Genomic DNA, 922746 nt, shown 5'->3' with positions numbered 1-922746 from the left:
TTTCTCAATGGCACGCTCATAGTCGGAAGTGCCGATGCCTGTAGTTTCTTTATTGCCTATGGGATAGAGGGGGAGCATCTCCATATAGTTATCTTTGTTCCCTTGCTGCTGTGCCTGCAATCCGGCTTTATAAGCTTCGTTTCCGTTGAAGTATACGTTATAACGGGTGGTCAGGGCATGGTAGAAGCGTGTACCGGCTGTGTTCTTTCGGGTGGAACATCCGGTAACAAGCATCAAAGTAACTAAGATGCCAACGAGGAGGATTGCTTTGCGTTTCAACTATACCAGTAGGTTTTACGGGGTTTGCATTTTCTGCCGTAAAGATAAATAAAAACTCTTTCCCAGCTTACATACTACATATATAATGATGGAAAAGAAGATGATAGCCGCCCCGGAAGGAACGTTCAGATAATAAGATATCATTAATCCGCCCAGGCAACTGAGATAACCGATGCCAATAGACAACCAGATAATACGGTGGAAACGATGCGTAAACAGATTCGCCGTCATTTGCGGGATGGTGAGCAGGGAAATAACCAGCACGATGCCTACCATGCGCAGGCATGCAACAATGGTCAATGCAATGAACATCATCAGTACATATTCGAATATCTGTACGGGAATACCTTGTGAACGGGCAAACTCCCGGTCGAAAGCAACATAGATGATCGGGCGCAAATATAGGACAAAGAAGATGGCTAATATTACTGCAAGTCCTGCCAGCAATGCGATATCTCCTAATGTAATCGTCAGTATATTGCCAAATAAATAAGCCGAAAGATCGGGTGCAAACCCGGGTGAAAGGAAGGTAAACATGATACCCAGTGCCATACCCAGCGTCCAGAATACAGCGATAGCCGAATCTTCGCGCATGTCATTGCGTTTGCTAAGCCATTCCACTCCAAAAGCCGACAGCACAGCAAACACACCGGCAGCCAGTATGGGAGAGACGCCTGTATATAATCCCAGACCGATGCCTCCGAAAGAAGCATGCGTCAGTCCGCCACTGATGAATACCAGCCGTCTCGTCACGATATACGTACCGATAAGCCCGCAGACAATGCTTGCCAGCAAACTGCCGATGAGGGCATGTTGAAAGAAGGTGTATTGCAGTAGCTCCACTTTAAGATCTCCTTTCTCCTATAATCAGAAATATTTCATCCTTGATATTATCCGGTAGTGCTATTCCCCGTAATTGCAGGCTGCGCACCCACCCGGCAACGTCAGTATCCTGCATTGTATAGAATACGTCCCTGAACTCATCTTCCTGTTCGAGAGTGTAGTCTTCGGGAGCAATGCCAATGTACTTGTCTAATTCTTCATCATCATAGTACTCTATCTTTTTGCTGACGGCAGCCAACAGACTGTCCCGTTCGCATACTTCATGCTGTCCACAACATTCCGCATCAACCTCTTTCACTTCGGGCATGGCATCCAGTTCTCCGCGTTCTATCTTTTTTTGCAGACGCTGGTTACGGATGTATCCTGCCATAAGGGCGATACAGACCAGTACAATAAGGCTTATAATTAGTATTAACATAGCTTATTCCTCAATTTCAATATTAAACCCTGCTTGTTTCAAATCTTTCCAATATCCCGGATAAGACTTGGAAACCACTTGTGGCTCAGCAATCTGTACCGATGGTACCAATAGGGCGGCAGGGGCAAAAGCCATCGCCATCCGGTGGTCTTCGTAAGTTGCAATCACGGGACTGGCTTCCGGTTCGCAACGCTCGCCGTTCCATATTAATATACTGTCCTGTTCCGACCTCACCACATATCCCAACTTATGTAATTCTGTGATAAGTGCCTGGATACGGTCAGTCTCCTTTATCTTCAAACTCTGTAATCCGCTGAAGCGGAAAGGTATGTTCATTAAACAACAAGTCACAACGAAAGTTTGTGCCAGATCGGGTATGTCCACTAAATCTTCCTCTAAACGGGCAACGGGAGTTCCTGTCTTGGTTAATACCACTCCCCGGTCAGTATATGTAGTCCGTACACCAAGTTTGGCGAATATCTCTGTTCCCCGGCTGTCACCCTGATAACTGCGTGGGAAAAGTCCCAGCAGTTCTACTTCTGTTTTTGCAGGTTCTTCTTTGCTGTCCTGGCTCAAGGCAACCATTTGATACCAGTAGGAAGCACCGCTCCAGTCACTTTCTACCGTGAAAGGTATGTCTTCGTACTGGCCCGGATGGACGCTAATGCTGCTTTCGGAACTCCATGCAGCGTCTGCACCGAATTCTTTCATCAATTGCAGAGTCAGATTGATATAAGGACGTGAAATGATTTCTCCTGTCAAGTTCAGCCTTAATCCGTTTTTCAGGATAGGGCCGATCATCAGTAAGGCGGATATGTATTGTGAACTTACATTTCCGGCAAGGTTGATTTCTTCGCCTGTCAATATTGTACCTGTGATACGCAGGGGAGGGAAACCTTCGTTTCCGGCATATTCTATTTGTGCTCCCAACTCGCGCAAGGCGTCCACCAGGATACGTATGGGGCGTTGTTGCATCCGTTCGGTACCTGTGATGATGCGTGTGCCGGGTGTTACACTCAGATAAGCCGTGAGAAAACGCATGGCGGTTCCGGCAGCAAGTATATCGATATGTTCGGGATTTCCGTCCAAGGCTTTTATCATGACGCAGGTATCGTCGCAATCACTCAGATTGGTAGGCGTGATATGCCCTTGTGCTAAAGCGTGTAATATCAAAGCCCGGTTGCTGATACTTTTGGAAGCCGGGAGCTGGACAGTGGTATGCAAGGTGGCAGGTGCCGAAAGTTTATAGCGCATAGTTGTATTCCTTCTTAAACGTAATAGCTGGTTTACAGGTTACAAAAGTACGATAAATATCTGAATAAAGAATATGACTTCAGGGTAACCGCACTAAATTTTCAGAATAACTGCACTGAAATTCCCTTCTTTCTGAACGGTTATGAACAAAATGTGATAAGGTGGTAGAGTGATAAAGTGATAGCAGGATAACAACCTGTGATATATAGTGCAGCTACTTGTAGCTCGTAACTTCATTCCTTTCTTCTCGCTTTGCCAATTCATCCCTCTTCAACAGACAGTACATCTTTCCTGAAATCAACTGGCGATATACCTGCTTTCCGTTTAAAGAACTTCCCAAAAGAAGACTGGTCGGAGAAGTTGAGGGTGGTAGCGATTTCCTGTACGGAAAGTTTGGAGTGAGTCAACAAGTTACGGGCTTCGCTGAATAACATTTCAAAAATAAAGTCACTTACACTTTGCCCTGTTACGAGTTTCACAATCTGTGTCAGGTGATGGGCGGATAAGTTCAGCTGGGCGGCGTAAAAATCCACTTTATGCTCTTTGCGATAATGAGTTGCCAGTAACTCAATGAATGATTTGATGATACTTTCATAACGGGTCAGGCAACCATTTGTATGTGGTAGATTAGTTCGTTCAAGGATATCGCTTAAATCGAGATAAAAGGCGAACAGGCGGTTCAGAATAACTTCTTTGTGATAGAAATGCTCTGTCCGGTCTATGTTCTTATTGATGCTGATCAGTCTTTCGGCTAATAAGCCGGCATGTGAGTGCTCTAGGGGAACTACCGGTTCGTTGTATAATCGTACGCCATATTTAGTCCGTCGGTAAATCATATCGGTGGAATCCATCTCATCTGTAAAAGCTTTGCTGACAAAGAGGCACTGGCACTGGAAATCATCACTGCATTCTCCAAAATGGAACAAATGGGCAGAAGACAGAAGTAGGAGGGTATCCGCTTGAATATCATACGTTTTGTAATTGATTACCGTATGTCCTTTTCCGGATAAAACCAATAAGATAATAAAGGCATCCAAGTGAATGTCTGATGAAAATTGTTCTTCTGCTTCCCGTTGGCCAATGGTGATACAACTGATTTTCTTTCGTGTATCATTCCTGCTACCACTGATGATAGGGAGTTCACAGATGTTTTTTATACGTATGGAAGAGGTCATTGGAGGTGATTTTATTGCAGCACAAAGGTAGCGGAAACCTTTGAAATCTCCAAATTAAACCAACTTTGCCAAATTTCGGATTTCTCTTAGCAAAGAATTAATCCGACCTTTGCAGCCGTTTTTGAGGTAACAATTTAATAGGCATTATGAAAAGATTAAAAGAATTATTTGTCTTTGTTTGGGCGCTGAACATCTCTGTTGTATCTGCACAAACCTTTCAGAAGATGACAATTGAAGAGATGTTTGAGATGGCGGATGCCAATAGCCGCAGTATCCGTACATTCCGTTTAGCAGAAGAGGAAGCCGGGCAGGCGGTGAAGGTGGCTAAAAATGCGCAACTTCCTTCGATTGATGTATCCGTTTCGGCAAGCTATCTGGGCGATGCCTGGTTGGCAGACCGTGATTTTACAAACAGTGAGAATGCTGCTATGCCGCACTTCGGCAATAACTTTGCAATAGAGGCTTCGCAGGTCATCTATGCAGGTGGAGCCATCACAAGCCGGATTGCCATTGCTAAATTGCAGCAGCAACTGGCAGAATTGGATAAAGAGAAGAACAGGCAGGATATCCGCTTCCTACTGGTAGGAAATTATCTGGAGATGTACAAACTACAGAACCAGGCAGAAGTATATCGGAAGAATATAGAGCAAACCCGGAAACTGGTGGAAGATATCAATGCCAAGCAGTCGCAGGGATTGGCTTTGAAAAATGATATCACTCGTTATGAATTACAATTGAAATCCCTGGAACTGGCATTGACGCAGATTGAGAATAGTATCCTCATTTTAAATAATCAGTTGACCACCGTACTCGGCTTACCCGAAGAAACGGTGATTGGTGTGGATACTACTTTGCTGGGGCGACTTCCCAAACCTTCGGAAGAGGCACATTGGCAGGAGACGGCAGTATTGAGCTCTCCTGTGCTGCAACAGATGAAACTGAATATCAAGCAGTCAGAATATAATGAACGGATTGCGAAGGCGGAACGCTTACCATCCGTAGCTCTCTTTGCCGGTGATAAACTGGACGGACCCATTACGATTGAAGTGCCGCCTATTAACAAGAATCTGAATTACTGGTATGTCGGCATAGGGTTGAAGTTCGATATAGCTTCCACCTTTAAGTCCGGGAAGAAAATCCGTCTGGCACGCCTGTCCACCCGGCGTGCACAGGAGAATGATTTGTTGTTACAGGAGAATGTACGGACAGAAGTGAAGGCGGCATACATCCGTTTTTATGAGGCTTTTACCATTTGTGATACGCAAAAGAAGAGTCTGGAACTGGCGGCACAAAATTACAGTGTGGTGAATAATCGCTACTTGAATGATCTGGCATTGATTACTGATATGCTGGATGCCAGTAATTCTAAGTTGAATGCGGAGTTGCAATTGGTGAATGCACAGATTAATATACTTTTCAACCTCTATAAGCTGAAGAAGACAGCGGGATGTTTGTAAATTGTCGGCAATTATATATGAATGAAAACTAATGAATTAAATAAGATATGGAACGCAAAAAGAAAAAACTGATTTATAACGTAGTGGTTAGTCTCTTACTTATTGCCGGGCTGGTGTGGGTATGCTCTCATTTCGTCCACCTCGGCAGTGTAGCTTATACTGACAATGCACAGGTAAAACAGCTGATTGTCCCCGTCAACAGCCGCGTGCAAGGCTTTATCAAGAAGATCTATTTCGATGAATACCAGGAAGTGCGTAAAGGTGACACCTTAGCATTGATTGAAGATTCCGAGTTCCGTTTCCGTCTGGCACAGGCTGAGGCTGATTTTCAGAATGCTATTTCGGGAAAGAATGCAGTGGCCACCACGGTACATACCACTCAGAATAATATTGCCGTATCCGATGCAGGTTTACAGGAAGCTAAAGTTCGCCTGGACAATGCCGAGCGTGAATACCACCGATATAAAAACCTTCTGGCACAGGATGCTGTCACCAAACAACAGTACGATGCTGTGCAGACAGATTACGAAGCATCCAAGGCACGTTATGAACTTCTGCTTCGTCAGCGCCAATCTACAACTTTAGTAAAGCAGGAACAGACCCATCGTCTGGAACAAACAGATGCAGGTATCAAACTGGCACAGGCTGCTTTGGAATTGGCGCGTCTGAATCTTTCTTATACCGTTATCCTTGCTCCCTGCGACGGAACTACCGGACGGAAAGATATTCAGGAAGGGCAGTTGCTACAACCCGGGCAGACTGTGGTTGACATTGTTGACGAAAATGAAAGATGGGTAGTAGCCAATTACAAAGAAACTCAGACTACCTATATCCGGGAAGGTCAGCCGGTAGAAATAGAAGTGGATGCCGTGCCCGGAATTATTTTTAAGGGTATTGTGAAATCTATTTCCCGTGCTACGGGTGCCAGTTTTTCTCTTCTACCGCAGGACAATTCCGCAGGGAACTTCGTAAAGGTGGAACAACGTGTTCCTATCCGCATTGAGTTCTCTACCGGGAACCGTCCGGAAGATATGGAGCGCCTGCGTGCCGGTATGAATGTGGAGTGTGTAGTAAACTATTGATATTATGCACGAAACAGGACCTTTTTCCATTCCGGCTATCCGTGATTTTGTACCTCCTAAACTGCGCCCCTGGATTATCATTGCCTTTGTCATAGTCTTCCAGTTCTCCGGTGGTCTCTATTTGGCGGCAGTCAATGAGATGGTTGGCTCTACGGCATTAATGCAGGAGGACATTATGATGGCAGGTTATGCTTCTATGGTGGGCATGGGGTTGACATTTGCCATCATGTTCCGCCTGAAGTTCCGTTTTACTTCGAAGGCTTCGTTGATGACGTGCAGCATTGCCCTGATTATTTCTAATCTGATATGTATGCATACACATAGTATTCCCGTGCTGGTAATCACCTGTTTCTTTGCAGGTATCTTCCGCATGTGGGCCACGTTCGAATGTAATTCTACCATTCAATTATGGCTTACTCCCAAACGGGATTTATCGGTATTCTTCTGTTTTATCTACTTGCTGGTGCAGAGTTGTATTCAGCTATCGGGATTGGTAACAATCTATACGGCCTTCTGGGCGAAGTGGGAGTATATGCACTGGTTGATTATTGGTTTATTGCTATTGGTGATGCTGGTTACATTGTGGTTATTCCGTAGTTATCGCTCCTTGCCGAAATTACCGTTGTTTGGTATCGATTGGTTGGGGGCTTTGATGTGGGGGCTTGTGCTGTTGTGTATCCTTTTTGTCTGTGTGTATGGGGAACATTATGACTGGTATCAATCTTTCCAGATACGGGTGGCAACTATCATCGGTACGCTGATTCTTGTATTGAACCTGTGGCGTGCATCTTTCATCCGCCATCCGTTTATTGCTTTGAAGACGTGGACGTATCGCTCTGTTTGGCTTCCCTTTATACTATATATAGTAATAGATATTTTGTTGGCACCATCACATCTGTTCGAACATGTTTATATGGAAGGTATATTGGGGTATGATGCCTTGAATGTAATTTCACTCAACTGGGTGGTACTGCTGGGGATTGTTGTGGGAGCAGGCTTTACCTTCTTCACTTTCTCCCGTCGCAAATGGCGTTATAAGACAATGACGGTGATTGCATTTTCTTCCATTACCGGATATCTGATGTATTTCTATTTCGGCATTGAGTATGCTTTGCCGAAGGAAACATTGTTTATACCGCTGTTTCTACGTAGCTTCGGGTATGTGATGATAGCTATTTGCTTCCTTACAGTGCTGTCTCGTGTTCCCTTCCAGCATTTCTTCCAGGCGGTGTCTGTGCAGTCGTTTGTCAGTGCCGGATTTGGTGGAGCTCTGGGCACGGCCATTTTAGGACATGCTCTGAATGGGGCTATGAAGAAGAATGCAATGCTGCTGGGCGCTGGATTAGATCATGTAAACCCTTTTGCCAGCCGGATATCTGCAGGAGAACTATATGGTGTTGTACAACAACAGGCCCTGATGATTTCGATGAAAGAGCTGTACGGCTGGCTTATTCTGTTAGCTTTGTTTTGTCTGTTGGTGTTCTTGGTTTACGAGAGTGACATTCGGCCGTATAAAGTACTGCATCCTACTTACCGCTCTATTCGCCGTTTTGTGAAGCATGAGTTGCGTATGGACAAGAAATTGGAAGCCACAGGCTAAGTTGAGATTTTTTTGTTCTTATATTGGATAGCTTTGAATAAAATAGGTAGGTCTCTTTGCTCAAATGTGCCGCATTGGCTTTAGGTTGTAGTTTCTGGATTTATGAACTCCTGTTGCTGACAGTTCTCTTTATGATGGGAATGACGTTCACTACATCTACTGCGTTGGCTATGGAGTGTGAGCGCGACAATGCCGGGACAGCCTCGGCATTGTTTGGGGCTGTCTGCTTTTCGTTTGGTGGCATTGTCTCTCCTTTAGTAGGTATTGGAAACATTCTGGTTTCCACGGGGGTAATATTTGTCATCTGCTCTCTTTGTTCCCTTTCCAGTATTTTACTGGCTTTGGGCAGAAGGCGGGCAAGACTTTATTTTGCATTCAGTACATCCCAGAAACGCTGAGGCAGGTGGATATTGGGCACGTTTGCAGCTTCTTTAAATAGAGGAGCAATTTCTTTTGGGGCAAAACCGGCAATGCCGCATCCTATTTCTGTAACAAGGAAAGTGTATTGTGAGTGTTCTTTAGCAAAGCGGATAAATTCATTTACATAAGGTTTGATGGCTCCCGGCCCTCCGTGCATAGTCGGAATACCATAGGTTTGTCCTTGCAATCCGGTTCCTTGTCCCCAGATGGCTCCCCATTTTTTCCATGCCAGATAAGCGGCTCCGCCACCATGTGCGCCTTCCAGGTTACTACCGAAAACGAATATCTCGTCCGGGCGTAGTTCTGTGATACGATTAGAGGTAATTCTTGTTTTCATACTCATGTGATTAGGTTATAATTAATTATTTTCTCTTTTTCTTCATTTTTAAACTCTTGCTTTTCAGCAAAAGTAACCTTTAGGTAACTATCTTACTTATTTGTAACTTCTTGTTTATAAGTAAAATAGTGAATAGCTTTGCACTGTCGGAAAGTCACTGACTACATTTGCGAAGTTAGTGAAAAAACTGATGAATGCAACTATCTTATAAACAATTTAAAAACAAAAAGACAATGAAAGAACTTGCAGTAAAGAATTACAGGACCGCAGAAGGTCAGAAAATTAGCCAGGATGGTAATGAATTTACAGTGAAACCGATTGTTGCGCAGGCGGATGTGAACCAGTGCCGTGTGAACTTTGTAGAAGTGGAGCCGGGTAGTTTTGCCTATGGATACCATTATCATGAAACGGATGAAGAGGTATTCTATATTATCAGCGGTACAGGTATCGTTCGTACCATCAATGGGGATGTTACAGTGAAAGCCGGTGATGCAATTACTTTTCCTGCGGGTCCGGAAGGTGCGCATGTTATTCGCAACGGATCGGATACGGAAAAGCTGGTTTATATTGATTTCGACACGAATAATCTCCCGGAGATTGTACACTTTCCTGATACGAACCAGGTGATGGCTTATGGAAAATTCTCTAATGGAATTTATGATAAGAAGTAGATTAGGACGTAATTCCTGATTTCTCATTTTGGAGAGTCCTTTTATGCCTAAAGCAAAACTTCAATTTGTGGTTACAAGTGAAGTTCAGCTTTAGGCATTGTGCTTTTTATAAAGGGAAATTATATTCTTCCGTTTTTTTTCTTTTATTTTGTGGAAAATATGTGAGACAATAGAATGTATATTTTATCCTTTTAAAAGATCAGATATATGAAGACTTATTATTTATTACTCATTTTTGTGATGTTAACACTTCAGTCCTGTGGTGTAAAGCAACCGGTCCAAATGTCAGGTAATCCTCTTTTTGAAGGATGGTATGCCGATCCCGAAGGTATTATCCTGAACGATGAATATTGGATATTTCCCACTTATTCTGATAAATATGAGAAACAAATATTCATGGATGCTTTTTCTTCAACAGACTTGGTAAATTGGACTAAGCATGAACGTATCATTGACAATAAGGCTGTGAAATGGGTATGGCGTGCTATGTGGGCTCCCGCTATTGTTAAGAAGGATAATAAGTATTTCCTGTTCTTTGGAGGTAATGATATTCAGAATGATAATGAGTACGGTGGTATCGGTGTCGGTGTGGCAGACAGACCGGAGGGACCATATCAGGATTATTTAGGTCGGCCACTCATAGATAAGATATATAATCGTGCTCAACCGATTGACCAGTTTGTATTTCAGGATAAAGATGGTTCATATTATATGTATTATGGAGGTTGGGGAAGATGTAACGTTGTTAAGCTGAAGGATGACTTTACGGGACTTTTACCTTTTGAAGACGGAACTTACTACAGGGAGGTTACACCGGAAAATTATACGGAAGGTCCTTTCATGTTCATTCGCGATGGAAAGTACTATTTTATGTGGTCGGAAGGAGGTTGGGGTGGTCCTGACTACTCAGTGGCTTATGCCATTGCAGATAATCCCTTTGGTCCGTTTAAGCGTATTGGCAAAATACTACAGCAAGATCCGGAGATTGCTACCGGAGCTGGACATCACTCTGTGATTCATGAACCAAAATCTGATAAGTATTATATCATTTACCATCGTCGTCCGTTAACTGAGACAGACGGGAACCATCGTGCAACCTGCATCGATGAAATGACTTTTGATAAGCATGGATATATCAATCCGGTTAAGATAACTTTTGAAGGGGTGAAAAGTAATCCTTTGAAATAATGTGATAACTTTCTAATGCATAAGATATATGGAAATAGATCTAACTACTCCGGCTCTACTGTTTTCAGCGATTTCATTGATTATGCTGGCATATACCAATCGGTTCATGTCGTATGCCCAATTGGTACGTGCATTGAAGGAACAGTATCGTGCGAACCATTCATCAGTGACTGCAGCGCAGATTGCCAATCTTCGAAAACGCTTGTATCTGACGCGTGCCATGCAGGTGACAGGAACAGGCAGTCTGTTGCTGTGTGTTGTAAGTATGTTCTTTATTTATATACAGCTCTATCTTGTATCCATCTATATTTTTGGATTGGCAATGGTGTTATTGATTATTTCTCTGGCTATTTCTGTATACGAGATTTATATTTCGGTGAAGGCATTGGAAATACATCTGGATGATATGGATGAATAGGAAAGCCACTTCTTATTTGTCCTTTGTCCAGCGGTTAAAATGAATATTTTCCGGTTTCCATTTATCTTTCGGAAGTGGATTCTCAGCCGGATAACCGATTGGAATTACGTTCAGGGGAATAATGTCTTTGGGCAGTTGGAGTATTTTCTGTACTTCTTTTATCCGTTCTTCCATAGGATAAACTCCTGACCATACGGCCCCTAATCCTAAACCTTGTGCAGCCAGCAGTAGGTTTTCTGTTGCAGCCGAAGCATCTTGTACCCAGTACTCCATACCTGCACCACTGATAGCTTTATTTAAATCTCCACATACTACGATGGCCAGTGGAGCATCCTTTGCCATTTTGGTATAAGGAAGGGTAGAACTCAATTCGTTTAGAATCTCTTTATCCCTAATGACAATGAAAGCCCAAGGTTGTTTATTGGTTGCTGTGGGAGCAGCCATAGCAGCTCTTAACAGCTGCTCTATTTTTTCATCCTCTACTTCTTGTGGCTGATAAGAGCGGATACTGGTTCTTGCATGTATGGCTTCAAGAACGGAAAGTTTATCATCTTGTTTCATTATAGGTTCCTCCATCTTATTAGGTTGATTTGGTCTCGGTTGAATAGATAATGCAGTTACTACTATAACCAAGGCAAGACTGAAAGTGTTCAGTACATATTGTGTCATTTGCCCTTTAGGTTTTCTGGAGAAATATACAATAATCAAGGTGCACAGTGCAATGCCTGCCAGTAAACCCAGGAAAAGTATCCAGTCAAAACTGAAAGCAGTTGCAGGCTTGTCGGCCGGATGTTTCTTTGCATATTCCATTGCCCTGTGGATGGACTGGATAATAGCTACCGAAGACTCTGTAGCTCCGGATATTCCGTCTACTTCTTTATTGATTGCTTCTTCCGGTGATAGATTATTCCATTGTTGCAGCAGGTCACTGCTTCGTACCTTGGCAAAGTAGCTGGGTGTTTCAGAGTTTTCCAATGCCACCACTTTTGTAATGCGGTTATCCTGCATATAGATTTCAAGAGGGACATTTCCTCCATATCCGTTGATATCTTTCGTTATTTGCCGGGTTGATATTATCTGTACTCCTTCATCCGTATGCCGTAATATATCGGAAGTTCCTATAGGGTTTTCTGTTGCATTTTCCTTATCGGAGAGAATGCTTCCGAACTTGTTTCCCTTACAAATAGTTACTGCCAGAATCAGGAAAAAGCAAGTTGTCAGGCTTATGATGTTTTGGACTCTCAATGTTTTCATATTTAGTTGGTATTTATATCGTATGCAAATTTAGGGGAATTTAATTTATAACCTATGCTGAATGAAGTATATCTTCATTTGACTTAAACCATAGTTGCAATAATCTGGATAAACAGTATAAGGAATACCATTGCAATAGGATAAACCGTAGCATAAGCTACACTCGGAATGTTACTGTCAGTCATAGAATCCGCTGCTGCAAGTCCCGGAGTACTGGTCATACCACCGGTGATGGTTCCCAGTAAGTCGAGTATACTGATTTTGAAGACAAACAGCCCGACGAACACAGCTACTAACATAGGTACTAGCGTAATAGCAGCACCTACTCCGAATAGCAGCCAGCCACTTTCCTGGAAAGTTGCCACCAGATTGGTACCAGCCGAGGTACCGACTTCGGCTAGGAAAAGCAACAATCCCAACTGACGCAATAATTGGTTAGCAGGTCCGGACATAGACCACAGAATAGGTCCTGTCTTACCAATTGCACTTAAGAACAGAGCCACAATCAAAATACCGCCCGTCAATCCCGGAGAGAAAGATAAACCACCGGGGAAAGTAATATTCAGTTTGCCGAACAGTACTCCCAAAACAATACCCATTGCAATAGGGAAAAAGTCTGTATCAGATAGCTTTTTAGCATTGTTTCCCAGTAAGCGGGCCAATCCTTTAAGTCCTTCTTTTTCTCCTACCACCATCAGTTTATCGCCGAATTTCAGAGTTAAATCCGGTGACGGAGACAGATCAATACCGCTTCGGCGGATACGTGTTACCGTACATCCGAAGTTTTTCATCAGGTTCAAATCCCCTAATTGTTTATTGATCATATCCTTTTTGGTCAGTAATAAGGATTCGATTTCCTGTGTGTCTACCAAAGGTAATTCACCTTCTTCGCGTTCTCCGACTAAGACCGAAAGTTGGTTCAGAGCTTCTTCACTGCCTACTGCCTGTATGTAATCGTCTTCATGTAACACCGTATGAGCTGTAGGGATGGAAATAACTTCATCATGTTTATGGCGTGAAATAACAGCCCCTGTCATAGCTCGTGCATTGATTTGCATCAAGCTGCGGTTGAATACGGCAGGATTTGTGACGCGATAAATGCAGGTAGTCAATTCCGGGAACTGTCCGCGACGTTCTTTTTCCAGTCGGCGGGCTTCCTTATCCAGATCAATGCGCATAATGCGGGGAAGCAGCTTTACAAACAGTATTACACCGATAACTCCAAACGGATAAGCGATGCCGTAGGAGATGGATGCCAACGGAGAATTTGTACTGTCGATGGCTACGGCAAGTCCTGGTGTACTGGTCAGTGCTCCGGCTATTAAGCCTACTACACTGGGGGTATCGATGTCGAAAAGATATTTGAGCCCGATAGCCGTCAGAGAAGCCGAGCAAATAATCAGCATGGTGATTATGATCAGGGTCTTACCTTTACTTCGGAACGAGTCGAAGAAACCGGGACCGGCCTGAATGCCGATAGTAAAGATGAAAAGTACCAATCCGAAGTTTCCTAATTCTTTAGGAATGACTACACCGAAGTGTCCAAAGAGAAGAGCAATGAAAATGACTGCGGAAACGTCCAGAGATAATCCTTTAATTTTGATTCTCCCCAACATGAAGCCCAATGCAACAATGAGGAAGAGGGCGAAATAGGAGGAATTGAGTAAGTCAGCAAACATGAATTTAGAATTTGTTGATTTTGCTGCAAAGGTACGGAAAAAGGAGCCAAATTCATAGTCTGGCTCCTTAATAATCCCTATCTATTGTAGTTCTTTCAATAATTCTTCTACTGCTACTTTCAATTGTGTATCTTCGCCTCTCACGATTGTTTCGGGCGAATTGGCTACTTTTACATCCGGTTCCAACTGCGTATTTTCCAGATAACTGCCATCGGGCAAACGGTAACCAATCACAGGAATACCGAATACCAGTGTCGGATCTTGCAGGCGCTCCCATGATACACTGGTCATAGTGCCCGGCACAGGCATACCTACCAGTTTACCCAGTTTCTGATGACTGTATACCCACGGTGTACCGTGTGCATTGGAATAATTGGCTTCGCACGTCAGCATGATGGAAGGCTTGTTCCAGCGGCGGCTCGGCATATCGCAGGCTTCACGGCCGCGAACCACCTGTGTGAAGTATTTCTTGCCACTGAACAGTATTTCTATATCTTCATGTAGACGACCGCCTCCGTTGAAACGGGTGTCGATGACAATACCTTCACAATTGTTGTATTTTCCTAAAATGTCCGAGTAGATGGAACGGAAGCTGTCATCACCCATTGATTTGATGTGCACGTATCCCAGTTTACCGTTCGACCATTTCTCAACGTCTGCTGCACGTTGCTTAACCCAACGTTCGTAAAGTAATGCACTGAGTTCGCTGTCTCTGATAGGGATTACTACCTCTTCCCAGCGTTCTTTCGTCTTGGGATCATACAATGAAACAAGTGTTTTCTTTTTTACCTTGTCATTGAGAAGCACATAATAATCGGCTTCGGGAGTGATCTCTTTACCGTCGATCTTTTCAATAACGACACCGGCTTTCACCTTTGTAGTGGCTTTGTCGAACGGACCCTTTTCTATCACTTCAGCAATGAGCATTCCTTTATCCTGATAATTCCAGTCGAAAAGTAGTCCCAGGCTGGCTGTCGGTTCGCTTTGTCCGTCCGGATAGAAACGGCCTCCGGTATGGGAGACATTCAACTCGCCCAGCCATTCACTCAATAGTTCGGCGAAGTCATAGTTATTATCGATGTGTGGCAGGAACTTCCGATAAGCAGCTGTCATGGCGTCCCAGTTGACCCCATGCATGTTGGTGTTATAGAAACGCTTCTGTTGTTGTTTGTATACATGGTCGAACATGTATTCGCGTTCGGCGCTCAGATCCAGTTTCACTTGGGCAAGATATTTAATGGGCTTCAAGTCATCGGAAGCCAAGTTCATCTTTTGCATATTCTTACCGTTCAGGATGAAGAGAGTCTTCCCTTCTTTATCCATTTCCAGGGAGGTCCAGCCGGCATCTACTTTATGGAGCAACTTGGTCTCTTTCTTGTTCAGGTCCATTTTCCATAAGTTACGGCCGCTTTCGGTACTGGCCAGATAATAGAGGGCTTTTCCGTCTTTGGAGATGAGGGTACTTCCCATATTAGACGAGTTTGGTGTCAAGCGTACGATGCGGTCTTCTATGTTTTTCAATTCCACTACGACATCCTTTACCTTACTACTGTCTTTTGCGGCAACCTTTTTCCGGTCAGAGTTTGCTTCTTTGTATAGTTCGTAGTCTTCTTTGCTCAGGCTGAATTTGTCGTATGCATCCTGATTCAGGAATACCAACATAGCATCGTCCAGCGAACCCCATGAAGCATGTGCACGCATACCGTAGCGTTCGGTAGTGAAAAGAATGGCATTGCCATCGAGCGCAAAACTGGGTGAACCGCTGCTGTATCCACTATTGGTCAGGTTGATAATCTCGCCATTGCCTTGTGCGCTGACCAGACCTATATCCGAATATGGGTCGTGCTTGTTTCCGATAAATTCCAATGTGAACCACTTGCTGTCCGGAGACCAAGCATAGTCGAACCCTCCGCTTGTGCTGTACCAGGTAGAACCATCGGTGATCCGGCGTACTTTCTTGGTTTCCAGATTGAGTACCATCAGACGATTGCGGTCTTCAATGAAGGCTAACTCCTTACCATCGGGTGAGAATTGCGGATGCGAACGTTCTACGGTGGTAGAAGGCAATAATACTTCTTCTTTTATTAAAGTTGCATTCGGAAAATTCGGATCTTCCTCCCGAACTATCTTGGCTAGATAAATCTGCCAGTTACCACTGCGTTCACTGGCATAGGCCAGCGTCCGGTTGTCCGGGGCAAACGAGAGACCATCTTCCTCTGCTGCCGTATGTGTAATCTGTTTGGTGGTGGTATAGTCTGTCGATGTTACGAATACTTCACCGCGTACAGTGAAAGCAATTTGCTTGCCGTCCGGTGAAACTGTAGCAGAGGTTGCTCTATCCGGATGTTTCAGATAAGCTATTTGTGGCTGGTCGTCGCGAATGATTTCTACATTTATCTTCCGGGGATTCGAGCTTTCCTGCTGGGTATAGATCTCACCATCGTATCCATAGCACAAGGTGCCGTTGTTGCTCATTGAAAGGAAACGCACGGGATGGGTTTTAAAGCTGGTAATTGTTTTTATCGATTGGGGTTGCGAAACCGGGAAAGAATATACGTTGAATGAGCCGCCATTACGTTCGCTCAGGAAGTAGACGGTTTGTCCATCCGGTGATACAATCGGATTGCGGTCTTCGCCTGCGTGCTGGGTAAAGTTGGTATGTGAACCTGTTTTGGCATCGTACATCCATACGTCACGGGTGATGGAAGAAGTATGGTGCTTTCTCCATTCGTTTTCACCTCCCTTGCGGTCCTGATAGAAAAAGCGGTTGCCGGACTTATCGAAACATACCGCTTCGGCAGGGGTGGCCAGTACTTGTTCGGTGCGTCCGCCGACTGAAGGAACTTTGTAGAGTTCAGTCATAGCGGCTGAAGGAAAGAGGGCACTGCTTGCCGGATCCTGAATAGATGCTGAGAATAAAATATATTTGCCGTCCGGGGTAAAAGCGGAGGGTAGTTCAGTGGCTGAATGAGTAGTCAGTCGCTGGGCTGTTCCGCCATTTGCCGACATGATGAAGATATCGAAATTCCCGTTTCTATCACTGGCAAAGGCTATCTGTTTGCCATCCGGCGACCATATCGGAGTACATTCGTAAGAGTCTTGCGTAGTGAGTTGTGTAGCAGTTCCGCCTTTGGCAGGCACTTTGTAGAGGTCTCCCTTATAACAAAATACGATTTCTGTCCCATCAGGTGAGATTTGTACGTCACGCATCCAGAGGGGAGTGGTTGCATAGCTGGTTATTGCCGCGAAACTAAGGGCAATGTAAGCAATAAGTTTCTTCATAAGTATATTAAATGTGTTTTTATGCAAAGATAGGTATTAGTCTGTAAAAAAGAAAAAGCTTGGGATATCAATGATAATTTATTCCCCATTTTATTGCCGGCTATTACTGAACTGTTTTTCTCCTATTGGGAAAAAACATTTCTCCTACCGAGGAAATAAAAACATCTGTTTATACGGAGGGCATTTTCTGGAAAATAATTCAACCGCCCCGCTAAGTATAACCCCATAAAAGAAAAAGCATCGATAATCTTTCGATTATCAATGCTTTATCGGTAGTCGGGATGACAAGATTCGAACTTGCGACCACACGCCCCCCAGACGCGTACTCTACCGGGCTGAGCTACATCCCGAATTGCGGTTGCAAAAGTAGTGCTTTATTTTGAAATAGCAAATAAATCAGATACTTTTTGTTGTGCTGAAATTGCTTGTGTTGTTGTATTGTGTTCATTATTAGTGTGTTGCTGTGTCTATTTCTACTCTTGTTTTGGATTGTTTCTAAAGAGGACTTTATCCGTTTAGACTTTTGTTTTGTCTCAGTCATTTGTATTTAACCTATCTCCTTTTGTATGGAATAGGATTATTTTGCTCCAAAACTTTAATAAAACTTTAATCGAAGATAAATACAAAACGGAGGTCTATTATACTACTACATTTCCGATTATTAATATGAGTTGGGAGGATATTGCAAGAAACCTTCCGTGTATTCATTGTTAATAAATTCTAAATAGTTAATTTTAACCGTCAAAAATTTAATCGCGGATTGAGTTTTTACGTTGCACTCGTAGATAACTATATTGTTCACTTAAAAAATAAAAGAAGATTATGGCAAAATTTCGTATTGTGATTCACACGAGCAACAAAAGAAAAGACGGAAGTTACCCCGTTTGCTTACGCATCACCAAAAATGGCAAACTAAAATACATCTATTTAAATTTGTCCGCCTTTGAAAATGAGTGGGATAAGAACGCAGACCGATTTAAAAGGGACAAACGCATGAACCCCAACTATGAGTCGTATAACAACTGGTTGATTAGTTGTGAGGAACGTAAAAATGAAGTGGTGAATAAGTTTATGAAAGCACAGGTGGATTGGACACTAAACCAATTTGAAGAAGAATTTTTGGGAATTTCGAGACAAGGAAAAATCTATGATTATTGGATGAGGCAGGTGGAGGATTTAAAGGCTACAGGTCACATCGGCAATGGAAAGGTTTATGAACGTGACTTGCACCTGTTCTGCAAATATGACTCTAAGGCAAAAGAACGTTTGTTTTCAGAAATAGACGTGAAATACATTAATCGCTTAAATATGGCTATGGAAAAGAATGGTTGCTGTGGAAATACCCGTATGCACACTTTAAAGACATTGCGTGCTGTAATTAATAAAGCCATTAAAGAAAAAGCAGCCTCAAACAACACCTATCCGTTTGGTAAGGGTGGTTTTGAAATAAACAAATTGGCAGAAGAAACGGCAAAACGCTATTTACTGCCAACGGACTTGGAGTTGATAAAGAACTCGCCTCAACAAAATTTGGTATTGGAGCGTGCCCGTCGGATATACCTCTTTTCTTACTATTGCTTTGGTATGAGTTTCGTTGACATGGCAAATCTAACAATAAACAATATTGAAATGCTGGTAACGGGAGCGCATATCGTGTATAAGAGACAAAAGACGAAAAATGCCAAAAATGTAAAGCCGATAAAAATATTCGTCACTCCTGCTATAAAGGAGCAATTGGAGTGGTTTAAGGCAAATACCCCTGAAACGGGCGAGTATTTACTTCCTATCATAACCAAAGAGTATGATGGTGAGCAATTGTACGAGCATGTACGCTGCCGATACAAACGTATCAATGCCAATTTGAAAAAGCTGGGTAAGGCTTTAGGTATTTCATTGACATTGACTACTTATACGGCACGGCACACAATGGCTATGACCTTACAGGGCAATGATATTCCCCGTGAGATAATAAGCCAAGCCCTGGGGCATAGTAATCTTACGACAACGGCTACATATCTTGCAGGTTTCTCTACAAGTGTTTTAGATAAAGTCGCAAAAATGTTATAATTATGTTCATCACTTACAATATGCCTTTGGGTGACTTGATTAACAAGTTGCTCAGAGGGGAAGCAGCAGTCTGTGAGAGTTGGTTATACACCTATATAAAAAGATTGACTGATGGAGATAAAGGAAAGCTCCGGCAGGCATTAAAGGAGGTTGATTCAGTTGTTACTGTGTGGAAAAGCAGATATTTTATTCCTACTTATGAAGTAAAGGTAAAGTCTGTAACTCAAGGAGGGATGAGTATGAGTAGGCAAGATTTGGATGATACCTACAATGAGGAAGTCTATTTGCAAAAAGAGGGAAAGACAGGTTTGGTGGCGGACTTCCTATATGAAGCAATAGCAAAGTACGGTTTCATTAATGAACATCATCGTGATTCTGTGGAAAGCGCATGGTTGTATAATGACATGGAGTTTTTAAGAAACGAGTGGGAATATTATGTTTTGGCTCAAATAAGGTCGCTACGGGAAATAATTTGTACTATGCTGGGAGTAGTATCGTCAGAGGGGAAAAACGAAAAACAGAAGACCAATAGACCGCTAAAACGGATAGAAGATTATCCGGAGATGTTTGGTATTGATGTTTGTAGTGAGTTGATTGGGCAGTCTAAACATACAATTTATAAACTGACAAGCCATAAAGAAATACCTTGTTATCGTGCGGAAAGTGGGCGAATACTAAGATTTAAGCGTGATGAAATAATAACGTGGATGATGGCTAAAAGGCAAGAAACTAAGCAGGAATTCATTGAAAGCATGGAGTTAGGATTTGTTGCGCGTCTTCGTAAATAGTTAATAAGCTCAATTTTGTATAACATTCTATATACATCTAAATTTTATAGTCATGTATGATAAAGTCAAGTTAATATTATATGTCCTACCAACAGGGTACGACTGGCAGTCGGTATTAAAACGCATAGTTGCGCAGTCCTACTTTGCTGATGGTACAGGAGGTAGTGGGTTATGGCTTGGACGTAAAGTCATAGCCACTGAAACGTATGTGTCATTCGAGGGCAGTCTTCCTAAATGTCTATGTGGGCATAACCTAAAGACCCTATCATTAAAGGAGGTGAAAATAGTTATTATGCAGTTAAGCAAAGACTTGGGGGTACCTATGTATGAGGCAGTAGTGGAGTCAGCAGAGTTTGCACATAACTTTAGTATGAAAGAGCCTCCTATTATGTATATGCAGAAGTTGGATGCCATGAAAGCATTTAGACCTAATGGATGGAGTGGTACTAAATATATGGATAACAAAGAGGTGCGCTGTAAGTTTTATGATAAGATGCAGGAAGCAAAGAAGAAACGGGAGCTACCTAAATATGGAAGAGAGAACTTGCCGAAGAACCTATTGAGGTACGAGGTAACATTTAGTACCAAAGGACTGAATAGGTTGTTTGGCAGGGATATAGTAGCAGAGGAGCTTTGGAACAAACAGGTATTTTGGACGCTGGTTGCAGAGTGGTTTGGATATTATGAGGATATGGTGAAACTGCCTAATGACTGTTGGGATGTGGATTACCGTATTTTTGAGAGCGCCAAGGACTTTGCCAAGTGGTGTATTTGTATAGCAAATGCCGACCAAAACCTGTCTTATTATGTGAAGCATATCCTGTTTAAACTTCGGGCAAATCCGCAACCCCAAGACCGTGTCCTGCATGGGCAAATACAAAAGAAAATCCAAGAAGCGTTGGAGTGGGGCAAAAAACATTTGGCTCTCCCTAATCTGACATTGGAACTGACAGACAAAATAGAACAGTATCTTGCTTGGCTATTGGAGCAGTCAGCAGATAGTATGAGTGTCGCAGAGGAACGACGAATATTCAATACCGCCTGTTAGTTCTCTCCCTAATCAAATAAGGCTTGGTAATCATCAGAGGGTGCAAACTCCACTTCCTACGTTTATTCTTCAGATGATTACCAAGCCTTATCTTTTAAATGAGGGGGCTGTTGGTCGTGCATAGCCAAAAACTTATCAGATACAATAAAAGTATTCGGTGGAGTATAATAATGGCTTAAACGCTCTAATACGAGGTAGTGTAATTCTACAAGTGATATGTATAGTTGATAGAAAATATTATTTATTATTGACAGAGGATTTGAGATTCAAAACCTTTACTACGTCGTATAATGCTCTCATGTGATAACAATAAGTTATGTATAGAGTCCGTATAATGTGGAAAGGAAAAATATTATGTATGGTTAAATTGTTTTAGTAGGTATGATATATAGATATGTAAGGCTTTTAAAGAAGTGAGCCTGTAGATGTTTTTCTTCTTTTTAACGAATGACTCTTGTTGGCAAATGTTTGTAAATCAATGTTTTACATTTTTTTATATCACCAATTGTTCTTCGATACAGGCTCTCTATAGGTGTGAATGGAGTGCAGGATATGGAGTTTTTTCAAAATAATTCTGCTATAATCAATCTTAATCTAATTGAATTATTTAATTTTGTGCCATGAATTCAATTAATAGTCCTTTTAGATATGCAGGTGGGAAATTTTATGCTCGTAAACTTATTTTAGAGCATATTATTGACCATGATTACTACATAGAACCTTTCTGTGGAGGAGCTAGCATTTTTTTTGCAAAAGATAAAGTGGTGAATAATTGGTTAAATGATATTGATGATGAACTTATCAATACTTTATGTGTAATAAGAGATCAGCCCAATGAACTTATAGATTTATTAAAGAGACGCAATAGTCGTATTAGTAGAATTCCAGCAAAACTAGTTTCTAATGTTAAAGTAGGAGACCCTATGCCTGCATTAAAAGAATTGCATACATTCTTTAAAAATGAGTATGTTCCTCAAAGTGATTTAGAAAAAGCTTTAAGGTGGTATTATCTTAATCGAACATCTTATAGTGGTATAATGAATCGTCAGAATATGTATTGGGGGTATGGAGATAAATATTCTATGCAGCCTAAGAATTGGGGAAATAATATTTTGCGAACAAGTCAAAAACTACAAGGGGTTAGGCTTACATGTTGGGATTTTGAGACTGTGATTAACCAGGCTCCCAATGGTTCATTGCTATTCGTTGACCCTCCATATTTTAATGCTGATCAAGATAAATTTTACCAGTACTTTTTCTCAAGGGATGATCATTACAGGCTCTTAGAATGTTTGAAGAATAATAGAAATAGGTTGAATATTTTTATTACTTATGATAATGTGCAAGATGTTAGAAATTTATATTCTTGGGCTAGAGAAATGTATGATAAAGAATGGAATTATTGTATTCAACGTACCGATGATCAAAAAGAAAAAACGGATAAAAAAGGCAAAAGGTATAAAGGAAAAGAATTATTCATTCTCAACTATTTAGAGTAGTTGAGAATGAAATCTTTAATGCTGTTGTTTTTATTTCTTTTTTTTGCTTTCATTTCTTTTGGTAGTAACTATTCGCAATAATCTATCGTTGAGATTGTTAATAGAGGTCCAGTGAATGTCGTTTTTTAAGGCAACATACGGTGTTCTTGGGATTGAGTTGTCATTTTCTGCAATGTCAGACGGTATTACAAATCTCCAATCTTTATTGCAGGCTTTAATTAAATCTTTATTATTATTCACATTATAATATTCATATAACACTGTAATTAATTCTTTGTTGTTAATTAATTCGAGACTTTCAATAGTGTTTCCTTCGTACAAAGCATTAGAAGTATTACATACCAATAAATCAAAGTCGCCAATTAAATATCTATCGTTGGTTGTTTGACTTAATTTCATATTACTCCTAGAACGATGGCATTTTACCTTAAAATGAGGAACTTTCAAGACCTTAGTCCGTTTACCTATGCTAAATGAACCTCTAACTGCATTTTTACATTCAACTTTTAGTCTAATTCCTGTTTTTCTGTGAGTAATACTTACATCCTCATCAATTGTGTTGTTTTGGGCATTTAAGTTTAATTTTTGAACATCCCATGTGAATTTATCCAAATGTTCTTGTAAATAAATGTAGGCATTATATTCCGTCGCTTTTCCTCTTATCATTGGAACTACTTTTTGGTCTTCCAATATTTCAAAAAGATAGTGAACAGGAATATTGTATTCGTCACAGTAGGCTAATATTTTTTGTTCTAAATCCATATGAATATATTTTTTACAAAAGAAGAAAAAAACTTTGGGTTAGCCTAGCTTTTTAGGAAAAAATATCAAAGAGAATATTAGAAGAAGGGTTTCATTATAAAGTATATTTGCCTTTTTGTTACTTTTTATATAGTAACTTAGTTGGGCGGAGAAGTGACTTAAGGTTTTGATGTGGCTCCTTGTGTGATGAGGCTTAATGTACAATCGATAGAACTAATACATGACAGAGTCAAAGAAGATTTAGAACTCGTAAAATCCACTATATAGTGATGATCCTATGTGATGACAGAGTACAACGTCATAGAAGACTTGCAATATAGGGGAGAGGAAATATCATGTATCACATCAAAACAGATGAAGTATAATCGAATGGTAAGATATAGTTGGAGTGGTGGATATGGCGATGAGGCTATTTTGAGGCATCCATAAAAGATACGACATTTTGAAATGTAACAACCTCATCGGAGTTCCCTCCCTAAAATCTTGTGAACTATCAATAAATGAGTAAATTTGTTCCACGACATCCCGAAAAACGTTTGTAGAACGCTGGATTTTAGTTATATTTGTCCCGTTAACAGGTGATAAGACTTGTTGACGACATATTAAATAAAGGAAGCGTTTAGCTTTATCCCGTTTTAGAAATTCTGGTAAAATTTCATGTGGTACGGGGATAGACGATACAAACGCTCATGCTAATCTTGTATATATCAGTGATATATATGGCTTGGCGTGGGGTGTCGTTTTATCTTGTACCACGGGTTTACCAGAGCCTCTAAAACAGATAATTCTAACAGCCTCACGCTTTCCTTTTTATACAAACCTTTCCTGTCGAGGCTGTGGGAAGTAAATCACAGTATTATGAAACGAACTTTGCTGTTTCTGATGAGCGTAATAATGGTTCTTTCTACTTATGCTCAAAAATCCACTTCTATTAAGACTTTTGAATATCCTGATTATCTGTGCCCTAATCCCTATACGGGTAAACCGATATACGGTGGTAACACACTTGAAATTAGTTATTCAGAAAAGAAAAACTCCTATGGAATAGAGTTTAGATATGGCTATGTGAAATATTCGTTAAGCCTTAGTTATAAAGGCATGGATAATGGAAGATATGTTTATACAGGCTTTGAAATTGGAAACATGACGGAAGCTATTGTAATGACTTCTACAAAACTAAGTCGTTTCCTTGGTAACTATGGGCAGATGCAAAGTGAAACGTTTGAAAAGGATAAGCTGATTGAACTACATATAAGTGGCTCGGGGAGTTTGTCTGTCTATCCAATAAAAGATACCCCTGAAAGACGTAAAAGAATAGAAGAAAAAGTTGCTAAACAGGAAGCAGAAAATGCAGCCCGAAATAAACTCGAAGAACTTTATCCGTATGGCGTTCAATTCCTACAAGACAGTCTAAAACAACAAGTTGTTAAGGAGTTCTTCGACAATGCTGGTGAGGTTAAATCATTTAATTTACAGCCTCATTCTTTCCATACCTATACTGCTGTTATTGACACGAATAAACAGGTTACGGTCATTCAAAAAGATGAAGTTGTTTTGAATGCAGAGTTGCAAAATGAGCAATTACACGGTAGAATAGAATACGAACCGTCAAGCACAGGGGGAAAGACTGCGAAAGTCATTAACGGTAAAGTGTTCTTTAGTATGACATTTCACCCCAAGTTAAAAATAAAAGAGCATGAATGTTCTGTGCTTTATGATAAAAAAGAAAGTTCTTATTTGTATTTTAAATATCCATATAGAAGTTCGTTGTGGAATGATTCCAATCAAATAGAAGCACCTAAAGAAATAAGAAAGATAGTTGAGGATAACATTGTGAAAAAAGGAAAGTATTCTTTGTATTGGAAAACTGTAGATGAAAAACTTGTTTCTTTAAGCTATGTAAAACATGGCTTAGTAGATACAGTTCCTATTGAGGTATATTCAATATACAAGTAGATAACAACAATGAGGCTTCTAACGGAGCATATAAGATAGGGGTAGGGCAATAGTTGTCCTACCCTGTTTGTTATATTGGTTTTGTTTCTAATAGAGGGGTAAAAGATTCTTTAAATGCAAACTTCCTGTAACAATTCATTTGATTTTAAGGTTGTCTTCAGTATTGTGTATTGATGTTTATTAACTTCCAATAGATGTTTTTTAACTGGAAATTAACAGAAATGGTTTTCAATTTCTTCGTTATACGACCGAATAGAATATTGAAAACATGAGAAAAATAAAATTATTTAGCAACAATCATTTAATACGTGACGGACCAATTCCTTTGCCTTAAGTTTATGTTTCGTTCTAAACGAGATATGCAGTGATAAATTAAAAAGTATAAATCTAAAAATATAAAATTATGATAATAGAAACGTCAAAAGCCTATGGCATTACAGTTGGTCGTTGTAAGAGTAGGTTGTTTAATCTCATCAAGAATACGGATACAGATTCGGAGGCAGCTTTCACATTAGGAATGATGTATTTGAAAGGTCTAAACGTAGAACAAAATACGCATAAGGCAATGTTCTATTTAAACCAAGCAAGGAGTTTAGGGCATGATAAAGCAGACATTACATTTGCGTATCTTTATAAGTATGGGGCTCCCGATTTAGAGAAAGACCCTTTGGAGGCTGCCGAGTTTTTTAGGTGTGCAGCATTGTTTTCTAAAGATGAATTTAAGGAACTTGCATTCGTTGATGAGGATGCATTGTGGGAAGCCTTTAATCTATTTCTTTATGGTGGAGAATCAAGAGAACCATTGTGTGTGCGGTCTGCCTTGAGTGTATTATCTGATTTGAGGGAAAAAAGGAGTCCGTATGCATTGTATTTAACAGGGGAAATTTACCATAAAGGTTTGTATGGTGAGGATATTGACTTAGAGGTAGCATATAGTTTCTATCAAGAAGCTGCTGACCTTGGATGTGAGGAGGCTGAGGAAGTTCTTAATTTGAAGCCTTCTGATTCTATCCGGCATTGCAAATAAATACAAAAGGAATATTGAGTGACTTTTTGGATGTATTTGCACCAATTTGTCCGAAAACTTTAATCGAATTTTATTCGCAGGTAAAAAATAAGGAGTTAAGTATTAGCTTAACTCCTTGACTTATATTATATTGCAATGTTTTTAATCTTTGCTCATTTCATTACCCCCAGACGCGTACTCTACCGGGCTGAGCTACATCCCGAATTGCGGATGCAAAAGTAGTGCTTTATTTTTAATCTGCAAATAAATCGTTGATAAAATATATATAAATATATCTGTTTGTACTGTATCTTATTTGTTATCAGTGTTATATAATCGTGTTGTGAAGTGCTGCTTAGATTAAACTCTAAATAGGATAAAACAGCTTCGTTAGCTGTTTTCTTATAACACTGGCATATAAATCTTGATTTATAATTCAACTACTGATTCGCATTTATATCTAAATTTGCATCACCGAAGAGTAGTTATATGGATGTAGAATTTGAAAAGGAGTATTTGGCAGAACTTTATGAAAAAGGAAAAACCGATGAAAGGTGATAAAAAAGGACTTTCTTTTTTACGTATCAACGGCCAATATAAGCTTGAATTTCGGGAAATAGCTAATGCGGGTAATCAAGCAGTCATAGAGATATGCTCTTTGGTGGATATTACAAATCATTATAAATAGGAGGAACTATGGGTATAGCAGCAAATAATTTACATAACAACAGAATTTGCCTTGCTTTTAGAGGCAGCTTTGAGTATCAATGCTGATTTGCTTGTAAGAATGCAGACGGATTACAATATACAGGTAGCACGAAAGAATGACTCTTTGGGTGAAAAGCTAAACAATATAAAGAAATTAGCTGCTGTGTTTTGAAAATAGTTCTTGGTATGATATTATAAAAACAAGAATAAGGTTTTTAACAGGGCACTTAAAACATGGCTAGGGCAATAGTTGTCCTACCTTATTTGTTATAATGGGTTTGTCCCTAATAGACGTGTTTAAGAATGTCTGCAAAATTTTTCAATGCAATACGGAATCTTAATCACTGATATTCCTTCGGTGTATTATGCTTGAGGGGATGCTGAAAGACATTCTTTGAAAAGATATTGCTCCTCAAGACAACACCTTTTATCCTTCAAGACGACTCCCTTATCCTTCAAGACAACACCTTTTATCCTTCAAGACAACACCTTTTATCCTTCAAGACATTTTTTTTATATGCTGAGGTAAAAGTCGTTACATGCACTCTCTATAGAAATCGAACATTTCGAATATCGTATCTTTATCAGCCGTCTGGTTCAGACAAATGTCTCCGACTTCTTTCAATAGCGTAAAGTTAATGACACCGGAGGTATTCTTCTTATCGTGCTTCATCAGTTCATAAAGTTGGTCGTACTGCTTACAGTTAAAGGCAAAACCACCGTAGTTCTCTTTTACGAACTGAATGGTTTGGCGCATTTTGTCTTTTGGAAAGCCTACTTTTATATAAGAAAGGTACAGTTCGCAAACAATTCCCCAGGCAACGGCATAGCCATGCAGCACAGGGCGTCCTTCGGCAAGGGCAAGGCTTTCGAAAGCATGCCCTACGGTATGTCCCAGGTTCAGGGCCTTGCGGATGCCGTGTTCCAGCGGATCTTGTTCCACGATGTTTTCTTTTACTTGTACGGAGCGACCTACCATTGACTTCAGGGCTGCGTAATCTATCTTGTCCGTATCAAAAGCCAATAATTCCGCCAGATGTTCCGGAGTGCTGATCAGTCCGTGCTTCAACATTTCGGCATAACCGGAGAAGAAGTTATGGGCATCGAGGCTGCGCAGAAATTCTGTTTCAAGGAGTACGCTGGCGGCAGGAGCGAAGACGCCGATTTCATTCTTCAGCCCGTTGAAGTTGATACCTGTCTTGCCTCCTACGGAAGCATCTACCATAGCCAGCAGGGTAGTAGGGATATTGATATAAGCAATGCCCCGCTTAAATGTAGAGGCGGCGAAACCACCCAGGTCGGTCACCATGCCACCTCCCAGATTGATAAGCAATGAATGGCGCGTTGCTCCTTTTTCACTCAGGGCTTGCCAGACGGAAGCCAGGGTTTCGAGGTTCTTGTGTATATCTTCGGCACCGATAATGATTTCCGTTGCTTCTTTCAATGTCGGAATGTTGCTGAGTTGTGGCAAGCAAAGGCGATGTGTATGCTCGTCAGTCAGGATAAAGAGCTTGTCATGGGGGCAGTTCCCAATGGCAGTTGTTAAGCTGCTTTCCAGTTCTTCGAAGAGGATTACTTCTTGTTTACTCATGATGTATTTGTCTTTTTTTGCTCTGCAAAGATAATGCAAATCAAGTGCAAAACTTCCATACCGACATGAAAAAGTTATGCTGAGATGCAGCTTATCTTCTTTAAAGATAGGATTTCTCTGCGAAAGAAGTATCTTTGCAAATCATAAAACTTACATCACTTGGATAAATATTTCAGACTTCATAACTTATAATTTATAAAAAAATGAAAGCATTATTACCGGTATATTGCCGTCCGTTAGGATATTTTGTGATAGCATTGGCATTGTTTCTCCCTTTCCTGATGTTGATGATAGGGAAAATGACGGATGGTAACCTTTTGTTTTATAAAGAGTGCTCCAAGCTACTGATGATGCTGGGCGCGATGATGATTCTGTTTGCTTTTACAAAGAATGAAAGCAAGGAAACCGAACAGATACGCAATAAGGCTACCCGTAATGCCATATTCCTGACGGTGTTATTTATCTTTGGCGGTATGCTCTACCGGGTATGGAAAGGTGACATCATGAGTGTGGATACTTCCTCCTTTTTGATCTTCCTTATACTGAATATTCTTTGCTTGGAATTTGGTATAAAAAAAGCGACGGTTGATCGGTTATTTAAGCGAGATCGTCGATAATTAGGATATTTTATTTAATCCTCATTAAACTTTTCCATTGAAAGCTTGTCAAATGAAACAGTGTAAAAACAGACATTTTGTTTCATAAAAAACAGGCGCATGAAAAAAGTAATCATCGGAACAGTGTTATTGCTGACAACCACACTTTCCGTTTTCTCACAGACTAAGAACATTACCGTAGCGGGGCGTGTCATCGAGGATGACACGAAAGAGCCCGCAGTACAAGCCACAGTACAGTTACTTTCGTTACCTGACAGTGCATTTGCGGCGGGTATCGCCACTACAGCACAGGGATATTTTACCCTGCCCAAAGTAAAGGCTGGGAAGTATGTATTGAAAGTTTCCTATATCGGCTTCCAACCGACAATGCTTCCTTTGCAACTGTCGGCTCAAAACCCCAATAAGAATGTAGGTACGCTGGCTCTGAAGACAGATGCCGTGATGCTGGCAGAAGCGGTGGTTACCGCAGAAGCTCCACAAGTCACTGTCAGTGAAGATACATTAATGTATAATTCGTCAGCTTATCGTACCCCCGAAGGAGCCATGCTGGAAGAATTGGTGAAGAAACTTCCCGGTGCCGAGATTGATGACGATGGTAACGTGAAAATTAATGGTAAGGACCTGAAGAAGATCATGGTAGACGGAAAGGAATTCTTCGGTGGAGACGTGAAGACGGGTTTGAAGAATTTACCGGTGGACATGATTGACCGGTTGAAGACTTATGATAAGAAATCGGACCTGGCACGTATCACAGGTATTGATGACGGTGAAGAAGAAACCGTGCTCGACCTGACTGTTAAGAAAGGTATGAATCAGGGTTGGTTCGGTAATGCCGATGCTGCCGTAGGTACTGAAGATCGTTATGCAGGACGTTTGATGTTGAACCGCTTTGTGGATAATACACAAGTTTCTCTTATTGCCTCTGCCAACAATGTGAATAATCAGGGCTTTTCCGGTGGTGGCGGTGGCCCGCGTTGGCGTCGTAACAATGGTTTGAATGCTCCTAAGGAACTGGGACTTAACTTTGCTACCGAAACTGCTAAATTGGAGTTAGGCGGTAGTGCCCGTTACAACTACAATGATGCTGACATTGCCAATGTCAACTCATCCGAGCGTTTCTTACAGAATGGTAATTCATATTCCAATTCAAACTCTCTCAACAGGAACAAGAATTCGACATTTAATGCTGATTTCCGTTTGGAGTGGAAGCCGGATTCAATGACGAATATCATCTTCCGTCCGAACTTCTCTTATGGAAAGACGGATAATTCTTCCAGTTCCTTGTCGGGAACCTTCAATGCGGATCCTTACAGTCTGGTTACTAACCCGAATGACTATCTTGATTTTGATGTGATAAATAATGAAGACCCGTTGAAGGATATTCGTGTGAATGCTACAAACACGGGTTCACTTTCCGATAGCAAGACCGTTTCAACGGATGCTACTTTGCAGATCAATCGCAAACTGAATGATAAGGGACGTAATGTTACATTCCGCGGACGCTTTGGTTATGGAGATAATGACAATAACCAGTATACGGAGTCGATGACACGTTATTATCAGATTCCTACAAACCCGGACTCTACGTTGATCCGTAACCAGTATATCACTACGCCGACGAATAATTATAGTTATAGTGCACAGGTTACGTATAGTGAACCGATTGCACGGGCTACTTTCTTGCAGTTCAGTTATCAGTTCCAGTATAAGTACAGTGAGAGTGACAAGACGACTTTCGACTTATACAAGATCAATCCAGAGTGGGGAATTGGCGACCCGTTGCCAGTGGGCTATCAGAATCATGCGGTAGATAGTTTAGGTAAGTATGCCGAGTACAGATACTACAACCATGATGCTTCTGTATCCTTGCGTTTCATCCGTGAGAAGTACCAGTTGAGTACCGGTATTTCTTTCCAACCGCAGAACTCAAAACTGTCTTATAAGAAAGGAGACTATATGATTGATACGACGCGTTCGGTATTCAACTTTGCTCCGAATATTGATTTCCGTTACCGTTTCTCGAAAGTAAGCCAGTTGCGCTTCAACTATCGTGGACGTACCGGCCAGCCCAGCATGGAGAACTTGTTGCCGATTGTAGACAACTCTAATCCGCTGAATATCCGTGTCGGTAATCCGGGTTTGAAACCTTCGTTCACGCACTCTATGCGTTTGTTCTACAATACGTATAATGCAGAACTCCAGCGGGGTATCATGACTCATGCCAGCTTCTCGGCTACGCAGAACAGCATCAGTAACAGTACCGAATACGATGATCAAACCGGTGCGCGTACTACTACACCGAAGAATATCAATGGTAACTGGAGTGCTTTCGGTATGTTTGGTTTCAATACCGCATTGAAGAATAAGAAGTACACTATCAACTCATTCACCAATGTCAATTACCAGAATAATGTGGCATTTTTATATAATCAGGATACCAAAGTGGATGATAAGAATAAGACAACAGGGTTGACGTTGAGTGAGCGTTTGAATGGTGCTTACCGTAACGACTGGTTCGAATTCGGCCTGAATGGTTCTATCTCTTATACTGCTGAGCGTAGTAAACTGCGTCCAGAGAATAATCAGGAACCTTACACGTTCTCTTATGGTGCCAATACTCAGTTGATGGCTCCCTGGAACATGACTTTCACTACTAATATTGCTAATCAGAGCCGTCGTGGTTATACAGATGCCAGTATGAACCGTAATGAATTGATCTGGAATGCACAGCTTTCGCAAACCTTCCTGAAAGGCGCGGCTACTATCAGCCTTGAACTCTATGACATTTTGAAACAGCAAAGTAACATTAGCCGTTCATTAACAGCAGATGGCCGTTCGGTTTCCGAATATAATGGTATCAATAGTTATTGCATGGTACACTTCATCTATCGTCTGAATATCTTCGGTAGCAAGGCTGCCCGTGAAAAGATGCAGGGTAGAGGTGGATTCGGTGGTCATGGAGGTCCCGGCGGACCTGGTGGTCGTCCCGGTGGTTTTGGTGGCGGACGTCGTTTCTAAAGTTTCCTAACCAGTTTTTGTGATAAGTTTCCCCTTCCATTCGCTTTCGCTGAAAGAGATGGAAGGGGATTCTGTTTTTTAGCGTTTCCCTACACTGAAACAAAAGCCTACATGAAATTCGATTCCTATGTTGCGAGGGGAGACAAGTGTCTGGTTTTCCTGGATGGAATATTTGAAAATGTCTTTAGGAAATTCTTTATCAATGGGAAGAAAACCGTATTCGGCACCGATACCGGCAAAAAGTTGTTTGTATTTGAAATCTACTCCGAGACTTAAACCGATGTCCAGGCGTTTCAGTCCATCGTTTTTATCGAATGTCTTATGCGTTGTTTTACCTTCCATCAATCTGTTATCTCCACCAGATGTGAGGTCGTCGGAGTCGATTTTTTCCTGGCTGGCAAGTATCCAGTTCACTTTGCTTTTTCCGCCAATTCCATAAGCGATGTATGGACCTCCGCTGAATTGAAATCCGCAGTTGTTATTCAAAGGCAGATATGCGGCAACTTTGATGGGAACTTGTAAATAGATTCCGTTTATTTTAGAATCAATCCCCAATACCATGTAGGTTTGTTTGCCTTCCTCATTAGTGCCAAGGGCTGTTATTCCTTCGTCAACAGAGTAGCTTCTGTTCAGGAACTGTAGCCCTGTTTGCATGGACCAAGTCTTGTCAATAGGTAGCTCAACACCTACTCCGAAACGATATCCAAAGTTAGCATTGTAATTTTCATTCTTGGTGATGCCGGTCAACCCAGTGCCGCCTTGTACGTTGATTTTTACTTGCGAATGACAGATAGTAGTTGACAAACCCAATAAGAGGGCGATTAAAAGCTGTTTTTTCATATTTCATAGTATTAGTGTGTAATTATGCAAATATATGTAAATACTTTAAATTCAATCTCTTTTTTCTTATAAAAAAACAGGAATTCTTTTATTTTCTCTATATTTGCTTTTGTGATTGACTGGAACTATATACTCAACCAAGTAGCTACCGTCGCCTTTGATATTATTTACTTTGGCGCTATCATCGGAACAATTGTTGTCATTATCCTCGACAATCGTAATCCGGTGAAGACGCTTGCATGGATACTGGTATTGATGTTCCTGCCTGTTGTGGGGTTAGTCTTCTATTTCTTTTTCGGACGAAGCCGCAGGCGGGAGCGCATCATAGGGCAGAAGATTTATAACCGTCTGCTGAATAAACCGATGGTGGAGTATCTGGCGCAGGATGCCACTACTTTGCCAATGGCTTACAGTCGGCTTATTTCCCTGTTCCGCAACACGACCCAGGCATTCCCTTTCGACGGTAACCGTATCGAAATCTATACCAATGGCGGCTCTATGCTGCAATCCTTGTTGAGGGAACTGCAGAATGCCCGGCAACATATCCATATTGAATTTTATATCTTTGAAGATGATGCTATCGGACGTATGGTACGCGATGTATTGGTGGAGAAAGCGCGGGCAGGCGTTGAAGTGCGTCTTATCTATGACGATGTAGGATGCTGGCATGTGCCCAACCGGTTCTATGATGAGATGCTTTCGGCAGGCATTGAAGTGCGTAGTTTCCTGAAAGTACGTTTTCCGCTGTTCACTAGTAAGGTGAACTACCGTAATCACCGTAAGATTGTGGTGATTGACGGGCGTGTGGGATTTGTAGGTGGAATGAATCTGGCAGAACGTTATATGCGTGGTTTCTCATGGGGTATCTGGCGTGATACCCATCTTTTACTGGAAGGTAAAGCCGTGCATGGTCTGCAGACTGCTTTCCTGCTCGACTGGTATTTTGTTGACCGTACTTTGATCAGTGCTTCCCGTTACTTTCCGAAGATGGAAGCGACCGGCACTTCTTTGGTGCAGATTGTGACGAGTGACCCCATTGGTCCCTGGAAAGAGATTATGCAAGGATTGAGTATGGCAATTTCCGGTGCAAAGAAATACTTCTATATACAGACTCCTTATTTTCTGCCTACGGAACAGATTTTGGCCGCTATGCAAACTGCGGCATTGGCAGGAGTGGATGTACGTCTGATGTTGCCAATGCGTGCGGATAATCGTCTGACGCATTTGGGTTCCTGTTCGTATCTGGCGGATATATTGCAAGCGGGTGTAAAAATCTATTTCTATAAAAAAGGCTTCTTGCATTCCAAGCTGATGGTATCAGATGATGAGCTTTCCACTGTTGGTTCTACCAATGTGGACTTTCGTAGCTTTGAGCATAATTTTGAAGTGAATGCTTTCATTTATGATACGGAAACGGCATTGCAAATGCGGGAGATCTTTCTTCAGGATCAGCGCGACTGTGTACAAGTCTTCCTTAAAAACTGGGTGAAGCGTCCTTGGTGGCGGAAAGCTGCCGAGAGTGTGGTGCGCTTGATGGCACCGCTTTTATAATGAAGAATGAAGAACGAAAAATGAAGAATTACCATGCGGCATCATTGCGCAGCTAATTCTTCATTTTTCGTTCTTCATTTAAATATCGAGAAGTTTACACTTCCATATACCCGCCGTTCCACAAAGTTCGGATGATTCTCGAAGTTGTCTTTCTTGCCGTGTTCCAATACAAACAGACCTCCTTCTTTCAGCAGGTTATTTTCAAAGATAAGATTGGGAAGGGTTTCCAGTCCTTGCAATTCATACGGAGGATCGGCAAAAATGAAATCGAACTGTTCGCGTCCCCCTTTGATGAACTTGAATACATCGCCACGGATGGGGATACAAGTATCATCCTTCACTTCCTGCATGATTTTGCAAATGAAAGCGTGGTGATCCCGGTCTTTTTCAACGCTGATTACACGATTGCAACCGCGTGATACCAGTTCTATACTGATGCTGCCTGTGCCTGCAAAGAGGTCGAGGGCAGATACACCATCTTCAAAATCCAGATAGTTGGCAAGTACATTAAACAGATTCTCTTTGGCAAAGTCTGTTGTGGGACGCGCCTTGAAGGTACGAGGTACGTCAAATCTTCTTCTTTTATATATTCCGCTGATTACTCGCATAGGGTTATGGCTTGTAGGTCGAGGTTAGTGGCAGGGTTCATGACGAATACCTGCCGGATGAATTTTCGTAGTTCACTGAGCAAAGTTTCTTTGTCGGACAACTCACCGGTGAGATGTAGTTCGTCGCGTTCTTGTTCGAAACCAAGCTGTTTCCATATATATAATAGGTAATAGATACGGTCTGCTGTCTGTTTGCACTCAAAAGAGTTGGCAAGGAGCAGGTGATTGCGGTCGTAGCAATATAGTTCGGCAGCATCTTTCCGCAGGTGCACATACATTTTCCGACTGTTTCCCAAGCGGCTTTTACTGGAGAAGTGTTCAATGAATGAACTTGCTTGTGAATAAAACCTCACATCAGGATATTGTTCGCAAAGAAATGAACGGGCACTTTTGTCCATACTGAACAGTACTACAGTATTATTTTTCCGCAGAATGTTGTATTGTATAACCTCATTCTCCCGTTTAGGATGGTTATGGTAAAAGAGCATTTCTGTTTGCTCGTCTTCGAAAAACTCCAACGGTACAAGGGTAAAGCGTTTACCTGCCATGAGTATATTTACCCGGCGGTAAGGATGTTTTAACCATTCTACTTCGCGGAAAGTCCGTTTCAGGTTGGCTGTGAGGGAGAGTGATTCTTCTACTTTACGGTCAAAGAAAAAGAGTTCACCCTCATTGAGAGGGTTGAATACAGAAAAAGAAAATCCATCCGCACTGAGGCGGATGGATAACGTATATTGTTCCGATTTACTAAAGTCAATCGTTTCTATCATACAGAGTTGAGGATAGGAATTATTCCCAGTTACCTGCGTTATTGTTAGCAGTTTCCAAGCTACCGATCATCAGACCACAATATTTACCCAACTTGGTTTGTACGTCTTTCATGTTAGCAATTTCTTGCTTGTCCAGACCGTTCAGGTAAGTTTCGTACGGAGTCTTAACTTCGAGCAGGCAGAAAGGAGCACCGGATTTAGCAGTATCATTTCTGATAGCCATCTCGAACTGTGCACCGTTACCGTAAGGTACATATCTCATGGAGTCGGGATTGAAACCTTTGGGGAATACAGTATCCAATACGGCAACCCACAGAGTATCACGTTTGAAGTTTTCCAGACCGGCTTTCTTTACTTCATCGTATTTACCTGTTTTCTTTGCTTTGTTGATGATAGCAATAGCTTTCTTTTCTGTCATGCCATCTTCCAACTGCTTGTCATTCAATTCACCTTCTTTGTAGATGAAAGGCAACTTCTGGTTTTTAACAAAGTTGATCAAAGTGTCGAAACTTGCTGTGTACTGTTGGTGATTCAAGTTACGGTACTCCTGCTGTGCTTTACGGATGTCCATTAAACGGGCAATAACTGCCTTCTCTCTGTGCTTTCTTGCCTTTTCGAAATTAATAGGACCCATAATGCTGGTATAGCAGATGTAGATCAGTACCACTGCACACAAGCCTAAAATGACATTAAATACTGTTTTCATGATAAATATGTTTTTTAGTTGTTATATTCGTACCGCAAAAATAAAATAAATAATTCTAATGGCGATAGTTCCTGTAACTTTTTTCTATTACAAAAATGATAAATAACTATTTAGAAACGCAAATTAAGGAAAATTTTCCTTATGAACCAACTTTTGAGCAAGAAATAGTACTAAAATCATTGGCTACCTTCTTGCTATCTCCTCGTAACGATGCGGTTTTTGTGCTGCGCGGATACGCTGGTACGGGAAAAACTTCACTGGTTGGAGCATTGGTACGGACATTGGATAAGTTGCAACAGAAGTCAATTCTGCTGGCTCCTACAGGGCGGGCGGCGAAAGTCTTTTCTGCTTATGCGGGGCATCCGGCGTTTACTATTCACAAAAAGATTTACCGTCAGCAATCTTTCTCCAACGAGGTGAGTAACTTCTCGGTGAATGATAATTTGACTACACATACCTTATATATAGTGGATGAGGCTTCGATGATTTCGAACGAGGGCTTATCCGGTGCTGTGTTCGGTACAGGGCGTTTGCTGGACGATCTGATACAGTTTGTTTACTCCGGTACAGGATGCCGTCTGGTGTTGATGGGCGATACAGCGCAGCTTCCTCCGGTGGGTGAGGAGCAGAGCCCTGCCTTATTTGCTGAAGCTTTGAAAGGATATGGACTGGAAGTGATAGAGGTCGATTTGACGCAAGTAGTGCGTCAGGTGCAGGACTCCGGTATTTTGTGGAATGCTACCCGGTTGCGCCAACTTATAGCCGAAGATGCCTGTGAAAGTTTGCCAAAGATAAAGGTGTCGGGGTTTGCTGATATAAAAATAGTTCCGGGCGACGAACTGATAGATACGCTGAGTACTTGCTACGACCGTGACGGGATGGATGAGACCATTGTCGTATGCCGTTCCAATAAGCGGGCGAATATCTACAATAATGGTATACGTGCGCAAATCCTTTGGCGGGAGGATGAATTGAATACAGGTGACTTGCTGATGGTGGCAAAGAATAATTACTACTGGACGGAGAAAAGTAAAGAAATGGATTTCATAGCCAATGGTGAAATAGCTGTTCTTCGCCGGATGCGCCGGACGCGTGAGTTGTATGGTTTCCGTTTTGCGGAAGTCCTACTCGCTTTTCCTGATTACGGGGACTTTGAACTGGAAGTTAATCTGCTGCTGGATACCTTGCATACTGATGCGCCAGCCTTGCCAAAGGCAGACAATGATCGGCTTTTCTATGCCGTACTCGAAGATTACGCTGATATTTCCATGAAGCGCGATAGGATGAAAAAGATGAAGGCGGACCCGCATTATAATGCCTTGCAAGTGAAGTATGCCTATGCCGTTACTTGCCACAAAGCGCAGGGGGGGCAATGGAAGAATGTATTTCTCGATCAGGGATATATGACGGATGAGTATCTGACACCGGATTATTTCCGCTGGTTATATACAGCTTTTACCCGTGCTACAGGTACTTTGTATCTGGTGAATTATCCGAAAGAGCAAATACTATAAATCGTTGGAACTAAAAAAATATCTGTTCTCATGCAGTAATTAACTATTTGCTGCATTTTCATTATACGAATCCGATATAAAAGCTAAAACAATGAGACACATCTATTCTATTTTAATGTTGATTTCACTCTTGTTTGTGGGCACCGCATGCGAGGATGATTATCGTGATATGGTGTTTTTTACGGGAGAGGCGCCTATTTATCAAGTTGGCACTTGCGGGAACATATTTAGTTCCGCGAATCTCTATCTGAATAAACCGGAAGGTATTATTGTCGGTGTGGATGGTGGAGACGGTAACTATTCCATAGTGAACGGTGACGATGCCATAGTAACTGCTGCTTTTGTAAAAAGTGAAAGTGGGTACCAACGTATACAGATTATTCCTAAAGCCGAAGGTGAGACGGGAATTACGGTAAGAGATGGTAGTGGTTCTTCAGCTTTACTGAGAGTGAAGGTAGATGAATGCCTGAAATTGGTTTGGTCTAAAGTGAAGGATGGTATCGTGGTTCCCGGAGCTACAGAAGAACAACAGAAGAATATAGCGGATGCATTCACTGACTTTTTTACCGTAAAGGTGGGAGGACGTTATGAGATGATACCGGACAATGAATCTGAAATGTTGGAAAAAGGAACCTTGCGTGTTCATCCGGATAATTCTACTATTGCTCCTTTCATAGGACGATATGAAAGAGTTCCGGTTGTTGAAGATGAAAAGGAACGCTTAGGTCTGCTATTTGAGTATAATGGCGAAAAGCATCTTTATACTTTCAATGGTCCTGATCTGACCAGAACGTCTGTAATGGAATATATGGACTTTTGGGAAAATGTTACCGAGATCTGTCCGGTAGAAGTCCCGGCTGGATGTAAAGTTTATCATGTGGAACGCTTGAAACCATATGATGAGAGTGGGGAATAATTGAAAAAGATATACTAATCTAACCTTTTTTGTCAAGAGAGAATTTATGTTTGTTTAACGGGACGGGAGGGCTTCGGCTTTCCCGTTTCTATTTTCTGCAAACAGATGATGTGTTTACCTTAAACGGATGATGTGTTTTACCCAAACAGATGGTTTGTTTGGGGTGATTACATCGTTTGTTTTACTCCATTACATGGTATGTTATCCTGTAAAACATACTATCTTAACTCATTTCACTTCTATAGATACAAAAAGAGAGGAGAAACCTTCGCTTCTCCTCTCTACTATATATCTTCCCGAAACTAAATCAGGATTACATTGACAAAGATACGATATTAGGATGTCAAAGTCAAGTCTTTTGCCGGTTATTTACTTGCACAGGCGAATAATAATCCGCCTGCTTTCACAAGTCAATTATTAAATTCCGGCCAGTTCCAGTACCTTTTCTATTGCTGCATTCAGTCCGTCAATGTTCTTTCCACCTGCTGTTGCAAAGTGAGGTTGGCCGCCGCCACCGCCTTGAATCAGTTTGGCAGCTTCTTTCACCAGGTTTCCGGCTTTCAATCCGCCGGCTACGAGGTTATCGCTCAACATTACCGTCAGCATCGGTTTTCCTTCATTGATCGTTCCGGCAACGAAACACAGGTTTTCTGTAATCTCGCCACGCAGTTGGAATGCAATATTCTTAATGCTTTCTGCAGGTATCGGAGCACAAATCTTAATTACCTTTATGCCGTGGATTTCCTGCATGTTTTTCAGCAATCTTTCCTTTATCTGTGCCTCTTTCTCCCTCATGAAGTCTTCCATCTGCTTCTTCAATCCGGCATTCTCTTCAATATACTTGCGGATGGTTCCGGCCAAGTCGGGGGCATTGTTGAAGAGCGCTTTCAGATCTTTCAGAGTATCTTCTATGGTGTCCATCAATTCCTCTACGCGTGCACCGGTGTAAGCTTCGATACGGCGTACGCCGGCAGCAACGGAACTTTCAGATACAATCTTTATCATACCTATGTTTCCGGTAGCAGCAACGTGTGTACCTCCACAGAACTCAACGGATGAACCGAACTGAATAACACGCACATGGTCGCCGTACTTTTCACCGAACAAGGCGATAGCACCCAGTTCTTTGGCATCTTCAATAGGAATATTGCGGTATTCCTTCAAAGGTATGTTGGCACGGATTTTTGCATTCACCAAATGTTCTACCTGGCGTATTTCTTCGTCCGTCACTTTCTGGAAGTGAGAGAAGTCGAAACGTAGTGAGTCGGGGGTTACTAAAGAACCCTTTTGCTCTACATGCTCGCCCAGTACTTCGCGGAGTGCAGAGTCCAGCAAGTGGGTAGCCGAGTGATTGGCTGCACAGGCAGCACGTTTTTCGGTATCTACGCAAGCCATCATCGGAGCTTCCGGATGTGCGGGCAATTTCTTGGTGATATGTATCGGAAGGTTATTTTCCTTCTTTGTATCAATTACTTCAATCGTTTCGAATTCGCTGACTAATACACCAGTATCACCTACCTGGCCACCGCTTTCGGCATAGAACGGGGTATAGTCCAGTACAATCTGATACAGTGTCTGGTTTTTCTGTTTTACTTGACGGTAACGAAGGATACTTGTTTCATATTCCGTATAGTCGTAACCTACAAATTCAGTAGTTCTTTCTTTCAGTGTAATCCAGTCACCAGTTTCTATGGCAGCGGCATTGCGGGCACGTTGCTTCTGCTGTTGCATCTCGGCATCGAATTCCTTGATGTCGGCAGTCATACCGTTTTCACGGAGAATCAGTTCCGTCAGGTCGAGCGGGAAACCGAAAGTATCATATAAGGTAAAGGCATCCTTACCGCTGATTTCTGTCTTTCCGGCAGCTTTGGCGTCAGCCATCGTCTTGTCCAGCAAGCGGATACCGGTTTCCAATGTGCGGAGGAAGGAGTCTTCTTCTTCTTTAATAACTTTGCTGATCAGTTCTCTCTGTGCTTCCAGTTCTGGATAAGCCTCACCCATGTTTTCAATCAGAACCGGGAGCAGTTTATACATGAATGCCTGTCTCTGTCCCAGGAATGTATAACCGTAACGAACTGCGCGGCGCAGGATACGGCGGATTACATAACCTGCCTTTGCATTCGAGGGCAACTGTCCGTCTGTAATAGAGAAAGCGATTGTACGGATATGGTCGGCAATCACACGCATGGCGATGTCTTGTTGGTTGTCTTTGCCATAGGCAGTGCCTGCCATATCAGCGATGGCTTTCAATATCGGCTGGAATACGTCCGTATCATAGTTTGAAGTCTTGCCTTGTAACGTGCGTACCAAGCGTTCAAAGCCCATACCCGTGTCGATAACTTTGGCGGGAAGTCCTTCCAGACTTCCATCGGCTTTACGGTTGAATTGCATGAACACGAGGTTCCAGATTTCAATAACCTGCGGATGATCCTTGTTCACCAATTGGCTACCCGGAACTTTGGCTTTCTCTTCTTCCGGACGTGAGTCTATATGTATCTCGGAACACGGACCACACGGACCTGTATCGCCCATCTCCCAGAAGTTATCATGCTTGTTACCGTTGAGGATATGATCTTTCGGAAGGTGTTGTTCCCAAAAGGCAGCAGCTTCATTGTCACGTTCCAATCCTTCTTCAGGGCTGCCCTCGAATACGGTGGCGTAAAGGTTCTTCGGATCTATCTTCAGAACCTCTACCAGATATTCCCATGCCCAGTCGATAGCCTCTTTCTTAAAGTAGTCGCCGAACGACCAGTTACCCAGCATCTCGAACATGGTGTGGTGGTACGTGTCGTGTCCCACTTCCTCCAGGTCATTATGTTTTCCGCTAACGCGCAGACATTTCTGCGAGTCCGCGACTCTTTTATATTTCGCAGGGTGGTTGCCCAAAATAATATCTTTAAACTGGTTCATCCCCGCATTGGTAAACATCAGTGTCGGGTCATCTTTAATTACCATCGGAGCCGAGGGCACTATCTGGTGGCCTTTGCTCTCGAAGAAACTCTTGAATGAGTTACGGATTTCATTTGCAGTCAACATATTCTTTTATTTATCTTAATCTGTTACTATCTTCTGTTCGCTATTATCTACTAACTACTTGCTACTTAGTATTAATATTCTTGAAAAAACTGTGCAAAGATAGCTTGTTTTTATTACTTTTGCCGTATTAATGAGCGAAATATTTCCAAAAGATGCGCAAAGTTTACTACATTTATAATCCACAGACGCAGACTTATGACCGTATTTACCCTACTGTCCGGCAACGGATGGTGAGTCTCCTGCGCCGTTTGTTTATCGGCATGGGCTTTGGGGCAGGTAGTTTTATAATTCTGCTGATTATTTTCGGTTCACCTTCGGAGAAAGAGTTGAGGAAGGAAAATAGCCAACTTTTAGCGCAGTATAATGTGCTTTCCCGTCGTCTGGATGAGGCAATGGGAGTGTTACAGGATGTGCAGCAGCGTGATGATAACCTGTATCGGGTTATATTTGCAGCTGACCCCATACCTTCGGCTATCCGCCAGGCTGGGTATGGCGGAACTAACCGTTATGAACACTTGATGGATATGGCAAACTCCGATCTGGTAGTGAATACAACTCAGAAGATGGATATGCTCAGCAAGCAACTTTATATCCAGTCGCGTTCCTTCGATGATGTGGTGGATATGTGTAAGAGCCATGACGAAATGTTGCGTTGTATCCCCGCCATCCAGCCTGTTTCCAATAAAGATCTTCGCAAAACAGCTTCCGGCTACGGAACGCGTATCGATCCTATCTACGGGACTACAAAATTCCATGCAGGTATGGATTTCTCGGCACCTTTGGGTACGGATGTTTATGCCACAGGAGATGGTACGGTGATACAGATGGGATGGCAAACCGGGTATGGTAACCGGATTGTGGTAGACCATGGATTTGGTTATCAGACCGTATACGCGCATTTGCGTGATTTCCGCACTAAAGTCGGAAAGAAGGTGGTACGCGGTGAAGTCATTGGCGGGGTAGGCAGTACAGGAAAGAGTACAGGTCCTCACTTGCATTATGAAGTTCATGTAAAAGGGCAGGTAGTCAATCCTGTCAACTATTACTTTATGGACTTGAGTGCTGAGGATTACGACCGGATGATACAGATTGCTGCCAACCACGGTAAAGTTCTCGATTAATAGCTATGGATAAAGACCTGAAATTATATTATTCCATCAGTGAGGTAGCCCAGATGTTCGATGTGAACGAGTCCTTGCTTCGTTTCTGGGAGAAAGAGTTTCCACAACTTTCTCCCAAAAAGGGAAGCCGTGGGGTGCGGCAATATCGCAAAGAGGATATTGAAACTGTGAAGCTGATCTATCATTTGGTGAAGGAACGGGGAATGACATTACCCGGTGCCCGCCAGCGAATGAAAGACAATAAAGAAAGCACTCTCCGTAACTTTGAAATTGTAGATCGCCTGAAAGCGATTCGTGAGGAGTTGATCAGTATGAAGAAAGCCCTTGACGGATTTACTTATGAACAGGTGGATGAACTGAAAAAAGATATTCAGCAGGGATAAGAAACTATTATAAATGAAAAGCGGATTGAAAACTACATGGCGTAGAATTCAATCCGCTTTTTAGTATAGAAACTGCTTTACCTAGAATTCGAAACCAAATTTGATTCCGATACCATTTATAGACTCACTATCATAGTAATAATAGCTGCCATAATAGTATTCGTAATCATATTCTTGATATGCGTATTCCAGTTTAAGATTCAGTGCCATCTTTTTAGCAAGAGCGAAGCGTACACCTACACCCAATGTAACAAAAGCCCCCTCTACATCACCAGCAGCGTAGCCACTTTTAATATCGGCAAACGGAGTAATCTTATTTTTGGTGAAATTGGCTCTGAAGCTGGCAAATATGGGAACAGAATACAAATCGGCATCTGTGTAACAATTCAATCCCATACCACCTCCAACAAACAGGTAATTATTAAACTGATAACCGTGTGTGGTTGATAAAGTAAATCTGTTAGCATCACAATCGCTCAGGTCGAAGATATAACCGGTTTCAACAAAACCCTTATAACCTCTCAAGGTACTGCTCTTTTTTCCGAAATCCTGGTGTCTATTCTTAGATGCACCTACCTCTTTTGTGATTTTCTCAACTTCATTCATTGGATAGGCAAAGATACTTCCGTCAGCAGTTTGTATTTTCAGCGAACTGTTGGGTATTTGCTCAATGATAATACCGCGGATAATACTTCCGTTTTTCAGATAAACAACTTCAGTGTAATTTTGTGCTGCACAGTGAAGGCTGATGCCTACCAATAAGGTAAATAATAATAGTAATTTTTTCATCGTCTTTTGTTTTTAGTATATTGTTGTTTTATAGATTGTTTATAACTTTATAAATAGAACCAGCCCAATAATTGCGTAATCCAAAACCTCTTGCTTTACCACCTGTAGCCCAATCTTGTATTATTTCTTTCGTATCCGTATTGAAGAATACTACCTGATAAGAGCCGTATGCCTCTGCTTTGTTCAATAATTTAGCAATGATAACCAGTCCAATACCCGGTTTGTTTTGTGTGGGAAGTGCTTTCACAATTTGTTTAATCTGCTCTTCGCTCAACGTATAGTTTGTATCAGTCGTCATCAATTTTTGTGGATTGATTGCTCCATTTACCTGATTGACAGCATCGAGTGAGATTTCATTAACTCTTACTTTTAACTTCTTGCTAACATCATATTTCTTGGTTTCAGTGATAAATAATTGGTTAATTCTATCAAATGCCACCTTAAATTCTGCCGGGGTTTCTGCTGCGCCAAATACTTTAGCTGCCGAATAGTCCACTCCATAGAAATTGAGACTTTCGGCTTCTTTAAGGAAGTTCTTGTTTTGTCCGAAACAAATCATGCTTGTTGCAAGGAACAGAAGGGTGAATAACTTTTTCATACAATTAATAATTTAGAATCAGTACTCAGTTTATTATTTTTGTCAAAATTAGAAATTAGTTACCGTAAATCAAAGAATTTAATGCTTTTTCTACTCATCGGAGGCATTTGTATCTGGGAGATATATTCTGCCGGTTCAAATCGGATAGTAGGGGCTACCCGTATTTTAGAGCGGAATAAATCTTTAATTTCTTTGGCAAAGCTTTCGCTGTTCTCGTCACTGCCAATCCGAATCAGTATCTCGTCTGTACCTAATTTGTTGGTGTACACCTCAACAACATAGTTTTTTACTCGGGGAATATCATCTAATATGTCGAATAATGCAGGTGGATACAGAGTTGTTCCTTTGTATTTTATCATTTGTCCTTTTCGTCCCAGCACAGAACTTAACCGGATGGTGTTTCTGCCACATACACAAGGTTCCGTATATTGGTAACAGATATCTCCGGTTTTGAAACGAAGCAGAGGCATACCTTCCACCCCTAATGTGGTAATGGTTACTTCTCCCGGTTCTCCTTCTTTCACCGGAAGGTTCTTGTCATCCAGAAACTCTACAATGATAAGCTCGGGTTGCAGGTGTCCGCCATGGAATTCAGAACATTCGGTGAAGGATGATTGCATTTCTGTAGAGGCATAAGTGGAATAGAGTTGGAGTGACGGCCACTTTTCGCTGATACGCTGTCCAAGGGTGTTCAATGTAAAGTCGGGGTTACGCAGTGCTTCACCGATACATACACACTTCTTCATAGAACAGGTGTTATGATCAATCTGATTTTTTTCGGCAAACTCTATCAATTTAATAAGGAATGAAGGAACGACCATGCCGCAGGTAGGATGAATACGATGAATGGTATCCCATTGCAGTTCCGGTATACCGTTGCCTACACGGGCTACTCCCATTCCGAGCTCTCTGGCTCCCAAGTAGTACGCCAGCCCTGCCATGAAGCGGCGGTCTATGGTGGTCATCAGTTGAAGTATATCGTGTCGGCTGCATCCGGCGGTGTTGAAGGACAGATACTCGTTGTATGCCAGACGGTCCAGGTCTTTGGAGGTCAGTACAAAAGTAACCGGATCTCCTAAAGTGCCGGAAGTGGTGACATAGTCGATAATACCATCCGGGTCTACACAGATGAATTCACTATTATGTAGTTGCAGGTCTGTTTTGGTGGTAACGGGAATTTGTTGGAGATCTTCTATCTTCTTGATTCGGGTGATGTCTATGGAATGTTCTTTGAACATTTGCTGATAGAAGCGGGAATGTGCCTGCAAGTAAGCCAAGGTTTCAGTGAGTCTGGCTTCCTGATACAATTTAATCTCTTCGGGAGAGCGAAACTGTATGTCTGAATTCTTTTCCATATTATTGGTTTTTATTGATTTTTTGTTGGATTCGTACTTTTTCAGCTTGTTTGGGTATGGGCATTGTTAGTGCTTTCTGCCAATAGGTTATGGCTGTATCAATTTGTTGTATTGCAGCATAATAATCTCCCAATACTTCGTAAACGTAATAGAGCGAAGGATTGGATGCCTCATAAAGATTCAGAACCTTTGTTTCTATTGTTTCTTTCCGCTGGGTCTTTTCCCGGATGAGCTTCGTTAGCTGTTTATAAGCCATAAACTGTTTATAGTTTGCTTGCTTGATAAAGTTGTCCTCCGGAATAGTCAGACTCAAAGTGGCGATTTCGTGATGGAAATCTACAGCATCGCTGAATATTTTGTTTAGATCGTATGCCATATACTTGCCGCATTGCCAGGGAGAAGTGGATACATACATGATCTGTTTCTCCGGTAGGAAAATAACAGAGTGATGGGCTATGAGTTGATTGATAGCCATTTCATTACCCATGCCCAAATCAATATTGTCCAATCCTTTTTGGTTGCGGAGTATGGAAGCAGCTTTCATTGGATCGATAGGCTTATTCTCTTTCAACAGTTCTTGCAGGCGGGCAAAACGATAGGGACTATCGGAAGTCGCAATGTTTTCCTGGTTGCATTCATCGTTGCGGAAAGTATCTGATTGATAATGGTTGGTACAAATAATCTGATTACCGCTACTTGTAAAAAGTGCCGTCTTCTCCGGTGACTTTTCAATGATAGCGGCTCTGCCATCCTGTGCAGAACCGATCAGTATGGATTCGGAAACAAATGTTTTTCGCTTCAAAGCGATGGCATAAGCTTCATCAATTGTTGAGGCATATTGCAGTATTTCTCTGGTCAGGATAGAGATGGGAGTGGCGGAAGCAGTCGGCATATCCGATTTTGCAGCATTGATAGTCACCGTGAGTCCGGTTTCATTCATACCCGAAAGTACACCGATCATACCCGGCCAACCCACGGATGCAAATTTATAGCCTTGCTCGGGCTGATAAAAAGATACCAGTTTGTTGTGTGCAAACTTATCCCCCATGTAAAAATCAAAATTGCGTCCGATGATGAGGGAGGAGTCGGCACTGTTTTCTCCCCAGGTGGCAAAGGAACTGCAACCTACCAACATGTAATCTTGCATGGCATGTCCCAGATCGTGAGCCGAATGATAATTGAGCTGGCGCTCGTAGGGAGTACCGATAAAGTCGTACTCATGGGTACAGGAGAGCGAAATGCCATAAATTTCATCTCTGAATTCTTCCGGGACATTCTCTCCTAAATTACGGTTAAAAAGTACGATGAAGAAGCGGAGAAACTTAAGATAATTGTCAGAAGGTACGATTTCGCGTATCTGGTCAACAAAGACTTTCTCCTGATAATATAGTAAATCAGAAGAAAGTTTGCCTATGACCTCACCGCGCTGGAATGCGTCACCACTCACCTTCAATTCCCACAGGCCACTGTTGCTTTGCCGCAGATAATTGCCCGCATATTCCCGAAGACTATCTGTCTGTACCAATTCTCCGTTGGCTTTTGGGGTGTAGTCGGGAGTCAGCATATCCGCAGAGAAATAGAGAATGCTAACAAAGAGGATGATGGCAAAGAGAAGTATTCCTATGCCACATGCCGTATATTTAATTGTTTTCTTTAATATCTTATGCATGGCCTATTCGTTTAGCTAAATATTCATGTCCGAGTAATTCGCCACAAGTGATGATGGAGGTTAATGTAACTCCTAAAGCACCGTGGACATTTAGATTCTGTCCCGTGAGAAATAAGTTTCCCAGTTTGGTTCGGGTGGAAACAAAACCTATTTGCGGACATTTGTAATCTTTGATAATTCCATAGGCAGAACCGTCGCAAGTACCTGTAAAGTCTCTGTAGCTAAGTGGAGTAGTGGTATACATAGTCTCGATGTGATCGGTAAAATCGATCCCGTGACTCTTGATGAACTCCAACAATTGCCTGGCTTTTTCCATTTTGAAGGTTTTATAGTCTTCACCTCGTTGTTCGGGAAGTGTATTTTGCCAGGCGGACAGTTCGTCTATATACATGGGAGTCAGAATGGAAATGACGTCCGCATAATCACTGTTGCGGGAAGATGCTTGTGTGGAGATCATGCAATTGGTGGTATATCCCATATTGACTTTCTTATCATACCATACATCATTGTCTCCATGCAGATAGAGATTCTGATTCAGATATGGATAACTTTTCTCTTTCATGATCAGATAGAGAGTGAAAATGCCGTATGTGTTTTCTAAAGAATTAATACGGGAGATATAGGCATTTTTGATACAGCGGGTTTTGTCCAGCAAGGTTAATGTTTGTTTGGGGTGTACGTTAGAGATGATGTATTTGCTTTCTATCCGTTCTGCACGGTTTATCTCTACCCCTGCTGCCTGGTTGTTCTCTACAATGATACGGGTGACTTCACTGTTGTTCAAAACTGTTCCGCCATGAGTGCGTATTACATTTATCATTTCAGAGGCCACTTGCATACTTCCGTCAATGAACCGATAGGCTCCTTGTATGTAGGAGTTGTTAATCATGGCGTGTTCATAGAAGTTGGAATGTTCTCTTAAACCACCATACAGAAGTGCCGAGCCGGCCAATACCGATTGCAAATCAGGATTAGTGGTAATCTTATCTATCATTCCTGCTGCTGAGGTATTGAAGAACTTCATTCCTTCAGTAGAAATAATACCTTTCTTCAGATTGTCCACACTGATCAGATTGCCTACTTCTTTCAGTAACGTTGTATATTGCCGGAGATTTTCTTTTTCGTGAGGAAATGATTGGCAAAGGGTATCGATAAAACGTTCGTATCCCATTGCGTAATCATATACACGATTCTTATAGAAAATCTTATCAAAAGCATTTTCATCCAGTTTCCGGACTTTGAGGTGATCCATGATTCCTACATACCGGAAAAACTGATTCATGACTTGTCCTTCGTCCAGACTACCTATATAATGAATTCCTGTATCCAACAAATGTCCTTTCCGGCGATAGGTCTGAAAGCATCCTCCAAACAGTTCGTTCTTTTCGAGCACACATACGTTATACCCTTCTTTACTAAGTATGGCTCCACATTCAAGGCCACCTAACCCGCTTCCAATGATGATGATGTCATACTTACTCATGGCAATTGTTTTTTAAGTATATAGATGGTATTTGATGTATATTTATCGTTGCGGATAGTCTTTACTTCCATTCCACACTCCTGGGCTATGCTCTGAATTTGAGCTTCGGAAGTGAAGCAGAGCTCATCCGTAGTGCGGTTGAACTTGACAACTTGGGTAGAGAGAACTTCCGTGAGGCGGGTTAGCCGATGTTTATGGGTCTCAGCGGAATTTCCATCACGTACGATAATCATTCCTTCAGGACGAAGAAGATTGGCACATTTCACTAACAAGTCATGTTGATGTTCATAATTCATGTAATGCAATACGTCATTCAGGATGAAGACGTCACTTTCCGGGAACTCATAAACCGATGCGTCAGCATGTTCAAAGCGAAGGTTTTCTCCACGAAGCCAACCGTGTTGAGCTATAGCTATTTTATCTTCGTCATAATCGATTCCTAATATTTGCCTTTCTTTGGATATCATAGACAGCATATAACACAGAGGACCCAGACCACAACCGATATCCGTAATCTGTCCTTTCATCGGAATCAGTTGATTGAATAATTGGTAATTGTGTTCCATCTTTACTTTGATACGGATGTACCACTCGATGACAGGACTTTTATAGATATAGTTCAGTACCAACGCCTCATAAAATGCCGGATTCGCCGGTGTATTCTTTTCCAGGCAAATACGTGCATATTCTTCTTTCATATAGGAAGAGATGCGCTTGGTACGTTCCTGATAGGTAGTTCCGAATGAATCATCGTTATAAAGTATGCGAGGCAATATTTTAGAGTAAATAATGCCTTTGCGGACATAGAAAGGTTGTGCCTTGGCTATAATCTCTCCATTGCCGTATAGCAGAATAGGAATAATATCCAATTGCAGAGTTTCTGATAAATAGAAAGCACCTTTATGAAAACGTTTCATCTTGCCGTCATAGGTTCGGGTACCTTCGGGGAAAATGGCAATGGAGTATCCTTCTCTTACTTTTTCCCGCATCCGTTCCACACAAAGTTCATATCCTTCGTCTACATGGAAGAAGCCTGCATATTGAATGATTTTTCCAAATACCGGAGAGTTCCATACCCAGTGATTGGTTATCATGATAATCTTCGGGGAAAAAGATAATAACTCCAGGATATCAATGAAAGACTGGTGATTGGCTATTATGATAGCCGGCTTTTTGAATGTCTCATTGGTTACGTTGATGTGTTCTTTACGTACAAATGTTGCCACTACCAATATACCTTTGCAAGTAATGTTGATAATCCGGCAAACAAGCTGCTGCTTATAACTGCGGCGTACCGGAATGAGGTATAATAAGAAAATGAAAATTCTCAGAATGATGCATCCTGTAACGAAGAGCATGAAAAGGATGATTGTGCGGAGTAAGCCTATCAAGGTATACGGGGGCAATCCCTTAGCAGCCGGTTTAGCAATAAAGAACTGGAAAATAATAGGTTGTATGGTATAGGCTACTAATACCACCGCAGCCATTCCAAGGATGGAAATCAGTGAAATGGATTGCAGGGCGGGATGTTTGGCAAATACTAAAGTTCCCATTCCCACAACGGCTGTGAATGCAGAGAAGAAAATAGCTGTCTTATGGGAATTCAGGATCGCTTTTCCTGTCCGGTATTTGTTTTGGAGTCCAGCCATGATGAAGATACTGAAGTCGTCTCCGATACCGAAAATGAAAGTAGAGAGGATAATATTGATAATGTTGAATTCGATACCCAGAATCCCCATCAGGCCCAAAATAATGGTCCAGCTGATAAGCATAGGCAGGAAACTGATCAGGGTTAATTCTATACGCCCGTACGAAATCAATAGAGCCAGGAATATAAGGAACGAAGAAATATAAAGTATCAGGTAAAAGTCGTTATGGATGGTAGAGACCCATTGATTAGTGAAATAACTCCGGTCGAAGACTACAACATCCGTATTATCCTTGAATTGTTGATAGACTTCTTCCTTATTATCATCAGTGATGCGTACCTGGGTAATGAGCATCGTGATGGAGTCAGCACTTGTTTGCCATTCGTTTAGTAGGGTAGTGGCGATACTATTTGTATCGTCCTGATAATTATAGGGCTGGAATGGATGTTCTAACCATTGGTAAAATGCATTGAAACTACCTTCCCGGAAGTGATAGGTACGGGCAGCGTCTTCTATGTATTTGCGAATAGTTGATATCTTTCCCGACTCTCCCCAATACTGGTTCCATTGTTCCAGACGCTTTTGCTGTTCTTCCGGTGAAATTAAGAATTGCTCGGCAGATGCATATGCTTTAATAAGCCCTTGCTCTTTAAAAGTGGATAAGTGCTGATTGGTATTTGCATAGCTTTCGAGTGCTTCCGTCATGTTCTTACCTACACTGACAAAAAGTACGGTTTTCTCTTGGGCATTGAAAAGCTGTTCCAGTCTAGCCTCTGCTTGTTTTAAGTGCTGAGGTTCATAGTTGAGGCTCATCATGTCTTCGTTAAACTTGACTTTCTGTGAAGTAAATAAGCCGATGAGGGTAATAATAACGATACCACCTACTAACCATTTGTTCTTTTCATAAGGATAGGCATTGATTTTTTCAATAAAGCGTAAGACCCTGCCTTGCTTCACATCTGCTTGTCCTTTTAGGAAGTGTGGAAGGTAAATAAGACAGAAAAGAGTAGTACCAATAAGTGCCAGAGAAGCAAACAAACCGAAATCGCGTAGCAATTCGGAAGTGGTAAAAGTAAGTCCGAAGAATGCACCTATTGTAGTAAAGCTGCCTACTGTAAGCGGATAAGTTATTTCTTTAATCAATTGCTGGACAGTAGAAACATGATTTTGATGGGCCAGCATGTGTATGGAGTAACTCAGCGCAATACCCAGAATAGCAGATCCGGCACCTACGGCAATTGCAGAAATATATCCCTGAATAAAGTAGATCAGGCATAAAGCGAACAATCCCCCGAATAAAACGGGAGTGACAATGAGAGGGATTGATTTCTTGTGCTTAAACACCAGCGAGATGAAAACAATGATAATCAGCAGTGCGATCGAAGAAGTAATAATGGTATCTTTTTTAATCTGTCGCGCATTATAGACACTGACAGAGGGACCTCCAAAGTAAGATACGTGAATGGAAGGATACTCGTTCTGAACCTGTTGCAACTCATTTTCAAGTATTCGGATCAGATTTTCATTCTCACCGGTACTTCCTGTTCCGAATACCGGAGTCATAAACATCAGCAATGTATTTCCGTCCTTCGAAAAGATGTGTCCGTTGTTGATTTCATAATTGGTTTCCAACTGAAAATCCTGCAAATGCTTTAAGACGTTGTTCCCAAGTCCTAACGGATCTCTTTGTATATAACCTCTCAATGCTATACCTGCGGGAGAAATAAGGTTGGTATAGTTCTTTCGCATCATGGCTTCTATTCCTTCCTGCGTTAAGAGTGAGTCGAAGTGCTGATAGTCTTTTTCCGTCAGGAACAGCGGAAGGTTTTCATAAACAAAATCTGTTGCTTTTTCAATGGTTGTTTCATCTACTTCCGAAAAGATATCTTTAATCCAGGTTTGGTTAGACTCTTCTAATAAGTTTTGTTTCAGTTGGTCTCCGGCCTCTATCATTAAATCCGGAGTTACTGTAGAGTCGGCAGGAGAGATTAAGATGATAATCTTATCCTTTATTTTTAGGTTATCAAATACTTTGGTGATGTTCTGGCTGTTTTTCGTATCAGGAAAGAAACGGGTCACATTCTCTTCAAACCTGACTTGCCAGGCGAAGTACCCCATAAAAAGGACACAAACACAGAGTGACAAATAGAAGAGAACTTTGTGTCTTTGAAAATAATTATATAGTCTGATAAAGAACTGAGTCATGTTGTTTTCGGCCTTCTGTATATAGTGAGCAGGCTGATCGTTATAATACCTGCCAATATACTACAAGCGGTTGCAAAGATAACACTTCCAATTAAATATTGCTCTAAAACCGATTTCACATTTTCCAATGAAATATTGGTAAGATGAAGTTCAACCGGTCTGTTCAGTACTTTACACCCTGTCAGGTAACTGCCATATAATAGGAAAGGAATCATGGGAGGAATACTGATATTAGCTGCTACAATGGCTATTACTTTGTTGAGTTTAAGCACATGAGCCAAAAATAAAGTGGCAAGCATCTGGTATCCCCAAATCGGGACTATTCCCATAAATACACCTAACATAATGGCATAGGTAATTTTCAGATTCGATTCTTCGGACTGTGTAATGTGAGTCCGGAAGAATTTCCGGCAATTACTCCAGGTTAGTTTCCGGAAGAAGTTACGCGGATAAATCCAGAGGAAAGTAATGAACACTAAGAAGGTATTCAATATACTGATGCGGGTGAAATCCCGGAAAGGACGGAAGTGTGAGACACGTTCTTCCTGGGGCGGATAATAGACATGTATGGGTATATTGCGGACTGTAGTTCCTCCCCATACTGCAAATACTAGTGCTTCAAGTTCAAATTCATATTTAGCGGTATAGTAGAATCTCTGCACATTGATTTTATGTAATGGATAGAGCCGGTAACCCGATTGGGTATCCTGAAGCTTTACTCCGGTTTCAAGTTTAAACCAGAAGTTGGAGAACTTATTGGCGAAAGTATTCTTGCCAGGCATATTGTCCGAAGTCAGATTGCGGGCACCTACCAACAACGTATCCGGTTCTTTTTCTATTTCTTCCATGAAAATAGGAATATCCGAAGCAAAATGCTGTCCATCGGAATCTATAGTGATGGCATATCGGTAGCCGGCTGCTTTGGCCTGTTTTAATCCGTTCTTTAAGGCAGTTCCTTTTCCTTTATTGGTAGGATGGGTGATGATATGCAGGTTCGGATAGTTTTCCAGAAGAGTAGGGGTGCTATCGGTAGAGCCGTCATTGACAACGATGATATTTTCTACATAAAAGAGTACATCTTCAATTACGGTAGTCAGCGTCTTTTCATTATTGTAGGTAGGTATAATAACTACAATACCAAGTTGCCTAGCTTTCTCATGCCATAGTTCCTCGCTACGTTCTTCCATGTTTATTTGCCGATTAGTTGTGCTTTTAATTTGATACAGATATCTTTTGAAGATGCTCCTTCAGCCAGAATATGGAATGTATCCGTTTCGTTATTCTTGATAGTTAATGAGAGCTTTAATTCCGGTGTTTCATTCGGATTTATAACAGAAAGAAACTTGCATGATGCTATCTGCTTGTATTGCAGGGGAGCTTGCTGTATTTTTTCTATGCACTCTTTTATTATTTGCAGCATACAAACGCCCGGAACTACGGGTTGTTGTGGAAAGTGTCCGTTATAAATAGCATGTTGTGGGTTGAGCATGACTTGCACTACCCAGTCTGTTTCATTGATATGCTCAGAGTGCGTGACTTTATAGAAATTGGGAAGAAGTTCAGCCATATTAGTTTGGGTTTTCTTTTAATTTGTCCAACTGTATACTTAGTCGCAACCAGGGATGTTTGATTTTTATCTGTTCGGGATGTCCAGAGTTGAACTCCGATAGATAGAATACTGTTCTTCCGAATCCCCTGCCTGTGACTCTTTTTTCAAAGGTACCGCTTTTCTTTTTGATGCGGATATTCTTTCCACTTAAAAATAGATTCTTGAAGTCTGTTTCCAGTAATAGCAGCATTTTCTTTTTCTTCATGGGCTCTATGCAACTGTTGACTTGAAATTCATTTTCCCGAAGTGAAAAATCAAAAAGACTGAGTCCAAAGTAAGTAGATGCCAATATTCTTATTTCATTATCCGGCAATTTCCGTACAATTAATAAACCGCTGAAGTGATGCTTCATGAAGTCTAACTGCATATTGTATTTTTGCGAATATTCTTCAGCGCAAATGATAGGTGTCACATGAGATGTGGCATCTCCTGCTATTGTTTTTGAGGAACCGCAGGAAGTGAATAGATACAGAATAAAGATCAGATTAGCGAATAGAAAACTTTGTTTCATCTTTCAAAGCATTAAATCTCTTGTTGTAGAACTCATATTCCGTATAATTGGTGGCTGTTTCGGAAAGACGCAATTTGTAAACCGACATATCTTTCTTATCCAGGTATATTTCAATTTCCGAAATGTAGGCTTGTATGGCTTTATTGACCGGCTTAATCTTCACTATATAATAGGAATCATTTTCAAAATATTCCAGTTTGTAGTCGGAAGACATTTTTGAGAGATCGCCTATCATGCAAGCTGTGAGCATATCTTGCATTTGATTCATCATCTTATTGGCGGTTAGGCTCATAACGCTCTTTTTACCGTCCGATACAATTTTAAGCCGGGAGTCGTTTATAACTATTAGGTAGTTGATGGGTTGGGCGTACTCCATACGTATTTTGCCGCTCTTTTGATAATAGAACTTTCCTTTGGAGGTTACTTTCTCATCCAGAATATCCAAATACTTCACTTGTGTAAAGTCACTTTCAATGGACTGCATGGTTTGTGCTTCCTTTGCCAGACGGTTTTCAAAATCCTGGGTATGGATTAGCTTCTTCATTGTCTGGGCATGGGTATAGGAAATGCCCAATATCATTGATAATGTTATTAGTATGGTTCTCATAATGCTTTTACAACATGCTGTCCAGACGGACAACTGTATATCCCTGTTCTTTAATTAAGTTAAGTATCTCTTTTAATAACAGGTCACTGTCCGGCATCCGATCGTGTAGAAGGATGATAGAACCGGGGCGTAACCTTTTCTGAATACGCTTCAAAACCTTCTCTTTGGAAGGTTGCAGTGTATCGAGTGTTCTGATATTCCAGCCAACAGGAGTGTATCCCAATATGCGGACAGCTTTTGCTATAGTAGGATTTGTGACTCCAAACGGTGAGCGGAATAACTTGATTTTCTGCGAAGTTACTCGTTCTAATGCAAACTGGCAAGCTTGCAAGTCTTTTTTCATCCGCGACAGACTGTACAAGGGAAAATGATTGGTATGGGTAAAGGAATGATTACCAATCAGATGTCCTTCGTTGATGATTTGTCGGATCAACTCTTCATTCTCTTGTACTTTGTGACCGATGCAGAAGAAACAAGCCGGTATTTGTTGTTCTTTGAGTACTTGTAATACTTTGGGGGTTTGTACCGGGTCCGGTCCATCATCAAAGGTGATAGCTACAATTTTATCTTCAGTCTGTTTCTTGCAAAATACCTTGAGATAGATGTTAGAACGGATGTTGCAAGATGCGTAGACGAGAAAGATAATCAGTAATGTGATCAGGATTTCTACTATCATTGTCTTTTCCGGATTAAAATAAGTGAATGGTTAATGGAGTGATAATGATTATATATCAGAACTGTCCGTCCCGGATTTAGATTCTCTTCAAAAGTTTTAGCCACTTTCCATAAAGCAAAGGAAGATGCCGTAGGATATTCACCACATTCATTCTTAAAGATGCTGCATGTTGCTGTGGGGAACAAGTCGTTTTCTAAATCAGTATACAGGGTATCTTCTTTTGAGTTTCCATTCTTACCGGTAACAAACCAATCGATTTGTCCGGCAGTTAATCGGTTGCTTTGCAAAAAGCAATGAACCTTTTCGGCTACTTCCTGCGTACTGTTCGCATGAATAAAAGTCGATATACCGGCAAGTTCTGCTAATGTGGATTCGGTGGCTTCTCGTCCCAGCAGGAAGAACTGGGCACCTTCGCCTGCTTGTATGCCTCTTAGTAGTCCCAGACGTTGTTGTATGGCGTGGCTGTTAGGGGTGATTTCATCAATAGCTCCTACAAGGACATTTTCATCACCTTCCCAGATTCTCATCATACCGTCCAATAGTGCACTTTCGAAACTCAATCCCCGGTGTACATACGTCATGTTGTAAGCATGTATCTGGCGGAGTAATGCTATTTGAGCTCCGATGGTATTGAAGGTTGACTGGATAAAGGGGGTTGGGTTCAGTAGTTGTTCTTTATTCTCAATGATTGTATTCAGAAACTTCTCTGTATCTGCCAGGCATCCGAGTCCGGTTGCAGTGATGATCGCATGTACTTTTTCGGAAGGTAGGGTACTGATACATTCCAATCCGCAGGCAACTCCCATTTTGATGATCCGGCTCATACGCCTCCGTAGTGCGGCATTTGTGATAATACTCTTGTAATCCGGTTCGTTGGCGGATAAATAAAGGGATTCTCCGGAAGCAGTATCCGCGTGAATAGTAGCAATATGATTGATATAGACAGGTAGCATCATCTCTCTTTTAATGTGGAAAACAGGATCGAAGAATCATTTCCACCGAATCCAAATGAATTCGATAGTACATTACGAATGGGTAGTCCCTCGCGGAATGAGGTTTCGGGCATCAACATGTTTTCTTCTATAGGTTCTTTGAAGTTCAGATTGGGATAGATGAAACCATGATATACGGAGAGAACAGAATAAACCGCTTCAATTCCTTCCGAAGCCCCTAATGTATGACCGATAAACGCTTTGACAGAACTGAACGGAGGAATTTTATCATCAAAAATCCGTCGGATAGCAAGTCCTTCTGAAAGATCATTACTTGGAGTTCCTGTGCCATGTACATTGATATAATCAATCTCTTCGGGAAAAATTTCACTTTTAGCTATGGCTTCTGTCATGGACCAGAATGGTCCGTTTCCTTCGGGTGAACTGCCGGTCTGATGAAAAGCTTCATTCACATTCGAATATCCGCTTAATAAGCAATAAGGCTCTTTCCGGAGTAATTTCTCTGATTGAAGGACAATATATCCGGCTCCTTCTCCTAAGTTGAGGCCTGCACGGGATGCGTCAAAAGGACGGCAGTGTTCCTTATCCAAAATCATAAGTGAATTGAAACCGTTGAGGGTAAACTTGCACAAGGCGTCCGTACCTCCTACAATGGCAGCGTCCAGTTGGCCATTCCTGATCATGCGGGCTCCTAACATGATAGCATTAGCTGCTGATGAACAGGCTGTACTGATAGTGGTTACAAAGTCATTTACTTTCAGATAATCCGCTATCATTTCAGTACTTGCACCGCAGTCATGAGAGATGACTTCCCGTAATCTTCCTTTTCTATTGTCCTTTTTAAAGGCATTGTAGAAATGTTCACTCAAATCCATACCACCTACAGAGGTGGAAGAAATGAGACCTACACGCAAAGTATTCAAATCTAACCGGGCGTCATCGACTGCTTCCCGGGCAGCTAACATGCCTAATAAGGCTGTTCGTGAAAACGTTTTTTGTATATCTAAAGAGAGTAACTGTTTTAGTTCTTCATTGCTGTATTTTACCTCTGATACGGGTACATCCAGTTCCGTAGGGAAAAGAGTGACTTTCCCCATACCATGCTGATGTTTCCTGAGTGAAGCTATATTTTCTGCAACACCCAGACCGATACCTGAAACAACACCTAAACCGGTTACATATATCTTCATTATTTCTGATTTTCAGAGATATAGTTAGCTAATGTACGTATTGAGTAGAAAATCTGTTTCCCTTCTGCAGGATTCTTTATTTTGATTCCATAGTTACGCTCTAAAATAAGAATAATTTCAAGTGCGTCAATAGAATCAAGTCCTAAACCACCGTCACCAAACAGAGGCTCATTGGGATTGATCTCTTCGGGTGTGACTTCTTCAAGATTCAGTTCTTCTATTAATTCTCTTTTTAGTTTTTCTATTAATTCTTCCATATCAATGTTGTACTTCTATTAGTTTGAAATCAGCTTTATACTCTTCCATTAAAAGGTTGCACCATCCGGTGATGCAAGCTTTTAAATTACCTTTCTTCATTACAATTTGTGCATATTCTTTCAATTTGTCCGCATCGAATTCTTTTTCTATAAAGAAAGTATTTTCTCCTTGTATTTTATGACGGATACATATCTCACCAGCTACAACGTTAGGCAGAGTGTATACAAATACCGTCGGACTGGCTGCATGGTCACCTTCCTGATTGATAATCATCTGATGACGAATATCCGTATTCAGTGAGGCGGCAGCATTAACCAGCAATATCCCTATTTCTTCCGGTTGAAAGTTTTTCTCCTTCAACAGATATTCAACAGCAGTATATCCCAGTTTGCAAAGGTCGTCCATTTTGTAGAATTTCATGTTACTTCCACCTGTATTTTTATATGCTTCGCGGATAAATTGTGCAAAGTTTGAGGCAGATGATGAAAAAACGGTTTCTCCATTCATACTTAAACAGCTATTCTCAATGGAAACAGTTGCGGTCGTATGAACTGTCACCGGTGATTGCACGCTTGAGGGCTGTTTCTGATATGCAGGAAGTGTCAATACGATAGCAGCATTACAACCTCCGAAACCGGATGCTGTTTTGATACAATGCTTCATGGGTATTTCCTGATGGTCAGCTTGCACCAGAATAGGCATGCTGACACCGGGCTTTTCATAGCCTAATGTACCGAATAGTACGTTTTCCTTTAGTTCGTGAATACAGATAATAGATTCAATCACTCCCGATGCCCCTAAAGTATGACCGAAATAAGATTTCAAACTATGAACCGGAACGGTTTCCAATCCGGCTAAATGAATAGCTTTCGATTCCATTTCATCGTTATAGACAGTAGCCGTTCCATGTGTGTTCATGAAACTAACGTCTTCGGCAAGGACTGCAGCTTCTTCCATAGCCTGCCGTATGGCGAGGTAAAGTCCGTCTCCTGTGCGTGACGGGCCTGAAATATGATTGGCATCGTTACTAATGGCTCCTCCGGACAGGATGATATCCGTATCGTTTCCTTCCGAACTCAGCAGGATAGCACCACAAGCCTCTCCTAAATTGAGTCCGTCTCTCCGGGCATCATAAGGGCAGCATCTTTCGGAACTGATGGATCTGAAAGATAGAAATCCGCTGGTAATGAAGTGGGAGAGGATATCACCTCCCGCTACTATGACTTTTTTGTATCTGCCGGATTCGATCCATCGCTTTGCCACAATCAGAGCGGATACTCCTGATATGCAGGCATTAGAAATGACTTCTACCCGGTTGTCGGCCTGAAAATATTCGCTTATTCTTCTTCCCATTTCCCATAGATGAACTCTGATATCAGGGGTGTCGGGATGATTGGCCAACAGGTCGATATTACCTTTAGTGGTGGATAGGATGAGGCCACAATCTTCATCCGCCAGATTCATTTCGGAATGGGACAGAATATCTTGAATGGCTAGTATGAATAGTTGTTCCAGGCGTGTGTACGTACCCAAATTCTTTGCTCTTTCCCATTGTTCCGGTTTAATAGTGGCAGCTAATATAGAAGTATCAGATATGATTCCTGCTTCATGCCTGGTGATCCCGCTCTGATATTCCCGGATTGCTTTTATATTCTCCCGGGTATTTGCTCCTAAAGAACTGATCAGAGTATCTGCTGTGATATATACAGTTATAGGATGTTCCATTTCTTTTTCCACTCCTGATAAAAGGCCGGAGTTGCTAACTCCAGCTCCCTGTTAGTATTTAGAAAAACCTGAGTTGTACTTCCGGTGGCAACGATATTATTGTCTGTAGCCCGATATAGTACATATTCGAATTTAATCTTGGCAGCTTCACAAGAAATGTATCGGGTTTCAATGATAACTTCTTCACCGAAGGATAAGGATTGCTTAAATTGGCAATTTAATTCAACGATGGGTACCATATATCCTTCACTGTAGATATCCATATATCCTAAGCCATAATGCTTTCCGAAAGACTCCCTTCCATCCTCAAAATAGCGTACATATTCACCATGCCATACGATTTGCATGGAGTCTATTTCACTGAAACGTACCTTTATTGTGGTGCGGTCAATGAGTGCAGGCGTATGTAGATTCGTTTTTTGCCTCATTTCTTATCTAAAAATATTTTCATCCGGCATTCTGCAATCACTCCTTCCGTAGTACTTACACAGGCAGATACTAAAGTAATATCGAATACCTCCTGAATAAGCGTAATTTCAGTGAATAATTCCTGCCCTGTCTCCGGCAAACGATGAAGGGTTAATTTATCTACCGAACCGATAAAGCCTAAGGGCACCGGTTCATTTTTCTGTAAATAGATATATCCGATCCGTGCCGCCGCCGATTGGGCTATGTGTTCAACAAGACCTGCTTCCTGCAATTTGCCTTCCTGGCAAAAGATATTATCGTCAGTGACTGTGAGACCTGAATAGGAACAATTATCTTCAATGCCACAGAATGAATCTACCATAACGATTGGCGGTCGTTGTGGTATCAGGTTCAGGATTCCTTCACCGGATATGATAGGAGCTCTTTTCATTTCAGCTTACATTTTACAATACTGTGTCCCAATCCCAGGTTATCATATATTTCCTCTATTTCCAACCCTGATTCTTGAATGCATCGTGCCATATCGTCGGAGTGATACATTTTGCTGTTACCATTTGCCATAGCAGTAAAGTATATACTGATCTGTGTCAGGCAGTAGGCAGCAGTTTCGAATTTTTGTCGGTCCCAGAATGTTTCCATAATGTAGAGTCGCCCTTCTGTAGACATGGACTGAGCAGCTCGTGAGAGTATACTGATAACTTCTTTCTCAGAAAAGCAATCTAGAAACTGACTCATCCAGATCGCATCAAAACCTTTCGGGAAAGGTACATTTTCATCGAGAAGATTTACACCATGTCCATGAATACGCTCGTGACCGGAAATATTTTCTGTCTTTTGTTTCATCATTTCCAGTTGTTGGGGTAAATCCATAATGGTAACTTCTACTTTCTCGTTGTATTGCACACATTTAGTAGCCCATCTACCTGTATTGCCTCCTACATCGAGCAGAGTCCGGGGAGAGTGGCTGAATACGATTTCGAGTGCCTGGTCGAAAGAATTGTCTGAATAAAAATGGTCGAAGCCGAACCAGCTTTTCTGCACTTGCTCGGGTAAACTGGATAATCCTTCGTAAATCGTGGGCCAGTTTCCCAATTCTTTCAAACCTTCGGGGCGACCATTTAGCAATGCTTCCTCCAGATGGAACAGACCTTTGTAGTTGACGTCCTGATTAAAATCCATGTTCACTTGTGCCATCTCATCATTCAACAGGAACCATCCGGCCTTTGCCAGTATATATTGATCGTCTTTTACCAATACAGTACCTATGGTGAGTGAGGCTTCCAGTAAAACTTGTGTGGCATACTTTGACAATCCGGTGTTCTGGCTGATCTGTTCCAGTGACAGACCTTCCCGGTTGTCGGAAAGCAAACGGAAAATACCGAATTTCAGCATCAGGCGTGAAACTTGGAATACAATGGGACCAAAAGCGATTTCTTGTGCCAACCTCTGTGCTTGCACAGCAGTGAATCGTTCTTTGGTATATCTCTTTTGTAGAGAAGGAAATAGTTTCATTTTGTTGATTTTAGTTTATTCAAGCGACTTCCAGAAAGGATAATAGTTGAACCATTGTTCGGGATACTGGCTGATTACTTTTTCCAGAGCGTTCACATATTGTTCTAATAGTAATTGCTCTGCCTTTTTCTCTTTTGAGCCGGATACCTTTTCTGCCAGTATAAAATGAAAATGATAGGTTTGCTTAGCCTCTCTCATTGCAAAATAGAAAACTACAGGAACTTTCATCCGTGATGCCAATAGGAAAGGGCCGATTGGAAAACAAGCTTCGTGTCCCATAAATTTACAGGTCAGCAGTTTGTCTGCATTCAGATAACGGTCTCCCTGAAAACAGACGTATTCTTTATGATCCAGTGCTTCTGTAATTTTGAATATATGTGCCAGATTATCTTTGTTGACTGGTATAATCTTGTAAGGTTGCTGCTGTCCGTTCTTCTTCAGTATTTCTTTAATCTTTTGATGTTCGGCATCGTACATCACCACATTCATCTTCTTACTGTAGTCATTGAAAAAAGGTGTTCCGATTTCCCAGTTGCCAACGTGTGCACCGATCATGATTACTCCCTGATCTCCATCCAATACATTTAGAAACTCCTGATAGTGGTTGAACTTGAAATGATACTTGTCGATCATTCCATTTCCAATGGCTACCTTGTCTATGAGTATCTGTCCCAAACGATAATAGTTATTCAGCAATAGCCCCATCGATTGTATGCGGTTCCGTCTTAAGATACGGCGGGCATATTGCCAGATACTCTTTGTTGCTTTAGGAGCGAAAGGGATAAAATAAAGAACGATCAGAGACAGAAAACCATAAGCAGTCTTTACTCCACAATATCTGATCATATAAATGAAAAACAGGTATCCGGATACGCCGCCACGGGTTTTACCTTTCCACATCTTGTCTATTCGTTTTTGTTTTCGGCCATACGTGTAATGACGAGATTATAGAAGTCCTGGAACGTTTTGATTCCGACAAAATCTTGTCCGGTTACGTTAAAACCGAAGTTCTTTTCAATCAACACTACCATATCTACCAAGTCCAGACTGTCTAACTCAAGGGTTTGCATGAGCGGAGCATCAGGCTGGATAAGATCGATATCTACTTCAAATTCCTCGGATAAGGTTTCTCTTATCTTTTCAATGATTTCTTCGTGGGTCATACTTATATTACTTTACTTTTTTAATAATTAATGTAGAATTGGTTCCTCCGAATCCGAATGAGTTCGACAGGAATGTATCAAATTCCATATTTACTCGTTGGGCGGGGATATTAAGTTGGGCAGAGGCTTCATCCGGTTCTTCGAAATTCAGGTTGGGAGCAATGAAGTTATTCTGCATCATTAAAGTAGAATAGATAACTTCGCTGGCACCCGCCATCCACATTTCGTGACCGGTCATAGACTTGGTGGAAGCCACATACGGGTGGTGTCCTTCAAATACTTCTGCTATGGCTTTTGCTTCATTCAAATCACCTATCGGAGTAGAAGTGGCGTGCGCATTGATGTATTTAATTTCATCCAATGCGATTCCGGCATTCCGGATGGCCATTTCCAATGAACGCTTTGGGCCGTCTATATTAGGAACAGATATATGATCTCCATTGGATGAAAAACCGTAGCCGATAATTTCTGCCAATATGGGTGCTCCTCGCTTAACAGCTGATTCATAACTTTCCAGTACTAGACTGGCGCCACCTCCGCTGGGCACAAGTCCGTCTCTGCTTTTATCAAAGGGTCTGGATGCTTGCTGAGGCTTATCTTCCCGGGTAGAGAATGCACTTAATCCGTCGAAACTACCTACTGAGAATGGATTTACTTCTTGCGCACCGCCACAAAGAATACACTCTTGCAATCCTGACTTGATTAGCAGATAACCCATGCCAATGGCGTGTGAACCGCTTGCACAAGCACCGGAGATTGTGAAGTTTACTCCTCTGAGCTTGAAGATGACCGACAGGTTCATAGATACAGTCGAATTCATCGACTGGAAAATAGAACCGGAACCTACCAGAACGGTATTCTTCTTTTCCCGGATAATATCTACAGCGTTAATAATCGGTGCAGTACTACTGTCATTTCCATACAGTATTCCTACTTCATTTGTTTCCAAGAATGCTTCATCAATACTTGCATTTTTGAAAGCTTCTACACTTGCCAGATAGGCATATTCTCCCTGTTCAGGCAGGCAGAGACGTTTCCGTCTGTCCAACATTTTTTTTAGATCAGGGCGTTCCAGCAGACCAGTCAGTGCAGAAATATACCCCATTTCTTTCCGGTGGGGATCGATGCCGATTCCCGATTTACCGTTATATAATGAGTCTGTTACTTCGCTCAGATTCTTGCCGATGCACGAGTAAATTCCCATTCCTGTAATGACAACTCTTCTCATGTATGCAGTCCTCCATTGATTGAAATAATCTCACCTGTGATATAAGAGGCGTTGGGGGAAACTAAGAAACTTACAAGATCAGCCACTTCTTCCGGTTCACCGAAGCGCCCGGTAGGGATGTGCTTTTTCCATTCGTTCTCATTGATGTCTTCGGTCATTTCCGTACGGATGAATCCGGGGGCCACAGCATTGACAGTTACATGCTTCTTTGCCACTTCCTGGGCTAATGCCTTGGTAGCGGCAATGACACCCCCTTTAGCTGCAGAATAATTTGTTTGTCCGGGCATACCTTTGATGCCTGATAGCGAAACTATATTGACAATGCGGCCGAAACGTTTGACTAACATGTTTTTAAGCAATGCCTGGGTGACATAAAAGAACCCATTCAAGCTGGTATTCAGTACTCCGTTCCATTCAGGTTCGGTCATCCAGAGCATTAAATTGTCTTTGCGAATTCCTGCATTGTTAATCAGTACTTCAATATATTCGTCCGGATGTTGGGCACTCCAGGTGTTTAACGCTTCGGATACTGCTGCCGGGCTGCTTACATCGAACTTTAGTAGTTCTCCATCTCCTCCTTGCTCTCGAACGAGTTGCAGGGTATTGGCTGCTTCCTTATCATTGCTTTGATAATTAATCAGCACGGTATATCCTTTTTCTGCCAGTTTGATGCTGACAGCACGTCCTATGCCCCGGCTTCCGCCTGTTATTAATGCGTATTTCATTTATAAATTGAATTTCTTATTTTTCAAGTATTCATTCATAGCCTCTATTTCCTTATATTTAGGAGTATCTTGGGAAAATACAGGAAAGAATGCCCGGATTTCATTGTACACATTGCGTGATTCCGTACTCAATTGATCTTGTATCTTTAAATAATCCACCGCCTGTACAATCCCCATAAACAGAATACTCATGACTTGATAAGAATTCTCAATAACTGTTTTGGCTATTAATGCAGAGTTCGTTCCCATACTCACAATGTCTTGATTGTCATTGTTGTTAGGGATACTATGCACATACATTGGGTTGGATAGTGTCTGACACTCTGCAGTAGTGGAAGTTGCTGTGAATTGCGAAGCTTGCAATCCATAGTTCAGTCCCAGTATTCCCAGATTGACAAATGGGGGAAGTATTCCGTTGATACGATCATGGAACAGATAGTTCAACTGGCGTTCACTTAGCATTGTCAGTTTGGTAATGGCAATTTTTAATTTATCCATTTCGAAAGAGATGTAATCACCATGAAAGTTTCCACCATGATATACATTTTGGGTTTCCGGATCAACAATCGGGTTGTCACAGGCTGAGTTGATTTCGTTGATTAATACCTCTTCCGTATTTATCAATGTGTCATAAATTGGTCCCAGTATCTGCGGAGTACATCTTAGCGAATAATAAGGCTGTACTTTATGTTCGAAGATCTTTTCCTCGTGTTTCTGTCCATACAGTTCGTTTTCTCTCTTGCGTGTGCATTGGCTGCCCGACATCCAGGCTCTCATAGCCTCAGCTATTTTCCGCTGTCCTTTATGAAGCTTAGCATCGTTTAGCGGCTGAGAAACAAAATCATCATAGGATGCAGCAATCTCATTCATCATTACTGAGGCGCATACGGACCAGTTTAGTAATTGACGCGCATAAATCAGATTAACAATGCCGATACCCGTCATGACGGAAGTACCGTTTGTTACTGAAAGTCCCTCACGAATGTGGATAGAGAAAGGTTTGAGATGATTCTTCTCAAGCACCTGGGCGGTAGGTTGTAGTTGTCCTTGATAGAACACTTCTCCTTCGCCGATCAAAGTCAATGCTATATGGGCCAATTGGACTAAATCGCCACTGGCACCTACACTGCCATGCTCCGGTATATATGGAAAAATATCCAGATTAATGAATTTAACAAGTAGTTCTACCAATTCTGTATGTATACCTGATTTTCCTTGTAAAAAGGTGAATAGCCGGGCAATCATTGCTGCTTTTACATAAAGAGGAGGTAATGGTTTACCTGCTCCGGTAGAGTGGCTTCTGATGATATTATATTGTAGTTCTGTTAATGATTTATCCTCAATTCTATATTGAGCCATAGGCCCGAATCCTGTATTTATTCCGTAAATAATTTTATCACTTGAAAAATCCTTCAAAAAACGGAAACCCTTATCTACCTCTTGAATGCATTCATCAGAAATAATCACCTTCTCACCATTAAACAGTAGTTCCTGGAGCGTTCCCAAATTTATATATTTGCCGACTATCATAGTATACTTCATTGATATATACTGCAAAAGTAGCTATTTTATATTAATAATGAACGCCTATATAAGATAAAACTTTTTTCAGCAAGATGGTTTTGTTAAACTGAATCTATTGTAAATAATGTTATTCAGTAACTGCTTCCAATAATTTTATCTCATTATTGGTATCATTCGTGTTACAGGTTCCATTGAATTTAGCTTGTGATTCTATCTCCAATTTACTGGTATAAATATTACCTTGCATCACGCAATTAGCTTTCAGGGTGAGTTCTTCCTTTATATAAGCATCACCGATGATAGTTCCATGTAGACAGGCATGTGTACAAGAAAGATTTCCGTGTATTCTTCCTTCGGGACCAATAACAATTTTACCCGTACATTGAATATTTCCTTCTACGATTCCGTCGATGCGCATATCTCCATCGATGGAACAATCACCTTTTATTAAACTTTGACAGGAAAGTGTAGTTAATTTATTACTTACCTTGTCGTCAATTCCTTTTTTCGAATTAAACATATGAAATGTACTTTTATAGTTTTATGCTTCTACTCTGGTTACTTGTTTGATGTTCTGTATTTGTTTCAAGTTAGTACTGATAGTCTTCACATCATCCACGTCATGTACATATAGCTGGATGTTTCCTTCAAAGATACCGTCCGTTGTTTCGATGGATAGTTTACGGATGTTTACGTTCAACTGGCGGGAGATGACTTGTGTTACTTCGTTCAGTAATCCCATGGCATCTATGCCTTTGATATAGATATTCACCAGGAAAGATAGCTCTTTGTGTGTATCCCATTGCGTGGCAAGGATACGGTTGCCGTAGCTGCTCTTCAGTCTTGCAGCGACAGGGCACTGGCGTTTATGGATAATAATCCGGTCGTTTTCGTCGATATATCCCAATACATCATCACCCGGAATAGGGTGACAACATTCTGCCATGATGTAATTTTTTTGGATATTCTCTTCCGTCAGTTTCAGAATTTGCTTAGTATTGATCTTCTCCTTTTCCTGCGGTATCTTTTCTTCAACAGGTTCTTTGCTGTCCTTATTGCTACCGAATGAAAATGTGAGGAACTTCTTCCAGTTGGTTCCTTGTTTTTCTTTTAAAGCATTTTTATCCAGATCACCTAAGACGATTTTTCCATTGCCGATAGCTATGAGCAGCTCATCCCTGTTCTTCATGTTATGAGCTTTCACAAGTTTGTCAACCAGCATGTCATCCAATCGGAGTTCTTCTTTTTTGAAGAATTCGTTTAGAAGGGTTTCACCTTCTTTCTGGTTTGTTCTTTGTTCTTTGCGCAGGATGGCAGCTATCTTTGCGCGGGCACGGGCTGTAGTGGCAAATACTTCCCATTCCGGCTGTACCCGTTGTGATTTGGATGTCAGAACTTCCACCTGGTCACCACTTTGCAATTTATGGCTGAGTGGTACAAGTTTATGGTTTACTTTTGCGCCGATACAATGGCTACCTATATCTGTATGCAGGGAAAATGCAAAATCCAGTGCGGTAGAGTTCTGTGGCATGGTCTTGATTTCACCTTTAGGGGTGAATACAAAAATTTCCGATGCAAACAGGTTCAATTTGATAGTGTCGAGGAAATCAATGGCATCCGGCTGCGGATCATCAAGAATTTCCTTGATGGTACGTAGCCATTTATCCAGCTCGCCCTCATCCTCGCTACCACCACCTTCTTTGTATTTCCAATGTGCGGCAAAACCCTGTTCGGCTACGTCATTCATGCGCTCGCTACGGATTTGTACTTCGATCCACTGTCCATTGTTGCCCATGAGGGTAACGTGTAGAGCTTGATAGCCGTTTGCTTTGGGGTGGCTCACCCAGTCGCGCAAGCGATCGGGGTGGGGCTTGTATATTTTAGAAATAGAGACGTAGATATCGAAACAGTCATTTAACTCTTCGTCCGCGTTACGTGGTTCAAAAATAATACGTACGGCAAGCAAGTCATAGATTTCTTCGAATGGTACATGCTTGGTCTGCATTTTGTTCCATATGGAATAAATGGATTTGACGCGTGCCAGGATGCGATACTTCAGTCCCATTTTGTCCATCTGTGCGCGTATCGGAGCAGTGAACTCTTTGAATACTTTATCGCGTTCGGTAGCCGTAGCTGCCAGCTTGTTTTCTATTTCTTGATATTCCTCAGGGTGTTCGTACCTGAAACTCAGGTTTTCCAGTTCGGTCTTTATCTTATAAAGTCCTAAGCGGTTGGCGAGGGGAGCATATATATATAAAGTTTCACCTGCAATTTTGAATTGCTTGTTGGGAAGCATGGAACCCAGCGTACGCATATTATGCAGACGGTCCGCTATCTTGATAAGGATCACACGTATATCATCGGACATCGTCAATAGCAACTTTTTGAAGTTCTCTGCCTGTGCCGAAGCCCGGTCACCGAAGATACCACCGGATATTTTGGTCAGTCCATCTACAATCTGGGCGATTTTCGGACCGAATATATTCTCTATATCCTCTACAGTATAGTCTGTATCTTCTACCACATCGTGTAGTAATGCTGCACAAATGGATGTAGACCCCAGACCTATTTCGGTGCAAACAATCTGTGCCACAGCCAGGGGATGCATAATGTAGGGCTCGCCTGAGCGGCGTTTGATACCTTTATGTGCCTGGTTGGCAAAGTTGAATGCCTTTGTTATAATTTCAATACGCTTACGGTGCTTGGTTGCCAAATAGTCGTTTAACAGTTGCTGGAAAGCCTGTTCAATCATTTCCTCTTCGACTTTTTCTTTATCTTTCTGGCTCACATTCTCTTCCATATCCCTGTCTCCTTTCTTCTATTGCTGCAAAAATAAGCAAATTTCAACACCGTGCAAGCGTTTGTGCTCTTATTTATATATCTTCAATTGCTTTCCGGCGGAAATCTTGGTGTTATGCAGCCCATTCCAACTTTGAAGTTGTTTTACGGTGACTCCATAGCGGCGTGCAATAGTACCCAATGTTTCGCCATTTCGTATTTTATGATAAGTCAGATTTCCACTGCCGGTTGTAGCGCGTCTTGCTGTAGAACGGGGTTCGGAGATGGCTACGGTTCTGCGGTTTTTGAATAATTCATTCGCACGGTGGGCGTAGATAGTATCCTGGCTGTCGATAAATGTACTGATGTAATTCATAGGCAGACGAAGAGTTTGCGTCTTGCTGTCACCGGGAATTATATTCTTCTTATACTGAGGATTAAGGCTTTTGATTTCTTCCATGCTAACGCCACAAATATCGGCAAGCTGTTCGAAATGTAAGTTTTTTGTTACTTGTATAGTATCTGTAGCATCGGGGATATTAGTTTCCATGGGACAGATGTTGTGCTTGCAATAGTAAGTCATCACATAATTGGCGGCAATGAACGCAGGCACATACCCGCGGGTCTCTTTGGGCAGGAAATTATAGATTTCCCAATAATCAGTTTTACCTCCGGCACGGCGGATTGCTTTGTTTATAGTGCCTGGTCCGCAATTGTAAGCAGCGATCACCAGATTCCAGTCTTGATAAATGGCGTACAGGTCTTTCAAGTAGCGGGCGGCTGCCCACGTGGCCTTGATAGGATCACAACGTTCGTCGATAAGACTGTTGCTTTCCAATCCGTACATCTTTCCGGTAGCCAGCATGAACTGCCACAAACCGGAAGCGCCTACACGGGATCTGGCAGAAGGGTTCAGCGCAGATTCAATGATAGGCAAGTATCTGAGTTCGAGCGGTAATCCATAGGCATCGAGTGCTTCTTCGAAGATGGGCATATAAAAGTTGCAGGCGCTCAACATGAATGATACGTTATTACGTAAACGTCCTGTGTACATGTCGATGAATTTACGTACAATCTCATTATAAGGCATTTCCATTACAGCAGGAATGCGGCTGAGGCGGTCGATATAAACAGAGTCACTAAAGAGTGGGTTCTCTGTGGAGGTACTGCAATCTTTACCTAAATCAATGTAATTTTTGGCTTTCCAGTCATTGAGCAGACTGTCCAGCGGATAAGTCATACTTTGGGGGAGTTCAATGCTTTCCTGACGTTCTGTTCCGTTGTCACGGATCACTACTTCTACACTTTCCTGAGCTTGCGCCTGGAAGGCGAAAAGTGATAGACAAAACAGAAACGGAGTAGCGATAAACTTCTTCATATTTACAGATTTATTCTTCATGTGTGATTATTCTTTGGTATAGCTTAATTCATTAAAAACGGAAACTACATTGCACTCCGACAGATTTGTTGGAGCTGCCTATACTGTATTGGCTGTTGATTACGGCAGGTTCTACCCGCATACTTAGGTCGGGGGTTATATCGAAATTAGACAGTTCCGCATCTACATAGGCATCAATAACTGATATCAGGTAAACGCCGATGAAAGCAAAAATACTCAGGTCACGATAGCGCCTGTACGTATCCTTTCGTTTTCGGAGGGTTTCTGTTATCTGTGTTTTGGGGGTTCTGTCCAAATATCCGGGTGGCAAAAGATCATGAATACTGTTGGCTTCCCAGTTGCCAAGAGCGGCATCTTTATAGGCTTGCATGTAGTCTTTATACATCTTGTTGTTCCAGGTTAGCGCATAAGCACATCCAGCAAATCCACCATATATAATAGGTAACTTCCAGTATTTACGGTTATAGATTTGTCCGCCACCGGGGATAACCAGGGCGAGCCATGTTGCCTTGGTCGGGTTGGGGATAAATACTTTCTTGTTAAGTGCCCCGTTTATACTGTCTGTTGGTGTAGGAGACACTTGTGGGGTAGTACTGGAAGTCATTTCCAGCAGACGCTTTTTGTTTTCGGCAGCAATGCTGTCGGCTATGGCAAGGCTGTCAGCAGCCGAAACCCGTTGCAGGGCAGATTCTGTTTGTACATTCAGGCTGTCCGGAGCTACTTGCGGCAGTCTTTTCAGTGAGTCTGCATGCTCCAATTGTTGCCGTTTGGCAGCGGCACGCGGACGGTTCTGCCCATACATAGCAATCCCTGCCGTCTGCACGAAGCAAAGCAGCAGGGCGATACACCATTGATATGTTCTTGTTCCTTTCGTCATTTATTTTTTAAGAGTATCGAGTATGCCGATAATACGTTCCAATTCTTCTTCGTTATTGAACGGGATACTGATTTTACCTTTTCCTTTTTCCGAACAGGTCAGCTGCACTTTGGTGCTGAAGAAGCCCGAAAGCTGTTGTTTCAGCATGTTGAATTCTTCCGGCAGTTTGGCACGTTTGGGAGCGATTTTGCGTCCACCGCTTTTCACGGCTTCGCCTTCACTCAGGGATTTTACTATTTCTTCCACCTTACGTACGGAATATCCGTGCTCGATGATTTCTTCGAATATCTTCACTTGCAACTTCGGATCACCCAATGTTACAAGCGCACGGGCATGTCCCATGTCTATCTGCTTGTTCTGCAACGCCATCTGAATGGGGGCGGGCAATTTCAATAAACGCAGGTAGTTGGCAATTGTTGTACGTTTTTTACCGACACGTTCGCTAAGGCGTTCTTGTGTGAGTCCGTATTGTTCCAACAGATGTTGGTAGGCAAGGGCTATTTCCACAGAGTTCAAGTCTTCACGTTGTATATTCTCGATAAGCGCCATTTCCATGACGTTCTCGTCATCGGCAGTACGGATATAGGCGGGAATACTTTTCAGTCCGGCGAGTTGTGAAGCACGGAAACGGCGTTCGCCTGCGATGATCTGATATTCATCGTCTGACAGCTTGCGTAGGGTGATGGGCTGAATGATACCTATCTCAGAGATTGAATCGGCAAGTTCCTGAAGGGCAGTCTCGTCAAATTCATGACGCGGCTGGTTCGGGTTGACGACAATCTTCGACAACTCTATTTCGTTGATGGAAGAAGAGCCTTCGGTCTGCACTTCGTCCATTGAGAGCAGGGCGTCCAGCCCGCGTCCTAATGCATTTCTTTTTTGTGCCATGGTTCTTCGTTTTTGGTTAATTGTTATGGCTTATCAGTTCTTTGGCAAGTGCCATGTGATTCTTGGCTCCGGTGGAGTCTGCGTCATACAGGATGGTGGGCAGACCGTAGCTTGGGGCTTCGCTCAATTTGACGTTGCGCTGTATGACGGTGTCGAACACCAATTCCTGGAAGTGGCGTTTCACTTCGTCATAAATCTGGTTGGCCTGACGCAGGCGCGAGTCGTACATCGTCAGCAGGAAACCTTCGATTTCGAGTGCCGGGTTCAGTTTCGACTTGATAATCTTGATGGTGTTCAACAGTTTGCTGATACCTTCCAGTGCAAAGTATTCCGCCTGTACGGGGATAATCACGGAGTCGGCTGCGGTGAGCGCGTTGATGGTAATCAGTCCCAGTGAAGGTGAACAGTCTATCAAGATATAATCAAACTCTTCCTTCAGTGGGGCAAGCACTTCTTTCAAAATCTTTTCCCTGTTTTTCAGGTTGAGCATCTCTATTTCGGCGCCTACCAAGTTTATGTGGGAGGATATCACTTTCAGTGTATCAATCTCCGTGTCGTGGATAGCTTCGCGGACATCGGCCCGGTCGATAATGCATTCGTAAATAGTGCATTCCGCCTGCTTGATGTCGACACCCAAACCGGAAGAGGCGTTTGCCTGCGGGTCTGCATCCACAACGAGCACTTTCTTTTCCAGGGTAGCGAGTGAAGCTGCGAGATTAATCGTAGTCGTAGTCTTTCCTACACCACCTTTTTGATTTGCCAAAGCAATTATTTTTCCCATAATCTTAGTGTTTATTGGCAGCGAAATAAGTGATAATTCCGTATTGCGCCTACTAAAAAAGAGAAAGATTGCAAAATCTGTTGATAAGTCGCCTATTTTGTTAATAACTCCAAGCCGTTTGATTTTCATTCCGGCTTCTTGCGGCACTTTTTCGTTCTCTTAATTTAGCTTGCAAATATACGTAATAATCTTGAATTGAAATATCTTTTTTGTCTCGCTTGCAGAAGATTAAGATTTGTTTTAAATGACTTCTTGCATTTTTAGGCGTGGTTTGTACGATAATCAGGTTGTTTTATGCTTTCATTTCTTTCATCAGCTTTCAGGCTGTTGTGTGTAAGGTGTTTACGCTGAAATGTCCGGTCGTGGGCTACTTTCAGTTCTTTCAGTCTGTTACCGTTCCGGTGTCCTTTGCTTCGTCTTCCGGCGTATTTGGGGTATGTACCCGTTCGCGTTCCAGCGTTTCGGGGCGCAGCATTTCGTGGGGGAAGTACTTGCTCAGCGGGTAACGGAAGAAATCCATGTTTTGGCGTAGCCTTCCCACCAACGAGCGGTCCGGTTTGAAGTAGATGCGTGAAACCTGCACCTTGCCCGGCATCACGTCGTCGGGATGTTCGAAGCCTTCGCTGGTTATGGCGAGGTTGAAGGAGCCGAGGCCTCTGATGGTGACGGACTCGCCTTCTCTGAGCGCTTCCTCTATGTATTTGGGCAGGTCCACCAGTACGCTTTGTACGTCGCCCTCACTCATGCCTTTACGGTGGGCCATGCGTTGTGCCAGCTTTTCGGTTGTCACTCCGCCGCGCGGTTGCAGAGTGCGCTGCACAGCGTAATACAGTTGTTTCATTCCTTCCTTGGAGCGGAAGAGTTTCTTTCTTACTAAATAAATCATTCCCATATCCTTGTTCCTGTTGATTGATGTTGTTGATGATAGCTATGCTTCTTAATGTCAGCTGCATAGGGACTTAACGCTTGAAACTCGTTTCCCTATGAACCATAACTCCCTTTGCTTTGCTGCTCAAGATGGCATCTTGTGTTGTTCAAGATAGTATCTCATACTGCACAAGATGCCATCTTGAGCGGCAAAGGTAATCATGCTTCAGTAGATATGCAAGCTTTTTGCAGGGGAAAGGTAAGGAGTTTGTGCGTGATGGGGAACGTGCCTCTTTATGCGGTGGGAAGTTTCTTCCGTTAGGGGGGAGGTACTGAAAGCAGGAGATGCATCGGATTTTTAGAAGGAATAAAACTTTTTGATGATAAATGTCGGGTGAAATTTTGTAATGTTATATGTATTATCTAACTTTGAAGCGATAAAAATACTTGTTTGATCAGTAAAACGGATTGCCTATGGAAGAAGACAAAACTATGATGTAAAAAGGAAATATCCTTTTTGGGAAGTAGCCCGACAGAATGCCGGACTACGTAATTTTTAATGATTTCTATTTATTAATAACAAACAAAGGAAAAGCGTTTCCGTTCTTTCTATACATATTAGAGCTTTAGCTCTTATTGCTTGGTCCTGAAAATCGCCAATTGGAAAGCCCAAGAGATATAAGATGTTGAAGTTCGCGCTCTATGGGCGTGAACTGTTTACACTTATTCTTTGGGCGCGATGTTTGGCGATACCTCAGGACCGGATAGGTTGAATGGTTCCGCCTTTTTTTGTATCATAATCCAATATAATATGATGCATTCTGATGTAAAAATATCGGGCACCAATTCCGGTATCTATAATATTCTGATAGCTGTTTCTGTTTTTTTAGTCTTTCTTTATGTCCCATTGGTTCAAACCGTAATAGATGGGAAAGTTGTTGAATCTTTCACTGTTGCGGAAAATATAGATAAAGGTTCCGGTGGCTTTTATTTATTCCTTATTTTTCTGATGGCTGCTGCCATATTGGTTATCGGAATCTTGAAGATAACGTTGTCTAAAATCTTTCAACATTTTGTTGTAAGTGTCGTGGACTTTTATTGTAGTCTTGGTCTCTGTGTTGGTTTTATTCTTATGACTGTTGTTCTTAGCTCCCAAGACACTGGGACGTCTTATTGGGGGCATGAAATAAAGCAGATGATAGGAATAGGACCGTATCTATTGATATTTTGTTCATTGACCTACTTTGTTGCAGCTTTAGGTCATCTTTGTTCATTCTATAAATGGTACCCGTTGCAAACTCTTTGTTGGGGGCTGCATCCGGTACTTAATATTCTTGTCACTTCGCTTCTGTCGCTTGTCGCTGCCAAGCTTATTCCTGATTCTGCCGGTGATACGGTGTTAAAGACTGTCGGTGTCATTATAAGTTGGGGAGTGCTATTTGCTGAAATTTGGCTGTTGGTTACTTATCGTAAAGAATGGAACCGCAAACTACGTGCAAGAGTGGATCATAATCCAGAAAATGCGGAAACGGATTCATCTGTATCGTTGGTGTCTATAGAGAAACAGCAATACTCTCCGCAGGATGTTTCTCCTTCTGCTGCAAATGCTTTTAATGATAAACCTCAGCCTGTAGCCCCACCGGTTCAGAAAACGGTGGAAGTCCCTGCTTCGCCTGGCTCACGCAAGAAATACTATATAATAGGGGGCGTGTCAGTGTTGGTGCTTCTGTCTGTTTTGTTCTTTTGTTTGAAGGGTGGAGAGACTGTGGAAGCGGTAAATGTGCCCGCCATTAAAGAAGCCCTTTATGAGGGAAAGGTTGGAAAATCAGAAGTGCAAATGTGTTTAAAGCAGGAAGGTGATTCTTTGTATGGCACCTATTTCTATAAACGGAACAAACAGGAAATTCAGTTGAGTGGGAAGATAGAGGATGGATTGCATTACGTTGTCAATGAGTTTGTCAACGGAAAGAATACCGGAACTTTTCAAATGGAGTTATGGGAGTATGATGGAAATTATTCTTTGACAGGTACATGGAGCAATGGAAAGAAGTCTTTTAAGGTCAATTTGGAAGACAAAATACACAGGATAATTCCTTCGACGGATCCGGAGCATCCGTTTGTAGGTGAATGGAACTCGAAAGATGGCGCAAAATTTGCAAACGCTGAATTAGGATTGTATAATAAGGATATAAAGGGATATGGATATGGTTTCTTCATGATTGAGATAGAGGAGGATTTCCGACAATATCGAGTGGATTCCATTTTGCAATTAAACGGAAATACGGCTGTATTGGCAATGGGGGAGGAGAAATTCACATTGACCTATAATCCTTCCGACCGAAGCTTGCAGGTAGAAACTGAAAAGTCAGGTTCTTTTCATCTGTTTTTAGACCAGCGAGACCTTGCTCAACGTCTGGCAGATTGGGAGGCGCTTATTGCTGCAATTCCGCCCGAAGCTCCGTCTGTACCCGAAAGTAAAAGCCAGAATACAGAGGAGGCTGAGTATGATTCTCAAACAGAGATTTCCGAAGTGCCGTATATAGCTCCTGTTGAAGAAACAAATGAGCGCGAGGAAGCGGAGAGAGCCAGGCTGCAAGCTGAATTGGCGGCTGAACTGCAAAAGGAAGCGGAGGCTGAAGATCCCAATAAGATATATGACAATGCAGAGGTGATGCCTGAGTATCCCGGCGGACAGGTGGCACTGATGCGCTATATCGCACAGAATGTGAAATATCCTAAGAGTGCGCAGGAAAACGGTACGCAGGGAAAAGTTGTTGTGCAGTTTGTGGTGGACACGGACGGAAGTATCATCAATGCATATGTGCTGACAAGCGTTGATCCTGATTTGGATACAGAAGCCCTTCGGGTTATTAAGTCAATGCCTCGATGGACACCGGGAAAGCAGAAGGGTAAAAACGTCAGAGTGAAATATGCGGTTTCTGTTAAATTTAGATTGCCATAAGAAGATGAAAAGATATTTGATAACAATATGTTTGGCAGTAGGCATGGTTTTGCCTGCCGCCGCCCAGTTTACTCCTATCAGGATAGGGGAGAATGCCAAAAAAGTAATATTAAACAAGTATGACACCAACTATGCCTTTCATGATGGTTTGCTTGCCGTGAAGAACGACGAGACCGGTTTGTGGGGATTTATAGACGAGCAGGGGAATAAAGTGATTGATTACCAATGGGATTATAAAAGTTTCGGTTATCCTCAATTTGGAGGTGGAGCTTGCCTGGTATGCAAGTCCGGTCGTGACATGTGGGGCCGCACTGAGACTTGGTACGTCATTAATAAGCAAGGGCGGGCTATAAAACTCAATGCGAGGATTATAGATTCTGCTCCTTTCAACAAAGATGGTTATGCCTTGATTGTAAAGACGGTGAATGACAGATACTCCAAGTGTACTTACATTGACAGGCAAGGCCGTGAGGTATTCCCGGCGCTTGTCCAGACGATGTTGACCGTGGGCGCGCAAAGCCCGGAAGAGGTGCGTCCTTTCTCTAATGGCTTGGCGGCCTTCTATGATATGGAGAAAAGGCGTTATGGATTTTTCGATAAGGCTGGCAAAATCATTTGTCCGGCCATCTACCTGAAAGTACAGGACTTCAGCGAAGGCCTGGCTGCTGTGAAAGTGACCGAGAATGGCGGGTGGTGGGGATTTATTGACGTATCGGGCAAGATGGTGATTCCTGCTAAATTCAGTAAAGAGCCCTATCCGTTCCGTGAAGGAAAAGCCTCTGTTGCAAAGAGAGAGGGCGGAGTGGTGATGATTGACAAGACCGGAACGGTGATAAGCCCGGAATTTGAGGATATTCGCAACTTCTATTTGGGATATGCCTATGCACAGTTCAAAGACAGACGATATATGGATATTGTCGACGAGAACTTTAATGTAGTCAGGGCACAGTTGGAAAATAAAATGTTGGATCCGACCAGGCGGAATGGTGAACCTATTGAGTTCATCAATGGCTATTCCACTTGGGCAGGTAGCCCGGGAGCCTCTTTGCCTTTCCTGCTGAGTCCTATAGGGAAAATGCTTCGCTTTAGCTCTGATTGGGGAGAAAGCATAGATGTGAAGCATCGCACGGAGAAAGTCATCCATGTGAAACTGAAGAAATACGATGGGTTCATTGATTATGACGGGAACATTGTGTTTTATTTTGCAGAAGACGAGTTTTAGGCATCCATAGTGTGCAGCTGTTTGTGTTGCGTATAGAAAACAAGCAAAGAAGTAATGCTGGCTATACCTACATATTGGTAAAACTACAAACGGTAACACATATTAAGTGTCGTAGTTTGCGTGTTCGGTTTGCGATGCATATCTTCGCGGCATATTCAGAAAATATCTGTAAGAGAAGTGAATAGTAGTAGGAAGAAGAGAGCCGTTGTGGCATGGGTGCTGATTTTGTCGCTCATGCCATTCTTCGTGGTGAAAGCTTTTCATCACCATGAGGAAGGTCATTCCACTTCCTGCTCCCATGCCGATCATCCGCGCCATTCGCCGGACGATTGTGCCATTTGTCACTTCTCTCTTTCTCTTTTCACGGAAGCACAGTCGGTTGACTTCCATTGTATCTTAATGCCCATCCTTTTTGAGCAAGTAGTTTATCAGGATAAGATTGTCTATGCACTGTCTTATTCACATTATTTGCGCGGTCCTCCCACTGCTTGATTACATAGTTCTTTATTTATGCGGAGGCAGGTTTTGAGAGCTTGTCCCCCTCATTGTTTTATTCTAAAAAGATTGTAATCAATGCGTATAGGAATTATTCCGGGCGTGTTAGGGGTGTTATGTACAACTCTTTCCGCCCATGCGCAAGAATCCGATTCAGTCCGTAATGTAGCTTTGCCTGAAGTAGTGGTGGCGGAAACCTACCAACAACTTCAGAATAAGAAGATTGCACTTACCCTTGAAGTGGCTGACCGGGATTTCTTGCGGAAACATTTTACAGGTAACTTTATGCAGGCGATGGAGAATATTCCGGGCGTGCAAGCTATGGATATCGGCTCGGGTTTTTCTAAACCGATGATCCGGGGAATGGGCTTTAACCGGGTTGCCGTATTGGAGAATGGTATCAAACAAGAAGGTCAGCAGTGGGGAGCAGATCATGGTCTGGAACTCGATGCTTTCAATGTAGATGCCGTGAGTGTGATGAAAGGACCTGCTTCGTTGCTTTATGGCAGCGATGCCATGGGCGGAGTGATTGACATTTCTCCCGTACAGGTTCCGGCAGAGAATATGTTGTTTGGTGATGTAACGCTTCTAGGAAAGTCTGTCAACGAGACTTTCGGCGCTTCGCTGATGTTGGGCATCAAAAAGAATGCCTGGTATACGAAGTTGCGTTATTCCGAACAGCGATTCGGGGATTATCGTATCCCGGTGGATACGATAATCTACCTGACTCAGAAGATGCCGGTCTATGGTCGTCGACTGAAGAATACGGCAGGTTGGGAGCGTAATATCAATTTCTTTACCCAATACCAAAAGAAAGGGTATAAGTCGGTTTATGCCGTGTCCAATGTATTTCAGAAGACAGGTTTCTTTCCCGGTGCACATGGAATTCCCGATGTGTCGCGTCTGGAAGATGACGGTGATAGCCGGAACATAGAGCTTCCCTATAGTAAAGTGAACCATCTGAAAGTGACTACTCATCAGCAATATGTTTGGGAGAAGTTTATCCTGTCGGGTGATATGGGTTATCAGAATAATCATCGTGAAGAATGGAGTGCATTCCATACCCATTACGGCAGTCAGCCTTTGCCACAAACAAATCCGGATAAGGAACTGGGTTTTAATCTGAATACTTTCAGCTTTTCTGCGATAGGGCGGCTTATCGGTTCTTCTTTCTGGGAACATCGGATGGGATGGGATTCTCAGTTTCAGAGAAACACAATTTCAGGCTATTCTTTTCTGCTGCCGGAATATGAGCGTTTCACTACCGGGGTATCCTGGCTTACAACGTATCGTCCGGACAATGTACTTGCTGTTAGTGGAGGTATACGGTATGATTATGGGCGTATATATGTTTTTGCCCACGATGATCCATATCTGGCAACTTATCTGCAAGAGCAGGGCTATAGTGATGAACAGGTGGAATCCTACCGTTGGAACAGCCGTCGTGTAAACAGAAGCTTCGGAGACTATTCTCTGTCGCTGGGAGTGGTATGGACACCTTCTGTACTGCATCAGCTGAAGGTAAACGTTGGGCGGAGTTTCCGTCTGCCGGGTGCGAATGAACTGGCTTCGAATGGGGTACATCATGGTACATTCCGCCACGAACAAGGGGATGCCACACTTTCTTCCGAGCAAGGCTGGCAAATGGATGCTTCTTATCAGTTGAAGTACGGACGATTGTCTCTGTATGTTTCTCCGTTCGTCAACTGGTTCAGCAATTATATCTTTCTGCGCCCTACGGGGGAATGGTCCGTATTACCCCATACAGGACAAATTTATCGATATACACAGACGGAGGCATTGTTTGCAGGAACGGAGGCAGGTGCAGAGGTTCGTATTTCTTCTGCTTTCAGTTATCGCATATCCGGTGAGTATGTCTATACCTATAATTGTGATGAACATATTCCTTTGAGCTTTTCTCCGCCTGCCACTTTGCATAATACGCTGACTTGGCAGAAGAAACGTTATATGCTGTATGCCGAATGGCAAAACATAGCCCGTCAAAATAGGGTGGACCGTAACGAAGATCGTACTCCGGGTACGAACCTTTTCCATATAGGTGGCTCTCTTGATTTACCTGTTGCCGGAAATAAGGTGGAGATTACTCTGACCGTTCGGAACATATTCAATACGCGTTATTACAATCATCTCAGTTTTTACCGCAAAGTGGAGATCCCTGAACCGGGACGAAACTTTCAATTATTAATTAAAGTACCTTTTAAAAAACGATTCAAATGAAAACAAGATTTTATTTCCCGATGATTTTTTCCCTTTTAGTGATGGTTATGTCGTTGTTTACGGCTTGTAGTGATAGTGATAATCCGCTTAGTGATACCACAAAGCCGGTAATTGATCTTAATTCACCCACCGAAGGTCAGGTGCTGGCAATAGGTAGTGAGCACGGTGTGCATTTTGAGATGGAGCTATCGGATGATGTTATGCTAAAATCGTATAAGATAGAGATTCATAATAATTTCGATCATCATTCGCACGATACCCGGGCTACGGGGACTACTGTGGATTTCACTTTTAACAGGTCGTATGATGTGTCGGAACAAAGAACGGCGCATATTCATCACCATGATATCGTGATACCCGCTAATGCTACTCCGGGAGATTATCACCTGATGGTTTATTGTACGGATGCTGCCGGGAATGAAGCTCATGTTGCACGCAACATAGTGTTAAGTACAACGGGAGGGGATGACAGACATCATTAAGAAGAGAATGATTAGGGGCTAATTACTTCATAACTCACAGGACCTTTTTGCTAAGCCTTCAGTGCTGCATAGTAACATGATGAATGAAGGAAGCATCCAAGAGGAATTAATAGATTAAGTGTATGGATTTAATATATTAAGTCTTCGAAGCTTGATATCCGGTTCTCTTTTGCTATTTTTGCACTGAAAATTAGGATAAATATGGAAAATCAGAGACCTTTGATATTAATATCCAATGACGATGGAGTCATTGCGAAAGGTATTAGTGAGTTGATAAAGTTTCTCCGTCCGTTGGGAGAAATCGTAGTAATGGCGCCGGATGCACCGCGTTCGGGCAATGCGAGCGCGCTGACAGTGACCGAACCTATTCATTATCAGTTGGTACGTAAAGATGTAGGACTTACGATTTACAAATGTTCCGGTTCTCCGGTAGACTGTGTGAAGCTTGCCTTCCATACAGTGCTCGACCGCAAACCGGATTTGGTAGTCGGCGGTATCAATCATGGAGATAATTCTGCTGTGAATGTACACTATTCCGGTACGATGGGAGTGGTAATTGAAGGTTGCCTCAAAGGAGTTCCCTCTATTGGTTACTCTCTTTGCTGTCATGATCCGAACCCTGATTTTGAACCTTCGGGACCTTATATCCGCGAGATTGCCCGTCAGGTTCTGGAAAAAGGACTGCCACCGTTGACTTGTCTCAATGTGAACTTCCCGAATGTAAAAGAGCTGAAAGGTGTTAAAGTGTGTGAGCAATCCAAAGGACAATGGACGAATGAATGGGAAAACTTTGCACATCGTGGCGATACTCATTATTATTGGCTGACCGGTGAATTCCAGAATACGGACCCTGATAATGAGAAGAACGACCATTGGGCACTCGATAACGGCTATGTAGCCATCACTCCAACTACGGTGGATGTTACGGCTTACAATCTTATTGATGAGTTACAATCTTGGTTTTAATTCAATTGACAATTGACAATTGATATGAAGTATTATTTGATTGTCGGTGAAGCTTCTGGTGACCTGCACGCGTCTCATCTGATGGCTGCTTTGAAGGTAGAAGACCCGCAGGCGGAATTCCGCTTCTTCGGGGGAGACTTGATGGCGGCGGTTGGCGGAACGATGGTGAAGCATTATAAGGAGTTGGCGTATATGGGATTTATCCCGGTGTTGCTGCACTTGCGTACCATCTTTGCCAATATGAGGCGCTGCAAGGAAGATATCGTTGCCTGGCAGCCCGATGTGGTGATATTGGTGGATTACCCCGGTTTCAACCTGAGTATAGCCAAGTTTTTGCGTGCGAAGACACATATCCCTGTCTATTACTATATCTCTCCGAAGATATGGGCCTGGAAAGAATACCGCATCAAGAATATCAAGCGGGATGTGGATGAATTGTTTTCTATTCTGCCGTTCGAGGTGGAATTCTTTGAAGACAAACATCACTACCCGATACATTATGTAGGTAATCCTACGGTAGATGAAGTGACCCTCTTCCGTGCAGAGCACCCTGAAACCTTTGATGACTTTGTTCGTGAAAACAACTTGAATTCTAAGCCGATCATTGCTTTGCTGGCAGGTAGCCGGAAGCAGGAAATAAAGGATAATCTGCCCGATATGCTTCGGGCAGCTTCTGCTTTTCCGGAATACCAGTTGGTTTTGGCTGGTGCACCCGGTATTTCTCCCGATTATTATCACGAATATATAGGTGATGCGAAGGTGAATATCCTTTTCAGTCAGACCTACCGCCTGCTACAACAAGCTGAGGCGGCGTTAGTGACTTCGGGGACTGCTACATTGGAGGCTGCTTTATTCCGGGTGCCGCAAGCTGTTTGTTATCATACGCCGATAGGGAAAGTCGTCTCTTTCCTGCGCCGCCATATACTGACGGTGAAGTACATTTCGCTGGTAAATCTGATTGCGAACCGTGAAGTAGTGAAGGAACTGGTAGCTGATACAATGACAGTTGAACAAGCACGTGCCGAACTGGAACGTATTCTATATGATAAAGATTATCGGCAGCGAATGCTTGATGGATATGAATACATGGCGGCACGCTTGGGTGATGCAGGTGCTCCGAAGCGGGCGGCACAAGAGATGGTACGCTTGCTACGAAAGTGATTCTTCTTACATAATGAAACCTCTTTGGCTTCAAAAGACCATAAAATTGTTAAAAGTGATAAAGCCGGTGCAGTAATAGCCCGGCTTTCGTATTTTATAGTCAGAACATGCGATATTTATGAACTAAACAATTATTACGGTAACAAACAAGAGGACTTTAATTATGAAGAAATTACATTGGTTATTTATGATGATGTGCCTGGCGGTGCTACCTGCCTTGCAATCGTGCGATGATCTCGACGGCGGATACTCAATCGGGGACTTTTCTTATCCGAACTGGGCTACTATACGTGTAAAGGGGAATGCTTTCTATATGGAGAGTGATACTTGGGGAACACTTTGGCCTATCAATACGGATATGGGCTGGTATCAGCCGGTAGACGGACAACGTGTGGTTACGGTGTTCAATCCTATTTATGATAATTATGAAGGATATGACCATGCTGTGAAGATCTTGCGTCTTGAGCATGCCCTGACGAAAGTAGTGGAACCGTTGACTGCTGAGAATGAGGAAGAATATGGTAATGATCCGGTACTGATTTATAAGGGAGACCTGACGGTCAGTGGTGGTTATATGAACATTGTCTTTATGCAGAACTTGCCGAAGGATCCTGATACGAAACATCGTATCAGTCTGGTGCAACCTGCTGAAGCTACAGCAGATGCTGTGAGTGAAGATGACGGATATCTCCATCTTGAACTTCGTTATAATAACTACGGTGATGTAAGTGGACGCCGTGCCGCCGGATTAGTTTCTTTCAATCTAAAAGAAGTATTGACTCCTGAGATGAAGGGTATCAAGCTGAAACTTAATTCGGAAGTGAATAAAGAAGTAGAAATAGTATTTGAAAAACAATCAAGTAATGCTGAAGAAGCTTCGAACTTAGATTTCTCAAAGATGCAATTGAAGTAGAGTAAAGTGTTTTGTGTGAAGCCGGGTGAATGTGAATTCCTCCGGCTTTTTTATTTTATAACAAGGTCAATACATAGAGGTAGACCACTGCCGCGGGGATTGCCAGCAAAGCGCTGTCGAAGCGGTCGAGCATTCCTCCGTGTCCGGGCAGGATATGTCCCGAGTCTTTAATACCTAACTGGCGTTTCATCAGTGATTCTGTTAGATCTCCCCATGTGCCGAATATAACAACGATCAATGCCAGTCCTGCCCATTGCCAAATAGGCATGAATGGGAAGTAATGTGCAAATACAAATGAAGAGGCTATAGAGAATACACCGCCACTGATGCTTCCTTCCCAGGATTTCTTAGGGGAAATGCGTTCGAACAGACGATGCTTGCCAATCAGGGAACCTACACAGTAAGCACCTGTATCGCTCAACCATATAAATACGAAGATGGAAAGCGGCAGGATAGGGTTATAGGTCACACTGCTTTCTGTAGGGCTATACTGGAAAGCTAATACATTGAGCAATGCAAACGGGAGTGCCACGTATAGCTGGCTCAGCGTAGAAAAAGCCCAATTGCCGATAGGATTCTTCTTTTTCAGATAAAGTTCTGTAATCATCAGATAGAGCAGTAAAGCCAGATAAGGCAGAAATACCTGCGCTCCGATGGTTGACTGGCAGAAACCCATTACGGCCAGGAAGAGATAAGCGCCTCCAAGGGCGGTGATCGTCTTATTGATTTGTACTTCACCGCTTTGGTTTATCAAGTGCCCAAATTCGTGTACGCTCAGTGCACCGATAATGGTGAACAGGATACCGAATGAAAGGGGGCTGTATAGGATACAGCCCACCAATACTACTACGAATAACACACCTGTGATGGCGCGTTGTAAGAAATTGCTTTTCACGGTAATTCCGTTTTTTAGTTCTTTATTCTTTTGCGGGTCCGGGTCGCTCTACAGAAACTTTGGTTCCTTCTGCGGAAACCTTGGTATTACCGGTTTCATTTCCGCTTTCAACATTGTTTTCCTCTTCCGCTTTTACTTCTTTTTCGCTCTTCGCGGCTTCTTTTGCAGCTGCTTCTTCCGCTTTCTTCAGGTCTTCTGAAATCTTATTGGCACTGATCTCCTCCGAACGGGAAGCCCAGGGACGTTTTCCAAAGATTTCTTCCACATCTTCTGCAAAGATCACTTCTCTGTCTATCAGTAACTGTGACAGTCTCTGGTGTCCGTCCTTATGATCGGAGAGTATCTTCTTCGCACGCTCGTATTGTTCGTTCACCATGTTCTTAACTTCCTCGTCAATCAGTTCGGCAGTCTTTTCACTGTACGGGCGATTGAAAGAATATTCTTCGTTATTGTAATAACAGAGGTTAGGCAGTTTCTCGCTCATACCGAGGTAGGCAATCATGCCGAAAGCCTGCTTCGTCACACGTTCCAAGTCGTTCATGGCACCGGTTGAGATACGTCCCAGGAATAAATCCTCGGCAGCACGACCACCCAGTGTGGCACACATTTCGTCAAGCATTTGCTCTTTGGTAGTGATCTGGCGCTCTTCGGGCAGATACCAGGCGGCACCCAGTGCACGGCCACGCGGAACGATGGTCACCTTGATCAGTGGGTTGGCATATTCCAATAACCAGGAGATGGAAGCATGTCCCGCCTCATGGATAGCAATGGAACGGCGTTCTGCCTCAGTAGTAATTTTCGTTTTCTTTTCCAAACCACCTACGATACGGTCTACGGCATCGAGGAAATCTTGCTTACCTACGAATTTCTTGCCATGACGGGCAGCGATAAGTGCTGCTTCGTTGCAGACATTGGCGATATCAGCACCGGAGAAGCCCGGAGTCTGGCGTGCCAACAAGTCTACGTCTACCGTATTATCTATTTTGATAGGACGCAAGTGTACACCGAATACTTCTTTACGTTCGTTGAGGTCGGGGAGGTCTACATGTATCTGACGGTCAAAACGTCCAGCACGCAGCAAAGCCTTGTCCAGTACGTCTACACGGTTGGTAGCAGCCAGGATGATTACACCACTGTTGGAACCGAAACCGTCCATTTCAGTTAATAACTGGTTCAAAGTGTTTTCGCGTTCGTCGTTACCACCCATTGCGGCAGCTTTGGCACGGGCACGTCCTACGGCATCAATTTCATCGATAAACACGATACAGGGCGCTTTTTCCTTTGCCTGGCGGAACAAGTCGCGCACACGGGACGCACCTACACCGACAAACATTTCTACGAAGTCGGAACCGGCCAGTGAGAAGAACGGTACATTGGCTTCACCTGCCACAGCTTTGGCAAGCAGGGTTTTACCTGTTCCCGGAGGGCCTACAAGCAGAGCGCCTTTGGGAATCTTACCACCCAGGTCTGTGTATTTCTGCGGTTCTTTCAGGAATTCTACAATTTCTTCCACCTCCTGTTTGGCTTCGGCAAGTCCTGCTACATCCTTGAAAGTGATTTTTATAGGAGTTCCTTTTTCAAACAGTTGGGCGCGTGACTTACCGACATTGAATATGCCGCCACCGCCGCCACTGCCACCACCACTCAGGCGGCGTGACATGAAAATCCAGAAACCAATAAGGAAAGCGATAGGCAGAATCTGCCACAGCACTACACCGAAGTAGTTCCGCTTCTTTTCGTAATTGATGGAACCGTCGAAATGCTGTTCGTCTCTTTCCTTTTGCAGAAAGTCTCCCAGACTCTCGCGAGAGGGGGCTTCGGTAGTAATCATAGGATTCCTACCTACCCGGCTGGAGTCTGCCTGGAATACATTCTTCACATATTGAGGCTTAATATACGCTTCTACCGAGTTATCATCGTAACCGATGATTTTGCTCATGTAACCATTGCGTACATATTGCTGGAATTCGTCATAAGATATGTTTTTCGTACCTGTACTATTCTCGTTGGTCAGGTACAAGCCCAGAAGCATCATGGCTATGATCATATACAGCCAGTTCAGGTTGAACTTGGGCATATTGACCTTATTGGGCTTTTTGTTAGCGTTATTATTATTGTCCATAGGGCTTATTAATCAATATCAGGTATTCGGGTTAATTTGGCGTCGGCCCAGAGATGTTCCAGGTTGTAGAAGTCTCTCGTTTCAGGCAGGAAAACGTGAACCAGTATGTCAGAGTAGTCCATTGCTACCCATTCGGCATTGCGCAACCCGTCTATCGCAAATGGCTTACTGTTGGCACCTTTGCGTGTAAATTCTCTTACGGATTCTACAATGGCGGTCACCTGGCTTGGGGAGTTTCCCTGGCAAATGACGAGATAATTGCAGATAGTATCGCCAATTTTAGAAAGATCTGCTATAACTATATTTTTTCCTTTTTTATCTTGTATACCTTCGGTTATTTGTTGAATGAGTTTCTTTGTTTCGTTCATTACTTATTATTAAAATTAAACAGTTGGCAAATATACGCTGAATTCTTGTATGAAACACCTAAAAGAGGAAAAGTCTTTTAATTTTTGATTTTTTTTAGGTATATATTTCTTTGGCATACGGCATCTTAGCAGAATTTAGAGAAAAAAAATACGCGAAATTGTTTTGGATTATCAAATTCTTTGTATCTTTGCAACCGCAAAACGGGAACGACCTGTTATTGGGCTATGGTGTAATGGTAACACTACAGATTCTGGTCCTGTCATTCCTGGTTCGAATCCAGGTAGCCCAACGAAGGAAAAGCTGTGAACATAATAAGTTCACAGCTTTTTTTATTTCTCTCCTCCTAAATACTAAAATAGCCCCAACTTATAAGAAGCTGAGGCTATCAATTTATCATCTAAAAAGTTTTTTTATTCCCATTCTATGGTAGCATTGGGTTTCGGAGACATATCATAGCAAACACGATTCACATGTTTCACTTCTTTCAGGATACGATCTGTAATTTTCATCAGGATAGGCCATTCTACTGGTTCAATAGTAGCGGTCATTGCATCAATCGTATTGACAGCGCGGATGATAACCGGCCATTCAAAAGAACGGGCATTATCACGTACGCCAACTGACTTGAAGTCAGGTACCACGGTAAAATATTGCCATACTTTCTTATCTAATCCGGCAATTCTGAACTCTTCACGCAGGATAGCGTCGGACTCGCGTACAGCTTCCAGACGATCGCGTGTGATAGCGCCCAGACAACGGACACCCAGACCGGGACCGGGGAACGGTTGGCGATAAACCATTTCATAAGGCAGGCCCAGTTCTACACCACAAGCACGTACTTCATCTTTGAAAAGCTGGCGAAGCGGTTCTACGAGTTCGAACTGAAGATCCTCCGGCAGGCCGCCTACATTGTGGTGAGATTTCACCATCTTGGCTGTTTTTGTTCCGCTTTCCACGATGTCGGGGTAGATAGTTCCCTGACCTAAGAAATCGATTCCGTCCAGTTTGCGCGCTTCCTCTTCGAATACGCGGATAAACTCTCCGCCGATAATCTTACGTTTCTGTTCGGGATCTTCCACACCTTCCAGTTTGGTAAGGAAACGCTCGGTAGCGTCTACATAAATGAGGTTTGCTTTCAGTTGATTGCCGAACATTTCTACTACATCTTCGGACTCGCCTTTACGCATCAGACCATGATTTACATGTACGCATACCAGGTTGTCGCCAATTGCTTTCAGTAACAGGGCTGCTACTACAGAACTGTCGACACCGCCGGAAAGAGCCAGCAATACTTTTCTGTTGCCGACCTGACGGCGTACCAATTCAACCTGGTCGTTCACAAAGTTAGTCATGTTCCAATTAGCTTCGGCCTTGCACGTTTCGAAAACGAAAGGCTTAACCGCTGCTTTGATGGCTTCGATATCATCCGTGAACTGTGGCAGTTTCACTGCACAAGTTGCTTTGTCGTGACCGGCAGCTATCACAGGGATTCCTGCCTCGTAGATGGACGGATTTACATCGATGGCAACACCGTCTACTACGTTGCACGGTCCACCATTAATAATAACACCCTTTACGTTGGGCAATTTTTTCAGTTCTTCAACGGTTATATCATGAGGATAGATCTCACTATATACACCTAACGCACGGATGGCACGAGCCAATACCGTATTTTCGTGACTACCCAAGTCAAGGATAACAATCATGTCCTGCTTCATCTGATTCTGGTTATTTTTAAGTTATTGTATCGTTAATTATTCACTTTTGTTTTCAAACGGTTTGCAAAGATAAAGATTTTCAGAGAGACTATAATGTATTGATTCTCTAAACTTTCAGAACAGAGCCGCATTTTTTGTAGGCAATGATAATAATTTATATCTTTATCCCTCAGATTTATTATTGATTCACGTCTGATACACTATGAAATTTATGAAGAGATTTATAATGATTGATTTTGCTTTATATTTAGTAATTTTGCGGCAATTCTATTCAAATAATAAGAACTATGGCAAAAGAGTTAGAACTCAAGTACGGCTGTAACCCTAATCAGAAGCCGGCTCGTATTTTTATGCAGGAGGGGGAACTGCCTATTGAAGTCCTGAATGGACGTCCGGGATATATTAATTTTATGGATGCCTTAAATGGATGGCAGTTAGTGAAAGAACTGAAAGAAGCTACCGGCATGCCGGCGGCGACTTCATTCAAACATGTGAGTCCTGCAGGTGCAGCTATTGGTCTGGAATTGGATGAGATCATGAAAAAAATCTATTTTGCGGATGATCTGCCTCTCTCTCCGTTGGCTAATGCGTATGTACGTGCCCGTGGTGCTGACCGTATGTCGTCTTATGGCGATTTCATCGCTTTAAGTGATGTTTGTGACGCAGCAACCGCTCGTTTTATTAACCGGGAAGTTTCAGACGGTGTTATTGCTCCGGGATATACGGATGAGGCGCTCGAAATCCTGAAAAATAAGCGTAAAGGTACTTATAATGTAATTAAAATCGATCCGGATTATAGACCGGCTCCGATTGAGCGCAAAGATGTGTTTGGAATAACTTTTGAACAGGGCCGTAATGAAATAAAGCTGAATGGCGATGAGCTGTTTGCTAATATTCCTACTCAAAACAAGAGTTTTCCGGATGCTGCAAAGCGTGATTTGATGATAGCTCTTATTACTTTAAAGTATACACAGTCCAACTCCGTATGTTATGTGAAGGATGGACAGGCAATCGGTATCGGGGCAGGGCAGCAAAGCCGTATCCACTGTACTCGTCTGGCCGGAAATAAGGCAGATATTTGGTATCTTCGTCAGCACCCGAAAGTTCTGAACTTACCTTGGGTAGAAAAAATCCGTCGTGCCGACCGTGATAATACAATTGATATTTATATTAGTGACGATCATGAAGATGTGTTGGCTGATGGCATTTGGCAACAGTTCTTTACAGAGAAGCCGGAAGTACTGACCCGCGAAGAAAAACGTGAATGGCTGGATACATTGAGAGGAGTATCTCTTGGTTCAGATGCCTTTTTCCCATTTGGCGATAATATTGAGCGTGCTCATAAGACTGGTGTGGAATATATAGCCCAGGCAGGTGGTTCGGTGCGTGATGACCATGTAATTGAAACCTGTGATAAATATGGCATTGCCATGGCATTCACCGGCATCCGTTTATTCCATCATTAATAGAACCTGAATACAGATAAACAAGAGAGGCTGTGTTAATTGCTAACACAGCCTCTCTTAGTATGCGGGCCTCATTTATTCGGCGCTACGGATAGAGTCGTCGATAACTTTAATTTTCTGTTTTACTAACTCGATATCTGCTTTCAGTTTTTCTACTTTGCGATTTAGCTCCGTCAGCAGGCTGTTGCCCTTCTTGGAAGAAGCCGTCAGGAAACCGAGATTGTTCTCGTAGGTCTGCAATTCGTTTCTCATGGCATCTGCTGCACGTACCAGTTTCTCACGTTCACGATAGAGCGACTGCGGACTACCTTCCTGGATGTTACTGATATTAGACTTGAAGTTACTCAGTTTCTTATTGGCAGCGCTGATATTGAAATGGTCGAACAACTTATCCACTTGTCCGTGGTATTGCTTGTACAAACGGTCTTTTTCCTTGAAAGGTACATGACCGATGCTGTTCCATTCCTTCATTAATTCACGTACCAACTGTGTGGCTTCATTCGTATCCATATTCTCATCAATAGCACCCAGCTTTTCGATGATCTCTTTCTTCTTGTTCAGGTTATCTACTTCAACGGAACGTTGAGAAGAAGTTGCCTTGTTTTTTTGCTCAAAGAAGTAGTCGCAAGCCGAAATAAAGCGCTTCCATATTGCATCGGAATATTTCTTGGCTACCGGACCGATCGTTTTCCATTCTTTCTGCAGTTTGGTTAGCTCGTCAGCAGTTGCTTTCCAGTCGGTACTGTCTTTCAGAGCTTCGGCTTTTTCGCAAAGGATGCGTTTCTTGTCCAGATTGATGTTCATGCCTTCTTTCAGAGATTTGAAGAAATCTCCTTTTTTGCGGAAGAACTCGTCGCATGCTTTACGGAAACGTTCGAATATCTTTATATTCATTTTTTGCGGTGCAAAACCGATGGTTTTCCATTTGTTCTGCAAAGCAATGATCTCCTGTGTCTTATTATCCCAGGCAGCAAAGTTGGTCAGTTCATTATAGTCTATCGCTTCAATGATTTCACAAATTACCGTTTTCTGATCGAGGTTATGTTGCTCTATCTCTTTCAACGCTTCGAAGTGTTGCTGGTGGCGACGATTTACGGCTGTGGAAGCTGCTTTGAAGCGGTTCCATACCTCGTCGCGCAGCTCTTTGGCAACGGGACCCGTATCACGGAATTCCTGATGCAGTTTCTGTAACTGATGGAATGCTGATACTACATCCGGCTCTTCTGCCAGTTTCTCGGCAGCTTCGCATAGATGTGTTTTTATTTCCAGGTTCTTCTTGAAATCATACTCGCGGAATTCATTGTTCAGCTTCAGCAGGTCATAGAACTTCTCTACATAGAGCTGGTAGCTCTTCCAGAGTTCGTTGACTTTGGCTTGCGGAATCAGTTTTACTTCATTCCACTGTTGTTGCAACTTCTTGAATTCCGTATAGGATTTGTTGGCATCATCGGGTGATTCTACCAGTTCTTTCAGTTCCTCTATTATGGAAAGTTTGATTTGCAGGTTCAGCTCTTTCTGTTTTTCCTGTTCGGCTGACAATGCACTTCTCTTCTCTTTAATGACGGACATGATGTTCTTGAACTCCTCTTCAACAGTATCTGCTGTCGGAATGAAATTCTCTGCTGTTCCCCCGTTTTCGATGAATAGTTTCTTTGCCGCTTCCAGTTCGGCATTATGCAACTTATAGAAAGCCTGTTTCAGACCATCTATTTCCTGTTTGCCGGCATTTTCCACATCTGCGGAAACCTCTTTGAGCTTAGCCAGGATTTCCTCCTTGTTTAGCTTCTGTATAGCTTCTACCGGCTTTTCTTCCTGCGTTGCTTCTTCAGCCGGAGTTTCGGTCAGAGCCGGTTCTGAAACCTCGGTTGCTTTCTTTTCTTCTTCTAATTCTGCCGCCTTTTCGGGGAGATTAGTGTCATGAGTGTCCATCATTGTACATACGTTTTAAGAAACGGTTTTACCCGTTCGGGTTACATTAGGTCACAAATTAATGAAATAAAACAATTACTTCATACTTTTTTCCTGAGTTTTTTTTCTTTTTTCTTGTTTTAGGAGAGAAGTACGGTAATTCCCATATATAACATCATGCCTATGATGTCATTGGTAATCGCAATAAACGGACCGGTAGCGATGGCTGGGTCTACCTTCAACTTTTCCAGAGTCATAGGAACCAGCGTGCCGAAGATAGATGCAAACATAACTACGGCAAACAGACTGATGGAAACGGAATAGGTGACGGTAGCGGTTGCACCGAACCGGGCGAAATTATATATATACACTAATAGAGAAATAATAGTGGCATTGATTAGTGCTACTACAGACTCTTTTGTTACTTGTTTGAAAATATCTTTGGCATCCAGTGAGTTGTTGGCAAGGCCTTGTACGATGATAGCCGAAGACTGGGTTCCCACGTTCCCACCCGTACCACCGATCAGTGGGATGTAGAGTGCCATTTCGGGATGGGCAGCAAAGGTTGAATCGAAGTTACCTAAAATCATGGAGTTACCAATACCACCGAGCATACCAATAATAAGCCATGGCAGGCGGGCACTCGTCTGACGCATTACGTTATCGTCCGTTTCTACATCCTGAGACAAACCGGATGCTAACTGGTAATCACGTTCCGATTGTTCACGCACTTCGTCCATGACGTCGTCTACGGTGATTTGTCCTACTAGCCGTCCGATACTATCTATAACGGGAACAGCTACTAAGTCGTACTTTTCGATAATCTGTACCACATCATCCACGGATGTGTCGACATGCACAGAAATCGGGTCTTTCCGCATCACGTGCTTCACCTTTGATACGGAAGGGGAGGTAATCATCTTTTTCAGCGGGAACACTCCTTGCAGGCGGTTTTCATCGTCAATGACGTAGACGTAGTAAATTTCATCCAACTGTTCAGCTTGCTGGCGCATCTCTTTCAGACATTCCGGCATACTCCAGTTCTCATTCACGACTACCATTTCCGTACCCATCAAACCACCGGCGGTGTCTTCATCGTACTTCAACAAGTCTACGATGTCTCCTGCCTGTTCAATGTCTTCAATGTGTGAGAGAATTTCTTCCTGTTTCTCTTCATCCAGCTCACGCATCAGGTCTACAGCGTCGTCCGTGTCCATGTAGTCCACGAAGCGCTTGGCAATGGTTTCAGAAGGAAGTATTTCAAGGAATTCCTTACGGACATCCTCATCCATTTCCATCAATACGTCTGCTGCGGTTTCATTATCCAGCAAACGGTATACGAACCGTGCTTCCTCCGGGCTCAGATCATTGCACAGTTCAGCAATGTCCGCAGGATGTAAGTCTATCAGGAGCGCTTTGACGTTTTCAGCGTCTTTTTGCTCTATGAGGTTTTTGACGTTGTCAATGTATTCTTCGTCCATTTCCATAATCTTCCTCCTCTTGCTTTAATGATAATTTATCAGCGTAGTGCTGGAACTCCGCCTGCTAAATATCATTCATTGGTTTCATTACTTTTTTCTCTAATCTCTTTCAAAGCCTGTTCAACCCGGTTGGTCAGATCTGTGAATTGTTGTACCGATAGTTGCTCCGGTCGTTTATTGAATAAAACATCTTCCGTCAGTGGGCAGTCTTTGCCAAGTATGGGTTTTATCGAATTTCTCAGGGTTTTGCGGCGTTGATTGAAAGTGGTCTTCACCACTTGCTTGAATAGTTTTTCATCGCAACCAAGGTCTTGAGTCTCGTTTCGTGTCATGCGGATGACAGCGCTTTTCACCTTAGGCGGTGGGTTGAATACATGCTCATGTACGGTGAAAAGATATTCCACACGATACCATGCCTGTATTAATATGCTCAGAATGCCGTATGTTTTGCTTCCGGGGCCGGCAGCAATACGTTCGGCTACTTCTTTCTGTATCATACCGGTGCAACAAGGTATCAGTTCCTTATTGTCCAGCATCTTGAAGAAAATCTGGCTCGAAATATTATAAGGATAGTTTCCTGTCAGTACAAAAGGCTGCCCGTTGAATAAGCGTTGCAGATTCATCTTCAGGAAGTCATCTTCGATGATATTATCTTCCAGGGACGGGTATTCTTCACGTAGATAGGCAACAGATTCATAATCCAGTTCTACTACTTTCACCGGACGTTCTTTTTTTACCAGGAACTGGGTTAATACCCCCATGCCCGGACCCACTTCCAATACAGGAAGCCCGGGACATACGTCTACGGTATCGGCTATGTCCTGCGCCACTTTCAAATCCTTCAGGAAATGTTGGCCGAGAAACTTTTTAGGCTTTACTAGTCTCATTTATCCACTAAATCATTACTGTTGCACTCTCTTTGCTCCGCGAATATAGTCCATACTTCAGTATTAAAAATAAGCAAGCTTCTTTTGTTCTGCTTCCTATTTGCACTATCTTTGCAGCTCGCAAAGGTAATCCTTTTCGACGAAGAATAACGAATTCTGCATGAATAAACTATTAAAAAAGACATTGAAGATCCTTTTGCCGGTCGCTTTGGGCGGTTTTATCCTGTATTGGGTGTATCGAGATTTTGATTTTGCACGCGCTAAAGAAGTACTTCTGCATGGAACGAACTGGGGATGGATGTTGTTTTCTTTATTTTTTGGTGTGATGAGTCATGTGTTTCGTGGCTGGCGGTGGAAGCAAACACTTGCCCCGCTTGGTGCTTATCCCAAGTCGGGTGATTGTGTAGATGCTATCTTTGTTTCTTATGCAGCCAATCTTATTCTTCCTCGGGTAGGAGAGGTTTCCCGTTGCGGAGTACTTGCCAAATATGATGATGTTTCTTTTGCCAAATCGCTTGGAACAGTGGTAACGGAGCGTTTGATAGATACGTTGACCATCATTGTGATTACCGGGATTACTTTTCTGATACAGATGCCTGTCTTCCTTCGTTTTTTTGAAGAGACGGGTACCAAAGTTCCTTCGCTGGTGCATCTGGTGACGTCTCCTTGGTTTTATGTTGTTCTTTTTAGTATCATTGGTGTATTGGTATTACTTTATTTTCTTCTGCGCATGCTTTCTTTCTTTGAGAAAGTAAAAGGCGTGGTGTTGAATGTATGGGAAGGGGTGATGTCGTTGAAGAGTGTAAAGAATATACCACTTTTTATTCTCTATACCTTATTTATATGGATATGCTATTTTTATCACTTCTATATCACTTTCTATTGCTTCTCTTTTACTGAGCATCTGAGCTTTCTGGCAGGCTTGGTGATGTTTGTGGGCGGCACTTTCGCAGTGATTGTTCCTACTCCCAATGGTGCAGGTTCCTGGCACTTTGCTGTTATTACTATGATGATGTTATATGGTGTCAATGCTACCGATGCAGGAGTTTTTGCGTTGATAGTGCATGGTATACAGACATTGCTGGTTATTGTACTGGGTATTTATGGATGGTTGCATCTGTCATTGGTCAATCGTTCAAAATAGATTCGTTAATGTAGGGGGCGCATCCGAACCCTACCAACTCCCTACCAAGTCCGTGTCAAGTCCGTACCAAATTCGGTTGTATATGTATGGAGATGGTACAGGTTTGGTAGGCACGGGGCGTTTCTTTGTGCTTATTGTAATGTTAGTTTTTCACAGGAAAAAGTTTAGGTTCTTGCATAGTTTGGGAATAAAAATGTATATTTGCGAAAACTAACTTTTAAAATGTTATGAGTACAATCTTGCAATTAGCTCCACAGAATGTGTGGAAGCATTTTTATTCGCTGACTCAAATTCCCCGTCCGTCCGGACACATGGAGAAGATAACCGAGTTCCTTGTTAATTTTGGAAAAGGCTTAGGCTTGGAATCATTTGTCGATGAAATAGGCAATGTTATCATTCGTAAAGCTGCTACTCCGGGGATGGAAAACCGCAAAGGCGTCATTCTTCAGGCGCACATGGATATGGTGCCCCAGAAGAACAATGATACTGTTCACGATTTTACAAAAGATCCTATTGAAACCTATATCGATGGCGATTGGGTGAAAGCTAAAGGTACTACATTGGGTGCAGACAATGGTCTGGGCGTTGCAGCTATTATGGCTGTGCTCGAAGATAGCAGTCTGAAACATGGCCCGTTGGAAGCCCTGATTACGAAAGATGAGGAAACAGGCATGTACGGTGCTTTCGGCTTGAAGCCAGGTACACTGAAAGGTGAAATCCTGTTGAATCTTGATTCTGAAGATGAAGGCGAATTATATATTGGCTGTGCCGGTGGTATCGATCTGACTGCTACATTGGAATATAAAGAAGAAGCACCTGCTGCCGATCTTGTAGCCCGTAAGGTTACTTTGAAAGGTCTGCGTGGTGGTCACTCCGGTCTGGAGATCAATCAGGGTCGTGGAAATGCTAATAAGCTCTTAGCTCGCATAGTGCATGATGTCTTGATTGAGTTTGATTCTCAGTTGGCAAGTTTTGAGGGTGGAAATATGCGTAATGCTATTCCTCGTGAAGCATGTGCTGTATTGGTGTTTAATCCTGAAGATACGGAAGGACTGGAAGATTATATTAAGGAATATGAAGCACAGATCAATGCGGAATACGCTCCGATTGAAAGCGGTATCACTCTGACTGTTGAATCTGTTGAGCTTCCTGCAACTATTGTTCCTACGGAAATTCAAGACAATATGATTAATGTATTGATGGCTTGTCAGGATGGCGTGATGCGTATGATTCCTACTGTGCCTGATACAGTGGAAACTTCTTCTAATCTGGCTATTGTTATTATTGGTGGTGGTAAAGCGGAAGTTCGTATCCTGGCACGTAGCTCTTGCGATACAATGAAAGAATTTCTGGCTGACAGCCTGACTGCTTGTTTTGCTATGGCTGGTATGAAGGTGGAATTAAGTGGAGGTTATTCGGGTTGGCAGCCTAATGTGGATTCTCCTATTCTGCACGCCATGAAGTTGTCTTATAAGCAACAATTCGGTGTAGAACCGGCAGTGAAAGTAATTCATGCAGGTTTGGAATGTGGTATTATTGGTGCTAACTGTCCGGGATTGGATATGATTTCCTTCGGACCAACGTTGCGCTCTCCGCACTCACCGGATGAACGTGCTTTGATTCCGACAGTTTCCAAGTTCTATGATTTCTTGGTAGCTACATTGGAACAGACACCGGAAAAGTAATTAGTATTCTATTATAAAGAAGGCGGTAAAAAAGCTTAAGCATTTTTACCGCCTTCTTCTTGTCCTCCATTTGTTTGTTATAGCGCTTTTTTTGAGTAGTTAGAGTGAATGGCTATAAAAAGAGTGAGGCTGTCTCCCACTGGGTACAGCCTCACACAACAACATTTTACTTTTCACGATGGTGAAAAAAAGGACTATTCTTCACAGAGTAGTTGTTTCATTTAAAAAAAGTATGCCCCGAAGGACATACTCTTTTTATTTAGTATCTAATCTTTATTTAGTTACCAGGAGTTCCTGAGTTAGGAGCTACAGTCACTTCATAAACATTGATCAGAGTCTTCCACTTGTAGCCATATTCAACCGGGATAAACAGCTTGTATGCCTTGTTAACCGGAGTACCGCTATAGTTGTAATAAGTCAGAACGTCTTTCAATTTACCATCAACAAGTTTCTGTTCGTACTTAATCTCAACGTTTGCAGGCAAGCTACCTTGAGTGTAACCTTCAACAGGTTCCAAGTTACCACCTTCAGGTTTCAAGTTAGTCTTGATCTTAGTTACATCCAAAGTGCTAGAACCAGCTACCAACGGCCAACCTGCTTCTCTTACTTGGTAGAACTCATACAGTTTTTCTGCTAAGTCACCCTTGCCAGTCTTAGCAACAACCTGGTTGTTGTCATTCCAAGAATAGTAAGTGAATGCGTCAGTTACATCAATTGTACTACCTTCGTTTTGAGCATCGATGAAGTTCTTAATTTCACCCTTCTTAACCTGTAACGGTTCGATGATGTTAGCTTCATATTGCTTAACTGTAGTTACATTCTTACCATTACCACAGATATCAGCTACCAAATTGATAGGAACAAGCTTACCAACCAATGCTTTAGCAGCTTCTGTCGGCTGATTAGTAAAGTCAGTAACAGGATGAGCAGGAACAGCTTCTTCCAACTTAATGTTGTAAGTTTGTTCAGCTGCGTTCAACAGGTTAGCTGCATGGTTCACAATAGTTGCAGCCAATTGACCGTTGATCCACAATTCAGTATCATTGTTCTTCAACGTAGCTGTGTATTCTTTACCGTCTTTCCAAGTATACTTGTAGTTAGCAATTCTTGCCTTGTCAAATACAAATCTTACACCCAGATCATTGTAATAGATACCATTAGAGTTAGCTCCCATAGTAGCGCCAGCTTGTGCAGGACCGAAAGAAGGATAGTAGAATTTCTTACCAGCTACATTCTTGTCAGTGTAATATACTACACCTGCAGCACCGTCAGTCGGTTTCTTATATCTGTCATCCAAGAAGCCATTCAACAGGTCAGTATAGATGTTACATGTTGGGTTGGTACCTGTAACTACGTTCCATGCCGGGTTAGATTCCTTAGTACCGTAAACGATCGGGTTGATGTTGAATACTTCATATACCTTGTCACCCTTCCAGTAAGTACCCATATGGCCCCAAACGTTCAGAGCAGGCATGTAGATAGTTCTTGTCATTACAACTGTAATGTCAGCATTGATACCCTTAGGATCTTTGTAAGTCACAGTCTTAGTGAATGTCTTTTCTTGCTGAGTAGGCCAGAATACGCCCAGATCAGTTTCAGACAATGTCCACAAGATATTGTGAGATTCAACACCTTCTTCAGGATTAGCGATATCTATAGCTGTACCAGCACCTGTACCATCTACGAACTGAGTATAGATAGAATGGAATTCATTCTTAGTCATACCACCAGTCTTAGCCTTGTCGTAGATCATTGTGTTCATCATTTCTGTATTAACACGGTTTTCAACAGTGCAATTGAACAGAGTAGGCTGGAATGGAACAGACAGAGTCTTACCTTCCATAGTCCATTTAATCTTGATATAACGTTGAGCGATCAAAGCGTTACCGTTTTGAGTATCGATCAAAGATACGCAAACGATAGGCTCACGACCTACAGCTGTAGCTGATTCAGGAATGTTATATACTTTAGATGTCATGATACCACTTTCAGGAGAATCGATTTGAGCAAACTTCTGCTGGTCAGTCTTGTTTGTATTATCGTTCTGCGGAATGTAAGCAGCATTAGCCAAACGGAAACGGAATGCCAAACCATAGTCAGCATAGTTATCCAAACCTTCATGTTTGCTATGATCGTTATTGATATCACTTACACAAACTTTCACCAATGTCTTCAGATCAAGAGCTTTGTCGTAGGGCTGGTAAACATCGATCAAAGAGTTTGCATCAGACTTATACAGGCAGATAGAGTCATGATAGTGAACATAGAATTTGCCGTTAGCATCAGTCTGAGTTTCATCAGCAAAGTTACCAGTAGTTGTCTTGCTATAATCAGTTCTCATGTTAGCAAGATAAGGTAACTTGATGAGTTCCTCGATACGGGCATATTCAGAGTTTACATAAACACCATCAATCTTACCAGCTGCAAGATCCTTAGCTTCGTCTTCTGTGTAGTTAGCTTCTGCAATAGGAGCTTTCAAAGAAGCCATATAGAATGATTCTTTAGTACCAGTCGTAGAAGTATTAAGCTGTGTATTCAAGAAGCTCTTTTCTTTCTTGAATGTTACTTCCAATACGCCCTTATCATTGATGTTATATCCAGTAACTTCGATAGGCTTATTGTTAGTAATTTCAACACCTGCTCTGGTTATGATGTTCTCAGACTTCAAACCATCGAATGAAGGCAATTTGATATCTTGAGTACGGATACCTATACTCGGACTTACATGGAAATAAGCTTTATTCTTTTCCGTAGAAATGTAATTAGCTTTAGTCGCAGCATTAACGTGGTCCAGAACCGGAGTTGTTGCATGTACTTCTGATTTGTGATCAGCTACTACCTGATACTTCTGCGGAGTATATTGCAAAGTAGTGAAAGTGATAGCAGCGATACCATTAATATGAGTAGTCGGTATTACAGCCAGACTAGTCAAACGGTGACCGATCAATTTAACTACTTCATCAGTCAAAGTTTGAACCTTTGTAGATAAAACTTGCAACTTCTCATCAGTAACAAAGTCTGCTTCGAGCTCTTTTTTCAAAGCAGCAACTTTTGCTGTTACATCATCCAAAGAAGCCAATTTGTCGATTTGCTTTTGCAAATCAGACTGTGCTTTTTCCAAAGCTGCTTTCAGAGCTTCGATTTCTGCAGATGAGCCCCCTTGTCCAGCTTTGTCCAATGCTTCTTGAGCTTTGGTCAGTGCTTCTTCTGCTTTAGTCTTAGCAGCAGTCGCATCAGTCTTAGCTCCATTGATGGCAGCCTCTAAAGCACTTACCTTAGAGTTCAATTCATCAAGTGAAGCTTTCTTGTCCAGTTGTCCCTGCAGGTCCTTGATGTCATCATCGTAGTCCTTACAAGACGTGAACGTTCCTGTAGAACCTACCATTAAAGCTCCGAACAGGATTGCACTTAGAAATTTTTTGTTCATAATAAAAAAACTTTAAATTTATAAATTTAAAAAAATAAAGAATAATAAAAAATCATTTGTAAATCCTCACCTTTTTAGAGCCGTTACTTTATAGGTAATAAAATCTCGTTAAATCCGTTAACATTCAAGGAATAATGGCCATAGAAAGGCTATTTGGTGGGAGATGAGAAAATGTATCAGTATGAATATGTGAGAGAAAAAAGCAGTTCCTAAAAGGAGACATTGAAAAAGGAGAAAAGAATATTTTAAAGAAGATAAGAAGACTGAAATAGGGTGTAATATATTGATTATTATATTATTATAAAAAATACAACCTTTTCTGTAAAGTCAAGTCTTTCCCTTCCTCAAAGCACTCCTTGAAGAATCTAAATATTATGTGACAATACTAAGCTATATTATAAAGAGGAATTACACCTTTTATACTAAATATCCGCCACTTTTTACAAAAGAAATTACTATCCGATTAGCTTCATCTATCTTCTTATTACTAAAAGGCTTCAGATAAGTTTCTGTAACTGCAATGGACGAATGTCCCATTGCTTCCGAGATGATTCCGGGATGAATTTCACAGTGATAAGCCATTGTAGCCCAGGTATGTCGGGCGGCATAAGTACTGAGAGCAGACTTCATTCCAATAGATTGTTTTAGAGTAGACAAGCGCCGGTTAAAGCCTCTCAAAGCAGACTGGTATTCCCGGTATGCAGCCTCTGAACCTTCCTCACTCTGTAGAATAGGAAACAGATAAGGTGAATCCATATTCCTATCAGCTACCAGACGCACCAACTGCATTACCTCAGGGGTAAGCATCACCGTCAAAGCCCGTCCGGTTTTACGACGACGGTAAGACAATACATTGCCCTGCAGATCTCTCTTGTGCAGGTAGGCCAGGTCGACAAACGGAATGCCACGCAGCATAAACATAAGAACGAAGAATACCTTTGTCTGCTGATTTTGAGATAAATAATTTGTTTCTTGTATGCTCATTTCCGTTTGACGAACCAGGTAGCTTATATCCGATGTTTCCAATGATTTCTTTCTATCCGCACGCGTACCCGTATAAACGTGTTCAAACAGTCTTGGTATATACCGGGCGCATTTCATATCAACAGCTCTGTGGTAGACAGAGCGTATTGTTTTTATGTAGGTAGAAACCGTATTCCAACTACAGTTCCGCTGCCTCAGATGGTTCTCAAACCGCTTCAGTATTGCGGAATTTAATTTACGTAAGGGCAGTTCTTGATTGTTTACAAATGCAGAAAAGGCATTTGACGTAGCCTGATAGATATGCGCTGTTCCCCATCGGCTGTTTTCGCGAAGTTCCTCAATTATTATTGAGAACATCTTCTGTAAAGTAACTTCATTTCTATTCATTCCTAAATAATTTATATAATTTCACCGTGCAATATATATAAAATGAACATGAATATGAAATTACACTCTTTATAGAAAAACGCAAAAAACGGCTTGTTTTTGGGAAAAAGAAAAAAGGAGGAAACTTTTTATTGTCCTATCCCATCTTATCCTGCAATTCTCTAATTACATCGTTTACGATATACAGGTCGCCCATTAGATATAGTCCCGTTTCCGGATCGTGCAGTCGTCCGCAAGTCTCGGACTCATAGAAGATGCCGAGGGCGCGTTCGGAAGAGATATTGAGGCGTTCACCCAATAATACGATGATACGTCCTATTTTGTTCCAGAGGAGAAGGTCGCTTATCATAACCTACCTCCTTTCTGTACGATACTTAAGGACAGACATTCTTTGAAGTGCAGGCATTCGTCGATGAGGTGCTGGTTGAGCAGGCACATCTGGTTATTGGGCTGATGTTGTGCTAGCTGTTCAAGAGCTATTTCAGCAGGCATAGTTCCCGCTATATAACTTTCCACTGTATCTACTACACGATCGTTTGCTACGCCTCCTTCTACAAAGTCGTATTCCTGCCAAGGTCTCAGCCCTTTGCGACTGTGTACGATGAAGTCGAGCCAGTCACGATTATAGGTTTCGAAATGCAGGCAGCGATAGGCCTGGTGGATACGTTCTATATCTATCTCATAGATGTTGAGACAGGGAGTACCTCGTAACAAACGTAAGTTGACAATTTGTGCCCAACGTTCGGCCTGACATCGGAGGGTGGTAACATAGAAACCCTGCCCAAAGTCAAGATCAGGACGTCCGTAGGATGCCAGTGGCTTTCTCACAGTGTCGGCTGCACCATGATAGACGAGGATGCTCATAGTCTACCTCCTTTCTTTGTTTTTCCGGCTGCTTCCCAGTTATGCAAGGTTTCAAGGGTGGTATCGGTTATATATTCACGGCTTTGAGTGTGTAGTAGATCATAATAGGGGAGAATGTACTCCTCTATCATGCCAACACGTGTCATACGGCGGTACATCTCAGTGGCAGATATACCTTTGCGACGGGCAGCTGCTTCGATACACGAAGCAGCGAATATCATTCGCAGTTGTTCGTCAGTCATTCGTTGCATACTTGTCATACTTCTTATCTCCTTTCTTAAATTGCAAATATAATGTTTACTAATTAGACTTATCCAATTCTGCTGAACAAAAAGTAATTTTCTTCGGCAATTTTCTCCGATAAACAAATAAAACTAAAAAATGCATTTGCTTCAAATAACTCATATAAAAAGAGTGAGGCTGTCTCCCACTGGATACAGCCTCACACAACAACATTTTACTTTTCACGATAGTGAAAAAGAAGGACTATTCTTCACAAAGTAGTTGTATTCAAATTAATGCTACTACTTAGTAACTGTTACAAGAATATCAGTACTACTTAAACTCTTACCCCACTCGTCAACTACGATAAGCTGTACTTTGCATGTCGGCGGAGTTACAATAGCAGTGCTTGAAGACTTCTTAGAAATCGTAATTATATCAGTTGTACTACTAAACTCAGTCTTATCAAGACTTAGATATTCCTGAGCATTTGCATCAGCCAGCTTAACTATATGTTTATTCACACGTGTGTCAGTTAATACGTTATAAGTCTTTCCAAATACATCTTTTGAAGAAATTTCAGACAATTTTAATGTAGCATTCGTACCACCGTTAACTTCTTTGGTCTTACCTGTATATTTAAGTTCACCTTCAAAGATTTCAGACTTGATAGTCAAGTTAAATGCAAACTTAATTGGTTCAACCTTAGAATTACCAAACGGAATATAAGATGCAGTGATCTCACGAGCATAGTATGCTCCACCAAATGTATGATTGGTTGTATTAACTCCTGCTTTATCAACAGTAATAGCAGAAACAGAAGCGTTACTCAGCCATGGATTAGCAGTATATTGAACACCACCTTCTGTATAAGCTGCCGGAACTTTCTCTGCGAACCGTACATTTACTTTATCTGCATTTCCAATATTGAACAGTTCAAACAGATCATAAGTAATGTTAGTGCCATTGGCTGTACCGTAAGCAGTTGCTTCAGTCTTAGCAGTATTGAAGTAAGCATCCAAAGGCTTGAAGTCGAATGTTGTAGCAGCATTTACCACGATCTTAACTGTTACATCTTTTTCAGGCCTAGTAGAACCGTTTCCATTGAAATGTATAGTTCCGATATAAGTAGTAGGGGCAACTAGCGTCTCATCAAATATGAAACTTGCTTTCCACTTAGTGTAACCAAACTCATCTATTTCACTGCTAAAGTTAGGTCCTGTAATACCTTCAATAACACCATACTTATCCGCATCACTATCAGTAGCATATTTAATACTAAATGAACGTGAAGCGCCTACTGTCAAATAATCAGCTAATGCAGTTGCATCCACAGAAACTGTCTTCTTGTTTGCAGCAGCTGTCATAGTCCAAATAACATCAGCCAAATCAGCTTCCGTACCAGCTGGTACAAATCCTACCCTAATGGTTTTATCAGACTTGTGTTCGCCTGTACTTGTTAAATAATGAACAGTAACATACAAATATCCAGCCTTCTTGCCACTGATAGTATTTCCATTCAGTTCAGCACCTGTAGCTTCTTTGTTGGCAGTTTGATCTTTTTCTATTGTGAAATAGTAATCGATTATATTATTCCCCCAAATATACTGATCTAAAGCTTCTGCTTTACCTATTTCAACTTGAGCAGTATTTGTATACAAGTTTGTAGTTCCTCTCGAGGTAGAAACTTTTACGTCATATTTAGAAAGTATTTCATTACCATAAGCGTCCTTAGTTGCAATTGCATAAGCAATACCTGAATTCGAGTTAGAGATATCATCATAGCTTACCCCTTCCTTGAATCCAACAGTCATATTATACAATCCCTTATTAGGAGTCGCATCAGCGCGCGTGATAGGATCTACACTCTGATTTGCTTCTACTGAAGAGATCACATAATTTGAATTTCCTTTAGAATCCGTCAAATAGAAATTGTATAAACTGGCATCAGCCATTGTAGGATTCACTTGAGCTATTACGATAGATTTAGCAGATGAAAGAAGGGCATCTTTTGCATAAGATTTTCCATTGAATTCAATGGCTTTGCCTTGCTCATTCTTACCATAAGAAAGTGTTATCGTTTTTGAAGAGTTATCATCCCAGCTAAACCAACTCTGAGCACCTACAGCTTCAACACTAGTAATTGCAGCTGTTCTTGGTAATACCAAAGTATCATAAGCAATGGTATCACCAGTCTTCTTCGGCATATAGATTTTCACCGTAACACCATCTTCCACGTAATAGATACCACTGATAGAGATTCCTAAATCTTTTTTAGTAGTGGTGTCATCACCGTATTGTACATACAGATGTCCATCGGAACCAACAGAGAAAGTTGGAGTGATTCCATCTTCACCTTTTTCACCTTGACCACCTTGTTCACCTTTCAATTCAGAAAGAGCGATTAAGTTGGTATAGGTTGTACCATTGTCATAGCTTACCTTAATATAACCATCTGCTACAGTTATTTTAGGACTGATGCCATTTTGTCCATCCGCACCGTTTGAGCCATTAGCGCCATCTTTACCATTAGTAATGGAGTATTCTTTACCATTACCTAACTTCACAATGATTCCGTCAGCAGTAGAAGTAACGCCTGCAACCCACTCACCACTATTAATTTGGCTTTGCAGCTCTGTAATAGCAGATTTATTGGCATCAATTTGTCCCTGCAAGTTACTAATGTCATCGTCGTAGTCCTTACAAGACGTAAACGTTCCTGTAGAGCCTATCATTAAAGCCCCGAACAGGATTGCACTTAGAAATTTTTTGTTCATAATAAAAAACTTTAAATTTATAAATTTAAAAAAATAAAGAATAATAAAAATTCATTTGTAAAACCTCACCTTCTTAAAACCGTTACTTTATAGGTAATAAAATCTCGTTAAATCCGTTAACATTCAAGGAATTATGGCCATAGGAAGGCTGTTTGGTGGGAGATGAGAAAATGTAGCAGTATGAATATATGAGAGAAAAAAGCAGTTCCTAAAAGGAGACATTGAAAAATGAAGGAAAGGAGAATTTGAAGAAGAAAAGAGGAGTCAATAAAAGTATAACATATTGATTATTATTACATTATAAAAATTAGGGTATTTTGTATAAAGTCAAGTCTTTCCCTTCCTCAAAGCACTCCTTGAAGAAACTAAATATTATGTGACAATACTAAGCTATATTATAAAGAGGAATTACACCTTTTATACTAAATATCCGCCACTTTTTACAAAAGAAATTACTATCCGATTAGCTTCATCTATCTTCTTATTACTAAAAGGCTTCAGATAAGTTTCTGTAACTGCAATGGACGAATGTCCCATTGCTTCCGAGATGATTCCGGGATGAATTTCACAGTGATAAGCCATTGTAGCCCAGGTATGTCGGGCGGCATAAGTACTGAGAGCAGACTTCATTCCAATAGATTGTTTTAGAGTAGACAAGCGCCGGTTAAAGCCTCTCAAAGCAGACTGGTATTCCCGGTATGCAGCCTCTGAACCTTCCTCACTCTGTAGAATAGGAAACAGATAAGGTGAATCCATATTCCTATCAGCTACCAGACGCACCAACTGCATTACCTCAGGGGTAAGCATCACCGTCAAAGCCCGTCCGGTTTTACGACGACGGTAAGACAATACATTGCCCTGCAGATCTCTCTTGTGCAGGTAGGCCAGGTCGACAAACGGAATGCCACGCAGCATAAACATAAGAACGAAGAATACCTTTGTCTGCTGATTTTGAGATAAATAATTTGTTTCTTGTATGCTCATTTCCGTTTGACGAACCAGGTAGCTTATATCCGATGTTTCCAATGATTTCTTTCTATCCGCACGCGTACCCGTATAAACGTGTTCAAACAGTCTTGGTATATACCGGGCGCATTTCATATCAACAGCTCTGTGGTAGACAGAGCGTATTGTTTTTATGTAGGTAGAAACCGTATTCCAACTACAGTTCCGCTGCCTCAGATGGTTCTCAAACCGCTTCAGTATTGCGGAATTTAATTTACGTAAGGGCAGTTCTTGATTGTTTACAAATGCAGAAAAGGCATTTGACGTAGCCTGATAGATATGCGCTGTTCCCCATCGGCTGTTTTCGCGAAGTTCCTCAATTATTATTGAGAACATCTTCTGTAAAGTAACTTCATTTCTATTCATTCCTAAATAATTTATATAATTTCATCGTGCAATATATATAAAATGAGCATGAATATGAAATTCTGCTCTTTATAGAGAAGGGAAAATGGCATTTAGAGTTAGGTGGATTTCAGCCCATTTAAGCAATCTTGCATTTTAAGCCTACAAGGTTTCATCCCCAAGAAGAAAAGCGAAAATACGAATGCGAGAAAAGCAAGGGAAATGTCTAAACAAAAAAGGAACGCTCCCATTGTTAGTGGAAGCGTTACCTTTTTAAAATTAAAATATTATAGCTGAACCTCAATGTTAAGTTTACCACCAAGTCCACGCTCTACAATATCAAACAATGTTTTGAGAGTAATATTCTCTCCATCATTTTCGACTTTTGATATGAATGTTCGTTTCTTGTCAATACGACTTGCAAGTTCCGCCTGTGTCAAATCCAACTTCTCTCTGGCACTTCGTATTTTGAAACCGATGCGCAAAGCCACAAGTTCTCGTTCGAGCCGATCCCGTTCCGGCATCCCGACTTCACCGTAATATTCATCTTTAATCTGATCTAATGTCTTTGTATTCATTTGAATGTCTCCTTTCCTTTTTCTTCGTAATAATCAGTCATCAGGCGTTCAGCTCTTTTTATTTCTTCGGAGGGTGTCTTTTGGGTCTTTTTTTGAAAGCCACTTAATAGAACTACCAACTTGTTACCATCGAAGAAACAAAAGATACGAAATATATTATTGCCAAGCTGTACACGAACCTCAAATAACCCATTAGTCCCCTCAATGTATTTTAGGTATGTCAAGGGTATTCGGTCTATCTGCTCGATAATATCTAATACTTTGATGATTTTATCACGAACCTTTTGCGGTTGTTGCTTGAAAAACTCATCAAAATAGCCTTTATATGTTACTACTTCTCTAACTTTCATAGAGCAAAGGTAATTTATAAGTTACATGTATGCAAGGAAAACAAGATACTTTTTTCAATATTGCATTGTGTTTAACATTCACGCAAAATAGGTAAATTGACAGTAAGGCAAGATTCCTTCCTCCAGTCACAGCAATACATCTGTGTCTTTTCTGCTTCATCTGGTTTTATTACATGGCTTTTAAGTTCTCTCACGTCATGTTGTATCTTTATAGAAAAGTCCTAAAAATGGTTTGCTTGGGGAAAAGAAAAAAGAGGCGATATTCATAAAATACCACCTCTTCCTATATTAAGTTATTCTGAACATATTATGGACAATCTCCGTCGAAGGGCTATCAGAACATTTTTTCGTGCAAAGTCATTTATATTTCTAAAAGTAGTTTTTTGCTTCAACTTATTAAACCCTAAAATAGGGATCAGTTTTGCGATACATTCATCTGCAAATGAATTGGAAACAACATTCACTCCTTCAAAGTCTAAAATCACACACTCAGAGGATTCGATAGTTGCTATCAAGTCCTGACGAACCTTTTCACCCAAAACCCGGGCTCCAAGGTTTTCACCGAATGATCTAAATTTGAATACTGTCGTTTTCATATTGCAAAGATAGTATTTATTTGATATGTAATCTACTACTTTATCTGGGTCTATACAGATGTCAGAGCGTAATTTAAGAATGATGACAGTACCCTGCTAATAAGGGCTATCTTCCACTTTCTTGCCTTCTTGTCCCCAATATAAATTCTTTCCGTCCGAGTATATGACAAGTTCGCTTTCACAATCCTTTCTCTTTATCTCCTCCGCAAAATCGACATTCAATTATAAAGTATATTTTCCGAAGGTTTGATTTCAAAACGATCTAAATAGCAGGAATTATGATAGTAAAGATATACTATACGCTTGAAATAAAAAACGAGTGTTCCTATATTCTATTCTATTATAAACGAATATATATCCACTTCCGATTATCTATATAAAAAAGAGTGAGACTGTCTCCCACTGGGTACAGCCTCACACAACAACATTTTACTTTTCACGATGGTGAAAAAAGGACTATTCTTCACAGAGTAGTTATGTTGTTTATAAGAAGAGGGTGTGTTTTGAACACCCTCTTCCACTCTTAAAGAATCAGTATGTTATTAATACTTTGTTCCATCCGTTACAATACCCGGAGTCGGCAATGTTGCCGGACGTTCCTTGTCTGCCGGATAAACCTGTACTGTAACATTGTGTTCAGTATAATCCGTAGGAGCCCAACCATAGTAAGCTTTAATGGTAACAACGATTGGTTGTGCACTGATAACTGCATCACCGGAGTTAACCCAAGTAAGGATACCAGGACCTTCACTCTCTACCTTACCATTCTGCAAAGACAGACCATCAACACGTACATTGGTCAATACACCGTCGTCAGCCAATACTTTATTCTTGGCGATGTCAACAACGTAAGTGATCTTCAATCCGTGCAAAGTACGCAGACCTACACCAACTTTATCCTTGTTTGAACCTTGTTCCCACCAGCCTTGTTGCTGAGTCGGTTCCCAAATGATACCGTTAGTTGTAGACTTGTGAGTATCATATATTCTAAACAGTCTGTACAACGGAACTTGATAACCGTATTCAGTCGTTGACGGAGCTTTGTCAATCAGATACCACTTGTCGTTAGTGTAATCAGCAAATGCAACCGGATTAACGAACTTAACATCAAAGATTGCGCTATTCGTAGCATTGTTTACACAGCCTGCTTTGTGTGCTTTCGCTGTACCACAAACAGGAGTAGTTGCATCATGGTTCGGGCAGTCAAGAATACCATTGAAGATAGAGTAAGCTCTAACCTTAATGTTCTTGTTTACCATCTTAGCATACTTGAAGTTACCATATTTACCGGCTGTAGCATCCCATGTATCATCCAATTTTATCTGATGCTTAACAGCACCTGTACCATCAGTTACTTCTGCGATTGTTACGCGCCAAGCACCATCAGCATAGAAGTTTGCCTTATTGTATTGACCTTCTGTACTATTATCTGTGATAATTTCGAAATGCAACGTAGAAGTAGCTTTCGGACAAGAAGAACCAGTGTACTTAGTGAAGCCATTTTCAAGGTAACCTTCCATTACAAGCGGGTTGTCATAGTCACTATTGTTCGTTGCATGACCGTAAACCAGCATGTTTTCAGTGCCGTTCCACATATTAGGATTGTAAGTCAATGAAGTTTCAGGATAATCAATCCTAAATTCATCTGTAATGACAACCTGTTTGTAAGCAGCTTCAGTAGACTTAGTTTCGTATGTGATTTCTACGGTATATAAACCCGGTAATGCATAAGGTTTAATATACAGTGGCAATCTGTTGTTTTGGTATGTACCATCTTCATACCATTCTACGTTTTGAATATTCATATAAACAGCATTAGCATGATCTGCATCAAGAATTTTGCCATCTTTCTTAATAACGAGTGTTCCTCGTTGATAATTCCACCAGTCAGTAGCTAAACGAATATAAGTATTAACAAACTGTTCCTTACTCATGTTCAAAGCATTGAATACCTTATCCATATCAATATATCCACCCAAAGTATTTTCCCCATCAAATGGCTGACACGGTAGTATCTGATCTTTTAAATGATCCAGTGCTATTGGTAACTTATCTTGCTGGATATTACGAACAACTTTCAATTTCAGCAACTTAGTCATAACCAATAATTTGTTATCACCTTCACCTGCATATAATGAAACCTTGATCATCGGTTCACGACCAATAGAAGCTGTATTTTCCTTATGGAATGAAATTTTGCTTCCGTCCAATACGAGATACTTCATCACTTCTTCTTTGTCGTATATTTCCGCACCTTCACTCTGGTCTACCTGAGCTTTTGTATAAGGTTCGATAGCATATTCCAAAGAAAGCTTGTCAAATCCAAGTTCTGTCAAAGTAGCTTGCCACTCAGAATTCTTGCCATCAAGTTCATTGATGCCTTTACCTTTATCATATCCAGTATTAGTATGAATACGGATAGCATATTCTTCAAGATATTCGCTCAAATCTGTAATACCATCGAAAGGAACGTTGATATTCACAGCAAGATCCGCCTTATAAGTATTCTTCTTATCTGCACTCCAAGCAAGCTGATACATACGGTGTAAGTCGCGGTTTAATGTCACGGCTTTGTCCAAATTGATATCTTTATTTAGACCAATCATAACATCTTCCTGTTCAACTACCATACGCTTCATTGTGATGTACTCAGAAGTAACAACACCGTCAGCAGCTGCACTTTCCTTGCTATTCTTTACCTGAAGAGCCAATTCATCAACTTGGTTTCCGAACTTATCTTTTTGCTCAATACCCTTACCACCATTCTTCACCAATGGATCATCAAAGAGGTTGCCATAGTGCATCATCTGCAAACCTTTGATAGGAACAGACAAGGTACCATCATTCAGCCCCCATGTGCCAATAGTTAACTCTTGAGCAATAGCTCTGGTTGTATAGGCCTTTCCATGATCGAATCCTAGAACAGTAAATGCATCTTTTGATATAGTGGCAGGATTAACCTTATAGTTCATGTTCAACCAACCTTCATACATCGTAATGTATTTAGCATCTTCCTTTGTATCTTTCTTGCTTGAATTATGCTCATAAATAGGACTGTTTTCCCAAGAAGCGTAGTCATAACCAATAACAGGGAAGAATGCAACTTTACCCAAATCTTCATTGATATTAGTTGTCATGTAGCTCAAGGAGCTCAAGAAACTATTGCTTCTTGCCAGTACAACTTTACCGCCATCTACACCACTCACATTGAACAATGTAATAGTATTGTCATCAGCAACAGCAGTTATAGTACCTGCAGGTAACCAAGTATTGCTTGTAGCCTCTCTTGTTTCGGTACCATCGGCTGCTACTGTAACCTTTACCCAAACCCCTTTTTCATCGCCTGATGTTCCTGGAACATAGTAAATGGTAGAAGCGCTAGTTCCGGCAGAACCTGATGCTCCTCTAGATGGTTTGCCAGTGTCAACATTGTCGATGAACCAGTTGCCATTTTCACCAATAGTGACAACAGAGCCAGGTTTTCCATCCTCTCCCTTATTACCATTAGTACCATTAGTCAATTCAAATTTGTTGCCATTACTCAGAGTAACAGTAACCCCTTTGTCTGTTTTATCAACGCCTGTAATAACAGAACCGCTATTGATCAAAGCATTGATTTGGTCAATTGCAGTCTTGTTGGCATCAATCTGCCCCTGCAAGTCCTTGATGTCGTCATCGTAGTCCTTACAAGACGTGAACGTTCCTGTAGAACCTATCATCAAAGCTCCAAACAGGATTGCACTTAGAAATTTTTTGTTCATAATAAAAAAACTTTAAATTTATAAATTTAAAAAAATAAAGAATAATAAAAATTCATTTGTAAAACCTCACTTATTTAAAACCGTTACTTTATAGGTAACAGAGTCTAAATCAAATAATTGATTTAACCTTTTCTAAGAAATGTAACTTCTCATAATTTTTAGCCATTAGCTATTGATATATTCTGTAAATTTTGAATACTGCGATAATGTTGACATTGGCAAAAAAAGAGAAAACAAAGAGGTTTTCAAGCTAAAATACTTGGATAGAATATGCAATTAATTAATATTGAGCAATATGACGCAAAAAGACATTGGAAGAGTAGGGACACAAAAATATGCCCGAAGAATATTATTCCCCGGGGTGAACGTAAAACCGATTATTATTCTGATAAATCTCTAAACAATACTTGCGTATTCTTTCACATAAGAGATAACTTGCGAATTAGCATTATCTATTTTCTCATTTTGGAACGGTTTTAAGTAAGTTTCCGTCACTTTGATAGACGAGTGCCCCATCGCTTCTGATATAATACCTGGATGTATTTCGCAATAATATGCCATTGTTGCCCATGTATGCCTAATAGTATAGGAACTTAGATGAGCAGCAGTTTTCATATATTTTTTTAATCGGGATAATCGATAATTAAACATCCTTAAGGATGATTGATACTCATGATAAGCAGCTTCTGTACCTTCTGGGCTTGATAAAAAGGGAAAAAGATAAGGAGATTCCGGCTTTGTTTTAGCTACTATACGTATAAGTTTTATAGCATCAGGTGTCAACATTACAGTCAATAAACGTCCAGTCTTTCGCCTACGGTATTTTAGAGTATTACCTTGAATATCTGCTTTACGCAAATATGCCAAATCTACAAACGGAATACCGCGTAGTAAGAACATGAGTGCGAATATGTTCTTCGTAGTTTGCAACTCTATAGGTAAAGAGCCACACGAGGATGCTTTTTCTGTCTCACAAAGCAGATTCCCTATATCAGAAACCTCTAAAGCCCTTCTTTGATCCGCACACACACTTGTATGCACATGCTTGAAAAGTCGCGGAACATATAAAGCATATCCATTGTCTACTGCTCGGTTATAAATAGCTCTTAATACTTTCATATAAGTAGAAACCGTATTCCAACTACATTTGCGTTGACGAAGATATATCTCAAAGCTTTTTAATAAGTTAGGATCCAATTTGTAAAATGGTATATCCTTATTATTATTAAATGTAGAAAAAGAATTGCGGGCACTTCGATAAACGTGAGCGGTGCCCCATTGACCATTAGCACGAAGCTCCTGAATGGTGGTGGATAGCATTTCCAATAATAACTTTTGTTTCATAATCGAATGTTTTTTGAATACTATTACTCTTTTTTTTAATGAATATCACAAAAAAAACAGCTTTATTTGCACAATTATATAAAATCAATTATATTTGCACGGTATTTTATGCCGTTACCTATAAAGTAACGGACGAGGAAAAGCCTCTTCGTAAAAGAAATATAATTTGTGTTTATGTATAAGGACATAGAATTGTCTTATTGAAACTGAGTGTTTAATAATATATTATTAATGTAAATTAAAAGCGATTATGAGAAAAAGATTTGTTAAAGTGGTGCTTTTTGGAGCATTGACATTCGCTGCCACGACGTCTTTCATCAGTTGTAAGGATTACGATGATGACATCAAACGTATTGACAACGAAATCGGTCAAATCAACCAAAGCCTTACTGACTTGAAAACTGCTATTGGAAACAATGGGGTAAAAAGTGTATCTTACGATGCAGCAACTGGAACATTGACTATCGTTGATAGTAACGATAAGAGTGTTTCTTGCAAAATAGCCCAAAACCTTCCAAACTACACTATCGAGATAAAGGATGGCAAAGTTATTTTGAAGAAAGATGGTACTGAGGTTTCATCTGCTACTCTTCCTACTGCTGAAGTTGGAGAAAGCTTTGATCCTACGAAGCTGACGATTAACGCTGCAGGAGAAATTTTGTATAATGGCGTTAAAACAAACGTTACTATTCCGAAAGCAACAAGCAGTATTGCTGCAATTAAGAAAGATGGTGTAATCATTGGTTATACTGTAACAGATAATGGTGAAAGCTCTAATTTCTATATTCAGGATGCACTGCCTTTGACAAGCTTGGTTTTTGTTCCCGAAGCATATCTGAGCGGTGTAGAAGCTATGAGAGCTACTAACCTGACTTATGACAAATGGACTGTTAAGAGCCAGACTGTAACAGAAAAGGGTGAAATCTGGAATGCTCCTCTTTCTCCTGCTTCTAATAGTCATATCACTCCGGATATGGTTGCTTACTATCACGTAAACCCGGTTGGTGTTACTATGAAACAAATCTCTAAATTAGTATTGTCTGCAGATGATAAAGAATTCGTTGGCACACGTGCTACTGGATTTAACATTGCTAATATCGATTTGGAAAAATGTTCTATTACTAATGGTATTTTGAAAGTTGTATTCAATGGTAATAGTGAAGCTATCCAGAAGATTGATGCTTCTAAGATTACTGTGATGAATCTGCAAGCTACTGTAGAAGTAAACGGTGGCACTAAAGTCGTTAATTCTGACTATGCTGCTATTTACAAATCAGTTTTGAAAGAATTTGTTCTAGCTAATGCTAAAGATGCTGGTGTACACAAAGCTCACTTGTATGGTGCTGATAATGCACGTAGCTTAGTTGGTAAGGCTGAAGACGCAATCAATGCAGAACCACTTTGTGAAGTTGCTTACAATAACAAGGAGGGTATTGATTTGTCTAAGTATGTGGAAACTCATTATACAGAATGGACTGACACTGATCCGATGAAGCAGATTGGCACAGGTGATAAGACTATTGCTAATGACAAGTTGGCTGACTATGGTTTGAAGTTGGTTTATAGTTTGTCAGACTATTATGTTGGTGATAACAAGACTCTTCAGAGTAGCTTCTTTGCAAACTTGAAGGGTAGTGTTTTGACAGCTAAGGTTGGTGATATCACTGAAGATCCTATTGCTGCTGTTGGTCGTATGCCTTTGGTACGTGTAGAGCTTCAGAATGCTGCTAACGGTGAAGTTGTTAATGTTGGCTGGATTAAAGTCAAGATTACAAGAGGTGATGTTGCTGGTACTGACTATCCGAAGGCATGTGGTGATCTTAAGTTGAAATGTACTCCTGAGACTTACAACTTGTTATTCGATGAAATGAATGTTAATATCTATCAGAAGTTAGGTTTGACTAAAGAAGATTTCCACGCAATCTATGAATTGAAGTCAAGTTCTACTAATGCTTCTGGTCAGAAGATTGCTACTTTGAAAACTGGTGAATATGGTGAAGTTGTTGAATTGAACGATGCTGATCCTAATGTTGAAACTGTTTGCTTGGCTTGGACAGTAACTTCTGCTGATCAGGTGAATGCTGTTAATAATAATAATGGTAAACTGATTGCAACTGCTACTTATGTTCCTAAGAATGATAAGTCACGTGCTGATGTAACTATTACATTTACTGCTACTGTTAAGACTCCGTCTGCAAGCTTCGATACTGGTAGCAAGAACTCTGAATACTGGTACAATAACATGAATAATATCAGAATGAATACAGTAGTTCCTGGTGTTACTCCGAACGATTGCTCATTCTCTGTAAATGTTGATAATGTATTCGAAGGAAACAAACCTTCATTCAAATTGAATAATGAGGTAAGTGATGACTTCAAGTTGGATAAGATTTCTTATCAATACATCTTCTCTGATAAAAACAATAATGTTAAGGTTCAGGGTAATGATGGTGCAACTTATACATTGACTGTAGCTGCTAACGGTAAAGAACTGTATGCTAATGGAACTTCTTTAGTTGCTAAGATCGTTGGTAACAATGTTGAATATCAACAAACAGCTGCTGCTAAGGCTATCCTGAATATCTCTGCTCATGATGTTGCTCCGTTCACTGCTATACTTGATATGGTATTGACTAATGAGTGTAGCATGCGTTTACCGATGACTGATGGTCAATTCAATGCTGAATTCTTGCGTCCGGTTAATGTATTTGCTAACACTGGTAAATACTTTGTAGATGCTACAGATGAAGGTTATACAGTGAAGATGCTTGATCTTGTTTACTTGACTGACTGGAGAGATTACAAGTTTGCTAAGGGAACAAGTGCAAGTGGTGTTGAATATGATGGTACTGGTTACTATACTTATTATGGAGTTGAGTCTATTGTAGCTGATATCGCTAACATTACAACTAACATGAATGGTAATAACATCGAAACGAAGAAGCTGTCTGAAGTTACTAACAAGATTGTTATTTCTCAGGCTAATTCTACTGTTGTTGGTGACTATGGTACAATTACTTACAAGAATAACGGAAATAACGTACAAGCATTTAAGGTTAAGATTCCTGTAATCGTAACTTATAAGTGGGGTACTGTGAAGACTGCAGTTTACATGGATGTTAAATCAACTGAAGGTAACTAAGTCTATGCTTTCCTAAGTAATTAATATAAGGTATGTCCTTCGGGGCATACCTTTTTAATAAAACAACTACTCTGTGAAGAATAGTCCTTTTTTTCACCATCGTGAAAAGTAAAATGTTGTTGTGTGAGGCTGTACCCAGTGGGAGACAGCCTCACTCTTTTTCTGTCATATTGTCCCATGCCTTGTTACTCTTTCCTTTTTCTGCCATTTTTTCCACTTCCCTCCTTGTTTGATCTTCTTATTTTTGATTTAGATCAAGAAATATGTTATAAAACATACTTTTCTGCCGAATATTGCTGTTTGTTCTAAACAAAGGTATTATTTTTGTGTTATAAAACATGTATTTAATAGGATAACAAGATTTTTTAAGGAGGATAACAAAATGAAAACGTTAAAGAAAATTTTTAAGCACATCAGCGAGGCTGATAAGCATGTTTGGGGTTATTCAACAATTTACTAAACCCCTCTTTTAGATTGTGTGTATTTGATTTTTAGGTATTAGTTTAATTTTTAAGGTTATGAAAAAAAAGATTTTTAAAACATGGAGAAACATTCTCGCCGAAGTAGGTCGGAATGAGATGTTGATGATGGGGTATACCCTGAAGAAATAAGAAAGCATTTTAACTAAACTTGATGAAGCGAGGAGTACGTCCGGAAAACGTATTCCTCGCTTCTTTTATATTCCCCTGAAAGCTTTTTTATATAAAAATCAGCTTTTGTTTAAACTTTATTCCCTTACTTTGTTGTTAGTACAAAGACTAATAGAATAATATCTATGAAAAGGATTCAAAGAATTTGTAGTTTAATACTGCTGGCAACCTTTTTTGGGGGGATACCTATGCTGCATGCGCAGTCGTTTGACAAGTTGTGGAAACAAGTGGAGCAGGCACAAAAGAAGAGCTTGCCGCAAACTGTGATAAAACTGACGGATGAGATATTCCGGAAAGGGGAACAGGAAAAGAATACCCCGCAGATGTTAAAAGCCTATATGTGTCGGAATACATTTCAGAATGTACTGACACCTGATAGCTTCTATGTCAACCTGAAAGGATTGGAACAATGGGCGGAGCGTGAACAAAATCCGGTCAGTCGTGCCGTGCTGAATTCGTTGGTGGCAAGTATCTATGCCAATTATGCAGATAATAACCGATGGGAGTTGCGGCAACGCACTTCGCTCGATCTGGAAGATGAAGCCTTGCCGGCAGATATTCGTGAATGGAGCGGCAACCTCTTCATGAAGCAGGTGATGAAGTATACAGGAGAAGCATTGAAGGATTCTGCTGAATTGCTGAAAACATCTTCGCGTACTTATATTCCTTTTGTAATTTTAGGGGATGCAAGTGAGTACTATCATCATGAAATGTATCATTTGTTGGCATCACGTGCCATTGATGCTTTACAGAAAGTTTCATGGTTCGAGATGGACTCATTGGTAAAGAAAGACATCATGGGCATTTATGGCCAGATGATAAACACCTATCGGAAGATGCCCGGCATGGAAGATGCTACCGTACTGACTATGCTGGATTATATGGAATGGCGTAATAGAGAAGGGAATGTTTTGCTTCGTCTGCGAGCTGTAAAAGAAGGCGGAAGTGAAGCTCCGAACCAATACTTACATGCTTTGGATCGCATTATTAAAGATTATGCCAAGCGTGATGTGTGTGCAGAGGCTTATTTAGCCAAAGCACGTTATTATCGCAATATACGTGAATATGAAAAGGCTTTGCAAACTTGTGATGAAGCCATCAACCTTTATCCCGACTATAAACGGATATCTGCATTGCGTGAGCTGAAAGAAAGCCTTTTGCAGCCGCAACTGAACTTTAGTGCAGACAAGGTTACCTATCCCGGTGATTCTCTGAAATTGAGGGTTACTCATTGTAACTTGGATGGATTTACGGTGAATGTCTTCCGTACTACTCTGTCGAAGGCTACAACGGATATGCCGGTGATTAATCCTGCTTTCTATAAGAAGTATGCCCGTAAAGTAAAAACGGAACACTTTTCTTTGTTGCGTCCGGCTAATTACCTTCCGGCAGATAGTACATATCGTATGTTGTTGCCGGACGAACCGGGTATTTATGTAGTACAGGTAGTGCCTGATGATAAGAAAGGACGAACTGCCGAGAACTACCTTTATCTCACTCGTTTCAAAGTATTGACTATACCTCTCTCAACTAAAGATTATGAGGTTGTGACCTTGGATGCTGAAACCGGAAAACCTGTAGCGGATGTTCAGATTACTTTCTATTCAAGTTATGGAACCAGGGAAAACAAGGTATTGGAGCAGAAAACTACGGATGCATCGGGTAAGGTGATACTACCGTGGAATAAGCAGTTCCGTTCGTTGGTTGCCACGAAAGGCACTGATACGGCAATGCCATTGCAGCGTATCTATAATAACTCTAATGGGACCTGGAATCATGTTGACAGAGAATCCGAAGCGGTGAAGCTATTGACAGACCGCTCTTTGTATCGTCCGGGACAAACTATTTATATAAAAGGTATCGCTTATACCCAAAGTGGCGATACGGCTATGGTTCTTGCCAATAAGGCTTATACTGTGGAGCTTACCGATGTGAATGATACTAATATTGGAAAGAAAGAAGTCCGCACCAATGAGTTTGGTTCGTTTACCACTGAGTTTGTGCTTCCTACTGCCTGCCTGAACGGCTCTTATTCTATTAGAACAGGAAAAGCAAACGGTTGGACATCTGTACAAGTGGAAGAATATAAGCGTCCTACATTCGACATCGTTTTCGATTCTCAGAAAGAGTCTTACCAGATAGGAGATAGTGTGCAGGTGAAAGGTACGGTAAGCTCCTTTAGTGGTGTGCCCTTGCAGGGGCTGGAATTGAATTATACTGTTACCCGTAGCCAGTTCTCGTGGTGGAGAGTTTCTGGAAATACTACATCTCTGGTTTCAGGTAGCGTAATGATAGGTGCTGATGGAATATTTTCCATTCCTGTCCGGTTGCAAGGTGGGAAAGGTGTTACTACCGGTTACTATACTTATCAGATAGAAGCCTCTGTAACCAATCAGGCCGGTGAAACACAGACTTCCGTAACTACCTTGTCTGCTGGAGACCGTTCATTGATTTTATCTGTTGATATACAAGACCGTATCTGTAAGGATGACAGTATCCGACTGACTTTTGTAGCCCGGAATCTGAATATGGAGCCGGTATCGGTGAAAGGTGATTGCCGTTTGGTACAAACTGTGAATGGAAAGCCTGAAGTTCGTTTCAACGGGCAGTTTACTTCCAATGTGGAAGTAGTATTGCCGGAATGGAAGAATCTGCCTTCCGGTGCTTATGAACTGCAACTGACAGCAAAGGATGATCAAGGTAGGGATGTTGACTACAAACAAAATATCGTGCTCTTTTCCTATGATGATAATCGTCCTCCTGTGGCATCACCTGTCTGGTTCTATTCGCGTAATACGCAGTTTGATGCCGGACGTCCTGCACAGTTCAGTCTGGGAACTTCCTTTAAAGATACTTATGTGATGTTGGATATATTCAGTGGTAAGCAGCGCCTGAGCAGTACAACGCTGCAATTATCCGATTCCATTGTCCGTTTTGATGTACCTTATAAAGAAGAATATGGAGACGGAATAGAATATCTGTTTGCTTTTGTCAAGGACGGAGAACTTTATTTTGAGAAAGTGGACTTGCAGAAGCGTAGACCGGATAAAGAACTGACTATGAAATGGGAGGTGTTCCGTGACAAGTTACGTCCCGGGCAAGAGGAAGAGTGGCGCCTGACTATCAAGACACCACAGGGTGTACCTGCCGATGCTGAGATGCTCGCCACTATGTACGATGCCTCTTTAGATAAGATATTCCCAAATCGTCAGAGTTTTTATGTGAACTATTCTCGGTTTGTGCCTCAGATTTATTGGTCGTATGGGTATACAGGTTCTGTTTATTACTCTTGTTATTTCCCAATGCGAGACTGGAAAGTACCTCCATTTGTTTATGATACTTTCTATTCGGAAGAAGGTGTACAGGAAGCATTGGTAGTGGGTTATGGTGTTATGAAAAACTCTACCATGACCGGAAGTGTGCAGGTACGGGGATTGGCGAGTCCACGGATGAAAGAGATGGTTGCTGAAGATTCTTCTGTCGATGATGCGGATGTGGTATTTGAAGAAGAAATGGTGTCAACTGAAGAAACCGGTGCTGCCGTAGAGCTTGGTGATGCTCCCGAATTGCGTAAGAACTTTGCAGAAACAGCTTTTTTCTATCCGCAACTTCGCACAAATGAGCAAGGGGAAATTTCCTTCTCCTTCACCATGCCGCAAAGCCTGACACGTTGGAACTTCCGCGGGTATTCTCATACGAAAGGAATGCTGATCGGGCAATTGGATGCTTCAACCGTCACGGTGAAAGAATTTATGCTGTCACCCAACATGCCACGTTTCGTGCGGGTGGGGGATAAAACGAGTATTGCCGCAACCGTAACTAACCTGACAGGAAAAGCCTTGAAAGGAACCACAAAATTCATCCTCTTCGACCCGATGACGGAGAAGGTGATTTCCACACAGAGTCAACCTTTCACTGTGGAAGCGGGAAAGACTGTTCCCGTAACCTTCCGCTTTACCGTGACGGATAAGTACGACTTCTTAGGTGTACGCATGATTGCCGATGGTGGTACATTCAGCGATGGCGAGCAACACCTGTTGCCTGTATTGAGTGATAAGGAATATATCACTGAAACTCTTGCTATGCCGATACGAGGTGAAGAAACCCGCACTTTCTCTCTGGACAGCCTGTTCAATAATAACAGCCGTACGACTACCGACCGTCGTCTGACAGTGGAGTTTACCGGAAATCCGGCCTGGTATGCCGTACAAGCATTGCCGGTATTGAGCCAACCTCGTACAGATAATGCTACTGCCTGGGCTGCCGCATATTATGCCAATTCCCTTGCTTCTTACATTGCCAATAGCCAGCCACGCATTAAAGCTGTATTCGATAGTTGGCGTATGCAAGGTGGTAAGAAAGAAACTTTCCTCAGCCAGCTGCAGAAGAATCAGGATGTGAAGAATATCCTTCTTGAAGAAAGTCCTTGGTTACTGGAGGCCACTACAGAAGCTGAGCAGCAAGCTCGTATTGCTACACTGTTCGATCTCAATAACCTGGCAAATAATAATATAACCACTCTTACCCGATTGAAAGAACTGCAAGATGCCGATGGCGCATGGAGCTGGTATAAAGGGATGCCGGGGAGTCGTAACATGACGGGATATATCACCGAACTTCTCGTTCGTCTGCCTTTACTTACCGGACAAAAGAATTCCGGTGATGCCCTTTCTATGCAGCAGGCAGCTTTTAAATATCTGCATCAACAAGCATTGGAGGAATACAAGAGTATTCGTAAAGCGGAGAGAGACGGAGCTAAAATAACTACCCTCTCACATTCGGCAATGACCTATCTCTATCTGATAGCTATTTCCGGTGAGAAAGTGCCTGCTGCCAATGAGGCTGCTTATAGTTACTTCCTTTCCAAAGTTGGCACGAACCTGAACACGGCTGAAATGGGAATGAAAGCGCAGTCGGCTATTATTCTACTAAAAGCCGGCCGTATGGCTGAAGCTAATGAGTTTATTGCTTCCATTAAGGAACATCTGGTGCAAACCAATGAACAAGGAGCTTATTTTGCTTTCAATGAAAAGCCCTTCCGTTGGAGAATGCAGCCTATTCCTGTTCATGTGGAAGTAATGGAAGCTTTACGTCTGGCAGGTGGCAATGACGCCTTGGTAGAAGAAATGAAGCTTTGGTTACTGAAACAAAAGCAGACTACAAGTTGGAACTCACCGGTTGCAACGGCGGATGCCGTTTATGCATTGCTTTGCCAAGGGACTGATTTGTTGGCTACCCGTGGTGATGTACGCATTGTTCTTGGTAATAAAGTATTGGAAACATATAGTCCTGCTAAGACTACCGTTCCCGGACTGGGATATATTAAAGAAAGCTTTGCACAAGGCAGTCCTGAATTGCGTGCCAAATCTATCACTGTAGAAAAACGGGATGCAGGTATTGCCTGGGGTGCAGTGTATGCTCAATACCTCTCACCGATTTCCGATGTGAAACAGCAGGGTGGTGAATTGGCAGTGGAAAAGAAACTTTATGTAGAACGCACTTTGGCTACCGGAAAGAAGGAACTGCAACCAGCCACTGCTGCTACACAGTTGGCTGTGGGTGATAAAGTGGTTTCCCGTCTGACGATACGCCTTGACCGTGCAATGGATTTCGTTCAGTTGAAAGACCAGCGTGGTGCTTGCTTCGAACCGGTGAATTCACTTTCCGGTTATCGCTGGAACAGTGGAATTGGATATTATGTAGAAATAGAGGATGCTTCTACTAATTTCTTCTTCGACAGTCTGAGCAAAGGTGTGTATGTGCTGGAATACAGCTATCGTGTGGATCGTAGCGGGCAATATGAGGCTGGATTAGCTACTATACAGTGTGCCTATGCACCCGAGTATGCTGCCCATTCGGCATCCATGAAAGTAGAGGTAGAGTAGTAATTTTAAAACACCCTTTTAGGAACTCTCATTTAAAACACCTACTTTTGTGCATCCTAAAATGAAAACGAATGAAACGAACCTTGATATGTATGTATGCGTTTGCTGCCGTAGCACTTACTGCTGCGGCGCAACCGCGTTTTTCATCTAATAAAGAAACCCACAACTTCGGACAGATTGAGTGGAAACATCCTGCCAGTGCACAATACGTTATTACCAATACCGGTGACCAACCTTTAGTGCTTACTGAGGTGGACCCTTCCTGTGCCTGTTCCGTAGTTCAGTGGACACAAACGCCTATTGCTCCCGGTGATAAAGGCATCATTACCGTGGAGTTTGATGCAAAAGCATTAGGGCACTTTGATAAATCAATAGCTATCTACTCTAATGCACAACCCGATTTGGCTTATTTGCACTTCACAGGCGAAGTAGTGCGCGAGATTAAAGACTTTACGAAAACTTATCCTTATCTGATTGGTCAGATACGGATAGATAAGAATGAAATTGATTTCCCTGATACCCATCGTGGCGCAAAGCCCGTTATACGGATTGGAGTAGTGAATCTGTCGGATCGTTCGTATGAACCGGTATTGATGCACCTGCCTTCCTACCTGGACATGAAAGTGGAGCCCAGTGTACTTCAGAAAGGTGAGAGAGGGCTGATTACATTAACCCTCAATACAGAGAAACTGACTGATTTGGGACTGACGCAAGCATCTGTTTACCTGTCCCGTTTCACTGGAGACAAAGTGAGTGATGAAAACGAAATACCGCTTTCAGCTATTCTCTTACCCGACTTTTCCGGTATGACAGATACGGATAGGGCAAATGCCCCGGTAATTCGTCTTTCGGAAACCGATATAGACCTGAGTGCTTTATTGGCAAAGAAGAATAAAGTGAAACATGATATACAGCTTACCAATACCGGACGCTCTCCGTTGCAGATTAGTAAACTGCAGGTATTCAATCCTGCCTTGGGAGTAAGTCTTAAAAAAAGTGTGTTGCAGCCGGGGGAAACCACCCGTTTGCGCGTGACGGTAGATAAGAAGAATATCGCAAAGAAGAAACGTCATTTGCGTATTTTGATGATAACCAATGACCCGATGCAACCTAAGGTTGAGATCAATATTAAGGCAAAGTAATAGGATTTATGATTTTAAACTATAAATCCTATCACAAATCTTCTCATAAATCATAAATTATAAATCTTATCATGGAACATCCTGAAAACAATGAAGCCTATAAAGGTCTGGTTGTCAATGCAGGCATTGAACAACCTTCATCTGTTAATCCCTATCGTCGTCCTAAACCCAGAAAGCGTCAGCTCTCCGTGGCGGAGTTTGTAGAAGGCATTGTAAAAGGGGATGTAACCATTCTAAGCCAGGCAGTGACTTTGGTGGAAAGCGTGAAAGTTGAACACCAGGCAGTGGCACAAGAAGTCATTGAGAAATGCCTGCCTTATTCCGGAAATTCTATCCGTGTAGGTATCAGTGGTGTACCGGGAGCGGGTAAAAGTACTTCCATTGATGTTTTCGGTCTGCATGTATTGGAGAAATATGCAGGTAAACTGGCAGTGCTGGCCATCGATCCCAGTAGTGAGCGTAGTAAAGGCAGTATTTTGGGTGATAAGACACGTATGGAGCAACTTTCAGTTCATCCTGCATCCTTTATTCGTCCCAGTCCATCGGCAGGGTCTCTGGGGGGAGTAGCCCGTAAGACGCGTGAGACGATTATTCTTTGTGAGGCTGCCGGTTTCGATAAGATATTTGTAGAGACAGTAGGTGTAGGACAGAGTGAAACAGCTGTACATTCTATGGTCGATTTCTTCCTGCTTATTCAGTTAGCCGGTACGGGCGATGAATTGCAAGGCATCAAACGGGGTATTATGGAAATGGCCGACGGTATTGTTATCAACAAAGCCGATGGTGATAATCTGGAGCGTGCTAAGCTGGCTGCAACTCAGTTCCGTAATGCTCTGCATTTGTTCCCTGCTCCTGAATCAGGATGGACGCCACAGGTAATGACCTATTCCGGCTTCTATAACTTGGGAGTGAAAGAAATCTGGGATATGATTTACGATTACGTTGCTTTTGTGAAGGACAACGGCTACTTTGATTACCGCCGTAATGAACAAAGTAAATACTGGATGTACGAAAGTATTAACGAGCGCCTGCGTGATAGTTTCTATCATAATCCGGTTATAGAAGCTATGCTGGGTGATAAGGAACAGCAAGTATTGCAAGGTAAGCTCACTTCATTTGTTGCTGCAAAAACTTTACTTGATACATACTTTAGTGAGATGAGAAAGGGGTAGAATAGCTCGTAACTTGTAGCTGTCTCACACTTCTTTCCCCTCCTTCTCAAAGTCTGCCTTCGACTTACTCTTCGTCACAATATATACGCCGAGGAACACTAAGGCAACGGCTATTCCCTTTTCCCAGCCGAATACTCCCAAGCCCATGATAATGGCAGCGATAGAAGCTACGATGGGTTGCATGTAGTTGTACATACTCACCACTGTGGGGCGCAACAGTCTTTGCGCAGTCATGATGAAGATATAAGCAAGAAAACTACCGCCTATTACCACATAACCTATTTGTACGTATGCAGCAGTGGATACCTCTGTCCACTGGATACCTGCCACATCCTGATAAGAGAATGGGATATAACACATGGATGCATATATAAACATCCACTTATTCAGCGTGATGGGAGAATATTTCTGCGATAACCCCTTGAATACAGTCAGATAAATAGAGAAACTGATTTGTGCTACCAGACAAAGTAAATCTCCGATGATGCTGCCGTTGCCACTGCCTGCAGTCTGACTACTTAAAATAAGTGTCAGTGCTCCCATAGCTCCCACGAAGATACCCAGTACTTTCAGATTCGTGATAGGCTCTTTCAGATAGATAGCGGCAATAATCATGGTCACGATGGGAAGTGTGGTTGTCACAATAGAGGCATCGATGGGTGAAGTCATTGAAAGACCGAAAATATATACCCCTTGATTGAATACCAGTGCAAAGAGCGAAGCAAAGAATATCTTCAGCATATCGCGGTGGTCCACATGCTCATACTTACAAAATGCGGACAACAGCCAGAAACAAGCTGCCGCACCCACCATTCGGAATGTGGTCACCGATAAAGCTGAGAACTCCATAAGTGCGGATTTGCCGATAGGAGCCATAAGACCCCATAAAATGTTGGCAGTCAGGGCGAATATATGCCCTTGTACATTCTTGTTCATACTCTTTTTGTTTTTGAGGCTGCAAAAGAACAACTATTTTGGGAAACTAAAAAATAATCCTGTATATTTGCTTTGATTAAAAGCAAAAACTATGGAAGAACAAGCCAATTATATCCAACGTATCGAGATACACAGGTTGTGGGATCGCTTTAACATAGCCTGGGATTTGCGTCCCGATGTGAATATCCTTTCCGGTATCAATGGAGTAGGGAAGACTACGATCCTTAACCGTTCTGTTCACTATCTGGAAGAGCTTTCGGGTGAGATAAAGAATGGTGAGATAGAAGGAGTACGTATTACGTTCGATCGTCCGGATGCCACGTATATCCCATACGACGTAATCCGCAGCTATGACCGTCCTTTGATAATGGGCGACTTTACCGCCCGCATGGCTGATCCGAACGTCAAATCCGAACTAGACTGGCAACTCTATCTTTTGCAACGCCGTTATCTTGACTATCAGGTTAACATTGGTAACAAGATGATCGAACTTCTTTCAGGCGATGAGGAACAGCGTTCGCAAGCTGCTTCCCTCTCTTTGCCCAAGCGAAAGTTTCAGGACCTGATGGACCAGTTGTTCAGTTATACCCGCAAAAGCATAGATCGCCGCAGCAATGAAATCATCTTCTATCAGGACGGTGAACGTCTGCTGCCCTATAAACTTTCTTCCGGTGAAAAGCAGATGCTGATTATCCTGCTTACCGTGCTGGTGCGTGACAACGCCCATTGTGTCCTCTTTATGGACGAGCCCGAGGCCTCCCTTCACATCGAGTGGCAGCAGAAACTTATCAGCATGATACGTGAACTGAATCCCAATGTGCAACTGATACTTACCACCCATTCTCCCGCCGTCATCATGGAAGGCTGGCTGGATGCAGTGACGGAAGTTGATGAAATATCTACGGTGATAAGATGATAAGATGATAGGGTGATAGGATGATAAGATGATAAAGTGGTAATGTAACCTCACCCTATCACCCCACCACCTTATCACCCCACCACCTTATCACCCCACCATCCTATCACCCTATCATCCTATCATCATTATCACTTATTATTATGGCTACTTCTTTAAAACATAATCTCACCTCCGCCTATTTCAATGCCGCTAACAAACTCTATCCCAAGAAGGCGCGTCGTCGTATTGTGGCATACGTGGAAAGTTACGATGATGTAGCTTTCTGGCGCACATTGTTGGCAGAGTTCGAGACAGATGATTACTATTTCCAGGTGATGCTGCCTTCAGCCACTTCTCTTGCCAAAGGTAAGAAGATGGTGCTGATGAATACGCTGAACACTACTGAATTGGGCAAGAGTCTGATAGCCTGTGTGGACAGTGACTACGACTTTCTGCTGCAAGGCAAAACTAACGTTTCACATAAGATAAACAGTAGCCCCTACATATTCCAGACGTACGCCTATGCCATCGAGAATTTCCATTGCTATGCTGAAAGCTTGCATGAAGTTTGTGTACAGGCTACGTTGAACGACCGTATGCTGATAGACTTTCCTGCTTTCCTGAAACGCTATTCGCAGATTATTTATCCGCTCTTTCTGTGGAACGTCTGGTTCTATTGTCAACGGGATACATATACTTTCCCGATGTACGATTTCAATGCCTGCACCCGCTTGCAGGAAGTTAATGTGCATCATCCCGAACGGACGTTAGATCCTGTGCAGCGTGCCGTTGATAAGAAACTTTCTGAGATGCGCAGGCGATTTTCGCGAAATATAAAGGCAGTGGAGGCTTTAGGCGTGGAGTTGGAGAGACTGGGATTGAATCCTGATACAACTTACCTATATATACAGGGACATCACCTCATGGACGGTGTTGTGATGAAACTTCTTATCCCCGTATGTACCGTATTGCGTCGTGAGCGTGAACAGGAAATCAAGCGTCTGGCTGCTCACAACGAGCAATTCCATAACGAACTGACCAGTTATGAGAATAGCCAGACCAATGTCAGCCTGATGTTGAAAAAGAACAGCGGATATAAGAACCTTTACTTGTATCAGTGGTTAAAAGAAGATATAGGAGACTTCCTGAACAGGGAGCGATAATTACTAACCATTAACCCCAAAATTAATTCTTAGTATCATGAGCATTGTACAACAAATTAACGAAGGACTTCAGACTTTAGGTTTCAGCCAGTCATTGGCCGACCAGTTAGATCAATTTATTGCATTTCTGGGAGTTCTCCTGGTGGCTTATCTGGCAGATTCCATTTGCCGGAAAGTCTTGCTGAAAGTCGTTTCGCGTTTGGTAAAACAAACAAAAGCTACCTGGGATGACATTGTTTTCGACCGGAAGGTGATGGTGCACCTTAGCCGCATGGTGGCACCTATTCTTATTTATATCCTGCTGCCCCTGGCTTTTTCCGATGCGGGATCGGCAACGTTGGCGCTTATTATGCGTTTCTGCCTCATCTTTATTATTATAATGTTTCTTAGCTTTATCAGCGCTTTGCTTACTGCGGTTTATACCGTATATAGCGAGAAGGAACAGTTTCGCGACCGCCCTCTGAAGGGACTTTTGCAGACTGTGCAGGTAATTCTTTATTTTGTCGGGGGCATCATCGTCGTCAGCATACTGATCGACCGCTCACCCGGTGTATTGCTCACCGGTCTGGGAGCTTCGGCTGCCGTGTTGATGTTAGTGTTCAAAGACAGTATCATGGGCTTTGTTTCCGGTGTGCAACTTTCTGCCAACAATATGCTGAAAGTGGGAGACTGGATTACCATGCCTAAGTATGGAGCGGATGGTGACGTAATAGAAGTATCATTGAACACGGTGAAGGTGCGCAATTTCGACAAGACCATCACTACCATTCCTCCTTACCTGCTTGTAAGCGACTCTTTCCAGAACTGGCGTGGTATGCAGGAGAGTGGCGGACGCCGCATCAAGCGTTCTATCAATATCGATATGAACAGTGTACGGTTCTGTACTCCCGAAATGTTGGCAAAGTATCGCAAGATACAGCTCTTGGCAAACTACGTTGAACAGACGGAACAAGTGATAAAGGAGTATAATGAAGAACATCATATCGATAACTCCATCCTTGTGAACGGGCGTCGCCAGACGAATCTCGGTGTCTTCCGTGCTTACCTGAATTGCTACTTGAAGAGCCATCCGGGTGTAAATCATGATATGACCTGTATGGTGCGTCAGCTTCAACCTACCGACCACGGTATACCGTTGGAACTGTATTTCTTTTCTGCAACCACATCCTGGATACCATACGAGGACTTGCAGTCCGACGTTTTCGACCATCTGCTGGCTATTATTTCAGAGTTTGATCTGCACGTATTCCAGTCACCGTCCGGTGAAGATTTCCGTGAAAGGCTTGGTTGAGATGAAAGGCTCTTGAACTCTCAGGTTATTCTCAATGCGATGGGAAGACCCCTTCAATGCGACGGGAAGACCCCTTCAATGCGATGAGGAAGCCCCTCAATACAATGGGAAGAAACCCTCAATACGATGAGGCGGGCGTTAAATTAACGCCGGACAAGTTCAAAAAGAACTGTCCGGCGTTGCTTTTGTAGAAGCTTAGCTTCGGCGTGTGTATTTCAATGAGTGATTAATATACTGTGTTTTGTGGGTCGAAGTTCGTCCAGCCTTCCAGCCAATTATCATTCGTGTCGCGGAAAGCACCGATATAGTTTCTGTCAGTTCCCATGATAGCCGTGGCGGGGCAGTAATTCTGACCGGTATTCATCGGGTCAGCCAATCCCAGTTCAGCCTCAGTCATTACTTTGTTCGAAGCCTCACTCTTGAAGAAAGTGTGTGAATAAGAAACCTGGCTTTCATCATACGTTCCGGTTTCTCTGTTGTAGAGATAATCTTCGTATTTCTTATTATTGTCCGAGCCAACTACACCCATACCGGCAAAGATGATATTCTTCAGATGGAAATCACCGTTTTTAGAATATTGAACCGTGTTTCCTTTTTCGCCATCCACAATCAGACCGATAGGATAACCTACTGCCAATGTATTTTCGCAGCTCAGCTTACTGCTGCGACGTATCTGTATGGCGGACTGGAACAGACCCAGCTTGGATTTATTATCCGGGTACATGTCACCGGCAGTGATGTATTCGGAAGTGTTCTGGAAATCAGTGTTCTTGGCAGCCATCGGGCCAATGAACGTTACATTCTTAAATGTTGCAGTTGTGAATGGAGCGATGTCTGCACCTGTTCCGTTGTTATCGCTTTCGAAACCATTGGATTGCGAGGTGTCGGCAATGCGCGGGTCACGGATAGACAGGCAGTATTGTACAGTTCCGCTGAAGCCGTTGTCCGTATCGAATTCATCGTCCCAGCCTTTATAAGCTACCAGATATTTGCAGTTCACTGCACCGCCGAACCATTCGAAAGAGTCGTCGTTAGAGTACGATACCTGTAAGTGGTCGATGGTGGTACCACTACCCACGGAGCCGAATGTAATGCCGTTGATCTCTTTGTCTGTTTCAAAGGGATAACCTGCAAACTCCACGCGGATATACTGGAAGATACCGGAATTGTCGGCATCATTGCTGCCTCCGTGTATGGTGCGCGGTCCGCCTTCTATTTGCTGTGTACCCTGGTTGTTTTTGGCTTTACCGCAAATGATTAAACCACCCCAGTCACCCGGTCTGCGCTGTCCGGGAGCTTCCTCGGAAGTCATGACAATAGGGGCTTCCTTGGTTCCTTTCATTTCTACATATCCACCCGGTTCTATAATAAGACTCGCCATTGTCTGTTTGTCACCCTTGATAATAGTGCCTGCGGGAATCCTCAGTTTAGCGCCATCGGCTACGTATACCCAGCCTTTCAGCAGATAGGTTCCTTTTTCCAGAGTTACATCGCCGGTGAATACGAAGTGTTGATCGCCATTGCCCAGTTCTGTTCCATTATTGAACAGTACACCTTTGCTGTAGGCTGTTGTGCCATCATAAGTCACTTCGGGGTCTGTACTTCCATTTCCTCCGTTCCCACCATTCTCTCCATTGGTGTCGTCAGAACAGGAAGACATCACATTTCCAATTGCAATGGCTGTACACATCATAATGATCCAGCCAAACTTCTTAATTTTCATTTTCATACTTTTCTTAATTTGGGAATTAAACTTCTTTATGTTCAGGTTTTGTTAGTACTTTATAAACTGAAAGGGTGGGATATCAGAAGCTATAGGCTATGGCCAGGTTGTAGCTTCTTCCCGGTTTGTAACTGCGGGTCACCTCTTCAATGGTGCGGGCTTGTCCGTTTACGGTGACGTCTTCAAACTGTTTGAAGTAGTAGCGTTCGGCCAGCAAGTCACGTATGGTAGCTTTAATTTCCAGTTTGCCAAACTTTTTGCTTGCCGAAAGGTCGATGCTGTTGCGCGGCATTTCGTAAGAGTTTGGTATGTTGCGTGCATCACCTTCGGAAGAACTGCCGTAGCGGTTGCCTACACCGATGATACGTTTTCCGATACGGTTGTAGAGTACGGCGGCGTTCCATCCCTTATCCGGATTGTTATAGAAGAGACCCGTGTTGATGAGGTAAGGCGATTGCCCCTGCATGGGACGGTCTATATTATTGCCACCTTCTTTAAACTGTACTTTGCTCTTGATCCATGCGCCATTGAATGAGAAACTGAAATTACGCATACCGATGAAGTCGAGATTCTTGCGGATATCTACTTCTATACCGTAGTTGTTGGCACCTTTGGCGTTGACGTAAGAGTAGACCGGATCAGTTCCTCCCGACATGGTGTAGGTCCATTCAATAGGATTTTTGAAGTGTTTGTAGAACAGGGCAATGGAAACTTGCTCACCATTGCTGGGATACCATTCGTAGCGTAAGTCTACGTTCTGTATGTAAGCTGCCTGCAGGGATGAATTACCCATGACACTGCTTCCCAGGTCGAAATCATAATAGACGGAAGTGGACAGTTCACGAAATTCAGGACGGTTTACCGATTTACCGTAAGCCAGGCGGAACTGATGCTTTTCACTCAGTTTGTAAGTGGCATTGACGGAAGGGAACAGGTCTTTATAGTCATAGAAAGTACTTTGCAGGCTTTCTTCATACGAGCGGGTATTCATGATCAGTTCCTGACGGGCATATTCATAGCGTGCTCCGGCGTAGAAGTTGAAGGAACCTATCGGAACGTTGATGCCGACATAACCGGACAATTGCGTGTTTTTGCCCTCATAGTTATTCATGTAGTTCACTTCTTCCTGCATGTAGAGTTTGTCAATTCCATAGTTGGAGTCTATCAATATATTGTTTGCCACATCATTGTCAAACTGGAATCCCTTAGGCAGGCTGTTATTCGGTTGCCAGCCGTACTGGAACTGGCGGGTGTTGTAGGTACGTGTACGGTACTCGCCATAAGCACCGGCTTTCAAAGTAGGGGCGATGTCACCGAACTGGAAATCCTGGCGATAATTTATATTTGCTGAGCCGATGTGTTCGTCCAGTTTGGTGAATTCACGGCTGATACGGTAAATACCCATGGTTTCATTGGTGCGGTCGGTACGTTCAATGAGGCGACGGTCCGGCAGGTTACGGTTGGCGTAAGCATAACCCACACTCCAGTCGAAACGACTGTCGTCAAAGTTGTGCCTGCCTGTGAACTGGGTGTTGTAAGTGGTACGGCTGGAGTAGTAATACTCCATGTTGTTGATGTTGTCCGGTTGTGCGTTGAAACCTGTACGTTCCGAGTAGCGGTCTTTGGATATCTGGTTGAAGATATTCTTGAATTCATAGCGATGGTTGCTGTTGCGCGGCTGGAAGGTGAGGTTCAGCAGGGCACCGAGGCGGACATCATTGCTGTACTGGTTGTCCGTTGCTTTCCGCAGATAGACGTATTTGTCATTGTTGGTATCATAAGGACCATAGAGAGAGTTTTCCATATCGAGATAGGTCTTATAGGAGTTGCTGTAATTCACAGCAGCCAGCATACCGATGGTACGTCCACTTTCGGTTTCCCACTTGCGGTTGTATGCCATATTCAATTTTAAGTCCCCTACGGGTTTGATGGTTTTCAGTGTCCAGTCGTTGTTGAAACCATTGTTCAATACATCTATGCGAGCTGTATTTCCGGTTTCATATCCGGGATACATGTTCAGTGTGCCTTTCATACCGGCATCCAGACTACGGAAACCGTTTCCGAAGCCGAGCCGGTCCATGCCGCTACCCTTGGCTTTACGAAAGTCTTTGAAGTGCGTCTGGTCATTGACAGCTCCTCCTACTGATATGTTGAAGCTGTTTTCGCCGGGCATATCTTTGGTATTTATCAGGATGAATCCACCCGTGAAGTCTGCGGGATATTCCGGAGCGGGGCTTTTTACGATTACCATATTATCCAGTTGTGAACTGGGGATGATGTCGAATGAAAAGGCGCGTGAATCGGCTTCCGAACTGGGCACGGCACTCCCGTTCATCCATACATTATTGTACCGCTGCGACAGGCCGCGCACCATTACAAACTTTTCGTCGATGATGCTGATGCCGGGTACGCGACGGATGACTTCCGAGGCATTGCTGTCCTGGGTTTTAGCTATTTGTTGGGCGGAAACCCCGCTCTGTACTACGAGGCTGCGGCGTTGTTCCTGTATGAGTGCCACCTCGTTATTCCGTTTGGCTTGTGCAGTGACGGAGACTTCGCCTAACGTTTGTGCATCACTCTCCATTTCAAAGTTCAGCACAGTTTCGGCCTTAACTTTTACACTGTTGAGCAGGATGTCTTTGTATCCTATATATCTCACGGCTATGGTGTATGTACCGTCTTTTACATTCAGCGTATAGTTACCGTCGATGTCGGCTACTGCCCCCTGCGCTGTCCCGGTTATCTGTATGGTAGCTCCGGTCAACGGCTCTTTCGTCTGCTTGTCGAGGACGGTCCCTTTGATGTTTCCAGCCAGGGCGGTCATGGTGGAAAGTACCAGTAATAAAATGAAGAAAAATACTTTTCCTAAATCCAGTTTCATGCTCATCTTTTATTGTTTCTTGTTTCCGGTGCAAAGATGCGGCAACGGAATTACAACCGTAATACACATGTCATACAATTGATTCTCAATTAAGTTACAATTTGGTGACACCACGGATAAAGCGGACCTATTCAGTTCATAGCCTATAACGTTCTAAACTTTCTTTTTTTGTTAGTAGGAATAGGACAGAAATTAATAAGTAAGCATTATCTTTGCGCTATTCAGAATATTAAAAGCACAAATCGTATGAGTGGCAATCGATCACATGAGGCAAAACGTTTTCAGCTCCTTTCGTCTGTTGGACAAATAGGCTGGTGGGAAGCAGATTTCACTACTGGGGAATATCTTTGTTCCGAGTATGTTTGTAATTTGTTAGGCTTGAAGGGAGACACGCTGACTTTCCGCCAGTTTGGTCAATTGATTCGTGAAGATTACCGTTGCCGCATTACACGTGAATTCCTTTCGATAGAAGAAATCGAGGTATATGAGCAAACTTTTCCTATCTACTCTTCACAAGGCATTGTGTGGGTTCGTTCCCGTCTGGGTGAAAAGTGGCTGACAGAAGATGGACATCCAAAGGCATTTGGTATCCTTCAATTGGTTGATATCCCTGCGGACGAACAATCCGGTGGTATTCTGAAACAGTTTAATGAATTGTTGTTTCGACAGCATTCTGTGTCCCAGTCCTTACGTAATTTTCTGAAGGACAAGAATCTGAGTGAGGTTATTTCGGGAGTATTGAAAGATGTCCTTGAACTCTTTCATGGAGGACGTGTCTATATAGTAGAATATGATGCCGGTTATCGTACCCAGAGTTGTACTTACGAGGTAGTGGCTGACGGGGTCAGCCCTGAAATAGATATGTTGCAACAGATTCCGACCAATGGTATGGAGTGGTGGCTTAAACAAATGTTGGCGGGCAAGCCTATCCTGTTGAATACTTTATCGGATTTGCCCCGGGTGGCCCGTCAGGAATCTGAGATACTTGCTGTGCAGAATATAAAGTCACTCATGGTGGTTCCTCTTCGGAATACCGAACGGGTGTGGGGATATATCGGCATTGATTTGGTAGACAGATACTATAAATGGACGAATGAAGATTATCAATGGTTTTCCTCTTTGGCTGACATCATTAATATTTGTATCAGTCTGCGCCTTGCCAGAGATGAGGCCGACCGTGAACGTAATTTCCTGAGCAATCTTTATAAGCATATGCCTATGGGATATGTACGCCTTTCCATTCTTTGCGACGAAGAAGGAGAACCTTATGACTATCTTATCACAGATGCTAATCAGTTTAGTGCGGATTTGTGCGGTTCACCTTTAGAGAGATACAAAGGGCGTTTTGCTTCGGAAATCTATTCCTCAGACAAACTGTCAACCAAACTTCTGATTCTTGCAGATATACACAAGCATGGCTTGTACAGGGAATTGGACGAATATTTTGAAGAGTCAAAGAGGACTTGTCATTGCATTATTTATTCTCCCGAACCGGATGAGTTGGTTTGTCTCTATATGGATGTCACTGAGATGCGCCGTACGTATATGGCTTTGGATCACAGTGAGAAACTATTGCGAAATCTCTTTTCTAACATCCCTGTCGGTGTGGAGATTTATAATAAGGATGGGATACTGATAGATCTTAATAATAAAGATATGGAGATATTCGGGGTCAAAGATAAATCAAGTACGCTTGGAGTGAATTTCTATGAGAATCCGAATGTGCCGTCTGATATCCGCGAAAGAGTGAAGATAGAAGATGAATTTGACTTTTCGCAGGACTATGAATTTTCTAATGTGAGCGATTATTATGAATCGGAAAAGAAAGGTGGAATAGAACTTTATACCAAAGTAAGTAAGATATACGATAACCAAGGCGATAACAATGGCTTTGTGCTTATCAATATAGATAATACGGAACGTATCAGTTCCATCAACCGGATACGTGATTTTGAGAACTTCTTCCTGCTGATTTCAGAATATGCCAAGGTAGGTTATGCCAAACTGAATCTGCTTACCCGTAATGGATATGCCATCAAGCAATGGTATAAGAATATGGGTGAAGATGAAGATACGCCATTGGCTGAAGTGGTAGGAATTTATAATAAAATGCACCCGCAAGACAGGGTACGTGTATTGGCTTTCTTCGAGAAGGCTAAACGAGGGGAAGCTACGAGTTTCAAAAGTGAGATGCGTGTGCTCAAACCCGGAACATTGAATCAATGGAACTGGGTACGCATGAATGTGGTACTCAACCGCTATGACCCAGCAAATGGACTGATTGAATTAATCGGTGTCAACTATGATATCACCGAGTTGAAGGAAACGGAACAAAAGCTGATTGAAGCCAAAGAGAAAGCTGAAGAGGCAGACCGCCTGAAGAGTGCTTTCCTGGCAAATATGAGTCATGAGATACGTACACCGTTGAATGCCATTGTCGGTTTCTCAAGCTTATTAGTGGAGACGGAAGATCCGGAAGAAAAGCTGGAATACGCCAAAATGGTGGAAGAGAATAATGAATTGTTGCTCCAACTGATTTCAGATATTCTGGATCTGTCGAAGATAGAGGCGGGAACTTTTGATTTTAAGTTCAGAGATTTCGACATTAATACTTTGTGCGGAGATCTTGTACGCTCCATGCAGTTGAGAGTGAAACCGGGAGTGGAACTTATTTTTGAGTCAACCTTGCCGCAATGCGTCATCGTCAGCGATCCTAACCGCTTGCACCAGGTGGTTTCCAACTTTATAAATAATGCCATTAAATTCACTACCACGGGCAGCATTCGGATCGGATACGATAAGCCGGACGACAAGCATTTGCGGGTATATGTGACAGACACTGGCATTGGTATTGCTCCCGAAGCTTGTCGTAAGATATTCGACCGCTTCATTAAGCTGAACTCTTTTGTACAGGGCACAGGACTGGGGCTTTCTATCAGTAAAAGCATCATCGAACAGTTAGGAGGTACCATTGGAGTAAACAGTGAGTTAGGCAAAGGTTCGACATTCTGGTTTATCCTGCCGCTGGAATAATATCAGTTACGAGCTACAAAAGTTACGAGCTACAAGCTACGAGTGGCTGCGCTATCACACCGCAAGCCACTCGTAGCTTGTAGCTCGTAACTAATTCAGTCCGAACGAGAACTTGTCGATGGATTGATAAACCACGCTTGCAAGGCTCAATACAATAATACCGAGCGTACAGATGATAAGGCTTGCACGCGTATAATTATCGCTACGGAAAGTGGCGATAGGCTCATCACTCTTGTTGATATACATAGATTTTACAATCTTCAGATAGTAATAGAGTGAGATAATTGTGTTTACCAGTGCAATAAATACCAGCAAATGGAAACCACCCTGGAAAGCTGCTGCAAAGATAAAGAACTTCGAGAAGAAGCCTGCAAACGGAGGAATACCTGCCAGTGAGAACAGAGCGAGCGTCATAAGGAACGTCAGCTTGGGATTGGTACTGTACAGTCCGTTATACTCTTCGAGTGTGAATCGGTGGGCACGCAAAGCGATAATCGTGATTACTGCAAATACAGAGAGGTTGGCAAACATATAAATAAGTACGTAATATACCAATGATGCCATACCTTGTTGTGTACCGGCAATGACACCCAACATAATGTAACCTGCTTGCGAGATACTGGAGAATGCCATCAGGCGTTTCAGGTTTTCCTGGCGCAGTGCAAAGAGGTTGGCAAGGGTGATAGAGGCTATGATAACCCAGTAAAGTACTTCCTGCCACTGATCTATCATCGGAGCAAACGTCTTGATCAGAATTGTCAGCAGCACGAAAGCTGCTGATCCTTTGGAGATTACACTCAGGTAAGCAGTTACCACACTCGGAGCACCTTCATATACGTCGGCTGTCCAGAGGTGGAAGGGAACGAGCGAGAGCTTGAATCCCATACCGGAGAAGAAGAATACGAATGCCATTATCTGCAAGGCGTTACCGTTTAGATGAGCCGGAACATCATCAAAGTAAAGGGTACCCACCGTACCGTAAATAAGCGAAATACCATATAGCAACAGTCCGCTTGAGAAGAGTGCGGTAAGAATGTATTTGGCACCGGCTTCAGCAGAGTGGTGGCGATACTTATCAAAAGCAACCAGCGCAGCCATTGGGATACTTGCTGTTTCCAATCCGATGAAGAACATCAGGAAGTGTCCTGCAGAAATCATGAAATACATACCCAACAGTGTGCAGAGTGTCAACATATAGAATTCACCTTGTTTGATTACTGTATCCGGAAGTTTCAGCCATTCGTGTGCCATCAGGAAGACGATAAGCGTACCAACACTGAGTATAGACTTCACAATACTTTGTATTGGCGCATTATGGTACATACCACCGAAAGCATCGGCAGCCGGACCGGGTATGATCGTAATCAGCGTGTGTATCGTGAGCAACACGACGGGCAACATGGTGTTGAGTCGTGGGTTACCATCCTTTTTATGTGCATCAGGGCTCATAAAAAGGTCGGCTACGAAGAGGATAACGATGACCGCTATCAGCGAAAGCTCTTCTTTGAGAATGAGGAATTGGGAATAATCCATATCTATTAAATTAATAATTAAGAATTAAGAATGAAGAATTTGGCTGTGCTATGATGCCGTGCGGTAATTCTTCATTCTTCATTATTAGTTCTTCATTAAAATGCGCTGACTACCGGTAGCACACTGTCTCCAATCATATTGCTGATCCATAACGGAGCAAGACCGAGACCTGCAACGCAAACGATGAGTATGATAACGGCGGTGCGTTCATCCCAGGTAGCGTCGGTTAATGTCAGGTGATGCTTGTTAGTACAAGTGCCATAGAGAATCTTGCCAACGAGCCTAAGGATATAGACTGCAGTGATTACGATACTGGTGCAGGCAATAATCGTCCACGTACGGTGGAAGACATCCACATGCTGGAATGCACCGTTGAAGATGGTCATTTCGGCAACGAAACCGCTGAGTCCCGGAAGTCCGAGGTTAGCAAGTCCGGCAATTACATAGCAGACAGCCAGGAAAGGCATAATCTTCATCAAACCGGAGAGCTCGCGTACGTCACGGGTATGAGTGCGGCCGTATATCATACCGATAAGGGCAAAGAACAGGGCAGTCATCAATCCGTGGCTGAGCATTTGCAGGACAGCACCGGTACAAGCAGTCTGGTTCATCATCAGGATGGCGAAGAGTACGAGACCGCAGTGAGATACGGAAGAATATGCGTTGATATACTTCAAGTCGGTCTGTACACAAGCAGAGAAAGCACCGTAAACTACAGATATACCAGTCAGGATCAGGAAGATCCAGCCAAGTTCCTGGGCAGCTTCAGGCATCAGATACATGGCGATACGGAAGCAACCATAACCTCCAAGTTTCATCAACACACCTGCATGGAGCATACTTACAGCCGTAGGCGCAGAGGCGTGACCGTCGGGGCTCCATGTATGGAACGGGAATAATGCACCGAGTACACCGAAACCGAGGAAGGTGAGCGGGAACCAGATGCGTTGTTGTTCAATTGGAATATTGCGCAGTTGTGCAATCTCCAGCAAGTTCATACTGGTGGCACCGGAACCGAAGTAGATCCCCAGGATACCAATCAGCAAGAATGCAGAACCACCCATTAACATCAATGTCAGTTTCATGGCAGAGTATTCCTTTCGTCCACTGCCCCATACACCGATGAGCAGGTACATAGGAATGAGCGCTACCTCATAGAACATGAACATGGTGAACAAGTCTGTAGAAATGAAGAAGCCGAACACACCCAGGGAAAGCAGGGTGAACCAGAGGAAATACTCTTTTGTCAGCGGTTGCAGACGCCAGGAGGCGAAAGTACCAGTGAAGACAATGATGGCAGAAAGCAGCAACATGGCTACTGAAATGCCGTCTACTCCCACGGAGTAATGTATATTGAGTGCCGGATACCAAGGTACATCTGCACGGAACAGCATTTCGGCTGTGTCTCCGGCGGCACGGGCTTGCAAGTAAGCAATGGTCAGGCCTACGGCAGCCAGCACCAATGCTGATGCACCTACGACCATCACCGTGCGTATCTGCTTGATGTTACGGCTTAGCCAGAGACCAAGCAACATCAACAGAGGGATGAGAACAAAAATACTTAATATGTTCATCTTTATATTACGTTTTACTATTTACGAATTACGATTAACATTTCTCTACTATAGCAGCAATAGCAATATCAGCGCCAGCGTGCCCAACAGGAATACGTAAGTGTATTGCTGAATCTGTCCGCTTTGCAAACCGCGTATCTCATCACTGGTGGCATTGGCACTCCAGGCAAGGAAGTTGAAGAAGCCATCTATTACATGGCGATCGAACCAAGCAATGGGACGGGAGATGCAACCGAAAATAATCTTGTGAGTGATAAACTGATATGCTTCATCGATATAGAATCGGTGATAAGCAGCTGTCCATAATCCGCGGAAGCGGCGGGCAAGAGCGTTGGCAACGGGTTGTTTGGCCCGTGCATACATGGCTGTAGCAATCGCAATGGAGATAACGGCTATGGCGATGCTGGTACCTGCTACTGTCCAATCGAGATGTATTTCGTAAGCTGTACCGTTGGAGCTGATGAACTTACCGAAGGGGATGAAACCTGCCACAATGGTTACAACAGCAAGGAACATCAACGGAATAGTCATAGCCAGCGGGCTTTCGTGAGGGTGAGGCACCCCAGCCAAGTTTCCATGCGGCGTGTGGCTTTCATCGCTCGGCGACTCTTGCCGGGGCGCTACGCCCCCCCAGAAGATACCATAGTAGAGGCGGAACATATAGAATGCCGTCATAGCAGCAATTGCTGTCATAATCCAACCCATAGCAGGACTGAACTGGAAGCATGCAGTCAGTATTTCGTCTTTAGAGAAGAATCCGGAGAACGGAGGGATACCTGCGATGGCAAGACATGCAATCAGGAATGTGATATGTGTTACAGGCATATATTTGCGTAACCCACCCATAGCAGACATTTCATTGCTGTGTACTGCATGGATGATGCTACCTGCACCGAGGAAGAGCAATGCCTTGAACATGGCGTGTGTAAACAGATGGAACATTCCTGCCATGTAACCCAGGCCACCGTGATGTGGATCGGCAGAAGTACAAACTCCCAGTGCCACCATCATAAAACCAATTTGTGAAATAGTAGAGAATGCTAATACACGCTTGATATCACTCTGCACACAAGCTACCGAAGCGGCGTAGAATGCAGTGAATGCTCCGACGTAAGCTACCAGGTGCAGCACATCCGGTGCATAACCGATGAACAACGGGAACATTCGTGCCACAAGATAAACTCCGGCTACTACCATCGTTGCTGCATGGATCAATGCACTGACAGGTGTCGGGCCTTCCATAGCATCCGGCAGCCAGATATGCAATGGGAACATTGCACTCTTACCGGCGCCACCGATAAACATAAGTCCCAGTGCCAGAGGTATCATTGTTGCACCGCCTTTCAGTAATGCCATTTCACTGGGCTGGAAAGTATAGGTTCCGGCATAATAACCGTAAACGAGGATACCGATCAGGAAACCCAGGTCGGCAAAACGGGTGACAATAAACGCCTTTTTGCTTGCAGCAACAGCAGATGGCTTCGTATAATAGAAACCGATAAGCAGATAAGACGAAACACCCACCAACTCCCAGAACAGATACATCTGGAAGATATTGGTAGCCACTACCAAGCCCAGCATGGACATGGTGAAGAGGCTGAGGAATGCATAATAACGTTGGAATCCACGTTCACCTTTCATGTAGCCGAAGGAGTAGACATGTACCATCAGCGACACGGTAGAGATAACGATGAGCATCATTACTGAAATAGGATCGAGCAGGATACCCAAGTCGATACTCAGCGTTGGGGTGAAAGGCAGCCACGTCACATTATAAGGCATAAGTGTGGCGAAGGTACCATCCGCCAGACGTGGAGCGGAGAAATATTGCCAGGCAGTGGCATAACTCAGTAGGGCTACCACAGCCAATACCGTGGTACCGATGATGCCTGCCGTCCGGTGCGTCATCCATTTGCCGCCAATCCCCAACGTGAGGAAGGAGAGCAAGGGGAGGAGCAGGATTAGAATTGTATATTCCATATTTATCTAATTATTAGGTTTTAGATATTAAATATTAATTCTATGCAGCATCACAGCGCAGCTAATTAATACCTAATATTTAATATTTAATTGTTACCACTTCATTTCGTCCAGCTTGCCGACCTGGATGCTTCGTATATTACGATAGATATTGATCATAATCGCGATAGCTACTGCCGTTTCGGCTGCCGAGATGGCAATGGAGAACAGGGCAAAGAAATACCCTTCCAGTCCGTCGGGGAATAGGAAACGGTTGAATACTGCGAAGTTGATATCCGTAGCGTTCAGTATCAACTCGATGCTGATAAGTATGGCCAGTGTGTTGCGGCGGGTGAAGAACCCGTAGATACCGGCGAAAAACATGATAGCTGAAACTATCAGATAATATTCCATGTGTATCATAATCAATTGTTTTTATCGTTTACGTGCAATTACTAGGCCACCTACGATACATGCCAGCAACAAGATGCTGACTGCCTCGAAAGGAAGCAGATAACCATATTTGTCACTGCTCAACATAGAATGGCCGATAGTCTTGATGTTGATTTCCAACGGTGCAAGATCCGTGGTTACTATAAACTTATGTTTCAGTGTGATGAACAATACGATGATGGCGCCACCTACGGTTGCGCCCAGACCGGCCATCAGTTTGCTACGTTTTAATTTGTCGATAGTACGGTCTCCTTCACCACTGGTTAGCAGGATGGAGAAGACATAGAGCACTACAATACCACCGGCATAAACCATGATTTGTACTGATCCCAGGAAGGTGTAACCTAGCAGGAAGTAGATACCTGCCGTGCCGAAAAGCGTAAACAGCAGATACGTTGCCGAGCGTACCATGCGGCGTGTGGTCACTGTAAGAATAGAACAAACGGTGATGAACACTGCCAGAAAGTAGAATACTACGGTTTCAAGGGTTATTTCCATATTCTTGAATTCAAATTACTTAGTTTCAAATTACTTTGTTGCTTCACTTTGGGGAGCAGCGGGTTTCTTTTTCTCTTCTACGTGACTGCCCGGATGGTTAAGCGTCTTCACCAGCTTTGTACGGTCGAATACTGCATGTTCAAAGTCGGTAGCAAACGTAATTGCACCGTGCGGACAAGCTGTAACGCAAAGTTGGCAAAACATGCATGAACCGAGATCGTATTCATACTTCGCCAAAATCTTCTTTTTCTTGCCGTCCTCAGTCTCTATCATTTCACTGGTTACTTTGATAGTGTCGTTAGGGCATGCTATCTGACATAGTCCACATGCTATACAGTGATGTTCGTTCCGCTCATTGTGGGGCATGGTCAGCGTTCCGCGGAAACGGTCGAACATTTCCAGGGTCGCACGGTTTTCCGGATATTGTTCCGTTACTTTCCGGCGGCAAAAAACAGTCATGGTAGTTTTCATACCTGTCAGCAAAGAACCGATGCCATGCATCAATCCGCCTAAATAACTGTATGTTTCGTTCTTATCTTTCATTATCTCTTTATATTTAATTTACCCAAAGGGAAACTTTGCTCCGACGCTACGCCGGCTAGAAGTGCAGTTTAAATACAACAATCAGTACCATGATGATCAGGTTCAGCATTGAAATCGGTACCAGGTACTTCCATTCCAGTGCCAATATCTGGTCGATACGCAAGCGGGGAAATGTCCACTTAATCCACATCAGCAGGAATACTACAAAGAAAGCTTTACCAAAGAACCAGATGAAGCCCGGAATATAATCCATTATAGCATTGAAGCCGTCCAGTCCTACGATATGGAATGGCATCCAGCCGCCCAGGAAGATGGTGGCAGCTACGCTGGCTACAATAAACAGGTTCAGATATTCGGCCAGGTAGAAGAAACCGAAGTGCATACCGCTATATTCGGTGTGGTATCCTGCTGTCAATTCACTTTCTGCTTCCGGTAAGTCGAACGGACCGCGGTTACATTCTGCGTTTCCAGCTATCAGATAGATAACGAATGCAATTACTGCAGGGATGTGTCCCTTGAAGATGAACCATCCATCTGCTTGGCCTTCTACAATTTCAGAGAACTGCATGGTTCCCATCAGTACTACCATGGTCAGTATGCTTAGTCCCACAGACAACTCATACGAGATAATCTGTGCTCCGCTTCGCATCGCGCCGATGAGCGAGAACTTATTGTTCGAACCCCATCCTGCCAATAGAATACCTAATACGCCTATACTGGAAGCAGCCAGCAGGAAGAATACACCTACATTGAAGTTCAGTACTTCCATACCTTTATTAATAGGCAGGCATGCAAAGGTCAGGAACGAAGCAATGATCACCATGAACGGTGCCAGATTATAGAGAAAGCGGTCGGCATCCTTGGGGGTGAATATCTCTTTGGTCAGCATCTTCAATACGTCACAAATGACTTGAATGCTACCCCATTTACCCACACGGTTCGGACCGAGGCGGCATTGGAAGAAAGCGCATATCTTGCGCTCCATATAAATAAGAATGATGGCGAGCACGGCATACATCAGGATGATGCACACGCCTATCACTACACATTCGAGGAATATTGCCAGACCTTCCGGCATGACGGAAGTCAGCGTCTGGTGTATCCAGTTGGTTACTATACTAAAGTCAAACATATTATGAATGTTATAAGGTTGTAAGGTGATAAGGTGACAGGGGAATGCAACTTTGCGTAATCACTCTATTACTTTATCACTCTATCGCTTTAATTACCTGTCAATATCCGGCACTACGTAATCCAGTGTTCCCCCGATAGCTATCAGGTCGGCAATCTTCGATCCGCGGCAGATGGTGTCTACGGTACTTACCAATGGTAATCCTGTTGAACGGAAATGCAAGCGGTACGGAGTTTTGTCACCATGGCTCTCCAGAAAGACACCAAACTCACCACGGCTTCCCTCTACAGCAGCATAATACTGCCCTTCCGGTACGCGGATAATAGGTTTCATCTTTTCCTGATACGGACCTTCGGGAATGTTGTCGATGAGTTGCTCAAGGATATTCATACTTTCCATGATTTCATCCATACGAACCATGTAGCGTGCCCAGGAGTCTCCTTCGGTATAGACGATTTCTTTGAAATCTACTTTATCGTATACTCCATAAGGTTGGCGCTTGCGCACATCACAAGCCCAGCCGCTGGCACGTCCTGTGCCGCCTGTGGCTCCGAAGGCGATAGCATCTTCACGGCTCAGCACTCCTACGCCTTTCAGACGTTGTTGTGCGATAATGTTGCCGGTGAATACCTGGTGATATTCGTGGATGATTCCACGCAGATAGGGGATAAACTCTTTCACCCGCTTCTGGAAGTTAGGATGCAGGTCAGCCTGTACGCCACCGATGGTGTTGTAGTTCATGATGAGGCGTCCACCACAAGTTTCCTCAAAGATGTCGAGTATTTTTTCACGATCACGGAAGCCGTAGAAGAAAGCGGTAAGGGCACCGAGGTCCATTGCCAGACAAGAATAGAACAACAAGTGAGAGTCGATACGTTGTAATTCATCCATAATGGTGCGGATGTACTTCACACGGTCACTCACTTCTATACCCATTGCCTGTTCAATACACATACACAGGGCATGGCGATTCTGGTGTGCGCCCAGATAATCCAAGCGGTCGGTCAATGCCAAGGTTTGAGGATAAGTAAGGCTTTCGCACATCTTTTCAATACCCCGGTGGATGTAACCACAGTTAGCATCTATCTTATCGATCGTTTCACCTTCCAGTGATACACGGAAACGCATTACGCCATGTGTAGCTGGGTGTTGGGGGCCGATGTTCACAACGTATTCCTCGTCACCAAAGAGCACCAGCTCTTTATTTCTCACGGTACCATCCGGGTTCAGTTTCAACTCGATAGTGGTATCGATAGTTTCTTCATTGTCCATGCGCAATGGGTTGTCCTTTTCCGGATCGTTATCTTTACGCATCGGGTAACCTACCCAGTCATTACGCAGGTAGAGACGACGCATATCAGGGTGTCCTATGAAGACAATGCCATAGAAGTCATATACTTCACGTTCATTGAAGTCCGCTGCTTTCCAAATGTCGCTGACACTGGGTAATTCAGGATTCTTGCGGTCCAAGGTAGCAGTACGTACTGCTGCTTGCTTACCGGTAGCGGTGGATTCCAGCAGGTAGACAACACCCAGTCCGCGTGGAGCATCCGGTGCATCTCCATCGGCGGGTTCTCCCCAGTCCATACCGCTAAGGCACTTTAGGAAGTCCATCTGCTCTTCGCGGTACAGACGGAGCATTTCAGCATGTAAGTCCGTAGGTTTTATAAATCGTATATTATCCATATTCTGATTATTTTTCTGTCTCCTCTTTCGGTTTGGGTTCTTTTCTGTTTACTCCACCGAAGAATTTTTCAATTTTCACTTTGCGTTGCAATTGCATCATACCATAGTAGAATGCTTCCGGGCGGGGAGGGCATCCGGGAATGTACACATCCACCGGTAGAATTTTATCTACCCCATTGACTACGTGGTATGACTTCTTAAACGGTCCCCCACTAACAGCACATCCACCTACAGCAACCACATATTTAGGATCCGGCATCTGGTCGTACAAGCGTTTTAGTACAGGCGCCATCTTATTGGTAATGGTTCCGCATACCATGATCATATCTGCCTGTCGCGGACTGGCACGGGCTACTTCAAATCCGAAACGCGCCATGTCATAGCGCGCGGCACCCAGTGCCATGAACTCGATACCGCAACAACTTGTTGCAAACGTAAGCGGCCACAGCGAATTACTACGTCCCCAGTTGATGAAATCGTCCAATACTCCGAGGGCGACGTTTGCACCTCCGGCATTAAGTTCGCGAACGAGTTTCTCCAATGTTTCATTATCCGTAAATTCTTCATACGGGATAGATTTTATTTTGGGCTTTTTCTTTATTTCCATTCCAATGCTCCTTTCCGCCATGCGTAGGCAAGTCCCAATACAAGGATAAGTAAGAAAAATAAGATACTGAGTAATCCTGCTATTCCCAGGTCACGGGCAATAACTGCCCATGGGAACAGGAATACTGTTTCCACATCAAACATCAGGAACAGGATGGCAAACAGATAGTAACCTACCCGGAATTGCATCCATGATTTACCACGGGTAGGGATACCACACTCGTACGCTTCCATCTTCTGTGGATTGTACGAACGGGGTGATATCGCTTTTGACAATGCGATAACAATACCCACGAAAGCAATTGCCGTCAGCAAGACGACTACTAACAAAGTAAAGTTCATAAATCTAATTAACTTTTAGATGTATATAATAGGATAGTTGGTCGAAATAGGCAATACCTCTGAATTGCCTTCGACGGACTTTGGTAAGCGATAGGGCCTACCTGACTTTTTATCAAATGATAATCTTTCTCAGCCCGAATACATAGTAAGAAAGCGGGTCGGGTACAGGATAGAAAGAAGTATGTAGAGGCGAATCACCGATTGAAGAATCGGATAGCCAGCACATTCGAAAATAATTCAGCAATAGCAAGACACTCTTGTTACCGGGTACTTGCGTACTGTCCACATTGTCCATATATAAAGGTATAGACGAGAAGTGGTCATATAATATGCTACGGATATCTTGTTTGTGGGCAGTAGTAGGAGCCTGGGATAGGATGCAGCGTTCTTCATCATTGCGTATGAAAGTGCATGATATACCTGCCGCCTGTGCGACGCTGTCGTATAATAATACGCCGAGCAAGACTATCATGAAGTATTTTATGCACTGTCTCATACAACTACTTTTTTCATTCGGCTGCAAATGTATAACAAATATTGGCTATTTTGTTATATAGAGTTGGCAAAGTACTTTGTTTTTAGCACTTTTTTGCCTTATATCAACTTCTTCTCCAGAATTCCGGGGTAAAAAGCAGTAATACGGTGAATAATTCCAGACGCCCCAGAAGCATGAGGAAAGCTAATAACCATTTTGCTATATCGGGCAATGCATTCCATGAGAAGGCAGGACCTGTCTCACCCAATCCGGGACCCATATTACCGATACTGGATACTACGCAACCCACAGATTCTACAAAACCGATACCCAGTCCCATCATGATCAGTACACTGATGATAATAATAACTGCATATATAAAGCAGAATGCCAGTACGGTAGATTGTACGGAAGGTGAAATAACCTGTTTGTTAATCCTGACCGGTAACACTGCATTCGGATGGAGAATATGTTTGAATTCATTACGCGCTACTTTGCCGAGAATAACCATGCGGATACATTTGAGACCACCTGTCGTGCTTCCTGCACAGGCTCCCATCAGCATAACAATGGTTAGTAATCCCCATGTTACAGCGGGCCATAACATGTAGTCATCTGTAGCAAAACCGGTAGAGGTGTGCAGCGAGATAACCTGGAACAGTGATTTACGGAAGGCATCTTCCATTCCCATGGGCTTGGAATAGAAGAGTATGACAGCGATTAAGCCGGTGAACAGTATTACCGACCAGAAATACCATTTCAACTCAGCATCATGAATAACTTTCTTGAATTTCCGGTTGACGAAAAATAACAATAACGTAAAGTTGATGCCGGATATAAACATGAAGATGGATATTACATATTCAATGTAGGGAGACTGATAATAAGCCACACTGGCTTGTTTTGTGGAGAAACCACCTGTGCCGGTAGTGGCAAATGCGTGGCAAACACTGTCGAACCAATCCATTCCGCCCAGCATCAGTAAGGCGACAAGAATACACGTAATGCCTGCATAGATACTCCAAATCCATTTGGCGGTAATGCCTATACGCGGATGTACTTTATCGTGTGTCGGTCCGCTGGCTTCGGCTGCAAAGACCTGCAAACCACTGACACCGAATATCGGAAGGATGGCAATGGTAAACATGATAATTCCCAAACCGCCTATCCACTGGGTCATACTGCGCCAGAAGAGAAGTCCATGGGGCAGTGATTCTATGTCATCCAATATGGTGGCGCCCGTACTGCTGAAGCCGGACATTGTTTCAAAGAAAGCGTTGGTGATGCTCGGTATATATCCGCTGATATAAAATGGCAGCATGCCGAAAAGTGAGAATGCTATCCACGCAAAGCTGACGAGTACATATCCGTCCCTGCGTGTTAGTTGGCGATCTCCTCCCTTGCCCATGGCTGCCAGAAGCAATCCCGCGCCTGCTGTGATACCTGCCGATACCCAGAAATCTACCAATGCTTCGTCCTGATAATAGAACGAAACGCCGGAACAGGCTAACAGCATCACTGTTTCAAGCAACAGGAGAATACCGATAATCCGTATTACTATCTTAAAGTTAATCACGTAATTAAATTATGAATTATAGATTATGAATTATGAACGGACTTTGTAGCAAAGCGTGTGGCGCAGCTAATTCATCATTCATAATTAATTAAAGAATTTCTCAATCTTTTTAATCATCATATTCAGGCAGAACACTACTACGTGGTCGCCCGGTATTATCTGGGTATTACCGGTTACTACCACACCTTCACCTTGGCGGATTAATCCACCGATGGTAGCTCCCTTTGGTAAACCGAGGTCTTTAACTTGATGTTTGGTGATTTTAGAATCGGCCTTCACGGTAAATTCTGCAACGTCGGCATTGGCAAAAGTAAGACATTTTACATTGCTGACATCAGCATCCAGCATCATTTGATAAATGTGACTGGCAGTAATCATCTTCTTATTGATCACTGTACCGATATCGAGGCTTTCCGCCATGCCTATATAATCTATATTTTCTACTTCTGCCACTGTTTTGCTGACGCCCATACGTTTGGCTGCAAGGCAGGAGAGAATATTCGTTTCCGAATTGTCCGTCAGTGCTACGAAAGCTTCCGTATTCTTCAGACCTTCTTCAATCAGTAGGTCCATATCACGACCATCACCATTGATAATCATAACTTTATCATCGAGAATCTCCGTCAGACGGTTGCAACGGTTCAGGTCGTTGTCTATGATCTTTACCTGCATATAGTCGGGTACATATTGTGCGGTTCGTACGGCAATGCGGCTTCCACCCATGATCATTACGTTACGTACATCGGCATAATCTTCCTTACCGGCTATCTTGCGTATATAGGGTACATATTTACGGGTGGTGGTGAAATAAACAATATCATGTAGTTTAATTACATCGTCACCACGCGGAATAAGTGTCTCGTTGCCACGTTTGATGGCTACTACGTGATAGGGTTTATCCGTCCCGGCGAGTTGGTGGAGAGGAATATCCAGTATTTCCGCTTTCTCACGCATTTTGGTACCGATCAGTATCAAAGACCCGCCACAAAACTCCCACCATTGGCGTACCCAACTCATACGTATGGAAGATACGATTTCTTTTGCTGCAAGCATTTCCGGGTAAATCAATGAATCTACACCCAGTTTCTTGAAGAATTCTTTATTTTTGGGCAGAAGGTATTCGTAATTGTCAATGCGGGCAACGGTCTTTTTCGCACCAAGGTTGGTAGCCAACATACATGCGGTCATGTTACGGCTCTCGTCGGGAGTGACGGCTATAAAGAGATCTGCCTCTTTAGCCCCCACTTCTTTCAACCCTTGAATGGAAGTAGGTGAAGCCGTGACCGTCATTAAGTCAAAGTTAGAACTGAGAGTGCTCAACCTTTCCTCATTGTCGTCCATCAATATGATGTCCTGCTTTTCGCGGGACAGCAATTTTGCCAAGTGTGTGCCTACTGCGCCGGCACCGGCAATAATAATTTTCATCGCTCCTTTATTATGCTTTCTAATATCCCTTTTTCATCCATACCACACAAGTGATACAACTCCTGTACTGTTCCATGTTCTATAAACGTATCAGGCACACCTATGCGTTGTACGTGTGGGGTATATCCATTGTCGGCCATAAATTCCAGGACGGCACTACCCATGCCGCCTTTCCGTATGCCATCTTCAATGGTGATGATGCGGGAAAATGAGTGTCCTATTTCATGCAGCATTTCCTCGTCCAGCGGCTTAAGGAAACGCAGGTCATAATGTGCTATTGATATATCTTTTTCTTTTTCTGCCCGTTCGATGGCTTTTGCGGCAATATTACCTATCGGACCAAGTGTGAGTATAGCGAGGTCTTTGCCATCTTTTAGTTTGCGTCCTTTGCCGACGGGTATTTCTTCCAATGGGCATTTCCAATCTATCAGCGCACCACGTCCGCGAGGATAGCGGATGACGAACGGTCCTTTATCCGGCAACTGTGCCGTGTACATGAGGCGGCGCAGTTCATGCTCGTTCATGGGTGATGATATAGTTAGATTGGGAATGGGACGGAAATAAGCTAAGTCGAACACACCGTGGTGCGTTGGTCCGTCTTCGCCTACCAGTCCGGCACGATCCAGACAAAGTACGACGGGCAATTTGAGTATGGCTATGTCGTGGATGACGTTATCATAGGCACGTTGCATGAATGAGGAATAGATATTACAGAACGGTTGCATTCCCTCTTTTGCCATACCTCCTGAGAAGGTTGCGGCATGTCCTTCAGCAATTCCTACATCAAAGGCACGGTCGGGCATTGCCTTCATCAGCATGTTCATAGAGCATCCTGTAGGCATGGCGGGAGTGACACCGACAATGCGTGGGTTCTGTTCGGCAAGTTCCACAAGGGTTTCACCGAACACATCCTGATAGAGTGGGGGCAGGTTGTGAGTGTCTGCCGTAAAGCGTTCGCCGGTTTCAGGATCAAACTTACCCGGTGCGTGCCAGATACCCGGTGCCTTTTCTGCCGGTTCAAATCCTTTTCCTTTGACCGTATGTAAATGTAGGATTTTCGGTCCTTTCATGTCTTTGATATCCCGCAGGATGCGGGCGATATTCTTTACATCATGCCCGTTGATGGGACCGAAATAACGGATATTCATTCCCTCGAAGATGTTCTGTTGTTGGGCAGCCATCGATTTCAGACTATTGCCGAAACGAATGAGTGCTTTACGGCGGTCTTCATTAAGAATGCCCACTTTGAATAACATCTTGGATATTTTGAAACGCAGTTGGTTATAACGGTTCGAAGTTGTCAGGTTGAATAAGTATTGCTTCATACCACCTACGCTGCGGTCGATGGCCATGTCATTATCATTGAGGATAATGAGAAGATTGTTGGAGCTTGCAGAGGCGTTATTCAATCCTTCAAAAGCCAGTCCTCCACTCATGCTGCCGTCGCCTATTACAGCAACCACATGGCGATCTTTTTCTCCTTTTTCTTCTGCTGCTACGGCCATGCCGAGTGCTGCAGAGATGGAATTAGACGCATGTCCGCAGGTGAAAGTATCATAATCGCTTTCATCGGGAGAAGGGAAAGGACGAATGCCTTTGAATTTCCTGTTTGTGGAGAATGTTTCCCGGCGTCCGGTTAGTATCTTATGACCATACGCCTGATGGCCTACGTCCCACACAATACGGTCGTAGGGGGTATTGAACACATAATGCAGGGCGACGGTCAATTCTACCGTCCCCAGACTGGCTGCAAAGTGTCCCGGGTTACACGAAACTTCTTTTATAATGTCCTGCCGCAATTCTTTGCAGACTTCCGGGAGTTGCTCAACACTCAGCTTGCGCAGGTCTTCCGGGTCAGAAATAGAATTTAGCAAGTTATATGATGCTGTCTCTGTCTTCATCTCTGTTCTGAGGATTACAAATTGCAAAATTAGTAAAAGAAAACGGAAGGGCATTTCCTTTTCGGGGAAAAAATGCGAATCCTTGCTTCTTTAACCTTCGTACATCTGTATTTTACCTTATCACACTTTGTTCATAATCCGAAAGGTATGAATTAACTGCAATAGCTAACTTCTTTCTTAGGCATTCTTATGTTTTTTCCCTTCCAACGGTTAGCTTTTTCCATCCGAATGCTTATTCTTTCCACCATGGAGGTTTTTTCTTTCCACCATGGTGGAAAGAAAGTTTCCCCGTGATGGAAAGCAACTTTCTCCATGGTGGAAAGAATAAGTGCCTACTACGATTTTCCTTAACCGTCGCAGAGAAAAGAGATAAAAGTGGTGATGCGGCGGCTTAACTCCCATAATTCTTTGATTGGCGGATGAGTTATCCTTGCTTTTGTTTGTCCTCTTAAAACAATTTGATTACTTTTGTTGCTGCAATGCATTGCTTGGTTTTCGTATAGAAAACAATCAGCCTTAGCTTTAGCATTTTACGAAATGCAGAAGTGTGCATCTACGAACAAGAAATGCATTGGAACTTAATTAGCACAAATCAAATGGAGAAAGAAAAAAATTCCTTATTTAGCGTAGCGGACATAGTGAAGCGCGCCAAGCGTGTACTGAACTTTAAGACTGATGCTGATCTGGCCGCTTACCTGGGCGTTTCGCGTTCCACACTTAGTAACTGGATTGCGCGTAACAGTACTGACTTTCCGTTGCTGCTGAGCAAGATGAAAGACGTAGACTACAACTGGTTATTGTTGGGAAAAGGAAGTCCTGTATATCAGGCAAAATTATGCAATAGCGAGTACGCGAGGGGAGAAGTAGAGATCGTCCACAATCCCAAAACTCCTGATCTGGTGGGTGATCGTAGTGTAGCGCTTTATGATATCACTGCTGCTGCCAATCTAAAAACGCTGCTTGCCAACAAACATCAATATGTAGTAGGTAAGATACAGATTCCCAGCATTCCCTTGTGTGATGGCGCCCTCTATATCAGTGGAGATAGTATGTATCCCATTCTGAAATCAGGAGATATCGTAGGCTTTAAAGAAATCAGTAGCTTTAGCAATGTCATTTATGGTGAGATGTACTTGGTTTCATTCAATATTGATGGAGATGAATATTTGGCAGTGAAGTATGTGAACCGTTCGGAAATAGACGGTTGCATTAAGCTGGTGAGCTATAATCCGCATCATGAACCGATGGATGTGCCGTTTGCAGCTATCCAGGCAATGGCAATTGTGAAGTTTTCGATCCGGAAGAATATGATGATGTAGAATACTAATTTTCATAATCTATGGATTTCTTTACTCCCGTTGGGTTGCCTTCCGGTTTGCCACCTCTTGTACAGGCAGATAACCTCCTGTTGATGGGGTCTTGTTTTGCTACCAACATGGGGAGCTTACTCGTGGATGCTAAATTCCATCCGGATATAAATCCATTTGGGGTTCTTTATAATCCCTTGTCCATTTCGGCTGCCTTGCGTGAGGTGGTGGCAGGTAAGGTATATAAGGAAGAAGATTTGTTTTTCTTCCGCGAATGCTGGCACAGCCCCATGCATCATGGAGATTTTTCTTCACCCTTAATGGAGGAAACTTTACAGCGCATCAATGCCCGCTTGTTGGCGGCACACGAATGCATTCATCAACTGGATTGTCTGATGTTGACTTTTGGTACATCCTGGGTGTACGAACAGAAGATTACGGGGCATGTGGTTGCAAACTGCCACAAGCAACCGGAATCTGTCTTTATTCGTCGCCGACTCAGTGTGCAGGAGATTGTATCCGACTATACTTCCCTTTTCTCCGGTCTGATTGCCCGGAACCCGAAGCTGAAAGTGATTCTTACCGTTAGTCCTATACGACACATACGCGATGGAATGCATGCCAATCAATTGAGTAAAGCCACGCTTTTGCTTGCCATCGACCAGTTGCAGGCTTCTTTTCCCGAACATGTCTCTTATTTTCCGGCTTACGAACTCTTGCTTGACGAGCTTCGCGACTATCGTTTTTATGCTGACGATATGGTGCATCCGTCCTCCCAGGCGGTACGCTATGTATGGGAGAAGTTTGTGCAGACTTGCTTCTCGGAAGATGCGTTAGAGATTATGCAGGAAAGTGAAAATATCAATAAAGCGCTATCTCATAAGCCCTTTCATCCGGAGTCAGAGGAGTATAAGCGTTTTTTAGGACAAATTGTGTTAAAAATAGATCGACTTAACCAAAAATACCCGTACTTAGATTTCCAAAACGAGAAAGAAATATGTCATATACGATTGAAACAATAGCCGAACGCATTGGTGCACGACGTGTGGGGGACACGCCGGCAACTATAGACTGGTTACTTACCGATAGCCGTTCCTTGAGTTTCCCCGAAGAAACTTTGTTCTTTGCCTTAACTACCAAACGCAATGATGGTGCCCGCTATATCCCTGATTTATATTCACGTGGCGTCCGTAACTTTGTAGTTAGCAAAGAAACTTATAAGGCAATTGAAAATGGACAATTGATTATAGATGATTCTATACAACGTGATGATGCGCAGTCAAGTCTCATACCCCAACTCAACTTTTTAGTAGTTGCTAATCCGTTGAAAGCTTTGCAGAAATTGGCGGAGCAACATCGTGAGCAATTCCAGATTCCTGTGATTGGCATTACAGGCAGTAATGGAAAGACTATTGTGAAAGAGTGGCTTCATCAGTTGCTTAGTCCCGAACGGGTAATTGTCCGTTCGCCTCGCAGTTATAATTCTCAGATCGGGGTGCCTCTGTCTGTCTGGCAGATGAACGAACAGTCTGAGCTTGCTATTTTCGAGGCTGGTATTTCTGAGATGGGAGAAATGCGTGCCTTACAGAATATTATCAAGCCAACCATTGGCATACTGACTAATATTGGTGGTGCTCATCAGGAAAACTTCTTTTCTCTGCAAGAGAAATGCATGGAGAAGCTGACTCTGTTTAAGAACTGCGATGTGGTGATTTATAACGGCGATGATGAGTTTATCAGCAATTGCGTGGCCAAGTCCATGCTCAGTGCCCGTGAAATAGCATGGAGCCGGAAAGATATGGAGCGTCCTCTGTTTATAAGTAAGGTGGAGAAGAAGGAGGATTGTACCGTCATCTCTTACCGTTATCTGGAAATGGATAATACTTTTATGCTGCCTTTTATTGACGATGCTTCTATTGAGAATTCGCTGAACTGCCTGGCTGCCTGTCTTTACCTAATGCTTCCTGCTGAAAAAATTACGGAGCGCATGACGACACTGGAACCGGTGGCTATGCGTTTGGAAGTGAAGGAGGGCAAAAACGGTTGCTTATTGATTAATGATAGTTATAACAGTGATCTCGCTTCATTGGACATTGCGCTTGATTTCCTCTACCGTCGCTCGCAAAGCAATGGGTTGAAGCGTACACTCATTCTTTCTGATATACTGGAAACGGGCCAGAATGCACCGACGCTTTACCGGAAGGTATCGCAGTTGATCAACAGTCGTGGTATTGAGCGCATCATCGGTGTTGGAAATGAGATTGCTTCGTGTGCTGCACGGTTTGATATTGAAAAGGCTTTCTATCCTAATACGGAAGCATTGTTGCGTGCTATTTCCCGTGGTGAGCTACGGTTGGAAAATGAAATTATATTGATAAAAGGTGCCCGTCAGTTTGGCTTTGATGCTTTGACGGAAGAACTGGAGAAGAAGGTACACGAAACGATTCTTGAAGTGAATCTCGGAGCCATGATAGCCAACCTGAATTATTATCGTAGTAAACTGAAGCCGGAAACCAAGATGGTCTGCATGGTGAAAGCGTCTGCGTATGGTGCAGGCTCGTATGAGATTGCCAAGACACTACAGGAACATCATGTCGACTATCTGGCTGTGGCTGTGGCCGACGAAGGTTCCGAACTGCGCAAAGCAGGCATTACGGCGAGCATTATCATTATGAATCCGGAGATGACGGCATTCAAGACTATGTTCGATTATAAGCTGGAGCCGGAAGTGTACAGCTTCCATTTGCTGGATGCACTGATTAAGGAGGCGGAAAAAGAAGGTATCACCAACTTCCCTATTCATATAAAACTGGATACGGGTATGCACCGTCTGGGCTTTGCCCCCGAGGATATGCCACGACTTATAGAACGGTTGAAGAGCCAGAATGCTGTCATTGCACGGTCTGTATTCTCTCACCTTGTAGGCAGTGATGCATCTCAGTTTGATGCGTTTACGCGTGGACAGATAGAAATGTTTGAAGCAGCCTCTATGCAGTTGCAAGCAGCATTTCCGCATAAGATACTCCGTCACATCTGCAACTCGGCAGGTATTGAGCGTTTCCCCGGAGCACAGTTCGATATGGTACGTTTGGGCATCGGTTTGTATGGTATCAGTCCGATCGATAATACTATTATAAATAATGTAAGTACACTGAAAACTACCATCCTGCAAATACGGGAGGTACCCGAAGAAGATACGGTTGGATATAGTCGCAAAGGGCATCTGAAACGTGATTCACGTATTGCTGCACTGCCTATCGGATATGCCGACGGACTAAACCGTCACTTAGGCAATGGTCATGCATATTGTTTGGTGAATGGGCAACGTGCACCTTATGTCGGTAATATCTGCATGGATGTCTGCATGATAGACGTTACGGATATTGAATGTAAAGAGGGGGATATCGTAGAGATATTTGGCGATCATCTGCCCATTACGGTGCTTTCCGATGTACTTGAAACCATTCCTTACGAAGTATTGACAAGCGTTTCTACACGGGTGAAGAGGGTTTACTATCAGGACTGAGATTCGGTTTTACCCTTATTCTTTTCGTTTTAATCCGTGTAAAAGTGTGTAATCTGTAGTGAAACTATTATATTTGCAACAAATTTAAAAAACTATGAATATGACAAACTTACTTTTATTAGGCTTTCTGCCCAGCGGTTCCGAATGGGTCATTATCGCTTTGCTTATCCTGTTGTTGTTTGGTGGTAAGAAGATACCTGAATTGATGAAGGGATTAGGTAAAGGCGTGAAGAGCTTCAAGGACGGTGTGAATGAGGCGAAAGAAGAAATAAATAAGGCAAAGGAGGATATAGAAGAGCCGGCTTCTAAAAAATAATAAGCTACGGGTTACAAGCTACGAGCTACAAGTACCTGCGCTATCATGCCGAAGGTACTTGTAGTTCGTGGCTTGTAACTATTTCACTAGTATGGCAGATAAAGAACTAACCTTTTGGGATCATTTGGACGAACTGCGTCGGGTACTGTTTCGCGTTCTCGGCGTGTGGTTTGTATTTGCAGTCGGTTATTTTATTGCAATGCCGTGGTTATTTGATAATGTGGTGTTGGCACCCTGCCACAATGATTTCATCTTTTACGACGTGCTGCGATACGTAGGAAAAACATTCAATCTTAACGATGAATTCTTTACGCAGCAGTTTCACGTCAAACTGATCAATATAAATCTGGCGGCTCCGTTCTTTGTTCATATGTCCACCGCATTCTGGATGTCGGTGGTGACGGCTACGCCTTATATCTTTTTCGAAATCTGGAGGTTTATCAGTCCTGCTCTTTACCCTAACGAGCGTCGTGGGGTGAAGAAAGCTTTATGCATTGGTACGGTGATGTTTTTCCTCGGTGTACTGTTGGGGTATTTTATGGTCTATCCATTGACGTTGCGCTTTCTCTCAACCTACGAACTGAGTGCAGCCATCGAGAATCAGATTTCTTTAAATTCTTACATAGATAACTTCATGATGCTGGTGCTCTGTATGGGACTGGCTTTTGAATTGCCGTTGGTGACCTGGTTACTTTCACTTTTAGGATTGGTGCACAAATCTTTCCTGCGCAAATACCGTCGTCATGCACTGGTGATTATTGTGATAGTCGCAGCTATTATTACGCCAACCGGCGACCCTTTCACTCTGACAGTGGTTTCCATTCCGCTTTATCTGCTCTATGAGTTGAGTATCCTGATGATTAAGGATAAGAAAACTGACACGGACGAGGCGGATGAAGATAAGGAGGAATAATGCAGGAAGAGGTACGGGAATACTATCACTTCTTACTTACTGTCTGCCGGGATGAAAATATTCCATTAACAACGGCTTACCGTCAACTTCGTGAATTTCTGGAACGTCTTTGTCGTACACAGATGCCGGACGGTAGTCTGCAAATGACTGACTTGTCTGCACGCATCAGCTTTGTAGCCTCGAAAGCCGGACTGTCTGTTGTGGAACAAAATCGCTTACATACTTTTCGCCTGACCTCCAATGCTGTTCTGAACCGTTTGGCTGAACCCTCACGGGAGAATCTGTTGAGAGACATCAAGACATTGACTTTCTTTGTGAAGAAGCTTACGGGAGAGGAGATACCGGCGGAACTTTACCGCTTGCTTCCCCGTGCGGATGCTACTTATATCGTTTCTCCACTTGCTAAAGAACGGGTACGCCGGATGCGTGTTTGTTTTCAATATGCCGATGATACGTATTTATATGTATTGCCTGTAGATACCGTTGCTGATGAACCGTTACGGGTGCGATATAATGTACCGCAGGTGAATGAGGAATTTGCAGAAACCTGTCAATTGTTATGGCGCCATGCGCAGGTCAATCTATTGAATGTAGCTGTAGATGAGGCAGGTGTATTGACACCCTCTTTTATTATTTTAGAACCGGATTATCTGTTGGATATCAGTGCTCTGGCAGAGTGTTTTAAAGATTACGGGCATCATCCGGCCAATTATCTGCTGGCACGTTTGCAATCTCCCGATAATACACGTCCTCTTTTGCTCGGTAATATTGCCAATCTTTTCCTGGACGAATGGATCTATGCGAAAGAGGAGCCGGACTATTTATCCTGCATGAAAAAGGCTTTCCGCACTTATTCCATAGAGTTGGCTGCATGTGCCGATTTACTGGACAAGGAGAAAGAAAAGGAATTCTTTGCCGATTGTAAACGACACTTCGAACATATCCGTCAAACGGTGACTGAAACTTTCCGGACTCCCGGTTATGAACTGGATAAAACAGATGCAGTATTGGAACCTACCTATATATGTGAAGCACTGGGGTTGCAAGGACGTCTGGACTATATGCAGCGCGATATGTCTTCCTTTATAGAAATGAAGTCGGGCAAAGCCGATGAGTATTCTATCCGGGACAAGGTGGAACCGAAAGAGAATAATAAGGTACAGATGTTATTGTATCAGGCAGTGCTGGAATATTCTATGGGAATGGACCACCGCAGAGTAAAGGCATATTTGCTGTATACACGTTACCCGTTGCTATATCCTGCCCGTCCATCGTGGGCGATGGTACGGCGTGTGATGGATGTTCGCAACCGGATTGTGGCGAATGAATATGGCATGCAATTACGTAACAGTCCTCATTATACAGCGGAATGCCTGAAAGCTATCAATCCAGAGACACTGAATGAGCGTCATCTGAATAACACGTTATGGAAACGCTATCTTTATCCGTCCATCGATGCAGTGGCACAACGTATCCGGATGCTTACTGCATTGGAACAATGTTACTTCTATACACTCTACAATTTTATAACCAAGGAATTGTACACTTCAAAATCAGGTGATATTGATTATGAAGGGCGTGCAGGAGCTGCTGCTTTGTGGCTTTCCACACTTGAAGAAAAGCGTGAGGCGGGGGAGATACTATATGATCTGACGATCACAGAGAATCATGCGGCAGATATACATAAGGCATATCTTGTATTGGCACGTCCGGTCAATGATTTATCTCTGCAAGTTTTACCGAATTTCCGTGAGGGTGACGCCATTGTCCTCTATCAACGCAATCAAGATACGGACAATGTAACCAATAAGATGGTATTCAAAGGGAATATAGAGCGAATCACCGACCGGGATATCCGTATCCGTCTTCGTGCTTCGCAACAAAATACTTCTGTGCTTCCTCTGGATAGTTGCTATGCCATAGAGCACGATTATATGGATACTTCTTTCCGCAGCATGTATCTGGGACTTTCCGCTTTCCTTTCCGCCAACAAGGATCGCCGGGATTTATTGCTGTCTCAGCGTGAACCGGATTTTGATACTTCTTTTGATGCCCGTATTGCAGCTGCTTCCGATGATTTTTCCCGCATTACCCTGAAGGCACAGGCAGCCAGGGATTATTTTCTTTTGATAGGTCCTCCGGGTACTGGAAAGACTTCCCGTGCTTTGCGTGGTATGGTAGAAGCTTTCTATCGTGAAGGGAAACAGATATTGTTACTTTCATATACAAATCGTGCAGTGGATGAGATCTGCAAAACCCTTTCTGTAATAACGCCTGAGATTGATTTTATTCGTATCGGAAGTGAGCTCTCTTGCGATCCTTCTTTCCGTTCCCGATTAATAGAGAATGTGCTGGAAGCCTGTTCTACACGTCGTGAAGTACACGCATGCATAGAAGGTTGTCGTGTTTTCGTTGGTACTGTTGCTACCTTCTCATCTAAAACGGATATGTTTCGTCTGAAGACTTTTGATGTGGCTATTGTGGATGAGGCTACCCAGATATTGGAGCCACAACTGTTAGGACTTCTTTGTGCACGAAATGTAGCTGGTAACAATACCATCGGTAAGTTTATTCTTATCGGCGATCATAAACAACTGCCTGCCGTTGTTCTTCAATCCGAATCGCAATCTGAAGTGTGTGAAGAATGCCTACAGAGTATCGGTTTGTACAACCTGAAAGATTCTCTGTTCGAACGTCTCTATCGTACAGTCTCCGCCAATCACTCGTCACCAACCACTCAGCGTTTCTACGATATGCTTTGCCGACAGGGACGTATGAATGTGGAAGTAGCCCGGTTCCCTAATCATGCTTTTTATGGCGGATTACTGGAAGCGGTCGGTTTGCCGCATCAGCAAGGTGAACTTGTACTTGCTCCGGGACTGGAGAGTGATGAATTTGCTGATGTATTGGTGAGTCGGGTAGCTTTTCTTCCCTCGGTGCCGGAGACTCCTTTACAATCAGCGAAGATAAACCATTCCGAAGCACAGCTTACAGCGCGGTTGGCTGCTGCCGTTTACCGACAGTATGAGGCAAGCGGTTCCGGCTTTCATTCTGCTTTGACTTTAGGCGTTATCACTCCTTATCGTAGCCAGATAGCCCTTATAAAGAGAGAAATAGCTGCTTTGGGTATTCCTGTTTTGAATGATATCCTAGTGGACACCGTAGAACGTTTCCAGGGAAGTGAGAGGGATGTGATTATTTATTCTTTCTGTGTGAACCGTACTTATCAACTGAAATTTCTTGCCAACCTTACGGAAGAAAGAGGAGTATGGATTGACCGGAAACTAAACGTTGCGCTCACCCGTGCCCGCAAGCAGCTATTTATGACAGGGGTGCCTTACTTGTTACGACAAAATCCTATCTACGCCGATCTGCTCGATACGGTTTTATAAAGCTTTACCAATTCCATTTAGTAAATCTTAAATGTTCCTCAAATCTTTATATCTTTTATTAATATCTCCGAATGGAATAAACGGCTATCTTTGCCGAACGTTTTTTTCATAGAGATTTAGATTTAAGGTTAGAAGAATTGTGGAAGTCGTGAGACTTCCCTTTTTTTCATCTTAAAATTTTGCGCTCCTGTATTTCTCATGAACCGTTTGGAGGTGTAATTTGCTAAAGTGGGCACTGAGGTTTGTGTGGTTTTAGCAGGAGAGTGCAGAAGAGAGTCGCTTCGTGAGAAGGGGCTTTTTTTGTGCCCATACTTTTTATATTATACTAAAAAAGGTGCCCATCGCTGAGCACCTTTTTCATTGTTTATTCTATTATAAACTTATAATATTATTATTCCAGTACGATAGGTTTGTATTTAGGTACCAAAGCCTTCATTACAATCCAACCGATTAGGTAAGCCACCGCACATACACAGAAAATAATGAAGTATCCTGCAGGTTTACCGGAGAAGCCCATAAATTCCATGGCAGGACGTACAAACTGTGCACCTTGTTCCAGCAAATCATGAGTCATTTCTACTTCTTTTCCATCTACTATTGTACTTCCTGATGAATATACGAAGAGATTACCTGCTACTTTCTGCAGAATCATTGAACCGAAACCACCGGCCATACCACCAATACCCGTGATACTTGCAATAGCTGCTCTTGGGAACATATCACTTACAGTAGAGAAGATATTAGCAGACCAGGATTGGTGAGCTGCACCACCGATACCGATCATGATAACCGGCAACCATGGAGAGATAGTGCCCAGAGGTTGTGCCAACAGTACTACCAGCGGGAAGAATGCGAAAATCAACATAGCACGCATACGTGCTGCATATGGGTTCAAACCGGTTCTGTTGATGATGATAGTAGGTAATTTACCACCATAGATTGAAAGCATCGTAATGGCATATAGGGTAAAGATCAGTGCAATACCCAATCCCTCGGAAGTTTTGATGCCAAATTGAGTATTCAGATAGGAAGGAGTCCAGAACAGGAAGAACCACCATACACCGTCAGTCATAAATTTACCGAAAGCGAATGCCCAGGTTTGTTTATAGCTGAAGCATTGCCAGAATTTCATCTTCTTTTCGTCTTTTTCTTCTACTACCGGAGCAGCACCTTCTTCATGCTTGTCCTGTTCGATATATTCCAGTTCGGCTTTGTTTACGTGTTTGCTTTCTGAAGGTTTAGAGTACATGAATACCCAGAAGCCCATCCAGATAAAGCCGAGACCACCAATTACAATGAAAGCCATTTCCCAACCCCATGCTTTAGCCAGCAAAGGAATAGTCAACGGAGCAACCAAAGCACCGATAGAAGCACCGGCATTAAAGATTGAAGTAGCATACGCACGGTCTTTCTTAGGGAAATACTCGGCAGTTACTTTGATAGCCGCAGGGAAGTTACCGGCCTCACCGAGTGCCAATACGCAACGGGCTGCAAGGAAGCAGTACATACTAATTGTAGCAATGGTTACCACAACATCACCGGTAGCACCCATTAATTCGGCTGCACTGTGCAGACCTACGAAGTGCTCGGTTACGATACCACAGAAAGCGTGGAGACAGGCACCTGCCGACCATACACCGATAGCCCAAAGAAATCCTTTCTTAGTTCCCATCCAGTCGATGAAGCGACCTGCAAACAACATGCAGACTGCATAAACAATAGAGAAAACAGAAGTGATTGTTCCATAGTGTGATTCGTCCCAATGGAATTCGGGTTTGATAAATTCATCCCACGTCAATGACAGCACTTGGCGGTCAAGGTAGTTTACTGTTGTCGCAAAAAATAACATGGCACAGATGGTCCACCTGTAGTTGGTCATCTTTCCCACTGCATTTTGATTTAAACTCATGATACGTTGATTTAAAATTATTAATTCTTATTTCTGGGGCCAAAAATACACATTATTTGATGTATATCAATACTTTTTTCGTCTAATTTCCTGCAATTTTTGTTCGAAATGCAAATAAATGGCAAAAAACTCGTTATCGCGCACGAAATTGCTCGTTCTCGTACACGAAAAAATAAGATTGTAGAGGACGAAAATAAATAATGCACCATTTCGGTCGAAAAGTACACAACGTTTTAGGTGAGAACCGCTATCTTTGTCACATTACTTAATATAATCTATATACCTAAAAACAAGAATAGAATGATGAATAATCTACTTTGTAAAACTTTTGTAATGGGAGCGCTAATTTGCTCTACCCAGTTGTCCGCCCAGAAAGTTAGTGATAAGCAACCCTGGTCGGTGCGTATGGTAGAGTCAGAGATGATTCGTTGCCCAGAATCCTGGCAGTTGGATTTCCAACCCAAATTGAAATGGGACTATTGTCATGGACTGGAATTGCAGGCTATGTTGGATGTGTATGATACTTATGGAGATAAAAAGATATTCGACTATGCGTTGGCTTACGCAGACACAATGATACACAATGATGGAAGCATCGAGACTTATAAATTGCATGAATATAACATTGACCGTCTGAACTCTGGTAAATTCCTGTTTCGTATTTATGAACAGACGAAAGATGAGAAATATAAGAAAGCTATAGACCTGTTGCGTAGCCAGCTCAATACCCATCCGCGCAATGAGGATGGAGGTTTCTGGCATAAGAAAGTTTATCCCAATCAGATGTGGCTGGATGGCATTTATATGGGAGCACCTTTCTATGCCGAATATGCTTTTCGTAACAACCGTGTACAGGATTATCAGGATATTGTCAATCAGTTTATTACAGTAGCCCGCCATACTTATGACCCCAAGAACGGTCTTTACCGTCATGCCTGTGACGTCAGTCGCAAGGAACGTTGGGCAGATCCTGTCACCGGACAGTCTCAGCATAGCTGGGGACGTGCTATGGGCTGGTATGCAATGGCATTTGTAGATGCGTTGGATTTTATTCCGAAACATGAAGCTGGTCGTGATTCCATGCTGGTTATCTTGAACAATATTGCTGCACAGGTGAAGCGTATACAGGATCCAAAGACAGGACTGTGGTATCAGGTACTGGATAAAAGCGGTGAGAAGGGAAACTATTTGGAGTCTTCTTGTTCTACTATGTTTGTTTATGCTTTGTTTAAGGCGGTTCGTAAAGGATATATTGATAAGTCATATCTAAAAGTAGCTCTCAAAGGCTACCAGGGCATTCTCGATAACTTCATTGAAGTAGATAAAGATGGTGTGGTAACTATTACGAAAGCTTGTGCAGTTGCCGGATTAGGCGGTAAGAATTACCGTATGGGCGATTACACCTATTATATAAATGAGACAATCCGTAGCAATGATCCCAAAGCAGTAGGTCCATTTATCATGGCAAGTTTGGAATGGGAACGTTTGCAGCAAGTAAAAGAAATCGTTAATCAAAAATAGGACAATGAAACGACTGGCTTATTATTTATGCGGTATAGTTCTTCTCTTGGTGGGGATCATCCCATTGTCGGCACAGACGCAATGGAAGGATACGATTGTTGTATCCCGCGATGGTTCGGGAGACTATCGTACTTTGACAGAAGCTATGGAAGGTATCCGGGCTTTTATGGATTATAAAGTGACGGTACTGGTAAAGAATGGTACTTATAAAGAAAAAGTGGTTATCCCTTCCTGGTTGCAGAATGTAGAATTCATTGGTGAAAGCGTGGAAAACACGATTATCACGTATGATGATCACGCTAATATTAATAAAATGGGTACTTTTCGCACCTACACAGTGAAAGTGGAGGGGAATAGCATAACTTTCAAGAACCTGACTATAGAAAATAATGCTGCCAGACTGGGACAAGCTGTGGCACTCCATACGGAAGGTGATAAACTGGTATTCATAAACTGCCGTATTTTGGGTAATCAGGATACTATTTATACAGGTGCTGCTGGTACACGACTCTATTTTGCAGATTGCTATATTGATGGCACTACTGATTTTATATTTGGTCCTTCTACCGCATTGTTTGAGAATTGCGAGATACGGAGTAAAACCAATTCATACGTAACGGCAGCTTCTACACCCAAAGATATTGCGGTGGGATATGTTTTCAAGAACTGCCGGCTGACTGCCGATCCCGGTGTGGATAAGGTATATCTGGGACGTCCCTGGCGTCCGTATGCCGCTACCGTATTTATCAATTGCGAAATGGGCAAACATATCCGTCCCGAAGGTTGGCATAACTGGGGAAATGTAGAAAATGAGAAGACCGCCCGTTATGCTGAATATGGAAGTACGGGAGAAGGTGCTCCGGCAGCCGATCGTGTGAAGTGGGCGAAACAATTGACGAAAAAGGAAGCTGCACAATATGATGATTTGAGTTACATCTATAAAATGTGTAGTGATTGGAAACCTGCAAAATAACAACTTAACTTCCTGCCTGCAAGAACTTAATTCCTTGTCGACAGGAAGTTAACTTTTTGTTCGCAAGAAGTTAATTTCTTGCAGACAGGATTTAGCACTTTAGAAAATCTGCTCTCATGGGGCTGAAACAGTCTATCAGGATACCAGCTTCAAGGCATACACAGCCATGTACTGCATTCGGTTCGATGTAAACACCGTCTCCGGTTTCTACAATTTGTTTTTCACCATTTACGGTAAATTCAAATTTACCGCTTGCCACATAAGTGGTTTGTGTATGATAGTGAGTATGTGGTGTACCGACAGCTCCTTGCTCGAATTTCACTTTTACAAGCATCACTTGTCCATCGTAACCCATGATTTGGCGTACCACTCCTTCACCTGCAGGTTCCCATACTATTTCTTTTTCAAGAATGAAGGTGTTACTTCTTGTCTTTTCCATTTTGCCAGTCAGATTAATTATTTTACCGGCAAATATACGATTAATATTAATTTTTCTACCGATTGCGACTTTTTTTACCCTTAAAATCTTCTGTTTTTAGGTAATATTGCAGCCGGAAACTAAGAATACTATTTATATATAATGAACAATGAAACATAAGTTGACATTATTACTGGGGTTGTTTTTTTTGCTTTCTGCTTTCAAGGCTGACAAACCAGTGATTACGATTTTTATGATCGGAGACTCCACTATGGCTAATAAGTCATTGACGGGTGAAAACCCGGAACGGGGGTGGGGGCAAATGTTGCCCGGTTATCTCTCCGAGGAAATACGTGTGGATAATCATGCCGTGAACGGACGGAGTTCCAAGAGCTTTATTGATGAAGGGCGTTGGGAGAAGGTAATCTCACAAGTGAAGAAAGGTGATTATGTATTTATCCAATTCGGACACAATGATGAGAAATCCGACCCAAAGCGGCATACAGTCCCGGGAAGTACTTTTGATGAAAATCTGAAACGTTTTGTAAATGAAACACGTGCTAAGGGAGGCATCCCTGTTTTGTTTAACTCCATTGTGCGCCGGAACTTCGGCACAGCAGACGGGAATGCAGTTGCTCAGGCTATCTGTCAGGATGATATTCAGAAAGGCGTGAATCCGGATGCAAAGCGGGAAGCTTCGGAACAGCCGGCTGTTGCTGAAGGTGACAAGCTGATTGATACGCATGGAGCCTATCTGGACTCTCCTCGAAATGTAGCGAAAGAACTGGGTGTTGCATTTGTGGATATGAATAAGATTACGCACGACCTGGTAGAAGGTATGGGACCAGTAGACTCTAAAAAGCTGTTCATGTGGGTACCTGCCAATCAGGTTGCCGCTATACCTAAAGGACGCGAAGATAATACCCACTTGAATGTACACGGTGGCCGCATTGTAGCCGGTCTGGCTATGGATGCCATTGCTAAAGAAGTACCGGAATTGGCTAAGTATGTCCGTCATTATGATTTCGTAGTGGCACAGGATGGTAGCGGAGACTTTTTCACTGTACAGGAAGCCATTGATGCTGTTCCTGATTTCCGCAAGAATATCCGTACTACGATATTGGTGCGTAAAGGTGTGTATAAAGAGAAAATTGTAGTACCCGAAAGCAAAATTAACATTTCCTTGATAGGTCAGGAGGGTGCTATACTTTCGTATGATGATTATGCGCAGAAGAAGAATTGCTTTGGTGGAGAAAAAGGAACTTCCGGTTCTTCTTCCTGCTATATTTATGCTCCGGACTTTTATGCCGAGAATATTACGTTTGAGAATTCCTCGGGGCCGGTAGGACAGGCTGTAGCCTGTTTTGTAAGTGCTGATCGTGCTTTTTTCAAAAACTGTCGTTTCCTTGGTTTCCAAGATACGCTCTATACCTATGGAAAAGGTTGTCGCCAGTACTATGAAGATTGCTATATAGAAGGTACGGTCGATTTTATCTTTGGCTGGTCTACGGCTGTATTCAATCGTTGTCACATTCATAGTAAAGGTGGGGGCTATGTGACAGCACCTTCTACGGATCAAGGGCAGAAATATGGTTATGTATTTTATGATTGCCGACTGACGGCTGCTGAGGGTGTACAGGATGTTTATTTGTCGCGTCCCTGGCGTTCGTATGCGCAGGCTGTATTTATTCGTTGCAATTTAGGCAAGCATATTGCTCCTGCCGGTTGGAATAACTGGGGTAAAAAGGAAGCGGAAAAGACCGCATTCTATGCAGAATATGAAAGTACGGGTGAAGGTGCCAATCCAAAAGCACGTGTACCTTTCTCACATCAACTGAAGAATCTTAAAGGTTATGAAATAGATTCCATACTTACTGGAGAGGATGGTTGGAATCCGGTAAAAAATGGGAATGAATTATTAAGCATAAAGCGCTGACCGGCATTTGTCAAAACCGTATCATCTCCGTGTTCATAACTACGGCCTTGACACGGCCTTGACACGGAGTTGATACGGACTTGGTAGGAAGATGTTCTTTGCGTGTGGTAAAATAATGTGATAATACTGAAAATATAATGATGAAAAAGAGTTTGTTTATATGGCTGTTCGCCCTGATCTTTCCGCTGTCATTTGTATATGCGGAAAACTACCCGTACCGGAGTGATGTACTTTGGGTGACCGTGCCCAATCATGCTGGCTGGATTTATAAGACCGGAGAGAAAGCTACGGTTGAGGTGCAATTCTATAAATACGGCATTCCGCAGGATGGCGTAACCGTTTCTTATGAAATAGGTGGTGACATGATGCCGGCGGATACTTCCGGTTCCGTTACTTTGAAGCAAGGAAAGGCGGTAATACCTGTGGGGACAATGAGAGAACCCGGTTTCCGTGATTGCCGTCTGACAGCGACTGTGGATGGAACAAGCTATAAACATCATGTGAAGGTAGGCTTTTCACCGGAAAAGATTCAACCTTACACACAGATGCCGAAAGATTTTAAAGAATTCTGGGAAAATAATAAAGCGGAAGCTGCCAAATATCCGTTGACTTATACTAAAAAGCTTGCAGAGGAGTATTGTACGGATAAGGTTGATTGTTATCTCATTAAATTAATGCTGAATAACCGTGGACAGTGCATTTATGGTTATCTTTTCTATCCTAAGAATGCAGTGAAAGGTTCTTGTCCGGTTGTACTTTGCCCTCCGGGAGCTGGAATTAAAACTATTAAGGAGCCTCTGCGCCATAAATATTATGCCGAAGAAGGATGTATCCGTTTCGAAATCGAGATACATGGCCTGAATCCGGAGATGAGTGCGGAAGAATTTAAGGAAATCAGCAATGCGTTTAATGGCAGAGAGAACGGTTATTTAAATAACGGGTTGGAGAACCGCGATAATTATTATATGAAACGTGTCTATCTGGGTTGTGTACGCAGCATCGATCTCCTGACTTCTCTGCCCGAATGGGATGGTAAAAATGTAATTGTCCAGGGCGGCAGCCAGGGAGGAGCTTTGGCACTGATTACTACCGGACTGGATAGCCGTGTAACAGCTTGCGTAGCCAATCATCCGGCATTGAGTGATATGGCAGGCTACAAGGCAGGACGTGCAGGCGGCTATCCTCATTTTTTCAGAGTAGAGGGTATGGATACTCCGGATAAGCTGAAAACGATGGCATATTATGATGTTGTGAACTTCGCCCGTATGATTAAAGTTCCTACTTATATCACTTGGGGATATAATGATGATACCTGTCCGCCTACTACCAGTTATGCTGTTTATAATGTGTTGGATTGCCCCAAGGAAGCACTGATAACTCCGATTAATGAGCACTGGACTTCTGATGCGACGGAATACGGACAGTTGAAGTGGATATTGAGACATTTGTTATAAATAATAGTTATGGTAAAAGGATTGCTATTTGGTATGATAGGGCTGGTTGTTTCGACGACCGCCCTTTCTCAACATTTACCTGCCTATGAATTAGAACGGGAAATGCCGGTCTTTTTAGATCAATTGAAAAAGGAGTTGACATATCCTATGGCTTGGGGGAATAGTCCGGTGAAGAATTTTAAGAAATGGCGTAAGCAGGCACGTGCTACAGTGCTGGATGCTATGCTTGCCCCGCCACCTTATACTACCAAGTATGAAACTGAAATATTGGCAGAAGAACAGCGTGAAGGATATCGGGCGAAGAAATTGTGTTTCAATCTGACTGGGTATTCTCGTGTGAATGCTTATGTATTGATACCTGATGGTGAAGGTCCTTTTCCGGCTGTGGTACTTCTGCACGACCATGGTGGGCATTACACAATTGGTAAAGAGAAAATGATTCGACCTTTTGGAGTAGATAAAGCTGTGCTGGATGATGCAGACGCTTGGGCAGCAAACTGTTATGGTGGGCAATATGCCGGTGATTATTTGGCTGCCCATGGTTATGTGGTTATTTCTGTTGATGCTCTTTATTGGGGTGAACGCGGGCGTAAAGAAGGGGCTGATGGTAGTAAGTATGCCGATAATGCGGGGAATTTTATGATGTTAGGACGTAGTTTGAGTGCGTTTATGAATTATGAAGATATGTATACTACAGACTATCTCGCTACCCTGCCTGAGGTAGACCCCAAGCGTATTGCCTGTATGGGATTCTCTATGGGAGGATATCGTGCCTGGATGCTTTCGGCTCTATCAGATAAAATACAGGTTGGAGCTGCAATCTGTTGGATGACCACCACTGATTGCCAGTTTTCATGGGAATATGGTCGCGAGCGAGGAGGCTTTGCTAATATGTTGCCTGGTATTCGTCGTTATTTGGATTATCCGCATATTGCTTCTATTGCTTGCCCTAAGCCTATGCTTTTTTTGAATGGAGAACATGATAAACTGTTCCCTCCGATAGGAGTCAGAGCTGCCTTTGCGGAGATGCATGAAGTGTGGGAGAGTCGTTCGGCAGGAGATAAATTAGTAACAGAATTATGGGATATGCCGCATGACTGCGGTAAGAAGGTACAGGCAAAGATTTTGGACTTCTTAAATAAGTGGTTATAATTTCTATCACTTAATATTATAGGATTATCAGTCTTGAAACATTAGCTGAAATGATGAGAGTTTATTTCAGCCATTTATCGAAAAATTCCAATGTCTCTTTCTGCATTTCCTTGTTGAAGAAGTGCTTTTCTTCCCATATTTTAGTAACCAGGCGGTCGGATGCTTTCTGACTTTGCCAAACTGTCTGCATGATGTTATATGCATCTTTCACGCCTTCTACCGGGAATAGCTTGTCCTGGCTTCCGTTGAAAAATAAAGTTGGTTTCGGGCACGCAATGCTTGCCGTATGCGGGTAGTCCAGATAGCGGCGTAGGTTGGGGATCAACATGGAATAGGCTGATCCCCCTTTGTTCTGATTGTTGGTTAGTGTCATCAGATACTCAGTAGTGTTCATCCAGCAGATGGATGCGGAGGCTTTTATGCAGTCGGTGATTGCAGCGAGCATCCATGAACGATAGGCTCCCATCGAAAAACCTACGCAACCTACTTTATTCTTATTCACACATGGGAGTGAAGCCAGAAATTCTGCACTTCGTACATCATCTATATGGATGAATGCTCCCCATGAACTCCCCATTTGCAGAAAATTGGAAGCTAATGCCTGTTGTCCGTCATAGCTCACTCCTTCTTTCCGTCCGCGATCTCCCCAGAATAAGGCATCAATGGAAAGTACTACATAACCGTGTTCGGCAAAATAGTCCCCTGTATATTGTCCGTCGTAGCAACGGGATGCCCAGTCGTCTGCATCTGCCATGATTTCAGTACTTACTCCGAATGGACGAACCATTTTTTCTTTACCGATGGAAAAGTGTGCACCATGATCGTGCAACATAACGACTGCCGGGAAAGGACCTTCACCGTCAGGTATTAGCAGATAGGCGGGGATGCGGCACCATTTCGATACATTAAATAGTATTTTTTGAGCTTTATATCCATTGCGTTGTTCGGTAGCGATTACTTCCATGGCATAATCAGCGGGAGCAGGGGGGAAATTCTGCATACAGTCCAATAAGGTTTCCCGTGCCAGGGTACGCCATGTCTCAAATTTACGGACGGGGGAATTGCCCCATGCCATTGGAAAGGTAAGTTGCTGTTTCAGTTGCTCATAGAAGACAGGCATGTTTTTTACAACACCATAGGCGGTGGTGTCAGTTTGTGCAATTATGCCAAGATGTCCGAAGAGAACTATTAGGAAAATGGTTGTAATGCGTTTCATGGTCAGTGGTTGTTAAAAACTAAACAAAGATACATGATTTTTCTATGAAATACGTATCTTTACCGCATAGAATAAGCCTGTTATGATGAAAAAAATCTTATATCTGATAGTTGGGTTGGTGTGTGTATTATCAGTAAAAGCACAACCGGATTGTTTCTTTACCCATTATTCGTCTGAAGACGGACTTTCTCAAAATACAGTAATGAGCATCCTGCAAGATCGCAAAGGGAATATGTGGTTTGCTACTTGGGATGGTATTAATAAGTTTAACGGTTATTCGTTTAAAACATATAAGGCACGTCTTGATAACCGTATTGTGTTGAGCCATAATCGTGTAGATTATATGGTGGAGGATAAGTATGGCTTTCTTTGGTTACAGACTTATGATAATCATGCCTATCGTTTTGATCCACGTACGGAAGCATTTGAGCGTGTTCCGGCTGAAGGTGAAGGGGGCAGTGCAGTCAATGTCACGAAGATAGAAGCCCTTTCGGGTGGCGCGGTTTGGTTGCTGACTGAAACAGAAGGCGCCATTCGCATAGATACGAATCCGGAAGATTATAGTTTAACTTCACAATGGTATTCTGCTCAATCAGGTCAATTCTCTGCCACTCGTGTTTTTGGGGTATATGAAGACCTTTTGGGTAATGAATGGATATTGTCTGATAACGGATTAGGAATGTTGACAGCGGGACAGACTACTCCGACATCTTATTTTGTAGATGCTGCTGAACGGGAAAAGAAAGGAGGACAAGCTTTTTACTCTTGTCTGGAATATAATTCGGAAATCTATTTTGGTTCGGATAACGGACGGGTGTGGTGCTATCAAAAGGAAAATGGACAATTTCAGTTGCAGAATTTGCCTGCATCTTCCCGTATTGTTTCTATCAATAGCGTGGAGGGTAATGAACTGATATTTACTACTGCGAAAGATGGTTTTTTCTCATATCAACCTAAGACGAAAGCGATAGAACATTTTCCGGCTTCCCGCTTTCCAAATGCATCTATTCACTCGGTTTATGTAGATAAGGCGTCCGAGGTCTGGTTTGAACAGCATATTCCGGGTACAGTGGTGCACTTCAATCCGCGTACACGTATCCTGAAACAAGAGAAAGTACCGGTGGAGCCTACCAGTACCGACCGATCACGTCCGGCTTTTCATATTCATGAGGATATTAATGGTGTACTGTGGGTACATCCTTATGGGGGTGGATTTTCATATTTTGATCGGAAAAGCAATAGTTTACATCCATTCTATAATAGTCTGTCAGGAAGTGACTGGCGTTTCTCTAATAAAATTCATGCAGCTTTTTCTGACCGGCAGGGTGATTTGTGGATGTGTACGCATTCTAAAGGACTGGAAAAAGTGACCTTCCGGCCATCCCAGTTTCGTGTAATGACTCCCATGCCACATGATTATGAGTCTTTGAGTAATGAAGTTCGTGCCCTTTGTGAAGATATGGACCAGAATTTATGGGTGGGTCTGAAAGATGGAAAATTACGAGTATATGATAAGAATCGTGTAGATAAAGGTTATTTGACTGAAAATGGTACAGTGTCGCACGGTGGTACACCATTGCGTGGTAATGTATATTTCATTTTGCAGGATAGCAAACAAAATCTTTGGATTGCAACGAAAGGGGATGGTCTGGTGAAAGCCGAGAAGCAAAAAGATGGATCTCACTATAAATTGACTCGTTATCAGCATCAGGAAGAGGATATTTATAGTTTGAGTGACGACAATGTTTACTGTGTGTATGAAGATAGCCACGGACGTATCTGGATAGCTACTTTTGCCGGTGGAATAAACTATATGACACGTGATCAGGGTGGAAAGGTAATTTTTGTGAACCACCGTAATAATCTGAAAGGATATCCCATTGACTATTGCTACAAAGCCCGTTTTATTACAGGAGACCATAAAGGACATATATGGATAGGGACTACCATTGGTGCACTGATGATAGATGCCGACTTCAAGAATCCCGAAGATGTGAAGTTTCATCATTTTCTGCGTGTTCCGGATAATGAACATAGTTTGAGCAATAATGATGTACATTGGATTGCATCGACTCGTGATCAGGAACTTTTCATTGCAACTTTTGGTGGCGGACTGAATAAACTGGTGTCATTGGACGGCAATGGTAATGCTACTTTCAAATCGTATACAGTACAAGATGGACTCCCTTCGGATGTGCTGCTTTCCATACAGGAAGATAAGAACGGTAATTTGTGGTTGAGTTCTGAGAATGGCATAAGCAAATTTATTCCCTCTGAAGAGACGTTTGAAAACTATGCAGATCAAGAGATTTTCTTCCGTGTACGTTTCAGTGAGGCAGCTTCGGAATATACGGCCTCGGGGAATATACTTTTCGGGGCTAATACAGGTATCTTTTACTTTAATCCGGATTCTATTTGTAAAAGTAACTATGTACCGCCGATTGTATTATCCAAATTATTGATAGCCAATGAGGACGTGCAGCCGGGACAAGGTTCGGTTCTGAAACTAGGTTTGGATGATACGAGTGAACTGGTATTATCCCATCGGGAGAATATTTTCACAATTCAGTTCGCTGCACTTGATTATTCTGCACCTTCTGAAATTCAGTATGCTTATATTCTGGAAGGTTTTGAAAAAGCCTGGAATTTTGTTGGTAAGCAGCGTGCTGCCACTTATACCAACTTACCGAAAGGACACTATATTTTTAAAGTTCGTTCGACTAATGGGGATGGGGTGTGGACAGAAAATACGCGCATACTGAATATTGAGATTCTTCCTTCTTTCTGGGAAACTCCATTTGCCTACTTCCTGTATGTGCTGTTCGTTATACTGATTATTGTGACGGCTGTTTATATTCTGTTCACTATTTATCGTCTGAAACATGAAGTATCTGTAGAGCAACAAATGACAGATATGAAGCTGCGCTTTTTTACTGATATCTCCCACGAACTGCGTACTCCGTTGACTTTGATCTCGGGGCCTGTGGAATACGTTCTGGCAAATACGAAACTTCCGGCTGATGCACGTGAGCAATTACAGGTGGTGGAACGGAATACAAATCGGATGTTGAGGCTTATCAATCAGATCTTGGACTTCCGGAAGATACAGAACCGGAAGATGAAGATGCAGGTGCAACGCATAAATGTAGTTGCTTTTACCCGTAAAATCATGGAAAACTTTGAGTCGGTTGCCGAAGAACATCAGATAGACTTCCTGTTTGAAACAGAGAAGGAGGAATTATATTTGTGGGTGGATGTTGATAAGTTTGAGAAAATAGTATTCAATCTGCTTTCTAATGCCTTTAAGTACACTCCAAACGGGAAGATGATTACTGTTTTAGTGCGTGAAGATGAAGAAACGGTTTCCGTAGGTGTGGAAGATCAGGGAATAGGCATTGCGGATAATAAGAAAAAATCCTTGTTTGTCCGTTTTGAGAATTTGGTAGACCGTAACTTGTTTAATCAATCCAGCACAGGCATTGGTTTGTCATTAGTAAAAGAGTTGGTGGAGATGCACAAGGCAGTTATTACTGTTGACAGTAAACTGGGTGAGGGTAGTTGCTTTAAAGTCGATTTTCTGAAAGGAAAAGAGCATTATGATGAAACAGTGGAATTCTTACAGGATGATACTACTGTGGGTATGGGAGTTGCAGAACAAGTGACGGACGTACTTAGCTCCAATGAGTCGAAGGAGGAAACTCTTCCGGATGAGGCCGGAGAAGATACAGATGCTAAAGGGACGATGCTGCTTGTGGAAGATAATTCAGAACTCCGTCTGTTCTTGCGCAGTATCTTTGCTTCCGAATATAGGATTGTGGAAGCGGTAGATGGTATGCAGGGGTGGAGTAAAGCCTTGAAATTCTTACCGGATATTATCATCAGTGATGTGATGATGCCCGAAAAGGATGGTATAGCTATGACTCGTGAATTGCGTGCAGACATGACGACCAGCCATATTCCTATTGTATTGTTGACAGCTAAGACTTCTATTGAGAGCAAACTGGAAGGCTTGGAGTATGGAGCTGATGACTATATTACCAAACCGTTCAGTGCCACTTATCTGAAAGCGCGTGTAAAGAATCTGCTGACTCAACGTCAGAAGCTGCAGGGCATCTATCGCAATAACTTAATGACTGGAACTCTTGCTACTACTTCCGAAGAAGAAACAGTGGAAGAAAAAGGCCCTGAAATGTCTCCTAACGACCGTAAGTTTATGGATAAACTGGTAGATCTGATGGAAAAGAATATGGATAATGGTGAATTGGTGGTAGATGATCTGGTACAAGAGTTGGCTGTCAGCCGTTCTGTATTCTTCAAAAAGCTGAAGACACTGACCGGATTGGCTCCTATTGAGTTTATCAAAGAAATGCGTATTAAACGCGCTGTCCAGCTTATTGAGACGGGAGAGTATTCCATGACTCAGATTGCTTATATGGTGGGCATTAATGATCCGCGTTATTTCAGTAAGTGCTTTAAACAGAAGATGGGAATGACACCTACTGAGTATAGAGATAAGGGGAAAAAATAAACAACAGAGAGGGCGTAAAGCCCCCTCTTCCTTGCAAAGAATGTCTACTTTAAAATCTCCCGATCTTACTCATAGACTCGTTTCTTTGTATGGATAATCTATGAGAATCTCATTTACTTATTTAATATCCCGGATTTTGATCGTCGGAAGTCAAATCGTCATTTGCATCAATAGCTGCTTGTGGGATAGGCCATAATGTTTTTTGACCGATGATTGATGCTGCGTTGCCCTTCAAATGGGGATTATGTAGGTTATTATATTCAATAAGTTTGCCGGTGCGGCGGAGATCCATACGGCGATAACCGTTTCCGTACATTTCACAAGCTGATTCTTTCAGAATAACATCAATATCAATACTTGTTGCGTCAGCAAGACCTGCACGTTTGCGTACAGTATTCAAGCGTTTGAGGGCTGTTCCATCATTGCCTGCCTTGAAATAAGCTTCAGCGGCAACAAAGAAGATTTCCGGCAATGTAATGACATGTAGGTCACGGAAACTTCTTCCGGCACTGTATTGTGCAGTCTTACTGTCGTCGAACTTGCGGCAAGGATGCACTGCCCAACTCTTCTTTTGTGATTCTTCAAAGTCATACTTTGTAATGATACCGTTGGGATATTCTTTGAGATCTTCCATATAGGTTGACATGGGTTCCATTTGGGCTGTCATTTCATTTTGCGGAATAATGAATGTTTCGGCACGGTTTGCCGGATCTTTGGCACGCCATGCGGCAACTGATGCTGCGTCACATTCCCAATATGCAGGATAATATACACCAACCATTTTTCCTTGTGCGGTATTTCCGTTACTATAAAAAGAGAAGTAGTCTCCCAATGGTGATCCGTTTTCTTTAAATCCTTGAGCTGGATCCCATGCCTTTTTCACTAATAATGTTTTCAGGAAAGTTGCATCATAGCGTTTATCACCTTTTTCAAAACATCTCAGTGTATGCATGAGGGGAATGCATAGTGAGGAACCATTCTTCATTCCTTCTTCGGCACCACCGTAGTAATTGGAGTAGAATGATTGCCAGCGGTTACCTGCATTTTGATCGTGGGTACTGTTATAATCGTATTCTATGTCGAAGATAAATTCGGCATCATCGTCACCTGAACTGTCGGCTGCCCATAAATCGGCAAATTCAGTAGTTAATGAGCGCCCATTGATAACCTCGTCGGCATATTTGGCAGCTTCGGTGAAGTAAGATTGGTTATTTAAATCCCATGCAGCAGAAAGATAAGTCTTTGCCAGCAATGCTTTAGCAGCTTCAATACTGGCTTCACCCCCGCCTTTTGTAGCACTGGAACTTGTCAGTCTGTTGTTGGAAATGATACTTTTCAACTCATCTATAATATAAGTATATACTTGTTCAGCTGTTGCACGCGGATAACCTTTGATAGCTGTGCTGGCATACTCTGTGACTAACGGTACACCACCATAATTATTAACCAACAGATAATAGAACAAGGCCTGTACAAAGCGACCTTCGTCAATGGCTTTTTGCTTTACAGCATCGCTGACGTTCGCTGCCGGTGCATAGTATTGGATGGAAAGGCAAGAACGGATACCATCATAACAATCGGTATAAAAAGTCTTAACCTTACCATGTTCTGGTGTAAAGTTTGACCAACGGTGAAGTGCGGCATCAATATCATTACGTCCATCTTGATAGAGGTCGGTACCGGCATTGAAATATACCGGTGCATCTGCACTGTTATATATATCAATCAGTTGGGCGTATGCATCATAAACGAGAGATTGGAACCCTGACGCTGTACTGAAATAGTCGGTATCCGTCACAGAACTCTTATTATCCGGTGTGAGAAAGTCATCGCAACCAGTCAATGTCATGGAACCAATCATGAACATTGCATATAGTAATTTTTTATAAATCTTCATAGCTCTTATAAATTTATATTGTTAGAATTTAATGTTCGCACCAATCTGGTAAGTAACAGACGCAGGTCCGCCGTTTGTCAGGTTTGCGCTGGCCCATTCAGGATCGAAACCTTCATAGTCGGTGAAACAGAAAGGATTGATTACATTTACATAGAGGCGCAGATGTTTTACGGCAATTTTGCTTAGCCATGCTTTCGGGAAAGTGTAACCTAATGTGATATTTTTCACTTTCACAAAGGATGTTTTGTGATAACGCACTGCTGCACTACTGCTGCTGAAGTAACCGCCTCCTGTTTTTTCTGTATTGTTTGGATAAGGATATTTGCCTATGTGTGCTTCTGACAGATAGGTTACATCTCCTGTGTTTTTGTCCAGAACAGGGGTTCCTGCAGGGATGTAATAATCAAAATTCACTTTTTGACGTCCGCGATCACCATAGTTCATATATTGTTCGTGGAAATAACTGCGTGACCATTGTCCTTGTTTCGTGTAGAGCATAAAGGAGAAGTCGAATCCCTTGTAAGTCATAGTAGAGCTTAAACTACCTGTCCACTTAGGATCTGTACAGCCGAAGATTTGTTTATCTTCATCATTAATCTTGCCGTCATTATTCCAATCGTTTACAGCCATCTGACCTTCATACCATTTTAATCCTTGTCCGCCAGGACCAAAGGTATCGTATACTTCTTGAAGGGTATAATGACGGTCTCCATCTTTTGTGCGCATGGTGATACCATCGGTAGTGATGATTCCAGCACTTGTGTAATCGCGCAAAACGTTCAGACGTTCGCCGATGAACCAATTGTTGCTGACATCGTCTCCATTAGGAAGCTCGGTAATTTTACTCCAGTTACGAGCGAATGCAAGATTTACGTCCCATGTGAAATTTTTGTTACGGATAACTCCAAGATTCAATCCTAATTCGATACCGGTATTACGTACAGCACCAATGTTGGTTGTAATAGAACCTTCACCTGTTTCCAAAGGAACAGTGGCCTTCATGATTTGTCCGTCGGATAAACGGCGATAAGTATCTGCAGTTAAGTTAATGCGATTTTGAAGAACAGAGAAGTCAACACCGAAATTGAATTCTTTAATCTTTTCCCAAATTAGGTTTCTGTCAATTAACCCGTTGGCATAATAGCCTTGATATTCCTGTCCGCCAATAACGGAATAATTAGGACCTGAAGCAGAAGATGCAGTAGCATAGTCACCCACATTGTTGTTACCCGTGATACCGTAAGATACACGCAGTTTCAAGTTGTCCAGCCATTCTACGTCTTTCAGGAAATCTTCTTCCGAAGCGCGCCATGCTACAGCAGCAGAGGGGAACCATCCCCAACGATTGTCTTTGGCAAAGCGTGAAGAACCATCGGTACGCATGGTAACGGTAGCCATGTAGCGTTCTTTGTAGGCATAGTTTAAACGGGCAGCTACAGACACCAAAGAGGATTCTGTATAAGTGGATTTAATAGTTTTCGTACCCGAACCTTTCTCCATGGAATGGTATGAGAGTTTATCATCTGAAATATCAGTTACAGTCTGAGTATAGGTTTCCCTATTGCTGGCATACATGGAGAATAATCCCATTGCATTTAATCTATGTTGTCCCCATGTTTTGCTGAAGTCAATTTGGTTGTCCCATGTCCAGTCTAAGCGTTCTGTATTGATTACGGAAGCCTGATTGTGTTTCTGGTTCTGATAATAAGCTGTTCCCAAAGGATACTTTTCGGAAACGCCGGTACCCATAAAGATACCTTGACGGCCATGATAATAATTAGGGGATAGGGTGGTTGTGAATTTCAAACCATCCATAATGTTAAAACGCATATAAACGTTACCGAAGACGTGGAATTTACGAGTTTCATTCTCGTAAGCGTCAAGTTCGAAGTCTACCAACGGAGAAGGTGTAGAAGTTAAGGACATATTGCCTACTTTTGCCGGGATAGCCAGCAAATTACCGTCTTCATCCCACGGTGAAACCACCGGAGCAAACCAGAATGCATTGTTGTAAGGAGAATAAGCATTCGAAGTATCGGTAATCCAGTCGTTCTGCACATCGTGCACTAAGTTGACAGCTATACCTGCTTCTACAACCTTTGACAGTTTGCTGTCGAATGATCCTTTGATATTGATACGATTATAATCATTCTTTTTAAATACATTTTCTTCACCTTGATAACCGATACCTAAACGATAATTTGTTTTTTCAGTTGCACCGCTTGCACTGATAAAGTGGTTTTGTTGAGATGCCGTTCGCAGTACCATGTCCGCCCAATCATAGCCTTCATTGTTTAGCCAGCTATTATATAAAGGAGAACCTTTCCATTCAGTACCATTTTGAAATACGGATTGCAGGTCGCTATCAGTAATCTTGTATGCACCACGTCCTGTTTCGTCGGAACTTCCCGTTGTGTAGCGTGCAAAACGATAGTTCATCCATTCAGTTGCATCCATGAAATCCGGCATGCGTGCTACTTTACGGATGCCGTAGTAGCCGTCATAAGTAATTTCCACTGGTTGGGCCTTATTTTGTCCTGCTCCGGTTCCTTTTGTAGAAATAATAACTACTCCTTCTGAGGCGCGTGAACCATAAATTGCTGTAGAGGAAGCATCTTTCAGAACGTCAATACGTTCAATGTCTTCGGGATTCAGGAAGTCAATAGAAGATACGACCATGCCATCTACTACATAAAGCGGACCGCTTGTATTATTGATGGAGGCTTGACCACGGATTTGAATATTGAAACTACCGTTGGCACGGCTGTTTGACTGAGTAATGTTGACACCTGGTACTGAGCCTTGCAATGCATCTTCTATACGGAGAGCACCGCGTGCAGCCAATTTATCAGCAGATACTGAGGATAAAGAACCTGTCACGTCATTTTTCTTCATAGAACCGTAACCTACAACAACCACCTCGTCGAGTGCCTGTGCATCATCTTTTAAAGTTACTTTAATGTTGTTCTGGTTACCTACCGTAATGACTTGTGTAATATAACCGATAAAAGAAATTTGGAGTTTTGCATTGGGCTGCACCATCAGGCGGAAATTACCGTCAATGTCAGTTATTACTCCGTTGGTAGTACCAACTTCCAATACATTTGCGCCTATCACGGGGTCGCCTGTACTATCTATAATAGTACCTGTAACTTGGCGACCTTGTGCAAGAGCGACTAAACACAACATACTCAATGATAGAGTAGCTAATGCCCTTTTGGCAAGTCTTTTTAAATCCATAATGATGTTTTTTATAGTTATTAAAAAATGAGGTCAACAATGTGCCTTATCTTTCCGTTATCGAACACAAAAGTATAGGTTAACAAAATTAAGCATGGGTAAAAATTTGTTGTTTTATGGGAAATATTGTGTTTTTTGTAGATTTGAAGGCTATAAATAGGGGAAAAGATGATAAAAGAGGCTATCTCAAATTTTATTTTGGGATAGCCTCTTTATTTAAATTTAATTCTGATATTCTGTTTGCGAAGGTATTATTATTTCATGTACCATTTTGGGTCACCACAGTTTGTTTTACCTGCAAAACTTCCATCGATAATGGTAAAGTCATATTGACTGGGATCTTTGAAAAGGTCAGTCTCACCACCGTCATAAGTAATCAAGTCGTTTATTTTGTTACCTGTGATTTTCATGTCATTCGTAATATAACTATTGGTAACTTCTACAGGTTTATCATTAGCACGAATTCCCTTGCCTTCAGCCAGTGTACTACCAAAGATACAATTGGTGATTGTTACTCCCTGTGACGGACCGTTACCATTTTTGTCACAATCCAATAGATAGTCACCGCTACCTAAAAGTTTACTGAATGTACAATCAGACAATATTAAGGACGTAAAGTCTGTGTTTCTACTGTACACTAAACATTTTCCGCTATAGACAATGGTTGTTTTACTGAATTCGATATTTTCAATCTTTCCTTTGCCTTTACTTGCGTCTACATGTATAAGACTGTAAGTTCTTGCATCTGCTCCATATACTATACAGTTTTCAAATTTTACGAGATTGATAATTTTCTCATCAGACCCCTGCAATCTTACTGGAGTGTTTTTGAAGCCATGGATGAAACTATTGCTGAATTCAATAGCCCCAACAGTAGCAGCTTTTGACTGGTTGAAGAGATAATCATTGGTTGTATTATTACCGTCTGCTTTTCTACCGGAACCTGTAATTTCTACATTCTCAAATTTGATGAAGCTGTGAGTTCCTGCAATATCAATACCCTTGACACCAATGATGGCTTGTGTTTCTCCTGGTAAACCGAAGAATGTTACAGACATGCCGTCAGGGATGTTTATATTGTTTTCGTTGTAATAAGAACTTCCGGCAGGCAATGCAATGTTTACAGTCTGGTAGCCTGCTTCAGCCATTGTAGTGAACAGGTCATTGTTCAGGGAATCACCTGCTTGCAAGAAAGCTGTATGGTCAGCATCAGGTACTTTGGCTGTTGTTGTAAAATCTATGACACCGCGTTTTGATTCCTTATTATAAAGAATTGCAGTATAAGATGTAAGAGGGGTCAGACCATCTATAACAATGGTGCCATCTTCCAGATTAGCAGAAGTCAAAATAATACTCTTTACTACAGTTCCGTTAGTGTCTATAATTTCGATGCGGTCAGCAGTGGAATTTGCAGGCCAGTATAGCGTTATCTTGTCATGGCTAACTGAGAATTTCTCAAAGATTTGCTCGGTACGAGTCTTGAATGAGAAATCGCTCATATATCCCCATTTAGATTCCGGAGTATTGGAAGAAAATGCCTTCATACGAATAAAATACTTGCTGTCACTGTATAAACCTTCCAAAGTGTAGGGAGATTTAGTGATAGATTTGTCTTCGCCGTATATAATTGATCCTTTGCCAGTTCCCATAGCTACATCATCGTATAAACTATCCAAACTGATTTCAATAATATAATATTCAGTTCCTGGAGTGGTAGACCATGTGAGTTCAGCATCTGTAGCATTAGCTGATACACTCATTTTGGGTACACTGAACAGTCTGTTATAAGATGAATCAGTAGTCCAGTCGTTTGCATCGTCACAAGATATAGTGGCGAATGCTGTCAGGAGCATGAATGCTCCTGATAAGGCTATATATTTTAGTTTATTTGCTTTCATAACCGTTGTTTTTATGATGTTAGAATCCATAAGAGTTCTGTAACGTTCCATTAGAGTCGGATATTGTAGTGGCTCCGATCGGGAATACGTGTCTGTTGATAACCGGAGTGTTCAAACCTGCACTGATGTATGGCAGATTATCCACAACATTGCTACCGGTTTCTTCGTTCTCAGAGCCCCAGAAGTTTACGCTTTTATAGTCAGTAGTGACTTGTGGCTCTTCGTACCAGCAGATACTTTCGGGATCAATTTCTCCCGGTTTGTCAGCTTTCATTTTATAGTATAACTTTTTAGGGGCTACCTTGATGAGTTCTTTATAAGCAGCTTTAGCCTCTTCTATTTTTTGTGAGAGTAATCCCCAACGTATCAAGTCCCATTTACGGATAGCTTCACCTGCAAATTCCCAGGCACGTTCGTCAACGAGTGCATTGAAAAATTCATCACCACTACTTAAACTATTGACATAGCTGATTGCTTCAGCTTTGTGTGTTTCGGCAAATGCGCGGCTGCGTACTTCTTCAAAAGCTTTTCTTGCGCTTAAGCCACATGTAGGTCCAACAGCATCAGCACCTTGAAGCTCATTCAGTGCTTCTGCATATAGTAATAATACGTCAGAATATCTCATGATAACATTGTTGATACCTGTAGCTACTTTGTCAGCGGATGCTCTTGCTGCATTCAGCCATTTGTCTGTCATCTTGCGGGGATCCCATTTTGCTAAGTATATACCAAATGGAGAATTTCCCTGCATTGTTTCAATAGTATTGCCATTATCTCCTTCTCTGATATCGAAATTGGCAAAAGTTAAATCACGGCGTTGGTCATTTTTATTAAAGCTCCAGAAGAAGGGAGCTGTAACTTTTACTTTACCACTTGAGTTACCTTTTGCTCCGTAGTAAGTTGTTTTTCCGTTGATGCGGACACCGATGGTATATCCCATTTCTCCGGAGAAACTTACGCCATGTGCTACTTCATATAAATTCTCCTGATAAGTCTGATCTAAAGTTAGCTGGTTCAGTAGATACCATTCGTTTTCATAAGAAGGGTTAAGCTTGTGATAACCGCTGGCAATAATGGCATCTAAGTGTTTCACAGCAAGAGTATAGAGCTCTCTACGTTTTTCTGTGCCCGGACGTTGTGTTGGATAAGTTGCATCGCAATCAGGCATATTTTCATAACCGGATTTAGAACTTTCGCGGATAGAATATCCGGCGTATGTCATGGCGATGCGGGCTAACAAGCCATGGGCAAATCCTTTAGTCATTTTCTCTGTAGTATAGCCGGAAGTTCCTGCCCAAGGCAGATATCCGATTGCTTCTTCCAGATCCGTAATTAGGCGTTCCATGATAACATCACGGTCTGTTTTGCCTAAATAGATGTTAGAGCCGTCGGTATTGGTGGTTTCAAACTTCATAGGTACATCTCCGTAAGTACGGATTAAATCCAGATAAAGCATGGCACGCAATGTCAGTGCTTCTCCTTTGAACATCAACATCTTGCTTCTGGAAGCATTGCCTTCGGCAATCAGTGCACTACCTTCTATACCTTCAACTACAATGTTGGCATTTTCAATGGCTTCGTACATACCTTTCCAGTTATTATTGAGTTTTGACCAACTCAACTGCGGATTGTAGTTGCATGTACCTCGTTCATTATTAGAATTAGAGTTGGTTGCACCCAATCCGTCTACCAATTCAATATCTGAGTTCATTCCGAAATGGATAGGTACTGACTGTACATAGGTTTCATCTTTGGTGAGACCGGCATATACCTTATTTAAGGCTTGTTGGGTGTAGGTGGTTGAATTGAATACAGCATCTCCGGTCATTTCAGAAGGAGAGGTTTGATCTAGGAAGTCGGAACAAGAAGTGAGAATTATCGCACCTATTCCTACTATTGCAAATGATTTAAATATTTTTTTCATAATTCTTCTCTGTCTTTAAAATTAGAATGTAACATTGATACCTCCTACGAATGAACGGCTCTTAGGATATGCAGCATAATCGATACCCGGGGTCATAGGGGTGCTTGTACAACAATCTACTTCAGGATCGGTGCCTGAGTACTTGGTAAAGCAATGTAGATTGTATCCTGTAACATAAATACGGATATTTTGTATATTCAGTTTGCTTACAAACAGTTTAGGTAATGTATAACCGATTGTAATGTTATTGACGCGCAGGAAAGAACCATCTTCTACAGCCCAGTCAACGAGTGGCATAACCGTAGCGGCAGCAGGATTCCAAATGCTTGATCCTGTATTTACTTCGTTCAGACGGTTGATAGTCCATGCTTCACCATTTGCTTTGATAGAAGCGCTGCTCAGCAAGTTGGTACCTGTTGAAGGATCAATCCAGGAATAGCGATTGGCTGAAGTAAAATGATCATTGATATTCCAGTTCTTGGATGAACCACTATAAAAACTTGATCCCAGTTTGGTTGCATTCACAATCTTGTTTCCGAGTGAGTAGTTAAAGAAAGCTGTAAAGTCAAAACCTTTCCAACGGGCATTCAGACCAAAACCTCCGGATACGGTAGGTACGGTATTTCCTAAACGTTCTTTCTTATATTCACCATCCTCATTCGCTTTCAGCTTAATGGAACCGGGATATACTTTGCCACCAATAAGAGAGCTACAGTCGTTAACTCCTGCTTTCAGGGCGTAGGTTCCTTTTTCTGCGTCGAAGGTAAAATCATCAGCGGTATAGAAACCATCTGTCTTGTAACCGTATACTTCGCCTAAACGTCCGCCTTCTTCCACTAAGAAGTCCTCGATACCTGCTGCGGCTGTTCCTGCCCAGCTACTGCTTTGCCAGAATGAACTGCCATTTAATTTGTCAATCTTGCCGCGGTTGTATGAGATGTTGAAATTGAAATTCAAGCCGAAATCTTTGGCATCCACTAATACAGCATCCAATTGGAGTTCTACACCTTTGTTAGATGTCTGACCCATGTTCTTGTATTGGTAAGAATAACCGGAACTGGAAGCAATAGTCGTTTTCATCAACAAGTCTTTCGTTGTATTCCAATATACATCAATAGCACCGGACAGGCGATTATTGAAGAAGCCAAAGTCAATACCAGCATTGCGTGAGACGGTTGTTTCCCACTTTAATCCGGGATTGGAGAGTACATTACCGTGTTTCAATACGACTGCTGTTGTTTCATCAAAATAGATACCTTTTTCGGAAGTTCCGGCAACCGAATAAGTGGTGTACATAGAACCACTTGGGATACGATTGTTACCTGCTGTACCATAACTTACGCGAACCTTCAGATTGGATAACCATTCTTTGGCATTATTCATGAAAGCCTCATCGTAGATGCGCCATGCGATAGCTCCTGAGGGGAAATAGCCCCATTGGCTGCCTTTGGCAAATTTACTGGAACCATCGGCACGCATTGTGAATGTGAACAAATATTTATCCATCAGTGTGTAGTTGGCACGTCCGAAGAATGAAAGCAAGTTATCTTTAATGCCAATATAAGTGCTGGTAGGGAGCGCTGTTCCGTTACCGAGAGCAGCAAGAATTTCTTTAGTTGTTGCATCTTTACTGAAATCTACGGAGGTTACATATTTTTTTGTATCCTGAGAAGTAGAGACTTCATGTCCGATCATGACATTGAGCCGGTCACGTCCATTAAATAACTTCTTGTTTTCGTATGTCAATGTATTGGCATTTCTCCAGTTTTTATTGTCTGAATTTGTCAGATATGCTTGTGGAAGACCACCATGACCGAATTTGGAGTTTGCTGTCGCTTTATATCCCCATACTTGGTCTGTATCATCAAATTTCCAGCCATATCCGAATTCACTTCTGAACTTTAATCCTTTCAACGGTTCCCAGTTTATACCTACGTTGTAGTCCTGACGGAATCTTCTTTGCTGTTTATAGGTTGCATCTACGCGCTCCAATGGGGTGTAACGCGCATTCGTACTGTTTTCATCATCCTCGGAATCTTCATTTAATGCCTTTACCGGTGCATGAGTGATGGCACGGGCTACTAATGAGTATGCTTTACTGCTTTCATTATCGGCACCCCCGCTCAGACCGTCTATTTTCTGTTGTATCAGACGGGCATTGAAATCAAGGCTTAACCATTTGTTGATTTCCGTATTGATTTTAGCATTGATGTTGTTTTTGGAGTATCCGGAGCCTCTCATGATACTCTTTTCATCATTACGTGCGTAGCTGATGTTGAATTTGGTAGATTTAGTACCGCCGCTTACGCTGATGTTGTATTGCTGTTGATTACCTGTACGACCAAATAATTGATCTTGCCAATTTGAACCTTCTTTGGATTTGTAGATTTCCAGATCTTTATATGCACCGTAAGATGTACCTGACTGATCCAATTCGTATTGATAAAGGCTGAATTCATACGGGTCCAATACACCTACTTGTTTGATTACGTTGCGGAAGCCATAAGATGCACCGAAGTTAACTTGTGTTTTTCCTTCTGCACCGGATTTAGTAGTTATAATAATAACACCGTTGGCACCACGTGCACCGTAGATTGCTGTGGAAGAAGCATCTTTTAGTACGTCTACAGATTGGATATCTGTGGGAGCAATATCACTGATACTGGACACCGGAAAACCATCTACGATATAAAGAGGCGAGTTATCTTGTGAAAGAGAACCACCACCGCGTACACGGATTTTGATATCTGCATCAGGTGAACCTTCAGTTGTTGTAATCTGAACACCGGCCATCTTACCTTGTAATGCTTCTGATGCGCTTGATACAGGTATAGATTCCAATTGTTTGGCACTGACAGAGGCGACCGATCCGGTCAAGTCTTTCTTTTGTACTGTACCATAGCCGATAACCACAACCTCTTCCAAAGCTTGTGCATCATCTTCCATAACAATGTCAACTTTAGTTTTACCTTTTAAGGCTATTTCCTGAGATTTCATTCCCACATAAGAAAATACTAATGTGGCATTGGCGGGAACATTAAGGGAAAAATTACCATCAATATCGGTAATAGTACCATTACCGGCATTTCCTTTCTCTACTACGGAAGCACCGATAACGGTTTCTCCCGTCTTGTCTGTCACAGTACCTGTTACGGCTACATTTTGCGCTGATACGCTAAGCGATATCACGGCTACTAAAAAGAATAGTAACGCGGCGCGCATGTTTTTCATCTTGTTAGACATTCTTTGCATGTTATTAATTTAGTATGATTTTTTTCGTTAGTGTGTTCGTGCACACTGTTAATTCTTTGCTGCAAATGTATAGGGATGTAAAAAGATAAATGTGTAATATCTGTTTTTAGGGTAGTATTTTTTGTTATTTGCTGTCTAATATGCTTTTGTGAATAACCTATATGATGTTATATAACAGAAAAGAGGGGAATTTATTGTTCCCCTCTTGACACTTTAACATATGAACGGCTCACTTAAGTCGTTGTCTCTATGTTTTTAATAACTATTTATTTTGTTGCTCTTTTGATGTTAGGATGTACTCTTTGCCTGCACTTGTTTCAATATCATAGACGTAAGTCTGTGCATATTCCGGTATGCAAATTGGAGCATTAGCGGCAATTAATGGCTTGCGGATGCCCTGTGGTTGCAAAAGCGGGTTGTCGGACACTTTTTGCGTAGTTGGGCTCAATTTTTTCCCATTCAAATACAAGGGAGTCTGAGTGCGGATACGGAGTGTACCACCAATATTGGAGGCTATAACGGCGGTTTGTAACTTACCGTTTTCCCACTTCATTTCATTCACAGTAAATCCACCACGGCAACGGATACCTTTCAGAGTTCCTTCTTTCCATACGTCGGGCAAAGCAGGAAGAAGATGGATGGCACCGTCATGGCTCTGAACTAACATTTCGGCAATACCGGCAGCACAGCCAAAGTTACCATCAATTTGGAAAGGCGGGTGGGCATCGAACAGGTTTGGATAGGTGCCTCCATTTTGCCCCTTTTCGTCAGTGGTGGGGTGAAGTTGGTCTGTAATCAGTTTATAAGCATGGTTACCATCCAGCAGACGAGCCCATAAGCAAACTTTCCATCCCATCGACCAGCCCGTAGAATGGTCACCACGTCCAATCAAAGACTTCTTGGCAGCTTCAAACAGGACAGGGGAATGGTAGGCGCTGATCTGGCGTCCTGGATACAGTCCCCAGAGGTGAGAAATATGACGGTGACGATCTTTGGGGTTATCCCAGTCGTGCATCCACTCCTGTAACTGCCCCCAACGGCCTACTTGCATCGGTGCTAAATTGTTGACAACAGTTTGCAGGCTGTCGGTGAAAGCGGTTGTTTCGTTCATTAGTTTGGCTGCGGAAATGGTGTTGTAGAAAAGATCGTAAACCATTTGGTTGTCCATAGTGGTGCCGGCAACAACGACAAATGTGCGTTGTCCATTTACTGCAGGACTATTTTCAGGAGAATAGGAGGGAGCAACTACTAACCAATTGTTCTCCGGTTCACGTACCAAAAAGTCGAGATAGAACTCACAGGCACCACGCATCAAAGGATATGCTTCGGAGAGGTAGTTCTTATCACCGGAGAATAGATACCGATCCCAAAGATGCTGGCAGAACCAGGCATTGCAGGTAGGCCATACGCCATAACTGGATCCATCGACAGCACCTGTACTACGCCAAATGTCTGTGTTGTGATGTAATGTCCAGCCGCGACAGCCGTACATGGCTGCGCTTTCACGTCCTTGTATGGCTACTTCTTTCACTAATTGCAGGAAAGGTTCGTGCATTTCGGGCAGAGAAGTGCTTTCGGCTGGCCAATAGTTCATTTCAACGTTGATGTCAGTGGTATACTTGCCATCCCAAGGAGCACGCAGTTGGTAGTTCCAGATACCTTGCAGATTGGCAGCCTGTCCACCCGGTTGAGAACTGCATATTAAGAGGTAACGTCCGAATTGGAAGTACAAGACAGCCATCTGTGGGTCGAAACTACTACTGAACTCTTTTACACGTACATCCGTCGGCTTATTGATCTGAGCATTACTTCCCAAATTCAGAGATACACGGTTGAAGTATTTCTGATATGCATTGATATGTGAAGCCTTACTCTTTGGGTAGTTCTTATTAACCAGTTTCAGGTACTGTTGTGCGCTATTGAGGGCATCACCCGAAACGTCTTTATAATTCACGAAGTTGGTTCCGATGGAAACATACAGTATAACACTGTTTGCGTCCTTTACCTGTAGAGTGCTGTCTGATAGTATTTCCAACTTTCCACCATTATTTTCTATACGGGTAAGTGCGGTAAATTCTACTTTTCCTTCAATACCTTCATGGTCGTTGGCTTTTCCATTCAATTGCAATTCCTTGCGGGGGGAGATGCAACGTATCACGCTACTTTTATAAGGAGTACTATATTTGGCTGTGAATGAGATGCTTTTCTTTTGTGAAGCCGTCAGCCGGATCACTAATACCTGATCGGGGAAGGAGGTGTAGGCTTCTCGAGTATAAGTCACACCATTGGCTGTGAAGCGAGTGGTAGCAATTGCCTTTTCTATATCCAGATCGCGGTAATAGTCATTGTATTCATTGATACCGTCGAAGTCCAGATGCAGTGATCCTACGGTCTGATAAGGCATTCCATTGGCTGATTGCGAGCAAATGGTAGGGCCGCAAAGCTCCTGTGCTTCTTTGTTCTTACCTTCGAAGATGAGCTGGCGGATACGAGGCAGGGCATCTTTGGCTTTGGGGTTGGTATTGTTGTGGGGAGAACCGCCCCATACGGTTTCTTCGTTCAACTGGAACTGTTCGTGTACCGGGTCGCCGAAAACCATGGTGCCTATACGTCCGTTACCTAATGGCAGAGCTTCCACCCATTGCGTGGCGGGTTTGTCGTACCATAATTTGAGGGTTTGATCTTCCTGTTGTGCTTGTAGATTAGTTCCAGCACAAACAACTGTGAAGCATGCTAATAACCATTTCTTTATCATTGTTTTTCATTTTTGGTATTTCGATTGCAATGTTAGGCAGTTTAAGGCATTCTGAGGGGTAATAATTGGCTAAAAAGGAGTAAAAATGACGCAATACCGAAAAGAAAGGAATCAAATGATAATTTATCGTCTGCAGGCTGAAAGCCTGACATTATATAGCGTAGGGCATCGCCCTACGTATTGATTACGCTCTCTATCTTAAGCCCTGAAAGGGCGCAATAAAGGTGTTATACTCGGTTTCGCCCTTTCAGGGCTCCTGTAGAGATATGCTATTACGTAGGGCGATGCCCTACGCTATATAATATCAGGCTTTCAGCCTGCACATGATAAATCCCTATTTCATTCATAACCCGTCCGAAAGGAATATAGCTCCCCTCTTATCTAAAAACTATTTCCAAAACCTCTTCAGCCTTATCTATAATATAATTCGGGTGGAAAGTTTCCAGTTCGGCACGCGGGCGGAATCCCCAGGTTACACCGCAGGAAGTCACTTCCGCATGAATGGCAGTCTGCATATCCACACCGGAATCTCCTACGTAGAGAACAGCTTCTTTGGAAATCTGTGCTATCTTTAGGATATCATATACCACGGTAGGGTCAGGTTTCACATTGACACCTTCACGTTGGCCGAATACAGCGGTAAAGCGGATATTGGGGAAATAGTGGGCAATAAGTTTTTCGGTAGCCGCTTGGTACTTGTTTGAAGCAACGGCCACTTGCAAACCTTTGGCTTGCAGTTCGTCCAAAAGTTCCGTAATGCCGGGGTAAGGACAACTCTTGTCGGCATTATGCTGGTCGTAATAAGGGACAAATTCTTTCCGTACACGCAAAACATTCTCTTCCGTTTTCTCACCTTCGGGCAAAGCGCGTTCAAACAGCTTATTGATGCCGTTTCCAACCATAAAGTTGTACTCTTCTTCTTTGTGGGTGGGATATCCTAATGCTGCTAATGCATGGTTTGTACTTTGTGCCAAATCGGCGATGGTGTTTAGTAGGGTTCCGTCTAAATCGAATATTACTAATTTCTTCATACTTCTTTTTCTTTAATGAACACAAAGATACGACATTTCGTTCAAACTTTTTTTACCCCACATCGTAATTCCATTTACGTGTCGTGGTAAAAGTCGTTACATGCCGTGGTAAAGGTCGTTACAGTAGGCGGTAAAGGTCGTTACATCCAGCGGTAAATGCTTTTACATTGTATAAAAAATAATCGGTAAATGTAACGTGGTGATAATTAGAAGTATAATGCGTGTTTTATAGATTGCGGTGAATGTAAAACAGAGTGGGAATGAAAATTCCTCCTTATAGAAAACAGAGTTTCAATAAGGAGGAATAGATTGATTAGCTAAAGAGCCGATTATTATTTCTTTGTGATACGGAACCAGTCTACATCCGACCAGCCGCCATCATTGGTCGTAATTGCCGGACGTGTACAGAATGTACCTACCTTAACACCGATCCATTTGCCTTCTCTTGCCTGGAACGGTTTGCCAAGTGACTGATATTTCTTACCGTCGAGGCTGTAACTGAAGTCGCACATTACCAACAGGTCGTGTCCACCTTCGCTCTTGGAAATCTTTTTGCCGTCGCTGGTGAATTTTACTTTCAGGTAAATTGTGTTATCAGTCAGGTCTACCGTACCGTTTACTTCTTCCGGTGTGCCCTTGTCAGCCTTCAGGCAGGATACTTGTGAGAGTACCAGACCTTTATCCGTATTCTCAAGGATCAATCCGGCGTAATCCATACCCATTACTACCAGTCCGGTACGTTCACCTTTATATTTCTCTACCGGTTTGAAGGTCAGCTTCATAGTAGCGGTGAAATTAGGTGCAGGAGCTTTTTGTAATAGCAGATTGGCTACATCAAACAGGTTCTTGTATTCCTTTACAACGGGGTAAGAATAAAGACGGACCATGCTTTGATCACCGGCATAATATGCCCATTTCTCATTGACATTGGCATGCCATTGCCACTGTGGTGATAAAGTGTATCCATCAAATTCGTCACTTTCCTGCGGAGTACAGATAGGATATGTCTTACCTACATTCGGCTTCTTGTAAGTCATTACAGGTTCACCACAACCGTCACCGTCTTTATCAATGCCGATTACAGGCCAGTCATTTACCCATTTCATCGGTTGCAGATGTACCAAGCGGCCATAAGCACCTACATCCTGGAAGTGCAGGAACCAGTCTTCTCCGGTCGGAGTATCTACCCATGCACCCTGGTGAGGACCGTTGACAGGGCTATCACCTTGTGCCAGCACTGTTTTCCATTCGTACGGGCCGTATACGTTTTTGGAACGCAGTACTACCTGCCAACCTGTGGGTACGCCGCCTGCCGGATGGAAGATATAATAATATCCGTTACGTTTGTAGAACTTTGGACCTTCGCAAGTCTGGTGTGCTTCATGACCGTCGAATACAATGCGCGACGGGGTAATGGCTTTAGTTGCTTCGGCATTCAGTTCGCAGATGGTGATCACGCTTTTCAATTCGGCGCGGCTACCTGCATAAGCGTGTACCATGTATACTTTACCGTCCTCGTCCCAGAGTGGGCAAGTGTCGATGATACCTTTTCCCGGCTTTACCAGCACAGGCTCGGTCCACGGACCTTTCGGGTCTTTGGCTTTCACCATGAAAGCACCCTGATCGGGGTCTCCCCAGAAGATGTAAAACTCCCCGTTGTGATGACGGATAGCGGGCGCCCATACGCGGTTACCGTGTTCGGGACGCTCGGGAGTTTCAATAGGTGGCAGTGCATAGGGTACGGCAGCACCAATGATACTCCAGTTCACCAAATCTTTGGAGTGAAGTATCTGAAGTCCGGGTAGACAGTTGAAACTGGAAGATGTCATGTAGAAATCATCTCCTACACGGCAGGCATCCGGGTCAGAATAGTCTGCATAGAGTACCGGGTTCTTGTACTTACCGTTTCCTTGGTCGGCTACCCATACTTCGGAAACATAGTTCTTTTGCTGTGCCGCCAATGGCAAGGCGAGCAACAGACAGAGACTCATTAGGGTCTTTCTTGCTTTCATGATACGTTTTTAGTTATTAGTTGTTTATCACCTTCACCACTGCCGGATGTTCCAGTTCTTCTTTCCATTCGCGGATATAGGCGAACCATGCTTCGGGAGTTTTATAACCGAAGGTTTCTTTCATGGAAGTGAATGTGATATTGTGGGTGAAGTATTTGTTGCCTTTGGCACCGATGGTGTACAGATAATTAACTTTATCTTTCACTTCATCTTTTACATATTTCTGAGGGATGTATGTGGCCAGGCCTACGGTTTCTTTGGCATACTTTACGGTGTCATTCACTGGCCAGTCAGTTCCCCAGCAACCTATCAGACCTTTGTGGTCGGAGTAAGATACGGAGCCTTTGATATCTATCACACCTGTACAGAAGACTTCGTCCTTCAATGGTTCTTCGAAGAATGTTTCTACAAATACATCGCGGTGTCCGCCGTAAAGGGTATAACGGTTCGTCATATTCAGTTCCGACCCCTGATACTGCCAGTCGGCTACTTCGATTTCGGAGATCGTGCGCACCGGACCATAGGCGATGATACGCTCAGTGAGTGTGGCAACGGGGGTGATATGGGTAGCTTTTTTGCCGTCCCAACCTTTTAGTGCACCTACACCACAACTGCCTCCTACCATGAGAACATCATCACCAAAGCCGCGTGCCAGTTGTTCGTCGGTTGGGTAGAATTGTGATTCTTTGATTTCAAAACCTTTGTTGAATTTACCATAGATGTCAACAGTCTGTTTGTGGTCGAAATACAGACGGTATGCCACCAGTTCGGATTCGAAAGCCGGACCGTGGTGGTGCATCTGGTTGTAAATGTTGCTGGTGCCCGGAATGGTTACCGACTGCACAGGTACATGTTTCCCTTTTTTGTCGCTGACCAGCATTTCTGCATATACGCGGGCCGGATAAGTCTTGTCGCTTTTGGCGGAAGACAAGGTAATGGTCAGCGTCTTTTTACCTTTGGCAGGCAGGTCGACGAGGAATGCCAGTTCATCCGGACGGCGGTCGCCGTTCAGGTCATCCAGTTGCGAGGGGATTTCTTCATTACCGTTCATGACAACAGCCGAGCGTACACGAAATTGAGGATTGATTTCACTCAGTTTGATTACTACCGGTTCGTCTGCTTTTGCCTTGTTCCAGGTGTTGCTTACTTCCACTGTAGAACTCTTTTTTGTCTCTTGTGCCTCTGCAGCTACCAAGAGAACACACAATAATAGCAATGCTGTAAAGATTTTCTTCTTCATGGTTTTTAAGTATATAACTAATTTGCTACAAAATTAGTGCAAACCTCGCGTAATTCCTTTTTTATTTTGATATAAATACTGCTGGCTTTGGGGGAATGATTGGTTTTGTATAATTCCTCTATATACCAAGGGCAAGGAAATGGTGATTGTATTACTATTTATCCGTTGGCGAAATTAGTTTATATCTGAAAAGCATGTCTATTTATAAATTTATATTCAGAGCTTTAGCCGCAGAGTGATTGTATGTCTTTCCGTTTACTTTCAGGCCTTTGGCTTTCTGTACCTGCAAGGGTGTACCTTTAGTTTCTATCTTTACATTTTCAATAGATACGTTTTCTGCCTGACTGATGACGATACCTTGTTTGGCATCTGTAACTACAATGTCTTTCACATATACATTGCGGATAGGCATTTCAGGCAGACCATTGAAGAACATGGCACGTCCGGTACCTTTACAGGTAACATTCGTAATGTGAATATCACGGAAAGCGGGAGTCTCTTCTGTTACAGCTGGAATAGATGATTTCATTCTTCCTTCCAGTTCTTCTTCTGATTCTTCGCCCGCACCTTTACCACCATAGAAAAGATCGAACAGCAATGCTTCGTGAGGAATGTCAATCATATTGATATTGTGGATGTAAATGCCTTCCACTACACCGCCGCGTCCACGAGTACTCTTGAAGCGCAAACCTACGTCTGTGCCGAGAAATGTACAGTCAGTTACATAGACATTCTTTACACCACCGGACATTTCACTTCCTACGACGAAACCGCCATGACCATGTAATACGGTATTGTTTTTAACAATCACGTTCTGGCAAGGCTCGCCACGTTTACGACCGTCTTCGTCTTTTCCTGACTTGATACAAATAGCATCGTCACCGGCATCAAAGATATTGTTGATAATCAATGCATTCTTGCATGATTCCAAGTCCAATGCATCTCCGTTCTGGGAATACCAGGGATTGAAGACCTTCACATTATGGATTGTGATATGTTCGCAGGATAGTGGATGCAGACACCAGCTGGGGGAGTTTTTGAAAGTAACACCTTCCAATAATACCCTTTTGCTCTTAACTATATTCAATAATACCGGACGCAACCATGGACGAATCTCATTCCATTCTTCATCCGTTTCAATGCCTTCGGGATTATTGAAGTCCTTGGTAGCCATAGCGCCTTTCAGTGCACCTGCAGTAGGGTACCAGATACTACCTGCTTCATCGACTACTCCACCCGAATTAACCAAGCTATTCCATTGACTGGAAGTTAGTTTACCCTTCTTTACCGGGCGCCAGCTATCACCAGAACCATCGAATACACCATTTCCTGTAATGGCTATGTTTTCTGCATTCCAGGCGGAAATAGGAGATTGACAACGACGTGTATTTAATCCTTCGAAAGAAGTTTCAATAATAGGATAGGCTTCAAAATCATCAGTAAATAGTATCAGAGCATTCATTTCCGTATACAGATTGACATTGCTCAACAGTTCGATAGGACCGGTCAGCCATAAACCTCCGGGGATGACTACCTTACCACCGCCTTTTGCATTTACCGCTTTGATAGCATCGTTGATGGCCTTGGTATTCAATACGATACCATCTCCTTTCGCTCCAAAGTCTATAATGTTGACTGTATAATCCGGAAAAGCGGGTTGTTCCACTTTCGGCATATCGAAAGGTAAATTCTCATAGATACTTTCATCTATATAATTTCCGTTTTGGGCGTTTACCGTATTCTGTACAGGTAATAACGGAAAGGATAGCGCTGTTAGCACCAATAGTTTTTTGACAAATGTGTTCATCTGTGATACTATATTTTAGTTATAAGTTATTCTTTATAAGTTATTCATTGCGGATTAACAGGTTTCTTCAACTTCCAACTTTTCATTTTTATTATCCTCCCGCAAACGGCTCTCCCGAGTGGTTTGCGAAAGAAATAATAAGTTAACCTAATTCTAACCTTAAATAAATATTATGAAAAAACCTCTTAATTACCGTTTGCAAATGTATCGGGCTTTAGCTGAAACCATGTGCACAATTTGTTGGTTTAGGTGGATTTTTTGTGGTTTTGGCTTTTTCTTTGTACACTTTCGGGGTTTTTATGCAGAAAGTTCATATCTTTAAATAAGATAGGCGGCATTTCAGCATAGCAAAAATAAGCAAGCTTATTTTGCTATGCGTTCAATTTGCACTATCTTTGCGGCCTCAAAAACAGTAAACGAGGTGATAAGATACAAGTCGACGGGGAAAGGTACATAGAAGTAATACCTTGTTGACTTGCTTGCTGAAACCTCGCAAACTTTAATATTATAGGTATGAGTTACAATTTGTTGAAAGGAAAAAGAGGCATTATTTTCGGTGCTCTGAATGAGCAGTCCATTGCCTGGAAAGTAGCTGAAAAAGCTGTAGAAGAGGGTGCAATAATCACCTTGTCAAACACTCCGGTAGCAGTTCGCATGGGCGAAGTTTCTGCACTGGCAGATAAATTGCAATGTGAAGTTATCCCTGCTGACGCAACCAGCGTAGAAGATTTGGAAAATGTATTCAAACGCTCCATGGAAGTATTGGGCGGTCCAATTGATTTTGTACTTCACTCTATCGGTATGTCTCCGAACGTTCGTAAGAAACGCACATATGATGACCTGGATTATGATATGCTGGGTAAGACTCTTGATATTTCTGCCGTATCTTTCCATAAGATGATACAGGCGGCTAAAAAACTGAATGCAATTGCCGATTATGGTTCAATCCTTGCATTGAGTTATGTGGCTGCACAACGTACTTTCTACGGATACAACGATATGGCTGATGCAAAAGCATTGTTAGAGTCTATTGCGCGTAGTTTTGGTTATATCTATGGTCGTGAACATAATGTACGTGTCAATACCATTTCACAGTCTCCTACGATGACAACTGCCGGTTCCGGTGTGAAAGGTATGGATAAGTTGTTTGACTTTGCCAACCGTATGTCCCCACTGGGTAATGCATCGGCAGACGAATGTGCAGACTATTGTATCGTGATGTTCTCCGACTTGACTCGTAAGGTAACCATGCAGAACCTATTCCACGATGGTGGCTTTTCCAGCGTGGGCATGAGTTTGCGTGCTATGGCTACTTATGAAAAAGGGCTGGATGAATATATGGATGAGAATGGGAATATTATATACGGTTAATATATAATGATTAACGGTTAGTGATGAGTGATTAGTGACTATACAGCATGATGTTGTAGGGAAGTTAATCACTCATCATTCGTTTTTATCATTTATCACTAATAATTAATCATTTATCAACGTGGAAACTGCTCTTTATCTTTTACCTGTTACTTTAGGTGATACGCCGATTGAAACGGTATTGCCTTCTTATAATAAGGAAATTATTTTAGGTATTCGTCATTTCATAGTGGAGGATGTGCGCTCTGCGCGTCGTTTTCTGAAGAAAGTGGATCGGGAAATAGATATTGATGCGTTAACTTTTTATCCGTTGAATAAATATACTTCGCCTGAAGATATTTCCGGTTACTTGAAACCATTGGTAGCAGGGCAGTCCATGGGAGTGATTTCTGAGGCTGGTTGTCCGGCTGTGGCTGATCCGGGAGCGGATGTAGTAGCGATTGCACAGCGAAAGAATTTAAAGGTGGTTCCTTTGGTGGGCCCTTCTTCCATAATCATGTCTGTGATGGGGTCAGGCTTTAATGGACAAAGTTTTGCTTTCCATGGTTACCTTCCTATTGAACCGGGCGAACGTGCTAAAAAACTAAAGACTCTGGAACAACGGGTCTATGCTGAACAGCAAACCCAACTTTTTATTGAAACTCCTTATCGCAATAATAAAATGGTGGAAGATATCCTGAGTAACTGTCGACCGCAAACCAAACTCTGTATTGCTGCAAATATTACGTGTGAGGGAGAGTATATCAAAACCAAGACTGTAAAAGAGTGGCAAGGTAAAGTACCTGATCTTTCTAAAATTCCTTGTATTTTTCTCTTGTATAAATAACATCTTTCAGGTGTTCGTATTCGTTCTCAAAGCAACAACTGAAAAAGTTCTTGTCTAAATTGTGTTCTATTTGCTGGAAGGTCCATAGCTTTCCATCTCTGGTTTGTTTGTCCCGCAAAAGATTCTCGTCTTCTATTTCAATAAGGAAAAGATAGATCAGACGATTGGTTACTTTATTCTCAAAATGATACATGATATTAAACTGCAAATCCTGTATAGGGGCTTGCGGAAACGATTGTTTAACGAGCCGCACAATGGCTTGCTCCAAAGTTTCTCCATATAAAAGATAACATTCCAACGGTATATCTACTTTCCCGGCATCCAGCATACAACGCTGAGATCTTGGACGGAGATACAACATACCATTGTGGGAAACGGCGATACGGATCACCGGGTTGATATATTCATTCTTTTGGTTAATGGCATCCACTGCCAGACTTCTGCCGATTACATCTCCTTTGGTATTCACAATAGGAACAAAGGCTGTATGCTCCATCATAATGTTGAAATACAGAATACCGAACTGGTTGAACAATATGCTTAGCAGGAATACAGCAGGTGGGCAATAGCGGAACAAGACATCACGGGATGTTTCGCTCAAGGGACCTGGTAGTAAAATTGCGATGAAAATGGCAAAGAAATGGAGGAAAGCAATGATTATTGTTACCCTTGTAGAAACGATAGCAGATTCTGCCCCTTGTGCAAAAAGTTGTTTGCAGCATTTCTTTGATTGGGAAATCTGGTGGGCGAGAAATCTTTTTCTATTCAGGAAGATGACAACTATCGGTATCAGAGCACTGATTTCCAATGTCAGTGGTAGCATTTCATGCGAACTGCAATCGCCAAATAATAGGGTCGTAAAAGTTAATAGCAGGAGCATTCCTGTAGTACAGTAAAGCAGAAAGTTTGGAATCTTGGCCCCTTTTCCCCACATTGTATATAGGCTATAGAGGACTCCAACACCTGCACCGATGTAGATGGAAATGTCCTGGGTCGTAAATTCGCATAATACAATGGATACGATAACAGGAATAAATCCCAAAGACATATTAAATTTAGATGATAGAACTCCTTTTTTAGACATTGCTAACTTTATTTTGCCGTTACTTCATACATAACAAATAAGTAGAGCAATTGGTTTTTATTCTGTTCCTTTTTTATAGAACCGAATTTGTCTCTCGGCATGATAAGAAGAACGCACCAGCGGTGCACTCTCCACCTGGTCGAAACCTTTAGCGAGTCCTTGCTCTTTATACGAAACGAATTGTGTAGGAGTAACGTATTCTGCCACAGGATAATGCTTATGCGAGGGTTGCAGGTATTGGCCGATAGTCAGTATCTGGCAGCCTGCCTGGCGCAAGTCATCCATCAACTCTTCCACTTCTTCCGGTGTCTCTCCCAGTCCTACCATAATACCCGATTTGGTAGTTGTTCCGCTTGCAGCTACCTGGCGTATAACTTCCAGACTTGTTTCATAATGGGCAGCACTGCGAACCAGGGGACTGATACGTTTTACAGTCTCCATGTTGTGGGAGATGATTTCCGGACGGGCTTCAATAACTTGAGCTACCAATTCTTTTCTTCCTTGGAAATCGGGGATCAGTACTTCTACTGTCGTCTCTGGGTTGAGGCGTTTGATTTCCTGAATGGTACGTGCCCAATGTGCGGCTCCGAGATCAGGTAAATCGTCCCGGTCTACGGAAGTGATTACTGCATGAGATAATTTCATCAATGCTATGGATTCAGCCACATGAGTAGGCTCATTCGGATCCAATGGCAAAGGTCTGCCTGTTTGTGTGTTACAAAATTTACAGCAACGGGTACAGATATCACCTCCTATCATGAAGGTGGCGGTTCCTTTTCCCCAGCATTCGCCCATATTGGGGCAACGTCCGCTGCTGCAAATGGTGTGCAGGCAGTGGGAGTCAACGATACGTTTGGTTTCCGTATAACGTTCGTTGGCTCCAATGCTTATCTTGAGCCATTCGGGCTTACGTACTCTATCTTTCATTTCAGCTCTCTTTCAAAGAAATTCGTCAGCTTCGTATACAGATGATAGCGGGTGTTTCCACCATAGATACCATGGTTACGGTTGGTATACACCTGCATGTCGAACTGTTTGTTCAGTTGTACCAGATGTTCTGCGTATTCTGCACAGTTCTGGAAATGAACATTGTCATCAGCCATACCATGTACCAGCAAGAGGTTTCCGTTCAACTGATTGGCACGAGTGAAAGCGGAGGAACTTTTATAACCTTCGGCATTCTCTTTGGGAGTACGCATGAAACGTTCTCCGTATATCGTATCGTAATAATTCCAATCGGTAACAGCTGCTACGGCAACTCCGGCTTTGAATACGGGAGTACCTTCACTCATACTCATGATGGTCATGTATCCACCATAGCTCCATCCCCAGATGCCGATGCGGCTCTTGTCTACATAGGATTGGCTACCCATATACTGGGCTGTTGCCACCTGGTCTTTTGCTTCCTTCACGCCCAGGTTCAGGTAAGTGCATTTTTCGAAGTCTGCACCACGTCCGCCTGTACCGCGTCCGTCTACACAGACCACGATAAAGCCGCGGCTTGCCATATAGGTTTCCCAACTGATACTCCATGTGTCGAGCACTTGTTGTGAACCGGGACCACTGTATTGATACAGCAATACGGGATATTTCTTGGATGCGGAGAAATCCGTAGGTTTCATCATCCAGCCATTCAAAGTTACTCCGTCCTGAGTCTGGAAGGTAAAAAATTCCTTTTGAGGTACGTTGTATTGTGTCAGGGTCTTTTTCAGATTATCATTGGTAACAAGTGTACTCAGCACCTTACCGGCATTGTCGTTTAGGGTAATGACAGTAGGAGTACTCAGATTAGAGTAACGATTCATATAGTACTTCATGTTCGTACTGAACTGGGCAGTATTGATACCGGGTTGTGTAGACAATTTGGTCTTTTTCCCTTTACGGTCTATCTTGTATACAGCTTTCCGCAGGGGACTTTCTTCATTACTGGTGAAGTAGAAGCTGTTATCGTCGGCATCCCAGCCTAAGAAATCTTTCACTTCATAGTTTCCGGCAGTAACTTGCTTAAGCAGGTTGCCCCCCATGCTATACCAATATAGATGATTGTAACCACTCTTTTCGCTCACAAAACTGAAATTCTCCGGATAGAAGATAATATTATCAAATACGGCTTCCTTTATATAAGCATCGCTTTCATCGCGCAGCACTTGTTTGCAAACAGTGGAACGTGGGTCACCAAAGTACATGTCAAGGCGATTCTGGTGGCGGTTCAGCGTTATAATAGCCAATTTGTTAGGATCATGTGTAAAGCGGATGCGCGGAATATATCCATCGGCATCCATCGGTACCTGCATTTTACGTGTCACTTTCGATTTAATATCAAACGTATGTACAGACACTTTAGAGTTAGCTTCTCCGGTCTTTGGATATTTATAGGTGTAATCTCCCGGATACTTTTCGAAAGCTGTGATGTGAGGATTGCTTCCTGCAAAGACGGGAAAACTGTAAGAGGGCACCTCTGTCTCATCAAAACGAATATAAGCAATCATCTTGTTGTCGGCACTGAATTCCAGTGCACGGTTGAAGGAGAACTCTTCTTCATATACCCAATCGGGAATACCATTCAGTATGGCATTACGTTTTCCATCCTCTGTCACCTGACTTTCGCTGTTACCATACAGGAATTTGACCAGATAAATGTTGTTATCCCGCACGAAGGCAACCATAGTTCCATCCGGTGAGAATACCGGCACCTGCTGTGGACCACCGTCTGAGAGCTTTTCTACAATGTTATTGATTTCTCCATTGATATTTCGTTTCAGACTGTATATATAATGTACAGCCGTATAAGAATGGCGGTAGATTGGTGTCGTTTCTGTTGCGATAAGTAATTTGGTGCCATCCGGTGAGAAACTATAACTATCGAATGTCTTGAACGTACATTCACGGGCAGTGGCAGCATCAAATAGCACTTCCACCGGTTTGCCTGTTTTGAAAGAGTATTTGATGATCTGTGTTCCTTCCGGATTCATCTGTGAATAATGTTCTCCATCTCCGGGAATGGGAATGACTCCGTAAATGTTTTCTGCGCGGAATTTCCCCGATACAATGTCTTTTAAATCAAGTGCCTGGCCGTCTTGTGCGAAACTTGCCAACGTGCAGAGGCAAAGAAGAATTGCAATACTTATCTGTTTCATAATTCTGATTGGTTTCTTTAGGGGAGCAAATATAGGGATAAAAACCGAAAATATATAGATAAATAATGTTTCCTGATGTGTAAGGCAGAAAAAAGCCCGTCCAGCTTTGTGGGGGCAAAGCTGAAACGGGCTACCGTCACTCATAGATAATGATTGAATTTTCTATTGGTTAGAGGATTTTTACTTTCTTCTGATATTCGGCAATAGCAGCATCCAATCGTTCGTGGGCTGTCGTGTCTCCCGGAACGTTGTGAGACGGATGGATATACAGATGCACACCGCGATCTGCCAGAATCTCGGCAACTGTGGTGATAGTCATCCATACCATGGTAACGAAACTCAGGGTTGACAACGGACCTACTTTATCGAAATGATTCTTCAGAGGCACGGAAGCGTCTACTAAGGGCACACAGGAATCTACTACAATATCAGCAAGTTGGAACAGGTTCTTACCGCTGGAATGGCGGCTTGCTTTGTCACCTGTTTCTCCTGCCGAGCCGTAAACAATTACTTTCATGCCACGTTTCTTGGCTTCCAATGCGATGTCGATATTTACTGCGTTGATACCTGTGTGAGAAAATATCCAAATGCAATCTTTAGCGTCGAAATCATAGTTCTTCATAATTTCCTGTCCGTATCCTTCAGCTCTTTCCAAGAACAGGAATTGGTGGATACCCATCTGGCCGATGATTTGTGTAAAGAATGTCAGCGGGAGTTCGCACAGCGGGTGGAAACCGACGAAACTACCGATACGCGGATACATTTCCTCAACAGGGATAGTGGCATGGCCACATCCGAACGTGTGTACCCAACGACCGGCTTCGATAGAATCTGCCATAACGGTGGCTGCCTTTTTGATATTCTCCAATTGCGTGGCTTCCAGTTTTTCCATGATGCCATGCGCGTTTTTTAACCATTCAAGTGCTAACATAATTTTCTGTTTTTTTAGGGGGTAAATAATTTCTTTTATTTGAGTGAACGTTTAAACAATAGAAGCATAATCAGCAGTGAAACTATCATCATATACGGGTATACAACGATGCTGTATCCCTGTGAGATAATTCCGGTGAGGCTGTTCAGCAGTGTCTGTCCGATAAGGGCGATAACAAGGGCTACACTGAATGCCGTTCCTGATAAGGAGGCATAACGACTGCCGATAATGCTGAGTATGACCGGGAAAGTGGATGCCAATCCTGCCCCGATAAGTACCATACCTATGGCAGCGCGTGCAAAACCGGGTGCGAATGTCAAGAGTGTAAAGCCTACCACAGCAGTAATCAAGCTGGTTCGCAAAACCGTCTCTTGCTTAATCTTCTTGAAAAGGACTACCAGTAACAGGCGGGCAACGGTCAATCCGGCTACCATACAAGTCAGTGCTATAAGTGCCCGGTTTTCGGGGATGCTGGTGGTTTGTCCCAAATAAAGGGTAGTCCAGTTGTTACAAACTCCTTCGATGCCACTTTGGAAAAAGAGGATGAAGCTAAGCAATAATAAACTGCTTTCCTTTAATAGTCCCAATCCTTCCTTAATGGGAAATCCTTGCGGTTGTTTCGGGGCAGGGAAACGTATGCCAAGACAGAATAAAATGCCAATCAGCATGACCATACCTGTACCTTGCAGGATGATTTCAAAAGAATAGTATTCAGACAGGAAGCTTAACAGTACAGGAATCCCCAATGCGCCGATGCCATAGAATGCCCCGAGCAGACTGAGCCGTGAGCCTTTTTCTGCTTCGTTGGAGATGTCTGCTACCAAAGCATTGGTTTCACCATTCAGGATACCACCTCCCAATCCGATTCCTATAATAGAGACCTGTAATAGCGGAATACTTGTGAAGAAAGCGATTCCTTCCAGTCCGAGGAGTACAACCAGACAACTGAGTAGCAGTAGCGCTTTATGGCCGAAGCGGTCTACAATAGGACCGAAAAGCAGGGAACCTCCCAGTAAGCCGAGAGGCAGGAACGTCACCAGTGCAGTTGCCTGGAGGTTATCCAGAGCCAGTTTAGTGGTGAGGGATGGTAGTACCGCCCCCAGGGTGATCATCGAAATGCCAAAGAAACACATGCCGATGCACGCAGCCGTGAATACCAGATTCTTGTTGTAACTACTCATATCAATAAAGATGATAAGGTGATAAAATGATAAGGTGATAAGGCGATGAGATTACTCATACAGGTGCTTTTTGATAGCGAGAAAAGCAGCTCCTATCAGTCCGGCATTACCGGACAATTGAGAGGCAACAAATTCCACCTGTTTGATGCTGAGCGGTTGTGCCCATTTGCAGGCTTCTTTGTAGATATCGTCTATGAAGATGGAGGCAGGACCGAATACACCGCCTCCCCAGATTATTTTCTGCGGGTTTAGTAAGCTGACCAGGTTAGCCGAAGCCATTCCCCACATTTCTATGGCCTTGTGCAAGACAGAAACAGCAATCGGGTCGCTCTCATTGTATGCATTGAATACATCGTAAGCCGAAATCCGACAGATCGGTTTCTGACGCAAGCGCCCTTTGTAGGCTTTGTTTGCACGGACTGCATCCCGCACTCTGGCTCCGATTCCATTTCCTGAGGCGTAATATTCAAAACAGCCGCAGGCATCATATGCTTCTTTATAAGGTGGTTGCAGTGCCATCCAGCCGGTGGCGCCGATGATATCGTTTGCCCCGTGCAACACGTGCCCGTCAATGATGATTCCTGCACCTATACCTGTGCCTACAGCAATGAACACTGCGCTGTGACACTCTTTGGCTGCTCCCTGCCACATTTCTCCATACATATAGCAAGTGCGGTCACTGTCGATGTAAATTTCAATATCCGGTGCAGTCACGGTACGCAGCACTTCCTGTAGCGGATAGTTTTCCCAACCGGGAATATTTGGAGCCCATACACGTCCTGTTTGTGAATAAACAATGCCGGGTACACATACGCCGACACCATCAATTTGAGTACGGCTTCTGCGGGCAATGGTCAGGAGTTTGGCAAGAATTTCTGCAGCAAGCTTGCCTACTTCATGTCCTGTTCTTCCTTTCAGCAGGCGCTTCCGGTTGAACAACATACTTCCGTCGGGGAGGAAAATAGCACTGGCTATTTTGGTGCCGCCTATATCGAGAGCGATAGTAGCCATGGTAATTATAGTATTAATAGGTTGATTGATCGAGGTTTTAGGCAAAGCTATGAATTTATTTCGTTTTCCATGCTTGTAAATGGAGGAAAATGTGTGTAAAATACGTCACCGATCATTAAATTATATTTAATGAAGATGCTCTCCTACGTATGTTCTATAAGGTAGAATACTGATAATCTGTATGGATAACATTTTTTAGTACAGGTGAAAAAGAATCGTTTTGTGTTCGTTAACAAATAGGTGGTGCGCGTTCTATGAGATTATGATAGGGTGGTGTCTGAGCTATAAAATCTATTTCTTACTTGTTTCCTATATACTTTCTCCCTACTTACTCCTTACCTAACCTACTCCCTACCTACTCCTTATTTGCTCCTTCTTTATAGGAAGGAGAAGGTAGGGGATAAGTCAGACTTAAACGCAGTTTAAATCTGAGGAAGGTATATCGCTGTGAACACTTCTGAATTATTCCTCTATTTGTAAACACAAAATAGCCTACTATTCGAAGAAAAGCCTTATTTTTGTCATTAAATAACAGGGGTATGGACACCGCACCTATATTATATAATGAATTTCCACTCTTTCTGAAGCGTTATTTTCCGTATAAGGTACAGAAGATATCGCTCAATGCCGGTTTTACCTGTCCCAATAGAGACGGTTCAAAGGGATATGGTGGTTGTACTTACTGCAACAACCAAACTTTCAATCCTGAGTATTGCCGTACGGAAAAGTCCGTTACTCAGCAACTGGAAGAAGGAAAAATATTCTTTGCCCATAAGTATCCTGAGATGAAGTACCTTGCTTACTTCCAGGCGTATACTAATACTTACGGTGAGTTGGAAGCCTTGAAGCGGAAATACGAAGAAGCGCTCACTGTTCCCGATGTAGTCGGTCTGGTCATCGGTACCCGGCCGGATTGTATGTCGGATGCCCTGCTTCATTATCTGGAAGAGGTTAAGAAACATACTTTCCTGCTGGTGGAGTATGGTATTGAGAGTACGAATGATGCTACACTTCGTCGTATCAATCGAGGACATACTTATCAGGATACGGTTGATGCAGTGGAACGCACTGCCGGCTGTGGTATTCTTACAGGTGGGCACGTCATACTGGGACTTCCCGGAGAAAGGCATGAAGATTTGGTGGCACAAGCTTCCACTCTGTCACGTATCCCCCTTACCACCTTGAAAATGCATCAGTTACAACTGATACGCGGCACCCGGATGGCACATGAATATGAACAACATCCCGAGGATTTCCATCTGTTTGACGTAGAAGAATATATTGACTTGGTAGTGGACTACATAGAGCATTTACGCCCGGATTTGGTATTAGAACGCTTTGTCTCACAGTCTCCTAAAGAATTGTTAATAGCACCCGACTGGGGACTGAAAAATTATGAATTTAACCACCGTATACAAAAAAAAATGCGCCAGCTTGGAGCTTATCAGGGAAAGAAATATGAAATGTGAGAAAAAAGCCTTATTTTTGCGGCTGTTTGAATATAGAATCAATCTAAATAAAGAAGTTTTATGAACCAGAAGACTATGATAAAAGGAAAAATACACTATGTAGGAGTAAATGACCGTAACAAACACCTCTTTGAAGGTTTGTGGCCATTACCTTATGGAGTGTCTTATAACTCTTACCTGATAGACGACGAAACAGTGGCTCTGATTGATACGGTGGATGCTTGTTATTTTGAGGTATATCTCCGTAAAATAAAAAGCATCATAGGCGAACGCCCTATCCAATACCTTATCATCAACCATATGGAGCCCGATCATTCCGGTTCTATCCGCCTCATTAAGCAGCATTATCCCGATATTGTTATTGTAGGTAACAAGCAAACTTTCGGTATGATCGAAGGTTATTATGGAGTGACAGGTGAACAATACATTGTGAAAGATGAAGACTTCCTGGCATTAGGACATCATAAACTACGTTTTTATCTGACTCCCATGGTGCACTGGCCCGAAACCATGATGACTTTCGACGAAACGGAAGGTGTACTATTCTCCGGCGACGGTTTCGGCTGTTTCGGTACATTGGATGGCGGCTTCCTCGATACTCGCATCAATACCGATCGTTATTGGGACGAAATGGTGCGTTACTACTCTAATATTGTAGGCAAATACGGTTCTCCGGTACAGAAGGCTTTGCAAAAGCTGGGCGGTTTGCACATTACGACTATTTGTTCTACTCATGGTCCTGTTTGGACAGATAATATTAGTAAAGTAATAGGCATTTATGATAAACTGAGCCGTTATGCTGCCGATGAAGGTGTGGTAATTGCCTATGGCTCCATGTATGGCCATACAGAACAGATGGCGGAAGCTATTGCTGCTGAACTTTCAGCACAAGGCATCAAGAACATTGTGATGCATAATGTAAGCAAGAGTAATCCTTCTTATATTATTGCAGACATTTTTAAATATCGTGGCTTAATTATTGGTAGCCCTACTTACAGTAACCAGATTTATCCGGATATAGAATCTTTACTCTCTAAGATATTGATTCGTGAGATAAAAGGTCGTTATCTGGGCTATTTCGGTTCGTTCACTTGGGCAGGTGCTGCGGTGAAACGTATGGCTGAATTTGCTGAAAAGAGCAAATTTGAAATTATAGCCGATCCTGTAGAGATGAAACAGGCAATGAAGGACATTACTTACGAACAATGCGAACACCTGGCACGTTTTATGGCAGACCGCCTGAAGAAGGACAGGGAATAATTGACTGAAAATACCCCTAATTTATTAACCTGATAAAAAACAATTGCAATGAGATTAATCATTCAACCGGATTATCAATCCGTATCTAAGTGGGCTGCCCACTATGTAGCCGCTAAAATTAAGGCCGCTAATCCGACGCCTGAAAAACCGTTTGTCCTGGGTTGCCCTACCGGTTCATCACCGCTTGGCATGTACAAGGAGTTAATCGACCTGAACAAGAAAGGAATTGTTTCCTTCCGGAATGTAGTTACTTTTAATATGGATGAGTATGTCGGCTTGCCGAAAGAACATCCCGAAAGCTACTATTCTTTCATGTGGAATAATTTCTTCAACCATATCGATATCAATCCGGAGAATACTAATATCTTGGACGGTAATGCTGCCGATCTGGATGCTGAGTGTGCCCGTTACGAAGAGAAAATTAAATCCTATGGTGGCATCGACCTCTTCATGGGTGGTATTGGTCCCGACGGACATATTGCTTTCAACGAACCGGGTTCTTCTCTGTCTTCTCGCACACGCCAGAAGACGCTGACGACAGATACTATCATCGCCAATTCCCGTTTCTTCGATAACGATGTAAATAAAGTGCCTAAAACAGCCTTGACAGTAGGTGTAGGTACAGTACTTTCAGCTAAGGAAGTGATGATTATTGTAAACGGACATAATAAAGCTCTTGCACTCTATCATGCTGTAGAAGGTGCCATCACACAGATGTGGACCATCAGTGCATTGCAAATGCATGAGAAAGGTATCATTGTTGCTGATGATGCAGCTACTTTTGAATTGAAAGTAGGCACCTATCGCTACTTTAAGGATATTGAAGCAGACCACTTGGATCCGGCTTCTTTGCTGAAGTAATTTTTCATATAAAAGTAAATTGTGCAATTCGTTTTCCGCTGATAAGTGTGAAGCGGGTTGCGCATTTCTTTTCTGAATTGTCCACCTTTCATTAGAAAAATCTCTTTTTTAATGAGGTAATGTGCTGAAAATTAATTGTCTTTTGGATGTTAATTTTGTCCACTCTCTTTTGCTTGTTATTATCTTTATCATTCCTATCTTTATAGCTTCGAAATGAATGAATCGTTTGAATATGAATGATGCGGATTGCTCCTTTGATGACTTGCTGTGCCAATCTCTCTCATTATTCCACCAGTTCCGGTTGTATGACGACCGTATGGAAGAGGATAATGCTTTTAAATTCTTGAGAGAAGCGGAAAAAGTAGTCGCTGATAATAAAGATGGAGTCTGTGTGGCTAAATTGGGATGTGTAATAGAATGCCTTGCACACAGGTTTTATATAAATGATAATACAGACGGCATATTGGAAGAAGTGGATACTTTCCTGATTAAATTCTGGAAAGGGATAAAACAGCCTTTTTCCGAGGCATTCATTGCTTCTTTATGGGTTGGAGAATATTTTCTGTTACGTTTGAAAAATCCGGAATCCCGTTTCCGTAGCCGTAGTAAAAAGATGGTATCTAAAATTCTGTCGTTTATGGCAGATATGCTTCGCAAACCGGAAAAGCAAAAGGCACTCACCCTCTCTTCTGTCGTTGTTCTTGAAGAAACAGTGGACTGGATTAAAGAAATATGTGATATGCATATTTGTGAAAAGCAGCTTGTCGTTCTGCTGGAGAGGCTTTATCATCTTCAGGAAATAGGGATGTTACAGCAAGAGGAAGATGAAACAAAAAACACTTTGAGGCGGCAAATGTGGGATTTTTATTATTGAATGTTATCTTTGTAACTTCTAACATTCTTATTAACTTTATCTATACTATGAAGAAGCCGATATTTTTGCTTTTTATACTTTTCTGTTTATTGTGTGTCATCCCGGTGGTCCGGGCTGCAGATACAATTTTTATCCGTGAGACACAAGTTCCGGTTTTGATAGAAAGAGTGGATAATGTATTGTTCTATTTGCGTTTGGATGCAAAGGAAAGTACGATGTTGAACAGAGTCATTCTGAATTTTGGAGAAGATACTAATCTTTCTGATATCCAGTCGGTAAAGCTTTACTATAGTGGTACTGAAGCCCTGCAGGACAGAGAAAAAGGACGCTTTGCTCCCGTAGAATACATATCAAGTCATGCTGTCGGAAAGACTTTGGCGGCAAACCCTTCCTATTCCATTAAAAAGGCGGAAGTGATTGCCCCAAAAAAACACTTTATTCTCGATGCTAACCAGAAGTTGTTTCCGGGGATTAACTTCTTTTGGGTCAGTTTACAGATGAAACCGGAAACTTCGTTGAATACTAAGGTCAGGGCAGCCATTGCTTCGGTTACTCTGGATGGTAAGGAAGCTCCTCTGAATGTTATTTCTCCGCAAAGTATTGAGCATCGGATGGGTGTAGGGGTACGTCATGCAGGCGATGATCTTTCGGCAGCGTATCGTATTCCGGGATTGGTGACTACTAATAACGGAACTTTATTAGGCGTTTATGATGTACGCTATAACAGCAGTGTCGATCTTCAGGAACATGTAGACGTCGGTTTAAGTCGTAGTACGGATGGGGGAAAGACGTGGGAAAAGATGCGTCTGCCTTTGGCTTTTGGTGAAACGGGTGGACTGCCTTCGGCACAGAATGGAGTGGGTGATCCGTCTATATTGGTAGATACGAAGACTAATAATGTATGGATAGTTGCTGCTTGGACACATGGTATGGGGAATCAACGTGCTTGGTGGAGTTCACATCCGGGGTTGGACCTGAATCATACGGCACAACTCGTCCTGGCAAAGAGTGCGGATGATGGTAAAAGCTGGTCAACTCCTATAAACATTACTGAACAAGTGAAAGATCCTGCCTGGTATTTCTTGTTGCAAGGACCCGGACGTGGGATCACAATGGAAGATGGCACATTGGTGTTTCCCATTCAGTTTATAGATGCTACCCGTGTGCCGAATGCGGGTATCATGTATAGCAAGGATCAAGGTGAAACTTGGAAAATACATAATCATGCACGTACCAATACCACAGAAGCGCAGGTTGCTGAGATGGAACCGGGAGTCTTGATGTTGAATATGCGCGATAATCGGGGTGGAAGTCGTGCTGTAGCAATTACGAAAGATCTGGGCGAAACATGGATTGAACATGAATCTTCGCGCAAAGCTTTACAAGAACCTGTTTGTATGGCAAGTCTGATTCATGTAAAAGCCGGTGACAATGTTTTAAACCGGGATTTACTCATATTCTCTAATCCCAATACAACGAAGGGACGCCATCACACTACTATTAAGATTAGTTTGGATGGAGGCGTAACCTGGCTGCCGGAACATCAGTTATTGTTGGATGAGGACAACAATTGGGGATATACTTGTCTTACCATGGTCGATAAAGAGACGATTGGTATCCTCTATGAAAGTAGCGTGGCTCATATTACGTTTCAAGCCATAAAATTGAAAGATATTGTTAGAGACTGATTCGCATAAATAGCTAAAATCACTATCTTTGGCACTGTTATAAAACAAGAAGACTTGAAACATGCGAAAGCACCTATATCTGATACCTGTATTATCATGTCTATTAGGACTTCTCTGGGCTTGTACTCCTTCTGCCGATAAAGCAGATGTTCTTCTGGTGCATGCCGGAGAGTGTATGGAGGCATATCCGGACAGTGCACTATATCTTTTGCAACAAATACCTCATCCGGATAAACTGCATGGTCGTCAACAAGCAGATTATGCCTTCTTGCTGACACAAGCGCGAGACAAGAACTATCTGGATAGTTTGCAATCTGATTCTCTGATAAAAATTGCAATAGATTATTATGAAGACCATAATGACAAGGTAAAGGCCGGAAAGGCTTCTTTTTATTATGGAACTATGCTTTCGTATCAGGATAAAAGTACGGAAGCAATGAATGCTTATCTGAACGCACAGATTTTACTGGAGGGAACTCAGGAGTATAAATTGCAAGGGCTGCTGGAGGAAAATATCGGAATGTTGAATTACAACCAAAGAATGTATGATGCTTCTATCCTGAACTTCAGGAAAACAGTTGATTACTATAAATTGGCAGGGGATACTTTAGGCGTCGTATATGGATACCGGAATCTGGCCCGTGGATATATGATGAAGGCCAGTAATGACACTGCCAGACGCTATGTGGATGAAGGATTGAAACTTTTGCCGGATACTACTCACCGGGTACGTTCCTCTCTTTTTCAGATACTTGGAATCATGGCTGAAAAAGAGAAAGATTATGAAGCAGCTATTGGTTTCTTCTGGAAAGCTCTTTCGAGTGATTCTAATACTTTTAGTCAATATCATTATTATATATCCTTAGGTAAGGCTTATCTGTCTATGGGAAATTTAGATGAGGCCGAACGATGCTTCAAGAAAGTGGTGAAGAGTAGTAAGAGGTATACACAAGCTGGAGCATATAATTATTTGTCTGGGTTAGAAAAAGCAAGGAAAAACTACAAGGATGCTCTTTTTTATAAAGAACAATCCGATTCTTTGTTGGAGATTGTACATAATGAAGACTTGCGGAAACAGATATTAATCCTGCAAAAAAAATATGATAATGAGAAGTTAAGAATGGAGAATGAACAGATTAAGTTGGAAAAAGAGAGTCAGTTCTACTTAATTTTGTTAATTACTATTCTAATGGTGATTGTTATCGTAATAATCAGGACTAAATATAGAAGACGCTTTCAGCGGAACATCGATATAATCAGGAAAAATCAAGAGGAAATAGAAGAATATGCATTCCGCATAGGTGAGTATAAACAGAAGAGTGAAGAAGAGCAGTTAGCAAAAAAGAAGAAGATTGCCGATCTGAACGGAAAAATAATATTATTAACTGCAGAAAATAAAGAGCTACGCGAAAATACATGCATAAAAGCTTCTTGCGTATTAGAACAGCTGAATAAAGGAGAACTGATCGTTCAGAGAATGACTTTGGAAGAGAAGCGGAACCTCTTTGATTTTATGGACTTGATCTTCGCAAATTTTATATCCCGTTTAAATTCAAACTATACTCTGACAAAAACAGATCTTATCTTGGCGACCTTACTGAAGGTAGGATTTACGACTAATCAGTTGATGTTTGTTTTCGATTGTGAGCGGAATTCTGTTTACCGGATGAAGCTAAGACTAAAGGAACATTTGTGTATAGACAAAGAAAAGTCATTGGAAGAGTTTATTTTATTCTTTTAATGGGGGCGTTTTTTGTCCATACTTTCTTGAGTGTTTTTATTCTATTGCTTTGATTAATAGTGAATTATCTTCCCGTTTTTTGTCCATATTCAATTTTAGGTTATGTGGCTTTAGAGCTTTATCTTTGAGCCAAAATTAAACAATAAAAGCAATGAAACTAAAGTCTGTTTTATGTCTGGTAGGATTTTTCTTCCTGTTTACAGTTAATGCCCATTCATCCATGATTGGTGATTTGGAAATAGTAGGTGAGATTACTTTATCTGGTAATGATATTCCTTTTGAAACAAATTCTGATGATGGAAATAGGCACCGTTCAATAACCCCTGATATTCCTATTATTGCAACGTTGTGCGGGAATAATTTGGTAGAAATCAATTTCTTTGCTGCTGTAGGCGAAGTTGAAATAACCATTACTCAAGATGGTGTTCCGGTGTATACTTCTTCTGAGAATATCACTACTTCTATTTTGAAGAATATTCAATTGTCATCTGATGTGACTGGAGCATTCTTGATAGAAATAAAAGGAGATAACGGGGCTTATGCTTATGGATGGTTCAATCTATAAGTCCCGGCATCACAGACACTGTTACTATATTTTCATTATAACTACTGGTTAGGGTGTTGGATACTCAACTATCTAAATACTCTACAGGCGGAAGTTCCTCTGTTGATAGAGGGATTTTCCGCCTTTGTTTTTTTATCTATTTCGACTTATCCAGATACTCTCTTTTAAACATATCTACGAACAAGAAGAATAATGAGAGTAATAGCGGTCCGAATATGACTCCCATAAATCCGAATAGAGACAATCCGATAACTACCCCGAAGATAGTGATTAGCGGGTGTATATCAGCCATTCTTTTTTGCAGGATAAAGCGTATCAGGTTATCGAGCTGAGAAATAATCAGAGTTCCGAATATAGCCAGGCCGATGCCATTGAAGAGATCGCCGGATAATGCCATATAGACAGCAATCGGGAACCAGACCAAGGCTGTACCTACCATAGGGATGACTGTTGCAAGGCAGGTGAGAAATCCCGTTAACAGAATATCCGGAACATCAAAGAACCAGTAACCTATCATGGCCACTCCACCTTGTATGATTGCCAGTAAGGGAATGCCAACCGCATTGGAGTGTACAATCATTTTTATTTCTCTTACTACATGATCTGTATTCGACTTATTAAAGGGAAGTATGTCACTGATGTATTGCTCCATCTTTTGTCCGCCTATCAGCATGAAGTATAGAACAAATACCAATACAAAGAGATTGACGGCGAAGCTACTGATACTACCCATTACGAATTGTCCTATGGCAGGCAGTGCAGAGATAATAAAAGAAGTGGTATCTTTACCCAGAACATCATAGCCAGTCCTGTCTTTTATGATATTTGCCATATCTTCAATGGGGGCAATAATGCTTTCAGGATCCAAATTGATATCTTGTAGCTTGCTGACTAATAGCCATACAGCCAATGCCAAAGGTACTAAGAAGAAGAGAATGGCTTCAGTGGTAATGAGGGTAGCAGCAATGCTTCGTTTCATGTTCCGCTTGTCGGTCAGATGTATCATCTGCTTTCTGACTAGTATGTAGATAGTCAGTGCACCTAATAGACCACCCAGAAAGGGAGTAATCTGTAAAAACAGGATTATCCCCAGTCCGATGATAATAGTAATTAGTGAATATTTCCAGTATTGTTCTTTTGTACTCATATCCTTTTTGACTGTTTTCTTAAGAAACAAACAAAATGGGTATTTGGTTGGTTACCCTTCATTCAACCAGCCTTTTCCTTGTCGCACAATTTCTGTCTCTCCATTGGTACAGTCCACAATGGTAGAAGATTCTGTGCCACCGATTCCACCGTCGATAACCAGATCGACAAGGTCACCGAACTTTTCATCGATTAATTCCGGGTCGGTACAGTACTCCATGTCTTCATGTTCTTCGTGAGGCAGGGTAGTAGTCATAATAGGGGCATCCAGAACACGGGCTATCTCCTGGATAATGGCATTATCAGGCATACGGATACCAACCTCCTTCCGGTTACGGAATATTTTAGGCAAACGGGTAGTGCCGTTCAGGATGAAAGTGAAAGCACCGGGCAGGTTCCTTTTCATCAACTTGAATGTATTGTTATCTACTTTGGCATATTCACTGATGCTACTCAGGTCATAGCAAATAATAGAAAGGTTGTTTTTGCGCGGATCAATTTCTTTGATACGACAAATACGTTCGATAGCACGCTCTTTCAGCCCATGGCAACCAATGGCATACATGGTGTCGGTGGGATAGATGATAAGTCCACCGTCATTCAGAATATCCACTATCTGTTGCAGGTCTTGTGGATTGTTGTTTTTTTCGTACAGTTTTAGAAGCATAGGACTGGTTGTTAGTCTATATATAATAACACAAAAGTAGAGAATAAGTTTCTTATTATCAAATAAGTGTGGCTTATTTCTTGGATGATTTTTTTCGAAGTTCTTCTGCCAGCCTCCACTGTAATGCAGCTTCTACTTCTTTTCCTGCCTGCATCAGGGCATCGCCAAAGAGTTCGTGTGCTCCGGCATGGTCGGGTTTCAGGGTGGTAGCCTTGTCCAGATCGGCAATAGCGCCTTCTGTTTCCTGTTGTTTCAGTCGCAGTTTTCCCCGGTTATAGACAGCTTTAAATTCTGCCGGACGTAGTTTTACTGCCCGTGTGAGGCACTCTTCCGCTTCAAGATATCTTCCGTCATTGAAGAGGGTGATTCCTTTGCGTATCCACGCATCCGCATATTCGGGATAGAGTTCCAGCGCCTTGTCATAGTTGGCAATGGCGGCACGGGAGTCATGGGCAAGAGTGATAGATTCATTGCCCATAAGGTAATACTCTCGTGCATAGGCTTGCAGTCGTTTTTGCTGTTCGGCCATCTGGGCTTTTAGTTGATCGTTGTTGTCACGTAGCTTGTTGATAACACCTAACTTGCGACGGATGAGGCGTTGTATAACAGGCTTTTCTATGTCGTATCGGGAGTGTATAGCCTTGAAGAAATGATTGAGAAAGACTTCGAAATCTCCTTGGTCAAAAGCTTTGGTCGCAGCAACATATTCCACGTCGGCCTGTGCTTGTTTCAGGGCGCGGTCTATGGCTTGCCGGTTGTTAAAGCGTTCGGCAAAGTTTACTATTTCCGGGCGGACAAAGATATCAGCGCGGTTGACAGGTTTCTTTAGCTGGATGCCTTCCAATGAAGTGCAACGACTGAGGGCAACATAGGCTTGCCCACCGGCGAACACGCCACCGGTGAAGTCGATAACCACACGGCTGAAAGTCAGTCCCTGACTTTTATGAACAGTGATTGCCCATGCCAGCCGTACGGGGAACTGAGAGAAAGTACCCAGGACTTCTTCTTCAATCTCTTTTTTCTTTTCGTTGTATTTATAGCGGATATTTTTCCAGTGTTCCGGCTTGACGTCACATTCTTTTCCATCATCGGTGATGACGTAGAGAGTTTCTTCTATTTCATCGAAGCCGCTGACTATGCCAATAGTACCATTTACCCAGCGGCGGTCGAAGTCATTTTTGATAAAGATAACCTGAGCTCCCGGTTTCAGCACCAGCTCGCGCGATGTGGGCAGGCTACTTTCCGGGAAATCTCCCGTGACTTCACCCCGGAAGGTAACAGAGTCACCGGGTAGTTCTGCCAGTTTCCGGTCGTTGATGTAGTCTACATTATCGCGGCGTGTAGCGAGGGTGATGTACATATCTTCCTCATTCTCCTCAATATCAGTGCTATAGCGTGTATTGAGTAATTGCAAGTCGGCTGCACCGGCAGTGTTACTGCGGATATGGTCCAGAACACTGACAAATACTTTATCCGTTTGACGATACACCTTTTGGAGTTCGATGGAAACAAGGTCTATCTGGCTGAAAACTCTTGCTGAGAAAAAGTAGGGAGTAGGATAGAAGCGGTTTAGTATTTCCCGCTCATCCCCTTTAACGACAGGCTCGAGTTGGAAAACATCACCTACTAACAGAAGCTGTTTTCCACCGAAGGGCTCACGCAGGTTACGTGAATAGACTCGCAGGATGCGGTCTACGGCATCGATAATATCCGCCCGTACCATGGAAATCTCGTCGATAATGATAAGTTCCAGTTCTTCCAGTAACTTTCGCTGCGGCTTGGTATACCTGAAGAATTCGTGGATGCGCCCGCGTTGCAGGCTCAGGTTCGGATCATCGGGTAGCAGAGGATGAAACGGTAATTTGAAGAAACTGTGCAAGGTGCTGCCACCGGCATTGATGGCGGCAATACCGGTAGGAGCCAATACTACATGTTTCTTTTTTATATTCTCGCAGATGTATCGCAGAAAGGTAGACTTACCCGTACCTGCCTTCCCGGTTAGAAATACGGACTGGCGAGTATATTGTATAAGGCTCAGGGCATCCTGAAACTCTTTATTGTTGGTATCTATTGACTGCGTCAAAATTAAAAATTAATAATTAAAAATTAAAGGAGGCTATATGACGGAGAAATGTTTGAGCGCATTGGCTATTCCGTCTTCGTCCACTGAAGTGGTGATGTAGTTGGCATGTTCTTTCACTTCATCCACTGCATTACCCATAGCCACACCAATGGCTGCATGGCGTAACATGCTTACATCGTTGCCGCCATCTCCGAATGCCATCGTCTCTTCCAGACGAATGCCGAAATGACGAATAATTTCGTCGATTCCTTTTTGCTTGGTATTTCCTTTTGCGGTAATGTCGGCAAAAGCGGGGAACCAGCGTCCAGCTTCACAACCGGGAAGTTGTGGGAGAATGACTTTCTCTTGTTCCAGTGTGATGAATGGAGTCATCTGGAAGATTTCCCGATGAATAGCCTCTTCAGGAGTCTTAACAGGGAGTATATCTACTTTCAGGTAATCATTGAATATCTTTTTCACCATCTCATCCGGCTGGCAAACACAGATATCATGCTCGCCTACAAAGATACAGGGGAAATTCTGTTCAGAAGAGATGCGCGCCATTGTCTGTACGTCAGTGGCAGGAATTGCACTCTTGTAAATCACTTCTTCGCCTACGAAACAATATCCGCCGTTCATGGTTATATAACCATCTATAAGTCCACGGTCTTGCAAGGCAGAAAGGTTGTTGATAATAACAGCAGGACGTCCCGTAGCGATAAATATCCGAATACCTTTGGCTTTGGCAGCGGCGATGGCTTCGATGGTGGTTTCGGGGATAGCATGTGTATCAAAACTCACTAAAGTGCCGTCGATGTCAAAAAACAGGGCTTTAATCATATATTTTTTTATTTTACTTGGATGCAAAAGTACTCAAAAGTGAGGATATTTTGTACTTTTGTCTCCTAAAGAAATCGTAAATAGTGACTATACATTAATAAAATAGCAAAAGCTGTTTTGAACGTAGTTAAATCGTAGATGAAAAAGCATTCTTTCAAAGATTGGTTGATCGCTGTACGCCCTTGGTCATTCCCGGCGTCGGCAATGCCGGTGATTGTGACGCTGGCATATTTGTATTGGGCATACGGGGTAATAGAGTGGGCGAACGGACTGCTGGCGTTGGTCGGTATTGTTATTTTCCATGCTTCGGGAAATGCATGGAGTGATTATTTCGATTTTGAACGAGGAGTAGACCGCGTAGATACTTTCGGTGTGAAGACTCTGACGAGTGGGCAATTCATGCCATTGGAAATACGCAACCTGGCTATAGGATTAATGGTACCGGCAGTGGTTATCGGCCTTTGGCTGGTTACACGTACCGGACTTCCCTTGTTATGGATAGGAGTTTGCGGTGCCATGTGTTCGTTGCTCTATCCGTGTCTGAAGTACCGGGCTTTCGGTGATTTTGTTATTTTCGTGGCTTATGCCATTCTGCCTACTTTGGGAATAACTTATATAACAATGGGGAGATTCCTGCCTGATGTATGGTTGATCATTGTTCCGGTAGGATTGATAACAGTAGCCATCCTGCATGCTAATAATACGCGTGATATCGGTACGGATGTACGGGCAAAGATCAGTACGCTTGCTATGAAGTTGGGAGTGAAGACTGATATTTACCTCTATATGTTTGAAGTACTGTTCCCTTTCTTGTGGATTGCGATTTGTGTACTACTGGGCAACTTCCCATGGTGGTCTCTGTTGACTATAATAGGAATTCTGCCGGCTATAGCCAATGCACGTACCATGCTGCGGTTACCGAAAGAAGGGATTAGTGCAATCTCTAATCTGGATGAAAAGACGGCGAAACTGCAACTTTTGTTCAGCTTACTGTTTACGGTTACATTTTTAATATAGTATGAAACGAATTATCATCCCTTTGCTGATAGCTGCTTTCTTGTGGTTTTTCATGTTCTCTCCCTGGACAAGCGGCATATTCAACTTCTGGACAGCAATGAGCTTTTCGGCAGTTATACTGATGAATATGTCTTTTGCACTTCGTCCGCAGTGGTGGGTAGAAGATGTGAAGTTCGATTGGAAGAATATTGCCGGAGGTGTGGCTTTGTCCGTTGTATTATGGGGAATATTCTGGGTAGGGGATAAAGCTTCTGCCTGGCTTTTTGACTTTGCCCGCCCGCAGGTAGAACTTATTTATGGTATGAAGACCGGGGAAAATCCCTGGCTACTCTCTATACTGTTACTCATATTGATAGGCCCTGCAGAAGAAATCTTTTGGCGTGGCTATGTACAGAATGCACTATCAAAACGTTGGAACCCGAATACAGGTTTCATTGTGACAACGCTGGTTTATGCCTTGGTGCACATTTGGTCGTTTAACTTTATGTTGGTGATGGCAGCATTGGTAGTTGGAGCTATTTGGGGACTGGCTTACAGGCTGTATCCGCAGAAGTTAGGGGCACTGATCGTGTCGCATGCGGTGTGGGATGTGGCGGTGTTTGTACTCTTTCCGATATGAGAATGGGTACTATGATTTGTGTGACTTACGTAAATAGAAATAGAACGATGAAATACAATTTTGATGAAATCATTGAACGCCGTGGTACCAACTCCGTGAAGTGGGATGGCGTAAAAAATATCTGGGGACGTGATGATTTACTCCCTATGTGGGTAGCTGATATGGATTTCCGCACTCCGCCTTTTGTAATGGACGCTTTGAAAAAGCGCTTGGAACATGAGGTGTTGGGATATACTTTTGCCTGTGAAGAATGGTATACTTCCATTTGTGCATGGTTGCGCCATCGTCACGGATGGGATATATCCCGTGAGATGTTGACATTTGTCCCGGGGATTGTCCGTGGACAGGCTTTTGCCTTGCAGTGTTTCACTAATCCGGGTGATAAAGTGATGGTGATGACTCCTGTCTATCATCCTTTCTTTCTGGTGACCGAACGCATGGGGCGTGAAGTGGTATATTCGCCTCTGGAACTATGTGACGGACAGTATCAGATTGACTTTGAACGTTTCCGCAAAGATATACAAGATTGTAAAGTGCTCATTCTGTGTAATCCTCATAATCCCGGTGGGCGTGTCTGGACAGCGGATGAACTGAGAGAAATAGCTGTCATTTGTTATGACAGCGGTACTTTTGTGATCTCTGATGAGATACATGCTGACTTGACTCTACCACCTTATAAGCATCATCCGTTTGCCACGGTTTCTGAAAAAGCAGCTGCAAATTCTCTTGTTTTTATGGCTCCCAGTAAAGCATTCAATATGCCGGGGTTGGGCAGTTCGTATGCAATCACTGTTGATAAAGGTATTCGTGAGCGCTTCCAGACTTTTATGGAAGCTGGTGAGTTTTCCGAAGGACATTTGCTTGCTTATATCGGTGCGGCAGCAGCTTATATGCATGGTGCGGAATGGCTGGAACAGATGCTCGACTATATAAAAGGAAATATAGACTTTACTGAGAACTACCTGAAAGAATATATTCCGGGCATCAGTATGATACGTCCGCAGGCTTCTTACCTTGTTTTTCTGGATTGTCGTGCTTTAGGGCTGGCACAAGAGGCATTGACTCGTCTTTTTGCAGAGAAAGCACACTTGGCTCTGAATGATGGAACCATGTTCGGTGTGCCGGGAGAAGGTTTTATGCGATTGAATATCGGTTGTCCCCGTTCGATGCTGGAGCAGGCTTTGAAGCAATTACGTGATGCGGTTGTACAGTGATTTAGAAAGGAGACTATACCTTTGTTGCCTGTGAAGGGCTATACTATATGAAGAAACTCTTATATCTTTTCATCATAAGTAGTATTCTGCTGTGTGCTTGCAGGCATACGGACAATACTACTTTGCTTCGCCAGGCGGATGCAGTGATTTATGGAAATTCGGATAGTGCTATGAAGCTTCTGTCATCAATCAAGAATCCGGAGCGGTTGCCGTTTGAGGAAAAGATGCTGTATGGTTGGCTGCGTACATTTGTGCATAACGTACGGGGAAATTCCATGACGGAGGACTCTCTGATTCTTCCGGCATTCGATTACTTTGTTGCCGGTCCGGACACGGTGAAAATGCTTAATTCATTTGTGTTGAAATCCAAGTATTTATATTGGCAGAAAAGACATGAAGAAGCTATGTCTGTACTTGATAGTGGTATCGCAGCAGCTACAGCCTGTAGAGATACTTATCTGATGGTCAGCATGCTTGCTGAGAAAGCTAACAGGTATGTATATGTTGATAAGGACTATAAAAAGGCAATAGAAGCACATCTCCGGGCGATTGCTATTCGTGAAGATGAAGGATTGTGCTATTCTTTGGGTATTGCCATGGGACTGCAGGGGAATGATTCTGCTTCTTACTATATGGACCGGAGCATTGCCTTGGTGGAGCAGAAGAAGGATACGGCTCGCTTGGTACATTATCTGCGAAACTATGCACAAATGTTGTCTTATATCGGCAATGATTACGAAAAGGCAGCAGTTGTTTCGAAACGCTTGCGAAGCCTGACGCTGGACGGAGGGCAGATTGCAATGACTGATCTGGTGCTGACAGAATGTTTTCTAAAGATGGGAAAACTGGATTCTGCCCAATATTATCTCGATCAGGGCAGATCGCTGCTTGCTTGTCAGGAGAAGTTTCTGACTACAGAAAATATGATGAGTTATTATCAGGGATTGATAGATTATACTCGTCATCGTACGTTTGACTTCCTGAAAGTGATGCGATATAATGACTCTGTTCACAATGCCCTTTATGCCTTGCAAAGTACTATCCGGCGAAAGGACGAAAGCAAAGAGTCACTTTCGAATGCTAACTTGATGCTGACGGTGGAACGGCAAGAGGCACAGCTGACATTATTAGGCTGTTTGCTGTTGTTGGTTGTAGTAGGTGGCGGGGCCTTTTTTTATATCCGGAGGCGTCGTCATCGCTTGATTAAGGCGGAAGAACGTATTGAAACACTAAATCGCTTGCTGGCAGATGCTACAAAAGGAGATGATGAACAGAGAGTTGCCGGAAGTACTGATAAAGAAGTGGAAGATGGACAGTTTTTCCGAAAGATACTTTTGCAACAGTTGGGCATTATACGCTTGGTTGCTACACAACCTACATCTCAAAATCAGGAGTTGCTTCGTCGTATATCCGGTATCACGAACCGCGAGTTGCCGGTAGAAAGCCTTTTAGTGTGGGAGGATCTGTATCCCGTAATCGACCGTATATATAATGGGTTCTATACCCAAATGAACCGGCGTTTCGGTTCTGTGCTTATTGATAAGGAACAGCAGCTTTGTTGTCTGCTTTGCGCAGAATTCTCGACGAAAGAGATTAGTGTTGTGACACAACAAAGCATTCCAACCATTTATCAGCGGAAGACAAATATCCGAAAGAAACTTGGAATGGGAGAGAAGGAGGACATTGTCGGGTTCATTTTAGAGAAATAAGGCTTGTTTTCTCGTCAACTAATTCATATCCGGAAAGAAATGAACTAAATGCAATAGCTAATTCCTTTCTTAGGCATTCCTATGCTTTTTCCCTTCCAACGGTTAGGCTTTTCCATCCGAACGCTTATTCTTTCTACCGTGGAGTTTCTTTCTTTCCACCATGGTGGAAAGAAAGTTTCCCCGTAATGGAAAGCAACTTTCTCCATGGTGGAAAGAATAAGTACCTACTACAATTTTCCTTAACCGTCGCAGCGAAAAGGGATAAAAGTGGCGATGCGGCGGCTTAACCTCTGAAACTTAATATTATTTATGCGGATCAGGAGTTGGATTGTGTTCATAACCCAGCAAAAATGAACCCTTTCTTCAATGCATATAGATAGTATATAGACCTTAAAAAGGTAAATATAGAGAAAGAAGAGTGTAATTTATTGATAATGAGGTGTGATGGTGCTGCTGATATAGAACTTTTATATCCTGATATAGACCGTTTGAGATACGTTTCACCCTTAAATTTGCATCAGGTAAAAACGAAAAGTGAAACATTAAAATCAATCAAACGATGAAAGCAAATTCAATGAAGTCTATTGGGAGAAGACTTACGTTCTTATTCCTTATGTTATGTGTAGCGGTTTCTATTTCTGCTCAAAGCTATCAACTCTCCGGTTGCGTACAAGATGAAAACAATCAGCCGATGGAAGTAGCAAACATCCTTTTAAAGCAAGCTAAAGACAGTACATACATTACAGGTATGCTGACGGACGCACAAGGTTGTTTTACTTTTACTCAACCTAAAGGGAAATATCTGTTGCATATCACTCTAATCGGTTGTGAAGACATCTACCTGCCTGTCTCTTTACAGGAAAATAAGAATGTAGGTATGCTCACCCTGAAATCCTCTTCTACCTTTTTAAATGAAGTGACTGTCACAGCCGCCCGTCCGGTAATTAAACGTCTGGTGGACAGAGTGGTTTTTGATACTCACAACTCCATTGCCTCTGCCGGTGGAAATGCACTCGACCTTTTGCGCGAAGTACCTGGTTTGCGTGTAGGACAGAATAGCATTGATATTATAGGTAAAGGAGGCGTGAAAGTGTATATCAACGACCGTGAAACGAAACTTTCCGGCGACGAACTGATCGACTATCTCCGGTCTTATGACGCTTCGCAGATACAGAAAGTAGAAGTGATCACCACTCCACCGTCCAAGTATGATGCAGCAGGTAATGCAGGTATCATCAACATACGCCTGAAATCGCGTCCTAAAGATTACTTGGGAGGTACGGTATCCACTTCGTATAATGTCGGTGAGAAGGATAATTACGGTTATGGCGGAGTAAACCTGAATATCAGTAAAGGCCGTGTATCCTCATTCGTCAATGCAGGTACCACACAAGGTAACTATGAAACGCGTGAAGCAAACCGCCGCTATTTCGCCAAGAATACCTGGGACGGACGTACGGATTACAAGAAGTATATGCAGAGTTATTATGGTCAGGCAGGTGTGGACGTTGCTTTGGAGCATAACTGGACTGTAGGTCTGCAAGCTGTTTATAATTATGGTAATCCTAAAGATGCCAAAGCCGTTTCCGTTACGGAAGTTTATGATGTAGCTACTACCCGTTTGGATTCTCTTCTGTTCTCAGATAGCAAAGAAGGAGGCAAGTCCGATCGTCTTAACTTGAATTTCCATACAGATAAGACTTGGGGTGATAAAGGCAAAAAGATGACTTGGGATGTGGACTACCTGCGTGATAACCGGGATAGTCATATGGGCTTCCTGTCCGAAACTCAGACTCCTGACGGTGTAGCAATACCTGGAACCAATTTTGATTATAGCTATCTGCAAGACCGTAAGGTAGACGTATTCTCTTCTGCACTCGACTTTACACTTCCGTTTGAAAAGTATAAGGTAACTGCAGGAGCCAAGGTCTCTTTCACAGATACCCGCAATCGCATCAATTATGATACTTCGGACCCGACACTGGTGCAGGATGATTACTTCCACTATAAGGAACAGATTTATGCCCTTTATGCCGATTACAATCGTGCGTTCTCCAAACAGTTTTCTATGCAGTTGGGCGTACGTATGGAGCACACCCGTACTACCGGTATTTCCGAGTCGGCGAATAAGACAGACAAGCATGATTATACCCGTCTGTTTCCTACGCTCTACTTCTTGTACTCACCTAATGAACTGAATGCATTGAATCTTAGCTTATCCAACCGTATTTCACGCCCCTCGCAGAATATGGTGAATCCGTTCCCTTTCTATCAGAATAAGTACACTTATGCTTGTGGAAAGGAAGATTTGAAACCGAGTTATACGTATAATGCCGAATTGGGATATACATTTAAGAACAATCTTAATTTTTCCGCTTTCTATTCTTATTCGGACGATGTATTCTTCCAGGTGGTAGGTTTGGATCCGGAAACAAATGTCAGCTCTTTCCTGTGGGATAACTTTATGGAAACGCACTCTTTTGGATTGAATAATTCATATACATTCCGTACAGGATGGATGCAGGCTTATGTACAGCATGGGGTAAACTATAGCCGTACGACTTCCAGCGCCGCTTCCACATCTGCCGAAGAGAAAGGATGGGCCTATAATGCCAGTTTGCGCAATACGTTCTTCTTCAATTCGAAGAAGACATTCATTGGAACGCTTTCCGGTTGGTTCACTTCGCGTCAATATAGTGGGGTTTATCTGATAAAGCCTAATTACGGTATCAGTGCAGGTTTGCTTTATCGTATGCTGGATAATAAACTCAGTCTTAGCCTGAATGTGAATAATATCCTGATCAGTCATTCCAAACTTGAGACGGTATCCAACGGTGTCCGGATGACGACAGATAATCAGTTTGCCTTTACCGGTTTCCGCATCGGCGTTTCCTACACATTTGGTGGAGATATCCGCAGTAAAGGGCAACGTAATAGTAACTCAGATATCCAGAATAGATTATAAATATTGCTTTCATCGTTTTTACCTATTTGAAAGCACTCCTGTAACGGGAGACGGGCGGCTTGTCGATATGAAACGGAGGTTTCAATCGGGAAGCCGTCTTTTGGTGTGAATGTGGTTTGATAGGTGGTTTTCGCCGTTTTATAGCATCAGTCCCCCTTTTCTATCAGTTTTTCCCCCTCTTTTTACTATGGATTCCTCACTTTTGCATCACATGAACCAATCTTAGAAGAGAGTATATATGAAAAACGAAATGAAAAACAGAATGAACGGGGCGTACATTATACGTTTCTTATGTCTGGCCTTATTCCTGCTTCCAATCATACCGGCAGGAGCGAGTGTCCTGCCTGATGACGAACAAACGGAAACAACAAAGGAACTGATAGCCTTTCCCGGCGCTGAAGGCTTCGGGCGGAATACAACAGGTGGCCGTGGAGGCAAAGTCTATCATGTAACGACTTTGGAAGATGGTCTGCAGGAAGGGACGTTACGCTACGCCCTATCACAGGAGGGAGCACGTACGGTTGTCTTTGATGTAGCTGGAACGATCTTCCTGGATAAACGCCTTGATATCACTAATGGGGATTTAACCATTGCCGGGCAGAGTGCGCCGGGACAAGGTGTCTGTATAGCCCGTTATCCGGTAACTATCAATGCTGATAATGTAATAGTCCGCTATCTGCGTTTTCGTGTAGGCAACGAAGGAGGTGGAGAGCCTGACGGACTTGGAAGTACAGATTGCAGGAATCTGATCATTGACCATTGCTCTATTAGTTGGTCGGTAGATGAATGTTGTTCTATATATGGTGGTGAGAATCTGACTGTTCAATGGTGCCTGGTTTCCGAAAGTCTTCGCACAGCAGGTCATGCTAAAGGCAAACATGGATATGGAGCGATCTGGGGAGGAGCAAAAGCTTCTTTTCATCATAATCTGCTGGCACATCACGAAAGTCGTGTACCCCGTCTGGGGCCTCGTCCATTTACTCAGGAACGCGAACACATGGATATGAGGAATAACGTATTCTACAACTGGGCCGGAAACGGTTGCTATGGCGGAGAAGGCATGTGTGTCAATATTGTGAACAATTATTATAAACCAGGACCGGCTACACCGAAAAACAGCCCTGTCCGCTACCGTATTGCCGCCATAGGAGTACGCATAAAGAAGTATTGCATGAATGCAGACGGCACTCCCAATGCCTGGAAACCAATGGAACACGTATGGGGGAAATTTTATGTAGACGGCAATATCATCGAAGGAAATGAGGAAGTAACCCAAGATAACTGGACCAAAGGTATTTACGGGCAAATCAATAATGCTTCTTGTGACAATACATTCACAAAGAAAGTGAAAAAGGAAATGCGTCTGTCCGAACCTCTGGATGCAGGCATTATCACTACTCATAGTGCAAAACAAGCTTATGAACTCGTATTGGATCAAGCGGGATGTTCCAGGCAACGGGATGCCATTGATATACGTGTTATAGAAGAAACCAGAAACGGTACGGCTACCTATATCGGTAGTGTGACAAAAGGAGCGGAAAGTGTTCCCGGCCTGATAGACTTGCCGGCAGATGTGAAACCGGAAGGAGCCACCAACCCTTGGCCTACATTGAGCGATGGAGGCATTACAGCCGATGAACTGCGGGATACTGATGGAGACGGCATACCCGATGTTTGGGAAGCGGCCCATGGACTGAATCCGAAAGATGTTTCCGATGGCATTGCCACTACATTGAGTAAAGAAGGTTATACCAATCTGGAAGTTTATCTGAACGGCCTGGTAAAGTAAAATTCAAACCAATTATTAAATATATTAAGTATGAAGAAGATAATTCTTACGGCATTATTTATGGGCATTTTATTAGGAGGTCATGCCCGGAATACTGCATCACCATTTCAGGCTGTAGTGGCCCAGGATGGTAGTGGTGACTACACAAGCATTCAGGCTGCTATTGATGCAGTACCCGACAACCGGCAAGAGCCGTGGTTGATTTTCGTAAAGAACGGTTCGTACCGGGAACATGTGGTAATACCCGAAACCAAAACGTATGTCCACCTGATCGGTCAGGACAAGGATAAAACCATCATTCATCATCTCCTGAATGTAGGTGGAAAGCCTGAAGAAGGTACAGAATCGGCAAGGACGGCTTTTTGGAAACATTCGGTTCATAATCCTTCTTCCGAAGTCTATAAGTTTGAGGGAAGCGTTGTTAAGGTGAAAGCCGATCATTTCTATACTGAGAATATCTCTTATGTGAATGATTGGGGGGTAGAGAGCCAGAATGGTCCACAGGCATTGGCTATGAGCAGCCAGGCAGATTGTGCAGCGTTCAATAACTGCATTTTCCGTTCTTTTCAAGACACCTGGATGACTTCTACTAATGATTCTCACCGCCACTATGTGAAAGACTGTTGGATTGAAGGTGCAGTCGATTATTTTTATGGTGGGGGAGATGCTTTACTTGAAAACTGTACATTATATAATGTACGTAGCGGTTCTGTAATTGTCGCTCCCTGTCATAAGGATGCAAAGTTCGGATATATTTTCCGTGATTGCATTGTGGATGGCAATGCCTCTGCTGCCGACGGTAAACAGAAGTTGGGGCGTCCCTGGCACAACTCGCCGCGTGCTGTCTATATACATACCACTATGCGCATTCCTCTTGCTCCCGAGGGTTGGACCAATATGGGAGCTATTCCCGGATTATTTGCAGAGTATGATAGTCGTGATACCGAAGGTAATGTACTCGACTTGAGCCTACGTAAAACAGAATATGACGGACGCGGACCGAATAACCCGCCAAAAGGCTCTTGTCGTGCTATCGTTACCAAAGAGGAGGCGGATAGCTATGTATACGAACGTATCATTCCGGGTAATGACGGATGGGATCCTCGTACAATGATGGAAAAACTACCGGCTCCGCAGAATCTGAAAAAACAAGGAACGAAGATTACTTGGAAAGCTGTATCCGATGCTGCCGGTTATATCATTTTCGATAATGATCAGGTGGTGGGTTTTGCTCAAAAGCCGGTTTTCGAAACAGGATTCGTGATGAAAGGAAATTTAAAAGTACGTGCGGTCAATCTTTATGGTTCATTAGGACTTGAGAGTGCTCTTTAAGTTAATGAATCGTAATGGCACTATAACACATTGACATTTTTTGCATGTGAGATCCCGGGCTTGTGAAAGTCTGGGATTTTTTGTGTAACCCCCTTGTATTTATTGTTCTAACAGATATTTTCCTCTTTTTCCGATAGTTTTTACTCCTCTCTCCATCCGCAAATTGTCACATTTGCAACAGGAAAAAATATGTGAAACTAAATCCTTTATTAATGTGAAACAAAAATCTGTAGAAATGAAAAACAAGTGTTTTGTATGGCTAATGGCTATACTGTTGATGGTTCCTATCGGACTGTCTGCACAAGAGATTACTGTTAAAGGTAATGTGACAGACTCCACGGGAGAAGGTGTTATCGGTGCATCCGTTGTAGAAAAGGGTAATGCAGGTAACGGAACGATTACCGATATAAACGGTGATTTTACTCTGAAGGTCAGTGGCAAAGGTAAGAAACTGGTCATCTCATATATAGGTATGCAGGCCCAGGAGATAGATGCCGTTGCCGGGAAGACGCTAAGTATTAAGCTTCAGGACGACTCTAAAATGTTGGATGAAGTAGTCGTTGTAGGTTACGGTACGATGAAGAAGAAAGACCTGACCGGTTCTGTTTCTTCTATGAACGACAAGGTACTGAAAGATATCCCTGTAACTTCTGCCTTGCAGGCTATGAGCGGACATCTGGCAGGTGTGAACGTAACGGTAACGGACGGTTCTCCCGATGCCGAAATCAAAGTACGTGTACGCGGTGGTGGTTCTATTACCCAGGATAATTCTCCGCTTTATATCGTAGATGGCTTTATCGTGAAGAATATTAATGATATTCCTCCCGGTGACATCCAGGATATCAGTGTATTGAAAGATGCTTCTTCTACGGCAATCTATGGTGCCAAGGGTGCTAATGGTGTAGTTCTGGTGACTACAAAGAGTGGTAAAGCCGGTAAGACAGTGGTAGATGTGAATTCTTATGTTGGTATAAAGAAAACCTACAATCTGACGGATGTCCTTTCTCCTTATGAATATGTATATTATCAGAAGGAAATCGATTCGAGCCCGAATGTATCCAGTGCAGGCTTCTACAGCATGTATGGTATGTGGGATGATATAGACCTTTACAAATACCGTGAAGGTATCGACTGGCAGGATCAGCTGTACGGCAATACCGGTGTACAGAAGAATTTCAATGTATCGCTTTCGGGTGGTACGGAAACTATGCGCTACAATATCAGTTATACACGTGATGATGAAGATTACATCATGTTGAACTCTAACTATGTACGTGATAACTTCAACATTAAGCTGAATAAATCTTTTGGTAAAGTCATTGATCTGGACGTTACAGCCCGTACTACGAATACGGTGATTGATGGTCCCGACGTATCCGGTGGACGTAAGCTCCGTGATGGTGTCAAGTATGCTCCGGTAAAGAGTATAACGACTTTGTCTATGGAGAACCTGGTGGGTACCAGCGAAGAGCTCGACTGGGCAGAATCTGCTAGTATGTTGAATGATCCGATTTACAACATTACCAATGAGTTTAAGAAACAGTACTCATTTGTTAATTCTTATAATGTCGGTTTGACATTCCATATCATCAAAGGTTTGGATTATCGTGTTCAGGGTAGCTACTCTTACGAGAAAGCACATACGGATAATATCTGGTTGAAGAAGACCGGTGAATCTAATGCTAATGGTGGACAGCCCGTTGCCAAACGTGAATATACCGATGGTTATCGTTTTACGATACAGAATCATCTGACGTATGATTTTACGGTTGCAAAAGATCACCGTTTCAATATTATGTTTGGACAGGAGATTTTCTCCGGCAAATCGGACAAGATGACCCTTCAATCCAAATTCTTCCCGAAGGACTTTACAGCAGAACAAGTATTGGCTATGTGGAATTATGGTGAACCGTTGCCTACTTATAATGATATAGGTGAGCCGTCGCGTACCTCTTCTTTCTTCGGTCGTTTGAACTATACGTTGAAAGACCGTTATTATCTGACTTTCACAGCTCGTGAAGATGGTACAAACGTATTTGCTCCGGGCAAACAATGGGGTTTCTTCCCTGCTGGTGCTTTGGCATGGCGTCTGTCTGAGGAACCTTTTATGGAAGCTACTAAAAGTTGGCTTTCTAATGCTAAGCTTCGTTTAAGTTACGGACAGGTAGGTAATGCACGTGTAGGTTCTTACTGGCGTCAGCAATACAGTTTCGAAAGCTCTGCAAACAGACTCTACTATATCGGTGAGAAAGTGCAAAGTGGTTTGAAACCAACCAATACACTCCGTAACGAGAACCTGACTTGGGAAACCAAGACTTCTGCCAACATCGGTTTGGATCTGGGATTCTTTAATGATAAAGTGAATGTGGTAATCGATGCTTATAAGGATGTAACTAAGGATTTGATTCTGGCTGTGGATATCCCGACTCATTCCGGTTACGGCACTCAATACCGCAACCTGGGACAGACTACTAACAAAGGTGTGGAGTTGACAGCTAACTGGTATGCCGTTGAAACTAAGGACTTCAACTTGTCATTGGGTTTCAATATCTCTTTCAACCGCAATACTGTTGACAAACTGGATGGTTCCGACTCTATGATTGCTACTTCCGGTTGGGGAGTAAGTATCGGTTCGGATGATTATCGTGCCATTGTAGGTAAATCCATTGGTCAGATCTATGGTTACAAACAAGATGGTTTCTATTCTTTCGATGACTTTACTTTTAACGAAGAAACGAAACGTTGGATCATCAAACCGGGTGTAGCCGATTGTAGTGATATTATTGCAACCAGCGGTAACTGGTTTGGTCCTGGACACATGAAACTAAAGAAATTGACGGATGATGGTTCTGATAAAGTCACTACGAATGACCGTACCGTCATTGGTAATGCCATGCCGAAACATACTGGTGGTTTCAATATCAATGCGGACTATAAAGGCATCGACTTTGGTGTACAGTTCAACTGGAGTTATGGTAATGACATTCTGAATGCCAATAAAATAGATAATACTACGTATGCAGGTTCCAAGAAGTATCAGAATCTGAGTAGCGATATGGCCTTGGATAAGCGTTTTACCACTATCGATCCTGAAACCGGTTACAATATCATGTATGGTGAATATGCGAATCCGGCACGTTTGCAGGAAATCAATCAGAATGCTACGATCTGGCATCCATTGATGAACTCTACGGTCATGACGGACTATGCTATCGAAGATGGTTCATTCCTTCGCTTGAGTAATCTTACAATCGGTTATACTTTACCGAAGGCTTGGACTAAGAAGTTCCTGGTTGAGAAGTTGCGTGTATACTTCACTGGTTACAACCTGCATTGTTGGACAAAGTATTCCGGACAAGATCCTGAGGTAGATACCCGTCGTAGCACTCCATTGACCCCGGGTGTTGACTACTCTGCTTACCCGAAAGCTCATTCATTCTTATTTGGTATTAACCTGACACTCTAAAAAACTAATGATCATGAAGAAATTATATATATTAACTTTGGCAGCTGCCATGCTGATCACTACTTCATGTGATGATTTCCTGGCAACTGACACCCCCTCCAAACAAAGTAACACAAATGTGTTCAATACCGAGGCTATGGCCGAGGCTGCCCTGATGGGAGTTTATGCTACCATGTCCGATACGTATGTTTACGGACAGAAAATATCTGTGAACTGGCAGAATATCAGTGATACGGAAAATTGTAACCTTTATCTGACTAACTATAAAGAAGTAAATAGCGACTATGGTCAGAACCACTATTATGGTAATTCTGGCAACTCTACCACTCGTTGGAACAATATCTTCCGTTTTGCAGAACTTGCTTCTGCTGCCGTAGAAGGAATGCGTGGAGGTGAATTGCTGAAGACAAATCCGACTGTCGGTAAGCCGTTATTAGGTGAAGCTTTGACTCTGAGAGCATTGGCTTATTTTGAATTGGTGCGTATCTATGGAGATATTCCTTATAAGAAAACAACTTCCAATTCTGACCTTTCCAATGTATATATCGGTAAGATTGACCGTGATACTGTATATGCCGACCTTGTGAAGAACTTGCAGGAAGCCATCGAATACCTGCCTTGGTTAGGTAGTGGTAAAGCTTCTACTGCTGAACGTATCAGCAAAGGTTTTGCTAAAGGCCTGTTGGCACGTGTGGCCTTATTCGCAGGTGGATGGTCGTTGCGTGATGGTAATCAATTCCCTGATATGCAGCTGGAGAAGCATCCTACCATCCCTGAAATGAATGGATATTATGTAGGTCGTGTGAAGAACTATAAAGAGTACTATGAAATAGCAGCTAAACAATGTGCTGAAATTCTGGGTGATCCTGAGAATCCGCATCAATTGGATCCTGACTTTGAGAATATCTGGAAAACGGTAAATCATCTGGATCAGAATCCTTATAATGAAAATCTTTATGAAGTTGGTTTAGGTGTAGGTAATACCGGTGACGTGGGCACTCTGATGGGTTGGGAAGTTCAACAAGGCTCTATGTACGGACAGCAAGGTATGGGTAGTAGCTATGTTACTTCTACAATTTATTACTTCTATTCTTTTGGTAAGACGGATAAGCGCCGTGACGTTACATTGACTTTCGGTCGCTGGCGTAAAGAGAATTATGAGGATTTGAGTCTGAATGCTACGAATGTACACTATGCTAAATGGCGTATGTACTGGACCAGTGAAACCTATCGTGCCCTTCACTTGGCTGCTGCCGGCCGTGTGGCTACCGGTATCAACTGGATTGTAATGCGTTATTCTGATATTTATCTGATGTTTGCTGAGGCTATGAATGAGCTTTACGGACCGGATCATCAGAATACAACGGCAGGTATGACAGCCCGTCAAGCTCTGGAAAAAGTACGTGAACGTGCATTTGGATCCGGTTCTTCTGAAATTACGAAGTATGATTCTGACTTCTTCAATGCTATAGTGAATGAACGTGCCTGGGAATTTGGTGGTGAAGGTGTTCGTAAAATGGACCTGATTCGTTGGGGGCTGTTGGATAGTAAGATTGAAGCTATGAAAGAAAGCCTTTGCCTGATGCTTGATAACCAACATCCGGTGACCATCTTTGATAAGACTTATCAGCCTTCGGATTTCCCGACTGTATTGTACTATAAGATGCGGACAGATGATAAACTGTATGTAGATTATTCATCACCCAATTATTATCAGGAACTGGGTACGGCTCCTGCAGGCTATGAAAAGATTGACTGGTTTCCGAAAACTTATGCAAAACCTGAAACCGGGTCAGGCACTACTTATCGTGACGAACTTGCCAAGATTCTGGTAATGGCTACCGGTATCAATGCATCTTACGACTATAGTGCATTACTGGGAAAACTGAAGAATGGTGGTGAGATTGGTGATATGTTGAAACAATATCCTATTGGCAACGGAACTTGTAACTATCGTCATCCTTATGCTATCTATGATACGGATATTTATCAGTCCAAGGGTTTTTTGGTAAATTCCTATGGTTATTAATAAACGGACAACAGAATTAAAAAATGAAGATTATGAAACTTAAAAGCATATTCGCATCCCTTGTCATGACAGCCGCACTCTTTTCTTCGTGCGACCGTGACGTAAACGATTGGGAAGTGGCCACCGGTGAGAACCGTTTGTTTAAGCCTTTGATTTTCGAGGCAAGTACGTTGAAGCCTACTTCCATTCAGATTAAACACACTAAAGTAGTTGACGCTGCTAACTATGTATTTGAATTCAGTAAAGATGCCGACTTTGCAACGATTGACAAATCTGTTGTTATTCTGGCTGATACTCTGACTCCGTTTGCAGATTCAAATACAGCGATGAAAGTAGAATACCGTACTTGGTTTGAAGGGCTTGATGGTACTACCAATTATTGGGTACGTATGCATGCTGAGAATGCAGATGCATCATTAAAGTCAAAGTTGAGCTCATTTACCTTTATCACTCCGGCGGAACAAATATTCAGGAGTTACAGACCTACAGTTAATAGCCTGACTTTCCTTTGGGAAGAGACAGATCGGGTTACGAATCTTGTATTGATGAATGAAGATAGTACAGTAGTTGAAAACCGTGTGCTGACTACTGCTGAGATACAGAATGCTGCTGCAACATTTGAAGGCCTGGATATGGGAGTACCTTATATTGCTCAGATTTTCTACAATGAAGTATTGCGTGGAACACTGAATACGAAAACTTCAGGTTCGTCCGGCAGTCTTATTTTTAATATTAATATTCCTGGCATTACTGCTGAGGATATATCAACGGCTTTGGCAGGACATGCTGCTGAAGGGACTAAAAAAGTTACTGTGAATTTTGCCTCTGGTATGGAATTTAATATGGAGGGAACCATTACAATTCCAACAGGTATACAGGATATTAGTTTTGTTGGTTCGGAAAATGCAAATGGTAAGTTGTCTCAATTGAATAAAGTTTATTTTGCTATCGAAAGCGAAGTGAATGATGTTAATTTTGAATACCTCAGCATGAACTCCGATGGTGGATTTATGTTCCAAGTAGGTGCGCAGAAGTTCCACGATATTACTTTTGAAGGCTGTGAAGTGAAACAAGTTAATTCTGCTGTCCGTCTCCATAGTGGTGCAGAAGGTAATAGTGTCAACTTCAATAACTGTTGGGTATCGAACACTGGTGGTTGGAGTTTCCTCAATGTAGGTTCAGGCTGTACAATTCCTGCTATCAATGTTACGAATAGTACATTGACTGAATTCAACACCCGTATTGCCGATATACGTGTGAAGACTGATATCAAATTCAAGAATGTGACTTTGGTAAATATTGCAGAGAAGATGACTCACCTTTGGTTACTTGACAACAACTCCAAACCGACTGTGACTATTGAAAACTGTATTTTTGCCGGTCCTAATGGTGGTCAGAAGCTGCACTCTACGAATGGTAACTATAGCAATGTTACTATTTCCTATGGTGGTTCTTACAAGACAAATGATTTAATAGAAGATTCTCGTCCGCTGGATGATATTACGGTTGTAAACCTGGATATCTATGGCTTGTTTGTAGATCCTGCCAATGGCGATTTCCACATCAAACAAGGTGCTGGATTTGCAGGAACCGGAGTAGCGGGAGACCCGAGATGGTTTTAATAAGTAGGTATTAGATTCAGGATAAGATTCTCTCAAAAAGGAAAGTCCGGACTTTTTTAAGCCCGGACTTTCTGTTTAAATGCTTATCATTAATCATTTTTTCCCTTCTTTGTATTCCGAAGGTGTCATCCCCACCTGCTTCTTGAAGCATTTGCTGAAATACTTGGGATCGTTGAATCCCGTCATATATGCTACTTGTGAGAAGTTGTATTCTCCGCTATCTATCAACTGTACGGCACGTTTGATTCGGATTTCCCGTATGAAATCCACTGGTGACAGGCCGATGATAGATTTCAACTTTTGATAAAAGACGGTACGTCCCATATTCAGTTTCTGTGCAAACTCCTCGATGGTCAGGTCGGAATTATCCATTTCTTTTTCCATAACTTCCATTACTTGCTGCATGAATTGTTCATCGAATGGAGTGATTTGCGGCTGTGATGGGGATATGTCAATAGATGGTGCAACGGGACTTTCCTGTTTTTCAGACCATTGTTTCCAGAGAATATCCTGTAACTGCTTGCGCTGGTGTAGCAACGATTTGATACGTGCTTTCAGATAAGTAGCACTGAAAGGCTTGGTGATATAATCGTCGATCCCCTGTTCCAATCCGGAAATGCGGTCATCCAATGATGATTTGGCGGATAAGAGGATGATGGGGATATGACAGATTTCTCTGTTTTCTTTAATGTTCTTCACCATATCCAGACCGTCCATTACAGGCATCATAATGTCGCTGATGATAAGATCAGGAACATGCTCTTGTGCACGTTCTAAACCTTCTTGACCGTTAATTGCCTCAATGACTTTGTAATTTTCCGAAAGAATAGTATGCAAGAAGCTCCGAAGCTCCATATTGTCTTCCACAATCAGAATGGAAATCGGATCAACTTTGTCGGTATCCATAGGCATATCCTGAGATACCTCGTCTATTTCATTGTCGGTTTCTGTAGAAGCTCCGTCATTCAGAATGAATTCAGTGTTTTCATGAGTTTCATATATTTCCTGTCCCATTGGCAGGGTGACAATAAATTCACTACCCACTTCGGGCTGGCTCTTTACTTCAATACTACCACAATGCAACTCTATTAATTCTTTTACGAGTGACAAGCCGATGCCGGAGGAAGGTTGTAATATATTGTATTTCACTAAAGTTTCAAAGCGTTGGAAAAGCGTTTGTTGCTTCTTAGGGTCAATACCGATTCCCTCGTCAGCTACGGATACAATCAGCTTGTCTCCTTCCACATTGGCATGAACAGTAATAGACTTGTTGGCAGGCGTATATTTGAAAGCGTTGGACAACAGGTTGAAAATTATCTTCTCGAATTTATCCTGATCAATCCAGGCAGATATTATCTCTTGGTTTGTCTGTAATTGATAGTTTATATTCTTTTCTTCAGCAATAAGACGGAAATTATCCATTACCTTTTCCAGCAAGATAACCACATTGGTCTTTTCCAACAGTACTTTCATCTTCTTATTCTCTATTTTACGGAAATCCAGAATCTGGTTTACCAAGTGGAGCATACGTTCCGTATTTTTGTGTACCAATGTCAGGTGTTTACGTGCATTGGCCGATAGAGTCGTTTCATGTTCTAATACTTCGGTTACCGGACTGGCTATCAGTGTTAGCGGGGTGCGTAACTCGTGAGATATGTCAGTGAAGAAACGTAGTTTGATGTTTGCCAGTTGTTGTTCCAGATTGATCCGGTGGCGCAGACGGTATATATAGAGAATGATATAAACGATCGTTGCAGTCGATGCTATGAATAAAATGGCATAAAGTATCCATGCCCAATAGGTCTCCCAGAATGTAGGGAGCACTATAATAGGAAGAACACGTGTACCGCTTTCCATCCATACTCCATCGCTGTTGGTGGATCGTATCTGCAGTTCATAATCTCCGGGAGGAAGGTTGATATAACTGGCAGACCGACTATTGTCTACTTCATTCCAGTTTTCTTCCAGACCTTTCAGACGATAAGCGTAACTGATGGATTGCGGATCAATGTAATCCAGCGCAGCAAACTGGAAGGTTACATTTCGTTCGGAAGGTTTCAGCTTTAATTCTTTCAGATCATCAATATCCAGATCCTGGGAAGCTCCTTGTATCTTGAGTCCAGTGAATACGATAGGAGGAACATAACTACTTTTTTGAAGTTGCTCAGGGAATATCCTCAGAATGCCGATATCTGTTCCCAGTAATAACTGGTGATGTTGGCTTTGCACCGGAGCGGCTTCGGTGAAGTATAGATCCTGTTGCAGATATTTCTTGTCGTAATGTTCAAAGGTCTCTTTGTCCGGATGAAAACATGCCAGTGCATTTTCTGCTATTATCCAGAGATTCCCTTTATTATCTTCTATCATAGATTCCACAAGGTCTGAGGGAAGGCCGTTTTGGGTAGTGTATGTTTTAAATTCTATTTCGTTGCTTAGCAGGTTCTCGGATAATATTTTATTGAGACCTCCGGTAAATGATAGGACATAGGTATCTTTCCGGCTGTCGGTATAAATGTAGATGACATCGTTGCTGCAAAGGCTGGATACTTTATCAGGGATACGTATATTCCGGTAGAATTCAATTTGTTCCGGTTGTGTGAATTCACTGGAGAAGGTGAGTAAACCCTCCGTTGTTCCTACCAATAGTACCTGGTTTGCTTCAGCGATGTACCGTACTTTGGCAAAGCGATCTTTCGAATATCCCGTTAATTTATTGCCGCTATGCAGAAAGCGTATGTCTCCTTCCTGCGTTTCTTCAATCAGATTCAATCCGCCCCCGTAACATCCTACCCATATACGGTTTTTGCTATCCTGAAAGATGGTATAAATACTGTTGTAGCTTAAACTGTACGGATCATCCTTTTGACGGGTGAACTGGCGTATTTTGAAACGGTCTTCTCCTGTTCTTTCCAGACGGAAAAGTCCGTCCTGTTTGCTACCCATCCAGATGATACCTTCTTTATCTTCCATGAAACAATAAATATTCTTGGTAAACGACACAGGATTAGGACTGATAGTTCCTTCCGGAGTCAGATAGCCCTTCAGGCTACCGTCCGTCCGATATATCCTGACAGAGCCTTTTTTGGTAGATGTCCAGAGATTCTTTTCCTTATCTATAAGAAAAGCACGGGTCTCAAAGCCGGTGTCAATGGATTGTAGGTGGCAGGCATGCGGGAAGAAAGATATCTTGGTAACATCCCAGGTATTGCAGAACCATAGGTTGCCCTGGCGGTCCAGGAAGTAGTTTAGAATGTTGGGACTATACTTCGAATTTGGATTGTCGTAATCTGTATAATAGGGTTTCAACTGGCGGTTTCTCCGGTCGTAGTAACAGAAACCACCCTGATGGGGGACCATCCACAAGGTTCCCTGTGAATCTTCGAAAATGAAATCACGGTTTACACGTTCGGCATTCGGCAGATCCTCCTTGGGAGTGATGTAGTGTTGCTTATCTTCTGTAACCAAGTTATACCTTACTACTCCCGGGGTATCGCCAAACATCCATAATTCTCCGTGATGATCTTTGAATACGGATAATACTTTGGGAGAAGGTTTGGTTGAAGTACGAGGATCGATAAGTCTGTATCTGCCTTCTCCGGCAAAAAAGATATATAAACCTTCATCTGTACAAAGCCCAATACTATCTTTGCCGAGATTCTGCATGGAATTAATGGTATTAGAAGAGGGGAAAGGTGCTTCATTGAACTGTAATTGCTGTGTCTGGGGATTATATATCACCAATTGATTATCATTGGATACCAGATATATCTTACCATTATTTTCTTTAATGCTCTTGAACGGTATATCCGATTCAATATTCTTTTTACCGATGATGGATATTCCTTTATCAGTCAGTATCCACTCATCTCCTTCACTGTCTTGATGTACAGTGATAATGTGACTCCCTTTCAGATTCTTCTGTTCCGGACTGTAAAGAGTGATACCTTCTCCTTCTTTACAACTCAGTTCGTCGATTCGGAATGCTTCCTGTTCGCACAGAATCCAGTTGATACCCTTTGGCAGAGCATAAATGGTACGTACGGCATACGTTTGTTTGTTCTGATTTTCGTAAGGACGCAGAACATCTATAAACTTCTCGCTACGTGTATCGAACAGATAAACGCGGAGATCATAAGTCTGACACCAGATGTCACAAGTCTGAGTCTGAGTGATGGAAGATAGGCGGTTGCTCGTCAGGTTGGAGCCGTCTCCTGGAAATGCTTTGTAATTTTTGAAGGTATACCCGTCGAATTTATTCAGACCATTCCAGGTTGAGAACCAGATAAGCCCTTTTGAATCTTGTACGATGTTCGTTACCGTTCGCTGTGCTAATCCATTGTAAGCAGAGAAATGTTGTATCTGGCACACAGGTTGGGCAGCAGCTTTACAGGTAATGAAGAGTATAAATAGCAGTAAATAAATAGTTTGTGATAGAATGTACTTTCTCATTGTATGACTGATTGAGTTTTCTTATGCAAATATACAACAAAAACTACTCTCTTCCTTAATATTCTTTAATTCCCCGGAAAATCTTCTCAGATTGCTTGTTTATATGCTTAATAATTCGATATATTTGTGATATCAAAATGATATCAATTAAATCTGTAAAGTATGGAAGCAAAAGAATTGAATTTTAATGGATTTAAGATGAACGGTTTCTTAGGATTATTCATTCATCTTATCGTGTTGCCGGCACTTATTTTCTTCGGCTTTATCACATGTGTTCCGACAGCGATTGTAGCTGGTATCCTTTGCATTGTCTGGTGCATCATGTTTGCCGGTTATATGCAATTGGAACCGAATGAAGCCCGGGCCATGGTGTTCTTTGGTAAATACAAAGGGACATTTAAAGAAACAGGCTTTTTCTGGGTTAATCCATTCCTGGATAAGAAGAAGCTCTCTCTTCGTGCACGAAATCTGGATGTGGAACCTATCAAGGTGAACGACAAAATTGGTAATCCTATTCTGATTGGCTTGGTGCTGGTATGGAAACTCAAAGATACCTATAAGGCTATGTTTGAAATTGATTCACAGACCATGGCATCCTCTGCACATACAGTAACAGGCAATGCGAATCAAATTAGTATAGGTAATGCAGTTGCCAGCCGTATGAATGCCTTTGAAAACTTTGTAAAGATACAAAGTGATGCTGCTTTACGTCAGGTGGCCGGGCAATATGCTTACGATGATAACGAAGCGGATACTGAAGAGTTGACACTTCGTTCCGGCGGTGAAGAAATAAATGAGCAATTGGAACAGAAACTGAATGAACGCCTTGCTATGGCAGGTATGGAAGTAGTGGAAGCACGTATCAACTATCTGGCTTATGCACCTGAAATAGCTGCAGTAATGCTTCGCCGTCAGCAGGCTTCAGCTATTATCACTGCCCGCGAGAAAATAGTGGAAGGTGCTGTTTCCATGGTAAAAATGGCTTTGCATAAACTTTCCGAAGAAGAGATTGTTGAATTGGACGAGGAAAAAAAGGCGGCTATGGTCAGTAACCTATTGGTAGTGCTTTGTGCGGATGAGGCTGCACAACCAATTGTAAACGCAGGTACATTAAATCATTAATTCGAATAGTATGAATTTCTCTTTTTTATATAAGTGGGCATTAGTGCTCGGCTTATTGCTGGGACATGTAGTAGCGGTTTTTGCTCAGGATGCAAATATAGATCGTGCAGAGCATGTATATGAATTGTTTGTAGAAAATCAGGCTGATAGCATCCATGCTCTCCTGAACAAGAATTTGCAGGAAAAATTATCTCCGGAAGTTTTTAGGGATATGTTCAAGCAGTCGGAAAAGCAGTTCGGGAAACTTCAGTCCAAAGGCGAATGGCGGAAAGAAAGCGCTGAGGGGATTACGCTCTATCATCGTGATTTGAAGTTTGAGCGTTACGACCTTCGTTTCCTGTTGTCTTTCGATGCTGATGGTGAGATGAATACGATTCGTCTAATGCCTGTGCCTGCTGCTTCTACAGCAAAGCCGGTGGTTTATAATAAAGAGAAGATGCTGGAACGGGATATAACGGTTGGAGCGGATGGCTTTAAACTACCCGGGACAATAACATTGCCTGTAGGGAAGAAAAAGGTTCCTGTGGTAATTCTCGTACATGGTTCCGGTCCGCAAGATCGTGATGAGACTGTTGGACCGAATAAACCTTTTCGTGATTTAGCCTGGGGATTGGCGGAACGTGGCATTGCAACGATCCGTTATGATAAACGTACGAAAGTCTATGGTGCCGCTTGTGTACCGGAAGGTCGTGAAATTGATTATGACACAGAAAGTGTGGATGATGCTATAGCTATTGTTGCTTGGGCGAAGACGTTGCCGGAGGTTGATGCTGACAGTGTTTATGTGTTAGGCCATAGTTTGGGTGCCACACTTGCCCCTCGTATTGCAGAACGGGCCGACGGATTGACTGGAATTATTCTTGTTGCTGCTTTGGCCCGTCCGTTTGAAGATGCAATTGTTGAGCAGATGACCTATATTTCTTCTTTGACAGATTCTTCTGCCCGTGCCAAAGAACAGATTGCTGAAATAAAAAAGCAGGCAGATAATATAAAGAAGTTGGGTACACCGGATTTTGATGACAAACTTCCTTTGCTATTGAATGTTCCTCGTCCCTATTGGGAATTTGCTAATGCTTATAAACCTGTAGAAGTGGCATCTAAATTGACTTTGCCTATGCTGATCTTACAAGGTGAGCGTGATTATCAGGTTACTATGCAGGATTTTGGCTTATGGCGTTTTGGACTTCTGCGTAATAAGAATGCTTTCTTTAAATCTTACCCTAAACTTAATCATATGTTGCAGGAAGGTAGTGGTAAGGCTACTCCATTTGAATATAACCAGGCATCACCTGTAGTGGGATATGTTATGGACGATATTGTATCATTCATCCATAACGGAAGTCTGTTATGATACAAAGTCAATAGTAAATTGTTTAATTGTAAAATAGAATCGTGGCTAAAAAAGAAACTTCAACCAAAAGCTTTGTCTTGCGTGTAGATGCAGCGACTATGGATGCTATTGAAAAATGGGCAGCCGATGAGTTTCGCAGCACTAACGGACAGCTTCAGTGGATTATTGCTGAGGCTTTGCGGAAGAGTGGGCGGATGAAGAAAACTAAAAATATTCCTCCGCCTGAAGAACCGGAATCGTAATTTATAATTCATATTTCTATGTTAAATCTTGGTCCTTATTCAACAAAAGAGTTTCCTAATATCCGTGTGTATCCTACCGTAATAGACCGTATACTGGAAGGTGTTGCAGTTTTATTAGCTGTTGCTGCCTGGGGGTGTGCTATATGGGTGTATACACATGCAGAAGATAAGATTGTAGCAAACTTTTCTCTGTTTGCTGCCGGATTAGGTACTTTCTGTCTTCTTTTGGTAGGTTTCTCTGCGTATCTCCCTATCCGCTGGATACGTTTTCCGGTACGTATTACGGAACGTAATGTGGCAGTGCAGTATCTTATGGCAGTTCGCATTGCCCGGATATTAAATGTTTGTTTAACTTTGCTGTTTCTTACTCTTGTCTTTAGTAAAGTTGAGGTGGAATATGGTATTCCACAAGGCCTGTGTAATATAATAACAGGAGCTGTCGGTGGTTTGCTGATATTGGTGCTTATGGTGTATTATATTTTGGCGTTTAAGTATAAATAGGGATGTTTGCAGGTCTATATACCTAATTATGACTACTGCCTTCTTTCATTATACCTTGTTTTAGGGATTGCGGCATCTTCGTAAATGCCCTACTTTTGCATCATCAGATTTAATGAATTAGTTAGTCATAATTACGTAACCACTTTTATTAAGGAAAAAAGGTTCCCGTCTTCCCCGATGTGATATCGTGAAAGAGCGGGGATTTTTTCATTTAATGCCCTGTTGGCAAGAAGTTAAGAGTTTGTCAGCAGGAAGTTAACTCCTTGTTGACAAACTCTTAGCTTCTTGTAATCCTGAAAAAGTAGTCATAATATTCTTGTTTTCTGTCTATTCTCAGTATGTTTTCATCTTTGTGCTATTGATCAACACAAACAGATAAAAATGAAGTTGGATTTAATAAGGAGGAAGATTGTGTAATGCAAGACTATTGTAGTTAAATATGCAAGAGAAAGTTATTAAATAATGGTATCTGGTATTGAGGAAAGTAGAAAGAATCATTAATTTGTAGTAGTGTTGGGAACTTTAGGAACCAATACAATAAAGATTTGAGGGTATGTCAGGAGTATTTCCTGATGTACCCTTTTTTATAAGTTATCCTTAATATCTTGCAATTCTACCAATTTATTCACAATGGCGTAAATAGTCAAACCTGCCGGAGAATGTATTTGCAGTTTACGGGCGATATTTCGGCGGTGAGTGATAACCGTATGGATGGAAAGATAAAGTTGGTCGGCAATGGCTTTGTTGGTCATGCCTTTCACGACACAGGTAATGATTTCTTTTTCTCGTTGGCTGAGTGTTTCTTGTTCACTCTCTTTTTCTTCTTCGTCGTCAGTGCACAGCAGTTGGTTTATTTTAGTGGCAATGGTTTCCGGATCATCGCATATCGAGAGATGGTCATCGTATTCTTTTAATGAATTACTGTCGATCACGGAACATACAAGGGCCAGATATTTAGTTTCCACCTTCCCATTTTCTACCTTGAATGCAGGAAGGTCAAACCAACCACCAAAAGCAGGGTTGACAATCAGTATATCGGGTGTATGCAAATGTATGTAACTTTGCAAAGATTCTGGGGAAGAAACCTCTATAGGCATTACATTCAGATTAGGCAGGCGCTTCAATACTGTCGTAAGTCCGCTTCGGATGATGACAGAAGTTTCAGCGACTGCTATCTTTACAGAAACATTATTGTTCATTTTTCAATCTCCTTTCCAGTTGGGCTACAGCAGGAACAAACATATAGTCTTCTACCTGGCAGTGTGAAGCAAGGTCATGTTCGCTGTTGAAGATGTCAAAAAGAACAGCATTAAGCTTGTTGTTGTTCTCTTTTTCCGGATAATATTTAATGATGATATTTTTCAGTTCGGTCAGCTTGGATTCAATCTGATTGTGCTTGCTGGCAAAAGTTGCTATATCATAGTTTTCAGCAAGTTTACCTTCAAGCAGCTTTTCGACATAGGTGAACACGGCCTCGTTTTCATATTCCATGTGGCGGCGTACCTCTTTGGCATATTCATCGAAAAATTTCAGAATGAGATAAGCAATATTGTCCGTACCCGAACAATCGATAGCTTCGATCAATTTACGACGGATAACAGGTAATTTAAAATCGAGGAAATAAGTATGTGCCCGTTTTAGGTAATCCATAAGTGCTGAGATAGAAAATACATTTTCATCTCCACTATAGGTATATTGCTCTTCGCTGATGAAATTGGCTACTGCGAGAAAGGTGCGGTAGTCTACGCCTTGTGCCTCACAAACGTCCTTTACACTCTTATCTCCAAATCCCAAGGAGAGTCCAAAGCGGCTCATAACCATTAATAAGGAGTAGTTATCACAGATAAGGTCGCTCATTTTGTCTGTGGCGCGATACTTATGCGGTTCATTCATTGCAGATTATCCTTTCTTTCTTTGTTAATTCGTGCGCAAAGTAACGACTTTTTGATGAAGATTACAATCGCTATTTGTAGGTATTTTAGTGTTTAGTCTTATTTAACGAGAAAAATTAGTTTGCAAACTAAATATTTTAGTTCTTTGCAAAAAACAAATGAAGCGTTATGAAAGGATTGACTGCGAAAGAAGAAGAAATCATGGGATTTTTCTGGGAGAAAGGTCCGTTGTTTGTGAAGGAAATGCTGGCTTTTTATGAAGAGCCCAAGCCGCACTTCAATACTTTGTCCACAATTGTAAGAGGTCTGGAAGATAAAGGTTTTCTGGCGCATAAGACTTACGGTAACACGTACCAGTATTATGCTGTGCTAAACAAGGAGGATTTCAGCAAAGGAACACTGAAGAAAGTAATCAGTAAATATTTCAATAATTCGTATCTTAGCGCAGTATCTTCATTGGTAAAAGAAGAAGATATATCACTGGAAGATTTGAAGCAGCTGATTGCAGAAGTGGAGAGAGGGAAGATATAGTAACTTTAAATATCGAAGATTATGAAAAACATTGCTATAACTTGTTTAGTGTTGGTAGCTGTTTGTGCAGGCTTGCAGGCGAAGAAGGTGGTGAGAGCGCCTTATTTCATGGCAACGAGTACCAGCCAAATAGAATTCCAGAAAGTGACATTAGGGAAAGATACGACATGGATAGAGGCTAAAATATATTCCAGACCGGGTGAAGGAGTAAGAATAGACTCGACTGCCGTTGTACAAGTGGGGGATAAAATGTATGCTTATTGGGGTGGCGATGGATTTTCGAAAGAGTTTTGGACGAATCTTCCGGCTTCGGGTGAGTTGGCTGTGACTTTGAAGTTTGAACCGATTCCTATGGATGCGGAAAGTTTCGACTTTTATGAAATGCCTGCAAAGAAGAGTGAAGGATGGAATATTTATGGGGTGCGTCTGGATGGCAAGAAGCCGGAAATCGGAATACCTGAGAAATTGTTAAATCAGCAATTGGATTATTCTCAGCCTTTGCCTGATCCTGATTTGAAAAATGGAAAGACGGTGATCCGCGGACATATATTGGGTTACAATCCGGTATATGGAACTACTCTGAATTTCAATTGCAGTGACTGGTTCTTTTTTGATGTATTTGGTCAATCCCTTCCGATAGCTGAGGATGGAAGCTTTTATTATGAAACAAACTTGATGATACCGGGTGATGCTACATTGCGAGTGGGACGGAAGAGCTTTGAGATATTTTTGGTACCGGGTGGTGAGCTTGAAATAACATTTAATTTACCGGAAATTTACTGGTCGGAAAGCCGTTTGTTCGGGAAGAAAGATAGAAGACCACTGGTTTGGTTCGAAGGTACGTATGCCGGTCTGAATACTGAATTGACAAAGTATGCAGGACTGACGAGTATTTACAGTGCGGATAATTTTTATGAGAATATTTGCGGTGTCACTCCTGCCCAATATAAAAAGTATGTGACGAAGATTTACGAAAAAAATCGTGATGAAATACTAAAGAATAAGTTACTGAGTGATGCTGCACGTACATACATGATAAACAATCTGGAAATGTCGTATTTCTTTGCTATCAAGGGGTATAAGGGTACAATCAGTTATGCTCCGATGATCAGTGGAAAAAAAGGAGTGAAGCGGGCGGATATGACGGTAGGTGAGAACTATTATGATGATATCCTGAGATTGGATTTTATTCATTCTCCTTATATACGATATGGTGGTTATCCTGATTTTGTCCGTGCTGCAACCGAAGATTTCAAAGGTAAGTTTGAACCGCAACCTATCTGGGAGGATATCTTACGGGCGAAACCTCTAGGATCTATTCTTGCCCGCTTGAAACCATTGTCGGAGAAACAGATGTTGACATTGGATAGTATATCTGAACCGGAAATCAAGAAAGCTTTGACTATCAGAAATCAGAAAGTGATGGATTTACTTGCAGAGAGCGCAAAGAAAACTGGTTACACGATCTGCCAGCTTGATACGGCAGTTACAGCGGACAGTTTGTTAGCAGTTATCACTCGTCCTTATCGTGGTAAAGTGGTTCTGATAGATATGTGGAATACTTGGTGTGGTCCTTGTATGCGAGCTATGAATAGTTTGAAACCAGTTAAAGAAGAACTGAGAGATGTAATATATGTCTATGTAGCGGATGAAAGTTCACCCGAAGGGAAGTGGAAAATCACAATACCTGATATTCATGGAATTCATTACCGGATTACGAATGAACAGAGTGCTGCATTAGGCAAGTTATATGAGTATCCAGGAATACCTACATACTTTGTGATAGATAGGGAAGGGAAGCTTTCATATAAAGTTACAGGTTTCCCCGGTGCGGAAAAGATGAGAGAAGAATTGATTAAATTATAAATTGTACATCCATATGGGAATTTTCTTTGTCTATATACTGAAGTCGTCAGTTTGTCTGGTGGTATTTTATTTATTCTACCGATTATTGCTGAGTCGCGAAACGTTTCATCGTTTCAACCGGGTGGCGCTACTGAGCATTCTGTTGTTATCGTGCCTTTTACCATTGGTAGAGGTAACCGTAGAGGAGCAGACAGAAGTTCATCAAACCATGATGACTTTAGAACAGTGGCTGATGCTGGCAGATATGATGAACACGGCTGATACTACGGATTTGCAGGCAGAGGAAGTGACGGTGACTTGGATACAGGTTGCATTGTTGGTGTATCTGGCAGGAATTTTACTCTTTGCCCTACGCAACGGATATTCATTGTTGAAATTAGGCGGGTTACTAAAATCTGGTAGGAAAGAGAACTTAAGTAAATATATCGATGGGGGAGAGAAAGTGACCCTGATAGTACACGACCGTGATATAGCTCCGTTCAGTTGGATGAAATGTATCGTTATTTCGGAAAAAGATCTGGATGAGAATGGTCGGGAGATACTTATTCATGAATTGGCTCATATTCAAAATCGGCATTCATGGGACTTACTGGTGGCGGATATCTGTATCTTCTTCCAGTGGTTCAATCCGGCTTCATGGTTGCTGAAACAGGAGTTGCAGAATATCCATGAGTACGAGGCTGATGAAACGGTTATTGAAAAAGGCGTTGACGCGAAGCAATATCAACTATTATTAATCAAAAAAGCTGTCGGCACAAGGCTCTACTCTATGGCCAACAGCTTTAATCACAGTAAACTTAAAAAACGTATCACTATGATGTTAAAAGAAAAATCGAATCCGTGGGCAAAATTGAAGTATTTATATATACTTCCGGTAGCAGCTATTGCAGTAACAGCTTTTGCCCGTCCTGAAATCTCAGAAACTGCAGAAGAGATTTCTGCCGTCAAAGTTAATGATTTGACAGCAATTGTGGAAGCAAAAGCCATAAAAAGTACGGAAGAGTCAGTGCAGATAAGTACTGTGTCGCAAGATACGGTAAAGGTGAATTATGTACCAACAGAAGTGAGTCGGAAGTTGCAAGGTACAGCGGTCTTTGAAGTGGTGGAAGAAATGCCGGAATTTCCAGGTGGTGTGGATGCCATGATGGAATATCTCCAGAAGGAGCTGCGTTATCCGGAGTCTGCAAAAGAAAAAGGGATTCAGGGGCGTGTGACGGTACAATTCATTATTGATAAAGAAGGAAATGTGACGAATTCTAAAGTAACCCGTTCGGTAGATAAGGATATGGATGCTGAAGCTATCCGGTTGGTAAAGGCAATGCCGAAATGGAAACCAGGTATGCAGAAAGGGAAGGCGGTAGCAGTGAAGTATACGGTTCCGGTGGTATTTAGGCTGGAAGGTGGAAAGACGGTAAATTCACAGGTGACTGTGAACTCGAAGGTGTCAGAATTCTCGGTTCAAGGTATGAATAATCCTTTGTACATTGTTGACGGTAAAGAAGTCACTTCGTCAATCCTTTCTGCTTTAGATGTGAATAAGATAGAGAGTATGACTGTTCTGAAAAACGAATCGGCTACTGAAGTGTATGGTGAGAAAGGAAAGAATGGTGTAATCCTAATTACTCTGAAAGGAAGCGCTGAGAAGTCTATTACCTTATCAAATAAAAGTTCAGTAGTTAACGTACCTGGATTGAAAGGTGTTTATTTGAATAACCGAAGGGCAGAGTGGGAGGATGTAGATATATTTGTTGATGGTGAGAAGATAGAAATGGCTGGGAGAGCATTGGATGAAGTTGTACCTCCTAATCGGATTGAAAGTATCAGTGTTGAGAAAGAAAGAAATGAAGCTGGAAGAGGTAAAATTTATATTACTACAAAGGCAAAAGAAGGTGTTGAGAAAACGTCTGTTCGGGGTGATATGAAAGTAGAAGGTTTTGTACAGGATAAGGATGGAGAGCCTATTGTGGGGGCTACTGTTCTTATTGAAGGAACCAATATGGGAACAGTCACCGATGTAGATGGACGTTTTGTAATGTCTGCTTCAAAAGAGGATAAGTTGGTGGTTTCTTATATTGGTATGAAGGGTACCAAGGTAAAAGTTGCATCGAAAGTGACGATTACTTTAAAAGATGAATAATCAAGAATATTTTATATGGAAAGGAATTCTCTCTTTTTGTTTCTCTTTATGATGTTTGTTTGGGCGGGGCTTTGCTCTGCCCAGACTACTGGTGACAAGTTTGTTCTCATTGACGGATGCTTTTTCAATGGCATGCCACCGGGAGTTCGGAATGATGAAGGAGCTCAAATGATTATGTTGACAGATGAAAAAGGACATACAGCATTGGAGATACGTCTGAATAAGGGGAAAAAATTACCGGATTATGCGATGAAATACCGGGTTCCGGTAGAAAAAGTACCCGGAGGGGAGGAGCTATTGATGATCTCACGTTCCGGGACACAAAAACCGATGGCGGTTGCCGGAAGTAATACGATTACTCTTGATAAATGGGTAGGTAGGCCATTTCCGGATTTTGAAGTAAAGGATACGGCAGGACGGGTATGGACAAAAGCGGATATTCTCGGAAAGCCTTTTGTGCTGAACTATTGGCATACAGGTTGCCGGCCTTGTATCAAAGAGATGCCGGATTTGAATGAATGGATGAAGATCTGCCCGAATGTGACTTATTTTTCTACGACTTGGAATACGCCGGAACAAATAAAGAAGATTGTGGAGAACCGTCCTTTCCTTTTTACGCATATTGCCGATGAATTATTTTTCTTCAATCTGTTTAAAGTACAGGTTACACCGACTACAGTGTTGGTAGATAAGAAAGGTATTATCCGCTATTGGGAAGAAGGTACAAGCGAGAGTAAACGAGCATATCTGCTTGATAGGTTAAAGGAATTATCTGCTGAATAAATACTTTGTTTCTTATTTTTTTTGTTTAAATCATTACTTTTAAGTATTTTTGTTTGAGACGGTTTAGATTCTATCACTTAAAAGATAATGCTATGAGACAAAGAAAACAAATTCACCAGGGATATAGCTTCTTTTGGGGAGTATTTCTATTATTAGTAATGTCTGCCGCTATATCTATTCATGCTGAAGCCCCTTTCATGAAGGAGCTTGTAATTTTCAAAGATACTTTGAAGAATGACACACTTGTGACACAGTCTCCGAAGAAAGATGGTACATTGGTTATCAGAGACCGTATTCCTATTCCATCCAATGAGCCTTTATACATTGTAAATGGGTTAGAGCTTCCTTATGAAATCTTTGCGGCATTGAATCCTATGCACATTGAAAGCATTGATATTTTGAAAGATGCTTCGGCTACTGCTATTTATGGTACACGTGGAATAAATGGAGTCATAGTTCTGAAACTGAAAACTCCACAGCAAATGAAGGAAGAAAAAACGATTAAGCAGATTGATGAGTTGCTGAAACCGAGAGGTGTTGACAGGCGAAATGCACGTTATTATATTAATGGAAAAGAAGTTCCGGCCAGCACTGCGTATCAAACGAACATCGAACAAATGGAAGTGAAAACCGGTGCAGACGGAACTTTGGAAATCTATATTAAACCAATGATTTTCATAAGGGGAGAATATGAATAAGAAATTATCCGCCTTTTTATTTACCCATCTCCTTTTCTAATAATTCTTTGAGGGGCTGATAGATGCCGCTATATCCCCTCAGAAGAGTTTTTCCTTCGGGTGAGATAACCATCAGGATAGGAACTCCGTTGAAGTAATAATCATCGGCAATAAAGCTATTTTCCTTTTGATTTGTATATACAGTGGCCCAGGGTGGATAAAACAGTGAAGCAACTTCTGAGTCTTGAGAAAGAGTTTCTGGTTGCTTATCGCCAGTGAATCCTAAGATTTCAAAACCTTTATCGTGGTATTCCTCGTAGAGTTTCAATAAGCGCGGATGTACCCAGGTAGTTCCAGGACATCCATATCCCCAATGATAAATAAGTAAATATTTACCACGGTAGTCCGACAAAGAAATACGGGCACTATCAGAAGTGATTACGGTAAACTCGCTTGGGGTGTTTCCCGGTTCTATATTTTTCATGACCTTGAGCAACTGTTCCAGTTTTCTCCCGATAGTCGATGATTTAATTTCGGGAGTAAAACGAGTGAATCTTTCTGCAGCTTCCGAATAAGAGACTCTGTTTACGGCTTGCAGATATTCCCAAGCGGCATATTCACTGTCATCTGCCGTATTGCGGAATTCTTTCAGAGCTTCACTTAGTTCGCTGGAACGGCATTGACTGTATGCTTGGTTATAATACATCATAGAGTCGGGATTGGCCTGTGGGGTGCCTCGCAGGTTTGCAAAATAGTATAGTTTGCGATATATTTTGTTTTGTTCCACTGTTATACTATCTTCCAGGGTTAGGATGCGTTGTAAACGCGGATCATCATACATTCCGCCCTCTTTGTGCATGGCAGGAAAGAACTCTACATTCCCCTTTACTTTCAGATGATCGCCCGGACGGGCATAGAATACAAAGCCACGATTGCAATATCTTAAAGGTTCCGTTTGAGAAGGATGGTAGGTTATGATGTAAAGCTTTGTCTCATCCGTCTGTTTGCAGAAAGAAAATTTTCCTTCTTTTGTTGCTATGAAAGTATCACGGTCGCCTTCTTTCCAGTCCGGTAGTAGATGGTGGGTAAGAATAAGTGTGTCTCCGATTTGTATTCCCTGCGTTGTAGCATCTATTCGGAAATTAGGTGCCGTAGTGCAAGAACTGACTGTGAGAATGAATATAAATATTGCCAGTGGAATAAGTGGTTTCATAGTACTGTACTTTTTAGTTGCGTTCAAAAGTAATTAATCCTATTGAGATATTCAACCGGAACTAAATAATTCTGATCTTTTTGAATACTTCTTTAGTAGAAAATCTTATTTTTGTATCAGCTTCCCAAATACCTGATGACTTATGTTGAAACAAATATCCTTATTAATCCTGTGTGCGGTAGCAATCGTTTTGTTCGCTACTCCTGTGCATGCTTGTACTTCTGCTGTTGTATCGGGTAAAGTGACACTCGATGGGCGCCCTCTGCTTTGGAAAAACCGTGATACGGACTTTATGCGAAATCATGTTGACTATGTGAAAGGCGAGAGGTATGACTTTATTGCTGTAGTGAATAGTGCCAATGCATATCTGAAAGAGGCATGGATGGGAACTAACTCTGCAGGATTCGCTTTGATGAATACACAATCGTATAACTTGGTGGATGTAAAAGGTGATGAAGAACGGGGAGCCGCCAATGGGCGTGTTATTTATCGTGCACTTGAAGTTTGTGCTACGGTAGAGGACTTCTGTCATTTTCTGGATACCATTTCCAAGCCCAGTGATATCGAAGCTAATTTTGGTGTAATCGATGCACAAGGTGGTGCAGCTATGTTTGAAGTAGATTATTATAAATATGTGATGTATGATGCCAATAACCCGAAGGATGCTCCTTATGGTTATATTGCCCGTACTAACTTCTCTTTTGCAGGTAAGGTGAACGAGGGGGCCGGCTATGTGCGCTATATGGAAGCAGACCAGGTGCTGATGAAAGCTTCGGCTACAGGTAACATTACCCCACAGTTTATTTTCAATGATTTATCCCGTTCGTTCCGTAACCGTATGCTGGATATTGATTTGCGTAGCGGGGGGTATAATCGTCCTCAGGCATCGGGCTGGTTTATAGATCAGGACTTCATTCCGCGTAGCAGTACATCGTGTTCGGTGGTGGTACAGGGGGTAAAACCGGGTGTGAAGGCCGAACTGACTACCATGTGGACCCTGTTAGGGTATCCTCCTACCGGTATAGCTGTCCCGCTGTGGGTGAAAGATGCCGGTAAACTTCTTCCCGGAATGGTACGTTTTAACAGAGAACATGAGGCAGCTCTGCTCAGTGATTGGTCACTTCGCTTGGCAGACAGAGTTTTCAGCTATAAGCAGGGAATGGGCACCGGACGTTATCTGAATTGGGAGAGGTTGTATAGTCCTGGGAAAGGTGACGGTTATATGACAGTGATTACTGAAGTGGAAGATGAAGTATTCCGTACGACGAAGCCATTGCTGGAAGAGTGGTACAAAAAAGGAAGCCTCGATACCCAAGCAATACCGAAGCTGTATGACGAACTGGAGTCATCCATTAGAATGATTTATCAGAGTTTACTGGAATCAGAATAGAACTTACATTACCGAACGGAGGTACGCTAGTATCTCCGTTTCTTGTTCCGGATGGAACCAACGGATTTCTTCATCTTTCCTGAACCATGTCATTTGCTTGCGCGAATAGATGCGGGAGTTCTGTTGGATTTTCTCTATGGCAAAAGGCAAGGTCCATTCTCCGTCCAGATATTTGAACATTTCTTTATAACCTACCGTATTCAATGAATTAAGTGCCCGGTAAGGATATACCTTTCTGGCTTCTTCTTCCAGGCCATCCTCTATCATAATCTCTACCCGTCGGTTTATGCGTTCGTAAAGTTCTTCCCGATCGCGCGTCAATCCTATTTTGATGATGCGGAAGGGGCGCTCTTTTTTCTGTTGGGTGCGGAATGAAGTGTAAGTTTTTCCAGTCATATAGCATATCTCCAGTGCATGGATTACACGTTTAGGATTCTTCAGATCCACTATTCTGTAGTATTCCGGGTCGAGTAACTTTAGCTCTGCGCACAATCTTTCCAGACCTTCCGTTTCATACTTATGCAGCATCACTTGGCGTGTTTCAGCATCTACGGTCGGAATATCATCAATGCCTTTGCAAACGGCATCCACATACATCATAGAACCGCCAGTAAGCAATACTATATCCTGTTCGGTAAATAAGATTTCCAGAAGCTTCAGTACCTCCGTTTCATATTGGGCGGCACTGTAATAATCGGTGAGTTGCAAGGTTCCTACGAGGTAATGTTTCACGCGTTGCAGTTGCTCGGGGGTAGGGGCTGCCGTTCCTATTTTCAAGTCGGCATAGAGTTGCCGGGAGTCTGCGGAAACGATGCAAGTTTGGTAATGCTCAGCCAGCCGCAGGCTGAGTTCGGTCTTTCCGACTCCGGTCGGTCCAATAAGCACTATCAGGGTTTTCATAAGGAAATGGTATTTAGAGAATAATTTCCCATCCGCAGATAACGCGGATAACGCAGATCTCTTCTAGGCTTAAGTCTTTCAAATCTGTGTTATCCGCGTTATCTGCGGATGAAAATTCTAAAATAATATTAGAACTTTTCTTCCTCGAACGGTGTGCCACCTTCACCTCTGCCTATGTCAAAACCTTCCTGGTCGAAATCTTCCAAATCAAAGTCCTGGTCTCCATAGAAGTTTTCATCCAGATCGAGTGATCCGCTGTTGGCTGCCATTTCTTCGAAGTCAATAGTCTGTTTCGGGGCATCGCCTTCCTTTTTGGTACACTTGGCACCTTTCATTTCCTTTCCGGTAATGATCTCGGAAAGTTCAATGAAGAAACAGCGTTCTGTCATGTAGTCGAACACATAGAGTAACTTCTGCTTTTCATCTTCTATCAGTTCGCTGATAGTGGTGTCTTTCATTACCCAACTGTCCATTTCCGGATTGTCATCCATCTCTTCCAGTGTGATTTCCTTTTCTTTTTCCCAATCATCATCACAGATGAAGAAAGAAGTCATCTGGTCGTTAGTATAGCCTACTGACTTCACTATAGCCTCATGGAAGTCGTAGAATGTAGCTTCCGGGTCAATTTGTATTTCTCTTACGAAGTCGTCCACTTCATCGGAGATAAGTGTAAATCTGTATATCATATTCTAATTACTTTATCGTTTTATCACCTAATAATACCACGTTCGGAGTCACGGATGAAGCTGACAATATATTCTATTTCCGGGCTCGTCGGAATTTCTTCTTCTATTTTCTTTAATGCATCTGAAGTGTTCAAGCCACTTTGGTAAATGATACGGTATGCATTGTGTATGTTCTCAATGGTTTTATTGGAGAACCCGCGACGACGCAACCCGATAATGTTGATACCACTGTAAGCAATCGGTTCCCGACCTGCAATGATGTATGGCGGAATATCCTTACTGAAACGGCACCCGCCTTGTATCATGCCATATCCACCTACACGGCAGAATTGATGCATCAATACATTAGCGCTGATAATGGAGAAATCGTCTATAACTATCTCACCTGCCATTTTGGTAGAGTTACCTATGATACAGTAATTACCGACAAGAGCGTCATGAGCTACATGCACACCTTCCATCAACAGGTTGTTGTTACCGATAATGGTTCTGCCTTTGGCAGCCGTACCGCGATTGATGGTGACATTTTCACGAATGGTATTGTTGTCACCGATTTCAGCGGTACTCTCTTCTCCCTGAAATTTCAGATCCTGAGGGATAGCACCGATAACAGCTCCCGGAAAAATAGTATTTCCATTGCCGATACGTGAACCGTACAGAATGTTGGCATTTGCCATAATCTTGTTGTTATCGCCGATTACCACATTCTTGTCGATGAATACAAAAGGAGCAATCTCTACGTTTTCCCCGATTTTTGCCTCGGGATGAATATACGCTAAGGGACTTATCATGCTTTGAATTATTTGTTCTTAACTATTTGTGCCATAAACTCTGCCTCGCAAACCACTTTCTCGCCTACGAACGCATAACCTTTCATCGTGGAAATGCCACGGCGGATAGGTGCAAGTAGTTCCACACGGAAGATAAGGGTATCACCCGGCACTACCTTCTGACGGAACTTCACACCATCTATCTTCATGAAATAGGTAGAATAGCGTTCGGGTTCGTCTACGGAGTTCAATACAAGCAGGCCGCCTACCTGTGCCATAGCTTCAACCTGTAATACACCCGGCATTACCGGTTCCTGTGGGAAGTGTCCTTGGAAGAAAGGCTCGTTGGCGGTGATATTCTTCACGCCTACAATATAATTGGCACCTATTTCAATCACCTTGTCCACTAATTGGAATGGGTAACGGTGCGGCAACAGTTCGCGGATACGGTTTACATCCATGATGGGTTCGCGGTTACAGTCGTAAGTCGGAGCCTGTATATCGTGCAGGCGGATTTCCTTACGCATCTGGCGGGCGAACTTGTTATTAATGGTATGTCCCGGACGGGTAGCGATGATACGTCCCTTGATGGGTTTGCCTATCAAAGCCAAGTCACCGATTACGTCGAGCAGTTTGTGACGGGCACATTCATTGGCCCATACCAGTGGTTTGTGGTTGATGTAACCCAATTGTTTGGCATCCATGTGGGGAACCCCCATTACGTCGGCCAGTTTATCGAAGTCTTCCTGAGACATTTCACGTTCGTAGATTACGATAGCATTGTCCAGATCCCCCCCTTTGATAAGGCCGGCTTGCAATAATGGCTCTATTTCGCGTACAAATACGAATGTGCGGCTGGCAGCTACTTCGTCTTTGAACTTTGACATATCCTCCAGAGTTGCAAACTGGTTGGGAATGATGGTCGAGTCGTAAGATACCAGCACATTCAGACTGAAGTTCTCGTCGGGCAACACGATGATGGAAGAACCAGTCTTTTCATCGCGGAACTCGATCTTTGACTTGATAATATAGAAATCTTTAACGGCGTTTTGTTCTTCTGTACCGACGCGCTCTATCTCTTTTGCATAGTATTGGGCGCTACCGTCCAGAATGGGAAACTCGGGACCGTTGACTTGTATCAGGCAGTTATCGATGCCTAAGGCATAGAGGGCTGCCATGCCGTGCTCTACAGTACTAACCTTCACGCCATTCTTGGAAAGAACAGTGCCGCGAGTGGTTTCAGTCACGTTGTCCGCAACCGCATCAATGATAGGTTGTCCCTCCACGTCGGTGCGCTGGATTTTATATCCGTGGTTGTCCGGAGCCGGATTGAAAGTAACGGTCAGGTCAAGTCCCGTGTGAAGACCTTTACCACTGAGGGAAAAACTGTCTTTCAGAGTCTTTTGTTTCAACATTTGTTACTTATTTATTTGTTGTTTTAATTCATTCAGTTCTTTACGGAGCTGGCGGAGTTCTGTTAGCATATCCGGCAGGTTCCGTTGGGCAACAGAGGCTCTAAAGTATTGTTTCGGGTCCATGGGAGGAGTACCGATTAACTGGCTGCCATCCTTAATATTACTGGGAACACCGGACTGTGCTCCGAGGTTCACTTTATTTCCGATATGGATATGTCCTGCAATGCCTACCTGACCGCCGAACATACACCATTCGCCTATTTTGGTAGATCCTGCAATGCCCACTTGCGCTGCCATAACGGTGTTTGCACCGATTTCGTCATTGTGGGCTACCTGTATCAGGTTGTCCAGTTTCACACCTTTGTGTACGATGGTTGCACCCATTGTAGCACGGTCCACGCAAGTGTTTGCGCCTATCTCTACATTGTCTTCCAGTATTACGATACCGATTTGAGGTATTTTTTCGTAACCTTCGGGAGTTGGAGCGAAACCAAAACCATCCGCACCGATCACACTGCCGGAATGTAGGATGCAATGATTGCCTATCCGACAGTCATGATAAATGGTTGTATTGGCATATAAGATACAATCGCTGCCCACTTTGGCACCACTGCCTACAGTGGCATGCGGATGTATCATTGTATTGTCTCCTACTTCTGCATACTCACCAATGCAAGCAAAGGGCGCAATGTAAACATCCTTTCCGATTTTAGCAGTTTCTGCAACGAAAGCTAACGGGTCAATACCAGCACGTTTAGGCTTACTTTGTTCGTAAAGGTTGAGCAATTTAGCCAAACTTTCGTAGGCATTATCCACCTTAATTAAAGTAGCTTTTATTTCTTGTTCAGGAACGAAGTCTTTGTTTACCAGTACGATACTGGCTTTGGTTTCGTAGATATAAGATGTATATTTGGGGTTGGACAGAAACGATATAGCACCGGGGATGCCTTCTTCTATCTTGGCAAAAGTATGTACAGTTGCATTCTCGTCTCCAACGATTTCTCCTTGGATAAATGTTGCAATTTGTTTAGCAGAGAACTCCATTGTCTTATTCTTGTTAGATGGTTTCAAATCACAAATAACGGACTTTTTTTTTATATTTCCTTGTCCTTGGGTGAATATTTTATACTTACCTATGCAAACGTTGGTAGCAGAGATAGTATTTTTTTACCTTTTTAGACAGTAGGGAAATATTGAGCATGTCCGATGCTTCAGCAATATTCTTGATACTTCCGTCTTTATAAAGGATATCAATGCTATCGTCTGCCGGGTCGTACATATTCTTCTCGATGCTGGGGGTAGAGACGAAATAGCTCGCTTCAGAGAGGGGTATGTCCAGTTGCTGACTGATTTGCAAAGTTAACTCTTTTTTCCTTTCTTCACATATTGGTTCGGTAGAAATTTCCACTTTAAAGATATTACGGTTGATCATACCGAAGCTCAGTGTGGATAAAACCTTGTCACTGTGGGTGCTCCAGACCTTTAATGCGGTCCATATATCATTGTCGTCCAGTTGGATAAAATTCTCTAGGCACTCCGGATTGTTATAGAAAGTTTCCTTGTTGATGTCATTGTAAAGGAAAAAACGCAATGCTGGTGAAGCAAATAATTCCACACCTTTACTTGCTAATTCTTTAGCACGGAGCAAGGCGCTGATGAGCATTTTCTCGTATGCAACGGACGTTTTGTGCAGATATACCTGCCAGTACATTAGACGGCGGGCAGTGAGGAAGTTTTCAATGGAATAGATACCTTTGGATTCTACCACGAGATGGTCTTCTTTCACATCGAGCATCTTGATGATGCGTGCCGAGCCGATGTTGCCTTCCGTTACGCCGGTGTAGAAACTGTCGCGGCGCAGGTAGTCCATGCGGTCCATGTCAAGTTGTCCGCTGACCAGTTGGTGCAGGAACTTCTTGGGGTATTCGTCCTTGAATATCTGGATGGCAAGTGTGAGTTGCCCGTTCATTTCTTTGTTGATACGTTCCATCAGCATGAGGGAGATATCCTCGTGAGATACACCCTGTACGATGGTGTCTTCCAGTACATGAGAGAAAGGACCGTGTCCGATGTCATGCATCAGAATGGCTGCCTGTACTGCTTCGGCTTCACTGTCGAAAATGAAGTTTCCCTTGCTGGCGAGCTGCTGGACAGCTTCGCTCGTCAAATGGAAAGCCCCCAACGAATGTTGAAAGCGCGTGTGCTGTGCACCGGGATAAACCACAGACGACAAACCCAGTTGCTTGATGCGGTTTAAACGTTGCAAAAGAGGATGCCGCACGATGTCGTACAGCAACCCCTTCGGGATATTGATGAACCCGAACACCGGGTCGTTAATGATCTTTCGTTCGAACACGTTGTTAGTGATTAAGGGTAAGTGATAAGTGATTAGGCGTTAATCACTCCCTTCAACTGTTCCGCCATCTGCTGTTGCACTTCCTTTGCGGCGTTGCGTGCAGCTTCTGCAAATTTTTCAGTCTTATCCACATAGATGATACCACGGCTGGAGTTTACAATCAGTCCGCAAGTGGAGTTCATGCCATACTTACAAACTTCTTCCAGTGAGCCACCCTGCGCACCTACGCCCGGCACAAGCAGGAAGTGGTTGGGAACAATCTTGCGGATATCTTCGAAAGCACGGCCTTGTGTGGCACCTACCACATACATCATCTGTCCGTCGTTGCCCCATTCCTGAGACTTGCGCAGTACTTTTTCGAAAAGGCGTTCGCCGTTGGGATCTTCCGTCAACTGGAAGTCGTGGGAGCCTTTGTTGCTTGTCAGTGCCAGGAGGATTACCCACTTGCCTTCGTAAGTCAGGAACGGAGTAACACTGTCCTCACCCATGTAAGGGGCTACGGTTACAGAGTCGATGTCCAGTTCGTCGAAGAATGTGCGGGCATACATGGCAGAGGTATTTCCAATATCACCACGCTTTGCATCGGCAATGATGAATTGGTCGGGATAGTTTTCCTTGATATATTTCACAGTCTTTTCAAAAGCGATCCAGCCTTTCACGCCCATGCTCTCATAGAAAGCGAGGTTCGGTTTGTAGGCAATGCAAAGGTCAGCCGTTGCGTCGATGATGGCTTTATTGAAGGCGAAGATCGGATCTTCTTCTTTCAACAAGTGTTCCGGGATTTTCTTGATGTCTGTATCCAGACCTACGCAGAGGAATGATTTCTTACGCTTGATATTTTCAAAAAGTTGTTGTTTGTTCATATTGGATATATTTAGTCTGTTTATGATACGCTTTATTATTTCCTGAATAAATAGCCGTTTATATTCAGGAAAAGAGCCTCGTTTCCTTCCTCTTGATAATCTAAGGAGAAGCCTGTCAGTATGAAGAGGCACTTATCGGAGTTACATTTGAATTGAGCGGGAGGCATTTCACCATATTTATAACGTTGAAGTGCTTTAATGTTTTTAAGGTCAATGTATGCCGTATCGTTCATTTTATCTGTCCGGGTACCGAGAGAGGCGGGCAATACTCCTGTTTCTATATACTTATGTGGAATCTTGAGTTGCCTGCTTGATTCCGGTATGATAACGAAACAGCTGTATCCCTTAGGAATCTCGATGCTTGTCAGTGAGGATGCCTGAGCACTGTATGATATAGCCCGGTTATTGTCAGCGGCTTTATCGTTGTCGGCCGTTTCATCACTGTTCTGACCGAAACGGTTTTTGGCATAATAGAATGATGCGTCTTTGTCCACAAGGTCGGCTATGCTTTTCCGTCCGAACCAGTAGTGCAGATAACGGAGCCGGTCGTTTACTTGCAATGCAGTCTTTGCCGGAAGTGAATCCAGCCAGTTGTCGTACTGGTTGCGTGAAAGGGGCAAGTCTGTTTTACCGCTTCGTGCCAGTTCCTTCTCTATGCTACGGCGCATAACGTTCCGGGTGATACTTGCATAGTTCACCGGCAATACGGAAGTCAGCAGGAAGATGATGGAAAATGAAATGGGAATCCAACTGATGCGGCGTGCCCGGGTGAGGACCAGTCCGAAGCAAACGATATAACACCAGATATTGAGTGTGATCAGATAAAGCCGGTTGATTGTGACACCATAATCGTTGAAGCGGCGGATGATGCCGACTGTCATTAATATCAGTAACGGCAATACCAGGGCAGGCAGCCAGCGTGCAATCCATTCGTTTATGCGCTTTGATTCACTGACCCGTGACGGATACAGTCCGAATTCAATGGCGATGCATCCCGCCATGAGCGCCACAACGAGCCAGGATACCCAGCCTGTAGGCAGTTCCCAACTGATAAGGATGCGGGTGGCATAGATATAGAGCACAAGCAGATATCCTGCCATGAGCGGGAGAAAAAGGAAATGTATCGTTCCGTTCAGGAACTCCGATGGTTGCGGTTCTTGGTTGTGCTTTAGCTTATTTTTGGGCAACATACCGAGGAAGAGCAGCATCGGAAGCAATACACTGCATACAACAAGGATATACAGGTAACATTTCCAGCTTACATCTACATCGAAAAGTTGGTGGAGTGAAAAGACGAGCAGGCTTATTCCGCCACTCATAATCAGTCCCACCACGTTTGCCGTAACAAAAGCCCCTACGGTGTAGGAAGCAAAGTTCCAGCTTGGAATGTCATTCTTTTCTTGGGTGAATGAGAGGAAAAAGACTGAAAGCCACAAAGCGAGGATAGCCGCTCCGTGAGCTATGCTTATTTCTGTGAGCGACCGCTCCGGAGAGAGGCTGTAGAGATACACTGCGTCGGCAATAAGCAATACATGCATCACAATGTGCACGCTGATTTCTTTAATCCGGTTCTTTATCTCTTCGCTCCACAGATGGAGAGTGAGTGAGAGCAGAGTACCGACAGAGAAGTAATAACCCAAAACCAGCGTCAGCTTCTTTTCATCATCCATTTCGGTAGATACCAGATAAGCCAGATAGGCGGTAAGTGCAAGGACAAAACATACTGTGGTTGGAAAACGTTTCAGGCAATTCTGAAATGCTTCCGTCAGAGTATGAAATGCTTTATTTAAAAACTGTCCTTTCATCTTGTTCTGCCGTTGATGTTTCCGGGTCTATGGCTTTCTTTTAGGGTTACAGTTCACTCTCTTTCAGTCGTTCTGCATTTTCCGCTACAATCAGGTGGTCTATGCAGTCCTGGATATCGCCATCCATGAAGGCGGCAAGGTTATAAATGGTATAGTTGATACGATGATCAGTGATACGTCCTTGCGGATAGTTGTAGGTACGGATTTTAGCGGAGCGGTCTCCGGTGGATACCATTGTCTTACGCTTGGAGGCAATATCGTCCAGATATTTCTGGTGTTCTTTGTCGTAAATAAATGTACGCAAGCGTGAGAGGGCGCGTTCCTTATTCTTCGGTTGATCGCGCGTTTCGGTACATTCTATCAGGATTTCCTCAGAAACACCCGTATTGGGGTTCTTCCAGACATAGCGCAGACGCACACCGGATTCCACCTTATTTACGTTCTGTCCGCCGGCACCGCCGCTTCGGAAGGTATCCCACTTGATTTCGCCTTCGTTAATTACTACATCGAACTCTTCTGCTTCGGGCAGCACAGCTACGGATGCGGCGGAAGTGTGCACACGCCCCTGAGTTTCAGTGGCCGGAACGCGCTGCACGCGGTGTACACCCGATTCATACTTCAACGTTCCGTACACATTATCGCCCGTAACGCTGCAAATGATTTCCTTGAATCCACCTGCTGCACCTTCGTTGACGCTGGATATTTCCATCTTCCAACCTTTTGTTTCGCAGAATTTGGTGTACATGCGGAAGAGGTCTCCGGCAAAGATGGCAGCTTCGTCACCACCTGTACCGCCACGGATTTCGAGGATGGCGTTCTTGCTGTCCTGTGGGTCGGCAGGCACGAGGAGGAGTTTGATATGTTCTTCCAGTTCCGGCTGGCGTGCCTGACAGGCATCCAATTCTTCGCGTGCCATTTCCCGCATCTCCGGATCGGCTTCGTTAGTGATGATCTCTTTGGCTTCCTCGATGCCGTTCAGCACTTGGATATATTCTTTGCGGGCCTCCATCAGATCGCCCAGTTCTTTGTACTCTTTGGTGAGTTTAACGTAACGCTTCTGGTCGGCAATCACTGCCGGGTCTGTAATCAGCGTCGATACTTCTTCGAAGCGAGCAACGAGGCCTTCGAGTTTTTCTAATATGGTGTTGTTGTCTGCCATTGAATTAGTATTTGAATTTTCCGAACTCACTATTGATAATCAGTTCTTTCTGGTTGCTTTCTTCAATACGTCCAACAATCTGTGCATCGATGCCGAAGCTCTTGCTGATGGCAATTACTTCCTCGGCATGTTCGGGCGATAAATATACTTCAAGGCGGTGTCCCATATTGAATACCTTGTACATTTCTGCCCAGTCCGTATTGCTCTGCTCTTTAATCGTTTTGAACAAAGGAGGAACAGGGAACAAATTATCCTTAATCACGCGGCAATTGTCACCTATAAAGTGCAACACTTTCGTCTGTGCACCACCCGAGCAGTGTACCATACCGTGAATTTCAGGGCGAAGTGCATCCAGCAACTTCTTCACTACCGGCGCATACGTGCGGGTAGGGGAGAGTACCAATTTGCCTGCATCCAGCGGGCTGTCTTCTACGGCATCCGTCAGTTTCAGACCACCGGAGTAAACCAGTTCTTCGGGCACTGCCTTGTCATAACTTTCGGGATATTTTTCTGCCAGATATTTGGAGAATACATCATGACGGGCGCTGGTTAGTCCGTTGCTGCCCATACCACCGTTATATTCCTTTTCGTAAGTAGCCTGTCCGTAAGAAGCCAAGCCTACAATTACATCACCCGGACGGATATTGGCATTATCAATCACATCGCTGCGCTTCATGCGGCAAGTTACGGTACTGTCTACGATGATGGTACGTACCAAATCGCCTACATCGGCAGTTTCACCGCCTGTAGCATATACGCCTACACCCATTTCGCGGAGCTCGGCGAGCAATTCGTCCGTACCGTTGATGATGGCGGAGATTACTTCTCCCGGAATAAGGAGTTTGTTGCGTCCGATGGTAGAAGAAACCAGGATATTATCTACTGCACCTACGCAGAGCAGGTCGTCGATATTCATAATCAGTGCATCTTGTGCAATGCCTTTCCAAACAGAAAGATCACCTGTTTCTTTCCAGTACATATAAGCCAATGAGGACTTCGTGCCTGCACCGTCAGCGTGCATAATGTTGCAATACTCCGGGTCACCGCCCAAAATGTCAGGGATAATTTTGCAGAAAGCCTGCGGGAAAATACCTTTGTCGATGTTCTTGATGGCATTGTGCACATCTTCTTTAGAAGCGCTGACACCGCGCATCATGTATCTTTGGTTACTCATGAGATTAATAAGTTTGTTCAATATTGATGGCGCAAAGATAGTGATTATTCTTCAGATACCTGCTTATTCTTTAACTGTTATTGTTCCGTCAATTAAAAGAAATGCGCTATCTTTGTAGAATAAAAACTAATAATAAACTTTATGGAAGAGAAGAAGGAAAAACAAATAGAAGAAAAAGCTACGACTGAGGTGGTGGCTAAGAAGAGGAGCAGTAGGAGAAGAACTGTGAGCAAGACGCTTGAAGCTGCAAGAAGACTTAAGGGTAGTCTTATCGTGAACGATCCTAAATTTTTGCTTTAAGCATGAGATACCTTATAGATACAAACATCTTTGTTTATTTGGCCACTGACGTAGATTCTTTAAATCGCGATGTTTTGTCATTGTTTGAAGAGCCTGATGCATTGTTGTATATGAGTGCCGAGTCTGTCCGCGAATTAATAGTTGCCTATCGCAACAAAGGCTTGTGCTCCAAGCGGTGGAAATCAATAGAAGAGATGGTAGTCGCCATTGAAAACGACTTCTACGTCAAGATACTCCCTTTAAAGAAGGAGCACATGAAAACTTACGCAAAAATGGAAATAAATGAAGCCTAGGGACACAAAGACCCTTCCGACCATGTAATCATTGCCCATGCCATCACCGAGCATTTACCGCTCATCTCCAGCGATATCCGCTTTGAATTCTACAGAAATCAAGGGCTCGATCTGATATTCAACAGAAAGTAATCCTCGTAAATCATAGATTGCATTCTACTGTTTTACTTTCAATCTCTCCCAAATCGTTTTCTTTTGAGACATTTTTATTAAAGCAACCCCCATCAGGCAACAAGCGCAGCGTAGTTCTTGCTTGGAAAGCGCATTCAGATTATTCGTAAGACTGGATAAGGGGTAGTTCTCTTTGAAAAAGGAAAAAGTATCGGCTGAGTTTTCTAAGTCGGTTTTCATCTGGCAGGAGCAGGTAAGAAGTTCATCCATCGTGTTATAAGTTTTAAAGGGTTAGTCGTGTGTTCCTACTTCTCTAATGTAAAAAAGAGACGTGGGAACTATTGGCATTATTATTCAACTCCAAGGCTCTGGTAAACCCGTCAAGAAAACAATAAGCAATAGCCCCACGCCAGAGTGTATATAACAAAATTATACGCAACCCGGACGTGGAGACTTCCACTTATTATTCGCTCTTGCAAAAATTTACCAGACTTTAGAAGTTACGAATAATAAAATGATATCTCCAAATCGCAAAATATATTTCTTTTCCAACGAAAGAAATACGCAGCAAAGATACAAGTTTTTTATGAAAAGTATGCATAGAGTGGGATGGAAATGAACTATAAATCTTTATAGTTAACCTTACTGAACAGTGATCTCTAAGTGAAGTAATTGTTGCTATTATATTGCCAATGTTTTGCCATCGTACTGGCAAGCTTTTGCCAATGCGGTGGCAAGCTTTTGCCAATGTGGTGGCACAACTTTGCCAATGTGGTGGCAAGATGGCAGATGTACTTCGAGCGTGAAACAGCTTTAACTTACTTTTTTCTTCCCTCTTGCAACTAATTCCCTAACCGGGCGTCTTATGTATAAAAGACTATCTTAAGATGGAACAGAATACGAAAGAAAAACAGTTCACTTCTCTCATCGAGGAATACAAGCGAGTGATCTATAAAATCTGCTACATGTATGCAACGGATGGAGATAATTTTAAAGATCTCTACCAAGATGTAGTAATAAACCTTTGGAAAGGCTTCGAGGGTTATGAAGGAAAGGGTAAACTTTCTTCGTGGATTTACCGCGTGGGATTGAATACCTGTATATCCTTCTACCGCCAGCAGCAACGCCGGGGCGAACATACTTCCTTGGATTCCCTCTACGGGCTGGAAGCAGAGGACAGTGAAACGACCCGACGCTTGAAAGAGATGTATCGCCTCATTGCGGGACTGGACAAGTTTGAACGTGCCGTCATCTTGCTGTGGCTGGATGAAAATTCTTACGAAGAGATTGCGGAAATTGTTGGTGTGCCGCGCAATACCGTAGCTTCAAGATTAAAACGAATTAAGGATAAACTTACAAAACAAGCGAATAGCTAAAATAAAACAGATTATGGAACTGGAAGAATTGAAACAAAATTGGAATATAATGGAAGAAAGACTCGGACGCCTGGAAATGGAGCAGCGCCAGCAACTAAATAATAAGGTGGTCAGTAAAGTAAAGCAGGTACAGGATCGTGTGTTGCGTCGATTTACGGTTTTGATTCTCTGTTTGCCTCTCATGGCTTGGCTTTTGGTGCGCAATCAGGTGTATGATTTCAGCGTACTGACGTGGGTATTGTTGTTTCTGTTTGTAGTTGTGATACTCGCCCGGCAACTTACGTGGATGTTGCTACTAAGGAAGATTGATTGCCTGAAGATGACTGTACGTGAAGTGTGTCTGGCAGAAAGTCGTTTCCGGATGTCTTTCAAAGTGGGGATAGCTGTGAGTGTGTTGTGTGCCGTACCTTTACTGGTAAGTATGATATGGGATATGTCCCAAATGGGTGATCGTTATATATTGATAGGTGCCTGGACCGGGCTTGTCGTAGGGGGGCTGATAGGAATCCGTTTGTTTCTCAAAGCCTGGAGCGGGATAAAAGAACTGAAAGAGGCAATAACGGATTTGCAATAGTAATCTTAAAAAATGAAAGTACCCCTTCCACCCATCGGAAACTCCGATCTATTCGAGTTTCCAGGGTGGAAGGGGTATTTGTTTTTTATAGAACCGTTTGTTACGGTGGGAATATACTTATTTAGAACTGTACCTGCGGTGCTGTTTCAGCTCCTTCGGAAGCTTCAAAGTAAGCACGCTTTTCGAAACCGAACAGACTTGCAAGAATGTTCTTCGGGAAGCGGCGGATGGCAGTATTGAAGTTCTTTGCTGCATTGTTGAAGTTGGTACGTGCCACGTTGATACGGTTTTCAGTACCTTCCAATTGAGCTTGCAGTTCCAGGAAATTCTGGTTTGCTTTCAGGTCGGGGTAATTCTCAGTAATGGCAAGCAACTTACCCAATGCAGAAGTTACCGCACCTTGAGCTTTCTGGTATTCAGCCAACTTTTCCGGAGTCAGATCATTAACATCTACTTTAATTTGAGTAGCCTGGCTGCGAGCCTCTACTACACCCTCCAGAGTTTCTTTTTCATGAGAAGCGTATCCTTTTACCGTACTAACCAGATTCGGAATCAAGTCGGCACGGCGTTGATATTGTGTTTCAACGTTTGACCATTGTCCGCTTACGTTTTCATCCATAGTTACTAGTCCGTTATAACCAGTAACACCCCAAATGACGAGGAGAGCTAAAACAACAAGAATGATAATAGTTGATTTCTTCATACTTTTCTTTTATTAAATGATTATTATTAATTAGCTGCAAGTTACGAGCTACAAGCTACGAGTTGCTGCGCTGTGATACCGAAAGGCACTTGTAGCTTGTAACCCGTATCTTGTCACTCTGAGAGTTTCAACTCTCAGAATCGGGAACCGGCACCTCCGCCACCTCCCATACCTCCACCGAAGCTGCCTCCGCTGAAGCCACCGCCTCCGCCGCCGAAGCCTCCGCCACCACCGAAGATAACCGGACCTCCTCCGCCACCTCCGCGATAGTTTTCATCATACGACTGTTTGCGGCGTACTATCTTGTGTCCGCAGTTGCGGCAAGTGTAGGTAACATCTTCCGTTTTTACTCCGTTGATTCGGGAAATCACTTTACTGCTGGTGCGTTGCAATTTGTGCTGTCCGCAGTTGGGGCATTTGCTTGCGGCACGTGCCGCCATCCAACCGATTCCTCCGGCAACAACAAAGAATCCGATAACTGCTGCCAGAATGCCGAAGAAGGAAATGTCTTCTTCATCATCTGTATCATTCACCATGCTACCGTCCAGTCTGCCGCATACGGCACGCATACCGGCAACCATACCTGCATCCCAGTTACCATCTTTCAGATAAGGAATCATGTCGCGCGTCTGGATACGTTTACAGATGGCATCGGGCAGATCTCCTTCCAGTCCATAACCTGTATAGAACTGGATGCAGCGCTGGTCGGTCACCAGAAGAATGACCAGACCATTATTCTTTCCTTTCTTTCCTACACCCCATTCATTGAGCAGGCGGTGCGCAAAGTCAAAGCAATCATCATTGCCGATAGACGGAACCACGGCAACTACTGTCTCAATGCCGGTCTGTTGTTCCAATGCATACAACATACGGTCGATGCTGTCGCAGGCAGCCTGAGAGAGGATGCCGTCCGGATTGCAGACATAGCGCATTTTGTTCTGAAGATGTACTTTGGGGATATTGTCTGTAGTATAGACCTTCTGTGCCTGCATGGATAGCAGCAGGCATAGGAATAAACTTATGGAGATTAATCTTTTCATACTAATGTATTTGTGTGGCGAATATAGGAAAAATCACATCAATAGATGTATTTTCCTACAAAATTCTTCACACGTTCGGTGTATTCCTCCGGGTGATCCTTGTAGGACATGGCGTGTGTGGCACCGGGGGCAAGCCACAATTCTTTAGGTTCCGATTTTGCCTCGTAGAGGGGATATACCATCCAGGTGGGTACGTATGTATCTGCATCGCCATGAATGAAGAACATCGGCAGTTTGCATTTCCTGACCTGATTCAGCGAAGAAGCTTCCTTGAAGTTCCAGCCGTATTTCGCGTTGCACAGCCAGCTGGTGGTGTACATCAACGGGAAAGGAGGCAACCCGAACTGTCCCTTCAACTCGTAGGAGAATTCATCCCAGACGCTGGTATAACCGCAATCTTCCACAAAACATTTCACAAAAGGTTGTTGAGGCTCACCGGATACCATCATAGTGGTGGCGGCACCCATAGAGATGCCATGTACTACCATCTGGGTATTTCCGCCGTAAATATCGTTGGCAATGTCCATCCAGCGCAATACGTCCAGCCGGTCTTTCCAACCCATTTGAATGGCAGGGCCTCCGCTTAATCCCTGATTCTGCAGGTCGGGCAACAGAATGTTATACTTTAAATCTTTGTTGTAAAGGTAACCTATCATCAGCATGCGGATGCAATCGTCCGTATAACCATGCACGATGACGGCTGTTTTGTGGGTAGGTTCGGGGGCGGCTGCGTAAATGGCATGCAGTTGCACCCCGTCAGGGTTGATAATAAAGGTATCCCGTAAAGCACCGACAGTTTGCAAACTATCTATCCAAGGCTTGATTTGCGGATACTCGCTGAGCATATACTCGTAGGAGCCGGGAATATCTTTCCCTTTGTTGTGCTCTGGTCTCAGCGAGTAGCCGAGCATGTAGAAACTCGCACCCGTGAGGGCAATAACGATAACTGCTAACAGTCCGAGTAGACTGTACTTGATACCTTTCTTCATCTTTCCTTCCTTTCACTCTATTTGTCCCATATTTCCCATGCGGCAAATGCTTGCAATAACAGCATTTCCAGTCCGTTTTTAGTAACGGCGCCGTGAGCCTCTCCCTTTTTCATGAAAAGGGTTTCATTGGGATTATATAACAAATCGTAGAGTAAATGGTTGGGAGTTAATTGATCATAAGGAATATCCGGACAGAAATCCACCTTAGGGTACATGCCTACGGGTGTACAGTTTACGATAATAGTATATTCCTGCATAATCTCCGGTGTCAGTTCGTCATAAGTGAGGTGAGACGATTCCTTTTTCGTACGCGATACGAATACGCTTTCGATGCCCAGATTGGCCAGTCCGCGATAGACGGCTTTGGATGCACCGCCTGTACCCAGAATCAGCGCCTTCTTGTGATGGGGTTGCAGTAAAGGTTCAATGGACTGTGTAAATCCTATGATATCCGAGTTATAGCCGACAAGTTTTACTTTTCCCTTCGGCTGGCGGATGATTTTGATGACGTTCACTGCGCCGATCTTTGCGGTATCTTTGTCCAGTTCGTCAAGAAAGGGGATGACCTGTTCTTTGTACGGAATGGTCACATTAAGTCCGCAGAGGTTGGGATTTTCCTCTATGACTTCCATAAAGTCATTGATGTTGGGTATCTCAAAGTTTACATATTCGGCGTCGATATTCTCCGATTTGAACTTTTCATTGAAATATCCGATGGAAAACGAATGTCTCAGCGGATAGCCTATTAAACCGTATTTCTGCATAATTCTCTTAGTGTGCTATGTCAATAATATAGTAATGGTAAAATGGTGGGATGGTAGGATGATAACATTGAATCTTAACATGTTATCATCTTACCATCCTATCATTCTATTTAGTCGCAGTATAAAGAGTGCATATACCGAATGTCAGTCTGCGGAAATTAACCTGACTGAAACCTGCTTTGCGAATAACTTTTTGCATCACTTCGCCTTGCGGGAAAGCACGGATGCTTTGGGGCAGGTAGGTGTAAGCACTATTGTCTTTTGACAGGCATTTGCCGAGCAGGGGGATGACTACTTTGGAGTAGATGGTGAAAAGTTGTTTCATTGGAAAACGGTCCGGTGTGGAGAGTTCCAGAATGACGAGATGTCCTCCGGTTTTCAGCACGCGGCACATTTCCGCCAACCCTTTGTCCAACCCTTCGAAGTTGCGGATACCGAATGCTACGGTTACAGCATCGAACGTGTCATCGGCAAATGAGAGAGAGGTGCAGTCCTCCCGGGCAAAGGATATTTTGTCCGAGAGGTGCGCCTGTTTTACTTTATTACGTCCCACGTCCATCATTCCCTCTGAGATGTCGGTGCCTATCAGTTCGTCAGGCTGCAACTCGCGGCAGGCAAGAATGGCAAAGTCACCTGTACCGGTGGCTACGTCCATGATGCACTTTGGTTGGAAAGGCTTTAACCAATTGATCGCTTTCCGGCGCCAACTGCGGTCGATGCCTAATGAAAGGGTATGGTTCAGCTTATCATAAGCAGGAGCAATGTTGTCGAACATTTCTTCTACCTGTTCACTCTTTTTTCCGTCCTCACCGTAGGGTTTGATATGTTCCTGGGGATAATCCATACTAACCGTTTATCACTTGTTTAAGTATTCCGTTACGTTCTTCTCAATGCGTGAAGCAATGTTGCTGGTATCTTCCTTCACGAATTGCTCTCCGGTGATGTGCTCGTACAGTTCAATGTAACGCTCACTGATGGATGCTACGATTTCGTCTGTCATTTCTGGAACTTGTTGTCCTGCCTTGCCTTGGAAACTATTGTCCATCAACCATTCGCGAACGAATTCTTTAGAAAGTTGTTTCTGTGCTTCGCCTTTTTCAAAGCGTTCCTGATAACCTTCAGAGTAGAAGTAGCGGCTGGAGTCCGGTGTATGGATTTCGTCCATCAGGTAAATAGTACCGTTGTGCTTACCGAATTCATACTTCGTATCTACCAGAATCAGACCACGTTCTGCTGCGATCTCGGTTCCTCTTTTGAAGAGTGCCATGGTGTATTTTTCCAATACGGCATATTCTTCGGGAGTAGCCAGACCTTTAGCAAGGATTTCTTCTTTTGAAATGTCTGCGTCATGTTCACCGATTTCAGCTTTCGTAGTCGGGGTGATGATGGGTTCGGGGAACTTCTGGTTTTCCTTCATTCCTTCGGGCAACTTCACACCACAGATTTCGCGTACACCACTCTTGTAAGCACGCCATGCGCTACCGCAAAGATAACCGCGTACAATCATTTCGATGGGGAAACCTTCGCACATCACACCTACCGTTACCATCGGGTCGGGTGTAGCTGTCTTCCAGTTGGGACAGATATCAGTAGTCGCATCCAGGAACTTGGCTGCAATCTGATTCAGCATTTGTCCTTTGAAAGGAATACCTTTCGGCAAAACAACGTCGAATGCGGAGATACGGTCGGTTGCTACCATAACCAGCTTTTCACCATTGATGTTATAAACATCGCGTACTTTTCCGTGGTACACACTTTTTTGTCCCGGAAAATTGAAATCAGTTTTTGTTAATGCTTTCATATTACAGTTCTTTAGCTACGAGCTACAAGCTACAAGAGGCTGCACTCGTATTGTTTATTTTTAATGAGTTTATTAGACCACAAGTCATTCTTATTATTTCATTTAGGGCATTCGAACTATCAGCATATTCTTCAGAAGTTATATAATGTAATTTTTAAATCTTTATGCGTCCTAATTTCTCCCATTTATATTATTTTCTTTTCACTGCTTATTGCTGTCCCCTTGCTTGTAGCTCGTAGCTTGTCTCTTGTAGCTGCTTCGAACTTCTCGTAGGCATCTACAATGCGGGTTACCAATTGGTGACGCACAATATCTTTCTTGTTCAGTTCCACGAAGCTGATGCCTTTCACACCTTTCAGGATGCGGAGTGCCTGTACCAGTCCCGAAGTCTGGGAAGAGGGCAGGTCGATCTGTGTCATATCTCCCGTTACGATCATCTTGGTGTTCATACCCATGCGGGTGAGGAACATCTTGATCTGCTGGGTAGTGGTATTCTGCGCTTCATCCAGAATGACAACTGCATCATTCAACGTTCGTCCGCGCATAAAGGCGAGAGGAGCAATCTGAATGATGTTCAGTTCCATGTATTCTTTCAGCTTGGCAGCCGGAATCATATCCTGCAAGGCATCATACAACGGTTGCAGATACGGGTCTATCTTATCCTTCATGTCACCGGGCAGGAATCCAAGCTTCTCACCGGCTTCCACGGCGGGGCGACTGAGGATGATTTTCTTGATCTCTTTATTTTTGAGGGCACGTACGGCAAGGGCAATGGCAGTATACGTCTTTCCCGAACCGGCAGGACCTATGGCAAATACCATGTCGTTCTTGGCAAAACCTTCTACCAGTTTAAGCTGATTTTCACTGCGGGGGATGATCGGTTTGCCTGTCACGCTGAATACGATGACGTTACCCGACTTTTCTGCTTGCGGTGCATTTCCTTTGATGATGTCGATGATCACCTCTTCTTTCAATGAGTTGTATTCGGCGCAGTATTTTTCCAGTTTGGTAATGTTTTCTTCGAATGCGCACATCTCTTCTTCATCTCCCAACACTTTGATGACATTGCCGCGTGCAACAATGCGCAGTTTGGGGTACAAAGCTTTTATCAACTGCATATTGGCGTTATTCACACCGTAAAAGATAACCGGGTCGATATCCTCAAGAACAATCAGTTTTTCTATCATTGAATTGTTTATAAGTTCATGTCGTTTTATAGGTAAAACAGTTGCAAATTTAGTGAAACGTTTGGATACTTAGCTGGTTCCGGCTGTTTTTTTTGTTGCAGGCTTCACGATGACGCCTTTTCCATTCTTGGTGCAGTGAATACACTCTTTACGGAGTGTTCTTTTTTTGAAATCGAAAATGAGATTGGGGTTGAAATGCTGTCCGTTGATGCGGGTTTCAAAATGAAGATGTTCGGTGCTGGCACGTCCGGTACGTCCGGTCAGTGCAATGGGTTGTCCGGCCTTAACGGCGTCACCGCTCTGAACAAGATTCTTAAAATTATGGCTGTATATCGTTTCCAATCCCGAAGAATGGCGCACAACGATTACGTTGCCGTAAGCACTGTAAGGCTTCGACATACGTACAATGCCATCGAAAGCACTGCGTATCGTGTCTTTGGCGCAAGTTTTGATATCAATACCCGAGTGACGGCCACCACCACGTCCGTAAGGAGAAATCACTTTTCCTCCGGGAAGCGGAAAGCAATAAGCGGTGTCAGGTATTTGCTCCAGATGCAATTCTAACAATTTTTCGTTATCGAAAAGCCCCGGTGTAGTAACCCGGATATGATTGATTTCCATTTGTGAGAAGCTAGGTTTCTTTTCAGGCGGAGTATAAGCCAGTGCGAATGACAGCAGCAGAAAGAATATGTTCATGATTAAAGGTCCTTCTCGTCATTCAAAATAGATAATTTCTCCTCCATTTGAGGAAGTGTATTTTTTCAGTAATTCCTGTATCATCTCGGCAGCTTCCCGCAGACCTTCCTGTCCGCTGTAACCATTGACGATGGCAAGGATATGCTGGGTGCCTAAATCCATTTTAGTACGTTCGTTGTCGCTGGTAGGAGTACCGATACCGCCTACGGCATCGCGATAGACCGGAAGTCCTTCGATGTTCAGCACACCCCGTCCGATACCTTCGAATGGTTCTTCGGCGCGTCCAACTCCCAGTTTGAGGTCAGTGCCCTGTATCTTGTCCGCATCGAAACCACCGATGGAATAACCGGTGCGTAGGGATACCAGATTAATCAGGTCAACCAATGTATCTATTTGGTAAAGGGCAATTCCACGCATCAGACGGCGTCGTAAGGCTTCGGCAGAAGGACGGTAACGGCTGGGGTCTTTGCCGCAACGTTTATAAGCCTCCCGGGTAGCTGCAATGGCGGGTTGCAGTTTGACGTCCTCCGGCTGGGTAGTGGAAGTCAGTTCCCGGGTGAAAGTATTGATCTCTTCCCAAAGCCCTTCGCAAAAGGCTGTATTGGTAACTTCTGCATAGACGGCTGCACCTTTGAAGATGGGGCAGGCATTCTTTATTTCTTCTGATACGGTGATCTGGTACATAAACTAAAACTACTATTTAAACTTTTCATGTAAAACAAAAATAAGATAATCACTCCGCAACTGATGGCAGCATCCGCTAAATTGAATACCGGACTGAAGAATACGAAATTGTCCCCTCCTATAAATGGCATCCAGCTTGGCCAGTTAAACTCAAAAAGAGGAAAGTAGAACATATCGACCACTTTTCCATGCAGCCAACTGGTATATCCTTCCCCTATAGGTACGAAAGTAGAAATCTTTGTGGGTGTACTCTTACTGAAAATAACGCCATAGAATATGCTGTCGATGATATTCCCGATAGCTCCTGCCAGTATCAACGAAACACATGCAATATAACCACGCTTATATTTAGCTTTAATAAGTATGACGATATACCATCCAATTGCGATAGCAAATATTGTGCGGGCAATAGTCTGAATGGCTTTAGGCACTATCTGCATACCGAAAGCCATACCGGGATTTTCTATAAAGCGGAGGTAAAACCAATCTGTGATATGAATGCTTTCATTATAAAACATATTCGTTTTAACTTCGATCTTTATGACTTGGTCAAGAATCAAAATTCCCAATACAATGAGAATCGATAGCTGCCCTTTGGACAAAATATTCTTCATATTAATATGGTTTTGTGTCTACTATCATAATTCCCGATAGTATACGTCCTGATTTAATCCCCAGCCGTCTTGCCGAGAAAAATTCTTCATGCCTCATATAGGTGCAAATACCTGATGTTTCTATTTGTTCGCCGGGTACACCGAAGTCGAGCAACTGCATCCGGTTTGCAGCCCACAGGTCGATATGATACTTATGTGTTTCCGGTTTCCATTCTGATATATAATCCATTGCAAAACCGTTCATGCGGAAAGCTTCGTACACTTCTTCGCCTACTTCAAAAGAAGGTAAGGATATGCCGGGACCGATACAAGCGATAACATCTTTTCCATCGGTTCCATAGAGCGCCCGCATCCTGTCGAGAGTGTGTCCGGCTATGTAATTCACCGTTCCCCGCCAACCCGCATGGGCGGCGGCTACTACTTGGTTCTTGCGGTCATACAACAGGATAGGAATACAGTCAGCCGTAGAAATACAAATGCAGCAACCCGGTTCCTTGGTGATTAGTGCATCCACTCCTTGCAGCGTGGCCGTGCGCTCGTCAGATGTGGCATTGAGATACTTTTCATCAATCACCTCCACCTTTGTACCATGTGTTTGGAACGGAATGACTAATTCTTTAGGCTGTTGAGGCATGGAGTTACAGAGTAATTCCTGATTGCGACGGACAGATTCCGCATCATCTCCCGTGTAAGGCGTACAGTTGAAAGAGGCATAATCTCCTTTGCTGAAACCTCCCCGGCGGGTAGTTGCGAAACAAAAAATGTTGGAGTACGGTGTCATAACCCCGTATCCCAACATTCGTTTATCTTCTGTCAAAGCAATCATTGCTTGTCATCCTCCCAGTCTTCTTCCTCATACTCAAAGTCTTCCAGGTCTTCCACGTCCTCATCGTCTTCCACATATTCATAGCTGAGGTCTTCATCCTCACCCATGTCTTTCAACTCTTGCTGGAGTTTGTTTACATCCTTCGGACGGTGAACAATAGCTTCTATTTTGTTGCTATCCTTATTCAACTCTTCCCAAAGAATGTCTTTCAACACGGAAAGCCCCATGCCGGTAATGGAAGAAATGAATACATGCGGAACGTTTGCAGGGAGTGTAGGCTCTATTTCGTCCATCAATTCCTGATCGAGCATATCGCTCTTGGTGATGGCAAGTACCCGTTGCTTGTCCAGCATTTCAGGATTGAAAGTGCTCAGTTCATTCAACAGGATTTCATATTCCTTCCGGATATCGTCGCTATCGGCAGGCACCATGAAGAGCAACAGAGAGTTACGCTCGATGTGCCGCAGAAAGCGCAATCCCAACCCTTTTCCGGCACTGGCTCCTTCAATGATACCGGGAATGTCCGCCATGACAAACGACTTGCTGTCACGGTAAGAAACAATACCCAGATTGGGTTCCAATGTGGTGAATGGATAGTTGGCTATCTTGGGCTTGGCGGCAGATACGGAAGCAAGCAAAGTCGATTTTCCGGCATTCGGGAAGCCTACCAGACCTACGTCTGCCAAGAGTTTCAGCTCCATGATTACTGTCATTTCCTGCATCGGTTCACCTGGTTGTGCAAAGCGGGGTGCCTGACGGGTGGCTGTCTTGAAGTGCCAGTTACCCAGTCCGCCACGTCCGCCTTTCAGCAGGACTACTTCCTGTCCATGCTCGGTGACGTCACAGATATATTCACCTGTTTCGGCATTGTATACCACTGTACCACAGGGAACTTCAATAATCTTATCTTCTCCGTCCTTACCGAAACTGCGGTTCTTGGAACCGGATTCTCCATGTCCGGCCAGTGCATGGCGGTCGTAGCGCAAATGCAACAGCGTCCAATAGTTACGGTTACCGCGCAGGATGATGTGACCTCCTCGTCCTCCGTCACCTCCGTCGGGGCCGCCATTGGGTATGTATTTCTCACGCCTCATGTGCGTAGAGCCTCGTCCGCCCTTCCCGGAGCGGCAATATATCTTTACGTAGTCAACAAAGTTCGATTCAGCCATTTTTTTCCTTACGATTGATTTTAAAATACTTATTTTCTTTTTCGATGCAAAAGTAACGATTCTCCAAGACTACCTCAAACTTTTTTATTCCTTTTTATTTATTAATCCGTAGCGGAGGGCATTTCTAACTTATTTTTAGCACTACTCGTCTATAAACTGTAAGTGCCGGAGTTGCTTCATCCGTCAATTCTAGAATGATATGTATGTTTTTGCCCGCAGCATCAGCAGGAATATGCACTTTGCATTTTTCCGCATTATCCCCTTCTATTTTTACTTCACCTTTGTAACTGCTAGGTTCGGTATAAATACTCCACTTGTATATCAGCTTGTTACCATCAGGATCAGTTGAACCGCTGGCATCTAAAAACATGGAATTTCCGGCTTTTACCTTCTTAAAGATACATTTCAGCGAACGGTCTCCATCAAGCACTGCATGCGGATGGTGATTCACCGCTTTATAATCATCGGTTGTAGTCCACAACATACGTGCTGCAAAATTATTCCAAATGTGCTGCTGCCATTTGTTGATGGCGGCACAGCCCTCTTTGCAGCTTCCATGCATGTAATAAGGGTCATATTGTGTTTCATCTTTTCCGCTGCGCACTATAAAATCCATGCCTCGTATGCCGCTCGTCTTTTGATTGGAGAAACGGCCGCCCCATCCTCCATATTCAAGTGAGTCGGGCACGTTCAGACCATTAGCGTATACGTAAAAGAAAGAAGGAGAGTCACCTTCTGCTGCCCAAATCCTGTTAGGGTAGTGCTTGCCTAATGGTTGATGACTTTGAATATTCTGTTTAATCCATTGATCGGAGGGACCCCAACCATATACTTCTTTATTCCTGATATATACTATTTCCGGGAAGTTCTTGGCTATCCAGGCTCCGGCGTCATCTTGTCCCAAGACATCATATATACGGATTTTTGCAGTAAATTTCTTAAGATCTTTCTCACTGCGTGTATGCTTCACTTTCCATAAAGCTTGTGCTATCGTATTCATTCCACCCCAAGCTGCAAGCCATACGGGGCGTTGATCCTTTTTCTTATCAATTACCGAGATTATCAGTTCTGATCCCGGAGAATCTTTACCTTGACCTACTCCGGTCATATTAGAGGAAGGTTGCCCTCGTTTAATAATTGCCCGCAGTTGATTTAAATTGGGATATCCTTCCGCATGTTTATTCAAGCGAGGAAGAACTTCTCCAAACTGTTCTACTACTTTTGAAATTTTAGCTGTTTTATCCGGGTCGTCCATCCATACTTGCGAACTGATTAATCCCTCAATGTCGATTGCATTTGAGCATAATAACAAGTGTATCATTGACTGGATATCATCCGGATCAGTTCCCCCTAAATCGGTGGTTACAATCAGCCGATGTTTGTCCCCATTAGCAACTTGCGCCTCTGAATAAAGGCTCCATACTGTAAGAAAGAAAAAGAAGAAAAGTACTTTTTTCATGGCATTTAAAGATTATTTTTGCAAATTTACCACCAAAATGTGAATAACACTCTTTATATTTATATACGAATATAATGAATTCCGAGAAATGTTACAGTTTTGATAAGTTCCGTGAGGAGTTTAAACCTTATGGACTTACATGTGAGGCATGGGTACCCCGTGTTATGCCCAGATATGATAGGCATAATGAAATAGAGATAAATTACCTGCCTCAAGGGAATATCACTTACTTGCGACACAATGAGAAAATAACGATACCCAATAAGCGGTTTACGATATTTTGGGGGCTTATTCCTCACCAAATTATTCATTATGAAAATGTAGAAAAGTATTATGTATGTACCATTCCTTTTGCACATTTTTTGTCTTGGAAGCTTCCGGCACAGTTTGTAGACAGCTTGCTCAGAGGAGATATTCTATATGAGCAAACAGATGAATATTCTCAATATGATGAGTTCTTACTAAATAATTGGTTGAAGGATAGCGGTGTTAATACGCAATCGGGTCTTGTTTTGTTAGAAATGCAGACCAGAATCACTCGTATGGCTCATCATTTACAGTCTTCTGATGATAGTATGGCATTGGCTTCATACCAAACGACACTTATCGAAAAAATAACCATATATCTCACTAAGAATTATTGTAATGATATTAAAGCCAATGATCTCGGTGATGCAGTAGGTCTGCATCCTGATTATGCCAATCATATATTTAAGAAGGCGTTTGGTACTACAATAAGAGACTATATTGCTGAGTTAAGAATAGCCCATGCGCAACGTAAACTACTGACTACCGACATGAGCATTACCGACATTGCATACGAATGCGGGTTCAATTCTATTGCACGGTTTAATGCTACATTCTTTAAGAAAATTCAATGTACTCCACGTGAATATAAAAAGAAGGTCATGAGATAGTTTCCTGTTATTTTAGGGCAGACGGGATAATAACAAAGAGTTTAGTTAAAATAAAAATTAGAACACAAATTACACGAATTATACAAATAATACTTTTTATGTTTCTGATAATCAGAATTTATCTAACTTGAAATTTGCGTAATTTATGTAATTTGCATTCTTTTGTAATTAGATTTGTGTACTTTATTTTGCAACATCGATTGCAGCGCAAACATCAGCAAAGATTTCTTCCAATGCACCTTGTCCTTTGATGTGCTGGTATTGTCCTTCCTGCTTGTACCAGTCAATCAGCGGAGAAGTCTGTGAATGATAAACAAGAAGACGTTTCTTGATAGTCTCTTCATTGTCATCGGCACGACCGGAATCTTTACCACGTTTGATGAGGCGGGTCATCAGTTCGTCTTCAGGTACATCCAGGTCAAGCATAACGCTTACTCCTTGATTTCTTTCAGCAAGCATTTTCTTCAGAGCCTCTGCTTGTGCAATCGTACGGGGGAAACCGTCGAAGATTACACCTTTGCTGTCTTCGAAGCTGTCGAATACACTTGCAAGGATATCAATCATCAGTTCATCAGGGATCAACTGACCTTGATCGATATAACTTTTAGCTGTTTTGCCCAGTTCTGTGCCGTTTTTGATTTCTGCACGCAACACGTCACCGGTTGAGATGTGATTAATACCGTACTTTTCTACGATTTTCTCACTTTGTGTTCCCTTTCCTGAACCGGGAGCACCGAAAATTACAATGTTCAACATTTGTGATTTACAATTTAACTGTTACTTATATATACCTAATTCAAATTCCTTTTTTAATCCACTACTGTGTAAATATCCGCATAATTGCGTCCGAAACCGTCATAATCCAATCCGTAACCTACAATGAAGTCATTGGGGATTTCCATAGCTACGTATTCGATATTCAAATCCACTTTCAGCTTATCGGGTTTCACCAGTAACGAAGCGATATGAATCTCTTTAGGGTTACGTGTACCCAGCGTTTCCAGCAGGCGTTGCATAGTCAGACCAGTATCTACGATATCTTCCACAATCACTACCGTGCGATCTGTCAGGTCTTCGGTAATACCGATAACTTCCTTAATAACTCCGGTAGAGGACACCCCCTGATAAGAAGCCAGTTTCACGAAAGAAATCTCGCAGGGAATTGTAATGTTTTTCATCAGGTCGGAAGTAAACATAAACGAACCGTTCAGGACGCTGAGAAACAGAGGATTCTTACCAGCCAGATCGCGGTTGATTTCATTTGCAACGCGGGTTACTTCTTTCAGAATGTCCTGTTCCTTGATAGAAACAGTGAACTTTTTGTCTTTTATTTGTATGGTGTCCATAAGGGATAGATTTTTAAAATTGGCACAAAAATACGATTTTTATTCCACTCCATGCATCATCTTCTGTAATTTCTTTGAAAGCAGGAAGAGGATAAGAGAGGCTACACCGGACATGATAACGAATACCATAAAGAAGTCGAACATGGTTTCAATGCGGAATCCGAGCAGGGTTTTCACCTTACCGTCTTCGGGATAAAGACCTCCTAAAGTACCTGCGAATTTATTGGCTGTAGAGGTGGAAAGATACCAGATTCCCATCATGAGAGAGGCAAAACGGACAGGGGTGAGTTTGTTTACCATGGATAAGCCGATAGGAGAGAGGGCTATTTCTCCCATAGTATGGATGAAATAAAGTCCGGTTAGCCAGATAAGGCTGACTTTTACACCTGGCTGTACATCTTTCACACCGAAACAAATGACTAAATATCCCAGTGAGAGCAGCAGCAAACCGATAGCTTGTTTGGTGGGGGAAGCCGGCTCCATGCCTCGTTTGTTCAGCGCACCCCATACACTGGGCATAATGGCTGCCAGTATAACTACGAAGAAGGGATTGAAAGATTGTATCCAAGAGGCAGGCATTTCCCAACCGAAGATTGTACGGTCGGTTTGCTCGGCAGCAAAAAGGGTGAGTGAAGCACCTGCTTGTTCGTAGGCTGCCCAGAAGAATATAACGAAGAAAGCGATAATGTAAATAACGAAGATACGGTCACGCTCTATCTTTGTCAGAGAACCATCCACCAGAATGCTGACGGGGAAGATGATACAGGCTGTGAATATCCCTATACTGACCCAATCGTTGCCGAAACACCAGTAGAAGAATAGGGCAAGGGCAATGGTCAGTGCTCCGAGAAGCAAATTGTTGCGCATCTTCTTATCTTTATCTATGGCTGTTTGCTGAACTGTTTTATGTTCTTTCGGTTGCTCCCGTTTGGCGTCTGGAATAATACCGAGTGGCTTTCCGTCAGGACCGATCAGATACTTGCTCTTTTGCGTTTCAAACAGAATTACTGTGAATACTGTAACGATTGCTGCAATCAGGAATCCCCATTTGAAATCATTAGGATCACCTGTCTCACCGAAGTAACCGCAAACCAGCGGGGCAAAGAAAGAACCCACATTTACACCCATATAAAATATAGTATAAGCAGAATCCAGGCGTCTGTCTCCCGGTTCATAAAGTTGTCCGACCAATGACGAAACTGTAGGCTTAAAGCATCCGTTGCCTAAAATCAAAAAAGTGAGTCCCCCATACATCAACCAATGGGAAAGCTCTTTAGTATCCAGCATCGACGCACTGAAGAACATCAGGAACTGGCCTACTGCCATCATCATAGCACCCCAGAAAACGGAACGCCGGATGCCCCAGTATTTATCAGCAATATATCCGCCGATGAGCGGAGTAAGATAAACCAGTCCGGTATAACTGCCATAAATAGAGGCGGCATGTTCCTTATCGAACAAGAGTGCCTGGGTTAGAAACAGAATGAAAATAGCACGCATACCGTAGTAGCTGAAACGTTCTGCCGTGCTGGTAGCAAAGACGAGGTAAAGACCTTTGGGGTGTTTGGATGTACTCATTATAGTATAGATATTTTCTTTATGGGAGGCAAAGTTATAGAATCTGATGAAAAAAACGTTTCTGTATTCAAATAAATTGTCTCTCCTTTGTGCTGTAAGTGGAAAAAATATATTTTTGCATACGAAGAGGATGAGAAAAAGATTTAGCAGGAAAGAGGTGCAGTCGCCTCGTAAGCTCAAGAACTTTCTTAGAATGTAAATACTCTGGTATAAATACCACGATTTACATTAGTAAATACTCATCCTCTTCCTTTTTTATCAGCTATGTAAAATGAATGGAATTCTAATAGCGGTACTGATTGTCACTGGCTTGTTGATTTACAAAATTATCTCTTCAAGTCGTAAACAGGAAGGATACAAAAGGTGGAAAGCCGGAAACCGCGGTAATACGGAAGATATTACCGATACAGAAGCTACCCGTAAAGGATGGTTCAGCCGGTACTTTGGTGCTTCTGCTCCGATAACCATTCCGTGGTTCGACGAGGAGGCGGTGGCGAAGTGTGCCAATCTGTTGGGAGTGAAAGAAGAGGTTCTGAAGGAGATATTGAAAGATATTTCCGGGCATTACCGAGAATTCTGGATTGGTAAACGAAAAGGAGGCTATCGTATGATTTCAGCACCGGACAAAGAGTTGAAAGCCATTCAGGACACTATCAATCATCGTGTTCTGTCCTTTGTGAATATTCATCCCGCAGCTACCGGTTTTCGGTGCAAGATGTCCATTTCCGATAATGTCCGGCCACACCTGGGCAAGCCCTATGTACTGAAAACTGATATTCATGATTTCTTTGGCTCTGTACGCAGTCCGCGGATACGGAAAATGTTTGAGGACATGGGATATCCGCCCAAGATTGCAAGAGTGCTTGCGGCTTTATGTTGTGTACACAGATGTTTGCCTCAGGGAGCATCTACCAGTCCGGCACTGAGTAATATCATCTCTTATGAGATGGATAAAAAACTGGCGGCACTGGCTACTGAATATAATCTGGTTTATACCCGCTACGCGGATGATCTCACCTTTTCAGGAGATGTTTTTCCGGCGCAACAGATATTGCCTCTGATTAAGCAGATCATTCGGGAGGAAAAGTTTGAAATCAATCATAAGAAAACCCGTTTCCTGAGTGGGCATAAGAGAAAGATTATCACAGGCGTTTCCATCAGTTCCGGTGTGAAGCTGACCATTCCTAAAGCAAAGAAAAGGGAGATACGCAAGAATGTCCATTTCATTCTTACGAAAGGGCTTGCGGAGCATCAACGCCGAATAGGTTCTCATGATCCTGCTTACCTGAAGCGTCTGATCGGGACTCTTTGCTATTGGCGGTCAATAGAACCGGATAATGTGTATGTGTCCGATTCTATCGCAGCCTTGAAGCGCTTAGAGAGAAGTTATTGATTGTTGCGTTTCTGAGTTGTCGGTTCTATATCGTAGTATCCCTCTTCTGTTTTTATAATCTTGGATTTTCCCTCTTTTACCCATTTGTTCCAATCGTCGAATAGTCCGGTGATATACTGGAACAGGTCTTCCGCAATATTGATTTCCGCACCCGATTTCAGGTTCAATACTAATTGGTCGTTTTCAACGGAAAGGAATTTCTTGGCTCTGTCTACTGCAATTAAATAAACCGTTTGATTGTATGCACGGTCTTCGTTCAATCCCGTGTGGTAGTTGTAGGGACCGATTGCATCGTCAGACATTGGGCGCTTGGTTTCCAAAAAAGTGGTGTCGGTGATGGAAGCCCGTAACTTGCGGGCCTCTTCCCATGCTTTCTTATGCTCCGCGGCAATCTCTTCGTTTTTGATGTCCTCTTGAATTTGCCTGTACATGGCTTTGAACTCAGGCCCTTCACCTGAAATCGCAAAATTACCGCTTTCGATGCGAGCGTTCACCAAAGGATTACATACTACCTTGTTGTTGCATACAAAACCGATATGCTTGCCTATCGACTGTTCGGTAGCGTCTGCCCATATCTTAATGGACTGGTCGTTCACTCTACCCACAATCTGATAGGCCATTTTATCTGTTCGCTCACTCATAAAAGAGTCAAGCCTTATAGAAACAAAATCTTTGGTTGTAACGATGGGCTCTACCGAAAGGCTGTCTTGTGCGCCGCTTGTGATGTAGTACCAGCCGTTGGGGCGGTATGGTTCAAAACTCCTTCCCAATGAAGTTAACGTTAAAGACGTAATTACTAATAAAACAGTGAACGTTTTCATGGTCTGACTTTTTATATGTAGTTATTCAATCTTTATTTTAGTCCGACAACTACCTCATGGATTGATGAATGAGTCGGAATATCCGGTATCAAACATAAGATGCTCATTGTCATCTTCTAAATAATAGCTTAGAGCTGGTCCACCTAAATAATAATCATCTATATAGTTGTTGTACCTCTTTTGCAAAGATAACAACTAATCAACGTAATAACTATATAGACAGGGCAAAATAAACTTGTTTATCAGGCATTTTTTTATTGTGATACAGAAATGCTGTTACTTTTTTCTGTTTCCCTTAATAATCCGCATTAACTTATTCTTTATGAGTTGTTTTCTCAACGGAGACAAGCGATCGATGTACAATTTTCCTTGTGTGTGCTCAAATTCATGCTGAATGATTCGTGCGGTATAGCCGTAGTAAGTCCTGTTTTGCTCTTTGAACTCATTATCCTGATACCTGATTGTCACCGACCAGGGGCGTGTAACTTCTTCGTAAAGGTCGGGAATACTCAGGCAACCTTCCCCTGCAGTCCATACTTTCTCGCTATAAGCTATTATTTTTGCATTGATGAATGTTTCCTCTATTCCGCAATCCTCTTCCACAAAGAAGTGTTCTCTTTCCTTAGCGGACATATATGTATAGGTATCTTTGCTGTTTACTATGAACAGCTTGATGGGAAGATTGATTTGTGGTGCGGCTAATCCGCATCCGTCCGCATCTCTCAGCGTCTGCCACATGGTTTCTATAACTTCCTGGATATTGGGATAATTCTGTTCTATGTCTTCACATTCTTTTCTTAATACGGAGTTGCCGTAGACGGTTATCGGTTTAATCATATTCTTTTTTGTGGCAAAGGTAGGTTATAACTACCATTGTTCATCATAAATTTAGACGTATTTTCTATGTGTATACATAAGTTCTTTGCTGCGAAATTATATATATGCAAAAGGTGTTTTGAAAGCTTTAAGATGTACTCTTGACCAGATATTCTACATTTTCTGACCAGTTTTTAGTCGTTTTTGCCAATAAAAGTACAGAAATAGATATATATTGCTTTTATTTTCAACATCTCTCAATTAATTAACCATTAAATTTGCAATATAACCATTAAATTTTATACGCTTATGAAGACAAGATTGCTTATCTTATTATTATTCCTATATGTAGGAGGAAATCTAGTAGCTCAAAATGCTACAATTACGGGTGTTGTCACAGATAGTGAGACTAAGGACTTCTTAATTGGCGCAACTGTCATGCTAAAAGGTTCGAATAAGGGAACAATAACAGATGCCAATGGGCAGTATACCTTATTTATACCTAAAGGCAAGCAGACAATCCAATTCTCTTTCATTGGATATCAGACGCAAGATTTTGATGTAGATCTTAAATCTAATGAAGTGAAGACACTGAACCTCGTTATGCGTCCGGATAATCATATGTTGAAAGAAGTCGTGATCAGCGCTCAAGCCAAAGGGCAGACAGCAGCGATTAAAAGTCAGTTAAATGCAACTGGTATTATGAATGCTGTATCTGAAGAAAAGTTGCATGAACTTCCGGATGTAAATGTTGCTGATGCTATTGGCCGTCTTCCTGGTTTAATGATCCAGCGTGATGGAGGAGAGGGCCAAAAAATCATCATACGTGGTTTGGATCCTAAGTATAACTCGGTAGCTATTAACGGTATGAATGCGCCATCAACAAGTAGCACCGATCGGAGTACTGACTTGAATATGATTTCACCGGACATGATTGCTGGGGCTGAAGTATTGAAAGCCAGTACGGCCGACAAGGATGCCGATGGATTGGGAGGAACAGTAAACCTAATAATGAAAGATGCCCCGAGAGACTTCAAACTTAATGTAACCGGAGAAACAGGTTACCATTCACAAATTAATGGAATGGGGCGGTATAAAGGTGGTATCATGGCGAGCAATCGATTTTTTAGTGAAAGATTAGGTGTCATATTTACCGCAAGCGCTGACCAGACAGACCGGAGCAATGATACATTTAATGCAGCTTATAAAGTAAATGGTAATACGCCTACTCCTGGGTTTGATTACACGAAACCATGGATTACAGGGGTTAGTCTGGAATCAAATTTAGAAAAGCGTCAACGTTTTAACGTAAACCTGAATATGGATTTCGACTTGGGAAAAGGGTCTAAACTCAAAATGTCTAATCTCTTTAGTAGAATGAACAGAGATCGTGATATTCGTCAAAAACGTTATGATTTAGAAGGAACCCGATTGAGATTTCAACAAACTGACCGTAATTCACATAATACCAATATTACCAATATGTTGCAAGGCGAGTTCAATGTTTTGGGAGCAACCTTGAATCTCGGAGTGGGACGTAGTAGTTCGCGCACAAGAACCCCATACGATCACCAAATGCAATTCCGGCTGAATGCCCCCTTTACAGCTGATATCGATGCATTATCTTATCAACCTCCCTATTTGATAGCTAATTCTAAATTCGTCAAAGAAGATGATCTTACACAGTACTATCTGTATGAAGCTATTTTTAATACAGAGTTTGCCAAAGAAACAGAATACAGTGCATGGCTAGATTTAAAGAAACCTTTTAGTTTCGGCGAAAAGGTCAATGGATACATTAAAATCGGTGGAAAGTTCCGTCAAAAAGAGAGAAGCCTTGAAACTGCTCGTAGGTATAGACGTATGGATTTGTCTGAAGGAGCTGATCCGGTATTCGAGAATATGCCTGATTTAACTCCATCATCTTTCAAAAATTCCTATATAGGTATCACTGATTTCTTAGATTCTGATTATAAGCCTCACGATTTTTTAAACAATAAGTATAAGGACTTATGCATTAATTTTGCACTAGATCATAATGCCATGAGAAACTTTTATAATATAAACCAAGATATATATGGCAAGATCCTTACTACAAAAATTCTGAAAGACTATGATGGGAATGAGAATCTTTGGGCAGGATATATTATGGGTGAAATAAATTTTGGCAAGTACGTTACATTTATACCAGGCGTACGCTATGATTTTTCTCACCTGAAGTACAATGCATACAGTGGCTCTAATGTTCCTGACAATGAAGAAAAAGAACATGAGTTTGAATATGAAAAGAGTAGTGATTCCGACAAATATGGATATTGGCTACCACAAATCCATTTGCGTGTAAAGCCAACAAACTGGATGGACATCAGGCTGGCATACACTGAAACACTGTCAAGACCTGATTATAATCTGCTTGCTCCACGAACAATCATAAAACCGAATGTGAATGAAGTAACATGGAGTCGTACTAATTTGAAGCCTGCTTTATCTCGAAATTATGATGTTATATTGACGTTCTATCAACCGGATTATGGACTGTTTACTATTAGTGGATTTTATAAGGATATTAAAAACTTTACTTATACTCGCTCTGCCTATATGTTGAATGGTACAGTGACGGATCCTGCTAATTTTGACTTACCTATGAGTTTGTCAGGTGGTAGCATTACCTATCCTTTAAATAGTCCATATAATGCAACGTTGAAGGGGTTGGAATTTGATTTGCAACTGCAGTTCCGCAAAATGAGGAACTTCATGAAAGGTGTGGTATTCAGTGCTAATCTTACTCTTATGGACTCTAAAATGAACTACTTTGAAACATTGAAGTCAAGAATTAAAAATCCGGATTTTACTCCCGGAGGTACTGAGAAGCCATTCCTTCCGACCAACTCTGACATTATATATACAGACCGGTTGTTAAAGCAACCTTCCCTACTATTCAACGTTTCTTTGGGATATGATTACAAAAAATTCTCAGGCAGAATATCTTGCAACTATCAAGACGGAGTATTGATTGCAGAACAGCACCGCCAAGATGCAGCTGATGTGGAATCTACGCGTCCATTCGTGAAATGGGATATGCAGTTGAAATATAGTTTGACCAGACAATTCTCTCTGTATGCTACTTTGTCCAACTTTACACAATCTTCCGATCGTAAACGTCGTGATATAACGAACTATCCGTCCAGAGTTGAATACTATGGTTCGGCTGCATACATCGGCTTTAAATATGATATCTTTAAATAAACATTATTCCACTAAAACACTAAAGTTATGAAACTATATAAAATATATTCTAGAGCTATAGGATTACTTTTCGCATTGTCACTCTTGTGTGTGGGCTGCGAGAATGAAGATATACTCGATATTAATGATCTGGAAATCTCTCCAAGTAATCCTGAGAGTGTAGTTATTGTAGAACCGGACGATGGTATTACGTCGGTCAACGCTTTAACCAAAGCTATTAATGAAAATGGAGATGCAACATATATATTGCGTCGTGATGGAGTTTACTATATGGAAGGCAAGAATGTCTTCAAACATAATGTTGTAATTAAGGCCGAAAATGGTTCTGGCAAAATGCCTATCATACAACCTATTTGTGACGCGCAAGGAGCCTTAAATGCTGATATGATCCGTTTGGAAGGTAGCGCCACTTTTGAGAATATCTATATCATAGGTAAAGATGCGGCAACTGGTAATCTCATGCAGCGTTTATTTCGTATTGACGAATCAAATGTGAGGCTGAAATTTGACAATTGTTTTATTGACCATTGCAGGAACTTCTGTATTCGTACTGACAATGTCAATAATAAAATTTATCTGAATAACTCTACCATTCGTAATTTAGCTCTCACAAGTGATCCAGCCAATGGCAGATTGATAGATTCACGTGGAAACGAGCAAGATAGTATTGTCATCAATAATTGCTATGTTTATAATAACACTGCCCATATTGTACGATTTGATAATGTAGTCACAAACTATTTTGGAATTAAGCACAGTACATTCTATAATGTTGGGCACCATATACAAATAAACTATGCTATCAAAGTTGAAATTGAGAACAATATTTTTGCTAATGTAGGGTGGAAATCAAGTGCCGCGAGTGATGTGTTTTGGCAAATTTCAATACCAAAGAAAGATGAACGTGCTCAGGATATTAGTATGAGTGTTTGCAATAACAACTTATTTTTCTCTGAGGAATTTGAAAGACTGTTTGCCAAATACCCGCAGAATTTGAAGCGTACTACACTCTCTGACGATGGCTATCAACTGATAGAGGAAGGCAAACTGACTTTTAAAGATAATTTCTCGGAAGTACTGACTTTTGATTATCCGCCTGTTTTGCCAATGGAATATATTGACAAGTTTTTTGAGAATATGGGAAGTAATATGTCCAAATGGGCAGATCTTCCATTTTATGTTGACGAAGACGGAGTAGAAGGTATTGAAGTAGGAAAGACATTCACATTTCATTATTCAACCTCTTCCAAATCAGCAACAGCTTCCACAACCCAAGGACCTATTGGAGCATCGTTTTAAAACTAAAAGAAAATGAAGAATATACTATTTATATTTTTAGCAGTGTTATACTCTGCTTGCATATCGGCTCAAGAAGGAGATAGTAAGAAGGTTAAAGACAGGGTCCATCCCTATCTGATAATGACAACAGAAGATGAATCTGTCATCCGTTCTGCTATACAAACAGATGGAGTGTGGAAGGAATATCATGCCATCATGATAGAAGAGGCCGATAATATTCTTGGCAAGCCTAATTGCCAAAGAGTTATTCTTGGCAGAAGATTGCTTGAAGTGTCGCGTGAATGTTTGCGCAGGACGTTACTTTTAGGATATGCCTACAGAATGACTGGTGAAGTGAAATATGCCAAACGGGCAGAAAGTGAATTAGATAATGCCGCAGACTTTGTTGATTGGAATCCATCTCACTTTCTGGATGTAGCTGAAATGACTACAGCTATGGCTATCGGATATGACTGGCTTTACAATTTTATCAGTGATCAGACTAAGCTTAAAATAGAGAAAGCTATAGAAACCAAAGGTTTGAATCCATCATTAGACAGCCAATATAATAGCTGGCTCTATCGAAATAATAATTGGAATCAGGTATGTAATGGGGGAATAACACTTGGTGCCTTGGCTATTTATGATAAAATTCCAACCCTTGCTGATGAGTTGATTAACCGAGCTGTTCAGTCTGTTAAACTACCTATGTCCGTGTATGCACCTGATGGTGCGTATGCCGAAGGCTATTCCTATTGGGGATATGGGACGACTTACAATCTCCTCTTAATTGATGCTTTGGAAAATGTTATGGGAACTGATTATAATCTTTCTCAGGAACCAGGTTTCTTGAATACTGGAAAGTTTATCCAGAACATGTTACTTTCTGATGGCAAATCCTTCAACTATGGAGATTGTTCATCATCTGGTCGCGTAAGTCCTGCTATGTTTTGGTTTGCTAATAGGACTGCCGATAAAGATATTCTTTGGAGTGAGAAATACCAGTTTAGCCTGTCTTCTAAAAAGAGTATTAGGTCCTATCGATATGCTGTACTGGCTCTGATATGGGGCGCTTCTACTTCTATGGATAATCTGCCTAAACCTACTCAAAGAATGTGGGTATCGAGTAAAACAACCACTCCTGTTGCCCTTATGCGGACTACTTGGGATTATCAACAGGGATTATCCATTGCGCTCAAAGGAGGGACAGCACAATCAGGACACACACATTTGGATGCCGGTTCTTTTATCTTTATCAGTAAGGATACTCGCTGGAGTACGGATTTAGGTCCTCAGGATTACAACTCATTAGAATCCAAAGGCATTGATTTGTGGAATAAGAGTCAGGAATCTGATCGTTGGAAAGTGTTTAGATACAATAACCTGGCTCATAATACACTTTCTTTTGACAATAAATATCAAAATGTGAATGGTTATGCAACGATTACAGACTTTTCGGATAATGAAAACTACATGTATGCTATTGCAGACCTTACCAAGATATACGAAGGTCAAGCAAAGGAAGTAAAAAGAGGAGTAGCTATCGTTGATTCTCACTACGCCGCTGTTAGGGATGAAGTAAAGACATTGGGACAGCCCACTGTTATTCGCTGGAATATGGTGACGGAAGCTCAACCTGCTATTATAGGAGAACATACAATACAGCTATCCCAGAATGGAGAAAAACTGTTATTGGAGGTGGAATCTCCGGCAAAGGTCAGAATGAAAACTTGGAGTGCGACATCACCCAACAGTTGGGATGCCAAAAATCCGGGTGTGACATTCGTTGGGTTTGAAGCTGAACTGCGGCCCAATACAACAGAAGTATTGCAAGTTAAACTCATACCGGAAGGTAATTTCGATTCCAACAAAGAAATAATGCCGTTAACTGATTGGAAAAATAACTAATAATAAAAATTTTATATGAAGAAAAAGACATTGATTTTGGCAGTCCTAGTAATAGGACTACTCTTACCATCATGCAGTAATAATAGTAATGATATGATGAGTTCTGTGATAGAAAAAGGATTAAAACGTAGCATTGAACAGTCTGAATTTATGGCTGCCAGTCTGATGGATCAGCCTGACAGGCTTCCAAAAACTACAGAGAAAGATGGAACTCTTGTTACGTCAGATACGCATTGGTGGTGTAGTGGTTTTTTTTCAGGAACTTTATGGATGCTTTATGAAGCTACTGGGAATGAAACGCTGAAAAAATATGCAGAAAACTATACGATGCGTATTGAAAAGGAGCAATATGCTTTAGATACGCATGATTTAGGCTTTATGATGAACTGTAGTTTTGGAAATGGTTACAGAATAACAGGAAATGAAAATTATAAAAAAATCCTGTTACAAAGTGCCCGGTCATTAGCAACACGCTATAACGAAAATATAGGAGTTATTCGTTCGTGGGATAATAAGCCTAAATGGATGTATCCTGTAATTATTGACAATTTAATGAATTTGGAACTATTAGAAAATGCATATAAATTATCACAGGACTCATTGTTTGATAAAATTGCAAACAGCCATGCTACGATAACTATAACAAATCATTTTCGCCCGGATTATAGTTCATGCCATGTTGTAGATTATGATACCATAACTAATAAAGCGCTCAAAATGGATACCCATCAAGGATATTCAAGTACTTCGGCATGGGCACGTGGACAAGCGTGGGGATTGTATGGCTATACAATGATGTATAGAGAAACCCAGAACGAAAAATATCTTCAGCAAGCCATTAACATTGCGAAGTTTATCTTGCACCACCCAAACCTTCCGGAAGACAAGATACCTTATTGGGATTTTGATGCACCTAATATTCCGGACGAACCGCGGGATGCTTCTGCTGGAGCTATCATAGCATCCGCTCTGTTAGAATTGGGTCAATACGTCAATGATGATAAGCTTTCTAAAGAATATCAGTCTGTAGCCGCTCAACAACTGAGAACACTCTCGTCAGACGAGTACTTGGCGGCTCCCCAGACAAATGGTGGGTTTATTCTTAAGCATTCAGTGGGAAATAAACCCCGAAACAGTGAAGTTGATGCTCCACTTACGTATGCCGATTATTATTATGTAGAAGCGTTACTCAGATATAAGAAACTGTTGCAATAGGTATTTCGGCCAATTATATAAGAATGCGGGTTAGGACGGTTAAGACAATCTAACCTGCATTTTATTTATAAACAACACTTAACAACTACCATGAAAAAGAAATTGGTTTATTTGTTTTTACTATTATGGGGCTGCTGCAATCAAGTACAGATTGCACGCGCCCAATTTGCTATGACAAACGTATATGGACGGAAATATGTACTATTAAATGGGAAATGGGATGTAATCATAGATCCTTATCTGCATGGGCATAAAGACTCTATCTATAAGGATAAACCTTTAAAAAGTAAGTCCGATTTCAAAGAATATGCTTTTGAAGGAGGAGTACGGCTTAATGTACCGGGTGACTGGAATTCTCAATATCCGGAATTAAAATATTATGAAGGTACAGTATGGTACGCAAGGCATTTCAGTATAAAAAGGAGTTCTGACGAAAATGTATTTCTATATTTCGGGGCAGTAAATTACCAATGCACTGTATATCTGAATGGAACCAAAGTGGGGGAGCATGAAGGAGGATTTACTCCATTTCAGATAAATATAACAGACTATATTGTTTCTGGAGACAATTTTCTTGTATTGGAGGTTAATAACTATAGAAATAAAGATGCGATACCTGCTTTACTCTATGACTGGTGGAACTATGGTGGCATAACTCGGAATGTTATGATTGTGAAAACTCCCCAACTATATATTGATCATTATTTTATACAGTTAGACAAATATAAGCCGGATCTGGTTCATGTCAAAGTACAACTTTCTGAAAAGCGTGTAAATGAAAATATCCGAATTACTATTCCCGCTTTAAATGTACTTCGACAGTTGAGCACAGATAGTACAGGCATGGCGCAGACTTCCATAAAAGTTAAGCGGTTACAACGGTGGTCACCGCAAACGCCTCAGCTATATCTGGTTCAACTGGCTACTCGCAGCGATACTATTAAAGAAGAACTCGGATTTAGAAATCTTTATGTCAAAGGGAAACAAATTTATCTGAATGGTAGTCCTGTTTTTATGAAGGGTATCAGTTTTCATGAAGAAATAGCTCAGAGACAAGGTAGAGCTTTCTCTCAACAAGACGCAGTAGCTCTGTTATCCGAAGCAAAGGCATTGGGAGCTAATTTGATACGACTGGCACATTATCCTCAAAATGAGTACATCGTAAGATTGGCTGAAAAAATGGGTTTCATGCTGTGGGAAGAAATACCACTTTGGCAAAATATAGATTTCACTAGTAAAGCAACTCTGTAGAAAGCATTGACTATGCATTCTGAAATGATAATGAGAGATAGAAACAGATGTGCTTTGACATTTTGGGGAATTGCTAATGAAACCAGTCCCTCCAAGTCGCGTAACAGTTTTCTAAAAGAAATTATAAATAATTGTCAAAAGATGGATACCACCCGTTTGCTTACTGCTGCTTTTGATAAGGTGAAGTGGAATGGTGATACCCAAACATTTGAGTTGGAGGATACACTTACAGAATATCTGGACGTTGTATCTATCAATAAATATATGGGGTGGTATCATCCGTGGTCAATTAAGCCGTCTGAGATTAGCTGGAATATCTGTCCAGATAAACCGCTTTTTATTTCCGAATTTGGTGGAGAAGCATTATACGGCCAGTCTGGAGATGCTACAGTTGCGAGTTCTTGGAGTGAAGAATATCAGGAACGGCTATATAAGGACAATTTAGAAATGTTTATCTCTATTCCTAATTTGACAGGTATAGCCCCTTGGATTTTGTTTGATTTTCGTTCTCCTTATCGTTTTCACCCGCTCAATCAAAATGGTTGGAATCGAAAAGGGTTAATTTCAGATCAAGGATATCGCAAAAAAGCATGGTATGTAATAAATGAATTCTATAAAAACATTAACTTTTAAATATCTGACAATGAATATTCATATACTTTCTTTACTAAGTGTTGCAACTATTGCACAAGTATCAATTGCGACGGCACAGACTGCGCCTAGGGTCAATATTTTGTTTTGTGTAGCTGATGATGCAGGTCATATGAGTGCTTATGGGGTTCCATGGATAAATACACCTGCATTTGATACTGTAGCTCGCAATGGACTTTTATTTAATAATATGTATACATGTAATGCCAAATCCGCACCCTCACGTGCTGCTATGATTACAGGTAGAAATTCATGGCAGTTGGAAGAAGCCTGTAATCATTGGCCGAACTTTCCTGAGAAATTTAAATCCTATCCGGAAGCTTTAGCTGATAATGGATATTATGTAGGCTGTACGGGAAAGGGTTGGGGACCTGGATATGCTGTCAATTCAAGAGGTGAGAACCGAAATCTCACCGGGCAGGTATGGAACAAACGTAAACTTACGCCTCCAACTACGGGGATTTCTGATTGTGATTATGCAGCCAATTTTAACGATTTTCTAAAGAGTTGGGACAAGTCTAAGCCATTTTGTTTTTGGTATGGAGCACTTGAACCGCACCGTGGCTATGAATATGAATCTTCTAAGCGCTTTGGGAAGAATATCAATGATATTGATTCTGTACCGTCCTATTGGCCAGACAATGAGGTTGTGAGAAGAGATATGCTGGATTATGCAGTGGAAGTAGAGCATTTTGATAAACATTTAGGTCTGATACTTCAGTCTTTAGAGGAAATAGGCGAACTTGACAATACTGTTATAATTGTTACTTCTGATCATAATATGCCTTTTCCACGTTGTAAAGGACAGGAGTATTATAACTCCAATCATATCCCAATGGCAGTCATGTGGAAGAACGGGATAAGACATCCGGGAAGACAGATCAATGAATACATCAGTGTCATAGATTTGGCACCTACTATTTTGAAGGTAGCAGGTATAAGTGAAATGCAATCAGGGATGCAAGCTATCACTGGAAGAGACTTTGTTGACTTGCTGAAAGATGAAAACACAGGGATAGACCGTAATTACGTAATGATTGGTAAAGAACGGCATGATGTAGGTCGCCCCAATGATCAGGGATATCCTATCCGTGGGTTGATCAGAGAAGACTTCCTTTACCTTAAAAACTTTAAACCTGAACGCTGGCCTGCAGGTGATCCTGAAACAGGTTATATGAATGTGGACGGTAGCCCTACTAAAACTGAGATCCTGAAAGCCCGTCATAATCCCAAAACAAAATATTTATGGCAACTGTCTTTTGGGAAACGGGAAACGGAGGAATTATATAATATAAAAAAGGATCCTAATTGCATGGTCAATTTGATTCAAAAGAAGGAATATGCTTGCATAAAAGATAGAATGGAAGAAGAAATGACCAGACGATTATTGGATCAAAAAGATCCGCGAATGTATAATAAGGGGGATATCTTTGATAAATATCCGGACACCAGCGAAGCCCATGACTTTTGGCACAGGATAAGGAACGGAGAGCGAGTTCCGGCAGATTGGATTAATCTTTCTGATTTTGAAAAAGACTTTCCACAATAAGAGTTTTTCCAATAAAAAAAGAAAATAAAAGAGTATCTATATGATATTTCATCCGCAGATGACACAGATTTATAATAGTAAATAATTGCTATATCTGAAGAATATCTGCGGATGTCAAACTCTGTTTCTATACCTTTTTCTGAATAGAATATTGTTTCGGGGTCATACCAAACTCTTTCTTAAAGCTTTGTCCGAAATAGCGTTGATCTGAATATCCCACCATATAACATATTTCTGAGACAGGATGGGAAGTTTGTTTTAACAGCTCTGCGGCCCGTCGCATGCGCCTTTTTCTGATTAAATCACTTGGTGACAAATTCGTGATTTCCATAGCTCTTCGATATAAAGTAGAACGGCTTATGTTTAATAAACTAGCCAATTTATCAATATTAAACTCAACATCTGCTATGTTATCTTCTATAACGTTGATGATATTAGCAACGAATTTGTCGTCATCTGATGTGATAAGTACTTCTTTAGGATCTATAATCAACTCTTTCCGAATGTTCTCTTTGATTGCCGTACGTACATCAAGCAGCTGTCTTATTCTTGCATCCAGGCTAGCTACATTGAATGGTTTTGCAATAAACACATCAGCCCCTGCTTCATATGCTTTCTGCTCCGTTATTTCAGAAGAAAGTGAGGAAATGAAAATGACGGGTATTGCTGATAATATCTGGTATTCCTTCATTTTGCGACATAACTCAAATTTATAGTCGTCTTCTTTCACCACATCAAAAATAACTAGAGAAGGTATTTTGTCGAGTATGTGCTTTATGTCGGTAGCAGCTGTGTTTAGTGATATGTTAAACTTATTTTGAAAAACAGACTTTATGAAGAGGTCTATGTCCTTGTCTCCCTCATACAGATAAATCACTGGCAAAGTTTTATCCGAATCAATATTCAATTCATCCACAGTTCTATCTTTTTGAACAGTTACAGGTAATAACAGCGATACAGATTGTGCTTTATCCAATGTTTTCATTTCTCTTGCACTATAATGAGAGTCGCCTAATAGCAAGTCGAAAATATATTCCCTCATCCGGTTTCCTTCGATATTACGTATGGATAGTTCGCTATGATGCACTTTTAGATAATCGTATGCAATTAAAAAGCGAGTGTTTAACTCTTGTACATTAGACTCACCTTCTCCACTTCGGGATGCAATAATACTTACGTTCAGCCTGTAATCATGGGAGTCAAGCATATATTTCACCTCAACCCTACCATTATCTATTATATAGGAAATAGCATCTTCCATAATATTATATAGAGCTACTTCTATCTTAGTTATGTCTATGATAGTTGTAACAGAAGTCACGTTTCCTTCTATTGAATAAGTTACATGTTTGGTGGCAAACTCATCTAGAAATAAATTACAAATTCCTTGGATAACAGGAATAATATCTACTTTTGATAACTGTACATCATATTCTCCCAAGGATACTTTTTTGAACTCCATCAATTTCGATACTTGTTCCGACAATTTGAATACATTGCCTGACATCGTATGTAGCATACGCTTAACATCTGTATTTGTCAACTGGTCATAATTTTTTAGTAAATATTGCAGAGGCGCATAAATCAGAGTTAAGGGTACCTTAAAACCATATGACAAACGAGTGTAATAGTCTAATTTCCACTTAGATAAAGCATCCTTGTGCCGCAATTTAGAACCTAAATTAAAGTTTCGGACAACTAATAGTAAAATGCCTGCAACTATGCTTACATATAAGGAGTAGGCCCACCAAGTTCTCCATGGTGCCTTTTCTACCACAATCTCAATAGTCCGTATATTGTCCATCCAGATACCCGAAGCATTAGTTGATTTTACTTTAAAAGTGTATGTGCCGGGAGTTAAATTGGAATAAGAAGCGTTATTTCTTGATGCGTCTGTAATAATCCAGTCTTTATCAAAGTCCTCTAACATATAGGCATACTCTATTTTTAGCGGATCTTTATAATAGAGAGAGCTGAAAGACAAGGAAAATTGAGTATCTTTATACGATAGCACTAACTTGCCCGAATTATTGATCTCGTGCAAACGATTTTTCTTCTCATCGGAAAAATTCTCTTTATTCAGAAGTTTTATGCCGGATATATAGACATTATGCGGATAAGTGTCTGGTGTCAATTGAGTAGGATTAAAAAAGTTGAGTCCATTTACTCCTCCTATGAATATTTCTCCATTGCGGTTGACGCATGTTCCCAAAATATACCATGTCTTTACAATATCTTGATTTACATTCAACTCATAATAGACAATCAAATCTTCTAGATTGATCTTATAAATACCGTGTAAACTAACCGCCCATATATTCTCCATATTATCCTGTATAATAGCCCCAATATAGGAACTCTTTCTTGAATATGGGAATTCTAATCTGGTAAACTTATCTTGCTCAATGTTGTATCTATATAATCCGTTTGCTGTTCCGGCCCATATTCTTTTTTGATGGTCTATATATATTGCCGTTATCCACGATCCACCAAACATATTTCTAGGGTATAATTTTGTACTTATAACTTTCAAATCATCGTCCAGTTGTAGGCGATATAACCCATCATTGTCTGATGAAAGCCAAATGTTTCCATTGCTGTCCCTACAAATGGCTCTGTGTTTGCCTTTCACCTTTTCTGGATAGTCTAATCTGGTGAATTTGTCGGTTGAAGCATTGATACTACCAACCCCACCTTCGGAGAATGCAAGCCAGATATTATTGTAATAGTCCTTAAATATGGAACGTACATATCGCATTCCATATTGCTCTAATGCAACATTCAGTGGTTGATCGTCATAAAAAAGGCATCTTCCCGAATCGAAAAATTTGATTGCGTTTTTTGTGCTGATCAAGAAGGTTTGATCTTTGAATTTGGTGATGCACTGTATTTTGTTGCCAGCCATTATGTCATTTGTATTTCTCCGATCAACATATTGCGTAATAGTATAGTCATTTTTATTGTTCCACTTTATCTTATTAATTCCATTGGATGTGGCCAACCATAAATAATCATTGTCACAGTATATAGAAGAAATAATATTGCTGGATGGAACATTCTTTCCATTTTTACTATGCTTGATGGCATGAAAGTTGGAGGACTCATCATTGTATAAGTATACTCCCTCTAATGTACATATCCAAATTCTGGATTTCTTGTCTTTATAAATTTTATTAATAGTGTTTTTCAGTTCGCTATCTCCTGATTTATCTATTAATAATTTATTTTTCAAGACTGCCTTTCCGCTATGGTCATATTCGTATATGGAAATACCATATCCCCTGGTTCCCACCCACACTTGATTTGCGTATTCGAAGAAAGAGATAACTTCATGATTATAGGCAATATGCTTAAATCCCGATATTCCCACAGAATCCAAAGTATCTATGTTACTATATAATATTTCTTCGCCACGGCATATCCATAGTTTATTGCGGCTATCAATAAATAATTGAACAATTTTGTCTCCACTATATAAAGTGTTGCTCTTCGTTTTACCGTCATTTTCAATATGAATGATCACCAAACCGGATTCTGTACCCAATAAGGCTTCTTGATTGCCATAAATCACCATAGAGGTAATATGATTATTCAGTGATTCCTTATATATGGTTATTTTGTGGATGAAATTCCAGTTATAGTCAAAGAGGAAAACCTCTCTGTCTGTAGCTACAACTTGATAATCGCTGTTACACTGATAAGCTATAATATTTTTGGATTTCAATAATGGAGAACAAAGGTCACATTGGTTATTTATATAGTTGTAGGCATAAAGTCCTTCATTGGTTCCTATATACAATGTTGTTTTTCTGTGGCTTAAGAAATTAACATAACGGTCGCTTATCATTGAATGAATTAATGGCTGAAGAGAATAACCATCAAAAAGAAAAACGCCGTTATCCAAACCTAACCACATAAAGCCTAACGTATCTTGTTCAATAGAAGTAATTGTATTATAGAAAAAGTTTCCTTTAAAATCAAAAGACTTTATGTTTTGTGCCATTCCATAAAATGGGTAGGACAGCAAAATACGCAATAGTACTAAGATAACTTTACTAATATGTTTCATAGTATACTCAGCTAAAACTTTACATATAAGATAGTCGCCTTTATCACACCTATATCTCTTCAGGTTTCTACTAATATGCTATTTCCTATTAAGAAAACAAATCTACTAATTTATATTGTTTAATGTGCTATTTAGAATCTTAAAATGTAAAAAATGCATTTGGAGCTTGAAATAATTTAGGTTGTGATGTCTATTGAGTTATCCATGTATGGCGGGTGGTTTCCTAAAATTAATTAAGATTATCTGTCTCTATCAGTCTTGATGGTAAATTTTAGCCAGCTTGTTTCGGGACATGCAATATTTGCATGGAAAATACTATTGATTTTTTTAATTCTTTCTTGTTTATCTCTATTAAATAGTCTACCTTTGTTATAGTAATCCTGTTGCCAACACCCGGGTGTTAGTAGTGCTTACATGGGGATGTTGGTAGTGCCAACATGGGGGTGTCGGATCTTCCAACACCCGGGTGTTGGTAACACTGTTCTTTAATGAAGCGAGGACTATCTTATAAAGAGGTGATAACTATTAGTAAAACAAAGATATGGCAATACCTTATATTGTCCGTCGCAAGGCGGATGTATCGAGTGGAGAAAGAAAAGAATTGTGGTATGCCGTCGGCAAGAAATTGCAGAAGAAAGGCGGTAAAACGGAGCGGGACGTGGCACATCAGGTGGCGCAACGGACTGGTTTTCATCGGGGAGTGGTAGAAGCTGTTCTGGCCGCAACGGGTGAAATCATCGAAGAGGCGTTGAGTGACGGGCATTCTGTAACGTTGCGCGGCATCGGCTCATTTCAGACGGCGGTCACGAGCAAAGGGTTTGAACATCCGGAAGATGTGTTGCCGCATTCCGTGAGGCTGTCGCGTGTGTATTTCAAGGCAGACCACATGTTGACGTTGGCGGTGAAGCGTGCGGGATGCCATCGGATTCCGTTTAAGTATTATTTCCCGAAGGAACTGCTGACGAAGAAAATGGAACAGGCTGACAAGGAGGCGGAAAAAGAAGAAAATGGATTTAATGAATAATATTAGTTTGAAGATTTAGATATGAAAATATTTCCTACCCAAAGCATCAAAGAGTTGGATGCTTACACCATAGAGAATGAACCGATTGCTTCCATCGACCTGATGGAACGTGCCTCGCAGGCATTGGCAAAAGCTATTGCCGGACGTTGGGATGCAAAAACACCTTTTACGGTATTTGCCGGGCCGGGCAATAACGGGGGAGATGCATTGGCCGTTTCCCGTTTGCTGGCAAAGAAAGGCTATAAAGTCTCGGTTTATTTGTTTAATACCAAGGGAGAGCTTTCTCCCGATTGCGAGACGAATAAAGAACGACTTGCGGATGTGGAGAATGTAGATTTCCACGAAGTGACCTCACAATTTGTGCCGCCTGTGTTGACGGACGACCATGTGGTGGTTGACGGACTGTTCGGTAGCGGACTGAACAAGCCATTGAGCGGTGGTTTTGCTGCCGTGGTGAAGTATATCAATGCTTCGTCAGCGCGGGTGGTGGCCATTGATGTTCCCTCGGGCTTGATGGGAGAAGAGAATACATTCAATGTCCGTGCGAATATTGTCCGTGCGGATGTGACGCTAAGTCTGCAATTGCCGAAGTTGGCTTTTCTTTTTGCGGAAAATCAGGAGTTCGTGGGCGAATGGGAATTGCTGGACATCGGCCTGAGTGAAGATGCAATAGAGGAAACGGATACGGATTATTTCCTGCTGGAAGGGGAAGATATGGAGTATTTGTTGAAGACGCGCAATAAGTTTGCCCATAAGGGAGACTTCGGACGGGCTTTGCTTATTGCGGGTTCGCAAGGAATGGCGGGAGCTTCCATACTTGCCGCAAGAGCCTGCCTGCGTTCCGGAGTAGGATTGCTGACGATGCATGTGCCTTATTGCAACAATATGATTGTGCAGACTTCTGTTCCGGAAGCAATGACGGAACTGGACCCTAGTGATACCTGTTTTGCCTGTCCTACGGATACGGATGATTATCAGGCAGTGGGCATCGGTCCGGGTCTGGGAAAGGCGGAAGAAACCGAGGCGGCGGTACTGGAACAGATAGATGCTTGTCAGACACCTATGGTGGTGGATGCTGATGCACTGAATGTGTTGGCGGGACATCGCAATTATATCGGTCGTTTGCCGAAAGGCAGCATACTTACACCTCATCCCAAAGAGCTGGAACGTTTGGTAGGAAAATGTCAGGATTCTTATGAACGGCTGACGAAGGCACGTGAACTGGCACGGACGGCAGGGGTATATATTGTGTTGAAAGGTGCGTATTCTGCTATTATCACTCCGAAAGGGAAGTGCTATTTTAATACGACAGGCAATCCCGGTATGGCAACAGGAGGCAGTGGTGATGTGCTGACAGGCGTTGTGCTTGCGTTGTTAGCTCAGGGATATGCGCCGCAGGATGCTGCTTGTCTGGCTACGTATGTTCATGGCCTTGCCGGAGACATCGCTTGCAAGAAGCAGGGAATGATGGGAATGACGGCAGGGGACATTGTAAATTACTTGCCACTGGCGTGGAGGATGATGGAGGAATGAGGGGAGGTATTATGTCAACAGAGATAAGATATTTTGAAAACAGAGAAGATTGGCGAAAGTGGTTGACTGACAACTTTGAGACTGCCAGTGATATTTGGTTTGTATTTCCCGGTAAATCTTCGGGCGAAAAAGGTATTACTTACAACGATGCTGTTGAAGAAGCCCTTTGCTTCGAGTGGATTGACAGTACAATAAAGGCGCTTGACAAAGAACATAAAATTCAGCATTTCACGCCCAGAAACCCTAAAAGTACATACTCGCAAGCCAATAAAGAAAGGCTTAAGTGGCTGCTGGATAATAAAATGATACACCCTAAATTTGAAGATAAAATACGAAATGTTTTGTCTGTTCCTTTTGTTTTCCCCGATGATATAATTGACAGATTGAAAGAGGATAAGATCACATGGAAAAATTATCAACTTTTCTCTGATGCATATAAGCGTATCCGAATTGCATACATTGAAGCTGCAAGGAAACGGCCGGAAGAATTTGAAAAGCGATTAAACAACTTTATCAATAAAACGAAAGATAATAGAATAATAACGGGGTTTGGTGGAATTGGGAAATATTATTAATCTTTTATCCCTTTCCTCTCGTAGTAATGTGAAAACATCCTTGTTTCAATTCGTATTTGATATAACATTTCTCGGCTTTCCGCAGGTCTCGCAACACTTCTGAGAGAACGAGTTTCAGGGTATCTGCACTGACATCCTGCAAGGGGCGTCCGTCTTCATCTTCTATTTTCTGGAAACGTTTCCAGCTTACATCGAATGTTGTACCATAGAAGTGTGCAGAATTTGCGGAGGCATTTCCGTTGCGGCGGCGCAGGCGTTTCACATCATCCTGGGTGCGAAGTACGGAAGTCACGATGACTTTATTCGGATTCAGTCCTTTTGCCGTAAGCGAATCTAGGAAATTGCTGCCGATGGTATCGAGCAATTGTGCTGCACTCGGAATCAGATAAGGGATGGAGTGTGTGAGGGAATCCACCTTATATAAATCATTTGTTTCTATATGATGCAATTTCTCTTTCATGTTTTCTGCATCCTTGCGCGAAGCGATGGGGGCGATACCTATGGCTTGTGCAATATTTAAATGTGCTTCATTCAAGTCTCCGAAAGTCCGTCTGTAGCTGATTACCCCTTTGATGTTTCTCGGTTCATTCAACTTGAGGGACATATCTTTCTTTTTGCATCCGGCAAGGGAAGTGCTGGTGATGATTATTGCTAAAAATAAGAGTGGAAGTTTACTGTATACTTGTTGCATATTGTTTGGAATTGTTTTTATGTGGGCACAAAAGTATAAAAAAGAAAAGAGAGTTCTTCTCTATTTGCTTGTCATTTTTCCGCTTTATAATATCTTTGCTTGAAAGCGAAGATAGGCTGCACCTCAGCATTAAAAATAAGCAAGCTTATTTTGTACAGCTTTGGGTTTGCACTATCTTTGCAGCCGAAAAAATGAAAGCAAAAGAGTATGCAACGGTATTTTATCTATTTAGCTTACGACGGAACCGCTTACCACGGCTGGCAAATACAACCCAACGGAGACAGTGTACAAGAGTGTCTGATGCGCGCACTTGCCACATTGATGCGCCGTGAAGTAGAGGTTATCGGTGCCGGACGTACCGATGCCGGTGTGCATGCTTCCCTGATGGTAGCCCACTTTGATAGTGATGAACCATTGGATACTGTCTTTTTTACCGACAAGTTGAATCGCCTTCTGCCACCGGACATCTCTATCTACCGTATCCGTGCAGTGAAGCCCGATGCGCATGCCCGTTTTGATGCAACAGCCCGCATGTATAAATACTACGTGACTACGGTAAAGTCTCCCTTTAATCGTCAATATCGTTGCCGTCTTTTCCAAGCGCCGGACTTTGAGCGAATGAACGAAGCTGCCCGTATTTTGTTTGATTATACGGACTTCACCAGTTTCAGCAAGCTGCATACGGACGTAAAAACGAACAATTGCCGCATTATGCATGCCGCTTGGACGCAGGTAGATGATGTAACCTGGGTATTTACCATTCAGGCGGACCGTTTCCTGCGCAATATGGTTCGTGCAGTTGTCGGTACTCTGCTTGAAGTAGGCCGTGGCAAGCTCACCGTTGAAGGCTTCCGGCGTGTCATCGAACAGAAAGACCGTTGCAAGGCTGGTACTTCCGTTCCGGGTAATGCCTTGTTTTTGGTAGATGTCACATATCCCGAGGAATTATTCATCGCAGATAATAACTGAATAACTAACAATTAATTAACTAAGAACCATGTGGTTATTACTCGCCTTTCTCTCAGCTGCCTTGCTGGGGTTTTATGATGCATTTAAGAAGAAATCATTGCGTGACAATGCTGTGCTTCCCGTTCTGTTTCTGAACACAGTGTTTTCCAGTATGGTATTTCTTCCTTTCATATTGATTTCCGCTTTTACTCCGGTCCTTAACGGAACAATGTTTGATGTGCCTGTAGTAGGTTGGGAAGTACATAAGTTTATAATTATCAAGTCCTTTATCGTTCTTTCATCTTGGATATTCGGCTATTTCGGTATGAAACATTTGCCGTTGACTATTGTAGGACCGATTAATGCCACCCGCCCTGTAATGGTACTCGTGGGGGCCATGCTGATATTCGGTGAACGTCTGAACCTGTATCAATGGATCGGAGTCATGCTTGCCATACTTTCTTTCTTTATGCTGAGCCGTTCCGGCAAGAAAGAGGGCATCGACTTCAAGCATAACAAATGGATTTATTTCATTGTGCTTGCCGCCATCACCGGTGCTATCAGCGGACTGTATGACAAGTATCTGATGAAGCAATTCAATCCTATGGTTGTACAATCGTGGTACAATGTTTATCAGGTATTTATCATGTGCCCCATCATCCTTTTGCTATGGTATCCCAAACGAAAAGAAAGTACTCCTTTCCGTTGGGACTGGACTATCATCCTGATATCCGTCTTCCTTAGTGCGGCTGACTTTGCCTACTTTTATGCCCTGAGCTATGAAGACTCCATGATTTCCATCGTTTCTATGGTACGCCGCGGCAGTGTGGTTGTCTCCTTCCTTTTCGGAGCTCTCTTCTTCCGTGAAAAGAATTTAAAGAGTAAGGCTGTCGATCTCATATTAGTATTGATTGGAATGTTCTTCCTGTATTTAGGAAGTAAATAAGTTGAATACAGATGATTAGTTTCTATATCCCTGTATTCGTGTATCTTACTGGTTGTTTAAATTTTCTTTTAATCAATGGAAACGGGATCGTTCTTTGCCATTTTTTTTGCTCGGAAATAACTGCGATAATTACTGAATCCAGCATGAATGACAATTTCCGTCGAGGATATTTTTTGCTTTCTTTGTATAGCCTCTGACTGTAGTCTTTCTACTTCCTTTAGTCGGTAATTGTTGATAAAACGATTGAAATTCATACCATATTCCCGGTTGATGAAAGCAGATATATAAGTCCTGTTTGAAAAAAGATCCTTGGCCATATCGGTTATTTTGAATTCCGGATTTAGATAAGGTTTTTCATTCTCTAAATACTTTTCAACCCGCTGGCGTTCCAGTTGCGCATAGTTTCCGGACGTGGTCATTTCCTTTTCTTTGGCGGTAATAGGTTCGATGATCACATAATTCTCCGAAAGAATGTTCAGGCACAACACAATCTGAGTAAAGACTGCTGGTAATGTTGTGAATGTCCAGATAACCCCCAATTTATTGAATAGTTCGATGCCCAATATTAATCCGGCTATCGGTAAGGTTTGCAACAGGACCCTGAAGATGATGATAAAGGACAACCAATCCAGCGACATTCGGTAGATATCAGCGGAATAATTGGTAACTTGACGTTTGTACGATTTTATGCGGAGCAGGCTCAACCCGGAATATAAAATACTCAGCAAAATACAGATGATATACGTGCTGTCAATAATTGCGCTTGTCAGGCTTACCCCGTTGTCATAAATGGCATTCCATCGTTGCTGGAACGGTACTGTAAAGGCAATCACGTGGATAGTTACGGTCAAACATGCTGGAAGGATGAAATGGTATGTGGGGAAATGCTTTCGATCGCCTACTCCTGTAATAATATAGGTGATCATGTACAGGAATATGGGAATAAAACTAAACGAGGAAAAGCAAACAGGCAAGTATGCTATGAAAGCGTCACGGGCGATGGAATACATTACCAGTCCGCTCCAGTACAGTATTATTAGACAGTATACAGTGATTATGCTGTAATGTATTTTTCGGTTGACCGTATTGGAAGAGCGGGTTATGTCGAGCGAAATCATAATCAAGCTGACCGCAGCACTTACTGCAGGTATTGAAAAAACTATAGCACGTCCGATATCTTGATTCATCCTTTTGGTTTATTTATGGTTCTTTGTGAGTCTGTTCTTTATATATATTTTCCAGTTGAATCGCACGCTGGAAATGTCTGGAATCTTTAAATCCCGCCATGGCCATTACCTGATACGGATTTTTACCTTTGTTTGAAGGATGCACTATCAGTGCCTGATACTCTTTGATCCGGCACAGGTTTAGATAACGCCTGAAATTCATACCATACGTTTGATTGATAAAGTTGGACATGACGGTACGGTTTACACCCATTATCTCGGCCATGTCAGTCAGTTTGAAATCGGGATTGAGGTATGGCTTTTGTTGAGACAAATAGTTTTCGAACACCTTCTTGTTCAATAGTCCGTGCGTATTATTCGGCGCAGGTTGCTGTTGGGTGGTCGGGCTGCTGTTCTCGGTTTTCTTTTCGTTGGCTGGAAACAAATCAGATATTTTGTAAGAGAGATATTGCCTGCGGATGATTTGGTATGTAAGCAATATCTCTTGAGCCATAATGCATAATGCGTTCAGCCGGATAAGCCATTGGCTTGGACCAACCAACGAAGACAAAAAAGCGATTAGCAATATAGCGATGGAAAGTATGAAAAACACGATGAGCCAACGCGATGATTTTATACTGAGATATTTTCGATCTGTATCGGTTTTTTGAAGTACTGTTCGCTTGTAATGCCGCAATAACAATAGTCCGGTTGGAACAATATAGACTACCGCTGTGATAAACCGCACTAAAAAGTCGGATATGAAAAGCGCCGTATATTCTTCGAACAACGATAAGCCGGTAAAAAGCTCTCCCTTGGGAGGCGATATCCAGGTTGCCACTATCAGGATAATTACCAATGTAGGGACTGGCCAAAGGTAATTCAGTATGGGAAAGTTTCTTTTATCCTCAAAATAAGTCAGATTATAAACAATGTTGTAGAACAATATGGGAGTATAGATATACGACAAGGCAAAAGGTATATCGACCGGAAGGAATATCGGCTCATCAGAGACAGTATGCCATAAAGCAGATGACCACCATATGGCTATCAGGATACAATAAATGCTCACGATCCACCTTAATTTCCTTTCGGCTAGATTGCGATAATTCCATGTCAATAATAAGGTAAAGACCGAGCATATGGCCGAACAAAATATTGGTAAAATATAGGTCATCAAGTTGCTGTATGTGACAAATGCTCCCATATTAATCGAATTCAAATTATTCTTTTCGAGTGTGTATTTCCACTGGCTTTTTCCGGTACACTAAAATTGTTTGGGTAGACAGTGATATACACATCGACATTGTAATATACAAAGATAGCCTAATTTACTGCATTTATAGGTATTGCAACTGTTAATAATGGCTCCGTACACTTAAAAAATGACTCTGGATTTGATGATTTGACATGTCCGATACAAAATTGCAGTTTGCGTATAATGTCCATTACGATTTTGCCAATATGATTTATACGTTTTGGCATGATGCGATAACAAATACATTGTTCCTTTGTGCGGAAAGAAAGCGAGGTACCGTGGCTGGTCTCTTGAAATTACCTATATAAGGAAAGACTGTAAAATTTGGAATGTAATAATTAACTATAGCCATAAAATATGAACAATAGAATTATGAAACGGATATTTGTTTTGCTGGTAGTTACCATTACCGGCATGACGCAGAGTGTCAAGTCTCAGAACGTGGCTGTCAAAAGTAATGTTCTGGCGGATGCTTTCTTGAATCCGAATTTGGGAATAGAAATAGGACTCGCCTCTAAATGGACTTTAGATGTTACGGGACAGTTCAATGCATGGATGCTTTCGCACAATCGCCACTGGAAACATTGGGCTATTCAACCTGAAGTCAGATACTGGTTCTGCGATCGCTTCTCGGGGCACTTTGTAGGTACTCACATTCATGGAGGACAGTATAACATCGGAGGTTTTGACGGAAAAATCAATTTCCTTGGTACGGATGCTCGTAAACTAAAGGATACCCGTTACCAGGGATGGTTTGTTGGCGCGGGTATCGCTTATGGCTATGCGTGGATATTGGGGAGGCATTGGAATCTTGAGGCGGAAATTGGTTTTGGTTATTCCTATACACGCTATGACCGCTTCCAGTGTTTAGGATGCGGTAAGAGGATAGAAACGGACAAACCACACCATTATGTGGGACCGACGAAAGCGGCAATCAACCTTGTTTATGTATTTTAATCGTGTACAAGATGAAAAAGATATTATATATCCTAGTAGCCCTTTGGGGCATGGTTGTGGTAGCGGAAGCACAGATCGCAATCGATATGCGGAAACAGGACATCGTGGATGGTGTTTCCGTGGAAAATCTTAAAATGGAACGTAATGGAGGGTACATTGCCATAGACATGCTTTGGGATTTGTCAGGGCTTGATGTGGATGAAAATCGTGCTGTACTTCTTACGCCATGGTTAGTTAATGATAACGACTCGCTTGCCCTGCAATCGGTAGGGGTTTACGGCAGACAGCGTTATTACTTCTATGTACGTAATGGAGAGAGCATGTTATCAGGTAAAGATGAAAAGAGTTATAAAGTCTCGAAGAAGCCTGATACCATTGAATACCACAATTTAGTACCGTATGCAGAATGGATGAACGGCTCCGTGTTGTTGCTACATCGTAGCGACTATGGATGTTGCAATACTTTATTGGCAGAACAGGTCGGTATGCTTGGACGATACACAGAGGCGTTTTTCCCTGAACTGGTATATGTACGTCCGCAAGGGCAGATTGAAAAAAGGGATTCGCTCGAAGGCTCAGCATTCATCGACTTTCCGGTGGATCAAACGATGATTTATCCGGACTATCGACGCAACACCGCCGAACTTGGGAAAATACAGTCATCAATTGACTCCGTGCGAAACGATACGGACATAACTATCACTTCAGTATGGCTGAAAGGTTATGCTTCGCCTGAAGGTTCTTATGCGCATAACAAAGAGTTGGCTATCGGGCGTACTGCCGCATTGAAGAGATACATACAGCAACTTTACCGGTTTGAAGGCGATGTAATAACGACCGATTACGAACCGGAGGATTGGGCAGGATTGCGTTACTACGTGGAACGGTCGAACCTTGCACATCGTGCGGAAATAGTCACTTTGATAGACGGTAATTTGGAGCCGGATGCCAAAGAGTGGAAAATAAAACGTGATTATCCGATGGAATACAGTTTCCTGTTACAGAACTGTTATCCTGCGTTACGCCACACTGACTATCGCATAGCCTATACTATCCGCAGTTACAGCGATGTGGAGGAGATAAAACGAATCATGTGTGGGCGACCGCAAAAACTGGATCTGAATGAGTTCTATCTCGCTGCACAAGAGTATGAACCCGGTACGGATGAGTTCACTGAGGTATTCGAGACAGCGGTACGCATGTTTCCGGATGACACTATTGCTAACCTGAATGCTGCCAACGCTGCCATGCGCCGCGGTGACCTCACAAGCGCGAAGCGTTATCTTGCCAAGGCAGATGATTCGCCCGAGGCTGTTTATGCACGGGGAGCACTGGCCATCCGGCAAAAGGATTACGACAGTGCCCGACGTTACTTGAACGAGGCGAAATCGCTCGGATTAGAACAGGCTGGCATTACGCTTGAGCAACTTGAAAAAGGAAGACGTTAACGAGAAAATATATTATTAACAAAATTAGATTACAAAAAATGATGAAGATGAATAAATTATTTTTGGGTTTGTTCGTGTGTACCGCATTGTGTGCATGTTCGAATGATGAATTAGGAGTTATTCCGGATGATACACCGAATGTTTTCGCAGGAAGTGAGGCGTATATTAATGTCCGCCTTGCTGATGCAGGTTCTCTTACAAGAGCGCAAGAAGGTGACTTTGAGTACGGAACAAACGAGCAGTCCGTAAAAAATGCCTACTTCTATTTTTATGATGCAGATGGTGTATTTGTGACACAAGGTGATGTTTGGACGAATGGTAACGCCTCGGTAACCACCCCTGCCGGAAACATTGAATTTACAAGTAATAACGTTGTGGTACTGAAGGGAATGGACAAGAAGAACTATCCTAAGTATATGGTAGCGGTGCTCAACAAACCGAATGATTTCGTGTATGGGGAAACGCTTGACGAAATGCAGACAGTGCTTGCGGATAATAATGCGGAAGGTATTTATTATCCGGAAACAATCAATAACAGTACTATCAATTACTTTACCATGAGCACTACAAGCTACACCGACACCAATCGGGCAAAGTATTTCGTAACAGAAGTTAAAGAGGAAAATTTTTCTCTTGAGCCGATGACGGATGTGAGTGCGATTACTAATACGGTGACCGTATATGTAGAGCGTCTGGCGGCCAAGGTAACTTTGAATGTGTCCGGTGAACTCGAAAAGGATGAAAATGGGCGTTATCCGATAAAAGTCACTGTGGCAGGTGAAGACAACTCAGCCGGAAGCGATAATATCGCTTCGGAAGACCTTTATGTGGAATTGCTCGGATGGAAATTGAATGCTACAGCGAAGAAATCGCACATGGTCAAGAACATAGATATTGCTTGGGCAGATAATGACTTGGGCTTTATGTGGAATAGAACAATCGATTACCGTAGCCACTGGGGTAAGTCATTCAACTACGGTTTTTCTGGCTATCCTGAAAATGCGGCAGCGGTTTCTGACAATTCCGAATATCTGAACTATGTCGACTTGGAGGATGGCTTAACTGAATTGGGAACTTCTGCCTATTGTGCAGAGAACACCAATACAAGTGCCATTGTTACTACTAATTTTTCTTCTGCCGTTACGAGTATCCTGTTAAAAGCCAAGGTTTGCGATGTAAACGGAAATGCACTTGACCTCGTACGTTACAATGGTGTGCTTTTCAAACAAGACTCCTTCCTCGAATACGTGCTCAGCATACTGCAGACAAAAAATCAACTGAACGTGTGGTATGAAGATGGTCAAGATGATAAAGGCAACACAAAATATACTCAGATTGGTAAAGAGTATGTGAAGTTGGAGAATGTGGGCGATGGGAAAGTGAAAGTGGTATTTACGAATGAGAATGGAGCCTCATTATATACAGGAGACGGCTCCGCTTACTCAGAACAAATCATTACCACTCTTAATGATAATTTGGCCACTGCTTCCGCAGATGCTACCGCTTATAACGGTGGATTGATGTACTACAACATTCCCATTGAGCACCTCAACAATGGCGCTATTACGGAAAATGGAATTATTCCGGAAGCCAAATATGGCGTGGTGCGTAATCACCACTACGTAGTTACCGTTGACAAATTAGAGAAGATAGGTAAGGGAATTTTTGATGGAGACGAAAAAATTGTTCCCGGTGACGATCCGGATGGTGACATTTATTACGTTGGGGCAAAAATTAATATCCTATCTTGGAAGATTGTTAGCCAAGATGTTGAACTTTAATTCTTTATGAAAAAAACGTTGTCTTTCTAAACAACCATTCCATGAGGGACTTCCACATGGAATGGTTTTAGAAAAGCACTTCCGTTCCGGTGCAAAGAGAGGACGGAACCGGAAAAGGTATATTTGCCATTTCCCATCGAAAATGAAAATTCTCTGCGGTATTTTCCGCAGCATATATAAAATATAACAATTTAAGTCAAATGGATATACGCTCTTACATAAGAAAAACAATCGGAAAGTTACTGGCAGTTATCGCTTGGACTCCGATTCTATATGCCTGCGACGGCTTAATCTATGACGGTGAGGGTGACTGCTCAGTGAATTACCGTGTGAAGTTCTGTTATGATTACAACATGAAGTTTGCCGATGCTTTTGCTCACGAGGTGAATGTCGTGACACTTTACCTGCTTGATGTCGATGGTAGGGTGGTTTGGCAACGTACTGAACAAGGAGAAGCCCTTGCAGCCGATGGCTATGCCATGACTGTAGATGTAGAACCGGGCGAATACGACTTACTTGTTTGGTGTGGTACTACTAACAAAGGTTCTTTCTCGATACCCGAAACAACTGCTGGTAAGGAACTGACCTGTACGCTTGGGAGACAACGTGATATCGGGAACCAAGCATTCGTTACCGAAGATCTTGACCGCTTATTCTATGGGTGGCTTCCGAAACAGACGTTCGGTAAAACCGAAGGTACGTACACTTATACTGTACCGTTGGTAAAGAACACCAACAATGTGCGAGTGGTGTTACAGCACCTTTCGGGAGAGGCTGTGGACAAAGACAAGTTTGTCTTCACCATCACCGACACTAACGGAAGTATGGACTGGGACAACACGTTGTTGCCCGATGAACTGGTGACTTTCTACGCATGGCACACCGACGCCGGGGAAGTTGGTATGGACACCCGCTCCGAAGCTGTCCGATCCACATCTCGCGCCGCCTTCAGTGCGGCTATAGCCGAACTGACTGTGCCGCGTCTTGTGAAAGGGCAGGAGACACGGCTCACCGTGTCCAATAAAGAAACGGGAAAAACGGTTTTCTCCATCCCTCTTATCGACTATGCTTTACTAGTGAAGGGCTTCTATCACCGAAATATGGACGATCAGGAGTATCTCGACAGGCAGGACATGCATGACATGGTGTTCTTCCTCGATGAAGATGATCACTGGCTCGATACCTATATTTATATCAATTCTTGGAAAGTTGTACTGCAAAACAGTGAACTGTGATAGGAGGAATGCGAATGAAGAATGTAGTACGATATATTGTCACGGGGATTCTGGCACTTTTTGTGTTGTGGGGTACCTCGTGTAGCCATGACACGGAGAACTTCAGCCTATCCGATAGGGGAACAGCTCTTAGTATCGGTTTCAGATTACCTATAAGGAGTTTGGAGACCGATGAAGGTTATGAGGTTGGAGAAACCTATGAGAACTACATAGATGTAGAGAACAATAACTACAGGATTTATTTCTTTACCTCCGATAATAAGTTCATCGCCCGTTTTGAACCGGATGGCTTCGTGGTGACTGAAGGAAGCGATTACAGGGATTATAGTGTGCTTGGCAAAGCGCCTACATCTTTGGTTAATCATAAAAATTTCAAGATGGTTGTGCTTGCCAATTGGCCGCAGTATGGTGACGATACAATGCAGGCTGGAGAAACGTTACTTGCGGATGTCTGCGACGCCGAATGGGGGCAGTTTGGCAGTTTTTCTTCTTTCGAGTTGGGACCGGAACGACTAGTTCCTTTTTATGGTGTTCACGAATACAATAATATAGAATTTAAGGTTGGAGAGGTTACATTGCTGCCTGAGCCTGTCACTTTGCTCCGTGCAGTGGCAAAGGTAGAGGTGATACTTAAGACGGACGAACATTTTGATTTATCGTTTAGTGAGGTGAAGATTCATCGCTATAATAAAAAGGGATATTGTGCTCCGAAAGATGTTTTTTCGCAGGACGATTACGATCATAGTGGTGAGTGGAACAGCGATTACGTTAGTGGTTTACACCTTGTGGAAGATGGTAACGATGTGGAAGAAAAAATACAAGATTTCCGCTTTGCAAGCCAATGGATGGATACTGGCGGAAATAAATATGAGAAATGGATTGCCTACCTGTCCGAATACCGGAACATCGATGCGGGCGACAAATACTCGTGTATTGAAGTAAGGTTCGATGCTCAGACTGATGAGGACGAACCGCATAGGGTTTATTTCGCAAATTATGACGAGAGCGGAAAGACGGATAGCAACGACAATGCCAAGCGTTTCAACATTGCCCGCAACAATCTTTACCGTTTCACTATTACTGTCCGAGATAGCAGACTCATGGTGAACGTGCAAGAATGGAAATATGCTTATGATAACGAATATACTTTTGACTGATATGAAACACTACTTCTTATTATTCATACTTCTGTTGGTAATTATCACAATAGAGGGTTGTACGGAAGAACTGCATCCGGAGACAAATGGAACAAACAGTCCAGTCCTTAATGAGGGAGAACTGACGAAAGCCGTATTGGATTTGTCGGTCAATACATTTGCCGTTGAAGCACAAGCAGAGACAAGGGCATCTATACCGAGCAATATACCTGAGAATGAGACTTCGGAAGAAAAAGAGGTACACAATATTTGGGTGTTTCAGTATGATGCAGTTACGAAAGAACTGCTGATAAAGCCGCGTTACTATACTATCACTGACCAGATAATGTTGCAAGATTTGCCTGTATATCTGAAAGCCGGAATTCCGTCCTTCGTATATGTTGTAACCAATACGGGGTATGACAACTGGGTTAACGATGACACGGATACTTCATGGCAGAAGTTTAAGAATTTGGAGCAACTGAAGAAGCAAACCTTACCTACCGCTTTCCCATTACGTTCAATAGATAAGGTGTCGATACCAATGGTCGGAGCAAGTGAGGAGGTGGAAGTAACAACAGGCATTACGGTTACAGTACCGGTTACGCGTATGTATGCCAAACTTAAAGTAAAGGTAGAGATGCTGAAGGCAGAGATGAAGCTGAACAATGTCAACGTAAGGCAAATTCCGAATATTTGCCGGATAGAAACCTTTGCCGGCGATGGAAATGGAGAGCCGATGAATGCGGTTCCATTTCCTGATGGAACGACATTCAGTTCCATAGCCTTTGCTGCTTCGGACTTGGAAAAGAGTGAAGATAAAGAATGGGCTGTTTTTTATGTTCCAGAGAATCTGCAAGGGGAAATAGAAAATCAGGGTGGAAACAAGTCTGATGCAGCTCCCACTAATGCACTTGTGGTAGATGTAACCGCCGAAATAGGTGGTGAAAAATATCTCTATGCCGCTTATCCCGGAGGAAACTCACTCAATAATTTTAATATACAACGTAATCAGGTTTATCGCATGACGTTGACTATTACAGGAGAGAAAGGCCAAAATAATCCATCGTCCAACTGCTTTGTAGTAAAACCAAACGGTTTTCTGTCTTTCGAGCCCTACTACCGTGTAGAGACAGGAGGCGGGTATAATTTTGCAGACTATTTAAGTCCTCATGACGAGAATCTGAAAATAGCCAGTGTCGGCATTATCTGGCAGACCAAAGACTGCATTGGTGATAATACAAATGGAACATTGGTGCAACTCGGTGAGAATACAGGCGACATTCATCAGAAAATCTATGTTAGAACGCAAAAGAAAGGTAATGCCTTGATCGGTGCTTACAATAGCAAGGGAGACGTTCTGTGGTCTTGGCACATCTGGGTTACAGACCACGAGCCGGATAATCTCGGCAGGGCTGTTACTTATTACACATACGACTGGGATAATAATGGTATCTATCCTGAGAAGCCGCGTATTCAGGGTTATGCCGTCATGTCATGTAACCTCGGTGCATTGGCCGAGAATCAGAAAGGTATAGGAACTGGTCTCCATCGGTATCCGGATGAAATGACGCAGGCTTTCGGCATGTTGTATCAATGGGGACGAAAAGATCCGTTCCCTCCTTTACGCAATGTTGTAAGCGAACATCATGATTATAATGACGAACATACAGATCTGCATTATGACAACTCCAACCAGATTGAAGTACATAAGACATCTGGCACAGATGAAAACAAGCTGTTCCATTCGGTAATTGGGAGTACCCTGACCGGAGCTGTCAGACACGCCATCGCCAATCCCACGGTTTTTATCACTGGAACGAACGATGTTAACCGAAATGAAAGTTACGTACAACAAAAGAGCAATTATTTCAATAATGGAGACTGGTGTCCAATAGGAGAAAGCGATAACAAACTTTGGGGTGGACTGGAGCCGGCTTCCGAGGGAATGAAGGCTTATACGATTAACCAAACTAATAATGTACATATATACGATAACTACGGAACGGAAAAATCTATTTTCGACCCTTGTCCTACAGGCTGGAGGGTTGCCTCGGGTGAATTGTGGTTCGAGTTTACAAATACGGGGCTCAATCCCGGATCTATGAGTGGTATCAATTATGATGATAAATTTTCGGATGGATATGGAATGAATATGTATATGCAGAAGTGGAAAGACGGTCCGACTTCTTATTTCCCGACACAGGGAACACGTGTAGGTGATGGAGGAGGTTTTCGTACAAACAGTTGTGGGAACTATCATAATGCAACCACGGACACGGATAACCGAGTGAACATTTTGCATATCCATAAGGATGCCGGTCTGTTCCATATATTCGAATACCAATTCTATTTTTATTATGTAAAGTCGGTGGCAGGACCGATCCGATGCGTGCGAGACTCGAAATAAAACTGTGTGCTTTTTCTATTCTGTTCTCAGTCTCATTTTTATTTTCTATCTTTGTCCTAAATAAATATGTGATTTGAAGGTGGTACGGAAGATGAGCCGGAAGCTAAGAATTGATGAGCGTATTTAGGAGTATAATTATGGCAGAAGATTTATGCATCAGCAACGGCAGCAAGGCTGAAAAGTATCAGACCTTGCTGCCCCAGATAAAGAGCCTGATTGAAGGTGAAAATGACCTTATAGCCAATCTGGCTAATGTTTCGGCTGCACTGAAAGAAACTTTCGGCTTCTTTTGGGTGGGATTCTATCTGGTGAAAGGAGAAGAACTGGTATTGGGGCCTTTTCAAGGACCGATAGCTTGCACACGTATCCGAAAAGGACGGGGTGTTTGCGGCACGGCATGGGCTAAGGCGGAGATGTTGGTAGTGCCCGATGTCGATGCATTTCCCGGTCATATAGCTTGCAGCTCGTTGTCGCGCTCGGAGATTGTTGTTCCGTTGATTCGTGAGAATGGCGAGGTGTGGGGCGTGCTCGATATAGATAGTGAAAGCCTGAATACCTTTGATGAAACAGATGCACGTTTTCTTGGAGAGATATGTTCCTGGCTCTGAAGAGTGCGTTGAGGTAATAAAATGCAAAATAAGAATAACAGAAAAATAATATGATGAAGAAATTGACAATGTTCTTGTGTTTGGCTTGTGTCTGGATGTGTTCTCTGCAGGCCCAGGAAGCTAAAACCTTTTTCAAAAATATGCCCGATAGCCTTAGCCCGTTGCTTACTGCCGTGAACCGTGCTGACTTTATCGACTTCCTTGAAAGTAAGATGAAAGCGGAAGTAACGAACCGTTTTGGTGGTAAATCGGAAATGACGGAGCTTGCTTCCGACTACATCCGTATCCAGATGACACCGCAAAGTTCCTGGCAGATGAAACTGCTGGCTACGAGCGACAGTACGAAAGTAATCTGTATTGTATCTACGGCTTGTGCCCCAGCCTGTGATAGTGATGTCCATTTCTATACCACCGATTGGGAAGAATTGCCTTCTTCTTCTTTCCTTACTCCTCCTGTAATGAAGGATTTCCTGTCATTACCCGATACGGTGATGGATTATGAAGTGAGAGATGCCGGCGAAAAGGCAGATATGTTGCTGGTGAAAGCTGATCTTTCCGCAAAGGACAATACACTGACCTTTACTTTTACAACTACCGACTATATGGATAAAGAAGCGGCAGAGAAACTGAAGCCGTATCTCCGCCGCCCTGTAGTGTATGTTTGGAAAGAAGGTAGTTACGAGCTACAAGCTACAAGTAACGAGTAGCTGCGCACTGCTACTATTCCGAAAGGGACTTGTTGCTCGTAGCTCGTAGCTCGTAACTCGTAGCTACTTCACCTTTATTCTGTCGAACCCTTCTCCGTATACTCCGATTACCGCACTTTGTGATACAAATGCGTTTGGATCTATATCCTTTATCAAGCGGAATATAATCGTTGATTCGCGCTTTTTGGCAAGTACGAACAACATCTTCTGTTCCTTACCGCTATAAAATCCGGAAGCATTGATGACGGTGGCGCCCCGGTGTGGATATACATTGATGTGCCGGGCTATTTCATCGTATTTCTCACTGATGATAAAGAACTGTACGGATTGCCGGGCACTGTTCACTACTTGATCCAGAACAAAACTGCAAATGTACAAGGTTACATAACCGTAAACTACCTTTTCCCAATCCTTCAATACAAAGTAACTGGAAGAAATGATAATCAGGTCACAAATCAGCATTACACGCCCCAGCGTGATGTCACGGTATTTGTTGATGATAGCGGCAATGATATCTGTTCCACCTGTACTACCGTTGGAAGAAAAAGCGATGCCTATGCCGCCTCCGCAGAGGGATGCACCGATGACACACGCCATGAAAGGCTGGTCGTGCAGCAACACCACTCCTTCTGCCAGTTTCTGTATCACGGACAGGAAAAATGTTAGTGTGAACACGGCAAATACGGTTTTGATACTGAACTTCCATCCCAAAATACGGATAGAGAGCAACAGTAGGACTAAGTTGATGCTGAAATACGTATATTGCACAGGGAAGCCTGTGGCAAAATAAACAATAGAAGCAATACCCGGTACTCCTCCGGTGGTGATGTCATTGGGCAACAGAAATACTGTCCAGCCTATACCATAAAGAATTAATCCAAGGGCGATCATTACATAATCTCTCGTTTCCCGGAGAAGGCTTTGCTTTGACGGGACATTTACAATCTTCTTCATCTGACTTTATACGCAAGTATGGGTTATAACTAATTTAACAAGCTTTCTCATGATAAATGTGTTTTGGCCGTAAATCGGCGCAAAGATAAATCTAATTTTTTGAATACTTGTTCAAAAGGTTATTGTTCGTGAGGGGTGGACTTAAAATTTATTTGCTGATTAAATTTGTGTAGGCTATTCGCATTTACGTTTCCGGAACGTATTGGGAAGTGCGGGATTGGTCTTTGTCAGGCGTATATTCCCTAATCTGGAACTGGGTGCGGGTTTGGCATTGAACAATGCTTTCGGTTATCCTATGGCGCTTCCTGCATTATATCGTTCAGCATCAGTTTCATTACGGAAATGGGTGGGCAGATGGCTTTGACAGAGTTGAATGTTGCTGATAAGATTTTTACGCACCAGTACATTGTGGTAGGGTTCCGTCCTGAATTCAAGGTTTCCAAGCACATTTCTTTGCCTGTTATGGTGGGGATAAATGCGGTACGCAATGCTTATTATGATGGCAGAAGCTTGTCAGCGTTCTTTAAGGCGATGGGGAGGGAATATGATCCTTGTTTCCAGATAGCGCCGTATTTCTCGGTAAGTATTGTATTGTAGTAAGTTGTATTTCCGAAAACATTGTTATCTTTGTCGTGTAATAAGAGAATAGGAGATTAAGTTATGAAACGACCTGATATTGTTCGCCGGATTGCAGAAGTAGTGCATCGCATTGCTCCTGATGCAAAGACCATTCTCTATGGGTCCGAAGCTCGGGGAGATGCACAGGTAGATTCGGATATAGACTTACTTATATTGCTGGATGGTGATCATTTGGCACCTGAACGTGAATTGGAGATTACCCGTCATTTGTATGAAGTGGAAGTGGAGACCGGGGTGATTATCAGTCCGATGGTAGTATTGCGTCGTGTATGGGAAAGAATCACGACCCCATTCAGCATCAATGTAATGAAGGAAGGGATCGTGTTATGAAAGAAAAACTTGATTCCGAAAGTCGTGCCGCCATTGTGAATTATCGTTTGGAACGTGCTTACGAAACCCTGAAAGAAGCTGATTATAACACTGCAGGCGGTTATTATAATGCAGCCGTTAACCGTCTTTATTATGCCTGCTATTATGCTGCTTCTGCATTGCTGTTAGGCAGTAAGATAGAAGCCAATACACATAATGGCGTGAAGACACAACTTTCTATGCATTTTGTTCGCACCGGGCATTTGAGCTTAGATCATGGCGCAACCTTTAGTCTTCTATTTGAAAAACGTCAGGCAAGTGATTATAGTGACTTTGCATATTGTGATCTTGCTTTGGTAAATACACTTCGTCCACGGGCTGAGGCCTTTATTAATGCAATGGAACAATTGATAAACAAAGAGTGATGTATCTAAACTATCAGTAGCTAATACCTACTATCAGGCAGAATACACCACTTCATGTGCCTCCCCCAACTGCGGAATTTCCAGCTTCCCGAGCATTGCATCCAGTACCGCCTCCGGAACCATAAATTCCCGTTCACGATTTTGCTTCCTCCATACCTCATACGGCTTTTCGATATAGACAATCTTCACTCTGGCTCCATAAGTAATGAATAAATCAATCAGTTGCGAGCGCATTTGTTTTGAAGTATTGGTCGCATTCCATACAAAGCCCTGCTGTTTACGCAGATAATTGCGAGCCTCTTCTTTCGCTTCCTGTACTACCCTGCCATTGGCAACCTTATCCGTAGGGCTAACTTTATGCTTTCGCCGGATGTCATCGAGGCTTATCACAGGAATATTCTGTGGCAATGTACGGATATAATGATCTTTCCCCATTCCCGGCAAACCGGATAATAAGATAACTTCACACCGGAAATTATCATGCGGAATGTAATCTATATACCCATCCTCCGCTTGAAAGTACTGAAAGCGGGCATGACCCGTTGCAAAGCTTCGTGCCTTTCCCCAGCAATCCTGTTCACGGCAAAGCATCTCGAATAACTCGGAAGCTTCCATCAATGCAGGCTTATCTTTGCAGATACGTCCCTGAATATCCGCCACAGCAAGCATTTTCAGTAAACGTGTATCCACTCTGAGAGATGCTTCGCACAGCTTCTTCACAGGATTCTCCCGCTCCATAATCCAAACCGGCAAACCATGATAACGCACCAGCGCAGCAATGTTCTCCCGGATATGAAACGGAGTAGGAATATCCCTGTAAAGAATTGTGCGTGCTGTATATTCCCCACGCCTGGCATGTCCCTTGGAAGTGATAATACCGTTTCCTTCATCTACAGAAGTAGAACGTTTCTCCACATCATGAAGTAAAGCTGCCGTCCACAATATTTCCTGTTCCTGTGCGGGCAAAGCCCGATATTCCGGCTGTTGCTGCAATGCCTCCAGTACCATGCGGGTATGCACGGCCACACTACCTTCTTCGTGATGCAAATGGTGCTGCATCACGAAGTTCATATCTTGTACCCACCGGAACTGTTGTTCCAGTGAGTCCCAATTTTTATTATCTGTCAGTTTCCAATTCATTTTATTCCTCCTTTCTTATTTCCCAGATGAGGCGGGCACGCTTCCAATTGCGTGTCCAGTGCTCATCGGTCTTCACATGCCCCTTGCGTACGTACTTGAATACGTTGCGGGCAAATTCACTTACAGGATATTCACCTATATTACGGGTGACTACCCCTTCGCGAGTACAATCTGCGCCTGTTTGTGGATCGCGTGTTCCGAACACACCCGGTTCTTGTGCCAGACTAACGACTTGTTGCTGCAATGCTTCCCGCGTCAATCCTTCTACTGTTTCCACTCGTAATTCGGGCACCGTAGGCAAGTCGAACAGAGCGGCATAGAATTTCACTTCCTCCCACGACAGCCACTGATCCAGACAACGCACGGCAAACACATAAAAGTGTGTTTCCAGTTTGCGATACTCTATCGAATGTATGGCATACAGGTTTTCACCAAATATCTCGATGTCCCCCAAGTCGTTTTTCATGAGTTCCCAACGCTCGCGCAGTTCCCTGGTCCACGGTGAGGTGGTAGGTGCTGCATGCGAGCGGGCAAATACACCGTGGCGGTTCAGACAATTATTTTCTCCGTCCAGCTTTTCGGTGTGTATCAGGGTTTCTATCTGTTGAATGTCTTCCCAATACGTATGGTTGATGCGGTCGTCACTGGTCGTTCCGGGAGAAAACGGATAATGATACGTGCGACCATATTTTTCTGATAACATAAGTTGATCCTTTCTTTTTAAATCATTCATCTACTTTAAATCAGTGGTTCCTGAATACTAGCCTCTTACTCTTTATTCATCCTTACGATGCGTGGCATGAATTTGCCCTGCACTTCTACCAATGTCTCCTGGGGTTGCATCATCCGGTCGATGTTCTTGTAGGCTAACGGTATCTCTTCGATGCTGCCCCCAATCAGTGTGACCCCGGCCTGCGAGAGAAATTTCTTCATGGCCGACTGGGTGAAACTCTCCTTTGCCTTCTGGCGTGACATGGCCCGTCCAGCACCGTGCGAAGCGGAACATAACGACTCTTCCACACCCCGGCCTGCTACCAGGTAACCGGGAGTTGCCATACTTCCGGGGATAAGTCCCGGTTGTCCTGCCTGTGCAGGAGTGGCTCCTTTGCGATGCACGATGGCGGTGCGTCCGGGTGCAATCTCCTCTTTCCAGGCGAAGTTGTGGTGATTGTTCACGTTCGCCATTGGCTTCAGGCCCAGAGCTTTAGATAGGTTTAGGTGGATTTGTTCGTGGCAGGCACGGGCGTAGTCGCCCGCTAGGTTCATGCTCATCCAGTATTCCTGTCCTTCTTCCGAGTCCAGGCCGAGCCAGGCAAAATGTTGCGCTTCACGCGGCAGTTTGCAGACTTCACGGGCTATCCGGCTATAATGCATGGCGATAGCCGCTCCCAGTCCGCGCGAACCAGAATGTGACAGCAATGCCATATAATTGCCTTCGGGCAGTCCCAACACATTTTCTCCTTGCAGAAAAAGCTCTCCGAACTCCACGAAATGATTCCCACCACCGGAGCTGCCCAACTGGCGGATGGCCTTTCCGTGCAAGTCCCTCAGAAGAGGTGTTAAACGGAATTCTTCCCGTTCTGTCACTTCATGCTCCTGTGCAAAGGTCAGACCACCCTCCATGCCGAAGTGGGTGTAGTCTTTCAGTGCCTCTTTTATCTGATGCGAGTATCTTTTCAGATAATCCGCTTTGGCATCGAACACCGTCAGACTCATCCGACAACCGATGTCCACCCCTACGGCATAGGGGATGACGGCATTGTCCGTGGCGAGTACACCACCGATGGGCAGACCGTATCCGGCGTGTGCATCGGGCATCAGTGCCCCGGCTATGCTGACGGGGAGCCTCATGGCCAAGTTCATCTGCTGTTTGGCGAGGGTTTCTATGAACTTGCCGCCATAGGTTTTATAGGGCAACGGCTCGTCGAGCAAGTCGTATGCTGTGAACTTCTTTTCGATGAGCGTGGGGGACAGGTGTTCGGCCAGTTTGCCCCATGTCTCATTCTCTTTATAAGTATCGGGGTTTTCCAGCACGTCGCTCAGTGTCTTGATAATCTGTTCTTTGCTTTGGTGCTTGCAATGTTTGCCAACGATGGCTACTACCAGACTGCGTGCTACATTGTCTCTATATCCCAGCTTACTTAAATCTTTTAATCGTATTCCCATATTTTCTTTTTCATGTGTATGCATACGGCATGGGCTGCCCGCCTCAAAGCGGGGCAGTGCAATATGCGTTTTGTACCCAATGCATGAGGGATGATGATAGATACAACGCTATCTGTCCACTGCATTGAAGTGAATAATAATAAAATTATAAATGTGATTGTAGGACTAATCAAGAAAATTGCAAAGCCCCATCATCCCGATGAGTCAACTTAGTCCTGGCTGAGATATTATAGTTCTAACATAAATTAGTCCCTTTCTTTCAGTTTTAAAGGGGTGAATACTGTGTTTAACGGCGGCAAAAGTAATGCATCTTTTTAAAGTATGCAAGGAAAAGGAACGTTTTTTTGCAGATGTAAACAGTTAGAGTATCTTCTTACAGCATCAATCCTTGGAGTCTGTATGGCATAGTCCGGACTGAACAGCTCAAAGATATTCTAAAGGATGGGTAAGCTTTGAAAGATAAAATTAGCGATGATCGTCTTTTAAGCCATACTCATCCCACCATTCCCTGTATTCGTGAGATAGGGGAGTAGTGGGTATTTCTTTATACTGTTGTATTTGTTTTTGAAGTGAATTTATCACTATGTATTTTTCTTCCAACGTAACACGAAGGATCGCAAGTACCAGAATCAATGTCATGTATATGCAGAAAGCGGCAATGTGTATAAAGAGGAAGAAATTTCGTTTTCTTCTGTTGCAGGGGGGTGATGAGTATTTCATAGTATTTGAAATTGAATTATAATATGTAGTTTATGTAATAGTTCTTCATTGTGCATGAGTAATGCTGATGCTCTAAATGAATAAATCTGCAATAGAATGCCAGATAGATAGGACTGGACTGATGCTTGCCGAGTATTAAATTACCGACAAACTGTATTTTGTCTCTTACTTCTTTGAGGCATGTTGAACTGAGGGTTTCAAGCACTTCACGATCCTGCGTTTTTATAATATACATGGCAGATGTTTTTCCTTGTTGTATAAGCAAGATTATTTTGTACCATCGGGAGTTTTGTCTCGTGAGTACTTTGTAGTATTTGATAATGGGTGTTTGCATATGTAACGCGCCTAAAACAGTCTATCCTACTGCTGAGGTCTGCAACAACCCGAGGTGAAGAATAAACTGAATAGACGCGTATATCGTAAGTTTCAAGAACATACGAATGCCTATTCAGTTTAGTTCACCTCTATAGAGTTGCAGTTCCAGCAGCGACTAAACTAAATTCTAAAAAATGTACTCCGTCGTGAAGTACATTGCAAATATAAGCGAAAAAGATTAATAATGCGAGTTTATAGTTGAATTAATATAGGCAGAGTACCAATTACTCCAAATGGTAACTTTATTAACATGCTGGGGTAACTTTATTAACCCCACATGGTAACTCTATTTACATACCGAGGTAAAGGTCGTTACATGCCGAGGTAAAGGTCGTTACATACCGATGTAAAGGTCGTTACAATATGATGTAAAGGCCGTTACATCCTGCGGTAAATGCTTTTACATTAAGAGAAAAATGATTGGTAAATGCAATGCTATGGTTATTAGAGTGTTATCTGTTTTTCTTCCTGTCTTGAAACGCTGGGAAAAGTCTTCCATGCGCCTCGCGTGAAGTCGGGTATTTCTACCGGGCGACTGCCATTCAGTACCGATTGCTCACTAAGCTCAGTGATGCACGACCATTCGGCGGCATCGTAAACGTCCATATCCAGAGGAAGTCCGTGGTGCAGGCAGTAGATGAGGCGGTAATCCATGATATAGTTCATCTCGTTTGGGGCACCTTTGAGGGCGCCTTCTTTGCCGATGGTAGCCGTAAAAGGATGTTGATAGCGTTGCAAGAGTTCTTCGGTGGTTACGCTGGCTACCTCTCCGGCGGCTGTACCGAGCCCCCCTTCGCTATGCGCATCTTCCAGACTGATTGTGGCTACCGGGTATTTCTGTGCAAATCCTTGCGTGCCGCAGATGGTATGCGAACGGCTGTAAGGACGCGGATGAACGGTGCAGTATTGTAACTGGATGGTTTTTCCCTTGACGGTATGGATGAGGGTGGTGTTCATATCTCCCAACAGGTAAGCCTGTTGTGCTTCGGGGGATTCTTTGCCGAAAGTGCGACGGGCATATTCCGTCATTCCTGCCTGGTGGGTGGACATGGATACAAGGTAATTCAAACGGTCGCCCCGGTGGATATTCAGGATCTGGCATACGGGACCTAAACCGTGAGTGGGATAGGGGTTTCCGGTGTGTTCCATGCAGTAAGCTTTGTTCCAGTGGTTATGGAAACCGCCTTGGTTTTCATCGCTGAAGTACATGGAGCGCAGGTCGTGTATATAAGCACCTTCCACGTGCATGATTTCACCGAACAGACCTTGTCTTGCCATATTCAGCGTGGTCAGGGCAAAGGCATCATAGCAACAATTTTCCAGCATGATGCAGTGGCGGCGGGTGCGTTCAGCGGTGTCTACCAGTTGCCAGCACTCGGCTACGGTCATGGCGGCGGGCACTTCGATGGCGACATGCTTGCCTTGCTTCATGGCGTAGGTGGCCATAGGGGTATGCGTCAGCCAGTCCGTACATATAATGATGAGGTCGATATCAGGGTTGCAACACATCTGTTGCCAGCCGTTTTCTTCGGTATAACCGGTTGCGGCGGGATGTCCGTCTTTTGTCAGTAGAGCTTGTCCTTTTGCCAGGTTTCCGGGGCGTATCTCACACAAAGCTTTGATCTCTACGTGCTCTATGAGCATATAACGCTCCAGTGTGAGTAATCCGCGATTGCCTAAGCCTATGAGCCCGATGCGTACAACGGGAATAGGAGGATGAGCCAAGCCCAGGACATGGGTAGAAGGTTTGTTTTTCATTGAAATAGTGTATAGGTTAAATTGAAATTGCTACAAAGATATTTATTCTCAATAAAAAAAGCTGCCTCTTAGAAGCAGCTTTTTGGGATAAAATTGAAAATGCTTTTGAATAGCAAGGATAATTATACTCCGCTGAATGCACTAAATCCGCCATCTATCGGCAGCAATGCACCCGTCACGAAACTTGCCGCATCGCTGCACAGGAATTGTACGGCGCCGTTCAGTTCGTTGATATCTCCAAAGCGTTTCATCGGAGTTTTGGCTAAAACTTTCTTGCTGCGGTCTGTCAGCGAACCGTCAGGATTGATAAGCACGGCACGGTTCTGGTCACCGATGAAGAAACCCGGAGCGATAGCATTCACACGGATGCCGTCTCCGTACTTCAGTGCGAGTTCGCTTGCCAGCCACTGAGTGAAGTTGGCAACGGCTGTCTTGGCTGCCGAGTAACCCGGAACGCGGGTGATAGCGCTGTAAGCAGCCATGGAAGATACATTTACGATACACCCCTTACCTTGCTTGGCCATCACTTTGCTGAATACCATAGAAGGATAAACGGTTCCGTTCATGTTCAGATTAGTCACTTTTTCCCAGCAGGTAACGTCCATGTCGAAGAAGTTCTGGTCGGGAGCCAGCGTAGCACCCGGCATATTGCCACCGGCAATGTTGAGCAGGATGTCGATACGTCCCCATTTGGCAACGATGTCATCAGCCAATTTTTCAAGGCTGGCGATGTCCAATACATTACCTACGATGCCGATCACATCTTCACCGTAAGCTTTCAGTTCTTCTACACGTTTGTCCAGTTGTTCCTGACGGATGTCAACGGCTACTACTTTGGCGCCTTGCTCCATGAAACATTTGGCAATGCTGCCACCCAATACACCACCTGCACCGGTGATAACGGCTACTTTACCTGCAATACTGAATTGTTCGTTCATAATCTCCTTATTTAATTATTAGTTTTTAATTGTTTATTTCGTCTTGCACCACTGCCATCATTCCTTCTACCTGTGCCAATGCCAGCATACGGCCGTGGAATGAATATCCGGGGTTATATCCCTTGTCTTCGTCACCCAGCATCATCCGTCCGTGGTCTACGCGCATAGGCAGTTCCGGGTTTTCTTTCTCAAAGATACGGATGAGGTCAATCAGATGTCCGCGTCCGGTCAGGTGCGAGCTTTCTATAAAGTTGCCTCCGGGCATGGCAGCCGTGCTGCGCAGGTGGACAAAGTGAGTACGTTTGGCGAATTTCTTTGCCAGTTCACGGGTATCGTTATGCTCGCCTGCACTGAGGGAACCGGCACAGAAGGTCAGTCCGTTGTGCGGGTTATCCACTGCATTCAGGAACCAGGCGATGTCTGCTTCGTTGGTGACAATACGCGGTAAACCTAACACTTGGAACGGAGGATCATCGGGATGCACGCACATATTCACACCATATTCTTCGCAGACAGGCATGATGGCGGCGAGAAAATAACGCATGTTCTCGCGCAGCATATCACGGTCGATGCCTTTATAGAGGGCCAACAGCTTCTTGAAGATGTTCACCGGATTCTTATCTCCTTCTTTGATATTTCCGTTGACGAAACCTTGCGTCTTTACGATGATCGTGTCGATGAGATCATCCTTTTCTGCTTCGGTAATGGTCTTGTCCAGTTCTGCAACCTTTGCCAGTTCTTCGGCGGAATAGTCCTTTTCGGCTCCTTCGCGTCCGAGGATTCGAAGGTCGAAGTAAGCGAAGCGAACACGGTCGAAATAGAGTGACGAAGTACCGTCTGCCCAAGGATGTTGCAAATCCGTGCGTATCCAGTCAATAACGGGCATAAAGTTATAGCATACGGTTTTCACACCGCACTTGCCCAGGTTTGCTAGGCTGACTTTATAGTTTTCTATTAACTGCTCACGTTCCGGTCCGGCATACTTGATCGCCTCACAAACAGGCAGGCTTTCTACTACAGACCAGCGCAGGCCGTAAGACTCGATATAGGTCTTCAGATCGTTGATTGCCTCTTCGGTCCATATTTCACCATTGGGCACATCGTGCAAGGCAGTCACAATTCCTTCCACGCCTATCTGTCGCAACATGTCGAGCGTGATCTTGTCTTTCTTACCAAACCATCTCCAGGTTTTTTCCATAACATTTATATATTAATAGTTTAACTGATTATTGACTGCAAATATACGTGCAAAAATAATGCTGCGATAAATGGATATTTGCAGAATATATGCGGATTTTTGCATGTATGCGGTAGCATTTCTATTGTCTTTTCCTATCTTTGTGTGTGAATTAAGCTTTGCAGAATATATGCGCCGACCGATTATAAATGAAAAGTTGCCTATATCGGAGTCGAATCCGATCAAGGCGCGGCATTACGATTATGATCGTTTCACTTATCCGTGGCATTTCCACAGTCAGTATGAAATCATTTATGTAAAGGAGAGTCATGGTCTGTGTTTTGTAGGCGACTGCATTGAGAAGTTCTCTGCGGGTGATGTGATTCTGTTCGGCACTAATTTGCCCCATTACATGCGGAGCAATGATATTTATGGTTCGGAGAATGCCACTTCACGCGTGCAAGGGACTATCATTCAGTTTGAGCAGAACTTTATGCAGTATTCCTTTGATTATTATCCTCAGTTTCTGCAAATAAAAATGCTGTTGGAGGAATCGAAGAGAGGCATCATCTTTCCGAAACAGGATGCAACCCGGGTAGGGGAGTTACTCTCCGGCTTTCTTTTATTAAGTGGTTTTCATCAGATAAGCGGGTTGCTGGATTTGTTGCAGGAGTTGGCGGTCAGTCCGCAAAGAAAGACGCTGGCAAGTCTGCATTATTACGAAAAGTTTCCTACGCTGGGGAACAAGCGGATTGATAAAATCATTTCCTTTATAAACAATAACTACACCCGTAACCTTAAATTGAATGAAATTGCCGGAATGGCGAGCATGAACTCCAGCGCCTTCTGTCGTTATTTCAAGGAGAATACAGGGAAGACGCTTTTGCAGTATGTGATGGAAATGCGTGTGGGATATGCTTGTAAGTTGTTAGCATTGGGAGAGATGGATATTTCGCAGATAGCTGTGGAATGTGGCTTCGATTCGATCACTCATTTCAATCGCACGTTTAAGCAGTTGGTTAATCTGACGCCGACGCAGTATAGGAGTAATATTATGAAATAAGAGGGAATGTTTTTGAAATAATTCTGTTCACAATGAAACATTCTTTATTGTGATTTGCTTCAAATTAAAAATAATATTTACTGATTCTGGCAGATAATCGTTGCCTTTTGTTAATAGCAAATTTATGTATTATTAACGGGAATACTGCCAAGATGAGTGTCATGACTCGAATGTCTTGTGATTGTGAATTTCTGATATCTTTTGCCTGTGGTTAGCGAGGCAAATGCCACACTTTATTCTCCTCTATGCCACATCTTAGTTCGTTGAATGCCACATGCTTAAACTGTTGAAGTGTGGCATTGGAGACAACGGAGTGTGGCATTACAGTTGTACAAGTGTGGGCTCACGCTTATATAAGTGTAAGCCCACGCTTATATAACTGTGAGCTATCGGAGCCTGCTGTGTTGAGGGAATAAAAAAACGGGGAAGCAGTTGCTTCTCCGTTCCTATATGCCGTGAAATGTAGTTTAATGCAAAGTTGAATAAAGATTATCTATAAAAGGATGATACAAAGATACGATATTGGGAAGGCGATGTCAAGTGTTTCGCTAATTATTTCCGATTTACATATTTGTTTTTTAGCTTTTTGCATTCTTCTCCTACCATTGCATATAACATCTACTCTTTGTTAGGACAGTTGGACTTAGATATGCTTCTATTGAAATCCCAAAACTTGGAACTTATAGATACACCTCTATTTTTCTGGTAAAAGGAACATCTATTTTTAGAATGTTGTATCTTTGCAAAAAAGGGTGTATGAAAGATGTACTTAAAATATCAATCTTACTAATTCTTGCACTTCGCAACGGGGGGGTATTTGCGCAGACGAATAAATCGTTTACATCAGATAAAGACACACTGGATATAGCTTTTGAAGAAGATACATTAGTAACAAGTACAATCCAAGATACTCTTGTTACTACACATACGGCCAAAGACTCAATAACTACAAAACAAGATGGAATTAATGTTGTAACTGACTCTACATTGTATTATCGGTTAATCTTACAATATCGAGACAGCGTGCGTCACGATTTCAAAAGAACATTCAATAAAGATGCCTTTAAATTTGAGCATGATTATTATCGAGAAAAATTCAAACAACCTTGGATTGGCGATATTTTAGGCGATATTTTAAAAAATATATTATCAAAATAATTATGAAGTTGTATTTTATATCCTTATGTTTTGCGTTTGTAGCCTGTATTACGGCTAAAGCACAGTCAAAACTTATCTTTAAAGATAAGTTTATGTATGCCGACGCACAAGTGTTTAATGAATCAAAAAAACACTCAATACCTTCTATGATTGATACAGGCTGCTCATTATGTATAATTGATTCTACTTTTGCTGTTGATTCATGTGAAATAAAAATAGATAAGCTGCAAACTATTTCTGTTAATCAAACTAAAGATAAGATTTCAAGTACCTTTATAGACTCAATATTCTTTTGTGGAAAAACATATCACAAGGTGTATTGCTTAGTCGCAAACCTTACAGGGATTTATCAAAAATATGCGCCCAAATTCATCATCGGGGCTGCTATCCTTAAATCAGGCGCTTGGAGATTTGATATGGAAAGAAATATTATCGAATCATATGATTTCAACAATAAAGCAAAAGGGATTATTTATAAATGGAAAAATCATTTAGACTATCCGGACGTGGCAATAGATTATATCATTTTAGATAGTAAAGTCAATGGAAAAAAAACACGATTTTCCTTTGATACAGGAAGCAAATACAATAAACTCCAACATGGTTTATATGTAGGAGAACCTGAACAAATTCAAAAGGAAACAGCTGACATAGGAAATAAATTATCTATTAAAACTGCTGAATTATGTAGAAATGTTACATTCAAGATAGGAAAGGACGAGTATACATTAGATTTTATAATAGGTGATCGCAATATTGGGCTCTTAAACATCGAATTCTTACAAGGTCATTCCTTTATACTTAATTATAAGAGGCAGATACTTGAATTGTTGTAAAAGAGGCTTGAATTATAATTTCAACCTTATTTGTGTATCAATAAAGTATAAATCCATAAAGTAATTGTTGGGGACTGTATCGAACACTTCATAATCTTCATTGCTTCTTCTGATAGCCCTATTTTTATTAACTTGCCTGTTTTCTGACGGATGTAATGTTCTTTCCTTCTATAATATTGGCTTTTGTTAGATTAGCTATATCTGTGAAGTTGATTCCACCACATAAATAACTGAACATGAATATGTCTTTATTCAGTTGAATATATTGTCGTTTACCAAGTTGAAGTTCAGTTTGCTTATCGAGGATTATCTTCTAAATATACTCTTTATTGGGGCAATTAGGCTTTGGCTTATTCCTCGTAAAGTCCCAATAGTGAGGCTTAATAGATATGCCTAAACTCTGATATTTACGCTTTCCACTTTTAGAAACTTGAAGCATTAATGGACTTTCACCATTAGATAATGTCTTTGACTTGTAGCAAACTATTGATACTGAGGCATTCATGCGATGTTTTTGGTTTACATCTTGGTTTACATGCACCCTCTGAAACCGCCTAAATTTGTAGTTTTGTGGACTATAAAAAAAGAGAAATCCTGATAGCTAATTATTTGACTATCAGGATTCTCTCTAAGAGCGGAAGACGGGGCTCAAACCCGCGACCCTCAGCTTGGAAGGCTAATGCTCTATCAACTGAGCTACTTCCGCAATTTTTGTGGGCAAAGATGGATTCGAACCACCGAAGTCGAAAGACAGCAGATTTACAGTCTGCCCCATTTGGCCACTCTGGTATTTGCCCTTTTGCACTTTGAAATCTATCTCAATTCTCTCATTGAGTAGCTTTGTTTCTCAATTGCGGTGCAAAGATACGACTATTTTTGTAAACTCCAAGCAAAATCGATCATTTTTATTGCAGTAATTGCACATTCGTCACCTTTGTTACCCAGTTTGCCACCGGCGCGGTCCTCGGCTTGCTCCATTGTATTGGTAGTAATTAATCCGTAAATAACTGGTACGTTGCCAGTTGCGTTCAGTTGAGCAATTCCGTTGGTGCTTCCCATACAAACATAGTCAAAATGTGGAGTATCTCCTCTAACTACGCAACCAATTGCAATAACTGCATCCACATTACTATATTCAATGAATTGGTTGGCTCCAAAAATTAATTCAAAGCTACCCGGAACAGTTTTCACCAAAATATTTTCGTCTCTGGCACCATGTTTTTTTAAAGTATTCATTGCGCCCTCTAAAAGTTTTCCGGTGATATTGAAATTCCACTCAGAAACAACAATGCCGAACTTCATTTCTTTAGCATCAGGAACAGAGTTGAAGTCGTAGTCTGAAAGGTTATGATAAGCTGTTGCCATAGTTATTCTAAAATTAATAATTAAAAATAAAAGGGGGATAAAAAAAGAAACGGATTACACGGATTTCACGGTTGTTTCTTTTTTATCCGTGTAAAATCTGTGTAACCCGTGTCTGATATACTATATAATAAGGTATATTACTTCTTCAGCAGTTTGGCTTGTTCGATGTACTTATCGATATCCATTGACTGGTAAGAACGGAAATATTTGTCCTTAATCTTGGTATATGCTTTGATAGCGTCGTCATACTTGCCTTGCTTAACGAGGATTTCTCCGGCTTGTTGCAGGTAGATAGGGCTGAGTGAATTGTTATCAGCTTCGTCAGCAGCGCTCAGCAACATAGAAGCAGCTTTGTCCAGCTGGCCTAATTGTGCGTAGCAGTTACCCATTGCACCTTTCATTGCAGGAGCTATCATCTGGTCTTTTCCGCTGAAGCTATCCAGTGCTTTTACAGCAGCTTCGTATTGTCCCAGGTGAGCGTAGCAGATACCCATATATGCTTTTGCCAGGTTGGCAGCTTTGGTTCCGCTGTATTCATCAGCAATTTTAGCGAAACCTGCGAATCCGATACTGTCGCCATTCAATGCCTGTTCGTAAAGGTCGGCCTCAAAGTATTCCTGTCCTTTGAACAATGCAGCCTGTGCCTTTTCTTCGCGCGGTTCAGCATAAAGGTTCTTGTACATTACTATACCGGCTACGATGATGATTACTGCTACTACAGCGCCGATAATTGCTTTTTTGTTTTTAATGAGAAATGCCTCCGATTGTGACAATGCTTCTTCCACATTCAGGGCTTCGTTAGCTTTCTTTTGTTCTGCCATTTTATATATTCTTTTTGTTATTATTCTTATTTAGCCATTTCGACCCGCAAAAGTAACTTTTTTATAGGTATCAACGAAATTTAGCGGCATCTTTTTTTCTTTTACACTTGAAAACCCGAAATTCTTCCTACTTTTTAATAAGCTAAGCTCCATCTCTTGCATTAAAAATAAGCAAGCTTATTTTGTACTGCATTCGGTTTGCATTATCTTTGTAACTGAATTTACTGCTGTAATATGATACTGAAACGTATATCCATACTTAATTATAAGAATCTGGAACAAGTTGAGCTCTCATTCTCACCCAAGTTGAACTGTTTTTTCGGACAGAACGGTATGGGGAAAACGAATTTGCTTGATGCCATTTATTTCCTTTCGTTTTGTAAGAGTTCGGGCAATCCCATTGACTCGCAAAACATCCGCCATGATCAGGAATTCTTTGTCATTCAAGGTTTCTATGAAGCTCTTGACGGTACACCGGAAGAGATTTATTGCGGTATGAAGCGCAGGCAAAAGAAACAATTCAAGCGGAATAAAAAGGAATATACCCGCTTGTCCGATCACATTGGATTCTTGCCTTTGGTCATGGTTTCTCCTGCCGACTCGGAATTGATTGCCGGAGGCAGTGACGAGCGTCGCCGCTTTATGGATGTCGTAATCTCGCAGTATGACAAAGAGTATTTGGAAGCTCTGATACGCTATAATAAAGCGTTGGCTCAACGAAATACGTTGTTGAAAAGTGAAGTGCCGGTAGAAGAAGAGTTGTTTCTCATTTGGGAAGAGATGATGGCACAGGCCGGTGAGATTGTTTTCCGCAAGCGGGAGGCTTTTATCAGTGAATTCATTCCTATTTTCCAGTCATTCTATTCTTTTATTTCACAAGATAAGGAGCAGGTAGGGCTGACTTATGATTCGCATGCCCGTGATGCATCCCTGTTAGATGTAATAAAAGCAAGTCGTGTGCGTGATCAGATTATGGGATACTCTCTGCATGGAATTCACAAAGATGAATTGAATATGCTTTTAGGTGATTTCCCTATCAAGCGGGAAGGTTCGCAGGGGCAGAACAAAACCTATCTTGTTGCCCTGAAATTGGCACAGTTTGATTTCCTGAAAAGGACCGGCACTGCAGTACCTTTGCTTCTGCTGGATGATATCTTCGATAAACTGGATGCTTCCCGCGTAGAGCAGATCATCAAGTTGGTAGCCGGTGATAACTTCGGGCAGATATTCATAACAGATACAAACCGGGAACATCTGGATCGCATTCTTCATAAGGTAGGCAGCGATTACAAAATGTTCCAGGTAGATCAAGGAGTCATAACAGAACGGGAGGAGGATGAAGCATGAAGCGTAACGATGCCGAACAAATAGGTAAACTGATACGTACTTTCCTTCGGCAGGAGAGTCTGGAGTCGCCACTCAATGAGCAGCGGCTCATCAACTCATGGGCAGAAATCCTTGGCCCCACTATTGCCTCTTATACCCGCGAACTCTATATCCGCAATCAGATTTTATATGTCCATCTGACTTCTGCCGCCCTGCGTCAGGAACTAATGATGGGACGTGACTTGCTGGTACGCAACCTGAACCGCCACGTAGGTGCGCAGGTAATCACGAATATCATATTTAGATAGTGATTAGTGGTTAGTAATTAGTGATAAACTATCCACTCTCTGTATCTTTAATGCTTTCAATTCTTCTATGGCACGATTGTAATATACAGGCGTTTCCAAGTCTTTATTGTTATGCGCATCTAACCCGATGATAGCAGTACAACCTTCATTGGCGGCAATGTGCCAGAAGTCCGGGCAGGGATAAGTCTGCAAGTCGTGCGCTTCATTATATGCCACATAACCGATATTATATTCCAGCGGAATATGGAAGCGTGCGGCTGTGCGGCAGATATGGCGGCTGATTAACTTACAATGACGGTCGAACTGAGGATATGAGCGCATGAATAAATCCGGGTGGGCCAGACAGCAGAATAAACCACTTTCCATTCCCTCGATGGCACTCTCTTCATAAAGTTCCAGCATATCGAGGTTCTCGGTATGATGCCCGAAGTAAGGGAACTTCTCATCGGTATGGTAATGGTGATTGCCGAACAGGATATAATCCAGTTGATACTCTTTGATTTTCTCTTTCAGCCAATGGATATAGGCGGGAAAATACTCGCATTCCAATCCGATTTTGATACTGATCTGATCCCGGTATTTCTCGCGGAGCGAGTGTAGGCTTTCTACGTATCCGGGTAATTCTTCGGGGAGCATACGCATGTCAGCCACATAATCGGTGTGATACTTCCACGGAGTGTGGTCTGAAAATCCCAGTTCCTGATAGCCGCCTTTGATGGCACTGAGCACGTAGTCTTCGTCGCTACCCGTAGCGTGCATGCAACGGGCAGTATGAGTGTGATAATTTGTTTTCATTGAATTGTTATAATCGTATCCATGCGGATGTCGAATGGCTCCGCAGGCACTTCTTCCACTAATTGAAAAGGAAAACAGATGCCGGCTTTGAAAGCCGTGAGGCGGGGGAGCAGTCGGTCATAATAACCTTTGCCTCTGCCCAGACGGTTACCTGCATTATCGAAAGCTACGCCGGGAACGGCAACAAAGTCGATAGCTGCATAGTCGGTGAAGAGTTCTCCGGTAGGTTCTTCAATACCATAACTTCCTGTTGCCAGGTCTTCGGGACCGGTATAGACACGCAATTCCAGATCGTCACCTACGACAACCGGAAGCAATATCCGCTTTTCACGGCTCCACTTCCGGACAAATTCATGCGTATCGACCTCGTCCTTCAGTGAATAATAGAGCAGGACGATATGTGCCGCCCTGAAAGCCGGGTGGGCTTCCAGGGCGGCAAGAATTTCAGCAGACTGGGATTGATGCGTAGTGGTAAGCCCGTGCCGGGTCTTTAACAATGCCATACGCTTCCGCAGTTCTTTTTTTCTTTCCTTCATCTTTCGTTTCTTCTTTCACAACATCTTCCGGAGCTTTGGGAAATGCTTCGCCGTTCTCCAAAATTTCCAATGCCTTTTGTACGGTAGGATCGCCCTGATTGATATACCTTATATAAGGCTCCCTGCCTAATATATTATAGATAATGTTTCCATAAAGGTTTCTTTCCATCAGCTTGTAGGACTTGTGGATAAGGATATTGCGTCTCTTCACTCCCTTGCTGTCTGCAAAACGGATAAACTGTTCTACGATACCTTGCTGACGAAGATATTTCAGCATGTCTTCTTCATTTTCGAACTCATTCAGTTTAGCCCGGTTGCGGTCGGAATACTGGAAGCTGAACTGTAAAGTCAGTCCTTTATTGAGCACTTCAATCAGATAAGAAGAGGTTCCTGTGGTATCCTGCGGTACGAATACGTCCGGCATAATACCACCACCACCGTAAACGGGACGTCCTAGACGGGTGGAGTAGCGTAAATTCTCGTCCAGCTTGATGCTATCCTTAGAGAAGAATTCACCATGCTCGTAGCGGGTCAGCCAATCCATTTCGTACTTGGCGTCCTTACCATTTTTATACGGACGTTGTATGCAACGACCGGATGGAGTATAGTAGCGGGCAATTGTCAGGCGGATAGCAGAGCCATCGCTGAAGTCAATCGGTTGTTGTACCAATCCTTTTCCGAAGGAACGGCGTCCTACGATTGTACCACGGTCATTATCCTGAATAGCTCCTGCAAAGATCTCACTGGCGGATGCCGAACTTTCATTGGTCAGCACAACCAAAGGCATTTTCTGGCAACTGCCTGTTCCGTTGGCATAATCTTCCATACGGGGATATTTACGTCCTTGGGCATAGACAATAAGTTGTCCTTCCGGTAGGAATTCATTTACCATACGCACGGCAGCCTCCATATAACCACCGGTGTTGTCGCGCAAGTCAATAATAATTCCCTTACAATTCTGATGACTGAGTTGAGCAATAGCATTCAGCAGTTCTACATGAGTAGTACGTCCGAACTTACTGATTTGAATATATCCATAATCATTGCTGAGCATATAAGCTGCATCAATTGTATTCTGTGGAATATCACCGCGGGTGATGACGAAGTCCAGCAAATCTTTTTCTGTAGCACGTTTGACGCTTAGTTTCACTTTGGTTCCTTTCGGGCCTTTCAAAGTGCGCATGGCTTTCTCATTGGTCAGTTTTATTCCGGCGAACAAGCTGTCGTCTACCATAACGATGCGGTCGCCTGCCATCAGTCCTACTTTCTCGGACGGACCGCCTTGAATGACACTGTTCACATGAATAGTATCATCCTGAATGGTGAATTGAATACCGATACCGCTGAAACTGCCTTCCAACTCTGAATTAACTTCCTCCAGATTCTGGGCAGGAATGTAAGTAGAGTGGGGGTCTAACTCAGCCAATATCTGTGGCATTGCTTTTTCCACAAGGTCCGTCATGTTGACGGTGTCTACATACTGGTCTTCAACAACCCGTAACAAAGCATTCAGCTTGTTGGATGAGCCATTAATAATGCCCAGCGTATTTCCGGCGAAATGCCTGGCATAAAATGTTCCGATCAGAATTCCCATTACCACGCTGATTGCAATGACGAGCGGAGTAAAGCGGGAAGAGTTTTTTGTACTCATATCTTTTAGTTGTTAGCTACGAGCTACAAGCTACGGGTAGTGGCTGTATGCTTCGCAGATTTTAGTTTATTGTTTGTTTAAGGTTCTTGTTCACTGCTTGTAGCTTGTATCTTGTAGCCTGTAGCTACATATACTACCTCGATACCTGCACGCTTCAAAAGTTCGATACCGTCTTCCAAACGGTATTTCTCGGAGTAAACCACTCGTTTGATACCTGCCTGGATAATCAGTTTTGAACATTCGATGCATGGCGAAGCGGTGACATACATAGTAGCACCGTCGCTGCTATTGTTAGAACGTGCTATCTTCGTGATTGCATTCGCCTCGGCATGCAACACGTAAGGTTTGGTAACGTTATTATCGTCTTCACATACATTTTCAAAACCGGCAGGCGTTCCGTTATACCCGTCAGAAATGATCATTTTATCTTTGACGATGAGTGCACCTACCTGGCGGCGTTTACAATATGAATTTTCCGCCCAGATACTTGCCATACGTATATAACGCTTGTCCAGCGCTTCTTGTTTTTCTTTAGCAGAACCTTCCATAGTTTTAATTACCTGAGTTACGTTGTGGCGCGAAAGAGATGAACTTTACAGTCTGTCCCTCTTTGTAATAAATATATAGATTCTTATTATCTCCTCCATATTTGAATGCACTCTTTAGTCCGTCCATAAAGGCTTTACCTAAATACTTATCTGTGTCAGTGCCACCTCCGCTTTTTATGGTAATCTTCAATTCACGGTTGTCTCCATTCGCATTCCAGTCTCCATTGACGGAAGCGCTGGTGGCTTTTCCGGTGAAAGTTCCGCCCGCTGTACCGTTTACCTCAGCACCTTCAAACACTAAAGTGTAATTATCTCCTGCAATGGTCTTAAAACTCTTTTCTCTTGCATCCTGGTCTCCTTGCCAGAAGTCGTACATCTTGTTTTGTCCTTCCACTGCAATGTAAGTCATGTACCAGGTCTTTCCGGTGAAGATGTCAATGACATCGTCTTCCTGCTCACAAGCGCTCAATACGGGTACGAAGAGAGCAACTAACAGTAGCTGTATATAGGTCTTCATCTTTTTCATTTCTTTATTCCATTTCTTATTAATAATGCATCAATAGTTGGTTCTTGTCCGCGAAAGCGTTTGTATAGTGTCATCGGATGTTCTGTTCCTCCTTTGGAAAGAATGTTTTCCCGGAAGGAAGCGGCTACTTCCGGATTGAAGATTCCTTTTTGTTTAAACAGTGAGAAAGCATCTGCATCCAGAACTTCCGCCCATTTATAGCTGTAATACCCGGCAGAATAACCTCCGGCAAAGATATGCGAGAACTGTGTACTCATACAGGCGTCTTCTACTACAGGAAGAATCTGTGCTTTCTTCCATGCCTCTTTTTCGTAAACCTTCACGTCACCATCAAATGGGGCAGTACGGGTGTACCATGCCATATCCAGTAATCCAAAGCTAACCTGACGCAGGCAGGCATAAGCGGCATCGAAATTAGAAGAATCTACAATGCGCTGTACCAGTTCGTCCGGGATGAGTTCTCCAGTCTGATAATGTCTGGCAAATGTGTGAAGGAACTCTTTTTCAATAGCGAAGTTCTCCATGAATTGAGAGGGAAGTTCCACAAAGTCCCAATATACATTTGTACCGCTCAGGTTTTCATAAGTGGAATTCGCGAACATGCCATGCAGGCTATGCCCGAACTCATGCAGGAATGTCTCCAGTTCACCAAATGTCAGTAAGGCGGGTTTGTCTTTTGTCGGCTTGGTGAAGTTCATCACAATAGATATGTGCGGACGACTGTTTTCACCGGTTGCCTCGTCAATCCATTGTTCTTTATAAGAAGTCATCCATGCGCCTGCACGTTTACCGTCTCTGGGATGGAAGTCCGTATAGAGTACGGATAGGAATTTACCGTCTTTGTCAAATACCTCGTATGCATCCACATCCTTATGATATACCGGAATATCACTGTTTTTCTTGAACGTAATGCCATACAAGCGGGTAGCCAGACCGAATACCCCTTCTTTTACCTTGCTCAGTTCAAAATAGGGACGGAGCATTTCATCATCTATCTGGAATTTCTGGTCTTTCAGTTTATGGGAATAATAAGACCAGTCCCAAGGCATCACCGTGAAGTCACTGCCTTCCAGTTGGCGTGCCAAAGCCTCTACCTCTGCATATTCTTGCTTGGCGGTGGGAGTATAGGCATCCAGTAGCTGATCCAGCAGTTTATATACATTGCCGCTGTTTTCTGCCATTCGCTCTTGCAGGTTATATTCAGCAAAACTGTTGTATCCCAAAAGTTGCGCAATAGCCAGGCGGGTATTAACGAGCTTCTTTACAATCTCCAGATTGTTGGTTTCATTGTCATGGGTACATTTGGTATTATATGCCATATAAAGCTTACAGCGCAAATCGCGGTTGCTGGCATACGTCATAAACGGGCTATAACTGGGTGCTTGTAAAGTGAATACCCATCCTTCCACACCTTTTTCTTTGGCAGTTTCTGCGGCTGCATCAATGGCGCTTTGCGGCAAGCCGGCAAGTTGTGCAGGGTCTGTCAGTACCAGTTTATAGTCGTTGGTTTCTTTCAGGTTGTTTTCTCCGAATTGCAGGGTTAGCAAGCTGAGTTCTTTGCTCAGAGCACGATATTGCTCTTTGGCTTCTCCTTCGAGGTTGGCTCCACTGCGAACAAAACTATTATATACCTTCTCCAGTAGCTTGTTTTGCTCGGGAGTAAGATTAGCCTGGTCTTTCTGGTCATACACTGCCTTAATGCGTGCAAATAACTTCTCATTCAGAGTGATGTTATTGCCATGTTCGCTCAGCAATGGCATGATAGATTTTGCCAGTTCCTGCATGTCATCGTTGGTTTCTGCACTCAGTAGATTGCCGAATACAGTGCTGACCTGGTTCAACAGTTCGCCGGACTTCTCGTAAGCAGCTACTGTGTTGGCGAATGTAGCCGCTTCCGGATTATTGGTGATCGCATCAATCTCCGCATTGTGACGATTGATACCTTCACGAATGGCGGGTTCATAATGTTCGGTCTTTATCTTTTCAAACGGGATGGTACCGTGAGGCGTAGAATACTTTTCAAAAAAAGGGTTTTGAGCCTGTATTATATTCATAAAGCAGAGTAATGTTAGCGTTAGTTTTAATTTTATCATACTTACTTAGGTTCGGTAAAAATAATCTAACTGCAAAAGTGCAAAAAAAATAGCTGATTTAATGAATAACCCGTTGTATTTTAACAAAAAACAGGCAACCTCGTAGAGATTGCCTGTTTTAAATATTATTTTGTACTCTGCTTATTAGTTGTTAACTGAAGCCATGTGAGCGATCAGGTCAAGAACCTTGTTAGAGTAACCGATTTCGTTGTCATACCAAGATACAACTTTTACGAAAGTATCAGTCAAAGCGATACCAGCTTTTGCATCGAAGATAGAAGTACGAGCGTCACCCAAGAAGTCAGAAGAAACTACTGCATCTTCAGTGTAACCCAGGATACCCTTCAATTCGCCTTCTGAAGCTTCTTTCATAGCAGCACAGATTTCAGCGTAAGTAGCCGGTTTAGCCAAGTTAACTGTCAAGTCAACTACAGATACGTCCAAAGTCGGAACACGCATAGACATACCAGTCAATTTGCCGTTCAAAGCAGGGATTACTTTACCTACAGCCTTAGCAGCACCAGTAGAAGACGGGATGATGTTGCCAGAAGCAGCACGACCACCTCTCCAGTCTTTCATAGAAGGACCGTCAACTGTCTTCTGAGTAGCAGTTGTAGAGTGAACTGTAGTCATCAAACCATCCAAGATACCGAACTTGTCGTTCAATACTTTAGCGATAGGAGCCAAACAGTTAGTAGTACAAGAAGCGTTAGATACGAATTGAGTACCTTTCACGTATGTTTTTTCGTTTACACCGCAAACGAACATCGGGGTGTCATCTTTAGAAGGAGCAGACATTACTACATATTTTGCACCAGCTTCGATGTGAGCTTGAGCTTTGTCTTTGCTCAGGAACAAACCAGTAGATTCAACTACGTATTCTGCACCTACAGCATCCCATTTCAAGTCAGCCGGGTTTCTTTCTGCAGTGATGCGGATAGCCTGGCCATTAACGATCAATTTGCTGTTTTCAACATCTGCTTCGATTGTTCCGTCGAACTGACCGTGCATAGTGTCATACTTCAGCATGTAAGCCAAGTAGTCAACCGGGCAAAGGTCGTTAATACCAACGATTTGGATATCGTTTCTTTTCATTGCAGCGCGGAATACGAAACGTCCGATACGTCCGAATCCATTAATACCTACTTTAATCATTTTGTTTAAACTTTTAAGGGTTTTATAATATTTGTTCAAATATCTCTCTTCTCTTGCGCATTTATTTCTGAAATGCGGTGCAAAAGTAAGAAAATGTTTTTATATTCGCACTTAATTTTATAATTAAATAATGGAAGTGATGGGAAAAAGTTCATTTTTACAAGATTTTAAATCATTTGCCATGAAAGGCAATGTGATAGACATGGCTGTCGGTGTAATCATTGGTGGCGCGTTTGGTAAAATTGTATCCTCTGTTGTGGCAGATATTATTATGCCGCCTCTCGGCCTGTTGGTGGGAGGTGTGAACTTTACGGATCTGAAGTGGGTGATGAAACCTGCCGAAGTTGTGGACGGTAAAGAGATTGCCGCCGTAACCTTGAATTATGGAAATTTCCTGCAAGTGACGTTTGACTTTCTTATTATCGCTTTTTCTATTTTCCTGTTCATCAAATTGCTGACCAGGCTGACGGCTAAGAAGGAAGAAGAAGCTCCTGCAGCGCCTCCTGCTCCTCCTGTACCCAGCAAAGAAGAGGTCTTGCTGACGGAAATCAGGGATATCTTGAAAGAAAAAAAATAGAAAGAATAATCTGTCACATACCAGCTCCGTGTCTGGTCCATACCAACTCCCTACCAAGTCCAAGTGTATAGGTACGGAGTTGGTACGGACTTGATGTGGAGTTGCTTGGCTATCAAATTCATTAATTATGTTATGAAATATAGATTTTCTGGCTATTATTCCCGTTATTTTCTTACTTTTTTCTACTTTTGCAAATCATTTTAATTAAATCCATACAGATTATATGCAAGAAAAGATTGTCATTCTTGATTTTGGTTCACAGACTACACAGCTTATAGCCCGTCGTGTCCGTGAATTGAATACATATTGCGAAATTTTACCTTACAATAAGTTCCCAAAGGGGGATGAAAGTGTAAAGGGGGTTATTCTTTCGGGCAGCCCGTTCTCTGTATACGATGAAAGTGCGTTTAAAACAGATTTGAGTGAAATTCGTGGGAAATATCCTGTTCTGGGGATCTGTTACGGTGCGCAATTTATCGCTTATACCAATGGAGGCAAGGTGGAACCTGCCGGAAGTCGTGAATACGGACGTGCACATTTGAGCTCTTTTGACAAGGACAATGTGCTGTTCAAGGACGTGAAGGAAAATACACAGGTGTGGATGAGTCACGGAGACACAATTACGGTTATCCCTTCCAATTTCAAAAAAATAGCTTCGACGGATAAGGTGGCGATTGCTGCTTATCAGATAGAGAACGAAAAGGTGTGGGGCGTACAGTTCCATCCGGAAGTATTTCATAGCGAAGATGGCACGCAGATGCTGAAGAATTTCGTGGTGGATGTTTGCGGTTGCAAACAGGACTGGAGTGCTGCTTCCTTTATTGAAACGACGGTTGCCGAATTGAAGGAGCAGTTGGGGGACGATAAAGTGGTTCTTGGTTTGAGCGGTGGTGTGGATTCTTCCGTAGCTGCTGTATTGCTGAATCGTGCTATCGGCAAGAATCTGACTTGTATCTTTGTAGATCACGGCATGCTGCGTAAGAACGAGTTCAAGAATGTACTGCACGATTATGAATGTCTCGGTCTGAATGTTATCGGTGTGGATGCCAGTGCTAAGTTCTTTGCAGAACTGGCAGGTGTAACGGAGCCTGAGGAAAAGCGTAAGATCATAGGCAAGGGATTTATTGAAGTGTTCGATGAAGAGGCCCATAAGATTAAAGATGTGAAATGGCTGGCACAGGGTACGATCTATCCTGACTGCATCGAATCTCTTTCTATTACCGGTACGGTTATTAAGAGTCATCATAATGTAGGTGGTTTGCCTGAAAAGATGCACCTGAAACTTTGTGAGCCGCTTCGCTTGTTGTTTAAAGATGAGGTTCGCCGTGTAGGTCGCGGATTGGGTATGCCTGAACATCTGATTACTCGTCATCCTTTCCCCGGACCGGGTTTAGCTGTGCGCATCTTAGGTGATATTACTCCGGAAAAAGTAGCTATTTTGCAAAATGCGGATGATATCTTTATTCAGGGCTTGCGTGACTGGAAAGTGAAAGATGCTGATGGTAGCGAAACTTCTCTTTATCATCTGGTTTGGCAGGCAGGCGTTATCCTACTCTCCGTGCAATCAGTAGGTGTGATGGGAGATGAACGTACGTATGAACGTGCTATTGCGCTGCGCGCTGTGACTTCTACGGATGCTATGACGGCAGATTGGGCACATTTGCCTTACGAATTCCTGGGTAAGGTTTCCAATGATATTATTAATAAGGTGAAAGGGGTGAACCGGGTAACCTATGATATTTCGTCAAAACCGCCTGCAACGATAGAATGGGAGTGATCGATATATAAAAATCCCCGGGATATTTAATGTTCCGGGGATTTTTGTGTTATGTTATCATTCAGGAATATCTTCTTCTTTGTCATCAACCTCTTTTTCTTCCGGGGCATTCTTACCACGTAAATATACGGATGGAGATACACCGAACTGTTTCTTGAAGCATTTGCTGAAATAGAATGGGTCTTCGATACCTATCTTATAAGATACCTCTGCCACTGTATAACGATTTTCAAGTAAAAGTTCAGCAGCTTTTTTCATGCGGATGATGCGCATGTACTCATTGGGGGAATAACCGGTTATTCCACGCACTTTGCGATAGAAGGTGGAACGTCCCAGCCCCATCACTGAAGCAAGGTCATCTACGGCGAATTCACTGTTACTAATCTGTTCTTCCAGAATAGCCTGAAGCTTATCGGCAAATTGTTTATCTTTCTCTGACGTACAGATAGCAGGCGTAATCATTCCCGGATCATCCGAGAATTTCTTCCGCAACTTTTCACGTTGCTTTATCAACTGGAATGCTCTTGCCAGTAATAGCTTGGGACTAAACGGCTTGGTGATGTATGCATCCGCTCCACTTTCCACGCCTTTCAGGTGATTTTCTGCCGAACTCATGGCTGTCAATAAAATGATGGGGATGTGGCTAGTATCGAAATCATTTTTAAGCTTCTGGGTAACTTCGAAACCTGTGAGGCCTGGCATCAGTACATCGCAGATGATGAGATCGGCATCGTATGTACGTGCACGTTCCAGACCAGAAAGACCGTCTGCTTCAGTAACAACTTCAAAATAAAGTTTGAATTCTTCTTTCAAGAATTCGCGTACGTCGTTGTCATCCTCTATGATGAGCAATTTGTACTGGTTCGAAGGTTCTTTTTCCTTTGTTACATTTACTTCCAGGGTGCTTTCTTCTTCGTTGTTTTCCGGTTTATATGCTTTCTCTTCGAGGAAGGCGTCGTGAGGAATGAGAAAGTCTTTTTCTTCGTATGCACTGGTGTCGATGGGGAGGGAGACTGTGAAGATGGAGCCTCCTCCTTGGTTCTCATCATAATTGATAGTCCCTTTATGGACATTTACCAGTTCGTGTGTCAGATGTAGTCCTATCCCTGTACTATTGCTTGAAAAGTTACTTTGCATGAAGCGTTTGAACAATTCTCCCCGTTTTTCTTTGGCAATACCGATTCCTGTGTCAGCTACAGAGATTTCCAAGCATTTCCTGTCCTCATCGACGATAGCTGAAAGGATGACTTTGCCGTTGCTCGGGGTGTACTTGAAAGCATTGGACAGGAGATTGTAGACAACTTTGTCCAGATTCCCTTTGTCGATGAACATCTTGTAGGAAGCCGCTGAAGGCTGAAAGCGGAAATCCATATTCTTGGATGTCGCAGTATCCTTGAAGCTCAGGAATATTTCATGAAGAAAGCCCATGACATCTGTTTCTTCCAAGGAGAGAGCAAGCTTGTTGTTCTGCATCTTCCGGAACTCCAACAGTTGGTTGATGAGACGGAGCATACGTTGGGTGCTCTTGTTCATCACTTTCAATGAATTGACCATTTCCTTGGGGATTTTGTCTATGCTCTGTATCTTTTCCAATGCTCCTTGAATTAGGGTTAAGGGAGTACGGAATTCGTGTGAGATGTTTGTAAAGAATACGAGCTTGTATTCCGTCAATTGTTTCTCTACTTGTATTTTGTTGCGCAAGAGGTTGAAATTACGTATCAGCCTGTAGGTGACGTACAATATGACTGTCAGCAAGAGGGCATAGATAAGGAATGCCCAAGTGGTTTTCCAAAAGGGAGGAGTGATGGTAATCTTCAGAATAGCTTCCTGATCGCCCAAAATACCGGTGGCATTACAGATTTTTACGTGCAGACTGTACTTGCCCGGTGGTAGATTTTTATAGGATGCAAAGCTGAGTGGAGAGGGTTTGCTCCATTCTTTATCATAGTTCTCCAACCGATAGGTGTAGGTGTAGCTGTTGGTTTTTGAGTAATCGAATGTGGTGAAGTCTATTACAAATGATCTCTGAAAGTGCTTCAGTTCTATTTCGTCTGTGTACATCATAGCGCTGGAGAGGGGGGAGTCGGGGGCACCCGGGCGCATGGATATTCCGTTCACCTGAAGGTTGGTGAAGGTGATTGAGGAATTGAGTACAGAATTGTTTCCCATTTGTTCGGGGTTGATGACCAACAAACCGTAGTTGGTACCGAACAGTAGACTGCCGTTTTTACTGACGCACGAGCTATTGTCGCTGTAGACGTTACCCAATGTGTAGGCCGAGAAGAAGTAATTATCAAAAGCTTGCGTTTCGGGATTGAAGCGGGAGATACCGTATTCGGTGGCAATCCATAGGTTGCCTTGCTTATCTTCAGCGATGGCTTGAACCATATCGTTGACGAGGCCGTTACTGGTGCCGTAATGTTTGAAGGTAAGGTTGTGATAATCGGTGCCGGGGATGCACATACTAAGGCCGCCACCGGAGGAACCAATCCATATCCGGTTCTGTGTGTCTTGGTAGATGCACTTAATTTCGTTACTGCGCAGTTTTCCGTTGTTGTAATTATAGGTCAGGTAGTTTTGCGGGTCAGCTTGCAGGGAATCGGGGGAGAAGACGTAGACTCCGTCACTATTTCCTACCCATATCCAACCGTTCGAATCTTCGATGATGGCGCGCGTGCGGCGTTGTCCGAAAGTTTTGGTGAAAAAGTGGCGGAAGGTGTATCTGTTGTTCTCTTTGATGGCAAGGTCCAATCCGCCGCCGAAGGTGCCTATCCACATGCGACCTTTGCGGTCACAGTAGAGGGTAAAGATATGGTTGTTACTAATGGAATGGGCATCGTTGGAGTGGTTGACATACCATTTTCCGCCAATGCAGAGACCTTCGCCACGGCTACCCATCCACAGGGTGCCGTCAAGGTCTTCGGCCATGGCATAGATGTTGGAGTTGTAATGAACTTCTTTTTTCTGTGTATTGATCAGCGGGTCGTAGGTATAGACACCACCACCACGGGTACCGATACAGATGTCATCGTTCTTGAGGCGGGTAATCATGCGGACGGTATTGGAGCGGTCAGACAGAGAGATGGCTTCAGGGTAAATGCGTTTGATGCCTTCGTTCAGGATAGTAAGACGGGCAATACCGGCGTATTCAGAACTGACCCAGATAGCACCGGAACTGTCTTCCATGATGTATTGCAGATAGTTGGAGCTGATGTGGCTGAAGCCGTCAATCTGGAAGTCGAAGTGCTGGAGCTCTTCTGTGATAGTGTTGTAGGCGAAGAGCCCGTTGCCGTAGGTGGAGATCCAGATAATGCCCCGGGAGTCGTGTACAATGTGGTAGCGTTCCATGTCCACATAGTTCAATTTATCGGGAGGGGAGAGACGGAAGGTTTTAACAGCATGGGTGGTGGCGTTGACATACCATACCTGGCCGGTGTTGTTGTAGATCCAGAAGTCCCCCCGATTATCCGTCAGCACATTGCCGTTACGGATGTCGAGATTCGGATGTCGGCTGATGCGTTGAGTTTTCATGTCGAATAGATAGCCGCCGGTGTTGGTGAAGATGACCCACTCGTTTTGCAGGCGGAGTGTGCCATACAGAGTGATGCCGCCTTCGCCACGTGGCAGGCTGGCGGAGGTTGCGGTGGGTGCACTACCGCTTTTACGGTTGATGATGCCATCGGTAGAGAGAAAAAAGATATCTTTTTCGAAGCTCTGTGCGGCGAAGGCATTGTTGTTGTCGACAATGACAGTCTGTGCACTGCTGACGAGGGCTACGCCGTGGTCAGTACCTATCCAGATGTTGCCGTGTGGGTCGGGATAGACATAGGCCACGCTGTCCGAAGGTAGGTTTCCGTTGGATTTCTTGTAAGCAACGGATGAAAAATCACCATTGTGGTAGGTGATGAGTCGGCAGCCGTTGCGACTGTTCCACAACCATATATCTCCATTGGGAGCTTCGGCTTTACGATCGTAGTGCTGGCGGTATTCGCCGCGGCCGGTGAAGTCGACGAAACGTTCTGTCTTCAGGTCGTAACAGTTGAAGAATTCACCGGAGGTTTCAAGCCACAGGAAGCCGTTACGGTCTTCGCTGATGGAACGGACGTGGTTAGAGGAGAGGGAGAGGCGTCCGGATTGAGTATCGCCTTCGGGCAGGAGGGTGACGAAGGTATTGCCGTCGTAGCGGCTGAGTCCGTTCAGGGTTCCCATCCATATAAACCCTTTGCTGTCCTGGAATACATAGCAGACGGAATTATTGGCAAGCCCGTCGGTAGTGGTCATATGGGTAGAACGTACTTCTACAGAGGCTGAGGTGTTAAGAATGGAGAGCAATAAGTACAGGCACGCAAGCATTAAGTGCTTTTTCATATTTCATAGATTTTGGTACGTAACAAAAATAAGGAAAAAAGCGCATTAAAGACCAACTTTAATGCACTTTTAAGGTTTATTCCATGTGGAATACTTCGGGCAAGGGTATGGTTACCGGGGAATTATCCGGATTTACTTCCATGATGTCCGCCATGTAATCCCACCATTTTTGTACAATGGGATTAGCTCCCATATCCTGCGAGGATTCTTCGCCCCGAGTCTTCTGGCAGGCAAAGAGGATGTTGGTGTCGCGGTCCCAATAGATGGAGTAGTCGTATACTCCGCCATCGGATAACATCTTTTTCAGTTCGGGCCAGATGGCTGCATGTCTTTTCTCGTATTCCTTTTCGAAGCCGGGCTTCAGGAACATTTTAAATGCTTCTCTTTTCATGATATATTATTCTTTAGAGGATTAATCGGGTTTACTTACGCTGAAAATGGGTGCCTGGGTCTTCTGTTCAGTACGGTAATACTGAATGGCACTGTCGTTCATTTTAGGATGCTGTTTATTTAGCAGGTTGATCATTTCAGCTCCTGCCCAGATTACAGGACCATAGCCGTGTGCGGCATACACATTGACCGGGCGGTAATAGTAAAATGCAGGATCGAATGCCATTCCGGTGCCCACACAGGTGCCTTCTACCTGTCCTTCTGCATTGATCTGTGTAGAAACGGCATGCCAACCGAGTTGAGCTACGGGACCGTAAGCCATTGCATCGAGCCAACCTTGGTTAATGGCGTGGGAGATGCAATAAACATAGATAGCAGTTGCTGAAGTTTCCAAATAGGAATCGTTACGATCTAACAGTTGATGCCAGAATCCTTCGCCACTTTGAAGAGCAGCCAGTCCGCGGACGTGTTCACGAAAGAGGTTCATGAGCTTTTCACGCTGGGGATGGTTGGTCGGCATTACGTCCAGCACTTCAGTCATGGTGAGCAGTGCCCAACCGTTGGCACGTCCCCAGAAGAAGGCAGGATGATCTCCCATACCTTCTACCCAACCGTGACGGAAGAGTTTTTTTTCGGGTACCCACATACGCTCGGCAAATTGGAAGATTTGACGAACGGCTTCGGCCAGATATTTGGACTGTTCTTTATCTGCCATACGAGAGTACCAGGCTACGGGAGGAACGCCCATGAACATATCATCTAGCCAAAGCGTGTTGAGTTGTGGACGGATGCGGGCAAAGGTTCCGTCGGCAAGGCGGTATTCTTTGTTTAGAATGAAATCGAGATAATTATCTATTAAAGGATAGAGGTTGAGAGATTTATCTTGCAATTGTGCCTTAATCATAGCAGCACATACGGCACCGGCATCATCAAGTGCATGAGGCGTCAAGATTTGTTTCATTTGTGGGTCGGTAGTACCATTCTTTTCGAGCAGATTACGAAAATGCGGAGCCACTTCGGCGAGAAACTTGAAGCGATCAGTAACATATTTCATGTAAGCTGCGTCTCCGGTGGCTTCGGCGGCTGCCATCATAGCTGAATAAGTAACTCCCCACTCATAACTGGCCAAGCGGAAGGCGCCGCGTTCCAATTGGGCATCGGCAGGCAGGTTACTATAATCAGTGATAACTTTTCCGGTTTTCTCACTGACCACACGGGTATGAGTAGTCTTTTCCAGATAACGGAGAATGCGGTCGATGTCAGTTTTTACTTCAGTAGTAGAAAGAGCTTTATAAGGCACTTTATACTCCGGTTGCAACAGGTGCAGCGGGGTGTTGGAGTCATTGATAGTTTCTTTCTTTTTCTGGGCATAAGTGCCGATACTGAGTAACAGCAAGGTGCCTGTCAGGTAGAATGTCTTTATATTCATACTTTCTTTTAAATACTACATTATATAATTACTTTTTAAATTCATATCCTCTGAAAATTCCTTTCAGATCAGGTCCGAAATAGAAACCGGGTTGTGTCGGTTGGTTGTATGCTACGTTTTGTGTAGCAATACTGATCCTGTAAACCGGATCTTCCAGGAAAGTATGGAAACGGTAATCAGTTGCTATGGGTGATACATAGAGACGTAGTGCCGTATTGTCTTCTGTGCGTAGCAGTACTTCTTCGCGCCAGTCACCCAGAATATCGCCTTGCAGGCAGGGAGTTGCTTTGGTGCCGTTGTTTGATACAACACCTTCGAATGTGACGAGCGGTTTGCAGACGCCGGCTTCCCAATCGTACTTGGATACCACATTCTTGTTCAGCAACTCACGGAGTAAATCGCCGTCCCACCACACAGCCATATTGACAGAGAATGTTTTGATATCGGGATTGACTACTTCTCCCTTGATATTGCGTAGTCCTTTCGATTCCCACGACCACATTTCCACACCGGGGGTCGTTGGGTCAATGTCGGCAGCCATACAACGGCCTACGTCTATTCCGCTTTTCACCTGAAACAATACTTTTCCTGTTGCTGCATCGCGGAAGCTGGAACCGTCGCGCTTATTTTCGTGGCAATCCCACACCTGAAGTCCGGGCATGTCGGGTGAGAACTTCGTCAGATGCATGGCATCTCCGTGTCCCATTCCGGTAGAGTAAAGCCCTTTCCCATTATTATCGATGGCGCAGGAGCCATATATAATTTCGTCACATCCATCCCCATCTACATCTGCTACACGGAGGTTATGGTTGCCTTGTCCTGCATAAGCTTTGTATTCCGGGGTATTACTGTCGAATATCCAACGTTGTTTCAGTTCTTTTCCATTCCAGTCGAAAGCTGCAAGTACAGTGCGGGTGTAATATCCGCGGCACATCACTACACTGGGATGGATGCCATCCAGATAGGCAACAGCTGCCAGGAAACGGTCGCTTCGGTTGGCGCGGTTATCTCCCCAATCTGCTAGATTTCCGCGTGCAGGAACATAATCGATAGTCTGCATAGCGGCACCTGTGCGTCCATTGAAGACGGTGAGGTATTCATTACCCTTCAGGATGCGACCTTGATTGGCAGGGGTACCCGGTTCGCGATAGTCGGCTGCGGCATCCCCGATCACTTTGCCTTGTCCGTCGATAGTCCCGTCAGAAGTCTTCATGATGATCTCCGCACAGCCGTCGCTATCGAAATCATATACCATGAATTGAGTGTAGTGCGCACCTGCACGGACATTGTGTCCCATATCAATACGCCAGAGCCGTTCACCTGTCAATCGGTAGCAATCGAAAAGGACATTTCCAGTATAGCCATCATGGGCATTATCATGTGCGTTCGATGGATCCCATTTCAGAATAATCTCATATTCTCCATCCCCATCGACATCACCAATAGAAGCGTCATTGGGTATATAGGTGAATGCTTGTCCCGAAGGGGTGACCCCATCCGCCGGACGGTCCAGCGGAATATGGATGTATCCTATAGGCGCCTTCGTCGGCAGTGTATAGTTGCCCTCGATATGCCCTGTTTCCACGCCGTTTACAACGGGTTTTACGGTGTACGTAGCTGCTTTCTTTCCTTTATAGGCATCCCGGTAGAAGGTTCCCGTAGTAGCAGGTACTTCGGCTATCTTCTTTCCGTCCCGATAGAGGTTGAATGCTGTGTTCTCGGGGTCGGATGAGAGGTATCTCCAGGAAACAGCTACTTCTGCCGGGTTCTCACGGATGGCTACTACACCACGACCTAACTTTTCCTTTTGTAGCTTTGAATAATCATAAGCTGGAGCGTTCGCCGCGTTGCGGAAGCGGCCGTACGTCACGTTCTCTTCCGTTACATTCTCTACGTTATGTACGTTCTTGATGAATTTCGTAACTTCATCAGCATGCACGTTCTTTATAACGACGTTCTTTGCAGGCAGTTTGGCATCACCTTTCAAATCGTAGATGGCCTCGGTGCGTTCGCAGGTCACGTTAGTCATGTATAGACCATCGATACGGGTGATACGCTCCTCGTAAGTAGGCACCAGATCGCGCCATTGGTAGAGTACATCCGTATCAATTTCGAGTACACGCTGCATCTTGCCTGCTTTCACATTCTCCATGTGGATGTTTTCGATGAAACCTCCCCGGCGGTGATTCGTTTTGGCAAAGAAGAGGCGGAACACGGAGTCTGGTGCTGCGCAATCGTGCATATATACGTTGCGTATGCCGCCCGACATTTCGCTGCCGATGCCCAGTAATGTATGTCCTTTTATAATGTCACAGTTACGGATTACAATATTCTCACATGGGGTATCCAGCCGCCAGGCATCCTGGTTGCGTCCGGCTTTAATAACAACTGCGTCATCTCCCTGATCAAACTTACAATCTTCTATCAGGAAGTTCCGGCTCATTTCCAGATCGACACCATCGTTATTGTGTCCGTGGGCATATACGTCCAGATTGCGAACAATACCGCCATCGCACATATACAAGTGTATGGTCCAAAAGGGGCTTTCACGAATCTTGAACTGATCGAGCAAGACATTCTTACATCTGTTGAAGTGTATCAGGTGCGGGCGAAGATTATTTTCTCCTTTCGCCATCTGTCTTTTCTCTACCGGAACATCCGTTGAGGCCATTGTGTAGAGTTCTGCAAGCGCATCCATGTGTGGTTTGGGGCGTTTAAACCATTTACGCCATGTGTCCATGATGGGTTGCAGTGTTCCGGTTCCGGTGATGGCTACATTTTCACAGTCGAAAGCATACACCAAAGGAGAGTAATTGTAACATTCCATACCTTCCCATGACGTCATCACGGCAGGCAGATAGTCTTCCGGATTGTCTGTGAAGCGCAGTATGGCACCGTCGGATAAATACAGGTTCACATTGCTCATCAGGTGTACGGGACCTGTAAGCCACTCGCCAGCGGGAATCACTACACGGCCGCCACCGGCTTTGTTGCATGCCTTGATGGCCTTAGCGATGGCTTTTGTATTTATAGTCTTCCCTCCTTTTACTGCTCCATAATTTGCGATGGAAAAATCACGATTGGGGAAAATAAATTCCTTTATCGGCTCCATGGCGAAAGGTGCATTGACAGTGACAGTCTTATATTTGGGAGCAGGTATAGCGCCTGATAATCCCAGCGCAATCGCTGCAATGGCAGCTATGCCGACCAAGGATTTAAAACAAGGTTTTTTCATGATATATTTTGTTTTTGATTAATTGCAAAAATACGGCTTAATACGAAATACTTCCATAGAATAATATGCAATATACATGGAAAATCGTGCAAATTACTCGTCCATGGGAATCACTTCCTGCATGTAAATGGCATCCAGACTCCACAGGGCGGCATCGTTTGTGCTGATACTGGTACATTCATCCAGCGGGGCAGGCACCTCGGGCGGAAGTAGAGTTGTGATGCGGAAAGGCGGTGCCGGCGTGTGCTCCAGTCTTGTGAACAAATCCGCCCAAGCCTCCTTTGCCATTTCCGGGTTGCGTGTATGATAAGCAGCGTAGCCCATCAAACGTGAAATGCGAAAACGGCTACGGTTTAGCTCCCATGCCTTCTGTTTATAACGTATCGTATAATCTAACCAGGCATCTTTCCATTCGGGTAGTTCAATCATCCGGAGCATTTCGTTCATCACCTCGAAGCCGCCCATGATACTCATTAAATGATTGGTACTTTCCAGTTTGGGATCGCACTCACTGCTGATGACACCGGTTGCAGGGTCAAAGCCAAGCGCTTTAGGGCCTGTGAAAATCCGGTTGGGCAGGGCGACGATACTCTTCATGCCGGTAATGATTTTATCGCGGTAAGCCACATTGCGAGTGCGTTCCCATTCCGTCATCCAGTTTCCGGCGTATGCCAGCCAGTCGGGACCAATGCGCAGGCGGGCAGGGGCGGTGCAAGGATATTTGCTACGTGGTTGTGCCAGACGCATTGGGTCGAGAGTATAGAGCTTCTGTTCGGCGTCTTTCACCTCGGTCATGAGATCTCCACAGCGTTCGTCCGTAGTGAGATAATAGTAGAAGCGATTCCAGGCAGCCTGACTGATGCGTGCTTCCTTGGCGCCACATCCCCAATGGCTGACGTTGTGACGACTACCCAATCCGGCATTCTCCCCTATGTGGTAGACATCTACCTCGGCTGTATGGCGGGTCATAGCCTCTGCCATACGCCAAATGTCTGCACGTCCTGTGCGCAGAAAATTATACCAAAGCCACATATTGGAGGCCAGTTCTGTATTGTCCCAAGCAAAGCCTCCGATATCGTATCGCCAGGTGTGGCGAACAGGGTCATACGCATGCATGACGTCGCCGTAGTTCCAGAAACCATACCATTTGTTCTGTTCGATGGCCTTTTTGTAGAAGTCGATATAGGCATCCAGACGATCTTCCACCCGGCTGCGGAATGGAGTACTGCGATCCGGAAGGCTCCAGACGCCAAAGGCTTGCTGCGCGTGCAGGTATTCGGGGGTAGGCATCAGTACACCCGGTTCCGAAAGTTGCTTGGCACGGTCGGCAAAAGCCTTTTTCCCGGCATATCCTCCCTGCGGGATCAGGGTGAGCGTAGTAGTGCGGGCAATTCCATAGGGTGTGCTCAAGCCTTCCTGAACATCCTCGTAACTGGCATTTAAATCGTGCGTTACATTATCGTAGTGGCGCAGATCCATGGGTTCGGCATCGGGACTCCATAGCCAGGCGGTAAGGGTAGCTGCGGGAGTCTTCGTCTCGGAGATTTCTATGGCCGAGGGATAAGACTGCCAGAAGTCGTGCAGGCAAAGCCCCAGTCCACCACTGACGTCGCCGGCAAAAGCATATCCTTCACTGCGCGTGCCGGAGAAAGTGCCTATCCAGGGATTCGTGTCATTGGCCCGTTTACGGATGGAGAAAGCATCCGCAGTGAGCTGAGACAAGCGATAGGTGTTCCATGATGCCCAGTTGTCCAGCAGTGAGCGATTTTTTTCATCAAAAGTTTCATAAGGCGGGATGCGTTTCCCTTCCATCTGTTGTTGCTGCAGGGAGACTTTCTTATCCTTGCTGGCATTTTTATCTGTCACATCCCGGCCGGAGTTCCTGTTCGCCGCATTGCCTAATGTCAGCACACGACGCCCTACTAATGGCTGCACAGGTTCGCTCCACACTCCACCGTCAGCACAGGAGAAGGCTATGTGGCGGTTGTAAAGTGCTTCACGCATAGGCACGTCGAAGCGGATGCCCAAAGCACGAATGAAATCCTGGTTCTGGTCTCCATCGAACAGGAAGCTGTGCACCATCTTCATCTGTTCACTTCCACCATAGAAATAGAGACGTACCACAAAGGGCAGCCATTCGCGTCCGTCTTTATTCTTATGTACGCCCTCCAGTTTTATCAGCGTGCGTATAGCACCGCAACGCTCTACCGTCGCTGATTTCACTTCGCTCACATAGTTACTGAAAGATACCTGCGAAGTGCTTTCAAGAACGGGCGTGCTTTGTGTGCTACATATCAGGCGTGCTTTTTCGCCCACCTTCACCCCCTTATATAGCAGACTGTCTATCAGGAATTCACCTTGACGGGGAATGTAAACCGAAATCACTCCTGTTTCTATCAGAATGTTCCGTGGCGTCTCGGTGACGGAAACGGATGCTTGATCGTCGGGATTTGTAGTTCTTGCCTTTTTTACCGACTTCTTTTTTGCCAGTTCAAGTGTCGCCCCCTCTGTTCCGGCGGGGATAACGCCTGCTACTCCGCTCCATTTCACCGAACCGTCCGGCCAGTAGGCCAGCACCCAAGTGTCGATTGGTATGTTTTCACCATTTACGGTGGTTAACTGTAAAGTGCTTTCAGGAGAGATTTTGCCTTTCTCAAAAGGTACACCGAAGCTGACCGCTTTGTCCATTTCGGGAGTGCTGCCGATCCATTGCAAAGGCACAGCGGGGTTTTCTTGCAGTGAGCACTTGTAGCGGAAGTTGGTAATGCGGGTGCGCGATAGGGTGGTGCGGAAGCCAAACCAACCTTCAGTCAGTGGTTTGACATCCCTGAAATCCACCAGACGCTTTCCGTCTATATAATAACTAACCCTATTATTCTCGTTCGTAATTTTAATATGATACCAGTGGTTCGCTTTCAGCAAATGCTCTGCATCGGTATATTCTTTTAAGACCGCAGGGCGGGCCTGAGGGTCGGTGATGCCTGCTTCATTGCCATCATAGCGACGGAAGCGTGTAGTGGAGTTGTGGTTTCCGCCATATCCCATATAATAAAGCTGCAGGGAGTAGCAGTTCAGGAATATTCCGTTGCGCCACTTCTCGCGTTTCCATAAGTTGTCCGGATGTTTCGGGTCAGAAGCCATCCAGAAGCAATTTAAATCACTCAGGCGGTCTTTTCCCGTTTCACTGACTACGCAGGCATCGTATTCAATGGTGACTTTGCCGCTCATCTTTTCCTTTCTCCAGAGAGTCAGCCCTTTTGGGGAGACAATCTCAACTGTATCTCCCCGGAACGTTACTTTGTAATCGGGCGATTCCGACTCCACTTTCCAGAATTTGTGAAACTGGCGGGCATTTAAGCCGGAAATCTGGTTATTTTTCTTCTCATAGGATTGAGAAAAAGCATATATACTCCCGCAAAGCAGGAGTATATACATAACCATTTGTTGTTTTATATAACAATTCAACCTTATTGCCATAAGTTTTCTTTAAACTCTATTTCCACAATGCGTAATTCGTGCCTGGTCTTGTCTCCATCCTTAGCTTTATATAAATCCAATTCATTGGCGACGGGAGCAGCTACCTCAACTATTTGTCCGAAGGCGTCCCCTTCTTTGCTGGCCCCTTTCAAGCGAATGGTAATCTCGTTGGTCAATACAGGTTTTACTTTCAAATGAACATATCCCAGACTTTTTTCTGTTTCTCCACTCCAGATCAGTTCGTCACCTGCATAGATTTCCAGCGGATAACTGCGCAAACGCCATCCGGTCAGTTTCAGGCAAACTTCATCCACCCGTGCGGCACGTTCCAATTGGTAAGTGATCCAGGCTGTATTTGCCCTTCCGTCATTTTTCCACTCGCTCAATTCGTTATCATCGAAACTATTGATAGTGCTTTCATTATTTGCACCGGCGACAGCAGATAAGATGCCAACATCTACTTTCGTATCTTTATAAGAAGGTGTTAATGGAGTTTCTCCACGGGTTAATCTGCCTTCCAGTTCATTGCCGGGGATATAGCTGCTTAATCCATCTTTTACTTCTATGGGCGATGATGAGAAGCTGATTTCAGCAGATTTTAAACCCTCGGCTTTTGCAGTCACGCGAACTGTACCGGCAGTTGTCAGAGAGCGGATGAGTGCGCGGTTGATACCACATTCTACCGGCAAATCTTTTGAAAGAATAAAATTGTCTTTTCCCTGTGCGATACCACCACGCCATTCGGCAGGTCCTTCCACATCGAAATGTATCAGGTCATTGGCCAACGGACAACGTCTGCCATCTTTATCCATTACTTCTACCTGAAGCAATACCATATCTGCACCGTCTGCTTTCCATCCATTAGGACTCTGAATCAGGCTCAACTTTATTTGCTCCGGTTCACCGGCTGTCTGTAAGTGGGTGCGACAGCATTCTGTTCCGTTTTCATCATAGCCCACTGCTTCCAATTTACCGGCTGCAAATGCTACGTTTTCAAAAGTATATAAGAAATGGTGGTCTCTATTACCATATCCTAAGGATGTTCCATTCAGGAATAATTCCACTTTCTCTGCACTGGAAACTACATAGACCGGTTTCACTATACCTTCTTTATAATTCCAATGGCCAATGATATGGATACGTGGATTTTCTATATCTACCCAACCGTCCCACATCACCTGATGCGCAAAGAAAGGATCTTTGGGAATGCGCATGGCATCAGTTACCCCGCTACGACGATAATTTTCTACCCCGCGGAAATGAGTATTGGTATCAGAGAAGATGATCTTTACTCCACCTGAACTAACACGATCCCCGGTTCCCGGGCGTTCACGCCAATAGTCGAACCAGCGAATTATATTTTCTATCGTAAATGAATCCTGATTATGATTGTAAGCGCGTGCGTCTACTTTCTTCTGGATTTTATTGGTTGCAGCGGATCTGAAAGAATTGTTCCCTTCTCCATTCTTATGATAGGGGTAAGAGTATTCGTCCCAATACTTGCGTAATCCTTCATCGCGACAATATTCCATGGCCCACATCGGGTGATGTTTACTCTTATTGATATAAAGCATTTCTCCACCATATTCGGCTTCGCGGATATCAAGCATTTCACGTGAACCGATGGCACGGCCGCCATGAGGGTCATATTTATCGCGTATCGCTTTCATCTCTATCATGTGTTCCCGACTGATAGACTCATTTCCACATTCGTAAAACAGGATACTCGGATTATTACGGTTGTAAATGATAGCATCACGCATCAGTTCAGTCCGTTGTCCCCATTGGCGTCCTTCACGGTCTTTTTCTGCATCACCGGCTTGCATTGCCTGGATCAGCCCCACGCGGTCACACGATTCAATATCCTGTTTCCATGGAGTGATATGCATCCAGCGAACCAAGTTGGCATTATCTTCCACCATCAATCCATTGCTATAGTCACTCAGCCATGCCGGAACGCTCATTCCTACTCCCGGCCATTCATTGCTGGTACGTTGGGCAAATCCCTTCATCTGGATTACGCGATCATTCAGCCATATCATACCTTTCCCAAAGCGAGTTTTGCGGAAACCTGTCCGGGTAGCTACTTCATCTATCTTTTTACCGTCTGCCCATAAACTTGTTTTTACGGTATACAGGTAGCCATATCCCCAACTCCAGAAATGTAAACCGTCCACTTCTGCAGCTGCTTTTAAGGTTACTGTTTCTCCGGGTTTCACTAAAGTCTGAGTACCGTCGAATACTTTGATTGTTTTACTGTCACGGTCTATCAACTCAACTTTATAGGCCACTTGCTTGGCACGTTTGTACTCGTTCTTTATCTCGGATTCCGCATGGATTACCGCTTTGCGGGATTTTACACGAATATCTTCCGCGTAGATATAGACACCCGTGGTTTGCAGATTACTGTATAGAGGTAGAGTCTGATATAATTTATCTGTAACATGTAGCCATACATTCTTAGGAATACCACCATAATTGGCATTGAAGTTACGGTCGCTCCACTGATATTTGGTGTTGGTAGCGCGTTCCTTGTAATTCCAGTCATTATCAATGCGGAGGGCTATTACATTTTCCTCTCCATATTTTATATAAGGAGTCAGGTCGAAACCAACAGCCATCGCACCATTCTCGTGCAGGCCCAGATATTGACCGTTAATGTAGAAATCAGCTCCCTGGCGGACACCTTCGAATTCTATAAATACCTTTTTATCTTTACTGCCAGCGGGTAAACGGAAGTGTTTACGATACCACATCACTGTATCCGTTAACTGGTCGATGCTTAAGCGAAAAGCTTCATCTTCATTAAAAGCGCGGGGTAAAGTGACTTTTTTCCAATCCGTATCCTGAAAACGTACTTGTTGGGCTTCAGGGGTATCACCAACGGAAAGTAACCAGTCGGAATTGAAATTATATTTATTGCGAGCATCTGATGCTCCTACATACTGGCTTATGGATATAAAAGCCAAAAGGAATAAAAGGATTCTACGTTTCATGGTTTATTAATTTATTTTGGGGAGCAAAACTAGCGTAAAGTTCCCCTCATTCTATAGACAAAAATTCATTTGCATAGATTATCATTCAAAATCATCTTATTTACTCTCCTAAATAGTAGGAAGGTACAGGTGCCTGTGGATAACCCATAGAACGATGTGCCACATAATTCCGGTATATCGCATCCTGCATTAAAGTTACACGACGGTCTTTGGCAGGGATATTCGTTGTGTAAATACGAATTTCGCCCGGTAAGGCTGTGATGATCTCTTCACGCCAATCACCATATAAATCGGCAATCATCAGGATATCCCCTCCAATACCTTCTGTCAGAGATTCCCCTTTCCATTTTATGATGCTTAAAGATTTTCCGTTAGAAGAAGAGTTTGCTCCCCATCGGTTATCGTCTCCTTTAAATGTTTCACGCAATAAATCTCCGTCCCACCATGCCCAGTTTCGGCAGGAAGGTACATCTTCGTTTTTGCCTAAATATTGACCATCTGCAGAAAGCAGGTATTTGTCCGTACTTCCTCCTTTACGGTCTTCGCTTGCGAAACATTCCAGTCCTTTATGGGTAGGATCGAAGTCGGCAACCATGCCGTCACCCACATGGAACGTTTTGTGACCGATGTTCCAAACGGGTTGTCCGGTTTTTGCGTCTACCACACAAACACCGCGGCCGTTGTCATGCCAAGGTTCCAAACATAGAAATACTTCCATTCCCGGACGATTCGGGTCAATATCTGTCAGATAAATCTTGTCCGGGTGTCCTAATCCGGTAGACCACAATAGTGTACCATTGTTATCAAGCATGCATGAGCCTAAGAGTATTTCATCTTTTCCATCCTGATCCACATCTCCGCATATCATGTTGTGTGATCCCATACTTCTTACTACAGGGTTCTCTTCATCGCTATCCCATCTCCAGGCGCGTTCCAGTTTATTGCTGTTTAATTGCCAGGCATCTACCACCATCAATTTATAGGTTCCGCGACAAGCTAATATATAAGGTGTCTTCCCATCCAGATATGCCATACCTATTTGATTACGATTCTGGCGGACAAGATTTCCATATCTGTCATTGCGCTCCGGCCAATCCACGCGGGCTATTTCTTCTCCAGTCATACCATTCAATACGCTCAAGTATTCTTCACCTGAATCTACACGTCCTTTTTCATTGCGTTTTGAATTTTCAGGAGCAGTCTTTAATGCTATTTCAGCTTTGCCGTCTCCATTGAAGTCGTAAGCGATAAAAGGAGAATACCATACGCCCGGTTCTATACCTTGTCCCAGGTCTTTAGACCACAAAAAAGTACCGTCATTCAGATAAGCCTCAATTTGATAAGTTTCTCCACCCAAAGTGCCCGGCATTCCCGGGTCTACATTTTTATCCGGCGTGCGGATGATGTAATCATAAATCCCGTCTCCATTTAAATCGGCAACAGCTATCTTGCCGGCTTTTATATTTCTATTAAGTTTGATTGATTGATAATTCTTCAATGATGGGAGTTCCACTTCTATTTTAGTAGATGTGTCGATCACTTTTTTCTTTTTATCCAATGCGCAGATCCAATAAGATGCTTTTCCATTTGCAGGAGATTGATCTATGAAATCACAAGTCGATTTTACCGGAGATTTGGTTAAACGTTCCGTCTTGCCATTTGCAGTACGATATAAATGGAAGGACACATCTGCATCATCTTGTTCCAACAATCTCCAGCTAAGATATATGCCTTTTCCATCCATGGCAGGGGTTGCCGCCAGTCCTCTGTTCAAGTGCTCTTTTATTCGTTCGGTTGCAAAACCATTTACTTCAGGCTTCGGCTCATGTCGTGGTTCCAGAATCTCATAGTAGTAAGTACGTTCACGTAAATCTTGGGCTCGTAAACTACCGGCTGTACCGATTAACAAAGTACAGAGGAGTAAATATCTGTTTTTCATTGCTTTCTTTTTTAGTTATTGAATGAAGTTATATCAACCATCATCAGATTCAAACGCTTGCCGTTTGTGAAGTGCCCGGATTGAAAAAGTACTTTTGTGCCGTCGGGACTGAAACTTGGGTGTGCATGATCCGGTTTCATTTTGGTATCCGAAACTAACCAATGGCGTTGACCGGTCTGTACGTTGATGAGCCAGACATTTCCTCCGAAGGTGTCACCAGCTGCCCAACGATTGTCGCGACTTGCATTGCAATGCCAGAATCCCCGTCCGGTAAGTTGTCCTTCTATGGCTTTGCGGTCTTTATCCAATTCTACCTGACCCACTAATTCCACGTCATCGGTGCGAAGATTGATACGGGCAATACCACTTACTTGTTTACGAAGACGAGGCTGAAAACCTAGGATGTTGAAATAAACATAGTCTTTGGTTACAAAAGTTTCGTGAGTGACCCAGTCTAATGGAGTTTCTTTATAAAGAGGCTTGAAGACCGAACCGTCTGCTGTGCAGAACCACATGCGCTGATATGCATCGCCACCGGTTTCATTACAGAAAACGATTTCTCCCGGTGTGAAACGGCTGGCCTGTATGTGTCCTGTTTTAAATTCGGTATCGATAACTTTGGTTACTTCGCCGGTAGCAAGGTTCATTTTTCGAATGCCACAAAGAGATGGTTTTATTTTTACCGGCTGATTACTTTCCGGTAAGAATGCATTTTTCGCCATGCGTTCTTTTTCTTCTTCTGTACCTTCACGTTCTACGGTGATATAAGCATAGTCATCGTTGCAATCTATGGCATATCCTCCGGGACGTCCCATGCTTGTGGGAAAAGTACCTAAAAGAGTTTCATAGGCGGTAGGTTTTCCTACCTTTCCTTTTTTTACATCTGCAAAGAACTTATCCAGATCCATTACATACATATTCCAGTCTTCTTTTTCTTTTCGGCTGATGAACATACGATTGCTCTTATTGGCCAGGAATGCACTACCCAGATCAGGACCTTCTGTAGCCTGAATGATTTGGCCTGTTGCCATTTCTATAAAATAAATCTGTGTGGGAGTCCAACTGCGTTTCTCTCCATTTGGGAGGGTACGCTCTATCTTTTTATCGTTTGCGCGACTGGATGACCGGAATAATAGATATTTTCCGTCATGTGTCCACATCGGGTCTGTCTGATAGAGGAAACGGTCATTCTTTAAAGTGTCGGTAAGTATGGTAATGGTGTTTCCGGTTTCACGGTCTGTATAAGTTTGCATTTCGGATGCAGTGCAATTACCAAACTGGGCAAACAGTGCTTTACTGAAGCCGGCTAATACAATAATGGTTAAACAGAACTTTCTCATAGTATGTCATTTTTTTATTTGATGTTACAAAATTAGACGTCGTCCACCTTGATAAAAATAGAATTTCATCCATTTATATGGTGAATTGTACGTTTTATATTTATTTTAGGTATATCCGTATATAAGAAAGGGGGGAAACCGTACATAAGTCTCCCCCCCCTACAGATCTTATTAATCAATATCCGTAATTCTGGTAAGCTTTTTTAGCTGAGTCGTCCAGAGGATTACCATTCTCATCCGTCAATAAGTCTAGCATAGACTGGGCAAATGGTTTTAGGGTATAATGGGGTTCGAACATTCCCATGCCATCACCTGTCTGTCCGATACCGTTAATTAAGTTGTCTGAAGAATCCCATAATCCTTGTTTTGAAGATGCTAATTGATCATGGTATATGATGCGGTCTGCCTGCCAGCCCGAGTGATGTAAGTTCTCGTAATATACCATTTCCTGATTCAGTTCGCGTGCTAATTCATTCAGGATGAAGTTTACAAAACGGTCTTCCGTTGATGTGGCAGTTTCCGGATACATTTCTGCATTTGAATGAACAGAAGCACCATCCCAATAAGATTCGTCTACCAACATTGAAGCTGTCATGTCGATTGCCACTTCATATGGCCATTGCTGTTCTGTCTGAGAGAGCTTTTCATGGCCCGGTTGTATAAGAGCAATCACTTCTGCACGCTTTTCACCTGATTTATAAGCAGCACGTGCGCGTACTTTATTAATGTCAGCAATAGCTGCACTGTAATTACCTTTGCGTCCATAAGCTTCGGCACGAAGCAGATAGGTTTCTGCTAAACGGAACAAAGGTACGTCACGGCCGGATTCGTAGTGCGTATAATTATTGCGGTTTGGTTCATCATATTTTAATGTTGCCGGACATGCGGTAGAACCCATTTTGTCCAGACCGGAATAACTTTTATCATTATAAGCATAACTACTTCCTTCGGCTTTAGTAGGAACACGGTAATAATATTTATCTCCATCTTTTATCCAGCGTGCCATCAGGACAAAGGGTTGTGCCAAAGCTTCATTGATGTCAATGGCAGTCTCTTTGGTGTTTTCCACATAAGCGAAAGCTAGATCACCTTTCCCCATTTTATGTTCACCGGGCACAGCTCTTCTATTACCCCAGGATTCTCTTGTATAATTGGGAAGGATATGTTCATTGAAATAATCTGCCATTGCTTCAGTCCATATATAAGTCTTGTTATTATCACTGTTATAAGCGTGATAGTCAAGATTGGCAGCAGGGGATGAGTTTGAATCTCCTCCCTTCAATGCTGTTATATATTCTACGTGGAATGATTTTTGATAGCGGGAGTCAGCTTGTTTGTTAACGTATAGGTCAAAACCGAAGTCATTGGTATAACCTACACGTGCTGAAGATTTTGTGGGATATTCCCAACAGAAATCAGGTATTCCCCAAGAAGCATTGGCATAGTCACCTCCGAAGAAATAAGGCAGGCGGTTACCATAACGGCCATTGTCGGCTCCACCCATCGGACCATATACGCAAGATAGAATCAATTCCCGGCTATTTTCATTTGAATAATCTCCCAATGGATGGTTGAACAATTTTCCAAAGTCAGGTTCCAAATCATAATAACCATGATCTATAACCTTTGATGTATAATATATACAGGAATCTAGGTCGGCAGCACTTTCTCCTTTATATAGCATACCCAAATAAGATTTCTGTTTATTGGTATCTACATGACCGTCGGCTTTTACACCATATTCCGAACTACCATATTTAGCACCTTGTGCACGTTGCAAATAGAGTTTTGCCAAAAAATGTGCGGCTGCCCCTTTCGTTGCTCGACCGAAGTCTGTAGTCAGATTCTGTTCATTGACATCCGGCAGATGATCATAAGCATAACGCAAATCTGTAATTAGCATCCGGTATATATTGGGAACGCTTTCACGGGCATAGTTGTAATTGGAGGGAAGCTCTTCTGTATATCCTTGCGGAACGAATATTTCACCGTACATGGTGCTCATAATGTAAAGTGAGTAGGCACGGTTGAATAAAGCTTCTGACAGAGCCTTGGCTGCATAATTTGCATCGCTGGCAAACTTGCCGAGCGCTTTGCCTTCACGGATAGATATTATAGCCCGGTTACAGTTGTTGATGATGGGGTAGAAGCCTAATAGTGATTTGGCATTCTCACCGCACAAGCCATTGGTAAAACCTGCCAACTTTCCAGTTGCATTCCATTCACTCGCGGAATACATACCCCGTGATGCTGTTTTCTGAGAGAAGTTATCTACTCCTGCCATCAAGCTTGCAGGACCTTGTTCGTATTGTTTTGTTACCCGCAAGGCGTCGTATGTACCTACGATCAGTTGTTCCAGACCTTGTTCGGTCTCAAAATAATCTTGCGTAATGGTAGATACCATTTTTTCTTCCAGAAAGCTGTCTGTACAAGATATGCTTCCCAATGCAATTATCGATAGTAATATATATTTCTTCATATTGTATTTATCTTAATATTCTGTTATTTAAAAGCCAAGTCTCAGACCTATCACATAACTGCGGTTCAACACTGTATTATTGGTCTGGCCTCCAATATAATTAGTCGGATTAGTACTTTCGCTCCATCCTGTAGTATCATCCGGGTTGATTCCTGCCTTTACTAATTCACCCCCGAAAATGAAGGGGTTCAGTACTTGGGCATAAATAGAGCAACTGGACGCACCTATCTTATTTAGAATTTTTTCGGGCAGTGTATATGATAATGCAATGTTACGGATGGCAACCATATTGCCTTTAGTGTAACTCATATAAGCACTATAGTCTGTAAAAGTCTCTCCTCCTGCGCGCGGTTGCGGGAATCGGGCTCCCGTATTTTCAGGACTCCAGGTATCCTTCTCAACGCGACGTCCGTAAGTTTGCATTAATCCGTAATACGTATTGCCGAAGCGGCCATAGACAAATGCATTCAGCTGCCAGTTCTTGTAAATGAATGTAGTAGTAAAACCACCTTCCCATTTCGGGGTAAATGAACCTAAGAAATGATTGTCATCATTATCAAATTTTCCGAAACCGTTATTCATATAAGTGATTTCTTGCTTCTGTCCATTGACATCAATAGTTTTTGTTACTGCTCCTTCTGTACCTTTTGGTACTTCGATGAATGGTTGATCTACCAATTTAGCCATACCTGGGAACATCGTAATACCATTTGCTTTATAAACTGCCAGCAGTTTTTGGTCATCAGTAGTATTCTGCCACAGGCGATCGTATTTGTATGTCCAAACCTCATTGATTGGTTTTCCTATAAACCAGCTATTGGCGGTATCGTCATTTTTACCATCAGCCAATTCTACTATCTTTTCTTTGTTAGTAGAGAAGGTGAAATCGGTTTTCCAGGTAAAGTCTTTGGTTTGGACATTTACAGTAGACAATGTTAATTCAAAACCCTTATTTTGAGTCTTGCCTACATTCGATAAAATTTGGGTATATCCGGTCATGATAGGAATAGAACGGTTTAATAGTAAATCAGAAGTTTTGGCAATGTAGTATTCGGCACTACCGGTGATTCTATTATTCAGGAAGCCGAAGTCGATACCCACATTCGTGGAAGCAGTTTTCTCCCAACCAAGCATTTTGTTGGGCAATACGGAAGCCTTGGCACCGGTGGTGTTTGTGGTTACTGCACCTTGCCCGAAAGGCTTGTTTGCCCATTGTGAAACCATTGCTCCACCTGTTTGATATGGACTGACAGAAGCATTACCGGTCACACCATAACCTACACGTACTTTCAATGTATTGATCCATCCTATAGCTTGCAGGAAATTTTCCTCATTCACCTTCCATGCCAGGGCGGCTGAAGGGAAGAAATCCCATTTATTATCTACGGCTAACATTGAAGCACCATCCCAACGACCTGTCAAGGTAATCAGATAACGGTCCATCAAAGAATAATTAATGCGGCCCATATAAGAAGCGCGTTGTTGTTCGCTGAATGAGGAACCTATACCGGCCTTTGATGTGTTAGAGTCACCTACACTATACCACAATGCGGTGGGGAATTTACATTCATAAGCGCGTACCTCGATACCTTCTGTACGATAATATTCGGCAGATTGCATTAATGTCAGTCCCAAAGAGTGGATTCTATTGAATGTTTTGTTTACAAAAATCATATTTTCCAATGTCCATGCCAATTTCTGGCTTTGGTTGTTGTAAGCTACATTCGGTTCTGTTGAGGCATACCCTAGCGGATTGGTGAAATCGTTACCATAATAACTACCTTCGCGTGCATTACGGTATTGTGCACCGAAGTTTGTACGCCATCTTATACCTTCCAGCGGAGTCCAGATTTTCCCGAAGTCCAGTTCAGCAAAAGAGCTTAACATAGCTCCGTAATAGCGTGTTTCATTCTGCGCCTGGTCAATGTTCAGTAGTGCATTGTGTTGCGAAGGACCATCAGACGGGCTCAGTAAGGAACCGTTTTCATCGTATGCCGGTGCATATGGCATCAGGTTGGTGGCTAAACCATAAGAGTCTTTGGCAGTAGTGTTTGAGAAGTTACTTACAATACCATAATTTTTAATGGAATGGCTGAGATTAACGCCCATGCCAACTTTCAGGAAATCGGTAGCCTGTATTTCCCCATTCAAATTCACTGTATAGCGTTTGTAGTCCTGATCCTTCATCGGTGATTGCTGGTCCAGATATGCCAAAGACATATAAAGTTTTGATTTTTCGGTACCGGCAGACAGGGATAACTGGTGATTGTGAGTAATTGCCGTGCGGGTTACATAGTCTGTCCAGGGAGTTGTGGGTATTTTCGAGGAATCGTATACCGGAACTCTGGCAGCATATCCCAGAACCTTTTGTTCATATTCGGTGGCGTCACGTAATACAGGAGTACCATCGCTATTAAATTGGAAGGCCGAATTGAATACTGGACGCAGATAGGGGTATTTGGTTACACCGCCAAAATACGCATCACCATCAATATCGGGGTCGGGAGCATTGCCATACTTACCTGTATATGCATTTGCATTAATATTAGACTGGCGATTCCAGTCAATCAGTTCTCCTGAGTTCATCCAGTCAGTCATAGAATCAATCGTTGAAAAGGACATTGAACCATCGTAGTTAATGGTCACCTTGCCGGTTTTACCCTTTTTGGTACTGATCAGGACGACGCCGTTGGCTCCACGTGAACCATAAATAGCTGTGGCAGACGCATCCTTCAAAATTTCCATAGATTCTATATCGTTGGGATTGACATCAGCCATAGAACCTGCAGTCATCGGGATTCCATCGATTACATATAGCGGGTCGTTGCTTGCATTAATGGAACGATTACCACGGATACGTACATCACCCAGTTCCCCCGGGCGGTTGTTGGATGTAATTTGCACGCCGGCAGCTTTACCTTGCATCGCTTGTAAAGCATTCTGTACCGGGCGCTCTTTGATTGTTTTTTCCGTTACTTGAGTTAGTGCTCCGGTTACGTCGCTTTTCTTCTGTACACCATAACCTACTACCACTACTTCATCCAGAATTTCAGCATCTTCTTCTAATGTAATATGAAAAACGGATTTCCCCCCCGCAGGAATATCCTGAGTTTTGTATCCGACAAAACTCACCTGTATAATCCCATTGTCAGGTACATTGGAGATGGTAAATTTACCATCGATATCGGTAATTGTACCATTTGTAGTACCTTTTACTACTACACTGGCTCCAATTACAGTTTCACCCGTTTTGTCGGTGACAGTACCCGAAACGGTTTTGCTTTGTGCGGCGGCTCCTATAGCCAATACCGAGAACAAAGCCACGAGAAACAGCCGCTGGAGTTTACCCAGACGACTCAACAGACTTAAATTCTTGCTGTTTTTCATACTTTAATTATTAAGTTAAACAAAAGTTAACTTGATAATATCCAAATAGAATAGCTGAGGCTCTGATATAGAGGTACATCAAGAGTTTCAATACAATAATTCAGAGCAAAGTTTTACGCTTATCATTTGAGTTTCTCCCTGAGTTGGTTATTAAAATGTTGTGCTCCCAAGTTTTTCATTCAAACAATGTTTTCATCAATCTTTCCTACATCCTACACCGATGAAGATTTTTCTTTGATTTTCAGGTGTATATGTGGAGAATGAAGAGGCACTTTATCCATAACATACTCATCCTCAGTTCTTATGGATGGTTTTTGTAAGCCTCGCCAGATCGCACATAAATATCCTTTTTTGCAGTAGATTTGAGTCTGTTTAATTCGTTGGCGGAATTTGGAAGCTGTCAATATCCTGTCAGAGGTATATCAAAAAGGGGGCAAACCCTTATTTGCTCCGTACCATCTCCACATAGAGGTACTTCTAACCGAATCTGTTACGGAGTTGATACGGACCGGATACTGCCCAACTCCAGCCTTGATCTCTTTCGGACACAAAGGGAAAGTCATTCCGCCAACTGATCGCATACTTTACAGAACACCACACAATAACTCTTTTAACGCCACACGGTAACTCCATTTACATGCCGTGGTAAAACTCGTTACATACCGTGGTAAAGGCCGTTACAATAAGCGGTAAAGACCGTTACATCCTGTGGTAAATGCTTTTACATTATGAGAAAAACAATTGGTAAATGTAATGCGTTGAATATTAAAGCATTATTAAAGAACTTGCATTTATTGAATTAATCGGTCGAGAATTGCTCTGAACACTTTATCAGCATGCTCCTGCATGATTCTGATATAATTGAATATGGGACGGTTGTTTTTCATGCTATGCCCTATGCAATATTCTATTTTTTCTATTTCAATTCCTAATTCATATCCATGTTGGGCAAATGTTTTTCTGGCGGAGTAATAGGATACTTTTCTAGTAACTCCGGCTAACTTTGCCACCTTATATATATGTCTGAACACTAAACTATATACTTTCTCATAAGACGAGTATTTGCCAAAGACTAATTTTCCGCTTTCTGATATGTACTTATTGATGATATCTTGTGCTTCCGGTTGAATGGTAAAGGCTATTTCGTTCTCACTCTTCTTGCTGTTCCGGGTTTTATGACGCACATACCGCATGCAGTTCCGGTCTTTAAAATCGTATTCCATCAAGTCTCTCAAGTTAATGCCACCTAAATAATAAGTAAGCATGAATAGATCCCGTACCATTTTCAGGGTCGGTTTGCACAATTTTACATCCCTGATTCTTTTCATTTCATCTATGGTTAAGTCTAATTCCCTGACGTTACTGACTGGCATTTTGAATAGCACAAAAGGATGGACCGGATAATTTACGTAGTTCATTTTCCTGGCATAGTTCAGTATGACTCTTATTAAGGTAAGGTAAATTCTGACAGAGGTTGCGGACAACCCTTCTTCTTTCATTGTATTGGCAAAACCTTGTATATGCAGTGGCGTAAGTTGTATCAGAGGGAAATCTCCTTTCATATACTTCTGAAATTTTTCACAGGCTATCCTGTACAACTTATAGGACTTCTTTTGCTCTTCATTTCTCATAGAAGAGAGGTATTCGTCAGCTATCACACAAAAAGTAACTCCTTTTTTTTGTTGTTCACGGGTAATGGTATGTATCAACTCCGTACACGACAGTGTTTGTAAATAATGGATGGATGATAAGATTTCTTCGTATTCATAGATTATCTTGCGCAGGCAAGTGTTAATATTTGCTGCATTTTCGTGCCTGACGACTTTACCATTTTTCATTTGGTTTGCAGAATCCAATATGAATTGAGTAGAAATATATCTGGTTTGCGAACGGTGCGCTACTGCAATTCTTATTCGATGTCTTCCATTGGATAACTTTTTTGTAGGTACAATGACTATTGAAAGATTGGCCATATTCGTTTTTGGATTTATATGTTTCTCGCTACAATATTAGAGTAACAATTCCGATAATAAAATGCCCGGAATAATCAAAATGCTACGAAGACTAATCATTTTGATTTTATTCACAGTCGTTGATACTATTTTTCAGTTGAAAAGACTGAATTTTCCATGCTTTGACACAATCCTACATTCCCTTTTTTGTACTTTGCATATATATTTGCAACACTTTTTCACAGGTGGGAGACCTTAATTCTCCTGAGAGAATAGAAAACTAACTTTTGTTTAACTTAATAATTAAAGTATGAAAAACAGCAAGAATTTAAGTCTGTTGAGTCGTCTGGGTAAACTCCAGCGGCTGTTTCTCGTGGCTTTGTTCTCGGTATTGGCTATAGGAGCCGCCGCACAAAGCAAAACCGTTTCGGGTACTGTAATTGATCAAACCGGTGAACCGGTTATTGGTGCCAATGTTCTGGTTAAAGGCACTACTAATGGTGTGATTACTGACTTGGATGGTCGATTTACTCTTTCCAATGTACCTAATAATGGTACGATTTCTATTTCTTTTATAGGTTATAAAGACCAGGAAATTTCTGTTGCAGGAAAAACAAATTTCCAGGTGACATTGCAGGAAGATAATGCAATGTTGGATGAAGTAGTGGTAGTAGGTTACGGCGTTCAGAAGAAGAGTGACGTGACGGGTGCTTTGACACGCGTAGGGAGTAAGGAACTGAATGCAAAGCCCGTAAGCAATGCTTTTGAGGCATTACAAGGCAAGGCGGCAGGTGTGGATATTACTTCCAGTCAGCGTCCGGGTTCTGTAGGTTCTATTCGTATCCGTGGTAATCGTTCATTGAATGCCAGTAATACTCCGCTTTATGTCGTGGACGGTGTTCCTTTGAGTGCAGGGGGGATCGAGACACTAAATCCGCGTGACATTGAGTCGATTGACATTTTGAAGGATGCTTCTTCTACGGCTATTTATGGTTCGCGTGGTGCCAATGGTGTTGTGCTTGTCACTACTAAACGCGGTAAAGTGGGACAATTTGCCTTAAATTACTCTGGAACGGTCACTATGGAAACTATAGAAGATAAGTCGCCTGTGATGAGTGCCAGTGATTACATTACTTGGAAGCGCTGGGCGTACTACAACAATAACCCGGAGGTTTACGCTCCTGGTAATGCGCCTACTTATGAGAACGACCAAAAAATCTTTGCGGGTGACACCTATGCTTTGAAAAATGTAAACAAAGGCTGGGAAGGTAACTCTTGGGATGGTTCCAAAGTAAGCAATACCGACTGGACAGGCATCGTAACGCGTACAGGTATCACCCATGAACATACATTGAGCGCCACTGGTGGTAGTGAGAATCTGCAAGGATCTTTCTCTTTCGGCTATTTAAATAACAAAGGTACGCAGAAAGGACAGGAATATGAGCGTTTTAATCTGGCTGCAACTGTAGATATTACACCGAAACCTTGGATTAAAATAGGAGCATCGATTAATATGTCGTTTGCAGACCAACAGTATGGTGTGGATCGTATGGCCGGTACGAATAATGGCCCCGGTGATATTTACGGACTGGCCAAATCCATTCCTCGTTATGCTGTACCATACGATGATGAAGGAAATGTGATTGCTACGCCGCATACCGAATCACGTACTTATACGGTAGTGGATGAATGGAAGAAGGTGAACGATGATCGTGAAAATTATCGTGCATTGGCTAGTTTCTACGCACAATTGGATTTCGGCAAGATGTGGAAACCGTTGGAAGGTTTGAGCTATAAGTTTGCTTTTGGTCCTGATTTTCGTTACAATCGCAATGGTATCTTCCGCGACAGTTCATCGGCATCCCTTGCCGGTTCAACGAATTATGCCAGTTGGGGGTCTAACCGTTATTTTTCCTGGACGCTGGACAATATGATTCTCTATAACCGCCAGTTTGGCAAGCACAACATCGGCGTGACATTGTTGCAGACAGCTTCAAAGAATAACCATGAAAGCGGTTCAATGAGTGCATCTGATATCCTTGTTCCCGAAATGCTATGGAATAACATGGGGATTGTTGATGTTACACAATCCCGTTACAAAGCAGGCATGGGTACCGGTTTGACCGAAAGCCAGATGGCATCCTACATGGCTCGTATAAACTATTCGTTCAATGATCGCTATCTTTTGACTGTATCAGGACGTTACGACGGTTCGTCAGTACTGGCGGCAGGCAATAAATGGGATTTTTTCCCGTCAGCCGCCCTTGGTTGGCGCATTAACCAGGAAGAGTTTATGCAAGACATTACTTGGATTGACAATTTGAAACTGCGTATTGGTGTAGGTACAACGGGTAACTCTTCCGTCAGCCCTTATGGTACATTGGGTGGAATCTTTACAGGTTGGATGCCATTTTCGACGGGTAACCAAATGATTTTTGTGACTAATGAGCCTTACTATGTAGATATGAGTAAGAAAGCCAATTCGATGGCTAATAGAGACCTGTCGTGGGAGAAAACTACACAGTGGAACTATGGTATTGATTTCGGATTCTTAAGTAACCGTATTAATGGTACGATAGACGTTTATCACTCCAAGACGAAAGATTTGTTGATGTCCGTAAATATTCCGACCCTGACAGGGTATCCTTCTACAATGCAGAATATCGGGCAGACAAAGAACTTCGGTGTGGACATTTCGTTGAGTGTAACTCCCATCCGTACTGAGGATTTTGAATGGGTATCATCTCTCAATGCAGCTTATCAGAAAGAAGAGATTGTTGAACTGGCTAATGGCAAGAATGATATGATTGACAACACATGGTTCATTGGTCAATCTATAGGAGTCTTTTATGATTATGCTGCCGATGGTATCTGGAAAGAATCAGATGCTGCGGAAATGGCTAAGTGGAATGAGAAGGGAAGCAAATTCAAGGTCGGCATGGTGAAGCCGGTAGATCAGAATGGAGACTACCAGCTTGATGCCAACGATGATAAGATAATTTTGGGTAATAAGACCCCACGCTGGACGTTGGGCTGGAGCAACTATTTTACTTGGAAAGGTGTTGAATTGGGAATTGAGTTGTACGGTCGTTTCGGTTACATGATTTCGACAGGAGGCGAGGCACAGGCCGGCCAGTTCCAGCAGCGTGAAATAGACTATTGGACACCGGATAATCCGAATGCCGAATGGCAGATGCCTATCTACGGTTCGGGTGACTCTTATGCCGGTCTGTTGGGCTATAAGGATGCTTCCTTCCTGAAACTGCGTAATATTTCTTTGGGGTACAACATCCCGCAAAACATTTGTAAAAAGATAGGTATCAATTCATTGAAAGTATATGTACAAGGACGTAATCTGGGTGACATCTATTCATCTATTGATTACATTGACCTCGATCTCGGTACGTCTTATTACAATCGTGGTGTTACGTTTGGCTTGAATGTAGGTTTCTAATCATTAATCATTAAACAAAAAAACGAATATGAAAAATACTAATAAAATATTATCGGGTATTCTTGCCGCTTCAATAATGTTTGGTACGACCTCATGCGGCGATGACTTCCTGAAAGAAAATGCAAACCATACTACTACGGATGCTTTGCTTGAAACTGGTGCGGGCGCATTGGCCATGGCTGCCGGTCTTTATGGTAACCTGCGTTGGCACTTTGGATACGAATGGGCTTATGCCATTACACTTTATGGTTGTGATGAATTTTCAATGGGATCAGACGAAACTTCGCTTGGATGGATGGACTATAATACGGCTGAAATGAATCCGGCAGGATCGTCGCGTCGAAACCATCCTTCGCCTGCAGATTTGTGGAACGAATTGTATTTTGGTATTGCAACGTGTAATCTACTGTTGCAAAAAGCTCCTCTCATAGCCAGTGAACAGGATCGCAATTCAGCCTTGGGGGAAGCTTATTTCTTGCGTGGATACAACTATTATCGTCTGTTCTGCCAATACGAGCGTTGCCCATTACAACTGGAACCTATTGATGTAAGTGCAGGCGTTCCACGTAACTTCAAGCTGTCTAGTGGTGAAGATGTACTGAATCAAGTCATTGACGACTTGCAGAAAGCGTATGATTTGCTTCGTACAGACGATTGGCGTGGTGCTGGTACGTGGACTAAATATACGGCTGCCCATTTCTTGGCTAAAGCTCTACTCTATCGCCAAAGCGAGCGTTGCACTTGGAAGAGTAATTATCCTGCAAAGACCGATCTTGACCGTGCCATCCGGCTCTGTGATGAAGTCATTGATGCGCGTGGCTTGGAAAAAGATTATAATAATTTGTATTCCAACTGGACAGGGGTGGACTGTAATATTGAAAAGTCGAAAGAAATCTTGATGTCGGCTTTGCATAACGATGCTTCGACTACTGTTGGCCGTTACGGAAATCGTACCTATAATTATTTCTCTTCGCAGTACAACACTTATTCAGGTGGCTATGTTCCCCGTGGTCAGTATATCGGCGACATGGAGTTCCAGCGTTGCCGTCCTACAGAATATACTTATGCTGTGTTTGATAATGTGAATGATTCTCGTATGTGGAAAACCTTTAAAACGGTTTATGGTATTTGCAATAACGTAGCAACGCCCGATTATGTTAAAGCTGAAAATGCGCCCACATTTGGCGATCAAGGAGTTCTCTTCTTGTTGAATAAGAAGGATGACACACGCTTTCGTAAGGATGAGTTTGGTCGTGCGGCTATTAAGCATACATTTGTCAATCCTGAAACGGGTAAATGGGTACCCAATGTAGCCCCGGTTTATGCTGAAGGTCAATATGTGATGAATACTTACGGTACATCGGCAGCCAATCGTTCTAATATGTTCTGTGGTATTAACAAAACAGCCGATGGTAGCCGTACCGGTGAAAAGGGGGATGCACACCGCGATGTAACGATGGCTCGTGTTGGTGAGACCTACCTTGTGAAAGCTGAATGTCAAGTACGTAATGGTGATGATGCAGGCGCATTGGCTACTATTAACTTGCTGCGCAAACGTGCTGAATGGAAAGCCGGTGAAGACCGTGAATATTATGTAGATGGTACTATTGCTTTCAAGAGTAACTCAACAGCTTCAGGCAATTGTGCAAAAGGTAACAAAGATGCCAATGGCGCTAAGTTGACGAATCAGCAGGCATTTGAATATTCGTTTATCCAGAAGAATTCTTATGTACTTTCTACGGGTGTGGAACGTCCGGTAGAAAGTGAATCGTGGAATGCATCTAGCCTTCAAATCTCCAGTTGGAACAACCTGCCTGCAGAAGACCAAGCTGTACTGAACGGAATGGGACTGAGTGTTAATACACTAGAAGGTAAGGTTAATTTTATTCTGAACGAACGTACTCGTGAATTATTGGGTGAGTGGAATCGCTGGGATGAACTGAGCCGCACGAAGACTCTTTATAAGCGTGCCAAACTTTTCAATCCTGAAACACTCTATATTCAAGAACATCATAACCTGCGTCCTATTCCTCAGTCGTTCCTTGATGGCTTGACTAATGACAATGGTGAACCACTGACAGATCAAGAAAAGAAGGATATGCAGAATCCGGGGTATTAATTTAGGGTATAGGATAATATAGTTTTGTTGATTTGTAAAGGGTTGTCCTCTGTAGGCAGATGAGGCAACCCTTTTCTTGTTTACTTGACATGATCTTGATTTTACACTTACTGGATGGCTCCACTGAGTATCTTCAAATAACAAAACATGATGCGAAAACGAGTTATATGTATCAAACCAATTTTGAACTGCTACTTACGATAAAGATGAAAAAAGGAAACAGCTAGGTGTTCCGGTCAAAGAGCCCACAGTGGCTTCAATACTGTAATATAAAGTTCTCCGCTACTTTCAGGAAGCGGACATGACCTTTTGCATTCAGATGTGCCGTGTCCTTCTCTCCCTGAAAATATATTCTTCTGAAAGTGTCATTGTCGGCATAGATACCTCCCTTCCTGGCGCAATCAAAGATGGGAATGCTGTAATTACCGCAGACTTCAACCATGGCGTCTACCACTTTCTCGGAGTCACTTTCCTTAAAGTTTTTACAGTTCCATCGGGTAAAGAAAAAGATTTTGGCTGTGGAATATTTCTCTACGAGGCCTTTACAGAGTATTTCCAGCTTAGCTTTGAAATTATCTATTCCTCCGATGGAATCAAGCTTGAAAGCATCGTTGTGTCCTCCGATTACGATAACATAGTCGAGGCTGTCTGTCATCTCTTTATATCTTATGTACATGGCCTCGCCCCAGCGCGGGCTGGAATAAGCAATACTATTCCCATTCCTACCATAATTGAAGTATTCCATGCCATGTTTTTGAGCAAACGCATAGTGCCAGGTATTTTCAACAGGTTCTTTGTGGTTCTTCACATAACTGTCACCAATGACTCCGATACGTTTTCCTTTCAGATCATCCGTTTGCGAGTGAGTGTTTGCTGTCTGTGCGAATCCCGTGAGAGCGGACAGGCAGAAGATGATAAATAATAGTTTCTTTCTCATGATACTTATTGTGTATAAATAGATGCCGGTTTTGAACTATTGCTTTGTTACGAATACCAGTACTCCTGCCGTCGGAATATCTGTTGTTCCTATCAAAGTTTTGGTTCCTTCAGGAAGATTGAAGTGATAGGGCTTGTCGCCATAATTGAGAACTATTCCCAAACCGTTGCGATATTCCATCGTTACTCCATACGGCAGATCCATTACAGATATATTCAGTTTTGTATAGAGCTTTTTAAGCACATCTCTTTCTAAAGTTCCGTCTGTGCTGTCAATTCCTACATAAGTGATAGTACCTTTACCAAGTTTGCGGGTGGTAATGGCCGGTTTTCCTTCATAAAATTCTTCGATATACTTTCCCCAGGTCTGGCAATCCTTACTTGGTTTCAGTATCTCTCCCCAGGTATTCCAGGGGTATTCTTTGCCATCCATAACAAACTTTCCCGGTTCTTCGGGGAGCAGAAGGTCGTAAAACTCTATTTCATTTCCCGTCAAATCATAGATCAGTGAACCGAAAGGTGCTTCGGGCAGACGGCCGTAACGGTCTTTCTGTGCTGTACGGCAGGTTAATACCAGATTACCGCCATTCTTTACGTATTCAGTCCAACGGTCTACCAATGCTTTGTCTGCCATCTGATAGGCAGGAGCAATGACTACCGGATACTGTGACAGATCTTTGCTTTCATTAATAATATCGACCGGAGCGCCGAAGCTTTTTAGCGTACGGTAATACTTGTCGATGTGTGCCATCGTGTTCCAGGTACGGTTCTGCTTCTGGCGTTCGATGCTCCATGCATTTTCGTGATTGAAAAGTATGGCGGTGCGACGGGCTTGGTAATCAGCGGGTTTCACATCACGTGCTTTTGCCTGTGTACGCAGTTGTTTCACTTCTTTGATGAATTGTTCGAATTCATGTCCTCCGGGGGTGATGGTAGTGCCGTCTGTGTTGGCAATTCCGTAATGATACTGTTCTGTTCCGTAAAGCGGCTGGCGGTAACGGTACGTACAAATGAAATCGCTTCCTCCTGCAAATACACTCCAGAGCCACAGGCGGACAGCTCCGGGAAGCGGTTGTGGATTAATACCTCCCCAATTGACTTGTCCCGGTTGCAGTTCCATTACTCCGTAAGTTCCTTGTACGGGGCGGAAGAAATCGTTGGCAAAGGCGATGCGTAACGGATTTCCCACCCGATATCCGCGACGTCCGATGCCTTCGTTATCGCCATAAACCATGTAGCGGGTATAGCTTACGAAATCCAGGTCGGGACTTCCACCAATATGGCCTTCATCATAGTTGGGGATATAATTGGTGGTAATCCATTGGTTGCGGGCATGCTTCTTAATCAGCAGGCATTGCTCATTCAGGAAGTCATTGGTTTGTCCGGCGGCAAAACGTCGGTAATCCAGTATTTGATGATGGTTCATAAACATCTGGGCAGTCTTGGGGAGGGTGATTTCGTCAAAGGTAGAATAAACTTCACTCCAGAAAGCAGTGCCCCAGGCATCATTCAGTTCTTTGATAGTATTGTGATACTTGTTTTTCAGGAAGTTGCGGAATGCTATTTCTGCCGCCTCACTATAATCGAACTGTACGGCAGGCTCGTTATCAAGCTGCCAGCCTACGATGCGTGGATCATTGCCGTAATGTTGTGCCAACTTTTCTATCATCTTGTAGGCGAGCTCCCGATATCGTGGAGAGGCGAATGATGCATGTTGGCGGGCACCGTGGTCGAGGACTGTACCATCTTCATACTTAATCAGGATTTCAGGATATTTGCGACTTAACCAGACGGGTGGGGTAGCGGTAGAAGTACACATCACTACTTTTAGTTTGTACTTGTCTGCCAAAGCGATTGCCTTGTCCAACCAGGCGAAGTCATATTTACCCTCTTCCGGTTCCAGTTGTGCCCAGGCAAATTCGGCAAAGTGGGTGAACTCAAAACCTAAGTCATGCATCTGCTTGAAGTCACGTTCCCATTGGCTTTCGTCCCAATGCTCGGGATAGTAGTAAACACCGGTCAGGGTGAGGTCTTTGTCATTGAACCATGTTGATTGTGCAAAGAGCATTTCGCTCATCAGGCATGCACAAAGTAGGGTGAAGATTTGCTTTTTCATGGATGTTTTTCTTGTTGGATTTATATGTACGCAAAGATAAGTGGCTCAGAAAAAAGAGCCTATGGAAAATAGTGCAATTTCCTGCAAAATAGGACTCTTTTAGATGAATTTCCATGTAAATGTACATGTTTCCATTTATTGAAACTGTGAAATGGCCTATTTTCGCAGCATGAATTAATTAACGGAATACTGGGTACTATGAGGAGAAGCATTACGATATTATTATTGTTAGTCCTTGTGCTGATGGAAGTGAAAGCACAGGTGCTTCCTTTCTGTTTGTCTAAAGGGTCGGGTACTTTCCGGTTTGGAATAGTAGCAGGTGATGAAAGCCGTTGGTTGGATGAATGTAATTTGAAGAAAACGGGAGACCGGATATATACCATAAAGGATGCATTGTTAGATAAGGGTGAAGTTAGGTTGGTAATATGTCCTTTGGCAGATACGAAGGGTTTTGTAATGGAGGTTTCCGGCTCCCGTTTACCCGAAAATATATCTTTGTGTTGGGCTTTCGGAGCCTGCAATGAAGATGAAACTCTTTCGAAAGAAGGAAATATAATCTCTCCCGGGGCTTGCCGGGACAATGTATTCAGTGATGAAGAGAATGTTGTCACTGTATATTATGGCGAAAGCATGGGTTTGCGGGTTACTTCGGGAATCATGCCTGTTGGTTCTGAACTTCGCTTGTCGGATGCCCATCGGCAGAAAACTCCACTTGAATTGTATCATTCGGGAAAGAAAACAGATGCTCCTGTACTTTCCGGTTTCTACTCCTGGACTGCGCAAGAGAATTGTTACTTCTGTTTCTATAAACAGAATGCCAAGGCGGATTATAATTACTTTATGTTACCGGAACTATTTCAAAAAGAAAATAAGAGATGAAACGTTTGGTTGTGCTCATATCGGTTTGTTGCTGCGTGCTGCTGATGCAGGCGTCCATCCATAATGTGAAAGATTATGGAGCCAGGGCCGACGGGGTGACTATTGATTCGCCTGCCATTAATCGTGCCATCTCTGCGGCTGCCGGTGAAGGTGGTGGTACCGTATATATCCCTGCCGGAGAATATGTCTGCTATTCCATACGGCTTGCCAGCCATGTTCATCTTTATCTGGAACAAGGTGCGCGCATCATAGCGGCATCGCCTACTCCGGAGGGTGGATATGATGAGGCTGAGCCGAACGAACATAACCGTTATCAGGACTTTGGTCATAGTCATTGGAAAAACTCCCTGATCTGGGGAATCGGCATTGAAGATGTGACTATTAGCGGTCCCGGACTAATCTATGGTCGTGGACTGACTCGTGAAGAAAGTCGTTTGTCGGGAGTGGGAAATAAGGCTATCAGCTTGAAGCTTTGCAAAAATATCACACTGAAAGATTTCTCTATGTTGCGTTGCGGACATTTTGCCTTGTTGGCTACCGGAGTGGATAATCTGAGTATTATCAACCTGAAAGTGGATACCAACCGTGACGGATTCGATATAGATTGCTGTAAAAATGTCCGTATAATGGGATGTAGTGTCAACAGTCCGTGGGATGATGCTATTGTATTGAAGGCATCCTACGCCCTCGGAAGTTTTAGGGACACGGAGAATGTGACGATTTCCGATTGCTATGTTACCGGTTACGACCGTGGAACGATGCTGGATGCCACATGGCAGCGCGATGAACCGCAGGCGCCCGATCACGGCTATGTAACGGGACGTATAAAGTTGGGCACTGAATCCAGTGGCGGCTTCAAGAACATTGCTATTACGAACTGTATCTTTGAGCGTTGCCGCGGTCTTGCCCTTGAAACGGTGGATGGCGGTCAGTTGGAAGATATTGTTATCAGCAATATCACAATGCGGGATATTGTGAATGCCCCTTTCTTCCTGCGCCTTGGCAAACGTATGCGTAGCCCCGAAGGTACTCCAGTAGGTTCAATGAAGCGTATTCTTATCAGTAATGTCAATGTATTCAATGCCGATTCACGTTACTCTTCCATTATCAGTGGGGTGCCGGGAGCATGGATCGAGGATGTAACTTTCAGCAATATCCATATTTATCATCAGGGAGGCTATACGGCGGAAGATGGCAAGCGTATTCCGCCTGAGAATGAAAAGACTTATCCGGAACCATGGATGTTCGGCATTATTCCGGCAAAAGGTTTTTATATCCGTCATGCACAGGGAGTGACGCTGGATAATGTACATTTCCATTATAAACAGCCGGATGGACGTCCTTTGTTTGTGACGGATGATGCCGAGGGAGTGGTGTACCGGAATATAACCGTGGATGGTGAAGGGTATAATAATTAGTGTGAAACAATAGGTAGATTAAGATATAGAACAGTATTAATGAGTAATAACCACATCATGAAAAAGAAATTGATAGGAGTTTTCCTCTTTGTGAGTCTTATTTGCGGGAGTGTCAGTGCACAAGGATTACCCGACAGAAAAGAGACACTTAAAACTTTGGTAAAAGTGAATGATTACTTCATGAAGAAGTATGCAGATTATCGTACGCCGTCTTATAATGGTATTATTCGTCCCAGCAATATCTGGACGCGGGGAGTATATTATGAGGGATTGATGGCGCTGCATTCCATTTTTCCACGGGAAGATTATTATAATTATGCTTATCAGTGGGCTGATTATCATAAATGGGGAATGCGCAACGGGAATATTACCCGTAATGCCGATGACCAGTGTTGCGGACAGGTTTATATCGATTTGTATAATATGTCTTCCGACCCGGAGAAGATCCGAAAAATCAAAGCCTGTATTGACATGATAGTCAATACTCCGCAGGTGAATGACTGGACTTGGGTGGACGCCATACAAATGGGAATGCCTATTTACGCTAAATTGGGTAAACTGACGGGAGAACAGAAGTATAATGATAAGATGTGGGATATGTACAGTTATTCCCGCAATGTGCATGGTAAGAACGGACTCTTCAATCCCAAAGATGGATTGTGGTGGAGGGATGCGGATTTTGTTCCCCCTTATAAAGAACCGAATGGAGAGGATTGCTATTGGAGCCGTGGTAATGGTTGGGCATACGCTGCATTAGTGCGTGTTTTGGAGGAGATTCCGGCAGATGAACTGCATCGTGCGGATTATATTAACGACTTCCTTGCAATGAGCAAGGCTCTGAAGAAATGCCAGCGTAAGGATGGTTTTTGGAATGTAAGTCTTCATGATGAAACGAATTTCGGTGGAAAAGAGACAAGCGGTACAGCGCTCTTCGTCTATGGTATGGCTTGGGGTGTGCGCAAAGGTTTATTAGATAAAAAAGAGTACCTTCCGGTATTGCTGAAAGCCTGGAACGCAATGGTACAGGATGCTGTTCATCCAAACGGTTGTTTGGGCTATGTACAGGGAACAGGAAAGGAACCTAAAGACGGTCAGCCGGTGACTTATGATAAAATACCTGATTTTGAGGATTATGGTATCGGCTGCTTCCTGTTGGCAGGCGCTGAAGTGTATAAATTAAATTAATTAGTAACAGATTTCATAGATTATAGTATAATTGATTAAAAAGTCAATTAGGGGGAAGGAGGGACTGTGAAGTCGTTCCTTTTCTTTTTCTTTGCATAAAATTAAGTAACTAACATAAAATGAAAGAGATATGAGACGGATTTTTACATTGTTAATTTTAGGATTCTTGTTTGCTTCCGGTGCGGGAGCACAAAGTTATAAGTTCGACTTTACTTACCGGTAAAAAAGTGAAGGACGGATATATCAAGATTACATCTGCCGACCGGTATGATCAGGCAAAAGGCTATGGATATGACCTATGCCCTTCTCCTGACGGAAGGAGTAAGGCTCCTTTCTTCTTTTCTGTAGCCATACCGGATGGGAATTATCATGTTACGGCTATTGTAGGCAGCAAACGCAATGCAGGAGAAACGACACTTCGTGGAGAATCACGCCGTCTCTTTTATGAGAACGTGAAAACGAAAAAAGGGGAATTATTGCCCTGTTCCTTCACTATAAATAAGCGTGATATACATATCTCCGACAAAGAAGACGTACGCATCAAGCCGCGTGAACGTAGCAAACTGAACTGGGACGATAAGCTGACTTTAGAATTTAACGGAGATGCTCCCCAGTTAACAGAGCTGATTATTGAGCGCGTGGAAAATGTTCCTACAATCTTCTTATGTGGTAACTCTACTGTAGTCGATCAGGACAATGAACCCTGGGCCAGCTGGGGGCAAATGGTGCCTCGTTTTTTTACAGATAGCATTTGCTTTGCAAATTATGCTGAGTCTGGCGAATCCGCCAATACTTTCATTGGTGCCGGTCGCTTAAAGAAAGCTCTGACGCAAATGAAACCGGGCGATTATATCTTTATGGAGTTCGGTCATAACGACCAGAAGCAGAAAGGTCCTGGTAAAGGTGCTTTTTACTCTTTTATGACAAGCCTGAAAACGTTTGTAGATGAAGCTCGTGCCCGTGGTGCTCAGCCTGTATTGGTAACTCCTACCCAAAGACGTAGTTTTGATGAAAACGGAAAGATTAAGGATACCCATCTCGATTTTCCCGATGCAGTACGCTGGTTGGCAGAAAAGGAAAATATACCTTTAATAGACCTGCATGCTATGACACGTGTCTTGTATGAGGCTATGGGAGTAGAGGAGTCTAAACATGCTTTTGTGCACTATCCGGCAAATACTTATCCCGGACAGGATAGACCATTGGCGGATAATACCCATTTTAATCCGTATGGAGCCTACCAGATTGCTAAATGTGTAATTGAAGGTATGAAGAAAGCCGGATTGCCTGTTGTGAAGTTCCTGAGAGCAGATTACCAGGGATATAACCCGTCACAGCCGGATAATCGCGATTCTTTTAAATGGAATGACATTCCGTTTACGGAAGTGGAAAAGCCGGACGGTAACTAAAGAAAGCTTTAGAATAAGAATTACGCGAATGATACAGAACTGATTTCTTTAAAGAATCAAAGAAAATATCTGTATGATTCGCGTAATTTATGTGCTGATACTTATAAAAAAAGGCTTTTAAGGGATCATTTTTTCTAAGTCCGGAATCACTATTTCGCCTCGGTGTAGCTCCAGTAAGCCACTCTCCTGCATGCCATTCAATGCTTTCGATACACTCAGGCGTGTGTCATTAATAGCATTGGCAAGTTCCTCCATCTTTATTTTCAGTATTTTTTCTCCCGAGGGACGTTCAATGTGTGAGAGTATAAAATCGGTGATACGTGCTTCAAGTCTTTCCGGAACTTCCGTCCACAAACGATTGTAGCAGGTTTGTGCCCGGTTACTGATAATATTCATATAGTTGAGTCGGAAGATTTCGTATCTGAACAAATCGTTCATCACAAATGCTTTACTGATAGTTACGGTATGTACTTCTGTATGGGCAACATGAGTAGATACATAAGATGTGTTCATACCGAACAAGGATTGAGGCTCAATCAGATAAGGAGCCTGAAAGAACTCTGTAAAGGTGTAAGAATTATCTGTAGATGAGGTAGATGAAGCGATTTCCCCGTTTAAGATAAATACCAACTGTACACATGCTGTACCTTTTTTAACTAAGATTTCGCCCGCCTTATGCTTGGTGAAATGTAATTTTACTTTTCCCAATATACTGGTGAAGTCCTCATGGGCGAGTCCTTGAAATAGTGGCAATTGGAGCAGGGTGTCATACATCGTTTCCATATCTTTATCAACTTCTTGTTTGAAAACAAATGTAGGCATAATAGCTATTTACCGTAAACACTTTGCCTCTCTTTTTGTTTTTTTTATTATTTCTTAAACGTGCTATTCATTCAGGCAATTAAATCTTGTGGAATGCATAAAAATCGATTATCTTTGCAAAAAAAAGGAGGGACACATGTTTGCAACATTTAACTTACAACAAATGATCAGTGCATTTATCGTACTATTCGCAGTTATTGATATCATTGGTTCTATTCCTATCATTATCAATTTGAAGGAAAAAGGTAAAGAGGTGAACGCATTGAAGGCCACGTTGATATCTTTTGCGTTATTGATAGGCTTCTTCTATGCAGGAGATATGATGTTAAAGTTATTTCATGTGGATATTGAATCGTTTGCCGTTGCGGGTGCATTCGTTATTTTCTTGATGTCTCTGGAGATGATTCTGGATATAGAGATATTCAAGAATCAGGGGCCGATTAAGGAAGCTACTTTAGTGCCGTTGGTTTTCCCGTTGCTGGCAGGTGCAGGTGCTTTCACTACATTACTTTCTCTTCGTGCGGAATACGCCAGTGTTAATATTATCATTGCTTTGGTGTTGAATATGATATGGGTGTATTTTGTTGTTAGCATGACCGGACGTGTAGAACGTTTCCTGGGTAAAGGCGGTATTTATATTATCCGTAAGTTTTTTGGTATCATTCTATTGGCTATCTCGGTAAGATTGTTTATGGCGAATATTACTTTGCTAGTAGAGGCATTGCATAAAACTTGATAAAGATAGTTTTCTTGACTTGATGCAGATCAAATTCGTTGCTTTATTGAATACATATTTGGAAAATATACATAAAAGTTCTACCTTTGCATTCAAATTCTGAACGATAATGAAAAATTTATGTACATATAATCCTTTAAAGCGATTGCTGCAGAACGAACATATTTGTTGCTGTAGCGTCGTGCATGTACATTGGTTCAGTGGATTTATCTAAATACTCTTATCACTTTTTTTCTTTAGCCGGATGACTTTGGTTGCCGGCATTCTATTCGTCTGTTACTAATTCTTTAGTAATTGTGTTTTTTGTTGCATTAATCTAAACTGGAATTGTTATGTTTAAAATACTTGGCCTGATGATCTTGGGCATTATCATAGGTTATGGTTTGCGTCGTATTTCGTTTTTACGCAAAGTGGAAGTTTCTATATCTTATACGGTATTTTTGTTGCTGTTTGTTCTGGGAGTTACTATTGGTTCCAACCGACTGATTGTAGATAATCTTTTTTCTTTCGGATGGCAAGCAGCGTTATTGACTTTGTCGGCTACCGTAGGGAGTATTTTAGCTTCGTGGATTGTATTAAGATTGTTTTTCACTTCTAAAAAGAAAAAGGTATGAAAGATAGCTTGATTGTATTGGGAATTTTTGTGGGCGGATGCCTTTTAGGAGTTTTGGGGTATTTCCCATTAGATTTGAAGACAGGTAATCTGTCTATATATATACTGTATGCGCTGATGTTTCAGATTGGTATCAGTATCGGCTCTAATAAAGAATTGAAGAGCATGATTTCTCAGCTTCGCCTGAAGTTCTTACTGATTCCGCTGGCTACTATCAGTGGAACCCTGCTGTTTTCAGCAATAGCCAGCCTGTTACTCAGTCGTTGGAGTATATTCGACTGTATGGCGGTGGGAAGTGGTTTTGCTTACTATTCTTTATCGTCTGTGCTGATTACACAGTTTAAAGAAGCATCGATAGGAATTCAGTTAGCTACGGAACTGGGTACAATAGCTCTGTTGGCAAATATATTCAGAGAAATGATGGCCTTGTTGGGAGCACCGTTGTTGGTACGATACTTCGGTCGGTTAGCTCCTATATCGGCTGCCGGGGTTAATTCAATGGATGTGATATTGCCTGTAATTACCCGTTATTCAGGGAAAGAGATGGTGCCTATTGCCATTTTTCATGGTTTACTTATTGATATGAGCGTACCGTTCTTTGTTTCCTTATTTTGTAGATTATGATGCCAGTTCCTCTTCTACCTTATGGCAGCCTGCCTCTTCTATTGGGTGGCAGTCTGTCTTTTCTTCATTAACCTGCTCCTTTTCTCCTGATTCTTTCCCAGACTCTTCTTCGGACTCTTCGTCAAGTGTTTCTTCTTCATCGTCTTCGTTTGCAAACGGGTCCGGTCGTTGAGGTCCATATCCCATAAATGCAATGGCACATATTGTGCCGGCTATGGCTCCACTAAGGTGTCCTTCCCAGGAAGTGGTTTCTTTTGCAAAGAATGGGAACATATTCCAGATAAGTCCACCATAAAGAAAAGTAACTAATAAGGAGATAGCAATCAGTGGAACGTGCTTTCGAAGAATGCCGCTGAAAAACAGGAAGAATGCAAGGCCGTAGATAATTCCACTGGCTCCGATGTGCCATCCCGGCTTGCCTATAAGAAAAGTGAGTGCACCGCATCCTATCCAGATGGCAAAGAATATATAAGAGGCAATGTGTCGGTAAAAGTAGAACAAGCACCACATCAGGAAGAGTAGCGGTAGTGTATTTGCCAGTAAATGCTTCCAACTGCCATGTACAAGCGGGTGTGCGAAGATACCAAATACTCCTCTTTGCTCCATAGGATATACACCTAACCTCCTGAAATCCCAGTCCATACCGACTTCAAGGAACTTTAGCAAGTAAAGAATAAAAATAAGGAATAACGGTATAACCGCTGCCAGAGCTATTCGGCGGATATCATGCTTCATGTTTCGTACAGGTTTCTGTTATTTTGGTACAATGCTACGAATATTTAAGTAGAAAACGAAAATAAATGAACTTTTTATTTTGCGTATTGTCTTTAATTTGTATTTTTGGGCATCACTATCATACCCGTAAACATAGTAGGCGAGGTATGGAGCATGATGCCTGAACAATTAACCTTTAAATAATGCACAACTATGAGTTATTTACGATTTGACAAGACTCTGATGATCAATCTGGAAGAATCTTTACCAAGGGAGATACTCCGGACAAATAAATCAGGAGCCTATCATTGTACAACGATTGTAGATTGTAACACACGCAAATATCACGGACTATTGGTGATTCCCGTCCCCAATCTCGACGATGAAAATCATGTGCTGCTGTCTTCTTTGGATGAAACGGTAATTCAGCACGGTGCGGAGTTTAACTTGGGGCTGCATAAATATCAAGGAAACCACTTTAGTCCGAATGGACATAAGTATATCCGCGAATTTGATTGCGAACATATCCCGGCGACAACTTACCGTGTAGGCGGAGTTATTCTCCGCAAAGAAAAGATCTTTGTACACCACGAAAACAGAATTTTGATTCGTTATACCTTGGTAGATGCCCATTCGGCAACCACACTTCGTTTCCGCCCTTTTCTGGCGTTTCGTAGTGTGCGTGAATATACGCACGAAAATCCACAGGCAAACCGCGACTACCAGTTGATAGAAAATGGTATAAAAACTTGTATGTATCCCGGCTATCCCGAGCTCTTCATGCAACTGAATAAGAAAAATGAGTTTCACTATCAGCCGGACTGGTATCGTGGCATCGAGTATCCTAAAGAACAAGAACGTGGTTATGACTTCAACGAAGACCTGTATGTTCCCGGATATTTTGAAGTGGATATAAAGAAAGGCGAGAGTATTGTTTTCTCTGCCGGTATATCTGAAATTTCCCCGCGTAAATTGAAACAGACATTTGAAGCGGAAGTAGAAGATCGTACGCCGCGCGACAGTTTCTATCACTGTCTGCAGAATTCGGCACATCAGTTCCATAACAAGCAGGGGAATGACCACTATGTACTGGCCGGCTATCCCTGGTTCAAGTGCCGTGCCCGCGACCTGTTCATATCTTTGCCCGGGCTGACTCTGGCAGTAGATGAACAGAATGAGTTCGAAGATGTTATGCTAACTGCTGAAAAGGCTATACGTGAGTTTATCAACGGTGAGCCCGCCAGCTATAAGATCTACGAAATGGAAGATCCCGATGTGTTGTTATGGGCTATATGGGCATTGCAACAATATGCCAAAGAAACTTCTCGTGAACAATGTCGCCAGAAATATGGCCGTTTGCTGGAGGATATCATGGATTACATCCGTAGCCGTAAGCATGATAATCTTTTCCTGCATGAAAATGGTCTGCTATATGCCAATGGAACAGAGAAAGCTATTACCTGGATGAATTCTACGGTAAATGGTCGTCCGGTAACACCACGTACGGGATACATTGTGGAAGTGAACTCTTTGTGGTATAATGCACTTCGCTTCATAGCCGATCTGGTTCGTGAAGCTGGCAATGTCCATCTGGCAGATGAATTGGATGCTCAGGCTGAAATAACCGGGAAGTCCTTTATTGAAATATTCCGTAATGAAAGCGGTTATCTGTTCGATTATGTAGATGGATTTATGATGGACTGGAGCGTCCGTCCCAATATGATATTTACCGTTGCTTTTGATTATTCTCCGCTGGACCGGGCACAGAAAAAACAAGTGCTTGATATTGTGACGAAAGAGTTGCTTACTCCGAAAGGTCTGCGTACTCTCAGTCCGAAGAGTGGGGGATACAATCCTAATTATGTCGGTCCTCAGATTCAGAGAGATTATGCTTATCACCAGGGTACAGCTTGGCCTTGGCTTATGGGTTTCTATATGGAGGCATACCTGCGTATTTACAAGATGAGCGGTGTATCATTCGTAGAGCGTTATCTGATTGGTTTTGAAGATGAGATGACGAGTCATTGTATTGGTTCGCTCCCCGAACTCTTTGATGGTAATCCACCGTTCAGAGGTCGTGGTGCAGTATCTTTTGCCATGAATGTGGCTGAAATACTGCGCATCTTGAAATTGTTGTCTAAGTATAATTTATAAGAGGAGGAACGAAAATGAAAGTTTTAATGTTTGGATGGGAGTTCCCCCCGCATATCTTAGGTGGCTTGGGAACTGCCAGCTACGGTCTGACGAAGGGAATGTCCCAGCAGGAAGATATGGAAATTACTTTCTGTATTCCAAGGCCGTGGGGCGATGAAGACCAGAGCTTCTTGCGTATCATAGGCATGAATAGCACTCCGGTAGTGTGGCGTGATGTAAACTGGGATTATGTTCAGGGACGTGTAGGTTCTTATATGAATCCCCAGCTCTATTATGATTTACGTGATCATATTTATGCCGATTTTAATTATTTGCATACCAATGATCTCGGTTGTATCGAATTTTCCGGCCGTTATCCGGCCAACTTACACGAAGAGATCAATAACTATTCTATTGTGGCCGGTGTGGTGGCACGTCAACAGGAGTTTGAGATCATCCACTCACACGACTGGTTGACGTATCCTGCAGGTATTCATGCCAAACAAGTATCAGGCAAACCGTTAGTAATCCATGTGCATGCCACTGACTTCGACCGTAGCCGTGGTAATGTGAATCCCACTGTATATGCCATTGAAAAGAATGGAATGGATCATGCCGATCACATTATGTGTGTGAGCGAGCTGACTCGCCAAACGGTTATTCATAAGTATTTCCAGGATCCACGCAAGGTATCTACCGTACATAATGCAGTTTCTCCGCTTCCGCAGGAAATACAGGATATTGTACCGCAGAAGAAGCCGAATGAAAAGGTGGTAACTTTCTTAGGTCGTATCACTATGCAAAAAGGACCTGAGTATTTTGTAGAAGCTGCTGCAATGGTATTGCACCGTACTCGTAATATCCGTTTCGTAATGGCGGGTAATGGCGATATGATGAACCAGATGATTCGTTTGGTAGCTGAACGCGGTATTGCCGACCGCTTCCATTTCCCCGGTTTCATGAAAGGAAGTCAAGTGTATGAAATGCTGAAGGCAAGTGATGTGTATATCATGCCCTCTGTTTCGGAACCATTTGGTATTTCTCCTTTGGAAGCTATGCAGTGTAGTGTACCTACCATTATCTCTAAACAATCCGGTTGTGCCGAGATTTTGGAGAAATGTATTAAGACCGATTATTGGGATATCCACGCTATGGCAGATGCGATTTATGCTATCTGTACTTATCCTGCCCTTTATGAATACTTACGTGATGAAGGTAAGAAGGAAGTGGATGCCATTAAGTGGGAAGATGTGGGATTGAAAGTGCGTCGCATCTACGAAGAGGTCATTAAACAATATAATAGATAACAATAAAACAATATAGATATGAGAACCATCTGTCTTTATTTTGAGATTCATCAAATCATTCACCTGAAACGCTATCGTTTCTTTGATATAGGTACGAATCATTATTACTATGATGATTATGCCAACGAATATAGTATCAACGAAGTTGCCGAACGTTCCTATATTCCTGCATTGAGTGCGCTCATTGACATGGTAAAGAATTCCGGAGGTGCATTTAAGGTAGCTTTATCCATTTCCGGTGTGGCTTTGGAACAGTTGGAAATTCATGCGCCGGCTGTCATTGATCTGCTACATCAGTTGAATGACACAGGATGTTGTGAATTCCTTGCCGAGCCTTATTCCCATGGGCTTTCTTCTTTGGCAAACGAGGATTGTTTTAAAGAAGAAGTAAAGCGTCAGTGCGCTAAGATGAAGCAAATGTTCGGTAAGTCACCGAAGGTATTCCGTAATTCCAGCTTGATTTATTCTGATGAAATAGGAGGACTGGTAGCAAGTATGGGCTTTAAAGGCATGTTGACTGAAGGTGCCAAACATGTTTTGGGCTGGAAGAGCCCGCACTATGTATATCATTGCAGTCATAATCCCAACCTGAAATTGTTGCTGCGTGATTTTAAACTTTCAGATGATATAAGTTTGCGTTTTTCTAATTCGGAATGGAGTGAGTATCCGTTGTTTGCAGATAAATATATTGGCTGGATTGATGCTTTGCCACAGGAAGAACAGGTTATCAATATCTTTATGGAACTGAGTGCTTTGGGAATGTCCCAGCCACTTTCATCCAATATTTTGGAATTCCTGAAGGCGTTGCCTGCTTGTGCAAAAGATAAAGGTATTACATTCTCTACGCCAACAGAGATTATCAGTAAATTGAAATCGGTATCCCAACTGGATGTGCCATATCCTATGTCTTGGGTCGATGAGGAAAGAGATACCAGTTGCTGGTTGGGTAACAGCATGCAACGCGAGGCTTTCAATAAACTATATAGCATTGCTGAACGTATCCATTTGTCTGATGACCGTCGTATCAAGCAGGATTGGGATTATTTGCAGGCAAGTAATAACTTTCGCTTTATGACTACGAAAAATAGTGGTGTAGGCTTGAATAGGGGTATTTATGAATCTCCGTATGATGCTTTCACCAACTATATGAATGTTTTGGGTGATTTCATCAAACGGGTAGAGTCGCTTTATCCAATGGATATAGACAATGAGGAACTGAATGCCTTGTTGACGACTATTAAGAACCAAGGTGATGAAATTGATGAATTGCATAAGGAATTAGAACAATTACAGACTAAACTGGAAAAAGGAAAAGCCGTTCCGGCAAAGGCTGTCAAAGCAACAACTGCTAAAACTAAAGCCCCGGCAGCAAAGAAACCGGCTGCAAAGAAAGCGATCAAGAAAGAAGTTACTAAGTAGTCACTTCTTTTAGAAGTATATCAATAAAAAAGCCTTCCGTTCAAATGAGCGAAAGGCTTTTTTATTGATATACTTTTGGGAAAAAGCTTACTTATTAAATGTGGTATAAGTTACTTCTAACTTTAGTGGATTATTTAGTTCACCGTTCGAAGCTTTAGCCGGGCCACCTTTCAGTTTAGCATATCCTGGTCTCAAGTCATTCTGGATGCCAGTCATTGTTTTAGTGTTGTTACTTGTATCGTAACTGATTGTAACAGGGATCAGGTATACTGTTTTCCAGTCTTCTTCCCATTGTTTATCTTTCTCATCAGTCCAAGCACTGCCAGCTTCTTCTTTTGCTTTTTTCTTTGCAGCATCCTTTCCTTTGATGCAGGTTGTAACCAAACGGGCAATATTATTAAATGTATATTGGTTAGTTGTTACATTATTATGTGCCACTGTAAAGGAAGTGACATTGTCCGGTAACTTGTTTTCTTCAAAGAAACTCTTGAAATCTACTTTACGTAACAATAAAACCTCACTTGGAGCACTCATACTGAATTCATAATCACTTTTTTCATTGTAATTAGTGAAAGTCAGTTTTACGGCATTAAGCGTATCATTAGATAACTTTTCATAGATTTCGTCATATGGCAAAATTGCTTCTGTGAAAATTCCGGCAGGAGATTTGATGTATGTCCAATCTTCTATCTTGGCAAGCTCTGCAATTTTATCAGAATTGAGGAATTGATTAGCTTGAATAACTTCTTTTGTAGAAGCAAATTCAGTTTGCCATCTATAAGCTGTAGAATCCTGACCTTCGAAACCTTCCTGTTTACGTTTATAAGGTACTTTGGTAGTATCATTCAATACATAGTACTGATATTTCATTTGTAAGTCTACACGGTCTACGTAAAGTACGGTTCCGTCTCCATAATCGCTTTTTATATATACACCTTTGAATACATTTTCAATGAAAGCATCGGAGTTCTTGAAATATTCGGGATGACTCTGGCAAAGATCAATCCAATCATTTCCAAATTTGTCCTTGTCGAGTGTGAAAATAACACTTGGATAGTATGTTTTGTTACCATTACTATCGGTTTCGTTCCTTTCTTCATCCGTTACGCTTGTATCATAAGCTGTATAGGCTCTGCGACCCAATAATGACTTTGTAGGATTCAGCCAGTCATAATAATCTGTCGGCTTGATATTGGTATAACGGTTACGCTCTAATTTTTTGTCCAATTCATATGCACTCATACGGCAGGCATTCAGAGAGTCACCGAACCATGTAGAGTAGAAAACAACTAAACGTACGCCTGCTACTGTATCATCAGTCAAAATACCGGTTTTCTTATCAAAATCATACTTCTCAGGAAAACTGAAGTCATCTATACAGTTCAATTCCGTCAGGAAGCTGGCTTCGTAATACCCGAATTGAGGATCTGTAAAACGGCCTACATATCCGGTACTGGTTTTTGCAAATACAGAATCAGCAACCACAGAACGTGTAGTCACATCGAATGTTGTCGTATGTGCGCTAATACCGTCAGATCCGGGTAACATTCCTATTCCTAACGTTCCGGTATTATCATCGCAACCAAAGAAAGTAAGGGTTGCTGCTAAAAGCAATGCTCCTAAGTACTTAACTTTCATAGTTTTCTTTGTTATCTTGTTTATTTTTGTTCTGTTTCCCACACTTTATCGTAGAACTCATTACAAGCCTCGGCAAATGTTTCGGGAGTTTGATATTCTAAAATCGGTTTTCCTGCCTGGCGGGCATATTCCATAACCTCTTCGTTAACATTTTCACTTTGCTGAATTACTCCATCCGAATAATCGATAGCCAGTTTACACAGCGTAGCATAGTCTACAGGAGCTTTCAGATGAGCCATATCTTTTTTTGTAACGCCTTTCAATACCAATCTGTTTACAAAATCAGCATTGAATGATTCTTTGAAGTCATCTTCAAAAACAGAAAATACTACTTTAGCGTCACGGAATGAAGGCTCGTCCTTATATGCTTTCTTGATATACAAAGGAGCTAAGGCAGTCATCCAGCCATGACAATGGATGATATCCGGGCACCAGCGTAACTTCTTTACCGTCTCCAGTACACCGCGTGCATAGAATATAGCACGGCTGTCATTATCTCCATATTCCACGCCATTCTCATCAGCAGCCTGCAAGCGATTCTGGAAATAATCATCGTTGTCGATGAAATATACCTGCATGCGGGCAGATTGAATGGAAGCAACTTTAATAATAAGGGGGTGGTCGGTATCGTCAATAATCAGATTCATACCGGAGAGGCGTATCACTTCGTGCAATTGGTTTCTGCGCTCATTGATATTCCCCCATTTAGGCATGAATGTTCTAATTTCTCTGCCTTTTTCCTGGATTGCTTGAGGTAGGTTTCTGCCTACAAGGGACATTTCGGATTCTGGTACGTAAGGAGTAATCTCTTGGGTAATAAATAAAACCTTATTCGCCTTTGTCATAATAACAATGTTCTCAATTATTCTGCAAAGATATAAAAAAAATCGGGCACTTGAGCAAATAAGGCGACTCTATAATTCCTTATGAATTGTTAACTGCTTGTTAATCAGTGATGCTTTGTCTCAAAGAGGAGTGCTGCTTAAGTAGAACTTTTGCATTAATTTGCGATATTTCTTCTTTATATGCTAAATAATAGTTTATTTTGCACCGCTTTTGCGAACAACTAAGTTATTATATAACCTATAAAAATGGAAATAGTACATACTATCAAGGACTTGCAGGCCGGACTTTCGGATTTACGGGCCCAAGGTAAAAAGGTAGGATTGGTGCCTACAATGGGTGCCCTGCATGCCGGTCATGCGTCATTGGTGAAACGTTGTGTTGCTGAAAATGATGCTGCGGTAGTGAGTGTTTTTGTAAACCCGACACAGTTTAACGACAAGAACGATTTAGAGAAATATCCCCGTACGCTGGATGCCGATTGTGCTTTGTTGGAAGCTTGCGGTGCTGCGTTTGTATTCGCTCCTTCGGTCGCGGAGATGTATCCCGAACCGGATACGCGCCAGTTTAGCTATGCGCCGTTGGATACGGTGATGGAAGGTGCGTTTCGTCCGGGACATTTCAATGGTGTTTGCCAGATTGTGAGCAAGCTGTTTGATGCAGTGAAGCCGGACCGCGCTTACTTCGGAGAGAAAGATTTCCAGCAGTTGGCTATCATTCGTGAGATGGTGCGTCGGATGAATTATTCGTTGGAAATAGTGGGTTGCCCTATTATACGTGAAGAGGATGGGCTGGCTCTGAGTAGTCGTAACGCACGTTTATCTGCTGAAGAACGCAAAAATGCTTTAAAAATATCGCAAACATTATTTGAAAGTCGTACCTTTGCGACTTCTCATACAGTTGCTGAGACTCAGAAGTTTGTAGAAGATACCATTGCGGCCGCTCCCGGTTTGCGTCTGGAATACTTTGAACTGGTGGATGGCAACACGTTGCAGAAAATAGCCAATTGGGAAGATACGGCGTATGCTGTAGGTTGCATTACAGTATTCTGTGGTGAGGTTCGCTTGATTGACAACATTAAGTATAAAAAGTAATAAACCTAAAAAGAGAGATCAGACCTTATGATGATTGAAGTGCTGAAGTCGAAAATCCATTGCGCTCGTGTCACAGAAGCTAACCTCAATTATATGGGAAGCATTACGATTGACGAGGACTTGCTGGATGCGGCCAATATGATTGCCGGTGAAAAAGTGTACATAGCCGACAACAATAATGGCGAACGTTTTGAAACCTATATTATTAAAGGTGAACGTGGTTCGGGCAAAATATGTCTGAATGGTGCGGCAGCCCGTAAGGTGCAGCCGGACGATATCATCATTATTATGTCGTATGCCTTGATGGACTTTGAAGAAGCCAAGTCGTTCAAGCCGTCGGTGATTTTTCCTGATCCGGCAACGAACAAAGTGGTGAAATAAATTTTTATAAAAAACAAAAACGGAAGCCCCGCTTGCACATTCAAGTTGCAAGCGGGGCTTCCGTTTTATTCTGGAGTGTATGAGAAACCGTTACTCAAGGGGCTTCCGATTTGAAATGATATTGCTTGTTTTGCTTGAAGACAAGCAATGCTTTGGGTGATAACATTGCTTGTCTTCGAGCATAACATAGCTTGTTTTATTGATGCAGGTGGTAGAGGGAGTCGTTCAGTGTATATACTTTCAGGGTTTGTCCCAGCATTAGTTTCCCTGTTTTGCTTAAGTCTTTACCCGGATTATCTTTACTTCCGTATCCTTTCAGTATAGGGCGTATCGTTGAGTAGACAAAGGGAGACAAGAGACCGTTTTTAGTATGAAACAGCCCGTCATGATAAAAGACGGCATGGATGATTTCATTGTACCCGTTGACGATAACGATTACGCTGTTGTCCGGAAAGCTCACGTCTTTCACTTTCTTATAATGGCAGGGATAATCGGCTGTATGTTTAAGAAAGTGTTCGAAGAAAGCGGCCAACTCTTCTTTTTTGCTGAAATTCGTGTTGCGGGTAATGACAGGATCCGGGCAAATGCCATGGGTGCGGAAGAATGCATCCAGGGCATAGAAAAAGCATGCTTGCGGACAGTTCATTAAAGTATCTTGAGGGCTCTTCATCCGTTTCATGGAGTCGGTAAGTGCAGAAATTTTCTTTTCGGACAGCCCCTCGACATCGGCGGCAAAGCGAGTATAGGGAGGAAGTTGGCTTTCCACTTCCAGAACACGGATTTTCTTTTTTTGTTTATTATCGTTTCTGTAGTAGAATCGTGTGTCGGGAAGCCGGGCATAACTTAAAGTGTCATTACCCCATATTGCCAGAAAAACAGGGTAGTTGCCTTTTGGCGTCCGCCAATCAGCGGGTTGGATGGTATCAAGATGATTGATGAGTGAATCGGTGTAATTGCCGTTGCCGAAAGGTATCATTCCCGGGCTTGATACCAAGTCAGAATCCAGTATCCAGTGTGAATCTTGTATCCCTTTTTGTAACTCACTGATGTAGGATACTCTGATCTCGGGGTATGCTTTTTGTGCCAGGCAATTCCCGCAAAGAAAAATAAAGAACAGACAGTTCATTAGCTGAACTGCCTGTTTTTTAAGAATTTTATTCATAAAATTATCTTCTGTTCTATCTTTTCAACTGTTCGTTCATAGCAGCGGCAGCTTTTCGTCCGTCGCCCATGGCAAGGATAACGGTGGCACCGCCACGAACGATATCTCCTCCGGCGTAAATCATCGGGATGGACGATTGCATACTGTCATTCACGGCAATTGTTCCCTTACGTCCCAGTTCCAAGCCTTTGATAGATGAAGGTACAATCGGGTTGGGAGATACACCTACGCTGACGATGGCCAAGTCTATGTCAATCGTTTCCGTTGCTCCCGGGATGGGGACAGGACTACGGCGTCCGGATGCATCGGGTTCGCCAAGCTCCATTTTTTGCAGAATAACTTGTTTCACCTTTCCTTGTTCGTCGGCAATGTATTCTATCGGATTATGCAGCGTGAGGAACTCCACACCTTCTTCTTTGGCATGTTTTACCTCTTCGATACGCGCAGGCATTTCCTCTTCGGAGCGACGATAAATAATCATAGCACGTTCGGCCCCCAAACGACGTGCAGTACGTACTGAGTCCATAGCTGTGTTTCCGCCACCGATAACGGCTACGTTTTTACCGAAAGGAACCGGAGTATCAGAGTCTTCGCTTGCTGCATCCATCAGGTTGACACGCGTCAGGTATTCATTGGATGACAGAATATTGATGGAATTTTCTCCCGGAATATTCATAAAGTTAGGCAATCCGGCACCGGATGCCACGAATACACCTTTGAAACCTTCTTCTTCCAACTGTTCCACACTGATAGTCTTACCTATGATACAGTCTTTAATAAAGTTAACCCCCATCTTGGCAAGATTGTCAATCTCCACATCCACCACTTTGTTCGGCAGGCGGAATTCGGGGATACCATACTTCAGTACACCGCCTATCTCGTGAAGAGCTTCAAAGACAGTAACATCGTAACCATATTTAGCCATATCTCCGGCAAAAGAAAGTCCGGCAGGTCCGGAGCCAATGACGGCAATCTTAATACCATTCTTTTCTTTGATTTCCGGTACGGAGATTTGCCCGCTTTCACGTTCATAGTCAGCGGCAAATCGTTCCAGATAGCCGATAGCTACCGGCTTTTCTTTCATTTTCAGGTGGATACATTTTGACTCGCACTGTTTTTCCTGCGGGCAAACACGACCGCAAACAGCAGGCAGAGCACTGGTTTCTTTCAGTGTCTTGGCAGCTTCGAGTATTTCTCCGCGTTCAATGTTTTTGATGAAACGAGGAATATCAATACCTACGGGACAACCTTCCATGCAACCAGGATTTGCGCAATCGAGGCAACGCTTGGCTTCCGTCAGGGCTTGTTCCTCTGTCAGCCCCTGGTTTACTTCCTCTTTGCGACTATGCGAACGGTATTCTGGATCGAGTTCGTTCATTTCAACACGCGGAATAGCGGTGCGTTCTTTGGGTTTCATTGCCTTGCGAAGCTCCAGACGCCATGCGGCATTACGACTTTTCTCGTCTACTTCCTGTGCAGGTTCCGGCATAACTTTACAGGATTCACCTTCTTCAAGTTTGTGCATCTCCTCACGTTCGATGCTCTTGAAGGCACCCATACGCTTCAACATCTCGTCGAAGTCTACCTGATGACCATCAAATTCCGGTCCGTCTACACAAACGAATTTGGTCTTTCCGCCGATGGTGATGCGGCAAGCACCGCACATACCTGTACCATCCACCATGATTGTATTCAGCGAGACATCGGTCGGTATTTCATATTTTTTAGTCAGCAAGCAAACAAATTTCATCATGATGGCGGGGCCGATGGCAAAACATTTGTCCACTTTCTCCCGTTTAATGACTTCTTCAACGCCTTCGGTTACCAATCCTTTGCGTCCATAAGAGCCGTCGTCGGTCATAATGATGACCTCGTCTGCACTTTCACGCATTTCTTTTTCAAGGATAATCAGCTCTTTACTACGTCCGGCAAGTACGGCAATAACGCGGTTACCGGCAGCTTTCAAAGCCTGTACAATAGGGAGCATGGGAGCTACGCCTACACCACCACCTGCACAAACCACTGTTCCGAAGTTTTCAATATGAGTAGCTTGTCCCAACGGACCTACCACATCAGTGATATAATCGCCCTCATTCAGTTCGCAAAGGCGGGTAGAGGAGAGGCCTACTTCCTGTACTACCAAAGTGATAGTACCGCGTACGGCGTCAGCCGCCGCAATTGTCAATGGCATACGTTCACCTTTTTCGCCTACACGTACAATGACGAAGTGTCCTGCCTTACGTGAACGGGCTATTAAAGGTGCCTCAATCTCTAATTTAAAAACCTTTTCAGAAAAATGTTCTTTGCTAATGATTTTGTTCATTATCTATAAATTTTGTTGGTATAATTACGTAATTACTTTCAGATTGTTACGGATTACAAAGATACGGGTTATTTGGTAAAAACAAAGAAAGTTTCTTCTAAAAAGCTGTGTAACTGATGTGGGCGAACGATAATTCGCCCCTACCAGGCCATATCGACGTAATGGTATAAACGTCTGAGGTTACCTGTGTAAGAGCGAATTATGATTTACCCGCCAGAATAACGCAGTTATTTTTAGTCAATCATTTCAAAACCCGTATACGGCACCAGTGCCTTTGGAATACGGATGCCTTCCGGTGTCTGATTATTTTCCAGTAAAGCGGCAACGATGCGTGGTAATGCCAATGCAGATCCGTTCAATGTATGGCAAAGCTCTGTTTTCTTTTCTCCACTGCGGTAACGGCATTTCAAGCGATTAGCCTGATAAGTATCGAAGTTAGAAACGGAACTTACTTCCAGCCAACGTTTCTGTGCCTCTGAATAAACTTCGAAGTCGAAGCAGAGAGCAGCGGTAAAGCTCATATCACCGCCACACAGGCGAAGGATACGATAGGGTAATTCCAGTTTCTGCAGCAATCCTTCTACATGATCCAGCATCTCTTTGTGAGACTGTTTGGAATGTTCCGGCTTGTCAATGCGTACCAATTCTACTTTGGAAAATTCGTGCAGACGATTCAAACCGCGCACATCTTTACCGTAAGATCCGGCTTCGCGACGGAAACACTGCGTGTAAGCGCAGTTTTTGATAGGAAGTTGTTTCTCTTCCAGAATCACGTCGCGATAGATATTTGTTACAGGTACTTCAGCTGTTGGAATGAGATATAAATCGTCTACTTCGCAATGGTACATCTGTCCTTCCTTATCGGGCAACTGGCCTGTTCCGTAACCGGAAGCTGCATTTACCACTGTCGGAGGCATGATTTCCAGATAGCCAGCCTTGCGGGCTTCGTCCAGGAAGAAGTTGATCAGTGCGCGTTGCAACTGTGCACCTTTTCCTTTGTAAACCGGGAATCCGGCTCCTGTGATCTTTACGCCTAAGTCGAAGTCAATCAAATCATATTTCTTCGTCAGTTCCCAATGAGGTAGTGCATCTTTGGGAAGTTCGGTTTCCATGCCACCCATTTTCTCTACTACATTATCCTCGGCGCCCACACCTTCGGGTACTTCATCATAAGGTATATTAGGAATGGTGTAGAGCAGATTCTGCATATCTTCAGCAGCCTGGTCCATTTCGGCTTGCAGAGTCTTGTTAGTTTCTTTTAGCTCGGCTACACGACTTTTGGCAGTTTCAGCTTCCTCTTTTTTCCCTTCCTTCATCAGTTGTCCGATAGATTTGGAAATAGAGTTCACTTCAGAGAGGTTATTATCTAATACAGACTGTGTGCTACGTCTTTTGTCGTTAAAGGCAATTACTTGGTCTATTGTCTCTTTAGCATTTTTGAAATGCTTCTTTTCCAGTCCGCGGATCACCGCGTCGGTGTTTTCTGTAATTTGTTTGATGGTAAGCATATCTTGATACTTTGTTTTGATTAAAATCTTGATTTGAGAGCACAAAGATAAGTAAAAAACAAATAAGGTGTTGTTTTTGCTATAAAAAGAAAGGGATGCAATCCATTGGATTACATCCCTTTTCTTTATTTTTTATTCTGAAACTTACGCTTCTGCGCTTTCAGCGGGGATTACAGATACATAACGTCTGTCTTCCTTGGTTACTTTGAACTGTACAGTTCCGTCTACTAAAGCGAAAAGAGTGTGGTCTTTACCCATACCGATGTTGTTACCCGGGTGGAATTCAGTACCTCTTTGACGAACGATGATGTTACCAGCTTTGCAAACTTCGCCACCAAATATCTTAACGCCTAATCTCTTGCTCTGTGATTCGCGGCCGTTCTTAGAACTACCGACACCTTTTTTATGTGCCATTTCTTCTTACTGTTTTAAATTGATTAAGCTACTACTTCTGTGATTGTTAACTCTGTGAATTGTTGACGGTGACCGTTCAACTTGCGATGACCTTTTCTTCTTTTCTTGTGGAAAATGAGAACTTTGTCACCTTTTACCAGGCTTGATACAATCTGGCAAACTACTTTTGCACCTTCTACGGTGGGAGCACCTACGGTGATAGCACCTTCTTTGTCTACCAAAAGAACTTTGTCAAATTCTACTGTTGTACCGTTTTCTGCATTCTGGATGTGGTGTACAAACAGCTTTTTGCCAGCTTCTGCTTTAAATTGCTGACCGTTGATTTCTACAATTGCGTACATTTCTTATATATAATGTATAAGTTAGCTCCGTCGGGTGGTCTCTAATCACTTAGAAAGCACTTTGTCGAACCCGGTGCGGAATAATCGGGCACAAAAGTACTTCTTTTATTTGGAACAGACAAACGTTTCTTCCTCTTTTTTTGAGGAATAGATTTAGGAAATCTGTCAGGAAGGGATTCTTGCAAGTCTGCTTCATACCAACTCCGTGTCAAGGCCGTACCAACTCCGTATCAAGTCCAAGCGTATAGATACGGAGAAGACACGGAGTAAATAAGACTCAGATATAATGAATATACGGGGCCTATTCATAAAGCCTTGAGTACTGAACCAAGCAAACTTATAAGAGGGAATAAAACATTAAGTTCATTTTCTTTTTTTTTAGAATATTCTTCCTTGCATGATTTATAATGTCTATCTTTGCACTCGGATTTAAGAATCCGGCTTTCGGGTGCTTCGTGATATATCTTATCAAACGAGGTGAAAAGGGAATCAGGTGAAACTCCTGAACAGACCCACTGCTGTGAGCTTCATTAAACTTTTCGGATAAATTCTACACTTGTCCACTGTCCGTATAGGATGGGAAGGACTTCCGGAGAGGAAGCGAGTCAGAAGACCTGCCTGCAAAGTCTGCAATCTACAGTTTCGGGGGAAAAGGAACTTAAGAGATTCACATTGCTTCAACTCATATTGTTATAGATATGAGAGGTCATTGCTCTGACTTCGTACCTCGAAACATAACGGAAAATAATTGTGTGTATGCAGAAGAAACGCATTTTGAGGTTATGTTGTGCAGTGCTAATGGTATCATTATCCGCCTGCGAATATGAGGATGATTTTCCTGCCGGAGTGGGCGAGGGTAATATCGAAGCTATTGTTTTGAACGAGGGAAGAATAGGTACGAATATGGGAGCTATATCTGTATTGTACCGTAACGGGATGGTGAGTCCCGATGTCTTTCGTGTTGTGAATAACCGACCGTTAGGGGATGTAGCACAATCTATTACGATGATTAATGGGAAGTACTTCATCGCTTTGAACAATTCTAAGAAAATCGAGATTGTGAATTCCAAGACTTTCGAATCCGAAGGTACGATACTTTATACACAGGCAGGATTACCACGTCAGATTGTGGCTATATCGGATACTACTGCTATCGTTTCCGATCTTTTAAGTAACAATGTCTCCGGTGTTGATTTGCCCAGCCAGCTGGTACGGATTCGTACCGTGCCTCCTTATGGTACTCCCTTGGAATATATCGTTATCAGAAAATGGGTAGAATATATGGAAGTGTCTGAACATAAACTTTTGGGTATTACAGCAAAAGGGGTTTATGTGTTCGATCTGGACAATATTACTCTGGAAGGAAGCCGCATGATAGAAGAAGTCTATAATGAGGAAGTCACTAAAACCTGTAAATTGCTGAAAGACAAAAATGGCAAGATATGGGCTTTGATGAACGAACGTGATAAAGGCAAACTTACTGCTATCCTGTTAAAGTGTATTGATCCGCAGACGGAGAAGGTAGTGACTACTTACAGACTGCCTTTTGTCAGTAAGAATGAAGCCAAAGAAGGGGATGTAACCGGAACTATCAGCTATAACCGGACTGACATGGATGCTACTAAAACTCTGATCTATTTTAGTGTGCGAACCTGCAAACCGGGTCTTCCGAATGACTCACAACAAAGTATTTATACGTTGAATACGGATGATGGCACTTTTAAATTACATCGTCATGTACCTGGAGTAGATATGATGTATGGTTGTGGAGTAAGTCCGCAAGGGGAAGTGTATATCTGCGACTGTCTGGACTATTCGGCACAGCGTGGCTATATTCGTCATTATAAAGAGAGTGGAAATGTTGAAAGTTACCGTGTTGGTATTTATCCCAATCAGGTCTATTTCCCTGAATCATCCGAAGTTCAATAATCTAAGTTTATGAGAAAACTGTTTTTCCTGATAGTTGCCGCATGCCTGCTGGTGACTGATGCGATAGCTCAAAAAAAGGATACGATTGCCTATGGCCTGAATCTGGATGAGGTGCAGATTGTAGCCCGTCGGATACGTCATGCCAATGAAGCAAATGCCGGTGCAAAAGTGACGCATCTTGAGCCTGAATTGCTGCAAATCAATAAAACCCGTTCGTTTTCTGAGTTATTGACCGAAAATTCAGCTACCTACATTAAGAGCCTGGGCACGGGAGCATTATCTACAGCCTCTTTCCGTGGAGGAAGTGCTGCGCAAACCCGGGTCAACTGGAATGGAATCAACATCACGCCGCCGATGTCCGGAGTGTTTGACTTTTCGCAGTTCCCTGTCTTCTTTGCCGACAACGTGAACCTTTATTATGGAAGCAGTCATGTGAAGAGTGGTACCGGTGCTGTGGGTGGGAGTGTAAACATCTTCAATGATCCGGAGTGGGGAAAGGGAGTTACAGGTAAATTTTTTGGAGAATATGGTTCTTATAACACATATACCGGAGGAACACAGATTAATGTAAGTGGCAAACGGGTGGTTTCGAAAACACGTTTGTTTTATCAGCATTCGGATAATGACTATACTTATATTAATAAAGTACTTACTAATGAAGCTTTCCGTGAGAAGCGGCAAGATGCCAAATATTCACAATGGAGTGCGATGCAGGAAGGGTACTTTAAACTGAATCCGTACGCACAACTGGCTGCTGTAGGCTGGATACAACAAGGGAAGCGCATGTTGCCCCAACCATTAGGCATTGTGGGAAAGACACACGAACAGCAGAATGAAACGAATATTCGCGGGTATGTAGGGTTCGACTACGTGCGTGGCATCCATGAATTTCATGTAAAAGGCGCATGGCTTTATTATCGTCTGAAGTATGACAAATGGTTTGATGGCGGGTTGTTCGACCCGGAAGGCAATATCAACTCTTCGCAGACATGGCAGGGGGTTGCTGATTATTCGTGTGCACCTGTTGACGAGTTGGTATTGAATGCTACGCTTACCTATACACACGACTTGGTAAATGTGAGTAGTTACATTGATGTGGATTCCGCTAAGTACCTGATAGACGATGTGTATTATAATATACCGGTACCCGAACCGCCATTGAAGCATCATCGCAATGTATTGTCGTTGCAAGCTTCGGCGAACTGGACATTATTGCCATGGTTACAACTACATGGGCAGTATATGTTCGAGCAGAATAATAGCCGGAACGTGTCTACATGGTCGGCTGGTTTTGCCACAAACTTTTTCGATAAGACCTTCTACGTAAAAGGTAGCATGTCGTATAATTATCGTTTTCCCAGTATGAATGATCTTTATTGGCGTCCCGGTGGAAATCCTGATGTGAAACCCGAAGACGGCTATTCTTATGACGCAGCCATCGGTTATAAGAATGATTTAACCTCCTGGATGACATTGAATGCAGAAGCGTCCGGTTATCTGATGCATATTGACAATTGGATATTGTGGCTTCCAAAAGATGGCAACCAGTGGATATGGACACCTCAGAACAAACGTAATGTCCTCTCGATGGGAGCAGAGTTTACTGGTAAAATGGTGCTTAGCTTTGGAGATTTCAAGACTACACTTTCCGGTAATTTCAGCTGGGCTCGTTCGCGTACGCGGAAGAAGCAGCATGTAGATGATAACTCTTATATGCAGCAGATCCCTTATGTGCCCGAATTGAAATGGAATGCACGGCTGGCGTTCGATTATAAAAAAGCCTTTTGTTCGTGGCAGACTACTTATATAGGTAAACGTTATGTCACAACTGATGAATCTTATTCAACCCGTCCTTATACGGTTCATAACTTATTAGTGGGTTATTTGTGGAAATTAGGGAACGGCATGCAGCTTACTTCGCAAGTACGTGTGGATAACATTCTGAATACCTATTATGAATCGACACAATACTATCCGATGCCATTGCGTAATGTGCTGTGCTCGTTGATGTTTGAATTTTAGTTTTTAATTTTTTATATACTAACAATGAAGAAGAACATTATTTATTTTTTATCATGCCTTGTCCTTACGGTAGGACTAGTATCTTGTAGTGATGATGACAAAGAACCGTTGTCGCCTTTAACAGTTGTGATAGAGGGTGCCGAAGCACAAGAAGTAGTGCAAGGTACAACTCTGAATCTAAAGGCTGTAGTAGAAGGAAGTTCAGAAGTGAAATACGCCTGGACATTGAATGGTAAGGAAGTTTCTACCACCCCTGCTTATGAGTTTACTGCGACGGATCTTGGAAAAAGTGAAATTCAACTGAAAGTTTCAAATGCGGAACAAGGTGAAGCAGCAGCCAAGTTAGACCTCGACGTGTATGGAAAGTATAAGTATGGAACCTTTATACTGAACGAAGGAGCTTCTTTGCGAGGCGATAAAGGTGGGTCTTTAATATTCATAAGTCCTGAGGGAGAATTAGTGGAGATGGCTTTCCAGAAAGAAAACAATGGAGCATGGTTGGGTAGTGTTCCACAGGATGTATTTATTGCCAACAATAAAATGTATATTGTTTCTCAAAACGGAGGTAACGAGGGAGGCTTTTTGACGATAGTCAATGCTGAAACATTGAAACTGGAAACTGCTTTTGGTGATGAATTGAAGAGTCAGGTAAGTTGGCCTACGCATGTAGCAGTGTTGGGCGATGATAACATTTATCTGCGTGATAACGGAGGTATTAAGTTGTTTCATCCTTCTACAGGAGAAGCGACTCTTATCGAAGGAACGAAAGGAGCCAGAAAAAATACGATGGCAGTTGTTGGAGGAAAAGTTTTTGCTTCGCAAAACAAGAATCTTCTTGTCATAGAATCCGGAAAGGATAAAGTATCGGCAACGGTTGAATTTGACGGTAATATTTCGGGTGTGGTAAAATCATCAGATAATAACGTTTGGGTATCGGTTTCAACTGGTAAAATAGCTAAAGTCAGTGCCAAAGATTATTCGATTATAAAAGAAAACGACTTATCGGCGGATAAAGATGCTACAAAAACATTGTCAGCCTCGTTTGCAGCTGCTCCTAGCATAACAGCTAAGGGTGATACATTGTATATGAGTGGTCTTGCTACCAAAGTTTATCGGCACATTTTTAGTACCAATGAAACTAAGTTGATGGTGGATGCTAAAGAAATGGTAGAGAATGCCAATATTGTTTATAATACGGTGGCCGTTGATCCGGTAACAGAAGGTGTTTATCTCAATACGATAAAAGGATATGGAGATAATGTAAGCATAAATCAAATTAGTATATTCGATTTTAGTGGTGCAACTCCTACTTTGAAAGCACATTATAATGATTGTACAAGATATCCGGCTGGAGTCTTCTTTACTTCTAATTTTAGATAACTATGAAGAATAATATTATCTATTTTTTATCATGTCTTGTCCTTACTATAGGATTGGCATCTTGTAGTAGCGATGATTCCAACGACAATGCTTTACTACTCTCAGTATCCATTGTCGATGGTGAAAAACAAGACGTTGCACTTGGAAAATCTCTCACCTTGGAGGCGAAAGTGGAAAATGGTGAAAATGCTCGTTTTGAGTGGACAGTGGATGGTGAGAAGGTATCAACTGAACTGAAGTATGTGTTTACTCCCACAAAGGCAGGAACTTACGACGTGAAGTTTGCAGCTTATAAGGATAAAGATGAAGCCTATGCCGCTATACTGGTGAATGTATATGTGGCTTATGATGCTGTAAAGTCTATGAGTGATATTCAATTCTGGACAGGAGAGGGAGAATGTCAGTCTGCATTAGGCGTGCAATGGATAAGTGGTGACAACTGGGAAGATCCGATACAGGATAATGTTCATTTCCTGAGTTGGGGGTATCGTTGGAAAGAAAGTGACCAATCTACCGGATATCAGATGATCTTAGCAATTGCTAAAGCAGATCCTCGCTTCTTTGTTGTGATGGGACCAGGTTTTGGTGGTGATGACAGTCGGTCTGTTCGTGGTTTGGGCTACGATGCCAATGGTGATGGTTGTTTTTCTATAAAGAATGAATCCATGTCTATTACATATGATGCAAAGGACTTTACGGATGGGGTAATCTTTCTGAAAGATGATGTGACGGGAGATGGATTTGTATCAACCGATCCTGCCGATTATTGGATGGGTGGCTGGTATGAGAATTATTGTTCGTATTATTTGGGTGATGATGGGAAGAATGTTCCGGAATCATTTGAATATTCTCCATATATGGCAGACTTGCGCACATTAACTCAGAACAGTTGGGATGCTTGGACTTGTTCCTCAATCAATTCCGGTATGATGAATACTTATCCTTTTTCAGAATGGATGGTAGGGGCTCTTGCAAATCCCCAATAATAGATACGAATTGATTTTTCCTGAAATAAATAAAAGTTCTCTCATATCAATTGATAGGGAGAACTTTTATTATATAAACCGCAGCAACTATCAGGGCTACTACAATAATAGCAAAGATAATAAGCAATATTAGACTGTAGAAGAACATAAGTACTGTGGTCCAAAAACTTCTCCACCACGTGTATCCATACAGTTGCTTATAATCCAGGCAGAAGAGGGCAAAGATGAATAGTATGGGCAATTCGTATAAATCGCCTACCTGTGCACTGCCGTTGAAAGGAAGCACAATGATGCTGAGCAAGAGTATTTGGCAAGCGATATAGGCCTGTATAAATACATGTTCTGTCAGATTATAGCGCAGCTTGTTCTTTTTACGACGGAAAGCCATGAGCGTTGCCAGAGCAAAAAGAGGTAACGTGGCAATGATGCGGAATGCCTTGTTGCCATGTCCCCAACTTTTCAGTAAGTTCCATACTTTTTCCAAGAAAGGTGTGTTGTGGATGACTTTTTCAAGTTTATCAAATGCTGAAGACCCATCTTTCAGCAATTCGTCTATGAGCTCATCATCTTCATCGCCATTTATTTTTATGGTGATATTGTCCTTTTTAAAAGAACTTTTTGTTTCTAGTTTTTCCAAATCCAGATTCAGGTCTTTTATAGTTTGAGTCAGAACTTCCTTTTGAGCTGGTTCTTTGGCCTTTTTTATCTGTTTCTGCAAAAGTTCGCGTGTGACTATCAGATTCTTCTTCCGGATTTCCGTAGAATCCTCTGTTCCCAGATTTTCCAGTTTCTTGTTCAAGCCTTTTATGGCCTGGTTCAGAACATCTTTGGTGTGTGAGTCTTCTGTTCCCTCTATTCGTTTTTGTAGTTGTTCACGTGCAGCAAGTATTTCTTGTCTTTGGACTTCCTGTGATTTTTCCTTCTTTTCTTTCAGGGCTTCAGGGTCTACCAGTTGCACAGCCATTATGTAAAGGGCGGCAAGTACAAATAATGTCTGGAAGGGGCGGAAGTATAAGATTCGTTTGCCAGCAATGAAGTCTCTGATCATGTATCCCGGGCGGTAGAGCAAGTCCAGAAGGGTGCGGCCGAAACCATTATCGATATTAGTGAATCCGCCTAATATATTTCTGAATGCATTACTGAAACGGTAACGGGGAGTATTCCGGCTTTGACCGCAACGGTTGCAATAGCTACCTGTATAAGCAGTTTCACAATTTAAGCAAATATTGCTTTCTTCACTCATGGGCGGTGTTTTCTTTCCTTGTACCATTTTGATGTGTAGGGCGCGAAGGCGTATCTTACAGGGAAGCCACCAGGGAGAGTTTAATATTCGGTTTGGCAGAATCCTGCGTTTGGTAAGGATATACAAGAGAACCAGAATGAAAGCCCACAGAAAAACATTACTGTCTTCTCCTTCTTCAAAAGATAACCATAGTAGTACTGCCAGGATTAGTATTTGCCAGATATTGATCATTTTCTTTCTGCAAGGAGTGCGACGGGAAACAATAACCGGAACGGAAGGTGGATTGACAACCGGATGGGTTGGTTGTTCATCCGTTTCCAAGAGTTCTTCCAGTGAGTTCATAATTTTCCAATGCGGATATTTGCCTAATTCTTCGGCGGAAGTTACTCCATGGGTTACACCGGCAAAGTCCACACCAGCTGCTTTGGCTGTGGCAGCGTCCACTGTGCTATCGCCAATGTAGAGGGTTTCTGCCTTGGTGACATGCAACTGTTTGATGGCAAGCAGCAACCCTTCGGGTGAGGGCTTGGCTGTTTGTACATCTTCTCCGCCAATAATGATGTTGAAGAAACTGCCGGGGAAGTGCTGGTCGAGCATTTCCTTTATGCGATAACGGTATTTGGTGGAGATGATGCCGATGAATGCGCCTGCATCTTTCAGGGCAAGCAGCACAGACTTGGTTTCCAGAAAGAGTACGGTGTTTATTGTCATGTGGGTATCCGCTTCCTTCCTGTATTCGCTCTTAAAACCAGCTAGTTGGTCTTCATCCGTCACTCCCGTCAGGATAGAGAAAGATTCTTCCAAAGTTTTTCCGATGGTACGTTTAATATCTTCATCGGTTACATCTGTATAACCATGTTGATTGAGCACATTACGGAAACAGGTAACGATGCCGCGAGAAGAGTCTGCGAGCGTGTAGTCAAAGTCAAAGAGATAAGTCGTATAGCTCATTGTCGCTTTTTGCGGCAAAGTTATAAATTAATTGGAATTTTTAGGCTATATTTGTTCGTTCGATGAATTTATTAGGGAAACCGTTAAGTGTTTCCGGATGCTGAGTTGTTACATATGCACGTTAACTATGTAGTATTATGAAATTGTCAGAATTGTTTTTACTGGTTTTATTCCTTTTCTCCCTTTCAGCGTGTGTGTCCCAGCAACCGGATACGAAGAGTAAGTGCTATGCCACAGAGTATGTCAACCCCTTTATCGGTACGGATTTTACCGGGAATACGTATCCCGGAGCACAAACTCCGTTCGGTATGGTGCAGTTAAGTCCCGATAACGGGCTTCCGGGATGGGATCGCATCTCCGGTTATTTCTATCCGGACAGCACGATTGCAGGTTTTAGCCATACCCACCTTTCAGGTACCGGGGCAGGTGATTTATATGATATATCTTTTATGCCTGTTACTTTGCCCTATAAAGAGACGGATGCTCCGTTAGGTATTCATTCTTTATTTTCTCACTCCGAAGAAACTGCCAGTGCCGGATATTATCAGGTTCGGTTGAAAGACTATGATATCAATGTAGAACTGACGGCAACCGAGCGTTGCGGTATTCAACGTTATACCTTCCCTGAAGCAGATGCTGCCATTTTCCTTAATTTGCGAAAGGCTATGAATTGGGATTTTACCAATGATACTTATATTGAGAGAATCGATTCTGTTACCATACAAGGGTATCGCTTTTCTGACGGTTGGGCACGCGATCAGCATATTTATTTTCGTACCCGATTCTCTAAACCGTTTAAAGCAATGCAGTTGGATACTGCTACTATTGTCAAGGATGGTGAACGGATTGGAACGTCTGCTATCGCCCGTTTTGATTTCCATACCGCTGCAGGAGAGCAGATTCTTGTAACCACTGCCATATCAGGTGTAAGCATGGAGGGAGCTGCTCGTAATCTTGCAGCCGAAGCACCGGATGATGATTTCGACAAATATCTGGCTACTACCCAAAAAAACTGGAATGAACAACTGTCTAAGATAGAAATCACATGTGATGATCCTGATGAGAAAGTCAAATTTTATACGGCTCTGTATCACTCTATGCTGGCACCGACTATTTATAATGATGTGGACGGTGCCTATTACGGTCCCGATAAACAAGTGCATCAGGCAGATAGATGGACCAATTACAGTACTTTTTCATTGTGGGATACCTATCGTGCCGCTCATCCTCTTTACACTTATATAGAACCGCAACGTGTGAATGATATGGTTCAGTCTTTTCTTGTTTTTTTTGAACAGAACGGACGTCTTCCGGTATGGAACTTCTATGGAAGTGAAACGGATATGATGATAGGCTATCATGCTGTACCGGTTATTGTGGATGCTTATCTGAAGGGAATAGGAAATTTTGATCCGAAGAAAGCCTTGGAAGCCTGTGTAGCTACAGCCAATATAGATGAATATCGAGGAATTGGATTGTATAAAAAGTATGGTTATGTGCCTTATGATGTGACAGATCATTATAACTCAGAGAACTGGTCGCTCTCTAAAACTCTGGAATACGCTTACGATGATTATTGTATTGCCCGTATGGCGGACAAGTTGGGTGAAAGGCAGATTGCAGATGCATTCTATAAACGTTCTCAAAACTATAAGAATGTATATAATCCCCAGGCTTCTTTTATGCAGCCGCGTGATAATAAAGGAAATTTTATTCAACCCTTCAGTCCGGATGACTATACTCCGCATATTTGCGAAAGTAACGGTTGGCAATATTTCTGGTCTGTGCAGCAAGATGTCGATGGTTTGATTGGTTTGGTCGGAGGTACGGAGCGTTTTGCCCAGAAACTGGATAGTATGTTTACTTATAATCCTTCTGCGGATGAAGATCTGCCTATTTTCAGTACCGGAATGATCGGGCAGTATGCGCATGGAAATGAACCGAGCCATCATGTCATTTATTTGTTTAATGCTGTAGGGCAACCTTGGAAGACTCAGAAATATGCCGCCGAGGTGATGCATGAACTTTATAAGAACACGCCTGCCGGTTTATGCGGGAATGAGGATTGTGGTCAGATGTCTGCTTGGTACGTATTTAGCGCAATGGGATTCTATCCGGTAGATCCGGTTAGCGGCAGATATGAAATAGGCACCCCTATGTATCCTGAAATGAAAATGCATTTGGATAACGGCAAGACATTTACGGTATTGGCGCCGACTGTTAGTGAAGAGAATATATATATCCAGTCGGTGAAACTCGACGGGAAACCTTATGATAAAAGCTATATCACACATGAACAAATAATGAATGGCTCTGTCTTTGAATTTGAGATGGGGAATAAACCGGGGGCAGTGTGGTATGCGATAGAGTGATAAAATGAAGTTGTGGGATTATGGGTGATAACTTTGATTCAACTTATAAACTCCTTTTCCGTAAATACTATGCCAATCTGCTTTTCTATGCTACACGTATTGTGGGCGAGGAAGAAGCAGAGGACGTAGTACAAGATGTGTTTGTGGAATTGTGGCGACGAAAAGATACAGTGACGGTGGGAGAGCAGATACAGGCATTTCTGTATCGGGCGGTGTATACCCGTGCTTTGAATGTTTTGAAGCACCGGGATATCAAGAATAGTTACGAAGCTGTCGTAATGGAAATTAATCAGAAGAGGGTTGAATTCTATCAGCCGGATAGTAATGATGTAGTGAAAAGGATAGAGGATCGTGAGCTTAGAAGAGAGCTTTCCGAAGCCATTAATGGACTGCCGGATAAATGCAAGATGGTTTTCAAACTCAGTTATCTGCATGATATGAAGAACAAAGAAATTGCAGAAACAATGGGAATATCGTTACGGACGGTAGAGGCTCACATGTATAAAGCTTTGAAGTTCCTGCGTGAAAGATTGGGCTACCTCAACTTTATGTTAGTCCTGTTTTTATTGAATAAGGTATAAGTGTTTTTGTCGAAACGATTGTTTTATTAGTATGATGAAAGAAGGAAAAAACAAGTTGAATGAAGAATTACTGGTCAAATTCCTTATGGGTGAATGTTCTGAAGAAGAACTCCGTGAGGTGAACACTTGGCTGAACGAGTCGGACGATAATGCGCGTGAATTGTTCAGGATAGAGGAAATATATCATCTGGGAAAGAATGGCGATTCTACTGATGAGAAAAAAATAGAAAAAGCAGAAAAGCAGTTATTCAAACGGTTGGCACAGGAAGAAGCTAAACAGTTCAAGGTGCGTAGAATGCATACTTGGATGAAGTATGCTGCTATGTTCATAGGAATTTTTTTTGTATCCGGTTTGAGCTATCATATCTATCAGTCTCAAAGTGAAGAACAGTTAGTGGCTGTTGTAGCCCGGGATGAGGTGAAGGAGTTGATGCTGCCCGATGGCACTAAAGTATGGTTGAATAAGCATACAACCTTGAAGTACCCGCGTGAGTTTTCTGAAAATGGAAGAAATGTGTATATGGAGGGAGAGGCTTATTTTGAAGTAAAGAGAAATGTAGAAAAGCCTTTTATTGTGCGAAGTGAAGCCATGCAAGTCAGAGTGCTGGGTACGGTCTTTAACTTGAAGAGTGATCAGATGAACCGTTCGGCAGTAGCTACACTGATTAAGGGAGAAATTGAGGTGAAAGGCAATCACAATGAGGGTATGATTGTGTTGGCCCCGGGACAAAAAGCCGAATTGAACGCTGTAACTCGTCGTCTGGTAGTGAAGCAAGTGGATACAGGTATTGAGAATTGGCATAATAATCAGTTTGTCTTTGAAAATGCCGATATATTTACGATTGCCCGTACTTTAGAGAATTCTTATGGAGTGAAGATTATTCTGGCGCCTGATATGGATGCTACTAAAACATATTCGGGTACACTGAAGAAGAAAAACACTGTGGAGGATATCCTGAATTTGATTAAAAGTACAAATGCAATACCTATTGAATATAAAATTGTAGGAAATAGTGTATTTTTGTCTCCCAAAAAATAAAAGGAAACTTTTGAAATATATAATCTTATAAATATAATAGTATGAGAAGGCTGCTTTTATCAATGTGCTTTTTGGGCTGTGCTCTTTGGGCGCAGACTAAAGATTTAACACAATACGTTAACCCGCTGATGGGTACGTTATCCAGTTTCGAACTATCTACAGGCAATACATATCCTGCTATCGCACGTCCATGGGGTATGAATTTCTGGACTCCTCAAACAGGAAAAATGGGAGATGGTTGGCAGTATGTTTATACCGCCCATAAAATCCGTGGTTTTAAACAAACCCATCAACCCAGTCCCTGGATTAATGACTACGGTCAGTTTTCTATCATGCCGGTAGTGGGCAAACCCGAATTTAATGAAGATAAGCGTGCCAGCTGGTTCTCTCATAAAGGAGAAGTTGCATTGCCTCATTATTATAAGGTGTATCTTGCTGAACACGATGTCGTGACAGAGTTTACTCCCACTGAACGTGCTGTTTTATTCCGTTTTACTTTTCCGGAGAATGAACATTCATATATTGTAGTGGATGCTTTCGACAAAGGATCTTATATTAAAATTATTCCTGAACAAAATAAGATTATCGGATACACAACCCGTAACAGTGGTGGAGTGCCCAATAACTTCAAGAACTACTTTGTTATTGAGTTCGACAAGCCTTTCACTTATCAGGCTTCTGTTGCCGATGGCGTTTTGGCAGAGAATCAAAAAGAGCAGAAGGCCGGACATGCAGGTGCAATCATTGGTTTTAAAACCCGTAAAGGAGAAATCGTGCATGCTCGTGTAGCCTCTTCCTTTATCGGTTTTGAGCAGGCAGACAGAAACTTGAAAGAGCTTGGAAACGATAGTTTTGATACTTTGGTTCAGAAAGGGCAAGATGCCTGGAATGAGGTATTGGGTAAAATAGAAGTGGATGGTGGCAATCTTGATCAGTATCGTACTTTTTATTCTTGTCTGTATCGTTCGGTACTTTTCCCCCGTGCTTTTTATGAATTTGATGAAACTGGCAATCCTGTTCATTATAGTCCTTACAATGGTCAGGTATTACCTGGATATATGTATACGGATACCGGCTTCTGGGATACTTTCCGTTGCCTGTTCCCTTTCCTCAACCTGATGTATCCTTCGGTAAACAAACAAATCCAGGAAGGTCTCGTCAATACATATAAGGAAAGCGGTTTCTTCCCTGAATGGGCTAGCCCGGGACATCGTGGTTGTATGATTGGCAACAACTCTGCCTCTGTACTGGCTGATGCCTATCTGAAGGGGGTTAAAGTGGATGATGTGGCTACCTTGTATGAAGGACTTATCCATGGCACAAAGAATGTACATCCTGAAGTTTCTTCTACCGGACGTCTCGGTTATGAATATTATAATGAATTAGGTTATGTTCCTTATGACGTAAAGATCAATGAGAATGCTGCCCGTACTCTGGAATATGCTTATGATGACTGGTGTATCTATCAGATGGCAAAAGCGCTGGATCGTCCGAAGAAAGAGCAGAAACTTTTTGCCAATCGTGCTATGAACTATAAGAACGTGTTCGATAAGGAAAGCCTGTTGATGCGTGGACGTAATAAAGATGGGCAGTTCCAGACACCTTTCTCACCTTTGAAATGGGGAGATGCCTTTACAGAAGGAAACAGTTGGCATTACTCCTGGTCCGTTTTCCACGATCCGCAAGGTTTGATCGATTTGATGGGTGGTGAAAAAGTTTTTGTCGAAATGCTGGATTCTGTGTTTATTGTTCCTCCCATCTTCGATGACAGCTATTATGGACAGGTGATTCATGAAATACGTGAAATGACAGTGATGAACATGGGTAACTATGCGCATGGTAACCAGCCTATACAGCACATGATTTACATGTACAATTATGCCGGGCAGCCTTGGAAAGCCCAATATTGGTTGCGTCAGGTGATGAACCGTATGTATACTCCAGGTTCTGATGGGTATTGTGGAGATGAAGACAATGGGCAGACTTCTGCCTGGTATGTGTTCTCAGCATTAGGCTTCTATCCGGTTTGTCCGGGAACCGATGAGTATGTTCTCGGTGCTCCTTTGTTCAAGAAAGCTACACTTCATCTTGAGAATGGCCGTTCATTGGTTATTGATGCAGCAAACAATAGTTCTGAAAATATGTATATTGAATCGCTTCGTCTGGATGGAAATGAATATACGAAGAATTATGTGAAACATGAAGACCTGTTGAAGGGCGGTGTCCTGAAATTTGATATGGGTAATAAGCCCAACTTACAGAGAGGAATACATCCGGAAGATTATCCATATTCTTTCTCTAACGAAATAAAAAAGAAGTAAGGGCTGAAGTTAATAATGTAAGAAAGAAGGGAATAGAAATTAAAACTATTCCCTTTTTTGTTTTAATGAAAAAAAATATCATTTTGTAGTAAGTGTATTTTTAGCGACTGTTGTTTATATATGAAAGTCGGGAGAAAGGATCTCCTGGCAGATTAAAATTAACCAATGTGTAACCTTTAAACTTTGTTTATGGACAACAATCATGCTTTTCAAAGTTCGAAATTTCTACGGGCTTTATTAGTCTTGTTCTTCATGACTGTATCAGTTCAGTGGACTTTTGCCCAACTGGATTTGAACATGTCTCGCACGACATTAGGTACGGTCATTGAACAAATCAAAACTCAATCCAAGTATCAATTTTTTTATGACGACAAACTTGCTGCTACGGCAGTGGAAAAAGTCAATGTGAAGAATGCATCTATCGAAGATGCCTTGACTGCTATTCTTAAAGGGAAAAATATTTCTTTTAAAGTAGAAGATAACATTGTTTATCTTTCAGAGAAGTCTCAATCAGGACAAGAAGGTGCCCAACAAGGAAAAGAACGTACGATAACCGGTCAGGTATCGGACGATATGGGGCCTCTGATCGGTGTCAATGTATTGGTGAAAGGTACCAGTGTGGGTTGTATCACCGATTTTGACGGTAATTTTACGCTGACCACAACAGAAGCAAATCCTGTAATTCAATTCTCTTATGTCGGTTATAAAACACAGGAGATTGCAGCAAAGGAACAGAGTGTTATCAATCTGATGATGGAGAGCGATTCTCAACTGGTAGAAGAGGTTGTTGTAACTGCCTTGGGTATTAAACGTGCAACTAAAGCATTGAGTTACAATGTTCAGGAAATCAAAAGTGATGAACTGACCAGAGTGAAAGATGCTAACCTTGTAAACTCTTTGTCTGGTAAAGTGGCGGGTGTTACCATTAATGCCAGTTCCTCCGGTGTAGGTGGTGCCAGTAAAGTAGTGATGCGTGGTACGAAAGGTATTGATCAGTCCAGCAACGCTCTTTATGTGATCGATGGTGTACCTATGTTCAATCTTTCCGGTGAAGGTGGTCAGGAATTTGACTCTAAAGGTTCTTCAGAAGCGATTGCAGATATAAATCCGGAAGACATCGAATCTATGTCTGTACTGACGGGTGCTGCCGCTGCCGCTTTGTATGGTAGTCACGCTGCCAATGGTGCTATTGTTATTACGACTAAGAAAGGCAAGGAAGGACGTTTGAGTTTGACTGTATCACAGAATACTGAATTTCTCCGTCCGTTTGTTACTCCTAATTTTCAGAATTCTTATGGCACAGGCGATCTTCTGTCCAGTGCAGGTTCTGTAGAAAAAAGCTGGGGTAATAAATTGAACCCTTCCAATTACATGGGATATGATCCGATCAATGACTTTCTGAGAACAGGTGTGGTAGCTACCGAAACCGTTTCTTTATCTACAGGTACGGAAAAGAATCAGACTTACTTCTCTGCGAGTGCTGTGAATTCTGTCGGTATGGTTCCGAATAACGATTATGACCGTTATAACTTTACTTTCCGCAACACTACTTCTTTCCTGAATGATAAGATGACACTGGATGTAAGTGCTTCTTATATCAAACAGAAAGACCAAAATATGGTGAATCAGGGTACTTACTCTAATCCGTTGGTTACAGCTTATTTGTTCCCTCGTGGTGACGACTGGAATGAGATTAAGATGTACGAACGCTGGGATACTTCCCGTAACATCTATACACAATATTGGCCACAGGGCATCGATACTTTTACAGGACAAAATCCGTACTGGATTGCTTATCGTAACCTGCGTGAGAATAATAAGGATCGTTATATGTTGAGTGGTAGCTTGAGCTATAAGATTTTAGATTGGTTGAGTGTATCAGGCCGTGTGCGTGTGGATAACTCTGCAAGTACTTATACGGAAAAGCTTTATGCTACAAGTAATACTACATTGGCCGAAGGCTCTAACAACGGTTTGTATGGTATTTCTAATACGAATGACAAGCAAACTTATGCTGATATCATGTTGAACATCAATAAAAACTTTGGTGAAAATCTTACTTTCCAGGCTAATATTGGTGCTTCTTTATCGGATATGCAACAAGATGTACTGCAAAATCGTGGTCCTATCAGTGAAGACGGTATTCCTAACGTTTTCAATGTATTCCAGTTGGATGACAGTAAGACAAAACGTACGCAGTCAGGTTTTCATGATCAGACTCAGTCTGTTTTTGCCAGTCTTGAATTAGGATATAAGAGTACTTATTACTTGACTTTGACCGGACGTTCTGACTGGCCTTCACAATTGGCAGGTCCTAATTCTACTCAGAGTGCATTCCTTTATCCTTCAGTCGGTGGTTCTGTTATTTTGTCCGAGTTACTGAAATTGCCACAACAAATTTCTTTTCTGAAAGTACGTGGCTCATTTGCATCTGTGGGTCTTCCTTTCCCGCGTTTCCTGGCCAACCCTACTTATTCATGGGATAACTCCAATAAGGTTTGGCAATCCAAACGTAACTATCCGATGTATAATCTGAAACCGGAAAGAACGGATTCATGGGAAGTAGGTCTTACTGCCCGTTTCCTGAATCATTTTAATCTGGATTTGGCTTTGTATACTACTAAAACTTATAATCAGACGTTTGACCCTAAGATTTCCGTATCTTCCGGTTACTCAACATTGTATGTGCAGACGGGTAGCGTACGAAATAAGGGTATTGAATTAGGATTGGGCTATTCTAATGAATGGGGTAAATTTAAATGGTCCAGTAATTACGTATTCAGTACCAATAAGAATGAGATTCTTGAACTGCTGGAAAACTATGTGCATCCTGAAACCGGAACTGTCATCACTAAAGAACGCTTGGATGTAGGTGGTATGGGACAGGCTCGTTTCATTCTGAAGAAAGGTGGCTCTTTGGGTGATCTCTATTCTACTGCCGACCTGCAACGTGATAGTAACGGCAATATTCTGGTAGATCAGAATGGTAGTGTGACTGCTAATTATAATGCAGAAGATATTAAATTGGGTAGCGTATTTGCAAAATGCAATATGTCGTGGAGAAATGATTTCAGCTGGAAGAACCTGAATTTTGGTTTCATGCTCTCTGCACGTATCGGTGGTATCGTTTACTCTGCTACTCAGGCTGCTATGGATATGTATGGTGTTTCTGAGTCAACAGAAATAGCACGCAATCAAGGTGGTGTTTATGTGAATGGAACGGACTTGGTAAATGCACAGAAATGGTATACTACTATCGGTTCTCAGTCTGGTATTCCACAATATTACACTTACAGTGCTACCAATCTGCGTCTCCAGGAAGCCAGTGTCGGTTATACTATACCGAGAGATAAACTTTGGAATGTGGCTGACGTGACCGTATCTCTGGTAGGCCGTAACTTGCTGATGCTTTATTGTAAAGCTCCGTTCGATCCGGAAGCAGTAGCTTCTACCGGTAACTACTATCAGGGTATTGACAACTTTATGACGCCGAGTGCGCGTAGCTTAGGATTCAATGTAAGATTTAAGTTCTAACAGATTAAAGAAAGAAAAAACAATGAGAAAATCAATTATAAAATTCGCTTTATGCGGTGGAATGTTAGCTGGCATGTTGGCATCTTGCACAGGTGATTATATGGATTATAATACCAATCCGTATGAAGCAACCAAAGACCAGATGGACCGTGATGCCTACTTGACTCGTTCGGCATTGACAGGTATGCAGGGATATGTCATCCCTACGGATGTACTTCTTAATCAGTTTCTGGAGGCCCTTTTGGGTGGACCTTACGGTGGCTATTTGGCGGAATCCAATTCCGGTTTCACGAACCGTTTCTCCAACTACAACCAATCTCAGGACTGGGTAGGTAAATTATATAAAGATGTTATTCCTAATGTGTATGCTAACTATGCACAGTTGGAAGCTGCAACTGAAGACCCTGTTTATTTGTCAGTAGGAAAAGTTGTAAAGGTAGCAGCTATCTTGCGTGTTACAGATGGATACGGTCCTATTCCTTATTCCCAGTTGGGGGCCAATGGTGACCTGACTGCTCCGCTGGATACTCAGAAGAAAGTTTATGAGACTATGTTGAATGAACTGGATGAGGCAGTGACTGCATTATTACCACATCGTACGGAGACTTTTTCATCCAAAGCTGATAAGGTTTATAGTGGTAAAGTGGAAAACTGGATAAAACTGGCGAATTCTTTGAAATTGCGTATGGCTATGCGTATGGTGTATGTAGATTCTACTACGGCACAAGCTAAAGCGGTGGAAGCTGTTGACTCAGAAAGAGGAGGTGTGTTTACATCAAATGATGATAATGCGACCATTCAGGCTACTACTAATCCATTCAGAGTTATTATGTATGAATATAATGGCGGTGACTCTCGTATTGCGGCAGATATTACTGCCTATATGAATGGTTACAAAGATCCTCGTCGTGAAAAATATTTTGTTGAATCTACCTTTACAACAGCCGATGGAGTGAAGAACGGGTATCATGGTATTCGTTTGGGAACTGAACCGCTTCCGAGTGAAACAGCTCATAAGTATTCTAACATGAATGTTGAAGCCAATACGAAACTTGTTTGGATGACTGCTGCTGAAGTTGCCTTCCTGCGTGCCGAAGGTGCATTGCGTGGTTGGAACATGGGTGGAACTGCAGAAAGTTTTTATAAGAAAGGCGTAGAGTTATCATTCAGTCAATGGGGGGCTTCCGGTGCTGATGCTTATCTGGAAGATGGTAGTAGTTTGCCCGATCTGTATAAAGATCCTCTGGGTACTTATAGTTATAACGGTTCTCAGCCGACTATTACGATTAAGTATGATAATAGCGCCGTCTTTGAAACAAATCTGGAACGTATAATTACCCAGAAATGGATCGCCATATTCCCGTTGGGTAACGAAGCATGGGCTGAATTCCGTCGTACGGGTTACCCGCGTCTGATGACTGCTGCCGTTAATAAAAACAAGGCGGAAGTTCCCGAAGGTACTTTTCCACGCCGCTTGCCTTATCCGCAGGATGAGTACAAGGACAATGGTACGAATGTGCAGAATGCTCTGCAAGATTTGAAACCTGCGAACGATAGAATGTCTTCCAAAGTATGGTGGGACTGCAACCCTAACATCTAATAAAGAAAAGAATTATGAAAAATAAAATGAAAAATATATTCATCGTAGCTTCCTGCTTCGCTGCCATAACCTGTTTCAGCGCATGTGACGACTGGACGGAAGTAGAGAATGTGAATATCAATACTCCCGGAATAGAGGAACAAGATCCGGCTGCGTATGCCAAATATCTGCAAAATTTGGTAGCCTATAAGAATTCGGACCATAAGGTTGTATATGCCTGGTTCGACAATAGCGAGAAAACACCGTTCAGTCGTGGACAGCATATCTCTGATGCTCCTGACAGTTTGGACGTAATTTCCATGATGTACCCAGCAGAACTGGCTGCGTTTGAATTAGTTGATATGCAAACTGTACATGCTAAGGGTACCAAGGTGGTATATACTATCAGTTTTGATAAGATTCAAAAAGAATATACTGAAAAAGTAAAGGAAGGTACGGAAACCGGATCTTTCGATACTTATCTGAAGTCAGAAATGGACAAACAGATTGGTTATGCAGGGAGTTTCGATGGTATGATTACTGAATATAAGGGAAATAATCCTATTTATATGTCTGCCGAACAAAAAGCAGAGGCAAAGAAATATCAGGATATTTTTTTCAGTGCTGTTTTAACCTGGAAAACTGCTAATGCAGATAAGTTGCTGACATTTCAGGGATATCCGGAAAATTTGATTGAGCAGACCATTTTGACTAATTGTAAGCACATCATCCTGGCTACGGATAATGTAACGGATGATGCACAGTTGTCGGTATTTGCCCGTTTGGCCATGGCTGCTGCAGGTGTTCCGACTGATCGTTTCGTAGTTGCTGTTTCCACAGCTTCACTGGATGCATCTGATAAGCAAACCGGGTTCTACGGTACCGACCGGGCGCTTACGGAGGCAGCTTATTGGACTACGGAACCATCTGATGGCTATACCCGTGCCGGATTGGCTATTTATAATGTTCAGAATGACTATTACAATGCTACTAACACATACCAGTATGTGAAAGAGGCTATTAATATTATGAACCCTGCTCCTAAAAAATAAATCAAGCTATGAAATTAAAAAACTTATATTTATTATCGATCACATTGCTGTCTGTAGCTTTGACAGCTTGTAGTGATGATACTGAAACGTTTGATAACCAAGTGTATATAGATGCTTCGGTGAAGACTAGTAATGTTTTACTGAAGAATACGATTCCTTCTGCGGAAGGTGAATTCAGGGTTGCTATGGCTAAGCCGGAAAATGCAGATGTAACTATTTCCTTGAAAGCTGAACCTGCGTTGGTTGACACTTATAATGCTGCATTTTATGATAATGCTGAGGCTTTGCCGAGTAAGCATTATACATTGGAAACTCCACAGACTGTGATTCCTGCCGGATCTGTTCTTTCAGAAAAAGTCACATTGAAATTTGGTAATCTGACAGAGCTGGATGCTGAAAAGGTTTATGTATTACCTGTAACCATTGATCAGGCTAACGTAGGTATTCTGCAAAGTGCCCGTACCATGTATTACGTATTTAAAGGTGCTGCCCTTATCAATGTAGTAGCTGATCTTACTAAGAATCTTGTATACGTAAATTGGGGTACACCTGAAAAGGCAAATGGTTTACGGAAGCTGACTGTGGAAGTATTAGTAAATCCCAGCAAGCTCGATAAAGCTATCAGTACAGTTCTGGGTATTGAAGGATATTTCCTGCTCCGTTTCGGAGATACTGCGCCGGCAAAGAATTGTTTGCAGATTGTAGGTCCTGGAGATAAGAAGATAAATTCAGAAGATCTGACTGTGGCTACCGGTGAATGGACACATATTGCAGTGACTTATGATGCTGAAGCTCAAAAAGTGATAGCCTATTTCAATGGCGTGAATAAATTGGAAGCGACAGCGAATTGGGGAGCATTGGATTTGGGAAAGACAAAAACTGATGAGGGTAATGGCTTCTGGATTGGTCACTCTTATAACCGTGATCGTTGGTTTGATGGTGAAATGTCCGAATGCCGTATTTGGAATAAGGTTTTAACTCAGGAGGAAATTAATGCAAAGAATCATTTTTATCAGGTAGAACCGGGTGCGGAAGGACTGGTTGCCTATTGGAAATTTGATGAAGGTGTAGGTACTTCAATAGCCGATTATAGCGGGAATGAGAATCATGCTACAGCGGTGGAATCGCTTACTTGGACTGCGGTAGAATTGCCTGCGAAATAAATTAAGTTATATTTTAAACAGATGTATATTATGAAATATATGAATCACATAAAATTAGGCTTGTTGGCAGTTACCTTTGCCTGTGCAGGAACTGTTTTCACAAGTTGTGAAGATGACATTACGATCAATGCCGTTAATACAGAAAAGCTGGATACAGTGGATGGCGTATACGGTTATGTCAGATCAGCTGCCGGAGCACGCGAACTTACTTCAATTTCTCTCTTTGGGGATAAAGCCGGTACGGGACATCTTTATTTTGAATTGAGTAAAGCTGCTGAAAAAGACATAACGGTTACTTTCAAAGTAGATGCAACAGCACTTGAAGTTTATAATGCTGCTCATGGTACATCTTATGCTATGTATCCTGCTGATAAATTGAGCTTGGCAAATGGTGGTACGGTGACTGTTAAAACCGGAGAGAAAAAGTCCGGTGCAGTAGAATTAACTATTAATGCCGGAGGTTCAATCGGTTCAACCTATGCAGTAGCGGTTTCAGCTACTGCAAATGATGGAGTGGCTGTTTCAGCTAATAATCAGACTTATATTTATTTGGTGAAGCCATTGGCAGCTGTGCCTGATTCTAAAAAGGGAGATGTACGTACTCTCTGTTTTGTGGAAGTGAATGATGAAAATATCCTGAATTGTGGTGAATATGTAATGAAGGAAAGTGGAAAACCGTTCTTTGATGTAGTTAGTATCTTTGCTGCCAATATCAATGTGGATAGTGAAAGCGGCCGTGTGCATATTCATTGTAACGATCAGGTATCTTTCCTGTTGAAAAATGCAGATAAATTTATCCGTCCTTTGCAGGCTAAAGGTATCAAAGTCAATATGAGTATCTTGGGTAATCATGATGAAGCCGGTATGGGTAACTTATCGCAGGCTGCTGCGGCTGATTTTGCCAAAGAATTGAAAGCATTTGTCGATATTTATGGTTTGGACGGCATTGATTTTGATGACGAGTATACAGTTTACAAAGAGAATCCGAGTCCGGGCTTCGAGCAACGTTCCCGTGAGAATTACTGTCGCTTGATCAGCGAATGTCGCAAGGTGATGCCTGATAAATTGCTGGGTATTTATGAATATAAAAGTAATTTTGAGGATTCTCCAAGCGGAACTGTCGATGGTAAGTCTATTGGCGAATTGGTAGATTATATGTGTTATGGAACTTATCAGAGATACGTTAAAGGACGTGAATCTAATTTCACCGGACTTCCCAAATCAAAGTATGGTCCTTATTCATTGAAGATTAATGAAGAATATAAAGGTGGCTGGACAAGTTTTAAAGAAGAAACGATTCAGGACCTGAAAGATGCCGGATATGGTTTGCAGGTATTCTATAACCCGAAACCACAATTGTATTCTTATGATTATTATTTCACGGCTGTAAGTAAGATTCTGTTCAATGATGAGGTAGAATGGAGTGGTAAGTATTATGGAAGGACGGACTTCACGGCTTCAACAGGGGTTAAGTCTAACTATGAGGCTTATCTGGGTGAATGGCAAGTAGCTTCTACCAGTTCTTTATTCTTTTTTACGCCTCCCGAAGGTGGTAATGGTTGGTGGGATTATAATGGAGATCAGACATTTGATATTCGTATTGAGGCTAAAGAGGATGGTAAGACTTACTATATCTATGGTTGGGGAGAATATCCTGAAATAACCAATAAATATCCTTTGGTAGCTGAATTTGATTCCAATAATGGTAACTTTACTATTTCCATGCCTCAGGTTATTCATGAAGGTGATACAGAGGATCCCGAAACATGGGAAATGAGATGGGGAACTTATAAGAATGGTAACCAGAATACTTGGAAATACGATACAAATACGACTGCTACGAAGGGAGCATTTGATCCGCTTGGAAATCTGACTCTGATGGGTAGAGGCCAACGTTATGGCATATCTCTGTGCCGTATAGTAAATGGTACGGCAGAATTGCCGGAAGCATATTATGATGCTTATTATCATCCTGGCGCTAATTATAACCTGACTAAAAAGTAAGCTTTTGGCTTTTTAAAAGAGAATGTCTCAATTAATCATGCTATTTTATGTATCTTTGAGACATTCTCTTAACTATCTTGCTGACCGATAACTTTGGACACATGAATTCTGGTGAAACATATTTCCGATAACAAAATAATGAATCGAATATGAGAATACATTTTATTTATTTTATTGTGATTATTTGTCTGGCAAGTAGTTGCTCTTCTAAGCAAAAAGAGGTTTTTTCTCCTGATGGTCGTATCAGGTTACAGTTTGCTCTGAATGACAGTAACCGGATGACCTACCAAATTGAAGTTGACAGTATTCCTTTTGTAGCTTCTTCCTGTTTGGGATTCGAAGCAGAGAACGGGATTAATCTTCATAAAGAATTCCGTATTGTAGATATTGATTTCGCTACTCAGGATGAAACCTGGACGCAACCTTGGGGAGAAAATAAAACCATTCGCAACCATTACAATGAAATGGCTGTTCACTTGTCTGATGCAGCTGCTACCAAACTGATTTTACGGTTTCGTGTATTCGATGACGGGGTAGGATTCCGCTACGAATATGAAGTGGCCGGAGCAGACAGTCTTCTTATCACGGATGAGCTGACTGCGTTCAATATAGCACAGGATGGTACTTCATGGTCCATACCTGCCAATTATGATACTTATGAATTGCTATATCGTACACAGCCTGTCAGCCGGACAGACAATGCCAATACTCCCATGACATTTAAGGCAGGCAATGTATATGCCAGCATTCACGAAGCTGCATTGACGGACTTCCCCGAGATGACATTGAAAAATACAGGTGGTTGCAATTTCAAGTCGGAACTGGCTCCTTGGCCTGATGGCATTAAAGTGCGGGTAAACGGTAGTGTTTTCAAGTCGCCTTGGCGTACCATACAGATTGCTCCGAAAGCTGTCGGTCTAATTAACTCCGGGCTTATACTGAATCTGAATGAGCCTTGTGTACTGGAAACTACGGATTGGATACGTCCAATGAAGTATGTAGGTATCTGGTGGGGAATGCATCTGGGGGTAGAAAGCTGGGTGATAAATGACCGCCACGGTGCCACAACGGAGAATGCTAAACGTTATATTGACTTTGCAGCAGCTAACAACATTGAAGGAGTGATGTTTGAAGGCTGGAACGCCGGTTGGGAAAATTGGGGAGGCTCTCAGGACTTTGATTATACGCGTCCGTATGCTGACTTTGATATAAAGGAAATAGTCCGTTATGCTAAGGAAAAAGGAATTGAGATTATTGGACATCATGAAACGGGTGGCAACATAGTCAATTATGAGAAACAACTGGATAAGTCTTATAAATGGTATGCTGACTTGGGTATTCATAGTGTGAAGACCGGTTATGCCGGCGGACTTCCCAATGGGCACAATCATCATGGACAATACAATGTACGCCATTACCGTAAAGTGGTAAAGACTGCTGCAAAATATCATACCACTCTTGATGTACACGAACCGATCAAAGACACTGGTATCCGCCGTACATACCCCAATATGATGACTCGTGAGGGTGCCCGTGGCATGGAATGGAATGCCTGGAGCGAGGGAAATCCCCCCGAACATCATGTACTTTTGCCATTTACCCGTCTGTTGTCAGGGCCAATGGACTATACTCCGGGAATCTTCGACATACTGTATGAGCGTGCCAAAAAGTCTCCTTATCGCAAGAAGTGGAATATGAAGGATAGTAAGGATTGCCGGATCAATTCTACGCTGGCGAAACAGATCGCTAACTGGGTGATACTTTATTCTCCTTTGCAAATGGCTGCCGACATGATTGAAAATTACGAAGGACATCCTGCTTTTCAATTCTTTCGCGATTTTGATGCTGATTGTGACTGGTCGGAAGCGCTGGCAGGTGAGCCGGGAGAATATGTAGTCATAGTGCGCCGCGCAGGAGACAAATATTTCCTGGGTGCAGCTACTAATGAAGACGCACGTGAGGTTACAGTCAAATTGGATTTTCTGGAAAAAGGCAAGACTTACAGGGCTGTCATTTATGCTGATGGTAAAGAGGCTGACTGGATAACGAATCCTACGGCTTATGAGATTATAGAGAAGCAGGTGACTGCTGAAGACATTCTGTCCGTGGATATGGCAAGAGGTGGAGGACAAGCCATTACCTTTATGCCACTTTGATTATGAATATGTAATACTATTAAGAATATGAAGAAAAACATGAAACTGAATTTTATGTTGATGAGTGGAGTGCTGTTATTCGGAATGTACAGTTGTACCCCGGGAGCGCAGGATTATTCATCATACGTTAATCCGTTTATCGGTACGGGAGGGCATGGACATACTTACCCTGGGGCTGTAGTTCCGAACGGAATGATACAACCCAGTCCCGACACACGCATTTATCAGTGGGATGCCTGTTCCGGATATTATTATGCAGATTCTACTATGAATGGATTTTCGCATACCCATCTTAACGGCACAGGTTGTGGAGACTATGGTGATGTATTGCTGATGCCTACCGTAGGCAAACAGGATTATCATGCAATGGGAGAAGAGAGTCAACAGATGGCTTATGCTTCTGCTCTCTCTCATGACAATGAAGTGGCACAACCGGGCTACTATTCAGTCTTTTTGGATCGTTATCAGGTAAAAGCCGAATTGACGGCTACCAAACGTGCAGCTATTCACCGCTATACTTTCCCAAAGGCGGAAGATGCCGGATTTATACTGGACTTGGATTACAGTCTGCAGCGTCAGAAGAATGAAGAGATGGAGTTGGAGGTAATCAGTGATACAGAGATACGAGGACGCAAGAAAACAGTATATTGGGCATTTGACCAGTATATCAATTTCTATGCGAAGTTTTCCAAACCTTTTACCTATACATTGGTAACCGATTCTATGGCATTGGATGAAGGGGGGCCACTCTTTCCGACAGCTAAGGCTTTGTTACAGTTCCAGACAGAGAATAATGAGGAAGTTCTTGTGAAAGTCGGTGTTTCTGCTGTAGATATGGATGGGGCACGAAAGAATGTGGAAGCTGAAATACCTGAATGGGACTTTAACGGTGTGCGTAGTGCTGCCCGTGAATCATGGAATAATTATCTTGCCAAGATAGATATTGAAACGTCTGATAAGGACCAGCGAGTAATGTTTTATACTGCACTCTATCATACCGGTGTGCAACCTAATTTGTTTACAGATGCCGATGGACGCTATCTGGGTATGGATTTGAAACCTCATCAGGGTAGTGTGGAAGAGCCTATCTATACTGTATTCTCTTTATGGGATACATTCAGGGCATATCATCCGTTGATGACAATTATCGATCCTGATTTAAATGAAGCCTTTATCCGTTCATTAATCCGGAAGCAGCATGAGGGTGGTGTATATCCTATGTGGGAACTGGCCGGAAACTATACGGGAACAATGATCGGTTATCATGCTGCATCTATTATAGCTGATGCTTATATAAAAGGTTATCGTAATTTCGATGTGGAAGATGCATATAAGGCCTGTATCCGTGTTGCGGAATATGATACGACCGGTATTTTATGTCCGCCATTGGTATTACCCCACTTGATGCCTCAAGCTAAATACTGGAAGAATAAAATAGGCTATGTACCTTGCGACAAGGATAATGAATCCGTAGCAAAGGCGTTGGAATATGCTTATGACGACTGGTGTATTTCTGTGCTGGCAGATGCTATGGGAGATGAACCGAATGAGGAGAAATATGCAGCCTTTGCTAAGGGATACCAGGTTTATTTTGATGCTTCTACCCGTTTTATGCGCGGACTGGACAGTGAAGGTAATTGGCGTACTCCTTTCAATCCCCGTTCATCCAATCACCGTAGTGACGACTATTGCGAAGGTACAGCCTGGCAATGGACTTGGTTTGTGCCTCATGATATAGATGGATTAGTGGAGCTGATGGGAGGACGTGATGCCTTTATCGGTAAACTGGATTCTTTGTTTATTGCCGATTCAGCTTTGGAGGGTGATATGGTTTCTGCTGATATCTCCGGTTTGATAGGACAATATGCACATGGCAATGAACCAAGTCATCATATTACTCATCTGTATAACTATGTGGATCAACCTTGGCGGACACAAGAACTGGTGGATCAAATATTACATACCCTTTATTTTAATGATCCGGACGGATTGTCGGGCAATGAGGATTGCGGACAGATGTCCGCGTGGTTCATTCTCAATTCTATGGGTTTCTATCAGGTATGTCCGGGTAAACCGATTTATTCTATCGGTCGCCCATTATTCGAAAAATCGACCATTCAGTTGAAAGATGGTAAGACATTCACTGTCATAGCACATAATAACAGTCGCGAGAACAAGTATGTGCAGAGTATGGTACTGAATGGAAAGAAGTTGGATAAGCCTTTCTTTACGCATCAGGACATAGTAGATGGTGGTACGTTGGAACTGACGATGGGGAATGTCCCTCTGAAGTGAAGCAGAATGATTTAGTCAATAGGTATGAATCAAAATAGTCGTAATCCGATTTCCTGGGTACCCACCGTCTACTTTGCCATGGGGCTTCCCTTTGTGGTGCTGAATATGGTGTCTGTGCTGATGTTCAAAGGATTGGGGATTGGTGATGCACAGATTGCTCTGTGGACATCGCTGATAATGCTACCTTGGACACTGAAATTCCTTTGGAGTCCGTTCTTGGAAATGTTCAAGACGAAAAAGTTCTTTGTGGTGCTGACACAATTGATTACCGGGGCAGGTTTTGCCCTGGTAGCATTGGCGTTGCATCTTCCGGCTTTCTTTGCCGTGTGTATTGCTTTGTTGGCGGTTATTGCTTTCAGCGGGGCGACACACGATGTTGCAACAGATGGTGTTTATATGTCGGAACTGAATAAGCAGGATCAGGCCAAGTATATCGGTTGGCAAGGTGCTTTCTATAATATCGCTAAAATTGTTGCATCCGGTGGACTGGTTTGGTTGGCAGGCTGGTTGCTGAAATACTTCGGAGGAGTTCAGGGGACGGAAGAAGCTGTCCGCCATGAAGCGACTGTGCAAGCATGGATGACAGTCATGTTGATTCTGGCTGCTGTAATGGTATTCCTGGGAGTATATCATGTGCGTATGTTGCCTTCGGGAGGAACTGCAGCTACAGGCGCAGCATCCGGCAGGGAAACCTGGAATCGGTTGGTGGAAGTTATCCGTGCTTTCTTTCAGAAGAAGCATATCTGGTATTATGTGGCATTTATCATTCTTTATCGTTTGGCCGAGGGCTTTGTCATGAAGATTGTTCCGTTGTTTTTAAAGGCGGAACGTTCTGTTGGAGGATTGGGACTGGGAGAACAGGAGATAGGTCTGTACTATGGAACTTACGGGGCAGCTGCTTTTGTCTTGGGATCCCTGTTGGCAGGTTATTACATCTCTCACAGAGGATTGAGCCGGACATTGTTTTCGTTGTGTTGTGTTTTCAACCTGCCATTTCTGGCTTATACATTGCTGGCTATTTATCAGCCGGAGAATGGTATGCTGATAGGAAGTGCCATTGTGCTTGAATACTTCGGATATGGTTTCGGATTCGTAGGTCTGACACTGTTTATGATGCAGCAAGTGGCTCCCGGCAAACATCAGATGGCCCATTATGCCTTTGCTTCGGGCATCATGAATCTGGGAGTGATGCTTCCGGGATCTATCAGTGGTTTTGTTAGTGATGCGTTGGGATATAAGGCATTTTTTATTTTTACGATGTTTGCTACTATTCCGGCATTTCTGATCACTTATTTTGTGCCATTCACCTATCCGGATGAAAAGAAGAATCAATGAAATATATAACTAATAACATAGAAGAATTATGAAACAGATGATGAATATGCCTTGGGAAGAACGCCCGGAAGGTTGTACAGACGTTATGTGGCGTTACTCTAAAAACCCGGTTATCGGACGCTATCACATTCCGACTTCCAACAGTATTTTCAATAGTGCGGTAGTTCCGTTCGGGGATGGATTTGCCGGTGTCTTCCGTTGTGATAATAAGGCAGTGCAGATGAATATCTTTGCGGGCTTTAGTAAAGATGGAATCAATTGGGAGATAAACCATGAGCCTATCTGTTTCAAGGCGGGGAATACGGAGATGATAGAATCCGAGTATAAATACGATCCACGTGTCACCTGGATTGAAGATCGCTACTGGATTACCTGGTGCAACGGCTATCATGGACCTACTATCGGTATTGCCTATACATTCGATTTCAAAGAATTCTTCCAGTGCGAAAATGCCTTTTTGCCTTTTAACCGTAACGGGGTGCTTTTTCCGCAGAAGATAGATGGTAAATATGCTATGTTGAGCCGTCCGAGCGATAACGGTCATACACCGTTTGGAGATATTTACATCAGTTATAGTCCGGACATGAAATATTGGGGAGAACACCGTTGTGTGATGAAAGTTACTCCCTTTCCTGAAAGTGCATGGCAGTGTACGAAGATAGGTGCCGGTTCTGTACCGTTCCTTACTGAAGAGGGCTGGTTGATATTCTATCATGGAGTTATTACTACTTGCAACGGTTTCCGCTATTCTATGGGAGCGGCTATTCTTGATAAAGAAAATCCGGCAAAGGTATTGTATCGCACACGTCCGTACTTGCTTGCTCCTGCTGCTCCTTATGAATTGCAGGGAGATGTGCCCAATGTAGTATTCCCTTGTGCTTCTTTGCAGGATGGAGATAAAGTGGCAGTATATTATGGCGCTGCCGATACTGTTGTAGGTATGGCCTTTGGTTATATTTCGGAAATCATAGAATTTACGAAGAAAAACAGCATTGTATAGTTAATTCCTTAAAGAATCAGTCGGCTATGAAACGTATTTTATTGGCTTACACACTTTCTGCCCTTTGTCTGCTTCCGGTGTTTGCCGGAGGTGGAGAGGGTTCTTTACCTATAAGCTATGTCAATCCTTTCATCGGTACCACTAACTTCGGAACTACTAATCCGGGAGCGGTTTGTCCCAATGGAATGATGTCCGTGGTTCCTTTCAATGTGATGGGATCGGAAGATAACAAGTATGATAAAGATGCCCGTTGGTGGTCTACTCCTTACGAGTTTCACAATTGCTTTTTTACCGGATATTCGCATGTCAATCTAAGTGGTGTGGGGTGTCCCGAACTGGGATCTTTATTGCTGATGCCTACTACGGGTGAATTGTCCGTAGATTACAAGGAGTACGGAAGTCGTTATGAGGATGAACAGGCTTCTCCGGGCTATTACAGTAATTTCCTCACTCGCTATAATGTAAAGACCGAGGTGTCTGCCACTCCCCGCACGGGTGTTTCACGTTTCACATTTCCTGCCGGACAAAGTCATGTATTACTGAATTTAGGTGAAGGACTGACGAATGAAACCGGTGCTTTCCTGAAACAGGTGAGTGGCACCGAATTTGAAGGTATGAAGTTATTGGGAACTTTCTGCTATAACCCCCAGGCAATATTTCCCATTTATTTTGTAATGCGTGTCAACAAGCAGCCGGTATCCAGCGGTTATTGGAAAAAACAGCGTCCCATGACCGGAGTTGAAGCTGAATGGGATCCTGACAATGGACACTACAAACTTTATACCCGTTATCGTAAGGAAATTGCCGGAGATGATATCGGTGCTTTTCTTACTTTCAACACGACGGAAGGTGAACAGATCGAAGTGCAAATGGGAGTTTCTTTTGTCAGCATCGAAAATGCCCGCCTGAATCTGGATACAGAACAAAGTGGAAAGAATTTCAGTCAGGTATTGGCAGATGCCCGTATGCGTTGGAATGAGGACCTTTCGCGTATTCTTGTCGAAGGCGGGACGGAAGAACAGAAAACTGTCTTTTATACTGCCCTTTACCATACGTTGATACATCCCAATATCTTGCAAGATGTCAACGGGCAATACCCTGCTATGGAGAGTAATGAAATACTGACTACAAATGGAGACCGTTACACTGTTTTCTCGCTTTGGGATACGTACCGTAACGTTCACCAACTCCTTACGTTGGTTTACCCCGAACGTCAGTTACAAATGGTGCGTTCCATGCTCGATATGTATCGCGAACATGGTTGGCTACCCAAGTGGGAACTTTACGGGCGTGAGACGTTAACTATGGAGGGTGACCCGTCTATTCCTGTCATCGTTGATACCTGGTTGAAAGGCCTACGCGATTTTGATATCGATCTGGCTTATGAAGCTATGTATAAATCTGCCACTTTGCCCGGTACCGAGAATTTGCTGAGGCCGGATAATGATGATTATATGTCATTGGGATATGTTCCTTTGCGTGAACAGTATGATAATTCGGTCTCTCATGCATTGGAGTATTACATTGCGGATTATTCTCTTTCCCTGTTGGCAGATGCTTTGGGCAAGAAAGAGGATGCGCGTCTTTTTTATAATCGTTCTTTGGGTTATAAACATTATTATAGCAAAGAATTCGGCACTTTCCGCCCCATTTTGCCGGATGGACAATTCTATACACCTTTCAATCCGCGGCAAGGAGAAAATTTCGAACCGAATCCCGGTTTTCATGAAGGTTGTGCCTGGAACTATACTTTCTATGTACCTCATGATGTGAAAGGACTTGCCCGTCTGATGGGAGGTAGGAAACCTTTTATCGATAAACTTCAGCAAGTTTTTGATAAGGGCCTTTATGATCCGGCTAATGAGCCTGACATTGCTTATGCCCATCTCTTCTCTTATTTTAAAGGGGAGGAATGGCGTACGCAGAAGGAACTCCATCGTCTGCTACAAAAGTATTTCAAAAATGCTCCTGATGGTATTCCCGGTAACGATGATACAGGCACTATGTCCACTTGGGCTATTTTCAATATGATGGGTTTTTATCCTGATTGTCCCGGTGCACCGTATTACACTCTTTCTACCCCTGTGTTCGATCGTGTAGAGATTCGTCTCGATTCTAAAGCCTGGGGGTGTGATAAGTTGGTGATAGAAACCCAACGTCCTTCTGCGGAATCCTTATATATCAATGAAATGGAGTTAGGTGGGAAAAAATTATCCCGCTATCGCGTCAGTCATGAAGAATTGGTAAAGGGTGGAACACTAAAGTTCATACTTCGTTAATAACTGGGTGATTGCTTAATACTTTGATAATCAGTAGTTAGTATTTACATGGCATTTGCTGCAGAATGTAAAAGCATTTACCGCCGTATGTAACGGCTTTTACTCCTTATTGTAACGACCTTTACCGCGGCATGTAACGGTCTTTACCTCAGTATGTAAATGGAGTTACCGTGTGGAGTGAACAAAGTTACCATTTGGGGTAAACTGAATTTCTGATTTTGAGATACTAATCAGCTTCCTTTTTATTCCTGCATCTCAACCGGAACATAAGGTATCTCAAACCAGAATTCCGATCCTTTGCCCAATGTTGAGTTTACTCCGAGCTTACCATTCATCTTTTCGGCGATTATGGTGCAGATGGAAAGTCCCAATCCGGTTCCTTGTTTGAAACTATCCAGCTTGACGAAACGCTCAAAGATGTGTTTCTGATTCTCTGTCGGAATGCCGGTACCGGTATCGCGCACAAAGAATCGTATGTATCCTTCTTGGGGAGTATAATAACCGATATCAATATGTCCTGCCTCTGTATGTTTTATGGCATTCGAAACATAATTGTTTATAACTTGTTTTACCCGGTGAGGCACTGTATGGATAACGCAGGTCTCAAGACCGGGTAAAAGGTGAATTTCAATCTTGGGAGAAACCTTCAACTCGGCAATGGCTTTTATTTCGTAAAGAGAAGCGTTTACATCCATGTTTTCTTCAATAAACTCCAGTATTCCGGCCTCTATACGTGAAATATCCAGTATGTCATTGATAAGTTGTAGCAGAAGCTGGTTATTCTCTTCAATGATGTGTACATATTCCTTTGCATCCTCTTCTTGGATATATTCTGAAAGTATGGAAGAAAAGCCGACAATGGCATTCAGTGGAGTGCGTATCTCGTGGCTCATATTGGCAAGAAAAGCTGATTTCAACTTGTTGGACTCTTCTGCTTTTTCTTTGGCTTCCAATAATTCGGTAATATCCAATGCGGAGCTTACTATCCAGCGCTCTTGCCCTTTATTGTAGGAAACTAATGTTTTATGAAAGGATAACGTGTATTTTTGGCCCTTGGAATTGGAAAAATGTTTAATATATGATTGAGGCAGTCCTGTTTCTATGACCTGCTTGTCTGTTTCCCGTATGAAATTATCCGGCATCAGATGATTGAACTCGCTTTCATGGTGTCCGACTATTTTTTCTGCCGGTATTCCTATCATTTCCGAGGCTTTCTTATTCCAGATAAGGTAGAGACCTTTTTTATTTTTATCTTTTACAGTAGTAGCAATAGGAAGGTTTTCGAGTATGCTCTCCAGAAAATAGCGGTATTTTTCGTTTTCCTGGCGTTGAGTCTCGCTTTCTGTAATATTACGCGCAAAAGCGATAACGCGTTCGCGGTTTAAGTACACCATTCGTACTGAAACATATAACTCCTTTCCGCTCTCCACTTTTATTTTTACAATTAGACTGGCAGAAACGCGTGTTTCCAAAACTTTCTGTAATAGTGCTATATGTTTCTGATATTCTTTGGCGTCTATTACTAAATTGCGGAGATCGAGTTTTCCCAGATTATTGAGTGGGAGCAGGTTCGTTTTTTCTGTAGGTTCATTCAATAGCTTAAGCACAATGCCTTGTTTGCTTATTAGATAAACCGGAATGTCAATAGCCTTGATAATCTGTTTATTAAAGCTTTTATATTTGCGGTTTATCCAATATAGAAAACCTACAAATATGATACTAAGAAGCAAGAATACTTGTATTTCTCCAAATAATGAAACTAACATAATTGGTGTTTTTCTTGTTTCCGCCTGCCCTCTTTGGCGGAGGTTATTATATAAAAAGCGCGAGGACTGCTATGTCTATTACCATCCGAGGCTCTGGAAAATGCCCACACCGTAAATAGACAACAGCCCTCACGCCTAAGTATGTAATAACATAGACGTGAAGAAACTGTTGCTATCATCCCACAGTGTTTTTTGAATTTTCCAGATTCCGAATGGCCAGGGACAATAACTTTCGCTTCTTGCGTTCTCACAAAATAAAGTCATAGTTGCAGGTTATCGCTATAATCGGCAAGACTTTGTTGCAAAAGTAAGATTATTTTCTCAAATGTGCGAGCTAATGGGGTATAAATATAGAATTGGAGAGGTGAAAAATAGATTGTAATAAAAGCGGGTGACCACAAATCACTTGCAATCACCCGATATCTTGCATTTTCTTTGTTTTCAGAAAATGTGAGTAAAGAGAGAATTCATAGTTTTTTATTTCATAGGTTCTACAGTATATCCCTGCTGTTTCAGCAGATTCAGGACTCCGTTAGTTCCCGGCAGGTGGCCTGCACCAACAACAAAGAGGGTGGGAGCATCCTTCATGAGAGCAGGCATTTTTTCAATCCATGCTTTGTTACGGTGATCCAGCAGGGCTTCCATTTCGCCCGGTTGCGGATCGCACGAGTTACCATCACGTTCTTCCATCAGCTTCAGCATTTCATCCAGGTTCTGAGTCTTGTATGCATTGTTGAGACGTTTAGTTTGTTCCATAGCTTTATCTATGTCACTTACGAGGCAATAGAGTAAGTTTGCCTGACGCTGTAGAGTCTGACCTTTAAAGAGCATATCTAACTGGGATTGCGGGGTTTCCAAACCACCTACCTTCTTGCCACTTTGCAATGCTTGCTGCTGGAAGTAAGTATCTAATTGCTCCTGTGGATTGAAACCACCCAGATGCTTCATGCATAATATCAAGGTCAGTTGTTGGGTAATGGCAGCGGGTTTTAATTTGCCCAACATGGCTATATCTGCCATCAGGTTCTCTTTCACTACCTTGCCTACTACTTCATATTGTTCCGGGGTAAAAAGTTTCTGGAGAGTGGTGTCGCCTGCCATCATCATACTTTGTTGCATCACCTGCATAAACTCGGGTGACATCATATCGGACATGACTACTTCTCCGTATACCTGAGTAGTACCTTCTACGGCTTGTGGCAATCCGGCAATGCTATCTTTGATGCTGAGAGGTGCCAGATGGTGGGTACCTAAAATGTATGAGGTTTTTTCTTGTCCGTTACCGGAAATTTTCCAAAGTAATTGTGCGTTGCTGTTCAGCGCAAGGCTGATAAAGAGAAGGATACTTAAAATCTTTTTCATCGTTTTTCCTTTTTAAAGTTTCATTTGAACTATAAGTCGGGGAGTGAAAGGAAAAATCACAGGGGAAGAAAAAAGATTCTTATTTTACTCTGCCGCCGCAAAGCCAGTATTGTGTATAGTATTGTTCGTTGAGGCTACTGACAATAACTCCTTTGCTGGTACTTGCATGAATAAACTTCCCGTTTTTGAGGTAGATACCCACGTGTGCCACTTTCTTCTTGGATGCACGGCTGGTGAAAAACACCAAATCTCCCTCACGCAAATTGCGGCGGGAGACTTTGTTGCTTTCTTTAAGCAGACCATCGGTGCTTCTGGCCAAACGGATATTATATACTTCTTTATAGAGTTGCGATACCAGTCCGGAACAATCTACTCCGTGCTTGTTGTCACCGCCTGCGCGGTAGCGGACACCCATCCACTCCGCAGAGGCAATGTACAACTTGTGGTTATCTTCCATATTTATGTCAACACCCATGCGGACAGAAGCTTTTGCCAGTGCCTTGTAATTGAGCCGGGGCGCTGATGTATGGCATGAGCTTAAACTGAATGTCAATCCGATGAGGGCAACTATATATAATAAGAAGTATTTTTTCATTCCTGTTCTTCTTTTTTTTCTGGCTGAACGGCGGGTTCTTCAGTAATAGGTTCCTCAACAATAGTTTCTTCAATGATTGTTTCCTGAACAGGTGTTTCTTCAATCACTGTTTCTGCCAGTTCTTCCTCAATTTCTTCTTCAACTCTGATATTGAAGTAGTCTTCAAGTTCTTTCTCTGCTGAGTTATTCTCATTCTGAATATCGCGGATAACGACGCCATTTTCCAACAAAGCAATGCGGGGGCATACATCTACTGTATGGTTCAGGTTGTGGCTTGAGATGATGACCGTGGCATGATGATCTTCATTATACTTCTTCAGCAGGTGTTTGATGATAGACTGTGAACTCGGATCAAGAAAGTTGAACGGTTCGTCCAGAATCAACAATTGCGGATGATGCAACATAGCGGAAATAATACCGATTTTCTGCTTGTTTCCGGCAGAGAAGTTACGGATGAACTTCTTTTGTCCGATAACCTCATTATTCATGAATCGTTCGAAAGGAAGCAGGCGTTCATCTACTTCTTCTTTCTTCAGACCGTACATTTTACCAATGAAGTAAAAATACTCTTCGGGAGTAAGGTAATCGATCAGGAAGCCATCATCGATGAAAGCGCCGGTGAATTGTTTCCAGTCTTCGCTTTTGGATACATCGATATCATTGATGGTTACCGTGCCTTGATCTGCTTGCAGTAAGTCCAGCATCAGGCGGAAAAGGGTGGTTTTACCGGCTCCGTTGTTACCTACCAAACCCAGCATGTCACCTTGTTCTATGACATATTTCTCAATATCTACGGCTTTCTTTTGGCCGAAGTTTTTTTGAAGATTGTTTATCTCTATCATATTCGTAATTATTTTTGTCTACTATCGTGAAATCCTTCCATATTCTTATACCGGCGCTTCATGAAGCGATGGTATACATTCCTCAACCACCATCTTGAAGTTAGGATAAATGCAAGACCGATACCAATAAGAATCCATGGTGCAACTTCTTTACCAACCGTTGCCTTTAATCCGAAGAGCAGTAGCAGGGGAATACCGAATGCACCTCCCGAAATAAGGTTTTGCAATCCTGTACCTATATTCTGGCGACCAGTCATCTTAGCGTTCAGGTTGAGGGTTTTGTTGTTGTACACTGCCAGTTGGAACATGCAGCAATAAACAGCACCCGGAACAAATATAAGCCATGAGATGCATTGCAATACAGATACTTTGCCTGTTACCATGCCGGGGATCATCAGTATAAACGGAATGATCAGTGCCAGGCTATATAAGATATATTTGGCACGTAGCAGCGAATAGATAGATTCTTTACGACTCATTAACCCGTCAATGTAGTTGCCCTCGTAGCTCATCAGAGGCGAGAGGAATAGAAGACCGAAGATGATATAGTTGTAAAGTACAAAGAAATCGCGTGCTCCTCCCTCGTAAAGATCAGAAAAACTGATAATGAGGCTAAAAGCTAATACTACTGCGGTGATGTTATAGAGTGATTTTTTGCATACTTTATTACGAAGCAATAGTTTCAATTCCAACCGGATATACTCACCTATTTCACCATAACGATCCAGGAACTTATATTCTGATACAGTCTTTACTTGTACGGTTGTATCTTCTACCTTGTTCAGTTCATTATAGACTAATTTCTGCATGATGCTCCTGTTGATGAACCACATGATAGCAATGGCCACCAGAACGCCGATAAACGTCAGTATATTTCCGGTGATGAATCCTTCACCCAAATTGATTGAAAAGGCAAATATCGGACTGTTATCCGGAATGAAAAGAGCTGCTGCAATACCGCCATATACGGCTACCGGTAAAAGGAACCACCAGATGCGTTCGTCCATCAACGTACGGCACAATAAATACCAGTAATTATTGAATACGATGAGTAGCCAGATACCAATACAATAAGTCAACACACCTGCCACTCCATAAAACTTAGTAACTGTGATGATAGCAAATGGAACAAACAGGAAGAGCCAGAGCAGATTGAAGCTGTTAAGCCCGGAACGCAGGAGAAGGAAGTCAATCAGACGACTCCGTTTTACGGGAAGCAGTAAGTAGGGTTTGACTTCCTGTGTAGGTGTCTTCAGGAAAGGCAAGCGCAGAAGAAAGTCGAGGGCGAGCACAAATATGAGTCCGCTGTTCATTACATGGTAGGCTTCTCTGGCTCCACCATCGAAAGCAAAGGCGAAAGTTGTTCCGAAGAATATGAGATAAGCTGCCCAGAACACACTCATGAAGTACATCCAAAACTTTCCGAACTTGCTCTTCTCGTACATCGGATGCCGCTTTTCTGCTAACTTTCCATGTTTACGTAGCTCAAGAAATAGATTCATGTCTTTAGTGATTAGTCGTTAGTGATTAATTGGTGATTAAGGAGGCAGTGATTAGTGATGAGTGAACATACGGTTCTTATCACTAATCACTTGCCTATTATCACTTCTTAGGTACCGTCATCGTTACCTCGATCTCATTACCTTGTTTCAGCAAGTCGGCTGCAAACTTCTGGATATCTTTGGCAGTGATGCTGTTTACGATATCTGTATATCCTTGCGTCATATCCATATTATAGTAGAAGTAATCGTTCAGGTTGTTCAGCCAGTATGCATTTTCCTTTTGGTTATCGGCGTATTTTTTCAACATGTACTCTTTCACCTTCTGTAAATGTACATCAGACGGTCCTTCTGCTGCCAGTTTCTTCAGCTCGTCTACTACGATACCGGCTAGTTTATCTTTCTTCTCAGGATCGGTCTGGAAGACAATCTGCATCAGCAATTGTTCTTTCGGATACTTCTGTAGGCTACCCATGCAATTTACACCGTATGTACCACCTTCTTTTTCGCGTACTTCTTCAGTATAAACCATGTTCAGCACCTGAGTCATATAGCTCAACAGAATTTCATTCTTCAATGTATAAGGAGTTTTTCCGGTATACAGGAATACGATAGTTGCCATCGGAGTTTGTTGTTCTTTGGCAAATTCGTTCTTGTATGTACCTTTGCGGATCTCCATCTTGGTATCCTTGAAAGTCTCTTTACGATTGATGGCAGGCAATGCACCCAGATATTCTGCAATCAGCGGCTTGGCTGTTTCCAGGTCAATGTTTCCAACGAAATAGAATGTAAAGTCGCTGGCATCTTTGAAACGGTCATTATACATTTCCAGAATACGGTCATAGTCGATCTGATCTACCATTTCCGGTTTCATTATTACCACGCGCGGGTGGTTGTTGTACATAGCCTTCTGCAATGTGTCGTTGATAGAAGAAAGCGGATTAGCCTGTGCACTTTCCAGTTCAGCCTTTGTACGGTTCTTATAAGACTCGAATGCTTCCATGTCCTTGCGGGGAGCGGTGAATGTGAGATAGGTCAACTGCATCATGGTCTCGAAGTCCTTTGGAGAACAAGTTCCGAATACATTTTCAGTAGTGGCACCCAGTCCGGCACGAACAGAAACTTTCTTTCCGGCCAATACCTTTGTAAGGTCTACCTGACTGAAGTTACCCAAACCACCTACAGCAACCACATTGTCCATAACGGCAAAGTTCAGTGCATCCTTATCGGGGAAAAGAGATTTGCCACCCAGACTAGTTCCTTTCATGCGGATCTCATCTGCCTTGAAATCGGTTTTCTTGACGTAAACAGTTACACCGTTGGACAGAACAAGTTTTGTACTACCATAGATTTCACCTTCTTTCTCAGATACGATTTTGCCGCCTTTCGGTGCTTCTTTCATCAGAGGTTCATCAGAAACCTTGTCGACATACGGTTGCAGATCGAGACTCTTCATGCCTTTCAGCAAAGCAATAACTTCTTCTTTCTGCGGATATTTTAATCCTTCTTTTTCAGGACCGGCAATGATAACTACTTGGTTGCTGTCCGGAACGAGTTGCTGGATTGCCATGTTTATAGCCTGTACCGGGAGGTTAGGAGCTAACTGGTTCATCATGGCATATTCTGTTTCAATACCGGGGATAGGTTCGGCATCCAGGAAGTTACGTACATACTCACGTACATAAGAACCGTGTTTGGTCTTCTCACGCTCATTGTATGCAGATTCCAGACGTTGCAGATAGTTAGCGCGGGCACGGGCATATTCAGACTCTGTGAAACCGAAACGACGGGCGCGTTCTGCTTCCTGTAACAGGACTTTCAAGGCTTTTTCGATGCCGTCTGCTTTACTTGAAGCAGAGAGGTTGAGTGCTTCTTTCGTTTTCGCTACAAAGAAATTACCATAACTGCTATATGCACGGGTAAACGGCGGATTAGCGCTCTGGGTCAGTTCACTCAGACGTGCGTTCAGCATACTGGTGATCATGCTTGTCATATACTGGGAAGCCAGATAACCTACGTTGTTCTTTTCTGAATCGGGAGTTGCATCTTGCTTGAAGTAAACTTCGATAGACGGATCGTCTACTTCTTTATCCGTACCGATGGCTACGATAGGTTCCTTATTATCGGCAACAGGATAATAAACACGCTCTGCGGGATTTACCGCTTTCTGTACGTCGGCAAATATTGTTTTCAGTTTGGCTTCTACAGCGTCTACATCAATGTCGCCTACGATGACGATACCTTGCAAATCGGGACGGTACCATTTGTGGTAATAGTCACGGATATCTTTGTAGGGGAAGTTATTGATTACATCGATAGAGCCGATAGGCATACAATCTGCGTATTTGTCGCCCAGATATATAGTGGGAAGCAGGTCGGTATAGACGCGCAGCATACCACTGTTACGGCTACGCCACTCTTCACGGATCACTCCACGTTCTTTGTCTATCTCGTCATCTTTGAGCAGAATGTAGTTGGACCAGTCGTGCAGAACCAGCAAACAAGAGTCCAATACACCGGCACGGTCTATCGGGGCATTGCTGATATTATAGACGGTTTCGTCTATGCTGGTATAGGCATTTAAGTTTGTTCCAAATTTGATACCCACAGTTTCACACCAGGGGATAACGCCGAGACCTTTGTCGTCGCCGGGGAAATTCTTTGTGCCATTGAAAGCCATGTGCTCCAGAAAGTGAGCAAGGCCACGTTGTTGCGGCTCTTCAAGGATGGAACCTACTTTCTGGGCAATATAGAATTCAGCCCGGTTTTCGGGTAATTTGTTATGACGGATGTAATACGTCAGGCCATTGTCTAATTGGCCGATACGGACATTCTTGTCCACGGGAAGAGGCGGAAACTGCATTTGTTGTGCTACCGCTTGTTGGAAACTGGCGCATAAAACGAATGCTACCACCAATAAACTACGAAATGAATGTTTCATATGAATGAATATTAAAATTGTTTCTTGCTCTATTTGTCGAAAGGCAGAAAAAGAAATCACAAGAGGAGGATTGTTTTTTTACACAAATGGGAATCTAGCGGCAAAACTTGCTAAATTCCCATTTATCTCAGTGTACTTTACAAGAGTGAACTTATCCTTTTATAGCCTCTCTTATCCGTACTAACTTTGTCAGCAATCCTTCCAGCAGATCCAGCTTCAGCATGTTGGCACCATCGCTCTTGGCTATTTCGGGATGCTCATGTGTTTCAATAAACAATCCGTCGGCACCTACGGCAATACCGGCTTTGGCTACAGTTTCAATGAGCTGTGGCATACCGCCTGTAACTCCGCTTGTCTGATTGGGTTGTTGCAGCGAGTGGGTGACGTCCAGAATAACCGGATAACCGAAAGTTTGCATCTCCGGTATTCCACGATAGTCTACGACGAGGTCCTGGTATCCGAAAGTCGTTCCACGTTCGGTGATCATTACCTCCTTATTGCCGGCTTCCACTACCTTTTCTGCAGCGAAGCGCATGGCAAGAGGGGAGAGGAACTGTCCTTTTTTAATATTTACTACCTTTCCTGTCTTTGCGGCAGCTATCAGAATGTCCGTCTGACGGCAAAGAAATGCCGGAATCTGTAGTACGTCCACGTATTCGGCAGCCATGGCAGCCTCCTCGGCAGAATGAATATCTGTAACTGTGGGTACGCCAAACGTATCATGTACTTTCTGCAACACTTTCAGTGCTTTTTCATCACCTATTCCTGTAAATGAGTCTAGGCGTGAACGGTTTGCCTTGCGATAAGAACCTTTAAAGACGTAGGGAATCTGTAGTTTCTCAGTGATATTTACCACACGTTCGGCAATGCGCATTGCCATTTCTTCCCCTTCAATCACACAAGGACCTGCCAATAAAAAGAAATTTCCGGCAGGGTTATTTTTTAATTCTAACATAAGTATTTGGTGTTTACGTTAATCGTTTATTTTAGTTGGGTATAATCAAGGTGATTGCCTCATGCATGATGCCGATGTCCAATGGGAAGTGTCTGTCGAGGAGGCGTCCATCCAGATCGACAGAGGCATTTTGTGCACGCAGTACTTTCACTTTCTGTGTCCTGTAAGGCATTACGACTTTATGGTTTAATATGCGTCCTTGAAGTAACATCCACAAGCCTGATACAAGTTGTAGCAATTCCGGGCGGTAGATCACGGATACATCGAGCCAGCCATTGTAGGGAACGGCACTGGGAACTTGTCCATATCCCCATGCACTACCGATGCAAACCGTCATGATACGTCCGCGGATATGCTCTCCGTTTATTTTGAGGTGCATCCGGTAAAGCTTGCGTTCAAAGAAAAGCGAAATGAGTGCCATGAGATAAGACAAGAATTTCACTCCCCAGAAACGTTTGGTCTGGTCGCTGATTTTCACAATGCGGGCTCCTAAACCGATATTGATGGCATTGAGGAAATAGCGGGTAACGTGTTTCTCGCCGTCGTAATAATTGCAGAAGCCGACATCGATTTTCCGGCGACGGTTGTTTATGATACAATCCACCGCATCTTTGTATTCCGAGGTCATTTCCCAGTATTTGGCAAAGTCATTCCCGATACCGTTCGGAATGATGCCTATGGCGATTTCTCTTTTATCTTCCGCATTGGACGACATGATGCCGTTAATCGCATCATTCAGTGCACCGTCACCACCTACAATGACAATTGTGCGGTATCCGTTATTGGCAAGAATACCGGCCAAACGTTCCACTGATCCGAACCCCTCGGACTGCACGTAGTCATAAGACACGCCTTTGCTGTCCATATATTCTTTTATTTCTTTCCACCGTTTCTGCACTTTTCGTGTGCCGGCTTTGGGGTTATATATCACTCCCCACTTTTCGGGTTCTACGCTCATATTGTTATCTCTTAGTAAAGTCCTACATAATCATTAGTTACCCTCCCAGGCTTCGTCTTTGCTGCTCCAAAGATACTAATTCCCTTTGAGTTTCGTTTGTACAAAAGCAATCTTTTCTTCCATCGGCAGCCCGGCATCCATCCAGTGAATGGTGAATCCGCGGCGTTCCATCCCCCGGAACCAGGTCATCTGTCGTTTGGCAAACTGGTGAATGGCGATTTCCAGTTCCCGGTACATCTCTTCGTAAGTCAGCTTGCCAATGACGTAGAGCGTCAGATACTTGTACTCCAGGCCGTAATAAATCAAGTCATCCGGTTGAATGCCTTGCTCTATCAGCCGGCGCACTTCATCCACCATTCCTTCATCCAGACGTTGGCGCAGTCGGCGGGATATCTTTTCGCGACGTAATTCCCGGTCTATATCCACACCGATGATGAGGCTGTTCAGTAGGGGGAATGTACGCTCGTCTACCGGTGTATGTGCGTAATATTCTTCAATTTCAATAGCACGGATAGCACGCTTGGCCGTATCCACATCCGTTGTGTTGTGCAAGGTCTTATACTGTTGCAGTATCCCGGTTAATTCTTCCAAAGACTTATCAGCCAGCTGTGCACGCAGTTCCGGATTTTCGGGAACGGGGAGCAACTTATATCCTTTCAATACGGACTCTAAGTATAACCCTGTACCTCCACACAAAACGGGTAATTTCCCTTTTTGTTTAATAGTCTCGTAAGCTGTCAGAAAATCACGTTGATATTCGAAAACATTGTATTTGTACCCTGGATCGGCAATATCAATCAGATGATAAGGGATTTGTTTTCCATTTACGGTGTAGTCAATGAGGTCTTTACCCGTACCAAGATCCATGCCACGGTAGATTTGCCGGGAATCCGCACTGATGATTTCGGTGTCAAGAACATTTGCCAGTGCCGCGGCAAAAGGAGTTTTTCCGGAAGCGGTAGGACCTAATATAGCTATCAAATCATAGTCAGGCATAAGTCGTTTTAATTATTTTTCTACAAAGATAATGTAATCCAAAAGCAATGCAAAATAAGCTTGCTTATTTTTAGTGCTAAGATGTAACTAGTCTTCGCTTTTGAACAAAGATATGAAAAAGGAAGTGAAAAACGAAGAAGATTTTCTTAAAGGGTGTTATAAATACACTGTTTTCGCACACGGAGCTTGCAAAAGTCAGAAAAGTCCGTACCTTTGCACTGTGTTTTTCATAGTATTAGATTTAAGGTTAACAAAGGTTGGAGTACAGCGGTACTCCTTTTTTTATGTCCATACCTCCTGTGCTATACAGGTAAATCATTAATTCTCAATATTCCATCCCATTATTCGTAATAGTTCCCTTTCTTTAGATACGGCTTCGGATGTAATGGCATACCCTTGATGTGCCAGATTGTCATTATAGAGCTTTTGTAGCTTTTCTGATTCCATTTCCGGTATCACTTCCCAGGCAATTACCTTTCCGAAATCATAAGAGAAAAGCGGAGTTCCTTTTAAAGCCAGATCCATATTCTGCTTTATTTTGGCAACGGGAAACATTTTCAGGTATTCATTCTTTTGTTTGGCGGTACGTACCAGGACGTGCGGTTCACCATTTTCAATGGTAGCGAATATTAAATGTGAATCTCTGTTCACACCATTCTTATAAACATAATCACGCTTCTTCTGCAATAAGATTTTCAACGGAACACGGTTGACATAACCGTTCTCGTAGCAGAGGAGCAGTGCACCGTCGATTTCCTCTTTCCTGATTCCCAATGTGAGTATGGCATTGTCTATATGTGAGTATCCGTCTTTCAATAGATATCCGCCATTATTAAGCAGTGACAGATAGGATACTATCTGTGTACCATCTTCTTTTTCCGTCAACGCATTGGTGCGTATCAGAGATGTTTGTATCATAGCCTTTCCCGGTACGGTTTCCACTTTCTTTTTCTTCTTTTCCAGACTGGCTGCAAAGGCGGCGGCAACTGCTGTCTGTGTTTCTCCGGTTTGCAACAGGCTTTCGTTGATTAGCTCTATTTCCTTTTCCGCAATCTGGTTAAGTTCTGCCTGTAACATCTCATTTTTCCTTTTCTTCTGCTTGGTCAGGGCATTGCCGTCGAGCATTACCGTCGAATTGCCTTGCCTTTGCCATATCACTCCTTTCAGTTCAATCAGTTTGCCATAACAAGGCACTGTAACGCAGCATATTTCGCGGTTGCCATATCGGGGAAAATCTATTTTAATGATACTGTTGATGTCCTTTCCCATTGTTGCTATGATGCGTTGGCGGATGAAGCGTTCGTAGGCATCTGAATCGCATACCATGTAGGTGTAGTCCTCCTTCAGACCAATTATGGCTCCTGCATCGGATACGCCGATATAGAGTGTGCCGCCGGCGGCATTAAGGAAGCCTGCAATGGTGTGCAGTATAATTTCCGACTGCCGTTTCATGTCGGGTACGGTACGTCCGGCGGGATATACCACGGATGATTTAAATTCTACTTTATCATTCTCCCTACCCATGTGGGGAATGTCTTCGTGTTCTGTTGCAGAGGGGGATTTTGCCGCCGGCTCATCGGGCAATGCAAATTCTCCGGCGCCTATGCGTTGCAGGAGTTCATTGCGTAAAGGGATTAATGTGCCGGCCGGTAAGGAGTTGAGTAAAAGAGTATGGGCCAGTACCAACCGGACTATACGCTCTTTGTTTTCATCTTTGGTGGTTGCAATGCCTACTGCAAGCTCCGGGGCGAAGTTATGGGTATAGAACAAACTGAGAATTTGTAGCATTTCTTTTTTAGGGCGAAGTGAAGGATAACGTGAAACCGCAGCGTCATCTATACGCGAAAAATGCGTCCATCGTGCCTGCCCGTTATGGGTGGCAAAACTGTAGATGTTTTCCTCATAATTCATTTGTAGCGCCAGATACTCGCTTAAGGTTGAATCATTGAGCATTCCGGCCAGCAGATAAGCTGTTCCCAGCAGGTTGTAACGTTTCACCAGCGACTTTTCGACGGACGCTGTCACTGCCAGTAGCCAAGGTAATTCGCACATCAGGGGGAGCGATAACTGCTCTCCGGTCAGCATTGCATCCTCGTCTGTGAAGACTGGTCCGAAATTGCCCTCTTCCTCTTCGGCTTTTTCATCCTGTGGAGAACAGAAATTGATATATTCGCTGACTAATTTAGCCAGAGCCTCAGTTTCTTCTATCTCTTTATCGGATTTTTCTATACAGGTGGCATTGATGTATCCTGCATCATTGATGCCCCTCACTTCCAGCAGGGCTACCGTACCTACTTCAGGATAGGGTGTTGCGCCCGGTGTGAACAGTGTGTATCCTTCCTCACATACCCATACACCTGTTCCTTTAGAGATTCGCATCAGCCTGGCATATACACGATGGCCGTATTTGATTGTCCCCGTTACAAATTCAAACAACTCCCGGAGGATGCTGAATGTCAGACGCCCATTCTGCCCGACTTTCGATACAGTGGCTTCAAAGGTATCTCCTTCATAAAAAATTCCGTCCATGCTGTGGATATGGCTACGGGTTACTTCATTGGCCAGTAGTGCACCGGTTCCTTCGTATCCCGGTTCTGTTACTTCTGCAAACATCATCAGTGGAAAACGTGGATTGAATGCTTTCAGCGTGATCCTGACACGCGTTCCCTCCGTAGGAAGAATCTTTTCCGGTGCCTTTTGGGTAGATGCCGTTATGTGTCCGGATAGCTGTCCTGACAGCTCTCCCCAGAGATTTTTTAATACAAAAACATTTTGTGCTTCATTTGCTTTCGGTTTGATGTCTTTCTTTGCATATACACTAATCCTGTCGTCGAATACGGACACCATCTCCGTCACCTTCTGGTGTTCGGGTAGCAGTGCGCCCGGATTGCAACCGGCATAGAGCCCGAACTTTCCATTACGTAACAGTATCCGTCCTCCTTGTGTGATATGTTGGGCTATCAGCTTGTCTTTATCATCAGATGTATCCGTCATGAATGAGCGCAATTTAGTAATGAATGGCTCAGGCTTGAAGTGGACGACATCTTCCCAACTAAACTCCGGGCGGTAAGATTGATTTGCCCGTGTCAATACATCGAATGCCTTATCCGTCAGAATCCCGGCGGAAGAAGGGCTTGCCAAAGCTGCATAGCGATAAAGCATGATGCGATAGACTGCCGTATGTGCTTCGCGGTTGTAGCAAAGCAGCAGGTAGATGGCCAGTAAGTGCATGATTTTAGTGGGGGAAACGTCGTGTACTGCTCTGGTTTTCTCTATCATCCTCTTGATTAGTTCTATAATGGATGTCAGGGAGGAAGTTTCCGTAGTTGAAGTGTTGCAGGCTATATATTGGCAGAACTCTGTGAGGGTAAACATGTTTTTATCAGCTAATGTGTCGTCCAGCCGGAACAAGGCAGTCAGTAATTCGGTCTTCCGGCTTCGGTCGGATAAATATCCCGAAGTCCGTATTTTTGTAAATATATGTTTTAGAAAATTATCCACAGCATTGCTCCGGATAAGTTCTATGGCCTTTAGTATTGCTTCGCAGACAAATATTTCCCGTTCTCCCTTTTCGCGCAGGGATTGAACAACGGACGACGAATAGAATGTAAGGAACAGGGAATCCTCAAGTATCCATTCGGTGATAAGAAGTTGGTAATGTATTAATTCGCATACTCCTTCCCAATCTTTTTTTTCTATTTTTTCTTCTCTTTTGGCAAGCAGTATACTCTGGAATGACAGTAGCCATTCTCCTTCGTGACTGTCATATTGTTTCAACACTTGCTGTATTTTCGGATCTCCGGTCGAGTCGGTACGTAGTGTTTCCAGTTGAATGCAGGCTGGCAGTTGTTCGGTATGGATGTTATGCATCAATTGCTCGAAGGTGATGAAATTGGTTTCACAGTCCATTTCCTGGTTGACAGGAACGACGCCCAAGATTCCATCCGGATTGATATGCTTGACCGTGCAGCGGACATTTCTTCCTATAGTCAATTCTTTCCCTATTCCTACCTGGATTAAGGCGCGTATGCCATTCATATCATATCCATAATAGATATTGCGGTGTCCGGATTGATAACCTGGCTTTTGTTGCACAACGAAAGGGTAAGTGCTGCCGACTGTATAAAGTTTGCGTGATATTTCACCTTTATGTTGTGCAAAGAGAGGAGTGTCATCGGCATCATAGCTATAAACGATACATTTCACTTCATCGGGAACCGGTAGCTTGTGCTGGAATTTCAGCATTTTCACCTTGTATTTGATTCCTTCATTTTCTATCAGATAATAATGACAATCATTTGTTATCATGGTCCCGGTTACTTTCAGGGAGTAAATCACATCCTTCTCATACTGCATAGTTTTATTTCTATTATCGGGCAATACAGCCTTCGTGTTTTTAAATACGGCAATTTATGTATTTTTTATTGAACTGCAAAGGCTATCCGTAAAAAACATGTAAAAATATTCAGAAGTAAAAATGCGGACAACTCTTTGAGCTCTTTTTATTCTTTTGTCCTCAGGCTGACTAGTTCTGCCCATTTACGGAGACTGAGGTCGAAACCGCCTTTTTCTAACAGGTGGGGAAGGGATTTGTAGTGCAGGAGTGTAGTGTCGTTGTCGGTATTTAATTGATAGGCCAATTCTCCAAGGTGGTATTTGAGGCGTGCCATTTGGATATAATCCAGTTGGGTGTACTCTTCGTTCACGGATAGGTCGATTAATTGTTTGATAAGATCATAGGCTTGCAGGCATTCGGAATCGCTTAAAAAAGAAACAGGTTTGCTCATGATGGGATGTTGCATTAATCGGATGACACATTCTTTGAAGTCCTCGTACATTGTTTATTTTGGTTGCCGCATCATTTCCCTGTGATGCGTGGTTTATAAAAAAAGAGCGTAGGAAACTATCTACTCATATCCCCTAAAGGCTCCGCTAGGACCTTACAACGATACAAGTGATAACCCCACGCTCCATTTGGGTATATACAAGGTATATATACAAATGTGCGTGAGACCCGTCACTTATTGTCATCCGTTGTAAACTTTAGCGGAATTTATAGGGGAATGCAATAAATAACCGTTCTCAAATTAAAATTATTAAAGCCACTTTCTACGCATAGAAGTAAGCTGTTACAAAAGTAGCAATAAATATTTATAATCCAAATAATATTGTTTTGTAATTATGTCAGAGGCTTATTTCAAATATATCGTTCAGTTTGTTCAGTCAGATTATAATCTGTTTGTTTAGGTATCAGGATTTATAATCTGATAATTTATAGCTCGTTCAAAAACAAACCAATTTCAACTACTAATTCGCATTACTAACAAATCAAGAAGCGGATGGATTTGACAAAATGCAGTTGCTAACTCCTTTCTTAGGCATTCCTATGCTTTTTCCCTTCCAACGGTTAGCCTTTTCCATACGAATGCTTATTCTTTCCACCATGGTGGAAAGAATAAATGCCTACTACAATTTTTCTTAACCGTCGCAGTGAAAAGAGGTAAAAGTGGTGAGGCAGCGGCTTAACCTCTGAAACTTAATATTATTTATGCGGATCAGGAGTTGGATTGTGTTCATATCCGCTCAGAAATGAGTTTTTAGTCCGTTGATGGAGACTGCTTTCGTGTAGTCAATTATAAGTTTAAAGATAAATTACCGTTCTCTTTTGTCCGAAAATCTTAATTTTTCAACAAAAAGATGAAAATGTGAGGTTGTAGTGCTCTGTATTTCAGGATTTTAAGAGGACTGCATCTCACATAACGACTGAGGTACCCTTACATAACGACTGAGGCTGCCTAAAATAGCGACTGAGGGTACCTCAAATAACGACTCGGGTCAGATGTAAATATAGAAGAGTAAATTTCAAGCATTGGTTTAACTCATAACCGTATAGAAAGATACTATGTTTGTGAGCATTATAAATAATCGCTCGTCGGGACGGGTGGTCCCGCCCCTTGCCGCTGGGCGTTCCCCGACCGATGATTAGATAAAAATAATAGGCGTAATAATTGAATTACAAGCTTTGTAAATGAGAGTTTATCAATAAATTAGTAACTAAAACTATTACACCTATGGTACAAAGTAAAGGAATAAATTTTAATGGTCAAAATATCTATATAGGTATTGACGTACATCTGAAGAGTTGGAGTGTGACTATAATCACAGAATCAAACTATAAAAAGACACACTCTCAAAAGTCTTCAGCAAAGGAGCTCTTTGAACATTTGAAGAAACATTATCCCGGTGGAAAATATAAAGCCGTTTACGAGTCTGGTTTCAGTGGATATTCTACTTATTATTCTTTGAAGGAATATGGAATAGATTGTATTATCATCCATGCTGCGGATGCTCCAACTACTCAGTATGAAAATGTGATGAAAACCGATGCCATAGACTCGGAGAAGCTAGCAAAGTCACTCAAAAGTGGTATATTAAAAGGAATATATATTAGGGAAAAGGAAAGTTTGGACGACCGTAATCTTATTCGATTACGTAAGACCTTACAGAGGCAACTTGCCGGTTATAAATCACGTGTTAAGCATTTGCTCTATAATAATGGAGTTGAATATCCTGCTTGCTTCGATAAACCGAGTTTGCATTGGTCTAAACGTTTTACGTTGTGGTTAAGGAACGATGTAACTTTATTATCATCAACTCGCTATAGCTTAGACTTATTATTGGATCAAGTTACCTTATTCCGAAAAAATCTTTTGAAGGCAAATCGCATGGTACGTGAACTAGCCAGTAGACCTAAGTACGCTGAACGATATGAGAATTTGATATCTATACCAGGAGTCGGAACCGTAACAGCCATGTCCTTACTTACAGAAGTAGATGATATTAATAGATTTCAAAATCAACGTGAGTTTGCTTCCTTTTTAGGCCTTATCCCATCATGTCATAGTAGTGGGGAAACAATATGTAACATGGAGAAAACCTTCAGAGGTAATAAACAGTTGGGACCACTAATTATTGAGAGTGCATGGGTAGCAATACGATATGACAAAGCTTTGGCAATTGCTTATAGCGAATATTGTAGGCAAATGAAAGGTCAAGAAGCCATTATTCGAATTGCGAGGAAATTATCCAATAGAATATTGAGTGTGCTCAAATCGGGAAAGAAATACCAATATGACAGATGTAGATAATTACAGCAAACCAATTTGGACAAACATATCTAAACGACTCCTGTTAGCTCCATGATGAGCCTTGTGCTGCATCTATAGAAAGCTTGTTGCGTTTATCCTTTAGTCTGAAGTAGTAGCTTGTTGCTTGATATCATCAAGTCAACTTATCGAAGTTTGTCTAATAGGTTTTATTGGTGGTGAATTAATCGGAAAGGTTCCGATAACATGCCATTGAATACTGAGATTTTATCTCGGAGTGGAATTTATTGTTTCTTTGAATGTCTTGAATGTGAGTTAAGTGGTTGATAATTAATAGTTAATGTATAATAAAACTGTATTCAATTATTAGGAATACAACATAGAAGGAGCTAATAAAGAAAGGCTGCACCGTGCTTTATCAAGCACAGAGCAGCCTTTCTTTATCACTACTATATATTATTATTCTTTATCCGGACTAATCATTGAAACTTCTACTTCATTTTTCTGTTTGAACAAGTCATCGGCAAACTTCTGAATATCTTTAGCTGTGATGCTGTTGACTGTTTGTTCATAGTCTTTTATCGGATTCATTCCGGTGAACAAGTATTCATCAATGCTTTCCATCCAGTAGCTGTTTTCTTTCAGGTCTTCGGCGTGCTTCTTCAACATAAACTCCTTCACCTTGTTAAGATTGGCTTCCGACGGCCCCTCTTTGGATATGCGTTCTATTTCGGCAAAGATGATTTTCATCAGTTTCTCTCTTTTAGAAGGTGCTGTATCGAAAACAATTTGTATTCCAGCTATTTCCTTCGGATATTTGGAGAGATTGCCACCTACATATACCCCATAAGTTCCGCCTTCATCTTCGCGTACTTTCTCGGTATAAACTAAATCCATAATCTGGCAAGTCATGTCCTGCAGAATGGAATTCTTTAAATCATATTTGCACGTACCGATGAAACTGACGAAGTTAGAGGCTTTAGCTGTTTCTTGTTCACGGACGAACTCATTCTTATATACACCTTTACGGTATTCTATCTTGTTATCCTTAAATGATTCTTTACGGTTGATGGCAGGCAATGCTCCTAGATATTCGGCTATGAGTGGTTTCATACTTTCAACGTCTACATTACCCACGAGGATGAAGGTAAAGTCGCTGGCGTCCTTGTAACGGTCTTGGTACATTGCCAGGATTTTATTATAATCCATATTGTCAATCATATCGGCCTTCATGCGGATAGTACGGGGATGTCCCATTTGCAATGCAAAGGTAATACTGTCGCTGAATGCAACGTTCGGGTTCATTTCCTGGTTCAGTAATGCTGCTTTGTTGCGGTTCTTATAAGATGCAAAAGCTTCGTCATCACGGCGCGGTGCGGTAAATGTCAGATAGGTGAGTTGCATCATCGTTTCAAAGTCTTTCGGAGAACAGTAGCCATTGACTGTTTCGGTCTTATCACCGATACCGTAACTTACGGAAGCCCTTTTGCCTGCCAATACCTTTTCAAGGTCTACAGCGCTGAAATTGCCTAAACCGCCTGCTGAAACGGCATCGAGGCCGTTGATGTTGATGATTTCAGAGTTGGGAAACAGTGAACTTCCACCTAGGCTTACACCCTTCATGGTAATCTCATCAGCTTTGAAGTCAGTTTTCTTGATGATAACTTTTACTCCGTTGGATAATGTCAGCATGGTAGTGCCGAATACATCATCTTTTTGTTCGGAGATGATTTTTCCACCCTTCGGGGCTTCTTTCATCAAGGGCTCGTCTGATACTTTGTCTACATACGGAGTCAGCTTTTCGGCTTTTACATCTTTCAGAATCTTCTTGATAGCTTCTTCTGTTGGCATTTTCAGCTCCTCCTTCTCGGGGCCGAAAATGGCGACTACCTGGTTGGTATCTGTTATCAACATCTGCATCATCTGATTCAATGCTTGTACGGGGATGGCCGGAGCTATCTGGTTGATGATGGCATATTCGTTTTCAATACCCGGTATGGGTTCGTTGTCGAGGAAGTGGCGTACATATTCATCAATATATTCCTCGTTCCTACGTGTATCACGTTCGTTGTAGTCAGATTCCATATTGCGCAGATATTCGGCACGGGCACGTTGGTATTCGCTTTCAGTGAAGCCAAACTGGCGGGCACGTTCCATTTCGCGGACCAGGGTGGTGATACCGTTTTCCACTGCATCTTCTTTGCATACAACGATGCCGGTAAAGGCTTGTTTGGTTTTTGCAACGAAGAAATCTCCATCATAGGTTCCTGCGTAGATATATGGAGGGTTGGCAGCTTGAAGCAGTTCGTTCAGTCGGGCATTCAGCATGTTATTGATGAGGTCGATGGCATAGTCTTGTATCAGATAATCCATATTGCCTTTTTCTGAGTCGGGAGTTGCTTCGTGTTTATTAAAGATGATAGCTTGGATATGGGGTTGTTCCTTATCCCGGGCAATCAGCACAATCGGTTCTTTATTGTCATTTACCGGATAATATTCGCGTTTGGCGGCATTGGGTTGTGCGGGAACATCGGCAAACAGTTTCTTAATCTGTGCTTCGATGGCATCTACATCTACGTCTCCCACCACAACTATACCTTGCAAATCGGGACGATACCACTTTTCATAATAATCTCTTAGTGTCTGCGGCTTGAAGTTCATCACTACATCCATGGTTCCGATGGGGAAACAAGTAGCATACTTGGTACCGGCAAACATAGCAGGGAGCAACTTTTCCTGGAAACGTTGCACTGCACTCATGCGCGTACGCCATTCTTCGTTGATGACTCCACGTTCTTTATCAATCTCTTTCGGGTCCAGAGTCAGGTCATTGCTCCAGTCGTGCAGAATTAACAAACAAGAATCGATGGCTCCCGGAGTATTGACAGGTACATTCGAAATATTATATACGGTTTCATCTACTGAGGTGTAGGCATTCAGGTTTTCACCGAACTTAACTCCAATGCGTTCCAGATATTGTTTCAGGGCATCACCCGGGAAGTGGGTAGTTCCGTTAAAGCACATGTGTTCGAGGAAGTGGGCGAGGCCACGCTGGTTCTCTTCTTCCTGTATGGAACCTACTTTCTGGGCGATATAAAAGTCTGCCCGTTCGGCGGGGAGATTATTTTTGCGGATATAGTAAGTTAGGCCGTTGTCCAGTTTTCCGATGCGTACATTAGGATCAACGGGGATAGGAGGCATCTGTTGTGCAAGAGCCTGTTGGAAGTTACAGCATATGACGAATGCTATAATCAATAAATTACGAAATAGATGTTTCATGTTTATGAATATTAAAATTGTATATTGTCCTATTTGTCTGGAAAGGATGAAATAAATCACAGAAAAGAGCGTTTTTTTGTAATAATGGTTGTTTGTCGGGCAAATGTTACATGAATAAAAGTTTATGTAACATGAAAATCCCAAGTGTAACATTGGCAATAGTAAGTGGAAACATGGAGGATAGGTTGATATTTCGTAATGACCTATCTTTGTACAAAACAGAAATTAATCAAAAGGTATCATGCCATGAAAACAAAATTTAGTTGGATTTTCTATTGCTTAGTGAGTTTGTTGCTATCTCAATCTTTGTCGGCGGCAGAGCGTTTTGTGACAAATGAGAGTAATGGATTTGTCTGGATACAGCAAGGAAAGGCGTATCCAATACTGGTGGACTCCCGGGAAGACAAAGGAGTAGTACGGGCTGTGGCCAATTTGCAGACAGATGCGGGTAAAGTAACGGGTATTACTCCGGAGATTATTCACTCTGTAGCTGGCAATCGTATGTTGATAATCGGTTCTATAGAGAATAGCTCCTGGATTAAACAACTGCTGAAGGCCGGAAAAATCAATGCTGCCGATTTGCAGGGAAAGCGTGAGAAATACATCCTCCAGATGGTGAAACAGCCGATGGAAGGCGTGGACGAGGCGGTAGTTATAGCAGGTAGTGACAAGCGGGGTACTATTTACGGTATATATGAATTGTCACAGCAAATGGGAGTATCACCTTGGTATTTCTGGGCGGATGTTCCGGTGGAAAAGCACGATATTATATCTATTAAAGAAGGTATATATACAGATGGTGAACCGGCTGTGAAATACCGTGGTATTTTCCTGAATGATGAATGGCCCTGTCTAGGAAACTGGGCGGGCGATACTTTCGGTGGATTCAATAGCAAATTTTATGAGACTGTCTTTGAACTGGTGCTTCGCCTGAAAGGAAACTTCATGTGGCCGGCTATGTGGAACAGTGCATTCTATGACGATGATCCAATGAACGGTCCGTTGGCTGATGAGATGGGAATTGTGATGGGAACTTCTCACCACGAACCTATGGGACAGGCTCAAAAGGACTGGAAACGCCGTGGAACCGGAGAATGGAATTATACAACGAACGGCGCCGTACTGCGTGACTTCTGGCAGAAGGGTATGGAGCGTTGTAAGGATTGGGAAGCAGTGATTACCCTAGCTATGCGCGGTGATGGTGACGAACCGATGAGTGAGGATGCCAATATCTCCTTATTACAGAATATAGTGAAGGATCAGCGGAAGATTATAGAGAAAGTGACCGGTAAGAAAGCGAAAGAAACTCCGCAAGTTTGGGCGCTCTATAAAGAAGTGCAGGATTATTATGATAAGGGTATGCGTGTGCCCGACGATGTAACCCTTCTGTTGTGTGACGATAACTGGGGAAATGTGCGCAAGTTGCCCGATTTGAAAGCTAAACCCCGTAAGGGCGGTTATGGAATGTATTATCACTTCGACTATGTAGGAGCTCCCCGTAATACTAAGTGGATCAACATTACCCAGATACAGCGCACCTGGGAACAGATGATGCTGACTTATGAATATGGTGTCCGTGAACTGTGGGTAGTCAACGTGGGTGACTTGAAGCCTATGGAATATCCGATAACCTTCTTCCTGGACATGGCTTGGAATCCCGGACGTTTCAATGAAAACAATCTTTTCCAGCATACGGTAGACTTCTGCAAGCAGCAGTTTGGTGGCAATTATGCGGAAGAGGCGGCGCGTCTTATAGATACATATACCAAATATAACCGCAGAGTTACTCCTGAAATGCTGAATGACAGAACGTACAGCCTGGAAAACTATGATGAGTGGCGGCGTGTGAAAGATGATTATGCGGCTTTGAGCCTGGATGCCCTGAAACTCTACTATCTGATGCCTGCCGGTTACCGGGATACTTTCGACCAACTGGTACTCTTTCCGATACAGACATGTGCCAACCTGTATGATATGTATTATGCCGTAGCAATGAATCGCAAACTGGCAGAGGAGAATAATGTACAAGCCAATAAATGGGCTGATAAGGCTCGTGCGTGTTTTGAACGTGATTCTGTATTGACTTATCACTATAACCATATAATGAGTGGTGGCAAATGGAATCATATCATGGATCAGACACATATTGGATATAAATCCTGGAACGATCCGAAACATAATATTATGCCTAAAGTTACTTTTGTTCCGGAACCTCGTATTGCTCCTGCGCCACCTGTATTTGTAGAAAAGGATGGATATGTATCTATTGAAGCGGAACATTATACCCGTTCAGCTAACAGTACATCTGCTAATTGGGTTACAATTCCAAATTTGGGGCGTACGTTGTCTGCTGTCACTACTTTACCTACCACAGCCGTTCCGGGAGCAGATATGTATTTGGAATATGATTTTGAAACGGAGAAAAGTGGGGATGCTACAGTTATCGTCCGTTTTTCTTCAACTTTGAATTTCAATGATTATAAAGGATTGCGTTATGCGGTCAGTTTGGATGGTGGGGAAGAACAGATAGTCAATATCAACAGTGATTATAAAGGTGAGCTTGGTAAGTTGCAGGCAGAGCACATTATTACTACTCAAACCAAACACTTACTTGATAAGAAGGGGAGACATACTTTGCGTATCCGTCCGCTTGATCCGGCACTTGTTATGCAGAAAATCATGATTGACCTGGGAGGGTTGAAACCTTCTTTCCTGGGAGCACCTGAAAGTTTGATAAAAGAGTAGGAATGTTGAAAATTACAATATTATGAGATATAAATTTACTTTATTGGTAGTATTGGTCTGTATATGTTCTGTATGGGCTGAAGCTAAGGTTAAACTCCCCTCTGTTCTTTCGGATGGAATGGTATTGCAACGTGAAAGGCCCATTAAGATATGGGGGACAGCTGAACCGGGTGAAGATGTAGTGGTAACTTTTAAGAGGAAGAAATACACGGCAAAGACTGATGAGAATGGCAGATGGGTGGTCATACTTCCTGCTATGAAGGCTGGCGGTCCTTATGAGATGACGGTGAATGAAGTGATAGTAAAAGATATTCTGGTAGGGGATGTGTGGCTGTGCTCAGGGCAATCGAATATGGAACTGACCGTGGCACGTGTAGCGGATATGTTTGGCAAGGAAACGGTTGTTTATGAAAATTCAATGATCCGTTACGTGAAAACTCCCTATGGCAATGATTTGCAGGGTCCGAAAGAAGATATTTCCCGGATGAACTGGACATCCTTGAATCCGGAGGTTGCTCAGTCTTATGCCGCACTACCTTATTTTTTTGCTATAGAGATGTATAATGAGACGAAAGTTCCTGTGGGGATTATTAATTCAAGTTGGGGAGGAAGTTCTATTGAAGCTTGGATGAGTGAGGATGCTCTACAGGAATTCCCAAAGAATTTGCGTGAAAAGGATATTTATAACTCTGACGAATATAAGGTTTTGATGAATAAGGCAGGTGGTATGATGTCGAGGTTTTGGAATCTCTCTTTGTATAAAGGGGATGAAGGACTTCATACTCCGGTCAAGTGGTATGAACCGGAATTGGATGATTCCGATTGGGAGGAAGTGAATATGTTTTCTTATCAATTGGGCACTAAAAATGGCTATCCGGTAAGTGGCTCACATTGGTTCCGTCAGGATATTCGTCTTACGGCTGAGCAAGCTGATAAAGATGCCATATTGCGTTTGGGTTGTATGGTGAATGCGGACTCAGTGTATGTGAATGGTGTATTTGTAGGTACCACTTCGTATCAATATCCGCCACGTATTTATAAAGTTCCTGTATCGGTATTGAAAGCAGGTGAGAATCTGGTGACGGTTCGTCTTATCAATTCGGGTGGTCGCCCTAGCTTTGTAAAAGACAAGCCTTATTGTATGGCGATAGATGGAGACACAGTTCGTTTGGCGGAACAGTGGAAATATAGATTAGGTTGTGAAATGCCTGCCGGAAGAGGTGGGGTGTCTTTTCAGAATATTCCGACTGGCATGTATAATTCCATGATTTCTCCTTTGCGAAATTTGCATTTTAAAGGAGCTTTGTGGTATCAGGGAGAGACGAATGCAGGACGTTCAAGTGAATATGAGGCCTTATTAACTGCGATGATAAAAGATTGGCGAGTGAAGTTTGCAGATGAAAATCTCCCGTTCTTTATTATGCAACTACCCAATTTTATGCAGACGCATCCGCAACCTGTAGAAAGTGGTTGGGCGGGTATGCGAGAGGCTCAACGGCAAGTGACCTTGAAGTTGCCTAATACTTCTTTAGTAGTAGCAATAGACTTGGGAGAGTGGAATGATATTCATCCATTAAATAAGAAAGAACTGGCAAGAAGAGTGGCACTTCAGGTTAAAAAGAAGGTATATGGTCATAGGGATGTAGTTCATAGTGGTCCGTTGTGTACTGATGCATCTGTTGAAAGTGGAAAGATCATTCTCTCTTTTGAAGAAGGAACGAATGATTTAATGCCTGTAACTGAACTCAAAGGTTTTGCACTGGCAGGAGCGGATGGATGTTTTAAATGGGCAAAGGCGACCATAGAAGGCAATAAAGTGATGGTTTGGAGCGAAGGTATTACTCAGCCTATAAAGGTTCGTTACGCTTGGGATGATAATCCACAGGAGGCTAACCTGAGGAATAAGTCAGGGCTTCCGGCTTCGCCGTTTCAAATGGATGTTCCATGATTCCCTAAACTTGATTGACTAAAAAAACACCGGAATTTATGCGTTTGGCATAATATGACAATAAGATAGTGAAACAGATGTATTTTGTTGCAATACATCTGTTTTATAAATCATGCTGCATTTGCCTGATAGGTAATCTTTGCGTTCTTTTGAGTCACAATGAACATTGGCACGAAAGAAAGCAACCTCAGGCATCACGATTTACATTTTGTCATATTGCTCGTTTTCGCTCAAGCTGCTCATTTTGCTCCAGTTACGTAAATATCCTGAAAGACTTTCACTTTACCCAATTTCCATTTGTCAGCTATTTTCTTTACTATATAACCCCTCTGTTCTTAAAGGCCTCTTCTCTCAGGCGATGAGTATATAAAAGATATAATCCCTCCCCTGTCTGATCTTGATTGAAAAGAATTAAAAGACTCAAAAGTGTTAATGGATGTATTTCTGCAATAAATGAATGAAAGTCATTTTAGTGCTTTAACAAGTGGGTTACATATTTTTTGTGATACGTTACTATGCTGTTTTTTTTGCATTTCTCTTGTAATTTTAGTTCATAATTCTTTTGTTTTTCTTCCTCGAAAGTAACTTCTCAAGCTCTCTATTGTCTTTTAAAAAAAAACTTCTTTATTGTTTGTGTAATTAGTTGATATATAGTTTTTTATATTGATTTACGAAATACAATCAAAAAAGAATGTAACATCGAATGGAAAGATGTAATATCATCAAAAAAACGTGTAGCATGATCGTGCCTGCTGTTCTGTTTTGGTACATATATTTGCACCTGTGAAAAAGCACGCTGTAATGTTTGGAGAGATATGTATGGAAAACACTTTTCTTTCCTTTTATGATATGAAATGCTAATATATGTAATAATGTAATATGATTATTAACCATTGAATTATTAATCTTAAAAGACTAATTAATTATGAAATACAAGTATGATGACAGCTAAAGCTATCTATAATAGCTAATGAAAAAAGAGAATGTAGTTTTTAATATTTTAAACTAATGGTATGAAAAATGTAACAAAAAAAACCAAAAAGATCCCTTATCTACTGGTTTTGTTGCTATTAAGTTGCTTGCCAACTTTAGCGCAAAATGGGGTAACGGTAAAAGGAACAGTTCTTGATGGCACTGGAGAAACTGTAATTGGTGCTTCCATCGTTGTGAAAGGCAACACTTCAATAGGTACGATATCAGATATAGATGGAAATTTTACGTTGGCTGTTCCTAGTGATAATGTAACTCTTGTTGTTTCATTTATCGGTATGAAATCACAAGAAGTGAAAGCAACGGTTCAAAAACCGATTAAAGTGATTTTGGAAGATGACAGCCAACAACTGGAAGAAGTAGTAGTGGTAGGTTTTGGTCAGCAAAAGAAAGCCTCAGTTGTAGGTGCCATTGCACAGACCAATTCCAAAACCTTGGAACGTACGGGTGGTGTGACAAGTTTGGGGCAGGCTTTGACGGGTAATCTTCCTGGTGTAGTAACTATGACTGACACAGGTAAACCGGGTGATGAAGATCCGAAGATCACTATTCGTGGTGTGACATCATGGAACTCAAGTGATCCGCTTGTGTTGGTGGATGGTGTAGAACGTCCTATGGCTTCAGTGGATATTAATTCAGTGGCATCCATTTCTGTATTGAAAGACGCATCGGCAACAGCTGTATTTGGTGTGCGTGGTGCCAATGGTGTAATTTTGATTACTACTAAACGTGGTGAAGAAGGTAAGGCAGTGATTAATGTCAATGCCAGCACGACGCTGAAAACTTATTCTAAATTGCCTGACATGATGGATGCGTATGATGCGCTTTCACTCCGCAATCAAGTTATAGAAAATGAACTGGCTTATCACCCGGATTCATGGAGTTATTATCTGACTCAGGACCGTTTGCATAAGTATCGTCATCCGGCTAATCAGGCTGAGGCAGAACGTTATCCTAATATAAATTGGGTAGATTATCTGTTGAAAGATGTCGCTACATCTTATAATGCCAACGTGAACATTAGTGGTGGTACGAAGTTTGTAAAGTATTTCGCTTCTGCCGATTTTGCACATGAAGGAGATATATATAAGAAAGTAACCAACGTGAAAGGTTACGATCCGGGTTTCAGCTATGATCGTATAAACGTACGCAGTAACCTTGACTTCAATCTCACCAAGACTACCAAATTGCATCTTAATCTGTCTGGTTCTCATGCGGTAAAGAAAGCCACGCAGGGGCAGTATGAAAATTTGGTGTGGAGTGCTTTCTATGGCATTGCACCCGACTCTTTTATGCCTGTATATAGCGATGGTACTTTCGGATATTATCAACCTAACCCGACTCAGGCTGCTACTAATAGTTATGAAGACCTTAGTGTTAACGGTATCGGTTATACCACCGACGATCGTTTGAATACTGACTTTACCCTCGAACAGGATCTTGGTTTCCTGCTTAAAGGATTGAATGTACAGGCTAAGCTGGCTTTTGATAATGCTTTCCGTGAAACAGGCCGTGGTGTGGATGATACAACTGACTGGGAAGATGAAGCTCACAAATGGATTGATCCTGAGACTGGTAAAGAATACACCGATATCAGTACAGATGCATTATATAAGTTTGACTTCAAGAATAACAATGCTTGGAAAACGGGTGCGGGTTCTGTTAATAATGGTGAAACATACCGTCGTATGGACTATTCCGTACAGTTGAACTATTCCAACAAATTTGGTGATCATACAGTGGGTGCTATGGGTAACTTCACTCGCGAACAGTATGCAAAAGGTAGCGAACAACCTTTCCGTCGTGAAAACTGGGTATTCCGTGCGACTTACGACTATGCCAGTCGCTATATGGTGGAGTATAACGGTGCTTACAACGGTTCTGACCTTTATTCTTCGGAAAATCGTTTCGCTTTCTTCAATTCCGGTGCTGTCGGATGGATGGTTTCGGAAGAACCTTTGGTGAAGAAGCTTAACCTGAAGTGGTTGGATATGTTGAAATTCCGTGCATCTTATGGTCAGATTGGTCAAGATGGCTTACGGGTAGGGAATAAAGATTATCGTTTTGGTTATATGGATGTTTGGAGCAATGGTGGCAATTATCGTCAGTCGTTGACCGGGGTAGATCCTGCCAAAAGTCCTTACAAGTGGTGGCAACAGACACAGATGGGTAATCCGGAACTTCAATGGGAGGTGGCCACTAAACTTGATATTGCAGCAGATTTTGCATTTTTCGGAGGGGTTATTTCCGGTTCGTTCGACTACTTCAAGGAAAAGCGTACCGACATTTTGATTCCGGGTACTCAGCGTGCTATTCCTTCATACTTCGGTACGGAAGCTCCTATTGCCAATTTGGGCAAAGTGGATAGCAAAGGTTACGAATTGGAAATCCGTTGGAATAAGCAACTGACGCGTAGTTGGCGTCTTTGGGGAAATGCTTCTCTTACTCATGCCGTAAGTGAAATCAAGGAAGCGGATGACCCCAGCCTTATGCCGGAGTATCAGAAAAAGGCCAACAAAGGTATTAATCAGAATTATTCGTATGTAGATAAGGGATACTACAACAGTTGGGATGAACTTTATGGTAGCACCGCACACGATGAATATGATGAGAACCGTAAACCGGGTAACTATATAATTCTTGACTATGATGCCGATGGTATGATTACTCAGGATGATAATATTCCTTATGGCTATACGGGTATTCCACAGAATACAATGAACCTTCAGATAGGTTTCGATTATAAAGGTTGGAGCTGTTTCGTTCAGTTTTATGGCGTAAACAATGTGAGCCGTTCTGTTGGCTTGACCAGCTTGGGTGGTACGCGAAATACGGCTTTCTTCGAAGGCAGCTATTGGAGTCCGGACAATCAGAATGCTGATGTACCTCTGCCTCGCTGGCTGAATCAGGCAAGCAAATATACAGATGGTACCCGTTTCCTATTCGATGGTTCATACACTCGTTTGAAGTATGCTGAACTTTCGTATACTTTCTCTAAGGAGAAATGGTTGAAGGCTTCGGGATTGAGCAGTTTGAAGGTATTTGTCAACGGTAATAACCTTTTCCTCTGGACCGATATGCCTGATGACCGTGAATCGAATACCGGTGGATGGAGCGCATATCCTACCCAGCGTCGTTTTAACTTAGGTTTTAAAATTACACTTTAATATAAACGGAAGATGAAAAATAAGATTTTTTACATACTTTTCGCATTGCTCTCCGTCAGTTTCGCTTTTACTTCGTGTACCGACTATTTGGAAAGAGATTCTGACTCTGTTCTTTCAGAAGAAGATGCGTTTAAGAACTTTAATAATTTTCAAGGATTTATTGAAGTAATGTATAATGTCATTCCCGATTTAGCAAAGCATTATTGGGTTAGCTCTTTTAACTGGGGTGACGACGAAGTGATTACCACCGGTAACGGTGAGTACTTGATGGGATATGCTATTGATGGTGGAAACTACCGTACTTACATTGGCAAGGGAGACTGTTTCTTGGATAGAAGTTGGTCGCTGGACGGTGACCGTTTTGCCAAATCCCTTTGGGGAGGTGGCTGGTATGCTATCCGTCAGGCCAATCTTGGTCTTGAGGCTCTACAGAATGGTATGCTGAAGGATGCCACGCAAGAAGAACGTGATTTTCTTGAAGGCCAACTTTATTTCTTCCGTGCCTGGTTTTACTTTCAACTGACAACTTACTGGGGCGGTCTGCCTTATCTGGAAAGACCTCTTTCTCCTGTCGAACAGTTCAATATGCCGCGCGAAAGCTATCAGGAAAATGCTGAGAAGATGGCAAAAGACTTTCAGCGTGCTGCCGACCTGCTTCCTGTTGACTGGGATGATACTGCTACCGGTAGCCGTACGAAGGGTAATAATGCTTTCCGTCCCAACAAAATCTGGGCGCTCTCTTATTTGGGTAAATGCCTGCTTTATGCCGGTAGTCCTTTGATGAAGAATGGAGGGGAAAACAGTGACCGTTCTTACGATGCGGAATATTGTAAACGTGCTGCCGAAGTTCTGGGTAAGGTACTTGCAATGGTAGAGGGTGGCCAGACCCAATATGCTTTGGTAGATTTCGAACATTACAGCAACCTGTTCTATACCAAAGAGCAGAACTGGCTGATGCCCGGTGGTACCGAAGCCATCATGCGTAGCCCTACTTTCGGTGCTGATTCCTACTGGCGTCAGATGAATTCCTATCAACTTTCATATATTTGTGACGGTGATGGTATCATTCTTTGCCCTGCAGCTAATTACGTGAATTATTTTGGTATGGCAAACGGTATGCCTCTTGATGATCCCAACTCCAACTTTAGCAAGTCACAGCCGTGGAAAGATCGCGACCCTCGTTTTTATAATAACTTTATTTACGATGGTGTCAAGCAGATCAAAAATGCAGAGGACTATAAAGAGTATGAGTATGCCAATCTATACGAAGGTGGAAACTGTTGTAACGATCCTCAGAAAACCAGTCGTACAGGCTATTTCAACTATAAATTTATTCCATTGGGTGCCAATAAGGGTGATCAGGACTATGGTTATGGGAAAGCTACTCATTTCCATTTGGCATGGTTACGTTTGGCGGAAGTATATTTATTGTATGCCGAAGCTGCCGCACAAGGCTACGGTTCTGCCAACGGTAAATCTACCTCTTTTTCAAAGAGTGCAGTAGAAGCGGTGAATGTGATCCGTGAACGTGCAGGTGTGGAGGATGTTGCAGCCAGCTACACCACCGACCTGGAGAAATTCATGGGTGAAGTTCGTCGTGAACGTGCCGTGGAATTGGCTTATGAAGGACATCGTTTCAATGACCTGCGCCGTTGGAAGTTGCTGACTGAATATCCTTACAATATCAAAACCAAGCAACTGTTTGATCGTGCAGAGGCATTTGACCCTAAGGCTGAGCCTAAAGAACGTAAAGTTATAAACTTCCGTGAAGAGGTGGTGACGGAACGTAAATTGACAAGTAAGCACTATTGGTTGCCGTTCAAGACAAGCGATGTGACGATGTATCCGGAATTCAACCAAAATCCCGGTTGGTAATGGTTTTATTAACATAAAGACTATAAAAAATGAAACATATATATAAAGGACTTGTATTCTGTGCGGCGTTGGCCTTCGCTCACACACACATTGCCGCTCAAGAGACGCTGGCCGACTTGGTGGAAGTAATCCAAGCCGATACGCTTCAGAAGGTGCAAGTGGCATTTCGTTCCATAGACCGTAATGATCTGTTGGGTGGAGTATCGGTCATTGATATGAAAGAAATGTCGGAAAAGACATATACAACCTATAGTTTGAGTCTGGTTGACAATGTCGTTGGTGGTTTCAACGGTAATATCTGGGGAAACAATGAATATCTTGTCATAGTGGATGGTATGGTGCGTGATGCGAATAACGTGCTTCCCCACGAGATAGACCAGATTACCCTTTTGAAAGGAGCTTCTGCTGTAGTGCTCTATGGTCCGCGTGCGGCTAAAGGTGTCATTTCAATCACCACCAAGCGTGGCGAAGTGGGTGACCTCAGAATAAATATTCACGCTAACAGCGGTTTTTATACTCCTAAGTCATACCCGAAATATTTGGGTTCGGCAGAGTATATGACCCTTTATAATGAGGCACGTCTCAACGATGGTCTTACTGCCAATTACTCGCAGGAGGATATTTACAATCATGCTTCGGGTTTGAATCCCTATCGTTATCCTGATTTCGACATGTATTCTTCCGAATATTTAAGGAAGGCATACAACCGTTCGGAAGCGATTGCCGAAATTTCGGGCGGTAGCGAGAAAGTGAAATATTATACTTCTACCGGTTACTATCGCGAATCTTCGCTTCTTAAAGTGGGTAATACGGAAGATAACTACATCAGCCGTTTCTTTGTCCGTGGAAATGTGGATATGAAGTTGCATAAACTTATCACCGCGCAAGCTGATGCTAATGTGACATTTTATGATTCTTATTCGGCTAATGTAGACTGGTGGGGGCAAGCTGCTACGTTGCGTCCTCATCTGGTGTCTCCGTTTATTCCGTTGAGTTATATTGAGGATGCAGACCAAAATTCCCTGAGCACTGTGCTTAACAGTAATTATATCCAAGATGGCAAGTACTTCTTTGGTGGTACGCAGCAGAATCCCACTAATCCGGTGGCTGATGCATACGCGGCCGGCGACAATAAGTTTGTGAGCCGCCAGTTCCAGTTCAATACGCGTTTTGATGTCAATCTTTCTCCCTTGCTTAAAGGACTTTATTTCCGTGCCAAATATGGTATTGACTATGCTTCTACCTATGATCAGGGGTATAGTAGCACTTATGCTACTTTCGCACCGGCGTGGAGTACCTATAACGGGCATGATGTCATTTCAAGTATCACGCAATATGGCAAGGATGAAAAAAGTGGTGTTGAGAATATCAACAATTCGGCCTACCGTTATACCTACAACGTTTCCGGTCAGTTCGATTACCAGAACACTTTCAACGAAGACCACAATGTGTTCGCCATGGTGCTGGCCAATGCATGGCAGACCCAACGTAGCGGACATTATCACCGTACTACCAATGCCAATTTAGGTTTTCAGGCATCCTACAACTATCAGCATAAATATTATGCGGATTTCAGTGCTGCAATGCCTTATTCCACAAAGTTGCCCGAAGGTAACCGTGCGGCGTTTTCTCCTACAGTCACTTTGGGATGGAATCTTGCAAAAGAAGATTTCATGGAAAATTCAATATTTGACAACTTGATGCTTACTGCCTCGGCAGGTATCATCAATCAGGATCTTGATATCACTACCAGTGACAATGAAGACGGTTACTTCCTTTACAAACCGGTGGTACAGCCCGGTGGTTGGTATAGTTGGGGTGACAATGGCGGTCTGTCTGCTACTGAGTTCCAGCGTGGAGACGGCTCTGCCATGACTTTCGTGAAGCGTAAAGAGTTCACGGCAGGGTTGCGTGGTTCTATGTGGAACAGGCAACTTACATTCGACTTCAATTTCTTCACCAGTAAGATGGAGGGCGGTCTGGCTCGTACCAGTTCATTGTATCCGATTTATTTCACACAGGTGGGCTATCCGTCATCATCCATTATTCCTTATGTAAACTTCAATGAGGATAAGCGGACAGGTTTCGATTTCAGTGTTTACGCCAACAAGAAAGTGGGTGAAGTGGATTTGACGCTCGGTGTGAGCGGAATGTGGTATAAGAGTACGGCTGAAAAGCGTGATGAAAATATTGAGTTTGAATATTTGTCAGCTGTAGGTCGTCCATTGAACGGACACTGGGGATTGCAGAGCGAAGGATTCTTTAACGATCAGGCTGAGATTGAGGCTGCTCCCAAACAAACTTTCGGTGACGTGAAGCCCGGTGATATCCGTTATAAAGATCAGAACAACGATGGTAAGGTTGATGACAACGACCGTGTATTCCTGGGACGTTGGGACTCTCCCTTTATGAGTGGTATTAATTTGACTGCCAAATGGCGTGACTTTACTCTGTATGTGATGGGCAATCTTTACATAGGTGGCTATGGCATGAAGGACAATTCATATTATTGGGTGAAAGGTGACGGTAAATATTCTGAAGTAGTACGTAATCGATGGACTCCTGAGACGGTAGCTACAGCTACTTATCCTCGTCTGACCACTACCGGTGGTGACAACAACTTCCGTACCTCGGACTTCTGGATGTACAAGAACGACCGATTCAATCTGACTCAGGTTCAGCTTACCTACAATATGCCTAAAGAGGTGTTGAGAGGATCTTTCGTCAAGGGTTTGAGTTTCTTTGTCAACGCCAACAATTTGCTTACCATTGCCAAGGAACGTAAGGCTTTGGAATTGAATGTGGGTAGCGCACCTCAGACACGCTTCTACCAGCTTGGCCTCAAAGGTACATTCTAAGAAAATGATAATTTTAATAATGAAGATTGAAAAACTAAGAAGTTATGAAACTAAAAAATATCATCTTATCAACGGCATTTCTGATAGCATTCTCCGCTTGCGACGACTTGTTTGAGCCGGCGGTGGAAAACTTCAAAGAACCGTCTGATTTGGAAAACATGCCTTCGTGGGCTGTTGGTTTGTTGGGGCATGCCTACATTGGCAATCCGTTGGGTGAGAATGCCAACAACTGGTCTTTCACGGAAGTGGCTACCGATGATGCTGTATCCAATGATGTGAATAACGGCTACCGGAAAATGGCTGCCGGCGCCTGGCGTTCGGACAATACTCCCGGAGATTTGAACAGATGGCAGAACTTGCGTGGTTCCTGGCAATATCTTAACCAATTTCTTGAAATATCCGAGAATGTGGAATGGGCTAGAGATCCTAAAGCTTCCGAACTGTTTAAAATGCGTTTTCAGGGAGATGCATACGGAATGCGTGCGCTCTATATGTATCATTTGTTGTTGAGTTGTTCGGGTTGGGCGGATAATGGCCAGTTATTGGGAATTCCTATTCTGACAGAATCGGAAACTGTTGATTCGGATTTCAACAAACCCCGTAACACTTTCAAAGAGTGTATCGAACTGCTAAACAAAGATGTGGAGAAGGCTATAGAAATGCTTCCCGAAGAATATGGTGATTTGGATGAGAAGGTAGGGATAGTACCTGATAAATATGCACAAATGGGCATAGATATTGCTTTGTTCAACCGTGTATTTGGTGATCATGCTAAAAATCGTATGAGTGCTCGTGTGGCTCGTGCCATTCGTGCTCAGGCAGCTCTTCTTGCAGCCAGTCCTGCCTATAGCGAAGGTTCGGAAGTGACTTGGGAAAAGGCTGCCAATGATATGGCCGAAGTGCTTGCTAATTTAGGTAGTAATCCGATTGCAGGTATTGATCCTACAGGTAATAAGTGGTATGAAGACCATAGCGGTATTCAGAATCTAAAAGCCGGTTACAACCGTCCCGAGGTTTTGTGGCGTAGTAATAAGAACGAGAGTGCAGACTTGGAAAAAGATCAATATCCGCCTTCACTTTTCGGTAAAGGCAGGGTTAATCCTTCTCAAAATCTAGTAGACGCTTTCCCGGCAGCGAACGGTTATCCCATCAGCGATCCGAAAGCCGGCTACGATCCTCAGAACCCGTATGCCAACCGTGATCCCCGTCTGGCTTTATACATTATTTATAATGGTTGCAAGGCGGGTGTGTCAAACAGTGTCATCACTACTGCAATTGATGGAAATAACAATGATGCCATGAATAAGTTTGACGGTGCTTCCACGCGTACCGGTTACTATTTACGTAAATTTTTGGATATGAACGTGAATGCCGATCCAAATAACACAACGAATGGTTTCCATATTAAGCCTTGGATTCGCTACACTGAAATTTTCTTAGGTTATGCCGAAGCTGCAAATGAAGCTTGGGGACCGCAAGGAAAAGGCATTCATGGTTATTCTGCTTATGATGTGATTAAAGCTATCCGCCAACGTGCCGGTATTGGTGAAAATGGTGGTGATCCTTATTTGGAATCAGTGAAAAATGACAAGGACGCGATGCGTGAGCTTATCCGTAACGAACGTCGTTTGGAACTTTGCTTCGAGGGCTTCCGTTTCTGGGATTTGCGCCGTTGGAAAGTGGATCTCAGCAAGCTGAATGAAACTGTGAAAGGTATGAAAATTACCGGAACGAAATACGAAGTGGTAGAAGTGGAGAAACGTGACTATAAGGATTATATGTACTACGGTCCTGTTCCTTATGGTGAAATATTGAAGTTTAATGCTCTCATCCAAAACAAAGGATGGTAAGCGGTAGTAAACGAACTTATATAAACTGAATAAATGAAAATAGCAATGAGAAAATCATTTTTGATATTGGCCGCTATGGCGGGAGCCTTGTTCACTGCGTGCGAAAACGGCGACTGGGAATTTCCCGACTATAAATATTCCGCGGTTTACTTTGCTTATCAAAGTCCCATCCGTACTATTACCATAGGTGAGGATGAATCTGTGGATAATTCATTAGACAATGAACACAAGTGCCAGATTATGGCTACAGTATCAGGTGTATACGAGAATAAGAAAGATGTGGAAATAGGTATCCGGGTAGACAATACCTTGTGTGATGGTTTTATGTATGAAGGTACCAAAGGCGACATTCTACCATTGCCGGCTTCTCACTATACGCTGAGCGATGACAAGATTGTCATAAAGAAAGGCCAGATATTGGGTGGCGTTACGGTGAATCTGACCGATGCTTATTTTAGTGATCCGAAATCTGCGGAGTTGAACTATGTAATTCCCGTGGTGATGACAGGTGTGCAGAATGCCGACACCATTTTGCAGGGTAAAGCGCAGGTTGCCGATCCGCATCGTTTGAATAAAGCGGATTGGGAGGTACAGCCTAAGGATTATACGCTTTATGCGGTGAGGTATGTAAGTAAGTACGACTCGCACTATCTGCGTCGCGGCATTGATACTTATAGCGGTAATAAAACAGGTACGGAGATACGCCATAATGCTTATGTGGAGAAAGATGAAACCGTTGATGGATTCAGCACTTTGGGCTTGAACAAAGTACAGTGGGCTCGTCTTGCTAAAGATGCTGCCGGAAAGAATATTGAAACCAATTTGATTCTTGCTTTCGATGAAAACGGCAATTGTACGGTTTCTTCCAATTCAGAAGGTGTATCAGCTAGTGGTAGTGGCAAGTTTGTTGCCAAAGGCGATAAGAATAGCTGGGGAGGCAAGGACCGCGATGTTCTCTATTTGGATTATGCTATGGATTACGATGGCATTCATTGTGTCACTAAAGATACGTTGGTAGTTCATTATCGTGGTGTAAAGGCCGAGTGGTTCAATCCTGTGAAGAAATAATGTTAGGGATTTCTTATTTAAAAAAGTATTTATATGAAATATACGAAAAATATCTTAGGAACAATGCTTTTAATGGCTGTCGTTACCGCTTCGTGTGTGGACGACAAACCGTTGGCATTCGAAGTTGAGAAGCCTGCTTCCATTGCAGGTATGGAATACCTCAACGACTATGATGTCTTGAAAAGTTATGTAAACAGCAGTGCCAATCCCGACTTTAAGTTGGGTATTGCACTGGCTGCAAATGACTATATTGCCGGAGGACAAGTAACTCAGTTGGCTAATAGCAATTTTGTTGAAATGACTGCTGGTAATGCCATGAAATATGCTTCGTGTGTGAATGAGAATGGTGAGATGAACTTTGGAACTGTGGAGAACTTTGTTTCTGCAGCTAAAGCAGGGGGACTTACTATTTATGGTCATACATTGGCTTGGCATGCGCAGCAGAATAACAAGTTTTTGAATTCGTTGATTAAAGATAAGGAGATGGATGTAGATCCAGATGCGAAAGTGGATAAAGTCGATTATGAAATAGACTATTCTACTGCGGGCTATAGTTTTTGGAACGAAGTAAATGAAGAAGTAAAAGAGACTACGACTATAGGTAAAAATGATACTGAAGGTTGCTTGGAAATCAAGACTTCTGTTGCGGCTTCTCAAAACCATTTTATACAGTATCATACAGCAGATAATCTTCCTATTGAGATTGGCAAAGAATATAAATTGAAGATGATGGTAAGAGGCTCTGCAGAGGGAAAGCTGAATTTTGGTGTAGGACCTTGGAGTGGTAGAGCAGAAGGTTCTTTTTCTTTCAACACAGAATGGAAAGAGTATGAGTTTTCATTCAAAGCGGTAGCAGATGGGGGTCATGTAATGACACAATCCGGTCTTTTTGTGGGAACTATTCAAATTAAGTATGTTAAGATTACTCATTCTGAGGCTCCGGTTATGGAAATCTTTACCGACATAATTGCCAATGGTGATGCAGAAGGTAGTGAAACTACTAATTTTGTTTCTACTCATGTGGGTGGAACTAATGGTGCTTGCGATATCGTTGATGGTGTAGGTAAAGATGGTAGTCGTGCTTTTGTAATAACGTCAGCAGGTGGTGGTGTAAATAGTTGGGATACTCAGTTCTTTCTCTATGCTGACCGCCCATTGGTAGATAAGGAAGTAGTACATATTTCTTTTGACTATCGTGCAGATGTACCTAACAAGTCAGAATCTCAGACTCATGCTGCTCCAGGTGCTTATATTCATTATGATGGCGGATGTGCTGTTGATTTTACTACAGAATGGCAACATTTTGAAAAAACTATAACAATAAATACAACTCTTTCTCCTACTGAAAACATGCAGACTTTTGCATGGAATCTTGATGTAGGTGTGCCTAATGCGCCTGCTAACAAATATTATTTTGATAATATCAAGTTGCAAATAGTAACTAAGGGCAATTCTATTCCTCTCACTCCCGAAGAAAAGAAAGACACTCTTACTTGGGCTATGAACAACTGGGTAGAAGGTATGATGAAAGCTACCGGTGGTTATGTAACTGCATGGGATGTAGTGAACGAAGCTATTTCCGGTGTTGGTAACGATGAAGGTTTCTATACCTTACAATCAGCCAGTAACGTTTCTCCCGAAGATGCCAAGAACAATTTCTACTGGCAAGACTATTTAGGTAATGTGGATTATGTACGCATTGTTGTGGCTGCCGCTCGCAAGCATTATGCAGAAAACGGTGGTACTGCTCCTTTGAAGCTCTTTGTCAATGACTACAATCTGGAGTCAGACTGGGATGATAACAAAAAAGTCAAGAGTTTGGTACACTGGATTGAGAAGTGGGAAGCTGATGGTGTGACGAAGATTGATGGTATCGGTACACAGATGCATGTAAGTTGTTATGCTAATGCTGCTACTCAGAAGAGTAAGGAAGACCATGTAGTGAAGATGTTTGAGATATTGGCGGAAAGTGGTAAACTGGTAAAGATATCAGAACTTGATATGGGTTATATAGATGAGAATAATACCAGTGTTAAGACAGAGAATATGACCGAAGCTCAGCATAAAGCGATGGCAGAATACTATAAGTTCATCGTGAAGAAGTACTTCGAGATTATTCCTCCTGCCCAACAGTATGGTATCACTCAATGGTGTGCCACCGATGCTCCCAGTGATTCGGGCTGGCGTGGTGGTGAACCCGTAGGTCTTTGGGATTCCAACTACAGTCGTAAGCATACCTATGCAGGTTTTGCTGATGGATTGGCTGGAAAATAATAAAGTTTTATGAGAAAAGGCAGCGGGGCATGATGTGAAACCGCTGCCTTTATTGTTTCAATAAAAATCGAATAACAATGAAAAACATATTATTTATTTTGAGTTTGGTCATTTGGTGTGGTTGTAGTAATGAAATTTCTTTTGATACTAATAGGGCAGAAGATATGACTGTTACGCGAACTACGAATTCGGATAGCGTATATTATTGGGGTTCTTCAGATTCGGATATAGTGGAGGACTTTGTTTTTAGTCCGAAGGGTGATCCGAAACCTCTTAATAGAACTTTATGTTCGTATGTAGAGGTTAATGGAACAAAAACATTGTTACAACCTGAAATAGTGAGCGGTCCTTCATGGTTGGATTATCTTATATGTTTTCAGTATTATGATATATATGTTCTATCGGTAGTAGCCCAGGACAATACTTCTTCCCCTAGAAGTGGAAAAATTGTATTGAAACAGCCGGGATCTAATAAGACATTGACAGTTGGTATTACTCAAAACGGAACGGATAATCGTATTGAAATTTCCGTAAAGGAACTTTATTCCAATCATCCTGTCTTTACTGCCACCACAACTTATCCCGTAAAAAAAGATATAAGCTGCAGAATCCCATACGAAGCATACAATGATGGGGGAAAGTATGACGGCAATGCATCAATCACTATTCCGAAAGGAGAAACGAAAGGAACTTACGAAATGGATTATAATGGTTCTCCGTTAGTTGATTATCATGGTGATATAAAAGGCTATAAACTATATGAAGGAACTACTACAGGAGATGATATTTATACCTATAGTTTTGTTCGCTATTGGTGATATTATAATAAACAGGTCTGTTGGGGCTTTCCATTTAGTATGTAACGTCAGCAGATAATGGTGTAATTTGGAATATTTGTTGTAATTTATCAAAAGGATGAGGATGCTTCGTAATATCTTGAATATCAATGCTTATAGGATATGCTGCATTCAGTATACGACTGAACCCTATTCAGTATACGAGTGAATGGCATTCAGTATACGACTGAATTAGGTTCGATATACGACTGTATCCTTCGTTTGTATTATTTGTAAAGAATGTAGATTGTTATCACTCTCTTGCTTTAGCTTACAACTTTCAAGTCCTTAAAACAATGAAGAACAATATGAGAAAAATAATTTATTTATTGACATTGCTCTTAGGAGTGTCTTTAGCGGCTTGCTCGGACGAGACTATTCCTGAGCAGCCGGAAAAGCAGGAACCGGAACAACCTGTCGAACCGAATCCGGACCCGGAACCCGAGCCTCCTGCTGAAGCCAAGTTGCCAGTCCTGAATGTAGCCGGGCGCTACCTTAAAAATGAAAAGGGAGAGATAGTCAATCTGCATGGTTTTACGCAGACTTACAGCCCTTTCTTTAATAACAATGCCTGGGGTAACTATGACGTGCAGGCATGCCTCAGGTATAATAAGAGTATGGTAGACGGAATTGTGGCTGCCGGATGGAAGTTCAATTTCGTGCGTATGCACCTCGACCCGTATTGGAGTGATGACCCCTCCATGCAGTCCGTGAGATATGAAGGACATGAACGGTTCTCCGAAACTCGCTTTCGGAAGTATCTTGAAGAGTTGTTTGTGCCGATAGCAGAATACTTTATTTCCAAAGGAATGTATGTGGTGATGCGTCCGCCCGGAGTCTGTCCCGCTGATGCTCCCTATCAAGGTATAGAAATAGGAGACAGTTATCAGCAGTTTTTGCTTAAAGTGTGGGATATTGTTTCGCAACATCCTAAGCTGAAAAATAATATGGATGTCATGTTCGAGCTTGCCAATGAACCTGTCAGAATAAAAGGTACTGACGGAACATACGGCAGTAGCGGTGACGGTCATTTCAAGAATCTCCAACTCTACTTTCAAGCTATAGTAGACAAAATACGTGCCAACTGCCGCAACATTGTTTGGGTGCCGGGATTGTCTTATCAGTCATCTTACGCCGGATATGCCATTCACCGTATCGAAGGGGAGAACATAGGCTTTGCCGTTCACTGTTATCCCGGTTGGTATGGTAGCGATGCCGAGGAAGACAGTGGTGAAGGAATCGGCTCTTCCACAGGAGGAGGTTATGAAGCTTTTCAGCGGGGGTGGGATGCGCAAGTAGGCCCTGTGGCAGCTTTCGCTCCTATCATGGTGACTGAAATAGACTGGGCTCCGAAGAAATATGATGCCACTTGGGGGAAAAGTATTACAGGAACGGCAGGTGGTGAAGGTTTTGGTGCCAACTTCAAATATATAGCTGATAATTCAGGCAATGTTTCCTGGTTATTCTTTACAACGAGGTCACACGAACTGGCGGCGTTTAAAGATGTGCCGGGGGAACCGGGCAATTACACTTTCCTCAATGATCCCGAGGCCTGTCCGTGGGCGATGTACCATTGGTTCAAAGAATATGCTGAAGGGATAGTAGTAAATGGGGAACTGGAAAAACTGGAGTTGATGGGACAAGAGGGAGAACTTCGTCTGCAAATGGGTGGTACGAATTATCTCAAAGTGAAAGCTGTTTATTCTGATGGAACGGTACGGATGGTGACTGCGGAAGCGACTGTCAACAGCTCGGATACAAACGTGCTGAAAGTAGAACAGGCAGCCAAATTAGTAGCTGTGGCACCCGGTGAAGCTACGGTAACCGTTACGTATCAATCGGCTGCCGGAGTCAGTAAGCAACTGACTTTACTGGTTACGGTAATTTCTCCTTTCTCACTGACGGCAGATGTCTTCAATCCTTCTATATGGGAGAAAGGCACATTCGACGAGAACACCCGCTTACTGGTGACGGGGCAGTATGGTTTCGGAGGGTGGCAATATGACAATGGACTTGATTTGTCGGGATATAAGACTGTGACCGTAGAACTGGGTAACGATAATGAAAGTAGTGTTTCGTTCCGTCTGTTTGATAAAAACAATTATTGGAGTGAGCCTGCTGTGTATGATTTCGGATCTTCACGTAAGATTGTAGTGGAGTTGGATAATATGAAAGATAAGAACGGAGGAAAAATTGATCCTTCGCATCTTTATATTGCAGGTTTTTGGTCAACAGGTGGAAAACCTATTGTGATAGCTAATGTCTCCTTAGCAAATTAAAAAGACATATCAACTCTCATCTTTCCGAGAGTTTGATATAATTTGTGCATTTTATAATATCTTTCCTGCATCCTCTGTGAAGAGTGTGCAGGAATACAAATCTGTAATATTTATCTAATATTGATATTCAAATGTCTAAAATTGCAAATCAGTGATTGGATTCATGCCTTATTTTTGCAGATATATATGAATGGTCTGATAAACTTTAAATAAAAGATATGATGAAGAAGATAATTGTATGGTTGGCTGTAATGATGTATACACTGTCCGGTTATGCACAAAATGCACCTTGGAATTTTCAGAGTAAAGTAGTTACGGACACTCTTTTTAGTAAAGTACTGAATTCAAAGCGTGCCTATACTGTTTTTTTGCCAAAGAGTTTTGAACAGAATAAAGAGAAAAAATATCCGGTCCTGTATCTTTTGCATGGTATGTGGGAAACCAATCCTGTCTGGGCCGAACGGGGGCATGTAAAAGATGTGATGGATCGGCTTGTAGCCAGTGGGGAAGCGTGCGAAATGATTATTGTTACTCCGAATGCCGGTGGAAATATCCATTTGGAGTGGAACGGATATTTTGATATGCCGGGTTGGAAATATGAGACTTTCTTTTATACGGAATTCTTGCCTTATATAGAGAAAAAATACAGGGTGATAGGCGATAGACAGCATCGTGCCATTGCCGGATTGTCGATGGGTGGTGGCGGAGCTACTAATTATGGTCAGCGCCATAGTGATATGTTCTGTGCAGTCTATGCGATGAGTGCCCTGATGTCTATTCCTGAACAGGGAGCGGTACCTGCTGATGATCCGAATTCGAAAATTGCGATACTTACCCGTAGTGTTATAGAAAATAGCTGTGTGAAATATGTGATGGAGGCTGACGAGGATCGCAAGGCTGATTTGCGTAGTGTTGCCTGGTTTGTAGATTGTGGGGATGATGATTTCCTGCTTGATCGTAATATAGAGTTCTATCAGGCTATGCGTAACGCCGGTGTACCTTGCCAGTTCAGGGTGCGCGATGGAGGACATGATTGGGAATATTGGCACTCGGCTCTTTATCAGTGTTTGCCTTTCGTAACCCGGATATTTGGTAAGGAATAATATAACAAACAATAATAGACAGATTATGAGAACATTTGTATTTACATGCTTACTTCTTTTAGGTATGACGACATTTGCACAAGATGCGAATTTTCATATCTATCTGTGTTTGGGACAATCGAACATGGAAGGAAATGCAAAGGTAGAAGAACAGGATACAGTGGCGGTTGACAGTCGTTTTCAGGTATTAGCGGCTGTAGATTGTCCTAATTTGGGGAGGACCAAAGGGAATTGGTATAAGGCGGTTCCTCCTTTGGCACGTTGCTATACGGGCCTGACTCCGGGTGATTATTTTGGACGGGCTATGGTGGCTAACCTGCCATCCAATGTACAGGTAGGGATTATCAATGTTGCCGTAGGTGGTTGCAAAATAGAACTGTTTGATAAGGATAATTATCAGTCGTACGTAGAAACTTCTCCGGATTGGCTGAAGAATATGGTAAAAGAATACGGTGGCAATCCTTATGCACGTTTGGTTGAGATGGCAAAGCTTGCTCAAAAGGATGGAGTAATTAAAGGTATTCTGCTGCATCAGGGAGAGTCGAATACGAATGATAAAGACTGGCCCTCAAAAGTAAAAGGAGTGTATGATAATCTTTTGAAAGATTTGGGATTATCTGCCGCTGATGTGCCTTTGCTGGCGGGTGAGGTGGTACATGCGGATCAGAATGGAATCTGTGCCAGCATGAATACAATCATCGACAGTCTGCCACAGGTGATTCCTACTGCACACGTGATATCCTCTGCCGGTTGTCCGGCTGCATTCGATAATCTTCATTTTACAGCCGAGGGATACCGGATGTTGGGAGCACGCTATGCTGCTAAGATGCTTTCCATTTTGGGATACGGAGATTGGACATCTGCCCAGAATATGAAATTGTGGTATGCCCGTCCGGCACAAGACTGGCTGGAAGCTCTGCCACTGGGCAATTCCCGTTTAGGCGCTATGGTATTTGGCGGAACTGCCCGTGAAGAACTGCAACTCAATGAAGAGACTTTCTGGGCCGGCGGACCTTACAATAATAATAATCCCAAAGGATTGCAGGTGTTACCTGAAATACGCCGTCTTATTTTTGAAGGCAAAACTCTGGAGGCACAGAAACTCATTGATGAAAATTATATGACGCCTCAGCATGGCATGCGTTACTTGACGATGGGGAGTCTTTTCTTGAATTTCCCAGGGCATGAGAATCCTTCTGAATATTACAGGGACCTGAATCTGGAGAATGCTACTGCTACAACACGTTATGAAGTGGATGGAGTGAAGTTTGTCCGTACGGCATTTGCCTCTTTGAGTGATGATGTGATTATTGTACGCATTCAGGCGGATAAGGCAAAGGCCTTGAATTTTGCCGTGTCATACAGCAGTCCGCTGAAATCAGATGTACAAGTAAAGGGTGGCAAACTGATTATCTCCTGTCAGGGAGCTGAGCATGAAGGAATTCCTGCCGCTATGCGTGCCGAATGCCAAGTACAGGTGAAAACAGATGGTAAAGTGAGTAAGGCAGAAAGCGCACTTGCCGTGAATGGGGCTACTGAAGTTACCTTGTACATTTCAGCAGCTACTAATTTTGTGAATTATCATGATGTCAGTGCGAACGAGTCAAAACGTGCAGCTACTTATTTGCAGAAAGCCACCCGCATTCCTTACGAACAGGCTTTGAAGAGTCATATCGCCTCTTATCGCAAGCAATATGACCGTGTGGCCCTGACTTTGGAAAGTACCGGAGTTTCTGCTTTGGAGACACCTGTCCGTGTGCAACGTTTTATAGAAGGGAATGATATGGCGATGGCAGCTTTGATGTTCCAATATGGTCGTTATCTGCTGATTTCTTCTTCGCAACCCGGTGGTCAGCCTGCCAATCTTCAAGGTATATGGAATCATAGTCTGTATGCTCCTTGGGACAGTAAATATACGATTAATATCAATGCGGAGATGAATTATTGGCCTGCTGAAGTAACCAATCTGAGTGAGACGCATGAACCTCTCTTTGATATGGTGACTGACTTGGCAGTTACAGGTAGTGAAACTGCTAAAGTTCTTTATGATGCTAAAGGTTGGGTGGCACATCATAATACGGATATATGGCGTGCCTGCGGACCGGTGGATGCTGCAAGTTTCGGTATGTGGCCTAATGGAGGTGCTTGGGTGGCACAACATCTGTGGCAACACTATTTATTTACCGGTGATAAAGAGTTTCTAAAGAAGTATTATCCGATATTGAAAGGAACTGCTGATTTTTATTTAAGTCATTTAGTGGAACATCCGAAGTATAAGTGGATGGTTACAGTACCTTCCATGTCTCCGGAACATGGCTACCGGGGTTCACAAACAACGATTACGGCAGGTTGTACAATGGATAATCAGATTGCTTTTGATGCCCTTTACAGTACACTTCTGGCAAGCCGTATTCTGGGTGGTGATAAACTGTATGAAGATTCTTTGCAGGCCATGTTGGACAAGTTGCCACCCATGCAGATTGGCAAACATAATCAATTGCAAGAGTGGTTGATTGATGCTGACAATCCGTTGGATGACCATCGGCATATTTCACACTTATATGGTTTGTATCCTAGTAATCAGATTTCTCCAATTACAAATCCGGAATTATTCCAGGCTGCACGGAATACTTTGATACAGCGTGGAGATATGGCTACCGGTTGGAGTATCGGGTGGAAGATCAATTTCTGGGCGCGTATGTTGGATGGCAATCATGCTTATAAGATTATACAGAATATGCTCCATCTTTTGCCTAGTGATAAGGTTCAGAAAGAATATCCTGAGGGACGTACTTATCCTAATTTATTTGATGCCCATCCACCTTTCCAAATCGATGGAAACTTTGGTTATACGGCAGGAGTTGCAGAGATGTTGTTGCAAAGCCATGATGGTGCAGTACACTTATTGCCTGCACTGCCTGAAGCATGGAAAAAAGGAAGTGTGAAAGGCCTTGTTGCCCGTGGTGGTTTTGTGGTAGATATGGAATGGGATGGCGTTCAATTGAAAAAGGCGAAGATACATTCTCGCTTGGGTGGGGTACTGCGTATCCGTTCTTATGTTCCTTTAAAGGGAAAAGGAGTGAAAGTGGCAGACGGTGCTTGCCCGAATCCTCTTTATGCATCGGCAGTTATAAAAGAACCGGTAGTTTCCAAACTGATAAATCCTCAGGTGCCGGTCCTTTATCGTACTTACGAATATGACATTGTTACTCAGCCGGGAGAAGACTATTCGCTGGAACGTAGTATGTAATGATATTAGTAGTCTATTAATTGTAACAAAACCTTGAAATGATGAAACTTACAACTTTATTTGCGGTTAGTGTCAGCCTGATACTTTCCGGTTTTTGTTCACTTGGAGTTCAGGCTCATCCTGTTCAGGAAGACAGTAGTGGGGGCCCGGTTCCTGCTGGAGCTTACTATACTGATAACTATCGGAATTTGTTTAATGAGTATTTAGGTATTTCTCAGCAACAAACCGACCAGAAAATGGAGCAAATCTGGAATCACTTCTTTGTGAATGAAAAAACAAAGGTTTACTATGAGAGTGATGACAATACTGCCTATATTTATGATACAGGGAATCAGGATGTACGTACAGAAGGAATGTCCTATGGAATGATGATATGTGTACAGTTGGATAAGCAGGCTGAATTCGATAAGTTATGGCGGTGGGCCAAGAAATATATGCTGTATACTTCGGGCAAATGGTCGGGATATTATGCCTGGCACTGTACGCCTCGTGGTGTTAAAATAGGTAAGGAGCCAAGTTGCGCTTCTGATGGTGAAATTTATTTTATAACTTCTTTATTCTTTGCTTCTCACCGTTGGGGGAATGACGGGGCATACGACTATAATCAGGAGGCTCAGAAAATATTGAAAGATGTTATGTCTAAAGATGGTTCCCAAGGCGTTTATAACCTGTTCAATACTGAGAGTAAACTCGTTACATTTGTACCGGAAAAGGTCTATTATAACTATACGGATCCTTCCTATAATCTGCCTGCTTTCTTTGAACTTTGGGCTTTGTGGTCTGACACTAATAAGGAATTCTGGAAGCAGACACCTGATGCAGCCCGTCGCTTACTGGCTGATGCATCGCATAAAAAGACGGGGTTGTTTCCTGATTATTCTGCATTCGATGGCACTCCTTGGAAACCTAAGAATTGGGGATATGATACAAGAAGATATCAGTTTGATGCTCTTCGCTGTGCCATGAATGTTGGTATGGATTATTATTGGTTTGGAAAAGATGCTACTAACCAGGCAGAGATGATGAGTCGATTGCTTAACTTTTTCAAGCAAGATAATTTTACGCACGAATATTTCAATGTAGATGGTTCAGCACCTGCCGGTAATTATTCAACAGGTATGATCGGTGCAAATGCTGTAGGAGCTTTTGCTTTGAATGACAAGAATCTGGCGAAAGAATGCATACAGAAATTGTGGAATGAACCATTGCCTACGGGCAAATTTCGTTATTACAGCGGTATGGTATATATGATGTCTATGCTGCATGTCAGTGGCAATTTCCGGATTATCAAGTAGCTTGATGAATAGAAAATGTCAAGTAGTATAAGCATAATATTAATATTATAGAGAAAGAGGTTGTGTCAAAACTCTGGCACAACCTTTTTTATGCACAAAGCCCGGACTTTCCCAAGCCCAGGCTTTGTTATTACCCAAAGTTTATGTAACTTTAGGCATCATTTTTTTCGTTATGGCAAAGTTACATTTTCGTCCTTACATTCCCAACCAAACCGTTCTTTTTCCACAAAGAATTGATGAAAACATAGCTGCGGACGACCCTGTCCGCATAGTCAATGCAGTTGTTGATAATCTCAATCTTGATAATTTCAAGAAGCTTTATAAAGAAACGGGGCGCTCAGCTTATCATCCTAAAATGATGCTCAAGGTAATTATCTACGCTTACATGAATAATATCTATTCCTGTCGTAAAATAGAGAAGCTTCTTTTGCGTGACATTCATTATATCTGGCTTGCCGGTCATGAGCATCCGGATTTCATCACCATCAACCGTTTCCGTAACCGTGTAAAGGAGGAGATAAACAACGTTTTCACGCAGTTGGTTCTTGTCCTTGCCGATAAGGGTTTCATCAGTCTTGACGTGGAGTATATCGACGGTACCAAGATTGAGTCCAAAGCCAACAAATATACTTTTGTCTGGCGCAAGAGTGTTGAAAAGCACCGCACGAAGTTGCTGGACAAGATTCGTATCCTTCTGGAACAGGTGGACGAAGCCATTGCACAAGAGAACTCCGTAAAAGACACACCCGCCCAATTCACTCCCGCCATGCTCTCTGACATAGTGGATGAACTTAAAGAAGTCCTAGAACACCAGCCTGCGACAAAGGATAAGGAACAAAAGAAAGCCCTGCGCGAAAAGAAGAAACAGGTCAGGGAACTTGAAGGGTATCGTGACAAGCTGATGGAATACGACAATCACCTTGAAGTCCTTGGAGAACGTAATTCCTATTCCAAGACCGATCCTGATGCTACATTCATGCGTATGAAAGAAGACGCCATGAAGAACGGGCAGACCAAGCCCGGGTATAATTTACAAACAGGTACTGAAAACCAATTCATCATAGACTTCCGGCTGTTTCCCAACCCCACCGATACGCTGACCCTGATCCCTTTCTTCCACTCCTTCCAGCACCGCTATAACCGCTTACCGGGTATCGGTGTGGCAGACTCCGGTTACGGCTCGGAAGAAAATTACCGGTTCATGCAGGAAAACGGGATAGAGGCCTTTGTCAAGTACAACTACCTCCATAAAGAGCAGCGTCCCCGTTATACTCCCAACCCGTTCCATGCGGAAAGTCTCCATTACAATGCGGGGGAGGATTATTACGTTTGTCCGATGGGGCAGCGCATGAACCGTATAGGGACCAGACGTGACAAAACTGCAAGCGGATACATCACCGAAAGTGCACGTTATAAAGCACAAAATTGCGAGGGTTGTCCTTTGCGTGGCAGTTGCTTTAAAGCCCAGGGAAATCGTATTATAGAAGTCAATCACCGGTTAAACCAATACAAACGGCAGGCACGGGAAAAATTGCTCTCAGAGGAAGGTATCAAGCATAGAGGCAGGAGGTGTATAGAACCGGAAGCTGTGTTTGGACAAATGAAATACAACATGGCATACCGCCGGTTCAGACATAAAGGAGAAGACAAGGTTACGATGGACTTTGCTTTCTTTGCTATAGCTTTTAATATCAAAAAAATGTGCGCTAAACTACTAAAAGCAGGAAAGGGAGGGACTGCACGCATTATATGTATTCTTATCAGAACAATTATGACGCAATATACGAGGAATATAGCCGCGTATTACCAAATTAGTGAAAAAAGAGTCGCATAGAGAAAAAAACATTTAAATATAAAAAAAGGAGATGTGCCTTAGTTTTGACACATCTCCTTTCTTTTTGTTCTGTGTTTAGTTCTATTGCTTAATCTCGTCAGAAGAAGACTTTTGCTGCTCCTCCATATAGGTTGTTGGCGGAACTCCGTATAATTCTTTAAAAGCGGTAGAAAAATATGCAATATTAGTAAAACCTATAAGAGTAGCAACTTCAGTAATGTTATGATATTGGTTTGCCAATAGTGATGCAGCCTGTTTCAAGCGAACATTGCGTATTAAGTCGCGGGTTGACTGGTTAGTCAGCTCTTTTAGCTTACGGTGCAAATGTACACGACTGATACCTACTTCAGTTGCTATCATTTCAACATTCAAGTCAGGATTACCTAGATTGTCATTAATCACTTTCATCACTTTATCAAGCAGTCTGTCATCAGGTGATTGGACTTTTAGTTTCTTCAACTTCTGTTCCTGCATCTGACTGCCACTGAAACTGTTACGTAGTATTTCCCTACTCTTAATAAGATTGATTGCCGTTTTTCTCAATATTTCGATACTGAATGGTTTCACTATATACGCATCTGCTCCCATGTTTAAACCTTCCAGATTATCTTCTTCTCTTGATTTAGCTGTCAAGAGGATAATTGGTATATGGTTAATGGTTACATTCTGCTTTATTTTTTTGCAAAGTGTCAACCCATCCATTTCAGGCATCATAATATCACTGATAATCAAATCCGGCTCCTTTTTTAGGATAAGAGTGAGAGCTTCTTTTCCATTTGCACACTCATGCATGTGGAAATCGCTGGCTAATTCACGACAGATATATTTGCGTATTTCTTCATCATCTTCTACTACTAGAACGTGACATTTAGTTTTGGAACGTATTTTTTCATCTTCTTCATCAACAGGTGATGAAGGGATAGGCAGAGCAGTCGTGATATGTACGGGAGTATTATTCCCAGCCGGATTGTCATCGATTTCTTCTACATTCAGATGTTCTTTGCCCAAAGGTAGCCGTATGATAAACCGGGATCCTGGTCTGTTTTCATTGTTTTCAGCCTTTATGGTGCCATGGTGTAATTCTACTAGCGAACGGCTTAGATGTAATCCTATACCGGTACCTACATTCGAATTATTATGGCTATTACGGATTTGATAGAAACGCTCAAAAATCCGTCCCATTTCTTCCGGGTTAATGCCAATGCCACTGTCTTCCACTATTATTTCAAAATAGTGTTTTAGAGATTGAGAAGCGTTAATATCCTCACCTATACGCAAATATATATTGATTTCTCCGTTCTCCGGCGTAAACTTGAATGCATTGGAAATTATATTCAGGATAATTTTATCGAAATTTTTCGGATCAATCCATGCTTTTAACTTTTCAGTTTCCGGTTGGAAGCTCAACGTGATATGCCTGGCATTTGCTTGATATTCGAAGGTATAGTACAAATCACGGATAAATCCTACGATATCCACTTCCTGGAATTTCAGAGACATTTGCCCCTTATCTATTTTGCGAATATCCATCAACTGATTGACCAAGCGAAGTATACGTTCCGCATTTCGATAAATGGTATGATAGTTTTTCTGCCGCTCGTTATCTTTATCAGTAGCGATTAACTTCTGTAATGGGCTTATGATGAGAGACATTGGAGTGCGTATTTCGTGAGAAATATTAATGAAGAATTGTAGTTTGGCTTCATTGATCTGTTCTGCATGTATATGTTCCAATATCTCCTGACGAGCACGGTAACGATGACGTATCTGAATGACTATACCATAGATAATAACTATCAACAGTACTCCATATATAAATTTTGCCCATCCGGAGGCATACCATGCAGGATGGATTGTGATACTAAATTCTTTGATGTCTGAATAAGAATCATTATCTTTTGCTTTTACCTGGAATGTATAGCTACCTGGATTTAAATTGTTGAATGAAACCCGATTAATTCCCTGTTGTAAGCTAATCCAATTGGAATTATTAATGCTATATGTATAAGTAATCCGTTCCGGACTAAAGAACTCCATAGCTGAAAATTCAATGCTGAAAGAATTATCTTTGTATGATAGTTGAAAGTGGTCGGCATCCATGACTGCAGTGTTGACTATATCTCTATTCCCTGACTTCATGCCTTTTTTAACCTTTTTATCATGGATATAGAAGTCTGTAATCCGAATTTCCGGTTTCTTATCGGGCGTGGTTATTTCTGTGGGATTAAAATAAGTGATTCCATTCGTACCTCCAAAGATAAGTTCACCTTGTTTGTCGGCAAAAGCGGCTCCTTTACTAAACTCGTTACTTTGTAATCCGTCACTTGCATAAAAATTAATGAAACTTTGGTTTTGAGGATTGAATCGGCTGATTCCATAATTCGTACTGATCCAAAAATAACCATTCGCATCCTCTTTGATTGCGCAGATATAATTGCTGGGTAAACCATCTTTTGTTGTATATTCTTGCACTTCAACAGTTCGTGGGTTTAAGCGTTTTAATCCTTTGGATGTTCCTATCCAGATATTACCATCCTTACCTTCATGCAAAGCATAGATTACATCGCCATATAATATTCTTCTGTTTTTCATGGGAGAAACGAAATCCATTGTTTTTATATCCAGACAGCCCAAACCATCGTAAGTACCTATGTAGAGTTTGTCTTCAGCGGTATGTAACAGGCAATTTATCCATGAGTTATGTAGCATATTTACTTTGGTCCAATCGGTATTGCTGGTGGTGGTGGGACAACGGACTATTTCCTTGGTATTTATATTCATCTGATATAGGCCTCCTCCCATAGTTCCTATCCATAAGGTTTTATTGTTATCTTCTGCAAAACAATATACATTTTCCATTAGATTAGATGTCTCGTCCACTAACTTCAGATACTCGCAACGACCGGTTTTTGTATCTAATCGGGCCATGCCATTCAAGTAAGAACCTATCCACATATTGTGGTTGGAATCTTCGAAAATGCTCATAATGGTAGCAGGAACGGAATGAGTATTGTCGGTAGGTGAAAAATGCACTTTGGGTGTTTTATCTGGAGTCACTGCATAAATTCCGTCATTATCAGTTCCTACCCAAAGAGTTCCTGTATGGTCTTTGTGTACAGACATGACGCAGTTGGAACCAATCACATTGTGTCTGGAAGATTTGTAACCTAGATACTTGAACTCGTTGGTTATGGCAGGTATAATCATAACTCCTTTCTGAAAGAACCCTAACCATATATTTCCCATTTTGTCTTTCAGAATAGAATGTATCTTTGCTTTTGTAAGGTCAAATGTTGTGATATTAAAATTGGCTTCTTTAATCTTTTGTTCTTGGATGTCATAAACTTTCATTCCCGAACCATCTGTACCAATAAGAATTTGATTCTCCTCCTCAGGGTATAGGATTTTGATAGGTAAGTTGGGATTAGGAGTGTATGTAATTGGTACAAATGTATCGATTTTATCATTATATCTGAATAGTCCTTTCTTTAAGCTACCCATATAAAGATTTCCTTGTTTATCTTCGCACATGTTGGAAACTGTATTCCAAGCTATGCTTTTTTCGCCGGAGTAGTGTTTGAATTGATTGTTGTTATCGAGACGGAATATTCCATTATCGCCTGTTGCTATCCATAGATTTCCTTTTTTATCCCGATATGAATATGTAATCAGGTTGCTGGCAATAAATTGGTCTATTTGTTGTGCTTTTATACTATCTCCTTGTGTTTCCAGTAAAAATATACTGTGACCGGAAGTTCCTATTAATATTTCTCCGTTATTTTGTTCAAGTATAACTCCTACATTAGGGGCTATCGAGGCTCCACTGGAGAGGTACATTGGGATTGTTGTAAAACTATCGGTTGCGCGATCGTATATTTGCAGCCCGTTTAGAGAACCTATAAAAAGGCGACCTTGACTGTCTTCGAACAGTGTACGTACATAGTCACTTAATAAGGAATTCGGATTATCTTTTTCATTTCTATAAACTGTAAATTTTGCTCCATCGTATCGATTCAGACCATCTTCTGTTGCTATCCAGATGATTCCGTCACGATCCTGATAGATTTTATTGAGCATGCTGCTTGATAATTCTCTATCCACTGTGAACATTTTTCCTTCTTGTCCATAGCATGGGAGAGATAAACATAAGCATAACAAATAGAATATAAATATATTTTTCATAGTTATTAACTTTGACTCTACAAATATACTTAATATCCTCTATATATTCTTTTAAAAAGTGAACTAATTATACCTTATTGGGTAGTGAATAAGCAGTTGATTCATGGAATACCTTGTCAACAAGAAGTTAAGTCCTTGTCGACAGGAAGTTAACTTCTTGTAAATGCTTGATAATCAGTGTGAATATGGTTTCTGGATTATCTAATCTAGTATACAATCTATTTAGTGTGTTGCTTTATACCAACTTGTTTCAGTTTTATCCGCTGCTAAAGAATTTATGCTCGGATCAGATACGGTAATGCCGGAGAAGGTTTTGATTGGTTTAATTCCCGCACTCATGGAATAATAATTTTCCGTGTGCGTTTTATAAGGTACGGCCCGTTCTAACTGCTCTTTAAACTCTTCTAATAATGACGCGTCATCACACAGATGTGCTACATAGTCGCCATAATCGTAGAAGATTACCGGATAGTAACCATCTAAAGGTTGTAACTGGTTCCGCTTTGAAGGGTCAAATGTATACCGGTTATTTATTTCTTTCATGATAGCGGCTAGATGATCCAATTCTGCACAATTAGTTATGCCTAATGTTCCACAAGGCATTTCTTCATAGGTGGAATAGAATGAATAGAAGCCGTCACAGATGGCTTGATAATTTGGTTCGCCCATCAAATTTTTTCCAATGATAGAATAGGGCATACCATAAGCCATGATTTCACAGGTGGAACCAATAAGGTAGTCCGTAACGTATCTCAGGTCATAGGCTACTTCTATGGTTGACATGTAGCAATCATCGAATAGGATATATTCCATTTTTATTCCGGCATCTGCTATACCTTCTGCAAGGGTAGTGATATCTGTCTGATATTGACTTGTCGTACCGCCGAAATAACGGGTTTGTGGAACGCCTTCGTTTTCCCAGTGCATTCTTATTGAAGTCCTTGCCCGTCCTTTTGTACTATGAACTGGAAGCCATCCCATACCGTGACATCCGATAGTCATGGCGTAAGTGGGTGCAGGGGCGAAACTTTTTACATCATTGAGAATGGAAGTAATTCCTTCGGCGGTGGTGAAAGGCGGGTTGTTATATTCTTTTAGAGTAACTTGTTCACATTTACCTTTCTTGCAGGTTATTTCAAATAGAATTGCTTTTTCTGAAGTAGTAGACATAAATACAATGACCCGTTCACCATTCAGTCCTTTCTGGCTGATTGCCTTTTCCATATCCGAGATATTCGTGTAGAAATTGCTGGTCAGATTGGTGGACCAAGGTAGGTACATGAATAAAGTCTTTTGGTTTTCAACAGATTCTATTTCATCTTTCTCGCAGGATAGTACAAAGAAAGAGAGAGTAATCAGACAGAGTGATAACCGTATCCATTTTATAGATAATAATGCTACTTTATTCATATTTCATATCCTTTATAATATCCATAAGGTACAAAAATACAAAAAAGAACAGTTCAATGTATCATTAGAGCTGTTCTTTTTTGTATTTTCTATTTGAAACAGGGCTGTTGCTTATCTTCTTTCATTCAGCATTTTGGGTGTCGGGCATTCATGGTTATTAATAGGAAGTTTCACTTGCTTCAAGTCTTCCAATTCATGTATCGGTCTTTCCACTTCGTAAGGGGCACGCATACCCGAAAATTCCTGGAAGTATAGCAGACAGGCATCTTTCCACCATACGGCATCACGTGCCTGTATCTTCAGACGTGACTGTACATCCTTGAAACGTTCCGCATCGATATAGTTCTCGACCAGATCCCATTTTTTCTGAAAGCTTCTTACCTGCTGTACACCATGATCGTAGCGATAGCAAAGCTCGTCCCATAAAGTACGTCCGCTTTGCATGGTGTGTTGCCAAGGGGCATGATGGAACCATAAGAGATACTCATCCGGACAGGTACGGATGTCATCGTAAAGGCGGCAGAGTGAATCGGGATATTGGGCTGTAGCATTGCTACCCGTATGACTGCGGTCGAAACCTATCCCCTGTTTATCTGCTTTATGATAGTAAGACGGCATCCAGTCGGGGCGTGCACCGGGCACGTCGCACCAAGGTTCCGGGCCGTAGTGGTGACCCCATGCAAAGAGGTGATGTAGTCCGAGTGGCATCATATAGTCTACCACAGCCTCACGGCTTTCCATCATCATGTTATGTACTTCATAGGCAATGGGTGCATGTTTAGGATTACTTACATCGAAGAAAGTCTGTTTCAGCCATTCCTCTGCGATTGTTCCTGATGTCAGGGAAGGATTCCAGGCCATGCGCCCAAAAGCGTACCAGTTGGCTTGGGCGAAAGGATGACCGCACCAGTTTGTATCCGTACCTATATTGGCGACGCCTGCTATGGCTTTCAGTGAAGACGGCTTCACAAAGTCGAAGAACTCTTCCCACATCGGGGCAAGATAGGCAAGGTGATTGGAGAAGCCCAGATATTCTTGTGTAATCTGGAACTCAACCATCTGCGGAGTCCGGGGCATAGCACCGAATAAAGGACTATACGGTTCGCGAGGCTGGAAGTCGACCGGACCGTTCTTTATCTGTACGATGACATTGTCGCGGAATTGTCCATCCAAAGGCTGGAATTCCAGATAAGCTTGCTTTGCGCGGTCTGCATCTGTTGGGCTGTAGACGAAAGCGCGCCACATGACAATACCTTTATAGGGCTTCAATGCATCTGCCAGCATATTGGCGCCTTCGGCATGTGTACGGTTGAAGTCGCACGGACCGGGCTGTCCTTCGGAATTGGCTTTTACCAGGAAGCCACCGAAGTCAGGGATGGTGCGGTAGATCTCTTTGACTTTCTGCTTCCACCAGGCGATGACATCTTTGTCCAAAGGATCGGCTGTGGAAAGCCCGCCCAGTTGCATGGGGGAGGCAAAGTTGATAGAGAGATACACCTTGATGCCGTAAGGACGGAATACGTCTGCCAGAGCCTTTACCTTTTCCAGATATTCGGCGGAAAGGATTTTAGAAGAAGCATTTACATTGTTCAGCACCGTTGCATTGATTCCGATGGAGGCATTGGCACGGGCATAAGCTTCATATCTGTCGGAGAGCGTGCCGGGCAGTTCTTCCCAGTTCCAGAGAGATTTGCCGGCATAACCGCGCTCAATGCTGCGGTCGAGGTTGTCCCAATGGTTGAGAATACGGAGGTCATAGGCAGGATTCTCCGTTATTTCCTGGTCTGTTTCCGAAGGCTTTCCGAAGTTCCGCATTTCTTGCAGGCGGATCAAGTGATAGGCAGCATAAAGCAGACCCGTTTCGCTGGGAGAAGTAACAGTGAGTTTTCCATTTACCTGTCGTATGCGGAAGCCTTCGGAAGATAGCTGTTTGTCTTTCTTCAGTACAAGTGTAACGGGGAGCCCTTTCCATGCCTGTTTCAGTTCACGGACGGCTATGTTTAGTGTCGGAGACTGGCGAGGCGCTGTAATTTGTGCGTGGGCATCTGTCGATTGCCGGAGCCACAAGCGGCTGCCGTCTTCCGCGGATACGGTGCCGAGTAAACAAGATAATAATAAGAATAAAGAGAGCAGTTTTTTCATAAACAAGAAGTATTGGTTGGTTTATTCATCGGCGGGGTAGCGTACTCCCCATTCGCGGCGTAAGTCATCCATCATGCGCATGATGCGCAGGGTTTCGGTGTGAGGCATATAGGGAGATTCGAGCCACCCGTTCCTCAGAGCTTCCATGGATGCATATACCTGGTACTCGTAGCCGGTGATCTGTGGCGGACAGTTGTAGACAACTACTGTCTTATAATCTTCCGTTACCACCCTGATTCGTTGCGGATTGTTGATATTTTCAATGATCAGATGGCCTTTGTCACCGGAGATGATGCCTTGACGGTCGGTCATACTCAGCATACTGCTGTGCAGTACAGCGATTTTCCCATCCTTGAATGTAAGAGTTATACTATTCTGTGCATCGACTCCGGTATCGGTCTTTACGCAGGTGGAGGTGACACGCTCTACGTCCGTCCCGAAAACCATGGAAGCAAAGTTCAGTGCATATACTCCCAGGTCGAGCAGAGCCCCGCCTGCCAGTGCCGGTTGGCGGAGGCGCTCACGGTTGCCGATTGGGTAACCCAGATTGGCGGATAGCGTCATGGGACGTCCGATGATTCCACCGTTTACAAGGTCATTGATGGTTTGCGATAGGGGCATGTAACGTGTCCAGATAGCTTCGGTGATGAAGAGTTCCTTTTCTTTGGCAAGATTCAGCAGTTCTTCCGCCTGACGGGCATTGGCGGTGAATGCCTTTTCGCATAAAACCGCTTTGCCTTTCAGCAGACTCATACGTGCATGTTCGAAATGATGGGAATGGGGAGTGGCAACATATACCAACTCCACCTCTTCATCATCCAGCATTTCTTCATAGGAACCGTAGGCACGGGTGAAACCCCACCGGTCGGCAAAGTCACGGGCAGTCTGCAATTGGCGGGAAGAGACTGCATAAGCTTCTACTCCCTCCATTCCTTCGAGGGTGATTGCCATCTTTTCGGCAATCCATCCGGTACCTATAATACCTATTTTGACAGTATCCATACTCTATCGGGCAACGGTTAATCCAGTCCTTCAATGGTGACGATCTTTCCGTCGGCGTCGTATTCCAGTTCGCATACTTTGAGGCTGCGCAACCAGGTGCGTCCGCCGGAAGGCACGCTGTCGTGATGGAACAGATACCATTTGCCCCGGTATTCCACAATGGAGTGGTGGGTAGTCCAACCTACCACCGGAGTCAGGATTACTCCCTGATAGGTGAAAGGACCATAAGGATTGTCACCAACGGCGTAGCACAGGCGGTGAGTATCACCGGTAGAGTAGGAGAAGTAATATTTTCCATTATACTTGTGCATCCAGCTTGCTTCGAAGAAACGGCGTTCGTTGTCTCCGGCTGTCAGCGGTTGTCCGTTTTCGTCCAGAATCACTATGGCTTTAGGTTCTTCGGCAAATTGCAGCATGTCCGCACTGAGGCGGGCAACCCGTGCGGGGATGGACGGTTCGTTGTCTGCGGGGAAAGTAGCTCCACTTTCCAGGGCTTTGTTGTCGCGATAGCGTTGCAATTGTCCGCCCCACAGACCACCGAAGTACATATAATAGTTACCGTCTCCATCATTCAGAACGGCAGGGTCTATACTGTAACTTCCGCGCATCGGGTCGGGTTGGGGAATGAACGGCCCTTCGGGACGGTCGCTGATGGCAACGCCGATACGGAAGATATCGTTCTGGTCTTTCAGGGGGAAATACATATAATACTTGCCGTCTTTCTCAGCTACGTCGCAATCCCAAAGCTGGCGTCCTGCCCAGGGGATATCTTCGGTGGTGAGTACCAGGCCATGGTCTACGATTTCACCTTTCATGGGGTCATCGGTAGAGAAGACGTGGTAGTCTTTCATATTGAAATGGTCACCGTTGTCATTTTCGGGGATACCGCTTTCCCAGTCGTGGGAAGGGTAGATGTAAAGGCGGTCGTTGAACACATGAACGGCAGGATCTGCCATATAATCTCCGGGTACCAAGTATCTTTTTTCTTTCTTCATGACTCTATAATTTTAAAGGTTAATTCGTATAGTTTCCTGTGGCATAAATGCCGACCATGGTTCCGGTGAAACCGCCGGCTGTCTGCGTGCTTATCAGGTCGGCGGAGACGGGTTCGCCTACTTGTGTCCAGCTACCTTTAGGACTGGTGGAGTAGCAGAAGGTATAGTTTACTGCATTATCACCTTCTACTTTCAGATATACTTTCCCATCTGTCCAGGTTAGCGGGCTGCCGGCTTGGCTGCACAGTCTGCCATGGCTGTATGTTTCCAGAAGCATGACGGGTTTGCCGTCTTTGTCCAATGTCTTTCCGAAGCGAATATAGCAATTATCATCATGGAAACAGATGATGCCTGCGAAATCCTTCGGCTGTTGTGGCACGAAGTCCAAGCCGGTCTGAGCTGTGAATGTCCAATTGTTGATCCAGCGACCGATGGCGGCGGGCTGACGCTTTTGGTTAAGATCAGTGCTGCTGGCGGTCATTTCCAACTGCCCTTTATCGTTTATACTGTAGCAGGGCACCAGTGGAGTGCGGATAAAAAATGCTTCTTTAGCCAGTCCGTTTGCTGTCCATAGTGGGGCAGGACCGTAGGAGCGGTCGGCGGTATAAGTGATGACGTCACCCTCAGGAAGAATAATGGGTTGATTCTCTTTCCAGGTCACCGGGAGCATGAAAGTTTCGCGTCCCATCACGTCATGACCGTCGCGGTAGGGGCGAACACCGAGGAAGACGGCGTACCAGTCACCAGCGGGAGTTTCTACCAGGTCGGCATGACCGACGCAGGTAACCGGGTTGGGACGGTCGCCCGGCAAGCCGCGTTGCGTCAATATCGGGTTGATGGCACAAGGTTTGAAAGGACCAAACGGAGACGCAGAGGTGAAGATCACTTCCGAGTGGTTGGGACCTGTTCCACCTTCGGCAGCCATCAGATAGTATGTGCCGTTGATGTGGTAGAGGTGTGGACCTTCTATCCAAATGGGGTGCCGGGTTTTGTCTACGCCCCCGTCAACAATCATCTTCTGTTTTCCTACGGTACAACCGTTTTTCCAGTCAAATTCGCGGATCCAGATAGCGCGGTGACCGTCATATTCGGGCTTTCCTGCAGGACCGTCATTGTTCACAATGTATGCTTTCCCGTCTTCGTCGAAGAGAAATCCGGGGTCGATACCGCCCACTTCGGGCAAGAAAGTGGGATCACTCCAGCTTCCTTTCTTCGGATCATCCGTGGTGACGAAGAAGTTGCCGCCACCGTCTACGGCTGTAGTGATCAGATAGAACAGTCCGTTGTGAGGATTGTATTTGATGTCCGGAGCATAGATACCGCCACTGATGCGCAAGCCGTCGTACATAGGCAACTGTGAGGGGCGGTTGAGGACGTAGCCCAGTTGTTCCCAGTTCGTCAGATTTGTGCTGTGCCAGATGGGTACACCGGGGTAGAAGGCGAAAGAGGAGTTGACCATATAATAGTCGTTTCCTACGCGGCAGATGCTCGGGTCAGGGTAACAACCCGGTAAAATGGGGTTTTGCAATTGACAATTGACAGTTGACAATTGACAATTGGCTGCGCTGTCACGCTGCATAGAATTGTCAATTGTCAATTGTGAATTGTCAATTGAGTAGCTGAATTCGTAGAATTTAGCTACTCTTGGTTCCAGAATTTCTTTAAGGAAGGGCTTAGGCTGATAGTTACGGTCGAAGAGTAGGGGATATTCCCGTCTTCCCGGTACGGGCCAGTCATTCTTCCAGGAGTCACCGTCCGATACTCCCCAGGCGGTTACGCGTGTAATGACGTCCGAGTGCTTTATGAAAAGTTCCATGAACGATTTCATACGTGCATTCCACAGATTGGAAACACTATCCGGCAGAGCTTCGGGATAGGGATTTAAGGCTTTCTCAAAGGCTACTTTGTCGGCAATATTTGCTCCGCGGTTTACGGTTGGCAAAGCACTCATGTCCCATTCCGTTATCATCACTTTAGCACCTGTGGAGGCAAAGGCGAAAATGCTGGTTTCATATTCACCTATGCTTGGGTAATCCAATCCCATGTGTCCCTGCATACCTACGGCATCTATGCGCAATCCTTTTTCCTTAAGTGAGTTGACCATGCGCACCACCGCATCGCGGCGTCCCGGTTCATGCATGCCGTAGTCGTTATAGTAGAGTTCCGCTTCCGGGTCTGCCTCATGTGCATATTGGAAAGCCAGCGGGATATATTCTTCTCCCAGTATCTCGTAGAACTTGCTTTTGCGGTAGCTTCCGTCTCCTTCGATGGCTTCGTTTACTACGTCCCAGCCTTTAATGCGACCTTTGTACCTGCCTACGATGGTATGGATATGGCTTCTCAGCCGCTCTTTCAGGACTTCGGGTGAAACATTCTTTCCATCGGCATCTACGCAGAACCAAGGTGAGAGTTGGGAATGCCACACCAGGCAATGCCCGATGATGAACATTCCGTTATCCTCGCCGAACTTAACGAATTCGTCTGCCAGGCTAAAGTCATATCTGTCTTCTTCCGGGTGTATCACTTCACTTTTCATGCAGTTTTCGGCCACAATGGAGTTGAAGTGACGGCGTACCACATCGACTCCGCTGGTGTCGCGACCCACAGCCTGTTCGGAATTGATGGCGACACCAACGAGGAATTTATTACCGAGAATATCTTTTAGAGTCGGGTCTGCCGCAACAGGTTTGTCACTGTTGCAAGACATGAATGTAGCAGCACAAACTGATAGTGCTAAATACTTTAATTTCATTCTACTTTAGTATGATTAATAATCTTCTTTACTTCTGCGTTCCGTCAGTTCGGCCTGCATCTCTTCATTATACTTCTTTGTTATAGGATAGAAATACAGCGCTATAACGCCGATGAAGAATGTAATTGCCGGAATAATACTGGATGAAAGCACGATACCATGAATAGCCGATTCGCTTTGTGCCACCCCTGCGCCTGATACATAACCAAAACCGGAGAGCAGGAAACCCAAAATAGCGCCACCGATACCCAAACCGGCTTTCAGTGCAAACACCACACCTGCAAACACGAAACCCGTTGCACGGCGGTGATTGACATATTCCGAATGATCCGCTACGTCAGCAATCATAGCCCAAAGCAATGGAACGGTGGGAGCGTATGCCAAACTCTTGAGGAAGTTCAGAACGAACATTGTCTCTACATCCGTTTCATTCGGGAAATAGAAGAAGGCGGTGAACACTGCCGTCAGAGCCAAACAAACGATAAACACCGATTTCTTTCCGAAACGGTTGGCCAGGAAGCCGGACAGGAAGATAACGCCGAAGAACTGTACCACTGCTCCCAGCATGTTGAACACACCGAATCCCACTTCATAAGCCTTTTCAGGACTGCTGACAATAAGGCCGAAAGCATTCAGTATCGTATAGCCCACTGAATCACTGGCCTGTGTAGCCACCAACCCCAGTTTATCGAGGAAGGCAAACAGTGCGCCCGAATCCACATAATTCTCAAAGTAGTAGTTCATTGCGCTTCCCCACATGGCAAGGGTCGTGAAAAGAAAGAGCGTCAGGATGAACATCGCCCGCCAGGGAATATTCCTGAATACATCCCTGATATCCTTCTTGGTATCAGTTTTCTGATTTGCCGGCGGCGTGATACGTTCACGGCTGGAGAAGAAGGTAATAACCAGGAACACGAAACCGATGACTGCAAATAAGGAGATAGTACACAGCCAACCGTGCCCCTTATCACCGCTTTCACCAGCAAACTTGCTTACCAACGGGAGCGTCAAGCCCTGCACCACAAACTGCGCAATAGTAGCAGCTACGAAACGGATAGACGTAATACTTGTACGTTCCTTGATGTCACTTGACATAACACCACCCAACGATGCGTACGGTGTATTGTTGAACGAGTAAAGCGTCATCAACAAGGTATAGGAGATTGTAGCGTACACCGCTACCAAACCTTTATCCTCGATGCCGGGATTGTAGAATGCCAACACATAGAACACCATGAACGGCAATGCAGTCCAGAGTACCCATGGGCGGTATTTGCCCCATTTGGTTTGTGTCCGGTCGGACAAAATACCTACGGTAGGGTCTACAAAAGCGTCCACAATGCGGGCAATCAGCATCACTGATCCTGCAATGGCGCCTTCCAGACCGAAGACATCGGTATAAAACTTGGTTTGGTAAATCATCATCATCTGGAACACGAGGTTCGCAGAGCAATCTCCTAAACTATAGCCAATCTTCTCGGCCATAGACACTTTTTGACTTAGTGCGTTCATAGTGCTGTATTATTCAGTTATTAATTGTCAGTAATCAGTTGTTCGCTTGCTGTTATCCGTTTCCGGTTGTCCGTCATTTATTATTCTCCAACGCACTTTCTGCCGCACGTTGTCCCAGGGTTTTCTTATCCAATGGATGTATATCGTTCCATTCGCCCAGGTCACTGTTGCGGATGAGGCGGGTGTTCCGGTTGGTTTCAGCTACTTTGGCCTGTTCCTTGCGCATTTCAGCCCAGGCCTGCCGACCGCTGACGTCATCTCGGGACAGGAAGTCTGCCAGCTCTACAATGTAGAAAGGTAATTCCGGGTTGCCGAATGTGTTGCGCCAATCAGCAATCAGAGCTGTCAGTAGTGCGGCGTATTCATTGCGGCGGTCCACATTGGACTCTCCCTGATACCAGAGTACACCACGGATGCCATAGTTTTGCAGCGGGGCAATCATGGCATTGTACAGGCATACCGGCTCGTAACAGAAGAACATCATTCCCGGAGCCGGAGGCATGGGAGCACCCAATCTGTATTTCCATTCTCCTTGCAGGCTTACTTCTTCATTTCCGCAAATGATCTTATAAGGTTTCTCCTTCACAAAGTGAGGATAACTGTTATTGCTGATGAGACGTATGGTTACTGTATTCTTTCCTGCTTTCAGTACACCTGCCGGAATGGTATAGATGCGTGGAGGATACTGGTAGGAAATAGTACCTACGAATGTACCGTTCACATAGACGGAGTCCGCATCTACGATGCAACCTAAGCGCAAGGTCGCTTCTTTTCCGTTCCAGTCTTGCGGTACTTCCACTTCCTTGCGGAACCAGTGCGAACCGTTTATCGGATTCAAACCGTTGGTTCCCCAGTCGGTAGAGAATAAATCAACGGTCTTCCAGTCTTTATCATTGTAGTTGGCGGCATACCAAGGTGTTGCTTCGTGCAGTCCTGCATCTCCCTGGTATAGGGAAGTGTTCCAGCGATAGAAGCTCAAACCTTCTGTCTGTTTAATGCTTTTCAGATAAGCATCATCCTCATATTGCCGTTTATCATTAATATACTTCGGAAATTCTTTCAGTCCTTCTTCGCTTATCCATGCCTCAACGGGAGTTCCGCCCCAACTGGAGTTTATCAGTCCGACGGGTATGCTGTTCTTTTCATACATGGCTTTGGCAAAGAAATAGCCCAAAGCGGAGAAGTTCATGACGTTTTCCTGCGTCAGTGGTTTCCAGGCAACGTAATCCGGCAAGTCCGCTTGCGGTGCATGGAAGTTGAAGATATTGGGTACTTTCAACTGCCGTATATTTGTGTTTTCATAAGCGGCAATTTCATCACGGAACATATCTGTTACCCGGCTGACAGGTAGTTCCATATTGGATTGGCCGGAGCACAACCATACATCTCCTACCAGAATATCTTTCAGTTCGATGTCATTAACTTGCAGAATGTAAGGTCCGCCCGGTTTCATTGCAGGCAGGGTGAGGGTCCACCTACCGTTTGCGTCTGCTGTAACTGTGTAAGCTACTTTCAGTTTACCACCTTTTACACCTGTAGGGGTGGCATTCTTTAGGAACTTCACCTGTACACTTTCTCCGGCATCTGCCGTGCCCCATACTTTGATGGGTTGCTCGCGTTGCAATACCATTCCGTCAGAAATCAAAGCAGGCAACTTTACCTTTGCGTCCACCATGGAAGTAGCGCAAAGGCAAAGCAGCACTGCCAGACTCAACCTAACTTTATTAAACCTAACCTTATTCATATCTAATTTTATCTTTTACCCACAACTTAATTACTACCTACTTATACTCGTACAATTTCACATGAAGTATCTGGAATTCTCCCACTGAGATGCGTACATGTCGCCCTTGGTGATCCTGATCACCATTCAGACGGCGGATATAAGAGAACGTACCGTCCTCGTCCATCTTCACTTCATCTACGGAACCGATGCCACAACGTGCTCCTTTCCACATCACCTTATCACTTATCACTTTATCACCCTTTCCTCCTGCCTGAACAAATCCGTCTTCGCCCAACGCCTGGACTTTGGCCTGATTTTCTGTAGCTTTCTCAAACTTGATAACGATACCGCTACCTGCTACGATATACTCATTGGGTGCCAGTCTTAATAATACACCTCCGCCTTCGGGCCATACACTGCCATCGGTGGCGCGCGCATCCCATGGAAGGGTAAAGAAATGGCGGCAAGTTATCTTCAGATCATCCTGATAAATGATACGTTCCTTATTTTCCTGATCGAAGAGTAATCCTTTCATTGTGCCTTTACCCTGATACTTAGCGAGCAGAGGTATGAACTCTTTAAGCGTATGATAGCTTTTTACCAACGGAGAGTTAGGAGAGTCGGAACCACCTTCGATGGAGAACGGGCTGATACCGATGGCATCATGTTCACCAAAGATGTAGAAAGCTCTTACTCCATTATTGTCTGTCAGTTTGATTTCGGGGATAAACAATGGGTTGTTGTGCAATTTATATTTAGCTACCCAATCTGTAAAGCCATTGTCGTACAGGTCGGGAGCAAGAAGGTCGATGCTGGGTGCTCCGCAATGCCATATATCAATAAGGTGTGCCAGCGGACCGGCGGAAGGATATTCTCCCGGCTTCCGGTTACGGCTGTTCATGGCAGCGTTTACGTATAGTGGAATATTGTAGATGGACCGGGCGCTTTGTGCCATTCTTTCCACATAGCGGGCGTAGTGCCAGGCCATAAATAATTCATCGGTGTAAATATCGGCTCCGAACACTTCCTGCCAGGTGCCTTGCTTCTTGCTACCTTGGCTTTCCCATTTCTCAAGCATTTGGGGGTGGAGCGTTTTCTTATTTTTTTGCAAGTAACTCATTAATTCCGAGGGCACCGGTGCATTGAACAATGCGTTGGCCTCTTTAGAATAGTCTCTCGCATCTTCCAGCATACCTATCTCATTTTCTATCTGTATCATGACGACGGTACCTTCCTCTTTATCAATGGCTGCGACGTGTTCCATCCATCCGGAAAAAGCGCGGTTGTCGGCTTGGAATACATTTTCAGAAAATGGGCTGGCTATTTCGAGTGGTTTCCCTTTTTGTGTATAAGCACGCGGGTATTTCTTATAGTTTTCTTTGAACCAGAGGGGAGCGTAGCAACTCATAGAGTTTTTCCAGGCACCAAACCAAAGAAAGATAACTTTAAGATCGTTCTGCCTGGCTTGACGGATGACTTCATCTGTGAGGGTGAAGTCGAATTGTCCTTCTTGCGGTTCTATCAAATCCCAGTATGCGGGAACGAGTACTGTATTCAGTCCCATCCGTTGCAGCTTCGGGAAGATACGTTCGATATCTTCTGTGCATGCTGCCGATGAATTTCCTAATTCACCGCCTAAAATAAGAAATGGTTTGCCGTCTACTACTAATTGAGTAGCGGTGCCTTGTTTTTGTAATGTACTCTTTTGAGCATTTACATACCCAACTGTCATCACACTCAAAACTAAAATGAAAATCCAATTCTTCATTGTTTGTCTCTGGTATTGATTTGAGATGTTTTCCATTGCAACAAAGATAGTGAGCTATAATTTAAAAAACTTTTCGCAATGTTGCAGAAAACTTCATTTCGGTTACATTATCCCCGAATGATGTTACATAATTTTTTGTTTATCGTACATCTTCCTGTTTCAGGGGATAAAACGGATGTTTTTACCGGATTTGCTGAATGATTGGGTGAATGGAATCCGGTAAGGCCGGAGCCTTACCGGATTTCTTGTTTTCACTTATTGATCAGCGGGAGTTTCTTCCTCTTTCACTTCGTAGGCTGCTTTCCAGTCGTCGCCGGTGAAGTCTTCGCTGATGTCACGTCCGGCAATACCGTCGCACACGCCCTTATAGGCCGGCTTGCGGGCATAGTTGGCATCGAAGAGATTGGGAGTGTCGCCTGTGAACCAGCCGGTGTGTTCGTCTGCGTGGTCGGACAAACTCCAGATGGTAAAGCCGGATTGCTGCGTAGCGGGCACGTTCTCCTTATAAGACTCGATAATCCAGCGATAGACATCCGCCTGTTTCATTAGCTGTTCGGCCGACGGATTAGCTGTAGGCTCATAAGTGTGGCGTACGTCAAGCTCGGTAATACGGATAATCTTACCCGTAGCGGCAAGTTTTTTGAACATTTCATCTATCTTTTCACGAGTCAGATCGGCTGCTACGGCGTGCATCTGTGTGCCTATACCGTCTACGATTGGGGCATTCGTCTCGTTGTGTTCGTCAATGTACTTCACAAAGTTAATCAGGGCATCCAGCTTAGCAGGGCTGACTTCCAGATTGTAGTCGTTGACGAAGAGCTTGGTTTCAGGTCTGCAATACTTGCGGGCATATTCAAAGGCCTTGGTGGCGTATTCCATGCCCAGATAGTAGCCCCAGTAGAAGTGGTTGCTTGCCCAGTTCAGGTTCAGCCCATCTTGTTCTACGGGTGCGGTATCGGGATTGCCGTCTGCATCTTCGCTTCCAAACACACCGTTGATTCCACGTACGCCTTTCGTACTGTCGTCGATAGGTTCATTGATGACATCCCAGCCTATCATACGGTCGCCCATGTGCTCGGCCATGCCTTTAATCCAAGTTTCCATGGCACCCAAGAGGGCGGTACGTTTCTCTTCAGGCGTTTTGTAGATGTAGGTCACGCCTCCTGCGGCGCGGGTCAGGTTTTTGGCCTTGGGCTGTGCTTCCTCGTTCTTCAAACCGAATTTAAAGTCATCAATCCATATGGTGCTGCCCGGAGTACCGCCAAACTGAACACCGAAGCGGACGATGTCGGCAGGATCAGAGGCGTTGTAGGTAAATTCTCCTTCGCATAGTGTCCAGTCGTTCAGTGCCGTGAAGCTGTCCTTGTAGATACCCGAATAACTTGCATTCTGTCCGATGGCCTGTACGGCGATGTTCATGTCGCTCTTGGTATAGAACGAGAAAGCGTAAGTGGCTCCCACTTCCAGAGGGGTGTCGAGTGCCCAGAAGAGTTGACTGTCGTAGTTCGCGGCCGTTTCGTCGGTCATGGTGAAGCGGATGGCTGTGTCGTCCGTACGTCCCGGCGCTTCTACACCGTATGTATATTTGCCCCACAGTCCGGTCCAACCGTTGGTGCCGTCGGCAAACGAAGGATTGGTGATGACGTTTTTCATCTTCTCTACCTTCTTCACGCCGAATTTCAGGTTGTCTATCCACACATTGCTGCCCGGTGTGCCGCCAAACTGGAAGCCTACACGGATAATATCGGTAGCCTCGGAAGCTGCGTTATAAGTGAATTCACCCGTCACGTGCAGCCAGTCGGCAGGAGCGGTATAGCTGTCCTTATAAATACCTGCGTATGATGCGTTCTGACCTATGAACTGCACGGCAATATCCATGTCGGACTTGATATCGGCAGAGAAAGCATACGTCACGCCGTCTTCCAAAGGGGAGGCGAGTGGCCAGAAAAGCTGGCAGTCGTAGTTCGCAGCCGTTTCTCCGGTCATGGTGAAGTGAATGGCATTATCGCTGTCCTTTCCGGGAGCTTCCACTGCATAAGTGTATTTTCCCCAAAGACCGGTCCATCCGTCGGTTCCGCTTTCGAAACCGGAGTTGGTAATGACATTCTCGCAGACATCGTCACCACCGATATCCTCAATCACTACTTCGGGAGCAATCAGCGATTTCAGGTACATTTGTTTCTGCTGCGTGTGCCACAGAAAACAGTGTCCGTACATTTTGGCGTCTGCCGGAATGGCATTTACAAAAGCATCTATGGTAGCGAAGTTCAGTTCACCCTTGTTGCCCACCACTGCATCATGCTTCATGGCATTTCCGGTGGTAAAGGTGTTGAAGTTTGCATCGGCCAGTTGCTTCACAGTCCCGTTATTTATATAATAGTCTGCTCCGATGCCTAAGCCTACGGTCATATTCGGAATATACTCAGCCGCATATTCCTTGATACTCTTGTAGTTGGCTATTTTTTCGGTTAAACTTAGTGGAATATCGGAGAGGTCGGCCTGTCCGTGCCCGTCAGGAGTACCCCATTCCATCTTATTATCCTCGCAGGCTGCCAAAGTCAATGCCATTGCCATTGCGGGAAGGATGATTCTATTTAATTTCATACTTTTTCAGTTTTAAGTTCTTAAAATAGTTGACGAGTTGAGAAGGTCATTCTTCTTCATCCGGGAAATCGGATACGATGGTCTTCTTGCAAGGCACTACGCGCCAGTTGTCCACATAGATTTTCTGGTTGAAGAGTGTCGATTCCACCGTTACGCCTCCAAAGGTGAAGTCGGTGTTGACGAATCCCATGCCGAAGTTGCGGTAAGATGCTCCGTTGCGGTCGTCTATTACCATTTGGAAAGTAGCTTCCTCCTCATTTTCCAATAAGGTGGCATATTTGTTGAACTGGCTAAAAGGAATGGTGACGGTTTGCCAGCCTTCGGTGTAGAAGGGCACCACTACTCCCTCTTTAATCCAAGGTACGCAGAATGCCACGGCATTGTTGGTGCCATCATCGTCCGATCCAATGCCGCTAATATTGAAGTTGTTCATAAGCGATATTTGGATGTGACCTGTTCCACTCCAAGGTTGCGGCACGTAGATATCAAACTGGAAGGCCACTTCGTTCACAGGCGTTTCTGCCGGAATCAGTCCGGTCATGCGGTTCCAGTCATCGGTAGGCTCGTCATTACCTGCCGTCCACCACTCGGACACGCGCGGTTTACCTGAGACAGCGCCGCCTGCATCCAGCATACGTTGAGGTACCAGCAGGGTACATTTGCCTCGTTTCCCCAGCGGATCGTCCGCTACGTCGTGCTCATCGTCGCACATGGACTTGCCGGCATCCCAGCTCCAAAATCCCTGTACGCCGGTGCCGTCGAAGTCGAGAATCATACAGCTCTTTTCGTTGAAGTAGGCGGGAGTGACAGCGGTTCCGTTGGCACCTTCCGAGGTGATACTTCCGCCTTGGCTCACGCCACCCGGCATGGTGAACGAGTACCATTCGCCATCCTCATCGCTCTCTATGCCTGCAGACACTTCCACGCCGCCCGGAAGGATCAACTTGAGTGTTTCTTGCAGGTTGGCTCCATAAACAATTACCTTTTCCCCCTCTAGTGGTAGAGTGTTGCTGATATGCGAGATTTGTGGGGAGGCGGCACGAACCACCAGATCCTTATAAACAAACTCCGAACCGTCTTTTACCAGACGGATGGTATTTCTCACTTCCTCTTCGGCTTCGGCCACGGGAGTTTCTTTGTTGAGTTGTACCAGCAATGACTGGTCGCTTACCAAAGCTCGATTAAAGTAAGTGTCATATCCGTTGATATACACTTTTCTCACTCCATACAGTCCGCTTCCGGACAGACGGATGACTTGTCCGAGTCGTGCAAACGTCACTTCGCGGTCGGGAACGGACGATTCCACGTCTTGCAGATAGACCTTATTCACTACAATCGGAGAGTTTTGCGCATCCTCCTCAAAATAGGCATCCTCGTCGTTGCAGGCAGTGAAGCCCATTGCCAGAAGTGCCATGCACAACAGTCGGGTATATTTCAGGTATTTCATGATTATTCGTTTATATTAGTTGAACAAATCTTCTTCAGAAACTTCTTTTTCTCCAAATTCATAAGCTACGGTCTGTAAGTTTCCGCCGGTATCGGGTTTCAGATAGGGGTTCTTGCTTTGGTCGGTGTCCGACATGGGCAATATGAGGCTGTTTGCCGTAGCTGTGGCTACACCGTTCCCCGGTTCCACATAGTCGGGGCTGATTTCATATACGCCCGATTCGGTCTGGTACTCGTAGCTGGCGTTACGCTGCTGGTGGTTCATGTAATTGATAACCTCCTGCTGGCGGTAATAGGAACGGCGCACGAGATCGTACCAATACTGTCCTTCGAAAGCAAATTCCATACGGCGTTCGTGGCGTAGGTCTTCGTAAGTAATGCTTTTTTTGCTTTCCATTTTTGCACGGGTGCGCACTCGGTTGAAATATTCCGTATCGGTGGTACTTGCACTGTTTCCCAAAACGGCTTCCGTATAATTCAGATAGACTTCGGCCAGACGCATCATGTAGGTATTGGTACCCGAGTTGCCCGGTTCGCTGATGCCGCCGTTGTCGGCCGTTGTGCCAATGACGTATTTCTTGATGTTGGCTCCCTGGTTGCCCGGATTCTCGGTCTCGCCATAGGTATAACCTCCGTTTTTCATATTCATGTCCGGATAGAACTCGCCATACGAAGCTACCGAATAGTGGCGGCGGACAGCATCGTCCACGGTTTTACCCAGTGTCTCATCCTTATAGGTTTTGAATTCTTCCCATAGGTTCCAAGAACAATAGGTGGCGCCTCCCCAGGCATCTTTGTCGGCCACCATCGTAGACCATGCGAGGAAGCGGACCATTGTATTGCCACAGGCGCTGCTGTTGGCCTGCGTGGCAGGTAACCATTGCAACTGGAAAAGGCTCTCGCTGTTATTGTTGAAGCTTTTGGCTGCGAACAAGTCTCCATAATTGTCTATCAGTCCGGCTCCCGATTCGGCAATCACCTTCAGGGCTGCCCGCTTCGCGAGATCAAGGTAGGTCTGGTTTCGTGTGCCACGGTTGAAATCGGTGGCAACGTTGCTTCCGTTATACAGGCCATCGGTGGTAAGTCCGGCCATAGAGAGGTAAACACGCGACAACATGCCGTAGGCACTGTAGCACGTCACCCGTCCTGCATCGGCAGGAGTCTTAGGCAGGTATTTGGCTGCATATTCCAGGTCGCGGATGGCAAACTCTATGACATCCACACCCGGGTTGGCGGGAACCACGTAATTGTTCACCATACTGGAGGTGTTGGTATAGATGATGCCCACTCCCCATAGGGAAGCGATGTACCAATAGGCCGTACCGCGCATGAAGCGTGCTTCGGCAATAGATGCACGCTTTGAGTCCTCGCTGAGGGTGGGGGCGGAATAGTCAGTGATATTGTTGATGGTATTGTTGGCCTGTGCCACTACGGAATAGAAGGAATTCCATGCATCGGTCAGACCTTGGCTCAGGGATGTTTCGCTTAGGTTGGTGTACGGGTAGATGTAGTCGGAATATTGGGCGGTGATGTTGTTGGCACGTCCATCGCCCATTCCATAATAGAACTTGTCATTAAAGCCTGCCCATACATAGTTGTAGAGAGGTGCGGTGGCTGCCCGTAATGCCGCTTCGGAGTCGAAGAAGGTCTGCTGGTTCAGGTCGTGCGTATTCTTCTGCTCCAGAAAGTCTTCGCATCCGGTCAGTGCCAGTACGCCTGTCAACGCAATAGTCGATATGATATATTTTGTTTTCATTGTCTTTTTTGTTTTAGGATTAGAATGATGCGGTCAAACCAAAGGTGTAGATGCGGGGCGAAGGATAACGTCCGTAGTCGATACCATTATATAAGGTATTGCCCCACAGACTGCCCACTTCCGGGTCGTAGCCTTTGTATTTGGTCCAAGTATATACATTCTGCAGGTTGGCATACACCTTCAGGTTCTGGATGGGAGTCTTCCCCAGCCATTTCTTGGGGAATGTGTAGCCCAGAGAGATGTTCTGTATGCGCAGATAAGAACCGTCTTCTATGTAGCGGTCGCTCACGCGCCAGTTGAAGTTTTTGGCACTGGCTGTGTAGAGGCGGGGTGACAAAGGGTCACCACCCGTTACGTGGAAGTTACGGAAGTCATCCGGTCCGTTGGGATCAATCTTCTCTACGATGGCATAGCCGGTGGATTTCAACAGGTTGCTGTTGGCGCCCGACTGTTCCAGCCAGCGACGGTTGTAGTTCAGTACGTCGTTGCCGTAGCTGCCACTCAGGAATATGGTCAGGTCGAAGCCCTTCCAGGAGAAGGTGTTTCCTATGCCGTAGGTGAACTTAGGTTCGGGATTTCCGATAAATGTCTGGTCGTTGTTGTCTATTTTCCCGTCATTGTTAATGTCGGCAAAGATGTAATCGCCCAGCCACGTTTCTCCTTGGGCAATGCCTTGGTTGATGGGGCGTGCCACTTCCTTAACAGCTCCATTGGCATCTGTGTAGTAGAAGTCGGTAGGTTCGTCAAAACGTCCGATTACCTTATATCCCCAGAACTGTGCGATGGGTTTTCCTGCTACGGAGTTGGTTACGGTTTGTGTATCTGAACCCACTTGCAGGGAGTAGGGCAGGCTACCGGTTTCGGTATCCATTTCCACCACCTTGTTGCGGTTGAGTGAGAATACGAAGTTGCTTCTCCATTGGAAGTCCTTGGTGTCGATGTTCACGGTATTCAGGGTCAGTTCCACACCTTTGTTCTCAAGCGAGCCTATATTGCTCCAGGGATTGCTGGCAGCACCTTGACCGGACGAGCCCAAGAATGCGGGTAGAGCCACTTGCAGCAGCATATCCTTGGTTTTCTTGTAGTAGAAGTCGGCGATGAACTCAATGCGGTTGTCGAAGAGGTTCAGATCCAGACCTAGGTTGGTGGAATAGGTCGTTTCCCACTTCAGGTCGGGATTAGCGGTATTGCCGTTCAGTACACCGTTACCCCACGGGGTGTTCTTGGTGGCAAGCAGGGCGATATAGGCCCAGTCTTGCACGTTCTGGTTACCGGTAGTACCCCAACCCAAGCGGATTTTCAGGTTGTTGATGATCGGATTGTCCTTGAGGAACGTCTCGTTGCTTGCTTTCCATGCCAGGGCTGCAGAAGGGAACCATCCCCAGCGGTTGTTTTTGGCAAACTTGGAAGAACCGTCGCGTCGGATGGTGGCCGTTAGCAGGTAGCGGTCGGCAAACGAGTAGAAGGCGCGTCCGAAGTAGGAAAGGATGGAGCTGTTGTCCTGATAACCCGAACCGTCCACTTGTCCGCCTGCACTGGGGTCTTGGGCGGAATTGGACAGATAGCCTGTGGCACGGCTCTCCTGGGTCTCCCAATGGTTTTCGCTCATTTCCTGTCCCACCATAGCGTTGATGTTGTGCTTGTCGTTGAACGTGCGGTTGTAGGTCAGTATGTTGCGCCAGCTCCAGTATTTGGAATCATTCTTGGTCCAGCGACCCGTGCGGGTGTTGTTTACTTTCACACCGAAGGTGAAGTCCGGTTCATAATAGTAATACTTGTTCAGGTTGTAGTCGGTGGAGAGTTCTGTCTTCAGGGTCAGCCCTTTCAACAGCGTGGCTTCCAGATAGGTACTGAAACGGAAATTCTCTTTCTTGTTGTTGTTGGTGCGGATTTCGGCCAGTGCCACGGGGTTGTCGGGCATGTATTGGTCGTCCGGACCGTCATAGGACCCGTCTGCCGAAGTGACGGCGGTAGAAGGTTGCGATTGCAGGGCAGTCATGATAATGTTATTGTCGGCACCCACTTTTTGCTTGCTGTCCGACATGGAGAAGTTGATACCTCCCTTCAGCCAGCTCTTGATTTGAGCTTCCAGATTGCCTCGCAGGGAGAGACGTTTGAAGCCGGATCCCAAAGCGATACCCGCCTGATCCAAATAGCCTGCACTGAATGCGTAGGTCACTTTTTCCTGACCGCCTGTGATGGATATATTATGGCTGGTCATCAAGGCGTTGCGATACAGCTCGTCTTGCCAGTCGGTTCCTTCGCCCAGTAATTCAGGATTGACGAAATTGTTGCTATGAGCCACAATCTGTGCATCGGCACGCACGTTGTGGTGGGCGGCATATTCGCGTAAATTCATCATTTCCAGTTTCTTGGGCATGCTTTGCCAGCCTACATAGCCATCGTAGGTGATGGTAGCCTCACCGGCTTTGCCTCGTTTAGTAGTAATCATGATGACACCGTTAGAAGCTCGTGCACCATAGATGGCGGTGGCGGAAGCATCCTTCAGCACGTCCATGGAGACAATGTCCGAAGGGTTAATGCTGGACAACGGGTTGGAGGTTCCGTTGTCACTGCTTGAAGAGTCTACTATTACGCCATCTATCACAAAGATAGGTTGATTAGTGGCGTTCAGTGAGTTGATACCACGGATGCGGATGGCGGAGCTACCGCCCGGTGTACCTGTGTTTGCCTGAATCTGCACACCGGCAGCACGGCCTTGCAATACTTGGTCGATAGAAGTCGGAACCGACTTCTTGATGGCCTGGTCATTAACCGATACCACCGAACCTGTCAGGTCTGAACGTTTCATCTGTCCGTAACCTACCACTACGACTTCGTCCAGCATTTCAGCATCTTCTTTCAGGGTAACGTTGATTTGTGTCTTCCCGGCTACAGGAATTTCTTGAGTCTTGTAACCCACAAATGAAATTACGATGGTACTGTTGGATGGAACATTCAGCGTGAAGTTACCGTCAATGTCGGTAATAATACCGTTACTGGTGCCTTTCTGCACTACGCTCGCACCGATAACTGATTCTCCTGTGGCGTCCTTCACCACACCTTTCACAGTGATGTTCTGTGAAAATGCCCATAGAGGTATCAGGCATAATAAGAATAGAAGCCCCAAAGGCTTAAAACAATAATTTGTGCATTTCATAATGAAATTAATTTAGTTGGATAACAATAATATTCTCTTTCTTTATTAAAGATGTGAAGACGTGCATTTCATTTTTAAGTTTCCATATTTGTATTCAATTAGATTAAGTGATTAAACATTCCTTTTCGTTTGTGACAAAGATATTCTATAATATGAAGAAGCAGGCATTTTATTGTAGCCTGTGTTACATTTAAATGTAACATGACTTTTCCCTGTGTTACAAAATCATTTGCTGGTGTTACGTTCGGGCTTAATTGACACCCGAAAGATACATATTCAAGTGATAAATCCCATATTTTCTTGTTTTTTTCTTTCTGATGGTACTTATGAGTAAAATATGCAAATCAGGAGTTGAATTATGTTCGTTATTATACGGTTATGAGTTAAACCAATGCTTGAAATTTACTCTTCTATATTTACATCTGACCCGAGTCGTTATTTGAGGTACCCTCAGTCGTTATTTTAGGCAACCTCAGTCGTTATGTAAGGGTACCTCAGTCATTATGTGAGGGTACCTCAGTCGTTATGTGAGATGCAGTCCTCTTAAAATCCTGAAATACAGAGCACTACAACCTCACATTTTCATCTTTTTATTTAAAAATCAAGATTTTCGGACAAAAGTGAACGGTAATTTATCTTTAAACTTATAATTGACTACACGAAAGCAGTCGCCATCAACGGACTAAAAACTCATTTCTGGCGGAATATGAATTAATTCCGAAAGTTTTCACTATCTTTGTTTACCTTTAAGTATAGAATGCAATGAAAACAGCTCCTAACAAAGCCCCCCTTATAGTCTTATTGTTGTGCTTGGTTGTTCTGCCTTTGGCAGCGCAGACCGGTAAGTTTTATTCCACTAACAATGAATTATCCAGCAGTCTTATCAACCAGATCTTTCAGGATAAGCGTGGATTCATCTGGATAGCTACTGAGTACGGACTGAACCGTTTCGATGGGCTTCGGTTTTCTAACTATAAACATGTGTCCGGCGACTCCACTTCCATCAAAAACAATTATGTGCGCACGCTTTTTGAAGACAGTCGGCAGAATCTGCTGGTAGGCTGCATTGACGGGTTGATGAAGTATGATTCGGAAACAGATACTTTCCGGGAGATTCCAATGATACGTGCGGGCAAGCGGGTTTTTCCACACATCACGCAGATGCAGAAATTGCATAATGGTGAGATTTGGGTGGTAACTACCGGGCAGGGCATTTTCCGCTTGGACGAGGAGAAGCAGCAGGCGGAGTCCATTGACGCTATCATGAGGCAAGTGAATTATAACTTTCAGTCGAACTTATATGAAGACTCTCATTACAATATATGGATCGGTACGGAAGGACATGGATTGATCTGCTATCTGCCTGCTACGCAGGAAGTTCGTGTGTTCAGATACCCGGTGATTAATGATAACTATGTGTCGGCTATCGGTGAAGATAAGTACGGGAATTTGTTTATTGGCACTCAAAAGCATGGCTTGTCCCGTTATGAGCGTGAGCAGAACCGCTTTGTTCCTGTTCCCTATATGGGCGGTGAGGAACTGTCCATCTATTGTCTGACGTTAGTGGACGACCGTTTGCTGATCGGTACCGACGGTCAGGGACTGAAGACTTACAACCGGATGACCGGAAAGATAGAGGATTATAGTATCAATTCCGCGCCGCTGGATTTTTCGGAAGGAAAGATACACGCTATCATGGAAGACCGAGACAAGAACCTGTGGGTAGGATTATTTCAGAAGGGTATTGTACTGATGCCGAAGCAGGAAAATCCGTTTGAGTATTATGGCAATAAGTCCATTCATTATAATCCCATCGGACAAGGATGTGTAATGTCTATTTATCAGGACAGTAATCGTCATCTGTGGGTAGGGGCGGACAATGAAGGAATATTTGAACTGGATGCGGAAGGAAAGAGGCTGCGACATTATCAGCCCGGCAATGACCCGCGTTCGATGGCTAATACTATTATGTGTATGTACGAGGATACGAACGGAGATTTTTGGCTCGGCACGTACACCCGGGGATTGGCAAAACTAAACCGAAGAACCGGTGAGTGTGAGTACCCGCTGCCCGTTGACAACGAGAAGATATTCTCAATTACGGAAGATCGGCATAAGAATCTTTATATCGCTACTTTCGGTTCGGGTTTCTATCAGTATAATCTGGTGACGAAAGAGTTGAAACACTACGAGTCGTCTAAAGACGAAACGGGCGACCTGACGAGGAATGAATTGGCCAATGACTGGGTGAACTACATCTTTTGTGACAGTGAGGGAATGATCTGGCTGGGGCATTATAAAGGCATTAGTTGTTTCAATCCGGTTAATGAGAGTTTTATTAATTACCGGAAGGTGAACACCCTGGTTGAAGACCGGGTGGGCTATGTAGTGCAAGAAGACCATGCCGGAAATATCTGGGCAGGTACGACAGACGGTTTATATTGCTTCAACAAGAAGACTGATGAGCTTACTTGCTTTACGGTGGCGGATGGTTTGCCGAATAATGTAATCTGTGGAATTTGTGAGGACGAGGAGCACAATATGTGGATCAGCACCTATATGGGTATCTGCAAGTATGATGCTAAAACCGGCCGTTATATCAATTATTATGCGGGCGATGGTTTGCAGGGAAACGAGTTTACGCACGGTGCATTCTATAAGGACGAGGCTGGGAAAGTCTATTTCGGTGGAATCAATGGTATCACTTATTTTCAGCCTTCATCTATAGAGAGCGTGCTGAAAGATGCCAAGGTCTGGATTACGGATTTCTCTATCTTTAACCAGCCTGTACGGAAGAATACACGTTCGGGAAGACATACCGTTATTTATACATCTGTGCCGGATGCGAATATGTTCCAGTTGGCTCATTATGATAATACGTTCAGCATTGTGTTCTCTACGTTGCAATACAACAATCCGGAACAGATATCCTATCAGTATAAGATTGAAGAACTGAGTAACCAGTGGCTTAGCACTGAGCCGGGGGTGAACCGGGTGACGTATAATAATCTTCTGCCCGGCAAATATACTTTCCATGTGCGGGCGTTGAGTCATGGCAATCTTTCGGAGATACGTACTGTGAAGATACTGATTACTCCGCCCTGGTATGAGATGTGGTGGGCGTATTGTATTTATGCGTTCCTGTTCGGCTTGCTTGTATTGGGTATTGTGAATTATATCCTGTCGCGTATGCGCCATCGCCGTGAAATCATGAAGCGCGAACATGCCGAACAATTGAATGAAGCGAAGCTGCAGTTCTTCATCAATATCTCGCATGAGATACGTACTCCGATGACGCTGATTATTAATCCTCTGGAGAAATTGCTGGCTGAAAAGAAGGGAGGAGAAGTACAGAAGACTTACCTGATGATTTACCGGAATGCACAACGTATTCTTCGCCTGATAAACCAATTGATGGACATTCGTAAGCTGGATAAAGGACAGATGTTCATGAAATTCCGGGAGACGGATATGGTGGGTTTCATTGACGATGTGATGCTTACTTTCGACTATATGGCGCGGAAGAAGAAGATACATTTCAGTTTCGAACACGTCATGCCGCAGTTGAAGGTATGGGTGGATATGAATAACTTCGATAAGATACTGATGAATATATTCTCCAATGCCTTTAAGTACACACCGGAGCAAGGAGAGATTACGGTTACACTTTCTACCGGACGTGATTCCACCCGGCGTGATCCGCTGAAGGAGTACTTTGAAATAACTGTGACGGATAACGGCATCGGACTCGACCGGGAAAAGATAGAGCGTATCTTCGAACGGTTCTATCAGATAGATAATGATGTGACTAAATCGAACTTCGGTACGGGTATCGGTTTGCATTTGTCCCGTTCATTGGTGGAACTGCATCATGGCATCATCCTGGCAGAGAATCGGGAAGATGCTCCGGGTAGCCGTTTTATTATCCGTATACCGTTGGGCTCTGCCCATCTGCGTACGGACGAACTGGAAGATGTGGAAGCAGTCATCACCCCTCATACCGTGTGGGTTAAACCGGAGAAGACGGATTTAGAGGGAGCCTTTGAAGAAGAAGAGGACGAAGAAAGCAAGAAGGCGGGTAAGTCGAAAAATCGCATGCGCATATTGATAGTGGAGGATGAGGAAGAAATCCTCTCTTACCTGAAAGAAGAATTGGAAGGGGATTATCGGATTATGACCCGGAAGAATGGTAGGGAGGCTTATGATACGATCCTTGCAGATACTCCTGACTTGGTGATCAGCGATATCATGATGCCGGAAATGGATGGATTATCATTATGTCGGAAGATTAAGCAGAATACGAATGTCAATCATGTGCCTGTAATCTTGTTAACGGCTAAATCCAAGCCCGAGGATACCATGGAAGGTATGGCAACCGGTGCGGATGCTTATATGGTGAAGCCTTTCAATACGGAACTTCTGAAGAGTACGATTGCTAATCTGATTGCTAATCGTAAACTGCTGAAGAGCAAGTTCAGCGGTGCGCAGCAGCAGGAAGATAAGGTACAGAAGTTGAGTATGAAATCGGCAGATGAGATATTGATGAGTAAGATAATGAAGGTTATCAACGAGAATCTGTCCAATCCGGATCTCAATGTGGAAATGTTGGCGGCGAATGTGGGCTTAAGTCGTGTCCATGTGCACCGGAAACTGAAAGAACTGACAAATCTTTCGGCACGCGACTTTATTAAGAATATCCGCTTACAGCAGGCTGCTGCCTTGTTGAAAGAGAAGAAACTGACAGTATCCGAAGTAGCGTATGCTACGGGCTACACGAACTTGTCGCATTTTTCCAGTTCTTTCAAGGAAGTGCATGGCATGTCGCCTAAGGAGTATATGTTGGCGCATCAGGGATAAGTTTTAGGAATTTATTTAATATGGACGGGTTATGAACAAAATGTGATAAGGTGGTAGGGTGATAAAGTGATAGCGGGATAAGACTCTTTGATATATAGCGCAGCCACTTTATCACCCTATCACACCTTACCACCTTATCACTCTTTTTTTATTCCTTCCTTTTCCGATATGAGTTAGATGGTGATTCATTGTATATTTCATCAGTTGGTAATTATACTTACAAAAAACTTGTAAATTTCTTCCTTTCCTTCAGCTACTCCTCCGATTCGTTGAGTGAATGCCTTTCAGTCCCTGACTCATTGTACCCCCATCCTGAAGGTATCTGAGAGAGGGTGGGGAAAGTGACAAGACAAGAAAGAAAAGAGATAAAAATTGCATATAAAAAACATAGATTTATTCATTTTTGTACAGTTTTGCTTTATTGCCAACCTTCACTTACAAAACTTGATTTAGCCACTCCTTTTAGTACCACATTATTAATGTTTACCTGTGCCGCTTGTGCATCGGTAATCACTTCTTTCTTGGCCAGTCTTTCTGCAATCAGGCGGAAGTAACCTTCCTGACTCTCTTGCAGTTTGCCGCCTGTAGTAAATGAGTTTTTGAAGTGTTTCGGTTTAGGAACAATGGAAGCAAGAAAGATAGATTCCTCTATACTCAATTGTGAAGGACGCTTGGCGAAATAGAAATCAGCTGCTTCATGGATACCGTAAACCATAGGCCCCCATTCGGCTATATTCAGGTAAACTTCGTACATGCGGGCCTTTGGGGTGAGGTGTTCGGTTTCGATGAGCCAGACGATAAGCGCTTCTTCCAGTTTGCGGGCTATATTCTTATTGCGGTTCAGGAAGACATTCTTTACTAATTGCATGGAGATCGTGCTACCTCCGCGAGCAAATTTACGGACTTCCAGATCATGAATCAAAGCTTCGCGCATAGCGTCCGGCAGGAATCCCCGGTGATAGAAGAATGCTCCGTCTTCACTTTGCATAACAGACATTTGCAGCAAGGGAGAAATGCTGTCCAGTGGTGTAAAATGTTCCCATGACGGACCGACAGGGAACGTATATACCGGTTGTCCGTTTTCGTAAGCTGTATAGATAAACTCACCGGACATCTTACCCAAATCCGTCTTTCCATAATGAAGAATACGGAAATCTTTCTCCTTCAGTTCCGATTCAAACTTTAGGCTATCCAGTTGTGAGAAATCTACATCCAGTAGAAAATGATAAGCTAATTGTCCGGTAGTGCTGAGGTCTTCCAGATTCTCAAAAAGTCCTTTGGGCAGCGAACCGAACAGTTCTTCCGAAGTGAACCAGGGTTTACGAACGGAAACTGTAAAGTGCCACTCTTTTTGATTGGTCTTTTCTCCAACGCGTTCTGCCCTAAAATAAGGATGAAAGGTCAATGCATTGAAGCGTACAAGGCTGGCACTATCCAGTTCTACAGCCTGTGGACTGACATTAACATAGAAGTCCAGTTGACCGCGATCCAGATTGATGGTTTCGGGAGACAATCGTTTATGATATACTTGCAATCCCCGTACTTCCGACTGGCCGACCAAGCGAGTGATTCCGCCACTTACCTTTTCCTGTGAGAAATTACATGTCAGGCTGTCAAATTGTACTTCTGCACCAAATCGGCGGTTGATATAGGGAACAGTCAGTTGTGGAGCATGCAAAGTGGCATACAACCGTCTTTCCGAAGGATTAAATTCTCCTTCAGTATTCCATTGTTGATTTAAACTGTCTTCCTGAACTGTTATTTCGGACAGGAAATGGTAGTCGTCAATAACGAAACGGGGAATGCGGAAACTGACAAAGTTATGATCTTTCCGTTCAGTGATAGTAAGGTGGGTGAGTTCTCCATTGCCGGGTAATAATCCGAAAAGGAGGTTTAATGTTGTATTGATGCGACGGGTATAATCGGTACTGGAACTTTGTTCACTGGGAGAGGTGGGCTCGGCAGAAGTACGGAAAAGAAAATCGTAATTAGCTATGGAGTCCTTTTTAATGAAATTGAGTGAGAGGCCGTCGAGCCGGACTTCTTTAATCTTGATATCTCCCCACATCAGTTTCCAAAGGCCGATACGAACATTGAGGGATTGCAGGGCAAACAGTGTATCTCTTTCCTGCGGAACTACGCTCAGTCCGTCGATAGCGATTGTGTTCAGGCCCTTCATATGGAGTTCTCTGTAGCTGATATCCAGCCCATAACGCTGTTCCAGTAGGGTAATACGTTGATCTGCGATGTGACGCAGTAGGCTTCCCCGAAAGATAAAAATTCCTGCTGATAAAAGAAATAGCAGCATGAGACATGCTACTATTATTCTTTTTACTTTTCGTTTTATCATACTCTTTACTTTTCTTTACTTCCTTTCCAGATAGAGAGTACTTTCCTTCGTATCAGAAGAATATTCAAGGCAGATACTGCTATAAATAAGATACTTCCAGCCAAAATACAGGGTAGGAGAGACCCGGTTTCCAATTGTGGAATGAGAGTTTGCAGGACGCCTGTATAGTAAGATCTTAACCAGGCCACACCGCCTATGGCAAGGATCAGTACCAGCAAATTCAATCCTACGGTCAATACGTGATAAGGTAATGCGACTTTAGAAGGACTGTAACCTATTAATAACAGGTTCTCCAACTTTGCCGTATTCTTTTGAAGCAGCAGGAATACGCTTAACATCAGGATATAGAAAGAGAGGATGCTGATGAACAGTCCCACGCCGGAAACAATACCTGTGATAAGGCGGAGGAAATAAGTGGTCTTTCCGGCATCCAGATTGTCCCCTTCGGTCTCATAGTTCTTCAGTTGAAAATAGTCGGTGATGGTTGTGTCCGTAGGGTTCTTTACTTCTACGATCAGGCGGGAAGGCTGTGCTTCTCTTTCGGATGCGAAAGCCTGATTGGCCCATTCCATAAACGATTGTGGAACAAGGATAGTGTTCAAGCGGTTGGAGAAACCGACAATATTCCCTTTGTATTGTTCTACACGTCCGTTGCCATGCAGCACAATGTCCATTTGTATCAGTCCCATTACACCTTCCGACAACTTCGGCAGGTTGCGGCTCTGTGCGAAACCGAAGTTATAAAGGTTCAGGTAGTTACGGGGAATGATAATAGGTATGGTTTGTGTACCTTCGTCAAAGTGCCATTTGTCCAAGCTGACATCTACAAACTCATCGGGAACAGATTCAAAAAACATATCCGTAGAGATGCGGATACCGGCTTGCTCCATTCCCAGCCCTGCTGATACTTTGAAAAGGGTAGGTGTAAAAGCGCCTACACTACGTGTGAAGGGTTGTGCTTCCAGTTCCTTAATTTCATCTTTGGAGAAAGTATTGCTTTGTCCGGTAATACTGCCGAGGGTGCTGATCTTTTTGGTAGCGATGATATAATCCTTCTTCATGAAACTATCTCCCTGCGTGAAGACGGGAAGGACATCTTTATAAAATTGCACGCTCAACAATACAATCAGCATCCCAAAGATATTGGCGAGGAAAAAGCCGGTCAGTTGTCCGATACTGATGTGTTGGCGGAGAAGTTTCCAAACAAGTTTGTTCATTGAAGTTCTATGTTCTTTTATTAGTGATTAGCGTTTAGTGATAGGTGATTAGTGATTAGGGTTTAGTGATAAGTGATTAGTAGGCTGTGCTATCATTCCGCATGGTGCTAATCACTTATCACTAAACCCTAATCACTAATTTTATAGTTTCATCACTTTATTATATTCTAACTCTATATGTTTTCCAATGGAAGTAACAACCACTCCCGCACCTTGCTGTTCGGCCTCTTTGGTCAGTATACGTCCCATGAGTGTACCGTTATCATCATCCAGGTGGCTGATAGGCTCATCCAGAAAAATGAAATCGAACGGTTGGCAGAGAGCACGAATAAAAGCTACGCGTTGCTGTTGTCCGAAAGATAACTTTCCAGCCTTTTCATTTACTTTGTCAGTGATACCGAGCGTTTCAAAAAGAGCAAGGATTTCTTTTTTCTTCTTATAGTTAGTAAGCCGGTTCTTCAACTGTACATTCTCCAGTGCGGTCAGTTCAGGGAAGATACGTAGCTCCTGAAACAGCATGCTCAATGAATGTTTTCGCAATTCCACCCATTCATGAATGGAGAGCGAACGGATATTTCGTTCATCGAAGTTAATGATACCCTGATAGTCGCGGCGATATCCGTAGATATAGCTGCATAGAGAGGATTTACCTGTGCCCGAAGCAGCTTCAATCAGATACCGCTCTCCTTTTTGTAGCACAAGGTCTTGATGCCATACGTCGGATGAAATGGCATCCCGGTCGGCAAACACTTGGGGAAGTGTTTGCCGCAGATGAATGATTTCCATTATTTATCGAGATTAGATGCCTGCAAACTCTTTGATGAAGTTTACAATCTGTTTCAATGCATTTACGTTTTTGTCTTTCAGTTGAATAACCATATCTGCATTATTATTGGGGTCCCCAACAGCCTCTACATAAGCTATCTTGTCAACCAAAGCAAAAGCTGTTGCATATTGTGTGCCGCCATATTCCGATAACATCTTCACAATTGGCAAAGCAAGAATTGCTTCAGCATTAATGACGAAAGCACTGTTCTTACCTTTGATGTTGGATGCAAATTCGGTATCCTTAATGGATGGATTAACGGCTTTATCTATGCTCTTGTACAACATTTCGTCATTCGTAGCATACAAACTATTGTTGCGAACTCCGAAGAACAGGTTCAGTTCCTTTGATTTATATACATATTCGTTTTCTCCCAGTTTCAGGATGTCGTCTCCTCTTTTTAAGCCCAGTTCGCTTTTTTTCTCATACAATAACTGTACGGGGGCAGCACTCTTTACACTGGCGTACATCAGGAAAGTAGGAGCGTTATTCATAGTGAAGTTTATCAGCCCCATTGCAATATCTTTCTGGAATGTGCCGAACAACTCTTTTACTTCATTAGCCTTGGCTATGGAGAAATTCTTCTGGAACTGCTCATTTTCCAACAACATGTTATAGAACTCTTCTCCATTGATACCCATGCTGAGATACATCAGGGTGGATTTCGGGAAGTATTTCAAGAAAGTGTTTTCTATGGGGCAGGTTGCCTTCTTTTGCTTGTCGAACAAAGCTTGCAGTTCCGGGTTTTCTGTGAAGCTCTCATACTTCATGCTTACCTTACCTTTATCAAAGGAAAGGCTTCCCAACATTTTCATGTCTTTCAGGTCAATGTTGTAGGGCATATCGCTTGCTTTGATCATATTGGCATAAGGGCCCAGCAGGCTTGCCGGAGAGAACATAGTGCTGATATCTCCTCCCATCTTCTGCATCTTTTTGAAGATAGTAGTTGAAACAATGCTGTTTTCATTCGTCTGTTTCAGCAAGGCAGGAATATTCTCTTTGATTTTCTCAAGCTGGGTAGTGCCGCTATAATTGGTCAGCATAAGCACTGAAGGAGTATATGCTATGAGTACCTGATTCCCCATTTGTGTGAACTGAAAACCGTCACCGTTTGCCAGAGGCTGACAGACTTTTTCTTTCTCCAATGTTTCCAGCAGTGCATGCAGGTCGTCTTCACTGCTGACTTTGGCAACGATAGTAGTAGGGAATGTTTCCGTGGTGAAGATATACAAAGGTTCCGATACATCGATTCCCGATTTCTTCGGATCTTTCATTATCATTTCCATTTGCTGGAATGTTGCAGCGTTCATGCCGCTCTTCAAAGCATTCGTCAGCTTTTCCTGTACTTCTTTGTTCTCCTTGTCATTGAGGCCTGCTTTGTCAGCCAATGATTTCAGGTTGATGCTGACTACCGTATGAGCATTGGCAGGAATCACATCGGTGTATTCTTGCTTCTTCTGGGAACATGCGCTGACAAGAGCGACCACTACAGCCATCAACGCCAAACGGGGAAACAAACTTTTCTTCATATAACTATTATTTAAGTGTGATTATCATTGATTTTGTAAGTTCAGAATGTGGCAGGCCACTAGAGCTGCCGTTTCTGTACGCAGTCTCGACTTTCCCAGACTAATGGGAGTAAAGCCGTTTTCTATTGCCTTTTGCACTTCTTCTTCACTGAAATCCCCTTCCGGACCGATTAATACCAGTGCATCTTCTCCTTTGCGGAGCACATCTTTCAATAGCGGCTTTTCTCCTTCGTAACAGTGAGCTATGAACTTCTGTCCTTTGAAAGGCTGCGCGATGAACTTGTTGAAATCCGTCATTTCATTCAGTTGTGGCAAACGGGCTTTAAGGGATTGTTTGATGGCTGACACCAGTATTTTACTGATACGTTCGATCTTGATAACTTTCCGTTCCGAGAAGCGGCAGTTCAGGAAAGTCAGTTCATCGAAGCCTATTTCAGTGGCTTTTTCAGCAAACCATTCTGTGCGATCCATATTCTTGGTCGGGGCCATGGCAATGTGCAGATGTCCGTTCCATAAAGGTTCCTGGTAAATGGTCTCCAGAATGTTTACCATGCAACGCTTGTTGGTAGCAGCACTGATTTCTGCACGATAGAAATAGCCTTTGCCATCGGTCAATGTAATCTGATCGCCAATATTGAGGCGTAGTACGCGGATGCAGTGTTGGGCTTCTTCTTCGGGAAGTTCGGCACGGGTTTGTATGTCGGGTGTATAGAATACATGCATAAGTCTATTGCTGTTCTTTTCGTTTGGTAATTTCGTCCCTGATGTGGGCTGCTCGTTCGTAATTCTCGTTGGCTATGGCTTCTTGCAATGCCTTTTGTAGCATCTCCATCGTATCTCCGTGGAAGAATTCATCATCATGTGGGGAAGGGTTTTCGCCCATAGGAGCTACACTGCCAGTTTCGTTCTCTTTTCCGGTTTTGAGTTGTTCCGCTTCCAGAATCTCCTCGTAAATAAAGATGGGGGCTTTCATCCGTAAAGCCATAGCAACCGCATCGGATGTGCGGGCATCCATGCGAATGATCGCATCGTCTGCTTTCAGGTAGATATAAGAATAGAATACACCATTGTCTACCCTGTAGATAAGAGCACGCATCATATTCACTCCCAATACTTCCAGACACGAAGCGAAAAGGTTATGAGTCAAGGGGCGTGGTGGAATAATCCCTTTCAGGCTGATTAGCATTGCCTGCGCTTCCGCCGCACCAATGATAACCGGTAATTGGCGGGTGCCCTCCACTTCTCCCAATACCAAAGCGTAAGCTCCTGCTTGTTCCTGACTATTGGAAATGTTTAGTACTTCTAGTTCTATTTTCTTCTTTTTATCCATAATATTTTTCCGAGTGGCTGGCAGCTACCAGCCACTTGCTACTTACTGCTTTTTATTTGCTGCTTCTTCCGGCTGGTGTTTGTACTTGAATACCAAGGCAAACAAAATACCGATAACCAATGCATAAGCAGCAAAGATCAACCAAATTTGAGGCCACTCTCGGCTCACCAGTCTGCCGTCGGCATATACCGAGAAGGCATCTACTACGGCACCGCTGGCGTATCCTCCAATAATGGCGCCCAAGCCGTTTGTCATCATAAAGAATAATCCCTGGGCACTGGCGCGGATATTGGAACTGGTTTCCTGTTCAACAAACAACGAACCTGAAATGTTGAAGAAATCGAATGCCATGCCATACACAATCATGGATAGGATTAACATCCACAGTCCGGAGCCCGGATCACCGAACCCGAACAATCCGAATCGGAATACCCATGCAAACATACTGATTAGCATGACCTGTTTAATTCCGAAATGTCTCAGGAAGAAAGGTATGGCGAGAATAAATAATGTTTCGGACATCTGCGAGATGGATAGCAGGATAACCGAATGCTTCACACCGAAAGACTCTGCATATTCCGGAATACTGGCAAAACTACCTAAGAAAAGATCGCCATACGTGTTGGTAATCTGCAACGCTGCTCCCAGAAGCATGGAGAACAAGAAGAAAATAGCCATTTTCTTTCTTTTGAATAGTACGAATGCATCCAGTCCTAAAGAAGAAATCAGTGATTTCTTTCCGGTCTTGGCAGGTTTACATGCTGGCAGGGTGAAAGAGTACAGACCCAGCATTAATGCGGATGCACCACCTACATAGAGTTGGGCGCTTGAGTTCTTGAATCCGGTAAGGTCCACCGCCCACATTGCACAAATGAAACCGATAGTGCCCCATACGCGAATGGGTGGGAAATCCTTGATAAGGTCACACTTATATTGTTCAAGCGAATTGTACGAAACTGTATTGGCCAGTGATAAAGTAGGCATATATACCAATAAATTGAGTAGCATTGCCCAATACATCTGGTCATATCCCGTAGCCGTGGAAGCATAGAAAAGACAGGCAGCCCCTGCAATGTGGCAAAGTCCGTATAAGCGTTCTGCATTAAACCATTTATCGGCAATGATACCAATGATGCCAGGCATAATCAGAGAGGCGATACCCATGGTTGCGAAGATTGCACCGATTTGGCCTCCTTCGAAGTGGAGTTCTCTGCCCATGTAACCTCCTAATGAAATTAACCATGACCCCCATACGAAGAATTGCAGGAAGTTCATGATAATCAAACGAACTTTTATACTCATGACTTTTCTAATTTGTGTGTTTCCTTTTCACATTAAATAATAGATGCAAATATAATATTTTCGTTGATTGCGTGAGCAAGTTAATTGATAAAAAGCACATAAAAGTGAAGAATGGTGAAGAATAGATGGTAAAAAGTGAAGTAGGCAAGTGTATATAAAAAAAGAAGGCTATCTATCCCAGACAGCCAATCTTTATTAACCTTAAATCTAATACCATGAAAAACACAGTGCAAATGTAGAGGTTTTATGTTATACAACATAACGTTTTAGTGATTTTCTTCTTTGGTTTAACATCTTTTAGAATATAAGGAGTGCTTTCCCCCTTTATAAGGACCAAAGTACATGCACTATTTATTCTACATACAACACTAATCCTTTCAGATATTCCCCCTCGGGATGATATATACTTACCGGATGGTCGGCGGGTTGCGTCAGTTGATGCAGGATGCGAACGCTGCGACCGGACATTGCAGCTGCTGTGAAGACTGCCGTGCGGAAGTTTTCTTTGCTGACTGCTTGCGAGCAGGAAAAAGTAAATAGAATACCGCCTGGTTTGATCTTCTCGAAAGCTTTTACATTCAGTTTGCGGTAACCTTGCAGGGCATTGCGCAAAGCATCGCGGTGTTTGGCAAATGCAGGCGGGTCCAGAACAATCAAGTCGTATTGGTCACCCATACGATCCAGATATTTGAAGGCATCTTCGGCAAAAGCTGCATGGCGGGCATCACCGGGGAAATTCAATTCTATATTCTTATTTGTGAGGTCAATTGCTTTGGCTGAACTGTCTACGGAATGTACCAGTTTGGCATTTCCACGCATACCATAAACAGAGAAGCCACCGGTATAACAGAACATGTTTAATATGGAACGTCCATTTGCATAACGTTCCAGCAAGGAGCGGTTTTCACGTTGGTCAACGAAAAAACCTGTCTTTTGTCCTTTCAACCAGTCAATATGGAATTTCAGTCCATATTCCATAGCTACATTATCAGTGCTGCCTCCTTTCAAGAAACCGTTTTCAGGGTAAAGATCAGCCTTGAAGGGAAGAGTCGTTTCTGATTTATAATAGATATTCTCTATTTTATCACCCATTACTTCACTGAGAGCATTGGCTATTTCCATACGGTCGAGATGCATACCGGCAGAGTGTGCCTGCATCACGGCGGTGCGGGCATAAATATCAATGATTAGTCCGGGGAGATTATCACCTTCTCCATGTACCAGTCTGTAAGTATTATTAGTTGGGTTCTCTGCAATACCAATGCTGCGGCGCATCTCATAAGCAATACTGAGTTTGCGTTTCCAGAAATCGAAATCGATAGCCTCATCCTGATGGAAAGAGAGTACGCGTACGGCAATGCTGCCAATCTGGAAATGTCCTTTGGCAATGAATTCCTTCTTGGAAGTATAAATTTCTACTACTTCGCCTTCTTCGGGTTCACCGTCGAAATGAGCGATAGCACCCGAAAACACCCAGGGATGAAAACGTTTTAATGACTCTTCTTTGCCAGATTTGAGATATACTTTGTACATGCTGTTATAGTGATTAACGATTAGCTGTTAGTGATGAGTGAGTAGTATCACACTGATTATTGGGTTATAATTTCCTCTGTTTCGTCCGGTGCCAACTCATAGTCACCGCTGATTTTTAATTCTTGCAGTCGGTTATAGATGTTGAGGCATGCCCATGCATCGGTAGCCGCATACTGTTTCTGAGGTTCGGTCAGGTGTTCAGCTTCCCAGTTGGAAAGACGTTGCGATTTGGAAATCTTTTCACCGAACAGGATACCATAGATTTTCTGCAGGCTCTTGTCCTGTATGCCGAACATACGGACATATTCTTGCAATTCGATGCAGGCGCGTTGTTCAAAGGGAGCACGTTTGTGCAGCATCATAAAGTCGTCTCGCAGCGAGAGCCCGACTTTGGTGACCGATGGGCTTTCCAGCAATGAAATAATAGGAAGCGTCAGGCCGGTCAGGTTCAGGCGGAAGAGGAAGCAATCTTTTTCAGAGGATACCTGTAGCAGTGCCACCTTGTGTGATTGCCCTTTGGTGAACGACGGGCGGGTTTCGCTGTCAATTCCCAGCAAAGGATATTGCTTCAGGTAAGTAACTGCCTTTTCTGCTTCCCAGGGGGTTTGTACCATATGTATTTGTCCTGGAAAGAGAACTTTGGGCATTTCTTTGATAGCTTCCTTATTGATTGTTTTTTTAATAACCATAATTAATTTCTTTATTCGTGATGATGATGGCCGTGGCAATGGCAATCATCATCGTCGCAATCGCAATGACCATGATCGTGGCCATGACAACCGCATTCTTCTTCATCAAAATCTTCTTCAATTGTGTCTTCTTCTTCGGCGGCATGGTTGTATTTCACGTCGTGTAGTGCACGTAGAGTGTTCACCAACGTTTGTCCCCAGTACTCTTTGAACTGCTCTTGGCAGATGGCGAGAGAGTCGTTCATCGTTTTATTCAATCCCAGTTGGAAGACGAAAATGAAATCTTTGATGGCCTGGTAAATATCCGCCAGGTCTTCGGAAATATTCTTCTTGATGGGTTGGTCGCTATAAACCATATCTTGTATGAATACATCCAGATAATCATCTTTTTCGGCAAGAATACCGGCAAGGTTGATGCGAAGCACTTCATACGTTTCCTCCGTCACATAGCTTTCGGGGGCCTCATCGCCTATTATTTCCGTTTCGGGTAGCATGGCAGTCTTGAGGTAAAGTAGCGGAAGTATCTTTAATGAGGTATCGACAAATGTATCGCGTTTCATCGTCTCCGCCTGTTCTAGGAACTTACAGAACTCGGCAGCTACGGTGACGAACTCCACCACGTTGCGGTCGAATATCACTTGGCTTTCTTTTTTCATAATCTACTTGATTTTGAAACGCAAAGATAGTGCAAACCGAGTGCAGTAGCAAATTTATTTGCATTTTACTAAGCAATAGTTCGTTAAACATTTCATTCACATTTATGCTGCCTTCACTGCCACCGTTGCCTTCACCGCCACCTACGACGCCATTATTCTACCCGCCAGCTACAATTCTGGAGTCTTGACGGTAGATTTCGAGAATATAGACCCGAAACGATCTTGGAATAGAATCCGGTAGATAAGCTGCGGTCACGGTGGAATAATACGTCCGTGCCGTCTTTTTCTTATTAATGATGTACGGGCGCATACGCACTCGGAGGCGCGAATTTCCTTACTTTTTCTTTAAGCTGTGTTACACACATAAACAGAAAAACTTCATGTTTTAGATGGAAGTAGTAGAATATACAGTTATAACCGTTAACTTTACTTTCAAATCTGATTTTAAATAAATTATTAACTTAAGAAAAGAATTTAGCTAGGAAAAGTACATTCAGATAGGTGCATCGCCTGATTCAGATAGGTGCGCAAGCCAACGCAGCTATAAGCGTTACCCGATGCAGATAAGTGCGCAAGCTAACGCAGCTATAAGCATCTGGTTTGTGTACATTTCCATCTGTCAAGACTTTGGAGTGTGTATTATCCTGTTGATGCAGCATCTCCTAAAGAACAGTTCCATAAGATTTCGCTACTTATTAATAGTCTGTTTGAATGTTTCCAATTTTAAGTTTTCCGCATAACTTTTATCTGTAAACTACTTCTCTTCATTTATTTTCTGCCGTCTTTATTCTTATATTTGTTAAAATATTGTCTTACTCTTTCTTTTTAAAAACATCGCTCTTTCCTTGTTTTCGCATTGCCTTTTCTTTATTTTTGCTTTCCAAACCCCTAATTTGTAGTTAACCTATGACAAAACTCTTATTCCTGGGAACTCTCCTGTTCTCTACGGTATGCCTGAATGCTCAAGATACGGAATCTTATCAGGAGGTTCCCAATCCAGTAGCCGTCAATCCGGTTTTATGGTCTGAAGTGAAAGTCCCGCAAGTCAGTTGGGGAAGTACGGACATACGGTATAAGAAGGAAGAACCTGCCGCTATTTCCGGAATAAAGAAAAATATTAATCTCACAGCTTGGAAAGGTGAAAAAGTATCTGCCCAACTGGTAGTGTGGACTCCTGAAACATTAAACAATCTGACTTTCACTGTCAGTGATCTGACTTCCGGCTCCGAAACCATTAGTAAAGACGATATTCGCACTAGTTTTGTACGCTATGTTATGACCGATGAACTGAACAAGGATGGATTGGGGGCATGTGGCTATCGCAACAGTGCCGACTTTGACTCTACTCTGGTGGCGGATGTACTTGATCATCTTACCCCTTCCCTGGTGATTCCTGCCAACTCTGCCCAAGGAGGTTGGATCAGTGTTCGAGTGCCGCAGTATGCTAAAGCCGGAAAATATACGGGAACGGTTACCGTGCGAAACGGAGATACTGCTTTGTCTGAATTGAAACTGACTGTTAATGTAAAGAACCGTATCCTTCCTGTTCCTTCCGAATGGGCTTTCCATCTGGACCTATGGCAGAATCCCTATGCTGTGGCGCGCTATTATGGGGTGGAACCATTCAGTGACAAACATTTTGAACTGATGCGCCCGTTGATGAAGTTGTATGCCGATGCAGGCGGGAAAGTGATTACCGCTTCCATTATGCACAAGCCTTGGAACGGGCAGACGTATGATGCTTTCGAGAGCATGGTCACCTGGCTGAAGAAAGCCGACGGTACCTGGTATTTTGATTATATGGTGTTCGATAAATGGGTGGAGTTTATGATGAGCACAGGTGTCAGGAAGCAAATCAGTTGTTTCTCTATGGTACCTTGGCGACTTTCTTTTCAGTACTTTGACCAGGCGAGCAATTCATTCAAATATTTGAATGCCAAGCCGGGAGAAGCTGCTTACGAAGAGTTCTGGATAACGATGCTGAAATCGTTTGCCCAACATCTGAAGGAAAAAGGATGGTTTGAGATTACTCATATCGCTATGGATGAACGCCTCATGAAAGACATGCAGGAAACATTAAAAGTGATCCGCAAAGCCGATAAGGATTTTAAGGTTTCACTGGCCGGAACTTATCACCCTGAATTGGTGGATGAACTGGATGATTATTGCATTACGATTGCCGAGAGATTCCCGCCTGAAACGATTGATTCACGCCGTGAAGCCGGAAAAGTAACCACTTATTATACCTGCTGTTCGGAACCTCGTCCGAACACCTTTACTTTTAGCCCACCTGCCGAAGCCGAATGGCTGGCATGGCATAGCGCTAAAGAAAATCTGGATGGTTATTTGCGTTGGGCATTGAATAGCTGGGTGAAAAATCCGTTGCAGGATAGCCGTTTTACCGCGTGGGCGGCAGGGGATACTTATCTGATCTATCCCGGTGCTCGTTCATCCATCCGCATGGAGCGTCTGGTCGAGGGTGTGCAAGCTTTTGAAAAAGTGCGTATTCTGAAAGAAGAATTTAAGAAGAAAGGTAATAAAGGTGCTATTAAGAATATTGAGAAAATATTGCAAATGTTCGACGAGCGGAGTTTGGGAGAAATTCCGGCAGCTACTGCTGTAAACAAAGCCAAAGAGGTAATCAACAGATATTGATAGGTATCTGGTGGAAGGATTGAATATTTTTGTTACTTTTGCACCAATCTATCATTTACTAAGGAATTATATTCATGGCTAAGAAAAATTCAATTAAAGATACGGAACAGACTCTTTCCTTGTTTGGTAAAATAAGGGCAATCTTTAAAAACGAAACCATTCACTTTGTTATCGGCTTGGTACTGGTCATCTTTTCAGTATACTTGCTATTAGCCTTTTCTTCGTTCTTCTTTACGGGAGCGGCGGATCAAAGTATTATTGACTCGGGCAGTGCGCAGGAACTGGCTTCTACCAATAATGGAGTGAAGAACTATGCCGGTTCGCGTGGTGCACAGTTGGCAAGCTATCTCATTAACGACTGCTTCGGCATATCGTCTTTCTTCATTCTTGTGTTTCTCGCAGTGGCGGGACTGAAGTTGATGCGTGTGCGTGTGGTTCGGCTTTGGAAGTGGTTTATCGGATGCTCGCTATTGCTCGTCTGGTTTTCTGTCTTCTTTGGATTCGCTTTTGTGGAGCAATACAAGGATTCTTTCTTATATCTGGGCGGTATGCATGGATATAATGTCAGCAATTGGCTGGTGTCGCAAGTGGGCGTGCCGGGCGTTTGGATGATTTTGTTGGTGACTGCTATCTGTTTCCTTATCTATATCAGTGCACGTACCGTGATCTGGTTGCGGAGGCTGTTTAGCCTCAGTTTCTTGAAGCGCAAACAGAAGGAAGAAGAAGAGAAAGGTGAAACACCGGAAGAGTTTACAGACTCTTGGACGGCGAAAGGAAAGAAGAAACCTGCTTCTGCTCCTGATGTGGCGGAGGCTGATACGAAAGAAGAAGAAACTCCCATTGAAGTTCCTGAGCCGGTAATGGAACCGGAAAATGAAATAACACTGGATTTAGGTGGTATTACAGAACCTCAACCTGCCAAGCCGTCGGGGGAAGAAGTTTCTATGATTATTGAAACCCCGGTCTCCGATCCTGCTCCTTCTCTTCATGAGAAACCTGCAGCGGTAGAACCTACTTTTGAAATAGAAGCTGCAGAGGATGACGACGAATATAAAGGTTCGGAAAAGGAACCTTATAATCCTCGTCTCGATCTGGAAAATTATCGCTATCCTACTGTCGACTTGATGAAGCATTACGATAATGCCGAGCCAACTATTGACATGGCGGAACAGAATGCCAATAAGGACAAGATTATAAATACGTTGCGTAGTTTTGGTATTGAAATCAGTACGATCAAGGCAACGGTGGGGCCTACGGTGACGCTGTATGAAATCACTCCCGAACAAGGCGTGCGTATCTCTAAGATTCGCGGTCTGGAAGATGATATCGCTCTTAGCCTTTCGGCATTGGGTATTCGTATCATTGCACCGATTCCGGGAAAAGGAACGATTGGTATTGAAGTGCCGAACTCTAATCCGAAAATCGTTTCCGGACAGAGTATTATCGGCAGTAAAAAGTTCCAGGAGTCTACTTATGACTTGCCAGTTGCCTTGGGTAAGACGATTACCAATGAAGTGTTCATGGTAGACCTCTGTAAAATGCCGCATATGCTGGTAGCCGGTGCCACAGGTCAAGGTAAGTCTGTCGGACTGAATGCCATTATCACTTCTTTGCTTTATAAAAAGCATCCGGCTGAACTGAAGTTTGTGTTGGTAGACCCGAAGAAGGTAGAATTCAGTATCTATTCGGTGATTGAACATCATTTCCTTGCCAAGCTGCCCGATGGAGAAGATGCTATTATTACAGACGTAACCAAGGTAGTGCAAACGTTGAATTCTATCTGTATAGAGATGGATACACGTTACGACTTATTGAAAGCTGCACATGTGCGTAATATCAAGGAATATAATGAGAAGTTTATCAATCGCCAGTTGAATCCGGAAAAGGGGCATAAATTCATGCCTTATATAGTAGTGGTGATCGATGAGTTCGGTGACTTGATAATGACGGCAGGTAAAGAGGTTGAATTGCCTATTGCCCGTATTGCCCAGTTGGCGCGTGCGGTGGGTATCCACATGATTATCGCTACACAGCGTCCGACAACAAATATCATTACCGGTACAATCAAGGCGAACTTCCCGGCGCGTATTGCTTTCCGCGTATCTGCCATGATAGACTCGCGTACTATTCTCGACCGTCCGGGAGCTAACCAGCTGATCGGACGCGGTGATATGTTGTTCCTGCAGGGTGCCGATCCCGTGCGTGTGCAATGTGCCTTTATCGATACACCGGAAGTGGCGGAAATCACGAAGTTCATTGCCAAGCAACAAGGATATCCTACTGCATTCTACTTGCCCGAATATGTCAGTGAAGATGGCGGAGGTGATCTGGGAGATGTGGATATGGGACGTTTGGATCCGTTGTTCGAAGATGCTGCCCGCCTGATTGTCATCCATCAGCAAGGTTCTACTTCATTGATCCAACGTAAGTTTGCTATCGGTTATAATCGTGCAGGACGCTTGATGGATCAATTGGAAAAAGCCGGAATTGTGGGACCTGCACAAGGCAGTAAAGCGCGTGAGGTGCTTTGTGTCGATGAAAATGACCTGCAAATGCGTTTGAACAATTTACTGTAAATCGTGTTAAACTAATGATGAAGAATGTTCTTTTAATCTGTATCTGCCTGTTCGGTCTGGCATTACCGCTTTCGGCACAGAAATTGGATGCTCAAGATATATTGGATCGTACAGCTACTGCCTTCCGTCAGGCGGGAGGTATTCAGGCTGATTTTACGGTTCAGACGTATGCTAAAAGTATCTTGCAAGGAAGTTCTACAGGGGTTATCCGTTTGAAAGGAGAAAAGTTCCTGTTGGATGCAGATGGCGTGAAGACCTGGTTTGACGGTCGTACGCAATGGAGTTATCTTACTAACAGTGACGAAGTGAATATCTCCGAACCTACTCCCGAAGAGTTGCAAAGCATTAACCCTTATGCCTTATTGTCCATTTATAAACAAGGGTATCACATGAAGTTGGGTAAAGCTGATACTTATGGGGGTAAACCTGCTTATGAAGTGATACTGACAGCTTCTAACAGAAAACAGGATTTGCAGTGTGTTATTATCTATGTGACAAAAGATACTCTTCAACCTCTGTGTATCAGTATGACTCAGAAAGGTGGGAATAGCGTAGCTATCCGCATTACATCTTATAAAACAGGAGAATCTTACAATGATAATCTTTTCACTTTCGACAAGAAGGTGTATCCGACTGCCGAAGTGATTGATTTAAGATGAATTATTAATATAAAATGATATGATGGAAACAGAAAAAGTAAAATGTCTGATTATAGGTTCTGGTCCGGCCGGTTATACTGCAGCTATTTATGCAGGGCGTGCCAACCTTTCTCCGGTACTTTATGAAGGATTGCAACCGGGTGGTCAGTTGACAACTACTACAGATGTGGAGAACTTTCCCGGTTACCCGGAAGGAGTCAGTGGTCAACAATTGATGGATGACTTGCGCAAGCAGGCAGAACGTTTCGGTGCAGACCTGCGTTTCGGTATTGCAACTGCTTCTGACCTGAGTGCAGCTCCATATAAAGTGACGATTGATGAAGAAAAAGTGATTGAAACAGATACGTTGATTATCGCTACGGGTGCTACCGCTAAATATCTGGGACTGGATGATGAAAAGAAATATGCCGGTATGGGTGTCAGCGCTTGTGCTACTTGTGACGGCTTCTTCTACCGCAAAAAGGTGGTGGCAGTAGTGGGTGGTGGTGATACGGCTTGTGAAGAGGCTGTATACCTTGCCGGACTGGCTAAGAAGGTTTATCTGATTGTGAGAAAACCTTTCTTACGTGCTTCTAAGATCATGCAAGAGCGTGTGATGAAGCATGAAAATATCGATGTACTGTTTGAACATAATGCCGTAGGTTTGTTTGGAGAGAACGGTGTAGAAGGTGTTCATCTGGTGAAACATATGGGTGAACCGGATGAAGAACGTTATGATTTGGCTATTGATGGATTTTTCCTGGCTATTGGTCATCAGCCGAATTCGGATATCTTCAAGGCGTATCTGGATACGGATGAAACAGGTTATATCATAACAGAAGGCGATAGCCCTCGTACGAAAGTGCCGGGTGTGTTTGCGGCCGGTGATATTGCTGATCCACATTATCGTCAGGCTATTACGGCAGCGGGTAGCGGTTGTAAGGCGGCACTTGAAGCGGAAAGATATCTTTCATCCAAATGCTTGATCTAAATTCTTCATATTAAAAGAGAAAAGCTCCGGATTGTCTTGCAATCCGGAGCTTTTCTCTTTTAATATACTTCTATCTCATCTACATATAAGTCTGAAGGAATAATATCTTCTGGTGAGTCTTTACGGCAGTCAATACCATTACGCAATGTTCCACTGCTCTTCAATGTCACCTTGATGTAACGTGCTTCGGTAGGCGTACATTCCAGCGTATCGGTGAACATTTTTCTGCCATGCTCCGGATATTCGCGAGTGTAGGATGCCTGAGCTATTTCCTTGAATTCCTTACCGTCAGTTGATACCTCTACACGGGCTGCACTTGCAGGCAGAACACGGAAAGCAGGATTATAAAGTGTACCGAAAACGACCTTACTGATAGTGACCGGTTTCTCCATATCTACAGAGAATACGAGTTCATTGTTGTTTTTCTCGTTCAGTTTAAAAGCCACCCACGGTGTGAAAGAAGCGATATTACCTCGTTTTCCATTGGTCAATCCCAGTGTAGTGGTATCTGTGCCCAATACATCGTTTTCTCCGAAGATATCTCCACTCATCCAGCCCCAATGAGGAGTGGTAGTGTATCGTTTTCCGCTTATCAGGTTTGCATACAGTTTTTTACCGTTTACTTTGCCCAGCATCTTACCACCTTTGAAGGCGGCTGCCTGTAAGTCTATGTTGCCTTCCCAGATGAAGGGTTGTGTGTAAAGTTCGGATTTGGCAGTCGGCGCACTTCCATCCGTTGTATATCTGATTTCAGCATCCGGATAGAATGTTTCCAGTACAGCTTTCAATGTTCCGTCGTATACATGAGTGTTGATGTTTACATCAAAGAAATTACGGCAAGCTTTCACATTAATAACGTCCATACGTTCGAAATCTTCTATCATGCGGTTCCGGAAACTGTTCCAGTTTTTTCTGCTGTTTTGCGTCCAGCCAGTTTCAGCCAAGGCTATGGCACGGGGGAACGCTTGGTAGTCACGGCGTTCGTCATTCTGCATATATTCGTTCCAGATATTGCCTTGCACACCGATAATATGTTTTTTTATTAATTCTTCCGCATCATCGGGGACAGGATTATAACTATATGTTTTCTTGAGTGTGTTATATCCACCGATAGTAGTCGGTGCAGTTTCCGGTTCCTCTTGGTACTGGTCCAGATAAGCGTACGGACTCGGAGTCATAATTGCATCATGCCCGGCTTTGGCAGCTGTGATACCGCCTTCTACACCGCGCCAGGACATGACTGTTGCATTGGGAGCCAGTCCGCCTTCCAGGATTTCATCCCAGCCTATGATATTTCGTCCTTTACTGTTGAGGTATTTTTCCATACGGGTGATGAAGTAACTTTGCAGCTTTTCTTCTTTCGTATGCTTCTTACCGTCAATGGCATTCGGAGTGGTGTCGTCTTTCAGACCTAACTTTTGGATTAATCCTTGGCAATGTGCGCATTTCATCCAGGCATCCTTGGGGCATTCGTCACCGCCAATATGAATATATGAACTGGGGAATAATTCAATAACTTCATCCAATACACCTTCCAGGAATTGGAATGTTTCTTCTTTGGGACAGAAGACTTCTTCGAACACACCCCATGTGCCGGTTACTTCGTATGTCGTATCCGGTCTGCAAGACAGTTCAGGGTAGGAGGCAAGGGCTGCAATGGCATGTCCCGGCATTTCTATTTCGGGAATGACAGTGATATACTTACTTGCTGCATAGGCTACTATATTTTTGATTTCCTCTTGGGTATAGTATCCGCCATGTTCTTTTCCATCGAAGATTTGCGGCCAGTTTACATAGTAGTAGTCTATCAGTGTCTCTTTCCGTTTTGAACCTACTTCCTGTAGTTTCGGGTATTTCTTGATTTCTATTCGCCAGCCCTGGTCATCTGTCAGGTGGAAGTGGAAAGTATTCATCTTATGCATGGCAAGCATATCGATGAATTTATAAATATAATCGGTGGTGGAGAAGTGGCGGCATACATCCAGCATCAAACCACGGTAAGGAAAACGGGGAGAATCTTCTATTTCGACAGCGGGCAGAGACCAATTAGCACGTTTCACTATTGTTTCTCCATAAACAGCAGGCGGCAACAGTTGGTATATAGTCTGTACTCCATAAAAGAAACCGTTGGGATGGGATGCTGAAAGGGTGATTTCATTTGGAGTGATAGAAAGCTTGTATCCTTCTTTTGGCATTCCATCTTCCGTAACGAAACGTATATCAGGTTGTTTCGGATTTTCTTGCGGATTACTTTGCAAAGAGATACCGGAGGTCAACCGGATACGGGCGATCAGGCTGTCTGCAATGGCTTGTACTTCCGGAATGCAACCGGCAGTGGCGATAGATACTTTATTACTCAGCTGAAAACGTCCCTCTTGAGGAGTCATTTGATTGGGCATCGGAACGATGTTATACTCGTTCACTACCTCTTTTTGATTTTGCTGACAGCCGGAGGAGGCACACAGCAGGCTTGCTAATAGCAAAGCACTCAATCCTTTTTTCATGGCATTTATGTGTGTTAAGTTTATAAATAGGGTAAAATAGGGAAGAGGAAAAAAATAATAGCCTTTAGGGGGAAGACAATCACTATCCTTTATCCTATTTTACTTATCTTCTTTAGTTTTTCCTCATCGATGATCTTTATTTTTCGTCCGTCAATCGTGATCAGGCGTTCGGTAGCGAATTGTGATAAGGTACGGATAGCGTTAGAAGTTGTCATATTAGACAGGTTTGCCAGATCTTCGCGTGACAGATAAATACTGAGGGTAGAACCGTCTTCTTCCAATCCATAACTTTCTTTGAGGAAAAGAAGCGATTCAGCTAATCTTCCACGAATATGCTTCTGTGTCAGGTTGACAGTACGTTCGTCGGCAATTCCCAGATCGATGGACAACTGCTTGATGAAGAACATGGCAAGATCATTGTTTTGTGAAACCAGTGTTGTGATAGCGCTCATTGGTATCAGGCAAATAAGAGAGGGTTCGAAAGCAGCAGCAGCAGTAACATAGTCTTCTTTGGCAAAATAGGCGCGATAACCGAAATATTCTACAGGCTTAATCATGCGGATAATCTGGCTTCTGCCGCCAACACCATCCTTATAAATTTTGACCTTTCCGTTCAAGAGACACATAAGGTATTTCGGGGTCTCACCTTCGCAGTGAATGACCTCATTTTTCTTATAATTCTGGAGCGTAAAATGGTTCGCGAGAAATTCCCGCTGCTCTTCATTCAGGGGCTCCCACATATCGGCTATCAGCTCCGGAACATTCACGTCTGACAAATTCATTTTTACCATAACTGCTGCAAAACTGTGTTATACAGCACAAATGTAAAAAGAAAAAATTAAATATTGCACAAAAGACACGAAAAGATGCAGTAATCGGGCAGGAATTTTCAAATATGGAATTAAGTGACAAGCTACGGGATACAAGCTACAAGTAGCTTTCGGTATGTGAGTGTAAGTTACTATATAATAGCTTTCAGGTTTATAGCACAGCAACTTGTGCACTGGTAGCTCATAGCTCGTCACTTAATTTAGCGCGTAGCGCTAAATTATCATTTTGTGAACAACAATTCCCTATATTTCGGCAACGGCCAAATCTCGTCGTCGACCTCCATTTCAAGGTGATCGATATGATCACGTATCTTTTCCAGATATGGGCGTACATTTTCTTCGTAGGCAAAAGCCTTATCTTTGTAGCTATCCATATGATTGGCCACTTTACGGGCTTCGGTCATTTCGCGTACAAGGACTTTGATAGCAGTTACACGCTTGGAAATTTCCCGTATCAGTTCTTTACGATCGGCACTTAGTACTTCGTATTCTTCAGGGGAGAAGATTTCTTTGAGTCCGAGCAGGTTCTCCAGCAGGCGGTTCTGGTAGCTGACTGCTATGGGGACAATGTGATTGATGGCCAAGTCACCCAATACGCGGCTTTCAATTTGCACTTTCATGGTGTATTTCTCCAATTCTACTTCCAGACGACAGGCGAGCTCCGTTTCATTAAAGATACGTTCGCCGATCAATACCGAGCGGGATTGGTTGTCCATATAGTGCATCAGAGCTTCGGGTACATGGCAAATATTAGTCAGTCCGCGGCGGGCAGCTTCTTCTTTCCATTGGTCAGAGTAACCGTCTCCTTCGAAACGGATAGCTTCGGAAGCGATGATAGTTTCTTTCAGGATGCGGAAAATGGCTTCATCTTTCCCAATTCCTTCTTCCATCAGTTTGTCGATGGATGCTTTGAATTCATTCAACTGGTTAGCCATGGCAGCATTGATAGCAATCATGGCAGCTGCACAGTTGGATGAAGAACCGGCTGCACGGAACTCAAAACGATTGCCGGTGAAAGCAAACGGAGAAGTACGGTTACGGTCTGTCGTGTCGAGGAGAATCTCTGGAATACGTCCGATTCCCAATTTAAGAGTTGTTTTTTCTTCGGCAGTCATTTTATCGTCTCCTACCTGACGTACTATATCATCCAGAGTGGCAGATAATTGTCTGCCCAGGAATATGGATAAAATAGCGGGTGGCGCTTCATTGGCACCTAGGCGGTGACTGTTACCTGCACTCATTATAGAAGCACGCAGTAAATTCTGGTTTTTATAAACCATCATTAATACGTTCACTAAGAAAGTGAGGAAAAGCATGTTTCCTTTTGGATTCTTACCGGGAGCGAAAAGGTTGATGCCGGTATCTGTACAGAGTGACCAGTTATTGTGTTTTCCCGAACCGTTAACACCACTGTAAGGCTTCTCATGCAGCAACACGGCAAAGTTATGTTTACGGGCAATACGCTTCATCAGGTCCATTACCAACTGATTATGATCATTGGCAAGGTTGGCATTCTCAAAGATTGGAGCCAATTCAAATTGGTTGGGGGCAACTTCGTTATGGCGTGTTTTTGCCGGAATTCCAAGTTTGTGGCATTCTATTTCCAGTTCTTTCATGAAAGCTGTTACCCGTGGGGGGATAGAACCGAAATAGTGGTCTTCCAACTGCTGGTCTTTTGCAGACGAATGTCCCATAAGCGTGCGCCCGGTCAGACAAAGATCGGGACGGGCATTGTATAGGGCGGAATCTACCAGGAAATATTCCTGTTCCCATCCCAGATTCGTGAATACACGGGTCACATTCTTATCGAATAACTGGCATACTTCCGTGGCAGCCTTGTCCACAGCACCCAGTGCTTTCAGTAATGGGGTCTTATAGTCCAGTGCTTCACCGGTATAGGAGATAAAGATTGTGGGAATACACAATGTGGTATCTACAACGAAAGCGGGCGAAGAGACATCCCAAGCGGTATATCCGCGAGCTTCAAACGTATTACGTATGCCTCCGTTAGGGAAAGAAGAAGCGTCCGGTTCCTGCTGGATCAGTAATTTGCCGGAAAAACGTTCGATTACATTTGAATTTTCTCCAAATTCGATAAAACCGTCATGTTTTTCGGCAGTGCCATCCGTCAGTGGCTGGAACCAGTGAGTGTAATGAGTGACATTCAGGGATTTTGCCCAACTCTTCATACCGTTTGCTATCAGGTCGGCTATCTCGCGGCTGATAGGGGTACCTTTTTCTATGGCGTCTGTCACAGCTTTGTAAGCTTCCCGGGGTAAGTACTCCTGCATTTTTTTGCGGTCAAACACATGACTTCCGTAATAATCGGATAATTTGTTCGAAGGGGTAGTAACTTCAAGAGGGCGCCGGTTGGCGAGCTCTTGCAAGGCGTAGAATCTCATTTTTGACATACTTGTCTTCCTTTTGTTGATTGTTGGGTGCAAAATTATATGTTTTTTCTGGAAGTACCCCTATTTTTTAGGGGGTATTCTTGAAAATAATGCAATTTTTCTTGCAGATACCCCCTGAAAAGAGTTGCTTGTATTGCAAAAAGTGCAAATTGTGATACTTGCTGTTTCTACTCTTGGGAGTATCAATGCTGTATTGGAGCCAGATCTGGTACGGGCTTGGTATGTATTTGGTATATATTAAAAAAATGGCTATTCCTTCGTTTTACAACCTTTTTTTCTATATTTGTCCCTATATATTTGGAGGTATTATCGTTGAAACATGTCTTTTGTATAGGAACCTTGCTATGTCTTTTGCTTTCAGCTTGTCCGAAAGTGCACGCATCTTTTGTCCCTGACCCTTACAATGCGAAATTACTTTCTGCGGACTCTATTATGAAGAAGGTCATCTTCTTTGCCCCTTTTTATGAAAGTATTATCGACGACTATAGAGCTGATCTTTATATTAAGGGAAAGGTGAATCTTCGCAAGAAAAATCATATTTTGCGCTTTATTCCTACCATGTTCCGTATCCGGAAAGGAGTGAGGGAATATATGATGGAGACTTATAGTGACTTGCATTTTACTGCTCCCGACATTTATGATCAGAAGGTAAAAGCGAGTGTCGGCACTTCTTCTGAGTTTTGGGAGCTGGATGGCAGGTTGCCAGAATATTTTCATGTTAATGTCTATGCTTCTACCTTATTGTATGATAAGCTCCTTTCGCCTCTGGCTCCAAATGCAATGAAATATTATTCTTATCATGTCGATTCCGTAATGGGTAAAGTGCATGATTTGCGATATAAGATTAGTTTCAAGCCGAAAAGCAAGAGTTTTCAGTTGGTGAGCGGGCACATGGTGGTCAGCGAGAATGTATGGAGTGTACGTGAGATGCATTTTAGCGGACGTTCTGAAATGTTGCGTTTCGACAATATGATACGTATGGGGGATGTGGGTGAGTCGGATGAGTTCTTGCCTGTACATTATGATGTGGATGCTACTTTCCGCTTTTTGGGCAATGTGGTTGATGCTAATTATATTGCTGCTCTTGATTATAAAACCATTATTCAGAAAGACCCTTCACAGTTGGAGCGAAAGAGATTGAAAAGCAAGTATGATTTGTCGGAATCCTATACATTACGCAGTGATACGAATAGCTACAGGAAAGATAGTTCTTATTTCGAGAGCATACGTCCGATTCCGTTGACTGAACATGAACAGGATTTATATAAGGATTTCTTTTTGAGCCGTGATACTTCATATCGATATAAGAAACCCAAAAATAAGAATCTGGAATTCTGGGGGCAGATAGGTGATGCACTTATCAGCCGTTATACGGTGGACCTTTCGAAATTGGGAAGTGTCCGCTGTTCACCGCTTATCAATCCCTTCTTGCTGAGTTATAGCGGGAAGAATGGTTTTTCTTATCGGCAGGAATTTAAGTACAACCGTATTTTTACGGGCGACCGTCTGTTGCGTCTCGTTCCCAGATTGGGTTATAACTTCAAGTATAATGAGTTTTATTGGTCTGTAAAGTCGGATTTTGATTACTGGCCACGCAAGCGTGCAGCTCTTCATATCAGCGTAGGTAATGGTCACCGCATCTATAGTAGTAGGATGTTGGATGAATTGAAAAATATTCCGGATAGTGTTTTCGATTTTGATCAGGTGCAACTGGATTACTTTAATGACTTATACTTGCAGGTGCGCCATAGTTGGGAAATTGTAAATGGCTTGTCACTGGATGTTGGTTTCTCCATGCATAAGCGTACGGAAGCCAATCGCTCAATGTATGTATCCACCAAGTCGGCTTCAAGAAGTGTGCCCTCTTCAGAAGTTTATCCTGATTGGACAGAGAAAATGCGTCATTCATACAATAGTTTTGCTCCGCGTGTCCGTCTGACGTGGACTCCCGGGCAATACTATTATATGAATGGTGATCGCAAAGTGAACTTACATTCCAAATATCCCAGTATTTCAGTGGACTGGGAGCGGGGCATCAATGGGGTTTTTAAGAGTACCGGTACCTATGAGCGTGTCGAAGTAGATATTCAGCACTCCATTCCTTTGGGATTGATGCGTGATTTTTATCTCCGCTTTGGATGGGGCGCTTTTACCAATCAAAAAGATATATACTTTGTGGATTTTGCTAACTTTACCCGTTCGAATCTTCCTGTAGGATGGAATGATGAAATTGGGGGAGTATTCCAGCTGCTTGACGGGCGGTGGTACAACTCCTCCCGTAAATACCTTCGTGGGCATTTGACATACGAATCTCCTTTCCTGATGTTGCGCCATTTGGTGAAGTATACACAGCATGTGCTCAATGAGCGCCTTTATCTGAATGCTTTGGTTGTTCCGCATCTGAATCCTTATGTTGAGGTTGGCTATGGCATCGGTACCAATATTTTTGATTTCGGAGTCTTTGGCAGCTTTGCCAACTGGAAATTTAAGGAGATAGGTTGCAAATTCACTTTTGAGTTGTTCAACCGATAATCTTTAAATTCTCTCGTATTTCTGTTATTAACTTCCTTTATAAATTGCCCGGCTTTAGTGTTATTGTAGTTTAGAAAAATAGTATTCTATGTTCTATAACATGCAATGACGTATTCGATGAAAGTATAGTATTCTTATTGATTATCAATTGATTATTTGTTTTTGACGTATTGATAACGTATTCTGGATTTTGAATTGACGTATTTAAGAATGGGTACTTAGGGCTTTTTTTATTGCATTTTACTCTATGTTTGCAGTGTTCGATTGAGAACATAACCGAGAATTGTTAATCTTAATTTAGTAAAACTTATGAAGAAGTTATTATCAGTTTTATTTTTACTAAGCTTTACCTTAGCTTCTGTATATGCACAAGATATACAGGTAAAAGGTACAGTGATAAGTGGTGCGGACAATGAACCCTTACCTGGAGTAAATGTGGTGGTGAAAGGTAATGCCACTACGGGAACAATCACTGGTATAGACGGTGAATTTGCTTTGTCGGTTCCCTCCGACGCAATCCTTTCTATTTCTTATATAGGATTCAAATCATTGGAAATTCCGGTAAATGGCAAGCGTGAGCTTAAAATTGTTCTGCAAGAAGATTCTGAAGCATTGGACGAAGTAGTGGTTATTGGTTACGGTACTCAGAAAAAGAGTGTGGTAACAGCGTCTATTGCCAGAGTATCATCTGAGGATTTGGCAAATACAGCTCCGGTTCGTATGGATAATGCTTTGAAAGGCTTGGCAGCTGGTGTTACAGTTACTTCCTCTTCCGGTCAGCCGGGTGCAGCAGCTCAGATTCGTGTACGTGGTGTAGGTACGATTCGTACGGAAAATGGTGCAGCCGATCCTCTTTATATTGTAGACGGTATGCCTATTGAAGGTGGTCTGGATTATTTGAATCCGAGTGACATTGCTTCTATCGAAGTTCTGAAAGATGCTGCTTCGGGTGCTGTTTATGGTGCGCGTGCTGCGAATGGTGTAATTCTTGTTACTACTAAAAGCGGTAAGATTGGTAAGACGAAAGTGACTTATGACTTTTCTTACGGCTGGCAAAGTGCATGGAAGAATCGGGATGTGCTGAATGCTACGGAATATGCGCTCATGATGAATGAGGGTGCTATTAATGCAGGTATAGCTCCCAAATACAACGATCCATACTCTTATGGTATGGGAACTGATTGGCAGAATGAAGTATTTAATGATAATGCTCCTGTAATGAATCATCAGGTGAGTGTGAGTGGTGCGAGTGATAAGGTGAACTATTTGTTCTCAGCTGGTTATTATACCCAAGATGGTATTGTGGGTGGTAACTTTAATCGTTCTAACTATGAGCGTCTGACTTTGCGTAGCAATACACAATATACTCTCTTTGATGAATCTAAGAACCGCAATTGGTTGAACAGTCTGAAAGTGACTTCCAACCTTTCTTATGCCCGTATTAAAAGTACCGGTATCGAAGCTAATTCCACTTGGGGATCTCCGTTAGGTTCTGCTTTGGCTTTATCTCCGATGTTGACCGTTTATGATGAAGGAGATGCTGCACAGGCTCAGCTTGACAAGTATGCTAATACAACGGACTACACTCCGATTTTTGATCCACGTAACGGCAAGCTCTTTAGTATTCCCGGTTCGGAATTTGGTGAAATGACCAATCCGATTGCTAATCTTTCTTTGCCCGGCGCTAAGAACTGGAGCCATAAGTTTGTGGCTAATTTTTCTGCAGAACTGCAATTATGGGATAACCTGAAATTCAAGACTTCTTATGGTGCCGACCTCTCTTTTTGGGGCAATGATGGTTATACTCCTCTTTACTATTTGAGAAGTGGTGGTGCTTCATCACGCTCTACTGCCTACTCAGAGAAGCATGACGGGACTGTTTGGCAGTTGGAAAATGTGTTGATGTATGATAAGACGATTGACAAGCATACTTTCTCAGTATTGTTAGGTCAGTCAGCCAAGAAGAACACCGGTTCATATCTTAGAGGTACACGTAACAATATTATCAATTATAGCCGTCCTTATATCAATGCAAGTACCGGACAGGCGGCGGATGGTGATCAGACAGCAGCGGGTGCTCCTTCTGAGATAGCTACATTGGCTTCTCTTTTTGCACGGGCCAGCTATAACTATGACGAACGGTATATGTTTCAGGTTACAATCCGTCGTGACGGCTCTTCCCGTTTCGGATCTAATAATCACTACGCTGTATTCCCTTCCTTCTCACTTGGATGGAATTTAACAAACGAAAAGTTTATGGAGAGACGTCCTGAGTGGCTGACATCTACAAAAGTTCGTTTCTCTTGGGGTAAGAACGGTAATGAAAACATAGGTAACTTTAAATATACTGTGTTAACTTCAACCGGCAACAATTACATTTTCGGAGCCGGAGAAAAGGTGATCAATGGGGTGAAGGCCAGTGGACTCGCTAATCCTGACCTGAAATGGGAAGAATCAGAACAGTTGGACTTTGGTATTGACTTTGGTTTCTTTAATAACGCTTTGACTTTTACTGCCGACTATTACAAGAAAACTACCAATGGTATGTTGATGGAAATGAATATCCCTTCCTATGTGGGTGAATCCAAACCGATTGGTAACGTAGGTAAGATGGAAAACAGTGGTATTGAATTGGAAGCAGCATACAGATTCCGCGTATCTGACTGGAACTTCCGCATTGGTGGTAATCTGACCTATTTAAAGAATAAGCTGATTGAATATGGAAACGAATCTGGTTGGGCAAACCTTGATTCTTTCCAAGGTACAGGTACAATCAGCCGTGCTCAGAATGGTAAACCTTTCCCATACTTCTATGGATACAAAACTGCAGGTGTATTCCAGAATATGGATGAAGTGAATGCTTATACTAACTCTAAGGGAGAATTGATACAGCCGAACGCAGTTCCCGGTGATGTTCGTTTCGTGGATGTGGATGGAAGTGGTTCAATTGATGCTGATGACCGTACCGATATCGGAAAAGGTATGCCTGACTGGACTTATGGCCTTAATTTGAATGTAAGTTGGAAGAACTTCGATTTGAGTATGATGTGGCAAGGTACTATGGGTAATGATATTTATGATGCAACTCGCCGTACCGACATCTCTGCTACTAATCTTCCTTCATGGATGCTGAACCGTTGGACCGGTGAAGGTACTTCTAACCGTATCCCTCGTTTTATGCTGGGTGATAATACAAACTGGCAATCATCTGATTTGTATGTTTACGATGGCAGTTATTTGCGTCTGAAAAACATTCAAATAGGCTACACTTTGCCGGCGGCATTAACACAGAAAGTGTTTGTTTCTTCACTGCGCTTCTACGTAGCAGCAGAGAACTTGTTTACTTTCACTAAATATCATGGTTTCGACCCTGAAATTTCATCGGGTGGTACTTCACTTGGTGTTGACTATGGTGTGTATCCTCAGGCCAGAACATGGACGATTGGTGCTAACCTCACTTTCTAATTTCTCATCTTTAAAATATAAAAAGTTATGAAAAGATATAAATATATAGTAGCAAGTTTGATAGCGTCCGCTTTCTTGGCTACAGGATGTTCAGAATCCTTTTTGGAGGTTTCTTCTCCAACAGATGAAACAATTAATTCTTATTTTACTACCGATGCGCATATTCAGGAAGCAGTAGTAGCAGCTTATGACCCTCTGCATTGGTCCGATTGGGCAATGGGTGAATATAATCCTGTAACTCTTATGAGTGATATCATGGCTGATGATCTTTGGATTGGCGGTCAGGACAGAACAGATAATCAGGCATGGCATTTGATGATGAATTTTGAAGCAATTCCTACAAATGTGATTAAAGGGCTGTGGACTGTTTCTTATAGTGGTGTGAAGCGTTGTAATGATGTCATTACTTACCTAGGTTGGGCAGGAGATAATGTAACTGAGGAGAATCGGAAATATTACGAGGCTCAAGTTATCACTCTCCGTGTACTCTACTACAATTGGCTGTGGAAGTTCTGGGGTAATATACCATATTATAATACAAACCTGACATCCCCCTATCTTGCGGAACAATTATCTGCAGATCAGGTGTATGAAAATATCATTACTGATCTTGAAGGTGTGATTGCAAGTAATGCTCTTCCGATGAAAGAAAAAGCAGATAATTATGGCCGTGTGACCAAGGCTATGACATATATGCTTTATGCTGAAATTGTAATGTATCAGAATGATGAATCCCGTTATGGTAAAGCTTTACAGTATATGCAGGAGATTATCGGTAGCACTCAGTATGGTTTGCTTGAAAATTATGCTGGTATCTTCAAGGAAGCAAATGAATGGGGTAAGGAATCTATATTTGAAGTAAACTATAAAGATGATGATGCTATTCGTTCATGGGATGGCCCATTGAATGCAGGCGGTACTGTATTACCTACACTGGTTAGTCCGCATACCTGGCCTAACGGAACAGATGGACATGATGAAGGATGGGGATTCTGTCCGGTTCGTTTGGAAACGTATGAACGTTATGCCAATAATGATACCCGTCGTGATGCCACTTGCTGGAATGCACAGGCTGCAATTGATGCTCATAATGCTGCAAATCCTACGAACCAGCTTACTTATAATCACCGCTACCAGGATACAGGCTATTTTCTCGAAAAGTATGCTGCACATACTGGTGATAATTCCGGTCATAAAGCAGATGCACAGTTGAACTGGAATAACAACCTTCGTATCTATCGTTTCTCTGAAACTCTGCTGAATGCAGCTGAATTGATTACTCGCGGTGCAGGTTCGGGTGATGCAAGAGAATACTTGAATCGCGTACGTAAACGTGCCGGATTGACTACTGAAAAAGAAGCAACAATTGATAATATCATAGACGAACGTCATCTTGAGTTTGTGGGTGAAGGTAAACGCTATTGGGATTTGATACGTACAGGTAAAGCTACCAGTGTGTTGGTGCCCGATGGATATGGTTACCGTACAAATACCTGGTCAGCAAATAAGAAGCATCTGCCTATTCCGCAGAGCGAAATTGATGCTGCACAAGGTACTTTAATTCAAAACAATTATTAATTTATTAAAAAAGAAGGATTATGAAAAAAATATATAGCTATATCGGAGGAATGTTGCTGACGACGGCTATGGCTTTTAGCATCACAGCCTGCTCACCCGATGACTTTACATCACCTAATGAAGCCGGCATTCCGGTTGCATCAACTTATGAAAATACGATTCAAATAGATGTGGATCAGGAAACCAATTGGGTAACTTTTACTTTTAACGCTCAACCGGGCATTACTCCTGTCTGGATATTTGACGGTAAGACCTATTCATCTTCATTCTCAATGAAGAAATATTATAGAAAAGCCGGAGATTACAGTGTAGATGTAAAAATTGCTAATGCCAATGGTGTAAGTGATGGTAGTATATCCAAAACTTTCCGCATCAATAAGACGATAATGAATGGTTTCGGTGGATTTGTGTATGAAAGTGATTTTAATATGTGGACGAAGGCTACGATAGCGGCTCCCACTTTTTATTATGCTCCGGGATGGTCGGCTATCGCAGATCCTGCATATACATTGGAAAATGGTACTTATACTGTAAAATTGTCGGAGGCTACTGATGATACTTGGCAAGCGCAAATGGCAATGGCAACCAATATTTCAACAGAGGCTACTAAGAATTATGACTTTTCAGTAATTCTTACAGCTTCAGTAGCACACTCCAATGTTACAGTAAAATTGGTGGATAGTACGGATGATGGTAATTTCTATTTTGAACAAAAAGGCATAAAACTGGAAGCTAACGAACCGCTTTGCTTCTGGAAGAGTAATATGCCGGGCATTGATATCGCCAATCTGAAGCTTGTTTTTGATTTTGGCCGCAATGCAGCTGGCACGGATATGACTATTGAAAGTATTGTGTTAAAGGACCATGCTAATGACGACGGCACTGAAGTTCCTGTGATCGATGAAACTCCTGAACCTACATGGGTTGCTGTCGATAGTAAGGATAACCTTTGGAATGGCATGACCTATGTTAACAAATTCTTTTATGCAAATAGTGACTGGAGTCCCAAACCTAATCCGGCTTTGGTCATTGATGGCAGATCTTATTCTTTGTCTTTCCCGGAAGCTACTGCAGAAGCATGGCAGAATCAGTTCTCATTTGAGACTGATCTTACAGCTGACACAGAGACTGCCTATGACTTCCATGTTATCTTAAATTCAACAGCGGATCTTAAAAATGTAACTGTTAAATTGGTGCAGACCAATGAAATCGGTGAAGATGGTAAAGAAATCAAGCATGATGGTAACTTCTTCTTTGATAAGAAAGTGGATTTAGTTGCTGATTCCGAAAAAGCTGTTTGGGCAGCTTCTGTGAAAGCTCCTGAAGCTATGCATGCTATATCTTTAGTATTTGACTTCGGAGGTAATCCTGCCAATACTGATGTAACGATTAAAGACATCATCTTACAAAAGCATAAAGACTGATATGATTAAGAATATAAAGCTAATGACAATACTTTCTTTCTTTACCTGCCTGCTCGGTTTCTTTAGCTGTAGCAGTAGCGATGGCGAACCGGAAGTATCCTCTCCTGTAGTCAGCGTAGTGCCAACTCAGATAACGGCTACTTATGAAGGCTCCGTTACAACACTCTCGGTTAAGTCCGATCAGGAGTGGACTGCTTTCAGCAATGAAGACTGGATTACTTGTAAAATATTGAGTAATACTCTGCAGGGGACAGTTGAAGTAACGGTCAAAGCTAATACCACTTACCAACCCCGAGAGGGGGCGGTAGTGGTAAAGTCAGGTACCACACGTGTTTCTGTTCCGGTATCACAAGAAGCAAAACCTGATATTGTAGATCCGGATATCGACACTCCTGAGGGCTATCGGTTGATATGGCAGGATGAGTTTAATGACTCCAAACTGTCTACGCCCGACGAATCATTGTGGTGGTATGAGACAGGTGCCAGTGGCTGGGGAAACAATGAGATACAGAACTACATTCCTGGTTCGAAGAATGGAGAAACTTGTGCTCAGGTAAGTAATGGGACGCTGAAGATTATTGCTAAGAAGGTGGGTAATGAGGTTTATTCTATTCGTATGAATACAGTCGAAAGTTGGAAGTATGGCTATTTTGAAGCTCGCCTAAAACTACCGACAGGAAAAGGAACCTGGCCTGCATTTTGGATGATGCCGAAGAATTATACAGCTTGGCCCGATGATGGTGAGATTGATATCATGGAAGAAGTGGGTTATGATCCTAATGTGATTTTATCAACAGTTCATTGTAAAGCTTATAATCATTCTATAGGTACTCAAAAATCAGGAACCATAAAAGTGCCGACTGCTCAAACGGAGTTTCATGTATATGCCGTTGAGTGGACGGAAGACTTTATCAAAGGGTATGTGGATGGTAAGTGCTACTTTACTTTTGATAACGATAAAAAAGGAAATAAAAACACCTGGCCCTTTAATACAGCTTTCTACTTGAAGTTGAATCTTGCATGGGGAGGTGACTGGGGAGGCGCTCAGGGTATAGATGAGTCGGCCTTGCCCGCAACTTACGAGATTGACTATGTACGTGTATTTCAGAAAAAAATAATTGAATAGGTATGAAAGCTATAAGAATTTTTTCCACTTGCTTGCTCCTTCTGCCTTTTGTCTCTTGTACACAAGTGGCAAATAAAGGTAGCGATGCGGCAACCGAGAAAAAAGTAGAGTCTCTTTTATCCAGAATGACCCTTGAAGAGAAAATCGGTCAGATGAACCAGATTACCTCTTACGGGAATATTGAGGATATGAGTAGTTTAATTAAGAAAGGTGAAGTCGGGTCTATCCTGAATGAGGTGGATCCGGTACGTATTAATGCGTTGCAACGCGTAGCGATGGAGGAGTCCCGGTTGGGAATCCCTTTGTTGATAGCTCGCGATGTTATTCACGGGTTTAAAACCATTTTTCCCATCCCATTGGGACAAGCGGCTTCGTTCAATCCGCAGATTGCGAAAGACGGTGCACGGGTAGCGGCTATTGAGGCTTCTTCCGTAGGTATCCGTTGGACTTTTGCACCGATGATCGACATTGCCCGTGATCCTCGCTGGGGGCGCATTGCCGAAGGATGTGGTGAAGACACTTACCTGACTTCTGTAATGGGAGCTGCCATGGTAGAAGGTTTTCAGGGAGATTCTTTGAATAGTCCCACTTCCATAGCTGCCTGTCCTAAACATTTTGTGGGCTATGGTGCAGCTGAAGGCGGACGTGACTATAATTCGACATTTATTCCTGAACGTCGCCTGCGTAATGTTTACTTGCCACCGTTTGAAGCGGCAACGAAAGCGGGTGCAGCTACGTTTATGACTTCCTTTAATGATAATGATGGGATACCCTCTACCGGAAATGCTTTCATATTGAAAGATGTGCTTCGTGGCGAGTGGGGATTTGATGGTTTGGTAGTGACAGACTGGGCTTCTGCCAGCGAAATGATAAGTCATGGTTTTGCTGCCGATTCTAAAGAGGTAGCCATGAAATCAGTGAATGCTGGGGTGGATATGGAAATGGTAAGTTATACCTTTGTAAAAGAATTGCCTGCATTGATAAAAGAAGGAAAGGTGAAAGAAAGCACCATTGATGAAGCCGTTCGTAATATATTGCGCGTCAAGTATCGTCTGGGATTGTTTGATGTTCCTTATGTAGATGAAAAGCAACCCTCTGTCATGTATGATCCTTCTCATCTGAAAGTAGCTAAGCAGGCTGCTGTAGAATCGGCTATCCTGTTGAAGAATGATAAAGAAGTACTGCCGTTACAGGAGTCTCTGAAAACCATTGCTGTGGTAGGACCTATGGCCAATGCGCCTTATGAACAATTGGGTACCTGGATCTTTGATGGTGAGAAAGCTCATACTCAGACACCACTGAATGCTATTAAGGAAATAGTTGGCGACAAAGTACAGGTGATTTATGAACCCGGATTAGCTTATAGCCGTGAGAAAAATCCGGCAGGCGTAGCAAAAGCTGCTGCTGTTGCTGCACGTGCAGATGTCATTCTTGCTTTTGTGGGTGAAGAAGCCATTCTTTCGGGTGAAGCACACTGTCTGGCAGATTTGAATCTTCAGGGTGATCAAAGTGCTTTGATTACGGCTTTGGCTAAGACAGGTAAACCTGTAGTAACCATTGTGATGGCAGGTCGTCCGTTGACTATCGGTCAGGAAGTGGAAGAATCAACAGCTGTTCTTTATTCATTCCATCCGGGTACGATGGGTGGACCGGCATTGGCCGATCTGCTGTGGGGTAAGGCGGTTCCAAGTGGAAAAACACCGGTTACTTTCCCGAAGATGGTAGGACAAATTCCGGTATATTATGCTCATAACAATACCGGGCGGCCGGCTACACGTAATGAGGTGTTGCTGGATGATATTGCTGTTGAGGCTGGACAAACTTCATTGGGATGTACTTCTTTCTATATGGATGCCGGTTTTGATCCTTTATTCCCATTTGGCTATGGCTTGTCGTATACAACGTTCAAGTATAGTAATGTCAAACTTTCATCAGCGTCATTGAAGAAAGATGATGTATTGACTGTGACATTTGATCTGGAAAATACAGGTAAATATAAGGGGACGGAAGTTGCTCAATTGTATATACAAGATAAGGTTGGTTCTGTAACTCGTCCGGTGAAAGAACTGAAACGTTTTACTCGGGTAACCTTGAAACCGGGCGAGAAAAAGAATGTTTCGTTTGAACTACCCGTTAGTGAACTTGCATTTTGGAACATCGATATGGTGAAAGTTGTGGAACCCGGAGACTTTGGACTTTGGGTGGCAACAGACAGCCAATCGGGAGAAGAAGTTTTCTTTAAGGTGGTAGATTGATTGGTGATTTTAAGGTTAAAGAAGAAGAGGGGCAGACCGTGATGGTTCGCCCCTCTTGCAATTTATTTGATGCGCTTGTAGCCGTAAACAGCATTAGCACCCAGTTCTTCTTCAATGCGGAGTAACTGGTTGTATTTTGCCATACGGTCTGAACGGCTCAACGAACCGGTCTTAATTTGCCCGCTATTGGTAGCAACGGCAATGTCGGCAATCGTAGCATCTTCCGTTTCGCCGGAACGATGGGAGGTTACAGTTGTATATCCGTGGCGATGAGCCATTTCAATGGCATTCAATGTCTCGGTCAGGGAGCCGATCTGATTCACTTTGATCAGGATAGAGTTTGCACAACCTTTTTCAATGCCCATAGCCAGGAAGTCAACGTTAGTAACGAAGAGGTCGTCACCTACGAGTTGGCAGCGGTTACCGATACGGTCGGTAAGTTTCTTCCAGCCTTCCCAGTCATTTTCACTCATACCGTCCTCGATAGAGTCGATGGGGAATTGGTTGATGAGTTGTTCCAGATAGTCAATCTGTTCATCGGCTGTACGTTTCTTGCCTTTTGCACCTTCGAATTTGGTATAATCGTAGATACCATCTTTATAGAATTCGGAGGAAGCACAGTCCATGGCGATCATGACGTCTTTGCCCGGTTCATATCCGGCTGCTTTAATGGCAGCGATAATGCTGTTCAAAGCGTCTTCCGTACCTTCCAGATTTGGAGCGAAACCACCTTCATCACCTACGGCAGTACTTAGTCCTCGGTCTTTTAATACTTTCTTCAATGCGTGGAATACTTCAGCACCCATGCGCAGACCTTCACGGAAAGAAGTTGCACCCACAGGGCGTATCATGAACTCCTGGAAAGCAATAGGAGCGTCACTATGTGAACCACCGTTAATGATATTCATCATCGGCACAGGCATTACGTATGTATTAGTGCCACCGATGTAGCGGTACAGAGGTATATCGAGATAGGCAGCTGCTGCTTTGGCTACGGCAAGAGATACACCGAGAATGGCATTGGCACCCAGGTTAGATTTCGTTTTGGTTCCATCCAGTGCCAGCATGGCATGATCGATACCCATCTGGTCGAGGGCAGACATTCCAACTAACTGAGGAGCGATGATGTTATTGATATTTTCTACGGCTTTCAACACACCTTTACCTCCATAACGTCCTTTGTCGCCATCACGGAGTTCCAATGCCTCGTGTTCTCCGGTAGAAGCTCCGGAAGGAACGGAAGCACGGCCCATAAAGCCTGATTCCAACATTACATCTACTTCCACTGTAGGGTTTCCTCTTGAATCGAGGATTTCACGTCCGATAATCTTTTCTATTTTCATAACTATGATATTATTTGTAATTATTTTAAATAGAGAACAAGGGACAATCGGCTTTTGTTCAGTAAAAGATTCATGTTTTGTGAGTGATACCGGTTACTGAATTCTTATTTTCCTCCGATAACTCCTCCAGCTATAGCTGCTATTACTCCTAACGTGATGCTTAATATAAAATAGGTGAAGAATAGTCCGTATAATCCTTGTTTCAATAGAATTACTCCATCATTTGAAAAAGTAGAGAATGTGGTGAAACCTCCACATAAACCGGTTGTCAGCAGTACCCGGTATTCTGTTGCTAAATTGAAGCGTGCCGACCACGCATAAAATAATCCGATAAGGAAACTTCCGAGGATATTGACTGTGAATGTCGCCCATGGAAAAGAGTAGGGGACAATCCGTTCGTGCAACATTTGTTGTACAGAGAATCGAAGTACACTTCCAAGACCTCCGCCTAAAAAGATAAATATGAATGTTTTAGTCATTTTCTATATTGATTTATGGGACTATTTCTAAGATCGCGACAAAGTTAGTATTTATATTTCATCTATATTTTCAGAAAGAGGCTTTTTCTTTAAGATTCAGTCCTTTAATGCCTTATGCAAACGTTTGCCGGGAATTCATTTATATTTTCATTTTATTCCTTCGTCCGCATTCCTTTTCATCCTTATATTTGCATCACGATTACAATTCTCTAAAAATAATTCAAATCATGAAAAACATGAAAGTAATTAAATTGTTCTGTCTTCTGCTCTTTTTATTTGTGAGCAATTGGACAATGGCTGAGAGCATTACCTCTCCAAACGGACAACTGCAACTGAACTTTTCAGTAAACGCACAAGGTGAACCGATCTATGAACTTTCCTACAAAGGAAAAGCTGTTATCAAACCTTCTAAACTCGGTCTGGAGCTGAAAGATGCTCCGGGATTGATGAATGGATTTACACTGGCAGACACCAAGACTTCTACTTTTGATGAAACTTGGGAGCCAGTATGGGGTGAAGTGAAGCAAATCCGCAATCATTATAATGAAATGGTTGTGACGTTGAATCAGAAGGCTCAGGATCGTAATATGATCATCCGTTTCCGCCTTTTTGATGATGGGCTGGGTTTCCGTTACGAATTTCCTTTATCTAAGAATCTGAATTACTTTGTTATTAAAGATGAGCATACTCAGTTTGCTATGGCAGGCGACCACACAGCTTTCTGGATACCGGGTGATTATGATACTCAGGAGTATGATTATACAGAATCTAAACTTTCTGAAATCCGTGGTTTGATGAAAGGTGCCATTACTCCTAACTCTTCACAGACTACTTTCTCTCCTACAGGTGTGCAAACTTCCTTGCAGATGAAAACTGCCGATGGCCTTTATATTAACTTGCATGAGGCTGCCTTGGTAGATTATTCTTGTATGCATCTTAATCTGGATGATAAGAACTTCGTATTCGAATCTTGGTTAACTCCTGATGCAAAAGGGGATAAAGGATATCTGCAAGCTCCCTGCAAATCTCCATGGCGTACGGTTATCGTAAGTGATGATGCTCGTGATATCCTGAATTCTAAGCTGACGCTGAATCTGAATGAGCCTTGTGCCTACGAAGATGTTTCCTGGATTAAGCCGGTGAAATATGTAGGTGTGTGGTGGGAGATGATTGCCGGTAAGAGCACTTGGGCTTATACCGATGATTTGCCTTCCGTAAAATTGGGTGAAACGGATTATACTAAAACTAAACCTAACGGACGTCATGGTGCTACCAATGAGAACGTAAAACGTTATATAGACTTTGCTGCTGAAAATGGACTTGATCAAGTACTGGTAGAAGGTTGGAACGAAGGATGGGAAGATTGGTTCGGTCACTCCAAAGATTATGTGTTTGATTTTGTAACTCCGTATCCTGACTTTGATGTAAAGATGTTGAACGAATATGCTAAGAGCAAAGGTGTGAAATTGATGATGCATCATGAAACTTCTGCTTCCGTACGCAATTATGAACGTCATATTGATAAAGCTTACCAGTTTATGGTAGACAACGGTTACAATGCAGTAAAGAGTGGCTATGTAGGCAATATGATTCCTCGCGGTGAACATCATTATGGTCAGTGGATGAACAACCACTATCTCTATGCTGTGACTAAAGCTGCTGATTATAAGATCTGTGTAAATGCTCACGAAGCTGTACGTCCTACAGGACTTTGCCGTACTTATCCTAACCTGATTGGTAACGAGTCTGCTCGTGGTACGGAATATGAGGCTTTCGGTGGCAGTAAACCGTTCCACACTACTTTACTTCCGTTTAATCGTCTGATTGGCGGTCCGATGGATTATACTCCGGGTATCTTTGATACGAAATTGGAATTTATGGGTGACCTGCCTCATGGACAGGTACAGACTACTCTCTGTAAGCAGTTGGCTCTTTATGTAACATTATACAGTCCGTTGCAGATGGTTGCCGATTTAGTTGAGAATTATGAGAAGCATATGGATGCTTTCCAGTTCATCAAAGATGTAGCTGTGGATTGGGATGATAGTAAATATTTGGAAGCGGAACCGGGTGATTATATTACGGCAGCCCGCAAGGCTAAAGGCACGAGCAACTGGTTTGTAGGTGGCATCACTGATGAAAATGCACGTACTTCCAGCTTTACTTTGGACTTCCTGGAACCGGGTAAGCAATATGTTGCTACTCTCTATGCAGATGGTAAGGATGCCGATTACAAAGAGAATCCAACCTCTTATCAGATAAAGAAAGGTATTGTAACCAATAAGACTAAGATGTCTGTGAAACTGGCACGTAGCGGTGGTTTCGCTCTTAGTTTGATTGAAGCTACTCCGGCAGATAAGAAGGCTGTGAAAAAATGGAGATAAGAAATAGTTTCGGATTGAGAAAATCCTTAAAATTAGGGTAGAAAGAAGTTCTTATCAGGCATTAGGTTGGGGGCTGTCTCAAAATAGTTTTTTTGAGTTCAGCCTCCTTTTTGTTCTTTTCAACTTGGTTTCTTTTATCTGCGAATTAAACAAAACGTTCCTTTTGCTGTTCGGAAACCTGCATAAAAATAAGTTTTTTTAGAATTTGTCTCGTAGGAAAGTAATGTGGAGAAGAAACTTCTTTGTACCTTTGTGCCCGTCAATACTAAAATCAATAATAAATAATAGGATTTATGGGAGGATTTTTCGGGACAGTCTCCAAAGCGAGCTGTGTGACGGATTTATTTTACGGTACAGATTATAATTCACATTTAGGAACTAAGCGGGGCGGACTTGCCACGTATGATGCAGAAGAGGGCATGTTTGCCCGATCTATTCATAACTTGGAGAGCACTTATTTCCGAACCAAGTTTGAAGACGAACTGGATAAGTTTAAAGGAAATGTCGGAATAGGAATCATCAGCGACACAGACCCGCAACCCATCATCATTAACTCCCACCTCGGACGCTTCGCCATTGTAACAGTAGCCAAAATTGTGAATCTGGAAGAAATAGAAGCAGAACTACTTTCCCAAAATATGCACTTCGCCGAACTGAGTTCAGGCAATACCAATCAAACTGAGCTTATCTCACTACTCATCATACAAGGAAAAACTTTTGTGGAAGGTATAGAAAATGTTTACCGCCGTGTCAAAGGCTCTTGCTCTATGCTGCTGTTATCGGAAGATGGCAGTATCATTGCGGCTCGTGACAAGTGGGGACGCACTCCGATTGTAATCGGCCGGAAAGAAGGGGCATACGCTGCAACCAGTGAGTCAAGCAGTTTCCCGAATCTGGATTATGAAATAGACCGCTATCTCGGTCCGGGAGAGATTGTTCGCATGACTGCCGATGGAGTGGAACAACTTCGGAAGCCGGAGGAAAAGATGCAGATTTGTTCTTTCCTGTGGGTATATTACGGTTTTCCTACTTCTTGCTATGAAGGTCGCAATGTAGAGGAAGTACGTTTTACCAGTGGTTTGAAGATGGGACAGAGCGATGATTCTGAAGTAGATTGTGCTTGCGGTATTCCTGATTCCGGTGTAGGTATGGCTTTGGGTTATGCCGAAGGGAAAGGAGTTCCTTATCATCGTGCCATTTCTAAATATACACCGACATGGCCGCGCAGTTTCACTCCCAGTAAGCAGGAGATGCGCTCATTGGTGGCGAAGATGAAGCTGATACCGAACCGTGCCATGCTGGAAGGTAAGCGCTTATTGTTCTGTGATGACTCCATAGTACGGGGTACGCAATTACGGGATAATGTGAAGGTATTGTATGAATATGGTGCCAAAGAAGTACATATCCGCATTGCTTGTCCACCGTTGATTTATGCTTGTCCGTTTGTAGGCTTCACGGCTTCCAAGAGTCCGTTGGAATTGATTACACGCCGTATTATTGCAGAACTGGAAGGAGATGCAGATAAGAATCTGGAGAAATATGCCACTACCGGTTCTCCGGAATATGAGAAGATGGTCAGCATTATTGCCGAGCGTTTTGGCCTTACAACTTTGAAGTTTAATACCCTGGAAACTCTCATCGAGTCCATCGGATTGCCGAAATGTAAGGTTTGTACACATTGTTTTGATGGTAGCAGTTGCTTTTGAGTAACTCCAAATACTAACATTTTGTAAAAAGGGGCGTGAATTACTTGGCAGTTCACGCCCCTTTTTCTACCTTTACGGCAGAACTATTGACTACTGTTGATAGATAATTGGTAGTTCATGTTCTCGATCATAAATCATAAATAATAAATAATATGGCTTTAGTAGAACGTTTTTTGAAGTATGTAAGCTTCGACACCCAGTCCAGTGAAGAGACAGAGGTGACTCCAAGTACTCCAGGGCAAATGGTATTTGCCAAATATCTGAAAGAAGAATTAGAGTCTTTAGGTTTGGAAGACATAACGCTGGATGAGCATGGCTATTTGTTTGCCACACTTCCGGCAAATATCGATAAGCCGGTACCTACTATTGGTTTTATCGCCCACATGGACACCAGTCCCGATATGAGTGGCAAAGATGTATCTCCCCGCATTGTTCAAAACTATGACGGTTCGGATATCGTGCTTTGTGCAGAAGAGAATGTAGTTCTTTCTCCGTCTCAGTTCCCCGAGCTGCTGGATCATAAAGGTGAAGACCTGATCGTTACCAATGGCAAGACATTGTTGGGCGCAGATGATAAAGCAGGTATTGCCGAAATCGTTTCTGCGATAGTGTACCTGAAAGAGCATCCTGAAATCAAGCATGGCAAGATTCGTATTGGTTTCAATCCGGATGAGGAAATAGGATTGGGCGCACATAAATTTGATGTTGAGAAGTTCGGTTGCGACTGGGCTTACACAATGGATGGCGGTGAAGTAGGAGAGTTGGAGTTTGAAAACTTCAATGCGGCATCTGCTAAAATCACCTTCAAAGGTCGCAATGTGCATCCGGGTTATGCCAAAAATAAGATGATTAATTCAATTCGTGTAGCCAACCGTTTCTGTGCCATGTTGCCTGCTCATGAAACGCCCGAACATACCGAAGGTTACGAAGGCTTCTACCATCTCATCAGTTTCAACGGTGATGTAGAGCAGACCACAGTGGCTTATATTATCCGTGATCATGATCGTGCCCGTTTTGAGAGCCGCAAGAAGAAAATAGAACGCTTTGTCAGTGAAATCAATGCCGAATATGGTGAAGGTACGGCAACGCTTGAACTCCGTGACCAATACTATAATATGCGTGAGAAGATTGAACCGTTAATGCATATCATTGATACGGCTTTTGCCGCAATGGAGGCTGTAGGTGTGAAACCGAATGTGAAACCTATCCGTGGTGGTACGGATGGCGCACAACTTTCTTTCAAAGGTTTACCTTGCCCCAATATCTTTGCAGGTGGCCTGAATTTCCATGGACGATATGAATTCGCTCCTATCCAGAATATGGAGAAAGCGATGAAGGTCATCGTGAAGATTGCCGAACTTGTTGCAAAAAAATAATTTAATACCTTAAGACATGAAAACCACTCCGTTTACAGAAAAACATATCTCGCTGGGTGCTAAGATGCATGAGTTTGCGGGATATAATATGCCGATAGAATATTCCGGTATCATTGATGAACACCTCACCGTTTGTAATGCTGTGGGTGTATTCGACGTTTCCCACATGGGAGAATTCTGGGTGAAAGGCCCCAATGCGTTGGCTTTTCTTCAGAAAGTGACTTCCAATAATGTGGCTGCCCTGACTCCAGGCAAGGTGCAATATACTTGTTTTCCCAACGAAGAAGGCGGTATTGTAGATGACTTGCTGGTTTATCATTATGAGTCGGAGAAATATCTGCTGGTAGTGAATGCTTCGAATATAGAAAAAGACTGGAACTGGTGTGTTTCGCACAATACCGAAGGTGCCGAATTGGAAAATGCTTCCGACCACATGGCTCAACTTGCCGTACAGGGACCGAAAGCCATTCTTGCTTTGCAGAAACTGACGAGCATAAACTTGTCGGAACTGCCGTATTACACCTTTACGCATGGTGAGTTTGCCGGTGAGAAAGATGTGATTATTTCCAATACCGGCTATACCGGTGCAGGAGGTTTTGAGCTTTACTTCTATCCCGAAGCTGCCATGAAGATTTGGAATGCCGTGTTTGAGGCAGGTGAAGAATTTGGTATCAAGCCGATTGGCTTGGGTGCACGCGATACGCTTCGTCTGGAAATGGGCTTCTGCCTGTATGGCAATGATCTGGATGATACGACATCACCTATTGAAGCCGGTTTGGGGTGGATTACCAAGTTTGCTGAAGGTAAGAACTTTATCAATCGCCCGATGCTTGAAAAGCAGAAAGCGGAAGGTACTGTCCGTAAGTTGGTCGGTTTTGAAATGGTGGAGCGTGGAATTCCCCGTCATGGATATGAATTGTTCAATACAGAGGGTGAAGCTATCGGAGTAGTAACTTCAGGCACTATGTCGCCTACTCGTAAGATTGGTATCGGTATGGGCTATGTAAAACCGGAATATAGTAAGGTCGGTACGGAGATTTGCATTGATATGCGTGGACGCAAACTGAAAGCGGTAGTGGTTCGTCCGGCATTCCGTAAATAAGAGGAGTCTTTTTCACCACAGATTACACGGATTTACACAGATATTTATATTGATAATTTAATCTGTGTAAATCCGTGTAATCTGTGGTGAAAAAGACTTTATAATACTCTTTCCTTTATAATCTGTTGATCTTATCTAATAATTGATTGGCCCAGGCTATTTCTTTGCTTGTCCATTCTTCCTCTTCTCCTTGCATCCCTTGTTCCTGATACCGGGAAAGTAATCCCAGATATTCCTTCAATGTGCTGGCGGCTTTAGCCTGTTTATTCATGCGCATTAGCAATAGAATCTCCTGTTTATATATGTCAAGATTTGGACTGTCTCCTGCTAGTTCTTTGGCTTTCCAAAGCAGGGTGGCACATTCTTCGTTTACCTCTTCTGTGTTGTAAAGCGCCATCTGTGATTTTGCTAAGATAACGTAATCATGGTCGGTGGCCAGATTATTATTGATATTCTTCTGTATTAATCTTCCGGCTTCTTCATACCGTTGGTCTGCCATATTCATGGCTGCGTTGAAAGTCACTACATCCGATGTTGCTTTGAGATAAGGATGACTGATTTGATTTTCTGCCTCACCGGCTTTGTCTATTCGCTTTTTCAGGTTGTCGATGTTGCCGTAGCGAAGCAACTTATGACCGCGTTGCTGTATATTATAGTATCCGATGACTTTGGAAAGTGCAGACGCCAATCCATCGGGATTCATCCCTTTGAATTCCAATAACTCACGTGCAACCCGGTCGGCTGCGTATTCCTGGTTATTCTTGTAATTCATTCCCAGGCGATTCACTACATTTACATTCAGCAGGGCGGCAACGCTTCCGATGCTGGCAACAGCGCCTACACCTAAAGCTGTATCATCGTCATCCCAGTATGCCACTTCCAGGGCTACTTCGGCAGTGACGGCAAGAACCGTTCCCAAAAAAGCTGCCCGCTTGGCACGGCGTTCAGCACGGTAGATGTTATTAACCTGATGGTCCAGCACAAAATGAGACATCTCATTGGCAATAATGGCGGCAAGTTCATCTTCCGAATCAAGTGTGCAAAGCAGACCGGTACTAATCAGCATTGTGCCGTTGGGCAGCATGTAAGCATCCGGTTCGGGCGACTGGATGACGCGTACATTCAACCGTTCGCTGCGGTTGGAATCTATACCGGTGGCAGTCAGTTTAGCAAAGATATTCTGTACATATGAAGTGATGAAATCATCCTCATAACCGATCTCTTCCAGCTTGTACAGGTAATCCCGACATTCTTCGTCCACTTCCTTGCGCAACTTAGAGTTATATCCGCGTTCGCCGAAATACTCATACAGATGTTGTTTCAGATAAGTTTGCTGCCAAAACTCCTGATTGGTTTCGGGAGGTGAGAGTTTAATGGTTTTCAGAGCAGAAGAAGGTATTGCAAATTGTATACCGTTGATTTCGGTTGCATAGAAAATGTTGGGACCTGCCTGGTCTGCCGATTTCATTTTCACTACCTTGCGGATCACTACGGGAGTGCCGGCAGGAAAATCCTCATACTGTTCTTGTAGTTCGCCTTTTATGGCAATCGGGCCGCTCAAGTCTTTCTGTCTGGCAGCAAATCCTGCCGTGGAGAGGAGGACGGCGAGGATAACGAAAGTGATAAGACGTTTCATATGGATCCGTTTATGGTTCGTACTATTGACTTATTATCAAAATTGCTGATACAAAAATAGGAAAGAGTTTTCTCCCTTCCCTATTCTTTTCCCTACAAAAAGGTAGGGAATTTCCTATTCCATTCCTATATTTTACTTTAATGGGTGTTCGAAGGTGAATAAACATCCGTTCTGGTAGGTATCGTCTAAATATACCCGTGCTTCTATGCGCTCTGCGAGAATCCGGCATAGGGATAATCCTAATCCGGCGCCGGGTACAAAAGAATCCACTTTATAGAATCGTGAGAATATTTTTTCTTTTAGTTCGCTTTTCACGCCAATGCCGGTGTCTCGTACGTGGAAGTATAATTTGTAGTTTTTGTTGTCTACCTCATAACTCAACTCTACTTCGCCACTTGAAGTGAATTTTAGTGCATTATGTAGCAGATTGATAAGTATCTGATGTACGATATCCTCATTAGACGAAAGTATATAGTCTGTCTGGCATGGGGTGTAGTAAAATTTTACTTTTGCTTGGGCATATTCCTTCATCTCCTGAAGTAATTTATTTACAAGCTCGTTCACCGGAATCTCCTGATAAGTTAATGTTTGGTCTCCACTGTCAATATTGGCAATAGAAATCATGTCGCTGATGATTTTCAGCAGATTATCGCTATTCTTTTTTATGGTGGCACTGATTTCTTTGGTTTCTGCCTTGCTCAGAGGTATTTCTGCCAGACATTCGGAGAAGCCTACAATGGCATTCAGCGGTGTCCGTACTTCATGGTTCATATTCTGGATGAAGGCTGTCTTCATGATTTGTGCCTGTTGTGCCTTTTCATTGGCCTGCTGCAGTTCTTGGGCTTGTTTTCTCAGTAAGCGGTTGTTTTTCAATTTATGGCGATAGAACTGGATGCCGATGATTAAAGTGGTTATCAATACAACAATCAAGGCACAAGCATAAAGGAACTGTATATTACGGGCTTTCAAACTTATGTTTTTGGCTTCAAGTTCCAGCTTATTCATATTATAGCGGGTGGATAACTCATTAAGCTGTTTCTGGGTATCATTCTTATACAATGAGTCACTTAGAGATACGTATTTGCGTAGCATAAGATAAGCTTCGTCATATCTGTGAGCCCGGTGCAAAGCAGAGGCTTTATTATTATACATCCTTTTAAGGTTTATCACATTGCGGGATTTCCGGTAATGTTCTGCAGAGGAATCCTGATAGGCAAGTAGTGTGTCAATATCACCTTTTAATTTGGCATATTTCTCTTTTGTATTATATAAGTAAATGCGGTTCTCGTGTGGTGATTTTCGGTATAAATCCTCTATGTCGGCCAGATACTTTCGCAAGATAACGGTATCCTGTGGCTCGGTGAATACCACTGAGGCCATGTCTTTTATCATTAAGATGCGGGCTATGCTCATATTGACACTGGGACTGGTAAGTGACAAGTTAGCTAATGAGTCTAAATGATAAAATGCATTTTGAGCTTCCTGATATTTATTTGTGCTCGTTAAAATTACAATGTAATTGGAGCATAATGGAGTATATTCATCCCAGAATTTCAATTTCTCAAACAATTGCATGGCTTGTGTAATATATGGTAAGGCTTTGGCATAATTTTTATTTGCTCCATAAAAGTTGGCTATTTCATTCAGGCTAAATGCTAGTCCTATTTCACTTTTCCTTTTTAATGCATCATTGTACATCTTATCCATTTCTTCCATATCCTCTTTGGAGGCATTGGAGTATATGATTTGTTCACATAAGAAGCTCCAATTCTTATAGTATTCTGCTTTGTTATGGAGACGGAGAGATAAATCTTTTATAATAGGAGTGTATTTCTTTAAGCTGTCTAGGTCACCATGGTTATAGTGAAAATAATTTCTGTCCTTATATAGATAGAATAGATCGGTTGTCTTATCTCCTTTTTTATTGTCGATATCTTTCTTTATCTTTTCCCAGTGAGAAAGATATACTTCCGGCTGGTTATAATAGGTTTTTAATTTAGAGAAAGCAGGAGGGATGGAATCCTTATTGAATTTCACTTCTTTCTGTGCTTTTGTTTGTGTTGAAAGCAAAAAAGTACAGAGTATCATTATCAGATACAGACCGTTTCTCATTGCAAAGTATTGTCCTGCTATTTTGGAAATCTTTTTTGAGATACAAATATAGAGAAATTTGCCAGTATTTGTGTATGTACGTATATAAAAAAGGGAGACTTTTTTCAAAATCTCCCTTTTTTTTGCTTTCATGAAGCAGAATTATTTCTTTTTACGGTCACCGTAGCGGCTCATGAACTTATCAACGCGACCAGCTGTATCCACCAATGTAGATTTACCAGTATAGAACGGGTGAGAAGTGTTAGAGATTTCCATCTTTACTAACGGATAAGTTTCACCTTCAAACTCGATGGTTTCTTTCGTATTTACGGTTGAACGAGACAAGAACATGTCACCATTAGACATATCTTTGAATACTACCGGACGGTAATTTTCAGGATGAATACCTTTTTTCATTTCAATATTTGTTTTTTTAATTATTATATTCGGTTACTATTTTGGTAATAAATAGTGTAATGGTCTTATTTTTCAGAGCGCAAAGATAGTGCAAGTCGCAGATAATACAAAATAAATTCAGATTTATTTTTGCTTAAGGTGCAGTCTACCTTTGTTTAAAGGCAGTGCATTTCTCTGAATTAGAAAAAAGTTCCCTCAAAAAATAGGTTTATCGCTTTTTATTTCAGATTTTTGCATGGTATTTTAATTTATATTCAGCATGAAGAAGCTACTTTTCTTAATTTCCCTATGGCTCTGCGTCACTACAGCAGATGCCCAGCAGAACGAGCGGGATCTGTATAGTGTTGCGTTTTATAATCTTGAGAACCTGTTTGATACGATTCATGATGCAGGTAAGAACGACCTTGAATTTTTGCCTTCCGGCAGTTATGTATGGACGGCTGAGAAGTATGAGGCCAAGTTGAAGAACCTTGCCAAAGTCCTGAGTGAAGTGTCGCGCGATCGCGTACCGGGAGGACCCGCCGTTATCGGTGTAGCCGAAGCTGAAAACAACCGGGTACTGACAGATTTGGTAAGCCAGCCGGCTATATCCAACTATAAATTCGTGCATTACGAAGGTCCGGATAAACGGGGCATTGATTGCGCTTTGCTTTATGATCCGGAACAATTCACTGTTACCAATTCCAAACTGGTGCTTTCCACTCCTTTTGAGGGAGACACTGTGCACCTGACGCGTGGCTTCCTTATTGTAGACGGACAGATGGCAGGCGAACGCGTTTGTTTCATCGTCAATCACTGGCCTTCCCGTGGAGCTAAGTCTCCGGTGCGTGTACATGCAGCCAAGCAGGTACGGGCATTGGCAGATTCCCTGATGCGTACGGACAAGAAACTGAAGCTGATAGTCATGGGGGATATGAATGACGATCCCATGGACGAAAGCATGGTGACACTGGGTGCACGCAAGTATGCGAAGCAGGTGAAAAAAGGCGAATTCTATAATCCCTGGTGGGAAACCCTTGAAGATAAAGGTGTGGGAACATTGCTCTATCGTGGCAAGTGGAACTTGTTCGACCAGATTGTGGTCTCTCGTCCTTTGCTGAAAGCCAAGAAAGGTTTGAAGTACGATCATAATGAAGTCTTTATCCGTGAATACCTTTTTCAGCAGGATGGCAAGTACAAAGGCTCTCCCTTGCGCACGCACGGCGGACGTGTTTGGTTGAATGGCTACAGCGACCATTTACCCACTATCATTTATTTGAAAAAGTAATATATAATAATGTGTAAACGAAGACCGGGAAGCTAAACTTGCTTTCCGTTTTTTTTGTTATCTATATAAAGGTATGCAGAAGAGGCTGATGAAGGCTACAGATGAAAAGAGTTTGTAACATAGAGATTACAATATTCTGTTAAAATCATCCAATAGCTTTAAAATGGAATTGTTTCAATGGGGATAATACGATAATTTATTCCCAACCTGTTCTTCCATTTAAAGGATAATGCTTACTTTTGCGTAGAATTTTTATTCACTAACAATAAACTTTAAACAAAATGATTAATTACAAAGATTTAGGGCTCGTAAACACAAGAGAAATGTTTGCGAAAGCTATTAAAGGTGGATATGCTATCCCGGCTTTCAACTTTAATAATATGGAACAGTTGCAGGCTATTGTAAAGGCTGCTGTTGAAACCAAATCTCCGGTAATCCTCCAAGTATCTAAAGGTGCCCGTCAATATGCTAACCAGACATTGTTGCGTTACATGGCAGAAGGTGCTGTAGAATATGCAAAGGAACTGGGTTGCAAACACCCTGAAATCGTTCTTCACCTCGACCACGGAGATACATTCGAAACTTGCAAGTCTTGTATCGATATGGGTTTCTCTTCAGTTATGATCGACGGTTCTCACCTACCTTACGAAGAAAACGTTGCTTTGACGAAGAAGGTAGTTGACTACGCTCATCAATTTGATGTAACTGTAGAAGGCGAACTTGGTGTATTGGCTGGTGTAGAAGACGAAGTTTCTGCTGAACATCATACTTATACTGACCCTGAAGAAGTAATCGACTTTGCTACTCGCACAGGTTGTGACTCTTTGGCTATTTCTATCGGTACTTCTCACGGTGCATACAAGTTCAAACCCGAACAATGCCACGTAGATCCGAAGACTGGTCGTTTGGTACCTCCTCCTTTGGCATTCGAAGTATTGGACGCTGTAATGGAGAAACTTCCGGGATTCCCCATCGTATTGCACGGATCTTCTTCAGTTCCTCAGGAAGAAGTTGAAACTATCAACAAGTTTGGTGGCAAGCTGGAAGCTGCTATCGGTATTCCTGAAGAAGAACTGCGTAAGGCTGCTAAGTCTGCAGTTTGCAAGATCAACATCGACTCAGACTCTCGTCTGGCTATGACTGCTGCTATCCGTAAGGTATTCGCAGAAAAACCGGCTGAGTTTGACCCGCGTAAGTATCTTGGCCCGGCTCGTGACAACATGGAAAAGATGTACATGCATAAGATCATCAACGTGCTTGGTTCAGACGGTAAATTGGCTGAATAATCCACGGAATTTTAGACTGAATAGAAGGCTGCTCTTGAAAAAGGGCAGCCTTTTCTATGTCAGAAAGGTGAAGTCAAGTGTTTCGGCCCTCATTTTAAATCGTTTTTCTATTTATGATGCTAATCTTTTGATTAATAGTATTTTTCAATTCCGCCAAATCCTATAATCGTTTTGTTTTCTTTTGTTTTGCTAATGAAGTTATTTAACCGCTTCTCAAATTCTTCAGGACGTTTTCTTGCGGCTTCGATGTACGCTATTCGGATTCGTTTATATGCTTCGGAAAATGGCTGATAGTTTTTCCATACCGTTTCATCTTCTTTCAATTTATCAATTATATCATTGGGAAAAATGAAAGGCTCAGATAAAATGCTTCGCGTTTTATCTTCAAATTTTGGGTGTATCATTTTATTTTCCAATAGTCATTTAAGTCTTTCTTTGTTGGCTTGTGAGTAAGTACTTTTAGGATTTCTGGGTGTGAAACGCTGAATTTTATGATCTTTGTCAAGTGGTTTTGTTGTGCTGTCAATCCAATCGAAGCAAAGGGCTTCTTCAACAGCATCATTGTATAAAATACCTTTTTTACCTGATGACTTATAGGGAAATACAAACCATATTTCACAGGAGGTTTCAAAGTTGTCCATTAACCACTTTCTCCAATCTTCTCGATTTTCAAAATACTTTATTTTATTTTCTGTAGTCATAACAGGTATTCAAATTGATTATTTTATAGCTTTACTTTCGTGATAATGAAGCATTTTGTTAATTTACTTTTTGCCTCAGCAATTTCTGTATGTAGCGCAATTACTATTCTCTACGATAGTAATATGCAGGCTTCGATAGTTTAACGGTTTATTACAGCTGCCAAAAATACTAAATCTTTGAGAAAGGTCTCCAATTATCTCTTAAAACCTTTACCCTGATTCGATTGAACTTAGCCAAAGGCTTGATATAAATCTTAATTTATGCTTATGAGGCCACTATAATCTTTATACCATATCGTCTCCCGTCTTCACCACAGCCACTTTCAGAGTCTTATGGAAAGGGATGAAAGCGGAAACCACTGCGATAACCAATGCGGCAATCAGCAGATAGCCGATTACAGTCTTGATGCCCAGTAGCAGACTCTGTTGCTGAAGCGTGGAATAAAAGTTATTGGCGGCTAACTGGCTGGCTTCATCGTATCCATGTCCCTGCGCCAAGGCACTGTTCATGGCTTGCGCATAGCGGGAGGAAGCCAGTGGATTAGTGAGCGTCATGTGTTCGGAAAGGGTATTCATCCCCTTAATTTGTAAGTAATAGAGCAGGTTACTGAAAAACGAAGCGGATATTGCCGGAGCCAGTACAGAGCGAAGGGATATCAGAAAGAAAGCGTTAGACAGCATGAGCTTAGGGTCCAAATCTTCTACTACATATACACCGAAGGCTATGAAAAGAGTCATCATCCCCAGTCCGCGGAGGAAAACAGGAAAGTAAAGCATTTCGTAAGTGGAGTAGGGCGTGATGCCGAAGTAGAGGATGACCAGATAGATGACGTAGCAGAACATTCCTCCGGAAATGAGATAGCGGAACCGCCATCGCTGCCATCTGAACCACCAGAAACATATAATGGCTCCCACAATGAATCCCGGTATAAGCACCAGGCTGAGCGAATTGGCATGCACGCTGTCTACGCGGATAATGCTGTTCAGGTAATTGGTAATCAGGGAACTGCTGGCACTGAAAAACATGACCAGTACCATGAAAGTGTATCCGATGATGGATTTATGGTGATGGAGTGGTTTCAGACTGACGTATGGCTTCTCCTGTGTCCGTTGCCGGTGGATAAAAAGGTAAATCAGTATGGGGATGGCAATCGTATAAATCCGTATTTTGGGAGAGGAGAACCAATCTAATGTCTTTCCGTAGGTAAATATGTAAATGCTGAAAAGCAATGTAGCGGCTATGATAAACATGCTTCTTCCGTCGATTTCTTTGTAAGGGATGCGCATGGGGCGCTTGGCATACCGGAAAAACAACAGGATAAAGATAATGGCAATCAGCATCAGGAGGATTGTAAAGTAATACATGTATTGCCACTGATAGTAATAGGCCAATTGTGATGTCAGCGCCATGGATATTTGTCCGCCGGAGAATACGATGGGGTAGAAGTAGGCGTAGAACTCGCTACGCACATTCTTCGGACTAAAGAACGGGCGTACCTGAATAATAAACTCTAACATGATGAAGGCTTTCAGGAAGCCGATGAAGAAGCTGCATATAATGGTGATGTCCATATTGCCAACCTGGGCGCAGACGTAGCTGAGAAAGATTTGCAGGATCAGATCGGTAAGCAGCATCGTCTTAGGAGTGGCAATCGCACGAATCTTAGGAATGATGGGATAAGCTACCGCCATACCTGCCGCTGCCGCATAATACCCCATTGTGATGTCTTCGCTGAGTATTCCGAGGGTACTGCTGACTTCCAGCATGCTTCCCGTATAGGTTCCGTTGAGCATAATGATAGGGAACATCAGCACGAACATAGTGACAATACCCAGCCATTGCGGTACCCAGGGACGGAGTGGAAGGTTCAGTTTTACCATCAGCGGACTTCCTTATTTTCTCAGTGCTTCGGTTTCTACCATCATGCCTGCGCGGAGGCTTTTCATCTCTTCGGGGCTGGCGTCGTCCAGCTCGATGCGAACGGGAATGCGTTGCTGTACTTTGACGAAGTTGCCGGCGGAGTTATCAGTCGGAACCAGGGCGTACTTGGAACCGGTTGCTTCGGATATGGCGGTAACTGTGCCGTGAAAGATATGCCCGCGGAAAGCATCGACCTTGATGCGTACTTTCTGCCCGATGTAGATGTGGGAAATCTGCGTTTCTTTGTAGTTGGCGGTGATCCATTTGTCGTTGCCCCGTATAAGATAGGAGATGGTTTGCCCAGCTTGTACGAATTGTCCCGGTTCGAGGGTACGGTGCCCCATATATCCATCGTAAGGAGCGGTGACTATCGTATAAGAGAGATTCAATTTTGCCATATCCAGATCTGCTTCTTTGCGGAGGATATTCGCCTTGATGCCAGTGGATTTCTTGCTTGTTTCGGAGTATTGGGATTTTGCCGCTTCCTTTTGTTGCAGCAGGGCCTGATAGCGTGCTTTCGTTGCTTCGTAGGCGGTTTTTACCTGTTCATACTGTTGCTGGCTGACGGATTCTTCGGCAAGCAGGTTGGCATAGCGGCGATAGTCCTGTTCCTGCTGCCAGAGCTTGGCCTTGGTTTCTGCAATGTTGGCTTCCTGAATGGCTACATTTACTTGCGAGGTCTGAATGCCGGAGCTTAATACGTCTTTTGCACCTTTCGCATCCATCAGGGCAGCTTCCGCATCCTTTACTTTGATGAGATATTCCCGGTTGTCAAGAATGAGAAGGGTGTCTCCGGCATGTACAGGTTGGTGCTCCGTGAAGCGGACTTCCTTGATATAACCCGAAGCGCGGATATTGAGCGGAGCTATATACTGGTCTACTACGGCATCATTGGTGATTTCGTAATGAACGTATTTCCAGAAGTAATTGATCGTCCATGAAATTCCCGCTAGTGCAAGGAGGATACATACCGTATTGAGGGTGATATTCCTTATTCTTAATCTCTTCAGTTGCTTATGTTTCTTTTGTAATTCGGACATAGACTACAATTGTAAATTAATAATTAAAAAATGAAGCATTAAAGCATGCCACAGGTTCGCTGTAATTCATAGTAAGTGTAAATGGCCTGCGTACGGGCAACGGTCAGTTGCAGTTCACTGCGGATTTCATCATTGCGGGTGACTATGCCTTCTTTTTTCATCCGGCGGATATCTTTCAGTCGGTGTTCGGACTCTTCGATGTTGCGTGCCAGCACTTCCCGCTGCTTGTAGTAACTGAAAAGCGTCATGTACTGTTGCAGCAGTATCAGCTTGATTTCGGCTTCGTTGTCGGCACTGTTCAGGGCGGCTATTTGCTTTTTAAGTTCGGCCTGATGTATTTTGGCTTGTATTTTTCCTCCCTGGTAGAGGGGTTGCGTCAGGTTGATGTTATAGTTTTGTGACCAGTCCGGCGTTTCGGGGCGCACGGGATGTGAAAGTCCCCGCTGAAAGATGACGGGCTGGCCTATGATTCCGGCGCTGGCACCTACTTGGATATCTGGCAATCGGTCTGTGTATGCAGACTTCTTTTGGTCGTTATAAATAACCTCTTGTAGTTTGCTCTTTTTAAGTTGAAGACTGTTTTCTGTGCCCAGACGGAAAAGTTCGTCTACGGATAATAGATGCGCATTCTCCTGAGCGGTTAGCCACAGCGGAGCTACAGCAAGTATGTGAATGAGCAAGAGGCGAAGAAAATTAGAACTGGTTGAATATCTCATAGAGTGTCTCTAGTTGATTGGAACATGCGTTTAGGTTCTCTATTCCCATCAGTTGGCCCGTCTGGGTATAAAAATCCTTGATGAGAGGGCGTACACGGTCGGATATCTCTTCTCCTGCGGGAGTGAGGTACACAAGTCGGTTACGGCGATCGTTGGGGTCTTCCTGGCGCATGATCCAGCCTTTCTTTTCGAGGTTTGCCATCAGATTAGTCATGCAGGCTTTGTCTTTGGCTGTCTTTTCGGCTAATGCCTGCTGGCTGATTCCTTGCTCCTGCCACAGGGAACTCAGTACTTGTAACATTTCAAAGGTGATATCTATGTTATTGCGTTTCAATACGCGTTGCAGAGCTTGGCGGAATGCCATGCGGGTCTTCAGTATTTGTAAGATTAGCCCTCGGGATGAATTGTAATTCTCCATTGCTACGTTGCTTTTTATTTTTCGGGTGCAAAGGTAGAGCTTTTTATCGAAATTAGTCAAATGTTTGACTAATATTTGTGAGGGGAGATTTGGAAGAAAGATTAGAGAATATACTTTTATGAATAAAGAAAGGGCATAGAAAGCTAATTTCTATACCCTTCTGTTATAATTGAAATACGATTTATAATTCGATAACCAATGATTCTCTTGGTCCCATTGTCAGTGATTCACCGAATGTAACTGTCTTTCCGCTGAGAATATCTTTTCCTTGTTTGGAATCTTTCAATATTTCTTTGTAGAATTTCAAAGGAACAGTAGTTTCGGCATCTGTACCATTCAACATTACGAATACGGTTTTACCTTCGTGCTGGCGGGCATAGGCATAAACACCATTCTGTACCATGAATTGCACCATGTTACCTTTGGCAATAACATCGTTTCCTTTACGCCAGTTCAATAAGGTCTTGTAGAAGTTATAACACTCGTTCTGTATCTTGCTGCGTCCTGCGGCTGTCAGTGCAGTTTCTGTATCGCCAGTCCATCCACCGGGGAAGTCCTTACGAACGTATCCGTCACTCTTGCTCTTCACACCGTTCATCATGATTTCCGTACCATAGTAGAGTTGCGGAATACGGCGGGTGGTAAGTAGCAGGGTAGAAGCTTGTTTCAGCATTGGCAGATTGTTGCCTTCACCCAGGAAGCGGTCGGTATCATGGTTTTCGATAAATGCCAGTACGGAAGCCGGGTTGGGGTAGAGGAAGTCGTATACGAAGTTATTGTATACGCGATCCAGACCTTTGAACCATGTTTCGGTCTGCTCGTTCTTGGCAGTGTTGATTTTATCGAAGAAGCTAAAGTCCATAACGGTTTTCAGGTTGCTGTTCTTCGGGGCAGAGAGTTTGGAATCCATTTGCCACCAGGCTGTATAAGCCGGTTCGGTAACCCAGGTTTCGCCTACGGTGTTGTAGTTGGGGTATTCTTCGTTCAGCTCTTTCATCCAGTTGCTCATGGCGTCATAGTCGGCATACGGATAAGTGTCCATGCGGATACCGTCGATATTGGCGTACTCAATCCACCAGAAGCTGTTCTGTACAAGGTAGCGATATACGTGCGGATTCTTTTGGTTAAGGTCCGGCATAGCGGTAACAAACCAACCGTCGTTCATCTGATCGAAATCGTATTGTGAAGTATAAGGATCAACGTGCGGAGTCAGTTTGAAAGAAGTCTGCACGAAGTTCTTTTCATGATCGGGATTGTTGAACCAGTCTTTAGATGGCATATCTTTAATCCATGGATGCTCTACACCGCAGTGGTTGAAGATCATATCCATTACAATCTTGATACCGCGGTCGTGGCATTTGGATATCAGTTGCTGATACTCTTCATTGGTACCGAAACGTGGATCAACTTTATAGTAATCGGTAGTAGCATAGCCGTGGTACGAACCACCAGTCATATTGTTTTCCAGTACCGGAGTGAACCAAAGGGCAGTTACACCCAGGTCGGAGAAGTAATCCAGATTTTGCTCAATACCTGCAAGGTCACCACCATGGCGGGCGTTTGGATCATTGCGGTCTACTTTGTATTCGGCCATGCCGGGGATTTGGTCATTGTCCGGGTTGCCGTTTGCGAAACGGTCGGGCATCAACAGGTAGAGGGCGTCGGAAGCATCAAAACCTGTATGTTCACAGCTTTTCTTGCCGCGTGCTTTCAGTTCATACTCTTTGACGATTTTCTTTTTGCCTTGTGCAAAAGTGAGAGCTACTTTACCGGGTTTCACATCTTTCTCCAGTCTCAGGTAGACAATCAGGTAGTTCGGGCTTTCCAGCTTGACAGTGCTGCTCAAAGAAACGCCGGGATAGTTGACAGTAACGGAAGAGTTACCGATGTCTTCACCGTAGACCATAAGTTGGAGTTCGGGATTTCGCATTCCAGCGTACCAAAACGGAGGGTCGATTTTGTTTACGTTCATAGCTGCATAAGTACTAAGGGAAAGTAAAAACGTTCCCAGGATAAGGAATAATTTTTTCATGATATTAGCTTTTCGTTATTATATCCGTATTTTGGTGCTAATATAAGCAAATAGCGGAGAAAGCTGCCGCTACTCCGCTATTATATACTTTATAATGTTATGCAAACGTTTTCACTTCTTTACTGTGTCTCTGGAAGTTTCTGTCTTTTTCGTATTTGTTGGTACTGCCATCACTTTCCCCTGAAAGAAGTCATCCACTTTCTTTTTCTCGCGAAGATCTTTCAGCCAAGTTTCGGCCGCACCATAATAAGTACTTAATCCTAATATTACATTTCCTTTATCATCTGTTTCGGGTTGCTCACTGCTGTTTTTGGGACGCGTTTTAAGGAAAGCCTCCAGACAACGTTCTGTATTCTTTTTATCTTTCAACTGATATTGGTAAACATATGCCATGTCATACAAGAGCTTATGATTTTCTATATCATATTTATCATATCTGTCTTGCATCGTTTTGATTTGCTCTTTAGGCATTAGTGCCATTTTATAGCAGTCTGTGAGGCCGACATAGAGGCGTACCATAGCGCTATCGGGTGGGGTAGCATATGCCACAGCTTCTTCCAGATATGCAACTCCTTGATCCTTCCATGACGTTTTGGAACAGGAACGTCCTAAATAATATAGCAGATTCACATTACGCTTATCATATTGGCGAGCTACTTCCAGTATATCATGTGCTTCATAAAACTTTTCTACTGCATAATAACTGACTCCTAAATAATAACAGGTGGTAAATGTACTGTCCCCTAGGCTTAGTAACTGTTCGTATCTCTGTATTGCGGTCTGATAATCTTTCATCAGGCAGTATGCCAATGCATTTTGTTGGTTTACAACAACGTTTGTACTGTCTATTTGGCGGTATTTTTCGGTAGCTTCGATAGCATAATTATAAAATGCTCCTTCGATGTGTAGTCTTGCTGCTTTGGCAGCAGCCAGAAAATCGTTGGGATATTTCTCCTGTATGTTTTCATAGCATCCTAATGCTGCTAAAATGTCATCTACCCCTTCAAAACTTTGAGCTTGTAGGTGTAACGCAACAGCCGAGCTATCTGTTTCTGTAAGTAGACTGCTCTCTCCCAATGCTTCATCGAATTTCCGCTGATTCAGTAATAGAGTAATGTATTGAATACGGGCATATTTATTATCCGGATTCAGGTCCACTGCCTTTTGGTAATATTTCAATGCTTGTTTGTTTTTTAATAATGACTTGCAGCACTCTGCTGCTTCAATATAAGCTCGTGGATTCAGAGAATCTTGCAATATGACTTCCTCGTATACTTGAAGTGCTTCCCTGTTATTACCAAGACTTTTTAGAGCCTTCCCTTTTTGATAGAGTAAGGGAATAGTCGGCGTTTCCTTATCTATAAGCGTCAATGCCGTCTCATAATCATAGTTTGCCATTGCTTCCTGAATAGGGTTGGTATTTTGTGCCATCAGCAATGAGGAGGCACTGAAAAAGAGTAGAATAAAGAGTTTCCGCATAGTCTTTTTATCTTTAAAGTATTGCTTAATTGGCTGCAAGTTACTAAAAAGATTTACTTTACGAAATATTCGTAGTTTCTTTTAGATAGATTAACGAATAAAAATAGCGCCCCTTCAGACGAAGGAGCGCTAAAATATAGCGGATGTTTTGAATGGTAAAGATACCATTCAACGCACTTGTCTTTTACATCAAGAATCCCAGCAAGATACCGGCAGCCACTGCTGAACCGATTACACCTGCAACGTTCGGACCCATGGCGTGCATCAGCAGGTAGTTTGTAGGATCATATTCCAGACCTACTACCTGAGAGATACGTGCCGAATCAGGTACGGCAGATACACCTGCATTACCGATCAACGGATTAATCTTATTATCCTTCTTCAGGAAGAGGTTGAATATCTTCACGAAGATGACACCTGAAGCGGTAGCAATCACGAATGATAATGCACCCAGACCGAAGATCTTGATAGAGTCAAGCGTCAGGAATTCAGAAGCCTGAGTAGAAGCACCTACTGTCAAACCTAATAAGATAGTGATTGTATCAATCAGCGGACCACGTGCCGTTTCAGCTAAACGACGGGTTACACCACTTTCTTTCAACAGGTTACCGAAGAACAGCATACCCAACAAAGGCAGACCGGACGGAACGAGGAAACAAGTCAGCAACAAACCGATAATCGGGAAGATTACTTTCTCCGTGTGAGAAACTACGCGCGGTGGTTTCATACGGATCAGACGTTCGTGCTTGTTAGTCAACAGGCGCATGATAGGCGGCTGGATTACCGGTACCAACGCCATGTACGAATAGGCTGATACCGCAATCGCACCCATCAGGTTAGGAGCCAGCTTGGATGAAAGGAAGATAGCCGTCGGACCGTCAGCACCACCGATGATACCGATTGCACCGGCTTGCATAGGATCGAAACCTATTTCCAAAGCAATCATGTAAGCACCAAAGATACCAAACTGAGCAGCAGCACCAATCAGTAACAATTTAGGATTGGATATCAGAGACGAGAAGTCCGTCATAGCACCGATGCCCAAGAAGATGAGTGGCGGATACCAACCGGAGGTTACTCCTTGGTACAGGATGTTGAGCACAGAACCTTCCTCATAGATGCCGACTTTCAATCCGGCTTCCATGTTAAAGGGGATATTACCGATCAGCATACCGAATCCGATGGGAATCAGCAGCATCGGCTCAAATTCCTTGGCTACTGCCAAGTATATGAAGAACAAACCTATCAGGATCATAGTGACATGACCTGCCGTTGCATTGGCAAAGCCCGTGTACGTCCAGAAGTCGGCAAGGTTGTTTCCTAAAAATGTGATAAATTCTCCCATATTATTCAATAATTACAAGGTCATTACCTTCGAGAACGGAATCTCCTTTACTTACGTTGATTGCAGTGATTTTACCGTCTTTGTCGGCATTGATATTGTTCTCCATCTTCATAGCCTCAAGGATAATAATCGTTTGTCCTTTCTTCACTGTATCACCTACATTGACTTTGATGTCGAGGATAACACCGGGAAGCGGAGATTTTACACCTGATTTGCCTGTAGAAGGAGCAGCCGGTTTCACTACCGGGGTCGGAGCAGGAGCCGGAGTGGTAGGACGGGTTACCGGTTTAACAACCACTTTAGGTGCCTTTTCCATTTCTACCTTGTAGGGGGTACCGTTCACTTCTACATGAGCGATATTTTCATTGATATCTCCAATGGTAACTTTATATGTATTACCGTTGATTTTATATTTATATTCTTTCATCGTTTTATCAATTTATAGGTGGTTACTTTTTCAGAGGAGTTTCACGTAATGTGTAAATCTTCGAACTCCATGGTGAATAGCTGCGTTTTACACGGGTGATAGTAAGAACGGTGTCTTCCACATCGTGTACATCGCTTTGCATCTCGTGCATGGCCATGGCAATGGCAGCAAATATCTCTCCCGGAGCTTCGCCCAGTTTCTTTTCTTTGGCTTCCTGCTTGTCAGTAATACCTTTAGCCTTCATTGCATTACGCTTGCTAAGGCTTACAGATGCTTTGCCAACAATCTTGAAAGCAATGAAAAGCAGGATCAAACCGCAAAATACTACACTCATGGCAGAAATAGACATACCGATACCATTGCTGTCATGCTCTTCGAATTTCTCCATCTTGGCATTGCTGTCGATGGTTTTGTTGTTAGTACTCGGAGTTACGTATTTCTCTGCACTACCGTCTTTAACTTCCCATTGAGAAGCAGCATCGCTTACACGTCCGTAAGATTGATTGGTCTTCAATACTCCGGCAGGGATAGTAACTTGATCAATCAAATTACGGCCAGAATCAAATAAGCCGATCCAGTTCTCTTTTTCTGGGTCCAATGTGAAGTTTGTATGGAATGTACCACGTCTTGGTTCTCCATCTGCCCAGAATAATGAGTGCTGACGTGGTTTTACCAATGTCAATACATCACCTTTGGGGATGAAGTAAGTAGTAGTGTCACCGGGTTGGCTGCTTGCCCTTAATAAGCATGCTGCGAGGTCGGCACTACCATACGATCTATTGAATATTTCAATCCATGCGCTGTGCAAACCGTAGTCGTCCTGATAATTACCTTCGTTGGTAATCAGTACTTCATTCAGCAGCAGCTTATTGTTCGATCTTTTCTCTCCGCAGGAAGAGCATACACCTAACACCAGCAGCAAGGTAAAGAATATTCCGATTTTTGTTTTGTTCATAATCGTTCTTGTTTTTAGTGTTAAAAGCCTGATTACAAAGGAATATTACCATGCTTCTTAGCCGGATTAGTCAATTTCTTAGTCTGCAACTGTTGCAAGGCGCGGATAATGCGGAAACGTGTGTTACGCGGTTCAATCACATCATCGATGTAACCATACTTAGCTGCATTGTAAGGATTAGCAAACAACTTGGTGTATTCAGCTTCTTTTTCTGCCAGGAATTGAGCAGGATTTTCCTGTTCCTTAGCTTCGCGGGCATACAATACCTCAACGGCACCGGCACCACCCATTACAGCGATTTCAGCCGTAGGCCATGCGTAGTTCATGTCACCACGGAGTTGCTTACAGCTCATTACGATGTGTGAACCACCGTAAGACTTACGCAATGTTACTGTTACCTTAGGTACAGTAGCTTCACCGTAAGCATACAGCAACTTAGCACCATGCAGAATTACACCATTGTATTCCTGGCCTGTCCCCGGAAGGAATCCCGGAACGTCTACCAATGAAACGATAGGAATATTGAAAGCATCGCAGAAACGAACGAAGCGGCCACCCTTACGGGATGCGTTGCTGTCGAGCACACCTGCCAGATACTTCGGCTGGTTGGCAACGATACCTACGGACTGTCCGTTGAAACGCGCGAAACCGATAATGATATTCTTTGAGTAATCTTTCTGAACTTCGAGGAACTCACCGTTGTCAACGATAGCAGCAATTACTTCGTACATGTCGTACGGCTTGTTCGGGCTATCGGGGATGATTTCATTCAGAGAATCTTCCAGACGGTCGATAGGATCGGTGCAATCTACGTAAGGAGCTTCCTCCAGGTTGTTCTGAGGAATGTAGCTCAACAGTTTACGCAACAAAGCCAAACCTTCTTCTTCAGTCTTGGCAGTGAAGTGAGTTACACCTGATTTAGTAGAGTGAACACTTGCGCCACCCAGATTTTCCTGAGTTACGTCTTCACCCGTTACAGTCTTAACTACCTTCGGACCGGTAAGGAACATATAAGAAGTACCTTCCATCATCAACGTGAAGTCTGTCAGTGCAGGAGAGTAAACAGCACCACCGGCACAAGGACCGAAGATACCTGAAATCTGCGGGATAACACCTGATGCCAGGATATTGCGCTGGAAGATTTCAGCATAACCAGCCAAAGCGTTGATACCTTCCTGGATACGTGCACCACCCGAGTCGTTGATACCGATACAAGGAGCACCCATTTTCATAGCCTGATCCATAATTTTACAGATCTTCAGAGACATCGTTTCAGACAAAGAACCGGCAGAAACTGTAAAGTCCTGTGCGAACAGATAAACCAAACGACCATCGATAGTACCACAACCGGTCACAACACCATCACCGGGATAGTGTTTCTTTTCCATACCGAAGTTGGTACATCTGTGCTCTACAAACATATCCATTTCTTCGAAACTACCTTCGTCGAGAAGCATGGCTATGCGCTCACGAGCTGTATATTTACCTTTCTCATGCTGTTTGGCAATCGCTTTTTCACCACCACCCAGACGTGCAGCTGCGCGGCGATCTATAAGCTCTTTAATCTTTTCAAGTTGATTACTCATTTTATTAAATATAATGGGTTAATACTATTTTTTTATTGTGAATTATGAATTACAAATGACGAACTGCCTGTAAAATAAGTAATTCGTCATTCCTAAATTCGTAATTAATGCATATTATTCCGGCTTTTCGCAAAGTTCTGTCAATACGCCCAGTGTTGATTTCGGGTGTAAGAAAGCAATGTTCAGACCTTCAGCACCTTTGCGCGGAGCCTTGTCGATTAAGCGAACGCCTGCAGCTTCTACTTCAGCTAATGCGTTTGCTACACCGTCTTCAATAGCAAATGCCACGTGATGAACGCCTGCACCTTTGTTTTCGATGAACTTAGCAATAGTACTTTCGGGAGAGGTCGGTTCGAGTAGTTCGATTTTAGTGTCACCAACTTTCAGAAAAGCGGTTTTAACTTTCTGGTCTTCTACAGTTTCGATGTTGTAGCATTTCAGACCCAATACGTTCTCGTAATACGGCAGGGCTTCTTCAATGCTCTTTACGGCAATGCCCAGATGCTCAATGTGTGAAATCTTCATAACTATATTTATTAATGTTGGTATAATGTCTTAATTAAAGGCATAAAACAGCACAAAGAAAGAGATTTCTTGCTTAATAAAGAAATTTTTCGTCAATTAATTATTGGATATTTGAAGTTTAGAAAGTTTTTTTTAGACTTCTGTTCAGAAGTCGAGCAACAGTCGGACATTAATCTGACGGGATGTCAGGTAATTGGGTACTGCAAACTGGTTATTTCGGGTGTCTGTTACCCAATAATATGAGTTGACGTTGCTGATATTTAGCAAATTGAAAATATCAACTCCCAACCAAAGGCTGCGGATGCCGCGCTTATTTTCGCGTTCGCTACGGTCGATGATACAGCGGGACATACCTATATCCACACGTCGGTAAGGGGATGTACGGAATACGGCAGCCTCGCGTCCGCTATGTGGAGGACCGAAGGGAAGACCTCCTGCAAGTGTACCTTTCAGGTTCATTTTCCATTTGCGGCTACCGGGAAAATAGTCTGTAAAATAGAGCGAAAGACGGTAGCGCTGGTCGGTAGGGCGGGGGAGCCATTGTCCGTTTATTTTTTCTTCAGTTTTCATCAAGGAGAAGCTCAGCCAGGAATCTGTTCCGGGAACAAATTCACCGAATAGTTTCATGTCGATACCAGTGGCGTAACCTTTGGAAAGGTTGCGTCCGTAATAACTGATCCGTACATTATCTATATTGTAAGGGATGAGATTGCCCAACGCTTTGTAATACACTTCCATGGAGAAGCGGAACGGGCGCTCCATGGCACGGAAATTATAGTCGCCGCCTGTAACGAAGTGCAGGGAGCGCTGCGAACGGATGTCACGGTTCAGGGATACGGTAGCTATCCCGTCAACTTGGGTAGTATCCCGGAATTCTTTATAAAACGGTGCCTGGTAATAGACTCCGGCGGCTACTCTCAGGGTGAATTTCTCATTGAATGCCGGAATCAGAGTCAGGGACGCACGCGGGCTGAAGATGAATTCTTTGTTCCAGTTCCAGTAACTGCCTCGTATGCCGGCGGTCAGGGTGAATAGTCCGGCGGTGGAGCGGAAGCGGTATGTATCTTGCAGGTAAAATCCGTATCGTTTGCTGTCCGTTTCATTGCGTGAGCGGAGGGTGTAGAATAGTTTCGGTCCTTCGGAAGTCTGTGGCATGGAGTATCCGGCAGAGTCGCGCATTTCCCATTCGCGCATCCGGTCTTTGATGCGCTCCCGTTTGAACTCCGCACCCCATTGCAGGGAGTGGCTTTTCAGTCGGTGGCGGCCTGTGATGGAATAACTTTGCACTTCTGCGGTAAGGTGATTGCGGGCATGTTCCATGTAAGTTCCCACACCGATGGTTTCGGAAGTTTCCTCTTCGTTGGTAGTGCCGTCTACTTGCGTTCCACTGTCCAGGGAGTTCAGCCAGTATTGCCCGGTGATGTCGTACGTTTCCTGTTCTTTCGTGTGGAAGGCAGAGACTTGCAGGGTCAGGCTGTTTTGTTCGTTCAGCCGGTAGGTGGCGTAGGCGGTTCCGAACAGGGTGCGGAATAAATCTTTCTCCTGTCCTTCAAAATAAACTTTAAACTCACGTACATTGCTGAGAGTACCGAAGCGGGTGTAGCGGTCTTCCGGCTGGAAGTTATAGCGGTTTTCTGAAATATTGCCGATGACGCCTATTTCCCAACGCTTCGAAGGTGTCCAGTCCAGATAAGTTTGATAGTCGATATAACGTGGGTCGTATTCTCCTTTTGTATCCAGCGTGCCAAGCAAATATTGGTTGGTTTTATAACGGACGCCGTTTGTCCAGGTTAGCTTTTTGGTGGCAATTCCTACGTATGCCGAAGCTCCCAACAGGCTGACGGAGGCACTTCCTTCCAATCGTTCAGGTTTCTTGTAAGTGATGTCCAGCACGGATGACATCTTGTCCCCGTACTTGGCCTCATAGCCTCCCGTGGAGAAGCCGACGGATTGCACCATATCGGGATTGATGAAACTCAATCCTTCCTGTTGCCCGGAACGGATCAGCAAGGGGCGGTATATTTCAATGCCATTGACGTACACCATGTTCTCGTCGAAACTACCGCCGCGCACGTTGTATTGCGAACTGAGTTCGTTGTTGCTACTCACTCCGGCCTGTGTGGCTATCACGGCTTCTATGCTTCCGCCCGAAGCGTCGGGGGCGAGGCGGTTTTGTTTGGTTTCTATCTGTTGGATGGTTCCGGTTTGCCGACGGCGCTCTGTTACGCTCACTTCGCCCAATTCAAAATTCATCGGGGGCAAGGTTATGTTCAGACTGATATTTCCCTGCGGACGTACTAACTTTCGTTTCCGAGTCTGGTATCCCAGCATGGAGAAGATGACCGTTACACTGTCCCGGCTTTCGAATTTCAGCGAATATCTCCCTTTCAGGTTGCTGACTGTGCTTATAGCTGTCCCTTCCAATCGTATTGTTGCCAATTCAATCGGATTACCATTTTCATCCGTAACCGTTCCGCCTATCTTGACCGCTTTCTGGGCAAGGGCGGGAGTGGAGAATAGTATTATAAGAGATGTCAGTAACCAAAAATGTCTCATACCTTTTCTATAAACGGAGAAACTTCCCGAAACGTATATCGGGAGGTAAAAAAGAGCTTTTAACTTTGCTTCTTTATTTTTTATAGGTTCGTGTCACAAATGTTACAACTTCAATCCGTGCTCTGTGCTATCTTTGCAGAAAAAATAGATTATGGAACAGTTACATGCTCATGAAGTCCTTCACATGATGGAAGGCAACAGTTATTCGGAATCGTCATTAAAAGAGGCAATCATCCAGAAATTCGGTGAGCATCAGCATTTCTATACTTGCTCGGCAGAAGATATGGATGCGGATAAATTGATAGAGTTTCTGAAAGCAAAAGGAAAATTCATGCCTGCTGCTGACGGATTTACGGTGGATATAACGAAGGTTTGCAGCCATTGATGCTGATACATTCGTCTTCTCCGTATCAAGTCCGTACCAAGTCCGTGTCAAGCCCAAGTAAAGGTACCTTTATACGGACCAGATACGGACTTGGTACGGACTTGACAGGGTTAAGATAGGGCTTTGGGACTGAAAAATGAAGCAGAGGAATCTGCTCTTCAAGATGAATTTCTCTAAATAGATGTGCGGAGCAAAAAAAATCTGAATACATGTTTGCAATAAAACAATTTGTACCTTTGTAGCCGAATACAATATTGAAACTATGGGAATTGTAATAGGAATAGACGTTGGTGGAAGTACTACAAAAATTGTAGGAATCAACGGAGAACAGATACAGTCACCGATGTTTATCACTGCGACTGATCCGGTTACTTCTTTGTTCGGGGCTTTCGGGAAGTATATTTATGATAACGGCATTCAGCTTTCGGATATAGAGCAAGTGATGCTGACAGGTGTGGGCAGTGCATTTGTAGATAGTCCATTGTATGGTTTACCCACGGATAAGGTCGATGAGTTTATAGCCAATGGGTTGGGTGCACGTCATGCCACAGATATTGACCAGTTGATTGTGGTAAGCATGGGAACGGGCACTTCTTTCGTAAGAATCAGCGGGGAGAAGATAGAACATATCGGTGGTATGGCTATTGGCGGAGGCACTTTGCAGGGGCTTTCCCGCTTGTTGCTGAAGACGCATGATTTCAGGCAGATTGCAGCCATTGCCGAGAAAGGCGACGTTACCCGCGTAAACTTACAGATCGGAGATATTTGCAATCGTCCTTTGCCGGATCTTCCGGTGCATGCCACTGCTTCTTTGTTCGGAAAGGCGGATAGCAACGCTTCGCAGGAAGATATTGCAAAAGGGATTATTTATATGGTACTGCAAACGATAGGTGGTGCAGCTGTGTTGTCTGCGCTGAATGGTCCTGTCAAAGATTTCGTCTTGATCGGTAATCTTACTAAATTTCCGCAATGCCATGAGGTTTTTCCAAATATGGAAAAGATATATGGGGTGCGTTTCCATATTCCACAGTATGCGGAATACAGGACGGCGATAGGGGCGGCGCTGGCGTATATCAGGAAGAATGCTTGAAATGTCTTATCTTTTGCAAATGACTCTCATGCTTTCCCTATTGTATCTCTTTCAGCGACTACTTCCCTTTCAAAAAAAACACCTGAATACTTGACTTCGGCTTTTCAATGTCGTATATTTGTATTCGTAATCTTAATTCAGATTCAACTTTAAATTAGCATAAGAGGAGGGACATTGTTTCTCCTCTATTTGTATCCTCCCTTTTCATTTCATTTGAAATGCCACATCTTAGCTTCCCGAATGCCACAACTCAATAAGTGAAATGCCATAGCTCAGCAGGTGAAACATGTGGCATTTGGGGGATTGACGTGTGGCATTTACTTCATTAACGTGTGGGATTTAGACCGTTTGTTTGTGGCAAACGCACCACCTACAGAACGTTTTTGCCTTGTTTCGTTCTCTATACAAAATAACTCGGTCGGAGTTCCCACTATTTTTATACGAGCCGGATGTAAAAATACCGAGAAATAACAGATGGAACTTTTTGCTCTTCAAGAAAATACTACTATCTTTGCGCCCGAATTTATGAGCTAATATAATGTCTCACTCAATTAATTATTAAACAACTTATTTTATTTAATGGAAAACTTAAAAAATGTAGCGCCTGTTGAAGACTTCAACTGGGATGCTTATGAAAATGGCGAAACCTTCGGTGGTGCCAGCCACGAAGAGTTGGAAAAGGCTTACGACAGTACGCTTAACAAAGTTAACGACCGTGAGGTAGTTGACGGAACTGTAATCGCGATGAACAAACGTGAAGTTGTTGTGAACATCGGTTACAAATCAGACGGTATCATTCCTTTGAATGAATTCCGCTACAATCCTGACTTGAAGATCGGCGATACTGTAGAAGTATACATCGAAAACCAGGAAGACAAAAAAGGACAGTTGGTTCTGTCTCACCGTAAAGCTCGCGCTACTCGCTCTTGGGATCGTGTGAACGCTGCTTTGGAAAACGAAGAAATTATCAAGGGTTACATCAAGTGCCGCACAAAGGGTGGTATGATCGTAGACGTATTCGGTATCGAAGCTTTCTTGCCGGGTTCTCAGATCGACGTGAAACCTATCCGCGACTACGATGTATTCGTTGGCAAAACTATGGAATTCAAGGTTGTTAAGATCAACCAGGAATTCAAGAACGTGGTTGTTTCTCACAAGGCTCTTATCGAAGCTGAACTGGAACAACAGAAGAAAGAAATTATCGGTAAACTTGAAAAAGGACAAGTTCTTGAGGGTACCGTTAAGAATATCACATCATACGGTGTATTCATCGACTTGGGTGGTGTAGACGGTTTGATTCACATCACTGACCTGTCTTGGGGCCGCGTAAGCGATCCGAAGGAAGTGGTTGAACTCGATCAGAAGCTCAACGTTGTTATCCTTGATTTCGACGATGAGAAGAAGCGTATCGCTCTCGGTCTGAAGCAACTCACTCCGCATCCTTGGGATGCTCTTAGCGCTGAACTGAAAGTTGGCGACAAGGTGAAGGGTAAAGTAGTGGTTATGGCTGACTACGGTGCATTCATCGAAATCGCTCCGGGCGTTGAAGGTTTGATCCACGTATCTGAAATGTCTTGGTCACAACACTTGCGTTCTGCACAAGACTTCATGAAGGTAGGTGACGAAGTTGAAGCTGTAGTTCTGACTCTGGACCGTGAAGAACGTAAGATGTCTTTGGGTATCAAACAACTGAAACAAGATCCGTGGGAAACTATCGAAGAGAAGTATCCTGTAGGTTCTAAGCACACTGCTAAGGTTCGTAACTTCACTAACTTCGGTGTATTTGTTGAAATCGAAGAAGGTGTTGACGGTTTGATCCACATCTCTGACCTGTCTTGGACTAAGAAAGTTAAGCATCCTTCTGAATTCACTCAGATCGGTGCAGACATCGAAGTTCAGGTACTGGAAATCGACAAAGAAAACCGTCGCTTGAGCCTTGGCCACAAGCAACTTGAAGAAAACCCCTGGGATGTATTCGAAACAGTATTCACTGTAGGTTCTGTACACGAAGGTACTATCATCGAAATGCTGGATAAGGGTGCTGTTGTTGCTCTGCCATACGGTGTAGAAGGTTTCGCTACTCCGAAACACCTCGTTAAGGAAGATGGTTCTCAGGCTCAGATGGATGAGAAACTGTCATTCAAGGTTATTGAGTTCAACAAAGATGCTAAGCGTATCATCCTTTCTCACAGCCGTATCTTCGAAGATGCTGCAAAGGCAGAAGAAAGAGCTGAAAAGAAGGCTGCTGGTAAGAAGCCGGCTGGCAATAAGAGAGAAGACGCTCCGGCTATTCAAAACCAGGCTGCTTCTACTACTTTGGGCGACATCGACGCTCTGGCTGCTTTGAAAGAGCAAATGGAAGCTGGAAAGAAGTAATCACTTCTATATAATAAATAAGGTAAAGGGTGCTTGTTATTACAGGTACCCTTTTCTTTTTTCATCATAGGGGACACGGAGGCCACGGAGTACTTCTTATCAAGCAGAAAAAACTCTATGTTCTCTGTGCCCTCTGTGGTGAATTTCCGTATCTTTGCAGTGTTATGGAGAAATTTGAATTACATATACTGGGCTGCGGCTCTGCGCTGCCTACTACCCGTCATTTTGCCACTTCGCAAGTGGTGAATGTGCGTGACAAACTTTATATGATAGACTGCGGAGAAGGATCGCAATTACAATTCCGCAAGTCCCGACTGAAGTTTTCCCGCTTGAATCATATTTTTATTTCTCATCTGCATGGAGATCACTGCTTTGGTTTGCTGGGATTGATATCCACGCTTAATCTGCTGGGGCGCACGGCTGAGTTACATATCCATTCACCGAAAGGGTTGGAAGCCCTATTTGTTCCGATGCTAAGTTTCTTTTGCCGGCAAATGACGTATCAGGTTCTTTTCCATGAGTTTGAGACGAAAGAACCTGGAATGATCTATGAAGATCGTTCTCTGACAGTGACTACCATTCCATTGCGTCATCGTATGCCTTGTTGTGGTTTTCTGTTTGCAGAGAAGCAGCGCCCCAATCATATCATTCGGGAGATGGTCGACTTCTATGAAGTGCCGGTATACGAGTTGAATAGGATAAAGAATGGGGAAGATTATGTGACTCCGGAAGGCAAAATCGTTTCCAATTCCTTATTGACGCGTCCGTCTGATCCACCGCGTAGTTATGCCTATTGTTCGGATACCATCTATATGCCTGAGATTGCAGAACAAATAAAAGGAGTAGATTTACTATTCCATGAGGCCACTTTTGCAAATGCGGATTTGCCTCGTGCCAAAGAAACTTTTCATACTACTGCTGCTCAGGCGGGAGAGATAGCCAAGGCAGCAGGAGTGAAAAAAATGGTGATCGGGCATTTCTCTGCCCGTTATGAGGATGAGAATATTTTGCTTAAAGAAGCTTCGGCTGTTTTCCCTGAGACGGTGCTGGCTAAGGAAACGCTGTGCCTAGAGGTATAATTTAGTGCATAGCACTAAATTAGTGACGGGCTACAAGTTACAAGTGCCTTTCGGTATGCTATTTATGGTTAAAACTATTTTAATTTATTCTTCTCTTAGGAGGGAAATAAAGCTACTTTCACGCTGCAAAGTACTTGTATCTTGTATCCCGTAGCTCGTAACTTAAATTAGCGGCATAGCCCCTAATTTATCATTTAACTGTCTGTTTTTTGTTTTATCGAACCGAATGCCGTATATTTGTACGGAATAATCTGAAAACATAGGCTTATAGATGAGAAAGTTACTCTACTGTTTTTTCTTTTTGTTGACTTTTTCGTCGCAGTCCGTGGCATGGGCGCAGGACGGTCGGAAGCAGGAAACGGCTCAGAAAGAGCAGCCGTCTTCTACTATTGTGCTGACTGTTTCGGTGGATAACCGGGTACGTGTGCAGAATGCAGAACCCGGCTCCCAGATGGAAGTCTACAATATTGTAGGCGTGAAACTTACCACGATACGCATTGACTCTACGGATGTCACCGTTCAGGTGAATTTGCCTAAAGGTTATTACATCTTTAAGATTGGGAATGTCGTGCGGAAAGTGGTAATCAAATAAACAAAACGGAATAGATACTTATGAATCCTTCCTATAATGAACGCGAAGTGCTGGAGCTTCTACAAGATGAAAGTACACAAAAGCGAGGGTTTGAGTTGATTGTTGCGCAATATAGCGAACAATTATACTGGCAGATCCGTCGTATGGTGCTTTTGCATGAAGATGCCAATGACTTACTTCAGAACACGTTCATTAAGGCATGGACCAATATCGATTATTTCCGTGGAGATGCGAAGCTTTCTACCTGGCTCTATCGCATCGCTTTGAATGAATGTTTGACTTTCCTAAATAAACAACGCGCTGTAACTACTGTTTCTATCGATGATGAAGATGCTTCTGCACTTCAGAAACTGGAAAGCGATCCCTATTTCTCCGGAGACCGAGCACAGAAGTCTCTACAGAAAGCATTGCTTACACTGCCGGAAAAGCAACGTATGGTATTCAACTTAAAGTATTACCAGGAAATGAAATACGAGGAGATGTCCGACATCTTCGGTACATCTGTCGGCGCTCTGAAAGCCTCTTATCATCATGCCGTGAAAAAAATCGAGAAGTTTTTGGAGGGAGAGCTTTAAACCTTTACCCCAAAACATAGTCTAACCTAACAGAGAGGAAAAAAGCTTATGAAAGAAGAAGATAACATATTGAAGAAGGTAGGGAAGGAAAATGTTTTCCGTGTTCCTGACGGATACTTTGAGAATCTTACTTCAGAGGTGATGAGCCGGCTTCCCGAAAAGGAAACACCTGCAATTATTAAGAGAGAACCTACGAAGTGGGAGAGAATTAAGCCATGGGTATATATGACTGCCATGTTTGCCGGTGCAGCATTGATTATCCGCGTTGCTTCTACTGACCGTACACCTGTTAACAACCGGATAGCGATGGACGAACCTGAAACCGAAGTTGTTTCTGATGAATATATCAGTGCTGTGCTGGATAATTCCATGCTGGATGATTATTCGCTGTATGTCTATCTCACAGACGCCGGTGCAGAGTGATGTGAGTAACAACTTAACTGTATGAGAAGAAAATGAAAAAGCTGATTGTTTTGTTTATTGTGATGTGCAGTTTCATCCCCTTGTCATGGGCTATGGACGGATGTAATCAACATTTGTCTCCTGACGAATTCCGCGCCAAGCAGAAAGCGTATATCACTGAGAAAGCCGGATTGACTAAGGAAGAAGCCGCTAAATTCTTTCCTGTTTATTTTGAATTACAGGATCGCAAAAAGCAACTGAATGATGAGGCATGGAACTTACTTCGAAAAGGAAGGGATGAAAAGACGACCGAAGCGCAATATAATGAGATTTTAGAAGGTGTATACGATGCTCGTATTGCTACCAACCGTCTGGAGAAAACTTACTATGAGAAGTTCAAGAAGATACTTTCGAACAAAAAGATATATTTAGTACAGCGTGCTGAAATGCGTTTTAACCGTGAGTTGCTGAAGGGGATGCATCATAAAGGTGGAGAACCTCAAAAACCGCAAGGAAAGAAAAAATAACAGAATATTAGGAGCTTCGGCTCCTTTTTTCGTCTATAGCCGATACATGCGGCTGCGAAGGCTTACACTTGCGGGAATGTAAGCCTTCACTTGTATAAGTGATGACCTTCGCAGCCGCAAGTGTGAATCTTCGCAGTCCTATGCATTTGAGTTTTTATTTTTCCAGCTTTTTAGCTTCGTTCCAGAGGACGTCCATCTCTTCCAGAGTCATATCATGCAAGTTTTTGCCTTCCTTGATGGTATGTGCTTCCAGATAATTAAAGCGGTTGATAAATTTCTGGTTAGTGTGCTCTAATGCATTATCCGGATTGATCTTGTAGAGGCGTGCGGCATTGATGAGGCTGAATAGTACATCCCCGAATTCGGCTTCTGCTTTGTCCTTATCCATATTGGCCACTTCTGTCTGAAACTCCTGGATTTCTTCTTTTACCTTATCCCATACTTGTTCCCGTTCTTCCCAGTCGAAGCCGACGTTGCGGGCTTTGTCCTGAATACGGTAAGCCTTGATGAGTGAAGGGAGGGCGGCAGGAACACCACTCAACACACTCTTGTTTCCACCTTTCTCTCTTAACTTTAGTTGTTCCCAGTTTTCGGAAACTTGTCCGGCAGTATCTGCTTTTACGTCACCGAACACATGGGGATGGCGGAAGATTAATTTCTCGCAAAGGTGATCGCATACATCTTTCATGTCAAAATCGCCTTTCTCGGAACCGATCTTTGCGTAGAAAGCTACGTGTAGCAAGACGTCTCCCAGCTCTTTGCAGATATCATTTTTATCGTCACGTATCAAGGCGTCACAAAGTTCATAAGTTTCTTCAATGGTGTTGGGACGCAGACTTTCGTTAGTCTGCTTGCGGTCCCAGGGACATTTCTCGCGGAGTTCGTCGAGTATGTCCAGGAAGCGTCCGAAGGCTTCCATCTGTTCTTTTCTTGTATGTAACATATCTTTATAGGGTTATTTATTGCAATGTGTATAATAGGATATAAGCAAACCGACTACTTCGGAGTAGTTCTTGCGGCCACTTTGTATCTTGTTTCCTTTCAGGTACAGGTCGTATATCCAGTCTTGTATATCTCCGATGAGTGGACTGTATTTTTCCGTCCAGTATTCCTGATTACTTTTAGCCAGTTCTATGATTTCGGGACGTATCCGGTTGAAGAGCTCTTTGTATTCTTCTTCATCCATCAGGCGGCGGGCATTGACAAGTACGTGTCCCAGCACTGAAAAGTATCCGCAGAAACGGATACCTCGCGCTTGCGAACGGGTACAGACCTGATAAGCGTAGAAGTTGGCTTCCGCTTCGCTGGAAATGCCCAATAAATGTGCCAGTTCATGCGCATACGTGGCAGGATACTGTGAAGGGAGCAGATCTCCATTCAAAGTAAATTCGCAGAAGAAAGGTCCCATGCTACCGGTGACGCCCACCATGGAAATCAGCGGAGTGAAAAGCATTGTCTTCACTCGTGGTGACTTATGGAAAGGATGATGTACACCCAGCGTATCACTGATCTGATTGTATCCGCGAACTGTTTCCCGGCGGATAAGGTCCTTGTTGATAGTGGTTACATCTACATACGATCCATTCAGTTTGTCAACGTAATCATCAACAAAGTTCCGGAAGTTTTCGGGAGTGTATGCGGTATAAGGAATCTTTGTCCGTTGGTAGAAATTGGGCTGTGAATAATTAAGTCCCCAAGTCAGATAGAACCAGACGTATATCCATAACAGATATTCAATATCATTCAGCAAGATGCGTTTCCATTTTTTCTTCTGAAAGCGGCGGGCATAGGCAGGGTAGAGGAGTACGCCCGCAATGCTGAGGGCTATGAATAAGTCGTCTATGGCAAAGGGAATGAGGCGGGAGAAAGACGAAAGAATATAAGCTATGACAGGATATACGCTGTGTGCATATATTTTTCCCATAGCCGGAATGAGCTGTGTGGTCCAGACTACTAACAAGAGTGTGCATAGCACGATATAACGAATCTTCAGCTTATATTTCATCGCAAATTTATTTGAAAGGCAAAAATATACATTTATTAAATGTCACGTAGGAAATTAGCTTTATATTTGCAAAAAAACTATTAATAAGCAACTTAAGTAACGACATTAGACACTGTAATTATGACTGATCAAAATGACATTGAACGCTATTGCCGTAATTGCGTTTCACGCGATTTCGTGAATGGCAGAGGACTGGTTTGCAAGCGTACCGGGGCTATTCCTGCATTTGTAGGTGAATGTGAAAGCTATCAGAAAGATGAAGAGCTGGAGAAAATGGCTCCCACTCCTAAGCCTGAAGATTATTCGGGATATGTAGACAGGGAAAAACTGTTGGCTGAGGAGAATTTACCGAAAGCTGTATTGTTCGGAGTGCTGGCATGCATTGCAGGTGCTGTGGCTTGGGCTTTGATTTCTATTTCTACCGGATATCAGATGGGATATATGGCCATTGGTGTCGGTTTCCTGGTAGGATTTGCGATGCGCCAGGGGAAAGGAATACGCCCAATATTCGGCATTATTGGTGCTGCTTTGGCGTTGATAAGCTGTGTGATGGGAGATTTCTTCTCTATCGTAGGTCTGGTGGCCAAAGAATATGAAGTCTCTTTTATGGACGTCCTTTTCGATGCCAGTTATAGTGAAGTGATGTCTGTGGTAATAGAAAATATGGCTTCCATGACAATCGTATTTTATGGAATTGCTCTTTATGAAGGTTATAAATTGTCGTTCTCTGCACAGAAAGCGCCGGAGGGTGGCAAGATTTGAATTTAATTTAGTAATTTTGCGCCCGTTATTCGCGATAAAATAAATTATATACAGATTTAAAAGATATGGAATTAGCAAGTAAGTACAACCCTGCTGACGTAGAGGGAAAGTGGTACCAATATTGGTTGGATCACAAATTATTCAGTTCAAAACCCGATGGTCGTGAGCCTTACACCATCGTCATTCCGCCCCCTAACGTCACCGGCGTGCTCCACATGGGACACATGCTTAATAATACCATTCAAGATATTCTGGTACGCCGTGCCCGTATGGAAGGTAAAAATGCCTGCTGGGTACCGGGTACTGACCACGCTTCTATCGCTACGGAAGCGAAGGTAGTAAATAAGCTGGCTGCACAAGGTATCAAGAAGACGGATCTTACTCGTGATGAATTCCTGAAGCATGCCTGGGAGTGGACAGATGAACATGGTGGCATCATCCTGAAGCAGCTGCGTAAACTCGGTGCTTCCTGTGATTGGGACCGCACCGCTTTCACTATGGACGAAAAGCGTAGCGAAAGTGTATTGAAAGTATTTGTAGACCTTTACAATAAGGGATTAATTTACCGTGGTGTACGTATGGTAAACTGGGATCCGAAGGCTTTGACTGCCCTTTCCGATGAAGAAGTTATCTACAAGGAAGAGCATGGTAAACTGTATTATCTGCGCTATAAAGTAGAAGGTGATGCGGAAGGACGTTATGCCGTGGTAGCTACTACCCGTCCTGAAACGATCATGGGTGATACCGCTATGTGTATCAATCCGAACGACCCGAAGAACGAATGGCTGAAAGGTAAGAAAGTAATCGTTCCTTTGGTAAATCGTGTTATCCCGGTGATTGAAGATGATTATGTGGATATTGAGTTCGGTACAGGTTGTCTGAAAGTAACTCCTGCGCATGATGTGAACGACTATATGCTGGGTGAAAAGTATAACTTGCCAAGCATCGATATCTTCAACGATAATGGTACATTGAGCGAGGCTGCCGGTCTTTATATCGGTATGGATCGCTTTGATGTTCGTAAACAGATTGAGAAAGACTTGGATGCTGCCGGTCTGTTGGATAAGGTGGAAGCCTATACCAATAAGGTAGGTTATTCCGAGCGTACCAACGTAGTTATAGAGCCGAAGCTTTCTATGCAGTGGTTCCTCAAGATGCAGCATTTTGCAGATATGGCATTGCCTCCTGTGATGAATGACGAGCTGAAATTCTATCCTGCCAAGTATAAGAATACCTATCGTTACTGGATGGAGAACATCAAAGACTGGTGTATCAGCCGTCAGTTGTGGTGGGGACATCGCATTCCGGCATACTTCCTTCCGGAAGGTGGATATGTGGTAGCAGCTACTGAAGAAGAAGCTCTGAAACTGGCAAAAGAGAAGACCGGTAATCCGGCCCTGACTATGGAAGACCTTCGTCAGGATGAAGACTGTCTGGATACTTGGTTCTCTTCCTGGTTGTGGCCCATCTCTTTGTTTGACGGTATTAATAATCCGGGTAATGAGGAAATCAGTTACTACTACCCGACAAGTGACCTGGTAACCGGTCCGGATATCATTTTCTTCTGGGTAGCCCGCATGATTATGGCAGGTTATGAATATGAAGGAAAGATGCCGTTCAAGAATGTGTACTTTACGGGTATCGTTCGTGACAAGTTGGGACGTAAGATGTCCAAGTCCCTCGGCAATTCTCCCGACCCGTTGGAACTGATTGAGAAGTTTGGTGCCGATGGTGTGCGTATGGGTATGATGCTGGCTGCTCCTGCCGGGAATGATATCTTGTTCGATGATGCCCTTTGTGAACAGGGACGTAACTTCTGTAACAAGATATGGAATGCTTACCGCTTGGTAAGTGGCTGGACAATTGATGACAGTCAGCCTGTACCGGAAGCAGCAAGACTGGCATCTTGCTGGTTTGAATCCAAGCAGAATGAGGTTGCTGCCGAGGTAGCTGACTTGTTTAGTAAATACCGTTTGAGCGAAGCTCTTATGGCTGTTTATAAATTATTCTGGGATGAATTCTCTTCCTGGTACCTCGAAATGATAAAGCCGGCTTATGGACAAGGTATCCACAGTTCAATTCATAGTGCTGCGATTTCTTATTTTGATAATCTGCTTCATTTGCTTCATCCGTTCATGCCGTTCATTACCGAAGAACTCTGGCAGCAGATGTATGAGCGCGAAGAAGGTGAAAGTCTTATGGTATGTCCTTTGACTATAAATACTTATGTAGATGCTGATACTATTCGGCAATTTGAAGTGGTGAAAGAGGTGATCAGTAACATTCGCTCTATCCGTTTGCAGAAGAATATAGCTCAAAAGGAACCGTTGACATTACAGGTAGTGGGTGAAAATCCGGTTGCTGAATTCAGTGCGGTGATCCTAAAGATGTGTAACCTTACAGCAATTGATGTAGTGGATGCTAAAACCGAGGGTGCTGCTTCATTCATGGTAGGAACTACGGAATATGCCGTACCTCTGGGTAATATGATTGATGTAGAAGCTGAAATAGCCCGTATGGAAGCTGAATTGAAGCACAAAGAAGGTTTCCTGCAAGGCGTCATGAAGAAGCTGAGCAATGAGAAATTTGTGAATAATGCTCCTGCCGCTGTCCTTGAACTGGAACGTAAGAAGCAGGCGGATGCGGAAAGCATTATCAACTCTCTGAAAGAGAGTATTGCTGCGCTGAAGAAATAAACCTTTTGGTCCGGGAGTTCTCCCGGATCTTTACTATAAAGGAATTAGCCCTTGCAATATTCAACTACTGCAAGGGCTAATTTATTTTTTATAATTCAAATGCTATTACTTTTCCAATAGTTCTTTCAGAAAAGAATCCAACTCTTCATCCAGACCTTTCAGTAGTTCTTCATTCACGAGCAATGTATCATCATCCATCAGCAATAACTCTGCAATTGTCTCCTTTTCATCATCCACTAATACGAAAGAGTAAGGTTTCAGAATGGCCAGTTTGTCGAAGTCACCGCCATTCTTCATGCTATTAAGTAATGTAGAAAGAATACGTTCTACATTTTCGTAGAAATCATCTCCATCATACGTCATCCATTCCTCGATAGAGGCACACGCCAGATACTCGTCTTCATCGTCGAATATAGACAGTTCGCCGGAATTCTGGTTAGCTTGCAGATGAATGTCGGTCACAATGGTTTGCTCGCAGCCGCAAGTGTATTTGCTGACTGCTTGTCTTATGGTCTTTTCTAAGAGTGATAAAGATGCTTGGCTCAGTTTCATAATAGGTATTTTTTCTTAATGGATGTTCAAAGGTATAAAAAAAATAATTACCCTTGCATCATTTGATTAAAAATCATTCTTAAATCGTTCCATTTGGACATTCAATCGTGTCATTCCCTCTTTTCGTTCTTGTAATTCATTTAAATAGCGGGTTACTGCAAAGTAGTTGGGAACGTCGCTGATGTCTATTCCTCCCTGCTCTTTTTTCTCTTCTATCTTGTCTATGTCGTATGCTTCTTTTTGCGCTTTTAATGCCCATTCTTCCGCTGCCTGAATGCTATCTTGCATTTCATATCCTAAAGCCACGTTATATGCCGCATACATTTTCTGTTTTCCCTTTTTCTTCTTCTCGTAAGTCTGTTTCCAAAGCTCAATGGCCTGTTGCCAGTTGTTTTCACGAACATAAACGGCTGCATCACGCATATTCACGGAACCGCTTGTAAACAGATAACGGGAAGATGTTTTCCAATGTGGCAGCATATACTTTACAGGCACGGTGCCGGCAAATTCAGAAGCTTCTTTCAGCATTTCTGTTTCACTGATGAGCCCTGCACCGGCCTGAGCTATGCTGGGGGCAGCATAATCCCAGAAAATACTATCGTTGGTATTGATTGTTACCATCGGGCCATTTCGGTTAGGCAGGTATACTTTTACGGTAGGGTATACCTTTACGTCTATGGTTCCGGCATAAACACCCCACTCGCGCAGGTATTCAATTTTGCGGAGAGAGCGTAGTTGTATATTTTCCAAAGCTATCAGGAAATCGACATCCAGGCTTTCGATAAGACTTTCCACTTCACTTTTACTGAGGGTACTTTCGCGGGGAATCATATCATTGGCCCGTAACATAGAATCGCAAATAACGACTTCGTCGAAATAGTTTTCGTTGGCAAGTGCTTCAGCCAGTGCCTCAGTGGTTATTTTAGAATTTCCGTTGAAGTATTTTGTTTTGCGGGCAATTTCCGTCTCATCTTTTTTCTTTTCATCCGTTTCTTCTACGATCAGCTTGTTGTCCGGGATGGATGGCATATTATTTACCACGGCTACACGTTTTAGGCTGGGCGGGAAGCTAACTTCTGCCGGCAGCATATAGTCGATGGATAATTGCTCTACGGTCTGACAACCGCCAAGTAGCAGAGCACAACAGATCCCTAAGAGATGCGAATACTTAGTCATAGGCTTGTTCTTTATCTAAGAATAACAAAAATACACTTTTGTATGGATATATAAAAGCCTCAAACAGATTTTAACCGTTTGAGGCTTTTATTAGTGATTGGGAGAGGGCGATAGAGTGATAAGCGATTAATGTTTGGTATACTTATCACTCTATCACCTTATCACTCCTCTCATTACATATTTTTTCCGTGACAGTTCTTATACTTCTTACCACTTCCACAAGGACAAGGATCATTACGTCCTACAGTTCTTTCCGCACGAATCGGTTCACGTTTCACTTGCTCACGTGTATCCTGTTGGGCGGCAGCCTGTTGATTCGGATCATTCAGTTCCTGTTTTTGTTCACGGTATTTGCTCATGTCCTGCTTCTGTTCGGGAGCAGCCTGCTGAATTTCCTGTGGCTCCTGTACCGGAATTTGTCCACGCATCAGGATAGAAACAGTCTGGTTGTTGATCTTATTAACCATTGTATCAAACAGATTGACAGACTCCAGCTTGTAAATCAATAACGGGTCTTTCTGTTCGTAGCTTGCATTCTGCACAGAATGTTTCAATTCATCCAACTCACGCAAGTTTTCTTTCCATGCCTCGTCAATGACGTGCAGCAAGATAGATTTTTCAAAAGCTTTCACTACCTCCTTACATTCGCTTTCGTAGGCGGCTTTCAGGCTGCAGGAGATATTGTACATACGCTTGCCATCTGTAATGGGGATAAGGATATTTTCATACATATGTCCCTGAGTCTCATACACCTGTTTGATAACCGGATAAGCAATCTGTGCCATGCGGTCAGTCTTGCGCTTGAACAGATCCATGGCTGCATTGAATGCTTCTTCTGCAAGTTTCTCTTTCTTCTCGTTACGGAACTGCTCTTCGTTGAACGGAGTTTCCATAGCGAGTGTTTGCAGGAAGTCCATTTTGCAGTTTTCGTAGTCGGGAGCTTCAACAGCAGCGGCAACACGATCCCAGATCATGTTCACGATGTCCATGCCGATACGCTCACCCATCAAGGCATGACGACGTTTGGTATACACAACGGTACGTTGTTTGTTCATTACGTCATCATATTCCAGCAAGCGTTTACGGATACCGAAGTTGTTTTCTTCCACCTTCTTCTGTGCACGCTCAATGGAGTTGGAGATCATCTTGTGCTCGATCATTTCACCTTCCTTGAAGCCGAGGCGGTCCATCACACCGGCAATGCGGTCGGAGGAGAACAGACGCATCAGGTCGTCTTCCAGTGACACGAAGAATACGGAAGAACCCGGGTCACCCTGACGTCCGGCACGTCCGCGCAACTGGCGGTCTACACGACGGGACTCATGGCGCTCCGTACCGATAATTGCCAAACCACCCGCAGCTTTCACTTCCGGGCTCAGCTTGATATCCGTACCACGACCGGCCATATTGGTAGCGATGGTCACAGTTCCACTCAAACCGGCTTTGGCAACGATGTCCGCTTCTTTCTGGTGCAACTTGGCATTCAACACGCTGTGCTCAATCTTGCGCATAGTCAACATCTTGCTCAGCATTTCGGAGATTTCTACAGATGTAGTACCCACCAAGACAGGGCGTCCGGCTTGTACCAACTGTTCGATTTCTTCGATGACTGCTTTATATTTCTCGCGTTTCGTCTTGTAAACGCGGTCGTTCATATCTTTACGGGCAATGGGGCGGTTGGTAGGAATCACCACTACATCCAGTTTGTAGATGTCCCAAAGTTCGCCTGCTTCCGTTTCGGCAGTACCGGTCATACCCGAGAGCTTGTGGTACATACGGAAGTAATTCTGCAACGTAATGGTGGCGAATGTCTGTGTGGCAGCTTCCACTTTTACGTTTTCCTTGGCTTCGATAGCCTGGTGCAGACCGTCGGAGTAGCGGCGACCTTCCATGATACGGCCTGTCTGCTCGTCTACAATTTTCACCTGACCGTCAATCACAACGTATTCATCGTCCTTCTCGAACATGGTATAAGCCTTCAACAGTTGGTTGATGGTATGAACCCGTTCGGATTTGATAGCATAATTTGTCAGCAACTCATCTTTCTTGGCCAGACGTTCCTCATCTGTCAAGTTGGTTTCGTTTTCCAGTTCAGACAGTTGTGCGGCTATATCAGGCAATACGAAGAGAGTAGGGTCTTCCGAATTTCCGGTAATCAGATCCACACCTTTATCTGTCAAATCTACGCTGTTCAGTTTTTCCTCGATGACGAAGTACAACGGGTCGGTTGCTTCGTGCATACGTTTGTTATTCTGTTCCATGTAGATTTCCTCGGTCTTCAGCATGCCTGCTTTGATCCCCTGTTCACTCAGATATTTGATCAGAGGCTTGTTCTTCGGCAAAGCCTTATGGCTGCGGAACAAGGCAAGGAAACCTTCTTCCTGTTCTTTTTTGTCATTGGAAGCAATGAGGCGTTTGGCATCGGCCAAGTATTGGGTAGCCAGTTTCTTCTGTGCTTCTACCAGACGTTCCACCAGTGGGCGGAGCTGTTCGAACAACTGATCTTCACCTTTAGGTACAGGGCCTGAAATGATCAACGGTGTACGGGCATCGTCAATCAATACGGAGTCCACCTCATCGACGATGGCATAATTGTGCCGACGTTGTACAAGGTCCTTCGGGCTGATAGCCATGTTATCACGCAGGTAGTCGAAACCGAATTCATTGTTCGTACCGAATGTGATATCTGCCATATAAGCTTTGCGACGTGCGTCAGAGTTCGGTTGATGCTTGTCGATACAATCCACACTTAAACCGTGGAACATGTAAAGAGGCCCCATCCACTCGGAGTCACGTTTAGACAGGTAGTCATTCACAGTTACTACATGCACACCGTTTCCGGTCAATGCATTCAGGAATACCGGGAGGGTAGCCACCAATGTCTTACCTTCGCCCGTTGCCATTTCGGCGATCTTACCTTTGTGCAATACCACACCACCGAATAACTGTACATCGTAGTGTACCATGTTCCAGGTAACTTCCGCACCACCGGCCAACCAGTGATTCTGATAGATAGCCTTATCATCCTCAATACGTACGAAGTCCTTCGTAGCAGCCAGATGACGGTCGAATTCAGTAGCTGTCACTACAATTTCTTCGTTTTCAGAGAAGCGCTTTGCTGTTTCTTTTACGATGGAGAAAGCTACAGGCAGTACTTCATCGAGTGCTTTTTCGTAGCATTCCAGTATTTCTTTCTCCAGTTTGTCTATCTGTGCGAAAACCTCTTCACGGTTTTCCAGTTCAATAGCTTCAATACCTGCCTTTAGTTCTTCTACCTTAGCGCGTTGCTCTGTAGCCGAATTGTGGATGTAGGTTTTCAGTTCTTCCGTCTTGGCGCGTAGGGCGTCGTTATCGAGTTTGGCAACTTCCGGGTAAGCGGCTTTGATTTTTTCCACCCACGGCTGAATTTCTTTCATGTCGCGTGCGGATTTATTGCCGAAAATCGAGCTTAAAAATTCATTAAATCCCATTATATATTTGTTTTTATTATTATTTACTTAATTAGTTCAGGCGTAACTTTACCTTAAATGCGGGTACAAAGTTACATTAAAATGCTGATTTACGAGAAGTTTACGAATTGTTTTTTGAGTAAAACACTCAACTTTCGATTCACTTCGTTAACATGTCACTTGATTTACCAAGTAAGATGTGTTTTCAGCTTAAAAGTTCAGTGGAATAGCTGTACAAGCGTTCGGGGCGCGGATGCGCATCGTACTTGACAGGGTAGGGGCTATGCGGGTAATATTGACAGGAACCCGTATGGTTTCGGGTTTTATACCACCACCCAGAAAGATGAGTGGAGCAGGCACATCTGCATGACGTACTACGCGGCTATCTGTGACATTTTCTTCCACGATAGTCCAGCCGGGCAACACGTCTATCAGCAGGTCACCTGAACGTTTACGATGGAAACCGTTGCGTGCCAGTTCAATCTGGGGCGACCAGGGGCCTAATAATAAGCGATGGGCGGAATAAGCCTCATTCACTCCGCTGAACTGTATCAGGAAGTCGGCGGATTTATTTTGTATCTCCGCTAAATTCAGTTGCTTATTCTCTATTAACTTATGGTTAAGATAAATCTGCTGGTTATAGTAGGTTTCTACGTATTGTCCTTCGCCATACGTAGCCATGAGATACATATTCAGCAAGGTAGCGCAGCGGTTCAGGTAGAATTCCCCACCCGGGATGCGGTACAGGCCCAAATCAGGTGCTTCCGGGTCGGCATATCCCGTAGATGCAATGCAGAAAATGACATTGTGCAAGCCTACTTTGCGGTCGATGAGGTCGAGTAGGAAGCCGATGCTGCGGTCCAAGCGTACATAAGTATCCTGCATTTCCATGGCACACTCCTGTGTGCTCTTATGGTTGTAGTTTCCTGCGTAATAAGTCAGTGCCAGCAAGTCCGGTATCTCATCTTTGGCAATCGTACTCTTTTCCAGAAGTTCCTCTGTGAGTAAGTTTACCTCATCATTGATGAAGGGACTGGTAATCAGCCGGCGGAATTTATTGATCCGTTCGCTGTCGAACTTATATTTAAAGGGTTGATCCCGCCATTCGGGCAGGAACGTATATCTATTTATAGGATGTATCGGTTCCCACACCATATCGCGGATGCGAAAATCGGGTGATTGCCGTTCATTGTATTGGCTCACCCACCATGGGAATTCGCTGTAATATGTAGTACTGCACCACTTACCGGTGTTTTCATTCAACCAGAACGCACCGTTTCCGGAGTGTCCGGCGGCAAGGATAGCTGCATCGCGCGAGGGGGCAATGGCATATACCATACCTTTGTTGCGGGTAGCTACTTTCAGTTCATCGGCTATGGTGGAAGTCAGTAATTGGGAAGGAGAGGAGCTCTCGTCGGTGAAGTTTCCCATAAAAGCGGGGTCGTCCACACAGTTCATCGGGCGCAATGTATTTGCATTCATCCATTGCTGGGAGATGATGCCGTTCATTGAGGGCGTCGTACCGCTGTAAATGGCGGCAATGGCAGAGGCGCGGTCTGTTCCGCTGAAGGGAAACTCGGTTTGATAGAAAACCTTGCCTTCGCGCATCAGTCTTTTGAACCCTTTTTCTCCGTACAGGGAAGAGAATGCTTCCATGTAGTCGGTGCGCAGCTGGTCAATCGTCAACGTTACCACTAATTTAGGAGTGGCAGGCAGCGGTTGGGCTTGCAGACCGGTGAAAGTTAATGCGAGTATGGAAGTTATCAGTCCCTTTTTCATTTATCTCTTTTTCGATGTCAAAATAAGATTGCTTGCTGAACGTACTAGCAAACAAAGTGCCAAAGGTAATACAGCTAAGTCAAATCTTTGCGGTATTATCGCCCAAAGCAGTATAAAAAGTGTTAAAACGATGAAATTAAGTACCATGTACCGACTTTTTTGTCGTTTTCTCACCTTATTTATCATCCACGGGAGACAAAATAGGTGCAACGGGTGGAATACAAACAGTAAATAGTTGGGGCTTACTGCCGGATGCTGGGAGAATAAGGCCAGGAAAGCAAGGATGCATCCGGCTATTCCGGCACAGAAGAACAAGATTAAATCCAGTCCCCAGAGGGTTTTCCGGCGTCGGATACCGTAGATAGTGGCGGCAGTTACCAGGATGAACAGCAGCAAGGCCGATTGCATCGGGGTAATACCACTGGAGCGGTGGTCGGCAGCTGTCAGTCCGGTTTCTACTATTTTCTCTTCAGAGGATATCAGCGGGCGTGCTTTTCCCTCTTTGTCTATGATTTGGGCTGTATTGAAGTACTCTTGTACATAGAAAGGGACGAACATCATCAGTCTTCGGTTGATAGGCTTGTCAGCTTCGCTACCCATGCACATATCCATGCCAAAACGTGACCAGGGATGCCCCTCACTGTATTTATGCAGTAAATCACGGAAAGAAACTCCCGTGTTATTGTCGGTCATATTGTCAGCATATTGCAGAGAACCGTCGATGGCTTTCTCTATTTGGTCGCGCGGTCGGGTGGCGCAGTTGTCGTAGAAGAAGTTGTAACGATACTCACGGTTTTCCGGGCGATAGTTTTCCTGAAGCAGATTAAACAAATGTTCCTTTTCGTCCGGAGTAAGGTTCAGTGTTTGTTGCCATACGTCCCGTCCCAGGTAGTTGTATTCGGCTACAAAGTGCTCGTAATTGGTAGCTCCTAACTGGTAGTCTGTCTCTCCTAAAGCGAAGCGGAGAATGAAGTTGGGAGCATTGAAATTGAACATGCCATAGTTGAAAACAGCGTCGATATTCCGGGTAAAGTTTTCGTAGCGGATGGCAGTATGCCCGAAAAGAGAATATATTTCTCCACCCGAGGCGCAGGTCAGCAGGCTGATGCGGATCGAATCGGTTATCTTTTCCCGCGGCGTTTGTTCTTGGGCAGTGGCTATGTGCGGGCAAAGAGAACAAAGTATGAAATATACGGAAATGAGTAGTTTTCGTTTCATGCTGCAAAATTAGGCAAAAAGACTGTAATCTTTTTCATTCTTACAGCAATTTCTTTAGTTTATCTTTGGCTGACGAGGCATTCCTTTATTTCTTAAGCATTTTTTATAGAGATTTATCTCTTTTCTGCTGACTCAATATCAGACCGGAAATTCAGGTGATTGGGAGGGATGATGAGTGGTTGTCTTAATCCAGCATACTTATTGTGGTATTTTTTTATAGTAAGCTTCATTGGCTGTCAACCTTGGTCAACAGGCTTATCAACGATGGTTGACGAGCTCATCAATCTTGGTTGATAAGCCTGTTGACCAAGGTTGACAGCTGATTGTTCCTAAGGATAAGCGAAATAATCCCTGATGTAAAGCAGGTGAATGCCTTGTTTATAGGACGAGACAAAGTGAGAGTAACGCCCTTACTCTCACTCTTAAAAGTTACTCTCACTCATACTTAATGTTTTTATTATTAATAATTTATCTTCAAAGTGATAGTAGTGGGAGTAAAATAATGCTAACTTTTTATTGTATCCTCTTCTAAAATATTAAAACGGGAAAGTTAACTTGTCAACTTTCCCTCAAAACCGAAAAGATATGAATCAATTCAACTCCTGATTCGTATTACTTAATTTATCCCTTTTTCCCTGATTTACATAAAAAAGACCCAACGAAGATCGTATTTCATGGAAAAGTAGTATTTTTGGAAAGAGTTGTTTTATAACTTTAAAAAAGAATCGACTATTATGATGGAGAAAACACTGGTCATTTTGAAACCATGCACCCTGCAAAGAGGGTTGGTAGGTGAGATCACAAATAGATTTGAACGCAAAGGCTTACGTTTAGCCGGTATGAAGATGGTGCAGCTGACGGATGAAATACTCAATGAGCATTATGCTCACTTAAGTGCAAAGCCGTTCTTTCAGCGTGTGAAGGATTCAATGATGGCATGCCCGGTCATTGTGTGTTGTTTTGAGGGAGTGGATGCGATTGGAGCTGTAAGAACACTGACAGGTCCCACCAACGGCAGGAAGGCTGCTCCCGGTACTATTCGTGGAGATTACAGCATGAGTTTCCAGGAGAATATAGTGCATGCCTCCGATTCGCTTGAAGCAGCAGAAGTGGAGTTGAAAAGATTTTTTAAACCAGAAGAAATATTTGAGTATAATCAAGCTGCATTCGACTTCCTTTACGCTAATGACGAATATTGATAGAAAAAAGAAAACCAATTCAATTAAAATAGTATCTTTGCGCCCGGAAAAATAATCAGTATTCAGTGAATCTCGTTATTGATATTGGAAATACGGTAGCAAAAGTAGCTGTCTTTGACGGCTTTTCACTTTTGGAAGTGGTATATGACTCCAAACAGAATTTGGAGCATCTGAAAGATATTTATCATAAATATCACTTTGAAAAGGCGATTGTTGCAACCGTAATAGACTTGAGCGAACAGGTGTTGGCGCAGTTAGCATTACTTCCTATACCGGTACTCTGGCTGAATGAAAAGACTCCACTACCGGTGGAAAATCTGTATGAGACTCCTCAGACATTGGGCTATGACCGTATGGCGGCTGTAGTAGCTGCTAACGAACAGTTTCCTGGCAGAAATATCTTGGTGATTGATGCCGGCACATGCATTACGTACGAATTTGTGGATGCTGAAGGACGCTATCACGGCGGGAATATTTCACCCGGTTTGCAAATGCGTTTTCGTGCACTTCACCAGTTTACCGGACGTTTGCCGCTGGTGCGGCGTGAAGGGCGTGAACTCCCGATGGGAAAGGATACTGAGACTGCCATCCGCGCTGGGGTGCTGAAAGGTATGGAATATGAAATTTCGGGTTACATAATGGCTATGAAACATAAATATCCTGAACTTTTGGTTTTTTTAACGGGCGGGGATGATTTTTCTTTTGATACAAACTTAAAAAGTATCATCTTTGCAGACAGATTTTTAGTGTTGAAAGGATTAAATCGAATTTTAAACTATAATAATGACAAGATTTAGACAAACACTTTTGGTGCTTTTGCTCACGATATTATCTGGGGCGACGGTCGCTCAAAATAATACAAATTCTCCCTATACACGATACGGATACGGACAGCTGGCAGACCAAGGGTCGGGTAATAGTAAGGCAATGGGTGGCATTGCTTATGGCTTACGTGACAAGTATCAGACTAATTTTGCGAATCCGGCATCCTATACGGCGGTCGATTCGTTGACTTTTATGTTTGATGGGGGGATTTCCATGCAGAATACCAACTTCAGTGATGGAACTGTTAAAAAGAATGCCAAGAACTCCAGTTTTGACTATATCACTATGCAGTTCCGCCTTTCCAAATGGGGAGCTATGAGTATAGGATTGTTGCCTTATTCCAACGTTGGTTATACAATGGCTAGTTATCAGGAAAACACGGAATATCCGGAGAATTCAGCCAGTACGACTTATGCTGGTGAAGGTGGTTTACACCAACTTTATTTGGGCGCGGGTTTTAAAATATTTAAAAATCTTTCTGTTGGTGCGAATATTTCGTATCTTTGGGGAGATATCACACATACCCGTAGCCAGTCATTTCCGTCTAATTCGACTGTAATGCCTTTGACTACGGTTACGGGCATGGAAATTACAAGCTATAAACTTGATTTCGGTGCACAATATACACACCAGTTCAGCAAGAAGCATGTTGCTACGTTAGGTGTCGTTTTTTCACCGGGACATGATTTAAATAATGACGCGTATATACAAAACCAGAAGGGTAATTCTTCGACGGGGTATACTACGACGCAAAAAGATACAATATTGACAATGGGTATTCCTATGACATTGGGTGCCGGTGTGACATATGTATATGATGATCGCCTTACAGTGGGTGCGGATGTTATGTTTCAGAAATGGAGTAGTACGACGTTTATGAATAATTCGGATGTTTTCTGTAATCGTGCCAAGATTGCTGTGGGTGCAGAGTATGTTCCTAATTTGTTGGGAAGAAGTTATCTTTCACATATTAAATATCGTTTGGGAGCTTATTATTCCAAACCTTATTATAAGATAGATGGGGCGCGTGCTGCGAATGAGTATGGAGTCACTGCCGGTTTTGGATTGCCTTTGCCGCGTAGCCGTTCTGTATTGAGTATTTCAGCACAATATGTGAGAATGCAAGGTACGGAAAGCAGATTTTTGAATGAGAATACATTACGTCTTTGTATTGGCGTGACATTCAATGAACAATGGTTCTGGAAACGTAAAGTTCAGTAATTAGTAATTGAAGAATAGACAATATAACAACTAAAATTTAAATACAATGAAGATTAAAACGCTTGTAGCTGTCTTGCTCCTTTCGGGTGGAGTAACCAGCGCTTTCGCACAGACTGAAGATTGTAATAAGAACAGTAGTATTTCTCATGAAGCGGTGAGAGCTAATAATTTTAAGGATGCTTATTTGCCGTGGAAAGAAGTTCTGAAGGCATGTCCGACATTGAGATATTACACTTTTACGGATGGCCAGAAAATCCTCCGTGCTTTCCTGAGTGAAATCAAAGATCGTAATTCTGCGGATTATAAGAAGTATTTCGACGAATTGATGGAACTACATGATCTGAAAATAAAATACATTCCTGAATTTATAGCTAAAGGTACCAAACTTTCAACAAGTGTTGATGGAGCGTTGGGTGCTAAAGCTCTTGATTACATTGCCTTAGCTCCTAAAATGGATGTTAATCAAGCTTATGACTGGTTTAAACAATCGGTTGATGCGGAAAAAGGAAATTCAGAAGGTGCTATTTTGCACTATTTTTTGGATATGTCTTTGAATAAATTGAAAATAGATACTAATCATAAAGAACAATTTATTCAAGATTATTTGACTGCTTCTGAATATGCGGATGATGCTGTCACGGCAGAACCTGATGCAAATAAGAAAAAGGCTTTGCAACAAGTAAAAGATAACCTTGTAGCCATGTTTATCAATAGTGGTACTGCTGATTGTGAATCTTTGCAAAGTATTTATGGTCCTAAAGTTGAAGCCAATCAAACGGACTCTGCTTATTTGAAGAAGGCTATCGCTGTCATGAAGATGATGAAATGTACTGAAAGCGAAGCATACTTCCAAGCTTCTTATTATATGTATAAGATCAATCCTACTGCTGACGCTGCTACAGGATGTGGATATATGGCATATAAGAAAGGTGACTTTGATACAGCTATCAAATACTTTGATGAGGCATTGAGTCTTGAAAGCGACTCTGAAAAGAAGGCTCAGTTATGTTATATTGTTGCTGCATCTTTGTTCAATAGTAAGAAGTTGTCACAGGCCAGAAGTTATTTGCAGAAAGCTATCGGTTTCAAGGAAAACTTTGGAGATGCTTATATCTTGCTTGCACAGCTTTATGCTTCCAGCCCGAACTGGAATGACGAGTCTGCTTTGAATAAGTGTACATACTTCGTTGTTATTGATAAGTTGCAACGTGCTAAAGCCGTAGATCCGAGTGTAGCTGATAAGGCAAACGAATTGATTTCAACGTATGCACGCTATACACCGAAAGCTGAAGACCTCTTTATGTTGGGTATTAAAGCTGGAGACCGCGTTACAATAGGTGGCTGGATCGGTGAAAGCACAACGGTTCGATAAGAAATATAAATATGTTACCAAAACGAAGTAACGTTCTATTTTGTAGAAGCTTGAGCATAACCATTGCCTGTGGGGCAGTGGTTATGCTTCTTTTATTTTCCGCCTGTTCCGGACGTCATAAGGATATGGGAGATGCTATAACAGAGCGTGATTCATTGCCTGTGATGGATACGAAAGGAGTCATGACTTTGATCTCTGATTCCGGTGTCACCCGTTATCGTATCAATACGGAAGAGTGGCTGGTCTTTGACCGGAAAAATCCGCCCTATTGGGCATTCGAAAAAGGTGTTTATCTGGAGAAATTCGACTCGGTATTCAATGTGGAGGCGAGTGTAAAGGCAGATACGGCATATTATTATGAGAAGCAAAAGTTGTGGAAGCTGATGAGTAATGTGGATATTCAGAATCTGAAAGGTGAAAGGTTTGAGACTGACCTGTTATATTGGGACCAGAACAAACACACTATCTATTCCGATCAGTTTATCCGTATTGAGCAGCCTGACCGGATCATCACGGGACATGGCTTTGACTCCAATGAACAAATGACTATTTATACAATAAGAAAGCCGGAAGGCATTTTCTATGTGGATGATGATGCCACAGCGCCTGCAGATAGCTTGCAAACCGGTGTGCAAACTGGAAGTGTGCGAACCGATAGTATCAAACCATAAATTATGGATACCTATATTTATTTATTGATTACTATGGCCTTCTCCGCCTTTTTTTCGGGTATGGAGATTGCTTTTGTTTCCGTAGATAAACTACGTTTTGAAATGGAACGTAAGGACGGTGTGACTTCACGTATCCTTTCTTATTTCTTCCGTAATTCAAATAACTTTATATCTACCATGCTGGTAGGTAATAATATTGCGCTGGTTATTTATGGTATCCTTATGGCGCAAGTTATCAAAGTGCATTTACTGGGAGATTTAATCTCCAATGATTTTGTGGAAGTGTTGTTACAAACAGTCATCTCCACACTTATTATCCTGGTAACGGGTGAGTTCCTTCCTAAAACTTTATTCAAGATTAATCCCAATCTTGTGTTGAAAGTCTGTGCTTTCCCGTTACTTATCTGTTATGTCATTTTATATCCGATATCTCAATTGTCTTCGGGACTGTCTTATCTTTTTTTGCGCATGTTTGGCATGAAGATCAACAAGGAGGCGTCCGACAAGGCTTTTGGAAAAGTGGATTTGGATTATTTTGTTCAGAGTAGCATTGATAATGCCGAAGATGAAGAGGAACTGGATACTGAAGTGAAGATATTTCAGAATGCACTCGATTTCTCCAGTATTAAAATACGTGATTGCATTGTGCCACGAACAGAAGTGGTTGCTGTGGATCTGACGACTTCTCTGGAAGAATTGAAGAGCCTTTTTGTGGAGTCCGGTATTTCTAAAATTATAGTCTATGACGGAAATATAGATAATGTGGTAGGATATATCCATTCATCTGAAATGTTCCGCAACCCTGCCGATTGGCGAAATAATGTAAAGGAGGTGCCTATTGTGCCCGAAACAATGGCAGCGCATAAGCTGATGAAGCTGTTTATGCAGCAGAAGAAAACCATTGCTGTGGTGGTGGATGAGTTTGGCGGTACGTCCGGCATTGTTTCATTGGAAGACTTGGTGGAAGAAATATTCGGTGATATCGAAGATGAGCATGATAACACTTCGTATGTATGCAAACAGATAGGAGAGAGTGAATATGTACTTTCCGGTCGTTTGGAAATAGAAAAGGTGAATGAGACATTCAATCTGGATCTACCGGAAGAAGATGATTATATGACGGTAGGCGGATTGATTCTGAATCGTTATCAGAGTTTCCCGAAATTGCATGAAGTAGTGACGATTGAAAAATTTCAGTTTAAAATTATTAAGGTTACGGCCACAAAAATAGAGTTGGTACGCCTGAAAGTGGTGGAATAATAACAGAATAGCGTAATTTTTTAAAGAATAAATAGATGCGTATTAGCATTTTTTGTATCTTCGTGCGCTAAAATGAAGTTTGGAGAAAATAATAATAAACAAATAAATCATATTAACTAAAATGGCAACATTACAAAACATTCGGTCTAAAGGACCCTTATTGGTGATTGTTATTGGTTTGGCGCTGTTCGCTTTCATCGCAGGAGATGCTTGGAAGGTATTGCAGCCACACCAGTCACATGATGTAGGAGAGGTTAACGGAGAGGCACTTTCCGCTCAGGATTATCAGAACTTGGTAGAAGAATATACTGAAGTTGTGAAATTCTCGAGAGGTACAAGCGCACTTACCGATGAAGAAAACAATCAGATTAAAGATGAGGTTTGGAGAAACTACGTTAACAATAAGTTGATTGAAAACGAAGCGAAGAAACTTGGTATTTCAGTCTCTAAAGCAGAAATTCAGGCAATCATCGATGCAGGTGTACACCCGATGCTGCAACAAACTCCGTTCCGTAACCCGCAAACCGGTGCTTTTGATAAAGATATGTTGAAGAAGTTTCTGGTGGATTACTCTAAAATGAATACAGCCCAGATGCCGGCACAGTACGCTGAATATTATCAGTCTATGTACAAGTTCTGGTCTTTCTTGGAAAAACAGCTGATTCAGAATCGTCTGGCTGAGAAATATCAGGCTTTGGTTTCCAAGTCTCTTTTCTCTAATCCGGTAGAAGCTCAGGTTGCTTTTGATGCAAGAGTAGATCAATCAGATTTGTTGTTGGCTGCTATTCCTTATTCTTCTATTGAAGATTCAACTATAACCATCACAGATGCAGACCTGAAAGCTGCTTACGACAAGAAGAAAGAACAATTCAGACAATATGTAGAAACCCGTAACATCAAGTTCATTGATGTACAGGTAACTGCAAGTCCTGAAGATAGAAATGCTATCCAAGAGGAAGTTGTGGAATATACAGAACAGCTTGCAGGTACTCCGGGTGATTATTCTACTCTGGTTCGTGCAGCGGGCTCAGAAGTTCCTTATATTGATTTGTATTATACTTCTAAAGCATTGCCTACTGATGTAGTTGCTCGTTTGGACTCTGTTTCCGTAGGTGGCGTATATGGTCCTTATTACAATGCAACAGACAATACAATCAATTCATTCAAGAAATTGGCTACAGCCTCTATGCCGGACTCTATTCAGTATCGCCAGATACAGGTAGTGGCTGAAGATGCTACTAAGACAAAGGCTTTGGCTGACAGTATCTACACAGCCATCAAGGGTGGTGCCGACTTTGCAGAGATTGCTAAGAAGTATGGTCAAACTGGTGAGTCTACCTGGATTTCTTCTGCTAACTATGAAGGTGCGCAGTTGGATGGTGACAATCTGAAGTATGTGAATACAATTACTACTCTTGGTAAGAATGAAATGGCTAACCTTTCTTTGGCACAGGCAAACATTATCTTACAGGTAATGGACAAGAAGGCTGTTAAAGATAAATATAAAGTGGCTGTTATCAAACGTCCGGTAGAATTCAGCAAGGAAACTTATAGCAAAGCATACAATGATTTCAGTCAGTTTATCGCTGCTAATCCAACTTTGGAAAAGATGGTAGCTAACGCTGAAGATGCAGGATATAAACTGTTGGATAGAAATGACCTGTATAGCTCTGAACATGGTATCGGTAGTATCAGAGGTACTAAGGAAGCTTTGAGATGGGCTTTCTCTGCAAAACCAGGTGAAGTATCCGGTTTGTATGAATGTGGTGAAAGTGATCGTATGTTGGTTGTAGGTGTGTCTGCCATTATTCCGGAAGGTTATCGTCCATTGGCTTTGGTAAAAGACCAACTGAGACTGGAATTGATTCGTGACAAGAAAGCTGAGAAGATTATGGCTGATATGAAAGCTGCCGGTGCAACTTCATTCGACCAATACAAATCTATGGCTGAAGCAGTAAGCGACTCTGTGAAGCACGTAACTTTTGCAGCTCCTGCTTATGTTCCGGCATTACGTGCCAGCGAACCGTTGGTAGGTGCCTATGCATCTATTGCTGAACTGAATAAACTGAGTGCTCCGATTAAAGGTAATGGCGGTGTATTCGTTCTTCAGCCGTATGCTAAAGAAAAGTTGAATGAGACTTTCAACCAGGAAACAGAAGAAGCTACGTTGCAGAATATGCATGCCCGCATGGCAAGTCAGTTCCTCAACGACCTGTATCTGAAGGCTGATGTGAAAGACAGTCGTTATTTGTTCTTCTAAGAATTTACAGAATAATAATATAAGAAAAGCCGTTTGATGTAATATCAGACGGCTTTTTCTTTAGGGGCTGTATCTCATTTTCTGTGTCTGTAATTGCCTTTATGCAACTTTATTCCTACCTTTGCAAAGATAAATTGGATAGATTGATAGATAATTATGCCGAAACAAACTCTTTTAGGACTAACACTCACTGAATTGCAAGAGGCGGTGAAGAGACTGGGAATGCCCGGATTTGCCGCTAAGCAGATAGCTTCATGGCTGTATGACAAGAAAGTGAATTCCATAGATGACATGACCAACTTGTCGTTAAAACACCGGGACCTCCTGAAAGATGTCTATGAAGTGGGAGCAGATGCACCAGTGGAAGCTATGCGCTCGGTGGATGGTACGGTGAAATACTTGTATCGGGCAGGGGATAAACATTTTGTTGAAGCGGTTTACATTCCGGATGAAGACCGTGCCACACTTTGTGTTTCGTCCCAGGTGGGATGCAAGATGAATTGTAAATTCTGTATGACAGGTAAGCAGGGCTTTACCGCTAACCTGACTGCCAACCAAATTATTAATCAGATCAATTCTCTCCCTGAAAGGGACAAGCTGACCAATGTGGTAATGATGGGTATGGGAGAACCTCTGGATAATCTGGATGAGGTACTGAAAGCTTTGGAAATTATGACTGCTTCCTATGGGTATGGATGGAGTCCTAAACGGATTACTCTTTCTACCGTTGGTTTGCGTAAAGGTTTTCAGCGCTTTATAGAGGGATCTGAATGCCATCTGGCCGTCAGCCTACATTCTCCGGTTGCTTTGCAGCGCCGGGAGTTGATGCCTGCCGAGAAGGCTTTCTCCATTACAGAAATGGTAGACTTGTTAAAAAACTATGATTTTAGTAAACAGCGCAGACTATCTTTTGAATATATTGTTTTTAAGGGCGTGAATGATTCGTTGCTTTATGCTAAAGAATTATTGAAACTCTTGCGCGGACTGGATTGCCGTATCAATCTTATTCGTTTTCATGCCATTCCCGGGGTAGACCTGGAAGGGGCGGATATGGAAACGATGACTAAACTCCGTGATTACCTGACTTCCCACGGTTTGTTTACTACGATACGTGCTTCCAGAGGTGAAGATATATTCGCTGCCTGTGGTATGCTTTCTACTGCCAAACAGGAAGAGAATAAACAAGAATTAATATAAATTATTAACTTTGGCTCGGATGATATACGTATTCTTCGTAGTTTTGTAAAAACATTAACTGGTAAGTATATGAGAAAGCACCTGTTTTATCTAAGTTTAGCTCTTGTAGCAATAGCCTTTTCCGCATGTAGTAGCGGTAAGAAGGGCGTGTTTGGTGCGACTTCAAGTGGTCGTGCGTATGAAATCCTGGTAGTAGTAGATCCAGCTATGTGGGAACGTCCTGCCGGTAGGGCGCTTTATGATGTACTTGATACGGATGTACCGGGGCTTCCCCAGTCTGAGCGTTCATTCCGCATGATGTACACTTCTCCGGCAAATTATGATGCTACATTAAAGCTGATTCGCAATATTATCATTGCTGATGTGCAGGATATTTATACTCAGCCTAAATTTAAATATGCGAAGGATGTATATGCATCTCCGCAGACTATCCTGACGATACAGGCTCCTGATGAAGCTTCATTCCAAACGTTTGTGACGGAAAACAAACAGACCATTATTGATTTCTTTACCCGTGCGGAGATGAATCGTCAGATTGCACAGCTGGAAAGGAAACATAATGATTATGTGTCTACGAAGGTTAAGAGTATGTTTGATTGTGATGTATGGGTGCCGGCAGAGCTTTCTTCTACCAAGCAAGGAGAGAATTTCTTCTGGGCAGGTACGAATGCAGCTACTGCTGATCAGAACTTTGTCATTTACTCTTTCCCTTATAGAGACAAGAATACTTTTACTAAGGAATATTTTGTGCAGATGCGTGACTCTGTTATGAAAGCTAACATTCCGGGAGCTAAGGAAGGTATGTATATGGCTACTGATACCTTGATGACTGATGTACGTCCTCTCAATATTCAAGGAGAATATGCACTGGAAGCTCGTGGCTTGTGGCGTATGAAAGGTGATTTTATGGGTGGTCCGTATGTATCGCACATGCGTCTGGACCCGGTGAACCAGCGTATCATTGTTGTAGAAGCCTTCATTTATTCACCTGATAAACTGAAACGCAATCTAATGCGTCAGATGGAAGCATCTCTTTATACATTGAGATTTCCGGGTGATAAGCAGACAGGTGCAGAGATACCATTGGGGGTGAAGAAAGAGCAAGTTCAAACTGCTGATCAAGAAAAATAATATTGAATGTATAAGGAGAATCATTATTGAAGAAATATTTTTCATCCGCAGATTACGCGGATAATGCAGATTGGGATTTTAATGAATCTGTGTAATCCGCGTAATCTGCGGATGAAAAGTTATCACTGGGACTCCTGACGCATCCTCATCTAAAAATGATATATATATTGAAAAATGGAAGATAATAAAATAAGAGTCGGCATTACACAAGGAGATATAAACGGCGTGGGTTATGAGGTTATATTGAAGACATTCTCTGACCCTGTTATGTTGGAACTGTGTACACCTATTATTTATGGTTCGCCTAAAGTGGCTGCTTATCATCGTAAGTCACTCGATTTGCCGACAAACTTCAGTATCGTGAACTCTGCTGCAGAAGCGGTTCATAATCGTCTGAGCGTAGTGAACTGTACGGATGATGAAGTAAAGGTGGAATTTTCGAAAGCAGATCCCGAAGCCGGAAAAGCTGCACTTGGAGCACTGGAAAGAGCTATTGAAGAATACAAGGAGGGACTGGTCGATGTGATTGTTACTGCTCCTATCAATAAGCATACCATTCAGTCGGAGACTTTTGCATTTCCCGGTCATACGGAATATATAGAAGAACGTCTGGGCGATGGTGCCAAGTCACTGATGATTCTGATGAAAGATGATTTTCGGGTGGCTTTGGTTACAGGGCATATTCCTGTCAGCCAGATTGCATCGACTATAACGAAAGAACTGATACAGGAGAAATTAGCTATCTTCAATCATTCATTAAAGCAGGATTTTGCTATCGGTGCACCACGTATAGCTGTGCTTTCTCTGAACCCGCATGCGGGCGACGAAGGATTGCTGGGAAAAGAAGAGGAAGAGATTATTATTCCTGCATTGAAAGAAATGGCTGCAAAAGGCATATTGTGCTATGGCCCATATCCGGCTGACGGTTTCATGGGTTCAGGTAATTTCACTCATTTCGATGGAGTGCTTGCCATGTACCACGATCAGGGATTGGCTCCGTTCAAGGCACTGGCAATGGATGAAGGTGTGAACTATACTGCCGGATTGCCTGTGATACGTACTTCACCGGCTCATGGCACTGCTTATGATATTGCAGGAAAAGGATTGGCCAGTGCGGACTCTTTCCGTCAGGCTATTTATGTGGCTATCGATGTATTCCGTAATCGCCTGCGCGATAAGGAAGCACATGCCAACCCCTTGCGAAAACAATATTACGAAAAGCGTGATGACAGCGATAAGCTGAAACTCGATAGTGTGGAAGAAGATTTATAGAATGACAAAAGCGGAAATACAACAAGTAAAATTACGATTCGGTATCATTGGGAACAATGAAGCATTGATGCGTGCGATAGACGTTGCCATTCAGGTAGCGCCTACCGACCTGTCTGTACTGATAACCGGAGAAAGTGGTGTGGGTAAGGAGAGCTTTCCCCAGATCATTCACCAATACAGTAGGCGTAAGCACGGCCAGTACATTGCAGTGAACTGTGGTGCCATTCCCGAGGGAACCATTGACTCTGAGTTATTCGGTCACGAGAAAGGTGCCTTTACCGGTGCCATCGGTGAGCGGAAAGGATACTTTGGGGAGGCGGATGGTGGAACAATCTTCCTGGATGAAGTGGGAGAATTGCCTTTGCCTACGCAGGCTCGACTGCTCCGGGTACTCGAGAGTGGCGAGTTTCTAAAAGTCGGTTCGTCTAAGGTGCAGAAAACCAATGTTCGTATTGTGGCAGCTACTAATGTTAATTTGACACAGGCCATTTCCGAAGGACGTTTCCGTGAAGATTTGTATTACCGTTTGAATACTGTACCTATTCAGGTACCCCCTCTTCGTGAGCGTGGAGAGGATGCATTCCTGTTATTCCGTAAGTTTGCTTCAGATTTTGCAGAAAAGTATCGTATGCCTGCCATCCAGTTGACGGAAGATGCTAAGCAATTATTGATTTCTTATTCATGGCCCGGTAATGTACGGCAGTTGAAGAATATTACGGAACAGATTTCCATCATTGAAACTAACCGTGAAATCAATGCTGCCATTTTGAGTGGATACCTGCCGGCGCAGAATAGTATGCAACGCCTTCCCGCTTTGTTTGGTGTGAAGGAATCCAAGAGTTTTGAAAGTGAGCGGGAAATCCTGTATCAGGTTCTTTTCGATATGCGCCAGGATGTGACGGAATTGAAAAAGCTGGTGCATGAGATCATGACTGAACGTGGGAAAGCTGCTGCTCCGGCTGTGCCTGCTACTTATTTCGCCCAACCGCCTGCTGTGGTAACTCCGGTTTCTCAGAGTGTGCCTACCATCATTCATCCTTCCATAAAACCGTCTCATGATATTGATGATGACATACAGGATACGGAAGAATATGTAGAAGAATCTCTCTCTCTGGATGAGGTGGAGAAAGAAATGATACGAAAAGCCTTGGAAAAACATCATGGTAAACGCAAGAGTGCGGCAAAGGATCTGAATATTTCCGAGCGTACCTTATACAGAAAGATTAAAGAATATGGATTGGATTAGAAAAATAGCTTCGACAGCATTGTTGTTGAGCGTGTTACTGATAGTAAATTCGTGTAGTATTAAAGTAGGACTGGCACCGATTAGTTCGATTGACTACTCCAAGGTAAAGACAGTCTCGATAGCTGATTTCCAGAATCGTGCGGAGTATGTTTATGCTCCGCTGGCTACTGAATTTAATCAGGGGCTGAAAGATTTGTTCATTCGTCAGACCCGTTTATCACTTGTGAATGGCAATGCCGATATTGAAATTGATGGCGAGATTACCGGTTATAACCAATATAACGAAGCGGTGGATGCCAGTGGGTATTCTTCAAAAGTAAAAGTCACCTTGACAGTGAAGGTTTCTTTTGTGAATAATACGGATCACAAAGACGATTTTACTGACCAACAATTCTCCGCTTTCCAGACTTATGACTCTTCCAAATTGCTGACCGAAGTGCAGGATGAGTTAATTAAACTGATGGTGAAAGACATAACGGAACAAATATTTAACGCAACCGTAGCTAACTGGTAGGAGTAGGAATGACGCCTGTACATTTGCAACAATGGATACAGCATCCCGAGGCGTTGAACCGGGATACCTTATACGAACTTCGTACGTTGGTAACCCGCTATCCTTACTTTCAGTCCCTGCGTTTGCTCTATCTCAAGAACCTCTATGTGCTGCACGATGTTAACTTCGGTGCAGAATTACGTAAGGCCGTACTGTATGTATCGGACCGCCGTGTATTGTTTTACCTGATTGAAGGTGACCGATATGCCCTTCATCCTCGTACTTCAGAGTCTGTTGTAGGGAGGGAGTTGGAGGAAGAGCCGAGTGTCGACCGTACCCTTTCATTAATAGACGCTTTCCTTGCTACTGTGCCGGAAGAACATTCTCAGACGACAGAGTTGGATTATTCAATGGATTATACCGCCTATCTGATGCAGGATGATGAAGATACGGACGAGGCAGATACATCATCGACTGTTCCGGTGGAAGTACCCAAGTTGCGTGGACAGGATTTGATAGACGGATTTATCCGGCAGAGTGAAACTGAGGAAGGTATCAGCCTGAAGTTGCTGAAAGAGGAAAATCCGCTTCTACTTCCATTGATTGAGGAGGAAGAGGACGAAGTCGAAGAAGAAACACCGGTTATAGCCGAAGAGATTCCTCAGCCCACAGAGGTAGAAACAGAGCAGGAAGATGATTCCGAAGATACGGATACTGATGAAGAGACGACTCCTAAATCAGCTTCGGATGATTTGGATGACAGTTGTTTTACTGAAACTTTGGCGAAAATTTATATCAAACAGCGCCGATATGACAAGGCTCTTGAAATTATTAAAAAATTAAGTTTGAATTATCCAAAAAAAAATGCTTACTTTGCAGACCAAATCAGATTTTTGGAGAAATTGATTATTAACGCTAAATCAAAATAACAAAATGTATTTATTCTTAGTTATCTTAATGGTGGTTGCATCTTTGCTGATGTGCTTCATTGTATTGATTCAAAATTCCAAAGGAGGCGGTTTAGCATCCGGCTTTTCTTCTTCCAATCAGATTATGGGTGTACGCAAGACTACTGACTTTCTGGAAAAAGGAACATGGTTCTTGGCAGGATTCATGGTCGTAATGAGTATTGCTACTGCTTATGTGGTTCCTACTTCTTCCGGTAAGGGAGGCGATGTGATTCTGGAGCAAGCTCAAAAAGAAGAAAAGACCAATCCGTATAACATGCCTACTGGTACAGCTGCTCCGCAGACAGAAGCTCCTGCTACAACAGAAACTCCTGCAACAACTGCTCCGGCTGCTGAAGATTCAGCTAACTAAAGCTAAGCGCGGATGATCCCGCAAAAGAAATAAGAAAGAGGTTGATGCCGAAAAGGTGTCAGCCTTTTTTCTTTTTATGACGGATTTAACTACCTTTGTCGGGATTATGCAGTCTGACTAATAATTAATCTAAATAGTACAATGACAGAACAATTAAAACTTAAATTGAATGACTCCAAAGCTACCCGGTGGGGAGCATTGGTAATTGTTGCTTTCACAATGATGGCAGCTTACTATGTAAACGATGTGGTAGCGCCACTGAAAACAATGTTGGAGTCGGATCTTGCCTGGACAAGTAGTGATTTTGGATTCTTCACAGGTGGATATAGTTTCCTGAATGTATTCTTCCTGATGCTGATTTGGGGTGGATTAATCCTTGACCGTTTTGGTATCCGTTTCACTGGTAAATTATCAACTATCTTGATGGTGGGAGGTACGGCACTTGAATATTATGCCATGACAGGGCTTGCCGGTCCGGATGCACAGATTTTCGGTCTTAACGAGATTTTCGGTTATAAAGCAGGCGTATTCGTTGCATTTGCCGGCTATTCCATTTTTGGTGTAGGTGCGGAAGTTGCCGGTATCACTGTTTCTAAAATTATAGCCAAGTGGTTCAGGGGTAAAGAACTGGCTACGGCTATGGGTGTACAGGTAGCACTGGCACGTATCGGTTCGCAAGCCGGTTATGCAGTGGCTATTCCTTTGGCACGTGCTTTCGGTATCACTACTCCGGTATTGGTAGGATTGATTCTTCTCTTAGGTGGTCTGGTTGCTTTCTTTATTTTTTCAGTAATGGATAAGAAGCTTGACAGGCAGATGGAAGCAGAAGCTATAGCAGCAGGTACAGAAGGGGAGGAAGAGAAATTCTCTTTCAAAGATGTGAAGAATATCCTCGTTAACCCGGGCTTCTGGTTGATAGCTTTGCTGTGCGTATTATTCTATTCCTGTGTATTCCCTTTCCAGAAGTTTGCTTCCGAGTTGATGATTATCAAATATGGTATTAATGAGAATGTAGCGGGTACTTTTGCCGGATTGCCGGCTTTGGGTGCTTTGATTCTTACTCCAATATTCGGTGGATTTATAGATAAACGCGGTAAGTCAGCTTCTATTATGATACTGGGTGCTGCAATGCTGATAGGTGTGCACTTTATTTATGCCATTCCTGCCATTAATTACTGGTTAGTGGCTATTGGTTTGATGATTATTCTGGGTATTGCTTTCTCGTTGGTGCCTTCTGCTATGTGGCCTGCGGTGGCTAAGATATTCCCTGTAAGCCAGTTGGGTACAGCTTATGCATTGATTTTCTTTATTCAGAATATTGGTTTGTGGGGTATTCCTACGCTGATTGGTAAGGTACTTGATCTTTATTGTATCGTGGGCAAGAAGGCGGATGGAACGAATCTGTACGACTATACGATACCTATGTGTATATTTACAGGTATTGCTTGTTTGTCTCTTGTGGTAGCCTTTATGCTGAAGAGAGCCGATAAAAAGTTTGGTTATCAATTGGAAGAACCCAATATTCAGAAATAAGTGTAAACAGATACGAGTATGGAAACACCAGAAGGAAAAGTCAGTCTGTTGGATGCTGTTCCGGTTCGTTGTGACCACATCTTGACCGAATGGGAGGGAGATTACGCTGTAATCTCCTATCCCCGCTTCAAGTATGAGTGGATGCGCCGGCTTTTGTTACCGCAAAGCATGTCTCCTGATATTCATGTCCGCCTTGAAGAACACGGCAGTGCAGTGTGGCGTCTGATAGACGGGCGGCGTACGGTACGGGAGATTGTTTTCCAGCTTGCTGATCATTTCCATCCTGATGAGAATTATGCTTCACGAGTCACAACTTATGTGGTGCAATTACGAAAGGATGGATTTATAAAATTACTCTCTGTCAACTTTTAATAAAGCCCCTGTTTCAGGATCGAATAATACCTTTATTGTGGAATTCTTATTGAACAGTACAGGAGCGAGATATTCGACTACACCAAATTGTGTGACAGGAATTTCTGAATTATACAATTCTTTATTGTTATAGCTTAATGTAACGTGAGCTCTGCCCGGTACATTGTAGGCAACACCTTCATCCAGCTTCTTCTTTGGATCGACTTCAGGGATTTTTATGCTTTTAAGGTCAGTTACCGTGATATAAATAGGTTCGCCTGCCAGGTCATTGTTGGCTACAATACCCAACTTCTTAGAAAAACGGAAAGCAACTTCATTCTTCATCTCTTTGGGGACGATGCGGATGGTATATATTTTCTCTTCATCGGTCACTTTGCCTGCAAACATTTCGGTCATTGCACGTTCCTGCAAGGTCAGGTTATCCAGCATAAGCTTTAGTTGTGCACCGTCTTTGGGCATGTTGTCCGATTCACCGCGCAACAGGGCATTTTTGCTTTCACGGATGTTATAGATTTCTTTTGCAACCAACTCCGCCATCTTTGCCGTTGAATTTGCCATCAGGATTTCTTCTGTCAGGAAGCTACGGGGATTGACGTAAGGAGTATTATCAGCTGCCTTGGGAGTGGCAGGAGCTGCTTTCTTTTGTCCGCTGCCCAACGGCATGTTGATGGAGTAGACGATGCCGTCTTTGCTCAATTCGATAAGAGGAGCCACGGTTTTGTCTTTCATCTTTACAAAATATACATTCTCTTTATCAGGTATACCGACTACTGCTGTTTGTATCTTGTCCAATGTCCAGTAAGTTTTCGGTTCGGAAGAAACATTAGTTAATCGCAGATAACGGTCAGCATACTTGGAAAATTCTCCGGGAGTATAGATATGTTTAGTGGCTTGCACGGTAAGTTCGATTTCTGTTTTCGGAAGTACGTAAGTAACGCCGTAGTCTTTGCCACGCATGATACCTGTTGTCACTTCTGTTTGCGCTATGGCAGAAACGGAGAACAACAGTGCTGAAAGTAATACTATGTTTTTTTTCTTCATAAATCGCGTTGTTTAAACAATTTCGGTTAAGGGACAAAGTTAATGAAGTTATTTTTGTCAAGAGTAAGATTATAGAATATTAACAGAATAGGCTGTCAGTGCCGTCAGAAGCCTTTCTGGACGGGGTGACTGTTTTTTACTAAAACCTTATCGGGTTTTTACTAATTTTCCGGTAGATTTTTACTAATTTTCAGTCGTGAATTTAGTAAAAATCCGAAGCCATTTTAGTAAAGGGTGGGACGGATGTATTTTGCCTCAAAGTATCTTATTTTTCGCCTGAAAAAGTATCGGATATAAAAAAACAGGGAGAAGCAAATGCTTTTCCCTGTTACTATCTGTGACCCTGAATCTAAATCAGGATTACGATGACAAATATACAAGATTAAAAACCGGAAGTTAAGCTTTTACCCGGCTATTTTACGAATTGGATGCAGACGGGTTTATCAATACGGATATCTTGATGCGTATCTGATAACAGACCTGTTACGGGATCTCGTTGGAATACCTGAATGACATGACTGTCGCGGCAGGCGGCCAACAGATATTTCCCGTTCGGGGTGATAATAAAGTTACGCGGATGAATCCCCGTCAACTGGTAGCCTACCTTTGCTAACATGCCGGTTTCCGGATTTACTTCGAAGATGGCAAGACCGTCACCTTTCAGGCGATTGCTGGCATACAAGTATTTCCCATCGGGACTGAGATGTATATCGGCACTGCCACGTGCACGGAGTGTGTCGGCTGCAATGGTCTGTATCTTTTCCAGTTTACCATCCAGGTAACTGAAAGCTGTGATATTACCGGATAATTCGCTGATAAGATACGCGTACTTGCCGTTCGGGCTGAAGGTGAGATGACGTGGACCGGAATTAGGATCTACGTCAATAGCTTCGGCAGAAGGGTGGGGGATAATGCTCTTCGGGTGTATGACAAAGCGTAGGATACGGTCGGCACTGAAATCAGTGGCAAAGATATATTTTCCATCCGGAGAGAAGACAGTGCAATGTACGTGGGGTGTTGCCTGTCTTTCAGCGTCCGGTCCGCCGGTACTGCCTTCAAAAAGGGTATCGATAGGCTCTAATGAACCATTCTTTTTCAACGGGAAGATAGACATGCTACCTCCGCTGTAGTTGGCTGTGAGTACTTCTTTTCCGTTGGTGGCAACGTAGCAAGGATCGGCTCCCATAGTGGGCTGGCGGTTCAACAAACTGAGTTTCCCTGTTTCCTTATCGAAGGAGAAAGCATTGAGAGCAGCTGTTGTGTCGTTCATTTCGCTGACGGCATAGACAAACTTTCCATCTTCCGAAGGGATGAGGTAAGACGGGTTGAGTACTTCGATGGAACTGAGCGAGGTGGCAAGTCCCGTTTCCTGGTTGAAACGGAAGGTGTAAATACCTTTGCTGTTTCCATCAGTGTACGTACCTACCAGCATGGCGAGTTCGTCACTTTCGTTGTTTACGTTTCCCGCTTTGCGGGGTGCACAGGCTGTCATTGCTAATCCAAGCATACAGAAAAGAAGTTTTCTCATGATATTATGTTATAGAGTGATAATGTTATAGAGTGATAAGGCGATAAGGTGGTAATATGATAAAATATCACGCTATAACTTTATCACCTTATCACTCTTTAGCGTGCTTCGCACACTATTTCTGCCACTCCTACGCGGTCATCATTTAGTACAATGCGCAAGTCGCTGGCAATAGTTCCTTTGAACGTATATGAAATCAACTTTCCGTACTCGCTGACTGTACCCGAATAAACCGTCAGGAATTGTCCGCCGCCACTTGAAAGCTGGATTTCAAACTCCGCCGGCAGACCGTTGCCTCTGCTGAATGCAATGGAAACGCCATCTACCTTGGAGCCGTTCTCCAAGGCAAAGGTAATATAATCTCCTTTATTTCCTTCCCAAACAGTATTCATTTTTTTATCGAGCACGTTCATTACACTTTCCGGATTGGTGCTGGCAGTTACGGGAGCATCCGGTTTTGCCTGTGCTTGCATGGGGGCGTTTGGATCTTCTACTGTCAATTTTCCACTCAGGCGGATGTCTTCGGAAGAAGCACCTACCATAATGCTGAAGTCTCCCGGTTCCACTACCCATTCCATGTGCTTATCCAGTAATTCCAGCTGTTTGCGGTCGAGGGTGAAAACTACCTCTTTCGTTTCTCCCGGTTGCAGGTGGATACGCTCAAAGCCTGCCAGATTCTTTTCGTAAGTGGTAACGCTGCTCAGGATGTCGCGAACATACAGCTGAACTACTTCATCGCCTGCACGTTTTCCGGTATTTGTTACTTTGCAGCGCACAGTTGCCTTTTGGTTCGGTGTAATCACTTTCGGACTGATTTCGATGCCGGAATACTCAAAGGTGGTGTAACTCAGACCGTATCCGAATGAATAGAGTGCACCGTTGACACGCGACATGTTTCCATCCAGTCCCGGATTCTTTCCGCCGTCAATCTGTGAAGAAGGTTTGCAGGGGAAGTTGAAAGGAATTTGTCCGACACTTTTCGGGAAAGTGACTGTCATTTTTCCGCCCGGGTTATAATCTCCGAAGAGTACATCGGCTACTGCTGTTCCACCTTTGGACCCCGGATACCATGCTTCTAAAATAGCGGGAACGAACTTGTCTGCCCAATTGATGGATAGCGGGCGACCGTTAATCAGCACCAGTACGACGGGCTTTCCGGTTGCTTGTACCGCTTGAAGCAGTTTCAGTTGTCGTCCCGGAAGGTCGAGGCTGCTGCGTGATTTGTTTTCACCGCAGGTACGCTGTCCGCCTCCTAATACGACTACGGCTACATCTGCCTGGCGTGCGTTTTCTACTGCTTTATCGATTTCAGCTTGTTCGTTATCTGTCATCGGATAGTCGATAAGTTCGCTTTCCGGCCAATTGGCATCTACAAGATCACAGCCTTTGGTGTAGAGTACTTCTGCTTTGCCTTCGGATTTTTGGCGAATGCCTTCCAGCACTGTGGTTACTTCTACTGCCAAAGGACCGTAGTGTGTCAGTGCATATCCCTCTTCGTCTGCATTTGGGCCGCAAACTGCTATTTTCTTCACGTTGTTGATATCCAATGGCAACACGTTGTTTTCATTCTTCAATAAGACGAGGCTTTCGCGTGAGGCTTGCAGTGCAAGAGATTCATTTTCAGCTTTCTCTACTTCTCTATCGGCTCCTGCAAGGTCAGTCTGATAGGGAGCGTCGAACAGCCCTATGAGGAATTTTACACGCAGAATGTCACGTACACGGTCGTTAATCACTTCTTCGCTTAGTCCGCCCTCTTTTACCAATTCGCGCAAAGGCAATACATATGAATCCGGTGACCGGAAGGTGCAACGTACATTCAGACCGGCTTCTACACTTTGACGCACGGCTTCTTTCATATCTTTGGCGGTGCTGTGTTTGGTATAAAGATATTCAACGGCATCACTATCCGAAACCACATATCCCCGGAAACCCATCTCGCCACGCAGACGTGTAGTCAGCCAATAATAACTGCCTTGTATGGGAACACCGTCGTAATCATTGTACGAACTCATCACTCCCAATAATCCCGCTTCCTTTATCACTCGTTTGAAGGGGTAGACATGTATCATTTCCACTTCGCGTGGTGACATTTGCGGGTCTACACGTGCCATACCTTCGCGGGCGCCCTTGTTGTTACTATAAGCAACGAAATGTTTTCCGGTTGCTGCTACCTGATGGTTATGTTGCATGCCGCGTACCATTTCAATACCCAGTTCGGCAACGAGGTAAGGAGATTCACCATATACTTCCTCATAGCGTCCCCAACGCTGGTCACGGCCGACATCGAGGATGGGAGCATAGACATTGGTATATCCCAATATACGGGCTTCCCGTCCGGTGATTAATCCTACCTGGCGTATCAGTTCGCGGTTCCAGGTATGTCCCAATCCCAGTTGTGTGGGAAAATTGGTGGCACGGTAACTTTCTATTCCGCGGATACCTTCGTTCGTAAAGTCTACGGGGATGCCGAGGCGCGTTTCTTCTATAAAGAAGCGTTGTACTTCATTCAGTGCCCAGGCATGGCGGGATGCCGGCCATACATAGGGATTATCCGATGGGGGAAGTCCCCATTGTTGGAAACCGTTCAGGTGTTCGTCAATGGCACCGATGCCGTCTTTCCAAAGCATTTGTTTCCATTCGGGGGTGGGGAGGTCGTCCTTTAGTACACGTTTATAGCCGTAGAGGGTTACCATCTGGCAAGTCTTTTCTTCCAGTGTCATCTGGCTGAGCAGATCTTCGATACGTGCATCCAGCGAGGCATTCGGATCTTCGTATACATCCTTCACTCCGTTTTTGTTGAAATCAATCCAGCCTTTCTTGTACATCTCGCTTTTGACGGGTTTGTATACAGCCGGTATCTTCACGGTCTTTTGTGCGCAGAGCAGAGTACTGCCTCCGAGCAGTAGTGTCATTGCAATTAGTTTCTTCATGATATTTATATTTTTGTGTATATTATCTTCTGTTGCCAAAGGTACGGGTTATGTGGGAGAAAGAAAGGTAAAATCGTCCGGAGTACTGGCTTTTATTGTACGTATGGTAATGCAAGACTGCTTTGGGTCTTATAAAAAGATAAGGTTTATTAATCCGGAGTAAGCAATCACACTATTCTTTTGTACAGTAACAAAAGAATTCTTATCTTTGCCCCACGATTTCTAAAAACCGTATGTATTCTGGGGTTGACTGGATTTGACAGCGGGTAGAAATAGTAAGTAAGCATGCAGTGCGTCGTTGATTTGCACTTTAATCTCAGTCCTCAAAATTTTATCTGGCGAAAGACAATACGCTCTTGCTGCTTAATCGAATCATAGTAGATTAGCTTAATCCCGGCACCAGGTGCTGGGACGAGACATCACTCGGAAGCTGTTGCTCCGAAGCATTCCGATCCAGTGGTGCAGTTACATCGGAGATAGTTCTTGTCGGCCTTGAGGCGAGAATGAAACTTTAAAGGATAAGGCAATGGTTGATGGCTTTGGTTCTGCCGTTGCTCGAAAACTTAAGCAAAGATAAGCATGTAGAAAGCTTATGATTTCCTCGTTTGGACGAGGGTTCGATTCCCTCCAGCTCCACAAATAAAAATGGTAAGTCCTTGAACTGCTAAAGTTCAAGGACTTTTGTTTTACCAGATATTCTCTCTTAATTTCCAACTACTTAGGTAGTTGTCACCGAATCGTATACAATAACGTGATGAAAATGAAAAGCATCTGTAAAGCTGTAATCTCTGTTTACGTAAAGGTTTACGTACCTTTTTACTTTCTTTCCTTTTCCTTTTATATGCAATTCTTCTACTTTTGGCCATGTAAATCTATTTAAAACCAATTCTAATATTATATTTATGGAAAGAAGCCTCTTTAAATTTGCTCTACTGGGAGTCATGCTCTTGATCAGTCATTCCTCTTTTTCACAAATAACGGAACGGGAACGTCCTGCGGAATGGAAACAATTAGTGAAAGGTGCCCGCTTTATGGATCGTTTCCTGCCGATGAAGGGAAATGTACTTTCATCCGATACATGGGGCGCTGACTGTGTGCTTCCGCGTTATGTAGATAATGGCATTGAAGACGGTATCTGGTCCTATTGGGGTGGAAATATTCGAAAAGGCGAAGACGGTAAATATCATCTATTTGCCTGCGGCTGGCTGGAATGTTCACCTAAAGGACACATGGAATGGCCTAATTCATACGTATTTCATACCATAAGCGACAATCTGACGGGACCTTTCAAGCCTATTCGTATCATAGGTAAAGGGCATAATCCTGAAATATTCCGTGCTAAGAATGGGCAATATGTTGTTTATGTGATCAATGGACGTTATGTATCCGATGATCTGAATGGAAAATGGGAATATGGAAAGTTTGATTTCAATGCACGCGACCGCCGTATTATCGAGGGTCTGTCTAATCTTTCATTTGCCCAGCGTGAAGACAGCTCTTATGTGATGGTTTGTCGTGGTGGTGGTATCTGGGTCAGCAGAGATGGACTATCGGAATACAATCAACTGACCGACAAACGGGTTTATCCGGATGTAGACGGTCGGTTTGAAGATCCCGTAATCTGGCGCGATCATATTCAGTATCACCTGATTGTTAATGATTGGCTGGGACGTATTGCTTTCTATCTTCGTTCGAAGGATGGAGTGAACTGGGTGGTCGATCCGGGTGAAGCTTATATGCCGGGAGTTGCTGTACATGCAGACGGACAGGTGGAAGACTGGTTCAAATATGAACGCCTTAAAGTGTATCAGGATAAATACGGACGTGCTGTTCAGGCTAATTTCGCGGTAATCGATACGCTTAAAAACGAAGATAAACCTTTTGATCACCATAGCTCAAAGAATATCAGTATTCCCTTGAATCCTGGATTGTTGCTTACCATACTGGACGAGAAACCTATCACCTCGGGTACAAAAACAATTCGTGTGAAGATACAGGCGGAAGAAGGCTTCAATCCCCAGACGGATATAGATGTGAATTCCTTGCGCTTCGGTGCTTCTGAAGAAGTGAATTATGGTAGGGGTTGTCAGGTATTGACCACAGAAAATGAGGGCAAGGATTTGATTGTAACTTTCAATGGTAAAGGAAATGGTATCACTAAAGATGAGTTTGCCCCGAAATTGATTGGAAAATATAAAGATGGGAGAATGCTTTACGGGTATGCGCGTTTGCCATACATTGATTATATAGAACCGATCCTTTCAGCTTGTGCCCCAGTCTTTACCAAATCCGGGAAGGGATTGGAATGTAAAGTGGAAGTACGAAATTTCGGTCAGGTCGGCTCAAAGAAAGCATTGGTGGAAGTAGCGTATAAAAAGGAAGGAAAAACAATAAAGGTAGCTTCCGGTATGGTTCCGGCATTGAAGCCTTATGAAAAAACAGATATATTGCTTTCTGCTAAGGATGTGGTTGAGGAAGGAAAGGAATATGATTTGATAGTGACACTCTATTCCGGCAAAAAAGTATTGTCAACATTTAATCTGAAAAAGAAAGTGTTGGAGTAATCTGAGAAAGCTATCGGTTTCGATGCTTTGATAAGGGGATAAATATTTCGCTTACAAGGTGTTAACTTCCTGTCGACAAGGTCTCAACTTCTAGTCAACAGGAAGTTAACTTTTTGTATGCAAAGAGTTGAGGCCTTGTAATGTATTGATAAATAAAGCCTTTCTAACTTGTCTAATTTTAATATAAAAGGTTCTGTTCATAAACGAATGATTAATATTATACCGTCAATATCTTTCGGAAACTTTCATTAAATTTCTATCTTTGCGGAAATCCGTATTACCTGAATAAGATGAAACGATACCTGCTGTTATTTCTTATGTAATTGATTTCTATAAAGAGTCAACAATAACAGGGAGGTAGTCGTTATTAGGTTATAGTTAAATTTCATTTTATGAAACATTCCGTTCTTTTTGCCTGCGTGGCTGTTGGTTTGATTTTTGCCGGATGTCGTAACCGGCAGGAACCACCTGTGCCGGTAGTTGTGCAGGAGGCTGAACCTAAAGATACGGCTGTGCTGGAATTTCCTCATCCTAAAGAGAAACAGTTGACCGCTGCTGATATTTCCCTTACCAAAGAATTGCTCTATGACCAGCATACCCTCGAAGATACCTATCCATATAAGGATACGGTACGCTCTTTCAAATGGGATGTCATCCGGAACTGTCTGGCTTATATCGAGAATATGCAGCGCGATACTACTGCAAGGTGGGTGGTGTTGCAGAATTATAAGAATCTGAATAAAGAAGCTCCCCTGGTACGTAAGTTCGTGCGGAATGTGTATCGCCGTGTATCTGATACACTGGGCGTGGAGCGCTATCAATCGGTGCCGCTGTATCTGCCCGCTGATACTTTGGTGCCCGAACGTTATGGTAGAGACGGTACTATCGCCTATCTGAAAGGCGAGGAGGGAAGTTTTTACCGGATATTACCCGCCACTTTTGAAGAAGAATGGCTGGCACCACGCAGTTATCTGAAACAATTGCCGGATAGTACCGTCTTTAATCATGTGATTTTTGTCGACCGCCTGGATCAGAATATTACTACCTTGGAACATGTCTCGGAAGGTGAGTGGAAGATACGCAGCATGAATCCCGCCACTACCGGAATGCATGCTCCACCTTATGCTCAGGAAACCCCCTTGGGAATGTATCTGCTTCAACAGAAGAAAACGCGTATGGTGTTCCTGAAAGATGGTTCGGCGGAGACAGGAGGCTATGCCCCCTATGCCAGCCGTTTTACGAACGGAGCTTATATTCACGGAGTGCCGGTGAATGCGCCGCGTACAAGTATGATTGAGTATAGCTGGTCGTTGGGAACCACTCCACGTTCGCACATGTGTGTGCGCAATGCTACTTCACATTCCAAGTTCGTTTTCGATTGGGCGCCTACCGAACGATCTTTGGTTGTGGTGATTGAATAGTGAATCCTCATTTTTAACTATCTGTGTGATAGGTGTCTGGAGAAAAAACTGTAATTTAGCCGCCGTTATTTCTCTGGCTAAAGTTTTATGTTGCGATTTATTGTATTCATTTTATTCTTATTTCTTCCTTGTACCTTGTTTCTGGGCGGCAAGTCGTTAGATAACACTCCTGATTCTGCTGAAAGGACTGCTGCATCTGATGTTGAGGCTTATGCGAGCTTATACCGTTCCATGCAGTTGGAAGGAGTTGTCAACTGGAAAGCTTTCCGGCAGGCTGTAGCAGGTTATTATAAAATAGACAATCGTAAACGGGAGGTGTTGACATTGATAGACTTTTCCCGTCCTTCTACCGCAAAACGTCTTTTTGTATTTGACATGAGGGAACGTAAAGTACTTTTCTCATCGGTTGTTTCCCACGGAAAGAATAGCGGTGATAATTATGCCACTTCCTTTTCCAACGAATATGGTTCCTACAAAAGTTCACTGGGGTTCTATCTTACAGAATCTACTTATCAGGGAAAGAATGGGTATTCGCTTATTTTGAATGGTTTGGAAAAAGGAATCAACGACCGGGCCCGTGAGCGTGCCATTGTGATGCATGGGGCGGCTTATGCCGATCCTTCGGTAGTCAGCAGAGGAGGACGTTTGGGAAGAAGCTTTGGCTGTCCGGCTGTTCCGCAAAAACTTTCCCGTCCTATCATTGATGCCATTAAAGGAGGAAGTGTGATGTATATCTATGCTGAAACTCCTGATTATCTGGCACACAGTTCAGTCTTAAAAGATGCAGACGGACTGTAGTTTAATTCTTTTCATTACGAAGCATATTTTTGACGTTTGTCAATTCCTGTAATCTTATCTTTTCATACCTTTGCGTGCAATTTTCAGAGGATTAATTTATGGCAACATCAAGAGAAATGACGGCAGGACGCGCATTGCCGTTGATATTCAATTTCACTATGCCTCTGTTGATGGGAAACCTGCTACAACAGACATACTCTCTGGTCGACGCGGCAATCGTAGGAAAATTCTTGGGTATTAATGCACTGGCTTCGGTAGGAGCAAGTACTTCGGTGATTTTCCTTATTCTTGGTTTCTGTAATGGATGTTGTGGAGGTTTCGGTATTCCTGTGGCGCAGAAATTCGGAGCGCGGGATTATAGCACGATGCGTCGTTATATATCGGTCAGTTTGCAACTGGCGGCGGTGATGTCGGTAGTGATTGCAGTGGTTACGAGTATTCTGTGTGGGGATATCCTGCTGATGATGCGTACACCGGATATCATATTCCAGGATGCCTACTATTATTTATTGATAACGTTTATCGGAGTTCCCTGTACTTTCTTTTATAATTTGCTGTCCAGCATCATTCGTGCTTTGGGCGATAGCAAGACGCCTTTCTGGTTTCTGTTGTTTTCTACTATACTTAATATTCTGCTCGACTTGTTCTGTATCCTAGTATTGGATTGGGGAGTGGCGGGAGCCGCCATCGCTACGGTCTTTTCACAAGGCGTATCGGCTGTGTTGTGCTATGGATACATGATGCGCCGTTTTGACATATTGCGGGGAACACCGGATGAACGGAAGTTCAACGGCGCCTTGGCACGGACACTGATGTATATCGGTGTACCTATGGGATTACAATTCTCGATTACCGCTATCGGAAGCATCATGTTGCAAAGCGCCAACAATGCATTGGGAACTGCTTGTGTAGCCGCTTTTACTGCTGCCATGCGCATCAAGATGTTCTTTATGTGCCCGCTTGAAAGTCTGGGCATTGCTATGGCTACTTATACCGGACAGAATTATGGTGCGGGTAAGCCCGAACGCATTTGGATGGGAGTAAAGGTAAGTGCGCTAATGATGATTATTTACTGGGCATTTACGTTCTGCATATTGATGCTGGGGGCACGTACGTTTGCCTTGCTTTTTGTGGAAGCGTCTGAACTGGAAATATTGAAGGACACGGAGTTGTTCCTGCATATTTCCGTGTCCTTCTTCCCGGTTTTGGGACTGCTTTGTATTCTGCGATATACCATTCAGGGAGCGGGATATACCAATCTTGCTATGCTTTCCGGAGTTTCCGAAATGATAGCACGTGTGCTGGTAAGTCTTTATGCAGTGCCCGCTTTCGGCTATCTTGCGGTCTGCTTCGGTGATCCGACGGCATGGATTGCGGCTGTCCTGTTCCTGGTGCCGGCATTTATTTTTGTATATCGGAGGTTGCTCCGGATGAGGAGAGAACAGTGAGTATAATTTCTGTAGCTCCTTCCGGTGTCTGTGCTATTTGCATTATGTTTTTCGCAAAATGTATATTTTGTGTGTTCCTCTTCCTTTGTAATCAATACCGGTTTCGGGCTGCGCAATCCACTCTTTCAATTCGCGTGAAGCACTGGTCTTCAACAATCCGGTCAGCTGGCAATAGTCGGAGAGTGTCATGAAAGCATTCTGGCGTAGATACTCTTTAGCTCGTTCCAATCGTTCTTGCGGCGAGAACATTTGTGATGATTGCCGGAACTTCTCGGAAGAGCGCTTCAGCTGACAGTGGCGGGATGTTCTGTGCAGTAATTCTTTATCTACTTTGAAATGGATGTCTTTCAGGCAGATGCTTACGGCATTTCGCTTGGTGTCATCTTCTTCGCCACTTTCCCGTTCGCGCCCTTTCATTAGTCCTAAGGCAGGGGTAAAGACGCCTAAGTTTTCAATCTTTACCGAGTAACCTTGTCCCATCTGGTAGGCAATTTCATCGGTGATGGCTTGTATCAGTCCTACGATATCGCCTTTGGTGAAAGATGAGGCATAGGACACTTTATCGGCGATGGCTTCTAAGTCCACCTGTCCGTATAGTTTTATGCGTGGATAGAAGATTCTTTTGCCTTCTTCGTTGGGCAGGTTGAGTTCCTGCATGTTGTATTCTGCCATGAAATGATAAGATAATTAAGTTATTGGGATATTGTTTGCCAAAGTTTGTTTCAAGGCTGCGGATGTGTGTCCTTATTTTGCGGATGTCAGTTCCAAAGCTTGGAACAAATGTTCCAAGTGCGAAGATAAAGTTTATTCCTAACACTTACAATTTTTTCAGTAAGTAATAAGAAAGTTTTCTGTTAAGTGTTTGGATGTTTTTTGTTAATGGTTTGAATGGGAGATATGTATGTACAAAATAGCGTGAATATATAATTTTGTTATAGGCAGTAGGAGTGGCATTGGGAAAAACGTTATCTTTGGATCATAAAAGTAAAAGGTATGAGCCGTAACTTAAAAGCAATAACTATGTACGAATGGGCTAATGAAATGAACTGTGCCGTAACCGTATGTGATACAGAGGGAGTCATTCTCTATATGAATGAGAAAGCATGTCGCACGTTTGCCAAACATGGCAATCTGATAGGTAAGAATCTATTTGATTGTCATAACCCGCAATCGCAGGACAAGATACGTGAACTGCTTGAAACGGGAGGTGTCAATGCTTATACCATTGAGAAGAACGGAATCAGGAAGATGATTTATCAGACGGCATGGAAACAAGATGGTGTGGTGGGAGGTCTGGTAGAGATTTCGATGGAGATACCCGGAGAGATGTCCCACTATGTGAGGAAATGAATAGTAAAATGGAAAGGTGATCATGCATGATGTGTTGCGAAGGCACTGAACGAAAAATCATACATATAGATATGGATGCGTTTTACGCATCCGTAGAGCAACGTGACAATCCCGAGTTGCGCGGAAAACCTATTGCAGTGGGGTATGCGGAAGAACGGGGAGTAGTGTCGGCTGCCAGTTATGAGGCACGTCGCTATGGAGTACGTTCGGCCATGGCGTCGACGAAAGCAAAACGGATGTGCCCACAACTTATCTTTGTTCACGGACGGATGGAAGTGTATCATGAAATCTCCCGGCAAATCCATGAAATTTTCCACGAATATACAGATATCATTGAGCCACTGTCACTGGATGAGGCTTTTCTGGATGTGACAGAGAATAAGCCCGGTATTTTGTTGGCTGTAGATATTGCCAAGGAAATCAAGCAGAAAATACGGAATGAACTGAACTTGGTGGCATCTGCCGGTATATCCTACAATAAGTTTTTAGCGAAGATAGCGTCCGATTATCGTAAGCCGGACGGGCTGTGTACCATCCATCCCGATCAGGCGATGGATTTTATTGCGCGTCTGCCTATCGAGAGTTTCTGGGGGGTAGGCCCGGTGACGGCAAAGAAAATGCACTCATTGGGTATTCATAACGGCGAACAGTTGCGTGCATGTTCGCAGGCTATGCTGCTGCGTGAGTTCGGGAAGGTAGGAGCATTGTATTATGATTGTGCCCGGGGAATCGATCTTCGTCCGGTAGAGGCGGTACGTATCCGTAAGTCCATTGGGTGCGAACATACCTTGGAGAAGGATATTTCGCAACGCTCATCGGTTATTATCGAACTGTATCATGCGGCAGTGGAACTGGTAGGACGTCTGGAACATAATGATTTCAAGGGAAATACACTGACGTTGAAAATCAAATTCCATGATTTTAGTCAGATAACCCGGAGCATAACTCAATCCAAAGAACTAATTACTCTTGATGTGATCCTGCCTTTGGCTAAACAACTGCTGAAGGAGGTGGATTATGAACATCATCCCATCCGGTTGATAGGGCTTTCCGTTTCCAATCCACAGGAAGATACCAGGGAAAAAGGCGTTTGGGAACAGTTGAGCTTTGAATTTAGTGATTGGAAGTAGGTGGCTATTTGCGGGCTTGTTCGTTTATAGTTTCTTTTATGGATGATTTTGTACCCAACTACGGATAATTGAATACCTCCGTTTTACCGTAACTTACGTATCTTTGCCTCATCACAAAAAAGAAATCTAACTTTTTAATATCATGAAGAGAAACACATTTTATCGTATTATTATTTCCTTCTGCCTGCTTTTCATGGCAGGTATTTCCGCACATGCATATACAGAACGAAATCTTTTGCAAAAAGCTGCCGGTAGTGAAGAACTGCTGAAGGAGGTATTGGTGATGAATCAGAAATGGGTACCTTATCCTGCTTATACCGACCGTGCCGGTTGGGACGAATTGCTGGGTACCAATAAAGAAAATCTGATTCGTGCCGGAGAGAAAATGCTTAATTACGAATGGAAAGTAATCCGCGCCACCGATTATCTGGAATATGAACGTAGCGGCGAACGGAACATTATGCAAAATCCCTATGAGGCCAACCGGAAAGCAATCAACGTCCTGACGCTTGCCGAACTTGCCGAAGGAAAAGGACGGTTTATCGACCAACTGATAAATGGAGCATTTTATAGTTGCGAGATGACTTCCTGGGTACTTTCTGCCCATCTGGTACGCCAGAGCACCAAACGCTCTTTGCCCGATTATCGCGAACAGGTGATTGATCTGGGTTCGGGAAACTTCGGTTCCATGCTATCGTGGGTATATTACTTCTTCCATGATTCTTTCGATAAAATAGATCCTGTAATCTCTCAGCGCTTGCGTCATACTTTGCAGGAGCGTATTCTCGATCCTTATATGAACAATGACCGGGAATGGTGGATGGCTTTCCAATGGAAACCGGGAATGATTATCAATAATTGGAATCCCTGGTGTAACTCCAATGTATTGCAATGCTATCTTTTATTAGAGAATGACCGTGATCGTCTGGCAAAGGCTGTTTGGCGCAGCATGCAGTCGGTAGACAAGTTCATCAATTTTGTAAAGGCTGATGGTGCTTGTGAAGAAGGTCCTTCTTATTGGGGACATGCAGCCGGGAAAATGTATGATTATCTCCAGATACTTTCGGATGGAACAGATGGGAAAGTATCTCTTTTCAAGGAACCGATGATTCGCCGGATGGGAGAATATATCAGTCGTACGTATGTAGGAAACGGTTGGGTAGTGAACTTTGCGGATGCTTCTGCCAAGGGTGGAGGTGATGCACCGTTGATTTACCGTTATGGTCGTGCAGTTGGCAGTGAGGAAATGATGCAGTTTGCAGCCTATCTACTGGATGGTAAACGTCCTTCTGTGCCTTTGGGTAATGATACTTTCCGCTCCTTGCAGTCCATATTATGGAATGGAGAACTGGAAAAGACGGCCGCTGCCCATACCATACCGGCTTGTACCTGGTATCCTGAAACGGAATTCTGCTATCTGACCAATAAGTCCGGTTGGTTCCTGGCTACGAAAGGCGGATTCAATAATGAAAGTCATAATCATAATGATGTAGGCACATTTTCATTGTATGTCAATACGATACCTGTGCTGATTGATGCGGGGGTAGGAACTTATACACGTCAGACGTTCAGTAGTGAACGTTATACCATCTGGACCATGCAAAGTAATTACCATAACTTGCCGATGATTAACGGAGTACCCCAGAGTTTCGGTCAGAATTATAAGGCTACGGATGTTGTCTGCCAACCGAAGAAACGTTTCTTCTCAGCGAACATTGCGACTGCTTATCCGAAAGAAGCCGAGGTAAATAACTGGACACGTGCCTATTCATTAGGCGATAAGCAACTGACGATTATCGATAATTTCTCCCTGAAATCAGCGAAAGAACCTAATCAGGTGAACTTCCTCACTTGGGGAAAGGTGGATATTTCCGTGCCCGGAAAGGTGACGATAGACGTACAGGGACAGAAAGTAACTTTGGAATATCCCGGTGAGTTCACAGCAACCGTTGAAACAATCAATTTGCCTGATACACGTCTTTCCAATGTTTGGGGAACGGAGATTTACCGTATTGCCTTGAAAGATAAAGATGCGCGATTAACAGGTAAGTATAAGTTTGTTATTAAATAAAAAAACTATATTTGCGTATTAGAATACAAGAAACGCAAAATTATGGGATGTTTTATGAATTTATTATGGCTGGTGTTCGGAGGTATTTTTACCGCTATAGAATACCTTGTTGCCAGTTTATTGATGATGATTACCATTATCGGTATTCCGTTCGGTATGCAAACTCTGAAAATGGCTTCACTTGCATTATGGCCTTTCGGTAAAACGGTGCGGAGTGGCGAACGTTCGGCTGGTTGCCTGTATATACTGATGAATGTGTTGTGGATATTTTGGGGAGGTATCTGGATTTGCCTTTCTCATCTGGCATTCGGTGTGGTGCTGGGTATCACCATTATTGGCATCCCCTTCGGGCTACAGCATTTCAAACTGGCAGGATTAGCTTTGACGCCTTTTGGAAAAGACATCATAAGCGACTGATAAAAGAAGAGGGCGAAAAACTTTTCGGTTTTCCGCCCTCATTCATTTTATTTAAAGGTGTTATTTTACATGGTAGCCTGCTTTGCGAGCAGTTTTTGAAGTTTGCCATTCAAAGCCTGGCACATAGTTCCGTTTCCCATTGCTTGATAGCGTTTAATACGGTACTGTAACATAAAAATTTCATTTGCATTCTTTTTCATAATTGTCATCTTTTTGTGCTTTCCGCGTTTCGGAAAGCGGGTTTTACATCTTTTCTTTTATCTTATTAACGCTGCAAAGATACGAATTGTTCACGATAAACATGTTTTAAAACATAAAATAATGCACTTTCTCTCGTTTTTCTTTAGAAACGCCCGGTTTTGCTATATGCATATTACAAAAGTGTGACTAAAAATGGGATAAATGACCTATGTACGATCTATTAATAATTTGTATACCTTTGTAGCATCTTACACATAATCAACCCTTACAAACAGGAAGTCATAATGATAAATAAACTGTTGACACTTTTACGAAGCCCTTATCCATCATTGGTGAAGAGATGGAAAAGCGTGATAATACCTTCACTTATAGTGTTTCTGATCCTTTTTGTGTTGCAGCCTTTTGGCATTTCTATGATGGGAGGCTATAAATTCTGGGTAGTGTTAGGTTATGGAGTGGTTTCTTCATTGGCACTGAGTATCTCCACGTATTTGTTTCCTGCTTTGTTTCCCCGTTATCATAGTGAGAAGAACTGGACATTAGGCCGCGAATTGTTAGGAACGTTAGGAGCTTGTTTGCTGATTGCGATAGGTAACTGTTTCTATACGGCTTGGGTATTTGGTTCATTCATACTGAGCTGGAAAGGATTTCTGATAAGTTTGGCTTGGGTGGCGGTTCTTGCTCCTTTCCCTATTGTCTTCTTTTTGATGTGGAATCGTAATTTGCAGCTGGTACGTAATCTGAAGGAGGCAACGGAGATTAACTACGCTCTTGCGAAAAGAGAGAATACCCAGAAGGAGAAGATTCGGACAAGGAATGAGGAACAGATAGGAGAAGGTAGGGCAGTAGAAGAAGTAGCAGCAGTAGCAGAAGAAGAAGAAACTCCTATGCAGTTGGTTTTCTCCGGCGGAACGAAAGAAATGCTGGAAGTGGATGCCCATACCTTATTTTATGTAGAAGCAGAAGGGAATTATATAAGAGTAGCTTACAGTAGTGCGGATAAGATGCAGCAAAAGTTAGTGCGGGCTACTATGAAGCAGGCAGAAGAAGCGGTTGCTGCCTGTTCGTTCATTGTCCGTTGTCACCGGGCCTTTCTGGTGAACATACGCACTGTGGTAAAAGTAGATGGAAACTCACAAGGATACCGTTTGAGACTGGAAGGATGTACGGAAGAAGTTCCGGTTTCCAGAGGCTATGCAAAAGAGATAAAAACGCTGATAGAAGGAGGTGCGGAAGGGTAGTCATTCGTCACAGAATAAAGAAAAATACAGCCATTCGTCACAGGAGGAGTGCTGTTTGTCACATATCCGGGCAGTCTGTCCCGGATATTTTTTTGCCTGAAAATCATAGTCTATGTTTGCTGACGGAAATCGTAAAGAACATAGATTAAATGAAAAGATTGATTCTACTTTTTAGTGTAAGTGTATTGCTGACGGTGCAGCACTTGGAGGCGCAGACAGCTGTGACGGATACCATTTTCTTGCAACTATACAATGACAGTGTAGATTTGAACGAAGTGGTAGTGAAAGGTAAAAGAACGCCTGTTGCCAACAGTCGTTGGAGTGATATGAGTCCAGTGGAACTGGTGACTGTGGGAGGTGCAAACGGTGATTTGTATCAGGCATTGCAGACACTGCCGGGCACGCAGGTACAAGGAGAAAGTGGCCGTCTGTTGGTGCGCGGCGGAAGTAGTGATGAAACACAGACATACATTGACGGAATGCACGTCTTGAATCCTTATACGGCTACAGGTATAAACTCACCGGCACGCGGACGTTATTCCACTTTTATGTTCAGTGGTGTCAATCTGGAATCGGGCGGGGCTCCGTTGGAATACGGGGATGCACTCTCGGCTGTGTTACCGTTGGAGACAAAGGATAAGAGCCCTATCAATAAGTTAGGTATCAATGCCTCTACGGTAGGCTTCGGTGGAGGAGGTACACGGGCTTTCGATAAAGGTTCGCTTTCGGTGAACCTGGATTATCAGGACTTATGTGTCTATGATCATATCTATTCAGGACGTACGGATTTTGAAGATCCCTACCGGATGATGACCGGATCGGCACAATTTCGCTATCATCCCGATGATGCTACGCTTTTCAAGATTTATGGCGGCTATGATCATACTGATTTTTCCAATTATGAAGGTGCTGAACGTAGACTGTTCGATTTGAATGAGAATAATTTCTATCTCAATACAACTTTCCGTAAGCGTACTTCCGGTGGATGGAACTGGTTTGCAGGTGTAGCATTCTCTTTCTTTGAACAGAAGATAGGTAATGTATCACTTTCGACAGATCATTGGATGGAACAACAACAGGAACTTCATGCAAAGGCAAAAGTGTTCAAGCGTATTTCTCCGGCTTTTCGTCTGGATATGGGAGTGGAGAGTTTTATCCGCCGGTATGAGAATCGTTATCAATACCAGATGAAAGAGGCGGAGGGAATAGATAGCCATCATGAAATCAATCCGACGATCAGTGCAGGCTTTCTTTCGGCGACTTACTATCCGGTGGAGCAACTAAAGGCGGAACTTTCTGTCCGCACAGAATATACTTCATTGAATGAAAAGGTGAATTTCTCACCCCGTCTGGCTGTTAATTACTATTTGGGAGATGTAGTACTCTCTGCTACGGCGGGACGATATACACAGTTGCCGGTTAGCAGATTGCTGGCTCAGGAGAACAAGTTGAAATCGGAATCATGCATTCAGTATAATGTGGGTGCACAGTATGAGGGTGATGGGCGTTTCTACAAAGCTGAACTTTATTATAAGAAATATGACCGTCTGGCATTGGTTGAAAAGGGAACGGTAGATGCAGCGGAAGTACTGACTTCCGGTGGTTATGGCTACAGTAAAGGTTTCGACTTATTCTTTAATGACCGTGTCCTGCTGAAGAATCTGGAATACCAACTTTCCTATACATATAATATTGCCAAGCGGAAGTTTCAGGAATATACGGAACTGACTACTCCGCAATATGCCACTCAACACAATGCATCCCTAGTGCTGAAGTATTCCATTCCGCGAATCGGCACGATAGTCGGTTTGACGAACCGTTTCAGCAGTGGGCGTCCTTATCATAATCCGGATTTGCCGGGTTTGATGAATGATCATGTAAAGCCTTATAACAGTCTTGATCTCGGACTGACATTCCTGCCCAGTAAGAAGGTGATTATTCATGCTTCTGCTACCAATATCCTTTGTCGGAAAAATGAGTTTGGGCGGGTGAATAATAAAGCTATTCTGGCTTCAAACGATCATTTCTTCTATATCGGGGTGTTTATCACACTTGGGAAGAAGGCGGCTTATGATGTTTCTAATTTCTAATTTAATTAAAAAGAAAGGTCCGCGTTCGTCCGCCTAATCCGTGTTGTCCGCGTATCTATTTATAAACTCTTTAAAAACAATTCAAATGAAAGCAATGATTATTAGTTTCGTATGTGTTTTGACTTTTGCAACTCAAAGTCTGTCTGCACAAAATCTTACTCTGGAAGTACGTGGTATTGAAAATGTGACTGGTAAACTCTATGTCGCCATCTACAACTCTCAGGAGACATTCATGAAGAAGCCGCTTACTGGTTTTGCAGTAGAGGTGAAGGATAAAGTTGTGTCTATCCCCTGTAAAGGACTCCCGGCAGGAACTTATGCCTTCTCCATGTATCAGGATGAGAATGGAAATGGTAAATTGGATACCGGTGCTTTCGGTATTCCTGTGGAGAAGTTTGGTTTCAGCAATGATGCTGAAGGTGTTATGGGCCCCCCTTCCTACGAAAAATGCAGTATTACTTTCTCTGAGGATACAACTTTAGTAGTACATCTGAAATAAACTTCAGATAATTCTTTAACTTTGTAGCTCACACCTTAATTAATGTAAGTATTATGAGACGAGCTACACAACTTTTCGGAATATGCTGGCTACTTTGTCTGCTTGCTGCCTGTGGAGAATCCCATTTCATGACCGATGCCTCGTATCGTTCGCGCGTAGAGCAGGACTTTCAGCAAAAGAAGGCTCTGATGCCGCAGGGAGAACTATTTACGATACTGGATGATGCTTCGCTGAGCACTTATGAGCAGGAAGCCTTGGAATTCCTTTATGCCTATATGCCACTGGCGGATATTACTGATTATCCCGGTGAATTTCACTTAATGAATATCCGCGCATCCCAGCGTGCCACAGAGGAAATGCCTTGGGGAAAGACCATTCCCGAAGATTTGTTCCGACACTTTGTACTTCCGGTGCGGGTGAACAACGAACAACTGGATAGTGCGCGGGTAGTGTTCTATAAGGAGTTGAAAAATCGTGTGAAGTCCCTTTCTTTATACGATGCCATCCTGGAAGTGAATCATTGGTGTCATGAGAAAGCCGTCTATATGCCTTCCGATGCCCGTACCAGTTCACCGCTGGCAACAGTGAGTACTGCTTACGGGCGTTGTGGCGAAGAATCTACCTTGCTGGTGGCGGCACTTCGCTCGGTAGGTATTCCGGCACGGCAGGTTTATACACCACGATGGGCACATACGGACGATAACCATGCATGGGTGGAAGCCTGGGCAGATGGTAAATGGCATTTCTTGGGTGCCTGCGAACCGGAACCGGTACTGGATCTTGGTTGGTTCAATGCCCCTGCCAGTCGCGGAATGTTGATGCATACAAAGGTTTTCGGACGTTATGAAGGAAAAGAAGAAGTAATGTCCGTTAACCCCACGTATACGGAAATCAATGTGATTGATAATTATGCGCCTACAGCGCAAGCCAAGGTTATGGTGAAAGATGAAGCGGGAAATCCGGTTCCTGACGCCTGTGTGGAGTTCAAACTCTACAATTATGCGGAATTCTATACCGTAGCAACGAAACATACCGACGATGGTGGTGTGTGCGGACTGACTGCCGGAAAAGGGGATATGCTTGTCTGGGCCTCCAAAGATGGTCGTTTCGGTTTTGCCAAACTTTCTTTTGGCAAGCAACCGGAACTGACTGTAACCCTTGATAAGAAAGCGGGTGACAGCTTCACAGTAGATATTGACATCGTGCCTCCCGCAGAAAGTGCCAACTTACCCGACGTGACGCCGGAACAGCGGGCGGAAAATGACCGTAGACTGGCGATAGAAGATTCTATCCGTAATGCCTATGTCGGTAAATTCATTTCGGAAGAGGCGGCACGCAACTTTGCGAGAGATTATAAATTAGATCGGGATGCAGTAGCTAAGATTCTTATTGCCGCCCGTGGGAACTACAGAGTAATTTATGAGTTCATGACTCGTCTGCGTTCTGAGAACTCCAGGAAAGGAGGAATAGACCTTTTGCAGCAGATTTCGGCAAAAGACCTTCGTGATGTCCGGTTGGATGTGTTGATAGATCACATGCAGTCTCGTGTACGCACGTCGAATACCGGATATTTCCGTAAATATGTACGCAACCCGCGCGTAAGCAATGAAATGTTGACTCCGTATAAGACTTTCTTTGGCAAGGTGATCTCGAAAGAAGATGTTGAGGCTTATGTGGCAGAGCCTATGAAGATGGTTGCATGGGTGGCAAAGAACATCCAGGTGAACAAGGAATGTAATCTGGGGGCACCTCCTGTATCTCCCGAAGGTGTGTGGAAAGCACGTTTGGCCGATGCCCACAGTCGTGATATCTTCTTCGTGTCCATGGCACGCAGCATGGGAGTGCCTGCACGCATTGATGAGGTGACGGGTAAAGTACAACTGATAACTGACGATGGAGCCATAGATGTGAACTTCGAAGCAGCCGGACAGGCATCTGCGCAGAGGGGCAGGCTTGCAGCTAAATATACACCGATTCAGTCATTGGATAATCCGAAATATTATTCTCATTTCACTATTTCCAAAGTAACTCCGCAGGGTAATTTGCAGTTACTGTCTTATGATGAGGGTGACACAGACATGGGTGGCGGCGTTACATGGAGCAGTTTGCTGAAGGAGGGAACGTCTCTGGATGCCGGAGATTATATTCTGGTAACCGGTACCCGCCTGGCAAGTGGTGGTGTATTGGCGCAAATGACATCATTGAATGTGAAAGCAGGCGGACGTACAGAAACGAAACTGGTGATGCGTGAAAACAAAGATGAAGTACAGGTTATCGGAAACTTCAATTCGGAGAGCTTGTTCACAACATTGGAAGGTGGTAATAAGCAAAGCCTGCTTCAAGCCTGTGGCCGTGGATATTTCGTTGTCGGTATTCTTGGAGTGAACCAGGAGCCTACAAACCATGCCTTACGGGATATCTCTGCTTTGAAAACCGACTTGGAGAAATGGGGCAGAAAGCTTGTATTACTCTTCCCGAATCAGGAACAAGTCGGCAAATATCGTGCTGCTGACTTTCCCGGTTTACCCGATACTGTGATTTATGGAATCGACACAGAAGACATTGTCCAGCAGATTGTGAAGAATATGAAGCTGAAACACAAAGATACATTGCCCATATTTATCATTGCCGATACCTTCAACCGTGTGGTGTTTGTTTCACAAGGTTATACCATTGGCTTAGGTGAGCAGTTGATGAAAACGGTGAAAGGACTATGATGAGAATGAAGAAAGGACTATAAGAAAAGAAACAGTAGAGTGGGAGAGGCTTATTTATAAGCCTCTTCCTGTTTCAGACCGGTCAATGCCTTTATCGTTTCTTTCACACGTTCTACAGTAGTGATAGGGCGTTGATATTCTTCTATGTTCACAGTACCCCCCATCGAAACAGTTCCGTTCCTATGCAGCATCTTGCTTTCGATAGTCTCTCTTGCTGAGAAGTGGAACTCCCGGATACCGGTTTCCGTGGCGATGTGAGCGATATTATTTTCATTTACTCCGCAACCTGCCAGTAGGATAATACGCCCGTCTGCCTGCTGCTGCAATTTCTTTAATAAAGGGATGCCCTGTTCGGCCGTGGCCTGTGCACCGGAAGTAAGAATACGGTTACAACCTAACTCTATGATTTGCTCCAGCGCTTCCTGCGGATTGCGGCATACGTCGAAAGCACGATGGAACGTAACGGACATGCCTTGTGATACTTCGATCAGCTGCCTCATTAAGGACAGGTCTACATCTCCTTTAGCGGTAAGACAACCGAATACAACTCCGTCTGCTCCCAATTGACGGGCGTTGTCGATATCCTTCAGCATAATGCGTTGCTCGATGGGGGAGTACAGAAAATCTCCGCCACGGGGACGGATGATGACGTGCAAAAGAGTCTTTGTTAAGGCTTCCCGGGCAATGACGATATCTCCGTAAGATGGGGTAGTACCTCCTTCCGGTATTCCGGCACATAGCTCCACCCGGTTTGCTCCCCCTGCCTGTGCGGCAAGGCAACTCTCTACGGAGTTGGCACAAACTTCAAATTGATATGGCTCCATAATTGACAATCAGGATTATTTGGTTTGTGGATGCAAAAATAAGAAACAGTTTCGTGAATAGCAAAGAAAACAAAAAGAGGCAGGGATTTTTTGTTTCCCCACCTCTTTATCACTAATTTCAATCTTTACAATTTATTTCGCATAACTTACTGCGCGTGTCTCACGGATTACCGTGATCTTCACTTGTCCCGGATACGTCATCTCATCTTGTATCTTCTTCGCGATTTCACCGGAAAGGTTTTCAGTCTGCTTGTCGTCAATCTTATCGGCACCAACGATTACGCGCAACTCACGACCTGCCTGGATAGCATACGTCTTCGTCACACCCGGATAGGCCATTGCCAACTGTTCCAGATCGTTCAGTCGCTTGATGTAAGCTTCAACAATTTCGCGGCGTGCTCCCGGACGGGCACCTGAGATAGCATCACATACCTGTACGATGGGTGCCAGAAGGCTCGTCATCTCCACTTCATCGTGGTGGGCACCGATAGCGTTGCAGATATCCGGTTTTTCTTTGAATTTCTCAGCCAGCTTCATACCATAGAGTGCATGCGGCAATTCCGGTTCTTCATCGGGCACTTTACCGATATCATGCAGCAATCCGGCACGTTTTGCTTTCTTGGGGTTCAGACCCAGTTCCGATGCCATCACAGCGCAGAGGTTGGCTGTTTCGCGGGCATGCTGCAACAGGTTCTGACCATAAGAAGAACGATATTTCATCTTACCGATAATACGGATCAGTTCAGGATGCAAACCATGGATACCGAGGTCAATCGTAGTACGTTTACCGGTTTCGATGATTTCTTCTTCCACTTGCTTGCGTACCTTAGATACAACTTCTTCGATACGTGCCGGGTGGATACGTCCGTCAGTCACCAACTGATGCAGTGCCAGGCGGGCAATTTCACGACGTACAGGGTCGAAAGCCGATAATACGATAGCTTCCGGTGTATCGTCTACTACGATTTCCACACCCGTTGCTGCTTCAAGCGCACGGATATTACGGCCTTCGCGACCGATAATACGTCCCTTGATTTCATCCGATTCAATGTGGAACACGGTCACTGAGTTTTCGATGGCAGTTTCCGTAGCTACACGCTGGATAGATTGTATCACAATACGTTTTGCTTCCTTACTTGCCGTCAGTTTGGCATCGTCCATGATGTCGTTGATGAAAGACTGTGCCTGTGTTTTGGCCTCTTCTTTCAAAGATTCGATCATGCGTTCTTTAGCTTCTTCGGCCGAGAGTCCGGAAATGGTTTCCAGTTTCTCAATTTCCTGCTGTTGCAGTTTATCCAGTTCGTCTTTCTTCTTGTCGATAATAACCAACTGGGCTTCCAGGTTTTCTTTCACCGCTTCGGCTTCCGACTTCTTACGCTGTATCTCTTCCTGGCGTTGGTTCAGCACCAACTCACGTTGTTTCAACTTGTTCTCCGCTTGCTGAATTTTCTGGTTGCGGATCGCCACTTCTTTCTCCAAGTCTGCTTTTTTGTTCAGGAACTTCTCCTTTACTTCAAGCAACTTATTCTTTTTAATCACTTCCGCTTCAGCCTCGGCTTCTTTCAGAATGTTGTCATATTTGGACTTCAAACCATGCTTGAAGAACATGTACGACAGAAATCCACCGATAATGAAACAGGCAATGGATACTAGTATTGTTACTGTCATTTCAATTTGTTTTAAGTATATAAATAAAAAACGCACTGCAAGAAAGCCACCCTTGTTTTCAGAAGGGACACTTTCACACAGTGCGTGGATTTTCTAATTCTTTTGCTGGCTTTGGTATTTTGAGGAAAAGCTTCCGGACGTTTACAGTCCTTTGAAGTATGTTTCCAACACCTCTGTCAGTTCTTCTATCTTGTCGGCATACGGACGAGTGTCGTTTCGTTTTTTCATTTTCAGGTTCTCCAAGGCAAATTGATAGGCCACCATGGCTATAATCTTCTCAGGAGTCACATTCTGGTAATGTTCTCGATACGCATTGAGCCGTATATCCACCTGTTTGGCTGCTTCTCTCACCATTTCTTCCTCTTCACGCAATATGGTGAGGGGATAGGTGGAGCCTGCCATCTGTAGGTTTATCTTTATCTTATCGTTCATACATCTTGTTATTCATTCAACAAAGCGATGCATTTATCGACTTCACGCACTAATTTGGACAATCGCAGTTTCGTCTCTTTTACGTCGCTGCCGTTAAGGCTGATTGTCATTGCTGTTTTTAGGTTCGTATAGTCATCTTCCAAAGCTTCATATTCAGCATGTACCTGCTCGCATTCTTCTTGTTTAGTTTTTAGAAGTTGCTTTAATTCAGCATTTTCGCGCCTCAATTCATCATACAAAAAGATCAAATGGCGCAGTCTCGCTTCAAAGGTACTTAATCGCTTCTTTTCTTCGTCAGTCATTACTATACCAAAATTGTACACAAAAATACAATTAACTTGGAGATTACAAAAACTTTTCAGGGAAAAATGTTGCCTGAGCATCGAAATAACATGAAAACGGCACTTATGCGGACTGAAAAGGGTTTGTTTGGCGGATGCCTAAAACTATTCCTATTTTTACAAGAAACTAATCCCGGCATTGCGATGAACTAATATTTTCTTGCATATTACTATTCATACAACAGCTATAAAAGTTTCATACAACAATTATATTTCTTTATTACAACATTTGTTGTAAGAAACTATAATATATATTGTATGAATAATAATATGCAAGAAAATATTAGTTCATCGCAATGCCGGGATTAGTTTCTTGTAAGGTAGGTATTAGTTTCTTGCAGCGTAAGGGGTAGCTTTTTGCAATGGTGGAATTATTCGTCTCTATTAGGTGATGGTTTACTGAGTATCTGTCATCCTGAGCTTCATTCCTGTGCACTTGTGAATTAATTCCGGAGTATTCGTACCTTCTCGAAAACTTTCTTTTTATTTTTCATAAATTAATTTATAAAATAATTTGGTTTATAAAATAAACCATCTATCTTTGCATCGGAGTTCGAACCCGAAATGTATGATTATTGTAGAATTTTAATAGATGTACAGTTATGAAAACGATTGGTTTTAAGTGGGTTGCATTGTTTGTTGTAAGCGTATGTGCTGTCTCGGTATCAGCACAGAGTGACTTGACAGTGAAAGTGAAGAACATTCGTTCTGCAAAAGGAAAGGTGATGATTGCTGCCGATAAAGGGCAATATGCAATGGTGGATGCTACGGGGGATACGGTAACACTTGTATTAAAAGAAGTGCCCGAAGGAAAATGTAAATTGTATGTCTATCACGATGAAAACGGTAATTATCAACTGGACCGGGAAGACGGGATACCAGCAGAGAATTGCGCGATTGTAGATTTGGACATGACGGCTGAAGCAAAAACGATTGATGTAGAGTTGAAAGATGTAAAGGCCTTACAGGACAAAGCAAAAAAATAATTTTATATATAAAGAGAAACACTGTTATGGAAGACAAGAAAATGACTGAAAAGGAGAGTTTGGATCTTATCACGCAGATGATACAGAATAGTAAGAAAAACCTTCGGTTGGGGAATGTGAATATTCTTTTGCTATGGGGGTATCTTTGTACGATAACTGCGCTTGTGGTTTATGTTCTGATTCTGATAACTGGTAATCCGCTTTGGAATTGGCTATGGCTGGCTATACCGGTTATTGGTTTTCCGGTGATGCACTGGTTGAAGAAAAAGGAAGATAAGCCGGTTTTGACTTATACAGATAAGGTTTTACTTGCTATCTGGAGTAATATCGGGCAATATGGAATTGGTATTTCTATAATAGCCGCTCTCTATTTTGACTCCATGTTATTATTGATGCCGATTATTCTGCTGCTGTGTTCATTGGGAGTTAATATTACGGGGAGTATCATAAATGATTCATGGATGAGAAATGCTGCTGGTTGTGCATTGGCAATATCCGTGGTTATGATATCGCATATCTTGTTTAATCCGCCTGAATTCAACTTTATGTATCCTGCCTTTGCTGTTTGTTTTGTTATTATGTTGATTATTCCCGGACATCGGTTGAACAGAAGACACACAAAAGAGTAATTGCATTAAATCAATAAATTATGGAAGATAGAAAAATAACCGAGCAAGAGAGTTTAGAACTCATCTCCCAAATGATACAGAATACACGTCGTAATCTAGATGCGGGTAGCGGAAATATATTTCTGTTGTGGGGATATATTGGAACCATAGCGACTTTAGTTGTGTACGCAGGCTTATGTTTTACAAAAGACCCTCATTGGATGTGGGGCTTTTGGGGGATACCTGTTATTGGAATTCCTTTGGGAATATATTTAGAACATAAATCAGAGAAACGGACTAAAGCCTATTCGGATAAGGTGTTGACTGAAATATGGCGTATACTGGGTGGACTTTGTATGGCTGTGGCAATAGGAGCTACCTGTATGAAACAGTTTGAATTTATCTTGCCGTTAGGAACATTGATTATGTCGTTGGGGAGTATTATTACAGGTGTTATTGTTCGCTACAAGGCTTTTTATCTTTTCTCGTCAATCGGGTTGGCGATAGGCTTGTATATGGTGTTTGCAGCAATGGGAGAAGATGCTCCTACCTATGTTTCTTTACTTTGTTTCGCTGTGGCTGCTGTCTTTGCAATGATTATTCCCGGGCACATGCTGAATATTGCCGCAAAGAAAGAAAACTATGTTTCAAATAACTAACTGGAGGAAATACTATGAACTCACTTCTAGGCTGTCTTCTCATTGGAAACATGGTGTTGCTGGCTTTCTTGCTGGTGAAGGTGCTCGATCTCACAGATTATTAATTTCTAAAGTAGACATGAAATGATGGATGTTGCAAGATTAAATAAACAAAAGAGCCAATTATGGTGGACGGTTACGATACTGATGATAATGTGCATGTATTGGCTTTCCAATGTCGTATTATGGGTTCCCTGGAGCCATAATCCGCAGTTGGGAATACTGTTGATGCTTACGGTGAATCCTCTTTTCTGGGCGGCAGGTATTTATATTTGTCTGGCTTCTGAAAATAGAACAGGGAATCTGATGAAAAAAGCCCTTGTGGTGGCATCGCTTGCCGTTGGGATATCGTTGATTTCTGATTACCTGTTTTTTGCAGTATACATGGGGTCGAAGGATGTTTGGCATATCACGACTTTTTATGGTTATGCCTGGTTGGCTGTATTGACATTCGGCGAGGTACTTTTATTAAAGAAAAAGTTGCTTACCAGACAATATGCTGTGACGACAAGGCTGTTGCTGATATTAACCCTGTGTTTATTGTTTCTGCTGTTCTTCCTGTTTTATTATTTAATGTAAGATAAGGAATGAATGTTCGTTTGTATGATTTCGGATAAATAAAATAGTTGGTAATGGATAATAAAAATATGACTGAGAAAGAGAGTTTGGAACTCATCACTCACATGATACAGAACGCAAAGTACAAGATGGCTGAGAACGCCGGAATGCCTTTTCTGATATGGGGATATTTGTGTACGGTGATATCTCTGGTGATTTGGTTTCTCCTGAAAGAAACCGGTAATTACAACTGGCAATGGATGTGGTTCCTGTTGCCCGCGATTTCTTTTCCTGCTACCTTGTGGATAAACCGGAAGAAGCAGAAGATGGCACGAACCTATATCGACCGGATATTAGGGTACGTCTGGACCGTATTTGGGCTGGGTGGTTTTCTGATAACCTGGGTCGCTATCTTCTACTGGAGTTTGCCTGTCTTGTTCATCATACTGCTGATAATGGGAATGGGTACGGCGTTGACCGGTCTTATTGTAAACATGAAGGTAGTGACTATAGGAGGAACTTTGGGAGCTCTGTCGTCATTAGGTTGCCTCTTTATACACGGATTCGACCAGATATTGCTTTTTGCATTGGCTTTTATTTTTATGATGGTTATCCCGGGACATTTCCTGAACTATAAAGTGAAGAAAGGAGGCGGTGCGTGACAAAAAGTCGTTTCGAGAATTTCCTGACTTCTTGGAAGTTCTTTTTGTTACTTGTACTTTTGCAGTTCCTTTTGATGCCGGTGGCGACGAAAGGCTTTAAGTTTGAGGCTGCGGGAGATTTGATATTTTATACACTGGGGCATGCCTTTATTATGGATATGTACGCTTATGCTGTTTATTTTCAGATAGTAATGATATTGGCTCTGATGGCTGTTATTGTCTGTAGAGGTAAGTTCAGCAGATGTTTTATGGCGATTGCAGGGTGTTTCTATCTGCTGTATGCCGTGATACAAAATATGGCTGTGACGGAACAGTACGGTTTCAGCATGGTGACGGTGAATGTGGTGATGATGGGATTTGTGGCATTTATCTGGTTTTGGTCTGCGTGGAAGGGTAATACCGTATTCTCTTTTGATAATATTACCTGGAAAACGGGTTGGACAATTCCTGTTGCTCTATTCTGCCTGTGGTGGCCGATGGATTTACGTACGGCTTTGCCCGACTTCCGGTTGCACTATCTGCTGGATAGCGGCGCTGTGCTGGGCTTCTGCCCGATGACGCCTGTCTTTCTTACTTTGCTGATATTGAGTAAGCGGAGTGTAAGCAGGGTTGTGTTGCGGGTGACGGCAATGGTAGGGGTTATTATAGGATGTTACAATATGGGCAATTTTGCCACTGATACCGGATTTTATCTGGGACTGTATCATCTGCCCCTGTTGGGTATATCCCTATTTGCATTGTTGAGTAGTAAACGAAAGAAAAACGAATGATATGTTTAAAGAACTGAACCCTTTGCTCCACTCTGAGCTGCGTTTAGCGGTGATGTCGTTGCTTATTGGCGTCGAAGAGGCAGACTTTGTCTTTATCCGCCAACAAACAGGGGCAACGGCCGGTAACCTCAGCGTGCAGATTGACAAGCTCAATAAAGCAGGCTATGTGGAGGTGACAAAGACGTTCAAAGGAAAAATGCCTTGTACTCTCTGCAAAATTACACCGCAGGGGGTGGACGCCTTTGAGGAATATGTGGAGGCACTGAAAACGTATATTATAAAATAATGAAAGCAGACTTTGTGATCAGAGTAGCTGGCTTTCTCTTACTAATTTCTGGATGGCTAAACAAATGATATATCCGGAAAACTTATAGAATAGACAGAAATCAGATTGAAGTTTTCCGATACTATTCTCTTTTTCTTGTAACATTCCGGAGTGGTCCGTATCTAAAGGAAAAACTTTAGAATATATGGCGATGAAAAGATTACTTTTGACCCTGATGTTATTGGGAACTTCTCTTTTGATTTTTGCACAGGATTATCCTTTTTCGGTAGTAAAATCGGGAACAGGAAAACAAGCGGTTATATTTATACCCGGTTTTGCATGCTCGGGTGATGTCTGGGCAGAAACAGTCAGCGTACTGAAAGACAGCTATACCTGCTATGTGCTGACGATGGCGGGCTTCTCGGGCGTTGCACCTGAAGAGTGTCCATCATTCGAAAGATGGAAAATGCAGATTGCAAAGTTTATCAAAGAGGAGCGGATAGAGAAACCTATTCTTATGGGGCATAGTATGGGAGGTGGTTTGACACTTGCAATTGCGGCTGAATTCCCGGAGCTTACAGGAAAGATTGTGATTGTAGATGCCTTGCCTTGTCTGATGGCTTTGACAGTTCCTGATTTTAAATCTGCTCCTGATAATGACTGCACTGATCTGATTGACAGGATTACAGCTATGGATGAGGAGCAATTTGTGCAAATGCAAAGAATGAGTGCGGCAACGCTTACCACTGATTCATTGAGATTTGCCGAAATAGTAAACTGGGGATTGGCATCTGACAGAAAGACGTATGCTAAACTATTCTGTGATTTCTCGAATACAGATTTAAGGGAATGTATAAAGAATATAGTTGTTCCTTCTCTCGTACTTTTGGAGCCTTATTTCAAACATATAGATACGGTCATTAAGAATCAATATAAGAATTTGTCAGTAGCACAAATCAGGTATGCAGATAAAGGCTTGCATTTTGTGATGTTTGATGATAGGGAATGGTTCATTCATCAAATTTGTGAATTTATAAAAGAGCGTTAAGTGGAATTTGAAGATATATATAGGAGGTACTGGAATAAAATATTCCGCTTATGCATGGGGTATGTAAATGACTACAGCTTAGCTCAGGACATGGCTCAGGAAACTTTTATTAAAGTCTGGCAATATCTGCCCACCTTCAGGAATGAAGCCAATATTGATACTTGGATATTTCGTATTGCAACCAATAACTGCCTGCGTCAACTGGAACGGAAGAAGCAAATCTTATCTACGCAGTTTCCTGCCGATTTATTTGAAGATGAAAAGACGGATATTGAGCCGCAGATTCAGTTACTATACAAGTTTATTGCAGAGCTTTCGGAGATAGACCGCATTATCATTTCGCTGGAGCTGGAAGATGTCAGGCAAGCGGATATAGCGCAAATCATTGGATTGTCGGAGAGTAATGTCCGTGTAAGAATTCATCGTATAAAAGCCCAGTTAACAAGAAAATTCAAAGAATATGGAGAGTAATATTGATATAAAAGAATTGTGGAACAGGCAGGCTGTTCCGGCTGCCGATCAATCTGAAATATTGAATAAGATCAGCCGTTTCAGAAAGAGCGGTCTTAAAAGTGGGATATTTCTTGATGTTATCTTAGTGTTGACTATCCTTTTTATGATATTTATCTGGATCTATTTCAAACCGCAATTCTTGAGTACTAAGATTGGAATCATTGTGGGAATCTTGCCGATGTGTATTGTGGTGGTGGTCAATCGGAAGATAACTTCTTTGTATAGGTCATTGGACGAGAAACAGTCGAATATCGATTATCTGAATAATTTGCTTATGCTGAAAGGGAAAGAAACTTTCATGCAGACTAAGGTAATGAGTTTATATTTCATTTTGCTATCCTTCGGTATCCTTCTTTATATGTATGAATATACTCTTAATTCATCTTTTACGTTCAGACTGATAGCGTATTCTGTTTTGTTTTTATGGATTGCCCTTAATTGGTTTGTTCTGCGTCCTGTAATGATTAAAAAGAATAGGCGGAAGATGGATTGTTTGATCAGACAGATCGAAAAGATTAAGTCGCAAGTGGATGAATTTTAGTTTCTAAAAAAAAGTTGTACATTTACTCGCTCAAAATAAAAAGATGCAGTATGAAAATTTTAGTTACTTACGCCGTACAGGGTGAGTTTACGGAGTTAAAGTTTCCCGGATTGATAGGAGAGGAAGAAGTTCACATCGGCTATATTCGTACAGGAGTAGGCAAAGTGAAGTCAGCTTATTATGTTTCTGAAGTGCTCAATCAGGCCAAGCCGGACTTGGTGATCAACGTAGGTACGGCGGGAAGCATTGATTGCCAGGTAGGAGATATTCTGGTGTGCCGTCATTTTATAGATCGTGATATGCAGAAGTTAGCCGATATGGGCTTGGAATATGAGATTGATTCTTCTACTTTGCTGGCAGAGAAGGGATACTGTATGCATTGGGCAGGAGAAGGCATTTGTAATACAGGCGATACTTTTCTGACGGAACTTTCGGATGTGAAAGGCGATGTGGTCGATATGGAAGCTTTTGCGCAAGCCTTTGCTTGCCGTGCCAAGAACGTGCCTTTTATTGCTGTGAAGTATGTGACGGATATCATAGGACAGAACTCCGTGAAGCATTGGGAGGATAAACTAGCTGATGCACGTAAGGGGTTGGGGGAATTCTTTGAACAGATAGGTGGAGCGGTTAAATAAGCGTCTACTTCAGCGTCTTAAATGAAAGGATATGATAGGTTACTCCTGCTGCAATAATCAGGAGTATTACTTTTACCCATATATACGGTATGATAAAAAACACGCAGTAGAGCATGGTGATCCACATCAGCGAGATGGAAATTATCTTTGCACGTAGAGGGATGGCTTTGTTTTCACGAAAGTTGCGGATATAAGGGCCGAGATGCTTATGATTTAATAACCAGTTATACAGGCGAGGCGAACTTTTAAAGTAGAGTGCAGCCGTGAGTAGCAGAAATGGAGTAGTGGGTAGCAACGGCAGAAAAATGCCGAGGATACCAAGTGCCAAAGAGAGTGTACCAAGTGCTATATAAAGGGTTTTCATGCCGCAAAAGTACTCTTTTTTTGTTTACGGAGAAAGTTCTGTTTGCTTTGTTATCTGACATTCACTTTAAATGCTTATGTTTGCGAAGAATTTTCAATAAAGTCAAAACATGTATTTGAGAAAATCCGTCTTCACGCTATTGCTGATACTGTGTAATGTATTTGTTGTGGTGGCACAGACCACTGCAGATTCTTTAGCACTTGTTACTGCTCATTGGAATGTAACTTCTATGGGAAAAGGTGTACTTTGTCGCGAAGCGGAGTTCGTTTCTTTGTATGGTGTTCCGCAGCATGTCACTATTCTTGAAATCAAACCGGAACGACATCGGTTTGACATTTTAATTCATTCTCCTAAAGAAGAAACCAGTAATGCTGCCCGTCGTTCCGGTGCAGTGGTGGCTATTAACGGTTCTTATTTCAATATCAAGCAAGGAACTTCTATCTGCTATTTGAGGAAAGACGGGGTGGTGGTGGATACTACTGCGACCGGTGTACTCAGTACTGTATCCAATGGTGCCGTGAAAATAGATAAAGGGAAACTGGACATCATAGCTTGGAAGAAACAGGATGAGAAAACTTGCGAACAGAAAGAAGGGAGTATTCTCGTTTCCGGCCCGTTGATGCTGCTGGATGGAAAAACTTGTGACTTGTCTGCTTGTAACCGGTCATTCGTTCAGACTAAACATCCACGGAGTGCCGTAGCTCTGATGAAGGATGGAACGGTATTTCTGATTGCGGTTGCGGGCCGTTTCGAAGGTAAGGCGGAAGGTATCAATATCCCTGAGTTGACACATCTTCTTCGTGTATTGGGTGCAAGGAAAGCTTTGAACCTGGATGGTGGTGGTTCTACTACACTCTGGAGTGCTTCTGCACCGGATAATGGAATTGTAAACAAGCTTACTGACAATAAACTTTATGATAATAAAGGGGAGCGTAAGGTTGCCAATTCACTTTGTGTTTATGAATAAAAGCGGAAGATTTAAACTGTAATCCTTAGAATTTTTGTACTTTTGTGCCGTGCCGAGGTGACATTAGGTGCGACAACAGACAAAGTATTTTCTTAATTAGCGTATTAACAAGAATATGTATACAGTTATCAAACGCATGGAAATATCAGCTGCCCATAGCCTGAAACTTTCCTATCGCAGCAAATGTGAGGATCTGCATGGTCACAATTGGATTATCACAGTCTACTGCCGTTCCCGGGAACTCAATGCCGATGGAATGGTAGTTGATTTCAGTCACATCAAAGAAACGGTGAAAGGAAAGTTAGATCATCGTAATTTGAATGAAGTTCTTCCATTCAATCCTACCGCAGAGAATATAGCCCGCTGGATATGTGAGCAGATACCTACTTGCTTCAAAGTCGAGGTGCAGGAATCTGAATCCAATGTAGCCACTTATGAGAAAGAATAACCCTACTGAAAGCCGGCACAAATATTTTTTATGAGAAAGATTAATGAGATTTTTTATAGCTTGCAAGGTGAAGGCTATCACACCGGCACGCCTGCTGTCTTTATCCGCTTTTCCGGTTGCAATCTGAAATGCTCTTTTTGCGATACACGGCATGAAGAAGGTGTGCTGATGTCCGATGATGAAATTATTGCCGAAGTAGGAAAGTATCCGGCTGTTACGGTTATCTTGACGGGGGGAGAACCTTCTCTTTGGGTTGATGAGGCTTTTATCGACCGTTTGCACCAGGCGGGAAAGTATGTCTGTATCGAAACGAATGGAACGAATCCATTGCCCCCAAATATTGATTGGGTGACTTGTTCTCCCAAGCAAGGGGTGAAGTTGGGGATTACCCGTATGGATGAGGTGAAGGTCGTTTACGAAGGTCAAGATATTGGAGTCTACGAGTTGCTTCCTGCTGAATATTTCTTTCTGCAACCATGTTCATGTAGTAATACTGCGGAAACAGTGGCGTGCGTCATGCAACATCCTAAATGGCGGTTAAGTCTGCAAACACATAAACTGATTGACATTCGTTAATGAATCGGGTCGTGTTATAGGAATGTAATGTGAATGACATCTTTCTTTTGCTTTTTAGGGTTTACTTTGCCGTGAAATTAAAATTCTAAAAAGAGAAGAAACATGAAATCAATTCGTTTTTTATCCTTGCTGCTTTTGCTGAACTTATTTGCAGCAGGAGGGTATGCAGCAGACCAACCCGTTAAAAAAGAGATTGTCGTAAGTGGTGTGGTGACAGATACGCAGAAACAACCTGTTACAGGTGTTGTTGTGACAGATGGCGTTAATTTTACGCAGACTGATGATAAAGGGCGTTATCAGTTGGTATCTGATCCCGCACAGTCTAAATTCGTGTATCTTTCTGTTCCGGCGGACTACAAAACTAATGTAGAGAATGCATTGCCTGTTGGCTATTATGCCCGGATTGATGCAAAAAAGAAAAAGAATCGTTGTGATTTCAGCTTGGTGAAGAGAGAACAGCCGGTTCAGGATTTTACCTTTATAGCTATCTCTGATCCGCAGGCAAGAAATGAGGAACAGTTGGATCGCTTTGCTTCGGAAACTGTGGTTGATTTGGAGGAAACATTGAAGCAATTATCTTCGCAGGAAGTTTACGGAATGGTTCTGGGAGATATCGTCTGGGATGTTATGCCTTTGTATGATTCGTATAAGAAGGTTATCTCTGATTTGGACTTAACTATGTATCATGTGATTGGTAATCACGACTTTGATCAGCAATATACGGCACTGAGCCTCGCTACGAATAAGGAAGAATACGGGGAATTGGTATTTGGTGAGCATTTTGGACCGACGGATTATTCTCTTAATGTAGGGAAAGTGCATATTATTTCGATGAAAGACATAGATTATAAAGGTAAGAAGAAATATACGGAGCAGTTTACCCCTGAACAATTGGAATGGTTGAAAAAGGATCTGAGCTATGTGAAGCCGGGTACTACCGTACTGTTGAATCTTCATGCTCCTACGGCTAACAGTACGGGTAGAGGAGGAGCCAATGCTCGTAATGCCGAACAACTTTTTGAGATACTAAAAGATTATAAGACGCATATCTTTGTCGGTCATACTCATTTTTATGAAAACCGCATTGTGACTCCTGTTATCTATGAACATAATATTGGTGCAGCTTGTGGTGCCTGGTGGGCAGGACATGTAAATCGTTGCGGTGCTCCCAATGGTTATCTGGTGGTAAATGTGACCGGTGATGACATCTCCTGGCAGTATAAGGCTACCGGTCGTCCATTCGATTATCAGTTTCGTGTGTATAAGCCGGGTGAGTTTCAGAGCCAACCTAAGTATCTGGTGGTTAATGTCTGGGATTATGATCCGGCATGGAAGTTATCCTACTATGAAGACGGTGTTGAGAAACCGGGCGTAATGGAGGCTTTTGACGATGAGGATCAGGATTATATTACAATGAAAGAAGGAAAGGCTACAGGATATCATACATCACACTTATTCCGGGTACGTCCTACGGATAAGGCTAAATCAGTGAAGATCGTAGCAACAAATCGTTTCGGTCAGAGCTTTACTCAGACTGTAGATTTGAAATGACAGGCTTTGAATACTCGTTTATGACGGGTTTATAAACAAAAATAGCTGCAAGTAAAAACTTGCAGCTATTTTCATCTTGCACGGGAGGAGAGGCTCGAACTCCCGACACCTGGTTTTGGAGACCAGTGCTCTACCAACTGAGCTACTCCCGTGTTTGCGGCTGCAAAGGTAATGTAAACTTTCAAATATGCAAGAGGGATGAGCGATTATTTTAACGCTCTCTCGTCTTATAACATCTGTAAGTCCTGATACATAATGCGGTAGGCTGCTGCTTTTTTTTCTAAAGCAAGCGGATAAGCGCGCGAAGAAGAGGGCATCCGATAGAGTCGCATAGGTCTGCCATCAAAAACAAACTCTGTAAAATCTCCCACTTTCGGCTTTTCAAGAGAGAATTGTTCGCATAAAGTTTCCGTTGCTTTCTCACCTGTAGTAACTATGGCTTTACATTCCGGTAAGCGACGGAGCATGCCCTCGATATCCGTAGGTTCTACAACTTCCAGAAATTTGTCGGATGCATTGTCTTGCAACCGTCGTATGGCGGTAGCTGTATCAAATAGGGCAATGCCTTTTTCTTGTAGGAAAGGGATAATGCGATCTTTGTCGAAAGCTTTTGCCGTTTCGTTCAGAAAATGGTTCTTATCATTGAAGAACAAGAGTCCTACAATCCGCCACATATCATTGTTCCAGTTCGGATAATAAAACTCCATCGACCACCTTTTCTTTTGAGGTGGAAAACTTCCCAGCATCAGCAAACGGGCGTTAGCAGGAAGAAAGGGTTCTAAAGGGTGCCGTTCGATTTCCATACTTACTATTTTTAGGATAAAAAATGTCTGAAAAGCCCGGAATATGATTCAGACTTCTCAGACGACTCTGTGATTTTCTTATGCAAAAGTATAGATTATTTCCGGAAGTTACTCTGCTATTTCCAGATTACTCATTTTTTCTGTGATGCGGAAGGGGAAGTCCGGATATTCGTACAGGCTGAACCGTGATTCGGTTTTGCCTTCCGTATAATTCCAGATACTTGCGTAGTCTTCCACATCTTCTCCCATGGCACGCAGTTGTCGCAGGTAGGCGGCTATGGATTTATTCTCTACGATATATACCTGTCCGAGTTGATTGATTATCGGGCTGTGGCGACGTGTTCCGTCGTGGTCGAAACGAAGGATGCGCTTTCCGTCTTCGGTCATTCCTACCAGATTGAACGTCATGCTCTTGCCAATGGCGGGCAGGTTTAACACGCTGCGGTCTGTGGCAAGAAACGGAAGATGATGTATCTTCAGGAAGTGGCGGATACAGGATGCAGGATCAAGTGCGGTTTCGAGCGATGCAGACAGGTTGAAGGCATCTTCTTTATTTAGTTTGCCGAAACGCTTTTCTTCTTGCTGTTCCTGCATGGAACGGCTGTTTGGTGTAAAGACTGCGTTGTTTTCTTCGAAACCTTTTACGGAGAATGTATAGTAACAGACAACTCCCAGTTCGTTAAGTACTTGGCGTAGGCGGGTGGTATGTCCCCGACGTGAGGCAGCTACGTTATACACAAGTTGGTTGGTAATCAGCCAGCCTGCCGATAATAATTTGCGAATACCTTCCTTTGCCTCGGGAGTAACCTCCAATGGAGTTTGGAAATGCGTTTGAATGATGAACTGACGGATACCGATGACGGATGCTTTCTCCTTGAAAGTTCGCAGAATTTCTACCAATTCATTGTTGATACGCATTGGCAGATAAGCTGGCAAACGCGATCCGAGGCGGATACGCTGTAATTCGGCATACTTTTCTCCTTCCGGGCGTTCCTGATTGGCTTTCCGTTTACGGGCAGCCATACGGTAAATGGCTTCCAGAATTGTGTTCAGCGTCTTGTTCTGACTCATGAGGGCATCTCCACCTGTGATGAGGATATCACGCAACTGGGTATCTTCCTCGAAGTAAGTCATCAGACGGCGCAATTTCTTTTCCCATGTTTCTTTAGGACGCAGGGAGTCAAACTCAAAATTGAGTCGTTTGCTCTGGAAGTCATACATACGCTGGCAGGAAGCACAAAGCCCGCCACAAGCGCGTCCCATGGTATCGGGAATGAGGATGGCTACTTCCGGATAACGACGGTGGATATTGTGCCCGTCGGGCAGGAGCCAGCCGGCCGCATTGGGTTTTCCGGCTTCTACTATGTCTTCACGTTCCCAAGCGCGGATTTGTCCGTAGGTTTCCACCAGTTGCGGGGAGTAGAGGATGTAGCTGCGCAGAGATTCATCGTTGTATCCTGTACTGCCGGGATTTAACAAGTGCAGATAGTAAGGCGTAACGAAGAAAGGCATTCCTTTCTTGCGGGCACGAGATAACAGATACATGGTTTCAGCAGAAAGTGAATTGCCCAGAAAGCGATTCAGTTCTGTAGGGCTTTTGGCAGCCATGGCCAGATGGAAACGGAAATCGTTCCACCATTCGTTGACGAGGCGGTATTTCTCTTCGTAGCTGATGCCCTCTTCAAAGTGGTAGCGGGAAACAGCGGTACGGTGCTCTATCTTCTGTATCAATGCGTGCAGAATACGCTCTTTATTTTTGGCATGGATCAGTTGTACGTCTTCGTCCAGTCCGCTGGGCCAGCGCTCGGTCCACGCTTTGACGCGTTGGGGTGCGGGGAGTGGGGCAGCAGGATGCTGTAAGCGTTTGAATTGCTGGAAAATATCCAGGAACACGTCTGTTTCCACATCTTCTTCCAGATTTCCGATAAGAAACATGTATAGAAGTGACAGGGTAGAAACAATCATTTGTTCATCGGTAGAAAGTTCATGGACTTCCTGGCCGTCATATTCAATCAGAAGTCGAATTTGCCTGACAACTTCACTTTCCGTATCAGCCTGATTGGTAATGAATTCCGAAATGCCTTGCTTGAAGCTTTCCGTACCGTCGCTCTGTTCGGCGATGCGTACAATTTCGGGAAGTTCATTTCGATAAAGTTGCTTCAACTGGGATAAAGTGAGTGCAAGCATTTTCTTTTGTTTCATAAGCGGTTGTTTTTTAATGATTAATACTGAAATAACTACGAGTTACGAGCTACAAGTTGCAAGTAACAAGCTGAGTTAAAAGTTATAAGCTACGGGTAACTCTGATAGCCTGAAAGGTTGCCTGACTTACTGAGCCTAAATCAAACTATTTGAATTATCAAATCTTCTGAGTTATCGGATATTCTAAATTATGAAATCTTCTGAATAATCAGATTACTTGAACTAATAGGTTTTGAACTATCAACTTATCAGAGTTTTTTAACTTACCCAGTGCAATAGTTTGTCACTGATAGCTTGTTGCCTGTGGCTTAGCGGATAAAGTCCGCTATATCTTACAACAATCTCTTTGCATAAAGTGTTGTTGCTCCTTCGAGCAAAAAAGTTGCATAAAAATAACAAAAAAAGGCGAGAAAATCATTTCTCGCCTTTTTTTATTGATTATTTCTTTAGAAAACTTTTTCTTTTGATAACAGTTTTTGCCTGATAGATATTTCAAGCTTATTTCTCTTCCGTGGCTTTGTTTTTCGGTTCTTTTTTAGCCAGTAATACAACGTTGTACACGTATTCTGTCATCCACTGCTCGGAGTATCCCAGACGCTCTTTATATTGGCGGACTGCCATAGCCGTCTTATGTACATCGTCCTTTTTCCATACGGTTTTGGTGCAGACGTCATGTACGGTCTTTTCGGTCATACTGCGCAGTGCGCCTTTAAAAACAGAGGGCACGCGAAACTTCCATTGCATCAAGTTACCCATCAACATCATCAGGTCTTGTGAGAAGCCTTGATACATAAACAAGTATGCCTGCACATCATTCTGCGTGCGGCAATGCTTCTTTACGGAAGCGTCGATTTCCTTGAAGAAGTTTTCACTCAGTCCATAGTCCTGCATCAGCATTTTGCGTGAAGCAGTCTTTTCGGCTTGTCCCAGTCGTCCGCCCTGAGTCGGTATTTTGAACAGGCGTTTGAAGTTGGCTACATCCGGCACGAAACGAATGTTCGTAATTCCCAGATTAGCGGCAATCACGGACTGGAAATAAACGCGTGTCAGTGACACGAAATCTTCCACGTTTTTGGAGGAAGTACCCTCGGAATTCTTTTTAAATAGTTTGGCAAATATACCCATCTTATTTATGTTTTATGATTTATGATTTATAATTGCCGGGGCAATTGCGGTTACAAAAGTACGAAATAAGTTGATTTACACCAACAATTGTATAAATCATAATTTATAAATCATAAATCTCTTACCAGCACTCTATGTCATTTTCTACCTCTTTGAGGCGGTCTTTTGTGAAAACAGGGTCTTTGATACCCACCCGCTTCTGTGCACGGTAGTCTTCCAGTAGTTTAAAAGCGTATTTACCGAGCAGGCTGATGGCAATCAGGTTACAGAGCGCCATCAATCCCATGGTGACATCTGCCAGACTCCAGGCCACATCCAGTGCAGCGAGTGCACCAAATAGCACCATACCACCTACCAGAATACGGTAAATGTTCAATATCCATTTCTTACGGGTAAGATAACGTACATTGGCTTCTCCATAATAATAATTACCCAGAATGCTGCTGAAGGCGAAGAAGAACAAAGCAATAGCAACAAAAATGCTTCCTGCTGAACCTATCTCATTCGTCAATGCTTGTTGCGTAAGTTGTACCCCGTTGGTAGAGCCGTCCAGCGGCGCACCACTGAAAAGTATAATGAACGCGGTGCAGGTACATATAATTAATGTATCGGTGAAAACGCCCAAGGTCTGTATCAGCCCCTGCTTTACGGGATGTGTGACGTGTGCGGTGGCTGCCACATTGGGAGCGGAACCCATACCTGCTTCATTGCTGAACAATCCCCGCTTGATGCCTTGCATCAATGCGATACCTACACCGCCACCCAATGCCTGTTGCCAGCCGAAGGCATGGCTGACGATGAGTTTGATAACGGCAGGAAGTTCAGTGATGTTGATAGCTACAATAATCAGTGCCAAAGCAATATATCCCAATGCCATAATGGGGACAATAATGCTGCTCACTTTAGCAATGCGCTGTACACCACCGAAGATAATAAGCAGCGTGGCTATGGTAATAACCCCTCCTACGATGGCATGGTCGAAACCGAACGCATGTTCAAAAGCTGCACACAGCGTATTGCTTTGTACGGAGTTGAAGGCGAAGCCGAAAGTGATCGTAATGAGTATGGCAAATACAGTACCCATCCACGGTTGTTTCAATCCTTTCCGCATATAATAAGCGGGACCGCCAATGAAAGAGTCTTTGCCTCTCACCTTATATAATTGTGCCAATGTAGACTCTACGAATGAACTGGCAGCACCAAACAGGGCAATGACCCACATCCAGAACACTGCTCCCGGCCCGCCTACAGCGATGGCAGTGGCCACACCCGCCAGATTGCCCGTACCTACACGGCTGGCAATGGAGATGGCAAATGCCTGAAATGAAGAAATATGCTTTTCACCCGGCTTGCCGTTTGTTCCTGCTGAGTCACCCAGTAAACGTACCATTTCACCTATCATGCGGAACTGTACGAAGCGGGTTTTCAGCGTGAACCAAAGGGCACATCCCAAAAGCAGAGCGATGAGGATATAGGTCCAGAGAATATCGTTGATTGAATTGATTATATTCATGCTATATTGTTTAATATTTACTTGTTTAATGATAAACTGTCGGTTCTTCTGTCTGAATTTATTGATTATAAAGGTCGCAAAAGATATATTTTGTAACTGATTGAATATTACTGTGTTGTGTTGAGGCGTTCTAAGACTGCAACTGAGGTACCCTAAGTATACGACTGAGATACCCTAAGTATCATACTGAGGTACCCTAAGTATCATACTGAGATACCCTAAAATAACAACTGTTTCTGTTTTTTGTTTTTCTGTAAATAACTTTTTCCTCATAACCCAAAAGTAAAAGTCAGGATAGAAGAATAATCATTTATTTTAGTCTGAAGTGAAACTTATGACCTTCAAATACCGGTTCTACAATATCAAACCGGATGAACTTGGCAAGTAAATGTTCCGCTGCACGTCGGGAAAGGCGTGCCAGCCTACAATACCTGTTTAACGATAGACTGTCATTTTCTTCCAACAAGTCAAGCAACAACTGTTCGCGTTCAGTATAAGTTATCAGTTCTCCCCGCGGACTACCACTTTGCTGCCATACACGCAGATGAACCGGTGTAGCGAGTATATTCTCATCCTTGATGCGCAGATAAGCCAACGGTTTTCCAGTTTCATCCTTGGCATATACGGGTTTTTGCAAACTTTCCTCAATCTGCACTACCAGCACACTGCGTCCTTCCGCCTGAAAGGTCTGCATGGTATAATTCACTTCCGGCTGACAGTACATTTGTGCTGCCGCCTCTATCATATATTGTTCCTCATCGGAGCGAACTCCGGCAATCTTTCCGTTATCTTTTACCCCGATCAGCAACCGCCCGCCGTCCGTATTGGCAAAGGCGGAGAGCGTTTTTGCGATCTTACGGGCATCGGAAATCTCAAACTTAAAGTCCTGCCTTTGGTGTTCGCCTTCGGCTATGAGCAAGTGTATGTATTCCGTATCTGTAAGGGGTTTCATGCCTGCAAAAGTAGGTAAAAAACGCCAGAGGACGTTTTTTTGTGCAATTTTTGCGGATTATTTCAAAAAAAATATTGTTTTTCTGCATTTATTTCAAGAAAGAGTGTATTTTTGCCAGACATTATTAACGAAGTAATATTAATAAGAAAAGGATTATGAAAGAATTAGTTGAAAAAGTTGCTGAATTGTATGCAGCATTCGAGAAAGATGCAAAAGCTCAGATTGAAAATGGTAACAAAGCTGCCGGTACTCGTGCACGTAAGGCTTCTTTAGAAATCGAAAAATTAATGAAAGCATTCCGCAAAGCATCTTTGGAAGCTGCTAAATAATAAGCACGCTTACTGAAAGAATTGAAAGACCGTCTCAATGAGAGCGGTCTTTTTTGTTTTACAGGTGTGAAGACACTCTGAATAGTTCTTTATTATTTAACTTCCCATTATTTGTTTCCTTCTCTTCGAATTGCTAATTTTGGCCCAATTATAAGTTGTGTAGTGGATATGAATGAAAACGTCCTCAATAAACTGAAAATACTGGCGGAGTCGGCAAAATATGACGTCTCATGCTCGTCCAGCGGTACCGTGCGTTCCAACAAACCCGGTATGTTGGGTAATACTGTCGGTGGCTGGGGTATTTGCCATAGTTTTGCTGAGGATGGACGTTGCATTTCACTGCTGAAGGTGATGTTGACGAACTATTGCATTTACGACTGTGCATATTGCATCAATCGTCGCTCTAATGATTTGCCGCGTGCTACGCTTTCTGTCAGTGAGTTGGTAGATCTGACGATGGAGTTCTATCGCCGCAATTATATAGAAGGATTATTCCTGAGCAGTGGTGTGGTGCGGAGTCCGGATTATACCATGGAACGTCTGGTGCGCGTGGCAAAAGACTTGCGCACAGTGCATCGTTTCAATGGCTATATCCATTTGAAAAGTATTCCCGGTGCCAGTCGTGAACTGGTGAACGAAGCGGGGTTGTATGCCGACCGCCTCAGCGTCAATGTAGAAATACCGAAAGAGGAGAATCTGAAACTTCTTGCCCCGGAGAAAGACCATAAAAGTGTATATGCGCCGATGCGTTATATTCAGCAAGGCGTGTTGGAAAGTTCGGAGGAACGGAAGAAACACCGCCATGCACCACGTTTTGCTCCTGCCGGACAGAGCACACAAATGATTGTAGGGGCTACAGCGGAAACGGACAAAGATATTCTTTTTCTTTCATCAGCTCTTTACAAAGGACCTACAATGAGGCGTGTTTATTATTCCGGTTATATCTCTGTGAATACGTATGATACGCGTTTGCCGGCCCTGAAGCAGCCACCGCTGGTACGTGAAAATCGCCTGTATCAGGCAGATTGGCTCATGCGCTTTTATCAGTTTAAGGTGGAAGAGATTGTGGATGATGCATATCCTGACCTGGACTTGGAGATTGATCCTAAACTGTCGTGGGCCTTACGCCATCCGGAGCAGTTTCCGGTAGATATCAATCGGGCGGATTATGAGATGTTATTGCGTATTCCGGGGGTAGGAGTGAAGTCGGCAAGATTGATCGTGGCATCCCGTCGTTTTTCTAAGTTAGGTTTCTATGAGTTAAAGAAGATAGGAGTGGTGATGAAAAAAGCGCAGTACTTTATTACTTGCCATGAACTCCCTATGAAGACAGTGAATGAAATGACTCCGCAAGCAGTGCGCAGTTTGCTGATTACGAAGCCGAACAAGAAGAAAGTGGACGAAAGGCAGTTGTTGCTTGATTTCCGCGACTAAGAGAGTTTTTTTCCATGAATATATTTGTTTTTGATAATACTTTCGAGGGTTTGCTGACTTCTGTTTTTGAAGCCTATTCCCGTCGTGTTTTTCCTGATGCATTGTCTCCGGAAGGAGAGCCATTACCTTTATTTTATGATGAAGTCTTCACGGTAATCACCGAAGAAGAAAAGGCGAAGCGAGTATGGCGTGGTTTGCAAAAGAAACTCTCTTCCGGTGCTCTGTCTTGCCTCGCCCAATGTTGGCTGGCGGAGGAACAGGAAACTCCGATGCTTTTGTTTCGCTATATTCGTAAGGCGATTGATGCTCCCCGTTCCATTGAAACCAATTTTGCCGATCCGGATGTACTGGAATTCTCGCGTATGTGGAAGCGGGTGGATTGGGAACGTCTTCGTATGCTCCAGTTTATCCGTTTTCAGAAAGCTGCCGACGGCACCTTCTTTGCTGCGGTAGAGCCGGAAAAGAATGCTCTACCACTGGCTATCGATCATTTTAAGGATCGTTTTGCCGATCAGCCCTGGCTGATATATGACATAAAACGGGCGTATGGTTTCTATTATGATTTGAAAGAAGTACGTCAGGTCACTTTTGAAGAAGGTTCATGCGAGCGACATCTGGTCACAGGTATGCTGGATGAAAGCCTGATGGATAAAGACGAGAAACTTTTTCAGCAACTCTGGAAGACATACTTTAAAGCCATCTGTATCAAAGAACGGCTAAATCCGCGGAAGCATAAACAAGATATGCCTATACGTTACTGGAAACACATGACAGAGAAGCAGTAACAAGATCATTCGATTTGTTCTACTGTCACATCCGGCCATTCCTGCATAAGTGACAGCATGTGTCCTTCGTCATTACTCCGCTTGGATTTGATAATCATAGTCACTATATACCTTTCTGTATCTCCGGAACCTAATCTTTCCATTTTGTAGGAGACTAACATATAATTTCGGGAGTTAAAGCGATCGGATACTTCCTTAAGGATATCCTTATTTCCGGTAGAGAATGTTATCATGGAGCTTTTCATCCCTACACTTTTGAACAGGATGCTGAGCAGTTCCAATCCTGCCAGAGTGAGCAGGGTAGCGGCTATACTTATTACATACATTCCGGCTCCAACCGCCAGACCGATGCCTGCTGTAGCCCATATTCCGGCAGCAGTAGTCAATCCTCTGACTATTTGCTTTTGTAATATGATGGTACCGGCACCGATAAAACCGATACCGCTGACTACCTGGGCCGCTACACGACTCGGGTCCAGCGAGACGCTGTTTTCTTTGATAATGTCCTGAAAGCCATATTGGGAAACAATCATGATGAGGGCACTGCCTAATGATACTAAAAAGTGAGTACGGTATCCTGCTTCTTTGGCACGGTATTCTCTGTCCAGGCCGATGATGGCACCTAAGATGCCGGCTACTAATAGTCTGAGTACGAAATCGAAATCTAATGTCATATTGGCTCCTTTCTGTGTTTTAAGTTACTGTACTTTTTCTTTTGTCTCAAGACAAAAGAAAAGTACTTAATTTATAACCCATGCCCTATTATGCGGCACAGTCTTCTTCGGATCATAGTGCATTCCCGCCTGTGTCGGTATTTTAAGAACGTATGTACGTCCGCTTTTGTTTTGTAAAGAACTATCGCGCAGCCATGGGTTGGCATCCTTCAGTTGGGCGTAGGTAATACCTTTACTCTTAGCAAATTGTGCCAGATTGTCGATACTTGTTGTTACATTGATCTCTGTATAGGGAATGACAGGGTAAAGATGTTCCCGTTTCAGTAAAAAGCCATAGCGCTGCGGATTACTGATGACGGCTTTAGCGGCAAGCAGACGGAACATGTAACGGGAAGTTTCTTCTACAAGCCAAAGGTCTACGGCTTGATCTACGAGCTGTTTTTTCAGTTCAGAGGAGATGCGGCCTTGTCCACCATTGTAAGCAGCGGCTACGCAAAGCCAGTTACCATATCTTTGGTAGGCATCTTTCAGATACTGGCATGCGGCACGGGTGGCTTTCTCCACGTGATAACGTTCGTCGATATTGGGGTTTACTTCAAGGCCGAATTCGCGTCCGGTAGTTTGCATGAACTGCCACATTCCGGCTGCTCCTGCCGGACTACGGGCAAGGGTGTTGAGGTTACTCTCTATTACGGCGAGGTATTTGAAATCGTCGGGTACACCGTTTTCCTTCAATATGGGTTCTATGATGGGAAAGAAGCGGTTCGCACGCTTGATGGTGAGCATGGTGGTGGAGTGCATATAGGTGAACGACATTTGTTCACGGTCCATGCGTTCACGATGATCGTAGCGTGTCAGGTCAATTTCCTGTCCGGCAAAGGTGATTTTATCCGGTACGGAAGGGGAGGTGACACAATAGGGAACTTCGGATTTAACGGATTGCTGTTCAGGATCTATCGTGCTGTGCCCAAACAGAAATGGAAGTGCGGCACCGGCGCATAGAGCAACTGAGGTAACTATCAGGATATGTATTGAGTTTTTTTTCATTTTCAAAAGTTTGTTTGGTTCGAGGTCGAATATACAATATTTACGGGAATGAGGCAAGAACTATGGTGTCTTTACAACGAATCTTAGTTCTTTATAGGCAATCTTTCCCATAACCACCGGGGGATCATTCGCCAGAAAAAGACAACTACACGGTATCTACCGTCAATCACAATGACCCGTTTTTTCCGGTTCAAGGCATGGACGATACTCTTCGCTACCTGATTGGCTTGCATAAGCATGGGGAACTTGCCACTTTTCAGTAAGTCGGTAGCGACGAAACCCGGGCGTATGTCTGTGAAATGGATATTCAAGTGTTGCATCCGGGAGAGTTGTGCCAAGGCTTCGATGTAAGTATTCTGGAAGCGTTTCGTTGCGGAATAGGCCGGGGCGATGCCCAATCCTTTGGTGCCTGCAATGGAGCTGATGACAGCGATATGCCCACCTCCTTCGTTTTTGAAGTGATTGAAGGCGGCGGTCACCATGCGGGTGAATCCTTCTACGTTGGTACGGGCGGTATTTAGTTCTATTTCCGGTTTCAGGTCTGGGTTCTGACTTCCTATGCCGGAGCTGAGGAAGAACAAATCCATGCCACCTAACTTCCGGATAAGTGTCTCCAGTAGGGTAGGGGCATCTGGATCTGTTACGTCCAGACGTTGGATTTCGATTTGCCCGGGGGCGGTGGCTTGCAGTTTCTCCAATGCTTCTTCCCGTCTTCCGGCAATACCGATGTGCCAACCTTGCTGAATTAGCAGTTTGGCAACTTCTTCTCCTATGCCGGAGGTGGCTCCTATAATAATGGCTCGTTTCATAATTACTGTATTAGTAGTTTGTTAATTGCATGTGCAGGATGGGAAAGGGCTTGCCTTGTGCATCTGTTTCATCCCGGCTTATTACTTCAAAGCCCCTGTTACGGTAGAAGCGGAAAGCCTGTTCGTTTTGTTCGTTGACATCCACTTTGCGGAAACTTTGTTTTCATATATTTTATTGTCCGATGACGGTTGCTACTATTTTTCTTCCACCGCCATGATTGCGGAATTCACAGAGGTATATACCTTGCCAGATACCCATATTCAGTCTACCATCAGTGATAGGTATGCTGAGACTATTACCTGTCAGAGTCGATTTAGCATGGGCGGGCATGTCGTCATCTCCTTCACAGGTATGCATATAGTAGGGTTCCCGTTCTTTCACCAGGTGGTTGAAGATGGCTTCCATGTCCGTCTGGACATCCGGATCTGCATTTTCATTGATGCTAAGTCCGGCAGAGGTATGCTTGATGAACAGATGTAAAAGTCCGGCTTGCGGCAGACGCGGCAGGTTACGTATTATTTCATCCGTTATCAGGTGAAAGCCACGTGCACGGGGACGTAGGGTAAATTCTCTTTGAGTAACAAAAAATTGTTCCATTTTATATATTTCTATGCGTTATTATTTGCCGATATGATTTAGTATGAAAGTCTTTCTATTCTTTAGGGGCTTTATCAAGTGATGATCCGCAATACTTACAGAACTGTGCACTTTCTTCGTGTCCTCGCCTGTGACAGTTGGGGCACTCTCTTGCTACATTCTTTTCATGTCTTTTCATTAGCGATACGGAAACTATGCCGGTGGGTACTGCAATAATAGTGTAACCTATCAGCATGACACAACCCGAAAGGAATTTCCCCAAGGCGGTGACAGGAGTTATATCTCCGTAACCTACGGTGGTAAGGGTGACGCAGGCCCAATAAATACTGTTGGGAATATTGCTGAACTGCGTATTAGGCTTTCCTCCTTCAATCATGTACATCAGCGTTCCGATAGATATCACCAGAATAACCACAAACATAAAGAAAACTGCGATTTTCTTGCTACTGTCTCGTAGTGCTGTCAGCAGCATTTGCCCTTCTATCCAGAAGTTGAATAGCTTGAAAATGCGGAATATCCGTATCAGGCGGAAGGCCCGTATAATAAGCAGATAACGTGCCCCGGGAAATAGGAAAGCTAGATAAAGCGGTAGTGTAGCCAGCAAGTCGATGATTCCGAAAGCACTGAAAGCATATTTGGAAGGTTTAGGCGAGCAATACAATCGGGTGATATATTCGAAAGTAAAGAAAGCGGTCAGTAAATACTCCATAACAATGAATGGAGTTTTCAGCCATACCGGTAATCCTTGCAGGCTTTCCAGGATAACAAGTCCTACGCTAAGCAATATGCACCAGATCAGGGTAACATCGAATAGCTTCCCGGCAGGTGTGTCAGCTTCGAATATGATGACATATAGTTTTCGCTTCAAAGCCTGATTATGCATCAGTTCTGTGAATTTATCTTTCAGTTTCATGTTTCGTAATGTTTGTCACAAAAGTAGGAAAACCTTTCCGAATAAGAAAAAGGGTACTTGACTTTTTGTAACTTGCTGGAATATGGAGTATATTTGTTACCTGTTTTCACGATTTAAAAGTAAACAACCATGAAAAGAATAATAACCTTCGTTATCGGGGTTTTGTTCATCATACTTAAAATTAAGAGCGTATGAATAAAGTATGTGTAGTAACAGGTGGAGCTGCCGGTATCGGTCGTTGCATTGTCGAGATGTTTGCGGAATCGGGATATACGGTGTATTTCATTGATAAGACACCCGAGGCGGTGGAACTGGCGGAAGGAAAGATGTCGGAAAGAGGGCTTTCGGTAACAGGCTTTGTCGGAGATATTGCCGAGGAACAGACGCTGCGGGATTTTGTAGACTTTGTCTTATCCATAGAAGATCAGATTGACTGTCTGATAAATAATGCTTGCCTGACAAATGGAGGAATATTGGGCAACTGTTCGTATGAAGACTTCCTGTATGTGCAACGTGTGGGAGTAGTGGCTCCTTATTTCCTGGCTCTGTCTTTTAAAGACTACTTCAGTAGTGCAGGTGCTATTGTGAATATTTCTTCTACCCGTGCTTTTCAGTCGCAGGCCAATACGGAAAGTTATACGGCAGCCAAAGGTGGAATAACGGCTCTGACTCATGCGCTTGCGGTCAGTCTTTCGGGAATTGCCCGTGTGAATTCTATTGCTCCCGGTTGGATTGATACGGGAAGCTATCATGAAGAGGATTATGTGCCGACATATACGGAAGGAGACATCATGCAGCATCCCTCGCAAAGGGTAGGAGAACCGGCTGATATAGCCCGTGCAGTTCTTTTCCTTTGTGACGAACGGAACTCCTTTATCAACGGGGAGAACATTACGATTGACGGAGGCATGAGTAAACTAATGATTTATCATAATGATTATGGTTGGGATTATCAACCGTAGAAACTATTAAATATAAAAAGAGAATAATGGAAAAAGTAATTATTAACTCCTACGAGGAATTTGAAAAGCTGGTAGGCCAGCAGATTGGCGTTTCTGATTATGTAGAACTTTCGCAAGAGCGCATCAATATGTTTGCAGATGCTACGTTGGACCATCAATGGATACATGTAGACACGGAACGTGCAAAAACAGAAAGTCACTTCAAGACTACCATTGCGCACGGTTATCTCACTTTGTCTATGCTTCCGCATTTGTGGAACCAGATTATTGAGGTAAACAACCTGAAGATGATGGTTAATTACGGTATGGAGCAGATGAAGTTCGGGCAGGCGGTGTTGTCGGGACAAAGCGTGCGTCTGGTGGCGAAGTTACATTCGCTGGCAAATCTGCGTGGTGTGGCGAAAGCAGAGATTAAGTTTACAATTGAAATAAAGGATCAGCCTAAGAAAGCGCTTGAGGGGATTGCAGTGTTCTTGTATTATTTCAATTGAGGTGTCCTTTTCTCCATTGGGATTAACTTATATCTGTACGATTATGAATCAGTTGTGATAAGGTGGTAGGGTGATAAAGTGATGACGGGATAACGCTCTGTGATATATAGCGCAGCTACTTTATCCCCCTATCACCTTACCGCCTTATCACTCTTTTCCTTCTTTTCTTTTCCGTTATGAGGTAAATGATAATTCATTGTATATTTCATCGATTAGTAATTATGCTTACAAAAAGCGAGTAGATTTCTTCCTTTCCCGCAGTTCTTCCTCCCACTCGTTGAGTGAACCTGATTCAGTCAGTGACTGAATGCCTTTCACTCAGTGACTGAATGCCTTTCAGTCCCTGACTCATTGTACCCCCATTCAGAGGGTGTCTGGGAGGGGGTAGGGAAGGTGACAAGACAGGAAAGAAAAAAAGATGAAAATTGTACACAAAAAACGTATCTTGATTCATTTTTGTAGGGATATGAATTGATACTCCTTCTTATTTCTTCCTAATATATTCCTGCCACAAATGTCGGATAGCCGCCACCGGATGATAGAGCAACATTCTCGGTCCTGCCCATCTCATCACTACTCTCATCCGTTCCCTCATTTCCGGCTTATAGCAATGCACGGTACAAATCCGACAAGTTGATTTCCCGTCTCCGAACGGACAACGTGAAAGCCGTGTCTGCGCATACTCCAACAATTCCCTGCATTGCGGGCACAGTGTTCCGTTCCCCTCTTTCTTCCGGCAGTAGAGGCGAATCATCTGTTCTACGGTTTGCTTTTCCTTTTCGATGCGGGACATACTATCTTTTACGGGCTAATTGAACGATGCTTGTGATAAACTCCGTTTTACTTTCTGTATAAGCATCCCTGTCATGTTCATATCTCTTTTTCAACTCCACCTTTAATTCTCCGTATTTGCGAGCAACTTCCGGATGAAGTTGAAGATAATGGCAGAATATGGGTTCATCCCAATCGCCGGCATATCGCACATGCAGGTGGTAAGCCTGACCTTTGAAGCCCTGAGGGGTATATCCTTTCATAAACATCATGTGCGGTGCCGGCTTACCGGGCTGATATGTATAGATATATCCTATGCTTTCAATCTTTCTGATAAAGGCTTCGGTGTCGGTATCTTCTTTTATCTCTAATAATATGTCTATGGTAGGTTTGGCTATCAATCCTTTTACGGCTGTGCTCCCTATGTGTCGGATGCGAAATATGCTTTCCCCGACAAAGGTTCGGAGTTGTTCTTCTTCCTGTATATACAAGTCTTTCCAATTCTCCTGATGTTCCGTCAGGAGAATTGGAAAGAGAGTCCATAATTCTTCATCAGACATATCATTCAGTTCTTTCATAACAGATATGGTTGATTAAGAAGGATATTCCTGTTGGCAATTAATTCTGCCAGCGTTTTAGCTTCGGAAACTCTTGCTTCATCATGGCAATTGCCTCTTCTTTAGTCACTTTCTGTTCCGAGTCTTTGTTGAATTCCTCAACAAACTGAGCACAGTGTTCTATCATTTCGTCCATGGTGCAGTCCTGAGTGAACTTTCCATTCTGATAACAGTAAGTACAGTAGTCTGCGCTGAGGCTACCGTCAGCATTTGTTCCGCAAACTTCATTGGATGTCAGCGGCATTCCGCAACTCTGGCAAAATTTCATTTCCATAATTGTTCTTGATTTTAGAGTTTTATAAATATGTATTCTTATTTCAATTGCAGCAATTTCTTTAGCAATCCTTCATTCAGCAGATGCACAGTCTCGAACTTCCCGTTATAGAATACCGCCCAATTATTGAAGATGCAAGGCAGTTGCTTGGCTTTCTCCAGCGTGTCGACTTCTATCAACCGCAAAGGCAACTGATTATTCTCACAATAATTATAGATTTGCTCGATGCAGTTGGGAATGTAAGGACATTGCACGCCGTAATATATAGTCAGCTCTTTATTCTCAATAGTCTGTTTCCTTGCATCCGCCGTAAATTGCGGTTGGCTGCCGTCAAGGGAAAGAGCTAATAATTCGTATTCGTCATTAATGCTATCCACTACCTTGAAGCCATATTTCAGCATAAATTTCTTGTCGGACAAGAAAGGCTTCTTCTTTTTGGAAGACAGCACACAGATACCCGATTTCCCTTGTGCCTTGGCATCGTCAATGCACGATTGCAACAGGGCTTCTCCATACCCTTTCCCCTTGTAGCTGCCTGCCACCCACAGGCAGTAGATATACAGATAGTTATCCCCCGTCACAGGCACCCACGCCTTTTCCAGCGGGGCATACTCGATAAATACCTTGCCTTGTGCATCCAGTTTGCGGAAGACGTGCCCTTCTTTTACGCGTTCGGACAACCAGTTCCGCTTATCATTTACACCTGTTTGGTGCTTCTTATCAGAAATGGCGCAACATAAATGTTCGCTCATGACATTATCCGGATTCAATGTGATAAATTCCATATTATTTCTTTTGTATTGGTATATAGATTTTTGTTATCTGTTTTGCCGGATTGTCCGACCACGTTACATATTCTTCAAAAGAGAGTGCATTGCGCAATCTTCCTTTTTCTCTGGAATAAATATAAGTATAGGCACGAAGCAAACCTGAATAGCTTCCCTTGTAAGTATAGACTGCATATTTTCCACTCTCTATCGTCAATGTTCCGATGGCACCCGATGGTTTTATTCTTTGCGCAACGGAGGCGCAGGCATAGAAACGGCATTGCTTTTTCTTTGTAATAGTCGGATCATCGAAGCTGATGCCAAACCAGCGGGTGGCTTTGGATTGTAGCTTGTTTTCCTTCAGAAATCCGCAAAGTTTTCCCCAACCGAGTTCGTAACTCTCTTTTTCTCCATACGGACCGATAATACGGATATAGGCTATGTACATTGGGGAAATGAGTAGGACTTCCGGTTCGTCCAATCCGATAAAAGCAATATCCTCTATCGGAGTTGTTTCAGGAGTGTTAAAGGTCAATGTATTGCCGAAAGCCACCGGAGAAACGCCAAAATATCGTTTGAATGCTTTTGAGAAAGATTGTGCCGTGTCATATCCCATCTTTTCGGAGAGTTCCTGCAAGGATAAATCTCGCGTTTGCAGATACATCACAGCCCTTTCCATTCTTTGGCGGGTGATGTATGCCGAAAGTGTTTCTTGCAGATGGGATTTGAAAAGCCGATGGAAGTGATATACGGACATGTGCATTTCCGCCGCCAGCATTTCTAAAGTCAATGCTTTGTGCAGATGGGTATGAATATAATCAATGACTTGATTTATTAATTCCTGATGTCCGTATGTGGTTTCTTCCTTCATTTGCTATGTTTTGATGCAAAGGTAGGGGAAACCTTTGGAAGAAGAATTATCCATTCTTGCTAATTTTTAAATAAACCATGTCCCGCAATTGTTTTCCGTCCTCATACATGGGATGGTCGTAGTTCTTGATGAAGAAATCGGGTATCCGGTGGGAGTAGGTGAAGCCGCACCGTTCATAAAACGGTATGGTATAAGTACTGTCTCCTGTGCCCACTAACATCGTCTGATAGCGGTCTTTGTAGTGCTCCAGCAGAAACTTTATCAACTGTGTTCCATATCCTTTGCGCTGATAGTGCGGATAGGTTGCAATGTTCTTTATTTCGTATGTTCCGTTTCCTTCATCGGTGATTACGCAGGCGGCTTTTAAGTCTCCGTCGTAAAGGGCAAACATTTCTCCGCGTTCCAGATAAAGGTCAATCATAGATTCCTGCTCGTCTGCGAGAAGCAGGAGTTCGAGGAATTCTTTCTTGTTCTTTAAGATAGGTACGATATTAATCATATAGTATTGACTGAATTGTTTTCAAATTTCCCAAAGATAGGTATTTGAAACGGGACGGACAATTTTTTGGTGTTAATTGGCTGCCAATCGATAAAATTCTGTAGTTTTGTAACTTCTGAATTCAAAATTTATACTAACACACAACAAATATGAAATATAGAACTTGCCTGACAACACTTCTATACAGCTTCCTTTTAGGACTCATCCTGCCCGCTTCGGCACAAAATTCTCTTCAACACCAGAAAGACTCTTTACGTCATGCCCTCGAACATGCGGAAGGCATTGATAAGTTGCAGACTTACAACAAACTGTACTACATCTATATGGCAGAAGCCGGCGATGACCAGAAAATGGATACGCTGATGACGCTGTTTGAGCAGGCGGAAGCCGAAGCCATCAGGCAAGGCGACACACAAATGCAGGGAATGGTGTACGGCAATAGGATTATCTCCTATATAAACAGGAGCGAGCACGACAAAGTCATAGAAAAGGCGCCCGCCTATCTCGACTTTTATATCCGGCACGACTTGTGGAAATTCTATTATCAGATACACATGCAGCTTATCACCGCCTACAACCTGAAAGGAGACTATGAACTGGCCGCCGCCGAAGCCGGGAAAATGTATACCCGTGCCCGGGAGCGCAAGGACAAGGCAGGAATGGCAACCGCGCTCTATGCCACCGGCATCATCTATAACCTGCAGAGGAGGCCGAAAGAGGAAGAAGACTGCTTCCGGGAGAGCATCAGCCTGTTGTGGGAAGTTTCCGGTTACGATAATATCCTGACGCAATCCTATGCCTTCCTGTGCGTGTCGCTTCGTGCACAGGCACGCTATGACGAGCTGCTGCAACTGGTGCCCGAATATGAAAAAGCCATCGCCCGCTTCGAGAAAGCCACCGGCAGGGTGCAGCCCGAAGCTCGGGGAAATCTTTATGTGGCACTGATGAACACCTATATAGATATTAAAGAATATGACAAGGCGGGCATATACCTCTCCAAACTTGAAGGTAGCGTCAGCAACAACATGTTGAAATTCGAACTGCTGCGGGCAAAGGCGCTGATATTGCAGTCGCGGGGAGATTACCGCACGGCACTTGCCGTTATCGACAGTGCCGTAATACAGGTTCAGGAATCGGCTTTCAACCTCAATGCCGTGCGTAAGATAAAGATGGAGATACTGGCACGGGCGGGGCGCAATGATGAAGCGTTCAGTCTGCTGGACGAAATCATTGCGGCGAACGACAGTATAAATAATGTGGAAGTCAACGCCCGTTTTGACGAACTGCGCACCCAGTATGAGGTGGAAAAGCACATTGCCGAGAAAGAGCGTAATTTCCATTATTTCCTGTTTGCCCTTGGCATTTGCCTGGTTCTGGTGTTGCTCCTGGCAGGCGTCTTCTACTATAACCGGATTATTTCTACCAAGAACCGCAAGCTGTACGAGCGAATCAAGGAACAGGACAGGTTGGCGGAAGAACTCTCCAGAATGGCACAAGCCTGCGAAAGTACCGCATCGTCGGAAGTTCTGCCGCAGACATCCGATACTGCCGCCACCGTTGAGCAGCACCGGCTGGTTGCCCGTTTGCGCGAGTATCTGCTTTCCGGTGATAACCTTTCTAATGCCGAGATGAACCGTGACGAGATTATCTCCGCGCTCGGCACCAATAAAAACCTGCTGACCGATGCCGTTAGAGCCGTGACGGGGAACTCTCCCATGGAGTATATGCGCATGCTGAAACTGGACGAGGCACGCAAGATGCTCGACCATCATCCCGAACTTACGATTGAGGCGATAGCTTTCAGTTGCGGCTTCAATATCCCGAGCACCTTCTACCGTCTGTTCCGAAAACAGTATGGCATCAGTCCGGCGGAATACAGGAAACAGGCAAATAAATTATAAACATCTACTTATCAATCCCCCAAAAATCAAAAGCACGGTCCATCCGTGCTTTTTTTGTGCTCACATGCCCCAGAAGTGTCTGAGGAGGGTGTGTTGCAATATATTTGGGACAAAATGCAATAAAGTCGGGACAAAATGCAATAGTGTTTCATCCGTAAATCGCTTCTTTTGCAGCATGATTTCTAAAGAACAAGAGCGATGAACGAATACATGTATCTTCTTATTGTGGCATTCATTTTTTGTATGGTAATAGCCATTTTTTGCCTCTTCCTGTATTGCCGGAAGATTGAGCGGAAGTGCAACCATTGCATTGCGAAAAGCCTTCGCGAACTGGACCGTATGTTTAAAGAACTGGAACGCATGCAGGTGGAAAGGGAAACTATCGAAAAGATACTTAAAATAAGGATAAACCTATGAAACACTTACAAAGACATCTACTGGTTCTGCTCCTGGCGCTGCTGCCGGGAGTGGCAAGTTTCGCCGGAGAAGCGGCGGACAGTCTCTACATCTTTCGCTTTGTGCAAGGAAAAGATGCGTTCTACGCCCCCTGGCGGGACAACAGTGCGCAGCTCGAAGCACTCCTGACCCTGCTACGTGCACACCGGGAGGCCATTCTTTCGGGCAGCATTCCGGTGCGCGTGGATGGATATTGCACCGGACAGGCTCCGGACGAAGAGAACCGGCGCATGGCTGCCGTGCGCAGCAACCGGGTGAAGTCGGAACTTATCGGACGGGCAGGAGTGACGGAAGCCTGCTTCGTGACCGCCAACCATGCCGTGGAGTACGCAAAAGGAGTGCGGAATGTAGTGACCGTGACGCTGTGCATCCCCGCCGATATCAACGAAGCAAAAGAAGATTTACCCGATGCGACTGACACGGATTTAAAGATTGTTCAGCAGGAGCAGAAAGCTGTTCAACAAGAACAGAAAGCTATTCAGCAAGCCCAGAAGCCTGCCCGGCAAGCGAAGAGCGAAGCGGCAACCCCGGAACAGCCAACACCCACCCGTCGGAAAGAACAATCCCTTTCCCTCCGCACCAACCTCTTGTATGACGCCTTCCTGCTGCCTACCCTTGGCGTGGAATGGCGCATCAGCCACAGCATCGGTCTCAAGCTCGACGGCAGCTTCTCCTGGTGGGGCGGCAATCACGGCAAAGTGCAGAAAGTGTGGCTCGTCAATCCCGAAGTGCGGTGGTATCTGCTGCGCGACAGACGCTTCTACGCAGGCGTCTCCGGCAGCTACGGCGAGTACAACATATATAAGTATCTGCCCGGCAAACTGCTGAAAGGCGACACCGGCTATCAGGGCAAACTATGGAATGCGGGCGTGACGCTGGGTTACCAATTATCCCTCTCCCGCAGTTTCTCCCTCGACTTCAACCTCGGCCTGGGCTATACCCGTTCCGCCTACGACAGCTTCGGCATGACCGACGGCGTGCGCATCCATAAGCAGCAAGGCGGAACAAAGAACTTCTGGGGCCCCACACAAGCAGGCATCAGCCTCGTGTGGACTATCGGAAACAACAAGTAAAACCATCTAAAACCAACGCATATGAAAAGGAACATCAGACAATGTCTTATCGTAGCAGCCACAGCGCTATCCCTTGCCGCCTGCGACGTGAAAGACCCCATCTACAACACCCCGCACCCGGAGCAAGGGGCAATTACCCTCGTTACCGACTGGAGCGGCATCGGCGAGGGACTGACCGCACCCGCAAGCTATACGGTAGAAGTCGGCGGCTACTCCGCCATCCTCACCGGCACCACCAACCTGCTCGAACCTCTTTTTGAACCGGGCAGCTACCACCTGCATATCTACAACACGCCGCAGCACATCACCGTTTCCGGCATCACCGCCACCGTCGCCGGGGCTTCGGGCAATGTGGACGGTGCGGGCCCCTTCGTGCAGGAGATGCCCGGCTGGCTGTTTACGGATGCGGTGGATGCCGTGATAGAGCCCGACACGGAGCAGACATTCACCGCCGTGATGCAGCAGCAGGTGCGGCAACTGACGCTCGTCATCGAGCCTACGGGCAGCACCACGGACAGGATAGAGCACATCGAGGGCTACCTGTCGGGCGTAGCAGGTACGCTGGATTTCTCTGCCGGCATCTACGCCACACCCACAAACGTGGAATTGCAGTTCGCAAAGATAACCTCCGGCGCCAATGCCGGGAAGTACGCGGCAACCGTGCGCCTGCTTGGCATAGCGGGTGAGCAGCAGAAGCTGAACGCCATCATTCGCTTCACGGGCGGCAGCCCCGAAGCCCTGAACCTCACGAGCGACCTCACCACGGAGCTTGCCGCCTTCAACGCCGACAAGCGGAAGCCCCTTACCTTGGGCGGGAAAGTAGTGGAGACGCCTACCGGAGCCGACTTCTCCGCCACCATTACCGACTGGACACCGGGCAACGGCGAGGGCGGTGAAGGCGGCTCGGCGGGAATGGAAACGAACAATTAAATGAATTAAGTACTCTCCATTCTCCTCCTCCTGGGAGGAGGAGTACCCGTAGGGGGAGGTGGTAGGTAAAACAATAAAATACCTATTAATCATAAGAATAAGGAATTCTTTTTTCACCTACCACCCCGCCCTTTGGGCACCCCTCCTCCGACTGGAGGAGGGGAATGAGGTTACTCCACATATCACGCCGCTAAATTATCATTTAGTTACCTATTATTATATAAACTAATTATGAACATTTACTTATCACTATCAATAACACTAAAAAAAGTAAGATTATGAAACTTAGAAACTTATCAATCATTGCCGCAGCAGCCCTTGCGCTTGCCGCCTGCAACAACGACAACGAAGTAATCACCGACAACTGGAACGGCGAAATCCGCCTCACCAGCGGCATCACCTCCCAGACCCGTTCCTACGGCCTCGACACACAGCTTGGCGCAGGCCTGGAAGTATCTGCCTGGGTGGACGACAGCAAAGGCGCCTCCCTCTACCAGAACAACGTGCTCACCGCCGACAGCACCGGCGGCTTCACTTACGCCACCGACATGTACTACATCTCGCCCGACCCCGTGAACATCTATGCCATCCATGCCAACCCTGCCCCGGTGGGAGACAGCTTCCCCGCATCGGTGTCTCACGAAGTGAAGGCCGACCAGACCACGCAAGATGCCTACGCCGCCTCCGACCTGCTCTATTCCACCAAGCGGAACGTGGCCCCCACCGCCTCTAAGGTGGCTCTCACTTTCTACCATTTGCTATCTAAAGTAGAAGTAGTGCTGAAGCGCGGCAACGGCGCCCCCGACCTCACCGGTGCCACCGTGACCCTGGAGAACACCGCCCTGAAAGCCACCTTCACCCCCGAGAAAGGCGTCGATATGAGTAGCCAGCCCGCACGCCAGGCGATGGTAGCCCTCGCTGCCGACCCCAACCCCGCCGCTCCGATTACCATCCCCACGTTGGTGACGACAGACTTTAACGCCACCAATCTCCAGTACGCCGAAGCCATCGTGGTGCCCCAGGAACTAACCGCAGGCACCGTCTTCATCCGCGTGAAGCTGGCAGACAACACGAATTTCGTCTACAAAATCCCCGCCGGAGATGCCTTGAAGCTGGAAAGCGGCAAGCGGTACATCTATAAGATAACCGTGGACTATAAGGAACTGAGGCTGGAAACCGAAATCGAGGACTGGGAAACCATAGGCGCACCCGTAGAAGGCTCTGCATTTCAGGAGTAACCCATAAACAATAAATATAAAGAAAAAAATGAAGAAGACGAACATACCAATATATATAATGTACCTGTGGGCAGCCTTGGTTTTGGCTGCCTGCACAGGCGATGACGACGCGGCATGGCCCGAAGGCGGCGTGCCGCTGGAACTCTACGCCGCCGTAGAGGGATATTCCTCCGCCAACGCCCAGACACGGGCTACCACTGAAAATAGGTGGGAAGGGGGAGAAGTGGTGAGGCTGTGGATTAAAAGTAGCATCTCCAGCGTGCCGAATCAGGAGATATACCTCTTCGTCGATTCCGATGGAAAGCTGATTACAAATGATGTCGCCTGCACCTGGAGAAGCCCGGATGAGGAAAAGACGATTAATGGGAAATATAATTCGCTGGATTCTACTTCTTTCTCTGTACAGGCCGACCAGAGAGATAAAGGATATCAGGATAGCGACTGCATGGCTGCTCCCTACTTCTACATCACCGTAACGTCCCCCGATAAGACCCTCGTCTTCCGCCACGTCACGGCTAAAGTGGTGGTACACCTCAAAGCGGGCAACGGCGTGACCGACGATGAACTGAAGCGCGCCACTGTAACCTTTGAAAACCTTGCGTGCACGGGAGGGAATATCAATCTCAACAATGGAACCGCAGAGCAAGTGCTCCCCGGCACCGACCACATCACCCCCAACGAAGTGACCCCTGCCGCCGCCGACTACGTACGCACCGTGCGCGCCCTGCTTCCTCCCCAAAATATGTTGGGACGGAAGTTCGTGAAAATAGTCATCGGAGGAAAGACCTTCTACTACACCCCCGCCGCAGGCGAAGCGAACTTCTTCAGTGGCAAGATGTACGAGTACCGCCTCACCGTGACCTCGGAAGGTATCAAAAATATCGACATGGAAGAAGGAGGAGGTACGTGGCAGCCGGTCGAGTAGAACAGTAGCAACTAAATTCATCAATAAAAAAGAAACCGTATGAAACAACATCATTCCATATTTCCCCCGGCAGCATCCCTGGCCTGCGCCCTCATCCTGATGCTGGCGGCATGCACGTCCGACGCACTGGACGAACTGCCCCCTGCCGGCACCGACCCCGATGCCCGCCCCCTCACCATCACCGTGAGCGACGGCGGCATGTACGCCACCGGGCAAACCCGCGCCCAGGAACGCGGTTACAGCACCGTCTTCACCGAAGGCGACCGCATCGGCCTCTACGTGGTGAAGGACGGAACCCTGGAGGTGAAAAACCTCTGCCTTACCCTACAGGGAGGCAAGTGGACGCTGCCTGCCGGCACTTCTCAGCTTTTCTACTCACCCGATAAGAGTTATCATGCCTATTATCCCTACCAGAAGGATAACTATATGAACGGCAAGGTATCGCCCGGCGATGAAGACTTCTTTAAGTATGTAGTCGATGAGTGGTCTGTTAACCCCAACCAGAGTACCTACGCCCAATACACCGCCTCCGACCTGATGACGGCCCGTGGCGTGTATAACAACCATACGCTCAGCTTCGCGATGGAGCACCGCATGTCTCTGTTCATCCTTCAGGTGCCTGCTACGAAATATACCTATACCGAAAAGATAGACAGCCGAGAGATTTCTAAGAGTTATTACCGCTACACGGCGGTGATCAGTGAAAATTTATATTGGCAGGAGAACCCCTATACGGCCCGCCTGTTGGTGAACACTAAAAGCCTCGCGCTCTTGGATCCGGGAGCGTATAAGTATTACTACAACGGAGCTAAGGAGACTTTCAAACTTAAGTATTCCCAATTAAATCTTCAGCCCGGAAAATACACCGTCCACACGCTTGACGACAGTAAGGTGACAGAAGAGTTCCGGCCGTTAAAAGCGGGTGACTACTATATGCAGGACGGCAGCATCCTGCCCGGGGATGAAGTTAGCAACCTGTCCCGTGATGAACTACGGAAGAGTTGTCTCGGCGTAGTCTTCTGGGTGGGCGAAATCGAGGGGATACACTGGACGCAGACCGGCACCCTAGCAGGCGACCGCCTGCTGATGCGCGACCATCCGGAGTGTGTGCACGGTATGGTCGTTGCGATGGATGATACCTCCTCTCAGAAGGTGAAGTGGGCCACCGGAAAGGGGGCGACTGAGGGTATTTATGAGTGGGCCGAATCATTCAAGGACTTCACATCCGGAGAGCAGGCCGATTGGGAAGAAATACTGGCATCCGATATAGCTTTCGGTTATTACAGCTCCCGTTTAATGGCACTTTACGGCTCTCGGAACAGCGACACCACCTTTCCTGTCTACGATGCGATAGCCACTTATGCTACCACGCACCCCGCTCCCACAGGTAGCAGCGGGTGGTTCTTACCGGGCAGGAATGAGCTTGCCACACTGTGTTTCGGTGTGCCTACTCGTTTTGCTGACGATTACACGCAACTGAATATGCTCAAAAAAACAATCAATCCCCAGATTGATAAGGCGGACGGTGATAAGCTTACCGGGGAGTATTGGAGCAGCGACGAAACGGGTACTGTTGTCTGGCGTGTAAATCTTGACATCCCCGGGTATGGCGTAAAGCCCAAAACCGATACCTATAAAGTCCGTGCCGTGCTGGCCTTTTAGCGGCCTGCGTGCGGAAGCTGCGAGATAAAACGATTTATTAACCCCCATCCCGCCAAAGAAAGGAGGACACACAGCTACAGGACGGTGTGATAAACCTGGTTATAAGTAGATTAATCAATAAAATCAGTACCTGCCATCATCAGAAAGGAGGTTAATGCAGGTGCTAAAGAATAAAATATAAACCATTAAAAAAAGAATATTATGAGTTACGGATGTTACTTAGAATTGATAAACAGAGCTTTCAATAAGATTGAAATCACTGTTGAACCTACGGACAAGAAAGAATGGGGAAAGCCGGCTATGAATAAAATAACTTACAATCTTTCTGATAATGACTATTACAGACTCGATGAATATGAAATGACCCCCAAAGGTATTCATGTGTTGACGGCTCACGGACATTTTCGTGTCACTATCTCGATTGACGGGGAAAAGGAACAGTTACAACAAGACTTCGACCTTGAAGACGGACGGCATTCCGGTGCTGTTTATAGGTCTTTCATTTACCCGTCATCATCTTCCGGCATGGATTATGCCGTGCTTGTATCACGCGGGAAATATCTGCAATTGTCGAAGAATGCCAAGAAAGAGAGTGGCTTCGTCAATGATAAAGGATGTTACAAATTTGAATTCTTCCGCCTCTCCGCCCGTCGGTTTGGTGTGATGAACGATTATCATTTCGGTGATACTAATTGTGGGAGTCAAGCGTCTGTTGTAGATAAGCTGATCAATTTACAGAAACGTCCTGAATTTATCGTGATGCCGGGCGATTTGTTGGATTGCCCTACTGCGCCTGCCGGGGACGTTAATCCGCTACATTTTCCTGCCGTGCGTGATATATGGGGAAATCTGATTGACGGACTGGAAGAACAGTCTATACCCGTTGCCGACGGACTGGGCAACCACGACTTATGGACAGGGTTTGGCGGTGAGAATGTGAAAGGCGATATTCAACAAAGAAACAAAAAGCGGATAGCGGAAGGCAGCTTGTTTCTTCCATACGGCATTAGTACTGCGGATAATGCAGCTAATTATGGGAACAAAGGTTATCACTACACATGGTTTTTTCCTCTGGAAAAGAACGGAAAGAAAGTGCTGGTTGCATTTTTTATGCTAAACAATTTGCCGGGCAATGCAAACCGCACTGATCCGGGAGATACGGGACACGGTCATGATGAGGGAACCTATGCATTCGGCGCCTTGGACTATCTCAAAGCAAGCATGCAGACGATGGCATGCATGCCAGATTATGATTACAAGGTGGGCATCCCCATGTTCCATATCAACTATGGATGTGATGTGAACGGTGATACGCATGGTAATCCGGAGAGATGGTGGACATACGCCGACAAAAAGGCTTTAAAAGATGTTTTAGATAAAGCTCCAATAAAAATCGTGACGGCTTTCTTCGGCCATGAGCACGTTCGTTCTATAGAGAAGCAGACACTTTATATCGGAGATCGTAAGGACCCGGCCAACAAAACAGAATATTCCGGTTATCGCTGTGCCTGCTCTATTGATAAGCCACGTCTCAATATCATTGATTTGGAATTGGTGGAAGAAAACGGGCACTGTAAAATTAAGATTACACCTCGATTTATAGAAGTTGCCAAATTGACTTCTACGGATGATTGCTTGCCGATGATAAAAGAAGAACTGCAAAGCTGTATCGAACTATAGTGAGGAAGTCCGCGCCGCTCCGGATGTTTTTCATCCGGCGGTCATTGCGTATAAGGATTTTTGAATCCTGTTTTCTTCTTCTATTTCTATCCGGTACCCCGGTTTTCCCGTGTCTCCGACAAGGCATTCTCGAGTCGGCGACATGACCGCCCCGAGTCGGCGACAAGAGCGCGTCGAGTCGGCGACACGGGAAAACGGGTTCCGGTTCATTTATTTATTCATTTATTAACACTTAAAACAATCAGAATTATGCCATTTTGGAAAAAGATGCTTAATCAGAAACAAGCGGTTTACTACCCCCGCGCGATAGTGCAGGGCAAACCCGTGGAAACGGAGACCATTGCCAAGGACCTGGCAAAAATCTCCACAGTGAGTAACTCCGACGTTCAAGCCGTGCTGGGCGACATTGCAGGCGTGATGCACACCCGCATGAGCCAGGGCAAGAGCGTCCACATCAAAGGACTGGGCTACTTCCGCTACGTGCTCGACACCACCGGCGTGAAGGACCTCAAGGACTTCGACTTCGAAAAGCAGGTGAAAGCCGTCCGCGTGGAGTTCGTCCCTGAACGCACCCGCCTCAGCAGCGGCGCCTACACCCGCGCCCTGGTGGACAGCGAACAACTGGAATGGATTGAACTTTCAGCCACCACCGAAGACCAGGACCCGTCGCATGGCGGCGATGGCGGGATTGAAGAAAATCCGCTGGGATGAGAAAAAGTCCGGAGCGGTCACCGGACTTATTTTATGAACACAGGTTTAAGAATAATGGGAATCGGGGGTTGGCATTCAGGGGGCATTTGTAAAAAAACTACGCTGGAAAACAGAACGTCCCGCCTGCTTCTCAAAAAACGAAAATCGGGCGAGACGAAAATGAATAATATCTTGCTATTTATAATTCTTCTATGTCTTTGATGGCTAAACCCGTCACCTGGTGGATGACTTCGGAGGAGATATTCAAGGCTTTCATCGTACGGGCATTCTCTATGTTTTTCTCCTGCTTTCCTTGCTCAAGCCCTTCTGCAAGCCCTTCTTGTCTTCCTTCCTGTCTTCCTTCCTGTCTGCCTTCTTGTCTTCCTTCCTCTCTACCTTCCTCTGCCGCCGTACTCAGCACATCATTCTGAATCATTACGGCATTGATATGTTCGTCATACGCCAGTTGTTCCGCCCTGTCCATATTGTAATAAATCAGTTTTTGGCGTGCTTCTTCCAGCCCGGGAGCTTTCGTATCGGGGCGGATGATGCCGGTCTTCAGATATTCTATCCACTCCTCAAGCGGGGTGACGGCCACCTTGTTGAACTCATTCACTCGAATCAGGAAATATTCGGGGAAGATTTCGGCAGGCAGCTTGCGCACGATGGCGTCTTTTTCTTTGGTGGTGACCTCCAGAAAATCGCCCGTATGCACGCCCACAAAGGAGTTCTGACCGTGGTACAAGTAATCGTTTCCCTTGCCAATGTCGAAATAGAGAATGCTGATGGAGTACACTTTCTTCACTTCCGAGTAAAGTTCTCCCAGCTCAATATGCTCCGTGATGGCCTTGGCAACGCCGAAGAGGATGCGCTCCAAGTAGTATATCTCGCGCGTGTTCTGCACTTCAACGATGATGATTTCGTCCTTGCTGTTGCGCGCCTTGATGTCCACACGGTTGAATTTGTCGTTTTCACGTTGCTGGTTGCCCTCGCTTTCCAGTATCTCGACGATGCGGATAGGCTCGCCCAGCAACACGGTGAGGAAACCTTCGAGCACGCCGAAGTTGGCCTTGTTGCGTAGCAAACGCTTCACCGCCCAGTCAAATCGTATATACCTGTCTTTCTGTACCATAACTTCTGTTTTTTTCTGCTTACGTACAAAGGTAAGCATAATTTCTGTTTCCAACGTGTCGGGAAGCGATTATTTGTTTGATTCATTTTTACGCAGTTATGATGCACCACAGATTACACAGATTTACACAGATAAGGAAAGATATCTCTGATTATTAATAAATTAAATCTGTGCTAATCTGTGTAATCTGTGGTGAAATAATTCATTTCTGCACGAATATGAACCAATCGTTATTTGTTGTCTTGCTGAAATAGTGAATCGGATTAAATATCATCGGCAAATGAAGGCTTTTAATAATCGCCCTGCGTATTTTAGAATCATAATTTCTTTTGAGATAAGGAACTATATTTTCAAATATATCGTTTTTCATCTCCCTTCTAAGTGCGAAAGGACTCATTGTTCTTGTTATCATTTTTTTAGTGATTGATATTGCGGCCGCAAAGGTAGCCAAAACAAACCGCAATTAACCAGGTTAATATGAATTTCAACTACTGATTGGCATGAATAACTATTTTATATCGGGTTTGTTGTATATTGGGGATAAACCTGTATCTTTGTTACATTAAAAAACAGAGCGTTATGGACAATACATTAAAGCTGACCGAAACCTATTGGGAAATGCTAAAGTCACTGAATGATGATATAAAATTGCGATTAGCCACCCGGTTGACCGCTTCTGTTATTGCCGGTAAAGATGCCCGCAAAAACAGGACTGATGAGATGATAGAAAAGCATCTCGGTAAATGGAAGGATGAAAGAAACTATTGATTGTATTATGGTCACGGAAAATGTGAAGCATCTTAATAGGATAGAGAATATTCAAATAGAAAATTGGATTACTTTTTAAAATAGCAGGAGGACAGAAAATGGACCCAATGAAATACATAGTACCCGGCAGAAAACGTCTCCCTTACGGCATGATGAACTTCGCGGATATTCGCCTCGACAATTATTATTATGTGGATAAAACCCGCTTCATCCCCATGATAGAGGAGGCGGACCGCTTCTTCTTCTTCATCCGCCCCCGCCGCTTCGGCAAGAGCTTGACGCTGAACCTACTGCAACACTACTACGACGTGCGCACCCGCGACCAGTTTGAGGCACTCTTTGGTGACCTCTACATCGGGAAGCATCCCACACCGGACCGCAACAGCTATCTGGTGCTATACCTCAACTTCTCCGGCATCACCGGCGAGTTGAACAATTACCGCAAAGGACTGGATGCGCATTGCCAAATCTGTTTCGACTTCTTCTGTGAGGTGTATGCCGACCTTCTGCCGCAAGGCATCAAAGAAAAGTTGGACGCAATAGAAGGAGCTGTCAACCAGTTCGACTTCCTTTATCATGAGTGCGAGCGTGCCGGGCGGGATATTTATCTCTTCATCGACGAGTACGACCACTTCACCAACGCCATCCTCGCCGACCCCGAAAGCCTGCACCGCTATACCAACGAAACGCATGGCGAAGGTTACTTGCGTGCTTTCTTCAACAAAGTGAAAGCGGGAACTTACTCCAGCATCAAGCGTTGCTTCATCACCGGTGTAAGCCCCGTGACGATGGACGACCTTACCAGTGGATTCAACATCGGAACCAACTATTCCCTCACGCCGGAGTTCAACCAGATGATGGGATTCACGGAAGAGGAAGTGCGGGAAATGCTGACCTACTATTCAACCACCAGCCCCTTCAATCACACCGTTGACGAGTTGATAGAAATCATGAAGCCGTGGTATGACAACTATTGCTTCGCACAGAAAAGCTACGGTGAAACCACGATGTACAACTCCAACATGGTGCTTTATTTCGTAAAGAACTACATCATGGGCGGTTATGTCCCGGAAGATATGATAGAAGACAACATCCGCATCGACTATGAGAAGTTGCGTATGCTCATCCGCAAGGACAAAGAGTTTGCCCATGATGCTTCCGTCATCCAAACTCTCGTGAGTCAAGGCTTCATCACCGGCGAACTGAAGAAAGGATTTCCTGCCGCCAGCATCACCAACCCCGACAACTTCGTGAGCTTGCTCTACTATTTCGGCATGCTCACCATCAGCGGAATGCATAGAGGAAAAACCAAACTGACCATCCCCAACCTGGTGGTTCAGGAGCAACTCTATACTTATCTACTGAATACTTACAACGATGCAGACCTGAGTTTCAGCAGCTATGAAAAGAGTGAACTGGCAAGCCAACTCGCTTATGATGGCGACTGGCAAGCCTACTTCGGCTACATTGCCGACTGCCTGAAGACGTATGCCTCGCAACGCGACAAGCAGAAGGGCGAGTTCTTTGTTCACGGCTTCACCCTTGCCATGACCGCGCAGAACCGCTTCTACCGCCCCATCTCCGAACAGGACACGCAAGCGGGCTATGTAGACATCTTCCTCTGCCCGATGCTGGACATCTACTCTGACATGACGCACAGCTACATCGTGGAACTGAAATATGCCAAGTACAAAGACCCCGAAACCCTTGTGGAAAAACTCCGTCAGGAAGCCATCGCCCAAGCCAACCGCTACGCTGATACCGATACGGTGAAGCGTGCCATCGGCAACACCCAGTTGCACAAGATTGTGGTTGTATATAAAGGTATGGAAATGCGGGTGTGCGAAGAAGTTATTTAATCAGCCGTTATGGATCAGGTATCATTCCGAAATGAAGTGTATAGCGTAGTCGCCTCCATCCCTTCGGGGCGCGTATTGACGTACGGGCAAATCGCCTACCTTGTAGGCCGTCCCCAGTGCTCCCGCATGGTGGGACAGGCTATGCACAATGCTTCTGAAGAGCGGAATCTCCCTTGCCACCGGGTGGTAAACAGCCAGGGAAGACTGGCGCCTTGCTGGACGGAACAGCGCGAACTATTGGAAAAGGAAGGTGTCGCTTTCAGAAAAAACGGATGCGTCGACCTCAAGGCATGTGGCTGGGAAATCTTGAAAGAATCTATTTCTTAGCAAAGATATTGATAGCCAACGAGCAGCTCGTCAACAAAATACCTGTCCCTATCACTCCCGTCCAGCCGAAATATTGCCACGAAGTTCCGGCAAGGAAAGTCCCCGTGGAACCTCCGATGAAGTAAGTAGTCATAAAAATCGTATTGATGCGGTTGGAGGCTTGCGGACAAAGGGCGAATGCACTTGTCTGGTTGCTAAGCTGAATGCATTGCATCCCTATATCTATCAATAATATACCGGCTATGATGCCTACATAGCTGTATTGCCCCACATACAGGGTGATCCATGCACTGATAATCAGCGTACAACCTATGTAAGTAAGCCGTTTCACTCCGAGAATATGTATATATCTGCCGATGGACGATGCCGTCAGTGCTCCGGCTATGCCGCAAAGGCCTAACATACCTATGATATTGTTTCCCGCAAAGAAAGGTGCCTGCTCCATTTTGAAGGCCAGACAACTCCACATGGCAAGGAAGGAACCGAATGAAAAACCTGCACGTAGCGAAACGATGCGTAGTTGGGGGTATTTCCTGACTAAGGAGAACAGGGATTTCATCAAGCCGAAGTATGTCCCCTGGAAGTTGGAAGGGAGGTCCGGAAGTATCCTAATGATGACGATGAGGCAGACAATCATCAGTCCGGCGGCAACGAAGTAGATGAAACGCCAGCCCATGTATTCGCCTACGATGCCACTCACTACGCGCGAAGCCAGAATACCGGTCAGCAATCCCGAAAGGATGATGCCCACATTCTTCCCTTTGGTTTCGGGAGTGGAGTATTGCGCCGCAAGAGGCATGAACACTTGCGGAATGACGGAACATGCACCTGTCAGCAGGGAGGCAAAAAGTATCAGGTGGATGTTGGGAGCCAGGGCAATGGTGAGCAGGGAGACCACCAGCACGGAGATATTTACGAGGATGATGTTTCTCCGGCGGTATAAGTCGCCCAATGGAATGATGAAAAGCAATCCGAGCGCATAGCCTATCTGCGAGAACATGGCTATCAGATTGGCGGTGAACTCGCTGATGTTCAGATCACGGCTGATACGGTTCAGTAAGGGTTGATTGTAGTATATGTTGGCCACCGTTACTCCTGATATGATGGCGAGTGTCCAAAGTAAGGACGACGGTATTCCCTGATTTTCCTTTAGTTCCTGTTTCATGCCGCAAAGGTAACTATTTCATGAAAAACGAACGCATATATTATCAATGATTCATATAGAAAGGCATCAGGCGGTGATAGGCTTTCAGGTATTTCTTCAATCTGCTGATTTCTTTTTCCCCTATGCAGGGCATACGACGGACGTCCATATTATCCGTCAGGTCGTGAATTTTAACGGCAATCGCGAGGGGATTGGTAGCGCATCTTCCGATGTATTCCTCGTAGTCTTCTTCATCGGATAGCTTCGTAACGCACCGCACGGCTTCGATGATTTCATCCGGGAAACCCTCTTTCTTCAGGTCTTCGCACGTCCATTCCGTGTCTTCCACCACATCGTGGAGGATGCCGACAATCTTTTCTTTCAGGTTACGTCCCATATTCATGACGCGGATGGGGTGGTGCAGGTACTCCTGTCCGTATTTATCTTTTTGTCCTTTATGAGCCTCGGTGGCGAGGGCGATGGCGTGAGAGAGAAGATGATTGTCCATAAGATTTTTTTTAGAAGTGTTCGATACAAAGTTACTGAAATCTGTTATTTAATATAGAGAGTCTTGTTATTTATTTATTCACCCAATAAAGGAAACAGATTATGAATATAGAACATTATCCCGAGAAAAAAGTTTTTCAGACAACGGTGGATGGGGAAACTGCCCGTCTGATGTATCATGTCACTGATGGTGCGCTGGATGTGCGCCATACGATTGTTCCCGATGAAATCAGCGGGAGAGGCATTGCCTCTGCTTTGGTAAAAGCGGCCTATGACTATGCTTTAGCCAATGGATTGGTGCCGATGGCAACCTGCTCTTATGCCGTGGTTTGGCTGGAAAGACATCCTGAATATAATGGAAAGACAGGAAAGGATTATGCCGGAGAAGGGACGTGTGCACTCTAAATTGATTTTGCCATCTTCGGATTTTTCTCTATCTTGCTTCCGTTTTTAATCATCATATAAAGAACAGATATGAAAAAATATATTGGAGCGCACGTGAGTGCAAGTGGTGGAGTGGAAATAGCTCCCGTTAATGCCCATGAGATAGGTGCGAATGCATTCGCCTTGTTCACAAAGAATCAACGGCAATGGGTAGCCAAACCGTTGACGGAGGAAAGCATCCGCGAGTTCAAGGGCAATTGTGAGAAATTCTCTTTTGATGCCCGCTATATCCTGCCCCATGATAGCTATCTGATTAATCTGGGGCATCCGGAAGAAGAAGGATTGGAGAAAAGCCGTGCCGCATTTCTGGATGAGATGCAACGTTGTGAGCAATTAGGTTTGCAACTCCTGAACTTCCATCCGGGAAGCCATCTTAATAAGATTTCGGTGGAGGAATGTCTGGATAAGGTTGCCGAGTCCATCAACATTACATTGAGCAAAACGAAAGGGGTAACGGCCGTTATTGAAAATACGGCAGGGCAGGGTAGCAATGTAGGTAATGAGTTTTGGCAATTGAAGCATATCATCGACCGGGTAGAAGATAAATCACGTGTAGGGGTATGCCTGGATACTTGCCACACCTATTCGGCAGGTTATGATATAGTAGGGGAATATGATAAAGTATTCCGTGAGTTCGACGAGGTAGTTGGCTTCAATTATTTGCGGGGCATTCACTTGAATGATACGAAGAAAGAGTTGGGTAGCCATGTAGACCGCCATGATAGCATCGGGAAAGGCTTGTTAGGGATTGATTTCTTCAAGCGTTTTATGAAAGACGAACGTTTCGACAACATGCCTGTCATTCTGGAAACACCGGATGAAACGCTCTGGGCGGAAGAAATAAAGTTGTTGCGTAGCTTTGAATAGTTATTTGTATGCTATATAAAAACAATAATTCCTGCAAAATTCGATTCTCTCGGAAACTTTGCAGGAATTATTGTCTATAGCTATTTCTTAATTTTATTGATTCACCTTCACATTATCCCATTCAAACGATGAGATCACTGACTTATCGCAATCTCCATTCTTCGCCTTGATATTCAGATTCTCGAACTTGAAATTCGACAATTTGTATTGTTCGGATGCACTTACGTTGAAGAATACATCACAATCGAAGTCAATATTACGCATCGTCACGTGGTCTGAGTAGGACATCGGAACATCCTTCCGGTCCTTGAGGTCAAAGAATTGTGTCCATGGCTTGACGTAGAGGAAGCTCTTGGCATTTCCTTTGATGTCTTCAACAAGGATATACTCGTAATTCTGAGGAGTGTCGGCACGCATTTTCAACCATAGCAAGCGGCTTGCCTGATTGATTGTGCAACGGCGGAGGATAATATTACGGTTATGAATAGATTCGCTGCCACAAGTCAGTGCACTATGGCAGAAACCATACGTACAATCTTCTATAATAATGTTAGTGTTACTTCCGTTGTTGGAATCCTTATCAGCCCACGGGCCTTTTCCACCTTTCAAAGCAATGGCATCATCGTTAACCGAGAGATAGCAATTCTTAACCAATACATTGCTACATACATCAATATCAATAGCGTCCGTGCTGGGAGCCTTGACCGGAGCTGCCGGAGAGAAGATGTATAAATTCAGCAATTTCACATTATTACATTTATAAATATGCGTTGTCCAGAACGGAGAATTGATGAGACGTACTCCTGAAATCTGTACATCATTGCTATTGGAAATGTGTACTAGGCGCGGACGCAACTCATCCATATTGGTACATTTAGGAATGACGGAACGGCGCAACCAGAAAGATTTCCAATAGCGCAGACCGTTACCGTTGATTGTGCCTTTGCCGGAGATGGTGAAACCATTGACTCCGTCAGCATTCACCAGTGCGGCGAAATACTTCAGTGATTGCCCCTCTATGCGGGTATTGATTATGGGGAAATTGCTGATATCATCGCTACCTTTCAGTACGGCTCCTTCTTCCAGATAAAGATGGGTTTTCGGTTTGAAGAAAAGCGCACCGCTCAGGTAAGTACCTTTCGGAATGATGACCACGCCACCTCCTTTGGATGAAGCCTGATCGATGACGGCCTGAATCTTTTCTGTTTGAATCAGGGTGCTATCATTTACAACGCTATAATCTGTAATCTTGTACTTGTCACCCAGTGTTTCAATATTTACGATTTCGTTTTGTCTGAACCAGTCGGGAATAGGAGTTCCGTCCGGAAAATTCTCTTGTGCGAAAGAGGACAGGCAGAAAAGTAAACTACATGCTAAAGTTACGAATTTCATGGTTTTAATCATTAGTTGGTTAATAGTGCTTGATCGGATAGATTTATCCGTTTGCAAAAATAGGGAATAAAATCCGGATATGATGGGAATGAAAAGGCTCAATTCCTAAGCTATTTGTCAGTTTATATAGGCTTTTTGACTCTCTCTTGTGAAGGAGAAAAAGAGAAGAAGCAATCATCAGAAGTCAGCCTTTTCCGTGATACGGATGATCCGTCCGTCGGCGGGATGGGTAAATTCGATGGACTCGGCATGCAGATAGAGGCGTTTATCCTTTCTCCCGTAAAGCTCGTCACCTATGATAGGACAATGCAGACCTGACGGATGTGCGGCATGTACACGGAGCTGATGAGTGCGCCCTGTATGCGGATGAAAAGCTATGCGTGTGCATTTGTCCCTCCGCTCAAGAACCTGATAATGAGTGATGGCGGGTTTGCCATACTCCATGTCTACCACCTGCCGGGGACGATCCAGCGGATCCGGGCAAATGGGAAGCTCGATGGTTCCCTCGTCTTGGGGAATGATGCCGTCAAGCAGGGCTATATACATCTTTCGGATGGTGTGATTCTTGAACTGGGCTTGCAGGTGTTGATGCACCTTTTTATTCTTGGCAACGATTAAAAGTCCCGATGTAGCCATGTCCAGCCGGTGCACAATCATCGGCCCGTCGGCTTCCGGATAGAGTTGCCTTGCCAGACTATATACGGACTCCTTTTCACCCTTACCGGGCACGGAGAGCATTCCGGAAGGCTTGTTGACTACCAATAACCATTTGTCCTCATAGACTATTTTTAATTTCCCGTAGCCCTGTTCCGGAAGTTGTAGCATAGGATTTTCTTCTACTTCCAACCCTTGAAGCATGTGTTGCAAGATAGGCTCGCACTTACCTTTACAAGCGGGATAATAATAACCATGATGGCGGATTTCGGCTTTGGGAGAGTTGCCCCACCAGAACTCTGCCATAGCAATGGGTTTCCAGCCATGCAGATAGGCTTGTTGCAACAATTTGGGGGCGGCACATTCTCCGGCACCGGCGGGAGGAGTTTTGTGCACGGTTTGGCTGAATATATCACACAAGGTTTTCACCTCCTTCCGGTAGTTCAACATTCTGAATTGCCCGAATAATTGTTGTTGCAGGGCGGCGGAACGGCTTTTGCGTTCCACCTTCAACTCTTGAATTTGTTCTTCCCGGTTATTGATTTCCACTTGCAAAGCGGCTATCTTTTCTTTCCAGGAACGTTCCAGCCGTTTGTATTCCGCTTTTTGAAATTGGCTTTCGCGTATCAGACCAGCTTCTTCTTCGGTAGTGAGTCCGGCTTCCTTTCTACGCAATTCTCTTTTCTCTTTCGCTTCTTTTAATTGTTGTTTGGCTATGTCCAGTGCTTCCCGGGCTTGTTGGTGGGTCCGGGTGAGCTCGGACAACAAAGAAGTGTATTCCTTGTCCTCTTCCAAATGCTTGATACGCCGGTTGATGGCGGAGATGTTTTCCTCTTCGACTTTGAAGAAACCTTGCGGTTGCAACAAGTCATATACGGGCGGAACGAAGTAGGAGTGTTGGTTCTTCCCCGCCAATATGCCCGAAAACGCGGCCAGGTAACCAATCTCCCCATTTCCGGTCTGCACCACCAGCACTCCGAACATCTTCCCCCGACTTAGCTCTTCTTTCCATTCATGTTGCCGGTTGAGATAGTGTTGCACCTCTTCCGCCGCCATCACGCATAATGGATGGGGAGTGTAGCAGAAAGGATAAGTAAACCTTTCCGGAAGTGGAATATTTGCTATGGAAGTCTTGAAACGGTGCAACATAATGGCGCAAAGATACTCATTTTTGATGTTTCGGATTTGTCAGGTAATAGCATTGATGGTCATATACATGTCCGTCATAAGTCACTTCGGCCTGATGAAGCGTACCCTCATGCACAAAGCCCTGGCGTTTCAATACTTGTTGAGAGCGCTCGTTATGGGGGTAACAGTTAGCGGTGATAAGACTTAGTTTTAGCGTGCCGAAACCGTAGTTTAGTACCGCTTTTACCGCCTCCGTCATATAGCCTTTTCCCCATTGAGCCTCGTCAAGCCAATATCCCAGCATACGTACTTGCGGGTTTTCGCGTTTGGGGTCGGCGATGATGCCGATGGAGCCAATCAATTGCCCGTTGTCTTTCAGGGTAATGGCCCATACCCCTTTCTGGGATAAGAATACGGAACGAAGTACTTCCCGTGATTCCTCCAGGCTTGCGTGAGGTTGCCAACCCGCATTGTTCCCTATGTTGGGGTTTCGGCAACAGGCAAAGAGAGCCTCTGCATCGCTCTCCACGAAGGGCCGTAGTAGCAACCGTTCTGTTTCAATTGGGGCGTCGGGTTCTTCCGAAGTTTCTTCTTTCCGATAGACACATTCTACGCGGTTACCGTCAGGATCAAGAATGACGCTTTCGAAATAACCATCGCCTGAAGTGCGCGGTTCTCCGGCTATGGTATAACCGTCTGCCCGGAGTTGTTCAGTAGTCTTGAGTACATCTTCTTTGCTTTGAAAGGCAAGGGCGAAGTGGGTGAGACCTAACCTGTTTTCTTCTATCAGAGTGTTTTGCACGTCCGTTCGGCTCATTAATTCTAATGACGGACCTTCATCAAAGTAGATGAAGTATGATTCGAAACCCTTCTTGGGATTGATGTATTTTTCGTTGCTTTTTCCGCTAAAATACCGGATATAGAAGTTCCTTAATTCCTCCAGGCGGAAGGTCCAGATGGCGATGTGATGTACTCTCATGATTCCTTTTTCATGCAAATATAGTGATAATTCCCTGTAAAATCGTACCTTTGTGCCGTAATAAAAAGAAATGATGACATTTAAACAGATGAATATTTCGGAGCCGGTGTGCCGTGCGCTCCTCGAAAAAAACTATTCTACCCCTACACTTATCCAAGAACAAGCTATACCCGAAGCCCTGACCGGCCGTGATTTGTTGGGACTGGCGCAAACCGGAACCGGCAAAACCGCCGCTTTCGCCGTACCCATCATCGAGCAATTGCTTGCCGCCCCTATGCCCCAACGCAAAGGTGCTCCGCGTAGCATCCGTGCGCTTATCCTGACCCCAACCCGGGAGTTGGCGATTCAGATTGATGAATCGTTGGCGGACTATACACGCTATACGACCTTGCGCCACACGGTTATCTTCGGCGGAGTGAAACAAAAGTCGCAAACCGATGAACTTCGTGCCGGGACGGACATCCTGACGGCTACTCCCGGACGCCTGCTCGACCTGATGTCGCAAGGCTTTATCCGCCTCGACGATGTTCGCCACTTCGTTCTTGATGAGGCCGACCGTATGCTCGACATGGGATTTATCCATGACGTCAAACGCCTCTTGCCCAAGCTCCCGCCCAAGAAGCAAACCCTTTTCTTCTCGGCCACCATGCCCGATAGTATCGACCGTCTTGCCAAGAGTTTGTTGCACAATCCGGCGCGTGTGGAAGTAACTCCGGCATCCAGTGTTGTGGAGATTATCAGCCAGTCCGTCTACCGGGTAGAGAAACCTCAGAAGAAAGAATTATTGGCGCAATTGTTGCTCGGAGAGGCAGGCCATCAGGTGCTGGTTTTCTCCCGTACCAAGCATGGGGCAGATAACATTGCCCGCTACCTGTCTCGTCGTGGCATTGCTTGCGAAAGCATACATGGAGACAAGTCACAAAATGCCCGCCAACGTGCGTTGAGCAACTTTAAGGAAGGGCGCTCCAATGTGATTATTGCTACGGATATTGCTGCCCGGGGCATCGATATAAAAGGTCTGGACCTGGTTCTCAATTTTGATTTACCTGATGTTCCGGAGACCTACGTGCACCGTATCGGACGTACTGGACGTGCGGGTTGCGAAGGACGTGCCATTGCTTTTTGCTCAAGCGAAGAAGCCCCCATGTTACGTGAGATAGAGAAACTTACGGGTATAAAGCTGGTGCAACAAAAGCACAATTTGCCTTCTTTGGGAGAGCCTGCCGCTTCTCCTACTACTTCTTCTGCCCAAAACATTGCACTCAAATCGCAAAGCCGCACTCAGGGAGGAAGACCTCAGAACAATAGAAGGCGGGAGGACAGAAAGAGACCGGTCGAACCAACCGGAAGCACTCAAAAGGCGGTGGTATCTGCCGAAAAGCCCAAGCGGGATAATAACCGTCCCGAAAGACCTCGACCTGTCCAGCAATCCGGGCAAAAGAAGTCGGGTTCAGGGAAGCCGGAGCCGTCACCTAAAAGTCCGGCAAAGTTGCGTTCGCGCTACGAAAACTATGATTGAAAGTTGTATATGCTTTTGAAGTACTTGTAAAATAAAATAGGCTTCCCTTTATCTTGCTTTGTGTGAAAAGGAAAATATTTAATATTTAAAAACTTGGTAAAAAATGCTCTATTGTCTTTAAAAGTTTGTATATTAGCGGCTTGAATGCTTGGAGGAAAAAACGAGAATTCGTTCCGAGTAGTCTAAACTTAAGGAACTAAAGATTATATGACCAAAAGCAAGGAAAGTTTAAGTGTATTTCTACTTCAGTTTTTAGAACGGTTGAATGGCCATGAATCTATTGAAAGGAAAATCACGAAGTCGTTGATAGACATTTGTAATTACTATGGATTCAAGAAAGGGTTTGTTTATCAAACGGATGGCTTCCGCTATTTCTTTTTGAAGGAAACCATCGGAAATGAAGGTGGCACCCTGAGGTCTCGTTTTGAAATGGGAGAGATGACCACACAACATTCTGATCGTATAGAGGCTGGAAAGAAACCCTTTTATACACGTAAGGGTGGGAATATATCTTTGTCCGATATGGATATTCTGGATTTTTATGGAGTGGATTCTTTGCTAATCAGGCAATTCGAAGATTCCGAAGGCAAGATTATCGGATTTATCGGGTTTGCGGATAGGGAAGAAGCTTCGATACCTTTCGCCGAAGACGAGCTCCAAATGATTCATCTGATATTGGGCTCGCTCTCCAAGGAAATAGCGGTCAGGGAATATAAGGAAAGAGAAGTGCGGGCAAGCAACACGCTGGGTAGCATTATGAACAATATGGGAGTGGACATTTATGTGAACTCTTTCGATTCTCATGACATGCTATATGCCAATGCGTCTATGGCCGCCCCGTATGGCGGCATCAGGCATTTCGAAGGGAAGAAATGCTGGCAAGCGCTCTACACCGATAAAACGGGCGAGTGTGAGTTCTGCCCTAAAAGGCACTTGATTGATGAAAATGGCCAGCCCACCAGGGTTTACTCCTGGGATTATCAACGCCCGTTCGACAAATGCTGGTTTCGCGTGTTCAGTGCCGCATTCCCCTGGATAGACGGACAGATGGCGCACGTCATCACCAGTGTCGACATCGACCATCAGAAAAAGATAGAAGAAGAATTAAGGATAGCCAAGGAGAAGGCGGAGAATCTGGACCGCCTGAAGTCGGCTTTCCTGGCCAATATGAGTCATGAAATCCGTACTCCGTTGAATGCGATTGTCGGTTTTGCAAGTATGCTCGTTGAGGAAGATGACAAGAAAGAACGTCAGGGGTATATTGAAATCATGCAGGAGAACACAGAGTTGCTCTTGCAATTGATATCCGATATTCTGGATTTGTCGAAGATAGAGGCGGGGACGCTCGACTTCAATATGGGGTATCTGAACATCAAAGACTTTTGTGAAGACATACTTCGCGGTTATGAAATCAAGGAAGATAAACCCGTGCCCGTATTGCTGGCTTCTAATTTGCCCGATTATCGTATTTATACAGATAAGAAGCGTTTGATGCAGGTTGTCACCAACTTTATCAATAACGCCCTTAAGTTTACGAGCGAAGGGCAAATCACTCTTGAGTATCACTTTAAGGAGGATACCAATGAGATAGAATTCTCCGTAACAGATACGGGTATTGGTATTGCTCCGGATGCGGTGGGGCAGGTGTTCGACCGCTTTGTGAAACTTAATACTTTTTCCAAAGGCACCGGTCTGGGATTATCCATCTGCCGGAGTATTATCGAGCATCTTGGCGGCACTATCGGGCTTGAGTCTGAGGTAGGCGTCGGTAGCCGTTTCTGGTTTACGCATCCTTGTGCCGAGTCGGCATAATCAAAGCTATTATTCATGAACTAAAAAATTAGTAGACCAATGAAGAACAAAACATGGAGATATTGGGTTGTTGCATCAATTGTATTGTTGCTGGTAGGTTGTGGCGGCGGTGCAAAGAAACAAACTAATGAGGAAGTAAGTATGGATAGTACAACTATGGCATGTGACGGTTTGAAAACCTTACAACTGGATGGAGTGAAGGTCACCTGGATACAGGATAATGCAAAAGAGCGTCTTATGGAGAGGACGCTTTTCGCCGATGCCAGTGATGAGCTGATAGATAGCTTGAAGTTGGCGGATGGGATACCTTCGTCCATGAGCACTTTTTTGGTAGAAACGGATGGTGTCCGGATTTTGTTTGATGCGGGAATGGGAGCGCCGGATAGCCGTTTATTGTCGGGGTTGGCCTCTTTGGGAGTAACCCCTGCTGATATCAAGTATCTGTATCTCACCCACTTCCACGGTGACCACATCGGAGGAATGATGAAGGGAGATAGCATTGTCTTCCCTAATGCCGAGGTGTATGCATCGAAAGTGGAGTATGATGCCTGGCTCAAAATGTCTTCCGAGAGGAATGCGCAAGTGGTGAAGACCATGAACGCTTATAAGGACCGTTTGCACCTGTTTGAATTTGGTGAAACCTTACCGGGGAATGTGGTTACCATGAATGCGGAAGGGCACACTCCCGGCCATACGGTGTACCAGGCGGGCAAGCTATTGGTGATAGCCGATTTGATTCACGGAGCCGCTCTTCAATTGGAACATCCCGAAATCTGTGCCTCCTACGATATGGATAAGGATGCGGCGGTAAAGTCACGTAAACACTTCCTCCGGTATGCCAAGGAAAATGGATTGACAATGGCGGGAATGCATTTGCCGCCTCCGGGATTTAAATAGTACTTTCCGGATGGGACGTGATAGGGGGTGTTTCTTCACTCCCTTTTGACTTTTCCTCCGTTTTCGGGCGCTTGGCAGGGGAGGGCTTCTTCCCGTATTTGCGTTCTTTTTCCCAAGCGGCTTTTCTTGCTTCGTATGCTTCGTATTGTTTTTCTAAATAGTTGTCGGCCATGATTTTATTGTTTTAATTAGAGATTGTTCATCGTTGGGTGGGCAATGAAAACTCTTGCCAGTCATATTCCTCTCCGTTCTCGTCGGCTACGGCAATGCGGAAGATGACTTCTCCCGTCTTTATCCGTTCTCCGGCGCTGATGCTGGCGGTGTATTTCACGCCTTCGCGGGGAGCGATTTGTTCTATCATGACGGATGGCGAGATATAGACGTGCTTCATACCCGTGACTTCCGCCACTACCGGCACCACGTTGAAGGCGGTCCTGTTTCCCTCGTTCATAATTTCGAAGACGACTTTGCAATTCTCACCCGCATTGATTACGTGGTCGCGGCTATCGTCAATGAAACGTATATTGCGTATCTTCAGGTTGTTGATGGCGGAGGGGCGCGCTTCCGGTCGGGAATTATAGGTGGGCTGGGTTCTCTCTACCCGGTAGCTGTATTCTTCCGTTTGTTTGGGGGCGGTGGCGGCATTGGCAATGGCGGCTCCGGCAATGGTTCCCACAATAGTGCCGATGGCAGAACCACGGTAACCTCCTCTCCATCCTCGGTTGTTCTCGCCTATCAGCCCGCCGATGGCGCCTCCTACATTGCCTCCGATGGCGGCTCCCGCCAATACGGCGCCCGGGTCACCCGCCGCCATGCGGTTGGTGCTACATCCGCTACACAATATGGCTAATGCCAATATCCCTATAAAATGCATGCTAATCAGTTTCTTCATATCAAAATCCTATTTAGTATGTATATGCGCATTAGAACTCTGTAAAGGTATGGATAAAATTTTGTTTGCTGAAATGCGGCTTCTGTTTTTATTGTTCACTTTGGCTGGAAAAGGTGGTTTTATTGAACAAAAGTTCTTTAGAATATTGTGGGATTGAAGGATATAGTCTATTTTTACGGGAAATAAAATGTAAGGACTATGAGTACTTTTCGTTCCATAGAAGAATTAGTGAAGAGCCTTGAACGCGAGAGAGAACTACTGAAAGAAATGTTTGCCAAGCGAAAGTCGCTTTCGTTTCGTTATGATTATGCGCTTGAGATGACAGAGTATAAAGAAGAGCGTATCCGTTATCTGATCGACTACGGTGTAATACGTGACACGGGTGACTTTCTTGAAATGGAAGATCTCTATCTGAAGTTCTTTGAAGACGTGTTGGAAGTGAATGAAGAAATCAACGTGTCTTTTGTACAGGACTATCTTACCCGCCTCAATGAAAATATAGATTATTACCTGAAAGAGAGTAATGAAAAGCGCAAGTATAATTATCAACGCGAAGTGAAACGCTGCCTGAAAAACATTGCCCTTACCACTGTCCGCAATGTAATGGACCTGAAAAGGAACATGGATAATACTTATAAGAATGAACCCAACTACCAAATAAAAAAGGCGAAGTTGATGAGGTTAAGTGAAAAACTTAAGAACATCTCTTTGCTGATAACTAAAAGTGAGGAGCTGATTGATAACCAGCAACCGGTCTTTTTCCGCGTAGCCATGGATGTGCAAATGCGGAATGTGGTGAGCGACGTCAAGCTGCAATTGAACGATTCTTATCATAATCTGCTCGAAATTCACCGGCAGATTGTTCATTACCTGAACCTGATAGACTATCAGAACCGTATCTTTGAGAAGATAAGGAAACTGAAGTATCTGAAAGACCAGTTCCTGTTGGAAGAGAACACGACTATCCGGCAAGTGGTTTCGCAACGTCATCCGTTATGGATGGAACCTCAGACCAACTACCGCATAAAATTGTCGATAGATTATCTGCGAACTTCGGATGAGGCTTTTCAAGCCGTCAGGAAGTTGGCAGCACAGCAAAAGAATAGGAAGCATGGTCCGAAAAATCTGGCTGAAACTATTCCCGGAGGGTATCTGGATAATCAGTCGCAACAGATTGACGCGATAAACTTGCGGGAAGTGTACAACGCTTTTATGGCCTCTGGGATGCATCTGTTTAGTTTCGTGATGAACTATCGCTTTCGCAAGGAAGTATCCCGTGGAGATAAACTGATTTATTTTTGTCAGTTGGCTTCCCAATATGCTGATGAACTCAATTTTACGGAAAGCTATGAGTGCTCGGGCAATGTGGAATATCCTTTGATTTACGCCAAATAAAACTTTTTGAATATGAAATATACTGAAGAGATTTTCAATATACTTAGTAAAGGAGGGTTTATTTCCTCGAACAGTATTTCCACTCAGGTGAAGCGTTATTATGATGCTATTGAAGAAGACTTACCCGATTATTATGAATATTATCAGGGAATCGGACTTTATCTGGAAGGGGGAGACGGTTACTATCATTTTACGCGCAAAGAGGCGAAAGTGGATTTGGAGCGCAAATTGGAGGCTGCCTTGAAATGGATTGATTATATGAGTTTCTTGAAAACCTATCATTCGGCTTTCGGTCCCGGATTCCTGTTTCGTGCGGCTGATATTGAAATTCAGATCGGTTGTGATATGGAGTTGAAGGAGAAAGCTTCCAAACTGTTCTCCGACAAAAAGAAGCATGAGGAAGTAGTGGCTAAACTGATTAATGAACTGGAAAAGATGGGATTTATAGAAAAGGAAAATGAAGTGGACGGGACATACAAAGTGCTGACAGCTTTCCATTACATGGAAGAATTGATTGACTGTATCACTATATCGGAGGAGGTGCAAGATGAGATACCTGAATAAGATTATTTTTCTGAACAGTGCCCATATTCCTTATGCAGAGGTGAAACTGGATGGTAATGTACATTTCATTGGTACGCAGGGAGTGGGGAAGAGTACATTGCTCCGCGCTTTGTTGTTTTTCTACAATGCCGATAAACTTAAGCTCGGCATCCCCAAGGAGAAGAAGAGTTTTGATGCATTCTACTTCCCATACTCCAATTCTTACATCATCTATGAGGTGATGCGTGAGAATGGAGCCTACTGTGTGGTGGCTGCCAAATCGCAGGGGAGAGTAGCTTTCCGTTTTGTAGATGCTTCGTTTGAGAGGGACTGGTTCATCAATGAACATAATGAGGTGTATCCGGAGTGGGGGCGTATCCGCGAACGTATCGGTGGAAAACGCCAGATTACCTCGCAAATCACCGTCTACGAGATGTATCGTGACATTATCTTCGGCAACAACCGTAAGCAGGACATGATTCCTTACCGGAAATTCGCCATCGTGGAAAGTGCCAAGTACCAGAATATTCCGCGTACCATACAGAACGTCTTCCTCAACTCTAAGCTGGATGCCGATTTTATAAAAGATACCATTATCCGTTCCATGACCGATGAAGAGGTTTTTGTTGACTTGAGTTTTTATCGAAGCCAGATAAAAGAGTTTGAGCAGGAGTATAATGACGTGATGCTTTGGTTTACCAAAAACAAGAATGGCGAGATTCCCGTGCGGAAGATAGCGGATAAGGTGATAAATTCGTATCGTGACCTGATTTATTCTCACAAACAGATAGATGAGGAACGTGCCGAGTTGAACTATGCTGAGAAACAGGCGTTGCAGGAAATCCCTCATATCAGAGAGAAGATAAATAAAGCGGAGGTTGAACGTGAACGGTCTATCCGGCTGATTGATGAATTGAGAGAGAAATATAATAAGGAAAGAGATACTCTGGTTAGTGGCAAAGGTGGCATTGAGACGTTGTTGAAGCAGGTGCATGAAAAACGACTCCATTATGAACAAATCAACATAGAGGAAATCATAAAGCGGGTGGCACAGGAGGGATTACAAAACGGAGAATTGGCACGCATCTCGGCCATGAAGGAAGAACTGACACGGGCTTATCAGGATGTGCTGTCCAAATACAGTTCGTTGTTTAAGAATCTGGATGCCGATTTGAGTTTGTTCGAAAATAATAAGCAGACTCAGATTCTCGAAAAAAGATCATCTGTTGCCGAACGTCAGGAGAAAGCTATGGCACAGTCTCGCGCTGAAGAGGATAAAGTGCGGGCGGCGTCTGAGGAAAAGCTGCAAACGGTGGAGCAACGATTGGCACAACTGCGTAGCGAGGAGATGCAGATGAAATTGAAGCAGCAGAAAATGCTTCATGAAGAACACTATAAGAAAGAAATATCTGATTGTGAAGCTGGCATTGATGAATTGCGCAGAAGGGATAAGGAACTGGATTTGCAGATACGCCGGCAGCAAATGGACATCGGTCAACGGAGGAATGAATGTGAGCTAAAACGCAAAGAGTTGGAGATGGCGGCTCAGAGAAGCATGGATGCAGTGCGTAGGGAAAAGGCGGATGTTGAAGAGCAGTTGCGCGCATTGGATGCATTGATAGAGAAGCGGAAAGGTTCTTTTTGCGATTGGCTGGAACAGCATAATCCCGGTTGGCAAGAAACGATAGGCAAGGTGGCGGATGAAGAGTCGGTGTTGTACAATCATGAATTGAATCCCCGTTTGACGGATGATGCCGGGACTTTATTCGGTGTTTCATTGAACTTGTCGGCCATTGAACGAAGCATCCGTACTCCCGAAGAGATGAAACAGGAACGGGCAGCGAAGCAGATCGTTTATCAAGAACATTGCAACCGACTGACACGATTGGCCGAGGAATTGAATGAAAATATAAATCTCTTGGAGAAGAAGTACTCCAAACAAATCAGGGAAATGGCCGAGCAACAACATCTGATGGAAGCTGAGCGAGGGCAAATTCCTTATAAGCTAAAGAATCTGCAAGCGGATCATGCCACTTGGAAAACGAAAGAAGAAGAGTGGAAAAGAGTACGGATGGAAGAATTTCAGGCTGGTCTGAATGAGATTGCTCATCGTTTCTATCTGGCGGATGAAGAGAAAAAGAAATATCTGTCTGAGCGTGAGAAACAGTTGAAGGCTTGCCAGAAGAACTATAAAGATGCCAAGACAGAGCTTCAGCTTGAACTGGACCATTATGTTGACGAAGTTCGGCAGGAGATGAATCGTCATAAGCAATTGATTGAAGAGCAGAAGAGAGAACTCCGGCAAGCACAGGATGCTGAACTGAATGGCAAGGGAGCTGATGTGGCAACCATTCGTAAATATGATGAGAGGTTGGCAGAGATCAAGGAAGAATTGAGGTATATCAGCGAGCATCGCAATCAGGTGGCTTATTATGAAAAGGATAAGCAAGAACTCTTTGATAAAGAACCTGCCATGCGTAGCCGGAAGAAAGAATATGAGGCCAAACTTTCGGCTTTGGACGAGCGGTTTGCACTGAGACGGGAGAAACAACAAAACGGGCTGAAAGAAATAAATAGTGCTTTGGAAAAGCTGAAGCTGGAATTGCATATATTAGAAAGCGGATTAGCGGAAGCAGATGCCTTTTTGAATGACGAAACTTTTTGTCCGGCCGGAGCGATGGAAGTGGGAGAGAAGCCTACCAGGAAAAACTGTGATACTCTTGTGAAGGAACTTAAGTCGCTCATAGTCTCTTTTATCAGAAAGACGGAAGATTTCAAGAAAGCCGTGATGCAATTCAAAGGTTATTTTTCTGCGAAGAATACATTTCATTTCCGTACTGAACTGATTGGCGAACAGGATTACTATGACTTTGCTTCGAACTTATGCGAGTTTGTAGATAATGATAAAATTTCTGATTATCAGAAGCATATCAGTGGACGATACACTGATATTATCCGGCGTATATCGAAGGAGGTGGGAGACTTGACCCGAAATGAGAGTGAGATTCGTAAAACCATTGGTGATATCAACGATGATTTTATAGAACGGAACTTTGCCGGAGTGATAAAGGAAATATCCCTCCGCCCCTTGCCGAGCAGTGACAAACTGATGCAGTTGTTACTGGAGATAAAAAAATTCAGTGATGAGAACCAACATAATATGGGAGAAGCGGATTTATTTTCGCAGGCTTCCCGTGAAGACGTCAATGCGACAGCGGTACGTTATCTGTTGTCGTTCATGAAACATTTATTGGACGATCCGGGCAGAAAACAATTGGCTTTGTCGGATACTTTCAAATTGGAGTTTCGGGTCAAGGAAAATGATAATGATACGGGATGGGTGGAAAAGATTGCCAACGTGGGTTCTGATGGAACGGATATTCTGGTGAAGGCTATGGTAAATATTATGCTTATCAATGTGTTCAAAGAAAAGGCGTCCCGTAAATTTGGTGACTTCAAGATACATTGCATGATGGATGAGATAGGCAAATTGCATCCCAACAACGTGAAGGGAATTTTGGACTTTGCCAATTGTCGGAATATCCTGTTAGTGAACAGTTCGCCCACTACATATAATGTGGAGGATTATAAATATACTTATTTATTGAATAAAGATGGGCATTCTAATACGCAGGTGGTGCCTTTGTTAAAATATAGTAAGGCATGAGAAAAGGGAAAGAATATGTTATGACCGTGGCTGCGGCGCGTAAGGTTGCGCGGATGTTGAACGGTGAATCGGTGGGGTATTCCTCGTTTCCCGTATCACTGGCAGAAGAACTATTGGAAGAAGGTGTTTTGGTGCAAAGTTCTTATGGGAGGCGTGGCAGTTATCGGATATGTGATGTGGAAGGATGTCGCACTTTTCTGGCCCAACGCTATGCCATAAACGGGAGTTTGGAGGAGTGGATTGAGATGATGTCTCGTCGGGAAGCGGTGTCGCGTGCGGAGCAGGTGGCAATGGCAGGCAATTCTAAAGTTCGGAAAACTCGTGGGTTTAAGGGATTTCTCGTGAATAGTTATAGTCCGATAGAGGCAACTTTGCGTGAGCAGCCGTTAGTGATTGATCCTGTGCAGGGTACTTCTATTTTTATAGAAGATTATGAGCACTTTCGAATTCCCGATGATGTGGTTGTGGTAGGAATGGAAAATGGAGAGAATTTTCAGCGGATTCGTGGGCAGCAATATTTATTTGATGACTTGAAAGTTCTTTTTGTGTCCCGTTACCCTCAATCAACAGACTTGCGCACTTGGTTGCAGATGATTCCTAATCGCTATATCCATTTTGGTGACTTTGACCTGGCAGGGATTGACATTTTTCAGAGAGAGTTTTACGCTTTTCTGAGAGAACGTTCTGAGTTTTTTATTCCGGCAGATGTAGAGGAACGGCTGAAGAATGGTAATCGTAGGCTTTATGACGTGCAATATGCCCGGTATAAATTTATGGATATTATGGATGAACGATTGTTGCCTCTTGTGGAGATGATTCATAGATATGGGAAGGGGTATGAGCAAGAAGGGTATATAATCGGATAACGAGAGATAGCTGATTTTGATAACAAGAATAAGTAGAATCTATATTTTATGATAACAATATCTAACTTTGAAAAGTATGTTCTTCCTCAGATTTTGATGCGTGGTGAAGACTATTATGAATCCGATGCTGTGTTAGAAATCGAAGAGGAATCTCCGGGAGAATGGATTGCAACGGTTTGCGGTACGGAGAATTATGAGGTAACTGTATCGATGGAAGGGAATGAGATTATTGCTTGGGAGTGTGATTGTCCTTATGATGGAAACATTTGTAAACATGTGGTGGCTACGCTTTTGGCAATTCGTGACAGTCGAAATAAAGTAGCCCGTTTCTTGTCAGCTAAAGAAGCTGATTTTCAAGTAAGCATACCGGAAAAGAATGCGGCTAAAATGGTGATGGATGAAGAAGTGGAGCAGATTCTCTTATTTGCAGAGCCGGATAAGTTATCCGATTTTGTTCTGAAATATGCTTCTTCACATTCTGATTTTAAATCAGCGCTGCTTGAAACGTTTTTGCCGAAGAAACCGGTAGCCAAACTCTCAGTGGACTATCAAATGGAGATTGAGAAGTGTTTTAACTCTGCATATAAAAATGGTCCCAAGCGAGGACGGTATTATGAGCCTGAGATTGACTGGGATGAGGTATCCGGTAAAGTAGATGGATATCTGGCTAAAGCAACTCTGTTGCTTCAACGGCAGGATTTGGAAGAGGCGGCGACAATTGCACTCCAGATACTTCGCTCTATAGGGAATAATTATATTGAAGAAGATTTTCTGTATAATGATGACGACATTGATTTTGAAATCAGTTGTGAAGATGCCGGAGATTTATTGCTCGAAATAGTTAAGCATTCGGGTGCATCACAGGTCTTGAAGGAGAATATATTGAATGAAGCCACCAAAATATCCAAAATGGCGACATATCGTGAATATGAACTTTATGACATGGATGAACTGGTGCAGCAGATTATGCTTTCGGTACAATCCAAGGAAGAGGCTTTGTTAAGTATAAACCATCTTATAGAGGAGAGGAAAGAACACCGGGAACTTTATAAATTAGTACTTCGGAAGGTAGAAATATTGGAAGAGCTGGGTAAGACGGTTGAGGCTGAAGCTACGCTTTCTGAATTCTTGTATTTACCTGAAATAAGAAGACGGGAAGCTGAAAAATTACTGGATGGGAAATGTTATGAGAAGGCTATCAGTATGCTGAATGAGGGGATAGTGATAGCTGAAAAGGCAGGCGAGTATGGTATATTAAGAGAGTGGCGGGAACAATTGCTTTCCATTTATGAAGAAGTGCATGATATCACCAAGGTTATTGAGATGTGTCGATTATTATTTATTCATACGAATGGAAGTCTGGATTATTACCATAAGCTTAAATCGTTGATATCTTCCACGGATTGGAAGGAGTATTTGAGCACATTGTTGCAGGAAACCACCTTCTTTGATTACTGGGGGAGTGGAAATACTAAAGCGGAGATTTATATAGAAGAAAAAGAGTATGATAAATTATTCAGCTTTCTATCTACCGTGGAATACAGGCGTTTGGACGCTCTTGTGCAGTATGCTTCCCATCTGAATGCCAGTAAGCATTCGAAGAAAATGCACCTTTTACACTTTGAGGTTTGGTTGTAGCTTTGCGGCAGTGAATACAATCAAACCTCAATTATTATGAACAGACAAGAATTTGAAGAATTAGAATTGCAGGTGCAACAAAGCGAGCTGCCGTTGAAGTCGTACCTTCAACAGATAGGTGTAAGTTATTCAACCTATCACTACTGGCGTAGAAAATGTTCCGTTGACAGGAGCAGTATCAAACACGAGTTGACTCCTATCAGTTTTAAACAGGCATTTACGGAGTCTTCCCAAGAAGAACAATTGCCGCATGGTGTTGCACTGCTGTTTCCTAATGGCCTTCGTGCCCACTTCGGGAACGGTTCTGAAGAGATACTGATGGAATTATTGACCCAAAGTCTTCGAGGCGGCCATGTTTAACCTGAACGACACGATGCGCTACTTCCTGTGTCCTGGCAGGACAGATATGCGCAAAGGTATCAGTTCGCTATGCGGAGTGGTACATGAGAAGATGAACAGTGAAGTGAGGAACGGTGATGTCTTCATCTTCATCGGTTCCAGCCGCAGGCTCATGAAACTGCTTCATGCCGAAGACGGAGGTATGGTAATGTATGTAAAACGTCTGGAGGCCGGTCACTTCAAGCTGCCGGAGTATGATCCCAAATCAAACAGCTATCCTATGGAATGGCGCGACCTGGTGATGATGGTTGAAGGCATACAGGAAAACCCGGAACAGAGGCTCCGGCGGTTAAGAGCCGAACGTAAGGAATACCATGTATAATATGTTTTTTGTGTGAGTAAACTTTGGATATTGTTGCATAATTCACTGTTAATTAGTATATTTACATCATTAAAAGAAGTATAGACAATGGAAGAAAAAGAAATTTTACTCAAGACGATAGAAGGGCTGAATGCCTCTATAGCCTCATTGTCTACTACTAATAAGAATCAATCCGAACAGATAAAAAATCTGCAGGAACGTATCAGGGAGTTGACGGCTCAGGTCGCATGGCTGAACCGTCAGCTCTTTGGTCGTAAATCGGAGAAACTTCGCGTATATGATCCTAATATGCCAGATCTCTTTGCCGACGAGTTTTCCGGACTCCGGCAGCAGGCGGAAGAAAAGCGGGACGAGGCTGTGGAAAAGATTGAGAAGGAATCGGTGGAAGACGTAAAACGAAATCGCCAGAACCGCAAAATGATAGAGGACTTGCCCGTATTGGAGACCGATACAATAGAACCGAAAGGCGTAGACTTGTCTTTATACCGTAGAATAGGCGAAGAGATAACAAAAGTCGTCAAGCACAAGCCGGGAATGCTTTACGTCAAGGTGATCATCCGTCCCAAATATGCTCTCAAGGATAGTACCCTGCTTCCTCCGGCCGGACAGAAAGGCGTAGAGATAGCTCCCATGCCGCTAATGCCGGTCGACAAGTGCATCGCTGACACCAGCCTGCTTGCCGAAATATTGCTTCAGAAGTATGAATATCATGTCCCGTTCTACCGTCAGATACAGCAATACCGCCATCTTGGAATGAAAGGTCTGACCGAAAGTACACTGGACGGCTGGTTCAAGAAAACCGTAGAATTGCTTAAGCCTCTGTATGAAGAACTCAAACGTGAAGTCTTCTCCTGTGATTATGTACAGGTGGACGAGACTACAGTTCCGGTCATCAACAGGGAAAAGCACAAGGCCGACAAGGAATATCTCTGGATGGTAAGATCAGTCATGGAGAGACTGGTCATCTTTCATTACGACGGAGGCTCACGGGCCGGAGCGGTCATCGAATCCCTGGCAAATCAATATAACTTCAAGGGATATCTTCAATGTGACGGTTTTGCAGGTTATGAAACAGCCTTCAAGGCCAACCCCGACGTGCGGCTGCTCAACTGTCTGGTGCATATACGTCGTCATTTTGAGCAGGCTTTGGATGAAAACAGGGAGATGGCCCAACATGCACTGACTCAGATACAGCATATCTATAAAATAGAACGTCAGTGTGACGAAGCCGGCCTGTCATATGATGAGCGCAGACAGAAGCGTCAGGAGCTGGCCCGGCCAATCATGGAGGCAATGAAGGTATGGATGGAGACAGAAGGGATTAAATACAGTCCAGGTTCTTTGACAGGCAAGGCCATTACATATGCCTATACCAAATGGGATAATATTATAAGATGCCTGGACGATGGTCGCCTGTACTGGGATAACAATCTGGCGGAAAACGTCCAACGCCCCATCACTCTGAGCAGAAAAAATTTTCTCTTCTGTGGTAATCACGAAGCTACGGTTAATATGTCTGTCATATGTTCTCTGCTGGCCACATGTAAGGCGCACGAGGTAAATCCCAGAGTATACCTGAACGATGTTATCGCACAAATGCCTTATCACAAGAAGGCAACCCAAGAAGAACTTTTGAATCTACTTCCACATAAATGGAAGTTGAAACATCCGGAATGTGTACTGACAAGGCAAAAGGAGGAATCTTGTAACTGATATAAACTGTAACATATGGGTTCAACAAAACAATAGCGGCTGATACTATTAGGTTCATAGTGACAGTCGCTATTGTTGTATATAAAGGTTTAATACCTGTAGTTGGCCGAATACTTACGAATGCCACCCATTCCTCTGAAATACTTTCTCTGTTTACGGATGATCTTCGCGTTTATGCGGAGAAAAATTTGGGACGGAGTCATTATGAGTATATAGCTCGGGTGCTACGGGGGATGCGGAAATTGAATGGAGGGAAGGAGGCTGTGAAGCAATTGGTGGACGAATTCAGGGTTTTGTATAAACGTCGTCCGGCGATGATGGAGGAGTTGGGGGAGTTTATCTGAACGAGGTGCTTGGGGGATGGCTTTTCCCCCAAGTTCCTCAATATTTCTGTCAAAGTCTATTGATAGTGCGATTCTTTCTTAATGCCTAAGTAAATCTTTATAGTCTGCTTATGCTTTTGGATACTTATTATATTCAGCTTGTGGTTCAGCTGCAATAGAATATGAGTTTTCTTGGAAATTATATATTCTGACATTGTTATTCGCCGAATAATCTTCCGATGAATTATCACTCCACTGCTCACATTGGCGAATTACAGTTTCTAAAGCATTTGCCGCTTCTTCTGGTGGATATTTATACTTCTTCAGAAGCCGTTTAATCATCTTTCTCATTCCTGCTCTTGCTGATTCTTTTTTTTGCCAATCAATAGTACGATTTTTACGAAGCTCTTCTGTTAATTCTTTAGTCATTGCAATCAATTGTTCATTGGTGTAGAAATCGTGTACAGCTCTTGGTTGTGTCAAAGCATCATAAAAAGACTTTTCTTCGGCAGTAAGTCCCAATTCATTTCCTTCAATTTCTGATTGGGAAATTTCTGTCGCAAGTTTTAGTAACTCTTGAATAACTTCTTCATTAGACAGTAAACCTTTTAGATAATTTGATAATGATTGGTTTAGCATATCAGAAAACTTTTCAGCTTGAATCAGATTTGTTTTCTGATAGATTTTTACTTTTTCTGCTAAGAGTTTCTTTAATAATTCAATGGCAATATTCTTTTCTTTCATTTTGGATATTTCATCCAGAAAAGTTGTATCAAATAAGGAGAATTCAGATTTTACATCTGAGAACAAATTTATTACCCCGTCACTTTTAACACTTTGTTTGAGTAGCTCGCCGATGCGAGCATTAATTTCTTGTTTTGTCACTTTACCTTTACTAGTCATTCTTGATAATAAGGTGCGTACTGTTTCAAAAAATGCTACCTCAAATCGCTGTTTGTCATTGAGTAAGCTACGACAAAGAGTAATAGAGTTATGTAAAAGTATTGCTTCTTTTTGAAAATGTTGCATCTTCTCGCTTCTTTCTGGCGCTATGATAAAGTTTACCCCACCCTTAATGAGTTGTGCACGGTCGTAGTCTGTTCCATTCTGGAATTCACTATAATCATATCCATGAAATATATCACGGCAGATTTCTAATTTCTCTTTAAATTTGAGAAATGCTGTTTCTTTAATATTGGGATTACCAAAATTATCTCGATCACGGCCTGTATAGTCGCGCATCGCTTCTTTTAGTGCTTTAGCAATACCTATATAATCGACCACAAGCCCTCCGGCTTTACCATTGAATACACGATTTACACGAGCTATTGCCTGCATAAGATTGTGACCTCTCATAGGTTTGTAAACATACATTGTTGCTAACGATGGAACATCAAATCCAGTGAGCCACATATCTACGACAATAGCTATTTTCATAGGATTATCATTGTCCTTGAACTTCTTGGCAAGTTCTTTTTTGTATTGTTTATTGCCAATAATGTCATGCCATTCTTCCGGATCATTGTTATTTCCCGTCATAACCACTTTTATCTTTTCATCCCAATTCGGACGCAGTTCAAGCAATCTATGGTAGATATTCATTGCGATTGGACGGGAGTAAGCGACAATCATCGCTTTGCCAGTTAGTTCGAACTGACGATTTTCTTCGTAATGTTTCAAAATGTCTTGGCAGAGGGAATCTATTGTTGATGGCGCACCGAGTATTTCTTCAAGGTGAGACATTTTCTTTTTACTTTTTTCAATCTGTTCATCTGTTGCTCCTTTTGAAGCAAGTAATTCATATTCATCATCAATTGCCTTAAGCGTTTCTTCATCAAGGTTAAGATTGATCACTCGTGATTCATAGAATACAGGACAGGTAGCACCGTCAGCTACAGCTTGGGTCATGTCGTAGATGTCGATATAGTCTCCGAATACTTCGGTAGTATCACGGTCCTTAGTGGAAATAGGTGTACCGGTAAATCCTATGAATGAAGCATTAGGCAGGGAATTATGGATAATTCTTGCTGTTCCGATTGAAATCTTACCAGTCTTTTCATCTACTTTTTCCTCAAAGCCATATTGACTACGATGGGCTTCGTCAGTCATGACTACGATATTTCTGCGTAGTGAGAGAGCTTCTTCCGATTCTTCAAATTTCTGCATTGTAGTAAAGATAATGCCATTAGCTTCGCGACCGGATAAAAGTGATTTTAAATCCTCCCGGCTTTTGGCTTGTACAGGCGTTTGACGAAGAAATTGTCGGCATTTGGAGAACTGAGTATAAAGTTGGTCATCCAAATCATTGCGGTCGGTAATTACTATAATGGTAGGTTGGAACAGTTCTTCCTGTAAAAGGTGGGCATAGAATACCATTGACAGTGATTTTCCACTACCTTGCGTATGCCAGAATACACCGATTTTTCCATTTCCTTGTATGGCTTTTTGGGTACGTTCAATAGCTTTTTTTACAGCAAAATATTGATGATAACCTGCCAGTATCTTTGCAGCCCCTAACTCATCTTTTGAGAAGCAAATGAAGTTCTTGATAATATCAATGAAGCGTTCTTTGATAAATATACCTTCAAAAAATACGTCATAGTCAATGAATTCTTCACTTTTATATATTCCATCTTTGGTTTTCCATTCCATATAACGATCTTCTTTGCTTGTGATTGTGCCAGCTTTTGAACATGCCATGTCACTCATAATGCAGAAAACATTATAAATGAATAGTGAGGGTATTTCTTTCATGTAATTGCGCAATTGGCGATAGGCCTCAGAAGCATCGGTTTCCTCTCGTGACGGAGATTTTAATTCAATAATAGTGAGCGGTAGACCATTAACGAAAATAATAATATCAGCACGTTTCTCTGAATGCTCAACGAAAGTCCACTGGTTGATTACTTGGAAGTCATTACGGTAGACATTGTTGAAATCAATCAGATAAATTATATCGTTATGTTGTTTAACTCCGTCGTGATAAGATATCTCGATTCCGTGTTGAAGATAATCCATGAAAAGCTCGTTCTTTTGCACTAAACTACCAGTCTCAATATTCTTTAATTTAATTATGGCTTCATCAATGGCAGAGTGAGACTTTGTATGATTAATCTTTGCTAAGCTATTAACTAATTGCTCTTCATAAAAAGCAGTATAATAGTCTCTCGCAATGTCAGGACCATATAGATATTGATAACCTAAATTCTTATAAAGAGTAATTAGTGCTTTTTCGTAGTTATCTTCTGTAAATGACATAGTTATATTTGTTTATTTAGTGATTGCTTTATGATATCTATAGTTTGATTTAATAGACTGAGAGAGTCAAAGCTTATTTCGACATCTCCATTTCCCCAACGACCTATGTCTGTAACATTTCTGCAAATACCACATGGGTCATTCACTCCATCAAAATCCATATTTATAGTTAATCTTAATCTTGTTTTTTGGATAATGATGTCGACAAAATTCGTTCTATATTTATATGCTATATATAACTTCTTGAACTCTCGTTTTATACTTGGATTTAAGGCCATGATGGCTTCATCAAGTTTTGTATAAAGCATCTTGACGAAAACATTAGAAAAATCATAGTTATCTATACTGTATTTCGTTGTAGGCTCTTCTGATTGTTTGAGATAAGTAGAGATGATTTCCTGTGAAACTGCGGGAAACTTCCATATATCAATAGAATAATCGCAAAGTTGTTTGGTACGTTCTTCAATAGTATCAATATTCCAAATATTTTGTTCAACTACATACTTATTTAAGGTATGAGTCGCACTTTGTTTTAGAACTAAAAGTTTTTCAGAGAAGGGGCGGTCTCCCATTTCTGAATTATATTTAGTGAGAGTAAGATTTCCAAGGCGATGCAGGTAAGTCTTATGGTCTTCTTTCCAATTTTCACCTAAAGCACTAACCCAGTCCGGTTTTAGATTGTCATTCTGTGGCATTATGTGTTCAATGGTGAATCCAGTGAATGATATAGGTTCTTTGTTGTTGTAGTTCTCCAGTTTGACAAGAATATAATTGATGCTTCTCATTGTATATATATCTTTTATTTGGAGTTTCCGTTTAAATTCTTCATCGGTTGGAAAACGTTTGTAAGTTTCCAAAGAAAGGAATGCAACTTTAATTGAGTTTAAATAATCATCGATTTTAATATTGTTACGCATTGTAGCAAATGTTTTATTCAATGAGCTTGTTGGTATTTCGCAAACAGCACGTCGGACAACATAGGACTCTGTTAATCTCAGAATAGCAATAAAATCAGCTTTTGATATAACATTATTCTTATAATCGCCATACACTTTAAGAAGTAGTGGATATGCAACTTCCATTTTTACTATGCGGATGTCTATGAAGATAGCATGTAACTCTGGGTCAGAACAAGTATTTGCAGAAATTTCATTATAACATTGTGCATAAAAAAATAAATCTTCTGCCAGTTCTTTGGTATTATTGGATACGCCAGTGTTGATGCAATAAGATTTGAAACTGTCATACACTTGCTCTTTATTTGGAATAGAGGCTAATTTCATGGTAAGATAATCACGAAAGAACTTATCCATTAATTCGGAACGCTTTTCAACGGGGAAAGCATTTTCCATAGGCTGCCAATAATTTACATATATATCTTTCTGTTCATCGTTAGTCATACCCATAAGGATATAGTTACGTATGAGGTCTGATTCTGATAAATCCATACCTGTTGAGTTTAGACTTTCAAAGATAAGTTGTGGATCGTCACCTTCTTCGCGTTTCAATGTAATATTCACAATTTGAAGCTTTGCGATAGAATTGTATATTTGAGCTGGCGTTAGTTCATTTCCTGCAATTTTCTCTTTGAAGTAAATGTAATTATTGAGGATATTAGACTGCGTATCTTCATTAATCGGACATACATCTATAAGTTTAATAAGTACTTCACGATCATTGTCATTCAGAAGAAGTTTGTAACGGTCATAACCTTTTTGATGATCATTTTTTAAAAGATAATAAGTGAGAGTATCTTCATCAACTTCTTCACTTGATGCCTCTCTTAAATGATCACGTAAGGCTATCATTAGAATTGTTAATGTAGTGACTCGTTGTTGCCCATCAATTATTTGGTATCTGTGTATTCCCATCGGGACATTTACATCGGATATCGTAACAATAGAACCGACAAAATGGTGTCGCTTTGACTGTTTTTCCATATTGACGATATCTTTCCATAATCTGTCGCACTGTACATCTTTTAGCCAACTATATTTTCTCTGATAGACTGGTACTACAAATTGATATTTACCATTTAATAATTCGTATATACTTCCTTTTGAAATATCCATAATATTATTTTTTTTCCAGGTTATCTAAAAAACTAAAATATATTTCTTTATATGCTTGATAATCTTGCTTGTATAATGCTTCAGAAGCAGATAGAAGAACTCCCCCCAATTCTAATGGATTTTCATCATCAAATAACTCGTTGAATGATTGGCAATCTTCGTAATGAATACGAGAGTCTCTTTTTGATGCGTAATTTATATAGTAATGCATAATATAACCTCCAATAACGTCTGTTATTTTATATGCTAGAAGTGACAGAGTAGAATTTATTGGGATATGTTTAATATCTTGCCCGTGCGAGGCAAAACCAGAATTATTCCTAATTTCTGCCAGTTTTTGAGAAACTGAAGCTATCCTTCTCCCAAGCTCGATTAATTCTTCTTTATAAGGTTCATCTTGAGTTATTAAACATTCAATTGTTCTTTTTACTGTTGTATTAAATTTATCATATTCAGTATAGTTGATATCTTGATTAGTCAGAATGGTTTTACAGATACCTTCGATTAAGCTTTTACATGTTTCAATACATAGTGCTGGATTCGAATCAACACTTACTTCGATCGTTGCAATATGGCTCTCAAAGCTGCTAAAGCTTGGAATTTTATTTATATGTTCTCGAATCCAATGCATTGTATTATGCTACTGATTTGATTAAATTATCATTTATACGGCGGTTAAGCTCGATTTTGGAATCGAGAGAGGACAGGATAGAAACTATTCTATTTTGCGTATCAATGTTAGGAATGTCTATTTCAAATTTACTGAGAGCATCTATCGTTAACGCCTTTTGAGTTGAGCCAATAGCTTTTGCATTAATTGCATTTTTGGCTATAGGAGACAAAAACCAATAGTATAAGAATTTACTATTGATTTCCTTAAAGTCGGTAAACCATGTCAGATTTCCATCTTTAAAGTAAAAAGTTTCATTTTTAACAATGTATGGAATACCTAATGTCCCGACAGAGGTTAATAGCATATCGCCTTCTTTGGGAACTCCGAATTTGTTTTTAATTTCATCATATCTTGACTTTGAAATATAAAGTTCGGTAGAAACGCTCTCTCCTTTCTGTTTTTCAATAATTTCTTTCCCTCTAAAAAAAGGAATACCAGAAGATTGATATTCTTTCGCAAAAATTCTTTTGCTTGATGAAATCGAGCAAAGATTTCCTATTTTATATGTTTTCCACTCTTCCATAAATGAGAATTTAGCGGTTCAAATTATTAATTTTAGTCATTAAAAAGTCCTTTATCTTTTAGACGTTTTAGTTCTTTGTCAAAATCTGACAAATATTCACGATCTTGTATGAGTTTAAATTTCTCATATTCACAGAAAGCTTTCGTTTGTGCTTCCTCATTAGATATTGTGCCGGAATGTTTTAGAACCTCATAGTCGCTTATTGCCAGGAAATTGCTTAATTTGTTTTTCCAATCATACATGGTCGTGATGAGTTGTTGCTCTGCTCTTAACTCTGCAAAATCAAGGAAAGCGGATGATAGACGTTCTAACTGTGATACCTCTTTGTCTGACAGATAGTTTTTGGCAACTATTGTATCTGACTTTTGTATTCTTCCATCAGGGGCTTTCTTCCACGTAGTCAACCCCATGTGGGGCATTTCAGCATCAGCACGATTGTAGATTAATTCTGCTGCTGTATGGTGGGTTACTGCCCAATGCATCATATTTTGTACCATTTTGAAAAACAGTTTGGTTATTTCTGATTTAGCATCGTAATCTGCACTACATTCAGCATATACATCTGTTATTTTCTGGTAATACCTGCGTTCGGAAGTGCGGATTTCACGGATACGTTGCAGTAAATCATCGAAATAATCTTTTCCGAAATGGCGGCCTTGTTTTAAGCGTTCATCATCCATAGCAAAGCCTTTGACGATAAATTCCTTTAGAACTCCGGTAGCCCAAATTCTGAATTGAGTGGCTTGGTAACTATTTACTCGGTACCCTACAGCAATGATTGCATCAAGATTATAGAACATAGGAGAACGTTCAACTTCTCTTTCTCCTTCTTGCTGAACTATCTGAATTTTTCGGATAGTTGCTTCTTCTTGCAATTCTCCAGACTCGTATATTTGCCCTAAATGATAATTGATTGTCTTTACATCTACGCCAAAAAGAGCAGCCATTCGCTTTTGAGACATCCAGAAGGTTTCATTATTGAATATCACTTCTATTTTTACTTCTCCCTGACTTGTTTTATAGAATAAGATATTGGAAGATAGATTATTGGAGGTTAGTTCAAATAAACTTGTCTGATTTTTGAAAAAGATGCGGGCTTGTTGTACTAATGCTTTCGTGGAGTCTGCATTTTCGGCAATGATAAGACAAGCCATTCTTGATAAATGGAAGTTTTCTACATTTCTGTATGCTCCGGAACCAAGTTTAACCATTTCTACAGTAAGGTGAAAATGGTCGTTTATATCCATTCCTTTTGCTTGAGCAATCGCGATAGCTTTTTTTACTACAGAAGTAAATCTGTAATAGGTCGTATAACCCATAGCTCCACATAAATCACGCGAAGTCCAATATTCCTTTCCATCTTGATTGTACTTTTTTATTAGCTCAAGTTGGGGTTGCATTTCAGGTATCTTATTCTCTTCCATATGTGTTAGCTATTTAAATCATTAACTTTTAATTCACCAGACATGAGTTTTGGTAATAATGCGTCACGAGTCATTGATAATCGCATATTTTGAAGGGAATTGTTTTTAATTGTTTTTAATGCAATTTCAGCATGGTTCGTGAATGATTCAAGCTTTTCACGTGGAATGACAGGAATTCTGTATTTGCTGATTGTATCTCCTGAAACCCTTTGACGTCCACTACTTCCGTTCATATTTTTAACAGCATAGTCTACAAAATCATGATTACGAGCTAAAAAATAGAAGAATGATGAAGAATAATTGCTTTTGGCTGAGATCACTATATACTCTGTGGATCCATATGCGATTTCATTCTTATCAAGGAAATTGATGAAAGCAGTCTTTCCATTTTCAAGGCAAGGAGTAATCCGAGCTATCAAAGTGTCTCCATTACAGAACTTCATACCACCATTGTATTCTTTTTCTATCCATCCATTAGGAAAACTGCCTGTAGTTGGAAGATTTGCCATTTCAATGCACTTTGCAGATGTACCTTTACTTAAATTTCGCTTAGGGTTAATTTCTGCAATTTCGTGAATTAATACAGTTGTACTATTTGCATATCTGTCAAGTAGTTCATTGAGCCAGGCCTGTGCCTGCTGCTCTAAATTATCATTTATACGGCGGTTAAGCTCGATTTTAGAGTCGAGGGAGGAAAGGATAGAAGCTATTTTCTGTTGAAGTTCATAATTAGGGTAGTCAATTAGAACTTCTTTTAGTTCAGACTGCTTGATTCCCGTTACCGTAGTGCCTGTTTCCCTCGCCTTTAGTCTATATTGGCCGATATTTGACATAAGGAAATATTTAAGATATGTATTATCCAAAGCATCTTCTTTACCTCGTAAACAGACGATTCTTTGCGCTAAAGCTATTTTATCATCCTTTAATTGTGCGACTTCACCTAATGGAGCTTCTGTAGTAAGGACAACATCTCCCACCTGCGGATACCCTCTGACCATCCAATCTCTATACTCTTCCGCTGGAAGAAATTCTGTAGGGGTTTCTATTCTTCCATTCTTGACTATTTTAGCTGTAATTAAAGGGATGCCACGCTCAACTTTATTGGGCGTTTTGCCTCGATAATCAATCAAAGTATCTAAAATATCTATAAGTCTATCTTGTTTCCATTGTTCCATAAATGAGAATTTAGCGGTTCAAATTATTAATTTTAGTCATTAAAAAGTCCTTTATCTTTTAGACGTTTTAGTTCTTTGTCAAAATCTGACAAATATTCACGATCTTGTATGAGTTTAAATTTCTCATATTCACAGAAAGCTTTCGTTTGTGCTTCCTCATTAGATATTGTGCCGGAATGTTTTAGAACCTCATAGTCGCTTATTGCCAGGAAATTGCTTAATTTGTTTTTCCAATCATACATGGTCGTGATGAGTTGTTGCTCTGCTCTTAACTCTGCAAAATCAAGGAAAGCGGATGATAGACGTTCTAACTGTGATACCTCTTTGTCTGACAGATAGTTTTTGGCAACTATTGTATCTGACTTTTGTATTCTTCCATCAGGGGCTTTCTTCCACGTAGTCAACCCCATGTGGGGCATTTCAGCATCAGCACGATTGTAGATTAATTCTGCTGCTGTATGGTGGGTTACTGCCCAATGCATCATATTTTGTACCATTTTGAAAAACAGTTTGGTTATTTCTGATTTAGCATCGTAATCTGCACTACATTCAGCATATACATCTGTTATTTTCTGGTAATACCTGCGTTCGGAAGTGCGGATTTCACGGATACGTTGCAGTAAATCATCGAAATAATCTTTTCCGAAATGGCGGCCTTGTTTTAAGCGTTCATCATCCATAGCAAAGCCTTTGACGATAAATTCCTTTAGAACTCCGGTAGCCCAAATTCTGAATTGAGTGGCTTGGTAACTATTTACTCGGTACCCTACAGCAATGATTGCATCAAGATTATAGAACATAGGAGAACGTTCAACTTCTCTTTCTCCTTCTTGCTGAACTATCTGAATTTTTCGGATAGTTGCTTCTTCTTGCAATTCTCCAGACTCGTATATTTGCCCTAAATGATAATTGATTGTCTTTACATCTACGCCAAAAAGAGCAGCCATTCGCTTTTGAGACATCCAGAAGGTTTCATTATTGAATATCACTTCTATTTTTACTTCTCCCTGACTTGTTTTATAGAATAAGATATTGGAAGATAGATTATTGGAGGTTAGTTCAAATAAACTTGTCTGATTTTTGAAAAAGATGCGGGCTTGTTGTACTAATGCTTTCGTGGAGTCTGCATTTTCGGCAATGATAAGACAAGCCATTCTTGATAAATGGAAGTTTTCTACATTTCTGTATGCTCCGGAACCAAGTTTAACCATTTCTACAGTAAGGTGAAAATGGTCGTTTATATCCATTCCTTTTGCTTGAGCAATCGCGATAGCTTTTTTTACTACAGAAGTAAATCTGTAATAGGTCGTATAACCCATAGCTCCACATAAATCACGCGAAGTCCAATATTCCTTTCCATCTTGATTGTACTTTTTTATTAGCTCAAGTTGGGGTTGCATTTCAGGTATCTTATTCTCTTCCATATGTGTTAGCTATTTAAATCATTAACTTTTAATTCACCAGACATGAGTTTTGGTAATAATGCGTCACGAGTCATTGATAATCGCATATTTTGAAGGGAATTGTTTTTAATTGTTTTTAATGCAATTTCAGCATGGTTCGTGAATGATTCAAGCTTTTCACGTGGAATGACAGGAATTCTGTATTTGCTGATTGTATCTCCTGAAACCCTTTGACGTCCACTACTTCCGTTCATATTTTTAACAGCATAGTCTACAAAATCATGATTACGAGCTAAAAAATAGAAGAATGATGAAGAATAATTGCTTTTGGCTGAGATCACTATATACTCTGTGGATCCATATGCGATTTCATTCTTATCAAGGAAATTGATGAAAGCAGTCTTTTCCATTTTCAAGGCAAGGAGTAATCCGAGCTATCAAAGTGTCTCCATTACAGAACTTCATACCACCATTGTATTCTTTTTCTATCCATCCATTAGGAAAACTGCCTGTAGTTGGAAGATTTGCCATTTCAATGCACTTTGCAGATGTACCTTTACTTAAATTTCGCTTAGGGTTAATTTCTGCAATTTCGTGAATTAATACAGTTGTACTATTTGCATATCTGTCAAGTAGTTCATTGAGCCAGGCCTGTGCCTGCTGCTCTAAATTATCATTTATCGGCTTGTTTTTATGTGGTAAATGACACCTGCTATAATATGTAATATGATTTACATTCATTAATTGATATATTTGCGATGTGATAGTTTTACATTATTTTGGCTAACCATTGCATAATGCATAGTTGTATCTATTTTTACGTGTCCGAGTAATTTTTGCACTTGTTCTACTGGCATTCCTTTGTCAATTGCCATTGTAGCTAATGTACGTCGAAATTTGTGTGGATGTACACGGACAATCTTGGCTTGACGCCCAATTTTGCGTAATCGAGTTTCAACTCCTGATATCTGTAGACGGTTGTGTGGTTTGGCTAAAGAAACAAATAGTGCCTTGTTCCGGTCTTTTCTGGTACTGAGGTACTGTTGTAAATGTATTTTGGCTCGTGCATTAAAATACACTATTCGCTCTTTATTTCCCTTGCCAAAAACAATACATTCGCGTTCATTGAAGTTGATATCTTCACGGTCTAACTTTACTAATTCACCAACACGCATACCGGTAGATGCTAAAAGATCAATCATAGCGAGATCACGGATTTTAATGCAATTGTCACGAAGGTGTTCAATATTCTCATCGGTCAATATTTCCTTGACTTGTGTACCGGTTTTTACTTTATGAATTCTACGAATCGGACTTTTGATAATATAATCTTCTTCTTCAAGCCAAGCAAAAAATGAGGAGAAGATACGTCGAATATTGTCAATTGTTACTTTACTTGACTTATTCTTGCGCTGAAATACTGCTAAATAGGCGCGGATATCTTCTGTAGAGTAATCTACTACCTTTTTTGGCATCTTTTTTAAGAGTTGTTTAATTGTAGAACTGTAATATTTAATTGTGGGAGTTGTGCATCCTTCAACTTGTTTAGCAGACAAAAAGATTTCAAGTAGTCGGTCGTTGGTTGCAGTGTCTTCGTGCATCTTTTCACCATCTTTCATAATGGTATATTTACTTACTATTTGAAGCAGAACACCATTTAATTGAACCATTTGTTCTATACTTAAAACATCTGTCATTGCATTGCTGATCTCTTGAATTAATTTCTCTTTCATATTCTTCAATTATTAGATTAAATAATTGAAGAAATATAGTACTATTTATTTAATTGTAAATCCTATACTGCCTAATTGTTTTCGAATTTCTTCTTCCAAGTCATGAGATTGGGCAAACAAGTCAGATAACTCAGAGGTGAGTCGCTCCATTTTTTCTTGGAAAGGTTCACCGTCATCTTCTACTTCTGCAATTCCGACATATCGTCCCGGAGTAAGGATATAATCCTGTTTTGCTACATCTTCAAGTGTGGCAATGGCACAAAACCCCTTCTCATTATCTAATGTTCCCTCATTAAAGGCATGAAATGTATCGGCTATTTTTTGAATATCCCCTTTTTCTCCTTCTTCTGAATCAGAAAGTTCGCGAAGTTTGCGCGTAACCATTGTTCCCATGTTACGGGCATCTACAAATAGGATTTTTCCTGTTTGTTTTTTAGCCCTATTTAAGAACCATAAAGAAACAGGAATTCCTGTCGTATAAAAAAGCTGTGAAGGTAATGCGACAATGCCCTCTATGAGATCGGCTTTTATAATATTCTCACGAATTTTTCCTTCACCTCCACTCTGTGAAGACAGAGAACCATTAGCAAGCACCATACCTATACGTCCTTTGGGAGAGAGATGATGTATCATGTGTTGTAGCCATGCAAAGTTAGCATTACCTGCTGGCGGAATGCCAAATTTCCAACGTACATCGTCTTGTAGTTTATCTACTCCCCAATCGCTTAAGTTGAATGGTGGATTTGCTAAAATATAATCAGCTTTTAGAGTTGGGTGTTGGTCATCAAAGAAAGTATCGGCATTAAATTTGCCAAGGTCTGCTTCTATACCGCGGATGGCTAAATTCATCTGAGCCATTTTCCATGTAGTAGGATTGCTGTCTTGACCAAATACAGAAATATTGTTGATGTTACCTTGATGGCGTTCAATAAACTTTGCTGATTGAACGAACATGCCACCAGAACCACAGGCAGGGTCATAAACACGTCCACTATAAGGTTGAAGAACTTCTACCAAAGTGCGAACAATGCAAGCTGGCGTGTAAAACTCACCTGCAAGTTTTCCTTCTGCTTCGGCAAATTTAGAAAGACAGTATTCATAAGCGCGTCCGAGTATGTCCTTTGTGTCTCCATGTTCCCTCATTTGAATGTTGGTGAATAAATCAACGACGTCTCCTAAACGACGTTTGTCTAACTCTGGCCGTGCGAAATTTTTAGGAAGAATGCCTTTTAGGCGAGTGTTTTCTTTTTCAATTAATCGCATTGCATTATCAATTACAGTGCCAATCTCAGGTGCATGAGCCGCTTTTGCAATCATAGACCAACGTGCCTCTTGGGGTACAAAGAATATATTTTCTGAAGTGTATTCATCTTTATCTTCTTCAAAACCATCTCCCTCATCAATGAGCGCTTGATATTTTGCTTCAAATCTATCAGATATATATTTGAGGAAGATAAGCCCTAAGACTACAGATTTATATTCTGAAGCATCCATATTACCTCTTAATAAATCAGCCGCTTTCCAAATATCTTTCTCAAATCCTATTTCTGCTGTATTAGTTTTAGCCATAATTAATGTGTTTCCTTTTTTATTATGATAGATTTATTCTGTACAACTTACTTGTGTACATAATGCTACAAAGTTAAGAAAAAGAATTTACTATATGAAGGAAGAAAAAGAATTTATCTGTTTTCAATAGATATAGTTTATCTTATTGCATCCTCACTATGTAATACTCTGTTCTCCTCCTTTTTTCTTTAACCTATGATCTAACACAGCAATGAATCTTTTCTTTTCGGAGATGTTTTTAATATGTTCGCATCTGTCATATTCTGTATTATACAACAAAGGCTTGCTGCTCTATTTTCTTTCCACCTTCTTCACCCACTGGAAATAGCTTTTCAGCAGCGTTTCTTCCGGTATAAGTTCCGTCATCCCGTGCTCTTCCAGATACAGCTCCGTGGCCCTTGTGAACATCATCCCGTTCTTAAACTTGTTCTTGCGCAGGAAGCGGTAATAATCCATTCTCATTTCATAGTTGATTTCCTGCTCCAGAACCTTTACGGCCTCTTCTCCCAGATAATTATAAGTCCTCGGGTCTTTCCCCACGCTGGGGCAAGGCAGGGAGAGGGTGACATTCCCCCGGTCCCGCCACGACACGCCCTTGGGGCGGGGAGTGGTGAGCTGTAGCAGGCAACTGTAAAGATTCTGATTTTTGGTAAAACGGATGGCACCTTCCACTGTGCAGTGCGCGTATGCGCTTTGCAGGTAAGCCGCGAGATAGGGCTTCACCTGAATGGTAACTGTAATCATTATGTATATTGTTTTGAAGTGAAAAATATTTCCATACGTTTGTGTCCCTGTGGCGGGGATCGTTCCTCGGAGCAGTGGAAGAAGGCAGATGTGTTACTCCGGCAAACGATGGAAAATCCAATGATTACGGTATGCCGATGTTGCTCTACGACCTGCGGGTCGTTTCTCTACGAGGAAGGGTGCCTTGCCCGTAGAGGAACGCGCGGTTCCTCTACGGGTCAAAGCACCCGCCTCTGACCTTTGGTGCAAATATCTGTCAAATTAACATCTCTGACAAGACTTGAATGCAGTGGTTAAAGATAGTATTGTAACGAAACATTTGTCTTTGACTCCTGTTTGTGACGTAGTATATGCGCGTGCGACAACGTGCGAAAAAATGAATGAATATGAAAACAGTCTATTTAAACAAATTTATGAGTTCGGTGGTCGCTGAACTCGAAATGAACGGGCAGTACGGCACCGCCCATGTATGCGGCAGCGTGCTGCGGTCGGTGATGGCTTTCGGTGGCGAGGGGCTGCCCGTGTCCGGCATCACGCCCTTGTGGCTGAAGGCGTATGAGGGTTACCTGCTCCATAAGGGTGGGAAGGGTCTGGCGTGGAATACCGTCTCCACCTATATGCGTATGCTCCAGGCGGTTTATAACCGGGCTGTGGTCCGTAAACTGGCGGCTTTCATCCCCCACCAGTTCCGTGACGTGTTCACCGGGCGCAAGGCGGACCACCGTCGTGTGCTGGAACGGGACGATATGCAGAAGTTACTGGTGGAACGGGATCCTGACATCACTTCCCCCGGCATGGCATGGGCACGCGCGTGCCTGGAACTGATGTTCCGTTTCCACGGCATGCCCTTTGTGGATCTTGCCCACCTTCGGAAGTCCGATCTGAAGGACGGCTATCTGACCTTGCGCCGCCGGAAGACGGGCATGCCGCTTTCCGCACGTGTGGACGGCCGTGCCATGCAATTGCTGGAACGCTACCGGAACCGGGACGACACTTCACCCTACCTGCTTTGTTTTCTGGACGGGAACCTGGAGGGTATGGCCGCTTACCGGGATTACCAGCGGATATTGCGCCTGCTTAACAGCAGACTGCGTGTGCTTGCCCTGTGGAAGAAGGTACAAGGCAAAGTGACTTCGTACAGTGCGCGGCATACATGGGCTACGGTGGGCAGGTATTGCCACATTCCCATCGAGGTCATTTCCGAAGGGCTGGGACACGCTTCCGTAACCACCACCGAAGGGTATATGAAAGGGTTCGGAAATAGCCGGATGGACCGGGCGAATAAGGTTATAATGAATTACATATTTAAGGGATAGTCTAACACGTTGAACGAATAATAAATCATTGATATGTAGTGCAATATGAAGAAGTTACCTTGTAGGTAACGGAGATGTGATTATGGCGCAAAAGTAGATAATATATTTCTAACTCCAAAGGAAATACGTTTTTATTTTCCTGTTTACATGCATTTATCCCCCGACGATTTATATTAGGAAATAAATACTACAGGTTCTACAAGTTTCTTTTTTCAGCATACAGGATGGAAAGGAGTTTTCTCGGCCTGCCCGTGCAAATCCGTATATAAATTCCCTTACCCGTTTCCAGAAGTAGGAGACGGGAATAGGATATTGTGCACCGTGAGCCGTATGTACGTATAAATTCTTGTATATACCGGACTTTTATGAGCCTTGTTTCTTATCGTATCTGTGTGTATCCGTTACCTACAAGGTAATGCCGGTGTATATGATAGATAAAACCCAACAAATATCATGATAACACCCATGACACAAGCTGCCATCGCAGTACTCAACGACATCTATGCGGGAGGCGACACCGCCCGTACGGACGCCTGCCGTCTTACGGGGCAAGACCTGGATGTCCTGCTGTCGAAGCTTCTAAGAGCCGGACTTATCAAACTGTCCGAGCGGGGAGACTCCCGTAATATACGGTCGTACAGTCCCGTGCGTGGATCCTCCGACGTCTCCCTTCTCGACATCCTCGAAGCCACTGGCGAGCATCTGAACTGCAACCATCCCACTACTGAAGAGTTCCACATGCGCTACGGTAAAGCCGCGCAGAAACTCGGGATAGTGAACTATATTACGCGTGAATACCTGCATGAGATAAAGCTGTTTGAGTTGTAAACGTAATCCTCAAAAAACTTTTGAAAAGAAATACTTTCATATTGCCCCTGTTCCTGCTGCTGTCCTGTCTTGCAGACCTGCATTCCCAGACCCTTGCCTTGAAGAGCGACCTGCTGACGGGAGCGCTTTCCTCGCCCAACCTTTCCGTGGAGGTCAAACTCTCCGGGCGGTTTACGCTGGAAGCGGGTTTCCACTACAACCCTTTTCCGGCAGGTGGGGACAAACGCTGGAAACATTGGTTCGTACAGCCTGAGCTGCGTTACTGGATGTGCCAGCCCTTCGGCGGCCACTTCTTCGGCGCGCACCTGATGTACGGGGTATATAATGTAGGCGGCATGAAACTCCCGCTTGGACTCTTTAAGGGCATCCGCTCTTCAAGATACGAGGGTGACTTTCTGGGACTGGGCGTATCATACGGCTACCACTTCATCCTTTCACCCCGTTGGAGCATCGAGACAAGCCTCGGTGTCGGATTCCTGCATTCGGGCTATGAACGTTACCGCTGCCTGCATTGCGGCGAGCAGACCGGTGGCGGTCATAAAAACTTCATAGCTCCGACCCGTGCCTCGGTATCGCTGGTATACCTGATAAATTGAGAGTTGGGAATTGAGAGTTGAGAGTTGGAAGATGAAAATTGAAAGCGGTTTATAATTAGTAATTTGTAATTAAAGATAGAGCATGAAAAACTTAATCCGTATTCCTCTGACATTGGCACTTCTGTTCGCCATATGTGGCTTCTGCCCCGGGCAGGAGTTCTACCGGGGAGAACTGTTTGTCACCGGACAGCATTTCTCGCTGACTGACGGACACCTGACTGTGGAACTTTCCGTAGACTTTGAGAACCTGCAGATGCCTTCTGACGAATCCCTGACCGTGACCCCCGTGCTTAAAAGCGGTGAATCCGAGCAGGAACTTCCCTCCGTCCTCATCAACGGTGCGGAGAAACAGAAAGTGTATCAGCGTACACAGGCATTGTCCGCGGGCAAACGTAACGGCAAGGCGCGTACTTCGCCCATCCCGGCGGTCGTAATCCGTGACGACGCTGCGGTCTCCCGCGCGTTTACCTATAAGGTTTCTATCCCTTACGAGCCGTGGATGGAACAGGCCGTCCTCCTGCTCCGCTCTCAGGAATGTGCCTGCCACGGGCGGAAAGGGGATATCTACGAGGATAAGATAGCGGACGGCCTCCGCCTGCCGAAGCTGAGGACCTCTCCGTGGGATGCGGGTACCGACGCCGGTTTCCTTTCATTGGTAAACTTCATCCGGCCCGCACCGGACAAGGACACGCTGCACTGCATCACAGGGTCTATCCCGTACTTTGACCGGGAGGAAGGCCGGGAGGACGGTAAGCAACTGGGCGAACTCTCCGAGGAAAAGCAGAACTTCGAGATTTACTACCGTCTTCGTGACGCCCTGCGTGAGGTACGCCGGGAGACGGGCACGGAACTGGCTAAAGTCCGTGTGACGGGCTATGGCGCGCCCATGGGTAACCTGAAGAAGAACGAGACCAACGCCCTGATACGTGCTCTTAAACTGAAGGAATACCTGCGTGAAAACCGTCTGTCGGGCAAAGCCCTGCTGGAAGTGGACTGGATTCCTGAAGACTGGGACTCGATCACCAGCCTGGTGAGGGGAAGCGATATGATGCTGAAAGATGCCACCCTCGACCTTATTGATAATGTGGAGATCTCCAAAGGCCGCGAACGTATGCTGATGTCTCTTGCCGACGGCAAGCCTTACAGGTATCTCTCGGAGAAGATATTCCCGGCGGTGATGCGTGTGGACTACCGGATAGAATACACGCGTAAGCCTCTGGGCGCTGCCGAAAGCCTCCAACTGCTGCGCAGTGGAAAGCAGCGCGCCCTGCGCCTGAACGAGTTCTTCGCCGTGGCGGGCAGCTATCCGGCAGGTTCCACCGAATATAATGACGTCCTTGACCTTGCTGCCCGACTTTTCCCGGACAGTCCGGAAGCCAACATCAATGCGGCGGCGGTGGCACTCACAAAACGTGATACGAAGCGTGCCCGCCAATACCTGGAACGTTTCGCTACTCTGCCGATGGCTTATAACAATATGGGCATTCTCTGCCTGCTCGAAGGTAACCGTGACAAAGCGGAGGTGTACCTCACGATGGCTGCCGCCGCCGGAGTGGAGCAGGCGGTTAAGGCGCTGGAGAAATTAAAAGCAGAGAATTAAGAATTGAAAAATGGGCGATACGGATAAATGATACAAAATAACCATAAACGGTATAATATATGAAAACGAGTAACTACTTATGGGCGGTGCTGGCAACGGCCACCCTTTCACTGTCCGCATGCGGCAGCGATGAAAACGAGAATGTAAACCAGCCGAAGGAAAAGACTGCAAGACTTGAACTGACCTTGGTGGGCACCCCTGCTGACAGCCGTGCTACGGGGACTTTGCCTACCACTGATGAATCCCAGATCAACCGCCTGACTGTGGCTGTATTCACCGGAGCGTCGGGCAACCCTGTCAATGCCCTGCGGGAATTCACGGGCGATGACATCAAGGCTGCAACAAGTGGTACCGGCAAGAAGATTACGATGCTTTGCGAACCCGGCAACGGACAGACCATTTATGTGGTGGCCAATGCCTCTACAGGACTTTTTGCGGGAGTGACCAACCTTGCCGGTTTCAAAGCCAAGCTGATGCTACTTTCGGAAACCACCAAGGCTGCTGGAGCCGGTGCGGCAACGGATACGCAAAAGGCCAACAACCTCCCGATGCTGGGAAGCGCCACCGGAAAGGATTTCACGGCGGGAACGGAAACCGAGGCGAACATAGCCCTGTCCCGTCTTGTGGCGAGAGTATCTATCAGCAGCATCAAGACGGCTTTCGATCCGGTGGGACGGTTCAAGGATGCGACGTTCAAGGTAACAGGTGTATATCTGAAGAATGCCAACAGTTCCGTCAATGCGGACAAGACGGGTAGTGTTCTCGTTCATGGAGGTGACGGGAGTACCGATACAAAAAAGTACCTGTACGAGACAGTTTCCACTCATACAGCCAATACGGAACTCACTACCCCTTACTACTTCTACACATTTCCGAATGTTTCAAATACACCGACCAAGCTCATCATTAAAGGCATGTTTGATGCGGATGGAGGTGGATCCAGTGCTTCCGTGCCCCGGTATTATCCCATTGTTATCAACAAGAAACAGGCTAACACCACTATTTCGGGAGGGGCAGGTACTGACAAGGGTAGTATCGCTCTCAACACTAAATACGTGCTTACCGCCGTCATTAAGGGTGAAGGCGCCCCCGACGATAACACGGATATAGACCCCGCCACCCTGCAACTCACGGTCACTGTCGCTGATTGGGCGCTCACCATCAGACAGGATGTGACCTTCGAGTGATTATTAATATGAGACTGACATGACATTATAAACCAATCCGTGCCCAAGCTATGCGAGTTTCCGGAACATCCTTCATCTTTCCGCTCTTTCTTCTTTTTATTCTCTGCTGCGCCTCGTGCGTACGTGAGGATATGGAAGGTTGTGCCCGTTACGAACTTCATGTCCGCGCGGTGGATGCTGACGGGAACGACCTCACCGGAAGCGGGGCCTTGCAGAAATCGGATATCTACCTCTTTAATGAGCAGGGTTTCGTCAGGATGATTCCCTCCGATGGCTTTTCTGACTTTTATTTTGGAGAGGACAAAGGCGAACATCTCACGCTGGTAGCCTGGGGCAATCTGAAAGAAGATACCCTGATTACTACGGATATAGCGCCGGGAACCCCTCTGAAAGATGCGAAACTTCAACTCCGGCAATACGCTCACGGCACGCATCTCCCGCTAACGGATCTGTTCTATTGCCGCAGGGAAATAGGGGAGACGGAGACCCGTAGCGTGGAAGGTGCGGACATTACACTCGTAATGGAACGTATGGTGGCGGGTCTCAGCATACGCACGCGTTATCTTTCCGAGTGTTATCCTTACAAGGGTGAATCGTACCGCTTCATAGTGCACTGTACCAGTACGGAAATGGATTTCACGGGTGAGGCTGCCGGGAGCGGGGCCGGATATGAACCGGCTTCCGTTACCGACGCTGAAGGGGATGTCTATGCGCCGCCTTTCCATATCTTCCCTACCGGAGAGGGGAGGCCGTTGGAAATTGACATCTACCGGAAAGGGGAGAAACTGTTGACTATCACCGAAGACAATGAATTCCGTCCTTTGTATGCTCCTGTGGGTAAACAGACTAACATAGATCTTGACTTCCGCTATGCGGAGGTGAAGGTCGTTGTGAGTGTGGTTCCCTGGGGTACGGTCAGTCAGGATGTGGAAATGTAAGCCGGATGTAGAAATGTAAGTAAGAATACAATGATCAGGTTATTTGAATACAGAGTATACCGTAGACAGGAAGAGCCTGTTCCATTTTGCTGGAAAGTGCTTTTCGTGCTGTTCATGCTGGGCACGTTGCTGGCGATGACGGCTGTTTGCAGTTCCTGCCAACCGGAAGAGGAGAGTATGGAGGATGTGGAGGAAGGCCAGCCTGCTACTATCCGGTTGGAAGTGCAGGGTGAGGAACAGGTGGATATCGCTACCCGGACAGTCAATGAGAGTGTGGTCAGCAATCTTCATATTCTGGTATATAACAGTTCGGGTGAACTGATCGGTCAGAAATATCAGACGGGTGGTTCTACGGTTACCGTGAATACCCGTAGCGCTACCGGATGTACCATCTATGCCGTTGCCAATACGGGTAAGGCTGACTTATTCAAGGGATATGCCATACATAAGGAGTCATATCTGAAAAGTATGGTGTATAGTCTTACCAATTGGGACGACTTGGGTAAAGGTACTAATTTGCTAATGACCGGAAGCATGAAGAGTGTGAATATCAAGGCGGGAGCGCAGGATTTAGCCACACGACTGGTATTGACCCGTATGGTAGCCAAAGTAGTGTTGAATATTAAGGTTGAGGCGGGCAGTGGCATTACGATTACGAATTATTCCGTAAAGAATATCCCTTCACGTTCCTATTATATTTCCAGTACATCGGATGCTGTACAGACGACTACTGCCGCACATTGGAAAGAAAGTGGCGTTGTCACTACGTCCGGAACAACTTCGGTAAGTAAGACTTTCTATATGTTTGAGAACCGTAGGGGGACTAAATCCATTTCCGCCCAGAAGGACAAAACGACTGCCAATGCACCTGCCAAGGCTACTTACGTAGTTATTCATGGTTTGGTGGGTGCTGTAACCGTGACGTGGACGGTGTATCTTGGCGAAAACAATACGAGTGACTTCAATATCAAACGGAACGGTAATTATAGGTATGACATCACTCTGAAAGCTACATTTGACGGATATGGCATGGCTAGTGATTCCAGAGTTATTGTTGGGGTTGATCTTAGTGAAGATGGGTGCGCAAACTGCTATCTGGCAGCCACAGATAATGCATGGTATAATTTCAATGCAACTGTAAGAGGTAACGGAGAGACGGGAGATTATGCAGCACAGCAGTATGGTTCGGGCATAAGTTTGATGCCCAGCAAAGTTACAGGAAGTACGGATGCTGTAACAATTCCCAAAAATCAAATAAAGGATGCTATTCTTGTGTGGGAGACAAATAGCGGAATCATTGCTTCTTTGAAATGGGATAATAGTTCCGGATATGTAAAATTCAAAACAGGAACAGCTAAAGGAAATGCTCTAATAGCTGTGCGAAACAGTTCAGACCAAATATTATGGAGTTGGCATATCTGGCGTACCGACGGAGTAAATTTGACAGAATTAAACAAAAGCCATGTTCTAAAGATAAAGACCAATACTAAGCGGGAATGGTATGCAAATGCATTTCCGGATGCAACTGCAAAAAGAATAGCCATGCGTGAACGTGAATTAGTCTTGATGGAATGTAAGTTAGGTACATTGTTAGATAAAGCAAATAGTTCTCTTACATTTGAGGGGAATAGCGGAGCTTTTAATCTGAGTTACCAGTTTGGACGTAAAGATCCCTTTCCCTTGAATGGTGCAAATGATTCGAAGACTGATGCTTTTTATTTAAAGGCTGTGGAAGCTACGACGACAGGGAGTACCATTCAAAATAATTTGGATTATAGTATCCAACATCCTGATGTATTTATTAAAGGAGATAATTGGATAAATAGTGCAACATTGAACTCCAGTCAATGGAAAGTTTCGAGCTGTTTGTGGGGTGACAATGATACAGCGAAAGGTAGTAACAATAGTATAAATCCTCCTCCATGTACAATTTTGGACCCTGCTCCTTGGGGGACAGAAAGTGAAAGTGGAAAAAAGACAATCTATGACCCTTGTCCTGCTGGCTGGCGTGTTGCTCCGGCGGATACTTGGACAGGGATTGCATATAGTGATGCCAATGCTTGGTATAATTTATTGGAACATGTCTGGAAGGAGGCAAGTGATAAAAATTATTTCTTGTATTTTGGTGGTATGACAGGTGCGAAAACTTTTTTGCCAGTATCAGGTTTTCGTAATGGTCCTGACGCTTTGATTAAAAGAGTAGGAATAAATGCATACTTGTGGATGTCATCCCCTTGTGGCCCGGAATATACAATGTCATCCGTTATGTATGCCGGATCTGACCAAATACATATAGCACATGCGGGAAAACGTGCGGGTGGGTTTGCAGTACGTTGTGTCAAAGAAACATCTCTGTAACTAAATAGCCTCATGCGGATGATGGTAAAGATGTGGATGGGAGTGTGGTAGCGAGCTAAATAAAGGAAGGGGAAGTATCGGAATGGGGGCATTTTTATGCATCAGATTCTCTCCAAATAGCCAAGTCTAAACTATTTCATTGCGAGAATTATTTGTAATTTTTCTACTTCCTGATATAATTTTGACGGGTTCTGTTTCTTTAGCTTTTGCAGGTTAAATAGTTTCCATTGAACAGATGGGGAATGCTGGAATAAATCGTAGCTGCTTCTTTCCCATGCAGGTTCCGCACTTTCAAAACTTAGAAGGATTGTCATTATCACTCATCAGAGAATTAATCTCTCTTATCAACTTAGTTCGTGTTTCTTGTAATCTGCACTTCCTCCTCCGGGTATCAGGATTTGCAATCCGATTAACATCAGGTAAAAAATGTTTCTATTCGGATTATAAATCCTAAAATAAAGAACAATTAGATTACAAATCCGACCGAACGATAAATAGAAAACGGACGGCAAAATGTAACTTTTATGACACCAGGCTGTGATTTTGCTTTGATTACGGGAGCTCCTCGAATTGAACCCCATATTTGCTTCTTGTTTTTAATATCAAGTAATTATCTAATTCAAAAGGACTATGCATCACGCACTGTCCTTTTCTTATTAGAACTTTAAACACCCGAATATCTTACCAATTTGGTTTTCGTCATTACCTGTCTAGCCATGCTCCTACCTTCTCTTTAAAGAAGAAAGTATAGAGGAATGCTCCTATCCAGCTTGTAAGGACTACCAGCAGGATTACCATAAGTTTTTTTTCTTTCGGTATTCTCAGGCAACCTATTTCCCAGGCGCATCTTATAGTCAGAACTATTCCAACGACCCAAATAGCAAGAATATTCATACCTGTATAAATTAAATGAGAGATAGTAAATCGAGATATAAAGGTTTATATGACAGTCTTAATCAAGCTGCTTTTTTACTTCATCTTTAGCTTTGTTATAATCCTTTTTTATTTCTTTTTTTACCTTTTCCGTACCTTGTTGCACGTCTTTCTTGGTTTCTTTCCAGGCATCTTTAACTTTGTCGGCACCATCCTCTATTTTGTTAGAGGCCTTGTCTAATGCGTCATTTACGTTTTCTTTTGCATTTTCAATCTGCTGTTCTGTCCGGTTCTGTTCTTTTTTGTCCTGACAGGATGATGCGGACAGTGCAAATAAAATTGTCAGTGTGATAAACATTATCTTTTTCATATAGTTCTCTATTTTTGCTTGTTATACAATATGCTTTAGGATTTCCGGTGGAGAAACCAGTTCTCCACCGGGATGAAGATTTAGACTTCATACTGTCGGAAGATCAAGTTATTTCTTCTCCGATTTTTTGTTTGAAGCAGCAGGCTTACTTTCTTTAGCTTTGCTTTGGGTACACTTTTTGCCACCCTTTGCTTCCATCTGTTTTTTTTCGTTCTTTGTTGTCATAAAATTTAGTTTTTAAGTTAAACAATAGTAGAACTGGAAGTCTTATTTGTTTCCGTTCTTAGCATTTCCATATTCACACCAACGCATTTCTCCTTTAGGGATATGGGAGAGTATCTCGCTGCTCCGTTCCTTGGCTAGTTTTTCATCTGTCTGGCGTACTTCCTTTTCCGTACGTTTGGTGCCTTTAGGTTTACGTTGAAGTAGTCCGTCAGTACTTCTGACTTCCTCCAGTGGATTCTCAATATATTGCCATTCTTCTTTGAGCCTCGTACTTTTGCCTTCGTTCCATGGTCCGCGGGCTTCCTTTCCTTTGGAATCATTAAAATAAAGGTTACTGTATCGGGGGGATGTTTGGAATACTCCCGGAGGAAAGTTAGGCTGAATAGTTTCCAGAGCGGCCTCAAACTGTTGAAAATGGGTCACTTCGCGAGTCATAAGGAATGTGAGCGTTTCTTTTACAAGTGGGTCATCCGTAAGTGGGATAAGGTTTTCGTAACCTATCTTGGCACGTGCTTCACCCGCCATGTTGGAACGGAGGTCCACTGTCAGGTCAGCATTGGCCGATACATAGGTGGCACACCATGGGTTCCCGTTGCTATCGGTCAGCACGGGACTACCGGGAGCTGTTACCAGAAACGCAGGATTGGTGAAGGCTTGGTGGATAAGATCCTCTTTGCCTGCTTTTCCTCCCATCATGGTACGCAGAGGAGTATCTTCCAATACATCCTTCATTTCTCCGTTTACTGGTCCGAGGAGCATCTGGATGGTTGCACCTACGATTTCAAGATGGCCGAACTCCTCAGTGGCAATATCCATGAGCATGTCATATTTGTCAGGGTAGGGGTTATGGCAACTGAATGCCTGTACAAAATACTGTAGAGCGGATTTCAACTCACCGTTGGCCCCTCCGAATGCCTCAAGCATCACACGAGCAAAACGAGGATCCGGCTGTGATACACGGGCATTGAACTGAAGATCTTTTACATGGTAAAACATAACAGATTCATTTTTAAGTTAATAATTCAGGTTAATTTTAGATGTACATCTGTATATTAAAGATAGGAATATCCTTGCCGGGCCGTATATACAGACCGGAAGAGGTTTATCCAATCAAGTCAAGAGGGTAAAGTTGTCGGTAGAGATATAAATGAGAAAGGATCGGAGAAAATAAATTTTATTCCTCCAGTTTGTCCAGTTCAGACATATATTTCTTTATATAATGACAATTTCCGTCGCATATCCTTTTCCGCACTCCCACGGAAAGGGAAGAGTCCATACATTTGTTTCCGAACAGACAGCTGCACCTGAGTCTATACGCTTCCAAGCTTTTATTCCTCTCATCCGTACGGCCCTCTGTATAGGCGGACAGGCATAGCGTGTACAATTCTTCATAACTCTTTTCCCGCAGGGATGCGGGAGTATATTGGCATTTATTGTTCCATTTCATATTCATTAATCATTAATTCAAGTGAAATGGATCGGGAAGCATTGAAAATACGTCCCGTAATTTTAGTTGTTTGTTATAGTAGCCTATTTTTTGGCTTCTAAAGCAGCTGCATGGACTTTACTTTTCAGAGTGTCAGCCTTTTCGGCAACGTCAAAGGTCGCATCTGCAACCTTGTCGGCGGTTTTGGTACTTGCATCCAGTGCTTTGTCTCTCACGGTTTCTGCAAGGCTTTCAGCACGATCGGCAATCTTTGCCATGGCATTATGAATTTTCTTTTTTAGCATCTTGGCTTTTGCCGTACGTGAAAAACGTTGAGCAAGTGCTCCGATGGCCGAACCTATTGCCAGCCCAATCAAAAAGTTAGATTTACTAGTTTCCATAATCAAAAAGGGTTTAGGTTAATAAAAATTTAAATATCAGTTCTCTTGGGATGACGAAAGAAGGATATGATCCACAATAATAGAACTGCACCGATAACAGAGGTGAAAAGGCTACCCAGAAGGCCTGTGGTAGTAATTCCCAACAAGCCGAATACCCAGCCACCCAATACGCCACCTACAATACCTACGAGTAGGTTAATGAGAAGTCCGAAACCGCCTCCTCTCATAATCTTGCCGGCTATGAGTCCGGCAACGATTCCAATGATAATGTACCAAATAAAATACATAATATTAAGTTTTAGTTAAAATAATACTGTTGGAACAGATGGCTTGAGGAATCATATCAGACGGAAAACCATCGGTCCCGTTTTGAAAAAAAACATGTTGTGTAAGAAAATGGTTTGGGTGTAAAAAAAGGATTTAACAACAATTTTCATTTTAATAATAGGCTGGCTGGCTATATTAGTACTGTTTATATGTTTATCCCATGTAGTGTTTTATTGCCAAGTAACTATGCCGTGCAGTCAATATTTCAAACTTGTAATAGATAAAAGTTGTGGCCTAATATTTTGATAATAAATGATATAACTCCATATGTCGTTCTTTCTGATGGCCGTTGGCTGAAGATGTATAACAACCGAAGATGCCTTGATACTATGGTATTGAATTCTCTCAGAGTCGTTTATAAGTAAACATAATCCTTCTTTCATCGTTATAATCTACACATATAAGATTTATGATATGAAAGGATTATTGTTAATTGGAATTTTTATGTTTTGCCCCGTTTCCATCTTATGGGGACAGGATAGGATACAACAATACGCAGGGACAGCCATGCCGTATCCTGTTGTGAAAGACTCGTCTGGCTTTTTTCAGGATAGTATGGTTCCGTTTTATGTTAACCATTTGGGGAGACATGGAGCGCGTTTTCCAACTTCAGGAAAGGCTTTGAATAGAGTGAAGGAGATTCTGGAATTGGCTCGACGAGAAAATAGGCTAACATCAGGAGGAGTAACCTTGCTTTCTACAATACAGAATCTATCGGAAACTTTTGACGGACAATGGGGGAAGTTATCAGTGGTGGGAGAGGAGGAACAACGGGGTATTGCCAGACGTATGATAGAACGCTATCCACAGTTATTCAGTGATTCTGTCAAAGTGCAGGCAATTGCGACATATGTTCCCCGTTGTATACATAGTATGGATGCATTTCTTGCTTGTATGGTAGAGTTTAATTCTTCTTTACACATACAACGCAATGAAGGGAAGCAATATAATGATATTCTTCGTTTCTTCGATTTAAACCAATCTTATGTTGATTATAAAGAAAATGGTGATTGGCGTCCTATATACGAGACTTTTGTGCGACGAAAGATTTCTCCTGCTTCTGTTATGGAAAACTTCTTTCTGGAATCAGGACAGGAAACAGATAAGGAGGCAGAGGAATTTGTCATGGCTTTATTCTCCATTGCTGCCATACTACCAGATACAGGTACTCCGATAAATTTGGATGGTCTTTTCACAATAGGTGAATGGGATAATTACTGGCAGACTCAGAATTTGCGACAATATATGAGTAAAAGTTCTTCGCCGGTTGGGCGAATGTTGCCTGTTGCAATTGCATGGCCTCTGCTATCAGAATTTATTCATTCAGCTGATGAAGTGATAAAGGGCAAGTCGGATACCAGGGCGAACTTTCGTTTTGCTCATGCAGAGACAGTTATTCCTTTTGTAGCATTAATGGGTGTAGAAGGAACGGATGTTAAAGTTGTTGTTCCTGATTCTGTATCTAAATATTGGAAAGATTATGAGATTGCTCCGATGGCTGCTAATGTACAGTGGATTTTTTATCATGACAAGGCTCTAGAAATATGGGTGAAATTTCTTTTGAATGAAAAAGAAATGACACTTCCTGTTTCAACTTCCCGTTTTCCTTATTATCGATGGGAAACTGTCTGCATGTATTTAAAGAAACGGGTTGAAATGGCGAAAAAGGTACTTGAATCTTTTTCAGATAATTGTAAATAAGGTAGATATGGGTTGAGTATTGGTGTGGTATGAGTGTGATAGAATTAAAAAGTATCTGTATTATCCCGGCGGTATAGAAATCATTATATACCGTCGGGATTTTTTTTGTTACATTGGATTTATATTAGTGGGGTGATTTGAGGATAAAGTGTGCGTACTATTTTTTCTCTTTTGCCAAATCAGCCAATTCATCCTTTTCAACGTAAATCGTTCGTGTTGGGAATGCGAAATCAATGCCTGCTTTATTGAATGAGTCTAGAATCTCCATATTTACATTTGAAGTTACCATTAAAATATCTCCCTGTTTTTCTATAAAATATATGTACATGATGTTCAGTGCAGAGTCTGTGTATTCTGTAAAAACAGCTGTGGTATCTGATGGTTTGGAAGATACATTTTCTATTCTTTTAGGAATGGCTTTCAGTATATTTAAAGCTTCTTTCATTTTTTCGGATGTTGTGTTGTATGTCAATCCAAGTTTCAAGACGACTCGACGCATCGGTTCGGAAGAGATATTTATGATAGAAGCATCTGTAACTTTATAATTAGGGAAAGTGATGATACGTTTATTGTAGTCCATGATTTTTGTACTTCGAACTCCAACATCAATCACAGTGCCTTCGATATTATCCACGCGAATCGTATCACCTATGTTGAAAGGCTTATCTGTCAATATAGTGAAAGCGCCGAACACATTTTTTACAGTGTCTTGGGCTGCTAAGGCAAATGCGATACCTCCAATACCCAGAGTACCTAATAATGCACCAATATTGACTCCAATATTACTTAAGGCCATTACAAGACCGATTATCCACACAATGACCAGTATTGTCCGTCTGATAATGGGCATCATTTTGTTGTTTTGTCCATCCGATTGTCGTCCCCAGTAGATTTGCAATAAACTACTGGATAATCGGGCAAATATCCATGTGATATCCAGAATAATCAGTATCTTGTAAGCATTATCTATTACTTTTACAAAACTATCCGGAGAAACAAGCCTGTGAATAGCTATCCAAATACCTAATAACATAATTGCAAACTTGACGGGCGATTCTAAAGAATAATAAATTATATCATCCAGCCGATTATTGGTACGGGTGATAAATGGATTGAGTACTTTTCTGCTGAGGAATGATATTAACTTCATCAAAACAATTGTTCCTAAAATAATAAGTATGGAAATACCCCAGTCTTCTAAAGTATTTCCCCAGATTTCTCTTTCTAACATAGCTGGAAATTTTTTAATTAAACATTTTATGGAATATCCTTGATTTTGGATTATGTAAAAACAAACGGATAAAGAAAAATTCCTATTCATAATCAAGTAAATTATGTATATGAAAAGAAACATTAAGATAATTTGCATTACTCCATTGGAGATGGTTAAAAACATTGGAGGCGTTTTTATAATGCTTAATGTGATGTTGTGTTATACTTTTTTCTTACTAAACTATAATTTACATTTATAGTGGGAACCATCTTATTATTTATTTTGTTAAGTTACTCATCAATTTTAAATTAAATAGTTATGGAAAATGGAGTAATGATGCAGTATTTTGAGTGGAATCTTCCGAATGACGGAAAGTTGTGGAAACAGTTGAGAGAGGATGCGTCGCATCTACATGAAATAGGTGTGACAGCGATCTGGATACCACCTGCATATAAAGCAGATGAACAGCAGGATGAAGGATATGCTACTTATGATTTGTATGATTTGGGTGAGTTTGAACAAAAAGGAACTGTGAGGACTAAATACGGAACGAAAGATGAATTGAAGGAGATGATTGATGAACTTCACAAAAATAAGATTGCTGTATATCTGGATGTCGTTTTGAATCATAAAGCAGGTGGTGATTTTACGGAAAAGTTTATGGTGGTGGAAGTAGATCCTGGTCAAAGAAATAAAGCTTTGGGGAAACCTTATGAAATACAAGGATGGACCGGATATAGCTTTCATGGACGTAAAGATAAATATTCGGATTTTAAGTGGCATTATTATCATTTTTCCGGGACTGGATTTGATGATGCTCGAAAGCGAAGTGGTATATTTCAGATTCAAGGAGAAGGAAAAGCCTGGAGTGATGGTGTAGATGGAGAGAATGGCAATTACGATTTTCTTTTATGTAATGATATTGACCTAGATCACCCTGAGGTTGTCGCCGAACTGAATCGTTGGGGCAAATGGGTTTCAAATGAACTTGATCTTGATGGAATGCGTTTGGATGCAATTAAGCATATGAAAGATCAGTTCGTTGCACAGTTTCTGGATACGGTAAGAAGTGAGAGAGGTGATGACTTCTATGCTGTGGGAGAATATTGGAACGGTGACTTGGAAACATTGGATAATTATCTGGAAGCAGTAGGGCATAAAGTTAACTTGTTTGATGTTCCGTTACATTATAATATGTTTCAGGCATCACAAGAAGGAAAAGATTATGATTTGCGGAATATTCTGAAGAATACTTTAGTGGAGCACCATTGTGAACTTGCTGTGACTTTTGTTGATAATCATGATTCGCAGCATGGAAGTTCTTTGGAATCACAGGTTGAAGATTGGTTCAAGCCATTGGCGTATGGTCTTATTTTTATGATGAAGGATGGTTATCCCTGTTTGTTCTATGGTGATTATTATGGGATGAAAGGAGAGAAATCGCCACATACTAAAATTATAGATATTCTATTGAATGCAAGGAAAAAGTATGCGTATGGTGATCAAGTTGATTATTTCGACCATCCATCAACCGTAGGCTTTATTCGTACAGGAGATGGGGAACATGTTAATTCAGGCTTGGTATTTTTAATCTCGAATGATGAAGCGGGAAGTAAAACGATGTGTTTAGGGAAGGAACATGCAGGTGAAGTGTGGTGCGAAATTACCGGAAGTATTCCGGATGAAGTAACTTTGGATAAAGAAGGAAATGGAGAGTTCTCTGTGGATGCGCGTAATCTTGCTGTTTGGGTAAAAAAAGCATGAGATGACGGAACAATTCATAGGAAAGAAAAAGTTAAGCCTATCCTTATTAATCAAGATTGTAAAGGATACCGGACAAGGGTTTATTGATGATAGTGTCACTAGATTAAGCGGATCGTTAGCTTATGCGACACTATTTTCAATTATCCCCTTTCTTTCTCTTTTAGTTACTATTGGGGTAGCTTTGCATATGGATTTGGCTAATCAGTTGTATATTCAGTTGGAACCGATAGTGGGAGCGGAGGTAATTGGGGCACTTCGCTTAATTATAGAACATGCAGAAAGAACGGACTCTTCCGCATCTGCAGCTATTGTTAGCCTGGGAATTTCTATATTTGGTGCTACTACCATTTTTGCAGAAATACAAAGTTCCTTAAATTCGATTTGGGGAATAAAGGCCGTGCCAAAGAAGAGTTGGCTGAAATATATTCAGAATCGGTTACTTTCATTCTCGATAATTTTAGTATTTGCTTTCGTGCTTCTGATAACATTTAGTATAACCAATATTATTGGAGACTTGAGCAATAAGTTTATGGCCAGCTATCCGGAAGTGGCAGGGTTTATTGTGAAAGTTGTGGGACAAGTATTAAACATAGGTGTTACAGTTATTATTTTTGTATTGATTTTTAAGGTTCTGCCTGATGCAAAAATAAAAAGTAAGGATGTTTTTATTGGAGCTGTAGTGACAACGCTATTATTGTTGGTAGGGCAATGGGGAATATCCTTTTACATCGGAATTGCGAATGTAGGAACTATCTATGGTGCAGCGGCATTCATGGTTGTTTTTATTACATGGATTTATTATTCTGCCATTATTGTCTACGCAGGTGCAGAGTTCACTAAAGCATGGGCTAATGAAATGGGAAGCAAAATTTTCCCGGATGAATATGCGGTAGCAACGAAAATGGTTGAAGTACGTGAGGCTTGACAACTGGAGGCCCTTGTTTTGCATTCCGGTCAATAATAGTAATATTAGTACTGGGGGATATCATAAACGACTTAAAGAATATCATGTCATACAAAGTATACCCCCGTAAAAGTAATCATCTAAATAATATCGTGGTTAAGAATTTCTTTTTGGGGTAAAAGAGAAAGAGCCCAATGCAATATCGGACTCTTTCTCAAATGAGTAAACAATTTACTGTCAAACTTTTTGGGGTAGTTCATTAGAATCTGTACCCATATCCCAGCATGATAGCTACATTGTCATCCTTGGCAAACATAAACCTAGCCTCGGCATTCAGATAACTACGTTCGGAGATAGGTAGTGTAATACCCCCTCCCAGATTAAAGGCGAATTTGGTGGAGTTGCTTCGGTCTATTTCTATTTCTTTACCGTCTACTTCCATACTCTTTTTCCCATAGAAATTATTTTGCATGCCGATGCCTGCAAGAGGGTATACGGAAAATCCCTGACCGTCTTTCTTGAAATTGAATACATAATGGAAATTCACGCTCACATCCAATCCGGTAATCTTGTCTTTAGGAAAATAGAAAGTTACATCCGGAGCAATCCGGAGATTATTCGCTATCGCGTAACGTCCTTGTACTCCCAAACCGAACCTCTCATAGTTCGTTTGATAACCGATGTTGCCCATCAAAGAGCCTTCACCTTTAACTGTTTGGGCATTTATGCCCACAGATGCCAATGCAATCATGGCCAGCAAGAATAATTTTTTCATAATTAAGGCATTTAGTTAATAAAATATTTATTTAAAAGAAGAATGATCTCCTTTTAATGGAAATAACAAACGTTTGCTTACATTTGTTTGCTATATATTGTTACATATACAAAGATTTTTGATGTTAAGATACGAGCGCTTTTCTCAATTTTTTTATAAAGCAAAAAATGATGTTAATTCCGTTTTTATGCCCCGAACCATTTTTTTTAATGCTGTGTTTTTAGTATATGGCAGGGATTAAAGTTGGTTACATTTGAATTGCCAGTTTGTAGAGAAAGGAGCAAGTGGTATATTACATTGTCGTAACTGACTGAACCTGCATTGTTACGAAAGGATAAAATATCAGGATTGTTTCATTATTAAAATCTACAGCCATGAAAAGTCTAAGTTTTGATTTGCGGATCAGGCTAATAGCCAGTTCTGTCATCGGGGCAATCGTTTATTTCTTTTCAAGTTCCCGCAGGTAGGTAAAGTGATAATAAAATAAAGGATCGCAGGATATGCCTTTATATTGGAAATAAGCGGATGATATATCTATCTATATATTTACATGTAAATTTCAGAACTGAGTGTGTTACTTTAAAAAATAGTTTATGTATTTTTTATGGTACATTATTATCGGGACTTATAACAGAAAGAAAATTGAACTTTAATTATTTTAATCGTTTAAAACCAACTTAATTATGGAAAATAGAAATTCTAGTTTATGGATCGGCCTGGGAATAGGTACGGTCATCGGTACTCTGGCTTATCGTTTCTCACGTACTTCAAAAGCCAAGAAATTGAAGGAAAAAGTATTTAACGCTTTTCATAAGATAACCGGTCAGACGGAAGACCTGTTAGATGAAGCTAAGGAAAAAGTGGCGGATACCGGAAAAGTTGTAGTGGATAAGGCAGTCGATAAAGTTCAAGATGGCGCTGATGCTGTAAAGGACGCATTGAAAGGTGCGAAGAAAGATGTCAAACAAGGAGCTGAAAAGGCCAAGACAGAAATAAAGGAAGGGTATGAAGATGTAAAAAAAAGAAGCAAGTGAAAACTTAATTGATTTTTTTATATATCATTCTGTTAGTAGTAATATCTTATATAAAGAAGAATTATGATTGGATTTGTAATATGGATTATAGGATTGGTCTTAACTATCAAAGCTGCTCTAGAGATATGGCGTATTCATGCGCCGGCGGAAAGAAGGTTAATAGCCATTATCCTGGTAGTTTTGACCAGTTGGGTAGGATTGTTGTTCTATTACTTTTATGGTAAGCCTCGTATGGCACAGTGGCTGGGCACCGGTCTTGAAAGGTATTGATGGTCACATAGCTGTTTATGCTGAATAGATAGGAATATCCCAAAATAAAAATGTGTTGGTTGATAGAAGTGACCGATTTATTTTTTGTTTTGGGATGTTTGTATAGGAGTATACAAAGGTAATGTCAAAAGTATATGAGACTTGTCATTATGATAATATTTTAGGCACGGATTACGCGGGGTAAATTAAAACCGTGAAATCCGCACCTAAAAGATGCACTAGGAGAGAGGTGTTTTCTTGTCTGTCTTACCAATATTTTTCGATTCTATCATAGCCGAAAACGTGACTACGTTCATCTTTGATATCTTGCAGCTTATGACAAATTATTTGCGCTCCGATCATGCTGAAAGTGATTCCGTTTCCGCCATATCCCAGATCGAAAAATATTCGTTCCTTGCCGGGCCAATTGCCGATGAAAGGTAGTCCGTCTTTGGTGCTACTGAAGGTACCGCACCATGCCATTTCTGTTTTGAAAGGGATATCGGGGAATAGTTTTCTGACTTTTCTCTCCAAAATACGGATTTTCTTTCTGAGTAGTGAGTCACGGTGCTCTGGATCGCTGAACTTTTCATCCTCACCACCTACAATAATACGGTTTCCGTCGGTGGTACGGATATAAAGATATGGATCGGCTGTTTCCCAGATCAGGCAATGTTCCGGCCAGAGATATTCGGGGGCTACCGGATGTGATATGAGTGCATAAGTAGAAGTCAAATCCATAATTTTCTGGGGAAGGAATTGTCCGGCCTCAAATCCGGTGGCTACGATTACATATCCGCACTTAATTTTATTTCCTTTGTCTGTTATCATGATACAGCCATCAGATGTTTCAGTGCACTTCTTTATGTTGGTATGGGTAAAGACCTTCAGACCGTTCTCCTTCATATGATAGGTGAGCAGTCCGGTTGCAGCTCTGTAGGCATCCATCTGTGCGGATGTTTCATTCACCAGGGCATTGCCGGGCACTTTCACCTTATATCGTTTTCTGATTTCTTGTTTCTTGAGCAGATTGACCGGCAATTCATGCTTTTGCCGTATTTCGTATTCTTGTTCCAGAAGTTTGTTGTCTGCCGAGCTGCTGGCATAAAAGATGCTGGACAATTGCTCAAATCCGGCATCGACACCTGTTTCCTTTAGTACTTTCTTTATATCAGAAATGGATTGCAGGCATGCATGATAGGCGGTTGCTGCATTTTCTTCGCTGATGATTTTTGCCATCCGGCAGAGGGGTACGTCTATTTCATATTGTAGTAAAGCGGTACTTGCAGCAGAGCTTCCGGTTGCGATGCTGCGTTTGTCAATCACGCAACATTCTATTCCGGCACGACACAATTCGTGTGCCATCAAAGCGCCTGTTATACCCGAACCTACGATGACGATATCTGTTGACAGATCATCCTCCAAAGGGTGGAAATAGTCCAATAGGGAATTTCTGACGATCCAATAGGGTAAACCTGAATGTAAGTCCATAATATATTTTGTTAATTCCCCCTTACTTTCTTCTTGCTGAGAAACAAGAAGGAAGTGAGGGGGCGGTGAGATATAGGAAAGCAGTTTTATTGGAATTTGCTTTCCGTTTACGGTAATAGGTTATCTGCTCTCTTCGATAGTACAGATGCTGACACGGTTCCAGTCCGGTTCGGAGAACATATCACCGATTCCTTGTCCTTCGGCGGTAATGCGGGTGTCGTTAATCTTGTATTTTTTTACAAGTATAGACTTCACAGCTTGAGCACGTGCTTTTGCCAGTTTCTCATTGAAAGCGAGGTTACCTTCGGGAGAGGCATATCCTTTGATGACGACTTTAGCTTCGGGATGTTTTTTCATGTAAATGGCTACACGTTCCACATTAGGCAGTTGGGAAGCATCAACCACGGACTTTCCTTGTCTGAAGGTGATGATGGATTCTGGAATGCGGTTGGTTTTTACCACGGTTTCTATGTTGGCAGCTTGGGTTCTGCAATCTGCCAATTCCTTTTGTAAGTTGTTGGCCTGTTGTACGGCATTGCTCAGTTGCATGTCCTTGTCGTTCAGTTGTGATCGCAGACGGTTGACTGCATCATTTAGCTCGCCTACTTCTACTGGGTCGTAAGGCTTCACTGTTGTGAAATGATGTGAGCCGTTGCTGCACATGAAATGGTAGGTCAGTCCGGCAGTCAGTTCAAAAGTGGCATTGTTGGCGTTGAAACGGCTTTTAGTTTTGCTGAAGTCTCCTTGCATATCATATACGATAGCTGGTTTGATACCGAGTGTCCATGCTTTTTCCTCACCTAGGTTGAAGTTCAAGTTTAGACCAAGGCGTGTAGACCAGGAATTTGTATCACCGGGGCCATTCTGATAGTAATGTAGCCAGCCGATACCTGTCAGAGTCTCGATTTCAAAAATGCGTGGTTCGCCCATATAACCTCCAAAGAGATTCATCAGGTTGACTTTACCGAGTAAGCTCACTTCGGAAGCATCAAATGCAGTTTTGCTGGCTGAGGTATTTACATATCCCATACCTTGAATACCTAGACCGAATATAGGAGTAAGTTGTTTTCCGATTCCGAATCCGAAGGCCGGTCGGGCATTTTTTAAGAAGGAGCTGTGAGTCAAAGGGGTTACAGCACCAGCTTTCAGTTCAATAGACCAGTTGTCACCAGGGCGTGTGCCTTCAAGGGCCGTACGGTCATTTTGCGCATGCACGGTAAGAATACTCATGCTTAGTGCTAAAACAAAGATAGATTTTTTCATAATTAAATAAATTAATAGTAATACAATAAATATGTCATACACGTTGTACTGTCTGTTGTGTAGTTATGACTGTGCATAATCTAATGAATTACTTTGTCATAACCTTTGTTTAAAAAACAGCCCGTTAAAAAGGATGGTTCGAAAAATAGAAATGTATTTAACATCTATTTAAGAAGTCGGATGGTGCCAGAAGCCTGTATTGGCAGTGAAAGTACATCATAGATATATAAGGTGCAAATTCTTGGATTTATATATAACGGCATCAAATACAACTTTATATATACATGCGTTTTTTAACACAAATGTCTGTTTAAATGACAAATATTTATCAAACAAATATTCTTTCAATACTGTTTTTTTATAGAGATACAAATCATAGTATTAATTAAAAACCTGACAATTATGAAAAAATTAAGTTTCGCAGAACTGAAGGGCAGAGTGTCCTGGGGCAGTGTTTTTGGCGGTGTCATGACTGTATTGGCAATATCCGTGTTGTTGTCTATTCTAAATTCAAGTATCGGATTGTTTATGTTTGATCCTTTGTCTGGACATCCGGCTTCAGGCATAGGTACTGCTGTAGGGATTGGTTCCGCCGTCATTCTGATTACTGGCATGGCTGCAGGTGGTTTTGTTGCTGGAAAACTGGCCGGTATGGATGGAATGATACATGGATTTTTAGTTTGGGCTACCACACTGATTGTTGCCGTCGTATTAGGTGTTTTTTTGGCAGCTGGTGCGGTAAAAATGACTGCAAATGCACTTGGGGCTGTTTCATCAGTTACGGGCAGTGTCTTGTCCGGAACAGGTAACGCTGTCGGAAGTGGTATTTCTGCATTGTCTGAAGAAGCGGAAGAAGTATTTGGAAAGATTGATTTCAATGCAACTCTGAAAGAAGAAAACATACCACAGAATATACGTGCTGCACTTGTCAAGAGCAATGTGAAAGAATTACACCCGGACTATCTCAAGAAGCAATTGGAGGAGGTAGAAGATGACTTAAGCAAATCCGTCAAGACAATTGTTGCTTCTCCTCAGGATACGGACGAGGCGGTTAATGATTTTTTGGAACGTTTGAAACAACGTGCGGAAAATCTTAGCCAAAATATAGACCGGAATGATTTGGCTAAGGCTATAGCTAACAATACTAATATGTCTAAGGCGGAAGCGGATAAGACAGTCGAACAGTATATGAATCTGATAGATAATGCACGTATAGAAGCAGGAAAACAGATGGACAACTTGGAAGTAAATTTGCAGAAAGCCGTACAAGAATGGAAAGAGATCAAACATAAAGCGCTGGTGGCTGCTGATAAAGCAACGGACGCAGCCGCGCGGTCTGCCCTGATTTCATTCTTCGCTATTTTGTTCGGGGCTGTATTGTGTTGCGCCACTGGTGCTTATGGTAGCAGAAAAACACAGGAAAGAGTCGATATCTGATAATTGGAAAGAATTAGGCAGAATATCTCTTATAGTCTTATCTGAATTATCCCTATGTGTCTTGGCTAGACTACTCCTTAAAAAAAATCCCGGTATGTCTTGTACATCGTTCCAGCTAGGAAAACCGGAAAGATTAGAACTGAGGAGGAATGAACTGGTCAAGGCACTGGGGGTAGGTTAGTGGGATTTTTATTATCCATCAATCTTCTGGCAAATTTATTAAATTTGCTTGGGCTTACATTGTAATATTTCTTAAGTACTTCACGGAAGTATTTTGCACCAATGGTACTTCATGGAGAGTACATGGAATTTCCGGTGTGTTGCGTTAAAGAAACGCCTTGATGAGTAAATACCGTTTTTTGAAATCACCACACTAACATCTTCCGTCTATAATCCATGGACAGCCAATATTGATGTTTTAATATATCCGACAAGAAAGAATGCTCAATCAATACCTTTATCATCTGATTTTCTTTTGCAAATGCATCTAATTCTCGTTTTACAACCCGCTCTGGAAGTCCAATACGGCAACCGAATTCTTCGAAATCGGTTCTACTCACTTGATACTTATCCAAAAGTTTCATGCCTTTGCGGAACGAATCTTTGTCAAGGGCAAAAATGCGGGGCTCTACTAAATGTAAGGAAATGTTTATCAAATTGTAAGCTGGCGAAAGACGATATTCCTCATTTCTATCAATCAGCGAAAAATTCTTTAGATGAGCATCGCCATTGGGAGTGATAAAGTCAAAATGGCGAGTAATGTAAGTTGCTTCATCATTCTTGAAAAAACAAAGCGCAAATATAAACTCTCCGTATCTATCACTATAGCAAATTGGGGTTGTACACCCGACAGAGAGATACGTCCCACATTACGAATAGCCTCTTTTGTCGTCCTCGTCATTTTATACTCCGAATTCTCCGGATATACTACTGTGTTTTCTTCCTTTTTTTGTGGGTAAATTTACGATATGGTGTATATGGGTAAATGATGATTCATTCCTGCAAGGTGTGTAGCCTGTTATACGAGAAAAATATAAGTATGAAAATGTCATAGTAAGTGTTCATTTGAGCTTTATAGAAGTTACCGCATCTTTTATCTTTGCAACGTTAACGTTAGCAAAGAGATTTTGAACATGATTTATTTAATTTAAAAAGAGGAAAAACTATGAGTATTTTGTACAAGAAGGTTTGGCGATTCCTGAATCCGCTGGACAAGAAGTCGATAAAGAAGGTATATCCGGTAATCACCTATAAGTATGGTGTGGCGATGGATCTGAAGCAGATTGCGAAAAAGATCAGCCGACTTTCCGGTGTGAGTGAAGGTGTGGTGAACTCTGTGTTGAAAGATTTCCGCACGGAGTTGAAAGAAGAACTGCTTCTGGGGCGGTCGGTAAACATTGACGGACTGGGATATTTTTATCTTGCCGCCCATAGCAAGGGCACAGAAACGGTGGAGGCGTTTACGGCGAATGATATCACAGGTTTGCGCGTTTGCTTTCGTGCCAATAAGGAAATCCGTATTACGGCTAGTGGAAGTACACGTTCCGAAGGACTTAGCCTCAAAGATGTGGACCGCATCAATGATGAACTTCCGACTGAAGAAGGCGGTTCGTCGTCAGGTGACGGAGGAATAGAAGAAAATCCACTGGGATAGGGTTTAAAGTCAAAGGCGTTGGAAATTAATAATTAAAGAATTAAAAATTAAACAAGTGTATTTATGAAGAAGTCTGTTTGGAAGAAAATCCTGAAAGTGGTGATGGCTATTGTTTCGGCCGCACTGGGAGCACTGGGAGGCGGTGCGATGAAATGATGACGAGGAGGTAAAGGCCGAGTTAAACTAAGAGAAAGGGGAGTGTCGGAATTCAGGCACTTCCCTTTACTTTTACGGGACTTTCCTTGCTACAGAGAAGCGGTGAGCCTCTTTTCTTTTGTAGATTACTAACTTGTATCTGGAAGCCTTATCTCTGTTAAAGTAGCGAAATTGTTACTCTTTTATTTGGCATAAAGTAACAAATATGTTACTTTTGTAGCGTCTAAAAGTTCTTTGAGATATGAAAACATCAGAACTGAAAAGGGTGCTAAGTGCAAACGGCTGTTATTTTGTCAGTCATGGAGGTAGGCACGACCAGTGGTTTTCACCTATAACAGGTAAAACCTTTGTAGTTCCACGACATGATAGCCAAGAAATACCCAAAGGCACAGAAAAAAGTATCAGGAAGAAAGCAGGGGTATAATCCCCCTGCACTTCCTTATATTCTGTATTCTAATATCAATAAGAACTTTTAGTTTTAACCCAAATAAAAAGCAAAGGATATGAAAGTAACGGCTATTGTAGAAAAAGGCAGTGACGGGCTTTATTCCATCTATTCAGAGCAGGAAATAAATAATCATAGCTTTGGTGGGTATGGCGAAAGCGTTGAAGCTGCAAAGGCTGATTTTATGCTAAGTATAGATGAGGCTAAAGAAATGGTAAAAGAAGAAACAGGCACATTACCAAATGAATTTACCGATTTACAGGTAACTTTCAAATTTGATATAGCCTCTTTCTTTAATTACTTTGATTGGATTAATGTTAGTAAGTTTGCCCAGTATGCAGGTATCAATGAAAGCAAAATGAGGCAATATAAAAGCGGTGTAGCCTTTGCGGGAGAAAGAACCACTAACAAAATATTAACAGCTATAAAGAAAATGGGGACTGAATTAAGTTCAGCCTCACTATAATCAAAGACTTTTAGACAAAGCTTTGCCCGTGTAGGATTATTCTTGCACGGGTTTTCTTTTGAAGGAAAATATTTAATACCTACACTCTTTAGATACCTGAGCAATTATACTAAAGTCCCCCTATGTAAATAATAAATAAAAATGCACGAGAAAAACCCCGTCACTTATTGTGTTTTCTCTCGAATAACTTTACCTTTGTTTCATTAACTCAAAACCGGTAAGTCATGAAATACAAATTATTAGTTCTTGATGTGGACGGAACCCTGCTCGATAGTGAAAAGAAAATCAGTAAGCGCACGCTGGCCGCCTTGTTGAAGGTGCAACAGATGGGCGTGCGTATCGTGTTGGCTTCCGGCAGACCGACGTATGGCCTGATGCCTATTGCCAAAACTCTGGAACTGGGCAATTACGGAGGCTTCATCCTCTCCTACAATGGCGGGCAAATTATCAATGCGCAAAGTGGCGAACTACTCTTTGAGCGTAGGATAAACCCCGAAATGCTGCCCTATCTTGAAAAGAAATCCCGTAAGAACGGGTTTGCTATTTTTACGTATCACGAAGATACCATTATCACCGACTCGCCTGAAAACGAGCACATACGCCGCGAAGCCGAGCTGAATGGCTTGAAGATAATTGCCGAAACCGAATTCTCGATAGCGGTGGACTTTGCCCCTTGCAAGTGCATGCTGGTAAGCGATGACGAAGAAGCCCTCGTGGGACTGGAAGACCACTGGCGCCGGAGGTTGAACGGAGCGCTGGATGTATTTCGTTCGGAACCTTATTTCCTAGAAGTGGTGCCCTGCTCCATTGATAAATCCAATACGCTGGGCGCCTTGCTTGAGAAGTTAGGTATCAACTCTGAAGAAGTCATCGCCATCGGCGACGGAGTTTGCGATGTCTCCATGATACAATCCGCCGGACTGGGTATCGCTATGGGAAACGCACAAGACTCGGTGAAGGTCTGTGCCGACCGCATCACCGCCTCCAACGATGAAGACGGCGTGGCCGAAGCCGTGGAGAAAGCGATACTTGCCGAAATCCGCCCCGCCGACGTGCCCCTGGAGCAACTCAACCAGCGTGCCCGCCATGCATTGATGGGAAATCTGGGCATACAATACACTTACGCCTCCGAAGATAGGGTAGAGGCCACCATGCCCGTGGACGAACGTACGCGCCAACCTTTCGGCATCCTGCACGGAGGTGCCAGCCTAGCATTGGCCGAAACCGTGGCCGGACTGGGTTCCATGATACTTTGCAAGCCGGACGAAATAGTGGTCGGCATGCAGGTCAGCGGAAACCATATCTCCTCCGCCCATGAGGGGGATACGGTAAGGGCTGTTGCAACTATCGTGCATAAAGGCCGCTCCTCGCATGTGTGGAATGTGGATGTGTTTACTTCCACGGCCAAGCTGGTGTCTTCGGTGCGTGTAGTCAATAGCATACTGAAAAAGGGATGATCGAAAATGAATTGGACAACGGGCCACAAGAACTACCCGTTGAATCCGTTAAGAAGAACAATACCCGGACCCTCGTAAAAAGAACACTTGCGATTGCCGGTTTAGCCTTGGTTGTATATTTTTTGTACTCCATTGTTCACCTGTTTGTTTCGCCCGACCGCAACATTCAGCAAATCTACCTGGTGCCCGAAGACGCGGCATTTATCATCCAGTCCTCGGCGCCCATCGACGATTGGGCAAAGTTCAGCGGAAGCGCAACCTGGCAATGCCTGAAGCGGGCGAAAGCCTTCGAGGACGTCACCCGGAATGTGGAAACGCTCGACACTGTGGTCCGAAGCAATAAAATGTTGTTATCGCTTGTGGGCAAACGGGATATGCTCATCTCGATCCATAAGGTCCGTGCCCGCGATTGGGATTTCCTGATTGTGCTGGACATGCAAAAGGCCTCCAAGATGGACTTGTTGAAGGATCAGCTTGAAACGGTGCTCACCATGGCGGGCAGTTCCGTAACCAACCGGATGCACAACGGGATTAACATCCTCGAAATGCGCGATCCGGATACACGCGATATTTTTTATTGCGCCTTCGTGGACAACCATTTCGTAGGTTCCTATACCTCCAAACTTGTAGAATCGGCCATCGACTCACGCAACAAGCCCAAAATCGGTCTCGATCATTCTTTTATCGAAGCCGAAAAACTGGTGTCCGGCAAAGGACTTGTCCGCGTTTTTATCAATTATGCACGCCTGCCCCAATTCCTGAATATTTATCTGGGAACCGGGAACGAGTACATCGATATGTTCAGCAATTCCATGGATTTTGCCGGACTCTATTTCAATACCGACCACAAACGGATGGAGGTGAAAGGATATACCTTGCGGAAAGACACCGTCGATCCGTACATCATGGCCTTGCTGAACTCGGGTAAGCACCGGATGAAAGCACACGAAATCCTGTCCAGCCGGACGGCACTCTATACCAACATCGGTTTCAGCAATCCGGTGACTTTTGTAAAGGAACTGGAGAATGCACTCGCGGTCCACGATCCGCAATGGTGCGAATCTTATAGGAGTTCCCGGAAGAAGATTGAAAGCCTGTTCGACATCTCTCTGGAAGAAAACTTCCTGAGCTGGATGTCGGGAGAATTTGCCATCACCCAATCCGAACCGGGGCTGTTGGGGCACGATCCGGAACTGATTCTGGCCATCGGCACCAAAAGCATCAAGGACGCCCGTAAGAATATGGAGTTTATAGAAAAAAAGCTCAGGCGGCGCACCCCGCTCCGGATAAAGACGGTTGATTATAAGGGATTTGAAATCAACTATGTGGAAATGAAAGGCTTCTTTCGTTTGTTCTTTGGAGGGCTGTTCGACAAGTTCGAAAAACCCTATTACACGTACGTGGACGATTATGTGGTGTTTAGCAACAAAGCCTCGTCTCTGCTCTCATTTATAGAAGATTACGATCAGAAGAACCTGTTGAAGGATAATCCGGGCTTTAAAAATGCCTTCTCGTACCTGAATTCGAGTTCTACCGTTTTCTTATATACGGATGTGCATAAGTTTTATTACCAGTTGAAGCCTATGATGAATGCCGTTACGTGGGGAGAGATACAATCGGACAAGGACATTGTCTACTCATTTCCCTATTGGACCATGCAGATTACGGGAGACGGCCAGTCCGCCTCGTTGCAATGCGTGATGGACTATAAACTTTATCAACCGGAAGAAGAGGCCGTAGCGGTGGTAGTGGACGATGAAGCCGACGAAGTAATGAACGAAGATGCCGAAACGGAGAAGGAGCAAATGAGTGAGTTGCAACGTTTCTATGTTGAGAAATTTGAGGGCAACGTCTTGCGGGAGTTTTATCCCGAAGGAGCGCTGAAGAGTGAAGCGGAAGTGAAGGATGGAAAGCGCCACGGACGCTATCGCGAATATTATGAGAACGGCAAACTGAAACTCCGCGGAAAATACGGAGATAACATACCCAAGGGCACATGGAAGTACTATACGGAGGAGGGAGAGTTTGAACGGAAAGAGAAGTATTAAAAAAGAGAAAAACAATGCTTGCATATACCTATATTGAACACGGAAAATTTGAACTTATAGAAAAACCGAAACCCGGGTTGAAAGACCCCCGAGACGCCATTGTCCGCGTGACGCTCGGTAGCATCTGCACCAGCGATTTGCACATCAAGCACGGTAGCGTGCCGCGTGCCTTGCCCGGAACCACGGTGGGGCACGAAATGGTAGGCATCGTGGAGCAAGTGGGCGCGGACGTCACTTCCATCAGGCCCGGCGACAGGGTTACGGTGAACGTAGAAACCTTTTGTGGAGAATGCTTCTTTTGCCGACACGGATATGTGAACAATTGCACCGATGCCAATGGTGGTTGGGCACTGGGTTGCCGCATCGACGGAGGTCAGGCCGAGTACGTCCGCGTGCCTTATGCCGACCAGGGACTGAACCGTATTCCGGATGCGGTGAGCGACGAACAAGCGCTCTTTGTGGGCGACGTGCTTGCCACGGGCTTTTGGGCGGCTCGCATATCGGAGATTACCGAAAAGGATACGGTGCTCATCATCGGCGCCGGCCCTACCGGAATCTGCACCCTGCTTTGCGTGATGCTCAAGCACCCCCGCCGCATCATTGTTTGCGAGAAATCTCCTGAAAGAATACGCCTTGTGCGTAAACATTATCCGGACGTACAGGTGGTGGAACCGGAGGATTGCCGGGAGATTGTGTTGCGGAGTAGCGATCATGGCGGAGCCGACGTCGTGCTCGAAGTGGCAGGAACCGACGACACCTTCCGTCTGGCGTGGGAGTGTGCACGCCCCAATGCCATCGTCACCGTGGTGGCCCTCTACGATCATCCCCAGGTGCTTCCCTTGCCCGATATGTACGGAAAAAACCTGATCTTCAAGACCGGTGGCGTGGACGGGTGCGATTGCGCCGAGATACTTCGCCTGATCGAAGAAGGCAAGATAGACACCACGCCGCTTATCACACACCGCTTCCCGTTGAATGAGATTGAGGAGGCTTACCGGATTTATGAAAATAAACTGGACGGGGTGATGAAAGTTGCGGTGTCTGAAAGAGAAAGAAAGGAATAAGAGAGTGATAGGGTGGTAAAAGTGGTAAAGGTGATAGGGCGATAAAGTAGCTGCGCTATATATCACAGAGCGTTATCCCACTATCACCTTACCACTTTTACCACGCTTTGTTCATAACCATATTAAAAAGAATACAGCCTTATGCCCATTATTGAAATATCCTCCTTGTCGCACCCCGGAATCGAGGTGTTCTCCACCCTCACCGAGGCCCAGTTGCGCAACCGCATCGAGCCCGATAAAGGCCTGTTCATAGCCGAAAGCCCGAAAGTGATCCGTGTAGCATTGGATGCCGGATATGAACCTCTGGCCCTCTTGTGCGAGCAAAAACATATCACCGGTGATGCCGCCGACATCATCAGTCGTTGCGGCGACGTGCCCGTCTATACGGGCGGGCGGGAGTTGCTCGCTACGCTGACGGGCTATGTCCTGACGCGCGGAGTGTTGTGTGCCATGCGTCGCCCCGCGCCCCGCACGGTGGAAGACACATGTCGGGATGCCCGGCGCATCGTCGTCATCGACGGTGTGGTGGACACTACGAATATTGGTGCCATTTTTCGTTCGGCGGCCGCTCTCGGGATGGATGCCGTGTTGCTGACGCGTAACTCTTGCGATCCGTTGAACCGTCGTGCGGTCAGGGTGTCCATGGGTTCGGTTTTTTTGGTTCCCTGGACGTGGCTGGACGGCACTCTCAGTGATCTGGCCCGCCACGGCTTCCGCACCGCCGCCATGGCACTTACGGACAATTCTATCTCCATTGCCGATCCTGTCTTGACGTCCGAACCCCGGCTAGCCATTGTGATGGGAACGGAGGGAGAGGGGCTTCCACCCGATACGATTGCCGCGGCGGACTATGTAGTCCGTATCCCGATGGCGCATGGGGTCGATTCGCTCAATGTGGCGGTGGCGGCGGCCGTGGCGTTTTGGCAACTTAGGATTATGGATTAAAACTATTTTTGTTTTAATTTCGATATGGATAATCTTCAGATGTATAAAGAATTACTTGCGGATAAATATTTCTAAGGAAGGAATTCCATGTGGCTGTTGGATGTGTAGAGAGGAAGAGTATGACCGTAAGGAATATAAAAGAGAAACTTGGTGCATTATCAAAGAATGAGCCAATAGATTAAAATACCATTCCTCGCTCTTTCTATAAGCGTGAAATGGTATTTTGTTATTCAGTGCGTAATGTTGAGAATTCTTGTTTTTTAATTGATAATTTATTACAGATTACTTACCGATGCAGCATATTTACATCACTGATTATCAGTGACTATTCATTTTAATCGGTACAACCTCTGTTTTTACAAATACACAGAATGTAGGGACAAATGCAAACCGTTGTATTTCATTGCTTTGCATATACGTGTTGTACCGCCTCTTTTCAGCCCTTTTGTGGAATGCCCGCTATCAGATACAAGGTATTGAGTGATAGGGCATTTCCGCAGGTATGTTACAGAACGCTTGTTGTATGCAAAGGTAGTGGTTTTCTTGGAATTTCTGTGGGTTGCAGCAGATTTTTGCACGAAAAAATGTGATTGGCTTGAAAAAATGTATCTATATGTGACTTATTCGTTTGAAAAAGTGTGCTAACTTGAATGTTATTCACTGGAAAAAGTGTAACTTTGCGTATGGAAAGAATATGATTGCGCTATGCTCAAAAGGAAAATAGAAACATATTTAGCTAAATGGAAAGAGTCCAAGGACAGAAAGCCCCTTGTGATAAAAGGTATCCGCCAATGTGGAAAGACATACATTGTCCAGAAGTTCGCAAGAGAGAATTATGAGAGTGTAGTCTATATGAACTTCATACTTGAACCGGATAAGAAGTCCGCTTTTACGGGTAATATAGATGTCGATACCATTATTCTCAACCTATCTGCTTTGATACAAGGTAGTCGTTTCATTGAGGGGAAAACTTGTATTATCCTTGATGAGATTCAGGAGTGCAAGGAAGCAAGGACTGCCTTGAAGTCATTCCATATAGACGGACGTTTCGATGTTATTGCTACGGGTTCTCTTTTGGGAGTGAAAGGCTACGGCAAAAGCAGAAAGAAAAACGAAGAGGAAGGACAAGATTCGGTTCCAGTCGGATATGAAACCGTGATAGATATGTATCCGTTGGACTTTGAGGAATTTCTATGGGCAAATGGAATCGGTAAGGCGGTCATTGATTCTGTCAAATTATGCTTTGAGAGCGAAAAGGTTGTTCCCGATGGAATTCACAAGGCAATGATGGAGTTGCTGTATAGATATGTCGTTGTCGGAGGTCTGCCGGAGGTGGTGAACTGTTTCCTTGAAACCAAGAATATCGAACTTATCTATAAGGCGCAACGCAATCTTATTGCCGAATACGAAGAGGATATGGTTAAATATGCGGATGATGCGGACAAGCCTAACATTCGTGAATGTTTTGAATCTATTCCGAAACAATTAGCCAAAGAGAACAAGAAATTTCAATATTCCATCGTCAAGAAAGGTGGAAGGGCTTCGCAATACATCGGTAGCATCCAATGGTTGGAGGATGCCGGGATAGTCCGTAGATGCTATAACACGCAGATTACAGAACTGCCTTTAGAAGGCAATTCCGTCAAAGAGTGTTTCAAGGTATATACCACTGACATAGGTGTTTTAATGGCAATGCTCGATTATGGAACACAGGCAGATATTTTGAAGGGTAATCTTCTTGGATACAAGGGGGCTATTTTTGAGAATCTGATGGCTGATTTCTTATGCAAGTCCGGGCAAAAACTATACTACTTCCATAAGGATAGCGGGCTTGAACTGGACTTCTTGGTGAGATTCAAAGGAGAATGCGTTATTCTTGAAGTCAAGGCAAAGTCGGGAAAGGCAAAAAGTATGACTACGGTTCTGAAGAACAAGGATGTGTATCATGTCAAGAATGCAATCAAGTTAGGACAATATAATGTAGGACGTGAGGGGGATATACTCACCATTCCGCTTTATATGGGATTCCTTGTTGAAGATAAGCTTACGGATGTTATCATTCCCGATGTTGATTTGAGTTTATTGACAGTTTGATGGCATTAATTATAGAATTTTGAAATATGGATATTCTGACACATTTCAGAAGCATAGAAGAACTGACCAAAACACTCTCGCGTGAGCAAGGTTTGCTGAGTGAGATGTTTGAGAAACGTAAACTAATAAAGTTTCCGTTGGGACTTGCTATAGATCTTGTCGGAGGGAATGAAACCAGATTGAGAAAGTTGGTTGACTATGGCGTATTGGTGGAGACAGGCAATACGCTTGAAATTGAAAGTGACTATCTGAACTTCTTCGAGGAGGTGCTGAATGTAAACGAGGAGATTAGCGTATTGAGTGTGCAGGAATGTATCAACACTTTAAAAGAACATATTGGATATTTTCTGCAAGAGACTAATGTCAATCGCAAAGCCGGATATCAAGACAATGTACGGCAACTTTTAAAGAAGACTGGATTCAGAACGTTGAAGAATGTGGTGGATTTGAAACGTAACATGGATAATGCTTATAAGCAGGAACCCAACTATATTATCAAGAAGAAGAAACTACAGAATCTGGATGAGAAGAGCCATAGCATCCGTGTCATGATCCGTGAATGTGAAAAGTTGATGGACAACGAGCATGCTTTCTTCATTATGGCCAATGATCCGCACATGGCCAAGACCTGTAGCGATGTGAAACATGATTTTGTGGAAGCTTATCACGCACTCATGGAGATTGACCGACAGATTATTTCCTACATCAACCAGATAGACCAGCAGAATCAACTTTATAAAAAGATACGAAAGTTGAAATATCTGCAAGATCAGTTACTTATTAAGACGGATACGAACCTTATGCAGGTATTGGAAGAGAGAAGTCCTCTTTGGACGGAATCCCGCCAATACAACAAGACACGTTTGTCTTTGGAGATGCTACGGGAAAATGAGCAGGTCGTAAAGTTATTGAGACGAATGGCTGAACGCAATGGAATACAGAAAACAACAAGAGCAGAAGCCGAACCTTTGACAGAGGAAGATTTACAAGAGCATATCCAACAACTGGAGGAGGTGGATTCCACGGAAGTATGGAATGCGTTCTTAGCCTCAAGCTATGATCTGTTTAAGTTCATTTTGAGGTATGACTATAAAGTAAAATGTACGATGGAAGACCTAGTAACTCTCTTTTGCCAATTGGTTATCTTACATTCTGACGAATGCAGGATGACAGGAGAATATGCAATTTATCAAGACATCGAATATCCCATAATTTATGCGAAATAATACTCAAAGAATATACGAACGGTTGAGCCGAGGAGAGTTTCTTTCGGTGGACAGCACAGATACCTCCATCCGCCATTTGTATGAAGATATCGAGGAGAATATGGAGGATTATACTGATTACTTCAAGGAAATTGGTCTGCAATTGGAATGCGGCAATGGTTTCTTCTATTTTTCGCGAAAAGGAGAAAGTAAGCAAACCATAGAACAGAAATTGGAAAGCTTTTCAAAATGGCTTGACTATCTGGACTTTTTGAAATGCTATAACCAATCATTTACAGCCGGATATCAGTTCCGTAAAAGTCATTTGATAGAACAGATTAGTCTGGATATAGAACTAAAAGAAAAGGCTAATCATCTATTCAAGAAGTACGGTGCAGGGTCTAATATTGAGATTGTAAACAAACTGCTTCAAGAGATGCAGAATATGGGTTTTGCCGAGTGTATTAGCGAACAAGACGAGACTTATAAGATTACTTCGGCATTTCGCTATGTTGAAGAATTAGTGGAAATCATTCAAATAGTTAATGAAGATGAAGTACCTGAATAAGATTATTTTTATTAATAGTGCTAATATCCCTTATGCTGAGATTTCCGTGGATGGCAATGTACATTTTACAGGAACACAAGGTGTGGGCAAAAGTACTGTGTTGAGGGCATTGCTGTTTTTCTATAATGCCGACAAACACCGTTTAGGTATTCAACAGGGACAGAAGTCGTTTGATGAATTCTATTTTCGCCAGTCAAATTCGTATATACTTTATGAGGTGATGCGTGATAATGGCGCATATACCATATTGGTCAGCAGATACCAAGGACGTGCTTCATGGCGATTTATAGATGCACCCTATCAACGTGAATGGTTCATTACCGAAGACAAGCAGGTGTTGAGTGATTGGGTGAAGATTCGTGAACGTATAGACAAGAATGTAGGGGTTTCTGCAAGAATAGAATCCGGTGTGATGTTCAAAGATATTATCTTCGGCAATACACATGACCATAAATACGCACGTTATTCTTTAGTTCAGAGTTCGCATTATCAGAATATCCCGCGAAGCATTCAAAACGTATTTCTGAATACCAAACTGGATGCAGACTTTGTAAAGAACACGATCATACAATCCATGACAGATGAAGATTTGCCCATTGATTTACAAACCTACAGACGACTTGTTTCAAACTTTGAACGAGAGTATGATGAAATTGATTGCTGGTTCCGTCAAACACGTGACGGCAATTATCCGGTGCGCCAACAGGCATTGAATATTGCCGAACAAGGTCGCAAAATTGTCGCGCTCGACCAACAATTGTCGGATGTATGGCATATGATGAATCATGCGGTAGCATATAGCGAGCAACGGATACCACTATTGGAAGTGGAAGCGGAAGAAGTTAAAACGGCCATAGAAAAGGAACATAGTCGTAAGAAAGAACTTACAACTGACTATGATAAAGAAAAAGACTCGCTCAATCAAGAACTTGGCGCCAAGAAAAGCAAACTGAAAGAAATAGCACAGGCAAGGAAGGATTTCGATGCTCTTGGCATTGAAGACAAACTCTCTCTTTCCGACCGGGAGTCTGCGATCAAGCAAGAAGCGATTAATAAACAAACTCTATTGGATGATTTATTGAAAACGCATGCTTCAATAGAGGAAAAGTACAACATTGCAAAGGCTAAACTGGAGAATGCGCGTCAAGCATTCGAAAATGTTCAAAAAGAGGCATATTATCAAAAACAAGCCATACTCCAGATAGAGCGTAAGAGACTAGAAGAAGACCGTTCCAAGAATAGAAATCAGATTATGGAAGCGTTCGACAATTGGCGACATGAGTCTGATGAGCGTTTACAAGTCTTGTTGGCCGAACAAAACAGGGCTGATAGTGCGTTGAAGGAACTCCGTCATTGGCATCCTATGGCCGATGAAATAAAGCAAACGGATGAACAACTTCAACAGCTGAATTTGAAAGAGAAAGAGAATACCGCACAACAGATAGCGGTAAAAAGCCAGATAACACAGATTATCGCCGAGTATGAGATGAAAGAGGCTGAAATAAAACATGCCTCACAACGTGAGCAGGAACGGCTTGAAGCCGACCGGACACAAATCAGGGAACAAATTGCAAAGATTAATAATTTGCTTACCCATTTAGACGGCTCTTTTTATAAATGGCTTTGCGAGAATACGGAAGGCTGGGAAAACACGATAGGCAAAGTGATTGACGAAGAACGGGTCCTATACGCACAAGGGCTTGAACCTCAGTTTTGTGTTGCATCTGACAACTTGTTCGGGATAAGGTTGAACCTAGACAATATAGCCTCCGTGCATCGTACGCCTGACGAGTATAGATTGGAGAAAAAGAACTTGGAAGAGCAAGTGAAGCAAATAAACCGCCAGCTCATGCAATCGCCTATTACCCTTGAGGAAGAGATATCGAAACTCGGAAAAAAATATGCGACACAACTCAATCCGCTTCGGCAGAATGTAACTTTGTTAAAGGTGGAAGAAGAACAAATACCTGTCAAACGACAAAATCTGCAAAACCATCGGCATAAGCTGGAGATGGAAGAACTGGAACAGATTGCTCAAGAAAAAGAGATCCGTGAACGTTCCTTCAACGAAGCTCTGCTAAACGTGCAATCGGAGAAGGATGTCCGTGAGAAAAATGAAGCAAGGAATAAAAAAGAACTTAAAAACCTTGACTCCTCATTCGGTAAAACCTCAAAAGCACTTGATGAGGAACTGCGCATTTTTAACGAATCACAAAATGCGGAAGCGACCGTGCGTTATAAGGAGTTTGCCGTACAGAAGAAGCAACTCGATGAACAACAGAAAGCAGAACTTGCAGGCAAAGGTGTTGATATGGATTTGCTTGAACAATATCGTAAAGCTTTGAAGGATTTGCAGACATTGTTGGCGAGGATTGAAGAGGAACGTTCTATTGTTATCAGGTATCGCGACGCTGAACAAAACCTTTTTGCCAAGGAGCCGGAAATCAGAAAAACGATTAAGACTATCGAGCAACGACTCTCTATGATACGCCAGCGTTATGAGGATAAACGAACACGCATCGAGAAAAAATGCAGAGAAATGGAAGAGCGTCAGCATATAGTCCTCAAGGAGCTGGCGCACAGAAAAGAGGGGTTGAACTTTTATCATCAAATGGTCGAGAACGAACATTTGGTACCCGACACTTATCTCTCTGATGACAAGACAATGGAGACACATTTGGATTGTCAGCAACTCCTGAGCCAACTTAGAGGTACTGTCAATCAAAAACGCGAGTCAATCGACAAACTTAAAGATATAGTGGTTAGTTTCAATCGCAACTTCAAGCCTCAAAATACTTTCCGTTTCAACACGATGCCTGTGACGGACAATGATTATCTGCAAATTGCCGTTGATTTGCAGGAGTTCATGGACAATAACAAAATCGATGAGTTCCGCCGACGTACCAGCGAGCATTATAAAGACATTTTGGGACGTATCTCAACCGAAATTGGTTCGCTGATGAAACGTAGATCGGATGTGGACGGAGTGATACTTGACATCAATCGTGATTTTGTAGAAAAGAACTTTGCTGGAGTCATCAAGAGCATTGAGCTAAGAGCGAATGAATCCTCAGACAAGCTCATGCAACTGCTTATATCCATTCATGATTATACCGTAGAAAATGCGCTCTCTATCGGTGAACTTAATCTTTTCTCAAGCAATAATCGGGATGAAGTGAACCTCAAGGTCGTGGATTATCTGAAGAGTTTATCTCATCAGTTGCAGAACGAACCGAATCGTTCATCTGTATCATTGAGTGACGCATTCCGCTTACAATTTCGAGTAAAGGAAAACGATAACGACACGAACTGGGTCGAGCGTATTAATAATGTAGGGTCAGATGGTACGGACATTCTTGTGAAGGCAATGGTCAATATCATGCTCATCAACGTCTTTAAGAAAAAGGCAGCCCGAAAGAGTGGTGATTTCATTGTACATTGCATGATGGATGAGATAGGACGCTTGCATCCTAACAATATCAAAGGTATTCTCCAATTTGCCAATTTACGCAATATCTATCTCATCAATAGTTCCCCCACATCCTATAATCCTTACGACTATCGTTATACCTATCTTCTGAGTAAGTATGGAGTGAAGACGAGAGTGGAAAAATTATTGAAACGAATAAAATAGTCGGATACAATATGGCAATAAGTGCGTCTATACAAGCATTGATAGCAGGTGAACAAGTCACAGGTTCAAAACTAAGCAGTAAGTTACGGGATGAACTATTGACCGAGGGTATGCTATTAGTTACCTCCCACGGCTCAAGAAAATCATATCGTGCCCGTGATACTGAAGCTTTAAAAAGATTTCTGATCGATAAGGATGAAAACTATCGCATTCTCGAAGTAAATATCTCAGATTCACGCGCTTCTATGGCGACAGAAACAGGTAACTCCAAACTTGTTATGGTTCGTTCCTGCCCAGGATTCCCTGTAAACAGCTATGAGCCTATTGGGTGTAGGCTTAACGGAGAACCTTTTATGGTAAAACCACAAAAAGGGAGTTTTGTTTTTGTCGCAGAATGGGAGACGTTCACAATACCTAAAGACGTAGTAGTGATAGGTATCGAGAATATGGAAAATTTCAGAATGATTCGCAATCAAAGAGTATTTTTCGAAAAATATCTTCAAGCGCATAAGCTTCCGAAAAAAGCACTCTTTGTGTCCCGCTACCCACAATCAACAGATCTTAGAAGATGGCTATGTACTATTCCCAATCATTATCTTCATTTCGGTGATTTTGATTTAGCAGGTATTGGCATATTTCTCTTTGAATTTCAACAATATTTAGGAGCGGAACGTTCTTCATTTCTAATTCCTTCCGATATTGACTCTCGTTTGAAGTCCGGTTCCGGAAAAAGATACGATGAACAGTATTGTCGTTTTAAGGACATTAAGTCAGATGAGAGTGATTTGCAGCAGTTGATAGATCGTATCCATCATGAACGAAAAGGTTATGACCAAGAAGGATATATTATGTTTGAATATTGATATTGCTCCCTCATCTTTTATTCGTTTTAAAAAGTGTAATAAGTCAGATTTATTCGCTTGAAAAAATGTAATTGCTTCCGTTGTCCACTATGGAAAATATTTGTATGCCCTAATAGGAACACTTATATTCAGGTAACAACTATTATATTCTATCGGGTATAATTCTGTCTATTGCATCATTATTATACCCGAAATGGTATAAATCAATATATTTGACAGAATTCCATAATATCGAGCATCTGATATAGTATTCCATCAATAGCAGAATGCCAACTTTGATGAAAATGCCCATAATACCAATGATTTATCGGATGATTGTTGGTTTTGAGATGGTTTAGAAGCATATCCATCGCTTTTCGTTCAAATTGTATATCCTCAATTAATGAAGGATCGTTCTCAGCCCATTGGTTAAGATTGCTTTTTGAGAATAGTTCGCAATATGAAGGTGCGGTATGTGTGACAACTGTATCAATCAAGAAGTTTGCACGGATGGTATTCAGCTTATCAGAATCGTAAATAGGAGCTTTGTTCTGCCAATATAAATTGCGAGAAATATCATTTTCTTGTGGTTCATTTGAATGAACACGGTATTTGCGTTTATCCCATTCATTTATGCGATAGATACGGTCAATAGAGATAGCTCCACCAACACAAAGGATGGTATGATTACAGGCTTGTAGAATAGTATAATCTGGAATAGCGATGAAGCGTTTGAAGTTGAACATTGCTCCATCGAAATAAGCTGGATTATCATGATTACCTCGCACAAACACAATCCAATTGTTGGCTTGGTTCATTCGCTTGACATTTCGTCTAACCATCTGTTCATAGTACTCTTTCTTTTCGAAGCCAAAGCCACAATCCCCGGCTACAATTAGCAAGGTGTCCGTAAGCTGATATTGGATGCAGAGTTTGAACACCAACTGATTAAAGTCTCCATGAATATCACCAGAGACAATAATTGTCTTGGCTTCGGGAAAAGATAGTGAGAATATGCCGTTATGGTTTATCTTATGTTCCTGTTAATAGTGTTTATAGATAGAATTAATCTTTACCAAACAACCCTTTCTCTTTCCACCTCTTGAGTTCCTTATCAAAATCTGAAAGAAACTCATTATCTTGAATCAAGCGAAATTTATCATATTCAGCGTATGCCTTTTCTTTCGCTTGTTCGGCGGAAATGGTGTCAGCCTCATTATATTTATCATACTCATATAGAGTCAAGAAATCATCCAATTGCTTTTTCCAATCTGCCATTGTGGAAATGATTTGCCGTTCGGCACGAAGTTCAGCCAAATCAAGGAAAGCGGTTGAAAGACGATTGAAAGCAGAAACTTCTTTGTCTGATAGGTAATTCTGGACGATAATTGTATCCGACTTTTGAACTCTACCGTCAGGAGCGTTTTTCCACGTGGTAAGTCCCATGTGGGGCATTTGGGCATCTGCTCTTGAATAGATGATTTCGGCAGCCGTTTGATGTGAAGTAGCCCAATGCATCATATCTTGCACCATTTTGAAGAATTGTAGGGTGGTCTCTGCCTTAGGGTCATAATCGGCACTACATTCGGCATAGATATCGGTGATTTTCTGATAATACCGACGTTCTGAAGCTCGTATCTCTCGGATACGTTCTAATAGGTCGTCAAAATAATCTTTGCCAAAATGTTTGCCCTGTTTCAAGCGTTCATCATCCAATACAAATCCTTTTATGCTCATTTCTTTTAGAATCGATGTAGCCCACATCCGAAATTGGCCCGCTTGATAACTGCCCACACGATAACCAACGGCAATAACCGCATCCAAATTATAGAACAATGTATCATCGTTTTTGCCATCATGGGCAGTTGTTCGAATTTTTCGAATAACTGAGTTCTCGTTCAATTCACCGCTTTTGAATATATCTTTCAGATGATTGTTAATCGTATTCGTTTCGACACCAAACAAATCAGCCATTCGCTTTTGCGACATCCAAAATGTTTCACTATTAAAGATGACCTCTATACGACTTTCTCCTTGTTTCGTCTTATATAGCAATATCTTGGATGATAGACTATTGTCGATTAATTCAGGAGTTGATATTTCTTGTTTGAAATATTCTCTTGCCATTTGCACTTGCGGCTTCTTGCTATCGGCATTTTCCGCAATCATCAAACAAGCGATTCGTGATAGATGTATATTCTCCACCTTACGAAAGGAACCGGAAGCCTGTTTTACCATTTTAATCGTAGGGTTAAAATGCCCGGTAGTATTACAACCTTTCTTATTGGCTATGGCGATAGCTCTGTTTAGGATACGATTGAATTTTTGATATGTACTATAGCCTAATGCAGTGCACAGCTCACGAGAAGTCCAGTACTCTAAACCTTTTGCGTCTCGCTTTTTAATCCGCTCAAAGTCGGATTGAATAGGGGATGTGTTGTTCTCGTCTATCATTATTTCAGATTGTTTGAATTATACACCGCCAATCCTTTAATCGTCAACATATATTTCTGACGAGGATGACGGGGCTTGTCTGGGTAGAGCATAGAAACAGATCCCTCTTTTATGGCTGGATTGAGTGAGTATTCCATAAAATTCTCACGGTTCTTTAATCCTACAGAAGCCATCATCTCTTTAACTGATAATCTATTGTTTGCAATAGCCTTTATTAAGCGGCTGATATTCTCATTATCTATTTGTAAGGGATTGTCTGAGCTTGTCGGGGTACTTGTCGGGGTAGAGATAGCCATATCTTCGGGTGCATTAACCACCATGAAACGATTCCTCAATTCATTGTTTTCTCCTATCAAAAGGTTGCGGAAGAATCGTTCCAAGTAGACAGAATCTCTTTTGATGCCCTTTTGTATGTTTTGATAATTAGCTCTAACTAAAGCATTACGGAAATACCAAGAATGATTGGCGAAAAGGTTATTCTCAACATTGAATCCCATTGAGCGTAAATACTGGATGGTGAACACTGCTGTAGTTCGGGTATTGCCTTCTCCAAACGGATGAATCTGCCACAACCCGGATACGAATTGGGTAATATGACTTACTATTTGGTTTATATCCAATTCCGTATAATCAAAAGCCTTTTCTTGTTCAAGGTCATATTCTATGGCTCTACGGATGTCGGGAGCAGATACATAGGACACCGTATCGCCACGAAGCACCCATTCTTTTTGGGTGATATTGTAATCTCTGATTTGTCCGGCAAACTTGAATACTCCATCAAATATCCGCCGATGAATGGCGGTCAATCCAGCTACGGTAAAGGCAAACGAACGCTCATTCAATAGCTTGGTTATATTGGCAGAAACTTTATCGGCTTCCTCTGTTTCATTATCCTTTTCAGTACGAATGTCTTTTGAATCGTAGTAACTCTTGATAAGTTGTTGTACTTCATCAATGGTTATGTCTCCCTCAATATGCTTGCGAGCAGTTTCAATAAGATAATTCGAGGGCTTCAAGCCATCTACTGCTTGAAGTCCTATTGCTGTTTGCCACGCATAGCCTTTTTCACGCTTTTGCGGCTCGCCTTGTTGGGATGTATTCGTCGAAGTTAATCATTGAATATGTCTGAATTAATCCGCTTCTATTATATTGGTTGATGTTAAATAATTCTCAGTATACCTATAAGATAATCCAAACATATCCCAATTTTTTGGTAAGGTTTTAATTGTGGATTAATTGACATAATTACACTAAGATAATTCAATAAGATTGCAGGATTATAATCTTTGGTTGTTATTTCCAAAACTTGTTGAGAATATTTTAGCCATACACCATACAAGTCCTCTGAAAGATTATAATCTTTCATCTGTTTTAATCCGTCATCAATCAATTCACGAATATATTTGCGGGTTAATTCTTGATTTCTATTATAATTATTCATTTGTATGTTCTTTTTGAATGTCTTTTAATTGCTTTTCTAATTCGGTCGGATCTAGAGTATCACTTTGCTTAATAACATCGTCTCTTAAGAGTTTGATTTTATGTGTTATTTCATCTTGTTTAGCTTGTTCTTTATTAAGCTTAAAACCGTATCCTTCTATACTATTGATAAGAGGCATTATTAATAACAATAACCATAAAATTAATATTAAACTATTTCCGTCAAATTTGCAAATAAAGCATTGATTCACAAGTGTATCAAAGTTTTTGAACACATATATTGATGAGATAATTAACAATATTATGTACCATCCTTTTTTTACCCACTGCAGTTCACAGTTCACTCTACTTGTATCACATAGGAAGTTGTGAATTTTAGAAAATATCTTCATCTCTTTTATTCTAATTGTTTTCTATAAACAGAATCTAGAGTATTTCCATCTTTGTCTTTCCATACCAACCAGCCGTTATTGCTGCTACCAATACAGAAATCTGCGGCAGTACTGGGGCTTGAAAAAGTTTTATCCGATGTTAATACCAATATTCCGTTCTCGTTGGAAGTGTAATCTTGAAGCATCTTTTCTCGTTTTTCTTTCCAGTTGAAAGACGGAACCATTGTTTGGGCAACAATACTCCCTTTTAGGACTGTAAAGCCATCGGAACTGTAGAAGCCCTTTGCATTGCACCCTCTACCTTTGGTGTAGAATAGATGTTCCTCTTTGGGTTGTGATACTTCAAAGATATTGCAACCGATAAATGATGCCAGAAATTTCACATCTTCAAAAAATTCATCCATTGAATCTTGTTGATGCTCTGGTAGATTCGGTGCTTTAGGGATTTGTTTATTATCGCTTAAAACAAAAGCGTTTGCTTTCTTGGCTTCAGCTATCGCTTTATGTTCTAGGTATTGCACATCAACTTTAGTCATATCGGCATCTTTCGATACGAATATAAGTGCTTTTTGCCAAAACACCTTCTTGCTGTCGTGGTCTTTCACACGCTCTTTAAAATTTTCCGTTTCACCAATGTATGCCTGCGGCTTAGTTGATTCATCTTCGCCCAGTAATATATAAAATGCAGGTTTCTGCAACTTCTCTTGAGTATTCAGATAAGAGAGGTTAGAACGTGGCACGACAAACATCTGGCAAATCTTATTGCTGATGAATGCATATTGAGTTCCTTTCGGGTCTCCGTCTATGAGATATGTTGTTACTGTCTTCCCCATAATTATCTTCTGTTTTCTATTGTTCTTTTATTTACGCCGCAATCACCCTACTGATTAGTTTTACATAATCAATAAGTGCTTTAGGGCTATCACGGAAGATAGCTGTGAACTTATTGAAAGGTGGTTGCTGCAATACAACAGTGGCAATATCCCCATTTTCACATACATAACGAATGAGTGTACGCAGATACTCCTCTTGCATACGAGTCAGTTCCGCACCATGAATCAATGCACGATATTTTTCCAATGCTATATCCTGCTCCACGCCAATGATGGAACGGATGAAAGCTGCCACATTATGCTGGTAGGGCTTGGTTCTTGTTTGTGCCTCAAACTCTTCTTTTGAACCCAACTCTTCCCAGAAAATCTGTTCCAATCGGGCGATGTCTTGTTCGGAAAGCGGGTCAAGGTGGTATATCTTCTGCAATGTATCGTCATCCGACAAATGTTCTTTGAGATAATCCTCCACCCGGCGGCGATAGGTGCGGATAGGGGTTACATTGACTCCCGAATTATCCTCTTCAAACGTGTCTGTCACATTGATGGTAAACGTTTGTCCTACCGTACCGCCATCCAAGTATTGGATGAGTTCACGAAGCTCTTTCCTGATACGTTCGAGTGAACCCAAACTTTTGGATTCCCAGAAGTGGGGAGACAGCACTTCGTCCAGTACATCCATCTTTGCCATTACCTGCGGAATGGATGCTTTCTTTTCTTTGAGATAAGCGGCTATGTCCATTATCTTCCGCTCTGAGGAGGTTGAATTGACTGTTTCGTCCACCAAGGCAAGTTGAGATTTGAGCACAAGTGCATCAAGTTTCAATGCAGACGTATCGGTAGTGGCGTTTTTAAGCAATGGTGAAATATTGCTTTTCATAGCCATTGCATCGCCAAGCGTCAAACAGGTCATGGCTTCCGGATTGGCGTATGTTTCAACGGCTCTCAGTTGCAGGCGCACATCTATCCGGTTTCTGTTCAAGGCGGCAATTTGTTGGTGCAGAATGTCGGCAAGGTCGTTGTGAAAAGCCTTTGCCTCCTCGTTGCTTTGATACTTGCCGTCTTGCAAGGCGAATTTGATGTCCGTGCGCAGATTAAATATCAAACTGACGATGGATTGCGACTTTGTAGGTCGGGCACCTTCGGGATGCATCTCGAAATACTCAAAGTTCCGGTAAAAGTCGAATATCAAGAACTCTTTTTTGTGTTGTCCTTCGCCAAACAGGTTTTCGCACAAGCGTGTACCTCTACCTATCATTTGCCAGAATTTTATCTTGGAATGGATGGGCTTGAAGAAAACCAAATTCACAATCTCAGGCACATCAATACCTGTGTCGAGCATATCTACCGATACGGCAATCTGAGGTTGTTTGCTTACATCTGCAAACTTATCAAGCAGGTCGGACGAATACTTCTCGTAGTTATCGATGACCCTGCAGAAGTCCGATCCCAAGTCGGGATAGAGTGCTGCAAACCGTTCGGCAATAAACACGGCGTGCTTGTGGTTGTAGGCAAAGATGATGGTTTTACCTATCAGGGTATTGTCTTTCACCCGGATGCCGTCGTTCATCAGCCTATTCAGCACATGGTCAACGGTATTTTGGTTGAAAATGTATTTGAATATCTCCGTTGCGTTAATGGTGCGGCTGTACGGGTCATCTGGTTCTAATCCAGCTTTCATTTTCTCATACTCGAAAATCTCTTCCAACTGTTTCCGCTCTTCCGGGGTAAGTTGTTCAGGGTCAATTCCTGTGGTCAGAATCTTTGAGTTGTCTTTTATTGCTCTGAATGGGTTCAGATAACCATCTGCTACCGCTTCGTCATATTCGTAGCTGTCGGTCGGTTCGCCCTGCTCCATGCCGAACAGGTCGTATGTAGAGCGGTCAACTTCATCACGTGGAGTTGCCGTCAGTCCTAAGAGCAGGCAATCGAAATACTCAAAGATTGCTCCATATTTACCGAATACACTGCGGTGTGCTTCGTCAATGATGATAAGGTCAAATCTGCCTAATGAGAATGTTTTTGCATCCCTGTCCAGATGTCCTATCATGGTCTGATAAGTGGAGAATAGGATTCGTGCCGATATATCCACATCGCTGTCACGCAAGGAACTGACCGTCATGTTGGGCAATAACTTAGTGTCATTCTTTTTTGCCTGATTGACCAGTTCGATACGGTCGGCAAGGAACAGCACGTTTTTCACCCAATTGTTTCGCACCAGCACATCCACGAGCGAGATGCTGACACGTGTCTTTCCTGTTCCGGTAGCCATCACCAATAGGGCACGGCGATGCTTGTCATTATAATGCTTGCAGACAGATTCGATTACTCGTTTCTGATAGTTGCGGTTGGTTATCTTGTCCGAAATCTGTAAATCGGTAATGTCGTTGCGTCCACGTTGCGCTATCATTCTGCGCAACTCGTCAATGGTATGGAATCCCATCACTTTGCGCGACGGATAACCAATGCCGTCTATTAAGTGAGTTTCAAAACCATTGGTATAATAGATAACCGGACGAGAACAAGTGTAGCGTGTTGCCAGACAGTCGGCATACAATTCCGCTTGGTGGCGACCTACTGTCGCATCTACACTGGTGCGTTTGGCTTCCACTACTGCCAGTGGTGTTCCGTCTGCATCAAACAGTACATAGTCCGCATATCCAACACCGCTCTCATTGGGCATACCCTGTACTTCTATCTCTATTCCGGCTTGACGGGGGATGATTTCACCTTTATGTTCAGAAACTTTCCAATCTGCTTCGTGAAGCAACAGGTCGATATACAATTTCCGGGTTTCCGCTTCCGAGAGGTCGTTTACAACAGGCTGTGCATCCACCGTTGTAGGTTGTGCATCTGAACTTTCTTTCACCGCTTTTGCGGCAGTATCGGCAGTCTGCGTGGTAGCAGAAGATGCTTGCTCTGTTTGAGGAACAACGGCAAGGTTGCTTGGTTGGGGTGATTGGGGAATCAGCTCTTTGTCAAAGTCTGGCAATGTGTCAATCACCTGCCAAGCCAATAGGATGGAACCAATGATGTAATAGAGATTTAGTACAGCAAAGAAAGACTCTCTGCGCCCCACAAATCCGTCACTGGCGTGTGCAGCATTGTTTCCGATTTTGCGCACATAGTGAATGCGCTTCATCAAGTCTTCGCTGTCTATAAATGCCGTGAAGCGTTCATCGGTGGTGAGCGAAAGCAATGAGGCACGTTCGCCTATTTGCCATCCTTTTAGGCGATAAACGGTCTTTACCATCGTTTCCAATGCAAGTCGTGCCTGCGTGGCTGAGACCATTGGATTAGCTACTTGAAAATCCTCTGCCGTAGCACAATAACGATAAATTGTTCTTAATCCGTCAATGTCTTTTATGATGTCGAAATTCTTCATAACTCAATCATTCTATAAATTTCCAATAACCATCCTTGTCCGATCCGATTCGCTGAATGACCGTTCCATTCAACTTCTTGATATGTCGTGCAACAGTGGCACGACCGACATTCAGGAGTTTGGCGTACTCATCGTATGTATATTCTGGGTGTTCTTTAATGGCTGCAATGAGCTGGGCTGTGGTGTCTTTAGGCGTTGCAGTATCATTTACAGTATCACTTTTCGCTTTTGCAGTATCATCCATGCTTTGTTGATACTGTAAAATCCGATTTTCAAGATTGGTAGTATGCTGCGTAAGCATTACATCTTGAACAATGGTGCTGTCTTCCTGCTCCCTACTGTCAATCAAAGCCTGAATGTATTCGCCTTTAGCATCTTTGGTAACAATAGACGGGATAAGACCCAACTGTCGTTGTACGATGTTCATCAGCAATCGGGTAGTACGCCCGTTGCCGTCAACCCACGGATGAATGGTGACGAGGCGGAAGTGCGCTTCAAAACTCAACCGATAACATGCCGCCATATCGTTTCTATCCACAGATGCCAGTTCCCCGTTTAACCAATCGCAGAAGTCTGCTGTTGCTTTAGGTATTTTCTGAAATGCCAGATAACTTCTGCCTCCTATTCCGGCACTTACATTGCAGCGTCGCAATTCTCCTTTGGAGGAATCAAAACTGCCACCCATCGTGGAGTATTCCGAACCTGTACGGCGCATGACTTTGGCAGACAATTCGCATAAAAGTTCAACAGAGTATGGTTGTCCAGTTTTCGCCCATTCAAAGCCATAGAGGTATGCGTTTTTCAAGTCCACATTCATCATCTGCTCGTTCAGGCTTCTTCCTTTGGCTGCAATTCCCTCGTCAAACAACAACTGGTTTTCTACTTCGGTAACAGTAGAACCCTCGATAGCCGTAGAATGAGTAATAAGAGAGTACAGGTAGAATTTTTCATAATCCACCTGCTGGTCTATCCCCGAAGCTGTATATCGGCTGATGGTTTCTATCAGTTTCTTATCAATCTCTTTCATACCGTTGTCTTGTTTTAAGAGAAATAATATTGCATTCGTTCTGCCATCAGGGTCTCGGTTTCGGCTAATTGGTCGCGGATTAGTTCTTTTTGCTTTTCGATGGCTTCGACTTGGCTGACGAAGTGTTGCTGAAGTTTAATGGGAGGCACTATCATATCAAACTTTCTAATCATAGCAATTGAGAGGTATGCAATAGTACTTCCATTTTGTGCTTTCTCAATTTGATTCTTGAACAAAGACGATTGAAACATAAATCCAAGAAAGGCAGATAAAACAGTTGACTTAAGATTTTTCAGCCATGTAATCATCCCATCTTGAAAATAGAAGCAATCTTCGTCCTTTACGATATAGCATAACCCTAACGTTCCTCTTGATGTTATTAATAAATCGCTTTCATTTGGAACTAATTTTTTGGATTTTAATTCCTCGTATTTAGCCTGCGAGATAAATATTCCAGTATCGCTATATCCATATTCAATCAAATTAGGAAAATCACTAATTTTATAAAATGGAATACCTGATTTTGTTTGTTCGGATTGGTATATTCTTTTGCTAGAAGTGACTTCACTTATTTCTCCTATCTTCATAATCTCCCATCCTTTCGGATTAGTTACAGGGTCGCCAAACATATCAAGGAAGATAGATTGAGCGAGGGCATCAAGGTCGGTAATCTGCGTTTTGTAGCCGTCAATCATTTCTTGCACTGCATCCAATTCTGATGCGATTGTTTGTTGCTCAACAAGTGTTGGAATGACAATTTGCACTTTTTGCAAATTGGCTCTTGTTATTTGAGGTTGCGCAGCCCCTGTAATGACTTTACTATAATCAATAGCAGATACAGCTTTCCCTAAAAAAGCAAAATCTAATAGATTTTCTTCTTTAGGGTGAACCACCATTGCATTACCATTAATCCATGAGAATGGTTTACTTATATTTATTGTTCCACAAGTCGCTCCACGACAAGTAATAAGCACTTCTGGAAATTTATGATTATATTCATTGTATTTGCCAATAACTCCATTAGCACCATATACAAGATATTTGCCATTAGAGTCCAAACAACTTGTTGCTATTGTTTTAGGTTGATAAAGATTGCATACCTCACCTAAAAAAATCTTTTGCCACTTTGATTTATCCACTCTCATACCCTACGAATTTAGCAGTTTCTTAAACTCAGCAAAGGCTGCGTCAATAGCCTTCTGTCTTTCCTCCATTCGAGCGATAATAGTTTCCGGTGCTTCATATTCAATAACTTCACGCTCCACTTCGTGATAACGCTTATAACTAAGGTCGTAGCCATTGGCACGAATTTCATCGGCAGTGACAAAAAATGACTGTTCTTTGCGACTGCGGTCGGTTTCCGCTTCGAGGTTATGGAAACGGGAGATTATATCAGGTATGTCATTTTGTTCAGGCTGAGGAGTGCGCTGCGTGGTGAGTGAGAATCCATCGGCACGCATATCGTAAAACCAAACCTTGTCAGTACCGCCTGTACCTGTCTTAGTAAAGATGATGATAGCGGTAGAGACTCCGCTATAAGGTTGGAACACACCGGAGGGCATCGTGATGACGGCTTGCATACAGTGCTTATCCACTAATGCGGAACGTATAGTCTTATAGGCTTGCGCATCACCTGTGAGAACCGTGTCCGGTACAATGGAAGCACACCGTCCGCCTGACTGAAGCATCCGCATCATCAAGGCAAGAAACAGCAACTCCGTTTTCTTGGTCTTGACAGCCGCTTTCAGCGTGTGCGCTATGTCGTCAGTGTCAAGGCTACCTGCAAACGGAGGATTGGCAAGGCAAAGGGTATAGCGGTTTGTATCGTTGTTCTCGTCAGACAGCGAGTTACGATAATACAGATTAGGCTCGTCTACATCGTGAAGCATCATGTTCATGCAACCGATGCGGAGCATGGAAGCGTCCGAATCCGAACCGTGAAATATCTCTTTGCGGAAACGGTCTCCCTCTCCTATATTAAGCAAATCATCACTCTGATGCTCTGTGATAAATTTGGCTGCTTCCATAATAAAACCCGCAGAACCCATTGCCGGGTCGCAGATGGTATCATTAAGAGTGGGTCGCATCAGTTCCACCATCATGCGGATGATATGGCGAGGGGTGCGGAATTGTCCGTTTGTACCCGATGCTGCCATGATGCCGAGCATATACTCATACACATCACCCATCATGTCAGCCCCATCGGACGTGATATTTTCAATACTTTCGATGACACGCGATAGCAGGCGAGCATTGGTAATTTGGAAAACAGTGTCTTCCATTGCCTTTCTATAAGCCGAACCCTCTTTCCCAACATGACGCAAAAAGATAAACACATCGTTGCGCACCCTATCCAACATTTTGGTCGGTTCCATTTCTTTGAATACGTGCCAACGCATTTCGTGGTAGGGTACATCTTTGTCGGTGGATGGATTGCGCCACACTCCTTCGGGGAATGTTGGGTTAAGCAAAACATCGCCCGTAAGATTTGCTATCGCTTCCTTTTCACGTTGCTTGTCGTCAAGCATCTTCATAAAGAGCAGATAAGTTATCTGTTCAAAGATTGCCGATGGTTGGGTAAAGCCATTGTTCCAGAATGTTTGCCATACATCATCCACCTTTTGTTTTATATCGCCTGTAATCATATTGTTCTTATGCTAATTTTGTTTCTACTTTTTTACAATCTCTTAAATTGTGGCGTATGCGAATTAGGTTCAGTCTGTGGTAAATTGACTTTTAGCATTACGGGCATTGGAAAATCTACTCCCATAAGTATAGCCTCTCCTGCACCTAATACTGGTAAATACGCCAATGTTGATTTATTTGCAGCAGAACAAGCACTTTCTACCGCTTCTTTGTCTTTATGATTTATTAATCGGTGAACTAAAAAAGTACCCATTTGGCTTAAAGTTCCCAATGGAATATCTCTTGGCATTTGTGTTGCCAAGCAAAGGAATAAGCCATATTTTCTACATTCCTTTGCTATGGAATCAAAAGAATCTAAACGCATGGATTGAAAATATTCATCTTTAACTTCTTTGTTCAGAAATTGGTGCGCTTCATCTGCAAAGAACACAATAGGTTGTGTCTTGAAATCTCCTTTTCTTGCTTTGTTAAGTAAGAATTTAGCTATGGCATTAGCTAATATTTCTCTTGTTTGAAAGTCATAGGGAACATCTTCAAAACCGATACGTAGAATGTGTTTTGACTTGTTGCTTATAAAAGATTCAATTGTCTCACACAAATCTTTTTTAGGCTCTTTTCCTATGCCAAATATTTGCTTAAATGCTTTGTCTGATACCTTACTATATATACGAATAATTAGACTAGCGATGTTGTCACTTGTTCTTTTGTCAACATCTCCCCACATTTCAACATTACTGCCATTACTTTCATATACGGCTTCCTCCTTTAATTGGATTACAAGTTTTGTTAAATCAAATTCAGAATTATCTTCCTCTATTTCTGCCATATATTTCGTTTCAAAATGTCTAAAAGCATCTTTATAATGACATTTTTTTCTAATTATACCGCCTACACACGTTATGAATTTATCTGTAAACTTAGGATGATAAAATTTCCCATCTTCTGGTAATTTTTCGTTTTCCTCTAAACACTTTGCCAATTTAAGTGATTTTATCGCATCTAATAATTTGGGCTGTTGCACTTGTCCCGCAGGTCTGAACAATGCGAACCAATCTCCAACGGATAAACGGGAATAATGAAAGTAGCTATCTTTATTTATAATAGCACTTTCTACATAATCTTTAGAATCAAAACCTGAATATTCTCCAGTAGGATCTATGATAATAGCTTTAGCCTTGGCATTTGAAATTCCTTCAAGTAGTTTACTTGTTGTATAACTCTTGCCTCCTCCAGTAGTTCCAACAATAGCACAATGGCGACCAAACAAAGCGTCCAAAGAGATTTCCACAGGAGTTGTTTTATCTTGTGTCAATACACCAAGTTTCATAAGGCATGGGGCAGTATTTTCTTTTTTTACGCCGAATCGTTTAAAGAAACTTTGTATGAAGTAAGAAGCGCAAACAAATACTTTAGCTCCAATTGGAGGTAGTGTGTTAAGTCCACGCTGTATTTCTTCTGGATTTTCAAAACTAAAAGACAATAGAATTTCAATGTATCCTATGGGATGCATTTCATTAGTTTCAAAAGACTTTTCGCTTAGTTCCAAACGCTCTTTTTCAGGTAATTCTATTCCTTGTATTTTTCCTAAGAATCCCATTTGATGCCCTTCTATTACTACATAGTTGCCTACTAAACCGCCGTGATATAGTTCACCATACTTGAAAAAAGGTTGTAACAAAGCGGAGGAAGGGAAATGTACCTTCACTCCTTGTGGAGTTACTTGATTGATAAAACCAATAAAGTGCTCGTTTACAAATGGATTATAATTAGTTCCCTTCATTGACAATTTTCACTAAACGATATTCATCGGATTGGTCATATATTTTGATGTTTGGATAAGCGTCAACAAATTCTTTAAAAGTTTCATTGACCATCATTATATTACCTCTTTCACCAGCTTCTTTATAGAAAATGTCGCTTTCTATGATACCTGTGTCCCTGTAATTGATAATGATAAGTTGAAAACTTGGATTTTGTTCCAAAGCTTCGTTTATCATGGATAATATGTGCTTGTCACCAAAGCTAAATCCTATAACAACCAATGTAGTATTTTTCATACGTAACGCAGCTTGAAAACGAGTCATCATTTCAAAAAATGGTTGTTCGTAAGAGTGTTCATATTTATTTTCTTGCGGAAAAATCATTAATGAATCTTCTACAGAAATTTCTTCTGCCTTATTTTGGTAAACGTTGTTGCCTCGTTTTTCCCAATCTACCGAACCATGTGGTTTGTATAGGTGGAAAACTCGTGGAACAAAATTGTCCTCGTTCTTAATTCTGCTACCATCACGAATTACGATATCGTAATCAAAATGTCTTCCACTGAATATCCGTGGAATGGAAAAAGAGAATCCATCTATTATTGTATAATTCCCTTTTCGTGCAGCTTGCTCAAATAGGGTGTCATAGTTTAAGGTAAATAACTTTACCCTTGCAATAGAACTTTTTCGTTTAGTAATCTTATTAAGAAATTTTTCATGCACACTGGATGATTCGGAAGATGTTATTTGTAGATTGCAATTATCTTTAATCATCTTCTTTATTTTGCTAACGGTATATGTAATATTCCATTCTTCTTTATCTGTTTTGAAAATCGGTTCTGTGATATAATCTTTTGCTTTTTCTGCTAATGAAAGGACTTTTTCTAGGTTTTTTCTATATTCGTCTTTCTCGTCTTTGTCAGTATATCTGACTTTTTCGCAAAAGGCATCCATATTCTGTTTTCCACCAAGCAAAACCGTAGCATCATCCCATAAATTACACATAAGTTTGCCTTTCTTGTCATTCTCTCCAAAAAGGTAGGAAGAACCTGCACCAGTAAGAAACAAGAGATTCTCAATTTGGTAATTTAGCTTCTTTCCATATTCTTGACGTTTTAATTTGTGGGCGTAGTTTTCTATGTCAGTCGAGATGTTGCCTCCGCTTTTGCGTTTGGCAATAAGCTCTTCTGGAAGTATGGAAACGACTCCATTCTTTATATCAGTGAACGAATCTCCTTCTTTCACTAAATAAAGTGTAAATCCATCTTTTTTTAAAAGACAGATATTTTTAGTTTGTTCTTCTTGCTTCTTCATACTACTCATCTGTCTTTTATTAAATCTTTCACATCAATATTCAATATATCAGCAATTTCAAATAGCACTTCCAAACTTGGTTGCCGTCTGTTGCATACATACGCATTGACTATACAGAAACTCTTGCCGAGTTTCTCGGCCAGCCAAGTTTGTTTGATACCTCTTTCTTCAAGTACCTCTTTTATCCGATTCATGGGTTTATCCATCGCTTTATTTTTTACAAAAGAAATCTATAGTCAAATCAACCATTAATGCAGTTATTGTAACTCCACGCTTTGCTTCATCATTCTTGATAGATGATTTTACAACAGAAGAAATGAAACTGGTTACTAAATGCAACATCTTGTTGACTGGCTTATCTTCCGGTTTATTGTTAAGTGTTGCATCTATACTTTGTAAAGCTGTAATTGCTGCATTTGCTTTTGAAAAATTTTCATCATCCGGTGCAATAGCTTCCGCAATGCTTACTGCATATTTAGATACCGCAAGTATATCGGCAACTTTCAGTTGTTGTCCATATGGGTTTTGATATAAGACTTCTTCTTGCCTAAATATATGATTAGGCTGATAAAGAATATTTTGCGCATATGTGTAATGGGTTCGATATATATTGCGAATATTAATCTCATTTTGTAAGGCTTTCAAACATCCCACAACATTCATTCGCAATAATGTATCATCTTTGATGTTGTCAATGGAAGTTGGTAATATGTCAGGCAAAATCCCATTAGAGAGCATTTCCTGTTTCGTCTGACTTTGTACCGATTCTGCAAAATTAGGGATGCCTATATAGCCTGTAGCAATATAGTGACTTATCATTTTATTTCTATCTCCCAGCATATACGCTTTATAAAGATTGGAATATGCTATTTCCAATCTTAAAACTTCATTAGCTTGTTGCTGTTCAAGTATGCCTATTGCGTTCATATATTTATTGTTTTTCCGTTTGCAAAGATATAAAATTATCTGCTATATAAAGAGAAAAGGAGAGGAGAAATCCCCTCCTTAACTCAAAATCAAATGTCAGACATTCAAATCTTTCATCGCCAATCCATAGTTCTCTTGTCCGAACAGATCTTGATGGATGAGCTTCAACCCAAGAGTCTGATAATACTTGTAGTCATCACCTTCTGTGCAGAGGTATTTGTAACCGTAGCGTGGCATGTACTCCTTAAAGAAACGAGTCAAGTCTTTGAGGCTTTCGGCTTGGTTCTTCTTGAAGTTACTACGCACAATGATGATGCTCCAGTCGGGAAAGTTGCCTCTTCCTTCGCTATACTCCCAGAAGCGTATGTAGCAGTCCAAATCACGCTCACGGATGTCCACGCAAAAGCCATTGGCATTTTGCATCACGCTACAACTGTTTCTGTAGCCAAATTTCTCACACAAGTAGAGATTGAAATCAAGAATCAAATCGTTTTGTAACATAATTGATTGAATTTAAAAAGTTAATAAATAGTGAATTATAAATGAAAGCCTCGCTTGCGCTTAGCCTTTTTCTTTTTCATCAGGCGATTGAACTCTGCTTCTTCTGCGGCAGTGGCATCGTATGATGAACTGCCATTCAACAGACCAAGACCGATACTTGAGCCGTTGTCGGATTGGGAAATGCTTTGCTGCACTTCTTCATCTTTATGCGTGAACCCTTGCTTGGGGTATTCAAATGAAGAAGCACAAGCATTCTGTTTCAATCGGTTGTCGATATTCAAATAGCTGAACTCCCGACTGACCTTTGAGCCGGAGAAAGAAAAACCGTCATACTCAAACTTGACACCCTGTATTTCCCGTGTAGTCCGGCTGACCTTGAATTTCATATCAATGTCACGGTCGGCAAGGGCTTCTTTCAGTTCATCCCAATTTTGAGCTTTGGGCAGCTCCTCTTTCAACGCTTTGTATATCTCGTGCTTTGCCCGGTCGTATGGACGCAAGCGTTCCTCCTTGATATGGTCTTTGCCGTTGGCAAAGTGCAAGCGGTATTTTGCCGTCAGCATCTTACACACCTTTTCATTTCTGTGGAAGTCGTTCTTGTCGCTAATCGTCTTACCGTCATTGTCCACACGATTGAAAACGATGTGGCAATGCGGATGCTCACGGTCGATATGCCGGGCGATGATGTACTGCGTGTTTTCGATGCCCATCAGTTTCATATAGTCATGGGCGATTTGCAACATCAACGCATCATCAGACTTCAGGCGTTCGCCATCTTCAGGAGAGAAGTTGAGTGAGGTGTGTCCGACAATATTCTTTACCTTATCGTTGAGCAACGCCTGTAATTCAAATTGCTCTGCCATCTGTTCAGGTGTACCATCCACTCCGGCTGCTTCCAACAACTTGGATTTCTCCTCTTTCAGAACATACCGGACACAACCACCGAACGATGTTCCTTTGGTTTGCTTACCTATCATCTTTCAGTTGCTTTATAAGTTGGTTAATACGCTGCGCCATCTCCTCGCATCTTTTGGCAACGGCAAAGAAGCCGTAGGTGTTTGCCTGCTTCGCCAACTGGTTAAGATTGGTGCTTTCACCTATCAACTGACGGATGATGTGGATATGCTCTTTCGTGATTCGCTCACGTACCGTTCCATTCTCAATGAGCGAACGGATGACTGCACTTTGTGTCTGCTTGCTCCGTCTGCAAAGCGCACCGAGCCATGCGAATTGGTCGTATGACAGACGGAGAGTTATCGTATATTTCTTTTCCATTTTGAATTGCTTTTAGTGAATAATTTGAGACCATCGGGAGCTGCCTCCTCAGGCTTTTTGAGGAGTAAGTGGTCGGGAAATGTAATACACCGACATTAACTTGCTACAGTAAAAAAGTCTCGATTCCTCTCCCTTTGTTCAAAGTCTGAATCCTCGTTTCTTTGGTGGTGAAACCTTTGGTTGAGGGATGTCTCGTTGTACGCTGATGAGCTTCAAATCGAATGTCTCTATCAGTGTTTTCAAGTTCGGATTCCTCTTAATCATTTGTTGGAGTATGGCTTCATCGGGGCGTACTTTCAACAGATAATCGGCAATGTCGTATCCCTCTTTCCGTTCATTCTCGGTAGCTTTGGCTTCCAGATAATCGAACAGTTGCACATTAATTCCATAGCTTTTCATCAGACTGATTTTGCTCTGCCAATAGTCGGTTGCTCCCAAATCGGGAAATAACACAACGCTTCTTCCTGCAAGAACGGACAGGCTGTTAGCGTTGAAACAACCGTTCTTTCCACCTGATGCAATCCATAAGAATTGGGGTAGGTGGTAGGATGCAATGATTGCCGTTTTTTCGCTTTCGACTAATGCAACTGGACGGCTTTTGTCTTCTGGAAGCAAATGTTCACCGAAGAAACATTGTTTCAAATTATAGTCCTCCTTATGCAGTACGGAGTGTACCCACGTGACATGATTGTACGGTTCTTTTATCCGCTTACCTGTTGTCGGATTGTAAAGCATTATCTTACCAGTGCGGACTCTGTTCTGATAATCCATTTGCCAAAATACGGTTGCACCATCCCAATGTTTGGAAGTACCTACTTTGTATTTCTTCATCAGTTTTAATGTTTCCGCTTCTCCGAATTGGGCCGATAAGAATTGGAACAGTTTATTCTCAGGATAGCGTTGCAATGACTGATTGACTATATCCAAATCAATGTAGGAAGTGGCTTTTGGCTCGACTTCTTTTATAGGCGCATAGCTCCTAAGGTTATCCTCGGACAACTTTTCTTTCTCAGAAGGATGCCGTTCAAAGTAATCACGGGGCGTGAAGTGATAACCACATTTCTGCTCGTGGTCGCAACGCCCCACGTAATCAGGGAACTGGATTCGTTTCTCCGTATCAATGTATTTGGAAAAACATCTTTTGCGGTGGCAGTTCGGGCAAGTATGCCGTGTGCAGACACCTTTGTAAGGTTCTAAAATGAATCTATGTGTACTCATTGTTTGTTTCTTTTTAGGTGTGTCACTTTTGTCGTTATTGTCGTTTTCGCTTGGAAAGTGTCAAAACCGACAAAAATGTCACGGGTTAATCTTTGAATATTCTCCATGTTTCTCTTTGCGGAACAGAGTCCCGATATTGTCATTGAGAAATCGTTGAAATGTCCGCTCCTTCATCCCGTTTTGCTCGGCTATCTGTATGGCTTGGGCTGTCGTAAAGGAAGGAGGCAGCAGATTGACTATCACCTGTTGCTGGCTGTTAAGGGCATTCTCATTCAGAATATTTTGTACGCTCAATGCGGACTCTTTGAAATACTCCGTCAGTTTAATGGCTCTCTCCACCGTCAATAGGTCAATACAAGCCTTGTCACACTCTCCGCAAGTCCATCGTGCCAGTTGGATAATCAGACAAAAGCGGATGATGTATATCTCCAACTTGCAATAGATACTCACGATGGTGTCGTTCGTTTCCCGGTCGCACAACTCAGAGAAATGGTGCTGCCACTCGTAAAGCTGTTTCTTGGCATCTTCTGAGAAGAAGAGAATTTGCGGTTCAATCTCTCCATGTTCATTGAGGTTGCACTCCGATTGTATCAATTTGGCAATGACGTCATTCCACTCTTGCTCTATATCTTCCGGAAGCTCTTTGTCATTCCACCGTGCTTTCTGTTGCAGGTTGGGCATCACAAACAGAATGCGGTCGATAAACCCGTTGCTGGAGCGTTCACCTTTAGCCAACTCGTTCAAGATTTTCTTTTGGATAGTACCAATGACCGATATATACGGACGTTTGATGAAGATGGAACTCTTGGTATTCTTTCGGTCGGACATGGTGGTCTTGGCACTGAACACTGAGAGCCAGAACTGTTCTTCCGAACCGTTGTTATAGCGGTTGAAATTCTTGAACCAAGCGGATAATTCATCTGCCCACAAGCATAGCCCACGTTTGTTTTGTGCATGAATGAGGCTCAAACCTTCGGGCGTTACATCCGAAACCAAGAAGCGTTTGCGGATAGGTTCTTGCGGAAATTGCTCTCCGCCGCTTTCCGCACGTTCCTTGCGGCTCATGCTCATCAACTCATCATACTTGGCAAGAGCCTTTTCAAATTCCTGATTCTGTCGGTAGTCATAATCAAGAAATGGTTTCATTGCAAAACTGAGCGGATGGCTTTTGTTCGCTCCCGGTCTTCCAATCAATGCCATATACAGGATGGGGCTTTCCACCCAACCCTGCTTGATTTGGGCAAGGTGCGTGTTGCCTATGCCGACTGCTATTGCCGTGAGGATGGCTGCGGCAATGTAGTCGGTAGGGTAGTTATGGCATTCGTGAACCTCACGGATGATGCGTTGGATTTTTACTGGGAATATGCTGACGGGAAATGCCGTGCCAGACAATCTTGTACTTAAATCAATTGCTTCATCAATGATGAATGCCGGATTAATAGAATATGTATCCATAGCCCAACCCATTAAAATTGCACCGATGATTTGGGCTTATGGCGGACACCGCTCTGCATATTTGCCAGCATCTCCTCGTATGTTTGCTCGGAAGTCTTTCTACGCCCGTTCTCAATCCAAGCCAGAAGTTCGTCTTCGTAGAAATAGAGCTTCTTCCCTTTCTTATAGGCAGGAAGCAACCCCTTGCGAACCAATGTATAAATGGTAGGCTTGGCTTTTCTAATGATACGGCAAGCATCCTCAATCTCAACCAACACATGTTTGTCTGATGCTGGCGGTTGAAGTTCCGACACCATTCTTTTCAACTCGATGACCTGTTCGGTCAGATAACCTACCGCTTCGGGCAGCTTATCAAATGTTACTGTTTCTTTTTGCATACGTCGCTCGTTTTTAATTGTTCGACGGCAAAGGAAATAGGTGTTTCAATGGTGGAATCATTCACCAAAACATAACTGATGAATAACTTTTTGATGGTAATAAGTGATGATTACAAGAGATTTAGCTACCTTTGTGCTCTATAGCGCAAAAAATATTATGAGAAAATTAGGCAGAATTATCAGAGATATATCAGAACTTATGAATAACCTGTGTCAAGTTGACACGTATCTGAATGATGATAATGAGGAAAACTACAAAAATATAGTTCGTCTTATTGCTAATGGTACAAATTTCGTTGTATATAAGTCTGATGGACAATATCATTTTGCACCAAGTCGATTTGTCGGGTATCTAAATAATGATTTGTTGACACATCTGGTAAAAAAGAATGGGAAGAACGGTAGAGAAACATCTCCTACTATTGATAGTATTATTGGGCACACAAGGGCTTTTAATCAGGCATTAGAAGATGAATATTTAGGATTTTGTGATAGGTTGGGCATTACTCCTAAACATATGGTTAATACTCAAAGAAAATACTGGTTATTAGACAATAAACAGAACAAAATATACACAGAGGAATATTATGAGGGTTCTTTGCAACAAGCATTAGTCAATAGATACGAGCGTAATCCTATTGCTCGTAAAAAATGCATTGAAAAACACGGATGTATATGCCAAGTTTGTGGAATGGACTTTAGCAAAGTGTATGGAGAATTGGGTAATGGATTTATTCATGTACACCACATTGTTCCCATTTCGGCACTGAAAGGGGAAGCGCATAAAATAGAACCTGAAAATGGCCTTGTTCCTGTATGCCCTAATTGCCATGCAATGTTGCATAAAGGCAAACTTAGCATAGAGGAACTTAGAAAGATATTAGGCAAGTGATATTAAGCAATCTTCTTGTCTAATTTAATTCTGCATTCTGATTCCGTATGCGACATTTTGCGCTCAATGGTAGATATTTCCGAATCACGTAGAGTATGAGCAAATACTCTCTTTATAAATGTGGCAGTCTGTAAGCGTGGCTTGCCGAATGCTTTTCCTATATTCCAACCAAAGTGCATAATGTCAATGGTTTTTAATTGAGCATCAACCTTTATTTGTTCAACTTTAGGCAGAGAATCGGATAGGTAGTATTCCGTAATATATCCACATAGACGATTGAGGTCAGTTTCACTAAGATAGAGAATCAAGTTTTGTTTTGTGTATGTGAGAACCTTATCTAACTTTTCTTGTGATGTTCGTTCCTTCTCAGCCATAGCGTTGGCACGGAATATTTCGTATTCTGTTGGCTGGTTGGATTCTTGCATCGATATATCGTTGATGGTAGAAGGTGTGGCTTCTTCTTTTGGAAGTTCTGTCACGTCTTCGTTGAGTTCGGAACACGATGGATTAGAAACTCCTTCTGTTATGTCAGATGTAGTTTCGATTTCAATTTCGGGTTCAGGCTCAGAAATGATAGGTTCTGAATTTATAGCACTTTCAGCAAGTTCCGAGTTTACTGCTGGAACTTCTACGACTACAGCCTTGTTGCGATAGCACTCAAATCTCATAAAGCACTTTTCTATTGTCGGTGAAAGAATTTGACTGAATACCATTTGCAGATTGAGATAGATAGCTCCCATGATAATGGAGCATACCACCAAAATAAGGTAGCTGCTGAACTCGTCCCAACCATAGTGAAGTACGGTTTGGCGGGCTAAAACACCAATGATGGCGATTGTACCAAAAACAATCAGATGCAATGTTATATGTTCTATCTTTTTCAGCTCCATAGTGGTATGTATTAATCGTTTGTGTGCAAATATATAGGATTAATTTTTGAGAAAATTCATAGTTTTGCCTGTTAATGGGCTTTTGACGATATATTTCATCGCTTTTCACTACGTTACACTCCTAATAATAAGCGCATTGCAAATTTCTTGTTTTTGGATGAAAATAGTTGGATAAATAGGCTTGTGTATCTTAAAAACAAAAATTATCTGCATCATTTTGGGTAAACAATGCAGATAATCAATGGGGTATAGAGATATAGCTTATTAGCAATACAATGTATGGCTTGTACCATTGAGATATAACAAGATGTTATACTCTTGTTTACGAGCGACTTTGTTTATTAGCCATTTCCTAAATACAGCGGAATGTCCGGTGTCTATTTGATAGGATAGGGCTATAACCATATTGAGATTATACACATCGGCATTGTTCCCATTCTCCAACTTGATGTACTTGCAAGCTTCGTGGCTCTTCAAAACATTAGCTTTCAGGATTCTCTTGATTGCTATATGGATAGCTCCAGACGTTGTATAAAACAAGTCTGCAAGTTCCCAAGTGGTCATCCACACTTCGCCATCAGAAATATGGATGCATTGTCCGTTGTTGAGTATGATTCCTCGTTTCATAGTTCTATCTATTTGAGTGATATTTTATTGGCTGTTTCTCGCTTCTTGGAATTGACCAAATCGGCATATATTTGAGTTGTGGACACATTCTTATGCGTTAGCATCTTTGATACAGTGTAAATATCTGTGCCTAAGGATATTTGTATGACTGCATACGAATGTCTGAATCCGTGAAAGGTTATCGGTTTCGTTATTCCTGCCTTTTTGAGCCAGCTTTTCAGTGGGTAATTAATCATACTTCGCTTCAAATCCTTGAAAACTTTGCCTGTTCCGGGTGTGCCGCATAGTTCGTAGGCTTCGTAACTGATGGGGAGTGTCGCTTCCGTCTGGGTTTTCTGTGTTCTGATACGTAAACAATAGCCTTGGTCGGGAGCGATAGTGAAGTCTTCCCATTGCAGATTGAGAATGTCGCTGATGCGTAAGCCTGTCAGACAAGCGAATAGAGAAGCGGCTTTCAATACGGGGATGTCGCAAGGAGTGGCAGCGAGTTGCTTCACTTCGTCCAATGTCAAATACTCCTTCTTCACATCTTGTGGCTCAATCTTATCAAGGTAATCATTGATGTTCTCCCGAAACCATTTGTCCCGATAGGCAATCTTCAACAATCCTCTGAAGGTAGAGTAGTAGCCGGATGCCGAATTGAGGGATATAGGACGGTTGCTGTGTTTGAGTTGCTTGGCATTCAGCAAGTATTCACGGAACTTTTTGCATAAATCCACATTCACATCGCCAAAGGTACATTGCCCTTTGACGAAGTTGTAGAAATGCTGATAGACGAACTGCCATTTCTGGTCTTTATTCCGGCACATTTTCTTGAAGTAGGCAAGGAAATCGGCTTTCTGCTTGGTCTTGTCTAAGAAACCGAACTCTTCGTTGATGAGCGATTGTACCCGGATGCAGCGGATAGCCTCTGCCTTGTTCAGCATATCATTGTTGAACTCCCGTTCCATCTCGTTTTTCGGGTGAGCATAGATGTAGATGCCAAGGTATTCTCTGCGGCTCATCTGCATCGTTTCGGGGTTACGGACTGCCGGATAATAATCCAGATACAAGGAGATACGATTATTCCGAATCTCTCTCTGACGAACTGTTACTTTTGTACACGTGTGTGTCATACTGTTTAATATTTAGAGTTTTACATTTGTTTGGTGCAAAGGAATAAGGTGATTCAATGGTGGGTACATTCACCGAAAAATAACTTATTCAATCTTTGGAGCAGCAAGCAACCTATCCAGCTCAGGCTTGGAGATAAGTGTGTATTTACCTTTCTTGACCTTTGGGATATTATGGTACTTGGCATAATGATAGAGTTGGTCTCGGGTAAGGTTGAACTTCTCCATCGCTTCAGCTACCGTATAATATTGCGGTTCTTCGGGTGCAGTAATACCTTTGACAATATCCACATGCTTCTTGGAATAGTACACCATGATGCCCTCTTTCTTCTTCGGAATGGCATTCTTGGAAACGAAACAATAGATTGCGGACAAAGTCATACCGAACTTCTCCTGCATTTCTTGGGTGCTATACCATTCGGTAATGTCTGGATTTGGGGCTTTCTTGGCGAAGTAAGCATCTATATGTTTCTTGCTCCAGTAGGTCTTGCCACGATTGAAAGTTCGGGGGATGTTATTCTTCTTGGCTACCACAAATATCCATGACTCGTTTACATGGTATTTCTCTTTCACTTCGGCAGTGGTATAGAAGTCGGTGATAGGGGATTTCTCTTTTGTTGGTGTCTTCTCGTTTTCGGGCGAAAGATAGTCTGTCATGTTTTCTATATCAGCTCTGCGAACAAGCGTTTTCCTTTCAAATCGGATTACTTTGATTGTTCCATTGCGGATATAGCGATATATAGAAGTACGCCCAATATTTAATAACTCGGCTACTTCTGATGGAGTAAGATACTCCTTGTTCAAATTAGGAGGTGTCTTTATGCTTTTCCCTAATTCGTGTTGCAGACTTTCAATGCGCTGTTTCCTAACCCTGTCTTTGTAGGCAAGATTGGCGCATCGGTGTGAACAATACTCTGTGGTGGTCTTATGGGCTGTGAAAACAGCATTGCACCACTTACATCTTTTCTGAATGTCGATTTTACTACTCATTATTTATCCGTTTATTTCGCCAAATCTGTTTCATCGCGTACCACCACGTACCATGACGTACCAGTGTGTCCACGACCTTTCCGACCTAAAATCGGAGAGTAACAAGCGAGCAACAAATGCGGTACAAAAATGAGCTGAAAAAGCCCTATAAACGATAACCATCGCTTATAAGGCTAAAAAGAAAGGCGCTCAAAATGAACGCCTTGATAATCGTTGATGATATATGCTAATCGTTGGTAATCACCACTTATTTGCCGATGCAAAAATGTTGAAATATATTTTGTAGCACCATATCATTCGTCACCTCCCCCGCGATGTCGCTCAAATGGAAGATGCATTCCCTGATGTCCTGGGCCACGAAGTCCCCTGAAAGATTGTTTGCCAATCCCTGTTGTACGCGTCTGATGGCTTCTAAAGCATGCGTGAGGGCTTCGTAATGGCGGGCATTGGTCACTATCACGTCGTTCTGGGTTATCGTAGGCAGATTGGCGGCGGCTATAAGTTTCTTCTGAAGCACATCCGTATTTTGCCTTTTCTTGGCGGAAATAAAAATACATTCGGCGTCAGGAATGATGGAAGAGGCCGCAGAAAGCACCTCATCAGAATGAGCCGTGCCCGACAAATCCGATTTGTTGAATACCAATATCAAATGCTTTCTTTCCAGACGCGGAAGTATCTGCCCCGATAGCTGATTCATTTGCGACGTTGCGTCCGTTGCATCAATCATCCAAAGCACGATCTCCGCTTGTTCCAGTTTTTGGAACGTGCGCTCTATGCCCAGACTCTCAATCGTATCATTGGTTTCGCGGATACCTGCCGTGTCAATGAAACGGAAAGTAATACCGCCGATATTGGTCGTGTCTTCAATCACGTCGCGCGTAGTGCCGTGAATGTCGCTCACGATAGCCTTGTCCTCGTTCAGCAATACATTGAGAAGCGTTGATTTCCCGGCATTCGTTTCGCCGATGATGGCTACCGGTACGCCGTTTTTGATCGCATTTCCTACGCTGAACGAATGTACCAGTCGGGAAATGACTCCTTCGATGTGATCCGCCAATCGGTAAAGCTCCGTTCTGTCCGCAAACTCCAACTCTTCATGGTCGCTGAAATCCAGTTCCAGTTCAATCAGTGAAGTGAAGTGTAGCAACTGGTTGCGTAGCTCCGTAAGCTCCTTACTGAATCCGCCACGCATCTGGCTCATGGCAAGGCGGTGGGTGGCGGCAGATGAAGAAGCAATCAGGTCCGCCACGGCTTCGGCCTGGCTCAAATCCATCTTTCCATTGAGAAAGGCGCGTTGCGTGTATTCCCCCGGTCCCGCCAGGCGGCAACCGTGCTTGATGAGCAATTGTAAAACCTGTTGCAAGATATAACTCGAACCGTGGCAGGTGATCTCCGTACTATCTTCGCCCGTGTAAGAGTGCGGGGCGCGAAACAGGCTGACAAGAACCTCGTCGATAATTTCTTCTCCATCGTGTATCTTCCCGAAAGTCAGTGTATAAGGTTTGCAATCTGCCAGCGCTTTACCGGATTTTGCCGGGGTGAAAATGTGGCTGGTGATACGAATGGCGTCCGCTCCTGAGACGCGAATGCTTCCGATTGCTCCTCCTTGGGCCGTGGCAATGGCACAGATGGTATCCTGATTCATCATAAAAATTGTTATTTGAGTTGCAAAGATAGCCTTTTGGGGCAAAAAATTGTATATTACTTACTCTTTTTTATTACATTTGCTCAATTTTCGTAGCCTTTACATGATACACTTTGTTATTATGGCGCAAGACAAAATAAAAATGCATGATTCCTCTTCTCATACTACCGAGAAAGACGAGAACACGGAACTACTGAAAGAGAAATTATTGAAGGTCAACTCCGTTCTGGCTGCCCATCAAATTGCTCTCTGGGAGATAAATGTCAATACCCTGGAGTGCACTTTCACTCAGGAATATTTCGAAAGTTTAGGCTTGGATAAAGTCGGCATCTGTTATCAGAATTTGGAAGAGTTCTGTAGCTTTGTGCATCCCGATGATAAGCATTTGGTGTCGTTGGATGGCTTTCAAAAGAAATTGGATGGCTTTGAAGAGTCCAAAGTCTTACGCGTGCGTTGCGTAGGTGCGCATGGCGAAATAGTCTGGTTGGAGGACCACCTCTTATCTGTAGAGAAAGATAGAAGTGGAAATCCGAAAAGCCTCTTATGCTATACCGTGAATGTCACCGGGCAGTGCGAACGCGAAACGCGCATATCGCGCATGGAAGAGCGAAACCGGAAGATAATACAGGCATTGCCTGAATTCATCTTCATCTTTGATGAAAATTTCTTCCTCACCGACGTGTTAATGTCTTCTGACACCATTTTGCTCCATCCCGTTGAACAGCTACGGGGAGCGGATGGGCGCACCATCTATTCTCCCGAAGTCAGCGACCTGTTTCTACGGAACATACGTCAATGCCTCGAAGACGGGGAGTTGAAGGAGATAGAGTATCCCCTGGATGTGGATGATTGCGAAAGGCATTATTTCCAGGCACGCATCGCTCCGTTCGAAGATAATAAAGTGATGGCATTGATACACGATATCGGTGACAGGGTGCAACGCTCCAATGAACTCATCGAGGCGAAGCAGCGGGCAGAAGAGGCCGACCGCATGAAATCGGTGTTCTTGGCCAATATGAGCCACGAGATCCGCACTCCTTTGAATGCTATCGTGGGATTCTCTGAAATCATAGCTTTGACGGAAGATGAAGTGGAGAAAGCCGAATACCTGAACATCATCCAGAAGAATAGCAACCTGTTGTTGCAACTCATAAATGACATTCTGGACCTTTCCCGTATCGAGTCGGGAAAATCGGAAATGAACTTCCAGTTGGTCGAAATGACCGGACTGATTGACGAAGTGGAGAAAGTGCATCGCCTGAAAATGAAAACGGGCATCCGACTGAATGTGATATGTCCCGATGAGGAAATCTGGATTATGGTGGACCGGAACAGGATTACGCAAGTGCTGTTCAACTTTCTCTCTAATGCCATTAAGAATACCCATGAAGGGACCATCACCTTGGGGTTGGAGGTCTGCGGAGAATGGTTGAAGGTGTATGTAACGGATACCGGTTGCGGCATTGCGAAGGAGAAATTGCCCTTGATTTTCAACCGTTTCGAAAAGCTGAACGATTTTGTTCAGGGCACGGGTCTGGGGCTCCCCATCTGCCAGAGCATCGTGGAGAGATTGGGAGGAAAGATTTCCGTAGAGTCCGAAGTAGGAGTGGGGAGCACTTTCGTGATGACCCTTCCTTACCGCCAGTTTGTGTTGGGAGCGGATGGTGAACCTGTTGAAATCAATGCCCACGTAGAGCGAAGATCAGACGGCAGGAAGAAAATTCTGATAGCTGAAGATACGGAGTCTAACTTTATGCAGATAAACATTTTGCTGAAGAAGGACTACACCATTTCGTGGGTTACCAATGGCGAAGAGGCCGTAAATAGTTTCTTGCGTGAGCGTCCCGACCTGATATTGATGGACATCCGCATGCCGGTGATGAACGGTATTCAGGCTACGGAAAAGATACGTACCATCGACATCGATTTGCCTATCGTTGCGGTGACGGCCAATGCTTTCCTGATAGAGCAACAACAAGCATTAGCCGCCGGGTGCAATGATATTATTGCCAAACCATATACTTACGAAAGATTGAAGGAAACAATCATCAAGTATATTTGAGTGGGTGTTTCTTAAATTCTGTCCAGTACGGTTTTTATCAAAGTGTCAATCGTATTCTTGTAGCCCGTATTGGCTTCTTTAATCAACCGGTTGGCTATGACCATGCATACCGTGGTCGCCTTATGTCCCATCAGGCGGCTCAAACCGGCCAGTGCGGAGCTTTCCATCTCGAAGTTCGTAATGCGATAGCCATTGTATTCAAAGTTCTCGATCTTTTCATTTTGCTTCGGGTCAGCCAGCGGAATACGTAGTTCGCGTCCTTGCGGGCCAAAGAAACCACTGGCGGCAATCGTTACACCGCGTACCATATTGTCTCCGGCAATGCGCTCTATCAGTTCGGCATTGGCGTCGATCACGTACGGAGCAGGTGCGCACATATTCCCCGACCATCCCATGTGGTTCAGGAATGCACGCTCAAATGGCAGGTCGCACACTTCATTGCGCCCTGAATAGAAGTTCAGCAGGCCATCGAAACCAATGGACTTTTGCGAGCAGATAAATGTACCTACGGGCGTATTCGGTTGCAAACCGCCACAAGTACCGATGCGCACCAGTTCTAACTGGCGAAGTTGGGGCTTTTCTTCACGTGTGTTGAAGTCGATGTTGGCCAAGGCGTCCAGTTCGTTCATCACAATGTCGATGTTGTCGCAACCAATACCCGTAGAAACCACCGTGATGCGTTTGCCCTTGTAGGTACCTGTAATGGTTTTGAACTCGCGGCTTTCCACTTCACATTCTTTATTCTCAAGGTGTGAGCCTACCAGTGCCACTCTGCCCGGGTCGCCCACTAGGATTACTTTGTCTGCCAGCCACTCGGGCTTTACGTGCAGATGAAAAACTGAACCGTCATCATTGATAATAAGTTCGGAAGATGCAAAATACTTTTTCATATTCTGGATTTTTTGGTTGATACGTTTATAAATAGAAAACGCCGGAACGGGATTACTGTTCACCGGTTCCGACGTTTTTCTGGGGCTATAATTCTACCGGTTATTTACTCAACGGCTGATTTGAGTTGTTTCCCGATGGTTTGGCTATGGTTTCGCGCATGGAAGTATCAGCTTCGATGTTCTTCATCCGATAATAATCCATGATGCCCAGGTTGCCGTTACGGAATGCTTCTGCCATGGCCTTAGGTACTTCGGCTTCTGCCTCGATCACCTTGGCGCGTGCTTCCTGAGCTTTCGCCTTCATTTCCTGTTCGCTGGCCACGGCCATTGCACGGCGTTCCTCAGCTTTGGCCTGGGCGATATTCTTATCGGCATTTGCCTGGTCTATCTGCAAAGCCGCACCGATGTTCTTACCTATATCGATATCAGCGATATCAATGGACAGGATTTCGAAAGCCGTACCGGCATCCAGACCTTTGCGGAGCACAAGTTTGGAGATTGAATCCGGGTTTTCCAATACTGACTTGTGGTTTTCGGACGAACCGATGGAAGATACGATACCTTCGCCTACACGGGCCAGGATAGTGTCTTCACCGGCACCACCCACCAACTGGCGGATATTGGCGCGTACCGTTACACGGGCTTTGGCTATCAACTGGATACCATCTTTTGCTACGGCGGTCACCGGAGGAGTATCGATCACCTTCGGGTTTACCGACATCTGAACGGCTTCGAACACATCACGTCCGGCAAGGTCGATTGCGGTAGCCATCTGGAAGGATAATTCAATATTAGCTTTAGAGGCGGATACCAAGGCGTGCACCACTCTTTCTACATGTCCACCAGCCAAGTAGTGAGCTTCCAGCTCGTCGCGGGTAATGTTGCTCAATCCGGCTTTGTGTGCTTCAATCATACCCGGTACAATGATGTAGGGAGGTACGTTACGGATACGCATTAAAAACAATTGCACCAATGAAATCCTGACTCCCGAAACTTTGGCGGACAACCATAGGAAGAAAGGAACATAGTGGAAGAACAGTACGATGAAGATAATGCCTCCTATCACAAGAAAGGCAGTAAGGTACATAGTGTCTACGTTCATGATTTATAAGATATTAAGTGTGAATATTAGTCTTTTTTCTTTTCTACCATGATAACGCCGTCCGTAATACGGTTTACAATGATAGGGGTTTTTTCATTCAGGAATCCGTCCATGGATTTCACTTCCACGATGTTGCCGTCTATTTCGGCATTGCCGATCAGTGCCAGGCGTGTAATGGCCACACCCGTATCGCCTACTTTTACTTGATCCGCAGCCGTACGGTCCACCTTCGATGTGATATTCTTCTTCAACGCCACTTTATCCAAGGTCTTGGAGCGCATGAAGAGTATCAATGAGCCTATGCAGGCTATTGCCGATACACCGAGCGTGATGAAACCAGCCGTTGTACCCAGATAGGCAAAGGCATAGTAGTTGGCATAGATCATGCAAGCTCCGGCCAGAATTCCGGCTATGCTGATGCCCGGGATGACGAACAGTTCTACCAAGAACAGGATAACTGCCGCAACAATGAGTACAATGATGATAAGTATGTCCATAGTTTTCTATTTAAAGGATTGTTTTTCTGTATTACGCACTTCAATGGCGGCCTTCTCCAATTCACCTGATAATTGTTGTATCTGCTTTTCCAGGTCGAGTATGGCGGGAGCCAGTTTGGCTTTATCGCTTTCCTTGGCACGGGAGTACAAGGAACGTTGCTCTTCCAATTTGTTTTGCTGCTCTTTGAAAGCCTTTTCTAATTGGAGGTATTTGCCGAACAGTTTTTTGACCTGAGGAGATTTGAAATCACTTTGTTGATAATAAGTATTCTGGTCATCGATTACAAACTCAAACTCATGACTTTTCGTGGTTTGTGGCTTTTCATCGAATGCGGCTTGTAGTCGATGTTTGGCATCGGCTACGGCATCCTGATCCGTCCACGTATCTTTCAGAGAATGAATCCGGGCAAGCCCGATTGCTTTTTTCGGGTCCATTGCTTCATAATTATATACCCTTTTGGAAGAATTTGGAATGAATACATAAATGCAAACTTTTCCTTCCGGCTGGTAACGGTCGGAGGCAAACCATCCGAGATTATTATATTCGTCGATAACGAACATATAGTCATTATAGGGAGAGTTGAACGGCATACCCACATTTTCCGGAGTGAGGTAGGTGTTCGTGTTGGTATTGTAACGGGTGACGAATATGTCGTAACCACCTATCGAATTTTCACCATCCGCGGCATAATAGATGGTGATGCCATCTGTCAATACATACGGATAGTTGGCATTGATGGAATCATTTATACTACTGGGTAGCAAGCTACCTTTGCCCCATTCGCCCTGCATTTTGTTACGCGAGAGGATGCTGAGTTTACCGTCCGGTTGGCGCTCACCATAATAAATCTTATTGCCGAGTTCCGTTTCATATACGGTAGCCTCAACTTCTGCCTCATTCTGGAAGAAATCATTGTACATGAATAGTTTACCGGACTCAGGACTAATTTTATAAGCTTCCAGAAAACGACCTTTGTCTATTACGATGCTATCGATAATGCAAACTTCTTCAACCCCTTTCAACATGCGGAAATTGGCTTTACTTTTCTCCAATAGCTTTTCGGCTTCTGCGGTCGGCCTTTTCCGTTTGGCCAGGTCGCTGATGTAGTCTTCGTAGCATTTGATGGCATCTTCAAAGCGATACAGGTCATTGTAATTTCGCGCCAGATACAGTTGTCCACTGGGCACCCGTCTTTTTACGGCGGTTTCCAGATATTTCAAAGCTACTTCTGGTTCTCCTGTTTCCAGGCAACATACGCCGTACCATAAGTTATAATTTCCATTTGCCGGTTGTGTCTTTACGAGTTTCTGGAAAATCGGTTTGGCTTTCTCGTATTGCCCTTGATTGTAGAAAGCTCTCGCTTCCTCCAACGTCTGTGCCGATACACCGACTAATGTGAGACAAAATAGAAGGAGTAAAATATATCTCTTTTTCATGCTAGTTATCCAACTTACAAATTCGAATGTTCAAAAATACAAATTAATCGGGAATAATGCTGATTTCCGTTATTCTATTATGTTAATTCTTCTTTAAATCATTCTTTTCTCTTACTTTTGCAACCGCAAATCTTATGTAGTGTTATGGCTCAATTCACCAAAGAAGAGAAAACCGTCCGCCGCATTGAAAAGCGGTTTAGTAAAGGACTGGTAGAATATGGTCTGATAGAGGATGGGGATAAGATCCTTATCGGGCTTTCGGGTGGCAAAGATTCTTTGGCATTAGTGGAGCTATTGGCAAGACGCGCCCGAATTTTTAAGCCCAGATTTGCGGTGGTTGCCGTCCATGTAGTGATGAAGAATATTCCGTATCAGAGTGACCTGACATATCTTCGTGATTATGTAGAGTCATGGGGAATCCCTTTTGTATTGTATGAAACGGAATTTGATGCAAGTACAGATACACGCAAATCACCTTGTTTCCTTTGTTCATGGAATAGGCGCAAGGCCTTGTTCACGGTGGCTAAGGAGCAGGGATGCAACAAGATAGCATTGGGACATCATATGGATGATATTCTGGAAACGCTATTGATGAATATCACTTTTCAGGGGGCATTCAGTTCCATGCCGCCCCGCTTGGTAATGAAGAAATTTGATATGACGATTATTCGGCCGATGTGTTTGGTACATGAGGTTGATTTGCTGGAACTGGCCCAAATAAGAGGGTATCGTAAGCAGGTGAAGAATTGTCCTTATGAGGCGCAATCTCACCGTAGTAATATGAAAGATATTCTACATCAGTTGGAAGCTATGAACCCGGAAGCTCGCTATAGTCTTTGGGGAAGTATGGCAAATGTTCAGGAGGAACTTCTTCCTCAGAAAATTGATAATTTAGATTAATCACCCCTTAAATATTCATCACTGAAATGAAAGGTCTTTATACGATTCTGCTTTTAATAGTGTCTAATGTCTTTATGACTTTTGCATGGTATGGTCATCTGAAGTTGCAAGATATGAAAGTGATTACTAATTGGCCGCTTTACGCCATAATCTTATTTTCATGGAGTATCGCTCTTGCGGAGTATAATAAAACGGAAAAACCCAACTGGAAATTTAACACTTTACGTTGATATATAATAATGTATAGTAGAATTAGAATAATATGAAAGCTCTCTACACGATTTTATTGCTTATAGTATCGAATGTCTTCATGACTTTTGCTTGGTATGGTCATTTGAAGATGAAACAGGAATATTCTTGGTTTGCAGCTCTTCCATTGATAGGGGTAATAGCCTTTAGTTGGTCAATTGCTTTTTTTGAGTATTCTTGTCAAATTCCAGCGAATCGCATTGGATATATTGGTAATGGAGGACCATTTTCATTGATGCAGTTGAAAGTTCTTCAAGAAGTAATAACTCTTATTATATTCACTGTCTTTACAACTGTATTCTTTAAAGGTGAAGCTTTGCACTGGAATCATATAGCTGCTTTTGTTTGCTTGATATTGGCTGTTTATTTTGTATTTATGAAATAGTTGTAGAAAAGAGCAGCATAAGAGTTCCCTTAAATGCTGCTCCGTATTTGAGTTAACCTAATGCTATTTGATGGAATTTATCTAAATGTTTAGCCCAATATTTCCCTTTGGTAGTAGCCATTCTATTAGGGTCTGGGATAATATCAACTCGCTCCAAATCCAACCTGTCTGCATCAAAACAAGTATCAATGGTTATATTTCCTGTTTTGAGTGTTGTCGTATGCAATTCACAAGCCTTTGATAGCATATAAAACTCATCTTCTGTAATATCTTTTAATAGAGAGTGCCTAATCTCACACAGCATTTTAGTAGCTCTTACTCCATGTTGAATATCTCTGTCATTATCAATTCTACATTTATCATGTAGGTAAGCAAATAATCTGACTACTGTTATATTTACTTTTGAGGTAGCAAGTAACAATCCATTACGTTCTACTCTTTGCCAATGTGATAACCCATGAATATTTCCAAGTTTCCATCCTTGTAGGGCAAACTTTTTTACAGGCTCTATCTCAAATGATGAAACTTCCTGCAACGAAAGGTTATTCTTCTTTCTATAAAACCAATCAAACATAAAATCTTAATTTGTGACAAATATAATGATTAATAAGAAAAAAAGAAAACAGCATAAGAGTTTCTAAGGCTCAAATGCTGTTTTTAATAATATAATTAGAAATTCGTTACTTCTTTTTGCAGGTTAACTTATTATAAAAATCCTGTCCAGATATTTCAAGTGTCATTGTGTTATCTTTCATTGAGATATTCCACACTTCTTTTTCATAATAGCTGGTTGTAGGATTTAAAGTTAGCTTATTATCCGTAATGCTCCATGTAAATGGATTAAAATCTTGGTCATCAGCATGTGTTCCTGTACCATCTTCATAGAATTTCAGAAAGAGGTCTGCATCCTCTTCTTTCCAACTATCTTTTTCTCCATTGTCATCAATTTCCCAGCCTTCATCACAGACAATTGTCCAGACACCAACAATGTCTGTTGAGTAAGAAGATGTATCTTCTTCATCATCGCTACAAGCTGTAAAGTTTACAGTTAACATGATCATTAATAAGGTCATTCCAATTAATCTAAATGTTCTCATTTTGAATTAAAATATTTATTGTAAGTAGAAATATATTCTGTAATTTGCCTAAACACATCACCTGCCATCAATCCACCACTTGTAGGTAGTCTCTCTTTATGGATGGAAACAATGATAGAATATTGGGGAACATTTGTAGGGAAGTAACCACAGAACTCTACAATATAGCTTCCATCTTCAAGCTGTACTGTTCCTGTTTCACCTGCAATTTGTATCTTATCAGACTTGGCAGGTTGTCCTAAGCCATCAGTTACCACATATTCCAATGCCTGTTTCAGACTGTCAATGTTGGCTTGACTTACTATCTGTGGATTGATAACTGTTGTACTGTCTTTGTAAAGTTGAGGTTGTACCATCTTTCCACTATTAGCAATAGCATTATAAAAGGTTAGCATTTGTATAGGGGTAATAGTTTGATTATATCCAATGCAGAACCATGCAAAGGCTGTATCACTCCAACCGCTATCTTTAGGAGTAACAAAGTATGCAGGTTTCAGATTAGCTATGCCTGCGATGCTGTCTGGTTTACCATAACTCATATTATTCAACAGATTGAAGTATGCTTGTGCATCATCTTCAAATGCTTTCTCCATTGTTTTATAAACAGCAATGTTTGAACTTGAAGCTAAACCTTGCTTGATAGAGATTTCACCATATCCACCTCTATGCCAATTATGGTCTTTTAATTCTCTATCCTGTACAGAATAGCTTCCATCGCCCACATCTACCATATTAGTTAATTTGACTTTACCTGTTTCCAATGCTGCCAATATGGATATAGGGTGCATCAGTGCTGATTCGTGTGCTTGGGAGAAGTTCTCACAAGGTTGGTAGTTAGCACTGTCTTTCCTTTCAAGTCCAACCATAGCCTTTATATGCCCTGTCTGGACTTCCATAATAATAGTTTGCCCAGATAAGGCATTAAGTTCAGATAGCTTGTTCTCTAAGATAGAAGTAGCTTTGGCTTGTAAAGTGTTGTCTATAATGGAGTTTGGTTTGCCTTTATGCGGTTGGAACTGACAAGAAGTTAATAATATTATAAATGTGAAGATGCCAATATTAATTTTCTTCATAATTCTTGATATTTTATTATTGATTTGTAGATAGAAGATGACTGTCCTAACATTACATATCTGAGAAAAAATTCATAAACCAATTCACTTTCTTGTTCTAAAGATTCTAAGTTAAATTCTATATTAGGATTGCTTTCAGCCTCTTGAAGTAATGGGATAGCTATATCTTGGTATTGGTTGAAAAGTTTTAAATAATCCTTTTCGTCAAGTCCATTCTTAGTATCAAACAAAGGTGTATATGTCATTTCTATATTGTCTTTCTCTATGCAAAATTGATTCAAATGGTTAAGTATTAGAAATGGAATTATTAACATATTTTCATCATTTACAGTTTTCTTATAATCTTTTAGAGTTGCTTCCATCATGCTTTGCAATAAGGAAATATTTGAACAGAAACAGAAAAAGAACCAATAAGCATATTCAGCTCTCATATATTTGCTATTTGAATCAAAACGTAAACCACGACATAATTCAAACATAGCTTGTATCATAAACGCATACTTCCTTTTTTTTCCATCGTAGGATGAATCTGAAAACATAAAGGATTGGATAGTACAGGCTATTCCTCTATCTAATAAGTGCTTATCATTGTAAACCCAATAATCTTCACTAACTTTCCAGCCTTCATTATCCAGATGTTCCCATAACATATTTGAGAATAATATCATTGAATCTTTATCTCTTTTTCTGAAAGCTACCCTAATATTGTGACAAATGCTATTTAGTTTCTCCATTTTTATTTTCTTTTTTCTTATAAGGATGAGGTATGTCCCCATTCTTGTAAATATCTATAATTGCATAAATTATAAAGTCTATCATCCATTCTCTTGTTGGATTGGGTGGATAATGGTAGAGTTTGCAACCCCAATAATGAACTTCAACCCTCCAAGCAAAAGACTTATTATCTAAAATATTTCTGTAATCTGTCTTGTCCTTAAAGAATATAAGTTGTATTCTATCTCCCCAATGCCTACCGTACCAAATAACCATATTGGTACATTCTTTATAGTAATCCTTTTGGTCTTGGTCTATATTAGATTTAATCCATATAGAATAAACGGATAAACATTGCTGATATGTATGGAGATTAGACTGCATTAAAAAGAAAGGTTTCCTTTTATTCTATGGTTGGCGTATATCATTCCTATGCAAAACATGGTTGTACATGTATCTTTCCATGCTTGCCATTTAGTTTGCCCATCCGTTGCATTATAGATATAGCATAAATCATTGAATGTATCTTCGCTACATTGGGTTAACCAACCGTTTATAATAAAATCTTCCCTCGCATCCATATTTATTGCATCTTCAACATTTTCTATTAACCTTGAAATGTTGTTTATTATAAATATTTGGAATAGGGCATTTTCATTTACAAAACCTCTTTTCTTAAATTCATAAGTAGCTAACATTCCTGCAAAAGCACAAGATTTGAAAATTAATCTCGTTTGCTGACCGTCAGGCAAAGTAGAGCGTACATTCTCAAAATATTGCCACATCATTTTAGTTATCCGCTCTGAAATGTTGTGTTCTATGGTGAGTAACTCTGGTATTTCCAAGACTTCGTTATTGGGAAGTTGTCCCAAATTCACACCTAAGTTTATGGCATTCTTTTTAACCTCTACAAGTCCTTTAATTCTTGATAATGCGTCTATCATATTTTGCATATATTATGCTCACCTGTCCCCTATGGATAAGCAATAATTAAAAAGCATTGAGGGACACATAATCAAACTACTATTTAATTATCAATGCTTAAAATCTATTGCAAATATATAAATATATTATTTACCCAAAAATATAAAAGGAATGAAAGTATATGAAGTTCTGTATTTTAACATTTGGACTATATAAAAGGAGTATTATAAATTTTATGTGGCTATATTATGGCTATTTATGAATGTTTGGTTAGCTGCCAATAACTCAGCTAAAAAATAGCCCGAATTCCATTTTAGGGTGGGTATCAAATTCACTGCTCCCCATATAAAGAGTAAATTCTGAATATTATTACCCACCTTGAATTCTTGAATTATTATCTTTAAGACTGCATATTATTGGATATTCAAGAACTGCTACCTCTAACATGATTAATAAAAATTGAGATAGTTATAAACTCTGTAAACTTATGGAATTGACTTACTTCTATAAGGTTGAAATGCCAAACTGCCAAGATTGGACTTTAGATGTATCTAAGCTCAATATTTCATTGATTTGGGACAGAACCATTCAGACCACTATAAAGATGTATCTTAATAATCCTGTCCCAATTCATTAGAAGCTCAAACAGTCATAAGTCTGTAAGATTTCTTCCTGCCTTAATCCCAAGTATCTTTTAGTAATGGCAACAGAACTATGATTAAACAGTTCCATGAGTTTTACTAATGCCAACTCTGCGTTATCGCTGTTCATGTTATAGACCTGTCTGCCAAAAGTCTTTCTAAGTGAATGGCAGCTAAAGTTCTTAATCTTTAACTTGTACTTCTTCTTTACCTCTTTAAGAATGATATTGATTCTCTGTACTGTGAAGATAGTGCCTTTCTGACTTATAAGAATTGGTGCATTGATTCCAACTGGATTTATATGCTCGTAGCACTCTTTGATGTGCTGCTGTAATTGGGGGTTCAGTCTGATAGTTCTTACTTTGCCTGTCTTCTTCTCAATTACTGTAAACTCGTCAGCACCTAATATCTGCTTCCACCTTAGAGATAGAATATCAGATATTCTTAATCCTGTGAAGCATCCCAAACTAATAAGGAGTGAGATTTTATAATTCTCGTCTTTGGCTAACTTCCTTATGAGGTTCATTGCATCAGACCAAACAAGATAGTCTGCGGTTGTGCTTGAATATTTAAGTGACATAATGTTCTGTTTTATAATGAAACGAATAGAAGTGAATATTAATTCTGAGTTGGATTTACTAACTCGCTGATTACTAAAGGAACATTCACTAATAGCAGAAGTGAATATGATAAGGACACCCAACTTAGAAATTGAGTGTCCTTTACCTTATTATAATTCTCCCTCGTCTGCGAAGCTGTAATATCCTGCATCTGTTAATATGAGGTGGTCTGTTACTGTAATCCTCATAAGTCTTGCAGCATCCTTGACCTGTTTAGTAATCTCTATATCCTGTCTACTTGGTTTCATGCTACCACTTGGGTGATTATGTGCAAGAATAATGGCTACTGAGTTGGTGAGTAATGCAGCTTGTAGAATTACTCTGACATCAGCACAAGTTTCAGTAATTCCTCCCTCTGAAATGAGAGTGTAACCTAAAATTTGGCTGGCTTGGTTTAGAAACAAGACTTTAAAATATTCTTTGTAACAGATAGTTCCCTCCTTATAGGTAGGAAGTAAGTATTTATAAGCGTCCTCTGAACTGACTACCTTATGCAGTTTCTTGAATTTGGGTTTGTAGGACAGTTCCACTTCACCCACAGTATAATCTATATCCATAATGTACAATATTTAATAAGTTGGTAGAAATAAAGAAAGGACACCAAGTTAATGATGCCCTTTCCTCTCTCAATCAACAATCCACTCAGCCCAAGAACCAAGCGTATTCACTATCTCCTAATTTGGCACGTTGAATGCCTTGTACAAACTCTGTACAGTTAAGATTCCTCTCCAAGAAGTTATCAATGTAACTTGACTTTACAGAACCATTGAGCAGGTTTAAGAGCTGCCAGCCTGTAATGCTGTCCCCTGTACTCTTGAAGTTCACATCAGAAACGAATGCTCTACAAGCTGCATTAATCTGACTGTCTCCTAATAATAGACGAGGTAAGCGTTTCTGTTGGTTGGGTGTAAGAGCTTGATATAATCTCATCCTGCCTATTATTTGACAGAACTCGCTTGTTGAGATTGACATCTGCCCAAGTGTTCTTAACAAATGTAGGTCTTTGGATGGGTTGTAAGCATGGAACAGATTCAATGCTGCTGCATATAGTTCCTGTACGCTTAGGACTTCTATCTTATCCTGCAAACCGTCAGTGGTGAGCATGAGATTACTGCAAACTCTATTTCTAAATCCTATGAAGATTTTAAATCTCTCAACAGACTTCTTACTGTACAAGTTAATCTCGTTATATGTTCTCACTCCACCAATGGATAATGCTAAACGATTACCGTATTCATCGTGTACAATGGATGGAATTTCAAAGCAGAAACACATTCTCTGATAGAACAAAGTTTTCTCTTCATCAGTCAGTTCAGAAGCCTTCTTACCTAATGCACTTGGTATTCTACCATTGATAGGGTGTGAAATTCTAATCTCTGGCATATCAAACTGCTCTCCATGAAAGTAATCTTTAGCTGCATCCACTACTGCACCTATAAAGGATTGGTGACTAATAGTTTCTTCCATTGATGCAAAACTTGGAATGATGCAGTCTTGTTGTAGGTGCTGTAAGGTTACTTCCTGCGTATTCGCTTCAATGAAATGGTTTACTTTCTTGGGTGCTGTAACTTCTTCTACAATGATTGCTTCTTCTGCAAACTCACCCATGTTTAATGATTCTCTACGCTGTGCCATAGCTGGCATGATAACTAAATTTCTCATAATGATAAACTGTTTAAATGATTATTGATTGATTTAACTCTGAATTGGTAAAGTCCATATCGTTTTGGATTGCTCCGTTACGATTTGAACTTTACTACAATTCGCTGAATTACTTTTAAGTGATATTACAATTAGACTATATTACCATTATGTCTGTATTGTGTATCTCTTTAAGAAGTCCATGAATGATGTGAGGTGAATAGTAAAATTTATAATGGTTGAGGGGGTGGGCAGGTGTCTGACCAATTCCGTTTTTATTCTGCTTGGTGAGAGGGGGTATAAATTAGGGGTATGGTATCTCGTACAACATTTTGGTGATTGGGGCTATAAAATCCATTTTTTACCTTATATATTGTCACATTATAAGATTAAATCTGGCAGTTCTTCCTTGTCCTTTGCCTCCTGCTTCCTGCCTACCAATCCACTTGATAATGATTTCATAAGAGCGTGCATATTTTTAACTCCCTCAAAGTTTTTCTCCTTGTACTTCTTATAAATCATGCACTCCCTTGAAATGGGGTTTCCTCTGCTCTCGTTAAATGCTATCATGTGTTCAAAGACAGCTTTCACTTCCTTCACATATTTATCTTTGGGTAGGTCTATTATAAGACCTTTGGCTTTTAAAATGATTGAATCTCCAACTTCATCCAATAAGTCCATATCCCTTAGTTGGTCTATATATTTATCCATAGTACCATGCCCCATGTGAATTAGCTCTTTCAGTTTTCTTACAGATAAGGTAATAGTATGGCTGTGTGGCTCTGCTGCACTGAACAGTTTAAGGATGAATCCTCTGAGTTTTAAATCCAAAGTATTATTATATGAATCGTAGAACTCCCTGTTAATTCTTCTGTAATGCCCAAAGCAGACAGGAGAGAATATATAATCAGTCCAAGTTCTGTCATTCCTGCCACTATCCTTGTTCTGTATGGTAACTTCCCCTGTGGCTCTTAACTTGTCATTGAATGATTTGGAACTCTTACCACCTTTATAGTTGGCAGGTTTATCACCAACGAATGATGCAAGTTCGTCTATTGTAGTGTCAGTGGTCAGTGTATATTTGTCTGCTATCAATAGTAACACGTATGTCCTGTAAACATCAGCACAACCCAATTTCTGAATCAGATTATTGCTCATTACTGTATATTTCTTGAATGGTAGCTTCATAAGGCAATCGCTCAATATGTTTGATTAAAATAATTTGGTTGGTCTTTAATAAGAATCTCACTTTAGAGGAGCTTAACCTGTTGGATTTCCTAAGTTCGCTCAGCTTGTCATAAGAATTGTTGTTATAAATCCACATATCATCAGTTTAGGTTACTCCCAGCTTACAGATTACCTGTGCGGTGTCCTTTAGGACATTGCATGGGTCTTATTGGATTGTAGCGTAGGAATGTAGAGAGGGGGTGTTTAGACATGCAGTAAAAAGTGAATAAGCACACCTCCTAAATTAGACAATATGAATCTCTCTGCTCCAATTTTTATCTTGTCAGTAAGCCAATTTCTGCAATGCAATATAATAGGTCGTAACCTTTCCATTCTTCTTTCTCCTTGTCTTTAGATAGTTATTAAGATTAGCCCATAGTCCAATATGAACCTTGTTATCTTTTACTCCCTGTTTAAGAGCCTTAACCCTTATCTGTTCATAAGTAAATTCTTCCATTTTGGATATTCTGAATAGTTCGTAGTCTGCTTATCTGTGTAGTGGAATTATCTGTTTGTGGTACTGTAAAGTTAGTAATTCCATGAGTGAGGAACTAATGATAAGACCACATATTTAAGAATCAGACTTTAGACTATTCAGAATGTCTAAGAACTTGGGAAGAGAAAGCCCACCTGCCATATGGGCTTTGCTGTTGGTTTGTTATGCGGTTTCCTCAGACTTGTTGTTACTCTCATTCATATATTGGAACCATTTCTCAAAATTCTTATAATATTGTTTGGCTTCTGCACTACCGTCTGGCTTCTGATTATCAAACCACACATTTTTATCAATCAAGGCAATCAGCTGTTGGATTTGGCTAATCTCTGGTTTGTACTCATTATAGAACAACTTAAATCCTTTGGTTAATCTTCCATTATCGTATGTGGATTCAGAGATTTTACTGCTCTTGAAAGCCTTTAGAACTTTATCGCCTAACTCTTGGGTTGTAGCATCTAACTTTAAGGATTTGGGCAGTCTGTTTATGCCCATTTTAAGGTCTTTGGCGACATTGGCTTTAACCTCTGGTTGCCCCAAAGTATAAAGGCTATAGATTACGTCAGACTTCAATCCTGTTTCTTGAATTTGCGCTTCAATATAATCAATTCTCTCGTTCCCTGTCTGGAGCTTTGACTTGCCAAAGTCTTTGTAATTCCAAGGTCTGCCATTGTTGATAGAAGCTGTAAATAATGCTAAACTCATATTCTTTGGTTTCTTAACGGTTTCAGTCATTTCTTCCTCATTAAAATTAAGAAGACCTTCTGCCTCTAATATGAACATGGCTATTATCCTGTGTTGTCCATCCACTGGGGCTTTAGCTGTTGCTCTTTCATTGACATCTGTAACTTCCTCTGTGTTCAGCATCCAGTTATCTATTGAAAGAGGTTTGGCATTGGACTTGGGAACAATGGAAACCTTTAATAATTTCTCTCCTGTTAAATCCTCGCTGCCAACTAACTTAATCTTACCCATTGCAGCATTAAAGCCATATTTCTTAATCATGGAATAGCACTTCTTTACATTCTCTGCTACGATTTCACGATTGCTGCCATAAAAATAAATAGTCATCATATATTCTTTGCAGTTTTTAGACTGGTGCGCTCCAGCTTTAATTGATTTTGATGTTGCAAAGGTCGGAACTTTGGAGAAGATTAAGAGAGAGTAAAATTTAAGGGGATTTGCTTCTCTCTTAACTTGTCTGCCTTGCAAGTCCTGTTCCTTTGATGCTGCAAAGATGGAAAGAAGTCATGAGGATTAGGGAGAGTAAAATTTAAGGGAGATGTTACTCTCCCTTAAATGAATATGCTCTTAATAGATTCTGTTTTTGACGTGTGTCAGTTTGCTCTTATTACTTAGATAGCCTTTTAATGTGCGCTCATCCAGATTAAACTCCTCATTTGGGGAGATTCTTGTCAGATAAATAAGCCTTGATATTAGGAATGTAACATTGTAGGAAACTTCATTGTTCCTGCTTCTTCGCTTTTGTGTTGTCATGATTCCATTAGGGAATGGCTGTAACATAGACTTGAACAGCAGGGTGAAATAGCGTATTTGGCTACTATTGGATTCTGTATTGTTTGTTTCTTTTAAGGGTACTTCGCACATTGCTATCATATCTTCCAATTCCATATCGCAGAATGATTGGAAGCTCTTTTCACATAAGGACAACAAGTAACCAATGGTATTGGGATGCTGTATAGTCTGCACTTCTTTACCATTTATTTGAATGGATAATGTGATGTCTTTACTGAATTGTATTTGGTCTGTCAGTGGATTCTCTCCAACTGCCTTATATTGAGATAACAGTCTGATAAAACTATTCAGTTCACCTATGGGTGACGGAGCAAGTTCTTGGGCATTGAAACATTGCCCTTGTGTGTAATCCCAAATAAAGAGGAGAAGAAACCAAAACTTGTCTGAATCTATTTCCAAACCAGCAAGGGTTGGTTGTATCTCTTTGTTCTTCTTATATTCTTCATAGGTTAGTGGCATTTTAATAAGCCTGTTATTGTATCGTTCCTTAAAGGTGGGTAAGGCTTCACTTCCCTCCAATGCTCCTCCCTTGACTTTTTTAGGCAGGGCAGGGTGTATCAGCATGGCAAGTTCCCAAACATAATCTAATAGTGTATCTTCCTCCTTTGCGTCAGTAATAGGGTAAACTGCATCTATATTGGTAAATTTATTTATTGGATTCATGTCTTTACTATATGGTTTGGTGGCAAAGATAATAAAAAAGAATGAGGTTATTCTTTCTTTAATGGTCTGTGCCTACCATCCAATCCAGCTTTATGAAGTTGTTCTAAATATCTTTCTCTATAGCTAAGGTCAAGATGTAAGGCTCTTTCTTTTGCAAGGTCTGATTTAAGGTATTCTTGTAAAGTCATAGTCTTTGCTTTCCTAATCATTTCTATGCTAAAGTTCTTCATATCACTGGACTTTAAAGTATCGTAGTTAGCTGTTATAAGTCCTTTTTCATCAATCGTCCAGTTATCTAATAGGAGAGAAGCCATTGCAATGTTTCTGACTTTCGTAATAGCTATATAAAATTTAATTCCATTAAGGAACTGTACAATATAATATCCCTGCATGGTAGTGACAGGAATATAATTCACTCTCTCTAAATATTTATGATATAGTTCTCCTTGTTCTTCGATGCTGAGGTTTTGAAGTTTCTCTTTACCATTGTTATCTTTAATTCTTTCGATGTCTGCCATCTTTTTACTCTGTGACTTTTTATATTTTATAATTTCTTTATCAATAGATTTTATCTTCTCATCTAACTGGTTCTGTTTCTCTTGGATAATGTTTAAAAGGGTAGGGTTGGTGGTCAGTAGAAACTTATTGGCATTATCTTGGCTTTCGTTAGATAAGTTCTCTTTATCAAGATATAGGGTAGATAAACGTTTCTCAATTCCAGCTATTTCCTCTTGTAGCTCTGTAACTCTATTGTCTGTTTGGTTCCTAAAGAAGTTGATATATTCTGCTGTATGCATAGATTTGAAAAGACTATATAATATTTCATTCGTAAGGTCGTAAGAAACTTCATCAATATTATATTTACAGAAGTCTGGATGAGATTTCCTATCAACACAGCTACATCTATATGTTAGTTTTGAAATTCCTGCTGCTGGCTTTTTGTCTTTTACAGTCATGGCTCTCCCACATCTACATCTGATGATTCCTTTTAGTGGATTATGATTGACTTTTCCAGTTGGTGTACTTTTATAGTTGTTTTTAATCAACTCTTGTGCTTTCATAAAATCCTCTTCACTGATAATAGGTTTTATTCTAACCTCGATAGTATAAGGTTCTTCTCTACCTAATCTCTGTGTTCTTCTTCTGATTCCTCTATAAATATCACTATGGATATAGTTGCTTAGAATGGCAACAGTGCTGTAATATCCTCTAAAAGTAATATTCCTTTCATTGAAATATCTGGCTACTGCTCCCAGTGTCTTACCAGAGTTTACTAAAGCGAAGAGTCTTTTTATATTCTCTACTTCTTCTGGTACTTCTTCTAAAATATATTTAGGACGTTTCCCATTGGGATTAGGAACTGCTTTATATCCATAAGGTATTTTTTGGTCTACAACTGCATAAGGATAAGCTTGGAAGAGAGCTTGCTTCCCATCTTGGTTCTTCTTTTTAATATCCAATCTTTCTTGTGCTGCTGCCCATGCTTTGATAGTGAGGATAAGTATTTCTGTAATGTCTAAAAGTTTATTAGCTTCATAAATTTTACTGGGACTATCTAAGAGTATTACAGATAATCCTTTATTAATAATCTGTTGAATGTTGTAAACTGTCTCTGTTACATCTTCTTGCCTGCTCAAACGTGATAACTCAGAGATTACTATCATGTCTGCATCTTTGTAGGTTTTACTTTGTAATTCGATATAACCTTTTCTGTCTGCAACCACACCAGAGATTCCAAAGTCCTCAATAATTTCAATTAACTCATAATTGTTGTTCTCACAGAACTCCTTAATCTTTAGCTTTTGTCGAGATAAGTCTTGTTTTGTAGTAGAAACTCGTGCGTATCCTATAATTTTTACCATAATGTAATATATTGATTATAAAGCAAATATAGGTATAAAATTTCACTTGGGCAAGTCTATTTAGTTAAGTGAATATTTTTGTTTGGTTCCAGCCAATCGTATCGGGTTTATTGGTAATGGTGGTCCTTTCTCGCTGATACAATTAAAGATTATTCAGGAAGTGATTACACTCATCATTTTCACAGTATTTACTACGGTTCTTTTCAAGGGCGAAAGTTTGCATTGGAATCATTTTGCGGCATTCATTTGTCTGGTACTTGCGGTGTATTTTGTATTCTATAAATAGGTAATTTATCGAAGCGTAGTTTCGTAGTGATTAGTGATTAGTGTTTAGTGATAAGTGATTAGCACCATGCGGAATGTAGCGCAACCCGCTAATCACTTATCACTAAACACTAATCACTTGTTATAAACCTTTTCATCCCTTTCGTATAGTATGTTTGAAGTTCTCCCTTCTCGTCCGTGTAGATAAAGCAGGCATCAATATCCGGGTGGGCATCGGCAAACCGTTCGGCTTCTTCCAATCCCATCACCATGAAAGCGGTAGCATAAGCATCAGCACTCATACAATCTTTGGCTATTACCGTGGCGGATAAGATGTTGTGTTGTACCGGATATCCCGTTCTTGGGTCTATGGTATGCGCATATTTCTTTCCATCCTTATAATAGAAATTACGGTAATTACCTGAAGTAGCAATACCCACACCCGTTACATTCAGTACCGTTTGTAATTCCTGATTGATAGATAGCGAATCATCTACCGGTTTATTGATACCGATGCGCCACAAATCTTTCTTTGGATTTTCTCCCTGGGCTACAATTTCTCCACCTATATCTACCATGAAATTCTTAATGCCTTTCTTTGCGAGAAATTGTGCTATTACATCTACGGCATATCCTTTAGCAACGGCACTACATGATAGCATCATGCGTTCATCCTGCTTCACGACCTTTCCCTCATTGGATAGGGTTACTTTGGTATATCCCGTAATGTCCAGTAGACTATCTATCATGGCCGAATCAGGAAATGCGCCTTTCTTGAAACCAAATCCCCAGGCATTGGCCAATGGGGCAACCGTAATGTCGAATGCACCATCCGTTTCTTTGGAAATTTCCATACTACGACGGAATACATTCGTGAAAAAAGTGTCCGGTACAATATCCTCGTTGCGGTTGATTCGCGTAATTGTGGCCGTATCATTAAAGGGGGACAGAGAGCCGTCAAATCTCTTCAATTCTTCGTCAATTTCAACTTTCAAGTCACCATCATACTGATAGGTTATATTATAAACCGTGCCGAATATCAATCCGTTTATTGTATAATAAGGTTGCGTACGGTTGTGACGTGCAAGTATCCAGATTGTTCCCAATACAAGCAGGGCAATCCATAAGAAATTTCTCTGTGCCTTCTTTTCCATAAGTGAAGTTTAACTAAAGAACAAGTGTTCTATTAATATTTTGGTTCCGATGATAATCAGGATAATACCTCCCCAGAGTTCTGCCCGTAGTCTTCGTGCAATGCCGCATCCAAAGCGGATACCGAATAGTAATCCTATAAGAGACATGGCGAAAGATACAAAACCGATGATAGAAATAGGAGGGAGTATTTCTGAGAAATCACGCATACCCAGAAATGCAAATGAGACTCCAATGGCCAATGCATCAATACTGGTTGCAACGGCTAATGCGAGCACAACTTTCAAGCTTTTCGGGTCGTATTCTTTTTTGCAATCTTCGTCCTTGAAAGACTCTCTGACCATGCGTCCGCCCAGAAAAGCAAGAATGGCGAAAGCGATCCAATGATCCAGACTCTCTATCAGATGGCTGAATGTGATGGCGCCTATCCACCCGAGGAGTGGCATGATGGCTTGAAATAATCCAAAGAAAAAAGCCATGGTCAGCATAGGCCGCCATAGCGTACGTTTCAGAAGAATGCCACTGGCTATGGAGACGGCGAAACAATCCATCGCGAGTCCCACGGCAAGAAGCCAAATCTCTAATCCGGTCATAGTTTTAGAATGGTAGTTTATAAGTGATTGTATAAGTTACGCCCATTGTGTTGGAGCCATATTTGCCGAATCCGGGTACATACCAGGGATCTCCGTATTCTCCTGTAGATGAACTTGTGCGGAATTTGAAGCGCAATCCCCAGCCCATATAGAGTTCTTTCCATATATGTGCACGAATGCCGACACAAAATTCAAACCATTGCATGGATCCTTTCATTCCTTTGTGGTTGAAGGGTAAGCTTCCACCCCAGATGTCATCTACCTGGTTCGGATTACCAATGCCTCCGCCATAGATAGGATCATCTACCGATAGGGTTGCTATATCATACTTGAAACTACTCATGGCGTAACGTAGTCCCACAAACAGGTAATTCTTGAATTTCTTTTTGAAAAGAGCGTTGTAATTCATTCCGATACGGAAATAAGGCGCATTACTCTTGTAGTGGGTACCATTGTCATTCCATGCATCGGTGCCGCCATATCCAAGTTCTACTATCGGGAAGAAACGGTTTTTGAGATTAACATCCACCGCTACTTCCGAACTTAAAAAATCACTTCCGAAAGCTTTGCTTCCGATACCCCATAAATCAACACTGACGGTCACGCCATTGTATAGCGGGAAAGCTTCCTCATCCACTTCTTTCTTTTGCTCTTTCGGCGGATTAGAGGCAGGAGGACGGTTGCTGTTTTGTGCTTGTACCGGAAATCCGGCCAACAAACAAAGCACCAGATTAATTACGATAAAAGAGCTTAAGATTTTCCGTTCCATAAATGCTTACTTCTGCTGTTTGAATATATATGGAGTCAAGTAGATGACGGCTATATGATCTGCCTGTGATGCTTTGTTTCATCTGATAGCCGCAATCCATTGAAAGGAAATAAGGCGTATTCTTCTGGCGGATGACAATCGTATCTTTTTTAATCTTAACGTCTTTGCTATAATGGAATACCAGTACGGTGGAGTCTGCCGTATAGCGTAGTGGTAATGATAATCCGTGTACTCTCTTCTGGTTATTGAGGATGATAGAATCTGTACCGAATGCGGTGATGGTGAGCGAGTCAAGAGTATCATTCACAACTCTTTCTGTCTCTCCGTCTATTTTATAAAGATAGCATTGCATCATCGGACGTGCATTCATTGAGCAGTCTTCTTCTTCCGAACAGGAAGAAACGATACTGATAATAGGATAAGCAATCAGACAAAGCAATATCAGTTTTACTAATTTTCTCATAGTCTTATATTGTTTTTTCTATTTGATATTTATTTCGTTCAGGGGCATTGCGTGAAATCAGTTCGCCAAGGAAGCCGGCAAGGAACAATTGTGTTCCGATAATCATGGCGGTCAGCGATAAGTAGAAGTAGGGGGAGTCGGTAACCAAACGGTAAGGCATCCCGCTATGCATTTGGTATAGTTTTGTAACGCCTACAATGACTACTGCAATAAAGCCGAAGATGAACATAAGTGAACCGAGAAGTCCGAAGAAGTGCATCGGTTTTACTCCGAAGGCTGACAGGAACCAAAGTGAGATCAGGTCCAGGTATCCATTAAAGAAACGATTCAAACCGCCGAACTTCGTCTTGCCGAATTTGCGTGCCTGGTGTTGAACAATCTTTTCTCCGATCTTTTTGAAACCGGCATTCTTGGCAAGGTAGGGGATATAACGATGCATTTCGCCATACACTTCAATGTTCTTCACCACATCTTTTTTGTAGGCTTTCAAGCCGCAATTAAAGTCGTGCAGGTTTTTGATACCGGATACTTTGCGTGCCGTTGCATTGAATATTTTTGTAGGAATGGTTTTTGAAAGCGGATCGTAACGTTTCCTTTTCCAGCCGGATACCAGGTCGTAATCATCCTCTGTTATCATCCGGTATAGTTCGGGTATTTCGTCCGGGCTATCCTGTAAATCTGCATCCATTGTAATGACAACATCTCCTTGTGCCTTTTCAAAGCCACAATATAATGCCGGAGATTTGCCATAATTACGGCGGAACTTAATGCCATGTACTGCATCTGATTCTCGACTCAGTTCTTCGATAATTTGCCAGGAGCGGTCGGTACTTCCGTCATTCACGAAAATAACTTCGTATGAAAAGCCGTGGGCTTTCATCACCCGTTCAATCCATGCGTACAGTTCCGGAAGTGATTCTTCTTCATTATACAAAGGAACGACAACTGAAATATCCATCTTTCTATATTACGATTAAACTGTTTTCTATATACACTATTTCTTTATCCTTATATTTTATCTTCCTCCGATATAATCTGCCGGTGGGCGCTTCATAACGAACAAAGCGGTGGGAATGGCAAGTAATGATCCCACAAAAACATTCATCGACATCATTTGCATCGTGATTTCTATCGGAGTCAGTGAACGCACCTGGCTTAAGCCTTCCCTTAATTGTTCAATATATGCATCAATGCCGGGCACTGCTTTATATGTAATTTCCCAAGAGTTCAACATCGTTTCATAGGAATTCAATATAAACCCTTGGTCAATAAAGCGGATATATATATAATGTGCCACGGCTGTAAGCAATGCGGCAAACATATACATAAATACGGTGAAAATCCATGCATGAAGAAAACTTATTGTCCCGCCACATACCATGTTCCGGTACATGCGCACGTAATAATACGCCATAAAGGGCACACATAAAGTTAGTCCTATAAAAATGGAAAAGAGAAATGGTACGCTAATACCCAGAGGGAACAGTATGAATTTCAAAATCCAAAAACCGCCCAAATAAGTGCCGAACAACATGGCATATCGTTGCAAGTAACCTTTGTTTTCTGTCATCTTTCATTAGGAATAATGGCGCAAAGGTATAAATAATATTGTTTGTAGCCCGTGTATTCTTGTTAAAGTTGAAAAAAGTTTGGGCAAAGTATTGCATGTTTCATAAAAATGCCTACCTTTGCACCCGCAAACAAGAAAAACGGGTAAGTCCTATACGGCCAGCTCCCTTCGAATCCTCCAGGGCTTGATCGCAGCAAAGGTAGTTGGTTGTAGCGGCGCGATATAGTAAGCTTGCCCACCCGCCTCTTTAGCTCAGCTGGCCAGAGCACGTGATTTGTAATCTCGGGGTCGTTGGTTCGAATCCGACAAGAGGCTCAAAAGAAAAGAGATACATTCTACAAAGAATGTATCTCTTTTTTTTATTTGTTTTTTGTAAAAAAAGTGATAGCTTTGCTTTGTAAAACCTAATATTATGATGCGGATATCCTCTTATTTCCTATATGTAACTCTATTTTTTCTTCTTTTACTCCCTTTGGGTAAGGCAGTTGCCGGTTGGAATAGCTTCATTGTTAATTTCGATAAAAGCCTTTATGGTAAAGGTGCTCAGACTTGGAAAATAGCTCCTTATGATGATCATTGGGTGTACTTTGCAAATAAGAACGGTATGGTGCAGTTTGATGGAAACGTCTGGACGGTATTTCCGATGAATAACTTTTCTGATGTACGTTCTGTACTGGCATCGACTACCCAAAAGCGTATCTATGCAGGTGGTATTAATGAGTTCGGGTATTATGAACCGTCGGAAGATGGAGAGTTGGTCTATCATTGTATGTCCGATACGCTGGAAAGAGATTGCCGTTTTGTTGGTAATGTCTGGGGAATCCACGAAGCTGATAATATTCTTTATATACAAGGTGATGATCGTGTAGTGAAATATCTGAATGGTAAATACACCGCTATTGAAATGAATGCTAAAATAGATTGTTCCAATATGGTAAATGGCATTCTTTATATAGGTACTGATCATGGCGTGTGGGTATTGGTTGGAAATACTTTCTTCCCTTTACAGGGGGCTGATATTCTGGCTTCCAATCGTATCCGTGGAATTATTCCTCATAAAGGTGGTGGTGTTATTGTGGTTACTGCTTACAATGGCTTGTTTTATTGCAACGGGCGTACCACAGTACCTTTTGTCACTGGTGCCGAAGATTTTATGTGTGAAAATGAAGTTTTCTGTGTGGCTGCTCAGGATGATAAAATTGCTCTGGGAACTATTCATAAAGGTCTGTTATTGATAGATTGCTCCACGATGGACGTAAAATACTTCAATGAGAATAACGGATTACGTAATAATACAGTGCTTTCTGTAGCCTTTGATAGCCGGGGTAACTTGTGGGCAGGGCTGGATAGCGGTGTGGACTATGTTTCTTTAAGTTCCTCTTTCACCAATCTATATTCGTATCCTTATTCTTATGGTACAGGTTATACGGCTGCTATGGAAGACGGCTATTTGTATCTGGGAACTAATCGTGGTCTTTATTATACCTCTTATCCGGTGCGGTTGAACGGTAATTTGCCGGATATCCATCCCATCCCCCAATCCAGTGGTCAGGTCTGGAATCTTTGTAAGATTGGAGATGATCTCTTTTGCCTGCACGACCGGGGCATTTTTCAAATAAAAGGTACGAACATGTACCGAATCACAGATATCACGGGCGCCTGGTATTGCCAGGAAGTAATGGGATATCCTGATCGTATGTATGTCGGTGTCTATAACGGCCTTTATCTTTTGGAGAAGCAATCGGGAGAGTGGCGTGTACTTTGCAAGATAGATGGCTTTCAGGACTCGTGCCGTCTGTTTGAACAAGAATCAGCAAAAGTATTGTGGATATATAATTCCGGTAGCATTACCCGTGTTGAATTAAGTGAAGAACTAACCCGCCAAATCAGCGTGAAATCTTATGGTGTGGAAGAAGGGTTTCCGGTGGAACGCCAGATTTACGTTGCTAAAATAGAAGGGCGTGTTTATTTTACTACTCCTCACGGCATCTATAAATATAATGTCCACAAGGATATGATGGAACCATGTAGTGACCTGAATAATTTGTTAAATGGTGCTGTCCCTTATACCCGATTGCTGGAATATCACGAACGTCTTATCAGTCTGAGTCCCCATGAGATCTGTATAGCTAATCTGGGAACTTATAAAAGAGGAGCCAATACCAGTATCAACCCTATCCGCCAGTCTTTTCTTGAACTGGGACAGGATTATGAGGCAATCATTCCTTTGTCCGATTCGCTCATGGTAATTCCCAATGAAGAAGGTTTTGCTTTGTTTACGGTTCCCGAAGTGAGGCATAGGCAAGATCTGACTCATTCTGTATATATAAGGAATATGTATCTTACTTATCCTAAGGATTCACTGGTGTATACAGCTAATTTTTTAGGAAAAAAGCCTTCCCTCCTGGTTGACTACACATCAAATTCCGTTCGTTTTGAATATGGACTTGCCTTTTTTGATTTGGATGGTGATGATATTCGTTTTCAGTATCGCTTAAATAAGGGAGTCTGGTCCGACTATACTACTGTGCGTATTAAAGAGTATAGCAATCTTTCTGAAGGTGACTATACTTTTGAGGTGAAGGTTATTTATCCGGATGGCACTACCTCGTCGGATGAACTCTCTTTTCGTATCCTTCCGCCGTGGTATCGTAGTGTAGCTGCTTATGTCTGTTATATTATTCTTGCATTCTTAGGTTTGTGGTATATTTACCGTTGGGATGATATTCGTGTGAAGCGTAAAAAAGAGCAGGCAGTTGTAGAAAAAGATAAGGAACTGCATGAAATGGAAAAGGAGTTTGAAGCTGATAAAGCTCGCCGTGAAAAGCAGATCGTACAGCTGGAAAAAGAAAAGTTGGAATATGACCTTCAGCACAAAAGCCAGGAGATGGCCAACCTGATGATAAACTTTGTTCGCAAAAATGAGATGCTGACCGAGATTAAATCGGAGATCATCAAAGTGGCTTCTTCGTTGAGAGGAGAGGGGGCTCGCGAAGGCAAGCAACTCCTTTTAGTCATCAATAGCAAGATAGATTCCAATATCCAGAGCGATGAAGTTTTGAAGCGTATCGAAGATCAATTCGATTTGATTCATAATAATTTCATGAAGCGGCTTCATGTCCGTCATCCCGATCTCTCTAATAATGAACGCATGATGTGTGCCTATTTGAAGATGAATCTCTCCACTAAGGAAATTGCTCCTTTGCTGAATATCTCCGTTCGTGGTGTCGAAACCATTCGCTACCGCCTGCGTAAGAAGTTTGGTTTGGAGCGTGAAGATAGCTTGACGGATTATTTGAGTAATCAACTGTAGAGTTTGAAAAACAAGTTCTATCTTTGTCAGTGCTTTTTGATGTGCGTTTTAGATGCATAGAGCTTTCTTTGAATAATGTTTTTATTATAATAGAATATGAAACCCGATTTTGACTACAGCGAGGTGCCTTACGCCTTCGCTCATTGCTTTAACACAAAATGTCCACGCGCCGCCAAATGTCTGCGTTACCTGGTAACCTCCTACATTCCTTTGCAGCTCACCGTTGTTTGTGTTGTGAATCCTGCTCTCACAGCTTCTCAGGAAGTTGAACCCTGTTCCTTTTTTATACCTGATCGTATGAAACGCTATGCCTCAGGTATCACTCATCTGCTGGATAAGATTCCGCATGCCGAAGCTCTTGTCATTAAACGTGAGATTTATAATTTCCTTGGCAGAAATATGTATTATCGCATCAAAAACCATGAACGTCTTGCTACTCCTGCCCAGCAGGAGCACATTCGTCAGATTTTCCTTAATCATGGAATCAAGGAAGAACCTGTGTATGACACGTATGTGGAGAAGTATGATTGGGAGTAAGATCCTTGCTACTATATTAGGCGGTAATAGCTCTGCTTTTTCTCAGCTATTCTCACCGTATTGAGAATATTTTCTCAATACGGTGAGAGTCTTTACTCAAAGAGATGAGTATTTCTTCTCAATGTGGTGAGAATATATTCTTTCTATAGCGAGAAAAAGCCGTTTAACTTAGATGGTAGTTGCTTAAAGCTTGCTCTGAATAAAGAAGAATTTCAATTAGATTAATTTTTTGGGAGTTGGCGAATTGTAATAATGAAAATATCCTTAACTTTGGCCGGGTATTTTTTATAAAACACGAAAATAGCACTTTTTTAAGATTCGCATTATGGTTGGAGATAACGACGAAAAACTAGTATGCCAAAGTTTTCATTTGACGGGAATTGATGGAAATCCGCTGGTGAGTGCATCAATTCATATTAGATACGTTGAAAGAAGACGTGAAGGGATTAATATAGCTACTGATATTATTACTGATAAAAAAGGAGTAGCGGAAGTTGCTTTACCTGTAAATGGAACTGGGAGCTTTATAATCTCTCATGGGCATTACCATTGTAGGGGCCTGATAAATTTGGATGAAACGGATGTTTCTACAAAAATCAGTTTTAAAGGGTTTAAACTCGTTACGGCATCAATAACCTGTCCTGATATTCCGAAAAATGTAAAGGTCGATTTCCGGGTTTCACCTCAGGTTGTTGCTTCTGCAGGGCAACTTAGTCATTTGCTGACTTATACTTCACCGCTTGTCAAGAATAAAATCGGTATTTGGAAAACCAGGATTTATGTTCCCAAAGGAGCTTCTTACTGGTGTTTTGGTGGAGATTCTGTGTACGCAATAGCTGATACTTTTGAGGTGAGAGAGAATGTAGAGGTAAAGGTTATATTACCTTCGTTCACTCGGATAACTTTGGGAATGAAGAATGCCCCCAGAAGGATAAAGTATAATATACAGCTTAATCAAAATGGATTGAAAATAGGTTCCTATGCACCTGGTTCTAAAGTATATTTGCCTGATGGTGACTATACTTGTACAATAGATTCTATGTACAAAGAAACTTCTTTTCAGAAATTTGATGCAAAGGGAGAACCTAAAACGGTTTATTTTGATTACGCTGTTCACTCTGAATGTGCACCGGTCAGGGTGACAGGCAAGGCGCCGGATATGAAGATATGGATTCCTCTTCTGGATTTTATTCCATTGAATGCGGGTGGTTCCTGGGATAACCGTTACAGGTTGAGGATGCGTGCTTCAGGTATGCTACCGGTGGGCACTTACGAATATCGTTCAGTTGATTCTCATTATCAGGTCAGAGGTGTGTTTACTGTAGAGAAGGATAAAGAGAATCTGCTTGTTTGTGATGCGTCCAAACTTCAGCAAATCATATTTGAGAAAGAAAATAAGGAGGATGCCGGTGGGCAGGTAGAACTGATTGATGAGACGATGTCATTAGTCGCATATACCGCAGGTGTGTCCGGTTCTTTCTGGGCATCTCCCGGTACATATATTCTTCGCGGATTGAAAACAAAGACGGTGAAAGTGGTTTTAGGAAAGGATGCTCCGGCAAAAGTAGTGCTTGAACCCTGTAATGTCATAGGGAAAACGGCCCTCTGTACTATTAAACCACCCTGTGGAATTGCTTTAAGGGATGCTGTTGTAGAAATAGATGGAGAACCTTTTGTGTATTTAGGACCGGAATCTTATGCATTACATACATTTCCGGGTGAGCATACTTGCGTTGTCAGGAGGACTGGATTTAAAACTTTCATAGGAAAGGTGTTGCTGCCTGAATCGGCAGGTGCTTATAAAATTGAAATGGCTTTAATGCCTGATAGCAGGCCGAAATAAGTATTACTAAAAGGAGGGATATGAGATTTTTGAACATATCCCTCGCTATCATTTTTAGGATTTAAGATCTTTCACTGTTTTCTCTAACCTTTCGAGAGGCATTTCTCCTGATTGTCTCCAAAGTTGTTCACCTTTCCTTATTAATATAAATGTAGGAACTGTTTCGATAGTATACAAATCAGCAAGCGCACTTTCCTGGTCGATATCAATTTGCACCACTTCAAGGATTCCTTTCACTGATTTCTTAAATTCCTCTACAATGGTTTGCATTCGTTTGCAATGCGGACACCAGGTTGCATAAAATTCTGCCATAACCCAATCTGCATTAGCCAACTTCTCTTTATTTCTTTCTTCACGTACTTCTTTCTTTTCTTCCATAATAATATGTTTTGAATGATTGATTGTTAATTCAACAATATCGGAAGAAAAAAAGTTTGTGGCATAACAATTATTTATGCTATAAAAATTGCTACTTTTGTCAGCAGAAACACGAAAGGACAAATAATATGTCACATTTAGCTACTTTGATAAATGATTTAGCGTTGATACTGATTTGTGCAGGAGTCATGACGCTATTGTTCAAGAAACTGAAACAACCATTGGTCTTGGGGTATGTAGTGGCAGGTTTCCTGGCGAGTCCTCATATGCCATATACCCCTTCTGTAATGGATACGGCGAATATTCAGACCTGGGCAGATATTGGTGTAATCTTTCTTTTATTTGCATTGGGACTGGAGTTTAGCTTCAAGAAAATTGTGAAAGTGGGCGGCGCAGCTATCATTGCTGCCTGTACCATTATATTTTGTATGATCCTTTTGGGGATTACTGTAGGTACAGGCTTTGGTTGGCAACGTATGGATAGCATCTTCCTGGGGGGTATGATTGCGATGTCTTCTACAACTATTATTTATAAGGCATTTGATGATCTGGGAATGCGCAAGAAACAATTCACGGGGTTAGTGCTCAGTGTGCTGATACTGGAAGATATTCTTGCTATTGTGCTGATGGTAATGCTGTCTACCATGGCAGTGAGGCATAATTTCGAAGGATCGGAAATGCTGGAAAGTATTGGAAAACTTCTCTTTTTTCTGATACTTTGGTTTGTGGTAGGCATCTATCTGATACCGGAATTACTGAAACGTTGTCGCAAATTGATGAGTGAGGAAACATTGCTTATCGTTTCGTTGGGCCTCTGTTTCGGAATGGTGGTTATGGCTGCCCGTACAGGGTTTTCCGCAGCTTTCGGTGCCTTTATTATGGGTTCTATTTTGGCCGAAACGGTAGAAGCGGAGAGTATTGAACGACTGGTAAAGCCGGTGAAGGATCTTTTTGGAGCTGTATTCTTTGTGTCGGTAGGTATGATGGTTGATCCTGCCATGATTGTGGAGTATGCGCTTCCGATTATAGTGATCACCTTGGCAGTAATTTTTGGGCAATCCTTATTCGGTACATTGGGAGTTCTGCTGGCAGGGCAACCTTTGAAAACGGCTATGCAGTGTGGTTTCAGTCTGACTCAGATTGGTGAGTTTGCTTTTATTATAGCATCTTTGGGTGTATCCCTCCATGTGACGAGTGATTTTCTATATCCCATTGTAGTAGCGGTTTCGGTTATTACTACTTTCCTCACCCCTTATATGATTCGTTTTGCCGAACCGGCTTCTAATTTCGTTGATACGCATTTGCCAGTCAAATGGAAAAACTTTTTGTTGCATTATTCTTCCGGTTCTCAGACCATGAATCATGAGAGTTTATGGAAGAAACTTATTCTGGCTTTGACGAGAATTACGATTGTTTATTCCATAGTCAGCATTGCAGTAGTTGCTTTGGCTTTCCGCTTTCTTGTTCCGTTGTTTCTGGAACATATACCCGGCATTTGGGGAAGATTGCTTGCAGCAGTGGTGATCATTTTGTTTATTTCACCTTTCTTGCGGGCTATTATGATTAAAAAGAATCATTCTGCTGAGTTTGTTACTTTATGGAATGATAGCCGGGGAAATCGTGCACCGCTGGTGGCAACTATTGTTATCCGTATATTGATAGCTGTTTCATTTGTAATGTTTGTGATATCCGGTTTGTTTAAAGTTTCTGTCGGCCTGTTGCTGGGGGTAGCGGTTTTGCTGGTTATAATGATGATATTATCCCGTCAACTGAAGAAGCAGTCTATCATGATAGAACGGAAGTTTTTTCAGAATCTTCGTTATCGTGATATGCGTGCTGAATATATGGGCGAGAAAAAGCCGGAGTATGCCGGGCGTCTGCTATCCCGTGATCTGCACCTGACGGATTTTGAAGTACCTGGTGAGTCGGCATGGGCAGGGAAAACACTTGCAGAACTCAATTTCGGAAAGAAATATGGCATACATGTAGTCTCTATTCTCCGTGGAAGGAAGAGAATTAATATACCGGGAGCTTCCGTGCGCCTTTTCCCGGAAGATAAAATACAGGTTATAGGTACGGATGAAGAGCTGAATCAGTTTAGTTCGGAGATGGAGAAAGCAGCGATCTTAGAAACAGATGTAGTTGAAAAGAGTGAGATGATTTTGCGTCAGTTCCGTGTAGATGCCCACTCCATATTTTTAGGTAAGACGATGCGTGAATCCGGTATTCGTGAGCAGTATCATTGTCTTATTGTAGGTGTGGAGAGGGGAGAGGAAACTTTGCACGCGCCCGACCCGCATGAACCATTTATGGAAGATGACGTGGTCTGGATAGTAGGAGAAAATGCAGATGTGTATAAATTAGTGGGACAAAAGAATGAGAATGTCGACATGGAATAAGGATAGAAAGTTTATCTTTGCTCCGTAAACATAAATAATAAATCAAGAATATCATGAAAAGTGATCCGAAAGAATGTTTGTATTGTCAGAATAATGAGACTCTGCACAATCTGATGATTGAGTTTGCTGAATTGAGTGTATCCCGCGTATTTTTGTTCAAAGAACAAACCTATAGAGGACGTTGTCTTGTATCTTATAAAGACCACGTCAATGATTTGAACGAATTGAGTGATGAAGACCGTAATGCTTTTATGGAAGATGTTACTCGTGTAACCCGTGCTATGCAGAAAGCTTTTAATCCTGAAAAGATCAATTACGGTGCATATTCCGATAAATTATCACACTTGCATTTCCATCTTGCACCGAAGTATGTAGATGGCCCTGATTATGGTGCTACATTTCAGATGAATCCGGGAAAGGTATACTTGACGGATGCTGAATATAATGAGTTGATTGAGGCGGTGAAGAAGGAGCTTTGATAGTGATTAGGGGTGAGTGATTAGTGATTAGTAGCTACGCTATAACCGCATGGTGTTAATCACTAATCACTCACCCCTAATCACTAATTAAAGTTTATTAAGTATCTTGTCCATCACCCAGTTTGTAAGCGTTGCGCTTGCTCCATCGCAGGTACAAATAGACTTACCTAAAAGATGATCGACAACGGCTTGGATGAGTGGCTGTTGTACATGCTCCGGGTTTTCAACCGGAATTTCTTCTCTTCCTTTTTCCGTATGCAGGGCGATGGGATCGTAAGTAAATACAGAGAAACAAATCATTCCCTTGTCTCCGATAACTTCAATGCGGTCTTCGCGTGCAGAGTCGTGTGCTACAAAACACCAGGAACCACTGCCTACTAATCCACTGTCGAATTGGAAACATGCACTTAAAGTATCTTCGGCCGGATAGAGTCCACCACGATTACTTTTGTATCCATTAGCTTCCAGGATGCAGCCGAACATATCTTGTAATAAGTCGATCTGGTGGGGAGCTAAATCATAAAAATAGCCACCTCCGGCAATGTCCGGTTGTACTCGCCACGGAAGATTTTCTTTGTTATAATCCAGGTCCCGGGGAGGTTGGGCAAAGCGGATTTGTATATTGATAATATTACCTATTGTGTCATTATCTACTAATTCCTTTACTTTCAAAAAATAGGGAAGATAACGGCGGTAATAAGCTACAAAGCAAGGAACCCCAGTTTCGTTTGAGATACGGTTGATACGGCAGCATTCCTCGTATGTTACCGCCATAGGCTTTTCTATATAAACAGGTTTACCTGCTTTCATTGCCATGATGGCATAGGTGGCGTGTGAAGAAGGTGGAGTGGCGATATAGATGGCATTCACATCCTCGTCATCAATCAGTTCCTGAGCATCATTATACCACTTTGGAATACCTCTTTCCTGAGCATAAGCTTTGGCTTTAGCTCCATCGCGACTCATTACGGCAATCACTTCTGAACCTTCTACCTTTTGAAAGGCGGGACCACTTTTATGTTTGGTTACTTCCCCGCAACCAATAAATCCCCATTTTATCTTCTTTTCGCTCATAATATATAATGTGTTCTCTTTTACTCTTCTTCAAAATCAAAGTCAAAGTCAAAATCATCCATAAATTCGGGAGTAGTGAATTCCTCCATACTCCGTCGATCTTTCTTTGTAGGACGGCCGGCGCCTTTAGCACGGTCTACGAAGCCACTGACGCGGCTCATTTCCAATAATTCATACTGGTCGGGAGTCGTTACATTCTCCATCATCTCTGCAACGAGCTTTGCTCCGACGCGTTTCTCTATGGCTTGCAGTACTTTGAAAGAGTAGGTAACAGGTGGTTTACGTACTTGTATTATATCGCCTGGTTTTACCGTACGAGCAGCCTTTGCCAATGCTCCATTGATGCTGATGCGGCTTTTCTTACACGCCTCGGCAGCAATGGTGCGTGTCTTGAAAATGCGCACAGCCCACATCCATTTATCTATTCTTGCTTCACTCATAATTTTTTTGGAGAAAGTTAGTTATTAACTGCCAACTACTTTTTATTAAATTGATTCATTGTAATATCAATTCCTGCCAGGCAGAAACTCTTGATGATCTCTCCTGCTGTTTTCAGGCGTTCATCCATCGTTTCCTGATCTTCTTCGGTAAAATGTCCCAGCACATAGTCCACCTGGCCGCCTCGTGGAAATTCGTTACCGATACCGAAACGAAGTCGGGCATAATTCTGTGTACCCAGAATAGCAGCAATATGTTTTAGCCCGTTGTGTCCGGCATCACTGCCTTTTCCTTTTAGACGCAAAGTCCCGAAAGATAGGGCAAGGTCATCTACTATTATTAACACATTTTCCAATGGAATGTTTTCTTTCTGCATCCAGTAGCGCACAGCATTTCCGCTGAGGTTCATAAATGTAGAAGGCTTTAGTAATAACAGTTGGCGTCCTTTGACGGATAGGGTAGTGGTAAAGCCGTAACGTCCGTCGTTGAAAGTGGCACCTGCTTCTTTTGCCAATGCATCTACTACCATAAAACCTATGTTATGGCGGGTTTCGTGATATTCGGGACCTATATTTCCTAATCCAACAATTAAATATTTCATGTTTCTGAATAATGTTTTTAGAAAACTATAAGCTATAAATAACTATGCTATAAGAATAATAGTAAACGAGGAACGCGGATTATCGCAGCGTCCGCGGATTAATGTAATCTGCGTCTTCTGCGTTAACCCGCGTTCCGGAATATGTCTTCTTACGAAAGAACTGATTAGTTGCCTGCAGCAGCAGCGGCACCTCTTGCAGCACGAGTCAGCTTAACAGCGCATACAACAGCTTCTTTTGCATTCATCAATTCCAGACCTTCGAAGCTCAACTCACCAACTTTAACAGTCTTACCCAGACCCAAGTGAGCAACATTTATAGTCAGTTTCTCAGGAATAACGTTATATAAAGCTTTCACTTTCAGTTTACGCATCTGCAATACCAGCTTACCACCGGCCTTAACACCTTCTGCCAAACCTTCCATCTGTACCGGAACTTCCATAACGATGGGTTTAGATTCGTCAATCTGATAGAAGTCAACGTGCAGGATAGTATCTTTTACCGGGTGGAATTGAATATCCTTCATAATAGCGTTTATTTTCTTGCCATCGATTACGAGGTCAACTACGTAGATGTGCGGAGTATAAACTAAGTTGCGCAGACCATCAGCGGGTACAGTGAAGTGAATGTTTTCACCTGCTCCGTAGAGTACGCAGGGTACACCGTTGTCTTTACGAATAGCTTTCAAAGCTCTTGCTTGTTCCGAAGAACGTTCTGCAATAGTTCTTGCAGTACCTTTTACTTCAATTGATTTCATTTCTTTAATTTTTTGTGTTACTCTAAATTAAGTTGTTTTGTTGCTTAATTCACCATCGCACGATGTGGGGTTACCACACAATGTTGCAAAAAAGCGGTGCAAAAGTACAGCTTCTTTTTGAATTATCAAAGAGTTGGCTCTTCAAAATCTATATCAATCTTGATTTCTCCGTCCAATTCCATACCTTTTTCATTCATTTCCAATGCTGCTTCTATATTTGCATCGGCATCTGCATCTATAACATTCTTTGCATCTGCTTTTGCATTCATATCGCCTATAACTTCCAGCATTTCTTTCTGATTAATGAAATTAATAGCTTCATTCAGACCGTTCATGAACTTTTCAAAATCTTCCCTATATAAGAAAATCTTATGTTTCTCAAAACTTACCTGCGCATCTTCGCCTTCACCGGTCACCACTTTCTTGCTTTCAGTGATTGCGAGAAACATTTCATCTTTTCTGTTCTTTTTTACATCCAGATAGTAGATTCGTTTACCTGCTTTAATGGATTTGGAGAATACAATCTCCTTATCGTTCATGTCCGCTCCTTTTTTCTTTAAGTCTTCCATATTTTAGGTTTCTTGTTGTAATTGGCTTCAAAAATGACGATTTTTTTTAAACTGTCAAAAGAAAAAGCCCGGATAATGAATATCTGCATTAAAAAATGTGATTTATTTGCGTAAACTCATTAAAAATGTCTACTTTTGCAACTCGTTAACAACAGTATTGATTAATAGATTTATGATTAACAGAGTTCTTATTCGTCTTAAGATTATACAGATTGTATATGCTTATTATCAGAATGGCAGTAAAAATTTAGACTCAGCGGAGAAAGAATTATTCTTTAGTCTTTCGAAAGCGTATGACCTTTATAATTATTTGCTGATGCTGATGGTGGCTCTGACGACTTACGCACAAAAACGCATTGATGCGGCAAAAGCCAAGTTAGCTCCGACCGCGGAGGAGTTGTATCCCAACATGAAATTCGTAGAAAACAAGTTCGTTTCTCAACTGGAAGTGAATAAGCAGTTGCTTGACTTTGTTGCCAACCAAAAACGGTCGTGGACAAATGACGAAGACTTTATCAAGGGGTTGTATGAGAAGATTATAGCTTCTGATATATATAAGGAATATATGGCTTCGCCTGATAAGTCTTATGAAACAGACCGTGAATTATGGAGAAAGCTCTATAAAGCATTTATTTTTAATAACGAAGCATTGGATACTTTGTTGGAAGACCAGAGCCTTTATTGGAATGATGACAAAGAAATCGTAGATACTTTTGTTCTAAAGACAATCAAACGTTTTGAGGAAAAGAATGGTGCCAATCAGACTTTGTTGCCTGAGTTCAAAGATGAGGAGGACCAGGAGTTTGCTCGTCGTTTGTTCCGTCGTGCCATCTTGAATTGTGATTACTATCGTCATCTGATCAGTGAGAATACTCGTAATTGGGATTTGGATCGTGTAGCCTTTATGGACGTGATAATAATGCAATGTGCATTAGCGGAAATTCTAAGTTTTCCGAACATTCCTGTGAGTGTTTCGTTAAATGAGTATGTAGAGATTGCTAAAGTCTATAGTACGATAAAGAGCGGAAGTTTCGTAAATGGTACATTAGACGGAATAGTTAATCAATTAAAAAAAGAAGGTAAGTTGGCTAAAAACTGATATCTTTGTTGAGTATTAAAAACTAAAAACGAATAATTTATGAATTTAATGACCGTATTCTTGCAAGCTCCTGCCGCAGCTCCTGGTGGTGGTAGCATGATGTGGATTCTTCTGATTGCCATGTTTGCTATCATGTATTTTTTCATGATTCGTCCACAAAACAAAAAGCAAAAAGAAATTGCAAACTTCCGCAAATCGCTTCAGGTAAACCAAAAGGTGATTACTGCCGGTGGTATTCATGGTGTTATCAAAGAGATTAATGATAATGATATAGTACTTGAAATCGCTTCTAATGTTAGGATTAGAATTGATAAGAATTCTATATTTGCAGCAGCTGCAGATGCTAACAGCAATCAGGCTGCTAAATAAATTTGAATAGTGAGCCTATGATTGATCGTAGGAACATAAAACGCATATATTTAAAAACAGCGAGAAAAATTAAGGACTTTCTGCTCAGTGATAAGAGCAGAGAGTTCTTAATTTTTTTATTTTTCTTCTTCATTGCCAGTGGTTTCTGGCTGCTTCAGACATTAAATAATGATTATGAAACGGAATTCTCCATTCCGGTACGTTTGAAAGGAGTTCCTAATAATATTGTTATAACTTCTGAACCTCCTTCCGAACTGCATATTCGGGTGAAAGATAAAGGTACGGTGTTACTCAACTATATGCTTGGAAAGAGCTTTTTCCCTATTACTTTGGATTTTTCTGACTATAAAGGGAAGGATAACCATGTGCGTATTTATTCTTCGCAGTTTGAGAAAAGATTGCTCAACCAGTTGAACGTATCTACAAAATTGCTTTCCGTGAAACCCGATACGTTAGAGTATATCTATTCTACCGGAGACTCCAAATTAGTTCCGGTGAAGTTACAGGGAACAGTGAGTGCCGGACGCCAGTATTATATTTCCGATACAATTTGTACGCCTGATTCTGTATTAGCCTACGCACCTGCAGGTGTACTGGATACAATAACCATTGCCTATACACAGAAGGTGAAATTTGAAGATGTCTCTGATACACTGAAGAGGCAAATTCCTTTGCTTGCCCAGAAGGGGGTTAAGTTTGTGCCGGCTTCTGTGGAGATGATTTTTCCTGTGGATATTTATACGGAGAAAACTGTGGAAGTTCCTTTGCGGGGTGTTAACTTTCCTGCAGGTAAAGTGTTGCGTGCATTTCCATCAAAAGTGAATGTTACTTTCCAGGTTGGTTTGAGTCATTTCCGCCAAATAACAGCAAGTGATTTTCATATCAATGTTTCTTATGAAGAACTTCTGAAATTAGGTTCGGATAAGTATACGGTGAAATTAAGATCAGTGCCGAAAGGCGTAAACCAGATACGTATCAGTCCGGAACAGGTAGATTTCCTAATTGAGCAAGTATCTCCTGATTATGGCAATTAAGATAGGTATAACTGGTGGAATCGGTAGTGGAAAAAGTGTAGTTTCCCGACTATTGGAAGTGATGGGTGTCCCTGTTTATATCTCGGATATTGAATCCAAGCGCCTGACTGTTTCGGACTCTTTGATTCGCCGGGAACTGATATCTTTACTGGGAGAAGATATTTATACCGATGGAGAGTTGAATAAAACCTTGCTTGCTTCCTATATATTTGGTAACCCCGAACATATCCGTACTGTAAACGGTATTATTCATCCACGGGTGCGGGATGATTTTCATCAATGGGTAAAGCGATACGATGCATATCCGATAGTAGGGATGGAGTCTGCAATTCTGATTGAAGCCGGATTTGCAGGTGAAGTAGATGCCGTAATTATGGTATATGCACCCGAGGAAATCCGTATAACCCGTGCCATGCAGCGTGATACTGCTCCGCGGGAATTGGTGGAACGTCGTGTTCGTAGCCAGATGAGTGATGAAGATAAGCGTATCCAGGCTGATTTTGTAATTGTAAACGACGGTGAAACTCCGTTAATTCCGCAGGTTTTAGAACTAATAACTTCTCTATCTAAAAATATTGCTTACCTTTGCCCACCGAAAAAATAAAATATTACTAATAAAAAATAGAACATACTATGTTGAAGACTATTTTGTCTATCTCCGGTAAACCGGGATTGTATAAGCTCATTTCACAAGGTAGAAATATGTTGATTGTAGAATCACTTACAGACAAGAAACGTTTCCCTGCTTATGGTAACGAGAAAATAATATCTTTGGGCGATATTGCCATGTATACGGATACGGACGATGTGCCTTTGAAAGATGTATTACTAGCCATGAAAAAGAAAGAAAACGGTGCAGCTGTAGTGATGGATCTGAAAAAAGCCACTGCTGATGACCTTCGCGCTTATTTGGGAGAGGTTCTGCCTACTTTCGATCGCGACCGTGTATATGTGACGGATATCAAAAAACTTATTTCCTGGTACAACCTGTTAGTTGCTTGCGGAATGACTGATTTCGAAGAGGCTGCAGAAGTTGAAGCTACTGAAGAAAAAACAGAAGAATAAATTTAAAAATAAGCTATTCTTTTCATAGAAAAGCGAATTATGCGGGACATCCCGGATAATTCGCTTTTTTTTATGCTGTAGTTTTAATTTTGATTACTTTTTTTATACCTTTGTTGCCATCCTGAAATGCAGGGTAGGTAGTGGCCTCCCTTTACAATAATTGAAGGATAATTATAGATAAAAGCGTTTAATATTATCTTGTACTTGAAATCTGGACAATTTCACGCTATTCAAGGATAATAGACAACAAACGTTCATGCTCTGTTGTATATGCACATGTATATATAGTTCGGAGCGTGGGTTGTTGTATATTATTTGAATAGTGGCAGTCCAGAGCCCCAGGTACAATAATAACAACAGTTCCCACGCTTTTTTATTATGAATTTACTGCCTTGAGGGGGAACTTGAGGTTGGCAATGATAAGATGGAAGAGCATAAGAGCGTAACAGTACAGGTAGATAAAACTGCTGGTAAGATATATGTAGGTGGAGTGTTGCCTAACGCTACGCTTTGTTTATACCATATCCGGGGAAAGGTGATTGATGTAAAGCAGGCGAAAGAGGAACAAATTTCTTTTGATTTGCCATGCGCAGGAGATTATGTGTTGGTTGTGACGCATCCCCTATCCACACCGGTCGTTAAGCAGCTCGCTATAAAATAAGAAAAGGCTGTCTTGTTAGTTCTGAAGTACATTTCATCCAGAAACAAGACAGCCTTTTTTATCTTCGTTTTTTTAGGTTTAATTTCTAAATGCCAATCTTTCACCGCTGGCATCTACTGTAATCGGTTTGCTACGGTCTACTTCCTGAGATAACAGTTTCTTCGACAAGTCATTCAGCAAGTAATGTTGGATAGCCCGTTTTACGGGACGAGCACCAAACTCCGGATCATATCCTACCTTCGTCAGGAATTCTATGGCTCCTTCCGTCAATATCAATTCCACGCCATTTTGGGCAAGCATCTTTTGTACACTTTTTATCTGGAGTACCACAATCTGCTTGATTTCGCTTTCAGTCAGCGGCAGGAACATGATTGTTTCATCGATACGGTTCAGGAATTCCGGGCGAATAGTTTTCTTCAACATATTCATCACTTCCTTCTTTGTTTCCTCGATTACCTGCTCCTTGTTGGTACCATTCAGCTTTTCCATCTGACTTTGGATATAAGCGCTACCCATGTTAGATGTCATGATAATGATGGTATTTTTGAAGTTTACCACACGTCCTTTGTTATCCGTCAGGCGTCCGTCGTCCAATACCTGAAGTAAGATATTGAATACATCCGGATGTGCTTTCTCTATTTCGTCGAACAGTACGACTGAATAGGGTTTACGGCGGATAGCTTCGGTCAACTGGCCACCTTCATCGTAACCTACATATCCCGGAGGCGCTCCGACCAGACGAGATACGCTATGCTTTTCCTGATATTCACTCATGTCAATACGCGTCATCATAGACTCGTCATCGAAGAGGAACTCGGCAAGAGCCTTGGCAAGTTCTGTCTTACCAACACCGGTAGTACCGAGGAAGATAAACGAACCAATCGGGCGTTTCGGATCTTGCAGACCGGCACGGCTACGGCGTACAGCATCAGCGACAGCTTCGATAGCTTCGTCCTGCCCAATCACACGCTGGTGGAGTTCATCTTCCAGATGCAACAATTTGTCTTTTTCACTTTGCAACATCTTGCTGACCGGAATACCTGTCCAACGGGATACAACATCTGCAATATCCTCAGCGTCTACTTCTTCCTTAATCATGGCTTTATCGCCTTGCATCATGTGAAGTTCTTTTTGAGTATCTTCGATTTCCTTGTTCAAAGCTTGTAGCTTACCGTAACGGATTTCGGCTACTTTGCCGTAGTCACCTTCACGTTCCGCCTTATCAGCTTCAAATTTAAGGTTTTCGATTTCAACCTTATTTTGTTGTATCTTGTTGACCAATGTCTTTTCACTTTGCCATTTTGCTTTGTGCGATTTTTCCTGTTCTTTCAGTTCGGCAAGTTCCTTGCCGATTTGTTCCAGTTTCGGTTTATCGTTTTCACGTTTAATGGCTTCGCGCTCAATCTCCAACTGTTTGATCTTGCGGGAAATTTCATCCAACTCTTCCGGTACGGAATCTACTTCCATACGCAGCTTTGCAGCGGCTTCATCCATCAGGTCGATAGCCTTATCCGGTAAGAAGCGGTCTGTGATATAACGGTTACTCAACTCCACGGCGGCAATGATGGCGTCGTCTTTAATCCGTACATGGTGGTGGTTTTCATAACGCTCCTTCAGACCACGCAGGATGGAGATGGTACTCAGCGTATCCGGTTCATTGACATACACGATCTGGAAGCGGCGTTCCAATGCTTTGTCCTTTTCAAAGTACTTCTGATACTCGTCGAGGGTCGTTGCGCCGATACTTCTCAGTTCGCCACGAGCCAGTGCGGGTTTCAGGATGTTGGCGGCATCCATAGCGCCTTCACCTTTTCCGGCACCAACCAAAGTGTGGATTTCATCAATAAAGAGAATTATGTCTCCTTCTGATTTCTTCACCTCATTAATAACAGCTTTCAAGCGTTCCTCGAACTCACCTTTATATTTAGCACCGGCAACCAATGCTCCCATATCCAGTGAATAAACTTGTTTATTCTTCAGGTTTTCAGGTACATCACCGCGCAGAATACGATGGGCAAGACCTTCTACAATGGCAGTCTTACCGGTACCCGGTTCACCTATTAATATAGGGTTGTTTTTGGTACGACGGCTCAGAATCTGCAATACACGCCGGATTTCTTCGTCACGACCGATAACAGGGTCGAGCTTACCGCTTCGGGCGGCTTCGTTCAGGTTGATAGCATACTTTTCAAGTGACTGATAGGTGTCTTCACTGGATTGTGAAGTCACTTTTTCTCCTTTACGCAACTCGGTGATGGCATTACGAAGTTCACGTTCCGTCATTCCTGCATCTTTCAGGATGGTAGAAACAGTACTTTTTACAGTGAGCAATGCCAGCAGCAGATGCTCCAATGAAACAAACTCGTCACCCATTTCTTTGGAATATTGGGTCGCTTTCTGGAATACCTCATTTGTCTCGCGACTCAAGTAAGGTTCTCCACCCGAAACTTTGGGCAAAGAGTCAGTTTGTTTGTCAAGTACAAGTGCAATCTGTTGACCATTCATGCCCAGCTTCTGGAAGATGAAGTTAGTGACGTTTTCGCCTACCTTCATTACTCCCTGCATCACATGAACCGGTTCGATGGCTTGCTGTCCACGGCTTTTGGCCAGGTTCAGTGCTTCTTGCACAGCCTCTTGCGATTTAATGGTAAAATTGTTAAAGTTCATATCTTATATCTCCTTTCTATTTTTCATTTTCAATAACACCTAAACGGGCGCAAAAGATTTGCCAATAGCCTATTTGTGACAAAATTACAGTTAATAAATGGGTGGTAATGACAAAATGTCTGTATAGTATTGCGGGATTTATATAACTTTTGCCGAAACTAAGATGAGATAGCGGTAAGGTTACTTCAAAAGTGCATAGTTAGTTATGAATTTAAAGATAAATTACTATTCCTTTCTGTTCGAAGATTTCGATTTTTTGGGAAAAAGTTAAAAATATCAATTTATAGCATGTTGTATATCAGGTGCTTAAAAAGAGGGCGCCTAACATAACGACTGAGGTACCCTCACATAACGACTGAGGCACCCTCACTTAACGACTGAGATACCCTTGCATAACGACTGAGGGTACCTCAAATAACGTCTTGAGTCGGATGTAAATATAAAAGAGTGAATTTCAACTTTTTATTTAGCTCATATCGGGAAATTTTTGAATAGTTTTCATGCTGGGTTAAAAGGATTATCGTATCTTTATCCCTCAAAAATAGAATAGAATATATTATGGCAGAAGATGTAAAGTTCGCAGAGAATGTGATACTGGTGGATGTAGCATATTTCAATGATGTGGTTAAGGACTTAAAGAGATACTTTGAATTGCAGCTGGGACGTCCCTTGCAGAATATCTATGTGGAAGAATGGGCTTCTTATCTGGCACTCGATTCTGGTGTTCGCGATAAAGAAAACAATATCGGGGTACTTTTTGTACATGATGGGCAGACTGATAAATTGCTTCATTGTGATCCCGCAGATTTAAATAAAGACTTAAATGGGGTGGGATTTACGAATCAGTTAGGTGAGTTTTCATTCACTTCTGTATCTTCTGAGGGACTTGTTTCCCGGGCGAATCTCTATCTTGATCTGCTGAATATAGCACTCGATTCTGCTGATGTGAAGCGTCTCATGCTGGTTCCGTTTATAGATGATTATGGTGCTAAACTTATGGAGGTTCTTGAGGAGCATCTAAGGGAAGCTGATTCGGAAAAATCGAAAGAAGTATTCCTTTTCAATATGGATGAACCTGCTCATCCTCTTGGTTGTAAGTGGGATTTATTGGGTTATTCCATGATGCGTGCGTTAGGCGTTAAAGCCGAAGAATTGGAATAGTTCTGTTTTAATCATCTATTATTAATCCTTAATCACTAACTCCGTGTCTGATTTTCGATTAAAAGTATTTCAATCTGTGGCGAAGAATCTGAGTTTCACGAAAGCTTCGCAAGAGTTGTTTGTCAGTCAGCCTGCCATTACAAAGCATATACAAGAATTGGAGAGTACCTATCAGGCGCGTCTGTTTGATAGGCAAGGTAGTAAAATCAGTTTGACGGAAGCTGGTAAGTTGCTGCTGGAGCATTGTGGGCGTATTCTGGAAGATTATAAGCGACTGGAATATGAAATGCATCTGCTGCATAACGAATATACGGGAGAACTGCGTTTGGGGGCCAGTACTACAATTGCTCAATACGTCTTGCCGCCATTACTTGCCAGCTTCATTAAGAAATTCCCGCAAGTAAACCTTTCGCTGATGAATGGTAATTCACGCGAGATAGAAGCTGCTTTACAGGAACACCGCATAGACCTGGGATTGGTGGAGGGCGTTTTCCGCTTACCCAATTTGAAATACACCACTTTTCTTGAAGATGAGCTGGTGGCTGTGATACGCACGGGAAGTAAACTGCAGGTCGGTGAAGAAATTACTCCCGAAGAACTGCTTCATATTCCTTTGGTGCTTCGTGAAAGGGGATCGGGTACATTGGATGTTTTTGAGAGGGCATTATTGCAACATAATATAAAGTTATCGTCTCTTCAGGTTTTAATGTATCTGGGCAGTACGGAAAGCATTAAACTTTTTTTGGAACATACTGATTGTATGGGTATTGTTTCCATTCGTTCCATTACCCGTGAACTTTATGCCGGACAGTTGCGTGTTGTCGAAATAAAAGATATGGCTATGCTTCGTGAATTTAGTTTTGCACAACCCCAGGGGCAGGAGAGTGGACTCTCCCAAGTCTTTATGCAGTTTGCTACACACCATAACAACAAGTTATAGCACATAAATAGATACAATTGGTGTATATAGGTAAAGAAGCCTACCTTTGCACCCGGAAACAGAAATAATATAAATATTGATATACAAGAAAAATTATGGCTTCAATTCAAACTGCGAGTGTAAGCACTCTGGCATATCTTCAACGGAAGAACAAAATTACTTATGTGTCTTTAGTAGTGCTTTTATCGGTTTTCTTATTATTGGATTATATTCCCGGTTATTCTACTTGGGTGACACCTCCTGTCGCTTTGTTCCTGGGATTAATATTTGCTTTGTCGAGTGGGCAGGCACATCCAAAGTTCAATAAGAAAGTATCTAAATATCTTTTGCAATATTCAGTGGTAGGACTAGGTTTCGGAATGAATCTCCAGGCATCTCTGGCTTCCGGTAAAGAAGGAATGGAGTTCACAGTTATTTCAGTAGTGGGTACCATGCTTATCGGTTGGTTTATCGGTCGTAAATTTTTAAAGGTAGATCGTGACACTTCCTATCTTATCAGTTCCGGCACGGCTATCTGTGGCGGTAGTGCCATTGCAGCAGTAGGTCCTGTGCTGAGAGCGAAAGATACAGAGATGTCCGTAGCATTAGGAACTATCTTTATTCTGAATGCTATCGCATTGTTTATCTTTCCTGTTATAGGTCATGCCTTGGATATGAGCCAGCAGGAATTTGGAACATGGGCAGCAATTGCTATACATGATACGAGTTCTGTAGTGGGTGCCGGTGCTGCTTATGGCGAAGAAGCTCTTCAAATTGCTACTACTATTAAATTGACACGTGCTTTGTGGATTATTCCTCTGGCATTGATTACTTCTTTCGTCTTTAAAGGTAAGGGACAGAAAATCAGTATTCCTTGGTTTATTTTCTTCTTCATTCTGGCTATGGTATTCAATACGTATGTGCTGAGTTCCTCGGAAACCGGAATTATGATAGGAGAGGGAATTAATAGTTTAGCCAGAAAGACATTGACTATCACTCTGTTCTTTATTGGAGCTTCCCTTTCACGTGATGTATTAAAGGCAGTGGGCATCAAACCGCTTATTCAGGGTGTGTTGCTATGGATTGCAATCAGCGTAAGTACTCTGGCATATATTTATTGGTTCTAAAGAAACCACTTATTAATAAGGTGTGCGGCAGAAGTTTTTTTCTTTTGCCGCATTTTTTTTATAAAATTCATTTCCTTTGTAACAAAGTTCCGTTCCTTTACGTCTAACAAATAGATACAAAAAATAACAGGATTGAGATACAGAAAAAGCCCATGGATGCTGAAAGTTTTAAAAATGAGTTTCTGCCTTACCACCGCAAGCTGTACTGTGTAGCCTATCGGCTACTGGAGAATGCGGCCGATGCGGAGGATCTGGTTCAGGAAGCCTATCTGAAGCTATGGGATAAGCGAGAAGGATTGACGGTTATCAGCAATCCGGAAGCGTTCAGTGTCACTTTGGTTAAGAATATGTGCTTTGATTTGCTTCGTTCAGGAAAATATGTCTTATCCAGGCAGACGGTAGAATTAACTGCTGCGCAGGATGTTTCTCAAAGTGATAACTTGGAAGTGCGCGACGAAGTACGGCAAGTAAAAGATATCATCGCCCACTTGCCCGAACAGCAGCAACGGATTGTGAACCTGCGTGACGTCAAAGGATGCTCTTACGAAGAGATAGAACAAGTGACCGGGTTGAATTCTACAAATGTCCGTGTACTGCTGTCCCGGGCAAGGAAAAGAATACGTGAGGAATTTAATAAATGGAATAACTATGAAAGTCGAGGAAATTGAAAGGCTGCTCACCGAGTTTTACGAGGGGAACACTACCGAGAGCCAGGAAGAGGCGTTGAGAGATTATTTCAGAACAACGGAAGTACCTGAACATCTGCAGAAGGATAAAGAAATTTTTCTTAGCCTTTATCAAGACGCAGATAGAGATGTGGAAGTTCCTGCGGGGCTGGGGGATAAACTAAGCCTGCTGATTGATGAAAAGGCTGAGGAAGAGCAAAGGTTCTTCAGTCCTAACAAGTCCAAACGCAACTGGCGCTGGATTGGAAGTGTTGCAGCTACCATATTGGTGATTATCGGTATAGGGTATGGGGTCGAAAATCTCGGAAGAGGGGTGTGTCCTCCTACACCGCAAGATACATTCTCTGATCCGGAAGAAGCTTATCAGGTGCTGCAAGCTACTTTAATGGAAGTTTCTACCAATTTGAACCAAGGCATTGCTCAGGTGAAGGAGACGCAGGTTGATATGAAGAAAGTAAATCAGGAAATAAAAAAAGAAATACAAAGATAAATGATTATGAAACTCAACAAGATTTTATTGGCAGGTGTGTTGCTGATGTTACCCCTGCTCTGCCAGGCGCAGAAAAATATATTCAACACCTACAATGATATGAAGGGCGTCTCCTCCGTTTATATCTCAAAGGCGATGATTGAAATGAATCCTAACCTGTTCACGAAAGATATCTATATAGGAAAGGTATCCGGTAAATTGGATTGTGTGCAGATTCTTTCTACGATGGATAGCAATATCAAGAAAGACATGCGTAAGGATTTGCGTGCATTGGTGCAGTCCTCTAAGTATGAGTTGCTGATGAAGCAGAAAGGCACCGTATCCAGTTCCGAATTTTATATCAATAGGAAAGGGGATAAAGTAAAAGAGCTGATTATGATTATTGATGGTGCTGCCAACTTGAAGTTTGTTTATCTGGAAGGCGAAATGACTTTAAAGGATATTCAGAATATCATGATGTATCAGAATACAAGTATGAATGAGGGAGGGAATGTATATCGTATCGTAGATGGTACTCTTGATTTGGCCGATTTGGGCGTTTTGAATGGTCTGCAAGGATTAGAGGGTCTGCAAGGATTAGAGGGTTTACAAGGCTTGGAAGGTTTAAAGAGTCTGGAAAGCTTAAAAAGTCTGGAAAGCCTGAAAGGATTGAAAAGTTTGAAAGACTTAGGTAAGTTGAAAGATAGCGAATATTTAAAGAAACAGATGGATGCTGATACCTGGAAACGATTTGAGGAAAGCATGGAGATGCTTGAAAAGCGTTTGGAAGACCTAGAATGAGGCCATCTGCTGGTAGGTGTAAATAGTTTGTTGAAAAGGGGGAGCCGATTCCGGTTCCCCCTTTATTGTGAAATTATTTGTCCTTTCTAAGTGCTTCGAAAATCAATCCTTCCAGTTCTTCTGCCAGTTCCGGATTATCGGCAACCACTTGTTTGGCTGCATCACGTCCCTGTGCCAGTTTCGTTTCATTATAGCTGAACCAGGAACCGCTTTTCTTGATGATACCTAAATCTGCACCCAAATCAATGATTTCACCGGCGCGGGAAATACCTTCACCGAACATGATATCAAATTCTGCTCTACGGAAAGGAGGTGCCACTTTGTTCTTTACTACTTTTACTTTAGTCTGCTTGCCTAATACTTCGTCACCGTTCTTGATAGCCTGGCTTCCGCGAATATCCAGACGTACCGAAGCATAGAACTTCAAGGCATTACCACCAGTAGTTGTTTCAGGATTACCAAACATAACGCCAATCTTTTCACGCAGCTGATTGATGAAGATACATGTGGTACGTGTCTTGCTTACGGCTGCTGTCAGTTTACGCAATGCCTGAGACATCAAACGTGCCTGCAAACCAACCTTATTGTCACCCATGTCACCTTCGATTTCTGCTTTTGGAGTCAGGGCAGCTACAGAGTCCACAACGATAATATCGATTGCAGAAGAACGGATCAGCTGTTCTGCAATTTCCAGAGCTTGTTCCCCGTTGTCAGGTTGAGAAATCAATAGGTTGTCTACATCTACACCCAACTTGGCAGCATAGAAACGGTCGAATGCATGTTCTGCATCAATGAATGCTGCAATGCCCCCTGCTTTTTGTGCTTCGGCAATGGCATGGATAGCCAGAGTCGTTTTACCGGAAGATTCCGGACCATAAATTTCAATGATACGTCCGCGGGGATAGCCGCCAACGCCGAGTGCTACATTCAGTCCGATAGAGCCCGTGGGGATTACTTCTACTTGTTCGACGCTTTCGTCTCCCATTTTCATGATAGAACCCTTGCCGAAGCTCTTTTCTATCTTGTCCATAGCTGCCTGCAAAGCTTTCAGCTTTTCGCTTGGTGCTATTTTATTTTCGTTCTCAAAATTAAGTTCGTCTTTCTTTGCCATCTTTATGTTTACGATTTTATGAATTACGATTCAAATTAGTTTATTTACGATTTACAAATTTACGAATTACGATTTAAATTAGTCTATTTAGCAATTTGGGATTTCCGTTTACCTTACAAGAGTTACCTTTAATCGTAAATCGTAAATAGTCAAATCGTAAATTATAGGATTTGTGCGGCGTGGTCTTTGGTTTTTACTTCCTTCGGCGTGATAATCCGCTCTATCACCCCTTCTTCGTTTATAATGAAGGTGGTGCGGAAAGTACCCATATACTTACGTCCGTACATACTCTTTTCTCCCCATACTCCGAACTGTTCTACGAGTTTCTTGTCCGTATCTGCAATCAGTGGAAAAGGTAGATTATTTTTCTCTATAAATTTCTGGTGCGACTTTTCATTATCCACGCTTACGCCAATTACCTCGTAACCGGCTTTGCGTAGCTCAGAATAGTTATCACGCAGGTTGCAGGCCTGTGCCGTACATCCCGAAGTCATATCTTTAGGATAGAAATAAAGAACTGTCTTTTTTCCTTTATAGTCGCTGAGGCGGATTTCTTCGCCTTTTTCATTGATGCCCAGTACTTCGGGCGCTTTATCTCCGACTTGCATAATCTATAATTAAATTAAAAATGAAGAATGAAGAATTTCCTTTTGGTATGCTTTCACCGTGCAGCTGAATTCTTCATTTCTAGTTCTTCATTTAGTTTATACTTCCAAATCTTTATCAAACACCTCATGCCACGGCAATCCTTGTTTGTTTAGTTGTTCCATGAACGGGTCCGGATTAAACTCTTCCACGTTCCATACCCCCGGCTTCTTCCATAGTCCTTTGAGGAACATCATGGCACCTATCATGGCAGGAACACCTGTTGTATAGCTAACTCCTTGCATGCCGGTTTCCTTATAGGCTTCCTGATGGCTGCAATTATTGTAAACATAGTAAGTGCGTTCTTTACCATCTTTCAGACCACGGATACGGCAACCGATGGAGGTTTCTCCTTCGTAATTTTCGCCCAGGTCTTGCGGGTTGGGCAATACGGCTTTCAGGAATTGCAACGGAACAATCTTCACTCCGTTATAATCCACTTCGTCGATGCGCGCCATACCAATATTTTGGATTACTCGCAGATGAGTCAGATATTCCTGACCGAAAGTCATCCAGAAACGTGCACGTTTAATGGTTGGGAAGTTTTTCACCAAAGATTCCAGTTCTTCGTGATATAAAAGATAAGAGTCACGTGGCCCGATATTCGGGTATGTCAGATCTTTATGGATTTCCAGAGGTTGAGTAGTTACCCATTCTCCATTTTCGTAATAACGTCCGTTCTGTGTGATCTCACGGATGTTGATTTCCGGATTGAAATTCGTGGCAAATGCCTTGTGATGATTGCCCGCATTACAGTCTACAATATCCAGATACTGCATTTCATCAAAATAATGCTTGGCGGCGTAGGCAGTATAAATACCACTTACACCCGGGTCGAAACCGCAACCCAGGATAGCGGTCAGTCCGGCATCCTCAAAATGTTTCTTGTATGCCCATTGCCAACTGTATTCAAAGTGAGCCACATCTTTCGGTTCATAGTTGGCAGTGTCCAGGTAATTAACTCCACTTTTGAGGCAAGCTTCCATAATGGTAAGATCCTGATAAGGGAGTGCTACGTTTATGACAATTTCGGGTTTGAAGCTATTAAAGAGAGCTACCAGTTCATCCACATTGTCGGCATCCACCTGTGCGGTCCGGATGTTAGGGTTACCGATTGCTTTTACGATAGCGTCGCATTTGGACTTTGTGCGGCTGGCAATCATAATCTCAGTGAATACATCCGGATTTTGAGCCACCTTGTGCGCAACGACGGTACCTACACCGCCTGCACCGATAATAAGAACTTTACCCATTTCTTTTAATAACAAATTACGAGTTACAAATTATAAACTAAAGGACGGAATCTTTCCGTCTCCATTTCATGATAAAAAGTACGTTTCCCTCATCAGGGAACCTCTTTTTTTATGGTGAGCAAATATAGGATTTAATTCGCAGATAAACATTAAAATCCCACTAAATACTTTTCAAAAAAAGCTTCTATTTCTAAACAAACTGCTTGTATTTGGGTTATTTTGTATATATTTGCCCCGCAAAATTAACTTAAACAACGAATAACAATGAAGAAAGTTTTAGTTTCTCTCTGTATGGCAGGGGCTTTGGTAGCTCTGTCATCTTGTCGCTCGTCCAAGGATGCTGCGACCTTATCTTTCATCAATGGTGAATGGAATATTATTGAAATAAATGGTGCTGCTGTAGTGCCTGCTCCTAATCAGGAATTCCCTTTTATCGGTTTTGATACAAATACCGGAAAAGTATTCGGTAACAGTGGTTGCAATCGTATGATGGGTTCGTTTGATGTGAATGCTAAACCCGGTACAATTGATCTCGGTGCCATGGCAAGCACACGCATGGCTTGTCCGGATATGAGCCTGGAACAAAACGTTTTGTCTGCTTTAGGACAAGTGAAGAAATATAAAAAACTGGGCAAAGAGAACATAGCCTTGTGCGGTTCGTCCAATCGTCCTATTATTGTATTACAAAAGAAAGCCCCTACAGTGAAATTATCAGATTTGAGTGGTAAGTGGATGATTTCTGAAGCCGGTGGCCAGGCCATTCCCGAAGGTATGGAGAAGCAACCGTTCATTGAATTTAATCTTTCAGAGAAGAGAATACATGGTAATGCCGGTTGTAATCTTATTAACGGTGGATTTGTTGCAGATAATGAGAATTCCTCTGCTATCTCTTTCCCGCAGCTTATCAGTACGATGATGGCTTGTCCGGATATGGAAGTAGAAGGCCGTGTGATGAAAGCGCTGAATGAAGTAAAGTCTTTCGGTAAACTGGCCGGCGGTGGTATCGGGCTTTATGATGCAGACAATACGCTGGTGATGGTGTTGGTGAAGAAGTAATCCGTAAAAACTGGATATAGCAAAACGGGATGTCAATATCTAATTGACATCCCGTTTTTTAATTTTAATGAGAAACAACTTTTAAACCGATGATCGAACCGATCAACGTTACAATGAAAAGTAATCTCCATACGGTAGCAGGCTCTTTGAATATCAGTATGCCTGCTAATACAGTTCCCACTGCACCTATTCCTGTCCATACGGCATAAGCCGTACCAATAGGCAGGGCTTGGGTTGCTTTTATCAGTAAAAACATACTGATACTCATCGATATTAAGAAACCGGTGAACCACCAGTACATTTCACTGCCTGTTGTTTCTTTTACCTTGCCCATGCATGATGTAAATGCTACTTCGAACAACCCGGCTACAATCAAATATATCCAACTCATAACTTTTATTTTTTGTGTGCAAAGTTCATGAATTGTTTTGACTTGTTATTTAACAAATGATAAAAAGTGATTTACCTGAATTTGGCCCGGATACGGCTTAAGCTGACTTGGGTGATGCCGAGATAAGAAGCTATATAGCCTAATTGTACTCTTTGCAACAGATCAGGAGTGTGATTCATCAGGTCCCTATAACGTTCCAGAGATGTTTTGAATTGTCTGCCGATAAATCTTTCCTCTGTTTTTAGCAGTTCCTGTTCTGCAAATTCTCTTCCCCAATTAGCAATGTGTATGTCTTTGCCGAATAGTTCATGCAAGGATTGTTTCTTCATTTCATATAGTTCACATTCTTCCAGAAGCTCTATATTTTCATAGCCTCTTTGGTTGGATACATAGCTTTTCATTGAAACTACTGTGTCGCCTTCACGTCCGAACCAGAATGTAATCTCGTTGTCAGCTAACTCTGTATAAGCGCGGACAATACCTTTCTTGATGAAATATACCTTGGTTTCCACTTTATCTGCTTTAAATAAAATGTGTCCTTTGGGATAAGTAACCTCAGAAATAATCTCTTTTAGCGTATTCTTTGACGCTTCCGGGAGTTTGCCTATATGATCAATAATCTGATTTATATCCATATGAGTACTGTTTTATATCTTTTTTTCATGGTGTCCGATTCATACCTGAAACATATCAAGTCCGTACCTTCTCCGTATAAAGGTACCTCTGAGTGGAGAATGTACGGAGCAGGTACGGACTTGATACGGTTCGGGTATGGAGTTGATAGGGTGAAGAAGTGGTTAAACCTATAATGGCCCTATGGGGTTATCTTCTTCTTTTTAATCCTGCCCGTATTCTGCTCAATGACTGTGGAGTAATGTATAGATACGATGCCAGGTGTTTCAATGGAACATATTGCAATAATTCCGGGTTCTCTTCCATCAAGGTTAGATAACGCTCTGTGGCACTTGGAGTACTATATGACAATGTGTAGCTGTCAATGAATAGAATTTCCTGTTCAAAGATTTTCCGACCGAAGTTGGATAACTCTATGGAACTATTGAAGAGCTCTTCTAAATCCGGTTTGGCAATACAGTAAGCAGTACTTTTATTCACAGATTCGATGTTTACCTGTGAAATTTCATTATTGACATATCCCCAGGATGAAAAGCCTATTTCACCTGTTCCGGCAAACCAGAGAGAACTTTCTGTTCCGTCTATCATATAATAAGCACGCCAAATACCTTTCTTAAGAATGTAGAAGTTGGTATTCCGTTCTCCCTCTTTCACTATTAACTCTCCTTTGCCGAAATGATATTCTGTCATGTGTGACAAAAGTTCATGCAGGCTTTTTTCCGGAAGTCTGTATCTTTGGCAAAATTTCTTTATCATCGTTTCCATGTGGCAAAGATACTATATTTTTTTGCGCTCCCTTTTCGCTTTTATATAAATGATAAGAATGAAAAGGGTGGTTAGTAACTCTGCTAAGGGAGTTGCCAGCCAAATACTCGGATTACCAAAGAGCAGGGGAAGTCCAAAGAAGCAGGCCGTTAGTAGGACGAACCCACGTAATAAGGTAATGATAGTAGCATAGCGTGCCCGTTCCACACTTTGGAAGTATCCGATAGATACGATATTGATGGCAAAGAAAATGAAGCCGGTAGCATACAAAGGAAGCCCCTTACTGGCTATCTCATAGGCCGGATAACTGCGGTCGATGAACATGGAAACAATCTCTGAGCTGAACAGGGCGGTTATGAAGGCAAAAATAGTACCGCAACCGACAGCTGTTTTCAGCGCCAGCAAGTAGGCACGGCGGACGCGAGCTGTTTCATGTAGTCCGTGGTTATAGCTGATAATGGGCTGGGCAGATTGTGCAATGGCATTGTACACCATAAATATAATAGGAAAGAAGTAACATGCGATGCTGAACGCTGCTACACCTTCTTCCTGCAAATAATGGATAAATACGATGTTGCCGACGAACATCATACAGGCAATAGCTACTTCGCACAGGAATGCAGAAGACCCCAGACGGCACATGTATCCTATGTTACGGCGGGTCAGCTGCATACTTTTACGAGTGAGTTTTACAGGGTAAAAGCGTAAGGCACATTTGCGACGGGAAAGGTAGATGACTATTATCAATGCACCCACTGTAGTACCGATAGCGCTGGCTATGGCTGCACCGAACATACCCCATCCGAAAGGGAAGATAAAGAGGTAATCGAGAATGATATTCAGAATGGCAGCCACCACATTGCACATCATAGCAAAGTTGGGTGAACCGTCCAGACGCAGGAAAAACATTCCCGAATTAAGCAGGGCGGTAAATACCGAGAATGGAACAAACCACAGCATATACTCTATAGCCAGTGGAGCCAGGCGTTCGGAACCACCTAAAAGATGCACTACCTGTGGAGCAAATGAACAAAATAATGTAGAGGTGCCTATCAGTAATAGTGAAGATACAGCTATAGACTGTGTGATATTGATGCGGGCAGCTTTTACTTTTCCGTGTGATAAATGAATAGATGCCACAACAGATGCCCCTACACCAAACATTAATCCAACACCAGTGGAGAATAACCAGAGTGGAGCTACTATGTTTACTGCCGCCAGGGCATCACCGCCGATACCTTTTCCAACGAATATTCCGTCCGTAATGACAAATAATGCAGAAAATATCATTCCCAGTACGGTAGGGAGTAATAGTTTGCGGAACAGTGCCGCGATGTCTGTGTTTTTAAAATCAATGCTATCTCTTTCCATATTATATTAGTTACAAGCTACAGGCTGCGAGTTACGAGTGGCTGCGCTATGATGCCGAAAGGCACTTGTCGCTTGTAGCCTGTCACTTGTAGCTCTTAGCTTTTTCGCCGACAAAAGTAGTGCTTTTGCATGAAGGAGCGATTAACAAATGGTAATTTTCGACAGAAAAAAGCAGTTGTATTCTGCCAAACTGACAGCCTTTCTGCCAACCTATAAAATTACAACCTCTCTGAACATTTTGGCACGACGTTTGTCTTTTTATTGGCGTCTGCTGCAGAGGCAGGCGACTGAAACTTGAATAATAACAAATAAAATATTAAAGATCATGGGAAAAATTATTGGTATTGACTTAGGAACTACAAACTCTTGCGTTTCTGTATTCGAAGGAAACGAGCCTGTAGTAATTGCAAACAGTGAAGGAAAGCGTACTACTCCGTCTATCGTAGCATTCGTTGACGGTGGTGAGCGTAAAGTGGGTGACCCTGCAAAACGTCAGGCTATCACGAACCCGACAAGAACCGTATCCTCAATCAAACGTTTCATGGGTGAGACTTGGGATCAGGTTCAGAAAGAAATTGCCCGTATGCCTTATAAGGTTGTTAAGGGTGACAACAACATGCCGCGTGTAGATATTGACGGACGTCTTTATACTCCGCAGGAAATTTCAGCTATGATTCTTCAGAAAATGAAGAAAACTGCTGAGGACTATTTGGGGCAAGAAGTTACAGAAGCTGTAATTACCGTTCCGGCTTACTTCTCCGATTCTCAGCGTCAGGCAACAAAAGAAGCCGGCCAGATTGCCGGTCTGGAAGTGAAACGTATCGTGAACGAACCGACAGCTGCTGCTTTGGCTTACGGTATCGATAAAGCGAACAAAGATATGAAGGTTGCCGTATTCGACCTTGGTGGTGGTACATTCGATATCTCTATCCTTGAATTCGGTGGCGGTGTATTCGAAGTATTGTCAACAAACGGTGATACTCACTTGGGTGGTGACGACTTTGACCAGGTAATTATCACTTGGTTGGTAGATGAATTCAAGAATGACGAAGGTGCCGACCTGACTCAGGATCCGATGGCTATGCAACGTCTGAAAGAAGCTGCTGAAAAGGCTAAGATTGAATTGTCTTCTTCTACAAGTACTGAAATTAACTTGCCGTACATTATGCCGGTAGGTGGTGTACCTAAGCACTTGGTTAAGACTTTAACTCGTGCTAAGTTCGAAGCTTTGGCTCACACTTTGATTCAGGCTTGTCTGGAACCGTGTAAGAAGGCTATGTCTGATGCTGGTTTGAGCAACTCTGATATCGACGAAGTAATTCTTGTGGGTGGTTCTTCACGTATACCGGCTGTACAGAAGTTGGTTGAAGATTTCTTCGGTAAAGCTCCTTCTAAAGGTGTAAATCCGGATGAAGTAGTGGCCGTAGGTGCTGCCGTACAGGGTGCTGTGCTGACGGACGAAATCAAGGGTGTGGTATTGCTGGATGTTACTCCGCTGTCTATGGGTATCGAAACTCTGGGTGGTGTAATGACCAAGTTGATCGATGCTAACACTACTATTCCGTGCAAGAAGAGCGAAACATTCTCTACTGCTGCTGATAACCAGAGCGAAGTAACGATCCATGTATTGCAAGGAGAGCGTCCGATGGCTGCTCAGAATAAGTCAATCGGTCAGTTTAACCTGTCAGGTATTGCTCCGGCTCGTCGTGGTGTTCCTCAGATTGAGGTAACGTTCGATATCGATGCTAACGGTATCTTGAAGGTATCTGCTAAGGATAAGGCTACAGGGAAGGAGCAAGCTATTCGTATCGAAGCTTCCAGCGGTTTGAGCAAAGAAGAAATTGAAAAGATGAAGGCTGAAGCTGAAGCTAATGCAGAAGCTGATAAGAAAGAACGTGAAAAGATTGATAAGCTGAATCAGGCTGACTCAATGATCTTCACTACTGAAAATCAGTTGAAAGAATTGGGTGACAAGCTGCCGGTTGACAAGAAAGCTCCGATTGAAGCTGCTTTGCAGAAACTGAAAGATGCTCATAAGGCACAGGATCTGGCTGCTGTTGATACTGCTATGGCAGAACTGAATACTGCATTCCAGGCTGCAAGTGCTGAAATGTATGCACAGAGCGGTGCTCAAGGTGGTGCTCAGGCTGGTCCTGATATGAATGCCGGACAAGCTGGTGGTGCTCAGGATACTGCTAAGCATGGCGACAACGTGCAAGATGCAGACTTCGAGGAAGTCAAGTAAGTTTGGTAGATAAACGAATAATATATTGTAAGAAAAGAGTTGTAAGTTAACTACTTACAACTCTTTTTTTGTCTATATTCGATTGAAAAGTTGTAATTTGTTTATTGAAATTTGGTACTTATTATATTTTTAAAGTATGCGAGATATTTTAGGTCTACAATTTCGGCTAACTTTAAAAACTAAGTATCTTTGCAAAGTACGTTTGGAAAGGTTACTTTTTAAGTATCTTCTTTTTCATATTTGTAGCGAATCCTTTTGACTTAAAGAATATTCATAACCTTAAAAAGAAAAAAACATGAAGAAATTACTCAATGACTCTGGGAAGTTGAAGGCATTATTGTTTGCTTCCTTCCTATGTTTTATGCTACCTTGTCTGTCAGCGTATGCAGTAGAAGAAAACTACACCGGAATAACGCAACAAGAAACTTTAATTGTTGACGTGGTGAAAATCAATCCGACTACGGTTGATATCTTGTTTTCCAACCACCAGCGTATGACGCTCGACTTTTATGGAGAAAATATTTTCAGAGTGTTCCAGGATAATTCGGGTGGGATGCTTCGTGTCCCGGAAGCAAAGCCTGAAGCTAAAATTCTTGTGGACCAACCACGTAGGGGTGTATCTCAATTGAATATTAAAAATAATGGTGACTTTTTCTCGATTACCAGCGGAAAAATAAAAGTAGAGTTTGATAAGAGTACCGCATTGATGAAAGTCATAAACCTCAAAACTGGTGTTACTGTACTGGAAGAGGCTGAGCCTGTTCTTTTTGATAAAGAAAGAGTTATCTTGAAACTGAAAGAAAACCTTCAGGAGTATTTCTATGGAGGTGGTGTACAAAACGGCCGTTTCTCACACAAAGGCAAGACCATCTCTATTGAAAACCAAAATAGCTGGACAGATGGAGGAGTAGCATCTCCCAATCCGTATTATTGGTCAACAAATGGCTACGGTTTGATGTGGTATACCTTTAAAAGAGGGGTTTACGATTTTGGTAGAGAAGAAAAGGGTATTGTGAAATTATTCCACCAAACAAACTATCTCGATATCTTCATTATGGTTAATGATGGTACCGTATCCTTGCTGAACGATTATTACCAGTTGACAGGTAACCCCGTACTGATGCCGAAATTCGGTTTCTATCAAGGACACCTGAATGCCTATAATCGTGACTATTGGAAAGAGGACGAAAATGGTATTCTGTTTGAGGATGGGAAGCGTTACAAAGAAAGTCAAAAAGATAATAGTGGTATTAAAGAATCGTTGAATGGAGAGAAAGATAATTATCAGTTTTCGGCGCGTGCTGTAATAGACCGCTACAAGAATCATGATATGCCGCTGGGGTGGCTGTTGCCTAATGATGGTTATGGAGCCGGTTATGGTCAGACGGAAACGCTGGACGGTAACATTCAAAACTTGAAGAACCTGACAGACTATGCTCGTAAGAATGGTGTGGAAATTGGTTTATGGACACAGTCCGATCTTCATCCAAAAGAAGGTATCAGTGCTTTGTTGCAGCGTGACATTGTAAAGGAAGTGAGGGATGCAGGCGTGCGTGTACTGAAAACCGATGTTGCTTGGGTAGGTGCCGGATATTCCTTTGGATTGAATGGTATCACAGACGTGGCACAGATTATGACTTACTATGGTAATGATGCCCGTCCCTTTATTATTTCCCTTGATGGCTGGGCGGGTACGCAGCGCTATGCCGGTATATGGTCGGGCGATCAGACAGGAGGAGTCTGGGAATATATTCGTTTCCACATTCCTACTTATATAGGTTCAGGGTTGTCGGGTAATCCTAATATCTGTTCTGATATGGACGGTATCTTCGGAGGAAAGAATCCGGTAGTCAATACCAGAGACTTCCAGTGGAAAACCTTCACGCCCATGCAGTTGAATATGGACGGGTGGGGAGCCAATGAAAAGTATCCTCATGCTTTGGGCGAACCGGTCACTTCTATCAATCGATGGTATTTGAAACTGAAATCAGAGATTATGCCTTATGCTTACAGCATTGCCAAAGAATCGGTGGATGGCCTGCCTATGATACGGGCTATGTTTTTGCAATATCCCAATCCCTACACATTGGGTAAGGCTACGCAATATCAGTTCCTCTATGGACCCTATTTCCTGGTGGCACCTATTTATCAGGCTACCAAAGTAGATGAGCAAGGCAATGATATTCGTAATGGTATTTATCTCCCTGAAGGAGAATGGGTAGATTACTTCTCCGGTGAAGTATATCAGGGAGGACGTGTTATTAATAACTATGCTTCACCACTCTGGAAATTACCTGTATTTGTGAAGAATGGAGCTATTATTCCTATGACACTCCCTAATAATAATGTCAGCGAAGTAGACAAAAAACTGCGTATATATGAACTCTATCCCTGTGGACAGAGTACATTCACTGAGTATGACGATGATGGAGTGACTGAAGAATACCGCTTGGGTAAGGGTGTAAGTACATTGATTGAATCTAATGTCAACACTAAAGGTGAGGTTATAGTTACTATTCATCCGGTTCAAGGTGATTTTAATGGTTTTATAAAAGAAAAGGCTACTGAGTTCAGGATCAATGTTACTGAAAAGCCTAAGAAGATTTCGGCAACTATTGGCAAGAACAAGATTAAACTTACAGAAGCAAGCAGTATGGATGAGTATCTTCAGAAAGAAAATGTTTACTTCTACGATGCCCAGCCCAATCTGAATCGGTTTGCTACCAAGGGTAGCGAGTTTGAAAAAGAAGTTATCACGAAGAATCCACAGCTTCTCGTCAAGTTGGCTGCTTCCGATATTACGTTAGCTCCGACACTATTGAAGGTAAACGGGTTTGTATTTAAACCGGCGAATAACTATCTGGTAACCTCAGGTTCGCTGGTTGCTCCAAAGGCACAGGTAACTGATGAAAATACGGCTGCCTACACCCTGAAGCCTACTTGGAATGCAGTACAAAATGCAGACTATTACGAAATAGAGCTTAATGGTATGACCTATAGCACTATCAAAGACACAGAACTGTTATTTGATGGTCTGAATGTGGAGACTACTTATGACTTTAAGATACGTGCTGTGAATAAAGATGGATATTCCGATTGGTCAACTTTTAGTGCTACCACCCAAAAAGATCCGTTGGAGTTTGCTATACATGATATTGTGGGTGAAACTACTGCTGACAACCAGGGCCGTTCGCTTCGCCGTCTGTTCGATTTTGAAGAAGGAGAGTTATGGCATACCAAGTACAATGAAAAAGCAGTTCCCTTCGACTTGGTTATGGACTTGAAGTCTATCAATCAGGTTGAAAAGTTCCACTACTTGCCTCGTGAGAATGCAGGAAACGGAACGTTGCTGAAAGGTATCGTTTATTGTAGTATGGATAAGGAGAATTGGACTGAAGCAGGAACCTTCGACTGGAAGCGTGATAATGAAGTGAAAGTATTCACCTTCGCTGAAGCTCCTACCGCTCGTTATATCAGGATGAGTATTACCGAGGCTGTAGGTAATTATGGTTCGGGACAAGAGATTTATGTCTTCCGGGTGCCTGAAACGGAAAGTTACCTGCCCGGCGACATCAACAATGATAAGTGGGTTGATGAAAACGACTTGACCTCTTACATCAACTATACAGGGTTGAGGCGTGGCGATGCGGACTTTGAAGGATATATCAGCAATGGCGACCTGAATCGCAACGGTCTGATAGATGCCTACGATATCTCTGTTGTTGCTACGCAACTGGATGGTGGTGCTGACGCCGTGAGAGGCGAGAAGGTTGAAGGAAAGCTTGACATTAGTACACCGAAACAAACTTATGCCAAGGATGAACTCGTTGAGGTATTGGTGAAAGGTACTGGCCTACGTTTTGTAAATGCCCTTAGTTTTGCATTAGCTTACGATCCTGCCGACTATGAATTTGTAGGTATACAGCCATTAGGTATGAAAAACATGGAAAACCTGACAAATGACAGGCTTCATACCAACGGTACCAAGTCGTTGTATCCCACGTTCGTAAACATCGGGGAACACGAGTCGCTTGAAGGTGAGAGCAACCTGTTTGTCATTAAGCTTAAGGCCAAACGGAAAGTTTCCTTCAAACTGACAGCAACAGATGGATACCTGGTAGATAAGTTGCTGAACGTGCATACGTTTTAAGAAGAAACGAATGATAGGATAGAAGAAGGTGTATCAGGGAGTGCTTGGTACACCTTTTCTCAAATAACCAAACTCCACGTTGATTGAGTCCACGTTGCCGATGTGATTTCTCTAACTCTATTTCCGTAAAAGTTTCATTTTTCTTCCAAAATCTGTAGGGTTTTTCTTTTCCGGGCGATCTTATAAGTAGAAAACAAGAATTGTTCACCTTTAAAATCATACGAAGATGAAAAAGTTAGTTGGAATTACAGTTGGGTGGTTGATGGCATTTTTGCTATTGGGTATTTTACCTTTGTGGGCACAGGAAGAGGCCGGAAACTATTTCACTATCACGGGAGTGGTGAAAAATAAGGATAATAAGAGAAAACTGGAGAATGTGAATGTATCTGTTCCCGGTACGAACATCGGAACCGTTACGAATGCGGATGGTGTGTTTTCTTTGAAAATTGGGGATACAGAAACTATTCAGGGGTTGGAAGTTTCACATATCGGATACTTGAATTCCCAGGTTTCCTTAAAAAATAAGAAAGATATATCTGACCTTACCATTTGGATGATTCCGGCTCCTAATCTGCTGAGTGAGGTTGTAATCTTTGGTAATAATGCCCGGGCACTTGTGGAAGAAGCCATAAAGAAGATTCCGGTGAACTATTCGCCCGATAAGAGTTTACTGACCGCATTTTATCGGGAGACAGTGCAGAAAAGACGCCGTTACATTAGTGTATCGGAAGCTGTGATAGATGTTGCTAAAACAGCATATAGTGACCGTGAACCCTCCAATGACAAAGTACAGATACAGAAGGGACGTCGTTTGCTAAGTCAAAAAACAAGTGATACGCTGGCTGTCAAAGTAGTGGGCGGACCTACTCTTTCCATTTATCTGGATGTTGTGAAGAACGGGGATGCACTGCTGAGTCCGGAAAATCTGAATTACTATGATTTCCAAATTGAGGAACCTGTGAATCTGGATAACCGTATGCAATATGTAGTTAGTTTTCGTCCCAGAGTCAGTTTGATGTACGCCTTGTTCTACGGGAAACTCTATATTGATTTTGAGAAGCTGGCATTCACCCGTGCAGAGTTCTCACTGGATATGCAGAACAGAGTGAAGGCGGTAGAAGCTATTCTCCATAAGAAACCCCTTGGGTTACGATTCAGACCGCAGGAAGTCTCCTATTTGGTGACATATAAAGAGCGGAATGGGAAAACTTATCTGAATTATATACGAAATGAAATCCGCTTTAAGTGCGACTGGAAAAAGCGTTTATTCTCTTCCGGCTATACAGTATTCTCTGAAATGGTGGTGACAGATAGAAAGAATGATTTCGCAACTATTCCCAACAAGAAGGCTTTTAAAGAAAAACAGGTATTCTATGATATGGTAGATGTATATTGGAATGAGGACTTCTGGAAAGCATATAATATTATTGAACCCACAGAGTCTCTGGAACATGCAGTGAGCAAATTGAAAAAACAATCCCGTTAGATTTCAGATAGTTTTTCTTATATTTGGAGATCAACAATAATTCCCGGATATGCTGAATGAACTCTTCATACTGACAAAAATAAAAGAGGGCGATATAAAGGCGTTCGAGGAGGTCTTCCGCCGTTACTATTCCTCTCTTTGCTGGTATGCCGCAGGCATTACGGGGGAGATGGAAGCTGCCGAGGAAATAGTGGAGGAACTGTTCTACGTGTTTTGGAAGGACCGAGAGCATTTACAAATTTTCCAGTCTGTAAAGAGCTATCTGTATACAGCTGTTCGCAATGAAGCTCTACAATATTGCCAGCACAAGGAAGTTAAAGAGCGGTATCGCGAGTATGTATTGGCAGGAAATGTCCTAGAACAGAGTTCTGATCCTCACAGGCTATTGGAATATGAAGAGTTGCAGAGATTGATTCGCCATACTCTTGATAAATTGCCGGTACGCAGGCTGCAGATATTCCAAATGCATCGTATGGAAGGAAAGAAATATGCGGAGATTGCTTCTTCATTATCTCTGTCCATTAAGACAGTAGAGGCCGAAATGACGAAAGCGCTCCGTACCCTACGAAACGAAATAGATAATTATATTCTTACGAAATGACTGAAGTGAATAAAAATAGGACAAAGACGGATGAGGCATGGGAACGGTTGTATGCCCGTTTGAATAAAGACCGCCTGCTCGTAGAGGCAGGGCAGGGACGGGCGGTGCGTCGCAAACTACTTCTGAAATGGGGGACACTGGCGGCTGCCGTAATTGCCGGTTTTGTTTATCTGGCATCTGCTTTATGGTTCGTGCCGGGAGGTGAGGTGGAAAATCTTAATCTGGTGACGCAGGAAAACCGTGAAGCATCCATGTTGGTTACTACGCTCGAAGATGGCTCTGTGGTATATCTGGCTCAAGAGAGTACTTTGCAGTATCCCGAACATTTTGCTACGGATAAGCGGGAAGTGAATTTGCAGGGAGAAGCATTCTTTGATGTAGCGAAGAATCACGAACAAACCTTTCTGATTGAGACAGGGAAGGTACGGATAGAGGTGCTGGGTACGGCTTTCAATGTACGCAGTCATGAGGATGATTTTTTCCGGCTATCCGTGCAGCGGGGCAGGGTGAAGGTCTCGTTGAAGCAAGGGGGACAGAGTGTGCTGGTAAGTGCCGGAGAAACCGTAACCTTACAGGCTCGACAATTGCAATTGAGTGAAACAGAAGATTCCGATGAGTTCAGACAGTATACAAAGAATATACGCTTCAAAGATGAATGTCTGGAAGATATTTTGCGGGTGGTGAATGCTGAAGCTCCTACTTTGCAGATACAGGTAGCATCGTCGGTCTTGAATAAACGGAAGCTGACTATTGAATTTGAAAACAACTCCCCCGAAACAGTGGCAGAACTCATTTGCTGGGCGTTGAGTCTGAAATATTCACGCGAAGGTGATAAACTGATTTTATCCGAATGATAACTTAATAATATAAATCATGAAACTTCATCGTTTCTTCATTCTCCTTTTAGGGCTACTCTTCATAACCTGTGGTATGAGAGCAGATGGGGGAGATGTGTTGGAACGTATGATCCGACTGCCCGGAATGAAAGGAACCGTATACTCCTTGTTAGGTAAAGTTTCGGAACAATCCGGTTACCTTTTCGTTTACGACAGCAAGGTAGTGAATAATGATATTGAGGTAAAGACAAAAAGGAAAAGCTGCACGGTCCGGCAGGCTATTTATGAAATCATAGGTGATAAGTCATTAGAACTTAAGGTGATAGGACATCACATCTTAATTCTGCCTCCTATGGAGAGGATTGTGGGGAAAAAAACTGCTTCGGAAGAACTACTTCCACTACCGGCTTATTTCACCATAACCGGAACTTTACGTGATAAAGAAACGGGAGACCCCGTTGTAAATGCATCGGTCATTCTTCAAGGCACTTCAATAGGTAATATTACAAATAAGAATGGGGAGTTCAGGCTACATCTGCCTGACTCCCTGAAAAGTGGCAATCTTTCTTTTTCCCATTTAGGGTATGTTGCACAAAATATTGAAGCAGCCACGCTGATTGGACGGGATAATGTACTGAGCTTGGAACCCAAAATAGTTCCTTTACAAGAAGTGCTGATCCGGTTGGTGGAACCCAGGAAGTTATTGCGGGAAATGGTGGAGCGACGCAAAGAAAACTATTCGTCAGCTCCCGTTTATCTGACTACCTTCTATCGGGAAGGCGTCCAGCTGAAGAACAAATTCCAAAGTCTGACAGAAGCTGTATTCAAAGTTTATAAATCTCCTCTGCAAGAGATTAATACATCCGATCAGGTAAAACTATTAAAGATGAGCCGGATTGATAATCGGGAGAGAACAGATAGCTTGGTAGCTAAGATTAGAGCCGGCATACAAGCTTGCCTGCAACTGGATTTTATTAAGGATCTGCCGGATTTCCTGTCGGTGGATGCAGAAGATAACCCATATGTATATACTTCGGGTGACATTACATTTATTGACGACCGATGCGTCAATGTGGTTTATTTTGAGCAGAAGCGGGAAATCAAGGCACCTCTTTATTGTGGAGCATTGTATATTGATTCGGAGAATGGAGCTTTGGTACAGGCTCGCATAGAGATGCAACCCAAGTACATCAAAGATGCTACGCGGATTTTTGTTGTCCGGCAGGCGCAGAAGGTGAACCTGACTACACAAAAGGTGGTATATACCATTTCGTATAAACCGTGGAATGGTACTTACTACATCCATCACATTCGTGGTGACTTATATTTCAAGATGAAGAGAAAACGTGTTTTCTTCAGTAATCCGACTTTGCATACTTGGTTTGAAATGGTGACTTGCTTGGTGGATAAAGAGAATGTGACCCGCTTTCCTCGTGCTGAGAGACTGCCTACACGTACTGTACTTGCAGATGAAGAATTCAGGTATGACGAACATTTCTGGGAAGATTTCAATATCATTCCACTGGAAGAAGAACTCAGTAAAATTATAGAGAAGGTTGCGTTAAAGATAGAAAAAACAGGTGCTGAGGAGGAATAGAATAAGCCGGATAATTGTAATTTTGCAGCCGGAATCAATAAGTATTAGTAGAAAGATGGAATTACCTAAAGACCCGATGATGCTTTTCAGCTTCATCAATATGAAATTGCGTGACTGTTATTCTTCATTGGATGAACTTTGCGATGATATGAATGTAAATAAGGAGATGATTGTAGGAAAATTGCAGTCTGCCGGATTTGAATATAATGCCGAGCATAATAAGTTCTGGTAAATTTATAGCCATTATTTCTTTTTCCGGTGTTCCTTTTTCAGATAGAAATTGAAGCCGGCATATATTTGCAACGTGCCGAATCCGTTGTTTAAGGAGAAGTTATCCCGATAATAGTCGTATGTCCTGCCTAGGAAAGAAGCACCTGCAAAGTACTTACTATTATTGTATACCACACCTGCCCGCAATATGAAATCAATATTGAAGTTCTTGTACCAGTCGTTACCTTCTTCCGCATCCTTTTCTATACGTGACGTTTTGTAGGCGATTGCCGGGCAGAGCGACAGGCAAGCCAGGCAGTTGCGCGCAAATACCCAGTTGTAGGCGTATCCAAAGTTGATACTGATATTGGTGTATTTGATGTGCCTGACTTTCATTCCGGGATTCATTGTTTCCTGAATAAGCTCAGGTAATTTAGTATAATCGAATTTTAGATTGTGGGTGGACACGGAAAGGCCGGCTATCAGTGAACCCGCATTTCGTCGTTGGTTGGTAGATTGACTGAAGGCTGCCGGATATGAGAAGTGTCGGTTGTTGAAGATATAATATAAGTTGAATCCCTTCATATTTACTTTCAGTCCATTGAAGTCTTCTGAATAGTTGGAAGGAATGCGGTCGGAAAAGCCCGTAACTTGGTGTATCTTGTAATCGTTACCCGTACGCCGATAGAAAAGATCCACTCCAAATTTCGAACTGTAGAGACTTAGGTCGAATTCTGTTCCCCTGTTTTTCCCACTTTTTTTTCCAAGGAGGCCATCTGTATCGACAGACCATCCTAAAAATATCCAGCGCCAACCGAAGTAAGCTCCTATTTTGTTGCGAGGGTTGGGGGTGAACCGGAGTCGTTGAGGTTCGGGAACAGCGGTACCTACGGAGTAATACTCGTAATTTGTGAAATGGTCGAGCATTAAGGCATAGTTGTAGCGATTAGGGCTTATATAAGTTGTATCGAAATCATTGAAATTAAGGAACTTTTTCATTGCTTTAATAAAAGTCCCCTGATGCTTCCCGGTGGTAAGACTATCGTGTACAGTGAAATAAGCCTCTTCGTTTTGGGCAAACAAAAAGAACGGTAATAATATCCACAGACAGAAGATGAGCCTCTTCAACATCAATCCTGCTTTTTAAAATTAATAATCCAATTTTCTATGCTATAAACAAAGCAAAAGAAGGAAGTACACTAGTTCTATTTGCGAATTTAACAGTTTTTTGGCATATATCCAATAATTTGGCGGGATTGTTTTGTTCTTTCCCGTTATGAGGTAAATGATAATTCATTGCATATTTCATCGGTTAGTAATTATACTTACAAAAAGCGAGTAGATGTCTTCCTTTCCCGCAGTTCTTCTTCCCACTCGTTGAGTGAACCTGATTCATTCAGTGACTGAATGCCTTTCAGTCACTGACTCATTGTACCCCATTCAGAAGGTATCAGGAAGGGGGTAGGGAAGGTGACAAGACAGGAAAGAAAAAAGATGAAAATTATACACAAAAAACGTGTCTTGATTCATTTTTTTCGGGATATGAACATAATTTCCCCTCCTGATTCGCATGAATAATATAAGTTTCAGAGGTTAAGCCGCCGCATCGCCACTTTTATCTCTTTTCGCTACGACGATTAAGGAAAATTGTAGTAGGTACTTATTCTTTCCACCATGGAGAAAGTTGCTTTCCATCACGGGGAAACTTTCTTTCCACCATGGTGGAAAGAAAGAAACTCCACGGTGGAAAGAATAAACGTTCGGATGGAAAAGGCTAACCGTTGGAAGGGAAAAAGCATAGGAATGCCTAAGAAAGGAGTTAGCTATTGCATTTAGTTCATTTCTGCACGGTTATGAACTAAAAAAACAGGGCAGTGGTGTATATTGTTTACAAAGGATATATGTTCTTAAAATAGTCGTATACTGAACCTAATTCAGTCGTATACTTAATAGGGCTTGGTTTAATGGTACTGATAATCAGAAAGTTACAAAAAAATATGTTGCTGTTGATAAATTCTGACAAATCTTTCACCGAATCGACTAATAGCAAGGAAGGATTATATTAATTATTAACACAACGAATCCCCCAAAGGTTAACGAAATCGTAGAGTCTATTAAAACATGTTGTAATATGTTGTAGTTCACCCCGAAAATTTGGAGATATCCCAGAAGTCCGTATCTTTGCAATGTGTTTTTCATAGTATTAGATTTAAGGTTAACAAAAGATTGGCTGTCTGGGATAGATAGCCTTTTTTTATACTTGGAAGTGAACTACATATCGGGTACTTTTATCTTTTCCGGATTTTCTTCCCGATACCTTTTGAAATCATTCTCTATTAAGTCTCTCAAATCTTTAAGAAACTCTTCGCTACACTCTTCTTTTGCCAAGGAATAATAGTATTCCAAAGTTTGTAATGCGAACTTATCTTTTCCAATCAGGGCAAATGCAGGAATCTCATTTTTAACTGCATTACGCACTAATACTGCTTGATCTCTCATAATAAACTATTTTTTTATGCAGAATCTATTATTCGGTATCACTCTTGAGAAGCGAATATATCTTCATATCCAGAATCTGGTTATTCTTCACAGCATTGCTTCTGAGTACTCCTTCACATTTAAATCCACTCTTTTCAAGAATCCGGCAAGAAGCGATATTATAGCTAAACGGCTCTGCAAAAATACGGAGGATATCGGTGTTGTTAAACACATATTGGCAGGTTTGTTTAATTGCACACGTTCCCAGACCTTTTCCCCAGAAAGATTCTGCTATATAATACCCCATTTCCGCAGTCCGCGAATGGATGTTATCTTTGCGAAACACACCAATGCTTCCCACTACTTTATGATCAGCAGTGATAGCAAAAGCAAAAACACTATTCTTATCAGCTTTCAGCATTTCATTGATATAGAATTTAGCATCATCCTCAGTATAAGGATAAGGCAGGCCATCCCGAAGGTTGTCTTGGATATTTTTGTTATTTAAGGTTGCTGCAAGTTCGGCAGCATCTTCCATTTTCCATTCTCTGATTTTACATTCCATATCTTTCTTTTTAAATTAGCCTGAAACAGGAGAGTTGGCGGCAAAGATAAGAAACTTTATTTTTAACCACTTCTTTAATAAATGCAAAATATGAACTTGCCGATTTAACTTCATCCTTTTTTCTGTTTCTAACCTAATAAAGCTAAGAAATTGAATGGATGATAAACGAGGATAAAATCCGGCAGGTATATGCTTCCGACCCGAAAAAGGGGTTTAAAATGCTGATGGATAACTTCCAGGTACCTATATATAATTATATACGGCGTTTGGTGGTATCACATGAGGATGCAGAAGATGTTCTTCAAGAAGTCTTTATCCGGGTATACCGTAATCTGGGACAGTTTCGTGGTGAAAGCTCGCTGAGTACCTGGATATACAGGATTGCAACCAATGAGAGTTTGCGCTTGCTGAATACACGAAAGGATGAAGAAGCGATTCCTGCGGAAGAAGTACAAGAAGAACTGATTGGTAAACTGAAAGCTTCCGATTATATTGATTATGAAAATGAATTGGCAGTCAAGTTTCAGGAAGCCATACTGAGTTTACCGGAAAAGCAACGATTGATATTCAACCTACGCTATTACGACGAGCTTGATTATGAAGAGATCAGCCGGATATTGGACAGCAAGGTCGATACTCTCAAAGTGAATTACCACTATGCGAAAGAAAAAATAAAAGAATACATCTTAAATAGATAGGACGATGAATAAAGAATTTGATTTTGACGATATAGGTAAAAAGACACCTTACCGCACTCCTGATAATTTCTTTGAGGATATGCAGCAGAAGGTAATGGAACGTACTTACGGTAGGCAACGCAGGAAACGCCGTTTACAGATAATGTTCTCTACTGCTGTAGCGGCTGCTGCAATACTGGCAGGGGTATTGTTTGTTCCGTCTTATTTACAGACGAGAGATGTACCTGCAGGAACTTCGGATATGTTGGCTGTGGATAGAAGCAGCAGCGATCCGGCTGATAAATGGATTCATGAACTGTCGGATGAGGAGTTGGAAGAGCTCGTCGACTTCTCTGATAATGACATATTTTTAAATTAGGTATTAATAAAAAACAAGAAGATTATGAAGACTAAGTTTATTTATGTAATGATGGCCGCTCTTTTGATTGGTAGCCAAACAATTTCTGCTCAGAACAAGGATAATAAGGATCAGAAACAGCGCCCTACTCCCGAGCAGATGATGCAGAGACAAGCTAATCAGATGGTAAAAACATTGATGTTGGATGACGCTACGGCTGCTAAATTTACTCCTGTTTACGAGGGTTACCTGAAAGCACTGCGTGAGTGCCGGATGATGAACCGCCACGAAAGAAATAGAGGAAACAATGCAGAAGCTAAACAAACTGCGAAACCTGTACCGACGGATGCGGAAATAGAAAAACAGATTAAGGATCAGTTTGCACAAAGCCGTAAGATCCTGGATGTTCGTGAGAAGTATTATAATGAATTCCGTAAGATTCTGTCTCCTAAACAGATTATGAAGATCTATCAGACAGAAAAGAGTAATGCGAATAAATTCAGAAAAGAATTTGATAGAAGAAAAGGTCAGAAGCACGGACAAGGAAAGCGCCCGGTGCATGGAAGACCTACTCCTGCTACTAAATAATACATTTTCATTAGACTACTTGATAGACACGAATGGGGCACAGGCATACATATTTGACTTTCCGGAACATACTATTTTATGTTGTTTTATTGTGGTCAGGTATGACTGCTAATGCTCAGTCCGGCAAAGGGAACTTTGCCGGACGTGTTGTTGATAAAGATACAAAGCAACCGGTAGGATATGCAGCGGTGCGTTTGCTAACTTTACCGGATAGTGCTTTTGTTACTGGTGTAGCAACGACGGATGACGGCAAATTCAAAATGCCGGTTGTCTGGCCAAAAGATAAGAAGTTATTTTTGGAAATCTCTTTCATAGGGTATACTACTTTTTCTAAGCCTATTCCCGCTTCATTCAGAGGTTCTTCGCAGAATTTGGGTGATATTGCGTTACTTCCTGATGGCTTTTTATTGAATGAAACGGTTATAGTGGGTAAAGCGCCATTAGCGGTTACTGAACAGGACACAACGGTTTTTAATGCTTCAGCCTATCGTACTCCCGAAGGTTCCATGCTGGAAGATCTTGTGAAACAATTGCCCGGTGGGGAAATTGATGGTGATGGAAAGTTGTTGATCCATGGAAAGGAAGTTAAAAAAATATTGGTAGATGGTAAAGAGTTCTTTACGGACGATCCGAAAGCCGCTTTGAAGAATCTTCCGGTAGAAATGGTGGAGAAACTGAAAGCTTATGAACGTAAATCCGACCTGGCTCGCCTGACGGGAATTGATGACGGAGATGAAGAAATGATACTTGACCTGGCGGTGAAGAAGGACATGAAGAAGGGATGGATGGATAACTTCATGGCAGGTACAGGCAATAAAGGACGGTATGAGCTTGCCAATACTTTGAACCGTTTTCGGGATAATTCCCAACTAACTATTATCGGTAATCTGAATAATACGAACAATCAAGGTTTCTCGGAGTTGCGGCGAGAGTCGTCGGCTGCCAGTGGGAATATTTTGAATAGGGTAGGGTTGGTTACTTCACATTCCTTAGGTATGAACTTCACTCGTGACTGGGACAGGGTAAAACTTCGTTCTAATATTCAATATGCGGGTACTGATCATTCGGAGGATGGCCGTACTACAGTAGACAACTTTCTGAGACAAGATAAATCAATCAGTCATAGCACCAACGATAATCATACGAAAAACCACAATCTGACGGCAAATGCTTATCTGGAATGGAAGATAGATTCGGTAACCAACCTGGTATTTCGCCCACAGTATCGCTATGTGGCAAGTGACAGGAGGAATGGAAGTTATCAACAGAGTTGGTCGGATGAAAGCTTATTGAATGAGAGAACTGCCTCTAATCTTTATGATAATTCCCAGTATAATCTGACTTTCATGTTACAGGTCAACCGTAAGTTCAGCCGTAAAGGGCGAAACCTGGCTTTGAAGGTGGATTATGGAACGAATGCTTCTTCGGTCGATAGGGAAAATTTTTCTACTACACATTATTTCAAGAATGATACGGAGAAAGTAGTCAACCAGCGTGTGGATGATGAAGGTGACGGTTATAATTACCGCCTGCAACTGGTATATGTAGAACCGTTGCCTAACCGTTATTTTCTTCAGTTTCGTTACAGTTATCAATACCGGGTGACTAATTCGGACCGTTTCGTCTATAACTGGGATGAGGCGATGGAGGATTTTGTAGTCGATTACGATTCCTTGGCAAGTAATAGTTTTGAGAGTCAATATAGTACCCATCTTTTCAATATGGCTGTCCGTACTTCCCGGAAAAAGTATAACTACAATATTGGTGTCGATCTGGAACCTCAAAAACTGGACAGCCGTTCTTTTCTGGATGAGGTTTCCAAACATCAAATGAGCAAAACGGTTCTTAACTTCTCGCCAACATTGAACTTTCGCTATAAGTTTTCCAAACGTACCCAGTTGCAAGCCATTTATAGAGGAAAGGGAAGACAGCCCAGCCTTCGTGATCTGCAGCCGGTTGCCGATATGACGAATCCATTGAATATCCGTATTGGTAACCCATCTCTGAAGCCTTCTTATACCAATACGTTTACATTGAATTATAATTCATACAATGTCAATCATCAGCGCAACATGGTGGTATCCCTTTTTGTGGAGAATGTACTTAATAGTGTAACAAACCAGGTCACATACGACAGTGAAACAGGAGGTAGAACTACCATGCCCGTTAATTTGAATGGAAACTGGCGAGCATCAGGCTCTCTTTCATTGAGTGGGCCTTTCAACAATCGCAACTGGCTGTTCCGCACCTATTCTTATCTGCAATATAGGAATCAGAATGGGTACACCACCCAGAATAAAGAAGAACCGATGAAAAGTTCCGTTCAGCATCTTACGGCGCGTGAACGTCTGCAACTTACTTTCCGTACCCGGCAACTCGAACTGAGTGCACGGGGAGAGGTATTTTATAATAATTCATATAACAATGTGAAAGATATGCGTACGGAAACATTCGATTATCAATTAGGAGGAGATTTACAGTATTATCTTCCTTGGGGATTTGAGTGTAGTAGTGATCTCACGTATTTTCTTCGCACCGGATATGGATATGATAGCAGTGGACGGAAGAATCTGATATGGAATTGCCAACTATCGAAGGCTTTCTTGAAAAAGAAACAATTACTACTGCGTTTTAAGTTTTATGATATTCTACGTCAGGAGATTTCCATGGTGCGTACTATTTCGGCTACTGCTATACGTGATGCGGATTATAATGTTTTGGGACGTTATTTTATGGTACATGCTATCCTGCGATTGAATATGATGGGGAAAAAGTAAAAAACGCAAAGTCTTGAAACTTCAGCAGGGTTAATTTGTTGTAGATACTCAAATTAATAAAAGAAAACTCTGAGGAATGTTTCAAAGGTTCAAAAACTTTAGAAAACTGAGGAAGTGGTATGTCGTGAAGCTGAAACTGGTTGACGCACGCCTGTATTTCGTCAGCATCTTCGTAGGATTGCTGACGGGGCTGGTGGCTGTTCCCTATCATTATTGCCTCTATTATTTCTTTAACCTGAGAAGTGAATTTTTTGCTTCCCGCCCGGAGTGGTACTGGCATATTCCTCTTTTTCTTTTCTTTTGGGCGATACTGATATTCGTATCCTGGTTGGTGATGAAAATGCCACTTATCACCGGAGGAGGTATTCCTCAAACACGTGCTGCCATTAATGGACGCATTACCTATAAACACCCTTTCATAGAATTGGTTTCTAAATTCTTCGGTGGTATTCTTTCGGTTTCAGCCGGATTATCATTGGGACGTGAAGGACCTTCTGTGCAAATAGGTTCGTATATCGGATGCCTTGTAGCGCGTTGGACACATATTTTGCGAGGTGAACGAAAACAATTGCTTGCTGCTGGTGCCGGTGCCGGTCTTGCCGCTGCGTTTGCAGCACCGCTGGCTTCTTCATTGCTTGTCATCGAATCCATCGAACGTTTTGATGCTCCGAAAACGGCTATTACTACCTTGCTGGCAGGTGTAGTGGCAGGGGCGGTGGCGAGTATGGTTTTTCCTATAAGTTCCTATCATCTGATACAAGTGGCCGAACCCGGTTTCTCTTTTGGAGTCCAGGTGAAGTACTTCTTATTGCTTGCAGTAATTATTTCTGTTTGCGGGAAACTGTATTCCATGATGATGGTGTCCTTTAAGCGGGTTTATGCTACGGTGAAATCTTCGGTATATATGAAGATGTTCTATCTGCTACTGGTCGCTTACATTATTTCCTTTATGCAGGTTAACCTGACGGGTGGGGGAGAACAGTTTCTTTTGGAGCAGGCACAGTCCGGCAGTCATGCGCAGATAATGTGGGTAACGGCAATGATGCTGTTACATTTCGGCTTTTCCGTAATTTGCGTTTCCTCCGGTTTGCCGGGCGGAAGTTTTATCCCTACCCTGGTCACCGGTGGATTACTGGGGCAGATTGTCGGTTTACTGGGAGTGGAATATGGAGTTATTGAACCGGAGAATGTCAGTTATGTGATGTTGATTTCCATGTCGGCTTTTCTGGTGGCTGTGATACGTACCCCTTTGACGGCTATCGTACTGATTACCGAGATAACAGGGCACTTTGAGGTATTTTACCCGTCGGTAGTAGTAGGCGGATTAACTTATTATTTTACAGAACTCCTTCAGATAAAACCTTTTAATGTGACGCTTTATGAGGATATGATCAATACTCCTGCTTTCCAGGAACAAAAAAGATATAAACTATCCATTGAGGTGATGACAGGTTCGTATCTGGACGGTAAACTTGTGGACGAGCTTTCTTTACCTGAAAACTGTACTATTATCAATATACACCGGGATGGTAAAGACGCAAAGCTCCCCGGAATGCGGTTGATTCCGGGGGACCAGGTTGATATTGAATTGGATGCACAGGACATTGAAAAGCTCTATGAGCCACTCGTTAGTCTGGCAAACATTTATTGATGAGGCGTCTTACGCCAGACTGCCTATTTCGTCTAGATTCTTCTGAATATCCTGATCGGTCAGTTCATAGTTCACAAGATCACCGGAGAGATATTTATCGTACGAAGCCATGTCAATCAGTCCGTGACCGGAGAGGTTAAACAGGATCACCTTTTCTTCGCCTGTTTCCTTGCATTTGTTTGCTTCGCGGATGGCAGCGGCAATAGCGTGGCAAGATTCCGGTGCGGGAATGATACCTTCGGCCTGGGCAAACAGACAACCGGCTTCGAATGATTCCAGTTGTTTGATGTCTACAGCTTCCATCAGACCATCTTTCAATAGTTGTGAAACGATGACACCTGCACCGTGGTAACGCAATCCGCCTGCATGGATATTGGCAGGAGCAAAGTTGTGTCCCAGCGTATACATAGGAAGCAATGGGGTATATCCGGCTTCATCACCGAAATCATATTGGAATTTACCGCGTGTCAACTTCGGGCAAGAAGCCGGTTCGGCAGCGATGAAACGTGTTTGTTTGCCTTCCAGAATCTTATGGCGCATGAATGGGAATGCAATACCGCCAAAGTTGGAACCACCACCGAAGCAAGCGATTACCATATCAGGATATTCTCCCGCCATTTCCATTTGCTTTTCGGCTTCTAGGCCGATTACAGTCTGGTGCAGAGCTACATGACTCAAGACAGACCCTAATGTATATTTACAATTCGGTGTGGTTTGTGCCAGTTCAATGGCTTCCGAAATAGCTGTTCCTAAGGAACCCTGATAGTTGGGGTGAGCTGTCAGAATGTCTTTTCCGGCGCGGGTAGACATAGACGGAGACGGTGTAACCTGTGCGCCGAAAGTCTGCATAATGCTGCGGCGGTAAGGTTTTTGCTCGTAGCTGATTTTCACCTGGTAAACGGCAGCTTCCAGGCCAAATAAGCGGGCTGCATAGGCCAGTGAGGCACCCCATTGTCCGGCACCGGTTTCTGTGGTAACGTTAGTTACTCCTTCTTTTTTGCAATAGTAAGCTTGAGGAATAGCAGAGTTTAACTTGTGTGATCCCATCGGACTCACACTCTCGTTCTTGAAATAGATGTGTGCCGGAGTACCCAATGCTTTCTCCAGTCCATAGGCACGGACGAGCGGAGTACTGCGATAATATTTGTACATTTCGCGTACTTCTTCGGGAATCTCAATCCATTTATCAGTCTGGTTAAGTTCTTGTTTACACAGTTCCTGAGCGAAGATAGGATATAGATCTTCGGCTTTCAGTGGTTGTTTGGTACCGGGATGAAGCGGAGGCATTGGTTTGTTTACCATATCTGCCTGTATATTATACCAATAGCGTGGAATTTCTTCTTCCGGAAGGAAAAATCTTTTTGTCTTGTTGCTCATAGTGGTTACTTCTATTAAAATTTACGAGGCCAAATGTAACTATTATTTTTAAAACAAATTCTTTTTTCTTTTGTTTTTTGTCTATACGCATTGTTTTGTTTATGTTTGCCTGATATTTAATTTGGTCTCCATGAAGATTTATCATAAATTCTTGTTATATCAGAATAAATGGATTCATCCGTACACTCGGATCATTCTTGGAGGGGTGACTTACGTAGCCTACCTGGCTTCTATTCTGTTAATTGTAGGTGTAGTATATGAACACGGCTTTACTATTTCCGAACACGAGGCTTCTCAACTGCAAACTCTTTATCGGTTTGTGTGGGGTGTTTTTCTGACGGAAGTGACTTTGCGTCTCTTGTTGGAATACAAAGATACAAAGCGTGCATTTAAGAAACTGACCTGGATACTGATCGCCTTACTCTATCTTACTCTGATTCCGGTTATTTTCCATCGACCGGAGGAAGAAGGAGCTATTTTGTACTTTTGGGAATTCCTGAACGGAAAACCTTATCACATTGTACTTTTGCTCATTTTTTCTTTCTTTAATCTGTCCAATGGCTTGGTTAGGTTATTAGGACGGAGAACGAATCCTTCTTTAATCCTAGCTGGTAGTTTCTTTATTATTATTATTATAGGAACAGGTCTGTTAATGCTGCCTCGCTGTACGATGAATGGAATTTCGTGGGTGGATTCCTTGTTCATTTCCACCAGTGCAGTGTGTGTCACAGGACTGACTTCGGTGGATGTGGCTTCCACCTTTACTACATCTGGTTTTGTGGTGATTATCCTACTCATACAGATTGGCGGTTTGGGGGTGATGACACTAACCAGTTTTTTTGCGATGTTCTTTATGGGTAATACATCATTTTATAACCAGTTGGTGGTTCGTGATATGGTTAGTTCCAATTCATTGAATTCATTGCTTTCTACTTTACTGTATATATTAGGCTTTACGCTGGCTATAGAAGGGATGGGGATGTTTGCTATCTGGAGTGATATTCATGGAACAATGGGAATGACTTTTGAGGAAGAAGTAGCCTTTTCAGCTTTCCATGCCATATCAGCGTTTTGTAATGCGGGTTTTTCCACATTACCAGGCAATCTGGGTAATCCACTGGTGATGACGGGGCATAATCCTTTCCTTATTTATATATCCTTGCTGATTATTCTGGGTGGTATCGGTTTCCCGATATTGGTGAATTTTAAAGATATCGTACTCCATCATTTACGTCGTATATGGAAGTTCTTGCATACATGGGAGTGGGACAGACATCGTTTTTACCATCTGTATAACCTGAATACGAGGATTGTACTTATTATGACTTTTCTGTTACTGGTGCTTGGTACAATTCTTATTGCCATTTTTGAGTGGAACCATGCCTTTGCCGGTATGTCAGTTGCTGATAAATGGACACAAGCATTTTTCAATGCAACTTGTCCGCGTACTGCCGGGTTTACCAGTGTGGATTTAACTTCGTTGGGAGTACAGAGTGTATTGATCTATATTTTCCTGATGTGGGTTGGTGGTGCAGCACAATCTACGGCCGGTGGTGTCAAGGTGAATGCTTTTGCGGTAGTCGTATTGAATCTGGTTGCCGTGTTGCGCGGTACGGAAAAGGTAGAAGTGTTCGGCCGTGAGTTGTCATACGATTCAATCCGTCGTTCCAATGCTACAGTGGTGATGTCTCTCGGTGTTTTATTTGTTTTTGTTTTTATTCTGACGATATGGGAACCTCAGGCATCTGTTATGGCACTTTTGTTTGAATGTGTGTCGGCACTGAGTACAGTAGGTTCCAGTTTAAATCTGACTCCGACCTTGGGTGATAATAGTAAGTTACTTGTTGCTTTCTTGATGTTTATCGGACGTGTGGGTTTGATTACATTGATGTTGGGTATCATTAAGCAAAAGAAACATACGAAGTATCAGTATCCAAGTGGACAGATCATTATAAATTAGTAATTAGTAGTAAAATAAATAGTATGAAGTATATTATTATCGGTTTAGGAAATTACGGACACATGCTTGCCGAGGAATTGTCGGCATTGGGGCACGAAGTGATTGGTGCGGATGTGAGTGCAAGCCGTGTAGATAGTATAAAAGAAAAAATAGCTACAGCTTTTGTATTGGATGCAACTGACGAGCAGGCGCTTGCAGTTCTTCCTTTAAATGGAGTGGATGTGGTAGTAGTGGCTATTGGTGAGAATTTTGGCGCTTCCATTCGTGTAGTGGCTTTACTGAAACAACAGAAAGTGGAGCATATCTATGCGCGGGCTATTGATAATGTCCATCGTTCCGTACTTGAGGCTTTTGATTTGGAACGGATTTTAACTCCGGAGGAAGATGCTGCTCGTGGTTTGGTACATCTGTTGGAATTTGGTGCCAATATGGAAACATTCAGGGTGGACTCAAATTATTATGTAGTGAAATTTACTGTGCCGGAAAAAATGATAGGATACTATGCCAATGAATTGAATCTGGATAAAGAATTTGGTTTGAAGTTATTAGCATTGAAGCGTGCCAAGACTTTAAAGAACTGTCTGGGCATCTCATTTACAGAACATGATGTGATGAATGAATTACCTGAAAATGATCAAGTACAAGCTGGTGACGAACTGGTTTGTTACGGACGGTACAAGGACTTCCAGAAGTTTTGGAAAGCGATGTAAGAAAGTCTTTCTGGGAACTTTATAATACCATTTTTGGAAAAGGCATAAGGGCGATTTTTTATTCGCTCTTATGCTTTTTTCTGTCATTGATTATATCTTCCATATTTTCCTGCGCCCACGAAATTAAAGAGTTTATATGTGGTAGTAGAGACATAGCTCTTTTAGTGAGTGAATATTCTACTTTTGGGGGAACCTGTGCATAGATTTGTCTTTTTACCAATCCGTCTTCTTCTAATGTACGGAGGGTGACTGTCAACATTTTCTGAGATATATCCGGTATTGTCTTTTGTAGTTCGTTGAATCGCATAACAGGAGCCTGTGTCAAAGTGAAGAGAGTCAGTATTGACCATTTATCGCTGATACGTGATAATATCATTCGAATAGGACAATCGGCATAAGAGCTATTGGGTATATTTATTCTATTCATATTAGGTTGATTTATAAAACACTCTACAAAAGTAACTAATATGCCGATTGTATGCAAATGATCTTATTGAAATGTATTGGGACTTGGAGTGTTTCTAATGTAATCCGCTCAGCCACTCTACCATCTTCGGATCACGATGTGAGAAGAAGCAACTGGTATTAGTATCCAGTGCTGCTATTTTTTTCATATCTTCTTTTTTCAGTTCAAAATCGAATACATTGAAGTTTTCAATAATTCGTTCTTTACGGATGGATTTCGGGATAACGACAATATTTCTTTGTATCAACCATCGCAATATAACTTGTGCAATGGATTTACCATATTTGCCTGCAATGGACGCTAATGTCTCATTCTGGAACATATTGTTTTTTCCTTCGGCAAATGGAGCCCATGATTCAACCTGAACACCTTTCTCTTGCATGAATGCCTCTGCTTCGATTTGTTGGTAGAAAGGGTTAGTCTCTACCTGATTGACGGCAGGTGTGATTTCATTATGAAGGATCAGATCTACCAGACGGTCGGGCATAAAGTTGCTGACGCCGATGGAACGAATTCTACCTTCCTTGTATAATTCTTCCATAGCACGCCAAGCACCGTAATAGTCATTGAATGGCTGATGAATAAGGTACAGATCCAGATAATCGAGTTGCAAACGTTTCATGGATGCTTCGAAGGCTTTCTTTGCTTTGTCATAACCGGCATCTGATATCCAGAGTTTGGTAGTGATAAACAAGTCTTCGCGGGGGATGCCACTGCGTTTGATGGCTCTTCCTACAGCTTCTTCATTACCATAAGCGGCAGCCGTATCTATGGAACGGTAACCTGCTTCAATAGCGTCATATACACATTGTTCACACAAAGCTTGATCTTCGATTTGATATACACCGAAACCGAGAATTGGCATTTCGATACCATTATTTAATTTTACTTTCTGCATAATAACTTTCTCTTTATTGATTTTATATTAAAACACTTTACTTCCTTAATATTCCCGGACATTGTAGATTATTGTATTATTTTAAGCCCTTTGTTTATTTGCCTACTCTTTTTGCTAACTCTGCCGGATAGCGGTCGCCTGACACTGGAATAGAATTAAGTGTATCATTTATCCTTGTCAACTCTTCCGGGCTTATTTCCACATTTATACTCTGTATATTCTCTTTCAGGCGTTTCAGTTTGGTGGTTCCCGGAATGGGAGCGATCCAGGGTTTTACAGCAAGTACCCAAGCCAATGCAATCTGTGCAGGCGTTACATTCTTCTCTTCCGCCAGCTTTCTCACAAAATCAACTATAACCTGATTGGCATTCAGATTCTCAGCAGTAAAGCGTGGAACGATACTGCGGAAATCGTCTTTACCGAATTGTGTGTCTTTGCTGATATTTCCCGTCAGGAAACCTTTACCCAGCGGGCTGAAGGGGACGAAACCGATACCCAGTTCTTCGAAAGTGGGCAATAATTCTTTCTCCGGTTCGCGCCACCACATGGAGTATTCGCTTTGAATGGCAGTCAGCGGATAGACCTGATGTGCCCGACGAATGGTCTGTACACCAGCTTCTGATAGTCCCCAATGTAGAATTTTGCCTTCTTGTTTTAATTCTTTCATGGTTTCTGCCACTTTTTCTATAGGAACATCCGGGTCCACACGGTGTAGATAGTACAGATCGATATGATCTGTCCGCAGACGCCTGAGGGAACCTTCGATGGAACTTCGTATTATTTCCGGTTTACCAATGACAATTTGTTTGCCGTCGACCATCTGAATACCACATTTGGTAGCAATGACTACATCTTTCCGATAAGATTCTAAGGCTTCACCTACTAATTCCTCGTTGGTGTATGGACCATATACTTCAGCAGTATCAAAAAAAGTGATTCCTTTTTCTATAGCCTGATGAATAAGGTTAATCATTTTTTTCTTATCAGCGGCAGCACCATAACCGTGACTCATACCCATACAACCCAAACCCAATGCGGAAACTTTAAGTCCGCTCTTTCCTAATTCTCTGTATTTCATTACTCTTGTCTTTTTGCAGTTTTTTTTATGTTGCAAAGGTAAGTTGTGGGATGAAGTTTGTAAATAGACAGATTACTGCATTGCACACCATTATTACGGTTTTAAAATATTGATTGAATACTTGATAATGAACTGTATACACAGGTTACAGTTTCTTATGCCAATATTACAGATTTTGCAATACAAGTGATGGAATGCTGAAAGAAAACTGTTATTTTTGTCATCAGATTAAATTATTCAGATTATGGGTACAATCGTAAAATTGAATACTATTCAGGAGTATAATATGGTAATGGGAGTGGAGACATTGCATCCGCTCGTTAGTGTGGTTGACTTTTCAACATTGAAATCTTTAAAGCATGGACGTAAGAATTTTGGTTTCTACTGTATTTTTCTGAAACAGCTCAAGTGTGGAGAATTGTCTTATGGACGTAGTACGTACGATTATCAGGAAGGTACACTGGTATTTGTGGCTCCTAGTCAAGTGGCGGGAATTGATGATGACGGAGAGACACTGAATCCTCAAGGTAAGGTATTGGCTTTTCATCCGGATTTGCTGCGAGGTACTTCGCTGGGACGTAAAATGAAAGATTACAGCTTTTTCTCTTATGAGGCTAATGAGGCTTTGCATATGTCTGAGCGTGAACGGCAGATTATCCTTAATTGTTTTGTTGAAATACAAGAAGAATTGGAGCGTGCCATAGATAAGCATAGTAAAGATATTATAGCCTCTACGATTGAGCTTCTGCTGAACCATTGCCAGCGTTTTTATGACCGTCAGTTTATTACGCGTGAAAACATAAATAAAGATATTCTAGTGCGTTTTGAAAATCTACTCAGTGATTACTTTGAATCAGACCAACCGCAAACTGTCGGTTTACCATCCGTGCAATATGTTGCAGACCGATTGCATCTTTCTCCTAATTATTTTGGGGATCTGATAAAGAAAGAAACAGGTAAATCAGCTCAGGAATCCATTCAGCTCTTTGTGATAGAGAAAGCAAAAGAACGGCTTTATGATGAGAATAAGACTGTCAGCGAAGTTGCCTATGAACTGGGCTTCAAATATCCACATCATTTAAGCCGTCTGTTTAAAAAGGTGGTGGGGATGACACCAAACGAGTACAGAGCGTAGTTATTTAATTTTGTACCCCAACAGCGAACTGAACTTCCTGCAAATATCCGGGAATAGCCCTATTAGCCTTCCGCCGAATCCCCATCTTTTGGGAAAGAATCTCTGGTAGAGGGCCTGGTCGATAAGTTGCAGGCGTGGTTCCCAGTTTTCCACCTCATGCCCGTCTTTCAGGCCGGAGCGGATTTGTGCTTCGTGCCCCCGTAGTGAGTCGGGTTTAATATACTTGGAGTTTGCCATCATAGGTCCGCACACATCAAACCATACTTCACCACCACTGAATCGGTCGGCCAATCGGGTGAGTAATTGTCGTACTTGCTTTTCATAGAAATACATCAGTACACCTTCGATAACAATGACAAACTCTCCTTCGGGATGCTTTTTGCGGAGATCATCCATCCATTGGGTTTCTAACAAAGAACCGGCTATGTAATGATCGCCCGCAGGTTCCGGTAGTAAATCACGTCGCAAGTCGATTACTTCGGGTAAATCCATTTCATAAAATATGGCTTTGTCGTGTTCTTCAATACGTTGATAGCGGGTATCCAGTCCGCAACCTACATTCACTATTATCGGATTTTTTCGTGTGGCAATGAAATGTCGGATGGTATTATCAAAGTATAATCCACGTACGACACATCCTATGGCACTCAATTTGGCACCATCAAATTTAGAGTAATCATATTCAATACTTTCTACCAGTTGTTCGGCTTGCAGATCACGCAAGATGGCATCTTTCCGGCGACTTTCTTTGGCTCTCATGTAAAGAGGTATCAGCAGTGTTTCAGCTACTACACTCTTAAATTCATATTTCTTTTTCATTTTTATTTGGAAATTATTAGAGTTAATACGATCTGGCAAAAAAGAACAATATTCAAATTCATTCAAAAAAAAGAGAACTTATACTTTGATAAATTCTCTCTTTTTGCTGTTCCTCACCTTTTCTTCCGGGGTCCATAGGCTACTTTTATTTCTTGCCAAAGTTACGCTTCTTGAGTAAGGGAGGCAATACCTAAAAGTAGGGAAATTGTGTTTTAGTAATTTCTTTTTCGTGTATATCTCAGATACCAGATACATATAAATAAGGAAACTACTGTAGAAATGGGTGGAGCGAAGCCCATGATAAACAGTGAAGAACTGTCTATCTGACTGAACCAGTGAGATAACGGGATACGGAACAGGAGGGTTGCTATCAGACTGTGAATCATAGGGAATAGCGAATTTCCCTGTCCACTGAAATAAGAATTGATACAGAAAACGAAACTGACCACAACACAGTCTATGCTGTATCCCCGTAGATATTCTGCTGCCATTGTCACCACCGCAGGATCTTTAGTGAAGAATGCCGTGAGCGTTTCCGGCAGGAATTGCGAATACAGGCAAACCGATAGGCCAAAAATAAGAGCAAATCCTATTCCGGAAAGTAGGCACTTATTCATTCTCTGTATAAGTCCTGCACCGTAATTCTGTGCTGTCATTGTGGCTACAGCCGATGATATAGCCATAGGAGGTAACATGGCAAAAACAATAATTTTCTCGACTATACCCAGAGAAGCTGATGCAATGACTCCCATCTGATTCACAATCACAGTGATTATCAGGAATGAAACATTGATCAATGCATCCTGCAATGCTATGGGGGCACCCAAGGTCAGTACTCTTTTAGATAAAACTCTATTCAATCGGATATCCCGTCGTGTAAACTCGAAATGAAATCCGCGCCGGTATAAAAACCAGAGTGCTATCGTAAAGCTGACACCTTGTGCCGTTACAGTAGCAATGGCTGCCCCGGTAGGACCGAGATGAAAAGCTCCCACTAATATAAAGTCAAGGACAATATTGATTATACAGGCCAGTCCCACAAAATAGAGTGGTGTTTTCGAATCACCCAGTCCGCGCAGGATACCACACACGACATTATAGCCTACAATAAACAGTATACCGACCGAGCAAACCAGAATGTAACTTTTCGTATCTTCCATAGCTTCTGTCGGAGTGTGCATCAAGCTGGAAATTCGGTCATGGAACAATACCATGACCAGAGTAAGTACGATGCCGATAATTGAAAACAACCAAATGGAAGAACCGATTGTAGACGCCACTTGTCGGTCGTCTTTCGCTCCGGTTGCAATGGCAATCAGTACGGTTGTTCCGGTGGTAATACCCAAGATAATACCTGTAATGGTTTGCATCACTTGGCTACCAATGGCTACGGCCGCTACGCTTGCAGAGTCATCATATTGTCCCACAACAAAAAGGTCGGCACCTCCGTAAAGGGCCTGGAGCACGTTGGCTATCAGGAATGGAACCGCAAATTGTAATAGTACTTTAGGGACGCTGCCCTGTGTCAAATCTAATTCTTTCATCCAATTTATTCTTTCATCAATTTAGTAGAAGCTATAGATATGGCATAAAAAAAGTGCCGGACAGGATGAATGATTCTCACCATTCATCTTATCCGGCACTATAATTATTGATTATAATGCCCTCCGATGAGGATTTTATATTCCTGTCTTTATTTTCGGGGTTCAAATTTGGGCATTGTTTTTATAACCACCAAATTTATTCGGAGTTTTAATTCTCTATGCGTGGTTTCGTCTTTATACCTTATTTTTTCGTTTTGATTCTTTGGTACTGTCAAGTCTCAAAAAAAATATCTTTCTTTGTAGAAAAGAAGAAATGTTTTATGCTCTCATTTGATACTTATATAAGTCGTAAACTGCTGCTGGTTGGTCTGATTAGTGCAGTCTTTATCATATACCCTAATATAGCCTGTCTGCCGTGGGATATAAAATTTCTGGAAGGAGCAAGTTGTACGGGTTTTTATTGGTATTTTGTTTATCGTTTCTTTTTCTTCTGGGGACTGATTTGTCTGTTGTTACGTTATAATTTGCGACAACTGTCGACAGCGCAGTTTAAGGAACGTTTTGGCCGTAACTTCTTGTATTCATTGGCTGCCTATGCAGGCTTTGCGTCTATTTCCTATTGGATTCACTCTTATGGTATCCGTACTGATTTTCTGGGTAGTACATTGATCTCCCAATTCTTTATTCTGTGTTCTCTGTGTACGCTGATCGGGCATATTTCCATGTTATACTCCGCACAGCGTGAAAAAGAGCGTGAGATAGAACGTCTACGTATAGAGAATCTGCAAAGCCAATGTGATGCGTTGGCTAATCAGATCAATCCACATTTTTTCTTTAACTCCTTGAATGGAGTGCAATCGCTTATTCGGAAGAAGGATGATGAAAAAACGTTGATGTATGTGCATGAATTATCTGATATCTTCCGTTATATTCTTCAAAGTGATAAGAGAGGACTGGTTACTTTGAGGGAAGAACTGGAGTTTATTCAATCTTTCCGTTATGTGATGGAAGTACGCTTTGCCAATAAACTGGTTTTCTCGATCCAGGTGGATGAGGTTATGCAGGATGAACTGACGTTGCCTGTGCTTTCACTGCTTCCGCTGGTAGAGAATGTGACCGTTCATAATATGATAGACAGTGAGCATAAAATGGAAATTATCATCAGGCTGAACGAGCAAAAAGAACTGGTGGTGAGTAATCCCATTTATCCTAAATTGTCTCCTCCTGATACGAACGGAACCGGGTTGAAAAATCTGGAAAATCGTTTTGCCTTGTTGATGAACAGGCAAATACGGATAGAATGTGATGAAAATACATTCAGAGTATATCTTCCTTTAAATAAACAGAACTGACATCAAAATTGCATAGAGATATGAGAGTGTTGATTGTAGAAGACGAGACTGCCGCTTATGAGAATCTGGTGGATATTCTTGGTGAAGTCTCTTATGATATTCAAATAGTCGGTAATACGGAAAGCGTGACCCAAACCATTCATTGGCTGCAATCGAATCCTGCACCGGATTTGATATTTATGGATATTCATTTATCGGACGGTTCGGCATTTACCATTTTTGATAAAATGGAGTTGGAAACTCCTATTATTTTCACGACGGCTTATGACAGATACGCCATAGAAGCTTTCAAGGTGAATAGCATTGATTATTTGCTAAAACCTGTCAAGGTGGAAGATGTAAAACAGGCGCTGGATAAATACAAAAAACTGACGCACCAGGATGTGATTCACTACTTATCTAAATTGACTCAACTGATGCCGACTCCTAAATATAAAGACAAGTTATTAATTCCATATAAAGATAAGCTGTTACCTATTGGCTTGAAAGAAGTTTCATGCTTTTATACAGCGGATAAAAACACCTGTATCTACTTGAAAGACGGGAATATGTATCCATACTCCAAAACACTGGAACAGATAATGGCTTCTCTGAATCCGGCAGATTTCATCCGGGCGAATAAGCAATTCATCATAGCAAGGAATAGCGTGACGGATATAACGATCTGGTTTGATAACCGTTTGCTGGTAACATTGGATGTAGAAACTCCCGGACGTATCTATATCAGTAAGAACAAAGCGTCCGAGTTCAAGTCCTGGATAGTGAATAACACGTAAGTTAGAATACGTTAATCAGTAATTATGGTATTTACAACCGTAATTTATCTACGGTTTCTATCAGTAACGATCCCTATATTTGTAATCGGGAACTATTATAAAATTAAAGAGTTATTTCAAGATGAAAAAAGAGAGATTTGTACTTGCATTCTTTACAGGCTGCCTGATTAGTGCGGTAAGCCTACAAGCACAAACCAGCAAGGACAGCACAAAGGTAGCAAGAAGTTATGCGATCAATGAAGTAGTAGTAACAGGTACGCGAAGTGAAACGGATGTACGCCATTTGCCCATGACCGTATCGGTAGTGGGACGTCCGCAACTTGAAGCGAGCCAGCAGACTTCCGTACTTCCGGTGTTGAATTCACAAGTGCCGGGCTTTTTCTCCACTTCACGTGGCGTAATGGGATATGGTGTAGCTACCGGTGCATCAGGGCAAATGTCTTTAAGAGGCATTGGAGGGCCCGCACAGGCCGCTCTTCCCACTACAGGATTATTGGTTTTGATAGACGGACATCCTCAGTATATGGGACTGATGGGACACCCCATTGCCGACGCATATCAGACTATGATGGCAGAACGTGTGGAAGTGCTCCGTGGCCCCGCATCCGTGCTTTATGGTTCTAACGCCATGGGTGGGGTTATTAACATTGTTACCCGTAAGATGCAGGAAGACGGAATACGTACAAACATCAACATTGGTGCGGGGGCCTATGGAAGTGTACAGACCGAAGCCACTAACCGCATAAGGAAAGGGCGCTTCAGTAGTACGGTGACTGCCTCTTATAACCGTACAGATGGACATCGCGCTGACATGGCTTTTGAACAGTACGGCGGATATGCCAAATTAGGCTATGACTTTACGGATAACTGGAAAGTTTGGGGCGATGTAAATGTCACTCGTTTCAATGCTACTAATCCGGGATCAGTAATGAAACCATATATAGACAATGATCAGCGCATAACACGTGGTATGACTTCTTTTGCATTGGAGAATCATTACGAAAAGACTTCCGGTGCATTGAGCTTTTTCTATAATTGGGGTGATCACTGGATAAATGACGGATATCAGCCAGGAGGAGAACCGCTTCAGTATCGTTTCAACTCTAACGATCAGATGCTTGGAGTATCATGGTATCAGAGCATACAACTTTTCCAGGGCAACAGACTGACTGTAGGAGCTGATTATTTTCACTTTGGAGGTGAGGCATGGAACCAATTCTTTGATGGGCATCGTGAAACTTCGGCGGATAAGTCGTTGAATGAAGTAGCAGGTTATGTAGATTTTCGTCAGGATATTGCTGCGTGGCTTACGCTGGATGCCGGAGCACGAGTAGATTATCATTCGCAAACGGGTACAGAGTTCATTCCGCAAGTAGGTTTGGCTTTCCATCTTCCGGAGAATGCAGAAATCAAAGCAATGGCAAGTAAAGGATTCCGTAATCCTACCATTCGTGAAATGTATATGTTTCCTCCGCAGAATCCGGATTTGAAACCTGAGAAACTTTGGAATTATGAGCTTTCTTTTTCACAACGTCTTATGGATAATCGTTTGTCCTATGGACTCAATGTGTTCTATATCAATGGTGAAAATCTCATTATACGTCTTCCAAATCCAAATGGTAGCGGTATGTTGAACCAGAATTCCGGCGAGATTGAAAACTGGGGAGCGGAAGCTAATGTAGGGTACCAGTTTAATCCGGTGTGGAGCGTGATGGCAAATTACAGCTGGCTTCATATGGAAAATCCGGTATTGGCTTCTCCAGAGCATAAACTGTATGGAGGAGTGAACTTCAGAAAAGGACGTTGGAGTGCATCTACGGGCATTCAGTATGTAAAAGGGCTTTATACTGATCTGGATGCTGCGACAAAAGAGAACTTCGTGTTATGGGATATGCAGGGAAGTTTTAAGGCGACAAATTATCTGTCATTCTATGTGCGTGGTGAGAACCTGTTGGCGCAACGTTATGAGATCAATGCAGGCTATCCTATGCCGAAAGCGACTTTTATGGGTGGAGTAAATATCAATTTTTAATAAGAATATTATATGAAAACAACAACTATCAGACTTTATTCACTGGATTATAGCAATGTGAAGACATATTTTGCTGCAGCCCTTTTCATTCTGGGTAATCTGGTTTTGCCACAACTTTGCCATCTTATTCCACAGGGTGGTCTTACTTTGTTGCCGATTTATTTCTTTACGCTTATTGCTGCTTATAAATACGGTTGGAAAGTTGGATTGCTGACAGCCGTCTTTTCACCGGTTTTGAACCATCTGCTTTTCGGTATGCCTCCTGCAGGAGTATTGTCGGCCATCCTTTTAAAATCTATTTTACTGGCAGTGGTTGCCGGATATGCTGCCAATCGTTTTAAACGTATCTCTATTCCTGTTTTAGCGTTGGTAGTACTGGCTTATCAGTTTATCGGGACGCTGGGTGAGTGGGCAATGGTAGGTAACCTTGCGCTTGCTTTCCAGGATTTCCGCATCGGTATCCCGGGAATGGGATTACAGATTCTCGGCGGTTATTTGTTTATCAAGTATTTGGTCTATAAATGATATTCCATAAAATAAAAGTATGTTACGAAAAATCAGACTAACGTTTGCCATATTCTTTTTCGTGCTGATCACGCTTTTGTTCCTCGATTTTACGGGAACGTTGCATGCTTGGTTCGGTTGGATGGCTAAAATTCAGTTTTTGCCTGCTTTGTTGGCACTGAATATCGGGGTTGTGATAATCCTGATAGCATTGACACTGCTCTTTGGGCGTGTGTATTGTTCTGTAATCTGTCCGTTGGGCGTATTTCAGGATGTAGTTTCATGGTTGGGTAAAAAGCGGAAAAAGAATCGCTATTCGTATTCACCTGCACTTAGTTGGTTGCGTTATGGAGTGCTGGGAGTATTTATTCTGGCTCTGATAGGAGGAGTTGGTTCGTTGGTTGCCTTACTGGCACCTTATAGTTCTTACGGGCGAATAGTTTCTAATCTGTTTGCTCCGGTTTATCAGTGGGGAAACAACCTGCTTGCTCTTTTGGTCGAACGGGCAGATAGCTATATGTTTTATTCTGTAGATGTCTGGATGAAGGCTATGGGAACTTTTGTGATAGCTGTTCTGACATTTGTTATTTTGGCTGTACTGGCCTGGCGCAACGGGCGTACATATTGCAATACAATTTGTCCGGTAGGAACAGTATTGGGATTCTTTTCACGTTTTTCTTTGCTGAAACCAGTAATCGATACGAGTAAATGTAATGGTTGCGGTTTGTGCGCACGTAATTGTAAGGCGGCATGCATTGATTCTAAAAATCATAAAATAGATTATAGCCGTTGTGTGGCTTGTATGGATTGCATTGGTAAATGTAAGAAAGGAGCTATCCGTTATGAGCGTCCTCATAAGGAAGTGCAGAAACCATTAGCGGCTGAAAAAGTGACGGGTGTTTCACCGGAGCAGGTGGACAATGCACGCCGTGCTTTCTTTTCTGCCGGTGCCGTATTTGCTGCAAGTACATTGCTGAAGGCACAGGAGAAAAAAGTGGATGGTGGATTGGCTGTCATTGAGGATAAGAAAATACCGGAACGGACGACACCTATTGTACCGGCAGGTTCATTGAGTATTCGTAATTTTGCGCAGCATTGTACGGCTTGCCAGCTTTGTGTATCAGTGTGCCCTAATCAGGTTTTACGCCCATCCGGTAATCTGATGACGTTGATGCAGCCGGAGATGTCTTATGAACGTGGTTATTGTCGTCCGGAATGTGCGAAGTGTGCCGAAGTATGTCCGACGGATGCGATTCATCTTACCAGTCTGGCTGATAAATCATCTATCCAGATCGGTCATGCCGTATGGATCAGGAAGAATTGTGTGCCGTTGACTGATGGAGTAAATTGCGGCAATTGTGCCCGTCATTGCCCGGTAGCGGCGATAGAAATGGTTCCGTCTGAGGTAGATAATCCGGATTCTCCAAAGATTCCGGTTGTCAATGTAGAGCGTTGTATTGGTTGTGGTGCCTGTGAGAATCTTTGTCCGGCACGCCCTTTCAGTGCTATCTATGTGGAGGGACATGAGAGACATCGAGTAATATAAAGGTGGTAATGTGATAGAGTGATAAATGTTAGAAGAACAGATATGGAAGAACATAATAAAAATATAAACCGTAGGGATTTTCTGAAAATTGTGGGCATCAGTGCCGCTACGACAACGGCTGCTGCGACTCTTTATAGTTGCAAACAGAAGGATGGGGTGATTCCGGGAGGTAGTACATCGACTCCGGTGCCTACTGATAAGATGACTTACCGCACTTCTGTGGCTCAGAAAGACCGTGTTTCACTTCTGGGTTATGGCTGTATGCGTTGGCCGACTGTTCCTTCACCGGATGGGAAAGGAGATATAATTGATCAGGATGCAGTGAACGAATTAGTAGATTATGCCATTGCGCACGGCGTGAATTATTTCGATACATCTCCGGTGTATGTACAGGGGTGGTCGGAAAAATCTACTGGTATTGCATTAAAACGTCATCCGCGCGAGAAACTGTTTATTGCTACAAAGTTATCCAACTTTAGTAATTATAGCCGTGAAAACTCCATAGCTATGTATCGTAAGTCTTTCGAAGATTTGCAGACAGATTATATCGATTACTATTTGTTGCACTCTATCGGTAATGGTGGAATAGAAGCATTCAAAGCACGATATATAGACAATGGTATGATGGAGTTTCTGTTGAAGGAACGGGAGGCTGGGCGTATCCGTAATCTGGGATTTTCTTTCCATGGTACAGTGGATACTTATGACTATGCACTTTCTCTACATGATGAGGTGAAATGGGACTTTGTACAGATACAGCTCAATTATGTGGACTGGAAACATTCTTCGGGACGTAATGTAAATGCGGACTACCTATATGATGAATTGGTAAAACGAAATATCCCGGCAATCATTATGGAGCCATTGCTGGGTGGAAGATTGTCTAATGTACCTACTCATATTATGACACGCCTTAAGCAGCGTCGTCCGGAAGATAGTGTGGCTTCGTGGGCTTTTCGTTTTGCAGGCTCACCGGAACTGGTGTTGACGGTATTGAGTGGTATGACGTATATGGAGCATCTTCAAGATAATATTCGTACCTATTCTCCGCTGATTCCTTTGACAGATGATGATAAGGAGTTTCTGGAAGAAACGGCACAGTTGATGTTGAAGTACCCTACTGTACCGTGCAATGACTGTAAATACTGTATGCCTTGTCCGTATGGCATTGATATTCCTGCTGTGCTTATACATTATAATAAATGTGTAAATGAGGGAAATGTGCCGAAAAGCCAACAAGACGAGAATTATAGAAAGGCACGCCAAGCTTTTCTTGTTGGTTATGACCGTAGTGTGCCACGCCTGCGACAGGCAAATCATTGCATTGGTTGCGATCAATGTTCGCCTCACTGTCCGCAGAGTATTAATATTCCCAGGGAGTTGCGCCGTATTGACGGGTTCGTGGAGCAACTGAAACAGGAAACGTTGTAGCCCTCTCTACATTGACATTTATAGAAAAATTTTCATCTTTGTAATAAATAGTGAATTGCGCTGATATTGTTGTCATATAGAGACAATGATATCAGCGTTTTTGTTATATTTGCGGCATCGTATACAAATTTAAAAAAAATGAAAAAGCTTTTATGTACATTGGCGTTGTTTTTTTATGCATGACGCCTTTGATAGCGCAAGACACTATCTCAGTATCTTATGAATCGCCTAAAGATGCTTTTGTGCAAAAACTGATGGGCTTTCAGGGGATCTTTGGTTTTGATGTTATAGTCAGGACATCTCACAAGAACTTGCCTTATAAGTTGTATATGGTAAGATGTACTGATGGAAAAACAGAAAGGAAAGCTTTGAATGAAGAAATTCCTTGTAAGATGGATAGTGCTCAGCATTTTTATTTCTTTGCACAGACAGAGTCCGCAGATAGTGTTCATATCGATTGCCAGCATAGAGTAGGAACCATTTTGCATGTCCAAAAACCATCCTTCGGAATGGTATGAAAAGTTTAGTATAAAAGATTATATCTATTTTGAACTTGAGTTTCAACCATAAGAAAATAAGATTGCATGGTTGCATCTTAATTTCGCTGAAAACAGAAAACAATGAAACAGGAAGTCTTATTTCTTCTATTGAATGATTATGCCGATTGGGAAGGTGCATTCCTTTCTATTTCTTTAAATGCCGGAGTGTTACCGGGTAACGAAGTAAAATATATATCAAAGACAGTTGCCCCGACGCTGGATGAAGTTCGTTCTATAGGCGGGTTCCGCACAGTGCCGGATTATAGTTTTCAGACTATGCCTGCCGATTATGCGGCATTGGTTCTGATAGGCGGCATGCAGTGGCAATCACCCGAATCGGAGTTGGTGGTGCCAATTGTGCAGGATGCATTACAGCGTGGCAAGATAGTTGGAGCTATTTGCAATGCTTCTGCCTTTATGGGGGCGCATGGGTTCCTGAACGATGTAAAGCATACCAGTAACACACTTCCATATCTGAAACAATTCGCAGGTAGCGCATATACTAATGAAGCCGGATACCAGGAAAAGCAGGCAGTCAGCGATAAGAATATCGTAACTGCCAACGGAACCGGACATTTGGAGTTTACCCGTGAATTATTACTTCTTTTGAATGCTGATACTCCGGAAAGGATTGATGCTGCTTATGATTATTATAAAAATGGCTTTGTGAGGTAACTTTTGTCCTGTATTAAGTTCTTTTTTATGATTCCTTTAATGAGATGAGAGTAATTTTGCTACTACATTGAATTGAAAAAGGTATGAAAAAAGAATTGAATCTTATTTGCAGTTTGCTTTTATTCTCTGTCACAGTGGCGGGACAAGCGACATGCAAATTCTTGAATCCAGAACTTCCGATAGTGGAAAGAGTAAATGATTTGGTGGGGCGTCTCACGTTAGAGGAAAAGATTTCTCAAATGTTGAATAACGCTCCTGCCATAGATCGGCTGGGAATTCCTGCATATAATTGGTGGAATGAGTGTTTACATGGAGTAGCCAGAAGTCCCTATCCAGTTACTTCTTTCCCTCAAGCCATTGCTATGGCAGCTACCTGGGATACAGAATCTGTTCATCAGATGGCGGTATATGCTTCGGATGAAGGACGTGCTATTTATCACGATGCTACCCGGAAAGGGACTCCCGGAATATTCAGAGGATTAACTTACTGGAGTCCGAATATCAATATATTCCGGGACCCGCGTTGGGGGCGGGGACAGGAAACGTATGGCGAAGATCCTTTTTTAACTGCTTCCATTGGTGTTTCATTTGTGAAAGGTCTTCAGGGTGATGATCCGGTTTACCTGAAATCTTCAGCATGTGCTAAACATTATGCAGTACATAGTGGTCCGGAATGGAACCGGCATACGTATGATGCTAAAGTGAATAACCATGATTTGTGGGATACCTATCTTCCGGCATTTAAGGAATTGGTGGTCGAAGGAAAAGTGACGGGAGTAATGTGTGCTTATAACTCCTTCTTTGGGCAACCCTGTTGTGGCAATGATCTTTTGATGATGGATATTTTGCGAAATCATTGGAAGTTTGGCGGCTATGTAACTTCAGATTGCGGGGCTGTTGAAGACTTTTATAATACTCATAAAACACATCAGGATGCAGCTGCAGCCTCTGCGGATGCTGTGTTGCATGGTACAGATTGTGAATGTGGTAATGGAGCTTACCGGGCATTGGCGGATGCCGTTCTCAGAGGATTGATAACAGAAAAGCAGATAGATGAATCTTTGAAGAAATTATTTGAAATCCGCTTCCGGCTGGGTATGTTCGATCCGGATGACCGTGTACCTTATTCAAATATACCTTTATCAGTTCTGGAGTGTGACGCTCATAAAGCTCATGCATTGAAAATAGCTCGTCAGTCTATTGTGTTGCTGAAGAATCAAGATCAGTTGTTGCCTTTGAATAAGAATAAAATAAAGAAGATAGCAGTGGTCGGTCCGAATGCTGATGATAAAAGTGTATTACTTGCTAACTACTATGGTTATCCGTCACATATAACTACAGCACTGGAAGGTATTCAAAAGAAAGTGGGCAATCAGGTGGAAGTGGTCTACGAGAAAGGTGTTAATCTGACTGATGATTTTGTTTTCACCTCAGCTTATGAAGATGCTTTGTTCTGTTATGACGGGCAGCAGGGCTTTAAGGCTGACTATTATCAAAATACGCAGTGGCAAGGAAATCCCGGATTATCTCGTTTGGAAAAGACTGTTGATTATCAGTGGGGAGATGGTCAGGATGTTGGCGATGGCATCATTACCAGGCAGATGTCTGCTGTTTGGAGTACTGTATTTACACCGAAACAGACAGGTGAGGTTTGCTTTGAACTGAAGGCTGATGATAAAGCAGAACTGTATATTGATGGAGTAAAGCAGAATAAAGTTGGAAATATAAACTCATATTATCTGTTGAATGCAGAAAAGGGTAAATCCTATCCGATAGAAATCCGCTATGTTCAACATGCGGATAATGCAGAAATCAAGTTTGATATGGGAATACTTCGGAAGGCTGATTACAAGCAAACTGCTGCTGCGGTGAAGGATGCAGATGTGATTATCTTTGTGGGTGGTCTTTCTGCCAAAGTAGAAGGTGAGGAGATGGGGGTGGAAATAGAAGGTTTCAAACGGGGTGACCGGACTTCTATCTCTATTCCTTCCGTGCAGCAAAACTTATTGAAAGAATTATATGCAACCGGTAAGCCAGTCGTTTTTGTTATGATGACAGGAAGTGCTTTAGGACTTGAATGGGAATCTGCCCATCTTCCGGCTATCTTGAATGCATGGTATGGCGGTCAGGCTGGCGGACAAGCTATAGCCGATGTGTTATTTGGAGATTATAATCCTTCAGGACGTTTACCGCTGACCTTCTATAAGAGTGTAAACGATTTGCCTGATTTCGAAGATTACAGCATGGAGAATCGTACTTACCGTTATTTTACAGGAACGCCGGTTTATCCCTTTGGCTATGGATTGAGCTATACGACTTTTCAATATTCCTCTTTGAAATTGCAACCGTCACCGGATAAACGGTCAGTTAAGGTTACAGCAAAAATCACCAATACAGGGAAGATGGAAGGAGAGGAAGTTGCTCAGTTGTATGTTTCCAATCCTCGTGATTTTGTAACTCCGATTCGGGCATTGAAGGGCTTTAAACGGATTAATCTGAAGCCGGGAGAATCACAAACAGTGGAGTTTGTCCTGACATCTAAGGAACTGTCTGTCGTTGATATTTCTGGAAAATCTGTACCCATGAAAGGAAAAGTACAGATATCATTGGGAGGAGGACAACCATCTACTCAGATGATAAAGAGCAAATCATGTGTGCAAGGAGATATTTTATAGTAAGTCCTATTGGGTGTTAACCTTGGTTGACAGGCCTGTTAACTAAGGCTAATGAGCCTGTCAACCAAGGTTAACAGGCCTGTTGACTGAGGTCGACATCTGATAATTCCTATGGCTGAAAGGAATGTTTCTTAGGAGAAAAACAGAACATTCTCTTGTACAAGACAAATTAACACCTTACAATCAGGACAAGACAGTGTGAGAGTAAATCACTTACTCTCACGCTATTTTTTTACTCTCACTCACACTTAATATTCTAATTATCAACGGCTATTTTGAAAAGTGAGAGTAGTGAGAGTAAATTGATGCTAACTTTTAATTGTAACCAGAATGCGGATTTCTGTCGAAGTGGGAGGAGTCATACTCTCTATCAAAGAGATTGAAATAAAGTTAAGCGGTAGACGGTTTATAACTTTGAAGGCCTGAGACTTATAAAAAACAAACAGAAATATTGTTTTATGTTAAAGCGAAAGGTTTCATTAAACTTTTCGCTTTTATTTTTGTCTTATAAACAACAGGATTCAATAGGTAATATAAAAGAATAAAGAAGGTATTAGTTCAAAAACGGGCGGAGCATTATCCGTCCGTTTTTCATTTATTCCGGCTTTCCCTTGTATTTTTGCCTCTCTTTTCGTTCCTTTGTTCCGTTAATTGTAAACAAATGGCAGAATGAAAAATGTATTTTACTTCTGGATATGTATGGCCGTGTGGCTGTTGTCAGCTTGTTCTTCTCAGAAAAAAGGAGATGGGGAAGATGTGCAGGTATTGATGAAAGACAGTGTGGATGCCAACGGTTTGCAACGTATGCAGGTGTCTGATAGTAAAATGAGTTTTACTTATAATGGTAAGGAGTATCACTCTCATGTGGTTCGTCGTCCGGATGACAGTTTGCCTGTTGTAACGAATGAACAGGGAGAAAAATTTGTAGATAACCGTATTACACTACGTATAACTTCCGGTGGTAAGTCTATTGTGAATAAAGAATTCACGAAAGAGAGTTTTGCTTCATTGGTGGATGCTAAATTCTTAAAACACTCTATTCTTGAAGGCTTGGTGTACGATAAAAACACATCCAAAGGCATGGTCTATGCAGCAAGCATCTGCTATCCGCAGTCCGATCTCTATATTCCATTATCAATAACTGTATCTGCTGATGGCAAGATTTCTATAGCGAAAGAAGAATTACTGGAAGAAGTGTACGAGACGGACAGTATTTGATAAGATATTCCAGAATGTTTCCCAATTTATGAGTTTCCTTTGCCGGTATGAAAATCCTGATTGTAGAAGACGAACCGGATTTGCGGGAAACAATCCGCATTTCCCTTTTGAAAGAACATTTCGTAGTGGAAACTGCTGCCGATTATTTTTCGGCGCTGGACAAAGTGAATGACTACGATTATGACTGCATCTTATTGGACATCATGTTGCCCGGTGGAAGTGGTCTGGATTTGTTGCGCGAACTTAAACGACTTCATCGTAGTGACAGTGTATTAATTATTTCTGCAAAAGATTCCTTGGATGACAAAGTAGAAGGACTGGAATTGGGAGCTGATGATTATCTGACCAAACCTTTCCATCTGGCGGAACTGAATGCGCGGGTAAAATCTGTTATTCGTCGGAGGCAGGCGAAAGGGGATGTTTCCATTACGGTGGGGAATCTGTTGCTTTATCCTGATAAACGGCAAGTGGAGGTCGGGGGAGTGCCTTTGCAACTTAACCGGAAAGAATTCGATTTACTTTATTACTTTATAGTCAACCCAAATCGTGTAATTAATAAAATGAGCCTTGCAGAGTCTGTATGGGGCGATAATATCGATCAGGCAGATTCTTTGGACTTTATTTATTCTCAAGTGAAAAATCTCCGCCGGAAATTGAAACAAGCTGATGCTACCGTGGAACTGAAAGCGGTATATGGTTTTGGCTATAAACTTTCCGAGTCATGAAACTTCTCCATTATACCTACCGAAAGCTCTCGTTACTGCTACTTCTGCTGATGGCTGCATGGGGTGTGTTGTTTTATTATGCCATTATTGATGAAGTGATGGATGAAACGGATGATACGCTTGAAAACTATAGTGAGATATTGATTAATAATGCCTTGATGGACCCGTCTGTTCTTGAAACAGAGGGGACGCTGATGTCTTTTTATAAATTCCGGCCTATATCCGAAGAAGAGGCGGAAGACTACGACGAAAAGTACTATGACTCTACCGTCTATATCGAAAGCGAAGATGAGGATGAACCGGTGCGGGTACTTAAAACAGTTTTCCGCATGCCGGACGGACAGTATTATGAATTGGAGCTGATGATTTCCATTCTGGAACGTGATGATATGGTAGAGGCCATTCTTTGGTATCTGGGAGCACTGTTTTTACTTTTTCTGATTTGTACGTCTATAGGTACACGCCTGATATTGCAAAGTGTGTTCCGCCCGCTGCAGCGCCTGCTGGACTGGTTACAACAAATTCAACCGGGGAAAGAGCTTCCGGTGCTGGATAATCCTACGAAGATACGGGAGTTCCAACAGTTGGGAGAGGCAGCTGTGGATATGGGAAATCGTAGTTATAAAGCTTATGAAGAACAGAAGCAGTTTATAGAAAATGCTTCGCATGAGTTGCAGACACCACTTGCCATTGTGCGCGGCAAGGTCGAATTACTTGCAGAGAATGAGTCGATGACCGAGCAACAGTTGAAAGAACTGGATGAAATATACGCTACATTGGGTAGGGCAGTCAGATTGAATAAGTCTTTATTGTTGTTGTCCCGCATTGAGAATGGGCAGTATACCGAAACGGAAGATGTATCTGTAGATGAAGTTTTAGATGAACTATTGCCCGATTTAATGGATATATATGAAGGGAAAAAGATACATCTGGTACGTATAAAGGGAGAAGAACCTTTCGTGATCCGGTGTAACTTGTCTCTGACACAGATTTTGGTTTCCAATTTGGTGAAAAACTCCTTAGTACACAATCATGCGGGGGGAGAGTTGTATATTGAAACGACTCCTTCTTCATTGATTATTAAAAATAGTGGTGAACATCCATTGGATGGAGAAAAGCTATTCCGGCGTTTCTATCGCAGTATCGACGGAAAAAAAGATTCTACAGGTTTGGGGCTTGCCATTGCCCGTTCTATTGCTATTTCTGCTTCTCTCAGTCTGACTTATAAGTGGCAGGAAGGAATGCATCTGTTTTTGCTTGTTAAAGAATCTGAAAAGAAAAGCTAAAGGCGAATATTCCCAAATCTTTCCCGATTCGCCATCGTTATTTGCAGTGTGAATAAAAACAAGAAATAAATTAGTAACACTTAAAAGAATAACGATTATGAAAAAGATTTTATCTATTCTCGTATTGGCTATCGTGGCCGTTCAGTTCGCTTTTGCAGGTGATGTGATTACCAAAGACGCAAAGGAGCTCCCTTTGAATGCGCGTAACTTTATCAATCAGTATTTCAGTAAACCGCAGATCTCATACATCAAGATAGATAGTGAATTCTTATCTAAGAAGTATGAAGTGACTTTGACTGACCGTACAGAGATTGATTTCGACAAGAAAGGTAACTGGACGGAAGTAGATTGCAAGAAAGGTGCTGTACCTGCCGCCCTTATCCCTGTTTCTATCAAGGATTACGTGAAAAAGAATTTCCCAAATGAAATTATCACCAAGATAGAACGTAAAGGTACAGGTATAGAAGTAGAACTTGCCAATGATTTCTCATTGAAATTTAATAAAAAAGGACAATTCGTCAGTATGGATGATTAATGGAGGGGAAAAGATGAAGACAAGATTTTTAATGTTAGCGATGATGATGTGTATGACTGCTGTTACGTTTAGTGCATGCAGTGACGACGATGATGATGATAAAAGCATTAATGTTCCTGAGTCTGTGGTACAAGCCCTGAAACAGAAGTATCCGAGTGCGACAGGAATAGAATGGGAACAAAAAGGAACTTATTTTGTGGCTGATTGCTGGTTGGATGGAAAAGAATCAAATATATGGTTTGATCCCAATGCCAATTGGCTGATGACGGAATCGGAAATATTCTGGAATGATCTTCCTGAAGCTGTACAGACTGCATTTGGTAGCGGAGAGTATGCAAACTGGGTACAAGATGATTATTATTTCCTGCTGTATCCATTGCAGCCCATGCAATATGTGATTGAGGTAAAACAAGGAAATCAGAAGTATCAGTTATTCTACTCGGAAGATGGAGGACTGATGAATACGGTGAATGTGACAGGGAAGGATGATACGATTTATCCACCGAAAGTGTGAGAAGGAGATGTGTCAAAACTAAGGCACATCTCCTTTTTTTATATTTAAATGTTTTTTTCTCTATGCGACTCTTTTTTCACTAATTTGGTAATACGCGGCTATATTCCTCGTATATTGCGTCATAATTGTTCTGATAAGAATACATATAATGCGTGCAGTCCCTCCCTTTCCTGCTTTTAGTAGTTTAGCGCACATTTTTTTGATATTAAAAGCTATAGCAAAGAAAGCAAAGTCCATCGTAACCTTGTCTTCTCCTTTATGTCTGAACCGGCGGTATGCCATGTTGTATTTCATTTGTCCAAACACAGCTTCCGGTTCTATACACCTCCTGCCTCTATGCTTGATACCTTCCTCTGAGAGCAATATTTCCCGTGCCTGCCGTTTGTATTGGTTTAACCGGTGATTGACTTCTATAATACGATTTCCCTGGGCTTTAAAGCAACTGCCACGCAAAGGACAACCCTCGCAATTTTGTGCTTTATAACGTGCACTTTCGGTGATGTATCCGCTTGCAGTTTTGTCACGTCTGGTCCCTATACGGTTCATGCGCTGCCCCATAGGGCAAACGTAATAATCCTCTTCTGTATTGTAATGGAGACTTTCCGCATGGAACGGATTGGGAGTATAACGGGGACGCTGTTCTTTATGGAAGAAGTTATACTTGACAAAGGCTTCTATCCCGTTCTCCTGCATGAACCGGTAATTTTCTTCTGAGCCGTAACCGGAGTCTGCCACCCCGACAGCGGGTAAGCGGTTATAGCGATGTTGGAAGGAGTGGAAGAAAGGAATGAGCGTCAGTGTATCGGTAGGGTTGGGAAACAGTCGGAAGTCTATGAGAAATTGTTTTTCAGTACCTATTTGCAAATTATATCCGGGCTTGGTCTGCCCGTTCTTCATGGCGTCTTCTTTCATACGCATGAATGTGGCATCAGGATCAGTCTTGGAATAGGAATTACGTTCTCCAAGAGTGTCAAGATGATTGTCGTATTCCATCAGCTTGTCACGATACCCTTCAAGTTCCTTGAGCTGTTTCTTCTTTTCGCGCAGGGCTTTCTTTTGTTCCTTATCCTTTGTCGCAGGCTGGTGTTCTAGGACTTCTTTAAGTTCATCCACTATGTCAGAGAGCATGGCGGGAGTGAATTGGGCGGGTGTGTCTTTTACGGAGTTTTCTTGTGCAATGGCTTCGTCCACCTGTTCCAGAAGGATACGAATCTTGTCCAGCAACTTCGTGCGGTGCTTTTCAACACTCTTGCGCCAGACAAAAGTATATTTGTTGGCTTTGGATTCAATCTTAGTGCCGTCGATATACTCCACCTCAAGACTGATGAAACCTTTGTCGGCAAGGACAAGAACTAACTGGGTGAATACATTATTTATCTCCTCCTTTACACGGTTACGAAAACGATTGATGGTGATAAAATCCGGATGCTCATTACCGGCAAGCCAGATATAATGAATGTCACGCAAGAGAAGCTTCTCTATTTTACGGCACGAATAGATATTATTCATGTAGGCGTAGATAATTACCTTAAGCATCATTTTAGGATGATAAGGACAGCGGCCGGTTTCTTTATAAAGTTTATTGAAACCTTCAAGATCGAGAGTATCAACAACTGTGTTAACTATGCGAACCGGGTCGTTCGACGCAATGTTTTCATCAATTCTTTGAGGAAAAAGAACGGTTTGGTTGGGAATGTAAGGACGAAAATGTAACTTTGCCATAACGAAATACTTTATGCCTAAAGATACAAAAACTTTGGGGAATAGCAAAGCCCGGGCTTGCGAAAGTCTGGGCTTTGTGCATAAAAAAGGTTGTGCCAGAGTTTTGACACAACCTCTAATTTAGCGCATAGCACTAAATTATCATTCTCCCATTGGCCGATAATCCTTGGCCAATCCGCCTTCACTGGTTTCTTTGTAGAGTGATGGCAAATCGTTTCCGGTCTCTTTCATTACTTCTACAACTTTGTCGAAGGATACACGATGCATGCCATCAGTAAAAGAAGAATAAAGGTTGGCGTCCAGTGCGCGGGCGGCAGCATATGCATTGCGTTCAATGCAAGGAATTTGAACTAATCCGCATACCGGGTCGCAAGTCATGCCGAGGTGATGTTCCAGACCCATTTCGGCTGCATACTCTATTTGTGCAGGACTACCACCAAATAATTGGTTGGCAGCAGCTGAGGCCATTGCACAGGCTACGCCTACTTCTCCCTGACATCCTACTTCTGCTCCTGAAATGGATGCATTGGTCTTTACGATATTTCCTACAAGACCGGCTGTGGCAAGCGCACGAAGGATTCGGGTATCACTGAAATCACGGCTTTTAGCAAGATGATATAATACTGCCGGCATCACACCGCAAGAACCACAAGTAGGGGCGGTAACTATTGTTCCTCCTGAGGCGTTCTCTTCACTTACGGCAAGGGCATAGGAAAATACCAATCCGCGAGATTGCAAAGACTGCTTGTATCCGCTGGCACGTATATAATAAGTAGAGGCTTTGCGGCGTAAGTTCAATGGACCGGGCAGTACACCTTCTTGCTCCAATCCGCGGCGAACGGCTGCTTGCATGGTTTTCCAGACTTCTTGCAGGTAATCCCATATATCTTCTTCCTCACACTCCTTGACGTATTCCCAGTAACTTCTTCCGGTCTTTTCGCACCATTGTAGAATCTCCATCATGTGATTCATATCATAGATATCCGGGGTGTTGACAGATGATGCACCATCATTTTCTTCAGCCAGCGCACCACCGCCTACACTGAATACTGTCCATGCATCAGTCTCTTTTCCCGAAGCATCCAATGAAACGAATTTCATGCCATTGGGATGGAAAGGTAGAAATATTTTGGGTTCCCAAATAATTTCTACCGGAGCGGCTGGCTGCAGGGTATCGGTAATGGCTATGTTAGTCATGTGTCCCTTTCCTGTGGCAGCAAGGCTACCGTATAAGGTCACTTTAAATGAGGAAGCTTCCGGATGTTTTTCCAGAAAGATCTCAGCAGCTTTGCGGGGCCCCATTGTATGGCTGCTTGATGGCCCTGTACCGATACGGTAGAGTTCTTTGATTGATTTCATAATTATTTTATTTATAGGTCAACGACTGTGATTCCTGCACCACCAAACTGTACATGTTCGTCGGCAAAATGCTTGATGCCGGGAACTGTTTGCAGGTATTGCCGGATAAGGGTACGCAAGATACCTGTACCTGTTCCGTGAAGGATACGTACACGTGACATACCTACAAGGATGGCATCATCAATAAAGTAGGTTACTGCCTGTAGAGCTTCGTCACCACGCATGCCGCGTACATCAATGTCTTGCTTGAAGTTCAATTTCTTTTCGTACATGCTGTCTTGGGTTTGATTGCTGACAAAGGTACTCTTAGTAGAGTTGTCCACCTTTTGTGGGGCGGAATTAGTGCGCTCCAATCGTTCCAGCTTAACAGTGGTTTTGATACTGCCAAAAGCAATAATGGCATTTTTGCCATTTACTTCCAATACTTCGCCCACCGAGCTTTGACCTTTTATCTTTACCATAGCTCCCGGGGCAATGCTTGCTAGGCGTTCAGCTTCCTGTTTGGCTTTTTGGGCAGCCAGCTCCTGAGCTGAAAGAGTGTTGTTTGTATCTTTATTCTTCTTTTCTTTTTTCCGGTTCTGCTTTTCCTGCAATTTTTGCATTTTGAGTGCTATCTTCTCCTCTTGTTCTTTAGAGGCAAGAGCTTCCATCGATTCACGGAACTTGGTCAGTTCCTGACGTGCCTGGCGGGTTTTCTCTTTTTCAGCCTGTGCTTCCTTAATGGTGCGGATGGTGTTTTCAATCCGTGCATTGGCTTCCTGTACCAGCTGTTCTGCTTCTTCTTTAGCTTTACGGATAATCTCTTTGCGAGATTTCTGCAGGTCTTCCATTTCTGCCTGATAGCGGGAGATGGTATCTTCCATGTGTTTTTCACGCTGGCGGATAGTCTGACGTTTGCCTTCCCAGTATCGTTTATCGCGTACAATATCTTGCAGATACTTATCGGCATTAATATATTCGCTACCCACAATTTCGGATGCATCTGCAATCACATCTTCCGGAAGACCGATCTTTCGGGCTATCTCTACGGCAAATGAACTTCCGGGATTACCTATCTGAAGTTGGAAAAGTGCCTGCATCAGGTGGCGGTCGTACAACATGGCTCCATTCACTACTCCTTCATGGTCTTCGGCAAAGTGCTTCAGATTTTGGTAGTGAGTAGTAATAACACCGAACGTCAGCTTTTGGTTGAAACGTTTCAGTACGGCTTCGGCGATGGCGCCACCGATTTGTGGCTCGGTTCCACCACCAAATTCATCTATAAGGATGAGACTGCGTTCATTGCAATTCTTCATCATTATCTTCATGTTGGTGAGATGTGAAGAGTAAGTACTCAGATCATCTTCAATGGACTGTTCGTCGCCTATATCGATGAATATACTGCTGAAGATACCGGCATGGCTACGTTCGTGCATAGGAACGAGCATACCACATTGCAACATATATTGCAACAATCCCACTGTCTTGAGGCAAACAGACTTACCACCCGCATTGGGACCGGATATAATAAGGATACGCTGCTTTTCAGTCAATTCAATATCGAGCGGAACTACTTTCTTTCCGTGTTTGGCAAGGGAAAGTTGCAGCAATGGGTGTACAGCCATAGTCCAATCCAGTAACTGCGTATTTTCCAATGCAGGTTTTATACCTGATATTTGTAGGGAAAACAAGCTCTTGGCACGGATAAAGTCTATCTCTGCAAGGAATTCATATGATTGCAATACATCGGGAATGGAAGGGCGCAACAGGTTAGAGAATTCTACCAGGATACGGATAATTTCCCTACGCTCATCTCCTTCCAGTTCGCGGATACGGTTATTGGCCTCTACTACTTCGGCAGGTTCTATAAATACGGTTTTTCCGCTTGCTGATTCGTCATGTACGATACCTTTAATCTTTCGTTTTAATCCCGGAGCAACCGGAATTACCAGACGGCCATCGCGCATGGTCGGGGTAACGTCTTTATCTACTACACCTTCAGACTGGGCATTGCGTAAGATGCTGTTCAGAGAACGGGATATGCTGTTCATGGTGTTCGCCAGTTCACGACGAATACGTGCCAGTTCGGAAGAAGCATTATCTTTTATCTTTCCATAAGGTGAAAGTATATTGTTTATCTTCTGAATCAGCTGCGGAAATGCCAATATATCCTTGGCGAGGTTCCGGAGACAAGGGTAGGGGGAGTCTTCTCCTTCTATGTCATCCTTTTCTAAAAAACGCACGATGTCCCGTATCGTTTCCAACGAACGGCGCAAGTCGAAAAGTTCCTGCTCATCCAGGTACATTCCTTCTATGCGTATTCGTTTCAGTGACGGACGGACGTCGAAAAAATATTGTGCGGGGAAGTTATCTTCCTCCTGTATGATGCGTACGAACTCTGTAACGAGGTTCAGGCGTTCCTCCACTTCTTCAAAATGGTCGGAGAACGTCATATCGGCTACGCGTTCGGCGCCTAATGTGCTGAGGCATTTTTCGCTCAACAACTGGCGTATTTGGTCGAAACCTATTTTAGGTTCAAAGTTCTGTGGATATATCATGTTGCAAAAGTACGATTAATTCGTGAAAAAAATGGCAGGAAGTTTGTAGATTTAAAAATGATTTGTACCTTTGCACCGCTTTAAACGAAAAGCCTTCCTTATAAGGGAGTTTTGGAGAGGTGGCAGAGTGGTCGATTGCGGCGGTCTTGAAAACCGTTGTACTGAAAGGTACCCGGGGTTCGAATCCCTGTCTCTCCGCTGAACTAACCGGACAAAACCGGACAGAAAGCAGACAAGTCCCACAAATTCAACGATTTGTGGGACTTTTTTTATCCCCTTATGTCTGCCCTACCGGACATCATTTAGCCCCTAAAAGACAAAGTTAGTAACCTAATTCGTACCCCCGACAACCGAAAGTCTAAAAGGGGTACACTTAGTCCGAAATTGGCGAACTTCTGTCGCTATTTGGCGAGCCTGTATAAACTTCACTTTGAGCTAATTAACGTAGTTTTGTAACTAAAAAAAGTGAGTTTATGAAAAGTACATTCAACGTTCTTTTCTTTGTAAAAAAGGACAAGCAAAAAATCAATGGCAGTTACCCTATTTTCGTCCGCATCACAGTGGATGGTGTGGCAAGCCGTTTTAATTCCAAAGTGGATGTTCAACCCAAAATTTGGGATGGCAAGGCAGGCAAAGCCGCCGGACGTTCTGCGGAAGCTACCCGCATCAACCGATTGCTGGATGATATAAACGCATCCCTTAATACCATCTACCACGAACTACAACGGCGTGACAATTATGTTACCGCCGAAAAGGTGAAGAATGAGTTTTTAGGTCATAGCGAGAACCACGACACCATCCTTAACCTTTTCCAAAAGCACAATGATGATGTGAAACAGTTGGTCGGCATATCCAAAACGATTGCCACTTATCGTAAATATGAAGTGACCCGCCGCCATCTTGCAGAGTTCATCCAAAGCAAATATAACCTGTCGGATATTTCTATAAAGGAAATAACTCCGATGTTCATTACCGACTTTGAGTTATATTTGCGTACCACCTGCAAATGTGGCTTTAATACGACCGCCAAGTTTATGCAGTTCTTCAAACGCATTATCCTGATAGCCCGTAATAATGGCATCCTGATAGGTGACCCGTTCGCCAATTATAAAATGCGTTTGGAAAAAGTAGATAGGGGATATTTAACAGAGGATGAAATAAAAATCATCCTCAAAAAGAAAATGGTTTCCGAACGGTTGGAACAGGTGCGTGATGTTTTTATCTTTTCCTGTTTCAGTGGTTTGGCTTATGTGGATGTAGCAAACTTAAGAGAAGATAATATCCGCAAATCCTTTGACGGTAATTTGTGGATAATTACCAAACGTCAGAAAACGAATATAGACGTGAATGTCCCCTTGCTGGACATTCCTAAAATGATACTGGAAAAGTACAAAGGTAAATTGCCGAACGGTAAGGTACTTCCTATTATCAGCAATCAAAAACTTAATGCGTATTTGAAAGAAATAGCGGATGTATGCGGAATTAAAAAGAACTTGACATTTCACCTTGCGAGGCATACTTTTGCCACGACAACCACGCTTGCAAAGGGTGTTCCTATTGAAACCGTTAGTAAGATGTTGGGACACACCAATATAGAAACGACACAGATATACGCCCGCATTACCAATAATAAAATCAGTAACGATATGCAGGGGCTTGACAAGAAGTTTGTCGGCATTGAAAAAATCTATAAAGAAGCATCTATAAAATAGGTATATAGGGAAACTTATCACAAATTGTGATAAGTCCCTTTATGCTTTATTACTCACCATTAAATAATAACATTATGGACTTACAAATCATCCAAAGCAAGATTTATGAAATCAGAGGTTGCCGGGTTATGCTCGATAGTGACCTTGCGGCACTTTATCAGGTGGAAACAAAAGCGTTGAAACAGGCTGTGAAACGTAATATAGAACGTTTCCCGGAAGATTTTATGTTTGAACTGACAAAGGAAGAAGTCGAATGTTTAAGGTCACAAATTGTGACCTTAAAGAATAATCCCGATGAAACGGAAGAAGAAACCAGTTCAAAACGCGGTAAGCATACTAAATATTTACCCTATGTTTTCACGCAAGAGGGAGTAGCCGCCCTGTCCGGTGTACTGCGCAGCCCTATTGCCATACAGGTGAATATTTCTATCATGCGGGCATTTGTAGCCTTGCGTCAAATGATTACAGGTTATCAGGAGTTACTAAAGCGCATTGAAGAACTGGAAGAAAGTACGGATGCACAATTCAGCGAGGTTTATCAAGCACTTACCCAGCTACTAAGCAAGCCTGAACCGAAGCCACGCAAACCGATAGGATATAGAACCTATGACGAATAACGTTTAAAGGTATTCGGTTGTCTAAGGGGTGTCACCTGTGATACCCCTTTTCAGTTCCTTAAAGTAATGTATCTCAGTCACAAATTTTAGCAAAGTTACAGCCCGGCAGGGACAAATACCAAATCCGAGCCGTTCCGGTTTTCTAAAAAATCTCCACACCTACGGGTTGTATTTTTTTGAAAAGATATGGTTGAAGTCCCCGCCAAACTGTGGGTGTCCGGCAAAATTTCTTATTGTTTAATTTAAAATTCAAGCGTTATGAAAACAATCGAATTTACCATGCCGGAAATCACTATCTCTTATAAGGACAATGTAAAAGCATCCGAAAGAATAAAAATCTTCTCTTCTGAAACGTCCTACTCTTACCTGAAACCGTTCTATGTAGAATGTATGGAACACCACGAAGAAAGCCATGTAATGTTTCTCAATCGGGCTAACAAGGCTTTAGGTGTTTCCCTTATCTCTAAAGGCGGCATGGCTGAAACAGTAATGGACGTGAAAATCATCCTGCAAACAGCCTTAAAAGTCCATGCTTCGGGGATTATCCTCTCACATAACCACCCATCAGGCAACCTGCGTCCGAGTGAACCGGACAAACAAATCACCTCAAAAATAAAAGAAGCCTGCAAGGTATTGGATTTACACCTGTTAGACCATATCATCCTGACAGAAGAAAGCTATTACAGTTTTGCAGATGAGGGGCTTTTATAAGCCCTTTTTTTGTTACTGGCAACAAAAACACAATATCCTACTTTTAAAATAAAACCATTTTTCCAGTTTCTCCTATTGTAAATCTTTCTCTTAGGCAGTCCCCAGCCGGAGCAGTCATTATCGTATCACATAGGCAAAGGTATTTCCGTGTTCTTAACGTCTTTGCAAGGTCAAGCCCTAAAGGGTTTAAACAAAAATCTTCCTGTTGTACTTCGTCCAAAGAGTATTTTTCTTTAAAATCTTGCAAAGCCTAAACACTACCCTTTAAAGCCTATATGAAACGAAAACGACCGTCCCGACCGGAAACGCATAAAAAAAGTCAGATTTACGAGAAACAGGAAAAAAGGTTATGAAACTTTGGCTCCCTTACCTCTCAAATCCGCATAAATTTTAAAAGACACAGAATTATGGAAGCAGTAACATTATCAGAAGCAAGAGTTTATGTAGGTACTTACAACAAGTATAATAGCGGTTCACTTTTCGGCAAATGGTTAGACCTGTCCGACTATTCAGATAAGGACGAGTTTTTGGAAGCGTGCCGGGAACTGCACAAGGACGACCAAGACCCGGAATTTATGTTTCAGGATTACGAGAATATCCCGGAAGCGTTCATTTCTGAAAGCTGGTTATTTGAAAAGTTCTTTGAAGTGCGGGACGCTATCGAGAAATTAAGCGAAACCCAGCAGGAAGCGTTTTTCGTATGGTGCGACCATCATAGCCACGATATAAGCGAAGAAGATGTAGAATACCTTATTTCCTCTTTTGAAGATGATTATCAGGGAGAATATAAGGACGAGGAAGATTACGCCTATGAAATCGTAGAGCAATGTTACGAACTGCCGGAGTTCGCAAAGACCTACTTTGATTATTCGGCTTTTGCCCGTGACCTGTTTATGACTGATTACTGGATGGAAGACGGTTTTGTTTTCCGTTGCGCCTGATTACTAACCGGGTGGAGCAATTCACCCGCAACACATTAAGACAATGAAAGTATATAATAAGATAAAGACCGTTTTAAGATGAGTAATACTGGCTTTTATCATCTATCAGGCAGCCACCAGCACCACCGGAATGTGGATAGTTTTAATCATAGGCTTTTATATAGTCTGGTTCTTTCTCCGGCTGTTTATCTCCGCCGTTTACCTGTTTTTGTATGGCGTTAATTTTCGTTGTGCTGCTTTCGCTTTTAGTTATCTGATAACTCATTTAAAATTATAACGATATGGAAACTTTAAACAAAAACGGGGTAAGCATTACCCAAACACTGGGAGAAGAAAAATACGTAAAATACTATATAGTACAATCAGAAGTCAATTCTTTATCCAACATGATACCCACTATATAAGCAGTAAACTCTTTTCTATAGTGAATATATTTAAAACTTACAGTCAGAAAGGGAACAAATGGATAAAATGTCAAGAGTAGTCCTCTCATTACAGACGAACATCCAACCAAACTGAGTAGGGTTTGTTTCTTGTTTAACGAATAATTCGAAACGGCAAAAGAACGACCTTTATCTCAATTAGATGGCGGTAGTGATATTAAAATATAATATAGAAAATATATTAAACAACGGGTATTTTAATGATAAAACTGTTATCAGAATACTCATAGCCCTTATAAGTAACTATTTCATCTCCAGCAATAACGTG

721 protein-coding genes, 7 tRNA genes, 1 other RNA gene, 11 pseudogenes and 1 riboswitch (2 of these 741 only partly in view) are annotated in these 922746 nt (G+C 42.7%); of the genes and pseudogenes, 354 read left to right on the top strand and 386 right to left on the bottom strand.

Going from position 1 to position 922746, the window contains the following annotated elements:
- From porW to BACINT_RS21405, 5 genes are all read right to left on the bottom strand, one after another.
- A protein-coding gene (porW, locus tag BACINT_RS21425; protein WP_457851308.1) for a type IX secretion system periplasmic lipoprotein PorW/SprE crosses the window boundary here: on the bottom strand, positions 1-279 show its beginning. It extends 2754 nt beyond the left edge of the window; only the first 279 of its 3033 coding nucleotides appear in the window; it begins with the start codon at positions 277-279; the stop codon falls past the left edge of the window.
- A 15-nt stretch (positions 280-294) separates the two neighbouring features.
- Complete coding sequence (locus BACINT_RS21420; protein ID WP_007667223.1) at positions 295-1122, bottom strand: metal ABC transporter permease; 828 nt, start codon at positions 1120-1122, stop codon at positions 295-297.
- 1 nt (position 1123) lies between these two features.
- On the bottom strand, positions 1124-1540 hold the full coding sequence (locus tag BACINT_RS21415) for a hypothetical protein (protein WP_007667220.1): 417 nt from the start codon (positions 1538-1540) through the stop codon (positions 1124-1126).
- A gap of 3 nt (positions 1541-1543) precedes the next feature.
- Positions 1544-2794 carry a 3-phosphoshikimate 1-carboxyvinyltransferase gene (locus BACINT_RS21410; protein WP_007667218.1) on the bottom strand — a complete coding sequence of 417 codons (1251 nt, stop codon included), beginning with the start codon at positions 2792-2794 and terminating at the stop codon, positions 1544-1546.
- Between the two features lie 260 nt (positions 2795-3054).
- On the bottom strand, positions 3055-3969 hold the full coding sequence (locus BACINT_RS21405; protein WP_007667216.1) for a helix-turn-helix domain-containing protein: 915 nt from the start codon (positions 3967-3969) through the stop codon (positions 3055-3057).
- A gap of 146 nt (positions 3970-4115) precedes the next feature.
- On the opposite strand from BACINT_RS21405, the gene BACINT_RS21400 reads away from it, so the two are divergent.
- The 4 genes and pseudogenes from BACINT_RS21400 to BACINT_RS23945 form a co-directional block, all read left to right on the top strand.
- Positions 4116-5426 (top strand): TolC family protein, encoded by a 1311-nt coding sequence (locus BACINT_RS21400; protein ID WP_007667214.1) that lies wholly within the window; start codon positions 4116-4118, stop codon positions 5424-5426.
- Positions 5427-5473: 47 nt separating this feature from the next.
- The gene (locus BACINT_RS21395; protein ID WP_007667194.1) at positions 5474-6508 is read left to right on the top strand and encodes an HlyD family secretion protein; all 1035 of its coding nucleotides are present in this window, start codon (positions 5474-5476) and stop codon (positions 6506-6508) included.
- A gap of 4 nt (positions 6509-6512) precedes the next feature.
- Positions 6513-8108 (top strand): MFS transporter, encoded by a 1596-nt coding sequence (locus BACINT_RS21390; RefSeq protein WP_007667191.1) that lies wholly within the window; start codon positions 6513-6515, stop codon positions 8106-8108.
- Positions 8109-8161: 53 nt separating this feature from the next.
- Positions 8162-8506 (top strand): annotated as a pseudogene (locus tag BACINT_RS23945) (Bcr/CflA family drug resistance efflux transporter); the annotation flags it as partial.
- On the opposite strand, the gene BACINT_RS21385 reads toward BACINT_RS23945, so the two are convergent.
- Complete coding sequence (locus BACINT_RS21385) at positions 8473-8865, bottom strand: A1S_2505 family phage non-structural protein (protein WP_007667190.1); 393 nt, start codon at positions 8863-8865, stop codon at positions 8473-8475. The pseudogene BACINT_RS23945 and the gene BACINT_RS21385 overlap by 34 nt on opposite strands.
- A 233-nt stretch (positions 8866-9098) precedes the next feature.
- Here BACINT_RS21385 and BACINT_RS21380 point away from each other — a divergent pair, with 233 nt between their 5' ends.
- The 3 genes from BACINT_RS21380 to BACINT_RS21370 all read left to right on the top strand — a co-directional run bounded on the left by BACINT_RS21380 (position 9099) and on the right by BACINT_RS21370 (position 11142).
- Entirely contained in the window at positions 9099-9536 is a 438-nt protein-coding gene (locus tag BACINT_RS21380; protein ID WP_021967320.1) for a cupin domain-containing protein, read from the top strand.
- A 240-nt stretch (positions 9537-9776) separates the two neighbouring features.
- On the top strand, positions 9777-10724 hold the full coding sequence (locus BACINT_RS21375) for a glycoside hydrolase family 43 protein (RefSeq protein WP_374956714.1): 948 nt from the start codon (positions 9777-9779) through the stop codon (positions 10722-10724).
- Positions 10725-10752: 28 nt separating this feature from the next.
- Positions 10753-11142 carry a DUF2721 domain-containing protein gene (locus BACINT_RS21370; protein WP_007667184.1) on the top strand — a complete coding sequence of 130 codons (390 nt, stop codon included), beginning with the start codon at positions 10753-10755 and terminating at the stop codon, positions 11140-11142.
- 12 nt (positions 11143-11154) lie between these two features.
- Here BACINT_RS21370 and BACINT_RS21365 read toward each other — a convergent pair whose 3' ends face one another.
- The 4 genes from BACINT_RS21365 to BACINT_RS21350 form a co-directional block, all read right to left on the bottom strand.
- Entirely contained in the window at positions 11155-12396 is a 1242-nt protein-coding gene (locus BACINT_RS21365) for a nitroreductase family protein (RefSeq protein WP_007667181.1), read from the bottom strand.
- An 83-nt stretch (positions 12397-12479) separates the two neighbouring features.
- Entirely contained in the window at positions 12480-14075 is a 1596-nt protein-coding gene (locus tag BACINT_RS21360; RefSeq protein WP_007667179.1) for an aspartate:alanine exchanger family transporter, read from the bottom strand.
- A gap of 81 nt (positions 14076-14156) precedes the next feature.
- Positions 14157-17357 (bottom strand): S41 family peptidase, encoded by a 3201-nt coding sequence (locus BACINT_RS21355; RefSeq protein WP_007667176.1) that lies wholly within the window; start codon positions 17355-17357, stop codon positions 14157-14159.
- 276 nt (positions 17358-17633) lie between these two features.
- Positions 17634-17707: transfer RNA gene (locus BACINT_RS21350), tRNA-Pro, on the bottom strand.
- Positions 17708-18179: 472 nt separating this feature from the next.
- On the opposite strand from BACINT_RS21350, the gene BACINT_RS21345 reads away from it, so the two are divergent.
- The 4 genes from BACINT_RS21345 to BACINT_RS21330 all read left to right on the top strand — a co-directional run bounded on the left by BACINT_RS21345 (position 18180) and on the right by BACINT_RS21330 (position 22759).
- Positions 18180-19424, top strand: a complete 1245-nt coding sequence (locus BACINT_RS21345; protein ID WP_007667175.1) for a site-specific integrase — start codon at positions 18180-18182, stop codon at positions 19422-19424.
- Positions 19425-19426: 2 nt separating this feature from the next.
- The gene (locus BACINT_RS21340; protein ID WP_007667172.1) at positions 19427-20212 is read left to right on the top strand and encodes a helix-turn-helix transcriptional regulator; all 786 of its coding nucleotides are present in this window, start codon (positions 19427-19429) and stop codon (positions 20210-20212) included.
- A 52-nt stretch (positions 20213-20264) separates the two neighbouring features.
- Positions 20265-21260 (top strand): phage/plasmid replication domain-containing protein, encoded by a 996-nt coding sequence (locus BACINT_RS21335; protein WP_007667171.1) that lies wholly within the window; start codon positions 20265-20267, stop codon positions 21258-21260.
- A gap of 620 nt (positions 21261-21880) precedes the next feature.
- The gene (locus tag BACINT_RS21330; RefSeq protein WP_007667169.1) at positions 21881-22759 is read left to right on the top strand and encodes a DNA adenine methylase; all 879 of its coding nucleotides are present in this window, start codon (positions 21881-21883) and stop codon (positions 22757-22759) included.
- A gap of 30 nt (positions 22760-22789) precedes the next feature.
- Here the strand turns inward: BACINT_RS21330 and BACINT_RS21325 are convergent, their stop codons facing one another.
- On the bottom strand, positions 22790-23521 hold the full coding sequence (locus BACINT_RS21325; RefSeq protein WP_007667166.1) for a hypothetical protein: 732 nt from the start codon (positions 23519-23521) through the stop codon (positions 22790-22792).
- An 858-nt stretch (positions 23522-24379) separates the two neighbouring features.
- On the opposite strand from BACINT_RS21325, the gene BACINT_RS21320 reads away from it, so the two are divergent.
- The 4 genes and pseudogenes from BACINT_RS21320 to BACINT_RS24800 form a co-directional block, all read left to right on the top strand.
- Entirely contained in the window at positions 24380-25477 is a 1098-nt protein-coding gene (locus BACINT_RS21320; protein ID WP_007667164.1) for a hypothetical protein, read from the top strand.
- Positions 25478-25880: 403 nt separating this feature from the next.
- Positions 25881-26504, top strand: coding sequence for a tetratricopeptide repeat protein (locus BACINT_RS23415; protein WP_007667162.1), 624 nt, complete (start codon positions 25881-25883; stop codon positions 26502-26504).
- A gap of 508 nt (positions 26505-27012) precedes the next feature.
- A complete protein-coding gene (locus BACINT_RS21310; protein WP_007667160.1) occupies positions 27013-27171 on the top strand; it encodes a hypothetical protein in 159 nt (52 codons plus the stop codon).
- 33 nt (positions 27172-27204) lie between these two features.
- Positions 27205-27363 (top strand): annotated as a pseudogene (locus BACINT_RS24800) (HigA family addiction module antitoxin); the annotation flags it as partial.
- A gap of 363 nt (positions 27364-27726) precedes the next feature.
- Here BACINT_RS24800 and aroB read toward each other — a convergent pair.
- Positions 27727-28782 (bottom strand): 3-dehydroquinate synthase, encoded by a 1056-nt coding sequence (aroB, locus tag BACINT_RS21300; RefSeq protein ID WP_007667156.1) that lies wholly within the window; start codon positions 28780-28782, stop codon positions 27727-27729.
- Between the two features lie 203 nt (positions 28783-28985).
- On the opposite strand from aroB, the gene BACINT_RS21295 reads away from it, so the two are divergent.
- Both BACINT_RS21295 and BACINT_RS21290 read left to right on the top strand, forming a co-directional pair.
- Entirely contained in the window at positions 28986-29399 is a 414-nt protein-coding gene (locus tag BACINT_RS21295) for a hypothetical protein (protein WP_007667155.1), read from the top strand.
- Positions 29400-29498: 99 nt separating this feature from the next.
- Positions 29499-32417 (top strand): TonB-dependent receptor, encoded by a 2919-nt coding sequence (locus tag BACINT_RS21290; protein WP_007667154.1) that lies wholly within the window; start codon positions 29499-29501, stop codon positions 32415-32417.
- A 78-nt stretch (positions 32418-32495) separates the two neighbouring features.
- On the opposite strand, the gene BACINT_RS21285 is transcribed toward BACINT_RS21290, so the two are convergent.
- Positions 32496-33257 carry a porin family protein gene (locus BACINT_RS21285; RefSeq protein ID WP_007667153.1) on the bottom strand — a complete coding sequence of 254 codons (762 nt, stop codon included), beginning with the start codon at positions 33255-33257 and terminating at the stop codon, positions 32496-32498.
- Between the two features lie 111 nt (positions 33258-33368).
- On the opposite strand from BACINT_RS21285, the gene cls reads away from it, so the two are divergent.
- Positions 33369-34808 carry a cardiolipin synthase gene (gene cls / locus BACINT_RS21280; RefSeq protein ID WP_007667152.1) on the top strand — a complete coding sequence of 480 codons (1440 nt, stop codon included), beginning with the start codon at positions 33369-33371 and terminating at the stop codon, positions 34806-34808.
- Between the two features lie 74 nt (positions 34809-34882).
- Here cls and BACINT_RS21275 read toward each other — a convergent pair whose 3' ends face one another.
- Genes BACINT_RS21275 through BACINT_RS21265 form a run of 3 tightly spaced genes read right to left on the bottom strand, consistent with a single transcriptional unit; the run spans position 34883 to position 36892 of the window.
- Entirely contained in the window at positions 34883-35416 is a 534-nt protein-coding gene (locus BACINT_RS21275; RefSeq protein ID WP_007667146.1) for an RsmD family RNA methyltransferase, read from the bottom strand.
- Positions 35407-36186, bottom strand: coding sequence for a DUF3822 family protein (locus BACINT_RS21270; protein ID WP_007667145.1), 780 nt, complete (start codon positions 36184-36186; stop codon positions 35407-35409). The genes BACINT_RS21275 and BACINT_RS21270 overlap by 10 nt, the downstream gene beginning before the upstream one ends.
- A gap of 19 nt (positions 36187-36205) precedes the next feature.
- Positions 36206-36892 (bottom strand): hypothetical protein, encoded by a 687-nt coding sequence (locus BACINT_RS21265; protein WP_007667144.1) that lies wholly within the window; start codon positions 36890-36892, stop codon positions 36206-36208.
- A 95-nt stretch (positions 36893-36987) separates the two neighbouring features.
- On the opposite strand from BACINT_RS21265, the gene BACINT_RS21260 reads away from it, so the two are divergent.
- Both BACINT_RS21260 and BACINT_RS21255 read left to right on the top strand, forming a co-directional pair.
- Positions 36988-38406: an ATP-dependent DNA helicase gene (locus BACINT_RS21260; protein ID WP_007667143.1), complete on the top strand. Its 1419-nt coding sequence runs from the start codon at positions 36988-36990 to the stop codon at positions 38404-38406.
- A 91-nt stretch (positions 38407-38497) separates the two neighbouring features.
- Complete coding sequence (locus tag BACINT_RS21255) at positions 38498-39322, top strand: hypothetical protein (protein WP_044155153.1); 825 nt, start codon at positions 38498-38500, stop codon at positions 39320-39322.
- A gap of 417 nt (positions 39323-39739) precedes the next feature.
- Here BACINT_RS21255 and alaS read toward each other — a convergent pair whose 3' ends face one another.
- A complete protein-coding gene (alaS, locus tag BACINT_RS21250; RefSeq protein ID WP_007667141.1) occupies positions 39740-42358 on the bottom strand; it encodes an alanine--tRNA ligase in 2619 nt (872 codons plus the stop codon).
- Between the two features lie 152 nt (positions 42359-42510).
- Between alaS and BACINT_RS21245 the strand changes: the two genes are divergently transcribed.
- Positions 42511-43479 carry a M23 family metallopeptidase gene (locus tag BACINT_RS21245; protein ID WP_044155152.1) on the top strand — a complete coding sequence of 323 codons (969 nt, stop codon included), beginning with the start codon at positions 42511-42513 and terminating at the stop codon, positions 43477-43479.
- A 5-nt stretch (positions 43480-43484) separates the two neighbouring features.
- Positions 43485-43862 (top strand): MerR family transcriptional regulator, encoded by a 378-nt coding sequence (locus BACINT_RS21240; RefSeq protein ID WP_007667139.1) that lies wholly within the window; start codon positions 43485-43487, stop codon positions 43860-43862.
- Positions 43863-43943: 81 nt separating this feature from the next.
- On the opposite strand, the gene BACINT_RS21235 is transcribed toward BACINT_RS21240, so the two are convergent.
- The 30 genes from BACINT_RS21235 to BACINT_RS21090 form a co-directional block, all read right to left on the bottom strand.
- Positions 43944-44651 carry a DUF481 domain-containing protein gene (locus BACINT_RS21235; protein WP_007667138.1) on the bottom strand — a complete coding sequence of 236 codons (708 nt, stop codon included), beginning with the start codon at positions 44649-44651 and terminating at the stop codon, positions 43944-43946.
- Positions 44652-44679: 28 nt separating this feature from the next.
- A complete protein-coding gene (locus tag BACINT_RS21230) occupies positions 44680-45249 on the bottom strand; it encodes a hypothetical protein (protein ID WP_007667136.1) in 570 nt (189 codons plus the stop codon).
- A 59-nt stretch (positions 45250-45308) separates the two neighbouring features.
- Positions 45309-46604, bottom strand: a complete 1296-nt coding sequence (locus BACINT_RS21225) for a phenylacetate--CoA ligase family protein (protein WP_007667134.1) — start codon at positions 46602-46604, stop codon at positions 45309-45311.
- 1 nt (position 46605) lies between these two features.
- Positions 46606-48273, bottom strand: coding sequence for a C45 family autoproteolytic acyltransferase/hydolase (locus BACINT_RS21220; RefSeq protein WP_007667133.1), 1668 nt, complete (start codon positions 48271-48273; stop codon positions 46606-46608).
- Positions 48266-49756 carry a phytoene desaturase family protein gene (locus BACINT_RS21215; RefSeq protein ID WP_007667131.1) on the bottom strand — a complete coding sequence of 497 codons (1491 nt, stop codon included), beginning with the start codon at positions 49754-49756 and terminating at the stop codon, positions 48266-48268. Before BACINT_RS21215 ends, BACINT_RS21220 begins: the two co-directional genes overlap by 8 nt.
- Entirely contained in the window at positions 49753-53610 is a 3858-nt protein-coding gene (locus BACINT_RS21210) for a trifunctional MMPL family transporter/lysophospholipid acyltransferase/class I SAM-dependent methyltransferase (protein ID WP_007667129.1), read from the bottom strand. Before BACINT_RS21210 ends, BACINT_RS21215 begins: the two co-directional genes overlap by 4 nt.
- A complete protein-coding gene (locus BACINT_RS21205; protein ID WP_007667127.1) occupies positions 53607-54797 on the bottom strand; it encodes a DUF2062 domain-containing protein in 1191 nt (396 codons plus the stop codon). Before BACINT_RS21205 ends, BACINT_RS21210 begins: the two co-directional genes overlap by 4 nt.
- A gap of 2 nt (positions 54798-54799) precedes the next feature.
- Entirely contained in the window at positions 54800-55177 is a 378-nt protein-coding gene (locus tag BACINT_RS21200) for an ApeI family dehydratase (protein WP_007667125.1), read from the bottom strand.
- A 1-nt stretch (position 55178) separates the two neighbouring features.
- Positions 55179-55730 (bottom strand): hypothetical protein, encoded by a 552-nt coding sequence (locus BACINT_RS21195; RefSeq protein ID WP_007667124.1) that lies wholly within the window; start codon positions 55728-55730, stop codon positions 55179-55181.
- The gene (locus BACINT_RS21190; protein ID WP_044155151.1) at positions 55705-56337 is read right to left on the bottom strand and encodes a LolA family protein; all 633 of its coding nucleotides are present in this window, start codon (positions 56335-56337) and stop codon (positions 55705-55707) included. The genes BACINT_RS21195 and BACINT_RS21190 overlap by 26 nt, the downstream gene beginning before the upstream one ends.
- Positions 56338-56344: 7 nt before the next feature.
- Entirely contained in the window at positions 56345-57013 is a 669-nt protein-coding gene (locus BACINT_RS21185; RefSeq protein WP_007667122.1) for a polysaccharide deacetylase family protein, read from the bottom strand.
- Positions 57010-57966 carry a beta-ketoacyl synthase chain length factor gene (locus BACINT_RS21180; protein WP_044155408.1) on the bottom strand — a complete coding sequence of 319 codons (957 nt, stop codon included), beginning with the start codon at positions 57964-57966 and terminating at the stop codon, positions 57010-57012. The genes BACINT_RS21185 and BACINT_RS21180 overlap by 4 nt, the downstream gene beginning before the upstream one ends.
- Positions 57966-59156, bottom strand: coding sequence for a beta-ketoacyl-[acyl-carrier-protein] synthase family protein (locus BACINT_RS21175; RefSeq protein ID WP_007667120.1), 1191 nt, complete (start codon positions 59154-59156; stop codon positions 57966-57968). The genes BACINT_RS21180 and BACINT_RS21175 overlap by 1 nt, the downstream gene beginning before the upstream one ends.
- A complete protein-coding gene (locus tag BACINT_RS21170; protein ID WP_007667115.1) occupies positions 59156-59413 on the bottom strand; it encodes a phosphopantetheine-binding protein in 258 nt (85 codons plus the stop codon). The genes BACINT_RS21175 and BACINT_RS21170 overlap by 1 nt, the downstream gene beginning before the upstream one ends.
- A gap of 1 nt (position 59414) precedes the next feature.
- Positions 59415-61139, bottom strand: coding sequence for a beta-ketoacyl synthase N-terminal-like domain-containing protein (locus tag BACINT_RS21165; protein WP_007667114.1), 1725 nt, complete (start codon positions 61137-61139; stop codon positions 59415-59417).
- Positions 61124-61567 (bottom strand): acyl-CoA thioesterase, encoded by a 444-nt coding sequence (locus BACINT_RS21160; protein ID WP_007215125.1) that lies wholly within the window; start codon positions 61565-61567, stop codon positions 61124-61126. Before BACINT_RS21160 ends, BACINT_RS21165 begins: the two co-directional genes overlap by 16 nt.
- The gene (locus tag BACINT_RS21155) at positions 61564-61998 is read right to left on the bottom strand and encodes a hypothetical protein (RefSeq protein ID WP_007667111.1); all 435 of its coding nucleotides are present in this window, start codon (positions 61996-61998) and stop codon (positions 61564-61566) included. The genes BACINT_RS21160 and BACINT_RS21155 overlap by 4 nt, the downstream gene beginning before the upstream one ends.
- Positions 61995-63080 (bottom strand): methyltransferase, encoded by a 1086-nt coding sequence (locus BACINT_RS21150; RefSeq protein ID WP_007667108.1) that lies wholly within the window; start codon positions 63078-63080, stop codon positions 61995-61997. The genes BACINT_RS21155 and BACINT_RS21150 overlap by 4 nt, the downstream gene beginning before the upstream one ends.
- A 15-nt stretch (positions 63081-63095) precedes the next feature.
- Entirely contained in the window at positions 63096-63980 is an 885-nt protein-coding gene (locus BACINT_RS21145; protein ID WP_007667107.1) for an LpxL/LpxP family acyltransferase, read from the bottom strand.
- Between the two features lie 5 nt (positions 63981-63985).
- Positions 63986-64243: an acyl carrier protein gene (locus BACINT_RS21140; protein WP_007212332.1), complete on the bottom strand. Its 258-nt coding sequence runs from the start codon at positions 64241-64243 to the stop codon at positions 63986-63988.
- A 7-nt stretch (positions 64244-64250) separates the two neighbouring features.
- Complete coding sequence (locus BACINT_RS21135) at positions 64251-65471, bottom strand: beta-ketoacyl-[acyl-carrier-protein] synthase family protein (RefSeq protein ID WP_007667106.1); 1221 nt, start codon at positions 65469-65471, stop codon at positions 64251-64253.
- Positions 65468-66196 carry a 3-oxoacyl-ACP reductase FabG gene (fabG, locus tag BACINT_RS21130; protein WP_007667105.1) on the bottom strand — a complete coding sequence of 243 codons (729 nt, stop codon included), beginning with the start codon at positions 66194-66196 and terminating at the stop codon, positions 65468-65470. Before fabG ends, BACINT_RS21135 begins: the two co-directional genes overlap by 4 nt.
- Positions 66197-67726 (bottom strand): HAL/PAL/TAL family ammonia-lyase, encoded by a 1530-nt coding sequence (locus BACINT_RS21125; RefSeq protein WP_171032207.1) that lies wholly within the window; start codon positions 67724-67726, stop codon positions 66197-66199.
- Positions 67727-67847: 121 nt separating this feature from the next.
- Complete coding sequence (locus BACINT_RS21120; protein WP_007667103.1) at positions 67848-68240, bottom strand: bactofilin family protein; 393 nt, start codon at positions 68238-68240, stop codon at positions 67848-67850.
- 21 nt (positions 68241-68261) lie between these two features.
- A complete protein-coding gene (locus tag BACINT_RS21115; RefSeq protein WP_007667097.1) occupies positions 68262-70520 on the bottom strand; it encodes a RelA/SpoT family protein in 2259 nt (752 codons plus the stop codon).
- A gap of 69 nt (positions 70521-70589) precedes the next feature.
- Positions 70590-71897, bottom strand: coding sequence for a lytic transglycosylase domain-containing protein (locus BACINT_RS21110; protein WP_007667096.1), 1308 nt, complete (start codon positions 71895-71897; stop codon positions 70590-70592).
- A 31-nt stretch (positions 71898-71928) separates the two neighbouring features.
- Positions 71929-72774 (bottom strand): DUF5683 domain-containing protein, encoded by an 846-nt coding sequence (locus tag BACINT_RS21105; protein WP_007667095.1) that lies wholly within the window; start codon positions 72772-72774, stop codon positions 71929-71931.
- A complete protein-coding gene (locus BACINT_RS21100) occupies positions 72775-73662 on the bottom strand; it encodes a ParB/RepB/Spo0J family partition protein (protein WP_007667094.1) in 888 nt (295 codons plus the stop codon).
- A 16-nt stretch (positions 73663-73678) separates the two neighbouring features.
- The gene (locus BACINT_RS21095) at positions 73679-74443 is read right to left on the bottom strand and encodes a ParA family protein (RefSeq protein ID WP_021968027.1); all 765 of its coding nucleotides are present in this window, start codon (positions 74441-74443) and stop codon (positions 73679-73681) included.
- A gap of 382 nt (positions 74444-74825) precedes the next feature.
- Positions 74826-75335 carry an HU family DNA-binding protein gene (locus BACINT_RS21090; RefSeq protein WP_007667090.1) on the bottom strand — a complete coding sequence of 170 codons (510 nt, stop codon included), beginning with the start codon at positions 75333-75335 and terminating at the stop codon, positions 74826-74828.
- A 2640-nt stretch (positions 75336-77975) separates the two neighbouring features.
- On the opposite strand from BACINT_RS21090, the pseudogene BACINT_RS24795 reads away from it, so the two are divergent.
- From BACINT_RS24795 to BACINT_RS21050, 8 genes and pseudogenes are all read left to right on the top strand, one after another.
- Positions 77976-78272, top strand: a pseudogene (locus BACINT_RS24795) (energy transducer TonB); the annotation flags it as partial.
- Between the two features lie 4 nt (positions 78273-78276).
- Positions 78277-79494: a WG repeat-containing protein gene (locus BACINT_RS21080; RefSeq protein WP_197079996.1), complete on the top strand. Its 1218-nt coding sequence runs from the start codon at positions 78277-78279 to the stop codon at positions 79492-79494.
- A gap of 177 nt (positions 79495-79671) precedes the next feature.
- A complete protein-coding gene (locus tag BACINT_RS21075; RefSeq protein WP_115501931.1) occupies positions 79672-79986 on the top strand; it encodes a hypothetical protein in 315 nt (104 codons plus the stop codon).
- 81 nt (positions 79987-80067) lie between these two features.
- A complete protein-coding gene (locus BACINT_RS21070; protein ID WP_007667082.1) occupies positions 80068-82227 on the top strand; it encodes a TonB-dependent receptor in 2160 nt (719 codons plus the stop codon).
- Positions 82224-82709 carry a DUF4625 domain-containing protein gene (locus BACINT_RS21065; RefSeq protein WP_007667081.1) on the top strand — a complete coding sequence of 162 codons (486 nt, stop codon included), beginning with the start codon at positions 82224-82226 and terminating at the stop codon, positions 82707-82709. Before BACINT_RS21070 ends, BACINT_RS21065 begins: the two co-directional genes overlap by 4 nt.
- 201 nt (positions 82710-82910) lie before the next feature.
- Positions 82911-83675 carry a 5'/3'-nucleotidase SurE gene (gene surE, locus BACINT_RS21060; RefSeq protein ID WP_007667080.1) on the top strand — a complete coding sequence of 255 codons (765 nt, stop codon included), beginning with the start codon at positions 82911-82913 and terminating at the stop codon, positions 83673-83675.
- A 24-nt stretch (positions 83676-83699) separates the two neighbouring features.
- Entirely contained in the window at positions 83700-84836 is a 1137-nt protein-coding gene (gene lpxB, locus BACINT_RS21055) for a lipid-A-disaccharide synthase (protein ID WP_007667079.1), read from the top strand.
- A 163-nt stretch (positions 84837-84999) separates the two neighbouring features.
- Positions 85000-85749: a NigD1/NigD2 family lipoprotein gene (locus tag BACINT_RS21050; RefSeq protein ID WP_007667077.1), complete on the top strand. Its 750-nt coding sequence runs from the start codon at positions 85000-85002 to the stop codon at positions 85747-85749.
- Positions 85750-85804: 55 nt separating this feature from the next.
- Here BACINT_RS21050 and BACINT_RS21045 read toward each other — a convergent pair whose 3' ends face one another.
- From BACINT_RS21045 to rsfS, 3 genes are read right to left on the bottom strand one after another with little or no spacing between them, the layout of a single operon-like run.
- Positions 85805-86644, bottom strand: a complete 840-nt coding sequence (locus BACINT_RS21045; RefSeq protein ID WP_007667076.1) for a phosphatidate cytidylyltransferase — start codon at positions 86642-86644, stop codon at positions 85805-85807.
- A gap of 22 nt (positions 86645-86666) precedes the next feature.
- Entirely contained in the window at positions 86667-88766 is a 2100-nt protein-coding gene (gene ftsH / locus BACINT_RS21040; protein WP_007667074.1) for an ATP-dependent zinc metalloprotease FtsH, read from the bottom strand.
- A gap of 8 nt (positions 88767-88774) precedes the next feature.
- On the bottom strand, positions 88775-89134 hold the full coding sequence (gene rsfS / locus BACINT_RS21035; protein WP_007667073.1) for a ribosome silencing factor: 360 nt from the start codon (positions 89132-89134) through the stop codon (positions 88775-88777).
- A gap of 219 nt (positions 89135-89353) precedes the next feature.
- Here rsfS and BACINT_RS21030 point away from each other — a divergent pair.
- A tRNA-Gln gene (locus BACINT_RS21030) sits at positions 89354-89424 on the top strand.
- Between the two features lie 121 nt (positions 89425-89545).
- Here BACINT_RS21030 and guaA (BACINT_RS21025) read toward each other — a convergent pair.
- Positions 89546-90853, bottom strand: a complete 1308-nt coding sequence (gene guaA, locus BACINT_RS21025; RefSeq protein ID WP_007667072.1) for a glutamine-hydrolyzing GMP synthase — start codon at positions 90851-90853, stop codon at positions 89546-89548.
- A gap of 287 nt (positions 90854-91140) precedes the next feature.
- Between guaA (BACINT_RS21025) and BACINT_RS21020 the strand changes: the two genes are divergently transcribed.
- The gene (locus BACINT_RS21020) at positions 91141-92319 is read left to right on the top strand and encodes a phosphoribosylaminoimidazolecarboxamide formyltransferase (RefSeq protein ID WP_007667071.1); all 1179 of its coding nucleotides are present in this window, start codon (positions 91141-91143) and stop codon (positions 92317-92319) included.
- Positions 92320-92394: 75 nt separating this feature from the next.
- On the opposite strand, the gene BACINT_RS21015 is transcribed toward BACINT_RS21020, so the two are convergent.
- The 3 genes from BACINT_RS21015 to rsmA all read right to left on the bottom strand — a co-directional run bounded on the left by BACINT_RS21015 (position 92395) and on the right by rsmA (position 96595).
- Positions 92395-94251 carry a DUF349 domain-containing protein gene (locus BACINT_RS21015; RefSeq protein ID WP_007667069.1) on the bottom strand — a complete coding sequence of 619 codons (1857 nt, stop codon included), beginning with the start codon at positions 94249-94251 and terminating at the stop codon, positions 92395-92397.
- Positions 94252-94367: 116 nt separating this feature from the next.
- Positions 94368-95708 (bottom strand): magnesium transporter, encoded by a 1341-nt coding sequence (mgtE, locus tag BACINT_RS21010; RefSeq protein ID WP_085930054.1) that lies wholly within the window; start codon positions 95706-95708, stop codon positions 94368-94370.
- Positions 95709-95779: 71 nt separating this feature from the next.
- On the bottom strand, positions 95780-96595 hold the full coding sequence (gene rsmA, locus BACINT_RS21005) for a 16S rRNA (adenine(1518)-N(6)/adenine(1519)-N(6))-dimethyltransferase RsmA (protein WP_007667064.1): 816 nt from the start codon (positions 96593-96595) through the stop codon (positions 95780-95782).
- A gap of 160 nt (positions 96596-96755) precedes the next feature.
- On the opposite strand from rsmA, the gene BACINT_RS21000 reads away from it, so the two are divergent.
- Together BACINT_RS21000 and BACINT_RS20995 are read left to right on the top strand one after the other, a co-directional pair.
- On the top strand, positions 96756-97739 hold the full coding sequence (locus BACINT_RS21000) for a lysylphosphatidylglycerol synthase transmembrane domain-containing protein (protein ID WP_007667062.1): 984 nt from the start codon (positions 96756-96758) through the stop codon (positions 97737-97739).
- A 227-nt stretch (positions 97740-97966) separates the two neighbouring features.
- Positions 97967-99424, top strand: a complete 1458-nt coding sequence (locus BACINT_RS20995; protein WP_007667059.1) for an aminoacyl-histidine dipeptidase — start codon at positions 97967-97969, stop codon at positions 99422-99424.
- Between the two features lie 277 nt (positions 99425-99701).
- On the opposite strand, the gene BACINT_RS20990 is transcribed toward BACINT_RS20995, so the two are convergent.
- From BACINT_RS20990 to BACINT_RS20935, 12 genes are all read right to left on the bottom strand, one after another.
- Positions 99702-102851, bottom strand: a complete 3150-nt coding sequence (locus BACINT_RS20990) for a PspA/IM30 family protein (RefSeq protein ID WP_007667056.1) — start codon at positions 102849-102851, stop codon at positions 99702-99704.
- 417 nt (positions 102852-103268) lie between these two features.
- Positions 103269-104222, bottom strand: a complete 954-nt coding sequence (locus BACINT_RS20985; RefSeq protein ID WP_007667038.1) for a tyrosine-type recombinase/integrase — start codon at positions 104220-104222, stop codon at positions 103269-103271.
- A 136-nt stretch (positions 104223-104358) separates the two neighbouring features.
- Positions 104359-104571 carry a DUF3791 domain-containing protein gene (locus BACINT_RS20980; RefSeq protein WP_007667054.1) on the bottom strand — a complete coding sequence of 71 codons (213 nt, stop codon included), beginning with the start codon at positions 104569-104571 and terminating at the stop codon, positions 104359-104361.
- Entirely contained in the window at positions 104568-105086 is a 519-nt protein-coding gene (locus BACINT_RS20975) for a DUF3990 domain-containing protein (protein ID WP_007667049.1), read from the bottom strand. Before BACINT_RS20975 ends, BACINT_RS20980 begins: the two co-directional genes overlap by 4 nt.
- Positions 105083-105346 (bottom strand): DUF3791 domain-containing protein, encoded by a 264-nt coding sequence (locus tag BACINT_RS20970; protein WP_007667046.1) that lies wholly within the window; start codon positions 105344-105346, stop codon positions 105083-105085. The genes BACINT_RS20975 and BACINT_RS20970 overlap by 4 nt, the downstream gene beginning before the upstream one ends.
- Before the next feature lie 264 nt (positions 105347-105610).
- Positions 105611-108085 carry a PL29 family lyase N-terminal domain-containing protein gene (locus BACINT_RS20965; RefSeq protein ID WP_007667040.1) on the bottom strand — a complete coding sequence of 825 codons (2475 nt, stop codon included), beginning with the start codon at positions 108083-108085 and terminating at the stop codon, positions 105611-105613.
- A gap of 417 nt (positions 108086-108502) precedes the next feature.
- Positions 108503-109456: a tyrosine-type recombinase/integrase gene (locus tag BACINT_RS20960; protein ID WP_007667038.1), complete on the bottom strand. Its 954-nt coding sequence runs from the start codon at positions 109454-109456 to the stop codon at positions 108503-108505.
- Positions 109457-109722: 266 nt separating this feature from the next.
- Positions 109723-110013 carry a helix-turn-helix domain-containing protein gene (locus BACINT_RS20955; RefSeq protein WP_007667035.1) on the bottom strand — a complete coding sequence of 97 codons (291 nt, stop codon included), beginning with the start codon at positions 110011-110013 and terminating at the stop codon, positions 109723-109725.
- Positions 110010-110363, bottom strand: coding sequence for a type II toxin-antitoxin system RelE/ParE family toxin (locus tag BACINT_RS20950; RefSeq protein ID WP_007667031.1), 354 nt, complete (start codon positions 110361-110363; stop codon positions 110010-110012). The genes BACINT_RS20955 and BACINT_RS20950 overlap by 4 nt, the downstream gene beginning before the upstream one ends.
- 293 nt (positions 110364-110656) lie before the next feature.
- Positions 110657-110959 carry an STAS-like domain-containing protein gene (locus tag BACINT_RS20945; RefSeq protein ID WP_007667026.1) on the bottom strand — a complete coding sequence of 101 codons (303 nt, stop codon included), beginning with the start codon at positions 110957-110959 and terminating at the stop codon, positions 110657-110659.
- Between the two features lie 542 nt (positions 110960-111501).
- Positions 111502-114720 (bottom strand): PL29 family lyase N-terminal domain-containing protein, encoded by a 3219-nt coding sequence (locus tag BACINT_RS20940; RefSeq protein ID WP_007667020.1) that lies wholly within the window; start codon positions 114718-114720, stop codon positions 111502-111504.
- 396 nt (positions 114721-115116) lie between these two features.
- Positions 115117-116064 (bottom strand): tyrosine-type recombinase/integrase, encoded by a 948-nt coding sequence (locus BACINT_RS20935; protein ID WP_007667017.1) that lies wholly within the window; start codon positions 116062-116064, stop codon positions 115117-115119.
- A gap of 250 nt (positions 116065-116314) precedes the next feature.
- Between BACINT_RS20935 and BACINT_RS20930 the strand changes: the two genes are divergently transcribed.
- From BACINT_RS20930 to meaB, 4 genes are all read left to right on the top strand, one after another.
- Entirely contained in the window at positions 116315-119206 is a 2892-nt protein-coding gene (locus tag BACINT_RS20930; RefSeq protein ID WP_007667011.1) for a hypothetical protein, read from the top strand.
- A 775-nt stretch (positions 119207-119981) separates the two neighbouring features.
- Positions 119982-125741, top strand: a complete 5760-nt coding sequence (locus BACINT_RS20925; RefSeq protein WP_007667000.1) for an alpha-2-macroglobulin family protein — start codon at positions 119982-119984, stop codon at positions 125739-125741.
- Between the two features lie 71 nt (positions 125742-125812).
- Positions 125813-126883, top strand: coding sequence for a DUF1573 domain-containing protein (locus BACINT_RS20920; protein WP_044155148.1), 1071 nt, complete (start codon positions 125813-125815; stop codon positions 126881-126883).
- A 71-nt stretch (positions 126884-126954) separates the two neighbouring features.
- Positions 126955-128055: a methylmalonyl Co-A mutase-associated GTPase MeaB gene (gene meaB / locus BACINT_RS20915; protein WP_007666996.1), complete on the top strand. Its 1101-nt coding sequence runs from the start codon at positions 126955-126957 to the stop codon at positions 128053-128055.
- 24 nt (positions 128056-128079) lie between these two features.
- Here meaB and BACINT_RS20910 read toward each other — a convergent pair whose 3' ends face one another.
- Positions 128080-128991: a DMT family transporter gene (locus BACINT_RS20910; RefSeq protein WP_007666995.1), complete on the bottom strand. Its 912-nt coding sequence runs from the start codon at positions 128989-128991 to the stop codon at positions 128080-128082.
- Between the two features lie 91 nt (positions 128992-129082).
- Here BACINT_RS20910 and BACINT_RS20905 point away from each other — a divergent pair, with 91 nt between their 5' ends.
- The 3 genes from BACINT_RS20905 to BACINT_RS20895 all read left to right on the top strand — a co-directional run bounded on the left by BACINT_RS20905 (position 129083) and on the right by BACINT_RS20895 (position 132343).
- A complete protein-coding gene (locus tag BACINT_RS20905) occupies positions 129083-129907 on the top strand; it encodes an AAA family ATPase (protein WP_007666993.1) in 825 nt (274 codons plus the stop codon).
- Between the two features lie 143 nt (positions 129908-130050).
- Positions 130051-131052 carry a DUF4435 domain-containing protein gene (locus BACINT_RS20900; RefSeq protein ID WP_007666991.1) on the top strand — a complete coding sequence of 334 codons (1002 nt, stop codon included), beginning with the start codon at positions 130051-130053 and terminating at the stop codon, positions 131050-131052.
- 37 nt (positions 131053-131089) lie between these two features.
- Positions 131090-132343 carry a mechanosensitive ion channel family protein gene (locus tag BACINT_RS20895; protein WP_007666989.1) on the top strand — a complete coding sequence of 418 codons (1254 nt, stop codon included), beginning with the start codon at positions 131090-131092 and terminating at the stop codon, positions 132341-132343.
- Positions 132344-132569: 226 nt separating this feature from the next.
- Here the strand turns inward: BACINT_RS20895 and BACINT_RS20890 are convergent, their stop codons facing one another.
- A complete protein-coding gene (locus BACINT_RS20890; protein ID WP_007666986.1) occupies positions 132570-134072 on the bottom strand; it encodes a hypothetical protein in 1503 nt (500 codons plus the stop codon).
- A 76-nt stretch (positions 134073-134148) separates the two neighbouring features.
- Entirely contained in the window at positions 134149-136947 is a 2799-nt protein-coding gene (locus BACINT_RS20885) for a TonB-dependent receptor (protein WP_044155405.1), read from the bottom strand.
- Between the two features lie 246 nt (positions 136948-137193).
- Here BACINT_RS20885 and BACINT_RS20880 point away from each other — a divergent pair, with 246 nt between their 5' ends.
- Positions 137194-139980, top strand: a complete 2787-nt coding sequence (locus BACINT_RS20880; RefSeq protein ID WP_007666980.1) for a sensor histidine kinase — start codon at positions 137194-137196, stop codon at positions 139978-139980.
- A gap of 90 nt (positions 139981-140070) precedes the next feature.
- Here BACINT_RS20880 and BACINT_RS20875 read toward each other — a convergent pair whose 3' ends face one another.
- The 14 genes from BACINT_RS20875 to dxs all read right to left on the bottom strand — a co-directional run bounded on the left by BACINT_RS20875 (position 140071) and on the right by dxs (position 155683).
- Entirely contained in the window at positions 140071-141513 is a 1443-nt protein-coding gene (locus tag BACINT_RS20875; protein WP_007666977.1) for an NADH-quinone oxidoreductase subunit N, read from the bottom strand.
- 95 nt (positions 141514-141608) lie between these two features.
- Entirely contained in the window at positions 141609-143087 is a 1479-nt protein-coding gene (locus tag BACINT_RS20870) for a complex I subunit 4 family protein (protein WP_007666975.1), read from the bottom strand.
- Between the two features lie 48 nt (positions 143088-143135).
- Entirely contained in the window at positions 143136-145067 is a 1932-nt protein-coding gene (gene nuoL / locus BACINT_RS20865) for an NADH-quinone oxidoreductase subunit L (RefSeq protein WP_007666973.1), read from the bottom strand.
- Positions 145068-145160: 93 nt separating this feature from the next.
- Positions 145161-145469, bottom strand: a complete 309-nt coding sequence (gene nuoK, locus BACINT_RS20860; protein WP_007666971.1) for an NADH-quinone oxidoreductase subunit NuoK — start codon at positions 145467-145469, stop codon at positions 145161-145163.
- A 12-nt stretch (positions 145470-145481) separates the two neighbouring features.
- Positions 145482-145997 carry an NADH-quinone oxidoreductase subunit J family protein gene (locus BACINT_RS20855; RefSeq protein ID WP_007666969.1) on the bottom strand — a complete coding sequence of 172 codons (516 nt, stop codon included), beginning with the start codon at positions 145995-145997 and terminating at the stop codon, positions 145482-145484.
- Positions 145998-146027: 30 nt separating this feature from the next.
- Positions 146028-146540 carry a 4Fe-4S binding protein gene (locus tag BACINT_RS20850; protein WP_007666966.1) on the bottom strand — a complete coding sequence of 171 codons (513 nt, stop codon included), beginning with the start codon at positions 146538-146540 and terminating at the stop codon, positions 146028-146030.
- 55 nt (positions 146541-146595) lie between these two features.
- Positions 146596-147672 carry an NADH-quinone oxidoreductase subunit NuoH gene (gene nuoH, locus BACINT_RS20845; protein ID WP_007666963.1) on the bottom strand — a complete coding sequence of 359 codons (1077 nt, stop codon included), beginning with the start codon at positions 147670-147672 and terminating at the stop codon, positions 146596-146598.
- 93 nt (positions 147673-147765) lie between these two features.
- The gene (locus tag BACINT_RS20840) at positions 147766-149358 is read right to left on the bottom strand and encodes an NADH-quinone oxidoreductase subunit D (RefSeq protein ID WP_007666961.1); all 1593 of its coding nucleotides are present in this window, start codon (positions 149356-149358) and stop codon (positions 147766-147768) included.
- A gap of 7 nt (positions 149359-149365) precedes the next feature.
- A complete protein-coding gene (locus BACINT_RS20835) occupies positions 149366-149965 on the bottom strand; it encodes an NADH-quinone oxidoreductase subunit B (RefSeq protein ID WP_007666959.1) in 600 nt (199 codons plus the stop codon).
- A complete protein-coding gene (locus BACINT_RS20830) occupies positions 149956-150306 on the bottom strand; it encodes an NADH-quinone oxidoreductase subunit A (protein WP_007666958.1) in 351 nt (116 codons plus the stop codon). The genes BACINT_RS20835 and BACINT_RS20830 overlap by 10 nt, the downstream gene beginning before the upstream one ends.
- A 112-nt stretch (positions 150307-150418) precedes the next feature.
- Positions 150419-150802 carry a hypothetical protein gene (locus BACINT_RS20825; protein WP_044155147.1) on the bottom strand — a complete coding sequence of 128 codons (384 nt, stop codon included), beginning with the start codon at positions 150800-150802 and terminating at the stop codon, positions 150419-150421.
- Between the two features lie 103 nt (positions 150803-150905).
- Positions 150906-152357 carry a TrkH family potassium uptake protein gene (locus BACINT_RS20820; protein WP_007666956.1) on the bottom strand — a complete coding sequence of 484 codons (1452 nt, stop codon included), beginning with the start codon at positions 152355-152357 and terminating at the stop codon, positions 150906-150908.
- 84 nt (positions 152358-152441) lie between these two features.
- On the bottom strand, positions 152442-153782 hold the full coding sequence (gene trkA, locus BACINT_RS20815; RefSeq protein ID WP_007666955.1) for a Trk system potassium transporter TrkA: 1341 nt from the start codon (positions 153780-153782) through the stop codon (positions 152442-152444).
- A complete protein-coding gene (dxs, locus tag BACINT_RS20810; protein ID WP_044155404.1) occupies positions 153779-155683 on the bottom strand; it encodes a 1-deoxy-D-xylulose-5-phosphate synthase in 1905 nt (634 codons plus the stop codon). The genes trkA and dxs overlap by 4 nt, the downstream gene beginning before the upstream one ends.
- A gap of 596 nt (positions 155684-156279) precedes the next feature.
- Here dxs and BACINT_RS20805 point away from each other — a divergent pair.
- The 6 genes from BACINT_RS20805 (at position 156280) to BACINT_RS20780 (ending at position 165137) form a co-directional block, all read left to right on the top strand.
- Positions 156280-157002, top strand: a complete 723-nt coding sequence (locus BACINT_RS20805; RefSeq protein ID WP_044155145.1) for a helix-turn-helix domain-containing protein — start codon at positions 156280-156282, stop codon at positions 157000-157002.
- Positions 157003-157022: 20 nt separating this feature from the next.
- Positions 157023-158012, top strand: coding sequence for a GSCFA domain-containing protein (locus BACINT_RS20800; protein ID WP_007666933.1), 990 nt, complete (start codon positions 157023-157025; stop codon positions 158010-158012).
- Positions 157988-160516, top strand: coding sequence for a bifunctional UDP-N-acetylmuramoyl-tripeptide:D-alanyl-D-alanine ligase/alanine racemase (locus BACINT_RS20795; RefSeq protein ID WP_007666931.1), 2529 nt, complete (start codon positions 157988-157990; stop codon positions 160514-160516). Before BACINT_RS20800 ends, BACINT_RS20795 begins: the two co-directional genes overlap by 25 nt.
- Before the next feature lie 100 nt (positions 160517-160616).
- On the top strand, positions 160617-160832 hold the full coding sequence (locus BACINT_RS20790) for a Sec-independent protein translocase subunit TatA/TatB (RefSeq protein WP_021968070.1): 216 nt from the start codon (positions 160617-160619) through the stop codon (positions 160830-160832).
- A gap of 91 nt (positions 160833-160923) precedes the next feature.
- Entirely contained in the window at positions 160924-161745 is an 822-nt protein-coding gene (gene tatC / locus BACINT_RS20785; protein ID WP_007666927.1) for a twin-arginine translocase subunit TatC, read from the top strand.
- Positions 161745-165137, top strand: a complete 3393-nt coding sequence (locus BACINT_RS20780; RefSeq protein WP_007666925.1) for a DEAD/DEAH box helicase — start codon at positions 161745-161747, stop codon at positions 165135-165137. Before tatC ends, BACINT_RS20780 begins: the two co-directional genes overlap by 1 nt.
- Before the next feature lie 391 nt (positions 165138-165528).
- On the opposite strand, the gene BACINT_RS20775 is transcribed toward BACINT_RS20780, so the two are convergent.
- Complete coding sequence (locus tag BACINT_RS20775) at positions 165529-167046, bottom strand: MFS transporter (protein WP_007666923.1); 1518 nt, start codon at positions 167044-167046, stop codon at positions 165529-165531.
- A 300-nt stretch (positions 167047-167346) separates the two neighbouring features.
- Here BACINT_RS20775 and BACINT_RS20770 point away from each other — a divergent pair, with 300 nt between their 5' ends.
- Together BACINT_RS20770 and BACINT_RS20765 are read left to right on the top strand one after the other, a co-directional pair.
- Positions 167347-168567, top strand: a complete 1221-nt coding sequence (locus BACINT_RS20770; protein WP_007666921.1) for a glycoside hydrolase family 88/105 protein — start codon at positions 167347-167349, stop codon at positions 168565-168567.
- Positions 168568-168571: 4 nt separating this feature from the next.
- Positions 168572-169540 carry a pectinesterase family protein gene (locus tag BACINT_RS20765; RefSeq protein ID WP_007666919.1) on the top strand — a complete coding sequence of 323 codons (969 nt, stop codon included), beginning with the start codon at positions 168572-168574 and terminating at the stop codon, positions 169538-169540.
- 91 nt (positions 169541-169631) lie between these two features.
- Here BACINT_RS20765 and BACINT_RS20760 read toward each other — a convergent pair whose 3' ends face one another.
- On the bottom strand, positions 169632-169979 hold the full coding sequence (locus tag BACINT_RS20760) for a cupin domain-containing protein (protein WP_007666917.1): 348 nt from the start codon (positions 169977-169979) through the stop codon (positions 169632-169634).
- A gap of 148 nt (positions 169980-170127) precedes the next feature.
- On the opposite strand from BACINT_RS20760, the gene BACINT_RS20755 reads away from it, so the two are divergent.
- From BACINT_RS20755 to BACINT_RS20745, 3 genes are all read left to right on the top strand, one after another.
- Positions 170128-171894, top strand: coding sequence for a pectinesterase family protein (locus BACINT_RS20755; RefSeq protein WP_007666915.1), 1767 nt, complete (start codon positions 170128-170130; stop codon positions 171892-171894).
- A 137-nt stretch (positions 171895-172031) separates the two neighbouring features.
- Positions 172032-173348: an acetylxylan esterase gene (locus BACINT_RS20750; RefSeq protein ID WP_007666913.1), complete on the top strand. Its 1317-nt coding sequence runs from the start codon at positions 172032-172034 to the stop codon at positions 173346-173348.
- A 9-nt stretch (positions 173349-173357) separates the two neighbouring features.
- Positions 173358-174500 carry a dienelactone hydrolase family protein gene (locus tag BACINT_RS20745; protein WP_007666911.1) on the top strand — a complete coding sequence of 381 codons (1143 nt, stop codon included), beginning with the start codon at positions 173358-173360 and terminating at the stop codon, positions 174498-174500.
- 61 nt (positions 174501-174561) lie between these two features.
- Here the strand turns inward: BACINT_RS20745 and BACINT_RS20740 are convergent, their stop codons facing one another.
- On the bottom strand, positions 174562-175716 hold the full coding sequence (locus tag BACINT_RS20740; RefSeq protein ID WP_007666909.1) for a dienelactone hydrolase family protein: 1155 nt from the start codon (positions 175714-175716) through the stop codon (positions 174562-174564).
- Positions 175717-175801: 85 nt separating this feature from the next.
- On the opposite strand from BACINT_RS20740, the gene BACINT_RS20735 reads away from it, so the two are divergent.
- Positions 175802-180244 carry a hybrid sensor histidine kinase/response regulator transcription factor gene (locus BACINT_RS20735; RefSeq protein ID WP_044155403.1) on the top strand — a complete coding sequence of 1481 codons (4443 nt, stop codon included), beginning with the start codon at positions 175802-175804 and terminating at the stop codon, positions 180242-180244.
- A gap of 121 nt (positions 180245-180365) precedes the next feature.
- On the opposite strand, the gene BACINT_RS20730 is transcribed toward BACINT_RS20735, so the two are convergent.
- The 10 genes from BACINT_RS20730 to BACINT_RS20685 all read right to left on the bottom strand — a co-directional run bounded on the left by BACINT_RS20730 (position 180366) and on the right by BACINT_RS20685 (position 201300).
- Positions 180366-182141 carry a RagB/SusD family nutrient uptake outer membrane protein gene (locus BACINT_RS20730; protein ID WP_007666905.1) on the bottom strand — a complete coding sequence of 592 codons (1776 nt, stop codon included), beginning with the start codon at positions 182139-182141 and terminating at the stop codon, positions 180366-180368.
- Between the two features lie 21 nt (positions 182142-182162).
- Positions 182163-185381, bottom strand: coding sequence for a SusC/RagA family TonB-linked outer membrane protein (locus BACINT_RS20725; RefSeq protein ID WP_007666902.1), 3219 nt, complete (start codon positions 185379-185381; stop codon positions 182163-182165).
- 254 nt (positions 185382-185635) lie between these two features.
- The gene (locus BACINT_RS20720) at positions 185636-187279 is read right to left on the bottom strand and encodes a DUF5123 domain-containing protein (protein ID WP_021968066.1); all 1644 of its coding nucleotides are present in this window, start codon (positions 187277-187279) and stop codon (positions 185636-185638) included.
- A 19-nt stretch (positions 187280-187298) separates the two neighbouring features.
- Positions 187299-189203 (bottom strand): RagB/SusD family nutrient uptake outer membrane protein, encoded by a 1905-nt coding sequence (locus tag BACINT_RS20715; protein WP_007666894.1) that lies wholly within the window; start codon positions 189201-189203, stop codon positions 187299-187301.
- Positions 189204-189224: 21 nt separating this feature from the next.
- Positions 189225-192446: a SusC/RagA family TonB-linked outer membrane protein gene (locus BACINT_RS20710; protein WP_021968065.1), complete on the bottom strand. Its 3222-nt coding sequence runs from the start codon at positions 192444-192446 to the stop codon at positions 189225-189227.
- Between the two features lie 271 nt (positions 192447-192717).
- Positions 192718-195210 carry a glycoside hydrolase family 95 protein gene (locus BACINT_RS20705; RefSeq protein ID WP_007666890.1) on the bottom strand — a complete coding sequence of 831 codons (2493 nt, stop codon included), beginning with the start codon at positions 195208-195210 and terminating at the stop codon, positions 192718-192720.
- 377 nt (positions 195211-195587) lie between these two features.
- Positions 195588-196241, bottom strand: a complete 654-nt coding sequence (locus BACINT_RS20700) for an HAD family hydrolase (RefSeq protein ID WP_007666889.1) — start codon at positions 196239-196241, stop codon at positions 195588-195590.
- Positions 196242-196573: 332 nt separating this feature from the next.
- On the bottom strand, positions 196574-198253 hold the full coding sequence (locus BACINT_RS20695; RefSeq protein ID WP_007666888.1) for a glycoside hydrolase family 43 protein: 1680 nt from the start codon (positions 198251-198253) through the stop codon (positions 196574-196576).
- Positions 198254-198269: 16 nt separating this feature from the next.
- Positions 198270-199493: a DUF4861 domain-containing protein gene (locus BACINT_RS20690; protein ID WP_007666882.1), complete on the bottom strand. Its 1224-nt coding sequence runs from the start codon at positions 199491-199493 to the stop codon at positions 198270-198272.
- 202 nt (positions 199494-199695) lie between these two features.
- Complete coding sequence (locus BACINT_RS20685) at positions 199696-201300, bottom strand: glycoside hydrolase family 28 protein (protein WP_007666881.1); 1605 nt, start codon at positions 201298-201300, stop codon at positions 199696-199698.
- Between the two features lie 513 nt (positions 201301-201813).
- Here BACINT_RS20685 and BACINT_RS20680 point away from each other — a divergent pair.
- The gene (locus BACINT_RS20680; protein WP_007666880.1) at positions 201814-202671 is read left to right on the top strand and encodes an enoyl-ACP reductase FabI; all 858 of its coding nucleotides are present in this window, start codon (positions 201814-201816) and stop codon (positions 202669-202671) included.
- Positions 202672-202792: 121 nt separating this feature from the next.
- Positions 202793-203497, top strand: coding sequence for an SAM-dependent methyltransferase (locus BACINT_RS20675; protein WP_007666879.1), 705 nt, complete (start codon positions 202793-202795; stop codon positions 203495-203497).
- Here BACINT_RS20675 and BACINT_RS20670 read toward each other — a convergent pair.
- The 6 genes from BACINT_RS20670 to BACINT_RS20645 all read right to left on the bottom strand — a co-directional run bounded on the left by BACINT_RS20670 (position 203463) and on the right by BACINT_RS20645 (position 210841).
- A complete protein-coding gene (locus BACINT_RS20670; protein WP_007666877.1) occupies positions 203463-204581 on the bottom strand; it encodes a hypothetical protein in 1119 nt (372 codons plus the stop codon). The genes BACINT_RS20675 and BACINT_RS20670 overlap by 35 nt on opposite strands.
- A gap of 57 nt (positions 204582-204638) precedes the next feature.
- A complete protein-coding gene (lipA, locus tag BACINT_RS20665; RefSeq protein ID WP_007666875.1) occupies positions 204639-205508 on the bottom strand; it encodes a lipoyl synthase in 870 nt (289 codons plus the stop codon).
- Positions 205505-207718 (bottom strand): S9 family peptidase, encoded by a 2214-nt coding sequence (locus tag BACINT_RS20660; protein ID WP_044155402.1) that lies wholly within the window; start codon positions 207716-207718, stop codon positions 205505-205507. Before BACINT_RS20660 ends, lipA begins: the two co-directional genes overlap by 4 nt.
- A 169-nt stretch (positions 207719-207887) precedes the next feature.
- Complete coding sequence (locus BACINT_RS20655; RefSeq protein ID WP_007666871.1) at positions 207888-208649, bottom strand: sugar isomerase domain-containing protein; 762 nt, start codon at positions 208647-208649, stop codon at positions 207888-207890.
- A gap of 35 nt (positions 208650-208684) precedes the next feature.
- On the bottom strand, positions 208685-209830 hold the full coding sequence (locus tag BACINT_RS20650) for an MFS transporter (protein ID WP_007666869.1): 1146 nt from the start codon (positions 209828-209830) through the stop codon (positions 208685-208687).
- A 51-nt stretch (positions 209831-209881) separates the two neighbouring features.
- Positions 209882-210841 (bottom strand): ROK family protein, encoded by a 960-nt coding sequence (locus tag BACINT_RS20645; protein ID WP_007666867.1) that lies wholly within the window; start codon positions 210839-210841, stop codon positions 209882-209884.
- Between the two features lie 539 nt (positions 210842-211380).
- Between BACINT_RS20645 and BACINT_RS20640 the strand changes: the two genes are divergently transcribed.
- The 7 genes from BACINT_RS20640 to BACINT_RS20610 all read left to right on the top strand — a co-directional run bounded on the left by BACINT_RS20640 (position 211381) and on the right by BACINT_RS20610 (position 219299).
- On the top strand, positions 211381-212310 hold the full coding sequence (locus tag BACINT_RS20640; protein WP_007666865.1) for a TIGR01212 family radical SAM protein: 930 nt from the start codon (positions 211381-211383) through the stop codon (positions 212308-212310).
- A 60-nt stretch (positions 212311-212370) separates the two neighbouring features.
- Positions 212371-213570, top strand: a complete 1200-nt coding sequence (locus BACINT_RS20635) for an FprA family A-type flavoprotein (RefSeq protein WP_007666863.1) — start codon at positions 212371-212373, stop codon at positions 213568-213570.
- A gap of 48 nt (positions 213571-213618) precedes the next feature.
- Positions 213619-214431, top strand: a complete 813-nt coding sequence (gene nagB / locus BACINT_RS20630; protein ID WP_007666861.1) for a glucosamine-6-phosphate deaminase — start codon at positions 213619-213621, stop codon at positions 214429-214431.
- Positions 214432-214648: 217 nt separating this feature from the next.
- On the top strand, positions 214649-215305 hold the full coding sequence (locus BACINT_RS20625; protein ID WP_007666860.1) for a hypothetical protein: 657 nt from the start codon (positions 214649-214651) through the stop codon (positions 215303-215305).
- Between the two features lie 47 nt (positions 215306-215352).
- The gene (locus BACINT_RS20620; RefSeq protein WP_044155399.1) at positions 215353-216993 is read left to right on the top strand and encodes a sialidase family protein; all 1641 of its coding nucleotides are present in this window, start codon (positions 215353-215355) and stop codon (positions 216991-216993) included.
- Positions 216994-217054: 61 nt separating this feature from the next.
- Positions 217055-218734 carry a tetratricopeptide repeat protein gene (locus BACINT_RS20615; RefSeq protein WP_007666856.1) on the top strand — a complete coding sequence of 560 codons (1680 nt, stop codon included), beginning with the start codon at positions 217055-217057 and terminating at the stop codon, positions 218732-218734.
- Positions 218735-218885: 151 nt separating this feature from the next.
- Complete coding sequence (locus BACINT_RS20610) at positions 218886-219299, top strand: DUF3244 domain-containing protein (RefSeq protein ID WP_007666854.1); 414 nt, start codon at positions 218886-218888, stop codon at positions 219297-219299.
- A 136-nt stretch (positions 219300-219435) separates the two neighbouring features.
- Here BACINT_RS20610 and BACINT_RS20605 read toward each other — a convergent pair whose 3' ends face one another.
- The 4 genes from BACINT_RS20605 to BACINT_RS20590 form a co-directional block, all read right to left on the bottom strand.
- Positions 219436-220446 carry an AI-2E family transporter gene (locus BACINT_RS20605; RefSeq protein ID WP_044155144.1) on the bottom strand — a complete coding sequence of 337 codons (1011 nt, stop codon included), beginning with the start codon at positions 220444-220446 and terminating at the stop codon, positions 219436-219438.
- 51 nt (positions 220447-220497) lie between these two features.
- Entirely contained in the window at positions 220498-221112 is a 615-nt protein-coding gene (locus BACINT_RS20600) for an L-threonylcarbamoyladenylate synthase (RefSeq protein ID WP_007666848.1), read from the bottom strand.
- A 73-nt stretch (positions 221113-221185) separates the two neighbouring features.
- Entirely contained in the window at positions 221186-223195 is a 2010-nt protein-coding gene (locus BACINT_RS20595; protein WP_007666846.1) for an AAA family ATPase, read from the bottom strand.
- A 33-nt stretch (positions 223196-223228) separates the two neighbouring features.
- A complete protein-coding gene (locus BACINT_RS20590; protein ID WP_007666845.1) occupies positions 223229-224014 on the bottom strand; it encodes a Cof-type HAD-IIB family hydrolase in 786 nt (261 codons plus the stop codon).
- Positions 224015-224152: 138 nt separating this feature from the next.
- Between BACINT_RS20590 and BACINT_RS20585 the strand changes: the two genes are divergently transcribed.
- The 10 genes from BACINT_RS20585 to BACINT_RS20540 all read left to right on the top strand — a co-directional run bounded on the left by BACINT_RS20585 (position 224153) and on the right by BACINT_RS20540 (position 241776).
- Positions 224153-225031, top strand: a complete 879-nt coding sequence (locus tag BACINT_RS20585) for a prenyltransferase (protein WP_007666844.1) — start codon at positions 224153-224155, stop codon at positions 225029-225031.
- Position 225032: 1 nt separating this feature from the next.
- Positions 225033-225650, top strand: a complete 618-nt coding sequence (locus BACINT_RS20580) for a CPBP family intramembrane glutamic endopeptidase (protein ID WP_007666842.1) — start codon at positions 225033-225035, stop codon at positions 225648-225650.
- Between the two features lie 47 nt (positions 225651-225697).
- The gene (locus BACINT_RS20575) at positions 225698-226864 is read left to right on the top strand and encodes a MalY/PatB family protein (protein WP_044155143.1); all 1167 of its coding nucleotides are present in this window, start codon (positions 225698-225700) and stop codon (positions 226862-226864) included.
- A 47-nt stretch (positions 226865-226911) separates the two neighbouring features.
- Positions 226912-228573 carry a helix-turn-helix transcriptional regulator gene (locus tag BACINT_RS20570; protein ID WP_007666840.1) on the top strand — a complete coding sequence of 554 codons (1662 nt, stop codon included), beginning with the start codon at positions 226912-226914 and terminating at the stop codon, positions 228571-228573.
- A gap of 559 nt (positions 228574-229132) precedes the next feature.
- Entirely contained in the window at positions 229133-231538 is a 2406-nt protein-coding gene (locus tag BACINT_RS20565; protein WP_007666832.1) for a TonB-dependent receptor domain-containing protein, read from the top strand.
- A 262-nt stretch (positions 231539-231800) separates the two neighbouring features.
- The gene (locus tag BACINT_RS20560; protein WP_081450344.1) at positions 231801-233327 is read left to right on the top strand and encodes a pectate lyase; all 1527 of its coding nucleotides are present in this window, start codon (positions 231801-231803) and stop codon (positions 233325-233327) included.
- Positions 233328-233357: 30 nt separating this feature from the next.
- Complete coding sequence (locus BACINT_RS20555; RefSeq protein ID WP_007666821.1) at positions 233358-234659, top strand: pectinesterase family protein; 1302 nt, start codon at positions 233358-233360, stop codon at positions 234657-234659.
- Between the two features lie 235 nt (positions 234660-234894).
- Entirely contained in the window at positions 234895-238125 is a 3231-nt protein-coding gene (locus BACINT_RS20550; RefSeq protein ID WP_044155142.1) for a SusC/RagA family TonB-linked outer membrane protein, read from the top strand.
- 7 nt (positions 238126-238132) lie between these two features.
- A complete protein-coding gene (locus tag BACINT_RS20545) occupies positions 238133-240154 on the top strand; it encodes a RagB/SusD family nutrient uptake outer membrane protein (RefSeq protein ID WP_007666816.1) in 2022 nt (673 codons plus the stop codon).
- 32 nt (positions 240155-240186) lie between these two features.
- Entirely contained in the window at positions 240187-241776 is a 1590-nt protein-coding gene (locus tag BACINT_RS20540; RefSeq protein ID WP_117692537.1) for a DUF5123 domain-containing protein, read from the top strand.
- Positions 241777-241869: 93 nt separating this feature from the next.
- On the opposite strand, the gene BACINT_RS20535 is transcribed toward BACINT_RS20540, so the two are convergent.
- Positions 241870-246225, bottom strand: coding sequence for a hybrid sensor histidine kinase/response regulator transcription factor (locus tag BACINT_RS20535; protein ID WP_007666812.1), 4356 nt, complete (start codon positions 246223-246225; stop codon positions 241870-241872).
- Positions 246226-246387: 162 nt separating this feature from the next.
- On the opposite strand from BACINT_RS20535, the gene BACINT_RS20530 reads away from it, so the two are divergent.
- The 4 genes from BACINT_RS20530 to BACINT_RS20515 are packed head-to-tail and all read left to right on the top strand — an operon-like array spanning position 246388 to position 249441.
- A complete protein-coding gene (locus tag BACINT_RS20530) occupies positions 246388-247347 on the top strand; it encodes an SPFH domain-containing protein (protein ID WP_007666810.1) in 960 nt (319 codons plus the stop codon).
- A gap of 10 nt (positions 247348-247357) precedes the next feature.
- A complete protein-coding gene (locus tag BACINT_RS20525; RefSeq protein WP_007666808.1) occupies positions 247358-248698 on the top strand; it encodes an alpha/beta hydrolase in 1341 nt (446 codons plus the stop codon).
- Between the two features lie 41 nt (positions 248699-248739).
- Complete coding sequence (locus BACINT_RS20520) at positions 248740-248940, top strand: type II toxin-antitoxin system antitoxin (RefSeq protein ID WP_007666806.1); 201 nt, start codon at positions 248740-248742, stop codon at positions 248938-248940.
- A gap of 18 nt (positions 248941-248958) precedes the next feature.
- A complete protein-coding gene (locus BACINT_RS20515; RefSeq protein ID WP_007666804.1) occupies positions 248959-249441 on the top strand; it encodes a hypothetical protein in 483 nt (160 codons plus the stop codon).
- A 584-nt stretch (positions 249442-250025) separates the two neighbouring features.
- Here BACINT_RS20515 and BACINT_RS20510 read toward each other — a convergent pair.
- Together BACINT_RS20510 and BACINT_RS20505 are read right to left on the bottom strand one after the other, a co-directional pair.
- The gene (locus BACINT_RS20510) at positions 250026-250640 is read right to left on the bottom strand and encodes a response regulator transcription factor (RefSeq protein ID WP_007666802.1); all 615 of its coding nucleotides are present in this window, start codon (positions 250638-250640) and stop codon (positions 250026-250028) included.
- Positions 250630-251334, bottom strand: a complete 705-nt coding sequence (locus BACINT_RS20505; RefSeq protein ID WP_007666800.1) for a hemerythrin domain-containing protein — start codon at positions 251332-251334, stop codon at positions 250630-250632. Before BACINT_RS20505 ends, BACINT_RS20510 begins: the two co-directional genes overlap by 11 nt.
- 167 nt (positions 251335-251501) lie before the next feature.
- On the opposite strand from BACINT_RS20505, the gene BACINT_RS20500 reads away from it, so the two are divergent.
- The 5 genes from BACINT_RS20500 to BACINT_RS20480 all read left to right on the top strand — a co-directional run bounded on the left by BACINT_RS20500 (position 251502) and on the right by BACINT_RS20480 (position 257348).
- A complete protein-coding gene (locus BACINT_RS20500; RefSeq protein ID WP_007666798.1) occupies positions 251502-251864 on the top strand; it encodes a BlaI/MecI/CopY family transcriptional regulator in 363 nt (120 codons plus the stop codon).
- Positions 251865-251885: 21 nt separating this feature from the next.
- Positions 251886-253730 carry a TlpA family protein disulfide reductase gene (locus BACINT_RS20495; RefSeq protein WP_007666797.1) on the top strand — a complete coding sequence of 615 codons (1845 nt, stop codon included), beginning with the start codon at positions 251886-251888 and terminating at the stop codon, positions 253728-253730.
- Between the two features lie 13 nt (positions 253731-253743).
- Positions 253744-255867 carry a M56 family metallopeptidase gene (locus tag BACINT_RS20490; RefSeq protein ID WP_021967184.1) on the top strand — a complete coding sequence of 708 codons (2124 nt, stop codon included), beginning with the start codon at positions 253744-253746 and terminating at the stop codon, positions 255865-255867.
- Between the two features lie 15 nt (positions 255868-255882).
- Positions 255883-256650: a TlpA family protein disulfide reductase gene (locus BACINT_RS20485; protein WP_007666795.1), complete on the top strand. Its 768-nt coding sequence runs from the start codon at positions 255883-255885 to the stop codon at positions 256648-256650.
- 92 nt (positions 256651-256742) lie between these two features.
- On the top strand, positions 256743-257348 hold the full coding sequence (locus BACINT_RS20480) for a TonB-dependent receptor plug domain-containing protein (RefSeq protein WP_007666794.1): 606 nt from the start codon (positions 256743-256745) through the stop codon (positions 257346-257348).
- A gap of 16 nt (positions 257349-257364) precedes the next feature.
- Here the strand turns inward: BACINT_RS20480 and BACINT_RS20475 are convergent, their stop codons facing one another.
- Positions 257365-258540, bottom strand: coding sequence for a peroxiredoxin family protein (locus BACINT_RS20475; RefSeq protein ID WP_007666793.1), 1176 nt, complete (start codon positions 258538-258540; stop codon positions 257365-257367).
- A gap of 142 nt (positions 258541-258682) precedes the next feature.
- Here BACINT_RS20475 and BACINT_RS20470 point away from each other — a divergent pair, with 142 nt between their 5' ends.
- Positions 258683-259930: a carcinine hydrolase/isopenicillin-N N-acyltransferase family protein gene (locus BACINT_RS20470; protein WP_007666792.1), complete on the top strand. Its 1248-nt coding sequence runs from the start codon at positions 258683-258685 to the stop codon at positions 259928-259930.
- 3 nt (positions 259931-259933) lie between these two features.
- Here BACINT_RS20470 and miaA (BACINT_RS20465) read toward each other — a convergent pair whose 3' ends face one another.
- The 10 genes from miaA (BACINT_RS20465) to BACINT_RS20420 form a co-directional block, all read right to left on the bottom strand.
- Entirely contained in the window at positions 259934-260830 is an 897-nt protein-coding gene (miaA, locus tag BACINT_RS20465) for a tRNA (adenosine(37)-N6)-dimethylallyltransferase MiaA (RefSeq protein ID WP_007666786.1), read from the bottom strand.
- A gap of 128 nt (positions 260831-260958) precedes the next feature.
- Complete coding sequence (locus BACINT_RS20460) at positions 260959-261516, bottom strand: IS1096 element passenger TnpR family protein (protein WP_007666785.1); 558 nt, start codon at positions 261514-261516, stop codon at positions 260959-260961.
- Between the two features lie 23 nt (positions 261517-261539).
- On the bottom strand, positions 261540-262307 hold the full coding sequence (gene lpxA / locus BACINT_RS20455) for an acyl-ACP--UDP-N-acetylglucosamine O-acyltransferase (RefSeq protein WP_007666783.1): 768 nt from the start codon (positions 262305-262307) through the stop codon (positions 261540-261542).
- Between the two features lie 8 nt (positions 262308-262315).
- On the bottom strand, positions 262316-263701 hold the full coding sequence (locus tag BACINT_RS20450) for a bifunctional UDP-3-O-[3-hydroxymyristoyl] N-acetylglucosamine deacetylase/3-hydroxyacyl-ACP dehydratase (RefSeq protein WP_007666781.1): 1386 nt from the start codon (positions 263699-263701) through the stop codon (positions 262316-262318).
- Positions 263702-263704: 3 nt separating this feature from the next.
- Complete coding sequence (gene lpxD, locus BACINT_RS20445) at positions 263705-264745, bottom strand: UDP-3-O-(3-hydroxymyristoyl)glucosamine N-acyltransferase (RefSeq protein ID WP_007666780.1); 1041 nt, start codon at positions 264743-264745, stop codon at positions 263705-263707.
- An 85-nt stretch (positions 264746-264830) separates the two neighbouring features.
- Positions 264831-266057, bottom strand: a complete 1227-nt coding sequence (locus tag BACINT_RS20440; protein ID WP_007666779.1) for an HD domain-containing protein — start codon at positions 266055-266057, stop codon at positions 264831-264833.
- A 32-nt stretch (positions 266058-266089) separates the two neighbouring features.
- Entirely contained in the window at positions 266090-266920 is an 831-nt protein-coding gene (gene pyrF, locus BACINT_RS20435; protein WP_007666778.1) for an orotidine-5'-phosphate decarboxylase, read from the bottom strand.
- Positions 266921-266955: 35 nt separating this feature from the next.
- A complete protein-coding gene (locus tag BACINT_RS20430; protein WP_007666777.1) occupies positions 266956-268725 on the bottom strand; it encodes a DUF4153 domain-containing protein in 1770 nt (589 codons plus the stop codon).
- Between the two features lie 46 nt (positions 268726-268771).
- Complete coding sequence (prfA, locus tag BACINT_RS20425; protein WP_007666776.1) at positions 268772-269884, bottom strand: peptide chain release factor 1; 1113 nt, start codon at positions 269882-269884, stop codon at positions 268772-268774.
- Between the two features lie 4 nt (positions 269885-269888).
- Positions 269889-271058 carry an AIR synthase-related protein gene (locus BACINT_RS20420; protein WP_044155139.1) on the bottom strand — a complete coding sequence of 390 codons (1170 nt, stop codon included), beginning with the start codon at positions 271056-271058 and terminating at the stop codon, positions 269889-269891.
- A 141-nt stretch (positions 271059-271199) separates the two neighbouring features.
- Between BACINT_RS20420 and BACINT_RS24410 the strand changes: the two genes are divergently transcribed.
- Positions 271200-271358: a hypothetical protein gene (locus BACINT_RS24410; protein WP_007666774.1), complete on the top strand. Its 159-nt coding sequence runs from the start codon at positions 271200-271202 to the stop codon at positions 271356-271358.
- A 2-nt stretch (positions 271359-271360) separates the two neighbouring features.
- Complete coding sequence (locus BACINT_RS20415; protein WP_007666773.1) at positions 271361-271651, top strand: PIN domain-containing protein; 291 nt, start codon at positions 271361-271363, stop codon at positions 271649-271651.
- Positions 271652-271807: 156 nt separating this feature from the next.
- Here the strand turns inward: BACINT_RS20415 and BACINT_RS20410 are convergent, their stop codons facing one another.
- On the bottom strand, positions 271808-272032 hold the full coding sequence (locus BACINT_RS20410; RefSeq protein WP_007666772.1) for a hypothetical protein: 225 nt from the start codon (positions 272030-272032) through the stop codon (positions 271808-271810).
- Between the two features lie 617 nt (positions 272033-272649).
- Here BACINT_RS20410 and BACINT_RS20405 point away from each other — a divergent pair.
- Together BACINT_RS20405 and BACINT_RS20400 are read left to right on the top strand one after the other, a co-directional pair.
- Positions 272650-273138, top strand: a complete 489-nt coding sequence (locus BACINT_RS20405) for an RNA polymerase sigma factor (protein ID WP_007666770.1) — start codon at positions 272650-272652, stop codon at positions 273136-273138.
- A gap of 13 nt (positions 273139-273151) precedes the next feature.
- Positions 273152-273712, top strand: a complete 561-nt coding sequence (locus tag BACINT_RS20400; RefSeq protein ID WP_007666768.1) for a hypothetical protein — start codon at positions 273152-273154, stop codon at positions 273710-273712.
- Between the two features lie 121 nt (positions 273713-273833).
- Here the strand turns inward: BACINT_RS20400 and BACINT_RS20395 are convergent, their stop codons facing one another.
- From BACINT_RS20395 to BACINT_RS20335, 13 genes are all read right to left on the bottom strand, one after another.
- Positions 273834-274415 (bottom strand): LemA family protein, encoded by a 582-nt coding sequence (locus BACINT_RS20395; protein WP_007666766.1) that lies wholly within the window; start codon positions 274413-274415, stop codon positions 273834-273836.
- A gap of 134 nt (positions 274416-274549) precedes the next feature.
- Positions 274550-275455, bottom strand: a complete 906-nt coding sequence (locus BACINT_RS20390; RefSeq protein ID WP_044155138.1) for a TPM domain-containing protein — start codon at positions 275453-275455, stop codon at positions 274550-274552.
- Between the two features lie 38 nt (positions 275456-275493).
- Positions 275494-276444, bottom strand: a complete 951-nt coding sequence (locus tag BACINT_RS20385) for an alpha/beta hydrolase (protein ID WP_007666754.1) — start codon at positions 276442-276444, stop codon at positions 275494-275496.
- Between the two features lie 17 nt (positions 276445-276461).
- On the bottom strand, positions 276462-277208 hold the full coding sequence (locus BACINT_RS20380; protein WP_007666750.1) for a shikimate dehydrogenase family protein: 747 nt from the start codon (positions 277206-277208) through the stop codon (positions 276462-276464).
- Positions 277209-277314: 106 nt separating this feature from the next.
- Positions 277315-278052: a bifunctional demethylmenaquinone methyltransferase/2-methoxy-6-polyprenyl-1,4-benzoquinol methylase UbiE gene (gene ubiE, locus BACINT_RS20375; RefSeq protein ID WP_007666747.1), complete on the bottom strand. Its 738-nt coding sequence runs from the start codon at positions 278050-278052 to the stop codon at positions 277315-277317.
- Positions 278053-278064: 12 nt separating this feature from the next.
- Positions 278065-279009 carry a phosphoribosylaminoimidazolesuccinocarboxamide synthase gene (locus BACINT_RS20370; protein ID WP_007666744.1) on the bottom strand — a complete coding sequence of 315 codons (945 nt, stop codon included), beginning with the start codon at positions 279007-279009 and terminating at the stop codon, positions 278065-278067.
- 185 nt (positions 279010-279194) lie between these two features.
- On the bottom strand, positions 279195-280196 hold the full coding sequence (locus tag BACINT_RS20365) for a PhoH family protein (RefSeq protein ID WP_007666742.1): 1002 nt from the start codon (positions 280194-280196) through the stop codon (positions 279195-279197).
- A 69-nt stretch (positions 280197-280265) separates the two neighbouring features.
- Positions 280266-280895, bottom strand: a complete 630-nt coding sequence (locus tag BACINT_RS20360; protein WP_394330159.1) for a M23 family metallopeptidase — start codon at positions 280893-280895, stop codon at positions 280266-280268.
- Between the two features lie 15 nt (positions 280896-280910).
- Positions 280911-281576: a B3/B4 domain-containing protein gene (locus BACINT_RS20355; protein WP_007666739.1), complete on the bottom strand. Its 666-nt coding sequence runs from the start codon at positions 281574-281576 to the stop codon at positions 280911-280913.
- Complete coding sequence (locus tag BACINT_RS20350) at positions 281546-282190, bottom strand: lipoprotein signal peptidase (RefSeq protein ID WP_007666736.1); 645 nt, start codon at positions 282188-282190, stop codon at positions 281546-281548. Before BACINT_RS20350 ends, BACINT_RS20355 begins: the two co-directional genes overlap by 31 nt.
- A 1-nt stretch (position 282191) precedes the next feature.
- A complete protein-coding gene (pgeF, locus tag BACINT_RS20345; protein WP_007666714.1) occupies positions 282192-283016 on the bottom strand; it encodes a peptidoglycan editing factor PgeF in 825 nt (274 codons plus the stop codon).
- On the bottom strand, positions 283013-284185 hold the full coding sequence (gene obgE, locus BACINT_RS20340; protein ID WP_007666710.1) for a GTPase ObgE: 1173 nt from the start codon (positions 284183-284185) through the stop codon (positions 283013-283015). The genes pgeF and obgE overlap by 4 nt, the downstream gene beginning before the upstream one ends.
- A gap of 124 nt (positions 284186-284309) precedes the next feature.
- Complete coding sequence (locus BACINT_RS20335; RefSeq protein WP_007666708.1) at positions 284310-285644, bottom strand: DUF1593 domain-containing protein; 1335 nt, start codon at positions 285642-285644, stop codon at positions 284310-284312.
- A gap of 74 nt (positions 285645-285718) precedes the next feature.
- Here BACINT_RS20335 and BACINT_RS20330 point away from each other — a divergent pair, with 74 nt between their 5' ends.
- On the top strand, positions 285719-286561 hold the full coding sequence (locus tag BACINT_RS20330; RefSeq protein WP_007666706.1) for a helix-turn-helix domain-containing protein: 843 nt from the start codon (positions 285719-285721) through the stop codon (positions 286559-286561).
- Between the two features lie 183 nt (positions 286562-286744).
- Here BACINT_RS20330 and BACINT_RS20325 read toward each other — a convergent pair whose 3' ends face one another.
- The 3 genes from BACINT_RS20325 to BACINT_RS20315 are packed head-to-tail and all read right to left on the bottom strand — an operon-like array spanning position 286745 to position 289485.
- On the bottom strand, positions 286745-287317 hold the full coding sequence (locus BACINT_RS20325) for an adenylate kinase (RefSeq protein WP_007666704.1): 573 nt from the start codon (positions 287315-287317) through the stop codon (positions 286745-286747).
- Positions 287318-287370: 53 nt separating this feature from the next.
- Positions 287371-287907, bottom strand: a complete 537-nt coding sequence (gene hpt, locus BACINT_RS20320) for a hypoxanthine phosphoribosyltransferase (RefSeq protein WP_007666701.1) — start codon at positions 287905-287907, stop codon at positions 287371-287373.
- A 39-nt stretch (positions 287908-287946) separates the two neighbouring features.
- Complete coding sequence (locus tag BACINT_RS20315; protein WP_007666698.1) at positions 287947-289485, bottom strand: peptide MFS transporter; 1539 nt, start codon at positions 289483-289485, stop codon at positions 287947-287949.
- 271 nt (positions 289486-289756) lie between these two features.
- On the opposite strand from BACINT_RS20315, the gene BACINT_RS20310 reads away from it, so the two are divergent.
- On the top strand, positions 289757-290878 hold the full coding sequence (locus BACINT_RS20310; protein ID WP_007666697.1) for a retron St85 family RNA-directed DNA polymerase: 1122 nt from the start codon (positions 289757-289759) through the stop codon (positions 290876-290878).
- Here BACINT_RS20310 and BACINT_RS20305 read toward each other — a convergent pair.
- Both BACINT_RS20305 and def read right to left on the bottom strand, forming a co-directional pair.
- Complete coding sequence (locus BACINT_RS20305; protein WP_007666695.1) at positions 290872-291699, bottom strand: SecDF P1 head subdomain-containing protein; 828 nt, start codon at positions 291697-291699, stop codon at positions 290872-290874. The two genes, BACINT_RS20310 and BACINT_RS20305, sit on opposite strands and share 7 nt — an antisense overlap.
- A 276-nt stretch (positions 291700-291975) precedes the next feature.
- Positions 291976-292536, bottom strand: coding sequence for a peptide deformylase (def, locus tag BACINT_RS20300; protein ID WP_007666694.1), 561 nt, complete (start codon positions 292534-292536; stop codon positions 291976-291978).
- Between the two features lie 288 nt (positions 292537-292824).
- Between def and BACINT_RS20295 the strand changes: the two genes are divergently transcribed.
- From BACINT_RS20295 to BACINT_RS20270, 6 genes and pseudogenes are all read left to right on the top strand, one after another.
- On the top strand, positions 292825-295761 hold the full coding sequence (locus BACINT_RS20295) for a TonB-dependent receptor (protein WP_007666692.1): 2937 nt from the start codon (positions 292825-292827) through the stop codon (positions 295759-295761).
- A gap of 27 nt (positions 295762-295788) precedes the next feature.
- Positions 295789-297060: a hypothetical protein gene (locus BACINT_RS20290; protein ID WP_007666689.1), complete on the top strand. Its 1272-nt coding sequence runs from the start codon at positions 295789-295791 to the stop codon at positions 297058-297060.
- Between the two features lie 12 nt (positions 297061-297072).
- Positions 297073-298947, top strand: coding sequence for a heparinase II/III domain-containing protein (locus BACINT_RS20285; protein ID WP_007666686.1), 1875 nt, complete (start codon positions 297073-297075; stop codon positions 298945-298947).
- A 15-nt stretch (positions 298948-298962) separates the two neighbouring features.
- Positions 298963-300162: a glycoside hydrolase family 88 protein gene (locus tag BACINT_RS20280; protein WP_007666683.1), complete on the top strand. Its 1200-nt coding sequence runs from the start codon at positions 298963-298965 to the stop codon at positions 300160-300162.
- A 90-nt stretch (positions 300163-300252) separates the two neighbouring features.
- Positions 300253-302046 (top strand): annotated as a pseudogene (locus BACINT_RS20275) (glycoside hydrolase family 2 protein).
- 10 nt (positions 302047-302056) lie between these two features.
- Entirely contained in the window at positions 302057-303613 is a 1557-nt protein-coding gene (locus BACINT_RS20270) for a sulfatase family protein (RefSeq protein WP_044155395.1), read from the top strand.
- 127 nt (positions 303614-303740) lie between these two features.
- Here the strand turns inward: BACINT_RS20270 and BACINT_RS20265 are convergent, their stop codons facing one another.
- Positions 303741-307682: a helix-turn-helix domain-containing protein gene (locus tag BACINT_RS20265; RefSeq protein WP_007666671.1), complete on the bottom strand. Its 3942-nt coding sequence runs from the start codon at positions 307680-307682 to the stop codon at positions 303741-303743.
- A gap of 541 nt (positions 307683-308223) precedes the next feature.
- Here BACINT_RS20265 and BACINT_RS20260 point away from each other — a divergent pair.
- The 3 genes from BACINT_RS20260 to BACINT_RS20250 are packed head-to-tail and all read left to right on the top strand — an operon-like array spanning position 308224 to position 310814.
- Positions 308224-308706, top strand: a complete 483-nt coding sequence (locus BACINT_RS20260) for an HU family DNA-binding protein (RefSeq protein WP_007666669.1) — start codon at positions 308224-308226, stop codon at positions 308704-308706.
- Between the two features lie 21 nt (positions 308707-308727).
- A complete protein-coding gene (locus tag BACINT_RS20255) occupies positions 308728-310239 on the top strand; it encodes an NAD(P)H-hydrate dehydratase (RefSeq protein ID WP_007666667.1) in 1512 nt (503 codons plus the stop codon).
- A gap of 11 nt (positions 310240-310250) precedes the next feature.
- The gene (locus BACINT_RS20250; protein ID WP_044155394.1) at positions 310251-310814 is read left to right on the top strand and encodes a YdeI/OmpD-associated family protein; all 564 of its coding nucleotides are present in this window, start codon (positions 310251-310253) and stop codon (positions 310812-310814) included.
- Positions 310815-310818: 4 nt separating this feature from the next.
- Here the strand turns inward: BACINT_RS20250 and BACINT_RS20245 are convergent, their stop codons facing one another.
- Positions 310819-311505 carry a DUF5715 family protein gene (locus BACINT_RS20245; RefSeq protein WP_007666661.1) on the bottom strand — a complete coding sequence of 229 codons (687 nt, stop codon included), beginning with the start codon at positions 311503-311505 and terminating at the stop codon, positions 310819-310821.
- Between the two features lie 207 nt (positions 311506-311712).
- Here BACINT_RS20245 and truA point away from each other — a divergent pair, with 207 nt between their 5' ends.
- Both truA and BACINT_RS20235 read left to right on the top strand, forming a co-directional pair.
- The gene (truA, locus tag BACINT_RS20240) at positions 311713-312474 is read left to right on the top strand and encodes a tRNA pseudouridine(38-40) synthase TruA (RefSeq protein WP_007666657.1); all 762 of its coding nucleotides are present in this window, start codon (positions 311713-311715) and stop codon (positions 312472-312474) included.
- A 28-nt stretch (positions 312475-312502) separates the two neighbouring features.
- Entirely contained in the window at positions 312503-313399 is an 897-nt protein-coding gene (locus BACINT_RS20235; protein ID WP_007666654.1) for a DMT family transporter, read from the top strand.
- Between the two features lie 68 nt (positions 313400-313467).
- On the opposite strand, the gene BACINT_RS20230 is transcribed toward BACINT_RS20235, so the two are convergent.
- The gene (locus tag BACINT_RS20230; RefSeq protein ID WP_044155137.1) at positions 313468-314586 is read right to left on the bottom strand and encodes a helix-turn-helix domain-containing protein; all 1119 of its coding nucleotides are present in this window, start codon (positions 314584-314586) and stop codon (positions 313468-313470) included.
- A 13-nt stretch (positions 314587-314599) separates the two neighbouring features.
- Positions 314600-315772, bottom strand: coding sequence for a helix-turn-helix domain-containing protein (locus BACINT_RS20225; RefSeq protein ID WP_007666648.1), 1173 nt, complete (start codon positions 315770-315772; stop codon positions 314600-314602).
- 408 nt (positions 315773-316180) lie between these two features.
- Here BACINT_RS20225 and BACINT_RS20220 point away from each other — a divergent pair, with 408 nt between their 5' ends.
- The 8 genes from BACINT_RS20220 (at position 316181) to BACINT_RS20185 (ending at position 326105) form a co-directional block, all read left to right on the top strand.
- Positions 316181-316780 (top strand): DUF3575 domain-containing protein, encoded by a 600-nt coding sequence (locus BACINT_RS20220; RefSeq protein ID WP_007666647.1) that lies wholly within the window; start codon positions 316181-316183, stop codon positions 316778-316780.
- Positions 316781-316791: 11 nt separating this feature from the next.
- On the top strand, positions 316792-318228 hold the full coding sequence (locus BACINT_RS20215) for a DUF3868 domain-containing protein (RefSeq protein WP_007666646.1): 1437 nt from the start codon (positions 316792-316794) through the stop codon (positions 318226-318228).
- 41 nt (positions 318229-318269) lie between these two features.
- Entirely contained in the window at positions 318270-320009 is a 1740-nt protein-coding gene (locus BACINT_RS20210; protein ID WP_181982213.1) for an Mfa1 family fimbria major subunit, read from the top strand.
- A gap of 200 nt (positions 320010-320209) precedes the next feature.
- Positions 320210-321244: a FimB/Mfa2 family fimbrial subunit gene (locus BACINT_RS20205; protein ID WP_007666644.1), complete on the top strand. Its 1035-nt coding sequence runs from the start codon at positions 320210-320212 to the stop codon at positions 321242-321244.
- Positions 321245-321258: 14 nt separating this feature from the next.
- On the top strand, positions 321259-322401 hold the full coding sequence (locus BACINT_RS20200) for a hypothetical protein (protein WP_044155134.1): 1143 nt from the start codon (positions 321259-321261) through the stop codon (positions 322399-322401).
- Position 322402: 1 nt separating this feature from the next.
- The gene (locus BACINT_RS20195; RefSeq protein WP_229107047.1) at positions 322403-324790 is read left to right on the top strand and encodes a DUF4906 domain-containing protein; all 2388 of its coding nucleotides are present in this window, start codon (positions 322403-322405) and stop codon (positions 324788-324790) included.
- Between the two features lie 137 nt (positions 324791-324927).
- Positions 324928-325398, top strand: a complete 471-nt coding sequence (locus BACINT_RS20190; RefSeq protein WP_044155133.1) for a GAF domain-containing protein — start codon at positions 324928-324930, stop codon at positions 325396-325398.
- A 50-nt stretch (positions 325399-325448) separates the two neighbouring features.
- Positions 325449-326105, top strand: a complete 657-nt coding sequence (locus BACINT_RS20185; RefSeq protein ID WP_007666638.1) for a DUF3256 family protein — start codon at positions 325449-325451, stop codon at positions 326103-326105.
- A gap of 63 nt (positions 326106-326168) precedes the next feature.
- On the opposite strand, the gene BACINT_RS20180 is transcribed toward BACINT_RS20185, so the two are convergent.
- Positions 326169-327059 (bottom strand): YitT family protein, encoded by an 891-nt coding sequence (locus BACINT_RS20180; RefSeq protein WP_007666636.1) that lies wholly within the window; start codon positions 327057-327059, stop codon positions 326169-326171.
- A 202-nt stretch (positions 327060-327261) separates the two neighbouring features.
- Between BACINT_RS20180 and BACINT_RS20175 the strand changes: the two are divergent.
- The 3 genes and pseudogenes from BACINT_RS20175 (at position 327262) to BACINT_RS20165 (ending at position 328432) form a co-directional block, all read left to right on the top strand.
- Positions 327262-327656: pseudogene (locus tag BACINT_RS20175) on the top strand (DUF6268 family outer membrane beta-barrel protein).
- A gap of 63 nt (positions 327657-327719) precedes the next feature.
- A complete protein-coding gene (locus tag BACINT_RS20170) occupies positions 327720-328028 on the top strand; it encodes a nucleotidyltransferase domain-containing protein (RefSeq protein ID WP_007666625.1) in 309 nt (102 codons plus the stop codon).
- The gene (locus BACINT_RS20165; RefSeq protein ID WP_007666624.1) at positions 328025-328432 is read left to right on the top strand and encodes a HEPN domain-containing protein; all 408 of its coding nucleotides are present in this window, start codon (positions 328025-328027) and stop codon (positions 328430-328432) included. Before BACINT_RS20170 ends, BACINT_RS20165 begins: the two co-directional genes overlap by 4 nt.
- Positions 328433-328465: 33 nt before the next feature.
- Here the strand turns inward: BACINT_RS20165 and BACINT_RS20160 are convergent, their stop codons facing one another.
- From BACINT_RS20160 to uxuA, 8 genes are all read right to left on the bottom strand, one after another.
- A complete protein-coding gene (locus BACINT_RS20160) occupies positions 328466-329572 on the bottom strand; it encodes an AAA family ATPase (protein WP_007666615.1) in 1107 nt (368 codons plus the stop codon).
- Position 329573: 1 nt separating this feature from the next.
- Positions 329574-330275 carry an RNA ligase family protein gene (locus tag BACINT_RS20155; protein WP_044155132.1) on the bottom strand — a complete coding sequence of 234 codons (702 nt, stop codon included), beginning with the start codon at positions 330273-330275 and terminating at the stop codon, positions 329574-329576.
- Between the two features lie 65 nt (positions 330276-330340).
- Positions 330341-331738, bottom strand: coding sequence for an RtcB family protein (locus tag BACINT_RS20150; RefSeq protein ID WP_021967879.1), 1398 nt, complete (start codon positions 331736-331738; stop codon positions 330341-330343).
- Positions 331739-332203: 465 nt separating this feature from the next.
- Positions 332204-332458, bottom strand: coding sequence for a hypothetical protein (locus tag BACINT_RS24275; protein WP_147400712.1), 255 nt, complete (start codon positions 332456-332458; stop codon positions 332204-332206).
- A 16-nt stretch (positions 332459-332474) separates the two neighbouring features.
- Positions 332475-332693, bottom strand: coding sequence for a hypothetical protein (locus tag BACINT_RS20145; RefSeq protein ID WP_021967880.1), 219 nt, complete (start codon positions 332691-332693; stop codon positions 332475-332477).
- 584 nt (positions 332694-333277) lie between these two features.
- Complete coding sequence (locus BACINT_RS20140) at positions 333278-334591, bottom strand: Gfo/Idh/MocA family protein (protein ID WP_007666603.1); 1314 nt, start codon at positions 334589-334591, stop codon at positions 333278-333280.
- Between the two features lie 122 nt (positions 334592-334713).
- The gene (locus tag BACINT_RS20135; protein WP_007215389.1) at positions 334714-335529 is read right to left on the bottom strand and encodes an SDR family oxidoreductase; all 816 of its coding nucleotides are present in this window, start codon (positions 335527-335529) and stop codon (positions 334714-334716) included.
- Between the two features lie 25 nt (positions 335530-335554).
- Entirely contained in the window at positions 335555-336727 is a 1173-nt protein-coding gene (gene uxuA, locus BACINT_RS20130) for a mannonate dehydratase (RefSeq protein WP_007666602.1), read from the bottom strand.
- A 70-nt stretch (positions 336728-336797) separates the two neighbouring features.
- On the opposite strand from uxuA, the gene BACINT_RS20125 reads away from it, so the two are divergent.
- The 3 genes from BACINT_RS20125 (at position 336798) to BACINT_RS20115 (ending at position 339763) form a co-directional block, all read left to right on the top strand.
- Complete coding sequence (locus BACINT_RS20125) at positions 336798-337769, top strand: AraC family transcriptional regulator (RefSeq protein WP_007666595.1); 972 nt, start codon at positions 336798-336800, stop codon at positions 337767-337769.
- A gap of 756 nt (positions 337770-338525) precedes the next feature.
- Positions 338526-338927: a hypothetical protein gene (locus BACINT_RS20120; protein ID WP_007666593.1), complete on the top strand. Its 402-nt coding sequence runs from the start codon at positions 338526-338528 to the stop codon at positions 338925-338927.
- Between the two features lie 2 nt (positions 338928-338929).
- On the top strand, positions 338930-339763 hold the full coding sequence (locus tag BACINT_RS20115; RefSeq protein ID WP_007666591.1) for a pepsin/retropepsin-like aspartic protease family protein: 834 nt from the start codon (positions 338930-338932) through the stop codon (positions 339761-339763).
- Between the two features lie 86 nt (positions 339764-339849).
- On the opposite strand, the pseudogene BACINT_RS23935 reads toward BACINT_RS20115, so the two are convergent.
- The 5 genes and pseudogenes from BACINT_RS23935 to BACINT_RS20095 all read right to left on the bottom strand — a co-directional run.
- Positions 339850-340268: pseudogene (locus BACINT_RS23935) on the bottom strand (hypothetical protein); the annotation flags it as partial.
- Positions 340269-340396: 128 nt separating this feature from the next.
- Positions 340397-340469: transfer RNA gene (locus BACINT_RS20110), tRNA-Gly, on the bottom strand.
- Positions 340470-340477: 8 nt separating this feature from the next.
- Positions 340478-340560, bottom strand: a tRNA-Tyr gene (locus BACINT_RS20105).
- A 73-nt stretch (positions 340561-340633) separates the two neighbouring features.
- Positions 340634-341128, bottom strand: coding sequence for a 6,7-dimethyl-8-ribityllumazine synthase (ribH, locus tag BACINT_RS20100; protein WP_007212654.1), 495 nt, complete (start codon positions 341126-341128; stop codon positions 340634-340636).
- A gap of 137 nt (positions 341129-341265) precedes the next feature.
- Positions 341266-341949 carry a tetratricopeptide repeat protein gene (locus BACINT_RS20095; RefSeq protein ID WP_007212655.1) on the bottom strand — a complete coding sequence of 228 codons (684 nt, stop codon included), beginning with the start codon at positions 341947-341949 and terminating at the stop codon, positions 341266-341268.
- A 234-nt stretch (positions 341950-342183) separates the two neighbouring features.
- Here BACINT_RS20095 and recF point away from each other — a divergent pair, with 234 nt between their 5' ends.
- Together recF and BACINT_RS20085 are read left to right on the top strand one after the other, a co-directional pair.
- A complete protein-coding gene (gene recF, locus BACINT_RS20090) occupies positions 342184-343296 on the top strand; it encodes a DNA replication/repair protein RecF (RefSeq protein ID WP_007666589.1) in 1113 nt (370 codons plus the stop codon).
- Complete coding sequence (locus tag BACINT_RS20085) at positions 343293-343583, top strand: DciA family protein (protein ID WP_007212658.1); 291 nt, start codon at positions 343293-343295, stop codon at positions 343581-343583. Before recF ends, BACINT_RS20085 begins: the two co-directional genes overlap by 4 nt.
- Positions 343584-343586: 3 nt before the next feature.
- Here BACINT_RS20085 and BACINT_RS20080 read toward each other — a convergent pair whose 3' ends face one another.
- The 7 genes from BACINT_RS20080 to gap all read right to left on the bottom strand — a co-directional run bounded on the left by BACINT_RS20080 (position 343587) and on the right by gap (position 350887).
- Positions 343587-344378, bottom strand: coding sequence for a histidinol-phosphatase (locus BACINT_RS20080; protein WP_007666588.1), 792 nt, complete (start codon positions 344376-344378; stop codon positions 343587-343589).
- Positions 344375-344881, bottom strand: a complete 507-nt coding sequence (locus BACINT_RS20075) for a 5-formyltetrahydrofolate cyclo-ligase (protein ID WP_007215411.1) — start codon at positions 344879-344881, stop codon at positions 344375-344377. The genes BACINT_RS20080 and BACINT_RS20075 overlap by 4 nt, the downstream gene beginning before the upstream one ends.
- Positions 344823-346565 carry a S41 family peptidase gene (locus BACINT_RS20070; RefSeq protein WP_044155131.1) on the bottom strand — a complete coding sequence of 581 codons (1743 nt, stop codon included), beginning with the start codon at positions 346563-346565 and terminating at the stop codon, positions 344823-344825. Before BACINT_RS20070 ends, BACINT_RS20075 begins: the two co-directional genes overlap by 59 nt.
- A 77-nt stretch (positions 346566-346642) precedes the next feature.
- Positions 346643-347113 carry a dCMP deaminase family protein gene (locus BACINT_RS20065; protein ID WP_007666583.1) on the bottom strand — a complete coding sequence of 157 codons (471 nt, stop codon included), beginning with the start codon at positions 347111-347113 and terminating at the stop codon, positions 346643-346645.
- A gap of 4 nt (positions 347114-347117) precedes the next feature.
- The gene (locus BACINT_RS20060) at positions 347118-347639 is read right to left on the bottom strand and encodes a DUF4847 family protein (RefSeq protein ID WP_007666582.1); all 522 of its coding nucleotides are present in this window, start codon (positions 347637-347639) and stop codon (positions 347118-347120) included.
- The gene (locus tag BACINT_RS20055; protein ID WP_021968394.1) at positions 347636-349693 is read right to left on the bottom strand and encodes a M3 family metallopeptidase; all 2058 of its coding nucleotides are present in this window, start codon (positions 349691-349693) and stop codon (positions 347636-347638) included. The genes BACINT_RS20060 and BACINT_RS20055 overlap by 4 nt, the downstream gene beginning before the upstream one ends.
- Before the next feature lie 183 nt (positions 349694-349876).
- A complete protein-coding gene (gap, locus tag BACINT_RS20050; RefSeq protein WP_007666580.1) occupies positions 349877-350887 on the bottom strand; it encodes a type I glyceraldehyde-3-phosphate dehydrogenase in 1011 nt (336 codons plus the stop codon).
- A gap of 139 nt (positions 350888-351026) precedes the next feature.
- Here gap and mscL point away from each other — a divergent pair, with 139 nt between their 5' ends.
- The gene (gene mscL, locus BACINT_RS20045; protein ID WP_021968397.1) at positions 351027-351464 is read left to right on the top strand and encodes a large-conductance mechanosensitive channel protein MscL; all 438 of its coding nucleotides are present in this window, start codon (positions 351027-351029) and stop codon (positions 351462-351464) included.
- Positions 351465-351687: 223 nt separating this feature from the next.
- Positions 351688-353241, top strand: a complete 1554-nt coding sequence (guaA, locus tag BACINT_RS20040) for a glutamine-hydrolyzing GMP synthase (protein ID WP_007666577.1) — start codon at positions 351688-351690, stop codon at positions 353239-353241.
- A 57-nt stretch (positions 353242-353298) separates the two neighbouring features.
- On the opposite strand, the gene BACINT_RS20035 is transcribed toward guaA (BACINT_RS20040), so the two are convergent.
- The 11 genes from BACINT_RS20035 to BACINT_RS19985 form a co-directional block, all read right to left on the bottom strand.
- The gene (locus tag BACINT_RS20035) at positions 353299-357609 is read right to left on the bottom strand and encodes a hybrid sensor histidine kinase/response regulator transcription factor (RefSeq protein WP_044155130.1); all 4311 of its coding nucleotides are present in this window, start codon (positions 357607-357609) and stop codon (positions 353299-353301) included.
- A 76-nt stretch (positions 357610-357685) separates the two neighbouring features.
- Positions 357686-358000 carry an L-rhamnose mutarotase gene (gene rhaM / locus BACINT_RS20030; RefSeq protein ID WP_007666569.1) on the bottom strand — a complete coding sequence of 105 codons (315 nt, stop codon included), beginning with the start codon at positions 357998-358000 and terminating at the stop codon, positions 357686-357688.
- Positions 358001-358021: 21 nt separating this feature from the next.
- Positions 358022-359428, bottom strand: coding sequence for a glycoside hydrolase family 88/105 protein (locus tag BACINT_RS20025; protein ID WP_007666554.1), 1407 nt, complete (start codon positions 359426-359428; stop codon positions 358022-358024).
- A gap of 28 nt (positions 359429-359456) precedes the next feature.
- Positions 359457-362663, bottom strand: a complete 3207-nt coding sequence (locus BACINT_RS24865) for an alpha-d-galacturonidase (protein ID WP_007666553.1) — start codon at positions 362661-362663, stop codon at positions 359457-359459.
- A 93-nt stretch (positions 362664-362756) separates the two neighbouring features.
- Positions 362757-366098, bottom strand: a complete 3342-nt coding sequence (locus BACINT_RS20015) for an exo-rhamnogalacturonan lyase family protein (RefSeq protein ID WP_044155389.1) — start codon at positions 366096-366098, stop codon at positions 362757-362759.
- Positions 366099-366130: 32 nt separating this feature from the next.
- Positions 366131-369136: a glycoside hydrolase family 2 protein gene (locus BACINT_RS20010; RefSeq protein ID WP_007666551.1), complete on the bottom strand. Its 3006-nt coding sequence runs from the start codon at positions 369134-369136 to the stop codon at positions 366131-366133.
- Positions 369137-369236: 100 nt separating this feature from the next.
- A complete protein-coding gene (locus BACINT_RS20005) occupies positions 369237-371075 on the bottom strand; it encodes a rhamnogalacturonan lyase family protein (protein WP_007666550.1) in 1839 nt (612 codons plus the stop codon).
- Positions 371076-371086: 11 nt separating this feature from the next.
- The gene (locus BACINT_RS20000; protein ID WP_007666549.1) at positions 371087-372415 is read right to left on the bottom strand and encodes an oligogalacturonate lyase family protein; all 1329 of its coding nucleotides are present in this window, start codon (positions 372413-372415) and stop codon (positions 371087-371089) included.
- Positions 372416-372590: 175 nt separating this feature from the next.
- A complete protein-coding gene (locus BACINT_RS19995; protein WP_007666548.1) occupies positions 372591-374894 on the bottom strand; it encodes a RagB/SusD family nutrient uptake outer membrane protein in 2304 nt (767 codons plus the stop codon).
- A gap of 27 nt (positions 374895-374921) precedes the next feature.
- Positions 374922-378281 carry a SusC/RagA family TonB-linked outer membrane protein gene (locus BACINT_RS19990; RefSeq protein ID WP_007666542.1) on the bottom strand — a complete coding sequence of 1120 codons (3360 nt, stop codon included), beginning with the start codon at positions 378279-378281 and terminating at the stop codon, positions 374922-374924.
- Between the two features lie 791 nt (positions 378282-379072).
- A complete protein-coding gene (locus BACINT_RS19985) occupies positions 379073-380254 on the bottom strand; it encodes a tyrosine-type recombinase/integrase (RefSeq protein WP_007666541.1) in 1182 nt (393 codons plus the stop codon).
- A 289-nt stretch (positions 380255-380543) separates the two neighbouring features.
- Between BACINT_RS19985 and BACINT_RS19980 the strand changes: the two genes are divergently transcribed.
- Both BACINT_RS19980 and BACINT_RS19975 read left to right on the top strand, forming a co-directional pair.
- On the top strand, positions 380544-383687 hold the full coding sequence (locus BACINT_RS19980) for a SusC/RagA family TonB-linked outer membrane protein (RefSeq protein WP_007666540.1): 3144 nt from the start codon (positions 380544-380546) through the stop codon (positions 383685-383687).
- A gap of 28 nt (positions 383688-383715) precedes the next feature.
- Entirely contained in the window at positions 383716-385806 is a 2091-nt protein-coding gene (locus BACINT_RS19975; protein WP_007666539.1) for a RagB/SusD family nutrient uptake outer membrane protein, read from the top strand.
- 256 nt (positions 385807-386062) lie between these two features.
- Here BACINT_RS19975 and BACINT_RS19970 read toward each other — a convergent pair whose 3' ends face one another.
- Together BACINT_RS19970 and BACINT_RS19965 are read right to left on the bottom strand one after the other, a co-directional pair.
- Positions 386063-386743 (bottom strand): SGNH/GDSL hydrolase family protein, encoded by a 681-nt coding sequence (locus BACINT_RS19970; RefSeq protein WP_007666535.1) that lies wholly within the window; start codon positions 386741-386743, stop codon positions 386063-386065.
- Positions 386744-386779: 36 nt separating this feature from the next.
- A complete protein-coding gene (locus tag BACINT_RS19965; protein ID WP_374730567.1) occupies positions 386780-388819 on the bottom strand; it encodes a beta-galactosidase in 2040 nt (679 codons plus the stop codon).
- 237 nt (positions 388820-389056) lie between these two features.
- Between BACINT_RS19965 and BACINT_RS19960 the strand changes: the two genes are divergently transcribed.
- The 4 genes and pseudogenes from BACINT_RS19960 to BACINT_RS19945 all read left to right on the top strand — a co-directional run bounded on the left by BACINT_RS19960 (position 389057) and on the right by BACINT_RS19945 (position 393749).
- Complete coding sequence (locus BACINT_RS19960; RefSeq protein ID WP_007666531.1) at positions 389057-389737, top strand: DUF4450 domain-containing protein; 681 nt, start codon at positions 389057-389059, stop codon at positions 389735-389737.
- A complete protein-coding gene (locus BACINT_RS19955) occupies positions 389734-391155 on the top strand; it encodes a rhamnogalacturonidase (protein ID WP_044155128.1) in 1422 nt (473 codons plus the stop codon). Before BACINT_RS19960 ends, BACINT_RS19955 begins: the two co-directional genes overlap by 4 nt.
- Before the next feature lie 57 nt (positions 391156-391212).
- On the top strand, positions 391213-392340 hold the full coding sequence (locus BACINT_RS19950; RefSeq protein WP_044155387.1) for a glycoside hydrolase family 88/105 protein: 1128 nt from the start codon (positions 391213-391215) through the stop codon (positions 392338-392340).
- 130 nt (positions 392341-392470) lie between these two features.
- Positions 392471-393749, top strand: a pseudogene (locus tag BACINT_RS19945) (rhamnogalacturonan acetylesterase).
- A gap of 117 nt (positions 393750-393866) precedes the next feature.
- Here BACINT_RS19945 and BACINT_RS19940 read toward each other — a convergent pair.
- Positions 393867-394532: a Crp/Fnr family transcriptional regulator gene (locus BACINT_RS19940; RefSeq protein WP_044155385.1), complete on the bottom strand. Its 666-nt coding sequence runs from the start codon at positions 394530-394532 to the stop codon at positions 393867-393869.
- Between the two features lie 175 nt (positions 394533-394707).
- Here BACINT_RS19940 and BACINT_RS19935 point away from each other — a divergent pair, with 175 nt between their 5' ends.
- The 3 genes from BACINT_RS19935 to BACINT_RS19925 all read left to right on the top strand — a co-directional run bounded on the left by BACINT_RS19935 (position 394708) and on the right by BACINT_RS19925 (position 396544).
- Positions 394708-395307: a MarC family protein gene (locus BACINT_RS19935; protein WP_044155126.1), complete on the top strand. Its 600-nt coding sequence runs from the start codon at positions 394708-394710 to the stop codon at positions 395305-395307.
- A 332-nt stretch (positions 395308-395639) separates the two neighbouring features.
- On the top strand, positions 395640-395921 hold the full coding sequence (locus BACINT_RS19930) for a LysO family transporter (protein ID WP_007666519.1): 282 nt from the start codon (positions 395640-395642) through the stop codon (positions 395919-395921).
- A complete protein-coding gene (locus BACINT_RS19925; protein WP_007666512.1) occupies positions 395918-396544 on the top strand; it encodes a LysO family transporter in 627 nt (208 codons plus the stop codon). Before BACINT_RS19930 ends, BACINT_RS19925 begins: the two co-directional genes overlap by 4 nt.
- Here BACINT_RS19925 and BACINT_RS19920 read toward each other — a convergent pair.
- Positions 396539-397279 (bottom strand): rhomboid family intramembrane serine protease, encoded by a 741-nt coding sequence (locus BACINT_RS19920; protein WP_007666511.1) that lies wholly within the window; start codon positions 397277-397279, stop codon positions 396539-396541. The two genes, BACINT_RS19925 and BACINT_RS19920, sit on opposite strands and share 6 nt — an antisense overlap.
- A gap of 192 nt (positions 397280-397471) precedes the next feature.
- Here BACINT_RS19920 and BACINT_RS19915 point away from each other — a divergent pair, with 192 nt between their 5' ends.
- The 3 genes from BACINT_RS19915 to BACINT_RS19905 are packed head-to-tail and all read left to right on the top strand — an operon-like array spanning position 397472 to position 402117.
- Positions 397472-399412 (top strand): glycogen debranching enzyme N-terminal domain-containing protein, encoded by a 1941-nt coding sequence (locus tag BACINT_RS19915; protein ID WP_007666506.1) that lies wholly within the window; start codon positions 397472-397474, stop codon positions 399410-399412.
- 14 nt (positions 399413-399426) lie between these two features.
- Positions 399427-400698: a glycosyltransferase family 4 protein gene (locus BACINT_RS19910; protein ID WP_007666504.1), complete on the top strand. Its 1272-nt coding sequence runs from the start codon at positions 399427-399429 to the stop codon at positions 400696-400698.
- Between the two features lie 18 nt (positions 400699-400716).
- Entirely contained in the window at positions 400717-402117 is a 1401-nt protein-coding gene (locus BACINT_RS19905; protein ID WP_007666500.1) for a glycoside hydrolase family 57 protein, read from the top strand.
- A gap of 87 nt (positions 402118-402204) precedes the next feature.
- Here the strand turns inward: BACINT_RS19905 and BACINT_RS19900 are convergent, their stop codons facing one another.
- Together BACINT_RS19900 and BACINT_RS19895 are read right to left on the bottom strand one after the other, a co-directional pair.
- The gene (locus BACINT_RS19900) at positions 402205-403755 is read right to left on the bottom strand and encodes a DUF4270 domain-containing protein (protein ID WP_044155125.1); all 1551 of its coding nucleotides are present in this window, start codon (positions 403753-403755) and stop codon (positions 402205-402207) included.
- A 20-nt stretch (positions 403756-403775) separates the two neighbouring features.
- Positions 403776-404600 carry a glycogen/starch synthase gene (locus BACINT_RS19895; RefSeq protein ID WP_007666498.1) on the bottom strand — a complete coding sequence of 275 codons (825 nt, stop codon included), beginning with the start codon at positions 404598-404600 and terminating at the stop codon, positions 403776-403778.
- A 246-nt stretch (positions 404601-404846) separates the two neighbouring features.
- Here BACINT_RS19895 and panC point away from each other — a divergent pair, with 246 nt between their 5' ends.
- Positions 404847-405692: a pantoate--beta-alanine ligase gene (gene panC, locus BACINT_RS19890; protein ID WP_007666497.1), complete on the top strand. Its 846-nt coding sequence runs from the start codon at positions 404847-404849 to the stop codon at positions 405690-405692.
- A 27-nt stretch (positions 405693-405719) separates the two neighbouring features.
- Positions 405720-406073: an aspartate 1-decarboxylase gene (gene panD, locus BACINT_RS19885; RefSeq protein WP_007212709.1), complete on the top strand. Its 354-nt coding sequence runs from the start codon at positions 405720-405722 to the stop codon at positions 406071-406073.
- A gap of 196 nt (positions 406074-406269) precedes the next feature.
- Here panD and BACINT_RS19880 read toward each other — a convergent pair whose 3' ends face one another.
- From BACINT_RS19880 to rplU, 5 genes are all read right to left on the bottom strand, one after another.
- Entirely contained in the window at positions 406270-407235 is a 966-nt protein-coding gene (locus BACINT_RS19880; RefSeq protein ID WP_007666493.1) for a hypothetical protein, read from the bottom strand.
- Positions 407236-407251: 16 nt separating this feature from the next.
- Positions 407252-409558 carry a bifunctional dihydroorotate dehydrogenase B NAD binding subunit/NADPH-dependent glutamate synthase gene (locus BACINT_RS19875; protein WP_007666491.1) on the bottom strand — a complete coding sequence of 769 codons (2307 nt, stop codon included), beginning with the start codon at positions 409556-409558 and terminating at the stop codon, positions 407252-407254.
- Between the two features lie 233 nt (positions 409559-409791).
- Positions 409792-411066, bottom strand: coding sequence for a serine--tRNA ligase (gene serS / locus BACINT_RS19870; RefSeq protein WP_007666489.1), 1275 nt, complete (start codon positions 411064-411066; stop codon positions 409792-409794).
- A 144-nt stretch (positions 411067-411210) separates the two neighbouring features.
- Positions 411211-411480 (bottom strand): 50S ribosomal protein L27, encoded by a 270-nt coding sequence (gene rpmA / locus BACINT_RS19865; RefSeq protein WP_007666487.1) that lies wholly within the window; start codon positions 411478-411480, stop codon positions 411211-411213.
- 23 nt (positions 411481-411503) lie between these two features.
- Positions 411504-411821: a 50S ribosomal protein L21 gene (rplU, locus tag BACINT_RS19860; protein ID WP_007666485.1), complete on the bottom strand. Its 318-nt coding sequence runs from the start codon at positions 411819-411821 to the stop codon at positions 411504-411506.
- A 429-nt stretch (positions 411822-412250) separates the two neighbouring features.
- Positions 412251-412458: riboswitch (cobalamin riboswitch) on the top strand.
- A 119-nt stretch (positions 412459-412577) separates the two neighbouring features.
- Between rplU and BACINT_RS19855 the strand changes: the two genes are divergently transcribed.
- The 4 genes from BACINT_RS19855 to BACINT_RS19840 are packed head-to-tail and all read left to right on the top strand — an operon-like array spanning position 412578 to position 418138.
- Positions 412578-413750: a DUF5074 domain-containing protein gene (locus tag BACINT_RS19855; RefSeq protein ID WP_021967055.1), complete on the top strand. Its 1173-nt coding sequence runs from the start codon at positions 412578-412580 to the stop codon at positions 413748-413750.
- A 9-nt stretch (positions 413751-413759) separates the two neighbouring features.
- Positions 413760-415772, top strand: coding sequence for a TonB-dependent receptor plug domain-containing protein (locus BACINT_RS19850; protein WP_007666476.1), 2013 nt, complete (start codon positions 413760-413762; stop codon positions 415770-415772).
- A gap of 24 nt (positions 415773-415796) precedes the next feature.
- Entirely contained in the window at positions 415797-417152 is a 1356-nt protein-coding gene (locus tag BACINT_RS19845; protein ID WP_007666474.1) for a DUF5074 domain-containing protein, read from the top strand.
- A gap of 2 nt (positions 417153-417154) precedes the next feature.
- Positions 417155-418138 carry a PKD-like domain-containing protein gene (locus BACINT_RS19840; protein ID WP_007666472.1) on the top strand — a complete coding sequence of 328 codons (984 nt, stop codon included), beginning with the start codon at positions 417155-417157 and terminating at the stop codon, positions 418136-418138.
- A gap of 46 nt (positions 418139-418184) precedes the next feature.
- Here BACINT_RS19840 and BACINT_RS19835 read toward each other — a convergent pair whose 3' ends face one another.
- Positions 418185-420332, bottom strand: coding sequence for an HAD-IA family hydrolase (locus tag BACINT_RS19835; protein WP_007666466.1), 2148 nt, complete (start codon positions 420330-420332; stop codon positions 418185-418187).
- A gap of 137 nt (positions 420333-420469) precedes the next feature.
- On the opposite strand from BACINT_RS19835, the gene BACINT_RS19830 reads away from it, so the two are divergent.
- From BACINT_RS19830 to BACINT_RS19765, 14 genes are all read left to right on the top strand, one after another.
- Entirely contained in the window at positions 420470-422704 is a 2235-nt protein-coding gene (locus BACINT_RS19830; protein ID WP_007666464.1) for a GH92 family glycosyl hydrolase, read from the top strand.
- A 20-nt stretch (positions 422705-422724) separates the two neighbouring features.
- Entirely contained in the window at positions 422725-423285 is a 561-nt protein-coding gene (locus BACINT_RS19825) for an RNA polymerase sigma-70 factor (protein ID WP_007666462.1), read from the top strand.
- 31 nt (positions 423286-423316) lie between these two features.
- Positions 423317-424324, top strand: a complete 1008-nt coding sequence (locus tag BACINT_RS19820) for a FecR family protein (RefSeq protein WP_007666461.1) — start codon at positions 423317-423319, stop codon at positions 424322-424324.
- A gap of 41 nt (positions 424325-424365) precedes the next feature.
- Positions 424366-426645 carry a GH92 family glycosyl hydrolase gene (locus BACINT_RS19815; protein WP_021967053.1) on the top strand — a complete coding sequence of 760 codons (2280 nt, stop codon included), beginning with the start codon at positions 424366-424368 and terminating at the stop codon, positions 426643-426645.
- 189 nt (positions 426646-426834) lie between these two features.
- Positions 426835-430179: a TonB-dependent receptor gene (locus BACINT_RS19810; RefSeq protein ID WP_007666458.1), complete on the top strand. Its 3345-nt coding sequence runs from the start codon at positions 426835-426837 to the stop codon at positions 430177-430179.
- Between the two features lie 22 nt (positions 430180-430201).
- Positions 430202-431779: a RagB/SusD family nutrient uptake outer membrane protein gene (locus BACINT_RS19805; RefSeq protein ID WP_007666457.1), complete on the top strand. Its 1578-nt coding sequence runs from the start codon at positions 430202-430204 to the stop codon at positions 431777-431779.
- Between the two features lie 26 nt (positions 431780-431805).
- Positions 431806-432810 (top strand): glycoside hydrolase family 18, encoded by a 1005-nt coding sequence (locus BACINT_RS19800; protein ID WP_044155383.1) that lies wholly within the window; start codon positions 431806-431808, stop codon positions 432808-432810.
- An 8-nt stretch (positions 432811-432818) separates the two neighbouring features.
- Positions 432819-433973 carry a DUF1735 and LamG domain-containing protein gene (locus BACINT_RS19795; RefSeq protein WP_007666455.1) on the top strand — a complete coding sequence of 385 codons (1155 nt, stop codon included), beginning with the start codon at positions 432819-432821 and terminating at the stop codon, positions 433971-433973.
- Positions 433974-434003: 30 nt separating this feature from the next.
- Complete coding sequence (locus BACINT_RS19790; RefSeq protein ID WP_044155380.1) at positions 434004-435977, top strand: BT_3987 domain-containing protein; 1974 nt, start codon at positions 434004-434006, stop codon at positions 435975-435977.
- Positions 435978-436126: 149 nt separating this feature from the next.
- On the top strand, positions 436127-438133 hold the full coding sequence (locus BACINT_RS19785; protein ID WP_007666453.1) for a glycoside hydrolase family 97 protein: 2007 nt from the start codon (positions 436127-436129) through the stop codon (positions 438131-438133).
- A gap of 27 nt (positions 438134-438160) precedes the next feature.
- A complete protein-coding gene (locus BACINT_RS19780) occupies positions 438161-440428 on the top strand; it encodes a GH92 family glycosyl hydrolase (protein WP_007666452.1) in 2268 nt (755 codons plus the stop codon).
- A gap of 24 nt (positions 440429-440452) precedes the next feature.
- Positions 440453-441763: an MFS transporter gene (locus BACINT_RS19775; protein ID WP_007666451.1), complete on the top strand. Its 1311-nt coding sequence runs from the start codon at positions 440453-440455 to the stop codon at positions 441761-441763.
- 28 nt (positions 441764-441791) lie between these two features.
- On the top strand, positions 441792-442763 hold the full coding sequence (locus BACINT_RS19770; protein WP_007666450.1) for a glycoside hydrolase family 130 protein: 972 nt from the start codon (positions 441792-441794) through the stop codon (positions 442761-442763).
- Positions 442764-442789: 26 nt separating this feature from the next.
- On the top strand, positions 442790-445042 hold the full coding sequence (locus BACINT_RS19765) for a GH92 family glycosyl hydrolase (RefSeq protein ID WP_007666447.1): 2253 nt from the start codon (positions 442790-442792) through the stop codon (positions 445040-445042).
- Between the two features lie 242 nt (positions 445043-445284).
- Here BACINT_RS19765 and BACINT_RS19760 read toward each other — a convergent pair whose 3' ends face one another.
- From BACINT_RS19760 to BACINT_RS19705, 11 genes are all read right to left on the bottom strand, one after another.
- Positions 445285-446808 (bottom strand): sensor histidine kinase, encoded by a 1524-nt coding sequence (locus BACINT_RS19760; protein WP_007666446.1) that lies wholly within the window; start codon positions 446806-446808, stop codon positions 445285-445287.
- A 477-nt stretch (positions 446809-447285) separates the two neighbouring features.
- Positions 447286-448170 (bottom strand): TraB/GumN family protein, encoded by an 885-nt coding sequence (locus BACINT_RS19755; protein WP_007666443.1) that lies wholly within the window; start codon positions 448168-448170, stop codon positions 447286-447288.
- Between the two features lie 79 nt (positions 448171-448249).
- Positions 448250-448765 (bottom strand): C40 family peptidase, encoded by a 516-nt coding sequence (locus BACINT_RS19750; protein ID WP_007666442.1) that lies wholly within the window; start codon positions 448763-448765, stop codon positions 448250-448252.
- Positions 448762-449607 (bottom strand): ABC transporter ATP-binding protein, encoded by an 846-nt coding sequence (locus BACINT_RS19745; protein ID WP_007666440.1) that lies wholly within the window; start codon positions 449605-449607, stop codon positions 448762-448764. The genes BACINT_RS19750 and BACINT_RS19745 overlap by 4 nt, the downstream gene beginning before the upstream one ends.
- Positions 449608-449615: 8 nt before the next feature.
- Positions 449616-451109, bottom strand: coding sequence for a DUF5687 family protein (locus BACINT_RS19740; protein WP_007666439.1), 1494 nt, complete (start codon positions 451107-451109; stop codon positions 449616-449618).
- 100 nt (positions 451110-451209) lie between these two features.
- Entirely contained in the window at positions 451210-454047 is a 2838-nt protein-coding gene (locus BACINT_RS19735; protein ID WP_007666437.1) for a M16 family metallopeptidase, read from the bottom strand.
- A 151-nt stretch (positions 454048-454198) separates the two neighbouring features.
- Entirely contained in the window at positions 454199-455002 is an 804-nt protein-coding gene (kdsA, locus tag BACINT_RS19730; protein ID WP_007666435.1) for a 3-deoxy-8-phosphooctulonate synthase, read from the bottom strand.
- A 31-nt stretch (positions 455003-455033) separates the two neighbouring features.
- Entirely contained in the window at positions 455034-455960 is a 927-nt protein-coding gene (locus BACINT_RS19725; RefSeq protein ID WP_007666434.1) for a diacylglycerol/lipid kinase family protein, read from the bottom strand.
- Between the two features lie 75 nt (positions 455961-456035).
- Entirely contained in the window at positions 456036-456956 is a 921-nt protein-coding gene (miaA, locus tag BACINT_RS19720) for a tRNA (adenosine(37)-N6)-dimethylallyltransferase MiaA (RefSeq protein WP_007666432.1), read from the bottom strand.
- Between the two features lie 318 nt (positions 456957-457274).
- A complete protein-coding gene (locus BACINT_RS19710; protein ID WP_007666429.1) occupies positions 457275-461312 on the bottom strand; it encodes an AlbA family DNA-binding domain-containing protein in 4038 nt (1345 codons plus the stop codon).
- A 146-nt stretch (positions 461313-461458) separates the two neighbouring features.
- Complete coding sequence (locus BACINT_RS19705; RefSeq protein ID WP_007666427.1) at positions 461459-461794, bottom strand: hypothetical protein; 336 nt, start codon at positions 461792-461794, stop codon at positions 461459-461461.
- A 1233-nt stretch (positions 461795-463027) separates the two neighbouring features.
- Here BACINT_RS19705 and BACINT_RS19700 point away from each other — a divergent pair.
- A complete protein-coding gene (locus BACINT_RS19700) occupies positions 463028-464104 on the top strand; it encodes an IS110 family RNA-guided transposase (protein ID WP_007666425.1) in 1077 nt (358 codons plus the stop codon).
- Positions 464105-464521: 417 nt separating this feature from the next.
- Here BACINT_RS19700 and BACINT_RS19695 read toward each other — a convergent pair whose 3' ends face one another.
- A complete protein-coding gene (locus BACINT_RS19695; RefSeq protein WP_007666423.1) occupies positions 464522-467341 on the bottom strand; it encodes a M16 family metallopeptidase in 2820 nt (939 codons plus the stop codon).
- Positions 467342-467587: 246 nt separating this feature from the next.
- Between BACINT_RS19695 and BACINT_RS19690 the strand changes: the two genes are divergently transcribed.
- From BACINT_RS19690 to BACINT_RS19625, 14 genes are all read left to right on the top strand, one after another.
- Positions 467588-470086 carry a glycosyl hydrolase 115 family protein gene (locus tag BACINT_RS19690; RefSeq protein ID WP_044155379.1) on the top strand — a complete coding sequence of 833 codons (2499 nt, stop codon included), beginning with the start codon at positions 467588-467590 and terminating at the stop codon, positions 470084-470086.
- A gap of 22 nt (positions 470087-470108) precedes the next feature.
- Positions 470109-472034: a sialate O-acetylesterase gene (locus tag BACINT_RS19685; RefSeq protein ID WP_007666421.1), complete on the top strand. Its 1926-nt coding sequence runs from the start codon at positions 470109-470111 to the stop codon at positions 472032-472034.
- A gap of 1013 nt (positions 472035-473047) precedes the next feature.
- The gene (locus BACINT_RS19680; protein ID WP_007666419.1) at positions 473048-476191 is read left to right on the top strand and encodes a SusC/RagA family TonB-linked outer membrane protein; all 3144 of its coding nucleotides are present in this window, start codon (positions 473048-473050) and stop codon (positions 476189-476191) included.
- A gap of 12 nt (positions 476192-476203) precedes the next feature.
- Entirely contained in the window at positions 476204-478066 is a 1863-nt protein-coding gene (locus BACINT_RS19675) for a RagB/SusD family nutrient uptake outer membrane protein (protein WP_007666418.1), read from the top strand.
- A gap of 29 nt (positions 478067-478095) precedes the next feature.
- The gene (locus tag BACINT_RS19670; protein WP_007666417.1) at positions 478096-480924 is read left to right on the top strand and encodes a SusC/RagA family TonB-linked outer membrane protein; all 2829 of its coding nucleotides are present in this window, start codon (positions 478096-478098) and stop codon (positions 480922-480924) included.
- Between the two features lie 44 nt (positions 480925-480968).
- Positions 480969-482774 (top strand): RagB/SusD family nutrient uptake outer membrane protein, encoded by a 1806-nt coding sequence (locus tag BACINT_RS19665; protein ID WP_007666416.1) that lies wholly within the window; start codon positions 480969-480971, stop codon positions 482772-482774.
- A gap of 45 nt (positions 482775-482819) precedes the next feature.
- Positions 482820-483842: a DUF5627 domain-containing protein gene (locus BACINT_RS19660; RefSeq protein WP_044155124.1), complete on the top strand. Its 1023-nt coding sequence runs from the start codon at positions 482820-482822 to the stop codon at positions 483840-483842.
- Between the two features lie 33 nt (positions 483843-483875).
- Entirely contained in the window at positions 483876-486116 is a 2241-nt protein-coding gene (locus tag BACINT_RS19655) for an endo-1,4-beta-xylanase (protein WP_007666414.1), read from the top strand.
- A gap of 77 nt (positions 486117-486193) precedes the next feature.
- A complete protein-coding gene (locus BACINT_RS19650; RefSeq protein WP_007666413.1) occupies positions 486194-486934 on the top strand; it encodes a hypothetical protein in 741 nt (246 codons plus the stop codon).
- A 326-nt stretch (positions 486935-487260) separates the two neighbouring features.
- Complete coding sequence (locus BACINT_RS19645) at positions 487261-489231, top strand: cellulase family glycosylhydrolase (RefSeq protein WP_044155378.1); 1971 nt, start codon at positions 487261-487263, stop codon at positions 489229-489231.
- A 221-nt stretch (positions 489232-489452) separates the two neighbouring features.
- Positions 489453-490334 carry an alpha/beta hydrolase gene (locus BACINT_RS19640; RefSeq protein WP_044155377.1) on the top strand — a complete coding sequence of 294 codons (882 nt, stop codon included), beginning with the start codon at positions 489453-489455 and terminating at the stop codon, positions 490332-490334.
- Between the two features lie 25 nt (positions 490335-490359).
- Positions 490360-493584 carry a glycosyl hydrolase family 95 catalytic domain-containing protein gene (locus BACINT_RS19635; protein WP_232288779.1) on the top strand — a complete coding sequence of 1075 codons (3225 nt, stop codon included), beginning with the start codon at positions 490360-490362 and terminating at the stop codon, positions 493582-493584.
- Positions 493585-493622: 38 nt separating this feature from the next.
- A complete protein-coding gene (locus tag BACINT_RS19630) occupies positions 493623-494879 on the top strand; it encodes a glycosyl hydrolase family 8 (protein ID WP_007666409.1) in 1257 nt (418 codons plus the stop codon).
- A gap of 172 nt (positions 494880-495051) precedes the next feature.
- Positions 495052-496713, top strand: a complete 1662-nt coding sequence (locus BACINT_RS19625) for an IS1182 family transposase (protein WP_007666408.1) — start codon at positions 495052-495054, stop codon at positions 496711-496713.
- Between the two features lie 81 nt (positions 496714-496794).
- On the opposite strand, the gene BACINT_RS19620 is transcribed toward BACINT_RS19625, so the two are convergent.
- The 13 genes from BACINT_RS19620 to BACINT_RS19560 form a co-directional block, all read right to left on the bottom strand.
- Positions 496795-500895 carry a hybrid sensor histidine kinase/response regulator transcription factor gene (locus tag BACINT_RS19620; RefSeq protein ID WP_044155123.1) on the bottom strand — a complete coding sequence of 1367 codons (4101 nt, stop codon included), beginning with the start codon at positions 500893-500895 and terminating at the stop codon, positions 496795-496797.
- A 222-nt stretch (positions 500896-501117) separates the two neighbouring features.
- The gene (locus BACINT_RS19615) at positions 501118-502305 is read right to left on the bottom strand and encodes a clostripain-related cysteine peptidase (protein WP_044155122.1); all 1188 of its coding nucleotides are present in this window, start codon (positions 502303-502305) and stop codon (positions 501118-501120) included.
- Between the two features lie 111 nt (positions 502306-502416).
- The gene (locus BACINT_RS19610; protein WP_007666401.1) at positions 502417-504447 is read right to left on the bottom strand and encodes an alpha-glucuronidase; all 2031 of its coding nucleotides are present in this window, start codon (positions 504445-504447) and stop codon (positions 502417-502419) included.
- 21 nt (positions 504448-504468) lie between these two features.
- On the bottom strand, positions 504469-505449 hold the full coding sequence (locus BACINT_RS19605; protein WP_007666399.1) for a Gfo/Idh/MocA family protein: 981 nt from the start codon (positions 505447-505449) through the stop codon (positions 504469-504471).
- Between the two features lie 17 nt (positions 505450-505466).
- Positions 505467-506444 carry a glycoside hydrolase family 43 protein gene (locus tag BACINT_RS19600; protein WP_007666396.1) on the bottom strand — a complete coding sequence of 326 codons (978 nt, stop codon included), beginning with the start codon at positions 506442-506444 and terminating at the stop codon, positions 505467-505469.
- A 19-nt stretch (positions 506445-506463) separates the two neighbouring features.
- Positions 506464-509196: an endo-1,4-beta-xylanase gene (locus BACINT_RS19595; protein ID WP_007666393.1), complete on the bottom strand. Its 2733-nt coding sequence runs from the start codon at positions 509194-509196 to the stop codon at positions 506464-506466.
- Between the two features lie 15 nt (positions 509197-509211).
- Positions 509212-510708, bottom strand: coding sequence for an MFS transporter (locus tag BACINT_RS19590; protein ID WP_007666391.1), 1497 nt, complete (start codon positions 510706-510708; stop codon positions 509212-509214).
- A gap of 73 nt (positions 510709-510781) precedes the next feature.
- Positions 510782-512452: a sialate O-acetylesterase gene (locus BACINT_RS19585; protein ID WP_007666388.1), complete on the bottom strand. Its 1671-nt coding sequence runs from the start codon at positions 512450-512452 to the stop codon at positions 510782-510784.
- Between the two features lie 37 nt (positions 512453-512489).
- Positions 512490-514202 carry a GH35 family beta-galactosidase gene (locus tag BACINT_RS19580; RefSeq protein WP_044155121.1) on the bottom strand — a complete coding sequence of 571 codons (1713 nt, stop codon included), beginning with the start codon at positions 514200-514202 and terminating at the stop codon, positions 512490-512492.
- A 255-nt stretch (positions 514203-514457) separates the two neighbouring features.
- Entirely contained in the window at positions 514458-516806 is a 2349-nt protein-coding gene (locus BACINT_RS19575; protein ID WP_007666378.1) for an endo-1,4-beta-xylanase, read from the bottom strand.
- Between the two features lie 46 nt (positions 516807-516852).
- Complete coding sequence (locus tag BACINT_RS19570) at positions 516853-518253, bottom strand: glycan-binding surface protein (RefSeq protein WP_044155120.1); 1401 nt, start codon at positions 518251-518253, stop codon at positions 516853-516855.
- 15 nt (positions 518254-518268) lie between these two features.
- Positions 518269-520008 carry a RagB/SusD family nutrient uptake outer membrane protein gene (locus BACINT_RS19565; RefSeq protein WP_007666374.1) on the bottom strand — a complete coding sequence of 580 codons (1740 nt, stop codon included), beginning with the start codon at positions 520006-520008 and terminating at the stop codon, positions 518269-518271.
- A gap of 19 nt (positions 520009-520027) precedes the next feature.
- Complete coding sequence (locus BACINT_RS19560; protein ID WP_007666373.1) at positions 520028-523168, bottom strand: SusC/RagA family TonB-linked outer membrane protein; 3141 nt, start codon at positions 523166-523168, stop codon at positions 520028-520030.
- Positions 523169-523930: 762 nt separating this feature from the next.
- On the opposite strand from BACINT_RS19560, the gene BACINT_RS19555 reads away from it, so the two are divergent.
- The gene (locus BACINT_RS19555; RefSeq protein ID WP_007666371.1) at positions 523931-528025 is read left to right on the top strand and encodes a hybrid sensor histidine kinase/response regulator transcription factor; all 4095 of its coding nucleotides are present in this window, start codon (positions 523931-523933) and stop codon (positions 528023-528025) included.
- A gap of 418 nt (positions 528026-528443) precedes the next feature.
- Here the strand turns inward: BACINT_RS19555 and BACINT_RS19550 are convergent, their stop codons facing one another.
- The 10 genes from BACINT_RS19550 to BACINT_RS19505 form a co-directional block, all read right to left on the bottom strand.
- Positions 528444-530375: a transglycosylase domain-containing protein gene (locus BACINT_RS19550; RefSeq protein WP_007666369.1), complete on the bottom strand. Its 1932-nt coding sequence runs from the start codon at positions 530373-530375 to the stop codon at positions 528444-528446.
- Positions 530376-530380: 5 nt separating this feature from the next.
- The gene (locus BACINT_RS19545; RefSeq protein WP_007666361.1) at positions 530381-531592 is read right to left on the bottom strand and encodes a hypothetical protein; all 1212 of its coding nucleotides are present in this window, start codon (positions 531590-531592) and stop codon (positions 530381-530383) included.
- Positions 531593-531733: 141 nt separating this feature from the next.
- Positions 531734-532378, bottom strand: a complete 645-nt coding sequence (locus BACINT_RS19540) for an ATP-binding cassette domain-containing protein (protein WP_007666357.1) — start codon at positions 532376-532378, stop codon at positions 531734-531736.
- 12 nt (positions 532379-532390) lie between these two features.
- The gene (locus BACINT_RS19535) at positions 532391-533947 is read right to left on the bottom strand and encodes a DUF4836 family protein (RefSeq protein ID WP_007666355.1); all 1557 of its coding nucleotides are present in this window, start codon (positions 533945-533947) and stop codon (positions 532391-532393) included.
- A 24-nt stretch (positions 533948-533971) separates the two neighbouring features.
- On the bottom strand, positions 533972-534670 hold the full coding sequence (locus BACINT_RS19530; protein WP_007666344.1) for a 16S rRNA (uracil(1498)-N(3))-methyltransferase: 699 nt from the start codon (positions 534668-534670) through the stop codon (positions 533972-533974).
- Positions 534671-534674: 4 nt separating this feature from the next.
- Positions 534675-535277 carry a bifunctional nuclease family protein gene (locus tag BACINT_RS19525; RefSeq protein WP_007666342.1) on the bottom strand — a complete coding sequence of 201 codons (603 nt, stop codon included), beginning with the start codon at positions 535275-535277 and terminating at the stop codon, positions 534675-534677.
- A gap of 42 nt (positions 535278-535319) precedes the next feature.
- Positions 535320-536579, bottom strand: coding sequence for a nucleoside permease (locus BACINT_RS19520; RefSeq protein WP_007666340.1), 1260 nt, complete (start codon positions 536577-536579; stop codon positions 535320-535322).
- A gap of 351 nt (positions 536580-536930) precedes the next feature.
- Positions 536931-538112, bottom strand: a complete 1182-nt coding sequence (locus BACINT_RS19515) for a class I SAM-dependent rRNA methyltransferase (RefSeq protein ID WP_007666338.1) — start codon at positions 538110-538112, stop codon at positions 536931-536933.
- Positions 538113-538168: 56 nt separating this feature from the next.
- A complete protein-coding gene (locus tag BACINT_RS19510) occupies positions 538169-538801 on the bottom strand; it encodes a 3'-5' exonuclease (RefSeq protein WP_007666336.1) in 633 nt (210 codons plus the stop codon).
- 11 nt (positions 538802-538812) lie between these two features.
- Positions 538813-539457: a DUF5063 domain-containing protein gene (locus BACINT_RS19505; protein WP_007666334.1), complete on the bottom strand. Its 645-nt coding sequence runs from the start codon at positions 539455-539457 to the stop codon at positions 538813-538815.
- A 906-nt stretch (positions 539458-540363) separates the two neighbouring features.
- Between BACINT_RS19505 and BACINT_RS19500 the strand changes: the two genes are divergently transcribed.
- The 4 genes from BACINT_RS19500 to trxB all read left to right on the top strand — a co-directional run bounded on the left by BACINT_RS19500 (position 540364) and on the right by trxB (position 546317).
- Positions 540364-542112: a DUF4091 domain-containing protein gene (locus BACINT_RS19500; RefSeq protein ID WP_007666329.1), complete on the top strand. Its 1749-nt coding sequence runs from the start codon at positions 540364-540366 to the stop codon at positions 542110-542112.
- Positions 542113-542186: 74 nt separating this feature from the next.
- Complete coding sequence (locus BACINT_RS19495; RefSeq protein ID WP_007666327.1) at positions 542187-544688, top strand: DNA translocase FtsK; 2502 nt, start codon at positions 542187-542189, stop codon at positions 544686-544688.
- A 14-nt stretch (positions 544689-544702) separates the two neighbouring features.
- Entirely contained in the window at positions 544703-545347 is a 645-nt protein-coding gene (locus BACINT_RS19490) for a LolA-like putative outer membrane lipoprotein chaperone (protein WP_007666326.1), read from the top strand.
- 19 nt (positions 545348-545366) lie between these two features.
- Positions 545367-546317 (top strand): thioredoxin-disulfide reductase, encoded by a 951-nt coding sequence (gene trxB / locus BACINT_RS19485; RefSeq protein WP_007666317.1) that lies wholly within the window; start codon positions 545367-545369, stop codon positions 546315-546317.
- A 59-nt stretch (positions 546318-546376) separates the two neighbouring features.
- Here the strand turns inward: trxB and BACINT_RS19480 are convergent, their stop codons facing one another.
- From BACINT_RS19480 to BACINT_RS19470, 3 genes are all read right to left on the bottom strand, one after another.
- Positions 546377-548821, bottom strand: a complete 2445-nt coding sequence (locus BACINT_RS19480) for a glycoside hydrolase family 20 protein (RefSeq protein ID WP_007666316.1) — start codon at positions 548819-548821, stop codon at positions 546377-546379.
- A gap of 89 nt (positions 548822-548910) precedes the next feature.
- Positions 548911-549612 (bottom strand): Crp/Fnr family transcriptional regulator, encoded by a 702-nt coding sequence (locus tag BACINT_RS19475; protein WP_007666315.1) that lies wholly within the window; start codon positions 549610-549612, stop codon positions 548911-548913.
- Positions 549613-549872: 260 nt separating this feature from the next.
- Positions 549873-552062: a glutamine synthetase III family protein gene (locus BACINT_RS19470; protein WP_007666314.1), complete on the bottom strand. Its 2190-nt coding sequence runs from the start codon at positions 552060-552062 to the stop codon at positions 549873-549875.
- 432 nt (positions 552063-552494) lie between these two features.
- On the opposite strand from BACINT_RS19470, the gene BACINT_RS19465 reads away from it, so the two are divergent.
- Positions 552495-554594, top strand: a complete 2100-nt coding sequence (locus BACINT_RS19465; RefSeq protein WP_007666313.1) for a DUF5686 family protein — start codon at positions 552495-552497, stop codon at positions 554592-554594.
- 70 nt (positions 554595-554664) lie between these two features.
- Here the strand turns inward: BACINT_RS19465 and BACINT_RS24860 are convergent, their stop codons facing one another.
- Positions 554665-554868, bottom strand: coding sequence for a restriction endonuclease subunit S (locus tag BACINT_RS24860; RefSeq protein ID WP_115502499.1), 204 nt, complete (start codon positions 554866-554868; stop codon positions 554665-554667).
- 35 nt (positions 554869-554903) lie between these two features.
- On the opposite strand from BACINT_RS24860, the gene BACINT_RS19460 reads away from it, so the two are divergent.
- The 5 genes from BACINT_RS19460 to bglX are packed head-to-tail and all read left to right on the top strand — an operon-like array spanning position 554904 to position 564442.
- Positions 554904-558059 (top strand): SusC/RagA family TonB-linked outer membrane protein, encoded by a 3156-nt coding sequence (locus tag BACINT_RS19460; protein ID WP_007666312.1) that lies wholly within the window; start codon positions 554904-554906, stop codon positions 558057-558059.
- Between the two features lie 27 nt (positions 558060-558086).
- On the top strand, positions 558087-559637 hold the full coding sequence (locus tag BACINT_RS19455; RefSeq protein ID WP_007666311.1) for a RagB/SusD family nutrient uptake outer membrane protein: 1551 nt from the start codon (positions 558087-558089) through the stop codon (positions 559635-559637).
- 20 nt (positions 559638-559657) lie between these two features.
- Complete coding sequence (locus tag BACINT_RS19450) at positions 559658-561061, top strand: hypothetical protein (RefSeq protein ID WP_007666310.1); 1404 nt, start codon at positions 559658-559660, stop codon at positions 561059-561061.
- A 1-nt stretch (position 561062) separates the two neighbouring features.
- Positions 561063-562187: a family 16 glycosylhydrolase gene (locus BACINT_RS19445; protein ID WP_007666303.1), complete on the top strand. Its 1125-nt coding sequence runs from the start codon at positions 561063-561065 to the stop codon at positions 562185-562187.
- Positions 562188-562189: 2 nt separating this feature from the next.
- Positions 562190-564442, top strand: a complete 2253-nt coding sequence (gene bglX, locus BACINT_RS19440) for a beta-glucosidase BglX (RefSeq protein ID WP_007666301.1) — start codon at positions 562190-562192, stop codon at positions 564440-564442.
- A gap of 62 nt (positions 564443-564504) precedes the next feature.
- Here bglX and eno read toward each other — a convergent pair whose 3' ends face one another.
- Positions 564505-565785, bottom strand: a complete 1281-nt coding sequence (gene eno / locus BACINT_RS19435) for a phosphopyruvate hydratase (protein WP_007666300.1) — start codon at positions 565783-565785, stop codon at positions 564505-564507.
- A gap of 104 nt (positions 565786-565889) precedes the next feature.
- The gene (crcB, locus tag BACINT_RS19430) at positions 565890-566264 is read right to left on the bottom strand and encodes a fluoride efflux transporter CrcB (protein ID WP_007666298.1); all 375 of its coding nucleotides are present in this window, start codon (positions 566262-566264) and stop codon (positions 565890-565892) included.
- A 227-nt stretch (positions 566265-566491) separates the two neighbouring features.
- On the opposite strand from crcB, the gene BACINT_RS19425 reads away from it, so the two are divergent.
- From BACINT_RS19425 to gcvT, 4 genes are all read left to right on the top strand, one after another.
- Positions 566492-568648: a glycoside hydrolase family 97 protein gene (locus BACINT_RS19425; protein ID WP_007666296.1), complete on the top strand. Its 2157-nt coding sequence runs from the start codon at positions 566492-566494 to the stop codon at positions 568646-568648.
- A gap of 293 nt (positions 568649-568941) precedes the next feature.
- A complete protein-coding gene (locus tag BACINT_RS19420; RefSeq protein ID WP_007666294.1) occupies positions 568942-570354 on the top strand; it encodes an amidophosphoribosyltransferase in 1413 nt (470 codons plus the stop codon).
- Between the two features lie 152 nt (positions 570355-570506).
- On the top strand, positions 570507-571730 hold the full coding sequence (pepT, locus tag BACINT_RS19415) for a peptidase T (RefSeq protein ID WP_007666292.1): 1224 nt from the start codon (positions 570507-570509) through the stop codon (positions 571728-571730).
- A gap of 16 nt (positions 571731-571746) precedes the next feature.
- Positions 571747-572832: a glycine cleavage system aminomethyltransferase GcvT gene (gene gcvT, locus BACINT_RS19410; protein WP_007666289.1), complete on the top strand. Its 1086-nt coding sequence runs from the start codon at positions 571747-571749 to the stop codon at positions 572830-572832.
- A 115-nt stretch (positions 572833-572947) separates the two neighbouring features.
- Here the strand turns inward: gcvT and BACINT_RS19405 are convergent, their stop codons facing one another.
- The 3 genes from BACINT_RS19405 to BACINT_RS19395 all read right to left on the bottom strand — a co-directional run bounded on the left by BACINT_RS19405 (position 572948) and on the right by BACINT_RS19395 (position 576976).
- Positions 572948-574468, bottom strand: coding sequence for a M48 family metallopeptidase (locus BACINT_RS19405; RefSeq protein ID WP_007666288.1), 1521 nt, complete (start codon positions 574466-574468; stop codon positions 572948-572950).
- Positions 574469-574600: 132 nt separating this feature from the next.
- On the bottom strand, positions 574601-576580 hold the full coding sequence (locus BACINT_RS19400) for a sensor histidine kinase (RefSeq protein ID WP_044155374.1): 1980 nt from the start codon (positions 576578-576580) through the stop codon (positions 574601-574603).
- Between the two features lie 141 nt (positions 576581-576721).
- Positions 576722-576976, bottom strand: coding sequence for a type B 50S ribosomal protein L31 (locus tag BACINT_RS19395; protein WP_007212861.1), 255 nt, complete (start codon positions 576974-576976; stop codon positions 576722-576724).
- A 259-nt stretch (positions 576977-577235) separates the two neighbouring features.
- Between BACINT_RS19395 and BACINT_RS19390 the strand changes: the two genes are divergently transcribed.
- Together BACINT_RS19390 and BACINT_RS19385 are read left to right on the top strand one after the other, a co-directional pair.
- Positions 577236-578243 carry an endonuclease/exonuclease/phosphatase family protein gene (locus tag BACINT_RS19390; RefSeq protein ID WP_007666286.1) on the top strand — a complete coding sequence of 336 codons (1008 nt, stop codon included), beginning with the start codon at positions 577236-577238 and terminating at the stop codon, positions 578241-578243.
- 281 nt (positions 578244-578524) lie between these two features.
- Positions 578525-579529, top strand: coding sequence for a class II fructose-bisphosphate aldolase (locus BACINT_RS19385; protein WP_007212863.1), 1005 nt, complete (start codon positions 578525-578527; stop codon positions 579527-579529).
- Between the two features lie 131 nt (positions 579530-579660).
- Here the strand turns inward: BACINT_RS19385 and BACINT_RS19380 are convergent.
- The 13 genes and pseudogenes from BACINT_RS19380 to BACINT_RS19320 all read right to left on the bottom strand — a co-directional run bounded on the left by BACINT_RS19380 (position 579661) and on the right by BACINT_RS19320 (position 595230).
- Positions 579661-580230: pseudogene (locus BACINT_RS19380) on the bottom strand (YdeI/OmpD-associated family protein).
- A 285-nt stretch (positions 580231-580515) separates the two neighbouring features.
- Positions 580516-582111 (bottom strand): MFS transporter, encoded by a 1596-nt coding sequence (locus BACINT_RS19375; RefSeq protein ID WP_007666283.1) that lies wholly within the window; start codon positions 582109-582111, stop codon positions 580516-580518.
- 12 nt (positions 582112-582123) lie between these two features.
- Positions 582124-583191, bottom strand: a complete 1068-nt coding sequence (locus tag BACINT_RS19370) for an HlyD family secretion protein (protein ID WP_007666282.1) — start codon at positions 583189-583191, stop codon at positions 582124-582126.
- 38 nt (positions 583192-583229) lie between these two features.
- On the bottom strand, positions 583230-583907 hold the full coding sequence (locus tag BACINT_RS19365; RefSeq protein WP_007666281.1) for a TolC family protein: 678 nt from the start codon (positions 583905-583907) through the stop codon (positions 583230-583232).
- Complete coding sequence (locus tag BACINT_RS19360; RefSeq protein ID WP_007666278.1) at positions 583885-584325, bottom strand: MarR family winged helix-turn-helix transcriptional regulator; 441 nt, start codon at positions 584323-584325, stop codon at positions 583885-583887. Before BACINT_RS19360 ends, BACINT_RS19365 begins: the two co-directional genes overlap by 23 nt.
- A 181-nt stretch (positions 584326-584506) precedes the next feature.
- Positions 584507-586357 carry a glycoside hydrolase family 13 protein gene (locus BACINT_RS19355; protein ID WP_007666272.1) on the bottom strand — a complete coding sequence of 617 codons (1851 nt, stop codon included), beginning with the start codon at positions 586355-586357 and terminating at the stop codon, positions 584507-584509.
- Positions 586358-586468: 111 nt separating this feature from the next.
- Positions 586469-587836, bottom strand: coding sequence for a tetratricopeptide repeat protein (locus BACINT_RS19350; protein ID WP_021967662.1), 1368 nt, complete (start codon positions 587834-587836; stop codon positions 586469-586471).
- Between the two features lie 184 nt (positions 587837-588020).
- Entirely contained in the window at positions 588021-589181 is a 1161-nt protein-coding gene (locus tag BACINT_RS19345) for a sodium ion-translocating decarboxylase subunit beta (protein WP_007666269.1), read from the bottom strand.
- Between the two features lies 1 nt (position 589182).
- Positions 589183-589608 (bottom strand): biotin/lipoyl-containing protein, encoded by a 426-nt coding sequence (locus tag BACINT_RS19340; RefSeq protein WP_007666267.1) that lies wholly within the window; start codon positions 589606-589608, stop codon positions 589183-589185.
- Between the two features lie 22 nt (positions 589609-589630).
- Positions 589631-590563 carry an OadG family transporter subunit gene (locus BACINT_RS19335; RefSeq protein WP_007666265.1) on the bottom strand — a complete coding sequence of 311 codons (933 nt, stop codon included), beginning with the start codon at positions 590561-590563 and terminating at the stop codon, positions 589631-589633.
- A gap of 32 nt (positions 590564-590595) precedes the next feature.
- Positions 590596-592149 carry an acyl-CoA carboxylase subunit beta gene (locus BACINT_RS19330; protein WP_007666264.1) on the bottom strand — a complete coding sequence of 518 codons (1554 nt, stop codon included), beginning with the start codon at positions 592147-592149 and terminating at the stop codon, positions 590596-590598.
- A gap of 114 nt (positions 592150-592263) precedes the next feature.
- The gene (gene mce, locus BACINT_RS19325) at positions 592264-592674 is read right to left on the bottom strand and encodes a methylmalonyl-CoA epimerase (protein WP_007212904.1); all 411 of its coding nucleotides are present in this window, start codon (positions 592672-592674) and stop codon (positions 592264-592266) included.
- 144 nt (positions 592675-592818) lie between these two features.
- A complete protein-coding gene (locus BACINT_RS19320; RefSeq protein WP_007666261.1) occupies positions 592819-595230 on the bottom strand; it encodes a TonB-dependent receptor in 2412 nt (803 codons plus the stop codon).
- Between the two features lie 151 nt (positions 595231-595381).
- Between BACINT_RS19320 and BACINT_RS19315 the strand changes: the two genes are divergently transcribed.
- From BACINT_RS19315 to BACINT_RS19280, 8 genes are all read left to right on the top strand, one after another.
- Positions 595382-595615 (top strand): YecH family metal-binding protein, encoded by a 234-nt coding sequence (locus BACINT_RS19315; protein ID WP_007666258.1) that lies wholly within the window; start codon positions 595382-595384, stop codon positions 595613-595615.
- A gap of 262 nt (positions 595616-595877) precedes the next feature.
- Positions 595878-596705, top strand: coding sequence for a type II pantothenate kinase (gene coaW / locus BACINT_RS19310; RefSeq protein WP_007666255.1), 828 nt, complete (start codon positions 595878-595880; stop codon positions 596703-596705).
- 579 nt (positions 596706-597284) lie between these two features.
- Positions 597285-599081: a 30S ribosomal protein S1 gene (gene rpsA / locus BACINT_RS19305; RefSeq protein ID WP_007212914.1), complete on the top strand. Its 1797-nt coding sequence runs from the start codon at positions 597285-597287 to the stop codon at positions 599079-599081.
- Between the two features lie 164 nt (positions 599082-599245).
- Positions 599246-600160, top strand: a complete 915-nt coding sequence (locus BACINT_RS19300; RefSeq protein WP_044155372.1) for a ribonuclease Z — start codon at positions 599246-599248, stop codon at positions 600158-600160.
- Between the two features lie 271 nt (positions 600161-600431).
- The gene (locus BACINT_RS19295; protein WP_007666249.1) at positions 600432-600752 is read left to right on the top strand and encodes a T9SS type A sorting domain-containing protein; all 321 of its coding nucleotides are present in this window, start codon (positions 600432-600434) and stop codon (positions 600750-600752) included.
- Between the two features lie 20 nt (positions 600753-600772).
- A complete protein-coding gene (locus tag BACINT_RS19290) occupies positions 600773-601327 on the top strand; it encodes an RNA polymerase sigma factor (protein ID WP_007666246.1) in 555 nt (184 codons plus the stop codon).
- Between the two features lie 48 nt (positions 601328-601375).
- Complete coding sequence (locus BACINT_RS19285) at positions 601376-601750, top strand: hypothetical protein (protein ID WP_007666243.1); 375 nt, start codon at positions 601376-601378, stop codon at positions 601748-601750.
- Positions 601751-601782: 32 nt separating this feature from the next.
- A complete protein-coding gene (locus BACINT_RS19280; RefSeq protein WP_007212921.1) occupies positions 601783-602256 on the top strand; it encodes a hypothetical protein in 474 nt (157 codons plus the stop codon).
- Positions 602257-602410: 154 nt separating this feature from the next.
- On the opposite strand, the gene mazG is transcribed toward BACINT_RS19280, so the two are convergent.
- The gene (mazG, locus tag BACINT_RS19275) at positions 602411-603199 is read right to left on the bottom strand and encodes a nucleoside triphosphate pyrophosphohydrolase (protein ID WP_007666237.1); all 789 of its coding nucleotides are present in this window, start codon (positions 603197-603199) and stop codon (positions 602411-602413) included.
- A 12-nt stretch (positions 603200-603211) separates the two neighbouring features.
- Positions 603212-604261, bottom strand: a complete 1050-nt coding sequence (locus tag BACINT_RS19270; RefSeq protein WP_007666233.1) for a DUF3810 domain-containing protein — start codon at positions 604259-604261, stop codon at positions 603212-603214.
- 120 nt (positions 604262-604381) lie between these two features.
- On the opposite strand from BACINT_RS19270, the gene BACINT_RS19265 reads away from it, so the two are divergent.
- Positions 604382-605023: a hypothetical protein gene (locus tag BACINT_RS19265; protein ID WP_007666230.1), complete on the top strand. Its 642-nt coding sequence runs from the start codon at positions 604382-604384 to the stop codon at positions 605021-605023.
- A gap of 65 nt (positions 605024-605088) precedes the next feature.
- On the top strand, positions 605089-607719 hold the full coding sequence (locus tag BACINT_RS19260) for a valine--tRNA ligase (protein WP_007666228.1): 2631 nt from the start codon (positions 605089-605091) through the stop codon (positions 607717-607719).
- Between the two features lie 105 nt (positions 607720-607824).
- Here BACINT_RS19260 and BACINT_RS19255 read toward each other — a convergent pair whose 3' ends face one another.
- From BACINT_RS19255 to lnb, 5 genes are all read right to left on the bottom strand, one after another.
- The gene (locus tag BACINT_RS19255; protein ID WP_007666226.1) at positions 607825-608271 is read right to left on the bottom strand and encodes a hypothetical protein; all 447 of its coding nucleotides are present in this window, start codon (positions 608269-608271) and stop codon (positions 607825-607827) included.
- Between the two features lie 66 nt (positions 608272-608337).
- Positions 608338-609447, bottom strand: coding sequence for a DUF6340 family protein (locus tag BACINT_RS19250; protein WP_007666224.1), 1110 nt, complete (start codon positions 609445-609447; stop codon positions 608338-608340).
- A gap of 173 nt (positions 609448-609620) precedes the next feature.
- Entirely contained in the window at positions 609621-612917 is a 3297-nt protein-coding gene (secA, locus tag BACINT_RS19245) for a preprotein translocase subunit SecA (protein WP_007666222.1), read from the bottom strand.
- Positions 612918-613106: 189 nt separating this feature from the next.
- Complete coding sequence (locus BACINT_RS19240) at positions 613107-614675, bottom strand: alkaline phosphatase family protein (RefSeq protein WP_007666220.1); 1569 nt, start codon at positions 614673-614675, stop codon at positions 613107-613109.
- Complete coding sequence (gene lnb, locus BACINT_RS19235; RefSeq protein WP_007666217.1) at positions 614676-615893, bottom strand: lipoprotein N-acyltransferase Lnb; 1218 nt, start codon at positions 615891-615893, stop codon at positions 614676-614678.
- 734 nt (positions 615894-616627) lie between these two features.
- Between lnb and ndk the strand changes: the two genes are divergently transcribed.
- The 16 genes from ndk (at position 616628) to BACINT_RS19155 (ending at position 633265) form a co-directional block, all read left to right on the top strand.
- Positions 616628-617092: a nucleoside-diphosphate kinase gene (gene ndk / locus BACINT_RS19230; RefSeq protein WP_007666216.1), complete on the top strand. Its 465-nt coding sequence runs from the start codon at positions 616628-616630 to the stop codon at positions 617090-617092.
- Between the two features lie 65 nt (positions 617093-617157).
- Positions 617158-617889 (top strand): type III pantothenate kinase, encoded by a 732-nt coding sequence (locus BACINT_RS19225; protein ID WP_007666214.1) that lies wholly within the window; start codon positions 617158-617160, stop codon positions 617887-617889.
- On the top strand, positions 617876-619138 hold the full coding sequence (locus tag BACINT_RS19220; protein WP_007666207.1) for a PorV/PorQ family protein: 1263 nt from the start codon (positions 617876-617878) through the stop codon (positions 619136-619138). The genes BACINT_RS19225 and BACINT_RS19220 overlap by 14 nt, the downstream gene beginning before the upstream one ends.
- Positions 619139-619184: 46 nt before the next feature.
- Entirely contained in the window at positions 619185-620510 is a 1326-nt protein-coding gene (locus tag BACINT_RS19215; protein ID WP_007666205.1) for a tetratricopeptide repeat protein, read from the top strand.
- 11 nt (positions 620511-620521) lie between these two features.
- On the top strand, positions 620522-621181 hold the full coding sequence (gene lptC / locus BACINT_RS19210) for an LPS export ABC transporter periplasmic protein LptC (RefSeq protein ID WP_044155119.1): 660 nt from the start codon (positions 620522-620524) through the stop codon (positions 621179-621181).
- 3 nt (positions 621182-621184) lie between these two features.
- Positions 621185-622441: a hemolysin family protein gene (locus BACINT_RS19205; RefSeq protein ID WP_007666200.1), complete on the top strand. Its 1257-nt coding sequence runs from the start codon at positions 621185-621187 to the stop codon at positions 622439-622441.
- Positions 622442-622562: 121 nt separating this feature from the next.
- Positions 622563-624701, top strand: a complete 2139-nt coding sequence (locus BACINT_RS19200) for a SurA N-terminal domain-containing protein (protein WP_007666198.1) — start codon at positions 622563-622565, stop codon at positions 624699-624701.
- A gap of 156 nt (positions 624702-624857) precedes the next feature.
- Complete coding sequence (gene rlmN / locus BACINT_RS19195; protein ID WP_007666196.1) at positions 624858-625898, top strand: 23S rRNA (adenine(2503)-C(2))-methyltransferase RlmN; 1041 nt, start codon at positions 624858-624860, stop codon at positions 625896-625898.
- A gap of 69 nt (positions 625899-625967) precedes the next feature.
- Entirely contained in the window at positions 625968-627029 is a 1062-nt protein-coding gene (locus BACINT_RS19190; RefSeq protein ID WP_007666194.1) for a DUF4837 family protein, read from the top strand.
- 174 nt (positions 627030-627203) lie between these two features.
- Positions 627204-628301, top strand: a complete 1098-nt coding sequence (pdxA, locus tag BACINT_RS19185) for a 4-hydroxythreonine-4-phosphate dehydrogenase PdxA (protein ID WP_007666192.1) — start codon at positions 627204-627206, stop codon at positions 628299-628301.
- 1 nt (position 628302) lies between these two features.
- A complete protein-coding gene (locus BACINT_RS19180) occupies positions 628303-629547 on the top strand; it encodes a sigma-54 interaction domain-containing protein (protein WP_044155118.1) in 1245 nt (414 codons plus the stop codon).
- Entirely contained in the window at positions 629534-630061 is a 528-nt protein-coding gene (locus BACINT_RS19175; RefSeq protein WP_007666188.1) for an LptE family protein, read from the top strand. The genes BACINT_RS19180 and BACINT_RS19175 overlap by 14 nt, the downstream gene beginning before the upstream one ends.
- Positions 630062-630069: 8 nt before the next feature.
- Positions 630070-630969: a hypothetical protein gene (locus BACINT_RS19170; protein ID WP_007666186.1), complete on the top strand. Its 900-nt coding sequence runs from the start codon at positions 630070-630072 to the stop codon at positions 630967-630969.
- A gap of 4 nt (positions 630970-630973) precedes the next feature.
- The gene (secG, locus tag BACINT_RS19165) at positions 630974-631360 is read left to right on the top strand and encodes a preprotein translocase subunit SecG (protein ID WP_007666184.1); all 387 of its coding nucleotides are present in this window, start codon (positions 630974-630976) and stop codon (positions 631358-631360) included.
- 141 nt (positions 631361-631501) lie between these two features.
- On the top strand, positions 631502-632893 hold the full coding sequence (locus tag BACINT_RS19160) for an MFS transporter (protein ID WP_007666182.1): 1392 nt from the start codon (positions 631502-631504) through the stop codon (positions 632891-632893).
- A gap of 18 nt (positions 632894-632911) precedes the next feature.
- Positions 632912-633265, top strand: a complete 354-nt coding sequence (locus BACINT_RS19155; protein ID WP_007666180.1) for a PqqD family protein — start codon at positions 632912-632914, stop codon at positions 633263-633265.
- Here the strand turns inward: BACINT_RS19155 and BACINT_RS19150 are convergent.
- The 3 genes from BACINT_RS19150 to BACINT_RS19140 form a co-directional block, all read right to left on the bottom strand.
- Positions 633245-634306 carry a DUF4831 family protein gene (locus tag BACINT_RS19150; protein ID WP_007666178.1) on the bottom strand — a complete coding sequence of 354 codons (1062 nt, stop codon included), beginning with the start codon at positions 634304-634306 and terminating at the stop codon, positions 633245-633247. The two genes, BACINT_RS19155 and BACINT_RS19150, sit on opposite strands and share 21 nt — an antisense overlap.
- A gap of 412 nt (positions 634307-634718) precedes the next feature.
- Positions 634719-635834 (bottom strand): lactonase family protein, encoded by a 1116-nt coding sequence (locus tag BACINT_RS19145; protein ID WP_044155116.1) that lies wholly within the window; start codon positions 635832-635834, stop codon positions 634719-634721.
- A gap of 98 nt (positions 635835-635932) precedes the next feature.
- Positions 635933-638764, bottom strand: a complete 2832-nt coding sequence (locus BACINT_RS19140; RefSeq protein WP_007666171.1) for a beta-glucosidase — start codon at positions 638762-638764, stop codon at positions 635933-635935.
- 242 nt (positions 638765-639006) lie between these two features.
- Here BACINT_RS19140 and ssrA point away from each other — a divergent pair.
- The 5 genes from ssrA to BACINT_RS19120 all read left to right on the top strand — a co-directional run bounded on the left by ssrA (position 639007) and on the right by BACINT_RS19120 (position 644995).
- Positions 639007-639403: a transfer-messenger RNA gene (ssrA, locus tag BACINT_RS23915) on the top strand.
- 263 nt (positions 639404-639666) lie between these two features.
- Positions 639667-641328 (top strand): glycoside hydrolase family protein, encoded by a 1662-nt coding sequence (locus tag BACINT_RS19135; protein WP_007666168.1) that lies wholly within the window; start codon positions 639667-639669, stop codon positions 641326-641328.
- Between the two features lie 392 nt (positions 641329-641720).
- On the top strand, positions 641721-642749 hold the full coding sequence (locus BACINT_RS19130; protein WP_007666167.1) for a L,D-transpeptidase: 1029 nt from the start codon (positions 641721-641723) through the stop codon (positions 642747-642749).
- 87 nt (positions 642750-642836) lie between these two features.
- Positions 642837-643547 (top strand): murein L,D-transpeptidase catalytic domain family protein, encoded by a 711-nt coding sequence (locus BACINT_RS19125; RefSeq protein WP_007666165.1) that lies wholly within the window; start codon positions 642837-642839, stop codon positions 643545-643547.
- Positions 643548-643645: 98 nt separating this feature from the next.
- On the top strand, positions 643646-644995 hold the full coding sequence (locus tag BACINT_RS19120) for an MATE family efflux transporter (protein WP_007666163.1): 1350 nt from the start codon (positions 643646-643648) through the stop codon (positions 644993-644995).
- 42 nt (positions 644996-645037) lie between these two features.
- Here BACINT_RS19120 and BACINT_RS19115 read toward each other — a convergent pair whose 3' ends face one another.
- A complete protein-coding gene (locus BACINT_RS19115) occupies positions 645038-645667 on the bottom strand; it encodes an HU family DNA-binding protein (protein WP_007666161.1) in 630 nt (209 codons plus the stop codon).
- A gap of 348 nt (positions 645668-646015) precedes the next feature.
- On the opposite strand from BACINT_RS19115, the gene BACINT_RS19110 reads away from it, so the two are divergent.
- The 4 genes from BACINT_RS19110 (at position 646016) to BACINT_RS19095 (ending at position 649963) form a co-directional block, all read left to right on the top strand.
- Positions 646016-646345, top strand: a complete 330-nt coding sequence (locus BACINT_RS19110) for a PAS domain-containing protein (RefSeq protein ID WP_044155371.1) — start codon at positions 646016-646018, stop codon at positions 646343-646345.
- A 26-nt stretch (positions 646346-646371) separates the two neighbouring features.
- On the top strand, positions 646372-647475 hold the full coding sequence (gene dinB / locus BACINT_RS19105; protein WP_007666153.1) for a DNA polymerase IV: 1104 nt from the start codon (positions 646372-646374) through the stop codon (positions 647473-647475).
- A gap of 193 nt (positions 647476-647668) precedes the next feature.
- Positions 647669-649546, top strand: a complete 1878-nt coding sequence (locus tag BACINT_RS19100; RefSeq protein WP_007666151.1) for a heparinase II/III family protein — start codon at positions 647669-647671, stop codon at positions 649544-649546.
- Positions 649547-649588: 42 nt separating this feature from the next.
- Complete coding sequence (locus tag BACINT_RS19095) at positions 649589-649963, top strand: YccF domain-containing protein (RefSeq protein WP_021967593.1); 375 nt, start codon at positions 649589-649591, stop codon at positions 649961-649963.
- 65 nt (positions 649964-650028) lie between these two features.
- Here the strand turns inward: BACINT_RS19095 and BACINT_RS24740 are convergent, their stop codons facing one another.
- Complete coding sequence (locus BACINT_RS24740; RefSeq protein ID WP_007215668.1) at positions 650029-650163, bottom strand: hypothetical protein; 135 nt, start codon at positions 650161-650163, stop codon at positions 650029-650031.
- 285 nt (positions 650164-650448) lie between these two features.
- Here BACINT_RS24740 and BACINT_RS19090 point away from each other — a divergent pair, with 285 nt between their 5' ends.
- The 4 genes from BACINT_RS19090 (at position 650449) to BACINT_RS19075 (ending at position 656711) form a co-directional block, all read left to right on the top strand.
- Complete coding sequence (locus BACINT_RS19090; protein ID WP_007666144.1) at positions 650449-651405, top strand: LytTR family DNA-binding domain-containing protein; 957 nt, start codon at positions 650449-650451, stop codon at positions 651403-651405.
- Between the two features lie 149 nt (positions 651406-651554).
- Positions 651555-653495, top strand: coding sequence for a TonB-dependent receptor plug domain-containing protein (locus BACINT_RS19085; RefSeq protein WP_007666143.1), 1941 nt, complete (start codon positions 651555-651557; stop codon positions 653493-653495).
- Between the two features lie 85 nt (positions 653496-653580).
- A complete protein-coding gene (locus tag BACINT_RS19080) occupies positions 653581-653994 on the top strand; it encodes a DUF2141 domain-containing protein (protein ID WP_007666141.1) in 414 nt (137 codons plus the stop codon).
- A gap of 53 nt (positions 653995-654047) precedes the next feature.
- Entirely contained in the window at positions 654048-656711 is a 2664-nt protein-coding gene (locus BACINT_RS19075; protein ID WP_021967591.1) for a transglutaminase-like domain-containing protein, read from the top strand.
- 50 nt (positions 656712-656761) lie between these two features.
- On the opposite strand, the gene BACINT_RS19070 is transcribed toward BACINT_RS19075, so the two are convergent.
- From BACINT_RS19070 to BACINT_RS19055, 4 genes are all read right to left on the bottom strand, one after another.
- A complete protein-coding gene (locus tag BACINT_RS19070) occupies positions 656762-657535 on the bottom strand; it encodes a copper homeostasis protein CutC (protein WP_007666136.1) in 774 nt (257 codons plus the stop codon).
- A 132-nt stretch (positions 657536-657667) separates the two neighbouring features.
- Positions 657668-659203, bottom strand: a complete 1536-nt coding sequence (gene rny, locus BACINT_RS19065) for a ribonuclease Y (protein WP_021967590.1) — start codon at positions 659201-659203, stop codon at positions 657668-657670.
- 141 nt (positions 659204-659344) lie between these two features.
- Positions 659345-659635, bottom strand: a complete 291-nt coding sequence (locus tag BACINT_RS19060; RefSeq protein ID WP_007666132.1) for a cell division protein ZapA — start codon at positions 659633-659635, stop codon at positions 659345-659347.
- Between the two features lie 8 nt (positions 659636-659643).
- Positions 659644-659937: a hypothetical protein gene (locus BACINT_RS19055; protein WP_044155370.1), complete on the bottom strand. Its 294-nt coding sequence runs from the start codon at positions 659935-659937 to the stop codon at positions 659644-659646.
- A 641-nt stretch (positions 659938-660578) separates the two neighbouring features.
- Here BACINT_RS19055 and BACINT_RS19050 point away from each other — a divergent pair.
- The 11 genes from BACINT_RS19050 to BACINT_RS19000 all read left to right on the top strand — a co-directional run bounded on the left by BACINT_RS19050 (position 660579) and on the right by BACINT_RS19000 (position 667260).
- On the top strand, positions 660579-660962 hold the full coding sequence (locus BACINT_RS19050) for a DUF2141 domain-containing protein (protein WP_007666126.1): 384 nt from the start codon (positions 660579-660581) through the stop codon (positions 660960-660962).
- 26 nt (positions 660963-660988) lie between these two features.
- On the top strand, positions 660989-661591 hold the full coding sequence (locus BACINT_RS19045) for a hypothetical protein (protein WP_007666124.1): 603 nt from the start codon (positions 660989-660991) through the stop codon (positions 661589-661591).
- Positions 661592-661611: 20 nt separating this feature from the next.
- Positions 661612-662229, top strand: coding sequence for a hypothetical protein (locus BACINT_RS19040; RefSeq protein ID WP_007666122.1), 618 nt, complete (start codon positions 661612-661614; stop codon positions 662227-662229).
- Positions 662230-662352: 123 nt separating this feature from the next.
- Positions 662353-662847, top strand: a complete 495-nt coding sequence (locus BACINT_RS19035; protein ID WP_007666112.1) for a hypothetical protein — start codon at positions 662353-662355, stop codon at positions 662845-662847.
- 53 nt (positions 662848-662900) lie between these two features.
- Complete coding sequence (locus tag BACINT_RS19030) at positions 662901-663488, top strand: hypothetical protein (RefSeq protein WP_007666111.1); 588 nt, start codon at positions 662901-662903, stop codon at positions 663486-663488.
- Positions 663485-664258, top strand: coding sequence for a hypothetical protein (locus BACINT_RS19025; RefSeq protein WP_007666110.1), 774 nt, complete (start codon positions 663485-663487; stop codon positions 664256-664258). Before BACINT_RS19030 ends, BACINT_RS19025 begins: the two co-directional genes overlap by 4 nt.
- 1 nt (position 664259) lies before the next feature.
- The gene (locus tag BACINT_RS19020) at positions 664260-664544 is read left to right on the top strand and encodes a winged helix-turn-helix domain-containing protein (RefSeq protein ID WP_007666109.1); all 285 of its coding nucleotides are present in this window, start codon (positions 664260-664262) and stop codon (positions 664542-664544) included.
- 184 nt (positions 664545-664728) lie between these two features.
- Positions 664729-665571 (top strand): alpha/beta fold hydrolase, encoded by an 843-nt coding sequence (locus tag BACINT_RS19015; RefSeq protein ID WP_007666087.1) that lies wholly within the window; start codon positions 664729-664731, stop codon positions 665569-665571.
- Positions 665572-666042 (top strand): RNA polymerase sigma factor, encoded by a 471-nt coding sequence (locus BACINT_RS19010; RefSeq protein ID WP_007666083.1) that lies wholly within the window; start codon positions 665572-665574, stop codon positions 666040-666042.
- Positions 666032-666625, top strand: a complete 594-nt coding sequence (locus BACINT_RS19005; protein WP_007666079.1) for a hypothetical protein — start codon at positions 666032-666034, stop codon at positions 666623-666625. The genes BACINT_RS19010 and BACINT_RS19005 overlap by 11 nt, the downstream gene beginning before the upstream one ends.
- A gap of 50 nt (positions 666626-666675) precedes the next feature.
- Positions 666676-667260 (top strand): 5'-methylthioadenosine/S-adenosylhomocysteine nucleosidase family protein, encoded by a 585-nt coding sequence (locus tag BACINT_RS19000; protein ID WP_007666077.1) that lies wholly within the window; start codon positions 666676-666678, stop codon positions 667258-667260.
- Positions 667261-667264: 4 nt separating this feature from the next.
- On the opposite strand, the gene BACINT_RS18995 is transcribed toward BACINT_RS19000, so the two are convergent.
- Positions 667265-667624, bottom strand: a complete 360-nt coding sequence (locus tag BACINT_RS18995; protein WP_007666073.1) for a YbaN family protein — start codon at positions 667622-667624, stop codon at positions 667265-667267.
- A gap of 109 nt (positions 667625-667733) precedes the next feature.
- On the opposite strand from BACINT_RS18995, the gene BACINT_RS18990 reads away from it, so the two are divergent.
- The 4 genes from BACINT_RS18990 to BACINT_RS18975 all read left to right on the top strand — a co-directional run bounded on the left by BACINT_RS18990 (position 667734) and on the right by BACINT_RS18975 (position 671166).
- Complete coding sequence (locus BACINT_RS18990; protein WP_007666069.1) at positions 667734-668591, top strand: phosphodiester glycosidase family protein; 858 nt, start codon at positions 667734-667736, stop codon at positions 668589-668591.
- Between the two features lie 115 nt (positions 668592-668706).
- Complete coding sequence (queD, locus tag BACINT_RS18985; protein WP_007213057.1) at positions 668707-669039, top strand: 6-carboxytetrahydropterin synthase QueD; 333 nt, start codon at positions 668707-668709, stop codon at positions 669037-669039.
- 30 nt (positions 669040-669069) lie between these two features.
- A complete protein-coding gene (locus BACINT_RS18980; protein ID WP_007666059.1) occupies positions 669070-669615 on the top strand; it encodes a 7-carboxy-7-deazaguanine synthase QueE in 546 nt (181 codons plus the stop codon).
- A 102-nt stretch (positions 669616-669717) separates the two neighbouring features.
- On the top strand, positions 669718-671166 hold the full coding sequence (locus tag BACINT_RS18975; protein WP_007666057.1) for a calcineurin-like phosphoesterase C-terminal domain-containing protein: 1449 nt from the start codon (positions 669718-669720) through the stop codon (positions 671164-671166).
- A 79-nt stretch (positions 671167-671245) separates the two neighbouring features.
- Here BACINT_RS18975 and BACINT_RS18970 read toward each other — a convergent pair.
- The 6 genes from BACINT_RS18970 to BACINT_RS18945 all read right to left on the bottom strand — a co-directional run bounded on the left by BACINT_RS18970 (position 671246) and on the right by BACINT_RS18945 (position 677761).
- Positions 671246-671318: transfer RNA gene (locus BACINT_RS18970), tRNA-Trp, on the bottom strand.
- Positions 671319-671393: 75 nt separating this feature from the next.
- Positions 671394-671969, bottom strand: coding sequence for a uracil-DNA glycosylase family protein (locus BACINT_RS18965; RefSeq protein WP_007666056.1), 576 nt, complete (start codon positions 671967-671969; stop codon positions 671394-671396).
- A 108-nt stretch (positions 671970-672077) separates the two neighbouring features.
- A complete protein-coding gene (locus tag BACINT_RS18960; RefSeq protein WP_007666055.1) occupies positions 672078-674171 on the bottom strand; it encodes a KamA family radical SAM protein in 2094 nt (697 codons plus the stop codon).
- A 498-nt stretch (positions 674172-674669) separates the two neighbouring features.
- The gene (locus BACINT_RS18955; protein WP_007213063.1) at positions 674670-675296 is read right to left on the bottom strand and encodes a hypothetical protein; all 627 of its coding nucleotides are present in this window, start codon (positions 675294-675296) and stop codon (positions 674670-674672) included.
- Positions 675297-675417: 121 nt separating this feature from the next.
- On the bottom strand, positions 675418-676809 hold the full coding sequence (locus BACINT_RS18950) for an alanine/glycine:cation symporter family protein (protein WP_007666052.1): 1392 nt from the start codon (positions 676807-676809) through the stop codon (positions 675418-675420).
- A 310-nt stretch (positions 676810-677119) separates the two neighbouring features.
- Positions 677120-677761, bottom strand: a complete 642-nt coding sequence (locus BACINT_RS18945; protein WP_007213065.1) for an AlbA family DNA-binding domain-containing protein — start codon at positions 677759-677761, stop codon at positions 677120-677122.
- Positions 677762-677916: 155 nt separating this feature from the next.
- Between BACINT_RS18945 and BACINT_RS18940 the strand changes: the two genes are divergently transcribed.
- The 3 genes from BACINT_RS18940 to BACINT_RS18930 all read left to right on the top strand — a co-directional run bounded on the left by BACINT_RS18940 (position 677917) and on the right by BACINT_RS18930 (position 680309).
- Positions 677917-678090 carry a histone H1 gene (locus BACINT_RS18940; protein ID WP_007666039.1) on the top strand — a complete coding sequence of 58 codons (174 nt, stop codon included), beginning with the start codon at positions 677917-677919 and terminating at the stop codon, positions 678088-678090.
- A 168-nt stretch (positions 678091-678258) separates the two neighbouring features.
- A complete protein-coding gene (locus BACINT_RS18935; protein ID WP_007666037.1) occupies positions 678259-679524 on the top strand; it encodes a putative DNA modification/repair radical SAM protein in 1266 nt (421 codons plus the stop codon).
- A 14-nt stretch (positions 679525-679538) separates the two neighbouring features.
- Entirely contained in the window at positions 679539-680309 is a 771-nt protein-coding gene (locus BACINT_RS18930) for a TIGR03915 family putative DNA repair protein (protein WP_007666035.1), read from the top strand.
- A 5-nt stretch (positions 680310-680314) separates the two neighbouring features.
- On the opposite strand, the gene BACINT_RS18925 is transcribed toward BACINT_RS18930, so the two are convergent.
- The 6 genes and pseudogenes from BACINT_RS18925 to BACINT_RS18905 form a co-directional block, all read right to left on the bottom strand.
- Positions 680315-680983, bottom strand: coding sequence for an MgtC/SapB family protein (locus BACINT_RS18925; RefSeq protein WP_007666033.1), 669 nt, complete (start codon positions 680981-680983; stop codon positions 680315-680317).
- Between the two features lie 66 nt (positions 680984-681049).
- Positions 681050-682030, bottom strand: a complete 981-nt coding sequence (locus BACINT_RS18920; RefSeq protein WP_007666030.1) for a lytic transglycosylase domain-containing protein — start codon at positions 682028-682030, stop codon at positions 681050-681052.
- 83 nt (positions 682031-682113) lie between these two features.
- Positions 682114-682839: an SDR family NAD(P)-dependent oxidoreductase gene (locus tag BACINT_RS18915; RefSeq protein WP_007666028.1), complete on the bottom strand. Its 726-nt coding sequence runs from the start codon at positions 682837-682839 to the stop codon at positions 682114-682116.
- 10 nt (positions 682840-682849) lie between these two features.
- Positions 682850-683002: pseudogene (locus BACINT_RS24735) on the bottom strand (GNAT family N-acetyltransferase); the annotation flags it as partial.
- 9 nt (positions 683003-683011) lie between these two features.
- Positions 683012-683437, bottom strand: coding sequence for a secondary thiamine-phosphate synthase enzyme YjbQ (locus tag BACINT_RS18910; protein WP_007666023.1), 426 nt, complete (start codon positions 683435-683437; stop codon positions 683012-683014).
- A 55-nt stretch (positions 683438-683492) separates the two neighbouring features.
- Positions 683493-684350, bottom strand: coding sequence for an ion transporter (locus BACINT_RS18905; RefSeq protein WP_007666021.1), 858 nt, complete (start codon positions 684348-684350; stop codon positions 683493-683495).
- A gap of 191 nt (positions 684351-684541) precedes the next feature.
- Between BACINT_RS18905 and BACINT_RS18900 the strand changes: the two genes are divergently transcribed.
- Positions 684542-685312, top strand: a complete 771-nt coding sequence (locus BACINT_RS18900) for an SDR family oxidoreductase (RefSeq protein ID WP_007666018.1) — start codon at positions 684542-684544, stop codon at positions 685310-685312.
- A gap of 26 nt (positions 685313-685338) precedes the next feature.
- Positions 685339-685803 carry a MaoC family dehydratase gene (locus tag BACINT_RS18895; protein ID WP_007666016.1) on the top strand — a complete coding sequence of 155 codons (465 nt, stop codon included), beginning with the start codon at positions 685339-685341 and terminating at the stop codon, positions 685801-685803.
- A 484-nt stretch (positions 685804-686287) separates the two neighbouring features.
- On the opposite strand, the gene BACINT_RS18890 is transcribed toward BACINT_RS18895, so the two are convergent.
- The 6 genes from BACINT_RS18890 to BACINT_RS18865 are packed head-to-tail and all read right to left on the bottom strand — an operon-like array spanning position 686288 to position 689602.
- Positions 686288-686596 carry a nitrous oxide-stimulated promoter family protein gene (locus BACINT_RS18890; RefSeq protein ID WP_007666014.1) on the bottom strand — a complete coding sequence of 103 codons (309 nt, stop codon included), beginning with the start codon at positions 686594-686596 and terminating at the stop codon, positions 686288-686290.
- Position 686597: 1 nt separating this feature from the next.
- Entirely contained in the window at positions 686598-687152 is a 555-nt protein-coding gene (locus BACINT_RS18885; protein WP_007666012.1) for a GrpB family protein, read from the bottom strand.
- Between the two features lie 40 nt (positions 687153-687192).
- Positions 687193-687465, bottom strand: coding sequence for a zinc ribbon domain-containing protein (locus tag BACINT_RS18880; RefSeq protein WP_007666010.1), 273 nt, complete (start codon positions 687463-687465; stop codon positions 687193-687195).
- A gap of 38 nt (positions 687466-687503) precedes the next feature.
- Positions 687504-688250 carry a GNAT family N-acetyltransferase gene (locus BACINT_RS18875; RefSeq protein WP_007666009.1) on the bottom strand — a complete coding sequence of 249 codons (747 nt, stop codon included), beginning with the start codon at positions 688248-688250 and terminating at the stop codon, positions 687504-687506.
- Position 688251: 1 nt separating this feature from the next.
- Complete coding sequence (locus tag BACINT_RS18870; RefSeq protein WP_007666008.1) at positions 688252-689103, bottom strand: AraC family transcriptional regulator; 852 nt, start codon at positions 689101-689103, stop codon at positions 688252-688254.
- 46 nt (positions 689104-689149) lie between these two features.
- Positions 689150-689602 (bottom strand): GNAT family N-acetyltransferase, encoded by a 453-nt coding sequence (locus tag BACINT_RS18865; protein ID WP_007666007.1) that lies wholly within the window; start codon positions 689600-689602, stop codon positions 689150-689152.
- Positions 689603-689751: 149 nt separating this feature from the next.
- Here BACINT_RS18865 and BACINT_RS18860 point away from each other — a divergent pair, with 149 nt between their 5' ends.
- The 9 genes from BACINT_RS18860 to BACINT_RS18820 all read left to right on the top strand — a co-directional run bounded on the left by BACINT_RS18860 (position 689752) and on the right by BACINT_RS18820 (position 700178).
- Complete coding sequence (locus BACINT_RS18860) at positions 689752-691503, top strand: helix-turn-helix domain-containing protein (protein WP_007666006.1); 1752 nt, start codon at positions 689752-689754, stop codon at positions 691501-691503.
- Between the two features lie 198 nt (positions 691504-691701).
- Positions 691702-691920, top strand: a complete 219-nt coding sequence (locus BACINT_RS18855) for a hypothetical protein (RefSeq protein ID WP_007666005.1) — start codon at positions 691702-691704, stop codon at positions 691918-691920.
- On the top strand, positions 691917-693032 hold the full coding sequence (locus BACINT_RS18850; RefSeq protein ID WP_007666004.1) for a DUF3575 domain-containing protein: 1116 nt from the start codon (positions 691917-691919) through the stop codon (positions 693030-693032). Before BACINT_RS18855 ends, BACINT_RS18850 begins: the two co-directional genes overlap by 4 nt.
- 21 nt (positions 693033-693053) lie before the next feature.
- Positions 693054-693962 carry a FimB/Mfa2 family fimbrial subunit gene (locus BACINT_RS18845; protein ID WP_007666003.1) on the top strand — a complete coding sequence of 303 codons (909 nt, stop codon included), beginning with the start codon at positions 693054-693056 and terminating at the stop codon, positions 693960-693962.
- Positions 693963-694240: 278 nt separating this feature from the next.
- Positions 694241-695200: a fimbrillin family protein gene (locus BACINT_RS18840; RefSeq protein WP_044155114.1), complete on the top strand. Its 960-nt coding sequence runs from the start codon at positions 694241-694243 to the stop codon at positions 695198-695200.
- Between the two features lie 28 nt (positions 695201-695228).
- Positions 695229-696125 (top strand): fimbrillin family protein, encoded by an 897-nt coding sequence (locus tag BACINT_RS18835; RefSeq protein ID WP_007665999.1) that lies wholly within the window; start codon positions 695229-695231, stop codon positions 696123-696125.
- Positions 696126-696164: 39 nt separating this feature from the next.
- A complete protein-coding gene (locus BACINT_RS18830; RefSeq protein WP_007665998.1) occupies positions 696165-697787 on the top strand; it encodes a fimbrillin family protein in 1623 nt (540 codons plus the stop codon).
- A 201-nt stretch (positions 697788-697988) separates the two neighbouring features.
- Positions 697989-699467 carry a metallophosphoesterase family protein gene (locus BACINT_RS18825; RefSeq protein ID WP_007665997.1) on the top strand — a complete coding sequence of 493 codons (1479 nt, stop codon included), beginning with the start codon at positions 697989-697991 and terminating at the stop codon, positions 699465-699467.
- A 249-nt stretch (positions 699468-699716) separates the two neighbouring features.
- Positions 699717-700178, top strand: a complete 462-nt coding sequence (locus BACINT_RS18820; protein WP_007665996.1) for an HU family DNA-binding protein — start codon at positions 699717-699719, stop codon at positions 700176-700178.
- Between the two features lie 178 nt (positions 700179-700356).
- Here the strand turns inward: BACINT_RS18820 and BACINT_RS18815 are convergent, their stop codons facing one another.
- Positions 700357-701289 carry an Rpn family recombination-promoting nuclease/putative transposase gene (locus tag BACINT_RS18815; protein ID WP_044155366.1) on the bottom strand — a complete coding sequence of 311 codons (933 nt, stop codon included), beginning with the start codon at positions 701287-701289 and terminating at the stop codon, positions 700357-700359.
- Between the two features lie 579 nt (positions 701290-701868).
- Here BACINT_RS18815 and BACINT_RS18805 point away from each other — a divergent pair.
- The 3 genes from BACINT_RS18805 (at position 701869) to BACINT_RS18795 (ending at position 704243) form a co-directional block, all read left to right on the top strand.
- Positions 701869-702057, top strand: coding sequence for a hypothetical protein (locus tag BACINT_RS18805; protein ID WP_007665993.1), 189 nt, complete (start codon positions 701869-701871; stop codon positions 702055-702057).
- Positions 702058-702155: 98 nt separating this feature from the next.
- Positions 702156-703916 carry an AAA family ATPase gene (locus tag BACINT_RS18800; protein WP_007665991.1) on the top strand — a complete coding sequence of 587 codons (1761 nt, stop codon included), beginning with the start codon at positions 702156-702158 and terminating at the stop codon, positions 703914-703916.
- 9 nt (positions 703917-703925) lie between these two features.
- A complete protein-coding gene (locus BACINT_RS18795; protein ID WP_007665990.1) occupies positions 703926-704243 on the top strand; it encodes an MGMT family protein in 318 nt (105 codons plus the stop codon).
- Here the strand turns inward: BACINT_RS18795 and BACINT_RS18790 are convergent.
- Both BACINT_RS18790 and BACINT_RS18785 read right to left on the bottom strand, forming a co-directional pair.
- Positions 704233-705408 (bottom strand): MFS transporter, encoded by a 1176-nt coding sequence (locus tag BACINT_RS18790; RefSeq protein WP_007665989.1) that lies wholly within the window; start codon positions 705406-705408, stop codon positions 704233-704235. The two genes, BACINT_RS18795 and BACINT_RS18790, sit on opposite strands and share 11 nt — an antisense overlap.
- Before the next feature lie 43 nt (positions 705409-705451).
- Positions 705452-705895, bottom strand: coding sequence for an HD domain-containing protein (locus tag BACINT_RS18785; protein ID WP_007665988.1), 444 nt, complete (start codon positions 705893-705895; stop codon positions 705452-705454).
- Between the two features lie 101 nt (positions 705896-705996).
- On the opposite strand from BACINT_RS18785, the gene BACINT_RS18780 reads away from it, so the two are divergent.
- Complete coding sequence (locus BACINT_RS18780) at positions 705997-706299, top strand: GNAT family N-acetyltransferase (protein WP_007665987.1); 303 nt, start codon at positions 705997-705999, stop codon at positions 706297-706299.
- 69 nt (positions 706300-706368) lie between these two features.
- A complete protein-coding gene (nfo, locus tag BACINT_RS18775; RefSeq protein WP_007665986.1) occupies positions 706369-707205 on the top strand; it encodes a deoxyribonuclease IV in 837 nt (278 codons plus the stop codon).
- Between the two features lie 93 nt (positions 707206-707298).
- On the opposite strand, the gene BACINT_RS18770 is transcribed toward nfo, so the two are convergent.
- The 3 genes from BACINT_RS18770 to BACINT_RS18760 form a co-directional block, all read right to left on the bottom strand.
- Positions 707299-708597 carry a rhamnogalacturonidase gene (locus BACINT_RS18770; RefSeq protein WP_021967811.1) on the bottom strand — a complete coding sequence of 433 codons (1299 nt, stop codon included), beginning with the start codon at positions 708595-708597 and terminating at the stop codon, positions 707299-707301.
- Between the two features lie 177 nt (positions 708598-708774).
- Entirely contained in the window at positions 708775-710400 is a 1626-nt protein-coding gene (locus BACINT_RS18765) for an RluA family pseudouridine synthase (RefSeq protein WP_081450334.1), read from the bottom strand.
- 16 nt (positions 710401-710416) lie between these two features.
- Complete coding sequence (locus BACINT_RS18760) at positions 710417-711358, bottom strand: VOC family protein (RefSeq protein ID WP_007665979.1); 942 nt, start codon at positions 711356-711358, stop codon at positions 710417-710419.
- A 73-nt stretch (positions 711359-711431) separates the two neighbouring features.
- Here BACINT_RS18760 and BACINT_RS18755 point away from each other — a divergent pair, with 73 nt between their 5' ends.
- The 3 genes from BACINT_RS18755 (at position 711432) to BACINT_RS18745 (ending at position 715586) form a co-directional block, all read left to right on the top strand.
- On the top strand, positions 711432-712877 hold the full coding sequence (locus tag BACINT_RS18755; protein WP_021967809.1) for a DEAD/DEAH box helicase: 1446 nt from the start codon (positions 711432-711434) through the stop codon (positions 712875-712877).
- 207 nt (positions 712878-713084) lie between these two features.
- The gene (locus BACINT_RS18750) at positions 713085-714689 is read left to right on the top strand and encodes a sensor histidine kinase (RefSeq protein WP_007665975.1); all 1605 of its coding nucleotides are present in this window, start codon (positions 713085-713087) and stop codon (positions 714687-714689) included.
- A gap of 39 nt (positions 714690-714728) precedes the next feature.
- Positions 714729-715586 carry an MBL fold metallo-hydrolase gene (locus BACINT_RS18745; protein WP_007665974.1) on the top strand — a complete coding sequence of 286 codons (858 nt, stop codon included), beginning with the start codon at positions 714729-714731 and terminating at the stop codon, positions 715584-715586.
- On the opposite strand, the gene BACINT_RS18740 is transcribed toward BACINT_RS18745, so the two are convergent.
- Together BACINT_RS18740 and BACINT_RS18735 are read right to left on the bottom strand one after the other, a co-directional pair.
- A complete protein-coding gene (locus BACINT_RS18740) occupies positions 715579-715758 on the bottom strand; it encodes a hypothetical protein (protein WP_007665972.1) in 180 nt (59 codons plus the stop codon). The genes BACINT_RS18745 and BACINT_RS18740 overlap by 8 nt on opposite strands.
- Before the next feature lie 27 nt (positions 715759-715785).
- The gene (locus tag BACINT_RS18735) at positions 715786-716478 is read right to left on the bottom strand and encodes a COG1361 family protein (protein WP_021967808.1); all 693 of its coding nucleotides are present in this window, start codon (positions 716476-716478) and stop codon (positions 715786-715788) included.
- Between the two features lie 198 nt (positions 716479-716676).
- Between BACINT_RS18735 and BACINT_RS18730 the strand changes: the two genes are divergently transcribed.
- From BACINT_RS18730 to BACINT_RS18690, 9 genes are all read left to right on the top strand, one after another.
- The gene (locus BACINT_RS18730) at positions 716677-717873 is read left to right on the top strand and encodes a hypothetical protein (protein WP_007665965.1); all 1197 of its coding nucleotides are present in this window, start codon (positions 716677-716679) and stop codon (positions 717871-717873) included.
- A gap of 12 nt (positions 717874-717885) precedes the next feature.
- A complete protein-coding gene (locus BACINT_RS18725; RefSeq protein WP_007665964.1) occupies positions 717886-718437 on the top strand; it encodes a condensin complex protein MksE in 552 nt (183 codons plus the stop codon).
- Positions 718421-722083 (top strand): ATP-binding protein, encoded by a 3663-nt coding sequence (locus tag BACINT_RS18720; RefSeq protein ID WP_007665963.1) that lies wholly within the window; start codon positions 718421-718423, stop codon positions 722081-722083. Before BACINT_RS18725 ends, BACINT_RS18720 begins: the two co-directional genes overlap by 17 nt.
- On the top strand, positions 722080-722949 hold the full coding sequence (locus BACINT_RS18715) for a hypothetical protein (protein ID WP_007665962.1): 870 nt from the start codon (positions 722080-722082) through the stop codon (positions 722947-722949). Before BACINT_RS18720 ends, BACINT_RS18715 begins: the two co-directional genes overlap by 4 nt.
- Positions 722950-722997: 48 nt before the next feature.
- Positions 722998-724587 carry an SWIM zinc finger family protein gene (locus tag BACINT_RS18710; protein ID WP_007665961.1) on the top strand — a complete coding sequence of 530 codons (1590 nt, stop codon included), beginning with the start codon at positions 722998-723000 and terminating at the stop codon, positions 724585-724587.
- A 36-nt stretch (positions 724588-724623) separates the two neighbouring features.
- The gene (tnpA, locus tag BACINT_RS18705; RefSeq protein WP_007660155.1) at positions 724624-724947 is read left to right on the top strand and encodes an IS66 family insertion sequence element accessory protein TnpA; all 324 of its coding nucleotides are present in this window, start codon (positions 724624-724626) and stop codon (positions 724945-724947) included.
- Entirely contained in the window at positions 724940-725308 is a 369-nt protein-coding gene (tnpB, locus tag BACINT_RS18700) for an IS66 family insertion sequence element accessory protein TnpB (RefSeq protein ID WP_007660154.1), read from the top strand. The genes tnpA and tnpB overlap by 8 nt, the downstream gene beginning before the upstream one ends.
- 87 nt (positions 725309-725395) lie before the next feature.
- Positions 725396-727021 carry an IS66 family transposase gene (gene tnpC, locus BACINT_RS18695; RefSeq protein ID WP_007660153.1) on the top strand — a complete coding sequence of 542 codons (1626 nt, stop codon included), beginning with the start codon at positions 725396-725398 and terminating at the stop codon, positions 727019-727021.
- Positions 727022-727080: 59 nt separating this feature from the next.
- Entirely contained in the window at positions 727081-727365 is a 285-nt protein-coding gene (locus BACINT_RS18690) for a hypothetical protein (protein ID WP_007665960.1), read from the top strand.
- A 108-nt stretch (positions 727366-727473) separates the two neighbouring features.
- Here the strand turns inward: BACINT_RS18690 and BACINT_RS18685 are convergent, their stop codons facing one another.
- The 12 genes from BACINT_RS18685 to BACINT_RS18635 all read right to left on the bottom strand — a co-directional run bounded on the left by BACINT_RS18685 (position 727474) and on the right by BACINT_RS18635 (position 741918).
- A complete protein-coding gene (locus BACINT_RS18685) occupies positions 727474-730602 on the bottom strand; it encodes a type I restriction endonuclease subunit R (protein ID WP_007665957.1) in 3129 nt (1042 codons plus the stop codon).
- Between the two features lie 2 nt (positions 730603-730604).
- Positions 730605-732674 (bottom strand): DUF262 and DUF1524 domain-containing protein, encoded by a 2070-nt coding sequence (locus BACINT_RS18680; protein WP_007665956.1) that lies wholly within the window; start codon positions 732672-732674, stop codon positions 730605-730607.
- Between the two features lie 4 nt (positions 732675-732678).
- Positions 732679-733305 carry an abortive infection family protein gene (locus BACINT_RS18675; protein ID WP_007665953.1) on the bottom strand — a complete coding sequence of 209 codons (627 nt, stop codon included), beginning with the start codon at positions 733303-733305 and terminating at the stop codon, positions 732679-732681.
- A gap of 4 nt (positions 733306-733309) precedes the next feature.
- Positions 733310-733870 carry a restriction endonuclease subunit S gene (locus BACINT_RS18670; protein WP_007665951.1) on the bottom strand — a complete coding sequence of 187 codons (561 nt, stop codon included), beginning with the start codon at positions 733868-733870 and terminating at the stop codon, positions 733310-733312.
- A 32-nt stretch (positions 733871-733902) separates the two neighbouring features.
- Positions 733903-735294 (bottom strand): RhuM family protein, encoded by a 1392-nt coding sequence (gene rhuM / locus BACINT_RS18665; protein WP_007665946.1) that lies wholly within the window; start codon positions 735292-735294, stop codon positions 733903-733905.
- A 5-nt stretch (positions 735295-735299) separates the two neighbouring features.
- Entirely contained in the window at positions 735300-736469 is a 1170-nt protein-coding gene (locus BACINT_RS18660; protein ID WP_007665948.1) for a restriction endonuclease subunit S, read from the bottom strand.
- Positions 736470-736501: 32 nt separating this feature from the next.
- Positions 736502-737893, bottom strand: a complete 1392-nt coding sequence (gene rhuM, locus BACINT_RS18655; protein WP_007665946.1) for a RhuM family protein — start codon at positions 737891-737893, stop codon at positions 736502-736504.
- Between the two features lie 5 nt (positions 737894-737898).
- A complete protein-coding gene (locus BACINT_RS24260; RefSeq protein ID WP_007665944.1) occupies positions 737899-738282 on the bottom strand; it encodes a restriction endonuclease subunit S domain-containing protein in 384 nt (127 codons plus the stop codon).
- Positions 738251-738613 carry a restriction endonuclease subunit S domain-containing protein gene (locus tag BACINT_RS23400; protein ID WP_007665943.1) on the bottom strand — a complete coding sequence of 121 codons (363 nt, stop codon included), beginning with the start codon at positions 738611-738613 and terminating at the stop codon, positions 738251-738253. Before BACINT_RS23400 ends, BACINT_RS24260 begins: the two co-directional genes overlap by 32 nt.
- Positions 738613-739605, bottom strand: a complete 993-nt coding sequence (gene xerA / locus BACINT_RS18645) for a site-specific tyrosine recombinase/integron integrase (protein ID WP_007665940.1) — start codon at positions 739603-739605, stop codon at positions 738613-738615. The genes BACINT_RS23400 and xerA overlap by 1 nt, the downstream gene beginning before the upstream one ends.
- Positions 739606-739650: 45 nt before the next feature.
- Positions 739651-741174, bottom strand: coding sequence for a class I SAM-dependent DNA methyltransferase (locus BACINT_RS18640; protein WP_007665937.1), 1524 nt, complete (start codon positions 741172-741174; stop codon positions 739651-739653).
- A 291-nt stretch (positions 741175-741465) separates the two neighbouring features.
- Positions 741466-741918 carry a hypothetical protein gene (locus BACINT_RS18635; RefSeq protein ID WP_007665933.1) on the bottom strand — a complete coding sequence of 151 codons (453 nt, stop codon included), beginning with the start codon at positions 741916-741918 and terminating at the stop codon, positions 741466-741468.
- Between the two features lie 41 nt (positions 741919-741959).
- Here BACINT_RS18635 and BACINT_RS24255 point away from each other — a divergent pair, with 41 nt between their 5' ends.
- The 8 genes from BACINT_RS24255 to BACINT_RS23395 all read left to right on the top strand — a co-directional run bounded on the left by BACINT_RS24255 (position 741960) and on the right by BACINT_RS23395 (position 750741).
- Positions 741960-742112: a hypothetical protein gene (locus tag BACINT_RS24255; protein ID WP_007665930.1), complete on the top strand. Its 153-nt coding sequence runs from the start codon at positions 741960-741962 to the stop codon at positions 742110-742112.
- A gap of 186 nt (positions 742113-742298) precedes the next feature.
- Entirely contained in the window at positions 742299-743234 is a 936-nt protein-coding gene (locus BACINT_RS18630) for a tyrosine-type recombinase/integrase (protein WP_007665925.1), read from the top strand.
- Positions 743235-743687: 453 nt separating this feature from the next.
- On the top strand, positions 743688-744062 hold the full coding sequence (locus tag BACINT_RS18625; RefSeq protein WP_007665921.1) for a hypothetical protein: 375 nt from the start codon (positions 743688-743690) through the stop codon (positions 744060-744062).
- A gap of 20 nt (positions 744063-744082) precedes the next feature.
- The gene (locus BACINT_RS18620; RefSeq protein WP_007665918.1) at positions 744083-744658 is read left to right on the top strand and encodes a DUF3575 domain-containing protein; all 576 of its coding nucleotides are present in this window, start codon (positions 744083-744085) and stop codon (positions 744656-744658) included.
- Positions 744659-744740: 82 nt separating this feature from the next.
- A complete protein-coding gene (locus BACINT_RS18615) occupies positions 744741-746258 on the top strand; it encodes a DUF3868 domain-containing protein (protein WP_007665916.1) in 1518 nt (505 codons plus the stop codon).
- 59 nt (positions 746259-746317) lie between these two features.
- Positions 746318-747445 carry a fimbrial protein gene (locus BACINT_RS18610; RefSeq protein WP_007665913.1) on the top strand — a complete coding sequence of 376 codons (1128 nt, stop codon included), beginning with the start codon at positions 746318-746320 and terminating at the stop codon, positions 747443-747445.
- Positions 747446-747576: 131 nt separating this feature from the next.
- The gene (locus BACINT_RS18605) at positions 747577-748383 is read left to right on the top strand and encodes a FimB/Mfa2 family fimbrial subunit (protein ID WP_007665910.1); all 807 of its coding nucleotides are present in this window, start codon (positions 747577-747579) and stop codon (positions 748381-748383) included.
- A 30-nt stretch (positions 748384-748413) separates the two neighbouring features.
- A complete protein-coding gene (locus BACINT_RS23395; protein WP_007665907.1) occupies positions 748414-750741 on the top strand; it encodes a DUF4906 domain-containing protein in 2328 nt (775 codons plus the stop codon).
- Between the two features lie 702 nt (positions 750742-751443).
- Here the strand turns inward: BACINT_RS23395 and BACINT_RS24665 are convergent.
- From BACINT_RS24665 to BACINT_RS18565, 6 genes are all read right to left on the bottom strand, one after another.
- A complete protein-coding gene (locus BACINT_RS24665) occupies positions 751444-751635 on the bottom strand; it encodes a hypothetical protein (protein WP_007665904.1) in 192 nt (63 codons plus the stop codon).
- Positions 751636-751693: 58 nt separating this feature from the next.
- Positions 751694-751984, bottom strand: coding sequence for a hypothetical protein (locus BACINT_RS18585; RefSeq protein ID WP_007665902.1), 291 nt, complete (start codon positions 751982-751984; stop codon positions 751694-751696).
- 267 nt (positions 751985-752251) lie between these two features.
- Positions 752252-753205 carry a manganese catalase family protein gene (locus BACINT_RS18580; RefSeq protein WP_007665899.1) on the bottom strand — a complete coding sequence of 318 codons (954 nt, stop codon included), beginning with the start codon at positions 753203-753205 and terminating at the stop codon, positions 752252-752254.
- Between the two features lie 178 nt (positions 753206-753383).
- On the bottom strand, positions 753384-753656 hold the full coding sequence (locus BACINT_RS18575) for a hypothetical protein (protein WP_016272768.1): 273 nt from the start codon (positions 753654-753656) through the stop codon (positions 753384-753386).
- Between the two features lie 83 nt (positions 753657-753739).
- Positions 753740-754036 carry a YtxH domain-containing protein gene (locus tag BACINT_RS18570; RefSeq protein WP_007665895.1) on the bottom strand — a complete coding sequence of 99 codons (297 nt, stop codon included), beginning with the start codon at positions 754034-754036 and terminating at the stop codon, positions 753740-753742.
- Positions 754037-754065: 29 nt separating this feature from the next.
- Complete coding sequence (locus BACINT_RS18565) at positions 754066-754323, bottom strand: GlsB/YeaQ/YmgE family stress response membrane protein (protein ID WP_007665893.1); 258 nt, start codon at positions 754321-754323, stop codon at positions 754066-754068.
- A gap of 454 nt (positions 754324-754777) precedes the next feature.
- On the opposite strand from BACINT_RS18565, the gene BACINT_RS18560 reads away from it, so the two are divergent.
- Positions 754778-756064, top strand: a complete 1287-nt coding sequence (locus BACINT_RS18560) for a histidine-type phosphatase (RefSeq protein WP_007665891.1) — start codon at positions 754778-754780, stop codon at positions 756062-756064.
- A 157-nt stretch (positions 756065-756221) separates the two neighbouring features.
- Here the strand turns inward: BACINT_RS18560 and BACINT_RS18555 are convergent, their stop codons facing one another.
- On the bottom strand, positions 756222-757295 hold the full coding sequence (locus tag BACINT_RS18555) for a mechanosensitive ion channel family protein (RefSeq protein WP_021967153.1): 1074 nt from the start codon (positions 757293-757295) through the stop codon (positions 756222-756224).
- A 300-nt stretch (positions 757296-757595) separates the two neighbouring features.
- On the opposite strand from BACINT_RS18555, the gene BACINT_RS18550 reads away from it, so the two are divergent.
- Together BACINT_RS18550 and BACINT_RS18545 are read left to right on the top strand one after the other, a co-directional pair.
- Entirely contained in the window at positions 757596-759041 is a 1446-nt protein-coding gene (locus BACINT_RS18550; protein WP_007665887.1) for an alpha-amylase, read from the top strand.
- Position 759042: 1 nt separating this feature from the next.
- On the top strand, positions 759043-759966 hold the full coding sequence (locus BACINT_RS18545) for a YihY/virulence factor BrkB family protein (protein ID WP_007665886.1): 924 nt from the start codon (positions 759043-759045) through the stop codon (positions 759964-759966).
- Between the two features lie 238 nt (positions 759967-760204).
- Here the strand turns inward: BACINT_RS18545 and BACINT_RS18540 are convergent, their stop codons facing one another.
- Positions 760205-760720, bottom strand: a complete 516-nt coding sequence (locus BACINT_RS18540; RefSeq protein ID WP_007665883.1) for an outer membrane protein — start codon at positions 760718-760720, stop codon at positions 760205-760207.
- 683 nt (positions 760721-761403) lie between these two features.
- On the opposite strand from BACINT_RS18540, the gene BACINT_RS18535 reads away from it, so the two are divergent.
- Positions 761404-761754, top strand: a complete 351-nt coding sequence (locus BACINT_RS18535) for a YtxH domain-containing protein (RefSeq protein WP_007665880.1) — start codon at positions 761404-761406, stop codon at positions 761752-761754.
- Positions 761755-761817: 63 nt separating this feature from the next.
- The gene (locus tag BACINT_RS18530; RefSeq protein ID WP_007665878.1) at positions 761818-762024 is read left to right on the top strand and encodes a hypothetical protein; all 207 of its coding nucleotides are present in this window, start codon (positions 761818-761820) and stop codon (positions 762022-762024) included.
- 246 nt (positions 762025-762270) lie between these two features.
- Here the strand turns inward: BACINT_RS18530 and BACINT_RS18525 are convergent, their stop codons facing one another.
- Together BACINT_RS18525 and BACINT_RS18520 are read right to left on the bottom strand one after the other, a co-directional pair.
- A complete protein-coding gene (locus BACINT_RS18525) occupies positions 762271-763494 on the bottom strand; it encodes an NAD(P)/FAD-dependent oxidoreductase (protein ID WP_007665876.1) in 1224 nt (407 codons plus the stop codon).
- A gap of 120 nt (positions 763495-763614) precedes the next feature.
- A complete protein-coding gene (locus BACINT_RS18520) occupies positions 763615-764757 on the bottom strand; it encodes an OmpA family protein (RefSeq protein WP_007665871.1) in 1143 nt (380 codons plus the stop codon).
- A 402-nt stretch (positions 764758-765159) separates the two neighbouring features.
- On the opposite strand from BACINT_RS18520, the gene BACINT_RS18515 reads away from it, so the two are divergent.
- Positions 765160-766194, top strand: a complete 1035-nt coding sequence (locus BACINT_RS18515) for a hypothetical protein (RefSeq protein ID WP_007665869.1) — start codon at positions 765160-765162, stop codon at positions 766192-766194.
- A 365-nt stretch (positions 766195-766559) separates the two neighbouring features.
- Here the strand turns inward: BACINT_RS18515 and BACINT_RS24660 are convergent, their stop codons facing one another.
- Complete coding sequence (locus tag BACINT_RS24660) at positions 766560-766892, bottom strand: hypothetical protein (RefSeq protein ID WP_232288792.1); 333 nt, start codon at positions 766890-766892, stop codon at positions 766560-766562.
- A gap of 14 nt (positions 766893-766906) precedes the next feature.
- Complete coding sequence (locus BACINT_RS24655; RefSeq protein WP_007665865.1) at positions 766907-767095, bottom strand: hypothetical protein; 189 nt, start codon at positions 767093-767095, stop codon at positions 766907-766909.
- A 264-nt stretch (positions 767096-767359) separates the two neighbouring features.
- Here BACINT_RS24655 and BACINT_RS18500 point away from each other — a divergent pair, with 264 nt between their 5' ends.
- The 13 genes from BACINT_RS18500 to BACINT_RS18450 all read left to right on the top strand — a co-directional run bounded on the left by BACINT_RS18500 (position 767360) and on the right by BACINT_RS18450 (position 782793).
- Positions 767360-767848 (top strand): HU family DNA-binding protein, encoded by a 489-nt coding sequence (locus tag BACINT_RS18500; RefSeq protein WP_007665864.1) that lies wholly within the window; start codon positions 767360-767362, stop codon positions 767846-767848.
- 63 nt (positions 767849-767911) lie between these two features.
- A complete protein-coding gene (locus tag BACINT_RS24250) occupies positions 767912-768004 on the top strand; it encodes a smalltalk protein (RefSeq protein ID WP_021967149.1) in 93 nt (30 codons plus the stop codon).
- A gap of 241 nt (positions 768005-768245) precedes the next feature.
- Positions 768246-768428: a type II toxin-antitoxin system HicA family toxin gene (locus BACINT_RS23900; protein ID WP_021967148.1), complete on the top strand. Its 183-nt coding sequence runs from the start codon at positions 768246-768248 to the stop codon at positions 768426-768428.
- Positions 768429-768507: 79 nt separating this feature from the next.
- The gene (locus BACINT_RS18495) at positions 768508-768915 is read left to right on the top strand and encodes a hypothetical protein (RefSeq protein ID WP_007665862.1); all 408 of its coding nucleotides are present in this window, start codon (positions 768508-768510) and stop codon (positions 768913-768915) included.
- Positions 768916-769139: 224 nt separating this feature from the next.
- Positions 769140-770372, top strand: coding sequence for a Cof-type HAD-IIB family hydrolase (locus BACINT_RS18490; protein ID WP_007665860.1), 1233 nt, complete (start codon positions 769140-769142; stop codon positions 770370-770372).
- Positions 770369-772420, top strand: coding sequence for a DUF3352 domain-containing protein (locus BACINT_RS18485; RefSeq protein WP_007665858.1), 2052 nt, complete (start codon positions 770369-770371; stop codon positions 772418-772420). Before BACINT_RS18490 ends, BACINT_RS18485 begins: the two co-directional genes overlap by 4 nt.
- 14 nt (positions 772421-772434) lie before the next feature.
- The gene (locus BACINT_RS18480; protein WP_007665856.1) at positions 772435-773484 is read left to right on the top strand and encodes an alcohol dehydrogenase; all 1050 of its coding nucleotides are present in this window, start codon (positions 772435-772437) and stop codon (positions 773482-773484) included.
- Positions 773485-773625: 141 nt separating this feature from the next.
- The gene (locus BACINT_RS18475) at positions 773626-774429 is read left to right on the top strand and encodes a TrmH family RNA methyltransferase (protein ID WP_007665846.1); all 804 of its coding nucleotides are present in this window, start codon (positions 773626-773628) and stop codon (positions 774427-774429) included.
- A 705-nt stretch (positions 774430-775134) separates the two neighbouring features.
- Positions 775135-776523: an ATP-binding protein gene (locus BACINT_RS18470; protein WP_007665838.1), complete on the top strand. Its 1389-nt coding sequence runs from the start codon at positions 775135-775137 to the stop codon at positions 776521-776523.
- A gap of 26 nt (positions 776524-776549) precedes the next feature.
- Positions 776550-777749 (top strand): hypothetical protein, encoded by a 1200-nt coding sequence (locus tag BACINT_RS18465; RefSeq protein ID WP_007665837.1) that lies wholly within the window; start codon positions 776550-776552, stop codon positions 777747-777749.
- Positions 777739-778296, top strand: a complete 558-nt coding sequence (locus BACINT_RS18460; protein ID WP_007665836.1) for a condensin complex protein MksE — start codon at positions 777739-777741, stop codon at positions 778294-778296. Before BACINT_RS18465 ends, BACINT_RS18460 begins: the two co-directional genes overlap by 11 nt.
- Positions 778280-781930: an ATP-binding protein gene (locus tag BACINT_RS18455; RefSeq protein WP_044155361.1), complete on the top strand. Its 3651-nt coding sequence runs from the start codon at positions 778280-778282 to the stop codon at positions 781928-781930. The genes BACINT_RS18460 and BACINT_RS18455 overlap by 17 nt, the downstream gene beginning before the upstream one ends.
- An 11-nt stretch (positions 781931-781941) precedes the next feature.
- Positions 781942-782793 (top strand): DUF7281 domain-containing protein, encoded by an 852-nt coding sequence (locus BACINT_RS18450; protein ID WP_007665834.1) that lies wholly within the window; start codon positions 781942-781944, stop codon positions 782791-782793.
- A gap of 203 nt (positions 782794-782996) precedes the next feature.
- Here BACINT_RS18450 and BACINT_RS18445 read toward each other — a convergent pair whose 3' ends face one another.
- The 20 genes from BACINT_RS18445 to BACINT_RS18350 form a co-directional block, all read right to left on the bottom strand.
- The gene (locus tag BACINT_RS18445) at positions 782997-783803 is read right to left on the bottom strand and encodes a metallophosphoesterase (RefSeq protein ID WP_044155111.1); all 807 of its coding nucleotides are present in this window, start codon (positions 783801-783803) and stop codon (positions 782997-782999) included.
- A gap of 34 nt (positions 783804-783837) precedes the next feature.
- A complete protein-coding gene (gene rhuM, locus BACINT_RS18440) occupies positions 783838-785226 on the bottom strand; it encodes a RhuM family protein (protein ID WP_007665832.1) in 1389 nt (462 codons plus the stop codon).
- On the bottom strand, positions 785226-786242 hold the full coding sequence (locus BACINT_RS18435) for a Fic family protein (RefSeq protein ID WP_007665831.1): 1017 nt from the start codon (positions 786240-786242) through the stop codon (positions 785226-785228). Before BACINT_RS18435 ends, rhuM (BACINT_RS18440) begins: the two co-directional genes overlap by 1 nt.
- Positions 786243-786385: 143 nt before the next feature.
- Positions 786386-786667, bottom strand: a complete 282-nt coding sequence (locus BACINT_RS18430) for a hypothetical protein (protein WP_007665830.1) — start codon at positions 786665-786667, stop codon at positions 786386-786388.
- Positions 786660-787058, bottom strand: a complete 399-nt coding sequence (locus BACINT_RS18425) for a hypothetical protein (RefSeq protein WP_007665829.1) — start codon at positions 787056-787058, stop codon at positions 786660-786662. The genes BACINT_RS18430 and BACINT_RS18425 overlap by 8 nt, the downstream gene beginning before the upstream one ends.
- 5 nt (positions 787059-787063) lie before the next feature.
- Entirely contained in the window at positions 787064-787891 is an 828-nt protein-coding gene (locus tag BACINT_RS18420; protein WP_007665828.1) for a GIY-YIG nuclease family protein, read from the bottom strand.
- A 31-nt stretch (positions 787892-787922) separates the two neighbouring features.
- Positions 787923-791273 carry a DEAD/DEAH box helicase family protein gene (locus tag BACINT_RS18415; RefSeq protein WP_007665827.1) on the bottom strand — a complete coding sequence of 1117 codons (3351 nt, stop codon included), beginning with the start codon at positions 791271-791273 and terminating at the stop codon, positions 787923-787925.
- 7 nt (positions 791274-791280) lie between these two features.
- Positions 791281-792300, bottom strand: coding sequence for a Fic family protein (locus BACINT_RS18410; RefSeq protein ID WP_007665826.1), 1020 nt, complete (start codon positions 792298-792300; stop codon positions 791281-791283).
- 14 nt (positions 792301-792314) lie between these two features.
- Positions 792315-793445 carry a restriction endonuclease subunit S gene (locus BACINT_RS23390; RefSeq protein WP_007665825.1) on the bottom strand — a complete coding sequence of 377 codons (1131 nt, stop codon included), beginning with the start codon at positions 793443-793445 and terminating at the stop codon, positions 792315-792317.
- Between the two features lie 3 nt (positions 793446-793448).
- Positions 793449-794945 carry a class I SAM-dependent DNA methyltransferase gene (locus BACINT_RS18400; RefSeq protein WP_007665823.1) on the bottom strand — a complete coding sequence of 499 codons (1497 nt, stop codon included), beginning with the start codon at positions 794943-794945 and terminating at the stop codon, positions 793449-793451.
- Positions 794946-794977: 32 nt separating this feature from the next.
- Positions 794978-796726, bottom strand: coding sequence for an ATP-binding protein (locus BACINT_RS18395; RefSeq protein ID WP_007665821.1), 1749 nt, complete (start codon positions 796724-796726; stop codon positions 794978-794980).
- Complete coding sequence (locus BACINT_RS18390) at positions 796713-798020, bottom strand: SIR2 family protein (RefSeq protein WP_121736319.1); 1308 nt, start codon at positions 798018-798020, stop codon at positions 796713-796715. The genes BACINT_RS18395 and BACINT_RS18390 overlap by 14 nt, the downstream gene beginning before the upstream one ends.
- A 5-nt stretch (positions 798021-798025) precedes the next feature.
- A complete protein-coding gene (locus tag BACINT_RS18385) occupies positions 798026-798226 on the bottom strand; it encodes a helix-turn-helix domain-containing protein (RefSeq protein ID WP_007665817.1) in 201 nt (66 codons plus the stop codon).
- A 4-nt stretch (positions 798227-798230) separates the two neighbouring features.
- A complete protein-coding gene (locus tag BACINT_RS18380; RefSeq protein ID WP_007665814.1) occupies positions 798231-798947 on the bottom strand; it encodes a hypothetical protein in 717 nt (238 codons plus the stop codon).
- 96 nt (positions 798948-799043) lie between these two features.
- Positions 799044-799448: a hypothetical protein gene (locus BACINT_RS18375; RefSeq protein WP_007665801.1), complete on the bottom strand. Its 405-nt coding sequence runs from the start codon at positions 799446-799448 to the stop codon at positions 799044-799046.
- A 35-nt stretch (positions 799449-799483) separates the two neighbouring features.
- A complete protein-coding gene (locus BACINT_RS18370; protein ID WP_007665799.1) occupies positions 799484-800425 on the bottom strand; it encodes a relaxase/mobilization nuclease domain-containing protein in 942 nt (313 codons plus the stop codon).
- On the bottom strand, positions 800415-800723 hold the full coding sequence (locus tag BACINT_RS18365) for a MobC family plasmid mobilization relaxosome protein (protein WP_007665797.1): 309 nt from the start codon (positions 800721-800723) through the stop codon (positions 800415-800417). Before BACINT_RS18365 ends, BACINT_RS18370 begins: the two co-directional genes overlap by 11 nt.
- A gap of 138 nt (positions 800724-800861) precedes the next feature.
- Complete coding sequence (locus tag BACINT_RS18360) at positions 800862-801941, bottom strand: DUF6371 domain-containing protein (protein WP_036633150.1); 1080 nt, start codon at positions 801939-801941, stop codon at positions 800862-800864.
- Positions 801942-802019: 78 nt separating this feature from the next.
- Positions 802020-803396, bottom strand: a complete 1377-nt coding sequence (locus BACINT_RS18355) for a DUF3987 domain-containing protein (protein WP_044155358.1) — start codon at positions 803394-803396, stop codon at positions 802020-802022.
- Positions 803397-803407: 11 nt separating this feature from the next.
- Positions 803408-803773, bottom strand: coding sequence for a helix-turn-helix domain-containing protein (locus BACINT_RS18350; RefSeq protein WP_007665790.1), 366 nt, complete (start codon positions 803771-803773; stop codon positions 803408-803410).
- Positions 803774-803930: 157 nt separating this feature from the next.
- Here BACINT_RS18350 and BACINT_RS18345 point away from each other — a divergent pair, with 157 nt between their 5' ends.
- Positions 803931-804665: an HNH endonuclease gene (locus BACINT_RS18345; RefSeq protein WP_157448665.1), complete on the top strand. Its 735-nt coding sequence runs from the start codon at positions 803931-803933 to the stop codon at positions 804663-804665.
- Positions 804666-804667: 2 nt separating this feature from the next.
- Here BACINT_RS18345 and BACINT_RS18340 read toward each other — a convergent pair whose 3' ends face one another.
- The 5 genes from BACINT_RS18340 to mnmE form a co-directional block, all read right to left on the bottom strand.
- Positions 804668-805555, bottom strand: a complete 888-nt coding sequence (locus tag BACINT_RS18340) for a hypothetical protein (protein ID WP_007665784.1) — start codon at positions 805553-805555, stop codon at positions 804668-804670.
- Between the two features lie 264 nt (positions 805556-805819).
- Positions 805820-806182, bottom strand: a complete 363-nt coding sequence (locus tag BACINT_RS18335) for a hypothetical protein (RefSeq protein ID WP_007665782.1) — start codon at positions 806180-806182, stop codon at positions 805820-805822.
- An 8-nt stretch (positions 806183-806190) separates the two neighbouring features.
- The gene (locus BACINT_RS18330; RefSeq protein ID WP_036633146.1) at positions 806191-807297 is read right to left on the bottom strand and encodes a site-specific integrase; all 1107 of its coding nucleotides are present in this window, start codon (positions 807295-807297) and stop codon (positions 806191-806193) included.
- A gap of 84 nt (positions 807298-807381) precedes the next feature.
- A complete protein-coding gene (locus BACINT_RS18325; protein ID WP_007665778.1) occupies positions 807382-808284 on the bottom strand; it encodes a helix-turn-helix domain-containing protein in 903 nt (300 codons plus the stop codon).
- Between the two features lie 247 nt (positions 808285-808531).
- Positions 808532-809929: a tRNA uridine-5-carboxymethylaminomethyl(34) synthesis GTPase MnmE gene (gene mnmE / locus BACINT_RS18320; protein WP_044155357.1), complete on the bottom strand. Its 1398-nt coding sequence runs from the start codon at positions 809927-809929 to the stop codon at positions 808532-808534.
- A gap of 103 nt (positions 809930-810032) precedes the next feature.
- Between mnmE and BACINT_RS18315 the strand changes: the two genes are divergently transcribed.
- Positions 810033-811991, top strand: coding sequence for a PAS domain-containing hybrid sensor histidine kinase/response regulator (locus tag BACINT_RS18315; RefSeq protein WP_007665774.1), 1959 nt, complete (start codon positions 810033-810035; stop codon positions 811989-811991).
- A gap of 11 nt (positions 811992-812002) precedes the next feature.
- Here the strand turns inward: BACINT_RS18315 and BACINT_RS18310 are convergent, their stop codons facing one another.
- From BACINT_RS18310 to BACINT_RS18295, 4 genes are all read right to left on the bottom strand, one after another.
- Positions 812003-812881 carry a nucleoside phosphorylase gene (locus BACINT_RS18310; RefSeq protein WP_044155356.1) on the bottom strand — a complete coding sequence of 293 codons (879 nt, stop codon included), beginning with the start codon at positions 812879-812881 and terminating at the stop codon, positions 812003-812005.
- 100 nt (positions 812882-812981) lie between these two features.
- The gene (gene floA, locus BACINT_RS18305; RefSeq protein WP_007213154.1) at positions 812982-813983 is read right to left on the bottom strand and encodes a flotillin-like protein FloA; all 1002 of its coding nucleotides are present in this window, start codon (positions 813981-813983) and stop codon (positions 812982-812984) included.
- A gap of 26 nt (positions 813984-814009) precedes the next feature.
- Entirely contained in the window at positions 814010-814480 is a 471-nt protein-coding gene (locus BACINT_RS18300) for an NfeD family protein (protein ID WP_007215881.1), read from the bottom strand.
- A 6-nt stretch (positions 814481-814486) separates the two neighbouring features.
- Positions 814487-815917 carry a tetratricopeptide repeat protein gene (locus BACINT_RS18295; RefSeq protein WP_007665770.1) on the bottom strand — a complete coding sequence of 477 codons (1431 nt, stop codon included), beginning with the start codon at positions 815915-815917 and terminating at the stop codon, positions 814487-814489.
- 144 nt (positions 815918-816061) lie between these two features.
- Between BACINT_RS18295 and BACINT_RS18290 the strand changes: the two genes are divergently transcribed.
- Genes BACINT_RS18290 through BACINT_RS18280 form a run of 3 tightly spaced genes read left to right on the top strand, consistent with a single transcriptional unit; the run spans position 816062 to position 817451 of the window.
- Positions 816062-816817, top strand: a complete 756-nt coding sequence (locus BACINT_RS18290; RefSeq protein ID WP_007665768.1) for an ATP-binding protein — start codon at positions 816062-816064, stop codon at positions 816815-816817.
- 26 nt (positions 816818-816843) lie between these two features.
- A complete protein-coding gene (locus BACINT_RS18285; RefSeq protein WP_007665765.1) occupies positions 816844-817047 on the top strand; it encodes a DMT family protein in 204 nt (67 codons plus the stop codon).
- 32 nt (positions 817048-817079) lie between these two features.
- On the top strand, positions 817080-817451 hold the full coding sequence (locus BACINT_RS18280) for a DMT family protein (protein ID WP_007665762.1): 372 nt from the start codon (positions 817080-817082) through the stop codon (positions 817449-817451).
- A gap of 52 nt (positions 817452-817503) precedes the next feature.
- Here BACINT_RS18280 and BACINT_RS18275 read toward each other — a convergent pair whose 3' ends face one another.
- From BACINT_RS18275 to BACINT_RS18215, 13 genes are all read right to left on the bottom strand, one after another.
- The gene (locus BACINT_RS18275; RefSeq protein ID WP_007665761.1) at positions 817504-818025 is read right to left on the bottom strand and encodes a hypothetical protein; all 522 of its coding nucleotides are present in this window, start codon (positions 818023-818025) and stop codon (positions 817504-817506) included.
- Positions 818026-818131: 106 nt separating this feature from the next.
- A complete protein-coding gene (locus tag BACINT_RS18270) occupies positions 818132-818548 on the bottom strand; it encodes a lipocalin-like domain-containing protein (protein ID WP_007665759.1) in 417 nt (138 codons plus the stop codon).
- Positions 818545-819621, bottom strand: a complete 1077-nt coding sequence (locus BACINT_RS18265) for a penicillin-binding transpeptidase domain-containing protein (protein ID WP_007665755.1) — start codon at positions 819619-819621, stop codon at positions 818545-818547. Before BACINT_RS18265 ends, BACINT_RS18270 begins: the two co-directional genes overlap by 4 nt.
- Positions 819618-820355, bottom strand: a complete 738-nt coding sequence (locus BACINT_RS18260; protein ID WP_007665750.1) for a hypothetical protein — start codon at positions 820353-820355, stop codon at positions 819618-819620. Before BACINT_RS18260 ends, BACINT_RS18265 begins: the two co-directional genes overlap by 4 nt.
- Positions 820339-820611: a hypothetical protein gene (locus BACINT_RS18255; protein WP_229034579.1), complete on the bottom strand. Its 273-nt coding sequence runs from the start codon at positions 820609-820611 to the stop codon at positions 820339-820341. The genes BACINT_RS18260 and BACINT_RS18255 overlap by 17 nt, the downstream gene beginning before the upstream one ends.
- 107 nt (positions 820612-820718) lie before the next feature.
- On the bottom strand, positions 820719-821279 hold the full coding sequence (locus BACINT_RS18250; protein ID WP_117911265.1) for a hypothetical protein: 561 nt from the start codon (positions 821277-821279) through the stop codon (positions 820719-820721).
- Between the two features lie 613 nt (positions 821280-821892).
- Entirely contained in the window at positions 821893-822480 is a 588-nt protein-coding gene (locus BACINT_RS18245) for a tyrosine-type recombinase/integrase (protein WP_007665745.1), read from the bottom strand.
- A 150-nt stretch (positions 822481-822630) separates the two neighbouring features.
- The gene (locus tag BACINT_RS18240) at positions 822631-823077 is read right to left on the bottom strand and encodes a JAB domain-containing protein (protein WP_007665743.1); all 447 of its coding nucleotides are present in this window, start codon (positions 823075-823077) and stop codon (positions 822631-822633) included.
- Positions 823078-823162: 85 nt separating this feature from the next.
- Positions 823163-824182 carry a DUF3871 family protein gene (locus BACINT_RS18235; RefSeq protein WP_007665741.1) on the bottom strand — a complete coding sequence of 340 codons (1020 nt, stop codon included), beginning with the start codon at positions 824180-824182 and terminating at the stop codon, positions 823163-823165.
- A 360-nt stretch (positions 824183-824542) separates the two neighbouring features.
- On the bottom strand, positions 824543-825349 hold the full coding sequence (locus BACINT_RS18230) for a hypothetical protein (protein WP_007665737.1): 807 nt from the start codon (positions 825347-825349) through the stop codon (positions 824543-824545).
- A 697-nt stretch (positions 825350-826046) separates the two neighbouring features.
- On the bottom strand, positions 826047-826955 hold the full coding sequence (locus tag BACINT_RS18225; protein WP_044155109.1) for a hypothetical protein: 909 nt from the start codon (positions 826953-826955) through the stop codon (positions 826047-826049).
- Between the two features lie 237 nt (positions 826956-827192).
- Positions 827193-828080 (bottom strand): hypothetical protein, encoded by an 888-nt coding sequence (locus tag BACINT_RS18220; RefSeq protein WP_007665723.1) that lies wholly within the window; start codon positions 828078-828080, stop codon positions 827193-827195.
- A gap of 47 nt (positions 828081-828127) precedes the next feature.
- Positions 828128-829942, bottom strand: a complete 1815-nt coding sequence (locus BACINT_RS18215) for a recombinase family protein (protein WP_007665722.1) — start codon at positions 829940-829942, stop codon at positions 828128-828130.
- Between the two features lie 70 nt (positions 829943-830012).
- On the opposite strand from BACINT_RS18215, the pseudogene BACINT_RS18210 reads away from it, so the two are divergent.
- Positions 830013-830228: pseudogene (locus tag BACINT_RS18210) on the top strand (DMT family protein); the annotation flags it as partial.
- A gap of 109 nt (positions 830229-830337) precedes the next feature.
- Here the strand turns inward: BACINT_RS18210 and BACINT_RS18205 are convergent.
- From BACINT_RS18205 to BACINT_RS18180, 6 genes are read right to left on the bottom strand one after another with little or no spacing between them, the layout of a single operon-like run.
- Positions 830338-831360, bottom strand: coding sequence for an FAD:protein FMN transferase (locus BACINT_RS18205; protein WP_007665718.1), 1023 nt, complete (start codon positions 831358-831360; stop codon positions 830338-830340).
- Between the two features lie 9 nt (positions 831361-831369).
- Positions 831370-831951, bottom strand: a complete 582-nt coding sequence (locus BACINT_RS18200; RefSeq protein ID WP_007665705.1) for a manganese efflux pump MntP — start codon at positions 831949-831951, stop codon at positions 831370-831372.
- Between the two features lie 4 nt (positions 831952-831955).
- Positions 831956-832720: a DUF6048 family protein gene (locus BACINT_RS18195; RefSeq protein WP_007665703.1), complete on the bottom strand. Its 765-nt coding sequence runs from the start codon at positions 832718-832720 to the stop codon at positions 831956-831958.
- Entirely contained in the window at positions 832683-833183 is a 501-nt protein-coding gene (locus BACINT_RS18190; RefSeq protein ID WP_007665702.1) for a DUF6452 family protein, read from the bottom strand. The genes BACINT_RS18195 and BACINT_RS18190 overlap by 38 nt, the downstream gene beginning before the upstream one ends.
- A 4-nt stretch (positions 833184-833187) precedes the next feature.
- Positions 833188-834141: a glycosyltransferase family 2 protein gene (locus BACINT_RS18185; RefSeq protein WP_007665701.1), complete on the bottom strand. Its 954-nt coding sequence runs from the start codon at positions 834139-834141 to the stop codon at positions 833188-833190.
- Between the two features lie 57 nt (positions 834142-834198).
- Positions 834199-834753, bottom strand: a complete 555-nt coding sequence (locus BACINT_RS18180; RefSeq protein ID WP_007665700.1) for a DUF4199 domain-containing protein — start codon at positions 834751-834753, stop codon at positions 834199-834201.
- A 241-nt stretch (positions 834754-834994) separates the two neighbouring features.
- Between BACINT_RS18180 and BACINT_RS18175 the strand changes: the two genes are divergently transcribed.
- The 4 genes from BACINT_RS18175 (at position 834995) to BACINT_RS18160 (ending at position 840446) form a co-directional block, all read left to right on the top strand.
- Positions 834995-835068: transfer RNA gene (locus tag BACINT_RS18175), tRNA-Thr, on the top strand.
- Positions 835069-835165: 97 nt separating this feature from the next.
- Positions 835166-838066, top strand: a complete 2901-nt coding sequence (locus tag BACINT_RS18170; protein ID WP_007665699.1) for a triple tyrosine motif-containing protein — start codon at positions 835166-835168, stop codon at positions 838064-838066.
- A gap of 96 nt (positions 838067-838162) precedes the next feature.
- Positions 838163-838603, top strand: coding sequence for a DUF6078 family protein (locus tag BACINT_RS18165; RefSeq protein ID WP_007665698.1), 441 nt, complete (start codon positions 838163-838165; stop codon positions 838601-838603).
- A 325-nt stretch (positions 838604-838928) separates the two neighbouring features.
- Complete coding sequence (locus tag BACINT_RS18160; protein ID WP_007665697.1) at positions 838929-840446, top strand: hypothetical protein; 1518 nt, start codon at positions 838929-838931, stop codon at positions 840444-840446.
- Between the two features lie 54 nt (positions 840447-840500).
- On the opposite strand, the gene BACINT_RS18155 is transcribed toward BACINT_RS18160, so the two are convergent.
- Positions 840501-840824, bottom strand: coding sequence for a thioredoxin family protein (locus tag BACINT_RS18155; protein ID WP_007665695.1), 324 nt, complete (start codon positions 840822-840824; stop codon positions 840501-840503).
- A gap of 128 nt (positions 840825-840952) precedes the next feature.
- Here BACINT_RS18155 and BACINT_RS18150 point away from each other — a divergent pair, with 128 nt between their 5' ends.
- Positions 840953-843223: a cation:proton antiporter domain-containing protein gene (locus BACINT_RS18150; RefSeq protein WP_007665691.1), complete on the top strand. Its 2271-nt coding sequence runs from the start codon at positions 840953-840955 to the stop codon at positions 843221-843223.
- Positions 843224-843276: 53 nt separating this feature from the next.
- On the top strand, positions 843277-843702 hold the full coding sequence (locus BACINT_RS18145) for an HIT family protein (RefSeq protein WP_007665689.1): 426 nt from the start codon (positions 843277-843279) through the stop codon (positions 843700-843702).
- 87 nt (positions 843703-843789) lie between these two features.
- On the opposite strand, the gene BACINT_RS18140 is transcribed toward BACINT_RS18145, so the two are convergent.
- From BACINT_RS18140 to BACINT_RS18120, 5 genes are all read right to left on the bottom strand, one after another.
- A complete protein-coding gene (locus tag BACINT_RS18140; RefSeq protein WP_007665688.1) occupies positions 843790-844776 on the bottom strand; it encodes a Gfo/Idh/MocA family protein in 987 nt (328 codons plus the stop codon).
- 20 nt (positions 844777-844796) lie between these two features.
- Positions 844797-845216 carry an RNA-binding S4 domain-containing protein gene (locus BACINT_RS18135; RefSeq protein WP_007665687.1) on the bottom strand — a complete coding sequence of 140 codons (420 nt, stop codon included), beginning with the start codon at positions 845214-845216 and terminating at the stop codon, positions 844797-844799.
- A 35-nt stretch (positions 845217-845251) separates the two neighbouring features.
- A complete protein-coding gene (pth, locus tag BACINT_RS18130; protein ID WP_007665685.1) occupies positions 845252-845815 on the bottom strand; it encodes an aminoacyl-tRNA hydrolase in 564 nt (187 codons plus the stop codon).
- Between the two features lie 164 nt (positions 845816-845979).
- Complete coding sequence (locus BACINT_RS18125; RefSeq protein ID WP_007665683.1) at positions 845980-846570, bottom strand: 50S ribosomal protein L25/general stress protein Ctc; 591 nt, start codon at positions 846568-846570, stop codon at positions 845980-845982.
- A 125-nt stretch (positions 846571-846695) separates the two neighbouring features.
- Positions 846696-847139 carry a PUR family DNA/RNA-binding protein gene (locus BACINT_RS18120; RefSeq protein ID WP_007665681.1) on the bottom strand — a complete coding sequence of 148 codons (444 nt, stop codon included), beginning with the start codon at positions 847137-847139 and terminating at the stop codon, positions 846696-846698.
- Between the two features lie 172 nt (positions 847140-847311).
- On the opposite strand from BACINT_RS18120, the gene nusB reads away from it, so the two are divergent.
- From nusB to BACINT_RS18090, 6 genes are all read left to right on the top strand, one after another.
- On the top strand, positions 847312-848238 hold the full coding sequence (gene nusB / locus BACINT_RS18115; RefSeq protein ID WP_007665678.1) for a transcription antitermination factor NusB: 927 nt from the start codon (positions 847312-847314) through the stop codon (positions 848236-848238).
- 39 nt (positions 848239-848277) lie between these two features.
- The gene (gene yajC / locus BACINT_RS18110; RefSeq protein ID WP_007665676.1) at positions 848278-848607 is read left to right on the top strand and encodes a preprotein translocase subunit YajC; all 330 of its coding nucleotides are present in this window, start codon (positions 848278-848280) and stop codon (positions 848605-848607) included.
- Between the two features lie 17 nt (positions 848608-848624).
- Positions 848625-849641, top strand: a complete 1017-nt coding sequence (locus BACINT_RS18105; protein WP_007665674.1) for a CdaR family protein — start codon at positions 848625-848627, stop codon at positions 849639-849641.
- Positions 849631-850245 carry a dephospho-CoA kinase gene (gene coaE / locus BACINT_RS18100; RefSeq protein ID WP_007665671.1) on the top strand — a complete coding sequence of 205 codons (615 nt, stop codon included), beginning with the start codon at positions 849631-849633 and terminating at the stop codon, positions 850243-850245. Before BACINT_RS18105 ends, coaE begins: the two co-directional genes overlap by 11 nt.
- A 29-nt stretch (positions 850246-850274) precedes the next feature.
- Entirely contained in the window at positions 850275-850706 is a 432-nt protein-coding gene (locus BACINT_RS18095) for a DUF5606 family protein (protein ID WP_007665666.1), read from the top strand.
- A gap of 424 nt (positions 850707-851130) precedes the next feature.
- Complete coding sequence (locus BACINT_RS18090; protein WP_007665665.1) at positions 851131-851367, top strand: hypothetical protein; 237 nt, start codon at positions 851131-851133, stop codon at positions 851365-851367.
- A gap of 78 nt (positions 851368-851445) precedes the next feature.
- Here BACINT_RS18090 and clpB read toward each other — a convergent pair whose 3' ends face one another.
- Positions 851446-854034, bottom strand: a complete 2589-nt coding sequence (gene clpB, locus BACINT_RS18085) for an ATP-dependent chaperone ClpB (RefSeq protein ID WP_007665655.1) — start codon at positions 854032-854034, stop codon at positions 851446-851448.
- 558 nt (positions 854035-854592) lie between these two features.
- Between clpB and BACINT_RS18080 the strand changes: the two genes are divergently transcribed.
- From BACINT_RS18080 to BACINT_RS18055, 6 genes are all read left to right on the top strand, one after another.
- Complete coding sequence (locus BACINT_RS18080) at positions 854593-855195, top strand: DUF6621 family protein (protein WP_007665653.1); 603 nt, start codon at positions 854593-854595, stop codon at positions 855193-855195.
- 43 nt (positions 855196-855238) lie between these two features.
- Positions 855239-856135, top strand: coding sequence for a LysR family transcriptional regulator (locus tag BACINT_RS18075; protein WP_007665652.1), 897 nt, complete (start codon positions 855239-855241; stop codon positions 856133-856135).
- A gap of 95 nt (positions 856136-856230) precedes the next feature.
- The gene (locus tag BACINT_RS18070) at positions 856231-857241 is read left to right on the top strand and encodes a YeiH family protein (protein ID WP_007665650.1); all 1011 of its coding nucleotides are present in this window, start codon (positions 856231-856233) and stop codon (positions 857239-857241) included.
- Positions 857242-857393: 152 nt separating this feature from the next.
- The gene (locus BACINT_RS18065) at positions 857394-857909 is read left to right on the top strand and encodes an RNA polymerase sigma factor (RefSeq protein WP_007665649.1); all 516 of its coding nucleotides are present in this window, start codon (positions 857394-857396) and stop codon (positions 857907-857909) included.
- Entirely contained in the window at positions 857890-858417 is a 528-nt protein-coding gene (locus tag BACINT_RS18060; protein WP_007665648.1) for a hypothetical protein, read from the top strand. The genes BACINT_RS18065 and BACINT_RS18060 overlap by 20 nt, the downstream gene beginning before the upstream one ends.
- Before the next feature lie 6 nt (positions 858418-858423).
- A complete protein-coding gene (locus BACINT_RS18055; protein ID WP_044155353.1) occupies positions 858424-859197 on the top strand; it encodes a DUF4252 domain-containing protein in 774 nt (257 codons plus the stop codon).
- Positions 859198-859270: 73 nt separating this feature from the next.
- Here BACINT_RS18055 and recA read toward each other — a convergent pair whose 3' ends face one another.
- The 3 genes from recA to BACINT_RS18040 form a co-directional block, all read right to left on the bottom strand.
- Entirely contained in the window at positions 859271-860308 is a 1038-nt protein-coding gene (recA, locus tag BACINT_RS18050) for a recombinase RecA (RefSeq protein WP_007665644.1), read from the bottom strand.
- Between the two features lie 161 nt (positions 860309-860469).
- Complete coding sequence (gene bcp / locus BACINT_RS18045; protein ID WP_007665642.1) at positions 860470-860916, bottom strand: thioredoxin-dependent thiol peroxidase; 447 nt, start codon at positions 860914-860916, stop codon at positions 860470-860472.
- Positions 860917-861012: 96 nt separating this feature from the next.
- Positions 861013-862206 carry a saccharopine dehydrogenase family protein gene (locus tag BACINT_RS18040; protein WP_007665640.1) on the bottom strand — a complete coding sequence of 398 codons (1194 nt, stop codon included), beginning with the start codon at positions 862204-862206 and terminating at the stop codon, positions 861013-861015.
- Between the two features lie 264 nt (positions 862207-862470).
- Between BACINT_RS18040 and BACINT_RS18035 the strand changes: the two genes are divergently transcribed.
- Positions 862471-863262 carry an META domain-containing protein gene (locus BACINT_RS18035; protein WP_007665638.1) on the top strand — a complete coding sequence of 264 codons (792 nt, stop codon included), beginning with the start codon at positions 862471-862473 and terminating at the stop codon, positions 863260-863262.
- Positions 863263-863326: 64 nt separating this feature from the next.
- Here BACINT_RS18035 and BACINT_RS18030 read toward each other — a convergent pair whose 3' ends face one another.
- From BACINT_RS18030 to BACINT_RS18015, 4 genes and pseudogenes are all read right to left on the bottom strand, one after another.
- Positions 863327-863653, bottom strand: coding sequence for a DMT family transporter (locus BACINT_RS18030; protein WP_007665635.1), 327 nt, complete (start codon positions 863651-863653; stop codon positions 863327-863329).
- Between the two features lie 71 nt (positions 863654-863724).
- Complete coding sequence (locus BACINT_RS18025; RefSeq protein WP_007665632.1) at positions 863725-864288, bottom strand: Crp/Fnr family transcriptional regulator; 564 nt, start codon at positions 864286-864288, stop codon at positions 863725-863727.
- Positions 864289-864475: 187 nt separating this feature from the next.
- The gene (locus BACINT_RS18020; RefSeq protein ID WP_007665629.1) at positions 864476-865051 is read right to left on the bottom strand and encodes a Crp/Fnr family transcriptional regulator; all 576 of its coding nucleotides are present in this window, start codon (positions 865049-865051) and stop codon (positions 864476-864478) included.
- Positions 864990-866422: pseudogene (locus tag BACINT_RS18015) on the bottom strand (MATE family efflux transporter). The gene BACINT_RS18020 and the pseudogene BACINT_RS18015 overlap by 62 nt, the downstream one beginning before the upstream one ends.
- A 325-nt stretch (positions 866423-866747) precedes the next feature.
- Here BACINT_RS18015 and dnaK point away from each other — a divergent pair.
- The 7 genes from dnaK (at position 866748) to BACINT_RS17980 (ending at position 877569) form a co-directional block, all read left to right on the top strand.
- The gene (gene dnaK, locus BACINT_RS18010; protein WP_007665624.1) at positions 866748-868667 is read left to right on the top strand and encodes a molecular chaperone DnaK; all 1920 of its coding nucleotides are present in this window, start codon (positions 866748-866750) and stop codon (positions 868665-868667) included.
- Positions 868668-868962: 295 nt separating this feature from the next.
- Complete coding sequence (locus BACINT_RS18005) at positions 868963-872817, top strand: TIM-barrel domain-containing protein (protein WP_007665622.1); 3855 nt, start codon at positions 868963-868965, stop codon at positions 872815-872817.
- A 226-nt stretch (positions 872818-873043) separates the two neighbouring features.
- On the top strand, positions 873044-874303 hold the full coding sequence (locus BACINT_RS18000; RefSeq protein WP_007665620.1) for a carboxypeptidase-like regulatory domain-containing protein: 1260 nt from the start codon (positions 873044-873046) through the stop codon (positions 874301-874303).
- 49 nt (positions 874304-874352) lie between these two features.
- Positions 874353-874904: an RNA polymerase sigma-70 factor gene (locus BACINT_RS17995; protein ID WP_007665618.1), complete on the top strand. Its 552-nt coding sequence runs from the start codon at positions 874353-874355 to the stop codon at positions 874902-874904.
- Positions 874901-875758, top strand: coding sequence for a FecR family protein (locus BACINT_RS17990; protein WP_007665615.1), 858 nt, complete (start codon positions 874901-874903; stop codon positions 875756-875758). Before BACINT_RS17995 ends, BACINT_RS17990 begins: the two co-directional genes overlap by 4 nt.
- Before the next feature lie 19 nt (positions 875759-875777).
- The gene (locus BACINT_RS17985) at positions 875778-877337 is read left to right on the top strand and encodes a carboxypeptidase-like regulatory domain-containing protein (protein WP_007665612.1); all 1560 of its coding nucleotides are present in this window, start codon (positions 875778-875780) and stop codon (positions 877335-877337) included.
- Between the two features lie 55 nt (positions 877338-877392).
- Positions 877393-877569: a DUF4250 domain-containing protein gene (locus BACINT_RS17980; protein ID WP_007665610.1), complete on the top strand. Its 177-nt coding sequence runs from the start codon at positions 877393-877395 to the stop codon at positions 877567-877569.
- An 11-nt stretch (positions 877570-877580) separates the two neighbouring features.
- On the opposite strand, the gene BACINT_RS17975 is transcribed toward BACINT_RS17980, so the two are convergent.
- From BACINT_RS17975 to BACINT_RS17965, 3 genes are all read right to left on the bottom strand, one after another.
- On the bottom strand, positions 877581-878678 hold the full coding sequence (locus BACINT_RS17975; RefSeq protein ID WP_007665607.1) for a DUF4421 domain-containing protein: 1098 nt from the start codon (positions 878676-878678) through the stop codon (positions 877581-877583).
- A 1140-nt stretch (positions 878679-879818) separates the two neighbouring features.
- Positions 879819-880046 (bottom strand): hypothetical protein, encoded by a 228-nt coding sequence (locus BACINT_RS17970; protein WP_007665603.1) that lies wholly within the window; start codon positions 880044-880046, stop codon positions 879819-879821.
- A 28-nt stretch (positions 880047-880074) separates the two neighbouring features.
- Positions 880075-880590, bottom strand: a complete 516-nt coding sequence (locus BACINT_RS17965) for a GNAT family N-acetyltransferase (protein WP_007665602.1) — start codon at positions 880588-880590, stop codon at positions 880075-880077.
- A 158-nt stretch (positions 880591-880748) separates the two neighbouring features.
- Here BACINT_RS17965 and BACINT_RS17960 point away from each other — a divergent pair, with 158 nt between their 5' ends.
- The 5 genes from BACINT_RS17960 (at position 880749) to BACINT_RS17940 (ending at position 886641) form a co-directional block, all read left to right on the top strand.
- A complete protein-coding gene (locus BACINT_RS17960) occupies positions 880749-881288 on the top strand; it encodes an RNA polymerase sigma factor (protein ID WP_007665601.1) in 540 nt (179 codons plus the stop codon).
- A gap of 4 nt (positions 881289-881292) precedes the next feature.
- Entirely contained in the window at positions 881293-881646 is a 354-nt protein-coding gene (locus tag BACINT_RS17955) for a hypothetical protein (RefSeq protein WP_007665600.1), read from the top strand.
- A gap of 24 nt (positions 881647-881670) precedes the next feature.
- Positions 881671-882213: a hypothetical protein gene (locus tag BACINT_RS17950; RefSeq protein ID WP_007665598.1), complete on the top strand. Its 543-nt coding sequence runs from the start codon at positions 881671-881673 to the stop codon at positions 882211-882213.
- 101 nt (positions 882214-882314) lie between these two features.
- On the top strand, positions 882315-884990 hold the full coding sequence (locus BACINT_RS17945; protein WP_007665597.1) for an outer membrane beta-barrel protein: 2676 nt from the start codon (positions 882315-882317) through the stop codon (positions 884988-884990).
- 76 nt (positions 884991-885066) lie between these two features.
- Entirely contained in the window at positions 885067-886641 is a 1575-nt protein-coding gene (locus BACINT_RS17940; protein WP_007665596.1) for a ClC family H(+)/Cl(-) exchange transporter, read from the top strand.
- Between the two features lie 9 nt (positions 886642-886650).
- Here BACINT_RS17940 and BACINT_RS17935 read toward each other — a convergent pair whose 3' ends face one another.
- Positions 886651-888018: a TrpB-like pyridoxal phosphate-dependent enzyme gene (locus BACINT_RS17935; protein WP_044155106.1), complete on the bottom strand. Its 1368-nt coding sequence runs from the start codon at positions 888016-888018 to the stop codon at positions 886651-886653.
- A gap of 130 nt (positions 888019-888148) precedes the next feature.
- Between BACINT_RS17935 and BACINT_RS17930 the strand changes: the two genes are divergently transcribed.
- Together BACINT_RS17930 and BACINT_RS17925 are read left to right on the top strand one after the other, a co-directional pair.
- A complete protein-coding gene (locus BACINT_RS17930) occupies positions 888149-889978 on the top strand; it encodes a TrkH family potassium uptake protein (RefSeq protein ID WP_007665593.1) in 1830 nt (609 codons plus the stop codon).
- A gap of 23 nt (positions 889979-890001) precedes the next feature.
- Positions 890002-890688: a potassium channel family protein gene (locus BACINT_RS17925; RefSeq protein WP_007665591.1), complete on the top strand. Its 687-nt coding sequence runs from the start codon at positions 890002-890004 to the stop codon at positions 890686-890688.
- 58 nt (positions 890689-890746) lie between these two features.
- Here BACINT_RS17925 and BACINT_RS17920 read toward each other — a convergent pair whose 3' ends face one another.
- The 3 genes from BACINT_RS17920 to BACINT_RS17910 form a co-directional block, all read right to left on the bottom strand.
- Positions 890747-891115, bottom strand: a complete 369-nt coding sequence (locus BACINT_RS17920) for a winged helix-turn-helix transcriptional regulator (protein ID WP_044155352.1) — start codon at positions 891113-891115, stop codon at positions 890747-890749.
- Between the two features lie 94 nt (positions 891116-891209).
- The gene (locus BACINT_RS17915; RefSeq protein ID WP_007665589.1) at positions 891210-892052 is read right to left on the bottom strand and encodes an aldo/keto reductase; all 843 of its coding nucleotides are present in this window, start codon (positions 892050-892052) and stop codon (positions 891210-891212) included.
- 94 nt (positions 892053-892146) lie between these two features.
- A complete protein-coding gene (locus BACINT_RS17910; protein ID WP_007665588.1) occupies positions 892147-893130 on the bottom strand; it encodes an aldo/keto reductase in 984 nt (327 codons plus the stop codon).
- Positions 893131-893374: 244 nt separating this feature from the next.
- Here BACINT_RS17910 and BACINT_RS17905 point away from each other — a divergent pair, with 244 nt between their 5' ends.
- Positions 893375-894265, top strand: a complete 891-nt coding sequence (locus tag BACINT_RS17905; RefSeq protein ID WP_007665587.1) for a helix-turn-helix domain-containing protein — start codon at positions 893375-893377, stop codon at positions 894263-894265.
- On the opposite strand, the gene BACINT_RS17900 is transcribed toward BACINT_RS17905, so the two are convergent.
- Complete coding sequence (locus BACINT_RS17900) at positions 894266-895084, bottom strand: class I SAM-dependent methyltransferase (protein WP_007665585.1); 819 nt, start codon at positions 895082-895084, stop codon at positions 894266-894268.
- A gap of 212 nt (positions 895085-895296) precedes the next feature.
- Positions 895297-896628 (bottom strand): MATE family efflux transporter, encoded by a 1332-nt coding sequence (locus BACINT_RS17895; RefSeq protein ID WP_007665583.1) that lies wholly within the window; start codon positions 896626-896628, stop codon positions 895297-895299.
- Between the two features lie 320 nt (positions 896629-896948).
- Between BACINT_RS17895 and BACINT_RS17890 the strand changes: the two genes are divergently transcribed.
- From BACINT_RS17890 to BACINT_RS17825, 14 genes are all read left to right on the top strand, one after another.
- Positions 896949-897980 (top strand): sensor histidine kinase, encoded by a 1032-nt coding sequence (locus tag BACINT_RS17890; protein WP_044155104.1) that lies wholly within the window; start codon positions 896949-896951, stop codon positions 897978-897980.
- Positions 897981-898000: 20 nt separating this feature from the next.
- Positions 898001-898756 (top strand): LytR/AlgR family response regulator transcription factor, encoded by a 756-nt coding sequence (locus BACINT_RS17885; RefSeq protein ID WP_007665580.1) that lies wholly within the window; start codon positions 898001-898003, stop codon positions 898754-898756.
- 121 nt (positions 898757-898877) lie between these two features.
- Entirely contained in the window at positions 898878-900788 is a 1911-nt protein-coding gene (locus BACINT_RS17880) for a TonB-dependent receptor (RefSeq protein WP_007665579.1), read from the top strand.
- 12 nt (positions 900789-900800) lie between these two features.
- On the top strand, positions 900801-901313 hold the full coding sequence (locus tag BACINT_RS17875) for a hypothetical protein (RefSeq protein WP_007665578.1): 513 nt from the start codon (positions 900801-900803) through the stop codon (positions 901311-901313).
- A gap of 19 nt (positions 901314-901332) precedes the next feature.
- Positions 901333-902838: a 4Fe-4S binding protein gene (locus BACINT_RS17870; protein WP_007665577.1), complete on the top strand. Its 1506-nt coding sequence runs from the start codon at positions 901333-901335 to the stop codon at positions 902836-902838.
- A gap of 42 nt (positions 902839-902880) precedes the next feature.
- A complete protein-coding gene (locus tag BACINT_RS17865) occupies positions 902881-904269 on the top strand; it encodes an aldo/keto reductase (protein WP_007665576.1) in 1389 nt (462 codons plus the stop codon).
- Between the two features lie 152 nt (positions 904270-904421).
- Positions 904422-904787 carry a hypothetical protein gene (locus BACINT_RS17860; protein WP_007665575.1) on the top strand — a complete coding sequence of 122 codons (366 nt, stop codon included), beginning with the start codon at positions 904422-904424 and terminating at the stop codon, positions 904785-904787.
- Between the two features lie 102 nt (positions 904788-904889).
- Entirely contained in the window at positions 904890-905483 is a 594-nt protein-coding gene (locus BACINT_RS17855; protein WP_007665573.1) for a type 1 glutamine amidotransferase family protein, read from the top strand.
- Positions 905484-905566: 83 nt separating this feature from the next.
- Positions 905567-908158 (top strand): glycoside hydrolase family 3 C-terminal domain-containing protein, encoded by a 2592-nt coding sequence (locus tag BACINT_RS17850; protein ID WP_007665572.1) that lies wholly within the window; start codon positions 905567-905569, stop codon positions 908156-908158.
- Between the two features lie 669 nt (positions 908159-908827).
- Complete coding sequence (locus BACINT_RS17845) at positions 908828-909376, top strand: DUF4738 domain-containing protein (protein WP_007665571.1); 549 nt, start codon at positions 908828-908830, stop codon at positions 909374-909376.
- Between the two features lie 47 nt (positions 909377-909423).
- On the top strand, positions 909424-910101 hold the full coding sequence (locus tag BACINT_RS17840; RefSeq protein ID WP_007665570.1) for a response regulator transcription factor: 678 nt from the start codon (positions 909424-909426) through the stop codon (positions 910099-910101).
- Entirely contained in the window at positions 910098-911387 is a 1290-nt protein-coding gene (locus BACINT_RS17835; RefSeq protein WP_007665569.1) for a sensor histidine kinase, read from the top strand. The genes BACINT_RS17840 and BACINT_RS17835 overlap by 4 nt, the downstream gene beginning before the upstream one ends.
- A gap of 97 nt (positions 911388-911484) precedes the next feature.
- Positions 911485-911922 carry a PepSY-like domain-containing protein gene (locus BACINT_RS17830; RefSeq protein ID WP_007665568.1) on the top strand — a complete coding sequence of 146 codons (438 nt, stop codon included), beginning with the start codon at positions 911485-911487 and terminating at the stop codon, positions 911920-911922.
- A gap of 13 nt (positions 911923-911935) precedes the next feature.
- Positions 911936-912436: a PepSY-like domain-containing protein gene (locus tag BACINT_RS17825; protein ID WP_044155351.1), complete on the top strand. Its 501-nt coding sequence runs from the start codon at positions 911936-911938 to the stop codon at positions 912434-912436.
- 60 nt (positions 912437-912496) lie between these two features.
- Here the strand turns inward: BACINT_RS17825 and BACINT_RS17820 are convergent, their stop codons facing one another.
- From BACINT_RS17820 to BACINT_RS17810, 3 genes are all read right to left on the bottom strand, one after another.
- Positions 912497-914158 carry an IS1182 family transposase gene (locus tag BACINT_RS17820; RefSeq protein ID WP_007665566.1) on the bottom strand — a complete coding sequence of 554 codons (1662 nt, stop codon included), beginning with the start codon at positions 914156-914158 and terminating at the stop codon, positions 912497-912499.
- 141 nt (positions 914159-914299) lie between these two features.
- Positions 914300-915517: an L-serine ammonia-lyase gene (locus tag BACINT_RS17815; protein WP_021967632.1), complete on the bottom strand. Its 1218-nt coding sequence runs from the start codon at positions 915515-915517 to the stop codon at positions 914300-914302.
- 11 nt (positions 915518-915528) lie between these two features.
- Positions 915529-918054: an endonuclease MutS2 gene (locus BACINT_RS17810; RefSeq protein WP_007665564.1), complete on the bottom strand. Its 2526-nt coding sequence runs from the start codon at positions 918052-918054 to the stop codon at positions 915529-915531.
- A 113-nt stretch (positions 918055-918167) separates the two neighbouring features.
- On the opposite strand from BACINT_RS17810, the gene BACINT_RS17805 reads away from it, so the two are divergent.
- The 6 genes from BACINT_RS17805 to BACINT_RS24855 all read left to right on the top strand — a co-directional run bounded on the left by BACINT_RS17805 (position 918168) and on the right by BACINT_RS24855 (position 922439).
- Positions 918168-918252: transfer RNA gene (locus tag BACINT_RS17805), tRNA-Ser, on the top strand.
- 275 nt (positions 918253-918527) lie between these two features.
- Entirely contained in the window at positions 918528-919766 is a 1239-nt protein-coding gene (locus tag BACINT_RS17800) for a site-specific integrase (protein WP_007665563.1), read from the top strand.
- Between the two features lie 74 nt (positions 919767-919840).
- The gene (locus BACINT_RS17795) at positions 919841-920383 is read left to right on the top strand and encodes an ORF6N domain-containing protein (RefSeq protein WP_007665562.1); all 543 of its coding nucleotides are present in this window, start codon (positions 919841-919843) and stop codon (positions 920381-920383) included.
- 258 nt (positions 920384-920641) lie between these two features.
- A complete protein-coding gene (locus BACINT_RS17790) occupies positions 920642-921094 on the top strand; it encodes a JAB domain-containing protein (protein WP_007665561.1) in 453 nt (150 codons plus the stop codon).
- A 407-nt stretch (positions 921095-921501) separates the two neighbouring features.
- Positions 921502-922035: an antirestriction protein ArdA gene (locus BACINT_RS17785; RefSeq protein WP_007665560.1), complete on the top strand. Its 534-nt coding sequence runs from the start codon at positions 921502-921504 to the stop codon at positions 922033-922035.
- A 281-nt stretch (positions 922036-922316) separates the two neighbouring features.
- Positions 922317-922439 carry a DUF3873 family protein gene (locus tag BACINT_RS24855; RefSeq protein WP_007665558.1) on the top strand — a complete coding sequence of 41 codons (123 nt, stop codon included), beginning with the start codon at positions 922317-922319 and terminating at the stop codon, positions 922437-922439.
- Positions 922440-922659: 220 nt separating this feature from the next.
- On the opposite strand, the gene BACINT_RS17780 is transcribed toward BACINT_RS24855, so the two are convergent.
- On the bottom strand, positions 922660-922746 hold the 3' end of the coding sequence (locus tag BACINT_RS17780; protein WP_007665556.1) for an ATP-binding protein. Its footprint extends 945 nt past the window's final position; the window shows 87 of its 1032 coding nt (coding positions 946-1032); its start codon lies beyond the right edge, outside the window; the stop codon is at positions 922660-922662.

This window comes from Bacteroides intestinalis DSM 17393, from assembly GCF_000172175.1.
Taxonomy (GTDB): Bacteria; Bacteroidota; Bacteroidia; order Bacteroidales; family Bacteroidaceae; genus Bacteroides; species Bacteroides intestinalis.
Note: the sequence above shows the minus strand (reverse complement) of the source record. Positions and strands in the feature narration are given on the sequence as shown.

Excerpts from the sequence above, each read along its gene's own strand:
- BACINT_RS21415 (WP_007667220.1), bottom strand. The coding sequence starts at position 1,540 with ATGTTAATACTAATTATAAGCCTTATTGTACTGGTCTGTATCGCCCTT.
- BACINT_RS21410 (WP_007667218.1), bottom strand. The coding sequence starts at position 2,794 with ATGCGCTATAAACTTTCGGCACCTGCCACCTTGCATACCACTGTCCAG.
- BACINT_RS21405 (WP_007667216.1), bottom strand. The coding sequence starts at position 3,969 with ATGACCTCTTCCATACGTATAAAAAACATCTGTGAACTCCCTATCATC.
- BACINT_RS21400 (WP_007667214.1), top strand. The coding sequence starts at position 4,116 with ATGAAAAGATTAAAAGAATTATTTGTCTTTGTTTGGGCGCTGAACATC.
- BACINT_RS21395 (WP_007667194.1), top strand. The coding sequence starts at position 5,474 with ATGGAACGCAAAAAGAAAAAACTGATTTATAACGTAGTGGTTAGTCTC.
- BACINT_RS21390 (WP_007667191.1), top strand. The coding sequence starts at position 6,513 with ATGCACGAAACAGGACCTTTTTCCATTCCGGCTATCCGTGATTTTGTA.
- BACINT_RS21385 (WP_007667190.1), bottom strand. The coding sequence starts at position 8,865 with ATGAAAACAAGAATTACCTCTAATCGTATCACAGAACTACGCCCGGAC.
- BACINT_RS21380 (WP_021967320.1), top strand. The coding sequence starts at position 9,099 with ATGAAAGAACTTGCAGTAAAGAATTACAGGACCGCAGAAGGTCAGAAA.
- BACINT_RS21375 (WP_374956714.1), top strand. The coding sequence starts at position 9,777 with ATGTTAACACTTCAGTCCTGTGGTGTAAAGCAACCGGTCCAAATGTCA.
- BACINT_RS21370 (WP_007667184.1), top strand. The coding sequence starts at position 10,753 with ATGGAAATAGATCTAACTACTCCGGCTCTACTGTTTTCAGCGATTTCA.
- BACINT_RS21365 (WP_007667181.1), bottom strand. The coding sequence starts at position 12,396 with ATGAAAACATTGAGAGTCCAAAACATCATAAGCCTGACAACTTGCTTT.
- BACINT_RS21360 (WP_007667179.1), bottom strand. The coding sequence starts at position 14,075 with ATGTTTGCTGACTTACTCAATTCCTCCTATTTCGCCCTCTTCCTCATT.
- BACINT_RS21355 (WP_007667176.1), bottom strand. The coding sequence starts at position 17,357 with ATGAAGAAACTTATTGCTTACATTGCCCTTAGTTTCGCGGCAATAACC.
- BACINT_RS21345 (WP_007667175.1), top strand. The coding sequence starts at position 18,180 with ATGGCAAAATTTCGTATTGTGATTCACACGAGCAACAAAAGAAAAGAC.
- BACINT_RS21340 (WP_007667172.1), top strand. The coding sequence starts at position 19,427 with ATGTTCATCACTTACAATATGCCTTTGGGTGACTTGATTAACAAGTTG.
- BACINT_RS21335 (WP_007667171.1), top strand. The coding sequence starts at position 20,265 with ATGTATGATAAAGTCAAGTTAATATTATATGTCCTACCAACAGGGTAC.
- BACINT_RS21330 (WP_007667169.1), top strand. The coding sequence starts at position 21,881 with ATGAATTCAATTAATAGTCCTTTTAGATATGCAGGTGGGAAATTTTAT.
- BACINT_RS21325 (WP_007667166.1), bottom strand. The coding sequence starts at position 23,521 with ATGGATTTAGAACAAAAAATATTAGCCTACTGTGACGAATACAATATT.
- BACINT_RS21320 (WP_007667164.1), top strand. The coding sequence starts at position 24,380 with ATGAAACGAACTTTGCTGTTTCTGATGAGCGTAATAATGGTTCTTTCT.
- BACINT_RS23415 (WP_007667162.1), top strand. The coding sequence starts at position 25,881 with ATGATAATAGAAACGTCAAAAGCCTATGGCATTACAGTTGGTCGTTGT.
- BACINT_RS21310 (WP_007667160.1), top strand. The coding sequence starts at position 27,013 with ATGAAAAAGGAAAAACCGATGAAAGGTGATAAAAAAGGACTTTCTTTT.
- aroB (WP_007667156.1), bottom strand. The coding sequence starts at position 28,782 with ATGAGTAAACAAGAAGTAATCCTCTTCGAAGAACTGGAAAGCAGCTTA.
- BACINT_RS21295 (WP_007667155.1), top strand. The coding sequence starts at position 28,986 with ATGAAAGCATTATTACCGGTATATTGCCGTCCGTTAGGATATTTTGTG.
- BACINT_RS21290 (WP_007667154.1), top strand. The coding sequence starts at position 29,499 with ATGAAAAAAGTAATCATCGGAACAGTGTTATTGCTGACAACCACACTT.
- BACINT_RS21285 (WP_007667153.1), bottom strand. The coding sequence starts at position 33,257 with ATGAAAAAACAGCTTTTAATCGCCCTCTTATTGGGTTTGTCAACTACT.
- BACINT_RS21275 (WP_007667146.1), bottom strand. The coding sequence starts at position 35,416 with ATGCGAGTAATCAGCGGAATATATAAAAGAAGAAGATTTGACGTACCT.
- BACINT_RS21270 (WP_007667145.1), bottom strand. The coding sequence starts at position 36,186 with ATGATAGAAACGATTGACTTTAGTAAATCGGAACAATATACGTTATCC.
- BACINT_RS21265 (WP_007667144.1), bottom strand. The coding sequence starts at position 36,892 with ATGAAAACAGTATTTAATGTCATTTTAGGCTTGTGTGCAGTGGTACTG.
- BACINT_RS21260 (WP_007667143.1), top strand. The coding sequence starts at position 36,988 with ATGATAAATAACTATTTAGAAACGCAAATTAAGGAAAATTTTCCTTAT.
- BACINT_RS21255 (WP_044155153.1), top strand. The coding sequence starts at position 38,498 with ATGAGACACATCTATTCTATTTTAATGTTGATTTCACTCTTGTTTGTG.
- alaS (WP_007667141.1), bottom strand. The coding sequence starts at position 42,358 with ATGTTGACTGCAAATGAAATCCGTAACTCATTCAAGAGTTTCTTCGAG.
- BACINT_RS21245 (WP_044155152.1), top strand. The coding sequence starts at position 42,511 with ATGCGCAAAGTTTACTACATTTATAATCCACAGACGCAGACTTATGAC.
- BACINT_RS21240 (WP_007667139.1), top strand. The coding sequence starts at position 43,485 with ATGGATAAAGACCTGAAATTATATTATTCCATCAGTGAGGTAGCCCAG.
- BACINT_RS21235 (WP_007667138.1), bottom strand. The coding sequence starts at position 44,651 with ATGAAAAAATTACTATTATTATTTACCTTATTGGTAGGCATCAGCCTT.
- BACINT_RS21230 (WP_007667136.1), bottom strand. The coding sequence starts at position 45,249 with ATGAAAAAGTTATTCACCCTTCTGTTCCTTGCAACAAGCATGATTTGT.
- BACINT_RS21225 (WP_007667134.1), bottom strand. The coding sequence starts at position 46,604 with ATGGAAAAGAATTCAGACATACAGTTTCGCTCTCCCGAAGAGATTAAA.
- BACINT_RS21220 (WP_007667133.1), bottom strand. The coding sequence starts at position 48,273 with ATGCATAAGATATTAAAGAAAACAATTAAATATACGGCATGTGGCATA.
- BACINT_RS21215 (WP_007667131.1), bottom strand. The coding sequence starts at position 49,756 with ATGAGTAAGTATGACATCATCATCATTGGAAGCGGGTTAGGTGGCCTT.
- BACINT_RS21210 (WP_007667129.1), bottom strand. The coding sequence starts at position 53,610 with ATGACTCAGTTCTTTATCAGACTATATAATTATTTTCAAAGACACAAA.
- BACINT_RS21205 (WP_007667127.1), bottom strand. The coding sequence starts at position 54,797 with ATGGAAGAACGTAGCGAGGAACTATGGCATGAGAAAGCTAGGCAACTT.
- BACINT_RS21200 (WP_007667125.1), bottom strand. The coding sequence starts at position 55,177 with ATGGCTGAACTTCTTCCCAATTTCTATAAAGTCACGCACTCTGAGCAT.
- BACINT_RS21195 (WP_007667124.1), bottom strand. The coding sequence starts at position 55,730 with ATGAAACAAAGTTTTCTATTCGCTAATCTGATCTTTATTCTGTATCTA.
- BACINT_RS21190 (WP_044155151.1), bottom strand. The coding sequence starts at position 56,337 with ATGAGAACCATACTAATAACATTATCAATGATATTGGGCATTTCCTAT.
- BACINT_RS21185 (WP_007667122.1), bottom strand. The coding sequence starts at position 57,013 with ATGATAGTAGAAATCCTGATCACATTACTGATTATCTTTCTCGTCTAC.
- BACINT_RS21180 (WP_044155408.1), bottom strand. The coding sequence starts at position 57,966 with ATGCTACCTGTCTATATCAATCATATTGCTACTATTCACGCGGATACT.
- BACINT_RS21175 (WP_007667120.1), bottom strand. The coding sequence starts at position 59,156 with ATGAAGATATATGTAACCGGTTTAGGTGTTGTTTCAGGTATCGGTCTG.
- BACINT_RS21170 (WP_007667115.1), bottom strand. The coding sequence starts at position 59,413 with ATGGAAGAATTAATAGAAAAACTAAAAAGAGAATTAATAGAAGAACTG.
- BACINT_RS21165 (WP_007667114.1), bottom strand. The coding sequence starts at position 61,139 with ATGGAACATCCTATAACTGTATATATCACAGCAGATACTCTGATCAGT.
- BACINT_RS21160 (WP_007215125.1), bottom strand. The coding sequence starts at position 61,567 with ATGAGGCAAAAAACGAATCTACATACGCCTGCACTCATTGACCGCACC.
- BACINT_RS21155 (WP_007667111.1), bottom strand. The coding sequence starts at position 61,998 with ATGAAAAGAGCTCCTATCATATCCGGTGAAGGAATCCTGAACCTGATA.
- BACINT_RS21150 (WP_007667108.1), bottom strand. The coding sequence starts at position 63,080 with ATGAAACTATTTCCTTCTCTACAAAAGAGATATACCAAAGAACGATTC.
- BACINT_RS21145 (WP_007667107.1), bottom strand. The coding sequence starts at position 63,980 with ATGTGGAAAGGTAAAACCCGTGGCGGCGTATCCGGATACCTGTTTTTC.
- BACINT_RS21140 (WP_007212332.1), bottom strand. The coding sequence starts at position 64,243 with ATGACCCACGAAGAAATCATTGAAAAGATAAGAGAAACCTTATCCGAG.
- BACINT_RS21135 (WP_007667106.1), bottom strand. The coding sequence starts at position 65,471 with ATGAGAAGAGTTGTCATTACAGGAATGGGAATTTACTCGTGCATCGGC.
- fabG (WP_007667105.1), bottom strand. The coding sequence starts at position 66,196 with ATGAAATACGCATTAATAACAGGCGGAAGCCGGGGCATAGGACGTGCT.
- BACINT_RS21125 (WP_171032207.1), bottom strand. The coding sequence starts at position 67,726 with ATGATAGTCGGCAAATATATAAATTTGGGAACGCTCCAGGAACTACTG.
- BACINT_RS21120 (WP_007667103.1), bottom strand. The coding sequence starts at position 68,240 with ATGTTTAATTCGAAAAAAGGAATTGACGACAAGGTAAGTAATAAATTA.
- BACINT_RS21115 (WP_007667097.1), bottom strand. The coding sequence starts at position 70,520 with ATGGAAGAGAATGTGAGCCAGAAAGATAAAGAAAAAGTCGAAGAGGAA.
- BACINT_RS21110 (WP_007667096.1), bottom strand. The coding sequence starts at position 71,897 with ATGAAGAATAAATCTGTAAATATGAAGAAGTTTATCGCTACTCCGTTT.
- BACINT_RS21105 (WP_007667095.1), bottom strand. The coding sequence starts at position 72,774 with ATGACGAAAGGAACAAGAACATATCAATGGTGTATCGCCCTGCTGCTT.
- BACINT_RS21100 (WP_007667094.1), bottom strand. The coding sequence starts at position 73,662 with ATGGCACAAAAAAGAAATGCATTAGGACGCGGGCTGGACGCCCTGCTC.
- BACINT_RS21095 (WP_021968027.1), bottom strand. The coding sequence starts at position 74,443 with ATGGGAAAAATAATTGCTTTGGCAAATCAAAAAGGTGGTGTAGGAAAG.
- BACINT_RS21090 (WP_007667090.1), bottom strand. The coding sequence starts at position 75,335 with ATGGGAATGATTTATTTAGTAAGAAAGAAACTCTTCCGCTCCAAGGAA.
- BACINT_RS21080 (WP_197079996.1), top strand. The coding sequence starts at position 78,277 with ATGAAAAGATATTTGATAACAATATGTTTGGCAGTAGGCATGGTTTTG.
- BACINT_RS21070 (WP_007667082.1), top strand. The coding sequence starts at position 80,068 with ATGCGTATAGGAATTATTCCGGGCGTGTTAGGGGTGTTATGTACAACT.
- BACINT_RS21065 (WP_007667081.1), top strand. The coding sequence starts at position 82,224 with ATGAAAACAAGATTTTATTTCCCGATGATTTTTTCCCTTTTAGTGATG.
- surE (WP_007667080.1), top strand. The coding sequence starts at position 82,911 with ATGGAAAATCAGAGACCTTTGATATTAATATCCAATGACGATGGAGTC.
- lpxB (WP_007667079.1), top strand. The coding sequence starts at position 83,700 with ATGAAGTATTATTTGATTGTCGGTGAAGCTTCTGGTGACCTGCACGCG.
- BACINT_RS21050 (WP_007667077.1), top strand. The coding sequence starts at position 85,000 with ATGAAGAAATTACATTGGTTATTTATGATGATGTGCCTGGCGGTGCTA.
- ftsH (WP_007667074.1), bottom strand. The coding sequence starts at position 88,766 with ATGGACAATAATAATAACGCTAACAAAAAGCCCAATAAGGTCAATATG.
- rsfS (WP_007667073.1), bottom strand. The coding sequence starts at position 89,134 with ATGAACGAAACAAAGAAACTCATTCAACAAATAACCGAAGGTATACAA.
- guaA (WP_007667072.1), bottom strand. The coding sequence starts at position 90,853 with ATGAAGCAGGACATGATTGTTATCCTTGACTTGGGTAGTCACGAAAAT.
- BACINT_RS21020 (WP_007667071.1), top strand. The coding sequence starts at position 91,141 with ATGGCAAAAGAGTTAGAACTCAAGTACGGCTGTAACCCTAATCAGAAG.
- BACINT_RS21015 (WP_007667069.1), bottom strand. The coding sequence starts at position 94,251 with ATGATGGACACTCATGACACTAATCTCCCCGAAAAGGCGGCAGAATTA.
- mgtE (WP_085930054.1), bottom strand. The coding sequence starts at position 95,708 with ATGGACGAAGAATACATTGACAACGTCAAAAACCTCATAGAGCAAAAA.
- rsmA (WP_007667064.1), bottom strand. The coding sequence starts at position 96,595 with ATGAGACTAGTAAAGCCTAAAAAGTTTCTCGGCCAACATTTCCTGAAG.
- BACINT_RS21000 (WP_007667062.1), top strand. The coding sequence starts at position 96,756 with ATGAATAAACTATTAAAAAAGACATTGAAGATCCTTTTGCCGGTCGCT.
- BACINT_RS20995 (WP_007667059.1), top strand. The coding sequence starts at position 97,967 with ATGAGTACAATCTTGCAATTAGCTCCACAGAATGTGTGGAAGCATTTT.
- BACINT_RS20990 (WP_007667056.1), bottom strand. The coding sequence starts at position 102,851 with ATGAACAAAAAATTTCTAAGTGCAATCCTGTTCGGAGCTTTAATGGTA.
- BACINT_RS20985 (WP_007667038.1), bottom strand. The coding sequence starts at position 104,222 with ATGAATAGAAATGAAGTTACTTTACAGAAGATGTTCTCAATAATAATT.
- BACINT_RS20980 (WP_007667054.1), bottom strand. The coding sequence starts at position 104,571 with ATGATAAGCGACCTTCTCCTCTGGAACAAAATAGGACGTATCATCGTA.
- BACINT_RS20975 (WP_007667049.1), bottom strand. The coding sequence starts at position 105,086 with ATGAGCATCCTCGTCTATCATGGTGCAGCCGACACTGTGAGAAAGCCA.
- BACINT_RS20970 (WP_007667046.1), bottom strand. The coding sequence starts at position 105,346 with ATGACAAGTATGCAACGAATGACTGACGAACAACTGCGAATGATATTC.
- BACINT_RS20965 (WP_007667040.1), bottom strand. The coding sequence starts at position 108,085 with ATGAACAAAAAATTTCTAAGTGCAATCCTGTTCGGGGCTTTAATGATA.
- BACINT_RS20960 (WP_007667038.1), bottom strand. The coding sequence starts at position 109,456 with ATGAATAGAAATGAAGTTACTTTACAGAAGATGTTCTCAATAATAATT.
- BACINT_RS20955 (WP_007667035.1), bottom strand. The coding sequence starts at position 110,013 with ATGAATACAAAGACATTAGATCAGATTAAAGATGAATATTACGGTGAA.
- BACINT_RS20950 (WP_007667031.1), bottom strand. The coding sequence starts at position 110,363 with ATGAAAGTTAGAGAAGTAGTAACATATAAAGGCTATTTTGATGAGTTT.
- BACINT_RS20945 (WP_007667026.1), bottom strand. The coding sequence starts at position 110,959 with ATGAAAACGACAGTATTCAAATTTAGATCATTCGGTGAAAACCTTGGA.
- BACINT_RS20940 (WP_007667020.1), bottom strand. The coding sequence starts at position 114,720 with ATGAACAAAAAATTTCTAAGTGCAATCCTGTTTGGAGCTTTGATGATA.
- BACINT_RS20935 (WP_007667017.1), bottom strand. The coding sequence starts at position 116,064 with ATGAAACAAAAGTTATTATTGGAAATGCTATCCACCACCATTCAGGAG.
- BACINT_RS20930 (WP_007667011.1), top strand. The coding sequence starts at position 116,315 with ATGAGAAAAAGATTTGTTAAAGTGGTGCTTTTTGGAGCATTGACATTC.
- BACINT_RS20925 (WP_007667000.1), top strand. The coding sequence starts at position 119,982 with ATGAAAAGGATTCAAAGAATTTGTAGTTTAATACTGCTGGCAACCTTT.
- BACINT_RS20920 (WP_044155148.1), top strand. The coding sequence starts at position 125,813 with ATGAAACGAACCTTGATATGTATGTATGCGTTTGCTGCCGTAGCACTT.
- meaB (WP_007666996.1), top strand. The coding sequence starts at position 126,955 with ATGGAACATCCTGAAAACAATGAAGCCTATAAAGGTCTGGTTGTCAAT.
- BACINT_RS20910 (WP_007666995.1), bottom strand. The coding sequence starts at position 128,991 with ATGAACAAGAATGTACAAGGGCATATATTCGCCCTGACTGCCAACATT.
- BACINT_RS20905 (WP_007666993.1), top strand. The coding sequence starts at position 129,083 with ATGGAAGAACAAGCCAATTATATCCAACGTATCGAGATACACAGGTTG.
- BACINT_RS20900 (WP_007666991.1), top strand. The coding sequence starts at position 130,051 with ATGGCTACTTCTTTAAAACATAATCTCACCTCCGCCTATTTCAATGCC.
- BACINT_RS20895 (WP_007666989.1), top strand. The coding sequence starts at position 131,090 with ATGAGCATTGTACAACAAATTAACGAAGGACTTCAGACTTTAGGTTTC.
- BACINT_RS20890 (WP_007666986.1), bottom strand. The coding sequence starts at position 134,072 with ATGAAAATGAAAATTAAGAAGTTTGGCTGGATCATTATGATGTGTACA.
- BACINT_RS20885 (WP_044155405.1), bottom strand. The coding sequence starts at position 136,947 with ATGAAACTGGATTTAGGAAAAGTATTTTTCTTCATTTTATTACTGGTA.
- BACINT_RS20880 (WP_007666980.1), top strand. The coding sequence starts at position 137,194 with ATGAGTGGCAATCGATCACATGAGGCAAAACGTTTTCAGCTCCTTTCG.
- BACINT_RS20875 (WP_007666977.1), bottom strand. The coding sequence starts at position 141,513 with ATGGATTATTCCCAATTCCTCATTCTCAAAGAAGAGCTTTCGCTGATA.
- BACINT_RS20870 (WP_007666975.1), bottom strand. The coding sequence starts at position 143,087 with ATGAACATATTAAGTATTTTTGTTCTCATCCCTCTGTTGATGTTGCTT.
- nuoL (WP_007666973.1), bottom strand. The coding sequence starts at position 145,067 with ATGGAATATACAATTCTAATCCTGCTCCTCCCCTTGCTCTCCTTCCTC.
- nuoK (WP_007666971.1), bottom strand. The coding sequence starts at position 145,469 with ATGATACACATGGAATATTATCTGATAGTTTCAGCTATCATGTTTTTC.
- BACINT_RS20855 (WP_007666969.1), bottom strand. The coding sequence starts at position 145,997 with ATGGAAATAACCCTTGAAACCGTAGTATTCTACTTTCTGGCAGTGTTC.
- BACINT_RS20850 (WP_007666966.1), bottom strand. The coding sequence starts at position 146,540 with ATGAAAGATAAGAACGAAACATACAGTTATTTAGGCGGATTGATGCAT.
- nuoH (WP_007666963.1), bottom strand. The coding sequence starts at position 147,672 with ATGTTTGACTTTAGTATAGTAACCAACTGGATACACCAGACGCTGACT.
- BACINT_RS20840 (WP_007666961.1), bottom strand. The coding sequence starts at position 149,358 with ATGGATAATATACGATTTATAAAACCTACGGACTTACATGCTGAAATG.
- BACINT_RS20835 (WP_007666959.1), bottom strand. The coding sequence starts at position 149,965 with ATGGAAATAAAGAAAAAGCCCAAAATAAAATCTATCCCGTATGAAGAA.
- BACINT_RS20830 (WP_007666958.1), bottom strand. The coding sequence starts at position 150,306 with ATGAACTTTACTTTGTTAGTAGTCGTCTTGCTGACGGCAATTGCTTTC.
- BACINT_RS20825 (WP_044155147.1), bottom strand. The coding sequence starts at position 150,802 with ATGAGACAGTGCATAAAATACTTCATGATAGTCTTGCTCGGCGTATTA.
- trkA (WP_007666955.1), bottom strand. The coding sequence starts at position 153,782 with ATGAAAATTATTATTGCCGGTGCCGGCGCAGTAGGCACACACTTGGCA.
- dxs (WP_044155404.1), bottom strand. The coding sequence starts at position 155,683 with ATGAAGACAGAGACAGCATCATATAACTTGCTAAATTCTATTTCTGAC.
- BACINT_RS20805 (WP_044155145.1), top strand. The coding sequence starts at position 156,280 with ATGGAGAAAGAAAAAAATTCCTTATTTAGCGTAGCGGACATAGTGAAG.
- BACINT_RS20800 (WP_007666933.1), top strand. The coding sequence starts at position 157,023 with ATGGATTTCTTTACTCCCGTTGGGTTGCCTTCCGGTTTGCCACCTCTT.
- BACINT_RS20795 (WP_007666931.1), top strand. The coding sequence starts at position 157,988 with ATGTCATATACGATTGAAACAATAGCCGAACGCATTGGTGCACGACGT.
- BACINT_RS20790 (WP_021968070.1), top strand. The coding sequence starts at position 160,617 with ATGACAAACTTACTTTTATTAGGCTTTCTGCCCAGCGGTTCCGAATGG.
- tatC (WP_007666927.1), top strand. The coding sequence starts at position 160,924 with ATGGCAGATAAAGAACTAACCTTTTGGGATCATTTGGACGAACTGCGT.
- BACINT_RS20780 (WP_007666925.1), top strand. The coding sequence starts at position 161,745 with ATGCAGGAAGAGGTACGGGAATACTATCACTTCTTACTTACTGTCTGC.
- BACINT_RS20775 (WP_007666923.1), bottom strand. The coding sequence starts at position 167,046 with ATGAGTTTAAATCAAAATGCAGTGGGAAAGATGACCAACTACAGGTGG.
- BACINT_RS20770 (WP_007666921.1), top strand. The coding sequence starts at position 167,347 with ATGATGAATAATCTACTTTGTAAAACTTTTGTAATGGGAGCGCTAATT.
- BACINT_RS20765 (WP_007666919.1), top strand. The coding sequence starts at position 168,572 with ATGAAACGACTGGCTTATTATTTATGCGGTATAGTTCTTCTCTTGGTG.
- BACINT_RS20760 (WP_007666917.1), bottom strand. The coding sequence starts at position 169,979 with ATGGAAAAGACAAGAAGTAACACCTTCATTCTTGAAAAAGAAATAGTA.
- BACINT_RS20755 (WP_007666915.1), top strand. The coding sequence starts at position 170,128 with ATGAAACATAAGTTGACATTATTACTGGGGTTGTTTTTTTTGCTTTCT.
- BACINT_RS20750 (WP_007666913.1), top strand. The coding sequence starts at position 172,032 with ATGATGAAAAAGAGTTTGTTTATATGGCTGTTCGCCCTGATCTTTCCG.
- BACINT_RS20745 (WP_007666911.1), top strand. The coding sequence starts at position 173,358 with ATGGTAAAAGGATTGCTATTTGGTATGATAGGGCTGGTTGTTTCGACG.
- BACINT_RS20740 (WP_007666909.1), bottom strand. The coding sequence starts at position 175,716 with ATGAAACGCATTACAACCATTTTCCTAATAGTTCTCTTCGGACATCTT.
- BACINT_RS20735 (WP_044155403.1), top strand. The coding sequence starts at position 175,802 with ATGAAAAAAATCTTATATCTGATAGTTGGGTTGGTGTGTGTATTATCA.
- BACINT_RS20730 (WP_007666905.1), bottom strand. The coding sequence starts at position 182,141 with ATGAAGATTTATAAAAAATTACTATATGCAATGTTCATGATTGGTTCC.
- BACINT_RS20725 (WP_007666902.1), bottom strand. The coding sequence starts at position 185,381 with ATGGATTTAAAAAGACTTGCCAAAAGGGCATTAGCTACTCTATCATTG.
- BACINT_RS20720 (WP_021968066.1), bottom strand. The coding sequence starts at position 187,279 with ATGAAAGCAAATAAACTAAAATATATAGCCTTATCAGGAGCATTCATG.
- BACINT_RS20715 (WP_007666894.1), bottom strand. The coding sequence starts at position 189,203 with ATGAAAAAAATATTTAAATCATTTGCAATAGTAGGAATAGGTGCGATA.
- BACINT_RS20710 (WP_021968065.1), bottom strand. The coding sequence starts at position 192,446 with ATGTCTAACAAGATGAAAAACATGCGCGCCGCGTTACTATTCTTTTTA.
- BACINT_RS20705 (WP_007666890.1), bottom strand. The coding sequence starts at position 195,210 with ATGATAAAGAAATGGTTATTAGCATGCTTCACAGTTGTTTGTGCTGGA.
- BACINT_RS20700 (WP_007666889.1), bottom strand. The coding sequence starts at position 196,241 with ATGAAGAAATTAGTAATATTCGATTTAGACGGAACCCTACTAAACACC.
- BACINT_RS20695 (WP_007666888.1), bottom strand. The coding sequence starts at position 198,253 with ATGAAAGCAAGAAAGACCCTAATGAGTCTCTGTCTGTTGCTCGCCTTG.
- BACINT_RS20690 (WP_007666882.1), bottom strand. The coding sequence starts at position 199,493 with ATGAAGAAGAAAATCTTTACAGCATTGCTATTATTGTGTGTTCTCTTG.
- BACINT_RS20685 (WP_007666881.1), bottom strand. The coding sequence starts at position 201,300 with ATGAACACATTTGTCAAAAAACTATTGGTGCTAACAGCGCTATCCTTT.
- BACINT_RS20680 (WP_007666880.1), top strand. The coding sequence starts at position 201,814 with ATGAGTTACAATTTGTTGAAAGGAAAAAGAGGCATTATTTTCGGTGCT.
- BACINT_RS20670 (WP_007666877.1), bottom strand. The coding sequence starts at position 204,581 with ATGTCTAAAAAAGGAGTTCTATCATCTAAATTTAATATGTCTTTGGGA.
- lipA (WP_007666875.1), bottom strand. The coding sequence starts at position 205,508 with ATGAAAGATAGAGTACGTAAGCCCGAATGGCTCAAGATAAGCATTGGA.
- BACINT_RS20660 (WP_044155402.1), bottom strand. The coding sequence starts at position 207,718 with ATGAAACAGATAAGTATTGCAATTCTTCTTTGCCTCTGCACGTTGGCA.
- BACINT_RS20655 (WP_007666871.1), bottom strand. The coding sequence starts at position 208,649 with ATGTTAGCACTTGAATGGTTAAAAAACGCGCATGGCATCATGGAAAAA.
- BACINT_RS20650 (WP_007666869.1), bottom strand. The coding sequence starts at position 209,830 with ATGAGTAGTTACAACAAGAATCTGGTATTCACGGCTGCGTGCATCGGC.
- BACINT_RS20645 (WP_007666867.1), bottom strand. The coding sequence starts at position 210,841 with ATGGCTACTATCGCTCTCGATATAGGCGGCACCAAAATAGCCAGTGCT.
- BACINT_RS20640 (WP_007666865.1), top strand. The coding sequence starts at position 211,381 with ATGGACACCGCACCTATATTATATAATGAATTTCCACTCTTTCTGAAG.
- BACINT_RS20635 (WP_007666863.1), top strand. The coding sequence starts at position 212,371 with ATGAACCAGAAGACTATGATAAAAGGAAAAATACACTATGTAGGAGTA.
- nagB (WP_007666861.1), top strand. The coding sequence starts at position 213,619 with ATGAGATTAATCATTCAACCGGATTATCAATCCGTATCTAAGTGGGCT.
- BACINT_RS20625 (WP_007666860.1), top strand. The coding sequence starts at position 214,649 with ATGAATCGTTTGAATATGAATGATGCGGATTGCTCCTTTGATGACTTG.
- BACINT_RS20620 (WP_044155399.1), top strand. The coding sequence starts at position 215,353 with ATGAAGAAGCCGATATTTTTGCTTTTTATACTTTTCTGTTTATTGTGT.
- BACINT_RS20615 (WP_007666856.1), top strand. The coding sequence starts at position 217,055 with ATGCGAAAGCACCTATATCTGATACCTGTATTATCATGTCTATTAGGA.
- BACINT_RS20610 (WP_007666854.1), top strand. The coding sequence starts at position 218,886 with ATGAAACTAAAGTCTGTTTTATGTCTGGTAGGATTTTTCTTCCTGTTT.
- BACINT_RS20605 (WP_044155144.1), bottom strand. The coding sequence starts at position 220,446 with ATGAGTACAAAAGAACAATACTGGAAATATTCACTAATTACTATTATC.
- BACINT_RS20600 (WP_007666848.1), bottom strand. The coding sequence starts at position 221,112 with ATGCTTCTAAAACTGTACGAAAAAAACAACAATCCACAAGACCTGCAA.
- BACINT_RS20590 (WP_007666845.1), bottom strand. The coding sequence starts at position 224,014 with ATGATTAAAGCCCTGTTTTTTGACATCGACGGCACTTTAGTGAGTTTT.
- BACINT_RS20585 (WP_007666844.1), top strand. The coding sequence starts at position 224,153 with ATGAAAAAGCATTCTTTCAAAGATTGGTTGATCGCTGTACGCCCTTGG.
- BACINT_RS20580 (WP_007666842.1), top strand. The coding sequence starts at position 225,033 with ATGAAACGAATTATCATCCCTTTGCTGATAGCTGCTTTCTTGTGGTTT.
- BACINT_RS20575 (WP_044155143.1), top strand. The coding sequence starts at position 225,698 with ATGAAATACAATTTTGATGAAATCATTGAACGCCGTGGTACCAACTCC.
- BACINT_RS20570 (WP_007666840.1), top strand. The coding sequence starts at position 226,912 with ATGAAGAAACTCTTATATCTTTTCATCATAAGTAGTATTCTGCTGTGT.
- BACINT_RS20565 (WP_007666832.1), top strand. The coding sequence starts at position 229,133 with ATGAAAGCAAATTCAATGAAGTCTATTGGGAGAAGACTTACGTTCTTA.
- BACINT_RS20560 (WP_081450344.1), top strand. The coding sequence starts at position 231,801 with ATGAACGGGGCGTACATTATACGTTTCTTATGTCTGGCCTTATTCCTG.
- BACINT_RS20555 (WP_007666821.1), top strand. The coding sequence starts at position 233,358 with ATGAAGAAGATAATTCTTACGGCATTATTTATGGGCATTTTATTAGGA.
- BACINT_RS20550 (WP_044155142.1), top strand. The coding sequence starts at position 234,895 with ATGAAAAACAAGTGTTTTGTATGGCTAATGGCTATACTGTTGATGGTT.
- BACINT_RS20545 (WP_007666816.1), top strand. The coding sequence starts at position 238,133 with ATGATCATGAAGAAATTATATATATTAACTTTGGCAGCTGCCATGCTG.
- BACINT_RS20540 (WP_117692537.1), top strand. The coding sequence starts at position 240,187 with ATGAAACTTAAAAGCATATTCGCATCCCTTGTCATGACAGCCGCACTC.
- BACINT_RS20535 (WP_007666812.1), bottom strand. The coding sequence starts at position 246,225 with ATGAGAAAGTACATTCTATCACAAACTATTTATTTACTGCTATTTATA.
- BACINT_RS20530 (WP_007666810.1), top strand. The coding sequence starts at position 246,388 with ATGGAAGCAAAAGAATTGAATTTTAATGGATTTAAGATGAACGGTTTC.
- BACINT_RS20525 (WP_007666808.1), top strand. The coding sequence starts at position 247,358 with ATGAATTTCTCTTTTTTATATAAGTGGGCATTAGTGCTCGGCTTATTG.
- BACINT_RS20515 (WP_007666804.1), top strand. The coding sequence starts at position 248,959 with ATGTTAAATCTTGGTCCTTATTCAACAAAAGAGTTTCCTAATATCCGT.
- BACINT_RS20510 (WP_007666802.1), bottom strand. The coding sequence starts at position 250,640 with ATGAACAATAATGTTTCTGTAAAGATAGCAGTCGCTGAAACTTCTGTC.
- BACINT_RS20505 (WP_007666800.1), bottom strand. The coding sequence starts at position 251,334 with ATGAATGAACCGCATAAGTATCGCGCCACAGACAAAATGAGCGACCTT.
- BACINT_RS20500 (WP_007666798.1), top strand. The coding sequence starts at position 251,502 with ATGAAAGGATTGACTGCGAAAGAAGAAGAAATCATGGGATTTTTCTGG.
- BACINT_RS20495 (WP_007666797.1), top strand. The coding sequence starts at position 251,886 with ATGAAAAACATTGCTATAACTTGTTTAGTGTTGGTAGCTGTTTGTGCA.
- BACINT_RS20490 (WP_021967184.1), top strand. The coding sequence starts at position 253,744 with ATGGGAATTTTCTTTGTCTATATACTGAAGTCGTCAGTTTGTCTGGTG.
- BACINT_RS20485 (WP_007666795.1), top strand. The coding sequence starts at position 255,883 with ATGGAAAGGAATTCTCTCTTTTTGTTTCTCTTTATGATGTTTGTTTGG.
- BACINT_RS20480 (WP_007666794.1), top strand. The coding sequence starts at position 256,743 with ATGAGACAAAGAAAACAAATTCACCAGGGATATAGCTTCTTTTGGGGA.
- BACINT_RS20475 (WP_007666793.1), bottom strand. The coding sequence starts at position 258,540 with ATGAAACCACTTATTCCACTGGCAATATTTATATTCATTCTCACAGTC.
- BACINT_RS20470 (WP_007666792.1), top strand. The coding sequence starts at position 258,683 with ATGTTGAAACAAATATCCTTATTAATCCTGTGTGCGGTAGCAATCGTT.
- miaA (WP_007666786.1), bottom strand. The coding sequence starts at position 260,830 with ATGAAAACCCTGATAGTGCTTATTGGACCGACCGGAGTCGGAAAGACC.
- BACINT_RS20460 (WP_007666785.1), bottom strand. The coding sequence starts at position 261,516 with ATGATATACAGATTTACACTTATCTCCGATGAAGTGGACGACTTCGTA.
- lpxA (WP_007666783.1), bottom strand. The coding sequence starts at position 262,307 with ATGATAAGTCCCTTAGCGTATATTCATCCCGAGGCAAAAATCGGGGAA.
- BACINT_RS20450 (WP_007666781.1), bottom strand. The coding sequence starts at position 263,701 with ATGTTGAAACAAAAGACTCTGAAAGACAGTTTTTCCCTCAGTGGTAAA.
- lpxD (WP_007666780.1), bottom strand. The coding sequence starts at position 264,745 with ATGGAGTTCTCTGCTAAACAAATTGCAACATTTATCCAAGGAGAAATC.
- pyrF (WP_007666778.1), bottom strand. The coding sequence starts at position 266,920 with ATGAACAAACAACAACTTTTTGAAAATATCAAGCGTAAGAAATCATTC.
- BACINT_RS20430 (WP_007666777.1), bottom strand. The coding sequence starts at position 268,725 with ATGAAAGGACAGTTTTTAAATAAAGCATTTCATACTCTGACGGAAGCA.
- prfA (WP_007666776.1), bottom strand. The coding sequence starts at position 269,884 with ATGGCAGACAACAACACCATATTAGAAAAACTCGAAGGCCTCGTTGCT.
- BACINT_RS20420 (WP_044155139.1), bottom strand. The coding sequence starts at position 271,058 with ATGAGTAACCAAAGATACATGATGCGCGGTGTCAGCGCTTCTAAAGAA.
- BACINT_RS24410 (WP_007666774.1), top strand. The coding sequence starts at position 271,200 with ATGGAAGAGAAGAAGGAAAAACAAATAGAAGAAAAAGCTACGACTGAG.
- BACINT_RS20415 (WP_007666773.1), top strand. The coding sequence starts at position 271,361 with ATGAGATACCTTATAGATACAAACATCTTTGTTTATTTGGCCACTGAC.
- BACINT_RS20410 (WP_007666772.1), bottom strand. The coding sequence starts at position 272,032 with ATGGATGAACTTCTTACCTGCTCCTGCCAGATGAAAACCGACTTAGAA.
- BACINT_RS20405 (WP_007666770.1), top strand. The coding sequence starts at position 272,650 with ATGGAACAGAATACGAAAGAAAAACAGTTCACTTCTCTCATCGAGGAA.
- BACINT_RS20400 (WP_007666768.1), top strand. The coding sequence starts at position 273,152 with ATGGAACTGGAAGAATTGAAACAAAATTGGAATATAATGGAAGAAAGA.
- BACINT_RS20395 (WP_007666766.1), bottom strand. The coding sequence starts at position 274,415 with ATGAAGAAATCAACTATTATCATTCTTGTTGTTTTAGCTCTCCTCGTC.
- BACINT_RS20390 (WP_044155138.1), bottom strand. The coding sequence starts at position 275,455 with ATGAAAAGATTAATCTCCATAAGTTTATTCCTATGCCTGCTGCTATCC.
- BACINT_RS20385 (WP_007666754.1), bottom strand. The coding sequence starts at position 276,444 with ATGAAGAAAGGTATCAAGTACAGTCTACTCGGACTGTTAGCAGTTATC.
- BACINT_RS20380 (WP_007666750.1), bottom strand. The coding sequence starts at position 277,208 with ATGCAGAAATACGGTTTAATAGGCTATCCGCTGAGACATTCGTTTTCC.
- ubiE (WP_007666747.1), bottom strand. The coding sequence starts at position 278,052 with ATGGATTATCCCCAGGAACATATCAAACCCTACGGTGAGGACGGAAAA.
- BACINT_RS20370 (WP_007666744.1), bottom strand. The coding sequence starts at position 279,009 with ATGAAAGCATTAACAAAAACTGATTTCAATTTTCCGGGACAAAAAAGT.
- BACINT_RS20365 (WP_007666742.1), bottom strand. The coding sequence starts at position 280,196 with ATGATAGAAAAACTGATTGTTCTTGAGGATATCGACCCGGTTATCTTT.
- BACINT_RS20355 (WP_007666739.1), bottom strand. The coding sequence starts at position 281,576 with ATGTACCAGATCACCGTATCAGAAGAAATAAAGAATGCCTGCCCCATC.
- BACINT_RS20350 (WP_007666736.1), bottom strand. The coding sequence starts at position 282,190 with ATGAAGAATATTTTGTCCAAAGGGCAGCTATCGATTCTCATTGTATTG.
- pgeF (WP_007666714.1), bottom strand. The coding sequence starts at position 283,016 with ATGATTGCTTTGACAGAAGATAAACGAATGTTGGGATACGGGGTTATG.
- obgE (WP_007666710.1), bottom strand. The coding sequence starts at position 284,185 with ATGGCTGAATCGAACTTTGTTGACTACGTAAAGATATATTGCCGCTCC.
- BACINT_RS20335 (WP_007666708.1), bottom strand. The coding sequence starts at position 285,644 with ATGAAAAAAGTACTTTTCTTCTTTTTCTTTCTTACAGTATGGAGCCTT.
- BACINT_RS20330 (WP_007666706.1), top strand. The coding sequence starts at position 285,719 with ATGAATTCCGAGAAATGTTACAGTTTTGATAAGTTCCGTGAGGAGTTT.
- BACINT_RS20325 (WP_007666704.1), bottom strand. The coding sequence starts at position 287,317 with ATGTTGAACATTGTAATTTTCGGTGCTCCCGGTTCAGGAAAGGGAACA.
- hpt (WP_007666701.1), bottom strand. The coding sequence starts at position 287,907 with ATGGACACCATACAAATAAAAGACAAAAAGTTCACTGTTTCTATCAAG.
- BACINT_RS20315 (WP_007666698.1), bottom strand. The coding sequence starts at position 289,485 with ATGAGTACATCCAAACACCCCAAAGGTCTTTACCTCGTCTTTGCTACC.
- BACINT_RS20310 (WP_007666697.1), top strand. The coding sequence starts at position 289,757 with ATGAATGGAATTCTAATAGCGGTACTGATTGTCACTGGCTTGTTGATT.
- BACINT_RS20305 (WP_007666695.1), bottom strand. The coding sequence starts at position 291,699 with ATGAAAACGTTCACTGTTTTATTAGTAATTACGTCTTTAACGTTAACT.
- def (WP_007666694.1), bottom strand. The coding sequence starts at position 292,536 with ATGATTAAACCGATAACCGTCTACGGCAACTCCGTATTAAGAAAAGAA.
- BACINT_RS20295 (WP_007666692.1), top strand. The coding sequence starts at position 292,825 with ATGAAGACAAGATTGCTTATCTTATTATTATTCCTATATGTAGGAGGA.
- BACINT_RS20290 (WP_007666689.1), top strand. The coding sequence starts at position 295,789 with ATGAAACTATATAAAATATATTCTAGAGCTATAGGATTACTTTTCGCA.
- BACINT_RS20285 (WP_007666686.1), top strand. The coding sequence starts at position 297,073 with ATGAAGAATATACTATTTATATTTTTAGCAGTGTTATACTCTGCTTGC.
- BACINT_RS20280 (WP_007666683.1), top strand. The coding sequence starts at position 298,963 with ATGAAGAAAAAGACATTGATTTTGGCAGTCCTAGTAATAGGACTACTC.
- BACINT_RS20270 (WP_044155395.1), top strand. The coding sequence starts at position 302,057 with ATGAATATTCATATACTTTCTTTACTAAGTGTTGCAACTATTGCACAA.
- BACINT_RS20265 (WP_007666671.1), bottom strand. The coding sequence starts at position 307,682 with ATGAAACATATTAGTAAAGTTATCTTAGTACTATTGCGTATTTTGCTG.
- BACINT_RS20260 (WP_007666669.1), top strand. The coding sequence starts at position 308,224 with ATGGCAATACCTTATATTGTCCGTCGCAAGGCGGATGTATCGAGTGGA.
- BACINT_RS20255 (WP_007666667.1), top strand. The coding sequence starts at position 308,728 with ATGAAAATATTTCCTACCCAAAGCATCAAAGAGTTGGATGCTTACACC.
- BACINT_RS20250 (WP_044155394.1), top strand. The coding sequence starts at position 310,251 with ATGTCAACAGAGATAAGATATTTTGAAAACAGAGAAGATTGGCGAAAG.
- BACINT_RS20245 (WP_007666661.1), bottom strand. The coding sequence starts at position 311,505 with ATGCAACAAGTATACAGTAAACTTCCACTCTTATTTTTAGCAATAATC.
- truA (WP_007666657.1), top strand. The coding sequence starts at position 311,713 with ATGCAACGGTATTTTATCTATTTAGCTTACGACGGAACCGCTTACCAC.
- BACINT_RS20235 (WP_007666654.1), top strand. The coding sequence starts at position 312,503 with ATGTGGTTATTACTCGCCTTTCTCTCAGCTGCCTTGCTGGGGTTTTAT.
- BACINT_RS20230 (WP_044155137.1), bottom strand. The coding sequence starts at position 314,586 with ATGAATCAAGATATCGGACGTGCTATAGTTTTTTCAATACCTGCAGTA.
- BACINT_RS20225 (WP_007666648.1), bottom strand. The coding sequence starts at position 315,772 with ATGGGAGCATTTGTCACATACAGCAACTTGATGACCTATATTTTACCA.
- BACINT_RS20220 (WP_007666647.1), top strand. The coding sequence starts at position 316,181 with ATGAACAATAGAATTATGAAACGGATATTTGTTTTGCTGGTAGTTACC.
- BACINT_RS20215 (WP_007666646.1), top strand. The coding sequence starts at position 316,792 with ATGAAAAAGATATTATATATCCTAGTAGCCCTTTGGGGCATGGTTGTG.
- BACINT_RS20210 (WP_181982213.1), top strand. The coding sequence starts at position 318,270 with ATGAAGATGAATAAATTATTTTTGGGTTTGTTCGTGTGTACCGCATTG.
- BACINT_RS20205 (WP_007666644.1), top strand. The coding sequence starts at position 320,210 with ATGGATATACGCTCTTACATAAGAAAAACAATCGGAAAGTTACTGGCA.
- BACINT_RS20200 (WP_044155134.1), top strand. The coding sequence starts at position 321,259 with ATGAAGAATGTAGTACGATATATTGTCACGGGGATTCTGGCACTTTTT.
- BACINT_RS20195 (WP_229107047.1), top strand. The coding sequence starts at position 322,403 with ATGAAACACTACTTCTTATTATTCATACTTCTGTTGGTAATTATCACA.
- BACINT_RS20190 (WP_044155133.1), top strand. The coding sequence starts at position 324,928 with ATGGCAGAAGATTTATGCATCAGCAACGGCAGCAAGGCTGAAAAGTAT.
- BACINT_RS20185 (WP_007666638.1), top strand. The coding sequence starts at position 325,449 with ATGATGAAGAAATTGACAATGTTCTTGTGTTTGGCTTGTGTCTGGATG.
- BACINT_RS20180 (WP_007666636.1), bottom strand. The coding sequence starts at position 327,059 with ATGAAGAAGATTGTAAATGTCCCGTCAAAGCAAAGCCTTCTCCGGGAA.
- BACINT_RS20170 (WP_007666625.1), top strand. The coding sequence starts at position 327,720 with ATGAAACGACCTGATATTGTTCGCCGGATTGCAGAAGTAGTGCATCGC.
- BACINT_RS20165 (WP_007666624.1), top strand. The coding sequence starts at position 328,025 with ATGAAAGAAAAACTTGATTCCGAAAGTCGTGCCGCCATTGTGAATTAT.
- BACINT_RS20160 (WP_007666615.1), bottom strand. The coding sequence starts at position 329,572 with ATGAATTGGAAACTGACAGATAATAAAAATTGGGACTCACTGGAACAA.
- BACINT_RS20155 (WP_044155132.1), bottom strand. The coding sequence starts at position 330,275 with ATGTTATCAGAAAAATATGGTCGCACGTATCATTATCCGTTTTCTCCC.
- BACINT_RS20150 (WP_021967879.1), bottom strand. The coding sequence starts at position 331,738 with ATGGGAATACGATTAAAAGATTTAAGTAAGCTGGGATATAGAGACAAT.
- BACINT_RS24275 (WP_147400712.1), bottom strand. The coding sequence starts at position 332,458 with ATGAAATACTCATCACCCCCCTGCAACAGAAGAAAACGAAATTTCTTC.
- BACINT_RS20145 (WP_021967880.1), bottom strand. The coding sequence starts at position 332,693 with ATGTATATTATAAAAACGCAGGATCGTGAAGTGCTTGAAACCCTCAGT.
- BACINT_RS20140 (WP_007666603.1), bottom strand. The coding sequence starts at position 334,591 with ATGAAAAACAAACCTTCTACCCATGTCCTGGGCTTGGCTCATCCTCCT.
- BACINT_RS20135 (WP_007215389.1), bottom strand. The coding sequence starts at position 335,529 with ATGAACGAACAATTCAGTATTGCAGGTAAAGTAGCCGTTATCACCGGT.
- uxuA (WP_007666602.1), bottom strand. The coding sequence starts at position 336,727 with ATGGAAAAAACCTGGAGATGGTTTGGTAAGAAAGACAAGATCACGCTC.
- BACINT_RS20125 (WP_007666595.1), top strand. The coding sequence starts at position 336,798 with ATGGATATTTGCAGAATATATGCGGATTTTTGCATGTATGCGGTAGCA.
- BACINT_RS20120 (WP_007666593.1), top strand. The coding sequence starts at position 338,526 with ATGAAAGATGTACTTAAAATATCAATCTTACTAATTCTTGCACTTCGC.
- BACINT_RS20115 (WP_007666591.1), top strand. The coding sequence starts at position 338,930 with ATGAAGTTGTATTTTATATCCTTATGTTTTGCGTTTGTAGCCTGTATT.
- ribH (WP_007212654.1), bottom strand. The coding sequence starts at position 341,128 with ATGGCAACAGCTTATCATAACCTTTCAGACTACGACTTCAACTCTGTT.
- BACINT_RS20095 (WP_007212655.1), bottom strand. The coding sequence starts at position 341,949 with ATGGCAGAACAAAAGAAAGCTAACGAAGCCCTGAATGTGGAAGAAGCA.
- recF (WP_007666589.1), top strand. The coding sequence starts at position 342,184 with ATGATACTGAAACGTATATCCATACTTAATTATAAGAATCTGGAACAA.
- BACINT_RS20085 (WP_007212658.1), top strand. The coding sequence starts at position 343,293 with ATGAAGCGTAACGATGCCGAACAAATAGGTAAACTGATACGTACTTTC.
- BACINT_RS20080 (WP_007666588.1), bottom strand. The coding sequence starts at position 344,378 with ATGAAAACAAATTATCACACTCATACTGCCCGTTGCATGCACGCTACG.
- BACINT_RS20075 (WP_007215411.1), bottom strand. The coding sequence starts at position 344,881 with ATGGCATTGTTAAAGACCCGGCACGGGCTTACCACTACGCATCAATCC.
- BACINT_RS20070 (WP_044155131.1), bottom strand. The coding sequence starts at position 346,565 with ATGAGTACAAAAAACTCTTCCCGCTTTACTCCGCTCGTCATTGCAATC.
- BACINT_RS20065 (WP_007666583.1), bottom strand. The coding sequence starts at position 347,113 with ATGGAAGGTTCTGCTAAAGAAAAACAAGAAGCGCTGGACAAGCGTTAT.
- BACINT_RS20060 (WP_007666582.1), bottom strand. The coding sequence starts at position 347,639 with ATGAAAAAGATGAAGACCTATATACAGCTACTGTTAGTTGCTCTCTTC.
- BACINT_RS20055 (WP_021968394.1), bottom strand. The coding sequence starts at position 349,693 with ATGAATATAATACAGGCTCAAAACCCTTTTTTTGAAAAGTATTCTACG.
- gap (WP_007666580.1), bottom strand. The coding sequence starts at position 350,887 with ATGATTAAAGTAGGTATTAATGGATTCGGACGTATCGGACGTTTCGTA.
- mscL (WP_021968397.1), top strand. The coding sequence starts at position 351,027 with ATGGGAAAAAGTTCATTTTTACAAGATTTTAAATCATTTGCCATGAAA.
- guaA (WP_007666577.1), top strand. The coding sequence starts at position 351,688 with ATGCAAGAAAAGATTGTCATTCTTGATTTTGGTTCACAGACTACACAG.
- BACINT_RS20035 (WP_044155130.1), bottom strand. The coding sequence starts at position 357,609 with ATGAAAAAGCACTTAATGCTTGCGTGCCTGTACTTATTGCTCTCCATT.
- rhaM (WP_007666569.1), bottom strand. The coding sequence starts at position 358,000 with ATGAAAAGAGAAGCATTTAAAATGTTCCTGAAGCCCGGCTTCGAAAAG.
- BACINT_RS20025 (WP_007666554.1), bottom strand. The coding sequence starts at position 359,428 with ATGAATATAAAGACATTCTACCTGACAGGCACCTTGCTGTTACTCAGT.
- BACINT_RS24865 (WP_007666553.1), bottom strand. The coding sequence starts at position 362,663 with ATGAAAAAACCTTGTTTTAAATCCTTGGTCGGCATAGCTGCCATTGCA.
- BACINT_RS20015 (WP_044155389.1), bottom strand. The coding sequence starts at position 366,098 with ATGTATATACTCCTGCTTTGCGGGAGTATATATGCTTTTTCTCAATCC.
- BACINT_RS20010 (WP_007666551.1), bottom strand. The coding sequence starts at position 369,136 with ATGAAACGTAGAATCCTTTTATTCCTTTTGGCTTTTATATCCATAAGC.
- BACINT_RS20005 (WP_007666550.1), bottom strand. The coding sequence starts at position 371,075 with ATGAAAAACAGATATTTACTCCTCTGTACTTTGTTAATCGGTACAGCC.
- BACINT_RS20000 (WP_007666549.1), bottom strand. The coding sequence starts at position 372,415 with ATGAGAAAGTTCTGTTTAACCATTATTGTATTAGCCGGCTTCAGTAAA.
- BACINT_RS19995 (WP_007666548.1), bottom strand. The coding sequence starts at position 374,894 with ATGAAGAAATATATATTACTATCGATAATTGCATTGGGAAGCATATCT.
- BACINT_RS19990 (WP_007666542.1), bottom strand. The coding sequence starts at position 378,281 with ATGAAAAACAGCAAGAATTTAAGTCTGTTGAGTCGTCTGGGTAAACTC.
- BACINT_RS19985 (WP_007666541.1), bottom strand. The coding sequence starts at position 380,254 with ATGGCCAATCTTTCAATAGTCATTGTACCTACAAAAAAGTTATCCAAT.
- BACINT_RS19980 (WP_007666540.1), top strand. The coding sequence starts at position 380,544 with ATGAAAAACAGCAAGAATTTAAGTCTGTTGAGTCGTCTGGGTAAACTC.
- BACINT_RS19975 (WP_007666539.1), top strand. The coding sequence starts at position 383,716 with ATGAAAAATACTAATAAAATATTATCGGGTATTCTTGCCGCTTCAATA.
- BACINT_RS19970 (WP_007666535.1), bottom strand. The coding sequence starts at position 386,743 with ATGAGAAAGAAACTATTATTTATCATCTTCTGCCTGTCCGCTCTCACG.
- BACINT_RS19965 (WP_374730567.1), bottom strand. The coding sequence starts at position 388,819 with ATGAGCGAAATGCTCTTTGCACAATCAACATGGTTCAATGACAAAGAC.
- BACINT_RS19960 (WP_007666531.1), top strand. The coding sequence starts at position 389,057 with ATGAGGAGAAGCATTACGATATTATTATTGTTAGTCCTTGTGCTGATG.
- BACINT_RS19955 (WP_044155128.1), top strand. The coding sequence starts at position 389,734 with ATGAAACGTTTGGTTGTGCTCATATCGGTTTGTTGCTGCGTGCTGCTG.
- BACINT_RS19950 (WP_044155387.1), top strand. The coding sequence starts at position 391,213 with ATGAAAAAGAAATTGATAGGAGTTTTCCTCTTTGTGAGTCTTATTTGC.
- BACINT_RS19940 (WP_044155385.1), bottom strand. The coding sequence starts at position 394,532 with ATGGAAACGATGTATGACACCCTGCTCCAATTGCCACTATTTCAAGGA.
- BACINT_RS19935 (WP_044155126.1), top strand. The coding sequence starts at position 394,708 with ATGTTTGCAACATTTAACTTACAACAAATGATCAGTGCATTTATCGTA.
- BACINT_RS19930 (WP_007666519.1), top strand. The coding sequence starts at position 395,640 with ATGTTTAAAATACTTGGCCTGATGATCTTGGGCATTATCATAGGTTAT.
- BACINT_RS19925 (WP_007666512.1), top strand. The coding sequence starts at position 395,918 with ATGAAAGATAGCTTGATTGTATTGGGAATTTTTGTGGGCGGATGCCTT.
- BACINT_RS19920 (WP_007666511.1), bottom strand. The coding sequence starts at position 397,279 with ATGAAGCATGATATCCGCCGAATAGCTCTGGCAGCGGTTATACCGTTA.
- BACINT_RS19915 (WP_007666506.1), top strand. The coding sequence starts at position 397,472 with ATGAGTTATTTACGATTTGACAAGACTCTGATGATCAATCTGGAAGAA.
- BACINT_RS19910 (WP_007666504.1), top strand. The coding sequence starts at position 399,427 with ATGAAAGTTTTAATGTTTGGATGGGAGTTCCCCCCGCATATCTTAGGT.
- BACINT_RS19905 (WP_007666500.1), top strand. The coding sequence starts at position 400,717 with ATGAGAACCATCTGTCTTTATTTTGAGATTCATCAAATCATTCACCTG.
- BACINT_RS19900 (WP_044155125.1), bottom strand. The coding sequence starts at position 403,755 with ATGAAAGTTAAGTACTTAGGAGCATTGCTTTTAGCAGCAACCCTTACT.
- BACINT_RS19895 (WP_007666498.1), bottom strand. The coding sequence starts at position 404,600 with ATGACAAAGGCGAATAAGGTTTTATTTATTACCCAAGAGATTACTCCT.
- panC (WP_007666497.1), top strand. The coding sequence starts at position 404,847 with ATGGAAATAGTACATACTATCAAGGACTTGCAGGCCGGACTTTCGGAT.
- panD (WP_007212709.1), top strand. The coding sequence starts at position 405,720 with ATGATGATTGAAGTGCTGAAGTCGAAAATCCATTGCGCTCGTGTCACA.
- BACINT_RS19880 (WP_007666493.1), bottom strand. The coding sequence starts at position 407,235 with ATGAATAAAATTCTTAAAAAACAGGCAGTTCAGCTAATGAACTGTCTG.
- BACINT_RS19875 (WP_007666491.1), bottom strand. The coding sequence starts at position 409,558 with ATGAACAAAATCATTAGCAAAGAACATTTTTCTGAAAAGGTTTTTAAA.
- serS (WP_007666489.1), bottom strand. The coding sequence starts at position 411,066 with ATGCTTACCATCAAACAAATTACAGAAAACACCGACGCGGTGATCCGC.
- rpmA (WP_007666487.1), bottom strand. The coding sequence starts at position 411,480 with ATGGCACATAAAAAAGGTGTCGGTAGTTCTAAGAACGGCCGCGAATCA.
- rplU (WP_007666485.1), bottom strand. The coding sequence starts at position 411,821 with ATGTACGCAATTGTAGAAATCAACGGTCAGCAATTTAAAGCAGAAGCT.
- BACINT_RS19855 (WP_021967055.1), top strand. The coding sequence starts at position 412,578 with ATGCAGAAGAAACGCATTTTGAGGTTATGTTGTGCAGTGCTAATGGTA.
- BACINT_RS19850 (WP_007666476.1), top strand. The coding sequence starts at position 413,760 with ATGAGAAAACTGTTTTTCCTGATAGTTGCCGCATGCCTGCTGGTGACT.
- BACINT_RS19845 (WP_007666474.1), top strand. The coding sequence starts at position 415,797 with ATGAAGAAGAACATTATTTATTTTTTATCATGCCTTGTCCTTACGGTA.
- BACINT_RS19840 (WP_007666472.1), top strand. The coding sequence starts at position 417,155 with ATGAAGAATAATATTATCTATTTTTTATCATGTCTTGTCCTTACTATA.
- BACINT_RS19835 (WP_007666466.1), bottom strand. The coding sequence starts at position 420,332 with ATGAGCTATACGACTTATCTCTTTGACTTTGACTACACGCTCGCAGAC.
- BACINT_RS19830 (WP_007666464.1), top strand. The coding sequence starts at position 420,470 with ATGAAATTGTCAGAATTGTTTTTACTGGTTTTATTCCTTTTCTCCCTT.
- BACINT_RS19825 (WP_007666462.1), top strand. The coding sequence starts at position 422,725 with ATGGGTGATAACTTTGATTCAACTTATAAACTCCTTTTCCGTAAATAC.
- BACINT_RS19820 (WP_007666461.1), top strand. The coding sequence starts at position 423,317 with ATGATGAAAGAAGGAAAAAACAAGTTGAATGAAGAATTACTGGTCAAA.
- BACINT_RS19815 (WP_021967053.1), top strand. The coding sequence starts at position 424,366 with ATGAGAAGGCTGCTTTTATCAATGTGCTTTTTGGGCTGTGCTCTTTGG.
- BACINT_RS19810 (WP_007666458.1), top strand. The coding sequence starts at position 426,835 with ATGGACAACAATCATGCTTTTCAAAGTTCGAAATTTCTACGGGCTTTA.
- BACINT_RS19805 (WP_007666457.1), top strand. The coding sequence starts at position 430,202 with ATGAGAAAATCAATTATAAAATTCGCTTTATGCGGTGGAATGTTAGCT.
- BACINT_RS19800 (WP_044155383.1), top strand. The coding sequence starts at position 431,806 with ATGAAAAATATATTCATCGTAGCTTCCTGCTTCGCTGCCATAACCTGT.
- BACINT_RS19795 (WP_007666455.1), top strand. The coding sequence starts at position 432,819 with ATGAAATTAAAAAACTTATATTTATTATCGATCACATTGCTGTCTGTA.
- BACINT_RS19790 (WP_044155380.1), top strand. The coding sequence starts at position 434,004 with ATGAAATATATGAATCACATAAAATTAGGCTTGTTGGCAGTTACCTTT.
- BACINT_RS19785 (WP_007666453.1), top strand. The coding sequence starts at position 436,127 with ATGAGAATACATTTTATTTATTTTATTGTGATTATTTGTCTGGCAAGT.
- BACINT_RS19780 (WP_007666452.1), top strand. The coding sequence starts at position 438,161 with ATGAAGAAAAACATGAAACTGAATTTTATGTTGATGAGTGGAGTGCTG.
- BACINT_RS19775 (WP_007666451.1), top strand. The coding sequence starts at position 440,453 with ATGAATCAAAATAGTCGTAATCCGATTTCCTGGGTACCCACCGTCTAC.
- BACINT_RS19770 (WP_007666450.1), top strand. The coding sequence starts at position 441,792 with ATGAAACAGATGATGAATATGCCTTGGGAAGAACGCCCGGAAGGTTGT.
- BACINT_RS19765 (WP_007666447.1), top strand. The coding sequence starts at position 442,790 with ATGAAACGTATTTTATTGGCTTACACACTTTCTGCCCTTTGTCTGCTT.
- BACINT_RS19760 (WP_007666446.1), bottom strand. The coding sequence starts at position 446,808 with ATGTTAGTTTCATTATTTGGAGAAATACAAGTATTCTTGCTTCTTAGT.
- BACINT_RS19755 (WP_007666443.1), bottom strand. The coding sequence starts at position 448,170 with ATGAAAAAGATTTTAAGTATCCTTCTCTTTATCAGCCTTGCGCTGAAC.
- BACINT_RS19750 (WP_007666442.1), bottom strand. The coding sequence starts at position 448,765 with ATGAAAAAATACTTCTTATTATATATAGTTGCCCTCATCGGATTGACA.
- BACINT_RS19745 (WP_007666440.1), bottom strand. The coding sequence starts at position 449,607 with ATGATAGAGATAAACAATCTTCAAAAAAACTTCGGCCAAAAGAAAGCC.
- BACINT_RS19740 (WP_007666439.1), bottom strand. The coding sequence starts at position 451,109 with ATGAATCTATTTCTTGAGCTACGTAAACATGGAAAGTTAGCAGAAAAG.
- BACINT_RS19735 (WP_007666437.1), bottom strand. The coding sequence starts at position 454,047 with ATGAAACATTCATTTCGTAGTTTATTGGTGGTAGCATTCGTTTTATGC.
- kdsA (WP_007666435.1), bottom strand. The coding sequence starts at position 455,002 with ATGTTAGAATTAAAAAATAACCCTGCCGGAAATTTCTTTTTATTGGCA.
- BACINT_RS19725 (WP_007666434.1), bottom strand. The coding sequence starts at position 455,960 with ATGAGCGTAGAACCCGAAAAGTGGGGAGTGATATATAACCCCAAAGCC.
- miaA (WP_007666432.1), bottom strand. The coding sequence starts at position 456,956 with ATGCCTGACTATGATTTGATAGCTATATTAGGTCCTACCGCTTCCGGA.
- BACINT_RS19710 (WP_007666429.1), bottom strand. The coding sequence starts at position 461,312 with ATGCAGTATGAGAAGGATGTGATTTACTCCCTGAAAGTAACCGGGACC.
- BACINT_RS19705 (WP_007666427.1), bottom strand. The coding sequence starts at position 461,794 with ATGTACGAGGACTTCAAAGAATGTGTCATCCGATTAATGCAACATCCC.
- BACINT_RS19700 (WP_007666425.1), top strand. The coding sequence starts at position 463,028 with ATGGTACAAAGTAAAGGAATAAATTTTAATGGTCAAAATATCTATATA.
- BACINT_RS19695 (WP_007666423.1), bottom strand. The coding sequence starts at position 467,341 with ATGAAACATCTATTTCGTAATTTATTGATTATAGCATTCGTCATATGC.
- BACINT_RS19690 (WP_044155379.1), top strand. The coding sequence starts at position 467,588 with ATGAAAACAAAATTTAGTTGGATTTTCTATTGCTTAGTGAGTTTGTTG.
- BACINT_RS19685 (WP_007666421.1), top strand. The coding sequence starts at position 470,109 with ATGAGATATAAATTTACTTTATTGGTAGTATTGGTCTGTATATGTTCT.
- BACINT_RS19680 (WP_007666419.1), top strand. The coding sequence starts at position 473,048 with ATGAAAAATGTAACAAAAAAAACCAAAAAGATCCCTTATCTACTGGTT.
- BACINT_RS19675 (WP_007666418.1), top strand. The coding sequence starts at position 476,204 with ATGAAAAATAAGATTTTTTACATACTTTTCGCATTGCTCTCCGTCAGT.
- BACINT_RS19670 (WP_007666417.1), top strand. The coding sequence starts at position 478,096 with ATGAAACATATATATAAAGGACTTGTATTCTGTGCGGCGTTGGCCTTC.
- BACINT_RS19665 (WP_007666416.1), top strand. The coding sequence starts at position 480,969 with ATGAAACTAAAAAATATCATCTTATCAACGGCATTTCTGATAGCATTC.
- BACINT_RS19660 (WP_044155124.1), top strand. The coding sequence starts at position 482,820 with ATGAGAAAATCATTTTTGATATTGGCCGCTATGGCGGGAGCCTTGTTC.
- BACINT_RS19655 (WP_007666414.1), top strand. The coding sequence starts at position 483,876 with ATGAAATATACGAAAAATATCTTAGGAACAATGCTTTTAATGGCTGTC.
- BACINT_RS19650 (WP_007666413.1), top strand. The coding sequence starts at position 486,194 with ATGAAAAACATATTATTTATTTTGAGTTTGGTCATTTGGTGTGGTTGT.
- BACINT_RS19645 (WP_044155378.1), top strand. The coding sequence starts at position 487,261 with ATGAGAAAAATAATTTATTTATTGACATTGCTCTTAGGAGTGTCTTTA.
- BACINT_RS19640 (WP_044155377.1), top strand. The coding sequence starts at position 489,453 with ATGAAGAAGATAATTGTATGGTTGGCTGTAATGATGTATACACTGTCC.
- BACINT_RS19635 (WP_232288779.1), top strand. The coding sequence starts at position 490,360 with ATGAGAACATTTGTATTTACATGCTTACTTCTTTTAGGTATGACGACA.
- BACINT_RS19630 (WP_007666409.1), top strand. The coding sequence starts at position 493,623 with ATGATGAAACTTACAACTTTATTTGCGGTTAGTGTCAGCCTGATACTT.
- BACINT_RS19625 (WP_007666408.1), top strand. The coding sequence starts at position 495,052 with ATGGCAAAGTTACATTTTCGTCCTTACATTCCCAACCAAACCGTTCTT.
- BACINT_RS19620 (WP_044155123.1), bottom strand. The coding sequence starts at position 500,895 with ATGAAAAATATATTTATATTCTATTTGTTATGCTTATGTTTATCTCTC.
- BACINT_RS19615 (WP_044155122.1), bottom strand. The coding sequence starts at position 502,305 with ATGAATAAAGTAGCATTATTATCTATAAAATGGATACGGTTATCACTC.
- BACINT_RS19610 (WP_007666401.1), bottom strand. The coding sequence starts at position 504,447 with ATGAAAAAACTGCTCTCTTTATTCTTATTATTATCTTGTTTACTCGGC.
- BACINT_RS19605 (WP_007666399.1), bottom strand. The coding sequence starts at position 505,449 with ATGGATACTGTCAAAATAGGTATTATAGGTACCGGATGGATTGCCGAA.
- BACINT_RS19600 (WP_007666396.1), bottom strand. The coding sequence starts at position 506,444 with ATGAAGAAAGAAAAAAGATACTTGGTACCCGGAGATTATATGGCAGAT.
- BACINT_RS19595 (WP_007666393.1), bottom strand. The coding sequence starts at position 509,196 with ATGAAATTAAAGTATTTAGCACTATCAGTTTGTGCTGCTACATTCATG.
- BACINT_RS19590 (WP_007666391.1), bottom strand. The coding sequence starts at position 510,708 with ATGAACGCACTAAGTCAAAAAGTGTCTATGGCCGAGAAGATTGGCTAT.
- BACINT_RS19585 (WP_007666388.1), bottom strand. The coding sequence starts at position 512,452 with ATGAATAAGGTTAGGTTTAATAAAGTTAGGTTGAGTCTGGCAGTGCTG.
- BACINT_RS19580 (WP_044155121.1), bottom strand. The coding sequence starts at position 514,202 with ATGAAGAATTGGATTTTCATTTTAGTTTTGAGTGTGATGACAGTTGGG.
- BACINT_RS19575 (WP_007666378.1), bottom strand. The coding sequence starts at position 516,806 with ATGAAATTAAATAGAATCATCCTTCCCGCAATGGCAATGGCATTGACT.
- BACINT_RS19570 (WP_044155120.1), bottom strand. The coding sequence starts at position 518,253 with ATGAAATACCTGAAATATACCCGACTGTTGTGCATGGCACTTCTGGCA.
- BACINT_RS19565 (WP_007666374.1), bottom strand. The coding sequence starts at position 520,008 with ATGAAAACAAAATATATCATATCGACTATTGCGTTGACAGGCGTACTG.
- BACINT_RS19560 (WP_007666373.1), bottom strand. The coding sequence starts at position 523,168 with ATGAAATGCACAAATTATTGTTTTAAGCCTTTGGGGCTTCTATTCTTA.
- BACINT_RS19555 (WP_007666371.1), top strand. The coding sequence starts at position 523,931 with ATGAAAACAGCTCCTAACAAAGCCCCCCTTATAGTCTTATTGTTGTGC.
- BACINT_RS19550 (WP_007666369.1), bottom strand. The coding sequence starts at position 530,375 with ATGATAAAACGAAAAGTAAAAAGAATAATAGTAGCATGTCTCATGCTG.
- BACINT_RS19545 (WP_007666361.1), bottom strand. The coding sequence starts at position 531,592 with ATGAACAAACTTGTTTGGAAACTTCTCCGCCAACACATCAGTATCGGA.
- BACINT_RS19540 (WP_007666357.1), bottom strand. The coding sequence starts at position 532,378 with ATGGAAATCATTCATCTGCGGCAAACACTTCCCCAAGTGTTTGCCGAC.
- BACINT_RS19535 (WP_007666355.1), bottom strand. The coding sequence starts at position 533,947 with ATGAAGAAAAGTTTGTTTCCCCGTTTGGCGTTGATGGCTGTAGTGGTC.
- BACINT_RS19530 (WP_007666344.1), bottom strand. The coding sequence starts at position 534,670 with ATGCATGTATTCTATACACCCGACATACAAACCCGTGCCGAACTTCCC.
- BACINT_RS19525 (WP_007666342.1), bottom strand. The coding sequence starts at position 535,277 with ATGGATAAAAAGAAGAAAATAGAACTAGAAGTACTAAACATTTCCAAT.
- BACINT_RS19520 (WP_007666340.1), bottom strand. The coding sequence starts at position 536,579 with ATGAGTATAAAAGTTCGTTTGATTATCATGAACTTCCTGCAATTCTTC.
- BACINT_RS19515 (WP_007666338.1), bottom strand. The coding sequence starts at position 538,112 with ATGTACAAAGTATATCTCAAATCTGGCAAAGAAGAGTCATTAAAACGT.
- BACINT_RS19510 (WP_007666336.1), bottom strand. The coding sequence starts at position 538,801 with ATGGTTATTAAAAAAACAATCAATAAGGAAGCTATCAAAGAAATGCCC.
- BACINT_RS19505 (WP_007666334.1), bottom strand. The coding sequence starts at position 539,457 with ATGAAAAAAGAAAGCCAAGTGATATTCGACCGCAACGTGGTGGAGTTC.
- BACINT_RS19500 (WP_007666329.1), top strand. The coding sequence starts at position 540,364 with ATGACAAAACTCTTATTCCTGGGAACTCTCCTGTTCTCTACGGTATGC.
- BACINT_RS19495 (WP_007666327.1), top strand. The coding sequence starts at position 542,187 with ATGGCTAAGAAAAATTCAATTAAAGATACGGAACAGACTCTTTCCTTG.
- BACINT_RS19490 (WP_007666326.1), top strand. The coding sequence starts at position 544,703 with ATGATGAAGAATGTTCTTTTAATCTGTATCTGCCTGTTCGGTCTGGCA.
- trxB (WP_007666317.1), top strand. The coding sequence starts at position 545,367 with ATGATGGAAACAGAAAAAGTAAAATGTCTGATTATAGGTTCTGGTCCG.
- BACINT_RS19480 (WP_007666316.1), bottom strand. The coding sequence starts at position 548,821 with ATGAAAAAAGGATTGAGTGCTTTGCTATTAGCAAGCCTGCTGTGTGCC.
- BACINT_RS19475 (WP_007666315.1), bottom strand. The coding sequence starts at position 549,612 with ATGGTAAAAATGAATTTGTCAGACGTGAATGTTCCGGAGCTGATAGCC.
- BACINT_RS19470 (WP_007666314.1), bottom strand. The coding sequence starts at position 552,062 with ATGTCAAAAATGAGATTCTACGCCTTGCAAGAGCTCGCCAACCGGCGC.
- BACINT_RS19465 (WP_007666313.1), top strand. The coding sequence starts at position 552,495 with ATGAAGAAGGTCATCTTCTTTGCCCCTTTTTATGAAAGTATTATCGAC.
- BACINT_RS24860 (WP_115502499.1), bottom strand. The coding sequence starts at position 554,868 with ATGTTCTCAATCGAACACTGCAAACATAGAGTAAAATGCAATAAAAAA.
- BACINT_RS19460 (WP_007666312.1), top strand. The coding sequence starts at position 554,904 with ATGAAGAAGTTATTATCAGTTTTATTTTTACTAAGCTTTACCTTAGCT.
- BACINT_RS19455 (WP_007666311.1), top strand. The coding sequence starts at position 558,087 with ATGAAAAGATATAAATATATAGTAGCAAGTTTGATAGCGTCCGCTTTC.
- BACINT_RS19450 (WP_007666310.1), top strand. The coding sequence starts at position 559,658 with ATGAAAAAAATATATAGCTATATCGGAGGAATGTTGCTGACGACGGCT.
- BACINT_RS19445 (WP_007666303.1), top strand. The coding sequence starts at position 561,063 with ATGATTAAGAATATAAAGCTAATGACAATACTTTCTTTCTTTACCTGC.
- bglX (WP_007666301.1), top strand. The coding sequence starts at position 562,190 with ATGAAAGCTATAAGAATTTTTTCCACTTGCTTGCTCCTTCTGCCTTTT.
- eno (WP_007666300.1), bottom strand. The coding sequence starts at position 565,785 with ATGAAAATAGAAAAGATTATCGGACGTGAAATCCTCGATTCAAGAGGA.
- crcB (WP_007666298.1), bottom strand. The coding sequence starts at position 566,264 with ATGACTAAAACATTCATATTTATCTTTTTAGGCGGAGGTCTTGGAAGT.
- BACINT_RS19425 (WP_007666296.1), top strand. The coding sequence starts at position 566,492 with ATGAAAAACATGAAAGTAATTAAATTGTTCTGTCTTCTGCTCTTTTTA.
- BACINT_RS19420 (WP_007666294.1), top strand. The coding sequence starts at position 568,942 with ATGGGAGGATTTTTCGGGACAGTCTCCAAAGCGAGCTGTGTGACGGAT.
- pepT (WP_007666292.1), top strand. The coding sequence starts at position 570,507 with ATGGCTTTAGTAGAACGTTTTTTGAAGTATGTAAGCTTCGACACCCAG.
- gcvT (WP_007666289.1), top strand. The coding sequence starts at position 571,747 with ATGAAAACCACTCCGTTTACAGAAAAACATATCTCGCTGGGTGCTAAG.
- BACINT_RS19405 (WP_007666288.1), bottom strand. The coding sequence starts at position 574,468 with ATGAAACGTCTTATCACTTTCGTTATCCTCGCCGTCCTCCTCTCCACG.
- BACINT_RS19400 (WP_044155374.1), bottom strand. The coding sequence starts at position 576,580 with ATGAGAAACGGTCTGTATCTGATAATGATACTCTGTACTTTTTTGCTT.
- BACINT_RS19395 (WP_007212861.1), bottom strand. The coding sequence starts at position 576,976 with ATGAAAAAAGGTATTCATCCTGAAAATTACCGTCCGGTAGTATTCAAA.
- BACINT_RS19390 (WP_007666286.1), top strand. The coding sequence starts at position 577,236 with ATGAAGAAGCTACTTTTCTTAATTTCCCTATGGCTCTGCGTCACTACA.
- BACINT_RS19385 (WP_007212863.1), top strand. The coding sequence starts at position 578,525 with ATGATTAATTACAAAGATTTAGGGCTCGTAAACACAAGAGAAATGTTT.
- BACINT_RS19375 (WP_007666283.1), bottom strand. The coding sequence starts at position 582,111 with ATGGTAAAACTGAACCTTCCACTCCGTCCCTGGGTACCGCAATGGCTG.
- BACINT_RS19370 (WP_007666282.1), bottom strand. The coding sequence starts at position 583,191 with ATGTCCGAATTACAAAAGAAACATAAGCAACTGAAGAGATTAAGAATA.
- BACINT_RS19365 (WP_007666281.1), bottom strand. The coding sequence starts at position 583,907 with ATGAGATATTCAACCAGTTCTAATTTTCTTCGCCTCTTGCTCATTCAC.
- BACINT_RS19360 (WP_007666278.1), bottom strand. The coding sequence starts at position 584,325 with ATGGAGAATTACAATTCATCCCGAGGGCTAATCTTACAAATACTGAAG.
- BACINT_RS19355 (WP_007666272.1), bottom strand. The coding sequence starts at position 586,357 with ATGAAAAAATTATTCCTTATCCTGGGAACGTTTTTACTTTCCCTTAGT.
- BACINT_RS19350 (WP_021967662.1), bottom strand. The coding sequence starts at position 587,836 with ATGCGGAAACTCTTTATTCTACTCTTTTTCAGTGCCTCCTCATTGCTG.
- BACINT_RS19345 (WP_007666269.1), bottom strand. The coding sequence starts at position 589,181 with ATGGGAGAATTTATCACATTTTTAGGAAACAACCTTGCCGACTTCTGG.
- BACINT_RS19340 (WP_007666267.1), bottom strand. The coding sequence starts at position 589,608 with ATGAAAGAATATAAATATAAAATCAACGGTAATACATATAAAGTTACC.
- BACINT_RS19335 (WP_007666265.1), bottom strand. The coding sequence starts at position 590,563 with ATGAACAAAACAAAAATCGGAATATTCTTTACCTTGCTGCTGGTGTTA.
- BACINT_RS19330 (WP_007666264.1), bottom strand. The coding sequence starts at position 592,149 with ATGAGTAATCAACTTGAAAAGATTAAAGAGCTTATAGATCGCCGCGCA.
- mce (WP_007212904.1), bottom strand. The coding sequence starts at position 592,674 with ATGAAGATTTCACACATTGAGCATCTGGGCATTGCCGTAAAGAGCATT.
- BACINT_RS19320 (WP_007666261.1), bottom strand. The coding sequence starts at position 595,230 with ATGAGACATTTTTGGTTACTGACATCTCTTATAATACTATTCTCCACT.
- BACINT_RS19315 (WP_007666258.1), top strand. The coding sequence starts at position 595,382 with ATGGAACAGTTACATGCTCATGAAGTCCTTCACATGATGGAAGGCAAC.
- coaW (WP_007666255.1), top strand. The coding sequence starts at position 595,878 with ATGGGAATTGTAATAGGAATAGACGTTGGTGGAAGTACTACAAAAATT.
- rpsA (WP_007212914.1), top strand. The coding sequence starts at position 597,285 with ATGGAAAACTTAAAAAATGTAGCGCCTGTTGAAGACTTCAACTGGGAT.
- BACINT_RS19300 (WP_044155372.1), top strand. The coding sequence starts at position 599,246 with ATGGAGAAATTTGAATTACATATACTGGGCTGCGGCTCTGCGCTGCCT.
- BACINT_RS19295 (WP_007666249.1), top strand. The coding sequence starts at position 600,432 with ATGAGAAAGTTACTCTACTGTTTTTTCTTTTTGTTGACTTTTTCGTCG.
- BACINT_RS19290 (WP_007666246.1), top strand. The coding sequence starts at position 600,773 with ATGAATCCTTCCTATAATGAACGCGAAGTGCTGGAGCTTCTACAAGAT.
- BACINT_RS19285 (WP_007666243.1), top strand. The coding sequence starts at position 601,376 with ATGAAAGAAGAAGATAACATATTGAAGAAGGTAGGGAAGGAAAATGTT.
- BACINT_RS19280 (WP_007212921.1), top strand. The coding sequence starts at position 601,783 with ATGAAAAAGCTGATTGTTTTGTTTATTGTGATGTGCAGTTTCATCCCC.
- mazG (WP_007666237.1), bottom strand. The coding sequence starts at position 603,199 with ATGTTACATACAAGAAAAGAACAGATGGAAGCCTTCGGACGCTTCCTG.
- BACINT_RS19270 (WP_007666233.1), bottom strand. The coding sequence starts at position 604,261 with ATGAAATATAAGCTGAAGATTCGTTATATCGTGCTATGCACACTCTTG.
- BACINT_RS19265 (WP_007666230.1), top strand. The coding sequence starts at position 604,382 with ATGACTGATCAAAATGACATTGAACGCTATTGCCGTAATTGCGTTTCA.
- BACINT_RS19260 (WP_007666228.1), top strand. The coding sequence starts at position 605,089 with ATGGAATTAGCAAGTAAGTACAACCCTGCTGACGTAGAGGGAAAGTGG.
- BACINT_RS19255 (WP_007666226.1), bottom strand. The coding sequence starts at position 608,271 with ATGAAACTGAGCCAAGCATCTTTATCACTCTTAGAAAAGACCATAAGA.
- BACINT_RS19250 (WP_007666224.1), bottom strand. The coding sequence starts at position 609,447 with ATGACTAAGTATTCGCATCTCTTAGGGATCTGTTGTGCTCTGCTACTT.
- secA (WP_007666222.1), bottom strand. The coding sequence starts at position 612,917 with ATGGGATTTAATGAATTTTTAAGCTCGATTTTCGGCAATAAATCCGCA.
- BACINT_RS19240 (WP_007666220.1), bottom strand. The coding sequence starts at position 614,675 with ATGAAAAAGGGACTGATAACTTCCATACTCGCATTAACTTTCACCGGT.
- lnb (WP_007666217.1), bottom strand. The coding sequence starts at position 615,893 with ATGAAACGAAAACTACTCATTTCCGTATATTTCATACTTTGTTCTCTT.
- ndk (WP_007666216.1), top strand. The coding sequence starts at position 616,628 with ATGATGGAGAAAACACTGGTCATTTTGAAACCATGCACCCTGCAAAGA.
- BACINT_RS19220 (WP_007666207.1), top strand. The coding sequence starts at position 617,876 with ATGACAAGATTTAGACAAACACTTTTGGTGCTTTTGCTCACGATATTA.
- BACINT_RS19215 (WP_007666205.1), top strand. The coding sequence starts at position 619,185 with ATGAAGATTAAAACGCTTGTAGCTGTCTTGCTCCTTTCGGGTGGAGTA.
- lptC (WP_044155119.1), top strand. The coding sequence starts at position 620,522 with ATGTTACCAAAACGAAGTAACGTTCTATTTTGTAGAAGCTTGAGCATA.
- BACINT_RS19205 (WP_007666200.1), top strand. The coding sequence starts at position 621,185 with ATGGATACCTATATTTATTTATTGATTACTATGGCCTTCTCCGCCTTT.
- BACINT_RS19200 (WP_007666198.1), top strand. The coding sequence starts at position 622,563 with ATGGCAACATTACAAAACATTCGGTCTAAAGGACCCTTATTGGTGATT.
- rlmN (WP_007666196.1), top strand. The coding sequence starts at position 624,858 with ATGCCGAAACAAACTCTTTTAGGACTAACACTCACTGAATTGCAAGAG.
- BACINT_RS19190 (WP_007666194.1), top strand. The coding sequence starts at position 625,968 with ATGAGAAAGCACCTGTTTTATCTAAGTTTAGCTCTTGTAGCAATAGCC.
- pdxA (WP_007666192.1), top strand. The coding sequence starts at position 627,204 with ATGGAAGATAATAAAATAAGAGTCGGCATTACACAAGGAGATATAAAC.
- BACINT_RS19180 (WP_044155118.1), top strand. The coding sequence starts at position 628,303 with ATGACAAAAGCGGAAATACAACAAGTAAAATTACGATTCGGTATCATT.
- BACINT_RS19175 (WP_007666188.1), top strand. The coding sequence starts at position 629,534 with ATGGATTGGATTAGAAAAATAGCTTCGACAGCATTGTTGTTGAGCGTG.
- BACINT_RS19170 (WP_007666186.1), top strand. The coding sequence starts at position 630,070 with ATGACGCCTGTACATTTGCAACAATGGATACAGCATCCCGAGGCGTTG.
- secG (WP_007666184.1), top strand. The coding sequence starts at position 630,974 with ATGTATTTATTCTTAGTTATCTTAATGGTGGTTGCATCTTTGCTGATG.
- BACINT_RS19160 (WP_007666182.1), top strand. The coding sequence starts at position 631,502 with ATGACAGAACAATTAAAACTTAAATTGAATGACTCCAAAGCTACCCGG.
- BACINT_RS19155 (WP_007666180.1), top strand. The coding sequence starts at position 632,912 with ATGGAAACACCAGAAGGAAAAGTCAGTCTGTTGGATGCTGTTCCGGTT.
- BACINT_RS19150 (WP_007666178.1), bottom strand. The coding sequence starts at position 634,306 with ATGAAGAAAAAAAACATAGTATTACTTTCAGCACTGTTGTTCTCCGTT.
- BACINT_RS19145 (WP_044155116.1), bottom strand. The coding sequence starts at position 635,834 with ATGAGAAAACTTCTTTTCTGTATGCTTGGATTAGCAATGACAGCCTGT.
- BACINT_RS19140 (WP_007666171.1), bottom strand. The coding sequence starts at position 638,764 with ATGAAGAAACTAATTGCAATGACACTACTGCTCGGAGGCAGTACTCTG.
- BACINT_RS19135 (WP_007666168.1), top strand. The coding sequence starts at position 639,667 with ATGGAAAGAAGCCTCTTTAAATTTGCTCTACTGGGAGTCATGCTCTTG.
- BACINT_RS19130 (WP_007666167.1), top strand. The coding sequence starts at position 641,721 with ATGAAACATTCCGTTCTTTTTGCCTGCGTGGCTGTTGGTTTGATTTTT.
- BACINT_RS19125 (WP_007666165.1), top strand. The coding sequence starts at position 642,837 with ATGTTGCGATTTATTGTATTCATTTTATTCTTATTTCTTCCTTGTACC.
- BACINT_RS19120 (WP_007666163.1), top strand. The coding sequence starts at position 643,646 with ATGGCAACATCAAGAGAAATGACGGCAGGACGCGCATTGCCGTTGATA.
- BACINT_RS19115 (WP_007666161.1), bottom strand. The coding sequence starts at position 645,667 with ATGGCAGAATACAACATGCAGGAACTCAACCTGCCCAACGAAGAAGGC.
- BACINT_RS19110 (WP_044155371.1), top strand. The coding sequence starts at position 646,016 with ATGTACGAATGGGCTAATGAAATGAACTGTGCCGTAACCGTATGTGAT.
- dinB (WP_007666153.1), top strand. The coding sequence starts at position 646,372 with ATGATGTGTTGCGAAGGCACTGAACGAAAAATCATACATATAGATATG.
- BACINT_RS19100 (WP_007666151.1), top strand. The coding sequence starts at position 647,669 with ATGGCAGGTATTTCCGCACATGCATATACAGAACGAAATCTTTTGCAA.
- BACINT_RS19095 (WP_021967593.1), top strand. The coding sequence starts at position 649,589 with ATGGGATGTTTTATGAATTTATTATGGCTGGTGTTCGGAGGTATTTTT.
- BACINT_RS24740 (WP_007215668.1), bottom strand. The coding sequence starts at position 650,163 with ATGAAAAAGAATGCAAATGAAATTTTTATGTTACAGTACCGTATTAAA.
- BACINT_RS19090 (WP_007666144.1), top strand. The coding sequence starts at position 650,449 with ATGATAAATAAACTGTTGACACTTTTACGAAGCCCTTATCCATCATTG.
- BACINT_RS19085 (WP_007666143.1), top strand. The coding sequence starts at position 651,555 with ATGAAAAGATTGATTCTACTTTTTAGTGTAAGTGTATTGCTGACGGTG.
- BACINT_RS19080 (WP_007666141.1), top strand. The coding sequence starts at position 653,581 with ATGAAAGCAATGATTATTAGTTTCGTATGTGTTTTGACTTTTGCAACT.
- BACINT_RS19075 (WP_021967591.1), top strand. The coding sequence starts at position 654,048 with ATGAGACGAGCTACACAACTTTTCGGAATATGCTGGCTACTTTGTCTG.
- BACINT_RS19070 (WP_007666136.1), bottom strand. The coding sequence starts at position 657,535 with ATGGAGCCATATCAATTTGAAGTTTGTGCCAACTCCGTAGAGAGTTGC.
- rny (WP_021967590.1), bottom strand. The coding sequence starts at position 659,203 with ATGACAGTAACAATACTAGTATCCATTGCCTGTTTCATTATCGGTGGA.
- BACINT_RS19060 (WP_007666132.1), bottom strand. The coding sequence starts at position 659,635 with ATGAACGATAAGATAAAGATAAACCTACAGATGGCAGGCTCCACCTAT.
- BACINT_RS19055 (WP_044155370.1), bottom strand. The coding sequence starts at position 659,937 with ATGACTGACGAAGAAAAGAAGCGATTAAGTACCTTTGAAGCGAGACTG.
- BACINT_RS19050 (WP_007666126.1), top strand. The coding sequence starts at position 660,579 with ATGAAAACGATTGGTTTTAAGTGGGTTGCATTGTTTGTTGTAAGCGTA.
- BACINT_RS19045 (WP_007666124.1), top strand. The coding sequence starts at position 660,989 with ATGGAAGACAAGAAAATGACTGAAAAGGAGAGTTTGGATCTTATCACG.
- BACINT_RS19040 (WP_007666122.1), top strand. The coding sequence starts at position 661,612 with ATGGAAGATAGAAAAATAACCGAGCAAGAGAGTTTAGAACTCATCTCC.
- BACINT_RS19035 (WP_007666112.1), top strand. The coding sequence starts at position 662,353 with ATGATGGATGTTGCAAGATTAAATAAACAAAAGAGCCAATTATGGTGG.
- BACINT_RS19030 (WP_007666111.1), top strand. The coding sequence starts at position 662,901 with ATGGATAATAAAAATATGACTGAGAAAGAGAGTTTGGAACTCATCACT.
- BACINT_RS19020 (WP_007666109.1), top strand. The coding sequence starts at position 664,260 with ATGTTTAAAGAACTGAACCCTTTGCTCCACTCTGAGCTGCGTTTAGCG.
- BACINT_RS19015 (WP_007666087.1), top strand. The coding sequence starts at position 664,729 with ATGGCGATGAAAAGATTACTTTTGACCCTGATGTTATTGGGAACTTCT.
- BACINT_RS19005 (WP_007666079.1), top strand. The coding sequence starts at position 666,032 with ATGGAGAGTAATATTGATATAAAAGAATTGTGGAACAGGCAGGCTGTT.
- BACINT_RS19000 (WP_007666077.1), top strand. The coding sequence starts at position 666,676 with ATGAAAATTTTAGTTACTTACGCCGTACAGGGTGAGTTTACGGAGTTA.
- BACINT_RS18995 (WP_007666073.1), bottom strand. The coding sequence starts at position 667,624 with ATGAAAACCCTTTATATAGCACTTGGTACACTCTCTTTGGCACTTGGT.
- BACINT_RS18990 (WP_007666069.1), top strand. The coding sequence starts at position 667,734 with ATGTATTTGAGAAAATCCGTCTTCACGCTATTGCTGATACTGTGTAAT.
- queD (WP_007213057.1), top strand. The coding sequence starts at position 668,707 with ATGTATACAGTTATCAAACGCATGGAAATATCAGCTGCCCATAGCCTG.
- BACINT_RS18980 (WP_007666059.1), top strand. The coding sequence starts at position 669,070 with ATGAGAAAGATTAATGAGATTTTTTATAGCTTGCAAGGTGAAGGCTAT.
- BACINT_RS18975 (WP_007666057.1), top strand. The coding sequence starts at position 669,718 with ATGAAATCAATTCGTTTTTTATCCTTGCTGCTTTTGCTGAACTTATTT.
- BACINT_RS18965 (WP_007666056.1), bottom strand. The coding sequence starts at position 671,969 with ATGGAAATCGAACGGCACCCTTTAGAACCCTTTCTTCCTGCTAACGCC.
- BACINT_RS18960 (WP_007666055.1), bottom strand. The coding sequence starts at position 674,171 with ATGAAACAAAAGAAAATGCTTGCACTCACTTTATCCCAGTTGAAGCAA.
- BACINT_RS18955 (WP_007213063.1), bottom strand. The coding sequence starts at position 675,296 with ATGGGTATATTTGCCAAACTATTTAAAAAGAATTCCGAGGGTACTTCC.
- BACINT_RS18950 (WP_007666052.1), bottom strand. The coding sequence starts at position 676,809 with ATGAATATAATCAATTCAATCAACGATATTCTCTGGACCTATATCCTC.
- BACINT_RS18945 (WP_007213065.1), bottom strand. The coding sequence starts at position 677,761 with ATGAAACCCCTTACAGATACGGAATACATACACTTGCTCATAGCCGAA.
- BACINT_RS18940 (WP_007666039.1), top strand. The coding sequence starts at position 677,917 with ATGAAAGAATTAGTTGAAAAAGTTGCTGAATTGTATGCAGCATTCGAG.
- BACINT_RS18935 (WP_007666037.1), top strand. The coding sequence starts at position 678,259 with ATGAATGAAAACGTCCTCAATAAACTGAAAATACTGGCGGAGTCGGCA.
- BACINT_RS18930 (WP_007666035.1), top strand. The coding sequence starts at position 679,539 with ATGAATATATTTGTTTTTGATAATACTTTCGAGGGTTTGCTGACTTCT.
- BACINT_RS18925 (WP_007666033.1), bottom strand. The coding sequence starts at position 680,983 with ATGACATTAGATTTCGATTTCGTACTCAGACTATTAGTAGCCGGCATC.
- BACINT_RS18920 (WP_007666030.1), bottom strand. The coding sequence starts at position 682,030 with ATGAAAAAAAACTCAATACATATCCTGATAGTTACCTCAGTTGCTCTA.
- BACINT_RS18915 (WP_007666028.1), bottom strand. The coding sequence starts at position 682,839 with ATGAAACGAGCCATTATTATAGGAGCCACCTCCGGCATAGGAGAAGAA.
- BACINT_RS18910 (WP_007666023.1), bottom strand. The coding sequence starts at position 683,437 with ATGGAACAATTTTTTGTTACTCAAAGAGAATTTACCCTACGTCCCCGT.
- BACINT_RS18905 (WP_007666021.1), bottom strand. The coding sequence starts at position 684,350 with ATGAAACTGAAAGATAAATTCACAGAACTGATGCATAATCAGGCTTTG.
- BACINT_RS18900 (WP_007666018.1), top strand. The coding sequence starts at position 684,542 with ATGAATAAAGTATGTGTAGTAACAGGTGGAGCTGCCGGTATCGGTCGT.
- BACINT_RS18895 (WP_007666016.1), top strand. The coding sequence starts at position 685,339 with ATGGAAAAAGTAATTATTAACTCCTACGAGGAATTTGAAAAGCTGGTA.
- BACINT_RS18890 (WP_007666014.1), bottom strand. The coding sequence starts at position 686,596 with ATGTCCCGCATCGAAAAGGAAAAGCAAACCGTAGAACAGATGATTCGC.
- BACINT_RS18885 (WP_007666012.1), bottom strand. The coding sequence starts at position 687,152 with ATGAAAGAACTGAATGATATGTCTGATGAAGAATTATGGACTCTCTTT.
- BACINT_RS18880 (WP_007666010.1), bottom strand. The coding sequence starts at position 687,465 with ATGGAAATGAAATTTTGCCAGAGTTGCGGAATGCCGCTGACATCCAAT.
- BACINT_RS18875 (WP_007666009.1), bottom strand. The coding sequence starts at position 688,250 with ATGGAATTTATCACATTGAATCCGGATAATGTCATGAGCGAACATTTA.
- BACINT_RS18870 (WP_007666008.1), bottom strand. The coding sequence starts at position 689,103 with ATGAAGGAAGAAACCACATACGGACATCAGGAATTAATAAATCAAGTC.
- BACINT_RS18865 (WP_007666007.1), bottom strand. The coding sequence starts at position 689,602 with ATGATTAATATCGTACCTATCTTAAAGAACAAGAAAGAATTCCTCGAA.
- BACINT_RS18860 (WP_007666006.1), top strand. The coding sequence starts at position 689,752 with ATGAAATATAGAACTTGCCTGACAACACTTCTATACAGCTTCCTTTTA.
- BACINT_RS18855 (WP_007666005.1), top strand. The coding sequence starts at position 691,702 with ATGAACGAATACATGTATCTTCTTATTGTGGCATTCATTTTTTGTATG.
- BACINT_RS18850 (WP_007666004.1), top strand. The coding sequence starts at position 691,917 with ATGAAACACTTACAAAGACATCTACTGGTTCTGCTCCTGGCGCTGCTG.
- BACINT_RS18845 (WP_007666003.1), top strand. The coding sequence starts at position 693,054 with ATGAAAAGGAACATCAGACAATGTCTTATCGTAGCAGCCACAGCGCTA.
- BACINT_RS18840 (WP_044155114.1), top strand. The coding sequence starts at position 694,241 with ATGAAACTTAGAAACTTATCAATCATTGCCGCAGCAGCCCTTGCGCTT.
- BACINT_RS18835 (WP_007665999.1), top strand. The coding sequence starts at position 695,229 with ATGAAGAAGACGAACATACCAATATATATAATGTACCTGTGGGCAGCC.
- BACINT_RS18830 (WP_007665998.1), top strand. The coding sequence starts at position 696,165 with ATGAAACAACATCATTCCATATTTCCCCCGGCAGCATCCCTGGCCTGC.
- BACINT_RS18825 (WP_007665997.1), top strand. The coding sequence starts at position 697,989 with ATGAGTTACGGATGTTACTTAGAATTGATAAACAGAGCTTTCAATAAG.
- BACINT_RS18820 (WP_007665996.1), top strand. The coding sequence starts at position 699,717 with ATGCCATTTTGGAAAAAGATGCTTAATCAGAAACAAGCGGTTTACTAC.
- BACINT_RS18815 (WP_044155366.1), bottom strand. The coding sequence starts at position 701,289 with ATGGTACAGAAAGACAGGTATATACGATTTGACTGGGCGGTGAAGCGT.
- BACINT_RS18805 (WP_007665993.1), top strand. The coding sequence starts at position 701,869 with ATGGACAATACATTAAAGCTGACCGAAACCTATTGGGAAATGCTAAAG.
- BACINT_RS18800 (WP_007665991.1), top strand. The coding sequence starts at position 702,156 with ATGGACCCAATGAAATACATAGTACCCGGCAGAAAACGTCTCCCTTAC.
- BACINT_RS18795 (WP_007665990.1), top strand. The coding sequence starts at position 703,926 with ATGGATCAGGTATCATTCCGAAATGAAGTGTATAGCGTAGTCGCCTCC.
- BACINT_RS18790 (WP_007665989.1), bottom strand. The coding sequence starts at position 705,408 with ATGAAACAGGAACTAAAGGAAAATCAGGGAATACCGTCGTCCTTACTT.
- BACINT_RS18785 (WP_007665988.1), bottom strand. The coding sequence starts at position 705,895 with ATGGACAATCATCTTCTCTCTCACGCCATCGCCCTCGCCACCGAGGCT.
- BACINT_RS18780 (WP_007665987.1), top strand. The coding sequence starts at position 705,997 with ATGAATATAGAACATTATCCCGAGAAAAAAGTTTTTCAGACAACGGTG.
- nfo (WP_007665986.1), top strand. The coding sequence starts at position 706,369 with ATGAAAAAATATATTGGAGCGCACGTGAGTGCAAGTGGTGGAGTGGAA.
- BACINT_RS18770 (WP_021967811.1), bottom strand. The coding sequence starts at position 708,597 with ATGAAATTCGTAACTTTAGCATGTAGTTTACTTTTCTGCCTGTCCTCT.
- BACINT_RS18765 (WP_081450334.1), bottom strand. The coding sequence starts at position 710,400 with ATGTTGCACCGTTTCAAGACTTCCATAGCAAATATTCCACTTCCGGAA.
- BACINT_RS18760 (WP_007665979.1), bottom strand. The coding sequence starts at position 711,358 with ATGAGAGTACATCACATCGCCATCTGGACCTTCCGCCTGGAGGAATTA.
- BACINT_RS18755 (WP_021967809.1), top strand. The coding sequence starts at position 711,432 with ATGACATTTAAACAGATGAATATTTCGGAGCCGGTGTGCCGTGCGCTC.
- BACINT_RS18750 (WP_007665975.1), top strand. The coding sequence starts at position 713,085 with ATGACCAAAAGCAAGGAAAGTTTAAGTGTATTTCTACTTCAGTTTTTA.
- BACINT_RS18745 (WP_007665974.1), top strand. The coding sequence starts at position 714,729 with ATGAAGAACAAAACATGGAGATATTGGGTTGTTGCATCAATTGTATTG.
- BACINT_RS18740 (WP_007665972.1), bottom strand. The coding sequence starts at position 715,758 with ATGGCCGACAACTATTTAGAAAAACAATACGAAGCATACGAAGCAAGA.
- BACINT_RS18735 (WP_021967808.1), bottom strand. The coding sequence starts at position 716,478 with ATGAAGAAACTGATTAGCATGCATTTTATAGGGATATTGGCATTAGCC.
- BACINT_RS18730 (WP_007665965.1), top strand. The coding sequence starts at position 716,677 with ATGAGTACTTTTCGTTCCATAGAAGAATTAGTGAAGAGCCTTGAACGC.
- BACINT_RS18725 (WP_007665964.1), top strand. The coding sequence starts at position 717,886 with ATGAAATATACTGAAGAGATTTTCAATATACTTAGTAAAGGAGGGTTT.
- BACINT_RS18720 (WP_007665963.1), top strand. The coding sequence starts at position 718,421 with ATGAGATACCTGAATAAGATTATTTTTCTGAACAGTGCCCATATTCCT.
- BACINT_RS18715 (WP_007665962.1), top strand. The coding sequence starts at position 722,080 with ATGAGAAAAGGGAAAGAATATGTTATGACCGTGGCTGCGGCGCGTAAG.
- BACINT_RS18710 (WP_007665961.1), top strand. The coding sequence starts at position 722,998 with ATGATAACAATATCTAACTTTGAAAAGTATGTTCTTCCTCAGATTTTG.
- tnpA (WP_007660155.1), top strand. The coding sequence starts at position 724,624 with ATGAACAGACAAGAATTTGAAGAATTAGAATTGCAGGTGCAACAAAGC.
- tnpB (WP_007660154.1), top strand. The coding sequence starts at position 724,940 with ATGTTTAACCTGAACGACACGATGCGCTACTTCCTGTGTCCTGGCAGG.
- tnpC (WP_007660153.1), top strand. The coding sequence starts at position 725,396 with ATGGAAGAAAAAGAAATTTTACTCAAGACGATAGAAGGGCTGAATGCC.
- BACINT_RS18685 (WP_007665957.1), bottom strand. The coding sequence starts at position 730,602 with ATGTCATTTACAGAAGATAACTACGAAAAAGCACTAATTACTCTTTAT.
- BACINT_RS18680 (WP_007665956.1), bottom strand. The coding sequence starts at position 732,674 with ATGGATATTTCAAAAGGAAGTATATACGAATTATTAAATGGTAAATAT.
- BACINT_RS18675 (WP_007665953.1), bottom strand. The coding sequence starts at position 733,305 with ATGCATTGGATTCGAGAACATATAAATAAAATTCCAAGCTTTAGCAGC.
- BACINT_RS18670 (WP_007665951.1), bottom strand. The coding sequence starts at position 733,870 with ATGGAAGAGTGGAAAACATATAAAATAGGAAATCTTTGCTCGATTTCA.
- rhuM (WP_007665946.1), bottom strand. The coding sequence starts at position 735,294 with ATGGAAGAGAATAAGATACCTGAAATGCAACCCCAACTTGAGCTAATA.
- BACINT_RS18660 (WP_007665948.1), bottom strand. The coding sequence starts at position 736,469 with ATGGAACAATGGAAACAAGATAGACTTATAGATATTTTAGATACTTTG.
- rhuM (WP_007665946.1), bottom strand. The coding sequence starts at position 737,893 with ATGGAAGAGAATAAGATACCTGAAATGCAACCCCAACTTGAGCTAATA.
- BACINT_RS24260 (WP_007665944.1), bottom strand. The coding sequence starts at position 738,282 with ATGGAAAAGACTGCTTTCATCAATTTCCTTGATAAGAATGAAATCGCA.
- BACINT_RS23400 (WP_007665943.1), bottom strand. The coding sequence starts at position 738,613 with ATGAATGTAAATCATATTACATATTATAGCAGGTGTCATTTACCACAT.
- xerA (WP_007665940.1), bottom strand. The coding sequence starts at position 739,605 with ATGAAAGAGAAATTAATTCAAGAGATCAGCAATGCAATGACAGATGTT.
- BACINT_RS18640 (WP_007665937.1), bottom strand. The coding sequence starts at position 741,174 with ATGGCTAAAACTAATACAGCAGAAATAGGATTTGAGAAAGATATTTGG.
- BACINT_RS18635 (WP_007665933.1), bottom strand. The coding sequence starts at position 741,918 with ATGATTACAGTTACCATTCAGGTGAAGCCCTATCTCGCGGCTTACCTG.
- BACINT_RS18630 (WP_007665925.1), top strand. The coding sequence starts at position 742,299 with ATGAATATGAAAACAGTCTATTTAAACAAATTTATGAGTTCGGTGGTC.
- BACINT_RS18625 (WP_007665921.1), top strand. The coding sequence starts at position 743,688 with ATGATAACACCCATGACACAAGCTGCCATCGCAGTACTCAACGACATC.
- BACINT_RS18615 (WP_007665916.1), top strand. The coding sequence starts at position 744,741 with ATGAAAAACTTAATCCGTATTCCTCTGACATTGGCACTTCTGTTCGCC.
- BACINT_RS18610 (WP_007665913.1), top strand. The coding sequence starts at position 746,318 with ATGAAAACGAGTAACTACTTATGGGCGGTGCTGGCAACGGCCACCCTT.
- BACINT_RS18605 (WP_007665910.1), top strand. The coding sequence starts at position 747,577 with ATGGAAGGTTGTGCCCGTTACGAACTTCATGTCCGCGCGGTGGATGCT.
- BACINT_RS23395 (WP_007665907.1), top strand. The coding sequence starts at position 748,414 with ATGATCAGGTTATTTGAATACAGAGTATACCGTAGACAGGAAGAGCCT.
- BACINT_RS24665 (WP_007665904.1), bottom strand. The coding sequence starts at position 751,635 with ATGAATATTCTTGCTATTTGGGTCGTTGGAATAGTTCTGACTATAAGA.
- BACINT_RS18585 (WP_007665902.1), bottom strand. The coding sequence starts at position 751,984 with ATGAAAAAGATAATGTTTATCACACTGACAATTTTATTTGCACTGTCC.
- BACINT_RS18580 (WP_007665899.1), bottom strand. The coding sequence starts at position 753,205 with ATGTTTTACCATGTAAAAGATCTTCAGTTCAATGCCCGTGTATCACAG.
- BACINT_RS18575 (WP_016272768.1), bottom strand. The coding sequence starts at position 753,656 with ATGAAATGGAACAATAAATGCCAATATACTCCCGCATCCCTGCGGGAA.
- BACINT_RS18570 (WP_007665895.1), bottom strand. The coding sequence starts at position 754,036 with ATGGAAACTAGTAAATCTAACTTTTTGATTGGGCTGGCAATAGGTTCG.
- BACINT_RS18565 (WP_007665893.1), bottom strand. The coding sequence starts at position 754,323 with ATGTATTTTATTTGGTACATTATCATTGGAATCGTTGCCGGACTCATA.
- BACINT_RS18560 (WP_007665891.1), top strand. The coding sequence starts at position 754,778 with ATGAAAGGATTATTGTTAATTGGAATTTTTATGTTTTGCCCCGTTTCC.
- BACINT_RS18555 (WP_021967153.1), bottom strand. The coding sequence starts at position 757,295 with ATGTTAGAAAGAGAAATCTGGGGAAATACTTTAGAAGACTGGGGTATT.
- BACINT_RS18550 (WP_007665887.1), top strand. The coding sequence starts at position 757,596 with ATGGAAAATGGAGTAATGATGCAGTATTTTGAGTGGAATCTTCCGAAT.
- BACINT_RS18545 (WP_007665886.1), top strand. The coding sequence starts at position 759,043 with ATGACGGAACAATTCATAGGAAAGAAAAAGTTAAGCCTATCCTTATTA.
- BACINT_RS18540 (WP_007665883.1), bottom strand. The coding sequence starts at position 760,720 with ATGAAAAAATTATTCTTGCTGGCCATGATTGCATTGGCATCTGTGGGC.
- BACINT_RS18535 (WP_007665880.1), top strand. The coding sequence starts at position 761,404 with ATGGAAAATAGAAATTCTAGTTTATGGATCGGCCTGGGAATAGGTACG.
- BACINT_RS18530 (WP_007665878.1), top strand. The coding sequence starts at position 761,818 with ATGATTGGATTTGTAATATGGATTATAGGATTGGTCTTAACTATCAAA.
- BACINT_RS18525 (WP_007665876.1), bottom strand. The coding sequence starts at position 763,494 with ATGGACTTACATTCAGGTTTACCCTATTGGATCGTCAGAAATTCCCTA.
- BACINT_RS18520 (WP_007665871.1), bottom strand. The coding sequence starts at position 764,757 with ATGAAAAAATCTATCTTTGTTTTAGCACTAAGCATGAGTATTCTTACC.
- BACINT_RS18515 (WP_007665869.1), top strand. The coding sequence starts at position 765,160 with ATGAAAAAATTAAGTTTCGCAGAACTGAAGGGCAGAGTGTCCTGGGGC.
- BACINT_RS24655 (WP_007665865.1), bottom strand. The coding sequence starts at position 767,095 with ATGACGAGGACGACAAAAGAGGCTATTCGTAATGTGGGACGTATCTCT.
- BACINT_RS18500 (WP_007665864.1), top strand. The coding sequence starts at position 767,360 with ATGAGTATTTTGTACAAGAAGGTTTGGCGATTCCTGAATCCGCTGGAC.
- BACINT_RS24250 (WP_021967149.1), top strand. The coding sequence starts at position 767,912 with ATGAAGAAGTCTGTTTGGAAGAAAATCCTGAAAGTGGTGATGGCTATT.
- BACINT_RS23900 (WP_021967148.1), top strand. The coding sequence starts at position 768,246 with ATGAAAACATCAGAACTGAAAAGGGTGCTAAGTGCAAACGGCTGTTAT.
- BACINT_RS18495 (WP_007665862.1), top strand. The coding sequence starts at position 768,508 with ATGAAAGTAACGGCTATTGTAGAAAAAGGCAGTGACGGGCTTTATTCC.
- BACINT_RS18490 (WP_007665860.1), top strand. The coding sequence starts at position 769,140 with ATGAAATACAAATTATTAGTTCTTGATGTGGACGGAACCCTGCTCGAT.
- BACINT_RS18485 (WP_007665858.1), top strand. The coding sequence starts at position 770,369 with ATGATCGAAAATGAATTGGACAACGGGCCACAAGAACTACCCGTTGAA.
- BACINT_RS18480 (WP_007665856.1), top strand. The coding sequence starts at position 772,435 with ATGCTTGCATATACCTATATTGAACACGGAAAATTTGAACTTATAGAA.
- BACINT_RS18475 (WP_007665846.1), top strand. The coding sequence starts at position 773,626 with ATGCCCATTATTGAAATATCCTCCTTGTCGCACCCCGGAATCGAGGTG.
- BACINT_RS18470 (WP_007665838.1), top strand. The coding sequence starts at position 775,135 with ATGCTCAAAAGGAAAATAGAAACATATTTAGCTAAATGGAAAGAGTCC.
- BACINT_RS18465 (WP_007665837.1), top strand. The coding sequence starts at position 776,550 with ATGGATATTCTGACACATTTCAGAAGCATAGAAGAACTGACCAAAACA.
- BACINT_RS18460 (WP_007665836.1), top strand. The coding sequence starts at position 777,739 with ATGCGAAATAATACTCAAAGAATATACGAACGGTTGAGCCGAGGAGAG.
- BACINT_RS18455 (WP_044155361.1), top strand. The coding sequence starts at position 778,280 with ATGAAGTACCTGAATAAGATTATTTTTATTAATAGTGCTAATATCCCT.
- BACINT_RS18450 (WP_007665834.1), top strand. The coding sequence starts at position 781,942 with ATGGCAATAAGTGCGTCTATACAAGCATTGATAGCAGGTGAACAAGTC.
- rhuM (WP_007665832.1), bottom strand. The coding sequence starts at position 785,226 with ATGATAGACGAGAACAACACATCCCCTATTCAATCCGACTTTGAGCGG.
- BACINT_RS18430 (WP_007665830.1), bottom strand. The coding sequence starts at position 786,667 with ATGAATAATTATAATAGAAATCAAGAATTAACCCGCAAATATATTCGT.
- BACINT_RS18425 (WP_007665829.1), bottom strand. The coding sequence starts at position 787,058 with ATGAAGATATTTTCTAAAATTCACAACTTCCTATGTGATACAAGTAGA.
- BACINT_RS18420 (WP_007665828.1), bottom strand. The coding sequence starts at position 787,891 with ATGGGGAAGACAGTAACAACATATCTCATAGACGGAGACCCGAAAGGA.
- BACINT_RS18415 (WP_007665827.1), bottom strand. The coding sequence starts at position 791,273 with ATGAAGAATTTCGACATCATAAAAGACATTGACGGATTAAGAACAATT.
- BACINT_RS18410 (WP_007665826.1), bottom strand. The coding sequence starts at position 792,300 with ATGAAAGAGATTGATAAGAAACTGATAGAAACCATCAGCCGATATACA.
- BACINT_RS23390 (WP_007665825.1), bottom strand. The coding sequence starts at position 793,445 with ATGAGAGTGGATAAATCAAAGTGGCAAAAGATTTTTTTAGGTGAGGTA.
- BACINT_RS18400 (WP_007665823.1), bottom strand. The coding sequence starts at position 794,945 with ATGATTACAGGCGATATAAAACAAAAGGTGGATGATGTATGGCAAACA.
- BACINT_RS18395 (WP_007665821.1), bottom strand. The coding sequence starts at position 796,726 with ATGAAGGGAACTAATTATAATCCATTTGTAAACGAGCACTTTATTGGT.
- BACINT_RS18390 (WP_121736319.1), bottom strand. The coding sequence starts at position 798,020 with ATGAAGAAGCAAGAAGAACAAACTAAAAATATCTGTCTTTTAAAAAAA.
- BACINT_RS18385 (WP_007665817.1), bottom strand. The coding sequence starts at position 798,226 with ATGGATAAACCCATGAATCGGATAAAAGAGGTACTTGAAGAAAGAGGT.
- BACINT_RS18380 (WP_007665814.1), bottom strand. The coding sequence starts at position 798,947 with ATGAACGCAATAGGCATACTTGAACAGCAACAAGCTAATGAAGTTTTA.
- BACINT_RS18375 (WP_007665801.1), bottom strand. The coding sequence starts at position 799,448 with ATGTTACAAAACGATTTGATTCTTGATTTCAATCTCTACTTGTGTGAG.
- BACINT_RS18370 (WP_007665799.1), bottom strand. The coding sequence starts at position 800,425 with ATGATAGGTAAGCAAACCAAAGGAACATCGTTCGGTGGTTGTGTCCGG.
- BACINT_RS18365 (WP_007665797.1), bottom strand. The coding sequence starts at position 800,723 with ATGGAAAAGAAATATACGATAACTCTCCGTCTGTCATACGACCAATTC.
- BACINT_RS18360 (WP_036633150.1), bottom strand. The coding sequence starts at position 801,941 with ATGAGTACACATAGATTCATTTTAGAACCTTACAAAGGTGTCTGCACA.
- BACINT_RS18355 (WP_044155358.1), bottom strand. The coding sequence starts at position 803,396 with ATGGATACATATTCTATTAATCCGGCATTCATCATTGATGAAGCAATT.
- BACINT_RS18350 (WP_007665790.1), bottom strand. The coding sequence starts at position 803,773 with ATGCAAAAAGAAACAGTAACATTTGATAAGCTGCCCGAAGCGGTAGGT.
- BACINT_RS18345 (WP_157448665.1), top strand. The coding sequence starts at position 803,931 with ATGAGAAAATTAGGCAGAATTATCAGAGATATATCAGAACTTATGAAT.
- BACINT_RS18340 (WP_007665784.1), bottom strand. The coding sequence starts at position 805,555 with ATGGAGCTGAAAAAGATAGAACATATAACATTGCATCTGATTGTTTTT.
- BACINT_RS18335 (WP_007665782.1), bottom strand. The coding sequence starts at position 806,182 with ATGAAACGAGGAATCATACTCAACAACGGACAATGCATCCATATTTCT.
- BACINT_RS18330 (WP_036633146.1), bottom strand. The coding sequence starts at position 807,297 with ATGACACACACGTGTACAAAAGTAACAGTTCGTCAGAGAGAGATTCGG.
- BACINT_RS18325 (WP_007665778.1), bottom strand. The coding sequence starts at position 808,284 with ATGAGTAGTAAAATCGACATTCAGAAAAGATGTAAGTGGTGCAATGCT.
- mnmE (WP_044155357.1), bottom strand. The coding sequence starts at position 809,929 with ATGAATCAGGATACCATCTGTGCCATTGCCACGGCCCAAGGAGGAGCA.
- BACINT_RS18315 (WP_007665774.1), top strand. The coding sequence starts at position 810,033 with ATGATACACTTTGTTATTATGGCGCAAGACAAAATAAAAATGCATGAT.
- BACINT_RS18310 (WP_044155356.1), bottom strand. The coding sequence starts at position 812,881 with ATGAAAAAGTATTTTGCATCTTCCGAACTTATTATCAATGATGACGGT.
- floA (WP_007213154.1), bottom strand. The coding sequence starts at position 813,983 with ATGAACGTAGACACTATGTACCTTACTGCCTTTCTTGTGATAGGAGGC.
- BACINT_RS18300 (WP_007215881.1), bottom strand. The coding sequence starts at position 814,480 with ATGGACATACTTATCATCATTGTACTCATTGTTGCGGCAGTTATCCTG.
- BACINT_RS18295 (WP_007665770.1), bottom strand. The coding sequence starts at position 815,917 with ATGAAAAAGAGATATATTTTACTCCTTCTATTTTGTCTCACATTAGTC.
- BACINT_RS18290 (WP_007665768.1), top strand. The coding sequence starts at position 816,062 with ATGGCTCAATTCACCAAAGAAGAGAAAACCGTCCGCCGCATTGAAAAG.
- BACINT_RS18285 (WP_007665765.1), top strand. The coding sequence starts at position 816,844 with ATGAAAGGTCTTTATACGATTCTGCTTTTAATAGTGTCTAATGTCTTT.
- BACINT_RS18280 (WP_007665762.1), top strand. The coding sequence starts at position 817,080 with ATGAAAGCTCTCTACACGATTTTATTGCTTATAGTATCGAATGTCTTC.
- BACINT_RS18275 (WP_007665761.1), bottom strand. The coding sequence starts at position 818,025 with ATGTTTGATTGGTTTTATAGAAAGAAGAATAACCTTTCGTTGCAGGAA.
- BACINT_RS18270 (WP_007665759.1), bottom strand. The coding sequence starts at position 818,548 with ATGAGAACATTTAGATTAATTGGAATGACCTTATTAATGATCATGTTA.
- BACINT_RS18265 (WP_007665755.1), bottom strand. The coding sequence starts at position 819,621 with ATGAAGAAAATTAATATTGGCATCTTCACATTTATAATATTATTAACT.
- BACINT_RS18260 (WP_007665750.1), bottom strand. The coding sequence starts at position 820,355 with ATGGAGAAACTAAATAGCATTTGTCACAATATTAGGGTAGCTTTCAGA.
- BACINT_RS18255 (WP_229034579.1), bottom strand. The coding sequence starts at position 820,611 with ATGGTTATTTGGTACGGTAGGCATTGGGGAGATAGAATACAACTTATA.
- BACINT_RS18250 (WP_117911265.1), bottom strand. The coding sequence starts at position 821,279 with ATGATAGACGCATTATCAAGAATTAAAGGACTTGTAGAGGTTAAAAAG.
- BACINT_RS18245 (WP_007665745.1), bottom strand. The coding sequence starts at position 822,480 with ATGTCACTTAAATATTCAAGCACAACCGCAGACTATCTTGTTTGGTCT.
- BACINT_RS18240 (WP_007665743.1), bottom strand. The coding sequence starts at position 823,077 with ATGGATATAGATTATACTGTGGGTGAAGTGGAACTGTCCTACAAACCC.
- BACINT_RS18235 (WP_007665741.1), bottom strand. The coding sequence starts at position 824,182 with ATGAGAAATTTAGTTATCATGCCAGCTATGGCACAGCGTAGAGAATCA.
- BACINT_RS18230 (WP_007665737.1), bottom strand. The coding sequence starts at position 825,349 with ATGAAGCTACCATTCAAGAAATATACAGTAATGAGCAATAATCTGATT.
- BACINT_RS18225 (WP_044155109.1), bottom strand. The coding sequence starts at position 826,955 with ATGATGACTATTTATTTTTATGGCAGCAATCGTGAAATCGTAGCAGAG.
- BACINT_RS18220 (WP_007665723.1), bottom strand. The coding sequence starts at position 828,080 with ATGAATCCAATAAATAAATTTACCAATATAGATGCAGTTTACCCTATT.
- BACINT_RS18215 (WP_007665722.1), bottom strand. The coding sequence starts at position 829,942 with ATGGTAAAAATTATAGGATACGCACGAGTTTCTACTACAAAACAAGAC.
- BACINT_RS18205 (WP_007665718.1), bottom strand. The coding sequence starts at position 831,360 with ATGGAAAAGAAGGCACAGAGAAATTTCTTATGGATTGCCCTGCTTGTA.
- BACINT_RS18200 (WP_007665705.1), bottom strand. The coding sequence starts at position 831,951 with ATGACCGGATTAGAGATTTGGCTTCTTGCCGTGGGACTCGCGATGGAT.
- BACINT_RS18195 (WP_007665703.1), bottom strand. The coding sequence starts at position 832,720 with ATGGAACGGAAAATCTTAAGCTCTTTTATCGTAATTAATCTGGTGCTT.
- BACINT_RS18190 (WP_007665702.1), bottom strand. The coding sequence starts at position 833,183 with ATGAGAAAATTAGTAAAACTGATATTGCTTTGTCTGATTGCTTATCCT.
- BACINT_RS18185 (WP_007665701.1), bottom strand. The coding sequence starts at position 834,141 with ATGGATATTTCAGTTGTCGTTCCTTTGTATAATGAAGAAGAATCACTT.
- BACINT_RS18180 (WP_007665700.1), bottom strand. The coding sequence starts at position 834,753 with ATGACAGAAAACAAAGGTTACTTGCAACGATATGCCATGTTGTTCGGC.
- BACINT_RS18170 (WP_007665699.1), top strand. The coding sequence starts at position 835,166 with ATGATGCGGATATCCTCTTATTTCCTATATGTAACTCTATTTTTTCTT.
- BACINT_RS18165 (WP_007665698.1), top strand. The coding sequence starts at position 838,163 with ATGAAACCCGATTTTGACTACAGCGAGGTGCCTTACGCCTTCGCTCAT.
- BACINT_RS18160 (WP_007665697.1), top strand. The coding sequence starts at position 838,929 with ATGGTTGGAGATAACGACGAAAAACTAGTATGCCAAAGTTTTCATTTG.
- BACINT_RS18155 (WP_007665695.1), bottom strand. The coding sequence starts at position 840,824 with ATGGAAGAAAAGAAAGAAGTACGTGAAGAAAGAAATAAAGAGAAGTTG.
- BACINT_RS18150 (WP_007665691.1), top strand. The coding sequence starts at position 840,953 with ATGTCACATTTAGCTACTTTGATAAATGATTTAGCGTTGATACTGATT.
- BACINT_RS18145 (WP_007665689.1), top strand. The coding sequence starts at position 843,277 with ATGAAAAGTGATCCGAAAGAATGTTTGTATTGTCAGAATAATGAGACT.
- BACINT_RS18140 (WP_007665688.1), bottom strand. The coding sequence starts at position 844,776 with ATGAGCGAAAAGAAGATAAAATGGGGATTTATTGGTTGCGGGGAAGTA.
- BACINT_RS18135 (WP_007665687.1), bottom strand. The coding sequence starts at position 845,216 with ATGAGTGAAGCAAGAATAGATAAATGGATGTGGGCTGTGCGCATTTTC.
- pth (WP_007665685.1), bottom strand. The coding sequence starts at position 845,815 with ATGAAATATTTAATTGTTGGATTAGGAAATATAGGTCCCGAATATCAC.
- BACINT_RS18125 (WP_007665683.1), bottom strand. The coding sequence starts at position 846,570 with ATGAAATCAATTGAAGTAAAAGGTACTGCAAGAACTATTGCAGAACGT.
- BACINT_RS18120 (WP_007665681.1), bottom strand. The coding sequence starts at position 847,139 with ATGGAAGACTTAAAGAAAAAAGGAGCGGACATGAACGATAAGGAGATT.
- nusB (WP_007665678.1), top strand. The coding sequence starts at position 847,312 with ATGATTAACAGAGTTCTTATTCGTCTTAAGATTATACAGATTGTATAT.
- yajC (WP_007665676.1), top strand. The coding sequence starts at position 848,278 with ATGAATTTAATGACCGTATTCTTGCAAGCTCCTGCCGCAGCTCCTGGT.
- BACINT_RS18105 (WP_007665674.1), top strand. The coding sequence starts at position 848,625 with ATGATTGATCGTAGGAACATAAAACGCATATATTTAAAAACAGCGAGA.
- coaE (WP_007665671.1), top strand. The coding sequence starts at position 849,631 with ATGGCAATTAAGATAGGTATAACTGGTGGAATCGGTAGTGGAAAAAGT.
- BACINT_RS18095 (WP_007665666.1), top strand. The coding sequence starts at position 850,275 with ATGTTGAAGACTATTTTGTCTATCTCCGGTAAACCGGGATTGTATAAG.
- BACINT_RS18090 (WP_007665665.1), top strand. The coding sequence starts at position 851,131 with ATGGAAGAGCATAAGAGCGTAACAGTACAGGTAGATAAAACTGCTGGT.
- clpB (WP_007665655.1), bottom strand. The coding sequence starts at position 854,034 with ATGAACTTTAACAATTTTACCATTAAATCGCAAGAGGCTGTGCAAGAA.
- BACINT_RS18080 (WP_007665653.1), top strand. The coding sequence starts at position 854,593 with ATGGCAGAAGATGTAAAGTTCGCAGAGAATGTGATACTGGTGGATGTA.
- BACINT_RS18070 (WP_007665650.1), top strand. The coding sequence starts at position 856,231 with ATGGCTTCAATTCAAACTGCGAGTGTAAGCACTCTGGCATATCTTCAA.
- BACINT_RS18065 (WP_007665649.1), top strand. The coding sequence starts at position 857,394 with ATGGATGCTGAAAGTTTTAAAAATGAGTTTCTGCCTTACCACCGCAAG.
- BACINT_RS18060 (WP_007665648.1), top strand. The coding sequence starts at position 857,890 with ATGAAAGTCGAGGAAATTGAAAGGCTGCTCACCGAGTTTTACGAGGGG.
- BACINT_RS18055 (WP_044155353.1), top strand. The coding sequence starts at position 858,424 with ATGAAACTCAACAAGATTTTATTGGCAGGTGTGTTGCTGATGTTACCC.
- recA (WP_007665644.1), bottom strand. The coding sequence starts at position 860,308 with ATGGCAAAGAAAGACGAACTTAATTTTGAGAACGAAAATAAAATAGCA.
- bcp (WP_007665642.1), bottom strand. The coding sequence starts at position 860,916 with ATGCAAGTCGGAGATAAAGCGCCCGAAGTACTGGGCATCAATGAAAAA.
- BACINT_RS18040 (WP_007665640.1), bottom strand. The coding sequence starts at position 862,206 with ATGGGTAAAGTTCTTATTATCGGTGCAGGCGGTGTAGGTACCGTCGTT.
- BACINT_RS18035 (WP_007665638.1), top strand. The coding sequence starts at position 862,471 with ATGAAGAAAGTTTTAGTTTCTCTCTGTATGGCAGGGGCTTTGGTAGCT.
- BACINT_RS18030 (WP_007665635.1), bottom strand. The coding sequence starts at position 863,653 with ATGAGTTGGATATATTTGATTGTAGCCGGGTTGTTCGAAGTAGCATTT.
- BACINT_RS18025 (WP_007665632.1), bottom strand. The coding sequence starts at position 864,288 with ATGGATATAAATCAGATTATTGATCATATAGGCAAACTCCCGGAAGCG.
- BACINT_RS18020 (WP_007665629.1), bottom strand. The coding sequence starts at position 865,051 with ATGGAAACGATGATAAAGAAATTTTGCCAAAGATACAGACTTCCGGAA.
- dnaK (WP_007665624.1), top strand. The coding sequence starts at position 866,748 with ATGGGAAAAATTATTGGTATTGACTTAGGAACTACAAACTCTTGCGTT.
- BACINT_RS18005 (WP_007665622.1), top strand. The coding sequence starts at position 868,963 with ATGAAGAAATTACTCAATGACTCTGGGAAGTTGAAGGCATTATTGTTT.
- BACINT_RS18000 (WP_007665620.1), top strand. The coding sequence starts at position 873,044 with ATGAAAAAGTTAGTTGGAATTACAGTTGGGTGGTTGATGGCATTTTTG.
- BACINT_RS17995 (WP_007665618.1), top strand. The coding sequence starts at position 874,353 with ATGCTGAATGAACTCTTCATACTGACAAAAATAAAAGAGGGCGATATA.
- BACINT_RS17990 (WP_007665615.1), top strand. The coding sequence starts at position 874,901 with ATGACTGAAGTGAATAAAAATAGGACAAAGACGGATGAGGCATGGGAA.
- BACINT_RS17985 (WP_007665612.1), top strand. The coding sequence starts at position 875,778 with ATGAAACTTCATCGTTTCTTCATTCTCCTTTTAGGGCTACTCTTCATA.
- BACINT_RS17980 (WP_007665610.1), top strand. The coding sequence starts at position 877,393 with ATGGAATTACCTAAAGACCCGATGATGCTTTTCAGCTTCATCAATATG.
- BACINT_RS17975 (WP_007665607.1), bottom strand. The coding sequence starts at position 878,678 with ATGTTGAAGAGGCTCATCTTCTGTCTGTGGATATTATTACCGTTCTTT.
- BACINT_RS17970 (WP_007665603.1), bottom strand. The coding sequence starts at position 880,046 with ATGAGAGATCAAGCAGTATTAGTGCGTAATGCAGTTAAAAATGAGATT.
- BACINT_RS17965 (WP_007665602.1), bottom strand. The coding sequence starts at position 880,590 with ATGGAATGTAAAATCAGAGAATGGAAAATGGAAGATGCTGCCGAACTT.
- BACINT_RS17960 (WP_007665601.1), top strand. The coding sequence starts at position 880,749 with ATGATAAACGAGGATAAAATCCGGCAGGTATATGCTTCCGACCCGAAA.
- BACINT_RS17955 (WP_007665600.1), top strand. The coding sequence starts at position 881,293 with ATGAATAAAGAATTTGATTTTGACGATATAGGTAAAAAGACACCTTAC.
- BACINT_RS17950 (WP_007665598.1), top strand. The coding sequence starts at position 881,671 with ATGAAGACTAAGTTTATTTATGTAATGATGGCCGCTCTTTTGATTGGT.
- BACINT_RS17945 (WP_007665597.1), top strand. The coding sequence starts at position 882,315 with ATGACTGCTAATGCTCAGTCCGGCAAAGGGAACTTTGCCGGACGTGTT.
- BACINT_RS17940 (WP_007665596.1), top strand. The coding sequence starts at position 885,067 with ATGTTTCAAAGGTTCAAAAACTTTAGAAAACTGAGGAAGTGGTATGTC.
- BACINT_RS17935 (WP_044155106.1), bottom strand. The coding sequence starts at position 888,018 with ATGAGCAACAAGACAAAAAGATTTTTCCTTCCGGAAGAAGAAATTCCA.
- BACINT_RS17930 (WP_007665593.1), top strand. The coding sequence starts at position 888,149 with ATGAAGATTTATCATAAATTCTTGTTATATCAGAATAAATGGATTCAT.
- BACINT_RS17925 (WP_007665591.1), top strand. The coding sequence starts at position 890,002 with ATGAAGTATATTATTATCGGTTTAGGAAATTACGGACACATGCTTGCC.
- BACINT_RS17920 (WP_044155352.1), bottom strand. The coding sequence starts at position 891,115 with ATGAATAGAATAAATATACCCAATAGCTCTTATGCCGATTGTCCTATT.
- BACINT_RS17915 (WP_007665589.1), bottom strand. The coding sequence starts at position 892,052 with ATGCAGAAAGTAAAATTAAATAATGGTATCGAAATGCCAATTCTCGGT.
- BACINT_RS17910 (WP_007665588.1), bottom strand. The coding sequence starts at position 893,130 with ATGAAATACAGAGAATTAGGAAAGAGCGGACTTAAAGTTTCCGCATTG.
- BACINT_RS17905 (WP_007665587.1), top strand. The coding sequence starts at position 893,375 with ATGGGTACAATCGTAAAATTGAATACTATTCAGGAGTATAATATGGTA.
- BACINT_RS17900 (WP_007665585.1), bottom strand. The coding sequence starts at position 895,084 with ATGAAAAAGAAATATGAATTTAAGAGTGTAGTAGCTGAAACACTGCTG.
- BACINT_RS17895 (WP_007665583.1), bottom strand. The coding sequence starts at position 896,628 with ATGAAAGAATTAGATTTGACACAGGGCAGCGTCCCTAAAGTACTATTA.
- BACINT_RS17890 (WP_044155104.1), top strand. The coding sequence starts at position 896,949 with ATGCTCTCATTTGATACTTATATAAGTCGTAAACTGCTGCTGGTTGGT.
- BACINT_RS17885 (WP_007665580.1), top strand. The coding sequence starts at position 898,001 with ATGAGAGTGTTGATTGTAGAAGACGAGACTGCCGCTTATGAGAATCTG.
- BACINT_RS17880 (WP_007665579.1), top strand. The coding sequence starts at position 898,878 with ATGAAAAAAGAGAGATTTGTACTTGCATTCTTTACAGGCTGCCTGATT.
- BACINT_RS17875 (WP_007665578.1), top strand. The coding sequence starts at position 900,801 with ATGAAAACAACAACTATCAGACTTTATTCACTGGATTATAGCAATGTG.
- BACINT_RS17870 (WP_007665577.1), top strand. The coding sequence starts at position 901,333 with ATGTTACGAAAAATCAGACTAACGTTTGCCATATTCTTTTTCGTGCTG.
- BACINT_RS17865 (WP_007665576.1), top strand. The coding sequence starts at position 902,881 with ATGGAAGAACATAATAAAAATATAAACCGTAGGGATTTTCTGAAAATT.
- BACINT_RS17860 (WP_007665575.1), top strand. The coding sequence starts at position 904,422 with ATGTACATTGGCGTTGTTTTTTTATGCATGACGCCTTTGATAGCGCAA.
- BACINT_RS17855 (WP_007665573.1), top strand. The coding sequence starts at position 904,890 with ATGAAACAGGAAGTCTTATTTCTTCTATTGAATGATTATGCCGATTGG.
- BACINT_RS17850 (WP_007665572.1), top strand. The coding sequence starts at position 905,567 with ATGAAAAAAGAATTGAATCTTATTTGCAGTTTGCTTTTATTCTCTGTC.
- BACINT_RS17845 (WP_007665571.1), top strand. The coding sequence starts at position 908,828 with ATGAAAAATGTATTTTACTTCTGGATATGTATGGCCGTGTGGCTGTTG.
- BACINT_RS17840 (WP_007665570.1), top strand. The coding sequence starts at position 909,424 with ATGAAAATCCTGATTGTAGAAGACGAACCGGATTTGCGGGAAACAATC.
- BACINT_RS17835 (WP_007665569.1), top strand. The coding sequence starts at position 910,098 with ATGAAACTTCTCCATTATACCTACCGAAAGCTCTCGTTACTGCTACTT.
- BACINT_RS17830 (WP_007665568.1), top strand. The coding sequence starts at position 911,485 with ATGAAAAAGATTTTATCTATTCTCGTATTGGCTATCGTGGCCGTTCAG.
- BACINT_RS17825 (WP_044155351.1), top strand. The coding sequence starts at position 911,936 with ATGAAGACAAGATTTTTAATGTTAGCGATGATGATGTGTATGACTGCT.
- BACINT_RS17820 (WP_007665566.1), bottom strand. The coding sequence starts at position 914,158 with ATGGCAAAGTTACATTTTCGTCCTTACATTCCCAACCAAACCGTTCTT.
- BACINT_RS17815 (WP_021967632.1), bottom strand. The coding sequence starts at position 915,517 with ATGAAATCAATCAAAGAACTCTACCGTATCGGTACAGGGCCATCAAGC.
- BACINT_RS17810 (WP_007665564.1), bottom strand. The coding sequence starts at position 918,054 with ATGATATATCCACAGAACTTTGAACCTAAAATAGGTTTCGACCAAATA.
- BACINT_RS17800 (WP_007665563.1), top strand. The coding sequence starts at position 918,528 with ATGAAAAGTACATTCAACGTTCTTTTCTTTGTAAAAAAGGACAAGCAA.
- BACINT_RS17795 (WP_007665562.1), top strand. The coding sequence starts at position 919,841 with ATGGACTTACAAATCATCCAAAGCAAGATTTATGAAATCAGAGGTTGC.
- BACINT_RS17790 (WP_007665561.1), top strand. The coding sequence starts at position 920,642 with ATGAAAACAATCGAATTTACCATGCCGGAAATCACTATCTCTTATAAG.
- BACINT_RS17785 (WP_007665560.1), top strand. The coding sequence starts at position 921,502 with ATGGAAGCAGTAACATTATCAGAAGCAAGAGTTTATGTAGGTACTTAC.
- BACINT_RS24855 (WP_007665558.1), top strand. The coding sequence starts at position 922,317 with ATGGAAACTTTAAACAAAAACGGGGTAAGCATTACCCAAACACTGGGA.